At 38.0% G+C, this 922,746-nt stretch carries 924 protein-coding genes, 48 tRNA genes, 4 rRNA genes, 1 other RNA gene, 16 pseudogenes, 10 riboswitches and 4 other annotated features (2 of these 1007 running past the window's edge); of the genes and pseudogenes, 470 read left to right on the top strand and 523 right to left on the bottom strand.

Annotation, left to right across the window (positions count from 1 at the left end; translation table 11 throughout):
• The 4 genes from QH639_RS05205 to QH639_RS05190 form a co-directional block, all read left to right on the top strand.
• Window positions 1–164, top strand: partial view of a response regulator transcription factor gene (locus QH639_RS05205; RefSeq protein ID WP_131521471.1) — the 3' end only. 511 nt of this gene lie to the left of the window's left edge; only the last 164 of its 675 coding nucleotides appear in the window; its start codon lies off the left edge, out of view; the stop codon is at window positions 162–164.
• Complete coding sequence (locus tag QH639_RS05200; protein ID WP_281115751.1) at window positions 161–1,522, top strand: sensor histidine kinase; 1,362 nt, start codon at window positions 161–163, stop codon at window positions 1,520–1,522. Before QH639_RS05205 ends, QH639_RS05200 begins: the two co-directional genes overlap by 4 nt.
• Window positions 1,523–1,707: 185 nt before the next feature.
• Entirely contained in the window at window positions 1,708–2,646 is a 939-nt protein-coding gene (locus tag QH639_RS05195; protein WP_237898160.1) for an alpha/beta hydrolase, read from the top strand.
• 177 nt (window positions 2,647–2,823) lie between these two features.
• Window positions 2,824–3,696 carry a DMT family transporter gene (locus tag QH639_RS05190; RefSeq protein ID WP_131521468.1) on the top strand — a complete coding sequence of 291 codons (873 nt, stop codon included), beginning with the start codon at window positions 2,824–2,826 and terminating at the stop codon, window positions 3,694–3,696.
• 19 nt (window positions 3,697–3,715) lie between these two features.
• Here the strand turns inward: QH639_RS05190 and QH639_RS05185 are convergent, their stop codons facing one another.
• Window positions 3,716–4,402, bottom strand: a complete 687-nt coding sequence (locus QH639_RS05185) for an ArsR/SmtB family transcription factor (protein ID WP_066037762.1) — start codon at window positions 4,400–4,402, stop codon at window positions 3,716–3,718.
• Window positions 4,403–4,490: 88 nt separating this feature from the next.
• On the opposite strand from QH639_RS05185, the gene QH639_RS05180 reads away from it, so the two are divergent.
• The 4 genes from QH639_RS05180 (at window position 4,491) to QH639_RS05165 (ending at window position 7,173) form a co-directional block, all read left to right on the top strand.
• Window positions 4,491–4,799, top strand: a complete 309-nt coding sequence (locus tag QH639_RS05180) for an antibiotic biosynthesis monooxygenase family protein (RefSeq protein WP_131521467.1) — start codon at window positions 4,491–4,493, stop codon at window positions 4,797–4,799.
• Window positions 4,800–4,824: 25 nt separating this feature from the next.
• On the top strand, window positions 4,825–5,655 hold the full coding sequence (locus QH639_RS05175) for a CbrC family protein (protein ID WP_131521466.1): 831 nt from the start codon (window positions 4,825–4,827) through the stop codon (window positions 5,653–5,655).
• A gap of 24 nt (window positions 5,656–5,679) precedes the next feature.
• Window positions 5,680–6,789 carry a PQQ-like beta-propeller repeat protein gene (locus QH639_RS05170; RefSeq protein WP_237898159.1) on the top strand — a complete coding sequence of 370 codons (1,110 nt, stop codon included), beginning with the start codon at window positions 5,680–5,682 and terminating at the stop codon, window positions 6,787–6,789.
• 93 nt (window positions 6,790–6,882) lie between these two features.
• Window positions 6,883–7,173 carry a hypothetical protein gene (locus QH639_RS05165; RefSeq protein ID WP_048392436.1) on the top strand — a complete coding sequence of 97 codons (291 nt, stop codon included), beginning with the start codon at window positions 6,883–6,885 and terminating at the stop codon, window positions 7,171–7,173.
• A 49-nt stretch (window positions 7,174–7,222) separates the two neighbouring features.
• Here the strand turns inward: QH639_RS05165 and QH639_RS05160 are convergent, their stop codons facing one another.
• Genes QH639_RS05160 through fdhF form a run of 3 tightly spaced genes read right to left on the bottom strand, consistent with a single transcriptional unit; the run spans window position 7,223 to window position 11,702 of the window.
• Complete coding sequence (locus QH639_RS05160) at window positions 7,223–8,269, bottom strand: Mrp/NBP35 family ATP-binding protein (RefSeq protein WP_131521464.1); 1,047 nt, start codon at window positions 8,267–8,269, stop codon at window positions 7,223–7,225.
• 12 nt (window positions 8,270–8,281) lie between these two features.
• Window positions 8,282–8,761: a helical membrane plugin domain-containing protein gene (locus QH639_RS05155; RefSeq protein ID WP_131521463.1), complete on the bottom strand. Its 480-nt coding sequence runs from the start codon at window positions 8,759–8,761 to the stop codon at window positions 8,282–8,284.
• 4 nt (window positions 8,762–8,765) lie between these two features.
• Complete coding sequence (fdhF, locus tag QH639_RS05150) at window positions 8,766–11,702, bottom strand: formate dehydrogenase subunit alpha (protein WP_281115750.1); 2,937 nt, start codon at window positions 11,700–11,702, stop codon at window positions 8,766–8,768.
• A 574-nt stretch (window positions 11,703–12,276) separates the two neighbouring features.
• On the opposite strand from fdhF, the gene QH639_RS05145 reads away from it, so the two are divergent.
• From QH639_RS05145 to moaA, 3 genes are read left to right on the top strand one after another with little or no spacing between them, the layout of a single operon-like run.
• Window positions 12,277–12,624: a Na-translocating system protein MpsC family protein gene (locus tag QH639_RS05145; protein WP_004230595.1), complete on the top strand. Its 348-nt coding sequence runs from the start codon at window positions 12,277–12,279 to the stop codon at window positions 12,622–12,624.
• A gap of 12 nt (window positions 12,625–12,636) precedes the next feature.
• The gene (fdhD, locus tag QH639_RS05140) at window positions 12,637–13,452 is read left to right on the top strand and encodes a formate dehydrogenase accessory sulfurtransferase FdhD (RefSeq protein ID WP_481817321.1); all 816 of its coding nucleotides are present in this window, start codon (window positions 12,637–12,639) and stop codon (window positions 13,450–13,452) included.
• Window positions 13,453–14,469 carry a GTP 3',8-cyclase MoaA gene (moaA, locus tag QH639_RS05135; RefSeq protein ID WP_131521460.1) on the top strand — a complete coding sequence of 339 codons (1,017 nt, stop codon included), beginning with the start codon at window positions 13,453–13,455 and terminating at the stop codon, window positions 14,467–14,469.
• A gap of 50 nt (window positions 14,470–14,519) precedes the next feature.
• On the opposite strand, the gene moaC is transcribed toward moaA, so the two are convergent.
• From moaC to QH639_RS05120, 3 genes are read right to left on the bottom strand one after another with little or no spacing between them, the layout of a single operon-like run.
• Window positions 14,520–15,002, bottom strand: a complete 483-nt coding sequence (moaC, locus tag QH639_RS05130; protein WP_048392450.1) for a cyclic pyranopterin monophosphate synthase MoaC — start codon at window positions 15,000–15,002, stop codon at window positions 14,520–14,522.
• Window positions 14,995–15,585 carry a molybdenum cofactor guanylyltransferase gene (mobA, locus tag QH639_RS05125; protein WP_281115749.1) on the bottom strand — a complete coding sequence of 197 codons (591 nt, stop codon included), beginning with the start codon at window positions 15,583–15,585 and terminating at the stop codon, window positions 14,995–14,997. The genes moaC and mobA overlap by 8 nt, the downstream gene beginning before the upstream one ends.
• Window positions 15,582–16,076 (bottom strand): MogA/MoaB family molybdenum cofactor biosynthesis protein, encoded by a 495-nt coding sequence (locus tag QH639_RS05120; protein ID WP_131521458.1) that lies wholly within the window; start codon window positions 16,074–16,076, stop codon window positions 15,582–15,584. Before QH639_RS05120 ends, mobA begins: the two co-directional genes overlap by 4 nt.
• 107 nt (window positions 16,077–16,183) lie before the next feature.
• On the opposite strand from QH639_RS05120, the gene QH639_RS05115 reads away from it, so the two are divergent.
• Genes QH639_RS05115 through moaD form a run of 5 tightly spaced genes read left to right on the top strand, consistent with a single transcriptional unit; the run spans window position 16,184 to window position 19,694 of the window.
• Window positions 16,184–17,200, top strand: a complete 1,017-nt coding sequence (locus QH639_RS05115) for a thiazole biosynthesis adenylyltransferase ThiF (RefSeq protein ID WP_131521457.1) — start codon at window positions 16,184–16,186, stop codon at window positions 17,198–17,200.
• A gap of 13 nt (window positions 17,201–17,213) precedes the next feature.
• Window positions 17,214–18,503: a molybdopterin molybdotransferase MoeA gene (locus QH639_RS05110; RefSeq protein WP_269898272.1), complete on the top strand. Its 1,290-nt coding sequence runs from the start codon at window positions 17,214–17,216 to the stop codon at window positions 18,501–18,503.
• Complete coding sequence (gene mobB, locus QH639_RS05105; protein WP_281115748.1) at window positions 18,473–18,991, top strand: molybdopterin-guanine dinucleotide biosynthesis protein B; 519 nt, start codon at window positions 18,473–18,475, stop codon at window positions 18,989–18,991. The genes QH639_RS05110 and mobB overlap by 31 nt, the downstream gene beginning before the upstream one ends.
• Window positions 18,988–19,464 (top strand): molybdenum cofactor biosynthesis protein MoaE, encoded by a 477-nt coding sequence (locus tag QH639_RS05100; RefSeq protein ID WP_048392456.1) that lies wholly within the window; start codon window positions 18,988–18,990, stop codon window positions 19,462–19,464. The genes mobB and QH639_RS05100 overlap by 4 nt, the downstream gene beginning before the upstream one ends.
• Window positions 19,461–19,694 (top strand): molybdopterin converting factor subunit 1, encoded by a 234-nt coding sequence (gene moaD, locus QH639_RS05095; RefSeq protein WP_131521454.1) that lies wholly within the window; start codon window positions 19,461–19,463, stop codon window positions 19,692–19,694. Before QH639_RS05100 ends, moaD begins: the two co-directional genes overlap by 4 nt.
• Before the next feature lie 37 nt (window positions 19,695–19,731).
• Here the strand turns inward: moaD and modB are convergent, their stop codons facing one another.
• Together modB and modA are read right to left on the bottom strand one after the other, a co-directional pair.
• A complete protein-coding gene (modB, locus tag QH639_RS05090) occupies window positions 19,732–20,388 on the bottom strand; it encodes a molybdate ABC transporter permease subunit (protein ID WP_054550421.1) in 657 nt (218 codons plus the stop codon).
• A gap of 3 nt (window positions 20,389–20,391) precedes the next feature.
• The gene (gene modA, locus QH639_RS05085) at window positions 20,392–21,171 is read right to left on the bottom strand and encodes a molybdate ABC transporter substrate-binding protein (RefSeq protein ID WP_131521453.1); all 780 of its coding nucleotides are present in this window, start codon (window positions 21,169–21,171) and stop codon (window positions 20,392–20,394) included.
• A 163-nt stretch (window positions 21,172–21,334) separates the two neighbouring features.
• Between modA and QH639_RS05080 the strand changes: the two genes are divergently transcribed.
• The 4 genes and pseudogenes from QH639_RS05080 to QH639_RS05065 all read left to right on the top strand — a co-directional run.
• Window positions 21,335–22,261 carry a helix-turn-helix transcriptional regulator gene (locus QH639_RS05080; RefSeq protein WP_131521452.1) on the top strand — a complete coding sequence of 309 codons (927 nt, stop codon included), beginning with the start codon at window positions 21,335–21,337 and terminating at the stop codon, window positions 22,259–22,261.
• 229 nt (window positions 22,262–22,490) lie between these two features.
• On the top strand, window positions 22,491–23,117 hold the full coding sequence (locus tag QH639_RS05075; RefSeq protein WP_227744964.1) for a trimeric intracellular cation channel family protein: 627 nt from the start codon (window positions 22,491–22,493) through the stop codon (window positions 23,115–23,117).
• 111 nt (window positions 23,118–23,228) lie between these two features.
• Window positions 23,229–23,358, top strand: a pseudogene (locus QH639_RS05070) (IS3 family transposase); the annotation flags it as partial.
• A 264-nt stretch (window positions 23,359–23,622) separates the two neighbouring features.
• Window positions 23,623–23,964: pseudogene (locus QH639_RS05065) on the top strand (HD domain-containing protein); the annotation flags it as partial.
• A 347-nt stretch (window positions 23,965–24,311) separates the two neighbouring features.
• Here QH639_RS05065 and QH639_RS05060 read toward each other — a convergent pair.
• The 28 genes from QH639_RS05060 to QH639_RS04925 form a co-directional block, all read right to left on the bottom strand.
• A complete protein-coding gene (locus QH639_RS05060; RefSeq protein WP_281115747.1) occupies window positions 24,312–24,467 on the bottom strand; it encodes a hypothetical protein in 156 nt (51 codons plus the stop codon).
• Window position 24,468: 1 nt separating this feature from the next.
• The gene (locus tag QH639_RS05055) at window positions 24,469–24,693 is read right to left on the bottom strand and encodes a hypothetical protein (protein ID WP_281115746.1); all 225 of its coding nucleotides are present in this window, start codon (window positions 24,691–24,693) and stop codon (window positions 24,469–24,471) included.
• Complete coding sequence (locus tag QH639_RS05050) at window positions 24,686–25,234, bottom strand: hypothetical protein (RefSeq protein ID WP_281115745.1); 549 nt, start codon at window positions 25,232–25,234, stop codon at window positions 24,686–24,688. The genes QH639_RS05055 and QH639_RS05050 overlap by 8 nt, the downstream gene beginning before the upstream one ends.
• Window position 25,235: 1 nt before the next feature.
• Window positions 25,236–25,541, bottom strand: coding sequence for a hypothetical protein (locus tag QH639_RS05045; RefSeq protein ID WP_281115744.1), 306 nt, complete (start codon window positions 25,539–25,541; stop codon window positions 25,236–25,238).
• A complete protein-coding gene (locus QH639_RS05040) occupies window positions 25,542–26,567 on the bottom strand; it encodes a phage tail protein (protein WP_281115743.1) in 1,026 nt (341 codons plus the stop codon).
• Window positions 26,568–26,578: 11 nt separating this feature from the next.
• Window positions 26,579–27,442, bottom strand: a complete 864-nt coding sequence (locus QH639_RS05035) for a phage tail family protein (protein ID WP_281115742.1) — start codon at window positions 27,440–27,442, stop codon at window positions 26,579–26,581.
• A gap of 13 nt (window positions 27,443–27,455) precedes the next feature.
• A complete protein-coding gene (locus QH639_RS05030) occupies window positions 27,456–32,975 on the bottom strand; it encodes a hypothetical protein (RefSeq protein WP_281115741.1) in 5,520 nt (1,839 codons plus the stop codon).
• 5 nt (window positions 32,976–32,980) lie between these two features.
• Window positions 32,981–33,292 carry a hypothetical protein gene (locus QH639_RS05025; protein WP_131522660.1) on the bottom strand — a complete coding sequence of 104 codons (312 nt, stop codon included), beginning with the start codon at window positions 33,290–33,292 and terminating at the stop codon, window positions 32,981–32,983.
• A 35-nt stretch (window positions 33,293–33,327) separates the two neighbouring features.
• On the bottom strand, window positions 33,328–33,777 hold the full coding sequence (locus QH639_RS05020; RefSeq protein ID WP_281115740.1) for a tail assembly chaperone: 450 nt from the start codon (window positions 33,775–33,777) through the stop codon (window positions 33,328–33,330).
• A 60-nt stretch (window positions 33,778–33,837) separates the two neighbouring features.
• Window positions 33,838–34,605 carry a phage major tail protein, TP901-1 family gene (locus QH639_RS05015; protein ID WP_281115739.1) on the bottom strand — a complete coding sequence of 256 codons (768 nt, stop codon included), beginning with the start codon at window positions 34,603–34,605 and terminating at the stop codon, window positions 33,838–33,840.
• 43 nt (window positions 34,606–34,648) lie between these two features.
• Window positions 34,649–35,092 carry a DUF3168 domain-containing protein gene (locus QH639_RS05010; protein WP_281115738.1) on the bottom strand — a complete coding sequence of 148 codons (444 nt, stop codon included), beginning with the start codon at window positions 35,090–35,092 and terminating at the stop codon, window positions 34,649–34,651.
• Entirely contained in the window at window positions 35,089–35,505 is a 417-nt protein-coding gene (locus QH639_RS05005) for an HK97-gp10 family putative phage morphogenesis protein (RefSeq protein WP_281115737.1), read from the bottom strand. Before QH639_RS05005 ends, QH639_RS05010 begins: the two co-directional genes overlap by 4 nt.
• Complete coding sequence (locus QH639_RS05000; protein WP_281115736.1) at window positions 35,505–35,828, bottom strand: phage head closure protein; 324 nt, start codon at window positions 35,826–35,828, stop codon at window positions 35,505–35,507. The genes QH639_RS05005 and QH639_RS05000 overlap by 1 nt, the downstream gene beginning before the upstream one ends.
• Window positions 35,815–36,141, bottom strand: a complete 327-nt coding sequence (locus tag QH639_RS04995) for a head-tail connector protein (protein ID WP_281115735.1) — start codon at window positions 36,139–36,141, stop codon at window positions 35,815–35,817. Before QH639_RS04995 ends, QH639_RS05000 begins: the two co-directional genes overlap by 14 nt.
• Window positions 36,142–36,149: 8 nt before the next feature.
• The gene (locus tag QH639_RS04990) at window positions 36,150–36,308 is read right to left on the bottom strand and encodes a DUF7302 family protein (protein WP_281115734.1); all 159 of its coding nucleotides are present in this window, start codon (window positions 36,306–36,308) and stop codon (window positions 36,150–36,152) included.
• Between the two features lie 12 nt (window positions 36,309–36,320).
• The gene (locus QH639_RS04985; RefSeq protein ID WP_281115733.1) at window positions 36,321–37,184 is read right to left on the bottom strand and encodes a phage major capsid protein; all 864 of its coding nucleotides are present in this window, start codon (window positions 37,182–37,184) and stop codon (window positions 36,321–36,323) included.
• 29 nt (window positions 37,185–37,213) lie between these two features.
• Window positions 37,214–37,885, bottom strand: coding sequence for a DUF4355 domain-containing protein (locus QH639_RS04980; protein WP_281115732.1), 672 nt, complete (start codon window positions 37,883–37,885; stop codon window positions 37,214–37,216).
• 104 nt (window positions 37,886–37,989) lie between these two features.
• Window positions 37,990–38,220: an Acb2/Tad1 domain-containing protein gene (locus QH639_RS04975; protein WP_258860542.1), complete on the bottom strand. Its 231-nt coding sequence runs from the start codon at window positions 38,218–38,220 to the stop codon at window positions 37,990–37,992.
• 178 nt (window positions 38,221–38,398) lie between these two features.
• Window positions 38,399–38,629, bottom strand: a complete 231-nt coding sequence (locus tag QH639_RS04970; protein ID WP_281115731.1) for a hypothetical protein — start codon at window positions 38,627–38,629, stop codon at window positions 38,399–38,401.
• 46 nt (window positions 38,630–38,675) lie between these two features.
• Window positions 38,676–38,960: an ImmA/IrrE family metallo-endopeptidase gene (locus tag QH639_RS04965; protein WP_258860544.1), complete on the bottom strand. Its 285-nt coding sequence runs from the start codon at window positions 38,958–38,960 to the stop codon at window positions 38,676–38,678.
• Between the two features lie 41 nt (window positions 38,961–39,001).
• Window positions 39,002–39,412: a hypothetical protein gene (locus QH639_RS04960; RefSeq protein ID WP_281115730.1), complete on the bottom strand. Its 411-nt coding sequence runs from the start codon at window positions 39,410–39,412 to the stop codon at window positions 39,002–39,004.
• Between the two features lie 2 nt (window positions 39,413–39,414).
• Complete coding sequence (locus tag QH639_RS04955; RefSeq protein ID WP_281115729.1) at window positions 39,415–40,434, bottom strand: phage head morphogenesis protein; 1,020 nt, start codon at window positions 40,432–40,434, stop codon at window positions 39,415–39,417.
• Window positions 40,431–41,990 (bottom strand): phage portal protein, encoded by a 1,560-nt coding sequence (locus tag QH639_RS04950; protein WP_281115728.1) that lies wholly within the window; start codon window positions 41,988–41,990, stop codon window positions 40,431–40,433. The genes QH639_RS04955 and QH639_RS04950 overlap by 4 nt, the downstream gene beginning before the upstream one ends.
• Window positions 41,991–42,002: 12 nt before the next feature.
• A complete protein-coding gene (locus QH639_RS04945) occupies window positions 42,003–43,268 on the bottom strand; it encodes a PBSX family phage terminase large subunit (protein WP_281115727.1) in 1,266 nt (421 codons plus the stop codon).
• Window positions 43,265–44,038: a hypothetical protein gene (locus tag QH639_RS04940; RefSeq protein ID WP_281115726.1), complete on the bottom strand. Its 774-nt coding sequence runs from the start codon at window positions 44,036–44,038 to the stop codon at window positions 43,265–43,267. Before QH639_RS04940 ends, QH639_RS04945 begins: the two co-directional genes overlap by 4 nt.
• Window positions 44,039–44,101: 63 nt before the next feature.
• Window positions 44,102–44,257, bottom strand: a complete 156-nt coding sequence (locus QH639_RS04935; RefSeq protein ID WP_281115725.1) for a hypothetical protein — start codon at window positions 44,255–44,257, stop codon at window positions 44,102–44,104.
• Window positions 44,258–44,453: 196 nt separating this feature from the next.
• Window positions 44,454–44,783 carry a YjcQ family protein gene (locus QH639_RS04930; protein WP_281115724.1) on the bottom strand — a complete coding sequence of 110 codons (330 nt, stop codon included), beginning with the start codon at window positions 44,781–44,783 and terminating at the stop codon, window positions 44,454–44,456.
• A gap of 153 nt (window positions 44,784–44,936) precedes the next feature.
• On the bottom strand, window positions 44,937–45,161 hold the full coding sequence (locus tag QH639_RS04925; RefSeq protein WP_281115723.1) for a hypothetical protein: 225 nt from the start codon (window positions 45,159–45,161) through the stop codon (window positions 44,937–44,939).
• Between the two features lie 589 nt (window positions 45,162–45,750).
• Between QH639_RS04925 and QH639_RS04920 the strand changes: the two genes are divergently transcribed.
• Entirely contained in the window at window positions 45,751–46,206 is a 456-nt protein-coding gene (locus QH639_RS04920) for a hypothetical protein (RefSeq protein ID WP_131522014.1), read from the top strand.
• Between the two features lie 38 nt (window positions 46,207–46,244).
• On the opposite strand, the gene QH639_RS04915 is transcribed toward QH639_RS04920, so the two are convergent.
• The 28 genes from QH639_RS04915 to QH639_RS04780 form a co-directional block, all read right to left on the bottom strand.
• Window positions 46,245–46,664 carry a hypothetical protein gene (locus tag QH639_RS04915; protein ID WP_227744983.1) on the bottom strand — a complete coding sequence of 140 codons (420 nt, stop codon included), beginning with the start codon at window positions 46,662–46,664 and terminating at the stop codon, window positions 46,245–46,247.
• Between the two features lie 393 nt (window positions 46,665–47,057).
• Window positions 47,058–47,693 carry a hypothetical protein gene (locus QH639_RS04910; RefSeq protein WP_281115722.1) on the bottom strand — a complete coding sequence of 212 codons (636 nt, stop codon included), beginning with the start codon at window positions 47,691–47,693 and terminating at the stop codon, window positions 47,058–47,060.
• A 51-nt stretch (window positions 47,694–47,744) separates the two neighbouring features.
• Window positions 47,745–47,969 (bottom strand): hypothetical protein, encoded by a 225-nt coding sequence (locus QH639_RS04905; RefSeq protein ID WP_281115721.1) that lies wholly within the window; start codon window positions 47,967–47,969, stop codon window positions 47,745–47,747.
• Window positions 47,970–48,221: 252 nt separating this feature from the next.
• On the bottom strand, window positions 48,222–48,638 hold the full coding sequence (locus QH639_RS04900; RefSeq protein WP_281115720.1) for a DUF1064 domain-containing protein: 417 nt from the start codon (window positions 48,636–48,638) through the stop codon (window positions 48,222–48,224).
• Between the two features lie 76 nt (window positions 48,639–48,714).
• A complete protein-coding gene (locus tag QH639_RS04895; RefSeq protein ID WP_279495693.1) occupies window positions 48,715–48,885 on the bottom strand; it encodes a hypothetical protein in 171 nt (56 codons plus the stop codon).
• A 14-nt stretch (window positions 48,886–48,899) separates the two neighbouring features.
• Window positions 48,900–49,223, bottom strand: a complete 324-nt coding sequence (locus QH639_RS04890) for a nucleoside triphosphate pyrophosphohydrolase family protein (RefSeq protein WP_279495694.1) — start codon at window positions 49,221–49,223, stop codon at window positions 48,900–48,902.
• The gene (locus tag QH639_RS04885) at window positions 49,220–49,399 is read right to left on the bottom strand and encodes a hypothetical protein (RefSeq protein ID WP_281115719.1); all 180 of its coding nucleotides are present in this window, start codon (window positions 49,397–49,399) and stop codon (window positions 49,220–49,222) included. The genes QH639_RS04890 and QH639_RS04885 overlap by 4 nt, the downstream gene beginning before the upstream one ends.
• 18 nt (window positions 49,400–49,417) lie before the next feature.
• A complete protein-coding gene (gene ssb, locus QH639_RS04880; RefSeq protein WP_281115718.1) occupies window positions 49,418–49,924 on the bottom strand; it encodes a single-stranded DNA-binding protein in 507 nt (168 codons plus the stop codon).
• Window positions 49,921–50,307 (bottom strand): beta barrel domain-containing protein, encoded by a 387-nt coding sequence (locus QH639_RS04875; protein ID WP_281115717.1) that lies wholly within the window; start codon window positions 50,305–50,307, stop codon window positions 49,921–49,923. The genes ssb and QH639_RS04875 overlap by 4 nt, the downstream gene beginning before the upstream one ends.
• On the bottom strand, window positions 50,304–50,543 hold the full coding sequence (locus QH639_RS04870) for a hypothetical protein (protein WP_281115716.1): 240 nt from the start codon (window positions 50,541–50,543) through the stop codon (window positions 50,304–50,306). The genes QH639_RS04875 and QH639_RS04870 overlap by 4 nt, the downstream gene beginning before the upstream one ends.
• Window positions 50,540–50,728: a hypothetical protein gene (locus QH639_RS04865; protein WP_281115715.1), complete on the bottom strand. Its 189-nt coding sequence runs from the start codon at window positions 50,726–50,728 to the stop codon at window positions 50,540–50,542. Before QH639_RS04865 ends, QH639_RS04870 begins: the two co-directional genes overlap by 4 nt.
• Window positions 50,721–51,221 carry a hypothetical protein gene (locus tag QH639_RS04860; RefSeq protein WP_281115714.1) on the bottom strand — a complete coding sequence of 167 codons (501 nt, stop codon included), beginning with the start codon at window positions 51,219–51,221 and terminating at the stop codon, window positions 50,721–50,723. Before QH639_RS04860 ends, QH639_RS04865 begins: the two co-directional genes overlap by 8 nt.
• 32 nt (window positions 51,222–51,253) lie before the next feature.
• The gene (zapE, locus tag QH639_RS04855) at window positions 51,254–52,078 is read right to left on the bottom strand and encodes an AFG1/ZapE family ATPase (RefSeq protein WP_281115713.1); all 825 of its coding nucleotides are present in this window, start codon (window positions 52,076–52,078) and stop codon (window positions 51,254–51,256) included.
• On the bottom strand, window positions 52,014–52,934 hold the full coding sequence (locus tag QH639_RS04850) for a DnaD domain-containing protein (protein WP_281115712.1): 921 nt from the start codon (window positions 52,932–52,934) through the stop codon (window positions 52,014–52,016). Before QH639_RS04850 ends, zapE begins: the two co-directional genes overlap by 65 nt.
• A gap of 15 nt (window positions 52,935–52,949) precedes the next feature.
• Window positions 52,950–53,177, bottom strand: a complete 228-nt coding sequence (locus tag QH639_RS04845) for a hypothetical protein (RefSeq protein WP_131521407.1) — start codon at window positions 53,175–53,177, stop codon at window positions 52,950–52,952.
• Window positions 53,178–53,245: 68 nt separating this feature from the next.
• Entirely contained in the window at window positions 53,246–54,214 is a 969-nt protein-coding gene (locus tag QH639_RS04840) for a DNA-methyltransferase (RefSeq protein ID WP_281115711.1), read from the bottom strand.
• Between the two features lie 26 nt (window positions 54,215–54,240).
• Entirely contained in the window at window positions 54,241–54,414 is a 174-nt protein-coding gene (locus tag QH639_RS04835) for a hypothetical protein (RefSeq protein WP_281115710.1), read from the bottom strand.
• The gene (recT, locus tag QH639_RS04830) at window positions 54,407–55,210 is read right to left on the bottom strand and encodes a recombination protein RecT (RefSeq protein ID WP_281115709.1); all 804 of its coding nucleotides are present in this window, start codon (window positions 55,208–55,210) and stop codon (window positions 54,407–54,409) included. The genes QH639_RS04835 and recT overlap by 8 nt, the downstream gene beginning before the upstream one ends.
• Window positions 55,211–55,212: 2 nt before the next feature.
• Window positions 55,213–55,455, bottom strand: a complete 243-nt coding sequence (locus tag QH639_RS04825) for a hypothetical protein (RefSeq protein ID WP_281115708.1) — start codon at window positions 55,453–55,455, stop codon at window positions 55,213–55,215.
• A 1-nt stretch (window position 55,456) separates the two neighbouring features.
• Complete coding sequence (locus QH639_RS04820) at window positions 55,457–55,648, bottom strand: hypothetical protein (protein WP_281115707.1); 192 nt, start codon at window positions 55,646–55,648, stop codon at window positions 55,457–55,459.
• 1 nt (window position 55,649) lies between these two features.
• Window positions 55,650–56,579 carry a YqaJ viral recombinase family nuclease gene (locus tag QH639_RS04815; RefSeq protein WP_281115706.1) on the bottom strand — a complete coding sequence of 310 codons (930 nt, stop codon included), beginning with the start codon at window positions 56,577–56,579 and terminating at the stop codon, window positions 55,650–55,652.
• A 68-nt stretch (window positions 56,580–56,647) separates the two neighbouring features.
• A complete protein-coding gene (locus QH639_RS04810; RefSeq protein ID WP_281115705.1) occupies window positions 56,648–56,878 on the bottom strand; it encodes a YqaI family protein in 231 nt (76 codons plus the stop codon).
• Between the two features lie 300 nt (window positions 56,879–57,178).
• Window positions 57,179–57,313, bottom strand: coding sequence for a hypothetical protein (locus QH639_RS04805; protein WP_281115704.1), 135 nt, complete (start codon window positions 57,311–57,313; stop codon window positions 57,179–57,181).
• A complete protein-coding gene (locus tag QH639_RS04800) occupies window positions 57,297–57,539 on the bottom strand; it encodes a hypothetical protein (protein ID WP_281115703.1) in 243 nt (80 codons plus the stop codon). The genes QH639_RS04805 and QH639_RS04800 overlap by 17 nt, the downstream gene beginning before the upstream one ends.
• Window positions 57,536–58,054: a helix-turn-helix domain-containing protein gene (locus QH639_RS04795; protein WP_237898391.1), complete on the bottom strand. Its 519-nt coding sequence runs from the start codon at window positions 58,052–58,054 to the stop codon at window positions 57,536–57,538. The genes QH639_RS04800 and QH639_RS04795 overlap by 4 nt, the downstream gene beginning before the upstream one ends.
• Before the next feature lie 231 nt (window positions 58,055–58,285).
• Window positions 58,286–58,570 (bottom strand): hypothetical protein, encoded by a 285-nt coding sequence (locus tag QH639_RS04790; protein WP_281115702.1) that lies wholly within the window; start codon window positions 58,568–58,570, stop codon window positions 58,286–58,288.
• Window positions 58,567–59,346 carry a phage antirepressor gene (locus QH639_RS04785; protein WP_281115701.1) on the bottom strand — a complete coding sequence of 260 codons (780 nt, stop codon included), beginning with the start codon at window positions 59,344–59,346 and terminating at the stop codon, window positions 58,567–58,569. Before QH639_RS04785 ends, QH639_RS04790 begins: the two co-directional genes overlap by 4 nt.
• Window positions 59,347–59,390: 44 nt before the next feature.
• Window positions 59,391–59,636 carry a helix-turn-helix domain-containing protein gene (locus QH639_RS04780; RefSeq protein ID WP_281115700.1) on the bottom strand — a complete coding sequence of 82 codons (246 nt, stop codon included), beginning with the start codon at window positions 59,634–59,636 and terminating at the stop codon, window positions 59,391–59,393.
• A 170-nt stretch (window positions 59,637–59,806) separates the two neighbouring features.
• Between QH639_RS04780 and QH639_RS04775 the strand changes: the two genes are divergently transcribed.
• The 5 genes from QH639_RS04775 (at window position 59,807) to QH639_RS04755 (ending at window position 63,932) form a co-directional block, all read left to right on the top strand.
• Window positions 59,807–60,292: a helix-turn-helix domain-containing protein gene (locus QH639_RS04775; protein ID WP_281115699.1), complete on the top strand. Its 486-nt coding sequence runs from the start codon at window positions 59,807–59,809 to the stop codon at window positions 60,290–60,292.
• 18 nt (window positions 60,293–60,310) lie between these two features.
• Window positions 60,311–60,748 (top strand): ImmA/IrrE family metallo-endopeptidase, encoded by a 438-nt coding sequence (locus tag QH639_RS04770; protein ID WP_281115698.1) that lies wholly within the window; start codon window positions 60,311–60,313, stop codon window positions 60,746–60,748.
• Between the two features lie 18 nt (window positions 60,749–60,766).
• The gene (locus tag QH639_RS04765; protein WP_281115697.1) at window positions 60,767–61,561 is read left to right on the top strand and encodes a hypothetical protein; all 795 of its coding nucleotides are present in this window, start codon (window positions 60,767–60,769) and stop codon (window positions 61,559–61,561) included.
• A 64-nt stretch (window positions 61,562–61,625) separates the two neighbouring features.
• Window positions 61,626–62,531, top strand: coding sequence for a hypothetical protein (locus QH639_RS04760; protein ID WP_281115696.1), 906 nt, complete (start codon window positions 61,626–61,628; stop codon window positions 62,529–62,531).
• Between the two features lie 240 nt (window positions 62,532–62,771).
• Window positions 62,772–63,932, top strand: a complete 1,161-nt coding sequence (locus QH639_RS04755; protein WP_281115695.1) for a tyrosine-type recombinase/integrase — start codon at window positions 62,772–62,774, stop codon at window positions 63,930–63,932.
• An 814-nt stretch (window positions 63,933–64,746) separates the two neighbouring features.
• Here QH639_RS04755 and QH639_RS04750 read toward each other — a convergent pair.
• Complete coding sequence (locus QH639_RS04750; RefSeq protein WP_131521324.1) at window positions 64,747–65,607, bottom strand: CPBP family intramembrane glutamic endopeptidase; 861 nt, start codon at window positions 65,605–65,607, stop codon at window positions 64,747–64,749.
• A gap of 2 nt (window positions 65,608–65,609) precedes the next feature.
• Window positions 65,610–66,197 (bottom strand): TetR/AcrR family transcriptional regulator, encoded by a 588-nt coding sequence (locus QH639_RS04745; RefSeq protein WP_237898463.1) that lies wholly within the window; start codon window positions 66,195–66,197, stop codon window positions 65,610–65,612.
• Window positions 66,198–67,123: 926 nt separating this feature from the next.
• On the opposite strand from QH639_RS04745, the gene QH639_RS04740 reads away from it, so the two are divergent.
• Entirely contained in the window at window positions 67,124–68,329 is a 1,206-nt protein-coding gene (locus tag QH639_RS04740) for an iron-containing alcohol dehydrogenase (RefSeq protein WP_004226138.1), read from the top strand.
• 139 nt (window positions 68,330–68,468) lie between these two features.
• Complete coding sequence (locus tag QH639_RS04735; protein WP_131521322.1) at window positions 68,469–69,272, top strand: cobalamin-binding protein; 804 nt, start codon at window positions 68,469–68,471, stop codon at window positions 69,270–69,272.
• A 47-nt stretch (window positions 69,273–69,319) separates the two neighbouring features.
• On the opposite strand, the gene tyrS is transcribed toward QH639_RS04735, so the two are convergent.
• Window positions 69,320–70,588, bottom strand: coding sequence for a tyrosine--tRNA ligase (gene tyrS, locus QH639_RS04730; protein ID WP_281115694.1), 1,269 nt, complete (start codon window positions 70,586–70,588; stop codon window positions 69,320–69,322).
• 83 nt (window positions 70,589–70,671) lie between these two features.
• Window positions 70,672–70,880: a binding site (T-box leader), on the bottom strand.
• A gap of 102 nt (window positions 70,881–70,982) precedes the next feature.
• Between tyrS and QH639_RS04725 the strand changes: the two genes are divergently transcribed.
• Together QH639_RS04725 and QH639_RS04720 are read left to right on the top strand one after the other, a co-directional pair.
• Window positions 70,983–74,015, top strand: a complete 3,033-nt coding sequence (locus QH639_RS04725) for a transglycosylase domain-containing protein (protein WP_281115693.1) — start codon at window positions 70,983–70,985, stop codon at window positions 74,013–74,015.
• Window positions 74,016–74,150: 135 nt separating this feature from the next.
• Window positions 74,151–75,032 carry an NAD-dependent epimerase/dehydratase family protein gene (locus QH639_RS04720; RefSeq protein ID WP_066037564.1) on the top strand — a complete coding sequence of 294 codons (882 nt, stop codon included), beginning with the start codon at window positions 74,151–74,153 and terminating at the stop codon, window positions 75,030–75,032.
• Between the two features lie 109 nt (window positions 75,033–75,141).
• Here the strand turns inward: QH639_RS04720 and QH639_RS04715 are convergent, their stop codons facing one another.
• From QH639_RS04715 to acsA, 5 genes are all read right to left on the bottom strand, one after another.
• On the bottom strand, window positions 75,142–76,272 hold the full coding sequence (locus QH639_RS04715; RefSeq protein ID WP_281115692.1) for an acetylornithine transaminase: 1,131 nt from the start codon (window positions 76,270–76,272) through the stop codon (window positions 75,142–75,144).
• A 72-nt stretch (window positions 76,273–76,344) separates the two neighbouring features.
• Entirely contained in the window at window positions 76,345–77,130 is a 786-nt protein-coding gene (argB, locus tag QH639_RS04710) for an acetylglutamate kinase (RefSeq protein ID WP_281115691.1), read from the bottom strand.
• Complete coding sequence (argJ, locus tag QH639_RS04705) at window positions 77,093–78,325, bottom strand: bifunctional glutamate N-acetyltransferase/amino-acid acetyltransferase ArgJ (protein ID WP_131521317.1); 1,233 nt, start codon at window positions 78,323–78,325, stop codon at window positions 77,093–77,095. Before argJ ends, argB begins: the two co-directional genes overlap by 38 nt.
• A gap of 56 nt (window positions 78,326–78,381) precedes the next feature.
• Window positions 78,382–79,416: an N-acetyl-gamma-glutamyl-phosphate reductase gene (gene argC, locus QH639_RS04700; protein WP_237898474.1), complete on the bottom strand. Its 1,035-nt coding sequence runs from the start codon at window positions 79,414–79,416 to the stop codon at window positions 78,382–78,384.
• Window positions 79,417–79,653: 237 nt separating this feature from the next.
• Window positions 79,654–81,381 (bottom strand): acetate--CoA ligase, encoded by a 1,728-nt coding sequence (acsA, locus tag QH639_RS04695; RefSeq protein WP_371824157.1) that lies wholly within the window; start codon window positions 81,379–81,381, stop codon window positions 79,654–79,656.
• Window positions 81,382–81,702: 321 nt separating this feature from the next.
• Between acsA and QH639_RS04690 the strand changes: the two genes are divergently transcribed.
• The 3 genes from QH639_RS04690 to QH639_RS04680 are packed head-to-tail and all read left to right on the top strand — an operon-like array spanning window position 81,703 to window position 84,167.
• Window positions 81,703–82,335 (top strand): GNAT family N-acetyltransferase, encoded by a 633-nt coding sequence (locus QH639_RS04690; RefSeq protein WP_131521315.1) that lies wholly within the window; start codon window positions 81,703–81,705, stop codon window positions 82,333–82,335.
• 24 nt (window positions 82,336–82,359) lie between these two features.
• Window positions 82,360–83,007, top strand: a complete 648-nt coding sequence (locus QH639_RS04685; RefSeq protein ID WP_131521314.1) for an acetoin utilization AcuB family protein — start codon at window positions 82,360–82,362, stop codon at window positions 83,005–83,007.
• Window positions 83,007–84,167 carry an acetoin utilization protein AcuC gene (locus QH639_RS04680; RefSeq protein ID WP_237898476.1) on the top strand — a complete coding sequence of 387 codons (1,161 nt, stop codon included), beginning with the start codon at window positions 83,007–83,009 and terminating at the stop codon, window positions 84,165–84,167. Before QH639_RS04685 ends, QH639_RS04680 begins: the two co-directional genes overlap by 1 nt.
• A gap of 180 nt (window positions 84,168–84,347) precedes the next feature.
• On the opposite strand, the gene ccpA is transcribed toward QH639_RS04680, so the two are convergent.
• Together ccpA and QH639_RS04670 are read right to left on the bottom strand one after the other, a co-directional pair.
• The gene (gene ccpA / locus QH639_RS04675) at window positions 84,348–85,352 is read right to left on the bottom strand and encodes a catabolite control protein A (RefSeq protein ID WP_281115690.1); all 1,005 of its coding nucleotides are present in this window, start codon (window positions 85,350–85,352) and stop codon (window positions 84,348–84,350) included.
• 174 nt (window positions 85,353–85,526) lie between these two features.
• A complete protein-coding gene (locus QH639_RS04670; protein WP_004226108.1) occupies window positions 85,527–86,612 on the bottom strand; it encodes a bifunctional 3-deoxy-7-phosphoheptulonate synthase/chorismate mutase in 1,086 nt (361 codons plus the stop codon).
• Window positions 86,613–86,785: 173 nt separating this feature from the next.
• Here QH639_RS04670 and pilM point away from each other — a divergent pair, with 173 nt between their 5' ends.
• Window positions 86,786–88,939 carry a pilus assembly protein PilM gene (pilM, locus tag QH639_RS04665; protein WP_281115689.1) on the top strand — a complete coding sequence of 718 codons (2,154 nt, stop codon included), beginning with the start codon at window positions 86,786–86,788 and terminating at the stop codon, window positions 88,937–88,939.
• A 53-nt stretch (window positions 88,940–88,992) separates the two neighbouring features.
• Here pilM and QH639_RS04660 read toward each other — a convergent pair whose 3' ends face one another.
• The 9 genes from QH639_RS04660 to QH639_RS04620 all read right to left on the bottom strand — a co-directional run bounded on the left by QH639_RS04660 (window position 88,993) and on the right by QH639_RS04620 (window position 98,968).
• On the bottom strand, window positions 88,993–89,493 hold the full coding sequence (locus QH639_RS04660) for a YtxH domain-containing protein (protein ID WP_131521311.1): 501 nt from the start codon (window positions 89,491–89,493) through the stop codon (window positions 88,993–88,995).
• Between the two features lie 130 nt (window positions 89,494–89,623).
• Entirely contained in the window at window positions 89,624–90,127 is a 504-nt protein-coding gene (locus QH639_RS04655; protein ID WP_131521310.1) for a DUF948 domain-containing protein, read from the bottom strand.
• 109 nt (window positions 90,128–90,236) lie between these two features.
• On the bottom strand, window positions 90,237–91,550 hold the full coding sequence (gene murC / locus QH639_RS04650) for a UDP-N-acetylmuramate--L-alanine ligase (protein ID WP_281115688.1): 1,314 nt from the start codon (window positions 91,548–91,550) through the stop codon (window positions 90,237–90,239).
• A 229-nt stretch (window positions 91,551–91,779) separates the two neighbouring features.
• Complete coding sequence (locus QH639_RS04645; protein ID WP_281115687.1) at window positions 91,780–94,929, bottom strand: DNA translocase FtsK; 3,150 nt, start codon at window positions 94,927–94,929, stop codon at window positions 91,780–91,782.
• A gap of 262 nt (window positions 94,930–95,191) precedes the next feature.
• Window positions 95,192–95,806, bottom strand: a complete 615-nt coding sequence (gene ytpR / locus QH639_RS04640; RefSeq protein WP_131521307.1) for a YtpR family tRNA-binding protein — start codon at window positions 95,804–95,806, stop codon at window positions 95,192–95,194.
• A gap of 2 nt (window positions 95,807–95,808) precedes the next feature.
• Entirely contained in the window at window positions 95,809–96,627 is an 819-nt protein-coding gene (locus tag QH639_RS04635; RefSeq protein ID WP_131521306.1) for a DUF1444 domain-containing protein, read from the bottom strand.
• 70 nt (window positions 96,628–96,697) lie between these two features.
• Window positions 96,698–97,216: a hypothetical protein gene (locus QH639_RS04630; RefSeq protein WP_131521305.1), complete on the bottom strand. Its 519-nt coding sequence runs from the start codon at window positions 97,214–97,216 to the stop codon at window positions 96,698–96,700.
• 94 nt (window positions 97,217–97,310) lie between these two features.
• Window positions 97,311–97,832 carry a DUF84 family protein gene (locus QH639_RS04625; RefSeq protein ID WP_131521304.1) on the bottom strand — a complete coding sequence of 174 codons (522 nt, stop codon included), beginning with the start codon at window positions 97,830–97,832 and terminating at the stop codon, window positions 97,311–97,313.
• 59 nt (window positions 97,833–97,891) lie between these two features.
• Entirely contained in the window at window positions 97,892–98,968 is a 1,077-nt protein-coding gene (locus QH639_RS04620; protein ID WP_004226091.1) for a M42 family metallopeptidase, read from the bottom strand.
• A 165-nt stretch (window positions 98,969–99,133) separates the two neighbouring features.
• On the opposite strand from QH639_RS04620, the gene QH639_RS04615 reads away from it, so the two are divergent.
• Window positions 99,134–99,448, top strand: a complete 315-nt coding sequence (locus QH639_RS04615; RefSeq protein ID WP_259419427.1) for a hypothetical protein — start codon at window positions 99,134–99,136, stop codon at window positions 99,446–99,448.
• A gap of 217 nt (window positions 99,449–99,665) precedes the next feature.
• Here QH639_RS04615 and QH639_RS04610 read toward each other — a convergent pair whose 3' ends face one another.
• From QH639_RS04610 to pepV, 10 genes are all read right to left on the bottom strand, one after another.
• Complete coding sequence (locus QH639_RS04610) at window positions 99,666–100,892, bottom strand: carboxylate--amine ligase (RefSeq protein WP_131521303.1); 1,227 nt, start codon at window positions 100,890–100,892, stop codon at window positions 99,666–99,668.
• Between the two features lie 127 nt (window positions 100,893–101,019).
• Window positions 101,020–101,883, bottom strand: coding sequence for a YtnP family quorum-quenching lactonase (locus QH639_RS04605; RefSeq protein ID WP_048393489.1), 864 nt, complete (start codon window positions 101,881–101,883; stop codon window positions 101,020–101,022).
• An 11-nt stretch (window positions 101,884–101,894) separates the two neighbouring features.
• Window positions 101,895–102,545, bottom strand: a complete 651-nt coding sequence (trmB, locus tag QH639_RS04600; protein WP_016991781.1) for a tRNA (guanosine(46)-N7)-methyltransferase TrmB — start codon at window positions 102,543–102,545, stop codon at window positions 101,895–101,897.
• Between the two features lie 95 nt (window positions 102,546–102,640).
• Window positions 102,641–103,573: a diacylglycerol/lipid kinase family protein gene (locus tag QH639_RS04595; protein WP_237898489.1), complete on the bottom strand. Its 933-nt coding sequence runs from the start codon at window positions 103,571–103,573 to the stop codon at window positions 102,641–102,643.
• 3 nt (window positions 103,574–103,576) lie between these two features.
• Window positions 103,577–104,581, bottom strand: a complete 1,005-nt coding sequence (locus QH639_RS04590) for a nuclease-related domain-containing protein (protein WP_281115686.1) — start codon at window positions 104,579–104,581, stop codon at window positions 103,577–103,579.
• Between the two features lie 320 nt (window positions 104,582–104,901).
• The gene (locus QH639_RS04585; protein WP_131521300.1) at window positions 104,902–106,224 is read right to left on the bottom strand and encodes a GntP family permease; all 1,323 of its coding nucleotides are present in this window, start codon (window positions 106,222–106,224) and stop codon (window positions 104,902–104,904) included.
• Between the two features lie 58 nt (window positions 106,225–106,282).
• A complete protein-coding gene (hisD, locus tag QH639_RS04580; protein WP_131521299.1) occupies window positions 106,283–107,566 on the bottom strand; it encodes a histidinol dehydrogenase in 1,284 nt (427 codons plus the stop codon).
• A 253-nt stretch (window positions 107,567–107,819) separates the two neighbouring features.
• Window positions 107,820–108,806, bottom strand: a complete 987-nt coding sequence (locus QH639_RS04575; protein ID WP_281115685.1) for a LacI family DNA-binding transcriptional regulator — start codon at window positions 108,804–108,806, stop codon at window positions 107,820–107,822.
• Window positions 108,807–108,944: 138 nt separating this feature from the next.
• The gene (gene dat, locus QH639_RS04570) at window positions 108,945–109,796 is read right to left on the bottom strand and encodes a D-amino-acid transaminase (RefSeq protein ID WP_131521298.1); all 852 of its coding nucleotides are present in this window, start codon (window positions 109,794–109,796) and stop codon (window positions 108,945–108,947) included.
• A 27-nt stretch (window positions 109,797–109,823) separates the two neighbouring features.
• Complete coding sequence (gene pepV, locus QH639_RS04565; RefSeq protein WP_131521297.1) at window positions 109,824–111,230, bottom strand: dipeptidase PepV; 1,407 nt, start codon at window positions 111,228–111,230, stop codon at window positions 109,824–109,826.
• A 357-nt stretch (window positions 111,231–111,587) separates the two neighbouring features.
• On the opposite strand from pepV, the gene QH639_RS04560 reads away from it, so the two are divergent.
• Together QH639_RS04560 and QH639_RS04555 are read left to right on the top strand one after the other, a co-directional pair.
• Window positions 111,588–111,809, top strand: coding sequence for a DeoR family transcriptional regulator (locus tag QH639_RS04560; protein ID WP_004226074.1), 222 nt, complete (start codon window positions 111,588–111,590; stop codon window positions 111,807–111,809).
• Between the two features lie 395 nt (window positions 111,810–112,204).
• Window positions 112,205–113,374, top strand: coding sequence for an MDR family MFS transporter (locus tag QH639_RS04555; protein ID WP_281115684.1), 1,170 nt, complete (start codon window positions 112,205–112,207; stop codon window positions 113,372–113,374).
• 58 nt (window positions 113,375–113,432) lie between these two features.
• On the opposite strand, the gene QH639_RS04550 is transcribed toward QH639_RS04555, so the two are convergent.
• The 4 genes from QH639_RS04550 to asnB form a co-directional block, all read right to left on the bottom strand.
• On the bottom strand, window positions 113,433–114,950 hold the full coding sequence (locus QH639_RS04550; protein WP_131521296.1) for a diguanylate cyclase domain-containing protein: 1,518 nt from the start codon (window positions 114,948–114,950) through the stop codon (window positions 113,433–113,435).
• Between the two features lie 165 nt (window positions 114,951–115,115).
• Window positions 115,116–115,829: a pseudouridine synthase gene (locus QH639_RS04545; RefSeq protein WP_131521295.1), complete on the bottom strand. Its 714-nt coding sequence runs from the start codon at window positions 115,827–115,829 to the stop codon at window positions 115,116–115,118.
• Between the two features lie 10 nt (window positions 115,830–115,839).
• Window positions 115,840–117,453, bottom strand: coding sequence for a putative polysaccharide biosynthesis protein (locus tag QH639_RS04540; protein WP_081011001.1), 1,614 nt, complete (start codon window positions 117,451–117,453; stop codon window positions 115,840–115,842).
• Window positions 117,454–117,716: 263 nt separating this feature from the next.
• Window positions 117,717–119,567 (bottom strand): asparagine synthase (glutamine-hydrolyzing), encoded by a 1,851-nt coding sequence (asnB, locus tag QH639_RS04535; RefSeq protein WP_131521294.1) that lies wholly within the window; start codon window positions 119,565–119,567, stop codon window positions 117,717–117,719.
• A gap of 287 nt (window positions 119,568–119,854) precedes the next feature.
• Between asnB and QH639_RS04530 the strand changes: the two genes are divergently transcribed.
• On the top strand, window positions 119,855–121,105 hold the full coding sequence (locus tag QH639_RS04530) for a BaiN/RdsA family NAD(P)/FAD-dependent oxidoreductase (RefSeq protein ID WP_259419430.1): 1,251 nt from the start codon (window positions 119,855–119,857) through the stop codon (window positions 121,103–121,105).
• 41 nt (window positions 121,106–121,146) lie between these two features.
• Here QH639_RS04530 and QH639_RS04525 read toward each other — a convergent pair whose 3' ends face one another.
• Window positions 121,147–121,839, bottom strand: coding sequence for an AIM24 family protein (locus tag QH639_RS04525; RefSeq protein ID WP_036118779.1), 693 nt, complete (start codon window positions 121,837–121,839; stop codon window positions 121,147–121,149).
• A 269-nt stretch (window positions 121,840–122,108) separates the two neighbouring features.
• Entirely contained in the window at window positions 122,109–123,377 is a 1,269-nt protein-coding gene (locus tag QH639_RS04520; protein ID WP_004226054.1) for an L-lactate MFS transporter, read from the bottom strand.
• A gap of 915 nt (window positions 123,378–124,292) precedes the next feature.
• Between QH639_RS04520 and QH639_RS04515 the strand changes: the two genes are divergently transcribed.
• The 7 genes from QH639_RS04515 to QH639_RS04485 all read left to right on the top strand — a co-directional run bounded on the left by QH639_RS04515 (window position 124,293) and on the right by QH639_RS04485 (window position 132,077).
• Window positions 124,293–125,780 (top strand): ATP-binding protein, encoded by a 1,488-nt coding sequence (locus QH639_RS04515; RefSeq protein WP_131521292.1) that lies wholly within the window; start codon window positions 124,293–124,295, stop codon window positions 125,778–125,780.
• A complete protein-coding gene (locus QH639_RS04510) occupies window positions 125,777–126,445 on the top strand; it encodes a response regulator (protein WP_131521291.1) in 669 nt (222 codons plus the stop codon). Before QH639_RS04515 ends, QH639_RS04510 begins: the two co-directional genes overlap by 4 nt.
• Window positions 126,446–126,725: 280 nt before the next feature.
• Window positions 126,726–127,760: a DctP family TRAP transporter solute-binding subunit gene (locus QH639_RS04505; RefSeq protein WP_131521290.1), complete on the top strand. Its 1,035-nt coding sequence runs from the start codon at window positions 126,726–126,728 to the stop codon at window positions 127,758–127,760.
• Between the two features lie 57 nt (window positions 127,761–127,817).
• Window positions 127,818–128,864, top strand: a complete 1,047-nt coding sequence (locus tag QH639_RS04500; RefSeq protein ID WP_131521289.1) for a DctP family TRAP transporter solute-binding subunit — start codon at window positions 127,818–127,820, stop codon at window positions 128,862–128,864.
• Between the two features lie 245 nt (window positions 128,865–129,109).
• Window positions 129,110–129,607, top strand: coding sequence for a TRAP transporter small permease (locus tag QH639_RS04495; protein WP_048391136.1), 498 nt, complete (start codon window positions 129,110–129,112; stop codon window positions 129,605–129,607).
• On the top strand, window positions 129,588–130,856 hold the full coding sequence (locus QH639_RS04490; RefSeq protein ID WP_048391134.1) for a TRAP transporter large permease: 1,269 nt from the start codon (window positions 129,588–129,590) through the stop codon (window positions 130,854–130,856). Before QH639_RS04495 ends, QH639_RS04490 begins: the two co-directional genes overlap by 20 nt.
• 9 nt (window positions 130,857–130,865) lie before the next feature.
• On the top strand, window positions 130,866–132,077 hold the full coding sequence (locus QH639_RS04485; RefSeq protein ID WP_131521288.1) for an MFS transporter: 1,212 nt from the start codon (window positions 130,866–130,868) through the stop codon (window positions 132,075–132,077).
• 15 nt (window positions 132,078–132,092) lie between these two features.
• Here the strand turns inward: QH639_RS04485 and QH639_RS04480 are convergent, their stop codons facing one another.
• The 4 genes from QH639_RS04480 to QH639_RS04465 form a co-directional block, all read right to left on the bottom strand.
• Window positions 132,093–132,998 carry a DMT family transporter gene (locus QH639_RS04480; protein ID WP_281115683.1) on the bottom strand — a complete coding sequence of 302 codons (906 nt, stop codon included), beginning with the start codon at window positions 132,996–132,998 and terminating at the stop codon, window positions 132,093–132,095.
• 157 nt (window positions 132,999–133,155) lie between these two features.
• Window positions 133,156–134,367 (bottom strand): amidohydrolase, encoded by a 1,212-nt coding sequence (locus QH639_RS04475; protein WP_131521286.1) that lies wholly within the window; start codon window positions 134,365–134,367, stop codon window positions 133,156–133,158.
• Window positions 134,364–135,614 (bottom strand): amidohydrolase family protein, encoded by a 1,251-nt coding sequence (locus QH639_RS04470; protein WP_281115682.1) that lies wholly within the window; start codon window positions 135,612–135,614, stop codon window positions 134,364–134,366. Before QH639_RS04470 ends, QH639_RS04475 begins: the two co-directional genes overlap by 4 nt.
• Window positions 135,615–135,657: 43 nt before the next feature.
• On the bottom strand, window positions 135,658–137,217 hold the full coding sequence (locus tag QH639_RS04465) for a glutathione ABC transporter substrate-binding protein (protein ID WP_281115681.1): 1,560 nt from the start codon (window positions 137,215–137,217) through the stop codon (window positions 135,658–135,660).
• 181 nt (window positions 137,218–137,398) lie between these two features.
• On the opposite strand from QH639_RS04465, the gene QH639_RS04460 reads away from it, so the two are divergent.
• Genes QH639_RS04460 through QH639_RS04430 form a run of 7 tightly spaced genes read left to right on the top strand, consistent with a single transcriptional unit; the run spans window position 137,399 to window position 144,042 of the window.
• Window positions 137,399–138,301 (top strand): ABC transporter permease, encoded by a 903-nt coding sequence (locus tag QH639_RS04460; RefSeq protein WP_281115680.1) that lies wholly within the window; start codon window positions 137,399–137,401, stop codon window positions 138,299–138,301.
• A 14-nt stretch (window positions 138,302–138,315) separates the two neighbouring features.
• Window positions 138,316–139,236, top strand: a complete 921-nt coding sequence (nikB, locus tag QH639_RS04455) for a nickel ABC transporter permease (RefSeq protein ID WP_131521282.1) — start codon at window positions 138,316–138,318, stop codon at window positions 139,234–139,236.
• Between the two features lie 15 nt (window positions 139,237–139,251).
• Window positions 139,252–140,265 (top strand): ABC transporter ATP-binding protein, encoded by a 1,014-nt coding sequence (locus QH639_RS04450; protein WP_131521281.1) that lies wholly within the window; start codon window positions 139,252–139,254, stop codon window positions 140,263–140,265.
• Complete coding sequence (locus tag QH639_RS04445; RefSeq protein ID WP_131521280.1) at window positions 140,262–141,254, top strand: ABC transporter ATP-binding protein; 993 nt, start codon at window positions 140,262–140,264, stop codon at window positions 141,252–141,254. The genes QH639_RS04450 and QH639_RS04445 overlap by 4 nt, the downstream gene beginning before the upstream one ends.
• Before the next feature lie 37 nt (window positions 141,255–141,291).
• Window positions 141,292–142,044 carry a sensor histidine kinase gene (locus tag QH639_RS04440; protein ID WP_131521279.1) on the top strand — a complete coding sequence of 251 codons (753 nt, stop codon included), beginning with the start codon at window positions 141,292–141,294 and terminating at the stop codon, window positions 142,042–142,044.
• Between the two features lie 38 nt (window positions 142,045–142,082).
• Window positions 142,083–142,784: a response regulator transcription factor gene (locus QH639_RS04435; protein ID WP_131521278.1), complete on the top strand. Its 702-nt coding sequence runs from the start codon at window positions 142,083–142,085 to the stop codon at window positions 142,782–142,784.
• Window positions 142,785–142,803: 19 nt separating this feature from the next.
• Window positions 142,804–144,042: a permease gene (locus tag QH639_RS04430; protein WP_227744951.1), complete on the top strand. Its 1,239-nt coding sequence runs from the start codon at window positions 142,804–142,806 to the stop codon at window positions 144,040–144,042.
• 35 nt (window positions 144,043–144,077) lie between these two features.
• Here the strand turns inward: QH639_RS04430 and QH639_RS04425 are convergent, their stop codons facing one another.
• Window positions 144,078–145,013 (bottom strand): DUF4181 domain-containing protein, encoded by a 936-nt coding sequence (locus tag QH639_RS04425; RefSeq protein ID WP_281115679.1) that lies wholly within the window; start codon window positions 145,011–145,013, stop codon window positions 144,078–144,080.
• On the bottom strand, window positions 145,000–145,521 hold the full coding sequence (locus QH639_RS04420; RefSeq protein ID WP_281115678.1) for a sigma-70 family RNA polymerase sigma factor: 522 nt from the start codon (window positions 145,519–145,521) through the stop codon (window positions 145,000–145,002). The genes QH639_RS04425 and QH639_RS04420 overlap by 14 nt, the downstream gene beginning before the upstream one ends.
• Before the next feature lie 348 nt (window positions 145,522–145,869).
• Here QH639_RS04420 and QH639_RS04415 point away from each other — a divergent pair, with 348 nt between their 5' ends.
• Window positions 145,870–147,051 (top strand): NupC/NupG family nucleoside CNT transporter, encoded by a 1,182-nt coding sequence (locus tag QH639_RS04415; protein WP_131521274.1) that lies wholly within the window; start codon window positions 145,870–145,872, stop codon window positions 147,049–147,051.
• A 140-nt stretch (window positions 147,052–147,191) separates the two neighbouring features.
• Here the strand turns inward: QH639_RS04415 and leuS are convergent, their stop codons facing one another.
• From leuS to QH639_RS04395, 4 genes are all read right to left on the bottom strand, one after another.
• Window positions 147,192–149,609, bottom strand: coding sequence for a leucine--tRNA ligase (gene leuS / locus QH639_RS04410; protein WP_281115677.1), 2,418 nt, complete (start codon window positions 149,607–149,609; stop codon window positions 147,192–147,194).
• Between the two features lie 86 nt (window positions 149,610–149,695).
• Window positions 149,696–149,906 (bottom strand) — a binding site (T-box leader).
• 65 nt (window positions 149,907–149,971) lie between these two features.
• The gene (locus tag QH639_RS04405; RefSeq protein ID WP_131521272.1) at window positions 149,972–151,714 is read right to left on the bottom strand and encodes a SulP family inorganic anion transporter; all 1,743 of its coding nucleotides are present in this window, start codon (window positions 151,712–151,714) and stop codon (window positions 149,972–149,974) included.
• 56 nt (window positions 151,715–151,770) lie between these two features.
• The gene (locus QH639_RS04400) at window positions 151,771–152,118 is read right to left on the bottom strand and encodes an ArsR/SmtB family transcription factor (protein ID WP_131521271.1); all 348 of its coding nucleotides are present in this window, start codon (window positions 152,116–152,118) and stop codon (window positions 151,771–151,773) included.
• A gap of 147 nt (window positions 152,119–152,265) precedes the next feature.
• Complete coding sequence (locus QH639_RS04395; RefSeq protein ID WP_048391096.1) at window positions 152,266–153,444, bottom strand: MDR family MFS transporter; 1,179 nt, start codon at window positions 153,442–153,444, stop codon at window positions 152,266–152,268.
• 225 nt (window positions 153,445–153,669) lie between these two features.
• Here QH639_RS04395 and mnmL point away from each other — a divergent pair, with 225 nt between their 5' ends.
• Complete coding sequence (gene mnmL / locus QH639_RS04390; RefSeq protein ID WP_048391094.1) at window positions 153,670–154,626, top strand: tRNA modification radical SAM protein MnmL/YtqA; 957 nt, start codon at window positions 153,670–153,672, stop codon at window positions 154,624–154,626.
• Complete coding sequence (gene mnmM, locus QH639_RS04385) at window positions 154,623–155,201, top strand: tRNA 5-(aminomethyl)-2-thiouridylate-methyltransferase MnmM (protein WP_131521270.1); 579 nt, start codon at window positions 154,623–154,625, stop codon at window positions 155,199–155,201. Before mnmL ends, mnmM begins: the two co-directional genes overlap by 4 nt.
• A 61-nt stretch (window positions 155,202–155,262) precedes the next feature.
• Here the strand turns inward: mnmM and QH639_RS04380 are convergent, their stop codons facing one another.
• Together QH639_RS04380 and QH639_RS04375 are read right to left on the bottom strand one after the other, a co-directional pair.
• Window positions 155,263–156,771 (bottom strand): alanine/glycine:cation symporter family protein, encoded by a 1,509-nt coding sequence (locus QH639_RS04380; protein ID WP_131521269.1) that lies wholly within the window; start codon window positions 156,769–156,771, stop codon window positions 155,263–155,265.
• A gap of 126 nt (window positions 156,772–156,897) precedes the next feature.
• Window positions 156,898–157,704, bottom strand: coding sequence for an alpha/beta hydrolase (locus tag QH639_RS04375; RefSeq protein ID WP_054549914.1), 807 nt, complete (start codon window positions 157,702–157,704; stop codon window positions 156,898–156,900).
• 133 nt (window positions 157,705–157,837) lie between these two features.
• Here QH639_RS04375 and QH639_RS04370 point away from each other — a divergent pair, with 133 nt between their 5' ends.
• Window positions 157,838–158,350, top strand: coding sequence for a gamma carbonic anhydrase (locus QH639_RS04370; RefSeq protein WP_281115676.1), 513 nt, complete (start codon window positions 157,838–157,840; stop codon window positions 158,348–158,350).
• Between the two features lie 179 nt (window positions 158,351–158,529).
• Here QH639_RS04370 and metK read toward each other — a convergent pair whose 3' ends face one another.
• Window positions 158,530–159,726 carry a methionine adenosyltransferase gene (gene metK / locus QH639_RS04365; protein ID WP_004225981.1) on the bottom strand — a complete coding sequence of 399 codons (1,197 nt, stop codon included), beginning with the start codon at window positions 159,724–159,726 and terminating at the stop codon, window positions 158,530–158,532.
• Between the two features lie 258 nt (window positions 159,727–159,984).
• A riboswitch (SAM riboswitch) is annotated at window positions 159,985–160,103 on the bottom strand.
• A gap of 389 nt (window positions 160,104–160,492) precedes the next feature.
• Between metK and pckA the strand changes: the two genes are divergently transcribed.
• Complete coding sequence (gene pckA, locus QH639_RS04360; RefSeq protein ID WP_066038097.1) at window positions 160,493–162,079, top strand: phosphoenolpyruvate carboxykinase (ATP); 1,587 nt, start codon at window positions 160,493–160,495, stop codon at window positions 162,077–162,079.
• A 65-nt stretch (window positions 162,080–162,144) separates the two neighbouring features.
• Here pckA and QH639_RS04355 read toward each other — a convergent pair whose 3' ends face one another.
• From QH639_RS04355 to QH639_RS04310, 10 genes are all read right to left on the bottom strand, one after another.
• Entirely contained in the window at window positions 162,145–162,921 is a 777-nt protein-coding gene (locus QH639_RS04355; protein WP_131521267.1) for an alpha/beta hydrolase family protein, read from the bottom strand.
• Window positions 162,905–163,372, bottom strand: coding sequence for an NUDIX domain-containing protein (locus tag QH639_RS04350; protein WP_054549912.1), 468 nt, complete (start codon window positions 163,370–163,372; stop codon window positions 162,905–162,907). Before QH639_RS04350 ends, QH639_RS04355 begins: the two co-directional genes overlap by 17 nt.
• 198 nt (window positions 163,373–163,570) lie before the next feature.
• A complete protein-coding gene (locus QH639_RS04345; RefSeq protein WP_131521266.1) occupies window positions 163,571–164,494 on the bottom strand; it encodes an aminopeptidase in 924 nt (307 codons plus the stop codon).
• Window positions 164,495–164,505: 11 nt separating this feature from the next.
• Complete coding sequence (locus QH639_RS04340) at window positions 164,506–165,267, bottom strand: IclR family transcriptional regulator (protein WP_131521265.1); 762 nt, start codon at window positions 165,265–165,267, stop codon at window positions 164,506–164,508.
• 134 nt (window positions 165,268–165,401) lie between these two features.
• A complete protein-coding gene (locus QH639_RS04335) occupies window positions 165,402–166,670 on the bottom strand; it encodes a M20 family metallopeptidase (protein ID WP_048391075.1) in 1,269 nt (422 codons plus the stop codon).
• The gene (locus QH639_RS04330) at window positions 166,663–167,616 is read right to left on the bottom strand and encodes a DUF1177 domain-containing protein (RefSeq protein WP_281115675.1); all 954 of its coding nucleotides are present in this window, start codon (window positions 167,614–167,616) and stop codon (window positions 166,663–166,665) included. Before QH639_RS04330 ends, QH639_RS04335 begins: the two co-directional genes overlap by 8 nt.
• 44 nt (window positions 167,617–167,660) lie before the next feature.
• Window positions 167,661–168,668, bottom strand: a complete 1,008-nt coding sequence (locus QH639_RS04325) for an ABC transporter ATP-binding protein (RefSeq protein WP_066038101.1) — start codon at window positions 168,666–168,668, stop codon at window positions 167,661–167,663.
• Complete coding sequence (locus QH639_RS04320; protein ID WP_237898513.1) at window positions 168,652–169,674, bottom strand: ABC transporter ATP-binding protein; 1,023 nt, start codon at window positions 169,672–169,674, stop codon at window positions 168,652–168,654. Before QH639_RS04320 ends, QH639_RS04325 begins: the two co-directional genes overlap by 17 nt.
• Before the next feature lie 17 nt (window positions 169,675–169,691).
• On the bottom strand, window positions 169,692–170,558 hold the full coding sequence (locus tag QH639_RS04315) for an ABC transporter permease (protein ID WP_004225950.1): 867 nt from the start codon (window positions 170,556–170,558) through the stop codon (window positions 169,692–169,694).
• 2 nt (window positions 170,559–170,560) lie between these two features.
• The gene (locus tag QH639_RS04310; protein WP_004225947.1) at window positions 170,561–171,523 is read right to left on the bottom strand and encodes an ABC transporter permease; all 963 of its coding nucleotides are present in this window, start codon (window positions 171,521–171,523) and stop codon (window positions 170,561–170,563) included.
• 219 nt (window positions 171,524–171,742) lie between these two features.
• Between QH639_RS04310 and QH639_RS04305 the strand changes: the two genes are divergently transcribed.
• From QH639_RS04305 to QH639_RS04290, 4 genes are all read left to right on the top strand, one after another.
• Entirely contained in the window at window positions 171,743–173,344 is a 1,602-nt protein-coding gene (locus tag QH639_RS04305; protein WP_281115674.1) for an ABC transporter substrate-binding protein, read from the top strand.
• 63 nt (window positions 173,345–173,407) lie between these two features.
• Window positions 173,408–174,478, top strand: a complete 1,071-nt coding sequence (locus QH639_RS04300; protein ID WP_131521259.1) for an amidohydrolase family protein — start codon at window positions 173,408–173,410, stop codon at window positions 174,476–174,478.
• A complete protein-coding gene (locus QH639_RS04295; RefSeq protein ID WP_259419438.1) occupies window positions 174,475–175,617 on the top strand; it encodes an amidohydrolase family protein in 1,143 nt (380 codons plus the stop codon). The genes QH639_RS04300 and QH639_RS04295 overlap by 4 nt, the downstream gene beginning before the upstream one ends.
• A 5-nt stretch (window positions 175,618–175,622) precedes the next feature.
• A complete protein-coding gene (locus tag QH639_RS04290) occupies window positions 175,623–176,294 on the top strand; it encodes an AroM family protein (RefSeq protein ID WP_131521257.1) in 672 nt (223 codons plus the stop codon).
• A gap of 46 nt (window positions 176,295–176,340) precedes the next feature.
• On the opposite strand, the gene QH639_RS04285 is transcribed toward QH639_RS04290, so the two are convergent.
• Window positions 176,341–176,658 carry a hypothetical protein gene (locus QH639_RS04285; RefSeq protein WP_009371464.1) on the bottom strand — a complete coding sequence of 106 codons (318 nt, stop codon included), beginning with the start codon at window positions 176,656–176,658 and terminating at the stop codon, window positions 176,341–176,343.
• 137 nt (window positions 176,659–176,795) lie between these two features.
• Between QH639_RS04285 and ytzI the strand changes: the two genes are divergently transcribed.
• The 4 genes from ytzI (at window position 176,796) to QH639_RS04265 (ending at window position 178,513) form a co-directional block, all read left to right on the top strand.
• Complete coding sequence (ytzI, locus tag QH639_RS04280) at window positions 176,796–176,942, top strand: YtzI protein (protein WP_004225932.1); 147 nt, start codon at window positions 176,796–176,798, stop codon at window positions 176,940–176,942.
• A gap of 29 nt (window positions 176,943–176,971) precedes the next feature.
• Entirely contained in the window at window positions 176,972–177,133 is a 162-nt protein-coding gene (locus QH639_RS04275; protein WP_016992522.1) for a hypothetical protein, read from the top strand.
• On the top strand, window positions 177,130–177,363 hold the full coding sequence (yidD, locus tag QH639_RS04270) for a membrane protein insertion efficiency factor YidD (protein ID WP_016992521.1): 234 nt from the start codon (window positions 177,130–177,132) through the stop codon (window positions 177,361–177,363). Before QH639_RS04275 ends, yidD begins: the two co-directional genes overlap by 4 nt.
• Window positions 177,364–177,472: 109 nt before the next feature.
• On the top strand, window positions 177,473–178,513 hold the full coding sequence (locus QH639_RS04265; protein WP_281115673.1) for a metal ABC transporter solute-binding protein, Zn/Mn family: 1,041 nt from the start codon (window positions 177,473–177,475) through the stop codon (window positions 178,511–178,513).
• A gap of 21 nt (window positions 178,514–178,534) precedes the next feature.
• Here the strand turns inward: QH639_RS04265 and QH639_RS04260 are convergent, their stop codons facing one another.
• The 6 genes from QH639_RS04260 to QH639_RS04235 form a co-directional block, all read right to left on the bottom strand.
• Window positions 178,535–179,686 (bottom strand): transglutaminase domain-containing protein, encoded by a 1,152-nt coding sequence (locus QH639_RS04260; protein WP_131521255.1) that lies wholly within the window; start codon window positions 179,684–179,686, stop codon window positions 178,535–178,537.
• A 131-nt stretch (window positions 179,687–179,817) separates the two neighbouring features.
• Window positions 179,818–181,242 carry an o-succinylbenzoate--CoA ligase gene (locus QH639_RS04255; protein WP_131521421.1) on the bottom strand — a complete coding sequence of 475 codons (1,425 nt, stop codon included), beginning with the start codon at window positions 181,240–181,242 and terminating at the stop codon, window positions 179,818–179,820.
• A 239-nt stretch (window positions 181,243–181,481) separates the two neighbouring features.
• Complete coding sequence (menB, locus tag QH639_RS04250; RefSeq protein WP_004225917.1) at window positions 181,482–182,300, bottom strand: 1,4-dihydroxy-2-naphthoyl-CoA synthase; 819 nt, start codon at window positions 182,298–182,300, stop codon at window positions 181,482–181,484.
• Window positions 182,301–182,363: 63 nt separating this feature from the next.
• Window positions 182,364–183,173: a 2-succinyl-6-hydroxy-2,4-cyclohexadiene-1-carboxylate synthase gene (gene menH, locus QH639_RS04245; protein ID WP_131521254.1), complete on the bottom strand. Its 810-nt coding sequence runs from the start codon at window positions 183,171–183,173 to the stop codon at window positions 182,364–182,366.
• Window positions 183,170–184,885 carry a 2-succinyl-5-enolpyruvyl-6-hydroxy-3-cyclohexene-1-carboxylic-acid synthase gene (menD, locus tag QH639_RS04240; RefSeq protein WP_281115672.1) on the bottom strand — a complete coding sequence of 572 codons (1,716 nt, stop codon included), beginning with the start codon at window positions 184,883–184,885 and terminating at the stop codon, window positions 183,170–183,172. The genes menH and menD overlap by 4 nt, the downstream gene beginning before the upstream one ends.
• Window positions 184,878–186,263 (bottom strand): isochorismate synthase, encoded by a 1,386-nt coding sequence (locus tag QH639_RS04235; protein WP_237898524.1) that lies wholly within the window; start codon window positions 186,261–186,263, stop codon window positions 184,878–184,880. Before QH639_RS04235 ends, menD begins: the two co-directional genes overlap by 8 nt.
• Before the next feature lie 247 nt (window positions 186,264–186,510).
• Here QH639_RS04235 and QH639_RS04230 point away from each other — a divergent pair, with 247 nt between their 5' ends.
• The gene (locus QH639_RS04230) at window positions 186,511–187,431 is read left to right on the top strand and encodes a 1,4-dihydroxy-2-naphthoate polyprenyltransferase (RefSeq protein WP_016992515.1); all 921 of its coding nucleotides are present in this window, start codon (window positions 186,511–186,513) and stop codon (window positions 187,429–187,431) included.
• 12 nt (window positions 187,432–187,443) lie between these two features.
• On the opposite strand, the gene QH639_RS04225 is transcribed toward QH639_RS04230, so the two are convergent.
• From QH639_RS04225 to QH639_RS04205, 5 genes are all read right to left on the bottom strand, one after another.
• Entirely contained in the window at window positions 187,444–188,370 is a 927-nt protein-coding gene (locus QH639_RS04225) for a dipeptidase (RefSeq protein WP_281115671.1), read from the bottom strand.
• A 47-nt stretch (window positions 188,371–188,417) separates the two neighbouring features.
• Window positions 188,418–188,867, bottom strand: a complete 450-nt coding sequence (locus tag QH639_RS04220) for a TraR/DksA C4-type zinc finger protein (protein ID WP_131521250.1) — start codon at window positions 188,865–188,867, stop codon at window positions 188,418–188,420.
• Between the two features lie 75 nt (window positions 188,868–188,942).
• Window positions 188,943–189,704 (bottom strand): MerR family transcriptional regulator, encoded by a 762-nt coding sequence (locus QH639_RS04215; RefSeq protein WP_103118696.1) that lies wholly within the window; start codon window positions 189,702–189,704, stop codon window positions 188,943–188,945.
• Between the two features lie 143 nt (window positions 189,705–189,847).
• Window positions 189,848–191,062 (bottom strand): diaminopropionate ammonia-lyase, encoded by a 1,215-nt coding sequence (locus QH639_RS04210; RefSeq protein WP_237898529.1) that lies wholly within the window; start codon window positions 191,060–191,062, stop codon window positions 189,848–189,850.
• A 134-nt stretch (window positions 191,063–191,196) separates the two neighbouring features.
• Window positions 191,197–192,177: an ABC transporter substrate-binding protein gene (locus tag QH639_RS04205; protein WP_131521249.1), complete on the bottom strand. Its 981-nt coding sequence runs from the start codon at window positions 192,175–192,177 to the stop codon at window positions 191,197–191,199.
• 159 nt (window positions 192,178–192,336) lie between these two features.
• Between QH639_RS04205 and QH639_RS04200 the strand changes: the two genes are divergently transcribed.
• Genes QH639_RS04200 through QH639_RS04190 form a run of 3 tightly spaced genes read left to right on the top strand, consistent with a single transcriptional unit; the run spans window position 192,337 to window position 195,203 of the window.
• The gene (locus QH639_RS04200; RefSeq protein WP_131521248.1) at window positions 192,337–193,338 is read left to right on the top strand and encodes a FecCD family ABC transporter permease; all 1,002 of its coding nucleotides are present in this window, start codon (window positions 192,337–192,339) and stop codon (window positions 193,336–193,338) included.
• A complete protein-coding gene (locus QH639_RS04195) occupies window positions 193,338–194,393 on the top strand; it encodes a FecCD family ABC transporter permease (RefSeq protein WP_259419442.1) in 1,056 nt (351 codons plus the stop codon). The genes QH639_RS04200 and QH639_RS04195 overlap by 1 nt, the downstream gene beginning before the upstream one ends.
• A 15-nt stretch (window positions 194,394–194,408) precedes the next feature.
• Window positions 194,409–195,203 carry an ABC transporter ATP-binding protein gene (locus QH639_RS04190; protein ID WP_281115670.1) on the top strand — a complete coding sequence of 265 codons (795 nt, stop codon included), beginning with the start codon at window positions 194,409–194,411 and terminating at the stop codon, window positions 195,201–195,203.
• A gap of 139 nt (window positions 195,204–195,342) precedes the next feature.
• Here the strand turns inward: QH639_RS04190 and QH639_RS04185 are convergent.
• Window positions 195,343–195,414: transfer RNA gene (locus QH639_RS04185), tRNA-Glu, on the bottom strand.
• Window positions 195,415–195,752: 338 nt separating this feature from the next.
• On the opposite strand from QH639_RS04185, the gene QH639_RS04180 reads away from it, so the two are divergent.
• The 4 genes from QH639_RS04180 to QH639_RS04165 all read left to right on the top strand — a co-directional run bounded on the left by QH639_RS04180 (window position 195,753) and on the right by QH639_RS04165 (window position 198,088).
• Window positions 195,753–195,965 (top strand): hypothetical protein, encoded by a 213-nt coding sequence (locus tag QH639_RS04180; protein ID WP_002349227.1) that lies wholly within the window; start codon window positions 195,753–195,755, stop codon window positions 195,963–195,965.
• Between the two features lie 161 nt (window positions 195,966–196,126).
• Window positions 196,127–196,645: a YfbU family protein gene (locus QH639_RS04175; RefSeq protein WP_000357244.1), complete on the top strand. Its 519-nt coding sequence runs from the start codon at window positions 196,127–196,129 to the stop codon at window positions 196,643–196,645.
• A 6-nt stretch (window positions 196,646–196,651) separates the two neighbouring features.
• Window positions 196,652–197,164, top strand: a complete 513-nt coding sequence (locus QH639_RS04170; protein ID WP_000774078.1) for a hypothetical protein — start codon at window positions 196,652–196,654, stop codon at window positions 197,162–197,164.
• Window positions 197,165–197,434: 270 nt separating this feature from the next.
• A complete protein-coding gene (locus QH639_RS04165; RefSeq protein WP_002347609.1) occupies window positions 197,435–198,088 on the top strand; it encodes a recombinase family protein in 654 nt (217 codons plus the stop codon).
• Between the two features lie 100 nt (window positions 198,089–198,188).
• Here QH639_RS04165 and QH639_RS04155 read toward each other — a convergent pair.
• Window positions 198,189–198,257, bottom strand: a pseudogene (locus tag QH639_RS04155) (IS6 family transposase); the annotation flags it as partial.
• A 368-nt stretch (window positions 198,258–198,625) separates the two neighbouring features.
• Here QH639_RS04155 and QH639_RS26360 point away from each other — a divergent pair.
• From QH639_RS26360 to bcrD, 5 genes are all read left to right on the top strand, one after another.
• Complete coding sequence (locus QH639_RS26360; RefSeq protein WP_000384569.1) at window positions 198,626–198,823, top strand: helix-turn-helix domain-containing protein; 198 nt, start codon at window positions 198,626–198,628, stop codon at window positions 198,821–198,823.
• Window positions 198,813–199,427 (top strand): bacitracin resistance transcriptional activator BcrR, encoded by a 615-nt coding sequence (gene bcrR, locus QH639_RS04140; RefSeq protein WP_000395511.1) that lies wholly within the window; start codon window positions 198,813–198,815, stop codon window positions 199,425–199,427. The genes QH639_RS26360 and bcrR overlap by 11 nt, the downstream gene beginning before the upstream one ends.
• A 182-nt stretch (window positions 199,428–199,609) precedes the next feature.
• Window positions 199,610–200,527: a bacitracin ABC transporter ATP-binding protein BcrA gene (gene bcrA, locus QH639_RS04135; protein ID WP_002346952.1), complete on the top strand. Its 918-nt coding sequence runs from the start codon at window positions 199,610–199,612 to the stop codon at window positions 200,525–200,527.
• Window positions 200,520–201,269, top strand: coding sequence for an ABC transporter permease (locus tag QH639_RS04130; protein ID WP_000933358.1), 750 nt, complete (start codon window positions 200,520–200,522; stop codon window positions 201,267–201,269). Before bcrA ends, QH639_RS04130 begins: the two co-directional genes overlap by 8 nt.
• A complete protein-coding gene (gene bcrD / locus QH639_RS04125; RefSeq protein ID WP_086321365.1) occupies window positions 201,269–202,096 on the top strand; it encodes a bacitracin resistance undecaprenyl-diphosphatase BcrD in 828 nt (275 codons plus the stop codon). The genes QH639_RS04130 and bcrD overlap by 1 nt, the downstream gene beginning before the upstream one ends.
• 416 nt (window positions 202,097–202,512) lie before the next feature.
• Here bcrD and QH639_RS04115 read toward each other — a convergent pair whose 3' ends face one another.
• Together QH639_RS04115 and ydaS are read right to left on the bottom strand one after the other, a co-directional pair.
• A complete protein-coding gene (locus tag QH639_RS04115; protein WP_023568502.1) occupies window positions 202,513–202,935 on the bottom strand; it encodes a toxin YdaT family protein in 423 nt (140 codons plus the stop codon).
• A gap of 22 nt (window positions 202,936–202,957) precedes the next feature.
• Window positions 202,958–203,254, bottom strand: a complete 297-nt coding sequence (gene ydaS / locus QH639_RS04110; protein WP_001551044.1) for a toxin YdaS — start codon at window positions 203,252–203,254, stop codon at window positions 202,958–202,960.
• A 123-nt stretch (window positions 203,255–203,377) separates the two neighbouring features.
• On the opposite strand from ydaS, the gene racR reads away from it, so the two are divergent.
• The 3 genes from racR (at window position 203,378) to QH639_RS26465 (ending at window position 205,025) form a co-directional block, all read left to right on the top strand.
• Entirely contained in the window at window positions 203,378–203,854 is a 477-nt protein-coding gene (gene racR / locus QH639_RS04105; RefSeq protein ID WP_001551043.1) for a DNA-binding transcriptional repressor RacR, read from the top strand.
• 318 nt (window positions 203,855–204,172) lie between these two features.
• Window positions 204,173–204,523: a hypothetical protein gene (locus QH639_RS04100; RefSeq protein WP_023568503.1), complete on the top strand. Its 351-nt coding sequence runs from the start codon at window positions 204,173–204,175 to the stop codon at window positions 204,521–204,523.
• 406 nt (window positions 204,524–204,929) lie between these two features.
• Complete coding sequence (locus QH639_RS26465; RefSeq protein WP_481817320.1) at window positions 204,930–205,025, top strand: IS3 family transposase; 96 nt, start codon at window positions 204,930–204,932, stop codon at window positions 205,023–205,025.
• Between the two features lie 350 nt (window positions 205,026–205,375).
• On the opposite strand, the gene QH639_RS04095 is transcribed toward QH639_RS26465, so the two are convergent.
• The 3 genes from QH639_RS04095 to QH639_RS04085 form a co-directional block, all read right to left on the bottom strand.
• Complete coding sequence (locus tag QH639_RS04095) at window positions 205,376–205,657, bottom strand: hypothetical protein (protein WP_259420108.1); 282 nt, start codon at window positions 205,655–205,657, stop codon at window positions 205,376–205,378.
• Between the two features lie 214 nt (window positions 205,658–205,871).
• The gene (locus tag QH639_RS04090; RefSeq protein ID WP_259420107.1) at window positions 205,872–206,213 is read right to left on the bottom strand and encodes a hypothetical protein; all 342 of its coding nucleotides are present in this window, start codon (window positions 206,211–206,213) and stop codon (window positions 205,872–205,874) included.
• A 592-nt stretch (window positions 206,214–206,805) separates the two neighbouring features.
• The gene (locus QH639_RS04085; protein ID WP_259420106.1) at window positions 206,806–206,928 is read right to left on the bottom strand and encodes a hypothetical protein; all 123 of its coding nucleotides are present in this window, start codon (window positions 206,926–206,928) and stop codon (window positions 206,806–206,808) included.
• A 568-nt stretch (window positions 206,929–207,496) separates the two neighbouring features.
• On the opposite strand from QH639_RS04085, the gene QH639_RS04080 reads away from it, so the two are divergent.
• Together QH639_RS04080 and QH639_RS04075 are read left to right on the top strand one after the other, a co-directional pair.
• Entirely contained in the window at window positions 207,497–209,602 is a 2,106-nt protein-coding gene (locus tag QH639_RS04080; RefSeq protein ID WP_259420105.1) for a hypothetical protein, read from the top strand.
• 239 nt (window positions 209,603–209,841) lie between these two features.
• On the top strand, window positions 209,842–210,477 hold the full coding sequence (locus QH639_RS04075) for a hypothetical protein (RefSeq protein WP_281115669.1): 636 nt from the start codon (window positions 209,842–209,844) through the stop codon (window positions 210,475–210,477).
• A gap of 237 nt (window positions 210,478–210,714) precedes the next feature.
• On the opposite strand, the gene QH639_RS04070 is transcribed toward QH639_RS04075, so the two are convergent.
• Window positions 210,715–210,861, bottom strand: a complete 147-nt coding sequence (locus QH639_RS04070) for a hypothetical protein (protein WP_259420103.1) — start codon at window positions 210,859–210,861, stop codon at window positions 210,715–210,717.
• A 376-nt stretch (window positions 210,862–211,237) separates the two neighbouring features.
• Between QH639_RS04070 and QH639_RS04065 the strand changes: the two genes are divergently transcribed.
• Together QH639_RS04065 and QH639_RS04060 are read left to right on the top strand one after the other, a co-directional pair.
• Window positions 211,238–211,387 (top strand): hypothetical protein, encoded by a 150-nt coding sequence (locus QH639_RS04065; protein WP_259420102.1) that lies wholly within the window; start codon window positions 211,238–211,240, stop codon window positions 211,385–211,387.
• 76 nt (window positions 211,388–211,463) lie between these two features.
• The gene (locus QH639_RS04060) at window positions 211,464–212,132 is read left to right on the top strand and encodes a site-specific integrase (RefSeq protein WP_259420101.1); all 669 of its coding nucleotides are present in this window, start codon (window positions 211,464–211,466) and stop codon (window positions 212,130–212,132) included.
• Between the two features lie 171 nt (window positions 212,133–212,303).
• Here the strand turns inward: QH639_RS04060 and QH639_RS04055 are convergent, their stop codons facing one another.
• The gene (locus QH639_RS04055) at window positions 212,304–212,672 is read right to left on the bottom strand and encodes a cyclic-phosphate processing receiver domain-containing protein (RefSeq protein WP_259420100.1); all 369 of its coding nucleotides are present in this window, start codon (window positions 212,670–212,672) and stop codon (window positions 212,304–212,306) included.
• A gap of 238 nt (window positions 212,673–212,910) precedes the next feature.
• Here QH639_RS04055 and QH639_RS04050 point away from each other — a divergent pair, with 238 nt between their 5' ends.
• Window positions 212,911–214,047 carry a site-specific integrase gene (locus QH639_RS04050; protein ID WP_259420099.1) on the top strand — a complete coding sequence of 379 codons (1,137 nt, stop codon included), beginning with the start codon at window positions 212,911–212,913 and terminating at the stop codon, window positions 214,045–214,047.
• Between the two features lie 131 nt (window positions 214,048–214,178).
• Here the strand turns inward: QH639_RS04050 and ssrA are convergent.
• The 17 genes from ssrA to secG form a co-directional block, all read right to left on the bottom strand.
• Window positions 214,179–214,534, bottom strand: a transfer-messenger RNA (tmRNA) gene (gene ssrA / locus QH639_RS04045).
• A gap of 194 nt (window positions 214,535–214,728) precedes the next feature.
• Window positions 214,729–215,652, bottom strand: a complete 924-nt coding sequence (locus QH639_RS04040; RefSeq protein ID WP_131521159.1) for a DMT family transporter — start codon at window positions 215,650–215,652, stop codon at window positions 214,729–214,731.
• A gap of 208 nt (window positions 215,653–215,860) precedes the next feature.
• Window positions 215,861–216,169, bottom strand: a complete 309-nt coding sequence (locus tag QH639_RS04035) for a Zn-ribbon domain-containing OB-fold protein (protein WP_237898635.1) — start codon at window positions 216,167–216,169, stop codon at window positions 215,861–215,863.
• Window positions 216,170–216,172: 3 nt separating this feature from the next.
• The gene (locus QH639_RS04030; protein ID WP_112116596.1) at window positions 216,173–217,306 is read right to left on the bottom strand and encodes a thiolase C-terminal domain-containing protein; all 1,134 of its coding nucleotides are present in this window, start codon (window positions 217,304–217,306) and stop codon (window positions 216,173–216,175) included.
• Window positions 217,303–218,784 carry a class I adenylate-forming enzyme family protein gene (locus QH639_RS04025; RefSeq protein WP_259420098.1) on the bottom strand — a complete coding sequence of 494 codons (1,482 nt, stop codon included), beginning with the start codon at window positions 218,782–218,784 and terminating at the stop codon, window positions 217,303–217,305. The genes QH639_RS04030 and QH639_RS04025 overlap by 4 nt, the downstream gene beginning before the upstream one ends.
• 11 nt (window positions 218,785–218,795) lie before the next feature.
• Window positions 218,796–219,272, bottom strand: a complete 477-nt coding sequence (locus tag QH639_RS04020) for a PCC domain-containing protein (protein WP_054549532.1) — start codon at window positions 219,270–219,272, stop codon at window positions 218,796–218,798.
• Window positions 219,265–220,011 (bottom strand): SDR family NAD(P)-dependent oxidoreductase, encoded by a 747-nt coding sequence (locus tag QH639_RS04015; RefSeq protein ID WP_036219397.1) that lies wholly within the window; start codon window positions 220,009–220,011, stop codon window positions 219,265–219,267. Before QH639_RS04015 ends, QH639_RS04020 begins: the two co-directional genes overlap by 8 nt.
• Window positions 220,012–220,028: 17 nt before the next feature.
• Window positions 220,029–221,354, bottom strand: coding sequence for a TRAP transporter large permease (locus tag QH639_RS04010; RefSeq protein ID WP_054549533.1), 1,326 nt, complete (start codon window positions 221,352–221,354; stop codon window positions 220,029–220,031).
• Window positions 221,351–221,848, bottom strand: a complete 498-nt coding sequence (locus QH639_RS04005) for a TRAP transporter small permease (protein WP_131521155.1) — start codon at window positions 221,846–221,848, stop codon at window positions 221,351–221,353. The genes QH639_RS04010 and QH639_RS04005 overlap by 4 nt, the downstream gene beginning before the upstream one ends.
• 11 nt (window positions 221,849–221,859) lie before the next feature.
• A complete protein-coding gene (locus QH639_RS04000) occupies window positions 221,860–222,885 on the bottom strand; it encodes a DctP family TRAP transporter solute-binding subunit (RefSeq protein WP_237898638.1) in 1,026 nt (341 codons plus the stop codon).
• A 164-nt stretch (window positions 222,886–223,049) separates the two neighbouring features.
• Window positions 223,050–224,150, bottom strand: coding sequence for a CdaR family transcriptional regulator (locus QH639_RS03995; RefSeq protein WP_193767376.1), 1,101 nt, complete (start codon window positions 224,148–224,150; stop codon window positions 223,050–223,052).
• Window positions 224,151–224,195: 45 nt separating this feature from the next.
• A complete protein-coding gene (locus tag QH639_RS03990) occupies window positions 224,196–225,536 on the bottom strand; it encodes a (Fe-S)-binding protein (protein ID WP_237898640.1) in 1,341 nt (446 codons plus the stop codon).
• Window positions 225,523–226,938, bottom strand: a complete 1,416-nt coding sequence (locus QH639_RS03985; protein ID WP_237898644.1) for an FAD-binding oxidoreductase — start codon at window positions 226,936–226,938, stop codon at window positions 225,523–225,525. Before QH639_RS03985 ends, QH639_RS03990 begins: the two co-directional genes overlap by 14 nt.
• Before the next feature lie 235 nt (window positions 226,939–227,173).
• A complete protein-coding gene (gene smpB / locus QH639_RS03980; RefSeq protein WP_009373233.1) occupies window positions 227,174–227,638 on the bottom strand; it encodes an SsrA-binding protein SmpB in 465 nt (154 codons plus the stop codon).
• A gap of 71 nt (window positions 227,639–227,709) precedes the next feature.
• On the bottom strand, window positions 227,710–230,181 hold the full coding sequence (gene rnr / locus QH639_RS03975; protein WP_048390899.1) for a ribonuclease R: 2,472 nt from the start codon (window positions 230,179–230,181) through the stop codon (window positions 227,710–227,712).
• A 38-nt stretch (window positions 230,182–230,219) separates the two neighbouring features.
• Window positions 230,220–230,966: an alpha/beta hydrolase gene (locus tag QH639_RS03970; protein WP_131521152.1), complete on the bottom strand. Its 747-nt coding sequence runs from the start codon at window positions 230,964–230,966 to the stop codon at window positions 230,220–230,222.
• A gap of 188 nt (window positions 230,967–231,154) precedes the next feature.
• Window positions 231,155–231,382, bottom strand: coding sequence for a preprotein translocase subunit SecG (gene secG, locus QH639_RS03965; protein ID WP_004228101.1), 228 nt, complete (start codon window positions 231,380–231,382; stop codon window positions 231,155–231,157).
• A gap of 206 nt (window positions 231,383–231,588) precedes the next feature.
• Here secG and QH639_RS03960 point away from each other — a divergent pair, with 206 nt between their 5' ends.
• The 7 genes from QH639_RS03960 to dltD all read left to right on the top strand — a co-directional run bounded on the left by QH639_RS03960 (window position 231,589) and on the right by dltD (window position 239,150).
• Entirely contained in the window at window positions 231,589–232,836 is a 1,248-nt protein-coding gene (locus tag QH639_RS03960; protein WP_131521151.1) for a transglutaminase domain-containing protein, read from the top strand.
• 148 nt (window positions 232,837–232,984) lie between these two features.
• Window positions 232,985–234,631: an alkaline phosphatase gene (locus tag QH639_RS03955; RefSeq protein WP_131521150.1), complete on the top strand. Its 1,647-nt coding sequence runs from the start codon at window positions 232,985–232,987 to the stop codon at window positions 234,629–234,631.
• Between the two features lie 280 nt (window positions 234,632–234,911).
• The gene (locus QH639_RS03950) at window positions 234,912–235,049 is read left to right on the top strand and encodes a teichoic acid D-Ala incorporation-associated protein DltX (protein WP_004228095.1); all 138 of its coding nucleotides are present in this window, start codon (window positions 234,912–234,914) and stop codon (window positions 235,047–235,049) included.
• Window positions 235,050–235,066: 17 nt separating this feature from the next.
• Window positions 235,067–236,542, top strand: a complete 1,476-nt coding sequence (dltA, locus tag QH639_RS03945; RefSeq protein WP_281115668.1) for a D-alanine--poly(phosphoribitol) ligase subunit DltA — start codon at window positions 235,067–235,069, stop codon at window positions 236,540–236,542.
• Window positions 236,539–237,702, top strand: a complete 1,164-nt coding sequence (gene dltB / locus QH639_RS03940; protein ID WP_131521148.1) for a D-alanyl-lipoteichoic acid biosynthesis protein DltB — start codon at window positions 236,539–236,541, stop codon at window positions 237,700–237,702. Before dltA ends, dltB begins: the two co-directional genes overlap by 4 nt.
• A gap of 42 nt (window positions 237,703–237,744) precedes the next feature.
• Window positions 237,745–237,978: a D-alanine--poly(phosphoribitol) ligase subunit 2 gene (dltC, locus tag QH639_RS03935; RefSeq protein WP_016994756.1), complete on the top strand. Its 234-nt coding sequence runs from the start codon at window positions 237,745–237,747 to the stop codon at window positions 237,976–237,978.
• On the top strand, window positions 237,975–239,150 hold the full coding sequence (gene dltD, locus QH639_RS03930) for a D-alanyl-lipoteichoic acid biosynthesis protein DltD (RefSeq protein WP_281115667.1): 1,176 nt from the start codon (window positions 237,975–237,977) through the stop codon (window positions 239,148–239,150). Before dltC ends, dltD begins: the two co-directional genes overlap by 4 nt.
• Window positions 239,151–239,450: 300 nt before the next feature.
• On the opposite strand, the gene QH639_RS03925 is transcribed toward dltD, so the two are convergent.
• The 11 genes from QH639_RS03925 to QH639_RS03875 all read right to left on the bottom strand — a co-directional run bounded on the left by QH639_RS03925 (window position 239,451) and on the right by QH639_RS03875 (window position 250,060).
• Window positions 239,451–239,978: a DUF6241 domain-containing protein gene (locus QH639_RS03925; RefSeq protein ID WP_237898650.1), complete on the bottom strand. Its 528-nt coding sequence runs from the start codon at window positions 239,976–239,978 to the stop codon at window positions 239,451–239,453.
• Between the two features lie 340 nt (window positions 239,979–240,318).
• Entirely contained in the window at window positions 240,319–240,582 is a 264-nt protein-coding gene (locus tag QH639_RS03920; RefSeq protein ID WP_281116182.1) for a site-specific integrase, read from the bottom strand.
• 187 nt (window positions 240,583–240,769) lie between these two features.
• Complete coding sequence (eno, locus tag QH639_RS03915) at window positions 240,770–242,062, bottom strand: phosphopyruvate hydratase (RefSeq protein WP_004228070.1); 1,293 nt, start codon at window positions 242,060–242,062, stop codon at window positions 240,770–240,772.
• 2 nt (window positions 242,063–242,064) lie between these two features.
• On the bottom strand, window positions 242,065–243,606 hold the full coding sequence (gpmI, locus tag QH639_RS03910; protein WP_131521145.1) for a 2,3-bisphosphoglycerate-independent phosphoglycerate mutase: 1,542 nt from the start codon (window positions 243,604–243,606) through the stop codon (window positions 242,065–242,067).
• Entirely contained in the window at window positions 243,599–244,360 is a 762-nt protein-coding gene (gene tpiA / locus QH639_RS03905; RefSeq protein ID WP_048390882.1) for a triose-phosphate isomerase, read from the bottom strand. Before tpiA ends, gpmI begins: the two co-directional genes overlap by 8 nt.
• A 19-nt stretch (window positions 244,361–244,379) precedes the next feature.
• Window positions 244,380–245,564, bottom strand: a complete 1,185-nt coding sequence (locus tag QH639_RS03900) for a phosphoglycerate kinase (protein WP_237898652.1) — start codon at window positions 245,562–245,564, stop codon at window positions 244,380–244,382.
• Between the two features lie 537 nt (window positions 245,565–246,101).
• Complete coding sequence (gap, locus tag QH639_RS03895) at window positions 246,102–247,118, bottom strand: type I glyceraldehyde-3-phosphate dehydrogenase (RefSeq protein WP_004228061.1); 1,017 nt, start codon at window positions 247,116–247,118, stop codon at window positions 246,102–246,104.
• Between the two features lie 126 nt (window positions 247,119–247,244).
• Entirely contained in the window at window positions 247,245–248,297 is a 1,053-nt protein-coding gene (locus tag QH639_RS03890; RefSeq protein WP_131521143.1) for a sugar-binding transcriptional regulator, read from the bottom strand.
• A gap of 175 nt (window positions 248,298–248,472) precedes the next feature.
• A complete protein-coding gene (locus QH639_RS03885) occupies window positions 248,473–248,595 on the bottom strand; it encodes a hypothetical protein (protein WP_004228055.1) in 123 nt (40 codons plus the stop codon).
• Window positions 248,596–248,856: 261 nt separating this feature from the next.
• Window positions 248,857–249,090 (bottom strand): glutaredoxin family protein, encoded by a 234-nt coding sequence (locus QH639_RS03880; RefSeq protein WP_054549560.1) that lies wholly within the window; start codon window positions 249,088–249,090, stop codon window positions 248,857–248,859.
• 52 nt (window positions 249,091–249,142) lie between these two features.
• Window positions 249,143–250,060, bottom strand: a complete 918-nt coding sequence (locus QH639_RS03875; RefSeq protein WP_237898654.1) for a DMT family transporter — start codon at window positions 250,058–250,060, stop codon at window positions 249,143–249,145.
• A gap of 122 nt (window positions 250,061–250,182) precedes the next feature.
• Between QH639_RS03875 and QH639_RS03870 the strand changes: the two genes are divergently transcribed.
• Entirely contained in the window at window positions 250,183–251,553 is a 1,371-nt protein-coding gene (locus QH639_RS03870; RefSeq protein WP_281116181.1) for an aminotransferase-like domain-containing protein, read from the top strand.
• A 54-nt stretch (window positions 251,554–251,607) separates the two neighbouring features.
• Here the strand turns inward: QH639_RS03870 and QH639_RS03865 are convergent, their stop codons facing one another.
• The 3 genes from QH639_RS03865 to QH639_RS03855 form a co-directional block, all read right to left on the bottom strand.
• Window positions 251,608–253,881 (bottom strand): S9 family peptidase, encoded by a 2,274-nt coding sequence (locus QH639_RS03865; RefSeq protein WP_281115666.1) that lies wholly within the window; start codon window positions 253,879–253,881, stop codon window positions 251,608–251,610.
• Between the two features lie 148 nt (window positions 253,882–254,029).
• On the bottom strand, window positions 254,030–254,779 hold the full coding sequence (locus QH639_RS03860) for a TPM domain-containing protein (RefSeq protein ID WP_131521139.1): 750 nt from the start codon (window positions 254,777–254,779) through the stop codon (window positions 254,030–254,032).
• Window positions 254,779–255,360: a LemA family protein gene (locus tag QH639_RS03855; protein WP_131521138.1), complete on the bottom strand. Its 582-nt coding sequence runs from the start codon at window positions 255,358–255,360 to the stop codon at window positions 254,779–254,781. The genes QH639_RS03860 and QH639_RS03855 overlap by 1 nt, the downstream gene beginning before the upstream one ends.
• A 133-nt stretch (window positions 255,361–255,493) precedes the next feature.
• Between QH639_RS03855 and QH639_RS03850 the strand changes: the two genes are divergently transcribed.
• Complete coding sequence (locus QH639_RS03850) at window positions 255,494–256,108, top strand: spore coat protein (RefSeq protein WP_004228038.1); 615 nt, start codon at window positions 255,494–255,496, stop codon at window positions 256,106–256,108.
• A gap of 87 nt (window positions 256,109–256,195) precedes the next feature.
• Here the strand turns inward: QH639_RS03850 and QH639_RS03845 are convergent, their stop codons facing one another.
• The 4 genes from QH639_RS03845 to QH639_RS03830 form a co-directional block, all read right to left on the bottom strand.
• Complete coding sequence (locus QH639_RS03845) at window positions 256,196–256,918, bottom strand: amino acid ABC transporter ATP-binding protein (RefSeq protein WP_131521137.1); 723 nt, start codon at window positions 256,916–256,918, stop codon at window positions 256,196–256,198.
• Window positions 256,915–257,625, bottom strand: coding sequence for an amino acid ABC transporter permease (locus QH639_RS03840; protein WP_004228035.1), 711 nt, complete (start codon window positions 257,623–257,625; stop codon window positions 256,915–256,917). The genes QH639_RS03845 and QH639_RS03840 overlap by 4 nt, the downstream gene beginning before the upstream one ends.
• Window positions 257,626–257,711: 86 nt before the next feature.
• A complete protein-coding gene (locus QH639_RS03835) occupies window positions 257,712–258,509 on the bottom strand; it encodes a basic amino acid ABC transporter substrate-binding protein (RefSeq protein ID WP_131521136.1) in 798 nt (265 codons plus the stop codon).
• 498 nt (window positions 258,510–259,007) lie between these two features.
• Window positions 259,008–259,082, bottom strand: a tRNA-Arg gene (locus tag QH639_RS03830).
• Between the two features lie 309 nt (window positions 259,083–259,391).
• Here QH639_RS03830 and clpP point away from each other — a divergent pair.
• Window positions 259,392–259,982: an ATP-dependent Clp endopeptidase proteolytic subunit ClpP gene (gene clpP, locus QH639_RS03825; RefSeq protein WP_004228025.1), complete on the top strand. Its 591-nt coding sequence runs from the start codon at window positions 259,392–259,394 to the stop codon at window positions 259,980–259,982.
• 54 nt (window positions 259,983–260,036) lie between these two features.
• Here the strand turns inward: clpP and QH639_RS03820 are convergent, their stop codons facing one another.
• The 29 genes from QH639_RS03820 to lplA all read right to left on the bottom strand — a co-directional run bounded on the left by QH639_RS03820 (window position 260,037) and on the right by lplA (window position 287,818).
• Complete coding sequence (locus tag QH639_RS03820) at window positions 260,037–260,294, bottom strand: HPr family phosphocarrier protein (protein ID WP_004228023.1); 258 nt, start codon at window positions 260,292–260,294, stop codon at window positions 260,037–260,039.
• 112 nt (window positions 260,295–260,406) lie between these two features.
• Entirely contained in the window at window positions 260,407–261,354 is a 948-nt protein-coding gene (whiA, locus tag QH639_RS03815; protein ID WP_004228019.1) for a DNA-binding protein WhiA, read from the bottom strand.
• Window positions 261,355–261,420: 66 nt separating this feature from the next.
• Complete coding sequence (locus QH639_RS03810) at window positions 261,421–262,416, bottom strand: gluconeogenesis factor YvcK family protein (protein ID WP_054549565.1); 996 nt, start codon at window positions 262,414–262,416, stop codon at window positions 261,421–261,423.
• A gap of 4 nt (window positions 262,417–262,420) precedes the next feature.
• Complete coding sequence (gene rapZ, locus QH639_RS03805) at window positions 262,421–263,314, bottom strand: RNase adapter RapZ (RefSeq protein ID WP_054549566.1); 894 nt, start codon at window positions 263,312–263,314, stop codon at window positions 262,421–262,423.
• Window positions 263,315–263,323: 9 nt separating this feature from the next.
• Window positions 263,324–263,791, bottom strand: a complete 468-nt coding sequence (locus tag QH639_RS03800; RefSeq protein WP_131521135.1) for an NUDIX hydrolase — start codon at window positions 263,789–263,791, stop codon at window positions 263,324–263,326.
• Between the two features lie 347 nt (window positions 263,792–264,138).
• Window positions 264,139–265,083 (bottom strand): thioredoxin-disulfide reductase, encoded by a 945-nt coding sequence (gene trxB / locus QH639_RS03795; protein ID WP_054549567.1) that lies wholly within the window; start codon window positions 265,081–265,083, stop codon window positions 264,139–264,141.
• Between the two features lie 162 nt (window positions 265,084–265,245).
• Window positions 265,246–266,769 (bottom strand): tetratricopeptide repeat protein, encoded by a 1,524-nt coding sequence (locus tag QH639_RS03790; protein WP_237898663.1) that lies wholly within the window; start codon window positions 266,767–266,769, stop codon window positions 265,246–265,248.
• Window positions 266,770–266,859: 90 nt separating this feature from the next.
• On the bottom strand, window positions 266,860–267,477 hold the full coding sequence (gene hisIE / locus QH639_RS03785; RefSeq protein WP_131521133.1) for a bifunctional phosphoribosyl-AMP cyclohydrolase/phosphoribosyl-ATP diphosphatase HisIE: 618 nt from the start codon (window positions 267,475–267,477) through the stop codon (window positions 266,860–266,862).
• Window positions 267,474–268,235, bottom strand: coding sequence for an imidazole glycerol phosphate synthase subunit HisF (gene hisF, locus QH639_RS03780; protein WP_131521132.1), 762 nt, complete (start codon window positions 268,233–268,235; stop codon window positions 267,474–267,476). Before hisF ends, hisIE begins: the two co-directional genes overlap by 4 nt.
• A complete protein-coding gene (gene hisH, locus QH639_RS03775) occupies window positions 268,229–268,861 on the bottom strand; it encodes an imidazole glycerol phosphate synthase subunit HisH (RefSeq protein WP_131521131.1) in 633 nt (210 codons plus the stop codon). Before hisH ends, hisF begins: the two co-directional genes overlap by 7 nt.
• Window positions 268,858–269,457, bottom strand: coding sequence for an imidazoleglycerol-phosphate dehydratase HisB (hisB, locus tag QH639_RS03770; RefSeq protein WP_004227994.1), 600 nt, complete (start codon window positions 269,455–269,457; stop codon window positions 268,858–268,860). Before hisB ends, hisH begins: the two co-directional genes overlap by 4 nt.
• Before the next feature lie 4 nt (window positions 269,458–269,461).
• Complete coding sequence (gene hisD / locus QH639_RS03765; RefSeq protein ID WP_237898670.1) at window positions 269,462–270,736, bottom strand: histidinol dehydrogenase; 1,275 nt, start codon at window positions 270,734–270,736, stop codon at window positions 269,462–269,464.
• Window positions 270,737–270,778: 42 nt separating this feature from the next.
• Complete coding sequence (hisG, locus tag QH639_RS03760; RefSeq protein ID WP_048390844.1) at window positions 270,779–271,414, bottom strand: ATP phosphoribosyltransferase; 636 nt, start codon at window positions 271,412–271,414, stop codon at window positions 270,779–270,781.
• Window positions 271,407–272,579, bottom strand: a complete 1,173-nt coding sequence (locus QH639_RS03755; RefSeq protein ID WP_131521129.1) for an ATP phosphoribosyltransferase regulatory subunit — start codon at window positions 272,577–272,579, stop codon at window positions 271,407–271,409. The genes hisG and QH639_RS03755 overlap by 8 nt, the downstream gene beginning before the upstream one ends.
• Before the next feature lie 820 nt (window positions 272,580–273,399).
• Complete coding sequence (locus QH639_RS03750) at window positions 273,400–273,942, bottom strand: acyltransferase (RefSeq protein WP_054549572.1); 543 nt, start codon at window positions 273,940–273,942, stop codon at window positions 273,400–273,402.
• A gap of 5 nt (window positions 273,943–273,947) precedes the next feature.
• Complete coding sequence (ppaX, locus tag QH639_RS03745) at window positions 273,948–274,589, bottom strand: pyrophosphatase PpaX (RefSeq protein ID WP_131521126.1); 642 nt, start codon at window positions 274,587–274,589, stop codon at window positions 273,948–273,950.
• A 13-nt stretch (window positions 274,590–274,602) separates the two neighbouring features.
• Window positions 274,603–275,424, bottom strand: coding sequence for a prolipoprotein diacylglyceryl transferase (lgt, locus tag QH639_RS03740; protein WP_259420082.1), 822 nt, complete (start codon window positions 275,422–275,424; stop codon window positions 274,603–274,605).
• Between the two features lie 43 nt (window positions 275,425–275,467).
• Window positions 275,468–276,403, bottom strand: coding sequence for an HPr(Ser) kinase/phosphatase (hprK, locus tag QH639_RS03735; protein ID WP_131521124.1), 936 nt, complete (start codon window positions 276,401–276,403; stop codon window positions 275,468–275,470).
• A 142-nt stretch (window positions 276,404–276,545) separates the two neighbouring features.
• The gene (cccB, locus tag QH639_RS03730; RefSeq protein WP_048390832.1) at window positions 276,546–276,869 is read right to left on the bottom strand and encodes a cytochrome c551; all 324 of its coding nucleotides are present in this window, start codon (window positions 276,867–276,869) and stop codon (window positions 276,546–276,548) included.
• A 48-nt stretch (window positions 276,870–276,917) separates the two neighbouring features.
• Window positions 276,918–277,760, bottom strand: coding sequence for a YitT family protein (locus QH639_RS03725; protein WP_004227970.1), 843 nt, complete (start codon window positions 277,758–277,760; stop codon window positions 276,918–276,920).
• A gap of 164 nt (window positions 277,761–277,924) precedes the next feature.
• On the bottom strand, window positions 277,925–279,154 hold the full coding sequence (locus QH639_RS03720; protein WP_131521238.1) for an EAL and HDOD domain-containing protein: 1,230 nt from the start codon (window positions 279,152–279,154) through the stop codon (window positions 277,925–277,927).
• 164 nt (window positions 279,155–279,318) lie between these two features.
• Window positions 279,319–279,966, bottom strand: a complete 648-nt coding sequence (locus QH639_RS03715; protein WP_004227966.1) for a VTT domain-containing protein — start codon at window positions 279,964–279,966, stop codon at window positions 279,319–279,321.
• Window positions 279,967–280,215: 249 nt separating this feature from the next.
• On the bottom strand, window positions 280,216–281,763 hold the full coding sequence (locus QH639_RS03710) for a fatty acid--CoA ligase family protein (protein WP_131521123.1): 1,548 nt from the start codon (window positions 281,761–281,763) through the stop codon (window positions 280,216–280,218).
• A gap of 142 nt (window positions 281,764–281,905) precedes the next feature.
• A complete protein-coding gene (locus tag QH639_RS03705; protein WP_131521122.1) occupies window positions 281,906–283,840 on the bottom strand; it encodes an FtsX-like permease family protein in 1,935 nt (644 codons plus the stop codon).
• Complete coding sequence (locus QH639_RS03700; protein WP_004230460.1) at window positions 283,812–284,588, bottom strand: ABC transporter ATP-binding protein; 777 nt, start codon at window positions 284,586–284,588, stop codon at window positions 283,812–283,814. Before QH639_RS03700 ends, QH639_RS03705 begins: the two co-directional genes overlap by 29 nt.
• A 12-nt stretch (window positions 284,589–284,600) precedes the next feature.
• Complete coding sequence (locus QH639_RS03695) at window positions 284,601–285,026, bottom strand: hypothetical protein (protein WP_131521121.1); 426 nt, start codon at window positions 285,024–285,026, stop codon at window positions 284,601–284,603.
• A gap of 11 nt (window positions 285,027–285,037) precedes the next feature.
• Window positions 285,038–286,021, bottom strand: coding sequence for a sensor histidine kinase (locus tag QH639_RS03690; RefSeq protein WP_237898676.1), 984 nt, complete (start codon window positions 286,019–286,021; stop codon window positions 285,038–285,040).
• Complete coding sequence (locus tag QH639_RS03685) at window positions 286,021–286,725, bottom strand: response regulator transcription factor (RefSeq protein WP_004230457.1); 705 nt, start codon at window positions 286,723–286,725, stop codon at window positions 286,021–286,023. Before QH639_RS03685 ends, QH639_RS03690 begins: the two co-directional genes overlap by 1 nt.
• Window positions 286,726–286,825: 100 nt before the next feature.
• Window positions 286,826–287,818 carry a lipoate--protein ligase gene (gene lplA, locus QH639_RS03680; RefSeq protein ID WP_131521119.1) on the bottom strand — a complete coding sequence of 331 codons (993 nt, stop codon included), beginning with the start codon at window positions 287,816–287,818 and terminating at the stop codon, window positions 286,826–286,828.
• A 144-nt stretch (window positions 287,819–287,962) separates the two neighbouring features.
• Between lplA and yhfH the strand changes: the two genes are divergently transcribed.
• Window positions 287,963–288,088, top strand: a complete 126-nt coding sequence (gene yhfH / locus QH639_RS03675) for a protein YhfH (RefSeq protein WP_004230455.1) — start codon at window positions 287,963–287,965, stop codon at window positions 288,086–288,088.
• A 397-nt stretch (window positions 288,089–288,485) separates the two neighbouring features.
• Here yhfH and QH639_RS03670 read toward each other — a convergent pair whose 3' ends face one another.
• From QH639_RS03670 to QH639_RS03645, 6 genes are all read right to left on the bottom strand, one after another.
• Window positions 288,486–290,675, bottom strand: coding sequence for a YhgE/Pip domain-containing protein (locus tag QH639_RS03670; protein WP_237898677.1), 2,190 nt, complete (start codon window positions 290,673–290,675; stop codon window positions 288,486–288,488).
• A gap of 133 nt (window positions 290,676–290,808) precedes the next feature.
• Window positions 290,809–291,381 (bottom strand): TetR/AcrR family transcriptional regulator, encoded by a 573-nt coding sequence (locus tag QH639_RS03665; protein ID WP_009373269.1) that lies wholly within the window; start codon window positions 291,379–291,381, stop codon window positions 290,809–290,811.
• 121 nt (window positions 291,382–291,502) lie between these two features.
• A complete protein-coding gene (locus QH639_RS03660; protein WP_281115665.1) occupies window positions 291,503–292,027 on the bottom strand; it encodes a FixH family protein in 525 nt (174 codons plus the stop codon).
• Window positions 292,028–292,030: 3 nt separating this feature from the next.
• Window positions 292,031–293,419 (bottom strand): sensor histidine kinase, encoded by a 1,389-nt coding sequence (locus QH639_RS03655; protein WP_131521116.1) that lies wholly within the window; start codon window positions 293,417–293,419, stop codon window positions 292,031–292,033.
• The gene (locus QH639_RS03650) at window positions 293,416–294,099 is read right to left on the bottom strand and encodes a response regulator transcription factor (RefSeq protein ID WP_131521115.1); all 684 of its coding nucleotides are present in this window, start codon (window positions 294,097–294,099) and stop codon (window positions 293,416–293,418) included. The genes QH639_RS03655 and QH639_RS03650 overlap by 4 nt, the downstream gene beginning before the upstream one ends.
• Window positions 294,099–295,067, bottom strand: coding sequence for a YncE family protein (locus QH639_RS03645; protein WP_227744938.1), 969 nt, complete (start codon window positions 295,065–295,067; stop codon window positions 294,099–294,101). Before QH639_RS03645 ends, QH639_RS03650 begins: the two co-directional genes overlap by 1 nt.
• A 183-nt stretch (window positions 295,068–295,250) precedes the next feature.
• Between QH639_RS03645 and QH639_RS03640 the strand changes: the two genes are divergently transcribed.
• On the top strand, window positions 295,251–296,336 hold the full coding sequence (locus QH639_RS03640) for a glycosyltransferase family 2 protein (RefSeq protein ID WP_281115664.1): 1,086 nt from the start codon (window positions 295,251–295,253) through the stop codon (window positions 296,334–296,336).
• A gap of 179 nt (window positions 296,337–296,515) precedes the next feature.
• Window positions 296,516–298,555, top strand: coding sequence for a beta strand repeat-containing protein (locus QH639_RS26355; RefSeq protein WP_348638171.1), 2,040 nt, complete (start codon window positions 296,516–296,518; stop codon window positions 298,553–298,555).
• Window positions 298,556–298,695: 140 nt separating this feature from the next.
• Here QH639_RS26355 and hemY read toward each other — a convergent pair whose 3' ends face one another.
• The 3 genes from hemY to hemE form a co-directional block, all read right to left on the bottom strand.
• Window positions 298,696–300,117 (bottom strand): protoporphyrinogen oxidase, encoded by a 1,422-nt coding sequence (hemY, locus tag QH639_RS03630; protein WP_237898678.1) that lies wholly within the window; start codon window positions 300,115–300,117, stop codon window positions 298,696–298,698.
• A gap of 14 nt (window positions 300,118–300,131) precedes the next feature.
• Window positions 300,132–301,052 carry a ferrochelatase gene (gene hemH, locus QH639_RS03625; RefSeq protein ID WP_131521110.1) on the bottom strand — a complete coding sequence of 307 codons (921 nt, stop codon included), beginning with the start codon at window positions 301,050–301,052 and terminating at the stop codon, window positions 300,132–300,134.
• Window positions 301,053–301,207: 155 nt separating this feature from the next.
• Window positions 301,208–302,257, bottom strand: coding sequence for a uroporphyrinogen decarboxylase (hemE, locus tag QH639_RS03620; RefSeq protein WP_131521109.1), 1,050 nt, complete (start codon window positions 302,255–302,257; stop codon window positions 301,208–301,210).
• A gap of 233 nt (window positions 302,258–302,490) precedes the next feature.
• On the opposite strand from hemE, the gene QH639_RS03615 reads away from it, so the two are divergent.
• Window positions 302,491–303,006: an antibiotic biosynthesis monooxygenase family protein gene (locus QH639_RS03615; protein ID WP_237898679.1), complete on the top strand. Its 516-nt coding sequence runs from the start codon at window positions 302,491–302,493 to the stop codon at window positions 303,004–303,006.
• A 70-nt stretch (window positions 303,007–303,076) separates the two neighbouring features.
• Here QH639_RS03615 and QH639_RS03610 read toward each other — a convergent pair whose 3' ends face one another.
• Together QH639_RS03610 and QH639_RS03605 are read right to left on the bottom strand one after the other, a co-directional pair.
• The gene (locus QH639_RS03610; RefSeq protein ID WP_237898681.1) at window positions 303,077–304,258 is read right to left on the bottom strand and encodes an ABC transporter permease; all 1,182 of its coding nucleotides are present in this window, start codon (window positions 304,256–304,258) and stop codon (window positions 303,077–303,079) included.
• Window positions 304,242–304,991: an ABC transporter ATP-binding protein gene (locus tag QH639_RS03605; protein ID WP_131521106.1), complete on the bottom strand. Its 750-nt coding sequence runs from the start codon at window positions 304,989–304,991 to the stop codon at window positions 304,242–304,244. The genes QH639_RS03610 and QH639_RS03605 overlap by 17 nt, the downstream gene beginning before the upstream one ends.
• Before the next feature lie 104 nt (window positions 304,992–305,095).
• On the opposite strand from QH639_RS03605, the gene QH639_RS03600 reads away from it, so the two are divergent.
• The 6 genes from QH639_RS03600 to QH639_RS03575 all read left to right on the top strand — a co-directional run bounded on the left by QH639_RS03600 (window position 305,096) and on the right by QH639_RS03575 (window position 308,449).
• A complete protein-coding gene (locus tag QH639_RS03600; protein ID WP_237898683.1) occupies window positions 305,096–305,509 on the top strand; it encodes an HIT family protein in 414 nt (137 codons plus the stop codon).
• Window positions 305,510–305,657: 148 nt separating this feature from the next.
• The gene (locus QH639_RS03595; protein WP_112116634.1) at window positions 305,658–306,194 is read left to right on the top strand and encodes a tryptophan transporter; all 537 of its coding nucleotides are present in this window, start codon (window positions 305,658–305,660) and stop codon (window positions 306,192–306,194) included.
• 134 nt (window positions 306,195–306,328) lie between these two features.
• Entirely contained in the window at window positions 306,329–306,724 is a 396-nt protein-coding gene (locus QH639_RS03590) for a YtxH domain-containing protein (RefSeq protein WP_281115663.1), read from the top strand.
• Between the two features lie 157 nt (window positions 306,725–306,881).
• Window positions 306,882–307,442 (top strand): HTH-type transcriptional regulator Hpr, encoded by a 561-nt coding sequence (locus tag QH639_RS03585; RefSeq protein WP_004230760.1) that lies wholly within the window; start codon window positions 306,882–306,884, stop codon window positions 307,440–307,442.
• A gap of 205 nt (window positions 307,443–307,647) precedes the next feature.
• Window positions 307,648–308,193 carry a DUF3267 domain-containing protein gene (locus tag QH639_RS03580; protein WP_016992098.1) on the top strand — a complete coding sequence of 182 codons (546 nt, stop codon included), beginning with the start codon at window positions 307,648–307,650 and terminating at the stop codon, window positions 308,191–308,193.
• 70 nt (window positions 308,194–308,263) lie between these two features.
• Window positions 308,264–308,449 carry a hypothetical protein gene (locus QH639_RS03575; protein WP_008173337.1) on the top strand — a complete coding sequence of 62 codons (186 nt, stop codon included), beginning with the start codon at window positions 308,264–308,266 and terminating at the stop codon, window positions 308,447–308,449.
• A gap of 246 nt (window positions 308,450–308,695) precedes the next feature.
• On the opposite strand, the gene QH639_RS03570 is transcribed toward QH639_RS03575, so the two are convergent.
• Window positions 308,696–308,800 (bottom strand): YjcZ family sporulation protein, encoded by a 105-nt coding sequence (locus QH639_RS03570; protein WP_004230765.1) that lies wholly within the window; start codon window positions 308,798–308,800, stop codon window positions 308,696–308,698.
• A 142-nt stretch (window positions 308,801–308,942) separates the two neighbouring features.
• Here QH639_RS03570 and QH639_RS03565 point away from each other — a divergent pair, with 142 nt between their 5' ends.
• A complete protein-coding gene (locus QH639_RS03565; protein WP_131521103.1) occupies window positions 308,943–309,923 on the top strand; it encodes a peptidylprolyl isomerase in 981 nt (326 codons plus the stop codon).
• A gap of 61 nt (window positions 309,924–309,984) precedes the next feature.
• On the opposite strand, the gene QH639_RS03560 is transcribed toward QH639_RS03565, so the two are convergent.
• The 4 genes from QH639_RS03560 to QH639_RS03545 form a co-directional block, all read right to left on the bottom strand.
• Window positions 309,985–311,289: a methyl-accepting chemotaxis protein gene (locus tag QH639_RS03560; RefSeq protein WP_237898685.1), complete on the bottom strand. Its 1,305-nt coding sequence runs from the start codon at window positions 311,287–311,289 to the stop codon at window positions 309,985–309,987.
• Between the two features lie 165 nt (window positions 311,290–311,454).
• Window positions 311,455–312,390, bottom strand: coding sequence for a 3'-5' exoribonuclease YhaM (gene yhaM / locus QH639_RS03555; RefSeq protein WP_048391758.1), 936 nt, complete (start codon window positions 312,388–312,390; stop codon window positions 311,455–311,457).
• A complete protein-coding gene (locus QH639_RS03550) occupies window positions 312,387–315,275 on the bottom strand; it encodes an ATP-binding protein (RefSeq protein ID WP_281115662.1) in 2,889 nt (962 codons plus the stop codon). Before QH639_RS03550 ends, yhaM begins: the two co-directional genes overlap by 4 nt.
• 4 nt (window positions 315,276–315,279) lie before the next feature.
• Window positions 315,280–316,494 (bottom strand): metallophosphoesterase family protein, encoded by a 1,215-nt coding sequence (locus QH639_RS03545; protein ID WP_131521100.1) that lies wholly within the window; start codon window positions 316,492–316,494, stop codon window positions 315,280–315,282.
• Window positions 316,495–316,753: 259 nt separating this feature from the next.
• On the opposite strand from QH639_RS03545, the gene QH639_RS03540 reads away from it, so the two are divergent.
• A complete protein-coding gene (locus QH639_RS03540; RefSeq protein WP_036075853.1) occupies window positions 316,754–316,939 on the top strand; it encodes a YhzD family protein in 186 nt (61 codons plus the stop codon).
• 52 nt (window positions 316,940–316,991) lie between these two features.
• Here the strand turns inward: QH639_RS03540 and QH639_RS03535 are convergent, their stop codons facing one another.
• Window positions 316,992–317,774 carry an enoyl-CoA hydratase gene (locus QH639_RS03535; protein ID WP_131521099.1) on the bottom strand — a complete coding sequence of 261 codons (783 nt, stop codon included), beginning with the start codon at window positions 317,772–317,774 and terminating at the stop codon, window positions 316,992–316,994.
• Between the two features lie 137 nt (window positions 317,775–317,911).
• Here QH639_RS03535 and trhO point away from each other — a divergent pair, with 137 nt between their 5' ends.
• The gene (trhO, locus tag QH639_RS03530; RefSeq protein WP_237898689.1) at window positions 317,912–318,883 is read left to right on the top strand and encodes an oxygen-dependent tRNA uridine(34) hydroxylase TrhO; all 972 of its coding nucleotides are present in this window, start codon (window positions 317,912–317,914) and stop codon (window positions 318,881–318,883) included.
• Here the strand turns inward: trhO and QH639_RS03525 are convergent.
• Window positions 318,872–319,012: a hypothetical protein gene (locus QH639_RS03525; protein WP_193767373.1), complete on the bottom strand. Its 141-nt coding sequence runs from the start codon at window positions 319,010–319,012 to the stop codon at window positions 318,872–318,874. The genes trhO and QH639_RS03525 overlap by 12 nt on opposite strands.
• Before the next feature lie 8 nt (window positions 319,013–319,020).
• Entirely contained in the window at window positions 319,021–320,670 is a 1,650-nt protein-coding gene (locus QH639_RS03520) for an FAD-binding dehydrogenase (RefSeq protein ID WP_131521097.1), read from the bottom strand.
• A 404-nt stretch (window positions 320,671–321,074) separates the two neighbouring features.
• Window positions 321,075–321,316, top strand: a binding site (T-box leader).
• Between the two features lie 159 nt (window positions 321,317–321,475).
• Between QH639_RS03520 and serA the strand changes: the two genes are divergently transcribed.
• The 3 genes from serA (at window position 321,476) to QH639_RS03505 (ending at window position 324,602) form a co-directional block, all read left to right on the top strand.
• Window positions 321,476–323,089 (top strand): phosphoglycerate dehydrogenase, encoded by a 1,614-nt coding sequence (gene serA, locus QH639_RS03515; protein WP_131521096.1) that lies wholly within the window; start codon window positions 321,476–321,478, stop codon window positions 323,087–323,089.
• Between the two features lie 105 nt (window positions 323,090–323,194).
• Entirely contained in the window at window positions 323,195–323,689 is a 495-nt protein-coding gene (locus QH639_RS03510; RefSeq protein ID WP_281115661.1) for an RNA polymerase sigma factor, read from the top strand.
• Window positions 323,679–324,602, top strand: a complete 924-nt coding sequence (locus QH639_RS03505) for a hypothetical protein (RefSeq protein WP_131521094.1) — start codon at window positions 323,679–323,681, stop codon at window positions 324,600–324,602. The genes QH639_RS03510 and QH639_RS03505 overlap by 11 nt, the downstream gene beginning before the upstream one ends.
• Before the next feature lie 45 nt (window positions 324,603–324,647).
• Here QH639_RS03505 and QH639_RS03500 read toward each other — a convergent pair whose 3' ends face one another.
• The 5 genes from QH639_RS03500 to QH639_RS03480 all read right to left on the bottom strand — a co-directional run bounded on the left by QH639_RS03500 (window position 324,648) and on the right by QH639_RS03480 (window position 329,553).
• Entirely contained in the window at window positions 324,648–325,436 is a 789-nt protein-coding gene (locus QH639_RS03500; protein ID WP_281115660.1) for an HAD family hydrolase, read from the bottom strand.
• A 132-nt stretch (window positions 325,437–325,568) separates the two neighbouring features.
• Window positions 325,569–325,817 carry a DUF3006 domain-containing protein gene (locus QH639_RS03495; RefSeq protein ID WP_131521092.1) on the bottom strand — a complete coding sequence of 83 codons (249 nt, stop codon included), beginning with the start codon at window positions 325,815–325,817 and terminating at the stop codon, window positions 325,569–325,571.
• On the bottom strand, window positions 325,804–326,997 hold the full coding sequence (locus QH639_RS03490; protein ID WP_281115659.1) for an MBL fold metallo-hydrolase: 1,194 nt from the start codon (window positions 326,995–326,997) through the stop codon (window positions 325,804–325,806). The genes QH639_RS03495 and QH639_RS03490 overlap by 14 nt, the downstream gene beginning before the upstream one ends.
• A gap of 69 nt (window positions 326,998–327,066) precedes the next feature.
• Window positions 327,067–328,413, bottom strand: coding sequence for a GntP family permease (locus QH639_RS03485; protein WP_048391781.1), 1,347 nt, complete (start codon window positions 328,411–328,413; stop codon window positions 327,067–327,069).
• Window positions 328,414–329,553, bottom strand: a complete 1,140-nt coding sequence (locus tag QH639_RS03480; RefSeq protein WP_281115658.1) for a glycerate kinase — start codon at window positions 329,551–329,553, stop codon at window positions 328,414–328,416. It lies immediately after the preceding gene.
• Between the two features lie 165 nt (window positions 329,554–329,718).
• Between QH639_RS03480 and QH639_RS03475 the strand changes: the two genes are divergently transcribed.
• The gene (locus tag QH639_RS03475; protein WP_281115657.1) at window positions 329,719–330,087 is read left to right on the top strand and encodes a sugar diacid recognition domain-containing protein; all 369 of its coding nucleotides are present in this window, start codon (window positions 329,719–329,721) and stop codon (window positions 330,085–330,087) included.
• A 21-nt stretch (window positions 330,088–330,108) separates the two neighbouring features.
• Window positions 330,109–330,816 carry a PucR family transcriptional regulator gene (locus QH639_RS03470; protein WP_281116179.1) on the top strand — a complete coding sequence of 236 codons (708 nt, stop codon included), beginning with the start codon at window positions 330,109–330,111 and terminating at the stop codon, window positions 330,814–330,816.
• 22 nt (window positions 330,817–330,838) lie between these two features.
• Here QH639_RS03470 and QH639_RS03465 read toward each other — a convergent pair whose 3' ends face one another.
• Window positions 330,839–332,344 (bottom strand): coproporphyrinogen III oxidase, encoded by a 1,506-nt coding sequence (locus tag QH639_RS03465; RefSeq protein ID WP_131521087.1) that lies wholly within the window; start codon window positions 332,342–332,344, stop codon window positions 330,839–330,841.
• A gap of 165 nt (window positions 332,345–332,509) precedes the next feature.
• Here QH639_RS03465 and QH639_RS03460 point away from each other — a divergent pair, with 165 nt between their 5' ends.
• Window positions 332,510–332,908 (top strand): hypothetical protein, encoded by a 399-nt coding sequence (locus tag QH639_RS03460; RefSeq protein WP_054548655.1) that lies wholly within the window; start codon window positions 332,510–332,512, stop codon window positions 332,906–332,908.
• Between the two features lie 50 nt (window positions 332,909–332,958).
• Here the strand turns inward: QH639_RS03460 and QH639_RS03455 are convergent, their stop codons facing one another.
• The 4 genes from QH639_RS03455 to QH639_RS03440 all read right to left on the bottom strand — a co-directional run bounded on the left by QH639_RS03455 (window position 332,959) and on the right by QH639_RS03440 (window position 336,299).
• Window positions 332,959–333,870, bottom strand: a complete 912-nt coding sequence (locus QH639_RS03455; protein WP_237898693.1) for a copper amine oxidase N-terminal domain-containing protein — start codon at window positions 333,868–333,870, stop codon at window positions 332,959–332,961.
• 119 nt (window positions 333,871–333,989) lie between these two features.
• The gene (locus tag QH639_RS03450) at window positions 333,990–334,652 is read right to left on the bottom strand and encodes a ribonuclease H family protein (protein ID WP_131521084.1); all 663 of its coding nucleotides are present in this window, start codon (window positions 334,650–334,652) and stop codon (window positions 333,990–333,992) included.
• Between the two features lie 141 nt (window positions 334,653–334,793).
• Window positions 334,794–335,141, bottom strand: a complete 348-nt coding sequence (locus tag QH639_RS03445) for a YlbF family regulator (protein WP_004230811.1) — start codon at window positions 335,139–335,141, stop codon at window positions 334,794–334,796.
• A gap of 15 nt (window positions 335,142–335,156) precedes the next feature.
• A complete protein-coding gene (locus tag QH639_RS03440) occupies window positions 335,157–336,299 on the bottom strand; it encodes a DUF445 domain-containing protein (protein ID WP_131521083.1) in 1,143 nt (380 codons plus the stop codon).
• A 208-nt stretch (window positions 336,300–336,507) separates the two neighbouring features.
• On the opposite strand from QH639_RS03440, the gene QH639_RS03435 reads away from it, so the two are divergent.
• From QH639_RS03435 to QH639_RS03420, 4 genes are all read left to right on the top strand, one after another.
• Entirely contained in the window at window positions 336,508–336,711 is a 204-nt protein-coding gene (locus QH639_RS03435; protein WP_048391848.1) for a YheE family protein, read from the top strand.
• A 171-nt stretch (window positions 336,712–336,882) separates the two neighbouring features.
• Window positions 336,883–337,299, top strand: coding sequence for a hypothetical protein (locus QH639_RS03430; RefSeq protein ID WP_131521082.1), 417 nt, complete (start codon window positions 336,883–336,885; stop codon window positions 337,297–337,299).
• Window positions 337,300–337,727: 428 nt separating this feature from the next.
• Window positions 337,728–339,047: a hemolysin family protein gene (locus QH639_RS03425; protein ID WP_004230815.1), complete on the top strand. Its 1,320-nt coding sequence runs from the start codon at window positions 337,728–337,730 to the stop codon at window positions 339,045–339,047.
• A gap of 191 nt (window positions 339,048–339,238) precedes the next feature.
• Window positions 339,239–340,141, top strand: coding sequence for a cation diffusion facilitator family transporter (locus tag QH639_RS03420; RefSeq protein ID WP_281115656.1), 903 nt, complete (start codon window positions 339,239–339,241; stop codon window positions 340,139–340,141).
• 17 nt (window positions 340,142–340,158) lie between these two features.
• Here QH639_RS03420 and QH639_RS03415 read toward each other — a convergent pair whose 3' ends face one another.
• Both QH639_RS03415 and QH639_RS03410 read right to left on the bottom strand, forming a co-directional pair.
• Window positions 340,159–340,896, bottom strand: a complete 738-nt coding sequence (locus QH639_RS03415) for an effector binding domain-containing protein (RefSeq protein WP_131521081.1) — start codon at window positions 340,894–340,896, stop codon at window positions 340,159–340,161.
• Between the two features lie 65 nt (window positions 340,897–340,961).
• Window positions 340,962–341,888, bottom strand: a complete 927-nt coding sequence (locus QH639_RS03410) for a helix-turn-helix transcriptional regulator (protein ID WP_131521080.1) — start codon at window positions 341,886–341,888, stop codon at window positions 340,962–340,964.
• 555 nt (window positions 341,889–342,443) lie between these two features.
• Between QH639_RS03410 and QH639_RS03405 the strand changes: the two genes are divergently transcribed.
• Entirely contained in the window at window positions 342,444–343,565 is a 1,122-nt protein-coding gene (locus QH639_RS03405) for a response regulator (protein ID WP_131521079.1), read from the top strand.
• A gap of 48 nt (window positions 343,566–343,613) precedes the next feature.
• On the opposite strand, the gene QH639_RS03400 is transcribed toward QH639_RS03405, so the two are convergent.
• Together QH639_RS03400 and QH639_RS03395 are read right to left on the bottom strand one after the other, a co-directional pair.
• Window positions 343,614–344,261 carry a response regulator gene (locus QH639_RS03400; protein WP_004230823.1) on the bottom strand — a complete coding sequence of 216 codons (648 nt, stop codon included), beginning with the start codon at window positions 344,259–344,261 and terminating at the stop codon, window positions 343,614–343,616.
• Between the two features lie 12 nt (window positions 344,262–344,273).
• Window positions 344,274–345,389, bottom strand: a complete 1,116-nt coding sequence (locus QH639_RS03395) for a GAF domain-containing sensor histidine kinase (protein ID WP_054548662.1) — start codon at window positions 345,387–345,389, stop codon at window positions 344,274–344,276.
• Between the two features lie 188 nt (window positions 345,390–345,577).
• On the opposite strand from QH639_RS03395, the gene QH639_RS03390 reads away from it, so the two are divergent.
• Entirely contained in the window at window positions 345,578–346,003 is a 426-nt protein-coding gene (locus tag QH639_RS03390) for a disulfide formation protein C (RefSeq protein ID WP_131521078.1), read from the top strand.
• A gap of 54 nt (window positions 346,004–346,057) precedes the next feature.
• Window positions 346,058–346,897 carry an RluA family pseudouridine synthase gene (locus QH639_RS03385; protein ID WP_131521077.1) on the top strand — a complete coding sequence of 280 codons (840 nt, stop codon included), beginning with the start codon at window positions 346,058–346,060 and terminating at the stop codon, window positions 346,895–346,897.
• A 41-nt stretch (window positions 346,898–346,938) separates the two neighbouring features.
• Here the strand turns inward: QH639_RS03385 and QH639_RS03380 are convergent, their stop codons facing one another.
• Window positions 346,939–347,769: an aldo/keto reductase gene (locus QH639_RS03380; RefSeq protein WP_131521076.1), complete on the bottom strand. Its 831-nt coding sequence runs from the start codon at window positions 347,767–347,769 to the stop codon at window positions 346,939–346,941.
• Between the two features lie 82 nt (window positions 347,770–347,851).
• Window positions 347,852–348,022, bottom strand: coding sequence for a hypothetical protein (locus tag QH639_RS03375; protein ID WP_004230831.1), 171 nt, complete (start codon window positions 348,020–348,022; stop codon window positions 347,852–347,854).
• A gap of 391 nt (window positions 348,023–348,413) precedes the next feature.
• Between QH639_RS03375 and QH639_RS03370 the strand changes: the two genes are divergently transcribed.
• A complete protein-coding gene (locus QH639_RS03370; RefSeq protein WP_131521075.1) occupies window positions 348,414–349,259 on the top strand; it encodes a VOC family protein in 846 nt (281 codons plus the stop codon).
• Window positions 349,260–349,296: 37 nt separating this feature from the next.
• Here QH639_RS03370 and trmL read toward each other — a convergent pair whose 3' ends face one another.
• Window positions 349,297–349,770, bottom strand: a complete 474-nt coding sequence (gene trmL / locus QH639_RS03365) for a tRNA (uridine(34)/cytosine(34)/5-carboxymethylaminomethyluridine(34)-2'-O)-methyltransferase TrmL (protein WP_004230835.1) — start codon at window positions 349,768–349,770, stop codon at window positions 349,297–349,299.
• A 184-nt stretch (window positions 349,771–349,954) separates the two neighbouring features.
• Window positions 349,955–351,085 carry a tRNA epoxyqueuosine(34) reductase QueG gene (gene queG, locus QH639_RS03360; RefSeq protein WP_237898701.1) on the bottom strand — a complete coding sequence of 377 codons (1,131 nt, stop codon included), beginning with the start codon at window positions 351,083–351,085 and terminating at the stop codon, window positions 349,955–349,957.
• Between the two features lie 59 nt (window positions 351,086–351,144).
• Between queG and QH639_RS03355 the strand changes: the two genes are divergently transcribed.
• From QH639_RS03355 to QH639_RS03345, 3 genes are all read left to right on the top strand, one after another.
• The gene (locus QH639_RS03355) at window positions 351,145–351,834 is read left to right on the top strand and encodes a B3/B4 domain-containing protein (RefSeq protein ID WP_281115655.1); all 690 of its coding nucleotides are present in this window, start codon (window positions 351,145–351,147) and stop codon (window positions 351,832–351,834) included.
• A 15-nt stretch (window positions 351,835–351,849) separates the two neighbouring features.
• The gene (locus QH639_RS03350; RefSeq protein WP_004230848.1) at window positions 351,850–352,359 is read left to right on the top strand and encodes a hypothetical protein; all 510 of its coding nucleotides are present in this window, start codon (window positions 351,850–351,852) and stop codon (window positions 352,357–352,359) included.
• A 296-nt stretch (window positions 352,360–352,655) separates the two neighbouring features.
• Entirely contained in the window at window positions 352,656–354,242 is a 1,587-nt protein-coding gene (locus QH639_RS03345) for a catalase (RefSeq protein ID WP_131521071.1), read from the top strand.
• Between the two features lie 43 nt (window positions 354,243–354,285).
• Here the strand turns inward: QH639_RS03345 and QH639_RS03340 are convergent, their stop codons facing one another.
• Entirely contained in the window at window positions 354,286–354,687 is a 402-nt protein-coding gene (locus QH639_RS03340; RefSeq protein WP_131521236.1) for a cytidine deaminase, read from the bottom strand.
• A gap of 14 nt (window positions 354,688–354,701) precedes the next feature.
• Window positions 354,702–355,607, bottom strand: a complete 906-nt coding sequence (locus tag QH639_RS03335) for a S66 peptidase family protein (protein WP_131521070.1) — start codon at window positions 355,605–355,607, stop codon at window positions 354,702–354,704.
• Window positions 355,608–355,728: 121 nt separating this feature from the next.
• Between QH639_RS03335 and QH639_RS03330 the strand changes: the two genes are divergently transcribed.
• Entirely contained in the window at window positions 355,729–356,628 is a 900-nt protein-coding gene (locus QH639_RS03330) for a DMT family transporter (protein ID WP_281115654.1), read from the top strand.
• A 20-nt stretch (window positions 356,629–356,648) separates the two neighbouring features.
• Here the strand turns inward: QH639_RS03330 and nagB are convergent, their stop codons facing one another.
• On the bottom strand, window positions 356,649–357,362 hold the full coding sequence (nagB, locus tag QH639_RS03325) for a glucosamine-6-phosphate deaminase (RefSeq protein WP_131521068.1): 714 nt from the start codon (window positions 357,360–357,362) through the stop codon (window positions 356,649–356,651).
• A 186-nt stretch (window positions 357,363–357,548) separates the two neighbouring features.
• On the opposite strand from nagB, the gene QH639_RS03320 reads away from it, so the two are divergent.
• Complete coding sequence (locus QH639_RS03320; protein ID WP_131521067.1) at window positions 357,549–358,295, top strand: arylamine N-acetyltransferase family protein; 747 nt, start codon at window positions 357,549–357,551, stop codon at window positions 358,293–358,295.
• Window positions 358,296–358,334: 39 nt separating this feature from the next.
• Here QH639_RS03320 and QH639_RS03315 read toward each other — a convergent pair whose 3' ends face one another.
• The gene (locus QH639_RS03315) at window positions 358,335–359,420 is read right to left on the bottom strand and encodes an S-layer homology domain-containing protein (protein ID WP_281115653.1); all 1,086 of its coding nucleotides are present in this window, start codon (window positions 359,418–359,420) and stop codon (window positions 358,335–358,337) included.
• 82 nt (window positions 359,421–359,502) lie between these two features.
• The gene (locus QH639_RS03310; protein WP_281115652.1) at window positions 359,503–359,862 is read right to left on the bottom strand and encodes a VOC family protein; all 360 of its coding nucleotides are present in this window, start codon (window positions 359,860–359,862) and stop codon (window positions 359,503–359,505) included.
• A gap of 176 nt (window positions 359,863–360,038) precedes the next feature.
• Here QH639_RS03310 and QH639_RS03305 point away from each other — a divergent pair, with 176 nt between their 5' ends.
• From QH639_RS03305 to QH639_RS03295, 3 genes are read left to right on the top strand one after another with little or no spacing between them, the layout of a single operon-like run.
• Window positions 360,039–360,635 carry a TetR/AcrR family transcriptional regulator gene (locus tag QH639_RS03305; protein WP_131521064.1) on the top strand — a complete coding sequence of 199 codons (597 nt, stop codon included), beginning with the start codon at window positions 360,039–360,041 and terminating at the stop codon, window positions 360,633–360,635.
• Window positions 360,636–361,337: an SGNH/GDSL hydrolase family protein gene (locus QH639_RS03300; protein WP_131521063.1), complete on the top strand. Its 702-nt coding sequence runs from the start codon at window positions 360,636–360,638 to the stop codon at window positions 361,335–361,337. It begins immediately after the preceding gene.
• 2 nt (window positions 361,338–361,339) lie between these two features.
• Window positions 361,340–362,149, top strand: coding sequence for an SDR family NAD(P)-dependent oxidoreductase (locus tag QH639_RS03295; RefSeq protein WP_281115651.1), 810 nt, complete (start codon window positions 361,340–361,342; stop codon window positions 362,147–362,149).
• 40 nt (window positions 362,150–362,189) lie between these two features.
• Here the strand turns inward: QH639_RS03295 and QH639_RS03290 are convergent, their stop codons facing one another.
• From QH639_RS03290 to QH639_RS03265, 6 genes and pseudogenes are all read right to left on the bottom strand, one after another.
• The gene (locus QH639_RS03290; RefSeq protein WP_237898709.1) at window positions 362,190–362,864 is read right to left on the bottom strand and encodes an ABC transporter ATP-binding protein; all 675 of its coding nucleotides are present in this window, start codon (window positions 362,862–362,864) and stop codon (window positions 362,190–362,192) included.
• Window positions 362,865–362,866: 2 nt separating this feature from the next.
• On the bottom strand, window positions 362,867–363,898 hold the full coding sequence (locus tag QH639_RS03285) for an ABC transporter permease (protein ID WP_237898710.1): 1,032 nt from the start codon (window positions 363,896–363,898) through the stop codon (window positions 362,867–362,869).
• A gap of 1,247 nt (window positions 363,899–365,145) precedes the next feature.
• A pseudogene (locus QH639_RS03280) lies at window positions 365,146–365,379 on the bottom strand (transposase); the annotation flags it as partial.
• A 180-nt stretch (window positions 365,380–365,559) separates the two neighbouring features.
• The gene (locus QH639_RS03275; protein ID WP_237898711.1) at window positions 365,560–365,832 is read right to left on the bottom strand and encodes a hypothetical protein; all 273 of its coding nucleotides are present in this window, start codon (window positions 365,830–365,832) and stop codon (window positions 365,560–365,562) included.
• A 377-nt stretch (window positions 365,833–366,209) separates the two neighbouring features.
• Window positions 366,210–367,748 carry a M56 family metallopeptidase gene (locus tag QH639_RS03270; protein ID WP_237898712.1) on the bottom strand — a complete coding sequence of 513 codons (1,539 nt, stop codon included), beginning with the start codon at window positions 367,746–367,748 and terminating at the stop codon, window positions 366,210–366,212.
• A gap of 1 nt (window position 367,749) precedes the next feature.
• Window positions 367,750–368,118: a BlaI/MecI/CopY family transcriptional regulator gene (locus QH639_RS03265; protein WP_237898713.1), complete on the bottom strand. Its 369-nt coding sequence runs from the start codon at window positions 368,116–368,118 to the stop codon at window positions 367,750–367,752.
• Between the two features lie 536 nt (window positions 368,119–368,654).
• Here QH639_RS03265 and QH639_RS03260 point away from each other — a divergent pair.
• On the top strand, window positions 368,655–369,047 hold the full coding sequence (locus tag QH639_RS03260) for a tyrosine-type recombinase/integrase (protein ID WP_237898715.1): 393 nt from the start codon (window positions 368,655–368,657) through the stop codon (window positions 369,045–369,047).
• Window positions 369,048–369,482: 435 nt separating this feature from the next.
• On the opposite strand, the gene QH639_RS03255 is transcribed toward QH639_RS03260, so the two are convergent.
• The 17 genes from QH639_RS03255 to rrf (QH639_RS03175) all read right to left on the bottom strand — a co-directional run bounded on the left by QH639_RS03255 (window position 369,483) and on the right by rrf (QH639_RS03175) (window position 371,082).
• Window positions 369,483–369,563 (bottom strand) — tRNA-Leu (locus QH639_RS03255).
• A gap of 47 nt (window positions 369,564–369,610) precedes the next feature.
• A tRNA-Cys gene (locus QH639_RS03250) sits at window positions 369,611–369,684 on the bottom strand.
• Window positions 369,685–369,692: 8 nt separating this feature from the next.
• Window positions 369,693–369,767 (bottom strand) — tRNA-Gly (locus QH639_RS03245).
• A 5-nt stretch (window positions 369,768–369,772) separates the two neighbouring features.
• Window positions 369,773–369,847 (bottom strand) — tRNA-Gln (locus tag QH639_RS03240).
• A gap of 4 nt (window positions 369,848–369,851) precedes the next feature.
• Window positions 369,852–369,927, bottom strand: a tRNA-His gene (locus QH639_RS03235).
• Window positions 369,928–369,962: 35 nt separating this feature from the next.
• A tRNA-His gene (locus QH639_RS03230) sits at window positions 369,963–370,038 on the bottom strand.
• A gap of 12 nt (window positions 370,039–370,050) precedes the next feature.
• Window positions 370,051–370,124 (bottom strand) — tRNA-Trp (locus tag QH639_RS03225).
• A 13-nt stretch (window positions 370,125–370,137) separates the two neighbouring features.
• A tRNA-Tyr gene (locus QH639_RS03220) sits at window positions 370,138–370,221 on the bottom strand.
• A 9-nt stretch (window positions 370,222–370,230) separates the two neighbouring features.
• Window positions 370,231–370,306: transfer RNA gene (locus QH639_RS03215), tRNA-Thr, on the bottom strand.
• 12 nt (window positions 370,307–370,318) lie between these two features.
• Window positions 370,319–370,391 (bottom strand) — tRNA-Phe (locus QH639_RS03210).
• Window positions 370,392–370,406: 15 nt separating this feature from the next.
• Window positions 370,407–370,482, bottom strand: a tRNA-Asp gene (locus QH639_RS03205).
• A gap of 3 nt (window positions 370,483–370,485) precedes the next feature.
• Window positions 370,486–370,560 (bottom strand) — tRNA-Met (locus QH639_RS03200).
• A 26-nt stretch (window positions 370,561–370,586) separates the two neighbouring features.
• Window positions 370,587–370,662: transfer RNA gene (locus tag QH639_RS03195), tRNA-Val, on the bottom strand.
• 15 nt (window positions 370,663–370,677) lie between these two features.
• Window positions 370,678–370,752, bottom strand: a tRNA-Glu gene (locus tag QH639_RS03190).
• A 24-nt stretch (window positions 370,753–370,776) separates the two neighbouring features.
• Window positions 370,777–370,868, bottom strand: a tRNA-Ser gene (locus QH639_RS03185).
• A gap of 5 nt (window positions 370,869–370,873) precedes the next feature.
• Window positions 370,874–370,950, bottom strand: a tRNA-Asn gene (locus QH639_RS03180).
• A gap of 16 nt (window positions 370,951–370,966) precedes the next feature.
• A 5S ribosomal RNA gene (gene rrf / locus QH639_RS03175) occupies window positions 370,967–371,082 on the bottom strand.
• Between the two features lie 227 nt (window positions 371,083–371,309).
• On the opposite strand from rrf (QH639_RS03175), the gene QH639_RS03170 reads away from it, so the two are divergent.
• Window positions 371,310–372,011: a phage portal protein gene (locus QH639_RS03170; protein WP_281116178.1), complete on the top strand. Its 702-nt coding sequence runs from the start codon at window positions 371,310–371,312 to the stop codon at window positions 372,009–372,011.
• Window positions 372,012–372,066: 55 nt separating this feature from the next.
• Here the strand turns inward: QH639_RS03170 and QH639_RS26460 are convergent, their stop codons facing one another.
• Together QH639_RS26460 and QH639_RS03165 are read right to left on the bottom strand one after the other, a co-directional pair.
• Window positions 372,067–372,333: a DUF6953 family protein gene (locus QH639_RS26460; RefSeq protein ID WP_024169232.1), complete on the bottom strand. Its 267-nt coding sequence runs from the start codon at window positions 372,331–372,333 to the stop codon at window positions 372,067–372,069.
• The gene (locus QH639_RS03165; protein WP_024169233.1) at window positions 372,326–372,517 is read right to left on the bottom strand and encodes a hypothetical protein; all 192 of its coding nucleotides are present in this window, start codon (window positions 372,515–372,517) and stop codon (window positions 372,326–372,328) included. The genes QH639_RS26460 and QH639_RS03165 overlap by 8 nt, the downstream gene beginning before the upstream one ends.
• Before the next feature lie 477 nt (window positions 372,518–372,994).
• On the opposite strand from QH639_RS03165, the gene QH639_RS03160 reads away from it, so the two are divergent.
• Window positions 372,995–373,330: a DUF8087 domain-containing protein gene (locus QH639_RS03160; RefSeq protein WP_001059831.1), complete on the top strand. Its 336-nt coding sequence runs from the start codon at window positions 372,995–372,997 to the stop codon at window positions 373,328–373,330.
• Between the two features lie 192 nt (window positions 373,331–373,522).
• On the opposite strand, the gene QH639_RS26455 is transcribed toward QH639_RS03160, so the two are convergent.
• Entirely contained in the window at window positions 373,523–373,762 is a 240-nt protein-coding gene (locus QH639_RS26455; protein ID WP_481817319.1) for a DinI family protein, read from the bottom strand.
• A gap of 19 nt (window positions 373,763–373,781) precedes the next feature.
• Between QH639_RS26455 and QH639_RS03155 the strand changes: the two genes are divergently transcribed.
• A complete protein-coding gene (locus tag QH639_RS03155; protein ID WP_281116177.1) occupies window positions 373,782–373,865 on the top strand; it encodes a pyrophosphohydrolase domain-containing protein in 84 nt (27 codons plus the stop codon).
• Between the two features lie 96 nt (window positions 373,866–373,961).
• Here QH639_RS03155 and wzzB read toward each other — a convergent pair whose 3' ends face one another.
• The 10 genes from wzzB to galF all read right to left on the bottom strand — a co-directional run bounded on the left by wzzB (window position 373,962) and on the right by galF (window position 386,308).
• Window positions 373,962–374,942, bottom strand: a complete 981-nt coding sequence (gene wzzB, locus QH639_RS03150; protein ID WP_077875010.1) for an LPS O-antigen chain length determinant protein WzzB — start codon at window positions 374,940–374,942, stop codon at window positions 373,962–373,964.
• A 143-nt stretch (window positions 374,943–375,085) separates the two neighbouring features.
• Window positions 375,086–376,252 (bottom strand): UDP-glucose 6-dehydrogenase, encoded by a 1,167-nt coding sequence (gene ugd, locus QH639_RS03145; RefSeq protein ID WP_000704798.1) that lies wholly within the window; start codon window positions 376,250–376,252, stop codon window positions 375,086–375,088.
• 248 nt (window positions 376,253–376,500) lie between these two features.
• A complete protein-coding gene (gene gndA, locus QH639_RS03140) occupies window positions 376,501–377,907 on the bottom strand; it encodes an NADP-dependent phosphogluconate dehydrogenase (RefSeq protein ID WP_053263899.1) in 1,407 nt (468 codons plus the stop codon).
• A gap of 102 nt (window positions 377,908–378,009) precedes the next feature.
• Window positions 378,010–379,026 carry a UDP-glucose 4-epimerase GalE gene (gene galE / locus QH639_RS03135; RefSeq protein ID WP_032265458.1) on the bottom strand — a complete coding sequence of 339 codons (1,017 nt, stop codon included), beginning with the start codon at window positions 379,024–379,026 and terminating at the stop codon, window positions 378,010–378,012.
• 482 nt (window positions 379,027–379,508) lie between these two features.
• Complete coding sequence (locus tag QH639_RS03130; RefSeq protein WP_053263900.1) at window positions 379,509–380,615, bottom strand: glycosyltransferase family 4 protein; 1,107 nt, start codon at window positions 380,613–380,615, stop codon at window positions 379,509–379,511.
• Window positions 380,612–381,772, bottom strand: a complete 1,161-nt coding sequence (gene wzy, locus QH639_RS03125; RefSeq protein ID WP_072664657.1) for an oligosaccharide repeat unit polymerase — start codon at window positions 381,770–381,772, stop codon at window positions 380,612–380,614. Before wzy ends, QH639_RS03130 begins: the two co-directional genes overlap by 4 nt.
• Window positions 381,769–382,917 (bottom strand): glycosyltransferase, encoded by a 1,149-nt coding sequence (locus QH639_RS03120; protein ID WP_053263902.1) that lies wholly within the window; start codon window positions 382,915–382,917, stop codon window positions 381,769–381,771. Before QH639_RS03120 ends, wzy begins: the two co-directional genes overlap by 4 nt.
• Complete coding sequence (locus QH639_RS03115) at window positions 382,901–383,836, bottom strand: glycosyltransferase family protein (protein ID WP_032265048.1); 936 nt, start codon at window positions 383,834–383,836, stop codon at window positions 382,901–382,903. The genes QH639_RS03120 and QH639_RS03115 overlap by 17 nt, the downstream gene beginning before the upstream one ends.
• Window positions 383,833–385,101, bottom strand: a complete 1,269-nt coding sequence (locus QH639_RS03110; protein WP_130564990.1) for an oligosaccharide flippase family protein — start codon at window positions 385,099–385,101, stop codon at window positions 383,833–383,835. Before QH639_RS03110 ends, QH639_RS03115 begins: the two co-directional genes overlap by 4 nt.
• A 334-nt stretch (window positions 385,102–385,435) precedes the next feature.
• On the bottom strand, window positions 385,436–386,308 hold the full coding sequence (gene galF / locus QH639_RS03105; RefSeq protein ID WP_281115650.1) for a UTP--glucose-1-phosphate uridylyltransferase GalF: 873 nt from the start codon (window positions 386,306–386,308) through the stop codon (window positions 385,436–385,438).
• Between galF and rrf (QH639_RS03100) the strand changes: the two genes are divergently transcribed.
• A 5S ribosomal RNA gene (gene rrf, locus QH639_RS03100) occupies window positions 386,295–386,407 on the top strand. The two genes, galF and rrf (QH639_RS03100), sit on opposite strands and share 14 nt — an antisense overlap.
• A 161-nt stretch (window positions 386,408–386,568) precedes the next feature.
• Here rrf (QH639_RS03100) and QH639_RS03095 read toward each other — a convergent pair.
• Complete coding sequence (locus QH639_RS03095) at window positions 386,569–387,633, bottom strand: M24 family metallopeptidase (protein ID WP_281115649.1); 1,065 nt, start codon at window positions 387,631–387,633, stop codon at window positions 386,569–386,571.
• A 196-nt stretch (window positions 387,634–387,829) separates the two neighbouring features.
• Between QH639_RS03095 and QH639_RS03090 the strand changes: the two genes are divergently transcribed.
• The 6 genes from QH639_RS03090 (at window position 387,830) to tsaD (ending at window position 391,507) form a co-directional block, all read left to right on the top strand.
• Window positions 387,830–387,905 (top strand) — tRNA-Asp (locus tag QH639_RS03090).
• A 467-nt stretch (window positions 387,906–388,372) separates the two neighbouring features.
• Window positions 388,373–388,711, top strand: coding sequence for a hypothetical protein (locus QH639_RS03085; protein WP_048394912.1), 339 nt, complete (start codon window positions 388,373–388,375; stop codon window positions 388,709–388,711).
• 181 nt (window positions 388,712–388,892) lie between these two features.
• Complete coding sequence (tsaE, locus tag QH639_RS03080) at window positions 388,893–389,342, top strand: tRNA (adenosine(37)-N6)-threonylcarbamoyltransferase complex ATPase subunit type 1 TsaE (protein WP_131522369.1); 450 nt, start codon at window positions 388,893–388,895, stop codon at window positions 389,340–389,342.
• Window positions 389,339–390,046: a tRNA (adenosine(37)-N6)-threonylcarbamoyltransferase complex dimerization subunit type 1 TsaB gene (gene tsaB / locus QH639_RS03075; RefSeq protein WP_131522368.1), complete on the top strand. Its 708-nt coding sequence runs from the start codon at window positions 389,339–389,341 to the stop codon at window positions 390,044–390,046. The genes tsaE and tsaB overlap by 4 nt, the downstream gene beginning before the upstream one ends.
• Window positions 390,039–390,491, top strand: a complete 453-nt coding sequence (gene rimI, locus QH639_RS03070; RefSeq protein ID WP_054548892.1) for a ribosomal protein S18-alanine N-acetyltransferase — start codon at window positions 390,039–390,041, stop codon at window positions 390,489–390,491. The genes tsaB and rimI overlap by 8 nt, the downstream gene beginning before the upstream one ends.
• On the top strand, window positions 390,491–391,507 hold the full coding sequence (gene tsaD, locus QH639_RS03065; protein ID WP_048394920.1) for a tRNA (adenosine(37)-N6)-threonylcarbamoyltransferase complex transferase subunit TsaD: 1,017 nt from the start codon (window positions 390,491–390,493) through the stop codon (window positions 391,505–391,507). The genes rimI and tsaD overlap by 1 nt, the downstream gene beginning before the upstream one ends.
• Before the next feature lie 434 nt (window positions 391,508–391,941).
• Here tsaD and QH639_RS03060 read toward each other — a convergent pair whose 3' ends face one another.
• A complete protein-coding gene (locus tag QH639_RS03060; protein ID WP_237898784.1) occupies window positions 391,942–393,885 on the bottom strand; it encodes an ABC transporter ATP-binding protein in 1,944 nt (647 codons plus the stop codon).
• A gap of 253 nt (window positions 393,886–394,138) precedes the next feature.
• On the opposite strand from QH639_RS03060, the gene QH639_RS03055 reads away from it, so the two are divergent.
• From QH639_RS03055 to tatC, 3 genes are all read left to right on the top strand, one after another.
• Window positions 394,139–394,774 (top strand): redox-sensing transcriptional repressor Rex, encoded by a 636-nt coding sequence (locus tag QH639_RS03055; protein ID WP_004224350.1) that lies wholly within the window; start codon window positions 394,139–394,141, stop codon window positions 394,772–394,774.
• 165 nt (window positions 394,775–394,939) lie between these two features.
• Complete coding sequence (locus tag QH639_RS03050; protein ID WP_008176991.1) at window positions 394,940–395,125, top strand: twin-arginine translocase TatA/TatE family subunit; 186 nt, start codon at window positions 394,940–394,942, stop codon at window positions 395,123–395,125.
• Window positions 395,126–395,141: 16 nt separating this feature from the next.
• On the top strand, window positions 395,142–395,966 hold the full coding sequence (gene tatC, locus QH639_RS03045) for a twin-arginine translocase subunit TatC (RefSeq protein WP_131522365.1): 825 nt from the start codon (window positions 395,142–395,144) through the stop codon (window positions 395,964–395,966).
• A gap of 77 nt (window positions 395,967–396,043) precedes the next feature.
• On the opposite strand, the gene QH639_RS03040 is transcribed toward tatC, so the two are convergent.
• Window positions 396,044–396,808, bottom strand: coding sequence for a CPBP family intramembrane glutamic endopeptidase (locus QH639_RS03040; protein ID WP_115672985.1), 765 nt, complete (start codon window positions 396,806–396,808; stop codon window positions 396,044–396,046).
• Between the two features lie 171 nt (window positions 396,809–396,979).
• On the opposite strand from QH639_RS03040, the gene groES reads away from it, so the two are divergent.
• From groES to QH639_RS03015, 5 genes are all read left to right on the top strand, one after another.
• The gene (groES, locus tag QH639_RS03035; protein WP_004224358.1) at window positions 396,980–397,264 is read left to right on the top strand and encodes a co-chaperone GroES; all 285 of its coding nucleotides are present in this window, start codon (window positions 396,980–396,982) and stop codon (window positions 397,262–397,264) included.
• Between the two features lie 129 nt (window positions 397,265–397,393).
• Window positions 397,394–399,025 (top strand): chaperonin GroEL, encoded by a 1,632-nt coding sequence (gene groL / locus QH639_RS03030; protein WP_004224361.1) that lies wholly within the window; start codon window positions 397,394–397,396, stop codon window positions 399,023–399,025.
• A gap of 353 nt (window positions 399,026–399,378) precedes the next feature.
• The gene (locus QH639_RS03025; RefSeq protein ID WP_009374126.1) at window positions 399,379–400,458 is read left to right on the top strand and encodes a FecCD family ABC transporter permease; all 1,080 of its coding nucleotides are present in this window, start codon (window positions 399,379–399,381) and stop codon (window positions 400,456–400,458) included.
• 4 nt (window positions 400,459–400,462) lie between these two features.
• Entirely contained in the window at window positions 400,463–401,224 is a 762-nt protein-coding gene (locus QH639_RS03020; protein WP_054548890.1) for an ABC transporter ATP-binding protein, read from the top strand.
• Between the two features lie 10 nt (window positions 401,225–401,234).
• Window positions 401,235–402,245 (top strand): ABC transporter substrate-binding protein, encoded by a 1,011-nt coding sequence (locus tag QH639_RS03015; RefSeq protein WP_281115648.1) that lies wholly within the window; start codon window positions 401,235–401,237, stop codon window positions 402,243–402,245.
• A gap of 79 nt (window positions 402,246–402,324) precedes the next feature.
• Here the strand turns inward: QH639_RS03015 and QH639_RS03010 are convergent, their stop codons facing one another.
• The 4 genes from QH639_RS03010 to QH639_RS02995 all read right to left on the bottom strand — a co-directional run bounded on the left by QH639_RS03010 (window position 402,325) and on the right by QH639_RS02995 (window position 409,029).
• Window positions 402,325–402,981 (bottom strand): 4'-phosphopantetheinyl transferase family protein, encoded by a 657-nt coding sequence (locus tag QH639_RS03010; RefSeq protein ID WP_281115647.1) that lies wholly within the window; start codon window positions 402,979–402,981, stop codon window positions 402,325–402,327.
• On the bottom strand, window positions 402,978–406,148 hold the full coding sequence (locus QH639_RS03005) for a non-ribosomal peptide synthetase family protein (RefSeq protein WP_281115646.1): 3,171 nt from the start codon (window positions 406,146–406,148) through the stop codon (window positions 402,978–402,980). Before QH639_RS03005 ends, QH639_RS03010 begins: the two co-directional genes overlap by 4 nt.
• 136 nt (window positions 406,149–406,284) lie before the next feature.
• The gene (locus QH639_RS03000) at window positions 406,285–408,033 is read right to left on the bottom strand and encodes a methyl-accepting chemotaxis protein (protein ID WP_281115645.1); all 1,749 of its coding nucleotides are present in this window, start codon (window positions 408,031–408,033) and stop codon (window positions 406,285–406,287) included.
• Between the two features lie 525 nt (window positions 408,034–408,558).
• The gene (locus QH639_RS02995) at window positions 408,559–409,029 is read right to left on the bottom strand and encodes a hypothetical protein (RefSeq protein WP_281115644.1); all 471 of its coding nucleotides are present in this window, start codon (window positions 409,027–409,029) and stop codon (window positions 408,559–408,561) included.
• A gap of 149 nt (window positions 409,030–409,178) precedes the next feature.
• On the opposite strand from QH639_RS02995, the gene QH639_RS02990 reads away from it, so the two are divergent.
• Entirely contained in the window at window positions 409,179–410,516 is a 1,338-nt protein-coding gene (locus tag QH639_RS02990) for an AAA family ATPase (RefSeq protein WP_131522358.1), read from the top strand.
• Entirely contained in the window at window positions 410,509–411,240 is a 732-nt protein-coding gene (locus QH639_RS02985) for a hypothetical protein (protein WP_131522357.1), read from the top strand. Before QH639_RS02990 ends, QH639_RS02985 begins: the two co-directional genes overlap by 8 nt.
• Before the next feature lie 45 nt (window positions 411,241–411,285).
• Here the strand turns inward: QH639_RS02985 and QH639_RS02980 are convergent, their stop codons facing one another.
• Window positions 411,286–416,376, bottom strand: coding sequence for a DUF4132 domain-containing protein (locus tag QH639_RS02980; protein WP_281115643.1), 5,091 nt, complete (start codon window positions 416,374–416,376; stop codon window positions 411,286–411,288).
• Between the two features lie 12 nt (window positions 416,377–416,388).
• On the bottom strand, window positions 416,389–416,808 hold the full coding sequence (locus QH639_RS02975; RefSeq protein WP_237898774.1) for a hypothetical protein: 420 nt from the start codon (window positions 416,806–416,808) through the stop codon (window positions 416,389–416,391).
• Between the two features lie 604 nt (window positions 416,809–417,412).
• On the opposite strand from QH639_RS02975, the gene QH639_RS02970 reads away from it, so the two are divergent.
• The 3 genes from QH639_RS02970 (at window position 417,413) to QH639_RS02960 (ending at window position 421,491) form a co-directional block, all read left to right on the top strand.
• On the top strand, window positions 417,413–418,585 hold the full coding sequence (locus QH639_RS02970) for a glycosyl hydrolase family 18 protein (RefSeq protein ID WP_481817318.1): 1,173 nt from the start codon (window positions 417,413–417,415) through the stop codon (window positions 418,583–418,585).
• 128 nt (window positions 418,586–418,713) lie between these two features.
• The gene (locus tag QH639_RS02965; protein WP_281115642.1) at window positions 418,714–420,921 is read left to right on the top strand and encodes a YcdB/YcdC domain-containing protein; all 2,208 of its coding nucleotides are present in this window, start codon (window positions 418,714–418,716) and stop codon (window positions 420,919–420,921) included.
• 105 nt (window positions 420,922–421,026) lie between these two features.
• Entirely contained in the window at window positions 421,027–421,491 is a 465-nt protein-coding gene (locus tag QH639_RS02960; protein ID WP_131522352.1) for a YusW family protein, read from the top strand.
• 51 nt (window positions 421,492–421,542) lie between these two features.
• Here the strand turns inward: QH639_RS02960 and QH639_RS02955 are convergent, their stop codons facing one another.
• Window positions 421,543–423,537, bottom strand: a complete 1,995-nt coding sequence (locus QH639_RS02955) for a catalase (RefSeq protein ID WP_131522351.1) — start codon at window positions 423,535–423,537, stop codon at window positions 421,543–421,545.
• A gap of 152 nt (window positions 423,538–423,689) precedes the next feature.
• Between QH639_RS02955 and QH639_RS02950 the strand changes: the two genes are divergently transcribed.
• The 6 genes from QH639_RS02950 (at window position 423,690) to QH639_RS02925 (ending at window position 428,657) form a co-directional block, all read left to right on the top strand.
• Window positions 423,690–424,124 (top strand): MarR family winged helix-turn-helix transcriptional regulator, encoded by a 435-nt coding sequence (locus tag QH639_RS02950; RefSeq protein WP_131522350.1) that lies wholly within the window; start codon window positions 423,690–423,692, stop codon window positions 424,122–424,124.
• 50 nt (window positions 424,125–424,174) lie between these two features.
• On the top strand, window positions 424,175–425,158 hold the full coding sequence (locus QH639_RS02945) for a ring-cleaving dioxygenase (RefSeq protein WP_131522349.1): 984 nt from the start codon (window positions 424,175–424,177) through the stop codon (window positions 425,156–425,158).
• A 69-nt stretch (window positions 425,159–425,227) separates the two neighbouring features.
• Complete coding sequence (locus tag QH639_RS02940; protein ID WP_131522348.1) at window positions 425,228–425,845, top strand: nitroreductase family protein; 618 nt, start codon at window positions 425,228–425,230, stop codon at window positions 425,843–425,845.
• 63 nt (window positions 425,846–425,908) lie between these two features.
• Window positions 425,909–426,451: an NADPH-dependent FMN reductase gene (locus QH639_RS02935; protein ID WP_281115641.1), complete on the top strand. Its 543-nt coding sequence runs from the start codon at window positions 425,909–425,911 to the stop codon at window positions 426,449–426,451.
• A 126-nt stretch (window positions 426,452–426,577) separates the two neighbouring features.
• A complete protein-coding gene (locus tag QH639_RS02930) occupies window positions 426,578–427,978 on the top strand; it encodes a sensor histidine kinase (protein WP_237898771.1) in 1,401 nt (466 codons plus the stop codon).
• The gene (locus tag QH639_RS02925; RefSeq protein ID WP_131522347.1) at window positions 427,956–428,657 is read left to right on the top strand and encodes a response regulator transcription factor; all 702 of its coding nucleotides are present in this window, start codon (window positions 427,956–427,958) and stop codon (window positions 428,655–428,657) included. Before QH639_RS02930 ends, QH639_RS02925 begins: the two co-directional genes overlap by 23 nt.
• Window positions 428,658–428,698: 41 nt before the next feature.
• Here QH639_RS02925 and QH639_RS02920 read toward each other — a convergent pair whose 3' ends face one another.
• The gene (locus QH639_RS02920; protein WP_237898770.1) at window positions 428,699–429,268 is read right to left on the bottom strand and encodes a YdhK family protein; all 570 of its coding nucleotides are present in this window, start codon (window positions 429,266–429,268) and stop codon (window positions 428,699–428,701) included.
• 102 nt (window positions 429,269–429,370) lie between these two features.
• Window positions 429,371–429,967 carry a biotin transporter BioY gene (locus QH639_RS02915; RefSeq protein ID WP_131522346.1) on the bottom strand — a complete coding sequence of 199 codons (597 nt, stop codon included), beginning with the start codon at window positions 429,965–429,967 and terminating at the stop codon, window positions 429,371–429,373.
• A gap of 154 nt (window positions 429,968–430,121) precedes the next feature.
• A riboswitch (cobalamin riboswitch) is annotated at window positions 430,122–430,309 on the top strand.
• 147 nt (window positions 430,310–430,456) lie between these two features.
• Between QH639_RS02915 and QH639_RS02910 the strand changes: the two genes are divergently transcribed.
• The 3 genes from QH639_RS02910 to dapF are packed head-to-tail and all read left to right on the top strand — an operon-like array spanning window position 430,457 to window position 433,210.
• Window positions 430,457–431,503 (top strand): FecCD family ABC transporter permease, encoded by a 1,047-nt coding sequence (locus tag QH639_RS02910; protein WP_048394957.1) that lies wholly within the window; start codon window positions 430,457–430,459, stop codon window positions 431,501–431,503.
• Window positions 431,504–431,508: 5 nt separating this feature from the next.
• A complete protein-coding gene (locus tag QH639_RS02905) occupies window positions 431,509–432,300 on the top strand; it encodes a heme ABC transporter ATP-binding protein (protein WP_237898769.1) in 792 nt (263 codons plus the stop codon).
• A 52-nt stretch (window positions 432,301–432,352) separates the two neighbouring features.
• Window positions 432,353–433,210 carry a diaminopimelate epimerase gene (dapF, locus tag QH639_RS02900; RefSeq protein ID WP_131522344.1) on the top strand — a complete coding sequence of 286 codons (858 nt, stop codon included), beginning with the start codon at window positions 432,353–432,355 and terminating at the stop codon, window positions 433,208–433,210.
• A gap of 89 nt (window positions 433,211–433,299) precedes the next feature.
• Here dapF and QH639_RS02895 read toward each other — a convergent pair whose 3' ends face one another.
• From QH639_RS02895 to QH639_RS02885, 3 genes are all read right to left on the bottom strand, one after another.
• Window positions 433,300–433,614, bottom strand: a complete 315-nt coding sequence (locus QH639_RS02895) for a DMT family transporter (protein ID WP_131522343.1) — start codon at window positions 433,612–433,614, stop codon at window positions 433,300–433,302.
• Entirely contained in the window at window positions 433,614–433,967 is a 354-nt protein-coding gene (locus QH639_RS02890; RefSeq protein WP_131522342.1) for a DMT family transporter, read from the bottom strand. Before QH639_RS02890 ends, QH639_RS02895 begins: the two co-directional genes overlap by 1 nt.
• Before the next feature lie 74 nt (window positions 433,968–434,041).
• Complete coding sequence (locus tag QH639_RS02885; protein ID WP_237898768.1) at window positions 434,042–434,620, bottom strand: TetR/AcrR family transcriptional regulator; 579 nt, start codon at window positions 434,618–434,620, stop codon at window positions 434,042–434,044.
• A gap of 181 nt (window positions 434,621–434,801) precedes the next feature.
• Between QH639_RS02885 and QH639_RS02880 the strand changes: the two genes are divergently transcribed.
• The 4 genes from QH639_RS02880 (at window position 434,802) to QH639_RS02865 (ending at window position 438,404) form a co-directional block, all read left to right on the top strand.
• Window positions 434,802–434,972: a hypothetical protein gene (locus QH639_RS02880; RefSeq protein WP_175400775.1), complete on the top strand. Its 171-nt coding sequence runs from the start codon at window positions 434,802–434,804 to the stop codon at window positions 434,970–434,972.
• Between the two features lie 72 nt (window positions 434,973–435,044).
• On the top strand, window positions 435,045–436,211 hold the full coding sequence (locus QH639_RS02875) for an endonuclease Q family protein (protein WP_237898767.1): 1,167 nt from the start codon (window positions 435,045–435,047) through the stop codon (window positions 436,209–436,211).
• Between the two features lie 109 nt (window positions 436,212–436,320).
• Window positions 436,321–437,946 (top strand): S-layer homology domain-containing protein, encoded by a 1,626-nt coding sequence (locus QH639_RS02870; protein WP_237898766.1) that lies wholly within the window; start codon window positions 436,321–436,323, stop codon window positions 437,944–437,946.
• Between the two features lie 89 nt (window positions 437,947–438,035).
• Window positions 438,036–438,404: an ion channel gene (locus QH639_RS02865; RefSeq protein WP_048394973.1), complete on the top strand. Its 369-nt coding sequence runs from the start codon at window positions 438,036–438,038 to the stop codon at window positions 438,402–438,404.
• Between the two features lie 49 nt (window positions 438,405–438,453).
• Here QH639_RS02865 and QH639_RS02860 read toward each other — a convergent pair whose 3' ends face one another.
• Entirely contained in the window at window positions 438,454–438,741 is a 288-nt protein-coding gene (locus tag QH639_RS02860; protein ID WP_131522337.1) for a DUF2653 family protein, read from the bottom strand.
• The gene (locus tag QH639_RS02855) at window positions 438,729–439,190 is read right to left on the bottom strand and encodes a hypothetical protein (protein WP_131522336.1); all 462 of its coding nucleotides are present in this window, start codon (window positions 439,188–439,190) and stop codon (window positions 438,729–438,731) included. Before QH639_RS02855 ends, QH639_RS02860 begins: the two co-directional genes overlap by 13 nt.
• Window positions 439,191–439,374: 184 nt before the next feature.
• On the opposite strand from QH639_RS02855, the gene QH639_RS02850 reads away from it, so the two are divergent.
• The 10 genes from QH639_RS02850 to QH639_RS02805 all read left to right on the top strand — a co-directional run bounded on the left by QH639_RS02850 (window position 439,375) and on the right by QH639_RS02805 (window position 454,508).
• Complete coding sequence (locus QH639_RS02850) at window positions 439,375–440,391, top strand: YdcF family protein (protein WP_237898761.1); 1,017 nt, start codon at window positions 439,375–439,377, stop codon at window positions 440,389–440,391.
• 71 nt (window positions 440,392–440,462) lie between these two features.
• The gene (locus tag QH639_RS02845) at window positions 440,463–441,749 is read left to right on the top strand and encodes a tetratricopeptide repeat protein (RefSeq protein ID WP_131522334.1); all 1,287 of its coding nucleotides are present in this window, start codon (window positions 440,463–440,465) and stop codon (window positions 441,747–441,749) included.
• A 627-nt stretch (window positions 441,750–442,376) separates the two neighbouring features.
• A complete protein-coding gene (locus QH639_RS02840) occupies window positions 442,377–443,669 on the top strand; it encodes a globin-coupled sensor protein (RefSeq protein WP_237898760.1) in 1,293 nt (430 codons plus the stop codon).
• A 240-nt stretch (window positions 443,670–443,909) separates the two neighbouring features.
• Entirely contained in the window at window positions 443,910–445,304 is a 1,395-nt protein-coding gene (locus QH639_RS02835) for a protoporphyrinogen oxidase (protein ID WP_131522332.1), read from the top strand.
• 99 nt (window positions 445,305–445,403) lie between these two features.
• Window positions 445,404–445,504: riboswitch (SAM riboswitch) on the top strand.
• A gap of 89 nt (window positions 445,505–445,593) precedes the next feature.
• On the top strand, window positions 445,594–447,441 hold the full coding sequence (locus tag QH639_RS02830) for a bifunctional homocysteine S-methyltransferase/methylenetetrahydrofolate reductase (RefSeq protein WP_131522331.1): 1,848 nt from the start codon (window positions 445,594–445,596) through the stop codon (window positions 447,439–447,441).
• Entirely contained in the window at window positions 447,434–450,865 is a 3,432-nt protein-coding gene (gene metH / locus QH639_RS02825) for a methionine synthase (protein ID WP_131522330.1), read from the top strand. Before QH639_RS02830 ends, metH begins: the two co-directional genes overlap by 8 nt.
• A gap of 94 nt (window positions 450,866–450,959) precedes the next feature.
• Window positions 450,960–451,460: a GNAT family N-acetyltransferase gene (locus QH639_RS02820; RefSeq protein WP_131522329.1), complete on the top strand. Its 501-nt coding sequence runs from the start codon at window positions 450,960–450,962 to the stop codon at window positions 451,458–451,460.
• A gap of 109 nt (window positions 451,461–451,569) precedes the next feature.
• Window positions 451,570–452,601: a Delta(5) desaturase DesA gene (gene desA, locus QH639_RS02815; RefSeq protein ID WP_054548858.1), complete on the top strand. Its 1,032-nt coding sequence runs from the start codon at window positions 451,570–451,572 to the stop codon at window positions 452,599–452,601.
• Window positions 452,602–452,731: 130 nt separating this feature from the next.
• Complete coding sequence (locus QH639_RS02810; RefSeq protein ID WP_422655536.1) at window positions 452,732–453,880, top strand: sensor histidine kinase; 1,149 nt, start codon at window positions 452,732–452,734, stop codon at window positions 453,878–453,880.
• Between the two features lie 16 nt (window positions 453,881–453,896).
• A complete protein-coding gene (locus QH639_RS02805; RefSeq protein WP_048394990.1) occupies window positions 453,897–454,508 on the top strand; it encodes a response regulator transcription factor in 612 nt (203 codons plus the stop codon).
• A gap of 45 nt (window positions 454,509–454,553) precedes the next feature.
• On the opposite strand, the gene QH639_RS02800 is transcribed toward QH639_RS02805, so the two are convergent.
• The 3 genes from QH639_RS02800 to QH639_RS02790 form a co-directional block, all read right to left on the bottom strand.
• Window positions 454,554–455,528, bottom strand: a complete 975-nt coding sequence (locus QH639_RS02800; RefSeq protein WP_048394992.1) for a proline dehydrogenase family protein — start codon at window positions 455,526–455,528, stop codon at window positions 454,554–454,556.
• Between the two features lie 74 nt (window positions 455,529–455,602).
• Window positions 455,603–456,355, bottom strand: a complete 753-nt coding sequence (locus QH639_RS02795; RefSeq protein WP_131522328.1) for an ABC transporter permease — start codon at window positions 456,353–456,355, stop codon at window positions 455,603–455,605.
• A complete protein-coding gene (locus QH639_RS02790; protein WP_131522327.1) occupies window positions 456,352–457,083 on the bottom strand; it encodes an ABC transporter ATP-binding protein in 732 nt (243 codons plus the stop codon). The genes QH639_RS02795 and QH639_RS02790 overlap by 4 nt, the downstream gene beginning before the upstream one ends.
• Window positions 457,084–457,177: 94 nt before the next feature.
• Between QH639_RS02790 and QH639_RS02785 the strand changes: the two genes are divergently transcribed.
• Window positions 457,178–457,687, top strand: coding sequence for a methylated-DNA--[protein]-cysteine S-methyltransferase (locus QH639_RS02785; RefSeq protein ID WP_131522326.1), 510 nt, complete (start codon window positions 457,178–457,180; stop codon window positions 457,685–457,687).
• A gap of 186 nt (window positions 457,688–457,873) precedes the next feature.
• On the opposite strand, the gene QH639_RS02780 is transcribed toward QH639_RS02785, so the two are convergent.
• Window positions 457,874–459,172, bottom strand: coding sequence for an ammonium transporter (locus QH639_RS02780; protein ID WP_131522325.1), 1,299 nt, complete (start codon window positions 459,170–459,172; stop codon window positions 457,874–457,876).
• A 14-nt stretch (window positions 459,173–459,186) separates the two neighbouring features.
• On the bottom strand, window positions 459,187–459,528 hold the full coding sequence (locus QH639_RS02775) for a P-II family nitrogen regulator (RefSeq protein WP_016995352.1): 342 nt from the start codon (window positions 459,526–459,528) through the stop codon (window positions 459,187–459,189).
• Window positions 459,529–459,840: 312 nt separating this feature from the next.
• Here QH639_RS02775 and QH639_RS02770 point away from each other — a divergent pair, with 312 nt between their 5' ends.
• From QH639_RS02770 to QH639_RS02705, 14 genes are all read left to right on the top strand, one after another.
• On the top strand, window positions 459,841–461,301 hold the full coding sequence (locus QH639_RS02770) for a nicotinate phosphoribosyltransferase (protein ID WP_082148178.1): 1,461 nt from the start codon (window positions 459,841–459,843) through the stop codon (window positions 461,299–461,301).
• An 18-nt stretch (window positions 461,302–461,319) separates the two neighbouring features.
• Complete coding sequence (gene nadE, locus QH639_RS02765) at window positions 461,320–462,144, top strand: ammonia-dependent NAD(+) synthetase (protein ID WP_259420410.1); 825 nt, start codon at window positions 461,320–461,322, stop codon at window positions 462,142–462,144.
• Between the two features lie 159 nt (window positions 462,145–462,303).
• A complete protein-coding gene (locus tag QH639_RS02760) occupies window positions 462,304–462,624 on the top strand; it encodes an NAD synthetase (RefSeq protein WP_131522323.1) in 321 nt (106 codons plus the stop codon).
• 205 nt (window positions 462,625–462,829) lie between these two features.
• Complete coding sequence (locus tag QH639_RS02755) at window positions 462,830–463,453, top strand: nitrous oxide reductase accessory protein NosL (RefSeq protein WP_237898755.1); 624 nt, start codon at window positions 462,830–462,832, stop codon at window positions 463,451–463,453.
• 58 nt (window positions 463,454–463,511) lie between these two features.
• Complete coding sequence (locus QH639_RS02750; protein ID WP_281115640.1) at window positions 463,512–464,783, top strand: right-handed parallel beta-helix repeat-containing protein; 1,272 nt, start codon at window positions 463,512–463,514, stop codon at window positions 464,781–464,783.
• The gene (locus tag QH639_RS02745) at window positions 464,780–465,232 is read left to right on the top strand and encodes a nitrous oxide reductase accessory protein NosL (protein ID WP_131522320.1); all 453 of its coding nucleotides are present in this window, start codon (window positions 464,780–464,782) and stop codon (window positions 465,230–465,232) included. The genes QH639_RS02750 and QH639_RS02745 overlap by 4 nt, the downstream gene beginning before the upstream one ends.
• The gene (locus QH639_RS02740; RefSeq protein WP_131522372.1) at window positions 465,232–466,032 is read left to right on the top strand and encodes an ABC transporter permease; all 801 of its coding nucleotides are present in this window, start codon (window positions 465,232–465,234) and stop codon (window positions 466,030–466,032) included. The genes QH639_RS02745 and QH639_RS02740 overlap by 1 nt, the downstream gene beginning before the upstream one ends.
• A complete protein-coding gene (locus QH639_RS02735; RefSeq protein ID WP_281115639.1) occupies window positions 466,029–466,709 on the top strand; it encodes an ABC transporter ATP-binding protein in 681 nt (226 codons plus the stop codon). Before QH639_RS02740 ends, QH639_RS02735 begins: the two co-directional genes overlap by 4 nt.
• 194 nt (window positions 466,710–466,903) lie before the next feature.
• Window positions 466,904–467,848, top strand: a complete 945-nt coding sequence (locus QH639_RS02730; protein WP_131522318.1) for an AAA family ATPase — start codon at window positions 466,904–466,906, stop codon at window positions 467,846–467,848.
• On the top strand, window positions 467,845–469,026 hold the full coding sequence (locus QH639_RS02725; protein ID WP_131522317.1) for a DUF58 domain-containing protein: 1,182 nt from the start codon (window positions 467,845–467,847) through the stop codon (window positions 469,024–469,026). The genes QH639_RS02730 and QH639_RS02725 overlap by 4 nt, the downstream gene beginning before the upstream one ends.
• A complete protein-coding gene (locus QH639_RS02720; protein WP_131522316.1) occupies window positions 469,023–471,206 on the top strand; it encodes a transglutaminase TgpA family protein in 2,184 nt (727 codons plus the stop codon). The genes QH639_RS02725 and QH639_RS02720 overlap by 4 nt, the downstream gene beginning before the upstream one ends.
• 32 nt (window positions 471,207–471,238) lie before the next feature.
• Window positions 471,239–471,340: riboswitch (purine riboswitch) on the top strand.
• A gap of 157 nt (window positions 471,341–471,497) precedes the next feature.
• The gene (gene guaA, locus QH639_RS02715) at window positions 471,498–473,051 is read left to right on the top strand and encodes a glutamine-hydrolyzing GMP synthase (protein WP_131522315.1); all 1,554 of its coding nucleotides are present in this window, start codon (window positions 471,498–471,500) and stop codon (window positions 473,049–473,051) included.
• 174 nt (window positions 473,052–473,225) lie between these two features.
• A complete protein-coding gene (locus tag QH639_RS02710; RefSeq protein WP_237898753.1) occupies window positions 473,226–473,894 on the top strand; it encodes an MOSC domain-containing protein in 669 nt (222 codons plus the stop codon).
• 209 nt (window positions 473,895–474,103) lie between these two features.
• Window positions 474,104–474,205, top strand: a riboswitch (purine riboswitch).
• Between the two features lie 131 nt (window positions 474,206–474,336).
• Window positions 474,337–475,638, top strand: a complete 1,302-nt coding sequence (locus QH639_RS02705) for an NCS2 family permease (protein ID WP_131522313.1) — start codon at window positions 474,337–474,339, stop codon at window positions 475,636–475,638.
• A 520-nt stretch (window positions 475,639–476,158) separates the two neighbouring features.
• On the opposite strand, the gene QH639_RS02700 is transcribed toward QH639_RS02705, so the two are convergent.
• The 16 genes from QH639_RS02700 to QH639_RS02630 form a co-directional block, all read right to left on the bottom strand.
• The gene (locus tag QH639_RS02700; protein ID WP_281115638.1) at window positions 476,159–476,314 is read right to left on the bottom strand and encodes a Hok/Gef family protein; all 156 of its coding nucleotides are present in this window, start codon (window positions 476,312–476,314) and stop codon (window positions 476,159–476,161) included.
• A 445-nt stretch (window positions 476,315–476,759) separates the two neighbouring features.
• Entirely contained in the window at window positions 476,760–478,484 is a 1,725-nt protein-coding gene (locus tag QH639_RS02695) for a DUF2326 domain-containing protein (protein WP_000479014.1), read from the bottom strand.
• A complete protein-coding gene (locus QH639_RS26450; RefSeq protein ID WP_350027958.1) occupies window positions 478,475–478,642 on the bottom strand; it encodes an ABC-three component system middle component 6 in 168 nt (55 codons plus the stop codon). Before QH639_RS26450 ends, QH639_RS02695 begins: the two co-directional genes overlap by 10 nt.
• Window positions 478,643–478,707: 65 nt before the next feature.
• A complete protein-coding gene (locus QH639_RS02690; protein ID WP_032286199.1) occupies window positions 478,708–479,304 on the bottom strand; it encodes an ABC-three component system protein in 597 nt (198 codons plus the stop codon).
• A gap of 2 nt (window positions 479,305–479,306) precedes the next feature.
• Window positions 479,307–479,546 (bottom strand): hypothetical protein, encoded by a 240-nt coding sequence (locus QH639_RS02685; RefSeq protein WP_001367360.1) that lies wholly within the window; start codon window positions 479,544–479,546, stop codon window positions 479,307–479,309.
• A gap of 323 nt (window positions 479,547–479,869) precedes the next feature.
• Window positions 479,870–480,175 (bottom strand): DUF977 family protein, encoded by a 306-nt coding sequence (locus QH639_RS02680; RefSeq protein WP_281115637.1) that lies wholly within the window; start codon window positions 480,173–480,175, stop codon window positions 479,870–479,872.
• Window positions 480,176–480,239: 64 nt separating this feature from the next.
• Window positions 480,240–480,839, bottom strand: a complete 600-nt coding sequence (locus QH639_RS02675; RefSeq protein WP_281115636.1) for an Ail/Lom family outer membrane beta-barrel protein — start codon at window positions 480,837–480,839, stop codon at window positions 480,240–480,242.
• Window positions 480,840–480,908: 69 nt separating this feature from the next.
• A complete protein-coding gene (locus QH639_RS02670; protein WP_281115635.1) occupies window positions 480,909–482,714 on the bottom strand; it encodes a phage tail tip domain-containing protein in 1,806 nt (601 codons plus the stop codon).
• A 134-nt stretch (window positions 482,715–482,848) separates the two neighbouring features.
• Window positions 482,849–483,244, bottom strand: coding sequence for an FAD synthase family protein (locus tag QH639_RS02665; RefSeq protein WP_000859525.1), 396 nt, complete (start codon window positions 483,242–483,244; stop codon window positions 482,849–482,851).
• A 2-nt stretch (window positions 483,245–483,246) separates the two neighbouring features.
• Window positions 483,247–483,681, bottom strand: coding sequence for a flagellar export protein FliJ (gene fliJ, locus QH639_RS02660; RefSeq protein ID WP_001248925.1), 435 nt, complete (start codon window positions 483,679–483,681; stop codon window positions 483,247–483,249).
• 2 nt (window positions 483,682–483,683) lie between these two features.
• Window positions 483,684–485,021, bottom strand: coding sequence for a flagellar protein export ATPase FliI (gene fliI, locus QH639_RS02655; RefSeq protein WP_001279403.1), 1,338 nt, complete (start codon window positions 485,019–485,021; stop codon window positions 483,684–483,686).
• Window positions 485,014–485,724, bottom strand: coding sequence for a flagellar assembly protein FliH (gene fliH, locus QH639_RS02650; protein WP_000151519.1), 711 nt, complete (start codon window positions 485,722–485,724; stop codon window positions 485,014–485,016). The genes fliI and fliH overlap by 8 nt, the downstream gene beginning before the upstream one ends.
• A gap of 3 nt (window positions 485,725–485,727) precedes the next feature.
• Complete coding sequence (locus tag QH639_RS02645; RefSeq protein ID WP_001293171.1) at window positions 485,728–486,738, bottom strand: flagellar motor switch protein FliG; 1,011 nt, start codon at window positions 486,736–486,738, stop codon at window positions 485,728–485,730.
• Window positions 486,716–488,362, bottom strand: a complete 1,647-nt coding sequence (fliF, locus tag QH639_RS02640; protein ID WP_000993687.1) for a flagellar basal-body MS-ring/collar protein FliF — start codon at window positions 488,360–488,362, stop codon at window positions 486,716–486,718. The genes QH639_RS02645 and fliF overlap by 23 nt, the downstream gene beginning before the upstream one ends.
• Before the next feature lie 4 nt (window positions 488,363–488,366).
• Window positions 488,367–488,708, bottom strand: a complete 342-nt coding sequence (gene fliE, locus QH639_RS02635) for a flagellar hook-basal body complex protein FliE (protein ID WP_000029081.1) — start codon at window positions 488,706–488,708, stop codon at window positions 488,367–488,369.
• 14 nt (window positions 488,709–488,722) lie between these two features.
• Entirely contained in the window at window positions 488,723–489,709 is a 987-nt protein-coding gene (locus QH639_RS02630; protein WP_039022761.1) for a sigma-54 interaction domain-containing protein, read from the bottom strand.
• A 386-nt stretch (window positions 489,710–490,095) separates the two neighbouring features.
• Here QH639_RS02630 and QH639_RS02625 point away from each other — a divergent pair, with 386 nt between their 5' ends.
• The 19 genes from QH639_RS02625 to QH639_RS02535 all read left to right on the top strand — a co-directional run bounded on the left by QH639_RS02625 (window position 490,096) and on the right by QH639_RS02535 (window position 504,538).
• On the top strand, window positions 490,096–490,947 hold the full coding sequence (locus QH639_RS02625) for a FliM/FliN family flagellar motor switch protein (protein WP_001754873.1): 852 nt from the start codon (window positions 490,096–490,098) through the stop codon (window positions 490,945–490,947).
• A complete protein-coding gene (locus tag QH639_RS02620) occupies window positions 490,940–491,311 on the top strand; it encodes a FliM/FliN family flagellar motor switch protein (protein ID WP_000043127.1) in 372 nt (123 codons plus the stop codon). Before QH639_RS02625 ends, QH639_RS02620 begins: the two co-directional genes overlap by 8 nt.
• Window positions 491,308–492,060 (top strand): flagellar type III secretion system pore protein FliP, encoded by a 753-nt coding sequence (gene fliP / locus QH639_RS02615; RefSeq protein ID WP_039022762.1) that lies wholly within the window; start codon window positions 491,308–491,310, stop codon window positions 492,058–492,060. The genes QH639_RS02620 and fliP overlap by 4 nt, the downstream gene beginning before the upstream one ends.
• Entirely contained in the window at window positions 492,060–492,335 is a 276-nt protein-coding gene (locus QH639_RS02610) for a flagellar biosynthetic protein FliQ (RefSeq protein WP_000979709.1), read from the top strand. The genes fliP and QH639_RS02610 overlap by 1 nt, the downstream gene beginning before the upstream one ends.
• A 1-nt stretch (window position 492,336) precedes the next feature.
• Window positions 492,337–493,119, top strand: a complete 783-nt coding sequence (fliR, locus tag QH639_RS02605; RefSeq protein ID WP_032217627.1) for a flagellar biosynthetic protein FliR — start codon at window positions 492,337–492,339, stop codon at window positions 493,117–493,119.
• Entirely contained in the window at window positions 493,109–494,248 is a 1,140-nt protein-coding gene (gene flhB, locus QH639_RS02600; RefSeq protein WP_000785662.1) for a flagellar type III secretion system protein FlhB, read from the top strand. Before fliR ends, flhB begins: the two co-directional genes overlap by 11 nt.
• Window positions 494,232–495,377: an FHIPEP family type III secretion protein gene (locus QH639_RS02595; protein WP_281115634.1), complete on the top strand. Its 1,146-nt coding sequence runs from the start codon at window positions 494,232–494,234 to the stop codon at window positions 495,375–495,377. The genes flhB and QH639_RS02595 overlap by 17 nt, the downstream gene beginning before the upstream one ends.
• Window positions 495,287–496,129, top strand: coding sequence for a ribonucleotide-diphosphate reductase subunit beta (locus QH639_RS02590; RefSeq protein WP_281115633.1), 843 nt, complete (start codon window positions 495,287–495,289; stop codon window positions 496,127–496,129). Before QH639_RS02595 ends, QH639_RS02590 begins: the two co-directional genes overlap by 91 nt.
• A gap of 21 nt (window positions 496,130–496,150) precedes the next feature.
• Window positions 496,151–496,681, top strand: coding sequence for a pyrophosphohydrolase domain-containing protein (locus tag QH639_RS02585; protein WP_281115632.1), 531 nt, complete (start codon window positions 496,151–496,153; stop codon window positions 496,679–496,681).
• A gap of 1,332 nt (window positions 496,682–498,013) precedes the next feature.
• Complete coding sequence (locus QH639_RS02580) at window positions 498,014–499,363, top strand: RNA-guided endonuclease InsQ/TnpB family protein (RefSeq protein WP_281115631.1); 1,350 nt, start codon at window positions 498,014–498,016, stop codon at window positions 499,361–499,363.
• Window positions 499,364–499,434: 71 nt separating this feature from the next.
• A complete protein-coding gene (locus QH639_RS02575) occupies window positions 499,435–499,596 on the top strand; it encodes a hypothetical protein (protein WP_281115630.1) in 162 nt (53 codons plus the stop codon).
• A 49-nt stretch (window positions 499,597–499,645) separates the two neighbouring features.
• Window positions 499,646–499,873 carry a hypothetical protein gene (locus tag QH639_RS02570; protein ID WP_281115629.1) on the top strand — a complete coding sequence of 76 codons (228 nt, stop codon included), beginning with the start codon at window positions 499,646–499,648 and terminating at the stop codon, window positions 499,871–499,873.
• 27 nt (window positions 499,874–499,900) lie between these two features.
• A complete protein-coding gene (locus QH639_RS02565; protein WP_281115628.1) occupies window positions 499,901–500,251 on the top strand; it encodes a hypothetical protein in 351 nt (116 codons plus the stop codon).
• Between the two features lie 14 nt (window positions 500,252–500,265).
• Entirely contained in the window at window positions 500,266–500,739 is a 474-nt protein-coding gene (locus QH639_RS02560; protein WP_281115627.1) for a hypothetical protein, read from the top strand.
• 69 nt (window positions 500,740–500,808) lie between these two features.
• Window positions 500,809–501,699 (top strand): thymidylate synthase, encoded by an 891-nt coding sequence (thyA, locus tag QH639_RS02555; protein WP_281115626.1) that lies wholly within the window; start codon window positions 500,809–500,811, stop codon window positions 501,697–501,699.
• Window positions 501,700–501,844: 145 nt separating this feature from the next.
• The gene (locus QH639_RS02550; protein ID WP_281115625.1) at window positions 501,845–502,369 is read left to right on the top strand and encodes a dihydrofolate reductase; all 525 of its coding nucleotides are present in this window, start codon (window positions 501,845–501,847) and stop codon (window positions 502,367–502,369) included.
• Window positions 502,362–502,511 carry a hypothetical protein gene (locus QH639_RS02545; RefSeq protein WP_281115624.1) on the top strand — a complete coding sequence of 50 codons (150 nt, stop codon included), beginning with the start codon at window positions 502,362–502,364 and terminating at the stop codon, window positions 502,509–502,511. Before QH639_RS02550 ends, QH639_RS02545 begins: the two co-directional genes overlap by 8 nt.
• 87 nt (window positions 502,512–502,598) lie before the next feature.
• Window positions 502,599–503,030 (top strand): hypothetical protein, encoded by a 432-nt coding sequence (locus QH639_RS02540; RefSeq protein ID WP_281115623.1) that lies wholly within the window; start codon window positions 502,599–502,601, stop codon window positions 503,028–503,030.
• An 11-nt stretch (window positions 503,031–503,041) separates the two neighbouring features.
• The gene (locus QH639_RS02535) at window positions 503,042–504,538 is read left to right on the top strand and encodes a recombinase family protein (RefSeq protein ID WP_281115622.1); all 1,497 of its coding nucleotides are present in this window, start codon (window positions 503,042–503,044) and stop codon (window positions 504,536–504,538) included.
• Between the two features lie 90 nt (window positions 504,539–504,628).
• On the opposite strand, the pseudogene QH639_RS02530 reads toward QH639_RS02535, so the two are convergent.
• Window positions 504,629–505,129, bottom strand: a pseudogene (locus QH639_RS02530) (asparaginase); the annotation flags it as partial.
• Window positions 505,130–505,212: 83 nt separating this feature from the next.
• On the opposite strand from QH639_RS02530, the gene prsW reads away from it, so the two are divergent.
• The 38 genes from prsW (at window position 505,213) to QH639_RS02340 (ending at window position 539,575) form a co-directional block, all read left to right on the top strand.
• Window positions 505,213–505,887: a glutamic-type intramembrane protease PrsW gene (gene prsW / locus QH639_RS02525; protein ID WP_004232588.1), complete on the top strand. Its 675-nt coding sequence runs from the start codon at window positions 505,213–505,215 to the stop codon at window positions 505,885–505,887.
• Between the two features lie 98 nt (window positions 505,888–505,985).
• On the top strand, window positions 505,986–506,801 hold the full coding sequence (gene sleB, locus QH639_RS02520; protein ID WP_259419194.1) for a spore cortex-lytic enzyme: 816 nt from the start codon (window positions 505,986–505,988) through the stop codon (window positions 506,799–506,801).
• Window positions 506,802–506,816: 15 nt separating this feature from the next.
• The gene (locus QH639_RS02515) at window positions 506,817–508,100 is read left to right on the top strand and encodes a PepSY1/2 domain-containing protein (protein WP_281115621.1); all 1,284 of its coding nucleotides are present in this window, start codon (window positions 506,817–506,819) and stop codon (window positions 508,098–508,100) included.
• Window positions 508,101–508,214: 114 nt separating this feature from the next.
• A complete protein-coding gene (locus QH639_RS02510; protein WP_237900035.1) occupies window positions 508,215–508,874 on the top strand; it encodes a flagellar brake protein in 660 nt (219 codons plus the stop codon).
• A gap of 94 nt (window positions 508,875–508,968) precedes the next feature.
• Window positions 508,969–509,643, top strand: coding sequence for a (d)CMP kinase (gene cmk / locus QH639_RS02505; protein WP_237900045.1), 675 nt, complete (start codon window positions 508,969–508,971; stop codon window positions 509,641–509,643).
• A gap of 102 nt (window positions 509,644–509,745) precedes the next feature.
• Window positions 509,746–510,882 carry a 30S ribosomal protein S1 gene (gene rpsA, locus QH639_RS02500; protein WP_237900047.1) on the top strand — a complete coding sequence of 379 codons (1,137 nt, stop codon included), beginning with the start codon at window positions 509,746–509,748 and terminating at the stop codon, window positions 510,880–510,882.
• Between the two features lie 111 nt (window positions 510,883–510,993).
• Window positions 510,994–511,398 (top strand): hypothetical protein, encoded by a 405-nt coding sequence (locus tag QH639_RS02495; protein WP_281115620.1) that lies wholly within the window; start codon window positions 510,994–510,996, stop codon window positions 511,396–511,398.
• Between the two features lie 307 nt (window positions 511,399–511,705).
• Window positions 511,706–513,016 carry a ribosome biogenesis GTPase Der gene (der, locus tag QH639_RS02490; RefSeq protein WP_004232601.1) on the top strand — a complete coding sequence of 437 codons (1,311 nt, stop codon included), beginning with the start codon at window positions 511,706–511,708 and terminating at the stop codon, window positions 513,014–513,016.
• A gap of 109 nt (window positions 513,017–513,125) precedes the next feature.
• Window positions 513,126–514,142, top strand: a complete 1,017-nt coding sequence (locus tag QH639_RS02485; RefSeq protein WP_237900051.1) for an NAD(P)H-dependent glycerol-3-phosphate dehydrogenase — start codon at window positions 513,126–513,128, stop codon at window positions 514,140–514,142.
• A gap of 223 nt (window positions 514,143–514,365) precedes the next feature.
• A complete protein-coding gene (locus QH639_RS02480) occupies window positions 514,366–514,578 on the top strand; it encodes a DUF2768 domain-containing protein (protein ID WP_004232605.1) in 213 nt (70 codons plus the stop codon).
• 22 nt (window positions 514,579–514,600) lie between these two features.
• Window positions 514,601–515,383, top strand: a complete 783-nt coding sequence (locus QH639_RS02475) for a hypothetical protein (protein ID WP_054550706.1) — start codon at window positions 514,601–514,603, stop codon at window positions 515,381–515,383.
• Window positions 515,384–515,475: 92 nt separating this feature from the next.
• A complete protein-coding gene (gene spoIVA, locus QH639_RS02470) occupies window positions 515,476–516,954 on the top strand; it encodes a stage IV sporulation protein A (protein WP_016993351.1) in 1,479 nt (492 codons plus the stop codon).
• A 198-nt stretch (window positions 516,955–517,152) separates the two neighbouring features.
• Window positions 517,153–517,425, top strand: a complete 273-nt coding sequence (locus tag QH639_RS02465; protein WP_004232618.1) for an HU family DNA-binding protein — start codon at window positions 517,153–517,155, stop codon at window positions 517,423–517,425.
• 219 nt (window positions 517,426–517,644) lie between these two features.
• On the top strand, window positions 517,645–518,214 hold the full coding sequence (folE, locus tag QH639_RS02460) for a GTP cyclohydrolase I FolE (protein WP_009370809.1): 570 nt from the start codon (window positions 517,645–517,647) through the stop codon (window positions 518,212–518,214).
• A gap of 62 nt (window positions 518,215–518,276) precedes the next feature.
• Complete coding sequence (gene mtrB / locus QH639_RS02455) at window positions 518,277–518,495, top strand: trp RNA-binding attenuation protein MtrB (RefSeq protein WP_004232621.1); 219 nt, start codon at window positions 518,277–518,279, stop codon at window positions 518,493–518,495.
• Between the two features lie 256 nt (window positions 518,496–518,751).
• Window positions 518,752–519,519 carry a heptaprenyl diphosphate synthase component 1 gene (locus QH639_RS02450; protein ID WP_281115619.1) on the top strand — a complete coding sequence of 256 codons (768 nt, stop codon included), beginning with the start codon at window positions 518,752–518,754 and terminating at the stop codon, window positions 519,517–519,519.
• 15 nt (window positions 519,520–519,534) lie between these two features.
• A complete protein-coding gene (locus QH639_RS02445; RefSeq protein WP_004232623.1) occupies window positions 519,535–520,239 on the top strand; it encodes a demethylmenaquinone methyltransferase in 705 nt (234 codons plus the stop codon).
• A gap of 19 nt (window positions 520,240–520,258) precedes the next feature.
• Complete coding sequence (gene hepT, locus QH639_RS02440) at window positions 520,259–521,233, top strand: heptaprenyl diphosphate synthase component II (RefSeq protein WP_054550708.1); 975 nt, start codon at window positions 520,259–520,261, stop codon at window positions 521,231–521,233.
• Window positions 521,234–521,319: 86 nt separating this feature from the next.
• Window positions 521,320–521,736 carry a nucleoside-diphosphate kinase gene (gene ndk / locus QH639_RS02435; RefSeq protein ID WP_131519660.1) on the top strand — a complete coding sequence of 139 codons (417 nt, stop codon included), beginning with the start codon at window positions 521,320–521,322 and terminating at the stop codon, window positions 521,734–521,736.
• 227 nt (window positions 521,737–521,963) lie between these two features.
• Window positions 521,964–523,112 (top strand): thiolase family protein, encoded by a 1,149-nt coding sequence (locus QH639_RS02430; protein ID WP_281115618.1) that lies wholly within the window; start codon window positions 521,964–521,966, stop codon window positions 523,110–523,112.
• A gap of 15 nt (window positions 523,113–523,127) precedes the next feature.
• Window positions 523,128–523,895: a 3-hydroxyacyl-CoA dehydrogenase gene (locus tag QH639_RS02425; protein ID WP_281115617.1), complete on the top strand. Its 768-nt coding sequence runs from the start codon at window positions 523,128–523,130 to the stop codon at window positions 523,893–523,895.
• A 70-nt stretch (window positions 523,896–523,965) separates the two neighbouring features.
• Window positions 523,966–525,591: a long-chain fatty acid--CoA ligase gene (locus tag QH639_RS02420; protein ID WP_131519663.1), complete on the top strand. Its 1,626-nt coding sequence runs from the start codon at window positions 523,966–523,968 to the stop codon at window positions 525,589–525,591.
• 125 nt (window positions 525,592–525,716) lie between these two features.
• Window positions 525,717–525,947: a hypothetical protein gene (locus QH639_RS02415; RefSeq protein ID WP_281115616.1), complete on the top strand. Its 231-nt coding sequence runs from the start codon at window positions 525,717–525,719 to the stop codon at window positions 525,945–525,947.
• Between the two features lie 84 nt (window positions 525,948–526,031).
• Window positions 526,032–526,805, top strand: a complete 774-nt coding sequence (locus tag QH639_RS02410; protein WP_036077697.1) for a CheR family methyltransferase — start codon at window positions 526,032–526,034, stop codon at window positions 526,803–526,805.
• A gap of 281 nt (window positions 526,806–527,086) precedes the next feature.
• On the top strand, window positions 527,087–528,268 hold the full coding sequence (gene aroC / locus QH639_RS02405) for a chorismate synthase (protein WP_281115615.1): 1,182 nt from the start codon (window positions 527,087–527,089) through the stop codon (window positions 528,266–528,268).
• Between the two features lie 3 nt (window positions 528,269–528,271).
• Window positions 528,272–529,363, top strand: coding sequence for a 3-dehydroquinate synthase (aroB, locus tag QH639_RS02400; protein ID WP_016994409.1), 1,092 nt, complete (start codon window positions 528,272–528,274; stop codon window positions 529,361–529,363).
• Window positions 529,360–529,728 carry a chorismate mutase gene (gene aroH / locus QH639_RS02395; protein ID WP_004232646.1) on the top strand — a complete coding sequence of 123 codons (369 nt, stop codon included), beginning with the start codon at window positions 529,360–529,362 and terminating at the stop codon, window positions 529,726–529,728. Before aroB ends, aroH begins: the two co-directional genes overlap by 4 nt.
• Before the next feature lie 18 nt (window positions 529,729–529,746).
• On the top strand, window positions 529,747–530,847 hold the full coding sequence (gene hisC, locus QH639_RS02390) for a histidinol-phosphate transaminase (protein ID WP_281115614.1): 1,101 nt from the start codon (window positions 529,747–529,749) through the stop codon (window positions 530,845–530,847).
• The gene (locus QH639_RS02385) at window positions 530,844–531,941 is read left to right on the top strand and encodes a prephenate dehydrogenase (RefSeq protein ID WP_131519669.1); all 1,098 of its coding nucleotides are present in this window, start codon (window positions 530,844–530,846) and stop codon (window positions 531,939–531,941) included. The genes hisC and QH639_RS02385 overlap by 4 nt, the downstream gene beginning before the upstream one ends.
• Window positions 531,942–532,000: 59 nt before the next feature.
• Window positions 532,001–533,287 carry a 3-phosphoshikimate 1-carboxyvinyltransferase gene (gene aroA / locus QH639_RS02380; RefSeq protein WP_131519670.1) on the top strand — a complete coding sequence of 429 codons (1,287 nt, stop codon included), beginning with the start codon at window positions 532,001–532,003 and terminating at the stop codon, window positions 533,285–533,287.
• Window positions 533,288–533,383: 96 nt separating this feature from the next.
• Window positions 533,384–534,652: a tetratricopeptide repeat protein gene (locus QH639_RS02375; RefSeq protein ID WP_004232654.1), complete on the top strand. Its 1,269-nt coding sequence runs from the start codon at window positions 533,384–533,386 to the stop codon at window positions 534,650–534,652.
• 14 nt (window positions 534,653–534,666) lie between these two features.
• A complete protein-coding gene (locus QH639_RS02370) occupies window positions 534,667–535,224 on the top strand; it encodes a ReoY family proteolytic degradation factor (protein WP_048389838.1) in 558 nt (185 codons plus the stop codon).
• A 141-nt stretch (window positions 535,225–535,365) separates the two neighbouring features.
• A complete protein-coding gene (locus QH639_RS02365; RefSeq protein WP_048389840.1) occupies window positions 535,366–535,815 on the top strand; it encodes a DUF2487 family protein in 450 nt (149 codons plus the stop codon).
• Between the two features lie 154 nt (window positions 535,816–535,969).
• The gene (locus tag QH639_RS02360; protein ID WP_004232660.1) at window positions 535,970–536,476 is read left to right on the top strand and encodes a QcrA and Rieske domain-containing protein; all 507 of its coding nucleotides are present in this window, start codon (window positions 535,970–535,972) and stop codon (window positions 536,474–536,476) included.
• Between the two features lie 19 nt (window positions 536,477–536,495).
• Window positions 536,496–537,170, top strand: a complete 675-nt coding sequence (qcrB, locus tag QH639_RS02355; RefSeq protein ID WP_004232663.1) for a menaquinol-cytochrome c reductase cytochrome b subunit — start codon at window positions 536,496–536,498, stop codon at window positions 537,168–537,170.
• 41 nt (window positions 537,171–537,211) lie between these two features.
• A complete protein-coding gene (locus tag QH639_RS02350) occupies window positions 537,212–537,979 on the top strand; it encodes a menaquinol-cytochrome c reductase cytochrome b/c subunit (protein ID WP_004232669.1) in 768 nt (255 codons plus the stop codon).
• 263 nt (window positions 537,980–538,242) lie between these two features.
• A complete protein-coding gene (lhaT, locus tag QH639_RS02345) occupies window positions 538,243–538,839 on the top strand; it encodes a lipoprotein heptaprenylglyceryl N-acetyltransferase LhaT (RefSeq protein ID WP_131519672.1) in 597 nt (198 codons plus the stop codon).
• 61 nt (window positions 538,840–538,900) lie between these two features.
• Window positions 538,901–539,575, top strand: a complete 675-nt coding sequence (locus QH639_RS02340; RefSeq protein ID WP_036077718.1) for a zinc metallopeptidase — start codon at window positions 538,901–538,903, stop codon at window positions 539,573–539,575.
• A gap of 56 nt (window positions 539,576–539,631) precedes the next feature.
• Here the strand turns inward: QH639_RS02340 and QH639_RS02335 are convergent, their stop codons facing one another.
• On the bottom strand, window positions 539,632–540,501 hold the full coding sequence (locus tag QH639_RS02335; protein WP_004232676.1) for a YitT family protein: 870 nt from the start codon (window positions 540,499–540,501) through the stop codon (window positions 539,632–539,634).
• A 115-nt stretch (window positions 540,502–540,616) separates the two neighbouring features.
• Here QH639_RS02335 and QH639_RS02330 point away from each other — a divergent pair, with 115 nt between their 5' ends.
• The 6 genes from QH639_RS02330 to QH639_RS02305 all read left to right on the top strand — a co-directional run bounded on the left by QH639_RS02330 (window position 540,617) and on the right by QH639_RS02305 (window position 545,650).
• Window positions 540,617–540,952, top strand: a complete 336-nt coding sequence (locus QH639_RS02330; protein WP_054550714.1) for a nucleotide pyrophosphohydrolase — start codon at window positions 540,617–540,619, stop codon at window positions 540,950–540,952.
• The gene (gene dapB, locus QH639_RS02325) at window positions 540,952–541,749 is read left to right on the top strand and encodes a 4-hydroxy-tetrahydrodipicolinate reductase (protein ID WP_281116176.1); all 798 of its coding nucleotides are present in this window, start codon (window positions 540,952–540,954) and stop codon (window positions 541,747–541,749) included. Before QH639_RS02330 ends, dapB begins: the two co-directional genes overlap by 1 nt.
• A gap of 19 nt (window positions 541,750–541,768) precedes the next feature.
• Window positions 541,769–542,173 carry a methylglyoxal synthase gene (mgsA, locus tag QH639_RS02320; RefSeq protein ID WP_131519675.1) on the top strand — a complete coding sequence of 135 codons (405 nt, stop codon included), beginning with the start codon at window positions 541,769–541,771 and terminating at the stop codon, window positions 542,171–542,173.
• 33 nt (window positions 542,174–542,206) lie between these two features.
• Window positions 542,207–543,352 carry an N-acetyl-alpha-D-glucosaminyl L-malate synthase BshA gene (bshA, locus tag QH639_RS02315; protein WP_004232695.1) on the top strand — a complete coding sequence of 382 codons (1,146 nt, stop codon included), beginning with the start codon at window positions 542,207–542,209 and terminating at the stop codon, window positions 543,350–543,352.
• Window positions 543,339–544,511 (top strand): CCA tRNA nucleotidyltransferase, encoded by a 1,173-nt coding sequence (locus QH639_RS02310; protein WP_281115613.1) that lies wholly within the window; start codon window positions 543,339–543,341, stop codon window positions 544,509–544,511. The genes bshA and QH639_RS02310 overlap by 14 nt, the downstream gene beginning before the upstream one ends.
• Before the next feature lie 155 nt (window positions 544,512–544,666).
• Entirely contained in the window at window positions 544,667–545,650 is a 984-nt protein-coding gene (locus QH639_RS02305) for a biotin--[acetyl-CoA-carboxylase] ligase (RefSeq protein WP_131519677.1), read from the top strand.
• Between the two features lie 607 nt (window positions 545,651–546,257).
• Here the strand turns inward: QH639_RS02305 and QH639_RS02300 are convergent.
• The 3 genes from QH639_RS02300 to QH639_RS02290 are packed head-to-tail and all read right to left on the bottom strand — an operon-like array spanning window position 546,258 to window position 548,013.
• On the bottom strand, window positions 546,258–547,094 hold the full coding sequence (locus QH639_RS02300; protein WP_259419178.1) for a DUF4097 domain-containing protein: 837 nt from the start codon (window positions 547,092–547,094) through the stop codon (window positions 546,258–546,260).
• Window positions 547,095–547,700 carry a DUF1700 domain-containing protein gene (locus QH639_RS02295; protein ID WP_259419177.1) on the bottom strand — a complete coding sequence of 202 codons (606 nt, stop codon included), beginning with the start codon at window positions 547,698–547,700 and terminating at the stop codon, window positions 547,095–547,097.
• Window positions 547,693–548,013 carry a PadR family transcriptional regulator gene (locus QH639_RS02290; protein ID WP_131519680.1) on the bottom strand — a complete coding sequence of 107 codons (321 nt, stop codon included), beginning with the start codon at window positions 548,011–548,013 and terminating at the stop codon, window positions 547,693–547,695. Before QH639_RS02290 ends, QH639_RS02295 begins: the two co-directional genes overlap by 8 nt.
• 427 nt (window positions 548,014–548,440) lie before the next feature.
• Between QH639_RS02290 and panB the strand changes: the two genes are divergently transcribed.
• From panB to QH639_RS02240, 10 genes are all read left to right on the top strand, one after another.
• A complete protein-coding gene (panB, locus tag QH639_RS02285; protein WP_131519681.1) occupies window positions 548,441–549,277 on the top strand; it encodes a 3-methyl-2-oxobutanoate hydroxymethyltransferase in 837 nt (278 codons plus the stop codon).
• Window positions 549,277–550,131, top strand: a complete 855-nt coding sequence (panC, locus tag QH639_RS02280) for a pantoate--beta-alanine ligase (RefSeq protein ID WP_054550960.1) — start codon at window positions 549,277–549,279, stop codon at window positions 550,129–550,131. Before panB ends, panC begins: the two co-directional genes overlap by 1 nt.
• A 1-nt stretch (window position 550,132) precedes the next feature.
• The gene (panD, locus tag QH639_RS02275; protein WP_009370842.1) at window positions 550,133–550,516 is read left to right on the top strand and encodes an aspartate 1-decarboxylase; all 384 of its coding nucleotides are present in this window, start codon (window positions 550,133–550,135) and stop codon (window positions 550,514–550,516) included.
• A gap of 228 nt (window positions 550,517–550,744) precedes the next feature.
• On the top strand, window positions 550,745–552,877 hold the full coding sequence (locus QH639_RS02270; protein WP_131519683.1) for a 5'-nucleotidase C-terminal domain-containing protein: 2,133 nt from the start codon (window positions 550,745–550,747) through the stop codon (window positions 552,875–552,877).
• 178 nt (window positions 552,878–553,055) lie between these two features.
• Window positions 553,056–555,827 carry an ATP-dependent DNA helicase DinG gene (gene dinG / locus QH639_RS02265; RefSeq protein WP_048389865.1) on the top strand — a complete coding sequence of 924 codons (2,772 nt, stop codon included), beginning with the start codon at window positions 553,056–553,058 and terminating at the stop codon, window positions 555,825–555,827.
• Window positions 555,828–556,528: 701 nt separating this feature from the next.
• Window positions 556,529–557,296 (top strand): isocitrate lyase/PEP mutase family protein, encoded by a 768-nt coding sequence (locus QH639_RS02260; RefSeq protein WP_259419176.1) that lies wholly within the window; start codon window positions 556,529–556,531, stop codon window positions 557,294–557,296.
• 25 nt (window positions 557,297–557,321) lie between these two features.
• Window positions 557,322–557,903 carry a bifunctional transcriptional activator/DNA repair enzyme AdaA gene (locus QH639_RS02255; protein ID WP_259419175.1) on the top strand — a complete coding sequence of 194 codons (582 nt, stop codon included), beginning with the start codon at window positions 557,322–557,324 and terminating at the stop codon, window positions 557,901–557,903.
• On the top strand, window positions 557,900–558,814 hold the full coding sequence (locus QH639_RS02250) for a DNA-3-methyladenine glycosylase family protein (RefSeq protein ID WP_281115612.1): 915 nt from the start codon (window positions 557,900–557,902) through the stop codon (window positions 558,812–558,814). Before QH639_RS02255 ends, QH639_RS02250 begins: the two co-directional genes overlap by 4 nt.
• On the top strand, window positions 558,801–559,286 hold the full coding sequence (locus tag QH639_RS02245) for a methylated-DNA--[protein]-cysteine S-methyltransferase (RefSeq protein WP_131519687.1): 486 nt from the start codon (window positions 558,801–558,803) through the stop codon (window positions 559,284–559,286). Before QH639_RS02250 ends, QH639_RS02245 begins: the two co-directional genes overlap by 14 nt.
• Window positions 559,287–559,468: 182 nt before the next feature.
• On the top strand, window positions 559,469–559,786 hold the full coding sequence (locus QH639_RS02240; RefSeq protein ID WP_048389879.1) for a DUF378 domain-containing protein: 318 nt from the start codon (window positions 559,469–559,471) through the stop codon (window positions 559,784–559,786).
• Between the two features lie 92 nt (window positions 559,787–559,878).
• Here QH639_RS02240 and QH639_RS02235 read toward each other — a convergent pair whose 3' ends face one another.
• From QH639_RS02235 to QH639_RS02225, 3 genes are all read right to left on the bottom strand, one after another.
• On the bottom strand, window positions 559,879–561,399 hold the full coding sequence (locus QH639_RS02235) for a CoA-acylating methylmalonate-semialdehyde dehydrogenase (protein ID WP_281115611.1): 1,521 nt from the start codon (window positions 561,397–561,399) through the stop codon (window positions 559,879–559,881).
• A 13-nt stretch (window positions 561,400–561,412) separates the two neighbouring features.
• Complete coding sequence (locus QH639_RS02230) at window positions 561,413–562,774, bottom strand: aspartate aminotransferase family protein (RefSeq protein ID WP_048389882.1); 1,362 nt, start codon at window positions 562,772–562,774, stop codon at window positions 561,413–561,415.
• A gap of 172 nt (window positions 562,775–562,946) precedes the next feature.
• Window positions 562,947–564,116 (bottom strand): PucR family transcriptional regulator, encoded by a 1,170-nt coding sequence (locus QH639_RS02225; protein ID WP_237900087.1) that lies wholly within the window; start codon window positions 564,114–564,116, stop codon window positions 562,947–562,949.
• A 140-nt stretch (window positions 564,117–564,256) separates the two neighbouring features.
• Here QH639_RS02225 and QH639_RS02220 point away from each other — a divergent pair, with 140 nt between their 5' ends.
• The 10 genes from QH639_RS02220 to QH639_RS02175 all read left to right on the top strand — a co-directional run bounded on the left by QH639_RS02220 (window position 564,257) and on the right by QH639_RS02175 (window position 577,165).
• Window positions 564,257–565,501: a Zn-dependent hydrolase gene (locus tag QH639_RS02220; protein ID WP_131519690.1), complete on the top strand. Its 1,245-nt coding sequence runs from the start codon at window positions 564,257–564,259 to the stop codon at window positions 565,499–565,501.
• A 44-nt stretch (window positions 565,502–565,545) separates the two neighbouring features.
• Window positions 565,546–566,949, top strand: coding sequence for a dihydropyrimidinase (gene hydA, locus QH639_RS02215; RefSeq protein ID WP_131519691.1), 1,404 nt, complete (start codon window positions 565,546–565,548; stop codon window positions 566,947–566,949).
• Between the two features lie 98 nt (window positions 566,950–567,047).
• Window positions 567,048–568,415 (top strand): NAD(P)-dependent oxidoreductase, encoded by a 1,368-nt coding sequence (locus QH639_RS02210; RefSeq protein WP_131519692.1) that lies wholly within the window; start codon window positions 567,048–567,050, stop codon window positions 568,413–568,415.
• Between the two features lie 194 nt (window positions 568,416–568,609).
• On the top strand, window positions 568,610–569,872 hold the full coding sequence (gene preA, locus QH639_RS02205) for an NAD-dependent dihydropyrimidine dehydrogenase subunit PreA (protein ID WP_048389894.1): 1,263 nt from the start codon (window positions 568,610–568,612) through the stop codon (window positions 569,870–569,872).
• A gap of 124 nt (window positions 569,873–569,996) precedes the next feature.
• Complete coding sequence (locus tag QH639_RS02200) at window positions 569,997–571,511, top strand: NCS1 family transporter (RefSeq protein ID WP_281115610.1); 1,515 nt, start codon at window positions 569,997–569,999, stop codon at window positions 571,509–571,511.
• Between the two features lie 45 nt (window positions 571,512–571,556).
• Entirely contained in the window at window positions 571,557–571,766 is a 210-nt protein-coding gene (locus tag QH639_RS02195; RefSeq protein ID WP_004232753.1) for a hypothetical protein, read from the top strand.
• A 257-nt stretch (window positions 571,767–572,023) separates the two neighbouring features.
• Entirely contained in the window at window positions 572,024–573,397 is a 1,374-nt protein-coding gene (locus QH639_RS02190; RefSeq protein WP_131519695.1) for an amino acid permease, read from the top strand.
• 153 nt (window positions 573,398–573,550) lie between these two features.
• The gene (locus tag QH639_RS02185) at window positions 573,551–574,945 is read left to right on the top strand and encodes a spore germination protein (protein WP_053075663.1); all 1,395 of its coding nucleotides are present in this window, start codon (window positions 573,551–573,553) and stop codon (window positions 574,943–574,945) included.
• Window positions 574,946–574,973: 28 nt separating this feature from the next.
• Window positions 574,974–576,056 (top strand): GerAB/ArcD/ProY family transporter, encoded by a 1,083-nt coding sequence (locus tag QH639_RS02180; protein WP_131519696.1) that lies wholly within the window; start codon window positions 574,974–574,976, stop codon window positions 576,054–576,056.
• On the top strand, window positions 576,053–577,165 hold the full coding sequence (locus QH639_RS02175) for a Ger(x)C family spore germination protein (protein WP_237900091.1): 1,113 nt from the start codon (window positions 576,053–576,055) through the stop codon (window positions 577,163–577,165). Before QH639_RS02180 ends, QH639_RS02175 begins: the two co-directional genes overlap by 4 nt.
• 36 nt (window positions 577,166–577,201) lie before the next feature.
• Here the strand turns inward: QH639_RS02175 and pgeF are convergent, their stop codons facing one another.
• On the bottom strand, window positions 577,202–577,966 hold the full coding sequence (gene pgeF / locus QH639_RS02170) for a peptidoglycan editing factor PgeF (RefSeq protein ID WP_259419170.1): 765 nt from the start codon (window positions 577,964–577,966) through the stop codon (window positions 577,202–577,204).
• Between the two features lie 158 nt (window positions 577,967–578,124).
• Here pgeF and QH639_RS02165 point away from each other — a divergent pair, with 158 nt between their 5' ends.
• The 4 genes from QH639_RS02165 (at window position 578,125) to QH639_RS02150 (ending at window position 581,796) form a co-directional block, all read left to right on the top strand.
• A complete protein-coding gene (locus tag QH639_RS02165; protein WP_131519699.1) occupies window positions 578,125–578,754 on the top strand; it encodes a transmembrane-type terpene cyclase in 630 nt (209 codons plus the stop codon).
• A 229-nt stretch (window positions 578,755–578,983) separates the two neighbouring features.
• Window positions 578,984–579,592: a CAP domain-containing protein gene (locus tag QH639_RS02160; protein WP_281115609.1), complete on the top strand. Its 609-nt coding sequence runs from the start codon at window positions 578,984–578,986 to the stop codon at window positions 579,590–579,592.
• 301 nt (window positions 579,593–579,893) lie between these two features.
• A complete protein-coding gene (locus QH639_RS02155) occupies window positions 579,894–580,874 on the top strand; it encodes a VanW family protein (protein ID WP_281115608.1) in 981 nt (326 codons plus the stop codon).
• Between the two features lie 97 nt (window positions 580,875–580,971).
• Complete coding sequence (locus tag QH639_RS02150) at window positions 580,972–581,796, top strand: methyl-accepting chemotaxis protein (RefSeq protein ID WP_131519701.1); 825 nt, start codon at window positions 580,972–580,974, stop codon at window positions 581,794–581,796.
• Between the two features lie 46 nt (window positions 581,797–581,842).
• Here the strand turns inward: QH639_RS02150 and QH639_RS02145 are convergent, their stop codons facing one another.
• The 3 genes from QH639_RS02145 to QH639_RS02135 form a co-directional block, all read right to left on the bottom strand.
• Entirely contained in the window at window positions 581,843–582,460 is a 618-nt protein-coding gene (locus QH639_RS02145) for an HAD-IA family hydrolase (protein ID WP_281115607.1), read from the bottom strand.
• A 241-nt stretch (window positions 582,461–582,701) separates the two neighbouring features.
• Window positions 582,702–583,478 carry a YibE/F family protein gene (locus QH639_RS02140; RefSeq protein WP_237900108.1) on the bottom strand — a complete coding sequence of 259 codons (777 nt, stop codon included), beginning with the start codon at window positions 583,476–583,478 and terminating at the stop codon, window positions 582,702–582,704.
• On the bottom strand, window positions 583,475–584,599 hold the full coding sequence (locus QH639_RS02135) for a YibE/F family protein (protein WP_281115606.1): 1,125 nt from the start codon (window positions 584,597–584,599) through the stop codon (window positions 583,475–583,477). Before QH639_RS02135 ends, QH639_RS02140 begins: the two co-directional genes overlap by 4 nt.
• Window positions 584,600–584,820: 221 nt before the next feature.
• A riboswitch (FMN riboswitch) is annotated at window positions 584,821–584,946 on the top strand.
• A gap of 115 nt (window positions 584,947–585,061) precedes the next feature.
• Window positions 585,062–585,187: riboswitch (FMN riboswitch) on the top strand.
• A gap of 199 nt (window positions 585,188–585,386) precedes the next feature.
• Here QH639_RS02135 and ribE point away from each other — a divergent pair.
• The 4 genes from ribE (at window position 585,387) to QH639_RS02115 (ending at window position 588,754) form a co-directional block, all read left to right on the top strand.
• On the top strand, window positions 585,387–586,025 hold the full coding sequence (ribE, locus tag QH639_RS02130; protein ID WP_281115605.1) for a riboflavin synthase: 639 nt from the start codon (window positions 585,387–585,389) through the stop codon (window positions 586,023–586,025).
• Window positions 586,026–586,049: 24 nt separating this feature from the next.
• On the top strand, window positions 586,050–586,679 hold the full coding sequence (ribB, locus tag QH639_RS02125; RefSeq protein WP_131519706.1) for a 3,4-dihydroxy-2-butanone-4-phosphate synthase: 630 nt from the start codon (window positions 586,050–586,052) through the stop codon (window positions 586,677–586,679).
• 15 nt (window positions 586,680–586,694) lie between these two features.
• Window positions 586,695–587,177 (top strand): 6,7-dimethyl-8-ribityllumazine synthase, encoded by a 483-nt coding sequence (ribH, locus tag QH639_RS02120; protein WP_131519707.1) that lies wholly within the window; start codon window positions 586,695–586,697, stop codon window positions 587,175–587,177.
• Window positions 587,178–587,314: 137 nt separating this feature from the next.
• The gene (locus tag QH639_RS02115) at window positions 587,315–588,754 is read left to right on the top strand and encodes a spore germination protein (RefSeq protein ID WP_281115604.1); all 1,440 of its coding nucleotides are present in this window, start codon (window positions 587,315–587,317) and stop codon (window positions 588,752–588,754) included.
• Between the two features lie 411 nt (window positions 588,755–589,165).
• Here QH639_RS02115 and QH639_RS02110 read toward each other — a convergent pair whose 3' ends face one another.
• Both QH639_RS02110 and QH639_RS02105 read right to left on the bottom strand, forming a co-directional pair.
• Window positions 589,166–590,746: a SopA family protein gene (locus QH639_RS02110; protein WP_281115603.1), complete on the bottom strand. Its 1,581-nt coding sequence runs from the start codon at window positions 590,744–590,746 to the stop codon at window positions 589,166–589,168.
• Between the two features lie 298 nt (window positions 590,747–591,044).
• A complete protein-coding gene (locus QH639_RS02105; protein WP_281115602.1) occupies window positions 591,045–591,278 on the bottom strand; it encodes a hypothetical protein in 234 nt (77 codons plus the stop codon).
• Between the two features lie 228 nt (window positions 591,279–591,506).
• Here QH639_RS02105 and QH639_RS02100 point away from each other — a divergent pair, with 228 nt between their 5' ends.
• Window positions 591,507–591,707, top strand: coding sequence for a helix-turn-helix domain-containing protein (locus QH639_RS02100; RefSeq protein WP_131520623.1), 201 nt, complete (start codon window positions 591,507–591,509; stop codon window positions 591,705–591,707).
• A gap of 318 nt (window positions 591,708–592,025) precedes the next feature.
• Here QH639_RS02100 and QH639_RS02095 read toward each other — a convergent pair whose 3' ends face one another.
• From QH639_RS02095 to QH639_RS02060, 8 genes are all read right to left on the bottom strand, one after another.
• Complete coding sequence (locus tag QH639_RS02095; protein WP_281115601.1) at window positions 592,026–592,379, bottom strand: hypothetical protein; 354 nt, start codon at window positions 592,377–592,379, stop codon at window positions 592,026–592,028.
• 11 nt (window positions 592,380–592,390) lie between these two features.
• Entirely contained in the window at window positions 592,391–592,795 is a 405-nt protein-coding gene (locus QH639_RS02090) for a hypothetical protein (RefSeq protein ID WP_237898248.1), read from the bottom strand.
• A 770-nt stretch (window positions 592,796–593,565) separates the two neighbouring features.
• Window positions 593,566–593,913 (bottom strand): hypothetical protein, encoded by a 348-nt coding sequence (locus QH639_RS02085; RefSeq protein ID WP_227744907.1) that lies wholly within the window; start codon window positions 593,911–593,913, stop codon window positions 593,566–593,568.
• Window positions 593,910–594,164 carry a polymorphic toxin type 50 domain-containing protein gene (locus QH639_RS02080; protein ID WP_481817324.1) on the bottom strand — a complete coding sequence of 85 codons (255 nt, stop codon included), beginning with the start codon at window positions 594,162–594,164 and terminating at the stop codon, window positions 593,910–593,912. The genes QH639_RS02085 and QH639_RS02080 overlap by 4 nt, the downstream gene beginning before the upstream one ends.
• A gap of 203 nt (window positions 594,165–594,367) precedes the next feature.
• Window positions 594,368–594,694, bottom strand: a complete 327-nt coding sequence (locus tag QH639_RS02075) for a hypothetical protein (RefSeq protein ID WP_131520621.1) — start codon at window positions 594,692–594,694, stop codon at window positions 594,368–594,370.
• Window positions 594,695–594,705: 11 nt separating this feature from the next.
• Complete coding sequence (locus QH639_RS02070) at window positions 594,706–594,972, bottom strand: hypothetical protein (protein WP_281115600.1); 267 nt, start codon at window positions 594,970–594,972, stop codon at window positions 594,706–594,708.
• A 552-nt stretch (window positions 594,973–595,524) separates the two neighbouring features.
• Window positions 595,525–596,163 (bottom strand): SDR family oxidoreductase, encoded by a 639-nt coding sequence (locus QH639_RS02065; protein ID WP_000800177.1) that lies wholly within the window; start codon window positions 596,161–596,163, stop codon window positions 595,525–595,527.
• A gap of 17 nt (window positions 596,164–596,180) precedes the next feature.
• Complete coding sequence (locus tag QH639_RS02060) at window positions 596,181–597,113, bottom strand: alpha/beta hydrolase (protein WP_000680602.1); 933 nt, start codon at window positions 597,111–597,113, stop codon at window positions 596,181–596,183.
• An 80-nt stretch (window positions 597,114–597,193) separates the two neighbouring features.
• Between QH639_RS02060 and rrf (QH639_RS02055) the strand changes: the two genes are divergently transcribed.
• The 4 genes and pseudogenes from rrf (QH639_RS02055) to QH639_RS26350 all read left to right on the top strand — a co-directional run.
• Window positions 597,194–597,306 (top strand): 5S ribosomal RNA (gene rrf / locus QH639_RS02055).
• Between the two features lie 161 nt (window positions 597,307–597,467).
• Window positions 597,468–597,842, top strand: a pseudogene (gene tnpA, locus QH639_RS02050) (IS200/IS605 family transposase); the annotation flags it as partial.
• A gap of 675 nt (window positions 597,843–598,517) precedes the next feature.
• The gene (locus QH639_RS02045) at window positions 598,518–599,411 is read left to right on the top strand and encodes a patatin-like phospholipase family protein (RefSeq protein ID WP_131522760.1); all 894 of its coding nucleotides are present in this window, start codon (window positions 598,518–598,520) and stop codon (window positions 599,409–599,411) included.
• Between the two features lie 318 nt (window positions 599,412–599,729).
• Window positions 599,730–599,849 (top strand): annotated as a pseudogene (locus tag QH639_RS26350) (transposase); the annotation flags it as partial.
• A gap of 156 nt (window positions 599,850–600,005) precedes the next feature.
• On the opposite strand, the gene QH639_RS02035 reads toward QH639_RS26350, so the two are convergent.
• Window positions 600,006–601,385, bottom strand: coding sequence for an FAD-dependent oxidoreductase (locus QH639_RS02035; RefSeq protein ID WP_066038018.1), 1,380 nt, complete (start codon window positions 601,383–601,385; stop codon window positions 600,006–600,008).
• 125 nt (window positions 601,386–601,510) lie between these two features.
• On the opposite strand from QH639_RS02035, the gene QH639_RS02030 reads away from it, so the two are divergent.
• The 3 genes from QH639_RS02030 to QH639_RS02020 all read left to right on the top strand — a co-directional run bounded on the left by QH639_RS02030 (window position 601,511) and on the right by QH639_RS02020 (window position 605,686).
• Window positions 601,511–602,218 (top strand): DsbA family oxidoreductase, encoded by a 708-nt coding sequence (locus tag QH639_RS02030; RefSeq protein ID WP_281115598.1) that lies wholly within the window; start codon window positions 601,511–601,513, stop codon window positions 602,216–602,218.
• Between the two features lie 177 nt (window positions 602,219–602,395).
• Entirely contained in the window at window positions 602,396–603,022 is a 627-nt protein-coding gene (locus QH639_RS02025; protein WP_004231976.1) for an FMN-dependent NADH-azoreductase, read from the top strand.
• 303 nt (window positions 603,023–603,325) lie between these two features.
• On the top strand, window positions 603,326–605,686 hold the full coding sequence (locus tag QH639_RS02020) for a bifunctional 2',3'-cyclic-nucleotide 2'-phosphodiesterase/3'-nucleotidase (protein ID WP_281115597.1): 2,361 nt from the start codon (window positions 603,326–603,328) through the stop codon (window positions 605,684–605,686).
• 30 nt (window positions 605,687–605,716) lie between these two features.
• Here QH639_RS02020 and QH639_RS02015 read toward each other — a convergent pair whose 3' ends face one another.
• Both QH639_RS02015 and QH639_RS02010 read right to left on the bottom strand, forming a co-directional pair.
• Window positions 605,717–606,082, bottom strand: a complete 366-nt coding sequence (locus QH639_RS02015; RefSeq protein ID WP_131520866.1) for a DUF2500 domain-containing protein — start codon at window positions 606,080–606,082, stop codon at window positions 605,717–605,719.
• A 34-nt stretch (window positions 606,083–606,116) separates the two neighbouring features.
• The gene (locus QH639_RS02010; RefSeq protein WP_131520865.1) at window positions 606,117–606,644 is read right to left on the bottom strand and encodes a YceI family protein; all 528 of its coding nucleotides are present in this window, start codon (window positions 606,642–606,644) and stop codon (window positions 606,117–606,119) included.
• Between the two features lie 359 nt (window positions 606,645–607,003).
• Between QH639_RS02010 and QH639_RS02005 the strand changes: the two genes are divergently transcribed.
• The 12 genes from QH639_RS02005 (at window position 607,004) to QH639_RS01950 (ending at window position 619,014) form a co-directional block, all read left to right on the top strand.
• Window positions 607,004–607,309 (top strand): winged helix-turn-helix transcriptional regulator, encoded by a 306-nt coding sequence (locus QH639_RS02005; RefSeq protein WP_004231981.1) that lies wholly within the window; start codon window positions 607,004–607,006, stop codon window positions 607,307–607,309.
• Window positions 607,310–607,528: 219 nt separating this feature from the next.
• Window positions 607,529–608,443, top strand: a complete 915-nt coding sequence (gene murB / locus QH639_RS02000; protein ID WP_131520864.1) for a UDP-N-acetylmuramate dehydrogenase — start codon at window positions 607,529–607,531, stop codon at window positions 608,441–608,443.
• A 51-nt stretch (window positions 608,444–608,494) separates the two neighbouring features.
• Entirely contained in the window at window positions 608,495–609,250 is a 756-nt protein-coding gene (locus tag QH639_RS01995) for an exodeoxyribonuclease III (protein WP_281115596.1), read from the top strand.
• Window positions 609,251–609,745: 495 nt separating this feature from the next.
• On the top strand, window positions 609,746–612,115 hold the full coding sequence (locus tag QH639_RS01990; RefSeq protein ID WP_281115595.1) for a penicillin acylase family protein: 2,370 nt from the start codon (window positions 609,746–609,748) through the stop codon (window positions 612,113–612,115).
• Window positions 612,116–612,256: 141 nt separating this feature from the next.
• On the top strand, window positions 612,257–612,628 hold the full coding sequence (locus QH639_RS01985; protein ID WP_131520861.1) for an ArsR/SmtB family transcription factor: 372 nt from the start codon (window positions 612,257–612,259) through the stop codon (window positions 612,626–612,628).
• The gene (locus QH639_RS01980) at window positions 612,609–614,732 is read left to right on the top strand and encodes a heavy metal translocating P-type ATPase (protein ID WP_281115594.1); all 2,124 of its coding nucleotides are present in this window, start codon (window positions 612,609–612,611) and stop codon (window positions 614,730–614,732) included. The genes QH639_RS01985 and QH639_RS01980 overlap by 20 nt, the downstream gene beginning before the upstream one ends.
• 170 nt (window positions 614,733–614,902) lie before the next feature.
• The gene (locus QH639_RS01975) at window positions 614,903–615,199 is read left to right on the top strand and encodes a late competence development ComFB family protein (protein ID WP_371824172.1); all 297 of its coding nucleotides are present in this window, start codon (window positions 614,903–614,905) and stop codon (window positions 615,197–615,199) included.
• A gap of 122 nt (window positions 615,200–615,321) precedes the next feature.
• Window positions 615,322–615,741, top strand: a complete 420-nt coding sequence (gene mntR / locus QH639_RS01970; protein WP_004231993.1) for a transcriptional regulator MntR — start codon at window positions 615,322–615,324, stop codon at window positions 615,739–615,741.
• 29 nt (window positions 615,742–615,770) lie between these two features.
• Entirely contained in the window at window positions 615,771–616,628 is an 858-nt protein-coding gene (locus tag QH639_RS01965) for a CvfB family protein (protein ID WP_131520858.1), read from the top strand.
• Between the two features lie 159 nt (window positions 616,629–616,787).
• On the top strand, window positions 616,788–617,702 hold the full coding sequence (locus QH639_RS01960; RefSeq protein WP_004231995.1) for a DUF1002 domain-containing protein: 915 nt from the start codon (window positions 616,788–616,790) through the stop codon (window positions 617,700–617,702).
• Window positions 617,703–617,925: 223 nt separating this feature from the next.
• Window positions 617,926–618,207, top strand: coding sequence for a GNAT family N-acetyltransferase (locus QH639_RS01955; RefSeq protein WP_131520857.1), 282 nt, complete (start codon window positions 617,926–617,928; stop codon window positions 618,205–618,207).
• Window positions 618,208–618,705: 498 nt separating this feature from the next.
• A complete protein-coding gene (locus tag QH639_RS01950; protein ID WP_004232000.1) occupies window positions 618,706–619,014 on the top strand; it encodes a hypothetical protein in 309 nt (102 codons plus the stop codon).
• 17 nt (window positions 619,015–619,031) lie between these two features.
• Here QH639_RS01950 and QH639_RS01945 read toward each other — a convergent pair whose 3' ends face one another.
• From QH639_RS01945 to QH639_RS01935, 3 genes are all read right to left on the bottom strand, one after another.
• Window positions 619,032–620,174, bottom strand: a complete 1,143-nt coding sequence (locus QH639_RS01945; RefSeq protein ID WP_481817317.1) for an MFS transporter — start codon at window positions 620,172–620,174, stop codon at window positions 619,032–619,034.
• 156 nt (window positions 620,175–620,330) lie between these two features.
• Window positions 620,331–621,851: a succinyl-CoA:acetate CoA-transferase ScpC gene (locus QH639_RS01940; RefSeq protein WP_131520856.1), complete on the bottom strand. Its 1,521-nt coding sequence runs from the start codon at window positions 621,849–621,851 to the stop codon at window positions 620,331–620,333.
• A gap of 349 nt (window positions 621,852–622,200) precedes the next feature.
• On the bottom strand, window positions 622,201–622,851 hold the full coding sequence (locus QH639_RS01935; RefSeq protein ID WP_004232004.1) for a LytTR family DNA-binding domain-containing protein: 651 nt from the start codon (window positions 622,849–622,851) through the stop codon (window positions 622,201–622,203).
• A 506-nt stretch (window positions 622,852–623,357) separates the two neighbouring features.
• Here QH639_RS01935 and QH639_RS01930 point away from each other — a divergent pair.
• From QH639_RS01930 to QH639_RS01915, 4 genes are all read left to right on the top strand, one after another.
• Entirely contained in the window at window positions 623,358–624,152 is a 795-nt protein-coding gene (locus tag QH639_RS01930; RefSeq protein WP_048394255.1) for a helix-turn-helix transcriptional regulator, read from the top strand.
• A gap of 176 nt (window positions 624,153–624,328) precedes the next feature.
• Window positions 624,329–625,090 (top strand): membrane protein insertase YidC, encoded by a 762-nt coding sequence (gene yidC, locus QH639_RS01925; RefSeq protein ID WP_004232011.1) that lies wholly within the window; start codon window positions 624,329–624,331, stop codon window positions 625,088–625,090.
• Between the two features lie 55 nt (window positions 625,091–625,145).
• A complete protein-coding gene (locus QH639_RS01920) occupies window positions 625,146–625,394 on the top strand; it encodes a hypothetical protein (RefSeq protein WP_054549596.1) in 249 nt (82 codons plus the stop codon).
• A gap of 150 nt (window positions 625,395–625,544) precedes the next feature.
• Entirely contained in the window at window positions 625,545–626,324 is a 780-nt protein-coding gene (locus tag QH639_RS01915; RefSeq protein ID WP_131520855.1) for a M15 family metallopeptidase, read from the top strand.
• A 49-nt stretch (window positions 626,325–626,373) separates the two neighbouring features.
• Here the strand turns inward: QH639_RS01915 and cls are convergent, their stop codons facing one another.
• Together cls and QH639_RS01905 are read right to left on the bottom strand one after the other, a co-directional pair.
• Complete coding sequence (cls, locus tag QH639_RS01910) at window positions 626,374–627,831, bottom strand: cardiolipin synthase (protein ID WP_048394260.1); 1,458 nt, start codon at window positions 627,829–627,831, stop codon at window positions 626,374–626,376.
• 217 nt (window positions 627,832–628,048) lie between these two features.
• On the bottom strand, window positions 628,049–629,209 hold the full coding sequence (locus QH639_RS01905) for an MFS transporter (protein ID WP_227744929.1): 1,161 nt from the start codon (window positions 629,207–629,209) through the stop codon (window positions 628,049–628,051).
• 369 nt (window positions 629,210–629,578) lie between these two features.
• On the opposite strand from QH639_RS01905, the gene QH639_RS01900 reads away from it, so the two are divergent.
• Window positions 629,579–629,716: an Lmo0850 family protein gene (locus QH639_RS01900; protein WP_004232019.1), complete on the top strand. Its 138-nt coding sequence runs from the start codon at window positions 629,579–629,581 to the stop codon at window positions 629,714–629,716.
• A gap of 57 nt (window positions 629,717–629,773) precedes the next feature.
• Here QH639_RS01900 and QH639_RS01895 read toward each other — a convergent pair whose 3' ends face one another.
• The gene (locus QH639_RS01895; RefSeq protein ID WP_036079404.1) at window positions 629,774–630,961 is read right to left on the bottom strand and encodes an FtsW/RodA/SpoVE family cell cycle protein; all 1,188 of its coding nucleotides are present in this window, start codon (window positions 630,959–630,961) and stop codon (window positions 629,774–629,776) included.
• A 353-nt stretch (window positions 630,962–631,314) separates the two neighbouring features.
• On the opposite strand from QH639_RS01895, the gene QH639_RS01890 reads away from it, so the two are divergent.
• The 8 genes from QH639_RS01890 (at window position 631,315) to QH639_RS01855 (ending at window position 640,154) form a co-directional block, all read left to right on the top strand.
• Window positions 631,315–632,067, top strand: a complete 753-nt coding sequence (locus tag QH639_RS01890) for a hypothetical protein (protein ID WP_048394266.1) — start codon at window positions 631,315–631,317, stop codon at window positions 632,065–632,067.
• Window positions 632,068–632,290: 223 nt separating this feature from the next.
• Window positions 632,291–633,370: a D-alanine--D-alanine ligase gene (locus tag QH639_RS01885; RefSeq protein ID WP_281115592.1), complete on the top strand. Its 1,080-nt coding sequence runs from the start codon at window positions 632,291–632,293 to the stop codon at window positions 633,368–633,370.
• An 11-nt stretch (window positions 633,371–633,381) separates the two neighbouring features.
• The gene (locus QH639_RS01880) at window positions 633,382–634,749 is read left to right on the top strand and encodes a UDP-N-acetylmuramoyl-tripeptide--D-alanyl-D-alanine ligase (protein WP_281115591.1); all 1,368 of its coding nucleotides are present in this window, start codon (window positions 633,382–633,384) and stop codon (window positions 634,747–634,749) included.
• Window positions 634,750–634,824: 75 nt separating this feature from the next.
• Complete coding sequence (locus QH639_RS01875; protein ID WP_131520851.1) at window positions 634,825–635,517, top strand: alpha/beta hydrolase; 693 nt, start codon at window positions 634,825–634,827, stop codon at window positions 635,515–635,517.
• Window positions 635,518–635,869: 352 nt separating this feature from the next.
• Entirely contained in the window at window positions 635,870–637,393 is a 1,524-nt protein-coding gene (gene cshA / locus QH639_RS01870; protein ID WP_054549592.1) for a degradosome RNA helicase CshA, read from the top strand.
• A 135-nt stretch (window positions 637,394–637,528) separates the two neighbouring features.
• On the top strand, window positions 637,529–638,008 hold the full coding sequence (locus QH639_RS01865; protein WP_131520850.1) for a PH domain-containing protein: 480 nt from the start codon (window positions 637,529–637,531) through the stop codon (window positions 638,006–638,008).
• The gene (locus tag QH639_RS01860; protein WP_131520849.1) at window positions 638,001–639,467 is read left to right on the top strand and encodes a PH domain-containing protein; all 1,467 of its coding nucleotides are present in this window, start codon (window positions 638,001–638,003) and stop codon (window positions 639,465–639,467) included. The genes QH639_RS01865 and QH639_RS01860 overlap by 8 nt, the downstream gene beginning before the upstream one ends.
• A 111-nt stretch (window positions 639,468–639,578) precedes the next feature.
• The gene (locus QH639_RS01855; protein WP_131520848.1) at window positions 639,579–640,154 is read left to right on the top strand and encodes a GNAT family N-acetyltransferase; all 576 of its coding nucleotides are present in this window, start codon (window positions 639,579–639,581) and stop codon (window positions 640,152–640,154) included.
• 60 nt (window positions 640,155–640,214) lie between these two features.
• Here the strand turns inward: QH639_RS01855 and QH639_RS01850 are convergent, their stop codons facing one another.
• Window positions 640,215–640,838, bottom strand: coding sequence for a rhomboid family intramembrane serine protease (locus QH639_RS01850; RefSeq protein ID WP_048394279.1), 624 nt, complete (start codon window positions 640,836–640,838; stop codon window positions 640,215–640,217).
• Window positions 640,839–640,903: 65 nt separating this feature from the next.
• Between QH639_RS01850 and acpS the strand changes: the two genes are divergently transcribed.
• The 20 genes from acpS to QH639_RS01750 all read left to right on the top strand — a co-directional run bounded on the left by acpS (window position 640,904) and on the right by QH639_RS01750 (window position 651,754).
• Window positions 640,904–641,257 carry a holo-ACP synthase gene (acpS, locus tag QH639_RS01845; RefSeq protein WP_048394281.1) on the top strand — a complete coding sequence of 118 codons (354 nt, stop codon included), beginning with the start codon at window positions 640,904–640,906 and terminating at the stop codon, window positions 641,255–641,257.
• 124 nt (window positions 641,258–641,381) lie between these two features.
• Window positions 641,382–642,440 (top strand): LolA family protein, encoded by a 1,059-nt coding sequence (locus QH639_RS01840; protein ID WP_048394283.1) that lies wholly within the window; start codon window positions 641,382–641,384, stop codon window positions 642,438–642,440.
• A gap of 178 nt (window positions 642,441–642,618) precedes the next feature.
• Window positions 642,619–643,740, top strand: coding sequence for an alanine racemase (alr, locus tag QH639_RS01835; protein WP_281115590.1), 1,122 nt, complete (start codon window positions 642,619–642,621; stop codon window positions 643,738–643,740).
• Window positions 643,741–644,041: 301 nt separating this feature from the next.
• Window positions 644,042–644,305, top strand: a complete 264-nt coding sequence (locus QH639_RS01830; protein WP_004232053.1) for a hypothetical protein — start codon at window positions 644,042–644,044, stop codon at window positions 644,303–644,305.
• A gap of 4 nt (window positions 644,306–644,309) precedes the next feature.
• On the top strand, window positions 644,310–644,660 hold the full coding sequence (locus tag QH639_RS01825) for a type II toxin-antitoxin system PemK/MazF family toxin (RefSeq protein WP_004232054.1): 351 nt from the start codon (window positions 644,310–644,312) through the stop codon (window positions 644,658–644,660).
• Window positions 644,661–645,021: 361 nt separating this feature from the next.
• Window positions 645,022–645,423 carry an anti-sigma regulatory factor gene (locus QH639_RS01820; protein ID WP_048394287.1) on the top strand — a complete coding sequence of 134 codons (402 nt, stop codon included), beginning with the start codon at window positions 645,022–645,024 and terminating at the stop codon, window positions 645,421–645,423.
• A 58-nt stretch (window positions 645,424–645,481) separates the two neighbouring features.
• Window positions 645,482–646,432 carry a PP2C family protein-serine/threonine phosphatase gene (locus QH639_RS01815; protein WP_281115589.1) on the top strand — a complete coding sequence of 317 codons (951 nt, stop codon included), beginning with the start codon at window positions 645,482–645,484 and terminating at the stop codon, window positions 646,430–646,432.
• Window positions 646,433–646,495: 63 nt separating this feature from the next.
• Window positions 646,496–646,828 carry an STAS domain-containing protein gene (locus tag QH639_RS01810; protein WP_016993414.1) on the top strand — a complete coding sequence of 111 codons (333 nt, stop codon included), beginning with the start codon at window positions 646,496–646,498 and terminating at the stop codon, window positions 646,826–646,828.
• Window positions 646,828–647,298 (top strand): anti-sigma B factor RsbW, encoded by a 471-nt coding sequence (gene rsbW / locus QH639_RS01805; protein ID WP_281115588.1) that lies wholly within the window; start codon window positions 646,828–646,830, stop codon window positions 647,296–647,298. Before QH639_RS01810 ends, rsbW begins: the two co-directional genes overlap by 1 nt.
• Window positions 647,276–648,061 (top strand): RNA polymerase sigma factor SigB, encoded by a 786-nt coding sequence (gene sigB, locus QH639_RS01800; protein WP_066038032.1) that lies wholly within the window; start codon window positions 647,276–647,278, stop codon window positions 648,059–648,061. Before rsbW ends, sigB begins: the two co-directional genes overlap by 23 nt.
• 135 nt (window positions 648,062–648,196) lie before the next feature.
• Complete coding sequence (locus QH639_RS01795) at window positions 648,197–650,368, top strand: Tex family protein (RefSeq protein WP_281115587.1); 2,172 nt, start codon at window positions 648,197–648,199, stop codon at window positions 650,366–650,368.
• Between the two features lie 67 nt (window positions 650,369–650,435).
• Window positions 650,436–650,897, top strand: coding sequence for a SprT family protein (locus tag QH639_RS01790; protein WP_103118888.1), 462 nt, complete (start codon window positions 650,436–650,438; stop codon window positions 650,895–650,897).
• Between the two features lie 90 nt (window positions 650,898–650,987).
• Window positions 650,988–651,064 (top strand) — tRNA-Asn (locus QH639_RS01785).
• A 1-nt stretch (window position 651,065) separates the two neighbouring features.
• Window positions 651,066–651,137: transfer RNA gene (locus QH639_RS01780), tRNA-Glu, on the top strand.
• Window positions 651,138–651,167: 30 nt separating this feature from the next.
• Window positions 651,168–651,243 (top strand) — tRNA-Asp (locus QH639_RS01775).
• Between the two features lie 5 nt (window positions 651,244–651,248).
• Window positions 651,249–651,323, top strand: a tRNA-Gln gene (locus QH639_RS01770).
• Window positions 651,324–651,338: 15 nt separating this feature from the next.
• Window positions 651,339–651,411, top strand: a tRNA-Lys gene (locus tag QH639_RS01765).
• Between the two features lie 66 nt (window positions 651,412–651,477).
• Window positions 651,478–651,563, top strand: a tRNA-Leu gene (locus tag QH639_RS01760).
• A gap of 22 nt (window positions 651,564–651,585) precedes the next feature.
• A tRNA-Arg gene (locus tag QH639_RS01755) sits at window positions 651,586–651,662 on the top strand.
• 18 nt (window positions 651,663–651,680) lie between these two features.
• Window positions 651,681–651,754: transfer RNA gene (locus QH639_RS01750), tRNA-Gly, on the top strand.
• 355 nt (window positions 651,755–652,109) lie between these two features.
• On the opposite strand, the pseudogene QH639_RS26445 reads toward QH639_RS01750, so the two are convergent.
• The 14 genes and pseudogenes from QH639_RS26445 to QH639_RS01680 all read right to left on the bottom strand — a co-directional run bounded on the left by QH639_RS26445 (window position 652,110) and on the right by QH639_RS01680 (window position 665,976).
• Window positions 652,110–652,172: pseudogene (locus tag QH639_RS26445) on the bottom strand (tetracycline resistance efflux system leader peptide).
• 97 nt (window positions 652,173–652,269) lie between these two features.
• Window positions 652,270–654,189 (bottom strand): tetracycline resistance ribosomal protection protein Tet(M), encoded by a 1,920-nt coding sequence (gene tet(M), locus QH639_RS01745; protein WP_001574275.1) that lies wholly within the window; start codon window positions 654,187–654,189, stop codon window positions 652,270–652,272.
• 15 nt (window positions 654,190–654,204) lie between these two features.
• Window positions 654,205–654,291: a tetracycline resistance determinant leader peptide gene (locus tag QH639_RS01740; protein ID WP_011058339.1), complete on the bottom strand. Its 87-nt coding sequence runs from the start codon at window positions 654,289–654,291 to the stop codon at window positions 654,205–654,207.
• 274 nt (window positions 654,292–654,565) lie between these two features.
• Window positions 654,566–655,498 carry a conjugal transfer protein gene (locus QH639_RS01735; RefSeq protein ID WP_001224319.1) on the bottom strand — a complete coding sequence of 311 codons (933 nt, stop codon included), beginning with the start codon at window positions 655,496–655,498 and terminating at the stop codon, window positions 654,566–654,568.
• Complete coding sequence (locus QH639_RS01730) at window positions 655,495–656,496, bottom strand: bifunctional lytic transglycosylase/C40 family peptidase (RefSeq protein WP_001574272.1); 1,002 nt, start codon at window positions 656,494–656,496, stop codon at window positions 655,495–655,497. The genes QH639_RS01735 and QH639_RS01730 overlap by 4 nt, the downstream gene beginning before the upstream one ends.
• Complete coding sequence (locus QH639_RS01725; protein WP_001574271.1) at window positions 656,493–658,670, bottom strand: CD3337/EF1877 family mobilome membrane protein; 2,178 nt, start codon at window positions 658,668–658,670, stop codon at window positions 656,493–656,495. Before QH639_RS01725 ends, QH639_RS01730 begins: the two co-directional genes overlap by 4 nt.
• A 2-nt stretch (window positions 658,671–658,672) precedes the next feature.
• The gene (gene tcpF, locus QH639_RS01720) at window positions 658,673–661,120 is read right to left on the bottom strand and encodes a conjugal transfer ATPase TcpF (RefSeq protein ID WP_113833227.1); all 2,448 of its coding nucleotides are present in this window, start codon (window positions 661,118–661,120) and stop codon (window positions 658,673–658,675) included.
• The gene (locus QH639_RS01715; RefSeq protein ID WP_000723888.1) at window positions 661,104–661,496 is read right to left on the bottom strand and encodes a conjugal transfer protein; all 393 of its coding nucleotides are present in this window, start codon (window positions 661,494–661,496) and stop codon (window positions 661,104–661,106) included. Before QH639_RS01715 ends, tcpF begins: the two co-directional genes overlap by 17 nt.
• 88 nt (window positions 661,497–661,584) lie before the next feature.
• A complete protein-coding gene (locus tag QH639_RS01710) occupies window positions 661,585–662,082 on the bottom strand; it encodes an antirestriction protein ArdA (RefSeq protein ID WP_000342539.1) in 498 nt (165 codons plus the stop codon).
• Between the two features lie 116 nt (window positions 662,083–662,198).
• Window positions 662,199–662,420: a hypothetical protein gene (locus tag QH639_RS01705; RefSeq protein WP_001009056.1), complete on the bottom strand. Its 222-nt coding sequence runs from the start codon at window positions 662,418–662,420 to the stop codon at window positions 662,199–662,201.
• A gap of 42 nt (window positions 662,421–662,462) precedes the next feature.
• Window positions 662,463–663,668, bottom strand: coding sequence for a MobT family relaxase (gene mobT / locus QH639_RS01700; RefSeq protein ID WP_000398284.1), 1,206 nt, complete (start codon window positions 663,666–663,668; stop codon window positions 662,463–662,465).
• Between the two features lie 177 nt (window positions 663,669–663,845).
• On the bottom strand, window positions 663,846–665,231 hold the full coding sequence (locus tag QH639_RS01690; RefSeq protein WP_000813488.1) for an FtsK/SpoIIIE domain-containing protein: 1,386 nt from the start codon (window positions 665,229–665,231) through the stop codon (window positions 663,846–663,848).
• A 28-nt stretch (window positions 665,232–665,259) separates the two neighbouring features.
• Window positions 665,260–665,643 (bottom strand): YdcP family protein, encoded by a 384-nt coding sequence (locus QH639_RS01685; protein WP_001234286.1) that lies wholly within the window; start codon window positions 665,641–665,643, stop codon window positions 665,260–665,262.
• A gap of 18 nt (window positions 665,644–665,661) precedes the next feature.
• Window positions 665,662–665,976 carry a YdcP family protein gene (locus QH639_RS01680; protein ID WP_000420682.1) on the bottom strand — a complete coding sequence of 105 codons (315 nt, stop codon included), beginning with the start codon at window positions 665,974–665,976 and terminating at the stop codon, window positions 665,662–665,664.
• 443 nt (window positions 665,977–666,419) lie between these two features.
• On the opposite strand from QH639_RS01680, the gene QH639_RS01675 reads away from it, so the two are divergent.
• The 6 genes and pseudogenes from QH639_RS01675 (at window position 666,420) to QH639_RS01650 (ending at window position 670,898) form a co-directional block, all read left to right on the top strand.
• A complete protein-coding gene (locus tag QH639_RS01675; protein WP_000713595.1) occupies window positions 666,420–666,590 on the top strand; it encodes a hypothetical protein in 171 nt (56 codons plus the stop codon).
• 13 nt (window positions 666,591–666,603) lie between these two features.
• Window positions 666,604–667,038, top strand: a pseudogene (locus tag QH639_RS01670) (recombinase family protein); the annotation flags it as partial.
• Window positions 667,039–667,085: 47 nt separating this feature from the next.
• On the top strand, window positions 667,086–667,607 hold the full coding sequence (locus tag QH639_RS01665; protein ID WP_281115586.1) for a site-specific integrase: 522 nt from the start codon (window positions 667,086–667,088) through the stop codon (window positions 667,605–667,607).
• A gap of 173 nt (window positions 667,608–667,780) precedes the next feature.
• Window positions 667,781–669,055 carry a hypothetical protein gene (locus QH639_RS01660; RefSeq protein ID WP_281115585.1) on the top strand — a complete coding sequence of 425 codons (1,275 nt, stop codon included), beginning with the start codon at window positions 667,781–667,783 and terminating at the stop codon, window positions 669,053–669,055.
• 264 nt (window positions 669,056–669,319) lie between these two features.
• A complete protein-coding gene (locus QH639_RS01655; protein ID WP_281115584.1) occupies window positions 669,320–669,919 on the top strand; it encodes a hypothetical protein in 600 nt (199 codons plus the stop codon).
• 586 nt (window positions 669,920–670,505) lie between these two features.
• Window positions 670,506–670,898, top strand: coding sequence for a hypothetical protein (locus QH639_RS01650; protein WP_281115583.1), 393 nt, complete (start codon window positions 670,506–670,508; stop codon window positions 670,896–670,898).
• 2 nt (window positions 670,899–670,900) lie between these two features.
• Here QH639_RS01650 and QH639_RS01645 read toward each other — a convergent pair whose 3' ends face one another.
• Window positions 670,901–671,563: a hypothetical protein gene (locus QH639_RS01645; protein WP_281115582.1), complete on the bottom strand. Its 663-nt coding sequence runs from the start codon at window positions 671,561–671,563 to the stop codon at window positions 670,901–670,903.
• Between the two features lie 164 nt (window positions 671,564–671,727).
• On the opposite strand from QH639_RS01645, the gene QH639_RS01640 reads away from it, so the two are divergent.
• Entirely contained in the window at window positions 671,728–671,961 is a 234-nt protein-coding gene (locus QH639_RS01640) for a hypothetical protein (protein ID WP_274797580.1), read from the top strand.
• A gap of 182 nt (window positions 671,962–672,143) precedes the next feature.
• Here QH639_RS01640 and QH639_RS01635 read toward each other — a convergent pair whose 3' ends face one another.
• Together QH639_RS01635 and QH639_RS01630 are read right to left on the bottom strand one after the other, a co-directional pair.
• A complete protein-coding gene (locus QH639_RS01635; RefSeq protein ID WP_281115580.1) occupies window positions 672,144–672,560 on the bottom strand; it encodes a hypothetical protein in 417 nt (138 codons plus the stop codon).
• A gap of 4 nt (window positions 672,561–672,564) precedes the next feature.
• Entirely contained in the window at window positions 672,565–672,828 is a 264-nt protein-coding gene (locus QH639_RS01630) for a hypothetical protein (RefSeq protein ID WP_281115578.1), read from the bottom strand.
• Between the two features lie 219 nt (window positions 672,829–673,047).
• Between QH639_RS01630 and QH639_RS01625 the strand changes: the two genes are divergently transcribed.
• The gene (locus tag QH639_RS01625; protein ID WP_281115577.1) at window positions 673,048–673,506 is read left to right on the top strand and encodes a hypothetical protein; all 459 of its coding nucleotides are present in this window, start codon (window positions 673,048–673,050) and stop codon (window positions 673,504–673,506) included.
• Window positions 673,507–674,783: 1,277 nt separating this feature from the next.
• On the top strand, window positions 674,784–675,443 hold the full coding sequence (locus QH639_RS01620; protein ID WP_281115576.1) for a hypothetical protein: 660 nt from the start codon (window positions 674,784–674,786) through the stop codon (window positions 675,441–675,443).
• Here the strand turns inward: QH639_RS01620 and QH639_RS26440 are convergent.
• The 25 genes and pseudogenes from QH639_RS26440 to QH639_RS01500 form a co-directional block, all read right to left on the bottom strand.
• Window positions 675,369–675,524 carry a Wzz/FepE/Etk N-terminal domain-containing protein gene (locus tag QH639_RS26440; RefSeq protein WP_481817316.1) on the bottom strand — a complete coding sequence of 52 codons (156 nt, stop codon included), beginning with the start codon at window positions 675,522–675,524 and terminating at the stop codon, window positions 675,369–675,371. The two genes, QH639_RS01620 and QH639_RS26440, sit on opposite strands and share 75 nt — an antisense overlap.
• 142 nt (window positions 675,525–675,666) lie before the next feature.
• Entirely contained in the window at window positions 675,667–676,833 is a 1,167-nt protein-coding gene (gene ugd / locus QH639_RS01615; RefSeq protein ID WP_000704886.1) for a UDP-glucose 6-dehydrogenase, read from the bottom strand.
• Window positions 676,834–677,080: 247 nt separating this feature from the next.
• Window positions 677,081–678,277 (bottom strand): annotated as a pseudogene (gnd, locus tag QH639_RS01610) (decarboxylating NADP(+)-dependent phosphogluconate dehydrogenase); the annotation flags it as partial.
• 6 nt (window positions 678,278–678,283) lie between these two features.
• A tRNA-Glu gene (locus QH639_RS01605) sits at window positions 678,284–678,355 on the bottom strand.
• 2 nt (window positions 678,356–678,357) lie between these two features.
• Window positions 678,358–678,448, bottom strand: a tRNA-Ser gene (locus QH639_RS01600).
• An 11-nt stretch (window positions 678,449–678,459) separates the two neighbouring features.
• Window positions 678,460–678,536: transfer RNA gene (locus tag QH639_RS01595), tRNA-Asn, on the bottom strand.
• 4 nt (window positions 678,537–678,540) lie between these two features.
• Window positions 678,541–678,617: transfer RNA gene (locus QH639_RS01590), tRNA-Ile, on the bottom strand.
• A 1-nt stretch (window position 678,618) separates the two neighbouring features.
• Window positions 678,619–678,692, bottom strand: a tRNA-Gly gene (locus tag QH639_RS01585).
• A 5-nt stretch (window positions 678,693–678,697) separates the two neighbouring features.
• Window positions 678,698–678,773 (bottom strand) — tRNA-Phe (locus QH639_RS01580).
• Window positions 678,774–678,831: 58 nt separating this feature from the next.
• Window positions 678,832–678,907, bottom strand: a tRNA-Asp gene (locus QH639_RS01575).
• 3 nt (window positions 678,908–678,910) lie between these two features.
• A tRNA-Met gene (locus QH639_RS01570) sits at window positions 678,911–678,985 on the bottom strand.
• A gap of 53 nt (window positions 678,986–679,038) precedes the next feature.
• Window positions 679,039–679,131: transfer RNA gene (locus QH639_RS01565), tRNA-Ser, on the bottom strand.
• Between the two features lie 15 nt (window positions 679,132–679,146).
• Window positions 679,147–679,223 (bottom strand) — tRNA-Ile (locus QH639_RS01560).
• Window positions 679,224–679,230: 7 nt separating this feature from the next.
• Window positions 679,231–679,304, bottom strand: a tRNA-Met gene (locus QH639_RS01555).
• Between the two features lie 28 nt (window positions 679,305–679,332).
• Window positions 679,333–679,408: transfer RNA gene (locus QH639_RS01550), tRNA-Ala, on the bottom strand.
• A 15-nt stretch (window positions 679,409–679,423) separates the two neighbouring features.
• A tRNA-Pro gene (locus QH639_RS01545) sits at window positions 679,424–679,500 on the bottom strand.
• Between the two features lie 9 nt (window positions 679,501–679,509).
• Window positions 679,510–679,586: transfer RNA gene (locus QH639_RS01540), tRNA-Arg, on the bottom strand.
• 8 nt (window positions 679,587–679,594) lie between these two features.
• Window positions 679,595–679,683, bottom strand: a tRNA-Leu gene (locus tag QH639_RS01535).
• 5 nt (window positions 679,684–679,688) lie between these two features.
• Window positions 679,689–679,763 (bottom strand) — tRNA-Gly (locus QH639_RS01530).
• A gap of 36 nt (window positions 679,764–679,799) precedes the next feature.
• Window positions 679,800–679,884 (bottom strand) — tRNA-Leu (locus QH639_RS01525).
• A 17-nt stretch (window positions 679,885–679,901) separates the two neighbouring features.
• A tRNA-Lys gene (locus QH639_RS01520) sits at window positions 679,902–679,977 on the bottom strand.
• Window positions 679,978–679,984: 7 nt separating this feature from the next.
• Window positions 679,985–680,060, bottom strand: a tRNA-Thr gene (locus QH639_RS01515).
• Window positions 680,061–680,063: 3 nt separating this feature from the next.
• Window positions 680,064–680,139: transfer RNA gene (locus QH639_RS01510), tRNA-Val, on the bottom strand.
• Window positions 680,140–680,149: 10 nt separating this feature from the next.
• Window positions 680,150–680,265, bottom strand: a 5S ribosomal RNA gene (gene rrf, locus QH639_RS01505).
• 278 nt (window positions 680,266–680,543) lie between these two features.
• Window positions 680,544–681,614 carry a cysteine desulfurase family protein gene (locus QH639_RS01500; protein WP_237900999.1) on the bottom strand — a complete coding sequence of 357 codons (1,071 nt, stop codon included), beginning with the start codon at window positions 681,612–681,614 and terminating at the stop codon, window positions 680,544–680,546.
• 100 nt (window positions 681,615–681,714) lie between these two features.
• Here QH639_RS01500 and nadB point away from each other — a divergent pair, with 100 nt between their 5' ends.
• The 4 genes from nadB to QH639_RS01480 all read left to right on the top strand — a co-directional run bounded on the left by nadB (window position 681,715) and on the right by QH639_RS01480 (window position 685,788).
• A complete protein-coding gene (gene nadB, locus QH639_RS01495; protein ID WP_131522743.1) occupies window positions 681,715–683,301 on the top strand; it encodes an L-aspartate oxidase in 1,587 nt (528 codons plus the stop codon).
• Entirely contained in the window at window positions 683,258–684,118 is an 861-nt protein-coding gene (nadC, locus tag QH639_RS01490; protein ID WP_237898534.1) for a carboxylating nicotinate-nucleotide diphosphorylase, read from the top strand. The genes nadB and nadC overlap by 44 nt, the downstream gene beginning before the upstream one ends.
• Window positions 684,105–685,208 carry a quinolinate synthase NadA gene (gene nadA / locus QH639_RS01485; protein WP_131522745.1) on the top strand — a complete coding sequence of 368 codons (1,104 nt, stop codon included), beginning with the start codon at window positions 684,105–684,107 and terminating at the stop codon, window positions 685,206–685,208. Before nadC ends, nadA begins: the two co-directional genes overlap by 14 nt.
• Window positions 685,209–685,371: 163 nt before the next feature.
• On the top strand, window positions 685,372–685,788 hold the full coding sequence (locus QH639_RS01480; protein WP_131522746.1) for a VOC family protein: 417 nt from the start codon (window positions 685,372–685,374) through the stop codon (window positions 685,786–685,788).
• Between the two features lie 59 nt (window positions 685,789–685,847).
• Here the strand turns inward: QH639_RS01480 and QH639_RS01475 are convergent.
• Both QH639_RS01475 and QH639_RS01470 read right to left on the bottom strand, forming a co-directional pair.
• Window positions 685,848–685,919 (bottom strand) — tRNA-Glu (locus QH639_RS01475).
• A 46-nt stretch (window positions 685,920–685,965) separates the two neighbouring features.
• Window positions 685,966–688,038, bottom strand: coding sequence for a pertactin-like passenger domain-containing protein (locus QH639_RS01470; RefSeq protein WP_281115575.1), 2,073 nt, complete (start codon window positions 688,036–688,038; stop codon window positions 685,966–685,968).
• A 109-nt stretch (window positions 688,039–688,147) separates the two neighbouring features.
• Between QH639_RS01470 and QH639_RS01465 the strand changes: the two genes are divergently transcribed.
• Both QH639_RS01465 and QH639_RS01460 read left to right on the top strand, forming a co-directional pair.
• Window positions 688,148–689,695, top strand: coding sequence for a M20/M25/M40 family metallo-hydrolase (locus QH639_RS01465; RefSeq protein ID WP_281115574.1), 1,548 nt, complete (start codon window positions 688,148–688,150; stop codon window positions 689,693–689,695).
• Window positions 689,696–689,796: 101 nt separating this feature from the next.
• Window positions 689,797–691,293, top strand: coding sequence for an alanine/glycine:cation symporter family protein (locus tag QH639_RS01460; RefSeq protein ID WP_131522424.1), 1,497 nt, complete (start codon window positions 689,797–689,799; stop codon window positions 691,291–691,293).
• Window positions 691,294–691,389: 96 nt separating this feature from the next.
• Here the strand turns inward: QH639_RS01460 and QH639_RS01455 are convergent, their stop codons facing one another.
• From QH639_RS01455 to QH639_RS01430, 7 genes are all read right to left on the bottom strand, one after another.
• Window positions 691,390–692,349, bottom strand: a complete 960-nt coding sequence (locus tag QH639_RS01455; protein WP_250783612.1) for a methyl-accepting chemotaxis protein — start codon at window positions 692,347–692,349, stop codon at window positions 691,390–691,392.
• A 133-nt stretch (window positions 692,350–692,482) separates the two neighbouring features.
• Window positions 692,483–693,667 (bottom strand): NAD(P)/FAD-dependent oxidoreductase, encoded by a 1,185-nt coding sequence (locus QH639_RS01450; RefSeq protein ID WP_131522422.1) that lies wholly within the window; start codon window positions 693,665–693,667, stop codon window positions 692,483–692,485.
• A 45-nt stretch (window positions 693,668–693,712) separates the two neighbouring features.
• Window positions 693,713–694,141, bottom strand: coding sequence for a helical membrane plugin domain-containing protein (locus QH639_RS01445; RefSeq protein WP_004227758.1), 429 nt, complete (start codon window positions 694,139–694,141; stop codon window positions 693,713–693,715).
• An 83-nt stretch (window positions 694,142–694,224) separates the two neighbouring features.
• Window positions 694,225–694,356 (bottom strand): hypothetical protein, encoded by a 132-nt coding sequence (locus QH639_RS01440; RefSeq protein WP_255349861.1) that lies wholly within the window; start codon window positions 694,354–694,356, stop codon window positions 694,225–694,227.
• A gap of 106 nt (window positions 694,357–694,462) precedes the next feature.
• Window positions 694,463–694,618: a helix-turn-helix domain-containing protein gene (locus QH639_RS26435; protein WP_227745003.1), complete on the bottom strand. Its 156-nt coding sequence runs from the start codon at window positions 694,616–694,618 to the stop codon at window positions 694,463–694,465.
• A gap of 55 nt (window positions 694,619–694,673) precedes the next feature.
• On the bottom strand, window positions 694,674–694,970 hold the full coding sequence (locus tag QH639_RS01435) for an AraC family ligand binding domain-containing protein (protein WP_131522421.1): 297 nt from the start codon (window positions 694,968–694,970) through the stop codon (window positions 694,674–694,676).
• 184 nt (window positions 694,971–695,154) lie between these two features.
• A complete protein-coding gene (locus tag QH639_RS01430; protein ID WP_131522420.1) occupies window positions 695,155–695,775 on the bottom strand; it encodes a TetR/AcrR family transcriptional regulator in 621 nt (206 codons plus the stop codon).
• A gap of 125 nt (window positions 695,776–695,900) precedes the next feature.
• On the opposite strand from QH639_RS01430, the gene QH639_RS01425 reads away from it, so the two are divergent.
• From QH639_RS01425 to QH639_RS01415, 3 genes are all read left to right on the top strand, one after another.
• A complete protein-coding gene (locus QH639_RS01425; RefSeq protein ID WP_131522419.1) occupies window positions 695,901–698,087 on the top strand; it encodes an MMPL family transporter in 2,187 nt (728 codons plus the stop codon).
• 141 nt (window positions 698,088–698,228) lie between these two features.
• On the top strand, window positions 698,229–699,089 hold the full coding sequence (locus QH639_RS01420) for a PucR family transcriptional regulator (protein WP_131522418.1): 861 nt from the start codon (window positions 698,229–698,231) through the stop codon (window positions 699,087–699,089).
• Window positions 699,090–699,195: 106 nt separating this feature from the next.
• Complete coding sequence (locus tag QH639_RS01415) at window positions 699,196–700,278, top strand: ABC transporter ATP-binding protein (RefSeq protein WP_131522417.1); 1,083 nt, start codon at window positions 699,196–699,198, stop codon at window positions 700,276–700,278.
• A 181-nt stretch (window positions 700,279–700,459) separates the two neighbouring features.
• On the opposite strand, the gene QH639_RS01410 is transcribed toward QH639_RS01415, so the two are convergent.
• Window positions 700,460–702,070, bottom strand: a complete 1,611-nt coding sequence (locus QH639_RS01410; RefSeq protein ID WP_281115573.1) for an S-layer homology domain-containing protein — start codon at window positions 702,068–702,070, stop codon at window positions 700,460–700,462.
• On the opposite strand from QH639_RS01410, the pseudogene QH639_RS26345 reads away from it, so the two are divergent.
• Window positions 702,046–702,168, top strand: a pseudogene (locus QH639_RS26345) (transposase); the annotation flags it as partial. The gene QH639_RS01410 and the pseudogene QH639_RS26345 overlap by 25 nt on opposite strands.
• Before the next feature lie 161 nt (window positions 702,169–702,329).
• Here QH639_RS26345 and QH639_RS01400 read toward each other — a convergent pair.
• Window positions 702,330–702,788, bottom strand: coding sequence for a hypothetical protein (locus tag QH639_RS01400; protein WP_281115571.1), 459 nt, complete (start codon window positions 702,786–702,788; stop codon window positions 702,330–702,332).
• A gap of 759 nt (window positions 702,789–703,547) precedes the next feature.
• Here QH639_RS01400 and acnA point away from each other — a divergent pair.
• Complete coding sequence (gene acnA / locus QH639_RS01395) at window positions 703,548–706,253, top strand: aconitate hydratase AcnA (protein WP_281115570.1); 2,706 nt, start codon at window positions 703,548–703,550, stop codon at window positions 706,251–706,253.
• A gap of 214 nt (window positions 706,254–706,467) precedes the next feature.
• The gene (locus QH639_RS01390) at window positions 706,468–707,958 is read left to right on the top strand and encodes an S-layer homology domain-containing protein (protein ID WP_259419498.1); all 1,491 of its coding nucleotides are present in this window, start codon (window positions 706,468–706,470) and stop codon (window positions 707,956–707,958) included.
• A gap of 55 nt (window positions 707,959–708,013) precedes the next feature.
• Here QH639_RS01390 and QH639_RS01385 read toward each other — a convergent pair whose 3' ends face one another.
• Window positions 708,014–708,598, bottom strand: coding sequence for a DJ-1/PfpI family protein (locus tag QH639_RS01385; protein WP_131520122.1), 585 nt, complete (start codon window positions 708,596–708,598; stop codon window positions 708,014–708,016).
• A 141-nt stretch (window positions 708,599–708,739) separates the two neighbouring features.
• Between QH639_RS01385 and QH639_RS01380 the strand changes: the two genes are divergently transcribed.
• The 4 genes from QH639_RS01380 to ileS all read left to right on the top strand — a co-directional run bounded on the left by QH639_RS01380 (window position 708,740) and on the right by ileS (window position 714,288).
• Window positions 708,740–709,183, top strand: a complete 444-nt coding sequence (locus QH639_RS01380; RefSeq protein WP_004227844.1) for an Lrp/AsnC family transcriptional regulator — start codon at window positions 708,740–708,742, stop codon at window positions 709,181–709,183.
• Window positions 709,184–709,244: 61 nt separating this feature from the next.
• Window positions 709,245–709,763 (top strand): sigma-70 family RNA polymerase sigma factor, encoded by a 519-nt coding sequence (locus QH639_RS01375; protein WP_227744868.1) that lies wholly within the window; start codon window positions 709,245–709,247, stop codon window positions 709,761–709,763.
• On the top strand, window positions 709,756–710,730 hold the full coding sequence (locus QH639_RS01370) for a DUF3221 domain-containing protein (RefSeq protein WP_131520124.1): 975 nt from the start codon (window positions 709,756–709,758) through the stop codon (window positions 710,728–710,730). Before QH639_RS01375 ends, QH639_RS01370 begins: the two co-directional genes overlap by 8 nt.
• A 165-nt stretch (window positions 710,731–710,895) precedes the next feature.
• Window positions 710,896–711,134 (top strand) — a binding site (T-box leader).
• A 61-nt stretch (window positions 711,135–711,195) separates the two neighbouring features.
• The gene (gene ileS, locus QH639_RS01365; RefSeq protein WP_237898023.1) at window positions 711,196–714,288 is read left to right on the top strand and encodes an isoleucine--tRNA ligase; all 3,093 of its coding nucleotides are present in this window, start codon (window positions 711,196–711,198) and stop codon (window positions 714,286–714,288) included.
• A 42-nt stretch (window positions 714,289–714,330) separates the two neighbouring features.
• On the opposite strand, the gene QH639_RS01360 is transcribed toward ileS, so the two are convergent.
• Window positions 714,331–714,933: a LysE/ArgO family amino acid transporter gene (locus QH639_RS01360; RefSeq protein WP_054550253.1), complete on the bottom strand. Its 603-nt coding sequence runs from the start codon at window positions 714,931–714,933 to the stop codon at window positions 714,331–714,333.
• Between the two features lie 110 nt (window positions 714,934–715,043).
• Between QH639_RS01360 and QH639_RS01355 the strand changes: the two genes are divergently transcribed.
• Window positions 715,044–716,486, top strand: a complete 1,443-nt coding sequence (locus QH639_RS01355) for an aminotransferase-like domain-containing protein (RefSeq protein WP_237898022.1) — start codon at window positions 715,044–715,046, stop codon at window positions 716,484–716,486.
• 254 nt (window positions 716,487–716,740) lie between these two features.
• Complete coding sequence (locus tag QH639_RS01350) at window positions 716,741–717,925, top strand: oxalate decarboxylase family bicupin (protein WP_281115569.1); 1,185 nt, start codon at window positions 716,741–716,743, stop codon at window positions 717,923–717,925.
• A 36-nt stretch (window positions 717,926–717,961) separates the two neighbouring features.
• On the opposite strand, the gene QH639_RS01345 is transcribed toward QH639_RS01350, so the two are convergent.
• On the bottom strand, window positions 717,962–719,113 hold the full coding sequence (locus tag QH639_RS01345) for an MFS transporter (RefSeq protein WP_259419494.1): 1,152 nt from the start codon (window positions 719,111–719,113) through the stop codon (window positions 717,962–717,964).
• Window positions 719,114–719,210: 97 nt separating this feature from the next.
• On the opposite strand from QH639_RS01345, the gene yeiL reads away from it, so the two are divergent.
• Window positions 719,211–719,873 (top strand): transcriptional regulator YeiL, encoded by a 663-nt coding sequence (yeiL, locus tag QH639_RS01340; protein WP_281115568.1) that lies wholly within the window; start codon window positions 719,211–719,213, stop codon window positions 719,871–719,873.
• Window positions 719,874–719,968: 95 nt separating this feature from the next.
• Here yeiL and QH639_RS01335 read toward each other — a convergent pair whose 3' ends face one another.
• Window positions 719,969–720,280 (bottom strand): hypothetical protein, encoded by a 312-nt coding sequence (locus tag QH639_RS01335; RefSeq protein WP_131520130.1) that lies wholly within the window; start codon window positions 720,278–720,280, stop codon window positions 719,969–719,971.
• Between the two features lie 283 nt (window positions 720,281–720,563).
• Between QH639_RS01335 and QH639_RS01330 the strand changes: the two genes are divergently transcribed.
• The 16 genes from QH639_RS01330 (at window position 720,564) to panF (ending at window position 738,542) form a co-directional block, all read left to right on the top strand.
• Entirely contained in the window at window positions 720,564–721,544 is a 981-nt protein-coding gene (locus QH639_RS01330; RefSeq protein ID WP_259419492.1) for a diaminopimelate dehydrogenase, read from the top strand.
• A 482-nt stretch (window positions 721,545–722,026) separates the two neighbouring features.
• Window positions 722,027–725,215 carry a winged helix-turn-helix domain-containing protein gene (locus tag QH639_RS01325; RefSeq protein WP_281115567.1) on the top strand — a complete coding sequence of 1,063 codons (3,189 nt, stop codon included), beginning with the start codon at window positions 722,027–722,029 and terminating at the stop codon, window positions 725,213–725,215.
• A gap of 194 nt (window positions 725,216–725,409) precedes the next feature.
• Window positions 725,410–726,228 carry an alpha/beta fold hydrolase gene (locus tag QH639_RS01320; protein WP_281115566.1) on the top strand — a complete coding sequence of 273 codons (819 nt, stop codon included), beginning with the start codon at window positions 725,410–725,412 and terminating at the stop codon, window positions 726,226–726,228.
• A gap of 1 nt (window position 726,229) precedes the next feature.
• On the top strand, window positions 726,230–726,763 hold the full coding sequence (locus QH639_RS01315; protein WP_131520134.1) for a GNAT family N-acetyltransferase: 534 nt from the start codon (window positions 726,230–726,232) through the stop codon (window positions 726,761–726,763).
• A gap of 434 nt (window positions 726,764–727,197) precedes the next feature.
• The gene (locus QH639_RS01310) at window positions 727,198–728,433 is read left to right on the top strand and encodes a substrate-binding domain-containing protein (RefSeq protein ID WP_103118210.1); all 1,236 of its coding nucleotides are present in this window, start codon (window positions 727,198–727,200) and stop codon (window positions 728,431–728,433) included.
• Window positions 728,434–728,493: 60 nt separating this feature from the next.
• Window positions 728,494–729,270, top strand: a complete 777-nt coding sequence (locus QH639_RS01305; RefSeq protein ID WP_279495157.1) for an ABC transporter ATP-binding protein — start codon at window positions 728,494–728,496, stop codon at window positions 729,268–729,270.
• Window positions 729,245–729,952, top strand: a complete 708-nt coding sequence (locus QH639_RS01300) for an ABC transporter ATP-binding protein (protein WP_131520137.1) — start codon at window positions 729,245–729,247, stop codon at window positions 729,950–729,952. The genes QH639_RS01305 and QH639_RS01300 overlap by 26 nt, the downstream gene beginning before the upstream one ends.
• Before the next feature lie 16 nt (window positions 729,953–729,968).
• The gene (locus tag QH639_RS01295; protein WP_004227888.1) at window positions 729,969–730,841 is read left to right on the top strand and encodes a branched-chain amino acid ABC transporter permease; all 873 of its coding nucleotides are present in this window, start codon (window positions 729,969–729,971) and stop codon (window positions 730,839–730,841) included.
• Entirely contained in the window at window positions 730,838–731,854 is a 1,017-nt protein-coding gene (locus tag QH639_RS01290; protein ID WP_281115565.1) for a branched-chain amino acid ABC transporter permease, read from the top strand. The genes QH639_RS01295 and QH639_RS01290 overlap by 4 nt, the downstream gene beginning before the upstream one ends.
• The gene (locus QH639_RS01285; RefSeq protein ID WP_281115564.1) at window positions 731,851–732,855 is read left to right on the top strand and encodes a 3-oxoacyl-ACP synthase; all 1,005 of its coding nucleotides are present in this window, start codon (window positions 731,851–731,853) and stop codon (window positions 732,853–732,855) included. The genes QH639_RS01290 and QH639_RS01285 overlap by 4 nt, the downstream gene beginning before the upstream one ends.
• Window positions 732,856–732,867: 12 nt before the next feature.
• Window positions 732,868–733,779, top strand: coding sequence for an intracellular short-chain-length polyhydroxyalkanoate depolymerase (gene phaZ, locus QH639_RS01280; protein ID WP_281115563.1), 912 nt, complete (start codon window positions 732,868–732,870; stop codon window positions 733,777–733,779).
• A complete protein-coding gene (fabG, locus tag QH639_RS01275) occupies window positions 733,763–734,494 on the top strand; it encodes a 3-oxoacyl-ACP reductase FabG (RefSeq protein WP_281115562.1) in 732 nt (243 codons plus the stop codon). The genes phaZ and fabG overlap by 17 nt, the downstream gene beginning before the upstream one ends.
• A gap of 14 nt (window positions 734,495–734,508) precedes the next feature.
• Window positions 734,509–735,984, top strand: coding sequence for a class I adenylate-forming enzyme family protein (locus QH639_RS01270; protein WP_281115561.1), 1,476 nt, complete (start codon window positions 734,509–734,511; stop codon window positions 735,982–735,984).
• A gap of 64 nt (window positions 735,985–736,048) precedes the next feature.
• Window positions 736,049–736,603 carry a short-chain dehydrogenase gene (locus tag QH639_RS01265; RefSeq protein ID WP_281115560.1) on the top strand — a complete coding sequence of 185 codons (555 nt, stop codon included), beginning with the start codon at window positions 736,049–736,051 and terminating at the stop codon, window positions 736,601–736,603.
• A gap of 230 nt (window positions 736,604–736,833) precedes the next feature.
• Window positions 736,834–737,097, top strand: coding sequence for a YhdT family protein (locus QH639_RS01260; RefSeq protein WP_004227902.1), 264 nt, complete (start codon window positions 736,834–736,836; stop codon window positions 737,095–737,097).
• Entirely contained in the window at window positions 737,097–738,542 is a 1,446-nt protein-coding gene (panF, locus tag QH639_RS01255; RefSeq protein ID WP_281115559.1) for a sodium/pantothenate symporter, read from the top strand. Before QH639_RS01260 ends, panF begins: the two co-directional genes overlap by 1 nt.
• 40 nt (window positions 738,543–738,582) lie before the next feature.
• On the opposite strand, the gene QH639_RS01250 is transcribed toward panF, so the two are convergent.
• A complete protein-coding gene (locus QH639_RS01250) occupies window positions 738,583–739,353 on the bottom strand; it encodes a TSUP family transporter (protein ID WP_048393079.1) in 771 nt (256 codons plus the stop codon).
• Window positions 739,354–739,478: 125 nt separating this feature from the next.
• Between QH639_RS01250 and QH639_RS01245 the strand changes: the two genes are divergently transcribed.
• Window positions 739,479–740,261: a TrmB family transcriptional regulator gene (locus tag QH639_RS01245; protein WP_054550238.1), complete on the top strand. Its 783-nt coding sequence runs from the start codon at window positions 739,479–739,481 to the stop codon at window positions 740,259–740,261.
• Between the two features lie 22 nt (window positions 740,262–740,283).
• Window positions 740,284–740,670: a hypothetical protein gene (locus QH639_RS01240; protein ID WP_281115558.1), complete on the top strand. Its 387-nt coding sequence runs from the start codon at window positions 740,284–740,286 to the stop codon at window positions 740,668–740,670.
• A gap of 52 nt (window positions 740,671–740,722) precedes the next feature.
• On the opposite strand, the gene QH639_RS01235 is transcribed toward QH639_RS01240, so the two are convergent.
• Window positions 740,723–741,094, bottom strand: coding sequence for a nucleotide excision repair endonuclease (locus QH639_RS01235; protein WP_281116174.1), 372 nt, complete (start codon window positions 741,092–741,094; stop codon window positions 740,723–740,725).
• A 203-nt stretch (window positions 741,095–741,297) separates the two neighbouring features.
• Window positions 741,298–741,409: riboswitch (SAM riboswitch) on the top strand.
• Between the two features lie 123 nt (window positions 741,410–741,532).
• Here QH639_RS01235 and metA point away from each other — a divergent pair.
• Window positions 741,533–742,468: a homoserine O-acetyltransferase MetA gene (metA, locus tag QH639_RS01230; RefSeq protein WP_004227915.1), complete on the top strand. Its 936-nt coding sequence runs from the start codon at window positions 741,533–741,535 to the stop codon at window positions 742,466–742,468.
• Window positions 742,469–742,507: 39 nt separating this feature from the next.
• Here metA and QH639_RS01225 read toward each other — a convergent pair whose 3' ends face one another.
• The 6 genes from QH639_RS01225 to plsY all read right to left on the bottom strand — a co-directional run bounded on the left by QH639_RS01225 (window position 742,508) and on the right by plsY (window position 747,795).
• On the bottom strand, window positions 742,508–743,656 hold the full coding sequence (locus QH639_RS01225) for a GerAB/ArcD/ProY family transporter (RefSeq protein ID WP_281115557.1): 1,149 nt from the start codon (window positions 743,654–743,656) through the stop codon (window positions 742,508–742,510).
• Between the two features lie 31 nt (window positions 743,657–743,687).
• Window positions 743,688–743,924, bottom strand: a complete 237-nt coding sequence (locus QH639_RS01220; RefSeq protein WP_281115556.1) for a hypothetical protein — start codon at window positions 743,922–743,924, stop codon at window positions 743,688–743,690.
• The gene (locus QH639_RS01215; RefSeq protein ID WP_131520148.1) at window positions 743,925–745,124 is read right to left on the bottom strand and encodes a Ger(x)C family spore germination protein; all 1,200 of its coding nucleotides are present in this window, start codon (window positions 745,122–745,124) and stop codon (window positions 743,925–743,927) included. It abuts the gene before it with no gap.
• 25 nt (window positions 745,125–745,149) lie between these two features.
• Window positions 745,150–746,694, bottom strand: coding sequence for a spore germination protein (locus QH639_RS01210; RefSeq protein WP_131520149.1), 1,545 nt, complete (start codon window positions 746,692–746,694; stop codon window positions 745,150–745,152).
• A gap of 188 nt (window positions 746,695–746,882) precedes the next feature.
• Window positions 746,883–747,173, bottom strand: a complete 291-nt coding sequence (locus QH639_RS01205; protein WP_004227919.1) for a HesB/YadR/YfhF family protein — start codon at window positions 747,171–747,173, stop codon at window positions 746,883–746,885.
• 19 nt (window positions 747,174–747,192) lie between these two features.
• Complete coding sequence (plsY, locus tag QH639_RS01200) at window positions 747,193–747,795, bottom strand: glycerol-3-phosphate 1-O-acyltransferase PlsY (protein ID WP_048393068.1); 603 nt, start codon at window positions 747,793–747,795, stop codon at window positions 747,193–747,195.
• 551 nt (window positions 747,796–748,346) lie between these two features.
• Between plsY and parE the strand changes: the two genes are divergently transcribed.
• From parE to QH639_RS01165, 7 genes are all read left to right on the top strand, one after another.
• A complete protein-coding gene (gene parE, locus QH639_RS01195; RefSeq protein WP_048393067.1) occupies window positions 748,347–750,323 on the top strand; it encodes a DNA topoisomerase IV subunit B in 1,977 nt (658 codons plus the stop codon).
• Window positions 750,320–752,758, top strand: coding sequence for a DNA topoisomerase IV subunit A (gene parC, locus QH639_RS01190; RefSeq protein WP_131520152.1), 2,439 nt, complete (start codon window positions 750,320–750,322; stop codon window positions 752,756–752,758). The genes parE and parC overlap by 4 nt, the downstream gene beginning before the upstream one ends.
• A 108-nt stretch (window positions 752,759–752,866) precedes the next feature.
• Window positions 752,867–752,977: riboswitch (TPP riboswitch) on the top strand.
• Between the two features lie 152 nt (window positions 752,978–753,129).
• Window positions 753,130–754,125, top strand: coding sequence for an ABC transporter substrate-binding protein (locus tag QH639_RS01185; protein ID WP_131520153.1), 996 nt, complete (start codon window positions 753,130–753,132; stop codon window positions 754,123–754,125).
• Between the two features lies 1 nt (window position 754,126).
• A complete protein-coding gene (locus tag QH639_RS01180; RefSeq protein ID WP_131520154.1) occupies window positions 754,127–754,417 on the top strand; it encodes a thiamine-binding protein in 291 nt (96 codons plus the stop codon).
• Complete coding sequence (locus QH639_RS01175) at window positions 754,417–755,190, top strand: ABC transporter permease (protein ID WP_131520155.1); 774 nt, start codon at window positions 754,417–754,419, stop codon at window positions 755,188–755,190. Before QH639_RS01180 ends, QH639_RS01175 begins: the two co-directional genes overlap by 1 nt.
• Entirely contained in the window at window positions 755,165–755,914 is a 750-nt protein-coding gene (locus QH639_RS01170; RefSeq protein ID WP_281115555.1) for an ABC transporter ATP-binding protein, read from the top strand. Before QH639_RS01175 ends, QH639_RS01170 begins: the two co-directional genes overlap by 26 nt.
• On the top strand, window positions 755,904–756,653 hold the full coding sequence (locus QH639_RS01165) for a TatD family hydrolase (RefSeq protein ID WP_281116173.1): 750 nt from the start codon (window positions 755,904–755,906) through the stop codon (window positions 756,651–756,653). Before QH639_RS01170 ends, QH639_RS01165 begins: the two co-directional genes overlap by 11 nt.
• Window positions 756,654–756,679: 26 nt before the next feature.
• Here QH639_RS01165 and QH639_RS01160 read toward each other — a convergent pair whose 3' ends face one another.
• The 5 genes from QH639_RS01160 to QH639_RS01140 all read right to left on the bottom strand — a co-directional run bounded on the left by QH639_RS01160 (window position 756,680) and on the right by QH639_RS01140 (window position 761,216).
• Entirely contained in the window at window positions 756,680–756,856 is a 177-nt protein-coding gene (locus QH639_RS01160) for a hypothetical protein (protein ID WP_004227938.1), read from the bottom strand.
• Window positions 756,857–756,953: 97 nt separating this feature from the next.
• Window positions 756,954–758,498, bottom strand: a complete 1,545-nt coding sequence (locus tag QH639_RS01155) for a solute symporter family protein (RefSeq protein ID WP_036079363.1) — start codon at window positions 758,496–758,498, stop codon at window positions 756,954–756,956.
• A gap of 8 nt (window positions 758,499–758,506) precedes the next feature.
• Window positions 758,507–758,845, bottom strand: a complete 339-nt coding sequence (locus QH639_RS01150; RefSeq protein ID WP_048393058.1) for a DUF485 domain-containing protein — start codon at window positions 758,843–758,845, stop codon at window positions 758,507–758,509.
• A 481-nt stretch (window positions 758,846–759,326) separates the two neighbouring features.
• Window positions 759,327–760,880, bottom strand: a complete 1,554-nt coding sequence (locus tag QH639_RS01145; RefSeq protein ID WP_004227944.1) for a solute symporter family protein — start codon at window positions 760,878–760,880, stop codon at window positions 759,327–759,329.
• Window positions 760,881–761,216: a DUF485 domain-containing protein gene (locus tag QH639_RS01140; protein WP_004227946.1), complete on the bottom strand. Its 336-nt coding sequence runs from the start codon at window positions 761,214–761,216 to the stop codon at window positions 760,881–760,883. It abuts the gene before it with no gap.
• 585 nt (window positions 761,217–761,801) lie between these two features.
• On the opposite strand from QH639_RS01140, the gene QH639_RS01135 reads away from it, so the two are divergent.
• The 4 genes from QH639_RS01135 (at window position 761,802) to QH639_RS01120 (ending at window position 764,839) form a co-directional block, all read left to right on the top strand.
• The gene (locus QH639_RS01135; RefSeq protein ID WP_004227948.1) at window positions 761,802–762,398 is read left to right on the top strand and encodes an SCO family protein; all 597 of its coding nucleotides are present in this window, start codon (window positions 761,802–761,804) and stop codon (window positions 762,396–762,398) included.
• A 189-nt stretch (window positions 762,399–762,587) separates the two neighbouring features.
• Window positions 762,588–762,923 carry an ArsR/SmtB family transcription factor gene (locus QH639_RS01130; protein ID WP_281115554.1) on the top strand — a complete coding sequence of 112 codons (336 nt, stop codon included), beginning with the start codon at window positions 762,588–762,590 and terminating at the stop codon, window positions 762,921–762,923.
• Between the two features lie 31 nt (window positions 762,924–762,954).
• On the top strand, window positions 762,955–763,953 hold the full coding sequence (locus QH639_RS01125) for an NADP-dependent oxidoreductase (RefSeq protein WP_281115553.1): 999 nt from the start codon (window positions 762,955–762,957) through the stop codon (window positions 763,951–763,953).
• Window positions 763,954–764,296: 343 nt separating this feature from the next.
• Window positions 764,297–764,839 (top strand): pyridoxamine 5'-phosphate oxidase family protein, encoded by a 543-nt coding sequence (locus QH639_RS01120; protein ID WP_281115552.1) that lies wholly within the window; start codon window positions 764,297–764,299, stop codon window positions 764,837–764,839.
• A gap of 293 nt (window positions 764,840–765,132) precedes the next feature.
• Here the strand turns inward: QH639_RS01120 and QH639_RS01115 are convergent, their stop codons facing one another.
• Window positions 765,133–765,675, bottom strand: coding sequence for a ribonuclease FAU-1 family protein (locus tag QH639_RS01115; protein WP_281115551.1), 543 nt, complete (start codon window positions 765,673–765,675; stop codon window positions 765,133–765,135).
• A gap of 590 nt (window positions 765,676–766,265) precedes the next feature.
• Here QH639_RS01115 and QH639_RS01110 point away from each other — a divergent pair.
• The 8 genes from QH639_RS01110 to QH639_RS01075 all read left to right on the top strand — a co-directional run bounded on the left by QH639_RS01110 (window position 766,266) and on the right by QH639_RS01075 (window position 774,667).
• Window positions 766,266–767,492 (top strand): benzoate/H(+) symporter BenE family transporter, encoded by a 1,227-nt coding sequence (locus tag QH639_RS01110; protein WP_281115550.1) that lies wholly within the window; start codon window positions 766,266–766,268, stop codon window positions 767,490–767,492.
• A 14-nt stretch (window positions 767,493–767,506) separates the two neighbouring features.
• A complete protein-coding gene (gene hemL, locus QH639_RS01105; protein ID WP_481817315.1) occupies window positions 767,507–768,808 on the top strand; it encodes a glutamate-1-semialdehyde 2,1-aminomutase in 1,302 nt (433 codons plus the stop codon).
• A 133-nt stretch (window positions 768,809–768,941) separates the two neighbouring features.
• Window positions 768,942–770,381, top strand: a complete 1,440-nt coding sequence (pdxR, locus tag QH639_RS01100) for a MocR-like pyridoxine biosynthesis transcription factor PdxR (protein ID WP_281115549.1) — start codon at window positions 768,942–768,944, stop codon at window positions 770,379–770,381.
• Between the two features lie 40 nt (window positions 770,382–770,421).
• Window positions 770,422–770,784 carry a hypothetical protein gene (locus QH639_RS01095; protein WP_131520164.1) on the top strand — a complete coding sequence of 121 codons (363 nt, stop codon included), beginning with the start codon at window positions 770,422–770,424 and terminating at the stop codon, window positions 770,782–770,784.
• A 163-nt stretch (window positions 770,785–770,947) separates the two neighbouring features.
• Complete coding sequence (locus tag QH639_RS01090; RefSeq protein ID WP_281115548.1) at window positions 770,948–771,448, top strand: sigma-70 family RNA polymerase sigma factor; 501 nt, start codon at window positions 770,948–770,950, stop codon at window positions 771,446–771,448.
• Complete coding sequence (locus QH639_RS01085) at window positions 771,445–772,701, top strand: DUF4179 domain-containing protein (RefSeq protein ID WP_237897999.1); 1,257 nt, start codon at window positions 771,445–771,447, stop codon at window positions 772,699–772,701. The genes QH639_RS01090 and QH639_RS01085 overlap by 4 nt, the downstream gene beginning before the upstream one ends.
• A 271-nt stretch (window positions 772,702–772,972) precedes the next feature.
• On the top strand, window positions 772,973–773,488 hold the full coding sequence (locus QH639_RS01080) for a hypothetical protein (RefSeq protein WP_281115547.1): 516 nt from the start codon (window positions 772,973–772,975) through the stop codon (window positions 773,486–773,488).
• A gap of 426 nt (window positions 773,489–773,914) precedes the next feature.
• Window positions 773,915–774,667, top strand: coding sequence for an SDR family NAD(P)-dependent oxidoreductase (locus QH639_RS01075; protein WP_281115546.1), 753 nt, complete (start codon window positions 773,915–773,917; stop codon window positions 774,665–774,667).
• Between the two features lie 127 nt (window positions 774,668–774,794).
• Here QH639_RS01075 and QH639_RS01070 read toward each other — a convergent pair whose 3' ends face one another.
• Window positions 774,795–775,562 (bottom strand): sulfite exporter TauE/SafE family protein, encoded by a 768-nt coding sequence (locus tag QH639_RS01070; protein WP_281115545.1) that lies wholly within the window; start codon window positions 775,560–775,562, stop codon window positions 774,795–774,797.
• A 104-nt stretch (window positions 775,563–775,666) separates the two neighbouring features.
• On the opposite strand from QH639_RS01070, the gene QH639_RS01065 reads away from it, so the two are divergent.
• Window positions 775,667–776,551 (top strand): LysR family transcriptional regulator, encoded by an 885-nt coding sequence (locus QH639_RS01065; RefSeq protein WP_281115544.1) that lies wholly within the window; start codon window positions 775,667–775,669, stop codon window positions 776,549–776,551.
• A 103-nt stretch (window positions 776,552–776,654) separates the two neighbouring features.
• Here the strand turns inward: QH639_RS01065 and QH639_RS01060 are convergent, their stop codons facing one another.
• Window positions 776,655–777,554: a PhzF family phenazine biosynthesis protein gene (locus QH639_RS01060; RefSeq protein WP_281115543.1), complete on the bottom strand. Its 900-nt coding sequence runs from the start codon at window positions 777,552–777,554 to the stop codon at window positions 776,655–776,657.
• Window positions 777,555–777,678: 124 nt separating this feature from the next.
• Between QH639_RS01060 and QH639_RS01055 the strand changes: the two genes are divergently transcribed.
• On the top strand, window positions 777,679–778,560 hold the full coding sequence (locus QH639_RS01055) for a LysR family transcriptional regulator (protein WP_112118595.1): 882 nt from the start codon (window positions 777,679–777,681) through the stop codon (window positions 778,558–778,560).
• A 125-nt stretch (window positions 778,561–778,685) separates the two neighbouring features.
• Here the strand turns inward: QH639_RS01055 and QH639_RS01050 are convergent, their stop codons facing one another.
• Window positions 778,686–779,597 (bottom strand): DNA-3-methyladenine glycosylase 2, encoded by a 912-nt coding sequence (locus QH639_RS01050; protein ID WP_131520172.1) that lies wholly within the window; start codon window positions 779,595–779,597, stop codon window positions 778,686–778,688.
• A gap of 162 nt (window positions 779,598–779,759) precedes the next feature.
• On the opposite strand from QH639_RS01050, the gene QH639_RS01045 reads away from it, so the two are divergent.
• The 4 genes from QH639_RS01045 to QH639_RS01030 all read left to right on the top strand — a co-directional run bounded on the left by QH639_RS01045 (window position 779,760) and on the right by QH639_RS01030 (window position 782,545).
• Window positions 779,760–780,473: a 2OG-Fe(II) oxygenase gene (locus tag QH639_RS01045; protein WP_131520173.1), complete on the top strand. Its 714-nt coding sequence runs from the start codon at window positions 779,760–779,762 to the stop codon at window positions 780,471–780,473.
• An 85-nt stretch (window positions 780,474–780,558) separates the two neighbouring features.
• Window positions 780,559–781,179, top strand: a complete 621-nt coding sequence (locus QH639_RS01040) for a bifunctional transcriptional activator/DNA repair enzyme AdaA (RefSeq protein ID WP_131520174.1) — start codon at window positions 780,559–780,561, stop codon at window positions 781,177–781,179.
• On the top strand, window positions 781,163–781,696 hold the full coding sequence (gene adaB / locus QH639_RS01035; RefSeq protein ID WP_054550483.1) for a methylated-DNA--[protein]-cysteine S-methyltransferase: 534 nt from the start codon (window positions 781,163–781,165) through the stop codon (window positions 781,694–781,696). Before QH639_RS01040 ends, adaB begins: the two co-directional genes overlap by 17 nt.
• Before the next feature lie 30 nt (window positions 781,697–781,726).
• A complete protein-coding gene (locus tag QH639_RS01030; protein ID WP_054550211.1) occupies window positions 781,727–782,545 on the top strand; it encodes an SPL family radical SAM protein in 819 nt (272 codons plus the stop codon).
• 87 nt (window positions 782,546–782,632) lie between these two features.
• On the opposite strand, the gene QH639_RS01025 is transcribed toward QH639_RS01030, so the two are convergent.
• Window positions 782,633–782,782, bottom strand: a complete 150-nt coding sequence (locus QH639_RS01025) for a hypothetical protein (RefSeq protein WP_016992948.1) — start codon at window positions 782,780–782,782, stop codon at window positions 782,633–782,635.
• Window positions 782,783–783,054: 272 nt separating this feature from the next.
• Here QH639_RS01025 and QH639_RS26430 point away from each other — a divergent pair, with 272 nt between their 5' ends.
• The 3 genes from QH639_RS26430 to QH639_RS01015 all read left to right on the top strand — a co-directional run bounded on the left by QH639_RS26430 (window position 783,055) and on the right by QH639_RS01015 (window position 786,076).
• On the top strand, window positions 783,055–783,264 hold the full coding sequence (locus tag QH639_RS26430) for a DUF3885 domain-containing protein (RefSeq protein ID WP_481817314.1): 210 nt from the start codon (window positions 783,055–783,057) through the stop codon (window positions 783,262–783,264).
• Window positions 783,264–783,713 (top strand): GNAT family N-acetyltransferase, encoded by a 450-nt coding sequence (locus QH639_RS01020; protein ID WP_131520175.1) that lies wholly within the window; start codon window positions 783,264–783,266, stop codon window positions 783,711–783,713. Before QH639_RS26430 ends, QH639_RS01020 begins: the two co-directional genes overlap by 1 nt.
• 206 nt (window positions 783,714–783,919) lie before the next feature.
• Window positions 783,920–786,076 carry an ATP-dependent helicase gene (locus QH639_RS01015; protein WP_281115542.1) on the top strand — a complete coding sequence of 719 codons (2,157 nt, stop codon included), beginning with the start codon at window positions 783,920–783,922 and terminating at the stop codon, window positions 786,074–786,076.
• 64 nt (window positions 786,077–786,140) lie between these two features.
• On the opposite strand, the gene QH639_RS01010 is transcribed toward QH639_RS01015, so the two are convergent.
• Window positions 786,141–787,010 (bottom strand): LysR family transcriptional regulator, encoded by an 870-nt coding sequence (locus QH639_RS01010; protein ID WP_237897994.1) that lies wholly within the window; start codon window positions 787,008–787,010, stop codon window positions 786,141–786,143.
• Between the two features lie 182 nt (window positions 787,011–787,192).
• Between QH639_RS01010 and QH639_RS01005 the strand changes: the two genes are divergently transcribed.
• Entirely contained in the window at window positions 787,193–788,086 is an 894-nt protein-coding gene (locus QH639_RS01005; protein ID WP_281115541.1) for a DMT family transporter, read from the top strand.
• 195 nt (window positions 788,087–788,281) lie between these two features.
• Here QH639_RS01005 and QH639_RS01000 read toward each other — a convergent pair whose 3' ends face one another.
• The gene (locus QH639_RS01000) at window positions 788,282–788,902 is read right to left on the bottom strand and encodes a class I SAM-dependent methyltransferase (protein ID WP_237897992.1); all 621 of its coding nucleotides are present in this window, start codon (window positions 788,900–788,902) and stop codon (window positions 788,282–788,284) included.
• A 498-nt stretch (window positions 788,903–789,400) separates the two neighbouring features.
• On the opposite strand from QH639_RS01000, the gene QH639_RS00995 reads away from it, so the two are divergent.
• Entirely contained in the window at window positions 789,401–789,721 is a 321-nt protein-coding gene (locus tag QH639_RS00995) for an ArsR/SmtB family transcription factor (RefSeq protein ID WP_048392987.1), read from the top strand.
• Between the two features lie 556 nt (window positions 789,722–790,277).
• On the opposite strand, the gene QH639_RS00990 is transcribed toward QH639_RS00995, so the two are convergent.
• Window positions 790,278–790,553: a YqhV family protein gene (locus tag QH639_RS00990; protein WP_048395961.1), complete on the bottom strand. Its 276-nt coding sequence runs from the start codon at window positions 790,551–790,553 to the stop codon at window positions 790,278–790,280.
• A 356-nt stretch (window positions 790,554–790,909) separates the two neighbouring features.
• Here QH639_RS00990 and QH639_RS00985 point away from each other — a divergent pair, with 356 nt between their 5' ends.
• On the top strand, window positions 790,910–791,263 hold the full coding sequence (locus tag QH639_RS00985) for a TVP38/TMEM64 family protein (RefSeq protein WP_281115540.1): 354 nt from the start codon (window positions 790,910–790,912) through the stop codon (window positions 791,261–791,263).
• A 125-nt stretch (window positions 791,264–791,388) separates the two neighbouring features.
• Window positions 791,389–792,900, top strand: a complete 1,512-nt coding sequence (locus tag QH639_RS00980; RefSeq protein WP_281115539.1) for a multicopper oxidase family protein — start codon at window positions 791,389–791,391, stop codon at window positions 792,898–792,900.
• Between the two features lie 363 nt (window positions 792,901–793,263).
• Here the strand turns inward: QH639_RS00980 and QH639_RS00975 are convergent, their stop codons facing one another.
• Window positions 793,264–793,410 (bottom strand): YrzI family small protein, encoded by a 147-nt coding sequence (locus tag QH639_RS00975; RefSeq protein ID WP_237897988.1) that lies wholly within the window; start codon window positions 793,408–793,410, stop codon window positions 793,264–793,266.
• A gap of 818 nt (window positions 793,411–794,228) precedes the next feature.
• On the opposite strand from QH639_RS00975, the gene QH639_RS00970 reads away from it, so the two are divergent.
• On the top strand, window positions 794,229–794,690 hold the full coding sequence (locus tag QH639_RS00970) for an NUDIX hydrolase (protein ID WP_281115538.1): 462 nt from the start codon (window positions 794,229–794,231) through the stop codon (window positions 794,688–794,690).
• Window positions 794,691–794,911: 221 nt separating this feature from the next.
• Here QH639_RS00970 and QH639_RS00965 read toward each other — a convergent pair whose 3' ends face one another.
• A complete protein-coding gene (locus tag QH639_RS00965) occupies window positions 794,912–795,463 on the bottom strand; it encodes a recombinase family protein (RefSeq protein WP_237897987.1) in 552 nt (183 codons plus the stop codon).
• Window positions 795,464–795,556: 93 nt separating this feature from the next.
• Between QH639_RS00965 and QH639_RS00960 the strand changes: the two genes are divergently transcribed.
• From QH639_RS00960 to QH639_RS00900, 13 genes are all read left to right on the top strand, one after another.
• The gene (locus tag QH639_RS00960) at window positions 795,557–796,987 is read left to right on the top strand and encodes a SulP family inorganic anion transporter (protein WP_281116171.1); all 1,431 of its coding nucleotides are present in this window, start codon (window positions 795,557–795,559) and stop codon (window positions 796,985–796,987) included.
• 12 nt (window positions 796,988–796,999) lie between these two features.
• Window positions 797,000–797,413, top strand: a complete 414-nt coding sequence (locus tag QH639_RS00955; RefSeq protein WP_237900907.1) for a universal stress protein — start codon at window positions 797,000–797,002, stop codon at window positions 797,411–797,413.
• Between the two features lie 492 nt (window positions 797,414–797,905).
• Entirely contained in the window at window positions 797,906–798,853 is a 948-nt protein-coding gene (locus tag QH639_RS00950; RefSeq protein WP_237900905.1) for a helix-turn-helix transcriptional regulator, read from the top strand.
• Between the two features lie 67 nt (window positions 798,854–798,920).
• Window positions 798,921–799,457, top strand: a complete 537-nt coding sequence (locus QH639_RS00945; protein WP_237900903.1) for a DinB family protein — start codon at window positions 798,921–798,923, stop codon at window positions 799,455–799,457.
• An 11-nt stretch (window positions 799,458–799,468) separates the two neighbouring features.
• Window positions 799,469–799,942 (top strand): EVE domain-containing protein, encoded by a 474-nt coding sequence (locus QH639_RS00940; protein WP_237900901.1) that lies wholly within the window; start codon window positions 799,469–799,471, stop codon window positions 799,940–799,942.
• A 794-nt stretch (window positions 799,943–800,736) separates the two neighbouring features.
• Complete coding sequence (locus tag QH639_RS00935; RefSeq protein WP_281115537.1) at window positions 800,737–801,177, top strand: NUDIX hydrolase; 441 nt, start codon at window positions 800,737–800,739, stop codon at window positions 801,175–801,177.
• 346 nt (window positions 801,178–801,523) lie between these two features.
• Window positions 801,524–801,850, top strand: a complete 327-nt coding sequence (locus QH639_RS00930) for an ArsR/SmtB family transcription factor (protein ID WP_237900899.1) — start codon at window positions 801,524–801,526, stop codon at window positions 801,848–801,850.
• Entirely contained in the window at window positions 801,843–802,901 is a 1,059-nt protein-coding gene (gene arsB / locus QH639_RS00925) for an ACR3 family arsenite efflux transporter (RefSeq protein ID WP_281115536.1), read from the top strand. The genes QH639_RS00930 and arsB overlap by 8 nt, the downstream gene beginning before the upstream one ends.
• A 12-nt stretch (window positions 802,902–802,913) precedes the next feature.
• The gene (gene arsC, locus QH639_RS00920) at window positions 802,914–803,330 is read left to right on the top strand and encodes an arsenate reductase (thioredoxin) (RefSeq protein ID WP_281115535.1); all 417 of its coding nucleotides are present in this window, start codon (window positions 802,914–802,916) and stop codon (window positions 803,328–803,330) included.
• A gap of 45 nt (window positions 803,331–803,375) precedes the next feature.
• A complete protein-coding gene (locus QH639_RS00915) occupies window positions 803,376–803,597 on the top strand; it encodes a hypothetical protein (protein ID WP_281115534.1) in 222 nt (73 codons plus the stop codon).
• 96 nt (window positions 803,598–803,693) lie between these two features.
• Window positions 803,694–805,046, top strand: a complete 1,353-nt coding sequence (locus QH639_RS00910; protein ID WP_281116170.1) for an NAD(P)-binding domain-containing protein — start codon at window positions 803,694–803,696, stop codon at window positions 805,044–805,046.
• A 58-nt stretch (window positions 805,047–805,104) separates the two neighbouring features.
• Window positions 805,105–805,587 (top strand): GNAT family N-acetyltransferase, encoded by a 483-nt coding sequence (locus QH639_RS00905; RefSeq protein ID WP_281115533.1) that lies wholly within the window; start codon window positions 805,105–805,107, stop codon window positions 805,585–805,587.
• A gap of 85 nt (window positions 805,588–805,672) precedes the next feature.
• A complete protein-coding gene (locus QH639_RS00900; protein WP_281115532.1) occupies window positions 805,673–806,008 on the top strand; it encodes an XRE family transcriptional regulator in 336 nt (111 codons plus the stop codon).
• 766 nt (window positions 806,009–806,774) lie between these two features.
• Here QH639_RS00900 and QH639_RS00895 read toward each other — a convergent pair.
• The 7 genes from QH639_RS00895 to QH639_RS00865 all read right to left on the bottom strand — a co-directional run bounded on the left by QH639_RS00895 (window position 806,775) and on the right by QH639_RS00865 (window position 812,603).
• Window positions 806,775–808,655: an alpha/beta fold hydrolase gene (locus QH639_RS00895; RefSeq protein WP_281115531.1), complete on the bottom strand. Its 1,881-nt coding sequence runs from the start codon at window positions 808,653–808,655 to the stop codon at window positions 806,775–806,777.
• 57 nt (window positions 808,656–808,712) lie between these two features.
• Window positions 808,713–809,279: a TetR/AcrR family transcriptional regulator gene (locus tag QH639_RS00890; RefSeq protein WP_054550174.1), complete on the bottom strand. Its 567-nt coding sequence runs from the start codon at window positions 809,277–809,279 to the stop codon at window positions 808,713–808,715.
• 99 nt (window positions 809,280–809,378) lie between these two features.
• A complete protein-coding gene (locus QH639_RS00885; protein WP_256451370.1) occupies window positions 809,379–809,501 on the bottom strand; it encodes a hypothetical protein in 123 nt (40 codons plus the stop codon).
• A 91-nt stretch (window positions 809,502–809,592) separates the two neighbouring features.
• The gene (locus tag QH639_RS00880) at window positions 809,593–810,540 is read right to left on the bottom strand and encodes a serine hydrolase domain-containing protein (protein ID WP_281115530.1); all 948 of its coding nucleotides are present in this window, start codon (window positions 810,538–810,540) and stop codon (window positions 809,593–809,595) included.
• Between the two features lie 190 nt (window positions 810,541–810,730).
• On the bottom strand, window positions 810,731–811,492 hold the full coding sequence (locus QH639_RS00875; protein ID WP_281115529.1) for a glycosyltransferase: 762 nt from the start codon (window positions 811,490–811,492) through the stop codon (window positions 810,731–810,733).
• Window positions 811,493–811,506: 14 nt separating this feature from the next.
• Window positions 811,507–812,061 (bottom strand): GNAT family N-acetyltransferase, encoded by a 555-nt coding sequence (locus QH639_RS00870; RefSeq protein ID WP_281115528.1) that lies wholly within the window; start codon window positions 812,059–812,061, stop codon window positions 811,507–811,509.
• 47 nt (window positions 812,062–812,108) lie between these two features.
• Entirely contained in the window at window positions 812,109–812,603 is a 495-nt protein-coding gene (locus QH639_RS00865) for a DinB family protein (protein ID WP_259420114.1), read from the bottom strand.
• Between the two features lie 191 nt (window positions 812,604–812,794).
• Between QH639_RS00865 and QH639_RS00860 the strand changes: the two genes are divergently transcribed.
• Entirely contained in the window at window positions 812,795–813,181 is a 387-nt protein-coding gene (locus QH639_RS00860) for a hypothetical protein (RefSeq protein WP_281115527.1), read from the top strand.
• Window positions 813,182–813,290: 109 nt separating this feature from the next.
• Here QH639_RS00860 and QH639_RS00855 read toward each other — a convergent pair whose 3' ends face one another.
• Both QH639_RS00855 and QH639_RS26425 read right to left on the bottom strand, forming a co-directional pair.
• Entirely contained in the window at window positions 813,291–813,887 is a 597-nt protein-coding gene (locus QH639_RS00855; protein ID WP_237900876.1) for a hypothetical protein, read from the bottom strand.
• A gap of 106 nt (window positions 813,888–813,993) precedes the next feature.
• Window positions 813,994–814,068, bottom strand: a pseudogene (locus tag QH639_RS26425) (cupin domain-containing protein); the annotation flags it as partial.
• Window positions 814,069–814,195: 127 nt separating this feature from the next.
• Between QH639_RS26425 and QH639_RS00850 the strand changes: the two are divergent.
• Window positions 814,196–814,687 carry a PaaI family thioesterase gene (locus tag QH639_RS00850; RefSeq protein WP_237900874.1) on the top strand — a complete coding sequence of 164 codons (492 nt, stop codon included), beginning with the start codon at window positions 814,196–814,198 and terminating at the stop codon, window positions 814,685–814,687.
• Between the two features lie 82 nt (window positions 814,688–814,769).
• Here the strand turns inward: QH639_RS00850 and QH639_RS00845 are convergent, their stop codons facing one another.
• From QH639_RS00845 to QH639_RS00835, 3 genes are all read right to left on the bottom strand, one after another.
• Window positions 814,770–815,618, bottom strand: coding sequence for a copper amine oxidase N-terminal domain-containing protein (locus QH639_RS00845; protein WP_281115526.1), 849 nt, complete (start codon window positions 815,616–815,618; stop codon window positions 814,770–814,772).
• A gap of 145 nt (window positions 815,619–815,763) precedes the next feature.
• Complete coding sequence (gene dut / locus QH639_RS00840) at window positions 815,764–816,201, bottom strand: dUTP diphosphatase (protein ID WP_048392753.1); 438 nt, start codon at window positions 816,199–816,201, stop codon at window positions 815,764–815,766.
• 12 nt (window positions 816,202–816,213) lie between these two features.
• Window positions 816,214–816,990 carry a ribonucleotide-diphosphate reductase subunit beta gene (locus tag QH639_RS00835; RefSeq protein WP_281115525.1) on the bottom strand — a complete coding sequence of 259 codons (777 nt, stop codon included), beginning with the start codon at window positions 816,988–816,990 and terminating at the stop codon, window positions 816,214–816,216.
• Window positions 816,991–817,016: 26 nt separating this feature from the next.
• On the opposite strand from QH639_RS00835, the gene QH639_RS00830 reads away from it, so the two are divergent.
• From QH639_RS00830 to QH639_RS00820, 3 genes are all read left to right on the top strand, one after another.
• Window positions 817,017–817,196 (top strand): hypothetical protein, encoded by a 180-nt coding sequence (locus tag QH639_RS00830; protein ID WP_281115524.1) that lies wholly within the window; start codon window positions 817,017–817,019, stop codon window positions 817,194–817,196.
• Between the two features lie 759 nt (window positions 817,197–817,955).
• Window positions 817,956–818,363, top strand: a complete 408-nt coding sequence (locus QH639_RS00825) for a phage holin family protein (RefSeq protein WP_281115523.1) — start codon at window positions 817,956–817,958, stop codon at window positions 818,361–818,363.
• A complete protein-coding gene (locus QH639_RS00820; RefSeq protein WP_481817313.1) occupies window positions 818,360–819,070 on the top strand; it encodes a peptidoglycan recognition protein family protein in 711 nt (236 codons plus the stop codon). Before QH639_RS00825 ends, QH639_RS00820 begins: the two co-directional genes overlap by 4 nt.
• Window positions 819,071–819,136: 66 nt before the next feature.
• Here the strand turns inward: QH639_RS00820 and QH639_RS00815 are convergent, their stop codons facing one another.
• Window positions 819,137–819,340, bottom strand: a complete 204-nt coding sequence (locus QH639_RS00815; RefSeq protein ID WP_281115522.1) for a hypothetical protein — start codon at window positions 819,338–819,340, stop codon at window positions 819,137–819,139.
• Window positions 819,313–820,203: a RelA/SpoT domain-containing protein gene (locus QH639_RS00810; protein ID WP_281115521.1), complete on the bottom strand. Its 891-nt coding sequence runs from the start codon at window positions 820,201–820,203 to the stop codon at window positions 819,313–819,315. The genes QH639_RS00815 and QH639_RS00810 overlap by 28 nt, the downstream gene beginning before the upstream one ends.
• Window positions 820,204–820,375: 172 nt before the next feature.
• Here QH639_RS00810 and QH639_RS00805 point away from each other — a divergent pair, with 172 nt between their 5' ends.
• The 7 genes and pseudogenes from QH639_RS00805 (at window position 820,376) to QH639_RS00775 (ending at window position 823,437) form a co-directional block, all read left to right on the top strand.
• On the top strand, window positions 820,376–820,651 hold the full coding sequence (locus tag QH639_RS00805; protein ID WP_281115520.1) for a YolD-like family protein: 276 nt from the start codon (window positions 820,376–820,378) through the stop codon (window positions 820,649–820,651).
• Window positions 820,652–820,724: 73 nt separating this feature from the next.
• Entirely contained in the window at window positions 820,725–821,000 is a 276-nt protein-coding gene (locus QH639_RS00800; RefSeq protein WP_281115519.1) for a YolD-like family protein, read from the top strand.
• Window positions 820,993–821,337 carry a YhjD family protein gene (locus QH639_RS00795; protein ID WP_281115518.1) on the top strand — a complete coding sequence of 115 codons (345 nt, stop codon included), beginning with the start codon at window positions 820,993–820,995 and terminating at the stop codon, window positions 821,335–821,337. The genes QH639_RS00800 and QH639_RS00795 overlap by 8 nt, the downstream gene beginning before the upstream one ends.
• 1 nt (window position 821,338) lies before the next feature.
• The gene (locus QH639_RS00790; RefSeq protein ID WP_281115517.1) at window positions 821,339–821,659 is read left to right on the top strand and encodes a hypothetical protein; all 321 of its coding nucleotides are present in this window, start codon (window positions 821,339–821,341) and stop codon (window positions 821,657–821,659) included.
• Window positions 821,660–821,958: 299 nt separating this feature from the next.
• Window positions 821,959–822,429, top strand: a pseudogene (locus QH639_RS00785) (transposase); the annotation flags it as partial.
• Between the two features lie 41 nt (window positions 822,430–822,470).
• Window positions 822,471–822,971, top strand: a complete 501-nt coding sequence (locus tag QH639_RS00780) for a DUF6973 domain-containing protein (protein ID WP_000285408.1) — start codon at window positions 822,471–822,473, stop codon at window positions 822,969–822,971.
• Window positions 822,955–823,437 (top strand): YdcD family protein, encoded by a 483-nt coding sequence (locus QH639_RS00775; RefSeq protein ID WP_281115516.1) that lies wholly within the window; start codon window positions 822,955–822,957, stop codon window positions 823,435–823,437. The genes QH639_RS00780 and QH639_RS00775 overlap by 17 nt, the downstream gene beginning before the upstream one ends.
• Here the strand turns inward: QH639_RS00775 and QH639_RS26420 are convergent.
• Complete coding sequence (locus QH639_RS26420; RefSeq protein WP_152858771.1) at window positions 823,352–823,546, bottom strand: hypothetical protein; 195 nt, start codon at window positions 823,544–823,546, stop codon at window positions 823,352–823,354. The genes QH639_RS00775 and QH639_RS26420 overlap by 86 nt on opposite strands.
• A 71-nt stretch (window positions 823,547–823,617) precedes the next feature.
• Between QH639_RS26420 and QH639_RS00765 the strand changes: the two are divergent.
• Window positions 823,618–824,605, top strand: a pseudogene (locus QH639_RS00765) (ISAs1-like element ISEc26 family transposase); the annotation flags it as partial.
• On the opposite strand, the pseudogene QH639_RS00760 reads toward QH639_RS00765, so the two are convergent.
• A pseudogene (locus QH639_RS00760) lies at window positions 824,606–824,872 on the bottom strand (L-glutamate gamma-semialdehyde dehydrogenase); the annotation flags it as partial. It lies immediately after the preceding pseudogene.
• A gap of 145 nt (window positions 824,873–825,017) precedes the next feature.
• On the opposite strand from QH639_RS00760, the gene QH639_RS00755 reads away from it, so the two are divergent.
• Window positions 825,018–826,325: an AAA-type ATPase lid domain-containing protein gene (locus tag QH639_RS00755; RefSeq protein WP_281115515.1), complete on the top strand. Its 1,308-nt coding sequence runs from the start codon at window positions 825,018–825,020 to the stop codon at window positions 826,323–826,325.
• 41 nt (window positions 826,326–826,366) lie between these two features.
• Here the strand turns inward: QH639_RS00755 and yugI are convergent, their stop codons facing one another.
• The 3 genes from yugI to QH639_RS00740 form a co-directional block, all read right to left on the bottom strand.
• Window positions 826,367–826,744 carry a S1 domain-containing post-transcriptional regulator GSP13 gene (gene yugI / locus QH639_RS00750; protein WP_004228409.1) on the bottom strand — a complete coding sequence of 126 codons (378 nt, stop codon included), beginning with the start codon at window positions 826,742–826,744 and terminating at the stop codon, window positions 826,367–826,369.
• Window positions 826,745–826,830: 86 nt separating this feature from the next.
• Window positions 826,831–828,483, bottom strand: coding sequence for a hypothetical protein (locus tag QH639_RS00745; protein WP_237898547.1), 1,653 nt, complete (start codon window positions 828,481–828,483; stop codon window positions 826,831–826,833).
• The gene (locus QH639_RS00740; protein ID WP_237898549.1) at window positions 828,476–829,024 is read right to left on the bottom strand and encodes an RNA polymerase sigma factor; all 549 of its coding nucleotides are present in this window, start codon (window positions 829,022–829,024) and stop codon (window positions 828,476–828,478) included. Before QH639_RS00740 ends, QH639_RS00745 begins: the two co-directional genes overlap by 8 nt.
• A gap of 197 nt (window positions 829,025–829,221) precedes the next feature.
• On the opposite strand from QH639_RS00740, the gene QH639_RS00735 reads away from it, so the two are divergent.
• The gene (locus QH639_RS00735; protein WP_281115514.1) at window positions 829,222–830,562 is read left to right on the top strand and encodes a sodium-dependent transporter; all 1,341 of its coding nucleotides are present in this window, start codon (window positions 829,222–829,224) and stop codon (window positions 830,560–830,562) included.
• A gap of 78 nt (window positions 830,563–830,640) precedes the next feature.
• Here the strand turns inward: QH639_RS00735 and QH639_RS00730 are convergent, their stop codons facing one another.
• Window positions 830,641–830,901: a DUF1871 family protein gene (locus QH639_RS00730; protein ID WP_004228396.1), complete on the bottom strand. Its 261-nt coding sequence runs from the start codon at window positions 830,899–830,901 to the stop codon at window positions 830,641–830,643.
• A gap of 72 nt (window positions 830,902–830,973) precedes the next feature.
• On the opposite strand from QH639_RS00730, the gene QH639_RS00725 reads away from it, so the two are divergent.
• Complete coding sequence (locus tag QH639_RS00725) at window positions 830,974–832,146, top strand: MalY/PatB family protein (protein ID WP_259420253.1); 1,173 nt, start codon at window positions 830,974–830,976, stop codon at window positions 832,144–832,146.
• 110 nt (window positions 832,147–832,256) lie between these two features.
• The gene (locus tag QH639_RS00720; RefSeq protein ID WP_259420254.1) at window positions 832,257–833,684 is read left to right on the top strand and encodes a magnesium transporter CorA family protein; all 1,428 of its coding nucleotides are present in this window, start codon (window positions 832,257–832,259) and stop codon (window positions 833,682–833,684) included.
• A gap of 50 nt (window positions 833,685–833,734) precedes the next feature.
• On the opposite strand, the gene QH639_RS00715 is transcribed toward QH639_RS00720, so the two are convergent.
• Both QH639_RS00715 and QH639_RS00710 read right to left on the bottom strand, forming a co-directional pair.
• Entirely contained in the window at window positions 833,735–833,947 is a 213-nt protein-coding gene (locus tag QH639_RS00715; RefSeq protein ID WP_066038174.1) for a hypothetical protein, read from the bottom strand.
• A 22-nt stretch (window positions 833,948–833,969) separates the two neighbouring features.
• Window positions 833,970–834,557, bottom strand: a complete 588-nt coding sequence (locus tag QH639_RS00710) for a peptidylprolyl isomerase (protein WP_004228389.1) — start codon at window positions 834,555–834,557, stop codon at window positions 833,970–833,972.
• Between the two features lie 237 nt (window positions 834,558–834,794).
• Here QH639_RS00710 and QH639_RS00705 point away from each other — a divergent pair, with 237 nt between their 5' ends.
• Window positions 834,795–836,645 (top strand): transglycosylase domain-containing protein, encoded by a 1,851-nt coding sequence (locus QH639_RS00705; protein WP_259420255.1) that lies wholly within the window; start codon window positions 834,795–834,797, stop codon window positions 836,643–836,645.
• Window positions 836,646–837,118: 473 nt separating this feature from the next.
• On the opposite strand, the gene QH639_RS00700 is transcribed toward QH639_RS00705, so the two are convergent.
• Window positions 837,119–837,682 (bottom strand): DUF5366 family protein, encoded by a 564-nt coding sequence (locus tag QH639_RS00700; RefSeq protein WP_131522560.1) that lies wholly within the window; start codon window positions 837,680–837,682, stop codon window positions 837,119–837,121.
• Between the two features lie 155 nt (window positions 837,683–837,837).
• Between QH639_RS00700 and QH639_RS00695 the strand changes: the two genes are divergently transcribed.
• Genes QH639_RS00695 through mnhG form a run of 7 tightly spaced genes read left to right on the top strand, consistent with a single transcriptional unit; the run spans window position 837,838 to window position 843,596 of the window.
• The gene (locus QH639_RS00695; protein WP_131522559.1) at window positions 837,838–840,252 is read left to right on the top strand and encodes a Na+/H+ antiporter subunit A; all 2,415 of its coding nucleotides are present in this window, start codon (window positions 837,838–837,840) and stop codon (window positions 840,250–840,252) included.
• The gene (locus tag QH639_RS00690; RefSeq protein WP_004228380.1) at window positions 840,239–840,661 is read left to right on the top strand and encodes a Na(+)/H(+) antiporter subunit B; all 423 of its coding nucleotides are present in this window, start codon (window positions 840,239–840,241) and stop codon (window positions 840,659–840,661) included. The genes QH639_RS00695 and QH639_RS00690 overlap by 14 nt, the downstream gene beginning before the upstream one ends.
• Window positions 840,661–841,002 carry a Na(+)/H(+) antiporter subunit C gene (locus tag QH639_RS00685; RefSeq protein WP_004228379.1) on the top strand — a complete coding sequence of 114 codons (342 nt, stop codon included), beginning with the start codon at window positions 840,661–840,663 and terminating at the stop codon, window positions 841,000–841,002. The genes QH639_RS00690 and QH639_RS00685 overlap by 1 nt, the downstream gene beginning before the upstream one ends.
• The gene (locus QH639_RS00680; protein WP_281115513.1) at window positions 840,995–842,482 is read left to right on the top strand and encodes a Na+/H+ antiporter subunit D; all 1,488 of its coding nucleotides are present in this window, start codon (window positions 840,995–840,997) and stop codon (window positions 842,480–842,482) included. Before QH639_RS00685 ends, QH639_RS00680 begins: the two co-directional genes overlap by 8 nt.
• A gap of 4 nt (window positions 842,483–842,486) precedes the next feature.
• Window positions 842,487–842,966, top strand: a complete 480-nt coding sequence (locus QH639_RS00675) for a Na+/H+ antiporter subunit E (protein ID WP_131522557.1) — start codon at window positions 842,487–842,489, stop codon at window positions 842,964–842,966.
• Window positions 842,963–843,244, top strand: a complete 282-nt coding sequence (locus QH639_RS00670) for a Na(+)/H(+) antiporter subunit F1 (RefSeq protein WP_131522556.1) — start codon at window positions 842,963–842,965, stop codon at window positions 843,242–843,244. Before QH639_RS00675 ends, QH639_RS00670 begins: the two co-directional genes overlap by 4 nt.
• Window positions 843,228–843,596, top strand: coding sequence for a monovalent cation/H(+) antiporter subunit G (gene mnhG / locus QH639_RS00665; RefSeq protein WP_004228373.1), 369 nt, complete (start codon window positions 843,228–843,230; stop codon window positions 843,594–843,596). The genes QH639_RS00670 and mnhG overlap by 17 nt, the downstream gene beginning before the upstream one ends.
• A 44-nt stretch (window positions 843,597–843,640) precedes the next feature.
• Here the strand turns inward: mnhG and cysC are convergent, their stop codons facing one another.
• The 4 genes from cysC to QH639_RS00645 form a co-directional block, all read right to left on the bottom strand.
• Window positions 843,641–844,234: an adenylyl-sulfate kinase gene (cysC, locus tag QH639_RS00660; protein ID WP_259420256.1), complete on the bottom strand. Its 594-nt coding sequence runs from the start codon at window positions 844,232–844,234 to the stop codon at window positions 843,641–843,643.
• Entirely contained in the window at window positions 844,231–845,370 is a 1,140-nt protein-coding gene (gene sat, locus QH639_RS00655; RefSeq protein WP_259420257.1) for a sulfate adenylyltransferase, read from the bottom strand. The genes cysC and sat overlap by 4 nt, the downstream gene beginning before the upstream one ends.
• Before the next feature lie 70 nt (window positions 845,371–845,440).
• Window positions 845,441–846,505 (bottom strand): sulfate permease, encoded by a 1,065-nt coding sequence (locus QH639_RS00650; RefSeq protein WP_048394449.1) that lies wholly within the window; start codon window positions 846,503–846,505, stop codon window positions 845,441–845,443.
• Between the two features lie 12 nt (window positions 846,506–846,517).
• Window positions 846,518–847,219: a phosphoadenylyl-sulfate reductase gene (locus QH639_RS00645; RefSeq protein WP_281115512.1), complete on the bottom strand. Its 702-nt coding sequence runs from the start codon at window positions 847,217–847,219 to the stop codon at window positions 846,518–846,520.
• 464 nt (window positions 847,220–847,683) lie between these two features.
• Between QH639_RS00645 and QH639_RS00640 the strand changes: the two genes are divergently transcribed.
• From QH639_RS00640 to QH639_RS00625, 4 genes are read left to right on the top strand one after another with little or no spacing between them, the layout of a single operon-like run.
• Window positions 847,684–848,736 carry a sulfate ABC transporter substrate-binding protein gene (locus QH639_RS00640; RefSeq protein ID WP_131522550.1) on the top strand — a complete coding sequence of 351 codons (1,053 nt, stop codon included), beginning with the start codon at window positions 847,684–847,686 and terminating at the stop codon, window positions 848,734–848,736.
• 11 nt (window positions 848,737–848,747) lie between these two features.
• Entirely contained in the window at window positions 848,748–849,581 is an 834-nt protein-coding gene (gene cysT / locus QH639_RS00635) for a sulfate ABC transporter permease subunit CysT (protein ID WP_131522549.1), read from the top strand.
• A 10-nt stretch (window positions 849,582–849,591) separates the two neighbouring features.
• A complete protein-coding gene (gene cysW / locus QH639_RS00630) occupies window positions 849,592–850,467 on the top strand; it encodes a sulfate ABC transporter permease subunit CysW (protein ID WP_281115511.1) in 876 nt (291 codons plus the stop codon).
• A gap of 15 nt (window positions 850,468–850,482) precedes the next feature.
• The gene (locus tag QH639_RS00625) at window positions 850,483–851,553 is read left to right on the top strand and encodes a sulfate/molybdate ABC transporter ATP-binding protein (RefSeq protein ID WP_131522547.1); all 1,071 of its coding nucleotides are present in this window, start codon (window positions 850,483–850,485) and stop codon (window positions 851,551–851,553) included.
• Window positions 851,554–851,597: 44 nt separating this feature from the next.
• On the opposite strand, the gene cysI is transcribed toward QH639_RS00625, so the two are convergent.
• The 7 genes from cysI to QH639_RS00590 form a co-directional block, all read right to left on the bottom strand.
• Entirely contained in the window at window positions 851,598–853,313 is a 1,716-nt protein-coding gene (gene cysI / locus QH639_RS00620; protein WP_259420260.1) for an assimilatory sulfite reductase (NADPH) hemoprotein subunit, read from the bottom strand.
• A 123-nt stretch (window positions 853,314–853,436) separates the two neighbouring features.
• Window positions 853,437–855,230: an assimilatory sulfite reductase (NADPH) flavoprotein subunit gene (locus QH639_RS00615; RefSeq protein WP_281115510.1), complete on the bottom strand. Its 1,794-nt coding sequence runs from the start codon at window positions 855,228–855,230 to the stop codon at window positions 853,437–853,439.
• Window positions 855,231–855,271: 41 nt separating this feature from the next.
• Window positions 855,272–855,421 carry a YezD family protein gene (locus QH639_RS00610; protein ID WP_004228347.1) on the bottom strand — a complete coding sequence of 50 codons (150 nt, stop codon included), beginning with the start codon at window positions 855,419–855,421 and terminating at the stop codon, window positions 855,272–855,274.
• Window positions 855,421–856,161, bottom strand: coding sequence for a sirohydrochlorin chelatase (locus QH639_RS00605; protein WP_281115509.1), 741 nt, complete (start codon window positions 856,159–856,161; stop codon window positions 855,421–855,423). The genes QH639_RS00610 and QH639_RS00605 overlap by 1 nt, the downstream gene beginning before the upstream one ends.
• A 12-nt stretch (window positions 856,162–856,173) precedes the next feature.
• Window positions 856,174–856,947, bottom strand: coding sequence for a uroporphyrinogen-III C-methyltransferase (gene cobA, locus QH639_RS00600; RefSeq protein WP_054549436.1), 774 nt, complete (start codon window positions 856,945–856,947; stop codon window positions 856,174–856,176).
• A 364-nt stretch (window positions 856,948–857,311) separates the two neighbouring features.
• Complete coding sequence (locus tag QH639_RS00595; RefSeq protein ID WP_016991509.1) at window positions 857,312–857,515, bottom strand: hypothetical protein; 204 nt, start codon at window positions 857,513–857,515, stop codon at window positions 857,312–857,314.
• A 135-nt stretch (window positions 857,516–857,650) separates the two neighbouring features.
• Window positions 857,651–859,159 carry a leucyl aminopeptidase gene (locus QH639_RS00590; RefSeq protein ID WP_281115508.1) on the bottom strand — a complete coding sequence of 503 codons (1,509 nt, stop codon included), beginning with the start codon at window positions 859,157–859,159 and terminating at the stop codon, window positions 857,651–857,653.
• A 123-nt stretch (window positions 859,160–859,282) separates the two neighbouring features.
• Between QH639_RS00590 and QH639_RS00585 the strand changes: the two genes are divergently transcribed.
• A complete protein-coding gene (locus tag QH639_RS00585; protein ID WP_131522542.1) occupies window positions 859,283–859,765 on the top strand; it encodes a divergent PAP2 family protein in 483 nt (160 codons plus the stop codon).
• 89 nt (window positions 859,766–859,854) lie between these two features.
• Here the strand turns inward: QH639_RS00585 and QH639_RS00580 are convergent, their stop codons facing one another.
• From QH639_RS00580 to QH639_RS00555, 6 genes are all read right to left on the bottom strand, one after another.
• Window positions 859,855–860,184 carry a YuiB family protein gene (locus QH639_RS00580; protein ID WP_004228336.1) on the bottom strand — a complete coding sequence of 110 codons (330 nt, stop codon included), beginning with the start codon at window positions 860,182–860,184 and terminating at the stop codon, window positions 859,855–859,857.
• 245 nt (window positions 860,185–860,429) lie between these two features.
• Window positions 860,430–862,223 (bottom strand): carbon starvation CstA family protein, encoded by a 1,794-nt coding sequence (locus QH639_RS00575; RefSeq protein WP_004228334.1) that lies wholly within the window; start codon window positions 862,221–862,223, stop codon window positions 860,430–860,432.
• Between the two features lie 117 nt (window positions 862,224–862,340).
• Complete coding sequence (locus QH639_RS00570) at window positions 862,341–863,084, bottom strand: LytR/AlgR family response regulator transcription factor (RefSeq protein ID WP_131522541.1); 744 nt, start codon at window positions 863,082–863,084, stop codon at window positions 862,341–862,343.
• Window positions 863,085–863,090: 6 nt separating this feature from the next.
• Window positions 863,091–864,842, bottom strand: a complete 1,752-nt coding sequence (locus tag QH639_RS00565; RefSeq protein ID WP_131522540.1) for a sensor histidine kinase — start codon at window positions 864,840–864,842, stop codon at window positions 863,091–863,093.
• 25 nt (window positions 864,843–864,867) lie between these two features.
• Entirely contained in the window at window positions 864,868–865,365 is a 498-nt protein-coding gene (locus QH639_RS00560) for an NUDIX hydrolase (protein WP_281115507.1), read from the bottom strand.
• Window positions 865,366–865,693: 328 nt separating this feature from the next.
• The gene (locus QH639_RS00555) at window positions 865,694–866,068 is read right to left on the bottom strand and encodes a HesB/IscA family protein (protein ID WP_048394421.1); all 375 of its coding nucleotides are present in this window, start codon (window positions 866,066–866,068) and stop codon (window positions 865,694–865,696) included.
• Between the two features lie 186 nt (window positions 866,069–866,254).
• Between QH639_RS00555 and QH639_RS00550 the strand changes: the two genes are divergently transcribed.
• A complete protein-coding gene (locus QH639_RS00550) occupies window positions 866,255–866,947 on the top strand; it encodes a DUF2225 domain-containing protein (RefSeq protein ID WP_048394419.1) in 693 nt (230 codons plus the stop codon).
• Between the two features lie 50 nt (window positions 866,948–866,997).
• On the opposite strand, the gene QH639_RS00545 is transcribed toward QH639_RS00550, so the two are convergent.
• Window positions 866,998–867,234 carry a NifU family protein gene (locus tag QH639_RS00545; RefSeq protein ID WP_004228295.1) on the bottom strand — a complete coding sequence of 79 codons (237 nt, stop codon included), beginning with the start codon at window positions 867,232–867,234 and terminating at the stop codon, window positions 866,998–867,000.
• An 83-nt stretch (window positions 867,235–867,317) separates the two neighbouring features.
• Between QH639_RS00545 and QH639_RS00540 the strand changes: the two genes are divergently transcribed.
• Window positions 867,318–867,653 (top strand): YuzD family protein, encoded by a 336-nt coding sequence (locus tag QH639_RS00540; RefSeq protein WP_237898573.1) that lies wholly within the window; start codon window positions 867,318–867,320, stop codon window positions 867,651–867,653.
• Window positions 867,654–867,706: 53 nt separating this feature from the next.
• Here the strand turns inward: QH639_RS00540 and QH639_RS00535 are convergent, their stop codons facing one another.
• A complete protein-coding gene (locus QH639_RS00535) occupies window positions 867,707–868,771 on the bottom strand; it encodes an NAD(P)/FAD-dependent oxidoreductase (protein WP_004228288.1) in 1,065 nt (354 codons plus the stop codon).
• Window positions 868,772–869,040: 269 nt separating this feature from the next.
• On the opposite strand from QH639_RS00535, the gene QH639_RS00530 reads away from it, so the two are divergent.
• Complete coding sequence (locus QH639_RS00530) at window positions 869,041–869,277, top strand: YuzB family protein (RefSeq protein ID WP_004228286.1); 237 nt, start codon at window positions 869,041–869,043, stop codon at window positions 869,275–869,277.
• Between the two features lie 79 nt (window positions 869,278–869,356).
• On the opposite strand, the gene QH639_RS00525 is transcribed toward QH639_RS00530, so the two are convergent.
• Window positions 869,357–870,109, bottom strand: a complete 753-nt coding sequence (locus tag QH639_RS00525; RefSeq protein WP_131521228.1) for a TIGR01457 family HAD-type hydrolase — start codon at window positions 870,107–870,109, stop codon at window positions 869,357–869,359.
• Window positions 870,106–870,558, bottom strand: a complete 453-nt coding sequence (locus QH639_RS00520) for a DUF86 domain-containing protein (RefSeq protein WP_009371987.1) — start codon at window positions 870,556–870,558, stop codon at window positions 870,106–870,108. The genes QH639_RS00525 and QH639_RS00520 overlap by 4 nt, the downstream gene beginning before the upstream one ends.
• An 88-nt stretch (window positions 870,559–870,646) precedes the next feature.
• On the opposite strand from QH639_RS00520, the gene QH639_RS00515 reads away from it, so the two are divergent.
• Window positions 870,647–870,913, top strand: a complete 267-nt coding sequence (locus QH639_RS00515; protein WP_009371988.1) for a DUF3055 domain-containing protein — start codon at window positions 870,647–870,649, stop codon at window positions 870,911–870,913.
• 83 nt (window positions 870,914–870,996) lie between these two features.
• Here QH639_RS00515 and QH639_RS00510 read toward each other — a convergent pair whose 3' ends face one another.
• The 15 genes from QH639_RS00510 to sufC form a co-directional block, all read right to left on the bottom strand.
• Window positions 870,997–871,191: a hypothetical protein gene (locus tag QH639_RS00510; protein WP_175400780.1), complete on the bottom strand. Its 195-nt coding sequence runs from the start codon at window positions 871,189–871,191 to the stop codon at window positions 870,997–870,999.
• A 51-nt stretch (window positions 871,192–871,242) separates the two neighbouring features.
• Window positions 871,243–871,770: a D-glycero-alpha-D-manno-heptose-1,7-bisphosphate 7-phosphatase gene (locus QH639_RS00505; protein ID WP_131521226.1), complete on the bottom strand. Its 528-nt coding sequence runs from the start codon at window positions 871,768–871,770 to the stop codon at window positions 871,243–871,245.
• 112 nt (window positions 871,771–871,882) lie between these two features.
• A complete protein-coding gene (locus QH639_RS00500) occupies window positions 871,883–872,230 on the bottom strand; it encodes a YutD family protein (protein ID WP_004228271.1) in 348 nt (115 codons plus the stop codon).
• Window positions 872,231–872,263: 33 nt separating this feature from the next.
• A complete protein-coding gene (gene lipA / locus QH639_RS00495; RefSeq protein WP_004228269.1) occupies window positions 872,264–873,181 on the bottom strand; it encodes a lipoyl synthase in 918 nt (305 codons plus the stop codon).
• 107 nt (window positions 873,182–873,288) lie between these two features.
• Window positions 873,289–874,065, bottom strand: a complete 777-nt coding sequence (gene yunB, locus QH639_RS00490; protein WP_131521225.1) for a sporulation protein YunB — start codon at window positions 874,063–874,065, stop codon at window positions 873,289–873,291.
• 43 nt (window positions 874,066–874,108) lie between these two features.
• Window positions 874,109–875,218 (bottom strand): HD-GYP domain-containing protein, encoded by a 1,110-nt coding sequence (locus tag QH639_RS00485; protein WP_131521224.1) that lies wholly within the window; start codon window positions 875,216–875,218, stop codon window positions 874,109–874,111.
• 33 nt (window positions 875,219–875,251) lie between these two features.
• Complete coding sequence (locus tag QH639_RS00480; protein ID WP_131521223.1) at window positions 875,252–876,619, bottom strand: bifunctional metallophosphatase/5'-nucleotidase; 1,368 nt, start codon at window positions 876,617–876,619, stop codon at window positions 875,252–875,254.
• A gap of 20 nt (window positions 876,620–876,639) precedes the next feature.
• Window positions 876,640–877,464 carry a sulfite exporter TauE/SafE family protein gene (locus QH639_RS00475; RefSeq protein WP_131521222.1) on the bottom strand — a complete coding sequence of 275 codons (825 nt, stop codon included), beginning with the start codon at window positions 877,462–877,464 and terminating at the stop codon, window positions 876,640–876,642.
• Window positions 877,464–878,321, bottom strand: coding sequence for a DUF72 domain-containing protein (locus QH639_RS00470; RefSeq protein WP_259420263.1), 858 nt, complete (start codon window positions 878,319–878,321; stop codon window positions 877,464–877,466). The genes QH639_RS00475 and QH639_RS00470 overlap by 1 nt, the downstream gene beginning before the upstream one ends.
• Window positions 878,322–878,477: 156 nt before the next feature.
• Entirely contained in the window at window positions 878,478–879,473 is a 996-nt protein-coding gene (locus QH639_RS00465) for an ABC transporter substrate-binding protein (RefSeq protein WP_259420264.1), read from the bottom strand.
• Window positions 879,474–879,725: 252 nt separating this feature from the next.
• Window positions 879,726–881,123, bottom strand: coding sequence for a Fe-S cluster assembly protein SufB (gene sufB, locus QH639_RS00460; protein WP_016993620.1), 1,398 nt, complete (start codon window positions 881,121–881,123; stop codon window positions 879,726–879,728).
• 98 nt (window positions 881,124–881,221) lie between these two features.
• On the bottom strand, window positions 881,222–881,647 hold the full coding sequence (gene sufU / locus QH639_RS00455) for a Fe-S cluster assembly sulfur transfer protein SufU (protein WP_036078619.1): 426 nt from the start codon (window positions 881,645–881,647) through the stop codon (window positions 881,222–881,224).
• Window positions 881,637–882,866 (bottom strand): cysteine desulfurase, encoded by a 1,230-nt coding sequence (locus QH639_RS00450; RefSeq protein ID WP_048394396.1) that lies wholly within the window; start codon window positions 882,864–882,866, stop codon window positions 881,637–881,639. Before QH639_RS00450 ends, sufU begins: the two co-directional genes overlap by 11 nt.
• Window positions 882,866–884,173, bottom strand: a complete 1,308-nt coding sequence (gene sufD / locus QH639_RS00445) for a Fe-S cluster assembly protein SufD (protein WP_131521219.1) — start codon at window positions 884,171–884,173, stop codon at window positions 882,866–882,868. The genes QH639_RS00450 and sufD overlap by 1 nt, the downstream gene beginning before the upstream one ends.
• Window positions 884,174–884,191: 18 nt before the next feature.
• Window positions 884,192–884,971 carry a Fe-S cluster assembly ATPase SufC gene (gene sufC, locus QH639_RS00440; RefSeq protein WP_016994918.1) on the bottom strand — a complete coding sequence of 260 codons (780 nt, stop codon included), beginning with the start codon at window positions 884,969–884,971 and terminating at the stop codon, window positions 884,192–884,194.
• Between the two features lie 589 nt (window positions 884,972–885,560).
• On the opposite strand from sufC, the gene gltC reads away from it, so the two are divergent.
• Window positions 885,561–886,463 carry a glutamate biosynthesis transcriptional regulator GltC gene (gltC, locus tag QH639_RS00435; RefSeq protein ID WP_131521218.1) on the top strand — a complete coding sequence of 301 codons (903 nt, stop codon included), beginning with the start codon at window positions 885,561–885,563 and terminating at the stop codon, window positions 886,461–886,463.
• Window positions 886,464–886,501: 38 nt separating this feature from the next.
• Here the strand turns inward: gltC and QH639_RS00430 are convergent, their stop codons facing one another.
• From QH639_RS00430 to QH639_RS00365, 14 genes are all read right to left on the bottom strand, one after another.
• Complete coding sequence (locus QH639_RS00430; RefSeq protein WP_281115506.1) at window positions 886,502–889,681, bottom strand: hypothetical protein; 3,180 nt, start codon at window positions 889,679–889,681, stop codon at window positions 886,502–886,504.
• Window positions 889,678–891,099 (bottom strand): glycosyltransferase family 2 protein, encoded by a 1,422-nt coding sequence (locus QH639_RS00425; protein WP_237898582.1) that lies wholly within the window; start codon window positions 891,097–891,099, stop codon window positions 889,678–889,680. The genes QH639_RS00430 and QH639_RS00425 overlap by 4 nt, the downstream gene beginning before the upstream one ends.
• Window positions 891,100–892,143, bottom strand: coding sequence for a HEAT repeat domain-containing protein (locus tag QH639_RS00420; RefSeq protein WP_131521215.1), 1,044 nt, complete (start codon window positions 892,141–892,143; stop codon window positions 891,100–891,102).
• Window positions 892,140–893,012 (bottom strand): response regulator, encoded by an 873-nt coding sequence (locus QH639_RS00415; RefSeq protein WP_131521214.1) that lies wholly within the window; start codon window positions 893,010–893,012, stop codon window positions 892,140–892,142. The genes QH639_RS00420 and QH639_RS00415 overlap by 4 nt, the downstream gene beginning before the upstream one ends.
• Window positions 893,013–893,224: 212 nt before the next feature.
• Window positions 893,225–894,076, bottom strand: coding sequence for a MetQ/NlpA family ABC transporter substrate-binding protein (locus QH639_RS00410; RefSeq protein ID WP_281115505.1), 852 nt, complete (start codon window positions 894,074–894,076; stop codon window positions 893,225–893,227).
• Between the two features lie 68 nt (window positions 894,077–894,144).
• The gene (locus QH639_RS00405; protein ID WP_281115504.1) at window positions 894,145–894,813 is read right to left on the bottom strand and encodes a methionine ABC transporter permease; all 669 of its coding nucleotides are present in this window, start codon (window positions 894,811–894,813) and stop codon (window positions 894,145–894,147) included.
• Window positions 894,803–895,831, bottom strand: a complete 1,029-nt coding sequence (locus QH639_RS00400) for a methionine ABC transporter ATP-binding protein (protein WP_131521246.1) — start codon at window positions 895,829–895,831, stop codon at window positions 894,803–894,805. The genes QH639_RS00405 and QH639_RS00400 overlap by 11 nt, the downstream gene beginning before the upstream one ends.
• An 82-nt stretch (window positions 895,832–895,913) precedes the next feature.
• A riboswitch (SAM riboswitch) is annotated at window positions 895,914–896,017 on the bottom strand.
• A gap of 56 nt (window positions 896,018–896,073) precedes the next feature.
• The gene (locus tag QH639_RS00395) at window positions 896,074–896,385 is read right to left on the bottom strand and encodes a thioredoxin family protein (protein ID WP_281115503.1); all 312 of its coding nucleotides are present in this window, start codon (window positions 896,383–896,385) and stop codon (window positions 896,074–896,076) included.
• Between the two features lie 14 nt (window positions 896,386–896,399).
• Entirely contained in the window at window positions 896,400–896,741 is a 342-nt protein-coding gene (locus tag QH639_RS00390) for a toprim domain-containing protein (protein WP_004228229.1), read from the bottom strand.
• Between the two features lie 91 nt (window positions 896,742–896,832).
• Complete coding sequence (gcvH, locus tag QH639_RS00385) at window positions 896,833–897,213, bottom strand: glycine cleavage system protein GcvH (protein ID WP_004228227.1); 381 nt, start codon at window positions 897,211–897,213, stop codon at window positions 896,833–896,835.
• A gap of 81 nt (window positions 897,214–897,294) precedes the next feature.
• Window positions 897,295–897,651, bottom strand: a complete 357-nt coding sequence (locus tag QH639_RS00380) for an arsenate reductase family protein (RefSeq protein ID WP_131521211.1) — start codon at window positions 897,649–897,651, stop codon at window positions 897,295–897,297.
• A 184-nt stretch (window positions 897,652–897,835) separates the two neighbouring features.
• Window positions 897,836–899,620, bottom strand: coding sequence for an acyl-CoA dehydrogenase family protein (locus QH639_RS00375; protein WP_131521210.1), 1,785 nt, complete (start codon window positions 899,618–899,620; stop codon window positions 897,836–897,838).
• A gap of 126 nt (window positions 899,621–899,746) precedes the next feature.
• Window positions 899,747–900,919, bottom strand: coding sequence for an acetyl-CoA C-acetyltransferase (locus tag QH639_RS00370; RefSeq protein ID WP_054549464.1), 1,173 nt, complete (start codon window positions 900,917–900,919; stop codon window positions 899,747–899,749).
• Between the two features lie 49 nt (window positions 900,920–900,968).
• Window positions 900,969–903,353: a 3-hydroxyacyl-CoA dehydrogenase/enoyl-CoA hydratase family protein gene (locus QH639_RS00365; protein WP_281115502.1), complete on the bottom strand. Its 2,385-nt coding sequence runs from the start codon at window positions 903,351–903,353 to the stop codon at window positions 900,969–900,971.
• Window positions 903,354–903,706: 353 nt separating this feature from the next.
• On the opposite strand from QH639_RS00365, the gene QH639_RS00360 reads away from it, so the two are divergent.
• Both QH639_RS00360 and QH639_RS00355 read left to right on the top strand, forming a co-directional pair.
• Window positions 903,707–904,051: a thioredoxin family protein gene (locus tag QH639_RS00360; RefSeq protein WP_281115501.1), complete on the top strand. Its 345-nt coding sequence runs from the start codon at window positions 903,707–903,709 to the stop codon at window positions 904,049–904,051.
• A gap of 56 nt (window positions 904,052–904,107) precedes the next feature.
• Entirely contained in the window at window positions 904,108–904,611 is a 504-nt protein-coding gene (locus QH639_RS00355; protein ID WP_237898584.1) for a C39 family peptidase, read from the top strand.
• A 90-nt stretch (window positions 904,612–904,701) separates the two neighbouring features.
• Here the strand turns inward: QH639_RS00355 and QH639_RS00350 are convergent, their stop codons facing one another.
• From QH639_RS00350 to QH639_RS00310, 9 genes are all read right to left on the bottom strand, one after another.
• Window positions 904,702–905,589 (bottom strand): 5'-3' exonuclease, encoded by an 888-nt coding sequence (locus QH639_RS00350; protein WP_193767380.1) that lies wholly within the window; start codon window positions 905,587–905,589, stop codon window positions 904,702–904,704.
• A gap of 115 nt (window positions 905,590–905,704) precedes the next feature.
• A complete protein-coding gene (locus QH639_RS00345) occupies window positions 905,705–906,691 on the bottom strand; it encodes an agmatinase family protein (protein ID WP_259420273.1) in 987 nt (328 codons plus the stop codon).
• A gap of 377 nt (window positions 906,692–907,068) precedes the next feature.
• Window positions 907,069–908,061: a polysaccharide deacetylase family protein gene (locus tag QH639_RS00340; RefSeq protein WP_131521204.1), complete on the bottom strand. Its 993-nt coding sequence runs from the start codon at window positions 908,059–908,061 to the stop codon at window positions 907,069–907,071.
• A gap of 4 nt (window positions 908,062–908,065) precedes the next feature.
• A complete protein-coding gene (locus QH639_RS00335) occupies window positions 908,066–908,812 on the bottom strand; it encodes a hypothetical protein (RefSeq protein ID WP_227744941.1) in 747 nt (248 codons plus the stop codon).
• Window positions 908,793–910,466 carry a GNAT family N-acetyltransferase gene (locus tag QH639_RS00330; protein WP_237898586.1) on the bottom strand — a complete coding sequence of 558 codons (1,674 nt, stop codon included), beginning with the start codon at window positions 910,464–910,466 and terminating at the stop codon, window positions 908,793–908,795. The genes QH639_RS00335 and QH639_RS00330 overlap by 20 nt, the downstream gene beginning before the upstream one ends.
• A gap of 1 nt (window position 910,467) precedes the next feature.
• Window positions 910,468–911,598 carry a glycosyltransferase family 4 protein gene (locus QH639_RS00325; protein WP_281115500.1) on the bottom strand — a complete coding sequence of 377 codons (1,131 nt, stop codon included), beginning with the start codon at window positions 911,596–911,598 and terminating at the stop codon, window positions 910,468–910,470.
• Between the two features lie 10 nt (window positions 911,599–911,608).
• Window positions 911,609–912,244, bottom strand: a complete 636-nt coding sequence (locus tag QH639_RS00320) for a sugar transferase (protein ID WP_131521202.1) — start codon at window positions 912,242–912,244, stop codon at window positions 911,609–911,611.
• 141 nt (window positions 912,245–912,385) lie between these two features.
• The gene (locus QH639_RS00315; protein ID WP_237898589.1) at window positions 912,386–912,835 is read right to left on the bottom strand and encodes an SACOL1771 family peroxiredoxin; all 450 of its coding nucleotides are present in this window, start codon (window positions 912,833–912,835) and stop codon (window positions 912,386–912,388) included.
• A 68-nt stretch (window positions 912,836–912,903) separates the two neighbouring features.
• Window positions 912,904–914,505: a Na/Pi cotransporter family protein gene (locus QH639_RS00310; protein WP_281116230.1), complete on the bottom strand. Its 1,602-nt coding sequence runs from the start codon at window positions 914,503–914,505 to the stop codon at window positions 912,904–912,906.
• A 225-nt stretch (window positions 914,506–914,730) separates the two neighbouring features.
• Here QH639_RS00310 and QH639_RS00305 point away from each other — a divergent pair, with 225 nt between their 5' ends.
• On the top strand, window positions 914,731–915,348 hold the full coding sequence (locus tag QH639_RS00305; protein WP_131521199.1) for a 3-ketosteroid-delta-1-dehydrogenase: 618 nt from the start codon (window positions 914,731–914,733) through the stop codon (window positions 915,346–915,348).
• A 38-nt stretch (window positions 915,349–915,386) separates the two neighbouring features.
• On the opposite strand, the gene QH639_RS00300 is transcribed toward QH639_RS00305, so the two are convergent.
• The 3 genes and pseudogenes from QH639_RS00300 to QH639_RS00290 all read right to left on the bottom strand — a co-directional run.
• Window positions 915,387–917,000, bottom strand: coding sequence for a GNAT family N-acetyltransferase (locus tag QH639_RS00300; RefSeq protein WP_237898590.1), 1,614 nt, complete (start codon window positions 916,998–917,000; stop codon window positions 915,387–915,389).
• 133 nt (window positions 917,001–917,133) lie between these two features.
• A complete protein-coding gene (locus QH639_RS00295; RefSeq protein WP_237898592.1) occupies window positions 917,134–918,822 on the bottom strand; it encodes an FAD-dependent oxidoreductase in 1,689 nt (562 codons plus the stop codon).
• 222 nt (window positions 918,823–919,044) lie between these two features.
• A pseudogene (locus QH639_RS00290) lies at window positions 919,045–919,287 on the bottom strand (alcohol dehydrogenase catalytic domain-containing protein); the annotation flags it as partial.
• A gap of 208 nt (window positions 919,288–919,495) precedes the next feature.
• Here QH639_RS00290 and QH639_RS00285 point away from each other — a divergent pair.
• Window positions 919,496–920,182, top strand: a complete 687-nt coding sequence (locus QH639_RS00285; RefSeq protein ID WP_227744947.1) for a ZIP family metal transporter — start codon at window positions 919,496–919,498, stop codon at window positions 920,180–920,182.
• A 40-nt stretch (window positions 920,183–920,222) separates the two neighbouring features.
• Here QH639_RS00285 and QH639_RS00280 read toward each other — a convergent pair whose 3' ends face one another.
• Window positions 920,223–921,284, bottom strand: a complete 1,062-nt coding sequence (locus QH639_RS00280; protein WP_259420280.1) for an S-layer homology domain-containing protein — start codon at window positions 921,282–921,284, stop codon at window positions 920,223–920,225.
• 434 nt (window positions 921,285–921,718) lie between these two features.
• On the opposite strand from QH639_RS00280, the gene QH639_RS00275 reads away from it, so the two are divergent.
• Window positions 921,719–922,618, top strand: coding sequence for a 3-hydroxyacyl-CoA dehydrogenase (locus QH639_RS00275; protein WP_054549488.1), 900 nt, complete (start codon window positions 921,719–921,721; stop codon window positions 922,616–922,618).
• Between the two features lie 50 nt (window positions 922,619–922,668).
• Here QH639_RS00275 and QH639_RS00270 read toward each other — a convergent pair whose 3' ends face one another.
• Window positions 922,669–922,746: the end of a hypothetical protein gene (locus QH639_RS00270; RefSeq protein ID WP_131521194.1), read on the bottom strand. The gene runs 114 nt beyond the window's last position; 78 of the gene's 192 nt are visible here — the last part of the coding sequence; the start codon falls outside the window, past its right edge; its stop codon occupies window positions 922,669–922,671.

The following is a 922,746-nucleotide window of genomic DNA, read 5'->3' as shown; positions in this document are numbered from 1 at the left end:
CAAGAGAACAACTGATCGATCAAATTTGGGGGATTGATTATGCGGGAGATAATCGAACCATCGATGTACATATTAAGCGCCTGCGTGAGCGCTTCAACACCATCACTGATTTTCATATCGACACAATAAGGGGTTTGGGCTATAGGCTTGAGGTTGAGGAATGATTAAATCTTTATATACACGCGTCGTTCTAATTTTTCTAATTGCTGTCATTGGGGGAACGGTTATCTCTTTTTTTATGGCAACATGGGTATTTAAAGATAAATTAAATGAAAACTTACAAATTCCCTTATTAAATTTTGGACAAGACATGGTACAAATTTTTGACACATTGCCATATCATGAAGCCGATCGTTTTATACGTGATATGCATCAGCTTGAATCCTATCATGTTCGCATTTATGAAGAAACAGGGCAGTTTACGGCTTACGGAAAGCTTCATGGCAATGAGTTAGCCCCTGTAACAATGGAACAAGTACAAGCTGTACTGGATGGAGAGGTCATTCAAGTAATTCCAAGTAGTATTTCATCCATACTTGTCGGCATACCTCTAACAACTGAAATGGGCACGAGAGCGATGTTTATCCAAACGATTGCTTTACCTTCAACCTCTTTTTCCATCAAGTTGATTCTGAATTTTGCTACTTATGCCTTAGTAATAGGAAGCGTTGTGTTTTTAGTTGCAGCGATGTTTTTAGTCAAGCCCATCAAAAAACTAACACAAGCCACTAAACATATTGCTGGTGGTGATTTCAATGTCGAATTAAATATTAAGCAATCAGGGGAGTTAGGTACGTTGGCTAAAAGCTTTGAAGATATGGCGGAGGAGTTACAGCAGCTAGAGCAAATGAGGAGAGATTTTGTATCGAATGTGTCCCATGAGGTGCAGTCTCCACTTACCTCCATTTATGGTTACGCATTAGCACTGAAACAAGTTGATGTAACGGATGACGAGAAAAACCGTTATCTTGATATCATCATTTCGGAGGCCAATCGAATGTCTAAGATGAGTGATAGCCTTTTAAAGCTGAGCTTACTAGAATCAAAGACACAGCCAATACATCTCGATACGTTCAGTCTAGATGAACAAATTAGACGTGTCATTGTCTCCCTCCAGCCTCAATGGTCCTCTCGCAATATTGATTTTGAGCTCCAGTTGAAGGCTGTTCGCCTCATGGCTGATTACGATCAATTACATCAGGTATGGGCAAATATTCTTACGAATAGTATTAAATTTTCAAGTCCTAATGAGACGATTGAGATCAGCATGAAGCAAAGTGCAAATCATGTGATAGTCCGAATAACGGATAGAGGCATTGGAATTTCTTTAGCGGATCAGCAACGTATATTCGAACGATTTTTCAAGGCTGATCGTTCCCATAGTCACAAGTATGAAGGCAGTGGGATGGGGCTTGCTATCGTGAAGCAAATCGTCTCGCTACATCGAGGAGAAATTGAAGTCGAGAGTGAGCTTGGGCATGGGACGTCAATGATTGTCAGATTACCTATTACCTTAAAGTAAAGAAAGCATGTTACGACTCCTATAGAGATGTCGTAACATTTTTTTGTTGTTCATCTTGTGTTCATATTGTCGTCATTCGGCAGACATCTTTCTCCTTTATAGTTGCACTAACAGCTCAAAAGTAGCTGGAATATCGTAGTAAAGGAGGAGGCACGAGTAAAGGTGAATCCCCTCGTGCATCAAACATGAAAAAATTTATGCGTGTTTTACTGAAATCAATGGCAGTCCTAGGTATATCCATTGTGGGGCTACTTGTCATTGTTTTTACAATAAACATGATTTGCAACAAAATAGAGCAAGGAAAAATAGAACCTTATGGTCAGCTCGTCTCCGTGAATGGGGAAAAAATGAATGTCACCATTCAAGGTAAGGGTGCTGAAACCATCGTATTACTACCAGGCTTCGGGACTGCAGCACCAACGCTCGACTTTAAGCCATTGATAGATGAACTAGCTCCCTATTATAAGATCGTTTCAATAGAGCCCTTTGGCTATGGCTTAAGTGAGGATACAGCTAAAGAACGAAGCACAGAGAATATTGTTAGTGAAATCCATGAAGCTTTACAGGAGTTAAAGATTGATCGGTATATGCTAATGGGACATTCGATAGCAGGCATCTATGGACTCGATTATGTTAATAAATATCCGAATGAGGTAACTGGATTTGTCGGGATTGATAGCAGTGTTCCTACACAGGGTGGTATGGACACGAAGTTTCCAATTAAGTCATTACAGCTGCTAAAAAAATCAGGGATTGCAAGAATTCTTATAAAATTTTCAGATGATCCCTATGCAGGTCTTCCGTATGATGACGACACAAAAGAGCAAATTAGGATGATTACACTCAAAAACTTTTATAATACAAGCACTTCAAATGAATTAGAGCATATTAGCAAAAATTTCACGGCAGCCAAAACTCTTACATTCCCTAAAGATCTACCTCTTCTCTTATTTGTCCAAGCGAAAAGTGGTGGAGTTGAAAAGAACTGGATACCGCTTCATGAAGAACAAGTCAAACATTCCGTATACGGCAAAGTAATCACACTGGATGGGGATCATTACTTACACCATACAAAATCGGAGGAAATCGCAGACAACGTCAGATCGTTTATGCAAAATAAATAATCCATAGTTTCTTACCTCTTTGCTGTTGGAGGTAAGATTTTTTAATACTATCCTCTTCCTTACGAAATTTTATAAAATCTTTCAATTGAGTTGTAATCCATACTTCGATGAGCATTGAAATACTTCCTGATTATAATGTACGTAGAACAATTATTCTATCAGGTAAGGAGCTATTGGATGAAAAATTATCAATTTATTGCTTTATTAGTAGTAACGACCTTTTTAATGGGTTCATCATTTGCCATTGTTAAATTAGGCTTACCGTATGCCTCGCCTTTATTATTAGCTGCACTTCGCTTTATATTGGCTGGTATAATCATGGCTATCGTTGTTATTATCTTGAAGAGACCTCATCCTAGTACAAGGAGTGAGTGGTTCAAGTTATGCATGATCGGGCTCTTTCAAACAGCAGGTGTGATGGGGTGTATTTTTTTAAGTCTCCGCACCATCACGGCAAGTGAGTCTTCTATTTTAACATTTACAAACCCATTACTAGTTGTAATTTTTGCCACCATTTTCATGAAAGTGTCCTATCGTTTCTATCAATGGATCGGGGTTTTGTTTGGCTTAATCGGGGTGATAATTACGATGGGGGCACAAGTTGAATGGAAAGTAGGTATCCTTTTTGGCTTGCTATCAGCTGTTTTTTGGGCTACTGCCACCCTGTTAGTGAAAAAATGGGGCGTGTTATTTGATACGTGGGTTTTATCTGCATATCAGATGCTATTTGGTGGCTTACTCTTATTACTAGGAAGCGCATTGTTAGAACAGCCATTTTTTATTGTGAATCCACAATCGTTATTGATTCTGTTGTGGCTTAGTATTTTTTCCTCGATCATACAATTTGCAGGGTGGTATTATCTTCTGCAAAATAGTGATCCAGGAAAAACAAGTGCCTATTTATTTTTAGCTCCTTTTTTTGGCGTATTAACAGGCTGGGTGTTATTGGAAGAACCGTTAAAACCATCACTAATGGTTGGCGGCTTATTCATCATCATGGGCATTTATTTAGTAAACCGAACTTTTAGTGGAGAAAAGGCTAGGAGATAACCCCGTGCCCTTTCCTATTTTACAAATCTAAATGAAAGACCTCTTTAAAGCCTATTTTCCCTTTCTCCGTCACTTTAATGGCGCGAATAGAGGGAACTCGTAAAAGCCAACCGAGGTTGAAAAATTGATTTAATAGCTCACAGCCTAGTGCACCAGCTAAATGATAACGCCGTTCACTCCAATCTAAACAGGCATGAGAAAAGGATCGTCGTTTTCTCTTTAAAGCAGTTAAATCGATTCCGAATGTCGTAAAAAATAATATGCCCTCATCTGTCAGGACAAATTGTTTACCCTCCAATGTAAGATAGCCTGCCTTCAGCATCGATTCCGTTAATTGGACACCCAATTTACCAGCAAGATGATCATAGCAAGTTCTAGCATCCTGTAATAACTTGATTTGGCTCGATTGCTTTAATGAACGTACTTCAGGTGGTGGAGAGATGGCTAGGAATGACTCTAAAAATTGAGCAATGTCCTCACCAGCCAATTGAAAATAACGATGACGTCCCTGCTTTTCAACTTTTATCAGCTTTCCTTCTACTAATTTAGCAAGATGAAAGCTAGCAGTTTGTGGTTTGATGGCAGCCATATATGCTAGTTCACTAGCCGTATGAAAACGACCGTCCATCATACTAGCAAGTATGGTTGCCCTTGACGTTTCACCAAGAAGTGCCGCTATTTCTGCCATGTTTGGATTAATTCCCATTCTGTCACAATCCTTTCAGTGTCCTATATTTAGATTTTAGTCAAAGTCATTATGGTTTACAATAAAAGTAATAGAGGAGGAGAAATAAATGGAAACATATTATGCAGTGATTTTTACATCGCAAAGAACTGAGCAAGATGGGGATGGCTATGGCAAGATGGCTGACCTAATTGATGCCTTAGCACAGCAACAGCCTGGTTTCATTCGTGTTGAAAGTGTTAGAAATGAGGAAGGAAAGGGCATAACGGTATCTTATTGGGAATCGCTAGAGGCTATCCAAGCATGGAAAGACAATGCCAAGCATTTAACAGCACAACAATTGGGTAAAGACAAATGGTACACAAACTATAAAGTGGAAATCTGTCAAATGATAAAGGAGTATTCATTTGCCAAATAGCAAGTGAGAAGGAGGCCTATTTTTTATGACGATTGCGGAAGAATGGCACGAACTAAGACAAAAATTTAATCCTTCCAATCCAATAACCATTAATCAAATGCATATGTTTAAAGATCAATTAAAGCAGGTTCAACAATCAGAAGAAACATTAAGGATATTAGTAGAGGTTTACTGTTTACTTAGGATGTATCCTGAGGCATATCAGTTATTTACTGTCATTATGAATAAAGACGATAAAAAGGATCGAAAAAAGTATGGCGTTCTCCAGACCTACATAGATAAACCAAATTCGGTGAATCCTCTGCTGCCAAGAAAAATTAGAGACCATCAGCAGCTCAAAACGAAAATTCCTACGTTTAAATATCTACCAAACCCTCTAGAGGCTGGAATTTTTGAAACAGATGAAATCGTTGTATGTGATTGTTGCGAGCAAGAAGTGGATGTCTATTATACTGGTGGTATTTATGCAATTGAGGACGTAGATTATCTTTGTCCTTCCTGCATCCATAGCGGGGAAGCAGCTCAAAAATATGATGGTTCTTTCCAGCAAGACTTAATGGATGATGAACAGGTTACGAACCCCAAGTTTGCTGAGGAAGTACTCTTTCGGACGCCTGGCTATGTAAGCTGGCAGGGCAATAATTGGGTGGCACATTGCTCTGACTATTGTGCGTTTATCGGCTATGTTGGTTGGCGTGATTTAGTAGAGCTAGGAATTGAGGATCAATTTGATAATTATACCGGCTTTTCAAAAGAAGAACTTTCTGCATCCTTAATGAACAATGGTCATCATCAAGGCTATTTATTTCAATGCTTGGAATGTGACCGTTATGTCCTTTATTCAGATTTTAGTTAGTCGTTGTTTGAGGGGGGGAGAGAAGTGGAACAATTTCTACAACGATATATCTATTCATGGCGTTTAAATGGTTGGCTTATCCACGATATTTTTTTCTGCATCGTGTTAGGTACGGGACTTCTACTATTTTTGTTTATCGTCATGAAACGAAAACGACTCGTTATTTCTAGCATTTTGCTCATTGCCTTTTTATTCGTCAGTAATCTATTAATGATTGTTTTTGGCTTAGCGGGGAGAGGCTTTCCCATCAAATCCGATTCGCCGATTTATACAGATGATTCACAAAGCATTGCTGTTCAAATGGTGCAAGGCTCAGAAAATAATGGGACATCGAATGGAATTACGCATTTAATCGCACACCATCTCCTAGTAGCTGTGAATTTACAAACAGGTGAAAAGCAATGGACAAAATCAGCTTCCTATAAAGAAACACTGCTTGGGGAATTTATGGGGGGTGTTCTTGTCCATCATCGTGATGATGAGTTTGGTCAATTATCCTTGGTAGATATGGAAACAGGCAAAGAACTACTTTCTGAAAAAGATTTTCGAACGCAACATCCGTCATTAATAGCAATATTGAGCAATAATGCACATCAAATGGCTGTCCTAGAGAACCATTTATATTTGGAAGGGGTCGATGGCAAATTCTATCGCTTTGATGGTAAAACATTAAGTGAGGATGCGAAGGCTCAAGATTACCTATCTGCCCGTTTTTTCATCGAGACAGAGTTGCCGGGCTATTTTGCTACACATCCACAGCCTGTAGAGGATTATCAGGCCATTCGCGATTTTAGTCAAGCTGTCCTAACCGAGCCAGCCATTCAAGCCTATGAAAATTTACAACCAAAAGTGGTGGATGTAGATATCATAGAAAAAACGGCTCTTGTTTCATATCGACAAACACAGCGAGAAAGTGCTGAACACATGTTATTGCTCTATGATATGAACAAACATCAGGTATTGTGGGAACGCAATATTGGCATCATTAATTCCCAACAACAACAGCCCACTGTTCGGACATTAGAGAATAGCTACGTCATTCAAGCTGGTGATAGATTACTAGTATTCGATAAAGAAACGAAAAAGAGGTCTGTTCACTATCATCTACGTTGGAATCGTCCTATTGATGAGTGAAATCTATTGGAAAAATCGTTCTTTTTTTGATTCGCCAAAAAAGGAGTATAATTTAATAGGAAGAAACTCTTATTAAAAGGACGGCGTGCAAATATGAATGAACAATTAGTAGATTGGATTATACGCTTTCAAAGGGATAAGGATATTGAAGCACTGGCCCATTTAAAAGATTATTGTTATGAGATGATCGAACCTTTGATGGAAGAATTTACGATGAAGTATGGCGAAGAAGCAGGCGAGTTATTACGCCTAAAGTGGGATAAACGATTTTATTTTATATTTACAAAATATCAAGTGAATGTAGGGCTACCTCTAGAGACATTTGTAAAAAATACGTATCGTTTTTATTTCATGCAGGTGTTACAAAAGGCTGGTTATAAGTGATCGAAAAAAAAACCCTTGATTTGCGTAAAAACAAATCAAGGGTTTTAAATTATTTATAGAGTAGATCTTCTGCTAAATGAGTAAACACTTCACCGATTATCGACACTTCATCATAGACCGAGGAACCTGTATTTTCCTCAGGTTGAGCAAAAGGAATTTGAGCGATTACATCGGTCTGCAATAAATCTGCTAATTGTTCGGCTCCGCCTTGTCCAAATAGATAGTTTTTTTGACCGTCAGCGCCTTCAAAATAGGCCATGTTTTCAACAACTCCAAGAATCGTGTGTTTCGTATGTTGCGCCATCAAGCCTGCACGAGATGCAACATGAGAAGCGGCAAGATGCGGTGTTGTCACGATGATTTCTTGGGCTTGTGGAATCATCGCAGCCATATCAATTGCAACATCTCCTGTACCAGGTGGTAAATCGATGAGGAGGTAATCTAAATCTCCCCATAGCGTGTTGACAAGGAAATTGCGAATCCACTTATTGAGCATAGGACCACGCCACATAACAGGCTGGTTGTCATTTGTAAAAAAGCCCATCGACATTATTTTTACGCCGTTACGTTCTACTGGAATCGCCGTTTGATCAAGCATGGTAGGCTTTTGATCAATCTTCATCATGGCAGGGATACTGAAACCATAGATATCAGCATCTAAAATACCTACACGTTTGCCAAGACGAGCAAGTGCAACCGCTAAATTAATGGTCACTGTAGACTTTCCAACACCGCCTTTACCACTTGTAATGGCAATGAATTGAACACCAGAATTAGGCAATAGCATGTTTGGCATTCCTTGATCAGTCACATTCTTTGCCTGTAGAGATGCGGTTAAAGTGCGACGCTCCTGGTCTGTCATAGCGCCAAAGCTAATGGTAACAGTGGAGGCACCAAGCGCTTGTAAGGCCTCCTCCACATCTTGCTGTATTTTCGCCTTTAACGGACATCCTGGTATGGTCAAAATAATATCCAGCGCTATATGGTTGTCATGTATTTGAATGTTTCGCACCATATTCAAATCTACAATACTCTGATGTAGCTCAGGATCATTTACCTGTTTCAATGCGTTTACAACATTTTCTTTTGTTAACATTTAGGAACCACCTTATTCTTTTAAGCCTTTGCCGAGTCCCTTTAAGAAATGAACCCCAAAATTGAGCGCACGATTAACATCTGGATCGTTTATCATTTTCATGAGCTTAAAGGCACTGACCTTTTCATTCGATTCAAGTGCTTTACTTGCTTCATCTACGCCTGTATTTAAGCCTTCAATCAGCTTAGTCGTTGTTTCAGGATTGAGCGCCGTCAATGCTCCCGCAACACCCATTAAATTGTTAATGATATTGGTTACAGGCTTACGTGTTAATTGTCCAAGTGCAATATGTGCCACTTCCTCTTTGGCTTCAAGTAGCTTCATTGCTGCTTCTAGTGCACCGATATCATTTAATTCAGCCATAATACTAAACACCTGATTGACGGCTTCTTCATTTTCAGAAAGCAGTTCTTTTAGATTATCTAATTTTTGTTCTTTTAGTTGTTCTTCTGTTAATTGTTGTTTTTTAATGCCTGTAATGGGTACAGCCATGCTCTCACTCTCTTTCGTTTATGGTTGTTAAGTGAACGTAGCCAGGACGATTCCATTTTCGTTGTACCTCAACACCATTTTGAGGATGACGCTTTTTATAGCGTGGGTTTGTGCGAGGAAGTGGTGATTTACCTTTTGCTTTTAGCACTTCTACTCGTACTTTTGTTTGTTTATAAGCTGGTGTTGACGTATTCACATCTGCTGCAGGGCCAGTTAGGAAGTTGATGGCTGAATCTTTGCTAACAGAGTTCATTGGTAAGAATAATTCGTTTCCTTGTACGCGATCTGTAACAAGAGCATTTAGCTTCAAGGCACCATATGGAGACACTAAACGAAGTAGGGCTCCATCTGCAATGCCTCGTTCTTTCGCCAATTCTGGTGATACTTCAACGAAAATTTCAGGTACTTTCGATTGAATACCTTTCGATTTATTTGTTAGATTTCCTTCATGGAAGTGTTCAAGCATACGGCCATTATTAATATGACAATCGTATTGTGCTTCAAACTCAACAGGCTGCACCCAATCATTTAAAGCAAAACGAGCCTTCTTATCAGGGAAGTTAAAGCCATCTTCATATAATAATGGTGTATCTTTACCATCATGGCTACCCCAACAGAAGCTTCCCCAGCCTTCAAGAACATCATAGTTGGCTTGTGAGAAGAGGGGAGACAGGCTCGCCATTTCATCAAAAATGTCGCTTGGGTGATCATAATGCCAATCTGCCCCTAAACGACGAGCAACCGCTTGCAATATTTCCCAATCTGCTTTCGACTCACCAAGTGTTGGTAATACTTGATACAGGCGTTGAACACGACGTTCCGTATTCGTAAATGTACCTTCTTTTTCAAGCGAAGGTGCAGCAGGTAAAATCACATCTGCATATTGTGCTGTGCGTGATAGGAAACAATCTTGGACAACGAAAAAGTCAAGCTGTGAGAGCACCTCATCTACATGGTTGGCATTACAGTCAACAAGTGCCATATCTTCGCCCACTAAATACATCGCTTTCATTTTCCCTTCCATGATCGCATCTAACATTTGCATATTATTTCGACCAGGCTGTGGTTGAATAGGGACACCATAGGCTTTTTCGAATTTTGCACGTGCCTCGTCATCTGTGACTCTTTGATAGCCTGGCAATAGATTTGGAAGTGTCCCCATATCGCAGGCACCTTGCACATTGTTATGGCCGCGGAGTGGGTAGGCACCAGCACCTGGACGACGATAGTTCCCAGTTGCTAAAAGTAAATTTGAAATCGCTGCGGATGTATAGGAGCCACCAGTATTTTGTGTTACCCCCATGCCCCAAAGAACACATGTACCATCTGCATCACGAATCATTTCAGCTACTTCGATCAATGTTTCCTTACTAATACCAGTCATTTCTTGTGCATAATCAAGTGTATAGGTTGCAAGTACTTGTTTAAAATCATCATAATGAAGGACGTTTTCTTGAATAAACGCTTCATCATGCCAACCTTGATCAATGATATATTTGGTAACAGCCATTAACCAAACTTGGTCAGTACCTTGCTTTGGACGCATAAAGATGTCGGAACGCTCTGCCATTTCATGCTTACGAATATCAGCAACAATTAATTTCTGACCATGTAATTTATGTGCACGTTTCACACGTGTTGCTAAAACAGGATGTCCCTCAGCTGGATTAGCCCCAACAATAATGACAAGTCCAGCCTTAGCAATATCTTTGATCGTACCAGCATCTCCTCCCATGCCAACTGTACGTAATAAACCATCAGTTGCAGGAGATTGGCAATAACGAGAACAATTATCGACATCGTTTGTTCCAAATAATTGACGGGCCATTTTTTGAATTAAGTAATTCTCTTCATTTGTAATTTTAGAAGAGGAGATAAAGCCAACAGAATCTGGACCATATTGTTGTTGAATGCCACCTAGTTTTGTTGCAATTAAATCAAGTGCTTCATCCCACGATGATTCCACAAACTCATTATTTTTACGAATGAGTGGTTTTGTAATACGTTCCTCAGAATTGATAAAATCCCAGCCAAATTTCCCTTTGACACATGTAGAAATCGCATTTACTGGACCATCGGAAGGCTGTACTTTTAAAATTTTACGACCCTTTGTCCAAACTTCGAACGAGCAGCCTACACCACAGAAAGTACATACTGTTTTTGTTTTTTTGGTGCGCTTACTACGCATGGCTGCTTCCACTTCAGAAACGGCGAAAATACCGCTATAGCCTGGTTCAACTTCCTTAATCAAACTGATCATCGGATCTAACATATCCTGTTTGAGGCCAGTCATAAATCCAGCCTCTCCAAGCATGGATTTTTCCATTAAGGCATTACATGGACATACGGTTACGCATTGACCACAACTTACACAGGAAGAATCATTGATAGCAACGCCCGTATCCCAAATGACACGTGGTCTTTCTGCTTCCCAATCAAGGGATAATGTTTCATTTACCTGTAGATTCTGACAAACCTCTACGCACTGACCACAAGCGATACATTGGTTAGGATCATATCGATAAAACGGATGTGACATATCTACTTCATGAGGTTCAACTTTTGGCTGGTAGGGATATTTTTGATGCTCGATTTCCATCATTTCGGCAGTGTTGTGTAAAGCACAATTGCCATTGTTGTTATCACAAACTGTACAATACAGTAAATGATTTTCGAGTAGACGGTCCATCGCTTCTGTTTGTGCCGCTTTTGCTTTGTCAGAAGTTAGGAGTACATTCATGCCGTCTACTGCCTTTGTAGAGCAGGAACGAACTAATTGGCCATTCACTTCCACGATACATGTATCACATGTTTCAATGGGGTCAACAGCGGGCACATGACAAATCTGTGGATGCGGAATGTCATGTTGATTAATGGTATCAAGGATTGTAGCTCCTTCTTTTACTTCATACGGTACGCCATTAATATTAATTTGAGTCAAGGTAACTTCCTCCTTTTGCACTTTGAGACGAATCGGATAACATGGTACAGCTTAAGACAAAAGGGAATAACAAATCGAGTTGGTGATTGTTGAAAAGATTGTCTTGTTATCATTGTAATTCCCAATGGTTCTTGAAGCTACCTCAAAATAGGTAAATTGCTAGATCATAACATGTTATCCATGTCTCGGTTTTGAAAAAATAAAAAAATCCACCATGAAATTACATGTCCGAGACATGCTAATAATTCATGGTGGATAAAATTCTTAGCAGGTCTTGCTAAAAACTCAATCTACTTTTATTTTTTAATTACAATAGAATTCAACTATTAAAAACACTATGCAACATCGTAACATAGGGTTCAAAATAAATTAATTCCATTTGTGATATGAATATTATAGCCCTTTCCTTCAAAATGAACAATATTTATCATAAAATTTATTAAATGAGAATTATTATCAAAAAGTATTTTCTCTTTTATTTTTTTAAAAGTTGCTATATCATTAACAAACTGTAAGGGTGGCCTACATAACCATTTGCCTAAAAAAGTTTAATTATGATGGGAGAATCGTTGCTATGTCTAAAAAAATCCACGAATTTAATGACATGATTCGAAAGTTAAGAAAGGAAGTATTTGGTAAAGGTCCTGAACGTATTCATACTGTTTTTGTCGAGAATATGGCTGTATCTACCTTATACGGAAATATCACTCCGACAGAAAAATTTATTGCCAGTACACCAGAAGGGCTGAAAATGGTGCATGCTGCAAGGACGAGTATGATTCAAGATTTATATAGACAATCGCCACCAGAGGGTATGGAAGAATTGATGGGCAGCAAATTACTTCACTTATTTTCAGATATTAAAATTGAAGAGGATTTTGCGATTTCCGTCTTTGTTTTTGAAAAGCATATCAGTGAATAAAGGGGATGCCTTATGGATCGAGCAATGACAAGAAAAATTGTGCGTGTTGAAGGACAACGAGTGACAGAAATGGTTGATTTAATTGTTTCAGAATACGCTGTTACCGTAAAAATTAATCAGCAGGAATTTGTCACGATGGTCTGTACACCCGAGTATGTAGAAGATATGGTTATTGGCTACTTAGCTTCTGAACGAGTGATTCGTAGTTTTGAGGATATTGAGGAAATTTGGCACCAAGAGAAAGAGGGTTTTGTGCATATTAAAACAAAGCATATTAATCCTTATTACCAACAGACGCAAAACAAGCGCTATATTACGTCTTGCTGTGGGATGAGTCGACAAGGCTTTGTGTTTACGAACGATGCATTAGTAGCGAAAAAAATGGATCAAGTCCATGTGCAAATAACGACCGAAGATTGTTTCCGTTTAATGCATGCGATGCAGGATAGTGCCGATATTTTTAAGAAAACGGGTGGGGTGCATAATGCTGCACTATGTGATGTAAATGGCATCGTCCTAAGTCGCATGGATATTGGACGTCATAATGCTTTGGATAAAATTTACGGCTATTGCCTACGCAACAACATCCGTATGGAAGATAAAATTATCGTCTTTAGCGGACGAATATCATCGGAGATTTTACTAAAGGTTTCCAAAATAGGCTGTGCCATCGTGCTGTCTAAATCAGCACCCACAGAATTAGCATTGCAATTAGCAGAGCAGCTTGGTATTACGACGGTTGGCTTTATTCGGCAACAGACATTGAATATTTATACACACCCACAACGCATCCTATTACCAACTAATGAATTGAAAGAAGGAGATTAGATGACGAATCTACAAGACCAATTACACAGACCGTTAAGAGATTTAAGAATATCCGTGACAGATCGTTGTAATTTTCGCTGTCGCTATTGTATGCCAGCAGAAGTATTTGGTCCAGATTACGCATTTTTACCGTCTGATAAAATATTAAGTTTTGATGAAATTGAACGATTAGTAAAAATCTTTGTTTCATTGGGCGTGAAAAAAATACGGATTACAGGTGGGGAACCCTTACTACGTCGTGATTTGCCCGAATTAATTGCCCGTATTCACCGCATAAAAGGTGTAGAAGATATTGCTTTAACAACCAATGGCTCGTTATTAAAAAAATACGCACACTCATTGGCACAGGCAGGCTTAGCCCGAGTTTCTGTTAGTTTAGACTCGCTTGATGATGAGCGTTTTTTCGAGATGAATGGTCATAGAGGCAAGGTATTGCCAGTGTTAGAGGGAATTGAAAAGGCTGCAGAAGCGGGCTTACAAGTAAAAATTAATATGGTTGTTCAAAAAGGAAAAAACGAACAAGATATTGTTACCATGGCGCAGTTTTTTAAAGAAAAACAGCATATTCTACGCTTTATTGAATATATGGATGTAGGGAATTCGAACGGCTGGCGCTTGGATGATGTGGTGTCCAAAAAAGAGATTATTGAGCAAATCCATCAGTTTACGCCGTTACAACCAGTAGCGCCCAATTATAAAGGAGAGGTGGCAACGCGTTATCAGTATCAAGATGCTCAAGGTGAGATTGGTATAATTTCATCTGTAACGGATTCATTTTGCTCCAATTGCTCACGTGCTCGTCTCTCTGCAGAAGGTTCATTATACACTTGTTTATTTGCAACAGAAGGCACGGATTTAAGGGAATTGTTACGTTCAGGGCAAGATGATGCTGCCATCATCAAGTGCATAACGAACGTTTGGGAAACAAGAAATGATCGTTATTCAGATGAACGCAATGAACAAACGATGGCAAAAAGGAAAACGTCAAAAATTGAAATGTCTCATATTGGGGGGTAGCGTGTAAAAAACAGAAAAAAATCGGCACAATAATGCCGAATTTTTTCTGTTTATTTATGCACAAAAGTGCCACTTTTCCCACCTGTTTTTTCAACAAGGTAAGTTTCTTTGATGACCATCGTCTTATCAACGGCTTTGCACATATCATAAAAAGTTAGTGCTGCGACAGACACAGCAGTGAGAGCTTCCATTTCAACACCCGTTTTTCCACTGCATTTAACAGTGGCTTGAATATGGAGCTCATAGCCATTCTCTGCTTTTTCATAGTCAAACTGGAAATCCGTACCCTGTAGCATGATGGGATGGCACATGGGAATAATATCAGCTGTTTTTTTAGCGCCCATAATCCCTGCAATTTGCGCAACTTGCGTCGGATCACCTTTTTTAATGCCACCTTGTTGGATGGCTTCATAGACCGCATCGGATAAAAGAATCGTACTGCGCGCAATGGCTGTACGTGTTGTGATTTCTTTTGCGGAGATATCGACCATTTTAGGACGACCTTCTTCGTTCCAGTGTGTAAAATTATTCATTATTAAACTCCTTTTTACTTGTTTGTGACCAGTCTTGTTGTGCGTTGATATTGATAAATGTTGAGATATTGTCATCAAAAGGGACATAACAAACACGAAGTTGCTCTAAAAGCACTTTCATACTCCGGTTATTTTGTGTCGTTAATTGTGTCGCCTTTGGTAAAGCAGTACGTCGATATAATGCAGCTAATGGCTGATCGCGTAGCGCTTGTGTCGGAACAATAGCATCATACGTGTCATTAATCAAGCCTACCATTTTTTGGATAAATTCTGCATTCATATAAGGCATATCGCTTGCTACGACAAAAAACCATTCCACATCAGGATAGGCTGTCATGATATGATGCAAAGCAAAAAGAGGGCCTTGATGTGGCTGCTTTTCAATAACCCAGTGGACATTTTCCTGTCCAAACTGATGTTGTAAGTGCGCATTTGTAGCGATAATAAGAGGGTTTAGCTGATTTTTTTGCAGGGCTATGAGACTATGTTTATATAATGGCAGTCCAGCAAACTTCTCAAACATTTTTGGCTGTCCATAGCGAGAGGATTGACCGCCAGCTAACACTATACCTGCAATTTTCATAAGCGCTTCAACTCACCAACAAAATGTTGGACTGTAGGTACTATGAGCTTCGTCATAGCTAAAGTCACCGCATTTGTGGAGCCTGGTAAAACATAAATGGCTGTTTGCTGGAGACTTCCTGCCGTGGCACGACTAAACATCGCCTTTGGGCCAATTTCTTCATAGCTGAGCATTCGAAATAATTCACCAAACCCCATCATTTCTTTTTCAAACAGAGGCAGAATGGTGTCATAGGTTTGGTCTCTTGGTGTAAATCCTGTTCCACCAGTAACGATAATGGTATTAATTGTTGGATCGCTGCACCAATTTTTAACATGATGAGCGATATCGAGCGGTTCATCCTTTGTTAGTTGGTAGTCTATAACTTCAAATGCAGCTTTTTGTAGTAAGGACTGAATACGCTGACCAGCATGATCATCTGCCTTTGTGCGTGTATCACTGACCGTTAAAATGGCAACTTGAATTGGTTGCTGCTGATGTGTGGGATGCACAGTAAGACCTCCTTCAAATGCGTTTTTGCTAAAAAACATTGCTTTTATTATAATGCTATAAATGAAAAGGTCAAACGAAAATTCATAGAAAGAAAGGCCACATACGTATGCAAAATAGATATTCTAGACAACAATTATTTCACCCTATCGGACAAACTGGGCAACAATCCCTTCAGCAAAAACACGTCCTTATTATAGGTGCGGGGGCATTGGGGAGTGCTAGTGCAGAAGCGCTTGTGCGAGCAGGTATTGGCAGGCTGACACTCATTGATCGTGATTATGTAGAGTGGAGTAATTTACAAAGACAGCAATTATATACAGAGCTAGATGCACAAGAAAAAATGCCCAAAGTTATCGCAGCTAAAAAGCGTCTCCAACAAATAAACACAGAGGTAGAAATTCATGTCGGCATTATGGATGCTTGTACAGAGACTTTGCTACCATTACTAGAAGATGTTGATGTGATGGTCGATGCGACCGATAATTTTGATGTTCGTTTTGTCATGAATGACCTTGCGCAAAAATATCGTATTCCTTGGGTATATGGCTCTTGTGTTGGTAGTTATGGTGCGACTTACACGGTTGTACCAGGTAAAACGCCTTGTTTGCATTGCTTATTAAAGGTGATGCCCCATACAGGGATGACTTGTGATACCGTTGGCATTATTAGTCCAGCAGTTCAAATTGTTGCTGCTTATCAGGTGGCAGAGGTTTTCAAGCTGCTTGTTGGAGATGACAAAGCCTTACGAAAAAGCTACTTAACGTTTGATGTTTGGCAAAATCAACACTATGAAATCAATGTGGAGAAAATAAGGCAAGGTGATTGTCCATCTTGTGGCGACAAGCCGACCTATCCTTACCTATCCTATGAAAATCAAACGAAATTACAGATCCTTTGTGGCCGAGACGCGGTACAAATTCGACCACCAAAGCCCATTTACTATTCGCTTGATCAGCTGGCAAATCAGCTCCGTTCCCACGGAGAAGTCCAGGTTAATCCTTATTTGCTATCTTGCCAAGCGGACGATTACCGAATCGTTATTTTCCAAGATGGGCGAGTTGTGATACATGGTATACAAGATATACAGAAAGCCAAAAGCATTTATTATCGTTTATTAGGTTAAGGGAGTGTACCAAATGGTAGAAAAAAGACAACCAATTCCTGTGGCAGAAGCCGTTCATCGTGTAATGGACTATGCCTTTCAAGCAAAAAAGGAGCATGTGTCATTAACGCAAGCACATGGACGCTTTATAGCACAAGCTATTAGAGCCGATCATGATGTACCTGCTTTTGATCGTTCACCGTATGATGGCTATGCCATTCGTTCCGTCGATAGCCAAGAGGCATCTTCACAGCATCCAGTCCGCTTTCAAGTCGTTGGAGAAATTGGCGCAGGCTATGTCTATGAAGACGTAGTTGGCGATTATCAAGCAGTCCGCATTATGACCGGGGCGCCGATACCGCAAGGATGTGATGCAGTGGTCATGCTAGAATTAACCCAAACATTCGAAGAAAATCATCAAAAGTATATGTCGATTAAACGACCTTTTGAAGCAGGTACTAATATTTCCTATAAAGGGGAAGATGTACAGCAAGGCGCAGTCCTCATTGAACAAGGCCAATATATTAACCCGGGTGTGATGGCCTTACTTGCTACTTTTGGCTACGAGCAAGTACCTGTTTATCGTAAAACAGTTATTGGTGTGCTTGCCACTGGTAGCGAATTACTAGAGCCAGGTGAAGCTTTACAGCCAGGTAAGATTCGCAATAGTAATGCCTATATGATGATGGCGCAAATTGAGCGTGCTGGGGCAGAAGTGAAATATTTCGGCAAGTTGAGCGATGATCTTACATTATGTATTGAAAACGTAGAAAAAGCCTTACAGGAAGTAGATATTTTAATTACAACGGGTGGCGTTTCCGTAGGTGATTATGATTATTTACCAGCTATTTATGAGGCGATCGATGCAAAGGTATTGTTTAATAAAATAGCGATGCGTCCAGGTAGTGTGACAACGGTTGCTGCTCGCAACGACAAATTATTATTTGGTCTTTCTGGTAATCCTTCAGCCTGCTATGTTGGCTTTGAGCTATTTGTACGTCCGATTATACGTTCTGCATATGGGCATACTCAACCACATTTACGCAGAGAGCAAGCTATTTTAGGGGCTGATTTTACAAAGCCAAATCCCTTTACACGCTTTGTACGAGCTCGTATCGAATATGAAAAAGGGAAGCTCGTAACTGTCCCATCTGGGTTCGATAAATCGAGTGCAGTTTCATCTTTAGCGACAGCCAATGCATTCATTGTTTTACCAGGTGGCTCTAGAGGCTATGAAAAGGGTATGCAAGTGGATGTCCTTTTGCTAGAAGATCTGCAAGGAAGTGAGTGGCCTTGGGACAATATCGAAAAATCTTACAGATAGTTGGCTATCAAAATAGTGGGAAAACAACATTGATGGAGCAATTGATCAAGCAGGCTACAATGGAAGGGCTAAGGGTAGGAACCATTAAGAATCATGGACATGGTGGAGTACCGACGATCGAAACTTCCAAGGATAGTAGTCGGCATGAGCAAGCAGGTGCGGTTGTTACAGCAGTGGAGGGGGCGGGTACTTTACGTATGAGTATCCACCAAAATAGCTGGCAATTGGCTGATATACTAGCGATTTATGAGTCCCTTCCACTGGATATCATGCTAATTGAAGGGTATAAAAATGAACATTATCCGAAGGCTGTGCTGCTGCGCACTGCACAGGATCAAGTACTACTACAGCAAGTAACCAATATCCGCTGTGTGATTTATTGGCCAAGCTGTCCGCTTGATCTATCCCTTGCAATCCCTGCTTTTTCGATTCATGAAGAATCACAATATATGGAATTTTTGTTGATAGAAATGAGGGAAAAACTATGACGACAGCGTTATTTGAAGTTATCGATCAACCAATAGATGTGGAGGAAGTAAGACAAAAAGTCCTTAGTCGAAATGCTGGAGCCATCACATTATTCATCGGTACAGTGCGTGAAATGACAAATGGTAAAAAAACGATGCATTTGGAATATCAAGCCTATCCAGCAATGGCGATTAAAATGTTTGAACAGATTGCAAAGGAAATACAAGAAGAGTGGCCAGAAGCAAAAGTAGCCATCACCCATCGTGTCGGTCATTTAGCTATTTCCGATATTGCCGTAGTGATTGCTGTGTCATCACCGCATCGTAAAATAGCTTACATGGCGAATGAATATGCAATTGATCGCATAAAACAAATCGTGCCCATATGGAAAAAAGAACATTGGGAGGACGGGACAGAGTGGATTGGTGATCAATTAGAAAATGTTCCCTATCCGCAAGGGAAACCAGCCATTCAGGAGGAGGAAAACCTGTGATTAACATTTTATTATTTGCCCACCTACAGGAAGCACTAGGTGAATCAAAGCTATCAGTAGAGCTGTCAGATGTGACAGTTGCGCAGTTAAAAGAGTGGATGGAAATGCGCTACCCTCAGCTATCATTACAACAGATCATGACAGCGGTTAATGAAGAATTTGCAACGGATACGACGATTGTCAAATCTGGCGACACAATCGCCTTTATTCCACCGATCAGTGGGGGATAAGCAAAAAGAGGTAGTTGGCTAGAGCCAACTACCTCTTTTATACTTTCAGGATATGGATACTAAGAAGTAAAAGGAAGGAAATGGCGATCATACACAGAACCCATGTCCAGGCAAGGGTCATGTTTCCAGAATCGATGGCCATATATATTGCTAGCGGTGTTGTTTGTGTTTTCCCTGGAATATTTCCCGCAAACATAAGTGTCGCTCCAAACTCACCCAAAGCTCGTGTGAAGCTTAGAATCCCACCAGAAACAAGTGCCTTTAATGCAAGGGGAATGGACACATAAAGAAAGACCTGCCATTCATTCGCTCCATCCACACGTGCTGCATTTTCAATATCTCGATCGACAGAGGCAAAGCCAGTTTTAGCTGATTGATACATTAATGGAAAGGCAACGATTGTAGAAGCGATGACGGCCGCCCACCATGTGAACATGATAGGTTGATCGAATAGCCAGATAATGATATCTCCTAACATACTATTTTTCCCGAAAATGACGATAAGCAGGAAACCGACTACTGTAGGAGGTAATACCAATGGTAACAGCAATACCGTTTCTAGCACTATTTTGCCTTTGAAATCATGGGTTGCCATCCATTTACCCATTAAAATACCTGCTATAATAGCGATGATCCCTGCAACAAAAGCAATTTCGATCGAAAGCCTAAGTGGAGACCAAAAATCGGTACTCATCTTTTATTGAGCCCCTTTAAATCCATACTTTTCAAAGACATCCATAGCTTCATCACTTTGTAAGAAGTGATAAAAATCCTCCGCCTCTTGTGCATGTTTACTAGCTTTTAGAACACCTACAGGATAAATAATCGGTGCGTGCATAGCATCATCGGCAGTTGCCACGACATTGACCTTATCAGAGACAAGGGCATCTGTTTTATAGACCATACCTGCATCCACATTTTCTGTTTCTGTATAAGTAAGTACTTGACGTACATCTTTTGTATACACTACTTTTGATTCGAGTGAATCCCACAGTTGCATATTTTTTAATGTGTCCACACCATACTGTCCGGCAGGAACCGTTTCGGGCGTACCGAGTGCAATTTTTCCTGCTTGTTGTAAATCTTCAAAGGATTGAATTTGCTTTTCATTGCTTTTAGGCACGATTAATACTAAATCATTGGCTAAAAGATCCGTTCCTAGCTTTTGATCGATCATTTCTTTCTCTACAAGCGCATCAAATTTATCCTTTGCTGCTGAAAAGAAAAGGTCTGCAGGAGCCCCTTGTAAAATTTGTTGCTGTAAAGCACCTGAACCTCCAAAGTTATAGAGGATTTTGATTGTATCGTGTTGTTGTTCATAAGTTGTTTTCAGTTCTTCTAAGGCATCCTGTAGACTAGCTGCCGCAGAAATTGTTAGTTCAACTGGTTCGTTTGTTGCCGCCTCTTGGTTACCACAGGCTGCTAATAGTCCAACTAGTACTAACAGTGTCGCAAATAAACGATAATATTTTTTCACGATGAGTATACTCCTTTTATTACTCGTTATAACAAGACATAACTAATTATAATCAGATATAAATAAAAAAGAAAGTTAGTAAGGGTAGAAAATGTCAAGATGTTCATAAGGCTATAAATACGTTACCATGTAAAATAGAGGCTTATAGGAGGAGAACTTTTACATGTCACAAGAACAATCCTATACGATTGAAGAGGTTGCACAATTATTAAAGGTTTCAAAATTAACAATTTATGATTTAGTGAAAAAGGGTGATTTGCCAGTTTTCCGCGTAGGGCGACAAATGCGGGTAGATCGTGCTGACTTGCAAACCTATATACAAAATCGAAAAACAGGTAGTATGCCAGCTTTGGCACAGGCTTCCATAGCCACTCCGACTAAAAATCACGCGAAAATTATAGTGAGTGGGCAAGATTTAGTATTAGATATTTTAGCAAAATATATCGAGAAACGACGATCTACGAAAGTATTACGCTCACATGAAGGTAGTTTTAATGGTGTAATGGCGTTGTATCACGGAGACTGTGATATTGCGAGTTTACATATGTTTGATGGGGATACAGGAGATTATAATACTCCTTATGTAAAAAAAATCTTTGTCAGCCATGCCTTTGTTCTCATCAATGTTGTATCACGTAAAGCAGGTTTCTATGTTCAAAAGGGGAATCCGCTGGAGATACGCACATTTGAAGATTTCCAAACAAAGACATTCACATTCATCAACCGTGAGAAAGGCTCAGGTGCTCGTACTCTGTTAGATGAGCAATTGCGCATTCACGGTATCGCTCCATCCACGATTGCAGGCTATACCCATGAAGAAATGAGCCACCTCGATGTCGCCTCTGCAGTTGCCAATGGACGTGCAGATGTTGGGATTGGCATTGAAAAAATCGCCAAGCTTATTCAGGTCGATTTTATACCGATGGTCACTGAACGTTACGATATTGTGTTATTAAAAACACCAGAAAATCAACCGCTCATCGATATGGTGAAGGAGATTTTAAATACACCTGATTTCCAATCTGAAGTAGCTGCATTAGGAGATTATGACATCTCTTTAATGGGCCAAGTCATGTATGAAACGCTATAATCAAAAATTCATATTGAGTTTAATAAAAAAATCAATTACAATTCTAACTAGGAAATTTTATGGTCGTTGTGTCAATTAGTATGGCACAGCAGCTATATTCTTTTATGATAAATGGTGAGATGGATAAATTAGTAGGTACTACTGCTAGGATATTAGCCCACCATAAAATAGCTTGCGTACTCAATGCGCAACTATTTTATGGTGGGCTTTTTTGTATAGTAAAAAGGAGATGGATGATGTGACATGGTCAGTATTACATATCATTGGCATTATTGCCTACGCCATTAGTGGAGCATTTGTTGCGTTACAGGCCAACTATTCTTTTATTGGCATATTTGTGCTTGGTCTGACAACGTCTTATGGTGGTTCCATTATCCGCAATGTTGTACTGGATATCCCTGTGTCAGATATATGGGAACGGCAATCCTTATTAGTCGTTTTAGTCACGCTGACGACCATTTTATTTGTCAAAAGGAACTGGATTCATCATTGGAACCGCTGGGGCTATTTCTTTGATTCAATTGGCCTAGCTTCTTTCGCAATACAAGGCGGATTGTTAGCAAAAAGCTTACATCACGACCTAGGTATCATTATTATAGCGTCGATGTTTACTGGTGTTGGTGGAGGGATGGTTCGAGATTTGTTAGCTGGTAGAACACCGCTTGCATTAAGAGAAGAAATCCATGCTGTCCTCACATTTGTATGTGCCCTTTGTATATGGTTAGGGTGGGACAGCCCGCTTGAATTGTCAGTCATTGTTATTTTTATAGTAGTGATTCGCATGTTATCGGTGAATAATAAATTAAGATGGAAGCTTCCTTTTAAACATTCCTATAAGAATGCAGAGGAAAAATAGGTTGATTGTCGAAACGAACTGCCCTGTAAAAGTTTGACTCCAATCTTACTTTTATGGGGATTTTTTGTGTCTTTTGTAGACCCTTTGCTATGCGAGGGATTCCAAAGAGTTTTCCTGTATCTACAAGAATTTGAATCCATGGCATTATGAACAGGAATTACATCACTATATTCACTATTACAATCACAAACGAGTGAAGGCAAAATTAAAAGACCTAAGCCAGGTGGAGTACCGAAACTAAGGTCTTAGAAGTAGCTTAACTAAATATGTCTAACTTTTTTGGGTCAGCACATTTTGAAAAGTAAAATCAATTAACGATACAAAATTTATAACTAAAAACAAGTAGTTTCCAATGTAATTACCTTACTTTAAAAATAATATCTAATATAGAAAAAAACTATGATTATCATAGAAATGATTTAATAGATAAATGATGTAAACTTTTTTAAAATGAAGATGGCCTTATGAAAATGAGGACTATTAGATTGGAAAGGTGTTTTAGATTATGCTTAATGAAGTAGCAGGTATTAAAATTCCAGATTCTATTTTAGCAAGGGATGCACGAGATATTTTAAGAGACTACGGAAATGATTTACTTTGGAATCATTCGAACCGTGTATTTCTATTTGGTGCCATTATGGGAAAAGAGGCAAAAAAGAATTATGATCTAGAGTTACTGTATATCAGTGCATTATTCCACGATTTAGGATTAACAAAAGAGTATAGCAGTCCAGATTTACGATTTGAAGTAGATGGTGCAAATGCTGCAAGAAGCTTTTTGCAACAATATCAAGTTCCAGAAGAGTCAATTCGTCTTGTCTGGGATGCAATAGCATTGCATGTATCTCCTTCTGGATCAATAAATATTGGTTCCCAAAATTGATTACTTGTATTTATAGGAAATGACATGCCACCATTTGCGATCTCTGAATTATCCTGATATTGAACATTAATTACTGGCGCTTGATTTACGCTATTCTCGTCTTATACACAACTGTGTTTTATAACGAGCCTTCACCGCACAGGCGACTTTCATCGCATACGGCGATCCGTCAGCGGTAGATTTTTATACTTATTTCCCCTATCGTCATCATAATTACAAATTTAAAGTTAATCAATAGAAACACGACAAGGTAAAGAAATCTTAACGTACCACAATTTAGACAATAAAAATAACGCTAGCTTATGCTGCGTTTATGTTGTTTGTTGAGCATCCATTAGTCCGATTAACTCTACATATTGTTCTTGCGTAATTCTTTTCATCATTAAGAAAAGTGACAAATCTGATTCTAAGGAATCGTAGACATAATTACCTGAATTAATAACAATCTTTGCTGCTTTGTATACCATTTTATTTTCCCCCTAGAATTAATTCTTGTTGTACTAATATTTTTTCGGTGTTTAGTAATATAACAGCTTGTAATTCCTCTTGAGTAGTGACAGTGGGTTCTTTTGGTTGAGTTACAGACTCCCCGCTGATATGCCTTGACACTCTAAACATTTCTGAAACACCATCTACTGTGTATATTGTGACTTCAATATTATCCACGATTTCTTGAGTTAAAATATCAAGCAATTCTAACCCCTCCTTTAATTACTGCGTTAGCCTTCTTTTTTAAGAAAGTTCTAGAATTCGCAAATTCAATCGTAACTTTTAAGCTATCTACATAATAAGGTAAGCCTATTTTTTTTGAAATCGTACCCTTAGTTGTACTACTACTACCACCGCCGCCTATTATAGTTACCGACTCATTTTTAGGAATAGGATTATCGACACCTACTAGCCAGTCCATACTAATAACGTCCGTTAACCCGAAGGGGTTTGAATACTCCGTAGATTCTGGCAATATAAAGGTATGAGTAGCTGTTAACTTTTCATTTATATAAAACCTAACATATGCCGTCCCCACTTTCGTCCCATTACTAGCTGTGTAATTTGCTAGTTGAGCTTCAACCCCAATATGGGTAAAGAAAAAATCACCGTTTATCTCTATAAGAGTCGTTTCTGGTTTGCTTAAATCTGTGAATTCTGGTATCGATCCAGTGAATTCAGTAAATATATAATCTCCCCAGTTTTTAGCATCGCCAGTTTTCTGAATCAAATGATTAATCCCCAAGTTAATTCACCTCCACCCCAGATATATAAACATTGACTGCACTTGCCATACCAGCTATGAGTGTAATCGTTTCTGTCGCATTCATCACTGTTGATATATCAATTGTGACTGTATTCTTAGCAGTTACATCATATTGGTAAACTATCTCTGTACCTGCCATTATTACAGTAATAGTTGCACTAGATGTTGTTTTGTTGGTTAAGACAATATTTTTAACAATCGTAGTTGTGCCTGCTGGTACTGTATAAGCAGTTGTTGATGTTGTCCCTGCCGTACCTTTGTATAAACGTTTTGCTACTGTAGGCATTTAATTCACTCCCATCCAGTACATTATTTCTAAATCTTTCGTTTTGTTTTCTGCACTAACGGCTTTATCGTAAGCCATTTTAACCACATTGGCCGTAGCTGCTTGTGTTGTGCTTGCACTCGTTACTGTATTGTTTAGTTGTACATGACCAGCCTTAGAAGTTGAAGCCATCGTGCTTTCGTGAGTATTGAAATTTTGCTCTAAAGTTGCAACTTTTGCAGTCAATGTAGCAGCAATATTTTCATCCAATAAATCTTGTAAAGTTAAAAACCACGTATCAAACAACTCTTGTTCTTGCGTTCTCCAAGAATTAAATGCATCTGTCTGTTGATTACGCCATGTTGTAAAATCAGTTTTTTGAACTTGACTCCAGGTAGAAAAGTCATTTTGTTCATTTGCTTTCCAATTATTGAATATTACCTTTTGTTCTGCAATCCACTCTAATAGTTCAGCAGTATAGACACCACTCTGTACGTTAAACCAATAATCCCATTGTTGTTGGAATACACTAGTAGGCACACTAATTAAAGAGTGTACCACTCCACATAAATCCTCTTTCATTCGTTCATCAACAAGTGATGTTGGGTTTATCACAGTGCTGTTTGAATTTACCCGTACTTGTGCTAATGATAATTCATGGATGTATTGATCTCGTTGTAACGAGGGAGCTACTGGATTTACTGCTTCTTTCCCTTTTTTAACAAACACCTTAATATAACGATTGGCATTATATAAATCTAAACGTAAAACAATACGATCAATACGATTCAGCCCAATCTCAGTAATATCGTGTGTTAGTTCAACTGGTGTTGTGTTTTGATAGCTGTACCCTTTAATAATCGCTTGCCCCATATCAACTTTTGTTTTTAAACTATTTGAAACTACTGTTACTTGCATACCTGGTATGTTATTTTTGTGTAGTAGTCCACTAGAAAGCACATCACCAAAGTAATCTGCAAAATCACTAGCATAGTGCCAGCGCTCATCTCCTGGTGCACTATTAAAAAACTTAAATATTTCAGCCACTTTCATCCCTCCTATACTGCGTTGTAGCGTTTATGGTAGCTAATGTTTACGATTGCCCCCTGCACATCGTTATCAGCTGTATAATTGATGTCATTTTCTCCTAACTGTAATTTGAAAAACACACTATCTAAATCAAGCCAATTGATAACATCTCTGCGAGATCCACCCTCATCGACAAACTCAACAGACTTCGTGCCTGGTGTTGTATCGATCACCATCTTTTCACCTTCGGCGAGCGTTTGATTTACTTTAATGAATTCACCTGTTGTTACGTTTTCGATTTTAGGGTTATCTGCTGGTCCGAAAAACTCAATGTACAACGGTGCCGCAACATCCCCATCATTGTTAATGATACGTCGATCTCTCTGCATGCCCATTTGAAACGGGCCAGAAAAGGGAAACTGAAATAACGGTTGAAAGGCTGGCTCTTCATCAATTTTCAAACTGCGCCAATATGGATCAGGTGCGACAAAATTAATCATACTTTTTTGTAATGTTTTAGCTCTCCCATCACCGTCTGGAAATAACGGCACACTAGATGCAACAACTAAAATCTCTCGTACTAGATAGTCATTTTCATAACGTAATGTGCCAGGGCCAAGCTTAGGGTTAACAATACGTGCAACTTCTGTTCTTCGCCTTGATACGGTTTCATATCCACCTTCATCAAATGCATTGACGATTAAAAATGAAATTTCTATAGGACGTTCTTCTAAAAGTACGTCTATTAATACACTACCATCCTCATAAGGCACTTTTTGAGTTTGCAGATTAGCTGATACATCCCCTAACCCTGTTATTTCTTGCAAATAAAAAGGAGGACCGCCAAATGTGACGGACTCTCCAAAACGATTTGTGTATGTGACTATCTCCACTGAACGACCCCCTTTAACTATAAGCCATTTGTTGTGCTACTTTTTTCAATTGTCGTGCGTTTTCAGATGGGCTCAGAGCAGTTGGTGAATGTAAATGTACTTCTTGATGCACTCCTCCACTATTTACACCTTGAACACCTGTACCGTTTACCTCTACTTCAACCTTCACCTTATGTTCAATTTCCGTTTGAATAGCATTTACTGCATCATTAACATCGTTTATGATGTCACTTACATCCACAGCAGGTTGTAAAATATCTAACAATTTATCAGAGTCATTGATAGATAAAGCTGATTGGATTGTGGACTTAATACTATCAGCTATTGATTTTGCTTGTGCAAGTAAAGCAGGTGCCATATTAGCTAATCCCTGCTGCATACCCACAATGACATTACTGCCGATTTCAGGCATATCAGCAACCATAGCATTAAATTCATCTTTTGTACCTTCTCTAATGCCAGCTACAGCTAATTCCCACTCTGTTGCATATGTCTCAAGTTGTTTTGCTGTCTCTTCACGTAAAGCCTCTATTTGTTGATCTGTATCTTTACGCATACCAATCAATTCAAATTCTGCTTGTTGTCTTGCTAAATCGAATTTTTGATTATATAAATCTACATATTTTTGCAACTCTTCATCAGATAAACTATTTAAGGCTTGAAGTTCACCAAGTGCATTTGGCCCGAGTGCCTCTAACTGCTCAATCAGAGATTGGTCATCTATTCGACCGTACAGAGATTCTAGAGTTGAACGCCAATTAGTTAAGGCATTTACTTGCGATTGTAAATTGTTTAATAAATCTTTGCCAGATTTCTCATTTTTAGCGTTAAATTCATCAAAAATACCAAATGAACTATAAATAGCTTGTACTCGGCTAGAATAAGCCTTGTTATATTCATCATTTAATGCTTTTTCACCGTCAATTAGCTTCTGATTAGTATCTTGTATCTTTTTAAGATAATCGTTGTTAAGATTTACAAGTTCCGTGTGAATAGCTTTTTTCGCTTCCATGATTTTTTCTTCATAGTAGATACGTTCTTCTGACCCAGCTGTATAAGCTTCTATGAAAGTTTGATATGCTTCTAGTTCATCTGCGAGAGACATCGTATTAAGTTTCTTACGCTGTTCCACATAAGCTTTTTCTACTGCAAAACGCTCTTTCAGATTTTCCTCAATGATAGCTAATTGATCTTCGTAAGCCTTAGTGACTTCATCAATTTGGTCTTTTGCTTTCGTAAATTTTTCATACGCATCACCAACTTCAAAAGTGTGACTACCACCAGAGATATTTAAAGCATCAATAAACTGCACCCTAGCTTCTTCCCACTCTTTATTCAATGCAGCCATTTGCTTATTGTAATCTTCTTCAATCTTAATGCGTTCATCAGCGGAATGGGCACTTAATTCAACTAGCTTATCGTGTAAACTACCAATCGTATCAAGCGTTGCGTTCAGTTGATTAGTTGGAACCTTCGGCACAAACCACTGGGACATGTTGAGTGCTGTTTTAAGCGCTAAAGACTTCATACTCTCTATACCAACAATAACCCCTTTTACGACATTGACCCCTATCAGATCCCTTGTGAGGCGCGAGGGTGAGTGGATGTCTAAAGCCGACTGCATCGTCGTAGCAATGGATGTAGCTATTTCGCGTGCTTTAGACTCTAAAGGCCCTTGCATACTAGAAAGTCCATTCAGTAGGCCTTGTCCAGCCTGTCTACCAATCTCAGGTAATGAAGAAAAACCGTCGTTAGTAGCTTCAGTAATCCCTTTAACAGCTGCAGTCCATTCCTTGTGAAGATTATCAAGCTCAATTTCTGCATTTTCTTTCATGGAAGCAATGATTTGTTGTGTACTATCTTTTAAGCCTTTGAACTCTTTCTCAGCTTGTGTACGAGCAAGCTCGCCCATTTCTTGATACATATCACTGTATCGTTTTAGTTCTGTTTCGCTTAATGAATTAAGAGCTTTTAACTCACCAAGTGCTGCAGGACCCATTTGACGTAATTCTTCAAGTAACCCCTTGTCAATAGCCTTTTCGGATAGCTTTTCTACTTCAGCCTGCCAAGTTTTAAACCCATCTACTTGTGACTTTAAGTTGTTAAGCAAATCTTGACCAGACTTGTCTACTTTTATTTCAAATGCTTCAAAGATTCCGCCAAGATTACGTAAAGATTTCTCGCGATCCTTAACTGCATCTTCATAAACCTTTGTTAGCTTTTCTTCTTCATCTTTTAGGTTTTTATTAACGTCAGCTATTTTGGTAGCGTATTTTTCGTTAATAGTAGCAAGTTCTTCGCTCACAGCTTTCAATGCATTTTTATACTGGATTTGCGCTTTGATTTTAGCAGTAGTGCCATCAGTAAACGTCTTAAGAGCTTCTTCCCACAATCTAGCTTCTTGCGCGTTGCTAATTAACTCTAACTCTCGTTTACCTTCGATAAAGCTTTTCACTGAGTCTAATCGAGCTGTGTCGGCTTTTTCCTGAATGGCTTTAATCTTTTCAGCGTATTTTTCTTGAGCAGCAATAGATTTGGCTGCTGCATCTGCCTCTAGCTTTTTGATATGCGCTAGATCAGCTGCAGTTAACTTACGCTTAGCAGCCTGTGCTTTCAGATGGATTTGCTGTATGCTGTACGCTTTGTCTGTTTCGATCTTCGCAAGTTTAGTAGCATTTTCCTTGGATAACTTTTCGACTTGGGCATTTGAATTGTCAACAGTTTTTAGTATGACATTGACCATTTCAACCACGGCTTTTTCAAGAGCTGGCGAACGACCTTCTACGCCAACCAAAATGCCGTTTACAACATCAGCCCCTGGCCCAATCATCTCGCGCGCGGGCGAGTGAATTCCAAGCAATTTCTTAAATTTTTCTGGTATAGCATTAGCTATTTCGGATATTTTCGACTTAACACTACCCATCATACTGCTTATACCATTTACAAGGCCTTGAATAATATAGCGCCCTATTGATTCTAGATTAATGCTTTCTAAGAAAGATTTGGCTTTGTTCCAGCCATTCACAACAGCCGTTTTCACGTTATCCATCGCTGTCGTAACAGTTGTTTTAAATCCATTCCAAATCTTATCTATGACAGATTTAATGCCATTAAGGATAGATGTTGTCGCTGTTTTAATTCCTGTCCAAATGTTTTTCACAACATTAGCAATGGCATTTAGAATGCTTGAAATAACGTTTTTAATACCGTTCCAAACAGAACGTACAAGACCCGAAATACTCGTAAATAAATTATCTAAGAATGTCGCGATGCTTCTCCAAATATTCGTGAAAACAGATTTAATGCCATTTAACACCGTTGTGAAGAAGCTTTTGATACTGTTCCAAACTGACGTTATTGTTGACTTCATGCTATTGAAAACAGAAGTAACCAAACTTTTTAATGTATTTAAAGTATTTGTAAAGATACCTTTAATTGCTGTCCATACACCTTGCAAAAACGTCTTAGCTGTTGAACCAAATGCCTTTAATGGTCCTAGTAATTTACCTACGAAATAGAGATTAACAGCACCCCATACAGCTTGTAGTGCACCATTAAGTATTTGTTTAACCCCATCCCATACGCCTTTCCAGTCACCTTGGAATAATGATGAGAAGGTTTGAATGATTCCTAGGATTACCTTAGTTACTCCGTTAATGACGTTCTTTATTGCTTCCCATGTAGAAACAATAATCGCTTTTACGACTGGCCAAATGAACTGCATAATTGCGCCGATTGCAGACATGACTGTAGTTACAACAGTACCTATAGCTTTCCAAACAGTGGATGCAGTAGATTTAATGCTTTCTTGGTTCTCATTCCAGAATGAGGTGATTTGTGACCAGACCGATGAAATTAAGCTTCCTACTGCTGTGACAGCTGTAGAAATGGCCGTTTTGATCGCTGACCAAACAGTTTGCACCTGACTACGGAATGTTTCGTTTGTATTGTATAAACCTACAAAAATTGCTATTAAACCAGTGACCACACCAATTACAATGCCTACATTACTTGTTATGATTCCAAGTGCTGGACCTAATGCTGGAATTACTTTAGTTGCAAGATTTGCAATTGTAGTACCCAAAGTATTCAGCCTTGGTAAAAATGCAATAAATGACGATCCAACTTTTGTTATAGCTGGAATCAAACCTTTAAATAATGTCCCAAATGCAATGATGTTAGGTACTAATGCAAGTAAAATACCGCCGAATGAGATAAATCCTGCTATCAGGACACCAATCGTACGATTACCTTCCATCAAACTATTAGCAAACTCTAAAAACTTATTTGCTAGGTTGATAATGGTTGCACCAAGAGGAGCCATACCTATACCTAAATTCACAAGGAACTTCGTCAAATTGCCGATCAATGTCATCACACTTGGAGCAGTTTGATGTACATAATCAAGGAACTGTTGGAAGCCTTGGTTTTGACTTAGAGTAGCAGACCACTCTTTAAATCTAGCCATCATCGATACTAGACCGTCCATCATGTCTGAAGATGATCCGGCAAACGCACTAAAGAAATAAATAACCCCTGCTGTTGCATCACGGAATATCGCTCGAACCTTCGGCATATTCGTCGCAACATAATCCATGAATGATTGGAATTTTGCGCTATCACTTAAGCCATTTGCCCATTCAGCAAAACGTGCTGTCATCGCTTCAAACCCTTTTGCAGTACTCGCACTTAATGGAGCAAAAGCAGTTAACATGGATAGTAAACCTTTAAATAAGTTTCCAAAGGAGCGACTAAACGTTTCGAGCATTGTAGCCCCACTCGTATTAAGGTAATCCAAAAACTTTTGAATTGGTGGCGTAGCTATCGCTTTATTAAGTTGGTCCATTAAGTTTGCCACTGCTTGAACACTAGACAAAAACAGTGGTCTTAATTTAGTAAGTAATGCATCAGTAAATTGCATTGCACTTGTAAAAGCTTGTAAGACAGGTTTTTCTGTCTCAGTAACTAGCGATTGATATGTTTTTTTCATGTTGTCAAAAGAGGCTTTAGCACTCTTTTGCACTGAATTTAACTGTGCATTTTCATCAAACAACTTCTTGATTGTTGGTATTGCTACAGCTGCAAATGCTCCTGCTGCTGCACCTGCCGCTGTAAACGCGCCTACTAGTGCAAATGCTGAACCTGCTGTTACTCCTAACATGACACCCAAGTTAGCAATTGCAACCCCAACATTTGCAATAATAGGCACAATTGCTGGTAAGACAGCGATTAATGAACCTGATATCGTATGTTGTGCTAAATCACCAAAGGCTCGTAAATTAGAAGCAATGCGTTGAATCTTTCTTTGGAAATCTTCAATCCGAGCCTCAATTTTGATGACCACTTTTTCTCGTACTAATGCTGCAATACGCGCTCGGATTTCAGCCATACGTCTGTTAAATTCGCTAACGTCTGCCCCAATATCGACCCTAACATCATTGGCCGTTGTACGAATCGTATTTTGCACTTGGCGCATTCGAGCCATAAACTCTGTAATACGTGCACCAATCCGCGCTGAAAAATTACCGTTCATCTATCTCACCCTTTCTTACTTAAGTTTTCAGCCCACTTCTTCATAGCTTCTTGAGCTTTAGCATGACGTGTTGTATCGATTTTCTTTGATTCTTTCCATGCTTTATCTCCACCAGTGATGCGATCACGTGCTGATTTTGCATCGAATAAATCCTTCTCAATTCGTAGCTTTTTCTTGTTAGCAGCTATGCGATTAAATACAGCCATGCGAGCCATGTTGTCATAGTTGTCAACGACCTGCAGTAAAGCACCTTTTTTAAAAGCTTTGTACTCGTTAGGTGTCCAAGACATGATTAAGTCGACATCATACAAATTCATGTGCTGAGCAACGTCTGTTAGGACTTCGAGCCATTCTAAGCCAGCAACTCGGTTTTTGCGTCCAATAGCATCTGAACACCCTGAGCGTTCTCTTTCTTCTCTGCTTCTGTTCGGGCCATCCCTTTGAATAGCTCTAAGTTCTTCCAAAACGTCGTCACACTTTTTTTGAAAAAACCCGAAGCGTCAATTTCACGGAATGCTTCTTTAAATAATTGATCCGTATCGCCATCTTCTTCGATACGTGCTTCAAGAGCCTCTTCGATATCCGTGATTGAAGGACGTTTCTTTAAATGGGCCAGACCACAATCCCAAAATGCTTTTAATGCATCAATGTCATACTGTAGCAAGCCCGTATAAATGCCGTTAAAACCGCCTACCTCGTTTCCTTTGTCATCTTTTTGGTTGTAGTTTTTATCCGCCAGATTTTTAAATGCGAAACCGAATTTCGCCTCTTGTTGTGTACCTGCAATCGTTAATGTAGCCATTTGTTATAGCCTCCTAATTTTTATTATTAAAAATGAAAAAGAGCGCATAAGCGCCCTTCGTTATGCAGTAACTGTAACTGCAACTTCTGCTGATTTTTCACCACTCACTGTTCTAACTGTTACTGTTGCCGTCCCTGCTGCTAATCCTGTGATAAGACCTGTAGGCGATATCTTCGCAATCCCTATATCACTTGATGTAAACGTCACATTTTGATTAGACGCGTTGTCAGGAGTGACAACCACACTTAATTGCTTTGTAGCTCCTACTGCAAAGGATGTTGTTGCTGGAGTTACAGTAACACCTTCAACAGCTACTTCATCAGCTTGCTCAGCACCGAATTCACCAGTCTTCTCACCTGGTTCCTCGAATCCGTATCGAGCAAATTCAATGACTTCTGGTGGTAGTGGTTCTAACTCGCCTTTTTGTGATTTTCCGATAACTTGCAAAGTTGTCGATAATTCTTGGAATCCATCACCTGGGCTGGATTTTTCAACAGACTCTACTAATGTGTAGGCAAAAACTGCGTCATGTTTGCCATTAGCATTCAAGGTTAAATCCACTTCCCATACTTTTAGCTGTACCTCGTTATCGATAGCATCTAAAATTGCTTGCTGACCAGGATCATTTTTGTCACCAAACATTGTTGCTTCAAAGCTTTCTGAACGTTGACCATACGCTAGAATGCGGCCAAACTTTGTTTGTTCGTCTACTAACTCGCTCTCTTTTGAATGTGAGTTTTCAGTTAAGTTACCTAATAAGTAACCATCAGAACCTAATGCTGCGGTAGCAAGTTGGACCATTAAAACCGTGTCTTTACCGTTTTGCATAAGTGTTTTCCCTCCTAAAATAAAAACAGCCCATTTAGGACTGTCAGATGTTTTGTACTTTATATTGAATTGATAAAATGCCATGCTTTACATCGGGGCTATTATCGTCTATAACGCGAGATTCACGTCTTATGACACTTAATACTCTTGCGCCTGGTATGGAGTAATTTCGAGACATTAGAGCCTGCTGGCAAGCTGATAGCATTTCATACGTCTTACGCTTACCGCTGTAATCATCGTTATTCTTCCACCATGTGTGGATTGTAAAAGTTATGGTTTCGATATTGCTTGTTTTGGTATCAAATGGGCTCGTATAAGGCTCTGAGATTGCCACGTATGGATAAGGTGTATTCTCGTCTACTGCATCATAAACACCAAGATCATCTTCATCTTTTCTAGTGATGGCCGTTAGTGCTTCACATGCAGTTAACTTTTGAAAAATAGCTTTTTGAAGTTCAAAGAAAGGCAAGGCATAGTAATTACTCATAAGCCCAATCGCCTCATTTCTGTTTTAAAATATTCTTGTCCTGCATCAACTGCTGGGCCCCAGAATTGTTGAGCTTTCATCCCTTCTGTTGTTACATAACGGCCAAGCTTTAAACTGTAATAAGTCCAAGGTGTTCTGCGGCCATTTCCATTTTGAGCATAGATACCAGTACCGTACTCGACGTATATGGCATAATGAACGCCCACTGTAACAACAGCGTTATATTTACCAAGCATCTTCATCTCAATTGAGTCTCGCAAACTACCATCATCAACAGGAGCTAGAGCCTTGGCCTGTGTTTGTATAAGCCGTGCTGTCTCATAAACAATATCTGATATCTTATCCAGTAGCCCTTCTTCAAATCTACGTGCAGCTCTCATTAATTGACGACCTGAATAAGTAATCCTAGCCATTATTCAGTCACCAACTTTAATGCCACACGCATGATTTCGTGTTGACCACCTTGGTCTTCGGCTCGACCTGCAAATTCGTATATCTCACCTTCATAGCGAAGTCGCATGCTAGAAGTTAAATCGGTTCTGTAAGGGTAATACATATATCTTTGTAACGGATTACCAAGTTGTTGAGCATAATACTGCTCTTTACTGGTTGGTGTATCGACAAAAGCTTCCAAGGTAGCAACAGGAAACCATTTAGTTTCAAAACCTCCACCACCATCCGATACCTTTTTCTTCTGAACTATTTCAACTTCATGAGGAAATTCATCGTAATGCATGGAATTTCACCCTCTTGTATGGCCTTAGATACGTCCAGATAGCTTTCGGAAACTCAGTATCATAACTATACGAGACAGTCCCCATCGTGCGCCCTGCTAGACCTGTTGTTTGCATATTAAACTGAATCGCTTTAGCGATGAATAGCTTAACGGCAAGTGGCATTTCGGACGGTTCCCACTTACCATTACAATGGTCTTTCGCTACTTCAAATAAAATAGGAGCCATTGCACGATAAAATCCATCATGCTTAGCTCCTGTAACATTATTCAATTGCTTTAGCTGATCTAATTCTTCTTGTGTTGGTTCCCACATAAGACCACCTACTTTTCTGTTTCATCATCTGTTTCTGATTTCTTCGCAGGAGCACGTCTTGGCTTTGGTGCTTCTACCTCTTCAAATTCATCAGTACGTAAAAGACGGGCACCATGCTCCTCAGTGACCGCCCATGTGATATCTGTTTTTAAGTTTTTAACAAACACGTAGAACCCTCCTTATTGCGGACGTTTTGCTGATAACACTGCTAAAGCTTCTGGTCTTGTCACTTTGGCACCGTACAGGTGAAGCCCTTTCACTGCATCAGCAAAACGTTTCTCCATGCGGTAACCTTCTACTTGTGCTGCTTGTTCCGCATACGTCCAAGCCATGTTATGACCTGCAATGATTTTAGAGTTTGCGATCACTCCAGAATCTGCTGCAATAGTAGGAGCATTGTTAGATTTCATTAATAAAAAGCCTGCAGCACGACCAACCACACCATTAATTAAACGATCATCAGCCGGGAGTGCGCCAGAACCTACAAAGCGATCATCTTTCAGTAAGAGACCCTCAAACCAAGGTGGCAGAACAGCAAAACGCCCTTCTGTTGGAATGTTTGATTCATCGAGTTTAGTCGAAAGGTCTACTAGGTATTCATAAGCATTTTCCTTTGTCACATCAATAGGTGCTGCATCTGTACCAATTACATTCGTAGCATGTACATAATGTGAAGCAATAAATTGATCTGCTACATTTGATAATGCATAAGCTGCCTCTCGCATTGCAGCATCCATTAGCTTCGGATTTTGTTGGATTTTATCTAAGTCATCAATTTGGAAATTGAAGAATTTAGACTGATCAATCACTAAATTACGAGTGTTATCAGAAAGCTCTTCTGGATCAGTCATATCCGTGTTACGTGCGTAGTTGCCTACTGACACTGCACCAATGCCGTTAATTTTTACAGTATCACCATAAGCCTTGATTTCACCTTCATAATCACGATTAATTACACCTTCTTGGCCGAAAACTAAAGTCTTTTGTAAGTTGTGTAATAGTCGAGCTGACCAGATTGTTGGAATAAAGTTTGTTGTTGCCATAATAATGTTTCCTCCTTACCGATAATCGGTTATAGTAATTTGTTTTTAACGATTTCATCCCAGTTAGCATTGATTTCTTCAGTAGTCATTTTCAGTACTGCCTCTTTTGTCAATGCTGTTAGTTTACCGCCTTTTGGTGGTGGTGGCGTTCCTCCATCTTTGAAGCGTTTATCAACTTCTGCTTGTACAGCCGCATTAAATTCAGCTTCTAAGATGCCTAAATTAGCAGTTGTCTTTTCTGCATCCTCACCTACAAAGAACTCTACTAATTTGGCTGGCAAGCTCTTTTCAGTAGCAGTAGATAACGCTTGATTAAATAGCTTTTCACGCGCTGCTTCTTTTTGAGATTGCTCAAATTGTGCTTTTAAATCGCGTAACTGTTTTGCTTCTTCTGATTCAGGTGGATAACGCTTGGAAATCTCATCTTCTAATTTCTTTGGAAGAGTTTTAGTTTCATAAGTCTTAATAGCATCAGTTACTCGAGTATCAGCAAATGACTGTAGCCATTTCTTACCCTCATCATTGTCATTTAGAAATGATTGAACCGATTCGAGCGTCAACGCAGCCCCTTGACCGTTTCCTCCTGATGCTGGCTCCGGTGTAGGTTCAGGCGTTGGTTCTGGATTAGGATCTCCTTCTCCCGCAAGCATTTGAATATCTAAAGGTATTAACGTTTTAAGATTAAATGGATTTTGATTCATAATTTCCTCCTTGCCCAATTTAGTTATTCATAAGAATCCCTAAACTGTTCAAAAGTGTATTTGTTCTCGTTCTTTATAGCGTCTACGAGAGAAAAGACAAAATGTTATTCATTACAAGCAATCGATTTATTCGCCCACATAACTGTTTGTTCAAGGTTTGTTTGTGCTAATGATTTTTCACGACTATTAGGACATAGTTCGTCAATCATGTGCGCCAACTCTTTTGCCTTGCTCCGCAGCGCTTCGTAACGCGCTGTTTGGTCACCTTTAGGCGAGTGATAAGAATAGCTGTTTTCAATTATCGGATTAACATAATCCCCAATTTTCTTTTCCATTTCAGTTACCTTCTTTCAAAGTTATTTACTAGATAAGCTCTAGCAGCTAGATACGATGTTTCTCATTTGGATCACCTTTACCTTTCTGCTATTACAGCAACAGCCCATGCAATGATTAGCAGCCACAAAGTAGTCCATCCTGGATGGTGATAGATGATTTCTAAAACTTCGCTCACGCTCACACCTTCTTTCGTCTTGGTCGCATAAATGTTTTAACGAACCAGTGAGAATCTGCTACAGCTCGTTTAGGCATATCTGCAATAACTGGTTCAGGTTCTGTAAACATTTCTTGGTTAAAGACTACAGATGGTATTGAACGACCTTGCCCAGCTAGAATAATTCCTTTGGTCATGAGCACTAGAAAACTCCCAACGCAGATTAAAATTAAAAAGCCAACGAAAATTAGCATGTTATTCACCACCTTTTAGGCAAAATAAAAAGCCGTCCTGTGACGACTAAAATTTCAAATCATTTTGTTTCAATACTTGATATAAAACGATGGATAATCTGTTCACCATTTCCTCGTCTTGTTCCTCATACCCAGCTTCATTCAACATAGCGTGAACTAACTCGTGGACAAATACTTGTTCTTTCTTGCTCTCACTCATCGAGGAATCAATATCAATTCTAGATTCAGCATAGATTACTTGCCCCATAAGACTGTGTGTCTTAAGCAAGCCCTCTTGGTATTGCACTGTATAATCAATACCAGCAACATTTACTTGTAGTGGAATAGTCATTCAATCTCTCCCTTTTTAGAAAAGAATAAAAAAACACCTATTCAGTGACTAAATAAAGTTTTATAATTCTGTTCAAAATATAACTTCTCTTTTTCTCTATACAATTCACAATACTTATCAAATTCTTCATCTGTTAAAGAATTAAGAGCCGAAATCTCGTTTAAACCCTTAGGACCAAGACCGTTTAATTCCTTTAGTAAACCAATATCAATATTACGTTTAGCTAGTTTAGCAATTTCAGTTTTCCATTGAGTAAATTCGGCAAGCTTTTTCTCAGCATCATTTGTAGTACCTGATTCATTCGTTGATTCAGATACATGAACTTCAGGTTTAACTGTAAGTGCTTTATGTGAAGTAAGTGCTTTATACAACTCTACAATTTCCTTAACGTCGCCTTTAAATGTTTCAAATACTTCTACTTCACCAAATTTACTTGATCGTGAATATTCCACATCTACACCTCTCCACTAAATTTTTTCTTCCACTCTTCATAACTCATAAATGGCACTACAACACTTGGTGGCTTCACCTGTTTGTATGCTTTGTTAAATGCCTGTCTATACGTTAACCCCATGTCCTCCATATAAGCATCGATTCTAGCAGCCAATTTCTTTTGGTACGTATCATCCATGTAGTCTCTGCCTCGCCTGTACTCAGGTAGTTTGCCGTTGACCATGAAAATCGTATGGCAGCGACACTGGATATCCATTGAAGCAATGCCCCAAAGCCGCGGAGCTTTCGATTTCCACTTGCCATAGTGATAGTAGCCATCTTTATCAGCTTTCTGGCCGTCTAGCTTTCTATGAGATTTACGAACCCTCGTATCAAGTGATGACATCCATACCTTGGTTAGCCGCGCTGTTTTACTCGCCTGTTCCTCAATGGCTAGATCAACCTGAGACCTCACACGACCACCTTCTGTACGAGCAACTAGGATAGCTTTCTTACGTGTCCACCCCATGGCGTTTTCAATCCTGATAGCCATATCGGTGTAACTTTCACCTGCTTGTAGGCTCTGAGCTATCTCGATGTTTAACCGTCTGATAATATCATTTCTGTGAGCCTCAAATATCTTAGGCAACGTCAAAAATTCAACTGGATTAGTTAACGCTGCTTGAATCACCTCAGCAGATGGTATTTTAAAGCCCATTTCCTCACCTGTTGACTGCTGTAGCAAATATGCCATCAATAAGTACCTCTCGATGTAAAGTCGCTCCTGTGAAGCTTGTATGAGCTTGATAATCTCTTTATAATCAGCATTTAGTTGTTGAGCAATTAATTTCATCTCTTGGTTAAAGCGATTGTACTTATTGACATCAGTCCAAGTAGCTTCACCGTTTCTACCAAACTTCCGATGCATGTCTAACATTTGGGCAAGAATAGACTTTAAACGTCGTGCAAACACAACCTCAATGTCCCTTTCAGCTTTAGTTTCTAAATCATCTAAGATACGATTGATTTCCTGTTGATTCATCGGCTAACCTCTCCTGATCCACCGCATTTCTTACATACAATTTGCTTCCCTGTTTTAGTGCTTGTTACTTCACCAGTACCTCCACATTCTTCGCACATCTTTTTGCTACTTAATGATGTATTCTTCTCCTCTTTTTTCTTTGGGAAGATGTCGTCCATTTCTTGGTCTTTGAAATCATCTAAAGGTTCAAGCTCATTGCCAAACAATTGAGCATCCTTCTGCATTTCTTCAAGTTCATACTCCACATCATCAACAATTGACAACTTAGAAAGGCGAGTACGCTCTGACACTAACCCTTTTAACGCTTGTGAAGCCTGAGCCTCGGACAGTAAATCAATTGGAATGTTTCGCTTGTACTCATACCAAACTTTCAAGTAATCGTCCTTAGAGCAAATACCCTTCTTGGCCCATGCAGTACATAGCACTTTAAATTGGTAACGTAAAGCCGTCGTAAACTTTCGCTCCATCGTTTTGCATTTATTCTCAAGCGCCATAAGTTTATATTTCATTGCTACGCCACTAGCATTACCTGCAAACGATTCATCGCTGAAATTTACACTCTTAGCTAGGCGCATGATGTTCTCTTCTAAGCGATCCAAATGGTTCTCAATCATTTGGTCGTTAACATCTTTGGTTAGATATTTAATGTCGTCATTCTCACCCATCAATTCAAAGATACCTGTTCGAGCAACATTCTTCGCATCTTCTTCATCCATCCCCATACCTTTAAGTACTAGGTAGGCCAATCGGAACTGTTCAATCTCGTTTGATGCATCAGATAATGTTCGATCATAAGCATCGATGAGGTTATACACCTTGTCTGCATCACCCTGCAGCTCCTCATTATTGGGAACACCGAATAAAGGGCAATAATCAAATAAGTGCTTCCTTTCGTCTTTCAAAACAAATGGTGAATCAGTATCAGAGCGAGTGTAGAGTCGTTCAGTTGTTGCATCATAAAACACCAGCTGCTCAATCTCTACTTTTTCTCCCTCAGCATCTAGTTCAGCACTTTTGAAGTATCGCAGTGCGTATTTTGGTTCACTTACATCTGCTGTTTCAGAAAGGATGATAGTTTCCCATGGATCAATTGTTGTAACTCGTTCATTTCCATCGGTATCAATATAAAGCAGTCTTGCTGAATAGCCACAAATAGCTGTTTTTTTGCCAGATTCACTGTCCAAATCATCGACAGAATTACGCAAATTAAAAAGCTCAATCGCCTCAGATAATTTATCAAGGCCTTGAGCTTGCTTGTCTACTACGTATGAGATTGGATTACCAAACATGTAGCCAACCTTTGTATCTACTATTTCAGCGTCTAAAGGGTTATTGAGTGTGTTGTTTACTTTGTCGTCAACACGGACCACATGATCATTCCCTTGGGCGTAATCGGTTGGTTTACGTGTTAAAATCGGTACTGCGGATAGTTCAGCTTTGTACCGATTGTAGTTGAGTAATCGCTTGTTTCGTTCAGTTTTAGTTTCTGAAACGAGCTTATCAAGTAATAAAGGTGTAACACCTTTCGCATCGATATAAGCAATGTATTCGTTCACTGTACCACCCCCTTATTTTGAATTGACCCCTTTCACGCTGGCAACATCGTAATCATCCAGCCCATACCACATTGCCGAAAATGTATGTGGATCAATATTAAATTCATCTTCAATAATTTCATCTGTTTTAGGATCTTTCTTGAAGGTTAGTTCTTTCAATTCACGAATTGTATTTACACAAGCATCTGAACAAATGATACGCTTGAAACGTTTCATCTTCTTTGTGTTCTCAATACGCGTTAGCTTCTTACAAGCAAACATACGGAAGCCTCGCTGCTTGTAGTAAGCAATTGTTTTTGGCTCCGCATTATCAGCTTTAATAATTGATTTCTTTAACCCTTCTTCCTCAAGTTCATCGGCAGTTTTATCATCGGTCATGCCTCGTTTGTAATACTCCCAGTAGATGTATAGCCACTTATTCTCATGATCTACAACCATGCGTAATAAAGCATTGTAGGAATCAACAAATCCAAAGTCCATGCCGTTCTTTCGTATTGGTTTTCTAATATTGGCTATTTCAGCCATTACTTCGTCATGAGGCTTTGTCTCAAACTGTGGCAGCACTAATACTCCATTGACTCCGAAACGCCCTTTACGCGCAATTCTATAAAGATCAGGATCATATAACTCCATCTCATCAAGTTGTTCGATATAGCTTGCTGGCAAAAACAAATTATCATCTGCTGTTGAGTGGTGATAATATGTGTTGTTCACTATGATGGTTCTTAGCTTGTAAAGTTCCTCATCATCTAAGACAAAATAGTCTTCCAACTCATTCTTAAAGAAATGCTTATACACCCAATTCCCTTTTGATACTGGATTGGTAGAGAGAATAATGAAAAGATCAAGTGTTGGGTGTCGTAAACGGCCAAGCAATTCCTTAAAGCCTGCATATTTAATTTCACTACATTCCTCCAACCAAATGAGAGAAATGTTATTGATTGATTTTAGTTTTTCAGGCTTATCCATTCCTCGAAAGATTATCTTTGAACCATTCGGGAACTTCACAGTCATAGGTGATGAACTCGTCTTTATCTTGCCTGATAACCCTAGATCCTCTATGATTTCAGTAAACAAAGAAAACGTACTATCTCTGTGTGTATCGTAAACTTCACGAACGACAAGAGCTGTACGTTTTTCTTCAAGTAATTTTAAAAGTATTTTAAGGGCTACATGATAGGATTTTGAAGAACCATACCCACCAACTAAAAGTTGAGTTTTGCAACTCCAGTCGAAAAGGAAATCGTCAAATCGAGGATTAATTTCTTTCTCCATCAATCCTCACCCTTTCGTTTGATGACAATCTCGATAGGTCCGTCATCTTTATTATCAAGTTTATCGATTTCTGCCTTTGTCTTATCAATATTCAACTGCATTTGTTCAAGTTTTAGCCTACGCTCATCATCCTCTGTTGTAAGGTCCATAAATTGCTTAACCAAGTTACGATGTTCAGCAAATGCCCTAGTCTGCGCCTTAATATAAGACTCATAGCGTTCATGAGCATAGATGACTTTAAAAGTCTCACCACTTCCACCTTCACCAGATGAATAGCCACTTGTTTCTTTCAGATGGTCAAATGAATCTTCAACCCACATAATCTTTTGGGCACGAATGATAGCAGCAAAGCTCAACTCGATTTGTAACCATAGCTGGTCAACAACATCGAAGTCCTGCAATGCCTCCATAATCTCGACTTGTTCATCAAATAAGAACTTACTTCGTAAACCGTGAATCATAGCAGCCCTGTTCCGTTTGGTGAATTGATTCTGTGGATTAGGGTTGCCACTTCGCTTCTTCACTCGTCCATCCTTCTTAGGCGGTTCATCCTGTAGGATTTCTTCGGTATCAGATTCGGTTGCATCCTTACTAGAAATAGTTGCAACCTTCTTAGTTTTGGTTGCATCCTTTTCAGTTGCATCCCTCGACCATTTATCACGGCTCTTTCGGCTTTTTAATGTACCAAGTTTTATCTCATGCTTCTCTGCAAGATCAGCTAGTGTAATTTTTGTGGTTTCCCACTCATGTTTTATTTCATCCCAATTAGCCATATCTCATAAACACCACCTCCAATAAAAAAGAGATGCAAATTGATTGCATCCCCTTTCCATCTGCTAGTTATGAACATCTATTTGCACTTTATTACCACTATAGAATTTCACAGTGGATTTCCCTTTTGCATTAAGCAACAACACTGAAAGGTTATGTTCAGACAATGTATACTTTTTAAACCTTCCGTTGTAAATCACTTCAACTTGTAGCATTTTCATAACTTGGTTCCTCCTCATAATGTTTGTCGTTTCCATTATAGGGAAGGGCTTTTTATCCTGAACAATAAAATTAAATTTCACTCTCAAAAGTAAGTACCGTTGCCCTAGCAGTCAAAGGGGAGGAAACTGCTTGATACTCACTTTTCAAGGCAAAATAAAAAGCCACGTCGTTTATATACGTGACTAGTACCAAATATTACATACCAGGTATCCATTCTTTAATTTCTTTTAAAATCGCATAAACTTTTGCAGATGGTTTATTTTCTTGAATGTATTCTAAACCATACATAGTAATATTAGGACTAATTGCTTTATAACTCGGATATGTTTGTCCCATCATTTTCACTTCTGTTAATCCTGTAATCATATCTTCATTGATCATGATTTCAATTACACGTCCATAGCGTGGTTCAGAAATACCTAATGCCTCATGGTTTACTTTAGAAAAATCAATCCTTGGTTCATCCATTGACTCTTCTAAATATTTTAAGATTGCTAAAATAATATCGTAAGTATCGTTTTTCATTCTTTCACCTCCCAGCCCAATCATAACCTAGCAGATGAAATATATGTAATAACTTTTTGCTCTCAAAACCACACCAAACTCTGCCCTCTCAACACAAAGCGTTTTGGCTGTTTGATGCAGTTTTCAAAGCAAAAGAAAAAGCCCTGTAAAGGGCTAGACTGTACCAACGATACGAATACCTTTAGCATGCTTGTGCTCTAAGTTCTCGTCGTATGTTGCTTTGTAGTAAGCTAATTTATTTTCGATATTTGCTGGTGGATTCGTAATTAATTCTGGTTCGTCAAACCCTGGCATATCAATAAACAATTCAATTGGTTGATCATTAGCTAATCGTGCATTGGCATACTGTTCTAATTCTTGCATATTGTTTAATTTCATTCTTCCTCATCCCTTCAAATGAATAATAAAAAGCCTCCATCCTAAGATGAAAGCTTTGATATTGTGGTAAATTTGTTGAGAGCTCACTTGCGACTCGTGGTAGAGCGACACCACGTCATTTTGTAACGAATTGTGTTCTAATTTTATAGTGCATTTCCGTGCACTTTGAACCTGTAGTAAGTTTGACTGAATTCTATGGAAAGTGGACGAAGTTCACATAGTAACCACTCCTTCAGTTTTATTAGCCTTTTATATTATTAAGATACCTAATCTCTTAAAAAATATGGGCCGGCCATGTATGTCATGCTCCGAACTAATTTGCGAAGCGCAGGTCGGTCGTCGGTCTGTCTTTCCCTAATATTTAGGATTTTATAAATACCAGGTGAAGAAAGATTTACCTGTCCGACCTCCCCTCCATTTTACACTCTATATTGCTTAAAATGATACGTTTGGAACATTTGTAACACTTGGCACATTTGTAACATCTGGAACATTACACTTTATGCACAAATCACTATAACCCCTATTAAAAATTAGAAATATCTGCTAAATTTAATATTATAAAGGATAAAACAGGAGAGATCTAAGTATGAAAAAATCTAATCACATTTTTATATTGATCGGGGTAGTATTATTAGCGTTATTTTTTGTTAACGATAAAAATTTAAACTTACAATCTTCAGGGCAAGTGATTCAACAAGATGACCCGTTCTCTGAATTTAGAAGCGATGGTACACAAACAGACTTAGAAACAATAATAAAAAAAGAAACAGACCAATTCATGTATGAAAACTATGGTAGTGTTTTCAAAACAACGTGGTACGATTCGATTTCTGCCTCATCAACAATGATTAATAAACATGGCAAGTACTTTGTAGTCCAATCTAAAAGTAGTGAACATAACGCTCAAGCAAAACAATATGCACAAGGGTTATTAAGTTATTTTAATATGAAAACACTTGATAAATCATATAAAGTTGATAGTGTCTTATTAATTGATCAAGATTATAATATTTTATTTAAATCAGAAATCGTTAAGTGGTGACCAGACTTAATTTATAAAAAAGTGAAGCAACCCGAAGGTCACTTCATCATCATATCAATAACACGTTCTCGCACTCGCTGTACGCTTGTATGGCTCATATTAAGTTTTGCACCTATCCAACGGAAAGGCATGCCTTCTAGTAACCAATAAAGCACTTCTTGCTCTATGTCGCCAGCTACCTTGCTTGTTAAATTTTGAACCATAAGTAGTTCGTCTTTAATCTTGTTAATTCGTACTTCGCGCGCTGCTCTAATTTGTACATGTGCATGTACTGGATCACTTGTGCTTCCAGCGGCTTTCGGCATTGTTGCCTCAATACCATATTGTGCTGTAGATGCAGCAGCAGTTAATGAATCAAGCTCGTCCTTCATTCTCATGTACTTACACATGTTGTCATGGTACTTCTTAATTGCCTTGTCTAGCTGGTAGCGATTTAGTTGTGTTTTCTCTTTTAACATTGGGTTGCCCTCCCGTGTTATAATAATGTTGTAAGCACCGTCAAAGGGCATAAACCAATTCGAGCTGTAGCGTGTGATGACGCTGCGGCTTTTTCTTTTCTAAAACTACTAATATGCTATAATTTGGTTAAAAAGGAAGTAGATAAATTATGTTCGATTTTATTATTGGAATATTAGAAATTATGGCTAAGATTATTTCAGTTATATGGGATGTACTTGTTTTACCATACAAGCTAATTTGGATAATTTTAGTTATCGGTATTCTAGCTAAATTTTATTTTAAAAAATCCCGAATTAACTAATCCTTAAAGTTTGGTAGGTAAATCCCCGCCAAACTTTTTTCGTTATTTCCTCAAATTGTGCAATAAATCTTAATTTTCAGGATTAAAAATACTAATTATCAGCGCCAATTACTGTGGGTTTTTCGTAATTGAAGTCTTGCAAATATTCCTCGATAGTCATCTCTTTATAGCCGCCAGATTCCTGTTCAATGTCCCATACAGAATTCAAAGGAACTTCACTCACTAAAACATCTTTTAATTCGTCTTCTTCATAGTCCGCTCGTGTTAAATGGTCTTCTAAAGCCTCCTGTTTGGTTTGAGCTGCAATGTATTCCATACGATCAATACCTACAGCAAATACTTTGAAGTCTATAACTTCCTTTACTAATTCAATGTTTGTAAATAACTCTTTCGGAAAGTGAAGCGCACCACCTGGATCGTATTCCCCCTTTGACCAGTCTTTATCGAATCGTGTACGGTCATCACAATAAAAGCCACCTGATTGTTCTATTGCCCAGATAAGTTCTTTCATTTTGGCATCATCTTTATTTTTCCAACCCATAAGTGAAAAATTACCTGGTGAGTAATCCCATTCTGATACACTAACTTCTACACCGTCTATGTCACGTTGCGTTTTTGCTTGAAGCTCCAATATTTCTTCGCTTGGTTTACCGAAATCATAAGTTTTACCAATACCTTCTGCTGTTACATGACTTGTATTAAATTTTGCATTATAAAGTTTGAACATAATTTCTCCTCCTTAATTTTGTCAACATAATCTTTCGTATATATCTCTTTATTACACCTCTAAATGCTTTAATTTCATGTTGCAAAGCTCTGCAATTTCTTTAGCTAAATCAATCTCAAAATCATTAAAGAAATAAGCAGATTCTATATTTTTTGTAAATGCATAATGCCATCTAATGTCAGAATCATTAGCGATATATTCGGATATGATATCTGGTAATTCGCCTCTTATTTTTGGGGGTGTCATATAACTTTGATAAACAAGGTATCGTACCATATTAGATTCACCCTATTTCATATTCTCTTTCAAATATTCACTTCTTCCACCTACGCAAATTACTAATCTGCTCCAGCTCTTTCCCTATGCTACGTAGCTCCCTGTAAACCTTGCATCCTCTGCATTTCTTAGTAGGATCATAGGCTCTCTTTTTCGGGCACCCTTTACACTTTAGAAAAGCTATGTGGTCCTGCTGATTGACTAGCTTGGCTCTGCGTTGTTTAACTTCCTTACGTACTGTGTTCATTTCCATCACCCAACTTTAGCCACTTTACGTGCTTTCCTAGCCTTTTTAAGCTCATCATGAGTTATCCAACCACCATCAATCTTTGAATACGTCAGAAGCTTTAATTCGTGTGGAAAACGGTAGTCGAATAGCTTCTTCCTTAATTCAAATTGCTGTGTAACCATTCCCTTGATGTCAACCACCTCTGAATGCCCATTTGCATAATGAACAGTAAAGTCGGCTGTATAACCAATCTCACGATATTTCTTGCCATTCTTTTCGAACTTCGGCAACAATACAAACCTTGGCTGTAATTCAAAGGAGGTCACTATACCTTGTGCTTGTAGGTGCTTCAAGTGATCATAATATTTAGCTTCCATCGCTGAATCAAATGTAATTCCATCACGTACAACTTTTTTATTGCCGTATTTCGCTTTGCTCATGTTTACCTCCTGTTAGCACTCTTAGAAGTCTGCTGATAAAACAACCTAATGCCGTTCTACCAGCAGCGTGTATGAATTAACCGTTCTCTACTATATTTGTTACTGTTCCTGAACCACCTACATAAAGATTTTCGGAATCCCACACTTCACCACATACTGCGCAGCATCTTAATTCTTTGTTGCACTCTACCATGGTTAAGCTTTCACATTTATTGCAGCCATAAATTTCTACTTCTATTTCACCCATTACTTCACCAACCTTCACTCATTTTCTGCTCGATTAATGCTTGCCTCAGTACTAAATCCATCTGGATAGCGCTTTTTTAATTTCTCGATATTGGCTTCTGCAATTTCATCTAATGACAAACCTGCCAATCTAGCGATATTTGCTAGATACCACATAACATCACCTAATTCTTTCTTAACCTCCACATGATCAATAACATGACCATGGAACATAGCTTTTTTAATTAAATCTGCAACCTCTCCAGCCTCACCTGCGATACCTAGACCATAATTAACTAGTTCATTATCATGTTTAGCTGCTGTTCTCGTTGCTAACAATTGATACTCATTTAAGTTCATTTAGCTGCCCCTTTTCCGAATTTTATTAAAACTTGATATGGCCTTGCCTCATATTCAAAGAATTTAATTTCACTGATTTGATACCAATGGTTCCTTGCTTCTGCTTTGATTTGTTTTTCGAGCTTTTCTCGCGTCTTAGCTCCAATGATTTTCTTCGTAGGTCGTTTTGTTATCATCAGTAGTCACTCCTTACTTTAGAAAGGTAAATCGTCCGAATTAACCTCAATCGGCTCCTTACTATTAGCAAAAGGATCTTCATCGACCCTTGTATAACTTGGCTGGTTGTTTTGACCGCCATATTGCCCCTGTGAACTGCCTTGATACTGTCCAGCTGTATTTGTACTAGATTGATAGTCTGTCATTCCCTGCGGGCCTCCTGTGCTGTTTCTCGGCTCTAAGAATTGGATGCTGTCTGCTACAACGTTCGTAAAATAGATTCTTTGCCCGTCTCTCTCATACGAACCTGTTTGTATCTTTCCATCAATCCCAACCATGGACCCTTTCTTGAGATAGTTGGCTGCATTCTCTGCCTGCTTGCGCCAAGCTTGAATCTGGATAAAATCTGCTTCTCTTTCACCACTTTGGTTAGCGAAAGACCTGTTAACTGCTAAAGTAAATTGAGCCTTTGCAATGCCTTGAGGTGTATAGGAAAGGTCAATATCTTTAGTAAGTCGGCCAACTAATACGACTCGGTTAATCATGCTGTCTCCTCCTGGATAAACTTTTGTAATCGTTCTAGTGACATCTTATTTACTATTTCGTGAGCTTCTTTACGTGCGTTAGCTGTATCACTTTCTCGTTGAACAGATGCATCAAAAGCCTTTTCACTAAACCAAACATGATAGGAAGTACCAAAGATGCCACCATCACCCGTTAATGTGTTCTGAGATACTTTACGCTCATAGACTTTTTTAGCACCTAAAACCTCTACATCAACCAAGTAGGCACTTGTTTTGTTTGCTCTAACGACTTCAACCTCAAAAATTCTTCTATCGTAGCCTCCACCTCGCCACATACGGTAACTGCGGAGTTCTAGCCATACACGTTGACCTACTTCTAACTTTGGCTTTTTAGACGTTTTCATGCCGAAACCTCCCTCTTATCACACACCTCAATTATTTGAAACCCTTCTTTTTTCAGCGATTTAAAATCTGGATGTGCAACTGGTACTGTAGCCCATATTCGCTGCTCATTTTCTTTCTTGAACATCGTTGCAAACTTCTTGTATTTGTTGTACTCTGCAGACTTTTGCACCTTAACCTTCGGTACTGTCTTACGAGCGCTTGGAATATCTATTGGAATGCCGTTACGTCGCCTCATGCAGCCATAGCTCCTTCCATTCTTGAAATAAGATAATCCGTAGCCTCATCAGCATCTTTCAGCCCTACCATGACTCTCAATTGCTCCAAACGGTTATATGCCATAGTTTCGTTTTGTTTGCCTCCGAAGCGTTGATGTTGCCCAAGGTACAAAATGATTTGGTCGATTAGGAATTGTTCATTCATGAGCTTTACCACCTAGTGCTTGACGTGCCTTTTCGCCCAAATCAACTGCTAAATCAGTTTCTTTATTCATGTGAGCTATAATTACGTATTTACTTAAATCACCATAAAAACAAAGTGTTTCACGAAGTTGTTCATTTCCAGTAACCAGTGCTTCTTGCTTTGCCTTGTGATTCCTACAAGCATTCTGCAATGTTTTAATTTCATTTACTTTTTGACGTACAATTTTCCTTGTATCTCTCAGCATCCCACGTAGGTATTCAACCTCAGCAACAAGCGCTGGCACATCTTCTCGAGCATGAGCTATAAATTCAGCATTGTAGATTGAACTAGCAACCGTTTCGCCATGGATTTCTACATGGCCACCATCTTCTCCGTCAAACCATATATCTGTTACAAAAACATCATCGTCCGAATTTCGATTAATGTCCCATGGTCCTGATTTCGCCTTCGCTACACGTTCTTTAATGGCATTCAATTGTTCTTGATTTATCATCCCTTCACCCTCCATAAAGGGGCTGTTGCCCCTCACTGATTTAAAATTGCATTGAATTTACTCAAGCGACCTTTAGCAATTTCTCTACGAAAACTAGTAGCCTCGTTTTTAACTGGTTGCGACATTTCGATTAATCTATCGGGTATCCTCTTACCAATTTGCTCTGGTAAATCTTTTGGATTGAGATTTGATGTTGCTAGAATAGGTTTTTTTCTACGACTACGGCCATCAAATATTTGGAACATAGTTTCTAGCACCCAATCACTTATTTTTTCTGCCCCTAAGTCGTCGATAATCAACAAGTCACATATCATTAACGCTTTCATAATCTGCTGCTCACTCTCATTATTGTTGCGATTGAAAGTAGCTTTGATTTTGCTTAATAACTCTGGCATTGATATGAAAACTATTACCTTACCTTGAGCAGTTAAATAATTGTGTACTGCTGCAGCTAAATGGGTTTTACCATTTCCTACATCGCCCCACAACAAGAGAGATTCAGCACCAAATTCTTCGAAATGTTCCGCATAATATTTAGCAGCCTTGTAAGCTTTTTCAGATCCTTGCCGCATAAGGAAATTATCAAAACTAGCATTCAAGTATTTATCACCAATATTGCTGATAGAGAATAAAGTACGTACCTCATTTTCCTCTTTAGCTCGTATCAAACGTTCAACCTCTGCCTTTTTAATGTCCTGCTCACATTGGCATACAGGTTGCACCCAGCGAGTTCTACCAAGGACCTCAACTGGAATCGCCTTGATTTCATTTCCGCAATGACTACATATTTCGCTAGAGTGAGAGGCCGTCATATTCTTCGTTACTATGTCGTTCATAGCTTTGGCTATTGGTTGCATCTCGTTGAACCTCCTTCATTTTCAACCGCAATTGCTGGTAAGTAGTGATCATGTCTTTACGCCAGTTGATCAATGTACCTTCTGCATACTTAATTTTGTTACGAGCGTTGTTTAATACTGCATTTTGTAATGCAGCTAGGATTAGATCAACGTCTTTGTAATCATCTAAGATATAACCAAGGTGTTCAGCTATTGTCGGAAGAACAGGTGTAATGTTTTGATTTGTAAATTCAACTAATCTAGCAAAATCAGACGAACTACCAACCGACTGACCAACTTCACTGTCTGTTGTTTGTTTTTCTTTTTTATTTTCTTTTTGTTTTTGTTTTTCTGTTTGTTTTTCTTTTTGTCCACGCATCGTCGACGTATCGTAAGAACCCGCATCATTACTGGATTCTTCATTTTCTGACGAATCGTTATACGTATCGTGTGACGTATCGTAGTACGACTCGTAGACGATACGTACAGAATCATTCGAGATTCCTTCGCCTACCCATCGAATTAATGAAGTATCTTTCACTTCTTTTAACTCTGATTTCACACAATCAAGAATCGGTTTGCCCCCACGATTCAGGTTGTATTTCCCCCAATTTTTAATGGCTATCTCACGCGTTTCTTCGTTGTATTTAATGATCTTGTGGTGGTCTCTAAAGCGTTGTAGCAAGGCACCAGCACTTTCCATTGAGTAGCCCATATCGAAAGCTATTTGTTTTTTAGTAATTTGATAGATACCAATTTGAGTTGTACTTTCATTTGTCAGCAAATACAGGAAGAAGTACTTGTCCTCTGCTGTCATTTCCTCAACCACACGAGGATCGTTCCAAAAAGTTGTGTAGACGTATCTGTATTTAGCCATTTGCCCTCGCCCCTCCTAGAATGGCAGTGGTGTGCCATCGATAAATAAATCACTGACCTTTTTATTGTGAATCACAGATTCTACTGCTAGAGTTTGAAGCTCTTTATAAGTCGCATTATTGATTTCTTGAATAAATTTAAAAGCTGTATTTGTATCAAGTTGTTGATTAGCTTTTCGAGCGATAATTTCACTAATGATTTCTTTTCGAATTAGTTCGAGTTTTAATTTCAAGGATTTGTTCATACTTCAACCCTCCATATTTTCAATATTCAAATTTTTAATCACGAGTTTATTCTCAATCCATATGTTGTTCAACAACCTAATTCATGGATTAGTTCCAGCTGCACTTTACTTAATCGTTTTTCAGCAATTTTTATATACTCTTTATTCAATTCGATTCCGATGAAATTACGACCATGTTTTAATGCAACCAATCCTGTTGTTCCTGATCCAAAGAACGGATCCATTACAACTCCGTTCAATGGACACCCTGCTAGTATACAAGGTTCAATCAAGTCCTCTGGAAACGTTGCAAAATGCGCTTCCTTAAATGGTTTGGTTGTAACTGACCACACTGATCGTTTATTCCGTTTCCCTATTTCTAAAGGCTCTAACATGCCACCACCTTTAGAGCTTTGTCCAGGAAAGTTTCTTTCTGGTCGTTTGTTTGTAAAACGGGATTCTAAGGTTCTTTTATCATTGGAAGTACTGATTGCAATTGGCTCTAATATAGATTTGTAATCATAGTAATAATCTTTGTTTTTTGCTAACAGAAAGACATATTCATGACACCTTGTTGGTCTGTCTTTTACAGATTCAGGCATACAATTCGGCTTATCCCAGATGATGTCTTGACGCAGATACCATCCATCAGCCTGTAGCGCAAAAGCTACTCGCCAAGGCAAACCAATTAAATCTTTTGGTTTTAGTCCAGTTGGAACATTATTAATATTCGTTAAATGGCTTTTAGTATCTGGAACATAGACATGTTTTTGCTTGTCCTTTTCAGCCCATGCACCTTTTCCACTACCTGCATATGCATCTCCAAGATTTACCCAAACCGTACCATCGTCTTTCAGGATCCGTTTTATTTCTCGAAACACATCTACAAGAGCTGATACATATTCTTCTACTGAATTTTCAAGACCTATTTGGCCCTCTACACCATAGTCACGTAGCCCCCAATATGGTGGACTTGTGACTACTGTATTTATAGTTTTGCTAGGTAGTGTTTTAAGTACTTCTAGACAATGCCCCTGATAGATTTTATTAAGCTCCAACTTGTCACCCCCCAATTATTAACCTTCTATAAAAGTTGTTGATCTCTCTCACAAACCGCAAAACTACCACTCACTTTGACAATTCGATAGTTTGGATATCTTCGCATGTAATCCAGCACCAAGCGTCTGATTTCATCGTTATCCTTCGCCTGTTGGAATATCCAAGCAGGCAGAAGGACTTTGTGGGGTACGTTATTCATTCACTAATTCCACTTCAATTTCGGGTGCATCAACGAAAAATTCTGTTTCTGGTGTGATGTCTTTCATTTCACGTTTTGGTGCTGTTCCTTCGTCATAAGCTACTTGTTGTTGCATTTCCACGCTAATCGGTAGGTACTTCCACATGTGTCGTACAACGGTCTTTTTCGCCATTTCCTCGTAGTCTGTAGCCCACGGTGAATACGATGAATTAGCAGCCTTTGAACGACCTTTGCGCTTCTCAATTTCGGCTTTTGACATGAACTCAAATTGATAACCCCCATCCTTAAAATGAGCTACCGCATAGGCACCAACAAAATTGCCTTTATCTTCATCCATACAAGGCTTGTGCTTTAACTTAGGGTCTAACCCTAGCTCGTACTCAAATTCGTCTTTCTGGTATACGGCATGAGCGTAAATCGATTGGATATGACCACTTCGTCTAGCAAGATCAATCATCCCTTTGTAACCGATAATAAATTGAACCTCTGTAATGCCCTTTTTGTTATTTTTGAAAGGTAGTAAGTAGCAGTGGCCCATTAAACCCGGCTCTAATCCTAGTTGCGCTGCTTGCATAACAGCTCCTAGTAAACTAGAAACATCCGCATCTTTAAGTGCTGGTGTTGTACGGATTGTCGTCATTGCTAATCGCATTAAACGATCTACATCCATGTGTTTTGGTAAGGCCTGCGCCATTGCTGGTGCCATTTGTTTAAGGTAATCATCAATTGTTTTTGGTTTTTGTGTAGTAGCTGGTGCCTGTTGCATTTGAGCTTTTAAATCAGTTGTAGTTGCCATGTTTAATTCGCCTCCACTAATTTCATTAATTTCATACCAATAAGCTCTTCGTTTTGAATTTCTTCTGCCGTAATTCTGTATTCGTTATTAGGTCTCTTAATATCTAGGACAATAATTTGGTTGCCCTCCACTGACTTAACTAAATAAAAACCTTTTAGTTGTGCATCTTCTAAAAAACCATCTATATGAAAGATTTCACCTTTAATTTCAGGATTAAAATGTACAGTAGGTTTTAAAATTTCCATATTAATTAGCCTCCACATATAATTTTTCTAACTGATTTTCACCTACGAAATAAACTTCAACATCACCATCAAAAACTACCGCATATTCCATACCAGGCTCTCTAAAGATGTTGTAATTAATGACCATTCCTTTTCCAATAACTTTGTTATTCAAATCAGAAATTAACACTCTATCACGTACAGATATAGACATATTAATTAGCCTCCTTAATCGATAAGCGTCTTGATAAAGACTCTTTGATATATTTTTCATAAATTGCTGGCTGTTCTTCTTTCAATCGCTTGCTATCCAAACGACTTGAAGCAATAGTTTTATACGTAACTTTAAAGCGATCCGAATGCCCTTCTGCAGACTCACCAAGCATCATTTTGAGCTGATTTTCATATTCTTTACGCTGTAGTTCGAGTTGCTTTTCTTCAGCTTTTAAAGATTCAATAGCTTCGATCAATGTGTTCGATTGCTCGTCCAACATAATGGCTGAACCATCATCTTGAGGGTACATCTTCATTAAGAACTCACTAGCTGACGAACTGCCGTCAATCGCTGGTGGTACATTAGTAAGAATGTGATTCTCCCAAAATTCTTTTTCACGTTGGATCATGAGCTCAATAAATTCATCATCACGAGCGACTTCTTTCCACACATAACGATTCCCGCCAATCAAAACAGCTATATATGCCTTCTCATAACCAGTCACCGCCATATAGTGTTGTAACTGGCAAATATACGCAGCAGGAATATTTTCCCCCTCCCACGCACGTTCGTTGTAGGCAGACGTTGTTTTACATTCTAGAATTGCTTTTTCGCCAACTACTACTCGATCGAGGTTAGCAGTCATAAATGGATAATCAGGGTGGCGTAACATACGGTTCAAACGCCTAACCTTTTTGCCAGTACGAACTGTAAATTCCTCTGCGACCGTATTTTCGTGTTTATTCCCCCAATAAACGAACTCGTTATCGATTTCCTCAACGAAATCAGAAGTCTTTTCGATGTATAGTTGGAACGCTGACTTATAACTGTTGAAACCTAAGATTGCCGATGCATCAGAACCGCCAATCCCACTCTTACGGAGTTGAAGCCATTCAATGCGATCCATTTCTAAAGTAGAAACTGCTTCCATTCCCTTGCCCTCCTATGCTAAAATCTGATTAATAATTGTTTTTCTAAGCCACTATTACGAGTAGTGGTTTATTTTTTTGTGTAAAATTTCGCATTGTAGTTGTCCTCTAAATACGTATGGATGTTGTCTAAATGAACGATATCTCCATTCGGAAACTCCATATAGTCGTCGTTATAAACGATTAAGCTACCGTAAAGATCACGAAATTCTGTCTCGATATACCTAAATGTAGGTACGCTATTTACGGATTCAATCGTTCCTAACACCATTGGATTTTCAACTTCCATAAGTTGTCGCATGTGCTCACCTTCTTTCCTATGTATTTGATGGATATCCACCAATCTACTTACAAAACTGTCATCGCAACTGGGGCCGTCGGCTGTCGCTCGCAAATGGTCATGGCGTACTGTGCTAGATTTTATAAATAGATTGCTAGTCCCATCAAGCAACTTACAGTGGCAAAGATATACCGTAGGGAGACGGTACTGTAAGCTGCTTGACGAGGGCGAGATAACTCTCGCAAACGTCGGATCTTGTGATATAATTGATTTGTATATGTTGTCTCGCTGTTTAACAGGTGGTGCTGTTAAGCAGCTTTTTTATTGCCAACATGCGATGATGATTGGCACTCCGATAATAAGCATCGTAATAACAGCGCTGATGCAAAATTTCCTGTGTGATTCTGGTACATCGTCCTCTGGTAAGTAAAAATAGTTATCAAGCCATTTCCACAACCTTCCTCACCACCTTCGCTTTTTTCCCTTGTAGGTTTAATCCATCTGCTATTGACCACAATTCCTTGCGTCTATGAAGTTTTTCAAGGTGTTCTAGTGAATTATGTAGGTCTCGTTCTAGTTGTTTTGCTATGTTGATACGACCTGCTTTTACGTGTAGTTTGATTACATCTGTTAGATCATCTATGCAAGCTAGTTCTCTTTCAATTTGTTCATCTATATTCATTTAATAAATCCTACCTTTTGAAGATATTTGTAATGGTCCATCCATACACCTGTGTAGCTAATACCAAGGTGCTCGGTTGTTACTGCGATAAAGTTCGCTAGTGCTGTAGCTGCCTCAACTGCCTCTTCAATCATGTCCAAAATGTTTTTTCGCTCATAATGCTCAATGGCATCGCTAGGTTTTGCAAGGCTTGTACTAGTTATGGCGTCCAAGGCTTCTTGGAGTTCTTCGATTGTTTTCTCTCGTACACTACAGCGATGGAGGTCTACGTTTGGGCCGTTCAAGTAAATGGGCCCTGTTCCTGTGTACTCATGCTGCACTGCTAAAGCAAGCTTCGGATTATCGAATCGATTAACCAACGTTCTACTAATATCTGATGGCACTTTCGCACGGCCATTTTCATATCGAGAAAGCCGTTCCCTTCCAACACCAATGTCTAAGCCAAGACTTAGCTGTGTCTCACCACCCCTTAATTCTTTTATTACTCCCCCAACTGTATTTTCAGTGACATTCACATTTACCACCCTTTCTATTTAATTAAGGTCACATTTCAGTCTAAAGTTAACTTGGTTGCAACCATCAAGTTTCAGTAATTTGTGTATAATAATGGTTAAGAGGTAGATTTGCCCCTACCTCTTAGATTTCTACTAGATTGGTAGTTTGATTTATCTTGAGGCCATTTGCCCTGGCCTCTCCTATGCTTTTGTAAGTTACGAATGTAAGTACACCTGTCCGTGTTTTGTTTTCTAATTCCATTCGTATTCAATAATTTCGTCCATTATCGGAATCACTTTTTCAGCTATCCAGTAGCGCTTACCTCTTTCGCCACGACGACGCTCATAAAGTTTAATTCGTGGATCTCGAAAGAACGCTTCTTCAAGAGCATCACGTTTCATGCTGTACATTTCCGATAGTTGTTCAATAGTTAAAAGTTTTTTCTTAGCATTTATTTGCTTTTTAAATTCTTCTATAAATTTTGCTTCGATATATTCTTGGTCAACTGCAACTTGAACTTGTGCGATAGTGCTCAAGCGATCACCGCCCTATTCAAGAATTTATTAATGAAATAGGCTTGTCCTTTACCAGTGATTTTTGAAGTTCTACTGATACTGATTTCGCCACTGTTATGGTGAATAGGTGTTTCTTTAATTTCAAACAATCCCAGTTCCATAGATTTTTGGGTTGGTGAATTGTAATCCGAACCTTTACGTTTGATTAAATAGCCATTTTCTCTAAGCCATTCGAAGAGACGTTTTTGCCCAACATCTATTCCGTTTTGCTTTAGAATTTTTGCGAATTCACCAACTAAAATTGTTGTTTCACTTGCTTGGATTGCTTCTGCAAAAAGCACTTTTGGTTTTTGAGCATCGATTAGTAGCTGTTGCTCAATTATTTTTTTCTTGTTACTTTCAATAGTTTTATTAGCAATAAGTAAAGCTTTTGCCATGATTGATGCATCATCATCGTTTTCTGTTGTTGCGATGTAACCGCTGTGTTTTCGTATTGATGGAAGAACCTCAGATGTAACCCATCGTTTAAACTTTTTTGCTGAATCCAGTTTTGAAGAAAGAATTAAACTGTATAATCCTGACTCATTAACCAATGTGGTTTCCTGAACTCGATTAAGCGAATCCGTGATGCCTCGTTTTAGGGCATCATCTGCATCAACGTGTTTTTGGATTGCATTTTGAGGTTTGCTGTAACCCAATACTGTCGCTATGTCTCTACCTACAAACCAAGGTTGTTCGTCAATACTTAAAATACGAATTTTATTGTTTTCAAAATTAAACATTTGAAGTTGATTCATATTGGTCCTCCTAATTGATTAGTTTGCTATTAAGCGAACATTTTTTATGCCGTTTTATTACCTTTTGGTAATTCGATGATGTAAGTAAAGACTTGTTCAAACTTTAAATCGGAATAATTCGATAAGACACCTGTTATGAATTTACCACCTGGATTTCTTTTGCCATTAATTACTCGATTGACTGTACTATGGGCAACACCTATAGTTTTAGCAAATTCGCTTTCAGAAAGATTATTATTTTTTAGGTACTCATTTAAAAAATCAACTTTTACTTTTATACAGTTTTTCATGTTATCACCTCTCTTATTTACCTTTTGGTAATTACCTTCTGGTAATAATATAAAACACTTTTTACCTTTTGGCAACACTTTTGGTAAAAAAATTTTAGATTAAATTGCCTTTTGGTAATAAAGAGCTTTAATATTTTGTTATATACGTTTATTTGGAGGTGAACGATTTTATGAACGAGTTTGGAAATTACATTAAAAATATACGTGAATCAAAGAACATGACATTAAATCAAGTTGCACTTTATGCAGAGATTAGTGCTGCTCAACTTTCCCGTATCGAAACTGGGAAACGTGGTACTCCCAAACCTCAGACAATAGAAAAGATAGCGCGCGCTTTAAAAGTTGATTACAACGAATTAATGAGTATCGCTGGATATATTGAAACTGACTCTTCAGTTGATCATCTCTCAGAAGAAGTAAATAGTAATCCAAAATTAACTGAAAAAGATGAACGTGATATCGGTAAACGTATGGCAAAAATAAGGGAAGATTTAATTGAAGGAATTAGTGATGATGATAATACCGCACTTAGTTTTATGGGAGAACCAATGAGTGAAGAAGCAATTGAATCACTTTTAGAGGCTTTGGAGCATGCAGAAAGACTAGCCACACTTGCCAATAAAAAATATATCCCTAAAAAATATAGAAAAGAATAGTTCCAAGGGGTGACAAGTATGTGGATAAAGAAAACTGTCCAAGACTTGATAGAAAAACATCAGACAAATGATTCTTTTATTATTGCTCGTCAAATGAATATAAATATTATTGAGCATGATTTACACGAAGATATATATGGCTTCTATCGTTATGTGAGAAGAAATAAATTCATTTTCCTTAATTCAAATCTTGATGAACCTAAAAAGAAATTTGTTTGTGACCATGAACTCGGACATGTAGTATTACATCCAGAAGTAAACACCCCATTCATGAGGAGTAATACGTATTTTTCTGTTGATAAAATTGAACATCAAGCGAATCGTTTCGCGATAGAATTAGCAATCCCTGATGATCTCTTACAAGAATATATCTTAGAACGAATAACAATCTATGACATCGCTGCATTACATCATGTACCAGTTGAATTGGTAGAATTGAAGTTAAAGTATAGATAATTCAAGCGAGGAATAACAATGACAAATTATACAATAAAATTTGGAAAGTCTACTTCAGCTAATTATGAAGTTGCTGTTGATATCTCTTCAAGATTTAATACATACAAGGTATCTGGAGAAGGGAAATCTATTATTCATGAAGTGAATTTTTCAGATTCTGAACTACAATATTTTTTCGAATTATATGAAATAGTAGGACGCTGGAAGAGTACATCTATTTTCATAGATGGTGAGAGAATACTATCAACAAATTCACATTTTATACGTTGTTTCAAAGATAGACAAGATGCTTATAACAAAAGCGATTATTGCTTTAACAAAGATGATGGAAATCCTTACAACGATAATTACTTTGGGTGTAAATATGTTACGGTCAACCCATCTGGATGGAAAGGTCTAGAAGGATATGGCGACATGAATCCTAATGGAACGTTTTATGTTAACAAAGATAAAATGAAACATGAATTAGAAATCTCATTGAAAAACTTTGGTAGTTGTCCTGCTTTCGACTATTCAAATATGATAAGTTTACTTGATAAAATACCAAATCAAATAAATCCGAAAACCAATAAAGGTTGGACCTATGTAACTGATTATGTAGATGGAAATGAAATAGCAAGGACAGTAAAATTCGTTGGCGATAAACAAAATGGACCTATTTTAAACTCTTATCGTAGAGATGTGCCAAATGATAGAGTAACTCAACGAATTGAGCGAAATTCATCTACTCAACAACCTAAAGGGTGTGCCGGCGCTTTATTATTGGGGCTCTCCCCTATTTTTATCACTTTAGTATATAAGATGTTTTCATAACATTATATACATTATTTCCAAAATAAATATTTTAATTAAAGTGTTAATAGGAGGAAATTATAAAATGAGAAGACCTACTCAACTTGCAGATAATCATGTCTTTAACATACCTGATTCTATGTTGTTCGAAGAAGCAGCAAAGAAGTTTTTAATAGAATTTTTTATATCCTATGAACAAACAGTAATAGATACATTCTCAGATTTATATGAAGAATTTCCTGAAGTGTTCCCATGCGTGAGAAAAGCGCGAGATTGTGTCATTGTTTTCAACAATACAAATATTCAATTTAATATATTTCAAGGTAAAGCGATGTCAATAACTTGTGTACACAACCAATTTAAAACTTATGGTGATTATAAAAAGAATCAACCCTCAAATGATGTGGAACGACTTCAAAAAAGGATAAGTCTTATTGGACGGGACGATGCACCTTTACTCCAATTCACTATATCGTATGGTTTTGAGGGACCTACTCTTGATGGAAGTCCAGGAAATTCATCTAGAGATCCTGAAGATCTGCCAGAAATGGGTAAAATCAAAGGCAGGCAGATAGTCTTTGAACAAGGAAATAAAATAGAAAATCGCTTCTCTTTGTTTGAATTCCAGAAATACGTTCTCAAAGTAGATGATCAACATTTTTATTATGAAATAGGTGAAGCCATTGAAGCTTACAAACATGGGCTATACCTAGCTGCTACAGCTGTTGCTGGAGTTTCTTTGGAAAATATTTTAAAAATAATAATTAGTAGAAAGATTCCTAATAGCAAGCTAAGGGATATTCCTTATATAAAAGAATGTTTGGATGAATTAGTAAAACATGGCCTTATGGAGGACCGAAAAAAAAGAGATATAATGAATTTTAATAATACTCGGAACGGCTCGGCTCACTCAAATTCAGGGAAAGTATTAGCAAAACATGCAGAAGAGGGTTTTACCATTATTAAACACCTTATAGATGAATACTTATAAATCTAATCTACATTTAACATTTCGATAATTATTTAATTTCAACAACTTTTTATTTTTCTCTTTATGATTTCTAATAAGCTTCGATACATTTATAACACGGCTGTGAGCAGATTTAAGATGTAAAGAGGCTATTATTATACGCTTAAAAGAACATATATTCGTCTTTTATGAAAGGAGTGATGCTAAGACAATTACCCAAAAAGTACACCTGTCCGTGTAGAAATCTTGGGGGAATGTCAAATGAGTTATAAACCAAAAATGAATAAATCGAAAAAGGATAAGGATTTGTATTGGTATGTAGATTCTGATGGATCTACTAAATATGCTTATCGTTATCGTTACTATGATGTTTTGGGAAAACGAAAGGAAAAGACAGGACAAGGTTTTTCTTCCGAGACTGTTGCCTTTCGAAAATTGTTGGAGATTAAGTCTCAATTACTGAATGGAAATTCTATTCAAGTAGAAAATGAGAATATGACTGTTGGAGCTTGGATGGATATTTGGTACGAATCAAACGAAAGAGAGTGGCAAATCACTACTCAAAAACAGCGAAAGAACATAATCAAATACCAGGTGAAACCGTTAATTGGGAAAATGAAACTTTCATCTTTAGATAAAGAAACGTATAAACGAAAATTCATTACCCCTTTATTGAAGGAATACAAACCTTCGACAGTACGACTATTTCATCGCGTATTTAAAGTGGCCGTTAATGCAGCAGTAGATGCAGAAATAATACCTCGTAATCGTTTTACTAAAGTGGTTATAAATGATGATGAACGAGAAGAACCGAATGTACTGAATATCCAGCAGCTTAATAAATTTCTTGAAATTGCAGAATCTGATGAACCGATAACGTCTTATGCTATTATCAGGACCATTGCTTTTACTGGTATAAGACGTGGCGAAGCTTTAGCTTTAAAGTGGAAAGATGTCGATTTAAAGAATGGAACTATTACTATAGAAGGAACTCGTGATAGGAACGGCCATCGATCACCTAAAACAAAGAATAGTTATCGTACAATCGCCATTGATGAACAATTAATAAAGCTACTAAAAAGATATAGAGTGTGGAGCTCCGAAATTCTGTTAGAAGATGGTGAACAGCTAAAAGAAAGTGGTTATGTATTTATTTCTTCACAAACTAAAGAGCCTTATGCAGATAACAGTTTATTTTATGCATTCAAACGTTTATCAGAAAAAATGGGTACTTTAGTTAAACCCCACACATTAAGACATACTCATGCCTCAATTTTATTATACAGTGGTGAGGATGTGGCAACCGTTGCTGAACGACTTGGAAATACTCCAAAAGTAATTTGGGAAACATATGCTCATGTCATTGAAGATGATAAAAAGAAGGTCACAGATGTGTTTGTGGAAGCACTTAAAAACGGGTGAAATCCCCTCTTTTTTTGGGGTTTTGGGGGAAGAATTGGGGGAGCCATTTACGAAATACCTTCTCAACCTTACAGCCACAACGGTTTAAGAATCTATAGAGCACTTCTCTCGTTAATTAAATTACTCTGCAAAGAGTAGTTTAGAAAACCCTAGAAAGCCTTTTATATCAAGGCTCTCTAGGGTTTTTGCTTTTTATCAACCATGCTCAATCATGTATTAATTATTATATTTGGGCTAATTATTAATGTTTTTGGTGGGCATATTTGTAAAGATGTTCAAGTAGGTTGGGAATAATATCCTATTCCTTTTTTATTTTGCCTCCCCCAAAAAACACCTGCCGTAGCAAGTGTTAATTTTTATTACTTTTCTTTATTCGTATCTTGTTTTGAGATTCCATTTCTTTACGTTTTTGCTCTTCTTCTAGTTGTTTTTATAGATACGTGGAGCATACGTTTTCATAAAGAAAGCATGCATACGTTGTTGAGTTTCAATAGATGGTATGGTGTTTTCAATTCATTCCCTCTTTCCCCATCCATCAGGAGTGGTCCTTTTATTCAAAGAGCAACACTATATACAACTATTATTTTTAGAAATTACTCAACTAATTCTACACTAAGTGTAGTAATCGCAAGTGGTGCTGTATCTTGAACTGTACCATTATAACCAACTTTTACCTTTGAACTGCATCTTAGATGTAAAACTTTCGAGATGCAGTTCAAAAATTTATTTTGGGCTTTTATTGCTTATTTAGTTTTTTGCTCATCACAACATCAATGTGTATTATAAGTGATTTAATTAATTACCGTTTTGAAAATTAATCATTACCTATTACCGTAGATTTTACTCCATACCCGCTCCTCATTTTTTTCCGTTTCACCCGCAATAGCCATCCAACTACGAGATATAGACAAGTAGTTAAAATCCCTGCAGATGGGGAAACGAGAAATTCTTTTCCCTGAGCAAGTTTGATATAGCCATCGAGAATAAGTGGATTAACAAGTGCATCCTCAGTCATATGCATAAGGACAAGCGGCCATATACTCCTTGTCATTAAGTAAATTTCTGTGTACATCACTGTCCAGCAAATCATCGTGACGATACCTATTATTGTAAATAGCCATCTATTGACAGGAAGTACACTGATGATATCACTCTCTGATAAAAACACAAGAAAGTACGGGATATGCCATGTACCCCAAACACCACCAACAATTAGATAGAGCCAAAAATCATCCAACTTTAAATTTGAAAGCTTACTTGTCAGATAACCTCTCCATACGGATTCCTCGAAAAAGTTTTTAACGAATTGAATAAGTAATCCACTAAAAAACACAGATAATACAGTGCTTAGATTAAAGGCTGAAAAGTCCATCCAGTTGAAAACATAGCTAATTAAAAGTACTAAAGTTGTGACTGCTGGATAAATGAAAAGTGCAATGACATACCATTTTAAATTGCCCTTAAAATTAGGCAATAAACCTATATCCCGCCAACCATCTCCTGCGAAGGAACGTAACAGGATGGTTGCAAGCAGCGGAGATATGAGCCAAATTCCCATACCAAGAGTATCTCCCTGAGGCTGCTCTGGAATCAATTTATCCACTAACACACCAAACCAACCACACAGTAACACAACAACAATAAAGATCATTATGTTTCTCCGGGATGTTTTCATCTTCAATTAACCTCCTTGTTTTCAAGTATCGAAAGAATCCACATAATATTAGGACAAGGTGTTTCTGGATGTAGCGCAATATATTGAGCAATTCCTTGTATAGAACACCAAAATGACACTGCAAGGGCTTCTGGATTCCCTTGCCTGATTTCACCTAGCAATTGTCCCTTTTCAATTAAAGGGATACTCCTTTTTATTAATTTGTCTGCTTCAGCAAGCATTTCTTTTAAATCCTCTGACAAATGTTCAAGATGCTGGGCATTTTCCATCAATACAAACATTTTTGCAGCAGATGGATTTGTACAAATCATATTAAATAACTCCTCAACAACTACCTTAAACGTGTCCAATGGTGATTCATCAGTAAAGTGAAAATCCATTTTAAGTCGTTCACAGCCTATTCGAATAAGCTCTTCATAAAGTTTTTCCTTTGAGTCGAAATAATGAAAAAGCAATCCCATACTCATATCAGCAGCTTTGGCAATATCGGCAACCTTTGTTTCCCCATATCCCTTCCGTATAAACAAATCCAGTGCAGATGTTAAAATAACGGCCTTTCGTTGCTCCTTTTGTTCATGTCGTAATGACATTGTAAGCACCCCTTCATTAAAAATATATTCATTGAAATAATATTCAATGAATATTTAAAAATCCCTGCAAAAATACCTACTAAACGTAAAATTTTTTAAGAAGCTAATGGAACTTTTCTGTTTGGAATAAGTCAAATGTAGGAAATATTCAAAGTAAGAGGAGGATAATATGAAGCTTGATGAATTAGTTATGCTGATCTTAATTTAAGTGGACTAATAACATTTTTCATTGTTCCATTTGATAGAAATAATCCTTTTGAACATCCCTGCACTTTTTCAACGCTTTTCAGAGAAAATCTAATGCGGCTCATTTTCCATAAAAAGACGCTATTTGCGGTTATATTATGGATTCTCCTATTAACAGGTATTTGGTTTGGCTTTAAACAACAGGAATACCATATCAACGCTCATAGTGGAAATCCCCCTATTCACACAAATACAACAGCAATTATATATATGTGGATTATTCCTCTATACAATTGTTCTTTATTTACTACTTGCATTGACTACAACTTTCAAAGCTCAAAAAATAACCATTAATTCATCTAAATAATGACAATTTTATGTACATTAAAATAGTAATTGCATAGGGAAAAACAACTTAAACACTATCATTATAATCAATATAAAATATCAGTTATTTACTATGTATTCCAGCTTGATTTTAGAACCAATTCCTAAAAAATATATTTTACTTTTATAAAAAAACATTTAAAAAGTGTATTAAAATCAATATTCCTAGGCAATCCAATCGTACAGCCATCAATAAAAAGGTTCATCTTTTTTGTAAAATAATAACTTGGTAAAGAGGGAATATTTTAACAAAAATATGAGTTGAACTTTCACAAAAAATAGAATACGATGAATTGCGAAAGGTGGTTCACCATCATTCAAGCAATAATAATTTTTTAAAAGGGGTTGGAAATATGTCAGACGTTCTAAAGCAATTTGTTATGCCGAAAACAAACTTATTTGGACCTGGAGCAATTCAAGAAGTTGGTAAACGCTTAAATGATTTAGAAGTGAAAAAGACATTAATCGTAACAGATGAGGGTCTACACAAATTAGGTCTCTCAGAACAAATTGCTAACATCATTACAGCTGCTGGAATTGATGTAGCAATTTTCCCGAAAGCAGAACCAAATCCAACAGATCAAAACATTGAAGATGGCATTTCCGTGTATCATGCGGAAAACTGCGATTCTATTGTTTCTCTTGGAGGAGGCAGCGCACACGATGCAGCAAAAGGTATCGGACTTATTGCTTCGAATGGTGGACGTATTCATGATTATGAAGGCGTTGATAAATCACAAAATCCACTTGTGCCATTAATTGCAATTAATACAACTGCTGGTACTGCCAGTGAAATGACTCGTTTCACTATTATCACGGATACAGCACGCAAAGTAAAAATGGCCATTGTTGATAAGCATGTGACACCGTTACTTTCTATAAACGATCCTGAATTAATGATTGGTTTACCTCCTGCTCTTACGGCGGCTACTGGGGTTGATGCATTAACACATGCTATTGAATCATTCGTTTCTACGAATGCTACACCAATCACGGACGCATGTGCTGAAAAGGTACTTCAACTAATCCCTGAATATCTACCACGTGCCTATGCAAATGGAGCTGATATAGAAGCCCGTGAACAAATGGTATATGCACAATTTTTAGCGGGAATGGCCTTTAATAATGCATCACTTGGTTATGTTCATGCAATTGCTCATCAATTGGGTGGTTTCTATAACCTACCACATGGCGTGTGCAACGCTATTTTATTGCCACATGTTTGTCGATTTAATGTCACAGCACGTACAGAGCGCTTTGCTCGTATCGCTGAATTATTAGGAGAAAATGTAGAAGGTTTAAGTAAGCGCGATGCCGCTGAAAAGGCTATTACAGCTATTGAGAAGTTATCTCAAGATTTAAATATCCCTAGTGGCTTCCGTGAATTAGGGGCAAAAGATGAGGATATCGAGATCTTAGCAAAAAATGCATTGTTAGATGTGTGTGCTGAGACGAACCCTCGTAAAGCAACACTAGAGGATATCAAACAAATCATCACAAATGCAATGGGTCCTATTGTGAAAAAAGAAGAGTCACTCGAGGCAGTTGCCCTTTCTTAATCGACGGTTTCCTATAAGCCTATACAAAGGGTGGAGAAAACAAATGTTTTCTCCACTTTTTTATGGGCTCGATACACACACATTGTCTATCACGGGAACTCTCGCTATACTTTTCTTAAAAAGAATAGGAGAAAACAATATGCGTTTAATTTCAATTTGTCCTAGCAATACAGAATTAGTCGCCTATTTAGGGCTGACAGACCAGCTCGTTGGAGTAGATGATTATTCCGATTGGCCAGCCTCAGTTAAAAATCTACCACAGCTTGGGCCTGATTTATCAATTAACATGGAGGCATTAGAGGCATTACAGCCTGATCTTGTTCTGGCTTCCTTGAGTGTACCGGGTATGGAAAAAAACATTGAGGCACTAAAAGAAAGAAATATTCCTCATATTATTTTTAATGCAAACTCCTTAGAAGAAATTGCGCAAGATCTTCTGACACTTGGGAAAGCTTGTCAAGTGGAGGAACAAGCAAAGACAATCGCTGAAGAGTACATGCATTCCATCGAAAAAATGTATTCCATTGCACGAACAATTCCAAAGAAACCTACCCTTTATTGGGAATGGTGGCCAAACCCTATTTTCACTCCTGGGAAAATAAATTGGCTAACAGAAATTAGCGCTCTTGCTGGTGGCATTAATCTTTTTCAAGATGTTGAGCTTGCTAGTGTTCAAACAGATTGGACAGATGTTGTTAAACGACAGCCTGACTATATCATGATGGCTTGGGTTGGTGTCGCATTTGAGCGTATCCAGCCTGCTAATTTATTAAAACGTCCATATGCCAAAGAGCTACATGCCGTTCAATCGGAACAGCTTCATGTAATGGAAGAATGGCTGTATTGTCGCCCTTCTCCACGACTTGTTGAGGGTGCTATAAAGCTTGCAAAAATACTGCATCCTAAAGAATATGAACAAATAAAACCTCCAAGTTTCTTATGATTAAAAAACCACATCCAGTGTTTTGGATGTGGTTTTGCAAATAGAAATTATATAAATTTCACCATATGATATTTTTTCTTACCTCGACGGACAATACTAAATGCATCCTCTAAACGATCCTTCGCATCGACTACATATTCTAAATCTGTTACCTTTTCACCGTTTACACTAATAGCACCATTTGATACATCTTCACGTGCTTGACGTTTGGAAGAGGAAATGCCAGCCTCCACAAGTAGATCCACAATGTTTTTATCATCTTTAGTCATTTCAATAGAAGGAACATCTTTAAAAGCGTCCTTCATTTCTTCAGCTGAAAGTGCTTTTAGATCTCCTGAGAACAAAGCAGCTGTAATACGGATGGCTTGCTCTAATGCCTCTTGACCATGTATTAAACGAGTCATTTCTTCAGCTAGCGCCTTTTGTGCCTTACGTAAATGTGGCTCCTCCTCTACAGAAACGGCTAAAGCTTCAATTTCTTCACGAGATAGGAACGTAAAGATTTTTAAGTATTTTATGACATCTGCATCAGCTGCATTGATCCAGAATTGGTAGAACTCATATGGAGAGGTTTTCTTACCATCTAGCCAAACAGCACCACCTGCTGTTTTACCAAACTTCGTGCCATCTGCCTTTGTTACTAATGGAATCGTAATTCCAAAGGCTTTCGTTTCTTCCTCGTGTGTTTTACGAATAACCTCTAACCCGGTTGTAATATTACCCCATTGGTCAGAGCCACCTACTTGAATACGGCAATTGTAGTGATTGTATAAATGATTGTAATCAATACCTTGAATTAACGTATAGGCAAACTCTGTAAATGAGATTCCTGTGTCAAGACGAGAAGCAATCGTATCCTTTGCTAACATGTAGTTTACGTTAATTAGTTTCCCATAATCACGTAAAAATTCAATTGTATTGATATTACCAATCCAGTCACGATTGTTCACAAGCTGAGCACCATTGCCATCTTCCGCAAATTCGAAAATACGTTCTAATTGACGACGGATTCCTTGAACGTTTTTATCGATTTGCTCTACTGTTTGTAATTGGCGCTCTTCTGAACGGCCAGATGGGTCACCGATCATCCCTGTCGCACCACCAACAAGTAAAATTGGACGGTGGCCCGCTTTTTGGAATCGACGAAGTGTTAACAATGGAACAATATGTCCAATATGCATGGAGTCAGCTGTTGGATCTACCCCACAGTATAAAGATACAGATTGTTCATCTAATAATTTTGCCATGCCTTCCGCATCTGTTTGTTGGTATAGCAAACCACGCCATTCTAAATCTTGTAATAATTCGTTTGTCATGTTCATTCCTCCTAAAATGGTTAAATTCGTTACGTGCATGGACATGTTTAAATAAAAAAAGTCCCTACACGCAAACAATTGCATGCAGGGACGTTAAGTTACAAACTAACGCGGTACCACCCAGCTTGAAGATGTCATCCACCTTCCACTTCATTCAGCCGCCTTTATCGCAGGCGCGCACGTCTAAGCTCCAAGCACGTAATTCGTCTCTACATTATGACCAGCTTTCACCAACCACTGGCTCTCTAAACAGGGAATATAGACACTACTGCAAGCTCTTCATCACCAGAAAACTATAAACATAATTTTATACGATTCTTTTTCAAAGTCAATAACTATGTTCGTGCTAAAACAATATGTGCTATAATAGACAAGATTTTAGGAGGTCGATACATTGAAAGATTGGATTGAAAAAATCAATGCAAAGATCGATGAATTACTTGAACAAAAATGGATGAAGAAATTACGTATTTCAGGTAGTGTTACCTGGAACTTATTTTTACTATTTTTAGTCTTTGCATTGGTTGGCACTGTATTTGTCGGTTCAGTTGGTGCTGGTTATTTTGCTTCTCTTGTAAAAGAAGAACCGTTACGCTCAAAACAAGAGTTAAGGGATCAAATTTTTAGCTATGAAGAAACCAGTGAGATTTATTTTGCCAACGATATTTATATTGGGAAATTAAGAACAGATTTAGATCGACGTGAAACTTCGCTTAGCAATGTTGCACCAGAGGTCGTGAATGCTGTTCTGGCAACAGAAGATGAATATTTCCGAGAGCATAACGGAATTGTTCCTAAAGCGGTTATTCGTGGGTTATTACAAGATGTCACAAACTCTGCAACGCAGACAGGTGGTTCTACACTTACCCAGCAACTTATTAAAAACCAAGTACTAACTAATGAAGTATCATACGAGCGTAAAGCTAAGGAAATTTTACTGGCGATGCGTTTAGAACATTTTATGACGAAGGAAGAAATATTAGAGGCTTATTTAAATATCATTCCCTATGGTCGTAACTCTTCAGGACGAAATATTGCAGGTGTTGAAACAGCTGCGGAAGGAATTTTTGGCGTAAAAGCAAAAGAATTGTCTCTTCCTCAAGCTGCGTACATAGCTGGTATACCACAGGCACCATTTGCTTATACACCATTTACAAATACAGGTGAACTGAAAAGTGAAGAAGCTTTGAAACCTGGTATTGATCGTATGAAAACAGTACTTTATCGTATGAAAGAAGCTGGTTATATTGATGATGCACAGTATAATGAAGCGTTAAACTATAATATTGCTGCCGATTTCCGTGGACCAGAAATGCGCGCGGAAGATCGTTATCCTTGGTTGACTTATGAGCTTGAAGCTCGTGCAAAAGATATTATTGCTAAAAAACTAGCAAAAGATGATGGGGTTGACCCAGAGCGCTTAAAGTCAGAAAAAAAATTAAAGGATAAATATACAATTTTAGCAGATCGTGATGTTCGTTCAAAAGGCTATCGTATTTATTCAACCATTAATAAAGATATGTATGATGCGATGCAAAAAGCAGCAAAAGACTTCCAGTATTATGGTCATACGTATACTGGTAAAGGGAAAGACCCTGTTACTGGTGAAGAAATTGATATTGAGATGCCAGTACAAGTAGGTAGTATTTTAATAGAAAATACGACAGGACGTATTTTAAGCTTTGTCGGAGGTCGAGACTTTAAAACCACTCAAGTAAACCATGCAACACAAGCTTATCGTTCTAACGGTTCTACAATGAAACCATTACTTGTTTATGGACCTGCCATTGAGTATGGCGTAATCGGTGCGGGTAGCCCCTTAGTTGACGTGAAATTCTCAATCGGTTCTTGGAGTCCAAGTAACTATATTACGAGTGATGAGCGAGGTCTTATCCCAGCACGTGAAGCTTTAGCAGATTCTCAAAACATTTCAGCACTACGTTTATATAATGATATTATTAGTAGACGCCCTGCAGATTTATTAGTAAAAATGGGATTCTCAAAATTACATCCTGATGATTTTACTAACCTAGCAACTGGGATCGGTGCTTTAAGCGAAGGAACTACTGTTGAAGAAAATACAAATGCCTTTGCTACCTTTGCAAATGGTGGCCAATTCATTGACGCTTATATGATTGATCGAATTGAAGACCAAGAAGGAAATATTGTTTACCAACATGAAGTAGAACCTGTTCAAGTATTTAGCCCTGAAACATCTTATATCGTGACAGATATGTTACGTGATGTTCTCACTAAAGGAACAGGGACAATGGCACGAAATACATTAAAATTCTCTTCTGATTTCGCTGCAAAAACAGGGACTTCTCAAGAATATAAAGATGTTTGGTTAGTTGGTTATAACCCTAATGTATCTCTTGGTGTTTGGATGGGTTACGATCAACCTCGTACACTTTATGCATTTAACAACACCTATTTACAGCCAAGCGTTCGGGTGAATAAGCTATGGGGTACTTTAATGAATGCCGTTTACGATGCGGATCCTCAGCTAATCGACCCACCAACAAGTTTTAAGGCGCCTAAAAATGTTGTGACTGCGTCATTCTGTGGCATTTCCGGCATGGCCCCTTCTGCAGCTTGTGCTAGCGCAGGTCTTGTACGCTCAGATTTATTTAATGCGAAAGTATTTTTACCATCACAACCTGATGATAGCTTAGCCTCTTCAAGTGTTGTGACGATTAAAGGAAAAACTTATAATGCGTTGCCAAATACACCAGCAGAGTTTGTAAAAGCAGGTGGCGCAGGCATTAATCAAGACTTTATTAAACGAATGTTAGGTAGACTTGGCGGGAATCCTGCTAGTCTGTTACCAAAGAATTCTACATTGTCGAATTCATCTGTATCAGCAGTTGATTTCCCAGCGGATGGTAGCCCTCCAGCAGCTGTTTCAGCTTCAGTAAATGGCTCTACATTATCATGGTCAGAGTCATCGAATGATGTTGTTGGTTATCGTATCTACAACGTTACGAATGGCGGTAATACACTTGTAACGTCCGTACTAGAGTCAACACAAAGCATTACGGTTGCTAGTGGACAAGCTTATGTAGTGGTCGCTGTAGATATTACAGGTTTAACATCACCGCACTCCAATGTTGTGTCTACTGGCGGTAGTGAAAATGAACCTGACCCTGAGGAAAACGACCAAGAACCAATACCACCTACAACGCCACCTACTAATGGCAATGGTAATGGTTCGGGTAGTAACGGCAATGGCTCCAATAACGGGAACGGGTCTGGTAATAACGGCAATGGCTCCAATAACGGGGATGGTTCTGGTAACAATGGCAATGGCTCCAATAACGGGGATGGCGATGGAAGCAATGGCGATGGAACTGATAACCCCGGAGATGGCACAAACGGAGGAGACAATGGTAATACCACTACTCCAACTGAAACGTCAAGGCGCTAATCCATTTTGCCTTAGCAAAAGCATTTGTATTAGATAATCAATTAAACAGACTTACTGCATATTCCTTATGAATTGTAGTAAGTCTGTTTTTTTGTCATTATTAAGAGGACTACTATTTTGAAGGGGTGAAAATATATGAACATATTGATTTTAGGAGGCACACGTTTTTTTGGAAAAAAGCTAGTTGATCTTTGTATTCAAAATGGACATAATGTAACGATTTTAACACGTGGTCAAAGTGGCAATCCCTTTGGTACACATGTTAAGCAATTAGTAGTAAATCGTAATGATCGTGATGCTTTAGAGCAGGCACTAGCCAATACAACATGGGACATTGTCTATGATAATATTTGCTATTCGCCCAACGAGGCACAAGCGATTTGCGAGATATTAAAGGGAAAAACGAAAAAGCTCGTCTTTACTTCTACTCTTTCAACATATGAGGTAGATGGTAAGATGAAAAAGGAAGAAGACTTTGATCCATACCAGTATCAAATTCGTATGGGACATCAAGAGGAATTTTCTTATGGAGAAGGAAAACGACAAGCGGAGGCAGTCTTATTCAAAGAAGCTTCATTCCCAGTCGTAGCTGTACGTTTCCCAATTGTGATGGGCGAAGATGATTATACTCGACGTTTACATTTTCACGTTGAACATATTTTACAGAATCAGCCGATTACTTTACCGAACATTGATGCAAAGATGAGTTATATTACAGATGAGGAAGCTGCTGAATTTTTATACTTTGCGGGTGTTACTCCTATTGAGGGACCATACAACGCTACCGCATCAGGGGCCATATCTCTCAAAGATCTAATTGCTCTAATTGAAGAAGCAAGTGGTCAGCGCGCAAAAATTTCCCTCATTGGTGGTGATGAGGAATCACAGTCTCCTTATGGGGTGCCTGCTGATTGGTATATGTCCAATGCTAAGGCTGAGAAGGCAGGATTTACGTTTAGTCAGCTTGAAGATTGGTTACCAAAATTAGTGACAACATTAGTAAAACAACTACAATAGCATTTATAGCGCAAAGAATCTGCTAATATCTAGCAGATTCTTTGTTCATCCTAATGTCTAGTCATTTTTGCCGCTAATGCCTCACTTTCTGCTGAACGAAAGTGTATTTTCACGGTAATATGTTCTTTAAAATAGCTACTGCTTTGTCAATCTCTTCCTTTGTGACCGTTAATGGAGGCAAAAGACGAATAACTGTTGGCCCTGCCCCTACTAATAAAAGACCACTTTCTTCCGCTGCCGCGATATAAGGCACAACTTCCGTGTCCCCACAGCCAATCCCTAACAAGAGACCCTGACCTTGAACCGTATAGCTAGAAGGTAAATGAGCCCTTAGTTGTGCCACAAAATAGGCAGATATTTCTCGTACCTGCTGTAAAAAATCCGGCTCAAACACATGATTTAAAACAGCTTGTGCCACATTCATCGCAAGAGGGTTTCCACCAAATGTTGTACCATGTGTTCCTGGACTAAATGTAGCATGAAGCTCAGCAGTTCCGAGCATTGCACCAACAGGGAAACCACCACCTAAGCCTTTTGCCAAAGTTACGATATGTGGCTTTAATACCGTTTGTTCAAATGCATAGCGTGTTCCTGTTCGTCCAATGCCCGTTTGCACTTCATCAACAATTAGTAGTACACCTTGCTCCTCACAGACTTTTGCAATAGCTGCGGCAAATTCTGCTGATACACTATTGACGCCACCCTCTCCCTGAATCATTTCTAGCATTATAGCTGCAACTGAATCATCAACGGTTGCTTCAAGTGTAGCAGCATCATTAAATGGCAAAATCGAAAATTTTTCTACGAGTGGTCCAAAGCCATTATGTACTTTGCCTTGACCTGTTGCAGACATTGCTCCAAAAGTACGACCGTGGAATGATTTTTCAAATGTAATAATATGATGTTTGCCTGTATGCTTACGAGCTAATTTAATGGCCGCTTCATTAGCCTCAGCGCCGCTATTACAAAAAAAGGCATGCGAAAAGTGTGTATTAGCAATTAATTTTTCTGCCACCTTTTCCTGACCTGGTATTTCAAAAAGATTTGAAATATGCCATAGCTTTTGGCTTTGCTCTTGAAGTGCCTGTACAACGGCTGGATGGGCATGACCAAGACTCACTACAGCAATGCCACTAGTAAAATCCAAGTATTGCTTCCCTGTTGAATCCTCAACAATTGTCCCCTGACCTTTAACAATTTGTGCACGACGCTTGCCGTAATTCTCAAATAAAACACTCATGTTATCATCTCCACTATATTTAAAATAGTTTCTTTCAACAACTATACTTCTCAAGCTATCCTATTTAGAACACTAGGAAGAAAGAAGTTCACTTGTGGCTACAATTGTTGTACCAATTAAAGTTGCGCCTACGATTTGTACAGAAGGAATCCCTGACCGTAAACAGTCAATCGCTCCCTGCACTTTCGGAATCATTCCACCATAAATATGGCCCTGCTCTGTCCATTGATCTATAAGACTAGGTGTAGCTATTGCTTGATATTCATCTTCAATACGGATACCACTCACATCTGTCACGAGTAGTAAGCTATCTGCTCCGATGGCTAAAGCAATTTCACTTGCTACCGTATCGCCATTAATATTAAGAGCCTGACCTGCTTCGGTCGTACCTACGCAGGCAATAACAGGTACAATCCCTACACCCATTAAAGCTTCCAATAAGGATGTATTGATATTTTTAATAGCTCCGACATAGCCATAAGCCTCTTGATCTAAAAAGTCTACGACCATCAACTGTCCATCAAAGCCATTTAATCCGATGGCTGTTATACCAGCTGTTGTTAACTCATGAACTAATGCAGTGTTTACTTGTCCTATTAGAGTGGATTGGACAACTTTAATTGCAGAATCATTCGTGACGCGTATTCCATTTAATGTATGTGATTGTATGCCTTGAGCAGCTAGTTCTCGATTTATGGCTGGCCCACCTCCGTGGGTAATAATCAGCTCTACCCCACTCTCTTGTAATCTTTTAAAATTATCAAAGAAAGTATCATTTAAACCTTCCAGTGTACTGCCCCCAAGCTTAATGACCACACGTTTATGAGCGGTATGATGCATTGATTTGGACATAGTCATATGTTAAGTCACATCCCCAAGCATGCCCCTTACCATCACCCACACCAAGAGACACATAGATTTTTACTTCATGCATTTTTAATATTTGAATTAACTCATTCTCAGAAAAGGGAATTGGTTCACCGTTTTCTACCATAGTAGCACCACCGATTTGGATGGTAATTTTATCTGGATCAACTGTTGCGCCACTATACCCTACTGCTGCAATAATACGCCCCCAGTTAGCATCACAGCCGAAAACAGCAGTCTTTACAAGTGGTGAACCAACGACTGTTTTTGCAATTTTACGTGCCTCCTCGTCTGAAATTGCACCAACAACTTCTACTTCGATAAGCTTCGTTGCTCCTTCACCATCTTTGGCAATCATTTTTGCTAAATCTTCCGCTACTGTTTGCAAAGTGTAAAAGAAATTTTGCCAATCTGGATGCTCTGGTGTTAATGAATCATTCCCTGCCAAGCCATTAGCCAATATTACCACTGTGTCATTAGTAGACGTATCCCCATCAACTGTAATAGCATTAAATGTTAAATTAGTAATAGTTGTTAATGCTGCTTGCAACACCTCAGATTCAATGTTGGCATCTGTTGTAATAAAGCCTAGCATTGTTGCCATATTAGGTTCGATCATACCTGAACCTTTTGCTACACCTGCAATAATAACTTCCTTGCCATCCACAGTTGTACTATAGCTTGTGTTTTTCATGACAGTATCTGTTGTCAAAATAGCCTGTGCAAAGTCAATCGCACTTTCTAAATTGTCCTTTGGCTCTAACTGTAGAATACCGTTTGCTACTGGCTCTAATTTCATCATTTCTCCAATAACACCCGTCGAGCAAACTCCCACCAAATTTGGTGCAATCCCTAATTTTTCAGCAGCTAGCGCTTGCATTGTTTGGGCATCTTTTACACCTTGTTTACCTGTACAAGCATTCGCATTGCCTGAATTGACGATCATCGCTTGCATTTTCTTAGTTGCATAAACAACTTCCTTCGTGACTTTTAATGGTGCTGCTTGCACAGCGTTTGTAGTAAAAACACCTGCAACACTTGCTGGGACTTCACTTACTAAAAGGGCTAAATCTTTTTTCTTATGTTTTAAACCACAGTGTAATCCGGCTGCCTTAAAGCCTTTTGGTGAAACAATATTTTTACTTGATAATTTTTTCATTACATTCGTTGAAGTGGTAACTGTCATCCGAAATTCCTCCTTAGATTAATAAATAAGAGAAGCATACAGTTTCCTGCATGCTGTTAAATAAAGAATGGTACGACATCTAGCCCTGTCGTTTGTGGTAAGTCAAATTGCACATTCATATTTTGGATTGCTTGCCCCGCTGCTCCTTTGACAAGGTTATCAATTACACTAACAATTGTGGCGCGATTTGTACGGGAATCTACTTTCACTAGAATGTCACAATAATTTGATCCCTTGACACGATTTGTCCCTAAACTAGATGCATCCGTAACGATTCGAACAAATGGATGATTCTCATAGGTTGCCTGTAAGCAAGTGATCAATTGCGACTCTGTAATTCCCTGCATTACTGGTGCATAGGATGTCGCCAAAATTCCCCTGGTCATTGGAACCAGATGCGTATTAAAAGTAACCTTTGTATCTGCTTGAGCAAACATGGAAAGTGCCTGTTCAATTTCGGGAATATGTTGATGTGTATTTACTTTATAGATTGAAAAATTCTCATTTGTCTCACTAAAATGGGTAGTTTGTGAGGGCTTATTGCCTGCTCCTGAAATACCACTCTTTGCATCAATAACTAGAAAACTAGGATCAATTAAACGTTCTTTTACAAGTGGTAGTAAGGATAATAAAACTGCTGTTGGGTAGCAACCCGGATTAGCAACAAGTGTTGCTTGACGTATAAGCTCTTCATTCCATTCTGTTAAACCATATACACTTTGTTGAACACTATGAAACGGTGCAGCTTTTTTGCCATACCAGGTTTCATAGCTTGCTAGATCTTTTAACCGAAAATCACCAGATAAATCGATTAGCTTTGGTCCTTTCCCAACCAAAGGCGGTAATAGCTCACTTGTCACCCCAGATGGTGTACTCGTAAAAATAACATCGAATTTTTCTAAAGTGTCATACGCAATCTTTTGTAACGGTGTATCAGCTATCCTAACAAGATGGCCAAATTTGGAAGAAAATTGGACACCCTCTTCTGAAGAAGTAAATAAATCAATTCGTTCCACAGCTGGATGATTATATAAAAATCGAATAAGTTCTAGACCGCCATATCCAGTTGCTCCAACAATACCTACTTTCACTGCACTCACCTCTGAAATAAGTTAAAAATAGTATACGTCTGCATATTTATTAAGTCAACTGAATTTTTATTTAATTCATTGTTTTTTTGAAATAGATAATATTTCACTTACTCTCACCTCTATACTATTGTAAATCCAGAAAAAAGAAGGCAAGAATCCTTTCGCCCATCGAATGAATCCTTGCCTTCTTTTTATGCACATGTTGTATAAATATCAATTGATGTTTTAGATAATTAATTAATCTTCCATGGTTGATAAATCACCAGTCGGTAAATTCAATTCCCAAGCTTTCAAAACGCGACGCATAATTTTACCACTACGTGTTTTTGGCAATTTATCTTTAAATTCTATTTCACGTGGTGCTGCATGTGCAGATAAACCTTTTTTAACAAAATCACGTATATCTTCAATTAATGCATCAGAAGGTTCTACCCCTTCTCGTAAGGATACAAAGGCTTTAATGATTTCACCTCGCACTGGATCTGGTTTGCCGATAACACCTGCTTCAATTACATCTGGATGCTCAAGTAGCTTACTTTCTACTTCAAAAGGTCCTACACGTTCACCAGCCGTCATAATAACATCATCCACACGCCCCTGGAACCAGAAGTAACCCTCATCATCCATATAGGCTGAATCTCCAGAAACGTACCATTCTCCTTTTAGGAAATAAGATTCATAGCGCTCTGGATTGCCCCAAATTTGGCGCATCATGGCAGGCCAACCACGACGAATAGCTAGATTCCCCATTGTAAATGGTGGAACCTCATTGCCTGCATCATCTACAATCGTCGCATGAATACCAGGAAGAGGTTTCCCCATTGAACCTGGCTTAATATCCATCGATGGATAATTACAAATCATATGCGCTCCAGTCTCTGTCATCCACCATGTATCATGTATACGATGACCTAGTTCCTCTACTCCCCAGCGAATAACTTCTGGATTCAAAGGCTCACCAACAGACAGCACATGGCGTAAAGATGTTAGATCATAGCTTTCAAGCAAGCCACTACCTGCACCCATCAGCATACGGAATGCTGTTGGCGCACTATACCACACTGTCACACTATAATCTTCAATAGCCTGATACCATGCTTGTGGTGAAAATCTCCCTCCGACGATTAGCATTGTTACACCGTTTAACCACGGACCAAAGATGCCATAGGCTGTTCCTGTAACCCATCCAGGATCAGCTGTACACCAATAAATATCATCTTCACGTAAATCAAGTACCCATTGTGTCGATTGATATTGCTGAATCATAGCATTATGAACATGCAATACACCCTTTGGAGCACCTGTTGATCCAGAGGTATAGTGAAGAATCATCCCATCTTCTCTGTCTACCCACTCTATATCAAAATGAGCTGAAGCTTCTTTTAAATGTTTAGTAAAGTCCAGGATTTTATCTGTTTCCTCAACGCCCTCCCCTACTAAAAAGATATGCTCCAATTTAGGTAATTTAGCTAAAGGTACACGTTCAAGTAAAGCAGGTGTCGTGACTAATACTTTCGCCTCACTATCAGCAAGTCGATCATACACAGCACCTTCCATAAAAGCTTCAAACAATGGTCCAACAATAACCCCCATTTTCAACGCACCTAATAATGAAAAATAGAGCTCAGGTGAACGAGGCATAAAAATAAATAAACGATCACCTTTCTGCAGATTAGTAGTCGCTTTAAAAACATTTGCTGCTTTGTTTGTTAACCTTTTCATTTCATTAAATGAATATGCCTCTTTCCGTTTACCATCATTAAAATACAATGCCACCTTATTTTTGCGATGTGTTTCTGTATGGCGATCAATAGCCTCATATGCCATATTCACTAAACCTGTTTCGCTCCAACTAAATGCCTTTTCCGTATCTGCCCAATTATGAGATTCTGCCACTTCTTCATAATTCGTTAAATGGTGTTGACCAGGTAAAGCCATTAACTTCTCCTTCATTTTCATCCCCATGAAAATACCCCTTTCTTTGCTTTTGTTTTTGACTAAATTTCAACAATCCCCCCTGTGGAAATTCAGAGAATTTTCCAAAAGCAAAATTGATATGTAGCATTTGTTATATAACAGATATCCATAGTATTAATGTTCGAATCCCTAATAGCACTACTTTTATCTGTTAAATAACAGAAGCAATATAATCCTATTTTACACGAATTCGGATAGATTGTCTTAATATTTTTATTTTTCCAAAAATACAGGTATATTTTGCAAAAATAAGCGTTTTTACGCAAGAAATCAGCTATAATGGAATTATTAAACTCAGGTGGTGTAATTATGGAACATAAAAAAACTTTTTTTTCTGTCACAAAGGAAACAAAGCATGGTACTGTGTATGTGGAAGGACCTGTGCCTCCAGAAAAATTAGCTACATATTCATTCCATGAAGGCTTGGTTGCCTTCAGACCTCCAAAACAGCAACAGCAGGCCATTATAGAAATTGCTGGACTACCCGAAGGCCGAATTATTATTATTCGAAACGAAGATATTATTGTAGGCTATGTTACCTATCTTTACCCTGATCCACTTGAACGATGGGCAGAAGATCGTATCGATGACATGATCGAATTAGGTGCCATTGAAGTCATTCCAGACTACCGTGGTACTGGTGCAGGGAAAGCACTATTAGCCGTTTCATTTATGGGGGATGAAATGGAAGATTATCTTGTGATTACTACCGAGTACTATTGGCATTGGGATTTAAAAGGAACTGGTTTAAATGTTTGGGATTATCGTAAAATGATGGAAAGAATGATGAGTTCTGCTGGTTTCGAATATTTTGCAACAGATGATCCTGAAATTACATCACATCCAGCCAATTGCCTGATGGCACGCGAAGGAAAACGGGTGCCTCCTGAGACAATGGAAAGATTTGATAGACTTCGTTTTAGAAATCGTTTCATGTATTAAAACTAATACAAAGGGGATGCATATATGATTGTAGAAGAAATTATGAATGATAAGCCTTATACATTAGCTCCTACCAATACAGTGCAGGAGGCACTAAAGTTAATGCGTGAAAAGAAGGTTCGTCATTTACCAGTTGTAGATGAAGAACATCACGTTTTAGGTGTAATTACTGAACGAGATATTAAAGAGGTCTTGCCCTCATCTTTGCAGGATGAACCAAACTCTCCTATTTTTAATGCAAAAGTAGAGGATATTATGGTGAAAGACCCACTTATAGGTCATCCACTAGATTTTGTTGAAGAGGTAGCACTTACTTTTTACGAATCAAAAATAGGCTGTTTACCTATCGTCTCTGGAGGAAAATTGGTAGGCATTGTTACGACAACAGATTTACTCTATACATATATAGAGCTGACTGGTGCTACAGAGCCTGGGTCAAAAATCGAGATTCGGGTATCCGATACACCGGGAGTTTTATTTGAAATTACAAAAATATTTCATCAACATCATGCCAATGTTCAAAGCGTCTTAGTTTATCCTGACTCTGAAAATACACAAAACAAAATTTTAAGCGTCCGAGTAAAAACACTAAATCCTTTAGCAATGATTGAAGATCTACGCAAAGAGGGCTTTGATGTCCTATGGCCAAATTTACCGGGTGTTTCGCTATAATGAAAAAAGCCGTATTCGTATACTCGCCAGAACAACTCGGATATAAATTTTCAGATACACATCCTTTCAATCATAAACGCTTGACGCTAACTATGGATCTACTAAAAAATATAAATGCTCTCGATGATGTAGATATTGTACCAGCACGTGTTGCAACAGAAGAAGAGCTATTGCTTGCACATGATTCAAAATATATAGATATCGTAAAAAAAGCAGGACATGGTGAATTATCAGAAGCTCAATGTGAAAGCTATGGAATTGGTACTGAAGATACCCCCATTTTTGAAAATATGCATGAAGCAAGTGCACAGCTAGTTGGTGGAACTTTAACCGCTGTTGATTATGTAATGGAAGGAAAAGCCGAACACGCCCTTAACCTTGGTGGAGGACTCCATCACGGTTTCCGTGGTCGTGCATCAGGTTTTTGTATTTACAATGATAGCACAGTAGCTATTCGTTACTTGCAGGAAAAGTACAACGCGCGTGTACTTTATGTAGATACAGATGCTCATCATGGAGATGGTGTCCAATGGAGCTTTTATGAGGATCCTAATGTTTGTACACTGTCCATACATGAAACTGGTCGTTATCTATTCCCTGGAACCGGAAATATTACTGAACGCGGCAATGGTCAAGGCTATGGGACCTCGTTTAATTTTCCCATGGATGCATTTACTGAGGATGAAAGTTTCCTAGAGATCTATGAACAGTCCATGCGAGAGATTTTTGAATTTTTCAAGCCAGATGTTGTATTAACGCAAAATGGTGCAGATGCACATTATTTTGATCCATTAACACATTTACATGGAACAATGAATATTTATCGCGAAATTCCTAAGCTAGCTCATCAATTAGCACATGAATATTGTGATGGTCGATGGATTGCAGTGGGTGGCGGTGGCTACGATATTTGGCGAGTGGTACCCCGTGCCTGGTCCATGTTATGGTTGGAAATGACTGACCAAGCGTTACCAATAGGACCACTCCCTCATGCATGGCTGGATCGCTGGCAACCAGAAGCCCCCGTTCCTTTTATTCCAACATGGGAGGACCCGATTCCTTTATATGAGCCCATTCCTCGTAAAGCAGAAATAGAGGAAAAAAATGCTCAAATGTTAGCCAAATCGCTACATATTATTCGGAATGAAAGACGGGATTAATTTGTTGGCCTCACGATATTCGTGGGGCTTTTTAAATTCGATGATTGCTTTTTGGTCGTATATCCATCAATTCTATTGTTCTATCCCTCACTTTTGAAACGCTATCCGCTATTTTTGACGTTCCATCCAGCAAAGAAAAACACGCAAATCCTTCATAAGCGATTTACGTGTTAGGTATCATTATTTACTTTTGACAGATTGTCGATGCTCAATACGGTGTGGTAAAATAACCGCTTCGTCCTCGACAGTTTCCTTGCTCATTAATTTTGTCAGCAGGCGCATTGCAACAGCTCCAATATCGTAAAGCGGTAGCGCGACACTTGTTAACTGTGGACGAACCATTCGTGCTAACTTTGAGTTCTCAAAGCTGATAACTTCAATATCTTCTGGAACATTTTTGCCCACATCTTGTGCGCCATGAATTAAACCGATGGCCAATTCATCACTTCCTGCAAAATAAGCTGTTGGTGGCTGTTCAAGAGCAGATAAAATCTCCCAAGCCTCTAAGCCCATATCATAGCTGGACTCTTCTGCAGCAATTAATGCTTCATCTATTGGTAAACCAGCATCCTGCAATGCTTTCTTATAGGCTGCTAGCTTGAATTTTCCGTTAATTGTATACGAAAGTGGGCCAGTTACAAAACCAATCCGTGTATGGCCATTTTGAATAAGTAATGAAATAGCTTCATAAGCCGCCTGGAAATAATCGATATTCACAGTTGCAATTGTTTGGGATTCATCCACAGAGCCTGCAAGCACAATTGGTACTGGCGAATGATCCATCGTTTGCTGCATCTTTTCTGTAACCTCATCACTCATCATGACAATACCATCAACCTGTTTTCCAAGCATTGTATCCAGTAGCTGTAGCTCTTTATCTTCATGTTGATCTGAGTTGGCTAAAATAATATTGTAACGATACATTGTGGCAATATCCTCTACACCACGAGCCAGCTCCGCATAAACATTGTTTGCAATATCTGGGATAATCACGCCAACTGTTGTTGTTTTCTTACTTGCTAAACCTCGCGCTACTGCGTTTGGACGGTATTCTAATCGTTCAATTACTTCTAGTACTTTTTTTCGTGTTGCTGGTTTTACGTTTTGATTACCATTGACTACACGAGAGACCGTTGCCATGGAAACATTTGCTTCTCTTGCAACATCATAAATTGTAACAGTCATCGTACGTGCCTCCCTTTTTTCCTATTATAGCCTTATCATACGATAATTTTCATATTATTTTCAAGAAGAACTACGTGAAAACCAAGTACTAATAGTCCTATTCTAGACATTATTTTGTCACGATATAACAAACACCGCCTGCCGAAGTAAGCAAGCGGTGTTCGCTGTTAACAATTAAGCATGAATTTCATGATTTTTCATGAATTTTTGTAGCGTTTCATAGAATGCGTCAAATGTTGGGATGTCCATTTGTTGTTGTGAGTCAGACAATGCCACAGATGGATCTGGATGCACCTCTGCCATAACGCCATCAGCACCAATTGCAATAGCTGCTTTTGCACATGGTAATAATAAATCACGACGCCCTGTTGAGTGTGTAACATCTACGAATACTGGCAAATGCGTTTCTTGTTTTAAAACTGGTACGGCTGAAATATCTAATGTATTACGTGTTGCTTTTTCATAAGTACGAATACCACGTTCACAAAGGATAATATTTTCATTTCCTTTAGACATAATGTATTCTGCAGCATGAATGAATTCATCAATTGTTGCAGCTAAACCTCGTTTTAATAAGACAGGTTTATTTGTTGCACCTGCTGCTTTTAATAATTCAAAGTTTTGCATATTACGTGCACCAATTTGAATGACATCAATATAATCCAATGCTTCCTCTAAATGACCTGGTGTCACGATTTCGGTAATAACACCTAAACCATATTCCTCAGACACACGTTTTAAGATTTTCAGACCTTCTAATCCAAGACCTTGGAAGTCATAAGGAGAAGTACGTGGCTTATAAGCACCACCACGAATTAACTTTTCACCTTTTGCTTTAATAGAAGCGGCAACTGCTGCTACTTGCTCATAAGACTCAACCGCACAAGGACCGAATACGAAAGAAGGTTTTCCTTGACCAATTAATTCACCATTGATATTAATAATTGTATCTTCTGACTTCTTCTTACGAGATACAAGCAACTCTTTCTTCTTATCAGCTTCAAGTTGTTTTAAAGCTGTTTTAAAGATTTGCTTAAATATATAATCAACCGTCATTTGGTTTAATGGACCTTGATTGTGTTCTTTAATAAGATCAAGCATGTGTCTTTCACGCAGCGGATCATAGCGATTCACACCTTGTTTTTCTTTAATTTTACCGATTTCATCAACTACAGCTGCACGTTCATTAATTAGACGAAGAATTTCTAAGTTTAAACCGTCTATTTGACTACGTAAGCTTTCTAAATCTTTTTGGCTCATGCTTTCTTGCTCCTCTCCTCATGACAGACACTTTCAGAACTCTGAAATGTATGTTACATTTTTAGATAATAGCATTATTATAATCAATGTTGTTCAGAATGTCACGCATTTTTAATTTAGCGCTTCAACTCGCTAAATTATTTTCAAGTATGACGCGAAAGGAAGCGATTACATTGAGTTCTAAACTATTCGCACTTGATATTGGCACTCGCTCAGTGGTCGGGATTATTCTACAAGAAGAAAATGACCATTTTCATGTGGAAGATATTTTGGTAAAAGAGCATAAAGAACGTGCCATGGTAGATGGACAAATACATAATGTCATGTATGTGGCAGATTTAATTAATGAAATAAAACGTGAACTTGAAGAGAAACATGGGCCTCTTACAAAGGTAAGTGTTGCTGCAGCAGGTCGATCTTTGAAAACTGAACAAGCTAGTGTGACCATCCATATACGTAATCGACCCATTTTTACTGAAGAAGATATTAGTCGCTTGGAACTTCAGGCTGTTCAACAAGCACAGCAGCAACTCTTGCAACAAAAAGAGGATGCAAAAATTAGCCACTATTATTGTGTAGGCTACTCAGTCCTGTATTATCGCTTGGATGGCGAGGAGATTGGAAGCCTGTTGGATCAACAAGGGGATGAAGCCCAAATCGAAGTGATAGCAACGTTTCTACCTCGGGTAGTGGTGGAATCATTGATTGCCGCTCTTAAACGAGCTGATTTAGAGATGGAAGCATTGACGTTAGAACCGATTGCTGCTATTAATGTGCTGATTCCTCCAACGATGCGTCGCTTAAATGTGGCCCTTGTTGATATAGGGGCAGGGACATCAGATATTGCCATTACGGATAAAAGTACAGTTGTAGCTTATGGCATGGTCCCTACAGCTGGCGATGAAATAACAGAAGCTTTAAGCGACCACTATTTGCTAGACTTCCCTGTAGCTGAAGAGGCTAAACGTCAGCTACAAACAGCTGAAGAGATATTGATTCAAGATATTCTAGGCTTTGATCAGTTCTATCCCAAGGAAGAAGTTTTTTTAGCAATTGAGCCTGCAGTGAAACAGTTGGCGAAGTCGATTGGAGAAGAAATTTTACGACTCAATAACCGAGTAGCACCCAAAGCCGTTATGCTGGTTGGTGGCGGTAGTTTAACACCCAACCTTACGATAGAACTAGGTCAAGTTCTAGATTTACCAGCTAATCGTATTGCTGTTCGAGGCATTGATGCTATTCAAAACTTGACAAAAGAAGAACACATAAAAGCCTCACCTGAATTAGTCACTCCTATTGGCATTGCCATTGCTGCTAAAAAGATGCCGATTCAATATATGAGTTTAACAGTCAATAATCAAGTGGTTCGCCTTTTTGAACTAAAAGAAATGACTGTGGCTGATGCCTTTCTAGCTGCAAATATTCGCGCAAAGCAATTATATGGAAAACCAGGACATGGGCTATCTATCAGTGTCAACGGACAGGACATTTTTATACCAGGTGAACATGGCCACCCTGCTGAAATAATGGTAAACGGGCAACAGGCATCAACTAAAACCCTGATTAAAACTGGCGATGCCATTCAGTTAATCGAAGGCCAAGACGGACAGCAGGCGACGGCTACAGTAAGAGATCTTATAGATGAGGCAGCAATAAAGACAGTGACAATCCAAAACACCAAATATGTGATTGAGCCAAAAATTACTGTCAATAACTCTTCTGCATCACTCGATACCGTTTTACATGATCGTAATATCGTCGCTTTTGATATAGCTGAAACAATTGAGGATGTATTTAAAATCACTAATAATTGGCATTTGTTAAAGCAATTTGAGTCCTATACGATTCAAGTGGATGGACAACCTTTATATTTACCAGAATTTTCTCCTCAGTTAATGATTAATGGAAAAGTTGCTAAATTGAGCTATGCTGTACAACATGGAGATGTGATAAGCTTCCAACAACCATCTCTACCCACAGTACAACATATCGCGGATCAAATGAATCTTTTGCTAGAGGATAAAATCATTATTCATTTCCAACAGGAAGTTTTGGAACTAAAGAAGACTGCAAATGAAGCGATTGTTAATAAAATGGTTGTATCTCCACAGTCCACTGTACACAATGGAGCGACTTTAGTATTTAAAGAAAAGGATCGCAGTCGTTGGATTTATCAAGATGTTTTTCGATTCTCTAATTGGCAACTACCAAGTGCCTTTAAGGGGAATTTTACGATTTTAAGGAATGGTCAGCCGGCGAGCTTTGATACAGAAATATTTGGTGGCGATCAATTAGAAATAATACTAGAAGCTACACCTATCATTTAAAAAAAGGGATACGTTACAACTTTATCTTGTAACGTATCCCTTTATATTATGCATTATGCACGAACTTCTTCAGTTGTTTCTTCTTTTTGATCTGCTTTTTCTGTCGTTTCTTCGGCTTTTGGTTCCTCACTTGGAATGTAATCCTCTAATGGTTCTTCCCCTTCAAAGGAAACTGTACCATCATCAAAAACAGTTGGTGCTTTTGCCGTTTTTAGTGTTTTTACTTTCTCTACTAATTGTGTAGATTGCTCTTGAATTTGTTTAGAAAGTTGAACTGTTTTATCTTTTGCAGTTGTCGAGAAGTCTGCACTCTTATCTTTTAGCTGAACAGCTTGTACAGCCACATCACTGCGTAAATCTTTTCCTGACTTTGGAGCTAACAGTAGACCTGCAGCAGCCCCTACGATTCCACCAACTAATGCGCCAATCACAAAATCCTTCATGTTTACACGCTCCTCTTCATAAATCGAGTCTTGCGGATGATAAAGCTGAGGCAAAGAACTTTCAAGCTGCTGTTCCTTTACTTCGTTAAAATTTGGCTTTTGAGTTGTCATGCAACAATTCCTCCCCATCTAATTATCAAATTTGTCTAGACTGGTTGTCCATCTCAAAGATGCATCTTCAACTTATATGTCTAAGACTTTATTTTTATTCAGCCAGCATAGAATACTCACTGAATAATTATCATTTTTTACGACCCCATTTTCTTTTTGGTGTTTCTTCTACTTGCACAGTTTCAAATGCATAGACATCTGGTGATACCGCTTCCTGCTCGATGATTTTGCGCTTTTTCCATTTATCAGCAATACCCATCGCAACATTACTCCATTGTACAACTTGTGCAATTTTTTCTTCATTTTGTTCTACGCTTTTAGAAACTGAAGAAGTGATCTGCTGAACAGAATTATTTAAACCATTAACGGAATCACCAATACCCTTAACAGCTTGAACTACTGAATTTAATTGTTCAGATTTATGTTGAATATCCTCTGCTAAGCTATTTGTTTTTGTTAATAAAGACGTTGTTTCGCGAGTGATGCCTTCCATTTGGCCTTCAATCCCAGATAATGTCCCAGCTAAGCTGTTTAGAATGGATTTAAGCGAGAATAATGTCATGCCCACGCTCACACATAAAATTAAAAAACCGATTGCAGCAATAATGGCTGCAATATACAAAATCACTTCCATAAGTTTACCTCCTGCTAGTAAATTGTCTTTACTATTACTTTCCCTATCTTCGACAAAAAAAACGGAATTCCTGCTTAAATTTGAGAAAAAACAGCTTAACCCCTACGGACTAAGCTGTTTCATTGTTTTTAAGCACGTCTTCAAAAGCATCTTGGAACTTGTGAACATCACCAGCGCCCATAAATAAGAATATTGCGCCATTATGTTTTGTTAATATATCAATTCCTTCAGTGGTAATCACTGCACTGCCTTCAATAAGTGACGCTAAATCATGAATAGAAAGCGCGCCTTGCGTTTCTCTCGCAGAACCAAATATATCACATAAATAGGCTGTATCTGCAAGGCTCAAACTATCCGCAAAATCTTGTAAAAAAGCTTGTGTACGTGTAAATGTATGTGGTTGGAAAATCGCAACTAGCTCACGTTCAGGAAATTTTTGTCGTGCTGATTGAATTGTCGCGCGAATTTCCGTTGGATGGTGTGCATAGTCATCTATTAAAACATTATCCCCTATGTCCGTCTCAGTAAAACGTCTTTTTACACCTTTATATGTGTGTAAACGCTCCTGAATAATATCTGGAGAAATGCCTTCATACTCACATAGCGTAATAACCGCCAATGTATTTAGAACAGCATGGTCTCCAAATAATGGGATAAAGAAAGTGCTATAAAATTCATTACGTACAAAAACATCAAATTTTGTACCCTCAGTTGTTTTTTCAACATTACGTGCTTCAAAATCATTTTCAGCACCAAATCCATAATAAACAACTGGTACTTTTGCTTGAATACGTTGCAGCTGTTCATCATCACCACATGCTATAATTGCTTTTTTCACTTGTAATGCTAATGACTGAAATGCAGAATATACGTCCTCTATATTAGCGAAGTAATCTGGATGATCAAAATCGATGTTCGTCATCACAGCATAATCAGGATTATATGCTAAAAAGTGACGGCGGTATTCACACGCCTCCATTACAAAGAAATCAGCATTTTCATGACCTGCCCCAGTACCATCACCAATCAAATAAGATGTCGGTTTATAGCCACCTACCACATGCGCCATTAAACCAGTCGTAGACGTTTTACCATGTGCACCTGTGATGGCAATGGATGTATAGTTGCCAATATATTCACCTAAAAATTTATGGTAACGAATGACTTCTACACCTATTTCTCGAGCACGTACTAATTCAGGGTGATCATCGGAAAATGCATTACCTGCGATCACTGTCATACCTTCTTTAATATTATCTGCATTAAATGTAAAAATTGGAATATTACGTTCACGTAACGGCTGCTCCGTGAAGAAATATTTATCGACATCTGAGCCCTGTACTTGTTCACCAGCATCAAATAAGATTTGTGCAAGCGAACTCATGCCAGAACCTTTAATGCCTGTGAAATGAAAAACTGTCATTAATTAAACCCCCCGGGAATTTCAATATCCCATCTATCATCTATTAGGTGTATCGTATTATTTGACGAATGGTTAGGTATTAATACCTTCACAAGTGTTAAAAAATACGTACTATTCAACACATCTTGTCTATTATAGCACTTTTTATGCATAAGGATAGATGTGTAACTTTTCTAAAAAAACTAAATTCGACGTAAATTAGATAATCTAGACGAAAACAATGCAATTCTTATTCAAACATAGTAATTAAATCTTCTTCTGTAATGTAACTTTCACGTGGCTTACTTCCTCTTGCCTCCGAAACAAAACCATGTGATTCTAACATGTCAATTAAACGAGCAGCACGATTATAGCCAATATGATACTTTCGTTGAATCAATGAGGTAGAAGCGCCACCTTGCTCATAGACAAATCGACAAACATCTTCAAATAAATCGTCCTGTTCTGCCGACACCTCTGTTTTCTTTAATAATTCCTCTTGATCGAAAATATAATCAGGCTCACCCTGTTCACGAACATGCTCAATAATTGATTCAATTTCATCATCTGTAACAAAAGTTCCCTGTAAACGCACTGGCGCTGACATACCATTACCTAAATATAGCATATCCCCTCGACCAAGTAACCTTTCTGCTCCCTGCCCATCTAAAATGGTACGAGAATCAATTTGAGAGGAAACTGCAAAGGCAATACGTGTAGGAATGTTTGATTTGATTAACCCTGTAATAACATCCACTGAAGGTCTTTGCGTTGCAACAATTAAATGAATACCACATGCACGTGCCTTTTGAGCAATACGGCAAATGGCCTCCTCTACATCTGCTGGAGACATCATCATTAAATCAGCTAACTCATCAATGACAATTAAAATGTAAGGCAACTTCAGGCTATGTTCATTATTTTTATCCGCTATGGCGTTAAAACGTGTAATATCACGTGCACCTGCATGAGCAAATAGTTGATAGCGGCGCTCCATTTCTTCAACTGCCCATTTTAGTGCAGCCGTTGCCGCCTTTACATCTGTAATGACAGGACTAACTAAATGTGGAATATGGTTAAATGGCGCCAGCTCTACCATTTTAGGGTCGATCAGCATGAGTTTTAGCTCGTGTGGTGCAGCTTTATATAATAAACTAACCAAAATAGAATTAATACAAACAGATTTACCCGAACCTGTTGCACCAGCGATTAAGCCATGTGGCATTTTACGTAGATCTAACGTAACAGGCTTTCCAGTCAAATCAAGTCCTAATGCTGCCTCTAATGGTGAATCCGACTCAACGAAGGAGGCACTATTTGTTACCTCAGATAAGCGAACAGCTCGTGATACTCGATTTGGGATTTCAATACCGATTGAACTTTTCCCAGGAATTGGTGCTTGAATACGAATATCTTTTGCTGCTAAGGCCAGTTTTAAATCATCTGCTAAGTTTCGAATTTTACTCACCTTTGTACCATGGCTCACGGTTATTTCAAATTGAGTAACAGCAGGACCTTGCATAATCGATTCAATTTGCGCAGAAACTTGGAAATAAGATAGCGCTTCGACTAATGTTTCTCCCTGTTGCTCCATCCAATCCGTATCCTGTGTTTTTTCCTCTGGTGGCTCTAGGTATTCATCAGTAGGCTTTTGATAGACGTGTACAGGCTTTGCTGGTATCTCAGCTTCTACTTCTACTACTTGTGGTGCTACTTGATTCTCAACAGATTCTACTGGAGCATACTCTACAATTTCTGAAACTACTTCAGGTTCAATAGCTTGTTCTGGTTCTGACACTTGTTCCTGTTCTGAAGCTAGTTCTAGTTCTGGTTGTAACTCAAGCTCTGGCTCAATAGTTGCAGAAATTTCATCAGCAGTTGCTTTTTCAATTTCTATTCTTTCATTTGTTGAGATACTTGACATTGATGTAACAGGAGCCATTTTAATTACAGCAATAGGCTCTTCAGCACTGCTTTTTGTAGTGACACTTTCTACTTCATCTTTTATATCAAGTTGCACTGGACCATCTACTTGCAATTGAACATTCTCTGTCATATAGAAATCGTTGTCATCTTCTGGTGGTGAAACGGACATTTCATTTGTTGTCATACTGTCTAAGGACGATGATTTTTCTGACATCACATCCACTAGTTTGTTTTTCTCTGTTTCTGGCTTTCTCTCTACACGTAGAGGCTGCTGAGCCATCTTCAATTGCTGTTGGATTCTCCATTTTTCTTTATCTGTTTTTAACATGAGTACATTAAATGGAATTCGACTTTTTTCTTCCCTCGATGCAGTATCAGGAGATTGGTCATCCATTGACGGTTGAACGACAGTAACTTCTCCAATATGGATCGTAGAATTTTCAATTTGTACTTGTTCCACAACCATTTCTTTGACATGGATTTCGGATTGATCTGCTGAAAGTTGTTGAACTGTTTGATCTTGAACCACAGCCTCCTTCTCTTGCCCTTCAAAATCCATAGCAAAAGAAGTCGTTTGAGGCACAGCTACATTTGATGACAAATTTTCCTTGTCATCGTTCTCTTCAACCAACAGTTCTTCCTCAAAAATAATTGGTTCACTTACTGTCGAAAGTTCTTTCGATTGAATGATCTCATGATGTTCCGTTACAACCGTTTGGTTTGTGCTAGCCGGCTCTTTTTCTTCTAGTATATTTTCATTGACCTCATTTGTTGTCGCTTCTTTTAAAGGCTTTACAACAGTAACCGCTTCAACTGCCTGTACATCGGTTTCTTGCTTCTCGTATTCCTCTTTTCTTTTATCTAATAATTCTTTGATGGGACTTGGTTTTGCAAAACCATAGACAGGTGAAGGCACATCTGTTGGAACAAATCGTTTGCGATTCTCAGGCATAATATTTTCAACTTTTTGTTCTTTTCGCTGACTCTTTTCTTTTGGTTCAGGTGCAGTCATAGGGCTTATAGTAGCTGTTTCATTTTGTGCATCTCGAAACACTAAGCTTGCTCTTGAACGAAATTCTTGTTCTGGAGGCTGACTTTTCATCATTGTTTTTCTACCTGTACGTTTAGAGCGATTTGCGAGTAAATCTCGTATTCCTGAAACCTCTACATCATAAACACTTGAATCGACAATATGATGATTTAAATGTTTTGGTAACGATAAATCCCCAATTTGTCCATAATCATCATCTTCCATTTGATCATACATTTCGTTTGAGGACGTATAGGATGCCTCACCTTCATTATCGTCAATCAAAGGGAAACGGAAAGTCTTTTGCTTAGCGATTGGTGGTTCTTTTTGTGTATGTAATTGCTCCGACTGAACTTCTCCATAATCCTCATAATATTCCTCATACTCATAGTCTTCATCTTCTTTATTAATAAATTTACTAATTTGTTTTTTAAACCAGTTCACTTCGTTTCACTCATTTCTCTTACACTTCATTTATAGCATTGTCTAGTTTTAAATTTATCAATAGCTCAATGTCTACATCAAAAAGCATACCATAAAAACGGTCTTGAAACTTGCATTTAGAGGCTCATTCTAAACAAAAAAATCGTTATGCTACTAGCATATTAGTAACATAACGATTTAGGGCATTTCACCTTGATACAAGGAATAATATCATGATAAAACATTTAAATTTTAATAATTTCTTTTTTTAATAGGGGGATTTTTATTTAGTTGGTGCTTCAAAAGCACTACCTACTATAGCATCCTCTGGTAATACTAAAATTCCTTTTTCAGATGGTGCATTAGGAATCGCTAATTCACGCGCTGAACAAAGCATGCCGTAAGACTCAACACCACGTAAATTCCCTTCTTTAATAAGCATTCCTGAAGGCATTACGGCACCAATTTTCGCAACAACTACCTTCTGTCCTGCTTCTACATTCGGAGCACCACATACAATTTGTAGTATCTCCTCTCCTACATTGACTGAACAGATACTCAATTTGTCAGCATTTGGATGCTTGTCCTTTGTTTCTACATAGCCAACCACAAATTTTGGTGAAAAATCTACATCAAGATTAATATTAGCTCCATTTTTTTCGATTGCCACTGCTAGCTGTGCTACTAATTCTGGTGTCACTTCTACTAATCCTTTTGCATCTGTTTGGATGTAACTGCTCGCATTAAATAAATTGAAGGCTTTAATTTCTCCCGTTTGAGCTTCCTTTAAAATAGCAATATCACCAGCACGCTCTACTTCTGTTTTCACAATGGCCTCTGTTGCTAGTTGAACTAGTAAGACATCTCCTACATGCTCTTTGTTGTAAAATACGTTCATTGTTATTCTTGCTCCTTTTTCACTCTGTTTTTTGCTAAGATAAAGATTGGTTCTAGTTCCCCATCTTCATAAATAAAAGATAATGACGTAATCGGTACAGTACCAACTGCAAAGAAATGCATCGTCATCTGTGCTAATACATCATACCCTGTTTCATTACGAATATCACCTATAATTAATACATCTTGATGAGGCACGGATAATGTCATATCGCCCTCTACTTGTGCCTGCATTTCTTTTAAAAAGCTCTCATTTAAAATACGGCTAGCATCATAGCCATCATTCACATTGACAAAATAAAAAATATTTCCTGCTACCTCATCTTTTTTATAGGCGGTTGGTAGTTGTTTCACCGAAAAGCGTGCCATTTCTCGAATTTGTTCTACGGTTAATTGTAAGGCTTCTAGCATAGATTCATCAATAAAGCGATACGTTTTACCTAAATCGAGTGCATAAAAAATGCGCGTTTCAGCTGTATGCTCAGTTGCAATAAAGGCATGCCCTTCTTTCGATGCCTGTGGATAAGAAGTGGCACGAATCACGGGATAAATCTGTGTAGTCGTTTGGAAACCCTGTTCTTTTTCTTGTACCATCGCATTAAAGGTTTGCTCAATTGTATATACAACTTCTTCAATCGCTGACTCTTGCTTCTCATTATATTTTGCTAAGATTCCAGGTAAAGAGAGCTCCATCCCTTTTTCAATCATCTTATGATTCAAGCGTAATTTATCGTACTTTTTATCAAAATGAAATTCATATTTCTCTTCAGTTAATTGCTTTTTTAATAGCTCGACTAGTTGTTCAGACTCTATTTGCTTCATCTTTTTCACATCCTAACTTCAAAATGAAACGGCTCACATGTTTGTGAACCGTTCTGTTCATACCTTCTATTTACTTCATCTTAACCGAATGAACGATTTTCGTCATCTCACGTAAATTATTTTCAATTTGTTTAGCCTTTGAAATGGTTGTCATCTTCACACCACCACTGCTAACAATGAGCTCCATTTCATTTTCTTCGTCTGTTTTTAGAACCGCTGTGAAGCCAAAACGACCATCCTTATCAAAAGTTGATTCCTCAATAATTTTGTCCGCTTCATTTTCTTTTAAAAGATTATAATAAAGTTTACTGTCTTGTGCTTCACGATCATTGATAAAAAGAATGTAGCTTTCTTTTCCTTTTGAAATCACAATATTATAAGCATCTGAACTGTCTTCAATTTTAAAGTTTGAAGGTAAGTATAATTTGATATCCCCAATTTCTACTGTATGTTCTTCTGGCTCTTCAGCAAAAACCTTCTCCGTTAATTGGAGCCCATTAGCAATTTGATCATCAATAGATTGATTGCAGCCAGAAAGGACAAGGAGTAAAAGCATTAGGCCAATTGCTCTTAGCCATGAAAACAACATGTCTCTCTTCCTTTCACTACTAACTTTTTTCTATTTTAAAAAAATTATTCATAAGATGCAACCTAACTATCCTCTTACCACTAATTCTTTTTAACTATTTTCGTGAAAATGTGAACAAATATTGACCAAGCAAAAGTGAGACAATATGCTCAAACATCATCTGCCTACTAACTAAACCTTGCGTAAAAATACCTACAGCACCAGCACCCTGACGAATATCTCGACGTTTTGTATATTGCTCCATAATCGGTCCAAGTTCTCCACCAGTTCGTATTTCCTGGGCAATTTCTTTTGGCAGTATAATTTGTGCGCCAGCCGCTGTAATCATTGTTCCGTCTGACACAGTTAATGCACCCCAGTTACAAACATACATTTCATCATCGATTTCAGTTACGCCACCTTCTAAACCAAATGATAATTCTGCATCCGTTAAAATCAAGGCGTTTTTAGCACGATTCATTGCTCCTAATCTCGTTTCTTCATTACTTATTGGTTGATCTGATACTTCAGAAGCAGCTTTGACATGAGTAAAGAGTGAGTCCTCAAAGTATTTTCGAACAATTACTTCAACTGCTTCTGTTTTGGCTTTATTAGTTGTGCCAATTGCTATCTTCATTTAATCCCCACTTTCTTTCCATAGAAAAAGATGCCTCTAAAAGGCATCTTCCTAGCTTCTTATACATTAGCGTGAATTGTCTCTAATGTCGAACGATCTGCTTTTTTCACTAATTCAACAATTAATGCTTTGGCAGCTGCATAATCATCAATGTGAATAATTGACGCTGATGTATGAATATAACGTGAGCATACACCAATAACTGCACTTGGAACGCCATCGTTTGCCGTATGCACTCGACCAGCATCTGTTCCTCCTTGGGAGACAAAGTACTGATAAGGGATATGATTGGATTCGGCTGTATCTAAAATAAATTCACGCATACCACGATGTGTTACCATTGTACGATCTAAAATACGAAGTAAAGTACCTTTGCCAAGCTGTCCAAATTGACTTTTTTCACCTGACATATCATTAGCAGGAGAAGCATCTAGTGCAAAGAATAAATCAGGCTTAATCATGTTTGCTGATACTTGTGCACCGCGCAAGCCAACTTCCTCCATTACGTTTGCACCTGAGTATAAATGTGAACCTAATTTTTCATGCTGTACTTCTTTCATTAATTCAATCGCTAGACCACAGCCATAGCGGTTATCCCAAGCTTTAGCCATAATTTTCTTCGGATTTGCCATTGGTGTGAATGGACAAATCGGTATAATGGATTGTCCAGGACGAACACCCATAGACATAGCATCTTCTTTATTATCAGCACCGACATCGATAAGCATATTTTTTATATCCATTGGCTTCGCTCGTTCTGCATCCGTTAATAAATGTGGTGGGATGGATGAAACGACACCAGGAATTGCCCCATTTTTCGTATATACTTCTACTCGCTGTGCAAGCATAACCTGGTTCCACCAGCCGCCTAATGTTTGAAAACGGATCATTCCATTATCTGTGATAGAAGTAACCATAAATGCTACCTCATCCATATGACCAGCAACTAATATTTTCGGTGCATCCGTAACATCACTGTGCTTAACACCAAAAATACCCCCTAAATTATCTTGAACGATTTCATCCGAGTACTTTTCTAATTCAGAACGCATGAACGCACGTACTGCGTGTTCATTACCCGGAGCGCCTGGTAATTCTGTTAATGTTTTAAATAATTGTAATGTTTCCTCATTCATGATGACTCTCTCCCCACGAAGTAGAATTTTCTTCCTTGCCTATTGTAACACAATTATTTCCGAATTCGAAATATTGATACATTTCCTAAATCCGCTTAATTGTGAACGTGCATTCACTCTATAGGCTATGCTAAAATAAAGGTATAGAAAAAGGAGGAAAAAAGTATGAAATTACGTGATTTTTTAATTGGTGTCGCAACTGGCTTAGCTGCCGCAGTCATTATTAAAGAAGCTAGTGAAAAAGTTTCTCCGTTCGTACCTGCAGGACAAGTACTTGAAAACATAAAAAAAGAATTTAAAAAGGATTCACCGATTGATGGTTCTTGGATTTTCATGAAAACTGAAGATTTCACAAATGGTATTATTACCATCCCAGTATATCGTGGGGGGATCTCGCGTATGCATGAAGGTGAGATGCAGACATTCGAATTTGCTGCTGATGCACGCTCTGGTGTTGTCGTGGAACTAACAGAAGTTTAATTATGTATATACGAGAGAAGCCATCTCATAAATTGGAGATGGCTTCTTATAATGTTGAAAAACAAAACATTTTTGCGAAAGGTGAAAAGAGATTTCCACTGCGCTGGCGGAACGGAAATCACCCCCTCACCTTGCTAAAAGGGCTTTGCTGCTTCTCATCATATCTAATTCAATAACATAAGAAGCCATCTCATAAAATGAAGATGGCTTCTCTATGTTATTCGGATAAACCTTTATTATTAAAGTACTTTTTATACTTTCGGTAATAATTTAAATTATTAAGTGTTAGTTTCACCCAACGCTTCGCATTCATATCCTCGTTAAAGTAAAGAGAATTTGTGTATTTACCCTCACTAATTAATTTTTTTGCTTCTAGTTTGAGCTTTTCATTCGATGCATATTTGAATAATACACCTTTAGGAATAATCATCCATAAATGCTTGTCCTGCACATATGTGACTTCTTGCTCGATATTTAACATATGGTCATCCGCAACATACTTCATTAAATTATGCCCACTTGCTGTTACATAATAGCTAGAACGCCCATTACGTAAATTGATTTCAAAAAGTTTATATTGCTTGTCTCGAATATCATATTTCATATCAAAATTCGCAAAACCTGTATAGCCAATGTCCTCTAGGAAGAAACGTACTTGATCCATTAATTCTTTATCATAGGTTGTCACGATGGCTGCATAACTTCCGATTCCTTCAGGAGAATGTTCTTCTAGAATAGGGTTACCTAGACACATCAGCTTCACTTTTCCATCCTTCCCTACATAGGCATTTAATACACGCATATAGGAATCGTCCCCAGGAATAAATTCTTGAATAATCATTGTATCCTGATAAGTAGAGCTATAAATAGCTTTTAATATAGCCGTTTTTTCCGCGTCATCATGTGCAACAAATACTTTTTTCTTCCCAGGGAATTTACAAGCCCAATATTCTACAGAGTTTGAAGCCTTTAAAATAATAGGGTAAGCAAATGGTGGTGTAAAGTTTTCATAGTTGTCAGCTGTCACCGTTGTTGTACCTGGATATTTAAAATTATATTGATCACACATTTTATAGAAATTTTCTTTCAATAAAATTTCATCCATCAACGATTCATCGATATAAGGTACGGTAAAATGCTCTTGTAATGCTGGCTTATTTTTGATGATCAGCTTGGCATAATCGTCCCCACATGCTAAAAGTAATAGTTTTTTATCAGCATATTTTTTTGCAACTTCTGCAAGGGCAGGTGCAAAAACATCTTGTTCATTTAAACGGTCTATTTCTTGAAAGTGTAGGATATGGCTATCTTGTGTTGCTGTTAAATGAGAACGTCCTAAGACAAGTGGTTTAATACCATATGCTTCATAAAACGCACGTGCCATACCATATGCATTCATATCTGATCCAAGTAAAACGGGTAAAAATGGTTGTTCAGTTGCCATGTTTATTTCAACTCTCTTTTGTATTTTAGTATCGTGTTAAGTGTATCATATTTTCTATCCTGTTCACGAACAAAAACGCGAGGTATTGACATTTTATATGCCAAATACCTCGCCTTTGCTTGCTCGATTAAAATGTAATAACAGCTTGTCTACTACGCTCTAGTTTATCCACAATCTCTTTGCCTGACTCATCCCATCGAATCATACGGTAATAAGCATCGTGATAGAAAATAAAGCCATAGTTATTTGCAAGGGCTTCCTTCATCAGTCGCTCTTTTGCAAATACACTTGTCATTGGATAATCGTCATAGGCTAATACCCATAATGGATTTTGATGAGCATGAGTCGGCATAATATCTGCCATATGCAATAACACTTCATCATTTTGTGTTAGCTTGATGACAGCATGTCCCTCACTATGACCACCAGTATGAAGCATTTCGATTCCAGGTACTACTTCCAATGACTCTTCGTAGGTTTCAACTAAATGCTGAACTGGCTCCCAATTTTCTTTCCAATACGTATTTTTAGAACGGATATTGGGGTTACGCATTTCATCCCATTCAATTTTCGTTACAAAAATCTTGGCATTTGGGAAAGTTGGTACAAGTACATCCCCTTCCCACTGCGTTAACCCCCCAGCGTGATCAAAATGTAAATGCGTCATTAACACTGCATCAATATCTGCTGTCGTTAATCCTAGCTCTTGTAAGCTATCAGCTAACGAAGATTCTTCTGTTACTCCAAAGTTTCGTAGCTGCTTTTCATTTAATTTGTTAAAGCCAACACCCGTATCAATAAGGTAGTTCTTGCCCCCAAATTGAATAAGAATAGGTTCTGTTGGTAATTCAATTTGGTTTTTTTCATTGACTGGATATTTGCGGGACCAAAGAGGCTTTGGTACAACACCAAACATCGCACCACCATCTAGGCACGTAACACCCCCGTTTAGCCATGATAATGACATATTGTGAAACTGTAACTGATCCATCCATATTCCCCCTACAATTTAGTGATAAATTGCGATTCTAAGCGATAAATCGGCTGCCCCTTCGCAGAAAACTTCTCTTCATATTCTGTCATCACATTATCCTCTGGCATATTTGCATGCAGGTCGAGAGATACATACTTTAATAACATCCCATATTCAGACATACTGATTAAAGAATACTCGAAAAGACCTCGGTTATCCGTTTTAAAATGGACTTCCCCATTATCCACTAAAATCGACTCATATAATTTCAAAAAATCCCCGTGCGTTAAACGTCTTTTTGCATGTCGTGTTTTTGGCCAAGGATCTGAGAAATTCAGGTATACACGTGATACATCATTTTTGTCAAAGAATTTATATAAATCTGCGCCATTTACTTTTAGTAAACGTAAATTCGCTGGAGATTTTGCCTCTAACACTTTTTCTAGTGCACAAACAATCACACTATCGTAAAGTTCAATGCCAATATAATTGATTGTTGGATTTTGCAAAGCCATACCGGTTACAAATTGTCCTTTTCCAGACCCTACTTCAATATGAATAGGGTTGTCATTGCCGAAAACAGCCTGCCAATTTCCTTTAAAGTCTTCAGGATTTGGAATAATCACCTCTGGGTGATCTGTAATCATTTCCTCTGCCCAAGGCTTATTTCTTAATCTCAATGTTGTTCCTCATTTCTTTCTTGTGAAATTATTGATTTTTTTATAGTATAACGTATTCCCCTATAATTCGCATGATATTATTGCACAATGATATTTTAGGAATATTTAGCAATCACTTGCCATGCATTTTGCTGCACTGTGCAATGGATAGGTGTCCCTTGATCAACAACGCCGATATAATTACCATCTGTATGACCATCAACTTGATGTGTGCCTACGCTCATTTCAAAGTATTGTCCCTGTAAAAAAGTAATCTCCTTAAATTTTGTATGCTTTTCAAAAAAAACAGTGACAAAAATAAGTAATAATTTGATCCGCGATATACCATGTACAATCGTTATATCAACTTGACCATCATCCGCTTTTGCAGCTGGTGATATTTTCATACCTCCCCCAAAATAAGGCTGATTACTCATAGCGACAAACCATGCCTGTTTGAACTGCCACTCTTGTTCACCTGAACGTATCGTTACATCAAAACGCTCAAAGCGAAATAACCCTCTCATAACAGCGACAGCATAGGAGAGCTTTCCTAGTCCTATTTTATTGAGATAAAATTTTAGACGAGATGCATTAATTGATTTTGTCACATAGGCATCAAAGCCTATGCCCGCATTATTGACGAAAATTTCATTCCATCTATCGCCGAGCTGAATGACCCCTGCATCCATCTTTTCATTGGCCATAGTGGTTCTGGCATAATCCTCTATTTGCCTAGCATGATGAAAGGTTGGGAAAAAACGAGCAAAATCATTACCAGAGCCGGCTCGAACGACACCTATGATGACGAACTTATTATGTACTACACCGCTAACTACCTCATGGATAGTGCCATCACCACCAACAACGACAATTAACATGTGTTCTTGCTGTTGTTGTGCCCATCGTTTGGCTATTTCCTGTCCATGTCCTTCATATTCTGTAAAAGCCACTTGATAGGAGATCGTTAGTTGCTGTTGAAGCTGAAGCCAAACCTTCTTCCCTTTCCCATTTCCTGCTGCCTCATTGACAATAAATAGAACCTGCATCTATCAATCCTCTGTTGGTTGTGGTGCTTGTTGCCAAATGTCTCGATTAAAGGAGGTTGTTTGGACCGTATTTAAAATGGTTTGCGCAGCCCGTATTTGCATATGTTTCATAGGAGAGGAAACTTTTTTCAACTGCTCTATCCATTCGTGGTAATTTCGACGATCAACAAAGCGAACCCCAAATGGTGAACCAGGATAATCAAAATAACCATTCCGAGTTAGCACAACTTTACGGATTGGCATATCAATATTCTCTTGTTTAAATAATTGCGACAGCACCGATTCCATCCGCCCTAAATTAATTGTCGGGTTCAATACTTTAGCATCTCTTGTTCCAACCTTCTTCATCCAAAAGCGATCACTACTACCTACATAAACAGCTTGGTTTTCTGCTTCTAACACCTTAATGCAAATACATTCTGTCGGTGACATGAGCACGACATCAAGCTCAATTGGTGCTTTTCTTATTTGTAGAATCGGATAATAAAACAACAAATAGTTATCAGGTAACGTTTGCAATAACGTACGTAATAAAGAGTCACGCATGAACCGAGGATCCACATATGATTTTTCACGTAAAGTTGAACTCGCCCATTTCATTTGAAAATGAAAAAATTGATCGATAAACATTCGTTTCAGCTCATGGATGGATTGTGGTGCAAACACAATATTAGGTTCAAATGTGAGCGTTGTTTCTTCTTCTGGGATGGAATCTTCATCACTGACAAGCTCATTGGATATTTCTATTTCTTCAACATCCTCTGTAGCTTCCTTTTGGCGACTAGTAAACATTTTTTTCAAGAAAGCAAAACGTTCCTTTTCCTCAAAGGCTTCCGACTCGGCCTCATTATCAACATGTTTCCATTCACTAATGTCCTCTCCCAATTCCCACTGACGCTTAATACGCTCCCACTGGCTTTTCTTCAAACGCACAAATTGAGTTGGGTATCTCGCTAAATCAATTTGATAGCGTGAAATATAATCTTGTATTTTTACTAATTGTGCCAATGTGTTATCACTCCTATCTTACGAGCATGCATAATTATATATATGTAAAACTTGTTATCCTTTCTATTTTACATGACACGTCATAAGATTACATCCATTTTTATCCCTATAAATGTTGTCATAATGCAACTGTTCGATAAGAGTTTATGAGAATAGTAGTAGAATCCCTGTTATAAATCTTAAGAATATGTATGATTGATTTTAGCTTTACGACATATAGAAAAATAGATCGATTATGTATCCTTTATGTTATCTGTAAATACAGGAACCCAACAAACAATTTTCAATTGCCTGTTGGGTTCTTGATTTCTTCTATTTCCTTATATACCTAAACCAAATGAGAATAAGATTACAGCTAATATAACCCCTATTGCCGGCACTATTACTGTCAATGCTCCAAATGCAGGGTACGCATCTTTATGTGTTTCTCCACAGATTGATCGAATGGTCGTTACAACATATCCACCTTGTGGAAGTGAATCAAGTGAGCCTGAAGCAATGGCAACAGTTCGATGTAATGCTTCAGGATTGACACCTAAATCCAAATAATGCGGAGCTAATAATGGTAATGCAATGGCTTGTCCACCAGAAGAAGAACCCGTTAAACCAGCAATTACTGCTACAGCAAGTGCACCACCTACTAATGGGCTTCCTGGAATATCAGTCATAAATGCCACAGCAGATTCAAAAGCAGGCGTTACTTTTACAACACCACCAAAGCCAACCACTGCAGCTGTATTAGCAATAGCTATAATCGCTCCCATTGCCCCTTCTCCAACTGCGCCGCCAAAATTTTGGAAGTATTTTCTGTTGATGAGATAGCTAGCTAATATACCGCCTGTTAACGCGATGATTAATGCTGACGTTCCTAATGAATTATGGAATGTAAAAGAAATAATCAATACTACTAATAGCGGCACTACACTTAAAATCGGGTTTGGTAAATCTGTTCGTGATGATGTAAATACATCCGTCTCTCTACTAACAAATCGTTCTCCATTCGCTAATGCTTTGTTGATCATCTTTTTTAGCCACCAATAACCAAACACAAGCATAAATATTGCAACGATAAAGCTAACTTCCCACCCTGCATATGGTGAGGTACCTAAAAATTCAATTGGAATCCAGTTTTGAATTTCAGGAGAACCCGCAGAAGTCATTGTAAACGTTGTTGAACCAAAGCCAAGGGCCGCGGGAATAAAACGTCTTGGTAAATTTGCCTGTTTAAATAGGCTAAGTGCCATTGGATAAACAGAGAAGGCTACAACAAACAAGCTTACGCCACCATAAGTTAAAACCGCACATGCAACCACAATAGCTAAAGCAGCTTGCTTCATTCCAATTTTATTGACAATCCATTGTGAAACACTATCTGCAGCTCCGCTATCCTCCATTACCTTACCGAATATAGCTCCAGTTAAGAACATTAAATACCAGGATGCAATAAAGCCTGTGAAGCCTGACATGTAATTTGTTAAAAAGTTTGCAGCATCTTTTTCTGCAAGCTGTGGGAAAAGCGGAAGTCCATTTAGTAATCCTACAAGCAACGCTGTTAAAGGTGCAGCAATGAGTAGGTTCATCCCCCTCATTGTTAAATATATTAATAATGCTAATCCGCCAAATAACCCAATCATACCTAACATAATCTTTCCCCCAATTCCCCATTTGTGCTTATATGATCTTCACTTACTTTCCGTCAGATTAATTATTCTTTTTGCCGTATCTTCTTACACGTAGAAGGGCTTGCTCTGCATGACCTGCAAAGTTTTCTAGTTGACAAAGGCGTGCAGCATATTCCCCAATGTAAGCACTTGCCTCTGGTGTTACCTTTTGATAAGTTACAGTCTTAATGAACTTACCAACCCATAATCCACCTGTATAACGAGCAGCACCCTTAGTTGGTAACGTATGATTTGTGCCAATGACCTTGTCACCATAAGCAACATTTGTCTCTGGGCCTAAGAATAAGCAACCATAGTTTGTCATATTGTCCAGGAAGTAATTTGGATCTTCCGTTAAAATTTCTACATGTTCAAAGGCAAGTCGATCTGCTTCGATTCTAGCTTCCTCGATAGAATCCACTAGCAGTATTTGGCCATAATCTTCCCAAGAAACGCGTGCAACATCTGCTGTTGGTAACGTTTGCAATTGACGTTCAATTTCTTTAACAGTTTCTTCTGCAAGTTTTTCAGATGTTGTAATAAGGGCACCAGGTGAAGTTGGTCCATGCTCGCCTTGTCCAAGAAGGTCTGTAGCGATCATTTCAGCATCTGCTGTATGGTCAGCAACCACTAAAGTTTCCGTTGGACCTGCAAACAAGTCAATTCCTACACGACCATATAATTGTCTTTTTGCTTCAGCAACGAAAGCATTCCCTGGTCCAACAATCATGTCTACAGATTCGATTGTTTCTGTACCTATTGCCATTGCTGCCATTGCTTGAATTCCGCCTAAAAGATAAATTTCATCAGCACCTGCTAATGACATTGCCGCAATTGTGGCATGTGGAATCTCCCCGTTAATAGGAGGTGTACATGCAATAACTCGTTTTACACCTGCTACTTTAGCTGTTAATACACTCATATGTGCCGATGCCACCATTGGATAGCGTCCACCTGGTATGTAACATCCAACACTGTTTACTGGAATATTCTTGTGACCTAAAATTACACCAGGAATATTTTCTACTTCCACATCGTGTAACGAAGCTAGTTGCGCCTCTGCAAATTCACGGATATTTTTTTGAGCAAATTTAATATCCTCAATCACATCATTAGGGACTTTAGATACAATGTCATTAATTTGTTCTTGCGTTAAGCGGAACGATTCTGGAGACCATTTATCGAATTTTTCCGATAGTTCACGTACCGCTTGATCTCCTCGTGCCTCTATATCCTTAATAGCTTCCGAAACAATGATAGAAACTTTTGAATCGTTTGCATTTACTTCTTCTTTTGACTTTCCAAATTTTAATACTTTAACCATAATTATTTCCCCTTTATGTTCATTTTTTATTTCTGCATACGTATGCAAAAATTATATAAGTAAGATTATTCTAAATATAAAAGGTTGTCAATAAAAAATTAATTTCGTTATTTTTATTATTTATTTCAAAACAACTTATGAAAAAAATGAAAGCATCATACTATTATTCTCATAAGATGCCATACAAATTACTGTATGTATCCTATTTTGATATAGCATGATGCTTATTTAATAATCATAATTTAATTTTGCACTATGTTGTTTTTCGTAAAATAAGTGAACCGTCAATTTCTAGATTTTTTGCTTCACCGGAGTATTCCTCAATTTCACTAAGCAAGTATTTGACAGTCTCTTCAACCATCTCTGTAATTGGTTGTTCCCATGTTGTGAGATTATATGTTGGCCAAGCTGCCATCTCAATATTATCAAAACCGATCACTTTCGTCTCATCTGGAATAGCAATTGCGTGCTCCTTTAATGCATCCACTACACCTAACGCCATGATATCATTTGCCACAAAAAACGCATGTGGTAATTGTTTTTTTTCTATAATTTGCTGGGTGGTATTGTACCCACCTTCATAAGTGTAGTCAGCATTATATTTTTTATAATTTACTTTATTCCCCTGCAAAATAGCACTAAATCCCGTTTCTCGTTCTCTACTTGTAGATGTATTTTCATTCCCTGAAATATAGATCATCTTGGTACAACCAATACTTAAAAGATATTCAGCAATTTGCTTACTTGCTTCATGATTGTTACAACATACGGAATAAAATTTATTATTATCTATTTTTCGATTAAACAGTACTAATGGTATACGATAATTAATAAAATCTTCTGTAACTGACAAAGAAAGTGATGCATCCGTAATAACTACACCAGCCACATTATAATTCAATAATGTCTCGATATCTTCCTTTTGGATTTCATCATTATTGGTATAAACGAATAGTACACTGTAACCATGTTTTTTAAAAGAAGTGGTAAATTGCTTTAATACTTGTGGGTAGAATGGGTTTTGAACGCCCTTCATTACCAATCCAATTATTTTTGTTTGGTTAGTAATCAAACTTCGTGCAAATTCATTCGGGCGATAGCCCAGCTCCTTAGCTGCAGCTAAAACCTTTTCTCTTGTTTTCGCAGATACCGACGCACCTTCAAAATAAACTCTTGATACTGAAGATTGTGAAACACCAGCCAATTTTGCTACATCCTTGGCAGTAATTCCTTGTTTCATGATGTACATAACCTCTTTCGATCCATATTTCATCTCAACAAATTTGTTGTATGAACTGAAAACTTCTTTTTCTCTATAAAAAAACTACCTTAGAACTTGTCTGAAAGCAAGTCCTAGGTAGTCTTTTAGTTCGTTTACTTAGGCATCCACAGAAAGTGGTAATTTCGCCTCAAAAGCTTGTTGTAATTGACGCGTCCATCCACCTGGAACACCTGCACCAATTTGGTTTCCATCAACATCAATAACAGGCGTCACCTCAGAAGATACAGACGATACAATGATTTCATCCATCGTTAATAAATCAGCTTTTGTCATTGGCTCTTCCACAACAGGTAACTTTATTTCCTCTGCACATTTTAAAATGACCTGACGAGTAATACCGTTTAAAATGAAGTTATTTGCTGGGTGTGTATAAAGCTTACCGTCTTTAATCCCATAAACATTTGCTGATGAACATTCTGTTACGATATCCCCGCGATGTAAAATTGCTTCGTAGCAGCCCTTTTCAGCTGCCTCTTGTTTTGCTAATACTGCACCAAGTAAATTTAACGATTTGATATCACAGCGCAACCAACGAATATCCTCTACAAACGTAGCCTTAACCCCTTTTTCAAAGTTTTCATATGCACGTTCACCAGCTTTCACATTACCCGTTAATACAGCTGGAACACTTGCATCTGGGAAAACGTGATTACGTGAATTGGCACCACGTGTAATTTGGAAATAAACATGCCCTGTATCAAGATTATTTTTTTCAATCAGCTCATGTAATAATTTGTGTAAAACGTCTTTTGTATAAGGAATAACAAGACGAATTTTTTCGGCGCTTGCATAGAAACGATCAATATGCTCTTGTGCTGTAAACATATTTCCGTTATAAACTTTGATTACTTCATAAATACCGTCACCAAATTGATAGCCTCTATCTTCTGGTGATACTACAATGGATCCTTCTTCAACAATTTGATCATTCCATAATGAATATGCCATGCTTTGTTCATCCTTTTCGTCTTTGAGTTATTTTTTTCCTGCAAGTTCAACAATTGCTTCAGCATAAATTGCCGCTGCTTTTACAAGGTTTTCAACGACAACAAACTCATCCGCTCGATGCGCTACATCTGGCTCCCCTGGGAAGAGCATGCCAAATGCCACGCCTTTTTTCATCACACGTGCATACGTCCCACCACCAGTTGATAATAAAGGTGTTTCTGTATCTCCTGTTTGACGTCTATAGATAGCTGCTAATGTCTGGATGAATGGATCATCTTCGCTGACATAATGTGGCTTGGAGTCGTCTTGTATGTCTAGAGAAAACCCTTTTTCTACCGTTAAGCGTTGTGCTGCTGTTATTTTTTCATCGAATGGATAGGAAACTGAATAGCGCATACTAATTACTAAACTGCCGCCTTTATGGACATTATAGCTTACGATCCCTGGATTTAATGTTGTTTGTCCTGACATTGTATCCTCAAACTGCAGATCGAGCTGACTACCATAATGATCCTGATAAAAAACATCTGCAATAAAGTCGACAAATTGTTTACTTGCTTCTGTCGTCAACTCTTGTTGTAAAAATGCTGCAAGATAAACAGCTGCATTGATACCTTTATCTGGTTCCATTGCATGGGCTGCTTTACCTTTGATAGTTATTATATAGCGAGAGTCCTCCATTAATAAAGAGCCTTCTAGCTGATTTTTACTTAAAAATGTTTGAAAATTCTGTTCGAATGATACTGTTACGTGCTGAATCGTCGCTTTTGCAAAATCAGGTACCATATTTGGGCGCTTTCCTGCATTAAATAGTAGTAGTTGTTCTTTCGTTGCATCACCCACTTTATTTTGAGAGAACACAAGCTCTGCAATGCCCTTTTCTGCATTGATGAGCGGGAAATCCGCATCTGGTGCAAAACCAATTGTCGGCATTTCCTCCTGTTTAAAATAGTGGTCGACACAGCGGAATCCTGTTTCTTCGTCTGTACCAATAATCATTCGTACTCTTTTTTCTAACGGAATACCTGCATCTTTCACAAGCTTCATGGCCATCCATGCCGCAATCGTAGGCCCTTTATCGTCAATCGCACCACGTGCAAATAATTTACCATCAGCTACTGTGCCGCTGAAAGGAGGGTAAGTCCAATCTGCTTCTTCTCCAATTGGGACAACATCAACATGACATAAAATACCAAGTAAATCTTCACCAGTTCCCATTTCAATATGTCCAGCATAATTATTAACATTTTTCGTGAGCAGGCCTTCATTTTGACCTTTTGCTAGTAACCATTCAAGCGCTTGAAGTGGACCATCTCCAAAAGGTACTTCAGTAGTTATTGTATCCTCATCGAGCACACTATTTATTTGCACAAGCTCCTGTAACTCTTGTATTAATTCGTCTTGCCTTTCTTTTGCAGCTTGTAACCAATCCATACCATGTACCTCCTTCAAAGTATTAACATTATTCTACACCTTACAACATATATGACAATCAGCTTTCTGACAACTATTTTCAGTAACTTCTACTGTCACTACCATATATAGCACGTTTTTCACGTATTCCCACAAAATACAGTATAAATTTTATATATTAATTGTAAATTTCTCTTGCATTCACTAGAAAATTAAGTAGTTTTTCTATATAATAAAGTTATCAGAATAATTGTTCTGACTATAAAATTAGAAAAGGGGATGTCTAAGGCAGCTACTTATTAGCCTAAGTGCACTCCGCACATATTGTCGTCCGCTAGTCTTTGCCAAGAGAATTAAGATGAAGGAGTGGTTCATTTAATGAAACCAACTACTGATCGAATGCTTAATCGTATTAAAGACGTGTACATGTTTATTTTAGACAAAGGAACCGTGTCTACACAGGATTTAGTCGAAGAGTTTAGTATCACTCCTCGCACCGTTCAAAGAGATTTGAACGTGTTAGCCTTTAACGATTTGGTGACGAGTCCAAGTCGAGGCAGATGGACAACGACGAAGAAAAAAGTAAAATTAACGTCTTAGTTTTACGTTTTGTACGTAAAGCATTATGTATGGAAAAAGAATGACCTTTCGTCGGGGTCATTCTTTTTTGTCGTTAGAAGATTATTAGATTTTTCACCCAGTTTGCTGACTGACTTTTCCAGCTTGCTTTCTGTGTAAAGTCATTATTATCATCACTTTTTCAATCTTCGATCTATGTAAAGCGATGATTTTTATCTCACTTCTATTCATCTATATAAAGCAATTATTTATATTGCTCCTTTACCCTTCAATCTGCGCTTCACATCTTAGCATAGCAACATAAATCCACGCGCCATTATCTGCTCTGTGCTCTTTCAAGATTATTTTAACTATTTACAGTTGCTTAACAATCCGTTAAACTCGAAACATTCTAAATGTTGAGAGGAGGATTTTATATGACTTTGTCAAAGCTGTTTCATCCATTAGTTTGGATTATTTTAGGTGGAACAATTTTCACACGTATTGCAAGCTTTATGGCAATGCCTTTTTTAGCTATTTATTTACATAATGAAATTCAAGCCTCTCCCTTACAAATTGGATTGACCATTGGTATCGCGCCGCTCATTTCCACAGTAGGTGGATTTTTCGGGGGTTATTTAACAGATCGCTTTGGTAGAAAAAGCGTTATTCTATTAACAATTATCGTTTGGAGTCTTGTGTTCTTTGGCTTCGCAACGGTTCATGCTGTTTGGCTTTTTATTCTATTCAATGCTTTGAATGGTCTTTGTCGATCATTTTTTGAACCTTCCACACAGGCATTGATGATTGACTTTACACCTGCCGATAAGCGAAAAAGACTATTTTCCTTACGTTATACGGCCATTAATATTGCGGCGGTTATTGGTCCTATTATTGGCGTGTATATCTCACAGCTCTCCAGTCCCAGTATCCCTTTTATGCTGACAGGGATGATGTATATTATTTACGCAGTCTTTTTATTTTTTGTCTTAAATCGCTATCAAATGCAGCAACCCAAAGCGGTTACACAAACAAAAATACTCAGTACATTCACAATTCTTTTGACAAATCGTGTGCTACTTAGCTTCATATTGGGAGCCATTTTAATCAATATTGGTTACTCGCAATTTGACTCAACGCTACCACAAATTATCGAATTAAAGATTGATGAAGGCGCAAAACTTTATTCGTTATTAATCTCTCTTAATGCAGCAGTGGTGTTATTACTACAATTACCTATTAGTATAGTATCAGAGCGTTTTTCATCTACAGCAACATTATTAGTAGGTGTACTGTTCTTTGCTATTGGATTATGTATGTTTGGATTCTCCAATAATTATACACTCTATATCATTGCCATGATTATTTTTACCATAGGTGAAATCTTTGCCTTCCCTACAATGAATGTCATGATTGATGAAATTGCGCCAGATACTCAAAAGGCAACCTATTTAGGTGCTGCACAATTTAAAAATTTAGGTGGCTTTATTGGCCCAATAATAGGCGGTTTGCTCTTGACGCATTATATGAACGCTATGTTTCCAGTCATCGCTGTTCTTGTTTTATGTAGTTGTATCTTTTATAGAACAAAAATAGCTGCTCATTAATAAACGCCCCATTGCTATCAAAATAGCTAATTATGCTATCGATAGAATGGGGCGTTTTTTAACTATTATAACCCTCGTCAGCAGCGACCTCTGCAAAACTAGAATATTGATCCTTACCAGCATTTTTGGATTGATAAAGCGCTTTATCGGCCCGTTCAAATAAGCTCATTTCTGTATCCTCAGCATGGTTATAAATGGCTCCGCCCATACTCACAGACAACACAGACCATTTCTCGCTAGCATGGCCATCATATCTAACTGACCTTATTTGAGTCAAAATGGCCTCTGCCATGTGTTGCATCTGTTCCTCTGTTGTATCGTATAAAACAATGGCAAATTCATCCCCACCGAAGCGTACGACAAAGCCACTTTGTTTCACAACATGCTTTAAAATCTTTGCTGTTTGAATGAGGATATGATCTCCTTCTACATGACCAAATTGATCGTTTACTTGTTTAAAGTTATCTAAATCAATTAACAATAAACCTGGCACATTCAATTTTCTTTTTCTTAATAAATTATCAATTTTCCTAATATATGTAGCACGGTTATAGACACCAGTTAACGGATCGAAGGTAGCTAGGTGTATTGTTTTAGATAAAATTTTATTAATAACTAACAGCATAATAAAGGATGTTAGTAGGGCGATAAACAGTAGAATCCAAAATTGTTTCGTATTTTTTTGGAGAGCTTCCATTTTAGTGAAATTGATAAATTTCACATAGACAATTCTTTTGGATGACTCCCCTCTGACTGTCTCTGCTTCATAGGGCAGAAAACGATGTGTTTCTATATAACCATTGTCTAATGCCTTTTCATACTCAACTGGCTCCATTGTTTTCTTTGCTAGCTCGAAGTATTCTTGAAATTTCTTAGATTGCTCCTGTACAGTGATTTTCTTTGATCTCGAATCATTAAAGAAAACGCCACCTGCATTAATGGCTTGCACATCCACTAAATCAATATACTTACCAATTAAGTACTGTGCAGTTTTCTCAAAATTAAAGGTTTGGAAGACAGGATCATTTAGTAGGTCTATACCTAACTCAAACAAATATTTCTTATCATGTGTTGCTAGATAGCCAAATTTTCGATATTCGCCTGTTGATGTTGAAATATCAATTCCATCTGTAAAAAATTCGCCGCTAGCGCGCCTTTCATCCAATAAAGTAGAAAAACGTTGACAGCAAAGCGAGAAATCCAAGCCAATATCTTTGGCAAAAGTCGTGTAAACCACTGTATTGGATTGATCCACTATGTAAATATCCATGCCATGCTTCTTTTTCATTTGCTGCAAATCCCAAGTAGCTACATTAGGGTTTTCATGGTAATAGTTTTTTAACTGTCTAAGCTCCTGTTCCATTTTGTCTGACATATTATTATCAAAATAAAAATGGGCGTTATCAACAGTTTGCATATCTGTCAAAATATGATTTTCAATTAATATTTTATTCATGCTCACTTGTTTCTCTATCTCTGTTACCAGTATTTGCCGGTTCACATATGAAATAACAGCAACAAGTATGACTGCAAATGCTATTAAAGATAGTAATAATTTAATACGCAGGTTCTTCATTTAATTGTCCTCTACTTATTTATACCATCGTCTTTTGGGGAACATTTCAAATATGATACATTCTATGACTATATCACAATAACTCATTTCATATTATACAGTTACAGTCATATTACTGTATATTAAAATCCCCGATGCTATGTGAGACATCGGGGAATAATATGTTTAATGATTGTTTTGTAAACCGTTTAGCTCTTCAGTAGTGAGTTCACGATATTCACCTAACGCTAGATTTTCATCTAATATCAGGCTTCCCATAGAAATACGCTTTAAATATGTTACACGTTTTCCTACAGCCTCAAACATTCGCTTTACCTGATGAAATTTGCCTTCTTGAATCGTTAGCTCTATTTCAGATTGCTGTGCAGACTTTAAGATCACAAGCTTTCCAGGCTTTGTAACATAGCCATCATCTAGCTCAACACCATTTGCAAATTTCTCGGCATCTTCTTCTGTCACAACGCCTTCAATCTGTGCGTAATAAACTTTCGGCACATGCTTTTTGGGAGACAATAAATTATGAGCTAATTGACCATCGTTTGTTAATAAGAGCAACCCTTCTGTGTCTTTATCTAATCGACCCACAGGAAACGGTTGAAAATGCTGATGTAATGGCTCTAATAAATCAATGACTGTTTCATCTCTTAAATCTTCAGTGGCAGAAATAACACCAGGTGGTTTATTCATTATAAAATAAACAAATTCTGTATAAACAACGCGCTCTCCAAACACTGATACAATTTGCTTTTCTGGATCTACGTGTAAAGCTGCGTCCTTGACATAAGCACCGTCTACTGTGACTGCTTTTTGCTTTAATAGCTGCTTCACTTCCTTACGAGAGCCGTACCCCATATTTGCTAGTAATTTATCTAAACGCATCGTTCCACTCCTATTTCAATCCCAGTTTACTCATAATACGGGTTAATCGTTCACCTAATAGCTTTTGGGCTAAACCTAGGCGTAATGATAAAAAGCCATAAACAGCCGCACCAACACCCGCACAAATAATTGAGAATAATAAAGCTGAGAATTTACTATCAACTGGTCCCATTAGTAATTCCAATAATTTATGCACAATCAGCACGCTAATGGCCATCGCCATTGTCAATAAAGCAATTAGCATGACACGACGCACAACCATTTCTGATCGATAATTCAATGTTTTTCGTAACACAAGCATATTAATGATAATCGAAACACTATAGCCAATAGCTGTAGCTACTATAGCACCATCTGCCTCTAACCAGCGAATTAAAGGAATATTTAATGCTAGTTTTACGAAAATTCCAGATAATAAGCTGAAAACAATCCACTTTTGAAAATCAATGCCTTGAAGTAAGGCTGCTGTGACTTGGAATAACGCAAATAAAATCGCAACAGGTGCATAATGCGCTAAAATGGTTGCCCCCATTTCGCTTTCTGAATAAAGCATAAAATAAATTTCATTGGCTAATAGAGAAATACCAACCACAGCTGGCAATGTAATAAAGATTAAAATTTGATAGGTTTTATCCATTGCATGGCGGAGGGCTAAATACTCCCCCTGTGTAAAATACTTTGTAATTGTTGGTACAAGCGCCATCGAAAATCCAGTCGCTAGCATAACAGGGATGATAACAACTTTATGTGTCATAAAGTTAATCATTGATAAATAAGTATCTGTTACTTCTGCTAAACCAATGGACGTCATTGCTCCATTAAACGTAAGCATGTCGACTAATTGGAATAACGGATTTGCCACCCCTACAAACACCATTGGGATGGAATAGGTAATCACTTCTTTATAAATATTGGACATTGGTAGCTGTGTGGAAGTCACACTTTGGCTACGTAATAAGTTAAATTCAGGCTGATATTTTTTCCAGTAATAATAAAGAACACCTAATCCACCGATTGCCCCGATAAATGCAGCAAACACAGCAAAGGAGATGGCTGTCTCTGGTTTTCCTTTAAACACAATCACCACTAGGAACGACCCACCAAGTAACACAACAATCCGCACAATTTGTTCTACCAATTGTGAAACGGCAGTAGGCTCCATTTTGTCGTAGCCTTGGAAGAAGCCACGCCATAGACTCATAAATGGTACTACGATTAAGGCAAAACTAACCCATCGTATTACTGAAGCAATTTGTTCAACTGTAAAGACCTGTTCCTCACTCTTAATAACTAGCCCTGCAATTGGCGTAGCAAGTAAAAAGAGGGCAATAAATGCTGCAAAGCCAGTCATCATCATAATAAGAATGCCCGATTTCATCAGCTTGCGACCAGATTGATAATCTCCCATGGCATTATATTTGGATACAAATTTAGAGACGGCTATTGGCGCACCTGAAATGGCGATTGCCAGCATAATTGAATAGGGAATATATGCATATTGGTAAAGCGCAATGTTCTTCTCGCCAACAATTGCATAAAACGGAAAAATATAAATTAATCCGAGTACCTTCGATAAAAACATCCCCATTGTTAATATCGCAGTACCTTTCATTAAATTGGACATCATACCCATCCATTCATTGTAAAATAAATATTATTATCGTAACACTTCAAAGGATACTTATAAAACTTTTTCGTTTTAAAACAAACGATATGCAAGCGCTGTCACCCTAAGAGCAATAAAGTAAACCAACTGTAATCTTAACATATTTATAGGAAATGAGACGCATAAAAACACCAAAAAGTTCATTCATAAAGAAACTTGATGAAAAAAGGCCTTAAAATAATCGGTGAGGAATTGAACATCCCCACCGATTTAGGTATTTCTTATACCATGTCCACAAAGAACTTTTTATACCATACTAGGAATACATAAACTGTCCAAATATAACGACCGCGATTTGCTTTCCCTTCGTAGTGCTCATCTAGATAGCCAACTAATTGTTTTGTATCAAAAAATTCATTTGCAAAGTCAGTTGTAAACATTTCTTTTACCATACTGTAATACTTTTCTTCACGTAACCAGTGACGAATTGGCACTGGGAATCCAAGCTTCGGACGCTTTGCCCATTCTTCTGGCAATTCCTGATGCGCAGCTTGACGTAGAACATATTTTGTATCGATATCATTCACACGGTATCGTGATGGAATATTTTTCGCTAACTCCATTACTTCTTTATCTAAAAATGGTACACGTAATTCAATTGAGTGTGCCATACTCATTTTATCTGCCTTTAATAAAATATCACCAGGCATCCAAAGATTTAGATCTAGATACTGCATTTTTGTCACATCATCATCGCCAGGTACTTCATCATAAATACGTTTTGTAATCGATTTTACAGATGGCGCATTTTTATAAGCTGGCTTTAAAACATTAATAGCATCCACTTCATCCCAAACTACCGCTTCCCCAATAAAGCGCTCTTCTACTGTTTGAGCACCTTTGATAAGGAAATTCGTGTATTGATTTTTCGGTAGGGCTTCTGCCATTCCACGTAATGTTTTACGAAGACCTAATGGTAATTTTTCATATTTTTGCATTCTTCCAGAGTTTTGATACCAAGCATACCCACCAAAAATTTCATCAGCACCTTCACCTGATAGGACAACCGTTACATCTTTTGAAGCAAGCTCCGAAAGGAAGTAAAGTGGCACTGAGGATGGATTGGATTGTGGTTCATCCATATGCCATTGAATTTTAGGTAGCGCTTCAAAGCACTCATCTGCGGTAATGTATCTACGTTCATTTTGAATATTCAACGTATCTGATAAATCTTTTGCAAGATTTGTCTCATTGAACATATCTTCATAGTCCGCAAACCCGACTGAGAAGGATTTATCTGGGCGTAATAAAGACGTAATATAACTAGAGTCAATACCACCCGATAAGAATGAACCTACTTTTACATCACTGATTTGATGGGCCTCTACAGATTCTTTAACAGTTGAACGAATTTCTTCAATATATTTTTCGATTGGTGCTTCTTTTGCATGGAATTTTTTATCCCAATATTGCACGATTTGCTTTTGTCCATTTTGAATCAGCATATAGTGTGCTGGTGGTAATTTAAAGACACCTTTAAAGAATGTTTCATCCATAGATGAATACTGGAATGTTAAATATGGGCGAAGTGCCTGTTTATTTAACTCTTTAATAAATGATGGGTGTGGTAAAAACGATTTAATCTCAGAGCCAAAGATAAACGTACCGTCTGTTGTATGCTCAGAATAATACAATGGTTTGATCCCAAAGCCATCGCGCGCAATGAATTGTAAATCATTCTTTTTATCCCAAATACAGAAGGCGAACATCCCACGCAGTTTCTTCACAAAATCTACGCCATATTCTACATAGCCATAAATAATGACTTCACTATCCGACTGCGTTTTAAACGTATGACCTTTTTCAATAAGATCTGCACGCAGCTCTTGGAAGTTAAAAATTTCTCCATTAAATACAAGCACAATATTACCATCTGCACTATATAATGGTTGATTTGCTACGTCTGATAAGTCAATAATACTTAATCGACGGAAACCTAACGTTACTTTATCGTCACTATGAATACCACCGCTATCTGGTCCACGGTGAATAATTGTATTCATCATATTTTCTATCGTCTGATGATGATCAATCACATTTGTTCCATTAATATAACCTATAAATCCGCACATTCTATTTTTCACCTCATAATTTAGTGCATAACCTTTACCATAATAGCACGAAAAGACATTCATTTCATGCTGACAATGCTAATAAAGGAAAACTTTCATTCATCCAATTGTATAACAAAGAATATTGTGTTTCATTCTACTGTATAAGCTCTTCATCCCAAAAGAAGAGATAAAGAATTATAAAACACTTTTCTATTATTTTCAATGTCAAAGAAAGTCCCTCTCTATATAGACTTCATGTATAATAGGAAAGATTCCTAATTTGAACAGAAAGTGAGTTTCTAACTATGTATGATGTAATCGTGATTGGTGGTGGCCCATCTGGTTTAATGGCGGCGATTGCTGCTGGAGAGCGCAAAAAGAAGGTGTTATTGTTAGAAAAAGGCACAAAACTAGGCAAGAAATTGGCCATTTCTGGCGGAGGACGCTGTAATGTTACAAATCGTTTGCCTGTTGAAGAAATTGTGAAGCATATACCCGGTAATGGCCGTTTTCTCTATAGTCCATTTACCGTTTATAATAATGAAGATATAATTGCATTTTTTGAAGGGCTTGGTGTCGCCCTAAAGGAAGAGGACCACGGTAGAATGTTCCCTGTATCCAATCGCGCACAAGATGTCGTTGATGCGCTGATTAGACAGCTACAACGTCTTCATATTGAAGTTCGTTTACACACAGCTGTCAGTAAGCTTCTAATGGATGAAGATAAAATTTTGGGTGTACGTCTTGCTGATGGCACCGAAGTCCGTAGTCAAGCAGTCGTTGTAGCCGTTGGGGGCAAGGCGGTTCCACAAACAGGCTCAACAGGTGATGGCTATCCTTGGGCTGAACGTGCGGGTCATACAATCACTACCTTATTCCCAACAGAAGTTCCTGTTATTTCAAAAGAAGATTTTATTCAAGCACGTGAGCTACAAGGACTAGCATTGCGTGATGTTGCTGTCTCCGTGCTAAATAAAAAAGGCAAGATACTCGTCACCCATCAAATGGATATGCTCTTTACCCATTTTGGTTTAAGTGGTCCTGCTATTTTGCGTTGTAGTCAATTCGTTGTGAAAGAATTAATGAAAACAGGCTATGAGCCCGTGACAATGCGTATTCAAACACTGGTACATTATAATGAAGAAACATGTCTACAATATTTAAATAAATTAATAAAAGAAGATCCGAAAAAGGCTGTGAAAAATGTTTGGAAAGGCATAGCACCTGAACGATGGCTCTTGTTCTTATGTGAGCGAGCACATATTGATGTTCAATTGACGGGCGTTGAATTATCCCAAGAGAAAATTCGTCAGCTAGCACGTTTACTAGTAAACTTCACGTTAACAGTGAGTGGCACACAGTCACTTGATAAGGCGTTTGTAACAGGTGGCGGTGTCTCTGTAAAAGAAATCGAGCCAAAAACAATGGCCTCAAAGAAAAAAGAAGGACTGTTCTTTTGTGGAGAAATTCTTGATATTCATGGCTATACAGGCGGCTATAACATCACTTCAGCCCTCGTAACGGGACGTATTGCAGGAATGCATGCGGCATTATAATAGGAGAAAAAGCGTGTCCGTGGAACAACGGACACGCTTTTTTAGCTTTCACTAGACATATAAACTTCTTCAAATGGTTGGATAATAACAAAGCCCTCACCAGAAAACGCCATTTGGATGGATTCTCCACTGCCTCGGCCGATAAATGTACGGAAGCTAATATCTGTTTTAAATTCAGGTGTTAAGTTGCCTGACCATGCGACAGTAGCATGTGGATCTGTATATACAGTTTCACCTGGTTTCACTAATAATGTCAGTGGCTCAAAATGAGTTGTAATCGCAACCTTCCCTGTTCCTTGAAGGGTTACATTAAATAAGCCACCTGACATGATGCCAGCCATTTTACGCATCAAACGTATATCCCATTCGATGCTAGGCTCAAAGGCAAGTAAATCATTGCCATTGACACAAATACTGTCGTTTTTCAAATCAAAAACAGTTACTTTCTTCCCTTGGTCCGCTAAATAGAGTCTGCCCTTTCCGCTAGCTTTCATCAATTGCGTACCTTCACCCGTTAAAGCCTTTTTAAACATTTTGCCAAGACCATGCTCTAACACACGCTCACGTTCAAATTTAATATCACCTGTGTAGGAAATCATAGCGCCCATTTTTGACCACACTTCACCGTTTAGATTAACCTCTAATACACGTTCAGTTTCCAATTCAAAATAATCATTCTCATTATCGTCCTGCTGTGTTTTATGAACAAATTCATCTAAAGAAAATTTCCCCATGATTGATCCCTCCCTAATTACTTTATATACGTTGATCTTTGAGAAAAGATTCAATTTTTAATGGATTGTTCCTCACTGTACATTTCGTTACAAAATATCTCTTTTAATAACGAAATCACTTTATTTCCAGTAATGTTATTGACATCAGACATGTGCTGTTATACATTAAACAAAGAAAATACGCTTGTTATATAACAAGCACTTCGAAAAAATAACTATATAAGTGCCATCCACGAAATGACACCTATATAGTAAATTGAAAGTTCATATTATTGTGTAGCAGATACATCTCCAACATTTTGTGCTGCTTTTAAAGCTGTTTGCTTACGTACATCTGCACGTAACGTTAAGGAAATAATCAATGAAGCTGCGATTAAACCTGCGAATACATAGAATACAGGAATATAGCTTCCATACGCATTTTTGATTGCACTTACTAACAATGGTCCAAAAACTCCACCCAATGACCATGTTGTTAATAAATAGCCATGAATCACACCAAGTTGCTTTGTGCCAAATAAATCACTTGCAAATGCAGGTAGATTTGAGAACCCACCACCATAGCAACTAACAACTAAGAAGATAAGTGCTTGGAAAATAATTACGTTAGTTGTATGTGGTAAAACGATAAATGTGATTAGCTGTGCAGTAAAGAAAATAACGAAAACGTTAGAACGACCGATATAATCAGACACAGCGGCCCAGATTAAACGACCACCACCATTAAATAACCCCATAATTCCTACCATTGCGGCAGCACCTGCTACTGATAGACCGACAATTTCCTGTGCCATTGGTGAAGCAACAGAAATCATCATAATCCCTGCTGTTACATTAACTAAGTGCATGGACCAAAGCATCCAGAAGTGCTTTGTTTTAACAGCTTCTCGTGCTGACATAACAGCTAAATCTTTCTTCACTACGTCCTTACCATTATTGGCAGCTGCTTTCATATTAGCAGGCATATAACCTGGCTTAGGTGGTGCTATATATGAAGCCCCTAAAATCATTAACGTGAAGTAACTTGCCCCTAGAATAAAGTATGTTGTAGAAATGCCAACTGCCTCCATTAAGTTGGCTGCGACTGGTGCTGTAATAAGTGCACCCGATCCAAAACCAAGTACGGCCATACCTGTTGCTAGACCACGACGGTCTGGGAACCATTTTACAAGTGTTGATACAGGTGCAATATAGCCAATCCCCATTCCTAATCCACTAAGAACACCATATGTTAACCAATACATGACAACAGAATCCATTGAAATGGCTACACCAGCACCAGCTTGTCCTGCTCCAAATAAGACAGCTGCTACCATCGCCGATTTACGTGGTCCCATTTTTTCTACTAAACTACCAAATAATGCAGCTGAGAAACCAGCTAATCCCATCATAATGGTAAAGGCAATCGTTACCTTTGTTTCACTCCATCCCATTTCTGTGACAATCGGTAGCTTGTATACACTGTATGCATAGGCTCCACCGATTGAAAGGTGAATAGCGATTGCAGATAATGCAATTAACCATCTATTTTTATTCATAAATTCTCATTTCTCCCCTCTTTTGCTACCTGTGAAAATTCTATGAACGTCCATGTAAAACAATTTACCACTTAGAATTATTCAAATGCAAGATGTTTTTCTAAAAAATATTATTTCTCCAAAAAGTTTTTTATTCTTTTCTTAAAAATTAAAATCAAACAAACCTTACAGCCTCTAAGAAAAATAAAGTTTTACAAACTAAAAAATCTACATATACTAGATTTTATTATTTTTCTACTCTACTTTATCGTTATATATTAATTATTCTTGAATAATTAATTTTGTGTATATATTCACATACTGTTTATGAATAAAATCTTAATTAGAATATTAATTCTATTATTTATCTACAGAAAGAACGTTTTCTTTAGTTTATTTACGCTAGAATTTTTAAGAACAGAAGAGAAATTCGGAACTATTTTCTACAAGATTTTCACTTTTATATGTATGAATGAAAAGCTGATTCCCGTCTTTTATTTCCATATTTTTTATCTTATTCAAAAAATCAACAATACAATCAATGTATATTTCAAATTATTTATTGAAAGTGAACTATTTTTTATTATTCAAATATATATATTAGAGTGCAATTTTCTGGCATATATACGCCACTACAACAAGATAAATCATATTTATCATTCGTTTTGTTATACTACACAATAATAAAAATGCTCTTCAACAAATCTTGTATTACAACAGCTATGTTATTTATGGTAATTTAGTATAAACTAAGAATTTTTAGTATGTTTTAAGGTAAACATGCTTATTTTGTAGAATAGGGGTGATGAATGTATAAAAGAAAGCTAATAGCTATCGCTCTTTTATATGTCTATGAAAAATATATCTTTACGTCTAAAAATGTTTATTTTTTCATTTATTATTGTCCTTTTTTCTATAGCAACAAGTGGTGCTATCATGATCCATAACCTTTCGGGTGCATTTGAGAAAGAATTTGGAGCACGAGCCATTGCTATCGCGAGAACCGTTTCACAACTGACAGAGGTACAAAATAATGTTGGGAAGCCGAATGGATTTGAAGTTATTCAACCCATTGCAGAGAGAATTCGTTTAACAACTGATGTTGATTATATCGTGATTATTGATATGAAGAAAATCCGCTATTCTCACCCTTCTGAGAGCAAACTCGGCACAGTTTTTGAGGGTGGAGACGAAATAGAAGCTTTTTCACAGCATGAATACATATCAAAAGCTCAGGGAGTGCTTGGCTATTCCATCCGTGCATTCGTTCCTATCATGAATGAAGAAGGTACACAACAAGTTGGTGTTATTACAGTTGGGTTACTTACCCCAAAATGGTACAACCTACTAGATGAATATCAATTTGATATATTGATTTCTCTTTTTTGGGGACTAGCTATTGGATTAGGTGGTTCAGTCTGGGTAGCTAATCACCTAAAGCGTCAAACATTTAATTTAGAGCCATACGAAATCGCTCGCTTAGTGGAAGAGCGATCTGGCATTATACAGGCAATGGATATTGGTATATTAGCAACCGACGAAAGCGGTAATGTATCATTTATTAACCGCCTCGCAAGGCAATATACTCATTTCTTTGAACAGAGAATTTCTCGCAAAGAATTATTTAATGGGACATGGCTTGCGGAAGACATTTTACAGCAGCATGAAATATATAGACCTTTACTTATACATGACCAGATGTATTTAGTACGCACCTTCCCTATTCGAATTTTAGATCAAAATGCCGGATACCTTATAATGTTAACGGATCGTAAAGAGGCAAATATGTTAGCTGAAGAATTAACAGGGATTAAAATGCTTGTGGATTCCTTACGAGCTCAACAGCATGAATATATGAACCGTTTACATAGTATTGCAGGATTAATTCAACTAGACCGTAATGATGAAGCTCTGAGTCTTATTATTGATGAAATTACGGATGAAGAGGAAATTATACAAATTTTACATGATAAAATACTTGATTACTCGATTCAAGGTTTACTACTTGGGAAGTACTCGCGAGCAAAAGAACTCGGCGTGGAACTGACCATTGATGATGATTCAAAGCTAGACGATATTATGAGCGGTTTTTCTAGTGGTGATTTGGTAACTATAATTGGGAATTTGCTTGATAACGCGATGGAAGCATGCTTTGAGTGTACGTATAAAGATGTACGATTAACGTTAATTGGCGATAAGCATTATCTATATATAGAAGTACAGGATAGTGGCATGGGGATAATAGGTTTACCGAAACGAATTTTCGAATATGGTTTTACTACCAAACAAAAGGAAGGACATGGTATTGGCCTTGCACTTGTTAAACAAATTGTAGAATCTAATAACGGAAATATACAAGTTGAATCAACGTTCAATATTGGTACAAATATTACTATTGAGGTAGGGGTGATAGAAGAACAATGAGTAAACTTTCAGTTTTTATTGTAGAAGATGATCCAATGGTGCTTGAAATAAATAAAGGTTTTTTAAATAAAATGGTTGGTTTTCAGCTTGTAGGCGAATCTATCACTGGTCGTGATGCTTACGAAAAAATTAAAGTAAAAAAACCAGATTTAATTTTACTAGACATGTTTTTACCAGATATGACCGGTATGGATTTATTTTTAAAACTCCGTTCAGAAAGAATTCCTTCAGATATTATTCTGATAACTGCTGCGCGAGATGCACCGACTGTTCAAGAGGCTTTACGATTTGGTGCAAGCGATTATCTCATTAAGCCCTTTCGCTTCGAACGTTTTGAAAAAGCTTTACAGCAATATAAAAATAGCTCTAAATTGTTTACTAATTGCACAGCCTTAAATCAAGAGGATATTGATAGTTGGCTAGGTATACAACAAGAGTCAAATGAATTACCTAAAGGCTTAAACAATTTAACGATGAAACAAATATTAGATTATTTAACAACATATCGAGTAGCTATAACCTCCGAGCAGCTGGCCCAAAATGTTGGAATGGCAAGGGTTACAGTTCGGAAATATTTAGATTTTTTAGCAACTAAAGGAACTGTTAGCATTGAACTACAATATGGAACAGTTGGACGACCAACGAAATATTATTCCATAAAATAATTGAGCATAAATAGTTATTAAAATAAAAACTCATATAGAATCTGCTATTTTTCTTATTATGCATAGCTTTATGATGCTTTACTATGCACATTAATAAAAGAAAAGTAAGCAGATTCTTTTTTCTCTAGCAATTATCTTGTATTATAACAATTTATCAATATAACTAATTGTTATATACCATAAATACCAAAATGTTCATTAAAACCATAATATTGAATATTTATTCGTATAAAATACAATAGAAAGCGTTCACATCTTATACAGTTAGGAGTGAATAGACATGTGGCGTAGTCCTATAAAAGTACTTTTCTTAAACTTATGTTTTTTAACCATCCTCATAGGTTGTCAACAGCAGACCTATCCAACTGACAATGAGCAATTAAGTCATGAAGAACAAATTGTCATTCGCTTTTCACATGTTGTAGGTGAAAACACACCTAAAGGAATGGCAGCAATTAAATTTGCAGAGCTTATTAAGGAACGAAGTAATGGTCATGTAGAAATTCAAGTTTTCCCGAATGGCGTACTGTACAAGGATGGCGAGGAGATGAATGCTCTTTTAAGAGGAGATATTCAGATGATTGCCCCTGCCATTTCAAAAATAACTACGTTTGTACCCGAATGGTCTGTCATGGATTTACCTTATGCATTTAAAAATGCAAAAGAAGTTCATACATATGTTGAAAGCGAAGTTGGACAATCATTAATGAAGAGATTAAATAAACACAATCTAATCTCGATGGGCGTATGGGATAGTGGCTTTAAACAGTTAAGTAATAGTATTCGTCCCATCCAAAACTTAACTGATCTACAAGGCTTACGCATGAGAATAATGCCAAGTGATATTTTAGCTGAGCAATTTTCCATTGCCGGTGCCTATCCTAGACGAATTGATTTTAATACGGTCTTCCATCAACTACAAAAAGGCAATGTTGATGGGCAAGAAAATACGCTCACTAATATTACAAGCAAAAATCTACATTCACTTCAAGATTACTTAACTATTAGTAATCATGGTTATCTAGGCTATTTGTTATTAATGAATAATGAATTTTGGAATTCCCTCCCTAAAAATGTACAGGAGCTTTTGATTGATACTCTTGAGGAAGTACAAAAATGGGAGTGGCAACAAGCAGAGAATTTAAGTACGGAAAGACTTCAGGAAATGGAAGCATGTCAATGCATACAAATTCATTATTTAACGGAGGAAGAAATAGAGGATTGGGAGAACGCCTTTAAACCTGTATACGACTATTATGCAGAAAATTATGGTTTTAAATATATTGAGGCACTTCCTAAAAATCAATTTCATTAACTAAGGTTTAAAAGGTTGCCCTTTTAACTATAAATATAAATTTTAGGGGGATATAGAATGAAAAAATGGCTTTTCATGTCATTCATGGCTTTGCTTTTAGTCGTACTTGCGGCTTGTGGTGGCGAAAAAAAAGAAGCAGCTTCTGCTCCAGCAGCTGAGGGAGATGGTGGCTACACCAAAGAAAAACCTCTTGTTATTAAATTCTCTCATGTAACTTCAATTGATAGTGTTAAAGGTAAAGCAGCTGAGGCATTTGCAAAACTAGTGGATGAAAAAACAGAAGGTAAAGTGAAAGTTGAGGTTTATCCATCCTCACAACTATATGGAGATAATGATGAATTAGATGCCTTAGTATCAGGAAATGTGCATATGATTGCTCCTTCTGTAACGAAAATGGTAAAAATCGATCCTCGTTGGCAATATGTTGATATGCCTTACCTTTTTGAAAATCAAGAGCATGCTCGTAAGTTCTTTAATTCAGATGTTGCAAAACTGATTCTAGAATCTGACCAACTAGCAGCTAACGATATTAAAGGTCTCGTTTTCTGGGAAAATGGCTTTAAACACTTTTCCAATAACAAACACCCACTTGTGACAGTGGACGATTTTAAAGGACTAAAATTCAGAGCACAAGCAGGTAAAGTTTTAGAATCGCAGTTTAAAGCTTTGAATGCTGGTTCTGCGACAATTGCATTTGGTGAAACATACGCTGCCTTACAACAAGGAACAGTAGATGGACAAGAAAACACATTTAATAACTTTGATACTCAAAAATATCAAGAAGTTCAAAAATACTTCTCCGTATCTGAACATGGTCGTCTAGACTATGCCATCTTTGTAAACAAAACATTCTGGGAAAAAATACCTTCAGAGCTATTGACAGCAGTTGAAGAATCATTGAATGAGGCAACAACGTTAGCTTGGGATTTAGCTGCGGAAGAAAACGGAAAATCATTCGAAAACATTAAAAACTCTGGTATTGAGGTCATTGAGCTATCAGATGCTGAAAAAGAAGCCATCAAAAAACAACTGGAACCAGTCTATGAAGAGTTTACTGATGTTATCACAGAAGAACTAATTAATGGTATTCGTGATTTAAAATAAACAGAGTTCTTAAAAAAACTTACTATTCCAACAATTGGTTGATGTAAGGAATAGGAAATTGCAACAATTTCTTGGGTATTCTTTGTTAGGAAGTTGCCCGTAGTAGTGAGTTATCGTCAATATCAATAATTTTATTAGTATATCGCTTACTTACAAACGGGTGCTAAGAAGCTCACTTCAAACTGCAACATTTACAGTGGGAATAAAAGCATCCGTTTTTAACTTTAAATAAAGGAGGCATCAACATGAAGGCCGTTTATAAAATATGGGGCTACTTAGAAGAAATTCTTGCTGGAATTTTTTTCGTAGCAGGTGTTGTACTCATTTTTTATGGGGTTATTATGCGCTACATATTCAATGAACCACAAGCATGGGTAGAGGAATTAGCACGCTATTCTATAATTTGGGGTACATTTTTGGGATTTGGCTTAGCTCTTCGCCACAATCAGCATATACAGGTGGATATTCTATATGACAAATTAAAGCCATCGAAAAAACGTCTATTAGATTTAGTAGCAACAGGCTTGAGCATCGCCTTTTGCTTAATTTACACGTACTATGGTTTTGTTTTAGTGGAAAATCGCTATACATCTGGTATGGTTTCACTTGATATCGGGATTCCAATGTGGATTGTATATTTAGTCCTACCTCTTTCAGGTATTTTATTTTTACTAAGATTCGTAGAACGATTAGTTAATATTCTACGAGGAAAGGATGAAGAATATGCTAATCCTCTTACTTAGTTTCTTTTTGCTATTATTTCTACGAGTACCTGTTGCTATTAGCTTAGCACTATCAACAATTCTAGTGTTCTTCCAAATAGATTTTAATATGAATATGATTCCACAGCGCATTTTTACTGCATTAGATTCCTTCCCTATGATGGCCATCCCAGGATTCGTGCTGGCTGGCGTATTAATGGCGCGGGGTGGGATATCCAAATATTTAATTGAAGCTTTACGTGCATGGATTGGTCACCTGCCAGGTGGTCTTGCAGTTGTTACAATTGTTGCCTGTGCTATTTTTGCCGCTATTTCAGGCTCTTCACCTGCCACAGCAGCAGCAATCGGCTCTATTATGATCCCAGCAATGATTTCAGCAGGCTATAAAAAACGTTATTCGATGGGACTTGTGGCAGCAGGTGGTACATTAGGCATTTTAATTCCACCGAGTGTTCCATTAATTATTTATGGTATCACCTCAGAGCAATCAATTGGTGAATTATTTATGGCTGGGGTTCTTCCTGGATTAGCTTTAACAGGAATCTTAATTATTGCTGCTATCGTTTATGCGAAACGCAATGGATTTAATGGAGATCAACCAGCTTCTTGGGAAGAACGTGGGCGTAAATCTTTAAAAGCCATTTGGGGAGCATTTTTACCTTTTTTAATTTTAGGAACAATCTATTCAGGAGTTGTGACACCAACTGAATCAGCGGTGATAGCTGTTTTCTATGGTCTTATTGTATCCTTGTTTATCTATCGTGAAATGAAGCTAAAGGATTTCCGCGAAGTATTAGTAGAATCTATTAATATTACCGCTATGATTTTCTTAATAATAGGTGCCGCTTCGTTATTTGGACTCTATTTAACAAATGCACAAGTACCACAGCAAGTGGGTGCATGGATTGCAGAAAGTGATTTAAATAAGTGGATTTTTATGATAGTTGTCAATATTTTGTTCTTTATCATGGGTATGTTCTTAGAAGCCGTCTCCATTATTCTAATTACTTTACCAATTTTATTACCAATCCTTGCACACTTCGATATAAATTTAATCCACTTTGCCATTATTATGACGATTAATATGGAATTAGGAATGATCACTCCACCAGTTGGATTGAATCTCTTCGTGGTTAGCGGTATTGCAAAAGAAAAACTTGGGGAAGTGGTAAAAGGCGTTATACCGTTTATCATTTTAATGATTATCTTCTTAGCACTTGTTGTCTTAATCCCACAACTTTCTCTCTGGTTACCAGAGCAAATGAAATAAGGTTTTAAGATGGGTATAAATACAAAGGGTTATTCAATAAGAGATCGCTCTTTTTGGACAATTGTCATTAGTTTGGGCGGGGCTTCTGTTTTTGTATTTGCAGCAATGTATTCTGTTCAGCCCCTGCTCCCCTTCTTTACAGAGCAATTTCATATTTCTGTATCCGTTGCAAGTCTATCCGTATCTATGACTACTCTATCAGTAATTCTTGGATTAATCGTGCTAGGTTTTTTATCAGATCGTTATGGAAGAGTTTTGTTCATTCATTTATCCATAGTTTTTACTGTCATACCTTTTTTTTTCATGCCACTAACTGATTCTTTTTCTACTATTATTTTATTACGCTTTATTCAGGGCTTTGCTATTGCAGGTGTACCTGCAGCAGCACTTGCCTATCTTAGCGAAGAAATTGATCAACAATCAATGGGCTTTGCCACTGCATTGTATATTTCTTGTAATGCACTAGGCGGAACAATTGGTAGACTCATGATGGGGTATGTCACTGAATATTTTTCATGGAAAATGGCATTTATTTCATTAGCCATTATGGGATGCATCGTTATGGTAATTGTCTGGTGGATGCTACCTAAATCCAAAAATTTTTCGGTACAACAGCGTACGATTCAACAGGATTTACAAGGCTTTTGGTTTCATTTGAAAAACCCTCATTTATTGATGCTTTTTGGATTAGGAGTTATTTTACAATTATCCTTTACTGGAGTTTGGTCATTTATTCCCTATTACTTAACAGCCCCTCCTTTTCTATTATCTTTACAAAGCATTTCTTTTATTTTTTTAGCGTATGGTTTAGGTATTATTGGTTCGCCTCTTGCTAATGCACTCGCAGGAAAAGTTGGATTACATACCATTCGAACATTTGGTGTTTGTTTATTAACTGTGGGAATACTTTTTACATTAAGCAAGTCACTTTTCATTATTGTCATGGGACTTTGTCTAGCATGTTTAGGTTTTTTTACTGCTCATGCATTAACTTCCTCATTGGTAAGTCGGCTAGCTCTTTACCAAAAAGGAAGCGCCTCTAGTCTATATCTGGTCGCTTATTACCTTGGGGTGGCCTCTGGAAGTACAATACTAAGCCCTGTTTGGTCATTATTTCAATGGCATGGTATCGTGACCATTACTGCTTTTCTGCCAATAACATACCTATTTATTTTAAATTCGCTACAGAAACAGCAAAAAAGAGATGTACTCAAAAAATGAGCATCTCTTTTTTTGCTAATTCATTGTTTTTTTTTCAAGGACAATTGCTTTAATTTCTTTATAATATATGCACAGTAAAATTCCTACTAAGATTAATAAAGAGCCATATAATTGAACACTTGTAGGGAATTGTTTTAAAAATACCGCACTCAATAGCATAGCTATAGCTGGCTCAAAGTTTAACAACAGCGACGCATTTGTTGAGCCGACCTCCTTCATTTTTTGATTCCACATTAAATTGCTTACTCCGTGAATAATAATCGCTGATAAAATGAGCAAAAACCAGTAGGGCATTGCAACTTGCCAATTCGTCTGTGGCAAAATAGTAAATGAAAACGGTACGAGCACTAGTAAACCTATTAAATTTGTATAGAACGTAATCGACTGGGCTGACATTTTCTGACTAAGATGATTGACAATAATGAGAAACAAAGCAAAGCTTAGCATTGTAATTAAGCTCAACACTTCACCCACACCGATTGAAATGGTGATAAGTGCCCCTTTTGTAATGATGAGGCCAACACCAACAAATGAAAGTACCGCACCTAGCCAAAATATGCCGTTACGTGATTCATGATAGATCATTTTATTCAGTAGAGATGTAACAATCGGTGCACAGGCTAATATTAAAGCCGCAGTGATAGGAGAAGTGTGCTGGAGACTAGCATAAAAGCTATAGTGATTAATGGAAACGCCCAGTATTCCTGCCAGAATCAATAACAATAGATCCTTTCTTGTAAATGTTGTTCGGCAAATTGCTTTCCAACTAATCCCCCCTAAAAAGAGAACAATGACAATTAACCTAAAAATGGCGACCGTTAAAGGATCCCAATGGTCAATTAAAATAGAGCCAATAATGAAGTTACTGGCCCAAAAAAATACACAGCTAAATAAAATCATATAGATCGTTAGTTGTTTCATATTTTATCGCACCCGCAAATAAAGAGATTTCTACATAAGTAATGGCAAATCTACTTTCCTTTCCTTTATTCATCTTTTCTATTAAAACATAAGTATAGCAAACTAGAAAATTTCTAGTTTGCTATGTTATCTAAATAAGGGGGATTTAGATTTATGCTTAGTTGATAAACTTTCCTTTAGACATAACCACTCGGTTGGATGGTTTACGTGCAATAACTTCCGCGCTTGATACTGCGTCAAAAAATACAAAACTTGCTTCGTCCTTCACATTCGGCCAAACCTTCTGACCATTTGCATCTAATGGCGTGACACCACCTGTAATATATTTTAATGTTCGTCGAATAGAGCGTTCGTCAAGTTTACGAGAAATATCTGCAAAAGTAGTCGCTTTTTCTAAAATATCTCCTGAGCCATTAGGACTCCAAGAATCATAAAAGCCGTCACAACCAAAATGGACATCCACGCCGTGCTCTGTTAGTAATTCAATCGGTGGAATTAATCGTCGCAAATCAAATGGCACCGTTGACATTATTTTTACTTGTTGTTGTGCTAAACGATCTGCAATTTTATGCTGTTCCATGATCGATACATCACCAAGTGAAAACGCATGACTTATTGCCGTTCTACCCTGATATTTGGCATCCTCCACGATATCTATCCATTTATCGATTGTATAATACCCAACATGGCCACCATCATGTAAATGAATATCGACATCAACATTAAATTCCTGTGCAATATCCATCACTTCATAAAGAGAAGGCTCGATTGAGTTATCGATGCCTGCTGGATCTAGGCCACCAATCATCGTCGCTCCATTGCGTAAAGCTTCACGCAATAATTTAGGGACATCATCTCTTAATAGACCATGCTGTGGAAAGGCAATGACGTCGGATGTCACGACATCTTTATAATCGTCCAATGCCGCTAGAACACCTTCTAAATTTTTTAATCCAATGTATGGATCAATATTGACATGTGTACGAATATGATTCGCACCATTCTTAAGGATTTTTTCAATCATTGCAGCCGCACGTTGTTTTCCTGTTGTAGCAAGAACGGATAACTCTTGTGCTTCACGTTCAAGTCGTTCCTTTAAATTCTTTACGGGCACACAAGCCTTCCACGGTAAAGATAAGTATGTTTTATCTAAATGATTATGCATTTCCTTAAAGGCAGGTAATAGCAGCTTCCCTTTCATATCTGTGACTTCGTTTGGAGAATCAATTGCGTCTGTTGCGGGTACAATTTGCGAAATGAAGCCATCTGTAATTTCAAGGTGAAAAAGCTCCACTTTCGTTCCAACTGTATCATTTTCCTTTAGATATTCTCCTGTTTCAAGTAGAACATTTGTAAGCCAGTGCTTCATCTGAATTCTCCTTTCAACTCTCCTACATCCTGTTGGTGAATCATTTTGCCTTGTGAAATGACCGTAGTAATTGGGCATCTTCTTGCTATCACATGAGCAGTGCTCACGCCATCCACCAACAGCATATTCGCTTTATCACCAACTTGTGGCCAAACACGTTCTCCAGCATCATTTAAGGGTGTGATACCACCAGAAGCGTATTTCCAAGCTCGACTTAATGAGTATTCATCAATAAAACGGAATCTCTCCGCCATGACATTTAATTTCATAATCGTATTACCAGTACCATATGGTGACCAATGATCTGTTAAGCTATCATGTCCGACTGATACCTTTACACCATTGTTATAAAGATAAGGGATTGGAATTGTCGAACGGTTCAAATCAATTGGTACAGTTGTTGTTACATCCATTTGTACCTCAGCCATTGCTTGAACTAAATTTTCTAAACGTGACTGTTCTAAATCAGCAAGTGCCATCGCATGGCTAATTGTGACTTGTCCTTCTTTTTTCGCTTGTTTCGTTAACTCTATCAGTTTATAAAATTCAAATTCGCCTAGGGTGTTCGCTGTGTGAATATGAATATCGATCCCTGCATTATAATCTTGCGCAATACCCATTGTTGCTTGCAATGACTTTTCGATATTGCGATCTACAATGGATGGGTCAACGCCTCCAACAAGCGTTGCTCCCATTGCCATTGCCTCACGGACGAGTCCCTCTACATTGGAGCGTAATAAGCCATGCTGTGGAAAGGCTACAATATCATAGGTGATTTGATCTTGATAGTTTGCTAAAACCTGCTTTGTAATTTCAATATGCTTTGTCCCAATTTGTGGGTCAACATTACAATGTGAACGAATATGTGTGTGTCCTTGGGAAATGAGCCACTTCACCATTTCCTCAGCTCGATAAGCAACTGTCGGCAATTGTTTAGGTAGTAGTGTTCTTTCCTCTTCAATGCGTGTTAAAATCCCTTTAGTAATGGGTCTTGGTGCCTGCCATTCTCCGCCGAAATACGTTTTATCAATATGAATATGCATCTCTCGGAATGAAGGGACTAATAGTTGCTGTTGTGCATCTATTACTTCTACATCTTTATCAGCCACTATATCCTTATCTACTTGTTGAACATGCCCATCTTCGATTAGAACATCATAAATACCTGTACGAGTAGCAACAATGTGTTCATTTTCGCGCTCATATGCTTCTTCTAATCTCACATTTTTCAGCAATAGTTTACTCATAGTTTCCTCCCAATTGGTATTTTCCGTCTATCCCCAAATTTATTTACTCTACAATTTCAACGCCACTGATCATCGTGTAGTTAGATGCATCTAACCAAAAACCTTTTACAGCATTGCTGTAGACTGCTAAATGCTCATAGTTACGCACTGGAATATAGACAGCTTCGTCTAACTCAATTTGCATTGCTTTGTTGTAGATTTCATTACGTGCCTCTTGGTTTGCTTCAGAACGCCCTTGCTCAATTAGCTTGTCTACTTCTGGATTTGAATAGTAGAAATGGTTTCCTGGAGGTCCCATAGAAGCAGTGTGGAATAGATTGTATTGGTTATAATCAGCATCCCCCGTTGCATTACCCCAGCCACTAATAAAGATTTGGTGCTGTTCTTTCGTAATTTCAGAAATAAATGCACCATACTCCATTACTTGAATATCAACATCTAATCCGATTCCTTTTAATTGAGATTGAATAACCTCCGCCATATTAATACGCTCTTTACGATCACTTGTCAGTAATTTAACTTTTGTTCCCTCTTGAACGCCAGCTTCTTTTAACAATTCTTTTGCCTTCACTACATCATAGTCATACGGTTTCGTTTCACTAGAATATCCAATAATTTTTGGACTCATTGCAGAATTTGCAAGTGTCCCTACATTATCATAAATACCGCTAATAATTGCTTCACGGTCAACAGCATAGCTAATAGCTTGACGTACTTTTACATCCGATAATAATGTATCTTTTACGTTGAATCCGATAAATTCTACTGCTAGTCCTTCTGCACGGAATAAATTCATCGTTGAAGAATTTTCAATTCGATCAATCTCTGTCACAGGTACTTGTTCAGCAATATGTGCTTCTCCACTTTCAATCATTGCTAGACGAGTAGAATCCTCTGGTACAACTTTAAATGTTACTTTATCTACTTTTGGTACAGTTCCCCAATAGTCTTTATTGGAAATTAAAGTAATTTCTTGACCAGATTTCCAAGTTTCAAATACAAATGGGCCTGTCCCTACTGGATGAGTTGCTAATTCGTCCGCTGCTTCAGCTATCGCTTTCGGGCTCATCATACTACCCTCTTGACTTGCTAAAATAGATAGAAGCGGAGCATATGGTTCTTTTAATTTCAACGTTACAACATATTCATCATCTACCACTACTTCACTAATCATAGATAATTTATCACGCTGTGGTGATCCAGTTGCAGGATCTAGAATTCGGTCAAATGTCGCTTTTACAGCCTCTGCATTAAAATCTGCACCATCATGGAATTTAATGCCTTCATTCAATGTAAATGTCCAAGTGATTTCATCTTTTTGCTCCCACTCTTTTGCAAGTAATGGAACAATTTTACGATCTCTATCGAAAGCGACAAGTGTTTCATATACCTTGCCATGAATAATATTTGCTGATGGAATATCTGTAATAAAGTGAGGATCAAGACTTGTCGCATCTGCTGCTCTTAGAACAACTAATTCTCCTCCTACGCTTTTTGATCCCTCTTTGGAACCTTCTGTACTATTATTGCTAGCAGTAGAGCATGCTTGCAGAATAAGTACAGTCATTAGTGCCATGAATAAAAACAACTTCATTTTCTTCATCAACATTTCCTCCTTATGTGATTTGTTCCTTACATTTCGAATTATAAAGAAATAAAATTCACTTGTTTTTTAATATTTTTACGTGTTTTTTAAATTTTCTGACTAATAGACCATAAAATATTTACATTCTTTACGCTTTTCACTAAATTGAAATCAAATCAAATAGAAAAGGAGTTTCGATATGAATAAAGTAACAACTACTATCGATCGTTCTGTTTTAGTGAATGCACGCAAGGCATCTAGAAAAAAGAATCTTGTTTCTTTCCTAAACAAAATCAAAAAAAATAAAGCAGCTGTCGTAGGAGGCATCATCATACTTCTATATATATTGATGTTTCTTATCGGGCCCATTATAGCCCCTTACGATCCCTACGACGTACAATTAGATCAAAAATTACAAGGACCAAGCGTTGAACATCTAATGGGAACAGATGACAAAGGGCGAGATATTTTAAGTCGAATTTTATATGGGTCACGTTTATCAATTGGTGTTGGTATTTCAGCTGTTTTATTCGGTGGTACAATCGGCACTTTCTTAGGTCTTATTGCTGGCTATTATGGCAGATGGGTTGATTCTATTATTAGTCGAATGTTAGATATCATGCTTGCCTTCCCAGGTATTTTGCTAGCTTTAGCGATTGTCAGTGCATTGGGGCCAAGCCTTATCAATGTCACAATTGCTGTTGGGTTTTTCTCTATTCCTATGTTTGCTCGTATTGTACGTGGCTCCACAATGGAAGTTAAAAAATTAGAATATATCGATGCTGTCAAAACACTTGGAGCAAATGATATGACAATTTTAATTAAGCATATTTTCCCAAATATTTTATCTCCCATTATTGTACAAGCATCTATGCGCTTAGCAACTGCTATTCTATCTGCAGCAGGTCTATCATTCTTAGGTTTAGGTGCTCAGCCACCATCGCCTGAATGGGGTGCCATGCTTTCTAATGGACGAGATTTCCTATTTACTGCTCCTTATATGGCGCTATTCCCAGGTATTATGATTTCTATACTTGTATTAGGCTTTAACTTATTTGGTGACGGTTTACGTGATGCACTTGATCCAAGAATGAAAAATTAAAGGAGGAAAGACACATGACATTATTTATCTTAAAACGACTAGCTCAAATTATTCCTGTAACACTTGGTGTAACGCTTGTTGTTTTTCTCATTATGCAGATGATTCCTGGAGACCCAGCGATTATTTTAGCAGGGGAAGGGGCTTCTCAAGAAACAGTTGCAGAATTACGTGAAAATTTAGGGCTCAATAAACCATTAGCAGTTCAATATACAGACTATATTAAAAACCTTCTTCAAGGAGATATGGGTCACTCTTTAAAAAATAATCAACCAGTATTCGAGGAAATTACCTCCCGATTACCAATTACCATCGAGCTAGCCTTTTATAGTATTTTAATCACCATCGTTCTGGGGCTTATTGCGGGTATTATCTCCGCTATCCGTCCTTATTCGTTGATGGATGTAGGATTAATGGTTGTCGCTTTATTAGGGATTTCCCTTCCAAGCTTCTGGTTAGGAATTTTATTAATGTATGTATTCTCTGTACAGTTACACTGGCTTCCTGTAGCAGGCTGGGATAGTGCCAAACATATTATTCTACCAGCTGTCACACTTGGTGCTGGTGGAGCTGCCATCGTCGCTCGTATGACTCGCTCTAGTATGTTAGAGGTTGTAAACCAAGACTATATACGAACAGCGAAAGCAAAAGGCTTAAAGGGATACATCATCATTTTAAAGCACGCATTACGCAATGCCTTGATTCCAGTTATTACAGTAGTAGGCTTACAGTTTGGTAGTTTACTTGGCGGAACAGTTTTAGTTGAATCTGTTTTCGCTGTAAACGGATTAGGACGAATGATTGTAGATGCCATTCGAACACGGGATATACCAGTCGTACAAGGTGGCGTTCTTGTTGCCTCATTAATATTTGTTTTCATAAATCTTTTTGTAGACATAATGTACCGATTCTTTAATAAACGAATGGATTTAAACTAAGGAGGGGAAAAACGGATGAAACAAGAAACCGTGTTGGAAGTCAAAAATTTACAAACCTATTTTTATTCGAGTGAAGGGGTTGCCAAAGCTGTCGATGGGGTATCCTTTACTCTTCAAAAAGGAGAAACACTGGGCATTGTTGGTGAATCTGGTTGTGGGAAATCCATGACTTCCCTGTCATTACTTCGTTTAGTACCATCGCCCCCAGGTAAAATCATCAATGGCGAAATTTTATTAAATAATACAGACATTTTGAAGCTCTCAGATGAAGAGCTACGTAAAATTCGGGGCAATAAAATCTCGATGATTTTCCAAGAGCCTATGACAAGCTTAAATCCTGTATTATCCGTTGGAGAGCAAATTGCTGAATCCATTCGATTGCACCAAGGCTTATCACGTAAAGAAGCATGGCAAAAGGCTGTCGATATGATTCGCCTAGTTGGGATTCCTGCACCCGAAAAAAGAGCGAAGCAGGAACCTTATCAGTTAAGTGGTGGGATGCGACAGCGTATTATGATTGCCATGGCACTAGCGTGTACACCAGATGTGTTAATTGCTGACGAACCAACGACTGCTCTAGATGTAACCATTCAAGCTCAAATTATTGATATTATTCAAAACCTGCAAAAACAACTAGGCATGAGCATTATCTTCATTACCCATGACCTTGGTGTTGTAGCAGAAATCTGCGATAAAATTGCTGTTATGTATGCGGGGCAGGTTGTAGAAGAAGGCACAACAGAAAGTCTTTTTGAAAACCCGCTACACCCTTATACAAATGGATTAATTCAATCATTACCTAAGCTATACGAAGATCAAGAAGAATTATCTACTATTCACGGAACTGTTCCAAGTCCCTATAATTACCCAATTGGCTGCCGTTATGCAGAACGCTGCCCATTTGCTACAGATTTATGTCGTGAACAACAGCCTGAGCTTTTGACTGTTGAGCAAGGAAAAAAGGTAAGGTGCTGGATGTACAGTAATGAATGGCAAGGAGAAACACTTTTGAAGGAGCTGACAGTATGACAACAGCACAACACACACAACCACTATTACAAGTAAATGATTTAAAGCAGCATTTTTTCTTAAAAAAAGAAAAGCTCTTCGGTCCACAGCAGGTTGTAAAAGCTGTGGATGGGGTGTCTTTCGATATCATGCCTGGTGAGACGCTCAGTATTGTTGGAGAATCTGGCTGTGGAAAATCAACAACTGGTCGTTCTATTTTAAGATTAGATGAGCCTACTGCTGGAGAGGTATTGTTATTCGGTAAAAATTTAGTGAATATGAACAAAAAAGAGCTTCGTGCTGCACGCAAGGACATTCAAATTATTTTCCAAGATCCCTATGCATCCCTTAACCCACGAAGAACGATTCGTAAAATGTTAACAGAGGCCATGTCTATTCAAAAAATTGTACCACCTGAGCAACAAGAAGCACGCATGATTGAATTAATGTCCCTTGTTGGGTTACGTCCTGAATACTTAGAGCGTTATCCACATGAATTTTCTGGTGGTCAGCGTCAACGGATTGGTATTGCCAGAGCCCTTGCTGTTAATCCTAAAATTATTATTTGTGATGAGTCTGTTTCTGCCCTAGACGTTTCCATTCAAGCTCAAATACTAAATTTACTAAAACAACTACAAAGAGATTTAGATTTAACCTTTTTATTTATCTCACACGATTTAAGTGTTGTTCGACATATTTCAGACCGTATTATGGTGATGTATCTTGGAAAGGTCGTAGAAATTGCTGATAAGCATTCCCTTTTTACTCAGCCACATCATCCTTATACAAAAGCACTGTTTTCTTCTATACCTGTCATTGATAAGCAGCATCGGAAGGAGCGTATAATTTTAAAAGGTGACTTACCATCACCTCTTAGTCCCCCTACTGGCTGTAGCTTTCACACACGTTGCCCATTCGCAACAGATAAATGTAAAGCAGAAGTACCAGCACTACGAGCGATCACTGCAACACATAAGGTAGCTTGCCATTTCGCAGAAAATTTAGTTTAATGTATCTTACACTTATAAAATAAACGGAGAGGTCATTATGTTACAACCAGAAACCTTCAACATATATATTCTCCTATGTGTAATTGCTCCAATTATTGGAGCTTTTCTGCTTACTTTTATATTTATTTTCGAAAAGCAAATCGATAGCCTTGAGGAGGAAAAAAGAAATTTAGAGCTTGAGCAGGATTTACAAAGAGCAAATATTCTCCAGTTGAATCAGCAAATACAGCCACATTTCTTTTTTAATGCATTAAATTCATTATTAAGCCTAGCTCGCATCAATCGGAAGGAAGATTTGGTTGCGGGCATTGAGGCTTTGGCAACATTTTTTAAATTTAAATACAATAATCATGAGGTTTTAATTGCGTTAAAGAACGAGGTACAATTTGTCGATAGTTATTTAAATATTCAACAATTACGATTTGGCCATCGTTTGACTGTAAATAAATATGTTGATGATGAAGCACTATCCGTCCAAATACCACCTTTTATTCTGCAGACCATTATTGAAAATGCCTATAAACATAGCTTTGAAAAGCATATAGGACCTGCAGAGCTATCCATTACAATCAAAAAAATGGCTAATAGCTTATTAATTGAAATTAAAAATACACAGCCTTTAGAAAAAATAGAAATGACTACTGAACAGGTAGTAGACGAACTGCAGCAAGGTTATGGGCTCGAAAATATTAGAAAACGGCTTGAGCTCATTTATGGGCTCGAAAATATTTTATTCTCGATTCAAAACAATGAACAGCATTACACTGTTACCATCCATGTTCCCGCTTAGGCTTTCTATCAACTGGAAGGAGAAAGGAGAAACTCACCATGAATATTTTAATCGCAGATGATGAGCCATTAGAGCTTGAGCAAATGATTTATTTATTAAAGCCACATTTTCCAAATTGGACCTTCCATACTGCCCAAGATGCCTCACAAGCTCTGCAATTAGCTAAGAAGCACCGTATGACTATCGCCTTTTTGGATATTCAAATGCCTGGGAAAGATGGAATCACGTTGAGCAAGGAATTAAAAGCGCTTTATGAGGTAGACATCATCATGGTAACAGCTTATCAAACCTTTGAATATGCCCAACAAGCATTGCGTATCGGGGTAAAGGATTATCTTACAAAACCAGTCATTGCAAGTGAATTAGATGCTATTGTGGAGAAATATAAGGTTTGGAGTTCTAACCATGATGCGATTCAAAGCGCACTTTCCTATATTCATGAAAACTATTATGAAAAACTGAGTCTCAATATTATTGCTGAAAAAATTCATTTAAATCCGAGCTATTTAAGTCGTAAATTTTTGGAGGAGCAGTCTATTGGCATTAATGAATACATTAATAATTATCGCCTAGAAATGGCTGTAAAGAAAATCAATGAAAATCTAGACACAAGTATGTCTGCAATTGCTGAGAGCTGTGGTTTTAATAGTCAGCACTATTTTAGCGTTGCGTTTAAGAAAAAATATAATCAATCACCAAGACAATATAAATCCTCTAAAATGAGTAAAGGTCTTTACTAGTATGCTAAGGAAGTTTTCATTGCTTGTTCCATTTGCAAGTTTAAGCACAGCAGCAGGAGTCATTATTCTTTTAGCGAGATGGATTAATGGTAATTTATTATTATCCTCTCCTTCAGCCCTTATTTCTTTTGGTTTTATGGCGGGCATTTGTTATACATTAGCAACAGCTATTTCATTTATCATACTTGGTTCATTGCTGAAGAAGAGCGATTACACACAAAATCAGCATACACAAAGCTTTTTGCTCTTTACCATACAGCGTAAATTGTCTGGAATGAATTTAAAGGTTATACGTCTATTTTACCTGCTAACAGGTATTGAACTTTGGCTTATTCAATTAATAAGCATTAGTGTATTGTCTGAAATTATGTTAAATATTCCAGTCCCTATTACACTTTTTTTCTTTTTAATCGGCATCTTACTTCTTGACCGCATCATGTCAGTGAAAAGTATACTATGGTTGGAAATTTTATTTATTATTGCTCTTTTTTCATTACTTATTTTTATCCCTATTTATTACTTTGTACTAAATGGGGCAAGCACCGTATATGAGGGTATTCGCTTATATCACCCTTATTTATTTTATTTTAAAAATAGCGAAATTCTGCTGTTCTATGTCATTATTCAACTAGCCGTTTTAGGACAAGTATTTTTTGATAAATCAACATGGTATTTAATTGCCTTTATAAAACCTAAAAAAGTACGTAGCAGTCTGTTTTCCTCAGGTGTAATTTTAGCGTTATTAACGCTATCATTTACGGCAATTTTAATGATTGCCCTATACAGCGGATCATTTGGCCAATTCCAAGTACTGATTTTTACGTTTTTATATGAAGTACAACCAGGCTTTCTGACATTTGCTTTTCTCGTCATTGTCCTATTAGCCATTGTCACAACTTTGCTTGTAGACATGCGGGCAACGAAACGTTTTTTTGTGACGAAAAGACCCTATTATTTCTATTTGATTGGCCTGATGATTATTTTATTCACCTGTTTCTTATCTATCGATTTAACGATTTTAGGTGTTATTTATTCTTTTGCCTTTCTGCACATTACCATGCTACCGTTTTTGTTAATCCTTTTATTTACGAATCGCCATATTCATAAGCATAGCTGGCTTGTCATCCTACTATCCATCATCATTGGAATTGGTGTTGGTTTAAGCTTTAATACGCTTTACGGATTAGCTACCAGCTTTATGATCTCAAGTATTTATCAATTAATGCTTCAGACTGAAACAATTGAAAAAAATACCTGAACTCGATAATATTCGGGTTCAGGTTTATAAGTTATTTAACTGATATAAAATAAAAATAGGATTAGTACTAGCAAGCCAACAATGGCCGAACTAATGGAAACATAATGTCTTTTTTCCTCTCGACCATAGTAATAGTCAATGAAAATAGAGCTGAAAAGGCTGACAACTAAATATCCTCCAATAATAACAGTAAATAAAATCCACCCTTTAATTATGATCACCATGAGCATCATGGTATTCAAAATTTTAATAGCCCAAACAGCACGTCTATGATGACTATTGACATACTCCTTTGGTATAGTAAATTTTTTCCTCATTAGTTTATCGACAAGCATTTGGATAGCTATGAGAAAAACTAGCATAACGATTAAACCTGACATTCCAAATTTAGCATCTTTTTTGAGAGCAAGATCTAAATAAGCCTTGGCCAACTCTTTATTATCTACTTTATAAAATGAATTGCTGTCATAATCAACAATTCCGATATCCTCCTCGTTTATGAACATTTTCAGCTTCATAACCTGACCTTTTTCAAACTCTACCCAGACATCACGTTGTAATCTAAAAAAAATACGCTCATTCATTTGTGTCACTGTAGCTTGCTGTAATAGTTGTTGTAATAACTCTTTTTCTGAACCTTGCTCCATTACTCGTTGTCCAATGACCCACCCAGGTCTACCAGCCTTAAAGATCTCCTCATCTGAATTGTAAATCATTGTATATTTTTTTATAGATTGCTGCTGTGCTAATTGAACAATTGAAGCATGCTGCGTTTGCTCTATCTGCCCCAATGGACCGATTTCTATTATCAATAGAAACATGAAAATCGTGCCTATGATGATCAATGGGTAAGACCAGCGTCTTGTTTTTTTTGTTTGCCGCACTTGCCGTAAAATATCCTCCTGTAAGGATTTCGTAAATCGTGGTGCTTCGCCAAGTTCTTGATCCAATTTCTCTTTAAAAGTTGTCATTCATTAACACCTCCCACTTACTATTCGCTAATTTTTCCTGTAACATTTTCCTTGCTCGATGCAATCTGGTTTTAACTGTATTTTCTGCACATGTAAGAATATCTGCAATTTCTCTAATCTTTAATTCCTGATAATAATAAAGGATGACGACTTCTCTATAAGGAATAGGTAATTCAAATAAAGCATTTGTTAATGTTGTCCGTTCATCCTGTGCTAATAGCATCGTTTCAGGTGTTCGTTTACTTGCACCAATATGCAATTTTTCCAACAGTTGATGGCGTTTATTTTTCCAGCTTCGCAAATAATCATGACTTTTATGTACAGTTATTTTAACTAAATAGGTCTTTAGAGATGCTCTTTGTTCGAAGCGATCCTGCTGCCGATAATAAGAAAAAAAGACATCCTGGACTATTTCTTCTGCCATCGCCCAATCCTTTACATAAAGATAAGCCACTCGTAAGCAATATTCTCCGTGTTCTTCCATAATGGCCACCAAATGCTCACTCATCTAAACACCTCCTCTAAACATTCACCCTATAGTCGTAATCGGAACTTAGTTGGTTTCAAAAAAATCGAAAAAGTTTCGTTATCATGAAGGTCATAAAAAGAAAAAATCCTCACACAATAAGAGGGTATTTTTATGAATAGTAACTCCTAAAGAAATAGCCTACATTTTTAGAATGAATTTGTTTGTATGCCATGTTGCATACTTTTTTTCTATTATCTATTGAATAACTAGCAAAAAAACTGTTATAGTGAGATTGTTTGTCTGACGTCTGACTAATTAAGATCTTTAGCTGTTCTTCTGAAATTGGAACATCAGGACAAAATATCACAGATACTTATGGAGGAACTTATGAGATACTTAATATCCTTTTGTGGATTGTTACTTGTTTTTGCCTTAGCTTTATTAATGAGTAAAAACAAAAAAGAAATAAAATATAAATATATAGTGATTATGTTGATCATCCAATTTTTATTGGCAGCTTTACTACTTAATACAACGGTCGGCTATGTGCTAATCAAAGGAATCACCAAAGTGTTTGATCACTTATTGTCCTATGCAAATGCAGGTATATCATTTGTTTTTGGTGGCTTAGCAAATGAAGGAGAATCACCCTTCTTTTTAGCCGTTTTATTACCAATCGTCTTTATATCTGTTCTGATTGGGATCTTGCAGCATTTCAAAATTCTTCCTTTTCTAATGAGATGGGTAGGTTTATTTTTAAGTAAAGTAAGTGGTATGGGGAAATTGGAATCCTATAATGCTGTTGCCTCTGCTATGGTAGGCCAATCCGAAGTGTTCATAACTGTTAAAAAGCAATTAGATAAGATTGCACCACAACGTATGTATACATTATGCGCTTCTGCTATGTCGACTGTTTCGATGTCAGTAGTTGGCGCTTATATGACGATGATTGAGCCAAAGTATGTTGTTACGGCCATTGTATTAAACCTGTTTGGTGGATTTATTATTGTTTCCATTATTAATCCATATACTGTAGATGAAAAAGAAGATATCTTAACAATTGAAGATGAACATAAGCAAGCGTTCTTTCAAATGATTGGTGAATATATTATGGATGGCTTTAAAGTAGCCATCATTGTTGGGGCGATGCTTATTGGTTTCGTAGCATTAATGGATTTAATCAATTCATTATTCGATATAATTATCGGCATCTCTTTCCAAGAAATATTAGGCTATATCTTTGCGCCAATCGCTTTCCTAATGGGTATCCCATGGGCAGATGCTGTGGCAGCTGGCGGTATTATGGCAACCAAATTAGTAACAAACGAATTTGTTGCTATGATTAATCTTGGCGATGTTGCTGAGTCCATGAGTGAACGTACATTAGGTATTATTTCTGTATTCCTCGTATCTTTTGCCAACTTTTCATCAATCGGGATTATTTCGGGTGCTGTAAAAGGTTTGAATGAAAGGCAAGGGAATGTCGTTGCTCGATTTGGTTTAAAGTTGTTGTACGGCGCTACGCTCGTAAGTATCTTAACAGCTATTATTGTGGGATTGATTATTTAAATTGTATCTGGAACTATTTAATGAACTGCACTCAGTTAGATGGGTGCAGTCCTTATTTTATCGCTTAAGATTACTCCAAATTAAAAAATGTACATTACTAAAATTGAATTTAGTAATGTACATTTTTACTTTATATCTCTTTATTTTACGACAATATTGACAAGTTTGCCTGGAATAACGATGATTTTCACTAAGCTCTTTCCTGCCATGTATTCTTGAACCTTTTCATCGGCAAGTGCTACTTTTTCAATATCCTCTTTTGAAGCATCTTTTGCTACGACGATCTTAGCACGTACTTTACCAGCAACTTGTACAGCAATTTCTACTTCATCATCCACAAGCTTTGCTTCATCATATGTTGGCCATTGCTCATATGAAAGAGTGGAATCGTGTCCTAATAGTTGCCATAATTCTTCTGCAATATGCGGAGCGATTGGAGCTAGCATTTTCACAAAGCCTTCAGCATAAGTCGTTGGTATCACATCAGCTTTATAGCAATCATTAATAAAGACCATCATTTGTGAAATAGCTGTGTTAAAGCGGATGCCTTCATAATCCTCTGTCACTTTTTTCACTGTTTGGTGGTATGATTTTTCAAGTGATTGATCGTTAGACACTTGAATTTTTGCTGAAATTGCGCCGTCTTCTTCACTGACAAATAGACGCCAGATACGGTCTAAGAAGCGACGTGCTCCATCTAAACCATTTGTAGACCATGCAACAGAAGCCTCTAGTGGGCCCATGAACATTTCATATAAACGTAATGTATCGGCACCATGTGACGTAATGATTTCATCTGGATTGACAACATTGCCCTTAGATTTAGACATTTTCTCATTACCTTCACCTAGAATCATTCCCTGGTTAAATAACTTTTGGAATGGTTCTTTTGTATGGACAACGCCTAAATCATAGAGAACTTTATGCCAGAAGCGAGCGTATAGTAAATGTAATACAGCATGCTCCGCACCACCAATATAAATATCAACAGGTAACCAACGTTTTAGTAACTCTGGGTCTGCAATCGCCTCTGTATTTGTAGGGTCGATATAGCGTAGGAAGTACCAGCTCGAACCTGCCCACTGCGGCATTGTATTTGTTTCACGACGCCCTTTTTTACCTGTTTCTGGATCGACAACATTTACCCATTCTTCAATATTTGCTAATGGTGATTCACCAGTACCTGATGGACGGATATTATCTGTTTTTGGTAGCATTAGAGGTAATTCTGATTCTGGAACTGGCGTTATCGTGCCATCTTCCCAATGAATCATTGGAATTGGTTCACCCCAATAACGCTGACGGGAGAATAACCAGTCACGTAGACGGTAAGAAATTTTCTTCTCTCCCACACCCTTTTCCGCTAACCATTCAATGGCTTTCGCAATGCCATCTACTTTATTTAAACCATTAAGGAATTCAGAGTTAATATGTTGACCATCACCTGTAAATGCTTCTTTACTGATGTCTCCACCTTCAAGTACAGGAACGATGTCTAGGCCAAATTCAGTCGCGAATTCATAGTCACGCTCATCATGTGCTGGCACCGCCATAATAGCACCTGTACCATAAGACACTAACACATAGTCAGCAATCCAAATTGGCACTTTTTTACCGTTAATCGGATTCACTGCATAAGCGCCTGTAAATACGCCTGTTTTTTCTTTCGCTAAATCTGTACGCTCTAGGTCAGATTTCATTTTAACTTTCTCTAAATAAGTCTCAACAGCTTGGCGTTGGTCAGCTGTTGTTATTTGTTCCACTAATTTATGCTCTGGCGCAAGCACACAGTATGTAGCACCAAATAATGTATCAGGGCGCGTTGTGAAAACTGTGAAGTTTTGATCTGAACCGTCAATGGCAAATGTCACTTCTGCCCCTTCTGAACGGCCAATCCAATTGCGTTGCATATCTTTAATAGATTCAGGCCAATCAACTTCTTCTAGGTCATCGATTAAACGATCAGCATAGGCTGTAATTTTAAGCATCCATTGCTTCATTGGTCTGCGTTCTACTGGATGACCACCACGCTCTGATTTCCCATCAATTACTTCTTCGTTAGCTAATACCGTGCCAAGTGCTGGACACCAGTTAACAGCTACTTCATCCACATAGGCTAAACCTTTCTTATAAAGCTGGATAAAAATCCATTGTGTCCATTTATAATATTCTGGATCAGTTGTGTTAATTTCGCGATCCCAATCATAGCTGAAGCCTAGCTCTTGAATTTGACGTTTAAATGTTGCAATATTTTTAGCTGTAAATTCAGCTGGATCATTCCCTGTATCAAGTGCATATTGTTCTGCTGGTAAACCAAAAGCATCCCAGCCCATTGGATGAAGTACATTATAGCCTTGCATACGTTTAAAGCGCGATAGAATATCAGTTGCCGTATAGCCCTCTGGATGGCCTACATGAAGTCCTGCGCCTGATGGATATGGGAACATATCTAATGCATAAAATTTAGGCTTTGCTGTTTCATTTTCAGTTTTAAATGTTTTGTTATCAGCCCAGTATTGCTGCCACTTTTTTTCAATTTGTTCATGATTAAAACTCATTTTTTTTCCTCCTTCGATTGATCGTGCTGCTCTCCATTATAATTGACAAAATATTTAAAAAATAAAAAAACTCGCCCCTATCTTATAGAAGGGACGAGAGAATTTGTACTCCCGCGGTACCACCCAAATTAGTGATTACACTCGGCTCAAGCTTCCTTAACGCGGAAGAAACGACACACGCTGTTTCACGCGGGCAGACTCAGAAGGCGAGTTCAACTTGCATTCTTACTAGCTTCCACCAACCGCTAGCTCTCTAAAAAGAACCACAAATTTACTATTCCTCATCACAGTCTTTACATGATATTGCATTTATTCTAATGGAAAGTATTGAAAAGCACAAGCCTTTGTTTACAGCTTACCCATTACTGAACAATTAAATCCTTTTCTTCCTTAGACTTTGATAAATCCTTACATTCATGAAAAGCAAAATGCTGACAACCAATGCATTGATTGGCGTTCAAATAATGGAAAGCTTTTGTAATCGCTTCTCCTGTATGCTGAAAAAAATGTTGCGCGCCTATTTTATCGTAAAGACCATTGTGCTGAAGAGCACCCTTTAAATCACCTTGCACACCCGTTACCAAAATAGTACCGCCCTGTGCTTTATAATTTTCTATGATATTACTAAAATATGCTTCTCCAGTAGAATCCATAAAGGGCACTTTCCCCATCCGTAATATCAAAACTCTTGGTTGCTGATGCAGAGTACTTTCAATCGTTTGCTCAAACATTTGTGCAGCACCAAAAAACAACGGCCCTTCAATGGTGTACATACTAATTTGCGGGCAATCATGCTGCTGATGCACTACATGTGGCTGTACCTTTTCACTTTTATTTGAATGATCTGGAAGTACTTTTGTAACAACAAGCTTTTCACTCATGCGTTTCGCAAATAATAGCACAGCCAGCACAAGCCCAACCTCAACTGCTAACGTAAGACTAGTGAATACCGTTAATAAAAAGGTAATCAATAATACCAGTGAGTCGCCTGATTTTAATTTTGCGATATGTGAGAAATGATGTCGTTCACTCATATTCCAAGCTACGACCATCAGTACCGGAGCCATGCTTGCTAACGGAATATGAGATGCATATGGAGCTAATAACAATAATGTGATTAAAACAAACACACCATGAATGATACCCGACATAGGGGATACTGCTCCTGTTTTGATATTGGTCGCTGTGCGTGCAATAGCACCTGTTGCTGGAATACCACCGAATAAAGGCGTCACAATATTAGCAATTCCCTGACCAATTAACTCACGATTACTGTTATGCTTACTATTTGTCATCCCATCCGCCACAACTGCCGATAATAGAGACTCAATACCACCTAGCATTGCAATGACAAACGCTGGACCAATAAGTTGTTGTAATCGTTCGAGCGTGATGTTCGGTAAGGCGAAATGAGGTAATGTATTAGGAATTTGCCCATAGGCCGTTGCAATGGTAGCAACTTGTCCTGAAAAGAAGAAGGTTGCTATAAGTGTAGAGACAACGATACCCGCTAATGCTCCAGGAACCTTTGGAAAAAACTTTGGTGTTATCACGATTGTCACCAAGCATACCGCGGCAGTAAGAATACTATACGTATTTGTCGTATCAAGCTGCTTAATAATTTCCTGTATGTTGGCGATAAAATATTCATGCCTTTTAACATTTGTGAGCCCTAGAAAGTTAGCGATTTGACCTGTAAAAATAATCACTGCTATCCCTGCTGTAAAACCAACTGTTACAGGACGTGGAATAAACTTAATTAAAGTCCCTAACTTAAAAAAGCCCATGACACAAAGCAATACCCCTGCCATTAAACCCGCTAGTAATAAATCTTCATAGCCATAGGTAAGAACAATCCCCAATAGAATTGGCACAAACGCCCCCGTAGGCCCACCTATTTGATATTTGGAACCTCCAAAGAGAGAAATAAGAATACCTGCAATGCAAGCTGTATAAATCCCATATTCAGGTTTCACACCCGATGCTATGGCAAAGGACATGGCAAGTGGAATAGCAACGATTCCCACAATAATCCCTGACAATAAATCCTTCTTTACATGTTGAACTGAATATCCTTCAAAGCGTCCTGTAAACAGTGACTTCATAGATAAATCTTCCCTTCGAAATAATAAGCAAAGCTCAATTTGTCATCATCATTGATTTACTTATTCTCTTCGTCACCTTCATTACTCGTCATTTCCTCTAATCTAGAAATGGTATTAACCAAATGGTTATTAAAAATATCCTTTGCCACCCCAAGTAATGCACCAATCATTGGGTCACTTAAAGAATAGTAAACTTTTTTCCCTTCCTTCACGCCATAAACAATATTTTTAGCACGCAATACACTTAATTGCTGAGAAACAGCAGAACCCTCTTTCTCCAAGCAATCTTGAATCTCATTGACACTTTTCTGTCCATCTACAAGGAGTTCAAGTATTCGGATGCGTAACGGATGTGCTAATGCTTTGAAAAAATCCGCTTTAAACTGTTGTAAGCCCTCTTCCATAAAAAAACCCCTCCATATAACTACATATTCAAATATTTGAATATGTATGATTGTAATCCTGTCACAACATTTTTTCAATATCTGCTATAAAAAAAGAACAAAAACAAGTACTTAATACTCGTTTTTGCTCTTTTCAGTGCGACATTATTAATCTGCTACTATTTTGTTCTTCTTTAAAGGATAATCGTATGTTAAACATGGAATAATCGCCAATAGTACAATAACTACTAATGTTAAAACAAGAGGAATCATGCCAAATTGATCCACCATAATACCGCCAAATAGTGGACCAATCATCCGTCCTCCAGTGGCAGCACTATTGATAATGCCTTGATAGAACCCTTGTCGACCTTTTGGTGCCAGTTGATTAGCAATCGTTGGTAACGCTGGCGTATAAAACATTTCGCCAAATGTTAAGACAAGCATCGCTGCTCCAAACATTTTAAAATCGTTTGCAAAGGCAATAATACCAAAGGAAAGTGCAATCAGCGTTACACCAAATACTAACTGACGTTTTAAATTGTGTTCCCACCGCTTTACGAGCGGTGCAATGAGCGGTTGCCCAATGACAATTAGAAGACCGTTGATTGTCCAAAGTAAGCTATATTGCTTTAATCCCAATCCTAAATCTTGTGTATAAGATGAAATGGTTGCACTCCATTGAGAATATGCTAGCCAGCATAAAACGGAGGATGCACTAATTATTAACAAAGCATAGAAAGGTGCCTTGTTTACGATTCGCTTACTTTCGCTCAAGACATTTTTAGGTGCAATACTGCCCGCCTCCAAACGCTTAAATGTAAATAAGGCAATGAAAAAGAATAAAATATACATACCTAAATTCACTTTAAACACATAGTCAAATTGATAATCTGCCACTATACCGGCAAGGGCAGGACCTACGGCAACACCGACATTTTGTGCTAAATAGATAGTATTAAAAGCCTTACGTCCACCTTCTGGCCAGGCAGCCCCAGCTAAGGCAAACATACCTGGGAAAACAATACCCCCACTAAAGCCTAGTATCGTTAAAAACCACACATAATGTGGCCAACCGTGCCAAATTGTTAAGCCAATTAATGAAGCAATCGTTAACAGGATACCAAGCATAATAGCTTTATAGCCACCAATTCTATCAAATAAGTAACCACCTAATAGATTACCTAATACTCCAGCAGCAGAATTCAGCATTAAGACAAAACCAGCCATAGCTAAAGATTTGCCTAAATAATCATGCATATAAATGGCATTCAAAGGCCATAAAAAAGAGTTGCCTGTTGTGTTCACAAGCATTCCGATAATTAAAAACCAAACACGTTTTGGCATAGGATGACCTCCATTATTTCGCTTCTCTAAATAGTTAGTGTATGCTGAAATACTTAAAAGTACAAGGAAAATAATTTTACCTTTTTTACAAGACTTCTATCCTATTTTCAATCGTATTTAGTTTTGTTCCTTTCCATTTTTCTTTATCCAAATCATGATATTACCCTTACCCCATGACGGAACGAAATGCACATGATAGAATAGAGCGTTAGAGGAGTGAAATAAATGACAGAGACGAATTTTCCTTTTCCTTCAGAGGGGAAAAGATACTATACATGGAATCGCTATTTACGTGACCAATTTGGTCATAAAGTTTTTAAAGTGGCATTAGATGCAGGATTTGATTGCCCTAACCGCGACGGCACAGTTGCTTTCGGTGGCTGTACATTTTGCAGTGCTGCAGGTTCTGGTGATTTTGCTGGTAATAAGGTAGATCCAATTGATGTTCAATTTGCTGAAATCCGAGACAAAATGCACCAGAAATGGAAGGATGGCAAATACATGGCCTATTTCCAAGCCTACACAAATACACATGCCCCTTTGCCAGTTTTAAAAGAAAAATTTGAAGCAGCTTTAGCGCAAGAAGGTGTAGTAGGTCTTTCTATTGCTACTCGTCCTGACTGTTTACCTGATGATGTTGTCGAATATTTAGCAGAGCTAAATGAGCGGACGTATTTATGGATTGAGCTCGGTCTACAAACGGTGCATGAGAAAACGGCTAATCTTATTAATCGTGCCCATGATTATGCAACGTATGTGGAAGGCGTTGAAAAATTGCGTAAGCATGGCATTCGTGTTTGTTCACATATCATTAACGGATTGCCTCTCGAAGACTATGACATGATGATGGAAACGGCACGAGCAGTTGCACAATTAGATGTCCAAGGCATTAAAATCCACTTACTTCATCTATTAAAAGGAACGCCTATGGTGAAGCAATATGAAAAAGGTATGTTAGAATTTTTAGATCAAGATGTGTATACAAAACTAGTAGCAGACCAATTAGAAATTTTACCACCAGAGATGGTCATTCATCGTATTACAGGTGATGGACCGATTGATTTAATGATTGGACCCATGTGGAGTGTTAATAAATGGGAAGTACTGAATGGCATTGATGCTGAGCTTGAACGTCGTGGTAGTTGGCAAGGGAAGTTGTATAAGGCAGAGGTTATGAAATGATACTACAACGCGTTTTACAATATGCCCAGCAGTTATTAAAAGATAATATAAAAGAGGGAGATACAGTTGTGGATGCAACTGCTGGAAACGGCCATGACACATTGTTTCTGGCACAGCTTGTTGGGGATGAAGGGCAAGTTTATGCCTTTGATGTCCAAAAAGAGGCGGTTGACGCGACACTCCTCCGACTTTTAGATCATGGTTTAGAACATCGAGCACTCGTTTTAAATAAAGGGCATGAAGAAGTTACACAGTTTGTTCACAAGCCAGTAACTGCGGCAATCTTCAATCTAGGCTATTTACCTGGTAGCAACCATGATATTATTACAAGACCTAATACAACAATCCAAGCCATTGAGAATATATTAAAGCTCTTAAAAGTGGGCGGTTTGATTGTTCTTGTTATTTATCATGGTCATCCAGGTGGAAAAGAAGAGCGTGATAAGGTCATTGATTATGTAAGCCAACTGCCACAAAAATATGTTCATGTCTTAAAATATGCATTTCTGAATCAACAAAATGATCCACCCTTCGTCATTGCATTAGAGAAAATGAAAGAATATCCTATTCAATAATGACATGCTAAAAGGCGATCAGCTAGTTTCTATCAAACTAGCTGATCGCCTTGCTCTTTATCTACTTGTTATTGCGTTTTTCATTATAGTCAACCCAGAAATCTGCACCTTTAATTCCTAGTTTACGAGGATCAAAGACTGGGTCTTTTCCTTCTTTTTTCTGTTTCTCGTAATCTTTTAATGCGATAATAGCTGGTTTCATGATAATTAAAATAGCTATAACGTTAATCCAAACCATCAAACCAAGACCTACATCTCCCATTGCCCATGCTAGACCAGACGTACGGATTGTACCATAAAAGGCTGCAACTAAAATGGCAATTTTCGCAATCCAAATGAATATCTTTTCTGTGCTACCTCTAAATAAATAAGCGACATTTGTCTCTGCAATATAGTAGTAAGCCATGATTGTTGTAAAGGCAAAGAAGAATAACGCAATGGCTACAAATGGAGCACCAAAGCCAGGTAATGATGAGTCAACTGCATATTGTGTATAGGCTGCACCTGCTTCAATACTTTTCGCAAAAGTCATTTGCTCATCACCAGCTAATCCACCACTATTGAATTCTCCAACATGAATAAATGGATCTGCTCCCTCAGCTGCCTTTTCATCTTGTACATTGTACATCCCCGTAAATAAAATCATAAATGCGGTAGCAGAACAAATTAATAATGTATCAATATACACAGATGCTGCTTGAACAATTCCTTGCTTAGCAGGATGTGATACTTCCGCAGCTGCCGCAGGGTGGGCCCCAGTTCCTTGACCAGCTTCGTTGGAGTAAATTCCACGTTTAACACCCCAAGCAATCGCTGAACCAATAACCCCGCCAAAAATTTCTTGAGCACCAAATGCACTAGAAAAAATTAATCCGATAACCGTTGGTACTTGTGAAATATTCATAAAAATAATGATAATGGCCATAATGATATAGGCTAATGCCATAAACGGTACAATAATCTGGGCAGCGTTTGCAATTGATTTAATACCACCAATGATAATAGCACCTAGTAACACAACAATTATAAGTCCTGTGATCCATGTATCCAAACCGAAAGCGTTTTCAACAGCACCTGCGATGGCATTCGACTGCACACCAGGCATCAAAATTAACATTGCTATTAAAGCCGCCACAGCAAAAATAACTGCAAACCATTTTTGGCCCATTCCTTTTTCTATGTAAAAGGCCGGTCCACCACGATATTCTGTATCTTTCTCTTCTTTATAGATTTGAGCTAATGTTGACTCTACATACGCGGTAGCCGCACCTATGAAAGCGATTGCCCACATCCAAAAGACAGCACCAGGTCCTCCCATTCCAATCGCTGTCGCAGTACCAGCAATATTACCTGTACCTACACGTCCTGATAATGCGATAGACATTGCTTGGAATGAAGATATTCCCTTTTCTGACTTCTCCCCTTTAAACATTAAAACAAACATATCTTTAATGTGCCTTACTTGTAGGAACCTTGTAATAATTGAGAAAAATAACCCAATTAATAAGATGCCATAAATAAACCATGGTCCCCATAAAATACCATTCAACTTCTCTACAATTACATCCATTTTACCCCTCCAATTTGAATTACCTTACTTTAAGTCATTATAGTATTACACTTTTCTGAAAATTACAATATTATTTTTAAGTAACAATATTTAAGTAAGTAACCTAGTAAATGGAAGGGTATAAACCTATTTAATTATATAACCAATTCTTCGAAGAGCATTATTAATAAAATCTCGTATATACATAAAAATCTCTTCGCGCTCTCCCTCATGAAATAAATTATGATAACAATTTGCCCATTCTTTAAACTGAAATTCCGTGAATTCCTGTTGATGAAGCCAATTTCGAGTTTGGCGAGTGTCCGTAATTTTATCCTTCTCAGCTGTCATAATTAGCATAGGCATATTAGGCATTTCACCTTTAGGCAGCATCACTAAATTTTTCATCATCTGCTGAAGTTCTCGATACCATTTCACAGAAACAACAGACATGAGCGGTACATCATCTTTCATTTCTTCTCTGCCTTCAACACTACGCGTTAATTTCTCTAATGTAATATCATGTGTCAATTTAACATTGGCCGTTAACGCACTTAGACTTGTTAAAGCATTTGTTAATTTACCTGGTAATAGCTTTAGTTGCAACCAAGGTGATGTTAAAATAATGCCTGCACATTCATATTGTCTCTTTTGCAGTGTATGGAGGATTAATGTTGCACCTAGTCCATGCCCTATTACAAAGGTTGGTAAATTATATGAAAAAGCATTTTCAATCAGGTTTCTTGTATACTTATTGTACAATTTGAAGTCTTCATCATGGACTCGAGCAAACCTTGCATTACCCCCATGATTCGGTAAATCTCCCATGACTATGTGGAAGCCTTCTAATCTTAATTTCTCTATCAGCCATGCATACCAACGGTGATTTTCATAAGCACCATGAAGAATAGCAATCACAGCTTTTGCTTGTCCATCAGCTTCCCATTTCCACATTACATAGTCCTCCTAAAAAATGATTACACTTTGATTATATCGAAATAAATAGCACATTTTAATTTTATATTTCCATAAAGTTGCGTATTTGATACGATAATACTACATTATAGAAAGAAAAGAGGCGATTTTCATGATTTATCCATTTAAAGATAAAACGCCAAAGATCGATCCGTCTGTTTTCATTGCTGATTACGCAACTGTTACGGGCGACGTAACAATTGGCACCGAAACAACTATTTGGTTTAATACGGTTATTCGTGGTGATGTTTCCCCAACGATTATTGGTAAACGTGTCAGTATCCAGGATCTTTGCTGTTTACACCAAAGCCCAAAATATCCGCTCATTATTGAAGATGAGGTAACAGTTGGACACCAAGTCACTTTACATAGTTGTACAATTCGCAAAAATGCCTTAATTGGTATGGGATCCATTATTTTAGACGGAGCTGAGATTGGAGAAGGTGCATTTATTGGAGCTGGAAGCCTAGTACCTCCTGGTAAAGTCATTCCTCCAAATAGTTTAGCATTAGGTCGTCCAGCAAAAGTTGTCCGAGAATTAAATGCTGAAGATAAAGAGGATATGGAACGCATCGTACGAGAATACGCAGAAAAAGGTCAATATTATAAATCACTTCAGAAATAAATAACCTACACAAAAAATCAATACTAACGAAAAAATCCCTCGCGTTTTCGTGTACCGAATATGTTCACGAATCCTAGCGAGGTATTTTTGTAAAAAAAACAAAAGGAGCAATGTTGCCCCTTTGCTTATTAATACATCAGAATAATTTTCTAATGACTTCATTACTTTAGTTCAATAGTTTATAAACGTGCTTTTTCTCGTAGCGCGTCTGCTTTATCAATTTGCTCCCATGGTACATTTAAATCTGTACGACCAAAATGTCCATACGCAGCAGTTTGTTTATAAATTGGACGACGAAGATCAAGCATTTTAATGATACCTGCTGGGCGTAGATCGAATAGCTCGCGTACCCATTCAACGATTTCGCTTTCTTTCACTCTACCTGTGCCAAATGTATCGACAGCAATGGAAACAGGCTGAGCAACGCCAATCGCATAGGCAAGTTGCACTTCAGCACGCTCTGCTAAGCCAGCTGCTACGATGTTTTTCGCTACATAACGTGCTGCATATGCCGCCGAACGGTCTACCTTGGTTGCATCCTTACCTGAGAAGGCACCACCACCGTGACGTGCATAACCACCGTATGTATCAACAATGATTTTACGCCCTGTTAATCCAGCATCACCTTTTGGCCCACCAATTACAAAACGGCCAGTTGGATTGATGAAGTATTTCGTATTAGCATCTAATAATTCACTCGGTACAACTGGTGCAATAACAAATTCTTTTAAATCTGCTTGAATTTGTTCAAGTGTTGCTTCTTCATCATGCTGTGTTGAAATAACAATTGTATCCACGCGAACCGGTACATTATTGTCATCATATTCAATCGTTACTTGCGTTTTACCATCAGGACGCAAATAGGCAAGTTCCCCTGATTTACGTACTTCTGTTAAACGGCGTGCTAATTTGTGTGCCAAGCTAATTGGTAATGGCATTAGCTCTGGTGTTTCATTACATGCATAGCCAAACATTAAGCCTTGGTCACCAGCACCAATTGCTTCTATGTCAGCATCTGTCATAGAGCCTTCACGTGCCTCTAATGCCTGATCAACACCTTGAGCAATATCAGGTGATTGTTCGCCAATTGCCACAAGCACCGCTAAGTTCTCTGCATCAAAGCCATATTTACCTCGTGTATAGCCAATTTCAGCTACAGTGTCACGAACAATACCTTTAATATCCACATAAGTAGAAGTAGTAATTTCTCCTGCTACTAATACTAATCCTGTTGTTACAGTTGTTTCACACGCTACACGTGCATTTGGATCTTCTGCTAAAATAGCATCTAAAATGGCATCCGAGATTTGGTCACAAATCTTATCTGGATGTCCTTCTGTTACACTCTCTGATGTAAACAGTCGACGGTTTGTCATTTGGTTTTCCTCCTAAATACTCTTACAATAAGTAGTTGTGTATGAATACGGTACTCATTACCCATGTCAAGTCCGCTCCTAAGGATTGAACTCTCAAGCCGTTACTGCTGCTTTTAACACGAGGATTTCGAAAGATCCGTCATTATAATAAGGAAAGAACTACATATACTTACCTTTACATTGATTTTTAACAATAAAAAAATCCTTTTCTCACGTTACTTTACATGAGGAAAGGAATAATGACTGCGTAACCTTTCACTCTTATCGTTCAAGGGATGTTCCCTTGCATCAGGTTGGCACCAACGCATGTCGTGAAATAGTTCATGCAGGTTGCCGGGTTTCACAGGGCCTGACCCTCCACCAGCTCGGGATAAGAGTATCCGTTCAATCTCATGTTACTGAAAAGGTCGAACGTTGTCAAATATTTTCTTATGTATTACTGTATAGAAAGGAAAGAACTTATTACACAAAAACTTTTCATACTTGGATGATGATGTAAATAGAAGCAAATTAATCCCTACAACATACCTAGCTACTTGTGGTAACATATGTGTGGCTCAATTTTCGTGCCTAATTACAGTAGGATTGATGGTATTCTACTCGAAAAACATTATTTTTTGTCAGTTTATTGAAAAGTGGTAAAAACTCTAAAATAATTTCTTAATTAGTATAGATTATTTAAGCAATTGTGTTATACTATTTTTGAAATTAAGAAAAAATCCCTCTAAATCAAGGGAATACTATAAAAAAGGATGGTATTTAATCGATGAATTCAGTAGAAATTGCAAACGAACTGAAGGAATTATTAAACGGCGGTAACATTAATGTTCAACTTTCAGTACCACAATTAGCAGAAAAAGCTACATCTCGTGGTGAAGCAATGTTAACAGTAGATGGCGCAGTTCGTGCAGAAACTGGCAAATACACTGGTCGTTCACCTAAAGATAAATATACGGTAGAAGAAGAAAGCACAAAAGATCAAATTGACTGGGGTAAAGTCAACCAACCGATTTCTTCTGAAGTGTTCGATAACCTATATGTAAAAGTAATAAAATATTTAAAAGAACGTGACGAGTTATTCGTATTCAAAGGCTTTGCAGGTGCTGACAAAGATTCACAATTAAGCATTCAAGTTATTAATGAATACGCATGGCACAATCTTTTTGCTCATCAATTATTTATCCGTCCAACAGCAGATGAATTAGCTTCTCATGTTGCTGACTTCACTGTCATCTCAGCTCCTAACTTTAAAGCAGATCCTGCGGTTGATGGTACTGCTTCTGAAACATTCATCATCGTATCACTTGAAAAGAAAATTATTTTAATTGGTGGTACAGAATATGCTGGTGAAATGAAAAAATCTATCTTTGGTATCATGAACTACTTATTACCACAACAAGGTATTCTTTCAATGCACTGCTCAGCAAACGTTGGTGAAGCTGGCGATGTAGCGTTATTCTTCGGTCTATCTGGTACTGGTAAAACGACGTTATCAGCTGATCCTGATCGTAAGCTAATCGGTGACGATGAACACGGTTGGTCTGATAATGGTGTATTCAACATTGAGGGTGGCTGCTATGCAAAAACAATCAACCTTTCTGCTGAAAAAGAACCAGAAATCTACAATGCGATTCGCTTCGGCTCTGTATTAGAAAACGTAGCTGTTGATCCAGAAACGCGTATTTGTGACTATGATGACGGATCACTAACAGAAAATACTCGTGTAGCTTATCCAATCCAATACATCGAAAATATCGTTGATCCTTCTGTTGCAGGTCATCCAAAAACAATCATCTTCCTAACAGCTGATGCATTTGGTGTATTACCTCCAATCAGTAAATTAACTAAAGAACAAGCAATGTATCACTTCCTAAGCGGGTTCACTTCTAAACTTGCTGGAACTGAACGTGGTGTGACTGAGCCAGAACCAGTATTCTCTACTTGCTTCGGGTCTCCATTCCTTCCACTTCCTGCAACAGTATACGCAGAAATGTTAGGACAAAAAATTGACGAGCATGGGGCACAGGTATACTTAGTAAACACTGGTTGGACTGGTGGCGAATATGGCACAGGTAGCCGTATGAAACTTTCTTATACACGTACAATGGTCCGTGCAGCAATCGATGGTAAATTAGCAGATGTTGAAACAACACAAGATGCTGTGTTTGGTTTACACATTCCAACAGCGGTTGAAGGCGTACCTTCAGAAGTGTTAAATCCTCGTGAAGCTTGGGCAGATAAAGCTGCATACGATGCAAAAGCTGCTGAGCTTGCAGGCTTATTCAACGAAAACTTCAAGAAATTCTCAAACGTTTCTGAAGCCATCACTACACTTGGTGGTCCATTAAAATAACATCTATTTAAAAGACAAAGGGAACAATTAATTCGTTCTCTTTGTCTTTTTGTTTTCTCTATGCTTTATTGCTGTTTCATCCACTTGCAAAGAGCACGAACAGTTTCACGATTTTTTGCTGGTGGATATTGATGTGCATAGGTAAGATCATACCAAGTTTCGAATGATTTATTTGCTTCCTCTAAAAAAAATGCCAATTGTCTGGCATGTTCAATATCCACATTTTCATCACGATAGCCATGAATGATAAGAACGGGAGCTGTTATACGCTCTATCTCAAAAAGAGGTGTCCTTGCATCATACGCTTCTGGTACACGATTAGGTGTTCCTCCGATAACGCGCTTCATCATCCTGCGCATATCTGTACGTTCCCAATAAGTGGCTGTTGCATCAGAAACACCTGCCCATGTTACAACAGAAGTAATATCCCTCCTTAAAATAGCTGTCCACAGAGCCATAATACCACCTCGTGAAAAACCAAAAACATGAATATTGTCATTGCAGAATTGTTTGAGTACATCTACGGCATAGACCGCATCGTAACGGTCTGCCCCTGCAAACTCGTCACGACCCTCTCCCCCACGATTCCCACGATAATATGGGGCAAATACGATAAAGCCCTGCGCCGCAAATTGTGCAATACGAGAGGGTCTTACCATCCCAATGCTTTGCATGCCGCCCCTTAAATATAAAAAGCCATCATATGTACCTTCTGTCTTTGGCTCTGCTAATAGTCCTTTTATACGTAAGCCCATTGAAAGATAGGTTATTTCCGTTAAACGTATAGCTGGATTTGGTGAAGGATAGGGGCGTTTTTCGATAATATCACCATTGTGTGTCACGATGTTTCAGCTCCTCCAGCATTTTCTTCATCCCCTCATCCTTCATGTGAAAACTCAAGTTAGGATGCTGAGCAAATTCTTCATCGGTTAACCAAAGCATGCCTGACGTTTCTAAATCAAATTCTATATCCTCTTGCGCTAAAAATTGTGCAGTGAAAACGGATTTACAAAAAACGATTTCATCATACACTGCATACTCTGCAAACCATTGAAGGTTCTTCACATGAACACCCGTCTCTTCAAAAACTTCTCGAATCGCCGCCTCCTCTAAGGTTTCGCCTTCTTCTAATTTCCCTCCTGGCACTTCTACACCACGTCGTTTATGGACAGTACATAACCATTTATTTTCATGCTTTAATAGGACGAGGACGTGTTTAGGTTCTACTTTAAATTCGCCTCTTGTAAAACTCAAATCTACTTGTAGGCCATGTAAATCTGTAAATGTTAACATCTCTTCAACCTCACGTTCTTTCTTGTTGCAAAACAAAAGTTACTTGCTTCATCATACTTCTATTTTATGGACAGAATTTAAACATCATTCCTATTCATCTATATTAACTATATTGTAAACCTACAATGACAAGCAACCCTAAGCTACAGTCTTGTAAAGCATGAAAAAAGCGTGCTTCATAGGAAGACACGCTTTTCTTTAGATTACTTGCTGACCATCAAAATAGACGATAGGACTTTTCACAACACAATCAATATGAACATCTGATGCATTGGCTCCACCGAATGGCGCATTACTGCCAAATGCGATATGGATGGTCCCATACACCTTCTCATCCTCTAATACATTGCCACATAGGATGGCACTTTTATTGGCTCCGATGCCAAACTCTGCAATGACTCTACCATTGCCTTCACCAAGTAATGCCAGTAGTCGTGGACCATCAGGACCGACTGCTTCTTCTAAGCGACCATTCTTTATTTTTAATAATAATGGCTCCTTTAAGACACCAATATTAGCAATAGAGCCATCTACTAAAATCTCTCCATTCGCAGATGTTTCTATTGGTGCAATATATGATTCTCCTGAAGGAATATTTCCATACTCACCAGGTTGACGAATAACCCCTGTGGAACGTATTCCGAAACGGCCTTCTACACTAAACATCAGCTCATGGCCATCCTTGACAATACGAATATCTTTAGCCGTATCAAGTAAAAGGGCATATTTTTCTACCGTAGCTTCGATCTCCTGTGCATCTGCATGAAGGGCACCTTGCTCCAGCATCTCCAATGTTACCCCTGGCATTGTTGCTACACGTCCACCCTTTTCACAGGCATGTTTACGAGCCAGTGTATGTGTTAGGGAGTGGGAGGTAATACACAGTGCAACATCGGCATTAGCCATAAGCTCAGAAACTGCATGGATTGGCTCCTGCCCGGATTTCTCTAACAGGGGCATCACCATGAACATTGTATTTGCAGTAATTGACAGTCCAGCTTCATAAAAAATTTTCGCGATGTCTTGTTTGTGGCTATCCGTCAAAATTAATAGTGACTCTGAAGAATGAACATTTAGATTGCCTTTTAAAACATTTAGTGCAATATCATGTAAATGATGCATAATAGGACTCCTTAATTAAAATTTAAATGATATCTACGAATAATTCCTTCTATTTCATTTCTAGCTTCTGTTAAAGGTCCCAAAAACTCCGGAACACGTTGCTCTGTAAAACGATAAATTGGTCCAGAAACGGTAATAGACGCTACGACCTGCTCCTCACTATTAAATATAGGCATAGCTAGCGCCAATACATCGACCGAATACTCACTATTACTAAGTGCATAGCCACATGTTCTAATTTTTTCTAGCTCTGCCCTTATTTCTGTGGCATCTGTCATCGTATTATTTGTATAAGCTGTTAATGGTTCATCTATGACCTTTGCAACTTGCTCTTCATTTAAAAAAGCAAGCATCGAACGATAAGATGCTCCTACATACAGTGGGGATCTACTTCCTCTTGAAACTGTAAATTTTACCTTATTTACAGGTTCTGCTTTTAGTAATGTTAACGCTTCCAGTCCATTCAGTACGGTAAAAATGGCTGTTTCACCAGTGACATCCTTTAATTTATCAAGAACTGGCATACATAGCTGATCTATGTTTAATGAATCATACATATTCATACCTATTTCCCATAATGCAATACCAAGAGAATATTTTTTTGTTATAGGATCTTTTGTAATAAACCCATTATTTTCGAAGGTTTCAAGAATGCGATATAAATTTGTATGATTCATGTTCATCGCCAGTGCTAACTCTCGACCACCCCATGTGGGTTTTTCCTTTGTAAACATTTTTAAAACCGCAATTGATAAATTTAATGTCTTTAGCATATCTCTCATCCTTCTGAACTATTTATCTGTACAAACGGCTGCAAATCTCTCTCTTAAGGGGGAAATAATCGACAGATTTAGCAGCCGTCAGCACCTGATATCACTTTATCAAAAGTAAGAGAGTAGCTAATCTCTTACTTTTGATATAGGAAATCAACAGCAGCAGTTATATAAACTTTTGCACAGCGTACGATATCCTCAACACGTACTTTTTCATTATAACCATGAATACTTGGTAAATAAGCTGGGCCGTATTGCAATACAGGAATATCATATTGTCTGAAATGACGAGCGTCACTGCTTGCCCATTGCATGACACCATATGCCTCTTGCCCTGTAACATACGATATATTTTCCACTATCGATTGGCAAACAGGATTTTCAGCAGGCGTATAATTGGCTACGCTTTTGAAGCCAAAACGTTGGATTGAATAATCGATAGCCAAGCCATCTAGTTTAGTTGTCAAGATTTCTGTTACTTCTTCTTGTGTAATACCAAATGGTAAACGACAATCGACCTGGACCTTACAGTAATCCGGGATTACGTTTGACTTCGTACCTCCCTCAATTGTACCAATATTTACAGTAATTTTCTCTAAAACTTCTTGATATTTCAAGCGATCTTTCTCCACTTCACGCATGTATTTTTTTGATACCTCGATAAGTGGCTGTACCTCTTCAGGTATTGTGATTTCTACATCCCATAGTGTACGAATCTCTTGTATAGCTCGAATTGCATCGACAATGGCATTTCGTCCAGCCAATGGTGACAGGCTTCCATGACCAGGTTCCCCACGCACCTCTAATTCAAACCAGTAAGAGCCCTTTTGTCCAATAGTTGGGTTTAAAGGCGAAGAGGGCTCAGCGATTAAACAACCATCTCCCTGCACATAGCCTCGCTCTAACAGCCAAGGAACACCAAATTCACCGCCAGTTTCTTCATCTGGTACGATCGCCAAAGTTAATTTCCCTGGTAGTTCAATGTTCAGTTTCTTTAATAACTTTGTTGCAAAAATAATACCTGCTAAACCGGCTTTCATATCACTCGCCCCGCGTCCAAGCATCCAGCCATCCTTCACTTCTCCTGAAAACGGATCAAAATCCCATTTTGATAGATCACCGACAGGAACAACATCGGTATGGCCACAATAAACGAGTTCTTTTCCTTCCCCATTTCCAATAGAAGCTACTAAATTAAACATTTTATCAGCAGCTTCATATTTTTGATAAGTAATGCCTACATCATTTAAATAGTTTTCGATAAAAGCTGTTATTTCAGTCGTATCCCCCGGAGGATTGACACTTGGGATTTGAATGAGCTTTGAACAAAACGCTATCAATTCATCTTGATGATTTTCAACTGCCTCTACTAATTGAGCTTTAAGTGCTTGTAAATCATTCATGTGTGTGTACCTCCTTTCCTTTCGTTTGTAAATGACGCATGCTACCATATAAGCCTTTCATATGTGTAAATTGTGTTTCATCAAAGAAAGAGCATTTATTAGCACCGTAAGTTTTTGCTACCTCTAACACAAATCGCACAACATTTTCTACATCTGTGACATGGGTTGCACCTGTTGCACAGCCTGCCACAACAGATTCAGTTGTAATCGCTACACCTACAACAGGGCTAGATGTTGCAACTGCTGGTTGTAAAATACTATTGATATGGAATAAACCATTCCCATAGGGTGTAATGTCTTGCATCGTAATCGGCAGCACAACTGGAGAAATGCCAGCAGATTGTGTATATACGTGCAATAAATCATCACTTATTTTTAATATGTAACCTTCTTTGACAGTTGGCGTTATCGCAAATCCTTTATGGTTACATACTTGATTGCCTTTTGTTGTATCAATTGATAGAATAGCATCCATTGTATCTTCTACTTCATTTTCGTTCATGACACTAATATCCACTGGCGAGTTCATAAATGGCACTGGCTCATGTGGTAAGGTTGGAGCTGTTGGACAAATATGTGTGGAGAAAATAACGTCACCCTCTAATGGATCACCCTTTAAGACCATATCAATAGCTTTTGCTGCTCCTGCCAGACATGCCAGTGCGCCGTCTCCATCTGATACAAAGCCTGTCATTTCAGGGCGTGCTCCAATACCACCTAATCGTCCAATAATTCCTAATGTAGGTGCATTCCCGCCAGAGGATTTGCCGTTCTTTCCTTTCACGAGGACACGAACAAAATCAGTTGAGCCGCTTTCGCCTTGAATAGTTTTTACCTTGACATCTGCTGTGGAATCAATATTGTGTAAATACTTCTTAATCGTGTCTCCGTTTACATAAATACTATCCATTACCTCGTATAATTCAATAACATGCTTCAATGACATAATCAGTCCGCTCCTTTTTCTGCTTCAATAAATTTTATCTTTCGTTAAATTGATGATACTTCTTGCTGTATCGACTTATATAAATGACACGATACTTGATGTGTAGCTGATACTGTATCAAGTGTCGGTTGGACCTCTGCACATTTTTCTGTAGCAAAACGACAACGCTTATGGAATGCACAGCCACTCGGGGGATTAACCGGGCTTGGAACATCGCCAGATAAAATAATACGGTCCTTTTTATCAAAAGGATTTTCCTTAGGTATGGCCGATAACAAGGCTTGTGTGTAAGGATGCTGAGGGTTCTTATAAATTTCCTTGTATGTGCCAATTTCTACTATTTTCCCTAAATACATGACAGCAATACGATCACACATGTAGTTCACCACATTCAAATCATGTGAAATAAAAATATAGGTTAAACCGAATTCTTTCTGTAAATCTTTTAATAGATTGATAACCTGAGCCTGTACAGAGACATCTAATGCTGAAACAGGTTCATCACACACCACAATATCTGGATTCAGTGCAAGAGCCCGAGCAATATTTATACGTTGTCTTTGTCCACCAGAAAATTCATGTGGATGGCGCTTTGCATGGTAGGCACTTAATCCGACCGTTTCCAGTAATTCAACTACCCGCTTTTTACGGGATGCCTCATCACCAATCCCATGGATCACTAATGGCTCAGCAATAAGATATTCAATCGTTTTACGAGGATCGAGTGATGCATAAGGATTTTGGAAAACCATTTGGATGGATTTTCGAGCAGAGCGAATATCTTTTGAATTTAAGCTTGCTAAATCCGTTCCCTTAAATTCAACTATTCCCTCTGTTGGTGAAATTAGCTGGTTGATTAAACGGGCGACCGTCGATTTACCACACCCCGACTCTCCCACAATCCCCAGTGTCTCGCCTTTATATAACTCAAAACTTACACCATCTACCGCCTTCACAAATTGTGTTGGTTTTTTAAAAGGAATTGAACTTTTAATGGGAAAATGCTTTTTTAAATTACTTACCTTTAAGACAAGTTCATTGTATTGTTGCATTAAAAATTCCCTCCTTCCTTGGGACAATTTGATCTTTTGCTTGTAAATGGCAGGCTACAAAATGGTTGTCCTGTACTTCCACTAAGTCAGGCACCGTACTACGACAAATATCTGTCGCTAAAGGACATCGTGCTGAGAAGTGACAGCCACTATATGGCATTGTTAAATCTGGCGGACTACCTGGAATAGCCGGCAGCCTTTGTTGCTCTTGTGTCCCCATTGTAATTTGAGACTCTAATAATCCCCACGTATAGGGATGTAAAGGTTTTTCATAGAGCTGTCTGGTTGTAGTAGACTCTACTGTACGACCTGCATACATAACATTTACTTTGTCACATAGCTCCCAAACCACACCTAAATCATGCGTTATCATAATAATGGCTGTATCATGTTCTTGTTGTAATTTTTTCATTAAATCAAGAATTTGAGCTTGTACAGTTACATCTAGTGCAGTTGTTGGCTCATCCGCAATGAGTAGTTTCGGGTTACAAGCTAGGGCAATAGCAATCATGACACGCTGACGCATTCCTCCTGAAAATTCATGAGGATACATTTTTAATCGTTTCTCTGGCTCAGGAATCCCAACCATTTTTAACATATCAACGGCTTTGATAGCGGCATCTTTCTTCGATATTGTTTCATGTGCTTGGATGACTTCAATAATTTGATTGCCCACTGTTAATACGGGATTCAAACTTGTAATGGGATCTTGGAAAATCATTGAGATGTCATTGCCTCGCACATTGCGCATTTCCTTTTCAGAAATTTCGATTAAATCGCGGCCATTAAATAGAATTTTTCCATTCGTTATTTTTCCTGGCGGAGATGGAATTAAACGCATGAGAGCAGTGGCTGTAACACTTTTTCCTGATCCTGACTCTCCCACAATACCTAGTGTTTCCTTCTTATTTAATTGTAAATTTACTCCATTAACAGCTTTCATTGTAGAGCCGCCACTTTTAAATTCTACTGTTAAGTTTTCTACATCTAGTAAACGTTCAGTCATGACTCCACCCCCTTCCATTAAACTTTCATTTTCGGATCTAATGCATCGCGTAATCCATCCCCTAATAGGTTAATTCCAAGAACTGTTAATAAAATACAAATGCCTGAAAATGTCGCCATTTGGGGATTTAATACTAAAAAGTCTTTGCCATCTTTTAAAATACTGCCCCATGAAGCTGTTGGTGGTTGAACGCCTAATCCTAAAAAGCTAAGGGCAGCTTCTGAAATAATAGCGCCAGCTGTACTCATCGTTCCATAGACAATTAAAGGGGCTAAACAGTTCGGTAATATATGGCTAAAAATGATCCTCGTATGTGTAGCACCTAAAGAATGCGTTACTTCAACGAATTCCTCCTCTTTTACACTTAACACCTGTCCTCGAACAAGTCGTGCGAAACCTGGAATATTAGCAATACCAATCGCAACAATGACATTGACAAGTCCTTGCCCTAATACCGTCATTAATGTAATAGCTAGTAATATAAATGGGAATGCGAAAAGACCATCCATTGTGCGCATAATAATGGAATCAATGCGTCCACCAAAATACCCTGCCACTAAGCCTAGCAGTGTGCCAAACACAGCACCAAATAGCACCGCCGCAATCCCAACAATCATTGAGATTCGTGTACCGTAAACTAAGCGACTAAACAGATCACGGCCATAGTTATCTGTTCCTAATAAATGTCCTTCTGTATTCATCGGTAAAAACGATTTACCGACAATCATTTCATTCGGTGGATGGGTAGCAATCAATGGGGCAAAAATAGCAACAATACCCATTAAAGTGACAATGATTAACCCAATTGTCGCTAATTTATTTTTTAGCAACTTGCGCAATAACGTATTTCTTTTTTTCGTTTCTTGGACGATTGCTTGAGTCATTGTTATTTTTTCCCCCCATCCGATTCTAAATTGACCTTAGGATTGACCACTTTATAAAGTACATCGACTACTAAGTTAACAAGCACAAAGATAAACGCAATGAAAATAACAGTACCTTGGACGACTACAAAGTCACGTTTATCAATGGCATCTACAATTAATCGACCCATCCCAGGCCAACTAAAAATTGTTTCTGTTAAAACCGCTCCGCCCAGTAAATTAGAAATTTGCATTCCTAACACGGTTAAAATCGGTGTTAGCGCATTCTTAAATGCATGTTTACCAATTACTAAATATTCTTTAATACCTTTAGAACGAGCTGTTTTAATATAATCTTGCGAAATAACCTCTAACATACTTGAACGGGTAATCCGTGCAAATGTCGCCATTGGAATCGTTGCTAAAGCAAATGCTGGCAAAATTAAATGTTTCAAATAGGTCCATAGGCCATCACTGATATTCCCCATCCCAGTCGCTGGGAACCAACCAAGGTTAACACTAAAGAATAAGACAAGCATGATGCCCAACCAGAAAATTGGCATAGATACACCAACTAATGACACAAGCATTACAACATAATCAATGATGGTATTTTGCTTTCTCGCTGCAAATATTCCTGCTGGGATGCCAATCACGACGGCTATTAACAGCGCTGCCAATGCCAATATCACTGTATTAGGGAACCTTTCGAGAATAAGTCCGATGACAGACTCACTATAAGAATAGGAATATCCTAAATTTAACTGTGCTAGATCTCCTACATATGAAATAAATTGCGAAGGCATGGATTTATTTAATCCTAGCTCTTCTCTTAAATTCTCTACATCTTCTACACTTGCTTGTGGTCCAAGCATGACTGAAGCAGGGTCACCAGGAATCATTCGCGTAATAATAAAGACGATAATTCCTACTACTAGCAGTGTCGGGATGAGGTTAACTAATCTTTTTAAAATAAATGAGCCCATCTTAGCAAGACCTCCTTTTCATTATTAGAATCAGTGGTTCATATTGTGAATAACCACATAGTACACCACTCAATAATTGTTTGTAAATATATTTTTTTCTGAATCTTTGTAATTTTATATTTACTTTCTATTTACAAGTGTGCTAATTTTAATCTCGAACCTACCATTTTTGAATCAACGGTTCATATTGTGAAACAAAAACTAAGGAGGCTAGTGCATATGAAGAAATTAAACGTAAGAAAGTCTTTACTACTACTCTTTTTAACTTTACTAATTGGTGTTTTAGCTGCTTGTGGTGGAAACAATGAGAAAAGTACTTCAACGGATGAAAAAGAGGGAGAAGCTACTTCTGGAGGCACATTAAATATTGGTCTGTCAGCCAATGCAAAAACATTTGATCCGATCAAATATACTGGGGTTTATGAATCACAGGTGATGCGCCAAATGGCTGATACGTTAGTTGTTTATAACAAAGATCTATCTGATATCATCCCTTCGTTAGCAACTGAATGGAATGTATCAGAGGATATGTTAGTCTACACATTCAAATTACGCGAAGGTGTTAAATTCCAAAAAGGTCAGTATCAGGATGGCCGTGAAATGACAGCTGAAGATGTCAAATACTCTTTAGAACGATCTGCTAAAGAATCTGCTATGAATCGTTTAAGTGGTGTGACAGAAGTGAAAGTGTTATCGGATTATGAAGTAGAGATTCACTTAGCTACACCAAATGCTGCCCTACTTGCTATGCTAACGGATGCAGGGAATATTATTATTCCAAAAGAAGAAGTTGAAGGATGGGGCGATAATTTTTCTGAACACTTTGTTGGTACAGGTCCATTCCAACTAACAGAATGGAAAAAAGACCAAGAAGTAAAATTAGTTCGTCACGATAATTATTGGGGCGATAAGCCAAATGTCGATAACTTAACAATGAAGTTTATCTCCGATCAAAATATGATGACCAACGCATTACGTTCTGGTGATATTGATATTGCCATGGACGTTAAAGGTCAAAACCGAGAAATCATCAACCAAGATAGTAACCTTGAGCTTTTAACAAATCCAGGTCTATCGATTGTTTATCTTGATCTTAATAACAAAGTAGGTCCAACTGCTGACAAACGCGTTCGTGAAGCGATTTATATGGCAACAAATGTAGAGGAAATTATTTCTGGCGTTAACCAATGGGGTGGCGGCGATGTTTCTTATTTACCATTACCACCTGGTTCATGGGGATATGATCAATCGTTAGTTGATATGGTACCAAAATATAATCCAGAAGAAGCAAAAAAATTACTAGCAGAGGCTGGTTACGCTGATGGCTTCAAGACAGAGATTTTCGTATCAGAAGCACGTGTTCCTTACGCAACGATTTTCCAAAGTCAGTTAAAGAAGAACTTAAATATTGATGTGGAAATAAAAGTGCTTGAATGGGGTACTTACAGTGATACTGTGGCAAAGGGTAATGCGCCAATGAATATTGGTGGCTGGACTTGGTACCCAGATCCTTATTTCTTCCTTTATCAATTATTCCACACAAATCAAATTGGTGCGTTAGGAAATGGTAAAGGCTACAGCAATCCAGAAGTGGATAAATTATTAGAACGCGCCGTATCAGAAACAGTAGTGCAAGAAGAACGTGCAAAATTATACCAAGAAGCATTAAAGCTGATTTTAGCGGATGTTCCTCGTATTGAATTAGAGGCAACACAAACGGTTGCAGGTGTAAACAAAAAAGTACAGGGCTTTGAGGTTTCTGCTGATAACTCCGTACAAATTGTGCATCCAAATGGTACAAACGTATCCATTACTAAATAATTAAACTTGAAAAGTGGAGATACCAGTCTCCGCTTTTCTCTTCATAAGGAGAGATTTGACCCGATGACACGCTATATAAATGGACTTGTTTTTAATTCTGAGACTCGTAGCTTTCATAAGCAATCTTTTCAAGTGCAAGGGCAATACTTTGAACCCGCTACTCATTCACCTGAAACAGAGTTGGATTTAGATGGCTACTATATTACACCAGGTTTTATCGATAGCTGCTCACAAATCGGTCTAGCTGAAATAGGGATTCGTTGGGAAGGTGATGATAGCTATGAATTTGACTCACATTTGCAATACTCTGTCGTTGATGGCATATACCCATTTGATACTGCTTTTCAAAAAGCTGTTTCTCATGGGGTGACTGCATCTCATATTGTTCCCTCTCCTAAAAGCTTGATAGGTGCAAAAACGGCTATTATTCACCATACACATACAACGGTTGATGAAATGGTTATTTCAAAAGATGTGGCTTATTCCTTCTCTATTGGACATCAGGCAAAAAGTACATTTTTCGCTGAAAAGAAAAAACCACTCACTCGTATGGGCATCGCCAAAATTTTAAGAGAAACATTACAACAAATTCAGCAACAGGAGCCGTCCATTACGAAAATCGTTATTCGAGCGCACAAAGCCGTTGATCTTGAATTCATTAGCCGCCTTCAACAAGAATTTGGGTCAATTTTTGATTTTCATATTATCCATGGCACTGAAATTACATTCCTTCATGAAACATCCTTTAATACGGTTATAGCTGGTCCTACATTTCGATATATTGAGCACAATGAGATGATGGCACTATCACCCAAACTGTATCATCAACTGTATAAGCACAGTATTCCATTCGTTTTTTGTACGGATCATCCTGTTAGTAGCACCTCGCATCTAACATTAGAAGGATGCTTAGCTGTAAGAGAAGGTATGGCACGCCAGGACGTGCTATATGCTCTGACAACCGGGGCTGCAAATTTTCTAGGGATTGCCCATCTAACAGGTGCTATTCGTGATGGTCTTCTTGCTGATTTTGTTATTTGGGATAAGCATCCATTAAATTTAGATGCCCAGGTTGTCGCAACCTATATTAAAGGAACAAAAGTTTATGCACGGGAAGAAGGGTTTACACAATGATTATTTATCATCATGCAAAGTTTCATACAGTCAATGAGCAGAACGATACTTGTGAACAGTTATGGATCGAAAATGGGCGTATTGTCTATATTGGACCAGCCAAAGAATTCTCCCCACAAGCAGAGCTAGTTGATCTACAGGGAGCTTATGTTACACCAGGATTAATTGATATTCATGCACATGTCGGAACATGGGCTGAAGTCACTGAAGACATTAATGATGCCAATGAATATAGCGAACCCTTTACACCTCTTATGCACGCTTTAGACAGTGTAGATATCCGACACTTTTCCTTTCAACATGCGTTAGAAGGGGGCGTAACCACTGTGCAAACTGGGCCAGGTAGTGCCAATGTCATTGGTGGTATTTGGAGCATTCTTAAAACAGCAGGACCTACCCTTTCCTCTCGTGTTTTAGTAGAGCGGAGCGGTTTAAAGGGGGCCCTAGGGGAAAATCCGAAAAACGTCTTTGGCAATCAGTATAAGCGCAAGCCGATGACTCGTATGGCCATTGCACAGCTTTTACGAGATGGTTTCCAACGTGCAAGTCAACTCAATGAACAACAACAAACTGAGCAAATTAAAGAAAATGCTGAGTTACGCCCGTTTATTGAGGTACTTCGAGGCGACATGCCACTTCGCCTTCACTGCCATAGAGCAGATGACATTATGACAGCAATTAGAATTGCCAAAGAATTTAATGTGAAGCTTCATTTAGAGCACTGCACAGAAGGCTATCTCATTGTGGATGCCGTTAAAGAAAGTGGATTCCATGCAACGCTTGGGCCCTATATGTTAACGCCATCTAAATACGAAACGCGTCATTCTACACCCGCAATTGCTGCCGTTTTTAAAGAACATAATATTCCATTTGCTATCATGACAGATCATCCATTTGTACCAATTCAATACTTAAAGTATTGTGCCACAGAAGCGATTCGTTATGGTTTAGATGAAGTCACAGCCCTCAAAAGTATTACGATCAATGCAGCTAAGCTTGTACAGCTTGATCACCGCATTGGCAGCCTTGAGGAAGGCAAAGATGCTGATTTTGTGGTTTGGTCGCACCCTATTTTTGAAACAGAAGCAAAGGTTTTACAAACTTATGTAAATGGACAAAAATATTACGAAGCGGAGTGAACGCAATGCAACATTCGAAAATTGCCGTTGTAACAATTGGTCAGGCACCTCGTAAAGATATGGCAGAGGATATACAGCAATTAAGAGAAGCAGGTTTACATGTTCATGAATTCGGTGTACTGGATTCACTATCCTCAGAGGAAATTGCTACACTTTCGCCTTCTCTTGAGGACCCAGATGTTTTAGTGACACTTCTTACCAATGGTCGACAAGTAAAGCTCAGTAAACAAAAGCTCATGCCTTATATTCAAAGCTGCATTGATGATCTACATGAATTCACTTGGATACTACTTATGTGTACAGGAGATTTTACGAATAAATTATCCTATAAAAATCTTTTACTACCTGATCGTATGATGACTAATTTAGTGAAGGGCTTACATACAGAATTAGCCATTGGTTTGATAGGCCCCGAACCCGAACAACATCGAACGGTTGCAGAGAAATGGCAAAAAGCACAGTTCGATGTAACTTTTTCAGCAAGCTCCCCATACCACTTTGATAACCAACATTTATTGTCAAAAGCACAACAATTAGAAGAGCAAGGAGCCGATTTGCTTATACTTGATTGTATGGGCTATTCCACAACGATGAAAAACATGATTAAAGATCAACTCACTATCCCCATCATTGTCCCTCGAGAAGCGGTTTTTACAATTTTAAAAGCCATTTGCTAATAGAAGAAAAGGTCACTTCTGATTCAGTGACCTTTTCCCCTATTCGCTAGACACGTTTGTTGAAATAAGGAAGCTGCTCAACGAATGCCTTCGTATCATCATCTCCATATTCATGAACAAGTGCATAGATTTTCATTAATCTTTTATCTATTTCATCATTTTCTCTATCTTGGTGATACTGTATATACGGTAACTGTGCACGCCATGCATTCGAAATTTCTAACAGTTGCATTTGCTGAAAGATTCTCTCAAATACATCTAATGCCTGTCGATCTACATTGAGTTCGAAATTCCATGGTCCTGCATATGGGTTGGTATAATACGTTCTATTGGCAAGTGAAAAATATACGCGCTGACGATCCATCTTTACGATTCACTCCTTTTTCCATAGTATGGAGTGATAGGTGTTGTTTTATTCGCATTTATGTCAAACTTCCTTCACAATTAATAGGACCAGATAATTTATAATAGGTATGATGAATAAAGAACGGAGTGAATACTATGAGTTTAACTACGCTCTTAATAGTCGCAGTTATCATCGTTATTTTAATCACCATTGCGACAATTATCAGTGTCAACCGTGCCTATGCCTTTAAACATACTGTTGATGAAAAACCGAAACAAAACTATCATCAAGAGGAAAATTAAATACCATTACTGAATTTGGAGTGAAATAAATGGGCGTACCTTTACCAATTATCATTATGATTGCGATGATGATGCTAATGTTTGGTGTTTCTGTCATTATCATTATGAAGAAGAAAAATAATATTTTTACACAAACAATTGATCCAAAGCCTGAACAACTTACGTCTCAGCAAAAGGAAGAGCAACGATGAAATACCCCTTTATTTGGCTCATCCAGTTTTATAGAAAGTTTATTTCACCTATGACGCCACCTACTTGTCGTTTTCATCCTACCTGTTCTTCTTATGGGCTCGAAGCTTTTCAAAAGCACGGTGCATTCAAAGGCTTTCTCTTAACTATTACACGTATATCCAAATGTCATCCATTTCATCCTGGTGGCTTTGATCCTGTGCCTGAAAAATGGCCTTCGAAAAAGAATTAATTTCGGAGGGCATTTTTTTCTTGTACTTTTTTAAGTTGTGCGTTATCATAATAACTGTTCTAAAAAACAAATCGTAATGATTACTATTTAAGAGAGGTATCTTACTTATATGAAAAAACTATCTGTATTATTGTTAGTCGCAGTTCTTGCTTTATTTACTGCCGCTTGTGGAGACAAATCGTCCACATCCCAAAAGACTGAGGAAAAAAATAAATTAAGTGTTTATACAACGGTTTATCCGTTAAGCTATTTTGCGCAGCGCATTGGTGGCGATTATGTTGAAGTAGCTTCTATTTACCCAGCTGGTGCGAATGAACATACCTTCGAGCCAACTCAAAAAGATATGATGAAATTAGCAGATGCTGATATCTTTTTCTATATTGGCTTAGGACTTGAAGGCTTTGTAGAAAACGCTAAAAAAACTTTAGCAAACGAAGATGTCACAATGGTGGCAACTGCTGATGACGTTTCAGATGAAAAATTAGCTGTAAGCACAGGACATGTTCATGCAGAAGATGAAGAACATGAAGCAGACGCACATGATGAGCATGAGCACGGTACAACCGAGGAAGAGCATGAACATGAAGCTGAAGAACATGGACATGATGAGCATGAACATGGCGATATCGATCCGCATGTTTGGTTATCTCCTACAATTAGTCAAGACTTAGCACTGGCTATCAAAAACACACTAGTTGAAAAAATGCCAGCTCAGGAGGCAACTTTTAACACAAATTATGATGCATTAGTAAAAGAATTACAGGATTTAGATCAAGATTTCAAAGCAATGACTGACAAAGCACAAAATAAAACATTCTTTGTATCCCATGCTGCATTTGGCTATATTGCTGGTCAATACGGCTTAACTCAAGTGCCGATTGCTGGCTTGAATTCACAAAATGAGCCATCTCAAAAGGAATTAACAAAGATTGTAGACAAAGCAAATGAATTGCACATTCACTATATTTTATTTGAACAAAATGTCTCTTCCAAATTAGCAGAGATTATTCAAAAAGAAGTTGGTGCAGAATCTCTTGTCTTGCATAATTTAAGCGTATTAACAGCTGATGATGAAAAAAATAAGGAAACCTATTTCACATTGATGCAAAAAAATATTCAAACATTAGAAAAAGCTTTAAGCGTTCAATAATATGAGTAAGGAGGTGCCCCTCTATTGGGACACCTCCTTTATTATGACGTATTTTTCTTGTGGCATCCGTTTTTCCGTTCGATAAAAAGACCCTAGCCACTTCATTGTTTTTTGCTTAGTCACATGCTTAGCTTTTGGCTGAAGGACAACAAAAGCCATTATACTACTTTCTACTAGCATCGGTGGCCACTCAGTAAAGTTAAACTGAACTAAATGGTCTTGTTTATTTGTTTTTTGAGTAACAAGCTTCATCGGCTGTTCCACTAATTGTTGTACGGCTAACCGATTTTCTCCGATGATTGATAACCCCATAATTTGATTCAATTGATGTTGTATAGGTGTTGCTAAACTTTGTCTTTTTGTTTCTTCCTGTAAATCTATATATTTTTCGCTTGTTGCAGCGGGGAAACTTGCATAATCCCATGTATGATCTTGTGCTAATTGGCGATCCGACACTAAAAAATATTGATAGCGAACTTCTCCTTTACGATCAGGCAAAGGGTCATCCCATGTCACATCAATATGATACCAAGCATGATCAAGTTTCACTAATACCCAGGCATGTAGCTGTTCTCCTACTTTTCCTGGTACATATTGTACCTCAAAACCCAGCATTTCTAACATTCGATATAGCACTAAAGCATATGCCTGACAGACGCCCTTATTCTCCGTTAATAATGTATATGGAGAATATTGACTTCCTTCTGTTTCCTTAGAGTATTCCGCGGACAATACAATAAAATCATGTGCAGCCTGTAGTTTTTCTATGTCACTTAATCCATGCATAGGTGCAATAATATTTTCCAAAGTTTGCTCGACAAATAACGCCTCTGTTTGTGATAGATGGTACGTAAATGCAAAGGCAATGACAATATTATTGCTATAACCCTCGTACTTCCATTGGAAACTTGAAATATTAGTATAAATATAAGAGTTTTCAATTGCATTTTTAGTAATTTCTGTTAGTTCATCTTTTATCTCGGCTAAGTCACCAGTATAACGAATCGAGAATTCGGATGATAGATGCATAACTTCTTTATTAATGAGAGATTGTAGTGTTTCAATTGAATGAGCTGTTGCTACATCTTCTTTTTCATAGTTTGCAAATACTTGCACATGACTCATTTGTAGAACAAATAATATAATGACAACATTATATATATATTTCCTCATATGAGTCATTCTCCTTTACTAAATAGTTTATGCCTCTCTTTTTTTATTATGTTAATAAATGATTAATTTCATGCTAAAAGTTCAAATAAAAAAGAAGCCTTCCTTTTAAGAAGACTTCTTTCACAAAGTTTTTATTGTAATAATTTCCGTCTCAACAATTTGTCCGCACCATTGCGCGGAAGACTGTCTGTAATAATCATTTCTTTAGGCACTTTATATTTAGCAAGTTTCTGTAAACAAAAGACTTTTAGTTGCTCAACAGATACCTGCTCATTTAATACGATAAATGCAATAGGTACCTGCCCCCATTGTTCATCAGGTATACCACATACACCCGCCTCTTTGACAGCTGGGTGTGTGAGTAGTACGTTTTCTATTTCTGCAGGATAAATATTTTCCCCTCCTGAAATAATTAAATCTGCCCTTCGATCAATGACGAATAAATACCCCTCTTCATCCACATAACCAATATCACCTGTATGAAGCCAGCCAGCCTTTGTTGCATTTTTTTGTGCAAAACGTCCAATATAGCCTGGTGTGACATGAGGACCTCGAATGCAAATTTCCCCTTCACCTTTAGCATTTGGCTCAGCAATCATTATTTGATTAAAAAATAAAGGCTTTCCTGCAGAACCAATTTTCCGCATAGCATCTTCACTTGCCAATGTGGCTGTTTGTGAGGAGGTTTCTGTCATCCCATACGTTTGTGCGACAGCTAAATTTAACGCATGTGCTCTCGCTAAATAATCAACGGGAACAGGTCCACCTCCAGCTAACATTAACTTAAAATAAGATGACGCTTTCACATTGCGTTGCTCTAGCGTATGTAGAATTCGTTCCAAGGTCACCGCTACAACAGACATATGGGTGACATCCCCATCCATAATATTTTGTGCGATAGCTTCCACATCAAATTGCTCATATAAAAAGATTTGATTTCCATATAGCAGTGAACGCACTAAAATGGAGAACCCACTAATATGGAATAAAGGGACCGCGCATAGCCAAACGTCCTGAGCCTGTAGCCCAATATTTAAAACGGAGGCAGTGGCACTAGCCTGATGATTGCCAACTGTTTGGCGAACCCCTTTTGGGAAGCCGGTTGTACCAGACGTATACATAATAGTTGTTGTTTGATGAAGAGGCCATTCCTTGACAATATCTACTGCACCCTCTGCACTCTTTTCAATTGCTGAAAATAAATGATAGGTTGTTTCAGATGGTAGCTTTTCTACATCCTCATCGGCAACTAATACCGCTACAGCCTCTGAATCCTCTAGCTGATAAGCCAGCTCATCCTGTGATAGTCTACGATTAAGCATCACCATTTCACATTGCAGATGCATGCAGGCATACATCATGATTACAAGTTCAGGCTTACTTGGCCCCATAATAGCAATTCGATCACCCTGTTGAATACCAAGTGTTACTAATTGTCGAGCACGTTTTATCGATTCATCATTCAATTCTTGAAAAGTCCAGCTTTGCTTTTTAAAGGTAAGTGCCTTGCGCAATGGTGTTAAATAAGCTCTTTGTAAAATCCAGTTAGGATACATCTTTGTCACTCCAATCACCCTACATCTTAACGCTTTCCCATCTAGTTTGTCTATTATCCATGTAGTATCTAGCTTTTTAGTGAATACCTCTAGCCTTCACCTCTTGAGTTCTATCCGCTACTTTGAGAGTTTTATCCACCGCTTAGCCGCTTCTATCCCCTATTTTTATCTTCAATCTTGTTCAAGACATATAAAAAGCTCGTATCTCCAAAAGATACGAGCTTTAAACCCTATACTAATCAAGGGAATCTTGGGAATTGACCGAAATCTGGTTGACGTTTTTCTTTGAATGCATCGCGGCCTTCTTTTGCTTCATCAGTTGTGTAGTAAAGAAGTGTAGCGTCTCCTGCCATTTGTTGAAGACCTGCTAAACCATCTGTATCTGCATTCATCGCTGCTTTTAAGAAGCGTAGTGCAGTTGGTGACATTTGAAGCATTTCTTCACACCATTGAACTGTCTCATCTTCCAATTGCGCATAAGGCACAACTGTATTGACTAAGCCCATATCAAGTGCTTGTTGTGCATCGTATTGACGGCATAGGTACCAAATTTCACGTGCCTTTTTATGACCAATAATACGAGCAAGATAGCCTGAGCCATAACCAGCATCGAATGAACCCACTTTTGGTCCAGTTTGTCCAAAGCGAGCATTGTCAGCTGCAATTGTTAAGTCACAGACAACATGTAAAACGTGACCTCCACCAATTGCGTAGCCAGCTACCATTGCTACTACAGGTTTTGGAATTACACGGATTAAACGTTGTAAATCAAGAACGTTTAGACGTGGAATTTCATCTTCTCCTACGTAGCCACCGTGACCGCGAACTTTTTGGTCTCCGCCTGAGCAGAAAGCATGTTCACCTTCACCAGTTAGAATAATAACACCGATATTTTTATCATCGCGTGCACGTGAGAATGCGTCAATCATTTCCATTACCGTTTTTGGGCGGAATGCATTACGCACTTCTGGACGGTTAATCGTAATTTTTGCGATACCGTTATAGAACTCATACTTAATGTCTTCATAAGTATGTAATGTTGTCCATTGACGTGTCATTGAATTGCCTCCTATATCATTAAATTCGTCTCGTTTCTAGCGAGGCGCTAACGTAATCGTTTATTACGTTAAATACTCCTCTACTATTGTAGCAAACTCAGCGGGATTTTCCACATGAATTGCATGTCCAGCGTCATTTACTGTTAAATGCTTAACAGTATTTAATAGCGCTTTCATTTCTAGTGCAATTTTACAAAATTTCTCATCCAATGAACCTGTAATTAACAGGACAGGTATTTCTAGTTGCGACAATCTATCCCAATTTGAAGGTTGAACGCCTGTCCCGATACCTCTCAAGCTACCAGCAAGTCCCTCTTCTTTCTGTGATAGTCGCTCTTCTCGAATAGTTTCTCTTACAGTTTTAGGTAGACGTTGCTGTGAAGCAAAAAGCGGTATACTTTCCCAAGCATTGACAAAGGACAGTACACCATTCGTCATTATTTTTTGCGCTAGTGCTTCATCTCGCTTACAACGTTCATTTTGCTCTTCCATTGTTCGCAAGCCAGGAGATGCACTTTCTAAAATGAGCTGATGGATACGAGTTGGATACGAAATGGCATAGGATAAAGCGATTCTTCCACCCATTGAATAGCCCAACAGCGTAAATTTCTCTAAATGAAGCTGACAAAATAGTTCTTCTAAATCCTGTAATTGCTCCTCCATAGAAAAACGCTGTACGTGCTGTGGAATAGCTGTTTGACCATGTCCGATTAAATCAACGGCAATAACACGCACATGAGGTAGAGCTTGTGCTAGATTATGCCATGTTGCTGAGCTACCAGTAAATCCATGTAAGGCAACGACTGTATATTCACCGTTTTCATTCCATATATCGACATGGGTTTCAAGACCACGAATCATCCACTTTGTCATGCTTTTAACTCCGCATTAATTCGATTCCATAGACCTCGATGTGCATTTACATTCTCGGTTCTATCTGTAAATATTTCAACTAATCGTAAAGAATGGTTTTTACATGTTGAAAATTTCTCAGAAAGCTCAGAAATTGTTTCCACACGTACATAGTCCATATCATACATATGTGCAATGTCACGGAATTCAAGAGCTGTTGGTGTGCCAAATAAATCCTCATAGTGATCTTCAACAGTTGACTGTGGTAAATAAGAAAAAATACCACCACCATCATTATTCATCACAATAATCGTTAAGTTACATTCCTGATATCTGGAAGCAATGAGTCCATTCACATCATGTAAAAAGGCTAAATCACCAATCAGTAAATAACTTTCTCGATTATTTCCCTGACTGAAACCGATTGCTGTTGATACGACACCATCAATCCCGTTTGTTCCTCGATTGGCAAAAACACGTAAATCTTTCGGTGTAGCCAATAAAAATGTATCAATATCTCGCACTGGCATACTACTGCTAACGAAAATATCACTACCGTCAGGAATCATTTTGAGTAAACGACTGACTATAGCCCCTTCATCTTTTTCTACCTCTGCGTATTGTTCAATAAACATAGAAGCAAGCTGATTTGCTTTTTGCCATTCGGCTAAGTAGGTTTCCTCGATAGCCGTTTCAGTGATAGCCAATTCTGTTAGCCATTGATCGACATTCGCATGAATAAAATGCGTAGAAATGCCTGTAGCATCTCTAAACATAGGGTCTTCATCGATAATCACATACGCATTTGGACGTGACTTTGTAATAAATTGCATCATAAACTTCGAAACTGGTTGTGCCCCTATTCGGATTACTGTATCTGGTTGCACCAGTGCTTTGAAGTCATCACTCTTCATAATGGCATCATAGGTTGACACGATATATGGTAAACAATCCTCTGGTACGGATGTACGCATATTCGATAAACTTTCAACAATGACAGGCCACTTCAGCTGACGTACAAATTCCCAAACAATGGATAATTCTGTACCAAGAGCTAACTCACCAATGATCATAAAGCCTCTTTTAGTTGATTGTATAATAGAGGTTAGTTCCTGTTGATCCACGCGTGTTGGGGTTAATTGTCCCATACTGCTGTGCTTAAATGTCACTGCTGGTAGCTCCTGCTGTAAATCAATTAATAGTGGTTCACGGAAAGGTACATTAATATGGACTGGTCCAAAAGGTGCGCTCGTGGCAATGGCTACCGCACGAGCAAGATGACGCTCAATAAAGGGCAATGTTGGTTCAGCACCATCTGCTAACGGAAAATCAACACTCCACTTCACATGTGAACCATATAAATTGGGTTGGTTGATAGCCTGTGGAGCGCCTACCTCACGCAATTCATGTGGGCGATCAGCTGTTATAATGATTAATGGTACACGTGCATAGCTTGCCTCCACAATCGCAGGAAAATAGTTAGCTGCTGCTGTACCAGATGTACATAAAAGAACCACAGGCTTAGTAGTTGCCTTAGCAAGCCCTAGCGCAAAGAATGCTGCTGAGCGCTCGTCTACCTGCCGATACATTTTTACTTGTTTAGTAGAAGCAACCGCATAAGCAAGCGGTGTTGAACGTGAGCCTGGACTAACGACAACATTCTCTACACCAGCTTGCACTAGCGATGCGACCATTTTATAAACATAATCTGTTAGTATTTTTCGTTCACTCATGTAATTGTCCCCCTAGCGCACGAAGCATTGGACGGAATTTTACTAATGTTTCTTCATATTCAGATTGCGGTTCTGAATCTGCGACGATTCCACCGCCTGCATATAAATAAGCTTTATCATTTAGTAAGGCTGCTGAACGTATGGCAACTGCAAATTCACCGTTACCCTCTGCATCTAACCAGCCTATTGGCGCTGCATACAGTCCCCGATTCATCGGCTCATATTTACGGATGGCTGCCAATGCTTCTTTGCGTGGTACACCACCTAAAGCGGGTGTTGGATGTAATGATTTAGTCAATTGTAAGATTGTTGCATCCTGATTTAACTGACCTTCAACAGGCGTATACAGATGTTGAATATCTCGTATTTTTAACAAGCGTGGTCTATCTGGCACCGTCATGTCCACACAATTTTTACGGAATGTTTCCGCAATCATATCCACAACATACTGATGTTCTCCGCCATTTTTAGGGTCATTTAATAAACTTTGTCCAAAAGCCTCATCTTCCTCTGCAGTCTTACCTCGTTTAATTGAGCCAGCAACACAAGAAGAAAAGGCTCGACCATCTTCTACCTTCACAAGTCGTTCAGGTGATGCTCCGAAAAATAATAAATGTCTATGCTCTAAACCAAATAAATAGCTTTCTGGTTGTTCATGAATAATTTGAGAAAGTACTTGTGGTGCGGATACATACTCTTTAAATTGCAAAGCAAGTGATCGTGCAATGACCACTTTATCTGCCTTTTTCTGTTTAATTAATGCTGTCACTTGATCGATTGAGGCTAAATAAGGCTCTTTATATGGTTCAAAATAACTTGTGATTTCAGGTTTTGTATACGTTTTCACTTCTTTAACCTGAGCTGCATGGATTAAATGATCGCGCTCTTTTCTTAGCGCTTCGAACTGATCCTCAGCCTGTTGGTCTTGTGTCAAAAGGTGAATACTTACGTATGCTTTATCATCGCGTATCACCAGTTGAAACGTTGCTAATGCAAAATAAGCCTCTGGGAAATCCGTCCATTCCCCATCTACATTATTTTGAGGATCAAATGTAAAACCGCCAAACAAAATTGGTTGTAACGCTTGTTGACCTTTTGGACAGTTTTTCGTTATGTTTTTCCATTCCGCTTCAACTGCATCAAAGCGGTTTTCTTTAGCGTTGTTTTGAATAGTATGAGCATGTCCTAGCCCAACTAATGTCATTGTTTTTTCTCTATTTTGCCAATAAAATCGTTCACCTTTATAACATTCCTCGCCAGCTGCATAGAACGCCAGTGCAGATAGGCGACTTACTTCAATTGTTTCCATATAAAAATGAAGGCTTTGGCCCAAAGAGTCCACTTCTACTTCTGTGGCTTGGTACCACTTCTGTTGCATGAAAATTACCTCCGTTGTTGCAATGTACATAATGAATGATGGTTAAATAACACATCATATTTTAGTTGGCAACACGTTATTCGTACTGTTGCTAATTGTTCTTTTTTATTTTCAGTTCATAAATGCATGTTCTATTGTATCACTTTTTTTCATTAAACAGTATGTAATAAGCTGTGAACCTACCCATTTTCTCAATCTTCGTTTAAAATAAGAAGAGTCGACAACATTTGAAGGAGAGAAAGACCTTATGACCAAAGTCATTGAAGCTGATAGGGGTTTTAAAGTGTGGTGGCATTTAACACGTCCACATACTTTAACCGCTTCATTTGTTCCTGTATTCCTAGGAACAGCAATTGCCTTAGCAATTGAAAAAGAAACAATTGATTTTGGACTATTTTTTGCTATGCTCATTGCAAGTATGCTTATACAAGCAGCAACGAATATGTTCAATGAATATTATGATTACAAATTAGGATTAGATAACGAGCATTCCGTCGGGATTGGCGGAACGATTGTCCGTCATGGTGTACAGCCAAAAACAATTATGATGATTGCATTAAGCTTTTATGCTATTGCCATGCTTCTTGGCATTTACATATGTGCCTCAACATCTTGGTGGTTAGCTGTTGTCGGACTTGTTTGTATGCTTATTGGCTTTTTATATACAGGTGGACCATACCCAATCGCCTATTCGCCATTTGGTGAAATTGTTTCTGGCGCAGTAATGGGGATGGGCATTGTATTAATTGCCTTCTATATTCAAGCGCTTACAGTAACATTAGATGCTGTCTTGCTCTCTGTACCAAGCATGATTTTAGTCGGTGCCATTATGCTATCGAACAATATACGTGATATTGTTGGTGATACAGAGGGCGGACGAAAAACCTTAGCTATTTTGGTAGGACGTGATAATGCCATTTCCGTGTTATCAGGCTTTTTTATCGTCTCTTATTTATGGGTGATTGCTCTTGTAGCAGTTGATGGTATTACGTTTTGGGCATTAATCATCTTCCTAAGTATTCCAAAACCATTACGTGCCATTCAAATTTTCCGAGACAAAAAAGAAGCCAAAGAGGTAATGCCTGCGATGAAATATACAGCGCAAACAAATACATTCTTCGGCTTCCTATTAGGAATCGGTTTATTAATTCATTATTTCTTTTATTAAGATGCGGCAGCCTTAACGGGTTGCTGCTTTTTTTACATAGCGTCGGAAATTTTGGCTTGCAATACCATACACTTCTTCATCTGAAAAGCGTGTACGTAATGCCTCTAGTAAATTTTGCGCCTCTCCTGCATGGGCTAAGCCACTGACAGTCCTATCAATCCCATCAAAATCAGAGCCTAATCCAATATGCTCCACACCTACCAGTTTTGCTAAATGCTCCACATGCCCCACTAAATGGTCTAGTGTTGCACCCTCGCCAATAAAGAGTGGGAAATAAACTACATGGATATGTCCTCCCACCTCAACAAGTGCCTTTGCCTGGGCATCAGTTAAATTACGCGGGTGATCACATAGTGCACGTGCATTACTATGGCTTGCAATAATATGCTTTGCAAGCGGCAAGACATCCCAAAAGCTTTGCTCATTTAGATGGGACACATCAATAATAATATCGCGTTCATTTAATAATTGTATAACTTCTTTACCAAATGGCTTTAAACCAAGAGTTGCATCCTGTTCAGCACCATGGGCCACAGCATTTTCTTCATTCCACGTTAAACCTACTAATTTCACCCCTGCATCCAGGACAGCTGTTAGTTTTGTTAAATCTTCGCCAATGGCACTACAGCCCTCTAAGCTTAAAATGGCTCCTATTTCGTGGGGAGCTAATTGATCTAACTGTGCCCAATCTGTAATATGCACCATGCCTTCTGTTTGTAATACGTGAGTATGGAATGCTTCGATTTGGCGCATGACCTCAAGAAATTGTAGACTTTGTGGGATTGTTGGGTCAATAAAGATAGCGAACACTTGCGCCTCTACTTGCCCTAATTGCAATCTTTTTTGATTAGCATGTATTCGTACATCCTCAGCAAAATTAGCCGTTTCAAGAGTAGTTAATTTTAAAAGCGCATCACAATGTAAATCAATAATCTTCATATCCTCACCTCTACAGTTATTATACTGCTTCTGCGAGGAAAAACTTACTAAATTTTATCCTGTGGTGTATCAGAAGAGCCGAATTCCTCCAGCTCAATAAAATCATCTGATTTTGGTGTCGAAGAAAGAACATCTTCTTCCACTGGTCGTAAATTGTCTTCTTTCTTTTCTGCATGTTCCACACATGTCAGAGCTTGCGGCATTGCCTCTAATCGACCAATTGGAATTTCTTTACCACAGACGGTACAATTGCCATATGTACCGTCTGCCATTGCTTGAAGAGCTTCTTTTATTTCTTCAGCATTATCACCACGATGCTCATCAATAGCCATTTCTGTAAGCTGATCCGTTAAATCACTTGCATTATCAGCTGGATGATTATCATAATTCGATAATTCTGTCGCTTGAGGTCGCTCTGATTCTTCTATTCGTTGTTCTATTTCTTGTAATTCTTGCTCTAGTTGTCTTTTTAATTGTTGCATTACTTGTTGATCCACAATAATCTCCTCCTCATGCTTTCATTTTTTCCTATTTTACGATTTCTAAAACATGTCAGCATAAGGAAGACCTATTTACTTACTTGTATAAGCTATAATGGCGTCATGCAAAAATTTTGCTGCTCCTGTTTCACCACGTTCATCATAATAAGCTGTAAAGCGTTCATCAGCAATATACATTTGTGCCAGCCCTGCATGTGCCTCTTTGGAATACTCTTTCCACGTAAAGTTGAGCCAGCGTTTATGCAACTCTGCCACTTCCATCGCAATGTCACTTGTAGTATCTCCAAGTTTCATTGCCTCTGCTAAACGTTCAAACATTTGCTGTTCTAGCTGTTGCATCGCTTGATATTGTTGCTCCGTCATGTTCATAAGCTTAGCATTGGATGCATCTACTGTTTCATTCCCATATTTCTCACGGATTTCTTTGCCGTACTGCTTTTCGTTATTCTCAATTAACTTTTCTTTAAAGCCTTTAAATTTTTCTTCATTTGACATTGGTTGTTCCTCCTCAATGGATTGTATTGTTTTTTCTACTGTCTGTAAGATCGTTTCCAGCTGCTCTTTGCGTTGAAGCAAAGCAGCTCTATGTGTTTTGAGCGCCTCAGCATGCTGAAAATTTGGTGCTTGAATAATAGCCTGAATTGTCGCTAATTTCATATCTAATGCACGGTAAAATAAAATCTGCTGCAACATATCGACCTCCCATTGGCCATAAAATCGATAACCTGCCTCATTGGTCCTTGCTGGTTTCAGCAATCCAATTTCATCATAATAACGCAATGTTCTTGTACTAACACCCGATAGTTGAGCAAGCTCCTGAATGGTATATTCCATCTCATCACCTCCACTAATGCTACTGTAAGCTTTGACGCAACGTTAAGGTCAAGAGTTAAAATAAAAAAATTTAATTAAACTTAATTATACTTTCAAATCCTTTTACAAAAGTAAAAATAGCAAACTAGTAAATCACTAGTTTGCTATTGATTCGCATATTTCCCATGCCATACTATTTCTCGATAACTCTCTTTATCTGTATCACCCTCTGTATTAATAAACAGCACCTTCGCCTGTTCATTTAGGTGCAAGGCATGTTTTAATTCCTTATATTGTTCATTCGTCATTATTTCATAAAAGCAACCAAATGGCGCTGCTCCTGATTCACCAGCTATAATGCGAGTGTCTGTAGCTAAAGGATTTCCTAGAACGCGCATACCTGTTGCTGCTATTTCTTCCTCACACGAGATACTTATTTTTATGAAGGCTTTTAAGATTTGCCAAGCCTGTGGATTCGGTTCACCACAAGCAAGACCTGCCATTATAGTTTGCATCTCCCCACCAACAGTGACAAATTGATCTGTATTTTTCTTAAAGCTTTCATAATAGCAATTAGCGACATGTGGCTCAACCAAGACAAATGTAATATCCTGCTCATAGTATTGCTGTAAAAATGCTACTACTGCTCCGGCAAAGGACCCCACACCAGCTTGCAAAAATACATGTGTTGGGGCTTGCTGAATCTGTTCATCAATCTCCTGTACAAGGGTTGTATACCCCTGCATAATCCATAATGGAATTTCTTCATAGCCTTCCCACATCGTATCCTGAATCAAGACCCAGCCATTTTCTTGTGCAAGCTGTGAGGTATAACGAACAGTATCGTCATAATTCATTGTCGTAATTTCAGCAAAAGCCCCTTCACTTTTAATATGCAGTAACCGCTCAGCGGCGCTACCAGCTGGCATATATATTCTTGCTTGAAAACCCAGTTCTCTTGCAGCCCATGCCACACCCCGACCATGATTTCCATCTGTCGTTGAAATAAATGTTAGATTGCCTACTTGCGCTCTTACTTCTGGAGTTTTTAACTGTTCAAACGATAGCTCCTCTATATTCCTTCCAAGCTTATTGGCAACATATTGCGCAATTGCGTAAATACCGCCTAAAACTTTAAAGGCATTTAAACCAAATCGATAAGATTCATCTTTAATCATAATTTTTTCTACATCTATATATGAAGATAGTGCCTCAAGATGATGGAGTGGTGTCTTCTCAAATTGCTTATATGTACGCTGAAATTGACCAACCTTCCTCACTTGATCTAGTGAAAAATATGGAAGTATTGCTGTTGCTTGTTTTATATGATCTTGCTCTAAATAATGCTGATTATAAACCCACCTTAATTTTTCCTTCATCGCCATCCCCCTCAATTTATGATCACTCTCTACATCATAGTCTATCTAACTTTAAAGTACCAGGAGAGTATATATTAGGAAATAAAAAACTATACATGTATCGAACATCGATACATGTATAGTTTAAAAGAAAATTATTTAACAAAGATTTCTTGCACTTGATCTAGCATAATATTCGCAGCTAAAATGCCTCCAGCCGTATTCCAAATGACATCATCCACCTTATGTGCTTTGCCTTTTTGGACTGCTGTTAAGTTTTTCCAAAGCGGGTCTTGTGTCCATTCCTGTTCAGTTGCTAGTGCTGAATCATCGCCTGTTGGCATGTACGTGAAGTAGAAAATAACATCCCCATCCATTTGAGGGATCGCTTCTTTCCCTACTTCAATCGCTAAGTTTCCTAGTTTAGCATTATCTTTAAATAAATCTGCTTGCGCTGCAACACGTTTAAATCCTAAAGCATCAAAAATCACACCTGAGAATGAATCTGTGTAATAGATACGAGATTTATCGGCCATAAAGCGTACAAATGAAACTTCTTGGTTGGTTTGTTCTCCAAGTTCTTCTTTCAGAGCTTGTAACTTATCTTCGTAAGCTTTTAGAACTTCTTCACCTTTTGTTTCTTGATTTACTGCTTTAGCGTATAATTTAAAATTCTCTTTCCAGTCACCACGTAATGTATCAGAAAACACAGTTGGAGCAATTTTGCTAAGTTTAGCATAATCTTTTTCTTGTCGTAATTTATTGCCAATGATTAAATCTGGCTTTAAAGAAGCAATTTTTTCGATATTTATTTCATGTTCAATACCGACAACCTCTACACCTTCCATTTGATCCTTGATGTGATCATACCATGGATCGCCTGTCCAAGATTGAACAGCACCTACTGGTTTAATACCTAGAGCTAATAATGCTTCTGTTCCTTCATTAGTTAAAACAACGATACGTTTTGGTGTGTCTTTTACTTCAGTTGTCCCCATTGCATGGTCAACACTGTAAGCATTGCTTTCTTTTGTACTTTCTTCTTTGGCATTATCTTTAGAAGTACCGCATGCTGCCAGAACAAAAATAGCAACCACAGCTAGTAAAACTAATAGTTTTGGAAAAGCTTTTTGCACCTTTTCTTCCTCCAATGTATATGATAAAATGTTTAAGCATATTTGACGAGAATGAAAATCACTTTCATCTGTCTAAGAACGATATTAATCGTATTGTATGTAACTATCAATGTCAATAACTAATTTATTAATTTTCCAAGAAAAGAGTACACGTTAAATATGATATTAAAAAATAATTATTCTAAAATGATTGCTTTACTAGTAGGAGTCATACTATTACTTCTTTCTATGGGGATCAGTATTGTGTATGGTTATGCAAATACTTCTATTCAAACTACGTATGAATCTTTTAGACAATTTAACCATTCAAATGAGCATCTTATTATTCAAAATGTTCGAATTCCAAGAGCTCTTATAGCCAGTTGCGTTGGTGCTTCATTAGCTATTACAGGCGTGCTTATGCAGACCTTAACGAAAAATCCATTAGCCTCTCCTGGAATTTTGGGCATTAATGCAGGAGCAGGCTTTGCTGTTGTCTTTGCCATGATTTTTTTCCACATTTCAAGCTTGCAATCTTTTGCGTGGATTGCATTTCTTGGTGCAGCAATCGCTGCTTTATCCGTTTATGGGATTAGTTTCTCAGGTAGAGATGCTGTTACTCCAGTGAAAATAACTTTAGCTGGTGCTGCCATCAGTGCCCTATTTGCATCATTTACGCAAGGTTTACTCGCTACAAATGAAGCAGAGCTTGATCAAGTTTTGTTTTGGTTAGCAGGTTCTGTACAAGGTAGAAAACTTGAAATTCTACTATCTGTTCTACCATATCTAGTAATTGGGTGGATTGCTGCCCTCATCATTTCCCCCAAAATGAATATTCTCGCTCTTGGCGATGATGTAGCAAGAGGTCTTGGTTTACGTTTAGGACTTATGAAGATATTGGTCGGTCTTATTGTTATTTTTTTAGCAGGGGGAGCAGTTGCAATTGCTGGCCCCATTGGTTTTATAGGGATTGTCGTTCCCCATTTTGCGCGCAAGTTTGTCGGCACTGATCATCGATGGCTTATTCCTATGGCTGCTTTACTTGGGGGGATACTTTTATTGCTGGCTGATGTTGCGGCTCGTTATATTATCATGCCACAAGAAGTTCCAGTAGGCGTCATGACTGCTATGATTGGCACACCATTCTTTATTTACCTTGCGCGAAAAGGTGGAAAAAAATAATGAAACATGTAAAAACAATTCGTTTACTTCAACAAAAAATTTCATTTTTAATAGATGTACAAGCTATAAAAAAATTAACAGTGATTTGCATACTAACTCTTGCCGTGTTCTTTCTTAGTGCATCATTTGGTGATTCATTCATCAATCCATTTAAAGTTTTACAAGCTTTTTTTGGTTACGGCTCAGATTTTGATCAACTGATTATTATTGATTTTCGAATGCCTCGAATTTTCATGGCCTTGTTTGCTGGAATGGCGTTAGCCGTCGCAGGTGCAGTTTTACAAGGAATCATTAAAAATCCACTTGCCTCACCTGATATAATCGGCATATCTGCTGGTGGTGGGGCAGCGGTTGTTGGTTTCTTAGCCATTTTCAGTGATTCTAATCACTCTTTAACAGTTAGTATAGAGTGGTTGCCATTAGCAGGATTCATAGGTGCTACTATCGTCGGATGTATAGTCTACCTATTTGCTTGGAAAGATGGTGTCACACCAAATCGTCTTGTCTTAATCGGTATTAGCGTGTCGGCATTCATGCAAGCAATTACTACAATGTTAATGATTATCGGCCCAATTTATCAAGCAAGTGAAGCGAATAAATGGATTACGGGTAGTGTCAAAAGTTCGGATTGGGATCAAGTACTAATCGTTGTTCCATTGATTATTGTACTTCTACTTATAACCTTTTTTATTACTCGGCAGTTAAATGTTCAAGAATTAGGTGATGATACAGCATCAAGCCTAGGGCAGCCTGTTCAAAAAACACGCCTTTACTTAATTCTATTATGTTCCAGTTTAGTAGCGAGTGCCATAGCATTTGCTGGTGCTATTGGGTTTGTAGGATTAATGGCTCCTCATATTGCACGACGCATTGTTGGTTCATCGTTCGGTGTACTTATTCCAGCATCCGCTGCAATTGGTGCATTGCTTGTAATGGTTGCAGATATTATAGGTCGTACAGCATTTAGCCCATTAGAAGTACCCGCAGGCGTCTTTACTGCTGCTATCGGTGCTCCTTACTTTATCTATTTATTATTTAGAAACCCTAAAAAATAAAGGAGTCTATACTACATGACTGAATCTTTATTAACCAAATCCCTAACATTAAGTTATGGTGATTTTAATATTATCGAAGATCTCAATTTATCTATTCCTTTGAATGAAATTACTGTATTAATCGGAGCGAATGGCTGTGGAAAATCCACACTCTTACGCTCCATTGCTCGATTATTAAAACCTAAAAAAGGCTCCGTTTTATTAGACGGTGAGGATATTTTTAAATTATCAACAAAACAAGTGGCTAAAAACCTCTCTATTCTTCCTCAATCTCCTGTTGCACCAGAAGGCTTAACTGTCCTACAACTTGTGAAACAAGGTCGCTATCCTTACCAGAGTTGGCGACAACAGTGGACTGAAAAGGATGAAGAAATCGTTTTAAACGCTTTAAAAGCTACAGCCACTGAGCATTTACAAGATAGACCAGTAGATGAGCTATCAGGAGGACAACGTCAACGTGCTTGGATAGCTATGACGCTAGCTCAAGATACAGATATCATTCTTTTAGACGAGCCTACAACATACTTAGATTTAACTCATCAAATAGACGTTTTAGATTTACTATACGAATTGAACCAACAGCAAAAGCGAACTATTATTATGGTACTACATGATATTAATCTTGCTTGTCGCTATGCCGATCATATTATTACAGTGCGTGACCGTGGTGTCTATCGTCAAGGGAAACCAGAAGAAATTATGACCACTGATTTAGTTAATCATGTGTTTGACCTTGATTGCCAAATGACGACAGATCCAATCTTTGGTACACCTCTTTGCATCCCATATGGAAAAGGACGAAAAATTTAATCACTATTTTAAAAAACAACAAGCCTACACAGTTTAATCATTCTGTGTAGGCTTTCATTTATTATAGCTAAGTTATAAATCTAAATATCAAGTAAATTAAAAAGTGCAGTAGATGTAAATTCATCTACTGCACTTAGTATGACCCGTACGGGATTCGAACCCGTGTTACCGCCGTGAAAGGGCGGTGTCTTAACCACTTGACCAACGGGCCCATGGCGGAGAAGGAGGGATTTGAACCCTCGCGCCGGTTACCCGACCTACACCCTTAGCAGGGGAAGATAGTAGCCCACGGCTACAATAATCACATCCTGCTGAAATTGCTTTCCTTTAAAATGATTCATCGTCATTCCTCCTGCTATCTTTTTCTATTATTCTACCTTATTTGATAGTAGATTTAAAACTTTGCAACAGAACCCTAAAAACACTATATATTCCGAAAAGTGAGTATCTCCATTCATAAAATAATCAACATATTTAAAAAATCTAATTAGCTTTTTTAGTCAATCTAAAGTTCTTTATTCTATGATATAATGTTACTGTAGAAAGTTTGTGGCGGTTTGGCAAATCCAATTGAAGGAGCGTGGTGCCTATGGGCTTATTAGCTTATCGGACGTACTCTGTAGAAAGGAAATGCCTGATTTGTTCTCATTGGATCAAATCATTGCTATTATCGGAGCAGCAGCAGTAGTTATTACTGCCGTAGCGAAAGCTAGCGATTCGATTTTAGCTTGGTTAAAGTTCAAAAAAGAACAAAAAAAATAGAGCCGTCTCAACTTTTGGCGAGGTAGACGAGCTCTAAAGCTTTATTTACATGCCATCCGCTTTGAACGGACTACACTGGGCATGTGACAGCATGCCCTTTCATTTATATTATATCTCATTCTTTTATATAATGAAAGTAAATAAATCATGGAGGATAAAATATGGATAAATTTAATAGATTAACATTAATAAATCAGTTTGAAATTTTAAAAGCTTTAAATCCTAACGAAGAAAAATACTATGCTGAAAAAATAGAAATACTAACAGAAGGTTACGAATATCACTATAGTGAAATATTTGAAAATATTTCTGATCCATTGCCAGAAGAAGATTCGCGGTTTGTTCTAGACATATTAAATATGTATAGAGATATTACTTTTAGTAAAAATAAATTAAAAGATATAAATTCAATTGATAATTATTATATACAATTTAAAGGTTTTGACTTTAATAGCTCTACCGAATTTAAGTTAGCACTTTATGCACAATTTTTTATTGAAAAATTAAATAGGTTTCAAGAAATAGTTGAAGATAGTGATTTTAACACTTTTAATAGCCATAAACCGATGAGAGGTACTTATATAAAATTTCTCGAAAATTATAATGATTTAAAATCTACCAATAATTATCAATTTGGAAACTTGTCTTATGAGATGATAAGTAAAGTTCTAAGTTTGTGATGATAAATGAAATTAAATAGTATAAATGATTTATTTGCTATTATAGGTGTTATTGCTAACATACTTTTTTCGTGTTTGAATTTTAGATTTACTCAAAAGAACAAAAAGAACAAACTCAGTATAGAACAAATGAAAAAAGACATTGAAACTGATTTAAAAAATGACCATAAAGAAAGAAGAAAAATTGAAGAATATACTTCTTTAATGGAAAAGTGTAAAGCAACTGATGCAATTTTTAGCTTTTTAAGAAAAAGTGATGAGATAATCACACGTGAAAATATAGATTTAGAAAATGAGATTAGTAAACTTGAATCTATCTTTTCCGATATAAATTCTCTTAAGTATTTAATCGTCGAAGAAAATTCGGATAGCTTTTTAGAATTTGAAAAATATCTAACAGATCTTATAGATAATAGAAATAATGAATTAATGAGACAAAACATTGCAAGATTCCTTACTAAATTAGTTTCTGAATGGAAAAGTATTATTTCTCAAAATATGGATAAATTAAGATATTAAGGATGTTAGTTTTAAAATAAACTAATGTCCTTATTTTTGTGTTCACATTTCTGTTACCTAAGAAATACTTAAAGGAGGTGATGTAGCCAGCAACGACTACAACTTGAACCCGCTATCTACAGTTTATTTGTTGTTTCTTTTGGGTATACTCTAATGGTACAAATCCATATTTGCTTAAAGCGTTGATTTTTCAGCGGTTTTTCTTTATTGCAAAGTGTACCCTAAGACCTGTATACTAATAGTAAATAGATTGGATAGGAATGATGGCAAATGTATTTAGCTTATTTAAGAGTTTCTTCCGACGATCAAAGTTTAGCTCGGCAACATAAGCTAATTGAAAATTGGTCAGTCAAAAATAATATTGCTGAAGACGATTTAAAAATTTTCGAGGAAAAAGTCTCTGGAAAAAATATTGAAAACAGACCAGAGCTGCAAGAGCTTATTTCTTTCATACGTGAACGAGATACGATTATTATTCCTAGTCTTGATCGATTAGCAAGAAATAGTAAAGATACAAAAGACTTACTTCAATTGTTTCGTAGTAAAGGTGCTTCTATTGAAATATTAGACCTACCGTCGTTTAATGGGGTAACTGACCCTGCATTAAGAGACTTGCTAACAAATTTAGTCATAGAAGTGTTTAGCTATGTTGCTGAAAACGAACGGAAAAAAATCAAAGAGCGTCAAAAACAAGGCATTGAAATTGCAAAGAAAAATGGTCGTTATACTGGTAAAAAGATTCAATACCATGCCAATGCAACAGGAAAAAACAAATTGATTTACGATGAAATTGTTGATGGTCTGAAGAAAAAAGAAACTATTTCTAAAATAGCAAAGAACGCAGGAGTTACAAGAAAAACCGTTTATCGAGTAAAAAGAGATTTAGGGGTTCTGTTGCAAAGTTTTAAATCTACTATCAAATAAGGTAGAATAATAGAAAAAGATAGCAGGAGGAATGACGATGAATCATTTTAAAGGAAAGCAATTTCAGCAGGATGTGATTATTGTAGCCGTGGGCTACTATCTTAAGATAGTAGCCGACGGCTACGATAATCACGTCTTTTTGAAATTGTTTTCCTTTGAACTGAGTCATCTTCATTCCTCCAAGCTATCTTTTTCAATTATTTTACCTCAAAATGAGCTTATCGGAAACTTTGCAACAGAACCCATAATAGAGCGTGGCGTAAGGTCTACCAGTTGGGCAAGATATTCCTGTGTCCACCCTTTTGCTTCCCGAGCTTTTTTTATCGCTATACCTAACGGCTTAAAATCAAGTTTTCTTTCATCTTGGTACATTTTAATATCACCCTATATCATTGTACATTTCGGGTGATGATATTTGAACGAAGTATGATTTTATGTTTAGTAGTGTATAATTTCGTATTAGTGGAGAGAAAAATGCTATTATTCGTCATTCCGTATATAATAATTATATACTCTTTGCGAAAGGAAGTTGATATTATGGATTACATTTCTGTGAAAGCCGCTTCTGAAAAATGGGGCATATCGGAAAGACGGATACAAAAATTATGTGAGGAAAATCGCATTGACGGAACTGAAAAATTTGGTCGTGCATGGATGATACCAAAAGATGCAGAAAAACCCGTTGATGGACGTATGAAAACAAGGAACAAACAGGAGGAGAATCATGGAATTTAATGAAAAGCTACAACAGCTTAGGACTGGAAAGAACTTAACGCAGGAACAACTTGCGGAGCAATTATATGTATCAAGAACAGCCATTTCAAAATGGGAAAGCGGCAAGGGTTACCCTAACATTGAGTCGCTCAAGTGTATTTCTAAATTCTTTTCTGTGACCATAGATGAACTACTATCGGGCGAAGAACTGATTACACTTGCCGAAACTGAAAATCGTTCCAACTTGAAAAAGATTTACAACTATATTTATGGAATATTGGATATGATGGCAGTTGCGTTTATATTTCTTCCGTTATATGGAAACTCTGTTGGCGGTTATGTTTATGCGGTCAATCTACTATCATTTACAGCCACCACACCATTCAATCTTGCAGTCTACTGGAGTGCTTTTGCCGCCTTGATTGTAATAGGGATTGCTAAAATAATACTTACCCATTTAGATAAAGAAACATGGGGCGGCATTGCTACAAAATGCTCCCTTGGACTCACTGCTTTGGCTATCTGTTTCTTAGCAGCAGCAAGAGAACCATATATAACAGCACTTATGTTTCTGCTGTTTGTCGCAAAAATAGTTGTTTGGATTAAGCAGAACGGAACAAAGTAAAAACGATATAAATCCCTTGAAATAGGCTCTGACACGATAAGTGTCGGGGCTTTTTTTCATGTTGACATGATAGATGTAGGCGATGTGACGGTAGGTTTCTTGGCTTTTGATATAGCTCCTGTGATAATAAAATTGTGGTCAGTGAAAACAAGAACAGCAACCAACGGAAAGGAAAATCAAATATGGATTATATCATTGAAACAGAAAATCTTACGAAGCGATACGGAACAGCCACCGTTGTCGATAAGGTCAATCTTCATGTGCCAACGGGCAAAATTTATGGTTTGCTCGGCAGAAACGGAGCAGGCAAAACCACAGCAATGAAAATGATGTTGCAGCTTGCTCTCCCAACGGATGGAACGGTACGCTTGTTTGGCACAAACTATAAGGAAAATATCCATACCCTTTATAGCAAAGTAGGCTCTATTATCGAAACACCGGGATTTTACAGTAATTTAACAGGGTATGAGAATTTGCAAATTCTCGCTAAACTGCGAGGGGGAGTATCTAAAAGTGGAGTAGAAAAAGCTCTTGAAGTTGTGGGGCTGCATAAAGAGAAAAGAAAAGTCTTTTCCGATTATTCCCTCGGAATGAAGCAACGGCTTGGTATTGCCGCCGCCATTATGCACGAGCCGGAGCTTTTAATACTTGACGAACCGATTAACGGACTTGACCCCATTGGAATAGTTGAAATACGCTCATTTTTATCTGAACTTAGTCACAATCATGGCATTACCATTTTTATCTCAAGCCATGTTTTAAGCGAGATTGAACAGATAGCAGATATTATCGGCGTTATGCACGAGGGGCATTTAGTAGAGGAAGTGAATATATCCGAGCTTCACAAAAGGAATCGAAAATACATTCAATTTGATTTATCTGACAGTGAGATAGCTGGAAAGATTTTAGAAAGCCACTACCACATGACGGATTTTACAGTGCAGGACGGTACGGTGAGAATTTATGACTTTAGCCAAAGTGTTGGAGAAATCAATCGAGAATTTGCACGAAATGGACTGCTCGTGACAAGGATAGATGATAGTGAGGAAAACTTAGAGGACTACTTTTCTAAACTGATTGGAGGTGGCGGTATTGCTTAATCTTATTTCTTGTGAATTATTAAAACTAAAGCGTTCAAAAATGGTGCTAATTAGTGTGGCAGGGGTATTATCTACCCCACTTTTGATGTTAATAGAAGCCTTGCAAACACATTTTGATAAGCCGGAGATTATCTTTACCTTGTCTGACATATACAGCGACAGTGTACTGTATATCATGCTGCTGGTAAACATTATGATATATGTGGCAATTGCAGCTTACTTGTTTAGCAGAGAGTACACAGAAAGCACACTCAAAACCATATTGCCCATACCCATTTCAAGGACAAAACTATTAATTGGAAAATTTTGCACCCTGCTTCTTTGGATTGTTATGCTCACCCTTGTAACATGGGCAGGTATATTTATCGCTTGTGGGCTATATCACGCTGTCTTTACATTGGAGGGATATAGCTTACTAGTGGCAATAGTATGGCTCCCCAAGTTTTTGTTTGGCAGTATCCTGATGTTTTTAACAGTTTCTCCTTTTGTGTTTGTTGCTATGAAAACAAAAGGATTTGTCGCCCCGATGATTGGCTCTGCCGTGATTGTCATGGGAAGTGCCGCACTTTCAAATCAAGAATGGGGAGCGTTGTATCCGTGGACAGCCACCTATTTCTTGGTGCAGGGTAAACTTCAGAGTACCGGCTATCCTACACTGCTGTCTGTATCTATTATTATTCTTGTATCAGCAGTTGGTTTTCTTATGACCTTTCATCATTTTAAAAAGGAGGATTTGAAATAATGGTACTTGATTTTATAGAAATTTTAAAAGTTATTTTTCTTGGAATTGTTGAGGGTATTACTGAGTGGCTACCTATCAGCAGCACAGGACATATGATTCTTGCGGACAAATTTATCACACTTAATATGAGCGAAGCATTTAAAGAAATGTTTTTTGTTGTTATTCAACTTGGAGCTATACTCGCAGTGGTTGTAATGTTTTGGAACAAGATGTTTCCATTTCAGCTAAAGGATAAATCGCAGCCACTTGTTAAAAAGGATACTTTCTCGTTGTGGTTCAAGGTTGCAGTGGCTTGTATACCGTCAGGTATTATGGGGATTTTATTTGATGATTATTTGGATGCTTACCTCCAAACCCCCATTGTGATTTCAATCATGTTAATCTTTTATGGTTTGTTATTCATTCTCATAGAAAATTGGAATAAAAAGCGTACTCCTACTACTATGGCACTTTCTGACATCAGCTATAAAACAGCAATCTTGATAGGGGCATTTCAAGTGTTATCACTTATACCCGGCACATCACGGTCGGGAGCAACGATTATAGGTGCTTTACTCATAGGAGTTTCACGAGTGGCAGCAGCAGAGTTTACTTTTTTCCTCGCAGTACCTACTATGCTTGGAGCAAGTGCTTTTAAGCTGTTAAAATTCGGGTTTGATTTTACAAGTGCAGAACTGCTCGCTCTTGTTCTCGGTATGGCTGTGGCATTTGCGGTATCTGTCTTAGTAATTAAATTCCTAATGAACTTTATCAAAAAACATGATTTTAAGGTGTTTGGTTGGTATCGAATTGTGCTTGGTATCTTGGTATACTTGTTGTACTTATAACAGTAATGTGATAGAAAAACAATTCCATAAGCAATAATCTGCCGCACGACGGCAAAAGAAAAAAGCCGTCGTACAGCAGACATATTTTCACGCCTATGAAACGGTGGCTTTGATTTTCAGAGCCGCCGTTTCTTTGCGTTTACACAAACCAATGGGTTCTGTTGCAAAGTCTCAAAAAGGTCATTAGTTTTTCAAGATGATTCTTATTTAAGCAGGGATTCCTAATAGTCCTTTGATTTCTGTACAGACGGAAAAGCCAAAAAGAGACCCTTCTTTTCGGCTTTTTTTATAAATTGCATGGTGTCAGCCAGGTAATCAGCTATGTACAGTTGCATGTATGGTAATGCGGCCATAATTGCCCCGTATGATGCTGCCCGGTGGCTTAGAATAAGCACAAACAGCATGGAAACTTTTGCTTAATGAACAATGACAGAATTGTCGGAAGACCCGCCGCCGCTGAAATGCGCTTTCTGGTAAACGGCCTGGACTGCATCATCATGCGCATCAATTGCCGTACTCAACGCTTCCTGCGCCGCCAGTAATGCACGGCGTTCCAGGGTATCGAAGATGCAGAGTCGGTGACGCAGCTCGCGCGGAAGAATTGCCAGAACCGCAGGGATCAGTTTCTGAATTTTTTCCCTTTGCGCTTTCGTTTCACCTTTCAACCAACGGTGATAGATATTCTGCTGATTGTTCCAGTCCTTGCCTGGTACCAGGGGCAATTCGCCGCCCCCCTGGCGCAGATATTCTTCAGTAATTGCATTGGCTACCCATGCCTGCCCTTTTTCGGCTGCCAGGGCAAACAACACTGATTCGATGTGCTCATGCTTGATTTTCATGAATCATTTGCCTCTTGATGTTTCAGGTATGATCAAATGAGGATTTGTTACTGTCATTTAGTTGCTTCACTGACATATTCTGCGAACAACATGCCGAACGTCGTAAATATGACCAGTCAATATCAGGACGAAGTTCTTCGCACAGCACCTCACCTCTTGTTGCACGTTCAATTGCTGGACATCTCTCGGCAGGCAATTGACGTACCCCTTTGATCCATTGATTTACGCTTGGAGGTGATACACCTAAAAGCCTAGCCATTGCTGTTTGCCCACCGACAACAGCACAAGCTTGCTTGAATGAATAGTTCTCTTTTTTCATCGAATGAACTCCAAAAACACACAGAGATATTAGGCGACGCCTAATACAAATGTCAATAGGCTATGCCTAATACAATGAGGGTAGGGATTGCCTAATGCAATGAGCATAGGAGAATATTAAGCAATGCTTAGTGGTAAAGACTTAGGCCGAGCGATAGAGCAGGCCATTAACAAAAAAATCGCATCGGGATCCGTCAAATCAAAGGCGGAGGTCGCACGCCACTTCAAAGTCCAACCACCATCAATCTATGACTGGATTAAGAAAGGCTCCATAAGTAAAGATAAACTTCCAGAATTATGGCGTTTCTTTGCTGATGTTGTTGGTCCAGAGCATTGGGGGCTTAACGAATACCCCATACCAACCCCCACCAATCCAGATACAAAAAGTGAACTTTTAGATATAAACAACCTTTATCAAGCAGCCTCTGATGAAATAAGAGCGATTGTAGCTTTCCTGTTATCTGGAAATGCTACAGAACCAGATTGGGTTGACCACGATGTTCGCGCCTACATAGCAGCGATGGAAATGAAAGTGGGTAAGTATCTGAAAGCTCTAGAATCTGAACGGAAAAGCCAGAACATCACAAAAACTGGAACTTAAACTTATATGGTCTGACGGAAAACTCCTGGATTCCGTTATTTAACCCCCCCCATCACTTTCTCCAGTCGCCATCACCTATTAGGTTACGATCAAAACATTAGGCATAGCCTATTGACAATCAATTAGGCATTACCTATAGTTCCAGCATACCACCCACCCGGCCCCACAGAACGCCAGGCAATACTTCGAGTTACCAGGCAGTGGTCAGGGGTTAAGTAGCCAGCCCGAGGCGTATGAACATGACGGCGGGATTCAAATTTTGCAGTGCAGCAGTTAGTTCCGCCACCCGGCGTTAAGGGAAAAGATTTGAGGTGATGTATGACGGGAGTGAAAATAGCGCCTATCGAACTTACCATAGACGCTACAGAAGTAACGGAACACTTTAGTGCGATACATGGGTTATTTAAACTTCCACCCGCTGCCTTTGAGGGTGTTCCGGAGCATGTCATTGACTTGTTTCTGAACTACATTTTTTCCTTGCTTAATAACATCGTCCTTAGTGATTTCTCGACCACATTCGGCACAACTAACGCCAACGAAATTAGTGTCAAAGTCAAAATCATCGGGCCGCTTGAGCATCTCACTGCCGCAATCAGGGCAGGCAACCTTCAAGGTCTGATTTTCGAGCATAGAAAAATCCTTCCATCTGTTGGGGGATATTCAGATTAACCTAATTTTCGCTGTTGGGGAATAACGAAAACCACCGAAGCCCGGAGGTGGTGAAATAAAACCGGGCACAACACGAAGGCGCATTTCCGATATCCATAAAGAGTCGGTCTTGTCTGTTAAATTTAAATGGTGGGAGTGCGCCTCCGGTTGTGAATAACGACATTGCTGTGTGTAGTCTTTGGCGGCATCGGTTTTTTCTTGAAGTTCGACTGATGCCCGCCCTTTTTAAAGTGAATTTTGTGATGCGGTGAATGCGGCTAAGCGCACGCGGCACAGTTAAAAGTCATGTTAGTCCTTATTGGTTTGGGTGGGAAAGCCGACTGTAATTGTTAACTGGTTGCAGTCACCTGGAGGCACCAGGCACCGCATCAACAAAGTTCATTTGTAAAAATGGAGATAATTATGATTGCTTGATGATTATATTCATTTTTATAATTACTATCGTTATCAGAAACGATTAAGCGGTTTAAGTCCGTTAGAATTCAGGACTCAAGCCGCTTAATACATTTTTTATTATTTCAACTGTCTACTTGACGGGGTGCAGTTCACTTTGGGGGCGAGGGCGGTTTATTTTTTTAGTAATAGCAAATGACAATGCAATTACAGAAACGATAAGTGTTGAAAAACGTATAGCCATCATCATTGCTTTGCCCTTACCAACAGCTTACACCCCGCGATTCTACAATACTAGTGACCGAACGATTAATACATATGTAAAATGAAGAGGGAAAGCAATAGCCAGTATATAATCATAAAAAAAGCTTATCAATCTTATATGACCAATAAGCATGAGATGAATTAAGATAGATAAGTTTGTTTTTAAAGTTAATTCCCGATTCAACTGAGAGCCATTTAGTCAACGACCTCAAATTGCATCGTTTCAAAATTTAGCTCCATTGGAATGTAATGCGATACGATCATCATTAATGGGAATGCCAGCGTCACTGTATACGCATATACGTGTATGAATTGTAGCGGATCAACCTGTGCATATGTTACCATCACCCAATGAGCGAGCACATACGGAACATAGAAAACGATAAAAAAGTAAGCTAGGCATCTGGAGGTTTGTTGCATACTCGAATAAAAGCCTGATGCAATATATAATAACATGTCTCTTGTTTCTTCTTTCATAATACAATCGCCTCTATAATATTTAATGTTTCTTCTATTGTATTATAAAAATAGTGTACTGCGATATTCTCTAATACACCATAAGACATGTTTTTAATTGTTTAGAAATTAACTTTATTATAGTATAAATAGCAGCATACACCCTTCGTATTTATCCATGTATTAGATCTCCCCTACCCATTTTGAGCAAAAAAAAGAGATGCAAAATATGCATCTACTCTATTTTTCGCCAATCAATAATCTCAATAATTGCATTTGAAAACTGATTGTACAAGATTAACCAATTGCCAGCGATATTTAGTTGAATCATTATTTCACCGTTAATATTTTCTCGAAATACAAGAACAATAATAGAGAGTTCATTATTTTCGTAACGCTTAAATACCCCAGCTTTCACCATGTAGTCATTAAAATGGCATTCTACATATTGTTTTTCATCTAGCTGAGCGTCAAGTAGCATTCGTATCGTCTGAGCCACATGCTTGTACAGCTTATGTGTATTGAATTCGTCTTGTAGTGCTACTGCTAAATCGTGCTTAATTTGTTGTGCTAGCAAAGAATCGCTCCTTTCATAACGTGTTCGTATTATCATTCTACATGCTTTGAATCGCGATATTAAATTGGTATGTGAATAAACTAGATTGTCGAATATATTAAACGTTCTCCACAAGACAAATAGGAAAAGAGTGTTTTTAATCTATTTTATTTTACCTGGGGTACTGACAACTAAACGGAAAAATTGTACGTATAGTTACAGCCGACCAACACTAGAAAATATAAAATACAGAAAATAAAGTAGAGCAAACGTTCGTTTTATGGTATGTTAAAAGTGCTTCAAAAGCGATTAGCGAGAAAAGTAAACCACTATTCAACTTGGAGGGAGAGGGCGGTTTACCTTTTTAGTGAAAGTGATTACGGATGATAGAACATCCGTAGTTTTTTATGCTTAATTTAAATCGAAGGCATGAGAGTTGCGGTTACTCCATGCAAAAGGCACTCACCGATTTGATTTTTAGAGAGTCTTACAAGGAGTTCTGTCAGATTTATGAGGATTTACATCGTTAAACAAATCAAAGTACCCAAACGTGCTTTGGGCACTTTGATTTGTAAGTAAATATTATCCTTTATTTCGAAGCTTACTAATTGAGCTATTTTCGTTCAAGCAGAGCAATCGCCTTATCAATTTTCTTAATCGTGTTATCATATCCAAAATTAGTTACTTTTGTGTGAGGCTGTGTAGATTTTCTCTTTATAGTACGTTTCAAGCCCATGTTTGTCCCTCCCTCCTGTATAGCTTTTTCATTAAAATTCTCCTTTAAGACAAGGTTGATTCAATTTTAACATTAAATAACTCTCTGAGATGCTGCGAAAAATCATTTTAAAGAAGACCGTTCGATCCACTTGTTTTGTATGGTGATAATATATAAATAGAATCTCAAAGAAAAGTTACCAAACGACGCTTTGGGAATGTTCAAAGAGTTAACTATCTGATAACCTCCACATTCAGTTCTAGTATTATCAAATTATTAATTAAAAAAGTGAGCGTAACGAAACCCACTTATATTAGATTGAGAGGACGTTAATTCACATCCCCTCATCAGTTTAAAATCTTTACAGTTTTAATTTGACACAAAAAAACTTATATGGTAGTATTTTATAAAATTAATCCATAACTTGGAAAAGTAGATAAGCTTACCCGCTTATGAAAATAATCCTCTATCAGTTATGAAGAACGTTTATTTAATTATCTATTTCGTTTTCGTAGATATTATTAAATCCGTAATCTTCTTATGAGGAGAGTTACGGATTTTTTTATTTGAAAATGAAGGAGGAATTAATATGACACCACAAGTAAAAGAAAGTCTTAGAAATCGAGAATTAAATCAATTTGCTGCTACTATTGCAACAATTGGTGGTACAGGGAACGGAAAAAGTTTATTTACGGCCTTATTTTCTGATGAAAGGGCTGATGAACTTTTTCAATTAATAATTGGTACTACTAATACAACTTTAAGAAATAGAAAATTAATTTACAGTAACGCTGAGTGGTTGAAAGACTCTGTAGTTGTAGCAATTAAACCTAATGAGGAATTCATAGATAAAGATTTTTATAATAATAAAATCATTATCGAGTCTGTTTCAGATGTAATTGTTAATCTAGGTGCAAATTTTAAGGCTACGGAATCGGAATTCTATAATAAATTTAAAGAATCTATTAACTTAATTTTTAATTCTAACGACAATACAAAAGCTGTCTTAAAACTTTTATCTAAAAGTACTATTAATGAAATTATTGATAAAATTGTTTCGAAATTTCAAGAAATAAAATTCTTTCAAAATCATAGTTTTGAAATTTACAATAGTGCTAAAAATGAACTTGAACTTAAAGATTCTAAAATTCGATCAAATCTTTTAAAGAACAACGTTTTTAATAATGTTTCTATAAAATTCAATGAAATTCAAATTCCAAATTACTATGAAATTTTAGACAAAATAAACGAATATTTAGAGTCATTATTTTTTGAATTTTTCGATAAAAATAATATTTCAAAAGATGGTTTTTACTTTAACACAATAGATTTAGATAAACTTGAAGACTCTAGCTTCTTTATCGAACATTTCTTCACAGATAATAATGTAGCAGAAGGGAATCAATTATCTATTGAGGTTTTGGCGTCAGAAATTCTTATTTATTCACCATTAAATGACTATGTTAGTGAGATTATCAGTGACCTAGATAAGAATGAACGATTACTTAACAAAAATGGTGATATAACTGTATGCTTGCTCGACTCAAGAGGATTATTCCATGATATAGATAGTGATCAAACTCAATACTTCCAAAATCTCTTGTATGACCAAAAATTCGACCTGTCTGTACTGTTGGCCCCTTTAGAATCTGATACTAACACTTATAAATTACGTGAAGTTTATAAGCAAGGTTTGAAAAATTACAAAAAAAATATTCCTATTGTTTTACTACAAAACAAGGTTGATTTATTCATTGAACAATTAAATAAACCTTCATTGAATAAAGGTAGATTTTCACAGCCTTCAGTTAAAAAACAGTTATCTAAAGATCAGATAATTTTGGCAGTAGATGAAAAATCAGAAAGCTTACGATTAGATATATTAGAGAATGCTAAAATTAAGTCAGATATTCTATATACAATTCCTTGTGCGTTAGTGAATGACTTACCTGATGAACTTTGGGAAGATTATAATGCAGGTAATGCAATTAAAAACATATTTAAATTACTAATTAATTCATTAGAGTTAAGAAGTAATTATAGTAGGTTTGAATTCAATATTGATGGAGACTTAGATATATATTGGGAATTTAATGAACATAAATCAAATAATGTATTCTCATTACAGTTAGAAAATCCAGTTGTTGTAGAAAACGTATTTTTAAAAGTACTTGCTAATATTGCAAAAGAAATGGGGAAAGTTATCCACGGAAAGAGTTATGAAGCGTTGGTGTTACGTTTAAAAGAAGGCTATGGTTACAGTTCAAATATAAAAGATGAAAGTTACTACGCATATAGTAGTGGGATTAAAAATATATATGTTGAATTTCCAGGGCTTTTTAAAAATATATTAACAGATGAACTTTTAGATTTTCTTATTAGTTCGGAATATATCTCATTCAAAGGTGGAAAATTCTCTGAAGAAGATAATGCCGAAATTCTAAAGCTTATCAAACAACGCTACTTATATTATTCAAAAAATAAATTTACTGCTGTACTCCTTTATGACAAAGCATTACAACAAGCAAGAGCCAATAAATTTGGTTACAGCCAAATTTACAATGAATTCCTTAAAAATACACAATTAAGAGTTGAATTACCTTTATTATTTAAAGATGAATATATTGAAGCCTTTAATAAATCTTTAAATGATGCTATAAAATTCGTCACAGATATGTATGTACGTTATATTTAGAATCGTTTGCTGAAAAAAGATTTATAAATCATACAACTTCATACAAAATAACGTTCTCAAATCTCAATTTGGGAACACGTTGAAAGCGATAAATACTGATTTAACAGTAATTATCGCTTTTTTTATGGATATTACTAAGTTAATAAGTTAGTCTTTTTTTATGAATGTAAAAAAAGACTTGATTATTTCACATTAAAGAGTTAGTATTTAATTAAGTTAAATGAAAGGGATGATGATTTATGTTATGGATGGTTAGAGCTTTTCCAGATCAAACAGACCGTATGACAGAGTTCTTAGAGGATAATATTATTGCTGTACATTGGGGCATTGGAGATTTAACAGGATGTTCAACTAAAAAAGATGTTGAAAATGTAGTAGCCCAGGCAAATTTAATGCCTAGAGATGCAAGTTTAAAAGTAGGATTATTAGATCGCTTTGTTAATCAAATGAAAATAGGTGATTATTGCATCGTTCCATACAATGATGTATTTTACACAGGTATTATAAAAAGTGATTATTATTTCGATCCGAATTCTCAAAAGTTCGAGCATCAACGTAAAGTAGAATGGCTATTTGACGGAGAACCATTTAATCGTAATGAGCTTCCTGAAGCAATCCAAGTATCTATAAAATCGCAATTAGGGTTAATAGATATGGCTAAACATAGATCAATATTTATTAAATATTTAAATCAAAAGCAAGGTATCGGGATAAATGATTTGTCGGATGAATCTAATGAAATTTCTTTAATCGAAGATGAATTAAATTCATTAGTAATTGATGCAATGAAAATAATTAAAGATGAAATAAATAGCGATGATCCAGATAGACGATTAAAGGCAGCCATCGCTGTAATGGAATTAAACAATAAATAGCACGAAAATCAATCTATACAAAAAAACGTTCCCAAATCAAAGTTTGGGGATACAAAGGAACACTTAAAATGTTGTTACATCAATGTTTTAAGTGTTTTTTAATATTCCAATCAAATACACCTTTTTATGCAGGATCGTTTGAACTTAGATACAATAAAGCTTTCAATGCTATTCGAAAGAAATTACACCGGAACATATTTTGAATAAAATCTTGCATATACAGCCGATTCCTTAACGTTAAAAGTCATCATTTATGGCTGCGTTTAATAAATCTTTATTCCAAGTCAACAAGAGAAGTGTATAGGTTGCATTATATTCTTCTGCCGATAAATCAAATGCTTTCTCACTATGTATTTTTGGTACTGTGATGCATACTCCTTCCAACTAAACACCCTTTTTAGAATTTATGCGTGCAAGATCTAATTACAGAAATATACAATTCCTATTACTTAAGATAATATTTTTGTCTGTTAGAACTCTAAATTACATAACGAACAATTCTCCATAATCCCCTCTCTTCGAATCCTAAGTTTTCAATTAAACAACATTGCTACCTAATTCAAATGTTCAGAAGTAAACAATTTTAATTATCTAAATTCTAAATTCTGTCCGACTTAAAAAGCTGATAAATAGCTGATTTGATGTGTCCCACACTTTTTTTGTTATTATCTTATCTGCAAATTTATAGAGTAGGATATTAACACTTTAGCAACCTTCATTGCTTAATAACACTTACTATCTATTACGGAGGAACAAACAAATGGAAAACTTAACTACACAAAACCTTGAAAAGCACATTGTAACAGAGCTTGAATTTACTCTTGATAATAACTTTGAACAAATCTTTGAAAAATGCTTATTGATTAGAGGTGTAACGATAGTTAACTTTGTCGAAGCGAGCGATTCCTAAAAACGAAAGTTAATCACTTTTTAACCAATATACAAGAATAAAAAAATAATAGAAAACACAAAAGGAGATCATTTTAATGACAACAATGAACAAAGCTGTTAAAGGTACAAAAAATCAAATTGAAAAATTATTCTATACACCAGATGAATCGGACGAGTTCATTCAAAAGTTGAAAGCTACAGATGATATTTCAAAAATCGCAATTTTTCTAGTGTTTGTAAATTTAGGTTTACGCAAAGGGGAACTTCTTGCACTGCAATGGCAAGACATTGATTTTCAAAACAAAAAAATCCGTATTCATCAAGCAGTTGGTACGGACGAATGGAATAAGCCTAATATTAAAAGTAAGAAGAACTCGTATGAAAGAACGCTTGATATTGATGAAGAAACTTTGCAAGCATTATTTAAATGGCAGGAACTACAAGCAGAGCAATTAAAGTTGCAAAATCTTGAGCATCAAGGCGAAAAGCAGCTTATCTTCACAAACAGTAAAAATACCTTTTACAATAACTACAAATTAATCACTTGGTTAAAAAAGTTCCAAACTCAACACGGACTAAAACTTGTTCCAGTTCACGGTTTACGTCACACTTGTGCTGCTCGCATGTATTACCAAACAAAAGATGTTGAATTTATCCAACACCTCTTAGGTCACACAAATATAAAAACAACAATAGATTTGTATATTCATTGCATCCCTGAATTAGGCAATATATTAGTAAAGTCATTTAATCAAACTGTATAAATGATTGTTAATTGAATCTCAATCCGTGCTAAAGTACATTTAATTGTATTTTGGCACTTGTTCTTTCTCTATTTTTACAGGGTTTCACAATAAGTAATGGAATACTTTATTTGATTGCCATTGAGCACTCAATAATTTTGATGGAATGTGCTAATAATGTTTTGCAAATAACTAACCAGAGTACTTATTTTTAGTAATCGGATAGTGGTAAATTTCAATATCTGAATCAATGAAGCCTCTTCGCCTTGCCCCCTGCAATGTTTGATACATATTCTCTCTACCAACTGGGTTATCCGTATGAAGATATATTTTATTTGCCCGTAACCCTTTTTCACAAATATATTTAACTAAGTCATAACCTGTTGGCAATAAATTACCTTTTAGATCCTCTCCTAAATCATGGTCAAGAGAAAGGATATCTACTTCGTGATTTTCAAGTAAGTGAATTGCTTCTTGAAACGTTCTTGCCACGACAAAACCACTCGGACAATCTCTTAAATCATCAACATAAAGATTTATCTTTTGTGTACCCAAAATCATCACACCCTTAATGCATCGTTTGTTTCAATTGTGTAGTGTAATAAAAGATTTTGCAAACATTCAACCACTAATTACGAATAGCCTTTTTGCTACCACCATTATTTCTCCCTTAAAGGCTCCCAAAATAAAGGAAGTTTATTCATTGGGAAACCATTTTTTATAAGCTATACTTACAATATAGTTAATCGCAGCATTAACTGTACCCTAGTTTCCCTGTATGGTTCTAGGAGGCATATTAATGAAAGACCCTATTAAATCATATACAAAAAAAGATGGCAAGACCTACTACATGTTTAAGCTTTATTTAGGAATAGATAGCCTAACAGGCAAACAAATTCACGTTACTAGACGCGGCTTTCAAACAAAAAAAGAGGCTAGTCTCACTTTAGCTCAATTAAGAGTCGAAGTTAGTAAAGGGGAATATAAGAAGCCTATAACTGAAACATACGAGGATCTATATAATGTCTGGATTCAGCACTACGAAAGAACGGTTGAAGAAAGTACCTTTGTCAAAACAATAGGAATTTTCAGGAATCATATTCTACCTGCATTAGGTCACTACCGAATTGAGAAATTGAGTATAGCAATCTGCCAAGGCTTCGTTGATGACTGTTCCTTGAAACTAAAAAGATTTCGAATGGTTAAAACTTACGCTTCTAAAGTAATTGATTTTGCTATTAAGCGTGAGTACATCAGTTCTAATCCATTCAAGCTAGTGGATCTTCCAAAAATCAAAACCTCTGCTGTATTAGATACCGAGGTCAACTATTATTCAAAAGAGCAGCTAATTAACTTTCTTCAATGCTTAAAGCAATATGGTAACGCTCAAATAACCGCATTTTACTACCTGCTTGCTTTTTCAGGTATTCGTAAAGGAGAGGCTCTTGCATTAACCTGGGCAGATATAAATTTCGATACAAAGGAACTGCTCATTACAAAAGCTCTTTCAAGAGGTAAAAAAAACAAGCTTTATATCAAATCAACGAAAACCGATACGATACGCCAGCTTTTAATCGATGATGAAACATGTCACATCTTATCTGAATGGAAGCAACTTCAACTACAAAAGTTTCCAAAAGTTAGTGACAAAAATCAGTTAATGTTTGCTAACGAACAAAATAAGTTCTTGCAGCAAACAATTCCTAGAAGATGGCTTATGAAAATTATCGATAAATACAACTTACCTTACACACATGTCCATTCTTTTCGACATGTGCACTGCTCTTTGCTTTTCGAAGCGGGTGCAAGTGTCAAAGAAGTACAAGAACGATTAGGTCACACAGATGTGCAAACAACGCTCAACATTTATACGCACCTATCAAAGCGTGCAAAAAACGAAACAATTAATAAATTTGTTACGTACTTGAACTCATAAATTTGACCCAAAAGTGACCAGATTTTTGACCAGTTTTCGATAAAAAGCCCAGAAAACTCAGTACAACTAAAAAGAAAAAACCCTTGATATACAAGGGTTTTGACCACTCTAGACAACTCTAGAAAATATATGTATGGAGACGGCGGGAGTCGAACCCGCGTCCAGAAACTCCAATACTTCAGCTTCTACGCGTGTAGTTTGCCTATTTACGATTCACGTAACATTATGCCGACAAACAGGCGTCCTGTACGCTAACCTGGAAATCTCTTGCCGATGACTCAGGTGGCACCATCGACCGTATCCCACTAAAGTTGGGCCCCACGTTCTCTACATGGGCGATAGAGAGGCAGAGCGCTTACGAGCTTACGCTGCGAAAGCTAAGTTTTGTTGTTTGCCAGTTATTATATAACTGTCGTTGATGACGGAGCCGAGCCCTCCGACGCGCGACCAAAGCTTGAACCATCCCTGTCGAATCCGTAACGTCCCCGGATATAATCCGGTTATAAACCGTTCGGACAACGCTGCATAAGGCAGGTTGTAAATGAACATCGTATGAGTAGATGCTCACTGGCATGTGTTACTATTATAAAATAAATAGCTTAAAACATCAAGTAGAGACACTTTATAAGTTGGATCAGCGTTCTTATAGAAGCCTTGGAAAAGTTGAGCATCTCTACTTTTCTAACACTCTAGTTTATCGCGATTTTTTTTCCTTTGAAGAAGTCTTTCCTCTAAATTGCTTGTGCCGATTATAACGCCTGAAATAATAATTAAACTGCCGATAAATTGCTGCAGTGTAATGATTTCATGTAAAAATAAGGCCGCTCCAATGAGTGCGAATATGGTATTGAAATTCACAAAAATAGCGGATTCCGCTGCACCAATGTGTTTTATACATAAATTATATAGTGTATGTCCGATCGAAGTAGCTAAAATAGCAGACATAAAAAATACGAGCCATATGAAAGGGCTGAAGGATACAAAAGCCCCGTAGCTTCGAAGGCTTGTAGCGAATGTGAAAATTAATAAGAGTGATGAGCCTATGAGAAGCATCCAGCCTGTCATCAGCATGGGAGAGATGACTTCCGTGGCACGGCGAATTGCAATAAAGCTAAAGGCCTGCAAAAAGAATGACATAAAGACGAGAAAATCACCTAGCTGTAAATTCGTTAGTTCGGTAATGTCGTCCACCACTGCGAATAGCACGCCAACTCCACCAAGTGCAAAGCCAATTAATTTAGATTTTGTCATAACCGTGTCTTTAAATAATACGGCAATAAGTGCCGTGAAAAGTGGACTTAAGCCACTAATAATGGCTGTTTTCATGGCTGTTGTTTGAACGATGCCATATGCTAAAAAGACATGGTGACAAATGACGCCGAAAAAACAACCAATGAATATGTACTTAAATGGCATTCCTTTTACATAAAGCGGCTGCTTCGTTAGCTTTAAAATAATAAAAATCGTAATAGCTGCAAGAAAAATACGCGCCGTTTGTATCGTTAATGGATCGCCATTGGAAACAATTACTTTTAGCCATGTAACATTCATGCCCCAAAGAAACATAACGAAAACTAAAATGGAATAAACCTTTGCATTTGCCAAGTCATCACCTCCTGTTTTATTCGATCGCAAGATAAGTAGCCTCTCTATGTTCAATGGGACATCAGGCTAACACCTGCAGCAGGACCCAAATTGAAATTCCCCTCAATAAAGGAGCATTTATAATAAGTCTAGTAGACTATTCATAAGAAAGTAGGCTGCCAGGAAAGACATCGCCTTCCAAACAGCCTACCATACTTCATCCCCATCCTTAAGCAGTTCTCACCTTTTGATACATGTATGTTCCATCTTTCATTTCATCTAGCTGTACGAGGTCACCGATTTGGACACTTTCTTGAATACGCACTGTTAGCTTGGCTGTTGAATCATTTAGCTGTACTAGTGCCACAGTATACGGTGCCAAATGGGCATATTCTGCTGGTGCAATATGAATGACCGTAAAGCTGTACACGGTTCCCTCATCTGGGACTTCTCGTTCGTTTTTAATTTCTTGGCGGCAGGTGCTGCAATACACTTTTTTCGTTACTGACTCTACACCACAGCATTCATAAACCTTCATCTGCTACACCCTTTCTAATATGTGGACTACCGAATAAGAACCAGTGCCACCTAAATTTTGTGCAAGTGCTAATCGCGGTCGTTTTTCTAGCTGGTTTGGTGCGTGTCCGCGTAATTGTAGTACTAATTGGTAAAACTGCGCCACACCTGTTGCGCCAATAGGATGTCCTCTTGATAAAAGCCCTCCGCTTGTATTGACAGGCTTTTCTCCGTTCACGCGCGTTTTTCCTTGCTCAATAGCTAGCCAGCCTTCTAATTTCGGGAAAAAACCAAGCTCTTCAATGGCCAACATTTCTGTCATGGAGAAGCAATCGTGAATTTCCACAACATCAATATCCTCAGGACCAACCCCTGCTTTTTCATAGGCTTGCTGACCTGAAATGCGAATCGCTGGTAATGATAGTAAATCAATGGCATCCTGCATCATTGTCGGTCCTGACGCCTGTGCAGATGCTACTATTTTAATATCCGATGGCTTACGAGATAACACAACTGCTGCTGCGCCATCTGTAATCGGTGAACAATCGAATAAGCCAAGTGGATCGGTAATCATGCGTGCGTTCATTATTTCTTCGAGTGTTGCTGGTTTTTGGAATTGGGCTAATGGATTTTGCAATGCATTTTCACGGTTTTTCAACGCTAATTTTGCTAAATGGGATTTATTTGCACCTGTCTCATGGAAATAGCGGTTTGCGACTACACCAAAAAATCCTGGGAAGGTTAGACCCGCATAACGTTCGTTAGTCGTCTGATCCATTGCAGAGTTAATAAATTGCGTGACAGTGGCGGTTGGGGCATGCTTCATTTTTTCTACACCGACAACTAAAACGCTTTCATATTCGCCACTTAATATACCTAAAATACCTTGTCGTAATGCAATACCACCTGATGCACAGGCACCCTCTAATTTGGCTGTGGGGATGGGGCCGAGCCCTAGGTCATTTGCTACGATTGCACCTAGAATTTCTTGATTGGCTAAGCTACCTCCCATATAGTTACCAACAAAAACCGCATCGATTTTTAAGTCTCTTGCCTCATCTAGCGCCTCTCGACTAGCAGTGAGCATTAAATCCTTCAATGAAGCATTTTCATTGTTACCGAACTTCGTCATGCTTACACTATGAACATATACCGTCATTGTGTCACCTCCATATGCTGTTTTACTAGCTCACGTTTTAAAATCTTCCCATAGGAGCTTTTTGGTAGGGCTTCTACTACGAAAATTTCTTTTGGCTTTTTAAAGCTCGCTAAATGTTGCTGACAAAGCTCGATTAAAGCATCCTTCTCAATTTCTCCACGGCCGTTTGGCACGACATAGGCGACAATGGATTCACCCCATTTGTCATCTGGAATACCAATTACACATGTTTCCTTGACGAATTCATGCTTGTTCAACACTTCCTCTACTTCTCGCGGATAGATATTTACACCACCTGAAATAATGACCTCCTTTTTGCGGTCCACGATCGATAGGTAGCCATGCTCATCTAGCTTGCCTAAATCGCCTGTATGAAGCCAGCCATCACGCAATGTTTCGGCAGTCGCCTTTTCGTTATTCCAATAGCCTTGCATAATAAGCGGGCCCTTTGCCGTAATTTCGCCTATTTCTCCTACTGGACATTCATTGCCCTCAGCATCCACGATTTTCACATCAACAAATGGTCCAATTCTACCACATGAATCAAGGCGAGATGGTAAATCCTCGCGTGGCATCATAGAAATGCACATCGGTCCCTCTACTTGACCATAGGTTTCTACAAATTTTGTTCCTACTTTGTCTAGTGCCTCTTGCAACTTAGCGGCAGCGATCGGTGAGCCTGCCATATTAATCGACTTAATGGTACGAAGCTTCTGCGGGTTGAACTGATCGTGCTGAATCATAAGGTTGACCATCGTTGGGACTAGGAAAATGATTGAAATACGGTCCTGCTCTAATAAATGAACAAATTGCTCTGGCTCAAATTTATCGTAAATAACTTGTGTTAAGCCATAGAGCCATGCCACATGACTTAAAAAGTTTGCCCCGTGTGTCAGTGGTGCGACGTGACCGAGCATATCCGTATAGTCAACTTCACACGCTATTGCTAAGGATAGGGCTCCACTAACCATATTGCGATGTGATAGCATAACGCCCTTCGGATTACCTGTCGTTCCTGAAGTATACATAATGGCCATCGTATCATTTTCTTCCACTTCATTTTCATGGGACTGTCCTTTAAACTGTTTCACTACTAGCTCATACGGTTCTCCACAATAAAGAATTGGAAAGTCAATTTGTAGCGGATCAATTAATGATTTTTCACCAATCATCAGACTGATACCTGAATCCTTCACCTGATACTCATGTTCTTTCGGATGCAAGCGGTAATTAAGTGGGACTTTAATAAGACCATATAAAGAAACAGCTACATCAAGCTCTATATGCTCTAATCGATTTGACATTAAAATACCTACGCGCTCTCCTTTTTGTAAGTTAAGGCTTTTAAAATAAGCTGTTAGTGCATAGGCACGTTCCATCAAATCGGCATAGGAAATCGCACGATCTTTGAATTTAACTGCTATTTTATCTGGATACGCTCGAGCCGATTTCAGTGCTAATTGGCCAATTGTACTCATTTATCTTCCCCCTATTCATCAAAATGAAAAATTAGAACCCCAAATTGTTGATCCTTCCGTCTTTTCGGTATCGCCTCTCTTAATGGATAGAGGATGAATTCGACTGTGATAGCGATTTCATTTTCTCCTTCAAGAAAATGTCCACCAGTAAAATGTTGATCACAATCGACAAAAGATCCATGGAAATGAATATCTAAATCATTCGTCTCCATATCTATCCCAATAAACCCTAAACCAGAAATAAGTTCGACCGGAGAGGTAGTTTGCCGTTTTGGTGAATAAACAATGGTCCCTTGCTTTTCACCTCTTTGAACTTGGACATAGGTAGCCTGCTTTAGGGATCCCATGCATTGAAATTGCCCTCCCTTTACCCCAAAGTGATTGCAAACCTCTTTCATCCCAGTAAATAAATCCGTTCCTGCTTTCAATCTTCCGATAATTCTATCCGTAGGTCGGTCATACAAAGCTTGCCAACGAGAATTATCCAATACTAATCCCTCCATCTACCTTTAACACCTGAGCAGTTGCATAGCTAGCCTCCCTCGATGCAAAGTATAAGACAGCACTTGCAATATCATCAGGTGTGCCGATACGCTTAATAACCTGCTGATCTAAATTGTATGGAACCCCTGTTGTAATACCTGTTAAGGTTGCGCCTGGTGCCACGGAGTTACAAGTAATATTAAGTGGGCCAAGCTCTTTTGCTACCCATTTCGTAAGGGCAATTACCCCTCCTTTTGAGGCAGCATAAGCTGGACCTGATCGACCTGTACCATCTTCACCAGATGTAACACCACCGTTTAAACCTGAAACTGAGCTAATATTAATAATCCGACCATATTGAGCATCCTTCATATGTGGGTACACACATGCCTGGGTAAACATAAATGTTGCTTTTAAGTTCGTATCAAGATCACGCGACCATTCCTCAAAAGTCATTGTTTCAATATTTTTGCGACTACATGTCCCAGCATTGTTCACCAAAATATGAATCTCTCCATACTTTTCAACTGTGCGATTGACTGTTGCTTTCACAAACTCTGCATCACGAATATCTCCTAAGCATTCTAAATAGCTATCATGTGCTAGTTTTTCAATTGTCTTCTCACATGAATTTAAGTCAACTAAAACAACATGTACCCCTTGCTTTGAAAGCTGGACCGCAACTGCTTGTCCAATCCCACTTGCTGCTCCTGTAACAATCGCTACATCATCTTTTAATGTCATAATAGTTTTCCCCTTTGCTATTTAATATTTAATAAATCTGGTAAAAATGTTGATAGAGAAGGTATATAGGTTACAAGTAATAAAACGATAACCGAAGCAACAATAAACGGGACCACCCCTTTGGAAATTTGAATGATATTAGCCTTTGACATACTTGCTGCAACATATAAATTCAAGCCAACAGGTGGTGTAAATAAGCCGATTGCTAAGTTAATTGTCATAAACACGCCAAATACAGCTGGGTCTACATCGAGCATTAACATAATTGGAAGTAATATCGGGACGAATATATAAAACGCAGAAATGGCATCAATAAATGCACCCGCAATTAATAAAATAATATTTACGAGTAGTAAAATAATGATTTTATTATCTGTTAAACCTAAAACCGTATTTGAAATAGTAGAGGCGATTTGCTCTGTTGTGACAATATAGGCAAAGACAGAGGCGGCACTTACGATAATCATTACAACAGCTGTTTGTAACGCCGACTCAATAAAAATACGATACATCATTTTTATGTAGCCTTTTCGATGAATGAACAGTCCGACAATTAGTCCATATACAACCGCAATAACTGCCGCTTCTGTTGGTGTGAAAAACCCTCCATAGATACCACCTAAGATAATGACAGGAATCATTAATCCTGGTAGTGCCTTTATAAATGCATCCCAACGTTCTTTTCCTGTACTTTTTTGCTTAGTTGCTTCCACAGAGTCATTAAAAATACCCTTTTGAATATCACGTTTGCGGACATACATCCCAGCAATAAATAAACCGATACCTACTAAAATACCTGGTATAACCCCTGCCATAAAAAGACGGTTAATTGTAATTGGGATTTGATCTCCTGCTACTACTGCAAAAATAATGAAGGCAATCGATGGGGGAATAATAATACCTATCGCACCCGCACTCGCCACTAATCCACCAGCAGTTTCTTTACGGTAGCCGTTTTTCACCATTGCTGGAATGAGAATACCTCCAATTGCAGCAACTGTGGCTGGACCAGACCCTGAAATAGCAGCGAAGAAAATCGCTACTAATACCGTTACAAGTACAATCCCACCTTTACGATGTCCTACTAATGTTTGTGCAAAGTCGATTAAACGCTTAGAAATTCCGATATGGTCCATAATGACACCAGCTAAAATAAAGAATGGAATCGCTAATAGCGTAAACTTTGCCACGCTCGTATACATAATATCTGTTAGTGCCTCAAAACCAGATAGTCCTTGTGATGTAAATAGGACTACCATTGAGGCTACCGCTAAGGAAGCAGCGATTGGTACCCTTAAAAATACGAGCAATATAAAGGAGCCAAAAAGTAATAATGCTATCATACGAGCTCATCCCCTTTCGCTCCATTCCCTTCATTACTCACTGCTTTATACTCTTCAACCATTGCTTGAACTGTACGAATTAAGCACAGTAATGCACCTAGTGGTAATGCCGAAGATAAAATCCACTGCGGCATCCCTAAGGCTGGTGTTGTTTGATTAATCTGCATTTGGAACAATACCATATCAATGCCGTAATAAAGTAATACTGCAAACAATACACCACTCGCTACTGATGAAATAATAACAATCGCCTTTTTTGTCAGCTTGTTCCCTTTATCGAACAATAAGGTAAAACCAAGGTGTGCGTATCTCCGCACACCTAATGCTGTACCAACAAATGTAAGCAATACTAACAAATTAACTGTGATTTCTTCTGTAAAAGAAAGGGATAAGTTGACTAAATTACGAGAAACAATGTTTACAAATGTTATAAATGTAATCGCTGCAAATGTAACGCTTAATATAATCTCTTCAAAGTAGTCTAAGAATTTCATATGTTTCCCCCTTATGGCGTAAACGCTTTCAGTAAATCTTCTCCCCAAATATCTGTGTATTTATCATAAATAGGCTGAACAGCTTTTTTAAACGCTTCCAATTCTGCATCTGTTGGGGTATAAACATTCATTCCTTTAGCTTTCAAATCTTCAATTTGTGACGCTTCTTTTTCACGTGCAATTTTCACTTGATATGCAGCTGCCTCTTTACCCAGGCGATCAAATAATTCACGGTCTGCATCACTTAAAGAATCATAGAGCTTTTTATTCATACCTAACACTAATGGATCATATGAATAGTTCCACAATGTTAAGTAATCCTGAACTTCGTCAAGCTTTGACGAAGCAATAACATCAATAGGATTTTCTTGCCCATCAATCGTTCCTTGCTGCAATGCTGTAAACACTTCTGAGAATGTCATTGTTGCAGGATCTGTTCCTAATGAACGGTATAAATCTGTGTACATGGTAATACCAGGTATACGAATCTTTAATCCATTTAAATCTTCTGGTAGCTTAATTTCACGCTTACTATTCGTTATTTGACGGAAACCATTTTCTCCATAGCCTAAAGCTTGTACACCCTTTTCAGCTAAAAGTTCTTTAAGCTTTTCTCCCCCTTCTCCATTAAACACTTTATCTACCTCTGAATGATCCTTAAGTAAAAAAGGTGCACTTGTCACACCAAAACGTTGATCTAAAATCGAATAAATAATCGTAGAGTTAAATGTTAAATCGATTGAACCCTTTGCTAAGCCTTCAACAGCCTTACCCGAATCTCCCCCAGATAATTGTTCATTCGTAAATACTTCAATTTTAATGCGACCATCTGTTTCTTTATCCATATCATCTGCCAGTTTTTTTGCTGCCTCATACCATGTTGATGAATCTGATACTGTGACAGACATTTTTAATTTATATGACTTTTCTTTATCATCAGCATTCCCGCTACTGCTACCACCACAGGCAGCTAGTATTGCTGATACAATCAAGAGCATAGCCAAGAGAAGATTTCTCCCTTTTAAAAATTTCCTCATAAAATATATCCCCCTACTCTTTTTATATTAGATTCTATAATTATTTTATAATTCCGAAAAATCTAAATATATATTCCTAGGGGATAAAAAGTTACATGATAATTGAGTGATTTTTGTCTCTAATAAATAAAAAACATACAAATAACAGCATTTTAAGTATTTCATTAAACGCTTTTTCTTTTTCGAAACAGCAAAATAGCAATCATTAATTCCAATTTATTTTCATTATTATTAATATCGATCTTTAAAAGCTTTTCTATTTTTTTCAAGCGATATTTTAATGTATTTTTATGAATATGAAGGGCATCAGCAATTTCCTGTAAGCCCCCTTTACTTTTTAGCCACATTTCTAGATTGTATATTAGTTCTTCTTCCTCTATTAAAGAGCCAATTGTTCTGCCGATGAAATGGCCAACCTTTTGTTCATCAAGGTCGGACAATAGTAACTCTAATTTCAAATCCTCTTCAAATACTATTTGTCTATTTTCTATAGCAACCGTTAACGCTATATTTGCTTCATTATAGGATTCATTTAGCTCAAAGAAGGAGTGTGAGTTGCCGACACCTATAAATATATCTTCATCATAAAGCTTGATAAGTTTGCGGTTAAATGAATGAAGTGTTTGCTCTAAATGAATACGCGTTATGTTTGGGACAAGCAGCACTAGCTTATCAAAGCTCCATTGAAAAATATGTAATTGAGGATGGATTATTTGAATTGCACGCAAATAATCCACCCCCTTCTCATCGATTCTCCTATTCAATTGAATTATAATAATTCGATTGTAGAGCTCTGTATCAATATTTAACATTTCTGCTCGTTGCTCTAGCAACAATTGATTTACCTGACCATTTAATAAATCTAGCAGGAAGAGCTCAAACATTTTAGTCTCTCGTTCTTTTTTACGGTGCATTAAAAAATCTTCCACAAAAAACTGTGTAATTTTCTGAACAAGCTTCCCGTATTTTTCTATTTCCACAGGTTGTCCAGTAACACCAATTACTCCGATTGATGTATCTTCAATAACTAATGGCATGACAAGACCCTCCCGCACACCCTTCAATTGAACCGACAGTTCCTTCGTCATATGCATGACTTCTTTGTTTTTCATGGCTATTAAAGCACCCTCATGAAATTGATTCATCCTCGACATGTCTGTGCTGGCAATAATAAATCCATTATGATCGATTACAACAACATTTTGATCAATCAACTCACCAAGCTCTCTTACAATTTTTGTGCCAATTATTTGCAAATCAAACATTGTGCCACCCCCCATAAAGATTAATATACTGATTATGCCGAAAATTTAGTATATTTTAGCTATTTTACTACAGTTTTCTATGCTCTTGTAGATAAAATCAACAATATGTGCGGCTTGCATGCTTGCTTCTAGATTTTCTTTATGGATACCAGATTGAATTTGCAGCAAGCAACCAGGATTGGCTGTGACAATCACTGTAGGCTGTAGCGCCTTAATCGTAGCCATTTTTGTAGTTAAAATATTATCTGCTGATGCAGGCTGCAATAAATTATATATTCCTGCTGATCCACAACATGTATTGGCATTTGGCAGCTCTTTAAAGTGCACATTCGGTAGGGCCTGTAAAATCATTCTTGGCTCATTGAAGATTTTATTAACATTGCGTAAATGGCAGGAGTCCTGATAGGTTACAAGAGTCTTGTTTACTTGTTGTGGCAAGGTTGCTAAATAATCCAGTAGCCCAGCTTTGACAAGCAGACTTGAAATATCAATTGTCTTCGTTGAAAATCGAACTGCTTTTTCACGATAGCGTTCATCACTATGTAAGTGCTTTTCATATTCCTTTAAGAAAGCACCACAACCACCTGCGTTATTAACAATATAGGTATAATCATCTGAATCAAATAGCTCTACATTACGAATTAAGTTTTGCTTACCACGTTTTAGCTCCCCACTATGCCCATGGAGAGCCCCGCAGCAACTTTGATTATCTGGAATAACGACATCAACACCAAGCATTTGTAGCAAGAATACTGTTTTATCGTTTGTTTCCTTATAAAGTGTATTCATTAAACAGCCTGTAAAAAAGGCCACCTTCATCGAAGCTGTTTTTACCTTCTTTAATGGCTGTACCTTTTTAGCTACGGGTGGTAAAGATGCCTCCATTGTTTTTAAATGCTTTGGGAATAAATTTAAAAAGCCAATTTTCCGTACAGCTTTTTGTAGACCTGTTTTTTGATAAAGATGCACTAGACTAACTGCATGCTCCATATTTTTTTGCTTGACGAAAAGATGATTGAAAACAATTTTTCTTGTTGTTTTTTCTACGAAGGAAGATTGCTTCACTTCTTGTACGGCTTCACGGGTTTGCTCGATTAAAGCACCATACTGTACACCAGCTGGACATGCCGGCTCACATGCGCGACATCCTAAACATAAATCGAATGATTGTTCTACAGATGCATCGAAAGGTACAATCCCGTCACGTACTGCCTTCATTAAGGCAATGCGTCCACGTGGTGATTGTGCCTCATCCTGCTCCATGTGAAGATAGGTCGGACAGCTTGGCAAACAGAAGCCACATCTCATACAGTCGAGCAATAGATTTTCATCGACATGTGTCTGGAAGGATTGCTGCATTTGCTGTTGTACGTTAGTTACCACCATGTACCACCACTCTTTTCTTCGTTTCTTTAGCAAAGACTTTGCCAGGATTCATAATATGGTTAGGATCGAAAGTTTGCTTAATGTTTTTCATTACATTGATACCAATAGGACCAATTTTCCATTCTAAATAAGGTGCTTTCATTTCACCTACACCGTGCTCCCCTGTAATCGTGCCACCTAGCGACAGTGCTGCCTCAAAAATTTCCGAAAATGCCGCTTCCACACGGTGCATCTCCACTTCATCTCGCAAGTCTGTTAAACATGTAGGATGCAAATTTCCATCCCCTGCATGACCAAATGTGGCAATATTGACATTGTACTTTTCGGATATATCATTAATTCTCATCACCATTTTGGCCAGCTCTGATCGTGGTACTGTGGCATCCTCTAAAATAACTGTCGGTTTTAATTTTGCTAATGCTGATAAAGCGACACGTCTTGCTGTTTTAATTTGCTCCGCTTCCTGTGCATCTTTTGCAATTTGCGTAAAGAGAGCTCCATTTTCTTCAGCGATTCGTACCATTTCTTTGACATCTTGTTCTACTTGATGCATTTCACCATCCTGCTCAAGTAATAGCATTGCTTCTACATCTGTTGAGAGTCCAATTTTCATATATTGCTCGACGGCGCTAATTGTTTTTTTATCAAGAAATTCTAGCGTTACGGGAATGATTTTATTGGCAATAATACTAGAGACTGTTCTTGCTGCATCCTCTAAGGATTCAAAGTATGCGATGCTCGTCATTTTATATTGGGGCAACGGAATAAGCTTTAAAGTAATCGCTGTTACGACACCCAATGTTCCCTCTGCTCCAACAAATAATGATGTGAGGTCATAGCCCGCTACGTCCTTTGCTAGTTTGCCACCTGTTTCTAAAATATCCCCGTTTGGTAAAACAACTTGTAGACCTTTGACATAATCCTTTGTTACACCATATTTTAAGCCACGCAAGCCACCTGAGTTTTCACTAACATTGCCACCAATCGTAGAAATTCTCATGGAGCTTGGATCAGGAGGGTAAAATAAACCATGTGCTTCGACGAATGTACAAAGATTCTCAGATATAATGCCAGGCTGGACTGTAATCGTTAAATTTTCCTTATCGAAATTTAAAATTTGATCCATTCTATTAAATAAAATCACTACGCCCCCATCGTAAGGCACCGTTCCTGCTGCAAGATTTGTTCCAGAGCCTCGCGGAATAATTGAAATTCTATATTCATTACATACTTTAATTACCTCAGCAATTTCCTCTGCATTCCCTGGTGAAATGACAAGATCAGGTAAGCGCTGAAAATTTGCCGTTGCATCATAGGAATATGCTAAAAGCTGTGCAGTTGAGTTTTTAATGTATTTTTCACCAACAATATGCGTAATTTTTTCGATAACTGTTTTATTCATAAGACTCACCTCGAAATGAGATATTTATTACTACAATTTTAATTGTTAGAATTTTCTAAACATATGTCTTGTAAGATAAAAAAGTGTAATAAATTTTAATTTTTTTGTGTTATAAGACCAAAAAAATAGAAGTTATCGGACAAATTCCAATCAACTTCAAAATTTATACTATTCTTCCATAAAATATAAAAGGCTGATGAGAAAGTGGCACTTGCCTGCTTTCTCATCAGCCTTTTTAACGCTGGCGTTCCTTGAAGGCACGTTCCATCTCGCGTTTGGCTTCTTTTTTGCGCATGTCGCTACGCTTATCGTAATCTTTTTTCCCTTTACCAATGCCGATAAGGAGCTTGGCATAGCCATCCTTGATGTACATTTTCAATGGAACGATTGTGTAGCCGTCACGTTTTACGGCACCGACTAGCTCGCCGATTTGCTTTTTGTGGAGCAGCAGCTTTCGGGTGCGTAGTGGATCGTGATTGAAACGGTTGCCTTGTTCAAAGGCGCTAACGTGCATATTGTTGATCCATGCCTCACCATTGCGGACGCGGACAAAGGAGTCTTTCAGTTGGACTTTACCTGCACGGATGGATTTGATTTCTGTACCTGTTAGGACCATGCCTGCTTCGATTGTTTCTTCGATGAAGTAGTCGTGGCCTGCTTTTTTGTTTTGTGCTAATACTTTACCAGAACCTTTTGCCATATCTTTCACCCTCTACTTAAAAGGTTGAGCTTAAGCGAAAGCACCCTTTCAATGAATACTTTCACTTAGGCTTATTTACGTTTTGTTTTTTTCTTTTTGCCTTTTTTGGCAATGCCCTCATAGAACTTTTGCTTTTGCTTCACGCGTTTTTTAGGACCTGGGCTTGAGTCATCTTTGCGGCGTCCACGTGGATCACGGTCACTTTCGCGTCGTTCACCTTGCTTTGATGAGCTACGAGTTCCACGGTCATCCTCTTGACGACCGCCTCTACGATTGCCACCACGTCCGCCTTTTTCCTCATCACTGCGTGTGCTTCGGCGACTGCGTCCACCTTTGTTATCGCTGTAATTTTTACGTGCATGAATAACAGTTGGTGCTGCTTTGCGTGTTCGTCCATATGAAGTTACCATTCCAACGATTTCAAAGTCAATGGATGACTCCTCAATAATGACATTTGCTACACGAACTGTCACTTCATCCCCAATACGGAATTGGCGATTCGTTCGTTCCCCGATCATAATCATTTGACGATCATCGAAGCGGTAGTAATCATCAGTCATATTGCTAATATGGACAAGTCCTTCGATGGTGTTTGGTAGCTCCACGAAAATACCGAAGTTTGTAATGGATGAAACAATCCCTTCGAATTCTTCGCCAATTTTGTCGGACATATATTGTGCTTTTTTCAGTGCGTCTGTATCACGTTCTGCATCAACAGCACGACGTTCACGCTCAGACGTGTGGTCAGCAATTTCATCCATCGCCATACTCCACTGTGCAATGGTTTCTCTCGATGTATCCTTGTTAATTAAATACGTACGAATTAAACGGTGTACAACTAAGTCAGGATAACGACGAATTGGTGATGTGAAGTGTGTATAGAAATCCGTTGATAAGCCAAAGTGTCCAAGACTTTCAGGGTAGTACTTCGCCTGCTGCATTGAACGTAGGAGCATCGTAGAGATAACAGGCTCCTCTGGCATCCCTTCAATAGCCTTCAAAACATCCTGTAATGCCTTAGGATGAACGGTATTACCAGTACCTTTAATTAAAATACCGAAGTTCGTGACAAATTCAAAGAAGCGTTGAAGCTTTTCAGGCTTTGGATCTTCGTGAATACGGTATAGAAACGGTACATTCATCCAGTGGAAGTGCTCTGCCACTGTTTCATTGGCAGCTAGCATGAAATCTTCAATTAATTTCTCCGCTACTGTTCGTTCACGTAATTCAATATCCACTGGCCATCCTTCTTCGTTTACGATCACCTTAGATTCTTTGAAGTCAAAGTCAATAGCTCCTCGCATTTCGCGTTTACGGCGTAAAATACCAGACAGCTCAGCCATGTTTTTAAACATTGGAACAAGTGGCTCATAGCGTTCAATTAATGCCTCATCCTGCTCCTCTAAAATCTTGTAAACGTCCTTATATGTCATACGTTCAGTCGTTTTAATGACGCTTTGGAAAATTTCATGTGCAACCACATTACCATTCGCATCAATAATCATTTCACAGGAGAGTGTTAAACGGTCAACCTGTGGATTTAATGAACAAATGCCGTTTGATAAACGATGTGGAATCATTGGAATGACACGGTCTGTTAAATAAACACTTGTCGCACGATCATAAGCTTCAATGTCAATGACCGAGCCTTGCGTTACATAATAACTTACGTCTGCAATATGTACGCCAAGTTTATACGTTCCATCTACATTTTTCGTTACGGTTACGGCATCATCTAAATCCTTTGCATCTGCACCATCAATTGTCACAATCGTTTCATGACGTAAATCACGACGCCCTACTAAATCGGCCTCGGTAATTTCATCTGGCACACGCTGTGCCGCAGCAATGACTTCATCTGGGAATTCAGGTGGAATGTCATGCTTATACAAAATGGATAAAATATCCACACCTGGATCATTTTTATGCCCTAAAATTTTTGTAATATAGCCTGTAGCAGATTTTAAATCCTCTGGCCATGTTGCTACCTCAACAACAACTTTATGTCCATCGACAGCTCCTAATGTATCTCCTTTGGCAATAAAGATATCCATTGGTAGCTTTTTATCGTCTAGAACAACAAAGCCGAAGCCACGGTTAGCTTGGAATGTGCCGACAAAGCTTGTTTGACCACGCTCGACAACCTTTGTTACCGTACCCTCACGTCGATCACCAAATGATTCCTTTAAAACACGAATCAGAACGATGTCTCCATTAATGGCACCGTTAATTTCATGCGGCGGAATGAACACATCATCCATGCCCTCGACATCAGGTGTCACGAAGCCAAAGCCCTTCGCATGTCCGATAAATTTACCTCTTAGTAAATTCATACGCTCTGGTAGGCCATAGCGATTGGAGCGAGAGCGTACAACTAAGCCTTGCCCCTCCATGCGGACAAGTGTTTTCACAAGCTCCTTGAACTCCTCCGCATCCTCAAAGCCGAATTCATCCTCGATTTCACCGACGGTTAGTGGTTTATAATCATCTTTGCTGAAAAAATCGAGTAAACGACTTTGTAGTGTATCTTTTTGGTCTTTCATACATATTCCCTCCTTCATGAGAAAATCCTATTTATTATTTATTGTGCCCAATTTAGGCTTTCTAAAAAGCGATAAATGTCCTCATGTAATTGATCTTTTTCTTGATCTAATGTAATAACATGTTTTGAGTTTTCATACCACTTGATGTGCTTTTCAAGTGACTCAGTTTGATTATATATAATGTTGGCAGATTCTGTCTCTATTACTTCATCATTTGTAGCTTGTACGACGAAAATAGGCGCGTAAATCATGTCAATTTCTTGACGAGTGCGAGCTATAAATTCTCGTAGCTGCTGGAGAGATGGCATGCCTTTGTCAGCAATGCTTGCAACTTCAGCTTCAATTTGTTCTTCCTGTTTCCCTTGGAACTTTTTATAGTCCCTTGCATATTTCAAAACACCCTCAAACATAACGTCGGTTGTACGCATTGTCATAGGGGCACACATTGTCACAATGCCTTTAACAGGATTATTTAATGCAACGTTTAATGCCATAACACCGCCTAATGAAAGGCCAGCAACGGCTATTTCCTGATAGTCAGCATCCTGTAACTGTTTGTAGGCGGCAATAACATCCTGCCACCAGTCTGCTGGACCTGTTGTGATTAGTTCTTCTGGTTCCACACCGTGACCTTTATAGTGAGGTGCTAATGTAGTATACCCTTTTTTCTCTAAAAATCTACCAAGCATTCGTACGTCTGCAGAGCTTCCTGTGAAGCCGTGTAATAATAAAACAGCACGAGGTCCTGCCTGAAAGAAAAATGGCTGTGATAATGATTTGTTCACTGTAAGCACTCCTTCATTCTAAAACACTTATACATACTATACCCATTCTCGTCATCTCGATGATGCCTAGCAGATGACATTGGTTATTATGTTACAATTCATTTTTTACTACTGAGAGGGAAATTACCATTTAACTATGATAAAAGAAAACGCCCAACCAATTCGGTTAGGCGATATATCTTCAACTATTAGATTTTTGTAATAGCGATTGCTAATAAAAAGAACACTATAGCTAACACAATTGTTGCACGGTGAAGGATTAAATCCATACCACGTGCTTTTTGCTTTCCAAATAGTTGCTCAGCTCCACCCGAGATGGCACCTGATAAGCCTGCACTTTTACTAGATTGAAGTAATACCACAACGATTAACGCCAATGATACGATAACTAATGAAACTAATACTACTGTATGCATTCACTGCACCTCCCGAACTTTGAAACATCACAACAGACTACATTATAACAAAAAAAGGTTGTGATGACAAACTTCGCTTTATGTTTTGCTGGAAATTCTCCGCCTCATACTTCCACCCTTGTCGACTTATGCTACTATTTGTGGATGTCACTCCCAATAAATTAAATTATAATGGCAAAAATGAACTTTTTTTGGAGGGTGGGAAAATGAATAAAAAAATAACAGCGCTGCTAGTACTATGCTGCATGATTCCCTTTCTTACGGCATGCTCAAAGGCCATTGACCTACTTCTTGAGGAAGAGGATGTAACAACTACAACCTTAGCAGAAGATACAGAGAATGATATGAAGAAACCAGAAAGTAAAGCGCTATCTGCCTCTTTTTCACCTAATGATCTTTTCTCAACCTCATTATTTAAGGATGATCCTGCCTTACTACAATTCACTAAAAAAGTTGAAAAACAAGTAGCAAAGTTTGAACAGCACTTTGAAGTCCCTTATACTGGGAAGCTAAACTTCGAAGATTTTGAGGTGCAGCTGAATGACTTAAATAGCCTGCTTTCCTTCGTCGATCCCTATACAGCTGGTTATTTTCTTACTTATGAATGGACGGCTTGGGAAATAGATAATGGCTATTTGGTAGAGTTGTCGATTGATTACTTAACAGATGCCAAAAAGGAGCAAAAGGTCGATCAATATGTAGAGGCTTTTGCTGACCAGTATATTACGACAGATATGACAGATTTTGAACGTGCTAAAATCATTAATGATACGGTCGTACAGTTAGCCACTTATACAGAACAAGGCTCTACTGAGGGACAGACGGTTTTTGAGCTGATAGACGAGGAAACTGCGGTATGTCAAGCCTATGCTCTACTAGCTTATCGCCTACTATTAGCTTCAGATGTAGAAGCGAAATACGTATATGGCTATAGTGAGGATCAGCTGCATGCTTGGAATTTAGTCAGTATCGATGGCAATTGGTATCATCTTGATACAACGTGGAATGACGTGGATTCAGCGGAGCCTTATGCGATTTCCTATGAATACTTTTTAGTCAGTGATGAAAAACTAAGACAAGATCATTTATGGGTAAATGAAAATTATTTTACTGCTACAAATAACAATTATGATTTTATGCATGATATGTGGTATGCCAATACTGTGGACGATGTGATTTATTATAATAGTATCAATGATAATATGGTCTATTCTTATAATTTAGACACAAATGAAAACAATCAAATTACAGAAACGGCATGCTATTATTTAGCTACTTATGATGATTCCATTTATTGCAGTGACTATGACAATGCTGGTTATTTAACAAAAATAAATGTCCAGGACGGTTCGGAAGAAGTCTTGCTTGAAGATGAAGTCCTCAACTTGTACATTGAAGAAGACATTTTATATTATGAAACAATTGATGGCGCACAACATCAGGAAAATTTATAATGCCCCAAAAGAATCTGTGTGACTTTTACACAGATTCTTTCCTTCCCCAATATTTACATAATTACCATATTCCATTAACAAACCTTTAACGCTAGCTTTACACCATTCCTTTACACTTACAATTGAATTCACCTAAAGGAGGAAAATCATGAAATACGCAAAAAAATGGACTTCATTGTTCTTAGCAAGTGCAGTGACTTTATCCGCAGTTAGTATCCCACAGCAAGAGGTACATGCAGCCGAAGTAAAGAAACCGACGAATGTCATTATGCTTGTGATGGATGGTAGCAGTAATAATGCTGTCACTCTTTCTCGCTGGTATAAAGGTGAAAGCCTAGCAATGGATGAAATTTTATCGGGTGCTATGCGCACATATTCTGCTGAATCTGCCATTACTGATTCTGCACCAGCTGCGACAGCATTAGCAACTGGGCATAAATCGAACGATAAATATATAGGTGTGCTGCCCTCTGTGATCAACTCCCCTGGATTAGCCCAAATCGCTAAGGAAGATGCCTTCCGACCTGTAGCCAATGTGCTAGAAGGAGCTAAGCAGCAAGGTATGGCCACTGGATTAATTTCTACTTCCGAAATTCAACATGCTACACCTGCTGGTTTTTCTGCCCATGTCAACAATAGAAGTCAATATGGGGATATAGCAGAGCAGCAGGTTTATCAAAATATTGATGTTGTCTTAGGCGGTGGTCTGGAATCACTATCACCAGGCACATCGAAAAATGCTCGTCAAGATGGCGAGGATTTAATCAAGGTTTTGAATGAAAAAAATTATGATCTCGTTAAAACGCGCGATGAGCTATTTAACAGTCAATCCTCAAAAATTTGGGGAAGCTTTGCGCCAAGTGCACTTGCTTATGATTTAGATCGTGCTAAAACAAGAGCATCTGAGCCTACACTTGCTGAAATGACAAATAAAGCAATCAATACGCTGAAAAAGGATGAGGATGGCTTCTTCCTCTTTGTAGAAGGTAGTAAGGTTGACTGGGCTGCACATGCCAATGATACTATTGGTATCATTAGCGATATTTTATCATTCGATGATGCAGTGAAAGAAGCGGTTGATTTTGCGAAGGAAGATGGTAATACTTTAGTCATCGCAGTAACTGATCATGGAAATAGTGGCATTACGATGGGGAACGCTAACACTACTAGTACCTATTCCAGCATTCCAGTTTCTGCCTACATCGACCCGTTAAAAAAAGCTACAATGACCATTGAAGGAGCTTTAAGCCAACTAAAAGAAGATCGCTCTAATTTAGTTGAGGTCGCTGCTCTTTATGGCTTAGATTCATTAACGGAGGACGAGCTTAAAACATTACAGTCTGCTAAAGACTTAGGCAATGAAATGGTAAAAATGCTAGCCAATCGTGCAAACATTGGTTATACAACAGGTGGTCATACGGGGGAAGATGTATTCTTATATTCATTTGGTCCTTCTAAATTGACAGGATTAGTAGAAAACACTGATTTAGCCCATACAATGGCACGCTTTATGGGCTTTGACTTAAACACATTAACAAATGATTTATATGTGCCTGCAACGAAGGCATTTACGGAAAAAGGATTTACAACAAAAATTGACTTATCGGATAAAGAAAACCCAACATTTATTGCACAAAAAGCAGATATCACAGTGAAAATTCCAGTCAACAAAAACACGATGACGTATGAACAAACTTCCTCAAACACGGCAAAGACTCATACATTTGATACAATCAATGTCTACAATGGCTCTGAATTTTATGTATCTAAAAAAGTTATTAATGAAGTGAAATAAAAATAATAGCACGAACATAAGTTGAGATTATTCCCTTATGTTCGTGCTTTTTTTACATAAGTAAACCAGCCAATAATTTGTAAACTCTACATATCCCCCCAAAACCTTAAATTTACCTTAAATTAATCTTATGATTTACTGAATTCATCTTAATTCAGCAACATTTTTCTCCACATTCCGTCAAATCAGTGTTAAAAACATAAGGTAAGGATTTTTAACTAGTAAATTACTATTTTTTTGAAAGTTTAATCCTATACTTTTTTTCATTGGAGGTGGACAAATGCAATCCATCAAGAATAATGAGTATTTACGCTTCATTGGCTTCACGCTGTTTTATTTGATTGTTTTGGTACTGCTGTTTCTTATACATGGCTTCCATGATATGAACGCTGGACCATTTATATATACGGAATTTTAAATAAAGGAGATTAAAATATGTTAAGTATTTTGGCAGCTATTGAACGTGTGGCCCTCCAGCAGCCACAAAAAACTGCTTATCAGACACACAATGCCTCCTTAACTTATAGTGAGCTTTGGCATTTATCAGATCGTCTTGCCGATTATTTAATGAAGCTTAAGTTGCGGAGACAACAACCTATAGTCATTTATGGACATATGTCCCCCCTACAAATTGTTGCGTTTATCGGAGCTGTAAAGGCTGGCCATCCATATGTACCTGTTGATTCGTCAACACCATCCGAAAGATTACAGGTCATTACAGAAGCTTCTGGAGCAGGTTTAGTATTGACAACAGAGCTATTACAGATGCCGTTGAACCTGCCAGTTATGGCAGTGCATGATATTCTGGATGCCTCCTCAAAGGACGTGATCCTATCATCCGCAACATGGGTTCGAGATGAGGATATCCATTATATTATTTACACTTCTGGTTCAACAGGTCAACCAAAAGGGGTACAAATAACAGCTAGTAATCTAACACACTTTGTTAGGTGGATGCAGGAACACTTCCCTTTACAGCAAGACGGCGTATTTTTAAATCAAGCACCTTATTCCTTTGATTTATCTGTTATGGATCTCTACCCAGCTCTTGTAGGTGGACACACACTTTATGCGATTACACAGCAAGAAATTGCTAATCCAAAAGCCTTGTTTGATTCTTTAGCGACGTCAAATACTCGTGTATGGACTTCTACACCTTCTTTTGCCAAGATGTGTTTGATGAACAAAGAATGGGATCAAAAACTCATGCCTAGGTTGGATACTTTTTTATTTTGCGGAGAGGTTTTACCGATAGCGGTATGTAACGAGTTGATGTTCCGTTTTCCACAGGCAACAATTTATAATTTATATGGTCCTACGGAAACAACCGTCGCTGTATCCTATGTAAAGGTGTCGAAAGAGCTAGTAGCACGCTTCGAACAATTACCGATTGCCCCTATAACGGAGCCAAACGTATCTGTAGCCGAGGATGGAGAAATTATTATTTCAGGGCCAACCGTTAGTGCCGGGTATTTGGGAGCGCCTAAATTAACAGCTAAAGCTTTTCCGATCGTTAATGGCGATCGCATCTATCAAACGGGTGATATAGGCTATGAGCAGGATGGTTATTTGTTCTTTTCAGGTCGTAAGGATTTCCAAGTGAAATTACATGGCTACCGTCTTGAGATTGAAGAGATTGAAAAACAAATCAGTAACCTGCCACCTGTTTCAAGCTGTGTTGTTGTACCTGTTTATAAAGAGAAGGAAATCATTTCTCTTAGTGCCCATATTGTTTTACGTGAGCCATTAACAGACGCTGCTTTTAAAACAACAAAGCAATTGAAGGCTCTTTTATCGGCGTACTTACCTGCCTATATGATACCGAAAACATTTAAATATATGGACGCTTTACCACTAAATCCAAATGGTAAGGTAGATCGTAAAGGATTGGCGGTTATGGAGACAGTATGACGCCTTATGGAAATATAGCATTTTTTGTGATCATCGGACTTTTATTATTACCTACCATCCTCTTAGGGTTACGAGGCAAATCTTCGAAACGTTATAATCTTTTTGTATCGGTCATTGTCTTAGCATTAATCTTCGGACATTCATTAAACGGGACGATCTCGCTCGTACTATTTACTGTCTTTCAGGTTGTACTTATTGTGGCTTATCAGCGTTACCGACTTCAGCAAAATAGCGGTACCATTTTTATAATAGCAGTGCTTTTATCCATATTACCCCTGATTCTTGTGAAGGTTTTGCCAATTCTCGGGTTACATCATGTATTTGGCTTCCTTGGTGTGTCCTACATTACGTTTAAAGCGGTACAAATGATTTTAGAAACCCGTGATGGCTTGATGAAAGAGAAAATTTCTGTAGTAGAGCTAGTCTATTTCTTATTATTCTTTCCTACCGTATCATCGGGACCTATTGATCGTTGGCGTCGTTTTACAAAGGATTTTCATACCGTACCTTCCTCGGGAGATTACCAAAAGCTGCTATTGAGTGGCATTAATTATATTTTTGTCGGCTTTTTATATAAGTTTATTTTGGCTTATTTAATTTACAACTACACGCTTATTTATTTGCCTAACCATACGTATAACTATTTGACACCTTTTCAGGGGCAGCTAGCGTATATGTATATGTATAGCTTTTACTTATTCTTTGATTTTGCTGGCTATAGTGCATTTGCTGTTGGTGTGAGCAGACTAATGGGTATCCAAACACCAATTAACTTTAATCGCCCATTCGCCAGCCGTAATATTAAAGATTTTTGGAATCGTTGGCATATGAGCCTTTCCTTCTGGTTTAGGGATTATGTCTATATGCGCTTTGTCCTTTGGATGACAAAGAAAAAATGGCTAAAAAATAAATTTGCTATTTCGTATATAGGCTTCTTTTTACTATTCTTTTTAATGGGTATTTGGCATGGTCTGGAATGGCACTTTGTGGTCTATGGACTCTATCATGCCCTATTGATTATCAGCTTTGATAAATTTGAACGCTGGAATAAAAAGCATAAGCGTTGGCCAAAAAATAAATGGACGCATGCTATTGGCGTAATTATTACGTTTCATGCTGTATGCTTCGGCTTCTATATTTTTTCTGGCACATTATTTTAAACAAAGGGCTGTAAGAGCCTGTTCACTAAAGGAGAATTATTAATGGATCAACAACAAGTTTTAGAAATGCTAGTCGAGTTATGTGAAGATGAAATTATTGTAGAAAACCCAGATATTGATTTATTTGAAGAAGGTTTACTAGATTCGTTTGGAACAATTAATTTACTAGTCGAAATTGAAAATCGTTTTAATATTTCTGTCCCTATTACTGATTTCAATCGTGAAGAATGGAATACGCCTAATCGAATTGCAGGGAAATTAGCTGAAAGACAATGATCAAAAAAGGCTTTCTTTCTTTATTTATTGCATGTGCTCTTTTTACTGGCTTTGTCTTTTTTCCTAATGCTTGGATTAATGCATGGATATCCAATGAGGATGTGGAGCAAGCCAAAACGAACATGTCTCCACTTGTATTTCAGGGCACCTATTTACAGGAGCGCATGTTGCAGGAGCCTAATTCCATGCCACTTTATGGCTCCTCGGAATTAAACCGTTTTGATCCGTTCCATCCATACAATTATACGCGAGCAACTGATGCTCCGTATTCGACATTTATGATTGGGCGTGGAGGCATGCAGTCCATTACCCACTTCTTGAATTTTGCAGCACAAGAAAAGAATTTAAAGGATAAAAAAGTGGTCTTTATCATCTCCCCGCAGTGGTTTACAGAGAAGGGCATGGGTGAATTTCACTTTTCACCGAATTATTCCATGTTACATGCTTATGATTTAGCCTTTAATCAGGAAATGGATGCCAACCTTCGTAAAAGAGCAATGGAGCGCCTACTAGAATTTGATACTGTCAAACGAGATCGCCTCTTAAAGACCATGTATCAATATCAAATGTCTAACGGCAAGGAAAAACCAATTACTGGACGTATGGCTATGGTCGCGGGGCGTTTCCACAAGGAGTTACTAGAAAAGAAGGACTTATATTATTCCCTTTTCCCACGTAAAGGTCATGCATTAAAAAGTAATGACAAGCTCATTGCCAATCAAAGCTTTGAGCAACAATTGCAGCATGCAGAGGCATATGGGGAGAAGCGTGTATCCAATGACTATATGATTGAAGATCGCGCCTATCAACGACTTGTAAATGCTAAATTTTCAACGTTTAAAGATATACGAAAAAAAGAGGATTATACAAACTCTCCTGAATATGAGGATTTCCAACTCGTGATAGATGTTTTAAAGGATGCAGGTGCGAAGCCACTATTCGTCTCCATTCCAGTTAATGGCTATTGGTATGATTATAATGGCTATCCTGAGGATCGTCGTCAAAAGTATTACGATAAAATGGAGCAAGTATTACAGGATTCAAGGGTTGCTTATGTTGATTTTTCAGATCATGAATATGATCCTTATTTTATAATGGATACAATTCATCTTGCCTGGAAGGGCTGGGTCTATCTCGATCATGAACTAGATCAGCATTGGGCTCAGCCATAATAATAGTCAGGACAGTCTAATATAGTAGACTGTCCTTTCTTATTATCGTAAGACGCCTTTTATGTAAAGCGCCATTTGTTCACTTATCTTGCTATAGCTGTCACACTAAAAAGCATTCTTACCTCTTGTGCTACGATGTTGAAACCTGCACCGTATTGGCCTGCTCGTGCCGCTTCTTTCTTCGTTCATAAATAAAACCCTCCACCGATAATGTTTTTGTATCCTAGTAATTGGTGGATTTTGTGTAATAAATATTAATGGTAACAAACAGAAAAATTTGCATACAATTTAAAAATTCACCTATTTTTCATCTGTGTAAAATTGTTCAATATACTGCTCTTCTTCCTCGGGCGATAATAAACGAGTTGCTCTTCCTGAATTTGTTGTGTCATCGCCACCTTGCAATTCCCAAATTTTGTTATGGTCGTCAACGGCGTTTGAAAAGTCACCTTTCGACCATCTTTCTAATATTGAAATGTAAAGATCTTTATATTTATAATCGTTCATTTTAACTACAGTTAACAATCGGTCAACTTTTTCTTGTGTTATTCGCTCACGACCCCATTGAGAAGCAGCTTTCACTTTTTGGTGAGACATGCTATGGATGGTTTCATTTACTTTGCTTTCTATTAAATTGTCAGGATAAAGCAATTCTTCTTTTGTAACTTTTTTATCTTCAAGCGCTACTCCGTCAACAACAATAGTGGCTCTTTCTTTTTTGGCAACAGTTTTTTCCATTTGTTCGGTGGATTTAATGTAACCAAAAATCCCTCCAAAAATTATCAATATTGCAATGATAACAATTGCAGATTTTGTTTTTCTCTTCATGTTATTAACTCCTCATTGTAATTTATATCATTATATCATTATGTAATTATGTATTGGTTTATATTATGTAATTAGGATAATAATAACAGAGTGTTCAATGACTATAGTACGAACACTGTTCGTAGATAATGGTATATACTTTGTATACAGCATGTTAACCAATGCAAAATTGCGTTCTATATTTAAATACAACTAATACAATTTTGTATGCGTTAATCCGTCACAGGTGCTCTCTATAGAGGAGAGTACCTCTGCTGAGATATCTAGCATTTTGCAAGGTACATAACGTTTTTGTTTTGCGACTCCCTCCAAGGGTCTGAATAATGTTACGATAATGTGCCTACCTTTCATCACACAACGATTCGGCGCGTGCCATGATGTTTAATGTGACATATTCTTCCGCCACCAAATACGTGTAAAACGACCTCAACGATTTAATTACAGTATTAATGTAAGTCGCATTTTTACCAAGATTTAATTGATGTTGCATATATTTTTTTACATGAACTGTAGAAATGTCTTCCATTTCATTCATCTTATGAAACTCGTCCAGATATTGAATGAAGTGAGTTGTATTGTAGTTATAAGTTTCTGTTGTTCTGATTGACTAATTTTTAATCTGTAATTCGAATGTAAATTCCTTCAATAAATCTTTAATAAGCACGAAAAAACCTCCAATCTACAAGTGTTTTATTACACTTATAAATCAGAGGTTGTTAAATGTACAACATGGTTCAAAGATAACAGCTGTATTTTACTAAGTTCAAACCATTTTCTCTTCAATCAAATACTTATTTTAAGTTATAGAATGAATTTAAACCAAGATACTCTGCAGTTGAACCAAGTTGATCTTCGATGCGAAGAAGTTGGTTGTATTTAGCTACACGGTCTGTACGTGATGGAGCACCTGTTTTAATTTGACCAGCATTTGTTGCAACAGCGATATCAGCAATTGTCGCATCTTCTGATTCACCAGAACGGTGAGAAATAACCGCTGTGTAGCCTGCACGTTTGGCCATTTCGATTGCTTCAAATGTTTCAGTTAACGTACCGATTTGGTTTACTTTGATCAGGATTGCATTGCCTACACCTTGCTCAATACCTGCTGATAACTTTTTCGTATTTGTTACAAATAGGTCATCACCTACTAATTGTACGCGTTTGCCGATACGGTCTGTTAATAGCTTGTGTCCAGCCCAGTCGTTTTCATCTAAGCCATCTTCAATTGAAATGATTGGGTATTTATTTGTTAACTCTTCGTACCAATCCACCATTTCTTCAGAAGTTTTGACAACACCTTCACCATCTAAGTGGTATTTGCCATCTTCTTTATTGAATAGTTCAGAGGATGCTACGTCCATTGCAAGTTTCACTTCGTCACCTGGTTTGTAGCCTGCTTTTTCAATCGCTTCTAAGATCACTGTAATTGCTTCTTCGTTAGAGCCAAGGTTTGGTGCGAAACCACCTTCATCACCTACTGCTGTGTTGTAGCCTTTTGCTTTTAGAACAGCTTTTAGGCTATGGAAAATCTCCGCGCCAATACGTAATGCATGACGGAATGATTCTGCACCAACAGGCATAACCATGAATTCCTGAATGTCAACATTGTTATCTGCGTGAGCACCACCGTTTAGGATGTTCATCATTGGTACTGGTAATTGCTTAGAATTGAACCCACCAAGATATTGATAAAGAGGTACATCTAAATAATCTGCCGCAGCATGTGCAACTGCCATGGATACACCTAGAATTGCGTTGGCACCAAGCTTGCCTTTGTTTTCTGTGCCATCTAGCTCGATTAAAGCTTTGTCGATGACTACTTGATCAAGAACAGAATAGTTACCTTCTAATTCTTCCGCAATAATTGTGTTTACATTTTCAACTGCTTTTAATACACCTTTGCCTAGGTAACGAGATTTGTCACCATCGCGTAATTCTACCGCTTCGTATTCACCTGTTGATGCACCTGATGGTACGATTGCGCGGCCAAATGCGCCTGATTCTGTAAATACTTCAACCTCTACTGTTGGGTTCCCACGTGAGTCTAAAACTTCGCGCGCATAAACTTGTGTAATAAATGGCATAATTAATTCTCCTCTTTTTCAATTAATGATTGTCCTGTCATTTCAGTAGGCTGTGACACCTCTAATAATTCTAACATGGTTGGCGCTAAATCGGCTAAAATACCACCATTTCTTAACATTATATTTGATTTTGTCACAATTACTGGAACAGGATTTGTTGTATGAGCTGTCATTGGCTCACCTGCTAAAGTTAACACTTCATCAGAGTTGCCATGGTCAGCTGTAATAATAGCTGCGCCACCTTTTGCAAGGAGTGCGTCTACTACTTTCCCTAAGCATTCATCTACTGCTTCAATGGCTTTAATTGTTGGCTCCAGCATTCCACTATGACCAACCATATCAGGGTTGGCAAAGTTAAGAATAATGCCATCAAATTTTTCAGCCGCAATTTCTGCAAGTAAGGCTTCTGTCACCTCATAGGCAGACATTTCAGGTTTTAAATCGTATGTCGCCACCTTTGGAGAAGCAATTAAAATACGTTCCTCACCAGGGAATTTTTCCTCACGTCCACCACTCATAAAGAATGTAACATGTGGATATTTTTCAGTTTCCGCAATCCGCAACTGTGTTTTCCCATTCGTCGCTAATACTTCACCAATTGTATTTTTCAAGTTGTCATTTTCATAAGCAACCTGTGCGTTGACTTCATCACTATAGTGGGTGAAGGACACAAATTTTAAATTCTTTGGATGATTTGCAGATATAGCAAAGCCATCGAATGCTTCATTTGTAAAAACTGTTGACAGCTGAATGGCACGATCGGGACGGAAGTTAAAGAAAATCACTGCATCATGATCGCCAATTGTTGCTACTGGCTCACCATGCTCTTGAATGCTAAATGGGATGACAAATTCATCGGTTACTTCACGCTCATAGGATGCTGCTACACCACTTTTAGCACTCTCTGCTGCTTGGCCAACACCATCTACCAATACATTATACGTAAGTGCAACACGATCCCAACGCTTGTCACGATCCATAGCGTAGTAACGTCCATGTATGGAAGCAAATTGCCCTATGCCTATTTCAGCCATTTGCTTTTCCGTTTCTTCGATATAGTCTAATGCTGTTGTTGGACCAACATCACGACCATCTAAGAAGCCATGTACATAAACTTCCTCTAATCCCTGCTGTTTAGCTAGCTTTAATAGTGCAAACATATGCTCATAATGACTATGAACACCACCGTCTGATAATAAGCCCATAACATGTAGCTTTGACTGATGAGCTTTCACATGTGCTACTGCATCTAAAAAGGCTTGATTCGTGAAGAAATCTCCATCACGAATAGATTTATTTAAGCGTGTTAAGCTTTGATAGACGATACGTCCTGCACCGATATTTAAGTGCCCCACCTCAGAATTCCCCATCTGTCCTTCAGGTAATCCAACGGCTTCTCCCGCTGCTGTTAATGTCGCATGAGGAAATTGATGCCAATATCGATCAAAATTAGGCTTATTGGCCTGTGCTACTGCATTCCCGAATGTTTCATCTCGAAATGCAAAGCCATCTAAAATAATTAATGCTACTGGCTTTTTAGGCATTTGCTGCCGCCTCCAATAATGTTAAATAAGATTCTGGTTGTAAGCTTGCTCCACCAACTAAAGCACCATCAATATGTTCTTTCGATAAAAGCTCCTGAATGTTATCAGGCTTAACACTGCCACCATATTGAATACGCACAGCATTCGCAGTTTCAGCATTATATAGCTCTTCTACTACTGCTCGAATCGCTCCGCATACTTGATTTGCATCGTCTGCCGTAGCCGTTTTACCAGTACCAATCGCCCAAATCGGTTCATACGCAATGACCATATGCTCTACTTGCTGTGCTTCAAACCCAGCAAGTGCCGCTTTAATTTGGCCTGCCACTTTTTGCTCTGTTGTGCCTGCTTCACGTTCTTCGAGTGTTTCGCCACAGCAAATAATAGGTACGATAGTATGTGCAAGTGCTGCAGCTACCTTCTTATTAATCGCTTCATCTGTTTCATTGTAGTATTCGCGACGTTCAGAGTGTCCTAAAATGACATAGTCAACATCCACACTTGCTAGCTGCGCTGGACTAATTTCACCCGTAAAAGCACCTTCATTTTCATAGTGCATAGTTTGTGCACCAATTGCCAGCTCTGACTCACTAGCAACTTGTACAAGTGTAGGTAGGTAAAGAGCTGGTGCGCAAATAACAGCATCTACTTTGTCATTGGAAGGAAGTTTTTCTTGTACAGCATCTACAAACTGAATAGCCTCTTCAAATGTTTTAAACATTTTCCAGTTACCTGCAATAATTGGTTTACGCATTATTTTGCCTCCGATTAGCTTATTTATCGTTTAGTGCTACAATCCCTGGAAGCTCTTTGCCTTCCATTAATTCTAAGGAAGCACCACCACCTGTAGAAATGTGATCCATCTTATCTGCTACCTCAAATTTTTCAACTGCTGCAGCTGAATCACCGCCACCGATTACTGTGTAGCCAGCTGTTGTTGCCATTGCATCAGCAACTGTTTTTGTGCCGTTTGCAAATTTGTCCATTTCAAAGACACCCATTGGTCCATTCCAAATGATTAATTTAGAGTTTTTGATAACTTCTGCATAGTTTGCAGCCGTTTTAGGTCCAATATCTAGACCCATCCAATCAGCTGGAATAGCATCTACATCAACGATTTGTGTTTCAGCATCCTGTGAAAATTCATTTGCCACAACAGCGTCGACTGGCATATGTAATTGCACACCTTTTGCTTTTGCCTTCTCAATAAAGGACTTTGCTAGCTCAATTTTATCTTCCTCTAGCAATGATTTACCGATATCGTGGCCTTGTGCCTTAATAAAGGTAAAGGATAAACCACCACCGATAATTAAGTGATCTACTTTTTCTAAGAGGCTTTCAATAACACCAATTTTATCTTTTACTTTGGCACCACCAATAATGGCTGTAAACGGATGCTCAGGGTTAGACAATGCCTTACCAAGTACATCTAATTCCTTTTGCATTAAGAATCCAGATACAGCTGGAATATGCTTAGCAATTCCTTCTGTAGAAGCATGGGCTCTGTGGGCTGCACCAAAAGCATCATTAACATAAATATCTGCTAGCTGAGCAAATTGCTGTGCTAATGTTGGATCATTTTTCTCTTCGCCAGCATGGAAGCGTACGTTTTCAAGCAGTAGAATGTCTCCATCTTGCATGTTTGCAACGGCTTCTTCCACTGCTTGCCCAATGGATTCATCAAGCTTCGTAACAGGCTTGCCCATTAATTCTGCTAAGCGAATGCCAACAGCTGTTAAACGCATATCTTCTTTTACTTCACCTTTTGGACGACCTAAGTGAGAAGCTAGAATAACTTTAGCACCCTGTTCTACTAAATACTCAATTGTAGGAATAGCTGCACGAATACGCGTCTCATCTGTAATAGCACCGTCTGCCATTGGTACATTAAAATCTACACGTACAAAAACGCGTTGACTCTTAACATCAATATCTTTCATTGTTTTCTTATTTAACATGAAGAAACTCCCTTCAAAGTTCGTTTTAGTCTTACACTCTTGTGTTTTACCCATCTTGGCTCTACACCATGCTTACTAAATTGAAAAGTCATTTTGGTACTTTTTCAGCATCACTATCTCGTGTAAGTAGGATTCTCCAACTTTTGATAATGAACCCTAATACTTGTTTTTATAGTAGCAAAAGTTAACTGCGATGTCTTGCATCAACATGTATCAATTACGCCACTGCGTAATTGCCTCCAGATTTTTTTCGAACTTGCTCCTCTTCAAAATCTGTGACATTCGCTGAGGCTTTTATCTTCTTGTTTCAGTCGGTGATTGGACACTAATGAATCAAGAGAGTAATTTGTGTGTTCATCTCACCACCTATAGAGGTGGGCGTTTTCTGCTGAATCTAGAAAAAAAGGAGTAAGGGTTATCCCTTACTCCCAATACCCTTGTATATTATATCTATTCGATATTATAAAGGCTATACTTTTTGTGCATAAAAAGCAGTAATATGTCACACTTTTTACTCAAAATGTCGAAATATGATACTTATTTATGGTTTAAGCCTTGTTCAGCAATGTATAAAGCTAGGTCCATTAAGCGAGTAGAGTAACCAATTTCGTTATCATACCAAGCTAAAACCTTCACCATTTTGTTTTCTAACACCATTGTTGAAAGGCCATCTACCGTAGAAGAATAATGGTTACCGTTATAATCAATTGATACTAATGGTAGCTCATTGTAATCTAAAATGCCTTTTAATTCATTTTCAGAAGCTTCTTTTAATGCTGCATTAATCGTTTCTTTCGATACATCTGCTTTTAGCTCTACAACTAAGTCAACACATGATACGTTAGGTGTTGGCACACGCATAGAGAAACCATCTAGCTTACCTTTTAATTGTGGCAATACTTTTGATACAGCTACTGCTGCACCTGTTGTTGTTGGAATCATAGATACCGCTCCAGCTCGTGCACGACGAGGGTCAGAGTGTGGGAAGTCTAGAATTCGTTGGTCATTTGTATAAGAGTGAATTGTTGTCATCATACCACGTTCAATGCCAAATTTCTCATCAAGCACTTTAGCTACTGGTGCTAGACAGTTAGTTGTACAAGAAGCATTGGAGATCACATCATCAGTTGCTGGGTTATAATCCTCATGGTTTACACCCATAACAAATGTAGGCATTGCGCCTTTTGCTGGTGCCGATAGAATCGCTTTTTTCGCCCCTGCTTCAATATGCTTGCCTACTTCTTCCATTGAACGGAATCGACCAGTACATTCAAGCACTACATCTACGCCTAATTCACCCCATGGTAATTGTGCAGGATCTTTTTCAGCATATACTTTTACACGTTGACCATTTACTACGAAAGAATCTTCATCTGCATTGACTTCAGCATCATAGATACCGTGTACTGAATCATATTTCAATAAGTGCGCAAGCTGACCAGCATCTGTTAAGTCGTTTACGGCTACTACTTCAAATTCATCATGCTTCATTGCCTCACGAAATACTAAACGTCCAATACGTCCAAATCCATTAATCGCTAATTTTAATGCCATTGTTAATTCCTCCAATAATGTGTGATGTCTGTCTCTATGAATAGAGACATCAAAATTTACTTTATGCTCATTCAAAAAATGCTTAAGCACTTTCTGAGATCGAGTGACATGTTTACAACTTTGCCATCATTCAAGATGCTTATTTTCTATAGAAGATATTTTAGCAGCAATTGCTTTGGCCGCTGCTTCATCTGTTACAAATATGGTTTGCTTAGGTGCTACTTTGAAATAAGAAAGCATTGCATTGACCTTCTGTTTTCCTGCTGCAACTGCAATGACCTGCTCACTGTTTTGTACCTGCTCAAGCTGGATACCAATTGTGCGTATACGATGTACTATTTCTCCGTCTGCATTGAAATAATAGCCGAAAGCCTCACTCACAGCGCCTTTTTCCTCAAGAATTCGCAAATCCTCAGGAGATGAGTTACGACGAATCGCCATTTCCTCTGCAGAGCCAATCCCATGAATGACGCAATCTGCTTGATCATAGAAGGCCATCATTTCTGTTACCATAGGCTCTGTTAGCATCGCTTGATAAGCTTGCTCACTTAAATGCTCTGGTAAAAATAAAGTACGGTATTGTGTTTCCATTTGCATGGCAAATGTTGCAACAAGTGTATTGGCCTGCATTTGCATTTCATGTCCAATCCCCCCGCGTGCAGCTACAAAAGTGATATCCTTTTGTCCGTCTAAAGGATGTAAAAACTGCGCAAGTGAGGCAACAGATTTTCCACCAGTGACAGCTACAACTTGCTCATCAAAAGCAGCCGACATAAATTGCAAGGCTGCTTCTTTGCCTAGCATGCTTAGGATTGTATGATCCTCATTGTAATCACCAGGAACTACGACTACACGTTGGATGCCAAAGTGGCTTTCAAGCACTTTTGCAAGCTGGGTTAAACCAGACCATTCATAAACGATGGTTCTTAATTTTTCAATGACTATTTCACCATCATCTGTACATACCATACCCGACTTTTGCGCATCTAATAACCCTTGTTCACGTAAAATATCAGTTTCTTTGCGTATTTCTCTTTCTGTCATTTTCAGTGAATCAGCTAGTGTACGTCGTCCGATTGGTTGCATGAGTTGAACGGCTTGCAATATTCGATATCTTGCTTGCAGAAGCGGATACATTTCAGGAAGTAGCCTTTGCTGTGCCTCTGGAACAGTTAACATATCTATCTACTCCCCTAATTAATAGTGGTGGGTTCATTTTTAACCCACTTAATTATTTTGTGTCCCACTTATGCTTTTATTATAATATGCATTGTTTTAAAGTGCAAGTAGTTGTATTGTTCTGGATAAAAAAAAGCCTCATAGCTCTAAAAACAGCTACAAGACTTTGTTGAACTTATTTAGTGAAAGATAAAATTGCGTTCTTTTTAAAACCTTCTAAAGCTTTTGTTGCTTCAGTTTTATTTGTAAATTCAAAAATACGAACGTCCTTTTTCTCAAATACTGTAATAACCCACATTGTAAAATCTCCCTTCACATCATTCATTTTTGTAATATAACAACCACTAAAATTTGTGATACATTCGCTAAACTGTTTTATAACAACTTCTTACTTGATACCTATTCTACTCCGATTTTTAGGAAAAGAAAGTCTAATGTGAAGGTCTTCACAAACTGTTCAAATTCAAACCGCTTTCATTGAACAATTTGTGAATTGTGAGAATGACAGCTAATAATAAAGTCATTTATACCGTTAATAACTCTTTATACTTTCAGTAGATTAACTGCCTAATCGCTCCATTAACGTGGCATAATCTAAATGACCATACTGAATGACGACACCCTCTTTTTCAACAACCGGAATCATTAGCATATATTTTTCATGTATACGATCATCCTGCTCTATATCAATTATTTCAATATCAAATAGAACATCTTCCTGAACAAGCTTTAATGTCTGTAGCCCTTCTACACATAAAGGACAATTCGCCCGACTAAAAAATTTAATTTTCATAGATAGCACCTCCTCCTTTATTATAAACGATGTGGCAATGAAGAAATGGCTACTATTCTTTGATGATGTTTATTTGAGCTGTCTTAGCATCCTTCTTTGTAATGGTTGTATTTTTGCCAACAATGACGGAAATCACAACAATCATTGCCACGACGATCGTAAACCAAGAGATGGATTCATTTAAAAATAGCGTAGCAAAAAGAATCATTAAAAATGGCTGTAAATATTGGATCTGACTAACTCTTGCAATACCTCCTAAAGCCATTCCCCCATACCAAGCAACATATGCTAAAAACTGACTGACAACAGCTAAATATAACAGGCTAACCCACGCTGTAAGAGGGGCATGTAGCATTTCCAAGGAAAAATTAGAAATGACGGGGACAATAAAAAAGGGAGCCGCCATCAAAATAGCCCAAGCAATCACCTGCCAGCTCCCTAATTCCTTCGCTAACTGTCCTCCTTCTGCATAGCTAAGACCTAATATTACAACTGCTGCTAATAATGCTAGATCTGCCATATGTAATTGGCCTAAGCCTAAAAAGCTAGCATATATAATAACGGCTATAGCCCCAATAACACTCGATAACCAAAACTTAAATGAGGGACGTTCACCTGCTCTGAATAGAGCAAAGCCCGCAGTCGCTAAAGGTAAAAGTGCTAATTCTACCGCTCCGTGAGAAACTGGTAACCTTGTCATTGCCCAAGATGTAAGTAAAGGAAACCCTAATACAGCCCCAAAAGATACTATTATCAAGCTTTTAAATTGTCTAGCAGTCGGTAGTCTTTCTTTTCTTACAAGTAAAACAATGGCGACGATGAACGCCGCAATGACAGCTCTCCCCAATCCTACAATTGTCGCTCCAAAATATGGTACAGCTGTACTTGTTGCGGGTAACGTTAGACTAAAGCAAATTACGCCCACAAATCCTAACAGCAAACCTATTTTTTCTTTTCTTTTATCCTGCATGTTCTCATCCTTCCATTTTCCTCTCCATCTGTCCCTGGTATAATCCATAGTAAGTGGCACTACCTCAAAAATAAACAGAATTTTCTACCAACTGTCCTGGTACAGATAAAGGAGGAAAGATGATGATTGCAAAATATTTAGAGGTTGTAGAGGACATTAAAGAGCAGCTTGCTAATGGTGTGCTCCTTGCAGGCAGTAAACTACCTTCCGTTCGACAACTGTCTGAGCAATTTTCCTGCAGTAAAAATACAGTGATAAGAGCGTATAATGAATTAGAAAAGGAGCATCTTATTTTTTCCAAACCCAAAAGTGGCTATTATGTTGTGAATAACATAGAGCAACCAACTACAAACCAACAAGTTATTGATTTTTTATCAGCTGGCCCAGACAAAAGCATTATGCCCTATATTGAATTTCAGCATTGCATCAATCAAGCTATTGACACATATAAAGAAGAATTATTTAGTTATAGTGATCAGCAAGGGCTTTACTCGCTGCGTGTACAATTGGCTAAGTATCTACAGGACTTACAGGTCTTTACTGAACCTGATCGATTATTTGTTGTCTCGGGCTCACAGCAAGCATTACATTTACTAGCGGCAATGCCTTTTCCGAATGGTAAAAATAATATATTAATAGAACAGCCTACCTATTTTGGTTTTATAGAATCTGTCCATCTGCAACAAGCTACAACTTTTGGGATTGATTTAACAATGGAGGGCATTGATTTAGATCGTCTTGACTATATTTTTCGCAATAATGACATTAAGTTTTTTTATACTGTGCCGAGATTCCATAATCCTCTTGGTCATAGCTATACAAATGACGAAAAAAGAAAGATTGTGGAATTAGCAGAAAAATATGATGTTTATATTGTGGAGGATGATTTTTTAGGAGATTTAGATCCTAATAAAAAAGCGGATCCGTTTTTTTCTTTTAATCCCACTGGCAGGGTTATTTATATTAAAAGCTTTTCAAAGGTATTTCTACCGGGTTTAAGAGTAGCGACAGTCGTCCTTCCCACTATAATGACAAATCATTTTCTACGTTATAAATTTAGTGCTGATTTCAATAGCTCTGTGCTCTCGCAGGGTGCCTTAGACATTTATTTAAAAAGCGGTATGTTTAATAGTCATATTAAAAAGATTAAAGAGCTTTATGTAAGAAAAATGAGCGTTTTACAGGAGGCTTGCGAATCATTACTTCCCACCTCTACTAACTATACGAAACCAGTATCAGGCTTTTATCTTTCCATTGTTCTTCCTGATAATGTAAGTGCTAGGCAGGTGGTTCATTTATTAAAGGAAAAAAATATATTGATGGATGACGCTGCTAGAATGTATCTACCAGAATTTAAAAAGGATAATCTTATTCGTTTAAGTATTTCTCAGGTAGATGAACCATTAATTTATACTGGTATCGAGCAACTAGCACTGTGCATTTCATCATTTGAACGTAAAATGCGCTATCCAAAGCCCATTCACCTATTGTAATAAAAAAAGGCATTGATTGTGAGCAAGCTACACATCAATGCCTTTCGTTTTAAATTATTTTAAATGACTATCGAAGAATTTTACCATGGCATTATAGAATTCAATTCTATTTTCTTCATTGGCAAAGCCATGTCCTTCATTATCTTTTAGCATGTACTCTACATCCACACCTCTAGCGCGTAAGGCTTCCACAATTTGATCGGATTCTGCTTTGTTTACACGTGGGTCATTTGCTCCTTGTGCGACAAATAATGGTGTTTTGATTTTATCTGCATGGAAAACTGGTGAAACAGCAGTTAACAATTCTTTGTCTTTCTCTGGATGACCTACGCGCTCATAAAACATGTTACGCATAGTTTCCCAGTAAGGAGGGATGGTATTTAATAATGTAAATATGTTAGATACCCCGACATAATCAACTGCAGCAGCATATAAATCAGGTGTATACGTAATACCCGCTAATGTTGCATAACCACCAAATGATGCCCCATAAATACCGATGCGATCAGGGTCTGCAATGCCTTGGTCAATTGCCCATTGGACACCATCAGTGATGTCATCTTGAATCTTCAGACCCCATTGCTTATTACCAGCCTGAAGGAATTCTTTACCATATCCAGTTGATGAACGGAAATTCACCTGTAGCACTGCATAGCCACGATTAGCTAATAATTGTACTTCTGGGTTGAAGCCCCACATATCACGTGCCCAAGGCCCACCATGAGGATTGACAATAAGAGGGAGATCTTTTGCTTCTTTATTTTTCGGTAAAGTTAAATAGCCATTAATCGTTAAGCCATCTCGGCTCTTATATGAAATTGGATGCATTTCGGCAAGTTCATTCGGATTTAACCAAGGGCTTAAAGTGGCCAACTCGGTTAATTCATCTGTCGTAGAATCGTAATAATAATATTTTCCATAGACAGTATCACTTGAAACACTCACAATAAATTTTGTCATTTCTTTATTGTAATCATTGATACCAAGCTCACTTTCATGCACATTCAGCTTACTTTGAATTTTACGGAAAAGCTTTTCAAAGTTCTCGTCAAAGAATTGGTAATGTGTTTTATCTGTTATATATGCACCATATAGCAATTTATCGTGTTCGGCACTATATAAGACACCCGAAACATCTACCTGATCATTAGACATAATTACTTCTTCATTACCTTTTAAGTCGTATTTCACAACTTCTACTTTGTCTCTACCTTTGTTAGATGTAGCGTAAATGTATTGATTGTCTTTTGAGAAAGCTAGTGGCATTACTTCATCTCCAGCTTCCATTTCAATAAATGGCTTGAATTCATCCTTTTCAGAATCTCGATAAAGAATCGTTCCTTCCACACCATCTGAGGCTACAGCAATTCGTACATTTCCATTGCGATCTGCTAGCCAGCTCGTAATATTACCCGGATTTTTTGCAACGTGAGTTGTTTCCCCAGTCTTTACATTCAACTTGTAGACATCAAAAACTGTTGCATCTTCCTTATTCATCATGATAAGTATTTCATCTTTAACACCTTGTAGGCCACTTAATATCCCAACTGTGACGTTTGGATATGGCGTTAGATCTTTTTCCTCAGAGCCATTAAATGTTGTAGAATAAATATGGAAGTTTTCATCTCCACCTTTATCCTTTACGTAGAGTAAAGCATTATCCTTCCAGAAAAATCCTGCAACGTCCCGATCTTTTGAATTCGAAACACGAACAGGCTCACTATCATCATTCATCTTTTTCACGAAAACATTGGATCTATTCTCCCAAGCAGAAGAAAAAGTAATGTAATTGCCATCTGGCGAAAGTTCATAACCGAAATTTCCAGGATTTTTCATAAAGTCTTCAACTGAAATTTCCTTTACACCTTCATGATTAGAACCATTTTTTATTTGTTTTGCATTGTTTAAAATTTTTACTGCATCTGGTTTTGAAATTGCTTCTGAATTTAATGATAAACCATTAAATACACCAATCTTATTGGCCTTCTCTAAATACTCAGCAAGTGAAGTCTCTTTTTCTTCTTTATTTAAAGCTCTAACTAAAATACGAGCCACTTCTTCACGTTTAATAGTCAAACTTAAATCTGTGAATTCTCCAGCCTTTACCCATTTATCAATAATTTGTTGACGCATTGAATCTGAGCCGTGCTGGAATGTTAAAGTTGTTACAGCTAAATTCAAAAATTCCTGCGCTGATACACGTTCTTCTTGTGCTATTACGCCGCTATTTGTTTCATTGGCAGCACGAACATCTTGCATGGTTGCAGGAATAACCACAGAGGTTGTTAAAATGATTGCTAACGATGCAGATAAAAATCTTTTTTTCAAAATGATTCCTCCCTATATCAGTTTACGTTATATCGATTGTCGATATATTTAAATTATAGCAATTCTAGCATTATTGTCAATAATTGAGAGTTTTTTTATTCAGCCAAAATGAAAGCGAACTAAATAGAATAGTTCGCCATTACCTCTATTAAAATTTCCTGCTTGCTCCCCCACCAGCAGAAGATCCGCCACCAAATCCGCCAAAGCCCCCTCTACTCGAATGTCCTCCACCAAAACTACCTGGATAACCGCCATAGCCTCCAGAGCGAGGACCTCCGCCACCCTTCGAAAAGAATGAATAGATAATAATAACAACGATAATGATTAGGATAATTAACCAAGTGGGTATGTCATCCTCTTCTTTTGTTTGCGCTGGCAAATCACCGCTCCAATTATACTCTTGGGCAACAGCGCGAAAAACTTCAGAATAGGTTGCTTGAAAAGCTTGATCTAAATTACCAGTACTTGCTGAGGGATAAAATGCATTATCTAAAATGCGTCCTAATTTACCATCTGGTAATGCTCCCTCTAATCCCTGACCCACGGCAATTACAACGTCGTTATTTCCTTCCCCTTGACCTAAGGTAGCTAAAATCAGGACACCGTTATTTTTTTCCTTGTCACCAATGCCCCATGACCGAATCAATTTTGTCGCATACATTTTCGGCTCTTGTCCATGAAGACTATCAACTGTGACTACCATGATTTCAGCACCCGTGCCTTGATCCAACTGCTCAGAATATTGATTTATCTCTTCTTTGACATTCGCAGAAATTACATTGGCAAAGTCATGTATATACGTATTTTTCATCGGTGATGGCATCGTTGCTTCTGCTAGATTCGAGAAAAAAAGAAGCACCGAACAAACGATGATCATCTGTATAATGCAACGTTTCATTAATGTGTACCTGATTGACTAAAATCGATAGATGGTGCTTTGTCAGCTCCTGCTGTGGCTTTAAAGTATTCTTTTTGTTCAAAGCCAAACATCCCTGCCATTAAATTCCCCGGGAAACGTTTAACATGTTTATTGAATTGCTGTACCTCATTATTGTAATCCTCACGTGCTACTGCCAGACGATTTTCGGTACCTGCTAGCTCATCCATTAACTGGCGGAAATTTGCATCTGCCTTTAAGTTTGGGTAATTTTCTACAACTACTAGTAAACGACTAAGAGCGCCCGTTAAAGCATCATTGGCAACAGCTTGCTCCTCTGGTGAGCTTGCACTTCCCATTTGTGCACGTGCCTCCGTAATATTCGCTATCACCTCTTGCTCATGATTCGCATAGCCTTTCACAGATTCCACTAGATTGGGAATCAAATCATAGCGACGTTGGAGCTGATTTTCAACTTGTGCCCATTTAGAATCAACATTTTCCTCGGCTGTCACCAAACTATTGTATTTAGGTATAAATAATAAGGCGATTACAATAAAAATGATGACAATTATTCCAATTGGTCCAAGTAACTTTTTCAATTTTAATCCTCCTTGACTTGCTTTTCCTTCTATCTTTAGTCTACATTTTTACCTTTACATTTATACCGTATGAAATTGAATTGACACGACATACTAAATACTGCAACAAAAAATTATTGAGGAGGCGTTTTTTTTGTCACAATCGTTTTACAATGAATCATCAAACCAAACAAATTTAAATCAACAACATAGCCTAAATCATGGTGGACATGAAATGATGGACATGCATGAAACAATTGGCGAAATTATTGCAGGTATGAACCAAGCGATTATTTTGCGTCCCCATGTAAAAGATCCTGAATTACTCAACATTTTGGATCGCCAATATAATTTCACTCTTGGTATGTACAATACGATCGTAGAGTCCTTTAAAACAGGACACGATCCATCTGTTCCAACAGGACGCTACCAAATGGAAACAGGAAATGATTTCAAATATGGCCTAAATCCAGGTCAACCAAAAAAACCAATGCAAAACGCTAATGAAATTAATGATGAGGCTATTTCTGGATTTTTACTTGGAGCTCAAAAAGGAGCAGCAAAATGTATGACAACTGCTGCGTTGGAAACAACAAACCCTGTAGTTCGTCGCGTTGTTGCGGATAGTATTCCTAACTGTATTGAAATGGGATACGAATTATCTATTTATCAAAATAAACACGGCTATTATCAGGTGCCTCAGTATTCCCAACAGGATATGCAAACGATGCTGAATGCATTCGACACAACATCTAATCCCCTTCATTAAATAAGAACAGTGCATGGTGAATATTCACCATGCACTGCAGTTTTTAACATAAAAAAGCGAACGAGCATATCGTTCGCTTTTTCAGCTTTATAATACTTTTCCTAAAAACGCTTTCGTACGGTCACTTTGTGGATTGCCGAATAGTTCCTCTGGAGACCCTTCTTCTACAATATAGCCCCCATCCATGAAGACTACTCGATCGCCTACTTCACGAGCAAAGCCCATTTCATGTGTCACAACAACCATTGTCATCCCTTCAGCTGCTAGATTTTTCATAACATCTAGTACCTCTTTTACCATTTCAGGGTCAAGTGCTGAAGTTGGCTCGTCAAATAAAATAGCTTTTGGCTTCATTGCTAAGGCACGAGCAATCGCCACACGCTGTTGCTGACCACCTGATAGCTGCTCAGGATAATTATAGGCCTTGCTGTCGAGTCCAACCTTGTTTAATAGCTCATGTCCTAGAGCTTCTGCGTCTGTACGATTCATTTTACGAATTTGCATAGGTGCCATCGTGACATTATCGATAACAGTCATATGCGGGAATAAGTTAAATTGTTGGAACACCATACCCACTTCAGCGCGAATTTCATTGATATTCGTTTTAGGATCATTAATTTTTACATTTTCAATATAAATAGCACCATCCGTTACTTCTTCTAACATATTGATACAACGGAGAAATGTACTTTTTCCTGAACCAGACGGCCCAATAACACAGACAACTTGTTTTTCTTGAATTTCATAATCGATTCCTTTTAATACTTCAAGCTTGCCAAAGTATTTGTGTAGGTTTTCAATTTTTATCATCTTGCTTCCCGCCCTTCTACCTTAGCTTTACGAGGGACATAACTATTGCTAAATCGTTTCTCGATAAATGCTACAATCTTCGTTACACCATATGTCAAAACTAAATATAATAATGCTGCAACGATATACGGTTCCCAGAAGCGGAAGCTCGCACCAGCTACGACCTTACTAGCGTATAAAATATCTGGTGCTGCAATTACAGTTACAAGTGAAGAATCTTTTAATAATGCAATAAATTCATTCCCCAATGGTGGAATCATACGTCTAAATGCTTGCGGCAAAATGACCTTACGCATCGCTTGGTTATGCGTTAATCCAAGAGAGCGAGCAGCCTCCATTTGCCCTTTTGCAATACTTTGAATCCCTGCACGGAAAATTTCAGCATTATAAGCAGCACAGTTTAAAATAAGTGCTGTAATCCCCGATACCATATAACCTAAAGAATGACCAAAAATTGTCGGAATAACTGCTAAGTGAATTAACAAGATTTGTACAAGCATTGGTGTTCCACGGAATAAATCGATATATAGTTTAGATGGCCAATAAATCCATTTTTTACTCGATAATTTTCCAAGGCCTAAAAATAGCCCTAATAGAATACCGCCAAAATAACCACTAAGTGTCAAAATAAGTGTTACGCCAATACCTCGTATAAACATATCTCGGTAGTTCCAGACAATGTCCCAGCGTAAGTCAAAGATGTCCATCCGAAAACCCCATTCCCCTTTAAATTACGATTAATAAATGAGCCGTTAGCACAATCACTATGTTAATAGCATCATTTCATTCATTTTTATTCAAAATCAATGCCTGTAATTTCTTTTAATTTACCGTTTTCTTTAATCTTTTTAAGACCTTCGTTTAATTTATCTAGCAATTCTTTATTCCCTTTTTGAACCATGAAGCCATAGTATTCTTTTTCGAATGCATCATCTTCAATTACTTTTAGTTTTTGATCTGGGTGAGCTTTGATATATTCATAAACTACTGCGTTATCTCCGATAGCTGCATCAACATTCCCATTTAACATTTCTTGAATAGCGATTGGCTGACTTTCAAAAGCCATAATATTTGTACTTGCTTCCCCTTGTAGCTTTTTCGCCGCCATATGACCAGTAGCATTGATTTGTACAGATACTTTTTTATCTTTTAATTCATCAAGAGATTTAATCTTTGAATCTTCTTTCACAACAATTAATAACTGAGACTCATAATACGGTTCTGTAAAATCAAATGATTCTTTACGCTCTTCCGTAATTGTGATTCCAGAAGCACCGATATCTGTTTCACCGTTTTTAATTGTTTGGAACACTGGCTCCCATCCAATATTATTCCACTCAACCTCAAAGTCCATCTCATCTGCAATAGCTTGTAGAATATCGACATCAATCCCCACAATTTTCCCTGAATCGTCAACAGATTCAAATGGTGCAAAAGTGGCCTCAGTACCTACTTTATAAACTTTTTTGCCATCTCCACCATCTTCTGAAGAAGAGCTACCTGAAGATGCATTATCTTTTGTACCACATCCTGCAAGTGCTAATGTTAATGCTGCAATTATCATCAATAACATCCAACCTGTTTTTTTCATTGTATTTCCCCCTAGTTCGATAATTTTCCGAATTACGTATTATTTTTCGCAATTCGGAAATGTTAGACTATTAGGTCAATTATATTAACATTATAGTATTTAGACAACAACTTTTCGCATAAAATAAAATATTTTTTCATATAAATTTATAAGAAATTCATATAATTTGAGAAAACATGTATAAATAACAAGAAAATTAACCTAAAACTAATATATATACAATATGAACCATGCCAAATTTCGATAAATTTAGGCAAAAAAAAGAATCCCCTCAGATAGGATTCTTTTTTTTCGACTATTACTAGTCTCACGTACAGTATGTTCACTAAAAAATAATTTGGAGTTGTTGCTTTTTTGAAGGTTTGAAAGGAATAAATAGGGGAATAATGCCAACTAGGACAGTATTCCCTTTATTCTTCCTCTCGATCTCCAGTAAGCAGGCTGCTAAACTACTTATTAGGAGATGAGCTATAACAGTATATCAATTAATCAGTAAAATGGCGCCCTCGGAGGGAATCGAACCCCCAGTGCAAGAACCGGAATCTTACGTGTTATCCATTACACCACGAGGGCAAAAGACACAAAAAAAAAGTACTCACTCTAGGCTTACGAAAAGCATGATGTAGATAACCCTCATTTTTGAAGCATACCTGCAAAATAGTGTCCTGTACTTTAAACCTTATAACCTTAATCATTATACAAGCCTATCCTATATAATTCAACCATAGAATGCAAAAACAATTTATTTTTTTTAATTTCACTTTAGCAGGGTTAATATTTGACCTTCCCTGACTATAATGTGTATGATAAGGATACAGCTGAAATACAAAGGAAATTTTTCAGCAAAGGTATTCGAATTTAGCTTTTTAAGGAGGATTTAACATGAATTTAATTCCTACAGTTATTGAACAAACTAGTCGTGGTGAGCGTGCATATGACATTTATTCACGTCTACTTAAAGACCGTATTATCCTTTTAGGAAGTGCTATTGATGACAATGTTGCTAACTCCATTGTCGCACAGCTTCTTTTCCTACAAGCAGAAGATCCAGATAAAGATATCTCTCTTTATATTAACTCACCTGGCGGATCCATTACGGCTGGTATGGCTATCTATGACACAATGCAAATCATTAAACCACAGGTACAAACAATTTGTATTGGTATGGCTGCATCAATGGGAGCTTTCCTACTTGCAGCTGGAGAACCTGGTAAACGTTTTGCCTTACCAAATGCTGAAGTCATGATTCACCAACCACTAGGTGGTGCACAAGGTCAAGCGACAGAAATTGAAATTGCTGCTAAACGTATTCTATTCTTACGTGAAAAATTAAATGGCATTTTATCTGAACGCACTGGTCAACCACTTGAAGTCATTGCAAGAGACACAGATCGTGATAACTTCATGACTGCTGAACGTGCAAAAGAATACGGTTTAATCGATCATATTATGCACCGTAGCGATAATAAATAAAAAATAGAAGGCATCACAGAATTACTCTGTGATGCCTTTTATATTTAATGAATGTTAATCTTCATTTTCAATAATTGTTGCCAATGCTGTAACCGCTTGCTCAGCATCGTTACCTTCACTGCTTAAAGTCACTTCGGTACCTTTAGCAACTGCTAAGCTCATAACACCCATAATGGATTTGGCATTTACTTTTTTCTCATCTTTTTCTAGAAAGATATCAGCACTAAAACGATTTGCTTCTTGCACAAATAGTGCTGCTTGTCTAGCTTGTAGTCCTAATTTTAATTTAACCTGGACTCTTCTCTCAATCATTCTCAAAACTCCCCTTCACTACCGTTCGTCTATTAGTTTTATCTTACCTTACTTACTGGCAAAAGAACAATAAGCGATTAGCATGACATTCATACCTGAAAAGTATGATAACTTAACCACCTATTTTTTCACCACGCCTTAATGCATCCGCAATCTCATCAATTTTTCTCAATCGATGGTTAACACCAGATTTACTAACCGTTCCACTAGATACCATTTCACCAAGCTCTTTTAATGTCACATCTTGGTATTCAACACGGAGACGTGCTATTTCACGAAGCTTCTCTGGTAGTTGATCAAGACCAATTGAATTTTCAATAAATCGAATATTCTCAACCTGCCGTAATGCTGCTCCAATGGTTTTATTTAAATTGGCAGTTTCACAGTTCACAATACGGTTGACACTATTACGCATATCTCGCAAAATCCGAACATCTTCAAATTTCATCATAGCCTGATGCGCTCCAACAATATTAAGGAAATCTGAAATTTTTTCCGCTTCCTTTAAGTAAGTTACAAAGCCTTTTTTACGTTCAATTGTTTTGGCATTGAGTTCAAATTCATTCATCAAATCCATTAATGCCTCACCATGTTCTTTATATAAAGAATAAACCTCTAAATGATAAGCCGATGTTTCTGGATTATTGACGGAACCTCCTGCTAAAAAGGCTCCTCTTAAATAAGCTCTTTTTTGGCCACTCTTTTGAATGAGCTTTCTTGAGATAGTATGGTTAAATTGAAAGTCGTCTGAGATGATTTCTAAATCAATTAATAGCTCACGCGCTCCTTCTCTAACACGGCATATATACACATTATTTTTTTTCAATCGCATTTTCTTACGAACAAGTAATTCAACATTGTACGGATACAATTTTTTCATAATCGTATATAGTCTTCTAGCAATTGCAGCGTTTTCGGTTTGCACGTCTAAGCTTAGTTGTTTATTTGCAAAGGATAATGAACCATTCATACGAATTAGGGCAGAAACTTCTGCTTTCATACAATGATTGTCCGCTTCTATTTGTGTCAATTCTTTTTTTGTTTCAGAAGCAAAAGACATATCACGCCCCCCCTTTCATTCATGATTTCTATGTATATGTTCATCTTACCATATACAATAAAGCCATTATGTTTCTATTATTGGTCCTCTTACTTTTTGATGGTAAATATCAGCATAATCTACCAGCCATTCTGCAACATTTGTAGCATTATGTCGAACCGTTCCATCTGGACGAATTGTAGCAATGTCTCGTTTGATAACTTCTAATCCCATACTTTCAAGCTTTGCTACGTCAAATGTTACTGGTTCCGCTCTTTCTTCTTTATACAGTTCTTTTACAGGGTTAGGGAGTTCTTCATCATTTACTAAAATGGAATCGATAAAATCATGGCCAACATGCTTATGTATAGCTGTTACATGATCGCCTGCTGTATAAGAAATGGTTTCACCCTTTTGTGTCATTAAATTACAAACATATATTTTTCTTCCCTTAGCCTTAACAACTGCTTCACCGATTTCCTTAACAAGCAAATTCGGAATAATACTTGTATATAAGCTTCCTGGTCCTATTAAAATATAGTCTGCACGAAGTATTGCACGAATAGCTTCTGGCAACGGTTGCACATTTTCAGGTACTAAAAAAACGCGATTAATGCGTTTTGTCGCTGTCGGAATTTTTGATTCTCCCTCGATAATTGAACCGTCCTCAAGCACAGCATGTAAGGTGATTTTTTTATTAGCAGCTGGAATAACTCGACCATGAACTTTTAAAACCTTTCCCATCTCACTGATAGCATGATTGAAATCACCGGTAATATCAGTAAGAGCTGTAAGCATTAAATTCCCTAAGGAGTGACCTCGTAAGTCTTCAGATGCCGAAAAACGGTATTGAAACATTTGCTCTACAAGGGGCTCAATATCTGATAATGCTGCAATCACATTGCGTACATCACCAGGCGGTGGGATATCGTAATCATCACGTAAACGACCTGAAGATCCACCATCATCTGCTACCGTTACAATAGCAGTAATATCAAATGGGTGATGCTTCAGCCCGCGAAGTAACGTGGAGAGCCCTGTGCCACCACCAATTACCACAAGCTTTGTTTGCTTTTTCCCCATTCACTCATTCCTTTCTACGATTAATATCACGATGCGTAATAACCGTATTTTCCTTGCCCGCAAAGTATGCACCAAAAAATTCTGCTAATGTCACGGAGCGATGCTGGCCCCCAGTACAACCAAAAGCAATAACAAGCTGTGATTTACCTTCTTGTCGATAGAGAGGAATCATAAAGTCTAATAAATCCGTCAGTTTTTGTATAAGGATCTGCGTATCTTCCAACGCTAACACATAAGAAGATACCTCTGTTTGTAGACCCGTTTTTGGACGTAGCTCCTCCACATAATACGGGTTTTTAAGAAAACGAACATCAAACACTAAGTCCGCATCAATCGGCATACCATGTTTAAAGCCAAAGGACATAATGTTAACGGTAAAAATAGTGTCTGCCTCACTTGCAAATTCTTTGACGATTTTTTCACGTAATTGCTTTGGTTTCATGTTAGATGTGTTATAAACAAAATTGGCACGACCCTTTACTTCAGATAAAAGTACTCGTTCCTGTTTAATTCCATCTAGAGGTAAACCATTCACTGCTAATGGATGTGCACGTCTTGTTTCTTTATAACGTCTGACTAATGTGGCATCATCTGCATCTAAAAATAAAATACGAGCAACAATATCGCCTTCTTTTAGTATATGGTCTAATGCGCCAATTAGAGCATCAAAAAAGTCACCTCCGCGCATATCCATTACTGCTGCAATTCGGGTACTGTTTTTACCAGAATCTCTTAATAAGGTTAAAAAAGTTGTAAGTAACGCAGGTGGTAAATTATCAATACAGTAATACCCTAAATCCTCAAAGCTTTGAATAGCTACTGTTTTCCCAGCCCCAGACATTCCTGTAATAATAACCAATTCATGTGTACTTTGTTGGCCTTCAACCACCACTGTCATGCAACTCCTTTATTGTTCTTTTGAAATTTGTATTTTCTGATGAAGTAATTCAAAATCTGTTGTATAGTCAAACGTGCCATACTGAATGCCTGATTGCGAAACAGCAAATTGTAAATTAGTTCGATCTCCTTCAGCCATTGGCAAATGTGCTAAATCCTCTACTGGGTGCCATGCAAGTTTGCCTTCTCTTGTTTCTTCGAACGGTACTCCATCTACATCCTTTGCAACAAATGTATAGAGCATCCATTCATCCACTACGTCATTGTTTTCTTTAATGATCATCGTATAAACACCCTTTAAATGAACATGTAAAGGTATGACGTTTGTCTCTTCTTGAAACTCTCGAATAGCAGCCTCAAAGATTGACTCGCCACTCTCCATTTTCCCTCCAGGAGCTACATACCAGCCTCGTCTTGGTTTCTGAAGTAATAATACTTTACCGTCTTTTACGGCTATTAAATTTGCAATTCTTTGCATAGGCACACCTCTAATCACTTTTGCATTCTACTCTTCATTATAACAAGACCTTGTAAGTTTTGTCCTCATTTACAACTCTTGTACGTAGACAATTAACAATTTAGTTCTATTCAAAGATAACCATTTCATCTTGGGCGAAATTTACATTTTCGTGATATTATTATTTGATTTTTTACGCATAAAAAAAGTAGGTTGCTCCCACCTATGGAGGCGGAAACAACCTACTAAACAAAATAAAAGGGGGATTGCTAATTACATTTTTAATCATACACCTTTTATATGTCATTCAAGTTACAGCAATATTAAAACCACATTAAAATTGTATTTTTTTCCTTAAAATAGCCATATTAGGCATTAATTTTCTCTAATAGCTCTTCTACATAATGTTGAACAGCTTGCGCGGCAATACTACCGTCACCAGTTGCTGTTACAATTTGACGAAGTGATTTTTCACGAACATCTCCAGCTGCAAAGATACCTGGAATTTTTGTTTCCATTGTTTCATTTGTCAAAATATAGCCAGCCTCATTTAAAATACCTAATGACTCAAATGGTTTAGTTAAAGGTAGCATACCTATATAGACGAATACACCATCTGTAGCAAATTCAGATTCTGTACCATCAACAGTTGATTGTAGTGTTACACTGCCAACTTTACCATTCGCTTCATTGATTTCTTTTACAGTTGCATTCCAAATGAAATCAATTTTTTCGTTGGCAAAGGCACGATCTTGTAGAATTTTTTGTGCACGTAATTTATCGCGACGGTGGACAATTGTCACTTTGTCAGCAAAGCGAGTTAAATAAACACCCTCTTCAACAGCTGAATCTCCGCCACCTACGACAACTAGATTTTTTTGTTTAAAGAATGCACCATCACATACTGCACAGTAGCTGACACCACGGCCACCAAGTTCTTTTTCACCAGGCACACCCATTTTTTTATACTCAGCACCAGTGGTAATAATAATGGCACGTGTTTTATATTCTTTTGCACCTGATTTAATTGTTTTATATTCTTCTCCATCGATGATTTCTGTGACATCACCATAGGCATATTCAGCACCAAATTTTTTAGCGTGCTCAAACATTTTTGTAGAAAGCTCTGGTCCTAAAATTGTCTCAAAACCTGGGTAGTTTTCTACTTCTTCTGTGTTTGCCATTTGTCCACCAGGAATGCCACGTTCAATCATTAGAGTTGACAAATTTGCACGAGATGTATAAACAGCGGCAGTCATCCCAGCAGGACCTGCACCAATAATTACTACATCATAAATTTTTTCTTCCGACATAAATACTTCCCCCTAAACAGAATACTTTTTATCTTCATTCAACCAATACATGTAACGCCATCTATAGAAGAAGATCAATGACGCTAAGGAAAAATTGGTGATAGCGTTAGTATGTTCATCGTATGTGAAAGTATAAAGTTATTCAACTATGTTGCTCACACATTAATTATGACTGTTTGGCAAAAACGTTAAGATTTCGTCAATATACTTCGATAAAGTAGATACAGATACTCCATATTGCTGCGCAATTTCCTTTTTTGTCACTTTAAGCATTTGTGAAGATCTGAATAAATAATCGTTTGCTCCTGCAATTGCTGTTGGATTTGTAAAACGATAATTTTCTATTAAAGCTTGTTCACATAGCACAAACCACATTTGAAACATCGGTACAATTAATGATGATAGCTTTCCATACTGTTCTAATAAAATTTCTGAGACCTGTACTGATCGTAAAAAGCTTGCTTCTACTTTATTTTTCTTATCAAATTCATGTCCAAGTGCATAAGCCAAAAACAATTTTTCAAAAGAGCCGAATTGTTCAATATTTATCCATTTTGGATGGGCGATAATTTCTTGCTTATGCGCTGTACCTTTCAGTAAAAATAAACCAAAAATGCGCTCACTTGTATAAGTACTCTCTAATTTTTCAACAATAAAATCACGATCATGCTCCAATGCATCGAGTCCAAATTCATTTTCTTGTTGGCGCCAAGGTTCGAAGCCTTCTTTGTCTGGGTCTAGCTCTAGTAGCTGATCCCACGCACTTTTCGAAATCTCCTCATGTCCGGAGAAATAGGCAGCATGTGACAGCCAAAAGTAAAATCCTGCATCTCCTACATAGCCTCTCTTTTGCATACTGCGCAACCATTTATAGGCTAATTCATATTGGCCGATTAAGGCTAAGGTAGCACCAAGTTTATAACGATGCTCCCAAGTATAGGGTTGAATTTTAACAAGAATATTTAACAGTTCTTGTAAATCATCTTCATTTTTTTCATAATACGCAATCACCGTTAAATTGCATAATGCGTGTAGATTGCCCTTATTTTCACGTAGCACTGTATGCAAGAGAGCCTTTGCTTGCTCTTCTTCTCCAACATAAAAATAAGCGAGTGCTAGATTATTATAAGCTGACCAAAATGCTGGTCGATCTTCAATTAAATCTTCTAAAATAGTAATAGCTTCAGGAAAATCTCCCTTTTCCATACAACGACGGGCTTGCTCCTGACGATATAAATCCTCACCAGAGCCTTCAAGTTCTTCAAAATCATCTTGCTCAAAAGCAACAAACTCTAATATTTCTGCTGCTTCATCCGCATAAGCACCCTCAGGTTCTAGCTTTAAATATTCTTCTGCAAAGCGTTTTGCATCATGCATGATGCCCACACACCCTGATACTTCTGCCATGTAAAATATGATTTCTGGATTATCTGGATCAATTTGATAGGCGCGACGAAGTAGGTCATACGCTTCCTCAAAACGTTGACCTTCTAACTCTACTATGGCTAACTGCAAGATAATCATTGGATCGTCGGGACTTAAATCTACCGCACGCTGTAAATATTTATAGGCTTTATTCATTTGTCCACTGTTCATTGCTTGAATTGATTTCTTATAATAATAGTCGCCTGTTGGAATGAACGACACTATATTCGATTGAGTCTCATTTTGACGTTTCTTTTCCAATATATTTCCTCCGAAACAAGAAATAAGGAACGTATTCTACGTTCCTTTACACAGTAACTCCTATTATACCACACAATCAATAATATGCTGTTATTTCTCCTCGTGACGTTTTTCCAACACATGTAGAACATCATAAATGCTTACTTTTTGTTCTTGCAATAATACGAGTAGGTGATAAATTAAATCAGCTGCCTCCCATTTTACTTCCTCAGCATCTCGGTTTTTGGCACCAATGACCACCTCTGTTGCTTCTTCTCCAACCTTTTTACAGATTTTATCAATACCCTTATCAAATAAATATGTAGTGTATGCTCCTTCTGGCATTTCCTGCTCTCGCTTTTCGATGACACGGGCAAGTTTAGAAACGATGTCCACAGAGCCTACCTTCTCTTTTTGCTGAATAACCTCAGTGAAGCAAGAAATTGTACCATTATGACATGCTGGTCCTGTCGGAAGAACCTCCACTATTAACGCATCTTGATCACAATCAGCTTTGATTGAAATCACTTGTTGTGTATGGCCACTTGTTGCTCCCTTATGCCAAAGCTCTTGACGGGAACGAGAATAAAACCAAGTTTCCCCTGATTCAATTGTTTTAGCTAACGACTCCTTATTCATATAAGCTACCGTTAATACCTCTTTTGTATTGGCATCTTGTACCACAGCTGTAACAAGACCTCTCTCATCAAATTGAATGTTCTCTATCATCTTACTGCCACTCCTTTTTCACGTAAGTATTCCTTTACTTGGGCTACACTTGTTTCTTTATAATGGAAGATGGAGGCTGCTAGTGCAGCATCTGCATCAACCTCTTTTGCTAATACTTCGTAAAAATGTTCGGCATTTCCCGCTCCACCACTAGCAATCACAGGGACTGTCACAGCTTCACGCACAGCTTTGGTTAAGGCTAAATCAAAGCCTGATTTTTCTCCATCTTGATTCATACTTGTTAATAAAATCTCACCAGCTCCTAAGCGTACAGCCTCTTTGGCCCACTCAATGGCTGACCAAGATGTTTTGTTGCGTCCACCATGTGTATAAACCATCCATGTGCTATCTTCCTCACTATAGCGAGCATCGATTGCTACAACAATGCATTGTGCGCCAAAGTAATCAGAGCCTTCCTGAATAAGGGCAGGTCTTTCCAACGCGGATGTATTCACTGAAACTTTATCAGCACCTGCTCGTAAAATACGCTTCATATCATCCAACGTACGAATGCCTCCGCCAACAGTAAAGGGTATGGCAAGCGTAGCCGCTGTTTGACGAACGACATCTACCATCGTTTCTCGACCTTCATGCGAAGCAGAGATATCTAAAAATACAAGCTCATCTGCTCCTTGTTCATCATAAAACTTCGCAAGCTCCACGGGATCCCCTGCATCTCGGATAGAGACAAATTGTATACCTTTTACAACACGACCTTCCTTCACATCAAGACATGGGATAATACGTTTTGTTAGCATGCCTTCACACCTTTCAACCATTGCTCTAATAAATAAACACCTAATTCCCCTGATTTTTCAGGGTGAAATTGCATGCCAGTCACAGAACCATTCGTCATAATACCAGGTACTTGAATGCCAAAGTAATCAGCATAGGCAACAAGCTCTGATTCTACGATATCTGTTGCATAAAAGGAGTGAACAAAATAGACATGCTTCGCTGATACTTCATTGTGTAACCATGCAGGACGATTTGTCACAATCAGTTCATTCCACCCCATATGTGGTACTCTGTATGCTTGGCCTTCTTGGCTACCACTAAAGCGTTTAATACACCCCTTGAAAAAACCTAGCCCTTTTGTGGGGGTTACTTCATCACTTTGCTCGAATAATAATTGCATACCTAGACAAATTCCTAAAAGAGGACGGTTTTCTCTTTGTGCCTTCTGTAAATATTGGTCTAAGCTTGTTTCAGCTAAACGTTTTCTGGCATCAGGGAATGCACCCACCCCAGGTAATAAAAGTGCGTCAGCTGCATCTAACGCCTTCTCATCAGCAGTTATAATAACTTCACAGCCTAGCCTTTTTAATGCCTGCTCCACACTAAATAAATTACCCATTCCATAATCAATGACACCTATTTTCACGTCAACAGCCCCTTAGTCGATGGTACGCCTTTAACACGCGGGTCAATTTCCACTGCGGCATCAATCGCACGTGCTAATGCTTTGAAAATTGCCTCAATAATGTGATGTGTATTCTGTCCATAAGGTACTATTACATGAACATTCATCCTTGCCTCAAGGGCAAATTTCCATAAAAATTCATGCACTAATTCTGTATCAAACGTTCCTACTTTTTCTTTTAATGCTGGCACACGGTACTCTAGATGAGGTCGATTCGAGCAATCGACCACTACCTGAGCTAGTGCGTCATCCATCGGTACAAAGGCGTTACCATAGCGTTTTATGCCTTTCTTATCACCAAGTGCTTCTCGAACAGCCTGTCCTAATACAATACCAAGGTCCTCTGTTGTATGGTGATCATCAATATAAGTATCGCCATTTGCATGTATTGTGCCGTTAAATAGTCCATGCTTAATAAATAAGTCAAGCATATGGTCCATAAACCCCACGCCTGTTTGGATATCTGCCTTGCCTTCACCATCTAAATCAATTGCTACAGAAATTTGCGTTTCATTCGTTGTACGCTCTATCTTTGCATATCGTTTCTTTTCTGTCATCGTCCTATTCCTTCTCCCATCCACGTGATTCCACTGCACGAGCATGGCCCTCTAAGCCTTCCATACGCGCTAAACGTGCAATTTTTGGTGCATTGTCTCTCCAGGTTTTTTCACTATAGTAAACAATACTTGATTTTTTCACAAAATCATCAACATTTAAGCCACTTGCAAAACGAGCCGTACTATTGGTTGGTAGTACATGATTGGTCCCTGCAAAATAATCACCAACTGGCTCAGAACTATACCGACCTATAAAAATACCACCAGCATGTCTTATTTGCTCAGCTAACGCCTCCGCATTTTCCATCACAATTTCTAAATGCTCCGGTGCTAATGAATTAATGGCTTCCACTGCATCTGCCAATGTTTCAGCTACATAAATTACCCCAAATTTCTCTATGGAAGCACGAGCTACTTCTTGACGCGGTAAGTTCAGCAGCTGCTTCTCTACTTCCTCACCTACTTTTTTGGCTAATTGCTCTGAGGTTGTGACAAGAATTGCACAAGCTAGTGGATCATGCTCTGCTTGTGATAAAAGGTCTGCAGCAATTTCATCAGGATAGGCTGTGTCATCAGCCAGCACAGCAATTTCACTCGGTCCCGCAATCATATCAATGGCCACTTCTCCAAATACCTCACGTTTGGCAAGTGCCACATAAATATTTCCTGGACCTGTTATTTTATCGACTGAGGAAATTGTTTCCGTGCCATAGGCAAGTGCAGCTATTGCTTGTGCCCCACCAACTTTATAAATCTCATCAATACCTAAAAGGTGAGCCGCCACAAGTACACCTGCTGGTAGTTTCCCATTCGGCCCTGCAGGTGAGGTAATAACAATACGTTTCACCCCTGCAACCTGCGCTGGTATCACATTCATCAATACCGATGAAGGGTAGGCCGCTGTACCACCTGGAACATATAGTCCTACTGCATCTAAAGCCGTTACCCGTTGGCCTAACCAAGAACCATCTCCCAGTTCTAGGCGATACCCTGAACGTATCTGTTGTTCATGATAAAAACGAATATTTTCTGCTGCTTCCGCTAAGTCCTTATATAGTTGAGGGTCGAGTTCACTTACAGCTTCTTGTATCTCTTCTTCAGAGACACGTAAACTGTTAGGGACATAGCCATCCCATCGCTCAGTATAGGTGCGTAACGCCACATCTCCCTGTGTCTTAACATCCGAAAGCACTTGTCGTACAACTTTTATTTGTTCCTCATTTCCTCCTTCAAGTGGTCTCTTTAAGGAAATGCCTTTTTCAAGCTTTGTTATTTTCATAGGATTAATCCCCTTTAGTCCTTCATATGTAGCTACAAATGATTACTTTTTCTGCTCATTCACACATTTCTTTAATCGCCTCACAAGATCAATAATACGCTCACCTTTCATACGATAACTTACCGGGTTTGCAATTAATCGCGAAGAGACAGCAGTAATAAATTCATATTCTACTAAGCCGTTCTCTTTTAATGTACGACCTGTAGAAACAATATCGACAATTCGATCAGCTAAGCCAATCATTGGTGCTAATTCAATAGAGCCGTTGAGCTCGATGATTTCCACTTGCTCTCCAATGCCTTTGTAGTACTTCATGGCAATATTCGGATATTTCGTAGCAATTCTAGGTGCAATCTCATTCATGGAGGTGTTTGGTAGGCCTGCAGAAGCGATATAGCAATTACTAATTTTCAAATCAAGTAATTCGTGCACCTCTCGCTGTTGCTCTAACAGAACATCCTTTCCAGCAATACCAATATCAGCAACACCATGTTCAACATAGACAGGAACATCCATTGGCTTCGATAAAATAAAGCGAATTTTTTCCTCTGGTATTTCAATCATTAATTTACGTGACATTTCTACTTCTTCTGGTAAATTAAAACCTGCCTCTAACAACATTTGATATGCCTCTTCAAAGATTCTTCCTTTGGGCATTGCAATCGTTAATTCATTCACCGCCAACTTCCTCCTGTCCAACTACCACCACTTCTGTAAAGTACGCTAAAAAGGCCGCCTCATCGACTAGACTACTACGTAACTGCAAAGTAGCTAATTTTCCTGCTGCTCGTAAATTTTTAACCTTTAGTAAAGCTTCCTCAAATTGTTCTTCTTCAAAAAGAACAACTGTTGCTTCCTGTCGTTTCACTGACTGCCCATCTAATGTTTCTAATAAACGATCCACACGAATACTAAATCCTGTAGCACCAACCTTTGAACCAAAAACTTCTAACAAGCCATCATAACGACCACCATTTCCTAATAAAAAGCCACTTCCCACAGCAAATACTTCAAATAGCATACCCGTGTAATAACTCATATGACTCGAGAGTGTGAAATCGAAAGCTACATAATCAGCTAAATCAGCCATTTCAAGTAGTTGAGCAAGTTGTTGCATATATTCTAATGCATCATTTTTGCGGACATATTTTTCAATATCTCGTATATCTCTGACATTCATGGCTTCTTCAATAAATTGTAAGAGGGCATCGGATTTAGCTTTAGGCAGATCAAATGACTCTACTGCTTCTTCAAACCCTACGTAATTTCGTTGGACAAGCAATGTTCTAAGCGTTGTTTGCTGTTCGATACTCTCTGTGTAATCTTGTAAAATGCAATTTAATATACCAGCATGTCCAATTGTGATTTTAAACTCTTCCAATTTAAAATGCTTTAATAGCTCCATTGCCGTTACAATAACTTCTGCATCGGCAAAAACGGATTGATCACCTATTAACTCAATTCCCATTTGATCAAACTCAGCAGGCCTGCCTCCCTCTGCTTCCTGAGCCCGAAAAACGCTTGCAAAATAGGCAAGACGTAGTGGGATCATTTCCTTTAATAGTTTCGATGTAGCTACTCGAGCAATCGGTGTAGTCATGTCAGGTCGCAGCACTAACGTATTTCCTTGGCTATCCACTAGCTTAAATAAATGAGCATCAGCAATCGCTGAAGCCTTCCCTACTGTATCGAAATACTCCACCGCAGGCGTTTTAATAAACTCATAACCCCTTTTATATAAAAAGTCTCTGCCCGCATGTCTAACTGCTTCAACTTTCTCATAGATTTGCGGGAATGTATCGCGCATTCCAAGTGGCTTTTCAAACATTTTTATCGACGACATATGGACACTTCCTCACATTTTACTTTATTTCACTAGAGTATTAGAGAATTAGATTATGAAAGAATTTTAACTTATTTCATTAAGACAGTCAACGATATCCTTATTAATTATCGAAATCTTTAAATACTTATTATTCTGTTAATTATACACATTGAATTGCAAAGACTTCCAAAAAAGCATCACTATGAGAATATGTCCAAATTGTGACTAACCAATTTTTAATCACTTTAAGTATTCGCTAAAAATTGATAATGATTCTCTCTTAACAAATCATTGATAAAAATAAAGAGTTTTCAATAGAGTATTCTCAATATCGAAACCCGATAATTATATCTATATAATTATTTTTAACCAATCGCTTAAAATGATTCTCAATCTCATTATCATCAACAATACTTTTATATCAATACATTTATTGATTATTACTCTCATTCTATTTTACTTTTTACATTTCAAAAAACTCAATATAGAATAGCATTAATAACAAAAAGAACCATATACATTACACATTGGAGGGATTTATTATGGCATGTCCATTCGTACAAATTAGTGAGCAAATGATCGTTAGTATTTGTAAAGGCGAGTTTTATCCTGGGACAAGGTAACACTTCACACAATTGAAGACATTGATGGGACTGCAATTAAATCAACTTTTGTTGAAACAACTTGCTTAGGTGATCATGACACTTGTGAATTCAAATCAGATTATGACGCAGCTCTTGCTTAAACAGTAAAAGCTACTCCAAAAACTAGTGTTTTTGGGAGTAGCTTTTTATGCAAAAAACTCACGAAGTATATCACTATACTACGTGAGTTTTTATTATTTCTTTGGTGTACACCACTCTACAGCCTCATTACGTTTGCGCTCAGCCATTTGTTCAGCAGTATATATTATTCGCATTGGATTACCCCCTGCTAAACAGCCTGCTGGCACATCCTTATGTACAAGAGTGGCAGCTGAAACAATGGCACCATCACCAATTGTTACACCTGGTAAAATAGTTGTATTTGCCCCTATCATTACTTCTTTTCCGATATGAACATCACCCAAGCGATATTCCTCTATTAAATATTCATGCGCTAAAATGGTTGTATTAAAACCAATCACAGTATTGTCTCCAATGAAAATACGTTCAGGAAACATGGTATCTGGCATGACCATTAAGGCTAATGACGTTTGCTTACCAATAGTCATGTTTAAAAAAGTACGATATAGCCAGTTTTTCACACGTAAAAATGGTGTGAAGCGTCCAATTTGAATGACAATGAAACACTTCATCACCTTCCAAAAGGACACCGTGTCATAGATGTTCCAAAGTGAATTGGCTCCTTCGACACGATAACGTTCGGTTTTACGCGCCATCTACCTTACCCCTCTTTCACAATATCAAATAAATCTGACATATGCTGCAACATATATTCTGGTTGATACTGCTGTAAGTAAGCCTCTCCCTTAATTGCCCAAGCAACACCCGCTGCTCTTACACCAGCACGATGTCCAGCTTCAATATCGTGCGAATTATCACCAATCATAATCGCATAGTCTTTTTCTATCCCTAATCGTTCCAACGCAAGCAATACTGGCTCTGGATCAGGCTTCACATTGTTCACATCATCTGTACCAATACGCACATCAAATAGCTGCGTTGCACCAAGAATAGCAAGTCCACGATCGATGGTCTCATTACGTTTCGTCGAAACAATAGCCAATTTTATACCTTGAGCTTTTAACTGCTCTAGAGTTGACACAACATCAGGATATTGGCTGACTAGGTCATCATGGTGTGCGATATTCCAAGCGCGATACATCTCTATCAAATCGTCTTCTTCACCTGGTGCAATGTCATTAAATGTCTGTTTCAATGATGGACCAATGAATTTCAGGCAATCTTTTGGCGAATATTGCCCGGGAAATCGCTCATTTAATACATGCATAAATGTTTGAATGATTAAATCATTTGTATTTAGTAAAGTCCCATCGAAATCAAATAGTAGTGCCTTTACAGCCATCTTTTACAACCCCTTATTTATTTTCCAAGTATTTTACGGCTGGTTTCACCTTTATTCTACGATAAATAATTGCACCTAGACCAACTACAATACCAATAATGGAAACAACCTGTGCTGAACGTAAATCTCCCACTAAGTAAAGGCTATCTGTACGCATTCCTTCGATATAGAAACGACCAATTGAATACCAAATTAAATAGCTAAAGAATATTTCTCCACGATGTAAGTTCACTTTACGCAAAGCTAATAAAATAACAAGCCCAATCAGGTTCCAAATCGATTCATATAAAAAAGTGGGATGAACATATGAACCTAATTCTTCAATATACATTTGATTAATAATCCAATCTGGTAGCATTAGGTTTTCTAAAAATGCTTTCGATACCTCGCCACCATAAGCCTCTTGGTTCATAAAGTTGCCCCATCGACCAATAATCTGCCCGATTAAAATACTAGGTGCTGCAATATCTGCTACTCGTAAAAAGCTTACATTTTTTATACGAGTATATATGTAAGCTGTGACAAATGCCCCGATGAGTGCACCATGGATGGCAATACCACCATTCCATATCTCTATGATTTTGCCTGGATTTTCGCTATAGTAATCCCATCGCATTGACACATAGTAAATACGTGCACAGATAATGGATATAGGAACTGCCCATAATAATAAATCTGCAAGAAAATCATCAGGCAAACCTCGTTTAACGGCCTCTCTTTGCCCAACAATATAGGCTAAAATGATTCCCGACACAATTAGCAATCCATACCAACGAACTGGAATTGGTCCTAAATGAAAGGCAATCGGGTCAATTTGCAATAGTAATAAATCCATCTTCTACTCCTCTCAATATGTCATAAACAATGTTGTTCGCTTTTTAATCGTCTAACACATCATTTGATGTAATCACTTCATCTAAACGTCTTGAAAATTCCTCTGCCGCATTGACGCCCATTTTCTTTAAACGATAGTTCATCGCTGCCACTTCAATAATAACGGAGACATTGCGTCCTGGTCTTACTGGAATTGTTAGTTTTGTTAGTTCCGTATCAATTATTTTCATTTTTTCTTCTTCTAAGCCCAATCGATCATAAACTTTTTGTGGATCCCATATTTCGAGCTCAATGATGAGGGTAATACGTTTATAGGGGCGTACTGCACTTGCACCAAAGAGTGTCATAATGTCAATAATGCCGATGCCTCGTATTTCCAATAAGTGCTCTAACAAAGGTGGAGGGCTTCCAATTAATAGGTTTTCTGATTCTTGACGAATTTCAACACAATCATCAGCAACTAAACGATGGCCCTTTTTTACAAGCTCAAGTGCTGTTTCACTTTTACCTACGCCGCTTTTGCCGATTATAAGCACACCAATGCCATACACATCGACAAGTACACCATGTGCTGCTGTCATTGGAGCTAAGCGCCCCTCTAAGTAGTTCGTCAATCTACTCGAAAATTTGGTTGTTGTCATATGTGTTTTAAACACAGGTACATGCTTTTCGTTTGAGGCCTGAATAAGCTCCTCTGGTACTTCTAAATCTCTAGAAATAATAATAGCAGGTGTATCCTGTGAACAAAGTAAACGCATACGCTCAAGCTTAACATCCGCTGGGAGCATTTCAAAAAAGGAAAGTTCAGTCTTGCCAAGCAATTGTACTCGATTTGCTGGATAATGAGTAAAGTATCCTGCCATCTCAAGCCCTGGTCTTGAGATATCACTTGTCACAATTGTCCTGCCTATTCCTTCTTCACCAGCTAATAACTCTAATTTAAATTTCTCCATAACATCTCTTGTTAATACTACGACCAATGAAAAAGCCTCCAATCAATGGATAAGGTTCATCTTATTTTAGCATGTCTATGTGTAAAAGAAATGTATTTACTCTCAATACAGCGTTTACTTGCACTAAAAAAACTAGCGGCTCTCCAGCCCGCTAGTTTTTAAAAAGCAATTATTTTTGAGTTGCTAACCATTTAGCAACAGCTTCAGCATCTGCACCTTTTACTAATCCTGCAGGCATGCCGTTTTTACCATTATTTATAATATCTAAAATTTCTGATTCAGACAAACGTGAACCTACATCATTTAATGCTGGACCATTTGCACCTTGTAGCTCGCCACCATGACAAGTAACACAAGATTTCATCGCTATTGCTTCGCCATCTGGCTCTGTAGCAGTCTCATTACCATTATTTGATGCAGTTTTATCTCCGCCGCCACATGCAGCTAAGAAGATTGCTGATCCGAACACTAATGTTAACATTGCTTTTTTCATTAGTACCCCTCCTCATAATAAATACCTTACGCCGCCATTATACCAAAATTATGCACGTTTGAAACCTTCTCCTAATACCTCATATGCATCAGAAACGATAACAAACGCTGATGGGTCAACGCTTTTAATGAGTTGTTTCAGCTTTGTGAATTCTGTTTGATAAACAACAACCATCAGAACTGGTCGTGCTTCTCCTGTATACCCTCCAATTGCTGGTAACTTCGTTACACCACGATTAATTTCAGCATAAATGGCTTCCCTTACCTCATCTTGTTTCAATGTAATGATATAGACCATTTTAGACTGACTAAAACCTAGCTGAATAATATCAATCGTTTTTGTGGTAACATAAAGTCCAATCAGAGCATACAAACCTTTTTCTAAGTCAAAAACAATTGCTGCACTAATTGCGATAACGCCATCTATTAACAGCACACTTGTTCCAAGCGACAATCCTGTAAACTTCGTAATGATTTGCGCCAGTAAATCAGTGCCACCAGTTGAAGCATTCCCCTTAAAGACCAGTCCTATTCCTAGGCCAACAACAATTCCACCAAAAAGAGCACCCAATAAAGGATTATCAGTCCAGGGCTCCCAGCTATTCGTTAATAAGACGATAAAAGGTAATGTAATTGTCCCAATAAAGGATTTTATTCCAAATTTTTTGCCCAACAATAAAACACCAGCAATAAAAAGCGGAATGTTAAATGCATACTGAACAATTCCCGGATTCCAACCAAATAAACCATGCAAAATCGTACTTATTCCACTTACCCCACCTGAAGCGACTTGATTTGGTAATAAAAAGACATTAAAACCAATAGCAATTATTGCCGCTCCTACAATGACATACACATACTCCACAATGCTATCTCTCACATCATGTTTCATTTCCCCACGCCCACTTCAACTATCAGAATTTTTTAAAGACGAGATGATTATAGCAAATACTTTTAGCATTGAGAACTTCATCATGATGAAGGGATACTAGATTGAGGAAGGTATAAAATAAGCTATCTTACAGTATTCAATAAGATAGCTTTTGTTGATTTGGTTTAAAATGATTTTTCTGCCCATTCGATGGCTTCATAATATAAAAGATCAATGTCAACTAACTGAATATTCAACTGTACAGCTAGCTCTTCTAATCGTAGCCAATCAAGTTTACTTAACGCAATACTAAACTCCAAATATGGGGTCATTTCCGTTTCAAAGCCTAAAATGGTATTCGTAATAGCCTCTGAGAATGGTAGCTGCTGTAAAATAACATTCATCGGTCTTTGAAGTAATGTATCAATTAGAGAAAACATGCCGACTAAAAAATATTCTGAGAAATTCTTTTTATAAGCAAGCTTAGCTAGTTTTTCACAAACCTTAGCTCGGAATAAAGACGTGCACATCACTTCTTTAAAAAGATCAGAATCAGCATCAATATCAATTTCACGCATGGCCAATAAATAAATCCATTTTCGTAAATTGGATACGCCCAATAACACAATCGCTTGCTTGATGGAGCGCACTTTAGATTTAGAACGTTTAGATGAGTTATTAATCATTTGCAATAATTTGTATGTCAATGAAATATCACGTTCAATATTTTCCGCTAACAAATGAATATTTGGTTCTTCCTCTTTTAGTAAAGAGATAATGTGAATATATTGAATCGCATTTGCTGGAATGTCTGTTGCTCGTATTATTTGCGGTTGTTCAAAAAAATAACCCTGAAATAACACATAGCCTGAGGATTTAGCGACTTCAAATTGATGACGCGTCTCTACTTTTTCAGCGAGCAATTGAATATGTGGAAATTTCTCCTTAACTTTATTTTCGATTTCCATTCTTTTTACAATGGAAGATGCTAAAAAATCCACCTTAATATAATCAATTTGTTCAAATAATTCATCATAAACTTCTACTTGATCATCCATCATAAAATCATCCAAGGCAATTTGAAACCCATGTTTTTTTAGCTCAATTACACGCTCCACTAATTGAGCGGTAAGTGGAACATCCTCTAATATCTCAATCACTACCTGTGAGGGATTTAAAAATTCATGGATAGAGCTCATCAATAAGTTTTCAGTAAAATTAACAAAACCAGGTTTACCTTTCGTTACCTCTTCAAAACCAATTGAAAGAAATGAGTTCACAAGTACATCAATCGTTGCTGCATCTGAATCGACCAGTGGAAAGGCATTTACATTTTTGCTACGGTATAACAATTCATATGCAATGACTTGCTCATGAAGATTAAATATAGGCTGTCTGCCAATGAATACTTCCATTCCATTGCCCCCCATTTCTCCATTTTCTAGTAATTTATAGTATAACATTTTTTACGACCTGATGCTTATACTTCAAGCTAACTTAACAGGCCAACTTGGCTTTTTCAGCCAATAAAAAAGAAAGGACAGTCCCCGTGATAATAATCACTTAAGGACTGTCCATATTATTTACCTACTTTGGATTTTATTGCACCAATCACTGCAGGCACAACAGATATAATGATAATCAAAATTAGTACAACTGAGAAGTTATCTTTAATAATTGGAATATTCCCAAAGAAGTAACCTAATAATGTACAACTGAATACCCATAAAATTGCACCAAAAATATTATAAAATAAGAAATAACTATATTTCATTTTACTTGCACCCGCCACAAACGGGATAAATGTACGAATAAATGGCATGAAACGTGCGATTACGATCGTTTTCCCACCATGTGTATTAAAGAATTTTTCAGCTGCTTCCATACGCTCTTTTTTAACAACTCTACCGAGGAGGCTCTTTGGCGGAATAGATGTCCCTACCTTATGTCCAATATGATAGTTCATCGTATCTCCCAAAATAGCTGCAGCTAAAAATACAGGGATTAAAATCCACATATCGAATGCGCCCATTGCCGCAGCTAATGTTCCACTTGCAAATAACAAGGAATCACCAGGTAAGAATGGGAAAATAACAACTCCTGTTTCTACAAAAACAATCGCAAATAAAATAAGATAGCTCCAATTGCCAAAATCACGAATAATTTCTTCTAAATGCACATCGATATGCACAATAAAACTTATTAACTCCTTAATGAGTTCTAACATGTTTTTGTATGCTCTCTTTCAATAGTATTTTTACCTAAAAGCTTTGACGTGGCTTCACCTCAAAGGGTTCCAGTTTTGTACGTCTTTTTACATTACTTCCTCACTATATGACAAGCTCTTGAAAAGTATGTAGAAGATTTCACAAGTTTGATTTTATCACTTACAGTCATCTACTCTCAACTGATTTTACTATTATACGAATAATGTACAAAAAAAGAGCTACCATTTTTCAATAGTAGCTTTTCTCGTTTAAACTTTTTCTTTTAATGAACGTCTTAATATTTTTCCTGTTGTGTTTTTTGGTAGTTCATCCAGTATTTCAATTACTTTCGGAACCTTATACTTCACCATATGTTTAGCACAATAGGATAGTAGATCATCTGTTGTAGTAGCAGCTACTTCTTTCAGCACAACATAGGCATGTACTGCTTCCCCTAAGTTAGGGTCTGGGAAGCCTACCACTGCTGCTTCTACAATATTATTATGGGCAAACAGCACTTCCTCCACTTCACGAGGATAAACATTAAAGCCCCCTACAATAATCATATCCTTTTTACGATCGACAATGTAAAAATACCCTTCTTCATCTACCTTTGCTAAATCTCCTGTATAGAGCCAGCCGTCACGAATCGCCATCGCCGTTTCTTCAGGCATTTTATAGTATCCCTTCATCACGTTTGGACCACGTACAATTAGCTCTCCAACTTCGCCCACAGGTACTTCCTGACCATTAACATCGACAACTCTATTCTCGACATTACTAATGGATGTTCCAATAGAACCAGCTTTACGATCACGATCTAATGGGTTAAAACATGTAACTGGTGAAGCTTCGGATAAGCCATAGCCCTCTGACACACGCACATTAAATTTCTGTTCGAAATTATGTAATAGCGCAACAGGCAAGGAGGCACCACCTGAAATAGCTAAGCGAATTGTTGAGAAATCCTCTGGATTGCCTTCAGGTAATTGGTACAAGAAATTATACATAGTAGGAACACCAGCAAATACCGTTGCTTTTTGCTCTCGTGCTAAAGCGAAAATTTCGCTAGGGCTAAAGCGTGGGGCAAGTAAAACTGTTGCTCCACTTAATAAAGGCGCATTCACCACTACCGTTAAGGCAAATACATGGAAAACAGGTAGTGTCGCAATAACACGGTCCTCTGCATTAATGCCTAAATAATGCGCAACATCACGTGCATTTGAGTACACATTGCCATGTGTCAGCATAGCTCCCTTTGGACTACCTGTAGTTCCTGAAGTATATAAAATAATAGCATTGTCATCCTCTGCAACTTCAACAGGTTGTAAAGATTGAGTGGTTTTGGCGATTACATGTGTAAATAAATGTGTTTTTTCTTGTGCTTGTGGTGATAAAGTTGCCACTTTTTCTGCTATATCTGGTGTGGTTTCACAAACTATAAATGTTTTTACCTGTGGAAATGCTTGTACACCTTTTTCAACCAATGGTAGCAACATATCTAGAGCAATGACTGCTTTTACATCTCCATTATGCAAAATGTAAGAAATTTCATCCGGTGTATAGATTGGATTAACAGGTATTGCTGTTGCCCCTAAGCGCATTGTTGCATAGAGAGCGATTAAGTAGTGTGGCGTGTTGCCGAGTAAAAACGCCACATGATCCCCTTTTTCAACGCCTAAATCTTGTAATCCCTTTGCAAAGCGGCCAACTGTATGCTCAAATTCCCCGTAAGTCGTATCTTTCCCCATAAAATGATACGCCACTTTTTCAGGTTGTTCTGCTGCCTGTTGACGAACACGTGAAACTAAATTCAATTACACCATCCCCTTATCGTATAAAATGAATCGTTATTCAGTAATATTATATAAGAAATATATCTAAAAAACAATGAAACTTTTTATCTCATGTCATAAATTACGTTAAATAATTCATTTTTTTCTCCTTTAAACCATTACCTCATGAGCGAATATGGGAGATATAGCGCCATCGAATTAAATAAAAATAAACCACTTGTATTAATACAAAAAAGCCAAAAGCAAAGAATACTTCTTTTACAATCGATATATTCGCAATGTCCCTTAAAATACCTTGAACCATTAGAAAAGCAAAGGCACTATGCATCATCGCAACACCCCAAGGTAAGAAGAATTGGGGAAACAAATGGCGATTAACTAGCTTTTTTAACTCCGTATCTGTTAAACCCATACGTTTTAATACATCAAATTTACGCTTTTCACGTTCGAGGGATGTATGCAATTTAAAATAGATAAAGCTTCCAGCCGCAAGTAAAAATACAGTGGCTACTAAAACACCCACTAATGTAAATAATGAGTAGGTAGCTAGTATATAAGAATAATTTAATCCTGCATTTTCAAAGTAAAAAGGGCTAAACTTATCCTTTTTAATAAAATATAAATTGGATTCTAGATAATCGATATCCTTACCGATTTCCTTCGTTTCCATCCATTGGGGAATAACAAATGTGAACAGATGATAGCTTGGTTGAATAATGTCTTGCTCGGAAATTGGATGAATAAGCTTTGCGAAATCTTCATCACTAATGACAATCGAATTGACACTGACAATAGAGCCTGGAAACACTATTTTTGGATAGACACTATCAATAGTGAGCGGTATATTATTTTCTTCTAAAACAGTATGCACAACTCGATCTTTTAATTTTTTTAGGGAATCCTCCGAATAAGGAATAAATACTGCCTCACCTGCTTCCAGATTCAGTAATGGATAACTGTAGGAAGAAAGCAGAACATTCATATCGGACTCTCGAAAAACCTCCACTTCATTTCGAGTGAAAGAGGAGGTTTGCTTCACAACAATAAAACGGGATAGCTGATAAGATAAACCTTTCTCCTCTAATTGCAACCTTAAAGAATTGATATGCTCCCGTTCATATGGATTATCGACATCCCCTTTATAAACCAGCCCTAGTGGATTTAATCGATCATATTGCGTTGTATAGGAGGACATCGTTGCTAAAACACCAACAGATAAAAATGCAAGCGTCGATACCATCGTCACAACGAAAAACATTTTCACGTTATCCATCATTATATGCGTTTGTTCTGCTAGCGATAGTAGACGGTAGCGTTGCCAATGATATTTGCGTTTCCCACGTGCTAAATCTAAAAAACAAGGCACAGAATCACTGAAAAAATAATAGGTGCCAAATGTTGCGGAAAATGGTATTAACAGCGTTAGCCCGATTAGTGATGTATGTCCGACAACAAACGCGAGAATATACGTCGTTACAATTAAAGCAATACCATAGAAAGCTCGTATTTTGGAATACGTTGTTAAGCTATTTAAATAATCACTGCCTTTTATAAGATCTCGTAATTTTCTCTCTCGTGTAAAATACACACTAATAAAGGAAATGACGAAAAATGCACTTGTGAAAACACCAATCGTTAATAAAAATGGCTCCCATGAAATATAGAGTGGTAAATCTTCTAAATGTAAAATTTCCCGAACAATCATAAAAAAGAATTTTGAAAAGGAGAAACCAAAGACAATCCCTACAATAATGGAGCCTGTTCCAATAATCATTGTCTCTAAAAAGACAAGTTTATTCATCTGACGTTTTTCCATTCCCAAGTGCAATAAAATAGCAAATTCATGTGATCTGGCCTCTAAAAAGGCACTCATGGAATAATATAAAAAGAATAATGTAAACAGGACGAGAACAATTTCAGCCCCCACCATCCCAATGAGAGACATCTCCCCTAATATCCCACGTTCAATATCAGGGTGAAACATCAGCATGGAATAGATAAAAAATACAGCCACAGAAAAAAAGCTTGCCATGAAGAAGGCGCCATATATCCGGCTGTTCCGCACGACATTACGGTAAGCGAATTGTCGAAAGGTCACCTACTTGCCCTCCTCCTAGTAAGCTTAAAACATTTAAAATACGTTGGAAAAACATCTGACGGCGGTCATCTCGATAAATTTCATTAAAAAATTCACCATCTTTAATGAATAACACTCGATCACAATAGCTTGCTGCAATTGGATCATGCGTGACCATCACGATTGTCGTTTGTTTATCCTGATTCACCTTTGTCAATAGTTCAAGCACATCACGTGAAGAATTTGAATCTAAATTACCTGTAGGTTCGTCCGCTAAAATGAGACTAGGATTATGAATAAGCGCACGACCAATTGCTGTTCTTTGTGCCTGTCCCCCAGATATTTCATTTGGACGTTTATGAAGGAAGGAAGTTAAATCTAGCTTTTCTACAATGCTTGCCAGACGCTCCTCCATTACCTCTAGCGGCTGTTGATCTAACGTTAAGGGCAACACAATATTTTCCTCGACGGTCAGCATATGCAAAAGATTGAAATCCTGAAACACAAAGCCAAGCTGTCTTCTTCTAAAATAGGCAAGCTCTGTTGCATTCAATTTATGTGGATTCATTCCATCTAAAATAATTTCCCCACTAGTTGGTTCATCGATGGTCGAAATAATATTCAGTAATGTCGTTTTACCGCTTCCTGAGGGGCCCATAACAGCTAAAAACTCGCCTTCTTCCACGTCAAAGCTCAATTGATTTAATGCACGATGTGTTACTTTACCTTCGTACACTTTAGTCACATCTTTAATTTGTAAAATAGGCATACTTCATTCACCTTATTTCTTCATTAATTCTAAGGATTGAGGTAAAAGCCACTGTAAAACGACCTCAAAACCAATATGAAAATGAGGCTCTGTTAAAGCCAGTATTGACTCTTCCTCTACTAAACTAAAGCAATGCTCCCCAATAATCACATCCCAAGCATCCATTTCTCCCTCTACAATTTCCCCACATACAGTATAATATCCACTATACATAATCTGTTGACCGTCTACAGGAAAAGCATTCAATAATGTTGGTTGCTGTAAGTTTAACCCAAGGCTCTTTGAAAAATGCAGTAGTTCTTCATCTAACTTTTCATGTGCCAGGATAAAATTTTGATAGGCTAATGGATCTCCCGCTTGCAGATGTGTCATATAAAGCGCATTTGTTTTCTCCTTATCAATCGTTAGTTTCCAATTTTCTATACGTACCTCTACCATCCTAATGCCCCCTAATTTGTAAATGTTACTGTCACAATCGTCCCTTTTCCTACCTCTGATGTAATAGCCAGCTCATGGCCTAGCTTTTCACAGATTTCTTTGGCTAAATAAAGGCCCATTCCAGTTGATTCCCCTGTTTTCCGCCCATTTTCACCAGTAAAAAAGGCTTTCGTAACACGTGAAAGATCGGAAGCTGGAATCCCAATACCCTCATCACAAATCGCAAGTTGTACATAGTCATCCTTTTCAATGGCAGAAATAACAATTTTTTTATTGGCTTCAAACGTGTATTTCACTGCATTGGTGATAAATTGTCCAAGAATGAAACGAAGCCATTTTGAATCACTGGCAACAATTAGATCGTCCTCAATATGAATTTCCGGAAAAACTCTTTTCGTAATAAATAAACGTTTATTTTCATTAACAGTTGCAGTTACAATACCTTTTAGTGCAACTCGCTCTACTTGCATATCATCCTCAAAATTTTCTAGGCGTGCATTAACAAGTACCATGTCCAATCCTCTTCGCAAGCGATCGATTTCCTCCTGAACATTCTTTTTATCAAGAGGTCGGTCATCTTGTAATAATAATTCAATCACTGAAATAGGTGTTTTCATTTGATGGACCCACTGGTTCATAAATTGATCATGCCTTTTTTGACTTGCATATAAAGCATGCAGCTCATGTTGATAAAGTCGATACAATTCATGCATATACTTCTCGGTTTGCATAGCTTCTGGCGTTTTTGCGTTTTTTTGTAGCACATCCTCCATTGCTGTTGGAAGCTGAGTTATCTTCAATAAGTAGCGTTGCCGCATTAAATAGCGAACAAGTAAAAAGGATGCTAATAGCACAAGGCTAATACAAAAGGAATAAATAGCCGTATCAATATTTCGAAAACCGTCTAGTCCATAGATAACCATGATGAAGCCAACTAATAAAAGCTGGAACACAATAAATGATGCATAATCACGTAAAAAAAGCTTCCAGCCCACTATAGCTCACCTGCACTTAAAATGAATCGATAGCCTGCACCACGTACCGTTTCGATTGTTGACGATATATGATAATCCGCTAACTTTTTTCGAACTCTGGTCATATTCACATTCAAAGTGTTTTCATCGACAAATGCTTGATCGTCCCAAAGTTCCTCTAACAACTGCTCACGTGAAACTACTTTTGGTGCATTGCCCATCAGTAGCTCTAAGATGATACATTCTTTTTTCTGAAGTGGAATTTCTAAATCATTTTTATGTAGCTCCATTCTTTCTAAATGAAGTACAAGCTGTCCTTGCTTGATTGTCCGTTCTTCTTGCCTTGCTGCATATTCACCATATGTACGGCGTAGATGACTACGGATTTTAGCCAACACAATTTCGTAGTTAAAAGGCTTGGTAATAAAATCGTCGCCCCCATTTTCAAGTGCAAAGATTTGGTCCATTTCTCCTGAGCGTGCAGAAATGAAAATTATCGGACATGTTGTATGCTGACGTAGCTGGCGACACCAATAATAGCCATCGTAAGCGGGTAAATTTATATCAAGCAGCACCATATGTGGATTAAATGCTGTAAATTCTTCTATAAGATGATCAAATTCTTGAATTGTTGCAACTTCGTATTGATATTTTCTAAGCGTTTCCGCTAGTAATGATGCAATCTTGACATCATCTTCAACTATGAATATTCGATGCTTTTCCATATCAACACTCCTTTCTTTCTATATTGTATCAAAAAAAGGTTCGACGACATAATTGTCAGCGAACCTTTAGGCTAAAACATTACATGAAACCGTATTTTCCTTAATAAATTAATTGTAAAAAGTCCTCAGTTGAAATGCCACCAAAATATGTAGGGATATCAATGTCTGCTAATGCCTTAGCAATAGCCGCTCTGTCATAGTTTGTCCCAACTAAGCGCTGTTCTATATCAGCCATATCACCGACGCCAAAGAAATCTCCAAAAATATGCGCTTCTTCCATCACACCATGATTTACTTCTAGGCGAATATCAATGCCTCCTGTTGGAAATCGATGTGTTTTTTGAATATTAAAGCGTGGTGATTTTCCAAAATTCCACTCCCATGTTTGATAGCGTTCCTCTGATAGCTTGTGGATATTTGCCCAATCATCTTCAGTTAGCTCATAATAACGAATATTTTCTTCCCCGCCAAAAATGGATTTCAAAATTTCAAGACGGAATTCCTCAACTGTCATTTGCTCTTTTAAAAACTCTGAAATGTTTGCTACTCGTGAGCGAATCGATTTAATACCTTTTGATTCGATTTTATCCTTTTTGACCTTTAAGGCAGAGACAACCGCATCAATTTCTGTATCAAACATCAATGTACCATGGCTGAACATACGTCCTTTTGTAGAGAACTGAGCATTTCCTGAAACTTTACGTCCCTCTGCTAGTATATCATTGCGTCCTGAGAGCTCTGCATTCACACCCATTTTTGCTAGAGCGTCAACGACTGGTTGCGTGAATTTTTTATAATTCATAAAGCTATCGCCATCATCATTTGTAATAAAGCTGAAGTTAAGATTGCCTAAATCATGATAAACAGCACCACCACCTGAAAGACGGCGCACAACAATAATGCCATTGTCCTCTACATAGTCTGTATTGATTTCTTCAATCGTATTTTGGTTTTTACCGATGATAATAGACGGTTGATTAATGTAGAAAAGGAGCACTGGCTCTTTCTCAACGTCCATTGTTTTTAACAAATACTCCTCAATAGCAAGATTAATGCGTGGATCATGGATCCCTTTATTATCAACGAAAATCATAGTTCACGTTTCCTCCTTCACAAAATATCCATATTTATTTTACCGTAAATTAGGCATTTTGTGTTGACGAAAAGCATCTGTTATAATACACTAGAAAATATCAAAACAGTAATAGTACAGATGAACTTAAAGGAGGAGTCCACAATGTTAGAAAACGTAGTTGAATTTTTCAAGAATTTACCTGCTAAGCAATGTACTGAGTGCGGTGAAAAAATGGAAGAACAAAGCGAATGCTACAGCAACACTTGTGAAAAATGTAACCACCTATAAGCATTTGCCTATTCTGATATAGTCATATACGTGCCCCACACGTAGCAATCATGACACCTTTCATCATATTTTGATGAACCCTTAATTAAATCTCTTACACTTACAAAAAACAACAGCTGATACGCTCATATCAGCTGTTGTTTTTATGTTTTTGAAAAAGACAATCACTAGCAGAGAAAGACCTTTTGGCAAGGAAAGGGGGATTTCCGTTCTGCCAGCGTCCAGAGGGAGCAGCTCGCCTACTTAAAAACAAATGGCCGCAATGGAATCATACTCTTTTTCATAAAATTTCTATAGATTGCTTTGTTTTTATTTATGTCATTTGAGGCTGAAGAATTATTACATAACCCCAATGAACAACAAAGCACTCACCGTACATTCGGTGAGTGCTTCATGATTAGTTCTCTTCAGCTACTTTAGAGTAACGTTTATTGTGCAGTAGCATGAAGTAGCCAAATGTGATTGCTAAGAATGCTACTAAGAAACCAGCTAGAACACCATAGTTTTGCATTAAGAATGTCGTATCACCAGTAGAAATACTTGATTTAAATGCTTGAACTGTATATGTCATCGGTAATAGCTTGTTAAATACTTGTAATGGTGAAGGTATTAATTCTAATGGGAATGTACCTGCACTTGTTGTTAATTGTAAAATTAGTACAACTATTGCCATGAAACGACCAGGGTCACCAAAGATCGAAACAAGCATTTGAATTAAGGCTAAAAATACATAGCTTGTTAATAAGGCTGTTAAAATAAAGTAGCTCATGTTATTCACTTCGAGTCCTAGACCCCATTTGACAATAACTACTGTTAGTAATGTTTGCACTAAACCTACGACTGCTAGTACAGTCACTTTACTTGTAAACCAAGATGCCCCGTTTTTAGGACGAATAGCAGGTTCAACAAGTGGGAACACAATTGAAATTAATAATGCTCCTACGAATAAACCTAGAGAAATAAAGTATGGTGCAAAACCTGTACCATAGTTAGGAACATGGTTTACAGACTCTTTTTCAACTTCAACTGGACTACCTACCATATCGTAAGTGTCTTGATTTGCTTTGACTTCATTTGCTTTTTCACTTGCCTCACCTAATTTGCCTGATAATGTAGACGTACCGTCAGCAAGTTCTGTAGAACCATCTGCAAGTGTTGCTGAACCTTGTGCTAGCTCACCAGATTTTGAAGCAAGGGTAGATGTCCCTTGATTTAATGTCGTTGTACCATTCGCTAATTCATTTAAACCAGATGCCAATGTTTTAGAGCCTGTTACAGCTGTATTCACACCTGCATTTAGTTCCCCTAATTTTGCAGCTAATGTAGCATTACCTGCTTGTAGACCTTTTGCACCTTCCAATAAAGCATTACTTTTAGCTGTTAATGCATTCGCACCAGCTAGCACTTCTGCTTGACCTGCTGCAATTTGAGTTGCACCAGAGCTTACTTGATTGGCACCAGCTTGTAATTTTTCTGTACCAGCTGATAAAGATGTTAAACCGTTATGCACACTAGCACTACCTGCCTGTAGTTCCGCTAATGTTTGTGTCAACGCTGCTGCTTGTTCTTCAGGCATTGAAGCCATCATCGTTTGTAATTGATTTGATAGGGCTGTAATACCTGCCTCTACTTTTGCAGATCCCGCTGTTAATTGGGTTGCTGCACCATTCAATGCACCGGCGTTCTCAGCAATAGATGCTGCACCTGTACTAATTTGCTGTTGTTTGTCGTTTAAAGTGGTTAAACCAGCTCCAACTTTTGCAACACCCTGTGTATATTGTGATAACCCCTGTTCAAGGCTCGTTGCTCCATTTGCAGCTTGCTGTGCACCCTGTTGTAATTGAACTGTACCATCTTGTAGTTTGACTAAACCACTAGATAAGTCATTCGCGCCTTTTGCCGCATCTCCCGCACCTTTTGTTAATTTATCAGTACCATTTGATAGTTCAACTGTGCTCGATGCTAGTTGCTCCAGATATCCTTTTAAATCTTTTGCACCATTCGCTACTTTTTGTGCACCCTCATCTAGCTTATTTGAGCCATCTGCTGCTTCTGTAAAGCCATCTCCAAGTGTTGCAATGGAATCAAATAATTTTTCTGCATACGTCGCTGATACTTGAGAATTTACTTCAGCGCGTACACGATCCATTGCTGTCTCACCAATCTGAGCACCAAGGAAGTTCAATCCCTCGTTTGGAATGTAGTTCATTACTAATTTTGATGGTTTGTCATCTAATAGTGTTGTTGCATGTTCAGAGAAATTTGTTGGAATTTCCAAAATCATATAATAATCACGACTATTTAAGCCTTTTTCAGCTTCATCTTTTGAAACTTCTATAAAGTTAAATTGCTCGCTATCTATCAATTTATCGACCAAGGTATCCCCTAAGTCTAATTTAACGCCATCCATCTCAGCACCAGTATCCTCATTAACAACTGCTACTGGAAGATTAGGAAGCCCCGCATACGGATCCCAAAACGCCCATAAAAACATACCCGCATACATTACTGGAATAAATAATACAGCAATGATTGAAACAAGCATTTTTCTTGTTTTAAAGATCTTTAGCCACTCAGCTTTAATCATATAATATCCTCACTCCTAAACTATTTGACCGAAAACGTCATTTGGTCATTTTCATTCAAAAAAAATAATCAACCTCGACAATATTGCAAAAAGAGTACTTGATTCGATACTTATACTGCTGTATTTTTTCGAATCAAGTTAGAATCAAACCTCGAAAGATAGTTTCCTTAAAAAGATTAAGAATCTTTTCTTCAGGGATTACATCACCATGTAACTCATGCCAATCGACAACAAAAGCAAGATATGCCTTCAGCAATAAGTAACTAACTAGCTCCGCATCACACTCTCTAATTTCACCTTTATTAATACGTCGTTGTATTAACTCTGCGACATACGATAAGATTTCAGTCTCGATACGTAGTAGCACCTGTTTAACTGCTGGTGTTCGTAATTCTTTTTCTTCCTCGATTAGCTTTGCAAATAAAAGATGTTTTTCTCGGAACTGTAGCATTTTCATTAAAGCATTATGCGCATTATCCATAAAGCTTGCTGATGCATCCAACACTGCATCTGCTTCCGCTTTCATCTCTCGTACAAGTGACATTGCGATCTCTTGAAATAAAATTTCTTTATTTGCAAAGAATGTATAAATCGTACCTTTACCTACATTGGCAATTTTCGCCACTTGCTCCATTGTTGTTGCCTTGTAGCCAAACAATGTAAAAGATTTTGCAGCTGCTTCAAGAATTTCCTGCCTACGATCCATTAGTAACATCCTTTCTAGTTAGGTTATGTACATCTCTCGTACACTTTAATAAAAATGACCAGAAAACCATTTCGGTCATCTGGTCATTATCATATTCCTATTTCAAAAAAATTGCAAGCCTTTAATGATGATTTTTTTCATCTTTTTTCTCTTCCTCATGATCCATATCATTTGAAGTGTCATTTTTATGGTCCATCATGTTATTATCCATGCTGTTATTGGCTTTTTCATCCTCTGGGGCAACCTTTGTCATATCAGGGCTTCCAGCAATAATTTGTTGCTTTGGCATATTATGAACACCGTTAGCTGTTGTATGTGCATACATATAATACACACCATCATGATCAAAAGTAGTCGTTGCTTTATATACACCGTCTTGCTCTAATTTCCCATCAATCATTTGTCCTTCATCGCGTTTTCCTGATTCCCAAACTTCGAATTCTACTACAGCATCATCGACATTTTTTCCACCTTGTTCAACATGTGCTGCCAGCTCAATCGTTTCATTGAGTGCTACTTCTTTTGGTGTTAAAATTTCCACTTCTGGGATCTGTGGTACTTCTGGTTCTGGCAATGCCTCTTTTTTTTCTCCACATCCTACTAATAATGTAGGGACTGCAATTAGCGCAAATAACCACTTTTTCATCTTTTAATCCTCCATTAATGGCAACCGTATCTTCACGGATGTGCCTTTTTCAAAAACACTTTCAATTTCTAACGTTCCCTGTAACTGTTTTAATAACTGTTCAACAATCGATAAACCGAGTCCACTACCACCGTCTGCACGACTTCGAGCTTTGTTAACACGATAAAATCGTTCAGTGACATGGGTTAAATCCTCGGCAGGAATACCAATTCCATAATCCCTAATGGTAATTTGTGCACTACCAGCCTTTTCAGCAGCAACAATTTCCACCTTAGAATTTTCATGCGAGTAATTAATCGCATTTTCAATAATGTTAATAAAAATTTGTTTTAGTTTTACTTCATCCGCTTCAATAATTAGGGCATCATCTACATCTAAATATAAAGTTATGTTCTTTTTATTTGCTTGATGCGTTAAGATTTTTTGAACCTCTCGTAATGTTTCACCTAACGGAATTGGATATAAATCAATTTCGGTTTGTTCATTTTCTGTTCTTGCCAGCTGAAGTAATTCGTTTGTTAAGCGTTCCATGCGATTGGCCTCACGTACGATTAGCTGAATAGTTTCTTCTTTTTGGCCTTCTGTGATGATGCCATTTTGCATGGCTTCGCTATAGCCCTTTACATAGCTAATCGGTGTTCGTAATTCATGCGAGACTGTTGCCAAGAATGTTTTTTGGGCTTCATCCTCTTGCTGAATGGCCTCTGCCATTTTATTAAAGGTACTAGATAATTTACCGATTTCATCCCGTGAATTGACAGGTACACGAGTCTCATAATTCCCATAGGACATCTGCTCCACTGCAAGCTGTAAATCGTTTAATGGTCGCATAATATGTCGAATCCCTTTATAAATTAAATAGCTAACAACTACTAAAAATATGAAGGCACTAATAAACAATAAAATAACGCCACTATTTGCCAATTCACTAATTTTGGCCAGTGGGAAATAAATATAAATAATACCTTCTAATCGATTTTGATCAACAAGTGGTACAACCACCGAAATAAGTTGTCGATCAAAACGAGGCTCGTACCCAATTTTTTGCACATACTTTCCTGCCAATAATTTTTGTCTTTCCTCAGGACCAATCAATGTCTCATAATCGATATCAAATGGAACACAGGCACTTAATTCACGAGGATTCCTTACCGCAAATATATTCAAGTTGGAATAATCATTAAATTCTTCAATATCTGCAATAAATTCATCCGTTACCTTGCCATTGTCATACATTGTCTGTAGCTTCAATCCAACTTCGACCATTGTATCTTCTGTATCTTGTACATATAAACGTTGATATAAAAAATTTGTGAGAACATACATAAAGACGACGGTAATAATTAAAAAGGCGAAAATTAACAACCAAATGCGCGTGGCAATTTTTTTCATTCGCCAGGATCAAAGCGGTAGCCCACACCCCAAACGGTTTGGATATGTGAAGCCGCATCCTTTCCAAGCTTTATTCGTAAAGTTTTAATATGTGTATCTACCGTGCGTGTTCCACCTACATAATCAATATCCCAAATGCGTTCTAATAATTGCTCTCTCGAATAGGCATTTCCTGGATTTTTCATAAATAAGTGTAAGAGTTCAAATTCCTTTAAAGTAAGTGGAATACTCTTTCCATCAACAGATACTTTTCGTGCTATTTCATCTATTTTAATAGAGCCAAAAATTACATACTTTTGCTGTAGTTCTGTAATATTTGCACCACTTCGTCTTAATACAGCATAAATTCTGGCTACGAGTTCATCATGTGTAAATGGCTTAACAATATAATCATCTCCGCCAAGTGTAAGACCTTTCACTTTATCCTCATTCGCATCACGTGCAGTTAAAAAAATAATCGGCACATTGGACATAGCCCGAATACTTTGACAAACAACAAAACCATCCTCATGTGGCATCATAACATCAAGTAAGACTAAATCTATATTTTCACGCACTATTACATCGTAAGCCTCAGTTCCACTAGCGGCAGTATATGTCTCTATATCAGAGTTATTGAGCATCATTTCAATTAAATTACGCATATCCTGCTCATCATCAACTATTAATACAGTTGTCATCATTGTTCCTCCCTTACTAACAGCTGAAAAGCACCTTTCCCTACATCAACTGTTTTTTCCTTCTGGCCATCTTTTATAAAATACAATGTATGATCATCATAGCCAGCGACAACAATATAATCTTTAAATTGATCCACTACAAATGGATTTGCCCCAACCTCTTGTTGCCATTTGATATGGCCATCAAAGTCAGCCACATATAACTCGTTGTGACCATGACTTACAACAAGAACAGCATCTTTGGTCTTTTTTAATCCTACTGGCATCAAAGGCATGTCAATCTCTCCATGCAGTTGACCTGTAGTCAAATCATATTTTTTAACAGAACTATTTGGCTTACTTCCTTCCCCATGACCGCCTACCCATAGCTCATGTGTTTCTTCTAGAACAGCTATTCCATGTGCAGATTTTTGAATCGGCCACTCTTGCTCAATTTTTAAATCCTTCATATTTAACACAGATAACTTTGTATCTTTAAAATTAATAACATATAGTTTATCCCTATACGATGTCATTGACATGGGATAATTGCCAAGTTGTTGTGAAGCTAGCTGATTGCCTTCTTGATCAAAGCTTGTCACTGTATTGGTTTTACTATTCGTGATAAAAAATTGCTTGATGTTGTCATCGTAGTATACATTGGTCGTACCAATCTCTACTTTTTTTGAATAGAGCTTTTCTCCAGTGGATATTGTATAGACGTCGATGTTATTTAATTGGTGTCCATATAATAAAACTTGGTCATTTCCTAATAGGATGGCCCCTGAATAAGCCTTATCAAATAACCATGTCGCAAGTATATTCCCATCCTCATCAATAAAATCTAATGATGGCTCTTGTATATTTAATGAAGCTATAAAACTTCGTTCCTTTTCAATGGGTTCATATGACTTTTCAGCGCAACCCGCTAACCATATAATTTGTAGTAACGAAAAAATGAAGAATGCCCATTTTTTCAACTTTATCACCTCTGCCCCTTTACTATACTTCACAATTGTGAAATTCGGGTGAAACTTGGAAGGTAAATTTATGACAAACCATGAAAATACATTTCACATATCAGGCGCGCAATTCTTCTAACAGTTCAATCATCCAACCAATATTTCCGTCCTTACATATATTACAAAGATAATGGTAAGGAGGAATAGAGTATGATATCCATTAGCTTATGTATGATTGTAAAAAATGAAGAAGATGTTATTGGTCGATGTCTTGACTCTGTCAAAGATATAGTAGACGAAATTAATATTGTTGATACGGGATCAACAGATAGTACAAAGCAAGTGGTTGCACAATATACAGACCGAATTTTTGATTTTAAATGGATACATCACTTTGCAGCAGCACGAAACTTTTCCTTTCAACAAGCAACAAAAGAATACATCCTCTGGCTTGATGCTGACGATGTTTTTTTAGACGAAGACCGCCAAAAATTAAAGGCACTCAAAGCATCTCTTACTTCCGATATTGATGCTGTTTCTATGAATTATCATTTAAGTTTCGATCATGAGGGAAATGCAGATACCTTAATAAGAAGATATCGCCTTGTCAAGAGGGAAAAGCAATTTCAATGGATTGGTGCAGTTCATGAATATTTAGAAGTTTGTGGTATGTTGTTTGATAGTGATGTTGCTGTCAGCCATTTACCGTTAACCCATGATCACTCCCGCAATATTACGATTTATAGACAACTGATTGAAACGGGAGAAACACTATCACCACGTGATACATTTTATTTTGCTAATGAATTAGTAGATCATGGCCTGTTTGAGGAAGCTATTTATTATTATGAATTATTTTTAACGTCCAAATTAGGGTGGATTGAAGATAACATACGTGCCTGCTTAAAATTAGCTGATTGCTATTCCCATTTAAACGATAAAGAAAACAATTTCAGCGCTATACTACGAAGCTTTGAATACGATATCCCCCGACCAGAAGCCTGCTGTCGCCTAGGTTATCACTTTATGGAACAATCTAGAAATTACGAAGCTATATTTTGGTATGAGCAAGCTCTAGTGATTAAACAGAAGCCAAATGCGCCCTTTCAAAACAAAAGCTTTTCTACATGGCTACCCCACTTACAGCTCTGTGTTCTTTACGATCGCTTACAACAATATGAACTAGCCAATGCCCATAATGAATTAGCGGGCTCGTTTATTCCGAATGACCCAAAAATTCTACACAATAAAGAGTATTTCAAGCGTATTTTAACAATCAATCAAAATGACTCTTAAAAAATATCAATCACCATCTAAAAAGTTTCGTCTTCTATTCACAGGATAAACATCCAATTATCTTAAATACAATTGCAACGAATCTATAAATAACTCTCTATTTACAAGTAATTAATAGTTATGTGTCTACCTCTCCTCTCCTTCCTCAGAATACGATATTTGAGAGAGGAGGTGAGATTATGCATTTTGGAAATTTTATAGATAGAGTTTGCAGTAAGTGTCATTCATTTCCCTGTTGTTGTAAAACTGGTCCTATTCCAAGTTGTCCAATTTGGCCAGTGAAACCTACAGGACCGACCGGGGGGATAACTGGACCTACAGGTAGTACAGGTGTGACTGGCGTTACCGGGGCTACTGGCGGTACTGGGGCTACCGGCGCTACTGGCGTTACTGGGGTAACTGGCGCTACCGGCGCTACTGGCGGTACTGGGGCTACAGGGGTAACCGGCGCTACTGGCGTTACTGGGGCTACCGGCGTTACTGGGGCTACTGGGGCTACCGGCGCTACTGGCGTTACTGGGGTAACTGGCGCTACCGGCGCTACTGGCGTTACTGGGGTAACTGGCGCTACCGGCGCTACTGGCGGTACTGGGGCTACTGGTGAGACCGGCGTTACTGGCGTTACTGGGGTAACTGGGGCTACCGGCGTTACTGGGGTAACCGGCGTTACTGGCGCTACTGGCGCTACTGGCGCTACTGGAGTAACCGGGGCTACTGGCGCTACTGGCTTGACTGGCGGTACTGGGGTAACTGGCGCTACCGGCGCTACTGGCGTTACTGGGGCTACTGGTGAGACCGGCGTTACTGGCGTTACTGGGGTAACTGGGGCTACCGGCGTTACTGGTGTAACCGGCGTTACTGGCGTTACTGGCGCTACTGGCGCAATCGGACCTACTGGGGTAACTGGCGCTACCGGCGTTACTGGGGCAATCGGACCTACTGGCGTTACCGGTGCAATCGGACCTACCGGCGCTACTGGGGCTACCGGGGTTGCTGGGGCTACTGGCGTTACTGGAGTAACCGGTGCAATCGGACCTACTGGCGCTACAGGTGTTACTGGCGCAATCGGACCTACTGGCGCTACAGGTGTTACTGGCGCAATCGGACCTACTGGCGCTACCGGCGTTGCTGGCGCAATCGGACCTACTGGCGCTACCGGCGTTGCTGGGGCTACGGGTGAGACCGGCGTTGCTGGGGCTACGGGTGAGACCGGCGCTACTGGCGTGACTGGTTCTACGGGTGTAACCGGGGCTACTGGGGTAACTGGCGCTACCGGCGTTACTGGTGTAACCGGCGCTATTGGCGTTACCGGCGTTGCTGGCGCAATCGGACCTACTGGGGTAACTGGCGCTACTGGCGCTACCGGCGCGACTGGGGTAACTGGCGCTACCGGTGTTGCTGGTTCTACGGGCGTTACTGGGGCTACTGGGGTAACTGGGGCTACCGGCGCTACTGGGGCAATCGGACCTACTGGCGCTACCGGCGTTGCTGGGGCTACGGGTGAGACCGGCGCTACTGGGGTAACTGGGGCTACCGGCGTTACTGGAGTAACCGGGGCTACTGGCGTTACCGGTGCAATCGGACCTACTGGGGTAACTGGCGCTACCGGCGTTACTGGAGTAACCGGGGCTACTGGCATTACCGGTGCAATCGGACCTACTGGCGCTACTGGGGTAACTGGCGCTACCGGGGTAACTGGGGCTATCGGCGTTACTGGCGCTACCGGTGCTACTGGGGCTGCGTTTACTGAAGGATTCTCTGCCTTTAAAAACACGTTGGCTGTTAGTGGATCTACTTCAATCACTAACTGGAGTGTTGCTTCACCATACTTTACAACACCTGCTTTCAATCCAACAACTGGGATATTCACTGTACCAACTACAGGTAGGTATTCCTTTGAAGCAACCATTAACTACTCCACTGCTGCGGCTATTACCGTTACTTTAGGAGCAGGAATAAACCCTTCATTTGCAATTAGACAAAATGCTACTACAAATTTAATTAGTGGCTTGTTCCCTGTACTAAACGTCAATGTGGCGCTTGTATTAACTTTACGCGCAGTTCTTGGAAATGGCACTATCACTTTAGCAGGAGAAGTGAATTTAAATGCTGGAGATACGATTGATTTGTTCTATGAAGCAAATGGATTGACTATCTCTCTTACACTAGGCGGCGCTAACTCTGGTGGTATTGTTTGGTCATGTCATCGAATTTCTTAGCGTTAGGACATTAATCAGCAATACAGCTCTTAGTAGAAATAGCAAACCACTATTTTGTGGTTTGCTATTTCTTTTTCATGTAACAATATAAAAAAATAGTACAAACATTGATAATAAATGTTTGTACTATCTGATTTGCATTACTTGAACATTTCCATTAATACTTCATTCGCAACCTGTTTACCTTGTTGTACACATTCTGGAATTGATATTCCTTCAAACGAGCTTCCTGCAAGCTTTACAGTTGGAAAATGTTCTTGTAATTCTTGCTTGATACGAAGGACTTTCGCCTCGTGCCCAACTGTATATTGTGGCATCGCATTTTTCCAACGTGTTACAACAGTTGTGATCGGTGCTCCATCGATACCAATCGTTTTCTTTAAATCCTGTAGCACGGTTTTTTCGATCTCCGTATCCGATAACGCCACAATTGCTTCGTCACCCACTCGACCAATATAACTACGTAATAATACATAATCCTCTGGTGAAGTACCTGGCCATTTTCGATTCATCCAAGTGCAGGAAGTAATTGAAAAATCACTATTTCGAGAGACATAAAAAGAAAGTGCATCTAAATCACCGAGTTGTTCCTTTTTAAAGGCCATTGTAACGGTTGCAATAGTTGCAGCCTTCATAGTGCCCAATTCATGTAATAGACTTAACTTACTAAACATTTTTTCAGCCATATTAAAGGGGGTAGCAATAATAACAGCATCTGCTTTAATATGCGAAAAATTATTGAGCATCACCTGAACTGAACCATCCTTACCATGCTCAATTTCCTCTACTTTGACACCCTTCATCACTGTCCCCGGAAGTAGGGATTCTTCAATACTTTCGATAAGTGTTTCAAGGCCATTGCTAAAGGTTTGAAAGATACCTTTATTTTCAGCTATGTGATGATTGCTTAAGAAATTCGTGCCTGACTTCTTCATACCAATCAGCAAACTACGATATTGTTGTTCTAAACTATAAAGCTGCGGGAAGGTTGAACTCATACTTAATTGCTCAATATCCCCTGCAAATGTACCCGCTAGTAGGGGCTCTACTAGATTTTCCACAATCTCTGCACCAAATCTTCTTCTAAAAAAAGCGCCTAATGGTTGATCGTCATCCTGTGTAGAACGAGGAATGAAAAAGTCCCCCGCCGCACGAACTTTACCACTAAGTGAGAACAGGCCAGAAGTTATGAATGAAGAGATATGTGGTGTCTCTCCAGATAGGAGATGACTAGGTATTGGATATAACTGACTACCAACAGCAACATAGTTTGGACCCGCATTACTTGTTAATAGTTTCTGTTCGATCCCGAGATCCTTCGCTAAAGCATTGACATAGTTTTCACGATCAAAAAAAGATTCTGGCCCACGCTCAATAATGAATCCATCTTTTCTTAGAGTTTGAATTTTTCCGCCAAGACGTAATGACGACTCGACAAGTACGATATCTAATGGCAATTCTTTTGCGCTTGCTTCTTTTTGCATATAGAACGCAGCTGTAAGGCCTGTAATGCCACCGCCTATGACAACTACCTTTCGTCTTTTCTGAGTCACCAACATCATCACTTTCTTTTCGCTTAGCTTAATTTTTTATGAATCGCCTCTACCATCGCATCAATAAATAAAGGATGTGTATTTGGCATCGCTGGACGATAGTATTTTGCACCAAGTTCATCACAAACAACTTTACATTCGTAATCGTTGTCATACAACACTTCTAAATGCTCTGTTACGAAACCTACTGGTGTATAAACAAATGAACGGAAGCCTTTTTCTTCGAATAGCTCACGTGTTAAGTCTTGAACATCTGGACCAATCCAAGGCTCTGGGGTTTGGCCTGCTGATTGCCAGCCAACCTCTACATTTTTTAAACCAGTCGCAGCTTGAATAAGACGAGCTGTTTCAATTAGTTGATCTTCATATGGATCACCTAAGTTTTTAATTTTTTCAGGCAATGAATGTGCTGATACAACTAGACAAGCTGTCTCACGTTCTTCTTCTGACATTGCATTGAATGTCTCATTCACTTGTTGTTTCCAGTATTCTATGAATTTTGGCTCGTCATACCAAGATTCCACAGAAGTTATCTTTAAGCGACCTCCTGCAGCCTCTTCAGCACGACCATTATAAGACTTAATTGAGAAAGTAGAGAAATGAGGAGCTAAAACAATAGAAACCGCTTCTTTTATGCCCTCCTCCACCATTTGCTCTACTGCATCTTCTATAAATGGATGAATATGTTTTAAACCAATAAACAATTTATATTCTACAGCATCCTGTACTTCGTTCAAACGTGTACATAATGCTTCAGCTTGTGCTTGTGTTGCCGCAGCTAATGGGGATAAACCACCGATTGCTTCATAGCGGCTACGTAAATCTTCTAAATGCTCTGCAGAAGGTTTACGTCCATGACGAATATGCGTATAGTAAGGTTCAATATCTTCTTCTTTATAAGGTGTGCCGTATGCCATTACTAATAAGCCTTTAACTTCTTTCATTACCCTTTTCACCTCTAAAATTGTTTTATGTTTTCATACATTATGTGATAAAAAGAAGCTGCCCAATCTGGCTTGTTGGACAGCCCCTTTTCTACATTGAAATAAAAATTTCCTATATAGAAAAGGTCATATGATTCACGCCTGATTGTCTTCTATTAAGAACGAGCTTGAATTTGTTGAGCACTATATTCATGAATAAGCGTTGTAAGACGTTTTAAGACATCTGGGTCAACCTCTGGGAAAACACCATGACCAAGATTAAAGATATGACCTGGCATTTCTAGACCTTGATCAATAATATCTTTCGTTCGTTTCTCAATCACTGACCAATCTGCAAGTAATAGAGATGGATCTAAGTTTCCTTGTACAGGCTTGGTAATACCATTGGCACGTGCGTCTTTAATCGGTAAACGCCAATCTAAGCCCACAACATCTATCGGTAAATCATTCCATTCCCTTGCTAAATGGCTAGCACCCACTCCAAATTGAATTAATGGTACATTTTCTTTTTGCAACTCTGCAAAAATACGAGTCATAATCGGTTTAATAAATACACGGTAATCCTCTACATTTAGGGCTCCAACCCATGAATCGAATACTTGGATAGCTTTTGCACCAGCTTTAATTTGAGCCGTTACATCTGCAATAATCATGTCAGCAAGTTTATCCATTAAAGCAAACCAAGCTTGAGGTTCTGATACCATAAATGATTTTGTTTTATTATAGTTTCTTGAAGGTCCACCTTCAATCATGTAGCTTGCAAGTGTGAATGGGGCTCCAGCAAAACCGATTAGAGGTACATTTAATTGCTCTTCTGCAAGTAATTTGATTGTCTCTAATACAAATGGTGTATGCTCTTTAGCATTGAATTCACCTAGTTTTTCTACATCCGCTACTGAACGAATAGGATTTGAAATAACAGGACCAACACCTGCCTTGATTTTCACATCTATCCCAATTCCAGGGAGAGGTGTGACAATATCTTTATATAAAATAGCAGCATCTACATTGTAATTTTCTACAGGTAGACGAGTGACATACGCACATAGCTCAGGTTGATGTGTAATTTCCTCTAAGGAATACTTTTCTTTAATGGCACGGTATTCTGGCTGAGAACGTCCTGCCTGACGCATATACCAAACTGGTGTATGAGCGGTCCTTTCTCCACGTGCAGCACGTAGAAGTGTATCATTAAAAGTTGTCATGAATAGTTCCTTCCCCTCAATAAATTCTTACTATAAAAAATCGCATGTTTATTCCTTTATTATTGATATCCGTTTCCAATAGTAAACGCTTCCTCTGTTATTGTATAGTTTTCCTAGTGAAATGTCATAAAATTGTTCTTTCTAGGCATATTCTTTTTGAACGGAGCGTTAGACTTACGCCAGAAAGGGTATAATCACGCTATATTAGTAAGATTCATAAGGAGGATAAATTCATGTATATTTATTTAACTTCTGGTACTGGCGATTTTTTGGAACAGGTAAAAAATAAGTATCCTAATGAACATATGATTTTAATTCATGGCGAAGGTAACTCTGTACTGATACATGAAACAGAAGGAAAAACAGTATTTGCGACACCCCGTAAATTTGAAGTGCTAGATTCAGTAAATGATTTAGAGGAACATGGTTTCTTTGTTTTCAATAATATTCCTGTAACAGATGAAGGAAGACCAGTTTTCGAGCATCGCTTTTTAGAACGTTCACGCGCTATTGAAAACGAGCCTGGCTTTGTTGCCTTCCGTTTATTAAGGCCTATCAAGAGTGATACTTACATTGTCATGACTCAATGGCATGGACCCCATTCATTTGAGGCATGGAAGAGTTCTAAAGCCTATGAAACTGCCCATGCTAGAAGAGATGATTCAACTGGGATACGCCAGCAAAATATCTTCTCATCAGCTTCTTATGTAACTACCTATAGTGCTATACCGAAAGAAGAAGATTCATAATAAATTTAAATAATTAAAAGCTCATTTATCCAACAATATCATTGGTAAATGAGCTTTTTAGTATTTTATTCTACTTTGAAACCTTCGACGTTAATTCACTAATCATCATAACAATGATGAAGGCAATATAAAACATTGGTTGTGTCATAGCACATAAGCCCACAACAATAGCTTGTGTAATCATGGCTAAACGCACAATTTGCTTCACAGCTAGTTGACGAGCATGATCTGGTAACGGATAGAGCATGTCCATTCGAAATTCGCCACTGGCTAACAGAGCTTGTTTTAACTGAATAGTTGTCGCAAAGCTGAGTGCACCCGCTACAATCCATGTAACGACAGGAATATCTACAAATGCCGCAATGATTGCTGATATAGCAGTAAGGCGTACCCATAAATAGAAATGGTCATCTGTCCGAATAAAGGTACGAAATACCAGGTACTTTTGAGCATTTCCCTGACCGTATGGTACAAATTTATAGAGCCAGTCCATCCAGCTTCGACGTCGAATGCTACCGTGTAAATGAGGTACGTCTGTAAAATAATTTGCAAAACGATAGAAGCTCATCATACGATTCTGTTCAAGCTTGACAAAATGCTCATACGGCACTGGTTCGCCAACTGATTTTTTACTAAAGACCATCAAATAAACAACACTAATAACTGTCGCGATTACTGCTAATAACAACTGCGCATGAAGCCCCATATAAACAGCAGCCGCAAAAATGACAGCTCGGATAAACCTATCTACCCAAACCATCTGCCCTCGTTCACTATAACGATAGCTGAATTCTCCTCGAACACTTAGATATTTCAACACAATAGTAAGTAAAAATATTGTCCATATTTCGACCGTTGTTAATTCAGTCACGGCTTTTAATAAAGGGATACTAACAATATAGACAATCGCTACAATCCACACTTGAGACCAAAACGTCCAAGCCAACGCCTTGCTGAAGTACAAGGACATCTTTGATTCTAAAGGTAATAAGTATACTTGATCTGGCTCTCTCAACAATGTAGTCGGACGGCTAAAGGCCAATAAAATCCCTATGATAACAGCTATCAGGACTTCTGCTGGAAAGTCTGTTTGAACAACTTTCAGCCATTCGCTATATTGATAGCCCCCTGCTCCTATTAGAAATACAAGTACGATGGCTATATGCCCTGTAAAAATAAATTGCATATATTTTTGTACTTCTCCTATATAATGCATGAAGCGAGAGGACCATACATCACGCAAGTTCTTCATGGTCCCGCTCCTTTGTCATAGCAATATAGAGGTCATCTAATGTCGCATTCGGCATAGCAAATGATTGACGTAAATCAGCCATTGTTCCTTGTGCTCGAACTTTTCCTTCATGCAATAAGATAATGCGATCACAATACTTTTCAGCTGTCGATAGAATATGTGTAGACATTAATATAGAAGCGCCTTCTTTTTTCTTTTCATCCATTTGGTCTAATAACGATTGAATACCTAGTGGATCCAATCCCACAAAAGGTTCATCAATAATATATAGACTTGGATTCACTAAAAAGGCACACATAATCATAACTTTTTGACGCATTCCCTTCGAAAAATGTGAAGGGAACCAATTTAATCTTTTCTCCATTCGAAACTCTTTTAATAGTACCTCAGAACGAGCATCCAGTGTTGCTTTGTCAATACCGTAAGCCATTGCTGTTAATTCTAAATGCTCTCTTAATGTTAGCTCATCGTACAATACAGGGGTTTCAGGAATATAAGAAAAAGCTGTACGATACTTGTCCGTATCTTCCTTTAAGGTTACACCATTTAGACGAATGTCACCTTCCTTTGGCAACATTGTTCCTATAATATGTTTAATCGTTGTACTTTTACCAGCTCCATTTAAGCCAATTAAGCCAACTAGTTCACCTTTTCCAATCGTAAAAGATAGATCTTTAATAACAGGTTTTCTTGTATAACCACCTGTCACACGCTGTACCTCTAATACTGACATATTCTCACTCCTCTTCTTGTATTATATATTATCAAAAATTAGCAAATGATACAGGTTTGAGTATGATAGAATGTACTTACATATACGTTAAGGGGGAAATTCTTATGAGCGATTGCCTATTTTGCAAAATTATCGATGGTTCTATTCCAAGTACAAAAATTTACGAAGACGATCATGTCTATGTATTCACAGACATTTCACCTGTTGCAAAGGGCCATACACTATTAATTCCAAAACATCACTGCCAAGATCTATTTGAAATGCCAGAGGAAGTGGCGCGTAATCTATATGCTGTAGCGCCAAAAATTGCAAATGCTATTAAAGCAGCATTTCAGCCCATTGGTTTGAATACCATTAATAACAACGGTGCTGCTGCTGGACAAACTGTTTTCCACTACCACTTACATTTTATTCCGCGTTACGATGAAAAAGAAGGGCTAGGCTTAATTTGGCAAACACAAAAGTACTCACCAGAGCAGTTGACAGAAGTAGCAGAAAGTATTAAAGCCAATCTATAAGCCATTTGTAATATTTTAACATCTGAATGTTCAGAATACTGTATTGCAAATTTTAAAAATTTAGCGTACAATCACAAATAAGTTTCGCTAGCGGTCAAGAGGACACGTTAGGAGACAAATAGATTAGCATAGTCGAGGAGAGATTCAAATGAATACAAAGAATTTAGTATTAATGGCACTATTAGTTGGTGTCGGTGCTGCACTTTATGTGGTTACACCAGGAATGGTGAATGGGATGAAGCCTGATTTTATGTTAACCATGATGTTTATTGGTATTCTGTTATTCCCAACAGTGAAAGAAACGTTCCTACTTTCTCTTTCAACAGGGGTGCTTTCAGGTTTATTTACAACATTCCCAGCAGGTCTAGTTCCAAATATTATTGATAAAGCTGTTACTGGTTTTGTATTTTTAGCTGCTTTAATCATTCTCAAAAAACTGGCAGGTCATTTCGCCGTATCTGCTGTATTAGTTGGCTTGGGAACAATTCTTTCAGGAACTGTTTTCTTAGCAGTAGCGCTTTTTGTATTTAATGCAAATGTTGGCGCGACGTTTGCGATGCTATTTATTGGCGTTGTCCTTCCAGCTGTCGTATTTAACGTTGTTGCGTTTGCCGTTATTTACCCAATTGTTTCAAAATTAGTGAAGCGCTCTAAATTCAATACAGCTATTTCTCAAATTTCATAAGTAAACATTTTAAATAATCAAAAGAAACTAAACTGTGAAGGTCAAATCATTCGTTTAGTTTCTTTTTTCTTTTTGTATTGGTGCATTTCATGGTTTAATAGTAAATAAACATGACTAGAAATGAGGTATCTAATATGAAAGCAAAACCATTTTTACTTGGACTAACTACAGGAATTATCGGGGGGACAATCGCTGTGCTTTTCTCCACGCCACAATCTGGGCAACAGCTACGTGCTTCTGTTAAACAAAATGTTGACCAAACAAAGGGTATGCTCCTTGATGTAAAACAACAAGTAGGAACTGTTAAACAATCTGTTAATACATTAACAATTGAAGTAAAAAATAATATCCCACAAATAATAAATGATTTAAAGCAAACAATTACGACTTTTAGTGAAGAAATCGAACCAACGAAAAATAATTTACAACAAGAATTAGATGCTTTACAGAATTCGATAAGCGAAATCGAGAAAAACATTGCACAAATTACAGAAAATAAGAAAAAACCTCAAGAAAAAGTTAGCGACTAAAGTCCTTATCGATAGTTAGATAATCTGTATTTTTATCAAAAACTATTGCTATAATATTATTTTTTAGCCACTTTTCAATTTTTTAATTTTTCTAACTTTAAACTTTTTTCCTTTACTGCTATAATATTTTTAAAAATGTGAAAGAAAGCAGTAGGTGATGGCTTTGTCAGAGGAATTATATACACAAAAAGAAGCGATGCTTTATAGTCAAAGAATCGCACAGTTATCAAAAGCGCTGTGGAAAGCGGTTGAAAAGGATTGGCAACAATGGATTAAACCTTATGATTTAAATATTAATGAACACCATATTTTATGGATTTCATACCATTTAAAAGGCGCTTCCATTTCTGATGTTGCGAAATTTGGCGTGATGCATGTTTCTACAGCATTTAATTTCTCCAAAAAATTAGAAGAGCGTGGCTTTCTCAAGTTTTCCAAGCGTGATGACGATAAACGTAATACGTATGTTGAACTTACAGAAGCTGGCACAGAGCTCATTATAGAGATGAATAAAAACTACCATAATACGTATCATTCCGTACTGGAAGGATCATTAGCATTAAAAGATTTATATGGCCGTTTCCCTGATTTTTTAGATGTAATGGCTGTTATTCGTAATATCTATGGTGAAGATTTCATCGATATTTTCGAACGCTCTTTCCAACATTTCCGTGATTCCTTTGACACACTAGAAGAACGCACACCTGTAAAAGGATAAGACGAAGCTTCAAACTGCACATAATTTTTCCTGCAATTATTTATAAGTTGAACAAAAATGAGTTATACTACTGTTCATTCAGGAATGAGTCATGTGAAAGGAGGTATTTCAGAAATATTTCTGAAGTACCTCCTTTTTCTTGCATTCTAACATAATTCAATTTACATTAAATAGGACACTTCCTATTCGGAGTTGATAAAAAACCATGCATTGCTGGAAAATTTTAAATTTAGAACATCATTACGGTACTACGCGTATTATTATAATGGGTGTCATTACTTTTTTATTGGTCTTTTCTGTTTCGTATGTAACGTTTAATTTATTTAATGAAGAGCATTATACAGATCGACTATTCTGGCTCTTTGTGATAGCTGTGCTAACACTTTATCCCATTCACAAATTTTTGCACTTTGTGGCCCTATTTGATTTACGCCAACATTTAAAATTACGTGTACGTAGTCAGTTTTATATAATTCCTGTTTTACACATGCGAATTCGAGAGCCATTATCTAAAAATCGATACATCTTAGCATTACTTACGCCTTTTATCGTTCTAAATACTAGTATTATAGTTGGAACATGGCTTTTACCAGCCTATACCCATTATGGGACATTGCTGTTAGCCTATCACTGTAGTCTGTGCCTGATTGATATCCTTTACGTAAAGTATCTCTTGAATTCACCTAAAAATTCACAAATAGAGGAAACACCTAAAGGCTATGAAATTTTAGTTCCACCGACCGTTCACTAAATGGCTTGTACTTGTTTTTTATTGACGTTCTTTGTTATGCTATTACTATTGAAAGAGGGGAGGAATAGACTTGCTATTAATGATTGTAGTTCTATTCTCGGTATTCTATTTATTTCAAATTAACCGCATGACATATGCTCTATGCATGCGACGTGAAATTCCCGAAGAAAACCAACCAAAAATATTCCGAACTATAAATATACTTATTACTATCCTACTTGTCTCATTCTACATTGAAATTTTATATGCAGTTTAACAGAAAAATCCATTACGCCTCGGCGTAATGGAATCTAATTTTTTGGGGCTTTTTTTGAAAAGGCCCTTTTTTAAAAAAGTGCACCATCCGCGCCCGTCCGCACGCTCGAAGATAAGTCGAGCCCCCCATGCAACAACTTTTACTAATCAAATAAATTGTTTAGAACCTAAGGCATGCGGCGCGAATGTCTAACATTGTTAAGAAAAGCTAAGAGTTGATGCTCTTAGCTTTTCGCTGTTTTATTAATTAGTATAGGAACGCTGCACCAACGATAATTAATAAAATAAATAACACAACTAATAAAGCAAAGCCTGAGCCGTAGCCACCGCCACCGTATCCTCCGTTGCCCATAACTTCACCCCCTTTCTTTCTATATCCTATGCGCTTCAAAATTTGAAATATAGGCAATACTCAAGGGGGAACCATTTTGTTTTTAAAACGTTTATGTTATAGTAAAAAATGGACGAAACCATGTTAGGAGAGAATATCCACTATGAAAAAGACAGTTTTATCTTTAACTTTAGCTGCGTCTGTATTAGCGCTTGGTGCTTGTAGCGGCGGAGATAGCAAAGCAATCGTTACTTCTAAAGTGGGCGATATTTCAGTAGCTGATTTTAATGAAAAGGCAAAAGCTTTAACAGGCTCATATGTAATGCAGCAAATGGTGACTGAAAAAGTTTTAGCTGACAAATATGAAGTAACAGATAAAGAAATCAAAGAAGCGTATGACACAACTGCATCACAATTTGGTGATGGCTTTACACAAGCGCTTGCTGAAAGTGGCTTAACAGAACAGGGCTTTAAAGATTCTTTACGTGTTCAACTTCTTCAAGAGAAAGCTTTGAAAGATCAAGCCATTAAAGAAGAAGATGTGAAAAAATACTACGAGCAAATGAAAACAGAATTAAATGGTCGTCATATTTTAGTAGCAGATGAAAAAACAGCAAAAGAAGTAATTGAAAAAATTAAGGGTGGCGCTAAGTTTGAGGACGTTGCAAAAGAGTACTCAACAGATACTGGCTCTGCTCAAAAAGGTGGAGAGCTTGGATGGTTCTCTGTAGGTTCAATGGTAGACGAATTTAACGATGCTGCTTATGCTCTTGAAGTAAATACATTAAGTGAGCCAGTAAAATCTAGCTTTGGTTACCATGTAATTGAAATTACGGACAAGCGTGATGTAAAAGGTGTTGGTTCATTTAAAGACGAAGAAGAAAACATTCGTTCAACTATGTTAAGTAAACTGAACCAAACTGGTGAAGCTCAAACGATTCTTAAAGATATCGTTGCTAAAATGGCTAAAGATGCCGATGTGAAAACATCTGATAAAGATTTAAAAGAACCGCTTAAATTCTTTACAACAACAAGTGAAGAACAAGCAAAAGCAGCTGAAGAAGCAGCTAAAAAAGCTGAAGAAAATGCGCCAAAAGAGGATTCTGAAGATAAAGCAGAAGATACTGACAAGGAATCTAAATAATTAGAGTCTAGTGTAACAAAAAGAGAAGCACCTGATACATCAGATGCTTCTCTTTTTTACTCTATTTTACTTTAAATTGGCTAATTTCAGTTTGCAGGTCATTTGACATTGTTTGAAGAACATTTGCAGCACTTGCTATTTCCTCATTAGAAGCACTTTGTTGCTCGATAGATAAAGCAATATGCTGTATGCCCGAAGATGTGCCATTCGCTATGCCAACGACTTCTTTTACAGCCTCATCTGTTTGACTTGCTTTCTCATTGACACGCAAGACAATATCCTTTACTTCCATTGTACGATGACTTATCTGTTGCAAATATACGACTATATTTTTAAAGGTATCGCCTGTCTGTTCAACTGATTCACGACCTTCCTCCACAAATTGCGTCCCACTATTAATAGCATAAACAGCACTGGAGGTTTGGTTTAAGATATCATCCACCAATGATCGAATATTATGTGCAGCCTTCCCAGATTCCTCTGCTAGCTTTCTTACTTCATCTGCTACTACTGCAAAGCCTTTTCCAGCCTCTCCTGCACGAGCTGCTTCAATAGATGCATTTAATGCAAGCAAGTTTGTTTGATCTGTAATACTTGTAATCAACGCTACAATCGTACTGATTTCCTTTGATTTTTCACCTAAAGCATTCACAACTGCGGTTGACTGATGAACAGATTCATTTATGGTATTCATTTTTTCAATCGTTTGTTCAATTAACTGTAATCCTAAATCAGCCTTTTGGTTTGTTTCATTTGCTATTGAGGCCATTTCCTGTACAGCAGAGGATGCATGATCCATATCTTTAGTAATTAAATGTTGTGATTCAGATAATAAATCCATTTGCCTTAGTTGTCCTTCTGCACTGGAGGCAATTTCCCCAATGGCACTAGAAATAGTTTCAACTGTTTGACTACTTTGCTCGGTAATCGTTGTAAATTCCTTTGTAAAGGTTGATACATCTGTCGATGCTTTATTCGCCTTTTCAATGACCGTCCCAATTTGTTCTAGCATATGATTAAATTCAGTTGATAATTGACCAATTTCATCTTTTAATCGATCGTCAATGCGAACAGTTAAATCGCCATCAGCAGCCTGGGTCATAGCATTTAACACACGCTTTACACGCCTTAAGACAATATACCTTGTACATAACGAAATAATTACCGTGCCAATAAATAACGAAATAAATGTATTAATGGCAACCCCAGCACTTCCATTCAAATGCACTACCTTCTCGAATTGACGACTAACAAATTCTGAAATATGGGAGCTAATAAATAAACTTATGCCGATAGCTAGTATCATTTTGAAAATTAAACTTTTCCAAAACTTAATTTTTCGTGAAAAAAGTCCCTCTGTATCCATTACTTTTCCCCATTCCTATAATTTCTCTCTCTATTCTAAATTAAATATTCCCATTGGTACAATAGTTAGGCACTACAATTGAATTTATGAATATTTAGACTCAGAGAAATTAATAACGAATAGCTAGACAGTAACGTCAGTTTAAGGGCTGATTGATACTGCTGTTTAAATAGTAGGCTTATAGAATGAACGATTATCAAGAGGGAAGAGTCTCTCTGTAAATTCCCCTGGTGTCGTTTTACCTAACGCCCTTGTTAACATATTCATCTTTGCATCAATGTTATCGATATAATGCAAAATTTCCGCTTCCTGAATCATAGGTTTTTTTGGGCTACCCCACTCTTCTTTCCCATGGTGAGACAATACCATATGTTGTAACAGCATGACTTCCTCACCTTCAATTTCAAGCTCACTAGCAATCTTAGCAATTTCATTTACCATAATCGTAATATGACCTAATAAATTGCCCTCCACTGTATACATTGTGGCAACTGGGCCTGATAACTCTACAACCTTGCCTACATCATGTAAAATAATCCCAGCATATAATAAGTCACGATTTAATGTTGGATATAGATCAGCAATGGCTTTACCTAGTTTGAGCATGGAGACCATATGATCTAATAAACCTGACGCATAGTCATGATGATTTTTAGTCGCTGCTGGAAAAACTAAAATAGCCTCTTGATGTTTTTTAATTGCTGCTCTTGTAATTCGTGAGATATTAGGGTTTTTAATGTCAAAGAAAAATTGCGTTAATTCTTCATATAGTTGTTCTTTTGGTGTTGCAGAGGAAGGCACTAAATCATGAATAGCAATTCCTTCCTCTGGCTTAGCAACACGGATAGATTTAATACGCAATTGATTCTTTCCTCTATAGTCATGAATCTCTCCGCCAACACGTACAATGGCTTCCGCATGGTACATCTTTTCATGATCCTCATTCGTGTCCCATAGCTTTGCCTCTATATCCCCACTCTTATCTTGTAATATTAGCGACATAAATGGCTTTCCAACGGTTGTAACCCCTTTTGTCGCTTGTTTTATTAATAAAAATTGATCAACTACTTCTCCAACTTGGAGCGTCGTAATCCCTTTCATGTTGACGCCACTCCCCTTTCATTTGCTAATGCTCCTATATCGACAATCTGCTCTTTCTTCCAATAGTTGAGCATTGTGTCATGACAAGTAAAATACAAAATTTGACGTTCATATCCTACTTCTTTCATTAATTGTACCATTTTGTCTGTGCGGTTTCGATCAAAATGGACAAAAGGATCGTCCATAATCATTGGAAATGGAGCAGCACTCACTAGGGTTTTTGCTAGAGCCATTCGCAATGCAATATAAGCTTGCTCTTTGGTAGCCTGTGACAACTCCACCATTTGATAACGTATTCCTGCAGCATCCTGTGCTACAAAGTAACCATCCTCATGAATCGAAAGTTTGTCATAGTTTCCTCCTGTTAGTAAACGGAATACAGCATTTACCTCTTCAAGGACATGAGGTAATTTTTCTTCACGAAGACGGAATAGGGTTTCATGAATAGCTGTCGCCACCGCTTTTCTAGTTGCCCACTGCTCAATTAACTGCTGCAATTCTGTTTTCTCCTGCTCAAACTGTTGAAGTAATTGACCATACTTTTCATCATTTAATAGCTGTTCTTTTTCCATAAGCAAAGCAGCACGTTGTTCCAAACATTGATCAATTTCTAGTTGCAATGATTGCTGCTCTTGTTCCAAAGCAAATATGCGTTCGCTAACAGAGTCCTCAATCAGATTTTCCTTCTGTTGAAGATCTAGTGAAGATAATTGAGCCTGGACGGTTTGCAATTCTGTCTCAATTTTTCTTCTCTGTTCAAATTGCTCATGCATTTCATAATAAGCCTGTTCATTTTGGATCTTTGCTTCTTTGAATAGCTCGTACATTTCAGCAGTATAACGATCCATTCTTGATTGTCCACCTTCTATTTTTATTTGGACGCTGGCTAGCTGATCTTTTGCATGCTGTGCTTGCTGCTGTTGCTGTTGTGCTTCAAGGTAGGCTGTTCGTAAATACATATAAATTTCATGTTCATCATAGGCTCCATCTAAAACCCGCTGAAGCTGCTCATAAATGCTGTTCTTTTCTACCTGCGTTTCTTGCAACAGACTTGAGGTACTGTTTCTTTTAGCTGCTAATTCTTGTACACCACGAATACGCATAAATAATTCGGGCATTAGCGATCTGGCTATCGTTCCTTGTAAGCGATAACGCTTTAAAAAATGCTGGAGTGTTTGAGTGGCTTCTTCACTCTCCACCTCCGTTAGTTGAATTTTATATTCAAGAGAAGTATATTGCTGCTCCTTCTCTTTCTGCTGTTCCTTGATGTGTAACAAGCGATCTTCATATCTTTGCTTCTTTATAAGAACTGCTTGTACTGTCAATTCCTCTTGCTCTAACTCCCGTAGGAGGATGCTGTGCTCTTTATTAGTAGGTTCATCTGCTTGCTTAACATATCGAATAAACAAAAAGGTTAGCAATGATAAAACTGCTCCAATTAGGATTACAATTATGTTTTTTTCAAATACACCATAAGCAAATGACATGAAGCCAATCAGTAGTACAAGCCAGATAAAGTCATGAGGCTTCTTCTGCTTACTTCGTTGCGATTTGGCAGCACGTAATTGCTCAAGCCTTCGCTTTTGTTGAGGCCATTGTGCTAAAATATGTTCTTCCTCACTTGTTAATGACTCATCCATTAGCTGTTGTTTCTGTTTGGCTATTGCATCTAATTCTAGGTGTACTTGCTCTAGTGAACGTAGATGAAATTTTAGCTCTTCCTCCGCCTCCTCTAATTTACTTAATTGAAGCTGAAATTGTTGCTCCTGTTGGAGTGAAACTGTTTCGTTCAAAAGATTTTCTTGTGCTTCTTTCTCTGTTACACCTAGTAAACGAAACTGTGCTTCAATTTCTTGTTCGAGCAAAAATAGATCATCCTGAAGATTTTGCTCTTTCACTATTAGCTGATGCCATGTTGCTTCCTTTTGCATAAGGTAAGCCATTTCATTAACCTTTTGCTCATCCACTGTAGCAAGTATTTTCTCCTGCAATGTTTGATGCTGCTCCTTTAATTGCATCAGTTGTTGGCTTTCATGTAACAGACGATCCTTTACTTGCTCATATCGTCTGATACCCTCTGAAGGAAACTGAACATGTTGAAAATTGGTCATTGTCTGTTGCAACGTCTGTTGCTGCTTGAGAAGAGGGAGTGCTTGCTTTTGAACAGTTAATTGCTGCCATTGTTGCTGTTGCCGTTTTTGCGTACCAAATAGCTGTTCCAACTTTTGCTCAAGTAATTGTAATTGCTGTAATTTATCCTCAAAGGTTTGAATCTTCCCCTGTTCCTGTTTAATCGTCCGCTCAAGTTGCTTTAATTGTTCAATTTTTTGATTAATCAATGGCACTTTACCTGTCTTTTTAAACAGCTCACTAGCCTCTTTATCCATTTTCTTTTCAAGGGTGGATAGATACTGAATACCTGTTGTACCAGAGGCAAGTAGCAAATGGGTTAGCTCCTCTTCAGACATTTTTTCAATACCTTGTAGTTCATGCAATGAAAAAGAAAAAATGGCTTCAAAGGATGCCCTAGAATAACCATATAAAAGCTTTACTAACAACGCCTCATGCCCCGTTGTTCCATCCTCTAGGTAGACAGTAACATCACCAGCAGCCTTTCCTTTCACACGTTCAACTGTACATTGCCCATAAACTGGGTGCAAAAGTGTCAGCTGACCTCCATATTTCGTTGAAATTTTCGGCTCATATTTGCGCTGTATCTGCTGCCTTGTTGGGAAACCAAAAAGCATTTGTAGTATAAACTGCTGAATCGTCGTTTTTCCTGCTTCATTTAATCCATAAAAAATAGTGACACCATCATTTAACGAAATGGAGATATTTTCATGCTTACCAAAGCCATATATTTGGATTTTCTGTATTGTCAGCATGTAATCACGCCCTTTGAATTTCTTCAGCTAATAATGTCTGTGCACGATTGGTTAAGTTCTCAATTTCCTTTTCACTAAGTGGCTCTATTAACCTCGCACCACCAGCATACTGGTACAAATCCTTTAGAATATCCTTCCATTCATTGCTGTCCCATTGCTCCATCAAGCTCACAACGGATTGAGTTGTTGCTGTATGCTCAAAAAATCTCGATGTCTTTTGCAACACCATTTTTTGTACCCAACACATTGGCTCAATACCTTCCTCTGCCTCTCGAATAGTCTCTAACCAAGCATCTACTGTTGCATGCTCAAATAAAGCTTCCGTTTGTTCGTCAATATGTTGCAAATGAAGCTCTACTACCGATGCGCCATATTTCTTCCTATTGGCTGTAATAGCTTCTGCACATCTCTTCAATAATTCATTGGCGTGTACCACATTCGTACAATCCACCTCAATGGTGCTATAAACAACAGCAGAGGTAGAGATAAAATCAAGCTCAGTCGATGTTTTGGATAGCGTCACATCATAAAAGCCTTTCATTCCTTGTTCTTTACGATGTCGACTTTGAATATTGCCTGGATAAACAATTGGAGGGTTTTGATGTAAAAGCTGTCGTTTATGAATATGGCCAAGCGCCCAATAATGATAGTTCTTTTCAAGTAGCTGTTGTTTTGTAAAAGGGGCATACACATCATGTGTTGTATTGCCTGCCTCACTGCCATGAAGCATACCAATATGAATGGCATGCTGATCATGTGCAATTGGATAGCTTTCAATAACGGATTCCTTTAAATGACGTTCAGGATAGCTAAAACCATAAATATTCACTTGTTGACCCCGTATTTTTAATTGAACTACACTCGTTTCAGCGGGTAATTCATAGACATTACTTGGTAAAGAAAAGCGTGTCCATGTGCCATTTAAATGATCATGATTTCCGTAGCTTACAATGACAGGAATATTGTGTTGAAAAAGCTTCTCCATTGCATCTTGAAATCTTCGTTGTGCTTGCAAGCTACGATTTTCACCATCATAAATATCCCCAACAATTAGTAAAAAATCAGGTTTTTCCTGAATCGCTTTAAGGATAATTTTATCAAACGCTTCAAAAGTGCTTGACCGTATTTTCTTTAAAATGGGTTCGGGGAGACCAAATAAGCCCTTAAATGGACTATCTAAATGTAAATCTGCCATATGGAAAAAACGAATTGCTGACATCCAATCACCTCAAATAGTAGATAATTCTCTCTTTAGTGCAAAACCAAAGTAATAATATGCTGATTAATCAAAACCGAATATTTGTTCTATTTTATCATAATTCATGTATGATGAAAAATGCTATTACGCAAAAAAACAACATTGCCTTACTTTTTCCACAATTTTCGTAATTTATCAATAAATTCACTAGTTTTACCGTGAAGTTTATAAATCTTCTATGTATAATAGAAATATATTCAAGTAAAAGGGTGGGGTCTGTATGGAGAATTATCGTTTTACAGCTTTTGAAAAAACAGGGGAAACATTGTTTGATGAAACTTGGACTTTTGAAAATGATGAGGCTGCTAAACTAAATGGACAACAACAAATTGAGGAAAAAGGTGTTGCCGATAAAACTCATCGTCTTGTAAACGCTTCTGGTAAATTAATTTTATTCCATGTTTAGTGGCTAATAAAAGGCACGTAGTCAATGGTTTGCTACGCGCCTTTTATTATTTTTATTTGCCTACAAAGACAGGCGTTCTTTTCTCTACAAATGCATGAATGCCCTCGACATGATCTGTTGTTTTACGCATTGCAGACTGGCCCTCAGCCTCTAATGCTAAGATATTTTCTAGCTGTGGTATATTTTGTGCATGTAAAATTTTTTTCGTTGTAATCATGGAAGAAATCGGGGATGCAAGCATTTTCCCCACCACCTGATCTGCCATTGCAAATACAGTGCCCTCTGGTGCAATATAATCAATTAACCCTGCATCTAATGCTTCTTTTGCTGTTAATACCTTTCCCTCCCATATCATTTGTTTCGCTTTAACAGTACCTACACGCTCCTTCATGAAGAAATGACCGCCCCCATCTGGAATCAGTCCAATTCCAATGAAATTCATAGCAAGTTTACTATTTTCACAGGCTACAATAATATCTGCCCCTAGTGTTAGACTAAATCCTAAACCTGCTGATGCACCATGAACCGCTGCAATCACAATCATTGGTAGCTGATAATATGCCTTCACGATACGTGTCAGATAAACCATTGCCTCATCAATATTCAGTGGTTTGCTTTCATCTAGCATTGCTTTTATATCACCACCCGCAGAAAAGACCTTTCCTTCCCCACGAATAACAAGCACCTGAATATCTTTTTCCTGTTGTAGTGCCTCGAAGCATTCTGCAAGTTCACGCATCATGACATCATCCATTGCATTCATCGCCTGTGGACGATTCAACGTTAACGTTGCACGACGCTCTAATTTTTCTAAAGTAATCGTTGAAAATTCCATTTCTATAACCCCCAAATATGAATAGTCATTCACTATGTATAATTCGTGTTTTTTTAGAAAACTCCTTCTCTCTGAGCAAAATTGCTCCTGTTATGCTATATTAAAGGACGAATATCGAGATAAGGTGGTAATGTATTTTGACAAAAAAAGACTATCGTGTATTACTTTATTATAAATATATTACGATTGAAGATCCTGAAGCGTTCGCAGAAGAACATTTAGCATTGTGTAAAGAGATAGGGCTTCTTGGACGTATTTTAGTAGGTTACGAAGGTATTAACGGAACTGTATCAGGTACTATTGAGCAAACAGATGCTTACATGAACCATATGAAGGCAGATGCTCGTTTTAGCGATATGATGTGGAAAATTGATGAGGCTGAAGGGCATACCTTTAGAAAAATGCATGTACGTCCTCGTCGAGAAATTGTTCACCTCGGTTTAGAACAAGATATCAATCCGTTAGAAATCACAGGTGATTATTTAACACCTAAAGAATTTATGGAACAGATGCAAGATGACAACACAGTAATCATCGATGCCCGTAATGACTATGAATATGATCTCGGTCATTTCCGAGGTGCTGTTCGACCAGATATCGAAAACTTCCGCGACCTACCTGCTTGGATGGAGGCACATAAAGGAGATTTTGCAGATAAAAAAATCTTAACTTATTGTACAGGTGGTATTCGCTGTGAAAAATTCTCTGGTTGGCTAAAACGCGAGGGCTTTGGTAAGAGCGTAGGTCAATTACACGGCGGTATTGCTACATATGCGAAAGATCCTGAAGTGAAAGGTCAATTATGGGATGGTCAAATGTTTGTTTTTGACCGTCGTCGAAGTGTACCGATTAATCAGGTGGAACATGTCATTGTTGGGAAGGATTATTTCACTGGTGAGCCTTCTGAACGATATACAAATTGTGCAAATCCAGCGTGTCATAAATTAATGCTTTGTGAAGAAAAACATGAGGCTTTTTACATGCGAAGCTGTTCAGATGATTGTCGCCGTGCCGAACGCAACTTTTTCGTGGAGGAAAACAATTGGACAAAGGAACAGGTTGAAGAACAAATTGCTAAGATTGCAGAGGTCCAACAATCAAATTGCTAATCTATTCCATAATTTAATCAAGGTGAGCATCGCTGTTGGATTTCTGCTCAAAACTTCAGCATAGTGATCCACTTCAGCATTATCAATCCATTTAAAAAGAGCATCGTTCATCAAGACGATGCTCTTCATTATGCACCTTATCCTTGTCCTAAATAGCGTCCTACCTGACGTCCACTAAATAAACAACCACCAACAAATGTCCCTTCTAAAGCGCGGTAACCATGGACGCCACCGCCACCGAAACCACTTACTTCACCCGCTGCATATAACCCAGGAATTGGCTGACCGTCCATGCCCAAAACAGCGCCATTTAAATTTGTTTGTAAGCCACCTAAAGTTTTCCTTGTTAGAATGTTTAAGCGAACAGCAATTAAAGGCCAATTTTTGGTATCTAAAATTTTATGTGGCTTGGCAACACGCACCCATTTATCCCCAATATAATTTCTTGCTCCATGAATAGCGTTTACTTGCAAATCCTTGGTAAACTTATTGTCCATTTCCCGATCTCTTGCCAAGATTTGCTCTTTAATCTTCATGAAATCAAGTAGCTCATTCCCAGCAAGTTTATTCATTCCATCTACAAGTTCCTTTAGATCATGTGCAATCACAAAATCCTCTCCGTGATTTTTAAAAGCTTGGATAGGAGCAGGTGGGCCTGGTAAAATGCGTTTTAGAACATCGCCAATGCTTTTGTTTGTTAAATCTGGGTTTTGCTCCGAGCCAGATAAAGCAAATTCTTTCTCAATAATTTTCTCCGTTAAAATAAACCAGGAATAGTCATAACCTGTTTTTTGAATCGCCTCTAGCGTACTAAGTGTATCAAACCCTGGAAAGTTGGGTGCATGAAAACGATTCCCCTCTGCGTCAAACCACAGGGAGGAGGGACCAGGCAATATCCGAATTCCATGGTTGGGCCATATTGGATCCCAATTTCTTAAACCCTCAGTGTAATGCCACATGCGATCACGGTTTACAATGCGACCCCCAGCATGTTCCGTAATCTCTAGCATTCTTCCGTCAACGTAAGCTGGTACACCACATACCATATTTTTTGGAGGGATTCCTAATCGAGCAGGCCAATTTTTTCTCACTAAATCAAAATTTGCCCCAATACCACCACTTGCCACAATCACAGCTTTCGCTTCGTAGGAAAATTCACCGATTCCTAATCTCGAACTTTTTTCACCTCGATTAATAAAGGTTTCAGCTAGCACCGTTCCGCTAACTCCTATAATCTTCCCTTCTTGCTGCACAAATTCATCCACACGATGCCTTGGCTTGAAGTCAATGAATCCTTCTCTCATAGCCTGTTTTACTTTATCTACAAATGGTTTTACAATGCCAGGGCCTGTTCCCCAGACAATATGAAATCTAGGTACTGAATTGCCATGCCCTCCTGCCAACGAACCTCCCCGCTCTGCCCATCCAACAACAGGGAAAAACTTTATACCTTTTGACTTTAACCAGTCGTATTTTTCACCTGCAGCAAAATCGACATATGCTCTTGCCCATTTATATGCCCAAGAATCCTCATCTTCTAAACGATCAAAGCCTGCAGTTCCTTGCCAATCCTGCCAAGCAAGCTCCTTACTATCTTTAATTCCAAGCCTTCGTTGCTCTGGAGAATTTACTAAAAATATTCCTCCAAAAGACCAATAAGCCTGTCCTCCGATTGAATTTTCAGGCTCTTGATCTACTAAAAGCACTTTTTTCTTTGCATCTATTAATTCACAAGCTGCGACTAATCCTGCAAGACCAGCACCGACTATTGCAACATCGTACTTCATTCTTACACCCCCAAATCAATCATCCTTAACTAACATTCTTCTCTCACAGTCTGTTTACCTTCTACTTTTTATATTTTTGTCTAAAATGTGACAAACAAAAACGTTCGCTTTCTTAGAACAAATCCGTGGATAATTAGCATAAACCCTCTATTTTATTCCATTTAATTCCCATATAATTTTTCATGCTAAAACTACACAGAAACCTGATACTATCGGACTTTTCAAATATCGTTAGCGCTTTCATTGTACTCCCCAAAAAAACGAACTATATAACGAGAATATATACAAAATATTCGTTTTTAGTTAATTTTCAGAGTTTTGAAGTCAACGTTTTTAAAGTTTTTAAGAAATATCGTTGACAAAGGTGAACAATAGGGATTATGATGTTAACAAATTTAATCACAAAAAATATAACGACGGAGACACACTAGTCGCAAGAAAATCCAAAGAGAGCTGATGGTTGGTGCAAATCAGTGATTTCTACGATAATAGTTCCACTCCTGAATAGATAGGCTGAACAACTTAAAAGTAAGCTTATCCGTCTCATGCACGTTACGCATATAGCTAAGACTGCCAGAATAAATTTTCCAGCAGTGATTAAGGGTGGTACCGCGAACCAAAGTTTATACAGCCTTTCGCCCCTTACAACACACTAACTGTGTTTGTAAGGCGTGGAAGGCTTTTTATATTGTCTTCGATTTAGAAAGGAGATTGTTTGTATGCTGTAAGATGTTCGAATTTTACAAATTTCAGACTATCGTAAATAAAGCCATAGCCAATAATGATAAAAAAGGAGCTAATTATAATGACTACTGCAACAAAAACAAGAACTATTAACGTATTTATCGCTGATCCACTAAGTGAGGATGGTATTTTCCCATTACGCCAGGAACAAGATTTAGATTTAAACATTATTGTAGACACAGGTTTAGCACCAGAAGAATTAATCGCTAAAATTGCTGATGTAGATGTATTACTTGTTCGTTCTCAAACAACGGTAACACGTGAAGTAATTGAAGCAGCTAAAAGCCTAAAATTAATTGGTCGTGCTGGTGTTGGTGTCGATAATATTGACCTTGCTGCTGCTACAGAACACGGCATTATCGTGGTAAACGCACCAGATGGTAATACTAACTCAGCTGCCGAACATACAATTGCGATGATGACTTCACTTGCCCGTCATATTCCACAAGCTTTTAATACATTAAAAAATGGCAAATGGGATCGCAAATCTTATGTTGGCGTGGAGCTAAAAAATAAAACTTTAGGTGTTGTAGGTTTTGGTCGAATTGGTGTTGAAGTAGCTTATCGTGCTAAGGGTCAACGTATGAGTGTTATGGCATATGATCCTTTCCTAACAGATGAACGTGCCAAAGAATTAGGTGTAACAAAAGCAACGGTTGAAGAAATTTGTGTAGCTGCTGATTTCATTACAGTTCATACACCACTTCTACCTGAAACTCGCAACCTAATTAATAAAGATAAATTTGCGATGATGAAAGATGGCGTACGTATTATAAACTGTGCACGTGGCGGTATCATCAATGAAGACGATTTATATGATGCAATCGTAGCAGGAAAAGTGGCTGGAGCTGCTCTTGACGTATTTGTTTCGGAACCAGCAACAGATCATAAGCTGCTGACTTTACCACAAGTTATCGCAACGCCTCACTTAGGAGCATCTACAATCGAGGCACAAGAATCTGTAGCGGTTGACGTGTCAAATGACATCATTAAATTTTACAAAACAGGGACTGTAACAAATCCAGTAAACATGCCATCTATACCTAAAGAGCTTCTTGCACAAGTTGAGCCTTTCTTTGAATTAGCTGAAAAACTTGGTTCATTCCTATCACAAGTGACAACAGAGCCAGTCAAAGAAATCAACCTATCTTATGCTGGAGAAGTAGCAAACTATGATGTTCGTCCATTAACTTCAAATGCGTTAAAAGGTTTACTGTCTAAAAATCATGGTAATCATGTCAATGATGTGAATGCTCGTTACTTATCTGAACGTATTGGTATGAAAATTAATGAGCACAAAACAACAACAGCAAAAGGCTTTACTAGCTTAATTACGATTGAAATTATTACTGCTAACGAAACACATACTGTAGCGGGTACACTATTAAACGGTTTAGGTGCACGTATTGTAAAAGTAGAGGACTATGTTGTAGATGTCATTCCACAAGGCCACCTTCTTTACATTAAAAACACTGACAAACCAGGTGCAATTGGCCGTGTAGCAACAAAGCTTGCAGAAAAAGAAATCAATATTGCAACAATGCAGGTTGGTCGTGCACAGGTTGGTGGTACAGCGGTTATGATGTTAACGGTTGATAATGTTGTAACAGAAGAAGATTTAGTTTTTGTGGCACAGCTTGAAAACATTGATGAGGTAAAAGCCATTAACCTATAATTAATAATAGCAAGAAGCAGGGAGTCTCTACTCTCTGCTTTTTATTTTGGGAAAATGATACTTTTCTATGAGTTCTTCGTCCTTATAGAAAAGGAGGTGCACAGCTTGAACATTGAAGAAATATTTTACTTACATAATCACACCATTTTTAAATACTTATATTACTTACTAAATGACGAAAAATTAGCAGAGGATTTTACACAGGAAACCTTTGTCCGCTATTTGAACCATCATCAAACAATAAAAGAAGGAGCTGATCTTGCTTGGTTACGGTGTACTGCGCGTAACCTTGCCTATGATCATTATCGTCGAAAAAGGATCATTCAGTTTGTTCCTTTTTTACAACAGCATGAAGAACAAGTATCACCTTCTCCTCATCAATGGCTGATGCAACAAGAAGATGCCAAGATACTATATCTTGCCATTCGGAAACTAAAAATTACCTATCGCGATGTGATTATTCTGCGCAAAATAGAGGGACTGTCCATCGAAGAAACCTCCAATATCCTTGGTTGGAATGAGGGGAAAGTAAAAAACACATTAAAACGAGCACTCGTCGCATTAAAAAAACAGCTAGGAGGTGAAATGGATGAAGAATGATAAGAAGACATGGCAACACTTAGATGATTTAACATTATCTAATCAGCAGGAGAAAAAAATATTACGCAATATGACAGAGCCTTCAGTAATTAATAAACAACAATCAAAAAATAAATGGAAAATCCCATCTGTAACATTACTATTTATAGTAGTTCTTTCTTTATTAATTTTATCTTTTGTTCAACGTCCGATTGATTCTCCTACGACAATGGATTCCTCCAAAGCAATCCAACGAGTCTACTTAAAGGAGAATCTGAACAAGGAAACCTTTATAGCAAAGGACTCTTGCCTTTATGTTCCTCAGCAATGCTATGCTCATACAAAGGCTATCACACAGCTACAACAGAATTGGGACAACGCTTCTCCTATAACAATATCCGCTAGTCAATGGAAAAGTGGTACTAGCTATGATATTTTGATTCTCTATAATGACCGTACACAAGAGAAATGGAAGGTACTCAATAACAAGATTTTCTTCAATGTTGAAACCCAGCAAGCCTTTCTGATTGAAGAATCAATTGACTCTTTACGCTATTTTTATGATGAGAAGCGGTCGACGAAACTGATTTTAGGGAACTTTTTCATCCTACTTATGCATTTCATCCTATGGATTGCTAAAAAAAGAATGCCTTATACAGAACGTCGCTTTTTCGCTGCGACAGTAGAGCATGCTATTGCCAATGCCATTATGCTCGTGTTGTTTGGAGGTATTTCATTTGGTATCTATCTTGTCCACCATACTATTCATGCAACAATTATTTATGGCCTTTTCTCACTCTACTCCTTTATGCAAATCTATTATCGTAAAAAGGCTGGCGAACCACAGGGTTACTTAATTGCTAGCGCTCTTGTTCAGCTTTGTATAGGGATAGCTTTTACATGTTTATACCTTGGACTGAATGTCTATTTTTAATAAAAAAATGTACTGTCTCCACGAAGGATCAGTACATTTTTTATACTATAGCTTATTTACAAGCTCCAACAACGCTGTCAAAGAGTCCACCTCATAGGTAGGTGTCACAGCCCCGTTGGCGATATTGCTTTCACGATTAATCCATACATTACGCATTCCCACACGAGATGATCCTAAAATATCAGTATTAAGATTGTCGCCAACCATAATTGCCTCGTCGGCTATAATACCTGCTTTTTCCATCACATACTCAAAAATAGATGCGTCGGGCTTCCCTTTACCAAAGTCACCTGAAATAATAATATGATCAAAATATGGGGCAATTTCTGGTGTGATTTCTAGCTTTAAATTTTGCAAACTTGGTGCGCCATTTGTAAGCAATACAAGCTGATATTTTCCTTTTAATTCATCTAACACTGCAAAAGTATCTTCGTATAAAAATGGCGCTACTTTACGCTCGGCTACAAAGCGCTCTCCTAGCTCCGCTCCAAATGCTGTATCTTCAATACCAAGAGCAGCTAACCCTTTTGTCCAAGCCGCTGCACGATAGCTAGGCACAATTCCCTTCATTTTCTGGAAGGAATCCGTCGAGTCGTCAAACGTTCCCCAAAGTCCTTCAAAGGGATTGATACCAATTAATACCGTATAATCATATATTTCATAACTCTCATATAAAGCACGTGCCTCTCGGCGAACAGCTTCCTCTAGCTCAGTAGGATTCACATTATGTACTGTTGCTGCATAGTCACATGTTTTTTCAAATGCAGTTTTGACTGATTTCTTATCCCATAGCAGTGTATCATCTAAATCAAAAATAATTGTATTTATCGACATTTTTGTCCGCTCCTAGCTCCCGATTAATACTACTATTTTAGCATATTTTCAAAATAGTTAGGATAACAAATTATGTACAATTCCTTTATCTAAAAACAAGCTGTGCGTCAAATCTTCACAGCTTGTCATACATTAATTATGTTTATTACGCAAACGGTTCATTAAACTTTGAATGTCAGCTCTTTTTTGCTGTGTTTCTTCTTGTAAAATTTCAATATAGTAAATGCCATCTTTTTCTTCTATCTGAACACGATCACCTACTTGCACAGGCTTGTTCATAGCTGACTGAGAAATAATGAGTTGTTCCTCTTCTGCTGGAAACTTTAAGAAAACCGCATAGCCATTTTCAATACGGTCCAATGTGTATTTACTCAAGCTCACTTACAAGTTCCCCTTTCTCATTCCGTAATTGCGCAGCATCTCCAGCATTTAACCAAATTTGTTTAGTTGTCCATTTCAAATAATTTTGCCCTTCCCGTGCATTGGTTCCACTAGTAATATAAATCGTTTTCCCTGGCTGTAAAGAAAGATTAGGGAAGTTATAAACTTGATGCCCTTCAATTGAAATAAGCTGCCAATCTTTTAAAGATACTGCGTGTTGTCCACTATTTTTAATTCCTACAATTTCAGTAACAAGATCCTTGCTAACGATTTCAATAGCTGTTGTCGGTTCTTCTCCTTTAGATGGTATATTACCAGTTTCTTCACTAGAAGTTTCCTTACCGTTCACCGTATAGTTTACCCCATCTGTAGACACCGTAATCGTTCCTAAATCCGCGGTGGCATATATTTTACTACCAATAGCCTGCAAACGGTCCACAATTTCTGCATGTGGATGTCCATACTTATTATCCTCTCCATAACTTAATATCGTGACCTCTGGTTTTACAGCCTGAATGAACTCCTCTGAGCTACTTGTGTTAGAGCCATGATGTCCAGCTTTTAAAACTGTTGCTTTCACATCATACTGCAACATTTCCTTTTCTAATGCCACTCCCGCATCTCCTGTCAATAAAAAAGAGACATTCCCATAAGTCATTTTTAAGACAATCGAGGCATCGTTATTGTCTGTAGCCTGATCATTGGCATTTAAAACTTTCACATTTACATCCTTATCAAATTCGATATCATCGCCGATTTTTGGCACATGATAAGGAATATTTTTTTCATCGATACGTGTCAGCATCTCTTCAAAGGTTTGCGATGTATGTACTTTTCCCGAATCATAAAATTGCTCAATCGTCATGTTATCTAATACAGGAATAAGCCCTCCAATATGATCAGCATCTGGGTGTGTTGCTACTACAATATCAAGCTTATTTATCCCAAGTTCTTTTAAATAAGAGACAATCTGTTGCCCTGCGCCCTTCACTCCCCCATCTATAAGCATCGTTTTACCACTTGGTGATTCGATCAGTATAGAATCCCCTTGTCCTACATCAATAAAATGAACCTGCATTTCATGACCAGCTGTTACAGGAATTTTCTCTGTCTTGACTGCCTCGGTACAGCCGGCTAATAAAAAAAGACAAAGGAGTAATACCTTTATTATTTTTTTCATCTACTAACTTCCTTTCTATTTTCCTATTATACAAAAAGAGAGCTAGCCATGGGCTGCTCTCCTTTTACTTTAAACAAATATCCACCATAAAATCATCGTAATAATAATCGTCACAAGACCCTGTAACAACGTGGCCACCGTTTGGGCTTTATAGGCTTGTGTTACTTCCATACCACTATACTGCGTAATCACCCAAAAGAAGCTATCATTCACATGGCTAACAGTCATTGCTCCTGCACCTATTGCCATCACCACTAATGCTAATGGTACCGCTCCATCAATTCCCAATGTCACAAGCATTGGGGCTACTAAAGTAGATGTAATCACAAGAGCTGTTGTAGAAGAACCTTGAGCCGTTTTCAACGCTGCTGCTACTATAAACGGCACAAGAAGGAATAATGTACCTGAGGCAAACATACCTAAATCCATTTCTTGAAGCATTTCTCCAACACCAGCATTTTTTATAACAGTTCCAAACGAACCACCAGCCCCTGTTATAAGTAAAATTGGTGCTGCTTCTTTTAGACTTTCGCCAATCCAACCTGTTAATGTCGTTTCATTGATTTCAGGTAATAATAAAAAGGCTGCTGCTACACCTAAAAATAGTGCCACAGTTGGAGAACCTAAGAATTTAAAGATGGTATTGAAAGTCGCTTCCGTATCACCAACTAATGCTGCTATAGAACCCAAACCAATTAACACAATCGGCAGAACGATTGGTAAAAATGCTTTAAATGTTGAGGGCATTTTACCAAAGGATTTAATGACTTCCTCATAATCTAATGCCTCTACCTCATCTTCAGGAACGCGAATTTTTGTCGCAACTTTTACTGACCATAGATAACCTACGAATGTCGCTGGTATCGCGACTAATAAACCAATGACAATGACTGTTCCTAAATAATCTGCTGCGCCAATATTTCCTGCTGCTGCAATAGGTCCTGGAGTTGGTGGTACTAATACATGCGTCGCAAATAAGCCAGTTGCTAAAGCTACTGCCATAGATGCAATCGTAACATTGGCTCGCTTTGCTAATGATTTTTGCAAGCTGGATAAAATAATAAAGCCAGAATCACAAAATACTGGTATGGATACGATATAGCCAATTAAAGACATCGCTAATTGTGGACGTTTAGGTCCTACAATTCTTAACACTACTTCTGCCATTCGATAAGCAGCACCTGATTTTTCTAATATTAAGCCTATAATAGTACCAGCAATAATGACTAAACCAATACTTGTCATTAAGCCTCCAAATCCAGTATTAATGCTTTCCACTACTGTCAACAATGGCATACCTGAAGCAATTCCAACGAAGAAAGCACTGATTAATAAAGCTAAAAACGGATGAAGCTTTAACTTAGCTGTTCCTAAGACAACAAATAATACCCCTATTAATATAATAATGAACAACATCTAGACATCCCCCTTTTGTAAGTAACGCTCTATCATTCTTTTAGTTTTTAACCGAATAAAGTGTGCAGGTTCTTGCATTGCCTGCTGCACATCAATCTCCTCATCTACCAATGACTCAACAACTGTAAAATACGCTTGTAATGCTGCATTTGCCTTGGTATCAATTCCTCCTGACAGCAGCATCGCCTCTACATTCGCTTGCTTTGCAGCCTTTGCTACACCTAATGGTGCCTTACCATGTAATGTTTGAAAATCTGATTTTCCTTCACCCGTTATCACTAACTGTGCTTCTGCTAAATGAGCCTGAAGCTGTACAGCGTCCAGCACAAGGTCAATTCCTGCATGGAAGGTTCCTTTTAAAAAGGCGATTAATGCGCCCCCCATTCCCCCAGCGGCTCCAGCACCTTTATAGTCATGTAATCGTATAGCAAATTTAGCTTCAACAATATCTGCAAAATGCTTTAAACAACGATCAAATTCAGCGACCTGGTGTTTTTGAACACCCTTTTGTGGACCAAAGATGGCAGTGGCTCCTCGTTCACCAATAAGCGGATTATCCACATCACAGGCAATCGTAAATGTTGCTTCTGCTAATCTAGTATCTAGTAGACTCATATCTATGACATCTAATTGCATAAGGTTAGAAACACCAGCCTTAAGTTCCACCCCTTCTGCTGATAATAACCGCACTCCTAATGCTTGTAACATACCAGTACCCGCATCATTTGTAGCACTCCCACCAATGCCAATAATAAATTTTCTAAAACCTTGATCAAGTGCGGCTTTAATTAATTGTCCTGTGCCATAAGATGTAGCAAGTTCAGGATTTTTCTCATTTTCTTGTAACAGCATAATACCAGATGCTTGAGCCATCTCTATTACACAGGTTACTTGATCGCCCAGTACACCATATTGAGCCTGGATAGCTCTTCCCAATGGATCAAGCACAGTTGCTGAGCAATATCGACCATCTGTAGAGGCAATAAGTGAGTGCAGTGTACCTTCACCACCATCTGCCACTGGTAGTATAATTGTTTCAATTGAATGATCCACATCTAGGATTCCTTTTTGCATTGCCTTTGCTACTTCAACTGCTGACAGAGTACCCTTGTAGGAATCTGGACTAATGATAACTTTCATGTTATACCTCCACTTATGTCGTCCATTGACATTTACGTAAATTTTCATATCCCTAAGTTAAGCGCTTACAATTTATTATAATGACAATAAATTCAGAAAACATTATAATAAGTGTACAATTTATCTGTCATATAACAGGCTGTTTTTTATGCGAGGTGTATAAACATGTTGACAAAAAAGTTAGCAGAAGACATCGTCCATCAAACGATGCTGCGCTTGCGTCACAATATTAATGTTATCAGCCCAAGTGGGGTCATTTTAGCTTCTGGAGATAAAATGAGGGTGGAAAATATTCATGAAGGTGCACTATATGTAGCACAGACAAAAGAGACTCTAATTATAAATGAGGAAAATATAGCACTTTATCCAAACACAAAACCAGGCATCAATATGCCAATTATGTATCAAGATGAGGTTGTAGGTGTTATAGGTATTACAGGAGATTCAGACGATATGCTTGAAATTGCTAATCTCGTTCAACTCACAACAGAGATTATGGCCCATCAAGCGATTGTTGAATCTAAAAGCGAATGACAACGAAAGAATAACGATTACATATTTGAAGCACTCGTTCATGGAAGTAAGCTAGACGGAGCCTTAAATGAACGGATTCAGAAATTACCATTTGCTCTTTCGGGCCCTTTTCAGGTGATTTTAGTGAGCTTAAATGAAGCATCCTACGCAGAAAATACAATACCCTTCTTTTTTGAGGATCTATTTTACAAACAGCCTGTTCTTGCTGGTCATAGCCAATTACAGGAATACTATATCCTACTAACAAATTGCGGGGAGCAAAATTGCCGTCCTATTATAAAAGCACTGCGTAAGCAGAAGCAGAAACTTCCCTCCCTTCAAATTGGTGTAGGGCCTGTGGTTCAGCATTTATCTCAGCTTCCCTATAGCTACCAAGGTGCCAGAACAGCTCTAAAATTTGCTACAATCCATAATGAATTGACTTTTTTTGAAGATGTCGAGTTATTTTCCCTTTTTAAACCTCGTGAATCGGAGGAGGTTCAAGCATTTTACCATCGTATACTCAAAAATTTAGACGCTAAACAATTGGAAACATTACAATCGTTTTTTGACTGTAATTTACAGCTAAAGCATTGTGCTCAGCAATTGAATATTCATCGACATACACTTACTTATCGTTTAAATAAAATAAGGGAATTAACAGGCTATGATCCGCAATACTTTGAGGATGCTGTTCTGCTAAAAATGGCCTGTACCTTGCGAACACTACAAACAATGAAGGCAATCTGAACAGATCAGATTGCCTTTATCATTAAGCCTTATATAATTCATTTAAAAATTCAATTTTCTTCCCAATAGCCTCTTCAAAGGTCATGATATAGGCAGCAGGATCTTTCGGATTATGGAATTGTGTAATTCTCCCTGTTTCGGGATGAACAAATTTTGAGGATGCCCCACAGCCAATTCCTAAGATTGTCTGCACTTCTTCCATAATAACGATATTATAAATACTTTCTTCTCCCGCTTTACTATAGCCGACATTTTCTAAATTACCTAAAATATTTTTCTGACGATATAAATAGTATGGAACATAATCATTTTCTTTTGTCCAAATTTGGGCCATTTCCATCATTTCAGCTACCGTATCACGGTCGGCTACTTTGTATTTATCCTTATTACGCGTCATCTCTGATGCACGTTTAAATGATAGCGTATGAACAGTTAAAGACTCTGGCTGCATCTTTGCAGATTCCTCTAATGAATGTTGGAATTCTTCAATCCCTTCATTCGGTAGCCCAATTATAAGATCCATATTAATATTATTCATACCTGATGCTCTTGCAAGCCAAAACTTATCAATGGTTTCCTGAACCGTGTGATGACGACCAATTGCTTTTAATGTTTCATCAGTATAAGATTGTGGATTTACACTAATACGATCAATACCCCATTTTTTTAGTACTTCTAATTTTTCTGGTGTGATGGTATCAGGTCTTCCTGCTTCAACTGTCACCTCTCGAATTGTTTCAGGGTTAGGGAATGATTCAAACATCGTTTGATATAAGGCATCCATTTCATCGGCCTCAATTGAAGTCGGTGTACCACCACCCCAATAAATGGAGGTGATTTTCATATCATTGTCCTTCAGCCATTTGCCCATTTCGCGCAATTCAATATGCAAGCCATCTAAAAAAGTCGTAACACGCCCCTGCTTACGATTGCTACCAATCGCATAGGCTGGGAAAGTGCAATATGCACATTTGGTAGGGCAGAATGGAATACCAATATAAACACTGATTTCTTCTCCAATGGCATCAAGATCAGGAATGGTCACTAGTTGTCGGTCCACAATTTCCTTTAATAGTCCAACTTTTTCCTTTGATAAGCGGAAATCTCGAATTAATAGATCAGCAATTTCTTGCTCACTTTTACCTTCTTTTCTAAATTTATGATACAGCTTTGTTGGGCGTACACCCGTTAAAATCCCCCATTGCTGATGCACTCCAGTATGCTGTTCAAGAACATCTAAAAATACATGTGACAATGCACGTTTTATGCGAATATTTAGCTCACGATCTGTTGCTGGGGAATCATATTGAATACTGTACTCATTCGTGTATTGCTTACCATCTACAATCAAGTTTGCTTTTGTAGAAATGGAAAAATCGTCTCCAGTCTGATAGTCAAATGAAGCAGACATATCTGCTCCCATTGGTTCAACCTTCAGCTTGGAATCCTCAAAAAATAAATTCGCAATATGATTTAATACGCGAATCCAATCTTCAGGATATTTTTGATCTATATGAATAATTTTCATTTCGTTTCGCTCTCTTCTTTTATATATTGCAGATTTAAGTTTAACAAATTTCTATGACTATAAGCAAAATAACAATTAGAATCTATAAAATAACAGAATATTCAGTTTAAATATAGACAAACTATTTTTTTGTCATTATAATTTTCAGAAAAGGTGGTGTCGAGAATGTTTATTTTAAAAAATGACAATTATACATCTGTTTCGAGCTTTATTCATCAAGTAGAAGTAGCATTCCACCATTTTGATTTAGAGCGCTGTGACGAAAAAACATTATATGTCACGGTAAAACTTAATTACGGCACACATAAAGTACTTTGTGATTTTATTTATATTATTGATCAACAAGAAATCTATGGCGCTATTTCAATTAACAAGCATTATGAAAAGACAAGGGTATTTATTCAACAGCATTTTCAGCAATTTTTATTGTATTCAGATGAAATGGTATTAGCTAAAAACTTCATGAGTACAATATCCTTTAAACAATGTCTCCAACAATTTGCGAAAAAGTATCCAGCCTTTATTTCCTCAAAGAACCATTACGCTCTAGCAATGGCTGAGTAACCACAAATAAAAATAGTATGCCAAGCATTGTTGGCATACTATTTTCTTAATTATTTTAAATATTCATCCACAAATTCAACAGGTACATATGTCTTTGTATCTTTTAAGGTCGGTGCGACTGTTAGTGTACGTAATGCCTTATTATAGCCAAATGTTTTTTCACCGCGAGTAATTGTGTAAGATATATTCCCTTTTGAAAGGATTGCCCCCTTGCCTGTAGAATCCACTTTGAAGCCAAGCTTTTCAGCGATCACACGTAATGGCACCATTTTTGTACCAGCTACTTCATAAGAATCTGATGCGATAATATTATCAATTTCTTCATGTATTGGATTCTTAGTAGTTGAGGAATCATCGTTCAGTACAATTACTTTAGATGGTGTTGTTTGAGCTGGGATACTTTTAGTAGAGGCCGTATAGAAAACAATCAGATGCTTCTCTGCTAAATCTTTAGCGTCCACCTTTTCACCTTTTTCATTGAATAGCTCTGTTTCTTTCCCAATATTTAATTTTAAAATATCATACGTATTAGTTAAATCTTCAAAGAAATAATCCACTTCTACAAAACCAACTTCTTCTGTTTCAACGATGACAACCTCTGGATTGAATTGTGGTGGATAAATATATTTTTGCGGTTTGTTAGCAAAGGTATAAGCTAATACTTTATCACCCTTTTGTAGCTCCACTTTCTTCCCAGTATTGTCGAACACGAGAGTATCTTTAGTAATTTCTAATACATTTGTTTGCTCGCCTTCTTTTACTGTGTAATATGTAATATTTTCCCCAACACGAACATCTTCCACAGTACCACGAGTATCATTAAAAATGTGTACGGGATCAATTTGTATTTGTGGTACCTCCGCTTCTGTAGATTGCTGCTCATTTGCTGAAGCTACTGGTACAAGGGCACTTCCAAATAATAATGCAGACATAGCTGCAGGTGCTATTTTTTTCATGTTCATAAAATCTCTCCTTATTGTTTGGATTCATAGTAGTAGTAGTTTTAAAATGGAAAAAGTTTCAGTGCAAACCGAGGATTTTATGAGAAAGAGGTGGCAGTATCTACTGCCACCTCTTATTCCTATTCTTTAACAATCTCGCTCAAACCAGTAATATCGATGCCATTTAAAGCTTGAGTAGCAAGGCGATCCGCTTCCGAATTATCCTTACGTGAAACAAGCTGGTATTCGGCTTGAATGTGAAGTTGCTCCAGCTTAGCATCAATTTTATCTGCCCAGCTTGCTAGTTCTTTTTCCAATGCTGGCCATTCCCCATTCAGCTGATTGATGACCACTTGTGAATCTCCTATAATACGTACAGGCAAATGGTGGACATTTAAAAGTTCTAGCTCTACTAAGGCTAAATAAAGCGCTGCATACTCTGCCTCGTTATTTGATTTCAATTCAGACGAAAAGGCATTCCTTCTCAATCGTAAAGGTTTACCATTTTGTTCGTAATAAATGGCGCAGCCTAGTCCTGCTTGCCTTGTCCCACGATCAAAACCTCCATCAAAATAGAGCGTAATATTATGAGGCTCTGTATCAATTTCCTTTAAATATGCTTTTAGCTCTTTAAGTGACCAATTTGTATCTTGCCGATCAACACAATGTAGCGATTTTACCCTTCCCGTTCTTTCCATATCCTCTGCAAGTAAAAATGCTTGAGCTGCAGGCATTTCAGCTGAACGTAAAACTGTTGTTGCTCCTTTTGGTGTTTTATAGGTCCATTCAATGATGACATGCATATTCATAACCTCCCATACTCTTTAACTGGTACATAAAGCAAAAACGTGTACCGACCAATAGCGGATACACGTTTTCCTCTCACTTGTTATATGTGCAATTCCTAGAAAAATTATTCCTTTTTAAATTGCGCTTATCACCTATTATTGAATTCCTTCATATAAACCTTGGATAGGTTTTATTAAAATGCGATTTACTTCTTCGATTACTTTACTTACCTTCATTTCTGCCTCAAGCATCGTTGAAATTTTTTCATTTTGCTGTGCAAGCTGTGCCGCTTTTTGTGCATAGACAAGCTCATCTTCCAAAATATCCTCACCAGCTAATTGCTTTTTCTGTAATTCGATTTGGATTTTACGGAAGTTTTTAAAGACATTTAATGCCTCTTCATCATTTTTAACAACTTCAACAGCAGCTTTTAACGCTTCAAATTCTGGAATCTTACGGAAAGTTGCTTCTAGCGCATTAATGTCATTATAAATATTAATCATTCATACAATCTCCTTTTAAATAAAGTAAACAATCAAGCCTTGCACAATCCCAATCAATCCACCAAGCACTGCACCTAATACAGTAATCATTTTAAACTCACGTTTTGAAATACCTAATACAAGCTCCTCTAATTTCTCTACTGGGAATGAGTCAACCTGCTCTCGCACGACCTCTTGTAAGTTTAAACGTTTTAGTACATCCTCAAGTTTTTCCTCTGCCTTCACAAAAGCTTTTTCTATAGCTTGTGGAATCACGGTATACTTCGCCCAGTCATTTCCTTGTGGCCAATAATAAGAAATCGGTTGATTTAAACGTTCAGAGATTGCTAATTGTTCTTTCACGTACACTTGTAATTTCGATAAAATGGGGTCAAATTGAACATCTTGCAAAAAGTCCATAGCTGGTCGATCTTTAAGTTTTTCCCATTCCTGCGAAAATATTTTTGTTAGTAAGGTTGTTGTTCCTGGTGCTTGTAAAAACTTCACAAGCTCACGTTGAACTTTCCCAACTAATGAAGAGGAATCACCTAAGAACATATTGATCATGCCGCCTAGAGACCCTTTTGATGATAAAAAGTCATCAATCATTGCCTTAATCGTCATTTCACCTTCTGGTGATAAAAAATAATCCTCGCCTTTTTCTAAAATGTGCTGAACTGCTACTGGAATTTTAGCATCAATTGTATTTTGGATATCATCTGATAGCAGCGTACGAATTGATTTTGTTGATAGTGTATTCTTTACTGACGAAAATTGTCCCTCAACAATTGCTTCAACCTTCTGTTCAATGGTAGTAGGTAGATGAGCAAACCCAGCTAAGTTTAGCCAATCCTGAATTGTTTTGTCGTTTGTAAAGATTGTTTCTTCAACTTTTGTTTGCACAAAGTGTTCTACTTTGTCTTGAATATCCTTAGAGAAAAACTTTTTTCTAAATGTTTCAGGTGTTAGTAAATAATTAACTACTGTAAGACCCAGCTGTTTAGCTAATTCATCACGTCGTTTGGGTATAAGGCCTGGTGTAAACGGTACACGCCAATTTTTAATATATATCGCTTTATATGGACGAAAAAGCATTTTAATGGCTAAGTGATTTGTAACGCCCCCAATTGCAGCCCCAATGATAGCCATAAAAAGTAATGTCACTATAAAATTATCCATTAGTATCCTCTCATTTCAATTGTATTCAAGATTGGCGTATTTTGTCGCCTTCTGCACTCATTATAGCAGAGCAATGATTTTCAACGAAAGAAATACCCCTTTAGAATTTCAATCTCATCCTATTTACTTCTATGAAAAGTGAATAGTTGCAAAAATACCTTTATACTTGAATAATATGACTACATACTATAAGAAGCGAGGTTTGATGATGATTCAACATTTCAGTTTTAAACCACTATTTGAAAACACGCAACTACCTGGGTGGTCTATTTCATTTTTTTATCAACGAGAACGATACCAAGCGGAATATTTAAAGGATGGTACGATTGAGTGGATAGGAGCCATTCCATCAGACGAGGAGGTTGTTAAAAAAATGATACATGAACTTATGCTGTTTCATGTATACGATTGAATTTGATAGTCAATTTTTCGTTGTGATCCCGTATAAAAATACCTATATTTACTATTAATAGCACGCCATTTAAGCTAATTATGTTGAATCCTGTTGAAATTTGTATATTTTTCTTATACATTTATGATATCAGCTTAATAGTAAATGTTTTTTATGCAGGGGGCCATTTCAATGAGTAAAGTCACACTTTCGGATGACTTAAATAGCTATAATTCAAAAGCGTTAATTCGTGTAAAAGTAAAAGAATTTTTTTCGGAATTTTCCGCCAAAATATTCGAATTAGTGGATGAAGCGGGTGCTGTTAATAGTAAGAAATTCGAGGAACTTTCTGGCTATAAAAGCGACTTTTACAATGAGTATTGCAGTCAACTAAAGGGCTTCTTTGATTCTTCTACTAGCTCTTTCGGCAAGAAATCGATTAAAACGTTCTATTTAACGTATAATAATAAGAACTATGTTTTAACACAGCAAGGCATAACGGAAAAAGCACCTGTATCTATCGCTCCGCTTACAGGTGAAATACCTTTAAAGGAAACGGTTCATGACGTTGAAAAAGCGTGTTTAAAATTACGCTTCCAGCAAGAATAAATAGGTCAAACATTTAGAAAGGGGGAGTCTCAAATGATGATTGAGACTCCCCCCTTTCTATAAAAAATAATTCATTTAAAAAAATCCGCAAGCTAAAGCACTCTTGAGATTTTTGACGTGTCGTATTATATGAGATGCAAAATGCTTCTTTCCCTAAACAAACTATCTTTGATCTTTCTAAAGTTAGCATATAGCCATGGTAATTACAATCTTTTGGTATTTGAATCTAGTTGCATTTTTACAAAAGATCCATGAAAAACAAGTGAAAAAGTTGTTGTCAATATTTGTGTTTTTCTTTTAAATAATTTATGATTGAAACATCCAACAATTTTTTAAATCATAGGAGGTGTACACTTTGTTTACTTCCCTCATTCGGGCGGGAACAAAGGAATTATTTGGACGGAGACATATTGGAGATAACCATTAGGTTGGCGGCATTCGCCCTACTAATTATAATGACTGGATTTTTCGTTGCAACTGAATTTGCAATCGTAAAAGTGAGATCTACCCGCATTGATCAATTGCTCGCGGAAGGGCATAAAAAAGCGAAAAATGCAAAACGTGTTGTTTCAGATTTAGATGAGTACTTATCTGCATGCCAGCTAGGTATTACCATCACTGCACTTGGTTTAGGTTGGTTAGGTGAACCTACATTTGAAATCATTTTACACCCAGTGTTTGAATTTCTAAATTTGAATGGTAGTATTACATCTATCCTTTCATTCATACTTGCATTCTCAATCGTTACGTTTATGCATGTTGTTATTGGGGAATTGGCGCCAAAAACATTAGCCATCCAAAAAGCAGAATTTGTCACATTAAATTTTTCTGGTCCATTAATCATCTTCCACAATATTACGTATCCCATCATTAAGCTATTAAATGGCTCTGCTCGTGGTTTAACAGGTCTTTTCGGCTTAAAAATGATGTCAGAATCAGAAGTGGCTCATACAGAGGAAGAGCTGCGTATGATTTTGTCGGATAGTTTAAAAGGTGGAGAAATTAATAACTCAGAATATGAATATGTTAACAGTATTTTCGAGTTCTCTGATCGTCTTGCAAAAGAAATTATGGTTCCTCGAACTGAAATTGTCGGCATAGAAAAAGAGCTAACAATTAAAGAAGTGTTTGATTTAATGGGTGTTGAGCAATATACTCGTTATCCAATTCTGGATGGAGATAAAGATCATATTATTGGATTAGTTAACATGAAGCATTTATTAACCGCTTACATTAAAGATCCTAAAAATGGTGATAAGCCAGTCATTGATTATATGCAACCTATTATTCGAGTGATGGAAACAACGCAAATTAATGATCTATTACTAAAAATTCAACGTGAACGTATTCATATGGCCATTTTAATGGATGAATATGGCGGAACATCTGGTTTAGTGACGATTGAAGATATTATTGAGGAAATTGTCGGCGATATTCAAGATGAATTTGATGAAGACGAAATCCCGGAAGTACAAGAAATTGCAGAAAATCATTTTATTTTAGATGCTAAGATGCTTCTTGAAAATGTAAATGATATGCTTGGTACTGACATAGAAGATGATGATATTGATACTATCGGTGGTTGGTTCATGACGAAGCGTTTTGATGCGGTCGAAGGTGACAGTATTGAAGAGCAAGGTTTTGAATTTATCGCAAAAGAATTAGATGGTCACCATATTTTATACTTAGAAGTTCTGAAATTACCTAACAGTGATTTATCAAATGAATATGACGCAGTCATTGACTAAAATTGAATTGATTTGCCATACTTGTCGTGGTACTATTAGAAGCACGCTTGTATAATCTAGGCTATAAATATGGTCTTTTCTTCACACCTTATATAGGTGGGAGCAACGACTGTAATAAATAGATGAAACGACTCCCTTTTTAAAAGGGGGTCGTTTTCTAATGTTCGAAAGTTTTGCGAGGAGGAAACAAAATGGAGCTCTATACAAATTTACGTCAAGGGGAAAAAGGTGCATGGCTATCCATTGGTACATATCTTATCCTAAGCTCTGCTAAGCTTACAATAGGCTACATTGGTACATCTGAGGCTCTAAAAGCTGATGGTTTAAACAACACCACTGATATCATTGCTTCCATCGCGGTACTGGTTGGTTTACGCATTGCCCAAAGACCACCTGATTCCAACCATCAATACGGACATTTACGAGCTGAGACGGTTGCCTCTTTAGTCGCATCGTTCATTATGCTTGTTGTCGGTCTCCAAGTATTAGTTAGTTCCCTAAAAAGCTTGTGGGAGCCCACTGGAACAACACCTTCACTGTTAACTGCCTATGTCGCAATAGGTAGTGCAGTTGTCATGTATGTGGTTTACCGCTATAATTTGGCACTATCTAAAAAAATTAAAAGCGCCGCTGTTAAAGCAGCTGCCTTTGACAATCGCTCCGATGCACTTGTCAGCATCGGTACAGCCATTGGTATTTTCGGAGCCATTTTCGGCTTTCCGATCATTGATTCACTTACAGCTCTCATTGTTGCCCTTTTAATTATTAAAACAGCAGTAGAAATTTTTTGGGAAGCTGTTCAAAGTCTTACAGATGCCTTTGATATTGATGAAGTTGAAACGTTATCGGTCTTAATCCATAACGTGGATGGGGTAATGGAGCTTTTAGACTTTAAAGGACGTGCCCATGGGAATATGTACTTTATCGACGTAACTGTCACAGTAGACCCTTATTTAAATGTCTTTGAAAGTCATCGTATAACCGAAGAAATCGAACATACCATTATGCGTGAAAATCGCTTTTGTCAGGTTCTTGTGCATATTGAGCCACATATCATTCCTCCACAAAACGAAGAAAAGTCTCCTACCAATTGATTGGTAGGAGACTTTTTTTATTTAATAGCTATATAAATAGCCACTTGTGAATCATGTGGATTAGCACATCGTTCATCATACAGTTCAAAGTCGCCTGTATATGTTCGTTCAACTTTAGAATTTGCAAACCATGTCCAAATCTCTTGCCAAGTTTGAATGACAACTTCAGGCATCACGCCTTTATCTGATGTAAAAACTAGATACTTAGCTGCTGGAATCGTTTTTACTACTAAATCAGTTTGAATGTCATCATTATCTACCTCTACTCCTAGTGTAAGAGTATAATTACCATTCACATCCGTCTCATAGTCTGAATACAAACCATAGACATGACCATTTTTTCGCTCGGCTATTTGATCCGTAATATTTTGCTGATAAAAGTGATCCCATAATTGCGGAATTTTAGCTTGCTCTGTTATTTCATTGGCATTACTTGTTTGAGTTGAAATACCCACGATGTTAAATGCATTTAATTCAACTACTTTTGGTTCTCGCCACTCACTTTTTCTCCATCGCTTTAAATTTGGCAAAAAGGAAGTCAGCATATTACGTGCTTCATTTTCTGGCATACCACCTTCCATAAGATGCGGTACACAAATTTCAATCATTTCGTCTACTGTTAACTGGGGTTGTTTAAACTCGCCCCCCTCGTAACAATATGTACAATAATCCTGACTTTTTCCCCCTTCTTTTTCAGTACCCAATAATGCCTCTTCTACTAAAGGCATACCGCAGCTTTGACAATAGCTTTGCATCGTCATTCCACCTTTCGCTTTATTTGTACTTACTATAGCAAAGGAAACCTGACAACTGTCTGTCATCAATTATCTAGATTTTTATATAATTGAACAATTTCTAAAGCTCGTTTTTGAATGATATCTCTTATATAAGGTGGTTCCATAATTTTAATGCGATGGCCAAAGCTTAGCAAGAAACCATAAAGCCATTCATCTTCAGGTATAGATATATGAATCATAGATTGTTCATGGTCTATATGTTCTGCACCAAAGGATTCTTCCACCAATGTTGTAATGTCTTTATCAAAAGAAATGACCAAATCGACTACGTTTTGCGGTCGATGCCATTCTTTACCCCAAGGGAGTTCACTTAAATTCACTTCCTTACGATCAAAGGTAGAATTAGCTTGAAGCAAATGTTTCATTCTCGCAAGCTTAAATAAACGAAAGTCCTTTCTTAATGTACAATAGCCATACAAATACCATATCTTCCCTTTTTGAACAATTGTATGTGGTTCGACTATTCGGCTTGTTTGTTCACCATAAGTAGTAGAATAATGAAAGCTTATGCAACGATTATTCTCTATAGCTGTCTTGAGCGTCGTAATATGCTCTTTAAAGAGAGCGTTTGGTCCCCATGGACTAAGATCAACAAACAGATGGTCCATCGATTGTTTTACATGATCATCAGCAATACTCGTTATTTTCTCGAGCACGGCTTCAGCGTGGGAATCTTCATAGGTAGTCAACGCACTTTTAATCGCAATAGAAAGTGACGTGAGCTCATCCTTCGTCAACACTTGCTTATCAACACGATACCCATCGATTAAACTAATACCACCATTTACACCTTGCTGACTAATAACAGGTACACCAGCACAGCTCAGTGTTTCAATATCTCGATAGATGGTACGAATCGAAACATTAAATAACTCTGCTAATTCCTGTGCCTTAACCTTTTTACGGTTGATTAATATCATCGTCATGGTTAGAAGTCTTTCTAATTTCATGGTAAAATCTCCTTTCTTGCCATCCCATTATTCCTATATATACTTCTATTTTAATTAACAAACTATCTTTTTAAGTATTTTTTAAGTACTTTTTGAGTATTTTTTAAGGCAAATGTACTATAATAACGCCTAATTATTGTTATAACAATTATACTATTTTAACAATAAAAGAAAAAACAAGGCTAATGCCCATATGCAACTTTCATTAACAATACTATGTTGTTTCATTTTTGTATAAGAATAGTTTGATTTTAACGCCTAAACAATTATTTCAATTCTCTTAACACAACATAAAAAACTTCTATCTTCTATATAATGAACGGCGATATTTTCTTTGAATGGATTTGACGCGATGTGACAAACACATCGGGATTCATTGACTCTCACCCGTGAAAGAACTACAACATAAATTGCTTTTTCTAGCATCAAATTTTTAATAGAAAAGTTGAGTGAGTTTCACTTTTCTTGCCCTTCACTATATAGTAGGAAGCCTTTTCACCCAAAATGAACTAGAGTTTAATGTTTTTAATTTAATTGTATAAAGGAGAGTTTGATGTGATTCGAGCCGTTTTAATAGACAATGAACCTTTAGCTTTACACTATTTTCAAAATAAACTACATGCCTTTCAACAAATACAGGTGATTCAAACCTTTACTAGCGTAGAAGTATTTCTGAATGAACTACCCACTATGGAATTTGAAGCTATCTTTTTAGAAGTAAAACTTCAAGAATTATCAGGACTTGAAGTTGCTGATATTATCAAAACGGAACGTCCACAAGTCAGTGTAATTTTCATTACCTCCTATCATGAATTTGCATTACAAGCCTATGAAATTGGCAGTCTCGACTATGTATTAAAGCCTATCAGTCATGCCCGTTTAGAAAAAACTGTAGCCCGTATTGAGCATGAATTCTCAATTCAGCAAATGCTTCAACAAGCTACACAAACTGTATTAAATGTACAATGCTTCGATCAATTTGCCGTCTATAGTAACAATAGTTTAGTGGCATTTAAAACAGAAAAGACAAAAGAAATGTTTGCTTATTTTATTTTGCATCCAAATATACCGATTCATCGAGATTATCTAATTGAAATTCTATGGCCAGATTTAGATTATGTAAGAGCCAAATCAAATCTTCATACAGCTCTATCTTATTTAAGGAAAACTCTAAATACAATTGGCTATGAAAACTGTATTGTCTTTTCAAATAAATACTATATCTTCGAAAAGCCAAATATCGTATGTGATTTATACGATTTTCAAAAACTTCATGAAGATTTTGCAAAACTTGAATTTCCTTCTATTTCTTTGATTGATCAATGTCTTTCTATTTATAAGAATGGCTTATTTGTTTTTGATGATTATGAATGGTCAACTGCCTATAAAGATAAATTAATGAAATCATACATAGAGCTATTAGAAAAAGGGTTTCAAACAACAGTCTTTTCAGACACTGAAAGAGCTATGGAATTTTTACATGCATTAATAGAGTATGATCCCTATAATGAACAAAAAATTGAGCACTATTTATATACGTTAATACAGGCAGGGCTTCATGATCAGGCACTCAAAATTTTCCAAACATATACGCAAAAACTAGTGGAAGATTTAGCACTAACACCAAGCTCTACATTATTAGAGATATCCAAAAAATTATTTGTTCAACATAAATAATGTAAAAAACGGCGAGTGCTTCTATGTGAGTAGAAGCTCGCCGTTTATTTACATCCCACTACCTTCAGTTAGCCCGTGCTTAACAGCATACAGCGCTGCCTGTGTACGGTCTTGTACTTGTAGCTTTGTAAAAATATTTGAAATATGGGTTTTCACTGTTTTTTCTGTGACAAAGAGTGAAGATGCAATTTCCCGATTACTCTTTCCTTTTGTAAGCTCTGCTAGCACATCCTGCTCACGAGGTGTCAGCGGATTTAATAAATGGGGTGCATTCTGTGATTCCTGGCGATCCATTTCAAGCGTTGTCGTTGCTTCAGGATGTAAAGTGTTTTCACCACGCATAATACGACGAATGGATAAGACCAATTCATCTGGCTCAATATCTTTTAACTGATAGCCTGCCGCTCCAGCCTCCATTGCTGGCACCACATGGTCTCGATCAGAAAAGCTAGTAAGCATTAAAATTTCTATTTGTGGAAATTTCGCTTTGATGCGTTTAGTCGCCTGAATGCCATCCATTTCAGGCATGACTAAATCCATTAAGATAATATCTGGTTGAATGCTTTCTGCTAATGCAACCGCTTCGTGCCCATTTTTTGCCTCTCCAACAACCTCAATATCCTTTTGTGTCTTTAAGAAAAACAGTAGTCCTCTACGCACCACGTGATGATCGTCTGCAATTAATACACGTATCATGTCCTCTCCCCCTTAATATGGCAAGCGGATTAGCAGCTCCGTACCTTTGCCAATTTCACTTACCCAGTCGGCAGTTCCACCTACTGATTTTGCACGATCCTTGATAGATTGTAAGCCCATCGAAAGCAACTTTGTATTGTTGTCAATGACAAAGCCTCGTCCCTCATCACGAATAACCAACAAAATATCTGTTGATGTAACAGTAATATACAATGCTGCCTCTAATACACCTGCATGGCGACGTACATTATTTAACGCCTCTTGGGCTACGCGAAATAATGTTTCTTCAATACGTGAGGGAAATTGCAATACGCCTGAAACTGTAACATGTAGTTTTAAGCCAAGCATTTCAGCGTATACTTTCATGGCCTCAAGTAAACCATTTTCCAATCCTTTAGGTCGCAATTGCCAAATTAACGCACGCATCTCTGTAAGTGCGTCTTGTGTTAAATGCTGAATCTCTTTAAATGTTTCTTTCACTTCGCAATCATCCGTCATTTCAATACCAGCTCTAGCTGTTAACGTGACCGAGAATAGTAGTTGATTGACTGAATCGTGTAAATCGCGGGCTAGACGATTACGTTCCTTCACAAGTGCCATTTCCTGCTCCTGTTTTGTCAGTAAAATTCGCTTAATAGCTGAACCCATCTGAAAGGCAACTGATTCTAATAAAGCAAGCTCCTCCTCTGAAAAGCGCACTGTATCCTTAGATGCGACATTTAATACGCCAAAACGTTCTTGTCCAGATTGAAGGGGTACTGTCGCATGATGCGTGATTCCTTCATGATCCCCAACATTTGCGGCAATGGCACTTTCAATACGCTGACACTCAATAATATTGGAGGCTTTTTTTAGCTCTTCATTACGATAACGGGATACACACCAACAACCGCCCTTTTTTAAATAATGGCAATTGTTATATTCCAATGCCTCTGGTAGATTTTCATGGACAACAAGTTCTGAACGCCCCTTTGCATCAATAAAAAAAATCCAGCCTGTTTCAAAATTGGTGCCATTTAAAAATTTGATGAGCGCACCTTTTAGCATTGTGACAATTTCAGTTTCTTCATTTAATAGTTCAGCAATTTCTTTTAAAATACTGATATTGGAATGCTCATTCTCTCTCACGAAAACACCCCTTCTTTAGCATTACTATTGTTAATGATACCATTAAGCTATTGAAAGCGTCTGCTTCCACCGTTCATACTTTAGACTGAAATTCATCACATACCTTATTTTGTGTAAGTTGATTTACATATAAAACTAGAACCACTATAATCGAACAAGGACATGGTTTTATGAAGGGAAGATTGAATATGTCTAAAAAAGAAGAAAATGGCTTATTATTTATTTGGATTGTTTCTGCTATAGCAACGCTAGGTTCGTTATATTTTTCTGAGATTCGTCATTATGAACCTTGTAAATTATGTTGGATTCAACGTATTTTTATGTACCCAATTGTTATTATGACGACAGTAGCCTTTATACAAAAAAATGCGCGTATTGCTGTCACAACAGCTGTATTTTCTTTGATTGGCGGCTGTATTTCACTTTACCATTATGGAATTCAAAAGCTTAGCTATTTAGCTGAAAATGCTCCTTCCTGTGGCGCAGTTTCTTGTACAGGACAATATATTAATTGGTTAGGCTTTATTACTATTCCGTTTTTAGCATTAACTGCATTTATTTTAATCGCAGGGGCAAGCTTTTATTTAATAAAAGCTTCTAAAGCTGCAAAATAATCGGAAGACCGTGTTCTACCTTTGGAATACGGTTTTTTCTACGGAGGAAGATCTATGTTTCATTATGAAATTGCTGAAGATAACTTAAGTGTGGAAGAACTGCTACGTAATCATTGGCGACTCGGTAAAAAACTCGTTCATGAATTGCGTATGGCCAAAGCCATCACATTGGCAAATGATGAGCTGATTCAATGGAATACACCTTTACAAACTGGAACAATAATCAAATTTACGTTTCCTGTTCCAACTTCTAGCTACAAACCAACACCTGTATGTGCTATTGATGTAGTCTATGAGGATGACCATTGTTTAATCGTATCAAAGCCAAAAGGGATGGCAACACATCCTAATGATGCTCGTGATACACATACATGTATGAACCATGTCATGGCACATATCAAAGAACAGGGTGGCATTTATGCTGAACATGTTCATCGTCTTGATAAAGGGACACAGGGCTTATTACTAGTAGCAAAGCACCCTTTAGCAAAGTCCATTTTCGATCGAATGATTGAGGAAAAAACCATTATTCGTACGTATGCAGCAGAGGTGCAAGGTAATTTACGAACATCTTCTGGAACGATTGCAGAACCAATTGGCAAAGACCGACACCATGCCACAAGACGTGTTGTGTCTAAAACTGGACAGCATGCGGTAACTCATTATGAAGTGGTGGCGCGTTACAAAAATTCCTGTGTCGTTCATCTCATACTTGAGACTGGACGCACACATCAGATCCGTGTGCATTTAGCCTATATTGGCCATCCAATTATTGGGGATACAATGTATGGTGCACGAGAAACAGTAAGTGATGATTACGAACTACATGCCATTCAATTAGAATTTGACCATCCTTTTTTAAATCAACGTATTATTGTCAAGGACGAGCAATAAGAAAAATCCCGCCTCTATAGGAGTGCGGGATTTATTCTTTTTTAAAAATCAAATTTAAAATGATCAGGATCTTGTCCAAATCGTTGGTTACGATTTAATGTTGCCATTTTCTCCATTTGATCTTGGGTTAATTCAAAATCAAAAATCTGTGCGTTTTCCTCAATTCGGCTCGGTGTTACGGATTTGGGTATAACGAGTGTATCATTTTGTAAATGCCAACGTAGTACTACCTGAGCAGGGGTTTTGTCGATCTCTTTCCCAATCTCAATAATGGTAGGATCAGCAAGTACACCACCACGTCCTAGTGGAGACCATGCAGTAACAGCAATTTGGTGTTTATTACAAAATGCGCTTAATGGCTGCTGTTGTAAATATGGATGTACCTCCACTTGATTCACCATTGGTGCAGTATTTGCCTTAGCCAATATTTTTTCTAAATGATGCTCATGATGATTTGATACACCTGTTGCGCGAATTAATTTTTCATCGTAAAGACGCTCAATAGCTCGATATGTTTCTTCAAATGTTTCAGGGACAGCCCAATGTGTTAAATATAAATCTAGGTAATCCATATTTAAATTCTTTAGCGAAACCTCAAAAGCACGTAATGTTGCATCGTATCCTTGGTCATTATTCCATACTTTTGTTGTAACAAAAATATCTTCACGACGAATGCCTGAATGACGAATTGCTTCTCCTACTTCTACCTCATTCCCATATAGGGATGCTGTATCAATAGCTCGATAACCGTATTGAAGTGCTTTATCAATAGCCTGTAATGTTTCCTCGCGTTCTGTCATTTTGTAAACACCTAAGCCAAAACGAGGCATTTCTACACCATTTGTTAATGTTTTCGTTGATTGTAAATTCAAAAAGCACAACCCCTTTCTTATCCTAGTACCATTATACAAAAAATTGGATTTAAGAAAAATAAAGCGGCTTTTTTATAATACACTACTTTTTCTTTTGTTCAACATCTTCCAATTGAATTGGATCAGCGATTCGCTCATCCTCCGCAAGCTCTAGACCATCACGTAAATGCTCCATCTGCTTGCCTAAATCTTTTAATTCTTTCATATCTCTCACCATTGTCCCATTTTCAATATTTGGCACCTTTTTTTCCATATTGATCACCTCACTTTTAGTTTTCCCGATATCAAGCTGTTTGAACCATTTCTGACATATTTTATTCTGCTATGTCGTTTCATTTTTAAAGTAGATAGGCTATACTAAAAAGAGATTTCTTTATAACATGAGGAGGGTTACTTCCATGAAATTATTATTAATCATTGGTGTAACAGTTGCTTTCTTAACAGCTATTTTCACTGCTGGATATGAAGGCGACTACAAAGCTGACAAATAATATCTCAAGAAAATCACTAAGCTTTTAGAAAAGCTTAGTGATTTTCTTTTTTTGTGGAACAATAGAAATACTTGACTTTCCTTTATTTTTAAAATAAACTAACTTACATAAAGTAACTTAATGAAAAAAGATAACTATTCGGAGGTATTCTAAATGCATTTTCATGAAAAACCTAACACATATGTAACAAATGTTGAAATAAAAGTGAGTGATTTACATCGCTCTTTAACCTTTTATCAAGAAATTATTGGCTTTAAAGTGTTACAACAAGATTCACATAAAGCTATGTTAACTGCCGATGGAGAAACAGCTCTATTAACTCTTGTTCAGCCTAAAACTGTAGAAGATAAGCTTAGCATGACGACAGGACTTTATCACTTCGCCCTATTATTACCTAGTCGACGTGACTTAGCTAATGTTATTTCTCATTTTCACGAAAAAGGTGTGTACCTTGGGGCTTCTGATCATGCTGTAAGTGAAGCACTCTATTTAAATGATCCTGATCATAATGGAATCGAGATTTATGCAGATCGTCCTGAAAGTGAATGGACATGGCATAACAATCAGGTGCATATGGTGACAGAACCACTCAATATTCGTTCTATTTTAGAAGAGGGCGATGGCAACTGGCTTGGTCTGCCTGCTGGCACAGTAATGGGCCATATTCATTTATCGGTCTCTAACTTGGCTGAAGCCGAGCAATTTTATACAAAGGGATTAGGTTATGATATTGTCACACGCTACGGGTCCCAAGCATTATTTATTTCTACAGGCCGTTACCATCATCATATCGGCTTAAATACGTGGCACTCAGAGAATGCACCAAAGCTTGGAAAAAATCAAGTTGGCTTAAAAACGTTCTCATTGCGTTTAGATAACGAAGAACAAGCGGCAACTATGAAAGATAATCTTCATGGTATAGGTGCACCCGTTACGGAAATCGTCGGAGGGTTCCAAACAGAGGATCCTGCGGGGAATGTTGTGTTATTAAAGTTTTAATATTAAAAAGCAGTTCTCACAAGCGGAGAACTGCTTTTTAATGTAACCCTGGATATCCTTGTTGACGTAATGCCTCATAAATAACAATTGCAGCCGTATTGGACAAATTAAGTGATCGCACATGATCACTTTGTGGAATACGTAAACACATATCTCGGCGTTCATAAGCAAAGTCCTTCGGCAAACCTGTAGTTTCTTTTCCGAACATAAAATAAATATCTCGGTCTTGATCACTAAAATCATTTTTCGTAAACGGCTCATCACTGTATGTTTCGATTAAATAAACATCTCCATTTTTAGAGTACTCTATAAAATCCTCAAGTGAATCATGATAGACAATATTTACACTATGCCAATAATCTAAGCCCGCCCGTTTCAGCATTTTATCATCCGTTGAAAAACCTAGCGGACGAATTAAATGGAGTGATGTATTAGTACCCGCACAGGTACGTGCAATATTCCCCGTATTGGCTGGTATTTCTGGTTGATATAAAACGATATGCAATGGCATAACGACACACTTCCTTATTAAAAAATTCTTTAAGATAGCTCTTTAAAAAGTTAAACGAAGTCTTACTCTTTTGGAGCGACTCTTCTCACAATTAGAGCGGATCCGCTCTCAATCATAGGAACTCCAAGCAATTGATTTCATCCCTACATTAAACTGTAGTTAGTCAATGCTTCTACATCCAATACTACTTAAAAAACTGCAACCCTTTATAAATTTCACTTCGCACTTCTTCGTCCTGCTCCGTAGCTTCTGCTTCATGTAAGGCAGTTTGTGCTGTATCCCCGCCAATCTTACCCAATGCCCATGCGGCTGTGCCTCGAATGACAGGACGGTCATCTTTATGAAGTAGAGCAATCAAATCTGGTATGGCGGCTTCCTCTTTAAAATGAGCAAGTGCCAAGATGGCATTTCGCTGAATAGGCTTTTTTCCACGCCATGAGCCTGAAACATGACCAAATTTCCCCTTAAATTCTCGATTGGAAATCGTTAAAAGCGGTGTCAATAATGGTTTGGCTAGCTCTGGATCTGGCATAAATTCTTCATGTATCCAATTAATTTTCCCTTTATTTTTAGGACATACTGTCTGGCATGTATCACAGCCATAGAGTCGATTACCGATATGACTACGAAACTCATCTGGTAATGTTCCCTTCGTTTGAGTCAAAAAAGCAATACAGCGCTGTGCATCCAATTGTCCACCTTGTATTAAGGCTCCCGTTGGACAAACATCCAAGCACAGGCGACAATCTCCGCATTCATCCTCCATTGGCTTATCTGGCGCAAATGGAATATTTGTAATGAGCTCTCCTAAATACACATAGGAACCAAATTCAGGCGTGATAATCGAGCAATTTTTTCCGCTCCACCCAATGCCTGCACGTTCAGCTACCGCCCGATCTACAAGAGCTCCTGTATCAACCATTGATTCAATACGTACACCTTTGACATGTTCCTCAAGCCAAGTGGATAATAGCTTTAAACGCTCACGTAATGCTGTATGATAATCGACACCCCATGAAGCACGGCAGAAAATTCCACGTCGCGCACCCTTTTTACCAACTGGAGCATTTTGCATACGTGAAGGGTAAGCCACAGCTATTGCTACAATACTCTCTGCTTCATCTAGTAATTGAAGGGGTTCTGTACGTTTTTGAATATCACTTTCTTCAAATCCAGACTGATAGCCAAGCTCCTGCTGGCGACGCAATCTGTTTTTTAATTCTGTAAAGGGAGCTGCTGTTGTAAAACCTATTTTATCAACACCAATGGACATCGCATATGCCACAAAATCACGTTGTAGGTCGTGTATGTTCATTTTATTTCCAACTCCTTACATGGTACAATATTAGAAATAGATAAAGTAGGTGATGTTCATTGGAAATTTCCATTAACCCAACTCTATTAACACAACATCCCGAGCTAAAAATCGGCATTATTCATTATACCAAAATTGTTGTAGCGGAATCCCCTCAAATGATTAAAGGGCGTATGCAATTGTATCAGGAAAATCTTTTTCTTGAAATGCAGGAACTTCCTGTAACACAGCGTGAGGGTATTGCAGAATGGCGACAAATCTGGAAAAATCTTGGTGCTGATCCAAACCGTTATCGTCACTCAGCAGAAAGCCTTATGCGTCGAATTAGTAAGCAAAACTATTTAACGCCAATTCATTCAGGTGTTGATTTAAATAATTTCTTTTCACTTCAATATGAAATGCCAATTGGGCTATATGATGTTGCTCAAATCAAAGGGTTTGTAGCAATTGAGCTTGGTCATGACGAGATTGGTTATGAAGGTTTGAATGGGCGCTTTAACACATTAGAAAATATTCTGTATAGTCGTGATGAGGTAGGAGCATTTGGCTCACCTTTTGTTGATTCTAAACGCACAGCTGTCACAGAGGAAACAACTGATGCGTTACATATTTTTTATTTCCGCCCTTCCTTAACAAATGACGCAGCGAATGAACTGCTAGCGTCAGCTGGGAAAATGTTTAATCAAATTCATGGCGGACATTATCAAATCGCAATTATATCAAATAATGTACCATCTATAACACTATAAAAAGGACGTGTTTTCGTGATTAATCTTGCAGAAGCTGTTAAACTAAAAAGTATTTTAGGAAAGAAAACTCAAGAGCTAGTAAACGAACTACATCGCAGTGCCTTTGTAACAGTTGAAAAGGGACAAGCCCCTAAAACAAGTAATCGAGCACTCCCCCTTATTGAAGCTGACTTAGCCCAAGTTCGTCTAGATACTCGTACATTAGACCGCCTCGTTTACGAAGCAAACATCCAAAACACCGTAGACTTTAAAGGGCAAAAGCTAGCACTAGTAGAAGCCATCGAACTAGCAACACAACTCCGTGCCGAGGCTGATTTGTGTAAAGATTTCAGTATGCGAGAAAAAGAGAGTGTAAGATTTGGCTATGGCGAAAATACAATGTTATATGAAATCGCTTTGTATGAGCCAGATGAATATCGAGAACGGGCTACAAAGCTAGAAAAAGATGCACATAAACTATCTAATCTTATTAATTCAAAAAATTACAGTATTCAAATTAACTTTGACGATTCCCGTTATTTCTAAACTCGGGACGGTGAGACTCCAACCCGAGTTGGATGTGCTGTTTTCAAATCTAGCTTTTCAGCTAATTAGTTAAAAACCAATAACAAGTTACCTGTTACTGTATGACCGATGACTAATGACCAACTATAAGCAATGGCCATACTCAAAACAACTTGATTCCATTTGAAAACGCCATCCAAGGCTCTCCTACATTTATGTATGGAGAGCTTTTTTAGTAGTTCAAAGGGATAATTTGGATGACTAGTTTGCCCCTTTCAAGGACAAAATGGAAGTATCTATAGGAAAGGGGTCATACTATGACACAGCAAAATGATGCAACACATGAGCAAGATATGACAATGACCAACAGACAGGGACATCCAATTACCAACAATCAAAATTTGCGAACAGTCGGTAATCGAGGTCCTGCAACATTGGAAAATTATGATTTCCTAGAGAAGATGAGTCATTTTGACAGAGAGAGAGTTCCAGAACGAGTTGTGCATGCTCGTGGAGCTGGAGCACATGGGTATTTTGAGACCTATGGTGTTGTTGGCAATGAACCTATTTCTAAGTATACACGTGCAAAAGTCTTTCAGGATAAAGGGAAAAAAACACCTGTATTTGTGCGTTTTTCAACTGTTATACATGGTGGTCACTCCCCAGAAACATTACGTGATCCCCGCGGTTTTGCAGTAAAGTTTTATACAGAGGATGGCAATTGGGATTTAGTGGGCAATAATTTAAAGATCTTCTTTATTCGTGATGCGCTCAAATTTCCAGACATGATTCATGCTTTTAAGCCTGATCCCATTACTAATATTCAAAACGTTGAACGTTTTTTTGATTTTTGTGCTAGCTCACCAGAAACCTTCCATATGGTAACATTCGTTTACTCTCCTTGGGGGATTCCAGCAAATTATCGTATGATGCAGGGCTCTGGGGTTAATACGTACAAGTGGGTGAATAGTGAAGGCAAGGCAGTCCTTGTCAAATATCATTGGGAACCGCTACAAGGTATTAAAAATTTAACACAAAAAGAAGCAGAAGAAATCCAACAGAAAAATTTCAATCATGCTACACAAGATTTATATGATGCTATCGAACGTGGAGACTTCCCCGAATGGGAGCTACATGTTCAAATTATGGAGGATGGTTCACACCCTGAGCTTGATTTTGATCCATTGGATGATACAAAGCTTTGGCCAAACGATCAATTTCCGTGGTATCCAGTTGGCAAAATGGTGCTAAACAAAAACCCTGAAGACTATTTTGCTGAGGTGGAACAGGCTACTTTCGGGACAGGGGTGCTTGTTGATGGCTTAGACTTCTCTGATGATAAAATGTTGCAAGGTCGTACCTTCTCTTATTCTGATACACAACGCCATCGTGTAGGAGCCAACTACTTACAGCTTCCAATTAATGCACCAAAAAAACGTGTAGCGACCAATCAACATGGTGGGCAAATGATGTATAAGCGTGATTTGGCACCTGGACAAAATCCACATATTAACTATGAGCCATCCATGCTGAATGGGTTAAAGGAAGCAACACAAGCTGGTAAAGAATATACACCATACATTGAAGGAAACCTTGTTCGTGAATCGATTGATCGTCAAAGTAATACGAAACAGGCTGGTGAAACTTATCGTAACTTTGAACAGTGGGAACGCGATGAACTTCTTGAAAATTTAATCCGTGATCTATCGGTCTGTCATGAGGATATTCAAAATGCCATGATTGCTTTGGCACAAGAAGCCGACGAAGAATATGGTCGCTTACTCAAGGAAGGTTTGCACAACGCTAAAAAAGATTCCTCTGCATCAAAACCACTTGGCAATATCAAGGGTGACCAAGCACCTCAAGATGCCATGAATAAAGGACACGATGCTGAGCCTTATTAACGAAGCTAAAAAAGACATTACATTTTTTGTAATGTCTTTTACTTTATTGTTCATATGCTTTATACCAATGATAAGGTTGAATTTCCTTTAATGATTTAAATACCAATTCTCCATCTGCATTCGTAATCGCTGCCTTTACATTTTCTCCCCAATAGAAAAGTCTTTCCTGACAGACTCCACAGGGTGTCAGCACTACAAATTTAGATGTTTCATCTTCCCTAGCAACACAAATCGAATGTGTAACTTTTGTATTCAATTTATGTGCCTCTAAAATAGCACCTGTTTCCATACATAATTCAGTAGCAGCATTCATGACCTCGGGTGCGACACTTGTTAAAATTTGTCCATCCGCGGTATATAAGGCTGCAGCTCCTCCCCATCCAGAGGGATATCTTTTTTCTGCTAGTGCAACGGCAGCTTCATACAGTATTTTTTCAATAGCCATATTTCCTCTTCCTATCATACATGCACACCTGGTAATATTTTCAATACCTTTTCCTGTGCGTCTAAAATTGCTTCTGTTCCTAATGGAATCGCTATATTCGTTGTTTCATGTCCGAACTTAAAACCTGCCACAACTGGTATTCCTAAATCTGCAAAATACTCCTTCATTAACGAATGAAGAGCCGCTTCCTCAGATCCTGTCTGTGTAAACGAACCAATGACGACTCCTGCTAATTGCTCAAACTTCCTTGCTTGTTTTAAATGCTGAAGCATTGAATCAATAACTGGAATTGTTTCATTTACATCCTCTATTAATAAAATCCTGCCTTCAGTCCTCACTTCAAATTTGGTACCTAGTGTGCTGACAAGACGATAGAGATTTCCTCCAATCATTTCACCACGTGTGATGCCCCCAGCAATCGTTGTTAACGGAGAAATTGCCTCTGTATATTGAATTTCCATCGGGGAGAATAGCTGTAAAAACATTTTCTTTGATAAATCATCCATCTTATTAGCTGACATCAGCATTGGCCCATGAAATGTCACCATATTGGCATATTCATTAATCGCACAATGTAAATATGTAACATCAGAAAAGCCCCAGAAAATTTTAGGATTTTCTTCTATTAAAGCATAATCAATTTTATCAGCAATTCTGGCAGAGCCATAGCCACCCTTTATACAAAAGATTGCTTTCACTTCTGGGTTTTTTACCATCTCATGAAAATCAGCTAGTCTGATTTCATCACTTCCTGCCAAATATTCATGTTTTGCATGAATCGTATCACCCACAATATAGCGAAGACCCAACTCGTCCAAAAAAGCTACTGCTTCTCCTAGTTTTTCAGGCTCTACAAGACTTGAAAGTGCAACAACACCGACTAAATCTCCCTTTTGTAAACATGGTACGGTACTTTTCACAGTTATTCCTCCTCTTGTTTTCCTTATTTTAGCATAGCAAAACTTCAGGGGCATTGATTATTGCTATACTGACTGCCTATAATTAACTTTACTATTCAATTAATAAAGGGGTTAAAGCATCTTGAAAATTCCACCATATCTATTATTAGTACTCGCAACTCTTTTATGGGGTGGTAATTTTGTTATTGGACGTGCCGTTAGTGAAGATATCCCTCCCCTAACACTTGCCTTATTACGCTGGTGCGTCGCATTTATCATCTTTTTTCCCATTGCATTTCACCAACTAAAACGTGAATGGCGGATACTGAAAAGACATTGGTTGATTGTCATCATTCTTTCATTAACAGGGGTTACAGCATTTAACACACTTGTTTACATTGGATTACATTACACAACGTCTATTAATGCATCTTTAATGAACTCTTCTACGCCCATAATGATTTACATACTTTCCTTTATTTTTTTGAAGGAAAAACTATCAAAATTTCAGTTAATAGGGACCGTTTTATCACTGAGTGGAGTTGCCTTTATTATAATGGGAGGCTCTTTTACAAGGATTGTCGATTTTACTTTCAATAAAGGGGATTTAATTGTAATCGCAGCAGTATTTTGTTGGAGCATATATTCATTGCTCATTAAACAATATGCAACTCGCTTACCAGGGCAGTCTACCTTTCTAGTGACGATTGGACTTGGGGCTATTGTGTTATTTCCGTTTTCTCTCTATGAAACATTGTCTAGTACAACAGCAATTCATTGGGAATGGTCAACCATTGGTGCTATTTTATATGTTGGTATTTTTGCCTCTATCATTGCTTTTCTCTGCTGGAACAGTGGTGTTATACAGCTTGGAGCGAACAAGGCAAGTATTTATTTAAATTTCATTCCTGTTTTTGCCTCCATTTTTGCTGTTCTTTTTCTACATGAAAGATTGCATTCTTTTCAGCTTATAGGTGGACTAGCCGTTGTAGCAGGGGTTATTTTATCAGGAAAAATAAATAAGCAAAGACTTCAATCCTAAGAAGCCTTTGCTTATTTTTGCTAATTCGTACCACCATAAATTATTGTAACATTAGGATGGTTTAATAATTGGCTTGCTGGGAATTCTTCTGTAATATGACCACTTTTCAATTTTTCAATCGCCGCGAGCTTTTTTTCACCAAAGGCAATGAGAACGATTTCCTTTGCCTTCATGATGGAGTGAATGCCCATTGTAATGGCATGTGTTGGTACTTCAGACGGATCATTAAAATAAATAGCATTTTCTGTTCTTGTTGACTCTGTTAGCTCCACAATATTCGTCTTGGCATCAAACGATGCGCCTGGTTCATTAAAAGCAATGTGTCCATTTACACCAATACCTAGAAGCTGTAAATCAATGCCTCCTGCTTCTTCAATGCGCTTATCATATGCAGCACATTCTTCAGCTAAATTGGCTGCCTGTCCATTTGGCAAATGGACATTTTTCGGCTGTATATCCACAAAATTAAATAAATTCTCATGCATAAATGTAAAGTAGCTTGCTGGACTTGATTGCTCAATGCCTACATACTCATCCAAATTAAAAGTTTGTACTTCCTTAAAAGATAAATGGCCAGCTTGGTGTCGTGCCACTAATTCTTTATACATGCCTACAGGTGATCCACCAGTTGCTAAACCTAAAACACTATCAGGTTTCTCTTGTATTCGTTTTGAGAAAATAGTAGCTGCCACTTCGCTCATTTCCTCATATGTATTCACTTCTATCCATTTCATGCTATATACGATACCTACCTTACCATTTATATTATTAACTAATATGTAAAACATTTCACTTTATAGTAGCTAATATATTAATCTTACTAGTTATTTAGCTATTTTTCTATCATTTCCTACTTCAGTTTATGCGTGTAATCTAAGACTATTTCGGTTATGTTATTAATAAGGAAGTGAGGCGATTTTATGAATGAGCAGATTCAGCACTATTTACAGTATATTCAATTTCAAGGAACGTTAGAGCCATCTATTCAGCTACTTGGACAACTTCAAACTAAACATCTATTAACCATTCCCTATGAAAATTTAGATGTTGCCTTGAACCGGGGTATCTCCTTCGCTATTCCTGATTTATTTCAAAAAATAATTATTGATAAACGTGGTGGCAATTGTTTTGAATTAAATATCTTATTCAGTTGGCTCTTACGAGAGCTTGGCTTTTCTGTTACCAATCGTTATGCCCAGTTTTGGCGCAACATAGCAGAAAATACCCCTCCTGAGGAAATTCCCATGCATCAATTATTGCTAGTGAATGTGAGGGGACAATACTATATCTCGGATGTAGGTGTCGGTGCATTAGCCCCCTGTAAACCAGTGCCACTAATTGCTGGCTATCAACACCGTGAAGGTAAAGAGTTATATAAAATAGATTATGATGAAGCGAATGGTTGGATGCTGTTGGAACAAGCTAAACATAGTTGGCGTTTGCTTTATAGTTTTCACGACGATGCCAATGATGCAAAATTTGCACCACGACTTTCCAAGCAAAAAAATAAAATTGCTATGATTCGAACCATTGGTGGCCGTCATACCATGATGAACAACGAATTTAGAATTTATGAAGGACAATCCTTAACTACCTATACAACAAACACTGAGAAGGAATGGCTGCAAGCTCTACAGCGTTTTTTTCATATCTCTGTACAACTATAAAGGAAAGCAAGTCCATCGGTGGCTTGCTTTCCTTTCACATTATTTCATTGTCCTATTGAGCAATTCAAACACAACTATGTCATTGTGTAGCTCTTTAACTAAACCTATATCATCTACAAAGTAATAAGTTTTCACTACATCACTAAATTCTGACCTTTTCTCGACTATAACCACGCCCGTATATTGCACATCACCTGCTTGTACCGTACCATCTGTAGATTTTACAGTTACTCGTTCCCCTGCAGAAACCCCTGGATCATCTTCATGTAAAACAACACCTATTCTAAGTGGGAGTTCTATATATAAATCATAATGTGTGTTAGCTTCACTAGCAATGGCTTGTCCGTATGCACGATCATGACCATATAAAAGCTCATCAGAGATAGTTTGTCCTGTACTTACATTTTTGACTGTCCATACATCATTTTTACCGTCGTGTTGCTGATATTGATAGTTTAAAGTATAACGCTTATTGTCACTTAAAGAATAATAGGCATACGTATATTCAAATGCGGGGTCCCTTAGCAAGTTAGGTTTAGAAAGAGTCATTGCTCTCGCTAAAAACGCTGAGAAATGGGCGCGTGTAACAGGATCATTAGGTTTAAACGAACCATTCTCATAGCCCCTTACCAAATGATTATGGGCCAGTGTTAAAATTTCTTCATAACCTGGCGTCTGCTTACTCACATCTGTAAAATAATAAGGATCTGAACCTTTTAATTGAAAGGCCCTATTTAGCACAATCGCCATTTCCCCCCTAGCTAGCGGTGCATCTGGATGAAATTTATGGGCAGTATCAAATATACCTTTATTTTGCACAGCCGCAATTTCTTTATAAAATTTATGAGTGGTTGTTACATCTTGATAGTTTGGATTTTGCACATGGATCGTGTTTAGTCCTAAAGCACGTGTTAGCATTACAGCTACCTGTGCTTTCGTAATATAATCATTCGGCTTGAACAAGTTATTCGAATACCCTTTCGCAATATCCTGTTCTACTAAATAATGAATTTCCGTCGTTAATGTATCATCCGTTAGATCGATAAAGCTGGCTGCCTGCACTTCCTTCGGTAATATACCAATCGTTATCAGGATCAAACATACTAGCTTCAATATGTTCTTCACATTATCCCTCCTCCTTCGATTCTATACCCATAAAGACGTATCCATATGCTTAAAATGAGAAAAGCCTCTATTAAAAGAGACTTTATTCGTTATTTTTATATTGAATTAATCCAATCCCTATTCCAGTCGGATCGACCAAATAAGCTAGATAGAAATCATCGAACGCCATTTTGTCACGCAAAATAGTAGCACCGTTGTGTTTTGCCTGTGCAATGACTTCGTCAATTGCATTCACTTCAATTTGAATTCTTGTACCATGCGGAAAATCGCTTGGTCCTTTACCAATGCCACCATTAATTCCAGCTTTGTCTTTATTCCCAGTCATAACTGCCCAATAATCCCACTTTGGAGTTGCTACCTCCCAGCCAAACACTTTACTATAAAAAGCTGCCGCTTTCTCCGGTTCCTGACTATTTAATTCAAAGCCAATCACTTTTCCCATACATATACCCCCTCATTTTTAGCATAACAAATAATTCAACAATAAATTGGAATTCCCTTCCTGAAGACTTTAGAAATTTGACAATATTCTAAATAAAAAATTATGTATTTAATTAGTTAGAAAATTATGTATAATTAAATTAGAACGATTGTTCAAATCATTAAAGGAGTACAACATTGAGTAAAAGACGCTATGACAGTGACAAGGCAAAGATTGAGATTATCAAACATGCCATCCAATTATTTTCTCAACATGGCTATAATCAGACATCTGTTGGTGATATTTCGAAAGCCTCTGGTTATAGTAAAGGACATATTTATTATCATTTCGAAAATAAAGAAAAGTTATTTGTGCTTTTGGCGCAGCAATCGATGAAAAATTGGCATAACAAATGGTTGCAACAAGAATCTTCATACACCACATCCACAGATAAATTGTATGGTATGGCCATGCATGTCCTCTATGAGTATCAAACACCCTTACTAAAGTCAGGTCAGGAACTGGCATCTAATCCCAAATCAAGTCCTGATTCAATACAACAGTTATACAATTTAGCTATTACGCCAATGAATGCTTATCGAGCAATTCTTCAAGAGGGCATCGACCAAAACGAATTTGTTCATGGAAATGTAGATACATGGACCGTCTTACTTGGCACATGGCTAGGTGGATTATGTCAGCTGACCAATACTCATAACTTGAAATCATTAGAACCACTCTTTCAACAGGCAATAACGATTTTCTTAAAAGAAATTAAAAAAGGTGGGGTTTAAATGAAAGTAGGTTTAATAGGTGATAGCTTAACAGAAGGTCGTCCAGGCGTTTCATTTTATGATCTCTTGAAACATCAATATCCCCATATTTCATTCGATAATCTTGGAAATCCAGGCGAGACGATTAAAAGTTTATTTACTCGCTTGGAAAAAATGCCGCTCCAATCTTCCTATGATCTTCTTATTCTTTGGATAGGCGTCAATGACGTCTATTCAAAATTATTAAAGGTGCAAGCACAGCCTGTGGCGAAGGATCACATTGAATTCGAAGAGTACTGCCTCAAGGTATTAGAGAAAGCACAAGACGCTTCCAAAAATGTTGTATTAGTATCTCCAGCATTAGTAGGAGAAGATCTTCAAAATCCCTCTAACAAAGAAATAACACAATTAACGTCTGTTATGGAGTCTATTTCAATGAAATCTGGCAATGTTTATTTTGTAAATATGCAAAATCTCTTTAAAGAGCATTTAGAACATTTGGAGTGCTCAGGCTTTATTAATACGAATGTAATAAGAGTCCTACTGGATGTTTTATTTTACAAAAGTCCTTTACGTATCGATAAATTATCTCAAAAAAGAGGGCTACATGTAACTTTAGATGGTGTTCATTTGAATAGTAAAGGTGCTGATTTAGTGGCACAGCAATATAGCTCTATCATTGAACTTTATAAAGTCGAAGGAGACAAAATCGGGAGGTCCTAAAGATGAGAAAGATTGCTGTTGTTACTGGCGGTGTTTCAGGGATAGGAAAGGCTATTTGCCAAGAATTAATCGCTCGACATATATTTGTCATTATTGCTGATATTCAAGATCATGAGGGTCGTGTGTTAGAAGCAGAGTTAAATAAGGATATCGCCCATGTAAAATTTGTACATTTAAATGTAACCGATTACAAAGATGTAGCTTCTGTCATTCATGATGTATTTGAAGAATTTCACCGTATAGATTACCTGTTTAATAATGCTGGTATCGCTATGTATGGGGAGATAGGTGAAATGACTATTGAGGATTGGAAGGAAATTATGGCCATTAATTTATGGGGTGTCATTTATGGGACTCAAATAGGCTACCCACTTATGAAAAAACAAGGTTTTGGTCATATCGTCAATACCTCCTCTGCTGCAGGGTTAGGACCTTCTCCTTTTTCTACTGCATACGCTACTACCAAACATGCTGTTATAGGACTAACAACCTCTCTACACTATGAGGCTGAGGAATTCGGGATTAAGGTGAGTACTTTATGTCCAACGTTTGTGGATACACCCATTTTCGATAATGCAAAGGCGATTCATATGGATAAATCCATTATCACCAAACAATTAAAGCAGCAAAAAATGATCTCACCTCAGCGAATTGCAAAAATGGCTATAGAGGGTGTTCATCAAAATAAGCCTATCATTTGTCCAATGCCAATGTGCAAAACACTGGATGTTGTTTTTACTATTTTTCCTTTTTTACACAAAGCGTTAATGAGAATGGTTTGTAAAGTGAGTCGTAATGCACGTTTAACCTAATGTTTCACAAGGCTCCCTTCTAATGGGAGCCTTGCTTATTTTATAATACGACACCATCGCTCATTTTAATAATACGATCTGTATATGCCAACATTTCTTCGTCATGCGTCACTATTAATGTTGTTATATTTAAAGTTTTTGTTAATGTTCTTAATAACAACATAATCTCTTTAGAACGCTGTGAATCTAAACTAGCCGTTGGTTCATCAGCAAACAATACTTTCGGTTGATGAATAATAGCACGTGCAATTGCTACACGCTGCTTCTCTCCCCCTGACAAGGAGGAAGGATAGGCAGTTTTACGGTGTTCCATTCCAACTAACTTCAATAGCCGATTGACTTCATATTTCTGTTCATTCTTTTTTAAAGGAGATTCAGCCACATCTAGCATTAATAGCAATTGTTCCTCCACTGTCAAAAAGGGGACGAGATGTGCAAATTGAAAAACAAAGCCGAATTTACTTGCACGTAATTTTCGTACCTGGTCGGATTTCATCTTCGTAAGATCTTGCTCTTCAAATAACACTTGCCCATCTGTTGCTGGTTGTAGTCCTGCAGCGATCGTTAATAATGTACTTTTCCCAGAGCCAGAAGCACCTACCAATGCTGTAATCTCTCCTTCATTTAAAGAAAGATTGATGCCCTTTAAGATCTCTTCCTCAACTTCACCATTCTTGAACGTTTTTCGTACTTCATCAATTGTAAATAACGTCATGATTAAGCCTCCCCTTGCTGTATTGCTTGTAACGGTTCAATTTTTTTAATTTGCATTCCTGACAAGGTCGCACCAATAAAGCCTATGAGGAGGAATACAACGGATAACTGTGTTGTAGTGCCTATTGTTAAAGTGAATGGCATCCCCTTAGGAGCAATTATATTAAATAGCTGGCTAAGGCTGACAGATACTACAAGTGAAAAGATTGTAATAATAGCCATCTGTGTCCAGATCATTTTAAATAGCTTACTTGTTTTTAATCCAATCGCTTTTAAAATGCCATACAAGCCAATTTTTTGCACATTCATCATGTAGAAGAAAATAGCAAACAACATCCCACTAATCACAACTAAGAACCATATAATCATATTTAAAGATAATTGTTCCGCATTATAACTGGGGATAGTATTGAGAAACTCTTTATTGCTATATGCTTGCAATCCCTTAATATCTTTTGGCTCACTATTTGGTACGAAAATTAACTGTTTATCAGCTACTCGATACATCTCCTGGTAAGCCTCCTCACTAATATAAGCAACGGGAGCATGGCTATATTTTTTTTGTTTTACAAAACCTTTTACAATGAACTTTCCACTGTACTGATTATTCGTTAATATATCTCCTACTTGTATTCCTTTATCTTGTAGTGAGCTATCTAAAAGCACCTCGTCTTGATGCACATTGCTAAAAAGTGTAGATTCCGTTGATGTCACAAAGGCTACACTTTGTTGTTTATCATCCTGATCATTTAAAAAGCCCATCTGGATAGAAAAAGCTACTGCCTCTTTTTCTTTACTTATGACTTTCTGCTGCAGATCGCTATCGATTCTTGAAAGATTAAACGTGCCATCCGCATCCTCAGCCATATAAAATTGCCCCTTCGGTAAATCCTTAATTATAGCTGCATTATCCTGTGACAGACCATTTGCTAAACCCGAGATAATAAACGTTAAAAAACTAACTAGGAAGATAATGGAGCCCAAAATTAAAAACCGTACTTTATTCTTCTTCATTTCTTTCCAGGCAAGATTCATCACTAACCCCTCCATTTCTTTGATTACTCCTAGCTTAAAATTGTTAAATGAACAGAGCATGAACTAATCGTTAAAATGTAGAGATCTTATAAAAAGCCGCTCTATAAAGGCATTTTTATCCCATAGAGTGGCTTCTTTTTTGAATCTTATTTATCTTTACTTGCTAAAATCTTATTTTGTTATAGAACCTCGCCTTGAATGAATTGCTTTTTTTTGATTTCTAGTCACGGTCTTACTATTTTATACGAACTGTGAACTTCAATTGTTGTATGAATATAGTACCTATAATAGAAGACAAGTACACATTTATCTATTAGATAACGTTACCACGATCATCGTGATTACATATAATATAGCTGTTGTATAGACAACAATAAGACCCATTCAGTCTACCTCTTTTTTATCTATGTTTATATACATCCTATAATTTTTTACAATAAAAAAAGAATTCCTAATAAATCAAGGATTCTTCGTTGTAATTGATACCGGTGGTCAGGACAGGCAATGTAGTAAAATGCCTTATATATCAAGTTTTTCTACTTGGTGTGTGTAAAAATTGTGTAAAATGATTTGGCAATATAAATCTCAAAAGTACATACTTCACTTTCTTTTAAATTGACATGCCTCAAGCATAAGTTTTTTGGTGGATCCTAAGGTGGATCGAACCCTGACCTCATCGCGGTTAGGGGGGAGATGAGATTTTGTACGGTAGGAGACTAACTAAGGAAAGCCTTTTGAAACATGCCTTTTTTAAATTTATATTGCTACTGTCTAGTACTCAGCGGCATACAAAGAAAGAAAGCGTTACCAAGTTTGTGACCATTAAATTAAACTTACATTATAAATACATTAGAACTTGAATATTGAGAAGTCGTGGTGGGGTGGATGCTCTAAATATCAGATTCATCGACTAAAAATCCCTTGTCCTACTTGGGATTTTAGTCGATGAGCTCAATTATTTTGTAAAGCATTTGAGTATTTATATTAAATCAATTAATAGAAAGTTTAAACATGTCTGTTCATTTCCAACTATAAATAGTATTGATTTTGCTCTGCTTAAGCCTACATATATTAGTTCCATTTTTTCATTAAATTCTAAATAATCCATTCCCCATAATCTCAGATTCTAACCCTTTAAATCTATTAATAGTAGTCATCGTTACAACGTTTTCCTTTAAGAGATCATTTTCAAGATATTGGATTCTTTGAGGAAGAGCATGCTCTTAAAGAGCGTCAAAATAAATTTTTAAGGATGTACCATTTTCAATTGTAAAATTTAGTACGTCCAGTTTAAACCGTTGTTTGTAATTTGTACATCGTTTAATAAAGGCATCAAGGCCATTATGTTCATATTGTATCACCCATATAAAGTTTGACTTCTTGTTTACACCAATGGTTTGCCCAATTTCTTTATAACTTTCATTACCATTCAAATAGCGTTGAACAGCTTGTAATTTTTCTTCAGCAGTAATTTTCGACAAAAAAACTGCACCTCCAATTGTTAGATTGTGTGTCTAACAATTGGGGAGCAGTTCATACTAGAGGTTGTTTTTAACCGTATTAAAATAAAAGGCTATTGTAATATGTAGTAGAATAAGCTTATATTTTTACTAAACAATCGATAATCAAGTGGCGTGAAGCCATCTTTTTAATTTGCTTTATCAGTTATAAACACCATTAGCATATACATACATCGAGATTGTTCCACCACTGTTTGTTCCTGTTGAACCAGTATAAGATACTGTTGCATTAACGATTAGCATAGAAGTGTTATTCTTATCAACAGAAGTACCTGTTGCTTTCAAGTTAGAAGAAGATGGTTTATTGATTATCTTGGCTGAATGGCTTGTAGCCCCCACTATTTTCCCATCAGATATACATGTTGCATTAATGACTACAGAACCAAGGTTAGCGTTATTATAAAGGTCAGTCATTACAACTGTCTTGGTTGCATTTATCCCCGCTTGTGTTAATGTAGGAAGAACTCTAAATTCAATCCCGTCGATTTCGTAAACTTGCTCAGAATTGTCCGAAGCATCAATTTCGAGAAGAAAACCTTTTTCTGTGGGTTCTTCAGTTTCTGCTTCTTGTGCAAAAGCAGCTACTGGTGTTAATCATTGTCAACATACTCATCATCCATTTTTTCATTGTTAAATCCCTCTCTTTTTTCATATTTTCTTGTATAACTACTGAGATTCGAAGGTGGCATCACATCCCTTAAAGAAATTTTTCTATATGTGATAGTTCAGAAATGCTAAGTTTCTTAATAATATAAGAGAAGCCTACATCACTCAGTTATACAACACGATTTCTATGGTGTAGACTCCATATATCTTGGTGTAGTACCTATAGAATTCTGACTTGGGAAAGGCAGATGATCATTGTTCGTTACCCAACCACCAAAACGAAATGTGAATTCCACTCGTGCGTCTGTATTCTGTGTATCAATATCTCGCATATAGTCTTTCAATCTATTTTCTAGGTAATTCGGTGTGATAAAATCTGTATATGGTATAGACTTTAACTCATGAAAAGGCAACAAATAGGCTTCGATAAGGGTATTGAGCTCATCATATTCAACAGGTGCAAGTAGCTCATAGTCATATTCAATATGAATTACTGTTGTATATTTTTGTCCATTTTGTCTATGCACAATTTCAATCGGGTATTGGTATCTTGCTTCAGTTCCAATGACCCCCGCTGAAAACACATCACGATAGAGCTCTTTGTTTATAGTAGGCTCAGGTGGCACAGTTTTTCTATCACTCATATTCTTTGGGTAAATAATAAATTTGTCTGTTGCAAAGTAGCCTCTTGATGCACCATTTAAAATGGATTCTTTCATAAATGTTTCGTCTAAATAGCTCAACTGCTTACTGGAAATAGCAAATGCTGAACTGACAACCATTCCACCTGTTGTAAGTAAAATTAATAGTGCCATCACAACGATTCCTGATTTCTTCTTACTCATATCCATAATGGAGAGTATTCTCTTTTTTAAAATTTGTGTACTTCCTAGAAAATTTGTAGTAAAAACACCTTCTCCTCTTTTTAATTTCTCAGCATGTAGTATCGTCTGACTATACGTTTTTCTAAGTTGGATGTCAGTATTTTTAACTACTTCATCATCACAAGCGTGTTCACAAAGATTGTCCAGTTCTTTAGCGAAGAGATAGAACAATGGATTGAACCAATGAATACTACTAATCAGCAATACAAAAGCTTTATACCATAAATCCTTTCGTTTTAAATGAACTAACTCATGCTTCAATATCAAGTTTAGTTCTTCTTCTCGATAAGAATTATTAGGTAGCCAGATAGTATTTTTAGTAAATCCCACTAACATGGGGGAATGGATAAAGCTACATTCTTTCAATGCGATTTCCTTAGTGATATTCATTTCGCCTTTAACTTTTTCAAGCAAATAAAGGGTTTTCGGTTCAGTTATCGTTTGCCCCCATCTTTTCACCATGTACATAAATCGATAATGTTTTACAAGATGAACTGCCAAAAATACAACGATTCCTAAAATCCAAATTATCATCACCATCTGCCAAACAGAAAGTGCTGTCACTGTATCTACGGATGAGGACACAAGCGTTATCTGACTACTGTTACTTGGAACAGGTTCTTTAGATGGTATTTGCACCGATTCTGATAGATTGACAACTGGGGTCGATATATTGATTGTAAATGGTAAAATAAAGCCTACAAGGATAGCAAGCCAGCCATAATAAAGCCATCTAGCACTGTATCGTTTTAAAAGGAAAGGCGTTACAGCTATAAAAAGTAGTCCAATAAAGGACATAACTACTGATTTAAAGAATAAACCTACCATGATACTGTGCATATTAATCCCTCTTTTCTTCCACCCATTTAATTAATGAGGCTAAATCTTCATTAGAAATAGTATCGGATTTATAGAGTGTACCCACTAAATTCATAAAGGAGTTTTTATGATAGAGCTTCATAAAATGCTCTGTTTCAAAACTTAGATATGCACCTTTTTCTACTATAGGGTAATAAAATCTCTCCTTACCTTTTTTCTCACTATGAAGAAATCCACGTTCAGTTAATCTTTGCATAAGGGATACTACGGTTTGGATTTTCCAACCTTTCTCATTTCCTATTTCGTGCATTATTATACCTGTAGTAATTGGAGGATTACTTTCCCAAACTATCTTCATAATCTCAAATTCTGCTTCAGGCAATTTTTTCATATTCACTCACCCCTTTTTCATTTAAGTCAATTGTCTTAAACGTATAATATATCTTTTTTAAAACATTGTCAAATTATGCTATATATGGATATATAATATTCCGATGTCAAAAGTTATCCCAACATCCATTGCATTTTTGGTTCAAGTCGCAAAAATTCCCTATTAAACGATCAATTCTATGTAGCTATGGAAAAAGAATTATGGGCAGGTATTACATAAAAAAGCAAAAGCAATAGAATTAAAAACAAACCTTTTGACCTATAAAAATATTAATATTTTGAAAGTATGATACTTATAATTGAAGGCGGGTGGAGAATCACTTAAAAAAGTTAATTATGTTTTAGAAAAAGTCTTCGAAAATATAAATAGAAAGTATAGTATATTCTAATTAGGATGAGAGAATATCGAAATTACTATATTTCAGAATTATCCGGTTAATTCACTAAATATAATCGAATATGTTAACAAGGGAAAAACCCAAGCAACAGATATTCCAATGGATATTTCATCACTTTGAATAACTACTGCCTGAGTCTTTGCGTTGGTTAGAATATTATTTGCTGTTACTAGGTTTAATATCGGGACTACGATTTGAAGCATTGGTCGGACTTATATTTAGTGATTATAATTTCGATAATAAGGAAATAACTGTAGATAAAACATGGGGATATAATAACAGAATGCCTATAGGATTTGGACCATTAAAAAATAAAACATCTAAAAGGAAAGTTAAATTAGAGAATATAACTAATGAAAATAATTTAGTATTTTATAATGAAAAATCAAAGTATAAAGTAATTGCTAATGAAAGAGCAAATGATATTTTAAGGGAAGTTTTACTCGAATTAAATATTCATCCATTGATTACTATGTACGGTCTAAGACATACTCACAGTAATATTTTAGTTTATTCTCTTCTTTATATTTAATATATCTTTCAAATGTAAGAAAATAATTGTTTATGAATATGGAAATTCATTCTTTTTCAATAGCTGGTCTTTTAGAGTATTAGTCATTTTATCTTCTCCATTATAGAACTCTCTATTGATAATACCGTTAAAAGACCCTACATAGTCCTTTGCCAGAACTTTCGTTAAATATTATCAAATAATCATTAAACTCCATCTCCATCTCCCTTTAGAACATATATTTAAAAGAATTCTACAACCTCCCTTATTGGATAATAGCTTGTGTAAAAACTTGTGTAAAATAAATCTGATTATGTGTAAAATTTGTGTAAAACAAAATCATTTCTTATCGTTTTATATCGTATTCTCAGGAAATGTAAAAAGCTCATAAACCTGTCATATCAAGGTTTATGAGCTCTCTTAATTTTTTAATCGTAACGTATATTAAACTAAAGATACCGGTGGTCGGGGTCGAACCGACACTCCAAAGGAACACGATTTTGAGTCGTGCGCGTCTGCCAATTCCGCCACACCGGCATAATGGAGATAAAAAAAATCGGATAAACCGATTAACAGTTGAAATATGGAGGCGGCAACCGGATTTGAACCGGTGATAAGGGTGTTGCAGACCCGTGCCTTACCACTTGGCTATGCCGCCGTCATACTTGGAGCGGAAGACGAGGTTCGAACTCGCGACCCCCACCTTGGCAAGGTGGTGTTCTACCACTGAACTACTTCCGCAAAAATGGCTGGGGTACTAGGATTCGAACCTAGGCATGACGGAATCAAAATCCGTTGCCTTACCGCTTGGCTATACCCCAACAATGGGGCGACTGATGGGAATCGAACCCACGAATGCCGGAACCACAATCCGGTGCGTTAACCACTTCGCCACAATCGCCATTGTATTATGATGTTTATTAATTTTATATGAGATGGGGCGACTGATGGGAATCGAACCCACGAATGCCGGAACCACAATCCGGTGCGTTAACCACTTCGCCACAATCGCCATAAAATTAATTGGCAGGGGCAGTAGGAATCGAACCCACACCAAAGGTTTTGGAGACCTCTATTCTACCGTTGAACTATGCCCCTAAAAAAATAAAACTGGTGGAGGGGGACGGATTCGAACCGCCGAACCCTAAGGAGCGGATTTACAGTCCGCCGCGTTTAGCCACTTCGCTACCCCTCCGGGAAAATCTGGTGCCGGCTATAGGAATCGAACCCACGACCTACTGATTACAAGTCAGTTGCTCTACCTGCTGAGCTAAACCGGCAAAAAAACAAGATGGGTCAGGACGGAATCGAACCGCCGACACTTAGAGCTTCAATCTAATGCTCTACCAACTGAGCTACTGACCCATATTTTAAAATAAATGGCGGTCCCGACCGGGATCGAACCGGCGATCTCCTGCGTGACAGGCAGGCATGTTAACCGCTACACCACGGGACCATTTGGTTGCGGGGGCTGGATTTGAACCAACGACCTTCGGGTTATGAGCCCGACGAGCTACCACTGCTCCACCCCGCGATAATACTATAATGTTGTAAAAATAATGGTGGAGGATGACGGGCTCGAACCGCCGACCCTCTGCTTGTAAGGCAGATGCTCTCCCAGCTGAGCTAATCCTCCATCTGGGTATTGAAATGGTGACCCCTACGGGATTCGAACCCGTGTTACCGCCGTGAAAGGGCGGTGTCTTAACCACTTGACCAAGGGGCCATCGTTTGGAACACATCAAAGTGCTGGCGGAGAGTAAGGGATTTGAACCCTTGAGACAGTGTTAACCGCCTACACGATTTCCAATCGTGCTCCTTCGGCCACTCGGACAACTCTCCAAGAATGGCTCCGAAGGCAGGACTCGAACCTGCGACAACCTGATTAACAGTCAGGTGCTACTACCAACTGAGCTACTTCGGAATAATTTTAGTATATAGCCTAGCGACGTCCTACTCTCACAGGGGGAAGCCCCCAACTACCATCGGCGCTAAAGAGCTTAACTTCCGTGTTCGGTATGGGAACGGGTGTGACCTCTTTGCCATCATCACTAGACTATTTGAAAGACAATACTTATTATAACATATCTTATAAAAATTACAAGTATATTCTAATATTTTATTCTTTCAAAACTGGATAAACGGTGCATTGAATGTTTCAAACGTTTTTGGTTAAGTCCTCGATCGATTAGTATTCGTCAGCTCCATGTGTCACCACACTTCCACCTCGAACCTATCTACCTCATCGTCTTTGAGGGATCTTACTTACTTGCGTAATGGGAAATCTCACGCACGAACCGCTTCGGTGAAGTTATCGCCCTTGAGCCTGCTCTGGCAAAATACACCCGACGCGGGTTAGACCTGGATACCTACTGGTTTGTGCAATACGGTATGACAACCCAGCCGTATCAGTTCACGAAAGGCAGCATCTTTCATCTGATGGAACCGGACATCAACCAAGAGATCTACGGCCTGCCCGGTTATCTTTCTGCCATCCCATCCGCTTTGCTCAACGAGTCCGCCACGCTGTTCCGCCGCAAGTATTACATTAACGGCAGTCATGCAGGCTTCATCATGTACATGACCGATGCCGCGCAGAACCAGGAGGATGTGAACAACCTCCGCAACGCAATGAAAAGCGCCAAAGGTCCGGGTAACTTCCGCAATCTGTTTATGTACTCACCTAATGGTAAAAAAGACGGACTTCAGATTATCCCGTTGTCAGAAGTCGCAGCGAAGGATGAATTTCTGAATATCAAAAATGTTAGTCGCGATGACATGATGGCGGCACACCGCGTGCCGCCACAGATGATGGGGATAATGCCAAATAATGTTGGGGGGTTTGGGGATGTGGAGAAAGCCAGCCGGGTATTTGTTCGGAATGAACTGATGCCTTTACAAAAACGCATTGCCGAAATTAATGAATGGTTAGATGAAGAGGTAGTTAAATTTGAATATTATGGCTTAGAAAATAAGCAGTCATAAAAAAGAAGTGAACAAGTTGAAATTATCAGCTTGTTCACTATTATCTGTATTATCTCTACTGCATCCGTCCGGGTAAATCGCTTTCATTGCGTAAACGCCAAGCTAACTGTTCACGATCCCAAACTATATCGTCTTTGCTAGCCTTTCTAAAATTTGCTAGCACAGTACTGCTTATAGCGTAATTACCATTCTCATTAGTTTTGATGAACTCGTCCCCAAAGTCATTGATTAGAAATTCAACAACCTCGGACTGATACAACACACCATTAGAACGAGTGGTATTAACCATCCAGTCAACTATTTTTATCAGAGAATCATTCATCATCACTCTCAGCTTTTGGAACAAATAAAACTAGAGTATCTTCGTGAAAAACTCCGCGCTGGTTCTTAGCACCAATAAACCACGTACAAACTGCCATTGTAGCCGATTGGTAGTGATCAATTACCATGATTGGGCCATGTCCTGTTGCATGTTTTACTTTCTGGCCCGGTGTATATTTTGCCACTCTCACGTCTCCTTTCATGTGTAAGTTATCAATTTCAGAATATATCTACATTAATTGCAAGTAAACATGTTTGCGCGCGCTCGTATCCCCGCCACGCCTGCCCGCTTTATGCAGTGGTTTTCATGCACATGCATGACATGAGCAAAAGCCCGCCAGTTCTGGCGAATCTGAGCAAAGACGATCCTCAATCGATCATGCGATTTCATGCAGCATAGTCATGCACTGTCAAGGAAGTGAAAATCCGTATCTGAATGGCCACTTGAAAAACGGATCATACGGGTTTACAAAGATGAATGTTCGCTGTGAACGGGAAGCGGAAGTTAACTTTCAGATAACATAATCCATATGCACGAGAACCTCTAAAATAGAATGGGACACCTAAGCGGGGTACTTACAACTATTCTTTCCATATTCACAGTTAACACTCTGTTTGGCGTATTTTTATTCAAATAGCAAACACCAATAAAAGGAGTTTCCATGAACAATATTCCCCCTATACCACAGTTAGGAATTTATGTCTCAAAAATCGATCCCACCCTACGTATCACTGTAACCGATGTTGATATTGTTGATGGTGAGGATGATTCTCCTGATGATGAATTGTTTTATTTAGTCCACTGGATCGAGGGGGAAGATGAAAGTGATATGACAGCAATGGGATTTGAGCTAGACCCAGTAGAGTGGCAGGCTTTCGTTGAATCTGAGCAATTAGTGTTTGAGCGTGATCCGTACATGGATTCAATCCCCGAAAATTCAAACTTGGCAAAGATTCGGGATTTTCTCATGAAGACTAAACAGAATGATCATTCGTAAGTGTAAGCATCCATCAGGAAAATGGTTTTGTAAGTGAATCATCAACTTTTAGAGAGTCTCAGACACTCCCACTTCTGCTTCTGACACAAAGCGGACGATCACTTATCAAAATAACCGCCCACCTTACGCCTTATTTCACTCATTGCCCAAACTAGCCCCCATCAGAATGAATCCTCCTGGGGGCAACGTTTCTTAATGCAGCCAGCTGTCGTCCTCCCACACCTTCTGCATAATTTTCATCACTTGTTTTCTTTCTTCATCCAGTTGCAGTCCGGTTAGTTCCACACCGTTAGAGCTACCTTTGCGAATGCGAATTACCGTTTTGGGATACAGGGGGCGCAGATTGCGGTAAAGCTCGGATTCAAGGGCGTCCAGGGTAGACTGGCTAATCTTCTGCTCTGCAGCGACAGTACATGACCGCTTTGAGCTCACCAACGAGGCGTCTGATTTGATGTATCACCTGCTGGTGCTGTTGCAGGATCAGGGGCTGGATTTAACGACGGTAATTGAGAACCTGCGTAAACGGCATCAGTGAGTTGCGCGGTAAGCGGATGCAATGTTGTTGTCGCATCCGGCAAAAAAAACGGGCAAGGTGTCACCACCCTGCCCATTTTCTTTAAAACCGAAAAGATTACTTCGAGTTGTAATTACGCAGAGCATTACGCCCCAACACAATCCCCGCGCCAACCATGCCGCCCAGCAGCACCGCCAGAATCAAGGTAATTGCCTTTTTCGGGCTATCGCGACGAATAGGTAACGTCGGTTTCATCACATAACGGTAAGCATGAATATCAAGATCGTCAACCTTTAAGTTTTCGATATCCAGCAGGTTTTGACGAGTCTGATAGTAGTTTGGTGAGAACACCAACGGACGAGTCGCTTCATGCTTAATCATCGACTCCAGCGCTTCGCTCCCCAAAAGGAACAACGTATCTTGTGTCACATCTTCAGTCTGCTGAACCTGTGGCTTTGTCACCTGCGCCTGATTCGCATACTGCAACGCTTCCTGAATCTGACGGATACGCAGATCTTTCTGCTCCTGCGCGACTACTTCCTGAGTTTTCAGAGAATCCTGCAAGTTTTTCATACGCAGCGCGATGTTGTCTTTCAGGTCTTTTTCCAGTTCTTCATTAACCTGGTCGTCAACTTGCTGGATATACTTCGCCAACTGTTTCTGCGCACCTTCAGGTGTTTCACCCACATAAGACACCGCCAGTGGTAACGGCTGGTTTTTAACGGTAGGCTCAATGGTCAGCTTCTCTGCTTCTTCCTGGTTATCCAGCGTTTCCGCTAATGCTGAGAATGCAGTGCTGTAACGTCCGATAAGTGAAGCCTGAATGTCGGAGACTTTCGGTACAGCCGATCCGTAGATTACATTCATCGCGTTGGTATAACCAGCGATTTGCCCCACATCAGGTTGAGTAACGATAGCTGTGGAAGTCCACTTTTCTTTGGCAACGGCCAGATACCCTATAGCCAAGGCAATAGCCACAATGACAGAAATGATGATAGTCATCTTGCCGCGCCACAACTGCACCAGTAAATCAATCAAATCAATCTGTTCCAGGTCATGGTTTTGCCCAGAAACATTATTATTTTCTACTCTCATCATTACCCTAACGGACGAAATAATTTTAAGTCGCCATAGTTTAGCGATAATCGCCATGAATGCTATAGGATAAATGATAAAAAGAATGAATTATTACAAAGGGAACATAAGAGAATCAGGGCGAAAATCGCCCTGATAACAGGATGTTAGTCACTGCCAAAGAGATCGCGGGTGTAGACTTTGTCTGCCACATCCTTAAGCTCTTCTGCCATACGGTTGGAGATAATGACGTCGGCTTGTTGTTTGAAGGTGGCGAGATCACGTTCCAGGCGAGAGTTGAAGAATGAGTCTTCTTTCATCACCGGTTCGTAAATGATTACTTCAACGCCTTTCGCTTTGATACGTTTCATAATCCCCTGAATGGAAGACGCGCGGAAGTTATCTGAACCGCTCTTCATAATCAGACGATAAATACCCACCACTTGCGGCTTGCGTGACAAAATGGCATCGGCAATAAAATCTTTACGCGTGCGGTTAGCATCGACAATTGCCGAGATCAGGTTATTCGGCACAGACTGATAGTTCGCCAGTAACTGCTTGGTATCTTTCGGCAAACAATAACCACCATAACCAAACGACGGGTTGTTGTAATGGTTGCCAATACGCGGATCGAGACAAACGCCTTCGATAATCTGGCGAGTATTCAGACCTAAACTTTCTGCGTAGCTATCCAGTTCGTTAAAGTATGCCACGCGCATCGCCAGGTAGGTGTTTGCAAAAAGTTTAATCGCTTCTGCTTCAGTCGAATCGGTGAACAGGGTCGGGATATTTTGCTTAATCGCGCCTTCCTGTAATAACGCCGCAAAACGTTCTGCGCGTTCTGAACGCTCACCGATGACAATACGTGACGGATGGAGATTATCGTAAAGGGCTTTACCTTCACGGAGGAATTCGGGGGAGAAAATAAGGTTATCGATACCCAGACGTTCTTTAATTGATTTGGTGAAACCTACCGGAATTGTAGATTTAATCACCATGACAGCATTAGGATTAATTTCTGTCACATCGCGAATGACCGCTTCCACGCTTGAGGTATTAAAATAATTCGTTTTCGGATCATAATCGGTAGGTGTGGCAATAATAACATAATCGGCATTTTTATACGCGTCATACTTATCTGTCGTAGCGCGGAAATTGAGATCTTTAGTCGCCAGATACTCTTCAATCTCCTTATCAACAATCGGTGACTGCTTCTTGTTAAGCATGTCTACTTTGGCCTGAACGATATCCAGTGCAACCACTTCGTGATTTTGCGCAATCAGAATACCATTTGAAAGACCAACATAACCTGTTCCTGAAATTGTTATTTTCATTAGCTCTGACTTCTTCCGGTTAAACATTTAGAGTGGTCATTAATCCACCACCACAACTTCATCTACTGCGGGATTTTTAACGCTGATGTAGATGAACTGTCAAGACAGCGATCCTGCTGTGCGGCTCTGTATTATATCGCTTTTTTAATCATAAATTATAAAAAAAGGCCATAACCTGCCGCTTTGTATAATAAAAAAGCCCGGAGGGTTTCTCCGGGCCTTGTGTTGGTTAATTGATTTAAATCAGATTAATCCAGCCATTCAGTATGGAACACACCTTCTTTATCAATGCGCTTATAAGTATGCGCACCGAAATAGTCACGCTGTGCCTGGATCAGGTTCGCAGGCAGAACAGCGGCACGGTAGCTGTCATAATAGGCAACCGCAGCGGCGAAGGTCGGAACCGGGATACCGTTCTGTACTGCATAAGCAACGACATCACGCAGCGCCTGCTGGTAATCATCGGCAATTTGTTTAAAGTACGGAGCCAGCAGCAGGTTAGCGATCTGCGGTTTTTCGGCATATGCATCAGTGATTTTCTGCAGGAACTGCGCACGGATGATGCAGCCAGCACGGAAAATCTTCGCGATTTCGCCGTAGTTCAGATCCCAGTTGTACTCTTCAGACGCTGCACGCAGCTGAGAGAAGCCCTGGGCGTAAGAAACGATTTTGCCCAGATACAGCGCACGACGAACTTTTTCGATGAACTCAGCCTTGTCGCCAGCTGGCTGCGCTTGAGGGCCAGAGAGAACTTTAGATGCGGCAACGCGCTGATCTTTCAGAGAAGAGATATAACGTGCAAACACAGACTCGGTAATCAGCGACAGCGGTTCACCGAGATCCAACGCGCTCTGGCTGGTCCATTTACCGGTACCTTTGTTAGCCGCTTCATCCAGAATCACATCAACCAGGTAGTTACCGTCTTCATCTTTTTTAGTGAAGATGTCTTTAGTGATGTCAATCAGGTAGCTGCTCAGTTCACCGTTATTCCACTCGGTAAAGGTCTGCGCCAGTTCTTCGTTGGAGAGGTTCAAGCCACCTTTAAGCAGAGAATAGGCTTCAGCAATCAGCTGCATATCGCCGTATTCAATACCGTTGTGAACCATCTTCACATAGTGACCTGCACCATCGGCACCAATATAGGTAACGCATGGCTCACCGTCTTCAGCCACTGCGGCGATTTTGGTCAGGATCGGTGCAACCAGTTCATAGGCTTCTTTCTGCCCACCAGGCATAATGGAAGGACCTTTCAGCGCGCCTTCTTCACCACCGGAGACACCGGTACCAATGAAGTTAAAGCCTTCGGCAGAAAGCTCACGGTTACGACGGATGGTATCCTGGAAGAAGGTGTTACCGCCATCAATGATGATGTCACCTTTATCGAGATATGGTTTGAGGGAATCAATAGCAGCATCCGTGCCTGCACCTGCTTTCACCATTAACAGGATGCGACGAGGTGTTTCCAGAGATTCAACAAACTCTTTCACCGTATAGTAAGGAACCAGTTTCTTGCCTGGATTTTCGGCAATCACTTCTTCGGTCTTTTCACGGGAACGGTTGAAAATAGAGACGGTATAACCACGGCTTTCGATGTTGAGCGCAAGGTTGCGCCCCATCACTGCCATACCGACTACGCCGATCTGTTGCTTTGACATTGTTTACTCCTGTCAGGGGGCGATGGTTAAAAACGGACAATAATGAAAAGTATACTTTGAGCTATGTGCATCAGAAACAGAAATGCTGTAATCTATAATAACTTATCTTTCATATCCGTCAGGATTATTTTTCTGCCAGTTCCATGAATCGCGCAGCATATCCTCTAAATTAAGAGTGGCTTTCCATCCTAGTTTATCCGCTGCCAATTGTGGAGATGACCAACATTGTGCAACATCTCCGGGACGTCGGTTAGTAATTTTATATTTAACTTTTTCCCCTGTAATCTTTTCAAATGTAGTGATTACCTCCATTACACTATATGGTACCCCAGTCCCCAAATTAAATACATTATAACCATTTGAATTATAGATATAATTTAAAGCGGATATGTGACCAAGTGCTAAATCCGTGACATGAATATAATCGCGTACACCTGTTCCATCGTCTGTATCATAATCATCGCCATATATATACAAACACTCAAGTTCCCCCATAGCAACCTTCATTAAATATGGTATTAGATTATTTGGTATTCCAACTGGATCTTCGCCAATAATTCCTGATCTGTGAGCCCCTACTGGATTAAAGTAGCGAAGTGATGCAATTCTCCACCTTTCATCAGATTTCGCCAAATCACTTAGTATATTTTCAATAAATAATTTTGTTGATCCATAGGGATTTGTAACTCCACCAATATTAAAAGACTCATCTACGGGCATAATCAAGGAATTGCCATAAACTGTTGCTGACGAGCTGAATATAAAATTCCAAACATTAAACTCTTTCATCACCGCAAGCAAATTAAGCGTTCCAGATATATTATTATCATAATATTCCAATGGATTTTTGACGGATTCAGAAACTGATTTTAAACTAGCGAAATGAATAATAGCATCAAATGATGACTTCTGGAAAACACTAATTACTTTTTCTTTTTCTCTTAAGTCAATATCGTACACTGTTATTTTTTTATTTATTAGGTGCTCAATACGTTTAATAACATTTCTATTTGAATTAGAAAAATTATCAATTACTACTATCTCATGTCCCGCTTTAGATAATTCGACTATTGTATGGCTACCAATGTAACCAGCACCGCCTGTAATAAGTATACGCATTTTTCCCTTCTCATCAATTAAACTAAGAACTCTGTTTTATATCACGTTGTTCAATTTGATTTCTAAACTCAACATCTAATCTTAGCAATGATTCTGTATTAGAGGTACGTAAATTAAATCCCCATTACACAATATAGATGCTAAAGCCATGAAGATAATTTACCACAAACTCATTCTCCTTGGAGAAATTTGTCTATGGCTCGCTCACAATATTGTTTATGCCACAGTATTTTCAACACTTAATTCAAAAATAAACGTCAAAGATTTGATATTTATTTTTCGAACTACTCTTTTACAGAGAAGCCACTTTCTTCAATACAAATAATTATCCGGCCTTAAATTTTAGATTTTCATAACGCAGTACAATCACCTGCAGTAGCTATTTTTCACTTAAGCAAAACAGGTGTTATTTCGGATATAAAATATGAGATAGTGACCATAGTCCGTATTCCGTAACGCAGCAAGAAATACAGATATAATCTTCATGATTCTATTTTTTTAATATATTCGGCAATAATTAGATTTTCATCAAACTTTTCGACAGCTAATTTACGACTTTCTTTTCCCATCTCAACAGCATTGACTTTATCGATTAAAATGACTTTTTCTAAAGCGTTAACCAAGCTTTCTACTGATTTTGGTTTGCACAAAAAACCTGACACTTTATCTTTAACAGTATCTCTACAACCAACATTATCGGTAGTTACAATTATTTTCCCTAGTGCTGCAGCTTCGATTAAACTTTTAGGGATTCCTTCTCGATAAAAGGAAGGTAGAACGACGCAGTCCATCTTTTTAACTATTGTTTCAACATTATCAGTTGAACCGAGATAATTAACGACACCGTCATTAATCCAAGAATTTATCTCGGAATAAGAAATTGCCCTAACATTCTCATTATCAATAAAACCTAATAAATTAAAATCAACCTTTTCTTTATACTTATCTTTCAGTATACGAGCTGCATCAGCATATATTCTCACTCCTTTTTCCTCTAGTAACCGCCCAACTAATATAAAACGTCTAGGGTAATCTAATTCAGAAGGGGAGTAACTAAAGCGGTTCAAATCCACGCCAGATCCTGCGATTAAACTCGCTTTACCAGTAGACACAACCTTGTGTCGTAAAAATAATTCTAAGTCATCCCGATTTTGAAAAAATATGTGCTTTGCTTTCTGTTGAGATAATTGATAAAGCCATAAAAAAAATATTCTTTTCGCACCTTTTCTTACAAAAGCATCACCTAATCCAGAAATATTATTAATTACTGAGATTTTTTTGGGAGCAACAATACTTCCATATATGTTATTCTTCGGTGTGAAATTAAGCAAAACATTGATTTTTTTTTCCCGTAAGATCTGGTACAAGTAAAACATAACCTTTAATTCAGCCAAAGGGTTAATACTTCTTCGCCGCAATGGTATCCCATAAACTTGACAACCTAATGTTTCAAGTAATTTGCTATATTTTTGATCTAAGGCTGTAATCACTACAACATGATACCCTTTTTTTATGAGAGCTTCTATAGTGCTCTTCCTAAAATTGTAAACATACCATGCCGTATTGGCACTAATGGCAATAGTTTTCATGATATTTTCATTATCTTCCTGAAGTTATATTGAAAAATACTTAATAATTTAAATAGAAAAAATGCAAATAAACTTAGTGCTATTTCTTTTAATGAACCACTGTAATTAAAATAAAGTAATATAGATATTGCCATCGCAGCACCAGCGCTACCATAATTTTTTGAAAACACATGATAAAGGAATTTAGTTATTAACAGAATAAAAAAGAAACAACATAGTACACTCAGTAAACCAAAAGTTGATGATATAACAAACAAACCTGGCACGGTTATGGCGAAGCCTGCATTATCAAGTTCTGAATTGATAAAGTTGATACCAAATAAATTATCCAGTGGTCTATAATCATTTATTCCTAAAAAACTTTTAGGTATAAGAGCAAGAAGGAATTCTTTGATAAAAAATTCCCCTCCCTCTCCATTCTCAATTATTATTTTATGAAAAGCATCTCTAATTTCATATAAATAAGCAATATTTGATATCTGAGATAGTCTAGATATCACATATTCGAAATAAATAAAAAATGGAATATCAAACATTACCCCCGAACGAAAGTAATATTTCAATTTATAAACATAGAAAAATAGAACAATAAATATAGGTAGTAATATTACCAAAAGCAATTTTTTAGTAAAGTTTATCCTCTGATTTCTATATCGATATAATAATTCAGCTACAGTAATAATGAATAGATGGCTACTCCATCCTTTTAGTAAAATAAAAATAGAAGCACTTATCAATAGTGCAACCTGCATTTTCCTGATATTCTTGCGTACAACTGCATAATATATTAAAGTACTTTGAAATACAGGGAGAATATTTTGTAAAAAACCTATATCCGATGTGCTGGTGCCAGCTCTCCCAATACCCAATATATAAAACACAAAAATATTATAAGAAAGAACAAAAGCAAAAAAGACATCAATTATTCTACTAGTCGATACCTGAACACATTCATAATATTTAATATCTCTATAGATGAAAAACACAGAATAGGATAACACAGACATTATTAGAAACAAGAATAATTCTGAATGTGTCAAAGAAATACTGATATTATTTAACGTATTCCCATAGTTGTTTGTTTCAATTAAGGTAAAGTAAGAAATAACGTTAATTAAACAATATCCTATTATAATAATACTTTTTATATTCTTCATGGCTTAGTTAAACAATTAATCAATGATAAGTATTTTTTCTTGATATGCATAATATTAAACTCCTCCACACGACTTTTAATTTTACTGCCTATGAAAGTTGTGTGATTTTCGTTCATATAATTAATTGCCTTTGCCAAGGCAAGAGCATCACCTACAGGATATAAAATTCCAAATTCATTTTTAATTATTTCATTTCTTCCCAATTTGCCATTAATACATAATATTTCCCTCGGCCCAGATATACAATCTGATGCTATTATTGGTTTACCCAGACATAATGCTTCAACAAGAATATTAGGGAACCCCTCACTTTCAGAGCATAAAATTACCCCTTTGCTTTTTTTTATTACTGCATACGGATTACTTAAATGCCCGACGAAGACAAATTTATCCTTGAGATTTCTTGATTTTATTAAACCCTGAATTGCTGTGATATATTTCGGATCCCCATCCCCGACTATTAAAATTTTTATATTATCTGAAGTAATATTCTGAAAGGATTCCACTATAGTTTCAATTCTTTTCAAAGGAATAATGCGACCAACTACAGTATAGTAACTTATTTCATTTAAATTACAATCAAACTGACTATTTATTTTATCTATTACATTTATATCATTAGACAAATATTTTATTCTAGCGAGATCATGCGGATTATAAACAAGCACACCATTTTTATTTTTATGTTGCGTGATATAGTCATTTAACATATCGGATGATATACATATAACAGCATCAGCTTTACTGTAAAGGTATTTTACTATCTTTTTTATAAAGGCATTATTAATACGCCTAAAACTAGAGTGATGAACACATATTAACTTAAAATCGAAGAAAATCTTTAAAAAACAATATACTAAATTAGGACGTATCATATGGCTTACTACTATATCACAATCAGAACTGGCTTTTCGTGCAAAAAAAAGATAAAGCAATAATCTAATATATTTATTTTTCAACTTAATTTTATTGATGACTAATTTAACTCTTGTATTTAATTCGTACTCAATTTTATTCTCAAATGAAATAAATTTCACATTATTTTCATCGCTTAATATATTTGCAAGATTACATGCAATTTTTTCAGCACCGCCATTTGCAAGTGAATCAGCTGAAATAGCAATGGTTTTATTTTGATAATTCATTAATATATTTATCCCATGCATTAACTGAATTGTAGTAGTTCAATTTTGCTTCTTTCTCAATCTGTTGTTTCAACTCATAACTATATAATTCAGATAGATTATTTAATGCTATCCTAGCTTCATTTTCTTCTAACGGTATAACTGAAACTAAGTTTGTATATTTTTTGCTGACATTTTTAAATTCATCAATATCAGAAACTATTACGCCTTTCTTATATTTGGAAGCATAATCAATTAGCCCAGTTTGCGTAACATCGCTATAGTACAAACATAAATAATCACACCAGCTAAATAATAGTTCAGATATATCAGCATTAATATATTGATTAATCAAAGTTATATTTTTGCTGTTAGCAATATCCAATTTTTCTTTTTTACTAAGATGTCCGCTACCGGCAATTATCAACTCAAAATTCTCGTTGTTTTTTATTATATTGACTAATCCTTTTATGTTTTTATAATCATCAATTCTTCCGAACTGCAAAAGTTTTATCTTTTCTTTAGCAACATGCCTCTCCTCATAATGAAATGGCATTTTAAGATATACTATCTTATCATTTTTCTCCTCATTGACATTGCTATGAATTATAATCTTTGTGAAAAATCTAATGTGATACCTATATAAAAAAATTAATATTCTTTCCTTTAAACTAGCTCCAGCCCTTAGTTTGTGATCATGTAAAATCAATATTACCTCTGTCTCATGAAGTGAACCGGTTAATATTAATTTGTAAATATTAATATTATTATTGCAAAAGATAACTCTCTTATATTTATTTTTAATGATTTTATTTTTCAGCTCTTTATAAGACGTGAACTGATAATATTCGAACTCATGCTTCGATTGTTTATCTAACCACACAGAAAATTGTTTAACGCCACCATTTTTAGGAAAGTTTACTAACAATACATTTTTCATAGCTTGATTACAGCCTTTATGTCTTTAACAATAAATAATGGTGCTTTTACAAAAGAAATCATAATATTTTTAATTTCCAAATTAATGTCCTTGTCTAGAAACAGTAAAGGGAAGACTAAATTTGTCAATACTTGTCCAATAATTGAAACCAATCCAGCACCTTTTATTCCAAAATAAGGAATACAGAAATAATTCAATAATATAATTACAATCAACCCTAAAGAAAAATATATAACACTATACTTCTGTTTCTGTTTTTTTATTATGACAAAATTCATCGCAAAACCTAATGATTTAAATACATTGCTAAATAAAAGTAAAGTGATCACATCAGCAGCATTAAAATATGCTGGCGAAAAAAAACTCTCTATTATAAATGGGATAAATAATATTGACAGTGCAATAATAACTACACCCAAAATAATATTAATCCTATAGATCATACAGATTAATTCATTGTCATTACTATTTAAAATCTTCCCATAAAATGCACTAGTAAATGTATTGGGAAGGATACATAAAGCAGAAGATATACTTATTGCTACAGAAAAAACGCCTAATTCATTAAAATTTAAAAAATGTAAAATTAGTATCTGGTCAATTTTTGAGGAAAAAATCAAAACCATTGACACATAAAATAAAGGCAATGACATTATGATTATTTTCTTAATTTCACAATAGTTAATAATATGACGACCTAAGGTAAAATGTACTTTTATTTTTAAATATGAAAATAAGATGTATATCACTCCTTCAAGTGCAAATGCCAATGCTACCAACTCGTAATAGCGCCAATAAGCAAATATTATTTTTGCAATTGTTGACAGTAAAAATGCTAACGTTCGCATGGAAGAGAAAAATTTTGAATTTGCTATTCCAGCATAATACAACTCATAAGGTGTAATAATGGTATATGCATATGCACTTAGAATTAAGATGCTTACATTAAAATTTGATGATGTTAGGAAAAGAGAATAAATGACAGCAGTTACAACGAATGTCGTCCCTCTAAGTAGTAAACTTAGAAAAAGCATTCTATCCTTTTCAATAGGATTATTTATACATTCTCGTGTTGTTACATTGTCGAGCCCTAAACTTGATATTGTATAAATAATCATTCCAATCGAATATAAATAACTATATTCACCATAAATTGTCGGGCCCAACAAGTTAGCCAGATAAACAACTGAGATAAAATTAACTATTAGCCTTACTATTTTTTCTGACAATAACCAAATAGAATTTTTTAAATAATAATTCGCCATAAACGGTAAATACAAGTTAATTTTTAGGTACAGGGAACACGCTACCGCCCCTGGCTTTACAGCTACCAGAGCACTGCATGCATGTCTACGATGTGACGAGCGTTACCCACTCGCGCTAAAACCGAAAAATTCAAACGCTAATTGTCTTACCAATCCGCTCTGGAAACAAGGAAAATCCTGGAAAACTTTGACTAAAATCCTATTGCTAACTCGTTGTTATTCTGATTGTTTATATAAAACAACGGCAGGAATATTCGCAGCAAATTACTTTCGCCACGAATCTTCACTGCCGTTATAATTTTCTTATCAACCGTTACATTCGGTCAGATTTTCATTATTCGCTTAACAGCTTCTTAATACCTTTACGGAACTTCGCCCCTTCTTTCAGGTTGCGTAGTCCATACTTCACGAACGCTTGCATATAACCCATTTTTTTACCGCAGTCGTAGCTGTCTCCAGTCATCAGCATGGCGTCAACTGACTGTTTTTTCGCCAGCTCGGCAATGGCATCAGTCAGCTGAATACGTCCCCATGCACCAGGCTGAGTGCGTTCAAGTTCCGGCCAAATATCGGCAGAAAGCACATAACGGCCAACGGCCATGATGTCTGAGTCCAGCGTCTGCGGCTGATCCGGTTTTTCGATAAATTCGACGATGCGGCTGACTTTACCTTCGCGGTCCAGCGGCTCTTTGGTCTGAATAACGGAGTATTCAGAGAGATCGCCCGGCATACGTTTTGCCAGCACCTGGCTGCGGCCTGTTTCGTTGAAGCGCGCAATCATGGCTGCAAGGTTGTAACGCAGCGGGTCGGCGCTGGCGTCGTCGATAACAACGTCTGGCAGTACCACGACAAATGGGTTGTCACCAATGGCAGGTCGCGCACACAAAATGGAGTGGCCTAAACCTAAAGGTTCGCCCTGACGCACGTTCATAATGGTCACGCCCGGTGGACAGATGGACTGCACTTCCGCAAGCAGTTGACGCTTCACGCGCTGCTCAAGGAGAGATTCTAATTCATATGAGGTGTCGAAGTGGTTTTCGACCGCGTTCTTGGACGCGTGAGTTACCAGGAGGATTTCTTTGATCCCTGCAGCCACAATCTCGTCAACAATGTACTGAATCATTGGCTTGTCGACGATCGGTAGCATCTCTTTGGGAATCGCCTTAGTGGCAGGCAACATATGCATCCCAAGACCCGCTGATGGCAAAGAGGTCACACCCGTTCCCATACCGAACACGGAAGTTAAGCTCTTTAGCGCCGATGGTAGTTGGGGGCTTCCCCCTGTGAGAGTAGGACGTCGCTAGGCAAACAAAACAGTCAGCTGTGTGCTGGCTGTTTTTCCTTTTATAAAAAGAGTAAGTACAATGAAATAATTGTACTTACTCTTTAAAACATTTATTTTATATCAAAGAAAGCAGCGAAACTTCTTTAATGATATCTCCATATTAAAAACATCACTTTAATGGGCTATAAAATAATCAGTTCCTTAGGAGAGTGAGTGATGACTTCCACACCTTCTTTTGTAACGATAACATCATCCTCGATACGAACACCACCTACATTAGGTATATAAATACCCGGTTCGACAGTTAGTACCATATTTTCTTCTAACATGTCTTTACATATGGTAGACATAAATATATTTTCATGGATATCTAAGCCTATGCCATGTCCTGCACCGTGTCCGTAATTTTGTCCATATCCCTTTGCAGTAATGTAGTCTCGTGAATAACGATCTGCCTCTTGTCCAGTAATACCAGCCTTCATATTGGAAAGGGCATGTTGTAAGGCACCATGAACTATATGATATACTTCTTTTAATTGCTCTAATGGTTCTCCAACAGCAATCGTTCTTGTCATATCAGAACGATAACCTCGGTAGTAAGCACCAAAATCCATTGTCAACATGTCACCTTGCTCCACTATTTTAGAGGATGCTACGCCATGTGGGAGTGCTGAACGATGGCCAGAAGCAATAATCATATCGAAGGCTGCACCTGTTGCACCATTTTTTCGCATATGAGACTCTAATTCATAGGCAATATCAAGTTCTGAAATACCTGGTTTGATGAATGTCAGAATATGATTAAACGCCTCATCGGAAATCCATGCTGCTTTCTTAATTATTTCAATTTCTTCTGGTGTTTTAATCATCCGTAAATCTTCTACAATAGTAGGCATTGGTTTTAATATAGCTGTCAATTTGCTCTTCATTAATTGATAGGTAAAATAAGTTACATGATGTTGCTCAAAACCAACAGTTTGAATTAATTCCTGTTCAAGAATTTCCTGAATGGTTTCATATAAATGGTTGCGATCAATCTCTAGTACTTCAAAGGTGTCACACTGATTTGTTGCTTGCTGTGTATAGCGGAAGTCTACTAATAAAAGTGCGCGTGTCTTTGTTACAATGACTGTACCTGCACTACCTGTAAAACCTGTTAGATAGCGACGATTTTGAGCATTTGTAATAATAATTGCATCGGTATCGTGGAGCTGTAAGGCTGCTTGTAATTGTTCTAATTTTGACATGTTTTGTTTCCTCCTTTAAAGTTAAATATACTGCAAAATTTGCATCATGTTTAGAGCTTATATGATTATGTGGAAAATGCATTGCAGGATAAATTCTATCCTAGATTAGAGATTGTTGGAAAATATATTATTAAAATATGAAAAAAGCTATTGTATATCTATATTTTCTATGATATATTTATAAATGTCTTAAAGAGGTCCCGTGGTGTAGCGGTTAACATGCCTGCCTGTCACGCAGGAGATCGCCGGTTCGATCCCGGTCGGGACCGCCATTTAAATTAATATTACAGTCCTTATGATTTTACATCATAGGGACTTTTTTGTATGTGTTTGGAGTATGGATCCAATACATCTTTCAGGAGCTTATCAGTAAAATTAAGTAGAAATTACATGACCAATGAATAACGTCGAAAGGATTAACACCGCCTTATAGAAACACAGAGGCTAAAAGCATAACATTCTGTGAAGTATTTGAGACCAACTTCCCTTTATTATTTCATAAACAACATCTATTTCCCTAAAACATATCAAGGGTGTCTAAAAAATGGCTTAAATCGCTGTGAAATAATCGAAAATATGCCCATAAACATAGCGAATTTCATATATTTAACATTATCTAAAAATAGTAAAAATTACCGATAAATGATTGCGTTTTTATAAGGTAAAATTAGAGTGTTTCTAATGTAAAGATTAGGGGTAAAAATGTAGAAGTAATCGGATTGGCTACGGAGGTGTTTAGATGAGCAAAGATTATTCTTTTAAAAGTATTTATTTCCCTTTGCTTATTGGTTCCATGATAATGATGGTAGGCTGTGGAGATCCTATTATGGAGATTGAAGAATCAAATGCGTATCACTGGCAAAAAAATATGAATGAAGTAGAATTTGAGAAATTAAAAAATGATATGTCATATATTGAGGTAGTAGAAGCAGCAGGCGGAGCAGGTAAAAAAATCAAAAATAATGAATATCGTTGGAATGATGAAATCTTGATGACACAGGCCTATATAGTGAAATTTAAGGATGATAAACTAATTGGCAAAGAAATCATAGCAGTGAAAGGTCATTCAAACAGATAAATAGTTGTCACGTCTTTGTAAAAGAAGGCGTGTTTTTTTATTTAAATGAGTTACCTATGTCATAAAATTAGGCTTTTTAACGAAGACAATCTAAGTAGGATATAATGATATTGGATGCTTTGAACATTTTCGCTAGTTTAGGTAAACTAGAGGTAATGTAGTGATGAGAGGAAAAATGAGAATGTATGAAATAATCATGAATTCAGTTGATGATACAGAGCGTTTTGCGATGACACTTGCCAATTTACTAGAAGCTCAAGATACGATTACATTAGAAGGAGATTTAGGTGCAGGCAAGACAACGTTTACGAAGGCATTAGCAAAAGGGCTTGGTGTGAAAAGAACGGTCAACAGTCCAACATTTACAATCATTAAACAGTATGAAGGACGTTTACCCTTCAATCATTTAGATGTTTATCGTTTGGCTGAAAGTGACGAGGACCTTGGTTGGGATGAATTATTTTATGGAGATGCAGTATCAGTGGTAGAGTGGGCGCATTTAATTGAACAGGATTTGCCACAGAATCGATTAGCGATAGAGATTTATCGAATCGGAGACAATGAACGACGATTTGTGTTAATACCTAGTGGGGAACGCTATGAGGCACTATGTGAGGAGCTAATGAAATGATTTGGTTAGGAATAGAAACAGCGAATACACCACTTTCCGTTGCTATTGTAAGGGATGGAAAAGTGGTAGCTGAGCTGGTACAAAATATAAAATTAACACATTCAGCAGGCGCAATGCCCGCTATTGAAGAGGTATTAGCAAGAGCAGGTTTGAAGGCAGGCGACTTGGATGTGATTGCAGTGTCTGAAGGGCCTGGTTCGTATACAGGGGTCCGTATAGGTGTAACATTAGCGAAAACCCTAGCATGGACATTACAGATACCTTTAGTTGGTGTCTCTAGCTTAAAAGCATTAGCTGCAAATGCTTCCCTTTATAAGGGGTTAATTTGTCCAATTTTTGATGCAAGAAGAGATAACGTTTATACAGCTGTTTATCAAGGAGAGACACTAGAGGCTCTTGTGGAGGATCATCATGCACATATCGCGGATTTGTTAGAGCGTTTAAGGGCATTAGATGCACCTATTTTATTTGTAGGAACAGATGTGGGCATATTTTGGGATAACATTGTAGAGGAGCTTGGTGATAACGCTTTACGTGCACCTTTTAGTCTTGACTTGCCACGTGCAACGGAAGTTATTCGTGTAGGAACTAAAGTGGAGTTACCGAGTGTTGAAGCTACTCATCACTTTGTCCCACAATATAAACGAATTGCAGAGGCTGAAGCAAATTGGCTGAAAGAACAGAAGGAGAAAGAACATGAGTAGTGATGTAACTTATCGTAAAATGGTTTCTGATGATGTACCAGCAGTTTATGAAATTGAAGTAGCTTCATTTCCTGTACCTTGGACGTTGGATTCCTTTTACTATGAAGTACATGAAAATCAGTATGCCCATTATGTGCTGGCTGTTGATGCAAGTGGAAGTATTATTGGTTTTTGCGGGATGTGGATGGTTATAGATGCAGCCCAAATTACGAATGTAGCTGTTATTGAGGCAGCTCGTGGACGAGGTATAGGCGAGGGATTAATGCGTGAGGCAATGCAAATAGCTCGTTTACATGGAATGGAGGTTATGACATTGGAGGTACGAGTAACGAACACAGTTGCACAAAATCTTTATCGTAAGCTCCAATTCCAAGATGGTGGTATACGGAAAGGCTATTATACGGATAACGGGGAGGATGCCCTTGTCATGTGGGTGAATTTATAATGAATAATGGATTGATATTAGCAATAGAATCAAGCTGTGATGAAACAGCTGCAGCGATTATACGAAATGGTCATGAAATCGTGTCGAATGTTGTTGCTTCTCAAATAGAGAGTCATAAGCGATTTGGTGGCGTTGTTCCTGAAATTGCATCACGCCATCACGTTGAACAAATTACGATGGTAATTGAAGAAGCATTAGCTCAAGCAAATTTAAAGCCGGTAGATTTGGATGCGGTTGCTGTTACAGAGGGTCCGGGTCTTGTAGGGGCATTGTTGATTGGTATTAATGCAGCGAAGGCTTTTGCCTTTGCGAATAACCTACCAATTGTAGGTGTGCATCATATTGCAGGGCATATTTATGCCAATGCGCTTGTTCAACCGATGGAGTTCCCTTTATTAGCACTTGTAGTTTCAGGCGGTCATACAGAGCTTGTCTATATGAAGGAACATGGCTCTTTTGAGGTCATTGGTGAAACACGAGATGATGCAGCGGGTGAAGCTTATGATAAAGTGGCGCGTGTTTTAAATTTACCTTATCCTGGTGGGCCACATATTGATCGTCTTGCTCATGAGGAAGGAGAGGCTGTTCCTTTTCCAAGAGTATGGTTGGAAGAGGATTCGTATGATTTTAGCTTTAGCGGTTTAAAATCAGCTGTCATCAATTATAAACATAATATGGATCAACGAGGTGAAGCTATTTCACCAGCAGCTGTTGCCAAGGGCTTTCAGGAAAGTGTTGTTGAAGTACTGACTGCTAAAACATTACGTGCTGCTCGCGAATATCAGGTGAAACAGGTTATTGCAGCTGGAGGTGTAGCAGCAAATAAGGGGTTGCGAATTTCTTTGGAGACTGTTTTTGAAGAAGAAGGCATCCCGTTTTTTGTTCCCCCGCTTAAATTGTGTACGGATAATGCGGCAATGATTGGCGCAGCAGCTATGCCGATGTTTGAGGCTGGTATTCGAGGAAACTTAATGATGAATGGACGTCCAGGAATGGAGTTAAAATCCTGGGTATAGTATAGGAAAGAGGTATCTATATTTTTAGATACCTCTTTTATTAATTGTCGAATAATTGTTGATAAAAAAGAACCGTGCGAAGGGAATAGTCAGTAGAAGCATTACAATTGACAAATTTTTCAGAAAATTATCCACAGGTAAAGGAGCGAATTAAATGGCGAACACGCGTACTTATGCACAAATTGTTGATAACTTGTGTATAACTTGTGATTATTCAATATATAGTAGCTGGTTTTATACGATAGAATGTGGATAAAATAAATTTTTGTTGTGGACAATGTGGAAAACTCTGTTGATATGTTGGTATTACTAGATTTATAGTGTGAATAAAACTGTGGGCATTTTTTGTCGAAAAATAGCACTTGACCAATATATATGAAAAATGAAGACAAGTAAAGAAAAAGCCATGTGAAAGGTCACACGGCTTACATCATTTACATGCTAATATTTTCTAGTTCTTCATTTAGCTCAAGCCATTCTAATTCTAATAGCTCATGCTGTTCTTTAGCAGTTGCTAATTCTGCTTGAAGCATTGAAATTTTTTCATGGTCGGTAAAAATGGCAGAGTCACAAAGAGCTTCTTCTAGTCTTGCAACCATAGCAGATGTTTCTTGCATCTTGCTTTCTAAATCTTCAATCGTACGTCTAATTTGACGTTCACGCTTTTTTGCTTCTTTATCAATTTTTGATGTAGACGTTTTATCAGGGAGGTCTTGCTGTACTTGTGGTTGGGAGGCAGCCTTCATTTGTGCTAGCTCTAATAGTTCCTGCTTTTTCTCAACGTAATAATCGTAATCACCTAAATATTCAAATGAACCCGTTCCAGATAACTCCACCACTTTTGTTGCGATACGATTAATGAAGTAGCGGTCGTGTGAGACAAATAGAAGCGTACCTGGATAATCGATCAAGGCATTTTCTAATACCTCTTTGCTATCTAAGTCTAAATGGTTGGTAGGCTCATCTAGAATTAAGAAATTAGCCTTTTGCATCATTAGCTTTGCGAGTGCAAGGCGTGCTTTTTCACCGCCCGATAAAGAGGATACAGCTTTATCCACATCTTCACCACTAAAAAGAAAACGCCCTAATACAGTTCGAATATCTTTTTCGTTCATGAGTGGCCATTCATCCCATAATTCTTTTAGGACACTCTTATTGCTCGATAGCTTTGCTTGCTCTTGATCATAGTAGCCGATTTGTACATTCGTACCATATCGAATACTACCTCCAAGAGGGGATAAATCTTTTACAATTGTTTTTAATAATGTCGATTTACCAACTCCGTTTGGTCCAACAAGGGCAATACGATCCTCACGAAAAGTGCGGAGGTTTATCCCACTAGAAATGGTACGTTCGTTATAACCAATCGTTAATTCATCAACAGATAAAACATCATTTCCACTTTGACGTTCAATCGTGAAACCGAAACTAGCGGATTTCTCATCACCATCCGGCGATTCCATCCACTCGGTACGTTCAAGCATTTTACGTCGACTTTGTGCCATTTTTGTTGTAGAAGCACGTGCAATATTTTTTTGGATAAAATCCTCTAGCTTGGCCTTTTCATCTTGCTGACGTTCAAAGAGTTTGACATCACGCTCATAATTTTTAGCTTTTTCATCTAGATATGCACTATAATTACCCGGATATTTGGTAACGCGATGACGAGATACTTCGTAGACAATAGAAACGACTTGGTCTAAGAAGTAGCGGTCATGGGAAACAATTAAAATAGCGCCTTCATAGCCCTTTAAATAGGATTCCAACCAAGATAGTGTTTCGATATCTAAATGGTTCGTTGGCTCATCGAGAATTAAAAGATCTGGTTTACTAAGTAAGAGCTTAGCAAGTGCTAAACGTGTGCGCTGTCCACCAGATAAGGAACTGATGGGTTTATCATAGTCTTCGGAATAAAATTGCATACCATGAAGGACTGACCGTATGTCTGATTCATATTGATAGCCACCTGCATCTTTAAACGTATGCTGTAATTGATCGTATTCCGACATAACTTTCGCATACATAGTAGGGTTTTCATAGACAGTAGGATCAGCCATTTGTTGTTCAAGTGAGCGTAGCAGCTGTTCTTGGGCTAAAAGAGATTCAAATATAGTCATCATTTCATTCCAAATTGTTAGCGTAGAGTTTAATCCTGCATGTTGCTCTAAATAGCCTATTTGAATATCCTTTGGGATAATGATATCACCTGAATCATAAGACATTTGACCAGCAATTATTTTTAATAAAGTAGATTTACCTGCACCGTTTCGTCCTACTAAGGCAACACGGTCACGGTGTTGAACTTCTAATTTAACACCACTTAAAATTTCATCTGCAAGAAAGGATTTAGTTAGTTGATTGACCTGTAAAACAATCATTCTTGACACCTCAATTCTACCTTAGTGTAAAGGATGAACGATTTGCATGCAATGTCCGTGCTTTACTTATTCCTAGCAGTCATGTAAGATTGAAACGATTTCTTTTTAGTTAGCTGCGTATAAGGCGCCATTAACTAAAGAGAAATACAGCAGGGGATTGCAAAAATGTTGTATATTGTTAAGGATGAATGTATTAAAATTAGTAGTTAAAGACAGTAAAATTGATGGAGGTACATCATAAGGAGGAAAAAGTTTGAAACAAGAATTAAAAATTCCACAAGCCACTACAAAAAGACTTCCTCTTTACTATCGATTTATTCAAAACTTTGCACAAGAAGGTATGGAACGTATTTCGTCGAAGGAATTGAGTGAAGCGATGAAAATAGATTCTGCAACTATTCGCCGTGATTTTTCTTATTTTGGTGCACTTGGGAAAAAAGGTTATGGCTACGATGTGCAACATCTATTACAATTTTTTAGCCAGACGCTTGATCAACATGAAACGACAAAAGTAGCGTTAATTGGTGTGGGGAATTTAGGCAGTGCATTATTAAAATATAATTTTCAAAAAAACCATAATACACATATTGTGGTAGCATTCGATTCAAAAGCACCGAAGGATGGCAAAATGATCAGTAACATTCCGGTCTTTCATCCAGATTTATTGGAAGAAAAATATGCAGAATACGGTGCAGAGCTTGCTATTTTAACCGTTTCACCACGCTCCGCTCAAAAAATGGCGGATCGCTTAGCAGCCATGAATGCAAAGGGAATTTTAAACTTTACGCCAGAGCGATTAACAGTACCTGATAGAATGCAGCTTTTAACAATCGATTTATCGGTAGAGTTGCAAGCGCTTATTTATTTAATACGTAATCAGGAAGAGTGAAAACCATACATATTTTTTAGTGTAATTCCCCGTTTCTGTCAAATAGATAATTTAAATAAAATGAGGTCAAATCAGTGAGTGTGACGAAAAACTTTCACATATAATTAGTTAGCAAAATGGCGAAATATGCGTTAAAATGATGGATATAAAGAGGAGGTGGCTGTAATGGGTGGTATTGGTCCTATGAGCCTCATTATTATCGGAGTTGTCGCGTTACTAATTTTTGGTCCTAAAAAGTTACCAGAGCTTGGTAAGGCATTTGGTTCAACACTACGTGAATTCAAAAATGCTACTAAAGGTTTAGCCGACGAAGATGATGATGATAAGAAAAAGAAAGAACTAGATAAGTAAGTTAGGATGTTGAGGAATGAATCCAAAAGATCTAACTGTCATTGAGCATATAGAAGAATTAAGAAAACGGCTGTTCATTGTTGCCGTTTTCTTTGTTCTAGCTATGGCCGGCGCCTTTTTTGTCGCAAAGCCACTTGTAAAATACCTTCAAATGACTGGAGCCAAATATAATATAGAACTCCATGCATTTGATGTAGTCACACCACTTGCAATTTATATACAAGTTGTTTTTATAATTGCATTTATTCTTTCATCACCAGTGTTGATGTATCAATTATGGTCGTTTATTAGCCCTGGATTAAGGGAAGTAGAGCGTAAAGCAACTCTAAGCTATATTCCGTATTCATTTTTATTGTTTCTTGCAGGGTTATCTTTTTCATACTTTTTACTATTCCCATATGTCATCAAATTCATGATGAATTTATCGAATGATTTGGAGATAAAGCAAACCATTGGCATACATCAGTATTTTACATTCTTGTTTAAGCTTACAATACCCTTTGGTTTCCTTTTCCAATTGCCAATTGTTGTTTTATTCTTTTCACGAATTGGCATATTAAGTCCAGAATTACTAATTCGTATTCGTAAATACTCGTACTTTGGTTTATTTGTATGTGCTGCGATTATTGCACCGCCTGAATTGGCTTCGCATTTAATGGTTTCAGTTCCACTGTTTATTTTGTATGAAATTAGTATTATGATTTCACGAATCGGCTATAAGAAATATCTTAAATCCGAAGAGATTCGATTAAAAGAAGAGCAGGAAGCGGAACAAAAGCGCCAGATTGAAGAGGCACTTGAGCAGCAACGACGACAAATAGAAGAATTGAATCAACAGTAATAAATAAAGCTCGGTGCCCTAAATGGGACACCGAGCTTTTGTGTTATTTTTGCATCTTACAATCGCTTTACAAAAATTTATTGCATTTTTTCGAGTTCTTGAAGAAACTTTTGCAATGGTTCCGCATAGAATTGTACAAGTGTCACAAATCCATTAAGCATGACGTGTGCAATAATAGACGTCCAAATGCGCTTTGTTTTGTGATATAAAAAGGCGAAAATTAAACCACAAATGGTATAAAGCAAGATATGTGAGAAGTCGAAGTGGATAATCGCAAAGAAAATGGCACTCACAATTGCTGCCACCCAGAAATTTGTTGTTTGGACAAGCGAGCCAAAGATCACTCTACGGAAGACGAATTCTTCTAAGATTGGCCCGAATACAACAATTGCTAATATAGCGATGGGAGCACCTTTAGCTATCGCGACAATATCTGCAGTATTTTGTGAGCCTCCTTCAATACCGAAAACAGCCATCTCAATAGCTGCACCAATCATTTGTCCAAAGAACACTAGGAAGAAGCCGATGATTCCCCACACAATTGTAAGAGGTATCGTTTCTTTTTTTCCTTGGTAAATGTTCCAAAATGCTTTATCTCGAGATGTAAGGATTAAGCTTAAAATGAGCGCTACCGCAAAACTTAGTGCGATATACCAACCTTGAGTAATAGGAGCCGCTTGTTCAGAAGCTAAACCAGTTACCTTCATGATGAGCCTATGGAACGGTAAGAGCAACCATCTGCTAGAGATTTGCATCAAGATATAAATCAGCAAAACATACAGGGCTGTTTTTTTATGTTTCGTTACTTTTTGAGAATTAGTCACAGTCAAAATCCTTTCCATTCATATGCTTCCTTTCTATTGTAGAGGAATATGGAAAGAAAACAAAATTTTTTGAAGTTCTGACTTGCAAAAAAAAGAGTGATTGATTATCATAATAATTGTGTTAGCACTCATTGATATAGAGTGCTAATAAATATCAACAATTATTTAATTATTAGGAGGTTGTTTCACTTGTTAAGACCACTAGGAGATCGTATTGTAATTGAACTAATCGAGGTAGAAGAAAAATCTGCATTCGGTATTGTACTACCTGACTCTGCAAAAGAAAAACCACAAGAAGGTAAAGTAGTAGCAGTTGGGACAGGTCGTGTATTAGAGAACGGGCAACGTGTAGAGCTTGACGTTAAAGTTGACGACCGCATTATTTTCTCTAAATACGCTGGCACAGAAGTTAAATTTGAAGGTAATGAATACCTAATTTTACGCGAAAGCGATATTCTTGCAATTATTGAATAAGAACTTTAAAGGCACCTTACGTAAGGTGAATACTTATTGTTTGCATAACAAATGTGACAATAAGGTGAAATTGATATAAATATATTGAAGAAGCTTAACGAATATTCCATTTCAGGAGGGTAAATTCTCATGGCAAAAGATATTAAATTCTCAGAAGACGCTCGTTCATTAATGTTACAAGGTGTAGATAAATTAGCAAATGCAGTAAAAGTAACATTAGGACCAAAAGGACGTAATGTTGTTTTAGAAAAAAAATTCGGTTCACCACTTATTACAAATGATGGTGTGACAATCGCTAAAGAAATCGAACTAGAAAACCCATACGAAAACATGGGAGCAAAATTAGTAGCAGAAGTTGCTTCTAAGACAAACGAAATCGCTGGTGATGGTACAACTACAGCAACAGTATTAGCTCAAGCAATTATTCGTGAAGGCTTGAAAAACGTTACAGCTGGCGCAAATCCAGTAGGTATCCGTAAAGGTATCGATAAAGCAGTTGCTGCAGCACTTACTGAATTACACGCTATTTCTCGCCCAGTAAGCAATAAGGAAGAAATTGCACAAGTTGCTGCTATTTCTGCTGCAGATGATGAAGTTGGACAACTAATCGCTGAAGCAATGGAACGCGTTGGTAACGATGGAGTTATTACAATTGAAGAATCAAAAGGCTTCACAACAGAGTTAGATGTAGTTGAGGGTATGCAGTTTGATCGTGGTTATGCTTCTCACTACATGGTAACTGACACAGATAAAATGGAAGCGGTTCTTGATAACCCATACATTTTAATTACTGATAAAAAAATTACAAACATTCAAGAAGTATTACCATTATTAGAGCAAGTGGTGCAACAAGGTCGTCCACTTTTAATGATTGCTGAAGATGTAGAAGGTGAAGCTCTTGCAACACTTGTTGTGAACAAACTTCGTGGTACATTTAATGCTGTAGCAGTAAAAGCACCAGGTTTCGGTGATCGACGTAAAGCAATGCTTGAAGATATTGCTATCCTGACAGGTGGACAAGTGATTACAGAAGAATTAGGCTTAGACCTAAAATCAGCTGATATTTCTGCACTTGGTCGTGCAGCAAAAGTTGTTGTAACAAAAGACAACACAACAATCGTTGAAGGTGTAGGCGGAGCAGACGCAATTGAATCACGCATTGGTCAAATTCGTGCACAACTTGCTGAAACTACTTCAGAGTTCGATAAAGAAAAATTACAAGAACGTCTTGCAAAATTAGCAGGCGGTGTAGCAGTTATCAAAGTTGGTGCTGCAACAGAAACAGAGCTGAAAGAGCGTAAACTTCGTATTGAGGATGCTTTAAACTCAACTCGTGCGGCTGTTGAAGAAGGTATCGTATCAGGTGGTGGTACTGCTCTTCTAAACGTCTATGCAGCAGTAGAAAAAGCAGCTGAAGCAGTAGAAGGCGACGTATCAACAGGTGTGAAAATCGTTCTACGTGCTTTAGAAGAACCAGTTCGTCAAATTGCTAATAATGCTGGTCTTGAAGGATCAATTATCGTAGATCGTCTAAAACGTGAAGAAGTTGGCATTGGTTTCAATGCAGCAACTGGCGAATGGGTAAACATGATGGAAGCAGGCGTAGTAGACCCAGCAAAAGTAACTCGCTCAGCTTTACAAAACGCAGCATCAGTTGCAGCCCTATTCTTAACAACAGAAGCGGTTGTAGCAGATATCCCTGAAGCAGCACCAGCAATGCCAGATATGAGCGGCATGGGCGGTATGCCAGGAATGATGTAAGATTTAGTTAGCCTATAAGCACAATCTTTTAAGTAATATGACCACTTTCCATAGTTTTATGGAAAGTGGTTTTTTATTTTGATTTTTTATTAGAACTGAGTTTAAATAAAAATCCCTAAATTTTCTTCGCTATATAATATCCGGAATTTACAATGAGCTGTTTTAATTTCTATCGGAACAATAATTTTAGCGAATTAAAACCCGCCAGTAGTGGAATATTTATCTACTGAATGTATGCATAATTTATAATTAAAAATTTTCCTGTTGTTTTTCAATGGATTATCACTTACAATACAAAATGAAAATGATAATCGTTATCATTAACTAAAAGTTTAATAGATAGAGGTGAAATTTTGGATAGACAGGAAGCTAACAGAATAGGAATGGGCAATATTTATTATGTTATTATCTTGCTTTTAATAGTCTCTATTTTAATATCTGCCGTTTTTTCTGTATCAATAGGACAAGTCAGCATTCCTTTCAAGCAATCGATGGATATTTTGCTACATACTATATCCAATGGAAAACTTGGAACACTTGATAGTGTGGAAAGTGAATCCTATTTGAATATTATTCTACAGGTCAGAATGCCGCGTGTGGTTTTTGCCTTATTGATTGGTGTCGGTCTTGCATTGTGTGGGGCTGTCATGCAGGCAGTTGTCCAAAACCCGCTTGCTGATCCATACATACTTGGTATTTCTTCAGGAGCGTCATTAGGTGCAACCTTTGCTATTCTAGTTGGTTTTGGGAGTAGTGCATTGTTAGCACAATTTGGAGTAGCCTTTGGTGCATTTGCAGGGGCGATGATTACCTCTATGGCAGTGCTTATCTTATCCAGCATTGGAGGTAAAGCAACCTCAGTAAAATTGGTTTTATCAGGGGTTGTTATCGGTGCATTATGTAGTTCGTTTTCAAGCCTTATCATCTTTTTTGCCAATAATGCAGAGGGCATCAAAACGGTTACGTTCTGGTCTATGGGGAGTTTAGCATCTGCCAGCTGGGACAAAACACCAATTTTAACAATCGTGATTGTACTAGGAGCTGCATTATTCCTTTTCCAACATCGTGTGCTAAACACAATGCTACTTGGGGATGAATCAGCTATCACCTTAGGGATCAATTTAAGTGCTTATCGTAAATTATATATGATTCTTACCTCGCTTATTACAGGAACGATGGTCGCTTATGCAGGTATGATCGGTTTTGTTGGTTTAATTATTCCTCATATCACAAGAGGTATTTTCGGGGCAGATCACAAACGATTAATGTTAGGAACATTGCTCTTAGGAGGCCTTTTCATGATTTGGGCTGATATTCTGTCTAGAACATTAATCCAAAATGTGGAATTACCGATTGGTATTATTACTTCTGTCATTGGGTCACCATTATTTATCTATATGATTGTAAAAAAAGGTTACAACTTCGGAGGGTAGAACAATGGAATTAGTAGCAAAGGAAATAGAAGTAAAAATCGGCAAAAAGGAAATCGTAAAAAACGTATCCATTCATGTGAATAAGCAACAATTTGTGGGCTTAATCGGACCAAACGGATGCGGAAAATCAACTTTACTGAAAAGCATTTATAAAAGCCTAGTACCTCAAAAAGGGATGGTCTTCTTAGATGATTTGGATGTTTTAAAAAGCGCCGAAAAAAAGATTTCTCAACACTTAGGTGTAGTTGGACAATTCAATGAAATGCACTTTGATTTAACGGTACAACAAATGGTGATGTTAGGTAGAACACCTCACAAAAAAATGCTAGAGTCAGATAACCAAAAGGATTTTGACATCGTAGAAGAGGCATTGACAAGAACAAACTTACAATCTTATAGAGAGCGCAGTTTTCTTTCACTATCTGGTGGCGAAAAGCAAAGGGTTATTTTAGCTAGAACGATTGCCCAGCAGCCTAAATTTATGATTTTAGATGAGCCAACAAATCATTTAGATATTCGTTATCAAATTGAAATACTATCCTGTGTAAAAAGTTTAAACATCGGTGTTTTAGCAGCTCTTCATGATCTAGAAATGGCAGCACATTACTGTGATTATCTTTATGCAGTAAAAGATGGTGAAATCTATGCACATGGTACACCCCAAGAAGTTTTAACACCAGAAACAATAGAAGCTTTATATCATATCAAATGTCAAACATTTACTAATCCAGTGACGAATGGATTAGGCTTTGCATATGGACTGTAGGAGGAAAAACATGAAGAAAAAATTATTATTAGGAATTGGTTTAGCGGCTTTATTAACATTAACAGCCTGCGGTAACACATCAAAAGATGCATCTAAGGAAGCACAAACAAAAGAGCATTATCCACTGACAATTGAGAACTTTACAAAGGCTGAAGGTGGATCAACATGGGAAAAGAAAGATCAAGTATTTGATAAAGCACCTGAAAGAATTATGGCAAATACACGCCCAGCTGCAGAATTATTATTACATTTAGGATTAGGCGATAAAATCGTTGGTGTTGGTGCAAACTTTGGTGCAGTTGATAAAGCTGTTGAAGAAGAGTATGCTAAGCTAAATATTTTAAGTGATGAATATGTTGGGAAAGAGGTTACATTAGGTACTGATCCTGATTTAGTATTTGGTCGTGGTGGCTTATTTGATAATGCTGAATGGGGAGTAGGGACAGTAGATTCGCTTAATGAAATGGGTGTAAAAACATATGTTTTAGAGTCATCCGTAACAGGCGGCACATATGATTCTATTTATAAAGATATAAAGAATATTGGTGAAATTTTTAATGTTCAAGACAAAGCAGATAGCTTTATTAAAGAATTAAAAGGTCGACAACAAGATATTTCCTCAAAATTAGAAAGTATAAAAGAAGAAAAAACATTTGCCTATTTGCATACAAATGATCCAAAAGAGCTTTTTGTTTATCCAGCACACGATGAAACATTCTTTAATGATGCATTCAAAATGGTTAAATTAGATAATATTTTTAAGGATGAGACAGGCGATGTCAGTGTTGAAACATTAATTGCAGCAGATCCAGATGTATTAATTCTTCCTAACTGGGATGGTTCTGATTTGACAAAAGTACGTGAAGAAATTTATGCGAATCCTAAACTTTCCAGCATGAAGGCTATTAAAAATAAACAAATGTATATTGTAGATTACAATTATATGTTTGGCTATGGCTATAATACAATTGATGGAATGGAAGCATTAGCAAAAGAAATGTATCCAGACTTATTTAAATAAAACAAAAAGCGCTGTCCTAGCGGGTCGAATAAATGACACGTTAGGGCAGCGTTTTCTAAATACGGAGGAATAATTATTGTTATGACTGTAGAAGCTGCTCTTTATTTACTATTGTGGTTATTAACTTAGAATTTTCAGTGTTCCAGCAGACGGATACAGGATGCTGCGGATCGAGATAGAATAATTGAGTAAAAAGGTCTTGTCTTGTTTTTTTTATGGTAGTTGTATCAAGCAAATAGGGCGATAGGATTGGCAATAAGCCTGTTTTAAAAAGAGCCTCTTTTAAAGTCCAAAACTCATAAAAAACATGTAAAGGCTGATGAGAGACCAATTGACGCTCTATCTCAGAAAGCGCATATATCATCATATCTTCACTTACTGGCTTTATTTCTTCAACATCAATGCCCACTCGTCCGATAGTGGTGACTGCTAACACTATCCAATCCCCAGAATGAGAGAGATTAAAATCCCCCTGCCAATGTGGGTGTCCAGCAATATATGGGCGCCCACATTCATTATGAGCTAGATGTAACAGAACGTCATCTATATAGGGAAGGAGTGCCCATCTAATAAGAGTGCTACCTAGCAACGCTCTTTGCTGATCCTGCCAGCGCTTGTATTGCTGAACTTTTCTTTGCACCTCAAAAGGGAGTGCTTTAAGGAAAGCATCCCGTTCTGGTGGTGCTAACTGTACTCCTAGAGGAAGTGCAAATAACTGTATAGTTTGTTTTATCATCTTATATTGACTTGTTTTGGCTCAGGAAAGTAGCCTGTATCAATGCCATATTGAATCATTCTATAAATAAAGGCTTTATTTGGTGCCGCACATTCAATCTTGGTAGGAGCTAAAAATTCTATCGTTTTTTTGCAATTGAAGATAAATGGGGAGTCACTTGCTCCATCACCTTCAAGCTGCGCAATGGCTAACGATAAATATCCCTGTACACCTCTTGAATGATCGCCATTTAATAGCCAATCAGTATACTCTTGTTTTGAAACAATTGTTAAGTCGTAACCAATTTCCTTAAGCATATCGATTAATTCTAAATAAGTAAGTGATACAGGGTTACATAAATGGAAGACATGGCCGCTGGTTGCTGGCTGGCTTGCCAAAGAAACAAGTGCCTGACTAGCATAATTGATTGGTGTGAAGTCAACATGCCATTGTGCGGTAGGTGTTTTACCTAAATAAAGCATTGATTTAATCATACGGTAAAAGGCATTGTCATCGATATTACGTTGGAATTTACCTGTTTCAGAGTGACAGCTTAAATTTCCTACACGATAAATGGAGACAGGGATTCCATCCTGTACAGCGTTTCGAACAAGGTTTTCTGCTTCTAGCTTACTTTGAGTATAAACATTATCAAGCTTAACATTGTAATTGAAGTTACCTTTTGCTTCATTTGGTCCCCATTGTATGGCGGCTAGCTCCTCTGGAATGCCAATTGTCGATACATAATGGAAATGCACACCTGGTTTCTGTTTGGCTATTTCAAGCAAGTAGCGAGTTCCATTCACATTGACATTATTAAAATGATCAGCTGCACCAAAATGACGTACATCTGCACCACAATGAATGATAGCATTAATTTCTTTCATAATGATTTTTTCATCTTTATCAGATAAGTGTAGTCGTTGCTTCCCTAAGTCACCTTGGATAACAGTAATACGATCTTTCATCTGCTGAGCAATAGTATTGCCAAAATAAAATTGCATACTCTCTCTTAGTTTATCTTCAATCGTAGTTTGGGTGCTTGGTCGAATAAGGCAATATATGTGCGCAGTTGTTGTTGCTAATAGCTCATATAATACATGACTACCTAAATAACCTGTAGCACCTGTTAGTAATACCGATGTCATTGGCAAGGGCTTCACATTTTGGGAGACTTTTAGAGGACTAGGCTCCATTAAGTCTTTGAATACAATGCTTTTAGCTGGCTCGTCTTGATCTTCAATCGCTTCTGGTTGATAATGACGAATATAATGATCTAGTTCAGCAATCGTTTGATATTGGAAGAAATCCTGAATCTTTAAGAATGGTATATGTTTTTTCACTTGTACAAGAATCTCGAGCACTTTTAGCGAATGCCCTCCGATATGAAAGAAGTTATCGTGAATGCCAATTGGCTCAATACCGAGTACAAATTCCCATGCAGTAGCAAGCATACGCTGTGTATCATTTTCTGGGGCAATATACGTAATACTGCGTGATAAAGTTAATTCCAATGAAGCTAAGTGTTTTCGATCAATTTTTCCTGTAGGGGATAATGGCATTTCTTGCAATTCAATAAATTGCTCTGGCACCATATAATCTGGTAAAAGATTTGCTAAGTAGTCCCTTAAAAGATTCTCCTCAAGCTGCATCCCACTTGCCACCGTATAGTAGGCAAATAAATGATTATTCCCATCAGCCATTTTTTTTGCAATGATCACAGCTTCCTGAATGCTCGTATGATTGCTCAATACGGTTTCGATTTCTCCAAGTTCAATACGGAAGCCTCTTACTTTAATTTGAGAGTCTTTACGCCCAACAAATTCAATGACACCAGTTGGCAATAGTCGAACTAAATCACCTGTTCGATACATTTTTTGATCTGGCTTTAAGAGATGAGGTACAAATACTTCAGCTGTTTTTTCAGGCTGATGTAAATAACCTGCTGCTAAACCAGCACCAGCAATACATAATTCTCCGATTACATTAACGGGACATAGCTGATCGTCCGTGTTAATAACGTACATTTCATAATTGGCGATTGGTCTACCAATAGGGATACTAGATTGCATGTCTGTTATCTGACTTTTCACCTTAAAATAGGAGGACAATACTGTACATTCAGTTGGTCCATACACATTAATAATTTCTGTAGAGAGTCCAAATTTGTCTTGCCATTTTTGAACAATGGCAGGCAATAGGGCTTCACCACCTACAGATAAATAATTTAATGTCGAAAGCTTTTTTCTATAGCTTACTGGTAAATGTGTAGCTAGCTGTGTAAAGAAAGCATTTGGAACAGTAGCGGTAGTTACTTGCTCACGGTCGATCATATCAGCAAATGCCTCAATGGACAAACGCTCTATACTTGTAAGCATATGAAGTCTTGCACCTGAAAATAAAGCAGTAAAGGTTTCTGTTATAGAAGGGTCAAAACTAAAAGAAATAAACTGGGAATAAACATCTTCTTTAGTTGAATGGTAGATTCGTTGATTATCTGTTATTAAATTAATGACAGCCTCATGCTTAAGCATGACGCCTTTTGGCTTACCTGTTGAACCAGATGTATAAATAATATAGGCTAAATCGGATGGAAGAAGTTCACATTGGATATTTTCCTGTGAATATCCTTGCTCCATTTGGTTGATTGTGAACACTGTGCGTGTTTGGGAATCATTATGTATAAAATCATTCAGTAGAGCTGTATGTTCGTTTTTCGTTATGATAAATGGAGCACCTGTATCGTTTAATAGGTACTGACAACGTTCTTTTGGATAGCTCGGATCAATGGGAACATAAACTCCACCAGCTTTCAGGATACCTAACAAACTAATGACGGTTTCTTTACTGCGTTCCATAACTATCGCTACATAGTTTCCTTTTTGTAGACCGTTGGCAACTAACATATGAGCAACTTGGTTGGATTGTTCATTTAGCTGACGGTAGGTAAGTTTTCCACCTCCATAGGATAATGCGATTCGTTCCGCAAATTTTTGTGCTGCCTGATAAAATACGTCAGGTATTGTGGTGTTTTGATCGTAGTCAGCTATTGTACGGTTTAACGTTTGATATGCGAGTAAGTCTTCTCTGTTTAATAATTGTGTACTATTGGATTGAAGTGTTTGTTGGTCAAAAGAAAGCGTATTATTCTGTGATGGGTGTACATCAAATTCTTTTTTATGATTCAATTATGACAACTCCTATTTTAGAAAAGGGCCGACACCTATGAAGGAGCGATTATCGTCATTAGGTCCACAGTAATGAATCGATCTGTGAGAAACTAACGGACATAACTCTCCTTAATAAGGGCAGCCCTTTCATTTTTTATTTCACTACAAAGGTATTAACAACATTCATTAATTCATCAGATAGCTCGGATAATACTTGAGCTTCTTCAGAAACTCGTTGTACTGTATTCAATTGAGAGGCAGAAGTTGCTGCTACTGCTCTTGTATTGTCCTTTGAATTGACTGAAAAGTCTTCCATATCTTTTACGGCAGATGTTACTTCTTCCATACCAGCTGCCATTTCTTCAATTGTTGCAGAAAGCTCTTGAATTTGCCCTGTCACATGGTGAATGGAAGTTAAAACCTGGCTAAATGATTTTTCTGAATCATTGATCATGACAATACCATGATCTACTTCTTCTACAGCGTGAACCATGATATTTACAGATTCGTTTGTATCGTGCTGGATATGCGAAATAAGTGTAGAAATTTCTCTTGCAGATGCCTCAGATTGCTCTGCAAGTTTACGTACCTCGTCAGCAACCACTGCAAAGCCACTACCAGCCTCCCCAGCACGTGCAGCTTCGATAGCTGCATTTAATGCAAGTAAATTGGTTTGTGAAGCAATCCCTGTGATGATTCCTACGATTTCTTCTATTTTATTGGAATGATCGCCAAGTAATTTAACAGAAGCTGCAGATTGATTAACAGCTTTGCTAATAGCATTCATTTGTGCAACAGATTTATTTGTCGATTCATTCCCTCTTTCAGCTTCCTCTGATGCTAAAATCGAGGATTCTGAAATTTGATTGGACGTCATAGCAATACGTTGAATACCAATATTCATTTCTTCAATGGTAATTGTACTTTCTTTTGCCTTTTGTACTTGAAGATCAGCGCCACTTGCAATCTCCTGCATAGAAGATGCTACATTATTATATGAATCGGAAGCTTCTTGCATATTTACAGATAAAACATTGGCTGTGTTTGAAACACGCTCAGAAACATTCGTTGTACTTTTAATAACATTTTTTAAGTTATCAATCATAGAATTAAAATTTTGTGTGAGCGTTCCTACTTCGTCTGTTGAAGTAACTGGTAATGGTTCAAGCTCTAAATTACCTTCTGCGACTTTTTTAGATTGTAAAGAAAGTTGTTGAATCGGTGTTAATTTTTTTCTTAAAAGAGTGTAAACAGCAATGGATGAACCAATTAAGAATATAACCGTTACTAATAACGTCCATAGGGCTTCAGACATCGCTTTTCCTGTTACCATTGATACGTCATAGTCAATGGCATAAGCAGCCAGCATGTCCCCATTCTCATCCAAGATTGGTGTAAGGCCTGTTTTATAGCTACCATATTCATCGCTATAAATATCTGTTGCTGTTGCTTTTTTTGTATCAAAAACTTCTTTAATTCTTGCTAGGAAATCTGGAGATAAACCCATTGCAATCATATCTTGGTTATACTCTGCCCCTAGTTCAAGTATACTAGATGATAGAACAGGTGCATTAATATTTTCACCGTTAACTGTAATTAAAAATAGATTGGTAATGCTATCTGAATTATCATTGATTGCATCCATTTCACTAGTTAATCGTAGAGCATCGGGATTACTATTTGTAGGATTCTCTAATATCGATTTTAGTGTAGTAATATCAATGGTTTTGGCTAGGATCATGCCTTTGTCAGAAAGAGATTGATTCATGTCTGTTAAATTACTATTTCTTACTATATAATAAGAAAGACCTAAAGTAACTAATCCAAATAATAATAAAATACTCACTACTATTGCAGTTAATTTCTTACTAATAGACATTTGCTGCTTCTTGCGTGTTTTCATGCTTTTCCTCCTAATATGATATAGCGAATATTTCAAGCTAAGGACTATAAATGGATAATTCAGTCAATGTACTACACATTGAAGATGTTGATGTTATTCGTAGAAGTCCAGATGCGTGTAAACTATTTATAAATGCAAAATAATCTATTTATCCCCTATCATTTAACTACTATACTGCCAAAAAAATTGATTCACAACCCAGAAAACTTACTATTTCAAGTCATGATCTCTATGAATAATAGTTAATATATAGTTTTTTAGTCTATGTATTTTTATTGTTAGGTTAAATTTTTACAAAAAGCTATACATTTCCTAGTATAAAAAAGAAGTATGCTCATATCTAACTTATTTTCAGTTGATTAAAAATTTGGCTGAAATACCAATTTTCAATTCCTTGTTAGGGCTTTTTACTTATTTTGTCATGTCTTATGTGTAAAGAAATTTGGTTATTTTTGTTATGGGAATAAAATGAAAAGAGGTTATTTCTTTATTCTTAAATAAAGAAATAACCTTTTCTAGTTGTTGCTATGGCCGTGGATTACCAAATATACCCGGTAAAATATTAGGGAGTCCTGGTATTAATGGTGGTGGGAAACCAGGATATTGCCCCCCTGGACGTGGCGGATAAGGTTGGGGCGGATAGGGCTGTGGTGGGTATGGACGCGGCGGATAAGGTTGCGGTGGATAAGGCTGTGGTGGGTATGGACGCGGTGGATAAGGTTGAGGCGGATATGGTGGATATGGTGGATATGGTGGTGGGTATGGCGGCGGATAGGAACTACCAGGAGGTGTTCCTGTACCTGCAGCAGTGATTTGACTAACATCCACAGTCACAATTTGACCATTATCTAACTGAATTTCAGCAGTTCTTCCTCCAGTTCCAAATGTCCGAATTAATGTACCTGAATAAGTACCAGTAGGGAGTGTTACCCATATTTTCATACCTGGGCGAAATTGACTGTTAAAATCTTCAGGGGCTAATCTAGGATAAACCAATGAAACACACCTTTCTTCATTTTTTCTAACATATGCCTATTGCGATTTTTGTCATAGGCTATAGGCTATGGATGCTTAAGTTCTAATTTGTTATAAAATAAAACAAATTTCATTATAATAAGGGAAAAAGCTAAAAGGATGTTTAGCACATGGCAATTATTAAGATAAAAAAAATAAACATACAAAATTTACGAAATGTACGACAGGGTGAAATTGTACTCGCAGTAAATTTTGAGACATTTCTACAAGCGAATGTTGTTGGCCTATATGGACAAAATGGCTCTGGAAAGACAACCATTGTAGATGCATTTAGTTTATTGAAGACACTTCTATCAGGATGGCTTGCTGAAGTGAAGTTGCCCTCTCAAAAGAAGCGACTTATATTAGCAGGCGAGCAAACAGCTAGCATGGATGTAGAATTTCTAGTTCAGAATCAATTCGGTACATTTTTTGTGAATTACTATGTGGAACTACAGGAGGATCAGTATCGACTATATACTACGTTGGAGCGCCTTACCTATCGAGAAAACACGAAAGGGAAGCGATCAAAGGTTTTAGTGGCTGTGACGGAGAGGGATGTACAAATCCGTCAATCGAAACTGGATGATTTGAGTGAACAAGCGCGAATTCAATTACTGGTTATTCAACAGCTAGCAAGAAAACAAAATATGTCATTTCTATTCCATAAAGATATAAAGCCATTATTAAAGGAACGACTTTCTGAGTTAGAAATGCAGTTGCTACAAAATATTGCCGTCGATTTTAGTCGGGACTTACATGTTGTTAATAATCAAAATATTGCCCCACTATTTGAAGAACGAATGATGCCATTCAGTATTCATTTAGAGAAAACAAGAGGCCTTATTCCCTATGATTTAAATGGACCAGCTTTATTACCAGAGGATGCATTCTATGCTCTATGTGAAGTTATTGAACAAAGTAATCAAGTGCTCTCAGCAATTATTCCTGGTTTGACGATTAAAATTAATATCATTACAAAGCAAATGATGGACAATGGTGAGCAGGGAATTCGTTTTGAATTTTTGTCTCAGCGTGGGGAGCGGGAATTACCGCTACGAACAGAGTCAGAGGGAATTTTAAAGATCATTTCGATTCTTAGTGTATTAATTGCTGTATACAATAATCCGAATGCATGTGTAGTGATTGATGAATTAGACTCAGGTGTATTTGAATATTTGTTGGGCGAGTTGTTAACAGTGATAGATGAGGATGGAAAAGGGCAACTTATTTTTACATCCCATAATCTACGTGTGTTAGAGGTGCTAGCTATTAAAAATTTATGGTTTACGACAACAAACGAACATCACCGTTATATGCAGCTAAAAGGTATTAAAGAAGTGAATAACGCTAGAGATGTCTATTTACGTGCTATCCAACTTGGTGGACAGGACGAAGAGATATATAAGGAAACCAAAACATTTAAAATAAAGCGTGCTTTTCGTAAAGCGGGTGTTCAACATGACTAAAAAAGTACTTTTAATTATTGTGGAAGGGCAGACAGAGCAAATTATTTTAGAGGATTATTTAGATGCTCATTTTGCGAATTCGACGATACGCTTTGATGTGCAACGTGAAGATATTTTAACAAAGTGGGATGCACACAAACGGATCCCCAATATTAAAAACAGTGTTGTACGAGTGATTCAAAGCTATCTTCAAAAATATAAATTTTTAGCCAATGATTTAACTGCTGTTGTTCATATTACAGATGCAGATGGATGCTTTATCGCACCAGAATGCGTCAAGATAGATGAGACTATCGAGCAAAACTTATTTTATACAGAGGATGCTATTTTAGTGAAGTCAGATAAACGTAAACAACAAATAGAACAACGTAATGATATGAAGGCTAAGAATGCTAGAATTTTGATTGCCAACGACCACTTTAGCATTAACCGTATGAAAGTACCTTATCAATTATTTTATTTTTCTACGAATTTAGAGCATGTCTTATGGAATGAGCGCAATGAAATCCCTACAGAAAAAATGCAAAAAGCAGATGAATTTATGGACAATCTGTCAGGCACGATTGAGGAATACCTAAGCGCATACCTACCGGTCAGTTCAGAGTTGCCTTATAGGGAAAAGATAAAGAAAAGTTGGTCATTTTTAATGGAGGATTGTCATTCATTGCAACGAGGCACGAATGTACCGCTATTATTTGAAATGATTAAAACAGATGTACAGTAAAAAACAGGCGACGAAATACGTCACCTGTTTTTATCTAGTGTTAAATTAGCGCATTTGCTCATAGCTTCGAATATGAGTTAATATGGCAGGGTCTTTAATTTTTGTATCTTCACTTAATAATAAAAGCTTGGACATGATCTCAGCAGTACGCGGATCATCATCCACCATCGGCAAGAAAATTCGTCCACGATGCTGAGAAGGTACAGCAAGAATCGGGATCATGGAACCGCCTATTTGATGCACCACACCACTTCCTAAATGTAAGGAGTAACTTGCTAGCTTACCTTCTATGAGAGCATGGTGCTTTTTCACTTCCACATTGTTTAGCTTCAATAATTTAGCCAATTCTTCTACGATAATACTGCGCATTTCAACAGTAGAATGACTTGCCTCAGGGTCTACACCACCAACATGAGCTACACTGACAACAAGATCAATATCTCGCATAACCTCAGAGAATATCGCAGCTGGAATATTATCTAAAACGATATTTTTGCCTGTGAGTCGATCATAGAAGTAAACACCTTCGATTGCAGGTGCTTCAATTTCTGCTGGCGTAAACCAATCTGCCTGTGCATACAAGGATGCCACAATATTTTGCTTATAATATACTTTACGTGGTCCTGTTTCATAGCTGATTTGCCAGCCACGTGTTTTCAACAAGGCTACTGTTTGTGAAGGATTTACTTGATGTCCTGCATAGCGCAATGATTGTTTCTGTGCTTTTTCATCAGCATTGATGAGATATAACTCACGGAACACTTGCTTAAATGGCTGTTGTATTTTGTGCTCGAACATATAGGATTGCCACTGTCTCCATTGACCACTTTCTAGAAGATGGTAAGGATGAGCAATCTTTATAGAGGACGAAGGAGCAAGGTCCACAATGTCAGCCGATAGAAGCTGTAAGCCTTGTGGTGTAAGCATTCCAACGTAATCATCGCTGATAAATATTAGTTTTTGTAAAAGTGGAGCTAGGATCGGATGGGCCAATAAATGAATGAGCTCCTCGATCGAAAATACAGTTTCTAATTCCATTGCTTGCTCAAGAGCTGGGCGTGCTCGTTTATATTGTTCTTGTAAGTCTTTTCGGGCTTCCTGCAAGATTACAATATCAGCATGCTTTTTTAATGCAGCAGGAACGTTCTTTAGGCGTTTACCATCTTTTTCAACAATAATAGCTACAGAGGCATCATCCTCTATTTGTAGATGGGCTGTAATTTGTTCGATTTGTTGTGCTTTAAATAAATGCTTCATATCGTTAAAGGCAGATAACTCCATACGCCATGTGAAGCGAGTGGCTTCTCCATCCCCTGCATTGCGCGCTAAATTTTCTAGAGCGATACTTGCTGCTCGAGCCTCACTTGCGCGGCGTTGAGCACCAAATTGCTTACTTTCCTTCAAAAACTGTTGAATAAATTGATAGCGTGTCAGGGCGTCTTTGTCATCTGATTTTATTAAAGGGATAAGACCAAGTGCGCGCAGTTTATCTTTATTGCGTTTATCTTTAATTTCTTGCATTAACGGTTTTGGACTGAGCTTACCGATAGCTGTATCGGCATAAAGCTGTGCCCGACGATGGTTCGCTCCTTCTGAGGCATACTTTGCAGCATCATAGACAATTTTGAAATTTTTAGCCCCAAGTGTTTGATAGGCGCTTTGGAACCAAGCTAAATCGAATGCACCATCACGGAAATCCTCAGCAGTGATGCTAGAGAAAAGGGCAATTTGATCTTTGGCATAGTCGGACAATGAATCTGTTGTGTGAGCAATAAAATACCAGGCTGATTCTTTTAATCCATTCCAGCCAATTACTTCACTGACAAGGTCTATCCAATGCTGGTTATACATCATAGCTTCAATTAAACGTTCTTTAGAAATGTCTGTTTTCTGCCATGCTTCTTTTAATTGCTGCGCTGTTTCTTCTTTTTTGGGGTAACAGTTAGTTAGCAATCGGGAGAATACATCCTTTTTCGTTTCTGCCTGCCAAATATATCCTCGCGCAAGCTTTTCTCCGTCAAGTGCCTGTAGAATCTGTAAGAAATAATCAATACCCTCAAAATAAGAAATGCTACTAGCAAGCTTTGTAACAGCAGTAGGCGTATCACCACGTTTTAGCTCTATGGCTAAAATTCGTTCAATTGCTTGTTCACGAATAGTAAAGAAATCGGTTAAATCTTCAAATGACTGTTGATAGCGTTCTTGTAATTTAGTTGGCTCGTTAAATATTTCTGAAGCGAGCGTATTGGTAAAGATGGCCTCAAATAAGTGATCTTGCGTAAATAAACCAACCTTCATTGCGTCTAAATATTGGAATAAAGATAAATTGTAGACGTTTGGCTTATAGCTTTCATTTTTCATACGCTTTGTTAGCTCTTCATTGATAGCTAGCATTTTTACATATTCACCATAGGTTGCGTAATCAGACCAGCATCGATCAACAAATGTCTCAATGACATCTAAATCGATAATGGTAGAAGTGGAACGATAGTAATAATAACCCTTCTCTCGAACATCAAGTTGCCACTGATCAGCAGGGATTTGTTTGAATAGCTGTAATATTATGCCCACTGCCTGTTCGAAGCGATTAAATTCGGGTGCATGCTTTTGTAGTAATGAAAGTGCTTCCTGATGTAGCACTGTATCACCTGAGATTTTGTCGATGTCTTGGGATAGCACTGAGAAAATCTGTTGAATTGTATCGTCATATTTCAAGGAATTAAATTGCGCAACACGTACCTTTAAATCTTTGTATTGGAAGAACGGTTTAATTAGTGTATGAGCTGCTTCGGAAAGATCATGAGCAGAGGGGTATTCTGATAGACTATGATAAAAATTAAAATAGGCTAAGTCCTCATTACTAAATAATGCTGTCTTCATCCATTGAATAATTTCTTCGGGGATAGGATAAGCATCAAGACTAGCATGTCGTTGATTATCCGATTTAGTTGCCATTACACTATATCTTTGTCCTAATGTAGTGCTAATGGGTGTGTCATTCCATTGGTATGTTTCATATTCTAGTTCAGCATGTTTATCTAAAAGTTGAATAAGCTGCTCTAGCTTAGATAATAACTTATCAACATCATATTGAAAGAATTTTTCAAAAGGTGTAGGTGCCTGTACATAAAGTGGAGCAAGCTGTTGCCAAGGCTCTACATCATTCATTTGAATGGCTCCATCCGAAATACAGCCGTATTGAATAGGGGGATGTGGCGTATACAAGCCAAAGCCATTACTCTCGTTATACTCAGGGACATCCCTTGTAATTAATTGCTCTAACAACACTTGCTCGTTTTTAGTTACTTTTGGTAATAAGGAGCATAAAGCTGTAATTTGCTCGCTTGCTAAGCTGTATTCCTTAGAGGCTTCTAATAGTAACTCAAGCCCTCCAAGTCTCTTTAACTGCTTACTATCTTTTATCAGCCTTTCAGCACTTTGTAATAGATGGTTCTGTGGTTGAACTTTTAAGAGTGAAATAGCCTCTTTACGAAGTGCACCTGATTTATTAGCTAAAAGATCTTCAATTTTTGCTATTTCTTCTTCTGTTGGTGTTAGAGCATGTATTTTCTTTAACGCAAGAGAACGATTGATGGAACTGCGATCCCGTAAAGAATTAAATAAAAATTCACGTTGACCTTCTGTGACAGGGTCAAGACAATAAATATTCAGTAGTCCGATTCTACTTGATGGTGAGTAAGAATCAGCATGCTCAATAATCCGTTGGAATAATGCCTCGTCTTGTATATGGTGCGCTAAAATAATTTGTGTTGAAATTAAATCTTCTAATGACAAATGGACATGGACAAAGGATAGAGGTTTGCCTGTAATGATAAGTCCATCTTTCGTAATTTCATTCTTTGCCCACTCAAGCTGTTCAAATAAGAGGTATTCAATCCCTTGTAGCTGTGTGTTTTCTTGCATGAAGGTTTGAAGGATTTGCGCCCATTCATTGTCTCTTGCATACTCACTATTAATATGGTGATTAGCATAAAGAAAATTGCCCCATGCAAAGGCAAACAGCTCAATATCTTTTGTTGATAAGATTAAATCCTTCACAAATGGCGCTGTAAAGGAGATTTTCGATAAGTTTTTCAAAAAGGCAAGCGTTGTAAGTTGGATATGCTTGTCACGCTTTAAGAGTTTTGTTACAAGGTCATTTAACTTCGTATAGTCCTTTGTAGCAGTAGCCCATAATGCAACATAAATATCAATTGTACGTTCACTTTTTAACAATTGCTCAACAAAGCTGTCCTCTTCAATTGCGTGGATGGCTAATGTAAGAACTTCCTCTGTTATTTTTTGATTTTCGAAGCTATTATAGCCAAGTCCCATCCAAGTATCGACTGCTCGAATTACAGAGGAGAAGCGTGTTAGGCGATGTTCCTGAATAAGCTTCATCATGTTGAGCTGTGCATCTAGATTGCCATGGTCAATATTTTCTACTATTGCCTGTCGTAAACCTTCTTGTCGTGCAGCTGCTATTAAGAGTTTACCAAGTGCATCATGCATACGACGATTACTTGACTTGAAAATACCTCGAATGAATGGATGACCGAAAAAGCTACTTTGATGCTCATCAAATAAAATACTCTCTACTGCTTCTTCGATGGAAGGGTTTTCTAATGATAGTTCTTCAGCGAGCAACTGTTCAAAAACATTAAAACCCATGACTTTCACATTTTCATTCTTCAAGACATAGGAGCTATAGTTTGGATAAGTGCCATGCTCATATTGGCGATGATTCGTTAATAACTCCTGCAAAGTAATTTCCTCAAATGTCAGCATCTCTTCTATTAACTGTAAACATTGAAAAAGATGGTCTTGTACTGGTTGAGATGAACGAAAGGATCGACGTAAAGCATCTGTTTGAAACATTGTAGCATCAAAATGTAATGCTAGTTTCTTGATCTTGAGTGCACGTTCTTGTGAAGAAAACAAGGTAAGCACTTCAAATAGTGGTCCACTAAATAGCTCTCCAAGTGAGGAATATTGCTGAGCAGCTATAAGTGGTTCAATGTCATAATCTCTATTGTCCATGTATTTTAACAGTGCGGCTGCTAAAGGCTGTATCGCTATAGGTGCAGAATCAGCTAAAGTTTGAAAATGTGTCTTTTGTTCATGTGAAAGTGTCATCAAAAATCCCTCCTACCAAATTCGTCCTGCAAGCATAGTAAGTTTAATAAATGTAAAAACATCATCTTCCTGTATGTTTAATGGTGTAGAAAGAGAATCTAAAGGCTCTTCATTATGCAGGACTAAGAACAGTTCGTCCTGAAAGGCTTGAAGCATTGTGGAAATAGCATGATCCACTGACTGTACAGTATCCCTTTTCTTTTCTCCAAACTGTACTTTGCCATATTGGGCCGCGTCTACTAATTGCTGATCCGTTAAATATAGATGAAGTGGTGTATCTACCATTTTTTCATTAAATTGTTGTACCTGCTGTGTAACAAGCTGAACAAGTAAATCTTGTAACGTGATGACAGGCTCTTCAATTGAAAATGGAAATTTTTCAAGTTTACGAGACTTCTTACCGATTACTTTTTGCTGGTAAAATAAACGCAATCTAACACCTCCTTACAATAATTTCATTATACAAGAGTGAGAACAGTGAAAAGAATAAGGCATATGACGCTAGTTGTGTAAAAAAGTTTGGGAAAAGTGTAACAAAAAGTAGCCTGCTACACTTGATTGGTAGGGTAGAAAGTGGGTGAAAATTTACTGAAGATTATGCGGAAAATAGAACATTTGTACGATTATTGTTGTCAAGATAAGTATCATTTTGCGTTTTTTTATTCTAATAACGGTGAAGAAGCAGAATATATTACTCAGGTAACTTTTTAGACATACGTATTTAAAAGAAAATTCTTTCATGAAATCTCGTAAACGAAGATTATTCTCATTAGTATTAAATAGGTGACATAATACAGCATACTATTCATCCGCTATATATAGTGGTCTACTTTTGTGTAGTTGTTGAAAGACATCTTTTTATCTCTGATTTCATAAGCTTTATAGGTATGATTTTATCAAGCTAGAAGGAGGCAAAATCATTCAAATACACGTTGTACGGGCTGGCGAGTCTTTATGGGGAATTGCACAGGCGTATGGGGCTACGGTTCAGAGCATTATAGATGCCAATCAAATTCCAGAGCCAAATCGTTTAGTTGTGGGGCAAGCTCTTGTAATCCCGATTGTCGGAAGTTTTTATTATGTACAGCCAGGTGATAGCTTATGGTCAATTGGCCAACGTTTCGGTATTAATTATGTAACACTTGCACAAGTAAATGGTATTAATCCCAATCAACCATTAGCAGTTGGAACGAGATTATACATCCCACAGCCACCAAGAACAAGGGCAGAAACATTAGCCTATTTAGAGCCGAGAGGAACATCAGTTAGTGAGGCACTCTTGAATCAAGCGAGGGAAGCGGGTCCTAATTTAACATATTTAGCTTTATTTAGCTATGAGGCTAGGCGTGATGGTACTTTACAGAGGCCACCAAGCCAAGGTGTGACACAAATTGCAAATGATACGGGAGCATCAATGGCAATGGTTATTTCTAATTTGGAGAATTTTAGTTTTAGTGGTGAATTAGCGAGAGATATTTTTCAAAGTACAGCTGTTCAAGATTTACTATTTGATAATATTCTTGCAGAAGCAAAGCGACTTGGGGATGTTAAAGATATCCACTTTGACTTCGAAAATTTGCCAGCAGATCAACGACAAGCCTATAACAATTTTTTAAGAAGAGCTGTTGAAAAATTCCATGCTCAAGGATACACAGTGTCTACGGCATTAGCGCCAAAAACCAGTGATAGTGAGCGAGGGCCATGGACAGCGGCACATGATTATAAGGCACATGGAGAAATCGTGGACTTTGTTTTACTCATGACCTATGAATGGGGATATTCAGCAGGCCCACCAATGGCTGTTTCACCTCTCCCAGAGGTAGAGGCTGTTGTAAAATATGCGATTAGTGAAATACCGGCAAGCAAAATTCTGTTGGGGCAAAATTTATATGGATATGATTGGACGTTACCTTTTGTCCAGGGGGGACCTTTTGCAGAAGCACTTAGTCCTCAGCGAGCCATTGAGATTGCTAAACGTTATAATGCAGCGATTCAGTATGATTGGAGAGCCCAAGCGCCATTTTTTGAATACTATGATGAGCAAGGTAGGGCACATATGGTGTGGTTTGAAGATGCTAGATCTATTCAAGCTAAATTCAATCTTATAAAACAATATAATCTTCGTGGTATTGGGTATTGGAAATTAGGACTACCATTCCCTCAGAATTGGGTGTTAATTGGTGCGAATTTTGATGTGGTAAAGAAATAAGATAATGAAGTATAAGGGACAGATTACCCAATGTATTTTCTTCAAAGAGGAAATAATCTGTAAATTTCATTTCTAATTATGGATAAATATACTATAATTATATTAAATAGTATTTTAGGGGGGATATTTTGGGTAAATTAAAAAAGTTAGGTATTATTTTAACAACTACCGCATTTTCTGTTGGAGTGCTAGCACCCGTTTCACAAGCTTCTGCAAATGTGAAAGAACCTTCGGAGCGTATTGCAATACAGTTAGCTGCTACAGAGACAAAAGTGACAAAAGGTATGCTAATTAACAAGTTACGGGCACTATTCCCTGAAGAGTTCAAATTTGTAGCTGATAATGAATTTAGTTCTGGTGGCGGTCATTTCTTTAGAGAAGATACAACGGTCCGTTATGATTTAAACTTCCATAAAACTGTAAATGGTAAAGATGTCTATGGTGGTTTTACATTTAAAGGTGAAGATTTAGAGTTAGAACATTTCTATTATCAGCCAGCTAATATCGCTGAAGCAGTATATCCTGCAAAATATTCAGAGAATGAAGCCAAAAAAATTGCAGAAGACTTCCTGGGAAAATTTGCGAAAATAGAAAACTATAAACTCCGTGAAGATGGCTTCGGTTATTACAATGACATCAATCGTCCATTATCACAACCAATTACTTACTCATTTGTTTATTCACCAACCTATAATGGAGTGCTTATTGGCGATCAAAGTATCACTATAGATGTTCTTGCTAATGGTCAAATAACAGGAATGTATCGAAATACAGAATCAATTGGTAAAGCAACATTTGATAACTCAAGCCAGAAAAAAAATGAGGAAGAAATTGTTGCACAAGTAAGTGATAACTTAGCGGTTGAACTTCGTTATTACGTTGACTATTTTAGCGATCAACGTAATGTGAAGCTTGTCTATATGCCAGCAACAGGATTTAATGGTGTACATGCTTTAACGGGCCAATGGCAAACAACGAATGGCTTCTCTACCCAAGTTCCAAAGACGAAAAGCGCTGAGAAAATATCCTCACAGCAATTACCACCAAGAAAAAGTGGTATGACAGTAGCAGAAGTGGAGGAATTTGCTAAAAACTTCTTAAAGGTGGATGAAGATAAGGCGAAGCTCACGATTGATATGGTTGATGAAAGAGAAAATGACAATGGCGAAACAGTTTATACAGTAAATTATACGTATATGTACAATAATGGTGGTTCTGGTACCTCTTTCGAAATGAATAAGGCAACAGGCGAAATCGTGCAGTACCACGATTTAAAGAGAGATTTTACAAACACTGACAAAACAAATACTATTTCTAAGGATGCTGCATTGGCAAAGGCTGTTGAATACTTAAAGCAATGGGCTCCATCCTATTTACATGAGTATTCGATGCCAATTGATGATCCTGTCCATGATGATTATAGTAAAGATTATTACTTCTCCTTCCCACGCATCGTAAACGGGATTGCGGTTGTTGGAGATGAAATAAACGTAGGTATTGGCTCTGATGGGTCATTACGTTCACTGAATGTTAATAAACAAAAGATTAATAATTGGCCTTCTCTTAATCAGGTAATCTCTGCTGATAAAGCAAAAGAAGCATATAGTAAGGCCCTTACATTACAACTACAATATATAAAACAAGCTACTGAAGGTAAACAACATTATGATCTAGTCTATGCTCCAACTTACAACGGTAGCTTAGTTAATCAGATTGATGCAATTACTGGTGAATGGTTGTATGAGGTAGATGACTCAAAAGAAAAACCGTCTATTTCACACCCAACAGCAGCCAATGAATTAAATTATCTTTTACATCAAAATGTATTAGAGGTAAAAGATATAGCAAACTTTAATGCTGATGCTGCTGTGACAAAGGGAGAAGCATTAAAGATTCTACTAAAATCTCTAACATATGGCTATTTTGGTAGTGGCGATGGTGAAAAGCAAACCTTCAGCAATATCGATAAAAATCATCCATTATATGTAGTGGTTGAACAAGCTGTAAGAATGGGAATTTTACAGCCAGCAAACCAATTCGCTTTAGATGAATCATTGACTCGTCAAGAGCTAGCGGTATGGGCTGTTAAAGCAATGCAATTGGAGAATGTTGCAAAGTATAAGGATATTTACAAATTAAACTTTGCGGATGCAGCGTCCATTGATCCAGCATATACAGGCTATATAGCAATAGCAAATGGGATGGGTCTGATAGATACACAGCAAAATAACTTTAATGCTACCAAGAGTGTGTCATATGCCGATTTGGCTGTTTCAACAGTTCGTTTAGCCAAAGCTATTCAAGAAAATAAAGTGGATCGTAACTTCTATTATTAAGTCGCATTCCATGAAGAGGGTATCTCCTTAATTGTAGGAGATGCCCTTTTTAGGTTAGTTTGTAGAAGAATGGGGAAATAATAAGTAAAGAAAGGAGTGAATAAATTGAAATTGAAATTTATTTTAGTGATTTCTTTAATGACTGTTATTCTTTACGGCTGTAATAAGGATGAGGTAAAAGATGTGCCTGCAAACGCTCCAGCAGATCAGAATGCTACTCAACAGACTGGTGAGACGCCAACTGACCAAGTGACATTTAATTTTTTAGAGTTTTCTTTAGATGTTGATTACTCTGCAACGGAGTCTTATGAGGTAGAATATGAGGATAAAAAAACAGGAATAGAAGCAAAATTAGAAGATGATCGAAAACAAGAAAAACTGCAAGGCGATGAAGCTTATACTAAATTAGAGCCGTTATTTAAGCAGTTGAATTTTGATTCTACAACATCTAATGATGAAGTGATTGATCAAGTAATCAAAGTATTCAATATTGAAGATAACTATCAATCCATTGAAGTAGATGTCGAATTTGTAGACGGCAATGAAAAGGAATTTAAACGAATTAAATAATAAAAATAAATAAGCCAGCTAGCTGATTTAATCAGTTAGCTGGCTTTTCTTTCATTTACATTCTCGAACCCAATGTCGATGTTTAGCAAGGGCATGAACAAAAGATTTTGGATCGGTTGCAACCCCATGTTTATTGGCTATATGCTGTAAAAATAAAACATTTTCCGTATAACCTATTGTTTTACAGTGCTGATAGGCTTGTTCAATAAACTGTTCTGCTTTTGCTTGTTCGTAGGAATTCTGAAAGGCTCCTGTAACATAAACCCCATCATAAAGAACTGAGGAGGTAGTAGCAAATGTTTCGTGAATTTCATAGCCGCTTACTATGCCTTGTTTATTACTTACTAGTTCAACTACAATATCTTCACTTAAAAATGTAGCAATAAGTTCATTTAATTTTTCACCACTATTTTCTGTAACAATTACAGCTACTTTATTAGATTTGACACTTTCCTTTGCATTGATTACTTGGCTAACAGCAGGAGAAGTTTGTTGAATATGTGGTACTTCCACTTCTACAGGTGGAACTATACCAATTCGTTCAGCGATAGCTGAAGCAAGTGAGTAACTGACATGAGCATACATGTCTACAACTTGTTTTCGAATCGCTTTATTTTTTACTTTGCCAAGTTCAAAGCTAAAGGCATCGATAATATGCTTTTTCTCAATATCTGTCATACTAAGCCAGAATAATCTTGCTTGAGAAAAATGGTCTTTAAAGCTCTCACTACGTGCACGTACTTTATGCCCTTCAACTTTTTCTTCATAATGCTTATATCCACCATCTTCTTCAGAAACAGGATGTGGTGTATTATTGGCTAAGGAATTTTTATGGTAGCTAACTTGTCCCACATTAATGGTTTGTCGGCCATAGCCATCTCGTTGGTTATTATGAAATGGACAAATTGGTTTATTAATAGGAAGCTCATGGAAATTAGGTCCTCCCAGTCGTATTAACTGTGTATCGGTGTAGGAGAATAAACGACCTTGTAATAAAGGATCATTTGAAAAATCAATGCCTGGCACAACATGCCCGACATGGAATGCGGCTTGTTCCGTTTCTGCAAAAAAATTATCCACATTTTTATTCAAGGTCATTTTCCCAAGAATGTGTACTGGAATTTCTTCTTCAGGCCATATTTTCGTGGCATCAAGAATATCGAAGCTAAATTTGAATTCATCTTCAACGGGAATAAGTTGCACACCAAGCTCCCACTCTGGGAAATACCCACGTTCAATCGATTCCCATAAATCTCTGCGGTGAAAATCGGGATCTTTCCCAGCAATGATTTGTGCTTCATCCCATACTAATGATTTTACCCCAAGTACAGGTTTCCAATGAAATTTAACAAAATGGGCTTTTCCTTCGGCATTGATAAAGCGATAAGTATTAACACCAAAGCCCTCCATCATTCGATAGCTTCGTGGAATCGATCTATCTGACATATGCCACATAACCATATGAGCAGACTCCTGATTATTTGCAATGAAATCCCAAAATGTATCATGGGCACTTTGTGCTTGTGGAATTTCGTTATTTGGTTCGGGCTTTACAGCGTGTACAAAATCGGGGAATTTAATAGCATCTTGAATAAAAAACACTGGAATGTTATTTCCAACTAAATCATAATTGCCCTCTTGCGTATAAAACTTAGTAGCAAAGCCGCGTGCATCACGAACAGTATCTGCAGAGCCTTTAGATCCAGCAACGGTAGAGAAGCGGACAAAAACAGGGGTTTTAGTTCCTTTTCCATTTAAAAATTGTGCCTTTGTAATATCACTTGCGCATTCATATGTTTCAAAAATTCCATGAGCGGCTGAGCCACGTGCGTGTACTACTCGTTCAGGAATTCGTTCATGGTCAAAGTGAGTCATTTTTTCACGGAAATGAAAATCCTCTAGTAAAGTGGGTCCTCGCTCACCTGCTTTTAGTGAATGCTCATCTTCCGATATTTTTAATCCTTGATTGGTTGTGAGAGGTTGATCTTTATCACTTACTCGGAATGCTTCTAGCTGTTGTTGTTTTTGATTGACATCTTTTTTCATTTAGAATCCTCCTTTATAAGTTACAACTACCTTCTACCCGAACGAAAAGATGGCAAACATGAAGAAACAAATTGTTTGCTGTTTAAAAATGTATATGTTATTATTATCTCGAATTAAAGATAATTAAATTCGAAGTAAAAAGAGGGAGTCGTATGAAGCAAAACAATCGTAACTTAAAAGCATTTACGGTCTTGTTCCGAGCATATCAAACGATTCAAGATGCAACTAAAAGAGATTTACTTCAATTCGATTTAAATCCAACTGAATTTTCGGTTCTTGAATTTTTGTATCATCATGGAGAACAACCAGTTCAAATGATTGGTAAAAAAATATTAATTGCAAGCAGTAGTATTACCTATGTGATTGATAAGCTCGAGCAAAAGGGCTATGTGTACCGTAAGGCATGTCCAAAAGATCGTCGTGTTACGTATGTATTACTAACGCTTGAGGGACAGGTTTTGATGGAGGAAATATTCCCTAAGCATGAACAGAAAATAAATGAGATATTTGAAGTATTGGAAGCTCAGGAGCTGGACAACATGATTTTATCACTTAAAAAAGTTGGCAAGAACGCCACTAACCAATAAAAAATTTTAAATATATATCTCGATATCGAGATATATAGGAGGAGCATATTATGAATCATTTAAAAGGTGTACACCATGTAACGGCTATCACAAGTAGTGCTGAAGAAAATTATAAATTCTTTACCTATGTTTTAGGAATGCGCTTAATAAAGAAAACAGTGAATCAGGATGATATTCAAACATACCATTTATTCTTTGCAGATGATAAGGGTAGTGCGGGTACAGATATGACGTTCTTTGATTTCCCTAATATCCCAAAAGGTGTACATGGTACTAATGAAATTTCAAAGACCTCTTTCCGTGTACCAACGGATGCTGCTTTAGATTATTGGATAAAGCGCTTTGATCGTTTAAATGTGAAGCATACAGGTATGAAAGAACAATTTGGTAAGAAAACACTATCTTTCGTAGATTTTGATGAGCAGCACTATCAGTTAATTTCTGATGAGTACAATACTGGTGTGGCAGCAGGTACACCTTGGCAGGATGGCCCCATCCCACTTGAGTATGCCATTACAGGTTTAGGGCCAGTTTTTGTACGTGTCGCTAATTTTAAATACTTTAAAGATGTATTAGAAAAGGTAATGCTCTTTAGAGAGATTGCAGAAGAAGGAGACTTCCATTTATTTGAAGTAGGTGATGGAGGAAATGGCGCCCAGATTATTGTCGAGCACAATACAGTCTTACCCGTTGCTCGTCAAGGTTTTGGTACTGTACACCATGCTGCCTTTCGTGTAGAGGATCGTGCGGTATTAGATGAATGGACTGCACGCTTTGAAAGTTTTGGTTTCCACACTTCTGGCTATGTAAATCGTCATTTCTTTGAATCATTGTATGCACGAGTAGCTCCGCAGATTTTATTTGAATTGGCTACAGATGGTCCAGGATTTATGGGCGATGAGCCATATGAAACATTAGGAGAAAAACTGTCATTACCACCGTTTTTAGAACCAAAACGAGAACAGATTGAAAGTCTTGTTCGTCCGATTGACACTGTAAGAAGTTCCATTATGTTCGATAAAGAATATGAGTAATACCATTTCATCCAGTTGGGAAAGAAAAGCCCTACTGGATGTATACATAACTGTATTGGGGGATAAAAAATGGAATTTTCCAAGCTGATTGATAAGCGTCGCTCTGCTAATAATTTTATCAAGGACGTTAAGATGACTGAAGAAGATATACGCTCTATTTTGGAGGATGTTAAGCTTGCCCCTTCAGCATTTAACCTACAGCATGCTAATTATATTGTTGTGCTGGATGAGGATATGAAAGAAAAGGTGAGAGAGGCAGCATATGGTCAATATAAAGTACATTCAGCTTCAGGTGTAATTCTTGTACTAGGTGACAAGGAAGCATATAAAAATACTGCTGAGCTAAGCCAGGGCATGGTGGATTTAGGCATAATTACAGCGGGCGAACTAGAGGATATTGTAGCAGAGAATACAAGATTTTATGAGGATCGTGGTGAAGGATTCATGAAAGATGAAGCCATTCGTAATGCTTCTCTGTCTGCAATGTTATTCATGCTAGCTGCGAAAAATCGTGGTTGGGACACTTGCCCAATGATTGGCTTTGATAATCAGAAAATGCGTGAGCTTTTCAATGTGCCAGAAACACATGAAATAGCCTTAATGATTACTATTGGGAAAGAAAAAGAAAGCAGTCGTCGATTACGTGGGTATCGCAAGCCAGTTGAAGAATTTGCCATTTATTATTGAAATGGTATAAAATACAATAGCTATACAAATACTATGAATAATGTACATTTAGGAGGAAACATCATGAAGGTAGTAGCAATCATAGGTAGTATCCGTAAAGAATCTTATAATATGCAATTAGCTCAATTTATTCAAAAACGTTATACAGAAAAGTTAGATCTTGAAGTATTAAGCCTAAAGGACCTACCAATGTATAATCAAGATATTGAAAATGAGGCTCCACAAGCAGTTCTTGATTTTAAAGCAAAAGTAAAAGCTGCAGATGCTGTACTTTGGGTTACACCAGAATATAATGGTACAGTGCCTGGGGTTATGGTAAATGCTATTGATTGGCTATCTCGTGTAGATAAAGTAATGATTGGCAAACCATCCATCATTATGGGTGCATCAATGGGGAACTTAGGTACTGTAAAAGCACAATTACATTTACGTGATATCTTATTCTCTCCAGGCATTAACTCACCATTACTTAGCGGCAATGACGTTTATATTGGTGCTGTTCACACTAAATTTGATGAAGAAGGCAATTTAACTGATGAAGGAACAGTGAAATTCCTTGACGTAGTCATTGATAATTTCTTAAGTTGGGCAAAAAAATACGTTTAATTAAATTCTAACCCATAAGTATACAATATACTTATGGGCATTTTTGTTTAGAAAGATGCTACTTCTGCATGAAATCTTCACACTTTCACGATATACTTTTAAGAAATTCTAAAATGGTGGTTACGGATGAGAAAATTATCATTAAAGCTTGGTATTATCTTTTTCATTACATTGTTTTGTATTGAGACCTTTATGATGTTTTTTTTGCATGTTTCCCTGACGAATTCTAGAGTGGAAGAGGAACTAGAGCGTTTACAAGCGAGAGGAAATTCACATCGTACGATATTAGAACAGAACTTCAATAATGAAACATTAGCACATGTCGTTCTTATGGAATCAGAAGCAAGTACAGATGTCGTGGTGACTGACTTTTTCGGGACAATCCTTGCATCCTCACAACCACATCAAGAAATCAGTGATCTGATTCGTGAGATAGAGGGGGAGGGGGAAATACCTTATGAAGGAAGGGTTTTACAAGACAATTGGCAAGAAGTTAAAGCTATTGCGACTATAAGCCCTATTCAAAACCAGCAAGGAACGATTGGCTATGTATTTATGTTTCAAAATACCGATTCCATCCATGCATTAATGAAACGGCTCAATAAGCATTTTCTCATCGTAGGTATTGTATCTGGTCTTGTCAGTATTGCAGTCATTGTTGTTCTATCTCGCAAGCTGGCTAAACCACTTATTCAAATGAAAGAGGCTACATTGAAAATGAGTAAGGGTGATTTTACAGTCGCTCTTTCTATGAATGGAAAAGATGAGCTTGGGGATTTATCAAATGCTATCCAGCTTTTATCCAATGATTTAAATCATCTAAGGCAAGAGCGTAAGGAGTTTTTATCGAGTATTGCACATGAGCTTCGTACACCACTAACTTTTATTAAAGGCTATACAGACATTCTTGCTAAACGGGATTTAACAGGGCAAGATCGTCAAAAGTATTTAGCTATTATAATAGAAGAAACAAATAGACTTTCAAGATTAATTAAAGATTTATTTGATTTAGCGAAAATGGATGAAAATTCATTTGTAATTGAAAAACATTGCTTATATTTAGAGCCGTTTTTTACAAACATTGAAGAAAAATTAAGTCCCGCGTTTCAAGATAAAGGTATCTATTTGGTTGTACGTTGTGATAATGGCTTAACACTATGTGCAGATGAAGCAAGACTTGAGCAAATCGTGATTAATCTATTAAATAATGCATTCATCTATTGTGCGTCAGGAGATATGACTACAGTTACTGTAAAACAAGACAGTGGAATTTTAAGCATCGTCGTTGAAGACACAGGGAAAGGAATTCCAAAGAAGGATTTACCGTATATTTTTGATCGGTTTTATCGAGTGGAAAAATCACGTAGTCGTGCATTAGGTGGATCTGGACTTGGGCTTGCTATTGTCAAGGAGCTTGTACAAGCACATGGGGGAGAAATAAAGGTTAGAAGTGAAATAAATAAAGGGACTACTTTTGAATTGTCATTTAAAGGAGTAGAAACGAATGAAAACGATTTTATGCATTGATGATGAACCAAGAATGTTAGATTTATTAACCCTTTATTTGGAACCACTATTTATTTGTAAAGCAATGTCTTCTATACAAGAGGCATTGGATTTTTTAGAAGAAGAGCATGTGGATTTAGTTCTTTTGGATATTATGATGCCAGAGATGGATGGGTGGCAGGTTTGCCAGGAAATTAGGAAGTTTTGGGATGTTCCTATCATTATGCTTACTGCAAAAGGAGAACACGCTGATATTGTAAAAGGTTTAAACCTTGGTGCAGATGACTACATTTTAAAGCCTTTTGATGAGGAAGAGTTGTTAGCACGCATACATGCTGTATTAAGAAGAACGATATCTGAAGACAAAGTGATTAACTTTGAAGGGCTTTGTTTAGATAGAGAGTCCTTTGAAGTATATTTTCAACATAAGGCAATTCCATTAACACCAAAGGAATTTGCCATGCTCGCCCTATTTTTAGATTATCAAAATAGAGCATTTTCTAGAGAACACCTTATCCATGCCGTTTGGGGATTTGATGTAACGATTGAAGATCGTACCATCGATTCACATGTACGTAATTTACGAGAAAAATTAAGAAAAAGTGGTTTTCCGGCGGATGATTACTTGCAAACCGTTTGGGGCATCGGCTATAAATGGCATAAGTCTGCAAAGAGAAAGCAAATGGAACATAAAAGCTAGAAATTAACCTCTACCAGAATTGAAGGTAGAGGTTATTTCTATTATTTTGAACTAAGCTCTTCTTCTGTTACCCATTTATGATTTGTTACAGCTTCACCACTTGTAGTGGAAGTATAATCAACCATATATACAGTTGTTTGCACAGCCTCGTCAATAAGGACAGTCGCATTTTCCATACCTTCCATATGTGTTGCGTCCGTTTTTACTTCTGTTCCAGGTGCCAGTGGTGCTTCTTGTGGGTCAATTAATTCTTCATGAATTATCCACTTATGCTTTTCTATTCGCTTTCCACCAGATGTAGGCTCATAGGAAATAACATAGGCAGTTGTACGATAGGCTCCTACTATTGTTGCTTCGGCTCCTTTCATACCTTCCATATGTCCATCTGTAATAATGGCTGTGCCCCCTACAGGAAATTTCGGGTTTTCAGCATTTTTTAACGTTACTGGTACATGGCCAGAACTTGAATGGTTCATTGTAGAATGATCCATTTTTTCAGCAGTTTCATTAGAAGTGGACGCAGGTTTTGTTTGCTCCTCTGTACAAGCCGTTAAACTAATTAGAGTGACCACTGATAATAGTCCGACTGACCATCTTTTATTGAATTTCATATGATATCCTCCTCATTATTTGCTCTTAAGGTAGCAAATAAATGTGCAGAAACGATGGATATGACCTATGAAAAATATCTAGCACAAGTAGGGGGAGATATACTATTGAATGGGCATAATCTTCAATGTTTTTTGTAATCTATAGGCGAAGATACCAGCAAAAATAGCTAAAATAATATCTTTTGGTAGTGGAGGAATCATCCAAAGCCAAGCGAGCTTATATGAAAAATTCTCTGGCGCACTTGCCCAAAGCTTATAGGCAAAAAACATCCAATTTGTTCCTATCAAATAATTTATAGCCGTTGCTACCAAAGCAGCTACGATAAAACTTTTCTTTGTCCCGCTTCGTTCTACGATCAATCCTGCAACAAATGCAGCTAATATAAATGTAATAATAAACCCAAAGGTAGGGCTTAAAATTTGGCCAATTCCACCACCGAAACGAGCAAAGACAGGGGCTCCTGCCAATCCTACGCACATATAAATTGTGCAGGCGAGCGCACCTTTTCTACTACCAAGAATAAGCCCTGCTAAAATTGCAAAGAAGGTTTGAAGCGTAATGGGTACACCACCAACTACCATAAAAGGTGCAAAGGAAGTGATATTAGCACCCACCATCATTAGCGTTGAAAATAACCCAATGTAGGTAATGTCAACAGTTCTTAACTTATGGTGACTATGTTGTGTAACAGTTGCCATGAATTTCACCTCGCTTTATAAGTTATTACTGCTAGTGTAAAAAACGAATGTATTTGTGTCAACCTTATTGTTTATTTAAGTTAACTCAATTGCTGAATTAAATTGAAGTAGACTATCTATCTATAAAAATGTATGATAGAACCGTCACCATTTTATAACTTCAAATACTATTGGTGTGACATTTTTAAATGTCACTTAAAAGGGAAGTCGGTGGAAGTCCGACGCTGTCCCGCAACTGTAACGAGGAATCCTATAATATGATTTGCCACTGTTTAAGAATGGGAAGGCAATTATAGGATAGTGAATCGAAGCCAGGAGACCTGCCATTTAGTAATACCTGTAATGCCCACGAGGATGCAAGCAATACGGACAATAGCTGGATATTTTTCTGACTTTGTTTAATCTAGGGTATTTCTATGCGCATTTTCGCATGGGATACCTTTTTTTATTGCTTCATTCATCAATATATTCAGTAGGAGTTTAAAACAGATGAATAAAAAATTTATGTTATTTTCCTTCGTACTTTTCATGGTATTAATTGTTTCAATGACCTTTGCTGTAATGGTTGGCTCAGTTTCAGTTACACCGCTATATGTATGGAAAGTTATTCTTTCTAAAATTCCTTTTATACAAAATTCGATCGAGCAAGATTGGAGTCGCTCTCAGGAAATCATCATCTGGCAAATAAGAGCACCTCGTGTTTTGCTAGCAGCGATAGTAGGAGCGGGGTTAGCTATTGCAGGGGCAGCCATTCAGGCACTAGTACGTAATTCTATTGCAGACCCGTATATTCTAGGGATTTCTTCAGGGGCAGCTGTCGGCGCTACTTCTGTGATTATTTTAGGAGCCTTTTCATTTTTAGGTATTTACGCTCTTTCAGTATCCGCATTCCTTGGTTCATTACTTGCCATTGCACTTGTCTTTTTCTTATCACGTGTTGGGGGACGTGTCTCTATTTTCCGCTTGCTATTGGCAGGCATGGCTGTGTCCTTTATCTTAACGGCTATCTCTAACTTTATTTTAATGATGTCAAAGCAAGAAGGGGCCTTAAAGGCTGTTATGTTTTGGATGCTAGGTAGTTTAGCTGGAGCCAAATGGAATAATATTGTGATTCCAGCTTTCGTATTCTTTATTGTATTTGGGCTACTGTGGCTACACTATCGCAATTTAAATTTATTATTACTAGGAGAAGAGGCGGCAGTGACATTAGGCGTTAATCTTCAGCAATTCCGTATTCAGTTAATACTACTAGTATCTCTATTAACAGGTGTGCTTGTCGCAGTTAGTGGTTCTATAGGATTTGTGGGATTAATTATTCCCCATATTGTGCGTTTAATTGTGGGCTCAAACTATAAATACGTAATACCTATCAGTGCTTTAATAGGTGGAATATTCTTAGTGTGGGCAGATGCCTTTGCTCGAATTATTATTGCTCCTCAGGAAATGCCAATTGGTATTATTACAGCTTTTTGTGGAGGACCATTTTTCATTTGGCTTCTCCGTCGTAACAACTATTCTTTCGGTGAAGGAGATTAACTTCCATGACATTAGAAGCGAAACAAATATCATTCTCCATTTACGATCAGCGTATACTGCATGATGTAAGCATTCAAATAAAAGAAAAGCAATTTGTTGGATTAATTGGTCCTAATGGGAGCGGAAAATCAACATTGTTAAAAAATATGTATCGTCTCCTAAAACCTGAAAGTGGATCGGTAGTATTAAATGAGCAAGATATATTAAAGCAATCAAGTAAAGCAATTGCGAAAAATTTGGCTGTTGTAAGCCAAGAGACACCCGTATTATTTGATTTCACTGTGCATGATTTAGTCAGTATGGGAAGAACCCCACATAAAAAGCTGTTAGAGCTTGATCAAGAGAAAGATTTTCAAATTGTTAAAGAGGCTCTTAGGCAAACGGGCATATCGCATTTAGAGAAACGAAGCTTTAGTTCGCTTTCTGGTGGCGAGAAAAAGCGTGTCATGGTTGCAAGGGCACTCGCTCAACAAGCACAGATATTAATATTAGATGAGCCGACGAATCATTTAGATATTCAACATCAACTTCAACTTATGGATTTAATTCAGACTTTGCATTTAACCGTAGTAGCAGCTTTACATGATTTGAATATTGCTGCTATGTATTGCGATCAAATTTACGTTTTACAGCAAGGGCGAATAGTTTGTCATGGTACACCAGAGGAAGTACTTACGCCAACAGTGCTGCAAGATGTATTTGGTGTTTTTGCGGATATTCAAATCCATCCAATGACAGGGAAGCCGTATCTTACATATGTTCCTGAACAGTTCACGAAGGGGTTTAGCCAAATATAGAAAAGTGTCATCTTCTATTAGATACATAAAACATCCTTTAAGGAGTGACTGTATGCAAATAGCCTTTACGAAAATGCATGGTATTGGCAACAGCTATATCTATCTTGATCTTTTCCAACATGATTACAAGGAAGATATCTTTTGTGTATTGGCTCAAAAAATGGCCAATGTCCATACTGGTATTGGCTCAGATGGATTGATTATTATCCAACCCTCTAAAATTGCTGACTGTGGTATGCGTGTATTTAATAAAGATGGATCTGAGGGGACAAATTGTGGTAACGGTCTTCGCTGTGTTGCTAAGTATATTTTTGAACGTCATATTGTACGACAAGAGCTAATTACGATTGAAACGAAATCCGGGATTATGCTGGCACAGGTAGTGGTGCAAGACAATCGTGTAATAGAAGTGATTGTCGATATGGGCAAACCTCTCTTATTGCGCAAAGACATTCCGATGTTAGGAAACCCAAATGAGCTTGTCATCAATGAGATATTTCCTTTACCCCAACAGTCTCTTATGGTAACTGCTTTGTTTTTGGGCAATCCGAATACTGTAGTTTTTGTGAATGCGATCGAGCAAGCACCATTAAGAACATTAGGCGGTATTATAGCAAACGATATGAGATTTCCTTATCGCTGCAATGTTGAGTTTGTAGAGGTTGTTCATGAGAAGGCATTAAAATGCTGCGTTTGGGAACGAGGTTCGGGTATAACAGAGGCATGTGGGACAGGTGCTTGTGCAGCGGTAGTGGCTGCTATATTAAATGGTTTTTGTCAGAAGGGGGAAGAAATAGTAGTCCAACTTAGTGGTGGTGACTTAGCCATACGATGGGCTGACAATGACCATATCTGGATGCGTGGTCCTGCAGCATTTATTGCAGATGGTATTTATGAATTTTTATCTTAATTACTCCCATCCTTCTTCGTCATGCCATTTTAAATAAATGAATACAGGACGCCTCCGATTTAAGGGTGGCGTCCTATATTGTAAAGCCATTAAGATACTGCTTTTAAGCCTGCTACACCTATGATAATTGCTATGATACTGATAATACGTGATAGATTTTTGGATTCGCCAAAGAAAATGATATTTACGAGTACAGCTCCAACAGTACCAATTCCTACCCAAACAACATAGGCAATACTTAACTGCAAATAGTTGAAGGATGTATATAAAAGGGCAAAGGACACACCAAAACCACCAATATATAACATTAAGTTTCGTAATGTTTTATACTGACTATAGAAGCGTAAGCCAACCACACCTATAATTTCAGACAATGCAGCTAAGATAATAAGTACCCAACCCATTATACATTCTCTCCTTTCGTTTGCACCTGCTCTTTAGAGGAATTATCCGCTAATTTTAGACCAATCACACCTAATAATAAAATAATCATGAACAGTCCTTTAACGGCATTAAATTCTCCTTCGAAAATGAAAATATCCATTAATGTGGTACCGATTGCACCTGCTCCGGCGAAAATAGCGTAGACTGTACCAGTAGGTAAGCTCTCACAAGCCTTCGATAAGAAATGAAAATCTATAGCAATGATTGTCACAATAATTATCCAATGCCACCATGAGCTTGCTACGTTAAAGCCAAATACCCAAAGCAATTCAAATAAACTTGTTAAAACGACGTACATCCATTCTTTTTTCATCAATAAAATCCTTTCTATTAGGCAATGTAATGACTGACATTCAGTCATTTTTGAGGTAAAAGAGAACGTCACTTTTATGGGTGACGTAGGCCAAGTGCGTGAGATAGGAAGTCTATAAGCTCAAGCTTGAGCAATTTCATTGTTTCGTCCTTGCTATCATCAAATAAATAAATTTGTTCAGCAGCAGATTCAATTAGACCAATCATCAGTTTAGCAGAACGTGTTGGGTCAATTGAATCACGTATCATTCCCTGTTGCTGGCCAGATAGTAAGAAATGACTCATCCAGTCATAATAGGGTGCATATATATTTTCCCATTCTTTTAAATGCTCAGTTTGCGCAATACCTGCATAAATAAGTGCAACGATGTCTCCATAATCTTTCGTGATTAAGAAAATCATTTCCACAACCTCTTCAAGTTGCTGTTCAAAGGGCTTATGACTTGAAATACCTTCATCTAAGGTAGCAATAATTCTTTCTACCATATTTTTTGCAATAGCAGGCATAACAGAAAGGCGTGATGGGAAATAAAGATAAAATGTTCCTTGAGCGATCCCAGCAGCTTTAACGATATCTGAAACCTTTGTTTTTTCTATACCTTTTTCTCGAAAAACCTCAATGGCAGCTTGAATAATTTTTTCTTCTTTTGACATGCAATCCCTCACTTTTGCCTTACTTAATTATTATGTTATAGAATAAGAAAAATAATGTCAATAAAAATGACTGATTATCAGTCATTTTTATTATCCAATGTTCGTTTGTCATTCCACAATTATGCGTAAGAGTATATTTTCTATATTTCGGGGAATTGTATAATTGAAAGGATTGATAACCATGAAAGAAATTAAGTTTGCACAATTAGACCCGCAGCAACTAGAAAAAATTAATGAGCTTGAAGAAAAGATTGGTGTAACATTAGTTGCCTATGATGCTTCCTCCACACCATCACACGGTTCTGGCGCTTTTGAGTCAAATAATAGCACTACTACAAATCATCCATCATAATGAAGTGAGAAATGCCTTGCAGTAATGTAAGGTATTTTCGTTTTATAGAATGTATTTAAAGGAGTGTTTGAATTGAATGAATTCTATGCTGATTTACATATTCATATTGGACGTACTTCTAGTGGAAGGGCAGTGAAAATTACTGGCAGTAAAACGTTAACATTAGCACGAATTTTAGAGACGGCTAGTGCAAGAAAGGGATTAGACATCATTGGGATCATTGACTGTCACTCACCTGAAGTAATCGAAGAAATGGTGAGGATGATTGAACAAGGAGAACTGCAAGAACTTAAAGAAGGTGGTCTGCGATTTCAGGAAACGACTTTAATTCCCGGATCAGAGATCGAAATTTATGATCAACATTGTCAGGGTCCTATTCATGTGCTTGCTTACTTTCCTACACTAGAGCTCATGAAGCTGTTCTCAGAATGGATGTCACAACATATGAAGAATATCCATTTAAGTTCACAGCGTATTTATTGTGATGGCAAGACCTTGCAGCAAAAGGTGCATGAATTAGGAGGTATTTTTATTCCTGCACATGTATTTACACCATTTAAAAGCTTGTTTGGCAAAGGGGTTCGTCGAAGTTTAACTGAAGTCTTTGATCCGGAGCTTATTGATGGCATTGAATTAGGTTTAAGCTCTGATACAAATATGGTAAGTCATATTAAAGAATTACAAGCATATACATTCGTTAGCAATTCTGATGCACATTCGCTTGGAAAATTGGCACGAGAATATCAAAAGTTACGATTAGCAGAAGCAAATTTTACAGAATTAAAAATGGCCCTGCATGAGCAAGAGGGACGAGCAGTAATAGCCAATTATGGCCTAAATCCTTTGCTTGGTAAATATCATCAAACAGTTTGTGCAAAATGTAGTCAACAGCTAAGTAAAGAGGCTACCATTTGTACAGAATGTGGGAGTACTCAAATTATAAAGGGAGTAGCTACCCGTATACAGGAGCTATCTGAAGACTTTCCCAATAAACGAAATAGACCACCTTACATTCATCAGATACCACTTGATTTTATTCCAGGTATTGGTCCTAAAATGATGGAACGTTTAATCGAGGCATTTGGTACAGAAATGAATATTTTGCATCGTGTAACAATCGACCAGCTTGAACAAACTGTACCACATAAACTAGCCCAATTAATCGATTTAGCGAGAACGGGTCAATTAGCCATTGAAGTTGGTGGAGGTGGGATTTATGGAAAGATACAGGTTGATTAGATAAAAAATGAAATATTTCAAAAAGATTGTTGTAATTTAACCTATTTTTATCATTCCTCTAGTAAAATAGTGAAAACAACGACTATTTTATAAGTAGAGGAGAGAGTAAATGCGATTATCAAAGAAATTTCGTTTTTTAGCTTCAAGTGTATTGGCTTTGCAATTAGCTATACCTGTAGCAGCTAGTGCAGAGGAAGGGCAGGGTGACCATATAGCACCAAGTTGGGTTGTACAAACTGATTATGTGGCACTTGGTGATTCATTAGCACATGGGATGAATGAAGTTGGTGGAATTGGATTAGGCTATACCGATTTTATTGCACAGGCATTACAACAAGACGGCTTCCTTACTTCCTTTAATAAGGGCTTTGCTATGTCAGGCTACACAACTAAAAATATTTTAGCTGATCTACAAAATGATGTGGCAAAAACAGTGACTGGTTTTGGCTATACAGAGGAACAGGCAAAGTTACGAGCTTCTATTAAAGAAGCTGAAATCATCACATTAACAGCTGGGGCAAATGATCTATTGCCAATATTAAAAGAATCCCAAGCAACGGGAATTGACACGGTGGCTATCATAAAAGCTACTAAAGAAGCTGTATCGAACATTGCTACTATTCTATCTGAAATCAAAAAGATTAATCCACAAGCTGAAGTATATGTAATGGGCTATTATAATTCCTTCCCATACTATAGTGAGAACTTACAAAAACAATTTAATCTGTTATTAGCTACATTGAATTCAACAATCAAAACAACTACTGAAAAAGCGGGCGCTATTTTTGTTCCTACATATGATGTTGTTGCAAAAGATGTTGCCAACTATCTACCAAACCCTGAAAATATTCATTTAAGTGAAGCTGGTTATTTAGCGGTAGCAAATGAAGCATTTTTACCAATCATTAAAACAAGCTCTTTATGGGATGTCACGCAGGCTATTGGAGTAGATGTAAAAAATCGTACAACTGTTAAGGTTAACTGGCAAGAAGCGACAGATAATGTAGGCATAGCAAATTACCTTGTCTATGTGAATGGAAAATTAACTTCAACATTAAATGCAGACACTACTACGATTACGCTCACAGATTTAATAGAAAATACAAGCTACAATGTATCTATCAAAGCAATTGATGCTGCTGGTAATGAAAGTGTTCAAAATCCTACAGTAACGTTCACTACGAAAGGAACAGTTAGCTTTACAGATACACAGAATCATTGGGCAAAAGATTATATTCAAAAAGCCGCAAATACAGGTTTAATGAATGGCTATACAGATGGAACATTTAGGCCTGAGAGTAGTGTAACACGTGCCCAAGCTGCAGCAATTCTTGTAAGAAGTCTTGGCTTAACTACAGAAGAAAAAGCACCATTTACTGATATCACAAATTATGATGCAGCAACCCAATCAGAAATTGCGGCAGCATATGTACATGGTCTTATTAAAGGAACAGATGGGAAATTTAAGCCCGGACACCCTGTGACACGGGCTCAATTAGCTTTAATGATTCATCGCGCCTATGAACAGCAATCTAATCAGCCGTATATTGCAAAAGGCAATGTGCCATTTGTAGATGTTGCTTCATATAATGCAGAAACCAAACGAGCCATCACAATGCTGTATGAATTAGGAATCGTGACAGGGGATGGAGGCAAATTTTCACCTGAGGCTGTCACAACAAGAGGTCAAGCAGCTAAAATATTTACCAATCTTAGTCAGCTACTCATTCAATAATCATTAAAAGGTAGGGGGATTGTCTCCTCTACCTTTTGACGTTTTCGTAAAAAACGAAGTTAAAGTTTAACTAGATAAAGGAGAATGGGATGTTGTCATTTATATTATCTGCTAAAAGATTAGGAAAAGGTTTGTGGAGGTCCTTTAAACGTCCACAGTTCCTTTCATTATTTACTACACTATTTTTAATCATTCTATCAGGAACTCTATTCTATAAGGGGACAGAAGGGTGGTATTGGTTGGATGCCATGTATTTTGCTGTAGTGAGCTTAATTCCAACTGGAGTCGAAACAGGACTATATCCAACAACGGCTTATTCTAAAGTATTTACAATGATTTATTTAATTGTTGGTACAGGAGTAATGTTTATCATGTTATTAATGTTGGGACGCTCTATCGTAGATTTTTCTCTTAATGAAGAAGAAAAAGAAGAGGTTAAAAAACGTTTGAAAAAGTAAAATAGCAGTACAATGAATTCTTTTGGACGATTCATTGTACTGCTATTTTTTATGATAGTTTGGCAATAATGCCTTCTTCGTCATCTAAAACAAGTTCAATCCCTGTCGAGAATGGATCACCATGTAGAACATCCTTGATCCAAACACGTAAGGCACCAATCATGGCTGCTGTATTAAGCACCTCGATTTGACCGTTGACTTCGACCTCTGCACCAAAACCTGCATCATCCTCGTAAGTCAATTCAACAAGAACATCCTCAGGGCGAATGCTTTGATAGTAGGCTTGAGATAAACAAATAGCATTAATAATATCTTGTTCACTGATTATTTGTGCCATTGTGCTTCCTCTTTGCGCTTTTTATCTTTAAATATATTCATTATCTTCACAACAAGCATCACAATAACAACAATTGCTGCCACATTAATGAGTAAACCTAAAATATTCCCCAGTATACCCATACCACTAAATAGACTACCGAATAATAATCCAGCAAGTCCCCCAAGCATTAATCCTTTCATCAGACCACCTGAGAAAAAGCCACCTTTTTTAGTAGTATCTGCTTTATTAGTAGATGTTGAGTTGTTTTTATTTGTTGTTGCATTGTTTTGATCTTTAGTAGTATCCGATTTTTGGATATTCGAGCTATTATTATTGTTAGAGAAGCCCTTTTTACCCGATTTATAGGATTTAGCTTCTGCCGTTGGTGTATCAGAAATAAATAATGTTGCACCAACAGTCGAAAATATCAGTGTCGCTGCAAAAAGAGCGGCAAGAATTTTTTTCATTACATACATTCCTCCAATATAATTTTTAATCTAATCATAAACTAGTTCTTATATAGTAATATTACATGAACTATATTAAAAAATAAAACAAACGCTTTCAAAAATTAAGCTATATCAAAAAATATGGACAAATAGTGGCAGATGTAATGATTGTAGAAATTATGCAATAGGAAGGAGTGAAAAAATGCTACTAACTTTATCAATCTTCCTTACCATTTTTATCATTTTGTACCTAACAGAAAAAAGGCGCTTTCTCAACGTTGTAGCCCTTGGCCTGATAGGGATATATATTGTCAGAGCGTTTATTATTCATTATCCTTTATTGCTACCAAATGATCAGGGGATTATTTCTGAAATGGGGATATTCATTATATTAGGAAGCTTTCCAAGTATTATGTTTATTTTATCAATAGCCATGTTTTTTAATAGTAAAGTATTATTGGAAAAGGAAGGACGCAAATTCCGTAACTTAATGTTAGCCATATTAGGGCTAAGTTTTGTTATTATGATGTTATGGTATGTATTCGTCATTTTTATTGAAATTGAAAATGTATTTTGGCATATTCTTTTCTTCTATGCGTTTTTGATTTTTGGTTATACAATGTTCTTATACACTAGTGTCCTTGCTTATTCAATATTGTATCTTCTTACACCAATACGTTATAAACCAAATTACATTATTGCATTAGGTTCAGGATTAATTGGCGATAGAGTACCTCCACTTTTAGCAAGCCGATTAGATGAAGCAGTAAAGCAATATATAAAGTATGAGATGAAGCCTTATATCATTGTCTCTGGTGGTCAAGGAAATGATGAAAAGGTATCAGAAGCATATGCAATGAAACAATACCTAATAGAAGTACATCATATTCCGACTGACAAGATAATAATGGAGGATTGTTCAGCCAATACAGAACAAAATATGATCTTTTCAAAGCAAATAATGGACCACCATTCTCATGGAGTTAACTATCGTTCCATTTTTGTTACGAATAATTTCCATGTGTTTCGCGCAAGTATTTATGCTCGAAAAGCAGCATTAGATGCCGAGGGAATTGGCTCAAAAACTGCTTTTTACTATGTTCCGAATGCATTCACACGAGAATTTATAGGTTTATTAGCCATGTATAAATGGACCCATGTCACAGTATTTTTAATTATTACGCTATTCGTAGGCTTACTATTAAGAGCATATGTGTAACCAAACTTCAACTGTCTTCCATATAATAGTGGTAAGGCAGTTTTTTACATAGTGTGCAAGGGAGGAAAATAATGTACGAGCAAATTTTAGCCAAGCGAAATAAAGAACGAATAATTTCCCTACAAAATCTTACACAAACTCAAGATCAGTGGTTTGCTCAAAATATAAAATTACTTACATTCGCTGAAGTTAACCTAACAGCCTTGCAGAAAATACTGTATCAAGTAGTACGAGGGTTATTAAAAGAACAGCAACAACGTCATTTGCAGATTGTCCATACAGTGCAATCTCAATCGATACAGGAGAATGTATTAACGCTGTTGGCAGAATATGATGATGTCTTGCGCGATGCCATTCCACAGCCTATCTATATACTCATTTGGCAAATTTCTTCGCTAGAAAAGTTAAAAAACAGTATAGAAGTAGTAGATGATGTGCTTGATATTGTAGAGTGGTTTTTTTGCCATCAAGATGAACAAGTTGCTGCTCTAGATGAAGAGGACTTAGATCATGAGCTGATTATTGATTTGTATAAAGAAGCGGTTGAAGAGCAGGATGGAGATGCCCAATATCAACTGGGCGAATACTATAATTCTAGAGAGGGTAAACATTTTCAACCTGAAAAATCATTGAAATGGTTTGAGCTAGCTGCTGTCCAGGGAAATGCTGATGCTCAATATATGCTTGGGAATTTCTGCTTTGGGGGCATAGGTATGGAGGAGAATTATTCCCTTGCCTTTTCATACTATGAAAAGGCAGCTTTGCAGGGACATGCGGATGCTGCCAATAATTTAGCAGATATGTACTTTAATGGCGAGGGCGTATCAACGAATTATACATTGGCAAAAAAATGGTTTGATTATGCTGCACAAAAGAATGTGGCAGAGGCAATGTTTACGTTAGGAATAATTTATGAGCAGGGGTTAGGCGTTGAGGTAGATGAGAAAGAAGCTTTTAACGCCTATAAAAAATCAGCTGAGGCAGGGTATGTGGAAGCACAATATCGACTTGGTGGAATTTATTTAGAGGGGCGCTTAGGCCAAGCGAAAGATGTCAATCGTGGTCTGTTTTGGTATGAAAGAGCTGCGGAACAATATCATGTAGATGCCTTTTATGATTTAGGTTATATATGGAGTAATGGTCTGGCTGGAATACGCAATCTTGAAAAAGGTATTCATTGGTTTAAGCAGGCTGCACTTCAAGGAGATGTAGAAGCCAAGCTACAATTAGGGCATATTTTTAATAAAGATACAGGGTTAGATAGAAATCTAAAAGAAGCTATTAAATGGTATGGACTCGCGGCAGATGCAGGATCCGAAGAAGCGGCTAAAATATTACAGGAACTTAAAGGATTGTAAATTTAGTGTTAAAAAAACATAGGCTTTTAGAATGATTTATAAAGCTATGGAGTATGGGTATTTTAGTCTGAAATAAACTACTGTATATGGGTATGTAGATAGATGGTAATTCAGGGTAAAAAATATTAATATAGTGAAATTTGAAGATGTTCGATAAAAAAGTAGAATAAATATAAAGCAAGTAAGCATAATAAACAAAAAAATGGTTAAAAAAGCTACCCAATAATATTGTGGTAGCTTTTTTATAGTTTATTACGCTTTATTTAACAACAAGGACTTTTTATACATTTTGTGTAAAATAATGGTATTAATAAGATTGACAGTCATTTATAAAATGATTAATGTAAATGAGTGATTTTGAAAAGAAGCATACGTAAATAATTTACTGTTAGTCATGTAGGACTATATCTGTTTGCTGAGAGCATATGACCTTAGGCTAAATTAGCAAAGGGGTACCCGACATACTTTTGGAGGAAGTCTGTCATACGGAATTGCGCTATCGAATGTAACCATTAAATCTGACTAATCTGATTTTACCGGTATTTTTTCGTGTATCCATCAATATGTTAAAAGGATTTGATGTTTCTCAGCCTGATGAAAGTAAACGGAATGAAAGAGGGAAGATGTGTGATTTTTCAAAGACAGAGAAAGACGAAGGTATTGGATTTACAGCAATACACAGTGAAAATGGATTTGTCCTCTCGTCAATCGATGGCGAAGCAAATTGAAATGCTGAACTTAACGAAGAACGACTTACAATATTTAAAAGCTTTCCAGCCAATAGTTATGGATAATGTAGATCACATCGTAAACCGTTTTTACAACATGATTGGAACAGAGCATCATTTGGTAGATATCATCAGCCATCATAGTTCTGTAGAAAAGCTTAAAGTAACATTACGGCAGCATATTATTGAAATGTTTAACGGAACCATTGATGAGATGTATTACCAAAGGCGTGTAAAGATTGCAAAGGTGCATGTCCACATTGGGCTTAGAACACAGTGGTATATCTGTGCATTCCAAGATTTATCGATATCATTTATAGATTTAGTCGAAAAAAATATAGAATTTCCACAAGATCAATTTAATACGATCAGAGCTATATCGAAAATTTGTAATTTTGAGCAACAACTCGTTTTAGAAGCTTTTGAAAACACTGTAGAACAACTGAAAGAAAAAATGGTTCATGAAAAAGAAGCGATTGAACGACAGATTGTAGATTCTTCGGAAGCACTTGCAGCTATCTCGCAGGAAACCAATAATTCTTTTTGCTGCTTAAGTAAGCAATCTGACGAAATTAAACATTTGGCAAAAAAATCACTCGATGTGTCTACACTGGCTGAAAACCAAGCACTTGAGGGTCGCGAGCGTTTAAAAAATCAATCACAAAATATGCTCAATATTAGTCATTCTCTTCATGATATAGAAGAAAATATTGAACAATTATCAGGTATGTCTAAGGAAATGGAAACAATTATGAGTGTTGTGACCAATATTGCGAATCAAACGAATCTATTGGCTTTAAATGCTGCAATTGAAGCAGCACGTGCTGGGGAAGCGGGAAAGGGCTTTAGCGTAGTGGCCGATGAAGTACGTAAATTATCAATTCAGACAAAAGAATCTGTTACAGCGGTGGCTTTGTTATTGAAAAAGACAGGTGAACGAACAGAGAAATTAGAGTATTCTTTGACCAACATTCAAGATGAAGTTGCAGCAGGTGAAGAAAATATGTTACAAACTGAAGGCCAATTTACGAGTATATTGGGAGCCATGACAGAAGCAAAAGATCAAAATGAGTGTACTGCAACAAAAATACAAGCAATTGTAGGCATATTAAGTGAATTAGGCACTTCATTTACTGAGGTAACAAATTCAGCTGAAAAATTAGCGAGCTTTGCGCAAAATTTAAAAGGATAGACTACTAACATTTACATTCTATTTTTCATATTTTTAGACGTAATAAACACTATAGTACCTATTTAAATGTTTGTTGTGAAGTTATCGCTATAGAGGATCAATTTTATAGAGATTCAGAAAGTAAGAGCTATTTCACTGATGAAATAGCTCTATTTTTGCTAAATTTGTAAAGGGTTTAACGTAATTTTCAATGAAAAAAAGATTATACTGTAGAAAGAATGAATATTAGGGGCGGTTATGATGAAAACAGTTGTTGTTTTAGGCGGCGGTATTACAGGACTATGTACAATGCATTATTTGCAACGTCAAGTGAAGGAACATAATTTAGATGTTCGTCTAGTGCTTATAGAAAAAAATACATATTTAGGAGGCAAATTATATTCAGCACATGAACAAGGTTTCATCATGGAAACGGGTGCTGATTCTATTGTAGCCCGTCATCAAGGCGTTATGGAACTCGTGCAGGAGCTTGATTTTGAGGCGGAATTAGTTTACAACGAAACAGGTATTTCTTATATTTATACGAATAATGAGTTACATGCTATTCCGGCAGATTCAACTTTCGGAATACCGATGAGTGTAGCATCCTTAGAGGAAAGTACACTTATTTCCGAGCAGGGAAAAAAAGAAGCGTTGAAGGATTTAACATTGCCAAACAATGGCTTCACAAAGGAAAGTTCTATCGGTGAATTTTTAACTTACTATTTAGGAGAGGAACTGGTGAAAAACCAAATTGCACCAGTCCTTGCAGGTGTTTATTCGGGAGATTTACATCAGCTTTCTATTGGCTCTACTTTACCGTATTTAATTGATTATAAGAATGATTTTGGAAGTATTATTAAAGGCTTTGATGCGAATCGTGAGCAATTTGTTAAAGCAGCGAACAAAAAATTTATATCCTTTAAAAATGGTTTATCTTCTTTAATTAATCGACTTGAACAAACCTTATCCGATGTAGAAATTATCAAGGGTGTTACTACACTAAATGTTCAAAAACAAGATAAGAACTACACAATTTCTTTAGCTAATGGTGAAATTATTGAGTCAGATTATGTCGTTTTAGCATTACCGAATGATTCTGTCCAAAATCTGCTACAGGATGAATCTTTAAACCGCTATTTTAACCAATTTACGACAGCGTCAGCAATTACTATCTATTTAGGTTTTGATGTGCCAGACGCTAAATTGCCAGCAGATGGAACGGGCTATATTGTTTCCCATAATTCAGACGTTACTTGTAATGCAGCAACTTGGACTAGTCGTAAATGGAAGCATACATCGAAAGAAAATAAATTACTTGTGCGACTCTTTTATAAGAGCATCAATCCAGCCTATGAGCAACTACGTGCCATGACTGATGAAGAATTGGCAGCAGTTGCTTTAGAAGATGTGAGAAAGAGCCTAGGAATAGAGGAGCAGCCAACTGTTGTGAATGTAACAAAGTGGATTGATCAAATGCCTAAATATGATTTAGCGCATCGTGAAGCATTACAAGGACTACTACAAGAATTACATGAGAACTATCCTAATTTATCGATTGCAGGGTGCTCATATTTTGGCGTAGGTATTGGTGCTTGTATTCAAAACGGGAAAAAAATTGGCGAAGAGCTTGCAAATGAACTTGCCAATTTCTAAGATTTTAAGTGAAAAAAAACTTTGTTATGTGAAATAGTCTTGACTCATTCGTCAGTAAACGATATGATTCTTTTAATTATTTAAAAAATTCATACTTAATTCTTATCAAGAGAAGCAGAGGGACTGGCCCATTGAAGCTTCAGCAACCAACTTTATTGTCAGGTGCTAAATCCAGAAGACCGTTGAGTCGAAGATGAGAAGGAACAACAATGATGAATCGTTAAAGCCTTCTTTTTTTATGAAAGAAGGCTTTTTATTATATAGAGACATAGGAAGAGAGGCTAATTTTATGGGATTGCTTGAAAGGTTAAAAACGCATGTATTGACGGCAGACGGTGCAATAGGCACAGTGCTATATGGCTATGGATTGGAGTATTGCCATGAGGAAATGAATGTTCAGAGACCCGAGTTAATTGAAAAGATTCATAGAGAATATATTGCAGCTGGTGCTGACATCATTCAAACGAATACGTACGGTGCAAATGCCATTAAATTAGCTCGCTATGGATTAGAATCAAAAGTCCAACAATTTAATGAAGCTGCTATCACCATCGCAAAACGAGCAGCGGCTGATGGCGGTCAATTTGTTTTAGGAACAATTGGTGGTATTCGGGGAATTCGTAAAAGTGATGCAACCTTGGATGAAATATTAGCGACTATTGAAGAACAAGCAAGCGTCTTACTTGCAGGGAATCCAGATGGCCTTTTACTTGAAACTTATTATGATTTTGAAGAATTAACAGCAACCTTAAAGATGCTACGAGAAAAAACAAAATTGCCGATTATTGCACAAGTTTCTATGCATGAGCCCGGTGTTCTACAAAATGGGATGTCTTTAAATAATGCTCTCCATGAGCTTGAAGCCCTAGGTGCTGATATTGTTGGTGTCAATTGTCGACTAGGTCCACACCATACTATTCTAGCATTTGAAGGTGTAGAACTTCCTAATAAGGCATTTATGTCGGCCTATCCAAATGCATCACTTCTGGACTTAGAGGATGGGCGTGTCGTTTATGAATCAGAAGCTGATTATTTTGGTCGAGCGGCTGTTGAATTGCGTGATCAAGGTGTACGTTTAATAGGGGGCTGCTGTGGTACAACACCCAAACATATTGCAGCAGCAAAGAAGTATTTAGAAGAGTTATCACCGGTTCAGGAGAAGCATGCGAAACCTGAAAAGATTGAGATTGTTCGGGAAGCGGAGCCAACAAAGTATGAGCCTCTTCATGAAAAGGTTAAACGTGAACGTTCTGTCATAGTAGAGTTGGATACACCTAGACATTTAGAGATTGACGGGTTCCTTGAAGGAGCAAAGCAATTATATGATGCAGGTGCAGATGTAGTTATGATGGCAGACAATTCATTGGCCTCTCCACGTATTAGCAATATTGCAATGGGAGCATTGTTGAAGAGCACACATGGTGTACGTCCACTAACTCATATTACATGTCGCGACCGTAATTTAATTGGTCTACAATCTCATTTAATGGGGTTAAATGCTTTAGGTATTCATGATGTGTTGGCTGTTACGGGTGATCCAACGAAAGTAGGAGATTTCCCAGGTGCGACAAGTGTTTATGATGTATCTTCAATGGAGCTAATCCAATTAATTAAGCAATTAAATGGAGGGGTCTCTTTCTCAGGTAAGCCACTTCGAAAAAAAGCAAATTTTTCAGTTGCTGCTGCATTTAATCCAAACGTCCGTGTGTTAGATCGTGCTGTGACACGCTTAGAGAAGAAAATTGAGCATGGGGCAGACTACTTCATTTCTCAACCAGTATATACGAAAGAAAAAATTGTAGAGATTTATGAGGCAACAAAGCATTTACAAGCTCCAATTTACATCGGTATTATGCCTGTTACGAGTTATAAAAGTGCTGAATTTTTACATCATGAAGTACCAGGTATCAAATTATCTGAAGATGCCTTAACAAGAATGAAAGCATGTGGAGAAGATAAGGAAAGAGCGACATTGGAGGGGATTGCCATTGCTAAAGAATTAGTAGAAGTGGCTACACAATATTTCAATGGCATTTACCTTATTACACCATTTTTACGTTACGATGTGACACTAGAGTTGATGAAATATATAGAGCAATTGGATGAACAGAAAAAAGGAGTAAGTATACATGGCTAAGCACTCGATTGAAGAGCAACTAGAGAAACGTATTTTAATTCTTGATGGCGCAATGGGAACAATGCTACAAAATGAAAATTTATCAGCAGAGGATTTTGGTGGCGAGGAACTTGATGGCTGTAACGAAAATCTTGTGCTTACTAGACCAGATGTTATTGAAAAAATTCACCATAAATACTTAGAGGCAGGCGCAGATATTATTTGTACAAATACATTTGGTGGGACGCCTCTTGTGTTAAATGAATATGATCTTGGCACAAAAGCAGAAGAAATTAATAAGCGTGCAGTGGAAATTGCTCGCCAAGCAGTGGATCGTTATTCGACATCGGATTGGCCACGTTTTGTCGCAGGTGCTATGGGACCAACAACAAAAACGTTATCAGTAACTGGTGGTATTACATTTGATGAGCTAGAGGAAAATTTTTATGTACAGGCAAAGGCATTAATTGAGGCAGGAGCTGACGTTTTGTTATTAGAAACAAGTCAGGATATGCTCAATGTCAAAGCAGGCACACTTGGCGTAAAGCGCGCTTTTGCATCAACTGGCAAAGAGCTACCTGTCATGATTTCAGGAACAATAGAACCGATGGGTACAACGCTTGCAGGGCAAACAATCGATGCCTTTTATATTTCAATTGAGCATATTAAACCAATATCAGTTGGCCTAAACTGTGCGACAGGACCTGAGTTTATGACGGATCACATTCGTTCATTAGCAGAGCTTTCAACAGGCTATATTAGCTGTTACCCAAATGCTGGCTTACCAGATGAAGAAGGGTGTTATCATGAATCACCAGAATCGCTATCGCAAAAATTAAAAGGTTTTGCAGAAAAGGGCTGGCTTAATATTGTAGGTGGATGTTGTGGGACGACACCTGCTCATATTGCAGCCATTCGTGAGGTCTTAAAAGATGAAAAACCTCGTCAATTACCAGAAAAAACACATGGTCATGCGGTATCAGGAATTGAACCATTATTATATGACGATTCTATGCGTCCGTTATTTATTGGGGAGAGAACAAATGTAATCGGCTCTCGTAAATTTAAGAATTTAATCATTGATGGGAAATTTGAGGAGGCCGCAGAGATTGCACGTGCTCAAGTCAAAAATGGTGCACATGTTATCGATATTTGTTTAGCCAATCCTGATCGCGATGAATTAGCCGATATGCGTGGGTTTATGCAGGAGGTTGTAAAAAAGGTTAAGGTGCCTCTTGTGATTGACTCAACTGATGAAAAAGTAATAGAGGAAGCATTAAAGTTTTCACAAGGGAAAGCCATCATTAACTCTATTAATCTAGAGGATGGTGAAGAACGATTTGATGCAGTATTACCACTTGTGAAAAAATATGGTGCATCGTTAGTTGTTGGAACGATAGATGAAAAGGGAATGGCGGTTGACCGTCATCGAAAGCTTGAAATTGCCGAGCGTTCCTATCAACTTTTAACAGAGAAATGGGGGATTGCACCAGAGGATATCATTTTCGACCCATTAATGTTCCCTGTAGGAACTGGAGATGAGCAGTATATTGGTTCAGCGTTAGAAACGATTGAAGGCATCCGTCTCATCAAAGAAAAATTGCCGCAGACATTGACAGTACTTGGCGTAAGTAATATCTCATTTGGCTTACCACCAGTTGGCCGTGAAGTACTGAATGCTGTTTATCTCTATCATTGTACACAGGCGGGCTTAGATTATGCCATTGTTAATACAGAGAAATTGGAGCGTTATGCATCCATCCCTGAAGAGGAAATCAAACTCGCAAATGACCTGCTCTTTAATACAAATGATGAAACATTAGCAGTGTTTACAGATTTTTATCGAGATAAAAAGAAGGAAAAAACGGAAGCGGATATTCCGAAAACGGTTGAAGGTCGTTTAGCTTACTATATATTAGAAGGTACCAAAGAAGGGCTAATTGAGGATTTAGACGCTGCAAGGGAAATCTTCGAGGCGCCACTTGATATAATTAATGGTCCTTTAATGGAGGGTATGGCTGAGGTAGGTCGATTATTTAATGATAATCAACTCATTGTAGCAGAGGTTTTACAATCAGCAGGTGTGATGAAGGCCGCAGTTGCTCATTTAGAGCAATTCATGGAGAAGGATGAAGAGAGTGCCGGAAAAGGAAAAATGGTACTTGCTACGGTAAAAGGCGATGTTCACGATATTGGGAAAAACCTTGTTGATATTATATTAAGTAATAATGGCTATAAGGTAGTCGATTTGGGCATTAAAGTAACCCCTGCCCAATTGATTGAAGCGATTCGTAAGGAAAAACCTGATTTTATTGGGCTGTCAGGTTTACTCGTGAAATCAGCGCAACAGATGGTTATTACTGCTCAAGATTTTAAAGAGGCGGGAATTGATGTTCCTATTTTAGTTGGTGGTGCTGCACTTTCACGTCGTTTTACTGAAACAAAAATTGCAGATGAATATGGTGGTCCTGTTATTTATGCAAAGGATGCTATGCAAGGCTTAGAGCAAGCGAATCTATTAATGGGTGAAGGGACACGTGAAAATTTCTTAGCAGAAATTGAAGAATCCCGTCAAAAACGTTTAGCGGCCGATGAAAAACGAGCTGCTCGTCCAGCAAAAGAGGTAACAATAAAGCCTGCACGAACAGTAAAAGGAGCGCCAGTATTTTTACCAGCTGATTTACGACGTCATGTGAAAAAAGACTATTCTGTATCTCATTTATATCCTTATGTTAATATGCGTACATTATTGGGACACCATTTAGGCTTGAAAGGGCAAGTTCAGCAATTGCTTGATGCGGGTGATTCAAGAGCAACAGAGCTCAAGGATTTAGTAGATGATTATTTAAAAAGTGATCTATTAAAGCCATCTGGTTTGTATCAATTTTTCCCTGCTCAAGCAGATGGTGATGATGTCGTTGTGTATGATCCTGCTGATAGTAAGACAGAAATTGAACGTTTTACCTTCCCTCGTCAGCAAGTTGAACCATTTTTATGTCTTGCAGATTTCTTAAAAACGGTAGAGAGCGGTGAAATGGACTATATTGCACTCATGGTTGTAACAGCAGGTCAAGGAGTTATGGCTAAAGCACGCCATTTAAAAGAGGCTGGGAAATTTCTTGAAAGTCATGCCTTGCAATCGACTGCTTTAGAATTAGCAGAGGGCTTTGCTGAACGTATGCATCAGGAAATTCGTGACCAATGGGGCTTCCCTGATGCAACAGATTTCACTATGAGAGATCGTTTTGCTGCAAAATATCAGGGTCAACGCTTTTCATTCGGATATCCTGCATGTCCTAACTTGGAGGATCAAGAGAAACTATTCGGCCTATTAAAACCTGAGGATATTGGTGTCCATCTTACAGAAGGCTTTATGATGGAGCCTGAAGCATCTGTATCTGCAATCGTTTTTGCTCATCCTGATGCTCGCTACTTCAATGTTTAAGGCATAAATAAGAGGAGGTAGATAGTCTATTCAATGACTGTCTATCTCTGTTTCTTTATAGAAGAAAACAATTTGGTTAAGGGAAGTGAGCAGAATGATACGATTCATGGAAGAAAGAGATATTCCCGAGGTTTTGGTTATCTATAATGATATTATTTTAACAAGCAAGGCTGTCTATCGATACGAAATACAAACTTTAGATGAAAAAGTACAGTGGTTTAGGGAGCAACAAGCATTAGATAATCCTTTACTTGTATTTGTGGATAATGGGCTTGTCGCTGGCTTTGCTACCTATAGTCAATTCCGTCCTTACCCAGGTTATAAATATACAATGGAGCACTCTGTCTATGTGCACAAAGAACATTATCAAAAAGGGATTGCGACAAAGCTCATGAACAAGCTGATAGAGATCGCTGAAGAAAATGGTGTCAAAACGCTTGTTGCTGGTATTGATGGAGAAAACATTGGTAGTATTAAAGCACATGAAAAATTAGGCTTTGAATATGCAGGAACCATTAAAAATGCAGGCTATAAATTTGAACAATGGCTAGACCTTGTGTTCTATCAACTTCATTTGACTGGACCGAAATCATAAAAGGATATGACAAATGTCATATCCTTTTTGTGATGTTTGCGTCTGTTACTGACTTGTACTCTTGTTTTATGATGAGGTCATAAGAAAAAAAGAAACGAGGGAGTAAAAGATGGCAACTATTAAAGAAAAAACAAAAAAGTTACGCCAAGATGTAGCGCCATTTGCCAAATCAGATACGCGTAAAAGTGTTTTTCAGATTATAAATACAATTGTACCGTTAATTGCATTATGGGTGGCTGGTTACTTGTTAGTGGATGTATCACCTTGGCTAACAGTCGGCTTAAGTGCTATTTCAGCAGGTTTTGTCGTACGAACTTTTATTATTTTTCATGATTGTACACACGGCTCATTTTTCAAAAGTAAAAAGGCAAACGACTGGGTTGGATTTTTTACTGGGGTGCTAACATCATTCCCTTATGAAAAATGGAAACGTGAACATACAATTCACCATGCAACAAGCTCAAACTTAGACAAGCGTGGTATCGGTGATATTGATATGATGACAGTTGAAGAATATATGCAAGCCTCAAAAGGGCAACGTCTATGGTACCGCTTCTATCGCAATCCATTTGTGATGTTTGGATTAGGCCCACTTTATATGGTTCTTGTCTTAAATCGTTTTAATCGTAAGGATGCGAAGAAGAAGGAACGTCTCAATACAATTTTAACGAATATTGTCATTGTGGGAATTTGTGCCGCTTTAATTTTCTTCATGGGCTGGCAAGCGTTTTTATTAGTGCAAGGCGTTACTTTATTTATTGCAGGTTCTTTAGGAATTTGGTTATTTTACATCCAGCACACGTATGAAGATTCTTATTTTGAACATGATTCAGAGTGGGATTATGTGAAAGCCGCAGTTGAAGGAAGCTCCTATTATAAATTGCCAAAACTTTTACAATGGGTAACAGGGAATATTGGTTTCCATCATGTTCATCACTTAGCTCCTCGTGTACCTAATTATAATCTTGAAAAGGCACACAATGAGACACCGCCATTACACATGGCAACAACGATTACTTTACGTACGAGTTTAGAATCACTACGTTACAAGTTATATGATGAAGATCAAGGTAAATTTGTGACGTTTAAAGAAGTAAATGAAATTATAAAACGTAAAGCAAGAGGCAGTATTGCCGCTTAGTTGAAAACAGCCATCTCTGCAAGGGAGATGGCTGTTTTATATAAAGAGAGGAATATGGGTCAAAGCATGTACAGGCATAAATTTAATTTTCTTGTTATAATAAGGGAAAAGTAGGAAAGAGCGTGAGATTATGTTGAGGAAATGGCATAGTATTATTCCGAATAGTCCGATGCTCAGTGTATATTTGTGGATAATTTTTTGTTTCCTACCGTTTTTCTTCATTTTTAGGAAATCATCTTATATCGAAATATCGATAGGCATTACATTTTTAATGCTCTATTTTATCTTCTATCGATTTGCCATGAATTCGAAAAGCGGTTTAGTTTATATGTGGATTAGCTTTGAAATGGTCATAAACATTATTATGACCATCTTGTATGGCTATGTCTATTTGTCCATTTTCACAGCATTTTTTATTGGCAATATCCGAAGACCCGTCGGCTTTTATATTATGTATGGTCTACATATTGGATTTACAGTTATTTCAACGGGTGCTGGATTTTTTGTAGAGCTCAACCTATTTTTATCGCAGTTGCCTTTCGTTGTATTAACTATTTTAGCTGTTGTCCTTTTACCGCTAACGCTTTATTCCAAAAATAAACGTGAAAATTTAGAGGGACAGTTAGAAACAGCCAATGAACGTATTGCTGAGTTAATTGTTTTTGAAGAACGACAAAGAATAGCTCGAGATTTGCATGATACATTAGGACAAAAATTGTCCATGATTGGTTTGAAGAGTGATCTAGCTTCTAGGCTGATTGAACGAGATCCCCAGCAGGCCTTGATTGAGATTAAGGATATACGCCAGACGGCTAGTATTGCTTTAAAAGAGGTTCGGGAATTAGTTTCAGATATGCGCACAGCAAAATTTGAAGATGAGATCATGCGTATTTCACAAATGCTAAAGGCAGCTGAAATGGAGTTTGTCTTTGAAGGGGATAAAAACGCACTGCAAGTTCCACCACTTGTAGAGAATGTTTTATCTATGTGCTTAAAAGAGGCGGTTAATAATGTTGTCAAACATAGTGGAGCAACAAAATGCGAAATTGCCTTCCATCAAAATTTTAAAGAAGTTTACTTAGTAGTGCGAGATAACGGACAGGGCATTACGAAAAAACAAGCCTGGAGAACTGGTAATGGATTGAAAGGAATGCGGGAACGTTTAGAGTTTATTAATGGGTCCTTCAAAATTGAAAGTGTTGAGGGGACCACATTAACGGTAACTATCCCAGTAGCTATTACGCATCAGAATGTCAAAGACAATCTGAAGAACATATAGAAAAGAGGATTGTGACATGATACGAATTGTGATTGCTGAAGATCAGGGGATGCTATTAGGCGCGCTTCGCTCTTTACTTAGTATGGAGGAGGATATGGAGGTTGTTGGCTTAGCAAAAAATGGTGAGGAAGCATTGATGCTTGTGGAAGAGCATCAGCCTGATATTTGTATTATGGATATTGAAATGCCAGTGAAAACGGGACTAGATGCAGCAGAAGAAATGCATAGCACTGGCTCAGGTTGTAAAGTCATTATTTTAACTACATTTGCTAGACCTGGATATTTCGAACGTGCTAGAAAAGCGAGTGTCAGAGGCTATTTATTAAAGGATAGCCCTATAGAGGAGTTAGTGAGCGCAATCCGTACAATCATGGACGGTAAACGTATTTATGCACCAGAGCTCGTTGATTTTGTCTATGAAGATGATAGTGAAAATCCTTTAACGGAGCGAGAGAGTCAAGTACTGACACTTGTAGCAGAGGGCAAAACGACAAAGGAAATTGCTGCTGAGCTGTTTTTGTCTGCTGGCACAGTTCGTAACTATATTTCGACGATTTTAGAAAAACTAAACGTTGGCAATCGAATTGAGGCCATTGCACGCTTTAAAGAAAAAGGATGGAATAAATAAAATGAGAACCTTATCGCATCATAAGCGAAAAGGTTCTCATTTTTTTTACTTATTGCGTTTAGTTAAACGGCCAAGAACGAATGCACCTGCTGCTACTGCAAGAACAGTATTCGTTTTTTTCGTAAATACTTGTTTTGTGACAAGATTAAGGTTTTGAGGACGCTCAGCTAAACGGCGCATGAAATAGCCGTACCAATCTTCACCGAATGGAACGTACACACAGAAGTTATAGCCTTCTTTTGCAAGCTCTTTTTGCATATCAGTACGGAAACCATATAGCATTTGGAATTCAAATTTATCAAGCGGAATATTATGATCAGCTACAAAGCGTTTTACGTGCGCAATGATATTGTGATCATGAGTTGCGATTGATGTAAATTTACCGTTTAGTAGGTGATATTCAATCAACTCAATAAAGTTTAAATCAATATCTAATTTGTCTTGATAAGCTACTTCAACTGGCTCTTTATAAGCACCTTTTACGATACGTAAACGGTAGTCCTTAAATTTTTCAATATCATCTTTTGCACGGTAAAAGTATGATTGGATGACTGTACCAACATTATTAAATGTTTTCGATAATTCTTCCACCATATCGAAGGAAGTTTGTAGACGTCCATAGTCTTCCATATCAAAGTTAACAAAGATATCGTATGAAGCGGCTTTCTCTACAATCTCATACAGATTGTCATAACAAAAATCAACATCAATATCTAAGCCTAATTGAGATGGCTTTAATGAAATATGTGCAGCTACACCGTTTTCGTGAATAGCTTCGATCACAGTAAGGATTTTTTCTTTAGCAGCAGTCGCTTCTTCTTTACTTGAAACAAATTCACCTAGATTATCTACTGTACAAGAAATATTATGTGCATTTAGTTCTTTGATGCTTGCAATTGTTTCTTCGATATTTGTACCAGCTACTACACTTTGTGCTCCTAATTTTAGGCCATATTTCTTTGCAGCACTATTTAATAGTTGGTTCTCAGATAAGTGGATGAAAAAATCGCGTAATAACATGGTCATTCTCCTAACTGCATTTTCTTTTTAGTATAACATAAATTTTTTAAACTATATTACATTCAGCCTAACAATTATTTCATTTCAAGTATTTGCATACGTTCATTAAATAGTGCAGGATAACTTAAAAAGCCAATCATAACGCTGGATAATGTTGCAGTTGTTAAGAGAGCAAAGATAATTAATAGTTGAAATTGGACTGCCTGAAGAGGGTCGGCTCCCCCGATAATTTGACCACTCATCATACCTGGTAGCTGTACTAGCCCGATTGTTTTTTGACTCTCAATGGTAGGAATCATACTAGCTTTTATGGCATGAATTAATTGGCGATGAATAGCCTGTTTTGGTGTGCCACCTAGGGATAGTATTAGTTCCATTTGATCCTTATGGTTAATAATTTCAGCTGTAAAACGATTTAAGAATAAAATGGATAGCACCATGGAATTACCAATTAGCATCCCGCTAATGGGAATGATATACTGAGCAGTTGCTGGAACAATATGAAAGCCTAGCAAAACACCTTGTGTAATTATTTCTATCATGACAAGGGTCAGTGCTATCTTCCAGGTGATTCCTTTAATACCTGCTCCTTTTTTTCGTGCATTTAACGTGGCCACGATAATCATTAGTGCTACCATCAGGAAAATATAACTATAACTATTTGCATCAAACACAAATTTTAATATATAGCCAACAGCAAGCAATTGAATGATGGAGCGTAATGTTGCAATAAGCGTATCTTTTTCAAGGTCTAATTTTAATATTTTGGATAATAGTAAAGGGATACAAACAAAAATTAATGTCAGTGATAAGGCTGTATATGTCATTTGTTAACCCCCTGTACAAACTCGGCAACACGTGGATTTGTTGGTGCATTGAGTAATGAACTTTTACCAGTTTCAACGAGCTCCCCATTCATCATCACCCATGTATAGTGACCAATCGTTAGCGCTTGTTGCAAATTATGGGTAATCCAAATCATGGTGACATTGTATTTTTTGTTAATGGTGACAATCAATTTTTCAATATCCTGAACGGATTGACGATCCAAGGCAGACGTTATTTCGTCTAATAATAAAATAGAGGATTGATTGATAAGTGTTCGAGCGATGGATACCTTTTGACGTTGTCCGCCTGATAGATCATTTGTAGATTGATGCAGGAAGCTTTCGTTTAACCCAACGTCCTCTAAATATTGAATAGCCTCCTGCTGCAAAAGTTTCTGTCCTTGCAGTGTGCGGGGAAGTGCAAGATTCTCTAACACTGTACCTGCTATCATAGGAGCTGCCTGTAAAGCAATACCAACATGCCTTCTTAAAGCTGTTGGATCATATGTAGAGATAGGTTGATTATCAACGAGTATATGCCCATTTGATGGTGAGAGAAGGCCATTACATAACTTAAGTAATGTTGTTTTTCCAGCGCCAGAGGGGCCAACGAGCGTGGTGATTTGCCCTTTTGGAAATGACCCAGTAATTGACTTTAATATCATTTTGTCATTTACTGAAAAATGAACTTGTTGGAAGTGAATGGCAGGTTCATATAACATATTCATCTATTGAAACTCCTTTACTTTAGTCAGTAAAATAACTGTAGCATGAAATGACTGGAAGATGGTGTTGAAATAAAAGAAAGAAGGGGATTTGGGAATGGAAATATTGTATTTCGATACATTAACATATGCGCAAGGGGATATGTATGTTGTTGCTTCAGATAAAGGACTAGTTTATATAGGTACACCAAATGCATCATTCGATGAAGTAAAGGAGTGGGCTAAAAAACCATTTAAAGGATATTGTTTTGAAGAGAATTCAGAAACGTTGCTCCCATATAAAGAGCAATTAACAGCCTATTTTAAGAAGGAGCTTATTGAATTTAATCTTCCAATCCATGTGAAAGGGACGGCATTTCAATTAGCGGTGTGGGATGCATTAAAAGAATTACCCTATGGTACAACAACAACTTATGGAAATATTGCTCAACGCATTGGTAATCCCAAAGCGGTTCGAGCTGTAGGGTCTGCTATTGGAGCAAATCCAATCCTGGCGATTATTCCATGTCATCGGGTCATTGGTAAAAATGGTCAATTAACAGGCTTCAGAAGCGGCTTAGCTATGAAACAATTTTTACTTGAGTTAGAGAAAGAATCAATGGATTGAAGCGAAATAATTTCTTGTAAATGTTAGTATCTTCTTAAATCGTGGAAAGAGCGCTTTTTCTATAGATTTGATCACTCCAAACAAAGTATCCTACCTCCTCTGTAAATGAAGGTTTCCGATGTAGGAGTGCGCCAAAAGAAATCTGCCCCCATTATCCAGAGATAAAGGAGCAGATGTTTCTACTAGCTATACATGTTGTTCTTCTTGAACATTGTTCTGAGCTTTACCGAAATGTGTTAAACGATGAGCGAAGGTTTCGCCTCGTACAGCGGAGCTTTTGAAAATATCTTGGTATTCGTAGGCAGGCGTTCCGTGTTCCATTACATCTAATCCAGCTATTTCTTCTTCAGCCGTTACTCGTAATGGGACAAATGCTTTGATGATCAATAAACCTGCTGCTACAGATACACTAACCCAAGCAATAGTAGCAATAACGCCGATTGCTTGAATGCCTAATAGACCAAAACCCCCACCATAAAATAAGCCTTGCCCACCAATATCAAATAGGCCAACTGCCAGTGTACCCCAAATACCACAAATACCATGAACAGCAATTGCTCCAACAGGATCGTCAACTTTTAGCTTCCACTCTAGGAAGCGAACACCTTCCACAAGTAAAGGTGCAGCAATTAAGCCGATGATAAGTGAGCCAAATATGCTGACATTCGCTGCACCAGCAGTAATCCCTACAAGCCCAGCTAATGCACCATTTAATGTAAGAGAGCCATCGATATGTCCGTATCGAAATTTTGTATAGAAAGCAGTGGCAACGACACCAGCTGCAGCTGCAAAAAACGTATTAGCAATAACACTAGGAACTAGCTCTGGATCAGCAGCTAATGTAGAAGCGCCATTGAAGCCGAACCAACCAAACCAAAGTAAAAATACGCCTAATGCACCTAAAGGAATGCTGTGTCCTGTAATAACATTTACTCGACCATTTTCATATTTGCCTAGTCGAGGTCCAACCATAACTGCTGCGACAAATGCTGCAACAGCACCTGTTAAGTGGACAACTGTCGAGCCAGCAAAATCAACAAAACCTAAATCTGTTAACCAACCTTGACCACTCCAAACCCAGTGGCCTACTACAGGATAAACAACTAAAGACATAAGTATAATAACGCCAACATAAGCAAAAATATTAGTACGTTCTGCAACAGCCCCCGATAAAATAGTTGCTCCAGTTGCAGCAAACATCGTTTGGAAGATAAAGAAAGAAAGATCATCTACTCCTTTTAAAGCAAAGCCACTTGTGCCGAAAATGCCACCTACTGAGTCTCCGAACATAATGGCATAGCCACATAAAAAATAGACGATCCCACCAAGAGAAATGGTAAGAAAATTCTTCATGATGATATTGACTGCATTTTTTGAGCGGGTAAATCCAGCCTCAACCATAGCAAAACCTGCATGCATAAAGAATACTAAAATAGTGCCAAGCATCACCCAAATTAAATTAACAGATAATAGTACTTCATCCATCTATATCGCCCCCTTTATTCTACTGCAATCGATCCGACTTCTTTTGTTCGGATACGAATTGCTTGTTCTACTGGATAAATAAAAATCTTCCCGTCCCCAACTTTACCGGTTGCTGCTTCACGCAATAAAATCTCTACAATGGCATCAACTTTGCCATCGTCTACAATCATTTCTAATTTTAATTTAGGTAAAAATTCAATTTCATACGTATTGCCGCGGAAGAGTCCTGTTCGACCTAGCTGACGACCACAACCAGCGATTTCAGAAACGCTTAACCCTGCAATTCCTTCCTGTGCAAGACCATCCCGAACAGCTCCAAAAACTTCAGGACGAATGATTGCTTCAATTTTTTTCATGTGTACCAGCTCCTTGCGTAAATTTAATTTACATGTTAAAACGGTATTGAAAACAGTGCAATTGTTTTTTTGAATTCTGTGTAAGGTTAATTTACATAAAATGTTTCTAGTCCCGAAGTATTTTAGAAAAAAGGTTTTTATAAAGGGAATGAAAGCGGTACTAAAATTTGTGTCTAAAATGTGAATAGTTCTAAATTTTCTGACTATTAATGTTAGAAAACCTAACATCTACAAGAGGGAATGTAATACGCAAGAATTTGGGTATATAGTGTATACTAGGACTAATTATCAAAGCGGAAGAAGGGGTTTCTTTTGAGATCGAACTATGCAGATGATAGCTTAGCGCTACACACAGACTTATATCAAATCAATATGGCAGAATCCTACTGGGCGGATGGCATACATAATAAAAAAGCGGTTTTTGAATTGTATTTTAGAAAATTACCTTTTGGTAATGGCTATGCCATATTTGCTGGGTTAGAGCGAATGCTTGATTATCTACGTGATTTTCATTTTAGTGAATCGGATATTGCGTATTTACGTGATGAAGTAGGTTATAAAGATGACTTTATACAGTATTTAAAGAACATCCGATTTACTGGAGAAATGTATTCCATGGTAGAAGGGGAACTGGTTTTCGCTAATGAACCAATCGTCCGAATTGAAGCTCCATTAGTAGAGGCGCAGCTAATTGAAACAGCCTTACTTAATATTGTTAACTATCAAACATTAATTGCTACAAAGGCTAGCCGTATCAAGCAAATTATTAAAAATGAAGTGGCAATGGAATTTGGTACAAGGCGTGCACAAGAGATGGATGCTGCTATTTGGGGAACACGTGCCGCGTTTATCGGTGGTTTTGCTTCCACAAGTAATGTTCGAGCAGGTAAACTTTTTAAAATTCCTGTCTCTGGTACACATGCCCATGCATTAGTACAAGCTTATAAAAATGATTATGATGCATTCCATGCTTATGCAAAACGTCATCGCGATTGTGTGTTTTTGGTAGATACTTATAATACATTGAAATCAGGGGTGCCAACTGCAATTAAAGTAGCTAAAGAGCTAGGAGACAAAATTAACTTTATTGGCATACGCTTAGATAGCGGCGATATTGCTTTCTTATCAAAAGAAGCTCGTCGTATGTTGGATGCTGCAGGCTTCCATGATGCCAAAATCATTGTCTCAAACGATTTAGATGAATACACCATCTTAAATTTAAAAGCTCAAGGAGCAAAAGTGGATGTTTGGGGAATTGGTACAAAGCTTATTACAGCTTACGACCAGCCTGCGTTAGGTGCAGTATATAAAATGGTGGCTATCGAGAATAGCGAAGGGCAACTTGAAGATACAATAAAAATCTCAGCTAATGCGGAAAAGGTATCAACGCCAGGCTTGAAAAATGTCTATCGTATTATCGATAAAAAGAATGGGAAGGCAGAAGGAGACTACATCACAATGCACGATGAAAATCCTCAAGCTGAGGAACGTATCAAAATGTTCCATCCGATTCATACGTTTGTCTCAAAGTTTGTCACAAATTTTGAAGCAAAAAATTTACATCAGCATGTTATTAAAAATGGAGCGATCAATTATCAAAACCCTACATTAGAGGAAATGCGTGATTACGCGGCGGAGAATTTAGAGCTGTTGTGGGATGAATATAAGCGTGCGATGAATCCTGAAGAATATCCGGTCGATCTCAGTCAAAAATGCTGGGATAATAAGATGCGTAATATTGAAGAAGTGCATGCGATGGTTAAACGAATGTAAAAAGGAGTGACGGGTGCAATGACTTTACAGCAACAAATTATTGAGGAATTACGCGTACTGCCTAACATTGATGTACAGAGGGAAATACGTAAATCAATTGATTTTTTAAAGGAATATGCAAAACGCTATAGTTTTGTAAAAGGTTTTGTTCTTGGTATTTCTGGTGGTCAAGATTCAACATTAACAGGAAAACTAGCGCAGTTGGCTATTGATGAATTAAATGCAGAAGAGGGAGAAATGAAGTATTCGTTTTTCGCTGTACGATTACCATATGGCGTACAAGCTGATGAACAGGATTGCCAAGATGCCATTGATTATATAAAGCCAACGAAGGTTTATACAGTAAATATAAAAGACGCAGTGGATGCTAGTGTGAGAGCTCTAACAAATGCGGGGGTTGAGCTGAATGACTTTGTGAAAGGGAATGAAAAGGCTCGTGAGCGTATGAAGGTCCAATATTCAATTGCTGCAATGAATGGAGCGGTTGTATTAGGAACAGATCATGCTGCGGAAGCTATTACAGGCTTCTATACAAAGTTCGGGGATGGTGGAGCAGACTTAATGCCAATCTTTCGTTTAAATAAACGACAAGGAAAGCAATTGTTAGCAGAACTTCAATGCCCTGAGCATCTTTATAAAAAGGTGCCTACAGCAGACTTAGAAGAAGATCGTCCCTCATTGCCAGACGAAGTGGCGCTAGGTGTGTCGTATGATCAAATAGATGATTATTTAGAGGGGAAAGAAATTCCAGAAGAACCTCGCCAAAGATTAGAAGAGTATTATTTGCGTTCCCAACATAAACGTCATATGCCAATTACAATATTTGATGATTTTTGGAAGTAAGATGAGCGAAAAGGGTTATAAAGAAAGTGGTTTCACTTTTAAAAATAGCTCTTTTCGCTCTTTTTTTATGTATTATGGTTCTATGTTGTTAATTGTCAGCATATAATGTCGATATAATTACCTATAAGGATAATAAAATGTAGGGGAGGGTAACTTTTTATGAGGACTTCTAGAGTGAGTGCAACGACAAGTAGTGTTTTTCGGCAGGAACAGCAGTATTTACATGCTGGTGATCTCAGCCATAACTTTGGGCAAAATCCACAAAAGCAATTTCGGAATAGATTACAAAAAAATAAAGAGAAAACGTACAATTCAACAACTGTTTCTGTAAATTCACAACAGCAGCAACCGATTACACCTATCCATGTAGATAGCGCTAGTGATTTGGAGATTCGCCGTGAATTAAATGAAACGGCATTAAAGCTCAGTCGTTTAAACAAACAAAAGAAGCGACTCAATAGTTATCGTTCTTCCATATAAGCCAAACTCTCCACATCAGTGTGGGGAGTTTTTATTTTTGAGGAGAAGTAAATAAAAGCACTAAATTCAAAATATTTGAAGTGAAGATGTTCATGGAATGTTCAAGGTAATTTTTCCATTTCTTCACAGCGATTTTTAACTAATTTCACAACTAATCTGTAATGTAGGATATGGCAACAGAAAACTAAACTTGGAGGATAAAGTTGTGAAAAAATTATGGTTACCTGCACTAATATTATTATTTGTACTTGCAGCTTGTGGTAGCGAAAAAAAACAGGTAGAAGAAAAGGGAATTGAACAAGAAACTACGAAAAACGAATCAGAAACCGTGCAAGTTGCTTCACTAGTAGATACACGGTTACAAGAGCCAGAAGAAGATACAATTTGTGAAATGTGTAATATGAAAGTTTATATGAAAGACCATGAGATGGGTGTATTTTCAGCGCAGGCAATAAAAGAAGATGGAACAATCGCTTTTTATGACGATATTGGCTGTTTATTAAATGCAGAGGTTGCTAATGAAGAAAAAAACGAAAAATTTGTACGTGATTTTGTGACGAAAGATTGGGCAAAGATTGAAGATGTAACAATTATAAAAACGGAGCTGAAATCGCCGATGAACTGGGGCTATATTTATTTCGTGGACAAGGCTGAAGCAGATAAATATATGCAAGAAAATTCGAAAGCTTATGTGGAGGAACTACAAAAAATTAAAGATGATGCATTGGAGAGACGTAAGAAAATGATGCAAAAAAAGGCTGAGGATGAAAACGATGCATCTGGTTCTGTGCATTCGAATGAGATGAATCAAGAAGGGCACAGTCATTAAATCATAGACTAGGGGAAATCCTCTAGTCTTTTCTTGCTGAGTAAGGAGGTGGAAAGTGATGAAGCAAATGATGTTGTTCTTTTTGTTTTTTCTATTTACAAGTCAAACGGCGTATGCAGAATTTGATATTCAATATGCTATCGATCAAGCAAAAGCTGGAGATAGTATTCATATTCCTGCTGGTCGTTACCAAGGGAATTTCATTGTGAAAAAACCGATCAAACTGTACGGACAAAAAGGAGCTGAGCTTTATGCTCAAAATGATGAACCTGCATTAAAAATTGAATCTGCATCGAATGTTTTGATAGAAAATATAAGAATAACAGCAAAAAATCAAGGAATTGTTGCTAATGAGGTGGAGAATTTAGAGCTAAGAGCTATTGAATTAAAAGATATCCGCGTTGGTATACATCTTCAACATTCAAGGCATATTCGAGTTTTGGAAAATAAGATCATTGGAAATGAAACACACTTTGCTGAAAAAGGAAATGGAATTGCAGTTTTTAAAAGTGAGGATGTTGTGATCGATCAAAATACGATCGAACATGTCCAAGATGGTATATACGTTGAAGAAGTGACGCGAATGGATGTAAAGCGAAATAAAGTAACAAATAGTCGATATGGAACACATTTTATGTATTCAAGTGGTGTGAAGGTGTTGTTCAATACGTATTCACACAATGTTACAGGTCTTATGGTGATGATGACTACTAATTTAGAAATAAGTAGTAATACAATCAGTACTCATAATGGCTTCAATAGTTATGGACTTATGATGTATGACACACAGGAGGCAATGATAAGAGAAAATAGCTTTCTACATAATCGTGTAGGGGTAGCGTTGCAGAAGAGTTCAGTGATTCAAATACATGAAAATCGCTTTCAGATGAATCAAACTGCATTAGAAGGTACAAAAGTCGATGCGCGTTCAACCATTATGGATAATCAGTTTACAGGCAATATATTAACAGCAAGGTCAGACAATCAGGGATTACGTTTAATTCATAATTTTTATGATGATTATACAGGGCTAGATGTTACAGGTGATGGTTTTGGAGATGTTCCATATGTGGCTGTGTCGAGTTTTGGACAATGGATGGTGAGACAACCAGTTTATCAATTTTTTGTGGCATCACCCAGCGTTGTTATCCTGACGTCACTAGATCAACAGATTAATAAAACAGAACGAAATCTACTGGTAGATAATGAGCCAAAATTACTGAGCAATAGGAAAGAGATAGAGTTTTCATTAAATATCCTACAAATAATGATTGGTTTTATCGTGTTTATGGGAAGTTTGTGGCTTTGGAAAAGGGGGGGACGAGTATGACTAGATGGATAATGATACTAATTATATGTGGCGTTATTTTAGTAGGCTGTGGTGAAAAAGCATACCATCCACGTGAAATTAATAGTGAAACAGATGTTTGTAAAGTTTGTAATATGAGTATTGTTCATAATGAATACGCAGGGCAGATTGTTTTGAAAAATGGAGACGATGAGATTTTTGATGATATTGGATGCTTGATGGATTACCTTGAGCTAAATGGCGATGATGAAGTTGGGGCAGCCTATATTAAAAATAAAGCAACGAATGAATGGATTGATGTTTATAAAGCGATTTATGTATACAACAAAAATTATTGGACGCCTATGAACTATGGCGTTATTGCATTTGCTACAAAAGACGAAGCGCGAGAATGGATGAATGATGAAGGAGAAGGTCAACTATTAGTCTATCGTGATTTGTTGACATTGAATTGGGGGATTCATGAGTGATGTTTGTAAAAATAGAGCTGAAGCAGATTTTAAGAAGTCGATGGATGCAACTTGTAGCCTTTCTTTTTACGTTTGTTTTCGTTGCCATTATCGTCATTCAACAGATGGCTTTGCCAGATATTGAAGGCTTTACACGGCAAACTGCATCGTTTTTAAGTGTGTTGTTATTTCTGCTGCCGCTATTTATCCTCACCATTGGTAGTATGAGTGTAGCTGGTGACATAGAGTCAGGTTGGTTATCGTTATTAAAAACATATCCTATGAAACGGATGCAATATATTACAGGCAAATATGTAGCGACAGCACTTGCGTTTTTATTAGTAATAGTAGTGGCATTTGGTTTTGTATTAGCCGTAGGTGGGTTACTAGGTGGGGTACGGTTACCAATTGTTTTAGTTATGCTTACACTATTATGTATTATTATCTTTGTGTCTTTAGGAATCTTGCTAGGGGTATTTGCAAAAACAAGATTATTTGCACTTGCGTTATCACTTGTAGTATGGTCCTTACTTTTATTGCTCATATCGTATGCATTAATGGCTATAGGCGCAGTTGTTCCTGGGCATCTTTTACAAAAGTTTATCATCATAACGATACATATTAATCCAGTTGAATGGCTGCGCTTCGGCTATTTTATATTTAGTAATCAAGCTAGTGTGCTTGGTCCAGCCTTTTATGATGTTACGAGGTTTTACTTATCACCGCTTGGTCAGGTGGTGTATGGAATAATAACAATACTCTGGATTGTACTACCGTTAATGCTTGCTACGAAGCTGTTAAAGGAGGGGGAGCGGCGATGATTCTGTTAGAGGGAAAAAATGTAGTCAAGGTTTATGAAAATGATAGGGGATTAAATGAAGCCTCCTTTCTGCTGCAAGCTGGTCGAATTCTAGCGTTGGTTGGAGGAAACGGGGCAGGAAAGAGTACTTTGATTCGTTTGTTAACGGGTCAAGAGAAAGCGCAATCTGGTGAAATAATATGGCATCAACCACAAACAATACGTTTTATGCCTGATGATGTAAACTTTCCAACTATGCTAACTGCATCTGAAGTATTAGAGCTGTTGGCATCTTTAAAAGAAGTAGATAGTTATGAGCAAGAGAATGTTCTGAAGCGTGTTTCCTTGTGGGATGTTCGGAAGCAAAGAGCTAAACACTTTTCTAAAGGGATGCTCCAGCGCCTAAACCTAGCTCAAAGCCTACTTGGTAACGGGTCATTGCTAATTTTAGATGAGCCAACGAATGGTCTAGATCCCTTTTGGATAGCACAGTTGAAAAACATGATGTTGGAGGAGAAGGAAAAAGGCAATACCGTTATCTTCTCTACTCATTTGCTGTCTTTTGCGGAAGAAATAGCGGATGATCTATTAGTTTTACATGAAGGGGAAATTATCATTTCTGGGGCGATAACTGAAATTTTCTTACAAGAAAATTCTATATCTTTAGAAGAAATATGGTTAAAAAGATTGAATTTGTAACATTCTAATGATTAATGACGTTATATAATAAGGGTTAGGCTTGTTTGGGTATTATCAAACAAGCCTTTTTTATGAATGTTCATAGGAAGTAGAAGTTTCAGATAATTGTTTTACAGGACAGATTTCGCTATGCTTAGATTAAGTTTGCTTGCAATTCACACAATTGCTTGATGGAATGGGAGGCTTTTCGATTAATGAATGCTCAAATACAGAATGTTTTAGAAAATATAGAAAAAGTAATGATTGGTAAAAGAGAAATTGCCGAGCTCAGTATTGTCGCATTATTGGCAAGAGGGCATGTTTTGTTGGAGGATGTACCTGGAGTAGGAAAGACAATGATGGTGCGAGCACTTGCAAAATCTTTTGATGCACAATTTAAGCGTATTCAATTTACGCCAGATCTATTGCCATCAGATGTAGTCGGTATTTCTATTTATAATCCAAAGACAATGGAGTTTGAATTTCGTCCTGGTCCAATCATGGGGGATGTTGTACTAGCCGATGAAATTAACCGAACGTCTCCGAAAACTCAATCAGCCTTGTTAGAGGGAATGGAAGAGGCTTCTGTTACTATTGATGGGAAAACGTTGATAATCAATCAGCCATTTTTTGTTATGGCTACACAAAATCCCATTGAGCATGAAGGTACCTATCCTTTACCTGAAGCACAACTAGATCGATTTCTCTTAAAGATAAAAATGGGCTATCCATCTAGGGGGCAGGAAGTTGAAATTTTACGAAGAGCTGAGAATGGTAAAGCCATTGAAAAAATCGAAGCGGTATTATCGGTAGCGCAATTAATCGAATTACAGGAACTTGTTCAAGGTGTGTATGTAGAAGATTCTGTTAAAAATTATATGGTGGAGCTTGCTACCCTAACAAGGGAAAATAATTATGTCTATTTAGGTGTGAGTCCTCGTGCCACAATAGCACTAATGAAAGCTTCTCAAGCTTACGCATTTTTGAAAGGGCGAAGCTATGTTACCCCTGATGATGTTCAATATTTAGTGCCATTTGTTTTTAGTCATCGTTTAGTTTTAAAACCAGATGCACGCTATGATAATGTGACGGCAGACGAAATTATCCAGCGTATCATTGCTAAAACACCAGTTCCGACAAAGAGGTTTGCAGAACAATGAGGCGATGGAAAGCTTTTGTAGAAAAAAGTAAACATTTCCTATTAATCGCTTTCTTGATGATCGTAACATTTTGTTATGCAATGTTCCAAGGTGGATTTGTGAGCTGGTTTGTATTTTTTACGGTTAGTCCGTTTTTAGTGTATGCATGTATGTTCTTTATCGTTAGAGAGGATATTTTACTAATCGAACGTAAGATTGACCCGATTCATATAGAACGCGGTCAATCAGCGAAGGTGCTTATTACGATAGAACGTAAAACACGTTTTCCGTTTGCCTATATCGTAATGGAGGAACTTGTGGATAGTGAGGGATTAGTGCAAGCTAAAATACAAAATGCGAATGCCATTAAGTTCGTTGGATTTAAAAAAGACTTTAGCTGGCAATATGAATTGGAGAATATGCCACGTGGTGAACATCGCTACCTAGGTGTTACAATTATTTTCTACGATTTTTTTGGCTGGGCTAAAAAGGTTGTCGTAGCAGAAAAGGACCAAACTATTTTAGTTTACCCAAGAATACAAGAGATGAAATATGCTGCGCTTCAAACAAAATATGATGTTGGCCCGATGATGTCACCATACTCTATTGTGAAGGACACATCGATGGCTGTTGGATTAAGAGAGTACGTTCCTGGAGATCGTTTTTCATGGATTCATTGGAAATCATTTGCACGTACACAAAAGTTGCAGTCTAAGGAATTTGAGGATCGACAATCATCAGAACTAATGTTAGTGCTAGACGCAACAAAATCCACAATGTTTGAAGAAAAAGTGGAGTTAGTGGCTTCAATGCTACAGATGATCGTTCAGGAACGAGGAGATTTATCCTTTATTTCTGCTGGAGAAATGACGAAAGTATTCCCTGCTATACAGGGGGACAAGCATTTAGATCAGGTCATGTATTATTTAGCTGCGATAAAACCTACGGAGAATGTCAAGTTTCGATTTCATGACCAACAAGCCTTTAAGCAAGTTGCAACACTGCTTTATGTGACAAGTGATGTTTCAGATGAATTACTACATACTCTTGCAAATATTGTGAAAAGCTGTATTTGTTTTGTAGTGGCCAAGCAGCCACCAGTGCAATCTGAGCTGGCGATGCGGTATAAACATATTCAAGTTATTTATGTAAATCCAGCAGATTTCTATCATTTATTCACGGAGGTGATGAGACCGTGAAGCAAACATTAGGAGAATTTTTAGAATTAGCCATAGCTTATGTTATTGTATTTTTCATTTTGCGTGAATGGCTTATTCCCATTATGCAATTAACGAATACAGGTGGGATGCATCTTTTCTTAGTCTTTATCGGTATGTCTTTAGCGCTAAGTCTTTTCCGCGTACATCCTTTGCTATCAGGGTTAGTGAAGTTTGGTTATATTACCTGGTTTATCGTTTTTATCTATAGCCCTAGTCCTGTATTATCTGGTAATACATTGCCTTTTTTATTGGCTGAAGGGAAAGGGAACATAACCACGATTCTAACAGGTGACTTTGGACGGGTTTCAGATGTTTTCAGAACAGTATTATTTCTTGTGTTAATTTGGATGCTAGTTTATTTAATTCACCATTGGGTTTCGGTGCGAAAAAATATATTCTACTTCTTTGCCATGACCGTATTTTTTATTGCTACTTTGGATACATTTAGTGACTATGATGGTAAAGCGGCAATTGTAAAAGTTGTTGTTTTAGGATTAATCATGACAGGTGTTCTTTTTGTCAAGCGTCTATGGCTTCAAGTGGAAACTACAAGTACGGCAATGGAAAAATGGAAAATTGTGATTCCCATGCTAGTAGCTGTATTGCTCATTAGTTCTGTAGCATTCTTTTTACCAAAGACTGGACCAACATGGGCAGATCCTGTGCCCTTTATCCAAGGTGTTACTGGACAAGATGGAAATGGAAATGGTCAAAAATCAGTTGGTTATAGCCAAGATGATAGTCAGTTAGGTGGTCCTTTCCAAGGAGATAATACGTTAATTTTCACTGCCTCTTCTCGTGATCGCCATTACTGGCGCATTGAAACAAAAGATACGTATACGTCGAAAGGTTGGATTGTTTCAGAGGGGAACTTTGGGAAAAATGTTTATGAGTCAAATACACCCATTCTGACTTCTTTACAAGTCGGGCCACCTGAAAATGAACGTCAGATTCAATTAGACATTGCTGTTCCAATGCCATTTTTAATTCAAACATATGGTATGCTTTCTGTTTCGGCTCAAGATTCCACTTTATTTATTCAAGATGAGCAGACTGAAAGAATGAATATAGAACAACAGGTGGGGGAATCGAAATCATTATCAAACTATTCATTGTCTTATAGTGAGCCTGTTTATAGTATGGAGCAGCTCCAATTGTCATATCCAGCAACACTTGAAACAATGGATTCTTCCTTTGATCGATTTTTACAGTTACCAAACCAACTTCCTCAACGTGTAAGGGACTTAGCGTCTGAAATAACGCAAAAGAAAGATACGGTTTATGAACAAATTAAGGCTGTAGAAAGTTATTTTAGAACAAATGGTTTTAAATACGATAAAACGCAAGCTGCTATTCCTGGTGAAAATCAAGACTATGTCGATCAATTTTTGTTCGATACAAAAGTAGGGTATTGTGATAATTTCTCCACTTCAATGGTGGTACTTTTACGCTCAGTAGGGATCCCAGCTCGATGGGTGAAAGGTTTTGCGCCTGGAACTGCAGGCCCTGTGTCAGATGGGTTACGTGAATATCGCATCACGAATGACAATGCGCACTCATGGGTAGAAGCATTTATACCTGGAACGGGATGGATGGAGTTTGAACCGACAATCGGCTTTTCTGGAAATGTCAATATCGATTATGATATCCCATTAGATACGTCTGATGAGGAGGAAGTGGTGCAGCCAGAATCAAAACCCGAGCAGCCACAACCGCAAGAACAGGTAACCGAGAAGGAACAGATGAAATCAACATTTAGCTTTGATGCAATGTGGTTATGGATGAAAAAGTTTGCCTATGTTTGGGTAATAATTGTTGTATTATTCATAATCACGGGTATTTCTTTATTCTTACAGCGTAAAACGTGGATTCCTAAGATGCATGTTCGAGCATACCGTAAAAAAGTAGCGGATTGGTCAAATTTCGATTCTTCTTACCATGTTTTACTGAAGCAATTATCTCGCATTGGTTTGCGCAGAAAAGATGGAGAAACGTTAAGTGCATTCGCAGAGCGTGTAGATGCAGCATTAGAAACAGATGAAATGCAAAAGCTGACGGTAGTCTACGAGCAACATATTTATGGAAAAGACAAAGAAGATGTTGATTTCATGAAGCTGAAAGAAAGTTGGGAATATTTAATCAATCGCACTATCAGTTGATTTTAACGTAGACAAAGAGTAAAATGAAAAAAATTAAATGCAAGGATTGCTTTCATATAAGTTCGATAATAGGGTTCGGATGTTTCTACGAAATCACCTTAAATGATTTCTCTATGAAGGCGGATGTTTTCGTTAGGTGAAAAGTATAGTAAATCACTTTACTTTGCTACGCATTCGCCTTTATCAATATTCTAGAGCTTATGGACGCGTAGAAAGTTTTTTTACTTTCTTCGCGTTTTTCTTTGAACACATGAAAAATATCCTTTAAAAATAATAGAAGAGGTGGAAATTTTGACAGCTAGCCCTTTATTAAAAGAGCAAGAAAAAATCGTTGTATTAGACTTCGGTAGCCAATTTAACCAATTAATTACACGTCGTATTCGTGAATTTGGTGTTTTTAGTGAACTACATCCACATACGGTAACTGCAGAAGAAATTAAAGATATGAACGCAACAGGTATTATTTTCTCAGGTGGTCCAAACTCTGTTTATGATGAAAATGCCTTTCATGTGGATCCAGCTATTTTCGAATTAGGTTTACCGATTTTAGGTATTTGTTATGGTATGCAATTAATGGCACATACAAACGGCGGTAAAGTTGAAGGTGCTGAAACACGTGAGTATGGTAAAGCCGAAATTCAAGTAACAACACCAAACAAATTATTTGGTGAGTTACCTACAGAACAAATCGTTTGGATGAGCCATGGTGACCATGTAACAGAAGTTCCAGCTGGATTTGAAGTCATCGCAACTAGCGCATCTTGTCCGATTGCTGCAATGGCAAACGTTGAACGTAAACTATATGCTGTACAATTCCATCCAGAAGTACGTCACTCTGTATATGGTAATGATCTATTACGTCAATTCGTATTCGACATCTGTGAAGCGAAGGGCGATTGGTCAATGGCAAACTTCATTGAGCTTGAAATTGCAAAAATTCGTGAAATCGTTGGCGATAAAAAAGTATTATGTGCACTTTCTGGTGGTGTAGACTCATCAGTTGTAGCGGTGTTAATCCATAAAGCAATTGGCGATCAATTAACTTGTATGTTCGTAGACCACAACTTAAACCGTAAAGGTGAAGTTGAACAAGTAATGAAAACATTCACAGAAGACTTTGACATGAATCTTATTAAAATCGATGCACGTAAACGATTCATGGACAAACTCGCTGGCGTTTCTGATCCAGAGAAAAAACGTAAAATTATCGGTAATGAATTCATTTATGTATTTGATGAAGAGGCATCTAAGCTTGAGGGTATGGATTTCTTAGCACAAGGAACTCTTTACACAGATATTATTGAATCTGGTACTTCAACTGCACAAACAATCAAATCACACCATAACGTTGGTGGTCTTCCTGAAGATATGCAATTCCAACTAATCGAGCCACTGAAAACTTTATTTAAAGATGAAGTACGTGCGCTAGGCTTAGAGCTTGGACTTGACGAAAAAATCGTTTGGCGTCAACCATTCCCAGGTCCTGGATTAGGTATCCGTGTGCTTGGTGAAGTAACAGAAGAAAAATTAGAAATCGTTCGTGAATCTGATTTCATTCTACGTGAAGAAATCGCAAAAGCTGGTCTTGAGCGTGACATTTGGCAGTACTTTACGGTATTACCTGATATCCGTTCAGTTGGTGTAATGGGCGATGCTCGTACGTATGACTATGCAATAGGTATCCGTGCCGTAACATCTATCGACGGTATGACTTCTGACTGGGCACGTATTCCTTGGGATGTACTAGAGAAAATCTCTGTCCGCCTTGTAAACGAAGTAAAACACGTGAACCGCGTACTGTATGATATTACATCTAAGCCACCAGCAACGATTGAGTGGGAATAATAGCAAAAGCCCTAAAAGCCCTGAGAGGTTTTTAGGGCCTTTTTGATTTAATTCCTTCTGAATTTATGGCTTAATGAAGTATCTCAACTGCAAAAATTGCTGGTAAAGTGTTGTATGTAGTAAACTAAATGAATGCACAAGAAATTATACTATTCAGATTAGGGGGGGATTTAAATGGAGAAAAATAAACCAATGATTCATACATTAACGGTTGGGATGCCAAAAGAATTGGTTGATAGTAAAGGACGTTCAATGATTACAGGGATTGAAAAGCAACGAGTGCAAGAAGTTTATTTGTCCTCTCAAGGCTTTGAAGGGGATGATGTGGCAGATAAAAAACATCACGGTGGCCCTGATCGAGCAGTTTGTTTATATCCTGCGGAGCATTACATACAATGGGAACAGGAACTTGGAAAAACGTTACCTATTGCTGCATTTGGCGAAAATTTAACCGTAACAAATATGTTAGAAGCAGATGTGTGTATTGGTGATATTTATAAAATTGGAGATGCTGTCATTCAAATTACACAGGGACGTATTCCATGTAGTACGATTGATAGATATACCGAGGCAAACACATTACTCAAACGTTTAATCGAAACAGGCTATACAGGTTTCCTTGCGCGTGTACTTGAAGAAGGGACAATCTGTGCAGATTCAACAATTGAGCTTGTAGAAAAGCATCCTGCACGTATCTCTGTTTTGTATTGCAATGAAGTGTACTTCAAAAACAATGATGCAATCGCTATGAAACAAATACAAGCAGTAGATGCATTAGCAGAAGATTGGAAAGAAAAATTAGAAAAAAGAATTCAAATCTTGCAAAGTAAAGTGATGAGTTAAAACATAAGCTCAAAAGAAGGATCCTCTAGAATTTCTAGGGGATTTTTTCTTTAAACTGATTGGTGGAATGTTCAGTACAAAGCCTCTTTAGTAATGTATTTAATAGAACCTGAACATTAAATAAGAATTTTACACGAACTTTCGTATTTCTTTTTAGAAAAATGTTCGGAAATAGGGTTGAAATCTAAAAAACGAAATGATATATTACGAATGTAAATTAAATACGTCGTCGTATAATGTCGGGGATAAGGCCCGTGAGTTTCTACCAAGTTACCGTAAATAACTTGACTACGATTTAGGTTTATACATAAACGTATAAACACTAATTTGTTTCACACACTAATTGTGATGAAATATATCGTAGACATGCGACTAGTAGAGTAGTCAGCGTGTCTTTTTTGTTTTCGATATTGAAGACGACCACACGGAGGATTTTTTGATAATGAAAAAATATTTCATGTTCGATGAATTAGGAACTAATTATCGCCGCGAAATAATAGGCGGTATTACAACCTTCCTTGCAATGGCATATATTCTAGCTGTTAACCCAGGTATTCTAGAAAATGCAGGGATGGATAAAGGTGCTGTTTTCGTAGCAACAGCATTAGCAGCAGCAGTCGGTTCTTTGATTATGGGGATTTTCGCTAAGTTTCCGATTTCACTTGCTCCTGGGATGGGGTTAAATGCATTCTTTGCATTTACTGTAGTCGGAGCATACGGTATTCCGTGGCAAACTGGTTTAACAGGCGTGTTTTTCTCAGGGATTATCTTTATTATTTTATCTTTAACTGGTATCCGCGAAACTGTTATTAATGCTATTCCAGTACAACTTAAGTATGCAGTTTCTGCAGGTATTGGTTTATTTATTACTTTTGTTGGTTTACAAGGAGCAGGGATCATTGTCGATAGCCCAGCGACTTTAGTCACTTTAGGAAGTTTCACAGGCGCTACTTTATTAGCGGTATTCGGAATTATTCTTTCAGTTATTCTTATTATTAAATTGCGCAGTATCGGTATTTTCTTAGGAATGGTGATTACTGCAATTATTGGGATGATCACAGGTATCATTGATCCTCCAACAGCAGTTGTATCAGCTATTCCAAGTGTAGATTCTACATTCATGGTAGCACTAGAACCACTTGGTGACTTCGGTACATTATTTAACGTGAAGTTTTTAGTAGTAGTGTTAACATTCTTGTTTGTTGATTTCTTTGATACAGCTGGTACTTTAATGGCTGTTGCGACACAAGCAGGCTTAGTAAAAGATAATAAATTACCGCGTGCAGGACGTGCCTTAATGGCAGATGCACTAGCAACAACTATCGGTTCTTTATTTGGTACGTCAACAACAACAGCGTATGTAGAGTCAACTTCTGGAGTTGCTGCAGGCGCTCGTTCAGGATTTTCAGCAGTCGTAACAGCAGTACTGTTCTTAGTTGCATTATTCTTCTCACCATTACTAGCAGTGGTAACACCAGCAGTTACTGCCCCAGCTTTAGTAATCGTAGGGGTACTAATGGTATCGTCCTTACGTTTAATTGATTGGGACAAATTCGAAATAGCAGTACCTGCATTCTTTACAGTGTTAATGATGCCACTTGGTTATTCAATTGCTACTGGTATTGCAATCGGCTTTGTATTCTATCCAATTACAATGTTATTAGCCGGTCGTAAAAAAGAAATTCACCCAATGATGTACGGTCTATTCTTTGTTTTCCTTGCATACTTCATTTGGGTACGTTAGTTAAACAGACACCTTTAATTGTTAGTAAGTTGCTAACAATTAGAGGTGTTTTTTATTGAGTTGATTCAAAATAAAAGAAGTTATTATTTTAACAGTTATATAGAAGGAACTCGGTTTTAAATAATGTGAATAGTTTTACTTTAATGAAACACTTGCAAACTTAAATTTAAGATGATATATTTAAACACGTTGTTACGAAACAAACGGACAACTTAAAAAATATTAACATAAACAGTTGACAGTGAGTTAACATTATGTTAAATTATAAAAAGTTACTTAGTGTAACTAGTAAATGAACCTTGAAAACTGAACAAGCAAAACGTAATCAATAAAGTTTTAAGTAGCTAGTTTTGCTAGTGAACGAAACACAATTTTGGACATCAAACATGATGCCAGCAAAACAATTTGAGCTATTCAAATTTCTTTTATGGAGAGTTTGATCCTGGCTCAGGACGAACGCTGGCGGCGTGCCTAATACATGCAAGTCGAGCGAACAGAAAAGGAGCTTGCTCCTTTGACGTTAGCGGCGGACGGGTGAGTAACACGTGGGCAACCCCTCCGTCTGGCCGGTTCGGATTCGTACCTCGCAGAGGTCTTTCCTCGTTACCAGTGCCGTCACTATGACGGTTAAACAGATGACGATCAGGGCGATTAACATCGCCTTTTGCTGCTTCATAGCCTGCTTCTCCTTGCCTTTCGGCACGTAAGAGGCTAACCTACATGTGTCTAGCATGAAATTGGCCTCAGATTAATGTTAAGCGTCTTGCAGGACGCGTAATGTTAACTGGGGCTTTTCTCTATCTGCCGTTGGTATTCATGCCCGAGGCAGATAGCCTCAAGCACCCGCAGGCATTCTACTTAACTCCCGTTATCTCGCCAATATGAAATCAGTCAGAAAGGCGATCCATAAGAATAACAGAACAATAAATTACCCGCACCACCGCAATAGTCAGCGAACATTTAAGAACCAACATGACAGCCTCCCACATTTAAAGTACGTATGTTCTAATAAATATAAATGGCATGATTCTGCGAAATACTTACATAAGCAATTCGCTCAAATCTGACTGTCAGTTTTGAGCGAGAAAAATGATATCTACATATCTATCAAATTACAAATCTTAAAGCCTAAAAAACTTATCGTCCTCCCCAAGCTCAAGCACAACACTATTATTTATGAAGTCTTGATCAATATTCTCCAACTTGTCTTTAAGAATAGCCAATATATATTGACCATTAATCCCCGAAGCTATCTCGAATAACTTATTTATTTGATTTACATGAATTGCCTCAATTCCATCATGAGCTATAAAACGTGGTGTTCTGGCTTCTAAAGACTCCTGGACAGATAAATAGGCAAAATCTAAAGAGGCAACCTGGGCTTTCTTTTTTCCTTCTCCCTGATTACCTGATGTGAGCAAAGTTCCTAAAGGTTCAATGGTAAAAACGAAAGAACCGGAGGAATCTTTATAGGAAAGAATATATTCATCCTGATATAATTTTTTAGTATATAAAGAAAAATAGGAATTGAATAGCGCAAGACGTTTGTTAAAATCGTCAAGTTTAGATTTTAATCTATCTGACACATCATTAAACTTTGCTTTCAGTATATTAAAGTTGTTCTCCATCTCTTGGATTTGAAGTAGTCCAGCTTCAAGCCCACCTTTTTCTTCAAATAATGAATTTAATTTTTTTTGCATTATTTGCAGGTCTGCCAATGTCCCATGCGAAGACAAACTCTTTAAAAGCTCTGATTCTTGAGTCAATAAGTTATTTAGTTCATCTTTATATTTGGAAATTTCTTGCAGCACTGGCTGCATTTGTTTTCTAATAAACTCAGCTTTTTTTACAAGCATTTTATTATGAAACGAAAGTAGCTCAGTAAACTCTTTGTTTAAGTTACCTAACCGATCAGTTGCTTCTAAGTACAACTTCTGTAGATCTAGTGTATTTATATTTTCATGACTTTTTTCCAGATCTAGTATAGCCTTATCGTTTAATTTTTGCTTAAACTCCAAAGATGATAGTATGATAGAAACTTCACTAATTTTAATTTTTAACTCATTTAACTCAGCAAGCATATCATTATAAGAGTCTGCCACTTGAAAATTAGAAATTAACTCTTCTTGTGCTATAATATCTCTATTTATAATTGCAATAGCTTGTTCCAAAGCATTCTTTGAGCGATGGCGAGTAATTACTTCATAATCGGATTTCGCCAGTTTATAGGCTTTAGTCACTGACTGTTTTTCATCCAGAATCTGTGAGTTACCGAACCCAAACATAAACAGATTTAACGTTTCATATTGTGTATTAGAACCCATTTTTATCGTTTTTAATGCGTTCGACATCTTGTCATGCGTATTTCGAATAACACGTCCCATAATCTCTCGTATGGTCGGTTTTATCGCGGAATCAAGATATAATGTTCTTTTTAAAGCCTCGTTGAAATCTTTAGCCTTCGTATAGGACTCTTCATTTATTGAGGCTATAACCTTCGTTTTATTAGTCTCAGATGTAATTTTACGCTTAATTTTTATTACTGGTGCAGTTTTATTATTCAAATCTTTTGTGAGAATTAAACAAAACTCAATCTCGTTCTCTATCAAATAATTTTTTATAACCGAATTTTCTTTCTTGAATTCAGGATCGGTATAAAAATTCAGTTGTTCTGCTCCAAAACAAAAATCTAAAGCTCTTAATACAGTAGTTTTTCCCACACCATTTCCAGTTTGCTCTTTGCTGGAGGTGTTTCGGTCAATAATCAAATTAACGCCAATGTGAAATTCGATATCACGAATCACTCCAAGCCTGAAAGAACTGACTATTAGCCGTTTCAAAAACATAATATCAAATCTCCATTTTCGTTAGCATCAACCAGGCCTAATAAATATAGCCAATTTAAAGTGTAAATATATTGCGTGAATGAAGAGTTGTTATTTTTAGATTTGAATTCATTATACAAGTCTATAATATCAACATACGAATAAGCATTTGAACTCATGCATTCTAATAACCGAGCCCCCAGGTAATACAAGGTTTGGCTTGGTTTTGTTACATCAGAGATAATCATATTGGTTTTTCCAGAATCTTACACTCTACGAATGCATGATAAACGATAAAAGAAGCATGGCATTCGATTTCTTCGCTTGTGTAATTCATTGCCATAAGAGAATTTAAGCATTTCTTAATGATGTGCTCTATTACACTGTCTATTATCCAATCTGCAAACTCTCTTACCAATTGAATCTTTAAATTATTCCGTTCCTGAGCATCCTTGCAGCTCTTATACGCTTCTCTATGTTTAAGTAATAAATCTCCTTGACAATCAAGATATCGTGAATTGATGCTTTTCAGTGCCGTTTCCTTAGCAGTAGGCATACTTTCATTTAATGTTTCATACGCTTTATCTATCATCGAAGAATATAGATAGAACCCTTCAATACGTTCTCTATGTTTTATAACATCATTGAAGTCTATTTTATTCTCAATATCATATGGCTCGTAGTCATTGTTTGTACGAGGATCAATAACATTCGAATCAACTAAAATACCAACAAGATCCATAAAAATCGATGGAGACTTTATAATATCAACAGAGTTAGAATCGACAACCACCTGCACATTACGTGAGTAATTCCCTGACCTTTGAGTAACACCAACCATGATCAGCCTCGCTTGTTTTCATTATTTCCAAAAACGACCGTCTGATTATTTTTTGAATGGCTACCGCTTTTTTGAATTATTGTATGCCCTGAACTTTTTTTATTAACAATAAATGTACCTAAAAATGTTACAAGAAAGCTACCAGAAGTGAACATCAATGGCACACTATTGAAGTGATATGCAGCAAAGCCAGCGCAAGCAACGAATGTCAAAGAAAATATTCTAATCATAATTCGGATCATAGCCACATCCTGTAAGTACTGTTGTCATCTTTTAGTGATTCTTGAATCCCATACTATACAAAAGCTTATCCATCTTTTGTACAAGCTTCCGCTTTGAAAGTGACATTATAAAGTAACTACAACTTAGAGTGCATCCCCCTAAATATCTCCGATGGTGATAGTTGCTGGCTACAACTTACTTTCATAACCAACTAACTGGCTTGCTCTGCGTTAATTAGTGCATAGGAATGTCAGCATTATCCGCTCTTGGCACAAACCAAACGACCACGCTAGCGCTAATCTTGTGCCACGAAAATGTCAATTCACATCTGAACTAATGCTCTTTAATCTCGTCGCTTCAATAGATATCGAGCATTTCCCTGATAGAATGCGAGTATGCGCTGCATAACTTCAGTCTTCCGGCACTCGCGACAGATTATGTTTAGGCGACTGTCGTAGCGGCGTATTTCTCCGTCAGGTAATGACCAGATAAGGTCCGGATCAACCACAGCAGGTTTCTTCACCTTTGCCCTCGAGAGTTTTTTGCGGGCGTTTTGCCAGTCCTTACGCGCCTGTTCAGACGGGAATAACCCGTAGCCGGAGTTGTATACATCGCCACTGTTCAGTACACCTGAAATCTTTACTGCCATATTCACCCCACAAAAAAGCCCGCCTGAACCGGCGGGCTGTCATAACACTGTGTTACCTGGCTAATCAGAATTTATAACCGACACCCACGATGAAACCGTCAGTGCGCCAGTCGCCACTGCCGGAACCTTCATAAGCGACATCAATGGCCACGGACTCGGTCGGGTTAAACTGCACGCCAGCCCCCCACGCCAGAGACGTGTTGCTGTGGCGACCGTCATCACTTCCGGTCAGCACATCGTGCGTTTTCCCCTTATTGTCAGTTACGCGGATATAATCCCCGGAAAAAGTCGACACACGGCTGTAAGCCACACCCGCCATCGCATACGCGCTGAACCATTCATTCACGCGCACAGACGGCCCCGCCATCACGCTGAACCAGCGGTTACGCACGGAATCTTCATGCCAGCGGGTATCGCTGTAACGGGTCAGCTGGCGATTCTTGTCTCCTGCATAGCTGAATGACGTCACCAGACCCAGTGTGTCCGTAAACTCATAACGGTATTTCACGTTAATCCCGTTCAGATCATCGCTGCCGGGAACGTTCGTCGAGGTATGAAGATAGCCCGCGCTCAGCGTGGACTGATGTTCAGACGCCCATGCAGGCGCACAGGATGCGGCCAGACAAATGGCTGCGGACAAAATGGCGGCATAAAGTTTACGCATAATTACCTCTCGCTTTTCTGCAATAAAAAAGGCACCATTTCTGGTGCCCGTATTGGGGTTATAAATATTTCAACGGATACTGATACCGGAAGCCGCTTTTTTGGTCACTATCACCGTACAGTCTGTGATGTTACCTGCACCCTGATTGCCTTTCTGGAAAATCCTGAACTCCAGGGTGACGTTCCCACCACCACTCGGCATATCAATAACCGCGCTGTAACTCCCGGGAACTGCCCCTCTGGTTTCTCTGGATGCGATTAAGACACCGTTTTTGCGAACTTCAAAACCATAACCCGTGTACCTTGTACCTCCCGGGTTATTACCGCTCCCCGGATTGTCATACGCCACACCGTTAAAAATAATGGGCGGAATAATGATTTGACGGTCAAAGTTATGATCATCGCTGATGGTGACGGTAACCGTCCCGTCGGGTGTTTCCGTGTTCCCCCACGTACCAGCCCTTTTCGGGAATGGTCTGGATACCGCTTTAACGAAGTCACCCCTGACCTGGTTCGCCTCCAGCATGCCCTTAATCGTACAGTTCTCATTTACCGTGACGTTGTTGAGCGTTCCGGCGTTCGCGTTCACGTTACCGCTGATATCCGCATTTCTCGCCGTCAGCCGACCGTCAGGTGTCAGGGAAAATGCCGGTGGATATCCACCGCTGGTAATGGTGGGAGCCGTCAGATATTTCAGGAACACTTCATTCATGAATATCTGATCACCCTGACCAACAAACATCGGCTTTGTGTTGCCATTGGCAGGATTAATCATCGCAATCCTGTCTGCCGCCAGCAGCACCTGACTCTGCATGCCGTCGGGGGTGTTCTCAATACCGGCACCGATACCCGCAATATAAAGGCGTCCGTCCTGCATCTGCTGCAGCTTCACAGCCCACATGCTGTTCAGGTTATTATTTGTATCAACCTGAACCTGCTGTATCTGCTGAATTGCTGCACTCTGGTCTTCCAGTTTCTTATTGACGGTCTGTGTGATTTCATTGCTGACATCCGTAATGGACGTCCTGATTTCAGCCAGGTCAGGCGCAAGCTGACCGTTATCAATCTGCGTCCACAGCTCCTGAGCCAGATGGGCTTTCCCTATCTCGCCTTTGAAAAAATCCAGATAACCGGCTGCATCATCACTCGGCTGACCAACAGCCTCCACGAATGCCGATTTGCCAACGGTATTCACGCTGCGGATATAAAAGTAATAATCATGGCCCGGCCTGATATTGATACTGGCAGCTATCCAGCACAGCGCCGTGCCAAGATAGCGGGCTGTGGTTTCAACCTGCCTGATATCCGCAATCCGCTTTTCCGAGAACCAGAACTCAAACTGCACCGTCGGGTCATATACAGCCAGTTTCGGGACCGCTGTTATCTGAAAATACCCTGGTATCAGTTCAATAGTGACAGGCGCTGCCGGTGCGGCAATCCGGAACGATACCGATGCCGGATAGCCCTGCTGCCCCCACGCATTTACCGCCCGGACTGTCAGCCTGTAGTTCCCCAACGCCAGCTGCGTGAAGCGGTATGTGGTTTCCGTCGTCCTGGCTGTGCTGACCAGCCGCTCACTGCCGTCATCCGCTGTCACGGTCAGACGGAGCAGGAAGCTCACGCCCTTCACCACCTTCGGTGTGTCCCATCGCGCCAGCACCTGATATTCCCCGCTGTCTGCAGTGACTTCTGCGGTCAGGTGCTGCACCGCTGGCGGCGTGACACTATTCACCGTGCCACTCTGTTCGCCGTCAAAGTGCGCCCCGTTATCCACGATGGCCTCTTTTTCCGGCTGCGTCACGGCATAATCCGGTAGCGGCGTAAAAATCGCGGAAGGGATGAAAAAAACAGCGCCTGACGGCGCTGTGTCTGGCATGCCTGCAATCCGGGAAACCGGACCAGGAAAAAACTTGCAGGCCATAACAGTATCTACGGATCGATCACGTCCTGTAGGCCGGATAAGGCGTTTACGCCGCATCCGGCAAGAAAATACATCTCTGTTTTAGTACTTTATAAAAGCCCTCTAATCACCTCAATAATCCCCGTCGTCGACACCGACGGCGTGCGGGGGAAATAGACCACCTCACAAATATACGCAAAGCTGTCAAACTTCCCTGCCCAGTCATCCCCCATCACTAAAATATCCGCACTGTACCCGCGCAAATACTCCGCTTTTTGCTCCAGCGACTCTTCCAGAAATACGCCATCCACGCACGCCAGCCCGGCGATGATCGCCATGCGGTCATCCTGATGGTAAACCGGTGCCCTGCCCTTTTTGGCGATGTTCAGGGCGTCGGACGATACGCCGACCAGCAGCCGCTCGCCCAATGCGCGGGCGCGTTGTAAAAGGCGCAGATGACCGACATGAAACACATCGAAGGTGCCGAAGGTGATGACCGTTTTCATGGCTACTCCACTAATTTGTGCCGCAGCCAGCACTGCACGGCGATGTCGTCCACCGCTTTTTGCGCTTTCGCCGTGGCGCTTTCTTGTTGCTCGCGGCGTTTGTCGTCCAGCGTCAGGGCGACTACTTTCTCTTCGCACGCCGCCGCCGTGAGGTTTTTCTGCATTCGCGTGGCTTTGATATTGGCCAGCGTTTTTTCCTGCTCCTGCCAGGCGATTACCTTGCGCAGGGTGCCTTTGTAGCCGCTGACGTTTTTCAGCGATTCCACCGACACCGCCGCACCCGCAGATGTTTTCTCGACAAGGTAGCCTAACGCCTTGATATTGTTGTCATAACCCGCGCAAATCTGTTTTTGCTTTGCCAGCTCGACGGTTTTGTCTTTGACCGATTTATCCCGCAGGCGCTGCAACTGCGCCAGGGTGTCGATGATTTGTCGCATAGTTACTGTTCTGCCTTTTTGGCACAAGGAAAGAGGATTTGCAGGCGGCTTTGCACCAGTTCGAGGGAGGCGGGTTCGCGCATCTCCTGGCGCAAAAATCGCTCAATGGCCGGAAACATTTTCACCGCTTTGTCGACGCTGGCGTCGGCACCTGCCACATAGCCGCCGAGCGGGATCAGAGGTTTGATCTCCATATAGGCGGCATAGTTTTGCTTTAACGCGCGGGCGGATTGCTGATGTTCCAGGCTGGTGACCTGGTTCATGCAGCGGCTGATCGACTGGCCGATATCAATGGCCGGATAGTGCCCCGCTTCCGCCAGTTTGCGGGTTAATACGATATGCCCGTCCAGCACCGCGCGCGCGCAGTCGACAATCGGATCTTGCTGGTCGTCACCTTCCGCCAGCACGGTGTAGATGGCGGTCATCGATCCCGCGCTTTCGCTGTTGCCTGCGCTTTCGACCAGTTTGGGGATCATGCCGAATGCCGATGGCGGATAACCTTTGGTGGCGGGCGGTTCGCCGAGCGAGAGGGCGATTTCCCGCTGCGCCATCGCGTAGCGGGTCAGGGAATCCACCAGCAGTAAGACGTGATGCCCGCGGTCGCGAAACCAGGCGGCGATGGAGTGGCACAGTTCGGTGGCTTTCAGACGCATCAGCGGCGATTCATCGGCAGGCGCGACGACGACGATAGACTTTGCCAGCCCGTCCGCGCCCAGCGAGTGGTCGATAAACTCTTTCACTTCGCGCCCGCGTTCCCCAATCAGCCCAACCACCACGATATCGGCTTTGGTCTGGCGGGTGATCATCCCCAGCAGCACGCTTTTCCCGACGCCGCTGCCTGCCATTAGTCCGACGCGCTGGCCTTTGCCGATGGTCAGCAGGCCGTTGATCGCTTTCACGCCCACGTCCAGCGGTTCGTCTACCGAACGACGAGTTAAGGGATTAACCGAGGGCGGCAACGGCGGCAGAAGGTCGTTGCCGTTCAGGCGGCCTTTGCCATCCAGCGGTTCGCCGAGGCCATTCACCACGCGGCCTAACCAGCTTTCGCCTATCAGGATGTCGTGGGCTTTTTCTTCCGGGAAGACGCGTGCGCCTGCCATCAGGCCGACCGGCTGTTTAAACGGCATTAAATAGGTGATGTCGCGATTAAAGCCCACGGCCTGCGCGTCGATCAGCGTGTGATTGGCACTTTCGATGCGGCACAGCTGCCCGGTCATTAGCGGGCAGCCGACACTCTCCAGCAGGATGCCGTTAAGGCGCACCAGCCGCCCGGCGACGCGGGCCAGCGGGATCGACTCCAGCGAGCGCAGGGCGTTATCGAACGCAGAAAAATCACTCACCCTGCGACTCCGGCGTGAGTGTTTCTTTCAGCGCGGTCATGCATTGTTCAAGGCGATGCTCGCAGCCGATATCCAGTTCGGATTTGTCGGTGATCACCCGGCATTCGCCCGGTGGCAGATCCGGCGAAGGCGTCAGCCCCCATTCGCTGACCTTTTCCGGCACCGCGTCGCGCAGGCGGTTAAACTCTTCCGTACTCAGCATCACTTGCAGGGTTTCCGGCATCGCCGGGAAGGCCGCCAGCGCCTCTTCCACCAGCGCCAGCAACTGCGTCGGTTGCAGCGCCAGTTCGCAGCGGATCACCTGCCGCGTCACCTTTTCCACCAGTTGCAGCAAATCTTCCCGCTGTTTACGTTCGATATGGGCGAGAAAGTCGTTCACTTTACCGGTGATGGCTTCCAGCGGCTGCGCCGCCTCAACAAACTGTTTGCGCCCTTCCTGCTGCCCGGCGAGACTGCCTTCGGTGTAGCCCTGGCGTCGCCCCTCGGCAAAACCTTGCTGATGACCTTCGCTAAAGCCCTGCTCCTGACCTTCGGTCATTCCCTGAGCAAAACCTTTTTGCAGCCCTTCCTGAAAACCGTCCATCAACTGGCGCTGGTAATCGGCGGCGCTAATGCTGGCGGTGAGCGGTTCTCCGGTCACCGCACGCTGGCGCGGCGGGAAGCGGTGCAGGCGATAGCGCCCGCGCAGTGTTTCAATGGTCATGGGTTACTCCGCCGTCTGTTCCGCAAAGAGCTGTAGCTGAATTTCGCCCGCCTCTTCCAGTTCACGGGCGATGCCCATGATTTCGCGGCGGATCTGTTCGATACGGCTGACCGGCACCGGCCCCAGGCGCGCGGTGATCGCTTCCAGTTGTTGCGCCTGCCGTTTTGGCATTACCGCGTAAATCGAACGGCGCAGCAGGGCTTCGGTGCCTTTCAGCGCCACCGCCCAGTCTTCCATCGGCACTTCGTCAAGCAGACGTCGACGCACCTCTTCGTTCTGGCGGCTGAGGATAAAGAAGTCGTACATCTCATCCTGAAGCTGCTCCAGCACCTCTTCGTCGCGCTCGCGCATCTGGTCGAGGATCACCTGCTGGTTGCCCTGGAAGCGGTTGACGATATCCGCCGCCTGTTTGATGCCTTTCACTTTTGAGCCGTGTTCCGAAAGCACCGACAGGCCGCGTTCGATCAGCCTGTCCAGTTCATCCACCACGTCGCGGTTGACGTCGTTGAGTTTCGCCACCCGGTAGAGAATTTCGTTTTGCACCGATTCGTTGAGATACGAGAGCACCGCTGCCGAGATTTCCGGCGTCAGAAACGCGAGGAACACCGCCTGTAATTGCAGATGTTCTTCGGAGATCAGCATCGCCAGCTGGCGTGGTTCCACCCATTGCAGGCGCGCCATCCGCGAGCGGATCTCATCGCCGTAGATGCCGTTGATCACACTGCTGGCGATCTCGGTGCCGAGGGCTTTGTTGAGAATACCCTGCAACATGGATCGCGATGCGCCGTTGATCCCGCTCTGTTCGCGGAACTCATCAAAGAAGTTATTGATCACTTTGCGCGCCATGCTGGTTTTCACGCCGGAAAGCCGTGCCATGTTTTCGCTCAGGCGCACCACTTCTTCGCGGCTGAGTTTTTGCATCACCGTCGCCGCCGCCTCTTCGCCCAGACACAGCAGCAGGATCGCCGCCTGTTCCAGGTAGCTGTTGCTCTTATTTGTTGTCAATTCGCTCATTGCTGGTGATCCATTGTCTGAGAACTTCGGCTACGCGATCGGTGTCGCTCATGGCCAGTTTTTGCAGGAACTCGAGTTTTACTTCCAGGCCGGAACTCTGAGACGGCAGGCTGTCATCGCCGGGCAGCGACGGCAGATCGACGTTTTTGCGCTCCTCTTCCGGCATGGCAATCCACGGTTCGCTGACGGCTTCCGATTCTGGTGTGATAATCGGTGCACGTACCGCCGTCAGCCGTTTCATTACCGGGCGCACCACGAAGAACAGCAACAACAGCGCCAGCAGGCCGCAGCCAATCAGGCGCACCCAGGCCAGCACGCTGTCATCTTTCCACAGCGGAATAATTGGTTCGACCGGCACCGCCTGCGGCACAAAGTTAAGCAGTGAAAGCGTCAGGTTATCCCCACGTTGCGCGTCAATACCGGCGGCATTGTTCAGCAACGCGGTAAGCTGCGCGGTCTGCTCCGGCTTCCAGTTTTTCAGCGCCGGAGCGTTTTGATTGAGCACCACCGCCACATTGAGGCGTTTCACCGCAAAGCCGGGATGCTGAATATGCTGGACGCTACGGTCGTAAGAGTAATCGCGCTTGCTTTCGCTGTGTTTGGATAACGCTTCCGGCGAGCGATTTTCTTCCGTACCGTTAGTCATTTGATTCGCCGCAACCGGCGGACGGTTGCTGAGAGAGCCGGGCACACCCATCGCCACCTGATTGGTGTCGCTGTCCAGCACGCTCTCTTCGCGGTTTATTTTCGGCGCGTCGCCGTAGTGTTCCTGAGTTTCGTCGATGGTGCTGAGGTCGAGATCCGGCATCACGCTGACACGGTAATTCCCGCTGCCGACCAGCGAATCCAGCACGTTCGCCACGCTGGCGTGGGTTTTGTCCTGAATGTCTTTGAGGATCTGATCGCGTTTACGGGTAGCGGCAGAGACCGCCTCGCCCGCGCCGATGCCGTCGGTCAGCAGATTTCCCGCCTGATCAACCACGCTAACTTTGCTGGCGTGCAGCCCCGGAATGCTGCCGGAAACCAGATGCACAATGGCGTTCACCTGGTCCATATTCAGCTTCGCGCCGTAGTGCAGACGCACCACCACCGAGGCGCTGTTTTGCGGCTCATCGCTGACCACAAACGAGCTTTCTTCGTTGAGCGCCAGATGCACCCGCGCGCTCTCCACCGCGTCCAGCGACATAATGCTCTGCGCCAGCTCCCCTTCGAGGCTGCGTTTATAGCGCACGTTCTGCACGAACTGGCTGCTGCCAAGCACTTCGTCTTTGTCCATCAGCTCGTAGCCGCTGGGCAAAATCGCCTGCACGCCTTTGGCGGCAAGGGTCATGCGCGTTTTCGACAGCGCCTCTTCCGGCACCAGTATCTGCCCGCTTTGCGGGTCAATGCGGTAGGTGAGCTTTTCGCCGTCCAGCACGGTGACAATCTGCGACACGGGCAGATTTTCCTGGCGTCCGTAGAGCGAGACGTAGCCGCGATTGCCGGTCCACAGCACGCTAACGATAATCGCCGTCGCCGCCACGGCAAGCCCCACACCCGCCATCAGCGCCCAGCGTTTGTTATCTGCGAGACGCAGTCGAAACGCCGGAAACGCCTGGGTTAACTTCTTTATTTGTGCATTCATAGGGTTAGATCGACATACTCATCAGATCGTTAAATCCGGTGGCGATTTTGTTGCGCACCTGCACCAGCGCGGAGAAAGAGAGCGACGCCTGCTGGCTGGCGATCATCGCACCTGCCAGATCATCGCTTTTGCCCATGTCGATAGCCGTTTGCTGCTGCTCCGCCACCTGCTGGAACTGGTCAACGTGACCGAGCGCGCCCTGCATAATGCGGTGAAACGAAACGTCCGGGTCGGTGGAACTGAAGGTCATGGCGGGCAGCACCGGCGCCTGGGCGTTGGCCTGCATCCGCTGCACGTCCTGCATGATCTGCGCCTGCATGGTGCTGTTGATTGTGGTAATGCTCATTTTTAACTTCCGGGTCAGGAGAAAACTTCGATACCGTGCTTGCGCATGGAGGCCAGTCGATAGCGCAGTGCGCGCGGGGTAATACCTAACAGGTCGGCGATTTTGCTGCGGTTGCCCTGATATTTACGCATCAGGTCAGCGATATATTGATACTGGGCGCTTCGTCCGTGCTGGCCTAAATCGCTGGTTTCGGCAATGTGTACGGCGGGCTGAGCAGGCCATTGCAGTTCGCTGTGGTCGGCAATGTCATTTTCCGGCAGGCCTAAGGCGTCCGGGTAAATTACACCGTCGCGATTTAAAATCATTCCCCGCTGAATGGCGTTCTCCAGCTGGCGCACATTGCCGGGCCAGCGGTAATTCAGCATCGCACGGCGGGTAGATTCTGAAAGGGTTATATTTTTCACCAGCACCGTGGAGTATTTTTTTATAAATGACTCTGCCAGCGGAATAATATCGTTCAGACGTTCACGCAGCGGCGGCATGGTAATAGGAATAACCGCCAGACGATAATAGAGATCTTCACGAAAACGCCCGGCGGCGACTTCCTGCTCAAGGTTTTTATTGGTGCAGGCAATCAGGCGAAAATTGAGTTTAATTTGTCGGTTGCTGCCTAATCGCTCAACCTGTTGTTCCTGCAATACGCGTAATATTTTGGCCTGTAACGCCAGCGGCATATCGCCAATTTCATCGAGTAATAAGGTGCCGTTATTCGCCAGTTCCATTTTTCCTGGCACACTGGCAATTGCGCCGGTAAATGCGCCTTTGTCGTAGCCAAATAAGGTTGCTTCCAGCATGTTTTCCGGGATCGCAGCGCAGTTCACGCCGATATAGGGCGCGTTTTCATTTTCACCAAAGGCGACTGTGTGAATATATTTCGCCACGCACTCTTTGCCCGCGCCGGTTTCGCCCTGAATGAGCACCGGCACGTTAAATGCGGCGACACGCTTTGCCAGATTAAAAGCGTTAATGCTGGAAGCGGCAGTTGCAATAAGTTCAGACATAGGGTGAACGATATAAGTAGCGACAATAATCAGGATGTTCTGAAGCGTATCACCGGCGGGATTAACAAGTTCGAATTAAACGATAATAAAAATATTATTTGTTTATAAACAATGATTTATCCATGTAGGCCGGATAAGGCGTTTACGCCGCATCCGGCAATTGTGCACCGGTGCCTGATGCGATGCGGCGCGTCTTATCAGGCCTACAGTTCGTGCAATGTTTTATGACGATGCCCGACATCTCACCCTTTAATAATTTAATTATTTTTTCATCCTATTAATAATTTGCCCCTTTCACTCCCCCTCTATTTAATACCTCACCTTGTGTCACTGCCGGATTTGCGTGCACAAAATCGCCCATACCATTACAGCAGAGAAAGTAAGCCATGCTGAAGTACAGTAAAACGCCAGGCATCTTTAAATTAGAAGGTAATCGGCTCGGACGCCCCTACCATCGCCTGCCGACCCTGTTTACGGGGAATTTTGACGTGATTGATTCGCATCTGGGCAGCTACTTTCTCAAAAAGCATCGCAGCAATATCACCCTAAAAAAGATTGGCTGCGAAATGGATATTATTAATAAAAACGCTGAACTGATGGTTTCCCAGGTCGGGCATCTGGCGTTTGATATTGATCGCTCTTTGCTGTTAATGCTGCTGGGCAATTTTTATGGTCTGGAGTCCTCTCTTGAAGAGGCGAAAGCGCATAACGGGCTGCCGACCAAAACCGAAACGCGGTTAAAAAACCGTCTGGCGCTGGATATCTGCACGCTGATTTTTAATCTGCAAACCTCCGGTATTGCGCTGAAATTAAAGCTGGACAGCAGCACGGTAATTACCCACTGGGCGTATCAATTAACCTTTACCCTTGCGGGCGATGAAGAGAGCCGTTTTCGTATTTTGCTCGACGACGCCCACACCGATTTTATTTTGAATCTGATCCGCCACAGCGAGCACAGTAAACCGCAGCAGGTGGCGAAATCCGTTAATAAACCGGCCCTGATTAAAGAAATCATCCGCTCCCTGCCGCTGACCCTGAACGTCAAAATCGCCGAGCTATCGATGAATGTCGCGGATCTCACGCAGATAAAAGCCGGGGATATTTTACCCATCTCGCTGGGAGAAACGTTCCCGGTGGCGATTGGGCAATCTGAATTATTTAGCGCCCTGATTGTGGAAGACAAAGACAAACTGTTTTTGTCGGAGCTGGCGGGCAAAAATGAGAATAGCCATGAGTAAGCAAGAAGATATTTTAGCCGGGGATTTTGGCCTCACCGATGAAGTTGCGCCTGTCGCAAAATCCGCCGACGCTGAAACGCTGGTCACCCGCCTGGAAGACCGTTTTTCCGACTCGATGACGCTGCTAAAACGCATTCCGGTGACCTTAACGCTGGAAGTGTCATCAGTAGAAATAATGTTAGCCGACCTCCTTAACATCGACGACGACACGGTGATTGAGCTGGATAAACTCGCCGGGGAGCCGCTGGATATCAAAGTGAACAATATCCTGCTGGGCAAAGCGGAAGTGGTGGTGGTCAACGAGAAGTACGGCCTGCGCGTGCTGGAATTTAACACCCGCGATATCAACGACCTGGCACCATGAAACGCCGCACTCAACTGACGCTGGGCCTTGGGCTGCTGGCGCTTGCGCCGCTGGCGTTGGCCCAGGGCGGCGATATTGCGCTGCTTAACGTGGTCACCCACGGCAACACTCAGGAGTACAGCGTCAAAATCCAGGTGCTGATTCTGATGACCCTCGTCGGTTTGCTGCCTACGATGGTGCTGATGATGACCTGCTTTACGCGCTTTATTATCGTGCTGTCGCTGCTGCGCCAGGCGCTAGGGCTACAACAAACGCCGCCAAACCGCATTCTGATTGGCATTGCGCTCTCCCTCACCATGCTGGTGATGCGCCCCATCTGGCTCAATATTTACGACCACGCAGTAGTGCCGTTTGAAAATGATCAGATTACCCTGACCGATGCGTTAAGCACCGCCGCGACGCCACTCAAACGCTTTATGCTGGCGCAGACTGACAAAAAAGCGATGGCGCAAATCATGACTATCGGCGGCGCGAAGGGCCATGCCGCCGACCAGGATCTCTCGATTGTGGTGCCCGCCTATGTGTTGAGCGAGCTGAAAACCGCCTTCCAGATTGGCTTTATGATTTACATCCCGTTTCTGGTTATCGACCTGATTGTCGCCAGCGTACTGATGGCGATGGGGATGATGATGCTGTCGCCGCTGATCGTTTCGCTACCCTTTAAGCTGATGCTGTTTGTGCTGATCGACGGCTGGTCGCTGACCATCGGTACACTCACCACCAGCATTCGCGGGCTGGGGCTGGGCTGATGATGCTGACCATAGACGTAGCCGCCGACATTGTCGCCAGCGGCATAAAAGTGGTGATTTTGCTGGTTTCGGTGCTGGTAGTGCCGAGCCTGCTGGTCGGCCTGCTGGTGAGCGTGTTCCAGGCGGTAACGCAGATTAACGAACAGACCCTAAGCTTTTTGCCGAGGCTGATTGTCACGCTGGTGGTGCTGGGCGTGTGCGGTAAATGGATGATTATCCAGTTGCATGATCTCTGCATTCACCTGTTTACCCAGGCCGCGTTGCTGGTTCATTGAGATGCGCACAAGCGACGTTACGCAACTGATGGAGCTGGCGCTGGGGCTGTGGTTTCCCTTTGTGCGCATTATGGCGTTTCTGCGCTATGTGCCTGTGCTGGATAACAGCGCCCTGACCGTGCGCGTGCGGATTATTTTGTCGCTGGCGCTGGCAATCATCATCACGCCGTTGATCCCCCATCCTGTTCCCCACGACCTGATATCGCTCAACAGCCTGATCCTGACGGTGGAGCAAATTTTATGGGGCATGTTATTCGGGCTGATGTTTCAGTTTTTGTTTCTGGCGCTACAGCTGGCCGGGCAAATTCTCTCGTTCAATATGGGGATGAGCATGGCGGTGATGAACGACCCGAGCAGTGGCGCATCGACCACCGTGCTGGCGGAGCTCATCAACGTCTACGCGATCCTGCTGTTTTTTGCCATGGACGGGCATCTGCTGCTGGTGAGTGTGCTGTATAAGGGCTTTACCTACTGGCCGATTGGCAACGCGCTGCATCCGCAAACCCTGCGCACCATCGCGCTGGCCTTTAGCTGGGTGCTGGCGTCCGCATCGCTGCTGGCGCTGCCAACCACTTTTATCATGCTGATTGTGCAGGGCTGCTTTGGCCTGCTCAACCGCATTGCGCCGCCGCTGAACCTTTTTTCACTCGGTTTTCCCATCAACATGCTGGCGGGGCTGGTCTGCTTTGCCACCCTGCTCTACAACCTGCCGGATCACTATCTGCATCTGGCGAATTTTGTGTTGCAGCAACTCGACGCGCTGAAAGGTCACTATGGCGGATAGCAGCAGCGAAGAAAAAACAGAGAAACCCTCGGCGCAAAAGCTGCGTAAAGCGCGCGAAGAGGGGCAACTGCCGCGCTCGAAGGATATGGGGCTGGCGGCGAGCCTGTTTGCGGCATTTGTGGTGATCTCCAGCAGCTTCCCGTGGTATGCCGATTTTGTGCGCGAGAGTTTTATCAGCGTGCACCAGTATGCACAGGAGATTAATAACCCAGAGGTGATCGGCCAGTTTCTGCGCCATCACCTGTTAATTCTCGGCAAGTTTATTCTCACCTTGCTGCCGATGCCCGCCGCCGCGCTACTCTCCTCACTAGTGCCCGGCGGCTGGCTGTTTCTGCCTAAAAAAATCCTCCCGGATTTCAGCAAAATCAGCCCGTTAAAAGGCATTGGGCGGCTGTTTTCCAGTGAACATCTGGCGGAAACGGGAAAGATGACGGTGAAGTCGGTGGTGGTGCTGGTGATGCTGTGGGTAAGCCTGCGCAATAACTTTGCCTCCTTTCTCGGCCTGCAGGCGCTACCGTTCAAACTGGCGATGAATGAGGGTTTATCGCTCTACGCCTGCGTGATGCGCAACTTTGTCATCCTGTTTATCTTCTTTGCGTTAATCGACGTGCCGCTGGCGAAAGCCCTGTTTACCAAAGGGCTGAAGATGACCAAACAGGAGCTGAAAGAAGAGTATAAAAACCAGGAAGGCAAGCCGGAAGTGAAGGCGCGCGTGCGGCGTCTGCAACGGCAGTTGGCGATGGGGCAAATTCGCAAAGTGGTGCCGAAAGCCAACGTGGTGATCACCAACCCGACCCACTACGCCGTGGCGTTGCAGTATGACTCGTCGCGCGCCGCCGCGCCGTTTGTGGTGGCAAAAGGCACCGATGAAATCGCCCTCTATATTCGCCAGGTCGCCGCTGAGAATCAGGTGGAAGTGGTCGAGTTCCCGCGACTGGCGCGCTCGGTTTACTACACCACCCAGGTGAACCAGCAAATTCCGTTTCAGCTTTACCGGGCCATCGCCCACGTTCTGACCTACGTCCTGCAAATGAAACACTGGCGCGAGGGTGCACAGCCGCGCCCGGCCCTGAACAGACATATTTCCATTCCCAAAGAGGTGCTTAAACTGGATGGCGAAAACAACTAAATCGTTCCTCGCGCTGCTGCGCGGCGGCAATCTTGGCGTGCCGCTGGTGATCCTGTGTATTCTGGCGATGGTTATTTTGCCGCTGCCGCCTGCGCTGCTGGATATTCTGTTCACCTTCAACATTGTGCTGGCGGTGATGGTGCTGCTGGTGGCGGTGTCGGCGAAACGACCGCTGGAATTCAGCCTGTTCCCGACCATTTTGCTGATCACCACCTTAATGCGCCTGACGCTCAACGTCGCCTCTACGCGCGTGGTGCTGCTGCACGGGCATCTCGGCGCGGACGCGGCGGGTAAGGTGATTGAGTCGTTTGGTCAGGTGGTGATCGGCGGCAACTTTGTTGTCGGCTTTGTGGTGTTTATCATCCTGATGATCATCAACTTTATTGTCGTCACCAAAGGGGCCGAGCGTATTTCCGAGGTTTCAGCCCGCTTTACCCTGGATGCGATGCCCGGTAAGCAGATGGCGATTGACGCCGATCTTAATGCCGGGTTGATCAATCAGGCGCAGGCACAAACCCGACGTAAAGATGTTGCCAGCGAGGCCGATTTCTACGGCGCGATGGACGGGGCATCGAAATTTGTGCGCGGGGATGCTATCGCCGGGATGATGATTCTGGCGATCAACCTGATCGGCGGCGTCTGTATCGGGATCTTCAAATACAACCTGAGCGCCGACGCCGCCTTCCAGCAGTATGTGCTGATGACCATCGGCGACGGGCTGGTGGCGCAAATCCCTTCCCTGCTACTCTCCACCGCGGCGGCGATTATCGTCACCCGCGTCAGCGACAACGGCGATATCGCCCATGACGTGCGTAACCAGTTGCTGGCAAGCCCGTCGGTGCTCTACACCGCTACCGGAATTATGTTCGTACTGGCGGTAGTGCCGGGAATGCCACATCTGCCGTTTTTGCTGTTCAGCGCCCTGCTTGGCTTTACCGGCTGGCGGATGAGCAAACGCCCGCAGGCGGCGGAAGCGGAAGAGAAAAGTCTCGAAACGCTGACCCGCACCATCACCGAAACCAGCGAGCAACAGGTCAGTTGGGAAACCATTCCGCTGATCGAGCCCATCAGCTTAAGCCTCGGCTACAAGCTGGTGGCGCTGGTGGAGTACAAACAAATATCGGGATGAATCGTGTTGCTGCTTATACAGACGATTTACAGGAAAAGGCTGTCCTAACCGTTTTTGATGCATTCGAGGCGATACATGCCAAGTCCTATTCTTATATTTTCACAACGCTTTGTACAAACAAAGAAATAGATGAAATCTTTGAATGGATCAAAAAGAATGAATTTCTACAATATAAGGCGAATAAAATTGCAAACATATATACATCTATTAAGGAAAATGATGATGAATCATTATGGAAGGCTATGTTTGCTTCGGTAATGTTGGAGAGCTTCTTATTTTATTCAGGATTCTTCTATCCATTATATTTAGGTGGACAAGGAGTATTGCGTAATAGTGCAGAGGTAATTTCGCTTATATTAAGAGATGAGTCTATACACGGTGTAGCTGTTGGGTTTTTTGCACAAGGTATTTTCAGCAAGTTTGACGCTGAAAAGCAAAACGAATTAAAAGTATGGGGGTATGAATTACTACTAGACTTATATCAAAACGAAATGAAATACACTGATGATATTTATGCTGAAACAGGATTAAGTCCAGATGTAAAAGCCTATGTAAGATACAATGCTAACAAAGCCTTAATGAATCTTGGATTAGATACTATGTTCCCAGAAGAGGAAGTCAATCCAATTGTGATGAATGGTATTCGTAATGAAGGAAGTACTTATGACTTCTTTTCACAAAAGGGAGCTACATATGCTAAAGCTAAAGTAGTACCAATTAATGACGACACATTTGACTTTTCAAACTTATAGTAAAAGGGGATTTTATATTTCATGACACAATTCACTAACAAGCTACAAAAACAAGTAAAAGATTTCCATTTAGCATTTAATCATCCAATTGCAGAAACCCCGAATCCAATGGATTTAGAACGAGCGATTAACCGTTCAGTTTGGACAGGTGAAGAAATTGTTGAATTCCTACATGCTTCTTCGAAAGATGAAAATGAATTTGATTTAGCTTTTAGCCTATTTATTCAAGGGTTAGAGAAAGCATACAAGAAATCTTCAAAAGTAGAATTTATTCAAGATGATGTTGAACGAGTAGTTGCACAAGCAGATGCTTTAACTGATACAGATTATTTTGTAAAAGGATCATTTGTTGAAATTGGAGTAGATGAAGAACCTGTATTTAATATTGTACAAGCAGCTAATATGAGTAAATTATTTACAGCAGAAGATGGTACTAAATTTGCTAAATATCGTGAAGATGGAAAAATTCTTAAATCACCTGATTTCTGGACTCCAGAAGATAAAATCAAAGAAGAAATTCAACGTCAAATTAACAATAGTTTAACTAAGTAAAATCTGTATTGCTTATATGATAATTTGAATTATTTAGTGATATGAATGTCAAATTTGTATCACTAAATTTCAATAAAACATGGATATTATTTAATCTTTAAAAAGTTTTTAACTTAAAAAAATAAATACATAAAATCGCTTGATATTAAAGATACATGTGTTATTATTAAATTAATAAATACATAAATTTTCGGTAAGGGATTAATGTAAAACACTTCCTTACCGAAAATACCTAACTAACGTCAATAGAAATTAATACTTACTCTATTGATAACGTAGACTTCCCTACGTAATACCAATCCATTAAGCGAATAATGGTGAGAAGTGAATCGGATACATATTAAATTAGAAAATACATATAAGCGTTCGAAAATAACGATTATACACTCGGTAATCTCATACGAAAAATTCGCAGTTACAATCTACATAGTACGTGTGAGAAGGAAGAAAAAGTAAAAAAGAAGAATCCTAATCAATATGGCGGTAACAACCTACATAGTACGAACAACAAAATAACTTGAAAGGTGTGATGCTTAAAGGATCAATTAATAAGCAAGAGTTATAATCAAAAAATACCTCTGGCGACTCTCCGTCAGTATGCCGTTTACATATTTAATGTAATGTAGAAGTGCTAGATAAAATTTTAAATACATAATATATCGAATTGATAACATATAAATCTAGTAACACTCGGTAAATATAAAATACTCACAAGTGAATAAATTTCGCTGTCACAACTTACATGTGTACGTGAGTAGAGAGTCATCTTGAATCGCATGTTTATACATTTCGCTAAAGTCACAACTTACATGTGTACGTGAGTAGAGAGTAATCGTCTTGTTTTGTAGAAAGTTTTCACTTTTCGTCACAATCTACATTATACGTGTGAGAAGGAATAGTCACAACTTACACACATATTCAAGAAAGTATAAATAAAACTACCTGTGCAGACTCTCCTGCACTATATCGAGAAGTCTTGGTCAACAAATACATAGAAAACTAATTTTAAATATACCTTTGACACTCGATAAATTTACATATACATAAAAAATGATTAGATATACATAATTTTCGCAGTAACAATTCATATGAGTATGTAAATAGAGAGTGTATGTCCAACTATCCTCTAATTTATCAATACGTGTAACAATTCATATGAGTATGTAAATAGAGAGACATGATAAAAAGGCTCGGATTAAGAAAAACCTGTAACAATTCATATGAGTATGTAAGAGGTTGAATAATTATAAAATTTAGAAGTGCGAATCATAAGCTAACATGAAATTTCTATGTTACTCGCACCAAATAAAAACTAAAAGGTAGGTAATTAAAATGACTAAAAAAGCAACTAAACAAAAAACGATGACTAAAACAATGAGATGCGAAATTAAGTATGATAAAGAATTATATAAGCTATTAAGTGATATCCAATATGAAGTATATCGACTTAAAAACAAAGCAACAACATTAGCATATGACTGGCAAAACTTTTCTTATTCATATAATGAAAGATTTGGAACATACCCGAATTCAAAAGAATTAACAGGTCAAGTATGGATTTCAGGTGACATTAATGCAATATTGAAAGAAGATTATGCCAAAAACGTATATTCTATGACTAGAGAATCAGCAGTAAAAGAAGCGTGCGATAAGTTTAAAAATGACATGCCTCAAATCATGAAAGGTGAAATTTCAATCGCTAGGTATAAACGTGATGGTAGTTTTCCAATTAGAGCAAAACAAATTACATATCTAACTAGAATAAATAGCAAAAAGTATACATGTAAACTAGCACTATTATCACGAGAAGGTGCGAAAGAAAGAGAATTAAAGAATGGTCAGATTGATGTTGAGTTACGTACAGGTAATGGTTCAAATATAATTTTAGATAGATTAATTAGTGGTGAATACAAGTTGTCAGATAGTAAAATTGGAAAAACTAAAAATAAGTTTTATTTACTTGTAGCTTATACTTTTACACCAGATAAAGAAATATTAGATGAAAACAAAATTATGGGAATAGATGTAGGTATAAATGTTCCTGCAACATTGGCAGTGTCTCACGATAATTACTATCGTCAATTTGTAGGAGATGGTAAAGAAATTAGAGACTTTGAGAATCAAGTATTTGCTCGTAAGAGACGTATTCAACAATCACGGAAATGGGCAGGAGATGGAAGCGTAGGTCATGGTATTAAAACTCGTACTAAAGCTTTAGATAAAATTAGTGGTAAAATTGCAAATTTCAAACAAACTAAGAATCATAATTGGTCAAAATTTATTATCGATGAAGCTGTAAAAATGGGTTGTGGAACTATTCAATTAGAAGATTTATCTGGTATTTCAGAAGAAAATACGTTTTTAAAAACTTGGACATTCTATCAATTCAAGCAATACATAACATATAAAGCTGAACAAGTTGGGATTAAGGTTGTAGAAATCGATCCATCACATACATCTGCACGTTGTAATAAATGCGGTCACATACATATGAAGCACAATAAGGATAAATGGAGACCTAATCAAGAAACATTTCATTGTCAAAACTGCAATCATAAAGCTAACTCAGATGTAAATGCAGCTAGAAATATTGCAATGAAGGATATAGAGCAAATTATCAAGGATCAATTGGAAGTACAAAAGAAAGCTAATCAACATGCTTTGAAATACATAGCAGAATAAAATACACGTAGAAATACGTTTAATATATAAAATACATAAGGTTAATAAATAATAAAAGGAGAATTTTGCGTATGAGAAATGTTAAAAATAAAGAATCGCAGATGCATAAAGAGCTGTTTTTAGAGCGTTTAGGATTTAGTAGAGATTCAGAATTACGATATGTGAAGATTTCTGAAGATGGTAAATGGGTAAAAGTTGGAGTTAATGTTGTTCAGGAACATAACGATATTTAATATAATAATTACATAAAATTAAAATATTATAAATAGGAGTGATATTTTGTTGAAATTACAAGACATCGAGGTAGGGAATTCTATTAAAGTAAAGAATTTTAAGGCGTTGGGAACAAAATCTTTATTATTTCTTAATTCACCACTAAAAGAGAAGTATGAGGTATATAGTGTAAATGCAGGTTCAATAAGTGTAATTTTAGAAACTAGGAAAGATGGAAGTCATTCGGGTGGAATTATTTTTGAACAAGATTTACATGCAATTGAATTAGTAAATTAATAAATACATATAAAGGAGAATGATGTTATGGAATCACGAAAACAACGTAAATTAGAAGCTAAACAAAATGGTACTCCGTTCGTACCACAATATAATGGTAATGGTGTACTTTCATATGAAGAATATTATAGTGTAGGAAATGAACGATTCAACAATAAGTTTGTACAGTTTCTAAAGCCTTTAGAAGCACCTCATGAATTATCAGATGGTGTTTTAATCAGCAAAGAAGAAGTTAAGTCAGAAACAGAAAGTATCACAAAAGTTGAAATTATAGATACTCAGGACATTGAAGTTGTTGAAACTGAATTAGTAAAAGACGTATCTAATAGTTTAAAGGATAAGGTTAAGAAAAAGTTCAAGAAATTATTTAATAAATAGTTATGGAGGTAAATATGCAAGTTCAATCATATAGAAATAAGAAAGTAGACCCATCTATCTATATCGTAGACAAATATAAACGAGTTTTAGAGGAATTGAATTTTAGGATAGAAAAGAAGAATAATGAAAGAGCATCTGAAGCAACTAAATCTAAAAAGCTAACGGTAACAAAGTTAGAATCGCAAGCAATAGAAGCTGCGAGTAAACTGTTTGGTAAGGAATTACTTTTACTTGAACATATTCAAAATCAATTAAATAGAAATGATTGTTGGTTAGACGATTTGTCACCATTGAATAACATTTCAATTGAACAACTTGCTATTGCACTATATGTTGGTTATGAAGTTGAATTAACAAGTGAAGAGGTATTGTTTGAAGCTTACAAGGAAAATCTAAAATTACATACTCCAGAAAGTGACGGTGTTTTGGCTGGTATGCTATTCACACTTCAAGAGTTAGGAATTGAAATTGAAGGGATTAATAAATAAAAATACATAATTTAATAAAGAGAGTTGATTTGCGTCTACTCTCATTACTTTACATAAAGGAGAATGTCATTGGGTAAACATGTTGATTTAGTATATAAGGATTTAGTATTTAAAGTGTTAGAAGAGGGTGTAATAAAAGGAGATAGAACTGGTACAGGTACAATTAGTTTATTTGGTAATCAAATTGAAATTGATTTACAGGACGGATTTCCACTACTAACAACTAAACAAGTATATTGGAAAGGTGTAGTAGCTGAGACAATTATGTTCTTAAAAGGAATTACAAATTTGAAATTTTTACTTGATCAGAATGTAGATATTTGGACTCGTGATGCGTATAAGAAATATTTAAAAGAAATGAATGAGCATTCTCACACTCCTACCTTTACATTAGATGAATTTCGTGAAGATGCAAAAGTAAACGGTTATGATTTAGGGAAAATTTACGGTAGTATTTGGCGTGATTTTAATAATGATGGAACTGATCAATTAATGAATGTGATTAACGAAATTAAAGTTAATCCAGATAGTCGTAGATTAAAGGTGTATTCAGCTAATCCCTCTGTTGCTCATACTCAAACATTACCACCATGTCATGATGCATTCCAATTCTATGTAAGAGATGGACATCTTGATTGTTTATTCCAAATGAGAAGTTCAGATGTTTTTCATGGTTGGAGCTTTAATGTTTCTAGTTACTCATTAATTACTCATATTATCGCTGAAATGACAAGTTTAAAAGTTGGAAAATTAATTGGTCAATTGGGCGATACTCATATTTACTCTACTCATTTAGATGCATTGAAAGAACAATGTGGGCGTGATCCTAAAGAATTACCTACATTAAAATTGAGTGAACGTGTTAAACAATTTAGAGATATTGGAGAGATTGATTTTGATGATATCGAATTGTTAAATTACAATCCACATCCAACTATTAAAGCACCACAGGCTTTTTAAATAAAAAAGAGTGAATACAAATTAAGCACTCACTTTAAAAGAACTATGGAAGTGGCACTATCAATCTTAAGGAAGATGCGGTTTAGCCACAATTATATTTTACAATTCACTTACATATATAGTCAATCTTAATTAGGGGGATTCAATGAGTATCAATATCGTTGTAGCAATAAATAAAACGCACTCTATAGGAGTGAAAGGTAAATTACAGTACAGAATTAAGAAAGATTTAGAACGTTTTAAACAATTGACACAGAGTAATGATGGTCATCCAAATATTTGTCTAATGGGTAAGAACACATTTTTAGAATTAAACAAACCATTGTCTAAGCGAGTCAATGTAGTCTTAACTTCAGACAAGAAGATAGCAGTACCGAAAGGTGTAATTGTAGAATCCTCATTTAATAAAGTAATAAATCATTATTTACATAGTGGAAGTCAAGACAAAGATTTATGGATTTGCGGTGGTGAGGGGTTGTTTAAACAAGCGTTACCATATACAGATAAAGTTTATATTACATACATTCATGATGACAAAGTTGGAGATCGGCATTTTCCATATGAGCAAGTAAAACAACAATTTAAGGAAGTACATAGGGAAGAACATGAAGAGAATGGATTTAGGTTTGAGTTTATTAATTATGAGAGAAAGGATGAAGTAAATGACTAATTATAAAGAACAATCGCAATCGAGTTTTATTATTAAAAACGAGGAAGTGACAGAAACTTTACGCAATGCACTATATGATTACTTTACATCTTTATCAGAAGAAAGATTGTTGGAAATAGAAAGCTATATGTCTTGCGATTAATTATTGTAATTAACACTGATGTTGTATTGCGTCAGTGTTTTTTGCTATTATATCTTTATATGTTATTGATATTTAGGAGTGATGAGTTTGAATCGTATCAGATGGTCTCAAGAAGAAAGTGATCTGTTGAAAAAAGTTTACAAGTATAAGACGGCAAATCAATTAGCTGAAATATTTCCCCATTATACAAATACTCAAATATTAAGAAGAGCTAAACGACTAGGATTAAAGAAAGACCCTTTAGTGGCAAAAGAATCTCGTGAACAAAATAAGATAATACAACGACAAGACTTATGGTCAGATGAAGAACTGAAGATATTATCAGAAGTGTATCCGCATGAAGGGGCAATAGGAGTGCAAAAGAAATTAGAAAAAGAAAGAAGTATACAATCTATAATTTCACAAGCCAATAAATATAAAATTTGTAGAACACAAAAAGATTTATTTTGGAATCAACAAGCCGTAGAAATTAATAACGATAGCGTTTTTTCGGTAAAAATTATTTATAAGGGACAGTAGGTGTATGAAGATTGAAAGAATTAAAAGATATAAAAAATGTAGCAATTTATCTTAGACGTTCTAGAGGTGAAGAATCAGAAGATTTAATAAAACATGAACGTAGTTCTATTCAAGTGTGTGAAAAATATGGTTGGAGCTATACCATCTACAAAGAAATAGGTTCTGGTGACTCTATTGAGGCAAGACCGATAATGTGCGAGCTATTAGACGATGTTGGTATAGGATTATATGATGCTGTAGTTGTAACCTATTATGATAGACTTGGTAGGGGGAGTGGAACAGATCAAGATATAATTACAAATGTATTTTTGAATAGTAACACATTGATTATAGAGACTACTCCATTTACTGTTTATAATATGGAAGATGAAGCTTCCGAAGAGATGTTAGCTTTTAAACAATTCATGGCAAGACGAGATTATAAGAACATCAATAAAAAGCTAACTCATGGTAGAAAAATGGCGGTAGAAATGGGGAGATGGGTATTTTCATCGCCTCCTTACGGCTATGATTACGATAGAAAGACTAAGAAGTTAGAAATAAATGATGAACAAGCTAAGGTTTTAAGAATGATTTACGATATGTATTTAAACGAAAATATGTCTAGTAATGATATTGCATGGTCATTAAACAAACAACAAATACCTTCACCTAAAAATACATTGTGGACTGGAGCGACAATATTACAACAATTAAAAGCAGAAGTAACCCTTGGTCACATCGTTTACAACAAAACTAAAGGTAATAGGAAATCAAATTCTACTATAAAAAAGAAATTTGAATATGTGCCTAAAAACGAATGGAAAACTGTATATAATGCCCATCAAGCAATAAAAACTCAGGAAGAACATGAAAGAATTTTAAAGACAATAAAAGAAAATAATACTCATACAAGAAAGAATAATATTAATGTATTATCAGGCGTGGTAAAATGTTACAATTGTAATTCAACTCTACCAATAAGAAAATCAAGTTATGATGGGAGAGACGAAATATCGAATTGTTCTAAATGTAAACAATGCAAAGGTGGTAGAGCTGAATTAGTAATGGACGCTATATATGAATCTGCCGATACTATAAAAATGGCATTAGAGAACATTAAAAATGACCAATTAAAAAATAGAGAGAAAGCAGCATTACTTAAAGAGATAGAAAAGTTAGATGCTAAATTAGATACTCAATATAAAGCGATTGAGAATATTGAGTTATGGTTTGAAGAAGGTAGATATTCTTCGGATAAAGCTAAATCAAAAATCAAAGAAAGAGAAGAGAAAATATATGAGTTAGAAAATATTGTTAGGAAGAAAAGGGAAAAATTTGAGTCATTTTCTAACATGACTAACACTGACAGAATTAAAAGATTAGATGAATTTATTGGGCGCATGAAAAAAAGTAGTGACGAAAACGATAAAGCTAAGCAGAATTCTTACATTAAAAATATTATATCAGAAATAATATGGAAGCGAACCGAATGGGATGAAATAGAGGTAATGGTAAATTTTCTTTAAGGGGATAGACTGTAAAATAGATACTGTATGTTGGAATAAAATACATATGAAAATAAAGGACATATTGTGTAATTAAGAACAATACAATAAAACATTCAATGTGCTTGTTTTTGTTGTATTTACAGCAAGATGAACCTCATCATTCATCACAACAAGCACACCTTTATCACGTGCTTCTTCATCAACAGCAACTCGGACTGCCTCTACTAAATTATAAATCCCATCTGCTCCAAGTTCGTTAGATGAACGCATTGCTCCTGTTAGCACAATCGGAATGGCTAAGTTCGTAGTTAGCTCTAAGAAATAGGCGGTTTCTTCCAATGTATCCGTACCGTGTGTGATGACCACACCGTCAATTGGCTGTGCGTCAATTTGTTCCAAAATCAAGTTACGCAATAAAAGCATCTCTTTCGGTGTAATATGTGGAGAAGGAAGGTTAAAAGCTTCTATTTCGATAATGCTTGCTAATGAAGCCAGTTTATTACTTTCCTTCATTAGAGGATTTTCCTTATTAGGCATGACCGCTCCTTCAGCACTCATCGCCATGGAGATTGTGCCGCCAGTATGAATTAATAAAATTGTTTTTTTCATAAAAAATAAATCTCCTTTTAAAAAGTTTTTTTGTCATTACATGGTATAATAATAGCAGTCTATTGTTGAAAGGAGCCGGCATCATGATCATTTTATTATCTGCTGCCATTGCTCCCGGTCTAGCGCTTTTTAGTTATTTCTATTTGCGCAATCAGATGGCTACGGAGCCAAGAAGAACTTTACTACAAACGTTTTTATACGGCGCATTTTTAACGTTCCCAATCATGTTTTTACAGTATGTATTAACAGAAGAAGGGGTTTTTCGATATCTTTATCTTCAAGACGTACTATTTTCAAGTGTCATTGAAGAATTTTTTAAATGGTTTGTACTATTAATTGCCATCTATAATCATATAGAATTTGATGACCCTTACGATGGTATATTGTATGGGGCAAGCATTTCACTTGGCTTTGCTACGATTGAAAATGTTCTTTATTTACTTTCATTTGGCTTAGACACGGCATTTATGCGAGCCTTATTACCAGTATCGAGTCATGCTTTGTTCGGTGTCGTAATGGGCTATTATTATGGACGGGCTAAGTTTTCGAAACTTGTTAAGACAAAAGAGATGATTGCTATGGCACTTTGTGCACCAGTCGTACTTCACATTCTATACAATACAATATTATCATTCAAAGGTCACTGGGTTTATTTAATGATTCCTTTTATGTTGTTTTTATGGTGGTTTGGCTTGCGCAAAGTGAAGCTTGCACATTATCATCTGGTGCAGCATCTTCACATGCAAAAGAAAATATAAAGCGTAGAAATCGTCAAAGATTTCTACGCTTTATTTCATTTTTATCATGTATAAATTACTCCTTTTGTTTCAAGCTATAAAAAAAAGGAGTGATAAAAGTGCGTTTAGTAAGCATACTTTTTGCTTTGATATTAGGAATTAGTATAATTGCGATTCCTCAAAATGATGCGAATGCATTTAGCGATCAGCAAATTACTCGGGGTGCCTATGGAGATGATGTCGTTGAATTGCAAGCGAGGCTACAATACTTAGGTTTTTATAAGAGTAAAATTGATGGTAAATTTGGCTATAACACATACTGGGCTTTACGTAATTTCCAAGAAAATTATGGGTTACCAGTAGACGGGATTGCAGGCGCTAAGACAAAGAAAGCGTTAACGGGCAATTCAGATTATGATGAAAAATGGGTGAAAGCTCAATTAAATGCAGGAAATCAATTTACTTATTATGGTGGCAAGCCACTTGATCAGCAAGTGAAAAAGAATACTAGTGGTGGCAGTAGCAATAGTAGTGGAAGTAGTAATAATAATGGAACACAGACACAAGTTCCTCCCAAATATACAGAGCGTGATTTGCAGCTAATGGCGAATGCGGTATATGGAGAGGCAAGAGGAGAACCATATGAAGGACAAGTAGCAGTTGCTGCAGTTATTTTAAATCGTTTGGAAAGCCCAGATTTCCCGAATACTATTTCAGGTATCATTTTCCAACCGTTAGCATTTACAGCTGTTGCAGATGGGCAAATTTGGCTTGAGCCAAATGAGCGAGCGAAAGAAGCGGTTATTGATGCCATGAACGGCTGGGACCCTTCTGAAAATGCATTGTATTATTTCAATCCAAAAACTGCAACGAGCAAATGGATTTGGTCACGTCCACAAATTAAACAAATTGGAGAGCATATTTTCTGTTCATAGAAAGGAGGAACCTAGATGAAAACTTGGCTCGTGGTCTTAACGATTGCCGTTATTGGGTTAGGGGCATACAGCATTGATTTACATGGAGATAAAGAAGATTTACAACGTACCGTGCTAGCACAATATACAGATAAGTTAACGGATGCATCTGAAAAACTTTCCCATCTTCAACGCTCAGTATCACAATCCCTGTTGTTTCAAGATGAGCAGGCGATTCACAATGAACTAGATTCGGTTTGGCGTTTAAGCTCAGAAGTTCGTTCTTCAATTGCGAATATTCCAATAGGACAAGAACTATCAAGTGAATGGATGAACTATCTAGGGCGACTTGGCGATGAAGCAAAAAGGACAGCGAAAACAGGGGATTATGAAGCTTGGCGTGAAAAAATGCCCCAGGTTTCAACGAATTTACAATCTCTTTCCGATGAATGGACAGCAGCAACCGTCGATTTCTATAAGCATGATGGGAAAATGGATGTTTGGCTACAGCAAGTAGATAATAAAAATCCAAATAGCCAATTTGATACTGTAAAAGATACATTAAAGGGCTACGGCGAAAAGGATTTCCCGTTAACTTTATCTGAATCTGATTGGCAGAAAAAAATTGAGTTAAAGGCATTACAGGATGCCGTTATTACCGAAAAAGAAGCACTAGAAAAAGTGAAATACTTATTCCCTGTCATTAAAGATGCCACATTTACAGTTACAAAAAGTAGTGATACAGCACCATATCCTTTTTATCATATCCAATTCCACCAAGGGATTCGATTAGGCTATGTTGATTTAACAGAAAAGGGTGGACATTTATTATCCTATTTAGTAGAACGTCCTGTGGATGAAGCCAAGTTATCACAAGAGGAAATCATGAAAAAAGCGCAGGAATATGTGAAGAAATTAGGCATGAAAGATGTAGCCTATGTGGAATCACGCGAAAATCATCAAGCTTGGCATGTGACATTTGCTCGTGTCCATCCTGGAGATAATGCGTTAATCTACGCTGATGGTGTTCAATTGAAAGTGGCGAAAGATACAGGTGAGCTGTTAGGTGCAAATGCAATGGAATATATTCAAGAAGAAAATATTAAAAAGCAAACAGCTAAGCCGATTGATTGGAAAACGTTCTTCCAAGACGATATTCAAGTCCAAGAGGTAAAAAATATCTACACAGATAATGGACAATTTGAGCAACGTCTTTGCTATGAGGTCATTGCATTGCGTGATAGTAATACGCAGGAAACATTTAGAATTGTTATTGATGCGGAAAACCATAATGTATTAAAAGTGGAATATCTAACTTAATCAATGATGCTTCCGCTCTGTATCAACTTGACATGAAAATACTACCAATTTTTATAGCCAAAATAAGCTTCTCATGAGATAATTAAACTATATTTTTCGCACGGGGAGATGCTCATGGAAATAAAAATTGGTACACAATTACAACTTGAACCAACTTATACAGAGCGTTTGGAGAAATTCCGCTGTAAAGTTGTAGAGCAAAAAGATAATATTCTATATATTGATTATCCGGTTAATATGGCAACAAAGAAAACGGCATTTTTAATAGATGGCTCAGAATTTAGAGCAACTTTTCGTACTGAGGATAAGCAATCCTTTGCCTTTAATACAGAGGTAGTTGGCCGTAAAGCAGGTAATATACCAATGATTATGTTGCATTGTCCAACACCAGAGGAGTTTATAAAAATTCAGCGACGAGAATACGTTCGTGTGGAGACACAAGTAGACGTTGCTATTCAGTTGAAGGATTATAAATATCAGCTTGTGACTGTGGATATTAGTGCAGGAGGCCTAGCAGTCATGTTGAAAGGTCAAGTAGCTTTCACTGAGGGTGATGAAGTAAAACTAACCATTGTATTGCCATTTGCCAATGGAGATGTCAAGTATGTCGTTACAGAAGCGCTGATCGTACGTATTTTCGAAAAAGAGGATAAACGCATTGCAACAATCCAACTAACAGATACAGATGATGTCGATCAACAGCATATTGTCCGTTTTTGCTTTGAACGTCAATTAGTCAATCGTCGTAAAGAAATGAACCCTTTTCATGTTTAATTTCTTAATGAATATTTTAATGAAGCCCTCTCCTAGGAGAGGGCTTTTTTGAGGTTATATGATACAATAAGAGGTGCAGAAAGTAGGGAAGAATATGAAGAAAAACATTCAAATTGCGATAGACGGGCCTGCTGGTGCTGGCAAAAGCACAATCGCGAAAATTGTTGCTGAGGCACTTGGCTTTACTTACATTGACACAGGCGCAATGTATCGAGCAGTTACGTATAAAGCGTTGCAACAAAACATACATTTAGATGATGAAGCAAAATTAGCAGAGATGCTTGACGTAAGCACAATTGAATTAAAACCATCACCTCAGGGACAGCTTGTTTTTTTAGATGGTCACAATGTGTCTGCGGAAATACGCTCTAATGAGGTCACTTCATCAGTCTCACAAGTAGCTGCCCATGCGAAGGTTCGTGAGCTATTAGTTGCCCAACAGCAAAAACTTGCAGCTAATGGCGGTGTTGTCATGGATGGCCGCGATATTGCTACACATGTCTTAAAGGATGCAGAACTAAAGATTTTCATGTCTGCAACAGTAGAGGAGCGTGCTAGACGACGCTTGATTGATAATCAAAAAAGAGGCATTGACTCATCTCTTGAAAAACTTCAGGAAGAAATTGCACTACGTGATAAAAAGGATAGTGAGCGTGAAGCATCGCCACTGATTCAAGCTGAAGATGCGATCTTTTTAGATACAACAGCATTGTCTATTGATGATGCAGCACAAGCTATTTTAAAATTAGCAGAAGAAAAAATGCTATAAATCCTAAAATTTCAGACATTTTTTGAATTTAAAGGATTTATTTTTGTCTTTGTCTTCAATATCGAATAAAATAGTAAGGGAAGATGCGAAGGAGGGTTACATATGTCTGAAGAAATGAACTATGCAGAACAAACGTTTAACGAGGGTGATATCGTCAAAGGCATTGCCGCGCAAGTTGATGAAAAGGCAGTATCTGTATCAATTCCAGGTGCACCGTTTGATGGTATTGTACCGATTAGTGAATTATCAAGCTTACACATTGAGAAAGCGTCTGATGTCATCTCAGTTGGAGATGAATTAGAATTGATGATTACAAAGGTTGAAGAAGAAAACTTTGTCCTATCAAAACGTAAAGTGGATGCTCTAAAAGCATGGGATACACTAGAGCAACAATTTGCCGCTGAGGAAATTTTTGAAGCGGAAGTAAAGGATATTGTTAAAGGTGGTCTTGTCGTAGATTTAGGTGTACGTGGCTTTGTACCAGCATCGCTTGTAGAGGACTATTTTGTTGATGATTTTGAAGGCTATAAAGGGCAAACATTAAGCTTTAAAATTGTTGAGCTTGATAAGGATAAGAATCGCCTTATTTTATCTCACCGAGCAGTGGTTGAAGCAGAGAAAGCTTCGCAAAAGAAAAATGTGATTAATCAAATAAAAGCTGGCGATGTATTGGATGGTAAAGTACAGCGTCTCGCGGCATTTGGTGCATTTATCGACCTAGGTGGTATTGATGGTCTTGTACACATCTCGCAAGTATCACATGAGCATGTGAGTGATGTGAGTGAGGTTTTAGCTGAAGGACAAGATGTAAAAGTAAAAGTTCTATCAGTGGACCCAGAAAATGAACGTATTTCTTTATCTATTAAGGAAACTATTCCTGGACCATGGTCTAATATTGAAGAACGTGCCGCGAAAGGCACTATTTTAGACGGTAGAGTGAAGCGACTTACTTCATTCGGTGCATTTGTGGAAGTATTCCCAGGCGTTGAAGGTTTAGTGCATATATCGCAAATTGCGCATAAGCACATTAACACGCCTCATGAAGCATTAAAAGAGGGACAAGAAGTACAGGTGAAGGTCCTTGATGTCAATGCTGACGAAGGTCGTCTAGCCCTTAGTATTAAAGAATTACTAGAAAATCCTGAAGCAGAAGAAGTAATCGACTATGAATTACCTGAAGAGAATACAGGCTTCTCATTTGGTGATGTGATTGGCGATAAACTAAAAAACTTTAAATAATGTATAAAGCGAGGATGCATAATTGTATCCTCGCTATTTTTATGGTTGAAATGGTGGATAGAAGGTTTGAAGGGGAGAGAACTTCAAAAGTGAGGGTGTAGTAATTAAGAAGTGGATAGAAATTTTGAATTGGAGGATACAACTCTAAAAGTAGGGGATAGGATTCTAAAAGTGAAGGATAACAATAAAGAAGCGGATAAAAACTTAGAATTGAAGGATACAACTCTAAAAGTAGGGGATAGAACCTTTAAAGTGTTGGATAGGATTCTAAAAGTGAAGGATAGCAATGAAGAAGCGGATAAAAACTTAGAATCGAAGGATACAACTCTAAAAGTAGCGGATAAAACCTTTAAAGTGGCGGATAGGATTCTAAAAGTGAAGGATAGCAATAAAGAAGTGGATAAAAGCTTTGAATTGAAGGATACAACTCTAAAAGTAGGGGGTAGAACCTTTAAAGTAGCGGATAGAACCTTTAAAGTGTTGGATAGGATTCTAAAAGTGAAGGATAGCAGATAAGAAGCGGATAAAAACTTAGAATCGAAGGATACAACTCTAAAAGTAGGGGGTAGAACCTTTAAAGTAGCGGATAGAATTCTAAAAGTGAAGGATACAAATTAAAGTAAAAGATAGAACACTTAAATTGAAGGATAGTACCTCTAAAAGTAGCGGATAAAACCTTCAAAACACCTAATAGAACTCTCAAAAAAAGGGGTAACACCTTTAATAGCCATACATAGCGTTCTACATTATGGATATGATATGATATAATGGCATTTTTCGTGTATAATAGCGAAAGACAAGAAGTTGGAAGGATGAAGTACAGATGACGAAACCAGTAGTAGCCATCGTAGGTCGTCCGAACGTAGGTAAGTCGACGATTTTTAATCGTATCGTTGGAGAACGCGTTTCGATTGTGGAGGATATCCCAGGCGTAACACGTGACCGTATTTATAGTTCGGCAGAGTGGTTAACACACGATTTTAATATTATTGATACAGGTGGCATTGAAATTGGAGACGAGCCGTTTTTAGAACAAATTCGTCAACAAGCTGAAATTGCCATTGATGAAGCGGACGTAATTATTTTCATGACAAATGGTCGTGAAGGAGTAACGGCAGCAGATGAGCAAGTTGCTAAAATTCTATACAAAACAAAAAAACCAGTTGTATTAGCGGTCAATAAAATTGATAATCCTGATATGCGTGAAATGATTTATGATTTTTATGCACTTGGCTTCGGTGAACCTTGGCCTATTTCAGGTTCCCACGGTTTAGGTTTAGGGGATTTATTGGACGAATGTGCGAAACATTTCCCGAAAGAAGATGAAGAACAATACGGTGATGATGTCATTAAATTCTCTTTAATTGGTCGACCGAATGTTGGAAAATCCTCTTTAGTGAATGCTTTCCTAGGGCAGGAACGTGTTATTGTTAGTAATATTGCAGGGACAACACGTGATGCGATTGATACGCCTTATGCATATGATGGACAGGAATATGTCATTATTGATACGGCGGGTATGCGTAAAAAAGGAAAGATCTATGAAACAACCGAGAAATATTCTGTGCTACGTGCGCTACGTGCTATTGAACGCTCAGACGTTGTTTTAGTAGTGCTGAATGCAGAAGAGGGTATTCAGGAGCAAGATAAAAAAATCGCTGGCTATGCACATGAGGCTGGAAAAGCTGTGATCATTGTTGTGAATAAATGGGATGCCATTGAAAAAGATGAAAAAACAATGAATGTCTTTACACAGCAAATTCGAGAGCATTTCCTATTTTTGGATTATGCCCCAATTATTTTTGTGTCAGCGAATACAAAACAGCGTGTGCATCAAATTTTACCGATTATCCAACGTGTCAGCGAGAATCATGCGATGCGTATTCAGTCCTCTATTTTAAATGAAGTGATTGAGGACTCAGTGGCTCGTAATCCTGCACCGACAGATAAAGGTCGTCGTTTACGTATTTACTATGCTACTCAGGTAGCAATTAAGCCACCAACATTCGTTATTTTTGTGAATGAACCTGAGCTTATGCATTTCTCATACGAACGCTTCTTAGAAAATCGCATTCGCGAAACATTTGACTTTGAAGGGACGCCAATTCGTTTAATTACACGTGCGCGTGCTTAAGGCAATAGCTATAGACATACAATACGCCAACCCGACATTATTGTAGGGTGGCGTCTTTTTACAAGAAAGAACTTATTTATAGACAACCCAACAAAGGGAGGATTTTGTTATGGAAAAAGTTTGTGTGTTAGGGGCAGGCTCATGGGGTACTGCACTGGCAATGGTACTAGCGGAAAATGGACATGATACGCTTGTATGGACACATAGAGCTGAGCAGGCAGAAGAAATCAATCAACTGCATACGAATAAAAAATATTTACCAGAAACCATTCTACCTGTAAATTTACATGCGACGAGTGATATGGCGAAGGTAGCTACTCATGCAGAAACCATTGTTGTGGCTGTTCCAACAAAAGCGATTCGTGAAGTATGCGAGAAACTAACGGCTGAATTAACCAAAAAAGTGTTGTTTGTCCATGTTTCAAAAGGAATTGAGCCTGACTCATTAAAACGAATATCTGAAATTTTAGCAGAGAGCTTACCAGCTATGTATGTGGAAGAAATTGTTGTTCTTTCTGGGCCAAGTCATGCAGAAGAAGTGGTGCTGCATCATCCTACAACGGTTACTGCAGCTTGTGCCAACATTGATGCTGCTGAAAAGGTACAGGATTTATTTATGAATCAGTTCTTCCGCGTCTATACAAATGAGGATATCATTGGTGTGGAAATAGGAGGAGCGTTGAAAAACGTTATCGCTTTAGCGGCAGGTATTACTGATGGCTTAAATTATGGAGACAATGCGAAAGCGGCACTTATTACGCGAGGTCTTGCAGAAATTTCACGGTTAGGTGTAAAAATGGGTGGTAATCCATTTACATTCTCAGGGCTTACAGGTATGGGGGATTTAATTGTAACCTGTACAAGTGTCCACTCGCGAAACTGGCGGGCAGGTAATATGTTAGGGCAAGGTATGAAGCTACAAGAAGTGCTGGATCAAATGGGCATGGTCGTAGAAGGTGTCCGTACCACGAAGGCAGCCTATCAATTAGCAGAGAAATATGATGTCGCCATGCCGATTTCCACAGAGCTCTATAGTGTGCTATTTAATGATGTTGAACCGAAAGTGGCAGTAGATGCCTTAATGATGCGTATGAAAAAACGAGAAATAGACGATATGAAGCATTAATATTAATTTTTTGATTAGACTTGTCATTAAATGGACATAAATAAGGTGTCTCAACCAATCTGTTGAGACGCCTTATTGTGTGCCACTAGTTGAATAGAAATACAAGCTTAAAGAGTTGTCCATTTCTTGATAGTTATGGGACAACTATTTCTTTTTAGCAAAAGCACATAGTATAATATACTTTGATTGTGTCTTGACATTCAAAGAAAGGTGGTTTTTTGAAATGGGCCCGTTAGCTCATATGCCTGCGCTTGATGTAATGTGGGTGTCGTTTTATTGCATCGCATTTATGATTATATCAGTCGGCTTAATTTATTTAGCGCGAAATAAGATTTCAAATGTATTTTTACGAACAGTCGTAAATTTATGTGCATACATACTGTTTGGACTTGGCACATTTTTAATGGTACTTGTAGTTGCCACTTGGCCAGCATAAATAATAATGAGGTGTCAGTAACATGAAAAAACTAAGTGCTTTGCTGTTGGTATTTGCAACCGCCATACTGTTAGTAGGATGTGCGTACCCAGAAGAAGAAAAAAGGGCTAAGGTCACGCCTGATGTCGATCAACTAGCGGCAGTTCAACGTGCTGTGGATGAATACCGTGAAGCAACAGGTGGACTAGTACCAATTAAAAATAGCGAGCTAGATACGGATATCTATATCAAATATTTAATCGATTTTGAAAAACTTATGCCGAAGTATTTGACGACAATTCCTGGAAATGCCTATGAAAAAGGTGGTATATATCAATATATCATTTGGGACCCTGAAAATGAGGCATCGGTCAAATTAGTAGATTTAAACGCGGCAGAGCGTATACGTGAAATAGGTATTCGTAAACTATCTACACAGTATTTACCAATAAAAGGGTCAATTTCAGATAATGTTTATCAGATCAACTATAAAGATTTGGGGTATAAAACAGAGGTAACTGTAAAAAGTCCCTATTCTGGCGTCGAGTTACCGCTTTTCATGACTGGTGATGGTGAATTACATGTAGACTATGCTGTGGATTTAGGCCAGCTTTTAAAAGAGGATAAGCCGAATGTAAAGCCAGGTGATGATATTCGCCAACTGCTTGTCGACAAATTTCCAGTTGTGCCTGCCTATTCTATTCCCTATACAGTGGACGAGAATGGAGAGCCTATCTATGATATGAAAACGTATAATGCGGATGTCAAAAAAGCGAAAGAATTACAAAAACAAGAGGCAGAAGCCGCCGAGAAAAAAGAGAAATAGCAAACAAGCTCCTTACATTTGTGAGGGGCTTTTTCATATTTGTCTACAGGCTCGCATATAGTGAAAAAGCGTAGATAAAGGAGGCAGAAACCTTGAGTGAAGCAGTATTTAGAGAAATTGCAGAGCGCACAAATGGCGATGTTTATATTGGTGTTGTCGGTCCAGTACGTGTAGGTAAATCAACATTTGTAAAAAAGGTAATGGAATCAGTCGTGTTACCAAACATTGTGGATGAAACGGAAAGAATGCGAGCACAAGATGAGTTGCCACAAAGTTCTCCGGGGCCAGTCATTATGACTGCTGAGCCGAAGTTTGTGCCTGCCCAAGCAACCCGTATTGTGGTCGGTGAAGATGAAATGCCATTCCAAATTCGATTAGCAGATTGTGTTGGTTATATTATCGATGGGACAAAAGGCTATGAGGATGAAAATGGACCAAAATTTGTTCATACGCCTTGGCATACGGAGCCAATTCCATTTCAGGAAGCCGCTAAAATTGGCACAGATAAGGTGATTCGCGATCATGCGAATATTGGTATTGTCGTAACGACTGATGGTACAGTGAACGGAATCAGTCGACGAGCAGCAGAGAAGGCAGAAGAGGAAATTGTAGAGCAATTAAAAGACATCGGCAAACCATTTGTCATCTTACTCAATTGCCAAATGCCTGCGAGAGAAGAAACGGTTCAGCTTCGCAATGAATTGTTTGAACGTTACAATGTCCCTGTTATTGCGATGTCCATTGATCAAATGAGAGAAACGGATATTCAATATATTTTACAAGAGGCGTTATTTGAATTCCCAATTCGTACCATTGAGGTGGAAAAACCAGACTGGCTGGATGTATTAGATGCTACACATCCATTAAATGTTGCATTGATTGATTCGATGGAGGAAGTCCTTTCTTCTGTGATGAAAATTCGAGATGTGCAACAGGCGTCAGATGCCTTTAAAGCCATTGACTTTATTGACCAAAGTGAAGTTGTTCATGTAGATGCAGGTGTAGGAACAGCTGTAATTCGGGTATCCCTACAGGGTGAATTGTATAAATCAGTTTGTAATGAATGGCTAGAAGAACCAATTGAAACGAAAAAAGATTGGTTACTCTTTATCAAAGAGGCGGCAGAGGCAAAAGAGGCCCAAAAGCGATTTAAAAGTGCTATTCACGATGCTGATACGACAGGCTATGGCGTGACATTGCCAATGATGCAGGAATTTGAGCCAACAGCCCCAGAGCTCATTAAACAGAATAATTTCTTCGGCGTACGAATGAAGGCAAAAGCGCCATCCTATCATATTATCAGAGTGGATATGGAGTCAGAATTTGCACCGTTAATTGGCTCAGAGTTCCATAGTCAGCAACTTCTAAAAGATTTAAATCATGCTTATTTACATGATCGTGATGCCTTATGGAATACACAATTATTTGGTACACCATTGCATGAAGTATTAAAAGAGGGTATTCGCTATAAAATGGATGCAGTTCCACCTACTGCCAAAAAACGTATGCGTCAGACGATTGAACGTATGGTTAACGAAGGAGATCGTGGTTTAGTAACATTTATTTTATAGTGATAAAATTCAGAAAAAATGCAAAAAATATACGCAGGGCTTTTCGTTTTTATGCGAAAAGTCCTTTTATTTTTGTTTTTTGGGTGAAAAACTGATTTTTTGGTTATAATCATGTATGAATACAGTTGCGTAGCGGTTTTCTATGTGTTACTCTTTTTACAGAATTGGTTCATGACCCTTTGAGAGGAGGTGAATGGTGTGAATAAAACAGAATTAGTAAACTCTGTTGCTGAAGCTGCAGGTCTTTCTAAAAAAGACGCTTCTAAAGCAGTTGAAGCTGTATTTGATACAATTCAAGATGCTCTTGCAAAGGGTGACAAAGTACAATTAATTGGTTTTGGTAACTTTGAAGTACGTGAACGTGCGGCTCGTAAAGGTCGTAACCCACAAACTGGTAAAGAAATCGAAATCGCTGCTAGCAAGGTGCCTGCTTTCAAACCAGGTAAAGCGCTTAAAGACGCGGTAAAATAATACACGTCTAGTAGTTACATAGAGCAGTCTTCATGTTAACGAACATGAAGGCTGCTCTTTTTAACTTCAAATTTGAATTTTACATAATAATATACAGTGATTTGCTTATCTAGAAGCGAATTTCTGATGAATCAGGTAAGTCATTTTGCGCTTACCTTTTGGATGTGCTACGATGCATAGGGAAATGTGTAATGTTTTGATATGCAGGAGGGTTTTTTGATGTCGAATATTGATTTATTAAAAATAGAAGAAGCGGTAAAAATGATTTTAGAAGCAGTAGGTGAAGATGTAAATCGTGAAGGTTTATTGGATACGCCGAAGCGTGTAGCAAAAATGTATGCCGAAATGTTCAGCGGCTTGCATGAGGATGCTAAAGATTATTTTAAAACGGTATTTCATGAGGATCATGAGGAACTAGTGCTTGTCAAAGATATACCTTTTTATTCGATGTGTGAGCATCATCTAGTACCTTTCTATGGCAAAGCACATGTTGCATACATACCAAATGACGGCGTTGTTGCTGGACTGAGTAAGTTAGGCCGTGCAGTGGAGACGATTGCCCGCAGACCACAACTACAAGAGCGTATTACCTCTTCAGTAGCAGACACAATTATGGAGATGCTTTCGCCAAAAGGTGTCTATGTTGTGATCGAGGCTGAGCATATGTGTATGACAATGCGTGGATTAAAAAAACCTGGTTCTAAAACGGTGACATCTGTTGCACGCGGTATTTATGAGGAAGATGAAGTGAAACGTAGAGAAGTACTATCATTTATTCAAATGTCTTAAATTGCGTGTCTAATTATGTTATGATGAACTAAGAATTTGTCGGATTTAAGGAGTGTACAAAGATGTCACAAGATTATATTGTTATTCAAGCAGAAGAAGATGGTGTACATGTCATTGGATTAACACGTGGAACTGATACGAAATTCCATCATTCAGAGAAATTAGATGCCGGCGAAGTAATGATTGCTCAATTTACAGAACACACATCTGCCATGAAAATACGCGGTAAAGCGCAAATTCATACAGCACATGGCGTGATCAATAGCGAAGCGAAAAAATAAGAAATTTTGTTTCTAGGTTTTAATGCTGTTTAGCGTTCAACAGCACATATAAAAACACTAGATGTGAAAAACTTAGTATAAGGTCTATGGGCAGTTAGCATTCCAACATTCAATTATGGGAGAGCTTTACTGCCTGTGCTATGAAGAAAGCAAATTTTTTTTATTCCGCATCGTTGCGTATGCTATAATGACTCAGTAAGCAAGCGTTTGGCCTTGTACAGGCTGACGTATCTGAAAGTGAAATGGAGTAAGGTCTATGAATGCAACATACATTCAAAATTCAATTGCACAGTTAAAAACAGAGATTTTCATGGATGTTCGTCATAGAACTTTGCAAAAATACACAGGTGTACCTGTGCTAGATGAAAATCAACTGTTTTATTTGTTAATCCCGTTTTTGAATGGTGAAGAATGGCAACAAGAGCAACAAGAGGCTGCAATTACTGTTGGCATAGTATACGCAGCATTAGCGGCTCACGATCATATAAAAGAATTAGACGCAACATCAAAAGAACAGCAGCTTACCGTTTTAGCTGGGGATTTTTATAGTGGTCGTTATTATGAAATATTAGCAATGTCAGGAAATGTTGCATTGATTCGAAATTTGTCACAAGGTATTGTGGCACGATGTGAAAACCAAATTAAGGTTTATGAAAAGAAACAACGAACAATGGAACAGTGGTATACGTCCATGAGTACGATAGAATCCGGGTTAATTGCTCAATTTTTTGATCTTTATTCTTTCGGTGAATATATACCACTTATAGAAAAAAGCTTATTAATCTTACGTTTAGAAAAAGAATGGACAGCTTATCAACGTGGGCAAATGTCTTTAATGGGTAAGGCACTAGAAGAAAGTGTCAGACGTAATGGCGCAACCTTTAATAGCGTCATCCAAGGGAAAATTGTGCATTTAAAAACAGAGCTATCACAGCTCATTAATCAGGCATCCTTTTTACAAAGTGATATCAAACAAGCTTTACATGCACATGTAGAGGCATCCATTGCTTCTACTAACGGATAAGAGAGGTTTTTCAAAATGGCTAAAACGAAAGAAGAGCACGTTCACGAAGTATTTGAAAGTATTTCGGAAAACTACGATAAAATGAATGGTGTAATTAGTTTCCAGATGCATGTTGGCTGGCGTAACGATACGATGAAGCACATGGCTGTAAAACCTGGATCAAAAGCACTTGATGTATGCTGCGGCACTGCAGACTGGACAATTGCATTGGCAGAGGCTGTTGGTGAAAGTGGAGAAGTAAAAGGGCTAGACTTTAGTCAAAACATGCTGAAAGTTGGCGAAAAAAAGGTAGAGCCATACCCACAAATTGAACTAGTTCATGGAAATGCGATGGAGTTGCCTTTTCCAGATGATACGTTTGATTATGTGACAATCGGCTTTGGTCTTCGCAATGTACCTGATTATTTACAAGTTTTGAAGGAAATGCATCGTGTTGTTAAACCAGGTGGAATGGTGGTTTGTTTAGAAACATCTCAATCTGAAATTCCTGGTTATCGTCAGCTGTTCCGTTTTTATTTTAAATATATAATGCCGATATTTGGTAAAATATTTGCGAAAAGCTATAAGGAGTATTCTTGGCTTCAGGAATCTGCGAATGATTTCCCAGGTATGAAAAGGTTAGCGGCATTGTTTGAGCAGGCAGGATTAGAAAAAGTAACGTACAAAGCATACAGTGGCGGGGCTGCGGCAATGCATATGGGCTTTAAAAAGATACGTTAATGGGGGAAGGTTTTCACACGTGGAAAAGATGAAGTTAAAACTACTCTATTCCGATTTGAAATCAGATATCGAAATCATTGAACAAGAGTTAGAAAAAGCGGTGGACTCGTCTTCATATTTGATCAACGATGCTTCTCTCCATTTATTACAAGCTGGTGGCAAACGGATAAGACCAATTTTTGTGTTACTAGGCGCAAAATTTGGTGATTATGACATTGAGAAGATGAAGGATGTAGCAGTACCTTTAGAACTCATTCATATGGCATCGCTTGTACATGATGATGTCATTGACGACTCCAATATGCGAAGAGGGCGCCCGACTGTCAAATCACAGTGGAATAACAGGGTAGCAATGTACACAGGCGATTTTATTTTCGCACGTGCGCTGGAATATATAACAAAGTTAGAAGACCCACTTGTTCATCAAATTTTAGCCCGTACGATGGTGGAGATTTGTAACGGTGAAGTCATTCAAATTGAAGATAAATTTAGATTAGATCAAGGTTTAAAAGATTATTTTAGAAGAATCAAACGCAAAACAGCATTACTTATTTCCTCAAGCTGTGAGCTAGGAGCTGTGGCAGCGGGGGTTGATGCTAAAACAGTTCGGCATTTAAAGCGCTTCGGCTACTTTGTAGGCATGAGCTTCCAAATTATTGATGATGTTTTAGATATTATGGCAACCGATAAAGAACTAGGGAAGCCAGCAGGTAGTGACTTACTACAGGGCAATATTACTTTACCGATTTTATTATTGAAAGATGACCCGGAGATGCAACCATACTTAGTTAAAGTGTTTGCAGGCACATTAACAGAATCGGAACGTCAAAATATGTTGCAATATGTGCGTAAATCTCATGCAATTGAGCAAGCTAATCGTATGAGTGATAAATATTTGAAAAAAGCCTTACAGGAAATTGATGCTTTACCAAAACATCCCGTTAAGAAAAAATTACGTGATGTAGCATTGTTCATGGGTAAGCGCAAATTCTAGCTTTTTGTTGTACAAAAGCTCATTTTTTGTTAATATTTATCGGTAGGTGTAAAACCTGTTAGACGAATTTAAGGAGTGTTTTAAACATGGCAATTGAACAAACTTTTTTAATGGTTAAGCCTGACGGCGTTGAACGTCAAGTAATTGGAGATATCGTTGATCGTTTCGAACGTCGCGGTTTTGTAATGAAAGGTGCTAAATTAATGGTAATTCCTAAAGAATTAGCAGAAAAGCACTATGCTGAGCATGCTGAGCGTCCATTCTTTGGTGAATTAGTTGATTTCATCACTTCTGGTCCTGTATTCGCTATGGTATGGGAAGGCGAGAACGTAATCAAGCTTGCACGTACAATGATGGGTGCAACGAAACCTGAAGAATCTAACCCAGGTACAATCCGTGGTGACTACGCTACAACAGTATCTCACAACATCATCCACGGTTCTGACTCTCTTGCTTCTGCAGAGCGCGAAATCGGCTTATTCTTCGGTGAAGAGTTAGTTTAATTTCGAATAGATCAAGCAATCTCAATTTTTTGAGATTGCTTTTTTATTGCGCAAAAAAAGGGGAGGGATCATTCCGACGAATAATCTCTTACTAGAAACATATAGAATTGTTAAAAACTTCTTAGTCATGTACAATAAATAATGTAATATTCTGATAATTAAGTGAGGAATAGTTGAGTAGACTCGTCAATAAACTAAGAGGATGACGAGGAAAAGGGGTTATGGACATGAGAGAAGTGGTGATTGTAGCAGCTGTGAGAACTGCTATAGGAAGAAGTAAGGGCGCATTAAGTCAAGTTCGAGCAGATGAGTTAGCAGCTGATATATTACAGGAGGTTGTAAAGCGTGCAGGCATTGGTAAGGAACAAGTAGACGATGTCATTTTGGGGTGTGTGACGCAAACAGCTGAACAAGGGGCAAATATTGCGAGGACCTCTTTATTAATGGCTGGTTTCCCAGAGAGTGTGCCAGGAGTAACCATTGATCGTCAGTGTGGTTCAAGCCAACAAGCCGTGCACTTCGCAGCACAGGCAATTTTAGCGGGGGATATGGACATTGTCATTGCTGGTGGGGTAGAAAGTATGTCAAGAGTACCAATGGGCTCAAACATGCAACATGCCCATGCTAGTAACCGCTTACAAGAAAGATATGATATTATCCATCAAGGATTATCAGCAGAGAAAATCGCTTCCCAATGGTCTTTATCGAAAGAACAGCTAAATAGCTATGCTTATCAAAGCCATCAACGGGCGATTTCCGCCATTAGAGCGGGTCATTTCCAAGCTGAAATACTACCCATTCAAGTTCCACAAGAGGATGGCTCAGTGACAACATTTGCGGTAGATGAGGGTCCTCGTGCAGAAACTACCGTTGACATTTTAAATGGATTAAAAACCGTTTTTCAGGAGAATGGTGTGATTACTGCGGGCAATGCGAGCCAAATGAGTGATGGGGCCTCAGCTATAGTCGTAATGGCATTGGATAAAGCGAGAGAACTAGGCATTCAACCACTCGCTAAAATTGTGACAAGAGTGGTCGTGGGCTCTGATCCGACATTAATGCTAACAGGGCCAATCGAGGCTACTAGAAAAGCATTAGAACGGTCAGGGCTCAACATTGAGGATATCGACACCTATGAGGTAAATGAAGCCTTTGCACCTGTGCCGCTCGTATGGCTGCATGAAATAGGAGGAGACCCACAGAAGCTCAATCCTGATGGTGGAGCCATTGCACTGGGACATCCATTAGGGGCAACAGGTACGAAATTGTTAACGACCATGCTCTATCGAATGGAGCGAGAGAATTATCGTTACGGCTTGTTGGCGATTTGTGAGGGAATGGGAATGGCCAATGCCACGATCATTGAAAAAATGTAAAAGGGGATATGTCTGATGAAGGAACATGAAGTGGTGGCAGTCGTAACAGGGGGTGCCTCTGGTTTAGGAGAGGCAACCGTTCGGAAATTAATAGGACAGGGTGGCAAAGCGATTATTTTTGATCTGAATGATGAGCGTGGACAAGCTCTAGTGGAGGAATTAGGTCAAAATGTCCTTTATGCACGAGTGGATGTCACAAAGGAAGAGGACGTGGCGGCAGGCCTAGAGCAGGCTGTTGCAGCTTTTGGTAAGGTCAATGTTGCAGTGAACTGTGCTGGCATAGCAGATGCGAGTAAAGTTATTTCAAAGCGCGGTATACATGCCCTTGCTCTATTTGAAAAGGTGATTACGGTTAATTTAGTTGGTACATTTAATGTCATTCGTCTAGTTGCGGATAAAATGCAGCATAATGAGCCAAATGAGGATGGACAGCGTGGCGTCATTATTAATACCGCGTCTGTGGCTGCATTTGATGGGCAAATCGGACAAGCTGCTTATAGCGCGTCAAAAGGTGGCGTAGCAGCCATGACGTTGCCAATTGCAAGAGAGCTTGCGGAAATCGGTGTCCGAGTGATGACCATAGCGCCAGGATTAATTGAAACACCAATGTTTGCTTCGTTACCTGAGCCTGCACGAACAGCTCTTGCTCAAATGACACCATTCCCTAAACGACTTGGTAAACCTTCGGAATATGCTCTTTTGGTTGAAAGTATTATCCACAATGGCTTGTTAAATGGAGAGGTCATTCGACTAGATGGTGCCATTCGCATGCAACCGAGGTAACGGCAAAATCTAGTTCAAATAGTTTTTGTTTTGATTGTTTCTAAAATCGTAGATGAAGGGAAGCGGTATCATGCATATGATGGATACACCTTTATTATTAACAAGTTTTTTGAATCGTGCAGAACGATTTTTTCACTCAAAGAAAATCTATTCTCGAACAAGTGCCACTACTATTCACGAATTTACGTATAAAGAATATGTCAAACGGACTCGCCGATTAGCCGATGCTTTGACGAAACTAGGGATGGATCGAGGAATGAAGGTGGGCACATTTGCTTGGAATCACCATCGCCATTTGGAAGCCTATTTTGCTGTACCATGTGCAGGAGCAGTATTGCATATGATTAATATTCGATTATCCCCTGAGCATATTGCCTATGTCATCAATCATGCCGAGGATGAAATATTATTAATAGATGATAATCTGGTGCCACTAATTGCACCTATCGTCTCTCAGCTGAAAACGGTAAAGCATTATATCATTATGGGTGATGCTGTTGCAGTAGAAACTTTACCGATTCCAAATGCTCTTTCCTATGAATCGCTACTTGCGGAGGCAGATGAACATTTCACATTTCCAGAAGATTTAGATGAAAATACACCTGCAGGCATGTGCTATACAAGTGCAACGACGGGCATGCCAAAGGGAGTAGTCTATACACATCGCAGTATTGTACTTCATAGTTTAACAGCTGGTCTCGCTGACAGTATTGCAATTTGTGAGTCGGATGTGGTGTTACCTGTTGTCCCAATGTTCCATGCGAATGCATGGGGATTACCATTTGCCAGTGTAGCATTTGGTTCTACACAGGTCTTACCGGGACCTATGTTTACACCACAGCTATTGCTAGAATTATTTGATGTATATAAAGTTACATTGACAGCAGGTGTACCGACTATATGGCTGGGCGTTCTACAGGAGCAGCGTCAAAATCCTCGTGACCTATCGTCTATGCGATTAATTGTTTGTGGAGGTTCTGCTTCACCAATTGGTCTTGTCCGAGGCTTTGAGCAAGAACTTAATATCCCGTACATGACAGGTTACGGTATGACGGAAACCTCACCTCTTGTAAGCCTATCCACGTATTTAACACATATGCAGGACTACACGGCTGATGAAAAAATGAATGTTCGGATTACACAAGGTATGACGATGCCACTTATTGATACAAGGATTGTCAATGAAAATGGTGAAGTGCCTTGGGATGGCAAAACGATGGGAGAGCTTACGATTAGAGGACCTTGGATTGCTAATGAGTATTATCAGGATGAACGAACGGAAGAGGCCTTTAAAGACGGCTGGCTCTATACAGGCGATATTGCTGTGATGACAACAGATGGCTATATTAAAATTACCGACCGTACAAAGGATTTAATTAAGAGTGGTGGCGAATGGATTTCTTCAGTAGAGCTTGAAAATGCATTAATGTCCCATCCAAAGGTCTTTGAGGCGGCTGTTATTGCCATTCCACATGAAAAGTGGTTGGAGCGACCATTAGCTTGTGTCGTAGCAAAGCCAGAGTTTAAGGGTACGATTACAAAAGAAGAGTTACTAGAGAGTCTACAGCACCAATTCCATAAATCATGGGTTCCTGATGATATTGTCTTCATTGACGAGGTACCAAAAACGTCTGTAGGTAAATTCTTGAAGGCTAAATTACGAGAAGATTTAAAAGAGTATCGCATACAAGTCTAACGATAATGGATAGAATGAGGGTGGTGAAAAACTACCTTCATTTTTTATTGGAATAAATTCCTGAAAAATGAAACTATTTTTTCCATTTTACCGTATAATCAAAATAACGAAAGGAAGTGAACGGATTGTCAATTGCCATTGTAGCGATAATTGGGGGCGTCATTATTTCTCTAGCTGGAATTTTTACAGACGCTCGTACTAGACAACAAAAAATAAAACTGAAGGCTGTTGAAAAAGAAGTAGAATTAGAAAAGATTAGGTTAGAAACTTATACGATTGAAACAGAAAAAATGAGACTTGAATTAGAACAGTCGAAAATATTACTTTTAGAGGAAAAACAAAACGTAAGAAAGTAGATTTGCATACATGAGAAAGACTATTTCAGGATTGGGACTTTTCCGCTATAATGGTAATACGACGCTAGAGGGGAAGATGACCATATGTCTGATTATGAACAGTTTATAGAAGGTATTAAGCGCAAAACAGGAATAGATTTAGCGTTATATAAAGAAGCGCAAATGAAAAGACGATTAACCTCTCTTTATGAGAAAAAGGGCTATCGTAATTTTGTAGACTTTCTAAAGGCACTCGAACAAGATCGTGATTTAATGAATGAATTCTTAGATCGTATGACGATCAATGTTTCTGAATTTTATCGCAATGGAAAGCGCTGGGAAGTATTACAAAAGAAAATATTTCCGAAACTTTTACAAACTAATAAGCGTTTAAAAATTTGGAGTGCGGCTTGTTCGACAGGAGAAGAACCATATTCTTTAGTAATGGTATTATCTCAATTGGTGCCTTTATCTCAAATTCAAATTATTGCCACTGATTTAGATGAGAATGTGATACAAAAGGCGAAGTTAGGTGTCTACCCTGAACGCTCTTTAGCCGAAGTCCCAAGTGATATTAAAGCAAAGTATTTTGAACAAGAAGGCTCCTTCTATCGCGTGAAGGATGAGATTAAGCGTTGTGTAACCTTTAAGAAACATAATTTATTGAATGATGCTTATGACAGCAATTATGATTTAATTGTTTGCCGCAATGTCATGATTTATTTTACAGAGGAAGCGAAAGATCAAATTTATAATAATTTTAGTAAAGCATTGCGCAAGGATGGCGTTTTATTTGTTGGATCGACAGAGCAAATTTTTAATCCAGCTCGTTATGAATTTGATGTAGAAGACACGTTCTTCTATCGTAAAAATAATTAATAATATGGATGAAAAGCTTTGTACAAAAGATACAATTGTACATAAAGTTGACCAAGCATTAAACATAGATAATTCATACGCTTTTCGCTTATCATAAGCAAAGGCGTATTTTTTATAAAATTTAGCTAGGTGTTTTTTATAACTTTCATTCAGAATATTCACATTTAGACCTATGAAAATGGTAACTACTTAAAAGACATTCGTAAAAGGACTGTTTTTTTAAAGAATATATGTTATAGTGAAAAATACATACTTTAGCGAGTTGAAGGGAGAAAGTGTTTATGCGTTACTTAACAGCAGGTGAGTCTCATGGACCCCAATTAACGACAATTATTGAGGGTTTACCGTCACTCTTACCCATTACAGCAGAAAAAATTAATCACGATTTAAAACGTCGCCAAGGAGGTCATGGACGTGGGCGCCGCATGCAAATCGAAACAGATACAGTGGAGATTGTAGCTGGTGTTCGTCATGGTCAGACACTTGGATCTCCTGTTGCACTCGTTGTCACAAATGATGACTGGAAGCACTGGACTAAAATTATGGGAGCAGAGCCATTAGCTGATGATATCAATCCTGAAGATATCAAGCGTCAAATCTCACGTCCTCGTCCAGGTCATGCAGATTTAGTTGGAGGCATGAAATATGGTCACCGTGATTTAAGGAATGTATTAGAGCGCTCCTCTGCGCGTGAAACAACTGTACGAGTAGCAGTTGGATCTGTGGCAAAGGCGTTACTTAATGAACTAGGCATTTCCATTGTTGCGCATGTTACAGAGATAGTGGGAATTAAAGCCGATACTTCTTTAATAGAAGGAAAAACAACAGAAGAAATTCGTGCAATTGTCGAAGCGGATGCTTGCTACTGTGTAGATCCAATCGCCTCTGCGAAAATGGTTGAGGCAATTGATGAAGCGAAAAAGGCCGGCGATTCGATCGGTGGTGTTGTAGAAGTCATTGTAGAAGGCATGCCAGCAGGTGTAGGTTCTTATGTACATTATGATCGTAAGCTGGATGCAAAGCTTGCTGCTGCTATGCTATCTATTAATGCATTTAAAGGAGTAGAGTTTGGACTTGGCTTTGAAATGGCACGTCGAAAAGGTTCTGAAGTACACGATGAAATCATCTGGTCTGAAGAAGAAGGTTATACTCGTGCAACCAATCGACTTGGTGGTTTAGAAGGCGGTATGTCAACAGGTATGCCAATTGTTGTACGTGGTGTGATGAAGCCAATTCCTACTTTATATAAACCATTACAAAGTGTAGATATTGAAACAAAAGAGCCGTTTAAAGCGAGTGTTGAGCGCTCTGATAGCTGTGCAATACCAGCAGCGTCTGTAGTTGCAGAACATGTTATTGCCTGGGAAATAGCGAATGCAATTTTAGAGCAATTCCATAGTGATCAACTACCACAATTACAAGCTCAAATTGACGAGCATCGTCAATATACAAAGGGGTTCTAAGTTATGCGTGTACCAGTAGCAACAAAATCGCATCAATATGAAGTTGTTCTTGGGCATCAATTTCTAACTGAAGCTGTGGAGGCATTTGCTGATAAACTTCAAAAAGCGGATAAGCTCTTTGTGTTTACAGATGTCAATGTTTGGGCAGCACAGGGAGAGTACTTCAAAGCAAATTTCCCGTACCACTTTGAGGTCTTTATTTTGCCAGGTGGAGAAGCGTGCAAAACCTTTGATCAATACAACGCTGCTCAAACATTTCTATTAGAGCAAAAATGCTCCCGAAAATCCTTCATTTTTGCTTTTGGAGGAGGAGCAGTTGGTGATTTAACAGGTTTTGTTGCGGCAACCTATATGCGTGGGATTCCGTTTATTCAAATTCCAACAACTATTCTAGCGCATGATTCGGCAGTCGGTGGAAAAACGGCCATTAATCATCCACTAGGAAAAAATATGATTGGTGCATTTTATCAGCCAGAGGGTGTGATATATGATACAGCTCTTTTAGAAAGTTTATCAGAGCGTGAGGTACGTTCAGGAACAGCAGAGTTAATTAAGCATGCCATGATTTCTGACCCGAACTGGCTGGAGGAATTAATGACAGGAGATTCGGTGATCCATTTTAATCAAAATGAACTAGCAAAGCAACTAAAAAAAGGAATTGAAGTGAAAGCACAAATTGTTGCTGAGGATGAAACAGAGCAATCCGTTCGAAAGTTTTTAAACCTAGGCCATACATATGGACATGCCATTGAGGCAGCTGCGGGTTATGGCAAAGTGGCTCATGGTGAGGCGGTTATGATTGGACTCGTCTATTGTCTTCTATTGAGTGAACGATATGGAGAAATTGATCGAACGTTCACCCAATCCTTTTTACAGTTTGCGATAAAAAACGGCTATCCTTTTAAGGCTGTGAGTGATTATTCATTTGAACAATTATCTAGCTACCTAATGAAAGATAAAAAAGCGGAATATGGCATTTTGCAATTTGTTCTTTTGGAAAAAATAGGAAAACCTTTTGTCAAAGCTATTGATTTAGAAGAATGTCAAGAAATAGATGCTGAATATAGACAGTTATTAGCGGAGGTGCTTGTATGATTCGTGGACTTAGAGGAGCAATAACAATTGAATCTGACAAGCCAGAGCTTGTATGGGATGAGACAGCAAGATTAGTGCGTGAGGTTGTGGCAGCAAATAATGTGGACATTGATGATATCGCATCGATCCTCATTTCAACAACGCCAGATATTACCTCAGCATTTCCTGCTCGTGCAGTACGCTTGATGGATGGCTGGCAGTATGTCCCTGTTATGTGTACACATGAAATGGATGTGCCAGAAGCATTACCATTATGTATTCGTGTATTAATACATGCAAACGTAGAGGTAGCCCAAAAAGATGTAAAGCACTTGTATCTCAATGATGCAGTGAAATTAAGACCAGATTTGGCTCAGGCTAAATAAGTAGAGGAGATGTTTTAGATGAAGTGGAAACAACAATTGGACGGTATGCAAGCATATAAGCCAGGTAAACCAATTGAAGAAGTGCAACGTGAATATGGCTTAAAGGAAGTTATTAAATTGGCATCGAATGAAAATCCATTCGGGTGCTCACCTAAGGTAACAGCTTATTTACAAAATAATGCAGTGAATCATGCACTTTATCCAGATGGCTATGCACAAAACCTACGTACTGCTGTGGCAAATCATCTAGGTGTGAAAGAGACACAGCTTCTTTTTGGTAACGGCTCTGATGACATCATTGCTATTATTACTCGTGCTCTGTTGTATCCAGGGGTAAACACGGTTATGGCCGACCCTTCCTTCTCTCAATACTGGCACAATGCTGAAATTGAAGGTGCTGAAGTACGTAAAGTGCCTTGTCAAGATGGAGCACATAATCTAGAGGCAATGTTGGCTGCAATTGATGACCAAACTTCTATTGTTTGGGTATGTAGTCCCAATAATCCTACAGGAGTTGTCATTCCTGATGCTGCATTGCGTGCCTTTCTTGCAAAGGTTCCAAGCGATGTCCTTGTCGTGCTCGATGAGGCATACATTGAATATGTTACACATCCAGACCACAAGGATACGTTACCAATCATTGATGAATATGCGAATGTTCTTTTATTGCGTACATTCTCTAAAGCATATGGCTTAGCTTCGTTCCGCGTTGGCTATGCTATTGGTCAACCTGATGTTATTGCTAAGCTTGATCCTGTGCGTGCACCATTCAATAATACAATCTTAAGTCAAGCTGTTGCTGCCATTGCGCTTAGTGACCAAGATTATATTGAAGCCTGCCGTGAAGCCAATGAAAAAGGCAAAAAACAATATGTAGAATTTTGTGACAAGCATAATTTAAAATACTTCCCATCTGATACAAACTTTATTTTCTTTGATACCCATGCTGATAGTGATGTTGTTTTCCAAGAGCTGATGAAAAGAGGCTTTATCGTGCGCAGTGGTAATGCATTAGGCTTACCAGGATTTATCCGTGTGACAATTGGAACAGAGGCTCAAAATGCAGCATTGCTTAGCCAACTTGATGAAGTGTTAAAACAACAAGGGGTATTTGCATGACACGCAAAGTACTCGTGATAGGGCTAGGATTGATCGGAGGTTCTATTGCCCTTGCTTTGCAAAAAGCACCGGAAACAAAAATTATTGGCTATGACATGGACGCTCAAACACGCGAGCATGCGAAAACATTAAATATTGTGCATGAGATTGTCGCAGATCCACTGGCTGTTGCGGCTGATGTTGATGTTATTATCTTCGGGACGCCCGTTAATGCAACACTGGATTGGATGGAGCAATTAAAATCATGGCCATTGAAAAATAAAGTCATTGTAACAGATACAGGGAGTACAAAAAAATTAATTATGCAAAAAGCCAGCGAATTACGAGAACTTGGCATAACGTTTATTGGTGGACATCCAATGGCGGGGTCTCATAAAAGTGGTGTGCTGGCTGCAAAGGCGCATCTTTTTGAAAATGCATATTACATGCTTACACCGCTTGCTGGAGAAGAAATTATTCATATGGCACAGCTTGAAAGTTTGCTAAAATTTACACATGCAAAAGTAGTCAGTGTATCTGCCAGTGAACATGATCACATGACTGCTGTGGTGAGTCATTTCCCACATGTTATTGCTGCCTCACTTGTCCATCAATTAGGTGGAGAGAATGGCGAGTACCCAATGACACGTTCTCTTGCAGCAGGAGGTTTCCGTGATGTGACACGAATCGCCTCTTCGAATCCCATTTTATGGCGAGATATTACGCTGCAAAATCGCGAGGAGCTACTCACGCAATTAGATGGCTGGGAAAAAGAAATGACACGCATTAAGGAACTGCTGACAGATGGTTCCTCACAGGATATTGAAAACTATTTTGCTGTTGCCAAAGAACTGAGAGATGAATTACCGATTAGTGCAGGGGCTATGTATACACCCTTCGACTTATATGTTGATGTTCCTGACTATCCAGGTGTTATTTCAGAAGTGACAGGCTTTTTAGCAGATGAAGCAATTAGTATTACGAATCTACGCATCGTCGAATCACGAGAAGATGTTTTCGGTATTCTAGTCATTAGCTTCCAAAGTGAAAATGATCGCGAACGTGCTGCAGCATGTATTCAAAAACGAGCAAATTTCGAAACGTATATTTCTTAGCATAAGAAAGCGTCGGTATTTCGGCGCTTTCTATCTTCATATTGGAGGGAATAAAGTTCATGAGTGAAAAAGTATTGCAATACAACAAACCTTCTTTACAGGGCGCTTTAACCATTCCAGGCGATAAATCTGTATCTCATCGCTCCGTGATGTTTGGGGCCATTGCTAGTGGGACAACGACAGTAGAGGGCTTTTTATTAGGTGAAGATTGTTTAAGCACAATCGATTGCTTCCAGAAACTTGGCGTTCAAATTGAGGTGGAAGGAACAAATGTAACCATTCATAGTCCAGGAATCAATGGTTGGCTGGAGCCGACAGAAGTGTTGTATACGGGTAACTCTGGTACTACAACACGCTTAATGCTAGGCATTTTAGCTGGTTCTAATGTTCATTCAGTCATGACTGGTGATGCATCCATCGGAAAGCGACCAATGCGACGTGTTATAGATCCACTGCGTCAGATGGGTGCACAAATTACAGGGCGTGCAGACGGGCAATATACACCGCTAGCCATTCAAGGTACAAAATTACAAGCCATTGATTACAAGATGCCTGTAGCAAGTGCACAGGTGAAATCTGCTATTTTACTAGCGGGCTTGCGTGCTGAAGGAACAACTATTGTTAGAGAAATGGATGTTTCGAGAGATCATACAGAGCGAATGCTGCGTCAATTTGGTGCACATGTAGAAGTAGATAATGGCGTAGTATCGATAGAAGGAGGACAAGCTCTCAATGGGACGCATGTTTCTGTGCCAGGAGATATATCATCGGCTGCCTTTTTCTTAGTGGCAGGAGCCATTTGCAAAAATAGTCAGCTAACACTAAATAATGTGGGTATTAATCCAACACGTGATGGCATTATTGAGGTGCTGCAAAAAATGGGTGCCACGATGACACTAACACCAAATGATGATAATCAAGCTGAACCAACAGCAACAATCCAAATCGCCACATCTTCTTTAACTGGTACAATAATTGAAGGAGATATTATTCCTCGTTTAATTGACGAAATTCCAATTCTTGCATTACTCGCTACGCAAGCACATGGTCAAACGATCATTAAAGATGCCGAGGAGCTAAAGGTGAAGGAGACTGACCGTATCACGGCTGTTGTGACTGAATTGAAGAAACTTGGTGCCCAGATTGAAGCAACAGAAGATGGTATGATTATTGAGGGACCAACGCCTTTAAAAGGAGCAAACCTTCAAACCTATGGCGATCATCGTATCGGCATGATGGGAGCTGTTGCAGCTTTACTAACAGACGGAGCTGTTACACTAGATGATGCACAATGCATTGCTGTATCCTACCCATCGTTCTTTGAGCATATTGAGGCAGTGAAGTAACAATTAAAGAGAGGCTCTCCAAGCTTTTGGGGAGTTTTTTCTTGTTTCAGAGGTAAATGTTTTGTAGCATAAAGGTATCAACGAAAGAATAGGTGAATGACTGTGAACAATGCGATGACTGAAATGATGCAAGCACTTGAACAAGGGGATTTAGCATTAATAGATCAGCTACTAGAATCATTTTTAATGAAGGAGCTACCCGAGGAGATCTATGCACTTGCTGAGATTTTTATGCAGTATGGGTACATGAAGGAAGCTGACCGTGTGCTGGAGCATTTACAATTTTTATTCCCAGAAGAAGCACAGTTAAAAATAGATCGTGCCAATGTCCTAATGGAGCTTGGTAATGAAGATGAAGCATTAGATTTATTATTAGAAATTGAAGAAACCTCACCAGAATATCCACAGGCATTATTGGTATTAGCTGATTATTATCAAATGCAAGGGTTATTTGAGGTTGCAGAAAAGCGTATAAATGAAGCATTAGCGATTTTACCAGACGAGCCATTATTACATTTTGCGAAAGCAGAACTTTTATTTGAAACAGGTCGTTTTTTAGAGGCAGCAAGACTGTATGAGGACTTATATGAGCAGCAAAATGAATTTGCTGGTATTCAACTTGTTGAACGACTAGCGGAGGTTTATCGTGCAGGTGCAGCCTATGAGACGGCATTCGATTATTATGTCAAAGCCCTTGAAGATGAAGTAAAGCCTGATATTTTATTTGGAGCTGCTTATTCAGCCTTCCAGTCACAAAAATACGAGATGGCTATTAAACAACTAGAGGAATTGAAAGAATTAGATCCTGATTACTTCTCAGCCTATTTATTGCTTGCGGAAAGCTATGCAATGACAGAGGATAATCAAAAAGCCTATGCTGCCATTCAAGAGGGGTTAAAGCGTGATGAATATGATAAATCGCTTTATTTATTCGCTGGTAAAATGGCATTGAAAAATGGTTTGCCAGAAGAAGCTGAGCAACATCTGAGAGAAGCTATAGCGCTCGATCCTGAATATATGGAAGCGGTACTAGCACTTATTTCAGTGTTTGGACAACAGGAGCGCCATGAGGATGTAATCGAGTTATTTGAGACATTACAGCAAAATGATTTTGAATGGAGCACTTTATATCCTTTTGCGGCAGAGGCATATGAAAATTTAGAATTGTACGACCGTGCATACGAATTTTACCGTTTGGCATATAATGATTTTAAGGAAGACGCAACATTTTTAGAAAAATATGTTTACTTCTTATTAGAAGAAGGAAAGCGTTCAGAGGCAAAAGAGGTTCTTGGACAATTAATCAACATTCAACCGGGTGAACCAGAGTGGCAGGAGAAGTTAGAAACCTTAGAATTTGAGTAAAGGAGGGAGTGGGTATGACTGCTTCTGTATCAGTTGTTGATAAAAAAGCATTTGTTCGATGGTTTTTAAAAAATTATCAATTGAAACGTCGTGAGTGTGTATGGATTTTAAATTACCTATTAAGTAATGATGACTTGTTAAAAAGAATCCGTTTTGTGGAAGAAGCTCACTATTGTCCTAGGGCAATGGTGATGTCAACAGTAGACTCAACAGGTGTGCCTTTTCGTTTCTATAAAGGCAATGTGATGACGGCAGATGCTGAGAAGTCTTTCCATGATTTACGCTTACATGAACAAGAAGATATGTATATACAATTGAATTTTCCTAATATACCACCAAGTGCACAATACTTAGCAGTTCTTGAAGAAAACCCTTATATGCCAGAAACACTGCTCGTCAGTGAAAAAGATCGTGTACTGGCAGAAGAGCTGCTTTCCAATAGCTTACTCGTATTCCAAGAAGAGAAATTACTTGCACAAATTGATGAAGCCCTCGACCAGGGAGATGAAGTGCGATTTTATGAATTGTCTAATTTGTTACAAGCATTGAAGGAAACGGCTAATTTACGTTAATTATAGGTAAAAATTGAATGTCCTTTATCCATTTCAATATGGTAACATTACTAGTGAATGATTGTTTTCACTTTTAATTGGGTATCCTATTGAAGAGTGGAAAAGGACATTTTTATTTTGCGATAAAAGGAGGTTTGTTGAATGTATTTTAATGCAAACGATGTAACATCGTTTATGGCACAAAAAGATTTTATTGATACCGCGGTTGTTCCACTTGTATCCATTGATCTCTCTTCTGAAAAAATGAAACAAAGTGGTGCCGAGGTAGATTTTGTCATGTCTTTAACTTCTTTTATAGAGCAGCAGTTTAAAGGTCGACTACTAGTCATGCCACCATTTTCTTATATGACAACTTTAAAAAACGATGATTTACCACAGCAATTAGAAGCACAATTACATAATGCTGGATTTAAGCATGTGTTCTTCATTACTTGTGACCATTATTGGACAAAGAGTGGAGAGATAGTCAATATGATTTGGTTACCAGCGATTCCTTTAGAAAGTATGGATGCCAGTGTGAAAAAATCCATTCTAGAAGATCAATTGCGACAAGTGATTCCAATGCTTTCGACTAAATGGGCACAGATTTAACAATTAGTTTCAATAAATGTTCACATTCTCCAGCTTTCCACAGAATGCTATATTGACCAAGCTATGGACTTGATATATCATATATATGTCCTAGTATTACTATTTGTAAAAGTATGTCCGTTGGACTGACCTTTAAGTTAGAGGGGGGAAAATAATGAGTAATAATCGAGTTTCACGTCGTCAATTTCTAAGTTATACTCTTACTGGTGTAGGTGGATTTATGGCGGCAGGTATGCTAATGCCAATGCTTCGCTTTGCAATTGATCCTGTGCTACAAAAGCATGAGGGTGGGGATTTTGTAAAAACAGAGCATAAAATCGCTGACTTGACTGAAGAGCCTGTAAAAGTGGACTTTTCATATGAACAAGTGGATGCATGGTATAAATCACAGGTTACAGATGTAGCTTGGGTTTATAAAAGTGGCGATCAAATCATTGCCCTTTCACCTGTTTGTAAGCATTTAGGATGTATGGTTGACTGGAATGGAGATTCTGCACACCCAGGTCAATTCTTCTGTCCATGCCACGCAGGACGTTATGAGAAAAACGGGAAAAACATTGCAGGTACACCGCCTCTAGGTCCGTTGGATGAATTTGAAGTACAAGAACAAGATGGCTATTTAATGATTGGTCCAGCTAAAGCAAATTCTCTAGTTAAATAAGTAAGGGGGTACGACAACAGTGCTAAATAAAATTTATGATTGGGTCGATGAACGCCTAGATATTACACCGATTTGGCGTGATATTGCCGACCACGAAGTGCCAGAGCACGTTAACCCTGCACATCATTTTTCAGCATTCGTTTACTGCTTTGGTGGATTAACATTCTTCATCACAGTAATTCAAATTCTATCTGGTATGTTCTTAACAATGTACTATGTACCAGACGTTGTGAATGCCTGGAAATCAGTTTATTATTTACAAAACGAAGTAGCATTTGGTGAAATCGTACGCGGTATGCACCACTGGGGAGCTTCATTAGTTATCGTAATGATGTTCTTACATACACTTCGTGTATTCTTCACAGGTTCTTATAAAAAACCTCGTGAGTTAAACTGGATGGTTGGTGTAGGTATTTTTGGTGTAATGATGGGTCTTGGATTTACAGGATACTTATTACCATGGGATATGAAAGCATTATTCGCTACTAAAGTAGGTATCGAAATTGCAGCATCTGTACCGTTTATCGGTGGGATGATTAAAGTATTATTAGCGGGTGACACAACGATTCTTGGTGCTCAAACGTTAACTCGATTCTTTGCGATTCATGTATTCTTCTTACCTGCAGTATTGTTTGGGTTACTTGCAGCGCACTTTATCATGATTCGTCGTCAAGGAATTTCAGGACCGTTGTAATTGTCTTGACGGTTCGATGATCTTTAAAAGGAGGGGACACTATGCATCGCGGAAAAGGAATGAAATTTGTCGGCGATTCTCGTATTAAAGCGAATCACAGAATGCCGAATGTTCCAAAGGATTATTCCGAATATCCAGGTAAGACGGAAGCTTTCTGGCCGAACTTCTTACTGAAGGAATGGATGGTAGGTGCTGTATTTTTAATTGGATACTTATTATTAACTGTCGCTCACCCGTCACCACTTGAAGGGCCGGCAGATCCAACTAGAGCATATACACCACTACCGGACTGGTACTTCTTATTTATGTATCAACTTTTAAAATACTCATTTGCTTCTGGTCCATACAATGTAATCGGAGCTATTGTAATTCCAGGTCTTGCATTTGGAGCGCTATTATTAATGCCATTTTTAGACAAGGGTCCAGAACGTCGTCCATCTAAACGTCCATTGCCAACAGCGTTTATGTTATTAACTTTAGCTGCTATGTTCTACCTAACTTGGGAGTCAGTTGTTAACCATGACTGGGAAGCTCAAAAAGCTATGGGTGCAATCGTAGAAACAGTTGAATTCGATAAAGAATCGGAAGGTTATAAACTATACGCTGGTTCTGCATGTATTACATGTCACGGTGAAGGCTTAGAAGGTGGAGCAGGTGCGCCGTCTCTAATGAACACAGGTTTAACAGCTGATGAGATTAAGGACATTGCTCATAATGGTCGCGGTAACATGCCACCAGGATTATGGACAGGTTCAGATGAAGATCTTCAAAAACTTGCTGAATTCATCGAAAGCTTAAAAGCAGAGTAGTAGTAAAAGAGTCAGGAAACTGGCTCTTTTTTTTCTACCTTGTTATACTATTGGGACTGGAAGCCATACAAAAAGGTTCCCTTGTATAAAGGATTTTTAGCGAAAGATGTCGAAAAAACATGTATTCCTGAAACAAGTAAGCGAATTAAAACAATAAAATAACACATATTGATGGTGAGATACAATTGAAAGGTAGAGTAAAACTCTAGAATTTCAGACCATACATAAATAATGGATTGTTTTTATCGGAAGGAGTTAACATCATGCAACTAACAAGAGCAAATATTTGGTACCTTCTGACCCATAAATCATTCTTGATTGCGCTACTAATTGTTAATCTACTAGGTACAATTTATGGCTATTATTGGTATGGGTGGCAGCTTGCTATCACAGAGCCTATTTTTTATATTTTTGTTCCAGATAGCCCGACAGCCAGTTTATTCTTTTGTTTTGTGTTAATAGCTTGGATTATGGGGAAAAGCTGGCCACTGATGGAAGTACTTGCCCTTGTTACGTTGGTGAAATATGGCTTATGGGCAGATGTGATGAATATTTGGACATTAATTGAAACAGGTTCTATTGGCTGGCAGGGGTGGATGTTAGTTGGTTCACATTTTGCCATGGCCGTACAAGCTGTACTATATATGAAGAAATATGTCTTCACTTATTGGCATGTTGTAATAGCTGCTGTTTGGACATTGCATAATGATGTCATTGACTATGTATTTGGGCAAATGCCTATGTATCGAGATTTAGCCAATTACACAAACTATATTGGTTACTTTACATTCTGGTTATCAATTGCATGTATTTTACTTGCCATTTTCTCAATTAGGTGGCGCAAATATTTGCCGAATTAGGGTATAAATTATAGAATTATAGTATCGAGGTAGAAAGGGGTTAGAAAAATTGTCAACGAGCATGTATATTGTTTATTTTGTGATTATTATGCTGCTTCCACTTTATGCTCAAATGAAGGTAAAGGGTACGTATAATAAATTTGCAAAGCAACGTACAATGAAGGGGCAAACTGGTGCAGAGGTAGCGCGTGCGATTTTAGATGCAAACGGCTTATATGATGTACGAGTTGTGCCAACACAAGGTGTGTTGTCTGATCATTATAATCCGGCAACCAAAACTGTGGCTTTATCAGAAAGTAACTTTTATGAAGCAAGTGTTGCAGGTGCTGCGGTTGCTGCCCATGAGGTAGGTCACGCCATCCAACATAAAGAAGCTTATTCCATGCTTACATTACGTAGTAAGCTAGTCCCAGTGGCAAATATTTCTTCAAATGCGTCTTGGATTTTTGTCATGATTGGTATTTTTGCGAGTAGTACGAATTTCTTGCTATTAGGTATCATATTATTAGCAGCAGGTGTTGTTTTCCAATTAGTGACACTTCCGGTGGAGTTTGATGCCTCAAAGCGAGCATTAGTTCAAATGAATTCACTTGGCATTATTACAAATGAAGAAGAACGCCCAGCACGAAAAGTATTAAGTGCTGCAGCATTAACATATGTAGCAGCGGCAGCGGTAGCTGTACTAGAGTTATTGCGTTTAATTTTAATTTTTACCAATATGCGTAGCGACGACTAAGAAAAAAACTTGTTATAGTGGTACACCACTATAGCAAGTTTTTTATCTTCGTATGCTTAATGAAGGGGTTGCTTTTGATCGTCTAGTGTGAAGCCTTCTCCTGCCACATCTCGTACTTCAATGATGGAAACAAATGCGTGCGGATCAACTTCATGCACAATAGATTTTAACCGTACAACTTCATTGCGGCCAATTACACAATAAATCACCTCTTTAGGTTGTTTCGTAAAATGACCATGTCCTTCTAAAATGGTGATACCACGCTCCATTCGAAGAGCGATTGTTTCAGCAATGGCTCCAGACTTTTCTGATATGATAAGCGCACCACGAGCCGCATAAGCACCTTCTTGTACAAAGTCAATGACACGGGCTCCAACAAATACGGCTACTAATGTATACATCATCGAACGAGCATCCAAGAACGTCAGCCAAGAAAGAATGATGACGATGGCATCGAAGACAAACATGGTTTTCCCCATACTCCAGCCAAAATATTTATGCCCTAGTCGTGCCAAAATATCGACACCACCTGTAGTGCCACCGAAACGAAAGACAATCCCAAGTCCCAATCCAACAAAGACACCAGCAAAAAGTGCTACAAGCAACATGTCATCCTCTAAATGGATGGTAAATTGATATTTTTGGAAAATCTTTAGAAAAAGAGATACGGATAAAGTGCCGACAAGCGTATAGACAAATGATTTTTTTCCAAGTAATCGATAACCTATGATAAACATGGGAATATTTAATAACAGGTTCATTAAGGCGGGGTCCCATCCTAATGTAAAATATAGTATGAGTGTAATCCCACTTAGTCCACCTTCACCCAGTTGATTTTGGATGTTGAAGTGAACAAAGCCGAAGCTAAAAACTGCTGCTCCGAGCATAATCGCGATAATATTACGTATTTTAATCTGTTTTAGCATTTGACCTCCTGTAGTTCCAAACAAATGAAGTAGTGTTATCTATTATCTGACATTTTATTGGTTTTGACAACAATGGTGTAAATTTTATACGATGGTAAATAGGAGTGTGATTTTTATGGCAGATCAACTAACAATGCAAGCTTTACAACAGCGTGTCGATGATTATATAGGACAATTTAAAGAAGGCTATTTTCCACCATTTGAATTACTTGCACGTCTAACAGAAGAATTAGGCGAACTTTCACGCGAAGTTCAGGATGTCTATGGACAGAAAAAGAAAAAGAGTACAGAGGATATAAACAGTATTGAAGAGGAATTAGGAGACTTTTTCTTTGTACTAGTCTGTTTTGCAAATGCCCAAGGTATTAAACTAGATGAAGCACTTTTACGCGTCATACATAAATTTGAAACTAGAGATAAGGATCGCTGGACTAGAAAGGATGAAGAATGATGTCGATTCGTGTAGCAATTGCGGGAGCAAGAGGAAAAATGGGAGCTGAGGCTGTACATACGGTCATGAAACATGACAAAATGGAATTAGTAGCTGTACTAGATTATAAGGAAGTAGGAAAAACTTTAGCAGATTTAGATATGTTTCCAGCAAGCTATACAGTGCCTATATTTACAGAAATGCATGATCTTGTAGAAGCAACTGCACCAGATGTATTAGTGGATTTAACTAATCCACATGCAGTCTACAAACATACAAAGGAAGCACTGAATTTAAATGTACGACCTGTAATTGGTACAACAGGATTTACAGATGCACAACTAGAGGAATTATCAGCCATGGCCAAAGAAAAAGAGTTAGGTTGCATTATTGCACCAAACTTTGCGATTGGTGCTATCCTAATGATGAAGTTTGCAAAAGAAGCAGCCAAATACTTACCAGATGTAGAGATTATAGAAATGCACCATGATCAGAAGCTTGATGCACCATCTGGGACAGCGGTGAAAACGGCACAGTTAATACAAGAGGTCCGTACGTCAAAGGCACAAGGACATCTAGAAGAGCAAGAAACCATTAAAGGTGCAAGAGGTGGAGATTTTGACGGTATGCGCATTCACTCCGTACGTTTACCTGGTTTAGTGGCACACCAGCAAGTATTATTTGGAGGGGATGGGCAGCTACTAACGATTCGCCATGATTCATTAAACCGTAATTCTTTTATGTCGGGTGTTGCATTTTGCATAGAAGAGGTTATGAAAATGGATCAGCTTGTTTATGGTTTAGAAAACATCATCTAAAGATTGGGATGGAAGCTATATGAAAATCGCATTGATTGCACATGATCGTAAAAAAGATAATTTAGTACAGTTTGCTATTGCTTACCAAAATATTTTAAAAGAACACACACTATATGCTACAGGCACAACAGGACAACGTGTCATCGAAGCTACTGGTTTGGAAGTTACACGTTTTCGTTCAGGGCCACTTGGTGGCGATCAACAAATTGGCGCAATGATTGCCAATAATGATATGGACATGGTGATATTTTTCCGTGATCCTTTAACAGCACAACCACATGAGCCAGATGTTTCTGCACTAATCCGTCTTTGTGATGTTTACCAAGTGCCACTGGCAACAAATATGGGAACAGCAGAAATATTACTAAAAGGCCTACAGGAAGGCTTTGTGGATTGGAGACTGATACAAGAAAGACGCAATTAACAAAAGACGTGATTCAGAAAGGATGAGCATCGAATGAAAAAGCTAAAAATAGGCATTACCTGTTATCCTACAGTTGGTGGCTCTGGTGTCATTGCAACAGAATTAGGCAAAATGCTTGCAGAAAGAGGACATGAAATTCATTTCATCACCTCAAGCGTACCATTTCGATTGAATAAAATTTATCCAACCGTCTTTTTCCATGAAGTCGAAGTTAATAATTATTCAGTATTTCAATATTCTCCATACGATATTGCATTAGCGAGTAAAATGGCAGACGTCATCAAGGATGAAGAGTTGGATGTGCTACATGTGCATTATGCCATCCCACATGCAGTATGTGCGGTGCTAGCACGTGAAATGAGCGGCCGAGATATTGGCATCGTTACAACCCTTCATGGCACAGATATATCGGTGCTTGGGCAAGATTCCACGCTCTCACAGGCCATTAAGTATGGGATTGATAAATCTGACATTGTGACAACCGTGTCACAGGCATTAAAAGAACAAACCTATGAACTGATTGATACAGTAAAACCAATTGAAACAATTTATAACTTTGTGGACGAACGCGAATACTTCCCACGAAATTCAGGAAACTTAAAAGAGCAATTTGGTATTCAAGAAGATGAAAAAGTCCTCATTCATGTATCAAACTTCCGTAAAATAAAGAACCTTCCACACATTGTAGACGCCTTTATGAAAATCCGTGCCAACATGAAAGCAAAGCTATTATTAGTAGGTGATGGCCCAGAAAAGCATCGTGTCATGGACCAAGTAAAAGGAAGTCCGTATATGAAGGATGTTTTATTTTTAGGGAAACAAGAAAACTTAGCTGAACTGTATGCGATTAGTGACCTTAAGCTATTATTATCACAGCAAGAATCGTTTGGACTGGTGTTATTAGAGGCAATGGCTTGTGGTGTACCTTGTATTGGAACAAATGTAGGTGGTATTCCAGAAGTCATTGAGCATGGTGTAGACGGCTATATCGTGGAATTAGGGGATACAGAGGCAGTTGCGGCGTATGCAACCCATTTACTGCAAGATGAAGAACAATTACTGCGCTTCCGAGAAGCGGCCATCCGTGCAGTAAGTGAAAAATTCCACTCATCCAAAATTGTGGAACAATATGAAAATCTGTACGAGAAGGTTGCGGAAAGAAATCATGCAAAACAATAAAGAATGGCAAGCAGCCTATTCAGTCATTGAACAATTAGAACAGGCAGGATTTGAAGCAGTTATTGTTGGTGGAGCTGTAAGAGATGCTTTACTCAATCGTCCTGCCCATGATGTAGATGTGGCTACAAATGCCTTGCCTGAAGAAGTAAAAACTGTGTTTCAGAAGACTGTAGATATTGGGATTCAGCATGGGACGGTACTTGTTATCGTACCCGCTGGACCTGTGGAAGTGACCACTTATCGGACAGATGGGGAATATACAGATCATCGAAGACCACAAAATGTCCATTTCGTTCGATCTCTAAAAGAGGATTTACAACGCCGAGATTTTACAATGAACGCCATTGCCATGCGTCGTGATGGCTCTTTTGTAGATTATTATGGTGGACAACAAGATATTGAAAAGCGCGTTATACGAGCGGTAGGAGAGGCAGAAAAACGGTTTGCAGAAGATGCTTTAAGGATGCTGCGAGCGATTCGCTTCTCTGCACAGCTTGATTTTACAATCGAGGCGAATACATTCGCAGCCATCCAGCAAAGGGCTGCTGATTTGGGCTTTATTGCAAAAGAACGCATTAAAGCAGAGCTTGATAAGCTTTGGGTAGGACAAACAGTTTTTGGGGGTATACAAAAACTAGAGGACAGTGGATTAACGGCCTATTTAACAGGTGATTTTCAAACTGCTCAATGGCATAATTTCCAAACAAAAGATGCCCTTCTTGGCTGGGCATACTTTGCCTTACTACAAGGAGCAGCATGGCGTGAGGTAGTGCGCGATTATCGATTATCGAATAAGGAAATGGCGTTTATTAATTCCGTTTTAACCGCTTATGACGCTTTAAAAGATGGTTGGACAAATCGCCATTATTTTTACTACACAGAGCAAGAACTAGAGGCTGCACAATATTTTGCCCAACTTCGCCAATTAGACGCTTCGATACCTCAACAATCTATCCGAGAATTACAGGCAAAGCTACCGATTCAACATAAGCAAGAATTAGTGGTGAATGGGGCTGATTTACTGAAATGGTCTGGCAAAAAGGGTGGACCGTGGGTAAAAGCCGCATTGGAGGATCTGCTGACAGCCATTCTTCATCATGAACTTCAAAATGAACGACAACAGATTAAAAGCTGGCTGGAGCAGCAGGATCTTACTTAAAGCCGAATACATGATAGGTGAAAGCCGTCTCCCGAAAAGGGAGACGGCTTCATTAAATTCCTATCGTTGGTGGTCATTTACGTTAATTTACAGTATGATTAAGACAAAATAAGTTACATAACAAGAGTACAGTTAACTAAAGGATTGATGTGAAGATGACAATTTCCATGAAGGACGAAATTTTAAAAAGAATATTGGCTGCTGATGGAGAAGCGGTTTCAGGTCAGGAATTAGCAGATTCTCTTGGTGTCTCAAGAACCGCTGTTTGGAAGCATATGCAAACATTACAAGAGGAAGGGTATACATTTGATACAATTAAGAAAAAGGGGTATGTATTGACAGGTGTACCAAATAGCTTGAGCCCCACACAGATTAAGCTTTTTTTAAAGACAGAGCATTTTGGACGTGAGATCCATTATTACGATGTAGTTGATTCAACACAAACAATTGCGCATAAGCTTGCACAGGAAGGAGCTCCACACGGTACAATTATTATTGGTGAGGAGCAAACAGCGGGGCGTGGTCGTATGGCTCGTCCTTGGGAGTCTGCACATGGGACAGGTATTTGGATGACCGTTATCGTTCGGCCAGATGTTACGCCCCAACAGGCCTCATCCTATACACTTGTGGTGGCAGTAGCTGTCACAATGGCCATTAAAACCTTATATAAAGATGTAGAGCCAGCGATTAAATGGCCCAATGATTTATTGATTAATGGCAAAAAATGTACGGGGATTTTAACCGAGATGCAAGCAGAGGCGGATCTTGTGCAAGCTTTACTTGTTGGAATTGGCATAAATGCGAACCAAGCAGCAGCTGACTTTTCACCTGATATTGCGGATATTGCCACTTCATTACGATTAGAAGCTGGAGAAGAAATCAATCGTGCAGCACTTGTGGCCTCTATCTTACACTATTTAGAACAATTTACAGAACTATACGTTAAAGAAGGTTTTGCGAGTCTAAAGACACTATGGCAGCAAATGTCTTGTACAATTGGTCAACGTATAGAGGTAACGACGATACGCGAACGTTTTGAAGGGGTTGCCAGTGGCATTACAGACGATGGTGTTCTGCAACTGACACAGGACGATGGAACGGTTCGAACGATCTATGCAGGAGATATCAAAATATTATAAAAAAGAAGCTGCAAGTAATGTCCTGTACTTGCAGCTTCTCATGTTGTTGCAAAAAGATGATGTCAACGGTAGAAAAAGCAACTTTGCAAGGTGAGGGGTTGATTTCCGTTCCGTCAGCATCCTTTCCAGGGGGCGTCCGATGAGCCGCTTCACTCACTTACGTTCGCTCCAGGGTCTCATCTGTGACGCTAAATCCCCTAGGAGTGACGCTGGCTCCACTCCAATCAACCAATCTGCAAAAGTGTCTTTGCTTTATCTTTCATACTGGCCGTAGCGAACAAAATAATCCATTATTTGTATTATTAGAGAATCGATAGACTCTTATTTTCAATGTGGGGAAGTCATGCGTAACAGCACCTCTTCATAAAGAGTCGTGAACACCTTCACTTTATTTGAAAACCTTTGCTAAAAGGTAACACTTTTGTAGGTTGAAGTGGAAGGCTACTTGACTCCCGTGGGATCGGCGCTCGCCCACAGGAAAGCAAGTAGCCTGCAACGGAAACCATTTTCACCTTTCACAAAAATTCTATTAATGGTTTTGTTTTTCAACAATATGAGAATCTGCAAGTAATGTCCTATACTTGCAGCTTCTTTTACTGTCTATTCTTTATTTTAGTGACACATCTATATCACCATGTGATAAGGAAACATTCAGTTGGTGCTCATCCTTCGTTACCTGAGTCACGGTGCCACTTTGTTCTTCATCATTAATGGTCACATCACCGAAGTCTGTTTTGAGAGCATAGCCTACATCACTTTGTTTGTTTTGTAAGTGAAGCGTTGTATCGCCAAAACTAGAGGTAATGGTTGTTTGCCCATTTAATGTGCCATCTATATCGATATCTCCATGCTCGCTCTCAATAGTGAAGCCGTTACTAGTAAGTTGCTGAAGCGTCAAATCACCAAAGGACTGCCTAATCTCTGTTTTGTCACCCGTCGTGCTGTTGAAAGTAATATCCCCATAATCCTGGATGAGATTAAGCTGCTGATACTGAAGCCCATGAATGGCTGTATCGCCAAAATTACTTTCTATCACAATCGCCTCTATTTTTGTATCTTTTGGGACATAGAGTTTGATTGAAGGGGAAGAGAGGTTACCAAAGCCAAATTGAAAACCATCCTTTTTCTTTGCCATTGTTTCAATGGTTAAAGTTCCGTTATCAATATGATATGTTACATCTTCTTGCTCAAGGACCATTGTGTCTAATTTATAGTCACTATCACTTGCAACAATCTCCACATCTCCATAATCATTTACGATATTAATACTTGTGAATGCATCTAAAGCATAAGACTGACTTACTAATTTAGTATTACTTGGGACATAGAGACCCTCTGAATCTTTTAGAATCAGCCAGCGCCCCCCTGAAAAATAGCCAATCAATGCGAGTAGAATGCCTAATGCAATCATTGTCATGGCAATAAGGGTATTTTTTGACGTCATTTAGAAGTCCCCCTTTTTACGTTTCTTTGTCATTTTGTGAAATAGTCGGCCGAGTGTTTCAACAGAGACAACAACGGTTTTCTTGATAACACGAGCAACAACTGGGAACAGTAGGATTCCCAAACCCGTGACGATTAACCCGACACCCATAAAGAGCAGTGCGGTCGGCCAATGCTCTGTTAAAATTAAGAAACCTGAAATGATCGCCACAACGCCACCAGCAAATATACTAATAACAGTTGCGACAATAGCAAAGATTAAGCTGATAATGACTGCGCCAAATGAAAAAATGAGTGCAATGGCTGTTGCAAGTAATGGCAATGAAAGGGGCGCAGACAGTATAGCTAGAATAATGAGCCAAATGGCAGACATATTCTTTTTTGTTGATTTTGCCGAGGAGGTTTCTAAATCCTTTAATGCGAAATCAGCTAATATTTGTGAAGCGACATGTGAAGGAGAGCCAAGTTGTGAAATGACCTGATGCTCATTTTCCTCTCCAGCTTCCTCAAAGTATTCTTCATAATAGGCAAGCGCAGCGTCTAACTCATGCGCAGGAAGCCGACGTAATTTTCCTCGTAGCTGTTTCAAATAGCTTGCTCTATCCATCTAAATTCCCTCCTAAAAGTACACAATCAACCTTTTCCTTATACATTTTCCATTCTTTTAATAGCTCTAATAATCGTATACGTCCTTGCTCTGTAATTTGATAATAGCGTCTATTTCTACCTTGATAAGGCTGATCGTACGTTGTTAAGTAATGCGCTTTTTGTAAGCGGCGTAATACAGGATACAGTGTAGACTCTGAAATCTCCATGACTGATTGTACCTGCTGTGTTAAAGAATAACCGTAGGCGTCCTCTTTCTCAACAATAGCCAGTACACAAGCATCAAGTAAAGCTGAACCAAGCTGAAATGTCATCTTTTCACCTCACATGTAATACCTATACTTCATTTTATATTATATGGCATATAGTATGTGGATAGTATATGACGTATAACATTGATTGTCAATTCTAAAAGAAAATTTTTTCCAATGTTGTTAGACGAAGATATTGTAAGAAAATAATATTTGAAGATTAATAGGAAAATCTGTTATAGTATGTGCGAAGGGCAGTATCCATTGTGAACGGCACCTTCAAAAACGCAATAGACTATACTATCAAATATCTGCCTTGATCTTTTAGACAGGGACGGAAGAAAACGATACGTTCAAATATAGCTTTCATTTTGTAAGCTATTGCCTCTTTCAGGGGTCTTTTTATCATTGAACGACACACTACCCTTCTGTCTGTTTTCGGCCAGAAGGGTTTTTCTGTTTTCTTCCTTTAAAAAAGGAGGACTACAAAATGAAAACGACAACAGATTTTTTAAAGATGAAAGCAGCAGGCGAGAAAATCGTGATGGTGACGGCCTATGATTATCCAGCTGCTAAATTCGCGGAAGAAGCTGGCGTTGAGATGATACTAGTCGGGGATTCACTTGGAATGGTCGTGCTTGGCTATGATTCTACAATGCCTGTAACTGTAGCGGATATGGTTCATCATGCAAAAGCAGTAAGACGAGGGGCAAAGGATACGTTTATAGTCGTTGATATGCCCTTTGGTTCTTATCATGGCGATGTCAATGAGACACTCAAAACAGCCATTGGGATGATGCAACAAACAGGAGCAGATGCTGTAAAGGTTGAGGGGGCTGGTGAAGTTATACCTGTCATTCGTAAATTAACGTCAGCTGGTATTCCAGTAGTAGCTCACTTAGGGTTGTTGCCTCAATCAGCGGGAGTGCTTGGTGGTTATAAGGTACAAGGAAAAACAGCTGAACAGGCTGCTACACTGCTTGAAGAAGCAAAACAATGCGAAGCGGCTGGAGCATGTGCAGTCGTGTTGGAATGTATCCCTCATCAGCTGACAGAAATTGTTTCAGCTAGTCTTGTTATTCCAACCATTGGCATAGGCGCTGGTATTGAGGCTGATGGACAAGTGCTGGTGTATCATGACATGCTAAGCTACGGTTCGCACCATGTACCGAAATTTGTTCAACAATTTGCTGATATGGGCAAAGAAGCAAGCGCGGGGATGATGGGTTACGTAGAAGCAGTGAAAGCGGGTACTTTCCCAGCTCCAAAGCATTTCTTCACAATGAAAGAGGAAGCATTAGATCAGCTATATGGAGGCGTTAAATGATGAAAGTCATCACGACCATACAGGCATTAGCCACAGAAATTCAAGCAGCTAAGCATGCTCAAAAAACGATTGGACTTGTTCCGACAATGGGCTATTTACATGAAGGTCATTTAACATTAGCACAAACAGCTCGTGTAGAAAATGATGTCGTTGTGATGAGTATATTTGTCAACCCAACACAATTTGGGCCAAATGAGGATTTTGAAAGTTATCCTCGTGATTTGCCTAGAGATACTGCATTAGCTGAATCTGTGGGCGTTGATATTGTGTTCGCACCAAGTGTGGAAGAAATGTATCCTCAAGATGGAGGGATTCGTCTACATGCAGGTGAGCAGGCTACCATTCTTTGTGGTGCAAGTCGTCCTGGTCATTTTGATGGTGTTTTACAGGTTGTCTCTAAATTATTTCATTTAACACTGCCAACAAGAGCTTATTTCGGTCAAAAAGATGCACAGCAGGTTGCGATTATTGCGACAATGGTACGTGATTTTAATTTCCCTTTAGAAATGCGTGTTGTCCCAATTGTACGCGAGGAGGACGGTTTAGCGAAATCTTCTCGTAATGTCTATTTAAGTGAGTCAGAGCGACAAGAGGCTCCGGCGATCAATGAAGCATTACAGTTGGCTCGCGATAGCTTTTTGGCGAATGGTGATGCTGATAAAGCACTTGCAAAAGCAAAAGCTCATATTCATGCAAGAACACATGGCCGCATTGATTATATTGAATTATTAACATATCCAGATTTAACACCAGTGACAACTGCAACTCAGCAAGTTCTGTTGGCAGCAGCTGTTTATATAGGTAAAACACGTTTAATCGATAATTGTATTTTTACTGTGAAAGAGGGACTATAGTATGTTACGTATGATGATGAATAGTAAAATCCACCGTGCAACAGTGACACAGGCAGATTTAAACTATGTAGGCTCCATAACAATAGATGAAGATATTTTAGATGCAGTAGGTATGCTGGCAAACGAAAAAGTACATGTTGTTAATAACAATAATGGCGCTCGTTTTGAAACATATATTATAGCTGGTGAACGAGGATCAGGTGTCATTTGTGTTAATGGCGCAGCAGCAAGACTTGTGCAGCGTGGTGATATTGTCATTATTATTTCCTATGTGTATGTGGATAATCATGAGGCAAAAGATCATCAACCAACTGTAGCCATCATGGGAGAGGGCAATACAATTAAGGAAATGATCGCACACGAGCCAGAAGCAACTGTGATGTGAATTCAGTAATAGTATCAATTAATACTAGAGAGGAGGATGGCAAAGTATAGCCTATCCTCCTTTTTTGCGATTACGTTTATACCAAAAGTTACTGGCAAAAATTTGCTTTTATTACTATTAAACTAGTTAACATAATTATAATTTTACAAATGTTCTAGTATTTTGCGTCATATTTATGTAGAATTTAGTTGTTAGTACATCATTTTACTAGTGGAGGTATCATTTGTCATGGAAAATAAACGTAACAAATTTTTAACAGTAACTGCAGCAGCATTGGCTGTAACAGCGGTAGCGGTAGTACCAGCATCAGCAGCAAGTCCTTTTTCGGATGTAAAGGAAAGTCATGCAGATTTTGAAGGCATTTCTACACTTTATGCAGCAGGGATTATTAGTGGTTACCCAGATGGTACATTCAAACCAGATACAAATGTCACACGTGGACAAGCGGCAAAAATGATTGCAGGCGCATTAAAATTGGATACAAAAGAAGTAGAGGATCCAAAATTTACGGATATTAGTGCATCAAATCCTTATTATGGCTCAATTGCAGCCCTTGTAGGATTAAATGTCATTACAGGCTATGGAGATAATACTTTCCGTCCAAACCAAACAATTACTCATGGTGATTTAGCAAAAATTTTAGCATCTATTCCAACATTACCAGAGCTAGAAAGTGCAAAAAATCATGAGGCTAGTGAAAAAGTTACACGTGGACAACTGGCAACATTCATTGCGGAGGCTCTAACAAAATCAAACCCAGAAACTCCAGAGACTCCTGAAACACCAGAAGATGCATTCTCATTATCGATTTTACATGTGAATGATACACATGCTCGTGCAAATGAATTACCTAAATTGGCGACAGCTGTAAAAGAACAAAGGGAAGCAAAGAAAAATGTTTTAACATTACATGCTGGCGATGCATTCAATGGTACATTATATTTCAATGAATTCCATGGACAAGCAGATCTAGCGCTATTAAATGAAATTGGCTTTGATGCAATGGTATTTGGTAACCATGAATTTGATTTAGGTGCCTCTCCTGAAGGTCATCAAGCATTAGCGGATTTTGTTAAAGGGGCTAAATTCCCATTTGTAGATGCTAATACTGATTTCTCAGCAGATGCTAAATTCACAGGCTTATTTACTGATTTAATTTCAAGTGAACCTGAGAATGGTAAAATTTATTCTGGTATTGTAAAAGAAATTGATGGAGAAAAAGTAGGTATTTTCGGCTTAACGACTGAGGAAACGGCTGATATTGCTTCTCCTGATAAAGTAACATTTACAAATTATATAGAGGAAGCGAAAAAAGCAGTGGCAGCCTTTGAAGGAATGGGTGTCAACAAAATTATCGCTTTAACACATATTGGCTACAATGATAATCCGAATGTTGATAATGATATTTTACTTGCTAAAAATGTACCAGGCATTGATGTCATTGTTGGCGCACATGATCATACAAAATTAGACGAACCATTCGTTGTTGATACAAATACAGTAGGTGAAGCAAAGGATGCTACATTAATTGTACAGGCCAATGAGTATGTAAAATACTTAGGTACGCTTGATGTAACATTTGATGGAGATGGTGTAGTTACTGAATATGGTGGCGAATTAATCGACCTTGGTAAGGTAGCTGAAGACGAAACATTAGTGAAATTACTAGCACCTTATAAAGCAAAAGTAGATGAAGTGAACAACAAAGAAATTGGTGTAACATTAAAAGAAGCTTTAGCTAACCCACGTGCAAGTGAAACAAGTCTTGAAAGTGTGCGTAGTAATGAAACAGCCCTAGGTAATATCATTACAGACGGTATGCTAGCAAAGGCACAAAAATATACTGATAAAACGGTTGTAATGGCATTACAAAATGGCGGTGGTATTCGAGAAGCAATTCCAGCTGGGAATATTACAGTTGGTCAAGTAATTACAGTATTACCATTCGGTAATACATTAGCATTAATGGATGCAACAGGTGCTGAGCTAAAAGCAGCATTTGAAGTGTCCTTGAAAAATGCACCTAAAGAAAATGGTGGCTTCTTACACATTGCTGGAGCGAAATTACAATATGATTCGTCAAAAGAAGTAGGCTCACGTGTTGTATCTATCGAATATTTAGATAAAGCAACAGGTAAATATGTTGCTATTGAAGATGGTAAAACTTACACAGTAGCTACAAATGCCTATACTGCTAAAGGTGGAGATGGCCTAGATATGTTTGCTAAAGCATATGAAGAAGGTCGTGTTACAGATTTAGGCTTATCTGATTGGGAAAACCTTCAAGAGCAATTACTATCACTTAAAGAAGTGAAAACAACAACAGAGGGTCGTATTGTTGATGTAGCAAAAAAACAATAAGCTTAACGTTGTTTGAGTAAGCACTCCATAATGATTCCACAACGCAACCTTAGGGGATTTCTCCAAGGTTGCGTTTTTTGTATGGATGCGGTGATTCAACAAAGAGGAGAAAGGATGCCGCAGAGCCAATAATATGATAAAATTCAACTTATCTAATGTGAACTGTGAGTTGAGATGTATGATGGAAAGTCAAAAATATGCAATTGTAGATTTGGAGACAACTGGTCATTCACCAGCCAATGGGGACCGGATGATTCAAATTGCCATTGTTATTATGAAGGATTGGGAAATTGAGCGTACCTATACGAAGTTCATAAATCCAGGGAAAGCTATTCCCACTTTCATTCAAGATTTAACGCATATAACGAATGAGGATGTAAAGGATGCCTTCCCATTTGAAGCGCATGCGGATTACATATATGAGCTACTTGCTGACTGTGTATTTGTTGCACATAATGCAGATTTTGACTTATCCTTTTTACAAGCAGAGTTTAAACGTGCTGGACTACCGAAATGGCAAGGTAAAAAAATGGATACGGTGGAGCTAGCTAAAATTTTGTTCCCTATGTCCCTTGGTTTTAAGCTAGGGGATTTAGCGGCCGATTTAAATATTGAGTTAGCAAATGCTCATCGAGCGGATGACGATGCTCGCGCGACAGCGGAGCTATTCAAGCATTGCTGGAAGGAGCTACTAAGTTTACCACAGCTTACACTTGAACAGATGCATAAGCGTTCCTTTCGCTTAAAATCAAATATTTCTCAGCTTTTTTTTGAGGCGTTGCAAATTAAGCGCCAGCATACGACGGGCCGCGAAAATGTACACTATTACCGTAATTTTGCGATTGGCAATGGCCGAAATAAGCATGAGCATGTGACAGAAACGATTGCCTACCCTCAATCAGTAGATGAGAAAATAACTTTAATGTCAAAGGCACTGCCAAATTTTGAGGAACGTCCTGCACAATTTGACATGATGGACACGATTTGGCGGGCATTACATGAACAACAGGAGTGCGTGATTGAAGCTTCTACGGGTATTGGTAAAACTGCTGGCTATTTACTTCCAGCCATCTTATTTGCCCGTGCTGTTAATAAAAAGATTGCCATCAGTACGTATACTTCCTATTTACAAGAACAGCTTGTAGAAGAAGAGCTACCAAAGATCGAAAAAATCCTTGGGACAAAGGTGAATTTGTGTGTGCTGAAGGGAATGCAGCATTATATTGATCTCGATCGCTTTGAGCAATGTATGGCATATGCTGATGAATCCTATGATGATACATTTACTATTTTACAAATACTTGTGTGGTTGACCAAAACAGAGACTGGTGTGTTGAGCGAGCTCAATGTTTCTGGTGGCGGACAACTGTTTTTAGAGAAAATCCGAAAAATACCGAATGACAAGCCTTCAAAGGGCTTTGATTTCTATGAGCAAGCTTTAAAGAACAGTGCAGTTGCTGACTGTATTGTAACGAATCATGCCATGGTTTTAAGTGATTTAGTGCGTCAAACACCACTTTTTACAGAAATAGATGGCTGGATTATTGACGAGGCGCATCAATTTATTCAGGCAGCTATGCAGCAGGATGAAGTAGTCTTCTCCTATACACAATGGAAGTATATTTTTGGACAAATTGGTACGATGGAGGACACGGCTTTATTTCAACAGTTTTGCCAGGCAGCGAAGAGAAAACAGCGAGTAGCCATGCAAAATTTACAGCATCTTGATGCACAATTCATACGTTTGCAGCGGACATTTGATGAAACAATCCAGAGAACTATTCAAAAATTGCAACAGCAAATGAAAGGGAAACAAGCAGGTAGTAAATGCACCTTGTTTTTAGAGGATGTTTCATTTGCGAAAGAAACGTTTGCACAAGTAAGCAAACTAACCCAGCAATGGCTGGATCTCGCTACTAGCATTACACAGTCGTTCGAAAATGCGATTGAGCAGCTAGATAAAAACGATCAATATGTATTATCTGAATGGCAATATTGGATTCGAGAAGTGAAGATAAAAATTGCTGAATGGGACGATATTTTTCTGTCACCACAGGAAGGCAATTCTGTTTGGTTAGAATTTGATGTACGGAGTGTCCCTGGCAGTCTCCATGTTTTTAAGAAGCCTGTCAATGTGACGCCGATAATTGAAAAAGTATTAGCACCTTTACGTCAGCAAGCGAGTATTGTTTGGACATCAGGCACATTAACGGTACCAGGCAATGAGCGCTTTGTTACACGCCAGCTAGGCATTTCTGATAATGTTGAAGTCTTGAAACTACAAGCTCCACCAGCCTACTATGCTGGGGCTAAGGCATTTATCGTCACCGATATGCCAGATATTCAGCATGTCAGCCAAGAAGAATACATTGAGGCTGTTGCCCATGCAATTACGCGGACTGTTCGAATGACAGAAGGGCGTTGCTTTGTACTCTTTACAGCACAGGATATGCTACGAAAAACAGTTGAGCTTATCCAAGATAGTGAACTATTAGATGATTACATGCTATTTGCACAAGGTGTTACAGGCGGTAGCCGTATGCGCATTCTAAAATCCTTCCAAAAATTTAGTCATGCCGTTCTATTTGGCACAAACAGTTTTTGGGAGGGGGTAGATGTTCCAGGAGATGCACTTGCCTCTGTTATTGTCGTACGATTACCATTTTCTTCACCAGAAGAGCCTGTTTTTAAGGCGAGGGCAAAGCATCTAACTACTCTAGGCCGCAATTCCTTTACGGAGCTTTCCTTACCAGAAGCGATCATGAGGTTTAAGCAAGGCTTTGGTCGATTAATACGTTCTTCGCAGGATAAAGGAGCTTTTATTGTCCTAGACCGACGAATTACTAGTAAGTCATATGGGAAAGAGTTTATTAAGGCATTACCACCTATCGATGTAAAGAAATTGCAGCTACCCGAATTGTTAAAGGAACTAAATCATTGGCAAAAATAGCAGAAACCCCTTTTAGCATTGCTAGAAGGGGTTTTTACGTATTGTTGAAGCCATTAAAGAATAGCAATGTTATCTTACTAGTATGATTCTCGTTGCTTGTTTTTAGTTTGCTCATCAAAAAGATTAGCATTACGAACGATTTCTGTAATATAGTTCATAGTGATTGCCGTTGCTTGTTTGGCATCATAACTTTTGCGATTATTCAATAGGTTTGTAAACATACCTTGGCATTAATTAAATGTATATATTTACCTTATTGTAGCTAATTTAAACTTATTATAGCATAACAATTTCAATTATCTTCTTTCATTATAATACGATTGATTACTAGCCACAAAAGAATGATCATGGACATCACTCAATATATCTTCGATGGAGACCATTTTGGAATTAAATGCTGTCCTAACACAATAGGATCTAGCAGCTTATCTGTTGGGCTATTGCGCTAACAGGGGGGGATGAGAGCGAACATAACTAGGATAATAAGTGTGAATAAATTTATTCTTCTGACTATTGTATTTTCCATGTAAGGGTCATAGCTCCTATTCTATAGTTACTAGATTATATGTAAACAATCGAATAGCCTATTACAAGATATTTGCTAAAACATTATTATAGACCATAACAGCAAGATTGAGGACGAAATAAAAGGATAGTTCCTGATAATATAAGGTCTAACAAACCATATGGAGGCTTATATTATGTCAAAAATTAAGCAATTCTATGATTTACATTTTTCACAAGAGCTATTATTTATTGGGAATGCTTGGGATGTTTTATCAGCATTAACATTAGAAAAGGCAGGCTTTCAAGCAATCGGCACAACAAGCTGGGGAATCGCGAACTCACTTGGCTATGCAGACGGTGAACAAATCGATTTTCAACGACATCTAACAATTATTCAATCCATTACAGAGCAAGTCAAGATTCCCGTATCAGCAGATATAGAAGCGGGGTATGGTCATGATGAACAAAGTATTATCGACAATGTTTTGAGAACGGCAGATGTGGGAGTAGCAGGGATTAACATTGAAGATTCCCTTAAACATCAAACAGGCTTAAGGAGCATAATTGAACACTGTTATTTATTAACAAACATGAGGAAAGAATTAGATAATCATGGCTATAAAGATTTCTTTATTAATGCTCGAACAGATACGTATTTTCAATTAGAGCAACCATTTGAAGAAACAATAACAAGATCAAAAGCTTATATTGAGAGCGGAGCAAGTGGTATATTTATCCCAGGCTTAACAGATGCCAATGAAATCAGCGCGATGACTCGTAATATAAATGCGCCCATTAATCTTCTTTCTTTACCTAATTTAACGAATGTCAAGCTACTAAAAGAATTAGGGGTGAAACGCTTTAGCTTTGGAAATGCACTTTCAGATAAAATAATTGCGCATTTAACACAGTATGCTACACAATTATTAAAAGACCAAGATTCTTCTGCGTTATATATATAGTCGATGGGAATGAGGTGAGATAATCGTGGACAATGCAATCAATATCAATTTATCTTTTGAGGAAAAGTGGGAAAAGATTATAACATGTGATCAAACCTATGATGGGCTTTTTTATACAGCGGTTAAAACTACTAAGATTTATTGCCGTCCTTCCTGTAAATCCAGAAAGCCGAAAAAGATGAATGTTGAATTTTATGAAGATATCCAAAAGGTAGAGGCGGCTGGCTATCGGGCATGTAAACGATGTCAGCCTGAAATCGAACATTCTCCACACACGCAATTGATAAAAAATGTCACGACTTTTATTATGAAGGAATATAAACAAAAAGTGACTTTACAGGAGATGGCGGAGCATGTTGGCCTCAGTCCCTTTCACCTTGAACGACTATTTAAACAAGAGACTGCTGAGACGCCTCGAACGTATTTAGAGAAAATCAGAATTGATAAGGCTGCCCATCTATTAAAACATACCGACTTTACAAATTTAGAAATATGTTATGAAGCTGGCTTTCAAAGCCCATCTAATTTTTATAAAGTTTTTCGACGGCTGAAAAATTGTTCGCCTACAGAATACCGTAACCTATCGTTGCAGGGGGACATGATATGAAATGGACAAACGATGTTGGCTATTTAGTTATCGAGTTACCACAGGCATTTAATTATAGAGAGTGTTTGCAGTTCTTAAAGCGCTCACATCATGAAATACTTCACCATATAAAGGATGATGTGCTCTACAAATTATTGAAGATTGATGAACAATTTATTTTATGTGAAATAACTGAACAAGCACATAAAATAATAGTAATATTTCCAATGAAACAGCCAGCTAGCCATGAACAGGCGATCATCGCACAATATATCGCAGAGTGGTTTGATTTAACAAAGGATTTGCAGGGGTATTACCAGATGGCTGAAAACGATCAAATCCTAAAGCCACTTGTGAAGAAATATAACGGATTACGGTTAATCGGGATTCCTGATTTATTTGAAGCATTGGTTTGGGCAATTATTGGTCAACAAATAAATTTAACTTTTGCCTATATGTTAAAAAAGAGATTTGTCGAGCATTTTGGAGAATATGTTTACTTTGAGGGGCAAAGCTACTGGCTGTTTCCAACGCCAGAGAGAATAGCCGTTATTGAGGTAGATGATTTGATCCACCTCCAATTTACACGGAGGAAATCAGAATACATTATTGATATTGCCAAAACTATCGTAAGCGGACAATTGACAAAAAATTTGCTGTGGCAACAAGAGGACTACGAAGCCATGAAAAAACGATTAATGGACATTCGAGGAATTGGTGCATGGACAGCAGATTATGTGCTTATGAAATGTCTGCAACAACCGACAGCATTTCCTATAGCAGATGTAGGTCTACATAATGCTTTAAAAATACAACTAGCATTAGAACGAAAACCAACAATTGAAGAATTAAAGAACTATGCGGAACATTGGCAAGGCTGGCAAGCTTATGCCACCTTTTATTTATGGAGGTCACTGTATGAAACGGTATAAATTAGATTATTCATCACCAATTGGGATTATAGAAGTTGAGGGAAGTGATACAGCAATTGATGCCATTAACTTTGCAGAGCGAGAGCAGATCGTCAATGCTCCTCAGCAAGACACACCTGAAGTTTTACTGGAATGTGTTAAGCAATTGCATGAGTATTTTCTAGGTGATCGTCAGGAGTTTTCATTTCCTTATGTTTTTCGAGGTACAGATTTTCAACAAGCTGTTTGGCATGTTTTACCGAGTGTAGGATTTGGTGAAACGGCTTCATACAAGGATATCGCCATTGCTATTAACAATGAAAAAGCTGTAAGGGCTGTTGGTAGTGCGAATGGTAAAAATAATATCAGCATTGTTGTGCCATGTCATCGAATTATCGGCTCCAATGGAACGCTGACAGGTTATGGAGGCGGGATGTGGCGCAAAGAATGGCTGCTTCAGCATGAGCAGACACATAAAAATTTATCCAAGTAACCCCATTCATCAGAGTACGTCATTTCGCTATTTGTACACAGTATAAAAAAGAGGTTATTGCAAAAAATAAGACCGTCAAAATGGCGGTTGTAATGACTAGTCTTTGTCATTTTATCGCTTCTTATGACACCTCCCTGCTAAGAAATATAGCTTGGAGTATTGAAAATAAAGGAGGTGTACACATGAGCGTGCTTTATAGAATCGCCTTAGTACTAGTTATTATAGGTGCAATCAACTGGGGACTCATTGGATTCTTTAGATTTGATTTAGTGGCTTATTTATTTGGTGGACAAACGGCGGTCTTATCTCGTTGGGTTTATGCACTCGTTGGTCTTGCTGGGCTAATTTCGATTCCAATTCTTGTAAAGCGATTTGAAGACGAGGATGATGTAGATACATTTACTCGTATGGATAGAAATCCTAGCTATGGCATGGAGGCTGGAGAAGAAACAGATTTCTCAGAAGTAAGAAAAACGGAAGAGAAAAAAGAGAACAAATAGTTAAACTGTAAAAACTAGTGACCATGTTGTCGCGTCAGTTTTTCAAAATATTCGCGTAGCTATTGACTACGCGAATATTTATTTTTTTAGGATTAGTCCTGATTACTTGGAAATGCAAAGGAAGAGGTAATGTCATTTCCTTGTTCTACCCATTTTTCTGAAATGGTTTTCGCTTTTGTGAAGAAACGAACTTGGTCAGGTCCAAACATATGCCCCTCACCAAATCTTGATCGTTTCCAGCCACCAAAGTTATGATAGCCTACTGGAATAGGAATGGGTACATTGACACCTACCATACCTACTTCAATTTCAGTGGTAAACTTTCGAGCTGCTGCACCATTGTTCGTAAAGATGGTTACACCATTTCCTAATTCATGGGCATTAATAAGGGCTATAGCTTCCTCTAATGATGCCACGCGGACGACATTACGTGCAGGTCCAAAAACCTCTTGTTCATAAATTTCCATTCCAGGCTTTACATGATCGAGTAATGTAGGTCCAAGATAGAAACCATTCGATTGTTTGGAAATTTCCGGATTTCGCCCATCGCAGACCAATGTTGCGCCTTCTTCTAGGCTACGATCGATATAGCCAATGACGGCATCCTTTGATTGCTGAGTAATGACTGGTCCAAAATCAACTTCGGCATCTGTATAGGGACCCACTTTTAATTTGGCAATTTTATCGGCAAGAATACCCACTAATTTATTGGCTGTATCCTCCCCAACAGGAATAATGGTTGACAGTGCCATACAACGCTGGGAGGCAGCTCCATAGGCAGCCCCTAAAAAGGCATTTGCTACATGCTCTAAGTCAGCATCTGGCATAACCACCATATTATTTTTACCTCCCCCAAGTGCTGTGACACGCTTCCCATGTTTAGAGGCTGTAGCATAAATGGCTTCTGCAACTGGCGTAGAGCCTACAAAGGAAATCGCTTCAATGGCTGGATGGCATAACAGCTCATTAACAGCATCTTTATCTCCATTAATAACAGTCCAAACCCCATCTGGTAAGCCTGCCTCTTTCCACAGCTCTGATAAAAATAATGCTGAGCAAGGAACCCGCTCTGACGGCTTCAGAATCACACAGTTTCCTACAGCCACCGCCATGCTTGTAATTGCGAGCGGTACCATGACAGGGAAATTAAATGGGGAAATAGCCGCTACTATGCCTAATGGTTCTTTCAGAGAATAGGCATTGATATGACCACCAACATTCACTGAATACTCTCCTTTAAGTAAATGGGGGGCATTGATAGCTAAATCAACAGATTCTAAACCGCGAGTAATTTCGCCCTTGGCATCCTCAATCGTTTTGCCACTCTCTGTACAAATCATATCAATTAGTTCATCGATATTTTCTGTTATGAGTTGGCGGAATCTAAGGATAATTTCAGCTCGTTTACCAACTGATAAGCCACGCCAAGCAGGAAAAGCCGCTTGGGCAGCAGCAATCGCTTCCTGTACCTCTTGTTTTGTTGCCAAAGGTACACGAGCAATGACAGTACCTGTGCTTGGATTGTAAACATCTGAAAACTGACCGCTTTTCCCTAGAACTGTTTGTCCATTGATAAAATGACCTAAATCCTGTATGTCTGTATTTGTTACCATCTAGCTATTCCTCCTACAGTTTAATAGAATGTAAGGCTTGTACAAATTTTTCAACAATGAAATTCGTCTCGTCTGAGGAAATAATCAGAGGAGGAGATAAGGTTAACACATTATTGAAACCTGCCACGGTTACCCCATTTTTCCCAATGAGTAACCCTTGTTCCTTACATTGTGTGATCACTTTGTTCACAAGTGTCATGTCGAGCGGTGTTTTGCTATCTTTATCTTGTACTAGCTCTACGCCAATTAATAAGCCTTTCCCACGAATATCCCCAACATTCGGGTGCTCCTTTAATTGTTCCTGTAATGTAGTGAGTAATGTAGCACCTAGTGCAGCCGAGTGGGCAAATAAATTTTCCTTTTCCATTATTTCAATATTTTTTAATGCGACGGCACATGCTGCTGGTGATCCACCGAATGTGTTGACATGACGGAAAAAGTCATATTCCTCAGTTCCAGCAAACGCCTCATAAATTTCACGACGAACAGCTGTAGCAGACAGTGGCATATAAGCGCTTGTTAAGCCTTTTGCCATAGTCACAATATCAGGCTGGATGCCGTAGTTTTGGAATCCAAAAGCTTTGCCTGTACGACCAAAACCACAAATGACTTCATCGACAATGAGTAGTGCGCCATGCTTCTCACAAACAGCTTTAACTCCCTGTAAGTAGCTGTCGTGGGGCATAATTACACCACCGCCAGTAATAATAGGCTCCATAATGACTGCTGCTATGGAATCTGACATTTCCCAAGTCATGACATGATCGATTGCTTGGACGGATGGTAATGCACAAGGGTCCTTACTTTGAATATGGTCTTCATTGGCACGATAAGCGTCAGGTGGAGTGACATGTATAAAACCTGGTGCCAGTGGCTCATATTTATACTTTCGTTGAGCTTGTCCAGTAGCTGCAAGAGCACCCATCGAGCTACCATGATAGGCCCGGTAACGAGAAATAATTTTCGTTCGATTGACGTGACCTTTTTGTTGATGATATTGTCTAGCTATTTTGAAGGCTGCCTCATTTGCCTCGGAGCCACTATTGGAGAAGAAGACGACATAATCATCCCCTAAAAGCTCATTAATTTTTTCACTTAATTGAATAGCAGGGATATGCCCAACAGATAATGGGGTATACGTATTTTCTAGCAATTGCTCATAGGCAGCTTTGGCAATCTCCTCACGTCCATAGCCAACGTTCACACACCATAAACCTGCCATTGCATCTAAATAGCGCTTGCCTTCAATGTCAGTAATCCATGCTCCTTTAGAGGATTGGACGATCATTGTTGCATTTGGATTGTAGGGCTTCATAGAATGCCATACGAATTGTTCATCTTTTACTTGCCAATTGGGACTTGTTACATTTGTCACGAAGCTTCACTCCTTCTAAACAGGTAGTTGATTAGCATGCATATGTTTTCCTCAGATGTGGACAACAAAAATGCGCAGTCGCCCCCATTTGTACTTTATATGTATGCTTCAAGAATTTTAGAAGGAGTATTTAATGAGAAAGATAATTCAGTTAATTTAATGTTGTGACAGGCTATTGATGCATCAAGACATCCTCAATTAAAAAGGCAATATACAAATTAGTCTTCGTAAAGGGATTGCTTAAGTCCATATCTAATAGCATTTCAATTTTCTTAATTTTATAGAGGACGGTGTTTCGATGTATAAATTGACGTTCACTAATCCTGCTTGTACTGCCATTTTCCTCAACAAAAATACGTAAAAAAGGTACATAGTCTGTCCCATGTAGTTCATCATAGTGATAAAGCTGTCCTAAAATATCCTGACTAAACGATTTCATTAGGGGCTGATTTTTCACAGCCATCAATATTTTATAGGCACCGATTTCTTTGTATTTATACAAATAACGATTGTTATGAAGCTGTGCTAAATGGATGACGGTTAAGGACTCATCATAGCTTTGGCGAACATTTTCTAGCTCTTTATGAAAGTTACCTTTGCCGATAATAATATCCAAGTAACCATTTTTTAGCGTGATTTTTTCATAGATTTCTTCTACAACTTTTGAGAAGGGTATATTAGGTGTATTGATTTGTGCTTTATCAATTAAAAAGATGAGGTGATTTTTATGCTTTAATTTTAAGAAGCGTTGATAGCGATTTTGAAAAGCGAATTGGATCATGACCTCATAACGGTCAATAGCTGCTTTGGAGCCAATGGTTGTACAAGTTATGATCGCTAATTCTCTTCCTTGAGGAAATCCTAGCTGTGCTAGTTGATCTTTCATTGTGTTAGTGTTTTGTTTGTAATGAAATAGTAGATTGAAAAGAACCTTTTCTTCGATAGAAAGCTCTTGATGGTGATTGGCAATAAATTGAAAGGTAGTTTTTAATAGATCAGCAATGCGATAATTCCATGGCATTTGAAAAATTGGGAAATCATGTTGATTGGCAAAAGAGATGACGGCTTCTGGAATGCTAGGAATGAATGGTCCTGTATTAATGATAAAGCCAGCTACTTTTTTCGTGTATGCCTGTTTGACAAGATGTTCCAAGGAGTCTTGCTGTGCATCTAAATTAATACCTGTTGTGACGACTAATTCATTGGGTCTACAAAACATGATTAAATGACTGCTTTCCACAACATTAATACCAGTAACTCTGCGATACGTACCACTATGTCCAGCGACTAATGTGAGCATTGGGAAATGAACTCCCTCTACAATTTTACGAATCGTCCCCATACGTTCCCCCCTTAATTATGAACATAACTTACCATATATGATGTGCAGTTGCACATATTTTTTTAGTTTACTATCCATATCTCACAAATTTTATCTATTTTAGAATGTTTATTAACTACTGTGAAAGAGAGGACTTGCATATGTATAAATGTAATAGTAGACGATTGCAAGAGTTAATTGAACAATTTAGTCAATTTGGGGCCACCGAAAATGGTGGCGTCACACGTTTGTCTCTTTCGAATGAGGATGTATTAGCAAGAAACTATTTTTGTGAGTGTTGCAAAACGTTAGGAATGGATATTCAGGTGGACGATATGGGCAACATTTACGCCACTCTTCCTGGTAAAAAGAATGTGCCACCCATTGTCATGGGTTCCCATCTAGATTCAGTAGAAAAAGGTGGAAAATTTGATGGTGTGTTAGGTGTACTAACAGCGATCGAGGCCATTCGAACAATAAAGGAAAATGATATCGAAGTGGACATTCCTCTTACGATTGTCAATTTCACGAATGAAGAAGGGGCACGTTTTGATCCAGCCATGATGAGTTCAGGCGTCATTACCTCAAAATTTGACAAAGAAAAAATGCTACAATCTACAGATAAAAACGGCATTCGTTTTCAACAAGCTTTACAAGCAAGTGGCTATGAGGGAGAGCAAGCCAATCGTCTGAAGGAGGCACTTGCTTATATCGAATTGCATATTGAACAAGGGCCAGTATTAGAAGCAAAACAGCAGGAAATTGGTGTTGTTGAAGGTGTGCTAGGCATGGTCTGCTATGAAATTACAATTAGTGGGCAATCAAACCATGCAGGTACAACCCCAATGCCAATGCGTAAAGACCCAATGATTGTGGCATCAACCATCATTAAAGAGCTATATGAACAATTAGGAAAAATTGACGAACAACTTGTTTTTACTTTTGGTCGTATGAATGTTTCCCCGAATATTCATACCGTTATCCCAAATAAGGTGACATTTACAATTGATTCACGTCATCAAAAGCCAGAGGTCATGCAACAGGTTGAGGATATTCTCAACGCGCTTCCTGAGACAGCGGGCGGATGCCATATTCAGCCTGTCAAGTTATGGGGCAGAGATACCGTGTATTTTGATAGTGCGATTTGCAATGAAGTAGAAAGAGCTTGTCAAAGCTTTGGCTATTCATCTCATCGTATGTTTAGTGGCGCTGGACATGATGCACAGTATATGGCAAGTATGGTTCCTTCCGCGATGATTTTTGTTCCAAGTATTGAAGGGAAGAGTCATTGTGAAGAAGAGGAAACAGCCTTTGAAGATTGTGCAAAGGGCGCAGATATTTTATTGGAAACGGTGTTAACGCTACAAACGAAGTTTAGTATGGGCGAAACATATACACTGCATTAACTATCAAGCATTCTCTAATTTTGTGATGAAGGGTGAGAGGCATAGTGAAAAAAATCATTAAAGGTGGACGAGTAGCAACTGCTGCTGATGTATTTGAGGCAGATATTTTAATTGAGAACGGGAAAATTGTTCAAATTGGACAAAATTTAACGGATGCTGGCGCCGAAATTATTGATGCTACAGGCAAGTACGTATTGCCTGGAGGCATTGATCCCCATACGCATTTAGACATGCCATTCAATAACACGGTGACGGATGATGATTGGAAATCAGGCACCATTGCAGCGGCTTTTGGTGGGACAACTACTATTTTAGATTTCTGTTTAACAGCAGGAGAAGAAAAATTAGCAACAGCCGTAGAGAAATGGCATGACAAGGCAAAAGGAAAATCTGCTATTGACTATGGCTTCCACTTGATGATTGGTGATCTAACACCTGAAACCGAAGCTGAATTACCACAATTGTTGGAGCAAGAGGGCATTACTTCTGTTAAGGTCTTCATGGCTTATGCAAAAGAATTCCAAGCGACAGATCGTACATTATTTAAAGCCTTTAAAATCGCTAAGGATCTTGGTGCGATAGTGATGGTCCATTGTGAAAATGGCTCTGTTATAGATGAGCTAGTAGAGGAGGCAAGACGTGCTGGACATAAGGAACCGATCTATCATGCACTAACTCGTCCAGCGGAATTGGAAGGAGAGGCAACAAAGCGTGCTATCGAATTAGCGCATATAGCTGGTGCGAAGCTCTATGTGGTGCATGTGACTTGTAAAGAAGCGGTAGATGAAATTATTGCCGCTCGTGAAAAGGGCTATGATGTTTATGGTGAAACTTGTCCACCGTATTTAACGCTCGATCAATCCGCATTAGCGCAACCAGGCTTTGAAGGAGCCAAATATGTTTGGTCACCGCCACTTCGTCCTAAATATCATCAAGAACATTTATGGAATGCCTTAAAGGCAAAACAGCTACAGACGATTGGCTCAGATCAATGCTCCTTTAGCTTTAAAGGTAAAAAGCAATTAGGCTTAAATGATTTCTCGAAAATTCCAAATGGCGGACCATTCATTGAAGACCGCTTCAGTATTTTATACTCTGAGGGCGTGGCAAAAGGCAGAATTTCCATCCATGAATTTGTTGATATGATCTCTACTAGTGCCGCAAAAATATTTGGCTTATTCCCGCAAAAAGGAACGATTGCAATTGGTTCAGATGCGGATATCGTCATTTTTGACCCAGAGGCACAGCGTCAAATTTCAGCTAAAACACATCATATGAATGTGGACTATAACCCATATGAAGGCTGGGAGGTAACAGGTGAGCCTGTTAGTGTACTCGTACGTGGGGAATATGTCATTAAAAATAAAGAATTTGTAGGTGTACTTGGCAGTGGACGATACATTAAACGTCCATTAAAAACAGTAACTGCAGAAGCTCTAAACATTTAGCTTCCTACAGGATAGACCGATTGTTTTGACTGGAGAGCAAAACAATCGGTTTCGTAATTAGGGTACGGAAAAAATGAACACATGAGGGGGATGTGGAAATGGTTCCGATTCAAGAAAATGCAATGACCGTGCAGCTTAGACGTAATTTTGTGGAATTAAAAGGTAAGATGACAAAGAATGAGGCTATTGAGGAAGCCAATCGTTGTTTGTATTGCTATGACGCACCATGTATTAAAGCATGTCCAACAAGTATTCAAATACCAAATTTCATAAAAAAAATTGCATCTGGTAATATGAAGGGTTCTGCTACGACTATATTAGAAGCAAACCCAATTGGTGCAAGCTGTGCAAGAGTTTGTCCAACGGAAGAACTGTGTGAAGGGGCGTGTGTCTTAAATTCTTCAACAAAGCCAATTAAAATTGGTGAGTTACAACGTTATGCAACGGATTGGGCAATGGAAACCAATGCTCAGCTATTTAAGGCAGGTCCACATAATGGACAGAAAATAGCCATTGTAGGGGCAGGTCCTGCTGGTTTGTCGGCAGCTCGTGAGCTCAGTCGTTTAGGCTATCAAGTAACTATTTATGAGGCTGAAGCGAAGGCAGGGGGCTTAGGAAGCTATGGGATTGTAGCATTCCGATTACCAAATGATGTCGTAGATTGGGAAGTAGAGCAGATTGAACAGCTCGGTGTGGACATTCAAACGAATACAGCTGTAGGTGTGGATATTTCTGCTGATGAAATTTTGGCTCAGTATGACAGTGTGATTTTAGCTGTCGGTATGGGTGCTGTCCCAAATTTGGGCATTGATGGGGAAGAATTAGAAGGGGTACATGATGCCATTGAGTTTATTCGAAAAACAAAAATGGGACCGCTTACAAATGATATTGTAGGGAAACGAGTAGCCGTAATCGGTGCTGGAAACACGGCGATAGACGGTGCTACAAGTGCGGTGCGTTTAGGCGCAGATAATGTACAAATTCTCTATCGTAGAACAGAAAAAGAAATGACAGCATACAAATTTGAATATGAATTTGCCAAGCAGGATGGTGTGGCATTTAAATGGCTAACTGCACCTAAAAAAATTATTGGCAATGAAGCAGGAAAGGTGACAGGCATTGAATGTGTGAAAATGAAGCTTGGTGAGGCAGGTCCTGATGGTCGACAACGCCCTGAAGAAGTAAAGGGCTCCAATTTTATCATTGAAGTGGATGCTGTTATTAAAGCCATCGGGCAAACTCGTTTTGTATCGTTAATTGAAGCCTTTGGTTTAGCTCATACAAATGGTGTCGTAGACATTGATGAGACAACAATGCAAACGTCCAATGACAAAGTATTTGCATGTGGAGATGTTGTCTTTGGTAATGGACAGGGTGAAGCGATGGTAGTGACCGCTGTACAGCAAGGAAAAGATGCAGCATATAAGATTCATGAACGTTTAAGAAAACCAAGTGAGATTGCATAAAGTGAACCTTCAATCAGTGGAGGCTCTTTCTCCACTGATTGTTAGATTCACCAATCGAGTTTATACAGGCTGTTAATCCCCCACCTGAATGATTACATTAGCCTATGTTTTGAAATGGTGGTCATACAGCCTGTATCTGGCACTATGCTTTCAGTTGACAAAAGATTGTTAGTACGGATAGAGGGGGAACTTATATGGCAGACTTACGCATTAATTTAGCGGGCATCAAATCGCCGAATCCATTTTGGCTAGCATCTGCTCCACCAACGAATTCAGGCTATCAAGTCCAACGTGCATTTGAAGCGGGCTGGGGTGGCGCAGTTTGGAAAACGTTAGGAGAACCGATTTTAAATGTGTCTTCCCGTTTTGCAGCAGTTAGCTATAATGGCCAACGTGTGGCAGGCTTTAACAATATTGAATTAATTACGGATCGACCATTAGAAGTGAATTTACAAGAAATTTATGAGACGAAAAAGAAATTTCCTAATCACGCAATTATTGCCTCGTTAATGGTGGAACCAAAGCAAGAAAAATGGCATGAAATTGTCAAACGAGTAGAAGATGTGGGGGTTGATGGTCTTGAGCTTAACTTTGGTTGTCCACATGGGATGGCAGAACGAGGCATGGGTTCTGCCTCTGGTCAAGTCCCTGAATTGGTGGAAAAACAAACGTACTGGGTAAAGGAAGCGGCGCGTACACCTGTTATTGTTAAACTAACGCCCAACATTACGGATATTACCGTGACGGCGGAAGCGGCAACACGAGGTGGAGCAGATGCTGTGAGTATGATTAATACGATTAACAGTTTAGCTGGTGTTGATTTAGATTCTTGGAATACAGTACCACATGTGGCTGGAAAAGGAGCTCATGGGGGCTATTGTGGTCCAGCAGTTAAACCAATTGCACTGAACATGGTTGCAGAATGTGCTCGTAATCCATTAGTCAATGTACCGATTTCGGGCATTGGGGGGATCTCCAATTGGCAGGATGCAGCGGAATTTATTTTAATGGGTGCGACAGGCGTACAGGTATGTACAGCAGCAATGCATCATGGCTTTAGTATTGTGGAGGATATGATTGATGGGCTGAATAACTACTTAGATGATAAAGGTCTAGCTTCCGTCATGGATTTAGTTGGTCGCTCTGTACAAAGGTATTCAAACTGGGGTGATTTAGATTTAAATTATAAAATTGTCGCAGAAATTAATAATGATGTTTGTATTAATTGCAATAAGTGTCATATTGCTTGCGAGGATACATCCCATCAATGTATTGACCTTTATACGGAGGATGGTCGCCCAATGCTAAAGGTTCGTGAGGAAGACTGCGTAGGCTGTAATTTATGCTCAATTGTTTGTCCTGTCGATGGAGCCATTTCAATGGTTGAACGCCCATCTACAATTCCGCCAATGACATGGAATGAACGCCAATCACTTCTTAGCAGTCTATCAAAATAAAGGACCGTTGTTCATTTTTGAATAAAGATTAAAATCGAAATTCCACCTTCCTTCAGCATTTTGGGTGAAGGAAGGCACTTCAAGTAGGTTGTCACGGAAATTAGAAAAAAAGGAGAGAAACATTATGGAACGTGAAGGGAATTATTTAAAATCCCCAGATTTACTTCCAGTGACACATCAACAAAGAAATATTGGAACATTTGGTTTTGCGGTGATTTGGATAGGAATGGCAATTGTATTAGCAGCTTTTGCCATTGGTGGTTCGGCTATTATGAATTTATCCTTACCAATGGTGATTGTGGCAACATTGGTAGGTTCTTGTTTAATTGGCGTCTTTATGACGTTAATTGGTGACATCGGAATAGAGCATGGATTATCTTTCCCTGTTTATATGCGTGCACCATTTGGCACATTCGGTACTCATATACCTTCTCTTGTACGTGGTGTTACAGCTGCCTGTTGGTTTGGTTTGAATACGTATTTTGGTGCATTAGCGATAAACGGAATTTTAAATTTATTGTTTGGCTTTGATAATTGGTTTATCTGCTTCCTTGTGTTTGCAGCGCTTCAACTCTTTAATACATCTCTTGGTATTAAATCCATTGAGCGTTTTGCTGATTTAGCAGCCCCTGTCATTATTTTAATTTCTTGTTGGATGTATTACACATTGGCAGATAATGCAACATCTCAGGGAAAAAATATTTGGACGTGGGTGGAAACCCCAACAACAGGCTTCGCTGCTTTTACCGCCTTTATGGTAGTGGTGATGGCAAATATGGGCTTTTGGGCAACCTTAGCAGCAGATATGCCATCCTTGTCCCGCTTCTTTAAAGCACCCAAAAATGAGCGTAATTGGTTCAAGCGTAATAAAACACAGCTTGTAGGCTCTTTAATTGTCATGCCCATTACAAACACATTCATTGTTACGATTGGTGCAGTTTGCTATATGGCAGTTGCCTCGGCAGACCCAATTAATGCCTTACAGCAAAGTGCAAGCGGCTTTATTCTTGGAATTCTATTGCTGATGATTGTATTAGCACAATGGTCGACAAATACCTCTGCCAACGTTGTACCAGCAGCTACTATTTTCTCTAATATCGGTGGACCGAAAGTGCCATTCTGGGTAGGGGTAGTTATTGCAGGGATTATTGGTATTCTTGCACAGCCCTGGAGTCTATTTGATGTCATGGTCAATGTCCTATTAATCATTGGCGGTATTTTAACAGCAATTGTAGGTATTTTATTTGCTGATTACTACCTGATTCGTAAACGGCGTGTACATGTCAAAGAGCTTTATGAATTAGATGGGCAATTTAAATATTATAAGGGCTTTAATATGGCTGGATTAATCGCTTGGGTAATCGGTGGTGCAGTTGCCAATATATTTTCAACTTACTCTTCTTTAGTAGGGTTCGCTGTAGGCGCGATTGTATATTATGTATTAGCGAAGTATTGGTGGTTTAAAAAGTATCCACAAGCTGAGCTAGATGATCCAAGTGATGCCAAATATTTAGGTATTACTGTCGGACATAATTTAGACGAAATATTTGGCCAACCAACAGCTCCAACGACGACTCCGGATGAAGATGAACTGGTGGAGCAACCAGATCCTCTGTTAGAGATGAAGGGTGCCGAGTAAGTGAGACAACATCAAGACATTTTCAAAAGAAGGTGAGGTGATGGCATGTCTGAATTCCAACAAAGCACAGAGGAAATTCAAAAAGTAGATCATTATTTAGATAGTGGCTTTAAAATCAAATATGTCTACGAAAATTTAAGTGGGATGTTTGTAGAATTTGCACGTCAAGAAGAAGTGACTTTGCTACAAATTCTAACAGCAGATGCACGTAAATACTTCTCTGCTAAATTACACGAACAAACTTTATTACAATAACGAAGCAAACTCTATTCCTTTCGACTTGAATGGAATAGAGTTTTTTTGAATTTTCTGATTTAAATTATGTTGAAGTAACACCATATTTCGTACAAACATCAATTAAATCGTCGTTATTACCTATTTTTTGTTATTCTATTAAAATAGCAATATTTTTTGTTTTTCCTAAAAATACATTTGTCTTTTTTAGAAAAATTGATTATTATTTTAAAGTAAAAACATCGTAGAAAGAACAACAGGAAAAGAGGCGTTATGGAGTGGCCAATAAGGAATTGAAAAGAGGATTAGAAGCACGTCATATTCAAATGATTGCACTTGGCGGTACGATTGGTGTTGGGCTATTTATGGGCTCAGCAAGTGCTATTCAATGGACAGGACCTTCTGTACTCCTTGCCTATGGTATTGCAGGTATTTTTATTTTTTTCATTATGAGGGCAATGGGTGAGATGCTTTATATGGAGCCAAGTACAGGCTCTTTTGCCACATTTGGCTATAAATATATTCATCCTTTAGCAGGGTATTTAACAGCGTGGAGTAACTGGTTCCAATGGGTTATTGTTGGGATGTCTGAAATTATAGCAGTAGGAACGTATATGCAATATTGGTATCCAGAATTACCAGCTTGGATACCTGGTCTAATTGCAATGGTGATTTTGGGTGTGGCAAACTTCATTTCTGTCAAATCTTTTGGAGAATTTGAATTCTGGTTTGCGATGATTAAAATTGTTACGATTATTTTAATGATTATTGCTGGGGTCGGACTTATCTTCTTTGGCTTTGGCAATGATGGAATAGCAATTGGCTTATCCAATCTTTGGAGTCACGGTGGCTTCTTTACAGGTGGCTGGACAGGATTTTTCTTTGCCTTATCTTTAGTCGTTGCTGCCTATCAAGGGGTGGAGCTCATTGGGATTACAGCAGGAGAAGCAAAAAATCCTCAACAAACGATTACGAATGCCATCCAAAGCATTATTTGGCGTATTTTAATTTTCTATATCGGTGCAATCTTTGTCATTGTTACAGTGTATCCTTGGGATGAGCTTGGCACAATTGGTAGTCCTTTCGTTGCGACATTTGCTAAGGTAGGTATCACAGCTGCTGCAGGTATTATTAATTTCGTCGTCATCACAGCTGCAATGTCAGGGTGTAACAGTGGAATCTATAGTGCTGGACGTATGTTATATACACTTGCTATGAATGGACAAGCACCAAAATTTTTCGCTAAGCTTTCTAGTAATGGCGTGCCTTTATTTGGAACAGCGGGCGTATTAGTTGGCTTAGTCGTTGGGGTTATTTTAAGTTATATTGCCCCTGAAAACTTATTTGTTTATGTGTATAGTGCAAGTGTTTTACCAGGGATGATTCCATGGTTTATCATTTTAATCAGTCAAATTCGTTTTAGAAAAGCAAAGGGAGCGCAGCTAGCAAAGCATCCTTTTAAAATGCCGTTCGCACCGATTACAAACTATGTAACAATCATCTTTTTAATCATGGTACTAGTCGGCATGTGGTTCAATGATGATACACGCGTGTCATTAATAGTGGGCATTATTTTCTTGATTCTCGTAACCATTAGCTACTACGTATTTGGTATTGGTAAAAACCGATACAGCAAAGATTCTATAGAATAACCTTTAAGGATGTATCTCTAATTGGGATGCATCCTTTTTGTATGGCTATTTTTGCTAGCACAATTTTTACATAATTAAATGAAAAAAAGACAAACTACTAAAAACTGAGTGATATGGACTGGTATTTATCGGAACAAAAGGGGTGGAGCGAAAATGAACGAGATACCCGAGCAGATTGTCGCTAAATTAAAGCAAGAGATTAACGAAGTCGATGACGTAAAACTGAAAATGATCGCTACAGAAGAAGGGGATGTGACGGTCATTTATTTCTCCTCACTCATCGAAAAAATGACCTTACAAACCATGGTGACGATTCCACTAGCTAATAATTTGAAACAAATTCATCAAATGGCTCAATATGTGGACCCGAAGGATGTGAAGGGTGTCGTTAAAAAATTGAATGCTGGGCAAACCCTTCTTTTTTTTCACGAAACCAACGCCCTATTAAGCGTCGACACGTATAGCGCGCCTACAAGAGCCATTACGGATACGGAAACAGAGTCGACTGTAATTGGTCCACAGGATGCATTTACAGAATCACTGGAAACGAATATATCGTTAGTGAGAAGACGGATTCAAAGCTCCATGCTAAAAAATGAAAACCGAATTGTTGGGTCAGAAGCCAATATTAAAATATCGATTATGTATATGGATAATATCGTGAGCCATGAAAATTTAGATGATTTAAGAAACCGTATTGACCAGGTAGATTATCCGTTATTTACGGATATATCCGTGTTGAAGCAATTAATTGAGGATAATCCATTATCGCCCTTTCCTCAATATTACATGACAGTCCGTCCAGATAGTATTTGCCGTTATCTGCTGGATGGTAGAATCGTCGTTTTTATGGATAATAGTCAACTAGCCATTGTCTGTCCCACATCTTTTTTTGAAATGTTCGTGTCAATTGAGGATTACTACAACCGTTGGACAACAGCATCTTTATTAAGGATGCTGCGCTTTTTTGGTTTTTTCTTAACGATCATGATTACACCAATGTATATATCAGCCTTAACCTTCCACCCAGAAATTTTGCCATATGAATTATTACTAAATCTTCAAGAATCAAGAAGTAAGGTACCTTTTCCACCACTGATTGAGGTATTATTTATCGAGCTTATTATTGAAGTGTTGCGAGAAGCAGGCTCCCGAATGCCTGCCAAAGTTGGACAAACCATTGGTATCGTAGGAGGTATTGTAATTGGTACAGCTGCCGTAGAAGCTGGATTACTCAGTAATATACTCATTGTATTGGTTGCTACCTCAGCACTACTTTCCTTCTTACCGCCCATTTTCTTAATGAGTAATACTAGCCGATTTATCCGTTATATTTTTATCTTATCAGCAGGTTTATTTGGCTTGTTTGGACAGATGCTCGCCTTTGCGTGGTTAATCCACCATCTATTAAGTCTCAAATCCTTAGGGACGCATTATATGACACCTGCCATTCCAAGAAAGCCAAGCGATTTATTGGATAGTGTCATCCGATTTCCAACTAAATATATAAGAAGTAAGACTGGTATTTCAAAAGTACAGAAAAAATAGTGTCAGAATGAGAATGAGGTGGTTAACTTTGAATACAACAAAAGGAAAGGTCTTAAATCGTTATCATGTCATCTTCTTAGCGCAAAGTATTATGATTGGTACCGGTATCCTTTCGCTCCCTCAGAAAATAAGTCCTATGGGCTATACACAATCATTTATGCCTCTTCTCTTTGGTGTGATTGCTAGCCTGACACTATTTGCGATGGTATGGCTTTGTTCGAAGTTTCCCAATGATGATTTATTTCGAATGAATGAAATATTATTGGGAAAATGGCTCGGAAAATTTATAAATCTACTCGTCATTATTCAATTTATTGTTTTTAGTGCAGGGATTATTAGTAATTATATGCACTTAATTCAAAGTACAGCATTGCAGGAACAAACCATCACCTTGCCTGTACTTTGCTTTTTACTGCTACTTATTTATATTGTAAGTGGGGGTATTAAATCTATTGCACGATTTTGTATAATGACATTTTTTATTACCATTGGATTATTCTATTTTACGCGCTGGGCCATTGAAAAAGGTGATCCAAGTCATTTTTTGCCTCTCTTTAATTTTACGCCTCAGGAATTTTATGAAGCGTTAAAGCAAGGATATTTTTCTATCCTTGGTTACGAATTAATTCTATTTTATTTTCCATATATCATCGATCAAAAAAAGGCATTTCGTCATTCCTTAATCGGTATTTGGATTAGTATATTTTTATGCTTTATCACAACAGCTATTAGCGTCATGTATTATTCAGAGTGGCAGTTAAAAAATGTAGAGTTTTCAGTATTAAACCTATTTAAGGCAGGAGAATTTACCTTTATTGAGCGAATCGATATCATTGGCATTACGCTTTGGGTTTTTCTAATCTTATCCTCGATTACAGCCTATGTATGGTGTGCAAAAAGGGGGATGGATACCTTCCTTAAAAAGAAAAAGCAAAGTTATCAGTTGTATATCATCGCCTTGATCATTTTCTTTATTGTAAAAATGCCCTTTTCGCGTGAATTCCAAGAAAAATTATTTATGGCAAGTAACTATGTAGGCTATGTGCTTGTAAGCTGGCCAGTGTTTTTAATCCTGATATATGTTATTCGAAAAAAGCAGGTGCAGGTATGAAAAATAAACATCTATGCATCATTTCTTTTTTGATTTTCGTTTTACTTACAGGCTGTTCTAAAAAAGAATTAAAAGTTCCTCTAGAAGATGTTGGGATGGTAGACTCGATGGCTTTTGACTATATCGATGAGAACCAGATGAGACTCACAGTAGCGATCCCCCAATATTCTCCAGACGCAGAAAAAGACACACAAACTTTTTCTATCACAACAGATTTAGTATCAAGCGGCATCGTGGAAATAGAAAAGCAATCCGATAAAAAAATAGTCTTCAATCAATTGCGAGTTGTCTTAGTAAACGAAGATTTTGCGCGGAAAGGGAATGTTCGAAAAATTGTTCAGCACTTATATCGCAATGCGGAAGTAGGTAATAAAGTATTGATAGCTGTTGTGAAGGATAATGCGGAAGCGATTTTAAAAGGGGATTACCCTGATAAGCCAAGTATTAATTTTTATTTGAACAATCTATTAGAGCCGAGTATCAATACTGCTTTTAATCCCAATACAAATATTCATGATTTTATGTATTCGATTACCAATCCAGTAGTTGATGTAGTATTACCCTATGTTGAAAAACGAGGGGAGAAATTAGAGATTAAAGGCGTTGCCATATTTAAAGGGAATCAGATGCATGAATTAATTAAACCTGAGGAAGCACTAGTTATTCAAGCTTTAAGTGGACAGAAAAATCTTGCTCCATTGCATCTTGATTTAAATGCAGGACATGGAGAAGAAAAGGTAATGATTGATTTAATCGAGAGCAGTGTGAAAAAAGAGAGTAATAAAAATATGGAATCACCCAAATTAACGATTTTCTTAAAAATAAAGGGTACTTTAAGCGAATATAAGGGAGAAAGAGAATCACATTTATTTACAGTTGAAAGCATTAGTGATCTGGAAAAAGATGTGAATAAACAGTTGGAACAGGATATTAGTGAATTTTTAGCACGATTAAATAAAACAGAGGTAGATCCAGCTGGCTTAAGTGAAGAATTTAGAATGTATCATCATGGAAAATGGACATCGAAAAAAACAAGAGAGCTTATTAGAAAATTAGACGTGAAGGTCCATGTAGAAACGTCCATTATTAGTACAGGTACTTTAAAATAACAGCAAAGACCCATTCGATAAGAAGGGTCTTTGCTGTTATTGTGTTTTTCGCATAATAAAGCTTAAATGTCTTCCAGCTTGTTTATCTTGACGATAAGAAAAGCCATCGGGACTAAGGAATGTACAGGTTTCATCAATTTGTATTTGATTCACTGGAATACCCGCAAGCTCACATTGCTTCTTGACTGTCTGCTGATTATCAATGTGGTATTTTTTCGTTTCTGCATTGTAATACATAAATTCTTCGGCATAACCAAGACTGTGAAATTTTTCATATACATCTGCGTCTACCTCAAATTTCTGCTGACTCAGTGCCATACCGATTTGAACATGAAAGTCCTCAGGTCGACATTGTTCTTCATTCATAAGATGCTGAAACAGTTTGGGTGTTATTTCTTTGACGGTTCCTTGCCATCCCGAATGAATCACACCGACAAGTCCATTCACAGCATTATAAAAAATAACGGGCACGCAATCTGCTGTAAAACTACATAATAGTAAGTTAGGCTCAACTGTATAAAGCGCGTCTGTATTCTTCACCGCTGTATCCATTTGTGCCGCTCCTCGTCCTTGATCAGCTAATGTGACTTTATGAAAGTTCGCACTATGTGTTTGCTCTGTACAAATAAAATTTTGTAAATCACAGTTCAATGTCACAGCTAAATGCTGACGATTGTTAATGATAGCTTGAACATCATGGCAACTATGCAAAGCCATATTATTGTGTTCTACTTCCATCTCATCTTTTAAGGTCGTTCCTGCGATAAATTGCTCATTCTCTATATACATTTTTATTTTCATTTAATCACCTCGTTTTACTATATAGGATCGCTTGTGGAATGTATAGGTTGCCGTTTTTTACTATTTAGCTACTCCTTTACCCGTCTATCAAACTTTTAGACATAAAGAATCAATTTCCTCATATAGTAGAAGGAATGCTAGAGAGGGGGAGAGCGTGAATGTTGAGTGAACAAGACATATTATTCATTTGCCAAGTAGGAATGGGTCTTTTTTGGATTTTTACATATATACTTGTTATTTACAAAGGATGGCAAGATAAAACCTATGGCATGCCTATGGTTGCTATTTGTGCCAATATTTCATGGGAATTTATCTTTGCTTTTTTCTACCCACAAAATGACCTGCAACGCTATATTACGCTGATTTGGTTTGTATTGGATGTCTTTATTTTGATGCAATTTTTACGTTATGCGCCAAATGAATATCGAAAGATGCTATCAAAAAAGCTATTGTATTTCTCCTTTTTGATCACGTTAATCTTTAGCATGCTGATCATTTTAGGTATAGTCTATGAATTTCAAGATTTTGAAGGAAAGTACGTAGCATTCTTTCAAAATCTTATGATGTCAGGTCTATTTATTGCTTTACTCTTGCAAAGAGGGAATTTAGCTGGTCAATCCATGGGGATAGCAGTTTGTAAGATGGTGGGTACATTATTTGCAGCGGTAGGCTTTTATCTATACTTCCGCACACCTTTAATTACCGTTATTTCTGTAGCAACGCTCTTTTATGATTGGCTCTATATTCTCTTAATTTATCGATTACAGCGTAAGCAATTAGCAAAATAGGATTTTGTGCAGCAATTGATCACTGAATCTATTAGTAATGTATGCCAATTACAAAGATATTGCAACTTGATGACAATTCCAATGGGAAAGAATAGCGAGAGAAAGGGCTTTAACTAAACATATGGCGAGCTTGTCATACAATTGTAAAAATCCTTCCAAATATTTTGTGATGATTATGGCTCAAAAACTATTTACGATAATGGTAGAGCAATTAGGAAGGGTGATTAACATGTTTAAAAAAATAAAAAAAGTAGCACTAGCTTCAGTAGTAGCAACTTCATTATTAGTGCCAGTTGCGGCAATGGCCGCCGAATCCTATACAGTGACATCTGGTGATACGCTATGGAAAATAGCATTAAAAACAGAAACGGGTGTACAGGAATTAATTGATGCCAACCCACAACTCGCTAACCCAAATCAAATTTCTCCAGGTCAAAAAATTAATGTCCCTGTAAAAGAACAGGCAACAGTTGAACAAGAGGTTGTGAAACTTGTCAATGCAGAACGGGCAAAAGCAGGTCTTCCAGCATTGCAAGAAGATTGGGAGCTATCAAGGGTTGCTAAATATAAGTCGCAAGATATGCAGGATAAAAATTACTTTGACCACACAAGTCCAACGTATGGTACACCTTTTACCATGATGAAAAACTTCGGTATTACGTATAAATCTGCTGGTGAAAATATCGCGAAGGGCCAACGCTCCGCACAGGAAGTTGTAACGGCCTGGATGAACAGTGAAGGACACCGTGCCAATATCCTTAATAAAAGCTACACACATATTGGTGTAGGCTTTGTACAGGAAGGTAATTACTGGACACAAATGTTTATTCAAAAATAAAAAAAGAAAGAGTATCTATTGGCTTTTGTGATAGCTAGTAGATGCTCTTTTTCGCGTTAAATTCTAAAGTATACCGTATTGGAAGCGTATATTACTTCTTCTAGAATTAATCCTCCTAAATCATTAAAAGGTTAATTAACTACAAGAATACACATCAAACTATCTTTAGATATGTCAGGCTAAGGATAATGTAGCCTGTTTTTGCTATCTTGACAAATAAAAATAACCAAAAAACAACACACTATGAGCAATAGACGAATAAGATGTCTCTGTAGTATGAAGATAGAGGTGGTGTTTATGGTTGAAAAAGAAGTGGTTAGCTACATGTTGCGTTATCTGTATGACGGGTCTCGTAGGTTGTGAAAAAACAGCAGTCCCTGATAACAAGCTAGAACAAAAAATTCAACAACGTGAGGAAATACAGCAACCTGTTACATATGAACAAGAACAAATGATTGATCCTATTGTAGAGGTTGTTGATCCAACTACGAGTAAGGTACTTAAAACAATATCTCCAAAGGAATTTGGCTTCGATACGGACCCACAAGCCTATCAAAAGCATATCGAACAATTAGCAAGGGAATGGGCGAGAGGAACGGACATATCAAATGGCTATGATCAGCGTATGATGCTTGATCGATTGGATGAAAACGGGCAAGTGATCAAGGGGAAGCCGCAAATCATTTTAAAGGAAAGTGAGCTAGTGGAGCGTATTATCGAAGCTTCTGCGACTGGCGGTCAGGTAGAAATGCCGCTCTATATAACAGAAAGTGGCTATTATTTTGAGGATCTTCCTTTATTAGAGGAAGTGGTTGTTGCATCTTATACAACTTATTTCAATCGTGCTGATTTAGGCAGAAATAAAAATATTGAGCTCTCTGCTAGAGCCATTCATAATGTGATTGTAGGCAGTGGCGATTATTTTTCTTTTAATACAATTGTGGGTCCAAGAGATGAGGCAAATGGCTATCAACCCGCACCTGAAATTATTAATAAGAAGGTAGTCATGGGAATTGGTGGTGGAATCTGTCAAACTTCTTCAACCTTGTTTAATGCAGTAGACCAAATTCCCGTCAAATATGTTGAGCGCCATCATCATTCGTTAGATGTAGGATATGTCCCAAAAGGAAGAGATGCTACGGTTTCTTATGATACGTTAGATTTTAGGTTTCAAAACTCAAATGATGTACCATTTTTAATTAAGGCAAGTTATGGAGAGAATTCTCTAACAATTGAAATTCGAACGGCAGAAAAATATGTAGAATTATTGAAAAAACCATAATGTTGTAAGGAGACACCACTGGACGTTGGTGTCTTTTTTCGGATCGCATGATATAGTTAAATTGATACAATTCAGAAAATTTTAGGGGGAAAAGACAATGCATCCTAAACTACAAGCAACGATTGATTCGATTGATTTATACCAAGCAACTTACCCAGAGGATGCTTGTGTCATCGTGGCAGATACGGAAAAAGTGCTTGCCTACAAACCAGGAAAAAAGGTTGACTTAAAAGTTGGGGTTGGTGACCCAGTACATAAATATCGAGGTACAGCAACAGAAATAGCGTTAAGTTCAGGAAAATTTGTGAAAGAGGAGCGTAGCGCAGAAGGTTTTGGTATGGCCTATATCGCCTCTGCCCAGCCTATTTTTGAAGGAGGACGTATTATTGGCGTAGTAAGTGCCATTATTTCGAACGAAAAAATGGATAGTATGCGTCTATTGGCAACTGAGCTTTCGAGTGCCGTAGAAGAAATGACAGCTACAAATGATGGATTAGCCACTGCCAGTAAGGATGTATCCAATCGTTTGGAAGAGCTATCTAATTTCGCGGAATCGATGACAGGCGATATTGAACAAATTAATGTGATTGTCCATTTAGTAAAAGATTTAGCTATGAAATCGAGAATTCTTGGTCTAAACGCATCGATAGAAGCAGCACGTTCAGGTGAGCATGGGCGTGGCTTTGCGGTGGTCGCTTCTGAAATACAAAAAATGTCCCAGAGTAGCACAGAAAGTGCTGATAGCATAACTGTGCAACTAGAAAATATTAAACAATCCATCGATCAGGTCAATGCATCAACAAATCAAATTGCTGCGTTTACACAGCAGTTTGCTGCGAGTATGCATGAATTAACAGATGCCTACAAAGGGGTTAATAGTACAGCAGAAAAGCTAATGCAAATTAGTGACATCAAAGGATAGGCATATAAAAAGGATAATAGACAAGTGCTATTATCCTTTTTCATGATTAAATGATCTCTAAAATTTCCTGCGGTGTTGAGACACTGTATTCAGGTTCGTCATTTTGCACGACTTCTTTGGCATCATAGCCCCATTCCACCCAAATAATTGGTATACCGGCTTTCTTACAAGCAACAATATCCCTTTGCTCGTCTCCAATGTATACGACGTCAGACGAGTCGACATTCGCTTCCTTTAAAAACTTTTTCATTACTTTGTCCTTACTAAAAATGCGGTTGGAGCAAAGTACATCTGCTACACAATGAATACCGTTCATTTTAAGAAATTCTAAAATATTCTCTTTAGAGTTTGAGGAAATAATCAGGATTTTATAGCCTCTTTTATCAATCTCTATTAATAGTTCCTTCATTCCATCGAAAAGATGCACATCATTTAATGATTGACGATACAATTTATAAAATTGCGGTAAAATCATAGGTAACTTATACATTGGGAAGTCGAATAATTTACTGCGTTCTGAAATTGATAATTTTTTTAATGTATCAATTTCCTTCAATTCAATGCCTTTAAATTTATATTTTTGGGCTAAAGTATTCCATGCTGATGCAAACACAGCAGTAGAATCTGCAAGCGTCCCATCAAAATCAAAGATAATATGCTTCATTGCAAACTTTCTCCTTTTTCATCTCGTTGTATTGACGTTCTATGCTAAAAAATGTTACATGGAATGGGCAATCTAGTATTCTTGAAATAACAACCATTTTGAGCGTACGTAAACATCTTATGGTAAATATTATCAGAAAATACGGCGATTGCAATGAAAATGGTACAACAAAAGGAGGTGTCTTAAAAGTCCATTGAGACACCTCGGCTTTATTGTGTTTTATGATAGGTACTGGTAATTATTATAAAAGTTTTTCTGTTTTTTCGCGTGTTCGAATTAAATAAAAGGCATTGATGCAGGCGGCAATCGGAATAATCAATGCAATGCCGATTCCTGCACAAAAAATGGTTGTCATTTCGGCACTAAAAACCTTGGAGTTAACAATTTCCCCAATCGAATAGGAGAGATCCTTGAACCAGATTAATAAGCTTAAATAGCCACCAAAGAAAGCAAAAAATAACGTATTAGTATCGGTTCCTAATATATCTCTTCCTATACTTAAGCCAGCTGCAAATAGTTTTTTTCTACTCATCGAAGGATTGCGATAAAAAATCTCATGCATAGAGGTAGCGATGGAAATGGCTACATCCATAATGGCACCTATCGTACTCATAATGATGACTGATGCACCTATCTGCACAAAATTAACACCGACGTAGAGAGAAAAGATGCTGATTTCTTCAGTTGATTCTTCGCCAAACCCTTGGATCATCGACTTTTCCGTTACAAAGGTAATAAAGAGTAGTAACACAACTATCGTTATCATCGTCGAGATAAAGGCTGTAATGGTTTTACTGTTTGTTTTATTGATATAGAAAAGACTAATACAGCTAATGACCGTACAGGCAATAAACGTCAAGATGATAGGGCTATTTTTAGGGTTTGTCATTAAAAAAATGGTGACAAAGAGCACACCAAAGTTTAGGAATAAAGAAAGAAATGAGCGTATCCCCTGTCTACCGCCGACAAGTACCATTAACACGCATAATATAACTGCTAATAAGACGACAACATTCATCCTCGAACCCTCTTTCGATTAATAAAAAATATAGCGGTATACTGACTGATAGGAATCGTAAGGACAACACCAATACCCCCTGCTAAGGCACGGGCTAATTCTAAAGAAAGATTTAAGGACAATGTAAGCCCTAATGTGGAAGAATTTTTTAAATAGAGAATAATCATAGGTATGGAGCCGCAAAGGTAGGCAAAGAATAAGATACTTGTAATGGTACCCATAATATCTTTACCGATTTCATGTCCCGAAGATTTCAGAGCCTTGACAGAGATTGTAGGATCTTGCTCGTACAAAGTAAAAATTGAGGAAGCCATTGTAATAGAAACATCCATTACTGCCCCGAGTGAGCCAATAAATAAACCTGCCATAAAGACGGTACGATAGGGACGTGTTAAAAATTGCATTTCTTCATAACGAAGACCATTTTCACCTGTCAACCACATTACAATAGAGCTTATGATAAGCGCTATAACAGTGCCTAAAAGTGTGGACACGATGGCTACATATGTTTTTGTATGCAATCCACTAATAAGTAGTAGCGAAATAATCGTAAATAGCAGGGCGCAAATGCCGCTGACTAATAACAGGCTTACGCCCCCATGCTTCACATAAAGATCTAATGCGAATGATAGAATCACAGCATTGACACTCAAACTAATGATAGAAAATAAGCCTTGTCTTTTACCTACAATAAGTAGGGCAAAAATAAAAATCCATGCAATCATTACCATGGTTTGATCTCGTTTTAAATCGAGAATGGTTCCTGTTAAAACTGATTGTGTTGTGCGATCATCTACCGTGACAAAGATTTCATTGCCTACATGATATTCTTGATCAAAAGCACCAGACGAAGAATAGTCATTCGTCAAATGAATGGATTGCCCCTTATGCTGACCATTTTTGATAATGGCCATCATCTCCTGTGTAAACAAAAAATCCTCATTTTCATACATATCTGTCATCGGTTCGGATTCTATTACATCCACTTGCGTTATTTCTGCTATCGGTCGATCATAAAATTGTTCGTTATGACTTACGAAAACAATCGAAACCCCACAACAGAGTGCTAATAGGGCATAGAAAACAGCTTGTTTAAAAGGTATATTTTTTAAAAATGTCAAATTAATGACCTCCAAACGGCCTAGACTGAATAGTCACTTGTAAAGGAACGTTTTGTTGATTAAGAAGTTCCATAAACAGGTTAAATGACATCATTTTATTAACATCTTTTACATTTTTCAAGTCTCGTCAGAGCTGTTTAAAATTTATGCTTCGAAAAAAATTTAAAAAGAAGGATGGATAATATAATAAAATAGTGTTATCGTAAGACTAGCTAAATAAAAATATTCTTCGGGGTAGGGTGAAATTCCCGATCGGCGGTGATGAAGCAATTCAAAGTCCGTGAGCGCAAGCTGATTTGGTGCAAATCCAAAACCGACAGTTACAGTCTGGATGGGAGAAGGGTAAAAATGCGAACTTTTTAAATTGATTCTAATTTAGAAGGTTTATTTGACTATGCATTTACTACAAATCTTCCCAATCATCTTGTGGGAAGTTTTTTTATTTAGCACAATTGAATAGAAGATGTTCTTCGGGGTAGGGTGAAATTCCCAATCGGCGGTGATGAAGCAATTCAAAGTCCGTGAGCGCAAGCTGATTTGGTGCAAATCCAAAACCGACAGTGATAGTCTGGATGGGAGAAGAACGAATGAGATGACAGTCTATGAAAAATTTGTTTTCAAATAGGCTTATTTGTTGATGTCTTATACTCCCAAAACCCCTTTGATGTAAAGGGGTTTTTATTTTTTATTGCTAACGAGAGAAGGGAGAAGGATAAGGCACAAAAACAGATGGATAAACTGTAAAAGTAAAGGATAGAAGTGCTAATAAAGTAGAGTAGGTGATGGAATGTTTACAGGACTTGTAGAGGATATTGGTATCATAAAAGCCGTGCAAAGCGATCGGGACAGTATGAAAATTACGGTGCAATCAGCCAAGATAACAGAGGATGTCAAGCTTGGTGACAGTATAGCGGTCAATGGAGTTTGTTTAACGGTGACAAATTTCACACAACAGCAGCTTACGATGGATGTTATGCCTGAAACAGTCAAAGCAACAAATCTACAGCAGCTGGCAATAGGTGATTCTGTTAATTTGGAGCGTGCCATGCCTGCTAATGGGCGATTTGGTGGCCATTTTGTTGCTGGTCATGTTGATGGAGTCGGCAAAATTTTGCGAAAACGTCCAGTAGCAAACGCCGTTTATATTGATATCGAAATATCAGAGGAACTAACCAACTTCTGTATTCCAAAGGGTTCCATAACAATTGATGGCACAAGCTTAACCCTTTTTCATGTTGAAGCCAAGAGTGTCACAATTTCACTTATTCCTCATACTTACAAAGAAACCGTTTTAGGTATGAAGAGGGTTGGAGCAATCGTTAATATCGAAACCGATTTAGTTGGAAAATACATTATAGGGCAATTAAAAAAGGGGCAAACAACGCCAGCTATTACAAGAGATTATTTAGCACAACATGGTTTTTAAATCACAGAATAGGAGTTGATCATCGTGCTACATTCAATTGAAGAAGCCATAGAGGATTTAAGGCAGGGCAATATGATTGTGGTGGTTGATGATGAGGATCGAGAAAATGAAGGAGATCTTCTGGCACTCGCTGAATTCATCACACCAGCAACAATCAACTTTATGGCAACCAATGGTAGAGGTTTAATTTGTACGCCGATTTCACAGCAGCTTGCACAAAAGCTAGATTTATATCCAATGGTTCAGCACAATACAGATAACCATCAAACCGCATTTACGGTAAGTATCGATCATGTAGAAACAACGACAGGGATTAGCGCCTTTGAGCGTGCGCTAACGATACAAAGGATGGTAGAAAAGCAAGCTAAGCCGACTGATTTTCGTCGACCAGGCCATATTTTTCCGTTGATTGCGAAAGAGCAAGGCGTGCTGGAACGGAGAGGACACACGGAGGCCACTATTGATCTAGCGAAGCTTTGTCATAGCGTACCTGCAGGTGTTATTTGCGAAATTATGGGTGATGATGGGCACATGCTTCGGTTTGAAGAACTAACAAATTACGCTGCACATCATGGCTTAAAAATGATCTCGATAGAAGCATTGGTTGCTTATCGTCAACAATTATCCACTAATAAAACTAAAATTTCTATGTAAAAAGGAGAAGGAACAATGGGTCAAACATTTGAAGCACAATTAATTGGAACGGATTTGAAAATTGCAGTAGTAGTGGGTCGTTTTAATGAGTTTATTACTAGCAAATTATTGGATGGGGCAATGGATGGTTTAACTCGTCATGGGGTTAATTCTGCATCTATTGATGTTGCATGGGTGCCAGGAGCTTTTGAAGTTCCTTTTATAGCGAAACAACTGGCAGAAACCAAGAAATATGATGCTATTATTGGTTTAGGTACTGTTATTCGTGGCTCTACAACACACTATGACTATGTTTGTAATGAATCGGCAAAAGGCATTGCCAATGTGTCATTGTCAACGAATGTACCTGTTATTTTTGGAATTGTTACTACCGAAAATATTGAACAGGCAATTGAACGTGCAGGAACGAAATCTGGTAATAAAGGCTATGATGCTGCAATGTCTGCAATTGAGATGGCAAATCTAAAGAAAATGATTGGATCAGGACAATTTGAATAGTCGTCACAACATTTGTTTCTTTGAATATTTTGAACAACCATGGGAAAAATATGCTTAAGTGTATTTATTGAAGGTGATTGTTTCATAAATGTACTAATCTTGAGCTGGCTCAGTAGGAGATGAGAAGTATTTCATCAATGGAACAAATTAATTTGAAAATGTTGAAATCACTATTTCAACGCTCTGCTGATGTGATTTTCCAACAATATAATTTTCAGCAATATACAGTACATTTGATAACTTGTGATGCAATGGTCAATGAGCAAATACTTCAAACTGTGGTTGTTCAACGTGTTCAATCTTTGTTAAGCAATGTCACTGAGGACATGCTAGAAGAAGAAATTGAACAGCATTTACACATTCCCTATTTACAAAAGATTTTATCGAAAGAGGATGCGGTAACTAGGGTCTATAAAGGCCATGTTTTACTGTATTTTGAAGAAAATCAATTACTTTATTCTAGTGATATTTCAAAAAGACCCAATCGAGAGCCTGGGGAAACAACATTAGAACTAGTAGTAAAGGGACCTAGAGATGACTTTATTGAAGATGTTTTTATTAATATTGCTTTATTAAGAAAGCGATTACCGACTAATTCTTTTAGTATAGAGACATTAGAAATTGGTAAGCGTTCTAAAACAACCGTAGCCATACTATATATGGAAGACATTGTGAATTTAAATATGCTGGAACAAATTCGACTTCAATTACAAAAAATTGATACGGATATTGTTATCAATGGCGACTTATTAATGGAAAAAATTGAAAAGACAGCGACAATTCTTCCAAGACATGATTATACAGGAAGACCTGATTTTGCTATGCAGGCCTTAATTAGAGGAAGAATACTCTTAATGATTGATGGTGTGTCCTATGCCATAATTACACCTGCGAATATTATGTTGCTCTTTAAATCAGCAGAGGATAATGAGTACCCACTCATTGTTAGCTCGATGGAACGATTACTCAGAATTGTCGGGATATTAATAAGTATGCTACTGCCAGGTTTTTGGCTTGCATTGACGACATATCATCAAGAACAGCTTCCATTTTTACTACTGGCAACGGTTGTCGAATCGAGAACGGGATTGCCTTTCCCAACCATTCTAGAAATTTTAATGATGCTATTTATGTTTGAATTGTTTCGTGAAGCCAACTTACGTCTTCCGAGTGCCGTCAGTGGCTCCGTTAGTGTGGTAGGAGGACTAATTATTGGGGATGCAGCGATTAAAGCAGGTGTTACAAGCCCCTCAATGATTGTTGTGATTGCCATTTCTAGTATCGCTGCATTTACATTGGTCAATCAATCCTTTGTGACGGCTATGAGTATTTTTCGATTAATCATTATTATGGCTTCGGCATTTTTTGGTTTATTTGGTTTTTTTATATCCGTGTTTTTCATCCTTTTATACACTGCGAATATGAGAGTCTTGGGAGTGCCGTACGTAAACTTTAGTGCCGATTTTGAAAAGGGCAATATACGTAAGTCCCTATTGCGACTATCTCCAAAGGGCTATAGTAAACGACCTACCTTTCTAAAGCCGCAAGATCAAACACGGACTTCAAGTAAAAAATAAGCATATTGTGATGAGATCAGGTATTGTTGATACCTGATCTTTTTTTGATACCTTTGCTTTAGTGGTTTTTTTAATTTTCCATTTAAATAGGAAATGAGACATAAAAAGTTATTACTTATCTTTTTAGTTTACTTTCTTGTCAAGGATTATTAAACTATTTGTTACAGTGTGTAATTTTGGGTATGAATAAAATAAAAATTGATTTTGTGTTTTAATTTATGTAGGATATACAAGCAATGTTTGCTTTACAAACAAAAAATATAAGTGATCTAATGCGCAACAAAAACGCAACAATCGCATGAAGTGGTAAACCGCTGTTGAACCTTACGCTTTGCCGATGCCCGTGCTGGCGAGGACAACCGTAGGGGGATGACCGCCCATGATGCCAGGAACGGTGATGTTTTCCTTTACTTAAATACCTATATTCTTTATACGAGTAGCTCGCCAACTCGCAGTAAAAATTGGGAAAAGCGCATATATACCATGAGATTTGGAGCTAAAAAGTGTTTCCTGAGTAAGATTAATAGGCAACATCTTATGTCTGGATTTATAGATACACGTGGAATTCCAATTGGTATCTTTTGTAGGATTCAACATATCATGTAAGCGCTGGGAGCTTACCACCATAACTGGCCCATCATCGACAGAGGAGAACAGGATAAAGATATTATCGTTTCGTGTTAATTCATTCGTGTTAAAGGTTCTTAAATTATCTTCAGTTTCTATAAATATAGGTGAAACATCATCACTACGAATCCACTCTTTATAAAGATGCCAGGCATTTGCTTTGATCATATCATCCGTTGATCGTAAGGCCTGATCGATAAGTTGGATAAAAAAATTGTTATTTTTATCAATCAGCCATTTATTCATATTAAATCTGTTAATAAAATCGATCATTTGTTGGGTATCGAAATTCACCTTACTGAATCGATTTTGACGCATAAAATTATCGAACTTGTTATCTTCATCAGAATGGATATAACTACGTATAATGGGATCTTTTATATAAGGACAATGGCTAAATATTTTCTTCATATTCTCAATAAAGTTTTTATTAACAATATTAAGAATTTTTAATTGCATTACCAGTTTTACTGCCAGAACGGATTTCAATATCGCTGGTTCATCTGGCAATGTATCAATCATTTTTATAATGTTATTGATATAATCATCGAGATCTTCATTTCCAAATATATCTGAGTAATCAATAGATAATACCATTAGTTGTGTAACGCTGTCTTTAAAATTCCCTGTCGATATTCGCACATGATCAAACATAACAGCTGTCAAATTCGATTTAATAAATGATATTTCTTTGTCAGAAAGAAATTCTGCTCTGGTGAAGTGCGAAGCATAAAGATAACAATTATCGAAGTTTGAATTTCTAATCTGACATTCGCGAAAATTACTATGAGTAAGCTGGCTCCGCGAGAAGTCAACTGTATCAAGAATATTTTTGCTAAAATCGACACATTCACCACTCGCTTTGATAAAAATCACATTGTGTAAACGTCGACATTTAAATATGACATTATCAACTGTTGCAGTAGTAAAATTGCAATCCCCAATTTCTTTACATTCGAATGTTACATGTTGTAGATTAGATGATAAAAAAGACACCTTCGATATAACGTCACCTTTAAAATGACAACTTGTTAAATCCAAATCAGACAGGTCGATATACCCCTGCGCGTCTTTATCCATCAGAAAATCACAAGCACATTCTATTTCTTCATTTCTATAGAATTTTACACTTATAGTATCATTACTAATTGAGACTTCACGAAACATATTTATTGCATGATTTTTTTCGTTCCGTTGTTTTATATTTAAAAAAATATTGCTGATATAAATAAAGTTTTCTCGATTTAACCCTGGCACCCCATTAAAATTACGTAGTAAATCAAGATCGACTATATTATTTCCTTGCACCACACCATGTTTTATCAAAGAGTTATTGCCGTCAAACTTTGAGATATGACCTAACATAAAACCTCTGCATTACAGAAATGAAATAACTGGAAAAAGTAGCCTGAGCGTCCAGACACTACCGGCGAAAGGAAAAGAATCTCTGATAAGGCATTGAGATAATGCACATTCTTAGTGAAGAAGAAATGAAGTACTATAAAAAATCGCTCATATCCCTGGAATGAAGCATAAAAAAAGGTGCGCCAGGAGACGCACCAGTTGTTGCAAAATCAGCACTGTGGGGCGTAATTACCCCTTGCCTTTTACACTGCTGATAAAGGTGGAACGGGCAGATGTCGATCCCAGGCGTTCAGCTTCATCAAAGCGTATTTAACAGATTTTTAGGTTTTACAGCATTTTTCACTGCTTTGGTCGTTGCTTGCGCAGCCTTTTTCACGACTGGTAGTACTTGTTTCTTCACTACCTGCTTCGTCTGTTTGACAGCGGTCTTTACCTGTTGCTTGGCTTTCGAAACAGCCGCCTTTGTTTTTTTCACAACCTTTTTCGTGGTCAGAACAGCTTTTTTAATTGCCTTTTTCGCCCGTTTAACCAATTTACTCTTGGATAAACTATTTTTTAGCTTCCGTGCCTTGGTAAAGAATTTACCCCACTTCTTCTTTTTCTTCTTTCCGTTACATAAATTGAGATTAACGTAACGCTTAGACGCTATTTTTAGTATAAGTTCATTGTATGCGGCTTTAGCGATATACTCAACCCCTTTACCGATACAAATTTATTGTGTATCGTAAAAGGTAATATGAATAATAGGAAGGGAAATATCATGCCAATATCAATCAAACTAAAGGAAATCTTGAAACAACGTGACCTTTCACAACGTGAGTTAGCACGAATGACAGGACTACGACCAAATACAATCAGCCATCTTTGTTCAGACAATGTGGACAGGGTTTATCTATCAACATTAGAAACAGTATGCAAAGTGTTAGACATCGACATTCAGGAGTTAATCGAGGTGGAGTAGCCTCTCGCTCTAGTAATCGTTATATGTACGTAAAAGTTGCGAAAAATTTAAAGGCAGGGAGAAGCGAAGGTATGGCTTTGGAGAATAGAAATGGTGGTAACTGATGATATTATGGTTATTTGCTTAACAAAATAAAGAGTAAATAGGACATACTTTTTAAAGGTATTGTACGTACTATATAATTCGTAAAAACTTAATATGAGGCTTACAGGAGTTACTCATATTCTCTGCATAACAATTGAACTATTCGACACTGGGTATCCCCACCAACAAAAAAGAAACCTTGATAGGCTCATGAACCAAATCAAGGTTCTTTTATTATTCTTTTTCAATTAGTATAGTATTACAAACAACTTCTACATTTAAAGGCGGCATAAAAATATTACATTTTAATATATCTTCTCCATCAATCTGTACATCTGTAATCTCAACATCTTGAATAAAATAAGGAATTTGAGTTTTCGATAACTCTTTTAAGGGTTTCAATCTATCATCAACACTTGTTACAAATGAGAATTTCGAACATCCAGTAAAAAGTAAGATTACATTAAAATCTGTGTCTTCAAATACAATTCTAAGTTCATCTCCAAAAAAACTGGACTCCATTTGCAGTACTCTAGCATCCCAATAATGCAGTTCTTCAATTTCATTTAGTATTTTCTGAGCATTCAAGTTACTCCACCTCACTTTTTATATGGAATATGAGCATCCGGGCTTTTTCTATCCACAACGTTTAGGTTTACATCAAGCGGATTACCACTTTCATCAAAAATATGAACATGGTCATACTTTGTAACTTTGTCAGGAGGGTCAATTTTCATCCGGACATTTCCATTAGCATCTCTAATATGAACAAAACCGTTATTCTCAGTGTATTTCCAGTTACTTGGTAACCCATCTAATATATCATTTTTAGTCATGTTAGGAATATTATCGGCATTAATTTTTCCTACAAAATTACCTACACCATTACCCGTACCCTTATCCTCGGCAGGCTTTTTATTCGAGCCATTTTGTGATGATTGGGTATTAGTAGTTTCGGACTTAGAGTTGTTGTGTTTCTTCCAACTGTATATGTAGAAAAGCACTTGTCGCCTGTTATAGACAATCAAGTGCTTTAAGTTTATAAATTTTCTAATTTATTAATATTTGCAAGTTTTATAAGTTATTTTAGTATTGACAGTATGACATCTTTTTTACTACATGGCAAGTGTACCTTTTAAACCCTTTAGCTTGTTTAATCTCGTGTGTTTGTTGCTTATGCCATCCATAAAGTGGTCCTTGTAAGTAATATGTCATCTCACCCATTTTCGCTCTTATTACATTAGTATAAAAAAACATTTCTTGACGGCTTGCCTTCATGAGTTATTTATTCAAATTCAAGGATATCTTTAACTGTACACAAAAAAACTATTTATATCCTTGTTTATCGCCACGAGCTTTGTCATTATCGTTTATTTAGTCACTTTTCCATACAAAACTACCTCTTGCATGTAAAATGTCATCTCGCCTAATTCTCACACTTTTATTCTTAGACCACTGTTTACATAGTGCTCCTTGATGGCCCAGCCTTTATTAGCTTTCGAATCAAATATCAGATTACTTTTTAACCATAAATTTCATTGAGTTAAGGAAAAACCTTGAGAGGCATATAGCCAGTCAAGGTTTAACAACTCAATATCTATCCTCAAAAAGACAATTAAATATTGTAACGTCTTCCTCTTTTAACTCTAAAGAAATATTCGGCACTACAACATTCAGAATAGCTTCGTCTAGCGTTTGAATTCCATTATTATTTAATATTTCTAAAATCCTTATATTAATTCGCTCTGTTTCTTTATTAAGTGGAGAATATGCTTCATTTTTGTACAGCCCCATCATTGTAGTTGTACCTAACATATTTAACCACTGAATACGGAGCAATTAATGAAATTAACACCATAACCCCTGTTACCTCATGCTTTTCCTTAAGATAATCGTTAAACTCATCACTACCTATTCTAAAGTCCGGACTTAGTGATGATTGAATAAAATAAGAAAAGCACGTTGAATAACTGAAGTCGGTAAGATTATCAATGAATATCTGTTCTACCTCATCATTGAACTTACTAACCCAATATTCCTTATCAATATACTTAGCAAGTATATATTGAAAATCACCTTTTCCATACAATCTGTCAATTGTATTTAGTAAAACTTCTCTCATATTTTATCTCCATGAATATTACCTTTTTTATCAATATGAACTTTCACCCTAGTTTCTCCATTTGGTCCAACAGGCTTGCCAAAATCATAAGTTTTTACACTTCCATCTGCTCGTACCGGAGTAAAATTCATCCATGCTTCTTGAGTTAACTGTACACCATTTTTGACCTTCAGGCATTGTGACTTGGTTGAAACGTTATTACCATGCCCTGGCACATGCTTACCTTGCTTTCCTGCATCTACTTTTAGAATGCCACTACCTTTATTAATATTTTGTTGATTTAATTAGTCCTTCATTGTGACCACCTGTGCTCTTTCAGTGAAAATTAATGATATAGTTGGGATGAAGAAGAAACCACAACATGAGCGACTAGCTCACATTGTGGTTTCTTGGTTGTATTGTAAAATCCGCTGATACAGGTCGATAATAAAATATTTTCGTGACTATTATTAGTTTAGATACATAAATCTATCTTAAAGTTAGGTGTTATTGTAACTTCGATTACTGGCTCTTTACTTTGTTGCTTAATTATTAATAGTTTAGCATTCTCTACCCTAATTTCCTCTACATTTTGTATTTCAACGTCATATAATGGATTTTGAAGTTGTTTATTGTCCAATCTTATTGTTACATATTGGTCATAAACTGAAAAAGAAAATGCTATTTCTAATCCTAGAGGACCTTGCATCTTATATTTGTAAATTTCAGCTTCTTTATCAATTATTATTGGCTCACTATTGAATATTTCAAGCAGTAAGTATTCATCATATTTTATTGCCATGAAAATCACCCTCACTTCTTCTTGCTTCCCTTCGGAATTACCGTAATAACATCACCATTTGTGTTAGTAATTACAGTAGCGGCTTCACCATCATATTTTAGTGTATTTGGTCTATTTCCAGGAGTAGGTATTACATTTCTAATTGTATCCTCTACAACCATAGGTGGAACACCCCTTGGGTCAACAAATTTTTCAAATTCTTTAGTACCTGGCTTTAATCCCTTTTCAATGGCTCTTTTTTCTAACTCAACGTTAACTTGGATCAGATTAGGTGCCATTCTTTCTAGTGCATGTTCTGAATATCTTCTTCCCCCTATCTCACCGCCACCACGAGGAATATCCCATCCGGTTTCATTTTTACCCGTACCCTTATTCTCATCAGGCTTTTTATTCGAGCCATTTTGTGGTGGTTGGGAATTAGAGGGCTTCGGACTTGGAGTTGTTGTGTTTCTTCCAACCGTTCCTGTATCCTCTATGCGTCTGACGTTTACACCTGCTCGGAAATGCGCCGCGTTCGGCGCGTGGGCGGGTTACGGTCATGATCGTCTCTGGTTCAGGAAGTATTACAGGCAGTGTTGTGCAAATTTTGCGGATTATCAAATCCTTTTCTTCAACGCTATGTCATCGATCTTGTATCACTTTTTTGCCGGAAGTTGTTTGCATTTTCATTGATGTGCAGATATTAGAATTGTCGTAATGTTATATACATGGCGTATTTTATTCTTACTGGTTCTACACATGTTAATCGCATCGGATTGATCAGTTCACCTTAATAAGTTTAATAAATCGTACTGCACATAGTACAGTACGATGGTGGTTATGTAATTGATTTACATGAAGAATGGCTTATCACCATCAGTACCAGGTTGATTGATGCCTATATTCTCACCAATGTGTTTCTCAGGTTTATCGATGATATCTGTGATTAATGCTGCGACACTCTTACGTGATACGATCGTACCTTTGAATGGTTCATTGCGTGAGGTAAGCTCATAATCAATAATATCTTCATCAGTCAGCCAGGCAGGGCGAAGAATTGTATATTCCAGTCCAGAAGCCTCAATTGCATCCGCAGCCCTGCGGAATGGTTTTAGGGGCTCACCAATAACTGCATTATTCCATTCGCCAAATTTTCCTGGAACTTCATCATAAATACCGAGGGAAAGAACAAAGATCAGACGTTTAACATCACAGGCTTTCATCGCAGCGATCACTGAATTTGCCTGAATATCTAAATCTTCCCCCGTAAGGTTGGCATACACAACGTCCTGTCCCTGCATGGCCTGCTTCAGTGCTGCATGATTCAGTACATCTCCCATAATAATCTTGCTATTAGTTGGATAGGGTTTGTGGATTTTTGCTGGCTGACGGGCAAATAAAGTTTGTTTAATGGTTTGTTTATCTGCCAGTTGATTAATCACATGGCGGGCTATCTGACCGCCAGCACCAAGAATCAGTACATTTTTCATAATATTTCTCATGAAACTTATCCCAGATGGGTGTTGAAAAAAGGAATAACTTTTTCCAGCGCCTCCTGAACTGCTTCCGGTTTGTCATACAGTTCATAATGTGAGAAATCGGGTAATGAAACTAACTGACGATCCTGCGAAACCATCGCCCGGCCATAGACTTCCAGTCCATCACGATAAGCACCGAAGGCACCGACTTTTTCACCAACTACTACCATCACCGGCTGAGTCAGTAACACTTCAGTAAATGCGAAGGCATCCCAGGCCAGCGTTTTCTGTGCATGTGAGAACAACATTTTTGTCGCACCTCCCGGTTGTTGCCCGCGTGGTGTTTTATAGTAGTCAGTTGCTTCATAAACATCGCGTTCGGTCAGTCCATGGGCTTTTGCTGCATCCAGGCTGGCGGGAAGTAATTCGTTGATCTGTAATTCTCCACCACGAGCCTCTTTGGTTCGTTGCGACGCCATTGCATTCAATGCGCCAATCGGATCGTAATTGCTGAAACCTTCCCGAAAAAGACGCCCGATATTAACACCCGTAATACTCACTACTGCTTTAATTCGTTTTTCTGTCAGCGCGGCATTAATGGCATAGCCACCACCCCCACACACTCCCAGCACGCCAATACGTTCAGCATTAACATATGGCAGAGTTACTGCATAATCGATAACACGGCTAATATCCTCTACGCGCTGTGTCGGATCTTCTATCCAGCGAGGCTCCCCACCAGATTCTCCCTGGAAACTGGCGTCATAAGCGAGAACGAGATAGCCTTTTTCAGCCAATGCTTTGCCATAGATATTGCCAGACGTCTGCTCCTTACAACTGCCAAAAGGATGGACGCTGATAATCGCCGGATACTGTTTTGACTCATCAAAATTTGGTGGAAACTGAATATTGGCAGCAATATGCCAGGCCATATCACTATTGCGGATTTGAATATGTTTCATTACAGAGTTTCCTCAAAGAACGGAGCTAATACTGAAATTGCTTCAGCCACATAGGCTTTGCCGTCATAAAGATCCATATGGTTTGCGATGGCAAAGAGGTCACACCCGTTCCCATACCGAACACGGAAGTTAAGCTCTTTAGCGCCGATGGTAGTTGGGGGCTTCCCCCTGTGAGAGTAGGACGTCGCTAGGCAAACAAAACAGTCAGCTGTGTGCTGGCTGTTTTTTTTTATCGTTTGAACGCCCCTGCTATATAAAGGGTTTCCAAGAGCTTCTAGCTATGAACAAGAAAAAAACCAGCCGTACAATGAAATCAGGTCTGGTCAACTGACTTTTGTACAAAAGGGGCTCCAAATGGATAATAAAAGTTTAGGCCCACACGACATGGAATTGTAAGTATCACATCGTCTTTGCGCCAAAATATAGAAGGTAGATTATTTATGGACAAATCAAAGCAGACATAGGTAGAATTCTGTGCTAATTATGTGAAGAAAAGGGGCAGAAATCATTGAAGCTACAGCTTGTCCTGATGATATTCATATGTTGGTGAGTATGCCATCAAAAATAGGTGTGTCATCGTTTGTGGGTTATTTGAAAGGGAAGAGTAGTTTAATGATATTGAATCGGCATGCGAACCTGAAATACAAATATGGAAATAGGGAGTTTTGGGATCGTGAATATTATATAGATACAGTAGGACAAAACAGAAAAATCAAACAGAAATATATATAAAATCAATAGCAAGAGGATATTTTGAGGATCAGTGGTAGCGGAAAAACGGAGAGCGGTTGACGGATCTTTCAATGTGTCTTTAGACATGGACCAGTATCCTAGCATTTTACGGTAGAGCAAACCACCAGTTGTACTGGTGGTTCTGATTATTCATTGTCATCTTAGCAGTATATAGGAGGGAGTAGAAAGCTATTAACAAAATAAGTTAAAAATATCTAATACTTCAGTGAGGCAGTAAAATTAGAAGTTATGAAGACAACAGCATTTGAGGATTGTTAAACCTTTCGTAATTTTGTAAAAAAATCAATCACTACCAGTACGTTCTTATAAGACATAGTTAATTTAGATAAGGGCTTTAATTTAAATTCAAAATTGTGAGGGCTTAGACCCTTTATTTTTGTTGTTAAAAATATGTTCTACACTAAAAATTTTCGTAACTAAAATTATTGTTGTTGAAACATACATTACCATTTAAGTAACTCTGTACATTTCTTAGAATAACCATATCTCGCCGCATATCTTTATATGAAACTGTAATCGAATTTTAGCTAGACACTTCGCTAAAGTTTGCTGCTATGTACATAAGTATCGTCAATAAAGTAGAAAATTTAGTTCTATTCGTCATTCTTCATCCTTATACTGTAAAGATTACATCAAAAAGGAGAGGAAATTTTGTGGATTGATGGCGTATTTTCTGGTGGCGGTTTGAAGGGCTTTGCATTAGTAGGGGCATATCAAGTACTAGAAGCTGAACATTTTCGATTTAAACGTGTAGCTGGTACAAGTGCAGGTGCCATTTTAGCTGCCTTTATTGCTGCAGGATATAGTGGAAAAGAGATAGAAATAATGCTAGAAGAGTTGGATGTTCCTTCATTACTTGATCCAAGAAGAACAATTTTACCTTTCCCTTTTATGAAATGGGTAAATGTTTATAATCATTTAGGTCTCTATAAAGGAAAGGCGTTAGAAAAATGGTTTTTCCAAAAGCTAGCAGCAAAAGGAGTATATACTTTTGGTGATCTGCCTAAAGATTCACTTAAGTTAGTAGCTTCAGATTTAACGAATGGTAGAATGATTGTTTTACCAGACGATTTGCATAAATATCAAATTGAAGCAAAGAATTTTTCAGTTGCTTGTGCGTTACGCATGAGTTGTGGTATACCTTTTTTCTTTGAACCAGTTACATTAAAGACTGGGAAGGGTGAATCTGTTATAGTGGATGGTGGTGTTTTAAGTAATTTTCCACTATGGATATTCGATGATAAAGAAGGTCGGAAAGTACGTCCGATTTTAGGCCTGAAACTGAGTAGAAGAAGAGAAGAACAATGCCCTCAAGAAATTAAGAATGGTCTAAATTTATTTGAGGCACTATTTTCAACTATGAAAGATGCACATGATGAAAGGTATATATCAAGACGGCACGAAAGAGATATTATTTTTATTCCTGTAGAAGATTATAGTGCTACCCAATTTGATTTAAATGAAGAAACAAAAGAAACGCTATTAGAAATAGGAAGAAACCGTACAATTCAATTTTTACGAAATTGGCCAAGGTTGAGGTTATAATTATTTTTAAAAAATAGTTATAAAACTATTGACCAATGACAAATAGGGTGTTATTATATAAAAGTTGCTATTGAGACATGCAGCTACTAAAATATAATATAAAATAAAATAACTGTTTGACATTAAATATAAAACATGTTATTATATAAAAGTTAAATCTTACAGAAGAGTAAACAAAATGAACCTTGAAAACTGAACAAGCAAAACGTAATCAATAAAGTTTTAAGTAGCTAGTTTTGCTAGTGAACGAAACACAATTTTGGACATCAAACATGATGCCAGCAAAACAATTTGAGCTAATCAAATTTCTTTTATGGAAAGCATGGTATGCGATGGACAACCTTAAGAGGTCTGAAAAAATTGTCCATGCAGGCGATGCTTACTTTTGCTGCCATGAATTTAAAGAAACTGGCTACTTGGACGTGGCAAGTAGCTTAAGAGAGCAACTATGCTCGAAGCGTATGTTGGATTTGGTAATGTATGACCAAATATCAAGACGACATAGGAAGAAAAATGATAAAAGCCCTTGAGAGTGAACTTCTCGAGGGCTTTTGTCTACAGTCTGAGAGGCTGTCTATTAAGACAGCCTCTTTTTTAATCGAGTTTTAATGGCTGTACAGCAGGGCCTTCAAGCACCTCACCCTTAGCGTTAAAACGGGAACCATGGCAAGGACAATCCCATGTTTCATCAGCTTCATTCCACTTTGTTTTGCAGCCTAAATGAGTACAGGTTGGAGCAGTGGCATTCCTCATATACCCAGCTATATATTCCTTGGCAACAAATCCTCCTACTTTCAGCATTTGCATGAATTGGGCACCGAATTTAGTACGTGATGGTGAATAAAGAGCGATAGCACCTTCTTCAATCTTTGAGCCTGTTAAAAGAGACGATAAGATATCGCCTGCGACAAAGGAATTGGAGATTCCCCATTTTCGATAGCCAGTGGCAATTAATACGTTAGGTAAGGAGTTTGTAATTCTCCCAACATAAGGGACAATATCAGGTGTTTCTATATCCTGGGCTGACCATCGATAAAGTGGCTGTTGTTCAAAATGCTCCTTCATTTCATTGGAAATGGCCTCATAATATGGCTCGGTATGAACGGTCTCGCCAGCGATGTGATTCGCCCCTCCTAAGACTAAATAATTTTCCTGATTAATCGTGGCAGTCCGTATCGAACGGGAAGGAAAATCAACTGATAAATATTGACCTTGCATAGTCTCAGAGGTTTTACTTGCAACCATATAGGAGCGACTATTGGATAATTTAAAAAGTTTAAGCCCTTTAAATGCTTCAATGGGATAATGTGAACATAAAATAAGTTTATTATATTGAACCGACATATTTTTTTCGGTATATAAGTTATTCTGTGGTATGTTTAATTGCTGAACACGGGTATTTGCATAAAGTTTTGCGCCCATCTTCTGCGCCTCTTTCGCAAGAAAATTACTTACTTCAACAGGATTTATTTGTGCTTGTTGTGTCATACATAAAGCTTTTGTAATAGGGAATGGGAGCTCTGTGTCAGAGGTAAGGTTAGACTTAATGTTTAAAACCTTATAGGCATTCCATTCTTTTAATAATTGTGCATAGCCTTCTTTTGTTTGACAGTATAACAGTGAATCCACCGAACGAACCCTGTCTGGTGGGAGTATCTGTCTAGCTTTATCAATGGCTTGTTGATTCAGTTGATAATAAAGCTGTGCCTCTTCTAAAGATAATTTTTCTAAAAGATTTGCATAGACAATGCTATGTTGGGCTGTTAATTTTCCTGTTGAATGCCCTGTCGTACCGTGACCAAAATGGGTATTTGCTTCGAGAAGAACTACATCCACACCTGCTTTTGCTAAAGTATAGGCAGTATATAAACCAGTTAAGCCACCACCGATTATACATACATCGCATGTTGTTGAGGAAGTAAGAGAAGATAAAGAGACAGACTCAGTTGTAGCAAGCCAAAGAGATTGTGTCATATAGAAACCTCACATTGTTTTTGTGTTCAGTATGTAGAAGAACTTGAAAATTTATGCAGTGAGGCATTAAAATTGCCTTGTGATTTCAACTATCGCTACAATGTAGCAAAAGGAGTGAGTATGAAATGAAAATTGAAATCTGGTCTGACTATGTATGCCCATTTTGTTATATTGGTAAAAAACAATTAGAGAAAGCGATTGAGGATACTGGCTATTCGGGGCAGGTGGAGCTTGTCTATAAAAGCTACCAACTAGATCCAACTACTCCAGTAGATTCGCATAGCACTGTCTATGAATCATTGGCAAAGAAATATGGAATGTCATTAGAGAAGGCAAAAGAAATGACTGTCGGCGTAACGGAGCGTGCGAAAGAAGTCGGCTTAAACTATGATTTTAGCAATTTGATGGAAGAGAATACGCTAAAAGCACATCGGCTCGTAAAATGGGCTGAACAACAGGGAGATGTTACAGCACTTGTGGAGTCACTTTTACACAGTCATTTTATTGAAGGCAAGCGTATCGGCCAAGACGATGTTTTATTAGAGATAGCCGAGAAAGTAGGGCTACAGCGTGAAGAAGTTGCAAAGGTTCTTGCCGATGATGTTTATAAAAATGAAGTAGAAGCAGATATTCAAGAAGGTCTACAGCTTGGAGTTCGTGGGGTACCGTTCTTTGTGCTAAACCGTAAGTATGGTATTTCAGGTGCACAACCGCAGGAGGTATTTGAGGATACATTGCGTAAAGTTGCTGAAGAAGAGGGCTTACAACCATCGCTAAAGATGGCTGGCACAGGTGATGCGGGTATTTGTACTGACGATAACTGTAAATTTTAGCTTACTAGAGAGAGGAGGAAGGCTTTCAACTCTCTTGTTAGAATGGATGAAAGATAGAATATTTCAGTCAAAAGTCTGAGGCAAGTAGCATTGACATTTTAGATGAAATTTTTTAAGATAAACACATATCTTGAATTCGAGATATTAGATTTTGAAATTTAAGGGAGATTTTATATAATGAACGTTTTAGTAGTAAAAGCTAACAACCGTCCAGACGGTATTTCAACAAAAATGTATGATACTTTCATGGAAAATGTACAAGGTGCCAACGTAACAACTTTTGATGTATTTGCAGAAGATATGCCTTATTTTGGCCAAGATCTTTTCAATGCTTTTGGTAAAGTACAAAATGGTGGAGAGTTAACAGACATTGAATCACGTCTATTAGCTGCAAAACAAAAAGCAATGGATGCATTAACTGCTGCTGATTTAGTTGTATTTGCATTCCCACTATGGAACTTAACAATTCCAGCACCTTTACAAACATTTATTGACTATGTATACCAAGCAGGATTCACATTCAAATATGGCGAAAATGGTCAATTAATTAGCTTAATGACTGACAAAAAAGCGATTATTTTAAATGCTCGTGGTGGCTACTATTCATCACCTGAAGCTCAACCAATGGAAATGTCAGTAAACTACATTAAAAACGTAGTAGGTGGCGTATTCGGGATGAAAGTTATTGAAGAAGTGATTATTGAAGGTCACAATGCTTCACCAGATAAAGCGCAAGAAATTATTGCAAATGGCCTAGAAGAAGTGAAAAAGGTTGCTCAATCACTACAAACTGTGAATGCATAAAAATTATTTTTTATTAAAAGTCCTCTCAATTTTGGGAGGACTTTTTTTATTTTGTTAACAGATGTATGGTGTGGTATGGAGGTCAGACATATTGACAGTAACTAATTATTTTGAATTTACATTTACTAACATCCTATTTAATAGAAAAATAAAGGATGGTAGAAATCTATGATTTGGAGGGAAAGTAATTAACCATTCTTTTAAAAATACATATAATTAGGACTATATATTCAGTAAAAATTAGAATGGTTTTAATATAATAGAATTTGTAGGAAAATACTAGATTATTAAGGAGGTTGTTGTATGAATAAGAAATTAATAACTAATTTCTTGGCGACGTTACTAGTCCTTTTCGCGTTTATACCATTTGGAATTTCTGCTGATGCTGCTTCCAATGATGTAACACGCGCAGATTATGTAAAAGAATTAGTAGAAAATTTAGATGTAGAGATGGGTGACGGCTCTTCGCTTGCCTTTAACGATGTCTCTAAGGATTTAGCACCTTATGTAGAAAAAGCTGTTCAATTAAAACTTATTAAAGGGAAAACAGCAACGACATTTGGCCCAGATGACAAATTAACACGTCAGCAAGCATTTGTTATCTCTGCTCGTGGACTTGTTAGTGAAAACGCTTCCCTCAAAGTTTTAGAGCAATTTAAGGATGCAGATCAAATTGCAACGGCATATAAACAAGATTTAGCGAATGCTGTTGCAGCAAACATTTTACAAGCATTTGAGGATAATACTATTCGTCCTCGTGACTATGTGACAAAGGAACAGATGGAGAGTATTGTGGAGCGCTTTGTAGCAGAGTACAAAGCACCTTCAACTGGTGTATCAGTTGATCTTCAGATTTTAGGGACAACAGATATTCATACCAATTTAGCTAATTACAATTACTATTTAGATGCTCCATCATCAGAGCTTGGGTTAGCTAATACCGCAACACTTATTGAGCAAGTAAGAGCTAAAAATCCAAATACATTACTATTTGATAATGGTGATTTAATTCAAGGCACACCACTTGGCTCATATAAAGCATTAGAAAGTGTTTTAAAGCCAGGTGAAGTTCATCCAGCTATTGCTGCACTTAATGCATTAAAATACGATGGTGGAACTTTAGGAAATCATGAATTCAACTATGGTCTAGACTTTTTAGATGAAGTATTAAACGATGCAAAGTATCCAGTGGTAAATGCTAATACCTATGATGCAAAAACAAAAGAACGTATGTTTACACCTTATGTCATTCTTGATAAAGAAGTGGTAGACAGTTCAGGTAAAAAACATACACTTAAAGTTGGTGTTACAGGGATTGTTCCAACGAAAATTGTTGAATGGGATGCCATTCATTTAGCAGGTAAAGTGGAAATGCAAGAGCCAGTCGAAGCTGTGAAAGAGGTAGTACCAGAAATGCAAAAGGCTGGAGCTGACGTGATTGTCGTTCTGTCACATTCAGGTATTGGTGAAGATACTTATGTGAAGGGTGCTGAAAATGTTGGTTACCAATTAGCAGAAATTGATGGTATTGATGCTTTAATTACAGGACACTCTCATTTAACATTCCCTGGTGACTATAAGGATTTGAAAGATGTTGACCAAGAGAAGGGGACAATTCACGGTGTTCCTACTGTTATGGCAGGTAGCTATGGTAGTCATCTTGGTGTAATTGATTTAAAACTAGAACAACAAGGATCAGAATGGGTAGTGGTAGATGGTAAAGGTTCTTTACAATCGATCAAACAAGAAGGTTTACAACCATCCACAACGGTTTTAGAGGCTATTAAAGAGGCACATGAGGGCACATTAACGTATATCCGTCAGCCTGTTGGAGAAACAACAGCACCAATCCATAGTTATTTTTCAATGGTGCAAGATGATCCATCCATTCAAATCGTAACACAAGCTCAAAAATGGTTTATCGAACAAGAGCTAAAGGGTACGGCTGATGAAAAGACACCAATTCTTTCAGCTGGAGCACCTTTCAAAGCAGGATCACGTAATAATCCATTAGATTATACAAATATTCCTGTAGGACCGCTTGCTATTAAAAATATGGCCGACATTTATCATTATGACAATACTGTTGCTACGATTAAAGTGACAGGCGCACAAGCAATCGAGTGGTTAGAGATGGCTGCTGGTATTTTTGCAACAATTGATCCGACTAAAACAGAAGAGCAAAATATTATCGATGCAGAAGCACGTTCTTATAACTTTGATGTGTTAGATGGCTTAACATATCAAATTGATGTCACATCGCCAGCAAAATATGACCGCCGCGGTAATCTTACTGATGAAAAGGCAAATCGTATTAAGAATGTACAATACAATGGTAAACCAATCGATTTAAAACAAGAATTCATCATCATCACAAACAATTACCGTGTTGGTGGATCATATGGGGCGACATTTAAAAATACTGACGGCTCTAACATAACAAACTATGCTTATGAAAATCGACAAGCTGTTGTAGATTATATTATGGCCAATAAAACAATTAACCCAGCTGCGGATAATAACTGGTCATTTGTACCTTTCCCAGCCAATACAAAGGTTATCTACCTATCTGCAAAAGATGCACAAAAGTTTATTCCAACAGGTAGTGGTATTGAATATTTAGAAGATACAGAAGCTGGATTTGCTAAATATTTAATTAAATAAGAGAATAAGAAAAGGAGAGTACGATAATCGCTACTCTCCTTTTTTATGTCTGTTGAATGAATGATACCGTGTACCTTGATAGGTTAAAATGCCAAGATCACCTTCTACAAGCTGACCATAATCGTAGCCATTCATCTTTAGTTCATGCCGTTCTCCGTTTTGCTCTTCAAACGTAACGTAATAGGATGTAGATGCCCCAGTATTGTTAGATCCCCCACGTACATTCGTACGCTTTGTCACAACCTTAGCGGGTACTGTTAAAATTGGTGAACGGTTGTTTTTAGACCAAGTGATAATCCCGTTTACAATCATAAAGGCTATGCTTCCAAAAACAATAAAGAAGATGATGGTAATAAAAGCGGAGCCAAATAAAAAATCATTATCAAACCAAAACATAAATTCCTCCCTTTCTTTAAGGTAGAAACAATACTTAAAGAGGATTTAATTCAAGATCTACTATCACGTCTATTTCATCGCTAATCAATACACCACCTGTTTCTAAAAAGGTATTGTAGACTAAATTAAAATCACGACGATCAATTTGGGCTTTAGCTTGGAAGCCAAATACTTCTTGTGCCCATGGATTCACACCTTTTCCTGTATATACTGTTGTAAATACGATAGGTCTTGTTATGTTTTTGATGGTTAAATCCCCATGAATAGCAAAATTTTTATCATCAAGTTTATCAATATATGTAGAGGTAAATACTATTTTTGGATAGACGTCTGCATCAAAAAAGTCAGGAGACACAAGGTGGACATCACGATCATGATTCTTGGTGGAGACACTAGCCACTGTAATCGTGATAGAAATGTTTGCATCCTGCATTTGTTCGATATTGGATGCAACTATTTCGCCGCTGTACGATTCAAACGTACCATGAATTCGAGAAATCATCATATGTCTTACAGAAAATCCGATCGTTGAATGACTGAAATCAATAGCATATTTTTTCATTTGAAAACCTCCTAAAACAGCATTCTACAACGAATGATAAAGTAAACAAATCGCATATTCAATGAGTTTTTTATAAATGTGGAAGTTTTTCCCTCTATAAAAGTGTAATCTGTGAACATGAAACAAAACATATTTAAAATGGAATAGGCATATTATTGGAAATATGTGCATTTTATTAGGATAGCGTTTAGTCTAAGACATTTTATGTTCCCTTGTTAGATATGTCCAACATTGAAATTATAAGTTACTATTTGTAATTAAATATATAAAAGTTAATAGATTATTTTACGTAAATAAGTTACTTCAAATTTACATTTAGTGCATTAATCGTTACAATAGTTACATAGAGGTGAAAAAATATGAATGAGACAACTTTGTGTCCTCGTTTAGCTAAAGCAATGGATTTAATCGGAAAACGATGGACAGGGTTAATATTATATCAATTACTAGATGGACCACAGCGCTTTAATGAAATCGAATCTGCACTACCTGTCAGTGGACGTTTATTATCAGAACGTTTAAAGGAGCTTGAAAAAGAGGGGCTTGTTGAACGTAAGGTATATTCAGAAGTACCGGTACGCGTTGAGTATTCATTAACAGATAAAGGTCAGGCACTTGAAGGTGCTATCCGCAATATCGAAACATGGGCAAGTAGTTGGCTCTAGGGTGAATGGATTATTTTATTAGATAATACAATAAAATAGTGTCCTAAAAACGACACTTGGAATGACTGTCAATTTTCTTTATAATATTCATCATCTCTGCACAGGTCTTACCTGTCTTTTAATATGAGATAAAAATACCCTTCATTTTACTTGTCAAATTGGGGTTGTAAATCCATACTGGTGTAGAGTAAGAAGGACGTTAGAAAGGAATTAGCTCTCATGACAAAAGAACAATGGGCGGTGGATTTAGCAAAAAGTATTAATCCTGCCAATATTAAGTTAAATGAATCATTACAGCAATACACAATGACAAAATTAGGTGGCAAAGCAGATGTTTTTGTTCTTCCTGAAACAGAAGAAGAGGCAGCATCCGTTATTCGCTATGCATATATAAATAATATTCCTTTATTAATGTTAGGTAACGGGTCTAATATGGTTGTTCGAGATGGCGGTCATAGGGGAATCGTTGTAACATTTTCACGCTTAGATGAGATTCGTATTTCTGGTGAGCATGTGTATGCACAAAGTGGTGCACTGATCAAAGATGTATCAAAGCTATCAGCGCAAGCATCCTTAACAGGTTTTGAATTTGCATGTGGTATTCCTGGATCGATTGGCGGAGCAATGGCTATGAACGCAGGTGCCTATGGCGGTGAGATTAAAGATATTATTGTTTCATCGAAGGTGTTAACAAAAGAAGGGGACATTTTAATATTAGGTAAAGAAGACCTTGAGCTAGGATACCGACAAAGCATTATTGCCAAAAAGGGTTATTATGTGCTGTCCTCTGAATTTCAATTAGCAGTAGGCGTACAGGAGGAAATTGATGCGAAGATTGCTGATTTAACCTTCCAACGTGAATCAAAACAGCCTTTAGAATATCCATCTGCTGGAAGTGTGTTTAAACGCCCACCTGGACATTTTGCTGGAAAACTTATTCAAGATAGTGGCCTACAAGGTAAAGGTGTTGGTGATGCTGAAGTCTCTACCAAGCATGCAGGATTTATTGTCAACAAAGGAAATGCTACTGCTTCAGACTATATTAAGACAATCCAAATGGTTCAACGTGTAGTGAAAGAAAAATTTGGCGTTGAATTAGAGACGGAAGTCAAAATTGTTGGTGACGATCTATAATAGGATGCCCTTCGCATAAGCCGAAGGGCGTTTTTTTAGGAGTGTGGATAAATGAAATTTATATCATGGAATGTTAATGGAATACGAGCATGTCTAGGTAAAGGCTTTTTAGAGTTTTTTCATCAAATAGATGCTGATTTCTTTTGTATCCAAGAAACAAAATGTCAGGCTGGACAAGTAGAGCTCTCTATTGAAGGTTATGAGCAGTATTGGAATTACGCGCAGAAAAAAGGGTATTCTGGAACAGCAATTTTCACGAAGCACACGCCATTGTCTGTTAAGTATGGAGTGGGCGCCGAAGATTCTCAGGATGAAGGCAGAATTATAACATTAGAATATAAGAATTTCTATTTAGTAAATGTTTATACTCCAAATGCACAGCGTGATTTAGCGCGGTTACCATTACGTTTACAATGGGAGGATCGTTTAGCTAGCTATTTACAAGAACTAAATAGTCAGAAGCCAGTGGTTTATTGTGGTGATCTAAATGTTGCACATACGGAAATTGATTTAAAAAATGCAAAATCTAATATTGGAAATTCGGGCTTTACATATGAAGAGAGAGCAAAATTTTCAGCGTTATTGGAAAGCGGTTTTGTAGATTCTTTTAGATACAAGCATCCCGAGGAAACTGACCACTACACATGGTGGTCCTATTTGAATAAAGTGCGTGAACGTAATATTGGTTGGCGTATCGATTATTTTGTTGTATCCAATCAATTGAAGGAACAAATTGAAAGCGCAACAATTCACCCACACATTATGGGCAGTGATCATTGTCCAATTGAATTGCAATTACAATGCTAATACTTAAATCGTATTTTCTTAATGGAAATACGATTTTTTGTATTTTGTAACTGAATAAGATGACTTTTAAATGTGAGGTTTGGCAATGCTAGGGGGTTAGCTCTAAAGTGAGGAGTTATTCGCTCCAATCACATGGGAATCTGCTCTAAAGTGTGGAAGAGGCGCTCCGATCAAGTGAGTACCCGCTCTAAAGTAGTGAAGAACGCTCCAACCATACGGGAATCCGCTTCCATAACATGGACCGCTTCACGAGTGAAGATAAAAGAAAATATACTCTATAGAATTCTTATATCTCTATGAAAACGAATTTTTAACATTACTCAGTAGCCTTCATAATTCCTATTGTTTATACTATTCTAATAGCGAATAAATATAAAATTTTGTATTTAGAGACGATTTTATATACATAAAACAAGAAATTTCGCTAAAAATTTGGGTTTCAAAGCGGGTTTGGGAAGGTAGTACGGGAATATAGTGCAAAAAGGGGGTTATTCAGTGGGAAAGAGAAAGCTTAATTGGAAAAAGTGGCTCATTGTCATAGCTGGGATAATAGCTGCTTTGGCTCTCGTGGCTTTTATTGGATTTACATGGTTTATGAATAAATCTAAGCCGGTGATTGATGGTGAGTTAGCTGTTACTATTCTGGATCAGGATGTGACAGTCACGAGAGATGAAAAAGGGGTTCCGCATATTTTTGCCAAAACAGATGCTGATTTGTATCGTGCGCAAGGTTATGTCCAAGCACAGGATAGACTATTTCAAATGGACTTAGCACGAAGGCAGGCAAGTGGTCGATTATCTGAAATTATTGGAGAAGCAACGATTAATACCGACAAACATTTCCGTACATTTAGCTTGCGAAATGCTGCAGAGAAATCATTAGCTGCCTATGATGACGAAAGCAAACAAGTACTTGAATGGTATGCTGAAGGAGTAAATGCTTTTATTGCACAGGCAAAGGAAAGCAATACATTAAGCTATGAATTTGCTTTGTTAGACTATGAACCAGAGGAGTGGACAGTTGTTGATTCCTTAACAATTGGTAAATACATGGCCTATGATCTGGGTGGAAATTGGAATACATTAGCTTTTCGTCATTGGGCATTACAGAATTTTGATGAAGATAAGGCAAAAGAATTATTTATTAAATATCCAGAAAATGCTTCGGCGATAATCGAGGCCAATATCCAAAATCCTGTAGCAGTAGCTGGGCAATTCAGCGCGGAAATGCTACCAAACGAATTTAATGGAAGTAATAACTGGGTAGTTTCAGGTGATAAAACGAAATCAGGAACGCCTATTTTAGCAGATGACCCACATTTAGGGTTAAGCACCCCTTCTATTTGGTATCAAATGCATCTGCAATCACCACAACAAAATGTTAGTGGCGTCATCTTTGCAGGGATTCCAGGTATTATATTAGGCCATAATGATGAAATTGCTTGGGGGGTAACCAATGTAGGTCCAGATGTACAGGATTTATATATTGAGATACCAAATCCAGATAATCCAACACAATTCAGATACGATGGAAAATGGGAACAAGCAGAGGTACGCGACGAATCAATTAAGGTAAAAGATGGAGATACGGTAGATTTTGAAGTCGTTGTTACACGTCACGGTCCTATAATGACAGATTTAGCTTTTAAAGATACAGAGCCAACAGCACAATTTTCGATGCAGTGGACAGCACTACAACCGACAGCTGAACTAAGAGCAGTGCTTGGTTTTAATAAGGCAAAAACTTGGGGTGATTTCGAAAAAGCTTTAGAAGACTTTAAAGCGCCAGCACAAAATTTTGTATTTGCATCAAAGGACGGTACGATTGCTTATAAAGCTAATGGTCAAATACCTATTCGTAAGCAAGGTGAAGGCCAATTACCAGTTCCAGGTGATTCGAGCGACTATGGCTGGGAGGGCTTTATCCCCTGGGATGAATTACCGACTCTAGTAAATCCAAAAGAAGGTTTTATTGCGACGGCAAATAACCAAGTAATAGGAGAGGACTACCCTTATCACATAACTGATTTCTGGGCGCAACCTTATCGTTTCGAAAGAATTAAAGAAGTGTTAGAGGAAAATGATGCTATTACAGTAGACGATATGATGGCTTTGCAAATGGATCAGCACAATCTCTATGCAAGAGAATTTCTGCCTGATTTATTAACATCGATAAAAGAAAAAGATAAGAATGGGAAGTATGCCGATATTATGGCCATGCTAGAGAAGTGGGATATGGTGGACGCAAAGGAATCAGGTGCACCACTTGTGTTCCATACATTAATGATTAAGCTACAGGAAGTTTTGTTTAAAGATCAAATGCCTGAAGATATGTATGGCATTATGTATGGGAAGTTTAATATTACAGACCAGCTCTTACGTACAGCTTATTCAGGAGAGAAAAGCATTTGGATTGAGGAGCAGGGTGGCATTGATGAAACCGTATACAAGGCATTTGAGCTAACAATAGCACAACTAGAAGATCAATTCGGAAAAAATTCCTCGAAATGGCAATGGGGTGATTACCATCAGCTTACTTTTGACCATACACTAGGAAGTGCATCGCCTATTCTTGCAGCCTATTTTAATGCTAAAAAGGTTCCTATTGGTGGATCAAAAGTTACCGTACAAGCAGCAGATAATGATTTAGCTGGTAATGTAGATCACGGTGCATCTTGGCGTTTTGTGGTGGATGTAGGTGATTTAAGCTCAGCCTATCATATTGTTGGTCCTGGTCAAAGTGGTCATGTAAAATCTGATTGGTATCAAGATCAGGTGCTGGATTGGGCAAATGGTGATTACCATCAAACATTTATTAAACAGGAAGAGATAAAAGGCAAAACATTACAATTAATAGCGAAATAATAAAAGGGTTAGCGTACAGAAAGTGCGCTAACTTTTTTATTGAAGGATATACATCCTAACATTCAAATATTCGTTTGAATAAGATGGAATAATATGTTACATTGAATACAATCAAACGAATATTTGAATGAGGTGAGGAAAATGCCGAAAGAAATATGTGAGGTGACGCATGTACATGAAGAAGCAGTCACAAAGGTGAAACAACAAATGCCTGATTTATCAGGTGTGGCCAAATTTTTAAAAGCGTTATCTGATGAAACTAGACTTAAAATTGCCTATGCTTTAACGGTGGAAGATGAACTATGTGTTTGTGATGTTGCAACTATTATTGGTTCTTCAGTTGCTACAGCATCCCATCATTTACGATATTTGAAAGATAATAATTTAGCGAGATCACACCGCAAAGGTAAGCAAATGTATTACTCTTTAGCGGATGAGCATGTATATCAAATTGTAACAATTGCCTACGAACATGCGAAAGAGGGGATTGCGAATGGCAGCCACGCCAATTAAACAAGAATACAGATTACAAAATTTATCCTGCGCTAGTTGTGCTGCAAAGTTTGAGAAAAACGTAAAGGCTATTCCAGAAGTACAGGATGCACAAGTAAATTTTGGTGCTTCTAAAATTACAGTAATCGGTGCTATTAATGTAGACCAAATTGAAGAAGCAGGTGCCTTTGATGGTATTAAGGTTACACAATCGGCAGCAAAAGCACTTGAAAATACTACACCTTTTTATCGTAAAAAGGAAAATGTTTTAGCAGGAATTTCATTGCTTTTTGTCATTCTAGGTTATCTATTTGTAGGTATGAATGGGGAATCGAACCCTCTACCGATTGCCATGTTCATTATAGCCATCCTTGTGGGCGGAGTGGGTATTTTTAAAATAGGCTTCCGTAATTTAGTTCGCTTTGAATTTGATATGAAGACGCTTATGACAATCGCCATCATTGGAGCTGCTATTATCGGTGAATGGGAAGAAGCAGCAGTGGTCGTATTTTTATTTGCTGTGAGTGAGGCACTTGAAGCGTATTCAATGGATAAAGCACGTCAATCTATTCGTCAATTAATGGATATTGCTCCACCAACAGCGATTATCAAAAGAGCCCACGGTGAACACTACCATGAGGTTGAGTTACCTACTGAGGAAATAGAAATAGGAGATATTTTAATTGTAAAGCCTGGGCAAAAGATTGCGATGGATGGCATAGTCATTAGTGGGTTGTCTGCAGTCAATCAGGCAGCTATTACAGGTGAGTCGATTCCCGTAAATAAGACAGTAAATGATGAAGTATTTGCTGGGACTTTAAATGAAGAGGGTGCTCTTGAAGTACGTGTGACAAAGCGTGTAGAAGATACTACTATCGCTAAAATAATACATCTAGTGGAAGAAGCACAAGCAGAAAAGGCACCTTCTCAGCAATTTGTAGATCGCTTTGCAAAGTATTATACACCAGCGATTATGGTTATTGCTTTTTTAGTAGCTGTACTTCCACCTTTAATAGTAGGTGATTGGCAGCATTGGATTTACCAGGGGCTAGCTGTTTTAGTGGTAGGGTGTCCTTGTGCACTGGTCGTCTCTACGCCCGTCGCCATTGTTACAGCCATTGGTAATGCAGCAAGGCAAGGTGTACTGATCAAAGGTGGTGTTCATTTAGAGCAGCTAGGACATATTGAAGCAGTTGCCTTTGACAAAACAGGAACATTAACGAAAGGGCAGCCAGCAGTAACAGATATCGTAACGACTGAAAACTGGTCAGAGGACTATGTGTTACAACTAGTGGCAGCGGTAGAAAAACAGTCACAGCACCCTTTAGCTAAAGCAATTTTAAATAGATTACACGATAAAAAATTATCTGAGCTAATACCAACAAATTTCCAATCAGTAACTGGAAAAGGTGCCTATGCTACCGTGGATAATCAGATCATTTATGTAGGTAGCATGAAATGGGCTACTTCATTAACTTCTGTAGATCAAAATATAGAAAGTCAGGTTAAGAATCTGCAAGAACAGGGTAAAACAGTAGTAGCAGCTGTTTCGAATAATCAACTTATTGGACTGGTTGCAATTGCTGATCAATTACGTCATGAAAGCAAGGATGTATTGAACAAATTAAATGCCTTAAAAGTAAAGCATATGGTGATGTTAACAGGCGATGCAGAGCCTACTGCGAAAGCCATTGCTACGTCATTAAAGATGACAGATGTGCGCGCTGGCTTGTTACCAGAAGAAAAATTAAAGGCGATTAAGGATTTACGTAAACAATTTGGTGCTGTAGCAATGGTTGGAGATGGTGTAAACGATGCACCAGCATTGGCCACTGCAAACGTAGGAATTGCCATGGGTGGAGCAGGAACAGATGCAGCTCTTGAGACAGCAGATATTGCCTTAATGGGTGATGATTTAACAAAGCTTCCTTACACTATTGGCTTGAGCAGAAAAACATTACGTATCATTAAAGAGAATATTATATTTGCCCTAGTTTTAAAATTAATTGCATTGCTACTTGTCATACCAGGATGGTTAACATTATGGATAGCAATTTTTGCCGATATGGGTGCAACACTATTAGTTGTGTTTAATTCATTAAGACTAATTAGAGCAAAAAAGTAGTAAGTAAGGTGTAGAAATATATGAAAAAGTAGGAAATTAATCTTGCTTTGGCACGAGGGATTTTATGCGAATAGATGCTACTTGTGATTCTTGAAAAAGACTTTTTTTAAGGCTATTATAGTTTCAGGAGTAATGTAACAATTAAATATAAATGAGGCGAAAGTTTGAATATGTCAGATCCTATTTTAGTAAATGTTACAGAAGAAATTGTGCGTGGTTTAGTAAGCTTCTTACTACGAGGACCAGAATATCAAACATTTTGTAAATGCGAAATCTGTGAATTAGACACGGTGGCACTTACACTAAATGCATTGCCAAGTAAGTATGTTACATCTATGGAAGCTAGAGATGAGGCATTTAAAGAAATGAATACTCCTGGAAACATTGAGCGCATTAATAAAGAGATTATTCATTCGTTACATGTGGTAAATAAGTATCCTCGACACAAAGTAGAGCCTACTTCTTAATAGAAGAGGCTCTATTTAAGTTGTATAGGAAGTGTTTTTCTAGGCTATGTATTTTCAGTTAACTTTTAAGCCAAGCTTGTAGTAAACTAGAGAGTAAGAAAAGGAAAGAGAGGGAAAAGGATATGCCAACACCTAGTATGGAGGACCATATCGAACAAATATATTTATTAATTGCCAACAAGGGATATGCGCGAGTGTCTGACATTGCTGAAGCATTATCTGTTCTTCCTTCTTCTGTTACAAAAATGGTTCAAAAATTAGATAAAGATGGTTATTTAGTTTATGAAAAGTACCGTGGACTGACATTGACGCCTAAAGGGGATAAGCTCGGAAAGCGTCTTGTGCAGCGTCATGAATTGCTCGAGCAGTTTTTACGAATGATTGGTGTGGATGAAGAACGTATTTATGATGATGTGGAGGGAATTGAACATCATTTAAGTTGGAATTCAATCGATCGTATTGCAGATCTTGTGCAAGTAATGGAAGAAAATCCAGACATCGTGAAAAAATTAGAGGCATCTAAGACACAGCACAATCTTTAAAATGATGGTGTGAAGGAAAGGGAGACAATATGAACGCATTAAAATCAGGTGAAGTCGTTACATTAACGGTATTAGAGCAACAAGCATCGAAATGGATTTTAACAAATGGAGTTGAAGAACTACCTTTAAATGCTTCAGAGGTAACAGAGCCACTAACAGTAGGTGACCGCCTTGAAGTATTTTTATTTGCAGACCGTCGTGGAGATTTGGCTGCAACAACGGCTATTCCAGCTTTTATACAAGGTGAATACGGCTGGGCACGTGTCTTGAAAGTAGTGGAACGTGAAGGTGCTTTTGTGGATATTGGTACATCTCGTGAAGTATTAGTAAGAGCAGAGGATTTACCTGCATTAAAAGAGGTATGGCCAGAACCAGGCGATCATTTATTTATGACACTACGTACAGATCGTAACGGTGATTTATTTGGTCGTTTAGCCACAGAGGAAAAAATCTCGGAGCTATATGAAGGTGCATTTGAAGATATGCACAATAAGAATATCCAAGCACGCCCATACCGTTTGTTACCGATTGGGACATTTTTGCTAGGTGTAGAAGTTCCTTACCGTATTTTTGTGCATGAGTCTGAGCGAAATAATGAGCCTCGATTAGGACAAGATGTAGTTGTTCGTATTATCGATGTAAAAGACGATGGTTCCATGAATGGCTCTCTTTTACCAAGAAAACATGAGCGTCTTTCAAATGATGCGCAACAAATATTAAAGTATATACAGGATGTGGGCGGTAAAATGCCATTTGGTGATAAATCGTCTCCTGAAGAGATTCAAGAAATGTTTAATATGAGTAAAGGTGCATTTAAACGTGCCTTAGGAACATTAATGAAAGCTGGTAAAGTGAAACAACAGGACGGTTGGACTGAAGAAATTTAAAGGATGGTTAGTTTGACTAGCTAGCAAAACATTTTACAAAAGGAAAAGTGACGAGAGACATCCTTGAAACCTTCTCGTCTTTTTTTCGTACTAATTATTGTATAGTGGCATACATTATACTTGCTAATTATGAAGTTTTAGCGAAAGGGGTCACACGATTTGAAAAAAACATGGATTAAAATACTAACTGCTACAATGTTAGTATTTGGAGTGATGGCACCAGCAACAGGATTTGCATCTGACAATACGCCTCCAAAAGCAATTGATGAAAAACTAGGCGTACCGATTGTCGTGTATGGAGCAAATTTATCTGAGGCTGAAAAAGAGTCAGTTAAAAAATCATTAAAAGTAAGCGAAGAACCTGAAATTGAAGAAATTACTGTGTCTGGTGAGGATCTAGTAAAATACATTAAAGATAGTAATTCAAGCTCACGTATGTACTCTTCTGCAAAAATTACACGCAGAGATGCAGGCGAGGGTCTAGTAATACAAATTGTCACACCATCGAATATAACGCAGGTAACTTCAGAGATGTATGCAAATGCGATGTTAACAGCAGGAATTCAGGATGCATCCGTACAAGTAGCTGCGCCGAAAGCTGTTACAGGGCATTCAGCATTAGTAGGTATTTACAAGGCATATGAGGTCACTACAGGGGAAACACTGGATATTGATCGTACAGATGTAGCAAATGAAGAGTTATCAGTAGCAACATCCATTGCAGAATCTGCGGGGGTAGACGATGCAAAGGTTGCGGAATTACTGACAGAAATTAAAAAGCAAATTGCAGAGCTAAAGCCAGCAACACGTGAAGATGTGGAGAAAATTGTAGAAGAGCAATTAAGTAAGCTTGAAATTAATTTAAGTGAAAAGGACCGTCAACTGCTAGTGGATTTAATGGATAAAATAAGCAAGCTGGACATTGATTTTAGTAAATGGTCTGATCAATTAAATGATATCAGTAATACGATCCAAGAAAAATTTGGCTCACTTATGGAAGATAAAGGTTTCTGGGAAAGCGTAAAAAGCTTTTTTGCGAATTTAAAAGATACTATTTCTTCATGGTTTAACTAAATTTATAGTTGATAGAAAGGAATCTGTTATACCTTCTTTGCTAGAGAAGGTATACAGATTTTTTTTGATTCAACAAGTGACAGACTTTGAACTGTGATGTTTTCGACATAGGAAAGCTAACCGATTATTTGGACATACCTTCTCTGATTAGATAAAAGAAGCGTCGCAAATTTTGTGAAAATATAAAAAGCTATGGTACTATGAATAAAAGGAGTGGTGAGAAATGGAATTCCAATTACAACAATTAGCAGAAAATAAGTTTGCATTTTTGAATGAGCAAGCAGGAGAAAAACTAGCAGAAATTACTTGGCAGCAAAATGGCTCAGTAATGGTAATGGATCACACATATGTATCAGATAAGCTCCGTGGTCAAGGTGTGGCCAAACAATTACTCGATCAAGCAGCATCGTATGCACGCGAAAATGGTTATAAAATGAAGGCCGTTTGTTCCTATGTTGTGGCAGTATTTGAAAAATCAGATGCGTACAATGACGTGAAACAATAAAAAATAAGGCAATCTGCTTTTAATTAAGCGGATTGCCTTTTAATTGCTAGAGCAAATCATGTAAATAGCTCCTTATAATAGAATGACACTATAAATTAGTACTGTTAAGAAGCCAGCCCCGCCGATTAATGAAGCCATATCTATCCAATCATATGCTAAATCGAAATCTTTCATCCTAACCACTCTCCTATTTTATTATTAATTCATTAATTCCCTTTACTTACCCTTTATAATCATAAATAGTTACAAAATTTTGACGAATGCTAAAAATAAGGGTCCGATAACTGGACTTTAATAGGAGATCGAGTGAGATTGTCTGCATTAAAAACTAGACGAACTACAATGGATTGAGGAGTTATTACTAGATAAAAGGGCAAGTATTTATCCATACATTAATATATATGCTAGTGGGGATAAAAAAATAATGTTTATTCTTTTAAGAATAGGGAAAAACTATACTACAGAGCTAGTTTCTATATTTTTAGGAGGTTATAAACTATGGCAAAACGAAAAGGAACAGGTGTTGTCGTTGCAGGATTAGCAGGACTAGCAGCATCTTATTTCAGTAAAAAAGAGAATCGTGATAAAGCACTAACAATGTTTAATAGTATGAAAGCAAAATTAGAGTCGTATCTTACTACAGGTCCTGATATGCATGACAATATTGCAGAGCGTGTAGCAACAGAGGTAGCAACAGAGGCTGGTACGTCACCAACTAAAATTGCCTCGAATGAAATGGTAGCTGAAGGCGGAGGACATACTGGTGTCCATTTCTATAATGAAGAAATTCAAGAAAAGGAAAAGTAAACAAAAAACCTTCTCATCTAAGCATGAGAAGGTCTTTTGTGTGGGATAAGGATTGCGCCTGCAAAGAGCAATAATACGCAGCCAGTAAATGCAAAGCCACTGACAGTACCAAGTGATAGCCAACCTAATAAAGAAGAGCCTATAACTACACCTAGAGAGAAAAACGCGTAAAAATAGCCATATGCTTTTCCTCGTACATCAGCAGTTGTGGAGTCAATTAGCAGCGAATTTACTGAAGGGAATAGGAAACCGAATCCGATCCCATAGCAAGCCATTGCTATATAGAGTAAAGAACTAGAATTTGCTTGGCTAATTAATAGCTGGCTTATTCCCATTAAGCCTATACCAAAAGACAATGTTTTGAGTGGATTGACCTTATCAAAAATACGATTAGTAGGTAATAGGAAAACAAGAACTGCAATAATACCAAATGTACTCATTAAAGTGCCGCTTAAACGAGAGTCGAACCCTAATGAATGTACTTTAAGCGGGAGTAGATACGCAATAACCCCTTGAGAAAACATTAAGAAAAAGGCTCCTAAAAAGGCTTTTAATGTTCCTGTGTTATTAAAAAAGACACTGATCGGAATGTAATTACTTGGTTTAGTCTTCTCTTTTTTTACTTGATTTGCTTTCAATATAAAGCACGCAAGGATACCTAGCAGAAGCATAAAGCTTGCTGTGATATTGAAAACAAAGGGTACACTTGTCCGGCTAGCTAAAATGCCACTAAATGCAGGGCCTATAATGGCTGCAATACCAACAAAGGCGCCAGAAATAGCACTGCCCTTTCCTCTTTTTTCCTGCTCTGTAGCGTTCGCTAGAAATGTAAAGGCAGAAGGAACAATGAAGCCTGCAACAAGGCCATGGATAAAACGTACAATTAATAGAGCAATGGGCTCTTCTACTAAATTATAAAATGTTAATGATAGACCCGTTGTTAGAAGACCTATTATGAGTATAATGAAAGGTCCTTTGCGATCCGTTAAGAAGCCAGAAATGATATTACCGAATGTATTGGAAAGCGAATACATGCCCACTGCAAGACCAGTGAGAAATGCCGATGCACCTAAAGACTCAGCATAAGTACTCATAACAGGAAGCTGGGTAAAAAGGTCGAAAAACGAAAAGAAAATAATAGCATAGATAAATTTCTTCATGGTTCCTCCGATGAAATAGAACATTATAGTCAATAAGATTAGTATAGTCCTATTATAGCATTTTCCAATCGATAATACTTCTCACTTGTTTTTTGCTTTCACGTAAAAAAAACGTCTAATAAGTTAATACTTATTAGACGTACGAGAATTTAATAATTAAGCTTTTGCAACTTCTTTTTTCATTGTTTTGTTTTTAGCAAGATTTACATGCCAAGAAAGTGCTTCCTCTAACAGATGAGGAGTTTGGTGGTTGCCAGTTGCCTCAACTGCACGGTTATAGTAATCCCATAATTGTTCTTTGTAATCTGGGTGTGCACAGTTTTCAATAATTAAAGGTACACGTTCTTTTGGTGCAAGACCACGTAAGTCAGCAATACCTTGTTCCGTAACGATAACATCAACGTCATGCTCTGTATGGTCAACGTGAGATACCATTGGCACGATAGAAGAAATTGCTCCACCTTTTGCGTATGATTTTGTAACAAAAATACCAAGGCGTGCGTTACGTGCGAAGTCACCTGAACCACCGATACCATTCATCATACGAGTACCAGACACATGCGTCGAATTAACGTTACCATAGATATCTAACTCAAGAGCTGTGTTGATTGAGATTAGACCCAAACGACGGATAAGCTCAGGGTGGTTAGAAATTTCTTGTGGACGTAAGCAAATTTTATCAGCATACTTTTCTAAATTACCATAAACTTTTTGCTGTAATTCTTCAGTAAGTGTGATTGAAGTAGCAGCGGCGAATTTAACTTTACCAGCATCGATTAAGTTAAATACAGCATCTTGAAGTACTTCAGATGCAACAATTAAATCTTCAAATTCTGAATCTGCAAAGCCATCAAGTACTGCGTTTGCTACAGAACCTACACCAGATTGCAATGGCATTAATTGTTTTGTTAAACGGCCCGCTTTAATTTCGTCACGGAAGAAGTCTAATAAAATGTTTGCCATCCTTTGTGTTTCTTCATCTGGAGGTACAATTAATGAAGGAGCATCTGGCTCTTCAGAAATAACAATTGCTTTAATTTTAGCTGGATCTACTTTGATACCAATATCACCAAGGCGTTGCATAGCATCTGTCATTGGAATAGCTTCACGTTTACCTTGTTCTCCAGGTACATAAATATCATGGATACCGATTAAAGCTTCTGGATGAGAAATATTTAACTCGATAATAATATTTTCTGCATATTCGGCAAAGATAGGTGAGTTACCTACAGAGTTTGTTGGAATGATTAATCCATCTTCAGTAATAGCAACCGCTTCAAGAATTAAATACTTGATTGGTCCGATAATTCCTTGGCGCACTAGCTCAGCATTATGAGAAAGATGAGCATCTACATATAAGATATCTCCAGAATTGATTAAATTACGGATACCCGCATCACCCTGGAATGGTCCACGTTTACGAATTGCACCAGCTTCTGCTAAGTACTTATCTACTTCTGGTCCTAATGATGCACCTGTATATACATCAATTTTGAATTCTTCATTTTTTGCGCGCTCAACTAATGCCATTGGAACAACTTTTGCATCCCCAGCACGAGTAAAACCACTCATCCCAACTACATCACCATTAGAAATCAGTGCTGCTGCTTCTTCAGCAGTTACAATTTTACTCTCAAGTTCTTTTAAACCTAGGCGTTTTTGAACATTTGCATCCATAAAAAAATCCTCCCCTAAATAATTTTGATGGAAACCGATTACAAAACTAGAAAAAACATTTAAGAATTTTCTGTTTATTCAGTTGTAGTATGACTCCAACCATTTGAATAATACTATCACCAAATTGTCACAAAAACTTTAGAATTAGCATTAAATTGAGTAAAAAAAGGAAAATCGAGCATTAAGATGATTTTTCGACAGAGAAAACGTTTTATTGTAGAGCTGTATAAATTTAGTTGTTTTCTACATTAAAAATAGTGCAAAAATAGTTAAATAGGGAGGTAAATGAGTCTGATTTGTGGCAAAAAAACAGCGAGCAATTTTTATAATTGCTCGCTGTTCATACAAATTAGAAACCTAAAGAACGACGGAAATAGCTTGCATAGCGTTGGCTAACAGGAATACGTGTCCCATCTTTCATAATTAATAAAAACGTTGAGTGTGAATCTGGTTGAATTTCATCGATGTAGTCAATGTTAACGATATAAGAGCGGTGACAACGAATAAATGAGTCAGGTGCTAAAAATAGCTCTAGATCACTTAAGTTTAAACGGTGATAACCTTCACGAGTCATTGTTTTAACAAATGTTTTACGGAGTTGTGTTTCTAAATAAATAACTTGATCATGTTTGATTGGGTACCAGCAATCATCAATTTTGATGGTAATGTAGTTTGTTAAGAATGCTGATGGTTTTTGCGGGAAGATAGCAGTAATAGCTCCTTTTGTTTCGCCTTCCTCCATTAAAGGAATACTCATGCCATAATAGGCGACACCGAAAACATCAGGTTCGATATAAGAGCTGATTTTTTGACCATAGCTTAATGCTTTGTGTGCGGCTGAACCTTCTTTGATAGGGTCACCAGGTTTAATTTTTAAATCAACTTTCTTGCTTGGTTGGTAATACAAATATTCATTTGTATCAGAGATAGCGATGGACGTATTTTCAGGGAAGAACTCCTTAATAATCTCCATGATCTCTTCTATTTGTTTTGGATCCACTTTAAACACCTCGTCTAAACTTTTAAAAATAGTATTATCATCTATTTTACTACATATTCATATAAATTATATAGAGAAGATTTAGGAATAAAATAGAAAAATGTCGAATGATTCATTAGAATGATGTAAGTTGTTTTGTATAATTTGTAAATAAATTTATAAAATGACTAATTTATTTTGATATGTATATGGTAAAATTTAATTGTTAGGAATAAGTTTACGAGGTTTCTACTATGCGTATGTGATAAATTAGAACTAGAGTAGCAATTAAAATGTGGTTGAAAGGAAATCGCAGAATATGGTAAAATTCACTGTATAGTCTATTTTTTTTATATCTGGTGTTTTAGTAGGGTTATTTTTGATTTATTTGTTAATAAAATTTGTGAAATAGGACTCAGTTCTTATATTGAATAAGTAAATACTATTTTCTTATTTTTTAATTCGTCGGGATTGGTGTCAAATATTGTCATGCAATTCGTGCACTCTGAGGAAAGATGGGGAAGATTATGCAACTACATCAACATTCTATGTCAGAAACGATATCCAAAAGATACTTCCAAGAAATCGATAATATTAATCAATATATCGGTGTCGAAGAATTTTTTAATATTGAGTCGAAATTAATTTTTGAAATTTACCATTTAGAATCTGCAAAAGCGAAAAAATCTTTGCATGAGTTAATTGATATTCTCTCAATTCGTTTTGGCAAACAGGTCATTAAAATCGTTCGAAGTTATTTTTCTGTTTTGTCATCAATTGTTGCTCGTAAATTGCTGGACAATCAAGTACCTTCGAAAAAAGCATTTGCTTTCAATATTGCGTGTAACGATATGATTGAAAATCAGATGAAAGACGCAGAGTTTTTACAATTTGCCGATGATTTAATTGATTTCTTTGTTTACTTTATTGCAGATCGCAAACAACCGACTTTCCGACATCAAACTGTTAACAAAGTGATAATGTATATAAATGACGAGCTTGAAAATGATTTAACTGTTGAAAGTATAGCGAATAACTTTCATATAAGTACTAGTCACTTATCACGTATTTTTAGAGAACATGTGGGCATTACATTGGTTGAGTATTTAAATGTAAGACGTGTAGAAGAATCACAATACTACTTACGACATACAAACAAAAGTATTACTTCTATCTCAGATCAATTCCATTTTTGTAATCAAAGTTATTTTACACGTATTTTCAAAAAATATACTGGAGTTACGCCAAAACATTTTAGAGACGAGCTTCATCATGAATTTTATCGTTTTGAAATGGCAGAAGCTGAATTACAAAATGTTTAGATTTTGTGCATAGAGAATGAGAAGATGCGAAGATATTAGCGTTGCTAAAGCTCGCATCTTTTTTGATGAATCATCTGAGGAAACAGCTTAAGGAATAAGTAGCACTTGCTATTTGATAAAGAGAGACCCTATAAGGTATACTTCACAGTAGTTGATAAATAATAGTAGGTGGAAAAATGAAAAATTTGAAGCTATTTTCAATGCTTGGTATTGCCGTTTTTGTTCTTAGTGGCTGTCAAGCTGTGCAAAACAAAGAAGGTTTTTTCTATAGTATCTTTGTAAAACCTATGGAATTTTTATTGGAGTTTTTTGGGAATGATATCTTTTCAGGGAGCTATGGTTTAGCAATCATTGCGATTACTGTTCTAATTCGTTTAGTCTTAATGCCGATTATGTTAAAAAACTATCGTCAACAACAATTAATGAAAACGAAGATGGATGCTTTTAAACCTGAAATGGAAGCCGTTCAGAAAAAAATGAAGGAAGCTAAGACAAAAGAAGAGCAAACGCAATATCAACAAGAAATGATGGCTCTATATCAAAAGCATGGCATTAATCCACTTAATATGGGTTGTTTACCGATGTTAATTCAAATGCCAATTATTATGGGGCTGTATTTCTCGATCTTGTATTCTGCCGATGTTAAATCCCATGAGTTTTTATGGTTTAGCTTAGGTTCACCTGATATCGTGATGACTATTGTTGCAGGGATTGTTTACCTGATCCAGGCTCGTGTATCTTTATGGACGGTACCTGAACAACAAAAAGCGCAGATGAAAATGTTTATTTATATTTCACCAATTATGATTGTCTTTATCTCTATGTCTTCTATGGCAGCACTGCCTTTGTATTGGTCTGTCAGTGGTGCATTGTTGATTATTCAAACATATATTGGGCGTAAATATTATTCGGAACATCCTGAGAAAGCAAAAAAATAAATTGATTGATGTCGAGGCGCCTTTGTTGCCTCGATTTTTTTAGGAGGACAGCAAGATGAACAAAAAATGGCTATCATCTATTCTTGTTGCAATTTTTAGTATTGCAGCACTAGTATTTATTATTATGGGGAAATTTAATTTTGCCGTACTTGCAATGACGATCATGTTTGCCTTATCAAATGGGTTTAGAGCAAAAAGCTTTAAAGAGCAAGGTTATGTAAAAGAAGCAAAATGGATGCAGTATATGGCAATTTTTTTCGCAATTGCATCTATAGTAGTATTTGTCATCGTTCTAACAGATTAATTGAATATTTACGTAGGAAATTTACACCTGAAAATGTGAACAGTGCTAAAATAAGATTATAACTAGTAATACAATAAAATAGGTATTTTCAAGGTGAAATGCTTTAAAACATCCTTTTAGATACCTGATATTTTAAAAGGGGTATAAAGAGTGAAAAACAATCGTCTTCCGCTTATCGTTGGTGCTTTCATATCTATTGCGTTAATCGTAGCAATTTTTGTAGTCTATAACTATAAAAATAATCAAGTAAATAGTGCATCTGATGAGCAGCCAAAAACAACAGAAACAAACAAACCAGCTGAACAAGATTCTACTGCAACAGAGAAACCAGACAATACTGAAACTCCTGCAAAGCCAGAGCAACAACCTGACGAAAATGGGTATCTTCCAAATCAAACATTACCTACGGAACCGACTTATATTAATGGTATTCTGTTAGCTAATAAAATTTATCCGCTTCCATCTACCTTTGCACCTGAAGAAAATCCAGAAGCACGAGAAGCGTTAAATCAAATGCTAGCCGCTGCCAAGCAGCAAGGATTTGATTTAGTTGCATTTAGTGGCTACCGATCTTTTGAATATCAAACAACACTTTATAATAACTATGTTAAACGTGATGGACAGGCAGCAGCAGATCGATATAGTGCTCGTCCTGGCTACTCAGAACATCAAACAGGCTTAGCGTTTGATATAGGAGAGCGTGGAAAAGAAGATGTGTGGCTGACAGAAGAATTTGGGGAAACTCCAGCAGGGCAATGGCTATTTGCACACGCACAGGAGTATGGCTTTATTTTGCGTTTCCCTCAAAACAAAGAAGAGATAACAGGTTATATGTATGAGTCATGGCACTATCGTTATGTGGGCAAAGAGATTGCAAAAGAGATAACAAAGAAAAACATTACATTGGAAGAATATTTAGGTGTAAAATAATAAAAGGAAGAGAAGCCATGCGGTGAATAGGCTCTCTTCCTTTTTATTTTTATAAAATGGGTGTTAATAGACGGGAAATAGATTCTTTAAATTTAATTAGTGTTGAACGGTTTTTATACATTTCCCATGTTAATTCCGTACAATCAAAAATATCCTTCTCAAACAGTTCTGCCAATTGGTGCGATATATTTGCATCATATATGAAGGCATTGACTTCAAAATTCAGACTAAAACTTCGTACATCAATATTCGCTGTTCCGACAGAGGAAGCCTCGTCATCAATAATAATAGCTTTAGCATGGATAAAGCCCTTTTCATAGATGTAGACTTTGGCTCCAGCACGTAATAATTGACCCACATAAGAATAAGTAGCCCAATATACAAACATGTGATCAGGCTTATTAGGAATCATTATGCGTACATCAATGCCTGACAAGGTGGCAATTTTAATGGCGTCTAAAAAACTAACATCTGGGATGAAATATGGTGTTTGAATATAAATATATTTTTGAGCCATATTAATAAGCTTTAAGTAACCGATCTTTATTTGCTCCCAGTCCGAGTCTGGTCCACTTGAAACAATCTGTAAACCCACATCACCTTTTTTCGGGATGGCAGGGAAGTAACGATCAGAGTACCCCATTTTTTGTTGAGCACTAGCTTGGTTCCAGTCAAGTAAAAAGCGGGTTTGCAAAGGATGTACGGCACTACCCTCAATACGTAAGTGTGTATCACGCCAATAACCAAACTTTTTTTGTAAACCTAAATACTCGTCACCGACGTTAAAACCACCAATATAGCCAATTCGACCATCAATGACAACGATTTTTCGGTGATTTCTAAAATTTAAACGAGGGTTAAGAAGTGGCAAAATGGATGGGAAGAAAACTTCTACTTCACCACCAGCATGCAGCAACTCTTTAAAATGACGTCTTTTTACATTACGTGATCCCATTTCATCGTAGAGAAGCCTTACCTTAACACCTTGCTTTGCTTTTTTTATCAATGCATTGACGATGCGTGTACCTAAGTCATCAAGTCTGAAAATATAATACTGGATGTGGATGTGATCTTTAGCTGCTTCAATGTCTTTAAGGAGCTGCTCAAATTTATCGGCACCATCATCAAAAATATCCAGATGGTTGTCCTGTGTTAATACCGCATTGTTTGTTCTGAGGTGCATATAAATCATCTCTTGATAATTTTCTGCATTAGCAATACGAAACTCAAACGTTTCATCACGAATCGCTTCCATCTGGTAGGTAATTAGATTATCAATCCCGATATCCTTGCGTCCTTCCCAACGGAATAGATGCTTTCTTCGTAATTGTCTTCCAAGTAATAAGTACAAAATAAATCCAGCTAATGGCAGGAAAAATAACACGAGAATCCATGCCCATGTAGAGGTAGCATCTTTACGTTCTAAGAAAATGATGGTCATGGCTAATAAAATATTAAAAAACAAAGTTAAAGGAACTAAATATTCTATATCTGTAAAAATGCTCATTCCTACACCTGCCTTTGTATTGTTAATAACATACTTAGTATAGCCTACTTCAAATGCGGAAAGAAGATATGAAATGGCTAGTTAGCATGGAAAAGGATTATCCCTTTGATATATAGGGATAATCCGCATGATTTAATTAGTAATTCTCTAATAGATAGGATGTTTCTATGATTACTGACTCAACGATTGGTATCCATAAATTGCAACCAACTATATTTTATGGATGACGCAATGATTTACGGGATGCCTTATATATATAAATTAGGCTTATAGAGAGAATGGCTATTGCAGCCGAAATATAATAACCAAGACTTGCTTGGACAGTAAATAACCATGTGAAAAATAGTGGACCAAGAATACGTCCTAAGTTATCCATCGAATAGGACAGACCAGCGGCAGTTCCATATTGTCCTCCAGATTCTTTAGAGGAGAGTGATACAACACATGTTCTTGCAAGTGCATTACCTGCTGTAAAAACACAAAGGGCAAGCCCAGCGATAAAAAGATTAGCTGTTAATGTAAATAAAAGCATGCCAACAGCAGTTACAATTTGTGCGCCGATTAACCATGTCGTTTCACTGCCATTTTTTATGCGTCGAACGACCCCTCCTTGAATAGCTGCATCGACAAAGCCACTAAACATGAACAAGTAACCAATTTGTAATGGTGTAATATGAATTTTTTCAATTTGAAATAGCTGAAATGTAGCCTCCACGCCCGCTAGCATAAAAGTTACTAAAAAAGAAAACATAAATAAATAGCGCACACGAAATTGTAGCATTGTTGCAGCACCTTTTGGCACTATAGCACGTTTATTTGAATCTTTTCGTTTTTTAGGTTCTTTTAGGACGAAACTTGCATAAATAAATAATAGTGCAATTAATAATGCTGATGCAGTAAACGGTAACTGCAAGCTATAATGGCCTAGCATTCCTCCGATTGCTGGACCAAAAATAAACCCAAGACCGATGGACATGCCCATAAAGCCCATATACTTATTGCGATCCTCTTCACTAGACATATCGGCGATAAATCCTGTTACTGCTGTATATAATGCACCAGAAAATAAACCACCAATAATACGTGAAACATACAATATAGCTAGGTTATCAATAAATAGTGAAAAAATAACAAAACTAAGGCTAAAGCCAATTAGACCAGTAAGGATTAGTTGTTTTCGCCCTACCTTATCTGATAGCATCCCCCAAAACGGTGCTGTGAAAAAACTTGCAAGTGAATAGACGGTCAATAAACCACCTACGTGGAGATCATGCCAATTTTGCTGCACAATTACCTCTGGTAAGACGGGAATAATAATGCCGAACCCTAGATAAACGAGGAATTGAACAGACATCAATAATAAAATAGCCTTTTTCATACAGTTCCCTGCTTTCATACGATATTTCAATATGTATATTCTACCCTTCTTGTTCTTGCGATTACAACAATAGGGGAGGGGAAGCTTGAATAAAGTGGAACAATTTAGTAAAGAAAGAAATGAAGCAATTTAAAATTTTTTAAATCTATGTTCTGATTTTTGAATAAAATGTAGCCATTTTGGGTAATTTAAAGATGTTTGATGGAAAAGTTTGATGATGTGAAAAATTTACAATGTAACAAAATTGAAAAATTTTAAAGGTAAGTTAAATGGTATGATAAATTTGTCAGACATCATACTCGTAGAAAAATGAAACTTTTTCGTAAATAAAACGTTATATAAAATCGAGGAAAGATTGAGGTGGAATGTATGACAAAAGAAGTAGATTTGAAAAAGATTGTTTCGAATTTATCTAAGTTGGGTGTAACAGCCACAGTAACAAAGTCTCGACTAGAACTTTTAAAAGTGCTAACACCACCAACGCAAACTCCGCAAGTTCAAGCTTAACTCGTTTCCAATAGAAAAAGGGAGGTCTCAATACGCGAGACTTCCCTTTTTCTATAGTTATTCATCTTCATCATGTGTGGTAAACATGTAAGTTCGATAATGGAATCGCATACTAAAGACTAGCCCAATTGCTAAAGCATTCCCCATAAGTGAACTTCCTCCGTAGCTAATGAACGGAAGTGGAATACCTGTGATAGGTAATAATTGAATAGTCATACCAATATTTTCGAAAACGTGGAAGGTAATCATTGCAATAATCCCAGCACATACATAGGTCGAGAAGGGGTCTTTCAATAAAAGGGTTGTCTTTGTTAAATGATAAATTAATAAGAAGAAAATACAAATAACAATACTAGCGCCAATAAAGCCCCATTCCTCACCGATAACTGTAAAAATGAAATCGGTATGGTTTTCAGCTACATATACTTCACGATTTCTAAATCCCTTACCAAAAATTTCACCTGATCCAATGGCGTTTAAAGAGGTAATTAAATGATAGCCATCACTGGATGAATAGGAATAGGGGTCTAGCCAAGAATAAATACGAGCAAATTGATAAGCCTTAAAACCAAATGTTTTTTCTAGAAAGTCCTGCATATAAAGTGCCATCCACAGTAGTGTACCGCCTGCTACCATGCCACCTAAAAAAGTTGGTAGAATGATTTTCCAAGAAATACCCGCTACAATGATAAGGGCTGCAGTAATGGCAAAGAATACGAGTGCTGAGCCTAGGTCAGGCTGCTTTAAAATAATAGCTAATGGTACGATTAAGGTGATTGCAATTTTACCGAGTAGCAAAAAGTCTGTTTTAATTGATCGTAATGAATAAATTTCATGGTGCTTACTAATTAATCGAGCTAGTGCTAAAATGTAAAAAGTTTTCATAAACTCAGAAGGCTGTATATTTCCAATCGGCGTATGATACCAGCTTTTAGCACCATTAACGGGTGCACCGATTTGACCTTCTCCTTCTGGCATAAAAATAAGCAGTACCAGTAAGGCAATCCCTGCTCCATACATATACCATGACATTTTTTTATATTGATCTGGCTCAAAAAACATGACTATACCAATAATAACTGCACCAATCACATACCATTGCATTTGTTTTGGTACGTAGTTAATACCATATTGTCCTGAAGTTTGGGCAGATGCAATAGCTAACAAACTAATGACTAGAAAAGTGAAGAGTATAAATGCAAGTGTCCAGTCAAAACGATTTGCGAAATTTCGTTTATTTTCCATAAAAGCCACCTAAAATTAAAATAGTATCTCAATATGAGTAAATGTGATGCGATTCTCCCTATTTCGTTTATAATTGGTCAAAGAAGAAAGCAAATTAATAACCAGTAGTGGTGTAAGAATAGCTCATATCTATTGATAAGCTTGCAATTTGCTTTGAATATTGTCAATGGAATTTTAAGCAAATACTTGAACTCATTGAGTAATCTAAACTTTATATGCAAATGCATGTTTAACATTCCTAATTATAACGCAAAAATTACTTTTATGCCTGCGTATATAGTAGTAACGACAATTAACATAAAATGTTTCAAAAAAATCATGTTTAGTCTTATAATGTAGTGAAGAATGGGGTGATGGTTGTGGCTAAAAAATTAAAGTCAGCTGATGATTTTATGTATCATATTTATGTTCATATGAATGATGTCGATAAATTTGTTATATTTAGCGGGTTAAAATTCTCGCAATTTGTGGCTGCACTTGAACCACTACATCACTTACTGTTATTAAAACATTCCTATGAAGACGGTTCTTTTAATATGCATACACAATTTGAATATGTATTAGAAGAAGATGTTCCTCGTTTTGTGAAAAAATCTGCTGAATCTAAAGAATTATGCTGGGTAGATTTTATGGACGAGAAGAGGCTAGATCATTTAACACCGATGGAACAAGGAGAATTGCTTTACATAAGTCACAAGAAAGAACCGATTACGTCAGCATTTTTTAATAAATTACAAAATAGATTTGTCTATTATTCTTCAGACTTAGAGAAAATGACAAAAATTTATTTTCGTCATTTAAGTGATTCGGATTTATTGGTTGCCAATGTTTTTAATAGTTTAATTCGTGAAAAGGAACGCAGCACTGGATTTTGGCGTCGAAAAGTAAAAGCGAGTATTCCCGCTATATCACCAGATTTTTTACGTTCTTACCGATCCTTTGCGAAAGATGGAGCATTACTATCGCTGTATCGGATTGAGAAACCAAAAGTAGCGTATGGAATAGAAGTTCGCAATCTGTCTGAATATTCTTTTCCTGACGAAGTTTGGGATGACTTAAATACGATTTTAAAAACAGAGCACGATGAATTAATCTATATTATTTAAACTTCATGGTGACGCAATCAAAGAACTAAGATGTTGGTAGACAATATTTATGTTGCATTATTCCTGTACAATTCAATAGCAGGAAGTAATGATGCTAGGGCATAATTGATGAAATATACACGCAAAATCTCACCGTTAAAAATACGGTGAGATTTTTATGTCATTTGTCAAGACGTTTCATGATAAACTAATAGTACTCAAGAAGTATGTGGAGGGCACAAAAATGAAAAAAAGAATCGGTTTATTATACGGCGGAAAGTCAGCGGAGCACGAAGTGTCGTTATCGACAGCACGTGCAGTCACTGGAGCTTTGAATTTCGAGGAGTATGAAGTATATCCGATTTTCATTACATCTGACGGGGAATGGCGTCGTGGAGATCGTTTAGAAAAACCCGTAAGTGCAATAGAAGAACTACAATTTGGTGATAATACAACAATTTTGGAAAATAATATCACTGATTTTTTGATTGATAAAAATGGCAATGAGGTAAAGTTTGATGTCATTTTCCCATTGTTACATGGTACGAATGGTGAGGATGGAACAGTGCAAGGTTTACTTGAGGTTCTAAATTTACCGTATGTAGGAAATGGTGTATTAGCATCCTCTGCTGGAATGGATAAAGTGGTAATGAAGCAATTATTTGAAATTGCTGGATTACCTCAAGTGCCCTATACGTATTTTATTCGTAGTGAGTGGAAGAGTGAGCAACAGGCAATCATTGAACGCTGTGAAAATACCTTGAATTGGCCAATGTTTGTGAAGCCCGCAAACTTAGGATCAAGTGTTGGGATTAGCAAGGCAGCAAATCGCGAGCAATTGGTGAAAGCAATTGAGGTTGCTTTGCAATATGATCGTAAAATCGTTGTTGAACAGGGAATTGTCGCTCGTGAAGTTGAACTGGCAGTGTTAGGAAATGACGATCCTGAAGTATCAGTGCCAGGAGAAATTAAACCTGTTACTGATTTTTATGATTATGATTCTAAATATAAGGACGGTTCTACAGCACTTATTATTCCAGCTGAGCTTCCAGTAGAAACTGTGGCAAGCTTAAAAGAACTGGCAAAGCGTGCATTTAAGGCTATAGATGGTAGCGGCTTAGTTCGTGCAGACTTTTTTGTAACAGCTGAAAATAACGTTTACATTAATGAAGTAAACACAATGCCAGGTTTCACGCCTGTAAGTATGTATCCATTATTATGGCAGCATACAGATGTGAGTTATCCGGAGCTGATCGACCGTTTAATTACCCTAGCAATTGAACGCTATGAAGAAAAACAACAGCTTCACTATAAAAAAGACTGAGTGGGATTATCGTGAAAAAAACTTTAAAACAATTAGCTGCATGGTTAAATGAGGAAATGGGTTCTTTTGGTGACACTGTTGTGTCAGGAATTTCTATTGATACAAGAACAATTCAACAAGGAGACCTATTTGTTCCATTTCGTGGTGAGCATACAAATGGGCACAAGTTTGTAATGCAGGCATTTGAGAAAGGTGCTGGAGCTTCTCTTTGGCAAAAGGATGAACCGAATCCACCAGAAGATTACCCCTTGCTGTTTGTGGATGATCCAGAATTAGCCTTGCAAGAAATGGCTAGAGCATATCGTAATGAACATAAAGCAAAATTTATAGGCATTACAGGTTCAAATGGTAAGACATCAACAAAGGATATTTTAGCCGGAACACTAGGTCCATTCTTTAAAGTACAAAAAACGATTGGGAACTTTAATAATCAATTGGGCTTGCCTATTACTATCTTACAGCTTGATGAAGATACAGATGTGGCTGTCCTTGAGATGGGTATGAGTGGATTTGGTGAAATTGAGTTTTTAACGAAGCTTGCTCGTCCGCATATGACGGTTATTACCAACATTGGTGAGGCCCATATGCAGGATTTGGGGTCACGTGCAGGTATTGCAAAAGCAAAGTTTGAAATAATTCAAGGAATGCAAGAAGATGGTCTATTATTCTATGATGGTGATGAACCTTTGCTCCAGGAATTAGTGGCAAAGGAACAACACTTACAATCAGTACCGTTCGGGTTAGAATCCAATAATCTTTTATACGCTGACAATATTCATGCTAACGCTGATGGCAGCCACTTCACTACACACGGTATGATCGAGGGTGATTTCTTTATTTCAGTGCTTGGCAAGCATCAAGTAAAAAATACACTTGTGGCCATGTTAATTTCTCATAAGCTAGGTTTAAGCAATGAACAAATACGTACATCCTTAGAGCATGTCGTATTAACTGATATGAGGATGCAACAGGTACTAGGAACGAATGGCGCTCTATTTATCAATGACGCCTATAATGCAGCTCCAACCTCTGTAAAAGCTGCCATTCAATTTATGGCTACATCAACTATTCGACCTGAAAAATGGCTTGTGTTAGGAGATATGCTAGAGCTTGGACCAAATGAGCAACGTTTCCATGAGGGTCTGGCTGAGCATATTAATGAGGATGAAATTGATAATGTCTGTTTGTTTGGCCCTCGTATGCTATATCTTTACAAAATATTAAAAGAGCGCTTTGAGGCTGAACGTTTATTGTATACAGAAGATGATTATACGGCTATTATCGAAAAGCTAAAACAAGCGAATGAATCATCTATTGTTTTACTTAAAGGTTCACGTGGTATGAAATTAGAGACAATCTTAAAGGCATTTACATCATAGTAGCAATGAATCGGTGAGATAAACGCTCACCGATTTATTTGTGTAAGTGATTAATTGTTAAATGAGGTGAGAACGTTGTCAGTAGGTGTACTATGTATTCATGGATTTTCAGGTGGACCATATGAGGTGAAGCCATTCACAAGTTATTTACGTTCACATACAGATTGGATAATTGAAGAGCCAACATTGTCTGGGCATGGTGAAGAATTACATATGAGTGGTTTTAAGGCGAAACACTGGTTGATGGATGCAGAATTAGCTTTCCGATCGTTGGCAAAAAAAGTAGACGAGGTAATCGTTGTGGGCTTTTCAATGGGAGGAATTATAGCGCTATATTTAGCTAAACGCTATAAAGTGAAAAAGCTTGTATTACTAAGTGCTGCTGCAAAGTATGTGAGCCCTAAGCAGCTAGTCAAAGATTTTAAAATGTTAGCTACTGAAGCCTATCACCATAATTTGACTAATAACGAACTCTATCTACGATACCATCAGAAGTTTAGCAATGTGCCACTTGCCTCAACAGTAGAATTTATGAAGTTGGTAAGAATGGTGGAACCGTATTATCAGCATATACAAATTCCGGTATATATTGTGCAGGGAAAGTTGGATGGGATAGTGCCTTATCATACGGCTCAATTTCTTTTTGATGAATTAGCCTCTGTAGACAAGGTTTTGTATTTTTCTGATAATGGCAAGCACCATATATGTTTTGAGGAAGATTGCTCTGAATGGTTTCCACAGGTTTTAATGTTTTTGAAAGACAAATAAAGTAGTCAGATTATTACGACTCATGCGTTATCGTTGCATAGGAATTAAAGCCATGTTAGACTAGTGTAAGCAATGGATACATTTTGTGCGAAGACTCTTCATATTTGGTTGAAGAGTACTTTTTTTTGAACACAACGGTTTTATTCTAAAGTGAAAAATTACGACAGAATTGAACCGCTCGGTAAAGACCGGGCTTTCCTTTTCATATAAGAGAGCTCTATATGGACTATCATGTAGAGAAAATTTTTAAGTAACGGAAACGTTCCACTACACAGGCTCGAATTTGCCGACAACTTCATCTGAAAATGTAACCATTTGTCAACTTAAAAGGAAAAAAAGGAGATTGAGAAGTTTGACAAATTTTTCAGAATTAAATATTAGCGAATCTACATTACGCTCAGTAAAGCGTATGGGATTTGAAGAAGCAACACCAATCCAAGAAGGTACTATTCGTTTTGCGATTGAAGGCCGTGATGTATTAGGTCAAGCACAAACAGGTACTGGTAAAACTGCCGCTTTCGGGATTCCACTAATTGAAAAAATCGATCCAAAAAACCCTAATATTCAAGCATTAGTCATTGCTCCAACTCGTGAGTTAGCGATTCAAGTTTCAGAAGAGCTTTATAAAATTGGCTATGACAAACGCGTAAAATTATTATCAGTATACGGTGGTCAAGAAATAGGCCGTCAAATTCGTGCACTGAAAAATAGACCTCAAATCATTGTTGGTACGCCAGGCCGTATTATTGATCATATTAATCGTCGTACGTTAAAATTAGAAGATGTTCAAACATTAGTATTGGATGAAGCAGATGAAATGTTAAACATGGGCTTTATCGATGATATTAATTCAATCTTAGAAAACGTACCTTCTGAGCGCCAAACATTACTGTTCTCAGCAACAATGCCACCAGCAATCCGTAAAATTGCAGAAACATTTATGCGTGATCCAGAGATTGTAAAAATTAAAGCTAAAGAACTAACTGTTGATAACATTGATCAATATTTTGTTAAGTCTGCTGAACGTGAAAAATTCGATATTTTATCTCGTTTATTAAATGTACACCAACCAGAGCTTGCCATTATTTTTGGTCGTACAAAACGTCGTGTAGATGAGCTTGCACAGGCACTATCTATACGTGGTTATTTAGCTGAAGGTATTCATGGTGATTTAAGCCAAGCGAAGCGTATCTCCGTATTACGTCAGTTTAAAGAAAATAAAATCGATATCCTTGTTGCGACTGATGTAGCCGCTCGTGGACTTGATATTTCTGGTGTAACACATGTTTATAACTTTGATATTCCTCAAGATCCTGAATCATATGTTCACCGTATTGGACGTACAGGTCGTGCAGGTAAATCAGGTCTTGCCGTAACATTTGTAACACCTCGTGAAATGGGTTACTTACGTATTGTAGAAGAAACTACGAAAAAACGTATGACACCTCTTCGCCCACCAACAACAGATGAAGCATTAGAAGGACAACAACGCTTAGCTGTTGAAACACTGGAAGGTCTTATTGCTAATAACAATTTAGGTGATTACCGTACACTTGCAGCAGAATTATTAGACAATCATGATGCTGTTGATGTTGTTGCAGCTGCTCTACGTTCATTAACAAGAGAGCCAGACGATACACCAGTAACAATTACAGAAGAACGTCCATTACCAATGCGTCGTGAACGTTCTAGCAATAATCGTGGTGGCGGTGATCGTGGCCGCGGAAACCGTAGCTTTGGCGGAGGACGTCGTGACAATGCTCGCAGTGGAGAACGTCGCAGTAGCAGTAGCCGTCGAGAGGGTGGACGCCGTGAAGGCGGACGTCGTGAAGGTGGACAAGGTCGTTCTCGTTCTCCAAGACGTCACGAAGGATAATTTTAGACGAAATACACTTAACTTTTATAGTAAACCTTACAGTCATGATGGCTGTAAGGTTTTTTTTCGGCTATAGTTGAAACAAAAAGGTGATTAAATTCGTATACACCTAATGAAGAAAGAGGGGGAACGACAATGAGAGCACAACCAATTCATCAAATTTCTCGTAAAGGGCTAACCGTGTGGCGTTTGTATGGAGTCATACAAACATTGGTACTGTTAGTCGTAGCAGGACTTGTAAGCTATGGTACTTATTATTTTGAATGGCCTTCATTTATTTACTTCATAGCGTGTGCAATTGTATTACTAAGTACGATATTATCTATTTTTATTTTCCCGAAAATAAGATGGGAGAGATGGCGCTATGAAGTTCGAGAGCATGAAATCGAAGTACAACATGGTTTATTTGTTGTGAAACGCACATTAATTCCAATGGTACGTGTGCAACATGTTGATACAACACAAGGGCCAATATTAAAAAAATACGACTTAGGTAATATCTCTATTTCTACAGCTGCAACTGTACATACGATTCCTGCACTTGTTATGGATGAAGCAGACGTACTGCGTGCGCGTATTTCTGATTTAGCAAGGGTGGCTGAAGATGATGTCTAAGGAAATTAATCGTTTACACCCAGTGTCTGCAATTATAACAAGTGTAAAAGCATTGAAAAGTATGATATTACCAATTGCAATTATTATCATAAGTAACGGCTTTAATTTTTCTTTGAATTTTCGTAGTGATCATTTTTTTGAAACCATTTTACTTTTCGGTGTATGGGGAGTTGCAGCACTTCTTGCGCTCGTGGGAGGAATTATAAAATGGCGGACATTTGTTTACTGGTTTGAAGATGGGGAGTTACGTGTGACATATGGATTATTTGTTAAAAAGAAACGTTATATCCCTTTTGAACGTATACAAAGTTTAAATTACAATGAAGGCGTTTTTCATCGCATTTTTGGTTTAGTGAAAGTTCAGGTGGAGACTGCTGGTAGTAAAGGAGGAAAACCTGAGGTTGAGCTGACAGCCATTCGCAAAGCGGCAGCAGATGTTATTGAATTAGAAATGCGTCATGCTAAAAACGAAGCGGTTCAACAACAGGATCAAGTGCAGGTAGTAGAGGAAGCGACACCAACTCCGATGATTTACCATATGTCCATGCGAGATTTACTGGTATTAGCAACAACATCTGGTGGAATTGGTGTTGTATTATCAGGTCTTGCAGCCGTTGCTTCACAATTTTCCGATATTATTCCTTATGAAACTGTATTTCATGAGTTAGCTGATTTTGTGAAAATTGGCGCATTTTTAGTGGCTTTGACGGTGATGGTTGTTTTAATTGTCGCTTGGATTGTATCGGTGGTCATCACACTGATAAATTATTATGATTATACGGTCCGCATTGAGGAAGAAAAGTTGATTATTACAAAAGGACTGTTAGAAAAAAAGCGTATTACTTTGCCGTTGAATCGAATTCAGGCAATTCGTATTGTGGAAAATCCATTACGTCAGTTAACAGGCTTTGCTACAGTGGTTGTTGAAAGTGCTGGTGGTAATGGTGAAAATGGAAATGATAAAAAAATTACACTATTTCCACTTATTAAGAAGCTGGATTGTATGCAAACATTAGAACAGCTTTTCCCAGATATGAATTGGCAGCCTACATTTACTCGCTCACCGAAAAGGGCAAGACCATTTTTTTATCGCATTGATTTTTTCTGGTTAGTTCCGATTATCGGTGCATCTATCTATTTCTTTTATCCATACGGGTTATTGTCGTTGCTGTTAATTCCATTAACAATTTTACTTGGTATTTGGCAGCATAAAACAGCAGGCTATCAAATAGATGGCAAGCAACTGGCTATGCAGTATCGGGTGTTTAGTCGAATTACGTTAATCATGGAGAAGAAGCGAATTCAATCTATTGAAAGTACACAATCATACTTTCAAAAAAGAAAGAATGTTATGTCTGTAAAAGCAACCGTCATGTCAGGAGCAACTGGTACAACGGGGAGTGTTTCCAGCTTAGAGCAACAAGATGCCGAGACGATCTTAACATGGTATGAACATTAATGAACAAAAAAGCTAATCCTTTCAATTTTATGGAAGTATTAGCTTTTTTAACTATAAATAACATGAGATGCTGTTTATAATAAAATAAATAGAACAAAAGGGGTGGAGACATTGTTTAAATATGACATTCATGAAAGCGCTTATTTAAAGCTTTTGGATTTAAGTGATGTAGAAGAGTTATTCGCTTTAACTGACCGTTCAAGGGATACATTACGTGAATGGTTGCCCTTTGTAGATGATGTCAAAACAGTAAAGGATACTGAGCAATTCGTAAAAAATGCTATGCAACAATATGCTGATCACAATGGCATACAAGTAGGGATTTACTATGATGGAAAGCTTGCGGGTGTTATTGGTTATCACCAAATCAACTGGCAACATAAATGGACAAGTATTGGCTACTGGCTAGGGAATGAATTTGTAGGAAAGGGGCTCGTTACGAATTCCATGAAAGCATTGATTGATTTTGCCTTTCATTATTTAAAGTTAAATCGTATAGAAGTGCGTGTTGCAGTTGGAAATATTCGTAGTCGTACAATCCCAAAGGTATTGGGCTTTCATGAAGAAGGGCGTTTAAGGGATGCTGAGTGGTTATATGATCACTACGTAGATCAGGTTGTTTATGGTTTAACAGCAACTGAATGGAAAAAAATAAAGATGTCAAATGAAGCTACAGTGGTTTTATAATGGAGGTCCTTGTAAGGAAAGAGGAGCTGCTCTATAGGTGAGCAGCTCCTCTTTTTAATGTTATGGTCTACCAGCCATCTTTTGTTTGCGCCAACTTAAAATTCTTTTTGGATGTAAATAGACAAGTCCAAGGATAAATCCGGTTACTAAACCGCCTAAATGAGCAAAGACATTCACATTTGGTTGGAGAAAGGTCATAATGACACTGATGACGATGATTGGTAAAATGAGCTTACGAAGCATGGGCATTGTACGTCGCGTATAGTAAACTAATGCCCCAAATGCACCAAAAATTCCAAAAATAGCCCCACTTGCACCAAGGCTCGCATAACTACTATCATAGAATATATAGGTTGCCATGTTGCCTACAATACCTGATACTAAATAAATTGTAATGAAACGTGCTTTCCCTGCGATTTTTTCTAGCTCTGGTCCAAAGAGATATAAGGAAAACATATTAAAAAACACATGCATAAAACCTGCATGTAAAAACATGGCAGAGAAAACACGCCACCATTCACCACTTTGAATCAGGAAATTTGCTTGGATTCCGTAATTCCACAAGAGTGTTCCTATGCTGGGTATGAGAGACAATACATAAAGAGTAAGATTTATTGCTATTAAAGTTGAAACAACAGGGTAATACTTTGTATATTGCTTAAAATTTTCCGTTCTACTAAACATGGCTCCACCTCAATTTACAATTATTATACATGCCCTGTTGGAAATAGGTAAAGGAGAAGGTTCACATGATTAAGGGAATTGGCCTCGATATTGTAGAGATTGATCGTATTGCAAAGGCTATGAAACGAACAGATAAATTTAAAGACCGCATTTTAACGATAAATGAAAAAAAAATATTTGATGGTTATTCGGAAACTCGCAAAATAGAATTTTTAGCTGGGCGATTTGCTGCAAAAGAAGCGTTTTCGAAGGCTCTGGGAACAGGGCTCGGGGAACAATGTAAGCTTCATGATTTGGAAGTGTTAAAAGGAGCAGCTGGCAATCCTGTTTTATATTTTAAGGATGAACTTGTCAATGGATTTGTTAGTATTACGCATTCTAAGCAATACGCAGCTGCTCAAGTAATCTTATTAGAATAGTACTTAACTTGTCTAAAAGGATTGCATGTAAATTTAAATATATTGCCCTTTCTTCAAATGACATAACTGACAAATACGGTTCATATATTGTCGTAGTGGATTTGAAAGAAGAAAGGGTGAAAGCGTGGGCAACCGTATAGTTAAATGGCTCGTCTTACTTTGTACGATATTACTTCTGTCGGCATGTGGTGCAGCCTCACAGGAAAAAGTGTTGAAGAAAGTGAATGGTAAATGGGCAGAGACGAATGGTTATGAATTAAATGCATCGATGGAAATTAAATCGGGTGGGGAACCTAGAAATTATGATGTAACAGTATGGCACACAAAACCTGATTTCTATCGAGTAGAAGTAGTTGAAAGTGGGAAAGATGTTTCTCAAATGATTGTACGTAATGCTGATGGTGTTTTTGTCGTAACACCAACATTAAACAAAATGTATAAATTCCAAAGTGATTGGCCAAAGAAAAATAGTCAGGCATACCTAATTGGAGCGCTAGCAGAAGATTTAGCAGAAGATAAAAATCTTGTCATGAAAGAAGAAGAAAAAGCATATATATTTGAAGCGGCTACTAGAAATAGCTATAAGAACAGTATGCCACATCAGGTTATAACAGTAGATAAGAAAACTTTATTGCCAACCTCAGTAGTGATTATGAATGATGTGAAAGAAGAGCAAATCAAAATCACATTTAAGAAAATTAAGCTAGGTGTACAACATGCTGCAAAAGAGTATGCAGTTGAGCAATTCACTGATAAAGATAACACGAAAGGTGAACAAGCTACACCTGCCGAAAAAGAAGGGCAAGAAGATAATGAGGATAAGGAAGCTGTTGGAGCAGAAGTTGAATATCAAGAATTCCAAACACATTATCCTGTTGTAAATTGGGCACAATTAGCGAATGAAAAAGTTGTGCAGGAAAGTGGAATGGAACGAGTAATCTTAACATACGATGGTGAAAAGGCATTTACTGTTATGCAGCAACCAGTAATGAAGGAAAATTCAATGTTACCTGTATCGTCACCTGGTGATCCAGTTGATTTAGGCTATACAATTGGTGCTATTACAGATACATCAATTAGTTGGGAAAAAGATGGCGTTGAATTCTTTGTAGCATCAAGTAAATTAACGCGAGAAGAAATGATTGAAGTTGCTACATCTATGACGATAAGTAGTATGAAGTAACTTTTCTGGCTACAGCCTTCTGGAATACGGAGGCTGTAGCTTATTGATAATTAAAATGAACCTATAAAGTATAGGCTCATCCGAAAACTAAAACTTTGTGTGTACAAGCTAAATCGACATACTTTGCAATATATATGTCCTACATAATGTTTTAATTAAAAATAAAGAGGGTATTCTTATGAAGACACAGCAGTTTTTTCGTCCAACAAAAGCAATAATAGACTTACAAGCAATTCAACAAAATGTAAAAAACTTAAAAGAATTTTTACGACCTAATGTTCAAATTATCGCTGTAGTAAAAGCAAATGCGTATGGTCATGGAGATGTAGCCGTTGCACGGGCAGCTCTTGAAGCTGGTGCCACAGTACTTGCAGTGGCAACGCCCGATGAGGCATTACATATTCGAGCACATTTTGAAGAACCAGACATATTAATATTAGGTGCATCTCCAGTTTCGTTTGCTCCTTATGCAGCGCAGCAACGTATTATACTTACGGCATTTGCCGATGATTGGATTCAGCAAGCTGCTTCTCTTTTAGTGGATGAAGCGCTTCCTTTACGACTTCATATAAAAATAGATAGCGGAATGGGTAGAATAGGTATTCGCTCAGAGCAGGAATTATTAGAGCTCTATCAAACAATACAGTCTACAGATAACATGGAGCTGGATGGAATATTTACACACTTTGCGACAGCTGATGAAGAGGATACGCTACATTTTGATCAACAGGTACAATTTTTTGAGAAATGTTTAGCTGTAATCCCTAATAAGCCGCGACTTGTTCATGCATCTAATACAGCCGCCTCATTAGTAAAAGATCCGCATTTACAATATGATGCTGTTAGATTTGGTATTTCGATGTATGGATTATCACCTTCTTCCTATGTGAAAAGTATATTACCTTTTCCCTTGTTACCAGCGTTCTCGCTTGAAAGTGAACTTGTTCATGTAAAGGAAATAAAATCAGGTGATCCAGTTGGCTATGGAGCTACATATGTTGCTCCGACAGATATGTGGATAGGAACCATTCCAATTGGCTATGCAGATGGCGTGATTCGCAAGTTAGGTGGACAAGAGGTTTTAATTGATGGACAAAGAATGCCGATTGTTGGACGAATTTGTATGGACCAATGTATGGTTGCCCTACCAAAAGCATATGATATAGGTGAGAAGGTAACACTCATTGGTCGACAAGGAAATACTGGAGTATCGATCGATGAATGGGCAACAAAGCTCGAAACAATTAATTATGAAATACCATGCATTATAACAACAAGAGTTCCTAGAATATATCTTTAGTTGTCTTTCATTAGAATAAGTCAAATCTCAATGTAATGTCATGAGCAATGTTCCAAGTTGATTTTGGTAAATAAATTAGCACTGGAGAACTTATTTCTTTTCCAAAACATAGTAATGGCTCATATTTGAAAACACATTGCAATAATAATTATTCAGCATATACCTTCGACAACCAACATATTTTTACAATTTGTACTTCAAATTGTCAGATATTTTGTCATTTCATGTCTTTTCAACAATATCTTTCAATGATAGAATGGGAAGTAATGAAAAGTGTATGGTTCCGTTGGAGGTGCTTGCTGTGTACGAGAAAAAGTTAAGAGAAGCTACAATTGCTGTTCAAGACAGACTATTTCTACAAACAAAGGAAGTAATTGAAGGTGAATCTTTTGTGCGTATTTTGGCGCGCAAAAATTTAATGCAGGAGCAACCAAATCAAATACGGGAAGCTATGATTAAAGGATATGTTGAAATGTCTCATATTAATTTAATGATTGCGAGCGAATGCTTGCATGCAGAGTATGAAGCACAACATATGGTGGAGCGTCTCGTTAGCGGGGGATGACACTTTGAATGTAAAACGTGGTGACGTTTTTTTTGCAGACTTATCACCGGTAATAGGTTCTGAACAAGGAGGCACTAGGCCGGTGCTGATTATTCAAAATGATATTGGCAATCGATTTAGTCCGACTGTCATCATCGCAGCTATCACTGCACAGATTCAAAAGGCAAAGTTACCGACACACGTTGAAATCAATGCTGAAAAGTATGGTTTTGAACGTGATTCGGTTATTTTGCTAGAACAAGTGCGGACAATTGATAAGTCAAGATTGACGGATCGTATTACGCAACTGGATCATGCTGTGATGGAAAAAGTTGATGGTGCGTTGATGATTAGTTTAGGTCTAGTTAAATTTTGATATACATATGTGTATAGAAGCATCGAGATTATGATATCTCGATGCTTTTTTGTCTTATATCCTTGAAATGTCTTTACCATAATTTGAATTACGATAGATCTTGCTCAGCAAGCGATTTTGCTACGAAAGATGAAGTACCTGAAATAATTAAGCCAAGGTGTAATTGATAAATGTTACAAAAAGCTTTAAGATATACACAAGATTTTTAATAAAAATAGATTTTTGAAAAAATTCTTAAAAGGTATATGAAAATTTACATAGAATATTCCATTTATAGAGGCAATTCATTCATTTTAAATGATGGCAAGCAGTTTGAATAAAAGTGTAAGAGTATAACTCCAAAGGAAATGGAGGGACAGCAGTGACATATAGGTCTTCGGTTGAAATTATTACAGAGTGGGATATTGTTGCAGCTAGACAACTGGGGCGCAATGAAGCGAAAGCACTTGGATTTGGCACTGTTGATCAAGCCCGCATCACCACGGCAATTAGTGAATTAGCACGAAATATTTATTTATATGCAAGTATAGGTATCATAGCAATTGAAAGGGTTGAAGCAGATACAGAAAAGAAAATAGTTGTTGTTGCAACAGATCAAGGGCCTGGTATTAAAGATGTTCGTAAAGTAATGGAGGATGGTTATTCCACCTCGGGGGGGCTAGGTGCTGGTTTGCCAGGTGTTAAACGATTGATGGATAGTTTAGATATTCAATCTGTCGTTGGAGAGGGAACAACGATAAGAGCGGAAAAATGGTTGCGTTAGGACGTGAAGAAAACTGAAACAATTAGAAGCTCAGTATAAAAAAATATTAGCAGATTATATGGTCAACCAAACAGAAAGAAATTTATATATCGCTCAGAACTTCACACGTCAATTAATTCAAAAAAATATCTCTCCCGAGGATGTTATTAGCATTCATAAAAATGCTGTAGAACAAATATTTCCGAATCAAATGAATGAATCACAGCCTGCTTATGATTTTTTGATTGAAGTAATGGTGCATTATGGAATGGCACATAGAGAGCATCAAAGTTTACTTCAAAAGCAAGCTGAATATGAAATGGAAATGAAAATAGCGACAAACATCCAAAAAACATTGTTGAAAACTTATGTGCCGAATATGCAAAATATTGATATAGGTATGATTTCAGTACCTATTCGAAAAATGAACGGCGATTATGTACATTTTTTTCATGATGGAGAAGAATATTTGAGTGTGGCTGTGACAGATGTTGTCGGTAAAGGAGTTCCTGCTGCTTTATGTATGTCGATGGTGAAATATGGACTGGAAACATTAGTATATGCATATAAAGATCCCTCATATGTTTTAGAAGTTATTAATAGGGTAATAGAAAAAGGTGTGGATGACAGTATGTTTGTTTCGATGTTTTATGGCTGCTTAGATGTAGAGCAAAACATTTTTTCTTATGCTTCGGCAGGCCATGAACCAGCTTTACATTATAGTGCAAAGAACGATCAGTTCTTTACCTTAGAGGCTAAAGGTTTACTATTGGGTGTATTGTCTGAAACAAACTATACGTTTCATGAAATTGTGTTAGAAGAGAATGATTTGATTATTATGATGACCGACGGTGTGACAGAATTTAGAGTGAAAGAAGAATTAAATTCGCGAGAGGTAATCACAACTTTAATAAAAGCAAATAGACATTTATCTGCCCAGCAATTGTGTCAGCTCCTTTATAAGGAAATAGAGAGAGTGCAAAATTTTAAACTATTTGATGATTTTACTGTAGTTATTTTAAAAAAATAGGTTTAAGTTTAAATTGAACAGGGTAGAGAAAATAGTCTAACAAATATGGTGGAGGTGTGCTATATGGACGTAACGATACATTTTAAAGAAATTGATCATAAATTATTTGGCTTTGTTGAGGGTGAGATTGATACGTTTACTGCTTCAGGATTACGAGACGAATTAGAAGCTGTAAAGATTACAGAGGGTTTAGAAATTGAGCTTGATCTATCAAAGGTAAATTACATGGATAGTACAGGACTTGGGATTTTTGTTGCCTTTTATAAAAGAGCACTACGTGAAAATGGTAAAGTAAAGCTCGTTGGTTTATCGAATAGGTTACAAAGATTATTTGAAATTACTGGTCTTAGTGATTTGATGGATATCGAAACTGATAAAAAGGTGGAATTAAGATAATGAAGGAATTTGACTATATTGAAATTAGAGTTCCTGCTAAACCGCAATTTGTCAGTGTCATTCGATTAACTGTCTCGGGCTTAGCGAGTAGGATTGGCTTTAATTATGATGATATTGAAGATTTAAAAATTGCAGCAAGTGAGGCTGTGACAAATGTTGTTCACCATGCTTATAAAGACGAAGAAGAGGGTGAAATTGTCATCGGGTGTGCGCTGTACGACAAGAAAATGGAAATGATGATTGCGGATTACGGCAATAGTTTTAATTTTGAAGAGATTAAGTCTAAGATTGGGCCGTATCATCCTGAAGAAAGTATTGCAGGGCTAAGAGAAGGTGGTTTGGGACTTTATTTAATGGAAACTTTGATGGATGAGGTGATGATCAATAACGATGGTGGCGTAACTGTCTTCATGACAAAGTATGTCACTAGGGAGCAGGTGGAGAAAAATGTCGAAAGAATCACTACATAAATCTTCATCTAAAGAAGATGTACTTAAGTGGATTGAATTGTACCAGTCAACGGAGGATGATGAAGCACAAACCAATTTAGTGATTCATTATCGATATCTAGTTGAATCTATAGCTCGTAAATATTCGAATGGTAAATCTTATTATGATGATATTGTTCAAGTAGGGATGCTGGGATTGTTAGGTGCAATAAGACGTTTTGATCCGAATGTTGGTCGTAGTTTTGAAGCTTTTGCCGTGCCAACAATTGTTGGGGAAATCAAACGTTTTTTACGTGATAAAACATGGGATGTGCATGTGCCTAGACGTATAAAGGAACTTGGGCCGAGGATTAAATCAACGGTGGAGGCGCTGACAATTGAATTACAGCGTTCTCCATCCATTAAAGATATTGCTGAACGATTAGAAGTAGCAGAGGAAGAGGTACTAGAAGCTATGGAAATGAGCCGTAGTTATCAAGCTCTTTCTATGGACCATTCGATAGAGTCAGACTCAGACGGTAGTACAGTCACGTTATTCGATATTTTGGGCAGGGAAGACGATGGCTATGAAATGACCAATAAACGAATGATTGTTTCCGAGGCGCTGGTTGTGTTGAATGAGAGGGAAAAACAAATTATTCAGCTTACATATCTAGAGCAACTTAGTCAAAAAGAAGCTGGAGAACGATTAGGGATTTCTCAAATGCATGTATCGAGGATACAAAGGAAAGCAATAAAGAAATTACAAGAGGCTATTCTAGCAAGTGGCGGTGTTTCGCTCTAATCTTTCGTGGGTGTTTAATGAAAAATACCTTTAAAATGAATGGAAATAGTCTACTCATATTCGTCTGAGTAGACTATTTTTTTGCATTTTTAGTAAAGTGTAATGGTAAAATGAAAAGAAAAAGGTAGTGATGATGTGGAGCAAAAGCAAATGTTACAGCTCATTGCAAAGGATGTAGCAGTCAAACCAGGGCAAGTAGAAGCTGTTATTAACTTATTAGAAGAGGGAAATACGGTACCATTTATTGCGCGCTATCGAAAAGAGGTTACAGGATCACTCGATGAGGTGCAAATTAAAGCTGTAGAAGATCGTTATCACTACATACAGCAACTTGAACAACGAAAAGAAGAAGTTATACGATTAATCCAAGAGCAAGAAAAGCTTACACCAGAATTAGAGCAGGCTATTCTTTCGGCAACAATCTTACAACGTGTTGAGGATTTATATAGACCATATAAGCAAAAACGACGTACAAAGGCGACAATTGCAAAAGAGAAAGGTTTAGAGCCTCTTGCAGATCTCCTGTTAGCATTTAGTGATGATGCATTAGAGCAATTAGCAATTGACTTTGTGGACAACGAACAAGTTGCTAATACGGAAGAAGCCCTGATAGGAGCTCGAGATATATTAGCAGAACGTTTTGCGGACGATGCCTCTATTCGTGAAAAAATCCGAGCTTATTCATGGAAAGATGGAATTCTTGTGACGTCTGTGAAAAATACAGAAATCGACGAGAAAAATGTGTTTGAAATGTATTACGAATATGAAGAGCCTGTTAGTCGCATTGTACCACACCGTATTTTAGCGATAAACCGAGGAGAGAAAGAAGAAATCTTAAAGGTTTCTATTCATGTGCCGGTGGACCGAGTATTAATGATTATGTGGAAAGAATGGATACCTGCAACTGGTTCATCTCCTGCTATTGCAGAAGTTAAACTAGCAATTGAGGATTCGTACAAGCGTTTAATTCAGCCTTCAATTGAAAGGGAATTACGAAACGAGCTTACAGAAAAAGCGGAGGCACAGGCTATTCATATTTTTTCCGAAAATTTACGTAACCTATTGCTACAACCACCTATGAAAGGTAAATATGTTTTAGGGGTTGATCCAGCTTACCGTACAGGTTGCAAGCTAGCGGTTGTAGATGAAACTGGGAAAATGCTTGAGGTTACAGCTATTTACCCACATCCACCGAAACCAGATGTGGCAAAATCCAAAGCTATTGTAAAAGGAATTTTGGCAAAGTATCCAATAAGTATAATTGCCATTGGTAATGGTACAGCATCTCGGGAGACAGAACAATTTATCGCGGATGTATTAAACGAGCTTACTACTGACATAGCCTATGTGATTGTCAATGAAGCGGGGGCATCTGTTTATTCAGCGTCTGAAATTGCACGTACAGAATTTCCTGATTTACAGGTTGAACAACGTAGTGCTGTCTCCATTGCACGTCGCTTACAGGATCCTTTATCGGAGTTAGTGAAAATTGAACCAAAAGCTGTGGGTGTAGGTCAATATCAGCATGATGTTTCTCAAAAAAAATTAAATGAATCGCTTTCTTTTATAGTAGAAACAGCTGTTAACCAAGTTGGTGTAGATGTAAATACGGCTTCATCATCACTCTTACAATATGTTTCTGGTCTATCAAAAACTGTTGCAGAGAATATCGTAAAGACGCGAGAGGAAAATGGTCAATTTACTACACGTGCGCAATTAAAGAAGATTCCAAGGTTAGGCGCCAAAACGTATGAACAAGCTATTGGTTTCCTACGTGTCCCAGAAGCAAAAAATCCGTTTGATGCTACAGGTATTCATCCTGAGAGCTACGATCTTGCAGAGCAAATATTAGTAGAGGCTCAAATAGATAAAAAAGAGTTAGGGACACAGAAGGCAGAGGAAGCTATTGCAGCACTAAATATCCAAAAGTTAAGTGATGTGCTTGGAGTAGGAGTTGTGACAATTCAAGATATCGTGGATACTTTAATGAAACCTAGTCGTGACCCGCGTGATGCATTCCCGCAACCATTGCTTAAGACTGATGTATTAAAAATGGAAGATTTAAAAGTAGGTATGGAATTGCAGGGGACGGTAAGAAATGTAGTAGATTTCGGCGCATTTGTTGACATTGGCGTGAAGCAAGATGGACTTGTGCATATTTCTAAACTCCAAAATAAACGTATTAAGCATCCATTAGAAGTTGTGGCACTTGGGGATATTGTAACTGTCTGGGTTGAACAAATAGATGTAACGAAAGGGCGTATCTCTTTAACGATGCTTCCTCCTAAAAATCAAGCATTAGTTTGAGTACTAAATTTTTGCCACACTGTCTATACTACGCAGTGTGGTATTCTTGTTGTTAGAGGTGATTACTATGGACAATCAAGAATTACAAGAGCTTGTTCGTCGCTTATCTTTAGAAAACTTTCAGAGGCCTTTTCTGCATCAAGCCTACTTTAATCCGAGATTACGGTCAACGGGAGGACGATATCTTTTACAATCCCATAATATTGAGATTAATCCTAAAGCCTATGAGTTATACGGTTTGAAAGAGATTCAAGGTATTGTTTTACACGAATTATGCCATTATCACCTACATATTGAAGGTAAAGGGTATCAGCATCGAGATAAAGATTTTAGAGAATTATTAAGGAAAGTAGATGCCCCTCGATTTTGCGCAGTTTTACATGTCCCGAAAGCTACAGTTAAAAAACAACGACGACGCTATACATATACTTGTGTCAATTGCCACCAATTATATATACGGAAAATAAAAATGAATGTTGAAAAGTATTGTTGCAGTAAGTGTTTGGGGAAATTAAAATTAGTAGAGTAAAAAAGTTTAAAAAATAGTTGACGTTTTGTTGAGTTGTCCCTATAATAGTAAAAGTCGACAAGATAACGACGACAACATAACATGAATTATTCCGAAGTAGCTCAGTTGGTAGTAGCACCTGACTGTTAATCAGGTTGTCGCAGGTTCGAGTCCTGCCTTCGGAGCCATGGCCCCTTGGTCAAGTGGTTAAGACACCGCCCTTTCACGGCGGTAACACGGGTTCGAATCCCGTAGGGGTCATTTTTCATAATTTAATGTAAATAATATTTTGGTCCCGTGGTGTAGCGGTTAACATGCCTGCCTGTCACGCAGGAGATCGCCGGTTCGATCCCGGTCGGGACCGCCACTTATTGGGGTATAGCCAAGCGGTAAGGCAACGGATTTTGATTCCGTCATGCCTAGGTTCGAATCCTAGTACCCCAGCCATTCATTTCTTAATTCGAGCCATTAGCTCAGTTGGTAGAGCATCTGACTTTTAATCAGAGGGTCGAAGGTTCGAGTCCTTCATGGCTCATCTCTTTAAGAAAAAGAGTTGACTTTTTGAATTATCATAGTATAATAAAAAAGTTACTAATTGAATGCGGTCGTGGCGGAACGGCAGACGCGCTAGGTTGAGGGCCTAGTGGGGGCAACCCCGTGGAGGTTCAAGTCCTCTCGGCCGCACCAAGTCAATTAATTAATTTCATATGCGCCCGTAGCTCAATTGGATAGAGCGTCTGACTACGGATCAGAAGGTTGTGGGTTCGACTCCTGCCGGGCGCGCCATTTTTTCAAAAAATATATGCGGGTGTAGTTTAATGGTAAAACCTCAGCCTTCCAAGCTGATGTCGTGAGTTCGATTCTCATCACCCGCTCCAAAAAAAGTGTTGACAACCTCTTGGTTGTATGGTAAATTTAAATAGTTGTCCAAAAGGGCGATGACATGAACCTTGAAAACTGAACAAGCAAAACGTAATCAATAAAGTTTTAAGTAGCTAGTTTTGCTAGTGAACAAAACAAAAATTTTGGACATCAAACATGATGCCAGCAAAACAATTTGAGCTAATCAAATTTCTTTTATGGAGAGTTTGATCCTGGCTCAGGACGAACGCTGGCGGCGTGCCTAATACATGCAAGTCGAGCGAACCAAATTAAAATTTGGTTGTGTCGTAAATTCGATTGTGAATAGGATGTATTCACATTTCACCCTCCAATAATGAGGGCAGACGTAGTTTATAGGGTTAATGATACGCTTCCCTCTTTTAATTGAACCCTGTTACATTCATTTCACTTCATAATTAATTCCTCCTTTACACTTTAATTCAAATCTTTATTAAAAAATATTTCATCTTATTTAACAAGAAACCATATTTATATAACAACATAAAATACACTAAGTTATTTTATTGAACATATATCGTACTTTATCTATCCGACTATTTGGACGACGGGGCTGGCAAACAGGTTCACCGGTAGTAACATGGTACCCTTTTAACTCTGTTAAACAAACACTACGTCCATTTGTAAAGAAAGTTAAATCACTACGATATTCTTGAATACACCGAGCAGGGATTTCTCCACTAAGAATGACCTCATTATTTTTCAATTGAGTGTCTACGATGTTCGCACAATATTTAGGAGCATCGTTGTATGCTCGTGAAAGATATTCCTGTGGCGCATAAATTTTAAAACTAAGATATGGCTCTAACAATTCTGTTCCAGCTTTTTTTAAGACTTGTTCCAATACAATAGGAGCAAGCATCCGAAAATCTGCTGGGGTACTAACAGGGCTATAGTATAAGCCATACTTAAAACAGATTTTACAATCCGTCACATTCCAACCATATAATCCTTGTTCGCAACCATAGCGTATCCCTTCCATAACTGCATTTTGAAATGATTGATTTAAGTATCCAAGAGAAACCGAGCTCTCATACTGCATTCCACTTCCCAACGGAAGCGGTGATACAGATAAACCAATGGAAGCCCAGAAAGGATTTGGCGGCACTTCGATGTGAATGGTATATTCTGCATTTTTTAACGGTCTCTCCATATAAATGACTGTAGGCTCTTTTAGTTCTATCTCCACATGATACTTTTCTTGCAACAGTGCACTAATCACTTCCATTTGTACTTTCCCTAAGAAAGAAAGTATAATTTCATGTGTCGTAGAATCCACATAATATTGTAGAAGCGGGTCACTGTCGGAGATTTCTAAAAGTGCATCAAGTAACATTTCCCTTTGTTGAGGTTTGCTCGGTTCAACAGTTGTTTGCAGCAGAGGGAGCGGATTTTCAATTCTCTCTCTCTGTGGCAATAGCTTTGTATCTCCAAGAACACTATTTAGCTTCAAAAACTCATTTTGCAAAATAACAATTTCCCCGGAATAAGCCTTATCAATTTTACATAATTCACCATTTATTGAAGTATACATTTCTGTAATTTTTATTTTTTCCTTTTCCGATATTCTAACCGAATCCCGCAAATGCAGGATTCCGCCATAAAGGCGTACATATGCAAGACGTTGTCTTTCTTCCGAATATTCAATTTTGAAGACATTTCCGCAAAGTTCAGACTTCTTTCTGTATGTTGATGAATAAAATTTATTCGTTATCACTTCTATAAGCTGCTCAATCCCTATGTTGCTTTTTGCGCTTCCATGATAAACAGGGTACAAGGAGCAATTCTGAAATCTTCTGATTTCCTCTTGTTCGAGTTCTAATGCTTCTAATGATTTACCGGACATATATTTCTCTAAAAGGTCATCATTTCCTTCTATTACCACATCCCATTGCTCAGGTTCCGTACAGCTCATCACACACATATTAGGGTGCAGCTCTACTTTCTGTTTGATTATAATTTCCATAGAAAGTTTCTCTTTAATATCCTGATAAACCGTTGATAAATCAATTCCATTTTGGTCAATCTTATTGATAAAAAAGATTGTGGGAATCCCCATTTTCCTAAGTGCATGAAATAATATACGAGTTTGTGCTTGTACGCCATCTTTTGCAGAAATCAGTAGAATTGCCCCATCTAAAACTGATAATGAACGATATACTTCTGCTAAGAAATCCATATGTCCTGGCGTGTCTATGATGTTCACCTTCGTATTTTCCCACTGAAAAGAGGTTATTCCTGTCTGAATTGTAATTCCTCTCTGACGTTCTAAAAGCGTATTATCCGTCCTCGTTGTACCTTTGTCCACGCTTCCTAATTCTGTAATCGCTCCACTGTTATATAATAAGCTTTCTGTTAAGGTAGTTTTTCCTGCATCAACATGAGCTAAAACTCCAATATTAATAATTTTCATGTGATTTTCCTCCATTCAAAAACCCAAAAGGGCATAAAAATCCCAGTGATAAATACTTTTATCACTGGGATTTTTATGCATAACCATAGGTATACAAAGCATACAGATATTCTCTGGATACTTTAGAATCACATGATAAAGGTATTCTTAAACTGGGTACAAAAAACTAAGCCCTCCTAAAAAAGGACATCTAATTATTTGTTCCTGCTATCAAATTGACAGTTTATTTAAGAATACCTTGCCGCATATTTATTAACTCCTTTTAAATAGTCACTTAAATAATAGCACGTAAGAGCATATTTGTAAAGGAATCTCCAATTTTTTATCAAAAAGAGTACATGATTACAAAGTATCTGTAATCATGTACCAATATTTGTTATTTTACAATCTTCCAATTACTCCCGTTCTTTTCAAGTACCAAATCAAATTGAGATACCTGCGTTGCTTTGGTCTGCTGGTCGATATACTCCACTGTCAGCGATACCGTGACTTGATTATCCTTACGATTGTGAATAGGATTTACCAGTTCTTGAAAGATGTACTCTTTTCCGATTGGTTTTAATATCCCGTCATTCACATAGTAGGAAAGTTCACTGGCTGTCGCTGTAGGATAGAGCTTGAAGAACGTCGTTAAAAACTCATTGATTTCATTGGTTGTAATGGAATCAACCGTCCCCTCACTTTCAATGGCTTTTGGTTTATAACTTGATTTCTTAGGTATGTTGGTAATGGTCGGATTCTTAACCAGTACCATATTTCCAGAACCATCTACATAGACACTCACTATATAAGCAGAGTGGACGGTCTTTGTATTTTCTCCCTCTGTAATGAGCTGGTCTACACTGTAGGTTACATTAAACTCATTGTCGCCAGTTGGCTCTACCGTCCATATCTGAAATCCTCTTACAGAAGACGATACAGGAATATCTTTGCGTACTGTATCAACATTGAGAGCTTGAAGTTCATCTGTCAGATAGCCTTTTAGACTTTCCATTCGATTATCAATGGACTTATCGGATTGCTCCCATGAATAGTAGACTTTCGCAAAGTTCTCTACAAAATTTTCTACATGATGAGTATCAACGTATTCCTTTTCTATGATAGTTGTTTCGTGAATAGTATGAGTATCTATAGCTGTAAAGTGCTTGAATATCGCAAAGCTGAAACTAAGCCCTAAAAGTACCCACAAGGCAATCACAACCTTTTTATGAGGATTGACCTTATAGACACGAGGTTTCTTTTCCTTTGGTATCTGTTTTTCTTTATTCTGATTTTTTCTAAATTTCATCATTAAATCTTCCTTTCTCATTGTTTGATTCGTCCTGCTCCCACTAAATGCTGTTGCCAGTAGGGGCTTGTTAAGTCGGCATAACCGATTGGGTCGCCTGCATGAAACATACGGTTATTGCCAAGGTATATCCCAACATGAGTAATATAAGAGCCAGCGTTATAGGTAGAATGAAAGAAAACCAAATCGCCAGCTTGTGCTTCCGATAGTGGGATATGCTGGGTCACATCATATTGCTGTTGTGCGGTTCGTGGTAAGTTAATTCCAGCTTTTCCATACGTCCATTGTGTCAGTCCGCTACAATCAAAAGAAGTAGTCGGGGAAGCTCCACCGTAAACGTATCGCCAGCCCTCATATTTCAGTGCTTCGTCCATGATGGCTTGTACCGTATCATCATCAAACTCTGTTGTGACAAGATACTGCGTTACCAGTTGCACATAAAACATATTGCCATAGTTGTATCGCCAGCCCCCATTGATAGGTATGGCTATGGGATTGGGGTAAGACACTTTTTCGCCACCTGAATACTCTTTTGAGAAACTTTGAGCCAGTTCAAAGGTATATTTATTTCCACGATTAGCCACATACCCTAAGAAACCACCACCATAATTGTAGGACTGGATAACCGATTCTAAATCTACACTGAGCCTTTCGCTACTGGCTAATAATTCACTGAAATACTTCACACCTTGCTTAATGGATTCTTCTGTACTCAATGAATTAGGTGGAAGACCGAGGGATTCCGAGGACTGCATAACATCTTCCGCAGTACCGCCCGATTCCACCTGTATAATCGCAAGAAGTATGTTGACATATTCTTCAACGCCATATTCTTTGGCATATTTTTCTACCATAGGCTTATGAGCCAGCACTTCTGCGGAAACATTCACACCTCCATAATGAATATTGGAAATTCCGCTGTCCTGTTCATCTGAAAATAAAATGGCAACAAACAGAAGCAGTGAGAAGACCATCAAGAATAGCCCAGAACCACCAATCACTAAAGCTTTCAGTTTCATGGTTTCTTACTGCCTTTCTTGATAGTGGCGGATTTTATTGGTGGTCTATTTCTAAGGTTTTGGCTTTGAACTCTTTGAACAGTAGACGGACGCTCTTTTGTGACTGGACGTTGTGAAGCTCTGTCTGCTGGTGTAGTTGAAGTTGCTGGCTTTTGAACTGTTCTTTCTTGTGTAGTACGGTTTTGTCGTTCCGCTTTTAAACTTAAAGAATCGGACTTAACTGCTGGACGCTCCTGTTTGGCTTGTTGAGATTCCATGCGTGAAGTCTGAATAGAAGATTGTTTTGCGGTCTGTCCATCATGAGATTGTTCTTGCTTAGTAGCTGGTCTTTCATGAACGGAAGAAGCTGGCTGTTTTTTCTGTTTGACCTGTTCCATTTCAGAGCGACGCTCTGCAATGGTTTTGCGTCTTTGTTCCTGCTGTTCCTTGCGTCCGCTGGCTCTGTCTGCTCTGGTTTGAGAAATACTGGAAGTTAGGTCACGAACATTTTCTTTTGCTTTGGATTTTCCTTGATACACTGCATATCTTGCATTGGTCGGAATATCCTTAACCTGTTCTTTGAGATTACCAGCAGAATCAACGATTTTATCTTTGGTATCAGCAACTGCTCCGATTGTTTGTCCGATACGTTTTCCAAGTGTTGATTTTTCCTGTCCGTCTGGACGGGTGTGATCTGCTTGTGTCCTACCAGAACTACCCGACTGTCCTTGTTTTCCTGTAGCACTGGCAATGGCAGAGCCAGCACCTAAAGCTGTCATGGAGCGTCCAAGTTTACGCTGTAGGCGGTGCATATGAGCGTGCATAAGCATACGAGGTTTTCTCATCACACGACTTCCCACACTTTGAGAATCGTTGCTTTGAAGCGAAAACATACTCATTAAATCGCTCAGTTTGAAGTAGATTCCTGCAAAGGTCACAATCTGTAAAAAGGCAATCAAAAAGAACGGATAACCAGCCGATAAGGTATAGAGCATGGTTGAAATACTAAAGGCTGTCGTAATAATCAGCGTGATTCCAGCTCGTGTCAAAATGGTATTAAAGAGTTTGATAATGGCTCGTTTTGACATACCATCAAAGGACGGAATCATGCTTAAAATAAAGCTCACAGGCAGAAACATGGCATAGATGATAAAAAGTACCTGCGAGAAAATCATGATTCCTGTTAGTAGGAATACGAATATAGAAATCCCGATATTGAATACAAAGAGAAAGAAGACTGTACCCAAACGGTTAATAGTTTTTGTAATCGTCATGTTCACATTGTTTCTGTCTTCGATTTCTTCTGCTACAATTTTTTCTCTGTCTTCTCCATTATTACTGTCTGGACTGGTTGAAAGTAGACTTTCCACACGGTCAGCACCAATACTTTCAATGTCTGAACTGTTGTATTGAAGCAGTAGCCACGGTTGCTGAACCTGTATGGAAAACAGGCTATCTCTGATTAAGTCCACGCTGTCCTTGCCTTGACTATCGGAATGGGGCATGACAATCTTCGTGCCAAGTGATAAACTGGCATTACTGATGTCTGATGAAAAGTCATTGATTTTTTTAATGTAGTCGGGAGCGTAGGCAATAAAGGAAGCCGATAGGATAAACACCAGCACAAAATTCATAATGGCATGAATTGCCTTTGTGGTTTCTCTCTTTATCAGTCCCGTATAGGCAACATAAACCCCAAGAACCAAAATCAAGAGTAAGAGGAATCCAACATAGAAACCCTCTGTTGAAAATCCGTTTGCACTCACACCAGCTAAGGTCTGCATATTCTTACCAATGGAATCTGCTGTAGCGGAAATGAAGTCTAAGGAATAGGCTTCCTGTACTAAGTAACCTGTCGCATTGGAAACATACAAACTGATTGTCCAAATAAAATTGGTAATGGCATATAGTCCATACATGACCTGTTTTCCAATCCCGTCCGACCAGTTCCACGGAAGCCAGCCCCAGCTATTATCCACATAAAAATCCAGTTGATAGTTTTCAAGTGGGTATCGGCTGTATTCATTTGCCACATTGACCGTATCATCTACCAAGCCCGCAGCTTGAACCACCGTTCCCAGCATGGCTAAAAGAAAAATGGCAATCACAAGTGTGAAAGCCACTGTCATTGCCACTTTACCTAGACGTTTCAGCGTCCAGTTTGATTTTATTCTGTTTACTATTGATGGTTTCACATTTACACCTCTTTTCGCACAGGTGGTCTGGTATCAAAGGCATGGAGCAGTTCTTCAAATACAGGGTGGAACTGTATCACACCGACACGACCATATAAATCACTGATAAGGCATTGCCCGTTTTCCAAATCACGCAATCGCTTCTGATTGTTTTCGTCCTCTGGGTCTACACCAAAAAAGGCTAAGGTCTTTTTAATCTCGTTAAGGTCAGTGGAACGAAATGCAAATTTTAAGCCGAGGTTATTTTTCAGTTTTTCATCTAAGAGGTCGTCTGTATTTTGGGTCACGAAATATACCCCAGCGTTCATAGCACGACCAGCCCGAACCAGCTTCATAGATAGTGTTTTTCCTTGTGCTACCTGTAAAAAGCTCCATGCTTCGTCTAAATCTACAATCTTGAAAATGCTTCGGTCTGTATGGATAAAGTCTAAAGCAAAGGTACTAATGACAATCAGCATAGCAACGGATAAAAGCTCCATAGTGGTATATTCCTCAAAGGAAGTTTCCTTGTCGGGAAGTACCAAGTCCGCAACCTGTATAATGTTCAGTTGTTTTTCTAAGCTGATAGACTGCTCCACATAACCATTACTGAATAATAAATGTGCAAAGTCATAGTCTGTAAAACTTTCGATATGGTCGGCTATACTGGTACTTAGTGGCGTATTCTCAACCCGTAATTCCTCAATCACTTTCATCAACCCTCGTACTTCACTATTGGTTACTGCACGAATGGCTTTTCTAAGGATTGGGAAGCGTTCCCCATCACGAGAGGAAATCCCCGTAAGGAATGTCAGAATATCAATAGCCAGTGATTCAGAATCTTTGGGATTTTTCATAATCACATAAGGGTCAAGTAAGCCTTTGTTTTTCTCATCAGAAGTCAGAGTGACGATATTGATTTCATGGGAAATCTCTGGCAAGGTTTCTTTCCATCTGCCACGTTCTGCTTTTGGGTCTACAATCACTGCTTGTGCCCCATAAAGCACCGCATAATAGACGATAAGGTTATTCGCAAAGGATTTACCACCACCCAGCGAACCAACAAAAGCCGACGCTAACGCATTGGTTACTGAACCCTTAACCCCTTGACTGGTAAGAGCAGGTTTCAGATAGACATTGCGTCCAGTATCTAAGCTGTAGCCAACATAAATCCCCTCATTTTCCCCCAGCATTTGAGTAGCACCAAAACCTAAACCAGCGAGGAAATCAGAGGTCACGTATTGAATATAATCATTCATATAACGCTTGCTGGCAGGTAAAAATTCTTCATGTAAGCCGAGCATATCCCCAAATGGTCGTACCAGTTTTACGCTTAAATCGTCATAAAAATCTTTCACTTCATTACAACGACGTTTGAGTTCGTCAAGATCATTTGCTGATACCCTTACCACATAAGACAGCTTGTACATAGATTCCTTGCTTTGGTCTAAATTGGTTTCCAGCTCATTCACACTTTCCAGAGCTTCCGCCACATTGGAGCTGGTTTCATTATCACTTTGCCAAGCGTGGTTATCCAAGTCTTTCAGTTCTTTCTTTTTATTGCGGACAGTAGATAGGGCTTTACGATTCGCTACAATTTCCACATTCATTGACGTATCAATCGGGAATGTAAATTGCTGTTGCTGGTAGTAGAAGATTTCAGAGGACGGGAAGTCCAGTTCTCCGACAATGCTGTTAATGGTAAAGTAAGCTACATAGACGGTTTCATCTTCCTGCTGGATTTTCAAATATCGCTGTTTTTCTTCCACCAAACAGCGAGTAGGCTTAATCAAGTCATAGTATTTAATCAGCGTTTCATTATCCAGCTTTTTCTTTGATAGATGGTACTCATACTCTTCATAGGCAGTGCCTGTCTGTCCGTAAAGGTGTTCAATCAGATAGCCGAAGTCGTCCTTATCTAACCTGCGGATTTTGAAACGACGAGAGATTTTATTTTCTAAGAGCTTTTCCATCTTCTGAAAACGCAGGATTTCATCATTACTCATACTAACAAAATCGCCCATCAGCTTATGGTTCACATCATAGACAAAATCAGACAAAGCATTTTTTGCTTCAACGGTAAGACTTTTCATAGAAAACTCCTGATCGTTGAGAAGCAACTTAAAGCCGATAAAGAAACGGTAGTTCACTTGATTTTCGCCAATCATGGATATTAAAGCGTCTGTCTGTTGGTCGATTTTGTCATAGGCAACCGCTTTGAGCTTGCCAGTGACTTCATTTTTGGAACGCTCTTGTGCAGAACGTATGCTGGATTCTGTACTGATTTGTAAAGCATGAATTTTGCCATCACGATTTTGTGCGATAAGCTGTCTGAAAGAATCATGCACTTGTATTTTCTGTTCTGGACTTAGAAATGAGTAATTGTAAGGAACAAGCTCATAGTAAGCATAACATTCCCCGTCTTTATTCCAGACGAGATTGTTTTCAATGTATTTAATTGGATATGCCATAAAATTCACTCCTAACTGCTGTAATGGCTTCTTGTGGCTGGTTTCTGCCAAGCGTTACTTTTTTTCCTGCATAGGTCAGCTTTGGTCGCAGTGCATAAGCAATGACAGACTTCAAAAATCCATAAGGCTTTTTACCATCAAAAGTTTTTGTAGACATAAACCATGTGAAAGCCACAGGAATCCCAAAGTATTTGAGAAATGCTCCCTCTATCATGGAAAGAGGGGGCAAGTTGCCAAGTATCATCACTGCAAAGAGTGACACGACAAACCATGTCATTTGCGTAAAGGTTATGGGAAACGGAAGTCTAAAATCATTGATAGAATACAGTACCTTTTCCACAGACCAGATACTGGTATAGCTTCGTATTTTCTTCATGTAATCAATCCTTTCATAAAAAATAGGGGTAGCTGATTGAGCCACCCCGTAAAATAGAAAATCTGCCAGTAGTAATGTACCGACAGATTTAATAGACGATTTCAAAAATCCCATGATTGGTTGAGATAAACGTTCCTGAAAGGTCTAAATCCCGACCATAGGCTTGATAATCAATATAGTTTTGAAGACTAGCTGGTACTTCGCCTAAAGCACCCGTTTCTTCAATGTAGTAGCGTGCCACGTCATACATATCATCACAATCGGAATGAATGATAATATCCTCTTGATGTTCGCTTAGTTCTTCAATGCTTGAAAAATGAGTGAGCAGAGCAGATAGCTCCGATTGTAATTCTTCGGGTAATTCCGATACCATTTCCCATAGTCGATTGAGTTCGCCAATGGAAGTGTATTCGTCAACCGTAAAGGGTAACTCGTAGTCATGAATGGCGTATTCCTCATATTCATCATTCAAGCCGATTTTCTCTTTGACTTCCTCAAAGTCAATGGGAAAGGTAAACCACGCACCGACCAATTCGCCCTCATTGTATTTGCCTAAATTCGCAATATAGACTTGCATATCGTCCATATATTCACGTCCTTTCTTTGTAGAGATTCAAAAATCCCTACCGCACTTCGTTTGGTGTACCATTCCTTTGCGGAACATAAGAAAACCACTTATATTCCACAAAAGAACGGTTTTATTTAAGCACCAATAATGCGATTGAATAGCTCTAGTAAAATGTCTTTTACTCCAGCAGCGTTGAAGACTAAGCCAACCGCAATAATCGCAATAATTAAAAAGCCAATCAGTTTGCTAAACTCACGCTTGAAGCCAAGATACAAGCCAATCACAACGATTGCTAAAAGCACCAGTGATTGAGCGTTTGATAGAAACCAGTTATAAAGGTTTTGTCCAAAATTCATAAAAATGTTCTCCTCTCTATATTCAATGAATTTGTATTTGAGTTATTTTTTTGTTGTTATCACGTCCTGTTCTTTTACTGACTGTTGCTTCAAAATCTGCTTGTGTCGGTCTGTCAGTTTCGCATGGTCGAGAATGTCTTTTACAACCTGCGTCTGGTTGATTTCATCAAGTTTAATCGCAACCTTTAAGGTCGGGGCAACTTGATGAGATAGCCAGTTCAGCGTCCTTTGGAAGGAGTAAGGCTCTGGTTTTGTGGTTAGTTTTAATCGTTCACGATTGTTCCCAATAAACCAAGCCCATTCTTCATTCAGTTTCCAATCAGAACGAGGTTTGGAATCGTCTTTATCTACAAAACGGATATACCGATTGATAATTTTAAAGGCGGTATGCTCTGGATTGTCATAGACGAGTAAATCACGGACTGCATAATAGGCACGCTCATTTTTCAATCGAATCTCAAAACGGTTTTTTACTTCTGCGTCTTCAATGGGAATATCATTTTTCTTGTACTGCTCGTAGTCCTTTTCATAGATACAGAAATAAACTTCACTTTGTAATGAACCGATATAGAGGGTGTTTCCCATACATTCCTTTTCCTCTTTGCGTACCAGTTCGCCACTGCGATAGCTTTTAAAACTGCGGAAGACGGAGATACATTCTTCCTGTTGGCACTTTTCAGTGAGTACAGGGATATTTAAAATCCCTGTCTTATCGTTAATGGCAAGGTCAAGGCGTTTCATCACACCGCCAGCCACCAAAACGTCCATAAAGAACTCATACCAGCTTCTTTGTTGTGCCAGAAGATAGCTTTCAAATTGTCTGCACCCACGACCTTTCAATTCCACCAGAACTCCTTTGTCCAGTTCATGGGAGCAAAGGACGAATATGTCGCCTAAAGCATAATGCTCTGAATAAGAATAGAAACCATAGTCCTCATGAAGAAAATAGGACAGTTTCAGTTGTAAGATGTTTTCGACCACCTGCTGTACGTCTGTTGTCGGAAAGCGAATTCTTACATAATCAAACAGCATTTCAAGGGGAGCGTCGGGATTGAAGCGTTCCAGAGCTTCCCAAAGGGACTGCTGTAAATCCTCTGATGGCTTGACTTTTCCTGTTTCAATATCGCTTAGATACTGCCTTGTAATACCAGTCGCAACAGCTAAACGGTTTTGAGATAGTCCATAAGCCAAGCGTTTTTCTTTTAAATGCTGTAACCAAGTTTGTTCATTCAGTAAAAATCCCTCCAATCAAAAAGGCGTATGTCAACTTTTAAAGCCCATTTGACATACGCTGAAATTTTGTAAATCCCTTGTAACCAAAGGATTTTCTAATGTTTTTTTGACTGTTTCCTGTCGATTTGTACCCCCCTGTTAGATACGGGGGGTTAAGTGCTGGCGTGGCTATTGCCACACCAGCCAGCAAGATCAGTCCACACCTGCGACTTCCGCTTCGCACGTCGCCTGCGTGGACTGTCTGCTGTTGGATAACTTTTTAATTTCCTCCAAGAAATCATATCCTTTTGGTACAAGGGGAGTATAAAACTCTGATATGACACTTGTTCCTACATCAACATAGCCACGACCTTTGATTCGCTTTAAGAAGAAATCCTTTTGTACGTCACTGCCAAACATCATGCCATAGCCCATTTCAGACATACGACCTAAAGCCACTCTGAAATTAAACTGATCACGGATTCCGTCGCCTAAATATTTTGCGTCTGGACGTTGACAAGCCAGTATTAGAAAGAAGCCAGCTTGACGACCTAACATGACAATCTGTTTCAGCTTATTCATAACTGCGGTGTTTTCTTTTGTTCCCAGCATTTCCATGAAAGCGACGTATTCATCAAAGATTAAGAAGTGTGCCGGGAGACCTAAGTAAGCATAATTTTTGCCAGTCTTATAGTTCTTCATCTGCTTCATTTCCTCACTACGTTTCATCATTTCTTCATAGAATGTTTCAATGCAAGAAAGCAAGTCTTCTTTTCTATAGTAGACATTTGCCATCACAGAACCTAAGTCCGCAAGATCAGCATTTTTCGGGTCAAGAATATACAGTTTTGAATCTGTATGAAGCAAGGCTTCAATCAGTGTCAGTATAAAGTAAGTTTTACCGCCACCTGTACCACCAGCAATCAACATATGAGGGAGCTTATCATATTCCCACCATACGTTTTTCATTAAGCGAAGTTTACCATCTTTAGCTTCTACTTCATCAATAGAAATACGACTGGCTATGGTGTCATAGAGCAAAGTATATTCCACATAGGAATCCTTTAACTCTTTATCCGTCAGCTCACAGTACAAGCCACTCTCTAATTTCTTTTCCAAGTGTAAGAGTTGGTCTTGATATTTTCCCAGCGTGATTTCCACCCGTATCTGTATCAAGCCATTTTTAAGTCGATAATACATTTTAGGGAAGTAGGTTATCTTTTCCTTTGTACGACCAGCACTATCTTTAAAGAAACCCTCTGTTTTGACCTGTTCAGATTCATACCACTTGTTTTCAAGTATCATCTTTGCCAGTTTTTGACGGTGGTAAAGTTGTTTAACCGTATCATAGCGAACCCGTTTGAATACAAACGCTACCAGCAAGCAGATAAGAATTGCGACACTGAAACTGATAATTAAATAGGGAATGTCAATCTTATCTGCTTGTGATAGGTTAAAATCCTGCCAGTTGATCTGCTGGATTGTCTTCACATGAAACAGTCCGACAACCAGCAGGAAAACAGGCAGGAGTGACGCTATCGTAAAATGAAAGACTAAATCTTTACCAGATGGGCGAATCCTTTTACCACGCTGTTTCATGCGAAAAAGTCTCCTTTCTACCTAGCGACTATTTGTCTTGTGTCGGTTCTTTCTTTGCTTGTGGTTGAGCTTTGAATGAACTAGAATCCTTTGTCAGCACAATATCGTCTGCCTTGATATACCAGTCAACATCTGCTCCTTGATAGGTGGCAGTAGCAACGGTGTCCGCAATGGGATTGATAAGTTCCACCCGTGCGTTATAATCAAACTCTTTCAAAGGCACGCTGGCAGGAATACTTACTTGAATCATGCGTCCTTGTCCTTTGGATTTTAAGTCATAGGTACGTTCCTTGATTTCATCTGAAACCGACCCGTCTTCATTTTGGATTCTCACTTCACGACGTAGAGCAGAGAATTTCAATTCTCCAAAAGTCGTGTCTTTATCTAATACAATGCCATTTGCTAATCTCATCATTTTTCCTCTCTTTCTTTATTCTTTTATCATGTCGTCAGCATGTAAAAGGTAATTTGTAAAACCACGAGTGCCGATTTTGTAGCCCTCTGCGGTAATACGTGGATTGACTAACTTCACACGTTCCTCAAAGCCGAAATGTTTTTCGCCAGCTTCAGCAGGAAGCACCACCACAATATCATCTGCTCTTTGAACATCAGAATAGAGATTATAGCTTCTTGATAAGACAGTTAGCCGTCCGTTGATTCTTCGCTGAACGACTTTATCCTCGCCAGCAAATTCTAAATTGCCGAATGTTTTTTCCATGTTGGGAATCACAAATTTAAGTTCCATATTTTTACCTATCCTTTCTTTTTTATTGGCTGAATGAATGTTTGATGGTCTTAAAGAGTGGGGAACGACCTTTTGATTCTTGATTTTTTGTTTTCATAAGTTCACTTCCTTTCAAAATCGGGTAAAAAAATAGACACCTCATTTTTTGAAGTGTCTACCTATTAAATATTCAAATTTTATTGGAAGTATCTTTATATCTTCACTTTTCAAGGATAAATCGTCGTATCAAAGCTCATTCATAAGTAGTAAATTAGTAGTAAATTGAGTGGTTTTGACCTTGATAAAGTGTGATAAGTCCAGTTTTTATGCGGATAACTAGATTTTTATGCTATTTTTAATTAAAAAAGAGCAATAAGGTATACCTATTTGTCCTAATATGATTTTAGCAGTATAATTGACTTGGTGAATAGGTCATTTAAGTTGGGCATAATAGGAGGAGTAAAATGAAAAAATTTATTTATCGAGTTTTAGAAAATGACGAAGTGGTGGCTATTTTTAATGAGCAACAATATGCGCAAGATTTTATCGCTTACGAAAAGACAATTTCTGATAAGCAATTTGAAATTGAAAAAGTAGATATTGCTGATTGGTTATTGCAACCGAGAGAATTTTAGAGGTTGGTTGAAAATGGCTAAAATTGGTTATGCACGTGTCAGTAGCAAAGAACAGAACTTAGATCGGCAATTACAAGCGTTACAGGGCGTTTCTAAGGTCTTTTCAGACAAATTAAGCGGTCAATCGGTCGAACGCCCACAATTACAAGCTATGCTTAACTATATTCGTGAAGGGGATATTGTTATTGTTACTGAATTAGATCGATTAGGACGAAATAATAAAGAATTAACAGAATTGATGAATCAAATTCAAATTAAGGGGGCAACCCTGGAAGTCTTAAATTTACCCTCAATGAATGGTATTGAAGATGAAAATTTAAGGCGTTTGATTAATAGCCTTGTCATTGAATTGTACAAGTATCAAGCAGAATCAGAACGAAAAAAAATTAAGGAACGTCAGGCACAAGGAATCGAAATTGCTAAGAAAAAAGGCAAATTCAAAGGTCGTCTTCTGCAGAAGTATCGAAAGCCGTTGATTTAATGAGCCAACTTGGATTGAGAGTAAAAGAAGCTGTCAATATCCGTGTGGAGCATTTTGTGGCGAAAAACGGAGGGCTACAGCTAAATATTCCTGATAAAAAGGGGGCAGGCATTACCAAGGGAGGACGATTTCGTGAGGTTGAAGTACCCAAAGACTTTGTCGAGTCGTTACAGAGCTTTTTAACAGGAAAAGAACCAACAGATAGGCTTGTGGCTGTTTCTTATGATACGGTGCGCAAAGGGGTTCATACAGCTTGTAAAAAAGCAGGGATTGAACAGGCAGGGCGAGGTTGTCATGGATTTCGACATTCCTATGCACGTGACCGTTTTGCACAGCTTGCTTCAGCAGAACAAAAAAATATGATGGATAGGATTTTAGATAATCGATCAATTGGTCGTAAAGCCGATTATGGCATGGTGTCAGAGCATGATAAGGAGTTGTACGAAAGTACACGTGCGGTCATGAACCAAGTTCATAGTGAATTAGGGCATGGAAATAATCGTTGGAGACTGGCAATGGTTTATTTGAGGGAATAAAGGGAGTGCTGCGGTTGGCCCGTGCGTTCTTTTTGGCACGGATCGACTGCAACACGGATATGTATTGTCGAAAAAAATGGGCAAGAAAAAAAGCCCTATGCTATGATTAGAGTGTCGAATTCTTAATCTGAACATGGGGGCTTTTATGCTCTCCCGAAAGAGAGGTTTTTCTAATGTATATACAAGCGTATGATACCACGGTTCGTGAAGAAAATGCAATATTAATTGACTATAGTACAGTGATGTATCCAAAAGGCAATGAAGGTGGGTATGTAGCTGTTGGCACAAAAGTAGATGGTATCTATAAACAGCGTATGGTGACTGTGTTAGATTGGATAAATGCGATAGATTATGATGTGAATTGTTATTTGTCAGTGAATACATATTATAAGCCCCAACGTAATGTACGTTCTGTACGTCATTTGAACGCCTTTTATGTTGACATAGATTACTATAAACACGGTGTGTCGTTTGATGATGTGATGCAAGCTTTACAGCATCATATCGAGTATGAACGGATTGTGAAACCGACTTATATTATTGATTCAGGACGTGGAATTTATCTCATTTTTAAAATTGAGGATGTTCCAGGGAAATATAAACAAACAAAAAATCTTTATAGTGCAGTACAGCAGTATATCTGTGACCTCTTTGCAGATGTTGGAGCTGATTACGGTGCGAAAGATATCGCAAGGGTATTACGTGTACCAACGACAATGAATACAAAAGCGAATAAACGTGTCACGATATTGGAGCATAACACAGATGCTATCTACACAATGGCAATGTTTAGAGAGTTAGTTTATCCATTTGGGCTTGAGAGGGCATCAGAAGCCCCTGTAAAGGCTCCTAGAAAAAAAGGGAAGCTAAAATACCTGTATAATACTTACACGCTGTACAAGGCTCGTAGCGAGGATTTAAAGACTGTCTGTAAATTACGTAATTATGATGTTCGTGGGATGCGTGACAAGTTTCTATTTGTCTATCACTATTTTATGATGCAGATCCATCAAGTGGAGCAAGTAGCCCTGTATTACACGTTAAATCTTAATGATGACTTTGTAGAGCCGTTAGAGGAAAAAGAGGTAAAGAGCCTTGTCAAATCATCTGTAAGGGCATATTACGACCATTTAGAGGACAAAACTAAGGGTTATAACTACAAGAATGAAACATTAATAGATTTGTTAGAGATAAAAGAGGACGAGCAGGCTCATTTAAAGACGATTATCTCTAAGTCTATTAAATATGCTCGTAATAATGAGAGACGTAGAGTTGTGGGCACACGTAGTGATTATCTTGAGCAACAAAAAGAGCAGACAGAGGACAAGCTATGGTTGTTAAAAGAAGCGTTGAAACGTCGTCCTAATGCGACTAATAAAGAGTTGATGGAGTATTTAAACTGGTCTTTAAGAACAGTGCAAAATTATAAAAAGAAACTTAATGAATAGGACTTTAGACAGGGGTGCAAGGGTACGCTCTTTATATAGTGGGTGTTGCGAGCGAATGCGAGGCAAGAAAACCGTAGTACATTGGGAGAGGAGTATCTATGGATATATTCACACCTGGTTTATCCATTCGGGCTTGAGAGGGCACCAGAAGCCCCTGTAAATAGGAAGGCTTTGGATTAGACCTTTTTTTATTTTGACATTTTATGTCGAAACTATATATTTTTAAAACCTAGTATCCTATACTTCACCTATAGGAGGGATATTATGTCAAAAATAAGTAAAATTTTCACAGCGTTATTTGCAACACTTATTGTATTTAGTTTTTTGGGTAATGCGTCAGCAGCAAATTTAACACAGGAACAAAAAGAATTGTATTACAAAGAATATGTTTCTATTGTTGAAGAGACAAATTCTAAGTATGGTTCAGACTTAAAACTTACAGCATTCGAAGATTGGAAATCTACAGAATGGGTGACACCAGAAGATTTCAAAGAAATAGCAACAGATATGGCTAATGCAGAGTGGGTTGTAGAACCGGACACAGGTATTAAACCTTTGTCAACAACTGTCGCTTCAAAGTCAGCTTCAGTTAAATTAAAAAATACAGATGTTAAAGTTACAGTAAGTGCTTCTTTTAATACAATTCTTGTTAGTGACCGACAAGTGTTTTCACCTAATCTTAACTATGTTAGATCTTCTTCAAATCCAGGAACATGGTCTCAAATGAGTTATAATCCAATCCTACAGGATGGCAATAGAACAATGATCTTGGATGTTTCAGGTGCTTGGAGTTATAATGGACTTAATGATACTACAAATATTCGAGTAACTTTCTACTGTTCTTCAACAGGGTCAGTTAGTTAAAAAATTAAATAATCTATAAGGGTGTCGATAAAAATAATTTATTTATCGACACTTTTTTTAAACCATAAATTCTTAAATTTCTCTTATTGAAAAATAATACTTGCAGCTGCAACAACTTTACGCATTCGCTTATATTCATCAAGAAGTGTATGGCAGTGCTTTTTTATGCAGGATTTTATACATAGTTTGAGGTACTGGATTCCGTACAAACTAGCATTCTATCAATAATGTATAAAAAATGAATACTGGATGTGGTAGGGGATTCTTTATAAACCTTGCTATGATAAGGATTTGGGTTGAAAATAGCTTCCTTCTTTGGTTGTTATGTCAACTGATCATGTATGGTGCATGTATAAAATTTTGGCATGTAGTGATGATTGATTGGCTAGGTAATGTTATACTAGATGCATACCCCCCCTTTACCTTCTGCACAAGGTAGAGGGGGGGTATTTGTATGGTTTGCTATTTGAGAAAAGATGAGCGAAGAGGTAAGTAAAACTATCTCGAATTAAGAAGGATATAATAAATATTGGTAGAATTTATATATTTAGGTAATGTATAAATTGATAGATTGGAGTGTGTTAGTATGTTGAAGAAAAAAATGATTCTTACTGTGTTAACTATCTTTTTGATTACAGGGTTATTTGGTTTTACAGGAGTAAATACGGCTAAAGCTGAAACTTCTGAAGGAACAGAAGCTTCAGCTTTAGCTGCATGTACCAATGTTTCATTAACTATATTTGAACAAAATTTACAAACTGGTAAAGTTGTTTTTATTGTTAAAAGTAATCCGGGGAATACTGTAAAATTTGATATTACTAAATTCGGTACTGATGAAGTCGTTGCAAGTTCATATCTAAATGCAACTAATGGTACTTCTACAGTAACGGAATATTTAAAACCTGGTTTCTATTATGCTTCAGCATATCAATATGCACCATGTGCAGGTAATAGTAATGGAATACAATTTGGAATGTAAATTTAATATGTTTGACCTTCTAAATATCCTTGAACATTAATCGTAAATTTCGATAGATCAAAATTGTGTTCTTGTATAACTTCTGTTGCTATCTTTTGTATTTTCAACTTAGTACTTTCATCAAGATTTTCAACAGGTAATTTAATGTGTATTTTAGCTTCTTTTTCAGATAAAGCATTAGGTTCTATCGCAAATGCTTTGTAGTTATTTTCAATTAATTTAAGCCCAATCTGACCACCTAAATCGTCTATTTGGGATTTAAAATCTTGTGTTTCAGAGAGAACATTAATTACATTAATTTTAATTTGTTCTGGGTTAAATTTGTTTTTCTTTATTACACTAGAAGCTATACTCTGTATCTTGTCTTTTAAAGCTTTATCTACTTTTTGTTCAACAGGGAATTTTACTGTGAATTCAACAGGTTTATTGTTCAATTCCCCATGTTGTAACGTAAATTGCAAGTTTTCTTTCTTTAATTCTTTGCCGATATTATCCATCAACTTAGAGAGTTCTAATTCTTCTTTACTGATGTTAAGAGTTTCCGTTTGAACTTTTTTAATCTCATTTGCGAAAGAGTGAGATTGTTTGACAAAAACAGCAGACAGAACTACTACAGAAACACAGACTAGAAATACGAACATTTTGATGAAAAATTTTTTTCTCATTTATTTAACAGCTCCTTTTCAGCTATAGTCATAATATGAGAAAATTACTGGTAATTATTCATATTGATTAAGGGAATTTTTGGATATTTAAATCAAAAACAAAGGGGATTGAAAAGGACTTTCCGAATGAAAGTCCTTTTATGTTTACCTTATGGAGATCGATTATGTCGACCATCAGAACCTTTCATGAAGGAGGAGAGCAGGATTTGTTGAATGATAGTTTAGAGTATTGTCCGCACTGTCATACCAATTTACAGGGGGATGCCATACCAGAAGAACAGCAAAAATCCTATAATGCCACACATTTTACAAGAAAAATTGGCATGACCACGGTAAAAGCCGATCGAATTTTGTATTGGCAATGTCCTGATTGTGATGGAAAGTGGTCAATAAAATAAAGTTACTTTTAATACTTTAAGTAATCGATTGATTGGTTTTATTAGATTTTATCGAAATTCAGATGCATAATGATTATGAACAGTAAATCGTCCACTACCTTTCCCCAAAGGTATGTGAAGGGCAAAGCCATTATTTCTTCGGTAAAAGAAATAATGGCCTTTTTAAAAAATAAACACATCTTTTAAAAAGATGTGTTTATTTTTTCTTTATGTTTGTTATAGATGTATATTTTAACAGTACTTTCATTTACAAGTTTATTAGAAAATAGCTTTTTCCCTAACGTTGTATGAATTGTATTTTCTATTTCCTTGCCAATAGTTTCTTGGTTGTTTCTTTCTAGGAATGTATCTACTTCAATAATTAGTTCTGGGGGAGAATCTGGTGGGGTAATACTCATATTTATTTTGTCAAAGTAATTTGAATGAGCCTTAGATATATCGTTATCTATAGTTTTGCCTATTTCACTTATTAAATTATGTCTTTCCAACAGTTCTTTGTTTACCATTGGGCTTTCACTTTTTTTTACATTAACGTTATAAGCTTCAAATTTAGTAGACTTAATTAAACTTTTCACAATGTCTTTTACTTCCTGTTTCACTGAATCATAATACTCTTGATTTCCAAGAACGCCTATATATATCTTTTGTATTATTATCAACGTGTATTTTAATACTAACTCCACTTATGTCATATTTTCCTGACAGTTTTTCTTCTATCTTTTCCATCATTTTAACGTCGGCATTTTTTTGTGGTGGACTAATGTTTTTTTCAGCAGAACTATTTAACGTTGCTAATCCGAAGTTTAATAGAAGAACCCCCATGATGCTTAAGACTACAATAAGGACTTTTTTTCTAATAAACCCCATCTCCTCTCATTTAACGATATGAGCAGATATTAAGATGTATTCGATTTTTTTCGGGTTCATATAACATTCTAACGATTTTTTTGACATCGAAGTTATAAGTGCTGTGGTTGATCCGTGTAAAAGCAAGCACAGCACTTATTTACTTTTTTAAAATCCTAACAAGGTGATACTGCATATTTATCGAAATATTAGAGAATGTCAATTAAAGGGGGTACTGGTTTGAAAATAGGGGAAATTATAGAAGCATTAAAGCATGGTAAAGCATTGGCTGACTTAGGGAAAGAACTTTCTGTAGGGAAAGAAAAGTTAAGTAAGGCACTTAAAAAAGCAGGCTATGTGTTTAATCGAAGAACTGGATGGACGTTCATGGGATCGGGTCAAGAACCATTAAACAAAGAGTATACAGAGTTTATTGACCAAAGTAGAAGCGTAAAAAAAGAGAATGCGAACGTTCCAACGAAGGTGCAAACAAACGTTGTTTCTAAGGTTTATTTAAACGAACAAACAAAGGAATTAACGAAAGAACGAATTAAGGTTGTTAGGAAACGTTCTTCTTTTGACATAAATATAGAACTCTTGAAAGACTTAAAAATACAAGCAGTCATTCATGATAAAAATGTTTACGAAATTGTAGAAAATGCGATTAGAAAAGAATTAGAGGAAATGAAAAAGGGATAATTTATTTACTACAGAGGAGTGAATAAGCCCATTACTTTATGACAAAAAGTAGTGGGCTTTTTTATATAGAACTAAATCAATGGAATAATTAGAAACCTTCTAGTCTATGATAAAGCATTTAGTAGATTGGAGGTGTTTTGTATATATGAAAAAGGTATTTTTCTTTTTATATGTCCTTGGCGTAATTGCTAATGTAATTACTATTATTAGTTTTGTAAGGGGGATTTTTTAAATTGTAACGCAGATTCAAAAAGGAATAGGAATTCTTTCCTTTTTGAATCGAGTACAGCAAGCCAGCGTAGCTGGTGCGGTAGTGTTTTTGCTAGATTTGGAGGGTCGAAAATGGTATATTGTAAAATATAAATATTTACCTTTTCGACATGCTCTAGCGTGGTCTATGCTCACCTCCACTGGCAATTTGTTTTGTTTATGACGTGAGATTATTCAATTTTTGCTAGAGTGCTGTTTGTACTTACCTTCACTGTCTCATAGGGAGATATAACGTAAGAAGTTACAGCATAAAAGCGTTTTAAACGCAATTTTGGCATCAGAAGTCTTGATTACGCAATGACGTAAATGAACATATGATGCACCCATTAAATACATTGGAATTACCACAAGCGTAGTCGTGTATTGGGATATAAACAAACAGGGAGGCACTAAGTGTCTGTTTAAATCGTTTGATTGATGAAGCAGAAAGCCTATTGGCTATTTTTGCGTGTTAAAAATTATATAAGGGGACATTTAGTGTCCAATTTAAACTGATTGAGCGTTATCGCACATTCGGTTTTTTTGCGTTTTACGCAATTGAAAAATAAAAATCAAAAAAGGAGGACTGTGAACAAAAAATACAAAAGGAGTTTTCAAAGAGGGTATGAAAAGAAATTAAAGCTTACGAACGTTACAACGAAGGTTCAAATGAACGTTGGTTCTAAGGTTTATTTGAACGAACCAACAAAGAACAGATTGTTAAATTTTTTATGTTTTATTAATTGCTCGGTACGAGCAAAGGGTTTTGATTTTCTATCAGCGTTAGCTGATTTACGTTGCGTAGCAGCGTAACATTGGACAGCTTGCTGTCTTCGTTGCAAAGCAACGACATGCTTTTTAGCTCGCCTGTTAAGGCTTGAGCGGATGTTTTAAGCTGATATACCGATTACCTTATTTTTTACACAAATACATATGATGCGATACCCCACCTTAGGGTAAGTGGCTCAACAGAGCCACGCACCCTAAGGTGGATTGAGAGATGCCAAATTTGAGAGGAGGTGAAAGTTTTGAGTAGAAAAAGGTCAAGAAATAGCAAGGCGAGAGCATCCATCGTGCATGATGTGAAGACTGCATTGGATGCGATTGATATGATTGGACACTCGAAAAAAGACGCTCGCAAAGAGGGGATCAAAGGCATTCATTCGTTAAAACAAAAATCCAACAGCATGTCAGATTGCCAAAACTTCGTCAAATGGGTGAGGGCTGAACATGGGGTTCGTAAGTTGGACCACCTAACGGAGCAACACTATAAAGCCTATTTTGCTTATCTTGAGGACAAAGGCATCTCCAAAGGGCACATGATTAACGTGGAAACGTCCTTACGACTCTTAGAACATGGTCATAAAATGGCTTCTAAAGAGGGTGAGAGCAATTTTGCAGGTTTTTGTACAGAAAACCGTCTTTATGTACTAGAACGAAACGAAAGCTTGCAAAATCGCTCGTATGAGCGTTGGGAGATAGATGCTATAAAAAAACAAGTTTCTGCAGAAGTATCGAAAGCCGTTGATTTAATGAGCCAACTTGGATTGAGAGTAAAAGAAGCTGTCAATATCCGTGTGGAGCATTTTGTGGCGAAAAACGGAGGGCTACAGCTAAATATTCCTGATAAAAAGGGGGCAGGTAGCGACAATGACAGAAATGATGATTGTCATCTTGCCACGCCATAGTTGCACCAGTAAATCAATCAAATCAATCTGTTCCGGGTCAAGGTTTTGCCCAGAAACATTATTATTTTCTACTCTCATCATTACCCTAACGGACGTTATAATTTTAGGTCTGCATAGTGTAGTGATAATCTTAGTGAATACTATAGGATAAATGATAAAAACAATGAATTATTGCACGGGTTACAAAAGACAATCAGGGCGAAACCGCCCTGATCAGAGAAGATTAGTCGCTGCCAAAGAGATCTCGTGTGTAGACTTTGTCTGCCACATCCTTAAGCTCTTCTGCCATACGGTTGGAGATAATGACGTCGGCTTGTTGTTTGAAGGTGGCGAGATCACGTTCCAGGCGAGAGTTGAAGAATGAGTCTTCTTTCATTACCGGTTCGTAAATGATTACTTCAACGCCTTTCGCCTTGATACGCTTCATAATCCCCTGAATGGAAGACGCACGGAAGTTATCTGACCCGCTCTTCATAATCAGACGATAAATACCCACCACTTGCGGCTTGCGTGACAAAATGGCATCGGCAATAAAGTCTTTACGCGTGCGGTTAGCATCGACAATTGCCGAGATCAGGTTATTCGGCACAGACTGATAGTTCGCCAGTAACTGCTTGGTATCTTTCGGCAGACAATAACCACCATAACCAAACGACGGATTATTGTAATGGTTGCCAATACGCGGATCGAGACAAACGCCTTCGATAATCTGGCGAGTATTCAGACCTAAACTTTCTGCATAGCTATCCAGTTCATTAAAGTATGCTACGCGCATCGCCAGATAGGTATTAGCGAAAAGTTTAATCGCTTCTGCTTCAGTGGAGTCGGTAAACAGGGTTGGGATATTTTGCTTAATCGCGCCTTCCTGTAATAACGCAGCGAAACGTTCTGCGCGTTCTGAACGCTCACCGATGACAATACGTGACGGATGAAGGTTATCGTAAAGGGCTTTACCCTCACGGAGAAATTCGGGTGAGAATATAATATTTTCAGTACGATATTTCTTATGCATCGCTGCGGTAAAACCAACGGGAACCGTTGATTTGATGACCATAACCGCATAAGGATTTATCTCAACTACGTCTTTAATTACTGATTCTACACTGGATGTATTGAAATAATTAGTTTTAGGATCATAGTCGGTTGGAGTGGCGATGATGACATAATCAGCCCCCCGGTAGGCTTCATTTTTATCTAATGTGGCATTAAAGTGTATTTTATCTGATTGCAAAAACTGCTGAATTTCCTTATCAACAATAGGAGATATCCGATCATTCAGCATAGCAACGCGTGACGGTAAAATATCTAATGCCACAACCTCATGATTTTGTGCGATTAGAAGCCCGTTTGACAAGCCTACATAGCCAGTACCGGAAATGGTGATTTTCATTTCATGCTCTCAGAATTAACTTAACTGTGAATCATGATGTTTTTAGCATCCTGATAAGAGCTAAAAGTTTTAACGCTACGTTGTTCGATGGTCAACGCAACGAAAAACAATTCAGAATTTCTTTATAAGAATAGCTGATATTTATTAAGTTAATATTAAGCAGTGAAATTTAGTCTATAAGATAATTGGCAAAAAAAGCCCGACACAATATACGCCGGGCCTCAATTTTATTGTTGGTTAAATCAGATTAATCCAGCCATTCGGTATGGAACACACCTTCTTTATCAATGCGCTTATAAGTATGCGCACCGAAATAGTCACGCTGTGCCTGGATCAGGTTCGCAGGCAAAACAGCGGCACGGTAGCTATCATAATAAGCAACCGCAGCGGCGAAGGTAGGAACCGGGATACCGTTCTGTACTGCATAAGCAACGACATCACGCAGCGCCTGCTGGTAGTCATCGGCAATTTGCTTGAAGTACGGAGCCAACAGCAGGTTAGCGATCTGCGGATTTTCGGCATATGCATCGGTGATTTTCTGCAGGAACTGCGCACGGATGATGCAGCCAGCACGGAAAATCTTCGCGATTTCACCGTAGTTCAGATCCCAGTTGTACTCTTCAGACGCAGCACGCAGTTGAGAGAAGCCCTGAGCGTAAGAAACGATTTTGCCCAGATACAGCGCACGGCGAACTTTTTCGATGAACTCAGCCTTGTCGCCTGCTGGCTGCGCTTGCGGGCCAGAGAGAACTTTAGATGCGGCAACGCGCTGATCTTTCAGAGACGAGATATAACGTGCAAACACAGACTCGGTAATTAGCGACAGCGGTTCGCCGAGATCCAGCGCGCTCTGGCTAGTCCATTTACCGGTACCTTTGTTAGCTGCTTCATCCAGGATCACATCAACCAGGTAGTTACCGTCTTCATCTTTTTTAGTGAAGATGTCTTTAGTGATGTCGATCAGGTAGCTGCTCAGTTCACCGTTATTCCACTCGGTAAAGGTTTGTGCCAGTTCTTCGTTAGAGAGATTAAGACCACCTTTAAGCAGAGAATAGGCTTCAGCAATCAGTTGCATATCACCGTATTCAATACCGTTGTGAACCATCTTCACATAATGGCCTGCGCCATCAGCACCGATATAGGTAACGCATGGCTCACCGTCTTCAGCCACTGCGGCGATCTTGGTAAGGATCGGAGCAACCAGTTCATAGGCTTCTTTCTGGCCACCAGGCATAATGGAAGGACCTTTCAGCGCGCCCTCTTCACCACCGGAAACACCGGTACCAATGAAGTTAAAGCCTTCAGCAGAAAGCTCACGATTACGACGAATGGTGTCCTGGAAGAAGGTATTACCACCATCGATGATGATGTCACCTTTATCGAGGTATGGCTTAAGGGAATCAATAGCAGCATCCGTGCCTGCACCTGCTTTCACCATTAACAGGTAGTATGACCCGTACGGGATTCGAACCCGTGTTACCGCCGTGAAAGGGCGGTGTCTTAACCACTTGACCAACGGGCCCATGGCGGAGAAGGAGGGATTTGAACCCTCGCGCCGGTTACCCGACCTACACCCTTAGCAGGGGCGCCTCTTCAGCCTCTTGAGTACTTCCCCAAAATAAAAAATGGCTCCGAAGGCAGGACTCGAACCTGCGACAACCTGATTAACAGTCAGGTGCTACTACCAACTGAGCTACTTCGGAATAATGGTGGGCCTAAATGGACTCGAACCATCGACCTCACGCTTATCAGGCGTGCGCTCTAACCAGCTGAGCTATAGGCCCTTGGAGCGGGTGATGGGAATCGAACCCACGACATCAGCTTGGAAGGCTGAGGTTTTACCATTAAACTACACCCGCATAAATGGTGGGTCAGGACGGAATCGAACCGCCGACACTTAGAGCTTCAATCTAATGCTCTACCAACTGAGCTACTGACCCATTTCGTCCATGCTAAGCTTTCTCACTCTTTTGCTTCTCATGACTTTTATTTTAAAAATGGCGGTCCCGACCGGGATCGAACCGGCGATCTCCTGCGTGACAGGCAGGCATGTTAACCGCTACACCACGGGACCTTTTGGTTGCGGGGGCCGGATTTGAACCAACGACCTTCGGGTTATGAGCCCGACGAGCTACCACTGCTCCACCCCGCGATAATTTTATGTTGTTTCGAGTTTTTAAAGCACCATTTATAAAAATTTAAAACTGGAGGAGGTAGAGGGATTCGAACCCCCGCGCGGTGTTACCCGCCTGTCGGTTTTCAAGACCGATCCCTTCAGCCAGACTTGGGTATACCTCCGTTACAATATATAAATGGTGGACCTTGCAGGACTCGAACCTGCGACCGGACGGTTATGAGCCGTCTGCTCTAACCAACTGAGCTAAAGGTCCTTTAAGATGGCGGCAGAGGGGATCGAACCCCCGACCTTACGGGTATGAACCGTACGCTCTAGCCAGCTGAGCTACGCCGCCAGGATCTTTATACTGGTTAATTTACTTATGGTGGAGCCTAGCGGGATCGAACCGCTGACCTCCTGCGTGCAAGGCAGGCGCTCTCCCAGCTGAGCTAAGGCCCCATAATTTTTTGGAAATGGTCGGGAAGACAGGATTCGAACCTGCGACCCCTTGGTCCCAAACCAAGTGCTCTACCAAGCTGAGCTACTTCCCGTTGTTCTTTTGGCGCGCCCGACAGGAGTCGAACCCATAACCTTCTGATCCGTAGTCAGACGCTCTATCCAATTGAGCTACGGGCGCATTTAAAATGGTGCCGAGGACCGGAATCGAACCGGTACGGTAGTCACCTACCGCAGGATTTTAAGTCCTGTGCGTCTGCCAGTTCCGCCACCCCGGCACATTTGGAGCGGAAGACGAGGTTCGAACTCGCGACCCCCACCTTGGCAAGGTGGTGTTCTACCACTGAACTACTTCCGCATGTGCATAAGCTTTTTTATCTGGCAATGAAAATAATGGTGCGGGTGAAGGGAGTCGAACCCCCACGCCTTGCGGCGCTAGATCCTAAGTCTAGTGCGTCTGCCAATTCCGCCACACCCGCTTATTATTATTTAAAAATGGTGAGCCATGAAGGACTCGAACCTTCGACCCTCTGATTAAAAGTCAGATGCTCTACCAACTGAGCTAATGGCTCGAAAAAATGGTGCCGGCTATAGGAATCGAACCCACGACCTACTGATTACAAGTCAGTTGCTCTACCTGCTGAGCTAAACCGGCATATGGTGGAGGATGACGGGCTCGAACCGCCGACCCTCTGCTTGTAAGGCAGATGCTCTCCCAGCTGAGCTAATCCTCCTGGGTATTATGCCTAGCGACGTCCTACTCTCACAGGGGGAAGCCCCCAACTACCATCGGCGCTAAAGAGCTTAACTTCCGTGTTCGGTATGGGAACGGGTGTGACCTCTTTGCCATCATCACTAGACTTTGTTATGTATCTTGTTTTGAAGTTGTTTACCTGTCCTTCAAGACAAGAATTATTGTATAACGTTTTCTAACATTGTGCAATACTTTTTTATAAAAAAAAGAAATTATTACTTTTTAAAGATATTTTTGTTAAGTAAGAGAAAATATTGCCCTGCAAAATATTATAGCAATTGTTGGTTCAAAAGAAAACAATTATTTTATTTGGCCGATATTATTAGCTTATAATCTATTTCAATACAAGTGAAGAATATAGATAATCCTTCACTCGTCTATTCATTAAATATTTGAAAGCTCTATTTTTAATTTTACAATATCCTCAAGTGTAGTGGCGGGACCAAAAGATATTCTAAAAAATTGGCGTGCCGCTTCCAAAGAGAATCCCATTGATAGAATAGCCTTTGTTCCCGATTTACTACGAATATCACATGCACTACCTGTAGAGATACAGATTCCCGCCTCATTTAACTTTAAAAGAACATATTGCCCCTCTACTTTTTCCATCATTACCCCACAAATATTAGGTAGTTGCTGTTTACACTCAACGAGCTGACATTTTTCAGGTAAATTATTTTCAAAATAATTTCTTAGCGTTTCATAATGTTGCAATTCATATTGATAGTTTTCAATTGCCGCGGCAAAGGCCACGATTGCAGGAGTATCTAATGTCCCCCCTCTAAGACCCCTCTCATGTGTCAAACCCGGTGTTAATGCAGGTACTCTGATTGCAGGGTTCAGATATATAGCACCACAGCCCTTTGGTCCGCCTATTTTATGAGCCGAGATGGTAATCGCATCTGCCCCTTTTGGTATAGCTAGTTTGCCAAATGATTGTACACAATCAACATGACAGAATATATTTGATTTTCTTGCCATCTTTACGATTTTCTCTACAGGCTGGATTGAACCAATTTCAGAATTGACATGTTGAATGGTAATCAAAGCAGTCTCTTCCCGGATTGCTTGTTGCAATTGCCCCAGATCCACACAACCATCCTTCTGCAAAGGTAATTTTGTTACAGTAAAGCCCTTTTTCTCAAGTGTATTCAAAGCCGCATGCACTGACGTATGCTCAGCTTGAGATGAAATAATGTGTTTTCCTTTTTTTGAGGCTAGCGCTAACGACAAGATGGCTATGAGATTTCCTTCTGTTCCACTACCCGTAAAAATTACGCCATCACTAGTTACACCTAGGGCTTGGGCTACAACCTCCCTTGATTGCTGGACAAAATAAAAAGCTTGTCCCCCTAAATCATGCAAACTCGCACTATTTCCATAATACCGTTGTGCCACCTCTACATATGCCTCAAGAGATTCCCTCATCATAGGTGATGTTGCAGCATAATCCATATAAATCATCGTCTTCTTCCTCTCTTGTTCATCAGGTCTTGTTTTCTTTTATATTTTATGTAAAGATAAGTGTCAAGACAACTGTAAAGAAGGTATAACGATGGATGTAAAGACAGACGTCCTTATAATTGGTAGTGGTATTGCTGCACTTCAGGCTGCTTTAGTGCTTGAAAAACATTTTCAAATACAAATTGTTACAAAATCATCTGTATATATGAGTAGTTCTTATCGTGCACAAGGTGGGATTGCTGCTGTTACCAGTGAGGAGGATCATATTCAACATCATATTGCTGATACATTGAAAGCTGGAGAGTATCATCATGAGAAAAGGCATGTTAAAACACTTATAAAAGATGGCACTGAGATTATGCAAAACTATCTAAAGGATGGCCTCCCTGTTGATCGGCAGGTCGATGGAAAACCTGTTTTAGGACTTGAAGGAGCACATAGTCATCATCGTATTCTACATGCAGGTGGTGATCGTACTGGTCAGATTTTCATAGATTACTTGCTTCATAAACTTTCGCCCAAAACAAAGATCAATTGCTATGAAATGGCTTATGAGCTTTTACGGAATACAGATGGTGACTGTGTAGGAGTACTAACTAAAGGAGAAAAAGGTACAAAACGTTATTTGGCTCATCATGTTATTTTAGCGACAGGTGGCGCAGGTGCCCTTTATTCAAGTACATCTAATTTTCCAACTAATACAGGGGATGGGATCGCATTAGCATTTCGGGCAGGCGCTGCCATTAGTGATATGGAATTTATGCAATTTCACCCGAGTCTTCTGTGGTGTAAAAATGAAGCAAAGGGATTAGTTTCTGAAGCTGTCAGAGGGGCTGGTGGTATTTTTGTTAATGCCCAGCATCAGCCCATTATGACAGGTTTACATGCTCAACTTGACTTAGCACCAAGACATATTACTGCACTTGCCCTATTTACAAAACGTGCAGCGGGTGAAGAAACGTTTATTGATATCACTAACATTCAAGACTTTGAAGTAAAGTTTCCAACAATTGCTCAGCTGTGCCATGTTCACCGCGTTCATTTACAAGATGGTCTAATCCCCGTGGCTCCAGGAAGTCATTTCTTGATGGGTGGTGTTATTGCTGATGACAAAGGAAGAACTACGATACCGAACTTATATGCAGTCGGTGAGGTTGCCTGTACAGGCGTACATGGTGCGAATCGTTTAGCAAGTAACTCCCTATTGGAAGGTATTACATTTGGTCAAAAAATGGCGCAGTTCATTATTCAAAAAGGGTGTCATCAAAAAAACTTTTTACTGGAAAAGCATCAATGTGCTGATAAAATGCCACCTTTATTTAGCAAACCCCAATTACAGCAAAACATGATGCGGTTCCTAGGTATTGTTAGAAATATGGATGACTTGCAGCATTTTGTAAAGCAACTCCCCTCCTTGCAATCACTTATTCAAGTTAATTTAAAGGGTTTAGAACTAGCTGAGTTGGAATTATTTATGATGCATGTAGTCGCCACATTAATGGCACATGCAGCAATTACGCGAACGGAAACAAGAGGAGCTCATATTCGGACCGATAAACCCGAAATGGAATCACACTGGGCAAGCCGATGGATTATTTTTTCGCAAGGACAAATGAAAGTGAGGAACTCATTGTATGAATATCATCAAACTCGAGGAAATGCTCAAGCAATTTTTTAATGAGGATTTAGGAGATGGAGATTTAACGAGTGAATTTATCTTTTCAGCCGAACAACAGGGAGCTTTTTCTTTTTACGCGAAAGAAAGCGGAATTTTTTGCGGAGCTAACATTATTGAGCATGGCTTTCTCTTACTCGATCGATCAATCGAAGTCAACCTTCATACAAAAGATGGGGAGATGGTGAAGTCAGGTGATGTACTCGCTGTGATTAAAGGTCCCTTACAAAAATTATTAATCGGTGAGCGTGTCATTTTAAATCTTATTCAACGTATGTCTGCTATTGCAACTGCAGCCCATCTTGCCGTTCAAGAAACAGTAGGTACTCACGCAAAAATATGTGATACGCGTAAAACACTACCAGGACTGCGTATGTTAGATAAATATGCTGTTCGAATTGGTGGTGCTTTTAATCATCGTAATGGCCTGTATGACGCAATTATGCTAAAGGATAATCATATTGCCTTTGCTGGTAGCATTACAAAGGCAGTTCAGGTAGCTAGGGCGAAAGTCGGTCATACCGTGAAAATTGAAGTTGAAATTGAAACAAAAGAACAATTAGAAGAAGCTGTCCACGCAGGAGCAGATATTATTATGTTTGATAACCGTAGCCCAGAAGAAATCCGTGCATGGCTTCCCATTGTTCCTCCCACTATTGCGACTGAAGCATCTGGGGGCATCACACTTAAAAATTTAAAGGCATATGCCCAATCGGGTATTCAATGGATTTCTCTTGGCTCCTTAACACATTCAGTTAAAGCTTTTGATATTAGTGCACTCGTTCAAATGAAAGGAGATCATTCCCTTGTCCATCACTAGTTTATTACAACAGACGACATTACTCCCAGAGCATTATCGGGCACTATCTGTAAAGGAAATGGAATCTCGTATTTTATCAATAAAGAAAAAATTAGGTCCTAAATTATTTATTCCTGGCCACCATTATCAAAAAGATGAAGTCATTCAATTTGCAGATGCAACTGGGGATTCTTTACAGTTAGCGCAATTATCCGCAGCAAATAAGGAAGCTGAACACATCGTATTTTGCGGTGTACATTTTATGGCAGAGACTGCTGATATGCTGACAACGAAACAGCAACATGTCTATTTACCAGATATGCGCGCTGGTTGTTCAATGGCTGATATGGCAGATATTTATCAAACTGAACAAGCATGGCCAATTCTTCAAGAACTCTTTGGGGATACGATTATTCCTCTAACCTATGTTAATTCAACTGCGGCTATTAAAGCCTTTACTGGAAGACATGGTGGTGCTTGTGTCACTTCATCGAATGCAAAGGAACTTGTTCAATGGGCTTTTACCCAAAAACAGCGTATCTTCTTTTTACCTGACCAACATTTAGGAAGAAATACTGCCTATGATTTAGGTATACCTCTTGAAAATATGGCTGTTTGGAATCCACATAAGAACATGCTCGAAACAAAAGAGCCTCTTGAAAATATCCAAGTTATTCTTTGGAAGGGTCACTGCTCTGTGCACGAAGGTTTTACTGTTCAACATACAGAGGTTATTCGCAAAGAACACCCGACTATGAGGATTATCGTTCACCCAGAGTGCAGCCGTGAAGTGGTAGCAGCGGCTGATGATGCAGGCTCCACAAAATACATTATTGATACAATCAATCGAGCTCCAAGCGGATCTGCATGGGCAATTGGAACAGAAATGAACCTTGTCAATCGCATTATTAAGCAGCATCCTGATAAACATATTGTCTCCTTAAATGAAAACTTTTGTCCTTGTTTAACAATGAATCGAATTGACCTTCCACATTTGTTATGGAGCTTAGAAAGTATTGATCAGGGTCAACCTCATAACCGTATACAAGTAGATGAACATACTACTTCTGAAGCACTTAGTTCACTTGAAAGAATGCTAGCCAGAGGATAAATAGTTAAAGCTTTTTAAACAGAAAGGTTGAAGATATAACCTTTCTGTTTTTTTTGACATAACACCTACTTTCAATAGTGCTGATGGCTTCATTTTCGCCTGTATTGCTATAATTGACACGACTTTATGCTCCATGATACTGTCAATTTGGAGGTGATACTAAATGGCTTTTCAATCGAAAAATATCTTTATCAATTTACCAGTAAAAGATCTAAACAAATCTATCAGTTTTTTTAAGGAATTAGGTTTTGCGTTCAATCAACAATTCAGTGATGAAACAACAGCCTCAATGATTATTAGTGAAAATATCTTCGTATTAATAATGGTTGAAGAACGATTTAAAGGATTTAGTAAGAAAGAAGTTACAGATACTACTACTTCTGCAGAAGCAATCTTATGTCTCTCTGCTGAAAACCGAGAACAAGTAGATCAATTAGTGAATAAGGCACTTGCCTCTGGTGGTAAACCTTATAGTGAACCACAAGATCACGGATTTATGTATGGTTGGGGTTTTCAGGATGTAGATGGACATATCTGGGAAGTAGTTTATATGGATGAAAATGCATTGAATCAAGAGTAAATTTTGTATCTATGAATATCAAAAAACAGTAGATGCAATTGCATCTACTGTTTCTAGTATGACCCGTACGGGATTCGAACCCGTGTTACCGCCGTGAAAGGGCGGTGTCTTAACCACTTGACCAACGGGCCCATGGCGGAGAAGGAGGGATTTGAACCCTCGCGCCGGTTACCCGACCTACACCCTTAGCAGGGGAACGGTGTTACCGCGCTGTTCAGCCTGATAGGTGTATGCACCCAGGTCAGCTTTGTTAGCAGCAGAGAAGGTCGCGTTGGTGTTGACGTCGTTTACGTAGATAATTTCTTTATCTTTGTAATCAGCGATAGCGCCAGCGCCTGTTGCGTTGTCGATACGAACTTTGTAGTTACCGGTTGCAGCAACAACGTTGTCAACAGAGCTGTTATCCAGTTCGTCGCCGTTGTTCATGTCACCGTTACCGTTGATAGTCAGATGACCATCAGAGTTCATAGCAACAATACCGTAGCCGTAGTTAGACTTGGAAGTATCCCAGGTACGGTCGTTCACCAAATCAGCGTTCAGAACATAATCGCTGCTGTGGATATCGAATACACCAGACACTACGTTGCCGTTATGGTCAGCGATGTTGCCGCTGGTCAGTTCCAAAGTATCAGTCTGGAACGGATTATCATCGAACTGGTCTACATTAATATCCAGTAAACCACCGTTAGTCACAGTTATTGTATTTGCTAACAGCGACGGAGTGTAATAACCATTATAGATACTTGAATTGTCATCACTAGACAGCGCTACAGTACTGTAGCTATCAACTGTCAGATGATCAGTTCCAACATAACCTTCATCTCCAATGTTCAAAGAAGAACCATTGGTCAGAGCGATGCTATCAGAAATCAAGCTAGATTCAGACACATTAACCTGAGAGCCATTATTCACAGCTAAAGTATCAATGTTTGAAGCGTTAACGGTATTCCATTCAGAACCATTATTCAGAGTGACGTTAAACACACCGCTCTGGAATACTTGATCATCAATCGTACGACCCCAAGCATTTGCTTCTGTTACAACGCCCGGATACAGGCTATTACCTGTAACATCATACCAGTCAGTCGAAGCAGTAGATTCATCATCAACATTTGCTGATGTAGTAGCTGAGCCTACCCACTTAGAACCATTATCCAGAGTGATATTCAGTTCATCAACATTAAGTGAGTCATCAGCCCAGCCACCATTGGTGTCCAGTACGCCATCGGCATTACTGTCATGACCTTGAGGATAGAAGTTTGCGTTGAAAGTACTTGCGAAAACAACATCACCCAGCAGAGTAGAATTGCTGAAATAAACATTGTTTTTCATGGAGTAATTTGAAGCCGCACTATCACTGAAATACAGAGCTACATCATTAGCTTCGCCGTTACCAGAGTAATCACTAGGTTCCGCAGAGTTACCATAGAAACCACTGTCTTCCAGAGTAGTTACAGAACCTGAAGTCACTGTGGAATCGGTAACTGAGATATTGTTATCCCAAGTATGAGATTCAGTAGTGTAAGTATTGTTTACGGTATTACCCTGAGTCAGGCTGATACCAGCAACGCGGGAGTTGTTAGAAATATTGATGTTACTTTCGACATCAAGATTCACTGCCAGCCCAAGGCCAACACCACCGTTTGCAAACAAACCGGCGTATTCTTCACCTTCACCAGCTGGGGTATGGAAGGTTTCGTTAGTATATTTGGTAACGTCACCGTCCAGATATGAATCAGTGAAGTATAAACCTTCATAATCGTCATCAATTGTAGAATTAGCAATATTTAAAGTGAATACATCACCATCATGCCAATTATCATCAATTACACGATCAGTACCGTATTCAGAGAACTGATAGACATAATGACCATCACTGCTTTCACCCATAGGCAGCATTGAAGTGATTGAACCATGAATCAGGGAGTTGCTGATGTTCAACTGGTTTGTTGTTCCATCAGTAAAGTCATGATTCAGGTAATATGTAGAGATAGTCCCGTTAACAGTGTCACCATTAAAGGTGGTATCGAAATCACCGTTTGTGTTGTTATAGTAGACAAAGCCACTATAATTCACATAGTTACCATCTACAGTACCCGGTGCATCCATATTACTCCAGTCAAGAGCGGTAGTTGGATTGTCGTAATAAGTCCAGGTGTCATAAGTAGTTGCATTAGCCTGAGAGGTGATAGCCAGAGTGCAAGCCAATGCTAATTGTGATACTACAAGTTTCTTTTTCCAGGAGTGCATTTGTCATCCCTCCTCAGGGACGTAATAAGTTGATCCATCAATTATCAATGCATAGAAAACATATTATGTTTCGCGACCCGAAAAACTACGTGCCCTATTATGTGAGCTTGTGAGCTGGGAAAGCCGAACATTAACGGAGGGCGAAAATAAATTTGCCTTTCGCTTAAAAGATAAATTGTTAACGCTTCCATATTTTGAAAAGCACCCAGACTTGATTGAATTACATGATGCTGGACTTGGCAGGAATGCAGTGACAGCCTTCTATAAGCATCCAACGGCAACTGAAACTGTTGTGTTAATCAGTCACTTTGATACCGTGCATACGGAGGAATATGGTGAACTAGAGCCGTTAGCCTTTTCTCCAGAAGAACTAACGAAAAAGCTAATGGAACCTAAATACCTAAAAGATTTACCAGAGGCAGCTCGCATTGATTTGGCGTCTGGAAATTATTTATTTGGACGCGGCACAATGGATATGAAAATGGGTCTTGCCTTACACATGCAGTTGATCGAAAAGGCAAGCTTTGAGCAATGGCCGATTAATTTGATTTTAACAACGGTCCCTGATGAGGAAGTCAACTCTGCTGGTATGAGAGCGGCTGTTGTGGAGCTGGTGAGACTGCGGGAACAGCATGGCTTAACCTATAAATTATTTTTAAATAGTGAGCCATCGTTTTCACAAGGGCCATCGGATACGAATGAATATATTTATTCAGGTACAATTGGTAAAATCATGCCTGCTGCTTTGTTCTATGGAAAAGAGACACATGTCGGCGAGCCATTAAAAGGGATGACGGCTCCCTTTATCGCTTCCTATATGACACAGCATATGGAGTGGAATCCCCTTTTCCGTGAAACAGATTTAGGTGAAAGTACACCACTACCTGTTTCTCTACAATTAAAAGATTTAAAAATGGAGTATTCTACACAAACACCATACCGTGCGGCGGCACTTTACAATGTCTTTTTGTTAAAACGTACAGCGGCTGAGGTGATGGCTATTTTTGAGGAAGTTGCGTTACAGGCAATGGCTGCTTGCAATGCGCACTATCAGGACATTTGTACACGCGAAAATGTTCAGGGTGTGGGCAAGGTAAAGGTCTTACGCTACGAGGCATTATTGGAGCATGCGATCCATAAGCTAGGGGCTGAGGAAGTACAAGCGATTAAGCAGCAGGTTCAGCAGCATCGTGCATGGGATGATCGTGAGAAATCCATTCGCATTGTGGATCAGCTCATGATTCGCTGTCAGGAATTAGCACCTGCCACAGTTCTGTTATATGCACCCCCTTACTATCCAGCCATTAATTCATCCAACCATCCGTTAGTGAAACAGTCGATTGAATTAATGAAGCAAACAGCTCAAACATTTGATATTGAGGTGGAGCAGATCCACTACTTTAACGGAATTTGTGATTTAAGCTATGTCAACTATTCAGATGCATCCAATGAATGGCTAGCATTTGAACGGAACACACCTGTATGGGGCGATACGTACCATATTCCATTCAAAGAGATGGCAGCATTACAAGGTCCTGTCTTAAATGTCGGGCCATTTGGTAAGGATGCCCATCAAAAAACAGAACGTTTGCATGTGGATAGTGCGTTTAAAGAGATGCCTATTATGATTGATACATTGATTAAAAGTTTATTTTAAGTAAAAAGAAACTTCATTCAAAGAAGCTTTCATATCCTTTCATTTGAATTGTTACCTAATAATCTAAGATGACACAGTACAAAATAGAAAGAGGTTGTTATATGGATTTTGCCGCTTTAACAGGTAAAATAGCAGGGATTATCTGGAGTAATGCATTAGTTTATCTTTGCTTAGGAGCTGGCGTTTACTTTTCGCTTATTATGAAGTTTCCACAGTTGCGTCTCTTCAAAGATATGATTAAACAATTATTTAATAGAAAAACTTCGGCAAATGGCGTTTCATCTTTTCAAAGCTTTGCAATGGCATTGGGTGGACGTGTCGGTATTGGGAATATCGCTGGTGTAGCTACTGCAATTTATTTTGGAGGACCAGGTGCTATCTTTTGGATGTGGGTCATTGCCTTTTTAGGAGCTGGTGCTGCCTATATTGAGTCCTCGTTAGCCCAGGTTTGGAAACAAGAAATCGCAGGAGAGTATCGTGGAGGGCCAGCATACTATATTGAGAAAGGGTTAAAAAATAAGCCTTTTGCTATATTATTTGCTATCGCTACAATTATAGCAACTGGTTTCACTGGCTCAGGTGTTCAAGCCTTTAATATTGCTGATTCTACAAAAAATGCCTTCGGGATTTCACCAATAATTACAGGTATTATTGTTTCAGCAATATTTGGATTTGCTATTTTTGGCGGTATTAAAAGGGTTGGAAAAGTTGCAGAATATGCAGTACCATTTATGGCAACTGCTTACATACTTCTTGCATTCATTATTTTATTGATCAATATAAAAGAAGTACCTGCAATATTTGCTTTAATTTTCAGCTCTGCCTTTAATTTAAATGCTGCATTCGGTGCTGTTTTTGGAAATGCAATTATGTGGGGAGTAAAAAGAGGGGCTTATTCAAATGAAGCAGGTCAAGGTACCGGAGCACAGGCAGCTGGTACCGCAGAAGTATCTCATCCTGCTAAACAAGGGCTTGTCCAAGCATTCTCGGTATATGTAGATACACTACTTGTTTGTACAGCTACAGCCATTATGATCATCTCCACAGGCAGTTACAATATTGCCCATCCTAATGGGGGATTTTTGGTTGAGAATCTACCAGGAGTTGAAGCAGGTACTGCATTCGCACAAGAAGCAATTAACTCATTCATTCCTGGTTTAGGAAGTCCTTTTGTTGCTATCGCAGTATTTTTCTTTGCAATAACTACTATGCTTGCTTTTGGGGTATACACGGAAAGTAATGTTGCTTACTTATTTAGAAACAATAAAAACTTTGCTACTATTGCTATTGTCGTAAAAGTACTACTAGTGATTTCTATCTTTTTTGGAACGATTCGTTCCTCATCAACTGCTTGGAATCTTGCTGATATCGGTGTAGGTACACTTGCATGGTTAAACCTAATTGCTATTATCTTATTAACAAAGCCAGGTATAGCTACATTAAGAGATTATGAAGAGCAAAAGAAGTTGGGGCTTGACCCAGTCTTTATTCCCGAAAGATGTGGAATTAAAGATGCTGAATTGTGGAATGAAATAACTGAAAAAAACTATCCAGATCAATTAGCCGCATTAAAAGAAAAGGTTGGCGACTTGAAATAATTAAATGAACCCTGTAGTAGTCACTAAGAAGTTGAAAAGTTGCTGCTATGCAGGGTTCTTGCTTTTTAAATTTCCATAGAATTTAAGGTAGATTATCTACCTTTCAGTTGGGAAATGCTTTACTTGATCAACTGCCTCTAATAATTTTCTTGTTACAATTTCTGATTCATCAATATGGCTTGTTAGAACGCGATTTGTTTCATCAAATAAGGCTGTCGTTCTATTAAATTTATGCATAACATCTTCGTTTGATAGTTTTTGATCTTTAATTGATGCTAATAGCTCATTTATTCCTGTTTGAACATTTGTCATAATGTGCAGCAATTGATCAATTTTTACTGATGTTTTAGCACTTTTATCAATGCCTTCCGTTACTAGCTGCATGTTATTTTTATTATCCTCATAAGCAAGTCCAATTTGTTCTTCTATTTTCTTGGTTAAATTAGCAATATCTTCTGTGCTTGTTTTCGTATTTTCAGCTAATTTGCGAACTTCCTCGGCAACAACCGAAAATCCTTTACCATGCTCTCCTGCTCTTGCTGCCTCAATAGACGCATTCAAAGCTAGTAAATTGGTTTGATTTGATATTTCACCAATAACATTTACAATTTCTGCTATTTGCTTTGAGCGCTCACTTAAATTACTCATGCTTAAAGACGTTTTTTGAGACTGCTCCCCCAACGCATCAATTAAATGCTCTACTTCCTGAACAGCCTGCTTACTTTCAACCGATAATGTCATCATTTGATTCGAGGAAGAGATTAATAAATTGCCTTTATCTAGGGCATTTTCAGAAATTTTATTGGATTGAATTGTGCTATCCTCAACTTTATTAAACTCTCCTACAATATCAGCGACCATTTCTCCTAAAATAGTATGCTGGTCATTTACCTTGTTATGTTGTTCAATAGTTTCAATGATTTCCTTATGTAACTCATTTAAAAAAATTTGAAATTCATGATCTTTCTTATCCAGCTTTGCATTCAGTTCATCAATTTTAGCCTTAAATTGCTCTAAATCTACTTTTTTTGATTGAAACATTGTTAACACAGCCATCACCTCAGAAAATAGAATATTAAATATGTATTTATTTTACTGGATTTAAAGTAATTAATATACATCTTTAGAAAAAAACAAACACTCCCTACTAACAACGACATAGCGTGATAGTAGGGAGTGTTTTGTTTTTTTAATAGGCTAAACCAAATAAAGCTTTAATATGTGTTAAGTAACGAATATTAGAAGCTTCTTTCATTAATGTTGCAGGAAGGCCTTTAAGCTCTGTGTTGCTCGCACCAATTGTAGCAACAGCATCTTTACGACCTAAGCTTGCAAGTGTGCCAGAGTTTACAGCTGAGAATGCTTTCATATCTTGGTTTTTGTATTGTGCAAATACATTATAACCAGCACATTCACCCATTTGCCATGCAACTTGTGCTGTTGGAGCGTATAGTGGACGACCTCCATCAGCTGGTAGTGCAACAGATGCATCACCAATAACAAAAACATCTTCGTGAGATGTAGATTGTAAGAATTCATTAATCGTTGCTTTTCCACGATCAGCAGCTAGACCTGATTCGCCTACGATTGGAAGTGGAGCTACCCCACCCGTCCAAACAAGTGTATTTGCAACAATTGGTTCACGGTCTTTTAAAGAAATAACGTTGCCGTCAACACCTGTTACTGGTGTACCTGTAATAAATTCTACGCCACGTTTAGTTAAGCTTTCAGTAGCGCGTTGGATAAGTGTATCTGGAAGAACTGGCAAGATTTTTGGACCAGCTTCAACAAGTTTAATTTTAAGATCAGCAAAATTAACACCATGTTTTGCAGCAATTTTCGGGAAGTTGTCCACGATTTCACCAACAAGCTCAACACCTGTTAAACCGCCACCACCAATAACGATTGTTGCATCTGCTTCATTTTTAGATTGTGCATATGCTTTAATGCGATCTTCAATATGTTTGTTGATTTTATTGGCATCATTTACCGATTTAAGAACCATAGAGTTTTCTTCTAATCCTGGGATACCAAAGAATCCAGTTTGGCTACCTAAAGATACTACAAGTGTGTCGTACGTTAATGTATAACCATTATCTAGATCAACTTTTTTAGTATCTACATTGAATTTGGATACTTTCGCAATGTGCAGGTCAATATCTAAACCTTTAAAGATTTTTTTAAGTGGTAATGCAACAGCACCTTCTGCAATTGTACCACCAGCTAAACGGTGAAGCTCAGTGATAATTTGGTGTGTTGGGAATTGGTTTACTACAGTAATTTTAGCTTCATCAGCTGATAGATACTTACGTGCTGTTAATGCAGTTAAAACGCCAGCGTAACCTGCACCTAAGATGACGATTTCTTTTGACATGATTAATTAATCCTCCGTCCTTACGAATTGAATTTACCTTGAGTCTTATTTGGCTTTGCGTTCTGAGCTTACTTGTAAGAAAGCATTAACAAAACGGAAAACATTTTGAACTTGAGGGTCTTTTAACATTTTCACAAGACCGAATAAACCAATTACTTCATGGCTTTCAGATGCACGGTCTTTCGCTTCAATTGCAGTTGCTGCAAGGTTTTTCGCAGAGCCAACTACAGGACCAGCGATTTCTGTTACTGCTCCAACAGTATCGTTTTTAAGCACTTCGTCTGTTGCAACAGCTTGAGCAAACTCATATGATTTCGTTAATAATGTCATCATTTCAGTTAACTTCGGTAATTGCTCAACTAAAGTTGTAAGTGATTCTTGAACTTCAGGCTTTAATAATTGATCTAGTACATCTAATTGCTCTTTACTCACAGTTACTTGTTCAGCCTGTGTTTGGTTATTCGTTTCTGACATTTTGAACTCTCCTTTGCCATCACTAGTACTATTTTTTATTACTTACATGTAAAAAAGACCATTAAGGTAAAACTTAACAGTCGTTACAGCGTATATCTTACACAATCACCAGTCACAAGGGCTGGATAGCGATTCGTATGACTTGTTATTACAATGTTTACTTTAAATCGCAAAAAGCGCATCATAATACCATCCTTATCTTGTCTTGGTGACATTACAACCTTCATTATAAGACTGTTTGTACATTATTTCAATGAGCTATATCACAATTTCGACAATCTTTTCAAAATTCATTGATTTCATCAACTATTAACTGTCTTGCTATAATAAATTTTCCAACGCATCATAATTTTTAATGATCATTCTTTTTCCTATCATCTCTATATCCCTTTCTCTTTGGAAAGCAGATAAACGACGGCTTTCGGTTTCTCTAGTAGTATTCAATAGGGACGCTAAATCTTTTTTGTTAGTGTCAATAGAAATGTGTCACTCTTGGCTAACAAAGCAGATTTTAGAATACAGGAGCTTTTCTTTATTTTAATTTAATGACAATAACACGAACGTTTGTAATTGCTTCTAAGCTGTGCTTTTCAGATGGTTTTAAAGTTAAAATTGTATCTTGTGTTAAAATTTCCTCCACCCCTTCAACAAGAAAGCGAACTTCACCAAATTGAACAATAATTAGCACTTCATTGTCCGCATGATGCTCAGGAATTTTTTCACCTGCACGCAGTTGAATGTTTAAAATATCTGCACCAGCGATACTCCCTAATTTACCAATATGTTTTGTCTTTTCTTCTAGCATTGCTTGGATTGGTATAATTGTCATTGTCATTCCTCCATTACACTGTTGTCCATAGTTTTAGGTTTCCTTTTGATTTACGATGTTCCACTACTTTCTAGGCCACACCCCCACTATAATGAAGAATCGCTCTGATTGTCTGTGACTTGCATCACTAAAAAAGAAGTATCCCAAATGAATGAGATAACTCCTTTTATAAACCTATTTTGTGTTAACGTTTTTCAACAGAAAGCCAGAAGAAATTTGTTACTTCCTTTGCCGTTACATCTACTGAGCCTAGCAAAGTTTTACCATCGCCATCTTTAAAATACCCTACAGTCATTAATGCCATAAAGTTATGAGCGAAAAACTTTGCATTTCCTTTTCGAATTGTGCCCTTTTCCATCTCTTCCTGCATAGCATGCTCTATTGTTTGATACATACCATTTTCAGATGCTTGAACTTGTCTCAGCTGCGATTCGGATAGATTGATGGTAGCCTCTTTCATAAAATTTTTCATATCAATATCGATAGTGGCTGATAAATGAACCTCAACGAGCTGTTCAAGTCGTTCTTTAAATGGTTTTGGCTGCTCTAAAATTTGTAGAATAGATAGTTTGATACGATCCATCATAGCGATTAAAGCAGATGTATATAAATCCCCTTTAGTTGGGTAGTAGTAATAGACAGTCGCCTTTGTTACGTTACAAGCCTTTGCTACATCCTCCATTGAAATATTTTTGTAGCCCTCTTTAATAAAAAGTCCTGTGGCTGTTTCAAGGACAATATCTTTTGTAGGTTTCGCATTTTCATCATGGCGAGGTCTCCCGAGAACACGCGGTGATTGTTTCAACAAGTTCGCCTCCTTAATTAAGCACTCTTTTTACGCATATTATAACATATTAATATTTATGGATTGATTAATTAACCTTCTAGTATATATAATTAAATCACTTACATGAAATGGGGGTCTTTTTGATGAAAAAACATCCACTTGAGCAATGGGGCTCAATGGTTGCAAGTAAAAAGGGAAGATTATTAGCACTAGCTTTTTGGGTGCTACTAGTAGTTGTATTCTCATTTGCTTGGCCACAAATCAATAGTATAGAAAGTGAGTCAGGCAAAAATTTACCTGATACGGAAATGTCTGAGCAAGCTGCGTCCATCATTGCAGAGCAATTTCCTAATGATGCTGGCACACCTCTATTGTTGGTGTGGCATCGCGAAAATGGCTTAACACCTGATGATTTTTCGGCTATACAAGGTGTATACAACGAGCTGCAAGCAAAGCCCTTAGCCCATCAAACAATGGTTCCACCATTTAATCAAATGCCGCCTCAGGCTTTAATGGCTTCCGCTTCCGAAAATGGTACAACAATTGTTACACCTGTGTTTTTTGAAAAAGGTGTCGCAACAGATATGCTACAGGATAGTTTAGATAAGCTGACAAAAATTATGGAAGGCTATCAAGTCCAATTAGATGATAAATTATCAAGCGATGCACTCCATGTGCGCTATTCTGGACCAGTGGGTATTGCCACTGATGCTGTCAGTTTATTTTCACAAGCAGATGTGAAGCTATTGATCGCAACTGTATTACTCGTTTTAGTATTACTTATTATTATTTATCGTTCTCCATTGCTAGCTATTATTCCTTTAATTGTTGTAGGGCTTGCCTATGGTGTAATTAGCCCGACACTTGGTTTTTTTGCTGAACAGGGATGGATAGATAAAGATTCACAGGCAGTTTCCATTATGACTGTTTTACTTTTTGGTGCAGGTACTGACTATTGTTTATTTTTAATTTCAAAATATAGAGAAATACTCTTTGATGTTGAGGATAAGACGGTCGCAATGAAGCTAGCTGTTAAAGAATCGGGTGGTGCTATTTTAATGAGTGCCCTAACAGTGGTTATAGGTTTAGCGACCCTTAGTCTTGCCCATTATGGCGCATTTCAACGCTTTGCCGTACCATTTAGTTTTGGTGTGCTTGTCATGGGGATCGCAGCACTTGTTGTCCTACCTGCAATTCTTGTCCTAATTGGGCGAGTAGCGTTCTTCCCCTTCACTCCTCGAACGGAGGAAATGGCCAATAAAAAGGGCAAGAAACAGCATAAGCCTTCACATAAGATCAGTCATAAAATTGGTCATTTTGTTACCCATAAACCTTGGGTCGTTATCGCTGTAACTGTAATCTTACTTGGAGGGTTAGCCGCATTTGTTCCACGAATTCAATATACATTTGATTTGCTTTCATCCTTCCCAAAAGATATGCCGTCTAGAGAAGGATTTACATTAATAGAAGAGAATTTTTCGCCTGGAGAGTTAGCACCTGTTCAATTAGTAATAGATACAGAAGGTACTGATATTAATATCCAGCAACAACTTGAAGCTATCTCTTATATTGATAGTGTGGCAGATGTACAAATTGGCGAAAAAAATAAGAACATACACTTGTATGAACTCAATTTCAATGCCAACCCATATGCACAGGAGTCATTAGCTCATATTCCTGAACTACAAAAAGAGGTTATTAAAATACTAGAGGCACAAGGTCTCAACAACGCTGAGAAGCATGTTTGGCTTGGTGGAGAAACAGCTAGTCAATATGATACACAACAAATAACCAAGCGAGATGAAACAGTAATCATGCCAACCATGATTGCCTTAATCGCGTTATTATTATTTGTCTATTTACGTTCTATTACAGCAACGGTTTATCTATTAGCGACTGTTATTATTTCCTATTTTGGGGCATTAGGTGCTGGATGGTTAATCTTACATCATATCATGGGGGCCGAAGCAATTTCTGGAGCAATTCCATTGTATGCTTTCGTGTTCTTAGTAGCTCTCGGAGAGGATTATAATATCTTTATGATCTCAGAAATTTGGAAAAAGCGTAAAACCACTGACCATTTAACAGCTGTAGAAGAAGGTGTTGTCCGAACAGGAAGCGTTATTACATCTGCTGGACTCATCCTAGCAGGTACATTTGCGGTGCTGGCAACATTACCGATTCAAGTGCTTGTTCAATTTGGTGTTGTGACAGCCATTGGTGTATTGCTCGATACATTTATTGTAAGACCATTACTTGTACCAGCCATCACAACAGTACTAGGTAAATATGCTTTTTGGCCAGGTAAGTTATTTAAAAAAGATGCCTAAATAGATAACACGGACATTAGCTAGGTGTGATTGTCATACATGCTCATGTCCGTGTTTTTTCTATTAATACTATAAGCATTTCATCATATAATTATAGTAAATTAACCTTATGACATTCTATTTAAATAAGGAGTGGCATGCATGGATCTACAAAAATTACAGCAACGTTTCCCATTATTAAGCCCCTTCTCAGGTAAAACTGATGAAAATTATGTATTTAATTTCGACAATCAGCTTTACGAAATTCCCATACACACAATGACACAAAATGAATATGAGCTATTGCGAATATTCTCAGGCCCCACTGTCTTATACGATAACTATGATATGATTTGGCTTGATTATTTTACAGATAAAACAGATATTGCTCCAACTAATCTTCCTATGCATCGTTTGTTATTTCTTCATTTTGATAAAGACTTTACCACATCTACATTATTGCGTTCAGTCTTTGAAGCTTTACTTGGGAAGGATATTATACTGCTATCGCTTCAACCACAATTATTTGTCATAATCGAATGTATCGACTGCAATGAGCTTTTAGATTTGGCTCATTATGTTAATCCCCTAATGGCAGACTTAGAGACTCATTTTAAGATTTTTGTTTCTGATATTATACACAACATCACCACGACCAAGGAACGATTTAGCTGGTATGTTCACCTTCTACCATCCATTTGGACTTATACACCAAAGCATGTACTCACACAGCAAGAGCTTTTAGTACCATATGTAACGCAGCATCTAGCCTATCAAGAGAAAGAGATTTTTATCTCCTCTATCCTAAAAAGAGCCACTTCTCAGCCAGAATTACTCCATACAATCAAGAAATTGATTGAATGCGATGGAAACATTACATTAGCATCTAAAAAGATGTATATGCACCGTAATACCTTACAAAATCGCTTAGAAAAATTTCAACAAATGACGCAAAAGGATATTCGGCAATTTTCCCATCGACTAGAAGTTTATCTCGCAATTATTTTCTTAGAATCACTTTAAGACCAACTGCACAAATTATGCCTTCAACACTGTGCAAGCTTTCCATATCACTCTATTCTAAAGTCATTTACAATGAAAATATGACTTGTAAAGGGGTGCAGTATGTATGGCGGAATTACGGTTAGAGCATATCTATAAGATTTACGATAAAAATATCCAGGCCGTAACTGATTTTAATTTGCATATCCATGATAAAGAATTCATTGTGTTTGTAGGCCCTTCTGGCTGTGGTAAGACCACAACTTTACGTATGATTGCTGGCTTAGAGGATATATCAAAGGGAGAACTATACATTGACGATGTTTTCATGAATGATGTGGAATCAAAAGATCGTAGCATTGCAATGGTATTTCAAAGCTATGCTTTATATCCACATATGACAGTCTATGATAATATGGCATTTAGCTTAAAGCTACGAAAGGTCGATAAAAAGGAAATAGATCGTCGTGTTAAAGAAGCTGCTAAGATTTTAGGATTAGAGGATTATTTAAAAAGAAAACCAAAGGCTCTATCTGGTGGACAACGTCAGCGTGTAGCACTGGGAAGAGCAATTGTCAGAGATGCTAAGGTATTTTTAATGGATGAGCCTCTTTCTAATTTGGATGCCAAATTACGTGTACAAATGCGAGCAGAAATCCAGAAGCTCCATCAACGAATTCAAACGACAACGATCTATGTTACACATGACCAAACAGAGGCTATGACGATGGCTACCCGTCTGGTCGTGATGAAGGATGGCCTTATACAACAAATTGGGACACCTAAAGAAGTATATAATACACCACTTAACATGTTTGTAGCAGGCTTTATTGGCTCACCATCCATGAACCTTTTCCACTGTCGTCTAACAGATACCGAGATTCTTTTAGGCGAGCAAAGCTTCCCTATCCCATCCATGCATTTACCATTGTTAAAGGAAAAAAATTATTTAGGGAAAGAGATTATTATGGGTATACGACCTGAGGATTTACAAATGACTGATGTTATTTCCCCTTACACTTTCACTGCAACAATTGATGTTGCAGAATTACTAGGAGCAGAAACTTATCTCTATTGTTCTTTAGTAAATCAGAATTTTATAGCTCGAGTACAGGCTGATAACAATTTTTATCCATCCGACAAGGTTTTCCTATTTATGAAGGAAGAAAAGATCCATTTCTTTGATCCTCAAACAGAGGAACGTCTTTGAAGCATGCATGCTTCGAATCCACGAGTTCGAGAAGAGAAAGCCAGCTGTATATCTCATTGATAGCAATCAAATTTATATTCAAACTTACACCTGGTACATTTAAATAAGAAATTAATTGATTTCTTCAAACGAATTAAAAGCACGCTAGGCATTATCACCTAACGTGCTTATTCTATTAATCTTATTTTGCTGCGGCTTGAATCTCAAAGTAAGCCCAATGCTCTTTAGGTATATCCTTGAAGATTTGTTCTGTGTCCTCAGTTGGTATTGGACGATTAAAGATTCGATTCAGTACCTTTACTGCCTGTGCACGTGTTAGTTTCTCTTCAGGTCTAAATTCACCATTGCCTGAGCCAACCATTATACCTATCGCACTTATGCGACTGATTTCTTTTGCTGCCCAATGCGAGAACGCCACATCACGATATGTTTCTCCACTTGCGGTTATTTCGCAATACGGGGTATCTGTAGACCCTTCTACACATTGCTTATCAATCCATCTCACAGCAATAACCGCCATTTCGGCTCTAGTAATCATTTCATTCGGCCCGAATGAACGATCATGACGTCCTTGCATAATTCCTTCTGTACGAATATATTCAATATCGTTTTTTGCCCATGAAGTAGCTGTATCTGCATAAAATAGGTTAGACGCTTCAGGTACATGATTGCCACTTAGGTTTCTTGCCAACATTGCTGCCATTTGGGCACGAGTGACATTTGTATTCGGACGGAAAGTGCCATCTGTATAGCCATGAATATAGGAAGCAAATGTGCTGTCTACCTCTATTGATTCTTTCTCTGGTTGCACTTCTTCCTGCGGTTGTTCTACATAAAGGAGAGAAAATGTAGAAAAGTGCTCTACATCAAAGACTATACCTGTTTGCCCTCTCGTAAATTCTGCAAAACGCCCACGTATTATTTCAGCTGTTCCATTACTATGTTCTACATAGACCATCATATTTTCTCGTTGAGCTGATGTGAGATTCGCTGGTAATGGTAGTAGCAATGTTACTTGACGGTTTTGTAGATTTGTGTCGATAGATATTGGCTGACCAACGAGTTTTACATTAGCGCCATTACCCTGTTGTAAAACTAGTTCAGCTTGTTTAGCCCGATCCTCGATAGCTTTTTGCCGCAATGCATCCCTAATCGGTACAATTCGGAAGAAAATATCTTCATTGAAATCATTCATTGAAGTAAAAGGAACATCTATTTTGACCATTCCCATAGCTATACTAAAATGTGATTTGCCCTCTATTAGTCGTTTAGCAGCATCTCTATCAAGTATCACCTTTGTTTCACTTGCTGGTGGTTCCATATTAGGGATCACAAGTCGAGATCTTTTATCTTCCTTATTCCCTATGATCCGAAGAAATTCGTTTGCATTTGCAACTGTAAAGTTTACTGTATCTTGAAAGCTACCGTTACTCAATACACGTGTTAACACGGTTTGGAGGAGCACATCATCTGGCATACTTTGATCTACAACATTTATTTTTAACTGATTACTTGGTGCAACAGGATCAGGTGTTGGTGTAGGACTAGGCGTTGATGATCCTCCATCTCCTGGTACATTGTTTTTAGACCACAAAGCATACAAGATCAAATTCCCTTTCCCCATTTGAATCGTTTGCCCAATTTTATAAGTAACACCTTTTCCATCAGCCTTCGTATTCCATCCGACAAATGTATAGCCTGCTTTTATTAAATTACCTGTATTACCCAGTATTATGATAGGGTCCTGATGTTTATACTCCTTTGAATCTAAAGCATGGTATGCGATGGACAACCTTAAGAGGTCTGAAAAAATTGTCCATGCAGGCGATGCTTACTTTTGCTGCCATGAATTTAAAGAAACTGGCTACTTGGACGTGGCAAGTAGCTTAAGAGAGCAACTATGCTCGAAGAGTATGTTGGATTTGGTAATCTATTACCAAATATCAAGACGACATAGGAAGAAAAATGATAAAAGCCCTCGAGAGTGACTTCTCGAGGGCTTTTGTCTACAGTCTGAAGTCACTCATAAAAAATAATGAGTGACTTCTTTTTTATTTTAATACTGCATCATTTAACAAAACATTAAATTCGCCAACTTTACTTTCATCTGTAAAGTCTTTTTGTAAAACATAATTTGCAATTGTTCCTTCAACTGATATTTTTTGACCAGCTGATAAATCAGCCTCTTGATCCAAATCAACTATTGCAAAGTTTGTAATTTCTTCTGGGTAAACCCCAAGGAAAAATTCTTCTTTATTCTTATCCTTATCATAGAGCTCATCGTAATCAATAAACTCAAAGTTTTCAATGTCTTTATTGCCCATATAGATGATAAACTTATCTGCACGTACACCAGTAGTTGAACCTTCTCTTCTTCTTTTTTGACCAATATTAGAACTTTCGAATAAAAATTCTGTAATTACACCAGTGGCTGTTGCTTTTCTACCAAGAATATCAAAATCATCTTTAAATTGTTGTCCATTTTTATGACCAAGAATAATCATCTCCACCAATTTTTCATCTTCTACCGTAAGTAATTTGTTTGTAAAATCTACGATTGTTTTACCTTCTAAATTCTCATCAATAAACTGTTTACTCTGTTCTTCTATTGATAACCTTTTCTTTTCTTCGGGTTTTGCTTTTTCACTTTCATTGTCCCCACACCCTGATAGTGCAAGAGTAAGTGCAAGTGTAGCACTGAAAAGTAAGTTTCTTCATCTTTGAAATATCCCCTTAAAAATTTTGATATTGAAATTGTATCAATATTGGAAGGTGTTGTCAGTAATATAAATGTAGATTAATATTGTTTTTAAATAGCCATATTATGTGGGATCTTTTTGTTTAACTGCGAAGAATTTAATTATAATCCCAAAGTAGAAGTAAGTATTTCTAAATAATTTTTTGTTATGATTTCTACTATTAATATGTACCTGTCCGGGTGAAGGTTGTATTATTTTATACTGGGGTACACATTTTACAAAAATCCCGCGTACCCCAGTTTGTACCCACATCGTACCCCAGTTAAATACACTTAGATACACTTCGTTAGACAGGTATAGAAACCTTCATTAATACAAAACCTTGATATTATGCACATCAAAAAATTAAAAACATCAGGATAGAAACCAAGGTCATAAGTTATGCTTATCAAAAAAGATAATATTAATGTAATTTACTTATGAATATAAATGCGCTATCATGGGTATTGGAGAAAAGATGCTACACATTTTTAAAGCCTTTTCAAAAAGATATATTAGGGGGATCCGCAAATGGCACAAGGTAATTTACACAACAGCCGTGCATCATTCGAAGTGAATGGTAAAACTTACAATTACTATGACTTAGCTGCGATTGAAAAAGCTGGCGTTGCAAAAGTTTCAAACCTTCCTTACTCAATCAAAGTATTATTAGAATCTGTTTTACGTCAATATGATGCGTATGTAATTAAAGAAGAGCACGTAAACGAATTAGCAAAATGGGGCAATGGTGCTGATCCAGAAGCTGAAGTACCATTCAAGCCTTCTCGCGTTGTATTACAAGACTTTACTGGTGTACCAGTAGTTGTTGACCTTGCATCTCTTCGTTCTGCAATGAAAGAAATGGGTGGAGACCCAAGCAAAATCAACCCTGCTATTCCAGTTGACCTTGTAATTGACCACTCAGTACAAGTTGACAAATATGGTAATGCATCTGCATTACAAGCAAACATGGACCTAGAATTCGAACGTAACGCTGAGCGTTATAACTTCTTAAAATGGGCTCAAACTGCTTACAATAACTTCCGTGCTGTACCACCAGCAACAGGTATCGTTCACCAAGTAAACTTAGAGTACTTAGCTCCAGTTGTACACGTAAACGAAAATGCTGACGGCACATTTGAAACATTCCCAGATTCAGTAGTAGGTACTGACTCTCATACAACAATGATCAACGGTATCGGCGTTCTTGGATGGGGCGTAGGTGGTATCGAAGCTGAAGCAGGAATGCTTGGTCAGCCTTCATACTTCCCAATTCCAGAAGTTATCGGTGTTAAATTAGTGGGCGATCTTCCAAACGGAACAACTGCTACTGACTTAGCATTAAAAGTAACACAAGTATTACGTCAACGTGGCGTAGTTGGTAAATTCGTTGAGTTCTTCGGACCTGGCGTATCTAAATTACCACTAGCTGACCGTGCGACAATCTCTAACATGGCTCCTGAATATGGTGCTACATGTGGTTACTTCGCAATCGACGAAGAATCATTAAACTACATGCGTTTAACTGGTCGTGACGAAGAGCACATTGCGGTTGTAGAAGCTTACTTAAAAGCGAACCACATGTTCTTTGATCCAACATTAGAGCCAGTTTACACAGACGTTTTAGAAGTAAACTTAGCTGAAATCGAACCAAACCTTTCTGGTCCTAAACGTCCACAAGACTTAATTCCACTATCTCAAATGCGTTCTCGTTACAAAGAAGCAGTAGTGGCACCACAAGGTACACAAGGTTTCGGTTTAACAGAAGATGAATTCGAAAAAACTTCTGTAGCGAAATTCGCTGAAGGCGATGTAGAAATTCCAACAGGTGCTGTTGCGATTGCTGCGATCACTTCTTGTACAAATACTTCTAACCCATACGTATTAATTGCTGCGGGCTTAGTGGCGAAAAAAGCTGTAGAAAAAGGTCTGACAGTGCCGAAATGGGTAAAAACTTCTTTAGCACCAGGTTCTAAAGTTGTAACTGGTTACCTTGAAGATTCAGGTTTACAAACATACCTTGACCAAATCGGTTTCAACACTGTAGGTTACGGTTGTACAACATGTATCGGTAACTCAGGTCCATTATTACCTGAAATCGAAGAAGCAATTAAAGCAAATGACTTATTCGTAACTTCAGTTCTTTCTGGTAACCGTAACTTTGAAGGTCGTGTACACCCACTTGTAAAAGCTAACTACTTAGCTTCTCCACCACTTGTTGTTGCTTATGCACTTGCTGGTACAGTGGATATCGATCTACAAAAAGATTCATTCGGTAAAGACAAAGATGGTAACGAAGTATTCTTCGCTGATATCTGGCCTTCAACTGAAGAAGTTAATGCAGTATTAGGTACTGTTGTTAACCGTGAGTTATTCCAAAAAGAATACGAAACTGTATTCACAGCGAACGAAAAATGGAATGCAATTGAAATATCAACTGAGTCTCTATACACATTTGATGACAAATCAACTTACATTCAAAACCCACCATTCTTCCAAGGTCTTGCAAAAGAGCCAGAAGCTATTAAAGGCTTAGACGGCTTACGCATTATGGCGAAGTTCGGTGACTCAATCACAACTGACCATATTTCTCCAGCTGGTGCAATCGGTAAAGATACACCTGCAGGTAAATATTTAATTGAAAACGGTGTTGCAATCCGTGACTTCAACTCTTACGGTTCTCGTCGTGGTAACCACGAAGTAATGATGCGTGGTACATTTGCAAACATCCGTATCCGTAACCAAGTTGCTCCTGGTACAGAGGGTGGATTCACTACTTACTGGCCAACAGGCGAAGTAGAGTACATCTATGACGCATGTATGAAATACCAAGAGCAAGGTACTGGCTTAGTCGTACTTGCTGGTAACGACTACGGTATGGGTTCTTCTCGTGACTGGGCTGCGAAAGGTACATTCCTACTTGGCGTGAAAACTGTTATCGCACAATCTTACGAGCGTATCCACCGTTCTAACCTAGTAATGATGGGTGTTCTTCCACTTCAATTTATGCCAGGTGAATCTGCTGATACATTAGGCTTAACTGGTAAAGAAGAAATCTCTGTTAACATTACTGACAACGTAAAACCACGTGAAATCTTAACAGTAACTGCTAAATCTGAAGACGGCACAGTTAAAACTTTCCAAGCTTTAGCTCGTTTCGACTCAGAAGTAGAGGTAGACTACTACCGCCATGGTGGTATCCTACAAATGGTTCTACGCGCAAAAGCTGCTGAGTAATCATTGCCCTAAAAACCGATCTCTTTGGAGGTCGGTTTTTTTATTTATTACGAGAGTGATGGATAGAAGTGACCAAAATATGTATAAATAGCACCAAATGACGGATTTAATGGATAATTATAATTTAATTTCCAATGAACCTAGCATTTTTCCAATTCTTTCGCTAAAATTAATAGGTAAGCATTAAATTTACATAAACGGGGGACGATTGATTATGACAAAGAAAAAACATAAGTTTTATACGGCGGCAACAGCGGCAATGGCGGTTACTGCTGTTGCAGTAGTACCTGTATCGGCGGCTAGTCCATTTTCAGATGTGAGTGAGGATTATGCGCATTTTAATAGTATTTCCACATTGCATGCGGCAGATATCATTAATGGTTTTCCAGATGGTACATTTAAGCCTTCAAAGGATGTAACACGTGGACAGGCAGCAAAGATGATCGCAAGTGCTTTTCATCTAACTACAACGGATACGGCTGTCGAGAATCCGAATTTCAAGGATGTTGACTCATCTAGCCCATACTATAAAGCGATTGTTACATTAGTTAATCTTGGCGTTGTACAAGGCTATGAGGATGATACATTCCGTCCAGATGACACAATTACTCGTGGTCAAATGGCGGTAATGGTAGCAGAGGCTGCAGGTTTAACAGCAGAAGGTAAAAGTCCATTCACAGATGTACAGCAAGATAGTCCATTTGCAGATGCAGTAACAGCTCTGTATGAGGCAGGCATTGCGAAGGGTGTAACTGCCACAGAATTTGGCGTAGATAAAAATGTTACTCGTGGTCAGTTAGCAACATTTATTGTGAACGCATTAGGCCTAGCTGAAGATACACAGCCTACAACGGAAGTAAAAGAGGAAGAGCCTAAAGAGGAGCAAGTAACAGAAGAACAGCCTACTACAACAAAGGATAGTGCTTTGTTAGAGGAAGTATTTACGAAAACATTAGCCAAGCAAAAAGAGCTAAAAAGCATGAAGGCTACCATGACGATCTCTCAGACAGTAGAGGCAAACGATGGTAAGGAAACTATGAAAATGGATTCTAAAGGCAACATGAAGATGGAAATTGTTACAGAGCCAATGCAATTCTTTGCTGATGGTTCAATGGCTTTAACAGATCCAACAAGTGGTGAAGCGATTAATTTGCCGATTAAAATGTATATGACGGCTAAAGATGGTATGTATATGTATGAGGCAGAACAAAAGGCCTGGGTAAAGTTCCCGAAACAATTATTTGAAGATGTACTGAGCCAAACAGGGATGCAGACAGATGCAACTGAACAATTGGAGATGCTACAAGCATTTGCCGAAGATTTTACATTAGTAGAATCAGCAAATCGTTATGAATTAACATTAAAAGGCTCTGGCGATAAATTCACAGAGCTAGTGAAGCAGCAACTTGGCGCAATGGATTTAGGAATGGAAGCGGATCTAGAGGCACAATTAGGCAATATTTCCTTTGATGGTCTCACATATAAATTATTGATTAATAAAGAAACATTCGATGTAGAAGAAATTGCTATGGATATGACATTAAAGATGCAAGTAGAAGGCAATTCGATCAAAACAAGGCAGCAAACAACGATCAAATATCATGATTTCAATGCGGTAACGACAATTACGATTCCAAAAGATGTGCTAGACAATGCAAAGGAAATGGATTTGAGTGCATCCGAAACAGCACCAGTAAGTAAATAATACAAAAAGTAGGTTTATGCCAAGTATATTGGTGTAAGCCTACTTTTTTTATGCTTTAGTGGAAGCCCATTAATTCTTTTACTTTCGCTGTGTTTGGAGCAGATGTTAGAGTTTCTAGTAAGCGAAAGGCAACATCAAAGGCTGTTCCTGGATTGGAGGAGGTGATGATATGATCAGTTTGCACAATGCGCTTGTTGACAATTGTTGCGCCATAGCCCTTTAGCTGTGCTAAACGTTTACTTGTTGGATGATTATAGGTTGTTGCTTGACGATGCTGAAGAATTCCACTGTGGCCTAAAATAAGAGAAGCTACACAGATTGTTGCAATCGGTTTTTTGTGTTCATCAAAGTGGCGAACGACTGCCTGAAATTCCTCGCTAAACGCATCCTCATAAAAACCAGCTTCCTCAAAGCCTCCAGGAATCGCTAATGCATCAAAATCCTCTACTACAATTTCATGGAGCAATTTTTCAGGAGTGACTTTAAAATTCCAGGTGCATTCCAGCTGTTCATGCAGGCCGACCGTAACCACATCTGTTGTACCATCACCTTCCCACTTATTCCACCCGAGCACATCGGTAAATACGCTTGCCTCCACCGCTTCAAAGCCATTTGCTAATAGTAACAATATTTTTTTCATATTTATTTTGCCTCCTTTATTGCTTTTATTGTAAACAAAAGGGAGAAAAGATTACATACGTTGTATAATGGATTTTAGGTGAAAAACTTTATTTGAAAAGGTATTATGTCATAAATAATTTATTTAGAAAGGTGATGGACCATGGATCATATTGATACACAAATTTTACAGCAGTTACAGCAAAATGCCAAAATCTCGATGAAGGAATTAGCCACTACCGTTCATTTATCCTCTCCTGCCGTTATTGAAAGAGTCAAAAAGCTAGAGGAGCAGGGTGTAATTGAAGGCTATCATGCAAAGGTAAATCTGAAAAAGATGGAGCGTACGATTGAAGCCATTATTTTATTTAAGTCCATTGATTGTAAAAGTCTTTCTTCATTTTGTAATGCTCATCCTGATGTTTTGGCATGTTATCGAGTGGCTGGGGAAATTAGCTATATTGTTAAATTAGCGACCTATTCAGTAGAAACATTGGAACAATTTATTGATGCGGCTATGCCCTATGGCACACCTTCTACTAATATCGTATTATCTTCAACGGAAAAACAGGTGATTACACCATTTGCTGACAATGATTTGGAGTAAATGACAAAAAAGGCAAACCTCGAAGCCGTGAGCACCGTTTACAGGGTAGAGAGGAGGAAGAATGTTGCTAATTCATGAACTGGAAAGAATAATGGAACAGCATACAGAGAGGCTTATTCGTCTTGCCTTTTACTATGTTAGAGATTTACAAAGTGCTGAAGATATCGTACAGGATGTCTTTATTAAGTTCTATGATAATCAGCAAAACTATGAGGAACGTGGGGAGCTAAAGGCGTATTTATCAAAATTAGTTAGTAATCGAAGTAAAGATTATTTACGTAGCTGGACCTATCGGAAAATTCAAGTGCAACAGAAGATTTTTCCGCAGCAAACCGTTATGAGAAGAGATATGCTTGTACAGCAAGATGAACGTACTTTGATTGAAAATGCGATTCTAGCTCTCCCTTTCAAACAGCGAGAGGTCATTATACATTTTTATTTTGAAGAAATGTCTGTGGTAGACATTGCAGAGCTGTTAACGATTCCTGAAAGCACCATCAAAACAAGGCTACGTCGTGGGCGAGAGTTATTGAAGCTACAATTACAGCATGTTGAATGGGAGGTGCTCCTGCATGAGTAAAATGGATGCTCGTGTAGTAAGGGATTTATCAGAAAGTAAAAAGCGTGTGATGGCAAATGTGGTTCAGCATTTACAGCAACGCCAAGAAAAAAAATCTGCAAAACGTTGGCCATATGGTGTTTTGGCTATGATTTTAAGTGTCTGCATAGGGCTGTTTATATATCAGCAATATAATGAACAACAACAGCAAGCTTCTACTATTCCACCCGTATTAGATGAGCGGATTTTAGAGCTATATTTACAACTTGATTCTTTTATGAACGGAAAGAATCGTTTATATAAGGCAAGCTTTGATAATTTTTTATATTTTGAATCGACCTTTGCTTATGCGCAATCGAAAAAACTAGTACCTACACAAGAGCAAGTAGATAAGGCACTCGAACAGTTCATGCAAGAGTGGAGCTATGAGGATGATACTCGGCCAACTTATGATAAGCTTCTGCAAATGTTGCAAGTCACAAACGAAGGGTTTATCGAGAACTATGGCAAGCCAATTGCCTATAAAATGGCTACATTTGACTTATTATGGGAGGCAAGTCAAGCCGATTATAAGGATGTAAGTAATCCCATTCGTACATGGCTTGTCGAGCAAGAAGCCATGAATTATTTAGAACAACATTATCATAAAGACATTGCCGCCTTACGAAAAAAATATAAAATCCCTGAAAAGGACAGCCAAATGAAGCTCATCAGAAGTGGAACCGTCTTAGCGATTAAGGAACATGAATTTTTAGTTGTCTCAGGCGTCTTGGCTAGCGAGGTTGGTCAAAAATCTGTCGATGAATTAGTGCAAAAACACAGTAATGGTACATGGTTCCCTCTAGTGGATGTCCCGAAAACACTATCAGTTGGTGATCGAGTAGAAGTTCAGTATAGACAGTCGATTGGGAACGATGATGCTCAGCCATTCATTGATTATAAGGATATCGTAGAGATGAAAATAGTAATAGTAAAGGAATCTCACTAACAAGAAGCTATTCAATAGTAAAACATTTTTGATTCAAATCATTCAGCAGCCACAATATGCTGATCTCCATCAAAGTATTGCCACTTGTCTCAACGAAATTCTTTAAGATTGTCCACCGTTGACAGACAATTGGTAATTTGCTAAGATGAAGGACAATAAAAGCATACAAATTCGTTGATGAGAAAGAGTAGTGTTTCACTTTGTTCTACAGAGAGCCGACATTTGGTGGAAGTCGGTGTGCAGGTGTTATATGAAAATCCTCTCTGAGAAGATTAGCTGAATGGAGTAAGCTAATCCGGGTGTCTACCGTTAAAAAGAACACGTATGATTGTACGTTGCTGAGTGCTATTGGCCATCGTGTCAATAGAATTAGGGTGGTATTCGCGGTTAACCCCGTCCCTTTTCCTTGGGACGGGGTTTTTTGTATGCCTTTTATACAAATTTACTTGTATAGGAGGAACTAATATGCAGAAAGAACAAAAGAAAGAAACAACGGTTGAACGAGAAATAAGGATTCGTACATTATGGGCGCAAGAAGGGACCTTTGCAAAATCCGTAATTAATCGTGCTGAACAGCAGCCCTTTGTATTTTATGAGGGACCCCCAACAGCGAATGGTTTACCACATGTCGGCCATGCATTTGGTAGAACCATAAAAGATGTGGTGGCACGTTATAAAACAATGCAAGGCTATTTAGTTGAACGCAAAGCAGGTTGGGATACACATGGGTTGCCTGTGGAATTAGGGGTAGAAAAGGCATTAGGAATCTCAGGAAAGCAGGAGATTGAGAACTATGGGGTGGAGCAATTTATTCAAGCATGTAAGAAGAGCGTTTTTACCTATGAGCAAAAATGGCGTACTTTTACAGAGCAGCTTGGCTACTGGCTTGACATGGATGATCCTTACTTAACATTAAGTAATGACTATATTGAATCTGTGTGGCATATTTTAAGCCATGTTCACAAGGAAAAACTGTTATACAAAGGACATCGCGTTTCACCTTATTGCCCTAGCTGTCAAACTTCCTTAAGCTCTCATGAAGTGGCACAGGGCTATAAGGATGTTAAGGATTTATCCGTTACTGCAATGTTTAAGCTAGAGGATCGAGACGAATATATCTTAGGCTGGACAACGACGCCTTGGACATTACCAGCCAATGTAGCCTTGGCTATGAATCCTGCTCTTCGATATGTCCGTGTAAGGCATGCAAACAACATCTATATACTAGCCAAATCGTTGTTATCAAAGGTTTTTACAGAGCCTGTAGAAATAGTAAGTGAGCATGATGGGCATGAGTTTGCGGGTGTTTCCTATCAACCACCATTTTCTTATGTAAAGGTAGATAAAGGGCATGCAGTTGTCATGGCAGATTATGTGACAGAGCATAGTGGAACAGGAATTGTACACATAGCACCTGCTTATGGAGAGGACGATTATAAAACGGTGCAGCAACATGGCTTGTCCTTTGTCAATGTAGTTGATCTTAAAGGCTGTTATACAGAAGCAGTACCTGAGCTTGTTGGACGATTTGTGAAAGATTGTGATGTCGATATCATTAAAATGCTTGCAGCAAAAGAGCTTTTATTTGCTAAAGAAAAATATGAGCATAGCTATCCGCATTGCTGGCGCTGTGATTCACCATTATTGTACTATGCAACAGATAGCTGGTTTATCAAAATGTCGGCATTAAAAGAGCAGCTTTTACAAAATAATCAGCAGGTGACATGGTACCCTAGCCATATTAAGGATGGACGATTTGGCAACTTCCTAGAAAACTTAGTGGATTGGAATATTAGTCGTAATCGTTATTGGGGAACACCACTCAATGTGTGGATTTGTCAGGATTGCAATCATGAGGAGGCACCTAACAGTGTTGCAGCGCTACAACAATTAGCCAAAGGAGCTGTCAAAGAACAATTAGAGCTCCATAAGCCATTTATAGATGCCATTGTCTGTACCTGTCCTGTCTGCCAGGGCGACATGAAACGTACACCTGAAGTTATCGATGTTTGGTTTGACAGTGGCTCGATGCCATTTGCCCAACAGCATTATCCTTTTGAAGACGTAGCGAACTTTCATCATCAGTTTCCAGCAGATGTGATCATTGAGGGCATCGACCAAACGCGAGGATTTTTCTATAGCTTATTAGCAGTATCGACCTTGTTTACAGGAAAACCACCTTATAAAAATGTGCTATCGTTAGGGCATGTACTCGATGAGCATGGACAGAAGATGTCCAAAAGTAAAGGCAATGCATTAGAGCCTGTTGAGTTAATCCAGGAGTATGGAGCAGATGCTCTACGTTGGGCATTTTTAGTTGATAGCTCACCATGGAATCCAAAGCGTTTTTCGAAGAAAATTGTCTTAGATGCGAAATCTAAGCTGGTGGATACACTCGACAATACGTTTAAATTTTATGACATGTATGCCCAGATCGATAACTTTACGTATGATGCTACAAATACAGGTACACGTTCACAGCTAGATCATTGGATATTGTCCCGCTTACATCACACTATCCAGCTTGTCATAACCTCTATGGATGATTATCAATTTACACAGGCTACAAGAGAAATTGGTCAATTGGTGGAGGAATTAAGCAATTGGTATATACGTCGTTCACGTGCTAGATTTTGGGCAAATGGAATGACAGCAGATAAACGAGGTGCATTTAGCACACTTTACGAGGCACTGACATCCATTTGTCAATTAATAGCACCGTTTACACCATTTATAGCAGAGGATATCTACCGTCAACTATGTGGAAAAAGTGTTCATCTTGAGGAATATCCAATATTCGACGATCAGCTAGTGGATGTGAAGCTTGAACAAGAAATGGCAACGGTCTTAACAGTTGTGGAACTTGGACGTAGCATTCGCAATAGTCAGGGAATAAAGGTCAAGCAGCCTTTAAGTGAACTCATTGTTGCCCTAAAAGGTGAACTGTCGGATTACCAAGCCTATAGCGAACTCATTCAGGATGAGTTAAACATCAAAGCTTGTAGATGGACACATGATTTTTCAGCCTATGAAAGCGTGCATTATAAATTGAATTTTAAAACAGCGGGAGCGGCATTTGGTCCAAAGGTTCATCAAGTAAAAGAGTATGTGTTGGCATTAACAGAGGAAGAGAAACAAAGGCTACAACATCATGAAACTATGGATCTCATGATGGACGGTCAACAGCTAACATTATTAAGAGAACATGTAATAGCTGAATCAATCGTCAAGGACCATTATATTTTAGCGGAGGATGGCACTTGCCGTGTCTTGATGAATGTTCAACTTACAGAGAGCTTACTACAAGAAGGGCAAATACGAGAATTGATTCGTACTATACAAGATGCACGAAAAAAATGGCAGCTACCAGTGGCGCAATATGTATCGATTGCCTTTAATGGTAGTGCAGGGGTACTTTTCATGATTCAGCAGCACGAAGCTTTATTACAAGAAAATGTATTAGTTAAAGCTATTCATTATGGTGAGCAATGGCCTCATGCAAAATCCATTGAGACGTCATTGTTTAATGAAAAGCTCACTTTATTTGTTACTCTATAAAAGAAAAGCTCAGGGTTACCTCCTGAGCTTTTTCTATGTACGTTAAAATAAGCCACTTGCGAGATAACATGCTGTTGCCCAAATAAAGACGGCGGAGCATTTATTAAATAGTCGCATCAATTTTCCAGAGCCGTCTAGTTTTTTGAACGAGGCGCCAGTCAATGTGAGACCGAAAAACCATAGCCAGGAAATGAACACACAAGCAACAGTGAACATTATTTGCTCGGTTCCACTATATTTTAATGCGCTTGTACCAATAACACCGATTGTATCTAAAATAGCATGTGGATTTAGAAGTGATACAGAGAGTGCGAAGAGAATTTGTTTTTTTATAGGCAATGCTTCGCTATTTTCAGTGTTTGCTGGATTTGAACGCCAAATGCTATAGCCCATGTAAAGTAAAAAAATGATACCAATAGTCATTAAAGTGATACGCAACCACTCAAACTGTAGAACTATTAATGACAGACCGAATACCGCAAGTAGAATAAGCAGTGTATCACAGATCGCAGCTGTCACACCTGCTGGCAAAGCACGTAATAAACTTGGTTGTGTAGCACCTTGTGAAAAAACAAAAACATTTTGTACGCCTAATGGCAAAATGAGTCCAAATGCTAAAATGATCCCATGAAGAAAAGCTTCCAATGACCATTCCTCCTTTCTTTACTTATTTTAGATATGGTATAACTAAAAGAAAACGACCAATTGGATGGTTTTTTATCCACCCAATTTTATTGCATGGAAGGAGAAGGAACATGAGCTGGCAGCCGAATAGAAGAAGTGATAATACATTACAGCAGCAGATTGTACAGTGGATAACAGCCAATGTGGAGCGAGGAGACTGGGCAGCAGGGACAAAACTACCTACCCAAAGACAGCTGGCCATGCAGTTCGATGTGAATCGTAGCACAGTTCAGCAGGCTTTGGAGGAATTAAAAGCAATGGGCATTCTTGAAGCAAAGGTAGGCTCTGGTGTTTATGTTACGCACAATTCCTGGCATGCACTAATCCAACAAACACAGCCGAACTGGCAAACTTATATCGAAACAAGCATCCACAAGCCAAACTACCACACCATCCAATTAATTAATGAATACGAACAGCGTGAGGATGTAATTCGTTTAGGAACAGGAGAGCTAGCACCCAGCTTGTTGCCTACCGAGGAAATAGAAGCTTCACTGCGAGAGCTATCCTTTCAACCCAAAGCATTAGGCTACTCTTCGCCACAAGGCAATGAGCAGCTTCGTAAAGCTATTTGTAAATATGTTCAAAAAAGAGGCATTCCCGCTGAGCCTCAAAACGTCTGTATTGTTTCAGGTGCTCTTCAGGCACTTCAATTGATTGCTGTTGGCTTATTAGAGCAAGGGTCTATTGTGTTTCAGGAGCCCACCTCTTATTTAAATTCTGTTCACCCTTTTCAGTCGGTTGGCATGCAAATGATTAGCATTGATCGTGATGAACAGCTTGCTCAAACATTGGCGCAAAGGAAACGAAAGAAACAAGCCGTGTTTTATGCCATACCTACTTTACATAATCCAACAGGTCATGTGTGGACAACACGAGAAAAAGAGCAGCTATATGAAGCCTGTCAGGCATCACGCATTCCGATTGTAGAAGATGATGTTTATCATGAATTGCTTTTTGAAGAGGCATCACCACCGCTAAAGGCCATGGACAATAGCGGACAAGTTCTTTATATTGGTAGCGTCTCTAAAACCTTAAGCCCTGGGCTACGCATTGGCTGGCTCATTGGTCCAACCACTGTCATTGAGCGGTTAGCCGATATAAAAATGCAAACAGACTATGGCTCAAGTGCCATTTCTCAAGAAATTGTCCTACATTGGCTGCAATCAGGAAAATATGAAAAGCATCTCGCAGGATTACGTCAACAATTACAGGAGCGAGCCGATTTTACAGAACAGCTTTTAAAGGAGAAGTTTACAGATGTGGCGAATTGGAGCAAACCAAGAGGAGGCTTTTATATTTGGCTCAAGTTTCATGAGCCGCTTGTAGATAAAGACTTCTTTATGAAGCTGTTGCAGCAGCAAGTATTAATCAATCCCGGCTATATCTACGATCCACAAGATCTTCATCATATTCGTCTATCCTACGCCTATGCAACCTATGAAGAATTACAGGAAGGCTTACAAATCCTACATGAATGTGCGGTGGAGGCTATTGGACGAAAGAGTAAGTAAGGACTTGCCCTGAAGTTAGGGAAACGGTAGGAGGTTGCTCTAAATAGGTTGAGAAGTGATCAAACAACTGAAGAACCCGCTCCAAAATTAGCGAAAAGTGATCAATGTAGCAAGCTCCTCTCTCAATAAAGTATCTATGCTTAGTCAGCCAACCCACTGACAGAAAAGAAAGTGAATAATCCAAGCCGTCTATCCATACATTTTAGAAGAATAGAAGTATTTTATTTTGATTACAAACATAAAGAGGTGAATGATTGGAAAATTTGCCACCGGGTTATTTTCAGGTGCCTCAGCCTATTCGAGGTGATGGGGCTGGAGGGGTGGATAAAGGGCCACGGGATATTATGAGGGATCTCGAAAATCCTGATATGCTAGTGCCACCAACGACTGATGCGGGCTTGATTCCAAATTTACGATTCTCGTTTTCAGACACGCATATGACCTTAAATCAAGGTGGGTGGTCACGGGAAATTACGGTTCGTGAATTACCGATTGCTACGACTTTGGCGGGTGTGAATATGAGTTTGACACCAGGGGGCGTACGTGAGCTGCACTGGCATCAACAGGCAGAGTGGTCTTATATGCTGCTTGGTCATGCTCGCATTACGGCTGTTGATCAGAATGGTTGTAACTTTATAGCGGATGTGGGACCTGGTGATTTATGGTATTTTCCACCTGGCATTCCTCATTCCATTCAAGGACTTGAGGACGGCTGTGAATTTTTATTAGTATTTGATGATGGGCATTTCTCTGATCTGAATACACTGTCAATTTCGGATTGGTTTGCTCATACGCCAAAAGAAGTGTTATCAGCGAATTTTGGGGTTCCTATCAATGCTTTCGATCACATCCCGAATGAACAAGTATATATTTATCAGGATCAGGTTCCGGGGCCAATTGATTCTCAAAAAGTGCAATCTCCTTATGGGGAGGTTCCGCAAACCTTTAAACATCGTCTGTTGGCACAGCCACCATTAAAAACACCTGGAGGCAGTGTGCGCATTGTCGATTCTACTAATTTTCCAATTTCTAAAAATATCGCGGCTGCACTGGTGGAAATTGAGCCAGGGGCGATGCGGGAGTTGCATTGGCATCCTAACAACGATGAATGGCAATATTATCTGCAAGGAAAAGGCCGTATGACAGTTTTCACAGGGAATGGAACGGCTCGAACATTTGATTATCGGGCGGGAGATGTTGGCTATGTCCCATTTGCGACGGGGCATTATATTGAAAATACTGGAACAGAGCCATTATGGTTTTTAGAAATGTTTAAAAGTGATCGATTCCAGGATGTGTCCTTAAATCAATGGATGGCGTTAACGCCGACAGAATTGGTGCGAAGTAATTTACAGGTCGGTCCTGAGCTGCTTGAAGCGCTCAGAAAAGAAAAATGGCCAGTTGTAAAATATCCTGGTTTTTCCTATTATCCGAAATAATTAAAGCAGGTGGGAAGTTCTCCACCTGCTTTTTGTTTAATATTGATATTTTTTGCGTGTCATTAGCAAAATAGCGATGGCTGGTATTGTACAAATGAGCATGGCTGCGAAGGACAGACCTGGTGATATTTCGTATAAATAGCCACCTAAAAATGTAAGGATGGCGGTACTTAAGCCCATAGCTAATGCAGAGTATAAACCTTGTGCATTGGGGATTTGTTCCTTTGGTAGCGCTTTTGTTAAGTAGCGAATAAAGGCAAAATGTGCTAATGCAAAGGATAATGCGTGCAAGGTTTGCGAAGCGATAAATACCCAGACATTTGGGAACAAAAAGATAAGTAACCAACGTAGGGAAGAGCCGCTCGCTGCTAAGAGTAATAAGGATGATGAGCGCCATTTCGTCAATAACGTATCAGCCTTCATAAAGTAAAGAATTTCGCAAATAACAGCGATATTAATAATCATACCCATATAGAATGGATCAACCTGTAAATCTTCTAAATAAATATAACCGTAGCTATAATAGGAGGCATGTGCACCCTGTAGCAAGATCACGATGAATAAAACAATCGGGAAGCCTTTGATAGTCCATAGTGTTTTCATCGACAATGATTTTGCACGCTGTTCTTTTGTTGGTACTACGAGTAATTCCTTTGGTGTTGCTAATTGTTGCATAAGTAACATGCCCACCAACCCTATAATCATGCTCCAAAAGATGATGTTCTTTCCAAAAATGCCTGTCAGCATACTAATAATTAAAACAGCGATGACAAAGCCAAATGAACCATAGGAACGGCTTTTACCATAATGAATATTGCCATACTGCACAAGCGTAGCGGCACTGCTTTCCACAGCAGGTAATAGCGCTGGGTAAAAAACACTAAATAAAATGGTCACGATTAATAATGCTGTAAAGCCTGAGCTTGGAATATAGAGCAAGGCAGTTAGCAACGAGCCTATTGCTAAAATTGTAATGAGTCGTTTATTGTGTACGTATTTTGCAAGTGTTGGGAAGAAGAAGAGATTGGATGTGGCACGAGCTAGGAGCCCACAGCCCATCACTACACTTGCCTGCGAGACGGTTAGATGTTTCGCATCCACCAGCCAACCTGTCCAGTAGGGTAAGAAAATGCCCCAAGTGATAAAAAATGTAAAGAAATTCTGAGAAAGCCATCGTTGATTGTTCATATAATTTCCGTACCTCCATTAACTATGTTGAATAATAGCATGTTCATCGCTACAATAATGTGAGATATCTCATATTTTTTATAGGAGAGAGTAAAAAATGCATATTTTAACAGCTGAAGCCCGTACCCATTATCTTGAAAAATATCCGATCGATGATTTTTTCTCATTTGATATCAATCCCTATTTAGAAGTCCGCCAGTTTGACAAGGGGGAGTGGATCTTCCAGGAAGGCTCCTTTCCAGACACCGTGTATTACATGATAGAAGGAAAGGCGAAGCTCTATATGACACATAAAAATGGGAAGGTTTCACTTATTGAATACCTAGAAGCTCCTCTTTTTATGGGGGAAATTGAATTGTTAAATGAGGCTAGGTATACAAAGGGGATACAAACCGTCACCAAAACAATTTGCTATTCGATTACACAGTCATGTAAGGAGAAGTTACTTGCGGATGCTTTGTTTTTACGTAGACTTTGTGTATTTTTAGGGGAAAAAGCGACAAAAATGACATCTAAATATACACAAAATCAGGCCTATCCGCTGGAAAATCGCTTAGCAGCCTTTATCCTATTATCAGCCGACCAAGGTGTCTACAAGGAAAAACATACGGAAATCTGCGAATATTTAGGGGTCTCTTATCGCCATTTACTATATGTTTTGGCACAGTTTTGTGAAGAGAGGATATTGGAAAAGCGTAAGACAGGCTACCAAATTATTGATAAAAACCGTCTCGCACAGCTTGCACAGGAAATACTATGAAAACAACCATTCCATAAAGGTTGCCTATTAGTGCAGATCAGCTGAGGGAATTAATTCAATTTTATAAGTTATAAATTAAAAAGGATTTGACTTCTTTAAATGAAGTCAAATCCTTTTTTGTTGTATTCACTTTTTTTAATTAACCAGCGAGCGATATCCTTACCACTATGGTAAAAGTCCACTTCATTTACCTTGTTTTTTTGGATGGAGAGGTCAGGGATGTTTTCTAAAACGTCAAAAGGTAAAACACCGATACATAAATGATTATTTGTTGGAAAATCTCCTTGTTGCTTACTGCCACTTTGTATCGATTCACTATGCTTGTTCATTGAGTTTTGTGTCATATGGAATGCAAGTAGTTCTCCTTGTGCCAATGCTGTCCTTGATGAGTAACCAGTACTTTTCATTCAACATGCCCCCTTTTGTCGTTACAGTTATTGTACAAGACTAGGTGGGAAAATAGCCGTTATTTACAAGGCTTTTACAATAACTTTAAGGTTCATGGAAAATTTAGTGATTTGTAACCGTATTCATACCATTATGGGATAAAAACCATAGAAAACTGATATAAATTCTTTTTAAAAACTCATACTCAAACTATTGTGAATTTTTCTAACACGAAGTATTATTGTAATTAGATTTAACGTGAAAGTTTTCACAAAGTCGCGAAATCGTTAGGAGGAATTTTTAATGAGTGCAATTCGAGTAGGTATTGTAGGATATGGAAATTTAGGACGTGGTGTGGAGTATGCCATTTCACAAAATCCAGATATGGAATTAGTAGCAGTGTTCACACGACGTGATCCTTCAACAGTAAACGTAGCAAGCAATGCAAGCGTATATTTAGTAGATGACGCTGAAAAATTCCAAAACGACATTGATGTTATGATTTTATGTGGCGGTTCTGCAACAGATTTACCAGAGCAAGGTCCACATTTTGCACAATGGTTTAATACAATTGATAGCTTCGATACACATGCGAAAATTCCTGAATTTTTCGATGCTGTAGATGCAGCGGCACAAAAATCTGGTAAAGTATCTGTTATCTCAGTTGGTTGGGATCCAGGTCTATTCTCTTTAAATCGTCTACTTGGAGAATCGGTATTACCAGTTGGTACAACATATACATTCTGGGGCGATGGCCTAAGTCAGGGACATTCAGATGCTGTTCGTCGTATTGAAGGCGTAAAAAATGCTGTTCAATACACATTACCGATTAAAGAAGCGGTAGAACGAGTTCGTAACGGTGAAAACCCTGAACTAACAACACGTGAAAAACATGCACGTGAATGTTGGGTTGTATTAGAAGAAGGTGCAGATGCAACAAAGGTTGAACAAGAAATTGTCACAATGCCTAACTATTTCGATGAATATGACACAACAGTGAACTTCATTTCTGAAGATGAATTTAAAGCAAATCATACTGGTATGCCACATGGTGGTTTTGTCATTCGCAGTGGTGACAGTGGTGCAAACGATAAACAAATTCTCGAATTCTCATTAAAACTGGACAGTAATCCAAACTTTACATCTAGCGTATTAGTGGCTTATGCACGTGCAGCACACCGTTTAAGTCAAGCAGGTGATAAAGGGGCGAAAACAGTATTTGATATCCCATACAGCCTGCTTTCGCCAAAATCAGCTGCTGAATTACGTAAAGAATTACTATAATTGTAGCTAATGGTCCCGATTATCATTGAGTTGATAATCGGGAATTTTTTTGAGTCTAACTTTTTGCTAAAAATAATGCTTCCTTTATAGCAAGAATAGCCTTTCTAGTTGCCACTGTTAAATTTTCTTTCATAAATGGTACTAAGTCTTTTGGAATTGCAATAACCACATATCCATACTTCACTCAAATTCATTCGCTCGGTAAAGCAGTTTAATTTAATGTCTATTATAATCGGAACTCGTATAATCTCTATATTTAAAGACGGTTCATTTAGCCACTTTCCTTCTAAATTTTAGTAATATAACTGGATACTAAAATTAGGGAGAAAATACCAACTAAATTCTACTTCCATCCCTCAAACAAAAAATGGGGATAAAATCTATAAAAATACATAAAAAATATGGTAAACTGTCAATAATTTAATAATCTGAATTTTTGTAGAAATTTTTGTAACCTTACAAAATATGGAGGTTATGTTTAGATGACAGCAGATATTATTATTCAATCAAAATGTATGGCGCCCAATCCATCCACGCATTGTATTAATAGAGCAACACTAATGCGAACGCTAAAGAAAAGTCGTCACCATACTTGTACTTTTTTGCATAGCGGTGCTGGGTATGGTAAAACAACCATTCTAACTCAATTTCTTGCAACCGAATCAAGTACATTTTCTTGGTATGGTATTTCTGATGAAGATGATAATTTATTACCCTTTTTGAGACATCTCATTTTCAGTATACAGCGTGTCATACCGAAATTTGGTCATACATTTGATGGGTGGGATCAATTATCACGCTTTCCTAAAATGGATGAGCTCAATCGTTGGTATAAGCTATTTATCAATTGCCTCTGTGATATAGACGAGTCTCTTCTTATCGTGATAGATGACTTTCACCTAGTAGACCATGTTTTTCCTATTAATTATTTCATGGAAAAAATTATTGAATTTGCTCCACCTAGCATTCATTTTATTATTGCTTCAAGAACACTACCCAATTGGGATATTATGAGGAAACTAAGGCTGCAAAAAAGATGGCTGGTTATGAAAGAGGACGAACTAGCATTTTCGGCTGAGGAAATTGCGGTGTTTTTTGAAGAATACGTAGATGTACATTTATCCGAGGCTGAAATTAAAAAGGTATTAGAGATCACTGAAGGCTGGGCCATTAGTGTCTCTTTATTGGCAGAGCAATGGCATCATGCTTCGTTAGATCATTGGCTGAGGATTCCCACAAATGAGCTATTCACATATTTATCAGAGGAAGTTTATAGTAGGATGACTGCTACTGAGCAAGAGACTATCTTAAAATTAGCGATTTTTCCTACCTTTTCTGTGGAGCTATTGGAAGCGTTTTATGGCGCTGAGATCGCGCAAATGCTGAATGCATTAACTCAGCGTCATTTATTTATTCAACCTGTGACAACAGATGGCTACTATCGTTTTCATGCTTTGTTTAGTCGATTTTTAGGAATGAAATGGCGACAGTTTCCAAGTCTACATGCGGATCTTCATAAACAAGCAGCATTGTATTATGGAGAACTTCAAAATATTCAAGCTGTCCTGTATCATGCCTTTAAAACAAATGATCATCACTTTTGTGGAGAGCTACTACAGCTTCATGCAGCATCAATCGTACATGCTGGTCAATTTGAATGGTTGCTCGAAAAAATCAATCGGTTTAGTGCACAGGAAAAAGATAAATTTTATAAATTATACTATTTTGAGGGCGAATGTCATCGCTACCGAGCTTATTATGAGAAAGCAAAACAATCCTATGAAAAATGTGCAATCATCGCTCGGCAGCAGCGTGATCACCTATTTATGACAAAGTCTCAAGCTGGGATAGCCCATATTTACTTAGACACCATTCAACCTGCTTTAGCGGAGCCATATCTTGAGAAAGCATTAGAGCTAGCGAAATATACACCATTGCACAAAGAGGAATTACTAGAACTACAACGGCAATATGCTGAAAATTTAGTGAATCTAGGGAAGGCCAAGGGTGCACAGCTCTTTATGGAGGACGTTGCATTGCCAGAGAATGTCATACAACGAGCGAATGTCGATGTGCGTGTTTTACTTCGAACAGGACAACTACAGGAAGCCCAAGAGTTATTAGCGCAGCGACTTGAATTACCGCCTCAGCTTGTTGCAACTCATCGAGAAAGTGAATTGCTGGCAGCTTTCGTTTATGCATTGTTAGGTCAGGGCAAAGAAGCCTGGTATGCTGCCCAACATGGCATTCGAAGAGGAATAAAAGAGAAGTCTATTTTCATAGAGGCGGTTGGCTATATCAGAAAGGCTCATGCCCTGCTGTTAGTGGATTTCCCAGATCATCAGGGGGCATGTCAAGCCTATGAAAAAGCATTGACCCTCATGAATGCTATTAATATTTCTCGTGTGAAGGCGGAGCCATATATGGGGTTAGCCATTGTCAAACATTCGTTAGGAGATATGGTAGCGGCTAAGAAATACTTAGCACTGGGCTTACAGGAAACTGAGCAAGTTCAAGATGCTTGGATGACAGCGCTTATTCTTTTAGCAGAAGTAAAAATAATACTTTCTGAGCAAGAAATAGGGCGAGCGAAGCAATTATTAAAGAAGACACAGCAACTATTTCAGGAGTGCGGTGATCGCAATGGCTTGATGCATGTGTTATTTTATCAATCAATGATTGCCCTGAAAGAGTGTAATAAGAAGCCGTTTCAACAGTATTTTCAACAGTTTGCACAACTATGTGTCTCAAATGGCTATGAATACTTCTTACAGAGGCCAACGATACTTGGTCCGAGCAATCGAATGGTTTTTTACGAGCTATTGCAATTTAGTCAAAAATGCCAGATGGTGCATCCAGCTATATTAGCATTGCAAAATCATTTTCAGGTCGAGGATAGCATTAGTTATCCGCATGATGAAATACAAATGAATCTTTTTGGAAGTTTAAATTTAATTCGTACACAACGAAAGCTGGAAGACAAAGAATGGCAACGTGATAAATCCAAGGAATTATTCGTGTATCTTTACTGCCATCGCCATCGCTTTACACCAAAGGAAGAAATAGCACAGGCATTATGGCCCGATCGTAGTGTCGAGTCCTTGGATCGTGATTTTAAGGTGGTGTTAAATACGTTGCTCAAAGTGTTGGAGCCACAACGACATGCGAGACAAGAGAGCTTTTTCATTCAACGGAAAAATAATATGTATCAGTTACAAAATATTGCTTTTCTCCAAATGGATATCGAACGCTTTCACTATTATTACAGCTTAGGAATGGACGAATTTGATCCACAGCTGTCCAATGAGTGGCTCTTATTAGCAGAAGCGAGCTATACGGACGTGCTCTATGCAGAAAAAAAGCAAATCGACTGGCTTACACAGGACCGTGAAAAGCTACAATTTTTATATATAGAAGTTTTGGAACGATTGGCACAAAATGCAACAAGGCAACAGCAATATAAAAAAGCCATTTTTTTCGCAGAGAAGATGCTACGCGAGGATGCACTCTGGGAGGAAGCGTATCGCCTGCTCATGTACAGCCACTATCAACTCCAAAACCGCTCCCTGGCCTTAAAATGGTATGAAAAATGTGTCCAGCAATTACAACAAGAGCTTAACACAACCCCGATGGAATCCACCATGTCAGTCTATGACTTAATAATGGGTTAGCCAGTGTTGTTTAGGCTAAGCGAAGTGATTCGAACTGCTCCTAAGTAATATGAAAGTGCTCCTAATTGAGGGGAGAGGCACTCCTAAGAGTAGTCAAAGCGCGCTAAGTGAGGGTAGACATGCTCATAAACCGTGTTAACCAGCTCCCACATATATAAACGATAAAAAAATGTAACCTATTTGGAGGAACAACAATGCCATTTTGTCAGACAAGTAAAGCGAATATTTACTATGAAATGATTGGAACAGGGGTACCTATCATCATGCTTCATGGTTTTTCTCCTGATCATCGTTTGATGAAGGGCTGTATGGAGCCTGTATTTAAAGAACGTGAAGGATGGAAACGTATTTATGTGGATCTTCCCGGAATGGGGAAGACAACAGACTATTCATCGATTCAGAACTCGGATGAAATGCTAGAAGCGATTATCGAATTGATACACACAATTATTCCGGAAGAATCATACTTGTTAGTTGGTGAATCTTATGGCGGCTATTTAGCGCGTGGTATTATGAGGAAATCAGTGGATCAACTTTTAGGTACTGCCTTTATTTGTCCTCTCATCATTCCTGAAAAAGAACAACGTACAGTACCACCGCATTGTATTGTACAAGCAGATACGGCTTTTTTATCAACATTAAGTCAGCAGGAGCAAGATGATTTTATGGCTAATCAAGTTGTCTTAGATGCCTATAATTGGGAGCGTTATTCAACAGAGGTGTTGGCAGGGTGTAATCTAGCGGATCAGGCATTTTTAGAAAAAATTCAGCAAAGCTACGGATTTTCCTTTGCCGTTGACGAAAAGTCCTTTGATAAGCCAAGTCTCTTTTTGCTTGGTAAACAAGATTCTGTGGTTGGCTACAAGGACGCGTTTTCACTTCTAGGGAAGTTTCCCAGAGCAAGCTTTGCCATTTTAGATAGAGCAGGTCACAATTTGCAGATCGAGCAACCTGAATTGTTTACCGAGCTGATGAATGAATGGTTGAATCGTGTAGAGGGAGCGATGGATTAAAGTGATACTTGCAAATGATAAATTATTTTTAAGAGAATTCAGGCAGCAAGACTGGGTTGATGTGCATAAATATGCCTCCCAAGAGATTGTTTGTAGGTATCAAACATGGGGTCCGAATTCAGAAGAGGATACAAAAGAATTCATTCAGGATGCCCTCGCTGAAGCGACACAAACACCAAGAGAACGATATGTTTTTGCTATTATTCATCAAGAAACATTAATAGGTGCGGTAGAAATAATGATTAAGGATTTTACAAATAAAGTCGGGGAAATTGGCTATATTGTAAACCCTGATTATTGGGGTAAGGGAGTAGCGACGCTGAGTGCTAAATTATTGATCACTTTCGGCTTTGAAACATTAAAGCTCCATCGTATTTATGCAACCTGCGACCCTCGAAATATTGGATCATCCAAAGTATTAGAGAAAATAGGAATGTCAAAGGAAGGAATATTACGTGAAAACATGTTAATGAAAGATGGTGTTTGGCGAGATTCATTATTGTATAGTATGTTGAAACAGGAATGGTCATCATGAAGGGTACGATTAAAAGTCATCTTTATTTAGGGGTATAAAGCTATGCAGAAGGAAAAGTGCAATAAGAATCCGATGTATCAATGCAATCAAATGCAGTTGGGAATGAGAAATGAATTATAAGAAAAAATAGATGTGAACTCTAAAAAGCAAGAATGTTGATTTCTAAACATTCTTGCTTTTTGTTTTAAGAAATGTTGTTTTAGTTGCCATTCTGCTTCGTTTCATTTTCGGGACAGAAAAATGCTCTGCACGAAATGGCCTAATCTTAAAATCTTTTGTTCCTGTCGTTACGCTTCGCTACACTTTCGGGACAGAGCTAGGTGGCTCATATTTGAGCCATCTAGCTTGTAACTAATTTGTAACTGAATTTTTATATAGTGTTGGCATAGCAAGAAAGCGCTTTCTAGGGAGCTTATTTTGAAGGGGGATATGGGATGAGGAAGCAGTGGTATTGGTTTCTTTTAGTGATGTTGGCTGTGGTGTTGGTGGCTTGTAATGGGGATACGAAAGACGGCGCAACGGAAGCGGATTCTTCTGATGGGGAGACGAAGGCGGTTACTGCGGAAGGCGGCACAATTAAGATTGGTGTGCTTGCATCGTTAACTGGGGCGCTTGAGTCATATGGGAAGCAGACGCAGCGAGGATTTGATTTAGGAATTGAGTATGCAACAGGCGGCACGATGGAGGTCAATGGTAAGAAAATAGAAATTGTATATGAGGATACCGAAACAAAGCCCGAGGTGGCTGTACAAAAAGCGACAAAGCTTTTAGAAGATGATCAGGTTGATTTTTTAGTCGGCTCTTCAAGCTCGGGTGATACGCTCGCTGTTCTACCGCTTGCCGAGGAGTATGAAAAAATTATGGTGGTAGAGCCTGCAGTGGCTGACAGTATTACAGGTTCAGAGTTCAATGAGTATATTTTCCGAACAGGTCGTAATTCATCACAGGATGCCTATGCAGCGGCAGCGGCTATTGCAGGCAAAGGTGTGAAGATTGCTACATTTGCGCCAGATTATTCGTTTGGCTGGGATGGTGTGAATGCCTTTAAAACAGCAGCGGAGAAATTAGGGGCTGAAATTGTACTAGAGGAGTATGCAGATCCTGCTGCAACAGATTTTACGTCCAATTTGCAAAAAGTGATTGATGCGAAGCCAGACTATTTGTTTGTGGTTTGGGCAGGAGCAAATTCACCATGGAATCAAATTGCAGATCTTAAAATTCAAGAAAAGGGCATTAAAATTTCGACGGGTGCACCGGATATTATTGCGCTTCAATTTATGAATCCATTGGTTGGGATGGAAGGCTTCTCGGTGTATTATCATACACTTCCTCAAAATGATGTCAATCAATGGTTAGTAGATGAACATCAAAAACGTTTCAATGAAGTGCCCGACTTATTTACGCCTGGCGGCATGTCTGCGGCGATTGCTATTGTGGAGGCATTGAAACAATCGGATGGGGATGCAGACGCCAACAAGTTAATCGACGTTATGGAAGGTATGTCCTTTGAAACACCAAAAGGGACAATGACATTCCGTGAAGAGGATCACCAGGCTCTACAATCCATGTATTCGATTCGCTTAGAGCAACAAGATGGTGTGGATTATCCAGTACCAGTACTTATTCGGGAGCTTAGTCCTGAAGAGACAGCACCTCCCGTTATGAATTAAAGAATTGAGAGGCAGCATAGCTGTCTCTCTACATAAATGTGAGAAGGAAGGGAGTAGAGAATGGAGCCTATATTATATACAGATAATTTAACAATTCGTTTTGGGGGACATACGGCTGTAGATGGCGTTAATTTTCAAATGCCTGAGAAGCATTTAAAGTCCATTATTGGGCCGAATGGTGCTGGGAAAACAACCTTCTTTAATTTGATTAGTGGTGAGCTAAAGCCAACTACGGGTGATGTTTATTTTAAAGGGCAATCACTTGCACAAAAGTCGGCCATTGAAAGAACTCGAATGGGATTGGGACGATCTTTTCAGATTACCAATGTTTTTCCAAACTTAACGGTTCTCGAAAATGTTCGTTTAGCCGTCCAATCCAAGGAGAGAATTCGTTATCAGCTATTCCGCCATTACAAAAGCTATCAGGCGATTACGGACAAAGCGGAGGAGTTATTGGCACTTGTGTTACTCGACAATAAACGAGATGCCCTGACAACAATGCTATCCCATGGAGAGAAAAGAAAGCTTGAGATTGCCATGCTACTCGCGTTAGATACAGAAATTCTACTGCTCGATGAACCAACTGCAGGGATGTCATTAGAGGAAGTACCTACGATTTTAGAAATTATTCGAAGCATAAAACAGCAGGGGGATAAAACCATTTTGCTCATTGAACACAAAATGGATATGATTTTGGATTTATCGGATTCTATTATGGTGTTGTTCAATGGTCAGCTATTGGCAGATGGCTCACCAGAAGAAATTATGAATAATGATACTGTGCAACATGCATATTTAGGAGGGCTGTATGATGACCACCTTACTGACATTAAATGAGGTTCACACGCACATTGGTCAATATCATATTTTGCAGGGCGTTAATTTTGAAGCGAAGGAGGGGCAGGTTACTGTACTGCTCGGACGCAATGGCGCAGGGAAAACGACCACCCTGAAAACAATAATGGGTTTAACGCCTGCAACAAAGGGTGACATTGCCTTTTGCTCCCAATCGATTAAAAAAAGTCCAACCTATAAGGTGGCGAAATTAGGAATCGGCTATGTACCTGAAAATCAAGGGATTTTTGCAGATTTAACGGTAGAGGAAAACATGAAGGTAGCGATGCGCAAGGAGGATACAGCCACATTAGAGCGACAGCAATATGTGCTAGAGCTGTTTCCTGACTTAAAGAAGTTTTGGAAAAAGGCTGGTGGGCATTTATCCGGTGGTCAAAAGCAAATGCTGTCCATGGCTAGAGCCTTTATCCATGATAGCCAATTAATATTGATAGATGAGCCTTCCAAGGGACTTGCTCCGATAGTTGTGGAAAAAGTGATGGAAGCAATTGTGGAAATGAAAAAGAAAACGTCCATTGTGCTAGTGGAGCAAAACTTTATAATGGCTAGTCGAATTGGTGATACCTATACATTAATCGATGATGGTAGAACTGTAAATTCGGGCAATATGCAGGATTTGATTGATGATGAAGAGCTAAAACGCAAGTATCTTGGCATTGGATAGAGGGGGGTGACTATCATTGGAGCTATTGGTCAATTTAATCATTAATGGCTTGGCCACTGGGATGTTAATTTTTCTGCTAGCAGCTGGTTTGACATTAATTTTCGGTTTAATGGATGTATTGAATTTTGCGCATGGTGGGCTATTTGTTTGGGGGGCCTATGCGGGCATCTTTACCTATATGTTGACAGAAAGTTTTATCGTTGGGATTATAGGCGCGATTGTGACTGGAGCGTTGCTTGGACTGCTGACAGAGAAATTCATTATTACGCCTGTTTACGGCAATCATATTCAGCAAATTTTAATTACCTTAGGGCTGATGCTCGTTTTGCAGGAGCTTATTAAGGTGGTCTTTGGACCAAATGGGGTGGCAGTAAAAACACCAAGTTATTTAGCAGGAAGCTGGGAAATTGGTGATGTGATCATCATTAAATATCGTTTATTTATTATTGTCATAGGGTTTGTGATTTTTGGTATTTTCCAATACATGCTGAAGCGTACGAAGATTGGCTTGATCGTTCGGGCTGGGGTGCAGGATAAGGAAATGGCGCAGGCTCTCGGTATTCATATTAAGCGTGTATTTTTATACGTCTTTATGGTGGGCGCTGCTCTGGCGGCACTTAGTGGGATGTTGATGGCTCCCTATTCAGGTGTGATTTATGCGGAAATGGGCATGGAGTATGCCATTTTAGGCTTTATTGTTGTGGTAATTGGCGGTATGGGTAGTTTTTCCGGCTCCTTGCTTGCAGCGATTTTAGTAGGGCTAGCAGGTAGCTTTATGGCTTATTATGTCCCTGTGCTGTCATTGGCGGTCAATATGATTTTAATGGCCATCGTTTTAATTTTCCGTCCTCAGGGGCTGTTTGCGATGCGAAAGGAGCGGACATCATGAACAACAAAATATCTTTACGCGCTTTCGCTTTTATCCTGTTACTTATCATTTTTATTATCCTTCCTTTTGTCAATGATTCAAGGACACTACTTATTTTACTCACACAAATCTTTATTTTTGGGATATTGGCAATGAGCTATGATATTTTACTAGGCTATACAGGCATCGTCTCCTTTGGGCACGCCATGTTCTTCGGCATAGGTGCCTACACAACAGCAGTCATGCTTAAGCAGATGGATCACACACTCTTGATCTTTGTACTGTCCATCGTGATTGGGATGATACTAGCAGGCTTCATTAGCTTTTTAGTAGGTTTATTAACCTTACGCTTAAAAAGTCATTTTTTTGCGATGCTGACGCTAGCCTTTTCGGGGTTATTTTTAGTCTTAGCTGAAAAGTGGCGCTCTGTTACGTATGGCAATGATGGCTTTACATTCAGAGCACCTGATCTATTTAGAGATCGAATGACCTTCTATTTCTTTGTGCTAGCAAGCTTGGTTGTCATCTTTTTGGCGCTCTACCGCTTTGTTAATTCACCAACAGGCCGTATTTTAATTGCCGTTCGTGAAAATGAACAGCGGACGAATTCATTAGGCTTTAATACGTTGCATTATAAAGTCATTGCCTCAGTTGTGGCAGGCATTGTAGCAAGTTTTGCTGGCTCCTTATATGCAGTGTCATTGCGCTTCGTTAACACGAGTGTGATGGCCATGGATATTACGCTGGATGCATTGTTAATGACGATTATCGGTGGAGTTGGTACTTTAGTGGGGCCGTTATTAGGCTCGGCGGTCATTGAATATGCGCAACATGCACTGTCGGGGCTTGCACGAGATTATCCTATTTTCGAACGTTGGATTATCTTCTTCGGGATTCTCTATATTTTAGCCGTTATCTTCTTCCCAAAAGGTATTATTGGCTCATTAAGATTGCTCTTTTGGAAGTGGCGAGGGAGGCTAAAGCAACGAAAAACGACAGGTCCCTTGCCTCAGGAAAAGGAGCGATTTGAATGACAATTGGCATTGTTAGTACGGGTATTTATCTACCTCAACAGAAGATGACATCACAGGAAATGGCGACTCTTTCCAATATTCCTGAGGCCATTATCCGTCAAAAAATGGGCATCCATGAAAAGCCAATTCCTGATAAGTCTGATCATACCGTGCAAATGGGTATCTGGGCAGCACAGGAGGCGATTCAAAAAGCAAATATAGACCCTAAGGATATTGATGTTGTTATCTATATGGGGGAGGAACATAAGGAATATCCACTCTGGACAGCTTCTATTAAAATGCAGGAGGAGCTTGGTGCAGTTAATGCATGGGCATTTGATGTGCAATTACGCTGCGGCACTACAATCATGGCGTTGAAAGTGGCGAAAAGCCTAATGGCCTCAGATGACACGATACGAACTATTCTGTTAGCAGGTGGTTATCGCAATGTTGATTTTATCGATTATAGCAATCCACGAACGCGCTTTATGTACAATTTAGCGGCTGGTGGAGGCGCCATGTTATTACAAAAAAACTATGAAAAAAATCTGCTATTAGAGGCAGACATTATAACGGATGGTTCTTTCTCAGAGGATGTAGTTGTGCCAGTTGGGGGAACGAAAAATCCATTAACCCCAACCCATTTAACCGAAAATTTATATAAGCTTGACGTTTTGGACCCCATTGGGATGAAGGAGCGGCTAGAACAAAAATCTTTAAGCAATTTTTTGAAGGTCATTCGCAGTTCTTTAGCGAAAAGTGGATACAGTGACGATCAGCTAAACTATTTAGCGATGTTGCATATGAAAAGATCTGCACATGATTATATTTTAACGGAGCTTGGCTTACTGCAGGAGCAGTCTATTTATTTGCAAGACTATGGACATATTGGTCAGATTGATCAAATTTTGTCTCTACAACTAGCACAGGAGCAAAACCAAATTCAAGCAGGCGATATTGTGACGCTTGTTAGTGCTGGCATTGGCTATGTATGGGGAGCTATCACAATACGTTGGGGATAAGGGGGAAATGGCATGGTAAAAACGATTCAACTAGCAAATGGAGAAACAATGGCCTATCGCAAGCGATCAGGTGGAGGTCATCCTTTAGTGTTGGTACATGGTAATATGACATCTTCGAAGCATTGGGATATTCTGATGGATGCTTTAGACGAGAAATACACCATTTACGCGATAGATTTACGTGGTTTTGGTGAATCATCCTATCTTAAGCCAATCACTGCTATTAAAGATTTTAGTGATGATGTCAAACTATTTGTGGATGCACTGCAACTGCAAAGCTTTGATATGATTGGCTGGTCAACAGGTGGAGCTGTCTCTATGCAGTTTGTAGCAAATTATCCAGGACACTGTCAACGACTAATTTTACTTGCGTCTGCTTCTACACGTGGTTATCCATTTTACACGGATTTAGGAACAGGCAATCCAGCCTCCTTTAAGCGAGCCTATCATTATGAGGAGGTATTGGTGGATACATCCAAAACAAAGCTTATTCAAGGCTTCTACGATGCAAAAAATTTGGAAGGCTTACAGTCTATATGGAATGCATTAATTTATACGCATCATCGACCAAACGAAGGAAAATATCAAGAATATGTAGAGGATATGCTTACACAGCGCAATTTAGCAGAAGTATATCATGCACTCAATACATTTAATATAAGCGCTGTTGACAATGAGGTGGCAAAAGGCTCTCGGGAGGCCATGTTGCTTCATATCCCAATTTTAGTGCTCCGAGGGGATCGTGATTTGGTGATTACAGAGGAAATGAATGCAGAGATATTACATGATTTAGGCAAAACAGCACAGTTTGTAAGCCTAAAAGATTGTGGGCATTCGCCTTTGGTCGATGATTTAGCACAATTGACAGCTGAAATTGAAGCCTTTTTAGAAATTGGAGGAAGACAGTATGCGTTTGAACAATAAAGTGGCAATCATTACAGGCGCTGCAAATGGTATTGGCTATGCGGCTGCTGAGCGTTTTATCGAGGAGGGGGCATGGGTGTTTATCGCCGATTTTGACGATAAAGCAGGCATTCTAGCAGCACAACAACTAGGCGAAAATACAGTATTTATACAAGTAGATGTTGCAAGTAGAGAGAGCGTTAAACAGCTGGTGACAGCAGTGATCAAACAGGCAGGACGCATTGATATTTTAGTGAATAATGCGGGGATTACAAGAGACGCGATGCTGACAAAAATGACGGAGGATCAATTTCAGCAGGTGCTAGATGTCAATTTGACAGGTGTCTTCCATTGTACACAGGAGGTCATTCCCTATATGGTGGCAGCAGGTGGAGGCAAAATTATCAATACATCCTCAGTTAGTGGGGTATATGGCAATGTTGGTCAAACCAATTATGCAGCGACAAAAGCAGCGATTGTTGGTATGACAAAAACATGGGCGAAGGAATTAGGGCGTAAGGGCATTAATGTTAATGCAGTGGCACCTGGCTTTACAGAAACAGATATGGTCAAAAAAATGCCTGAAAATATTTTAGCTCAAATGCGATCAATCGTCCCCCTACAACGCTTAGGGACACCACGTGATATTGCCAATGCCTATTTATTTTTAGCATCTGATGAGGCCTCCTATGTTCATGGGCATACGCTGCATGTGGATGGCGCAATTATGATGTGATGGGGGGAGTCAAGATGTTTGTTGAGCAAGAATGGATTTTAAAACGTGCAGCTTTAACACCTCACCACATCGCCTTGATTAATTTAACATCAAAGGAACAATGGACCTACCAGCAATTATCTGAGGAAATTGGCAAATGGAGTCAATTTTTCGAACGGCAGCAGCTACAAAAAGGAAGTAGAGTCGCTGTTTTTGCGAAAAATCATATCCAATTGTTTGCTGTTTTATTTGCCTGTGGGCTACGTGGGCTTATTTATGTGCCGTTAAATTGGCGCTTAAGCAGGGAGGAGCTCACACAAATTTTAGAGGATGCAACCCCTGCTATCCTATTATACGAAGAGGATAGTCATTGTCCCTTAGTTTTAGAAAATATGTTTTCACTTCATGTTAGCCAGCATGAGAAGGAGATACAACCAAGTAGGCAAGACGTGGATGTGAATGATCCATGGTTAATGATTTATACAGGAGGCACGACGGGTCAGCCAAAGGGGGTAGTGTTATCCTTTCAGTCTGTCAATTGGAATGCCATGAATACTATTATTAGCTGGGGTTTACATGCTCAAGATCGCACATTAAATTATATGCCAATGTTTCATACTGGTGGCTTAAATGCTTTATGCATTCCCTTACTGATGGCGGGAGGAACCGTCATTATTGGCGATAAATTTGATGCGGAAGATGCACTGCAAGCAACAAACCAATATCAAACAACAATTTCTCTTTTTGTGCCAACCATGTATCAAGCAATGATTGCTACGAAGTATTTTCAGGAAAATCAATTTCCTTCCATGAAGGTATTTTTATCTGGCGGTGCCCCTTGCCCTCATCCTATTTACGATGCTTTTTATAATAAGGGATTATTTTTTAAAGAGGGATATGGATTAACAGAAGCAGGACCCAATAATTTTTATATTGACCGAGATCGTGCCTATGCAAAAAAAGGGGCTGTCGGGAAGAGCATGCAATTTAATGAAGCTAAAATCATCAATCTTACAGGAAAAAGTTGTGCACCTGGAGAAGTAGGAGAGCTATTGGTAAGAGGGAAGCATATGTTTCGCTTTTACTGGAATAACAAGCAAGAAACCGCCAATATCCTGCAAGATGGCTGGTTGAAAACTGGGGATTTAGCGATGATGGATGCGGAGGGCGATTTTTATATTGTTGGGCGTAGAAAAGAAATGATTATTTCAGGTGGTGAAAATATCTATCCTCAGGAAGTGGAGCAATGTTTACTACAGCATCCAGATGTGCGGGAGGTGGCTGTGATTGGTGTAGGTGATGACTATTGGGGTGAGATCGTGACAGCTTTTATTGTTTGTCCCCACCAAGTAGCCTCTCTAGTAGATGATCTTAATGAGCTATGTCATCAACAATTAGGACGTTATAAGATTCCAAAACAAATGATTTTCTTAGACGAACTACCGAAAACAAGCGTTGGTAAAATCGATAAAAAGGCATTGTATAGGCTTGTCGACCCATCTATCTGTTAAGTATCATGAGAGAAGGAAGAAACGCTCTTCTTTCTAAATCCGAAAATAAAAGAGGGACACATAAATGGCTCACGCATTAGTTATTGGTGGAACAGGGATGTTGGCTGATACTTCCCTTTGGTTAGTGAATAATGGTTACCATGTCTCAGTAATTGGACGTAGTGCCCATCGAATGGAAGATTTGCGAAATAGAACAACCAAACCCGCTCTTCTAACGCCGATTTTAGTTGATTATTGTGATACAGCTTTATTAAAAGAGAAGCTAGAAGAAACACTCACGCATAATGGGCCCATTCAATTGGTCGTTGCTTGGATTCATTCCTATGCGGACACTACATTAGAGAACATCACCAATGTAATTTCAAGAGAGAATAACGGGGAATGGAAACTGTTTCATGTGTTGGGGAGTAAGGCGAATTTAAGTGAAGTCCAAGAGAAATTGAAGCTCCCTGCTCGTTCGCAATACAGGCAAATCCAGCTACGTTTTATGATGGAAGAGGGTCATGCGAGATGGCTTACGCATGAGGAAATATCGCAAGGTGTCGTTGCTGCTATTCAACAGGATCAACCTATTCATATCGTCGGAGCGCTACAACCTTGGGGAAAGCGACCGTTATAACTAACTAACCTTCGTCTAACTAAATGGACGAAGGTTTTTATTTATTGCCATTATCAGTTTGTTTTAGATGTCTACATAATTGTGAGGAATAGTTAGGTTTGTGTGAAAAACGTCAGGATCAGGCAACTTTTTTCTCCTTACATTTTCCATATAACTTATCCTTATTTACTCACATCTCTTCCCATCAGACCGACATATCAGTAAAATAGAGTAGGTTAGGGGGATTACATGTGAAAGATCAACGCTTTAAAATAGCGCATCGAGAGGCGCTTATCGGGATTGGACTTGTCCTTGTCAACTTTGCGATTTGGTTTGGCTTTGCCTATGGATTAGGTTCAGGAGATCCAAGAAATTATACGTATGTATTCGGTTTTCCTGCCTGGTTTTTCTATAGCTGTATCGCTGGGACAGGCTTTATGATCCTTCTTATCTGGATTGTGATGAAACTCTTTTTCAAAGAGGTACCATTCGATGATGAGGAGGTGGATCGCTAATGCATTGGCAAGTTGTATTTCCATTGCTATTATTTTTAATTATTATTTTTGGAATCGGTATTTGGGCCAATAAGCATGTCCGCTCCTCTAATTCATTCCTGCAGGAGTATTTCCTTGGTGGTCGTGAAATGGGCGGTTTTATCCTTGCGATGACGATGATTGCTACATATGGCAGTGCGAGTAGTTTTATCGGAGGACCGGGTGTAGCCTATACAAAAGGACTTGGGTGGGTATTACTGGCAATGGCTCAGCTACCAGCAGGTTATTTTGTACTCATGATTTTAGGGAAAAAATTCGCCATTATTGCTCGTCGTTACCAGGCCATTACGTTAATCGACTTTTTACGTGAGCGCTACAAAAGCCATGTCATTGTTATTTTATCAGCCATTAGCATCATTGTTTTCTTATTTTCGGCTATGATGGCTCAATGGGTTGGGGGTGCACGCTTAATTGAGTCATTAACTGGCTTAAGCTACACAGCAGCACTGTTTATTTTTGCGATTTCCGTGTTAGTATATGTGATTATTGGAGGCTTCCGTGCTGTAGCACTTACAGATACGGTCCAAGGTTCAATTATGGTGATTGGTACAGTTATTTTATTAATCGGCACCATTGTGGCAGGTGGAGGCATCGACAATATAATGGCCTCACTGGTTGCAGAAAATCCTGACTTTGTGTCACCATTTGGCGCACAAGGAGATTTAACGCCTCTGTATGTCTCAACATTTTGGATTCTCATTGGTGTAGGGGTTGTAGGACTTCCGCAAATTGCGGTTCGTGCGATGAGCTATAAGGATTCCAAAAGTATGCATCAAGCGATTCTTATTGGCACGATTGCCATAGGGACAATCATGTTTGGCATGCATTTAATTGGGGTGTTAGCCCGACCTGTCTTACCGGGCATTGAGATTGGTGATAAAGTCATGCCGCTCCTGACATTGAAGGTATTACCGCCATTTTTAGCAGGAATCGTTTTAGCTGCACCAATGGCTGCGACAATGTCTACGGTTAATGCTTTACTAATGCTTGTCAGCTCTACAGTTGTCAAAGACATCTATTTAAATTATATGAAGCCGAAAGCTAGTGATGCAGAGATAAAGCGTGCAAGCTTTCTTGTAACAACAGTCATTGGCCTAGCCGTTGTCATCTTTGCACTCAATCCACCTGATTTATTAGTGTGGTTGAACTTATTTGCCTTCGGTGGACTAGAGGCTGTCTTTATTTGGACAGTCGTTTTAGGATTGTATTGGAAAAAAGCGAATAAATACGGAGCGATTGCGTCAATGATTTCAGGCATGTTGTTGTATATTATGATTGATCGGTTTTATCCTTCCGTCTTTGGTATGCATACAGTCACGATACCAATTGTCGCATCCTTCTTTATTTTTGTGATTGTCAGTTTGTCCACTAGTCATAAATTTAAAAACGAAAAGCTTATGATTTAACGCCAAAACGCCACAGATTTCAAATTCTGTGGCGTTTATTTTAATGCATCATAAAATCATAGGCATTTTTCGCAAGTAATGTCATTGTAACGACAATAAATAGCGTGCGGACAAAGCCACTTCCTTTCTTGATTGCCATCCGTGAGCCAAGCATAGCCCCACCAATTTGCGCAATGCCCATGACTAGACCATAAACATAATGAATTTGACCTAAGTAAGCAAACATACAAACACCAGCCACATTACTTGCCAAATTTAAAAACTTTGCATTACCAGCCGCCTTTAAAAAATCAAAGCCTACCAGTAAGAAGCTAAAGATTAAAAACGACCCTGTCCCAGGACCAAGAAATCCATCATAAAAACCAATAGCAAATAATAGCAGCATAAATAAAAACAAATGTTTTTTAGATAGATTTTTTACGGTAGAGACGGCACCCCAATCCTTTTTAAAGATCGTATATACCCCAACAGCCGCCAGCATAACAAGCATTAATGGCTTTAGTAATGCTGGATTAATCAGATGCACAGTCCAAGCACCACATAATGATCCGATAAATGCTAGTGGAAAATATTTGAGGACAGAGCGAATGTCCAGCTGGCCAGAACGATAGAAAGAAATAGAGGAAGTGAGCGAGCCCATAGCTCCTGCTAGTTTGTTCGTGGCAACCGCAGCAGCTGGATTGAGCCCAACAAATAGTAAGGCTGGTAGTGAAATTAAACCGCCCCCTCCCACTACTGAGTCAACAAAAGCCGCCAGAAATCCAAAAGAAATTAATAGTATGAGAATATGTACATCGATTTCAAACAACATATGACACCTCTTTATAATTAGTTACTACTGAAATAGTAACTAAATTTATTTGCGCTGTAAACCCCATTTTTTCATTGGCAAATCTTCACATTGGTAGCCTATAATAAAGATAATGGAGGGATTACATGGAGGAATTAATCACCCAGCTGAAAGAAATGGGTTTTACAGAATATGAAGCAAAGGCCTATACGGCACTTGTTCAGCAAAGTCATGTCAGTGCCTATCAGGTAAGTAAAAATTCTGGCATACCACGTGCAAGAGTGTATGATATTTTAAATATCCTTGTAGAAAAGGGCATCGTGTTAAAAGAAGAGACCGCAGAACAAACGACCTATTCGGCAATGCCTGTGTCTGTGTTCTTACAGCAAATGCAACAGCGCTGGGAGTCGAATTTTACGTCTATAAGCGGGAAATTAGAGAAATTAGAGGAAAAAGTACAGGAAGCTGAGCCTAAAGTGGTCATGCTGAAGGGCAAGGAATCCATTATCAACTATTGTCAGTCACTTCTAAAGAAGGCGAAGAAAAAAGTGATGCTGTCGATGTGGGAAGATATGTATGATGCCTTACGTGAAGATTTGCAAGAGGTGGCGCTGCATGTTCCTGTTCATGGCATTACGTTGTATGTAGGAGAGCATCTCGCCTCAATTGACCAGCATAGAGCCACACATTATACAAAAAAAGCGTCTACACCGCATTGGTTTATCTTATCGATAGATGGTCAGGAAATGATTTATGGTCATTCTCCATCTACCCAAGAGACGGCCTTTATCACCAATGATCCGGTTCATATTTATTTGTTAGAGGATTATATATGGCATGATGTGCTCATCAATCGGTTAGTAAAACGTGATGATCAGGAGTTAGAAGACTGGATTGCTAAGGAGCGTAAAGCTTTTTTCTTAGAATAGTCGTATAAGGAAGGGGAGTTACGTGAAAAAATTCGTGTTGCTAGGTTTAATAAGCCTACTAATGCTAGGAGCCTGTAATGCTACACCACCTACCGATCCACCAACGATTCATGAGCTAACGGTTGTCCCAGATAATGTCCAAAAAAATATCGTTTCTAATGACAGAATACAACTATTGCATGAAAAGGATGCTCCATATTACCTTGTTTATTATTCAAAAGGGAATGTATTGGCAAGTATTACAGTTGAGGGAAATAGGCTTATCATCCAATTAGAAGAAGGCAGCGAGCAAAGGAAAGAGGCTCAGCCCTATGTTTTTCAAATCAACGTCAAGAATCCTGAGCTTGATACCATTGATTTGCGAATAAACGGTCAGAGTACGCCCATTGATCGTATGACCATTATGTAATAAAAGAAACCGAAATCCCTTTAGATGAGATTTCGGTTTCTTTACGTGATGTCTAATAAAAGACTTTATCTACGTTATATTTAGAGCGGAAAGTATTAATCGCATATGTTTCGTAAATTTCACGTTCCATTGGGTCTTCTACTTCATAGACTTCAATTTTGAACACTTCTTCACGATGGTTTTTCATCGGAGATACATTATCCTCGAAATGTTTTTTAATACGTTGACGAATTTTACGTGCTTTCCCAACAAACAATAGCTCATTCTTGTCATTATAGAATAAGAAAATGCCGCCTTTATCACGTGTGATTTTATGGAAGTCAATAAAACCGAAGTAAGGTGTGATTGGCACATCACCTGGTTTTAAATCTTGTTCACGTTGACGGATTACTAGATCTGGTTTTGGAAATTCAATTTTAATCAAACTATTCACGTTCCTCTCTCTTACTAAAAGTATATGGTAACATAATTACGGCATGTTTACCATAAATTTTAAATGTAGAAACACCACATATAGCAAGCTTAGTGTACATCAAATGAGCAAGGAACATGCACATGAATCACAAAATATTCGATGAATTATTGATATTCTAACTAGTTCGTGTTACAATTCAAGATAATTAAATAATCTTATCAAGAGAAGCTGAGGGATTTGGCCCGATGACGCTTCAGCAACCTCTAACGATTGTTAGAAAGGTGCTAATTCCAGCAAAGGATTTTTTCCTTTGAGAGATAAGAGTGGACGTGAAAAAAATCCTTCTCATTCTATCTCGTATGGAATGAGGAGGATTTTTTAATTTCGTTGCAATGTACGCAAGTTAGGTTTGCTAAAAGAGAGTGATTATAGAGAGGGGAAAGCAAGATGCCAATTAATATTCCGAAAAATTTACCAGCTGGAGAACATTTACGTGAGGAAAAAATCTTCGTCATGGAAGAAGATCGTGCGAAAACACAGCAAATCCGTCCATTAAATATATTAATATTAAATCTAATGCCTGAAAAAGAAAAAACTGAGCTCCAATTATTACGTTTATTGGGGAATACACCATTACAGGTGAATATTACCTTTTTGAATACAGCCACTCACGAGTCTAAAAATGTGAGTAAATCCCATTTGCAGCTTTTCTACACAACGTTCAATCAGATTCGACACCGACGCTATGATGGTATGATTATAACTGGTGCACCAGTAGAAAAAATGGCTTTTGAAGAGGTCAACTATTGGCAGGAAATTTCAGAAATTATGGATTGGTCTAAAAAGAATGTGACATCCGTGCTACATATATGTTGGGGGGCACAGGCTGCATTGTATCATCATTATGGCATTGGGAAGGTTGAGCTCTCTGCTAAATGCTCAGGCGTCTATTCCCATGTGATTACAGATTTAACTGTAGATTTGGTACGTGGCTTTAGTGATTTATTTACTGCGCCCCATTCACGCTATACATCTGTTTCGATTGACGAGGTTCGCAATCATCCAGATCTACGATTATTATCCTATTCAGAGGATGCTGGGGTATTTATTGTACAATCAAAAGATAATAAAAATATTATGATTACGGGCCATCTAGAGTATGATGCGACAACGCTAGCCGATGAGTACAGTCGCGATGTGGCGAAGGGCATAGATATCGCCGTTCCTGTGAACTACTTCCCGAATGACGATCCTACACAAGTGCCAATGAATACATGGCGTGCCCATACGCATCTATTATTCTCTAACTGGTTGAACTACTATGTTTACCAAGAAACACCATATGAATGGGATTTTGTAGATGAAATCGAATATCATATTTAATTAATAAAACGTCTAATTTCTTTTCTAGCTTAGAAGAAATTAGACGTTTTGATTGTCATTTTCTGTTTCCTGCTGAGGTGTTTCGTTATTTTGAGCCTTGGATTTACGATTGCGAATAACTACTACAATCAGCAAAAGTATAGGTAATAAAATGGTGAAAATAAAGGAAAAGATTGGCCAAATTTCATTATTATAATTAGTAGAATGCACAATATCTGGATGAACAATTTGAGAAAGTCCAATAACAATTATACCCATCGGTATAATGAGTGGACGATGATCCTTGATCTTCAATATTTGTGCAAGTCCAACAACGGTCGTATAGAAATACATAAATGTACGAATATATATAGACGAAATCCACATAAATGCCATAATGATTTCTATGCGCTGCAAAAAATTCCCTATAGATATTCTTTGTGCTAAGGCATAGCTAGGAAATGTCCTTGATGCAGTGTTTTCAGGACCTAATACAAGAATCGATAGGACAATCAACGTAACTAAGACGATTCCGCCAAAAATTGCCCCAATATATAGCCCTTTCTGTGCAGACGGCTGTACATTGACGCCAGTAGGATAGAGCATCAATAATACAATTAATGGAAAGGAAAAGATACTCATAAAGCGTGCAATACTATAAAACATAGATGCTTTGGTCGCTTCTAGTAGAGGCTGAATATTCTCAAATGTAATTTGAGGGGTAATACTAAGGACGAAAAAAATAAAAATAAAGGTAAACAATGGGAAGAGGATTTCTGCCGAACGGGCAAAGGTCTCAATCCCTAAATAAGCGGCATACATAATAAGGATGCTGAACAGTAGGGCAAATGCTAATGTCGGTGTCTCTGGCATTACTTCCGTTTTCATGAAAATACCGATAAAATAGAGTAATTCTCCAGCCGAAAGAAAGGTCATAATTAGGAAACAAATTGCTGTGATTTTCCCAAAAAAACGCCCAAGTATTTTTTCATTGGCCTCGATAAAGTTTAGGGACGGTGTTTGATTGGCCAGTGTTAAAAATAATTTTAGTACCAGTAAACTAAGCAGAACACCAATGCTTGCCGCTATCCAAGCATCTTGCTTAGCGGCACCAGTAATACTCGAAGGGATAATTAAAATCGCTGTACCGATAGAATAGAGGAAGGTAACGACTGTAAACTGTCTTGAACTAATTATCTCTTTTTCCATCAAGCTACCCTCCGTTTCTTAGTCCATCTTTCTATTTTGTGAATGACACAATGTAATCCCTAATCGGTGTGAAGATAAAGGTAATCAAATCTAATGGGCTAGGAATATGGATTTTAAGGGCAATCCCCATATTTAAAGCCGTTCCAATAAGTAGCAAAAAGGAGAATACAATAATGGCTTTTCTATCCTGTTGCTTTTTTAGCTTTGGAATAAAAATAAGCGCAATAATTATCGCGATGATCAAGATAGCTATGGCTAGCACCATCATTTACTCCTCCTTTGGCTTGTTTAATAATGAATTTTGCATCGTACCCGAACCTTGGGTAGTTACCTTGACATGAACAGCCACTGCTAAATCTGGAAAAATGGAAGTCCAGTCATCCTTGATTTTTTTCCACTGCTTTGGATCTGCCCGATGTAGGGCATCCCCAAATCCAAAAACATCGACTTCATATTGCTGTTGAATTTTCTCTACAGTTTTTTCAATGCGTTCATCAATCCCTTGGGCTGTTTTTTTATTAACGTAATCAATCGATTTATTTTTGGTAAGATCGATAACACATTCGACCTCTCCAACATTCTGCTCTACATTAATATGGACATCGATTTTCGGTTTCCCGTTTTTAAATGACCCTTTCACCTTTGTAGTGGATTGGGTGATTTCAGTAGACAAGGTCCCTTTATTAGGACAGGCGATGATTTCTATCGTACTTTGAATTTTGTCATTAAGAAAACTAATACTTTTGCTTTCGCTCTCAGTCAGTAGCCCTATATATTTATCGCCTTTAAAGACTGCTAAACCTGTATAACGTAATAGCACAGGTGTTTTAACACGTTGCACATTTGTTTGATCTACCCCTAATTTCTTATCCCCAATAACTTCAATAGCAGAAATTAATGCCCCTTTATGCTTATTGCTTAAGGTATTGACTAATTCATCAATATTAACAGCTATTGTGGAGCCCCAAGCCTTCTCAGAGACATCAAGGGAATTTAACATTTTATTAGCAGGAACTTTTTCAATGGGTGTTAGTACATTTAATACATCCTTTGCTGTTGCATCGTGAGACATAATGACGTCGAAATCCTTACGAAATTCATGGTCCCTTACAATTAAATCAAGTGCATCACTAATGCCTTCTTTTGCGAGATCTTCCCCTAATACAACCACTTGAAGGTGGGCAAAATAAGGTTTTCGTGCTGCAATAGTCGTCATTTTGCGAATGGCCTCAAAGATGGTCTCACCTCTCGAATGATAGCTAACGACAGGAGAGCGTTGAGTGGAAGCTTGGCGCATTGAAATTTCACTAGGATCAACAATTTGAACCGTAATTTCATATTCCTCATCTATTTTGTCAATGCCCAATGCTACGACAATGGCCAATTCATTTAATTCACGCTTACTCCAGCAGCCACTTAACAGTATTGTGAGGATACATAGTAAGCAAATCCATTTTATTTTTGCCATATTCCATTCCTCATTTATCCAGTTGTTATTTCCTGCCTTTTAGATTGATATAGTTATGTCCTCTAACAATATTTTTTTGATTGACTAAACGAGGTCGTGTAAGTAATTTTCTACGCGGGAACAGCAAAAATGCATCCTTCTGATCCTGTAATACCAATGGTGCGAATGGGCTTAAATAAGGTACACCAAATGAACGAATGCTACATAGGTGAAGAATAATTAGCATAATGCCAAACATTACACCGAATAAACCAAACATAGCAGCTAAAATCATTAATGGGAAACGTAGTACACGAATCGTATTCGATAAGCCATAGGCAGGGAAGAGAAAGCTACAAATCGCTGTTAAGGCTACAATAATTACCATTACAGCGGATACGACGCCTGCATCAACTGCTGCCTGTCCAATAACTAAAGTACCTACAATGGATACCGCAGGACCGATTGTCCGAGGCATACGAAGTCCAGCTTCCCTTAAGACCTCAAAGGCAACCTCCATAATAAGCGCTTCTACTACTGCAGGAAAGGGTACGCCTTCCCTTTGTGAAGCAATGCTAATTAACATGGGTGTCGGTAGCATTTCCTGGTGAAAGGTAGTAATCGCCACATACAAGGATGGTGCTACTAATGCCAGACTGATACCAAAGAAACGCAGTATACGTACGAGTGAGCTAATCATCCAATGCTGATAATAATCTTCTGCTGATTGTAAAAAGGATGTAAATAGCGCTGGTACGACTAAGACAAAAGGTGTGCCATCAACTAGAATCGCCACTTTGCCATCTAATAATTCACCTGCGATGACATCAGGACGTTCGGAGTTGTAGACGGTTGGAAACATCGAGTTTTTTGAGTCTTGAATAAAATCTTCAATATAGCCACTTTCCAGAATGCCATCAATATTAATACGATCTAGTCGAGCCAATACCTCTGCGACGATTTTGTCACTGGCGATGCCATTTATATACATCACCGCTACATCTGTTTGTGTCACATCTCCGATAACACGGGACTTAATCCAGAGATTCGGACTTTTAATTTTGCGACGAATGAGCGCTGTATTCGTACGCAAGGTTTCCGTAAAGGACTCCCTCGGTCCGCGAATAACGGATTCCGTCGATGGCTCCGTGACAGCTCGATCCTTGGCACTTCTAGTACTTGTCACAATCCCTTCGGCAAAGCCATCTAATAAAATAACCGTTTCACCATTGAGAATGGCATTGTAGAGTGTTGTGAAATGCTCAATATTCGTCACATCGCCTACTGTTAAATAGGAATTTCGAACATATTGATTAATGGTTGTTATTTCAATATCTTGTTCTTCTTCAATATTTGCCATCAGTTTATCGATAACAGAATCAGAAATAGTCGTTTTATCCGATAGGCCATCAATGGAAATAATGGCGAGGCTATGGGGATCAGTTTCTCCAATCGCAATTTCACGTATGATAATATCATTACTATGCCCTAGTGACTGTTGAATGATTTTTATATTTTTAGATAGGGAAGTATACAATAAATCGTTCGTTGTATGGGATGGGGAGGTCTCGTTATTGCTAGACATGGACATGTGTTTTCCTCCTCAAAAGGTCGTTCATTACCTTTAGAATGGACAATTTTTTTGAGAGATAAACGAAAGAGATATGAAAAATCTAGCTATTTGTAGCAATATTACATCACTTGCAACTTTCGTGTGTCCTTGTTTGTGATAAATAAAAAAACAGTCTGTCCTTTCATGTATGGAAAGGACAGACTGTTTTATGTACGATAGTCGTATTGTAATTCATCTTTACTTGTATCAACATCTACATGTAAATTGTGATCGTTAAAGAACCAAAGATCTTTCTCATCAATGTAATAGATAACACCATCAATTTCTGTCTGTACACCTATGGCAATAGGTTCCTCACGTGTCATGCCTAGCGAAAAGCCTTCATGAAACGGACTTGAGCCACCATAGCGTGCATAAAAACGAATTGTATCACCAGGTTCAACTTCCATTTCATGTTTGAACCATTGTAGGGCCTCATCTGTCAATGCAATATTCATTTCAAATGCTCCTCTCTTCCTACAGCCATTTTACCTTTGGTTCGGTGCCGTTTTTAATACGGGCAATATTGGCACGGTGACGATAAATAATAAAGGTAAATAAAAAGGCTACCAAGATGCCTAATGCAAAGTCACCTGTAATAAAATAATAAACGATTGCATAGATAAGCGCTACTAAAGCGGCTATCATTGATGTTAAGCTGACGATTTTTGTGATTTTTAAAGTCACAATAAAGGTAATAAATAGTAGGACAAAGAGTGGCCAAGAATAGCCTAATAATACACCCGCTGACGTTGCCACAGCTTTCCCACCACGGAAGTTGGCAAAGATCGGGAACATATGACCGATTACTGCGACAAGGCCCAGTAATAAAGAATGGAGTGTAGTATCAGAGAAAACAGGAAGTGTCACGAGTAAGACAGCGGCAGTCCCTTTTAAGACATCCATCACTGTAACAATAATACCAGCCTTTTTCCCTAATGTTCTAAAAGTATTGGTCGCACCAAGATTACCGCTCCCGTGTTCACGAATATCGGTATTATAAAAAATTTTGCCTATCCATAATCCAGAAGGTATAGAGCCGATTAGATAAGCACATAAAATAATAAGTCCATTGATCATAGTTGGACTCCTTTCATTCATAGTCCATCACTTGGTACTAATAGTTTGTAACAAGTATTTTACACTTTTTCTTGCTAATCTACAATGTTATGAAGGAGATTTCATCCGAAGTCTTGAATCAATACAAAAGAGAATCTATTAGCGAGGACTAGGCTTTTAGACGTAAATTTGTAGGAAGCACTAAAACCTTTATAAAAATATAGGCAAAATGGCAATTTTGTCAATCGCTCATTCCTTTGGTAGAATAGAAGTCTAACTTTATCCTGTTTCAGCGCAAGGCACGAGGTAGTGTGCAAGCATCACCACTTTATTTTGCAACTAAGTAGGCTTCAATGCGTCAAATGATGATGGAAGCTAGAAGCAGTCTGTCTTGCTCAAATACCAATTTTAAGCAACTGTTGAAGATGTTTACTATTAATAAAAAAGATCAAAACTGTGAGCAAATTTTAAAATTTTATTGGACCTGTCGCTAGCTATTGACAGGAAATGCTATTATTATTAGGATGAGAACATAAATAGAACATGTGTTTGTTTTTTGGAGGGGAATTTTTTTGACGAATAAACAGTCACCTAGCGTCTATAATGATGACGCTATACAAGTATTAGAAGGATTAGAAGCGGTACGCAAACGACCTGGCATGTATATCGGTTCGACGGATGGCCGTGGACTTCATCACCTTGTGTATGAAATCGTAGATAATGCGGTGGATGAAGCACTGGCTGGCTTTGGATCTCATATTATTGTCACAATTCATAAAGATCAAAGTATGAGTGTGCGCGACTTTGGACGTGGAATGCCAACCGGTATGCATAAAATGGGCAAACCGACACCAGAAATTATTTTTACTGTGCTACACGCTGGTGGTAAATTTGGTCAAGGTGGCTATAAAACAAGTGGAGGTTTACATGGTGTTGGTTCTTCCGTTGTGAATGCGCTCTCAACATTTTTAGAGGTGACAATCCATCGCGATGGTAAAAAGTATCGTCAACGCTTTGAGCATGGTGGACAGCCTGTCACAACACTTGAAAACATTGGGCAGACCAAGCAGACAGGAACGCTTGTTCATTTCTTACCAGATGAAACGATCTTCTCTGTCACAAAATTCAATTATGATACGTTAGCAGAACGATTACGTGAATCAGCCTTTTTATTAAAGGGCTTAAAAATTGAATTAATTGATGAGCGCGAGGAAGGCAAGAGCGATGTGTTCTTTTATGAGAATGGCATCGAGGCTTTCGTTGCGTATTTGAATGAGGAAAAAGATGTTCTTCATCCAGTAAAATATGTAGAAGGCGTACAGGATGAAATCGAAGTAGAGTTCGCTTTCCAGTATAACGATGGTTATTCAGAAACGATTTTATCATTTGTTAATAATGTCCGTACACGTGATGGTGGTACACATGAAACGGGTGCAAAGGCAGCATTGACGCGTGTCTTTAATGAATATGCAAGAAAAATTGGCCTGTTAAAGGACAAGGATAAAAACCTTGAGGGGACAGATATTCGTGAGGGCTTAGCAGCGATCGTGTCTGTTCGTATCCCAGAGCATTTACTGCAATTTGAAGGACAAACAAAGGGCAAGCTTGGGACAAGTGAGGCTCGTTCTGCAGTAGATAGTGTAGTGTCTGAGCAAATTTTGTATGTGCTAGAGGAAAATGCAGAGTTATCAGCTTCTCTTGTTCGTAAAGCGATTCGAGCGCAGCAAGTGCGTGAAGCAGCTCGTAAAGCGCGTGAGGATGCACGAAATGGCAAGAAAAATAAAAAGGGTAGTACGATTTTATCTGGAAAATTAACGCCAGCTCAGTCACGTAATGCAGCAAAAAATGAGCTGTATTTAGTCGAGGGGGATTCTGCGGGTGGCTCTGCTAAACAAGGACGTGACCGTACATTCCAAGCGATTCTGCCATTGCGCGGGAAGGTCATCAACACAGAAAAAGCCAAGCTACAGGATATTATGAAAAACGAAGAAATTTCAACGATTATCCATGCGATTGGGGCAGGTGTTGGCACGGATTTTGCGGTGGAGGATTCTGCCTACAATAAAGTAGTCATCATGACCGATGCGGATACGGATGGGGCACATATTCAAGTCTTGCTATTAACATTCTTCTATCGTTATATGCGTCCGCTCATTGAGTCTGGAAAGGTCTATATCGCACTACCGCCGCTTTATAAAGTCTCAAGAGGTACAGGAAAAAAAGAAGTCATTGAATATGCTTGGACAGAAAGTGACTTACAAAAGGCCATCAAGAAGGTTGGAAAGGGTTACATATTACAGCGCTATAAAGGTCTTGGTGAGATGAATGCAGACCAACTATGGGACACAACAATGAACCCTGAAACACGGACATTAATTCGTGTCACAATCGAGGATGGTGCACGAGCGGAGAGACGTGTCACGACGTTAATGGGTGATAAGGTGGAACCACGTCGTAAATGGATCGAAGCCAATGTAGACTTCGGTATGGAGGATGATTCTAACATTTTAGAGAATGAATTCATCCAACAAGAGGAGGACCAAGCATGAGTAGTACAGAAAAGTTTCAAGATTTACCGTTAGAAGAAGTAATGGGTGACCGTTTTGGTCGCTATAGTAAATATATTATTCAAGACCGCGCGTTGCCTGATGCACGTGACGGTCTTAAACCAGTACAGCGCCGTATTTTATATGCGATGTTTACGGAAGGCAACACACATGATAAGCCGTTCCGTAAATCCGCAAAAACAGTGGGTAATGTAATTGGTAACTATCATCCGCACGGCGATAGCTCTGTGTATGAAGCGATGGTACGGATGAGTCAGGACTGGAAGGCACGTCATATGCTCATTGAGATGCACGGGAACAATGGCTCGGTAGATGGCGATCCACCAGCTGCAATGCGGTATACAGAGGCGAGACTATCAGCTATTGCCGCTGAAATGCTACGAGATATTGGCAAGAAAACGGTCGAATTTGTGCCAAACTTTGATGATCAGGATATGGAGCCAACTGTATTACCAGCACGTTTTCCTAACCTTTTAGTCAATGGCTCTACAGGAATTTCTGCTGGGTATGCGACAGATATTCCGCCACATGCCTTAGATGAAGTACTGGATGCTGTGTTGATGCGCTTAGACAAGCCTAATGTTACTGTAGATGAATTGATGACGGTGATTAAAGGACCTGATTTCCCAACGGGTGGAATCATTCAAGGTGTTGATGGCATTAAAAAGGCGTATGAAACAGGTCGGGGTAAAATCATCGTCCGTGCACAAGCAGTTGTTGAACCAATCAAGGGTGGTAAAGAGCAAATTGTTATCACTGAGTTACCATATGATGTAAATAAAGCGAATCTTGTGAAAAAAATTGATGAGCAACGGGTAGATAAACGACTAGAAGGCATTGCGGAAATTCGTGATGAATCAGACCGTACAGGGTTACGTGTCGTAATTGAGCTGAAAAAGGATGTACCAGGACAAGGAATTTTACAGTACTTGTTTAAAACAACGGATTTACAGGTAGCTTATAATTTTAATATGATTGCCATTCATAATCGTCGTCCAACGATGATGACATTGCCTTTATTGCTAGATGCCTATATTGCCCACCAAAAAGAAGTGGTAACAAACCGTTCCATTTATGATTTGCAAAAGGCAAAGGATCGTTCTCATATTGTAGATGGATTAATTAAAGCCCTTTCCATTTTAGATGAAGTCATTGCGACGATTCGTTCTTCAAATGATAAGAAGGATGCGAAGCTTAATTTACAAGCAAAGTTTGATTTTACAGAGGTACAGGCAGAGGCCATTGTAAGCCTGCAATTATATCGTTTAACGAATACGGATATTACAGAGCTTCGTCATGAACAGGACGAGTTAAATAAGCTAATTGCGAAGCTAGAGGGGATTCTACAAAGTGAAGCAAAGCTAGTGCGTGTTATTAAACAAGAGTTACTAGATATTAAGAAGCGCTTTACAGAGCCTCGTCGCTCGAAGATTGAGCAAGAAATTGAAGAAATTAAAATTACATTGGATGTCCTTGTGCCAAGTGAAGAGGTTGTCGTAACAGTAACGAAGGATGGTTATATTAAACGTACATCCACACGTTCCCATGCCGCTTCAAACGGGCAAGATTTTGCCATGAAGGATTCAGATTATTTATTGTATGAAGCAAACTTAAATACACAGCACCATCTATTGCTGTTCACAAATCGAGGCAATTATATTTATCAGCCTGTTCATGAGCTGCCTGATATACGCTGGAAGGATCTCGGCCAGCATATTTCAAGTATTGTGCCAACAGGGGAAGATGAATCCATTATTGCGGTTTATGGCTTCGAAACCTTTGACCAGCCAAATACGTATGTCTTCACAGCCACAAAAGATGGCCAAATTAAGCGCTCACCACTCGCAGACTATGCGGTAACACGTTATTCAAAGCCAATTAAAACGATGAACGTCAAGGCTGGTGATGCGATGATCTATGCATCATTTGTAACAGATGACGTGGAGCTGATGCTCACAACGGATACAGCCTATGCGATTCGTTTCCCTATGGAGGAGTTACCAGTTACAGGTGTGAAAACAGGCGGTGTGAAAGGGATCACACTAAAAGATGGAGAAGCCTTAGTTGGAGTCAATGTGTTACAGCCTGATGTTACCAACTATGTAGTGATTGTGACACAGCGTGGGGCCGTGAAGAAAATGAATGTTGCTGAAGTTGAAGTAGCAAGTCGTGCAAAACGTGGACTAAAAGTATTAACAGAGTTAAAAGCAAACCCTCACCGAATTGTGGCAGTTGTTCAAGCAACAGACGAGGAGCAGGTTGTGATTGAAACTGAAAAAGGTGTTCAAGAGATGATTGACGTACAAGCATTGTCTCGTGCGGATCGACATTCCAATGGTTCATTTAAAGTGGATATTGCAACAGATGGAGCAATTTCTCATGTTGTAACAGCCAAAAAAGAACAGAAACCAAGCTAAAAGCATGCCCAGCCTCTTAGGAGCGCTGGGCTTTAAGCTCTATTCAAAAATAGCACCTTGTCATTTAAGTGAAACTATGGGTATAATAATCATCGAAAAGTTCATAGCGAAAGAATGTAGGGGGGCTAGTAATTGCTAGCTGAGATTGTGTCCGGTAGACGCTGACCCTTTGAACCTGATTTGGCTCGTACCAGCGTAGGGAACATCTAATCAAAAAGCAAAGTTTTGAAGATTGATTGCAATACGTCTGGGAGGAATCCTAGGCGTTTTTTATGTTTTCAAGCAACAGCTTGCCAACATTGTATACGCTTTCTTCTGGTGACAACATTCATGCATGAACACTTTCATATTACAAACTGGGAGGCTTTCGCATGAAAAAATGGTTTTTTATTTTATTGGCAGCACTATTGACATTAGTAGGCTGTAGTGACAAGGATGACAAGCAGGCTGCTGACAAGCTGAAAAAGGTGTCTGTGGTACTGGATTGGACGCCGAATACAAATCATACAGGACTATATGCTGCAAAAAAACTCGGTTATTTTGAGGAACAGGGCTTAGATGTTGATATTATTATGCCTGGCGAGGCGGGCGCAGATCAGCTTGTTGCTTCTGGAAAGGCGGATTTTGGCGTGAGCTATCAGGAAGGCATAACACAGGCACGAGTACAGGGTGTGCCGCTGGTCTCCATCGCAGCAATTATACAGCATAATACATCTGGCTTTGCTTCTATTGCTTCGAAGGGCATTACATCGCCAAAGGATTTTGAAGGTAAAACCTATGGTGGTTGGGGCGCGCCATTAGAGCAAGCCGTTTTACAATCACTCATGCAAAAAGAAAAGGCAGATATTAATAAGCTAGATATCGTCAATGCAGGGGATTTAGATTTCTTCACAATGATGGAAAAAGATATAGATTTTGCTTGGATTTATTATGCATGGACTGGTATTGAGGCTGAGCTGCGTGGGGAAAAGATTAATATGCTATATCTTACAGACTATAGTGATCAATTGGATTATTATACGCCGGTTTTAGCTACAAATGAAAAAATGATACAGGACAACCCCGATGTAGTCAAAGCCTTTGTGGCAGCTGCATCGAAGGGCTATGAATACGCAATTAAAAACCCAAGTGAAGCGGCTGATATTTTAATCGAAGCGGCTCCTGATTTAGATAAAGCGTTAGTGCATAAAAGTCAGGAATGGCTGGCTGATAAATATCAGGATGATGCCAAGCAATGGGGAGAGCAAAAGCTTTCTGTGTGGGAAAATTATGCGAAATGGATGTCAAGCAATCAAGTACTAGAGGGCGAATTTGATGCGAAAAAAGCCTTTACTAATGATTTCTTACCTAAAAAGGAGGCCAAATAAGATGGCAAATTCATTAATCAGTGTACAAATCATTCCGAAGACAGAGAAATATGAAGATGTTATACCATATGTCGATGCAGCAATTGCGGTGATCGATGCTTCTGGGGTGAAATATGAGGTACATCCATTGGAAACAACGCTGGAGGGTGAGCTTTCAACATTGCTCCAAATCATTGAAAAAATGAATGAGAAAATGATTGAACTTGGTGCCATTAATGTCATTACACAAGTGAAAATTTTATATCAGCCAACAGGTATTACGATGGATACATTAACGGAGAAATATCAGTAATGAAACGTGCATTACAGAAGGGAAGGACGATAATTTTTATCGCCTTCCTCTTGTTCATATGGGAACTAATCGTGCGGTTTGCTGAAGTTCCTCATTGGTTAGTACCCACACCAAGTAGTATTTTGTCAGAAGCCATCCAGTCGTATCAAACCTTTCTACCACATGCATTCGCTACAGTACAATTAGCTCTACTAGGTTTGGCCATTGGCATCGCTTGTGGGCTAACGGTGGCAATAGTGTTGCATCGATTTACATTTATTCGAGAACTGTTTTATCCAATTCTTATTATGTCGCAGAATGTTCCTATTCTAGTCTTGGCACCGCTCCTTATTATTTGGTTTGGCTTTGGCTTATTACCGAAGCTTATCATTATCTGTCTTGTGTGCTTTTTCCCGATTGTCATTGCAGCGATGGATGGATTTAGACAAACAGCTCCAGAATTAAAGCATTATTTTGCCATGGTTGGTGCTACAAGGGCACAAACCTTTTGGAAGCTGGAATGGCCTTATGCCTATCCTGCTATTTTTTCAGGCATTAAAATTGCGGCTACATATAGTGTGATGGGGGCTGTGATTGCGGAGTGGCTTGGTGCAAAAAAGGGTATTGGTGTTTACATGACCCTAGCCCAATCCTCCTTCCGTACGGATCGCGTATTTGTGGCAATTTTTGCGATTGTTCTCTTGAGCTTACTATTGTTTAGTGGTATTCGTTTACTTGAAAAATTCATGGTGAAGGGAAGAGGCTATCATGCTCAGCATTCAAAACATCGCTAAATCCTTCGATGCGCTCAAAGTCCTTGATCAACTTTCTTTTGACGTCAAGGATGGAGAGTTTGTGGCCATCGTGGGTCCTTCAGGCAGTGGTAAAAGTACACTTTTTCAATTAATTGGTGGTGTTTCGCCAATTGATCAAGGAGCCATTTTATTGAATGGAGAGGATATCCAACAAAAAAAAGGAACGATTGGCTATATGCCACAGCAGCCATGTCTATTACCCTGGCGTACAATAGTAGAAAATGTCACGCTTGTAGAGGAATTACAACATAAATCAAATGTTGAACGTACCAAGGAATGGTTAGAAAAGGTTGGTCTTGCCTCTTTTATCCATGCCTACCCGAACGAACTGTCTGGAGGCATGCAGCAGCGTGTGTCCTTTATTCGAGCAATGGTCAGTGATAAGCCGATTTTATGCTTAGACGAACCATTTTCTGCGTTGGATGAATTTACTCGACTGGAAATGCAAGCATGGCTTTTATCTATCTGGGAGGAGTACCGCAAATCCATTCTATTTGTTACACATAGTATTGAGGAAGCTCTCTTTTTAGCAGATCGCATACTTGTACTATCCAAACGTCCTGCTACCGTTAAAAAGGAAATCATCGTGCCGTTTGAAAGACCTCGGAAAGAGGAAATTCGACATTCTGCAGCATTCACAGCATTAAAGCAACAATTGTTTATGTATTTACAGGAGGAAAAGGGTGATATGTATGTTGATTGATGCGCATATTCATTTGGATCAGTACACCGATGAGGAAATTTCTTCCTTATTAGAAGAAGTGAAAGCTGTAATCGCGGTTAGTATGCAACTTTCCTCTTGTGAAAGAACGTTGCGTTTATCGAATAGCTATCAGCAAGTAAAGGCTGCTTTTGGCTTTCATCCTGAACAGCCTTTACTAAGTCCAAATGATGAGACAGCTTTATTTGATTGGATTCGCTCGCATCAGGATGATATGGTTGCTATTGGTGAGGTGGGTCTACCTTATTATTTAAAACAAGAGCAAGCGATTGATGAACGTCCCTATGTGGCGCTATTAGAGCGTTTTGTTGTATTGGCGAAGGAGCTGGACAAGCCAATTGTGTTACACGCAGTATATGAGGACGCCCATATTGTGTGTGATTTGCTGGAAAAGCATCAGCTTCACGAAGCCCATTTTCATTGGTTTAAAGGGGATGAAGCTATTGTGAAGCGCATGATAGAGCGAGGTTATTTTATTTCTATTACGCCAGATTGCTTGTACGAAGAGGAAATTCAACAGCTAATTCATGTTTATCCCATTGAACTAATGATGGTAGAAACGGATGGTCCTTGGCCGTTTGAGGGACCGTTTACGAAGAAGCGTACATCTCCCTGGATGATGCACTCAACGATTGAGGTGATTGCCTCCATCAAAGGGCTATCAACACAGGAAGTGGCCAAAATTATTACGCAAAACACGAAAACATTTTATCGGCTTTAATAAGAAAAAGCAGTATAGGGTACGAGTTATTCGTCCTTATACTGCTTTTTATATTTCGTATAATCATGCTCTAATTTTTCGTTTTTTGTTTTCGTTAGACGTTCATGTGTACTAAAAGAGATAGATTGTCGATTTTTTTCAACATCTTTACCAACTGTGCGTTTAATGTGCATCCGCTTCTTTTTAGCTTTAGATTGTGACATGAGCATCGCCTCCAATTCATTTTTAATTCTATAGTAGCGAATAAGGAAGAAAAAGTAAAACCTCGTAAGCAAGATACTTACGAGGCTGTCGAGTGTATTAGTGAGATACGTCCTGTACAGAAATACCTGTGTTTGCTTTAACGTCAACTTCACGATACTTCGCATCATCTGTTTCTTTAGAAAGTAATGTGCCGATGAAACCACCAAGGAAACCAAGTGGTACAGAGATTAAGGCTGGGTTCGTTAACATAATTAAAGGATCACCAACGAAAATTGCCTTACCTTCAACTGGATTCCAAACGTTTGGAGACATAGCAACTAATACTAACGCAGAGATTAAACCTGTTAACATCGCAGTAACAGCACCCGCTGTATTAAAGCGTTTCCAATAAATTGTGTAGATGATAACTGGAAGGTTAGCAGATCCTGCGATACAGAATGCTAAAGATACTAAGAATGCAACGTTTAGTGTTTGTGCACCAAGTGCTAATAGGATAGAAATAACAGCGATTGTAATCGAACCGATACGAGCTGCAAGAACTTGCTCTTTTTCTGTAATTTTACCCTTTTTGATAATTTGTCCATAAATATCATGAGATAGGGCAGATGCACCAGAAAGTACAAGACCTGCTACTACCGCTAAAATTGTTGCGAATGCTACTGCACAAACGAATGAGAATAGAATGTCGCCACCAAGTGCTTCTGCAAGAAGTGGGGCAGCCATGTTACCAGCAGCGTTTGCTGCGATAATATCTTCTTTCCCAACGAATGCTGCTGCACCGAAGCCTAAGAAAATTGTTAGAACGTAGAAGATACCTACGATCCAAGTAGCCCAAATAACAGATGAACGAGCTGTTTTTGCGTCTTTTACTGTGAAGAAACGCATTAAGATATGTGGAAGACCCGCAGTACCTAATACTAACGCAATTAACATAGAGATTGTATCAAGTCCATTTGTATATTTAAGACCAGGGTTTAAATAAGCAGCACCGCTATCAGTAACTGTTGTCATTTCTTTAAACATTGTAGAGATACTGAAGCCGAACTCTTTTAATACTAAGAACGAAATAATAACTGTCCCTAACATTAAAAGACAAGCTTTAATAATTTGTACCCAAGATGTTGCTGTCATACCACCGAATAGTACGTAAGTTGTCATCATGAATCCTACGATTAATACGGCGATCCAATAGTCGATTCCTAAAAGTAATTGAATAAGTGCTCCTGCACCAACTAGTTGTGCAATCATGTAGAATAAAACAATTGTAATAGTGCTTAAAGCAGCTGTTCCACGAACTTTGGCGTTATCAAAACGCGCTGTAATCATGTCAGCTAATGTAAATTTCCCAAGGTTACGTAATGGCTCAGCAACGATATATAATACCACTAAGTAAGCTACTAAATAACCAATAGAGAAGAAGAATCCATCGAATCCAAATAATGCTACAGCACCAGCGATACCCAAGAAGGATGCTGCTGATAAATAGTCACCAGCGATAGCTAGTCCATTTTGCCAGCCTGTTAAGCCACCACCAGCAGTATAGAAATCACTTGCTGAAGATGTACGTTTTGATGCCCACCATGTAATAACTAATGTTAAACCAACAATGGCTACGAAGAAGAATATGGCTGTAAAACTCATTCCGTTACTCATCGGCGGCCACCTCCGTTCTCGTATTCAGCGATTATGGCTTTTGCTTCTCTATCGAAGCTATTTGCCTTTGCTACATATAAATGACATAACCCCCATGTCATGATGAAAAGTCCTGCTGCATAGATCCACACCCAAGTAATTTCCCCAAATGCCTTTTGGTGTAGAATTGTCGTGTACGATGTCAGAATTGGTAACAACATGTATGCCGATAAAAATATGGCAGTCATAGACCAAAGAAAAGAGTTCTTTCTTCGTACAAGAGACTTAAATGATTCTTGATTTGCAATTGAATCATAGTCAATCACGATACCTTTTTTTGCTTGATTGTTCGCCATTAACATTCCCCATTTTGTGTATATTTTTTCTACCTCAAGACTTGATTTTGCTAGTTTAGTGAATTCACATTTTCATTTTATGTAACAGTTCACAAAATTGCAATACATTTCAGAAAAATTATGTAAAAAAAATTTTTCAGAAAATACTCCTAAGAGAGAAAAAATGGCGCAAAGCCAAGAATATAAAGGGTTTTAGAAAATTCAGATAAATAAATGAAGTGAAGAGAAATCTAGATTCTTGACAAAAAACGAAGGGTAAATTTACAAAAAAATCTTGTTTTTTCAATTAAAAATAAACACTATTTACCTAGTGAAAATTGGATTTTTTCTGTTTTTTGGAAGTGAAATAATATTGTTCGATAAATAAATTGGTAGATATTGAATAACAAAAAAGGCGAAAAACTCGACCAAAAATCGAATTTTTTGCCTATTTTTTTGCATTTTTTGAATTGAGGTTCATTATGCAGGAGGTGTATAAATATTAATGTGAAATATCAGAGACAGACACGCCTGTATTTGCTTTCACACGAATTTCTTTATAAATACGTTCTGCTTCTTCCTGGGGCACTTTGTTAGATGAAAGGACAGTACCTAAGTACCCAGCAATAAAGCCTAATGGAATGGTAATAATCGCTGGAACAGCAAGTGGCACAAGTGGTTGTCCAACAAAGATAGCCGCACCTTCAACAGGGCTCCACACATTGGGTCCCATTGCTCCTAAAATTAAACATGATACTAACCCCGTTACCATTGCAGTTACAGCACCTGTAGAATTAAATTTCTTCCAATAGATTGTATAAAGGATTACAGGTAGGTTTGCTGATGCACCGATACAAAAGGCGAATGACACTAGGAATGAAACGTTTAAGTTTTGTGCAAACAGAGCAAGAATAATAGACACGATCGCAATCGAGATAGAGCCTGTACGCGCTGCGACTACCTGTTGCTTCTCTGTTAATTTACCGCCCTTAATGATTTCTCCATAAATATCATGAGAAATGGCTGAAGCCCCTGTTAGTACTAAACCAGAAACAACGGCTAAAATAGTCGCAAATGCCACTGCGCCGATAAATGCCATCAATACATCTCCACCTAAGTAATGCGCAAGAAGTGGAGCAGCTGTATTACCAGCCTTACTTTCAGCAAGAATTTGATCTAAACCTACAAAGTTTAATGCCCCGAACCCTAAGAAAATTGTTAATGAAAAGAAAATAGCTGTAATCCAAGTTGTCCAAGAAATAGAGGCACGTGCTGTCTTTGCATCCTTTACTGTAAAGAAACGCATTAAAATATGTGGTAAACCAGATGTTCCTAAAACTAAAGCCATCATCATCGAAACGGAGTCGATTGTGCTTGTATACTTAATTCCAGGTACAAGGAACTTTTCGCCATGATCTACTGCAATTGTGTCGAACATCTTCATAAGAGAGAAGTCAAATTTCATTAACACTAAGACCGCTAATAAACCTGTTCCGAATAATAAAAGACTTGCTTTAATGATTTGCACCCAAGAAGTCGCTGTCATACCACCAAACAATACATAAGTTGTCATCATAACACCGACAATTAAAACGGCAATCCAATACTCAATACCGAATAATAGCTTAATCAATGCACCAGCACCAACTAGCTGTGCAATCATATAAAGAATTACGATAATAATGGTCCCTGACGCTGCCACACCACGAATTCGCTTTTCATTAAAACGAGCCGTTAACATATCTGCTAACGTGTAGCGGCCTAAGTTTCGCATTGGCTCAGCAATAACATAAAGCAGCACTAAATTCGCTACTACATAGCCTACAGAGAAGAAGAAACCATCAAAGCCAGTTAAGGCAATTGCACCAGACACCCCAAGAAAGGCTGCCGCAGATAAATAGTCACCAGCAATCGCAAAGCCGTTTTGCCACCCCTTTAAACCACCACCAGCAGTGTAAAAATCAGCCGCAGAAGATGTACGTTTTGCTGCAATATAGGTAACAACAAGTGTTAAGCCAACAATAGCTAAAAAGAAACCTATAGATACGATATTCATTTATTTTCCACCTTTCGCCTGGTACTCTGCAAGAACAGCAGCTGCAGCTTTATCGAATGAAGCAGCTTTTTTTACATATACTGTACAAAGCACAATGGTCATGATAAATAATCCTGCAGAATAAACCCATACACCCGTAATATTTCCGAAGAATTTTTGTTGTAGTACAGGCTGGAAAGCAAGAATCGGAAGCAGGATATAAAGAATTAAAAACACTGCTGTAATCGAGAAAAGAAAGGTATTTTTCTTTTTTACAAAGCTATTAAACGATTCCATTGCTTCAATTGCATGATAATCAATTGATTGGGCCTGTTTTTTGCTTGAAACATTCGCCATTATTATTCCCCCTAAAGTTATATATTTCTGTTTTAAACGACATATTTCTTTTTCGTTCGTCGTTATATTCACTTATTTTATGGGGGAGAATCCTATAATGCAATACTAAATTTTGAGTTTTTATAATTTTTAGTTACTTTTGTTTTGAGGAAATAACATAGAAATAATAAGGATTTATTAGAAAAATTACGTTTAAAAGAGCATGCGGTTTTCTGATGAAATAATATTGTTAAAATAGTTTGTTGTTGATAAAAATGAATGTAGGAGAAAATACAAACATAAAAGAGAATTTTCTGTATTTTATTATTCTGCTATTAAATTCCAGGGGAGCTGGTTTGGTAGAAATAATTTGTTATATAACAATTATCTGAGATTTTGGGAAATAACGAAAATGATAAAAAAAAGCTATGAAAAAATTTTTAAAAAGGATGTGTCATTTGGAAGAATTAGTGAGGTGGAATTCCAGAATCAGTTAATGTTCACATGTTATACAAATAGCCATCTGGGTGTAAGTCCATTATCTTGTGTTTAGCTTCTATAATGAATAAAATAAGGTGATGAAATGAAGGGAAGTGGGCACCACTAATGACAAAGAAAAGTATATTGCTAGTTTTAGTTCTAGCATTTAGTAGCATTCTAGCTGCTTGCGGTAGTTACAAGTTTGAACCAACATTAAATCTCGAGGTTCAAGATTTCACAGTAACGAATCAAAAAAATGAACAAGTGACCCTAGATGATCTTAAAGGTAAGCCTTGGCTAGCCATGTTTATTTTTACAAACTGTACGACAATCTGTCCACCCATGACATTTAATATGACAGAAGTTCAACAAGCACTACAGGATGAAGGCCTTGAAGATTATCAAATTGTGGCATTTAGCGTGGATCCAGAAGTGGATAAGCCTGATGTTTTAACAAATTACTTAAATACGTATAATGTTGTAGATGAAAGCAAATGGCAGCTACTAACTGGCTATCAACAAAAATTCATTGAACAATTTGCACGTAAATCATTTAATTCATTAGTTAAAAACGATCCTAACTCAGACCAAGTCATACATATGTCGAGCTATTATTTAGTAAACGCAGACGGCACTGTTGTAAAAGACTATGATGGCGCGACAAACGTACCAGTTGAAACAATCGTTGGAGATATGAAGGCTCTTATTAAGGAGAGCAAATAACACAGAAGTCCATGTGACTTCTGTGTTTTTTTATGGAAGGAGGGGAAAGTAAGATGTACGCCTTTAAAAATCATTCGTCTCGATTTACTTTCCCAATATTGCAGCGAATGCGGCAATATTATATCGTTATATGCAGCAATGGTTCATTAACTTAAACTATTCAACTGATTAGTAAGAGGAGGGATTTTAATGAATAAACAGGACCAGCTTAACTTGATTAAGGACGACTTTATAGATTCTCAAAAGGTACTATTAGCAATTGGTGATGAAACCAGACAAGCTATTTTAATGGTATTAATGAGCACAGATTGTCAAACGGGATTGCGTGTAGGTGAAATCACAGAACAAACACATCTTTCTCGACCAGCTGTGTCTCATCATCTTAAGATTTTGCGAGATGCGGGTGTTATTTTAATGCGCAAAGAAGGTACAAAAAACTTCTACTATATAGATCTACGGACAAAACTAGGTTCGTTAAAAAATCTTGTTTTGGATATTGAAACGTTGTTAACGGAATTTTATTGACAATATAATAGGTTATCTGGAGGAATGAACGATGAAAGCAATGGTGATAGATCAATATGGCAAAGCCCCAATGCGCTTGGCAGAAGTGCCTACACCTGAAATAAATGAATATGAGGTACTTGCTGAAATCCATGCAGCAAGTATTAATCCGATTGATTTTAAAATCCGTGACGGGAAAGTGAAGCTGTTAATCCACTATAAAATGCCACTGATCCTTGGAAATGATTTTTCAGGGGTCGTCGTAAAAGTTGGCAAAAAAGTGACGCGTTTTAAAGTAGGAGATGCAATTTATGCACGTCCAAGGAAGAGTAAAATTGGTACTTTTGCGGAATATATCTCGATTCATGAAGATGACATAGCCCTAAAACCTAAAAATTTGAGCTTTGAGGAAGCTGCATCAATCCCACTGGTTGCCTTAACGTCATACCAAGCTTTACATGATATCATGCAATTACAAAAAGGACAAAAGATTTTAATTCATGCTGGCTCTGGTGGGGTAGGTACCTTTGCTATACAACTAGCAAAGGTAATGGGCGCCTCAGTGGCAACAACGGCTAGCGAAGCTGGTGCAAACTTAGTTACATCTTTGGGTGCAGATAAAGTGATTAATTATAAGAAAGAAAACTTTGAAGCTATACTGAAAAATTATGATGCAGTCTTTGATACGCTTGGAGGAAAGACCTTAGAAAAATCTTTCGAGATTATCAAGGATGGTGGAAAAATTGTCTCCATATCAGGCACGCCGAATGCTCGTTTCGCCAAAGAATATGGTTCAGGATTTTTCAAAACATTATTATTTTCAGCAGCAAGTCATAAACTGACCTCACTTGAAAAGAAATATCATGCTCAATATTCCTTCTTATTTATGAAACCAAGTGGCGATCAATTACGCATAATCGCCGATTTGATTGAGTCTGGCAAAATCAAACCAGTCATTGATAGAACTTTTTCATTTGAAGATGCTCAAAAGGCGATGGAATATGCGGAGTCAGGTAGAGCAAAAGGGAAGATCATCGTAAAAATTAAATAGCCTGTATGTTGTATTTTAACAAGAAAAGTACCTAATAACAGCAAACCTCAAATATAATAAGAGGCATCTGCTTTAGGATAGCTGTAGTCCAATATTGTGATGAGCGATGGTTCACCACTTGTGTTCTTTGAAGGCAAATAGAGCAAAGTTAGTCAGCCAATAAGCTTATAATTACCTATCTCCTAAACAATAGAACCATCGTTTGAGCATTATTTGTTCAAACGATGGTTTCGTCTTTGGTTCAAGCTGGGAAATGGAGTGCTTAATTGCTATAGTTATGGACGTTTTTATTCAATCCAAAGGTTGATAAAATCACATCATACTACAAGTAGGAGTGATAACAATGGATAAGGTACGTTATAAAGTAAGAGAAGTGTTGGACAAAAACAAAATTGATGCATTTTTGCAGCAAGCTCGCATTGGGCATTTGGGTATGGTTGATGGTCATTTGCCGTATGTTGTCCCCCTTAATTTTGTGTGGATAAATGGAGTGCTTTATTTCCATGGAGCCACTGGTGGGAGACGAAATCAAGTGATGGAAGAGAATCCACAGGTTTGCTTTACGGTTTGTGATGAATATGGAACCATTACCAATCCCGTACCTGCAAAGACAGACACGGCTTATATGAGTGTCATGGTTTTTGGCAAGGCTCAACCTATTTCCGATTTAAATGAAGCGACACACATGTTACAAGAAATGATAAATAAATATGTACCTGGTTACTATAATCGCCCCTTATCCCAGCAACACGTGGACAAATATCGATCAGCCGTTTTCGGAGGGCCTGTTCAGGTTTACCGTATTGATCCTCAACAAATTACCGCGAAAGAAAACCCAATTACCTTAGGGGAGATGTTCAATATTGAGAAAATCCCACATACATAGTATTGGTTTTAGAAATTGGTAAATCAAATCACTGTAAACTAGAATAAAGATGGATTAAAAAATATCCCATCCCTTAATCCTTATCTAATAGCAATATCAAAAACTCCATTTTGAAAAAAGATTGCTCAAAATGGAGTTACTCTCTTTAGATAAGTATGAGATTTTTATAAAAAAGTTTAATCATTTTTCAGCTATGCTGTTCCACAATTGGCCCGATTGTGGAACATCTATTTTTAACTGCCCCTAAAGTAAACCTCAAACTTTTATTTGGTAATGACATATTAAAGCATGATTTATTCACGCATCTTACCTAATAAGTAGTCTCGATGCTTCAAACTTAAATCAAAGTATTTAAAAGTACCTTCGTGTATTTGTTTCAACACTTGATTAAAAACTCGATAGGCAAAATCGTATTGTGATTTTGTAATCCCATTATTGTATAGAGCCTCTTCTAATTCCTCTTTATCTTTTTCAATGATTTCTCCAGTTGGTAATACAACAATATCTAAAAATAAGTCCATCATATAGGGTTCTCCATTGTCAAAGCTATTTTCATATGTGATATCTATGTACCACTGAATAATTTCTCCATTTTCATTAAACATGGATGTAATAGCGAAATTTTCATTGAGTGGTAGTTGCTGTAACCATAAGTAATTGTTATCAACAATACAAAGCTTTTTAATTGAATATTCAGTTATTAATGGTTCTTTTACTTCATTCATTTTTATAAGAGCAATAAATCCATTAAAATCTTTGTCATTTATCTGCTCTATAGAATAGTCGCGTTGTATAATTCTAGTCCAATCATTTCTATGTAAAAACCGTTTTTTCAAAAGATAATCGCTCCTCAATTAATGTTATTGGTAAATTATAACATATAAGTGAGTTTAAAATATATATAACATATCCGTAGAGTTTTGTACCATTGCATAAAATAATGATATTCAACAATCTGGCCCGTTTGTTGAACAAAAAAATCCTACATAGCAACACAGGATTTTTAATCAAACTTTATAATGAATGATCAATCTTTGTTTTAAACGTTCAATTCTTTTTTAAAACTACAATATAAGGATAGTGTTTTTTTATTGTACCTAATTTTATGGACTGCTAAAATTCGCAATTTTGGATGTTTTTTATCAATCCGTATTACGTTATGCTAAGACCGTTCATTTATTCGCAAGGAGGGGAAGTGCTACTGTTTAGTTCAGGTAGATTGACATTTTATCAAAAAGCGGCAAGTAAGGCGTTACTTGGAATCAAGCAAATTGAAATTTTAGGAATGACATGTTACATAAAGAGGGCTAATGACAATAGGAAAACGACATTCCACAAGGGAACAGTCCTTAAAGGACGAGAATACGTGATGAATTTCTAGTATGAAGAAGAGATTAAAATAATTTGTAGAAAGGTAGGAAAGTGTATGAACTCAACATCCGTTTCACTGAATGTACGTGATTTCCTGTCGCCCACCATCGCTGCTTTTATATCTGTCTTAGTTAACTATGGGGGCACTTTTATCTTGGTGTTTCAGGCTGCCAAGGTTGCTGGTCTAAGTCCAGAAATGACTGCATCATGGATATGGTCGATTTCCATTGGTGTGGGGGTAACGGGTATCTGGCTAAGTTACCGATATCGTGAACCCATTATTACAGCTTGGTCAACACCAGGCGTGGCGTTTCTTGTTTCAGCTTTAGCTGTTACCCCATATGCTGAAGCCATTGGAGCTTATATTATTTCTGCAATAGCATTTGTTTTGTTAGGTTTATCAGGTATGTTCGAACGTTTTGTCCAACTTATTCCTCCAGGTATTGCTTCAGGTCTACTGGCAGGTATTTTATTACAATTTGGTATTTCAGCCTTTGGTGGTGCGAAAGTGGAACCTTTACTTGTCATCGTCCTGTTTACTACGTATATCGTATTAAGAAGGTTTACATCTCGCTATGCAATTGTCGGTATTCTAGTCATTGGCTTGATTTATTTAATAAGTATGGGGCAGGTAGATTTCAGCCATATCGAGTTAGCCTTCGCGTCTCCTGTATTTGTTACGCCAACATTTTCTCTACATGCATTATTGGGTGTCGCTTTGCCGCTTTTTATTATTACCTTAACAGGACAGTACATGCCAGGCATGTTAGTGTTGCGAAATGATGGATTTAAAACGAGTGCCAATCCGATTTTGGTTGTAACAGGATTGGGATCACTCCTGACAGCACCCTTTGGATCACATGCTTTTAACATAGCAGCCATTACAGCAGCCATCTGTACGGGGAAGGACGCTCATGAGGATTCAAGAAAACGTTATATTGCAGGTATTGTCTGTGGCATTTTTTATATAATTGTCGGAATTTTTGGGGTAACATTGGCTGCATTGTTTTTAATTCTCCCAGCTACGTTCATTGCAACATTAGCGGGATTAGCGTTGCTAGGCACAATTGGTAGTAGCCTTGCCAATGCTTTAACAAATCCTATTGGACGCGAAACAGCACTCATTACTTTTTTGGCAACAGCCGCAAATGTTACTTTACTTGGAGTTGGCGGGGCATTTTGGGGGCTTGTAGCTGGTTTGGGCGCACATGTATTAATAAATGTTCCATTGCTCAGAAAACAGCAAAGCATAAATGAGGGACAACAAATTAGACAAAGATAATATCACTACGAAAGGTGGTTTTTAACATCGATACGACGAAATCAATAGAAGCCTTCGAAATAGCAAAAAAGCTTATGCCTGGTGGGGTAAATAGCCCAGTGAGAGCATTTCAATCAGTTGGGATGGAGCCGATTTTTATGAGTCACGGGAAAGGCTCGCAAATATATGATATTGATGGCAATCGCTATATAGATTATGTTCTATCTTGGGGCCCATTAATTCATGGACATGCAGATAAGGAAGTTTCAGATGCACTCCTTGAAGCCATCAAGAGGGGGACAAGTTTTGGATTGCCAACTTTACAAGAAAATAAGCTAGCAACATTAATAGCTACTCGCATACCTTCCATAGAGAAGATTCGAATGGTTAATTCGGGTACAGAAGCGACAATGAGCGCCATTAGACTAGCTAGAGGCTTTACTGGCAAAGATATGATTGTGAAATTTGATGGAAACTATCATGGGCACAGTGATCATCTATTAGTAAAGGCAGGCTCAGGTATTGCCACATTCAGCCTTCCTGATAGTCTGGGTGTGCCTTTAGAGATCACTAAGCATACAATCTCCATTCCTTATAATAATATCGAAGTCCTGAAAACGATCTTTGATAAATATGGCTCACAAATTGCAGCAGTCATCGTAGAACCGTTTGCAGGCAATATGGCGGGAATACCAGCTAACCCTGAATTTCTTCAAGCAATACGGTCCTTCACTACAAAGTATGGTGGATTATTTATACTCGATGAGGTCATGACTGGTTTTCGTATAGATTACCACTCTGCTCAAGGGCTTTATAACATAAAACCAGACTTAACATGTTTAGGAAAGATCATTGGTGGAGGGATGCCTGTTGGGGCATATGGTGGAAAAAAAGAAATCATGAATCACATTGCACCTGAAGGTAGTATTTATCAGGCTGGAACCTTATCGGGTAATCCAATGGCTATGGTAGCAGGGTATACCACAATCAATAAATTAAATCATAACAGTTATACGTATATCGAAGCGTTAGCAGAGCGGCTTATTCAAGGCTTATCAAAAGTAGCGCATAACAATCATATTCCACTTAAAACAACGAAAGCTGGGACAATGATTGGCTACGCATTCATCGATCATCCCTTACAAAATTTTGATGATGCTCAAAAAATAGATGCTGAGATGTTTCGCCGTTTTTATAAAGAAATGATTAAACAGGGTATACTTCTACCTCCTTCTCAATATGAAAGCATATTTATCTCGACTGCTCATTCCATACATGATATTGATAGAACGATTCATGCTGCGGATGTAGCCTTTAAAAGGATGTCGTGTAATTAGATGATGCAAAGTGGACTACAAACATCCTATATCTATAAAATGATCGATTTGATAGTATAATAATTATGGACTGGACAAAACGATTAATTTTCGCATATTTTAACAATCTCTATTCTAACTGGAAGTGAATTGAATGTTACAAGTTAACCGAGACGATAAAAATCCCATATGGCAACAGTTACTTGACCAAGCTATTCATCATATTACAACAGGCAAATGGCCCCCAGGGGAATTACTTCCTCCATCCCGAGAACTCGCCTTATTAGTAGGTGTTTCACGCTCAACCATACAAATTGTGTATGAGGAATTATTTAGTCGAGGGTATACCGTGACAAATTGGCGTGGAGGAACAAGAGTAAGTGAATGGGGATTTAAAACCAACTTGGCAGAAGAGGTGATTCCTCAAGGACCATCCACGCCAACATTACCTTTATTAAACGTGGCAGTTGATGAATTAAACAATTGGTTTAGAGGCAAAGAACATGGAAACGTCGCAATCGATTTTTGTCCCCATGAGCCATATTTGGACGAGCATTTCCGAAAAACTTGGCGACAATCGTTTTTACAGGCTTCAGCAGAAACAGATCTGACCAATTGGGGCTATGGCGATGCCTACGGTTTCACACCGCTCCGTGAACAGATTCAACGTTACCTGACATTTGAAAGAGGGGTACATGTAGAGATTGACCAAATCATCTTAACCTCTGGCGCACAGCATAGCATCGATCTGATTGCCCAAGCCCTTCTTAAGGAAGGAGAAACGGTTTCTGTTGAAGATCCAGGCTTTCCTGCAGCCTGGATGACCATGAAATATCGGCGTATGAATGTTGTTGCTGTACCCGTGGATGAGTATGGCGTACAAGTAGAGCAGATTGATCCACAAACCAAGCTTATTTTTGTTACACCTTCTCACCAATGTGCGGTTGGTGTCATAATGTCTGAGCCACGCAAACAACAATTGCTGCAAAAATCCGCGAAAAATAAATTCTGGATTGTAGAAGATGATTATGATGGTGAGTTCAGGTATCGAGGTGGCCCGCTTCCTACCTTGTTTAGCCAACAACCTCACAACATATTATATATGATGAGTTTTTCTAAAATGGTTGCTCCTGGCATACGAATATCGGCTGTTATCGGCCCCAAAGATGCTATTCGTCAGCTTGCGCAAGTACAACAATTAACCTATCGGCATCTTCCCATTATGGAGCAATTAACGCTTGCTCATTTTATTGAGCACGGTCATTTTATGCGTCATATGAGGAGAGCCAGAAATGTCTATCGACGTAGACATGAAGCGATGACAAAGGCAATCATGGCGACAGGACTAGCCGAACGTTTCAAGCTAAGTGGCATTGAAACGGGTTTGCATATGCTTCTTGAGGCGGAAGAATCGTTTGATGAAGAAGCAATGACGAACCTCGCACTCGAAAATGGGATACGTGTTTATCCACTGAGCAAATATTGCTTAGAAAATAATCGAAAAGGATGGGTACTCGGCTTTGCTAAAATTGATGAGCAAGCCATTGAGGAAGGCATTTTTCGTCTTGCAAAGATCCTCTTGCAAGAAACGTAATCATTAGCCGGGCATAAAGGGAATTGGGGGTTGCGATACTATGCCATACATCCATGAGTTTGGAATCATTGCTTGTATAGAAAAAGACAAGGAGTATGCTGCTTATGAACCTGAAAAATACAATTGCATCGGTGTAGATGGTGATCTCTTTGATGAACTGCTTTCTAAGGATTTTGGCAAAAAAATACATCACCTCGAAACTTTTGCACACAACACAAATAGGCCATTTAAAAGTCTCGCCTATTGGGGAATAACCTTGATACCACCAAGCTCTCATAAACAATTTTTAAATATGGTGTGTGAAGCCAATGTCGAATACCAATCTGCAGAACTTGAAGAATTAATCAAAAAAATAGCTGAAGCAATAAAACAAGATAAATGGATGATTCATTATGGTGTTTAATTTTTACCAATACATACAGGTAAGGGGAAGAGGCGATTGTTCAATTAGAGCAATCGCTTCTTACTATTAATGGGGAGATGAATGACAGTTTCCTAAAAAGTTTCAAAAATTTTGAACGAAATGCAACAATGGTGAGTCTAATGAGAGAAGGAGGCGAAAAAGGATGAAATTTGAATTAGAGCAGCGTGCTATACGTGGAGATCAAGAAGCGATACTTTCACTCATTGAAATGGATGAGGATATTTTATATCGCATGGCCTTTACATATATGAAAAATGAGCAAGATGCTATGGACGTAATGCAGGAGCTTGTTTACAAAGCACTCAAAAAAATGCATACCGTTCAACAGCACGAATATGCCAGAACATGGCTTGTGCGCGTCTTAATCAATTGTTGTAAAGACCATTTACGAAAACGTCCACCGACTGTTCAGATTGAGGAACACCACTTATCTGAATGGGTCATCTACTCAGATATGGAGAGATTATTGGAACATTTGTCTTTATCGGAGCAGCAACTCGTCTATATGAAATATTTCCAGCAACTAAAAAATAAAGAAATTGCTGAGCTCAATCAAATTCCTGAGGGGACTGTAAAATCTAAGCTTCATCAAATTTTAAAGAAGCTAAGAAGCTTTGCTAGAGAAAAGGAGGACTGGCTATGAGTAAACCATTAATTGACGTTCCAAAGGAGAAACTGCAACAAGTTCGCATGGACATGTTTCGGAAAGTTCAACGAGAAAAAAGAAGAAAGAAGCGCATTGTTTCGGCTACATTCATCGCCATGCTTTGTCTAAGCCTACTCTTTTCAATTCGCGTCTCGCCAACGATTGCTAGTCAAGTTGCCAAAATACCTGGCTTTCAAGCAATTGTAACAGCGATTGCAATAGATAAAGGAATAAAAGATATTGTAGATCATGAATACTATGAAGAAATCAATGTGACGCAATCTAGAAAAGGTCTAGCACTTACATTGCAGGGCGTGATTGCCGATAATTTAGGATTTGTCCTGTTCTATGACGCTGATGCCTCATTTGATATTTCAAAATTAAACTTAGAGAAAGTTCAATTGTTTCAAGGAGATGAGGAGATTGAATGCGGCTGTACGTTTACCATGAATGCAAGCAATCAAACATACATCTCTTCATCAGTGAAATATAGTTTTTTAAAGCCTATCGCCTATACTTCCAAGGATTTTAAAGCAGTTTTTCACTTTCAGGATGAAGAGAAGGGTAACATTGAAATATCTTTACCGTTTTCACTGAAAAACGAGATCGCAAAGGAGAAAATTTCTACTGTAAATCGTACGATTGATGTCAATGGACAGAAATTTACGATTACACAAATTCGCCGTTCACCATTAAAAGTGGCACTCGATATTGAGGTAGCTAAAGATAATACAATGCAACTATTAGCGCTGGATGATGTTGCCATCATGACAGAAAGCGGTGAACGTAGAGATAGTATTAGAAATGATATTTCAACAGATGGAAATATTCGCGATGGCCAATTTACGCTCTATTTGCAAAGTAATTATTTCGATGATCCCGCGTCATTGACGGTTATGATTGGGGCCGTTCAAGCTGTGCCGAAGGGTGAGGATTTTATCGAATTTGATTTTGGCACAAAAGAAATACTCACGAAGCCTACTTATTTTAAGGGGGACATTTCAATAGAACAGCAAAGTGTAGCAGTTAAGATGAATAAAAATAATGAAGGCAAACTATTAATGCTCTCTGACGCCATAAAAGAAGATGGCACGCCATTAGAATTCAACAGTTTGACCATTTCACGAGACGAGCAGTATGTAGTAGAGACATCACAATTTGAAGAATATAATGGGAAAGTTAAGCTATATTTGAACTATTATCCTAATCCGATTGGGGAAAATATTGAAGTAAACATTCCATTACAATAAAATGCAACAGCTATTCAAAAAGACGAATCTTTTGAATAGCTGTTTTGCTCTTTTGACTGCAAGGGTTGGGGGCTTCTTTTCTAAACAGCTTGATAGATGATAAATTAAATAGGCACTTAATTTAGTTATAATAGGGGTAACGATATCTTTAAATTTGAAGCGGTTATATTTTCTTGATTTAGTTACATAGCTAGCTCTTTTTTCTTTTTGAACTTATAGTGTAGGTAGTTATAGAAATTTAAGGTAAACTTACTTTAAACGGAGGTGGAAAATGGACTCTTTAGAATTAAACAAATCAAAATATATGGTCTCTAATATCAAAGACATTTTGCAGAATAAGCTTATTCTTGCAAAACCGTTGACTAAAGATGACATCAAAGAATTAAACCTAGTCAATCCCCCTGTATACAATAAAGAAAAGTATCTTATTCAGGAACAGTGGTTATACAGCATGAATATTGGGGAATGGGAGGATGTAGAGATTATTATCCAAGGAAATAATGAAAATCCTGAGGTGAGAATAATCGAACTAGCAGAAAGAATTTTCGATGAACTCCATTTACATATAAGCTGCGCATTGGCGTATTTACATAAGTTTTTTCCTAATCAAGAAATAAACAGTTATTATTTATCCACAATAAGCTTTGGAAATATGGCTAACTTTGATAGTTATATCTTTTCAGGCTTTAGTTTAGCTTTTATTTATGAGGGTCACTTTGAGTTTCAGTATAAAGTGAAATTTAAAGAAAATGGTTGGCCTATTGGTTTTGAGGGTGGACCACTTTAATTCAAGGGGGGAGAAATAGTTATCCCATGACAAAATCGTTTTGAAAAGAGGGAGTTGAATGGAAGGTTTTTTCTTCATACTGATAGGCTTTTTAATTGTTGTTGCAAATGTGATTGGGTTTGTATTCTACAAAAAAAGAAAAATCTATATAATGCTGCTTTTATCATTTTACTACTGGCAGGTGTATTTGGTGGACTAGGAAGTGTATTAGCACTAATTATTATTCGTGATCCCTTTGCATTATTCTATGGATTGAACATTGCTTATTATTTACTCATTAATAGTTTGATTGTATTTATTCTGGCGATTTTAGTTACGATCATTAAAAAATATACTAGTGGTAGAACCATATAATTAACTATCGTGGTGCGTGAGCATTGAGTTGTTTATGAACGAATTACTATTAAAAACGTTAGGTGGGACGCTATGCATAACTTGTTAGGAAAGGTTATTCTTATCCCAGGTGCAAGCTCAGGTATTGGATTTGCCACGGCTGAGCTAGTGGCAAAACACGGGGCTAAAGTAATTATCAATTATCATACAAATGTGGAAGGTGCCAACGAAGCTGTCCAACGAATTCAAGAACAAGGTGGAGACGCCATTGCTATTCAAGCTAATATTGTGAATAAAGAAGATGTGAACGCAATGATTGAGCAGGCTATTTCTACATTCGGCACAATTGATGTTTTAGTGAATAACGCTGGAGGCGGCATCCGTCAAAGTACTTTTATGGAGATGAGTGAAGAGCTATGGGAAGAAACATTCAAGCTAAATGTCAATAGTGTGCTCTTATGCTCTCAAGCTGTATTAAGATATATGATTCCGAAGAAATGCGGAAAAATTATTAATGTCTCTTCTGCAGCTGCACGTATTGGTGGGGCAGGGGAAAGTATTCATTACGCATCTGCTAAGGGAGCTATCAATACAATGACGATTGGTATGTCCAGAGAATTAATTGAATATGGAATTATCGTGAACGGGGTAGCGCCTGGAATGGTAGAGACACCCTTTCACGATAAATTTGCTCCTGGCGACAATCGGCTTGAACGAATGGCTTCCGCTGTACCAATTAAACGAGCTGCAGCGCCTAAAGAGATAGCAGAAGTAATTGCCTTCCTTTCTTCTGATGCCTCAAATTACATCCTTGGAGAAATTATACATGTGAGTGGCGGTAGATAAATAAAAAAATAGGCAAATTATTATTGCTTTCGTCTATTATACTAACAGTCGTAAATTGTGGATTCTAAACAAGCTCCACCTTAGATGTCCTTAAATTTTGGGGCAAAAAAGGTAGGACTTGTTTCGCTTATTTTATTAAATCCGACACTACTTGAGCAATTAAGAATAAAAAAATGATTGGTAAAATAATTTGAATCCATTTTGTTTGGATATACGGAATGATCTTTAAACCTAAGAAAGAGCCAGCAATAGAGCCAAGTGACACAGGGATAGCAATTCCCCAATTAACAATGCCAGTAAAGTAATAAAAGAGAAAAGCACCTGTACAGCTTGATAACGAGAGCATTCTCGTTAACTCGACTGCTTTTAAATAATGGTATTGTTTTTTCAAGAAATAGGTTATATTCATTAGAGCTGAGCCTGGTCCAAAACCACCGTCATATATGGAAATTGCAAATGGAATCAGCTTGTTCAAGGGTTGTTCCTCTGTTTCTTTTACATCTTTGACAATCCATTTATTACTGCAAAGGACAATCAGAAATGCAAAAATTAAGCTTATACAAGCGACGACATTCATGATTTGTTCCGATAAGAGGATTGCGAATAATGCCCCAAATACTCCACCTATACTAGCAACAAACATGAAAGAAAAATACTTTTTTACAGATAAATGTCCTTTTATGACAAATGAAACAACATTTGATAGGGCTGATAAGCCTGTCGCAAATTTATTAACAGCAACAGTTGTATGAATTGGAATGCCGACGAGCAACAATGAAGGCATCAAAATAAAGCCTGCTGCACCAAAAAGAACGCCTATTATGGCTGCGAGTAAACCAATTGTAAATAAAATAACTCCTTTTACTGTTAACCATTCCTGTAGTAAAATTTCCATTCAATCACCTCAATACTTAAATTACTGGTAAACTATACATAAAACAAATATATAATTATTGCTTATTCATAAATATTATTTATGAATAGAAAGGTTGGAATGGAATGAATTTACATGCATTGAGGATCTTTACGAATGTAGCCAAGCTTGGGGGAATTACTGCAGCGGCGAATAGTATGCTACTAAGTCAACCTGCTGTGACCATACAAATTCGAAAATTAGAGAATGAAATAGGGGCAAAATTGATTGAAGGTAAAGGGCGTGGAATTCAATTAACGCCAGAGGGGAAGTTTTTATACGAGCAAGGCATGCGTTTATTTTACTTAGAAGCACAAATCAATGAGAAGCTTGGTAAGTTTTTAGCAAAGGAAGACAAAATACATATTGCGTCCTCTTACATCCCTATTAATTATATACTTCCGCCTATCATAGCTAAATACAAGCTTGCAAATCCTCAAATTGAATTTTTTGTATCGTTAGGCAATGTTCAATCTGTGGAGGAGCAAGTTCTGAATTATGAAGTAGATTTTGGCTTTGTCGTTCAAAGTAAAATTGGTCATGAAGATTTACAATTTGAAAAGGTATTGGATATCCCGTTTTGGTTTATAGTCCATCCTTCACATCCTCTAGCAAATCAAACGGTCTCCATCTATGAATTATCGAACGAGGACTTTATTTATCGGGAACGTGGTAGCTCGACACTCGATTTATTGGAGTCCATTTTTTACACCTTTAATGCGCCATTACCTAAGTTAGGGCTTCAAATGCAGGGCTTACACGAATCCATAAAAGTAGTGGAAGCGGGGTACGGCATGACTTTAGCCCCGTCCTATAGTGTGGCTGAAAGTATAGTAAACGGGAAACTTGCTCAAGTGTATGTTGAGCAGGCAGCTATTCAGCAAAGTTTATTTATTTGTTCTCGAAAAACCGATCTCATGGAGCAACCATTTTTGCAATACTTAAAAACGCATTTAAATGCATTAAACTAACCACTTTATTTGGCATAAAAAAGACTTCTCTAAATTTAAGTGAAGAATTTAGAGAAGTTTATTTTATGATGATAATTAACACAGAAAATTCAGAAAAATAGTATTATAAAAGTATTTTTCCTTCTATTGAAATAACTGCTGCTCCTGCTACTTCAATAACAGCATTCTCCCCATCAGGAGTGATCGTGACATAAAGAGTCCCAGGTCTATTAATCGTATGTCCTTGCCCAATTACTAATTGATGTTTTTCTTGTGGAGTTAGTATATTTTCTAGATATAAATAACCACCTAATGCACCGTTTGCTGCCCCTGTAACTGGATCTTCATCGATCCCTATATTTGGGCAAAAATCTCTTGTATAAATATCAAATTCCCCATTTGTGTCAAAGGTAAAGAGGTGAGTGGTTGATATGTTAAAATGATTGTTCATCTTTTTAAGCTCATTTAATTTAGGTTCTGCTTGATCAATTGCTTGACGTGTTTTAACGGGAACCATAAGATGTGGGACCCCTGTGTTCGCTATTTTTATCGGGTATCGATCATCAATGTCCGTTTCCTCTAAACCCACAAGGTCCGCAACGACTTCAGGGCTAATGTCTATACTTTTTACATGGGGACGTACTTGAGTCATGGACACGCTCTTTAAGTGATTGTTTTCCGTAATCCATTTTACAGGAATTAGTCCAATGTTTGATTCAAAGATTATTTTCTCGTCCTTATCAATCCAATTGTACTTATTAGCCATTAACCATGCTGTACCTAACGTAGCGTGACCGCAAAAGTCAACTTCTTTTGTAGGAGTAAAATATTTTATTTGATAATCTGCATTTACATTTGTTGATGGTAAAAGAAAGGCCGTTTCCGAAAGGTTTAATTCATTGGCTATGTTTAGCATTTCCTCATCTGTTAAATTTTCTGCATGAGGTATAACGCCAGCTGGATTTCCTCCAAACGTTTCTGTGGTGAATGCATCAACATAAAAAAACTCTACCACTTTTTTCATTGCTATCTCCTCCTTCATTCTAAGATTATTTTAGTATGATAGAATTGATAAGTAAAATTCATGTTTTTAATCTTAAACATGAGGAAGTCAAATGGAAAGTTAAATCTTATACGGAGGTTAGCTTGTGAACCTTTTGCAAATAGAAATATTCGTCAAAGTAGTCGATATTGGAAATTTCACAAAAGCAGGTGAAATATTGGCGATGACACAATCGGGCATAAGCCATAATATCGCTTCATTAGAGTCAGAACTCGGTATTAAACTTTTGAATAGAGGAAGAAATGGCATCTCGTTAACAGATAGTGGAGAACGTATCATCAACAATATGAGAAATATCTTATCCGAAGCAGAAAGCATAAAACAAGAAGCTGCTTCTATTTTAGGAATACAAAACGGAAAAATAAATATTGGCAGCTTTTCAAGTTTTGCTTCAAAAGTGTTGCCAACGATCATATCACGGTTTAAAGGAGAGTTTAAGGGAATTGAAATAAACTTTTATGAGGGGAGCTATGACCAAATTACACGTTGGGTAGAAGAGGGAAAAGTGGATATAGGTTTTACATCTTTAAGTAACCCCATGGATCATTTGGAGGCTACCACCATAGTAAGAGATAGATTAGTAGCAATCGTACCGATTCATCATCATCTTGCCATAAATGAACAAGTAAAGGCGGAAGAACTTCAAGGGGAGGCTTTTATTATGCCTCAGCTAGGATGTGAAGTGAGTGTTAAGAAGTTTTTACAGGAACAAGAGGTATCCCCAAACATAGAGTTTAATGTGGAAGAAAATCAAACAATCATTGCAATGGTACGTGAAGGATTAGGCATTACAATCATACCAGAACTAGCTTTACCCTATAATTTAGCAGGTACCATTGTAAAACCTCTCTTACCCGAACCTTTCCGAGAAATAAGCATTATTACTCGCTCAAAGAAGCAACCCCTTCCCGCTGTCAAAGAGTTTATAAAAACAACCATGGATTGTATTAAAGAATTACAGCTATAAGAATTCTGTGTCCATTGCGATTGTTCATCGTCATTGTGCTTTTTTGTAGAAGAATTAACCGTAGCCACATAAGAGCATGTTTTGGTTCATTTTTTCAAAACATGCTCAAATCAAGGTGATGATATTTAGTAAAGAACACGCCATAAATAGAAGGTAGCGTAGGATTCCCAGTTTTTCCATGGTATCGAGAGCGCTAAAATTTCCTCTTTCGTAGGCTTTTGGTTCATATTACGTAATGTTTTTATTGAATTAATCAGACCTACATCATCGATTGGAAAAGCTGTCTGAAACCGTAGGCAGCGCATTAGCACGTAATTGGCTGTCCAAGGTCCGATTCCTCGTATTTTGATTAAGCTTTTTTCTGCCTCTTTAAAATTCATTTTCATTAATTGTTCCTTCGATAATTCTCCGCATGCCATTAATCTTGCAATGCCAATGATATATTCACTTTTTTTAACCGTCATTTTAATAGCTGCTAGGTCAGTAGGTTCTAACTGTGCAATTCGTTCGTAGGGAGGGAATACCCAATACTTTTTACCATTCCATTCGATAGAATCGCCAAAGCTTTCTACAAATTGTCTCTTTAAAGAGTAGGCAAAGGCAAGGTTGATTTGTTGCCCTAAAACGCCCCAGCATAACGCTTCAAATAAATCGGGAATGCCGATAACTCGTAATCCATAGAATTTTTGGGCAGGTATTTGAAGTAATGGATCTGTATTTGCCATTTCATAAAATGGCGTTAAATCGTTATCAAGATCAAACCATTCAAGTATATATGTTGCAATTTTTTCCCGCTCCCTCTTTTCAATAGGCCTAGAACCATTTAGGAATTGAACAACCATTTGTTGATTATCGATTACGCTTATCTGTACTAAAGACTGCATTTCTCCAATGGCTATCACTTTTGTGATAATATTGTTCTCTATTTCATACAGGCATTCATTTTTTTCTCTTGTTAAATAGCCTAGATTTGCATTCATATCAAAATTTGCTGGTAAGGTAATGATCATCACATCGTCAACGTCATGCCATATCACTTTTTCATTCTCCTTTTCAACATACACAGTTTGTTAGTTTACTTTATCATAAAAGTAGCTTTACTCATTTTGTTATCTTGCTATTCCATTCTAAACGCCTTATTTTTTTCTATTGATGAGGTTATAGTGTTAGTTATTAAGAAGGCTAAGGAGGGAATAAAAATGGTCCAAGATATTCAAACACGTGTTGGCAGCTTGGAGTGGGATTCCATTCAACAGGAACTAGATAAACAAGGATTTGCAAAGCTTCCAGTAATTTTAACAAAAGAGGAATGTGAATTCTTAATAGGGTTGTATAGTACAGAAGAGCCATATAGAACGACCATTAATATGACGAGGTATCGCTTTGGGGAGGGGGAATACAAATATTTTTCCTATCCATTGCCTGAAATCATCCAAAGTTTAAGAGAGTCCTTTTATCAAGAATTGGCCAAAACAGCTAATCGATGGTTAGGTTATTTAAAGAAAACAGCGCAGTTTCCAGCTCAGCTTCAAGATTTTTTGAACACTTGTAAAGAATATGAACAAACTAGACCGACACCGTTACTCTTAAAGTATGAAACAGGTGGCTTTAATTGTTTGCATCAAGATTTATATGGCGATGTGTTTTTCCCGTTTCAAGTAGTATTTGTATTAAATCAACGCGAACAAGACTTTTTTGGTGGAGAATCACTCCTAGTGGAACAAATTCCACGTGCTCAGAGTAGGGGACATGTCATTACGTTAGACCAAGGCAGTGCGCTCATCTTTCCTACAAACCATAGACCTGTTCTAGGGAAAAGGGGATATTATAAACATACGGTTCGTCATGGAGTAAGTACGATTACTGCTGGAGAACGATACGGTCTTGGCATTATTTTTCACGATTCTAAATAAAAAAACTTCAATATCTTGCTATTCCATATCTAGAATTGTACATTGTGAATTTTTAGGGAGTATATTGTAAGGAGAGGTGAGATAAATGCTGGATCCTATGAATGATGAAAATGATATTTTGAATAATGTAGAAATGATGACAGATGAAAAATGGCAAGCCATTATCACGAATGATACAGCGTACAACAATCAATTTTTTTATGCTGTCAAGTCAACAGGGATATTCTGTAAACCATCCTGTAAGTCTCGCGTTCCGAAAAAAGAGAATGTATGTATTTTTGCAACAGCAGAACAAGCACTCCACGCAAATTTTCGCCCTTGTAAACGTTGCAAGCCTACTAATGAAAATTTACCTGATAGCGAGTGGGTTGATATTATCACAGCATACATTGATCAAAATTTCGCTGAAAAATTAACGCTCGAATCATTAGCAATGATTTGTCATGGGAGCCCCTATCATATGCATCGAACATTTAAAAAGATAAAAGGCTTGACGCCGATTGAGTATATACAACAAGTTCGCGTACACGAGGCTAAAAAGTATTTGATTGAGACGAATAAAGCAATAGGCGATATTGCCCTATGTGTGGGTATGGCGAATGCGCCCTATTTTATTACTTTATTTAAAAAGAAAACAGGTCAGACCCCAGCGCAATTTCGTCAAATGAGAAAAATGGAGGAAATGAATGATGGAAATAAAAAATAAACCAACCCTTTTTTGGTCTTTACTCAAGTTTGAGGATTGGCATTTTTATATTGCTGCTACCTCCAAGGGCCTTGTGTTTGTTGGTTCACAGAACAAACCAATCGAGGAAATGTTTGAATGGGCGAAGAAACGCTTTCCAGGAAGTCCTTTTGTTGAAGATGAGGAAAAGCTTGAACCCTATGTCAATGAAATCATTCAGTATCTAGCAGGAAAGAGGCAAACCTTTACTATCCCATTTGAGTACGTAGGTACGCCATTTCAGCTAGCAGTCTGGCAAGCACTTTGTGAAATTCCTTATGGGCAGACGAAATCCTATTCAGACATTGCCCATGCTATTAATAAACCAGCAGCTGTTCGTGCTGTTGGAGCGGCTATTGGGGCTAATCCAGTGTTGCTCACTGTACCGTGCCATCGTGTAACAGGAAAGAATGGCTCTTTAACAGGCTATCGGGGCGGATTAGCAATGAAGAAATTGCTCTTGGAACTTGAAAAGCGAGGTTCATCTAGCAATGCGTAATACTTGCTTTACATGGAATGGAGGTTTCGTATGAAAAGCGAATTATTCTATAAGCATCCAAAAACCATTTTGAATAAGGGAACTGGCTTTCTTTCTGGCTATACGCATTCGCTCAATCCTTACACAGGCTGTTCATTTGGATGTTCTTATTGCTATGTACGTCAAATGCCTGTATCTCTTTTTCGAGAAGGGGAATGGGGTAGTTGGGTCGATGTTAAAAACGGTGCGGCGAATGTATTAAAAAAGGAGCTTCATCGTGCTAAAGCCAAAGGGCCTGTAACCATTTTTATGTCCTCAAGTACAGACCCGTATCAGCCAATAGAGCATAAGGAAAAAGTGACGCGATCTTTACTAGAGGTTATGCTAGAGGATCCCCCTGATTTCTTATTTGTACAGACAAGAAGTCCACTTGTCAGTCGAGATATTGATTTGCTGCGACAATTTAAAGAAAAAGTGCGGGTAAGTATGACAATTGAGACAGATTCGGAAACGATACGTAAACATTTTACGCCAATGGCACCTCCAATCCAAGCGCGTTTTAAGACATTGGAAAAATTAGCAGCTGCGGACATACCGACCCAAGTTGCTATCGCGCCCATTTTACCAAGTGGAGAATATTTTCCTTTGAAATTGAAGCAACTCGTCGATCGGATATGTATAGATGACTACTTCATGGGAGATGGCAGTGGTGGAAAACGCACAAGAAAACTTGAGATTGAGAAAAAATATGACCAACTTGGTTTAGAAGAATGGTATGGACCAGATGTAATAAAAAAAGTATACAATCGATTTATTGAAATCTTTCCAGAAAATCATGTTTATATAAGTCAGGCTGGGTTTGAGCCGTAAAATGCTGTAATAGATGGATTATAAAAATAGCCCCAATACCCATCTTTGCTGAAGTGAGTATTAGGGTTTCTTCACATGATAGTATGATTAACGTTTGTTTTCATTTTGAATTTGACTGAAATCTACTTCTTCAGCAAACTCTTCTCTGTTTTTACGCTCATTGTTAGCATTTTGATTTTGATTCTGCTGTTTTTTGTTGTCTTGCGTTTTATTATTTTTATGTTTATTATTGCCCATTTTCATCTCACCTCCACCATTAGTGTGAGTGGAAGATGTTTTTTTATCCGTAGAACGGACATTTAATTCTTCAAGTAATGTGCTTTACTTTATTAAGGAGTATAGTATGAATGAAAATTATCCAAATTTAATTCTACGGTTCAAACTAGGGTAGGAAGTAATTGATAATGATAGCAGGTGGTTTATAAAAGGCTATCACGCTGTTTGAATCACGATATTGACAAGACGAGAAAATAATTATTGTAGTCGATTAAAAATTGAAGCATACAGGAATGTCTTATATTTTTCCAGAAGATGTGAGGAAATACAAACTACATAGGTTTAGTCTTGAATGTAAAATATTTGATTTAAAGTATATTGCATTGTTAAAGGTCGTATGCATTCAGGATTTAGGAATCCAACCAAGTATTTTTCATAAGATCTATTTTTTAAATATCAACAGGAAAACTATTTTTTACATTATGCTTAAGGAGGCATCGTAGTGAACCAACACAAAATAATTATTACGCAATATACCCCCCAATACGCTGAACAAACAGTTGCTATGTGGCGAGATAGTAAGGAGCAGGCGATTGGTCAAAAAGAAATTCATACCTTTGAAAGTCATGTATATTTCTTAAATCATCTATTAGCTGAGCAGTTTCACATCGATTTAGCGTTAATGGATGAAAAAGTAGTTGGCATGATTGCCTATAACGAAGAAGAAATAAGCCAACTATATATTCATATTGACTATCAAGGGATGGGCATAGGTCATACATTACTAGATAAAGTAAAAGCACAATCAAATGGGCGATTAACTTTATACACATTTGAGGTTAATGAAAATGCCCAACGATTTTATGAAAAACATGGATTTAAAATTATAGGGAGAGGACATGAAAATGAAGAGAATTTAGCTGATATTCAATATGAATGGCTAGCCAAATAAAAAATTTCACTAACGAGCTACTAAAAAGCGTTGTACATTTTGTATATACGCTTTTTTGTTTTTGATAAGATCTAAAAATGATGAAGAGGCAAACAATCTCCGATCACTCGAATGAGTAGTAGTCGAGCTGAGCTTAGTTGCTTTTTATGATCTCAGTATCATCTGGTATAATAGAAAATAGATTTTTTTAGAACGGAGTAATTGATATGAATGGAGCGCAAAAAGCATTTTTTGAAGAAAAGGAGCGTTCACTTGGCGTTTATCTAAATGATGTGCAGAAGCAGGCTGTATTGCAGACGAATGGACCGCTGCTACTATTGGCATCTCCTGGTTCAGGAAAAACGACGACGATTATTATGCGTATTGGCTATATGATCGAGGCGCTTGGTGTCAAGCCTGCTCGCATAAAGGCTGTTACGTTTAGTAAGGCATCAGCAAATGATATGAAGGCACGTTTTGCAAAGTTTTTTCCGCATTTGCCACCAGTTGATTTTTCGACGATTCATAGTTTAGCATTTCAAGTTGTGCGGCAGACACTTGAACGTCAGGGCATTTCGTACGGGATTATCGAAGAAGCGGACGGGCCTGGTGTAATGTCAAAAAAACGAGTGCTTCGTGAGATTTTTGAACAATTAAATGGCTCCAAAATTACGGAAGATCAGTTAGACGAGCTACTGACGTACATAACGTTCATCAAAAATAAAATGCTGCCAGAACAGGAATGGGCAATTGCAGAAGTAAAGGTGCCAAGAAAAGTCGAGATTTTACAGCATTATGAGGAATATAAGCGCACAGCTAGTGACCGATTGCTCATTGATTTTGACGATATGCTGTTAATGGCGAATGATATTTTTACGAAAAATCGAGAGGTGTTGGCGCAATTTCAACGTCGATACGATTTTTATTTAACGGATGAAAGTCAGGATACATCGCCTGTTCAACATGCGATCATCGAGAAGCTTGTCGCTGTCCATCAAAATTTATGCGTCGTTGCCGATGAGGATCAGGCCATTTATAGCTGGCGCGGTGCAGAGCCAGATTATTTGTTGAATTTCCAAAAGATTTATCCAGAGGCACGTGTTTTACTAATGACACAAAATTATCGTTCATCTGCCTCGATTGTAGAGCCAGCCAATCTTTTCATTCAGCGAAATAAAAAACGATATAACAAACAAATGTTTACACAAAATCCTGCAGCAGAGCCAATCTCGTTTAAAATCCTAGAGAATTACAGCTTACAGGCCAAATATGTAGTGAATCAGTTAAAAAGCTTGTCTAAGCGTGGCTCAACGGCTGTTTTATATCGAAATAATACGTCTGCCATTCCTCTTATGGACGCATTAGACAGAGCGGGCTTGCCTTTCTATATGAAAGATTCCACCATTCGCTTTTTTACGCATTGGGTTGTGGAGGATATAATGAACTTCATGCGTCTAGCGTACAATACAAAAAATATCTCGATATTTGAAAAAGTTTACAGAAAAATGAATGCTTATATTACACCAACGCAATTAAAGGCACTGCAGAAAGTACCGGAGGATGGCTGTGTATTCTCACTATTGCTAGAGCATGTGGAATTAAAGGATTATCAGCCTGAATATATTAAGCGAATTCGCCAAACGTATGATAGCATTCAATTTGATCAAACAACACCAACAGCCATGCTAGAGCATATCCGTTATGACTTTGGTTATGAGCGTGCCTTAAAGAAAATGAGCGAGGACCTCGGTTTTAATTATGAAAATTTACTAGATATTGTGGATGTACTTGGACTAATTGCTCGCCATACGTCGACGATGACTGAATTTGCGGGTCGTTTGAAGTACCTTGAAAATTTAGCACGTACATCTCATCTGAAAAATGAAATGAATGCCATTACATTAACAACCTTACACAGTTCAAAAGGCTTGGAATTTGATCGTGTGTATTTGATTGACTTAATTGATGGGATTTTACCTAGTGAAACGGAAGAAGCAATAGAGGAAGAAACAAGGCTCTTTTATGTAGGTATCACACGTGCAATTCTCCATTTGGAATTAATTTCGTACAGCAAGCGCTTTAAAGCAAGTGTGGTGCCATCAATATTTATGAAGGCGTTAAAGCAAATCGTTTCTCCTCAGGAATTACCAAAGAAAGCGTCGAAAAGTCCGAGGAAAGCATTGAAGCAATACCGTAATGATCAGACAATTACAACGGAGTCAGCGTTAATCGTTGGCTCAAAGGTGAAGCATGTGATGTTTGGAGAGGGAAAAATTTTGGAGGTCACAAGTAGCACGATCAAATTGTCATTTGATGCAGGGATAAAGCAGTTTATGACAGATACATGTTTACAGCAAGGCTATTTAGAAGCGGTGGAAGATTAATGCAGCGTATTCGAGATTTTTTCGAATACGCTTTTTATAGTGTGCAAAATAATAGCTAAACTTCTTATTTTCTCTTTCTATAGGATAAATATTCTATAAATCTATTTGCTGCAAGTGACAGCGATTTTTGCTCTCTCATCGCAATCCCAATAGTTCGAAAAGCAGGGATCTCAAGCTCTTTCGCGATAATTTGGTACGGAATGCGTTCTAAAATCAGTTCAGGTAATATACTGATTCCTAACCCGTTTTCCACCATTGACATAATGGCATAGTCGTCCCATGTTGTAAAAGAAATGTGCGGCGAGATATTGTGCTTCTCAAAAATTTCGGAGATTTCAGCTTTTGCGCCTTTTTCTAAAAGCATGAATGGACTGCTCAATAGTTCACTTATAGGAAATTTATCGCAATCAGCAAGAGGATGATCCTGATGAATAACTACCAACAATCGGTCTTGCTCTACAAAGATTGTTTCCATTTTAGCTTTTGTTGGTAGTCGCAAAAATCCAAAGTCGACCCTACCTTCGATAATCCAGCTTTCGATTTCGGTGTAATCTCCTAAGAGTAACTCGAAATCAATCCCTGGATAATCCTGCTTAAAGAATTTGATCATATAAGGTAGCCAATGTGTTGCTACACTAGAAAATGTACCAATTCGGATGATTCCTGATTGGATATCATGTAAGTCTTCGATCTGCATCATTAACATTTCATGCTCATTACATATACGTTGTAATTGGGGCAGTAACTTTAAGCCATCGGATGTTAAACTGATTCCAGCACGACCTCGTTCAAAAAGGGAAATTCCCCATTCTGATTCTAAATCGTTGATCATACGGCTGATACCAGACTGTGTATAGTTTAATGCATCGGCAGCACTTGTAAAGCTCCCATATTCTACTGCTTTGACAAAGGCCATATATTTTTGGATATTCATTGCGCTATCCCCCTTGCATGCTATTTTGTTATGTGTAGCATGACAAACATTCAATTTTGTAATACATATAAGTATGCTATGCTATTCCCATTACAAAAGCAAGTTGAAAGGGAGTGGAAGGAAAGGACGGAAAAAACACCTAATAGTTCCTATTAAATTGCGGTAGGTTAGGGGAATAGACCATGAAATCTAAATTTCAATTTATCGTATCAATGATTATTTTTGGCACAATCGGTTTAGTTGTGCGTTACATTGATTTAGCGGCGAGTGAAAGAGCTTTACTAAGTAGTTTACTAGGATGCTTATTTTTATTCTTCATCTTCTCCATAATGAAGAAAAAAATATCCTGGAATTTAGTGAAATCGAATGCTTTATTTTTGTTTCTCTCAGGCGTTGCATTGGGAGGAAACTGGATTTTTCTCTATCAATCCTACGACCACACATCACTTGCCAATGCCACACTAGGATATTACTTTGCACCAGTATTTGTAATGATTCTTTCACCTGTTGTACTTAAGGAACAATTATCCATAAAGAAAATAATATGCATTGTCATAGCAATTATCGGTATGATAATGATTGTAGGAGAAGGGGTGAGTGCAACGGCATCAGATGATTTCCTTGGACTTACCTTTGGATTGATGGCAGCTGCGTTTTATGCGGCATTGTTACTTTTAAACAAATTTATTAAAGAGATAGACAAGCTAGAGCTGACCATTATTCAACTTGGAACGACTGCATTATTACTGCTGCCGTATGTTTTTTTGACAGAAGGCTTTGGGATTTTTGGATTATCAAGCGCATCTATTCCTTTTATTTTAATTTTAGGTATCGTTAATACAGGAATTGGATTTTGGTTGTTTTTCTTGGGAATGGAAAAATTGAAAGGGCAGAGTATTGCGATGCTAAGTTATGTCGATCCTTTTGTAGCAATATTGATTTCTGCAATGATATTGCAAGAGCAAATGACCCTAGTGCAAATGATCGGAGGGGTATTTTTATTAGGTTCTACATTTGTTAGCGAAATTCGATCTTTTAACTTTTCAAAACAACTCATGAAAAAACAAATAGAGTAACAATTTATCACGGGAGACTTAAATCGATAGTACATGGTATTTAACATTTATAGGGCTGATCCATTACGAAGACAACAATCAGCCAATTCAAGTTGGCTAATTGTTGTTTTTTAAACTCTTGATAAGATGCTTGAGCTTCTTGATGAGTTTCTCCAAAACGTTAACTGCTAGTGCAGCTATGCCCTTAATGATTAGCTAAGAGATTTTAAGAACTTCAATATATCTATACATACCCTTTAACATAACAGATTCATCTCGTATAATTCTGAGCCTTTGATCATTTTGTTTAAACAACTCCTCAAAACTTCGACCAATATCTGTTCCTAACATACTTATAAATGGCCTTACCAATTTTTTTGTTAGCGTTAGTTTTTGATTTTTAGGAGCAAATTTATCAAAGATAAGAATTCTACCATCCTTCTTTAAAACTCTTATCATCTCTTCAAAGCATTTATTTTCATTAGGAACCACAGAAAGTATTAAACTAGCTACAATATAGTCAAATGATTCATCTGCAAAAGACATTTTTTGAGCATCCATTTCTAAAAAATTGATAGAAGCGTGCTCGAATTTATGTTTTGCTTTGGCTAGCATATCAGGAGAATAATCAATGGCAGTTATATCATAATCAACATAGTTGATTAATTCTAAATCAGCCCCAGTACCAATACCTACATAGAGGATTTTTTGTTTACGCTGAAAAGGCACTTCTTGAAAAATCCTCTTTCTAGTCTTTAAAAAAGTACCTGTATTAAAAAATTTATCGTAAAAGGAAGAGCCAATTTTATAGATAATTTTGTTCCACGTATTATTCAATGCTACATCCAGCCTTTCTACAGAGCGTATGAACTTCTAAAATCCTGTGTCCCCTCCGAAAATAGGAGTGACCCACGCAATAATCTTTGTCATCATGTCAAAATATAATAAAATCCCATTAAAATCAATAATCATAAATGGCTTCTTTTTGGAAGAAACGTAATTTGCGCCAGCTTAAGAAAGGAAATTGAAAAACTAAGTACATTAATAAGTATGTATAATAAGCCTTTATCAGGATTTGTTAGCCCTAAAGCCATTATTACAAGTGTCCAGCCAGTTGCAACCTGTCCCAAACTTAAACTAATATTCCTTTTCAGACAGTAAAAAATCTAACTTGAGGATGCCTACGTTTATTAGCTGAAGAGAGACCCATATTTTTTTAAATTTTTGACAGACATATTAGGTAGTGCTAGTATGTTTGACACACATATTAGTGATATCGAATATGATCATATCAAAACATATTAGCTAAGTCTAATATGAATTGGAGGAGATTTTGTGACAGAAAAAAATATTGACTTAAAAATTAAACTAATTCATGGATTTTCAAACAAGGTAAGACTTCAAATATTAGAGTGTATCAAAGAGAAAGAGAAGACAGTATCTCAAATCGTCGAGGAATTAAAGGGGAATCAGTCAAATATCTCTCAACACTTAGCCTGTTTAAAAGGGTGTGGCATTATTGTTGGTCGTAATGAAGGAAAATATTGCTACTATAGTTTGAGAAATGAGCGTATTCGCGAACTTCTTGAAATGTTTGATACGGTTTTAGAAGATGTTCATTCTGATGTCGCGTGCTGTGCAAACCATGTAGATTAAAGATATATATAAATAAAAGCAGATTCCATAATTTATAGGGAAGGATGCAGGAGATTTGAAATTATGAGGAAATGGGTGTTCCGTAACTATATGAATGAGCTAATACAGAAAAAATCAAAGATAGAGGAACATCTTTACTAATACGGTTAGTGGTCGTAAAGGTTTAATTAAGGTTAGTCCAAAGTAGAAAACTACCTGATCTGAATAGAAATTATAAAAGGGTTACTGAGATAATGTAACCCTTATTGAGGGAGGTCGTGACGGTCAACCAGCGCCACAACCGTATAAGTGCGTGCGATACACTCAATATAAATTTGTGCAAATAAAGGCTAATTATACATAAAAAAAAGCAGCGTCGTCACACGCTACAGTAATTTAATAAACATGTTAGGTGATTCATAAAAGAGTTTAACAAAGATTATGAATGGAACCATGCTATAAAATAAGTTCGATACAGAAGATAACTTGGATCCAAAAGGTTGTGAAGATTATTTTTTCGCCAAACTCATATTCTGACACTTGTATGCTTTTGCTGAATTTTAGTAATCTTTTATTTTTACTTAATATGTGAGCTAATAATAATAAGTGTTATACCCGTAAATAAGCAAACGATTCTTGTCACAGGTATTTTATCTGCTAGTCCAAATAATGCAATTGCTGTTGTTACGATTAAAACTGTTGGACCAACCAAAGCAAGCATTGTATTAATATAAAATGCTTTTTCTAGATTATTTAACTTTAGCATCAACAATCCAGCACTTACTTCAATACTCCCAGACAATACACGTAAAATAACCATAGCAAGAACCGACTTTTCAATAATTGTCATCATCCTATCTTTATAGAAAATTTAATATAATTCCATCATGAATAGAATAATAGATTTTTGTTTTAATGAAATACTAAAATCAATATATGTATGATACGTATTTAATATTCTTGTTAGATTATGCTTTAATCCTTAGACTAGGAATATAATTAAAGATGTTTCCAATGTTTAGAATTAGCCTAATAAATGAGCTGTGTTTCTATAGTTGAAACACGGCTCATTTTTATTTTTAATCCCTATTTAGATTAATGCTCAATTCGAAAGCTATCAATAAAATTCTAATTCTTATATCACGCTGCATATGCATATATTCTCCATATTTATAGTCTATACTTTATTTTCAAATGGACTATGAAAGGTTGAGTGAGAATAACCTTGTGTTTTTTGGCGTATTCAACGGTTTGTTGATTTCTATTATCGGTGAATCACTTGGTGCAGTTATTAGCTTTATTTTATATAGAAAAGGAATCAATAAATGGAAAAGACCGTTCGTTTTACCTTTTATGTCATCAGGTCTTGTGACTTTTACTAGTGCATTTTCTAAGGTGTTTTTAGGCACATTTGCGCTTGCTAGTACGATTGGAAAAATACCAGCCTTAATCTTTGAAGCCGGAGCCGTATATGGTTTTATGCAAGTAAATTTAATAGGGAAAATTGTAATAAGTATCTTATTACTGTCAATTATCATTTTGATTTGGAAAGTTAAGAAGTAAAAAAAGTCATATCAAAGTTTTCTTAGATAGAGTGGTTAATACTTGTCCTATTTAATTACAAATCCATAATTTCTCCATACTTCTTTGTTATAGTGCCTATGTAAAGAATAAAAGGAGGAAACATAATGAAATCTAAACTTTTGGTTGCTTCATTATTGGTAGGCGCTATTATAATGGGGGGATGTAGTGCGGGTAATTCGGAATCTAATAATCATTCAAATATGGACCATTCCAATATGAGTGATGAAGAAATGAAAAACATGGAGGGTATGGATAATAAAGATAGTAGCATGGAAAATGGTCATGCGAGTCACAACAATCCATTAGCATTAAATAATTCAACTGGGGAAAATGAGCTTGCGCTTCCACCTATTATTGAACCTAAAAATGGAATTGTTGATATTACTGCTCAAAAAGGAACGACAGAAATCTTTAAGGGAACTAAAACAGAGACATATGGATATAATGGTTCCTTTTTAGGGCCAATCATTCGTATTTATAAAGATCAAACGGTAACGTTTAGAACTAAAAATGATTTATCTGAACCAACAACATTTCACTGGCATGGATTAGAAATCCCCGGAAATGGTGATGGCGGTCCACACCAAGTCTTAGAGCCAGGTGTAACAGAAGATGTAAATTTTACAGTTAATCAAGGAGCATCTACGCTGTGGTTCCATCCACATCCAGAAGGTGCTACAGCAGAGCAAGTATTTAAAGGTTTAGCTGGCTTAATTTATATTGATGATGAAAATTCGCAAAAAATCAATTTACCGAATGAGTATGGTGTGAATGATTTTCCGTTAGTATTCCAAGATAGACAATTTACTGAAGAAAAGCAATTAAATTATCAAGCAGTCCTTAATGAGGATGGTACAATAGGAGATACTTTGTTAATTAATGGTACTTTGAATCCTAAACTTACAGTCGGTAAAGAAAAAATAAGACTTCGATTATTAAACGGTTCTAATGCTCGTAATTATACGTTTAAATTGAATAATGGAGCTACATTCCAACAAATTGCTACTGATGGAGGTTTCTTAAATCAACCAACTGATATGAAAGAAATTACCTTAACACCAGGTGAGCGAGCAGAGGTAATAGTGGATTTTTCAAAGATGGATGACAAAACTGATATAGCATTAATAAATGAAGAAGGAATTACCCTTTTACCATTTAAAATTGAACAAAAAGCTGCAAGTACAAGTAACATTGCACAAAATTTAAATGATTTTGGTGTTACGGAAGAGGAAAAAACCTTACCAGTTACAAAGAAACTTGAACTTTTTGGTATGGGCACAATGGTTTCAATCAATGGTTCACAGTTTGATATGAATCGCATTGATTTCACTCAAAAACAGGGAGATACTGAAATTTGGGAAATTTATAATAAACCTGATATGATGGGTGGCATGACACATCCTTTCCACATACATGGCACTCAATTTAAAATCGTGTCGATTGATGGGAAAGAACCTCCTTTAAATTTAAAAGGGTGGAAGGATACGGTTTCAGTTGAAGCTGGTCAAACAGTTAAATTAGCAGTGAAGTTCAATAATAAGGGCATTTACATGTTCCATTGCCATGTCCTTGAACATGAAGAAAATGGGATGATGGGTCAAGTTGAAGTAAAATAAAAAGAGTTTAAAAACCTCCATATATTTGGAGGTTTTTTAGATGTCATTCAAGAGTGGATTTTAAACGACTTCAAACACCAGATAAAGCCATTTCGTGCCATTTAGATGCTTTCTGTTGCTTTAAAGACTTCTAGGATACGACTTTTTTGTAACTTAACAATTAGAAGTGCAAAAAAACTCCTGAAGCAACCCGTCCTAGATTAGAACGGGTTAGCTCAACTGAGATTATAAAATTAGCTAAATTATCACTTTATATTACTCCATCTGGTGGTTGTGTCTTTCTCCAGCCATAAAACTTCATGACGTCTTTTGATCATATAAAACATTTCAATTACCACCTTTCATGTTTTTTAATTAACAAGATTAATATTGACGAATACGAAGATAATCGTCAATTTTTTTTCGGTTCTCTTCAAAGATTTTTTTCACATATTCATCATGAAGTGCTTTCTCAAGAGAGACCTTACGTTTTGTAATAGTTATCGTGAGCGCAAAAAAGTTTAATATCATTTATTATCACCTCCTTAAATTGTCATGAAAAATGAAAAAAACCGTAGAGAGACTCCTCTACGGTGAAAAAAGGCACAAAAATACCGCAGGGGCACACTTCTCCCTGCGGTATGGGTATGCTTATTTACAAAAAAACCTTAAGCGATCCATTCCGATGCGGTCGAATGTGTGATTTTCATTTTTAATGAAGTTGTAGCTACCAATGACATCAATTTAACGATAACGATCATTTTATTCGACCTCCTTAAGAATTTTTTGTTTACTTTGTAAGTATATCTAAATTTAAGTTGTTTGTAAACATCTTTTACAAAGCTTTCCTAATTATTAAAGCAAGAGCTGTTATTAATGGGCGGGTACATGGGGGAAGCCAAACCCTGTAATTTCTACAGGGGTATGGCTACAAAATGAAAAAACGAAACCCATAGTATTTTATCAAAATTGTAGTTCCAGAACTTTAGGAAAGTTTAAGGATTTTACTATAATTTTGATAAATAAAAGAGGTAAACGTTGAAATGGTAGGGTATGTTGGAGGTCTATTTTAAAAACGAAGAAAATAAGACAAAAAATACGTGCCAAAAATAAACTACGATGATGCAACTAACTGTGAACATTAAAAAAGGGACAATACAAGTTGAATGGAATCAGGAAGAAAAATAAAGAGGTAAAAGTTACAATAATGAAGACATAACTAAGGAATGTAATTGTTCAATGGAACCGTAGCTATTCACGAATGTCAAGGTTAGTTCGATATATATATAAGTAGGTTAGTTAAAGAAAGAACAAATTAATTTTAAGGTTATTTTTCGAGGAGATAAGCAATGAGGGCACCTTATCAAGTTTTGGTATTTCCTTATACAATCACTGATCATTCTATTGAATATGCGATTTTTAAGAGAAGTGATTATGGATATTGGCAGGGATTAGCTGGTGGTGGAGAAGAGGGTGAGAATCCTATTGAATCTGCTAAACGAGAAGCATTTGAAGAGGCTGGCATTACAAGAGATTATCCATATATTGAATTAGATGCTATTTCTTCACTACCAGTAGAAGATGTAGTGGGGAATTTCCTTTGGGGAGAAAACGTTTATGTATTAAAAGAATTTTCTTTTGGTGTTAAAGTTCCTACAAAAGATATATCTTTATCCAAAGAGCACCTTAACTATAAATGGTTATGTTTTGAAGAGGCAGTAACACTTTTGAAATGGGATAGCAATAAAACGGCGTTATGGGAATTGAACAAAAGGTTAGTTAATCAGATGAACACCAAACAAAGTTTATGAAAAAATTATTTAAGCGAACGAGTACTTTGTTTGAAGAACAAGGAATTGCAAAGGCAGCTCATTTTTTATTGAATTAACGAAGCAGAGTATTGAATACCATTCTTTTATATGACTTTTTGGGAAGTAAAAATGAATTAATTAAATAAAAAACAAGCCTGCTCAAATTAACGCATAAGCAGGCTTGTTTTTATTTAATTAATAGTGGTTATAAAGATTTCAATTTACTGTGGTTTTACTTCTATTGACTCTAGATAACGATAAAGTGTTGATTTACTTATACCTGTTTCATTCTTAATATCCAATAATGTGTTGCCAGACTGATACATCTCAATTGCCTTTTTTATATTTTCATCTGATTTCTTAGGTCGCCCAATTGATTTTCCTTTTGCTTTTGCTTCAGCCATTCCCAAAGTAGTTGATTGCTTTACGATATCACTTTGAAATGTTAAAAAGAATTGTAAAACTTGCTCTAGTGGCATTTCAAGAATTTGTGTGGACGTAATATTTTCCTCCATAAAATGAATTGTTACTTGATCTCTTTTACAAATTTTTAGTAGGTCTTCTAAATGCCTAGTTGTATCCGCAATGCTAAAGAAACGAAGTACCTGAATGGTATCGTCTTTTTCTATGGTCATGAGTAATTCTTCAAGAACTAATCGCTTTTTCGCACGACCATGATTTTCAGTAAATAGATGGTCACAATTCTTTAAAGCAGCAGTTTGAATTTGCATATCCTCATCATTAAATAAGGGTCGTTGATAACCATAAATCATATAATTTCACTCCATTTTAGTTCCGTAAAGGTTCCCTTTTGGGAAAAGTGTGCTATGATATTCGAAGATTATATTTTAGTAAAGAAGGAGAATATCATGCAAAGTTTAAAGCAACAATGGCTTGGTAATGTGCGTGGTGACATCTTGTCAGGGATTGTCGTTGCCTTAGCACTTATACCAGAAGCAATTGCCTTTTCTATCATTGCTGGTGTCGATCCAATGGTCGGACTTTATGCGTCATTTTCTATTGCTGTTATTATAGCATTTGTTGGGGGAAGACCGGGAATGATTTCTGCCGCAACAGGAGCAATGGCACTCGTGATTGCAGATTTGGTGGCAGACCATGGGTTACAATATTTATTAGCAGCAACCATTTTAACAGGAATTATTCAAGTTTTATTTGGTGTATTTGGAATTGCTAAGCTCATGCGTTTTATACCAAATTCGGTCATGATTGGCTTTGTTAATGCACTAGCAATCTTAATTTTCATGGCTCAAGTACCACACTTTTTTCGAGAAGGGTATATAACGTATATATTCATCGTGGTCACATTATGTATCGTATACATTTTACCTCGATTCATTAAAGCAATACCTGCACCGTTAATTGCGATTATTATGTTAACGGCTGTAACATTCATTTTTAATTTTGAACTAAAAACGATAGGAGATCTAGGAGCAATTTCACAGAGCTTACCGCATTTTTTCATTCCAGACGTACCATTTAATTTTGAAACGTTAGTAATTATTTTCCCTTACGCACTAGCATTAGCGCTTGTTGGGTTAATGGAATCACTAATGACCGCACAAATTGTTGATGATATGACGGATACAAAATCCAATAAAAATATTGAGGCACGTGGACAAGGAATTGCAAACATCGTTAACGGTTTCTTTGGTGGTATGGCAGGATGTGCAATGATCGGACAGTCGATGATTAACGTAAAATCAGGTGGTCGAGGACGCCTATCAACACTTGTGGCTGGGATGTTCCTAATGTTCTTAATCCTGGTACTTGGCAACATCGTGGTCGATATTCCAATGCCAGTACTTGTAGGAATTATGATCATGGTAAGTATTGGTACATTTGATTGGGGATCGTTTAAATATATTGTCAAAGCACCTAAAAGTGAGGCATTCGTTATGCTTGCAACCGTAGCTGTAGTTGTCTATACAGATAACTTGGCGATTGGAGTTGTATTGGGCGTAATTTTAAGTTCTTTATTCTTTGTTGCAACGATTTCAAAGGTACGAATACATCAAGATAACGATAAATTTATTGTAGAAGGTCCTTTATTCTTTGCGTCTACTCAAAAATTTGTCCAAACAATTGAAGTAGTTAAGGATGATATCGTTACAATCGACTTAACAAGTAGCCATTTATGGGATGAATCAGCAGTTGGGGCAGTCGTAAAAGTCGTTACGAAATTAGAAGAGCAGGGGAAAACTGTGAAAGTCATTGGCATGAATCCAGCGAGTGAAAAATTATATAACCAATTATTAAATGTAGGTGTATCACATTAAGGGGGATACTTTATGTATAAATATATTTTATTGGCTGTTGATGGTTCTGAGAATTCAGTGCGTGCCGCAAAAGAGGCAGTCAAAATTGCTTCTGAGAATTCACTGATTGAAATGGTGTACGTGGCAGATTTTGAAAAGGCGAAAACAGAAGTGTTACATGCTGTATCTAGTGAAAGTTTATTATTAGAACGTAAACGAAAGGTAGCACTAGTAGAAGAAGTTTTAAGAGTTGCTGGGAGTAACTTCAAATTAACGATTTTACATGGTACACCTGGTCCTATAATTGTGAAGTATGCAAATGAAAAGCAAGTTGATCTAGTTATCATAGGTAGCAGAGGCTTAAATACTTTACAAGAGATGGTGTTAGGAAGTGTAAGCCATAAAGTTATGAAACATGTTCATTGCCCAGCTTTAATAGTGAAATAGGCAAGCTATATTGATTTATAGAAAATGGGGATATTATGGAAAATTTAACTTGTGTATGAAAAATTCACGGGTAGCCATCGTAGTTTTATATAAAAGATTGATCATTTATAATAAAGCTTGTTTAAACATCCTGTATTGATATGCAGGATTTTTTGTTTAACAAACGGGCAGTTTAGTACAAAAATTATTTTTAGGATATTATAAGAAACATACCTGCAAATTGAGATTAGGGATGATTAAAATTACTGAAGAATTATTACGTGAATACCTGTTTTAACAGGGAAATCTAGTTGAATGGTGTTTAAAACCTCCTAATCGAAGCAACTATTATTAATTGTTCCAATAATGTGTTGTACTATGATTCTAAGCAAGCTTTGATATCATTAGGAGGCATACAAACGAAACCAGGGATATAGCCCCAATACATTGCTTGCTGTTATTCAATTATTGGGCAAGTACTGTAATAGAATGCTGAAATTGTGGAGGAAAAAAATGAATAAAACGGAGAGGCAGCTTGCGATCACGCTTGAATTACAGCGAAGCAAAACATTGAGAGCAGAAGATTTAGCTTCTCAATTTGAGACAAGTGTGCGTACCATATATAGGGATATTCAAGCACTAAGTGAGGCTGGGGTTCCGATTTTAGGTGCCCCTGGTCAGGGTTATTCCTTAATGGAAGGATATTTCCTACCCCCGGTTAGGTTCACAGCCGAAGAGGCCGTCTCCCTGCTCATGGGAGCTGATTTTATCGAGCAAAGGTTGGATACAGATTATGGTATTAATGCAAGGTCCGCTAAGCGTAAAATCGAGGCTACTTTGTCGGAGTCAGTTCGTAACGAGTCAAGGCTTGTTCGGGAAACAATGCGACTGCTTTATATAGGTGAGCAGTCAACTGAAGAGCGGGTAAAAACGTATCTTAATCAAGTTCGCGATGCAATTTTAAAACAGTGCAAAATCAGTTTTATGTATATTAAAAAAATGCCAGGAACAGATGGGAATCGGAAAAATAAACGTGTGGTCTCTCCATATGGATTAACACTTGTCCATGAAAATTGGGTTTTACTAGCATACTGTGATATGAGGCAAGAAATGCGACATTTCCGCCTGTCTCGGATGTCCGAGCTTTCTGTGTTGGAGGATCAATTTCTTTTACCAAATGATTTTGACCTAAGTAGCTATCGGCCACCTGACAATCGAGATGAAAGAATAATAATGAGGGCAAACCCCGAAATTGCCGACAAAATCATTGAGGCAGTAAATTTTTATATTGAATCTATTGAGGAGCGGAAGGAGGATGTAATCTTTCAATTTCGTGTTCGGTATCCAGAGGAACTATTACAGCATTTACTTGGCTGGGGCGGAGATATCGAGGTGATTGAGCCGAAGTCTTTACGCTTCAAGATTCGGGAAGTAGCGAAAAAAATTCTAGAACACTACTGACATACACCTGTCAGTAGTGTTCTTTTATACTGCGACTATACCAAGATGAAGAGGAGCTGCTTGAAGGATGAAAAGTACAAAGGAAGTATTGAAGTCATTTGAACTTACAGTAGAAAGATATTTGGCAGAACTGACAAAACTCAATATGGATAAAATACATAGAAAGCAAAGCGAAGAAGATTGGTCCATAGGACAGATGTATGTACATTTAATTCAATCAGCTTTCATGCATCTACATAATGTCGAGCAATGTTTAGCTGGTAGCGAATCGACATTGAACCCAGCGATGGAAAAAACTGAGCAGGGTAAGATTGTTTTTAAACTAGAACAATTTCCTGCTGTTCGTATTAAGGTCCCTGCTTCGCCAAACTATACTCCGCAACCACCAGAGAGCATGGAGCATTTGGTAGAAGGACTTCACAGTGTAGTGGAACGGATGAGGAATACGGAATCAGTGCTACTTCAAGTGCCTGTAAGTAACAAGATACTTCATCCGGCGTTCGGTGCTTTAAACGCGCAGGAGTGGTTTATGTTGATTGAAATGCATTACAGACATCATTTTTTACAACTGGATCGGTTGAAAAGTTTAGTATTTGAAGAGTAGGGGGATGCATCATGTCGAATATAACAAGTCAGAAAAGCAGATATTGGATTGGCGTTGTATCCGCTTCTCATGTGAATTTAGCCATAGAAGGTGGTTTTGCACAGTTATGTCACGGTAAGGCAGCACCTTTGCGTAAAATGTCTCCAGGTGATTGGCTGATATACTATTCCCCTCGTACAGACATGTCCAAAGGGAAGCCAGTTCAAGCATTTACTGCTATTGGTCAGGTTACGGATAACGGTGCTTACAAACATAGAGTGTCGGAGTCGTTTGTGCCATTTCGCAGAGATATGCGTTATATTCCTTGCCGAGAAGTTAAGATTGCATGGTTGTTAAACCAGCTCACTTTTACGCGTGGAAATCGCAATTGGGGGGTACCATTCCGTCGAGGTCATTTTGAAATTGGAGCTGAAGATTTTATGACAATCGTTACTTCGATGTTAGATGGTGAGGAACAGGCGTTATCTGAGTTCCTAAAACACTGATTATAAGTTGTGAACAGTTTCACTTGAACTTTAGAGTGCTTTAGTTAGATAACAATCTTCAACAATTGGGCGCTATTGTTGAATAGCGTTCTGTTCTTCTGAATTCACGAGACGAGGATTGTTAAGTAAATAAGAACAAATTAAAAGCGGTCCTCCACAGATTAGTTTGTGGAAGGCCGCCTTTATTATAAAAACAGTCACCATTTATAATTGTTACATCTTGGTTCACTTAACCATATAGATGTAAAATAAAAAATCTATTTAGCTTACGGAGCTTTCCGCAATGATTGCACGAATCAGAAATCAGAAAATTTAGGACTTCACCATACAATAGGCATTCCACCAATCCATGCACGAAGATGTCGTTAATCAAAATGTTGAGCAAATGTGCTTTAATAATTTAATTGCGTCAAACGAATGGCTAAGTATGCTCCCGAAAAAGAGTGAAAAATAGCAAGAGACAAAAAATAAAGGGAATTCATGCTTTAAAACTTGATGAGACTAATCACCTTTTAGAGCAAACAAAACACAAGAGGGTTTGTTTATCATTTATTTACTAATACAAATGAAGTAGCTAATGACAATGAAATGCATAGCAATTTGTTCTATCGCTCTCTTGTGGAATGTTGATAGTGGATTTTCATTTTAAAAATCGATTTTATTAGTTCAAATTAAAGTGCTGGAGTCGTGGTGGTAATAATTGGTGTGTGATATGATTAACAGAATAAAATGCGTCTACGAAATAAAATGGACCAAGTGTTTATGGATAAAGTATAAATTTTAGGGGGTATTTTATGTTTGTAGTAAATGTAGAAGGGGCTATTCGTCGCAATGAGAAATGGCTTTTAATCCGCAGAAGTGAAAAGGAGGAGCATGCTGGTGGAGGTCTCTCATTAGTAGGAGGAAAGTGTGAAATTGAAGGTGATTCGTCTGATATTCTGGAAAGAACATTAAAACGAGAAGTTTTTGAAGAAGTAGGTAGCGAAATTACAGGCATTAAATATGTAAATAGCTCCTCCTTCGTGACAGAATCAGGGATAAATGTAATCGATATAGTTTTCCTATGTCATCATAAATCTGGAGAACCTTACGCTAAAAGTACTGAAGAAGTGGATGATGTTATGTGGATGACTACATCAGAGGTTCTTGCACATACGGAACTACCTTTATTTCTAAAAGAAAACATTAAACTTGCAGAGAAAATACTACAAGATAATATGCAGGTGAAATATTAGTTATACATTTTCCATAATAGGGCGCGATAGTGGAGTAACACATGTAGAAAACAATCAAACTTTTTTATAAAAAACTAACTTAAAACTGCTCAAGAGGTATCCCTTTTGATCAATCTTTTTTCAAAAGGGATTCTTCTTATTTATCATAAAATAAGGGTTTGCGAGGCATTTTTGCTCAAACTTTATCTCAAAGCAACGTCAAATTGGGTAAAAATCTGTTGCAATTCAAAACATTAAATCATAATATAAGAATATAGTTATATACGGATTAATTCACCTTTCTTTAACGAGGTGATTTTATTTAAAATAATATATAAGCAAATAATTATATAAGGAGTGCAGATAAATGGAAAATACACTAATTGAAAAACAACTAAAAGCAGCTGCAGATTTAAATCGCATTAAATTACTTGCATGCATGAAGAATGGGGAGGTATGTGTATGTGATTTTGTAGATGTTCTCGGAATATCGCAACCAGCTGTTAGTCAACATTTACGAAAATTAAAGGAGGCAGGCATTATTACAGAACGAAAAGTAGGGACTTGGAAACATTACCGTTTAGTAGAGGATCAAACGCCATTGATGAAGGGCATCATCGAACAAATTCAACCTTTAAACGGGTGCAACTGTGGCACAGATTGTTGCCATGTAGGGGGAAATATAAATGAGTAATGAATCTTTAACCAAGCAGCTTTCTTTTTTAGATCGTTACCTTACCCTTTGGATATTCGTTGCGATGGGAATAGGTGTTTTATTAAGTTTGACAATGCCTAATATTGGAGAAGCATTAGAGGCCATGTCTATTGGCACAACGTCCATACCGATTGCTATCGGGTTAATTATCATGATGTATCCACCATTAGCGAAAGTAAAGTATGAAGAAATGTGGCGAGTGTTTAAGGATTGGAAAGTGCTTTTACTTTCTCTTTTTCAAAACTGGTTACTCGGACCGTTCTTAATGTTCTTTTTAGCGATTATCTTCTTACATGATTACCCAGAGTATATGGCTGGGCTGATTATGATTGGTTTAGCTCGTTGTATTGCAATGGTCATTGTATGGAACGATTTAGCACGTGGAGACCGTGAATATGTAGCTGGTTTAGTTGCGTTTAACTCCATCTTTCAAATCGTGACTTATTCAATTTTTGCTTACTTTTTCTTAAATGTATTGCCTGGTTGGTTTGGTCTAGAGAATTTCCATGTATCTATTTCTATGTGGGAGATTACAAAGAGCGTTCTAATTTACTTAGGGATACCATTTGCTGCAGGGTTCCTCACACGTTGGATAGGGATTAAAACAAAAGGGAAACAGTGGTATGAGGAAGAGTTCTTACCGAAAATTTCACCACTGACTCTAATTGCACTGCTGTTCACGATTGTGATGATGTTTGCCTTAAAAGGTGAGCAATTAGTAGAACTGCCAATTGATGTAGTGCGAATTGCTATTCCATTATTTATTTACTTTGTGATCATGTTTGCTATGTCATTCTTCTCTTCCCGTAAAGTAGGGGCATCTTATCCTGTCACAGCAGCTCTTTCTTTTACAGCTGCAAGTAACAATTTTGAGCTAGCGATTGCGGTTGCAGTTGGTGTGTTTGGCCTGCATAGTGGCGTGGCATTTGCTGCTGTTATTGGTCCACTTGTAGAAGTACCTGTTCTCATAGGACTTGTATGGGTTGCCCTACGTTGGCAGAAAAAATACTTTAAAACCATTAAATTATAAGGAGCAATTACTATGACAAATACACTTTATTTCCTATGTACAGGGAACTCATGCCGTAGTCAGATGGCTGAAGGATGGGCAAAAAAGCTACTACCAACCAATTGGACAGTTAAAAGTGCTGGTATTGAAGCACACGGGGTAAATCCGAATGCTATTAAAGAGATGGCCGAGGTAGGGGTTGATATTTCAAATCATACATCCGATTTAATTAATATGGAGACATTAAACAACGCCAGGTTAGTTGTCACGTTATGTGGGGATGCCGCTGATAAATGCCCAATGACACCTCCTCACGTTCGTCGTGAGCATTGGGGATTTGAAGATCCTGCGAAAGCGACAGGTACAGATGAAGAAAAATGGATTGTATTCCAAAATGTACGTGATGCAATTGGTAAACGGATTGAGCAATTTGTAGCTGAGGAGCTGTAATACTTCTGTTAGCAAATATTCAATCTGTTGAATGGAGGATTAAAAATGACAGTAAATCATGCTAGCGTATTAACAAAAGATTATTTTATCGCCTATTTAAAGTTAATTATGAATAGTAGAGACTACACTTTGAAACAGGCTAAAGAGTTCGCTTTTGATTTCTTCTTTAAAGGAGATATGGATCGTTACGGCACTTCGACATGTTTGCAATTTGAAAAAGCCATAAAAGAAATTGATAAATCAATGTGTGAAATTGAAATTTTTTAATTACAAAGTTTACAACGTCTAGCTAACTGCTAGACGTAAAAAATATATTTTATATAAGGGAATGCTTATATAGAGGAAATAGAGGAGAAATTAATGATGAAAACACTTAAAATAATCAACCAAAATGGATCTTGTTGTACTACTAAGGCTATTGAAGTCCAAGAGACTGTTAATAATTCCAATAAGAAATTACCGATTGTCATAATTGGTGCAGGTCCAATTGGATTAGCTGCAGCTGCTCATTTAGTGGAACAAAAGCAAGCATTTATTTTACTTGAGGCTGGGCATGAAATAGCACACAATATTCGTACATGGGGGCATGTTACATTATTTTCACCATGGCGATATAACATCAATAAAGCTGCTAAAGCTTTATTAGATGCCTCCGGTTGGGTAGAACCTAATTTAGATACGTTACCAACAGGACATGAATTAATTGATCTTTATTTAAAACCTTTGTCTGAGCTAATACAAATAAAGCCTAACATTCAATTGAACGCAAAAGTAGTAGGGATTTCACGACAATTGAATGATAAGATGAAGACAAAAAATCGAGTAGAACAGTCCTTTACTATTTATATTGAACATGAGAATGACATCCGTGTGATTGAGGCGAGAGCAGTAATTGATGCGACGGGTACATGGGGGAATCCAAACCCAGCAAATTCTACTGGTGTATGGCTACAAAATGAAAAAGCTTTAGCAGATCACATTGAGTATGGTATTCCAGATATAAATACGAACCCTAAGAGATATGCAAATAAGAAGGTTGCTGTCATTGGTGGTGGTCATTCATCGATCAATACCTTATTAGCTTTGGCTGAATTACAAAAAGATAATCCTGCAACAAAGCTTGTGTGGATTATGCGTAAAAAATCTGTAGAAGAGGCCTATGGCGGGGAGGAAAAAGATGCGTTGGCAGCACGTGGCGCACTGGGTATTCGCATCCATGAGTTAGTAGATACAGGTAAGGTTGAAGTAATAACTCCTTTCTATATCTCACAGGTGAAGAAAGAAGAGAACATCCATATTGTTGGTACTATAAACGGAGAACAAAAAGTATTAACGGGATTTGAAGAGCTTATTGTCAACGCAGGAAATCGACCAGACCTTACGATTAACAGCGAACTACGCCTTTCCATTGATTCAGCAACTGAAAGTGTGCATGCATTAGCACCATTAATTGATCCCAATGTGCATAGTTGTGGCACAGTAAGAGCGCATGGAGAAGAAATTCTACGCCAACCAGAAAAGGACTTCTATATAGTCGGAGCTAAAAGTTATGGACGCGCACCAACATTTTTAATGGCAACTGGCTACGAACAAGTTCGTTCAATAACAGCTTATTTATCAAATGATGAAGAAGCTTCAAAACGTGTGGAATTAGACTTACCAGAAACAGGCGTATGTAGTGTTAATCTTGTCAATCAATCAAATACATGTTGTTAATAATCTGACTGTTAGCGCAAGCTAGCAGTCCTTTTAAAATATTCAAGGGGGAAATGGAATGGACACACTAATTACTCGTAAAATGGAAAAGAAGGATTTACAAGAGGTATTAAAGATTTATAAAGAAGGAATCGAAACAGGGATGGCAACCTTTGAAACAATTGTGCCAAGTGAACAGGTATGGGATGAAAGACACCATGCAACGTTGCGCTTTGTAGCAGAAGAACACAGGAGAGTGGTTGGTTGGATTGGCATTTCCCCGGTTTCTACACGCGCGGTTTATTCTGGAGTGGGAGAAGTTAGTGTTTATATATCGAGTGACAGTAAAGGTAAGGGCATTGCTTCCAAGCTTTTCAAAGTACTAATTGAAGAAAGTGAAAAAGCAGGGTTTTGGACACTTCAATCATCTATCTTTGCTATAAATACATCAAGTATTCAATTACATAAAAAGATGGAATTTAGAGTTGTTGGAACTCGAGAAAAAATTGCTCAGTTAGATGGGATATGGCATGATACAGTCTTAATGGAAAGAAGAAAGTAGCTTTGAAATATAGTTTCAATTTTTCTAATACTTCGGATATTTCCATTGAATGATAAGATTTTTATTGATAGGTGGTGAGTATGATATGAAAACTAACGACATCGTAATAAACAAAATAATAAATTGGTTAGTGGCTGAGGATAAATCCTATGAATGGTTTGCTAAACAATTAGGTGTAAGTAAAGTACTTGTAGGATTTATGTTAAATGGAGATTGTACTCTAAAATCGGAACGGATTGAACAAATTGCTAGGATAATGAGGATTACGACAAAAGAATTGGTTCATACAGATGCAATACTAGAAGATCAATTGACTGTGAATTTGCATGGCGAATTATCTAATCGTCGCTCTAAGAGAGAGCTTGATTCTTTATTATTTGCCATCAATGACTATCTTGGATTAAAAGAGCAGATAAAATAGATGAAATGAATGTGGCTTTAGCTTAATAAGTAAGGACTTTTATTTAATCAAACTCTTTTGGGAAATTCCAAAACTTTGATAAAATGCAAAACCTCTATTTTTTATATCGATCTTTTTTCAAAAAAATGGAGGTTTTGCACATGTTTTTGTTAAATAAGGATTGAATACTCTTTATTAATTATAGTTTATTACAAACCAACTACAGCTAGCAGTCCATTTAATAATAAGGAAGATCACACATTTAATTACTCTACATTAAAAACCAGGATAATTTATAAAGTTATGGCTATTGTGGAGCTATACATGTAGAAAATTGATCAAATAATTAAAAAGACACCAAAGTCTAAACTTTTTGACATAATGGCAAGTTTAGACTTTGGTGTCCATATACAATTATGGGTAGTTGACGAATCCAAGCCCTCCTCCACGCCAAATAATTTTAGTTTACATAATATAAATTATAGGAAGTTATGTTTCATTGAAAAGTATACTAATAATAGTGAGACGAAATGAAAGTAAAAGGGTCAAATAAGTTTTGGACTTCTTAAATTTTTAAAAAATTTAAGGCACAATTATTACATATATAATTAAACTTTGCTGTTTAACATAAATCATCCTACAAGTGCTTAACTTACATCTAATTATTCAGCTGACTAAATAACCAGTCGTCAAATAAATTTTGACAACTGGTTAGGTATATACTTTTCGGCTGTAATATATCAGTAATTTTCACTGCTACCTGTAGAAAGGACACTAAATAGTAGTTTTACCGAAGCAAGATCTCAGCTTCTTTTGCAAATGCATTACTGTTTTTTATGACCAAATTAGCCGTTTCACTCGGATGGCTAAGAGGAAAATGATGACCATATGGAACAAAATCAACCTTACCCAGATGTGAAGGAGCACAATAGCCTCTGTCAGCATCCCCCCAAATAATGTGAAGATTATACGTTGTTACTTCATTGAAATCACCTTGAACGTTTTTCGTTAGTAAACTGTTAAGCTGAACCGTAGTATTTAAAATTCTAGGAGAAGTAAAACTTTTACTTAGTTTTTCAATATAATGTTCAGGGATGCTCTCTGTACTTTCAAATAAACCATTACTTAATAAATATCGCTCTATCAAATGAGTAGTTGCCAATTTCAATGTCCATTTGTTCATAAATTGAGGAACATTTATCGATGTAGCATTTTTTTTAGTAATAGGTGGCTGAAGTAAAGTAATTGTATACTTCTTATCTATGTACTTTTGTACTAATGCTTCCAAAAGAATATACGCACCAAATGAATGGCCAATTAGATGGGCGCCGTTAGTAGCTTTCTCCAATAACTTTTTTACTACATTCAAATAGATATTTAAAAGATTTTTCTCGCGTTTAAAAGGAGAACGTCCCAAACCTGGAAGATCCAAGATCCATACAGGTTGACCCGTTTTTTCATGAAGCTCTAGCGCTAAAGGAAATAAATCCTCCCCATCACTCAATAAACCATGTAATAAAATAAACGGTTTTCCCTCTCCGTGTAATTGGTAAAGGGTATTGTTATCGCATAATGTTCGCTCAAATAAATGATGATGCTCCCCATTTTGATACATCAATCGATAATCCAGATCAGCTACTACGGCAGGGAAAAAGTTCATGACACTCATCCTCTTAAACCAATCTCCCCCCCTCATGGTTTTCACCGAACCATTTGAAAATGTTCGTTTTGTGATAAAATTCAGTCCATCAGAAGGAATGTTTGTTATTTTACTTACTCCACTTTTCATTATTGTTTTCATAAGCGGCATTGGAACAGAGATTTTTGGTGCTCTCATATTCATACTTTCCGACATAACACCTAATAATTCAGCAATGTTCGGATCGTTCTCTTTGTCATCAACAAGTGTATATGTTTGAATAGACGGCTGCTCCAATCTGAAAACCTGCACAATAAACTTCGCAAACTCATCGTTTGAAATCAGTGGCAACCTATATCCCTTATCTCCAGGAATCACTGGCATGAGCCCTCTTCGCATACTTGTCACAAGCAAACCTAATCCTGCTATCTGCTCTGTACTCCCTGTTTTACTACTACCAACCACAGTTGGCGGATTAATGACAGACAGCGGATAACCTACTGCTGATGCCTGTTGACGGATATAAAGATCTGCTAAAAATTTTGTTTTCTCATATGGATTTTTTATTTTTAAAAATTTGTTTCCTTCTTTAAATACATCTATCGTAACCTTGCTATTATTATCATCAAAGGGACTCATGTAACCTACAACATGAATAAATTGCTGTAAGCCCTTCAATTGATGAATACTTTTAGCGAATTCACTAATATGTTTGGCGCCATTCAAAAATACAGAAGTTGCCTCTTTGTTTGTCGCTTGAATATCCATGGAGCCTCCTGCGTGAATAATCACATCCGTTTTCAATACCAATTCCTTATCTTCAGCACTTAGACCTAAGTCTATTTTCGTTAAATCACCTTCAATAAAGTGCATATTTTCCTCTTTTAAGATGCCTCTTTCCTGAAAAATCTGTGTTGCTTTACTTTTCGACCTCACTAAAAGAAGAATGTTCACATCCTCTTTGACTAATTCCTTCACTAATTGCTTTCCAATAAAACCTGTTCCACCCGTTAAAAATACTGTTCTCATAAAAATCCTCCTAGTAGTACTGTTTAGTACTAATTTGATGTAAAAAAAATGCTTCTTTTACCGAAGCAAGTTAAACAAATGATCTGCTGTTTTCATGATTACAGTTGCATCCTCCAGTGTTTCTGAAATAAATAGCGCTCCTTCAAGATTTGTAATAAAAAGAGATGCAACCTCGTCAATATTTATTGTCTTTCTAAATTCACCATTCTCTACCCCTTGTTTAAGGAATAGAGAAACTTTCGTTTGTAAGCCTTTAAAAAAAAGACCTATTTTTTCTTTTACTTTTGTGGCATTTGTAGGACTTTGAATATAAAGCGTAATAAATGGACAGCTCCCCTTATATTCTCTCGTCTGAACTCCTTGTGTTATTTGCTTTAAAAACAGTTTGATACGATCTTCAACTAATAAATGGTTTTGAGATAGTAAGTCATCTATTGCAGATTGATACATTTCAATCCAATAATCAACGACCCCTTCCAACAATTCTTCCTTATTAGAGAAGTGATAATACACATTAGACTTTGAAACTTTGCTTACACGAACTAATTCATCCATGCTTGTATAAGCAAACCCTTTTTCTAAAAATAATGTTGCAGCTACTTCAATTACACGTTTTTGATTCATTAATTTTACCTTTGTCATAATTAGTACTATACAGTACTACAATGGGTGTTGCAAGTATTTTTGTGAGTTTAAAAAAATTTTGATCAATAAAGCGAAACTTTAATTGATTTTAAAAATGTCATTTTGAACAAAGCTGAACGGATCCCCAAAACTGTTTTGGATGGCTTGTAATTTTTCACATGCTTTTATGCCCATTAAGGATGATTGATAAAATTGATTCATTAATACCCTTCATTCAATATAAAAACTCCATTTTGATTGAAGAGGATCAAAATGGAGTGTATTTACCATAATTTTTTATTATCCCTAGCTGTTATTCAAACAATGGCATCATATGTTTTCTAATCAATTCAACACGATCCTTGGCACGTGGCATAAAGCGCGAAGCAATCGAAATGACCATCTTCTTTTGAGGATTTATGAATATTACATTTCCACCATCCCCCAAAGCTGCATAGCAATCATCAAGTATCCACCACAAATAACCATAGGTCAGCTTTCCTGATCGACTTTGTACTTTAGTGCTGTCCTCTATCCATTGAGAAGAAAGGATTTGGCGACCGTTCCATACACCCCCATTTAAATAGAGCTGACCTATTTTGGCCATATCCCGGGTTGTTAACGTAAGTCCCCAACCAGCGGTATTTACTTCCTTAGGATCTACTATCCAGCCAGTGACATATTTATCCTTCAGAAAAGCGAAATAGTCTTCTTTATTTTGTATAGTTGTATTTGTGGGAGCTTTGATTGCAAGAGGTTTAAACAAGTTTTCTGTAGCGAAATCAAGAACAGATTGACCAGTGGCAGTTGTAAGAACACCTGATAAAATATGTGTGCCAACGGTAGAATAGTTAAACACCCCAATACTACCTTTGCCCCCTAGCAAATCCAATGCAGCTTTTACCCAGTCATCACTTGAATATACTTTCGTATAAGGTTCTGACTTGTATTTATAGGGTGCAGTCATTGACAACAAATTTGTTATGGTGATGTTTTGAATGGTTTTTTCGCCACGTTTCACTGTATAATTTGGAAAAAAATCTAACACATGCTGTTCTATATTTTTCATATATCCTTTATCAATTGCTATTCCAATAAGAATGGAGATGATACTTTTAGTGACAGATGCTATATGCAAAGCATCATCTTGGGTGTACCCATCAAAATATTTTTCGTAAATTAAATGATTATCTTTTCTAATAGCGATGCCTGCTATATTGGCATACTCTTTTTCTATTAAATCTTCAAAGTTATTCATCATTCTGATTGTTAGGGTTTGACACATTGACGTCAGCTATATCAATCCCCATCCTTTCGCTAAAATGAATCATCAATATTGGTGTAATAAAGAATAATTTATTATAAAAAATTATTCAATTCTTTTCTTTTTTCCAGCTAGTGTGATAACAAAAAAACGTTAATCCTTGTTCGATTAACGTTACGGTTTCTTTTTATCTATCTTCATTTTCATAATATGCTTCATTCGCATGTTTCTGATCTGTACCTTTAAGGTATGCTAGGATCATTTTAGGACGTTTAAGTAAAACCCAGTCTCCATGCTTATCAAATTTTCTGCTGGAAGTGATCATTCCATTTTGAATTGTTCCGTATTTTTTTTCGTTCTTTTTTCCCCAATCTTTTAATCGTTTAGCAAAATCGGCATCTTCTGCCATGAGCATATTTTCATTAAATCCATTAATTGCTTGAAAATCTTTTTTGTAGCACCAAAAGATGCCTACAGAAATTGCACCATATTTTAAAAATAGTGGTCCGATTAATAACAAAGCTGAAACAAAAATTCCTAAGGACATTCTTTCAAACTTTCCTGTAACGCCCCCGCCAATGTACTTACCTGTGCTTAAGTTCTCCACTGCCTTCGATAACACATGTTCGTTCATCTGTGTATCGGCATCAATTGTGACGATGATTTCACCTCTTGTCATATCAACGCCAGCGTTCCTAATCTTCGAAAGGTTCTTATCGCTATTTTTTAGTAGGATACAATTATACGATTTTGCAATTTCCTCTGTTCTATCTGTACAGCGATTTAAAACAACAATAATCTCTACTTGATTTTCAAAGGATTTGGAAGCCTTTAAAATAGATTCTAAGCACTTTCCAATGTATTTTTCTTCATTATGGGCTGGTATGACAATTGAAATTTTTATATCCTCTTTCTTTTGCACTTCTAAAGAGTTCTCCATGTCGTACATACAGCTCCTCCCTTTTATATGTCATCTGCATTTATAAAATAAACCAGCTGATCAGTCCACTTGTCGTCCTCGTATATGAATCCTTTCCTTGTGCATTCATAAAGCATTCCAACATTTTCTGCTAATTTTATAGATGCTGTATTGTCGAGGTTTATATGAGCTTCTATTCGATGATAATTTAATTTTTCAAATGCTAGATCAATCGCTGCCTTTACAGCCTCTTTACCATAACCTTTTCTCCAAAAATGGTTATGAATGGTATACCCGAACCTAGCCCATTGAAATTCTTCCCTCATAATTGTGGAAAAGTCTACAAACCCAATATGCGTATTATCTGTTTTTCTAAATACTCCAAATACATACACCTTATCATCCTCAGCCATCTGATGATGCTTAGTAACTAAATCACGAAACCATTCTTTCGTACAGATGCTCATATCTAATTTACCTTCATCGTATTTATGCTGGGAAGGTAAACGATTTTCATATTGCGTAAGCCAAGAAGAGTAATCTCCCTCTTCCATTAATCGAATAATTAATCGTTCTGTTTTCGTCATTATCTTAGTCAATCGAACACCTCATACCCTTCTAAATAGCGATTCATGGAAGTAGTTTACTAGGCTTCTTCGTCTGCAGAGGGGCCGTAGATGCCTGGTACTGGAATATCGAGAAGTCGCAAGTATACCCCAAGCTGTGCCCGATGATGGATCATGTGGCTTAATCCGAAGTTGCGGAACGCAATGGCTCGGGGCTCCTGGCGAATAATATGATCACCGTGACGTAGCGTCCATTCCTCTCCGAGCGTTTTCTCATCACATTCAGTAAGCATCATTTCCACTTTTTTTACGTTTGCATCGAACTCATCCAGAATGTCAGCTCGCTTTTCTAATGCCTCTCGGCGCAACGGAACGGTGGAAAGATCAAAGTCTGAGTACTGTAAAATAGCCATTTGCCAGTTTAGCAGATTGATTAGGTGCGTGGCCAGACCTCCTAGTGTCATTGATTTCTCATGTGGCCTCCATGTCATATGCTCGTCGGGCAAGCGTTCCAGCATGCGACGAGTAGAAGCCAATTCCTGTGTTGTATCCCCAACAATCAATTGTTTAACCATAAAATCCCTCTCCTCCCTTTTAATCAGCATACTATAAATTCCATTCAAGGGGAAAGCTCTCAGAAAAGTTTTTATGCTACGGTTAAACCTTTTTAAACTGTTAGAATTTGTAAATATTTTGAGGGTTTTGCAGTTTGAAGAAATATTCAGAAGGGAATATACTAGATTGAACAAAAAGGGGTGAAGATAAGGTGAAAATAAAAACATTTTTGTTGTTAATGCTTTGTTCTTTAGCGTTAGTTGCTTGCAACGATCAGAAAGAAGCATCAAAGGTGATAGAAATTCAAGAATTAATTAATTTCGATGAAGTGCAACCTGATACTTTACAACAAATCTCCGATGCGAAAGATATTAAAATTATAGAAAAAACATTTAAAAAAGCTAGAGAATTCGGTGAGGTCGATAACGACATTGCTCCGCAGTACAAAATTAAACTAAACGATGATGAATACTATCTATGGATTGATAATACAATCACTGGGACAATAGCAAACGTAAACAGTAGAAATATGTTTTACAATATCCTAGCTACCGATGAATTTAAAGAGGCCATTAATTATCGAGAGCAAAATAATTGATTTTTAAATAATAGTAGCAACAATCTGTAGTAATATAGATTGTTGCTATTTTTTAGGGTATGTTCCATATTATCTAGCTTCATGTTGCTGGGAATGTTCTCTCACTTTTTCAACGGACATAGAGCCCCTCCGTATTAGCAACCTTTTCTAATAACTCAAGATTATGTTGGCTGTAAATTAAAAAGGCTAAGCCATTCCCACTAAATACAATATTCTCCTCAGGTAAAATAAAATGTAAATGGAGATGGTCCGAAACAGCTAATTTTATTAGTGAAATTAACATTGTGTATTCATCAATGTTTAATAAAATGCCTTCTGTAAGATCTTTAGGTATAATTTTATTCCACTCATTCTCGTAGACTTTATAATACAATTGATCCTTATATAAAGGTTCTGGTAAATAATAAAATGCATAAAATTGAGATGATTTTAACCACATCAATTCAAAAAATCTCTCAAATTTTTCTAGGCTTTTCTGGTATGAATGATAATCCTGCGTTTTTTGTTGGAAATCGACCATCTCTAATTTATCGAAGAATACTTCTACTTGACTATATTTTTCATTACTTTTTATCTGATAAGGGTAAATATCAAGTATTTTAGCACTTCCATAATCATACAATTGCTCTAGTAATTCTTCTAATTTTTTACTGTCTTTATTAGTTGCTTCCTTGCAAATACAATCGATTATATTTTCTAATGACATACCTTTTGACTCCTTTAATTCCTTCTTCAGCACGGTAAAAGAAAAATGTAACGATCCTAGTATACCATCTTTCTTTTGTTGCACCATGCCAGCGTTTTACAAGCTATGCAGCTTTTCCCTCTTCCTGATACCAGCCCTCCCCATCTGTCACTAATAAAACCTGTTCAACTTTATGGTAGTGCTTTTTTACATAGTTTAAATAGATGGAATATTTAGATTTTTATTGATGGAATGGAAATGATTAATTATACTTAAATGATTAACGTTCGATTAGAAACAAATAATACTAGAGCATTGGGGAGAGAAGAATGGAAGAATTAAAAGTAGAAAAAGCAATTCAAGATATTTATCCAGATGATATCGCTTGGTGTTATGGGTGTGGCCGTTTGAATGAAGATGGTCATCATCTTCGCACGGGGTGGCATGGTGATAAGACGATTACAATCTATACACCTGAATCAAAATATATGGGTATTCCAGGATTTATCTATGGTGGTTTAATTGCTTCATTAATTGATTGCCATGGAACAGGGTCAGCAGCGCTTGCCTTGCATCGTAAAAATGGACATGAAATTGGTGATGGAGCGGAGCCACCTCGATTTGTAACGGCTAACCTTAATGTAGATTTCCTCAAGCCAACACCCCAAGATGTTCCCTTAAAGGCAATTGGCACTGTTGAAGAAATTCATCCGAAGAAATGGAAAGTAGAAACTGAAGTTTACGCGCAGGATTCGCTTTGTGCTCGTGGAACAGTAGTCCTTGTAGTCATGCCTAGTACTTTTCTAAATAAAAATGATTAGCATTTTTTATCCTCACTAAAATAAGAAGAGCACATCTTATTTATAGATGTGCTCTTCTATTGCGTTTTTAATGGATTCATAATCAAGGAACTGTATTACTAATAACTGTCACAAAGCCATTTCTCGTAGCAGTTTCCATTAACGAATAAATAGAGTCACTGGCAGTTTTGTTAAACTCATACCATTGGTCAACAGCTGCGTCATAAATCAACACGTCTGGCTGTCCAGTCAAAGGTTTATCTGAAGATTGCACCAACGAATAGAGATCATAACGTGCTATGCTACTACCTTCCTTGTTCAGGAAATCATATTGGCCCATTTTATAATAGCCCCCAATTACGGTGCTATGGACAGACCATGTGTAGTCGTTAGGCTGTTTTATCTTCTTGCCCATATTTTTAGTAAATATACGGTGCATTTCTTCCATATAGGCATTGCCATTGATTTGCTCGACTACTCCCCCCATTGTCATGTGGTATTCATGAAGTAATGCTTTCACTTCCACACCCTTAATCATCAATGGCTCTGTATCGATTGTGATCGTTAAATGATCGTATTGAACTTTACAGCCAAAGGTTTCTGCTAGAAAACGTAATGGTACAATGGTGCGTCCATTCTTTAAGTAGGGCTTTGCATCCAATAATACCGTTTTTCCATTTACTGTGGCTTTACTACTGTTTAACTTTAAACTGACTTTCATCTCACTTTGGGTCAGTATCACTTGCCCATCCGACCAATGCACCTTAGCCCCTAAATTTTCACTAATCACGCGTAAAGGTACCATTGTTCGATTGTTTTTTATTTCGGGCTTCACAACCGTTTGTACTGTCATACCGTCCACTTTTAGTTGACTACTAGCTGCTGTAGCAGTTGTGATAGATGTAACAAAGACAATCAACATAAGGAAAATACCTGAACATATTTTTTTCATGATTATTAGCTCCTTTACTTCGCTATCATTACTTCATTCCATATGTACCCTATTATTTCCTTCTGCTATGAGCTACGGTAACAAAAAAATCCTGCATTTTCGCAGGATTTTTAAGTAAACTTTATGAGGTTTATATTTAGGTACACTATTTCGTACCACTTGCACCAAATCCAGATTCTCCACGGACCGTTTGAGATAATTCATCTACTTCCACTAATTGAATAGAAGGAACAAATTGTATAACCATTTGAGCAATGCGCATTGATTTTTCTACGATAAACGGTTCTTGACCATGGTTGATTAAAATAACACCGATTTCGCCTCTATAGCCTTCATCTATAGTGCCTGGGCTATTCAGTACGGTTACACTATGCTTTAATGCTAGTCCACTTCTTGGTCGAATTTGGGCTTCCGTTCCCTTAGGTAACTCAATCTGAATACCTGTCTTAATGAGTTTGGCTACGCCTGCTGGGATTTCTACTGCTTCTATGGAATAGAGGTCCATGCCTGCATCACCAGGGTTGGCTTGTATCGGTAGCATGGCATCAGCGTGAACTTTTTTAATTTTTACTTCTAGATTCATTGTTCTTCATCCTTAACGATTAAAATTGAATGTGTCATCTGTGATTGGCGCAACTTTTGCCTTGGCATAGGTAGCACCCTTTTGTGAAAAGAAATCATATGTGGAGCCTTCATTACGAATACCATTCATCACAATTGGATTGACTTCCTCTTCTGGGAACATGGCTTCAAAGCCGACATTCATTAAAGCTTTATTAGCATTATAGCGTACATATGCTCGCACTTCAGGTGATAATCCTGTTTCCGCATAAATATCATCTGTATACTTCATTTCATTTTGATATAAATCTAATAATAGCTCATAGCCCCATAAATGTAGCTCTTCTTGCTTTTCCTTTGAAAATTGCTTGAATAAATTTTGAGCAAAAAATCCAACTGCTACCCCATGGATAGATTCATCGCGCAAGATGAGTGAAATAATCTCGGCACTGTTTCGTAGGAAGCCTTGTCCTCCTAAGTATAGTGGATAGAAAAAGCCAGAATAAAACAGGAAAGATTCAAGCATAACGGATGAAAACATCGCTTTCCATAAGCTCTCTGGATTGCCTTCTTCAATACTATTATAAATGTCTGCTATTTTATTGGCCTTATACTGTAGAAATTCATTTTTCTTGACCCATTCAAATAGCTCGTCGATTTCTTCGTTTGTACAAAGCGTTGTGAAAATATAAGAATAGGACTTGGCATGTATCGCCTCGAATGCATCAAAAACGGTTAGGACAGCCTTTTCCTGTAAATCGTCTGTATAAGCAGCAACACGATTCATCCCGATATTTGTTTGTACAACCAATATTTATTGATCCAGAAGGAGATACAATGTCCTTTACTGCCACATCTAGCAATCCAAATATTACTGCTGTTATTTCTAATGGATGGCTTCAAATTAATGCTCCTCAAAGTGCTGATAATGAATATACTACTATTATTTTAACTGCAGATGATGGGCATGGAAATACAGTAGATATGGTATTTACTGCTTATGTTAAGTATTATTAATTACTAATCGCTTTAAACCTCACCAATTTGGTGGGGTTTCTTTTTGCTCATCAGCTCCATATTGTGCAGTAACTAATTAAACGCAGCATAAGTTAGCGTTATTTTTTAAATTTAACCTAAACTTAACCTTGATAGAATATACTAGAATTGGGGAAATAAGTTTTAAAATCTATCGTTGACGGATCGCCTTGTGCGATGAAAGTCGCTTGCACGGTGAAGGCTCGTTATAAAACTTAGAAATAGAGAAGGATAAGACGAGAATAGTATTCCGATTCTTAGTAACGATGCTTCAATACATGTTAATGGCATAAATTCATGGTACAACTCAAGTGAACCTGTGTTTAGAACAATTTATGTTTCTTATAGCAATACACAAGGTAGTGTTTCACAATTAAAAAACAGTTTATCACTTAATAATTCGAGAGCAACTTTGAAGGTGTTCCCAGTTAGTGCAACGATACAAAATGTAACACAGTTTAATAGTACTACAGAGTCATTAAGTACAGATTATGTTCTAAACTCGGCTTTAACTATAGGATTAGTAAAAGTTGTTGTAAAAGCAGAGGATGGGACATTAAGAGAGTACATCGTAGTTGAAAGAAACTACCGAAACTAGAATTAGATCAGCCTCACCTTTTTATAGGTGGGGTTTTTAATTTGCTGTGAGAGCAATCGAGATGGGCAACGGTACATGTTACTGAATCTCGATGCTTCTCATGGCTTTTTATTTACACAAAAACGGGCAAAGGTCGTGGACAAATGGAACAATCATTAAAATTTTTACTTAGTACAGTAGGCGGAGTAGTATCGTGGCTCGTAGGTGGTTGGGGCTTATTAATGACAGTATTGTTAATTTTGAATGCAGTTGATCTTCTGACTGGTATGGCAGCTAACTGGGGAATAATCAGCAGCAAACGATTCTATCAAGGTATCATTAAAAAAGGAATGATGTGGGTTTGGATTGTAGTAGCAAATCTTATTTATTTAGTGCTACAAGATCAAGGCTTTTCAATCGGACAAATTATTCCTGATGCAGTTGTATTAATGTTTATTTTGAATGAACTTGTTAGCTTAGGTGAAAATTCAGCAAAACTTGGTGTGGACATGCCATCACCAGTTATAAAAGCATTAGATATATTCAGTACAAAGGAGGAAAAAGCAAAATGACCTATGTACTCAAACAAACCTTTTTGCCAGCAAGCAAATATTCAATCCAGGCTCCATATACAATGGTGCCTCAATATATCACAGTACACAACACAGCGAATGATGCACAAGCAGCTAACGAAATAACTTATATGATAGGTAATAACAATCAGGTGTCTTATCATGTTGCTGTGGATGATAAAGAGGTAATTCAAGCAATTCCTTTCAATCGTAGTGCCTGGCATTGTGGTGATGGTGGGGGTAGTACGGATCCTAACGCACTCAAAAAAGGCAACCGTATTTCCATAGGTATTGAAATTTGCTACAGCAAAAGTGGTGGAGTTGGCTATGGAGTTGCTGAGGAAAATGCTGTCCAATACATTGCAAAGCTTTTAAAACAATTTGGTTGGGGTATTGAGCGTGTGAAAAAGCATCAAGATTGGAACGGCAAATATTGTCCCCATCGAATTTTAAGTGAAGACCGTTGGAATAGTTTCTTGAACCGTATTATGAAAGCAATGGAACCAAATGAATCAGGACAACAAATAGTTGAGGATGATGATATGATGAAATTCACAATCAAGGAAACCAAAACAGCAGTACGTGACTTCTTGCTGCAATCCGTTGACAGAGGAAAAATCGATAAATCTTGGGCAGATAAATTTGATAAAGGCGAACTATCTACTGGTGACTATGAAGGTTTGAAAATAATTATCTCTCAAAGATAATAAAATAAAGCCAAGGAGGTATATTTTTGTCCCCCTTGGCTTTAAAAATAATAAGATAACTTTTTATTACGAGTTTAGTCCATTTTTAACTATATCTTTTGCTTGCTCATTAAGGTTTAAATTTTTATTATCATCAATTAAATTTCCACTATTTATAACTATATCTTTTGCTTGCTCATAAAGGCTTAAATTTTTATTATCAATAATTATATTTCTGCCCATTTTGACTGGATTTCTAATTTCTATCCTCCCTTCAAATTTTTGTTCCAATCCATATCTATAAAATCACTTATTGAATCTAGGTCTTTTACTAATGAAGTTTTGGTATTTTCTTCTATGTTAAGATTCTTTATCTTTTGTTTTAATTCAGCAATTTCGTTTTCTTTATCAAGTAATGCAAGTTCCCTTTTGGACCATTCCTTTTTTAACTCTTTAATTGCAGAAGCCATCTCGTCGGCACTTCCTGCTAAACGATTCAATAATAGTAGGTTTAAAGTTAATACTCCAGGTACATTACTAGCAGGATAACTTAATTGATGATCAACTTCACCATAACCTTCCTCAAAAATGGTTCTAACTTGAATTTCAACTGTTATTTTTTTATTTATAGTTGGTGTAAATTCAATTAAATAGTGAACTGATCTATAACCTGTTTTTCGAGGGTCTACATTAACATTTAATTCAGTATAGTTATTATCGTTGTCGCCTTCCCTAACATTTGCTACGGATTCTACCACATTCCAACTGTTAATAATAAAGTCATGTATACTTTTCCAATCTTCTTTAAATATATGTATAACACGTACTCCTATTAAATCAGTTATTTCATCCTTATAATTTTCAACTGTAAATTCAAAATCTTCCCCTTTATTCTTTTTTCTTTCGGGGGTTTTTCTAATTAGCTTTGCAATTAAATGTTCCGGATCTTTAATTCTTGATCTAACAGTATGAATCTTATCTTGTGTTCTTAAAAGTTGAGCAATCATATCTGAGTAAATAGATAAGCTATCTTTTGTACTTACAAAGTCTTTGTAAATTTCCTCTAAAGTTTTCCAGTTTATTTTATTGTCAAGTATTAATGAGCTATCTAAGTTATGTTTTTTTAAAAATTCATCTTGAGAAATATTAATCATAATTACTCCTTTCTACCAAAACTACCTATTTCCATTTTAAATTAAAAAGATTGAAAGTCATATAGTAATTTTTCTCATTCAAATTATAATTGAGTTAAAATTTTACATTGCTTAAAATAGAACATTAGTTCTATAATATATAGAAACAAACGTTCTGGATGGAGTGGTTAAAATGGCAGCTAAGACAAAAACAACAACCAAAAAGAAAGAACCCAAACATCCAGATAGAGATGAATTTGATTTAGAGGAAATCGCAAATACATTAACTGAAGCAATGCAAGAGGATAAAACCAAAGCATTCACCATTTACAAATGGGAAGAGCCACTAACAGGTGCAGTAACGAAAATGGATGCTAACACTAAATTAATCCATATTAAAGATAAGTACATGAATATTCACAAGGTACATTTCTTAGATATCCTAAAAATTTCAGATATCGATTATTAATGGAGAGTGATTTGTATGTTACATGATCGTGGGAATATGAAATGGACGTCATTAATGCTGCCTGAGCATTTAGTTGAAGGAGTGGAAAAAAGAGCAATATTATGATAAAAAGCGTGACCTAACTGAGTGGGAATTAGACGAGATAGAACAAACCATACAGCAAGCGTTTAAATTGCGAAAATTAGTTAAATTAACGCTATGGGACCACAATAAACTTCAAGACCATGTAGGGTTAATTACTGGCACTGATACTTACGAAAAGGAACTAATATTAGATATAGATATATCAATAAAGCGTATTACCTTTGAACAGATTCAAAAAGCGTCATTGGTAGACAGTGATGATTAAGCCGGATGAACGCAAAAATTTACACCAATTTATCCTATTGGATATGGCAATTAAGTCTTTACAGAATGACTACGATACATTGGGGAGCCTGAAAATGTCCAAGGTCTATATGAGCATTGTAGATGATTTATTAAAGCATATAAGAACCGATTATTATAACAAAAAGCGCATGTTGATTAACCAAAAAATTGAGGTGGTGAAGTGGATTCATATAGACCAATATTTTAGCGATGTTGTGTTGAAAACTCCAGGTGAAAATGTAATTTTACGATATGCGAAGCAAGCATTAAAAACCCAAACAGAAGAATTGATATTTAATTACTTAGGGAGAGTGTGATATGGCTATTGTATATAATTTTTCAAACAAAACGTTTCGGGATATAACAAAAGAAAGAGTCGATGTTGTAAAAATTGCATCAGGCTTTATGGGCGGTGCAGTAAAGGTCTATGAACGTAATGGGACAGTAATAATTCATAGTGAAAATAAAAAGTCCAGCCATGCAAGTGTTTCAAATGAGGATGGGCAAGTTTCAGAATGGGAAATTAGATATGCAATAGAGCACATTTTAAAAAGAGGCCTTACAGAAGTGAATATAAAAGTTAGTGATACGGGTGTTGTTCATATTTGTAATAAAGAAATTATTTCATTCTTTAATTAAAGAGAAGTCACTCATAAAAAATAATGAGTGACTTCAGACTGTAGACAAACTCAATGAATTTTGAGTTTGCCTACAGTCTTTTTTCTTTTACAATAAAATAAAGTAAAGCCGTTGATTTCCACTACGGGCGGACGCTTTCCGCGGGCGGGGTCGAGCTGCTTCCCTCGCTTCGCTCAGTCCAGGATCTCGACTTTCCCGCTTTTCCCGCAGGAGTCGCCACCCTTCGTTCCAATCAACTTCTACATAAAGAATTCCTTATTCATCTATTGATAAAAAGTACACTTTCGAGGTGATCAACCATGATGACGAAAAATCAAATCAATGAACGTGAACAATTAGAAATGTTAACGATTGATCAATTAGTTCCCCAAGATCATTTAGTACGAAAACTAGAGGCGGCTATTGATTTTTCATTTATCTATCCTTTAGTAGAAAACCTCTACTCTGCTAAAGGACGCCCTAGTATTGATCCTGTTGTTCTCTTTAAAATGACGTTTATTCAGTACGTTTTTGGTATACGGTCCATGCGTCAAACCATCAAAGAAATTGAAACGAATATGGCGTATCGTTGGTTTTTAGGATTTGGCTTCCAGACAGAAGTCCCGCATTTCTCTACCTTCGGTAAAAATTATGTCCGTCGCTTTCAAGACACTGATATATTTGAGCAGATATTCTATCGTATATTAAAAGAGATTATGCATCAAGGACTCCTCCATGCAGACCATTTATTTATCGATTCTACGCATGTGAAAGCGAGTGCGAATAAACGTATATCACCCCGGACCCGATTGGGTTGAGAGGTGGATGGAATATGTATCAGTATCCGTTGAATCCCATACAAGTGATAGACCCAATGGGGTTAGATGCGATTGAGAATATGACATCAGGTGGACTAATTTATGCCGTATCTGGTGTACCTGGATTGATTGCTGCAAACAGCATTACTAACAGTGCTTACCAGTTCGGTTATGATATGGATGCTATTGTTGGCGGAGCTCATAATGGGGCCGCCGATGCAATGAGACATTGTTACTTGATGTGTCGAATGACTAAGACATTTGGATCAACAATAGCTGACGTGATAGGTAAAAATCATGAGGCGGCTGGGGATAGACAAGGTCAGCCAGCTAAAGAAAGAATCATGGATCTTAAAAATAACACTGTCGGTATTGCTTGTGGCGATTTTTCTGCCAAATGTAGCGATGCATGTATTGAAAAATATAACACTGGGCAACTCTTCGGGTTAGATGGTATAAAAGCAGATAATCCAATAAAAGCAAAGCAAGGGAGTTCAGATGCTTCAAATTATTAGAGGCAAACTTGTCATTTTTTTAATTACCCTTTGTTTATTTATTGTTTACCTTGGGTTTGATAACAATTCAAATTCTGACATCGTATTTTATGGACATAAAACACCAAAGAGCGTTGAGATATATCTTTCTGAAAAAAATATTATTTATAAAATAATTAATGACCAAAAAATTAGTAGAGGGAATGGTCATTTTATAAGTATAATGGTTAATAATTACAGGACGCACTGTGGAGTGGTTGATATAAATCTTAATTTTTTCAATGATATTCTTTATAGCGTGCGATTAAAAAACATTAGTAAACTGGAGAATATGGAGTTCTGCGCTAAAAAACAACGGGTGTATTTTAGTGATAAAAACAAGAAGGCTAGTTATAAAATAATTAATTATGGAGACTATTACGATGTTGATTATTATGATAACAATTTGAAAAATGAAGTTTTTGACTGGATTGGTAAATGGTCATAATGAACAACACCAGAAAGAGAAAAATATAAAATACATACAGAAAGACATGAGAGCAAGGGACGGGGCAGGGCAAGATCATGAAAATTGTGATGTAAATCACGATTTTCATCTTGGCTTTAACGCCTACAGGTGATCAAAATTTAACCTTTGGAATAACTAAAAAGATAAAAAAGGACCCAGGTGAGTATTCAAAGTTTGCTTGATTATATTTCAGTGATCCCTGATATACGACAACAAGGAAAGGTTAAACATAAATTATCTGCTATTTTGTTTCTCACCGTATGTGCAGTAATTGCAGGTGCCGATGAGTGGCAGGAAATTGAAGATTTTGGACATGAAAGACTTGAATGGCTAAAGAAATATGGTGATTTTGATAATGGCATTCCGGTCGATGACACCATTGCACGCGTTGTGAGTAACATTGACAGTTTGGCCTTTGAAAAGATGTTTATTGAATGGATGCAGGAGTGCCATGAAATCACTGATGGTGAAATTATAGCAATAGATGGAAAGACCATAAGAGGCTCCTTTGATAAGGGAAAAAGAAAAGGAGCAATCCATATGGTGAGTGCATTCTCGAACGAAAATGGTGTTGTACTGGGGCAGGTGAAAACGGAAGCCAAAAGTAATGAGATTACAGCCATTCCAGAGTTGCTTAACCTACTGTATTTAAAGAAAAATTTGATAACCATTGATGCTATGGGCTGTCAGAAAGATATCGCTTCGAAGATCAAAGATAAAAAAGCAGATTATCTTCTGGCAGTAAAAGGCAATCAGGGGAAATTACATCATGCATTCGAGGAAAAATTTCCTGTAAATGTGTTTTCTAATTATAAAGGCGATTCGTTTAGTACGCAGGAGATAAGTCATGGAAGAAAAGAAACACGTTTGCATATTGTCAGTAACGTAACGCCTGAACTTTTGTGATTTTGAATTCGAATGGAAGGGATTAAAAAAGCTTTGTGTAGCATTGTCATTCAGGCAGAAGAAAGAAGATAAATCAGCAGAAGGTGTAAGCATCCGATATTATATTTCATCAAAGGATATGGATGCTAAAGAATTTGCACATGCTATCAGAGCGCACTGGCTGATCGAGCACAGTCTTCATTGGGTGTTAGATGTAAAAATGAATGAAGATGCCAGCCGGATAAGAAGAGGAAACGCAGCCTTTCCATGTTTTGAATGTTTCATCTGCCGCTTGCATCGCTTTTTCAGCTAAATCTTTGCTTGCTTTCGAAACGCGACCAATGACTTCTGTTTTCTTTGCAGGATTGTACGAAACGATTTTATCTTCTGTTGTAATGCGCTCACCACCAATAATTAGTGGGTAGTCTTGACCTAAGTAACCTTCAACTTTATTTAAAGCCTCTACATAAGCATTGTAGTTTGCCTCTTGTGAAAAATCTGTGAATGGTTCGTGTTTGTATGGAATCATACTTAATCCTCCCTTGTGAGATGTGTTTGGGTATGCAAAAAACATTGACGCAAAATATCTTTGCGTATAAAATATTCTTACACTTATTATAATGCAAAATTTCGTTGCATATTTCAAGTAAAAAATTTTTGAGGTGCACATTTTTATGAAAAATTCTGAACCTTTACTACCTTTTTATGAGTTTATTGCAACAAATGTATCCGTTGGTATTCATGCAGTAGACCTATCTGGTAAAACGATTATTTACAATACGAAAATGAAAGAAATTGAAGGGTTTCATTTTGATGAACTTGCGGATCGTTCCATTATTGAAATGTTTTCCTTCCGTCAACATGAAAGTACATTAATGCGTGTTCTACAAACAGGAAAAAAAGAAATTAATGTTAAACAATCCTACTGGAATAAAAATGGTCATGAAATTACAACAATCAATGATACTTTTCCACTTTTTGTTGAAGGCAAACTGATTGGCGCAATCGAATTTGCACGTGATATTACCTCACTGGAAAAGCTTGTTTATCAACCCCTTCGTCGTTACGATGAACCTTTAACATTTGATATGATTAAAGCTTATTCTGAATCCATGAAGCAGGTTATCGACAACGCTAAAAAAGCAGCTGCTGTAAAATTACCAGTATTATTAATTGGCGAATCTGGCACAGGGAAAGATTTAGTAGCAGAGGGAATTCACCACGCAGCTTCACCTGATCCTGATGCCTTTGTGACACTCGTTAGTCGCCGTTCAGCTCAATCGGTGCTCGATAAATTACAACAATTACTAGAAGAAGATAAGGATTACACCTTTTTCTTCGAACGTATCGATTTTTTGAGCTTAGACATTCAAGAGCAACTTTTAGATATACTACATTCACTTCCACAGTCCAAATATATGCTAATTGGCAGTGTGGGTAGTGATCCCATTACATTGATTGCCGAAAAGAAGCTGTCAAAATCGCTATATTATTTCTTTGCAACAATGGCTATTACTATTCCCAATTTAACGGATCGAAAAGAAGACATACTTCCATTTGTAGAAGATTATTTTAGTCGACATCGAGAACGATTTGCCTCACAAGTCACTGAACTTGCACCAGACGTACAGGAATTATTTTTACAATATGATTGGCCAGGAAATCTAAAAGAGCTTGAGCTGCTACTGGATGAAATTGTTTCATTTATGACAACGGAATCCACTGTTACTTCAGATTTATTACCATTACATTTCCGCTTCAAAGTGCAGCAGCAAGATACAAATAATCGTGAACCAGAATTTTTTATGTTCCATCAAAATAACAATGTCATGCCACTCGATGCCTATTTGCGTGAAGCCGAATCATATTATGTGCAAAATGTCTTAAATTTATATGAGGGCAATATTACAAAGGCAGCAAATGCACTTGGTATGAGCAGACAAAACCTACAATATCGAATCCGCAAAATAAAAAAACAATAGAAAAAACGAGGATACTTTCATTCGAAAGCATCCTCGTTTTTTTATTGACCAGATTGTTCAATCCAGTCCTGCAATTTATCTTTTAAGGAATTAAAACCATTTGCATCCGATTCATCTACACGGTCCTGCAATGATTTACGTGGTGGTGCGTCTTTTTTTCTTACTGTTGCTGGGCGATCCTGTAGCGCTCTCATCGATAAACTAATTTTTTCGGCCTCTTCATCGATTTCAAGAATTTTGACTTCAACTTCTTGCCCAACAGCTAAAAATTCACTAACGTCCTTCACAAAGCCGTATGTTATTTCCGAAATATGCACAAGGCCTTGCGTATTGTCATCTAGTGCAACAAATGCACCGTATGGTTGAATACCTGTAACTTTTCCGGTCAACACGTCTCCTAATTCATATTTTTTTACCATAACCTTTGCCCACTTTCTTTTGTTTGCTACGTATATATCGCTTAAATTATAACATACGTGTAAAAACGGGGCAAAAAATCATCTCATCAATCCATGATACCAATTATACGGTAAAAGCCATCTTCATTTTGAGATAATCTAAACAAAATCTGCTTGCCATACTCTTTTTGATGTTCTTCATCAAGTCGTACAGCCACCATTGGGTAATTTCCGTTGTATTGCGACATTTGGCTAATAATGGATAAGTTTTTTACTTTGTTTAAAAAATCAGACTCTATTTCTACATTTGATAGGATTACTTTCTCTTGCAATGATTCATCTCCAATAGAAATTGCATATAAATAAAGGGAAACCATATTTAAAGGACTGAGCTGATTAATAAATGGCTCAGGGTCACTTTTCAAATACTGATCATAAATTCTCTTAACTTGTGCAATCTCCGCATCATCGATGTCTACAATATTAAATTCTTCAACTGCCGTATCTTTCCTAACTTGCAAAATGGCCGTTGAAATATCTTGTATTGTCAGCCCTACTAACGTTTCTGAGTTATTATATTGGTGTAATTCATTTAAAATAGTTGCTGCATTCTTTGTCATTACCTCCCCATACTTTCCATTAGCGACTTTTTGTAAAAAATTCAGGTATTCTTTATTAACGATTCCCTTTTCAGCATACACTTGATAATTAGTGGATCCTTTCATTAGAGCTAACCAAGTATTTTCAAATACTGCCTTTAATTCCTTATAAGTAACATTCCCCGTATTGATATCAAACAGCAATGAACGCTCCATAATTTTTAAGGATTCAGCTGTTTCTTCTCGTGTATACCTCAAGCCTTCTTCTCCTACTAAAAATCCCTTTTGTAAAAACTCAAAGTAACCAAAAATATCAGGATGCATGTATTTTATAGGTTCAAAAGCAAATTCCCCATCGATGGGATTAGCTTTAAAATAATAGGAACCATCCACATCCAAATGAAGTTCCATATATTGCTTGTTTGCTGTTTCAATGATTGCTTTTAAATCTGATGGATACTGACTACGATCTATCTTTTTCTTTAAAAACTGTTCATAAGGTTCAAGTAAAGAATTAAAATACATTTCTATGTCATTAAGCGATTGCTTATATAAGTTAAAGATTCCATAAGATTCATTAAAGGATAATGGCCCGTATCCTTTGATTGTCTCTAAGGCTCGTCTCGGGGTCATTAATCCGTCTAGAATTTCCTTCTCCATTATTTGCAATTCCCAATCCTCCTTTATCGGACGTTCGTAACTCGTATAGAAGGCCAACATGGAATCTGCATTTTGAATATATGAAAAAGTATTCAGTTCTTCTACTGAAACTTTCAACTCCCTACTTATATCTTCTTTCACTCTCTTGTATTTCTTGGTGATTCGCTCTACCCATTTTTCATACGTCCCTATCGTGTTGTCATCATTTTCTTGGGAAATCTGTTTATCACTGTTATTGTATGTTTCAGGCTGTCCAATCATATATGAAGTTCCCAATAAACCCACTAATAACACGCTCGCAATACTTACAAACCAAACAACCGACTTTTGCCATCTGGAGGGGCGCTGATGACCTTTATTGATAATTTCAAAAGATAATTCCTTGGATATATCCTCTTCTTCAATTTGTTTAAAGACAGTATCAGGATCAAGCTTCGCTTCCATTCGTTCATAGGATTTTTTCAGTAGTGCCATACGTTGGTCAAATTGCTTATCATCCATTTTCAACACTCCCATCTTGCATTAATGCTGCCTTTAGCTTTTCCTTCGCTCGTAATAATCGCACTTTCACCGTCGATAACGAAATATTTAAAACCTCAGCGATTTCTTCGTATTTTAATTCGTGGAAATAAAACAACACGAGAGGATAACGGTATTTTTCGTCAAGTGCCTGAATAGCACCATGTAGATGCCTGTCCTCTTCAAACAAAAGAACATTCTCTTCAGCAGATGAATGAGTCTTTTGCTGTTGGGCCTGTAGCTTGTCCTCTTTAGCCTGCTGCCGTTTTTCCTTACGATAATAATCACGCGTAGCATTTAATGTGATTTTATAGAGCCACGTGGTAAATCGATCCTGTTTAAATTGGTGTAAAAAGCGATACAGTTTAACAAATACCTCCTGTGAAACATCAGCTAAATCATTTGTATGTACGCCACATTGAAAGGCAAACTTTTCAACGGTTTGCTGATGTATGCGGATAAGCTCGATATAGGCATCTTTATCTCCTTGCTGCGCCCTTGCTATTAGTTCAACCTCCGTCATAGCTACCCCCCCTTTTGATAATGAAACGAAGCATTCTACCTAATTGTTACATAATTTAAATGTCTTTCCTCACATGTCATCTCTCTATATTTTTACTCCTTCAAATGTCTTTCTTGCTATCATCAATTTTCTGATATTTGCTTGTGTTATGAGAATATTGAGGTAAAATAATACTTTAGTATAAGGAGGATTTATTCGTGTCATCGAGGGATCAATTTACAACAAAAATTGGGTTTATTTTAGCTGCCGCAGGAAGTGCTATAGGGTTAGGAGCTATTTGGAAATTCCCCTATATGGCGGGTACGAATGGCGGTAGTGTCTTTATTTTATTATTTATTTTATGTACTTTCTTTATTGGCTTACCCGTCCTCATTGCTGAGTTCATGATTGGTCGTCGAGGTCAAAAGGATGCCGTTACTTCCTTTAAGGAACAAGCGCCAGGAAAGCCATGGTATTTGATTGGCTGGGGCGGTATGGTAATCGCAGGCCTTATCCTATCATTCTACAGCGTTGTTGGTGGATGGATTTTAAGCTACTTGGGTCGTGCCTTTACATTTAAGCTAACGAATGCTGGCTCTGACATCAACTACGCTGATTTATTTGGCGATATTATTTCAAGCCCTTTTGAAGCAGTACTTTTACAGGGACTATTTATGTTATTGACAGTGGTCATTGTGTCAGCAGGTATTAAGGGCGGAATTGAAAAAGCTAGCACATGGATGATGCCTCTCCTCTTTATTTTCTTTATTGTCCTAGTTATTCGCTCTTTAACTTTAGACGGGGCTATGGAAGGCGTTAAATTTATGTTTGTACCTGATTGGTCCTATTTGAATGCTGAAACATTTTTAATGGCCTTAGGACAAGCATTCTTCTCACTAAGTGTAGGTATTGCGGTTATGATTACATATGCTTCCTATTTATCTAAAACAGAGAAGATTGGTAACTCTGCGATTAATGTAGCATCTATGAATATTATTATCTCTTTACTTGCAGGACTTGTTATTTTCCCAGCAGTATTTGCGCTTGGTTATACACCTGATCAAGGGCCAGGCTTAGTATTCATTATTTTGCCAGCTGTATTCGAGCAGTTACCTCTTGGTGGCTTATTCTTAATAATCTTCTTCATTCTATTGCTTTTTGCTACAGTCACTTCTTCCATTTCCATGTTAGAAATAGTCGTAGCAATCGCTATTGGTGATAAACCAGAAAAACGCAGAAAAATGGCTTGGATTGGTGGAATCATTATTTTCATCGTTGGTATTCCAAGTGCCCTTTCATTTGGTATATTAGCAGATGTAAAAATAGTAGATCGCTCTATTTTTGACTTTGTTGATTTTATGACTAATAGCATCGGTATGCCGATTGGAGCTATGTTGATTTCAATTTTTGCAGGTTATTATTATACAAGAGATATTTCACGTAAAGAATTAGCTGCGTCAAGCTTCATGTTTCATATTTGGTACATTTTAATTCGCTACGTCTCCCCACTCGCCATTCTTATTATTTTCATTCAGGGGATTTTGCCTTTATTTAAATAAGTCTTAGCCTCAAAGATGTATCAAAAAAGAGGTTGTCCATTGACAACCCCTTTTTTTATAAGGAATATGCAAAATATTTTAAATAATACATTTCGCTTCAAATTTAATGGCAATTAGTTTGTAAGAAATGGCTACACAATCTTCAAATGGAATCCATTGCTCAAACGAATGCTCATATGTTTCTTGAATAACTTTTGCAAGTGTTGATGGATCATCAATCCCTTGTAATGCTGCAACTACATCTGCTGTTTCTGTATCATAATGGTCTGGACCTAAGTGGAATGGATCCCACTCCTCTAGCAGATGGACAGCTGCTTGATTCATTTTTATATTTTCCAAAATACTCACCTATTATCCTTTGATCATACTCGTATGATACCATAGTAAAAAAAAAAGAAAAGAGTGATTTACTTGTCTATTTTTGATCAAACTATCAAACGTCGATGTACAAACTCTGTCAAATGGGACGCAATGGAAAAGGTTTATGGCCTAAACGATGCCTCAGATATCTTACCTATGTGGGTAGCCGATATGGATTTTGCGGCTCCAACAGCCGTTTCAAAGGCTCTACAACAACATGCCGAACATACTATTTTTGGCTATAGTTATATGAGTGAGGAAGCGATTCAATCCATTGTAGACTGGCAAAGTACTCGCCATGACTGGGACATTGAGAAAGAAGCCATCCTATTCTGTAATGGTGTGGTGGCTGCATTAGCTAACAGCGTTGTTGCCCTAACTAACCCTGGTGACAAAGTACTCATTTCACCACCAGTTTATCCGCCATTCTTTAACATACCAAAAAGTAATGGTCGTGAAGTTGTGAGCTGTCCATTAATTGAAAAAGATGGATTGTTTGTCTATGATTTTGAATCCTTCGAGAAGTCTTTAGCTCAAGATGTGAAAGCCTACATACTATGTAACCCGCATAATCCAGGAGGCTATGTATGGGATGAAGCTACTTTAAAGGAAATTGTACGACTTTGTGCTAAATATGATGTCATCATTATTTCTGATGAAATCCATGCTGATTTAATGATTAATGGGGATAAACATATTCCTTTAGCTAAAGTTGCAGGTGATGAAATTAATCGCATTGTTACGTGTATGGCTCCTACTAAAACATTTAACTTAGCAGGAATTCAAGTTTCATATATGATCGTAACAGATAAGGAAAAACGCTTGAAGCTAGAGGCCATCAATATGGCAAGTGGTCAAGGCTCATTAAATACATTTGCCTCTGTTGCCCTTCATGCAGCATACACAGAAGGGGCTCCTTGGTTACATGAATTACTTCCTTATATTTCTGCCAACATGGATTATGTGAAAACGGAGTTAGAGCAGATTCCAGGTATTCGTGTTACGATTCCTCAATCCACTTATTTAATCTGGATTGATTACCGAGAACTAGCGCTTGAAGAGAAGGAGATCATGAACCGCTTACTTGAAATCGGGAAGCTAGCTCTAGAACCAGGGACAAAATACGGAGAAGAAGGTCGTGGCTTCCTACGTATGAATGTTGCTTGTTCATTTGATACTGTGAAAGATGGAGTCGAGCGTTTTAAAAAGGTCTTTGCGCAATAAAATGATTGAAAGGATATCTCTCCCCTTAGAGCTATCCTTTTTCTATGTTTAAAAACAAAATTTTGTGGAAAAGGTTCTTATCAATCGGATTTATAAAGAGGTGATTTTACATGGACATTGTCCCATTAACGATTAAACGTGCTTATATGACATTCCTATTCCCCTTCGCCTATTCCGAAAAAAATCGTCAAAAAATCAGTGATATACTACTAAACGAGGGCTTTTTCTTTTTCACCTTACACAATACATCTCTTGAAGACGCTTTTTATGGTGATATGACGATTATACATGAGGAACTTGCCCAATTTTTCTATCCTTTTTTGGAGGATAAATTATTTCCAAACGAAATGAATAACCCTGACTTTATTCGTTTTTCGAAAGCTTTTTATACACAAGGCGCCTTACATCTTCAAGAAAGTCAAATCAAATATGATTACGAAGTGATGAGTATTGATGTGACACTATGTCCTTTTGGGAATGGGATTATAACAGTAAGAACAAATATTACAGATCAATCACATGATCTAAGTGATATTTTAAATTTTATCCACTATTTTAGAGTATTAGAGGCTAAACTAAGAGAGGAGAAAGGTGCAAGTCATCATTTTTCATTTGGTCATTGTTCTTCTACGAGTGAATTATTATTTAAGTATTTTATACCTTTTTTAAAACCTTTTCTATTACATCAACAAGACCATAGCTACGAAGGCTTACCTTTCTTTGAAGATGAGCGAATGTTTGCCTCAGCTTATTTAATGGCAGAGGAAGAAGCTAAAATTATACCTGAGCATTTATTTCGCTTAGGACAAGTAGACGGTAGGACACCTGCTGGCAAACCCTTTATTTCTAGCACTAATCCTTCATATATCTCTAATTATGTACAAGAGCATGCCCATAAACGCTGGGCTCCTAACAGTTATATTATCACCTCCTCACAAGCACAAATAACGATTACAAATAGGCCGTTTGCCAAATGTACACATAGTATTCAAGAATTTATGGGTACGCACTATTATAATTTGTTCATTCATTATTTTTATAAAATGATGCTCTTAAAGCTTTCCTATGAGTATAGTGAAATAAAGTGGGGCAAAGATAAACAGATTGTCAATGAACTAATCGAGCTGATTACAAAGTTTTCTGCACGCTATTATTTTGAAGAAGTTATCGTACGAACAGAAGGCAGAGAAATTGCTCAATTGCTACGAAAGTACTTCCGTATAGATGAACATTATGTAGAAACAAAAGAAACATTGAATAGTTTGTATCGAACACAGGAAGATCAATCCGATAATCGAAGTAATAATTTACTATTTATTTTAACAGTCTTTACTGTGGTATCGGGCATTTATGGGATGAACTTAGTCATTGAAGGGTGGAAAGATAGCAGTGATTTCGATAGCATCGGTAGTTATACACTCTTTGAATGGGTAGCCTTTATTACTGCATTGAGTGGGATTGGCTTGTCACTTGTACTGGTTTGTTTCACTGCCATCAAGGCCCTGCAAAATACTATTCGACGCTTTAAAAAAAATTGATACAATAAAAAAGAATCTGCTCGCCCTCTGTGGCAAGCAGATTCTTTTTATTAGACATTCTGTTGATTGTTTGTGTTTTTCTTTTCTGCTAAAATACGTGCTTCAATTTCTTTTGATTTTAATTCTTGTTTCTTAGAAATTTTTCTAAAAAGCGTAAACACGATAATACATAGAATAAGCATAATTAAAAATTCAAATGCTGCTGGAATATAACCTGATTTGTCTTCTGGGAAATATAAAAATTGATACATAAAGTTCTGCATGTTCTACACGTCCTTATACGTATTATTCAAAGACTGTAATTGACTCAATTTTCACATCTTCTAACGGTTTGTCACGGAAATCTTTTTCCACATCTGCAATTTTATCCACAATGTCCATACCTTCTACTACATGACCGAATACTGTGTGTTTATGGTCTAACCAAGGTGTACCACCGTTTTGAGCATAAGCTTCGATGATCTCTTCAGGGAAGCCCGCTCCTTGTAATTGACGAAGCATATCACTTGGAAGGTGCTTCATTTGTACAATAAAGAATTGAGAACCATTTGTGTTTGGTCCTGCATTTGCCATTGATAGCGCGCCACGTAGGTTAAACAATTGCTCTGAGAACTCATCTTCAAAGGAATTACCCCAAATTGATTCTCCGCCCATTCCAGTACCAGTTGGGTCGCCGCCTTGAATCATGAAGTCTTGAATAACACGGTGGAAAATAATGCCGTTATAGTAGCCTGATTTAGCATGACCTAAAAAATTCTCAACCGTTTTCGGTGCGTGCTCAGGGAATAATTTAATTTTGATAGCACCTAATGTTGTGTTCATTTCTACAAGCACTTCGCCTGCTTGTACGTCTGTTGTTAACTGTGGAAACATGGAAGTCTCTCCTTTAATGATAAATTTCAGTTTCAATGAAAAAGATGCCCTTGCACCTTTTCTGACCTCATTTTAGTCTAACATACTTCCTACTGGTTTTCTCCCTCTAAGTATTGACGATTTTTGCACTTTTACTATTCATGTTTAAAACTATGTAAATAGGTCTGAGCGAGTATTTGGAATCAATCCAAAATATGTTATTCTGATGAAGGATTTATAGAAAGAGTGGAGGCACACATGAAAAAGGCTTTTGGTTTTTTTATTATAGCTCTATCCCTTCCTGCTTTATGGTGGATTAGCTCAAACATTAAAACAGAAATCAATATTGCACAAGCACATGAGGAACAAATGACTAATGCAATACATTTACCCGAGGTAGAGGCCCAACTACCTGTTACCCTTATTGATCGAAATGGGCAAACATTTAGTGAGGAATATGTCGAATGGCGGCAGCCACTAAGTTTACAAGAAATTCCACAAATTGCCCAGGAAATATTCATTACTAGTGAGGATGCTGATTTTTATACGCATATTGGCTTTGATTTAAGTGCTATTATTCGTGCAGTTGTAGCCAATTCAAATAGCAACACAACCTCTCAAGGAGGTAGTACAATTACGCAGCAGCTTGTCCGGATGCGTTATTTATCTGAGGAAAAAACATATGAACGGAAATTAACAGAGCTTTTTTATGCCTATGAATTAGAAAAAGAATTTGATAAAGAAGCCATTTTAACGATGTACCTAAATGAGTCCTATTTCAGCAATCAAGTTTATGGCATTGGCGGAGCAGCCACCTATTATTTTCAAAAGCCACTCCAAGAATTATCCATAGCTGAAATAGCTTTCATTGCTGCCATCCCAAATAACCCTTCCCTTTATAATCCTTTAAAGAATTATGATCAAACTAAAGCAAGGCAGGAGCGTTTGTTAGATACCCTTGCAGCAAATGAAGCTATTACAGAGGAAGAGGCAAAAAACTATAAGGCTGATCCCATTACATTAAATGTGAAAGATAAAATTCAAAGTTATCCAATGTATAGCACTTATGTTCTTCAAGAGCTAAAATGGCTTATTGCAGAAAAAGAAGGTTATGCGGATCGACTAAGCTTAACAGAGAATGAGGAAGAAAAGAAAAAAATTAAAGCACAATTAGACAATCGACTCAATACATTATTTCAAAATGGACTCATCATTCACACAGCGCTTGATCCTACTAAACAGCAGCATGATGAGGAAAAAATGTCAGCTATTTTAGGTACTAGCCCATTCCAAGCAGCAGGTGCAGCCATTGAAAACCAATCAAGAGAAATAGTCAGTCTGTATGCAGGAAAGAATTATGAAAAATTTGATTTCCATCGTGCATTCCAAGGAACACGTCAGCCAGGTTCAGCTTTTAAGCCTCTGGCAGTCTATGCACCATTCTTCGAAACAACATCTCATACACCTGATTCGATTGTCAATGGTGGGCGTTATTGTGTGGGCTCGTTTTGCCCACAAAACTATGGGGGCTATACGTATGGTGATGTGTCAATTCGTACTGCTTTTCGACATAGCTATAATACATCTGCACTTCGTCTCTTTCAAACCGTTGGCGTCGAGACAGCCTTTCATTATCTTAATCGCTTTCACTTCCGCTCGATTGTAGAGAAAGATTATAATTATTCTGCATCATTAGGAGGATTAACCTATGGTGTAACAGCATTAGAACTAGCAGATGCTTATACTAGCTTTATTGATGGCTCTTATGTACTTGCTCATAGTATTCGCAAAGTCACAGCATTAGATGGAACAGAGCTTTATAGTTGGGATACACAGCGTGATCAAATTTGGTCTCCGAAAACAGTAAAATACATGCGTGAACTTCTTGCAGATGTTGTAGCAAACGGTACGGGTCAAGGTGTCTATAGTAACAGCAGCTACGTTGGTGCAAAAACAGGGACAACGAATGACTATCGTGACTACTGGCTTGCTGGACTCAATAATGAATATACTGCTGCTGTATGGCTAGGGTATGATAAACCTCAATCGATGCAGCAATTAGAAGAGTACAAAATCCATCACCAATTATTTAATGTTTTGCTTGAGTAGTGAAACATGCAAAAGGTAGTAGTCTCAATCGACTACTACCTTTTCAACGTGTTAAAAAACAAAACCATCCATAAAATTTTTATGAAAGGTGTAAATGGTTTTCCGTTTCAGGCTACTTGCTTTCCTGTGGGCGAGCATCAAAAGCCTTCTACTCTAACCCTTAAAAAGGTTAGCTTTTTAGCAACAGTTTTCAAATAAAGTGAAAGTGTTCACTATTCTCTATGGAGGGTGGGTCTCACTCATCGCTTCTCAACATTGAAAATAAGAGCCTATCCTCTCTCTAATTATACAAAAAACGGGTTATTTTGTTTATGCAGCTAGTAAAAATAAGGAAAAGGCAATTTTGCACCTGGTTGATTGGAGAGGAGCCAGCTTCACTCCTAGGGATTTAGCGTCACAGATGGGACGCTGGCGGAACGGAAATCAATCCCTCGCTTTTTCTACTATTAACATCACCATTTTAATAGTATGTATTAATTTGCAAACGGCAGACTTGCCAAAATGCCATTATATAGCTTTAATACGACATAAACAACTAATGTTAAAAGAATCGTCCACATAAAAAGTTCAAAGATTAATAGACCGATTGTGCCGCCCATTGATATAAAATGACTCATTTTATAAATCAGATAAACAAAGTAGGTAAATATCGTTATGACAAAAATACCTATTAAAACATAAATAAATTGGATGGCAAATGCAGAACACATAGCACCTACAAATAAAATAATATAGCCACCTCGAGCCTGACTAACTGTGGCTCCTTCGTTGTCCTTTGAAAAGAACAGCATTCCTACCTCATGAATGGTTTCGCCTACAAGTTTAAGGGCAGAAAATAACATAAAAAAAACAATGGCAAAGACGATGAGAAGAAATACACGTAATTCAAAATCTGATAAAAACTCTCGCATTCCTGAATATACACCGATGGCTTGAAAAATCTGTAATGATTTACCAACAGCATACATCCCAAATGTCAAACTAAACAATAAAATTGTAATTAATGGTAGATAACCATAGATATATGGGTTCTTCATAAAAAATTTTTTTCCTCTATTTTTATTGATAACTTCCTATTTATAATATAACGAAAATTCTCCAACGACCGCAAGCTAAATCCCAATAGTACATATGCATTCCCAATTAAAGTACGTTATAATTGATTTACTTACCTGCATAAAGGAGGGTTTTTTTGTTACAAGTACTTTATATTTTTATTCCAATGCTTGTTGCAATATTAGTGCCATTTTTATATAAACGCATGAATAATATTCACACAGGTTGGTTTGTTCTTGCTGTACCTGTTACGCTTGCTGTTATTTATGCAACATATATTGCTCAAGTTGCTAAAGGTGAAGTATTTACTGCAGAGCTACCTTGGATTCCATCGCTTGATATTTCCATCATCTCATATTTAGATGGACTTAGCTTATTATTCTCATTACTCATTACTGGAATTGGCTCGTTAGTTGTGCTTTACTCCATTTTTTACTTAGATAAACATAAAGAAAAATTACATAACTTTTATGTTTACCTACTGTTATTTATGTCAGCCATGCTGGGAGTAGTACAGTCAGATCATTTAATTACACTCTATTTCTTCTGGGAGCTAACATCCATATCATCATTTTTACTCATCGGCTATTGGTATAATCGGGATGCCTCACGCTTCGGCGCATTAAAGTCTATGATGATTACAGTTGGCGGCGGCTTAATGATGCTAGGTGGCTTCGTTCTTCTTTATTTAATGGGAGGAACCTATTCTATTCGAGAATTGATTGTCATGGCACCAAATTTAGTAGATCAGCCTTTATTCACTTGGTCACTTGTCCTATTACTCTTGGGAGCATTTACAAAATCCGCGCAATTCCCATTCTACATTTGGTTACCAGATGCCATGGAGGCGCCAACACCAGTAAGTGCATACCTTCACTCAGCAACAATGGTCAAAGCAGGTATCTATTTAGTTGCACGATTTACGCCGATTTTTGCAGCCTCTGAGCTTTGGGTGTGGCTTGTAACAGGTGTAGGTATCTTAACTTTATTCTGGGGTTCCTTCTTTGCAGTGAAGCAAACTGATTTAAAAGGCATTCTAGCATTCTCTACAGTCAGTCAGCTTGGGCTTATTATGTCACTACTTGGGGCAAGTGCTGTTGCTTTTCATGCAAATGGCTCAGTCGATACCATTAAGTTTGCTGCATTTGCTGCCATTTTCCACCTTATTAATCATGCCACATTTAAAGGTAGTCTCTTCATGATTGCAGGCATTGTGGATCATGAAACAGGAACTAGAGATATTCGTAAACTCGGTGGCTTAATGAGTATTATGCCAATTAGTTTTACCGTGGCTGCAATAGGAAGTTTATCAATGGCTGGTCTTCCGCCATTTAATGGCTTCTTAAGTAAAGAAATGTTTTTAACAGCCATGCTTGCACTTCAGAAGTTTGAATTATTTGGCTTTGAAACATGGGGAGCACTCTTCCCTATTGTTGCGTGGATTGCTAGTATTTTTACATTTATCTATAGCTTCTATTTTGTTTTCCGAACATTTAATGGGAATTACAAACCAGAGCAGTTACCTCATAAACCACATGAGGCGCCGATTGGTATGCTAATTTCACCTATTCTTTTAGGGACTTTAGTTGTGACAATCTTCTTTATTCCAAACATTATCGGTAATATCTTTGTAAAACCAGCCGTTCAAGCGATACAGCCATTTTTGTATGATTCGCCTCAAGCTGTTGATATTCATGTATCAGCTTGGCATGGTAAGATCACTCCTGAGCTACTGATGACTATTGGAATTATAATTGTAGGGGTATTGTTATTTGTTGCCTTACCAAAATGGCAAGGGATGTATCAACGATTCCCGCAAGCGTTAACATTAAACAATGCCTATGACAAAATCATGCAGGGATTAGATGTTGGCTTAAATCGTATATCTCGACGCTATATGACAGGTTCTATGCGTCACTATTTACTCTATATGTTTAGCGGAATTACTATTATTGTTATCGGCTCTCTATTCGTGAAAGATGCATTTAATATTTCATTCCAAGGAGCCTCACCAATTAATCTATACGAAATTATCTTGATCATTGTCTTATTAATTGGTACTGGCATCACCATCTTGGCAAAATCGCGATTAACGGCCATTATTGGGCTTGGTACTGTTGGCTATACAGTCGCCTTATTCTTTGTCATTTTTAACGCACCTGATTTAGCGCTGACCCAGCTCGTTATTGAAACGATTTCAGTTGCACTATTTTTATTAGCATTTTACCATCTACCTAAGCTTGGTAAACGAGAGGAGCGAATGAGGTTCCAGTTAAATCGTGCCATTGTTTCAGTTGCAGTTGGTGTGATGGTAACACTTGTTGCGCTATCAGCTCATTCTCAAAAACTAATTCCCTCTATTGCTAAGTACTACGAGGAAACCGTCTATTCATTAGCTGGTGGTGGAAATATTGTAAACGTAATTTTAGTAGACTATCGTGGTTTCGATACATTGTTTGAAATTACAGTACTCGGCATAGCTGGCATGGGCATCTTAGCTATGATTAAGTTACGTATGAATAGAAAGGAGAACACTCATGAAAACAAATGATGTGATAATACAATTTACAGCTAAAATTGTATTTTTCATTATTTTCTTCTTCTCCATTCATATTTTTTTAGCTGGTCACTATACGCCTGGTGGAGGCTTTGTTGGGGGGCTGTTAACATCAAGTGCACTTGTTCTTTTAGTGTTAGCCTATGATATCAACACAGTCCGCCATATTCTACCTATTAATTACACGTATTTAACAGCCATTGGCTTACTATTAGCCCTTGCTACTGCGGCATACCCAATGTTTGTGGGCAAACCGTTTTTCACACATTTCTTTGATTATTTCGATTTACCGCTTCTAGGCAAACAGTCATTACACACGGCTATGCTTTTTGATAGCGGGGTCTATTTGGTTGTTGTCGGCGTTACGATGACCATTATTCAAACGATTGGAGAGGATGAATAATGGAAATAATTATGGCCTTTGTGATCGGCTTTCTCTTTATGGCAGCGGTCTATTTAATCTTATCAAAAAGTTTATTGCGCATTATTATTGGAACAGGTCTGTTAAGTCATGGTGCTCATCTACTCATCTTAACAATGGGTGGTCTTGGTGGTGAAGCTCCACCCGTCTTAAACGAAGGAGCCAAAACATTTGCTGATCCCTTACCCCAAGCACTTATTTTAACTGCAATTGTTATAAGCTTTGGGGTGACAGCATTCTTCCTTGTACTTGCCTACCGTTCCTATCAAGAGCTTAACACGGATGATATTAGCTTAATGAGAGGAAGTGATGAGGATGAATAACTTCCTACTATTACCCATTATCATCCCGTTTTTCTTCGGTATGATTTTAATGTTTGGACAAAAAAATCTAACTTATCAGCGATCATTTTCATTACTTGGGATTGGACTAGCCCTCCTCTCTGCCCTCTCTCTGCTTTTAACAGTGAAAGAAGATGGTATTCAAAAGGTCACATTTGGAAATTGGCCTGTTCCTTACGGTATTACAATGGTATCTGATATGGTGTCTGCATTGCTCGTTACAACGACATTGCTCATTGCGCTATTTGTTGTTTGGTATGGCTTCGGTTCCATCACGAAGGAACGCGAACGCTTCTTTTATTACCCTGGTATTATGTTTATTTTAACTGGGGTCAATGGTGCCTTTACAACAGGAGATATTTTTAACTTATTTGTGTTCTTTGAAGTATTGTTAATGGCTTCCTATTTACTCATTGTTTTAGGTGGTGAGAAGGGGCAACTGAAAGGGTCTATTAAATATATTTTAATCAATGTTATTTCTTCGGCCTTATTTGTCATAACCGTTGCCTATTTATATTCTGTAGTAGGAACATTAAACATGGCTGATATTGCGGTAAAAATTGCTGAAATTAATCAACCAGGAATTATTACTGTTATTGCAGTACTATTTTTAATGGTATTTGGACTTAAAGCAGCTATTTTCCCATTATATTTTTGGCTTCCTACTTCGTATGCAGCAGCACCGATACCTGTCTTAACTCTATTCGGCGCACTGCTCACAAAGGTTGGGGTATATGCCATTACACGTACCTATACACTATTTTTTGTACATGATTTATCCTATACGCATGATTTACTAATGGCATTAGCTATTGCAACAATTGTGGCTGGTTGTATTGGGGCGCTCGCTTATTTTGATGTAAAGCTCATTATTATCTATAACATTGTCATTGCAGTAGGTGTCATTTTATTTGGTGTCTCTCAAATGAATGAGGCTTCTTTAAAAGGAGCTATGTTTTATTTAATTCACGATATGCTAATTAAGGCAGCACTCTTTATGTTAATCGGCATTGTCATCTACATTACTGGTACATCTGACTTGCGTAAAATGGGTGGACTTATGAAAAAATACCCTGCACTGGGTTGGTGTTATTTAATAGCAGCGTTTGGCTTAGCTGGAATTCCACCACTTAGCGGGTTTGTTGGAAAGCTGTTAATTGTTCAGGGAGGCTTTGAGGCTGGAAGTATGTGGAGCAGTATTTTCATTTTAGCATCTTCATTGCTTGTTTTACTATCCGTGATTCGTATTTTCCTTTATGCCTTTTGGGGTGAGGAAAAAGAAACACAAGGTACCGTCGACAAATCTACCTATAAAATGCTGTTTATGCCTACTGCCTTTTTAGTACTTATTACAGTCGCATATGGTGTGGGTTCTGAATGGATTACGCCATTTATGGATGATGCTGCAAAACTATTAAATGATCCATCTATCTATATAGATGCTGTGATGAAGGAGGATTAGCACTATGGCATTTCAAATGATTTTAAATTTTGTACTTGCCTTTGTCTGGATGTTCCTTTCCTCTAATTACACAGCAACTGGTTTTATCATAGGATTCATAATGGGCATACTTTTACTTATTCTCATGCGGAGGTTTTTCAAGTCTCGTCTTTATGTCTATCGATTATGGGCTCTGCTAAAATTAACGTTGTTGTTCTTTAAAGAATTAATTTTAGCAAATGTTCAAGTGTTGAAAGTAGTGTTGAAGCCTAAACTGGACATGCAACCAGCCTTTTTTGCTTATCCAACTGTTTTAACACAAGACTGGGAAATTACGTTATTATCAAGTCTTATTACTTTAACACCAGGAACAGTGGTAGTGCATGTTTCGGATGATGCGAAAACATTGTATGTACATGCCATTGATATTAACGATGTGGATGAAGCCATTGCTTCCATTCGAGATTCATTTGAAAAAGCGATTTTGGAGGTGAGTAAATCATGACAACATTTATTATTGCTGTAATCGTAGTGATTTGCTTATCAATGATAGCGGTCATTTATCGAATGGTAAAAGGTCCTTCCTCATCCGATCGTGTTGTAGCTTTGGATTCACTAGGTGTTTCACTCATTTCCCTAATCGGACTATTTTCGATTTTAGTGGAAACAAGCTTCTTTCTTGAAATCATTTTATTGCTAGCAATTTTATCGTTTATCGGTACGATGGCTTTCTCTAAATTCATAGAGAAAGGAGATATCATCAAACGTGACAATTCTCGCTAATAGCTTAGTTATCTTTTTCATTACTGTTGGAGTACTCTTTATTGTCGTGACAGCTATCGGACTTGTCCGCTTACCCGATTTGTATACACGTGCACATGCCGCTTCAAAAAGTGCAACACTTGGCGTCATGTGTGTACTAATTGGTGTATTCTTTCACTTTTGGCTGATTGAAGATCATTTCAACCCTCGTATTTTACTGGGGATACTCTTCCTCTTTATTACTGGTCCTGTTGGTGGACACATTATGACGCGTTCTTCCTATATTGCTGGTGTTAAGCCATGGAAAGGTACCGTACGTGATGAACTAGGTCCTGAAATTGACAGAATGAAAAAGGAACAAGGTGTAAAATAAACGTAAAAATCTGCCCGATTACTAAATCGAGCAGATTTTTTTAGTTAAATATATCCCTTGGCAGTTAAAATATTTGTCAGTTGCTCCACACATTCTTCTATGGAATGCTGTTCTGTATCCAAAATAACTTCTGGGTTAATTGGTTCTTCATATGGAGCGCTAATCCCTGTAAAATTAGTAATTTCAGCATTCCTTGCTTTTTTATACAAACCTTTAGGATCTCTTTTTTCACATGTTTCTACTGAACACTTTACATAGACCTCTAAAAATTCACCATCCTCTACAAGTTCACGGACTACCTGACGATCTTCGCGATAAGGTGAAATAAAAGCCGTTAGCACAATTTGACCGCTCTCTATAAATAACTTTGAGACTTCACCTATTCGACGAATATTTTCTTTGCGCCCTACCTCATCGAATCCTAAGTCACTATTTAAGCCATGACGCACATTATCACCATCTAATACGAAGGCTTGATTGCTCCTTTCAAATAATCGACGGGCAAATGCATTGGCCACTGATGATTTCCCTGAAGCAGATAAACCCGTAAACCATAAAATAAAGCTTTGATGTTTATTTTTTGAACGGCGTTCTTCTTTTGTAATGGAGGCTTCATGCCAAACAATGTTTGAACTCATTTCACTACCTCCTTACTCATACCTTTAATTAAAATGTCTACGACTTCTTTACGACTGAATGTACTTGGTGGTACTTCTCCATTTCGTAGCATCTCACGTACCTTCGTTCCTGATAGAATGACATGGGCAGAGCTATCATGTGGACACGTCTTTGTCGTCGCCATGCCTTCACATTGCTGGCAATAAAAGCTATGCTCAAATTTCAGTGGGACAATTCCTAATTCATCTTCAGTAAACTGCTCAAAAATCTTTTGTGCATCATATGTGCCATAATAATCACCAACACCTGCATGATCACGACCAACAATAAAATGCGTACAGCCATAATTTTTTCTAACAAGTGCATGAAAAATAGCTTCCCTTGGTCCTGCATACCGCATAGCGGCTGGGAAAATACCTAATTGTACACGACTTTCAGGATAATAGTTTTCTAATAAAACCTCATAGCTCTCCATACGTATAGCAGCTGACACATCATCTGACTTTGTTTCTCCAACAAGTGGATTTAGAAATAACCCATCAATCGTTTCAAGTGCTGCCTTTTGAATATATTCATGCGCCCTATGGACTGGATTACGTGTTTGGAAGCCAACAATAGTTTTCCATCCCTTGTCAGCAAATAATTGTCGCGTTTCTATTGGGTCAAATGAATAAGCAGGGAACTTTTGTGTAAGACGTTTAATTAACGTAATTTTTCCTCCAACATAAATGGCAGGACGATCAAAAAGTTTTTGAACGCCCGGATGTGCTAAATCCTCTGTTCCATAGACAAGTAAAGCCTCTTTTCGTTTATTCGGCTCATAAATATCTGCTACTTCAATAACGCCATATACTTCATCACCATAAACCAGCTTCACCTCGTCACCAGGCTGTAAAATGGACGCTTTCTCTTTTGTAACAGGTAATGTAATCGGAATACTCCATACTACACCTGATGCTAAACGACTTTGTGCCACGACTGACTCATAGTCTACTTGTGTTAAAAAACCTTCAATTGGGCTATACCCCCCTATAGCAATTAGCTCTAAATCACTCAACGAAATTGCATCCAACTCAATTTCCTTATGAATAGTTGTGATTTTTTTTTCCGGATTAAATGCTTGCACAAGTAGTCCACCATGTGGTTGTAGACTCATAAAAATCTCCTCCTAATTCTAGTTAAATACTAAGTTTTATAGTCAAAAGATAGTGATGATATGATTCAATTTAAATGCCTTCCCCTGCATCATAGATAGACTGCTCTTCTTCACGCATCGTACGCATCAGACTAATGACCCCTAGCGTCCCAACAATAATGCTGCCATTTAAAATAATGGCATAAAGGTCTTTTTCTAAAAATAACTGCACTAAAAAATAAGAAATGACTAATGAAAAGATGGGTGATACAACCCAAATACGTATAATTTTTTTCACTATATGCTTATGGAAGATTTGCTTTCCGTTTTTCGCCATCCCCATACCAATGATGGATGAAGAAGTGACTTGTGTTAAGGGTACTGGAAGCCCAAAAATTGAGCTTACGCCAACAAGCAGTGCACCTGTACTTGAAATGAGAATGCCCTCTGCCTTTTGAAAGCGCACTATTTTTTTACCGTTTGTTTCAAGCACTCGTTTACCAAGTAGCAGAGCACCTATTGCGACAAATGCACCGCCAAGCACAATGCCCGTTGTCACATCCATCATTCCTGCTCCCACCAACGGCCCAACTGCATTGGCAACATTATTCATCCCCGCTGAAAATGCTTCGAAAAATCCTGCTAAAACGAGAAGAACAGTTAAAATTGGTCGATCTTTCAGCAACCCTGTGTTTTGTAACTTATATAATAACTTTCCACAGACAAGAGCAATGACAAAGGCAACAAGCGGTACAATCACCCAAAATGATATAATGACAAGCAGCGAATTGACGAATAGTACTTTATAGGCAATTCCTACACCCACGACAGCACCCACTGTTACTTCACTCGTTGATAAGGGAATGCCTAAAAGATTGGCGAAAAATAACGAGCTTGTCGCAGAAATCAAGATAATGATAACAACCTTTACCGTAATATATTCCTGGGGCATAATGCCTGAGCTTATCGTTTTAACTACCTCTCCTCCGCCTAATACAGCTCCACTGTAGACGCCTATCGCGCATAAAAGCAATGCTTGCCACGCTTTTTTGATGGCACCTGCCCCATAAGCAACACCCATTGAGGCTGCTGCACCACTTGCTCCTATGTTCATCGCAAAAAATAAACTAATAGCTATTGCAAAATATTCAAGCATGGCAGAACTCCTTTATTCATGTAACCCGCACTCGGTTTTACCAGAGCCTTGCCATCTACCTGAACGTAAATCCTCCATTGTAAATGCTGGTTTCGTACAATGCTCACAGCCGATGCTTGGATAGCCTTGATCGTGTAACGGATTATATGGCAAACTGTACTTTGAAACATAACGCCAGACATCCTTCCAAGTCCAATGAATCAATGGACAAACTTTAATCGATTTAAATTTATCGTCACGATTTAAAAAGTTTGTTTGTTGACGTGTTGGTGATTGCTCACGACGTAAACCTGATATCCAAGCCTTTTTACCTGATAAGGCTTCGTGTAAAGGTTTTATCTTACGAATATCACAGCACTTATTTGGGTTGGTTTTCCATAGTTCGTCACCATGTTGTGTCCCTTGTTGCTCAAGTGTAAGGGTTGGCTTTTTCATGACAATGTTGAGTTGTGGATATTTTTCTTTGACTTTATGAATGGTTTCATATGTTTCTTTAAAGTGTACATCTGTATCTAAAAATACAATCGTAGCGTTAGGCTTTACCTTTGAAATGAGATCAATTAAGACAATGCCCTCAATACCAAAGCTACATGCATAGACGATTTCATCTCCATATTCTTGATAGCTCCACTGTAAAACCTCTAGTGCAGCCTTATACATATCATCAACCTGAAAATCAATGATCGGTTCTTGCCAATTTTCGTAAGTTAACATCGAATCCCCCTCATAGCAAAAAAGGCGTTTTAACAAAAGACATAGGAAAAACAGGTCTTTGTTAAAACGCCTCTAGTTTGACTAGCCAGCTCTATATTTAATGATTGTTCACTAGTAGTTGTTACCTCGTACTACAATCATTCTTCTTATTACCAAATATATACTAAAGTACACCAAGCAGTCAACTAGGTTTTTTAAATATCTTTTCCATACACCCATTTTTTTTGCTCTTTGCTGCATATGATGAGTGGTATCTAAGGACACTTTTATTAATTTTCAAAATAAATAATCTTTTTTATAATTCCTTGTTGACTAATAGGAAATATATGTTTAATGTATTACTAAAGCTTTGACCTAAAAAAAAACGCTGATCAGAGGATCTGAAGGCCATCTACCCAATGTTGTCATGTCATTGTGGGTGATGGCTTTTTGCATTCTTAAGACAGAAAAGGGGCGGATTTACTATGAAAAAAAAGAGCTATGTTCTCCAATCATTGGCATTATTAACTATTCTAACGCTTAGTTTAACTGGCTGTGGAAGTGCTAACTCAGATGAAAAAGCAAGCGGTCAGGAAGACAAGAAGTCTGTAGAGCTACTAAATGTTTCCTATGATCCAACACGGGAGCTTTACGATGAGTTCAACAAAGATTTTATAAAAAAATGGAAGGATGATACTGGCCAAGACGTCACAATCAATCAATCACATGGTGGATCTGGCAAACAGGGGCGTGCAGTGATTGATGGTCTTGAAGCCGACGTTGTGACACTCGCACTCGCTTACGATATTGATGAAATTGCTCAAACGCGTGAGCTGCTGAATAAAGATTGGCAAACCGAATTTGATCATAATTCGACTCCCTATACATCTACAATTGTTTTTTTAGTTCGCAAGGGCAATCCAAAAAACATACAAGATTGGGATGATTTGATTCAAGATGATGTAGCTGTCATTACACCTAATCCCAAAACCTCTGGAGGTGCACGTTGGAACTACCTAGCTGCTTGGGCTTATGCCGGAAAGTTATATAACAATGATGAGACAAAAATAAAAGAATTTATGAAATCACTTTACAGCAATGTAGAAGTACTTGATTCTGGCGCTCGTGGAGCTACAACAACATTCGTAGAACGTAAAATTGGAGATGTCTTAATTGCGTGGGAAAATGAAGCATACCTCTCTCTTAATGAATTAGGTAAGGATGAATTTGAAATCATCACGCCTTCATTAAGTATTTTAGCAGAGCCACCAGTTGCAATTGTAGACAAAATCGTAGATAAAAAAGGGACACGTGAAGTCGCTGAAGCTTACTTACAGCATTTATATAGTGATACAGGGCAAGAAATTGCGGCGAAAAATTATTATCGACCACGTAGTGAAACGATTCTAGCAAAGTATAAAGATCAATTCCCTCAGCTTGAACTTGTTTCCATCGATGATTTTGGTGGTTGGTCACAAGCACAAGCAACCCATTTTAAAGATGGTGGTACCTTTGATGAAATATACGTACCACAATAAGGAGCGTTTTGATGAGCAGTTTAATCATTCCTAAAAAATCGCGTCGAATTATTCCAGGCTTTCATTTATCTCTTGGTTATACAATGCTTTACGTAAGTTTACTAGTGTTACTACCACTTTCCATGATTTTCATTCATACCATGTCCTTAAGCTGGTCAGCATTTATCGATATCATTACAGATCCCCGTGCTGTTGCTTCCTACAAAGTGAGCTTCAGCACTGCACTGATTGCAGGCTTACTAAATGTTTTTTTCGGTACGACTATGGCATGGGTTCTCGTTCGCTATCAATTTCCCTTTAAACGAATCATTGATGGGCTTGTAGACTTACCTTTTGCATTGCCTACTGCTGTCGCTGGAATTGCTTTAACATCTCTTTATGCACCAAATGGTTGGATTGGTCAATTTTTTGATTTTAAAATTGCCTTTACACCTCTTGGCATCATTATTGCTTTAACCTTTATCGGGCTACCCTTTGTTGTACGAACGGTCCAGCCCGTTTTACAAAATATCAGTGCTGAGGTGGAGGAAGCTTCGGCAAGCCTTGGAGCCAATCGTTTACAAACCTTCCGTAAAGTCATCTTACCAGAGCTAGTACCAGCTATTTTAACTGGCTTTTCCTTGGCCTTTGCGCGCGCTTTAGGTGAATATGGCTCGGTTGTTTTTATTGCAGGAAATATGCCGATGAAAACGGAAATTACGCCGTTAATTATTATGACAAAGCTTGAGCAATATGATTATGCGGGGGCAACTGCCATAGCTGTTGTCATGCTTGTGACATCCTTTATTTTGTTGTTCACCATTAACTTGATACAATGGCTAGCCAATCGTCGGTTTGTACATTAGGAGGTACTATATGGAACAATCAACTTTTATTCAGCAGGCTAGTACAGAAAAAAGGAAGGCAGCTACTCAGTCTGCTGCCTTACAGGAGCCTCGTATTATTCGCTATACGTTAATATTTATTGCCTTAGCTTTTTTAGCTTTCTTTATCGTACTACCTTTAGTATCTATTTTTATTACAGCCTTTCAAAAAGGAGCCGACGTTTACTTCGCTGCGATTACACATCCAGATGCATTAGCTGCTATTAAGCTTACTATAATCGTCGTAGCCATTACTGTACCCCTCAATGCGATCTTTGGCGTAATGGCTGCCTGGGCACTTACAAAGTTTAATTTTAAGGGGAAGAATCTATTACTTACTATGGTAGATTTACCTTTTGCAGTTTCACCTGTTATCGCAGGTTTAGTGTTTATTTTATTGTTTGGCTCACAGGGACTATTTGGTGATTGGTTGTTTGCACATGATATTAAAATTGTTTTTGCACTACCTGGCATTGTCCTTGCCACAATTTTCGTCACATTGCCCTTTGTTGCACGTGAATTAATACCGCTGATGCAAACCCAAGGTACATCTGAGGAAGAAGCGTCCATTTCATTGGGGGCAAGTGGCTTTAAAACCTTTTGGTATGTCACATTACCCAATATTAAATGGGGACTATTCTATGGTTTGATTTTATGTAATGCACGAGCCATCGGAGAATTCGGGGCTGTGTCTGTGGTATCTGGTCATATCCGTGGCATGACAAATACGATGCCCCTTCATATTGAAATTCTCTATAATGAATATCAATTTGCAGCAGCCTTTGCAGTTGCTTCCTTAATGAGCGTAATGGCCATTTTTACATTAATTGTGAAAGACATTATTGCTTGGAAATCAAAATCTAGTTAAAAGGAGATGATCTCAATGAGTATACAAATTCAAAACGTATCCAAAAAATATGGGTCCTTTCAGGCACTAGAGGATATATCCGTACATATTCAGTCTGGGGAACTAGTAGCACTGCTTGGCCCTTCTGGATCAGGAAAAACCTCATTATTACGTGTGATTGCTGGGCTTGAAACAACGGATGTCGGCAACATTTTATTTGATGGTCAATCCATCACAGATCGTCATCCAAAGGAACGCAATGTGGGCTTTGTCTTTCAACATTATGCGCTTTTTCGCCATATGACGGTCTTTGACAATGTAGCTTATGGCCTGAAGGTCCGCCCTCGAAAAAGCAGACCTTCAAAACAACAAATCAACGATAAAGTGATGGAATTATTGCAACTTGTGAAGCTTGAAAATTTCTCAGATCGATATCCAACACAGCTCTCAGGTGGGCAACGACAACGTGTCGCACTGGCAAGAGCGCTTGCTGTAGAGCCAAAGGTACTATTATTAGATGAACCATTTGGAGCTCTCGATGCAAAAGTACGTAAGGAGTTACGTCGCTGGCTTCGAAAGTTACATGATGAATTTCATATTACAAGTATTTTTGTGACACATGACCAAGAGGAAGCTCTCGATGTCGCAGATCGCATTGTGGTCATGAACAATGGCAAAATCGAGCAAATTGGTAGTCCAGATGAGGTCTATACAAACCCCAAAAGTCCATTTGTCTATGATTTCTTGGGCAATGTTAATCTATTTAAAGGTCGCTTACATAATGGTAAGCTCATGCAGGGTGAAGTTGTACTTGATGTACCTGATGCCCTAACACATTCAGAGGACAATGCGATAGGCTATGTACGTCCACATGATATTCAGATTGAGAAAACAAGTATTTCAGGTACAGTTCCTGTTAAAATCAGCCACATTCATTTGCTAGGACCTATCGTTCAAATCGAACTACGCCGTGAGGATCTTGATGAATTTTTAGAAGCAGAGGTATCAAAGGAACAATTTCATCTTCTTCAACTGAAGGTGGGCGATCAGGTATTTGTAAAGCCGAAACAATTAAAGGTGTTTATTCCTGAGGATTATTCTATATAAAAAAACCATGTAGCAAAGAAAAATTTGCTACATGGTTTTTATTTTTAATGAAATTCTCTTCCATCATACACTGCTGTGACATAGCCAGCACGAATGACAAAGTCTCCAAAATGTTCGCCCTCTAATCGTTCCTTTGAAAAATGCAGCAGAATGGGGCGTAGCTCTGCTAAAATTTCCTCTTCACCAATATTTTCACGATAGATTTTATTTAAGCGATTGCCTGTAAAACTTGCACCAAGGTACATATTGTATTTACCTGGCCCTTTGCCAATAAAGCCGATTTCACCCATTGCTGCACGTGAACAGCCATTTGGACAACCAGACATGCGAATAACAATTTCTGTTTCATTTAAGCCAGCATCATCAATAATGGCATCAATTTTTGTTATAAGAGAAGGTAAATAGCGCTCTGCTTCTGCCATGGCTAAGCCACATGTCGGTAATGAGACACAGGCAATGGAATTGCGGCGTAAGGCAGAATAATGCGCACCATCTGTTAGCTTGTATTGTTCAATAAGCGTATTTATTTGTTTCTTTTTCTGGGGTGTTACATTGCTAATCATTAAATTTTGGTTCGGTGTTAAACGAAAATCACCCGTGTGCACCTTAGCTATTTCACGTAAGCCAGTTAACAACTGATAATCCTCAAAGTCTTTTAAACGGCCATTTTGAATAAATAACGTATAATGCCAATGACCATCTGCCCCTTTAATCCAGCCAAATTCATCACCTGTACGCTCAAAAGTATACGGACGAGCCTGCTGAATTTCCCAGCCTAGACGACGCGTTAATTCTTCTTGGAACCATTCAAGTCCTCTCGCATCAATCGTGTATTTAAATCGTGCATTTTTACGGACAGAGCGATTTCCATAATCACGCTGTATCGTGATTATTTTTTCTGCTGTTTCTAGTAATTTGTCTGGCGTTATAAAGCCAATTTCACGAGCAAGCTGTGGATAGGTTTCATGATCACCGTGTGTCATGCCCATACCTCCACCAACCGCTACGTTAAAACCAACAAGCTGATTGTCTTCAACGATGGCAATCAGTCCGATATCTTGTGAAAAAACATCTACATCATTACTTGGTGGAATCGCAATACCAATTTTAAATTTACGCGGCAAATATTGAGCTCCATAAATCGGTTCAATTTCTTCATCCTGACTATCTACTACCTTTTCTCCATCTAACCATAATTCATGATAAGCGCGTGTTCGCGGCAGTAAATGCTCACTTAGTTTGGCAGACCAATTATAAACCTCTTCATGTAATGCAGACTGGTTTGGATTGACATTACACATCACATTACGGTTCACATCTCCACATGCCGCAAGAGAATCCAATAACACCTCATTGATTTCCTGCATATATTTTTTAACATTCCATTTTAAAATGCCATGTACTTGAAATGCTTGACGTGTTGTTAATTTTAAAGAGCCATTGCCATACTTTCTAGCCATTTCATCCATCACAAGCCATTGTGCTGGGGTAGCTGCTCCACCCGGTGTTCGTACACGTACCATAAATTGATAGGCAGGTTCTAGCTTTTGTTTCTGACGTTCATTCCGAAGATCTCGATCATCCTGTAAGTAACTGCCATGAAATTTCATAAGGCGATTATCGTCCTCTGGAATACCAGAGCTTAATGGATTGTTCATGGTACGTTCGAGTGTTCCACGTAGGTAATTACTTTCGGTTTTAATACGCTCTACATCACTTGGTTTCCCAGGCTGTGGAGGTAACACTATTTTTTCAGTCATTCTTTATCGCTCCTTTAATCCATTACACCTCAGCATATTGGGCATACCTGAGGGTTTACTTGCTAACAAAGAGATCAACTCATTAATAAGGGAAGGTTTTCAAGAAATTTGTGTTGAACTCCATTAATAAACGTCACGTTGGTACCGTTTTTGCTGTTTTAATTCATTCACATAGGCTTTTGCTTCCTCTGGTGTTTTCTGTCCTTGCTGCTCAATAATTTGATGAATGGTTGCATCCACATCAGATGCCATTGATTTTTCGTCACCACATACATAAATGACAGCCCCCTGCTCCAGCCACTCATAAAAACTTGCGGCATTTTCTTGCAATTTATGTTGAACATAGATTTTTTGGTCTGTATCACGTGAAAAGGCTACATGCATGTGACTTAATGTGCCAGCAGCTAGCCAACGTTGCCAATCCGTTTGATAGAGGAAATCCGTAACAAAATGCTGATCACCAAAGATGAGCCATGCTTTCCCCTCAATCCCTAACTCTTCTCGCTCCTCTAGAAAAGCTCGATATGGTGCAACACCTGTGCCTGCACCAATCATAATAATTGGCGTTTCATTATTCTCTGGCAATCTGAAATTCGGATTTTTATGAACATAGATTGGTAATGTATCACCTATTTGTATTCGTTCTGCCACACTTCCAGAGCAAACACCAAGGCGTTGTCTACCTGCTGTTTCATAGCTTACCTTGCCAATCGTTAAATGAACCTCTTCGCTATTGGCCTTTTGGCTACTAGCAATAGAATAAAGTCGAGCTGGAATTTTACGCAGTAACTCTACAAACTGCTGTGCACTCCAAGTAAATGGTGTAAATTCCTCTACTAGATCGAGTAAGTCTCTTCCTTTTGCATAGTCCTTCCATGCTTTTGGTTCTTCAAATAGCTTAGTAAATTCTTTATGCACTGTATAAGCAGCAATTTTTTCGAGTAACGGCTTAGATAACACCGTAATTTCTAATTTTTTCTGTAGTGCTTCTTTTATTGTTATTGTTTCATCAAAAACAGTCACTTCTGTCTCCGAATCAAATTGAAGTGCTGTCAGCAATGCATTGACTAATTGTTCATCATTCTCTGGCAGAATGCCAATGCTATCGCCAGGTTCAAAATGAAAATTAGCTCCCTCAATCGATAATTCAAGATGACGCGTCTCTTTATTGGAGCCACGACCATTTAGATTCATATTTTCAAGTACTTCAGCGTAAAATGGATTTTTTCTTGAATATGTAGATGCTTCAAGTACTTGCGCCCCTTCATTGTGTGCTGAAGTAGACGTTGCTGAAGTTGCGTGCTGAAAAAATTCCTGTTGAACCGCAGAGAACCACTGTGCAGCTGCGTCATCATAATCTACATCGCAATCTATACGAGGAACAATTCTTGTTGCACCTAATTGTGCAAATCGCTCATCGAAGTCCTTACCTGTCTTACAGAAAAATTCATAGGAGCTATCCCCTAAAGCAAGAACCGAATAGTGTAGGTGCTCTAGTTTAGGCGCCCGTTTGCTATGCAAAAATTCATAGAATTGTATCGCTTGATCTGGTGGATCTCCCTCTCCATGTGTACTCACAATAAGTAATAGATTGGTGATCTTTTTTAAATTACTAGCTTTAAATTTCCCTAATGATGAGACAGTTACATCTACCTGCTGTTCTTTTAAAGCTGCTGCATACTTTTCAGCTAATCCTTGACTATTGCCTGTTTGGGAGCCATATAAAATTGTTATTGTTTTGGTAATCGGTTGGGCTGCTGGTGGTGCCTGTTCAACAATTGCTTCAAGAGTTGCTTGGGGAGCACTTAGGTAACCATTTAGCCAAAATTTTTGTTCAATTGTTAATTTAGGGAGAAGCTCGTTTAATAACTTCACCTGCTCTTCATTAAATGGACTGTTTATTACTTGTAATTTCAATCTTTGCCACCTCACGAATATCATCTTTTCGTATTTTTAATTTATCGAAGTCTTATTTTTTCCTTTTTCTCAATCTGAACCACATAAGAATTTTGAACAATCAATGTAATTGATCCGTGGTTCACAGTATTTAACATTTGGCGGACATTATCTAATGCTAGATTTACATTTTCAGTTCTTTTATCTACCATTACGAAACACCTTCCTCTTTAAAATGTAGTAATTCATCAATACGTTCCACTAATACTTTTTTCACATTGTTGTCATAGCCTAAGCTTTCACATAACAAAATGTTATGGCTGTCAAAGCCTTGTAATCGCTTGGCAATACTTTGTCTTAAAATGCCTGTAAATAATAAATAAGGGACAATAAAAGTTTGCTGTTGCTTCCCCTTAGCTTGCAGCAACCAGTCTTCAAAGGTTGGTCCCATTCCGTATAAGAAGCATGTATCAACGGCTTTATAGTGATATTTAGTACGTAGCCTTTTGGCTATTTTGGCTAAATCCCTCTTAACGGCTGGATCACTACTCCCCCGTCCTATGAGTAAAACACTCGCATTGCTGTTAGGTTGCTGTTTTTCTATTATCCTAGCTTGTAACGTGTCAATTAATCGTTCATGAATGCCAAGAGGCTCACCATATGTAAACTTTACATATGGATATAGTTTTTGAGCTTTTGCCATTTCTTTCGGAATATCATGCTTTGCGTGTTGAGCAGCTAGTAGGAGAATAGGCATTACGGCAATCGCTGTTGCCCCTTTCCGAATACAGCTAGCAATGCCTTCTGCAATGGTTGGTGTTGCCAGCTCTAGAAAGCATATTTCCTGAATAGGTACTGCCACTTCTTGTTGAACGCCGTGAAGAAAGTTTACGGCCTGCTCTACACCTTCCTTGACACGACTGCCATGTGCAATATATAAAATAGCCTGCATAATCCCACAACCTTATCCCGTTATTTGGATTGGCTGTGCTGGGTTTTGCTCAAACCAATGAATGGTTTCTCTTAAGGTCACAACCTTCCCTACTAATATGATGCTAGGGTTATGAATATTTTCTGTACGCACAATTTCCTCAATTGTAGCTAAAGTACCCGTAACAGTTCTTTGCTTAGTAGAAACTGTTCCCCAGTGAATAACAGCCACAGGCGTTTTTTCATCACGGCCATATTTGAGTAATTGTTGACGGATATACGGAAGATTACCAACACCCATATAAATAGCAATTGTATCAATCCCTTTTGCAAGACTTTCCCAACGGATAGCATCTTCTTTTCCGTCCTGCATATGCCCAGTAACCATAGCAAAACTCGAACCTAAGTTACGATGTGTGACAGGAATACCTGCATATGCTGGAGCTGCTATACCTGACGTAATACCAGGCACAATTTCAAAGGGAATTTGATGCTTCGCCAGCACATCTGCCTCCTCTGCACCTCTACCAAAAACAAATGGGTCTCCTCCTTTTAATCTTGTGACAACATATCCTTGTTGGGCATAATCAACAAGCGTTTGGTTGATTTGCTCCTGAATCATGGCATGTTGCTGAGGCAACTTCCCGCAAAAGATTAATTTAGCGTCTTTCTTGGCATAGGCTAACAGCTCTTTATTAATGAGTCTGTCATATAAAATGACATCTGCACATTCAATGCAACGTAATCCTTTAATCGTAAGGAGGTCAACATCTCCAGGACCTGCACCGACAATATAAACTTTCCCCATTTCATCTCACTCCTTCTGTCAATTACGCCTCGTTGTCATGGCATTTCAGATTTATTAAAACTGCTAATAAAGGTCCTCCGCAAAATAGGGAGTTTTCTATACCTGACACTTTGCTTTCGGTACAAAAACCTTTACTGAATTAAGATAAAGAAAAAAGGCTAATATTATCCTTAGGCACAAAAATGCCTATGAATAATAAAAGCCTCTAGTTTGCTAGTCAGCCACATATTTAATTCTTAGTAATATAATAAGAATAATAAATAATTTAGTATATTCTGTCAACACTAAATTTGATACTTCGTTAGGCACAATAAAAACCAGTTGTCGATATCAAGATCGACAACTGGCTGATGTAATTATGTGCTTACCATGGTCTACGATATCGCGGACCTGGTCGAAAATATGGACCTGGTGGATATGGTCGATAGTTTGGATAATATGGATTGTAAGGATATTGATTAAATTGAGAGCCAAGGAAACTGCCTAAAAAACCACCAAAAAACGGTGCGCCAAATGGCCAAATAAAGCCTCCAAATCCTCCGCCTGGATAACCTCCGAAATTGCGCATATGCTACCTCCCCTTTTTACTCTATCGTATGAAGGAAGATACATCTATCATATGTAGAATGCCTATTCTATCGGGATTAGTGCATAAATCACAAAAAATCAGCGAGAATAAACTCCCGCTGATTGACATGCTTTATTATTTTTCTTCCCCTAAACGTTGGACAAAATTCGCGAGTGTACGGACCATAACACCAGTACCACCCTTAGGTCCTAAATCATGTACAGCTACTGCATCAGATGTGCCTGCTATATCCAGGTGAATCCATGGTGTATCACCAACAAATTCGCCCACAAAGCCACCGCCGAAAATCATATGACCATCACGACCAGGTGAATTATTTAAATCAGCTACATCTGATTTTCGAATTCTTTTTTTATCATTCTCTGTTAAAGGCATGCGCCAAACAAATTCATCTGTCTCTTTTGCAGCTTCCATAAATGCTTCAAAAAATGCATCATCATTTGCAAGAGCACCTGTTTTATCCATACCTAGTGCAGTAATAACGCCTCCAGTTAAAGTAGCAACATCGATCAGTGATGTAGCCCCTTGCTGTTTAGCATATGTAGTCGCATCTGCCAGAACTAAACGCCCTTCTGCATCCGTATTTAATACTTCTACCGTTTTTCCACTGTACGTCGTAATCACATCATCTGGTTTAAACGCTGTATCAGACACCATATTATCTGTAGAACCGATAACGGCTACAACATTTTTATTTGGACGTAATTCTCCGATAATTTCCATCGCACCAAGTACAGCAGCAGCACCACCCATATCACCTTTCATACCAACCATAGAGTCCTTTGGTTTTAAAGAATAGCCGCCTGTATCATACGTTACACCCTTACCAACAAGGCCAATTGGATCTTCAAAATCTTCAGTCGCTTTATATTTTAAGGTAATTAATCGTGGTTCTTCATAAGAGCCTTGGTTAACACTCAATATACCACCCATACCTAGTTCCTCTAATTGTGCTTTATCTAATATCTCTACTTCAAAATCGTATTCCACAGCAAGAGATTGTGCATAGTTAGCTAAATCAGTAGCTGTTAGTAGATTTGGAGGTAAATTAATTAAGCTACGAGCTTCATTGACAGCATCCGCGTAAATCACACCTACCTCAAAGCTTGCCACCACTTCATCTAAATCCTCTGCTGTAGTCACAAGGTGAACAGCATCAATACGTTTATCTACTTCGTTTGAAGTGGTTTTATAATGTGGGACAGCATAATAGCCAAGGCCAATTCCTTCACCCGCTAAAAATGCTACATCTGCTGTTGAAATTGACTCTGTTGTAAATGATTCAAGCCAGATGGAATACTCTTTTACTTTTAAAGATCTTAATTCTTTTCCTACCAAACCAAATGCTGCGCGAATATCACCTTCTGTTAGGTTTTTACGCTCATCTAAACCTACGAATACAATACGTTTCAGGTTGGCATGGTCTTTCACAAATGGTAATTTCGTTAATTTCTTTAATTCAGTTGAGACGTCCCCTGCACTAATCCATGTATCAAGGGCTTCACCGTAAAAAGTTGAAAAGCTTGCCCAGTCCTGCATTTGTTCACGATGTTTTGTGACTCCTACCACTAATAGTTCAGTAGAAATCGTTTCAAATGTTTTTGCTTCTTTTACAATATGCATGTAAATTCCTCCATTCCATATACTATTATAACGAAGTTTCTGAAAAGCGCGTAATATTTGCCTAAATCTTCTTTTAGAAAATAATGAATGTTATAATAAAAGCAATTATTTACGAAGGTTGTGATGAGATTGAGTTTACTCCAAAATACCCCATTACTAATTGCCCTCTTTGCGGTTCTCTTTGCACAGTTTGTTAAAATCCCCATTCATTTTTTAATGACCAGACAAGTAAAATGGGGGCTTTTTACCTCAACGGGTGGAATGCCTAGTTCTCACTCTGCTTCTGTCACTGGTTTGGCAACCTCAATTGCCTATGAGACGGGTTTGGAATCCCCAATTTTTGCGGTAGCCGCCATGTTTTCCATTATCGTAATGTACGATGCTAGTGGTGTTCGTTACCAAGCAGGGCAGCATGCAGCCATTTTAAATCAACTGCGTAAGGATTTCCAAACATTGCTTCATGATTTAAAAAAATGGCCACAGATGGACGGACAAGAAAAAATGGAGGAATTAAAAACATTATTAGGCCATAAACGAAGTGAAGTATTTTTTGGGGCTCTCACGGGTATTTTTATCGCTATCATAGCCTATGAGTTTTTCATCTAACAGACATCAACACATCCTCTAGAGGAGGCTGTGTTTTTTTGTATAAAAAAAGTATTCCCCCTTCAATTGAAGAAAGAATACTAAGCATGTTAGAACATGCGATAGCCACTTTTACGTAAATAAATCATCACGATACCCGCCACAATAGAACCTGCAAAGCCACCTGATAAAATAGCAATATCCACAAACTGAAGTGCCTGTAATTTATCAATTAATGCTGGGAATGCAGAACCTGGCTTAAAAATATAATCTAAGAAGCTTACTTCATCTACAATAAAGATGACAACAATTGGATACACAATTGCCATTAACCATGTCATTCGTAACAGCATATTTAACAAGAATCCGATACCAAAGAACATGACGAAAAATAACAAAATAGAAATGATTAACTGTACTAATGAAACTGGACCATCCATGTATGTATAACCTCCGTTTTCCTCTCATTAGTTTACATGATTACGACACCGCTTTCAATGAACATATCCTTGTTTTCGCTTGTTCGTCATATTTAGGAAAATCATCAATCGATCATCTATGGTTGATCTTTGAATTTAGGGGTATATGCTTCTTCCGCGGGTATTTGCTTCTCCTTCGTCGTAGATGCTTTTTTCACCAAAAAACTATTGAAGACAAATGCTTATCTTCAATAGTTTCTATGATTTTATGAAGTTGATTGAGCTACTAAAAACTTTGGTGATTTCCAAAGCTGTGCCCATTTTTTAAATGCTGTCAGCACAATTAAGAAGCCAAGCATTAACATGATAACAGATAAAATCCCATTTAACATATTAAAGCCTGCAGCGGCTGGATTCCAGTATACATTTTTAATCATCCAATAGCCTGCAACGTTGACCGTAATGTATAAATAAGCCAATGGGATAAAGCATGTCAATGCATAGATGCGTTTATCTGCGACCTTCAATACCATCGTCACGCCACATACTAGACCAATGGCTGCCATTAGCTGATTGGATACACCAAATAATACCCAGATTGAGCTTATATCCCCTGAATACAATAAATAGCCCCACATAAAGCAGGCAAGTGCACTAGCAAAAATTGTACCTGGTACCCAATTGGTACGCTTCAGTGGTTTATAAACATTGCCACCAAAATCTTGTATTAAATAACGAGCTACCCTTGTTCCAGCATCAATGGCTGTAAGAATGAAAACCGCCTCAAACATAATGACAAATTGATAGAAGTACGAAGATAACTCGGCGAACCAAGGAATACCTGTAAAGATATCTGTCATACCAACTGCTAGCGTTACAGCACCTCCTGTTCGTCCTTCCAAGTCCATGCCGATACTTTGAGACAATGCTTGTAGATGAACGGGCTCCATTCCTAATGTAGCAAACACAGCTGGTGCTGAGTTAATCGCAAAATAGTCGGCTGGATGAAGAGCAGTAGCTGCAATTAAAGCCATTACACCTACTAGTGACTCTACTAACATAGCACCAAAGCCTACAATACGGATGTCCTCCCAACGATCAATCATCTTAGGCGTTGTTCCTGAGCCTACAAAAGCATGGAAGCCAGAAATGGCACCACAAGCAATTGTAATAGAAACAAACGGCCACACAGGACCGGCAATTACTGGTCCACCACCATGAATAAACTCTGTCAATGGAGGGAATTGAATAGCAGGATTAACAAAGAAAACGCCAATAATTAGTGCAATAAATACCCCAATCTTCATGAAACTACTTAAATAATCACGAGGTGCTAATAATAGCCACACAGGTAATGCAGCGGCGAAAAAGGCATAAATCGGTAAGATGATAGCTAATGTATCCCGATCAAATGTTAAAAAATCACCGAATGCTGTGCCTTGAATCAGCGGTCCGATAAATACCCCAATCATTAATAAAATAAAGCCTATAGTAGATGTAACAATTAAATTACCTGTTTTACGATAGGCAATACCCACAAGCATGGCGATTGGTATCGTAATACCTACCGCAAACGTTCCCCATGGATTGCGCTCTAAAGCACCTAACACCACCATCGAGAGACCTGCCATTGTAATCGTAATAATGAATAGCATCGCAAGGCCTGTACAGAAACCTGCGATAGGACCTAACTCCTCCTTCATCACTTCCGATAGGGATTTACCACCATGACGCATGGAAGCGAATAAAACAACAGCATCATGAACTGCCCCGCCAATTACTGCCCCGATTAATAGCCATAGAAGTCCAGGTAAATACCCAAATTGTGCCGCTAGGATTGGTCCAACTAAAGGCCCTGCTGCTGCAATCGCTGCAAAATGATGCCCAAAGGTTACCCACTTATTCGTCGGAACATAGTCTTTACCATCTTCCAAAGCGTGGGCTGGGGTGGGCGTATCATCTTTTATTTTAAGTACCTTCTTTGTAAAGAAAATGCCATACAAACGATAGCTGATCATCAAAATACAAATAGACCCTATCACTATTGTAATCGCATTCATGTAAACACCCCTTTTACTTTTTCCACATCATAGCAAAGGAATGTCCCTATTATTCATAAAATAACTGAAATGTCAGAATTTAAAGCTGAAAGGTTGTATTTGTCCGTTGAAATGCAATTACTTTGATAGGTCAAAAATTTTCCGTACCTCCTTCATATACAGCCTACTGACAGGAATAGAATGTCTGTTGTGCACAATTAAATTAAATTTAGAACTACTCCAAGGCTCAAGTTCCACAATATGCTCTAAATTGACAATATACGCGCGATGGACACGTACAAACCCTTTTAAAGTAAGTCTTTTTTCTAACGCTGCCAATGATTCGGAAGCAATAAAACGTCCCTGCTCTGTTACAACAACCGTTTTACTATCCTCAGAGGTACAATATAAAATATCCTGTATTTTCAATAATAAAATTCGATCGTTTGCATAAACTGTTAACTTATCGAGCTTATCCAGCTGCGACACCTTTAACTCCTCCATTGTTTTTGCCTGAGCAGCTCTTTTTTTAGCTAACAGTTTTTCCACAGCTGTTTGTACCCTTTCTGCCTCAAAGGGTTTCAATATATAATCAAATGCATTGACTTCAAATGCCTGTAAAGCATAGTCATCGTAGGCTGTAGCAAAAATAATTTCAGGTCTCTGTGCATTCCGTAATAATTGTTTAGCTAAGTCAAGTCCATTGTTTATGCCTAATTCAATATCTAAAAATATACAATCGACTTCTTCAAGCTGTGCCGCTTTGCACAACTCCTCAAGATTTTCAGATTCACCACAAACATTCACTAATGCTGTTTGTTCTAATAAATAACGCAGTTCCGCTCGTGCTAACGGTTCATCATCCACAATATATACATTCAAATTTTTCTACTCCCATCTAGTCGCCTTTAACGGCAGTTGAATCATAATTTTTGTGCCCACATCTAACGTACTTGTTATATGAAAATCAGCCTCCGAACCGTAAATTTCATGAATTCGCTGATAAATATTCCATAAAGCCGTGCCTGTCCCTTGTTCCGATTCCATAATACGTTTACCTAGTTGTTTCACCTGTTCTTTCCTCATGCCACACCCATTATCCTCGGTCAACAGCAGTAGCTTATCGTTCACGCGTTGTACTTTGACATAAATTTTGCCTTCTTTACGATTTTTAAAGGCATGATAAATAGCATTTTCGACAAGAGGCTGTAAGGTAAATGGAGGAATCTGGACATCAAAGAGCGATTCATCCATCATAAACTCAACTTCATAGCGATTCGGAAATCTTGTTTGCTCAATGGATAAATAGGCTTCAACATGATCAATTTCATTTTTTAATGGAATAAGCATTTGTCGTGCGCCCTGCAGATTGCTTCTAAAGAATGTACTAAGCTTGATTAACAACGCTCTCGCCTCATCTGCATCTGTTCGAATCAAGCTCGAAATAGTATTAAGGCTATTAAAGAAGAAATGAGGATGGACTTGTGCTTGTAATGCTTTTATTTCAGCATCCTTTAATAATTTCCGCTGCTGTTCAATTTCAGCATATTCAAGCTGTGAGGAGAAAAGTCTACTTAAGCCCTCTGCTAGCTCCTTCTTCACCCCTGTCAAAGAATCCGCTTTAGTGAAATAAAGCTTTAAGCTTCCAACTGTTCGATGCTGCACCTTCAAGGGCAGGACAATGGCAGCACGTAATGGGCAGCTAGCGTGTGGACATTGAATTTCCTTTTCAGATGTAGCCATTAAAATTTTGCCTTCCTCTAATACCCGTTTCGTCAAAGCCGTCATGATTTCTCGATGAATTAAATGATGATCCTCACCAACGCCAACATGTGCTAACACCCCATTTTTATCGGTAATAGCGACCGCATCTACTTTTATTTCTCTTTTAATAATTTCTGCAACCGTTTGGCATGATTCTTCATTCAAGCCCTTACGAAAATGCTCAATTGTTTGTTGGGCAATTGAAAAAGCTTGATGGGTTTGTAATGCCTTTGTTCGCTCCTCTTCATCAATAAACGTTTTAATAATCATGAAAAATAAAAATATCCCAAAGGCATTCATTAAAATCATCGGCATTGCAATTAATGAAACTAACTGCAAGGCCTGCTCAAATGGCTTCGCTACTACTAAAATTACCAGCATTTGAATCGTTTCTGCACAGATGCCGATAATGACTGCTTTCTTATAGGAAAAAGTTTGACGTATTTTAAAGCGTTTACTTAAACCACCTGTAATGAAGCCAGCTAGAATCGTTGAAACACCGCAGGCTATTGCTGTAAAACCACCAAGTGTAATTCGGTGAATACCTGCAATAATTCCTACACATACACCAACAAGTGGTCCACCAAAAATTCCTGCAATAGCGACACCAATTAATCTCGTATTAGCGATGGCCTCCTCCGCATTGATTGTGCTATGTATCATCTGATTTAAAGGATGGATTGTCCCACTTTCAATTTTAATCCCTGTATAACTGCTGATAATACATAGGCTACTAAAGATAATGATGAGCCATATTTTCTCTTTCGTTCCTTGCTCCTGAAACAGCTTTTCTCGAAAGAGTCGCCATCTTGACATTAAAAAGGCAAACACAATGATCAGCCCAACTCGCTCTAACATAAATAAAAACAGCTCCATCAAAGGTCACCTCCTAAAAGTCATATTATTTTTTAAAGAATAAACGATAAGAGGTATAACCAAAAATATCACCTGGATTAATCCCTTCTAGCGCCTCTAATTGATGTCTTTCAAATTGATTGGAAGCCATTTCCTTTAACATCACAGAGGTTGTTTCATCTTGTGCTAGCTCCTGAGGGTATAACCATTTAGCTTCTAAAATTTCTTTTTCTTGAATGGAAACCTGCTGCTGCTCATCTAGCATTCGACAATAAAAAATGGCCATATTATCACTGATGTCATCACGGATGACACCTGTTCTAAATCCAATTAAGCCTGAGACTCTACAATCGATGCCTGTTTCTTCTTTGATTTCACGAATGACCGCCTCATCCACCGTTTCTCCTGCATTAACAAAACCTGCTGGCAATGACCAACGCCCCTTCAAGCCACTATAAGCCTTCTTTACAACCAACCATTGCCCAAGCTCATTCACTGTAACACCCGATACACCTAACCATATTTTCCCACGATCTTTTTTCATAACCTTCACCTCTATCTACCTATTATACCTGCTCACTTTCTATGGAATGAAGCATTAATTCAGAATTTTACAGCTAATCCACAGTGAAAATGCTTCTTTCATTCAACCTCAGTGAAAGAAGCTATAATACACTGCCTAGAATTTCATTAAATACGTTCATAAAAATTGGTTGGAAGTGTCATTTAAGTAGATGATTTTAACATCGTTACTTACAAACAGGAAAATAAAAAGAAAGAAAAAAGCTCCTTTCATTCATCATGTTTTGCAACATCATCAATCAAAGAAGCCTATTATGGTTAGCCCATTATTCGAATGGATTTATTTAATTTTATTCACAAACCTCAGGCGTACCTTCACGTTTTGCTGTTCTAAATGAAGTACCGCAACCACATGATGCAATGGCATTTGGATTATCGATGGTGAAGCCACCGCCCATTAGCGATTGTTTATAGTCAATTTTTGTTCCCATCAAAATCGGCGCATCTTCACGGGAAACAAGAATTGTTAAACCATGCTGTACATCTTCAAAATCATCATCTTTTTTCTCTTTATCAAAATGCATGCCATAGGATAGCCCGCTACAGCCGCCACCATTCACCACTACACGTAAAAAAGAACCTTGTTCTTCATTATGCTCCATCATTTCATTAATATGAAAGCCAGCAGCCTGTGTCACTTCTATAATTTGCTTTGTACTTGTCATCCCAATCACCTTCCTTCTTACGTATTATCATAACAATTTTGACCATTGTATGACAAACATTCAGCTTCAAGTCGATTTTAAGTTATCATTCTCATATTTTTCACATTAATAGTATTTTTTATTCATGTTTATAAAAACATCATTGGTATAATAGTTACAACGAATTCTTGGCAGGGGGTAATATATATGGAGATTTCACCATATTATGAGAAAAAAATTCAATGTTTAAATTGCAAAAAAGAATTTCCAACATTAAAAGTGCGTTCAAAATTTATTAAAGTAGATCATACGGAAACAGATTTTCAACCTATTTATGCAGATGAAGTGAATGCTCTCTATTATAATGTTTTTGTATGTGAGCATTGTGGCTTTTCCTTTACAGAAGACTTTACAAAATATTTTGCACCGGGTATCCAAGATGATATACGTACACAAATTACAGAAAAATGGGTGCATCATGATTTCAAGGGTGAACGTACTGTATTTCAAGCCATTCAAGCCTATAAGTTAGCGTTTCTTTGTGGCACAATAAAAAAAGAAAAAAATGTTGCGATTGCTGGACTAACTTTACGTCTTGCATGGCTCTATCGTTCCTTGAACAATAGTGGACAAGAAGAGCGCTTTATGAAATTAGCTCGTGATTATTATATGGAATCTTATTCAACCGAGGACTACAGCTCCACACAAATGTCAGCTGTCCGAATTATGTATATGATTGCTGAATTATCTAGACGTATTGGAGATATTGAAAATGCGACACGCTTCTTTTCTAGAGTCATTGAAAAACAAAGTGTCGGTGGTGAGGCAAAAATTATAGATATGGCGAAAGAACAGTGGGCCATTATTCGTGAAGAAAAAGAACATGCGCGTCATAAATAGGTAAATAAAAAAGTTCTAGCTTGCAAACAGCTAGAACTTTTTAAAAAGGCTTAGAATACTTGCTCTACTTCCACGATACCTGGTACTTCTTCTAATAATGCTCGTTCAATACCAGCTTTTAATGTAATCGTAGAACTTGGGCAACTGCCACAAGCACCTAATAAACGTAATTTCACAACGCCATCCTCAACATCTACTAATTCACAGTCTCCACCGTCACGTAGTAAGAATGGACGTAATTTATCTAATACCTCTTGAACTTGGTCGTTAATTGTTGCTTCTGCCATTTATCTCGACTCCTTTCCTTATAATGATTATAATGTTAGCAACAGAAAAAATCCAATATTGAATCACAAGGAGAGAAAATACTATGCCATCAACAAAACCTATGATTGAAATTTATGGAACAGCTGTCATCTGTGCTAGCTGTGTCAATGCCCCATCTTCCAAGGATACATATGAGTGGCTACAAGCAGCCATCAATCGCAAATATCCAGATCAAGCATATGATATTCGCTATATCGATATTGAAGGTCCAATTGAGAATGAACGCGATCAAGAGTACGCGTCACGTATTCAAGATGATGAATTTTTCTACCCTCTTGTCCTCATTAATAATGAGGTAGTTGGAGAGGGCTATGTCCAATTAAAACCTGTATTTACAGCGCTTGAAACTTTAGGGTTTGTTCCAGACGAAACGGTTTAACAAAAAGAAAGGGAATGTTTCAAAATGATTTTGAAACATTCCCTTTCAGCTAATTAATCATTTTGACGTTTGTAATACCATAATAATCCTGATTTCATTAAGCGAGCGATACGCCCAGTTACTGTTGTATCAGCTAAGTATACAAAGCCTTGTTTTTTACCAAGAGCTCCCATAAAGCCTTTTAATTTAATATCTGGCATCTTCTCTGGTAAATGTTCACCTTTCCAACGCATACGAAGTACTTTCACAATTTGCTCCGCTTGTTCCTCTGCTAATTGTGCTGTTGGGGCTAAATCTGATGAAGCACAGTCTCCTACAACATAGACATGTTCATCATCGAGTAAATTAAAATACTGTGTGACAAGTGGACGGTCATGTTTATCTTTCTCAACATCCATATCACGAACAATTTTGACTGGCTGGACACCTGCAGTCCAAACCACTGCATCGAGTAAAATTTCATCATCATGATTAAAAATTTTACCTGGCTCTACTCTTGTAATATTTGAATTGGCAACCACATCAACATTATGCTTAACAAACCAATCCTTTACATACTTACTTAGTTTCTCTGGAAAATCTTTCAATATACGTTGACCACGGTCAAATAGCTTGATTTTTAAATCTGAGCGACTTTCACGTAGCTCACTTGCAAGCTCAATTCCACTTAAGCCAGCCCCTATAATTCCAACTGTAGACCCAGCTGGTAAACCACAAAGTGCTTGGAATGTTGCACGTGATTTGCCCATTGTTTGAATGCTGTACGTATACTCTTCCGCACCTGGTACACCATGATATTTATCTTCACAGCCAAGCCCAATGACTAAATCATCATATTCTATACGTTGTCCGTCTTCAAGAATGACTACTTTTTCCGCACGATTAATTTCAACGACTTCTCCATATACGGCTGTTAAACGTTCATGCTCTGGGAAGCTTACACGAATTTCTTTATCTGTTGCAGTCCCTGCCGCCAATGCATAAAACTCTGTTTTTAAACTATGGAAAGGGGCTCTATCTACTATAACTACCTCTCTGTCTAATGGTAGGCTGTTTAATAGACGAAGCATGACACGCATATTGCCGTAGCCGCCACCTAAAAGTACTAATTTTCCCATAATAGTCTCCTTTTATATCTCTTTTAATAATTGTTCACAAAGTATCCACAAACGAGTATAACCGATTGTGAGAAGTTTCACAATATCAGAATGAAATTTTGTGAAAGATTTCACAAAATAAAAGAGAACCTGTTCATTTCTATTGATTTTTAAGCCATTAATAACAAATTCCCTTTATCATTTATTAAAAAACGTTTCTTTTCTCTTAAACATAAATAATTGACGAAAATCGTAAAACCGAGTAGCATTACTTTGGTGAGGTGACATGGATGAATCCAATGGTTGAATTTTGTATAAGTAATTTAGCAAATGGCTCTCAAGCAACTTATGAAGTACTCGAACGCGATCCAAACATCGACGTTTTGGAATATGGCTGCCTCAGTTATTGTACAAAGTGCTCAGAATCCTTTTATGCAATAGTAAACGGTGAATTAGTAGAAGCTGATTCTCCTGATGAATTGACGAAAGCCATTTATCAATTTATTGAAGAAAATCCTTTATGGTAGTTTTCTAATATGCCTATATGAATAAATTTGAACAAATAAAAAGGATGTTATGCTGAAAATTAGCATAAACATCCTTTTATTACTTTAGTACGTCCACTACATATGTAGGTTGGCATTCTTTTTTGAGGACAGTCTCTGTAGGCGTCACACCAGTATTCACATGAATGGTGTCACAGCCAAAGCGAATGCCACACATAATGTCCGTATCATAATTATCACCGATCATTACCATGTCTTCTTTCGCAATTCCATGTTCGGTAGTAATTACTTCAAGCATGGCTGGCGATGGCTTACCAATATAGATTGGTTCAACATCTGCAACTTCTCCTACCAAGCGTGCAAAAGAACCATTGCCTGGTAAGAACCCGTATTCTGTTGGAAATTTAATATCCTGATTCGTGGCAATAAAGGTCGCTCCTTGCTGAACAAAAACCGTTGCTCTAGCAAGTGCCATATAATCAAGCGTACGATCAATCCCCATAACAAATACATCGGGTTCATGCTCAACAGGCACAATATTTTCATTGAGTAGTGCTTGACGAATACCATCTGTACCCATCATCGCTACTTTTTTGCCTGAAAAATGTAGGGCCACATACTTTGCTGTGACCAATGCACTTGAATAAATATGCTCTAATGGCGCGTTCACACCAATAGATAGTAAAGCTTCTTGCAGTTGTTCTCGCGTCTTGGAAGAATTATTCGTTACATAGAATGGCTCAATTCCTGCTTGCTGTAAACGATGAATAAAAGCTACCGCAGAAGGAATACCTTCCTTCCCACGGTAGACAGTACCATCTAAATCAAAGCAATAGGCCTTATATTGTTTCATTGATGATCCTCTGGCAAAAATGCTGAAACAGGTCCTAATTCATTTGTTAAATAATTATGAACTGCTGGCGAGAACTGCTTTAAAGCCGTTAGATTGGCTGTTAGTACATGGATAACCTCTTGGATATCTACCTCTATAAACTCACGCACTAGCATTTTACGTAAGCCAACAACTGCTTTGTATGGTGCTTCCAAATCAGCAGCTACAACTTTTTCATCGACTAAAATATCAATAATATCCTCGTAGCTTCCTGGATCGCGCATAATGAAACCGTCAATCATTAAATTTCCTACATCCATCATTGACTCCATAATGTTGTGTCCAATTCGCTCGATAGCTAATTTCTTTATATCATTCTGAAGCCAGTTATCCTCTGTCTCCAAAATAGTTAATAGCCCATCTAAGTACTGTAAATTTTTTGTGATTTTATTACGATCTACAAAATACACAAGGAAAGCCCCCATTCAAATCATTAAAAGTTGATAGTCTTTTCTCTTCTATAGTACCATAACTATAGGATTGGAAGGAGATTAAAAGATGGAACGTTTTTTTTTATATGATGATGTAGAAGATACGAAAACAAGATTTGTTAGTTTTGCTGGACAAAAGCTACGTTATGATTTAGCTATATTACAATCTGGCCGCTTCTTTGGAAAAGTGCTTGTCATGGATATCCAGTTCGGTCGCTTTGCTATTATTGGTCCTGATGATGTAGAAGAGCCTGGTTACTTAGAACATGTGTACAATCGCACAGAGGAAGAAACAATCGAATTACGGGAATACTTGCGTGAATTATTGAACTAACACCCATTTTATTGGGTGTTTTTTTATATAACATAAAAAAATTTCGCTAACCCTGAGCGATTGCGAAATCTTTTTACGTATTGTTATTTATTTAAAGTGGATGGATTATCTTTATTATGGGGCTTGTCTTTATTTTCATTATCATTTTGCTTTTTCGCTTGCTGATTTTGACCAATCACAGCTAAATCGTCTACACTAATATCAAAACCATACCCATATTCCTCTCGATCTAATGGCTTTTTATTGCGTTTTTCTTTTGCCAACATCATCACCTCCATTCATAAATTATCCCTTTTTTAATGATTTATACGCCCTTTTTCTCAATACGTTTAAGCTGTGACATCCTTAATAATCCACTGGGCAGCACTTATTAAATCTGGAAAGACAGCATCTGCTAATGAATCTTGTTCTCCTAGGAAAACACCCTTTGTTCCTGCCCGTTTTCCTGCAATAATATCCGTATCTGTATCGCCTACCATATAGGATTTTGATAAATCAATGTTATATTTCTTTCCTAAATCCACAATTAATTTGCTATTGGGCTTGCGGCAGGCACAACCTGACTTAGGTTTGTGTGGACAATAAACGACTTCATGGATCGTTGCCCCTTTTTTCTTTAGCTCCTTCACCATATGTTCATGTATTTTCTGTAAACCACTTTCCTTCATAAAGCCTAAACCAACCCCACCTTGATTTGTCACGACAAACACATAATCAAAATGCTTATTTAGCTTTCTGATTGCTTCAGGCACTTGCGGTAAAAAGTACAAATCCTTAGGCTTATTCACAAACTTCACACGATTTGTTAGCACTTCATTGATAACACCATCACGATCTAAAAATACGGCTCTTTTCATTTGCAACACACCTTCGATAAGCTGTTTTGTGCTTTAGTTTTCCCCAATTACACAAAAGCTAACAATGATAAAAAAACCTGATGCCTATCACATCAGGTTTTTGTATAAGAATTTATTCTGCTAAAGGTTCATGGTCTGTAGGCTTTGTTACTTCACTCATATCCACTACTTCTGGCTGTTTCATAACTTTCCCCAGTTTACGTAATACAAAATAAGCACAGCCAAAATTACAGTATTCGTATAGATAATCTTGAAGCGTACTTATTTTTGTATCAAAAGTGGATTTTTGATTTTTATCATCAAAAAACCCCTTTAAACGTAACTGGTTATAGCCCCAATCACCTACAATATAATCGTATCTGGCTAAGATATCTGAGTATCTTTCCTGAAAAACTTCCTCCTGAAAGGCCTCGCGATAATCTTCTATTAGTTCATATTCTAATCCTTCAACTATAATCAAAGTGACACCACCCTTTTCGTTCAGCCTTGACGTTTACACTTCCGCTTGTAATTGACGTTCTTTCGTTGCAGCATTTACTTGTTCGTCTGCATGATAACTACTACGTACAAGTGGGCCAGCCTCACAATGCTTAAAGCCTTTCTCCATGGCAATCTTACGCAGTTTACCAAATTCTATTGGTGAATAGTATTTTTTAACTGGTAAATGCTTTTTCGTTGGCTGTAAATACTGACCGATCGTCATAATATCTACATTATTTGCACGTAAATCGTCCATGACTTCTAAAATTTCTTCATGTGTCTCGCCTAATCCAATCATTAGTGATGATTTCGTTGGAATTTCAGGCTGCATCTCTTTAGCTAAACGCAGGAACTCTAAAGAGCGTTCGTATTTTGCACGAGCGCGCACTCTAGGTGTTAAACGGCGTACTGTTTCAATATTATGATTTAAAATATCTGGTTTTGCATCCATTAACATTTGAAGGTTCTCCTTCATCCCACCTAAATCTGATGGCAATACCTCAACAGATGTGAAAGGACTTTTACGACGAATTGCACGTACTGTTTCTGCTAAAACTTGCGCTCCGCCATCCTTTAAATCGTCACGTGCTACCATTGTAATAACAACATGCTTTAAATTCATAATGGCTACTGAATCTGCAACGCGCTCAGGTTCCGCCAAATCTAGTTCATTTGGTAAACCTGTTTTCACTGCACAGAAACGACAAGCACGTGTACAAACGGAACCAAGAATCATCATGGTAGCAGTACGTCTCTCTCCCCAGCATTCGTGGATGTTTGGACAACGAGCTTCTTCACATACTGTATGCAGATTTTTCTCACGCATCAGCTTTTTAAGCCCTTTATATTCATCATTCGTGTTTAGTTTTATTTTTAGCCAGTCTGGTTTTCTTACATGTTCTTCTTTACTTGTAGGTTTACAAGATGTCATACGAATATCGCCCCTATCAAAAATATACATTTTTTAATATTAACTATCTTCACTGTTGTCAATGTAACATATTAAAGGCACTCCAACAACTATCACAACAAACATTTCTATTTATAAGGGACAGGTATTTCTATGGACGGTTGTGGCGCGTCACTACTATTGGTATAAATGTTTGGAACAGGTCCCCTTGTTAGGCCCATCGCTACAGGTATATCCTGCGCAACGGTAGAAGACTTACTAGCGAAAGGAACAATAATCTGAACATTTACCTCTAAATGAATACCTACCTCCACATAAGCACTATTGATACCAAATTCTTGAATAGAGGATGTCACATTACTATGAACATTCCCAATCACATGGAAACGGATTGGGATCTTCGGCCCTAAATTTCCAAGTAATGGGATATTAGCTGCTTGACCAAGCGGTACAAAAAAGACAATGCCATCACCATCTTGGATCCTGTTAATATCATATTCAACATTATCTAATTCAGGTAAATGGGATAGCTCTCCTTGTTCAGCTTGCTCCAAATACATTTTAACAAGCTCTAATGTCTCTGCCCGAACACGATTAATGATTTCTGTATTAAACTTAGTCGTCATCATTTCAGACGTACCTGGAGGAATATCTTCAATGATATCATTGACATCTAATACATTAGAGGTACGTGAATTAATGGCTTTACTCACAACATATGAGGCAATCTTCGTAGTTTGCACTTCCGCATATTGCAAATAGGTTGGCATGAGCCGTTCATTTAAATAATAAATAAATAATATAAGGCAAACAACCATACTAACAATTAAAATCGTTAATTTATTAAGACGCATTCCCCTTCTACCATATGAGCGTAATTTCATTCTTTTTCGAGGGAAAAACAAAAAATCTCCTCCTGTTCCATAACGTATGAACAGGAGGAGGAATTTATTCTACTTTTGCTGGAACCACATAATCCGTCTCAACATTTTCAATTGTTACATCAGGATAATCCACTAAATTAACTTCATATGTAGCTGTGAGCAATTGATCTTGTTCTTCAAAAATACGAATCCATGGTAATGCCGCATCCAACGTGTTTTGTCTCGATACAATCCCACGGCGTCCATCTGATAATTTTAAAATAACACCATTTGGATAATGAACGACAGCTCTTTTTAAAGCTTTTACAATTCGAGCATCATAAAGAGTACCAGAGCCAGCTTCAACAATAGCTAGTCCTTGTGAAGGGAGCATTTTCTCTCGGTATACACGATTCGTCGTCACCGCATCAAAAACATCTGCAACGCCAATTATCTTGGCAAATGGATGAATTTCAAAGTCAACAAGTCCTCTTGGATAGCCACTTCCATCAATACGCTCATGGTGTTGGAAAGCACAGTGCGCCACAAGCAGAGAGATTGAATGTAAATTCCGCAATAAATCAAAACCATAACGAGCATGCATCTTCATCATTTCAAATTCATCATTCGTTAAACGTCCTGGCTTTGTTAAAATATCTTTTGGTACCATTAGTTTACCGACATCGTGTAATAATGCACCGATCCCGATCAAACGTAAATCCTCAGCAGAGTAGCCAAGTTCTTTGGCAATGGCAATAGAATACAATGTCACTTGGAAAGAATGCTGATATAAATATTCATCAAATAAATAAGCATCTGTTAAAATGGTTAGAATTTCATTATTTCCAGTAACTGCAGAAAGTAATTCATCTACAATCGAAACAATTGTCTTTGATTGCTGATCTAATATATAAGAAGCATTTACTGGATTCAAACCATCAATGGACTGGAACGAATCCTTTATAGTTTTGATGACTTTATTTCGCATAGCAGGTGGAACAGTCTCTTCTACTTCGATACCCTCAGAAATCTCATCGTCAATATATAAATAATGTGTATTTAACTGTTGAAGTCTTTGAATAATACGGTCATTAATGACAACATCTTTCTTTAAAAGCGGATGACCTGCCTCATTCCAAATGGTTCTTCCTAATACCATTCCTTCTTTTAATACATCGATTGAAATTAATCGCATGACTTCTTCCCCATTCCATTCTTTAAACTCTCTCTATTGTTTAAAGAATCTTTGACCATAATCTATCATAATGTTTCGTAAAAATTCAGGTAAAATATATTGTTTTTTTGCATATTTAAAACTTGGATAAAAATAACCAAATGTAAACAGATCCAATGTGACCAGTTTATAAGTGTGATTTTGATCTGCTAGCTTACCATTAATTAATAATTGTCGATTTTCATTCATGGAAAATCCATATGTCAATATTTTTCCAAAAATGACGCCTCGAAACCCTAATCCTTTTAGTTCGATATAGGGCCATTCTTCATTTTTGGATTGCATATAAATTTCTTTCATTTCAGCGACGGATAATTCAATTGTACATAAATTAATGGGATGTGGAAAAATTCGGTGCAAATCTAAAGCAGTCACTATTCCCTTAGGAAGACCATCTAAAAATATCCCTGCATTGAATAATGCACAGTCGGCTCCGCTTTTTTCCAAAATTGCATGTGCAAATAAATCAGACAGCTGTGAATAATGGAACCATTCCTTGTTGTAGGCTTTTTTTGTTGTAAAAACTGGAGTATCCAATATTCTGTTTCCTTCATCCTCCAAAAACTGTACCATCATCTGTTCATTTTTAACAATTGGCAAATCCTTATTATGAATTAAAGTATCCTTTTTTTCAACAATTTTCCTCAATTTTTTATCATATTCTATGATAAGATGTCCAGTATATTGACCAAACTTACCTCCACCTGTCAGTAAAACCCCATTAATCACTTTGCCCTCTGGTAGGACATGATGCGTATGAGAGCCGAATATAACATCAATTTCTGGACACTCATCCGCTAAGAGCTCATCCTCTGTAATGCCTAAATGGGATAAGCATACAACAATGTCTACTTCTTCTCGTAGTTGATGCGCTAAACGTAGTAGTGTACTTCGAGCATCGTCCATATGCCAATTTAATTCTTCATAATATACTTCAAACATGGCCGTGGCTGCAATGACGCCAATTTTCGTACCCATTGCTGTTGTTAAGATTACATAAGGCTTCATCCATGCTGGCTTCATCCCGTGGGAGGCATATACATTTGCAACTACAACATCAAAATTAGCATTGTCATACAAGTGGAAGAGCTCTTCATGGGATAATGTAATGCCTTCATTGTTGCCGATTGTCACCACATCGTAACCCGCCTCATTTAACAATCGCACATTCCCTTTCCCAACTGTTGCTTCTGTATAAATATTGGAACGATCTAAATGATCTCCGACATCAAACAAATAGCTTGTTTCCCCTATACTCCCTAATTTATTGCGCATTTCTTTCACATAGCTTTGCATTCGTGGCCAATACTTAAAATGACTATGCAAATCATTTGTGTGAAAAATATGGATCTTTTCAAGCATTAAAGCCACCTCACTTCAAATTAAGCTAATATGCCTTCTATAATAGACCGAATTCCTAGTAATAAGAGAATAATCCTTAAAGCTAGTACAAGTGTATCGGATTTAATTCTTTTATTTAACGCAGCACCCAGCTTTGCTCCAACATAAGCACCAGGAATAACTGGAATAGTATAAAGCCAAGGTACATGACCGAAATAAACATGGCTTGCAGAATTAACGATGGACGTTAAAAATACCATAAACATCGATGTTGCCACCGCGACATGTGGTGGGAATAAGAATAAAATAATCATTGCTGGCACGATCATGGAGCCGCCACCTATTCCAAATAAACCAGAAGCAAAGCCAATACCAAATGTTAATGTAATAGCAAACCAAATGGGATAGCCATATACATAGTTTTTTCCCTCAGAGTCAGTAAATTCTTGTTGCATACCATTTTTTACAAACCATTTTACAGGCTTCAGTTTGTCCCGCACAAGCAAAATAATCGATAAAATAATAAGTAAAATACCAAAATACAAATTAAAGGATGGTAAATCTAACCCTTTATTGACCCATGCGCCAAGGATTGTTCCTGGAATACTTCCAATAAAGAATATAAAACCACTTTTATAATCCACCGTTTTAGATTTCATATAGCTTAGCGTGGAGGCAAGTCCCGTGAAAATCATCATCACCACTGATAAACCGACTACTCTTTGTGGTGTAATATCTGGAATCATTCCTAAATTTAAGCCGATGTATAATGTTGCTGGTACTAATACTACACCACCGCCTAGCCCAACTAATGAGCCAATTAGACCAGCAAGCAAGGCAATGATGACTAATAAAATAAATTCCATTATAGTTCCCCTTCAAACATGTTTAATTGTTTAGGTGCCAACCCGACATCGTTAATATTTAACATACCTTGTAGCTCCTTTGCGTTTTTCGCTGCATGATTACCAGAATTATTATTAAATAAAACGAAGAGTTCATTGACCTCTGGTTCAAGCTTTTTCATGCTATCCCCAAGCTGCAGTAATTCTTCTTTATTATAATCATATAAGAAGCGAACTTTACGCCAATTTTCTGCATTTCCCGTGTTCCGCCATCCATGTATATTGCGACCATGAAGACGAATCAACGCTTTATTTGCAGTCACTACAGGGTAGAAAGGAACAGATCCTACACCAGCCTGTGGCTCATCACAAATCGTATGAATAAATTGATGTTCTCGTAAGAAATCTATCGTTTGCTTGACAACATTTTCTGCATACCATGTTTGATTTCGAAATTCAATCGCTACTTCAAAATCCTTTAGCTGTTGTCGGATATACAATAAATATTGCACATTTTTTCCCTGGCAATCAAACCATGGTGGAAATTGTGCTAATACCATGGCTAGCTTTCCATAACGTTTAAATTCATTGGCACACTCAATAAATGCATTGAACATATCATTTTTTGATTCAAAGGGAATCTCTCCACGTAAATGACCCGTCATGCCTTGGTAAGCTTTCACAACAAAACGGAAGTTTTCAGGTGTATCCTCACACCATTTCCGAATATGCTCTTTGGCTGGTATGGCATAAAAAGAAGTATCTACTTCAACCGTTAAAAAATGACCTGTGTAATCAAATAATTTATCCTTTGAAGTAGTCACTCCACTATAAAGTGAAGGGTGATCGCCCCAACCAGTTAATCCTACTACAATCATGTGACATCCTCCTCTATGTACATAATCATAGCACACAGTATGTCACTACAAATAAACATCATGTAAAAAATCTACCTTCTTTTATCACTTAATTATGCCAAAGAAAAAGCATGAGTCCATATTCCATTGAACTCATGCTACTATAACAGGCGACGTTTATTTCACAAGATTTTGCTGAATAGCCTCTAAAAACTTAATTCGGCTGTATGCAGGGCCACCCTCCATTAATGGATCTAGTACATTAACAAATACTTGATCATTTTTAAATGCAGTAATATTTTGGATAATTGGATTCTTTTTAAAGTCTTCTAAAGCATTCGGCGCGTCCGCATTTTCATCTGTTGAAAACTGCACAAATAAATAATCAGGATTCATATCTGCAAGCTGCTCAACAGAAATAGCCTCTTGAGATTTAGCTTTAGCAACTTCATCAGGTACTGCTAAACCAAGCTCTCCATAAAGAACTGCATTTAAAAATACTTCTTTTGGATAAACATACGCTTGTCCTCCACGAATACGAATAGCCGCCACTTTTTGATCTTGTAGTTTTTCAGTTAACGTGGATTTAACAGCTTCAATATCAGCTTTATATGTAGATAATATCTTCTCAGCATCTGCTTGCTTACCAGTTAGTTCAGCTAGTAAATTCAAATTAGATTCCCAGTTCGTCGAAATATGTGAAACCAAAATTGTAGGTGCAATTTTCTCTAATTTACTTTGTACCTCTTCTGGAAACTTTGTGGAGCCTAAAATGACATCTGGATTTAATTCTACTATTTTTTCAAAATTTGGTTTAATCTTCTCACCAATAGATTCTGCTTTGTCTGTTACCGAAGCATATAGCTCAGGGAATTTGCCGCCAATAGCAATAGCTCCAACTGGGTGAACATCCAGCACAACCATATCCTCCATTGCTTCCATAGCTCCTGTTACAACAATTCTTTCCACTTTTTCTGGCACTTCATAGCTTTCACCAAGATATTCAATCGTTCTCGTGCCATTTTCATTTGTTGATTCTTCTTTTGTTTGTGTCACATCTTCTTTTCGTGTATCAGTGGAGGATTCCTCTTCTACTGCCTTCTTCTCCCCACATGCGGCGAGAATGAGTATAAATAATGCTATGAAACTAATAAATAAAAACTTCTTTTTCATTTACCGATTCTCCTTTGAATGATGATTGTTAGGATGATTAACTATCTCATCTGGTTTATTGAAGAACTGAACATCTTCTAGATTTATCAGCCCCCTTTAATTGATATTGATTCTCATTATCATTTTAGTATGTAATCTTTAAAAAATCCAGTACTATTTCGATATATTATAAATATCCATTTTTATTCTCAACGTAAAAACACAAAAAACCCCTAGTCACAATTTATGTTGTGACTAGGGGTGGCTAATAAATTAACCGATAGAACCTTCCATCTCGAATTTAATCAGACGGTTCATTTCTACTGCGTATTCCATTGGTAGTTCTTTTGTGAATGGCTCGATGAAGCCCATTACGATCATTTCTGTTGCTTCTTCTTCAGAAATTCCGCGAGACATTAAATAGAATAATTGTTCTTCAGATACTTTTGAAACTTTTGCTTCGTGCTCTAAAGATACATTATCATTAAAGATCTCGTTATAAGGAATTGTATCAGAAGTCGATTGATTATCCATAATCAGCGTATCACATTCGATGTTAGCACGTGCACCACTTGCTTTAGGACCGAAACGAACTTGTCCCATATACGTTACCTTACCACCTTGTTTAGCAATCGATTTAGAAACGATTGTTGAAGATGTATTTGGTGCCATATGGATCATTTTTGCGCCAGCATGTTGGTGTTGTCCTTTACCTGCTAATGCAATCGATAATGTCATACCACGAGCACCTTCACCTTTTAGGATACATGCTGGGTATTTCATTGTTAATTTGGAACCGATGTTACCATCAATCCATTCCATTGTACCGTTTTCTTCTACAACTGTACGTTTTGTTACAAGATTGTAAACATTGTTCGCCCAGTTTTGAATCGTTGTATAACGGCAATATGCATCTTTACGAACAACAATTTCTACAACTGCTGAGTGTAAGGAGTTTGTTGTGTAAACAGGAGCTGTACAACCTTCAACATAGTGTACGTGAGCCCCTTCATCTACAATAATAAGTGTACGTTCGAATTGACCCATATTTTCTGAGTTAATACGGAAGTAAGCTTGTAATGGTGTTTCTACTTTAACACCTGGTGGCACATAAATAAATGATCCACCTGACCATACTGCTGAGTTTAAAGCAGCAAATTTATTGTCTGTGTAAGGAATCACTTTGCCCCAATATTGTTTGAAAATATCTTCGTTTTCACGTAAAGCAGAGTCAGTATCTTTGAACACAATACCAAGATCTTCAAGGTCTTTTTTCATGTTGTGATAAACTACCTCAGACTCATATTGTGCAGATACACCTGCAAGATATTTTTGTTCTGCTTCTGGGATACCTAATTTATCAAAAGTTGCTTTGATTTCATCAGGTACTTCATCCCATGATTTTTGAGTAGCTTCTGATGGTTTTACATAGTACGTAATTTCATCAAAATCTAAATCTCCAAGATCGCCACCCCATTGTGGCATCGGTTTTGTATAAAATGTTTCAAGAGCTTTTAAACGGTATTCAAGCATCCATTCTGGCTCTTGTTTCATATTTGAAATTTCACGGACGATTTCTTCAGTTAAACCGCGTTTTGAACGGAAAATTGATACGTCCTTGTCATGGAAACCGTATTTGTAATCGCCGATATCAGGCATTTTTTTAGCCATCGTTTCTCCTCCGTTCATTGAGATGTATTTTCTAGGTAATCATCCCTTGCTTTGAGTGAAGCCATAGTAGCTTTCACTCAAGAACAAGGAAGTAAGATTTATTTCACACCTTTTTCCATTGCTTTCCAAGCCAATGTTGCACATTTAATTCGTGCTGGGAATTGTGAAACACCTTGCAGTGCCTCCACATCCTCTAGGTCATATTTATCACTGTACTCTTCACCCATCATCATTTTAGAAAAAATATCAGAAAGCTCAATAGCTTCTTCTACTTTTTTCCCTTTGATGAGCTGTGTCATCATTGATGCAGAAGACATAGAAATAGAACAGCCTTCACCATCAAATTTCGCATCCTCTACAACACCGTCAGTCACTTTTAATGTTAAATGAATACGATCACCACATGTAGGATTGTTCATATCAATCGTTACAGCATCCTCTTCTAAAGAGCCTTTATTACGAGGATTTTTATAGTGATCCATAATGACTGAACGATATAGTTGATCTAAATTATTAAAAGACATCGCCAAAATACTCCTTCGCAGAACGTAACCCTGCAACTAAACGGTCAATATCTTCCTCTGTATTGTACAGATAGAAGCTTGCACGCGCTGTCGCTACTTGCTGAAGACATTTCATTAGTGGCTGTGCACAATGATGTCCTGCACGAACAGCAATCCCGTTCATGTCAAGCACCGTTGCCACATCATGTGGATGTACATCATCTAGATTAAATGTTACTAATCCACAACGCTTCATAGGGTCACGTGGGCCGAAAATTTTCAAACCGTCAATTGTTTCAAGTTGATCCATTGCGTAGCCTGCAAGCTTATGCTCATGCTCTAGAATGTTATCTAACCCGATATCAGTTAAGAAATCAATAGCGGCTCCTAATCCTATTGCACCTGCAATAATAGGCGTTCCACCTTCAAATTTCCACGGTAATTCCTTCCACGTTGACTCATAAAGCCCAACAAAATCAATCATTTCGCCACCAAACTCAATTGGCTCCATCTTTTCAAGGTGTTCCTTTTTACCATATAGTACACCTATTCCAGTTGGTCCGCACATTTTATGCCCTGAGAAACCTAAGAAATCTACATCTAAATCTTGCACATCAATTTTCATATGTGGCGCAGCCTGTGCACCATCAGCTACCATGACAGCACCATTAGCATGTGCAATTTGAGCAATTTCTTTAATTGGATTTATTGTTCCAAGTACGTTTGATGCCATAGACACCGAAACAATTTTTGTTTTAGGTGTGACTGTCGCACGTACTTTCTCTAGGCTAAGAGTGCCATCTGCTTCAAGCTCAATGTATTTTAAAGTTGCATTTTTTTCTTTGGCTAATTGTTGCCAAGGAATAATATTGGAATGATGCTCCATATGAGTAATGACTATTTCATCACCCTCGACAACATTTGCACGTCCATAACTTGTCGCAACTGTATTTAAAGCGGTTGTTGTCCCACGCGTAAAAATAATTTCCTGTGTTGATTGTGCATTAATAAACTTACGAACCTTTTCACGAGCACCTTCATATTTATCTGTTGCACGGTTTCCTAGTGTATGCACCCCACGGTGAACATTGGAATTATCAAATTCATAATAAGCTTTAATCGCTTCAATCACTTGAACAGGCTTCTGAGACGTCGCTGCACTATCAAGATATACAAGTCTATGACCATTTACATCCTGATTTAAAATTGGGAAATAGCTTTTAATGTCTTTATTCATCATTAGCGAACTTTCCTTTCAATAACCTCCGTCAGTTGCTTTTGAACGCCTTCAATTGGTAATTGCGTAACAACTGGCGCAAGGAATCCATGGATAACAAGGCGCTCTGCTTCTGCTTTCGAGATACCACGGCTCATTAAATAGTAAAGCTGTAATGGATCTACTCGACCAACAGATGCTGCGTGTCCTGCTGTTACATCATCTTCGTCAATTAATAAAATTGGGTTTGCATCCCCACGAGCTTTTTCTGACAGCATTAATACACGTGATTCTTGTTGTGCATCGGCTTTTGTTGCACCATGCTCGATATAGCCAATACCGTTAAAGATTGATTGAGCTGCATCTTTCATGACACCATGCTTTAAGATATGCCCGTTAGAGTTTTTACCCCAATGACGAACCTCAGTAGTGAAGTTAAGTTTTTGTTCTCCACGACCAACTACGACTGTTTTTGTATCTGCATGAGAACCGTCACCAATCAAATGTGTAATGTTTTCAGAGATTGTGTCTGAATCATTCATTAAACCAAGAGCCCAGTCAACTTTCGCGTCACGTGCTAAACGTGCACGACGATTTACATAAGTCGTAAAGCCTTTTGCAAGGACATCCACTGCACCATATGTCACCTGTGCATTATCTTGAACAACAACTTCTGCAATAATATTCGCTTGCCCTTTTGCCTCTTCAACTGTTGAAACATATGTTTCAACATATGTTACAGCTGAATTCGCTTCTGCTACTACTAAAACATGGTTATATAATGAAGCTTCTGCATTGTCATTAAGGAAAACAACTTGAAGTGGTTGCTCAATGATCACGTTTTTTGGTACGTATACAAACACACCACCATTAACAAGTGCTGCATGAAGTGCTGTTAATTTATGCTCATCTACTTTAACTGCTTCAGTCATAAAGTATTTTTGAACAAGTTCGCTATGTTCACGAACTGCTGTGAAAATATCAGTAAAAATAACACCTTTATCCGCAAGTTCTTGTGATGCCTTAATATATGCTGGTGTATTATTACGTTGAATATATAGGTTTTCTTGTGCTTCAAGGTCAATTAAACCTTTTGCTTCTTCAGGTAGAGCATCCAATGAAGGGAATGCCTCACTATGAACTGCCAACGCTGGGAAGTTCATGAAATCCCATTTTGTAATATTCGTTCTATCTGGTTTTGGCAAATCTAAACCAGTTACTTTGTCTAGTGCTGCCGCGCGAAGTTCTGTAAACCAAGTTGGTTCACCATTTGCTTCTGAGAACGAGCGCACGTCCTGTACTGTTACAGGCAAGTTAAGTTCCACTGTCATGCTAGTTCGTCCTCCTTCTTATGCTTCTTGTTCTTCTGTTTCTTCTTCGATTCCTAATTCTTTTTTAATCCAGTCATAACCTTCTGCTTCTAAGCGTTGTGCAAGCTCTGCACCACCTGATTTAACAACACGTCCTTGCATCATTACGTGTACATGGTCTGGTGTAATGTAGTTTAATAGGCGTTGATAGTGTGTAATCATTAAGCAGCCAAAGCCTTCACCACGCATTGCGTTGATGCCTTTTGAGACAACTTTCAATGCATCGATATCAAGACCAGAGTCAATTTCATCTAAGATTGCAAATGTTGGTTTAATCATCATTAATTGAAGAATCTCATTACGTTTTTTCTCACCGCCAGAGAAACCTTCATTTAAATAACGTTGAGCCATATCTTCGTTCATTTCAAGGAATTCCATGTTTTTATCTAATTCGCGGATAAATTTCATTAATGAAATTTCATCGCCTTCTTCACGACGCGCGTTAATTGCTGAACGTAAGAAATCAGCATTTGTAACACCAGCAATTTCAGATGGATATTGCATAGCTAGGAATAAACCAGCTTGAGCACGCTCGTCTACTTCCATTTCAAGCACATCTTCGCCATCTAACTCAACAGTACCTGAAGTTACTTCATATTTTGGATGACCCATAATAGCAGAAGCTAGTGTTGATTTACCAGTTCCGTTTGGTCCCATAATTGCGTGAATTTCGTTTGTATTAATTGTAAGATTTACGCCTTTTAAAATCTCTTTTCCGTCGATAGCAACGTGAAGATCTTTAATAACTAAAGTTGACATGAAAATACCTCCATAGTGTTCAGTGAATGGGTCAACCATTCCTTAATTATCATCATTCTAATCTTAACTGAAAATCGTTCTCTATGCAAACCATTTCAATTACTTTCCCATTCCTTAAATAAAATCTTTAAAAATAAAGACTTTGTAAGCATTTTCAGTTTATTACTACTTCACCTAAACAATGAGAATAGACTTTCTTCATTTTCAATAAAATCCCTCTAATTGAGAATTGATTTCATCTAGCTACATAGTGAAAACCTCGAGAAAAGTGCTAATTGTAGCGGTTTTGTGACAAATTAGCATAAACAACATATCTATACTATAACCTATTTCATGAAAATGGAATCAATTTAAGTTCATATTGCAAGAAAGAAATTTTGCTATAAAAATTGATGGATTGTATCCAACGTTTCTGCCATTTCTCCATTAATTTAGATGATATGCCCATAAATATCCTTTTATTTCCAGTAAAAATGCATCTAACAGCTTATTATTTTTATTTTGACATGAACAGTCCTTTTTCATCTTAAATAATATATAATTAAGGTATAATCAATCTTATTTTTAGATTAATAGAGGTGAAATGTTAGTGGAGTTACGTCAATTACGCTATTTTGTAGAGGTTGCTGAACGTGAGCATATTTCCGAGGCTGCTGAGCATCTTCATGTAGCCCAATCTGCCATTAGTCGGCAAATCGCAAATCTTGAAGATGAGTTAGGCACTCCGTTATTTGAACGAGTGGGACGAAATGTCAAATTAACTCCAATAGGGAAGACATTTCTTGAGCATACCATTACAGCATTAAAGGCCATCGATTTTGCAGCAAAGCAGGTAGAAGAATATCTTGATCCTGCAAAGGGCTCAATTAAAATCGGCTTTCCAACAAGTTTAGCTAGCTATGTTCTGCCAACCGTTATTTCAGCCTTTAAACGAGAATATCCTGATTTACAATTTCAACTCCGTCAAGGGTCTTATCGATTTTTGATTGATGCAGTCAAAAATAGGGAGTTGAACCTCGCCTTTTTGGGACCCCTGCCCCCGAAGGACGAATCCATTCAATCAACCATTCTGTTTACTGAAAATATTGCCGCACTCCTACCAGCCAATCATCCATTAGCTAAAAGAGAAAGCATACAGCTTGCAGAGTTGAAAAATGATTTATTCGTATTATTTCCAGATGGTTACATTTTGCATAAGGTAGCGATGGATGCTTGTCGAGCTGCAGGCTTTTTACCTAATGTCATTTCAGAGGGGGAAGATTTGGATGCATTAAAGGGCTTAGTCGCCGCTGGCATAGGTGTTAGTCTCTTACCAGAAAGCTCTCTTTATGATTCAGCAGCTCGCTTTACCATCAAGGTCCCTATTGAATCTCCTACAATCCCTAGAACTGTTGGTATTATTTCACCCGTAAATCGAGAAATTGCACCATCAGAAGTCATTTTCTTAGATTTTGTGAAAAACTTTTTTTCTCGTCTTTCACAATTTCAATAAAAAAGAGCTAAGGGTAGAAGAATCAACCCTTAGCTCCTTTAATATGATTTAAATAATTTTTGTAAAATATAATAGGATTGTTTTAAGCGCTCTTCATATTTTGGAACTTGCCATGTTTCCCATGTATAAGCAGACAGTGGTGGTAAAATACCATTAGTAGCTGCTGGCATAGATTGAACAACGTTGTTTTCTTTATCTACAAATAAAGCACCAATATAAATATTGTCTACTTTAACGGCCGCTTTATCGCCATCTTTATACAGGTTACCTATAAACTCACGCTGACTCGGATCTTTAGCTTGAATCAATAACCAAGGGATGCGAAGTTCGATAACATTGTCATCGGTCCAAGAATAATCAACTAAAGAATCATAATCTTTTGCTTCTGGATTAGCATTTCCTTGAAGTAATTTTCCTGTTTCGTAGATACTAAAATCAGTCGTTCTATTTTGCTCAGGTAAAAATAGTTGTTTATTTAATACATAGTAAATAGGGGCGAACTTTCCACTATTTTTCATGGCATTAGCCATTCGGGGAGCAATTAAATTTAAACGGTGGCCATATAAATAATCATAGAAATCGTAGTATTCATCAATAACAACCCTAGATTGACCATTTTTATTGAGCTCAACTATAAAATCAACACCATTTGAAAACGTCATATTTTTTATAGATGTAGCAGACGTATTTCCTTGATCTGGTACAACATCTAATAAAATGCGAGGGGAGGTATTGGCTAACTCCTCACTTTTTAATTTAATGTACATATAGCGCTCATCATAGTCTACTGCAAAATCTGTTGGATTGTTTGGTGCAGTATCATATAGCTGTTTACCCGTCCATTCCGTTGTCTCTCCATCTACTTTTACCTTCAGTCTATCAAAGCTTAATAATCCAAACTGTTGCTCATTTGTTTGAGCATTGGACCAAAATGGTCGACGATTCGGATCATCATAATCCATCGTATTCCATGTTCGTTTAAACCACTCATCTTGCCATGTAAAAACAAGTCCTCCCAGGAGCCCTTCATGCATAATATCCTCAAATAAATGTTGAAGTGTTTCTCCCTGTGCTTGTTCTGACATTTGCCCCTGATTCCAACCATATACATTATCATGTGTTTTACCACGTGATGCTGGGATACCAAATTCCGCAATAAGAACAGGCATAGTATGAGCTTCATGGAGCTCTTTTAAATAACCTGCATAGCTATTTTTATTCCCTCGGAAATCGACATAATTTAAATAATCTTTATCGAAATTAAAGAAGTCAGGGTAGTAAGGATACACATGATAGGAAGCAAATTGTCCAGGCGCAGTCATTTCTCCTTTTGTATAAATAACATTTGGATTGACCCCTACTAAATCTTCCTCCTCTGATGGCTCTGACGGATGTTCAAGAATGTCAGTTGTGACCCAGTTCGTGAAACTCATTGGACGTAGCCAGTTATATTTTTCCTTTTCATAAACTGACACCACATCCATTTGTTCTGCTAGCCAATGCTCAAACGGAGAGGCACCCTTGGTTTCAAAAAAAGTACCGTTGTATTGACCAATATTTGCATGTTTTTCATTTGTTCCCACAACCATGTGTGGATACCATTCAATTCCTAGTACCCATCCTATAACATATTTTGATACGTCTACATCATACAAGCCAGATGCATGTCCTGGGCGAGGCTCCACATAGATATTTCCATGAATGACATCTACCATTTGTTTCATTTCTAATTGGAAATCTTCTAACGTATCTTTATCATAGGCGTCCAATGAACCTGCTAAGCCCTCTTCATTAATCCAAACCCCATGTAAAACATATAATGGTTTTTTTGGATGTTCTTCATTATATTTAGCAAGTGCTCTATAAAAGCCTGGTGGATGTAATGTATAGACTCGTATCGTATTAGCATTCATGTCTGCTATTTGTTTAAACCATCGATAATATTCCTCTTCTGTAATGGCTGCTTCTCCAGGAAAGGCGCCAGGTTTCCCCATTCCGATATTGACACCCTTAAATACGATTGGTTCCCATTTGCCATCTCTTAGCACCTCAAAAGATTGTCCCTGAATCCTTGCATTATAGTTTAATTTCTCATGATTTACAGTATCCTGAACCTCTTTATGCTCAAATGCATCAAATATTTGATGCATTACTGGGATGTAAATGGACCAATAAAACGAACTGTCCGCATACTTCTCAGCATATTTATAGATTGTAGGTAACCCTTTTATTTTATAAATATTCGGTACCCGTGCGATATCATTAAAATCTCCCGCAAAATAATAACTAGATGTGTAGCTTTTATCTTGGCCTACAATTGCTGCAAATTGTTCTGGAATGCCATTATCCTTTAACAGCTCTGTTCCTTTTTTTGTTAAATCCCATTTATAATTTGCAAGAGCATCTTCAGCATATTTAGGAGTAATAATATCAAACCAATAATCGTATTGCGCCCGTGCAGATGAATGAAAGAATTTTTTCCCATTTTCAGTAAACTGCACTTGAATTCCTTCAGATTTAACATGCTTGTTCATCTCTAGAACAAGGAGCTCCTCAGTTATTTCGTTAAATAGTAAAAAGCCTCCACCTTTATATGACCAATTATCGCTATGTTCATCGATCACCCATTGCGGTATCTCTAAGTTTTTATGATAATCAAGCTCATCGAAATAACGCCCGATCCAGCCAGACCATGTGATTCCTAAATAATCCTGTAATTCTTTACGGACTTCCCCTGATGTTGGGGAAGCAAACGTGTTATACTCAGCTATTAACATACTCTTTTTTTTGCTGGCTAAGCGTTCGACGATTGCCTGCCATTCTTTTTGTTCAAGTCCCCCCACAATTTTTTCAGAACGTTCACCTAAACGTTTTGTTTGTTGTAAATCATCTTTATAAACTCCGTACGAATCTGCCAAATAAATGACATCATAGTCCCTATAATCCTTTGGTAAATTCTTTTCTACAACACTTTTAGTTTCATCGTTTGGGACCGTACCATAATAATCGCGTTCTACGTCATAAGGTTCATTATTTAATCTATATTTATAATGGTTTAAAAACCAATTCACCCCTAAGTGCTCTCGGTAAGACTCATTCGGAACGGTTTTATCTATAATGGCCACATTAAGCTGTTTTTCATCTTCTAAGTACCACCATGTAATAGGGATTATCACGAGGACTAGAACGACCATAACCCCTATATAGATTCGTTTCATACACTTTTCTCCTTTTCAGCAATGCCGACACGTTTCATATTACCCCAGTCACTTTTTCTTAAGACAAAACGAAGTAATCCCTCACAGCGCCAGAATAATGTTAGTGGGCGATACCAAAAAATTTCTGTAAACGCTAAAAGAATCATGCGTAACAACTCTCTTTTTTTCGGATACGTATTCATACTCCACGATTCAAACAATATTGCCGCTATTGAAAAAATAACACCATAAATAACGAATAGTAGTAGCAGCATGAGTGCAACCTCATAATAAATTTTCCCTAAGAAAAAGGCTATGACAATATAAATATATCCTCCTAACTCGACAAGAGGCCCTAGACATTCCACTAGCCAAAAATACGGGAACGAAAGAAATCCAATCATTCCATATCTAGGATTCAAGGTCATTTTTTTATGCTTCCATAGACTTTCAAATAACCCTTGATGCCACCTTCTTCGTTGATTGCGTAGTACTCCTAATGTTTGAGGTGCTTCCGTCCAGCAAACTGGGTCAGGTACAAATTCAATACGCTTATTTTCTTTTTTTTCTTTTATAAGTCGATGGATATTCACCACCAGTTCCATATCTTCCCCAATAATATTGGTTGAATATCCACCTGCTTCAACAGCCCATTTTTTAGAGAAAACACTAAATGCTCCGGAAATAATAAGGACTAAATTGAATTTACTTAACGCTATTCGCCCCATTAAAAATGCCCGAAAATATTCGATTACTTGCATGATTACTAAGTAATTACTAGGTAATTGAGTCTCATAAATAGAGCCAAACTGCATCTTTGCACCATTTGCAATACGAATATTACCTCCTGCTGCAATGACCTCACCATCAGATAAAATGATAGGCTTCATCACCCGCAGCAAGGATTTTTCATCTAAAATGGAGTCCCCATCAATAGAGCAAAAATACGGATATTGAGATACATTAATACCCACATTTAGTGCATCAGCCTTACCACCATTTTCTTTATCAACTAAAATACAATTTTTATAGATTTCAGATTCATATATTTGCTTAATGTCTTTTGTAGGGATATTAGTTCGGACAATTTTATTGATTGGCTTCATTTGAAAATGTTCGATGACCGTTTGAAGGGTTTTATCTGTAGACCCATCGTTAATAATGATAATTTCAGTTTGAGGATAACGTAAATTCAATAATGAATAAACTGTATCTACAACTCCTACTTCTTCATTGTAAGCAGGAACAAGTAACGATACCGGTTTTGAATAAAGGGCATCTATATGTGCATCATCATACTCTGATAGATCAAGACGATAGCGTTTTCTTAAATCCAGCATTGCAATGATGAACATTGTACAATACGAAACGATAACGAACAGCATATAAAATAAAATGATGCCTCCAAAAAACAACATGCAATAATCAATTATTTTCATTTACTTCCCCTCTTTTCTAGCTGCAATTTCCTGGGCCATTTCAACTGCATATTGGTCATTTGAGGATTCAATGAATTGCTGTAATTTAGCTATACCATGTCGATCTTCTACAATCGTTTTTGCCGCTTGGGAACGTACCCACCAATTCTCATCTTGAAGAAGCTGCTCTAAATAACTATAAGTGTAAGTAAGTGGGACATGCTTAAAAATTTTGGCAACCATTAACCTGGCTTCCCACATTTCTGAAGTCACAAAAGGGACAAAGGGATCCACCTCATCAATAATTCCTATTTCATATAGCCCTTTTAATGCTCTGATGTTAATCTCTGGTGTATCATGGCCTAATAATTTTTTTAATTCATCCAAATACTCCATATTTCTTTTTACAGCAGCAGTATCAATAACTGCAAATTGCATATTAGCCGACAAACTATTAAAATCATGGAAAAATCGAGTAAATACATTATCATCTAATAATACAAATAGTCTTCTATATTCACTTTCAGCGTGATTTACATTGGAATTTTTTATTTTCTCCATAAATAAATCTGGTTGGAAAAGGGAGTATATTTTTAATAACTGGAAATGTTCTTCATCTGTAATGTTATTTTTTTCGAATTCTTGGCACTTCGTTAGCAATTCATCTATTTGTAAGTCTGCAATTCGATAGAGGGCATTCATTCGAATACTCCATCGTCTACTGGATAAATCTTTTTCGTAGAATGCTTTTAAATATTGATTGGAGAATTGTTTAATTTTTAATTCCACCTGTTCATTCCTTATATTCTTTAAATAGGATGAAAAAATTTTTTCAATAGCTTCTACTTGGGGGCTTCCTCGAGGTACTAATACGATACTAAAAAATGCGTTATTGAATAAGTAATCATACCAAAGTTGAGAATAATTTTGTAAATAACGGTCACAAACTTTTTCAAAATAGCTTTCACGCTGTCGCTGAACAAGTAAATACATTAAAAAGATAAAGAGCACAACTAATAAGAAGGAAACTATTGCTAAAAGCGTCGAAATAGTCAGCTTAATCATAACCAAAACCTCGCAAACGTTCTTTTAATTTTGGCTTCTAGCAAACGTAAATTAAATGGTTTGACAATATATTCATCAACACCGCCCTCATAAGCATTAAGCGCTGCCCCTTCAGAATTGCGTTCTGACATCATATAAATAATAAATTTCTTTTCATTTGGCATATGTCGTAAGATATGCAATATTTCTAAGCCATTTTTTAGCGGTAAAATATCATTCATAAGAATTAGATGCATATGCCCCGATTTATAATCATCCGATTGCAAAAAGCTATAGCCATCCTCATAAACCTTTACCTCTAAAGAAAAATAAGGGATATTTATTTGGTTAAGCGTTGACTCTAATACTTGTCTAAAAATGGCGTTTTGCTCAATAATACTAACTTTCACTAATTCAGTTGGTTGCTCACAGTAATCCTTTACCTCTGCTATACTCCATGTTAATTGCTCATCCCCTGATAACATCTGTTTATTTTTATTTAACAGCTCTTCAAAAATAACGTTATTATTTCTTATTTCTGTTATAGAGGCCTTTAATGCAATCTGTTGGAACTTCCGTTCTGCTTTTAAGATGGCAAATATTCGTTTTAAAAACGCCCTAGCTTCTACATCACTACTTTGTAAAAAGAAGATGCCCCAATGATCCCCATCGGATAATTGAAAAAGCAAGTCTGTCTTGCGTATTTTTGATTGTAAAAACGAGGTAACTTGATCATTCACATTTTCATTTAGTTGTGTAGCATTAGCTGTTTTTAAAAAGACTGCTGTTATAGTAAGGCGTGATCTAATCACACTTTCTCGCCATATTTTAAAGTAGCGTTCTACTTCATGTTCTTGCATGATGTCATGGGTGAATTTTATATCATTCATTAGAATCACTCCATCTAGTTTTTTCTTATTATTACTTTCTATCATTTATTTCGCAAATTAACAACATTACTATAGTAATAAATGTGACTAAACAATATCTGAACATAAATAGACGTCATAAAAAATACATAGTTTCTCATCAATTTAACTACAAATAAAAAAGAGTACCTAAGTCGTTAAACTTATGTACCCTTTTATAAAATTTCTAATTCTTATTTTACCGGTACTACTGCACCTTTCCACTCTTCTAAAATGAAGTCTTGGATTTCTTTAGATGTTAATACTTCTAATAATTTTTTAATTTCATGTTTTGTTTCATCACCTGCACGTACAGCGATGATGTTAACATATGGAGATTCTTTATCTTCAAGAGAAATAGCATCTTCAATTGGGTTTAAACCGTTATCGATGGCAAAGTTAGAATTGATAAGTACTGCATCGCCTTCATCATTTTCGTACATTTGTACAAGCATTTCTGGTGCAGTATTTGCATCGAATTTAAAGTTTTTAGGATTTTCTTCAATGTCCTTTAATTCTGCTGCTGTTTTATCAATGCCTTCTTTTAATTTAATTAAGCCTTTAGCCTCTAACAATGACAGCATACGACCATGGTCAGATACTGAGTTAGAAAGTAAAATTGTTGCGCCTTCAGGCAGGTCTTCTAACGTTTTATATTTTTTAGAGTAAATACCGATTGGTTCAATGTGAACGCCACCTGCATTAACGAAATCATAGCCATTGTCTTTAATTTGTAGCTCTAAGTAAGGAATGTGCTGGAAATAGTTTGCATCAATATCTTTTGACTCTAAATCTTGGTTTGGTAAAACATAATCTGTATATGTTTCAATTTCAAGATCAATACCTTCTTTAGCTAAGATCGGTTTTGCTTTGTCTAAAATAACTGCGTGTGGTGTATTAGAAGCACCTACTTTTAATGTTACGTTTTCTTTACTATCTGTTTGATTGCCAGATGCTGATTTTTCATCTTCTTTTTTATCTGTACCGCAAGCTGCTAATGCTAGTACAAGTATTGATAAAAATAATCCTGCTAGTAACTTTTTCATTTATGACACTCCCTTTTATTTGTTTTAAATATGTTAGCGGTAAAAACCGGAATAACCTCAATTTCGTGCTAGCGTTTATCAATTTTCTCAGTAATTAAATCACCAATCCATTGAATAATAAATACGACTACTAAGATAAAAATAGTTGCCATTAATGTCACATCTTGGCGGTTTCGCTGGAAGCCGTCTAAGAAAGCTAAGTTACCAAGACCACCTGCACCAATAATTCCTGCCATCGCTGTATAACCTACAAGAGCAACAGCCGTTACGGTGATACCAGAAATCAAAGCTGGTAATGATTCAGGAACCAATACTTTCCAAATAATTGTAGAAGTTTTCGCTCCCATTGAACGAGCCGCTTCAATGACACCTTTATCAATTTCACGTAACGCAATTAATACCATACGAGCATAAAACGGTGCTGCACCGATAATTAAAGCAGGTAACGCCGCATTGGCACCACGAATTGTACCTAGTAACAACTTCGTAAATGGAATTAATAAAATAATTAATACGATAAATGGAATGGAACGGAAAATATTAACGAGTGATCCCGTTAAAAAGTTAACGATTTTATTTGCCCATAACTGATTGGGACTAGTTAAAAATAGAACAATACCAATGACTAACCCAAGAATAAATGTCACAACCGTTGATATAGCTGTCATGTATAAAGTTTCATACGTAGCTTGCCACATATTTTCCCAGTCTACATTCGGAAAGAGATTAGTTAGCATTTTCAATCACCTCCGTCTGTACTTCCACTGTATTTAAATAACGAAGGGCTTCAGTGACGTTTTTCTGAGAGCCATCAATTTGCACAATCAATGTACCATATGCACCATTTTTTGTTTGTGAAATATTTCCGTGAACAATACTTACTTCTACATCAAATTGTTTCACAAGATGTGAGATGACTGGCTGTTCTGTTTTTTCACCAACAAAAATAAGTTTGACAAGTTGTCCAGTTGGATAGTTTGTTTTAATTTGTGCTACCGTATCCTGTGTTTCCTTAGTGTCTGTAATTTGAGATACAAACTTCTTAGTAATAGCCGCCTGTGGGGCTTGGAAGACTTGCAATACCTCACCACGTTCCACAATTTCGCCTGCCTCCATCACTGCTACACGATGACAAATTTTGCGAATGACATGCATTTCGTGGGTAATCAGGACGATAGTTAAGCCTAAGCGTTCATTTATATCAACGAGTAAATCAAGAATAGCATCCGTTGTTTCAGGATCGAGTGCCGATGTCGCCTCATCACATAGTAAAACCTCTGGATTATTCGCTAATGCACGTGCAATTCCTACACGCTGCTTTTGTCCACCAGAAAGCTGGGATGGATATGCCTTATCGCGCCCTTCTAAGCCTACAAGGGCAATTAATTCCTTCACACGTGCTTCACGTTGAGCCTTTGGGAAGCCTGCGATTTCTAAAGGGAATGCAATATTTTCGGCAACTGTTCTAGACCAAAGTAAATTGAAATGCTGGAAAATCATACTTACCTTTTGTCTAGCCGCTCTAAGCTTTTGCCCTTTTATCGATGAAAATTCTTGATTGTTCACCGTTACTGTTCCTGCTGTCGGTTTCTCTAAACCGTTTAATAAACGAATCATGGTACTTTTACCAGCACCACTATAGCCAATAATGCCAAAAATTTCACCTTTATTAATAGTAAGGTTGACGTCTTTGACTGCCGTTAATTCGCCATTTGCTGTTTTGTATTTCTTTGTAATATTTTGAAGCTGGATCATAGCGAATACTCCTTTTCTCATATAGAAAACCCCTTCACTCACAGACAAGTAGAAGGGGTCACGTATAATACGTTAAACCGTTCTCTCATCTTTCAAAGAAAAATCTTTGGGTGATTTGGCACCTTTTCACATTGTGATGGTTGCCGGGCTTCATAGGGCACTTCCCTCCGCCACTCTTCATAAGAGTTCGATATATTTAATGTTTTAGTAATATATTTGATACTTTACCACGCTAGTAAAGTTCAGTCAATTGATTTTTTTAACAATTCATATAAAAATGGTACGGATTGAAAAGCATAAATCTTTTCTGTCACTTTTCCGCCATCACTGATGAGTAGACATGGAACACTTTCAATTTGATGCTCATAAGCAATGTGTTCCAAAAAGTTGATATTTGCTTTACCAATTTGTAGCTGTGGCAGTAATTGTTCAATAATGGACATCATTTTAGATGCCACTGCACATGTTCCACACATCGGTGTATATAAATAAAATGCAGTTTTGTCTCCTGACTGTTTAGCCGCTTCCCACTGCTCTGTTGACCATTCTTCCATTTACTCACGCAACCTTACAAAATATATTCATTATGGATTGAAAAATGTGCTCGCAGTAAAATCATCGCTAGCACTTTTCTTGGTGTCGTTTCTACTTCCTTATATGTTGGCATTGTGCGCAGATGCTCAGCTTCTGGATAATGTCTGTCCATTAATGCACGTAGCTTATCGCCAGAAGTATCTGCATCAAAAAAAGTAAATAGCTCACAGCCCTCATAGGGATCCAGTAGTTCTTCTAATTGATGCACACCAATTGTACCATTCGTACATAGTATTGTAACATTCTCATTCAAAATAGGCTCAATTTGTAGCTTATCTGAGCGTCCTTCTACTATCAAGCATTTTCCCTCGAACATTACGCCACCTCCATTTAGAGATCCCCACTTATAAGTCATTATATAACAAAAAACGCCGGTAGTTTCCGACGTTTTTCGATTATAGCTTGTCTTATTCAGCGATCATTTCTTCGTATTGCTCTGCTGTCATTAGTTTCTCAACTTCTGATGCGTCAGCAGGCTCAACAACGATCATCCATGCTTTTTCATATGGTGATTCATTAACGAATTCTGGGCTATCTTCTAAATCTGCATTTACTTCCACTACAGTACCTGAGATTGGTGCATATAATTCAGAAACAGTTTTTACTGATTCTACGCTACCGAATGGATCATCTGTTTTGATTTCGTCGCCAACTTGTGGAAGCTCAACGAATACGATATCTCCTAATTCAGATTGTGCGAAGTGAGTAATACCAATACGTACTTTTCCATCTTCTACTTTTACCCATTCATGTTCTTCAGAGTATCGTAAGTCTTTAGGTGTGCTCATGCAAAAAACCCCTCCATAAATATGTAATATATTCACTTTCAGTGTGCCATACTTCTCCTATAAATACAAGGTTTAATACGGTTATTTCCAAGCTTGCTCAAAATCTACTTCTTTAAAACCTAAAGTAACTTTTTTTCCATCTGTCACGATGGGACGTTTCATTAACATGCCATCTGAAGCAAGTAGCTCAAGCTGCTCATCCTCCGTCATTTCCGCTAACTTGTCCTTTAAGCCAAGCTCACGATATTTCATGCCTGAGGTATTAAAAAATTTCTTCAAAGGCTGTCCACTAGCTTGCCAAATAGCTGTTAATTCTTCTTTAGTGGGAGGTTGCTCTGCGATATGTACCTCTTCATAGGCAACCTCATGCTCATTTAACCACTTCTGTGCCTTTTTACATGTTGTACATTTCGGATAATGGAAAAATTGAATCGTCATTACAATGCTCCTCTTCTGTCTTTTTCTGTAGTATACCATCATAGTTGTTTTCAATGGTGAACTTCACTCTTTTTTGTAAGTTTATCCACCAGTTGTGCAAATTTATCCGCTCCTTTTACGATTATCCATCTCATATAAAAAAACCTAGCTATCTTTTGCAGATAGCTAGGTTAAATTTGCACTATTATACAATATATTTTTCAGCATCAATTAATTTAACGGAAGCCTCACGCTTCTTCGCAATTAAATTGTATGGATTATTACGTGTTAGCTTACGCAGTGCAGATAATGTCATACGGGCTGCATCGCCATCCGCTGAAGCAAGAATTGTGTCTTTTGCTTCTTTTTCGATTTCTGAGAATGCTTCTTGGCAGAAAATTTGTGTGTATAGCAATTTTTGATGTGCTTTTTCAGCACCGTCACGAGCAATTGCTTTTTCTGTACGTAAGACAGCTGATTCCATTGCAAATAATTGGTTAGCTATATTCGCAATGTTTACCAATACTTCTTGCTCTTGATCAAGCTTTGCACCAAAGCGTTGTGCTGCTAATCCTGCAGCTAATACAGCAATCTTCTTGGCATTTTTCACTAAATATTTTTCTTGTGCTAACGGCTCTGTACCGATATCTTCTGGCATTAGCATAAGCAGCTCTTGCTGTAAATTTTGGGCAACTTGTAATAATGGTAGCTCACCTTTTAGCGCCTTTTTCATAAATGTGCCAGGTACAATCATGCGGTTAATTTCGTTTGTACCTTCAAAAATTCGATTAATTCGAGAATCACGGTAAATACGCTCTACCTCATATTCAGCCATAAAGCCATAACCGCCATGAAGTTGGACAGCTTCATCAGCAATATAGTCTAAAGTTTCTGAACCGAATACTTTAGCAATAGAGCATTCAATGGCATATTCAGCAATCGCTCCTGCAATTACTTTACCTTGCTTTTGCTCTTCTAGGCTTAATTGGCTTAAACGATCCTCAAATAGACCCACAGTACGATAGTTTAATGATTCTGAAGCATACAATTGAGAAGCCATCGTTGATAATTTCTCTTTTGTCAGATTGAAATCAGAAAGCTTTGTCTTAAATTGCTGACGTTGGTTTGTATACTGAATAGCTAACTCCAATGCACGTTTCGATCCGCCAATTGTGCCCACGCCTAGTTTATAACGACCAATGTTTAAAATATTGAACGCAATAATATGACCACGACCAATTTCACCTAATAGATTTTCTACAGGTACTTCCGCATCTTCCAATACTAATGTACGCGTTGATGATGATTTAATCCCCATTTTCTTTTCTTCAGGACCAACTGAAACACCATTGTAGGCACGTTCTACGATAAAGGCGGAGAATTTATCGCCATCAATTTTTGCGTAGACCACAAATACATCAGCAAAGCCTGCATTCGTAATCCACTGTTTTTCACCATTTAAAATATAATGTGTTCCAGCTTCATTTAATTTTGCAGTCGTTTTTGCACCTAGAGCATCTGAACCTGAACCTGGCTCTGTTAATGCATAGGCAGCGATTAATTCACCTGAAGCAAGCTTAGGTAAATATTTTCTCTTTTGATCTTCATTACCGAATAGAACAATTGGTAATGACCCAATACCAACGTGAGCACCATGTGTGATAGAGAAACCACCTGCAACAGACATTTTTTCAGCGATTAAAGCTGAAGAAACTTTGTCTAATCCTAGCCCTTCGTATTCTTCAGGCACATCTGCTCCAAGTAAGCCTAATTCGCCTGCACTTTTTAGGAGACGCACTGAATGCTCAAATTCATGGTGCTCTAAATTTTCCACTACTGGTAAAACTTCATTTGTAACGTATTCCTCTGTTGTTTTAGCAATCATTTTATGCTCGTCAGTGAAATCTTCCGGTGTAAATACACGATCTAATTCCACATCTTCAATAAGAAATCCGCCGCCTTTAATGAAATCAGTTGTTTTTTCAGTCATGATTAATTCCTCCCAATATATCTTTTTGTTAGTTGATTCCCCTAATGATCATGTATAGAAAAGCTTGACGTATACAATGTTCGGAGGCAACCGTAAACAGTACACCTCAAGCTGATCTAGCAAAAATTATAGAATTTCAAATACGCCAGCAGCACCCATGCCGCCACCAATACACATTGTCACTACACCATATTTCTTCCCTTGACGCTTCAATTCATGAATTAGCTTTAATGTTAAAATAGCTCCCGTTGCGCCTAGAGGATGACCTAATGCAATCGCTCCACCATTCACATTGACTTTCTCTTGGTCGATGCCTAAATGACGTACCACCTGTAATGACTGTGAAGCAAATGCTTCATTGATTTCCCATAAATCAATATCTTCGATGGATAAACCTGCAATTTCCAACGCTTTTGGCACTGCCACGATAGGCCCGATACCCATTACTTCAGGAGGTACACCGCCAACTGCAAAGCCTAGGAATTTTGCCATTGGTGTCAGTCCTTGCTTGTCAGCCTCTTCACGATCCATTACTAGTACAGCTGCTGCACCATCAGAAGTTTGAGAGGCATTGCCCGCCGTTACACTGCCTTTTACGTGGAAAGCTGGACGTAGTTTGGCTAAACCTTCAACTGATGTACCTGGACGTACACCTTCATCCATACTGAATGTGAATTTTTTCACTTGTGGTTTATTGTTATCGTCTACGTAATGCTGTTCCACTTCAATTGGTACAATTTCATCATTGAATTTACCTTCTTTAATTGCCTTTTCAGCAAGCTCATGCGAGCGAACAGCAAAAGCATCTTGGTCTTCACGACTAACATTATATTGACGAGCTACTTCCTCAGCTGTATGCCCCATGCCCATATAATACTGTGGAGCCGTTTCTGCTAAAGTCGGATTTAAACGTGGAGTATTCCCTACCATTGGCACCATACTCATGGATTCTACACCTCCAGCAAGAATAGCCTTTGAGTGTCCTAGCATAATTCGCTCTGCTGCATAAGCAATTGCCTGTAAACCTGATGAGCAAAATCTATTGATTGTCAAAGCAGGCGTTGTATCTGGTAATCCAGCAAGTGCCCCAATACTACGTGCTACATTCATTCCTTGCTCTGCTTCTGGCATTGCACAGCCTAAAATTAAATCATCAATTGGCCCTTCATAGCCTGCTCTTTTCAATGTTTCCTTGACTACAACAGCACCAAAATCATCTGGTCTTACTGTTGCTAAAGAACCTTTTTTTGCTTTTCCAATTGGAGTTCGTGCTCCTGCTACAATAACGGCTTCACGCATCGTATTAATCCCCCTTTGTTTCATGTGCAAGATTGATCTATTTCGTCAATTAGTTACGAAGTGGTTTACCTTTTAACAGCATGTGTTGCATTCTCTGCTGTGATAGCGGATCAGCAACAAGGCTAAGGAATGCCTCACGCTCTAAGTTCAATAAATATTGCTCATCGACTAATGTGCCGTACGGAACCTTTCCACCTGCAATAACATAAGCTAATTTTTTAGCAATTTTTAAATCATGTTCGCTAATAAAGCCTGACTCAAACATTCCTTGCGCACCGATGAGTAATGTACCATAGCCTGATGCACCGACCACTGGCACTTTTGTTGGTACAGGTGGTTGATAGCCCGCTTCATAAAGTGCTAATGCCGCCTGCTTCGCATCATACAATTGATGATCTGGATTAACTGAAATACCATCCGCAAAGTTTAGGAAATTATTTTCACGTGCTTCCTCACCAGATGTTGAAACCTTCGCCATCGCAATTGTTTCAAATACTTTATTAGCAATATGTTGATAGTCTACCTCTACGCCATTTGGTAAGCCCTTTAGGAATTTCTGATAGAGCGCTTTATTTCCGCCACCACCTGGGATTAATCCAACCCCTACTTCCACTAAGCCCATATATGTTTCCATTGTTGCTTGAATATGTGCAGCTGGTAAGCAAACCTCTGCTCCCCCGCCTAATGTCATGGCAAACGGTGCTGCTACAACAGGCTTACGTGAATATTTAATTTTCTGCATAGCATCTTGGAATGCTTTAATGACGAAATCTAGCTCAAATATATTATCATCCTGTGCTTCTACCAAAATCATTCCTAGATTTGCCCCAACACAGAAGTTTTTCCCCTGATTACCGATGACTAAGCCCTTATAGTTAGCCTCTACTTCATCTACCGCAAAGTTAATCATTTGAATAATATCCAAGCCGATTGCATTGGATTGCGAATGGAACTCCAGTAATGCAATTCCATCCCCTAAATCTATTAAACTAGCACCTGTGTTTGATTTAATCACACCATGCTTTTTCTTATAACGTTTTAAATTAATCTCTTTTTCATTGACTGGCACTTTCACATATTGTGATCCATTATAGTAAGCTAAATCTCCGTCTAATTCTGTATAGAATGTCTCCACGCCATTTGCTAACATCTCTTTGACAAAAGCAGGTACCTCTCGGCCCTCAGCCTCCATTTTCGCCACAGAATCTTTTACGCCTATAGCATCCCAAATCTCAAATGGCCCTTGTTGCCAGCCGAATCCCCATTTCATCGCGTTATCAATGGCTACGATATCATCTGCAATCTCCCCATGTAGCTGTGCAGAATAAAGGAGCGTTGGTGCAAAAATCCCCCATAATAGCTCGCCTGTACGATCCTTTGCATAGGTTAACGCCTTCACTTTATTGGCCAATCCACGAGTTTGTTTTGCCATTTCGATAGAAGGTGTTTTTAATTTTTTGGCTGGACTATACGTTAAGGTTGCTGGATCAATCTCATGTATCTCTTTTCCTTGTTTTAAGAAGAAACCTTGACCCGATTTTGCTCCTAGCCAACCGTTTGTGACCATTTTTTGTAAAAATTCAGGTACTGCAAATACTTGCTGCTCCTCACCTGTTGTTTGATCGTAAACATTTTTCGCTACATGAATGAATGTATCTAAACCAACTACATCTAGCGTACGGAAAGTTGCAGACTTTGGACGGCCGATAAGCGGACCTGTTACAGAGTCTACCTCACCAACAGAGTAACCACCTTTTAACATTTCCTGTAAAGTGATAAGTAAACCATATGTTCCGATGCGGTTGGCAATAAAGTTTGGTGTATCTTTTGCAAGTACAACTCCTTTACCAAGCACATCTTTCCCAAACGTTTTCATGAAGCTAACTACTTCAGGTGCAGTTGTATTGGCAGGAATCACTTCTAATAACTTTAAATAGCGAGGTGGGTTGAAAAAATGTGTGCCAAGAAAATGCTTTTGAAAATCATCTGAACGTCCCTCTGCCATCGCATTAATGCTAATACCAGATGTATTTGAACTAATGATTGTTCCTGGTGAACGAACCGCATCAATTTTTTCATAAAGACTTTGTTTAATTGGTAAATTTTCTACAACAACCTCAATAATCCAATCTACATCTTTTAGTTTCCCTAAATCATCCTCAAAGTTGCCAACTGATAGTAGTGATAAATTTTTCTTAGAAGTAAGTGGTGCTGGCTTTTGCTTTAATAACTTTTGCAAAGCTCCGTTTACAATACGATTTCTAACAGCTGGATGCTCTAAAGAAAGGCCTTTTGCTTCTTCCTCTTGCGTCAGTTCCTTCGGTGCTATATCCAATAGTAATGTTGGTATACCGATATTTGCTAAATGTGCTGCAATTCCAGAGCCCATCACCCCAGAACCTAGAACAGCTGCTTTTTTAATGTTGTAAGTCACAAGCAATTCCCCCTTATTCTCCCATTGAATGAATAGCCATTCATTTTTTGGCCAAAAAAATATCAAGTGTTCCTTAGTGAATTTTTTGTCCTTTTGTTGAATGAGATTCCCTCCACTCAACCAAGCACGACTAAGGTTTATCTTCGCTCCAAAATGACACTTCTCAATGAATGAAGATAAAACTACTTTTCTGTTTTTAGTGTAGATTATTTTGTCTAATTTAGCAATCTTTTTTCAAGAATTATTTTTGCAGTATACATCTTTTTTTGTTTTTAACGAGCTAAAAGAGGACAAGAGGTAGCGATTGAAACGGCCAAACAGAAAACTTTCAGATTGCGAGAAAAATGTGTAGAATGGAAAGCAAGGAGAGTGAATACTTAATGAAAACTATTACTACTGCAGAACAATTTAACGAATTAATCGCTGGCGACAAAAAAGTTTTAGTGAAATTTTATGCTGGCTGGTGCCCTGATTGCACACGTATGAATATGTTTATCGATCCAATCATTGAAGAGTACAACCAATATGATTGGTATGAGCTAAACCGAGACGAGCTTCCAGAAATCGCTGATAAGTACGATGTTATGGGAATTCCAAGTCTATTGATTTTCCAAAATGGTGAAAAACTTGCACACTTACATAGTGCAAATGCAAAAACACCTCAACAAGTAACAGAATTTTTATCTGCTCAACAATAATGGCGAGAGAGCTGCATTTCTTCTTGAAATGCAGCTCTTTTTGAAAGGAGTTTATTATGCGTCAACAATTGGCACTACGAGGGGCTTCACAATATGAGATTTCCATTGCACCAAGCTATCGCAATTCTGCCTGTGGACCTACTACGATTCATGTCATCTTAAAATTTTTAAATGAGTCAACTCCTTCCATTAATGAGCTATATAAACTGCTTGGTGGTACAAAAATTGGCTTATTCAAATGGAGACTGATTCACAATCTTCGTCAATTGCTTCCAACGTGGGATATTCGAACTTGTTCATTAAAGGAAGCTCTACAGGAAATTGACGCAGGTCGACCAGTTGCTATGCGTTTTGATCGTTATTTTAGCCTTCAGTGGCGAGATAAAAAATCTACCTTTGCTTATCATTGGGTACCGCTTATTGGGTATGAGATAAAAAATGATGAGCTATGGCTAATATTTCATGATAATGGTGGCCCACAACGTGATAGTCAAATTCGTCAGGCTCTCTATAAAGACAACGAAAAGGTATTATCCTTCGTGAAAATGGTTCCTTACTAGAGCAAATATCAATTAGCCTTCTATTTGATCTTTATTCTTTTCCTTACAATAAAAAAAGCAGAGCATATGACTATACTCTGCGATGATTGATTAAATAAGCGAATATAAAGAACGGGCATGCTTGGCAATTAGCGTGTAGCCATGCTCTTCTATTGCTTTAAAAATATGTGGTTCATACGTTGGTACCACAAGGCTCGTAAAATCAGCATCAATTGGTACATTGGTTTGAATTGTTGCAAGCTCATGTGATAGCTGCAACATTTCTAAATTATCTTGGATTTTTGTTCTTTGGCCTGGCTTCAATTCACCAATCGATGCCAGTATTTTGTCTATTGAGCCATATGTTTGAATAAGCGCTAACGCTTGTTTAGGGCCAATCCCTTTCACACCTGGATAGCCATCACTTGAATCACCCATAAAGGCTTTCACCTGTGCAAACTGTGAAGGTTCAATACAATATTCTTCTTTAAAGCGAGCATGTGTATAAATATCGTATTCTGTATAGCCCTTTTTCATAAACGCAATTTCTGTAGATGGCCTTAAAAGTTGAAGTAAATCCTTATCACCACTAATGACCGTAATGTCTGCCTCGTCCTGCCATTTCGTTATCATGGAGCCAATTAAATCATCTGCCTCCATGCCCTTCACCCCGAAATTTTGCCAACCCATTTGCTGCGATAAATTTTTCGCCATATCAAATTGTGGTAGCATTTCCTCTGGAGGTGCTGGGCGATTCGCTTTATAGCCATCAAATAAATCATTGCGGAATGTATGTGCACCCATATCCCAGCAAACAGCCATATGTGTTGGCTTCATAATAGTTTGTGCTGTTAGAACATGTCGCACAAATCCTTGGGCTCCATTCGTTGGTGTTCCATCTGCCAAGCGAATAAAATGCCCCATGGCAGCCGAAGCGAAAAAAGAACGGAATAACAGTGCCATACCGTCGACAATCAATAATCTTGGTTTTGTTGTCATCATAAATTTCCTCTCTATTACAATACAAAGTTTGTATTTATTTATTGTTTTCTACTTAAACATTATAGCAAACTTTTAACAATCAGCATTGTTAATACTCGGAAATACACTTGCTTTACAACATAACCTTTCCTTTTTTCGAGATACGATTGCGATGATCTAGCTGAATGCCTGTTAACCATTGTAAAAATGCGGTTACACCGATTTTAACAGTTTCTGGACGTAGTATACCTTCTTTAGGATCAGCATAAACAAAATCAATATGACGCACACCCTCATTTTCACCAATAAGCTTGAGGATATCAAATAACTCATAAGCCGTTAAACCACCAGGTGATGCTGCAGGAACATCACAGGCAAATACAATATCAAGTGCATCTAAATCCACTGACACATAAATGCGATCTACTTCATACATAAGCTGACGCAGCATTTCACGTATTGTGAGTTGAATACCATCACGTCGCATTTGCTTTAACGTAATCATATGGATGCCTTGTTCTTTAGCATAATGAATCATTTCGGGTGAATTGAAGAAGCCATGCAAACCGACATTATAGACATGTCTCCCCTCCACAACCCCTGCTGCAATTAACTGATGAATTGGAGAATCTTGCGCTAAACCAATTTCCTCTTGGTTCCTTGCATCTAAATGCGTATCAATCTGAATGATGCCAATGCGATCCTGTGGGAAAGCATTTTTTATACCTTTTATGGAGTGCGCGGTAATAGTATGATCTCCCCCAATCAAACAAGTAAAACTTTTTTGAAAGGCTATACTTAAATTTTCCGCAGCAGCCTCGATGGCAGATTCAGAAAGCATTCGATCATTTTCTAGAATCGCCACATCCCCGATATCCACAACTGAAAGGGCACGTAAATTCACCTGCTCATCTAAATTATACGATTGAAAACCTGGCCAAGCCTTACGAAAGGCTGTTGGGTATTGCGCTTTTGACGACGCACCATTGGCATATGATAAAAGAGCGCCATATACGACAATATCCACCTCATTTGGATTCGGATTTGTTTGCTGCTTTATCCACTGATGCATCGCTGATCCATTTTCCTGCTTCCATTGGCATTCTGATTGTATAAACATATTCATCTACCACCTTCTTCTCTTTTCCATTCAAGTTCAATTGACCTAAATCAATTGGTGCTCCCCTATAAATGTCCTAACATATTTTCTTTATAATAATAGTACCATTCGTACAATGATTTTCGTCAAAGATTTTCTTTTTTCCTTTTATATTGAAAATATTCTTTTGATCAAACAAAAAAAGCAAACTTGAAATCAGTTTGCTCAGAAATTGCATGTATTTAGGTTAGGGTTATGTCATTTCTCTGCTTTGTGAGCTGGTTTCAACCTGCTTTTATCAAATACTCTTCAAATAGCGACCGTTATTTTTGACAACACTTAGGTCAACTCTTCGTCCAGAAATCCCTCTTATCAAGCAGAGTCCCCTTCCATTTCGACTACTTTTGCTGTTTCGAATGGCTTTCGCAAAGTTCTGCTACCTCATACATGGAATAGCTTTGAAAATTATATTGACTACGCAGTTCTTGATGATAACTTAATAGTTCTTCTAGCATCGCCAAATTCTTATCAATATGCTTGCCAAAATTATGAGGATGCCACCATAAATGATAAAAGGCTTGTGCCTGTGCAGCCTTGAGCATACCTTCCTTTATTCGCTTTACTTTTAAATTTTCGAATATACGCAATGGACTACAGTATGGCCTTAAAAAAGCACTTGATCGAATATTAATCAGTTGCTCCTCTTGCATTTCTTCCAGAGTGGCGAAATGATGACCAGTTATATTCCAATAGCTATCTAACCACTTCTTAGCACCTAAAAGTCTTCCCTTTTTCGTAAACTTTTGTGCATCATATAGCACATGATTTTCGGTGCCTCTGTAGCAAACATACCCCGCTTCTAGGCATGCTTTTAAATAGTCTTTGTTTACTTGATTACGAGGAAAGACTATGGATTTCATGGGCGCAGTATAACCGTCACTAATTGTTTTGGTTGCATGTAAATCTGCACAAAAGGCAGCTTCTGTTTGGCCCTTCTCCAAGCAATAAAAATGAGAAAAGGTATGACTTCCTATTTCCTGATGTGGTGTACGTTTAATTTCCTCTATTAAAGATTTACCAAAATGCAGTAGATCCTCTTGTTCATTTTCGCCAACTTTTGCTAGCTGTGTATGTGCTGCAAAGCGCATATTTTCATATTTCACAGGGATACCTCGCAAATAATGAGCCATTTCTGCCTTTGATTCAGCAAACAATAATCCAACTGTAGCCCAAGTTGCATGGATGTCATATTGCTCAAATAACGCTAATATCCTGGGCAAGGCTTTACGGACACCATATAGGTTTTTATTGTATTGGCCATAACGAAATACGTCATGGACACCCCAATTCAGCTCAAAATCTAATGAAATAACGAGACCCCCACCATTCATGTTGCTACTTCCTCCATTTTTGCACACCTAATAGTAGTGCACGTATTTTTGATTGGATAATGTAGCCTGAGTAAACATGAACAACCTGGCCACCAAAGCTTAATTTAAAGGCTCGTACATTTCGATTGTCCGTTAATTCTCCCATATCATATAAGTCAAAACCTTGCTCCTTTAGGTGTAGCAGGTTATGCCAAATTAAAAACCGATTTGCATAACGGAAAGGTCGTTTTAATTGTGCAGGTAATGCGGTTGCATGACACGTTGCCTCGAAATAAGACATCGCTTTTTTCTCATGCACAATATCTAATCGATAACATAATGTCTGTCCACAAAAACTCTGGATCTCCGATAATAATAAGGCGCCCTGTTCATTAAGGAGCAGAATGGTTTCCATTTGCGACTTGCCGATTGCTTCAATTTTTTTTCTTTTGGCAAACTGATTGTAAAATTGCTGAAAGGCTTTCAAATTTTCTATGGATGGCTCTTTATACAAAATGACTTGATAGGATTCTTTTTGGGCACGTCGTAAGATTTTACGATTACCTTCAGACAGTGCTAAATACAATGAAAGCTCATGCTCTTGCAAATAAATGTGGATCGTTTCGCTTTTTACAAGCTTCCGACTTGGTACTAATGAATGCGTATAGCCTACAACTTTCATAGACTTTCGAAAATTGGCTGGCTTTTCGAGAAAATAAAAATGCTGCATTGCGATATTCCATCGCTTACTTTTAATGGACAGAATGTACATCGCCCCCACTCTCTGTATTTTTTTCTACACGGTGTCGCTCAAAACGAGCAATTTTATAATGTTTCATTCGAGAAATAGGTTTATAGCCTAGCTGTACTAAGCGCTTGCGCTTGCGCCATTGCCAAAAACTTACCGTTACCCACAATGTTTGTGCTGGTTTTATTTTCCGTAAAAAAGCTGTAATAATATCGATTTGTTTGAAAACATCATAGGCTAAAAAATAGGTTTGTTTCGGTAAGGCTTCTACAATTTGCATTGAATCCACCCGCCAGTTTGTAGCATGTAATGCAAACGCAAGCTTATTCGTTTCCGCAAAGGAGTCTTTATAAATCGTATAGCCCTTATAAAGGAGGGCCATGACTTCTTCCTGATCAAGCTGCATCGCTTCCTGAATCGACATTTCTTCAAATAAGTTTCCAACAGGTTGCTGTGGTGATATGTCCTCTGATGGGGATAATTCATACAGCTCCACTTGTTTCAAACGAATAAATTTTTCTACGAATTGTTGTCCATATTCTAGCCAATCTTTTACCTTTCCATACTTTACTAAGTATCGTAAATGGCCCAGTGTGTTACGCTTCCAATCTACGACTCGTTGGTTCCCTTTCATAAATTCTTTGAGCCTTTGCTTTAACGATAAAAAACCTGCCAGTAGATTTGTACGTTTCGTACCGCTGCTAGCAAGCATCTGTCTTGTAAAATCAATGTCTGAGCGCCAATCAAATTTATAAGATTCATAGCCTATGCTCATATCATATAAGCGATAGTTAGCAGTAAACGTTCGCTGGATGGCTTCCTGAGTGACTATCCGACCAGCACCAAATAAATTAAAAGTTGGCTCATGCGCAAGAGCATATGTTACATAGCGGCCACGACAGCATAATCCATAGGTAAAAGCAATCCACTGGTTTTCAAAGACAAGTGCATCGACCTCTACCTGTAACGCCTCATCTTTAAGCATCGTTAAACGCTCAAAAAAATCTCTTTTCTTGCCTTTTGTAAAGCCACTTGTATCTAGTTTTTTTGCCCATCGCCGATCAAATAATCGAAACATTTGCCAAAGCTCGTCCTGTGAAGGCTCACGTCTTTCTAAGGAGCCTAAATTTCTTAGTTTTCGTTCTCGTCGATCAACGCCATGCATTTTTCGACGTTGATTGAAATGGCGCTGAAAATCTATTTCTGAAAAAGCAAGATAGGGTGTCACAACTCGGAATAGGCTTGTTCGTAATTGTCGTTCTACAAAGTATTGCTCTAAGATTTTAGTAGACACCTTACTTTCTAATAACCCATGCAAGGAAAAAAGAATATGCCGATGCTTTTTAATTAGCTCATCAAACACAAAGGTTGTAACTTGCTGTAACCATTCCTTTTTAGCCACAACCCCTGTATAATTGGCGATGTTTTCACCCGCAAAAGTATACACTCTTATCCCCCAACAAATAGACACTGTAAAAGGAAAAAAAGCCCTAATTGTCCCTTCATGCTCAATAGCATAAAGCTCTACCCGCTCTTTCCGACCTACAATTTGCCACCAATTATAAAACCACGCAAATTCTATAAATGGATTATCATTGTTCTCTTCTTCTAAAATGGCATCCCAAATTTCCTTGTACCACATAAGCTCATCATCAGTTCTAATGCGAATTAATTGCAATTTAATCCCCTTTCTTCACTAATTCTGAAACAGCCTGTTGATAAACCATTAATGTTTTTTGATACATGGGAATGAAGGTGAAGTACTGTAAATAACGCTGCTCACTTGCCGTCCCCATTTCCCCTCTTAAAGGAGCATCCATTAATAATTGATGCAGCCTCCTCTTCAATAATTCATTATTCTCTCGCTCCACTAAAAACCCATTGTTATGATCATTAATAAGTTCTTTCACACCACCTACATTTGTTGCGATAATAGGAAGTCCTACACGCATCGCTTCAATAATCGAAATCGGCAAGCCTTCCCAATCTGATAACAGAACAAATAGGTGGCATTTCTCAAGATAAGAATGAACGTCTAATTGATTACCTAAAAATGTTACACGATTTGATAAACCATTTTGTTCAACGAAATGTTCTAGAGCTGGACGCAGAGAACCATCCCCAATCAATTGAAGGTGCCAAGGGATATCCGTCAGTTCCGCTAAAGTCTTTAACAAGACATCTTGTCTTTTAGGCACTTCAAAACGAGCAACCATGACAATGACTGGCTGCTCCATGCATATCTTTTCAGTTGCCTTCTTTCTCTCTATAGGGGCAATGCCGTTGTGAATAGTCAACAATTTATGAGCAGGAGCGACCTTTTTCAGTAGTGCTAGTTCCCGATCATATTCAGACACCGTAATAATTTTTGTCGTAAATGGCTGAATGGATCTTTCCATCCGTTGATAGAACCGCTTTTTCTTGTAAGGAACGCCTTCTGTAAAGCTCCAGCTATGTGCCGTAAAAATAGTTGGAATCTGTAACAACCTACCAACTACGCGTCCAATCACACCAGCCTTAGAGGAGTGGGTGGCTATAACGTCTGGTTGTAGATGTTTGAAAACGGCTCTTAATTGCCAAAATGCTTGAAAATCTTTTGCCAGATGAATAGCCCGTTGAAGAGCAGATATACTGATAACAGGAATTTTATGCTGTTGTAAGTGCCACAGTGATGGTTGATAGGAGCCCGTCACTATTGTGACATCATGCCCATCCTGTTTTAAGTGGATAGCAAGTGCCTCCACATGTTTTTGCGCACCTCCAACTTTATCCATTCGTGTAATAAGCTGAACGATCTTCAGTATGGCCACTCCTTATTTTTTAATAAGCACCTGTGCGTGCAACTACAACATAAATTGTCTTCAACAAAATTTGGACATCCAACCAAAAGGAATAATGATCAACGTATTCAATGTCATATGATATTTTTTGTCCATGTGAAATATTCGACCTACCATTAATTTGAGCGAGGCCTGTTAATCCTGGCTTTACCTCCAAACGCCGAGCCTGTAAGGAATTATATGCATTCGTGATCGTTGGTACCTCAGGACGTGGACCTACAATGCTCATATCACCTTTTAACACATTTAAAAGTTGTGGAATTTCATCAATACTGAGTTTTCGAAGAATAGCGCCCACTTTTGTGATGCGTGTATCTTGCTCTGTTTTAAAATAATAATCATCAGGGATACCATCAGCACAAATAGTCGGCATATTGACTGGGACTGCCTGAATACACATTGTTCGTAGCTTCCAAATCACAAAGCGGTGATGATCGAGGCCAGTTCGGATTTGTTTAAAAAAAATGGGGCGCCCTGTCGTTATGAGTAAAATGAGGAATATAGCTAGCATTAGAGGGATCGTTATAAAAAGCAAAAATAACGCCCCAATAATATCGAATATTCTTTTGCCGTACTGACCATAGAATGTGAGATTCTGAGCTGTATGAACGTGCAATACATCATCCTTTGCATTTTTTTAGCACTTAACTCTATATATTCATTTTGAACATTTCTAGAACTATTTTAGAAAAAGTGCTTATTTTATGAAAAAAAGAGTTATATCAGCGTTACTTGCTGAATAACTCTTGCTGTCTTATTATATGCTCGCTTCAAAAATATGAACATCACATTCAATCACAACATTACCTTTTAATGCTTTACTGATCATACATGTTTGTTCTGCCTTGTGTGCCAAGCGTAAAAGTTTTTTTTCAAGATGTTCTGTTAGCTCTTGCACAATAATAGTCGGTCTATGCACAATTTTTTCATACGTAAAAATGCCATTTTCTACACTAACAAATCCGTGTGCCTGCATGGATAATTCCAGCACATCTATTTCTGATCTTTCGAATAAAGCAGCTAGTGTAATTAAATAGCAGGTTGCAGCTGCCCCTAAAAGCATTTCATCTGGATTTGTACCAATGCTAGGTCCATTCATTTCCCGAGGAATAGAAATTTGTGTTTGCAAATTACTAGCTTGGATATTTCCTGTACCGTTTCTTCCTCCTGACCAAGTTAAGTCCATTGTAAATTTATGCTGAACCATTCTAGATCCTCCTTTATTTGTGAAGCGAAGAAAAATGCCCGCTTACAAACGTAAGACGAGCATTCCATTTATTCAACTGTTACTGTATTTTTTTCTGTGTCAATATGACGACCTTTCTTAGTCACGGTTTGGTACTCTGCAAGACGGGCGGTCGTACGCCAATAGTGATAGACAAGTCGATCAATCCACAGCAAAGTCTCCACTTTCGATACGGCTGTCTCTAACTCTACCACATTTTCAACAGTATGCTCAAAATATGCGTTTCGTTTATCACGACGCACCGCAGCCATTTCAGAGGAAGTAACCTCAAGCAAGGTTGCAATCTCAGGTAGACGTTCATCCTCATCAATGATTAGTAATACTTTTTCCAATACCTCTAACCACTTTTGGGTTAATGTCTCCTGTAATTGAAAAGCATTTGGATGTTGCTCACGTAATGCCTTTGACAAACGATATAAGTGATCTAAAGCATGTAAAAGGGCAATATGCTTATACCGTTCTTTTTGAGAGGAAGATTGGATAGCATCCATAAATAAACGTGTTTTTTCGATTGCCTCATCTATTTGAGTCAATCTACTGTCTGTTTCAGCTGTGCGTTTTTTTCCGTGAATAAGAGAAACGAGTACAGTCGTCATTTCCTTAGTAATATCTTGCAATGTATTAAAGGATACCTCTACAGCAACCCCAGGTAGTTTGGCAACACTACTATCTAAATTACGAGTTAAATAATTTCCTTTTTCAGGTATCATTTTTTCAATGGCCTTTGCAAAAGGACGAACAAATGGCACAAAGAGTATCGCACCAATCACACTAAATAATGTATGAAAAACAGCAATGCCCAGTGTTTCATCAAAGCTACCGTTGATGGATTTTGTGACGAATTCTGTAAGAGCAAACATAAACCTTGCACCGAATGTCACTAGTATAGCCGTTACTACATTGAACATAACATGTGTGACAGCTGTTCGTTTTGCAGCTGTTGATGCACCAATCGCAGCAAATAACGCTGTAGCTGTCGTCCCGATATTTTGACCAATGACTAAATAAGCAGCCTGTTCAAAATCAATAGCACCTGCATATAAAGCTGTTAAAGTGGCCGCTATTGCAGCACTAGAAGCCTGCATAATAACCGTCATGATAAGACCCAAAACAATTAAAATTAGCTTGCCACTAATAGAATTTGCACTAAATGCATCGAATGGAATTTTATCTTGTACCGCAGTCATTCCTCCCTGAAGAACATCAATACCTAAAAATAATAAGCCAAAACCAGTCACTAGCCCTCCAATTGCTTTGTAATCACGTGGTGCGAGCAATTGGACAAAAACACCAAGCGCAATAAAAGGCAAGGACATTGTCTGCATATTGATCTTAAAGCCGATCAATGAAATAATCCAACCAGTACTCGTACTCCCGATATTGGCCCCAATAATAACGCCAATCGATTGGACAAATGTGAGAAGTCCAGCACTGACAAAACCTATCGTAATCAAGGTCGTGGCCGTGGAGGATTGTACAAGCATTGTCATAAATGTACCAGATAATACCGAGCTAATAGTCCCCCCAGTAAAACGATTGAGCCATTTTTTTAAGGCATCTCCTGCCAATTCCTTTAAACCGTTTGTTAGCATCGTCATTCCAAGTAAAAATAAACCTATGCCCCCAAGCACATTGATCAACCTATCAACACTCCCTACTAAAATTGTATCTCTATTATGAAAGACTCCTTTTTAAAGGAGCTTTATTCCCCAAACATTCTTAATAGTACCATTATTAAATTTGAGAAAATAGGGATATTTCCCTGCATTGTACAAAATCAACCATTATTTTACGAAAAACAATGTGATAATTTTTATGGTAGAATAGAATAAATAATTCTTTAGGAGATTTTCAAAATGATTTTAACAAAGCAAGAAGCAATACAGGCACTTAAAAAGAACAAATTCATCGGTTTTACTATTACAACGGGTAATATTATTATGAAAAAGATTAATAAAACCGAGTATAATATTTTTGTTTTCGAAGAAGGAAGAGAAAAACCATTACGCTATGTAGGCTCTATCATGAACGTGATGGCGACAATGAGCGATAAAGCTTCTAAGAAAGATTTTGTGATTGTTGAACAACTACCAGCAGGAAACAGTGCTAAAGAAACTCAATCTTCTGAACAAGAAGCAACAACAGAGGAAAAAGTAGCACTAAATGAAGAAAAGCCTTTAGTTGAAGGACAAGAAGAAAGCCGTGCGATCGCTGGCTATGAAGGCTTATATGAAATGACGACAAGTGGTCGAATTATTACAGTAAGAGAAAACCGCCCATTGGCTCGCTGTAATGATGAATATGGCTTCCATATTGCGCGATTAACAAAGGACGGCAAAGCATCCAGCCATAATGTCTTTGAACTTTGGAAACAGACATTCCCAGAGCTGGAGCACACTCTTTTCAAAGGTGCCCTAAAAGCCAAGTATGGTACAGGCTGTAAGCTAATTGATAAACCTGGTATTCATTTTTAATGAAACACCCTCAGCAAATATGCTGAGGGTGTTGTTATTTAGATATCGTATATTTTTTGCCACTTGAAAATCTTTATTATATTAATTTTAGCTACTTTATGGAAACCTGCCTGCATGAGCTTTCTTCGTCTGGATCTCTTATACCAAGGGACTATTGTACAGACTGCTCTCCCTTCCCGCTGCACATCTGCAACGATCTCCTCTAGTCGCAAGCTATCATATTCTTTTATAAACGACATATTGTCTGACAGCTTGTAGGAATAGTTAACCGTTTCTTCGGTAACCGTTTGATCGTGTCGTCTATAGATGACATGATCGCTATCTGCAAAGAGTCGATAGCCCTTATAGAAATCTGTAACATTTGTCGCTCGATCCTTCGTTGTCATGATGTCTTTCATTGATAATTCTTGAAATCTCACATTTCTGTTATTCTGTTGTTGCTCTGCAATATAAACGTCTAAAATATGAATAGCTAGCATTCGTTGGAACATTTTTGTAACAGCTCGTAGCCAATCTTTTATGCTTGCATGCTTCAGAAAATAACGCAGTTCTCCTAATCGGTCTCGCTTCAATTTTACTAGCTGATGATTATTTGTTAATAGCCCTTTTAGGCGATCACGTATGACCATCCATAAACGAATACTACGCTCTTTAACTCCTTTTGTACTCATCACAAATTTCCTAGTAAAGTCAATATGTGTATACCATTCAAATTTATATGGCTCATAGCCACTTCCTAAGTCATAATAACGATAGCCAGCTTGATGTGCTTTTAGCATATTTTCTTTTTCAATGAGGCGACCTGGACCAAATAGATTAAAGTCTGGCTCATGGCCCATTGCCTGACAAAAATTGCGCTCTCTACAGCATAGATCAATTGTAAAAGCAATCCACTGTCCTTCAAATTGTAAGCTATCAACTTCTACGCGAAGCTCCTTACTGTTGCATTTAGCTAGCCGCTCATAAAATAGACGAGTTTGCTTTTCGGTAAAGCCACTTTTATCAATTTTCTTTTGCCATCTTCTCTTGAATAACGTAAACATGTCTTGTAGATGATTGTGATTTACTTCCCGAAAGACGACATGACCAAGTGACTTTAATTTGTTTTCACGCCGTTTAAGGCTTTTGAATTTCTTGTGATGCCTCTTTAGAAATGTTTCCATAGGAATGGTTTGGAAATCAATATAAGATGTGACAGTTCGAAAAATCGAATGAGGCATTTGATATTCGATCGCAAACTTTTCTAATTCTTGAGAGGTATTTTTACTTTCTAATAATCCATGTAACACGATTAAATAACGCTTATATTTTCGTGAAAACTCCTTCAAAAGAAACGTAATAGAAGGTTCTAACCACTCCTTGTCAGCGATCACTTCCATATAGGTCGCAAAACCTTGTCCTAAAAAGCTAAAATAATGGATTGTACCAAATCGTACAGTATGCACTAACGGAAAAAAGGCAACTGCTACACCTTGATGTTCCACTATGTAAATCTTGACATTGTCATGAATCCCGAGCGTTGTCCACCAAGTTGAAATCCATTCGTACTCAATAAAAGGGTTATTATTATACTCTTTTTCAAGAATCTCTGACCAAGTGCTCCGATAGGGCTCTAACTCTTCGATAGTCGTTATGAGTTTATAAGCTAGCAATGAACTCAATCGCTCCTTTTCACGTGATCATCGCCATACATTTAGTAGCCACTATATTCCTAGCAATAAAGTATTAGAACATTACACCAACGTAAAAACCCCTCCTTATTAGAAAGGAAGGGCTTCGTTTCATTTACACGTTTACAAGTGATACCTCTGCCTTTGTCACTGCATTGGCCATATGTGCTGTCGCCACAAAGCTTAGTGTCATACCAGGCCCAATGGTTGCGCCTGGGCCAGGATACGTTTCCCCCATGATAGACGCTGAACAATTGCCAGAAGCATACAACCCCTCAATGGGTTCGCCATTCTCCTTTATTACCCGAGCATATTCGTCCACTACGAGGCCACCTTTTGTGCCGATGTCTCCAGGATAAAGACGCAATGCATAGAAGGGTGCTTTCTTGATTTCTGCTAAATTTGGATTTGGTAGTGTCGGGTCACCGTAGTAATTATCGTAGGCACTATCTCCTCGATAAAAATCATCATCATGTCCGTTCCGCACAAAGTCGTTAAAACGATTCACCGTCGCTACTAGGCTCTTCACTGGCACATCCATTTGTCTAGCAAGCTCTTCAATCGTTTCAGCACTTTTTGCGACTCCATGCTCAAACCAACTTTTCGGGAATGCCTGTCCTGGGAACAATCCTGTAAAAATATAACGGCTTTTAGCTGAGGCATCAATTAATATCCAGGAAGGAATCGCCTGCTTTGTGACCTCTTGATGCTTATACATCGTATCCACGAATTCATGATATGGAGCCGCTTCATTAACAAAACGTTGCCCCGCACTATCCACTACAATCATATTGGGCACGCCACGATCTGCCACTAGGAAGAATGGATGTCCTTGTGGATCAATAACAGAAGGTGCTCCCCATACTTTATCCATTAAATCCAACATTGCACCAATTTTTACGCCAGGTTCAAGGATGTCACCTGTTTGACCTTCTGGAGAAGAAGTCCATGCAGCATTCGTAGGACTTGGTAAATACTTTTCACGAAGTGTCTGATTATGTGAGAAGCCACCTGATGACAGAACAACACCTTTCTTCGCCTCAATTCTAAGCTCTTGTCCATCTCGTTCCACAATAATTCCAATTACTCTTCCTTTGCCCATAATGAAATCTTTAAAGGCCGTTGATAGCCAAAGCTCACCATTTGCTTCTGCAAGGGAGAGGCGTAAACGTGCAATTAAAGCTTCTCCTAATGCTACCGGATCGCTCTTAGTCACCTTTGACTTGACTAAACGCGCCCCTAATTTCAGTGCAGTAGTTTTACCTTTTAGCGTCCGGGTAATCATATTCACCTTATGAAACTCGTAGCTATTCATCGTGAAGCCTTTTGTTGATAGAGTTGCACGACGCATAGAATTTGCTAAAGAGCCCATTTTTGTTAAATCGAAAATAAGTGGTTCAATGGAGCGTCCCTGTGACAAGCCACCTGGTTTTTCTGGATAATAATCCGAGTAGCCTTTTGCATATTGGAAGCGCATATGCTTTGTTTTATTGTATAAAAAGCGTAACATTTCAGGCCCTCTCGTAATATAGGCTTCCTTTAGCTCTTCTGGCACACGATCACCGATTGTTGAATCTAGATATTGGCGTGCAAGTTCATGTGTATCTGGGACACCTGCACCTTTAATGATATGATTATTAGGAATCCATAAGGCACCGCCTGAAATAGCAGAAGCACCACCATAGCGATCTGTTTTTTCGATCACTAATGATTTCATTCCTTGTAACTTTGCTGTTAAACCTGCTGTCAATCCCGCTGCACCAGAGCCTACTACTACTACATCATAACTAGCATCCCATTTCATTCAACCATTCCTCCCTATATGAGCTAAATCGATGAATCTGTCCTTTCTATTAAAAAGTATAGAATTAAACCAATATTCAGTCAATTTAAACCATTCCCTATTTTTCCACAAAAAAAGGAGCATGCTCACTCGATTTAAGGTTTTAGAATCACCATAGGCTTTACTTGCTTCTTCTAATGGCAATAAAGTGTAATGATTTCTGTCGATGGCATTATTATAACCTCCACACGATACATTAAATGGCAAGATGACACGGTCACCCTTTTTCACTTTTGTCACATCTGCTCCTACCTATTACATAATCCTTAAGTGAAGGAATAGCGCCTTGGTAAATATGCAAATCAGTTCCACGAATAGCAGTAGAAGTGATTTTCACAATAATATGTCCTTCTTTTTATAGTTGGATTCTCTACTATACATTTTAACTTGGATATCTTTAATTCCCTGATAGGTTACAGCCTTCACGACAACACTCCCTTAGCATAGTACCATCACAACAAGCATTAGATTTTCAACTCTATTCTTTGCTTCGCTAACCTGCAGTATGCACATCTTTGTCATTATCGTTTTTATACAGGCAAATCAATGTCAAGCATATTCATTTCTACTTAGCATATAGTTTGAAAAGACATTAAGTTGATGATAGGGCGGAGGAATTTTACAGGTGAGTGCAATGATACTTGGTGGTTTTCTATTTTTCAGTGTGAGCATTGGGGGCGCGATTGCCTGGATTTTCTCTAAGCTATTTCAGCATACGACACAGGGATTATCATTATTGTGCGGAGGTTTTTTAGTAGGCTTACTTGTGCTAGATATCATTCCTTCTTCCTTTCAAATCTATCAATCATTTGGGATTATATTAGGTATTTTTATTGGGTATTTTATCTTTCAACTACTAGATACCTTATTTCATGCTTCTCATGCACAAAATCCCTCTGTCTCTCTATTAACACTTGCTATGATTATCCATACAATCCCTATTAGTCTCACTGTCGGAAATTTACTTGGAAATGCTGCATTAAGTATTTCTCTCACAGCCTCCATTATTCTTCACCATGTTCCAGAGGGATTTGCTCTATCTACTGCACTCATCTCTCAAGGTGAAAGGCTTTGGAGACTTTTCATTTATTTCTTCATCTTCTCCATTTTCTTTAGTATTTTCATCTGGTTTGGTCAGTATTGGGCCTTACCTGAAAAAGCACAAGGGATCTTAATGGGCATTTCGATAGGATTGATTGCTACAGCTAGTATTTCTGAATTCATTTTGCATCAGCTACAGAAAGTCTCATTTAAAGCATTCTTTATGTATCTATTTCTAGGCTATTTCCTAAGCTATATTTTCCATATACTTGTTGAATAACAAAGGGATGTCTCCACACAAGAGACATCCCTTTCCTCTTTTATTCTTCTTCACTAACTAGCATTAAAGTAAGCGTTAAAATTTTAGAAACCTCTGCCCGAGTAAGATTACCTTTTGGGTTAAACTTACCATTCGAACCATTTAAAATACCTAGATGTTGCAATAGACCAATAGCATCTACTGTTTCTTGACGCATTTGATTTTTATCTGTGAATGAATTGTTTTTGCTCACTTGCGCAACATCCACTTCCATACCTTCTAAATATCTAGCAGTAATATAGGCCATTTCCTCTCGTGTAACGGGCTTTTTCGGCTCAAATTTTTCACCATTGAAAATGTCGATTAAGCCATACTCTTCAAGAATCGCTACTTCCTTAGCACCCCAGAAACCATTAAGATCCGTATAAGAAGCAGGGCCCTCATAATCATCATTCACATTTAAGCCAGATGCACGGAAAATAATAGCCGCCAGTTCTCCACGCGTCACTTGTCCATTTGGATTAAACGTAGTAGCCGTTGTTCCATTAATGATATCTGTTTGATACAGTAACTGAATATAGCTTTCAGCCCAATGACCAATAGCATCCTTGAAATATCCACCTGATTTTAACTCAACGTCGGCACGAGCAAATACCTGTACCATATCATTTAAATCCTCTGCACTAACTGCTTCCCATTTGCCAGCAGTATATACTTCACTTTTATAGCCATTACTAGTTTGTGTAATTTTTATTTGAATCGCCTGACCAAATAACTTCTTCAGTTCTTCATAGTTTTCCTTAAACTCTTTTTCTCCCTCTGGATAGAGGTTTGTACCATCTTTGTACGATTGAAGAATCGCCTCTAATGAAATTTTGACTGTAATACTATTTTTTGTTGTAACAATCGACACTTCGTTATTTTCAAAGCCTATTTTAGATAACAAAAGCATTTTATAAATATCTTGATAGGGCATGGCTTGTAACTGATTAGTGGCTACCACATTCTGTTTTGGATGAATTATATTTGCCACATTCACTACATCCTGTGCATACGCCTGTCCACCAAACCCTCCTGTAAAACATGCAATACTCAGTGCACCAGCTAACATTATTTTCTTCACTGTTTTTCCCCCTTCGATTCATAGATTCAGTGTACTAAAACAACAGTTTATAAATCTATAAAAATATGGGAATTATACAATAATTATATAAAAGTCCTATTATTAACACATTATAATTTTCCTATTTTTACTTTTGAGTTTGAAACTAGTTTAACAGAAGAACAAATTACATAATGCTATCTACAACAATTACATATGTAATTAGCTATATCTCTTAAATAAGGGCAGCTTAAAGGCTGTTCTTTGTTATATTTCTTTAACAGTGGGTACATACTTGGAAAGAAACTTCTTTCAGATAACTTTATATTTATATAATATTAGAGGCTTTCATTTGATTTTTATTCGTAGGTAGAAGTAGTATGGAATTGTAATGAAGGATTATCTACATATCCACACTATTATATTAATGTAACAATTTCAAAGGAGGAATTTCGATGAATTATCAAAACATTACAGTTGCAGGTAGCGGTGTATTAGGGAGTCAAATTGCTTATCAATCTGCTTTCAAAGGTTTTAATGTAACAGTGTATGACATTAACGATGAGGCGTTAAAAAATGCACAGGATCGTATTACAAAATTAAAACCATTCTATCAACAAGATTTAGGTGCTACACAAGAAGAAGTGGATGCAGCCTATGCACGTCTTACATTTAATAGTGACTTGGCGCAAGCCGTTGCCAATGCTGATCTTGTTATAGAAGCAATCCCTGAAGTTGTGAGCATCAAAACAGAATTTTACACGAATCTTGGAAAAGTAGCACCAGCAAAAACAATTTTTGCAACAAACTCGTCTACTTTATTACCAAGCCAATTTGCTGAAGCAACTGGCCGTCCTGATAAATTTTTAGCTCTTCACTTTGCTAATACAATTTGGAAAAACAATACTGCGGAAATTATGAAACACCCTGGTACAGATATGAAAGTATTTGATGAAGTGATTGAATTTGCACGCGCCATTGGCATGGTACCACTACCATTGCATAAAGAGCAACCTGGCTATATTTTAAACTCATTACTCGTTCCGTTTTTAGATGCAGCTGAATCTTTACTTGTAAAAGAAGTGGCCGATCCAGAAACAATCGATAAAACATGGATGATTGGTACAGGCGCTCCACTAGGACCATTTGCTATTCTAGACATCGTTGGCATTAACACTGCCTATAACATTGTAGAAGCAAAAGCAACTGCCACTGGTGATGAAAACATGAAAAAATTAGCTAACCTCTTAAAAACAGAGTACATCGAAAAAGGCAAATTGGGCCGCGCAACAGGTGAAGGCTTCTACACATATCCAAATCCAAGCTTTGCGAAACCAGATTTCTTAAAGGGTTAATGATTAAAAAGAGCAATTGTCCTTCTTAAAAGGGCATTGCTCTTTTTTTATCATACAAAAAAATTCCAAAAACTAGGTGTGTTTTCAAATTCCTTCGTTGTCAGCTTTTCAATAATTTTCAGCTTAAT

Origin of the sequence: Lysinibacillus sp. 1 U-2021 (genome assembly GCF_029916965.1) — a bacterium.
Classification (GTDB): domain Bacteria; phylum Bacillota; class Bacilli; order Bacillales_A; family Planococcaceae; genus Lysinibacillus; species Lysinibacillus capsici.
Note: the sequence above shows the minus strand (reverse complement) of the source record. Positions and strands in the feature narration are given on the sequence as shown.

Bases quoted from the DNA above. Each gene is read 5' to 3' on its own strand.
- QH639_RS05200 (WP_281115751.1), top strand. From the start codon at position 161: ATGATTAAATCTTTATATACACGCGTCGTTCTAATTTTTCTAATTGCT.
- QH639_RS05195 (WP_237898160.1), top strand. From the start codon at position 1,708: ATGAAAAAATTTATGCGTGTTTTACTGAAATCAATGGCAGTCCTAGGT.
- QH639_RS05190 (WP_131521468.1), top strand. From the start codon at position 2,824: ATGAAAAATTATCAATTTATTGCTTTATTAGTAGTAACGACCTTTTTA.
- QH639_RS05185 (WP_066037762.1), bottom strand. From the start codon at position 4,402: ATGGGAATTAATCCAAACATGGCAGAAATAGCGGCACTTCTTGGTGAA.
- QH639_RS05180 (WP_131521467.1), top strand. From the start codon at position 4,491: ATGGAAACATATTATGCAGTGATTTTTACATCGCAAAGAACTGAGCAA.
- QH639_RS05175 (WP_131521466.1), top strand. From the start codon at position 4,825: ATGACGATTGCGGAAGAATGGCACGAACTAAGACAAAAATTTAATCCT.
- QH639_RS05165 (WP_048392436.1), top strand. From the start codon at position 6,883: ATGAATGAACAATTAGTAGATTGGATTATACGCTTTCAAAGGGATAAG.
- QH639_RS05160 (WP_131521464.1), bottom strand. From the start codon at position 8,269: ATGTTAACAAAAGAAAATGTTGTAAACGCATTGAAACAGGTAAATGAT.
- QH639_RS05155 (WP_131521463.1), bottom strand. From the start codon at position 8,761: ATGGCTGTACCCATTACAGGCATTAAAAAACAACAATTAACAGAAGAA.
- QH639_RS05145 (WP_004230595.1), top strand. From the start codon at position 12,277: ATGTCTAAAAAAATCCACGAATTTAATGACATGATTCGAAAGTTAAGA.
- fdhD (WP_481817321.1), top strand. From the start codon at position 12,637: ATGGATCGAGCAATGACAAGAAAAATTGTGCGTGTTGAAGGACAACGA.
- moaA (WP_131521460.1), top strand. From the start codon at position 13,453: ATGACGAATCTACAAGACCAATTACACAGACCGTTAAGAGATTTAAGA.
- moaC (WP_048392450.1), bottom strand. From the start codon at position 15,002: ATGAATAATTTTACACACTGGAACGAAGAAGGTCGTCCTAAAATGGTC.
- mobA (WP_281115749.1), bottom strand. From the start codon at position 15,585: ATGAAAATTGCAGGTATAGTGTTAGCTGGCGGTCAATCCTCTCGCTAT.
- QH639_RS05115 (WP_131521457.1), top strand. From the start codon at position 16,184: ATGCAAAATAGATATTCTAGACAACAATTATTTCACCCTATCGGACAA.
- QH639_RS05110 (WP_269898272.1), top strand. From the start codon at position 17,214: ATGGTAGAAAAAAGACAACCAATTCCTGTGGCAGAAGCCGTTCATCGT.
- QH639_RS05100 (WP_048392456.1), top strand. From the start codon at position 18,988: ATGACGACAGCGTTATTTGAAGTTATCGATCAACCAATAGATGTGGAG.
- modB (WP_054550421.1), bottom strand. From the start codon at position 20,388: ATGAGTACCGATTTTTGGTCTCCACTTAGGCTTTCGATCGAAATTGCT.
- QH639_RS05080 (WP_131521452.1), top strand. From the start codon at position 21,335: ATGTCACAAGAACAATCCTATACGATTGAAGAGGTTGCACAATTATTA.
- QH639_RS05075 (WP_227744964.1), top strand. From the start codon at position 22,491: ATGGATGATGTGACATGGTCAGTATTACATATCATTGGCATTATTGCC.
- QH639_RS05060 (WP_281115747.1), bottom strand. From the start codon at position 24,467: ATGGTATACAAAGCAGCAAAGATTGTTATTAATTCAGGTAATTATGTC.
- QH639_RS05045 (WP_281115744.1), bottom strand. From the start codon at position 25,541: ATGCCTACAGTAGCAAAACGTTTATACAAAGGTACGGCAGGGACAACA.
- QH639_RS05030 (WP_281115741.1), bottom strand. From the start codon at position 32,975: ATGAACGGTAATTTTTCAGCGCGGATTGGTGCACGTATTACAGAGTTT.
- QH639_RS05025 (WP_131522660.1), bottom strand. From the start codon at position 33,292: ATGAATTTGTATGATGTCGACTTAATCATGTCTTGGACACCTAACGAG.
- QH639_RS05020 (WP_281115740.1), bottom strand. From the start codon at position 33,777: ATGGCTACATTAACGATTGCAGGTACACAACAAGAGGCGAAATTCGGT.
- QH639_RS05015 (WP_281115739.1), bottom strand. From the start codon at position 34,605: ATGCAAAACGGTAAAGACACGGTTTTAATGGTCCAACTTGCTACCGCA.
- QH639_RS05010 (WP_281115738.1), bottom strand. From the start codon at position 35,092: ATGAGTAATTACTATGCCTTGCCTTTCTTTGAACTTCAAAAAGCTATT.
- QH639_RS05005 (WP_281115737.1), bottom strand. From the start codon at position 35,505: ATGGCTAGGATTACTTATTCAGGTCGTCAATTAATGAGAGCTGCACGT.
- QH639_RS05000 (WP_281115736.1), bottom strand. From the start codon at position 35,828: ATGCATTACGATGAATTTCCTCATGAAGTTGAAATAGTTCAGAAGAAA.
- QH639_RS04995 (WP_281115735.1), bottom strand. From the start codon at position 36,141: ATGTGGGAACCAACACAAGAAGAATTAGATCAGCTAAAGCAATTGAAT.
- QH639_RS04985 (WP_281115733.1), bottom strand. From the start codon at position 37,184: ATGGCAACAACAAACTTTATTCCAACAATCTGGTCAGCTCGACTATTA.
- QH639_RS04980 (WP_281115732.1), bottom strand. From the start codon at position 37,885: ATGAATCAAAATCCATTTAATCTTAAAACGTTAATACCTTTAGATATT.
- QH639_RS04975 (WP_258860542.1), bottom strand. From the start codon at position 38,220: ATGGAAAAGAAAATTGGGGATTATGTTAATCCGATAATTGAAAACAGC.
- QH639_RS04970 (WP_281115731.1), bottom strand. From the start codon at position 38,629: ATGCTAATTTTCGTTGGCTTTTTAATTTTAATCTGCGTTGGGAGTTTT.
- QH639_RS04965 (WP_258860544.1), bottom strand. From the start codon at position 38,960: ATGACTATTCCACTACAAGTAAATGTTGCTGGTATTGATTATACAGTG.
- QH639_RS04955 (WP_281115729.1), bottom strand. From the start codon at position 40,434: ATGAATCAACAGGAAATCAATCGTATCTTAGATGATTTAGAAACTAAA.
- QH639_RS04940 (WP_281115726.1), bottom strand. From the start codon at position 44,038: ATGGCTAATTGGGATGAAATAAAACATGAGTGGGAAACCACAAAAATT.
- QH639_RS04935 (WP_281115725.1), bottom strand. From the start codon at position 44,257: ATGAAAATGCTACAAGTTGAAGTGATTTACAACGGAAGGTTTAAAAAG.
- QH639_RS04930 (WP_281115724.1), bottom strand. From the start codon at position 44,783: ATGAAAAACGATACTTACGATATTATTTTAGCAATCTTAAAATATTTA.
- QH639_RS04925 (WP_281115723.1), bottom strand. From the start codon at position 45,161: ATGAAATTAAACAATATGCAAGAATTAGAACAGTATGCCAATGCACGA.
- QH639_RS04920 (WP_131522014.1), top strand. From the start codon at position 45,751: ATGAAAAAATCTAATCACATTTTTATATTGATCGGGGTAGTATTATTA.
- QH639_RS04915 (WP_227744983.1), bottom strand. From the start codon at position 46,664: ATGTTAAAAGAGAAAACACAACTAAATCGCTACCAGCTAGACAAGGCA.
- QH639_RS04910 (WP_281115722.1), bottom strand. From the start codon at position 47,693: ATGTTCAAACTTTATAATGCAAAATTTAATACAAGTCATGTAACAGCA.
- QH639_RS04905 (WP_281115721.1), bottom strand. From the start codon at position 47,969: ATGGTACGATACCTTGTTTATCAAAGTTATATGACACCCCCAAAAATA.
- QH639_RS04900 (WP_281115720.1), bottom strand. From the start codon at position 48,638: ATGAGCAAAGCGAAATACGGCAATAAAAAAGTTGTACGTGATGGAATT.
- QH639_RS04895 (WP_279495693.1), bottom strand. From the start codon at position 48,885: ATGGGTGAAATAGAAGTAGAAATTTATGGCTGCAATAAATGTGAAAGC.
- QH639_RS04890 (WP_279495694.1), bottom strand. From the start codon at position 49,223: ATGAACTTAAATGAGTATCAATTGTTAGCAACGAGAACAGCAGCTAAA.
- QH639_RS04885 (WP_281115719.1), bottom strand. From the start codon at position 49,399: ATGATAACAAAACGACCTACGAAGAAAATCATTGGAGCTAAGACGCGA.
- ssb (WP_281115718.1), bottom strand. From the start codon at position 49,924: ATGATTAACCGAGTCGTATTAGTTGGCCGACTTACTAAAGATATTGAC.
- QH639_RS04875 (WP_281115717.1), bottom strand. From the start codon at position 50,307: ATGAAAACGTCTAAAAAGCCAAAGTTAGAAGTAGGTCAACGTGTATGG.
- QH639_RS04870 (WP_281115716.1), bottom strand. From the start codon at position 50,543: ATGAGGCGACGTAACGGCATTCCAATAGATATTCCAAGCGCTCGTAAG.
- QH639_RS04865 (WP_281115715.1), bottom strand. From the start codon at position 50,728: ATGAATGAACAATTCCTAATCGACCAAATCATTTTGTACCTTGGGCAA.
- QH639_RS04860 (WP_281115714.1), bottom strand. From the start codon at position 51,221: ATGATAAATCAAGAACAATTGAATGCCATTAAAGAACGTGTAGCGAAG.
- zapE (WP_281115713.1), bottom strand. From the start codon at position 52,078: ATGCAACCAATAGCCAAAGCTATGAACGACATAGTAACGAAGAATATG.
- QH639_RS04850 (WP_281115712.1), bottom strand. From the start codon at position 52,934: ATGGCTAAATACAGATACGTCTACACAACTTTTTGGAACGATCCTCGT.
- QH639_RS04845 (WP_131521407.1), bottom strand. From the start codon at position 53,177: ATGAACAAATCCTTGAAATTAAAACTCGAACTAATTCGAAAAGAAATC.
- QH639_RS04835 (WP_281115710.1), bottom strand. From the start codon at position 54,414: ATGAATAACGTACCCCACAAAGTCCTTCTGCCTGCTTGGATATTCCAA.
- recT (WP_281115709.1), bottom strand. From the start codon at position 55,210: ATGGCAACTACAACTGATTTAAAAGCTCAAATGCAACAGGCACCAGCT.
- QH639_RS04825 (WP_281115708.1), bottom strand. From the start codon at position 55,455: ATGGAAATTTTAAAACCTACTGTACATTTTAATCCTGAAATTAAAGGT.
- QH639_RS04820 (WP_281115707.1), bottom strand. From the start codon at position 55,648: ATGTCTATATCTGTACGTGATAGAGTGTTAATTTCTGATTTGAATAAC.
- QH639_RS04815 (WP_281115706.1), bottom strand. From the start codon at position 56,579: ATGGAAGCAGTTTCTACTTTAGAAATGGATCGCATTGAATGGCTTCAA.
- QH639_RS04810 (WP_281115705.1), bottom strand. From the start codon at position 56,878: ATGCGACAACTTATGGAAGTTGAAAATCCAATGGTGTTAGGAACGATT.
- QH639_RS04800 (WP_281115703.1), bottom strand. From the start codon at position 57,539: ATGAATATAGATGAACAAATTGAAAGAGAACTAGCTTGCATAGATGAT.
- QH639_RS04785 (WP_281115701.1), bottom strand. From the start codon at position 59,346: ATGAATCAACTTCAAATGTTTAATTTTGAAAACAATAAAATTCGTATT.
- QH639_RS04780 (WP_281115700.1), bottom strand. From the start codon at position 59,636: ATGAAAAACTGTATAAAAGTAAAAGTTGATTTTTTAAATGAGTACCTA.
- QH639_RS04775 (WP_281115699.1), top strand. From the start codon at position 59,807: ATGAACGAGTTTGGAAATTACATTAAAAATATACGTGAATCAAAGAAC.
- QH639_RS04770 (WP_281115698.1), top strand. From the start codon at position 60,311: ATGTGGATAAAGAAAACTGTCCAAGACTTGATAGAAAAACATCAGACA.
- QH639_RS04765 (WP_281115697.1), top strand. From the start codon at position 60,767: ATGACAAATTATACAATAAAATTTGGAAAGTCTACTTCAGCTAATTAT.
- QH639_RS04760 (WP_281115696.1), top strand. From the start codon at position 61,626: ATGAGAAGACCTACTCAACTTGCAGATAATCATGTCTTTAACATACCT.
- QH639_RS04755 (WP_281115695.1), top strand. From the start codon at position 62,772: ATGAGTTATAAACCAAAAATGAATAAATCGAAAAAGGATAAGGATTTG.
- QH639_RS04750 (WP_131521324.1), bottom strand. From the start codon at position 65,607: ATGAAAACATCCCGGAGAAACATAATGATCTTTATTGTTGTTGTGTTA.
- QH639_RS04745 (WP_237898463.1), bottom strand. From the start codon at position 66,197: ATGTCATTACGACATGAACAAAAGGAGCAACGAAAGGCCGTTATTTTA.
- QH639_RS04740 (WP_004226138.1), top strand. From the start codon at position 67,124: ATGTCAGACGTTCTAAAGCAATTTGTTATGCCGAAAACAAACTTATTT.
- QH639_RS04735 (WP_131521322.1), top strand. From the start codon at position 68,469: ATGCGTTTAATTTCAATTTGTCCTAGCAATACAGAATTAGTCGCCTAT.
- tyrS (WP_281115694.1), bottom strand. From the start codon at position 70,588: ATGACAAACGAATTATTACAAGATTTAGAATGGCGTGGTTTGCTATAC.
- QH639_RS04720 (WP_066037564.1), top strand. From the start codon at position 74,151: ATGAACATATTGATTTTAGGAGGCACACGTTTTTTTGGAAAAAAGCTA.
- QH639_RS04715 (WP_281115692.1), bottom strand. From the start codon at position 76,272: ATGAGTGTTTTATTTGAGAATTACGGCAAGCGTCGTGCACAAATTGTT.
- argB (WP_281115691.1), bottom strand. From the start codon at position 77,130: ATGACTATGTCCAAATCAATGCATCATACCGCTCATAAACGTGTGGTC.
- argJ (WP_131521317.1), bottom strand. From the start codon at position 78,325: ATGACAGTTACCACTTCAACGAATGTAATGAAAAAATTATCAAGTAAA.
- acsA (WP_371824157.1), bottom strand. From the start codon at position 81,381: ATGGGGATGAAAATGAAGGAGAAGTTAATGGCTTTACCTGGTCAACAC.
- QH639_RS04690 (WP_131521315.1), top strand. From the start codon at position 81,703: ATGGAACATAAAAAAACTTTTTTTTCTGTCACAAAGGAAACAAAGCAT.
- QH639_RS04685 (WP_131521314.1), top strand. From the start codon at position 82,360: ATGATTGTAGAAGAAATTATGAATGATAAGCCTTATACATTAGCTCCT.
- QH639_RS04680 (WP_237898476.1), top strand. From the start codon at position 83,007: ATGAAAAAAGCCGTATTCGTATACTCGCCAGAACAACTCGGATATAAA.
- ccpA (WP_281115690.1), bottom strand. From the start codon at position 85,352: ATGACTGTTACAATTTATGATGTTGCAAGAGAAGCAAATGTTTCCATG.
- QH639_RS04670 (WP_004226108.1), bottom strand. From the start codon at position 86,612: ATGAGCCAAAAAGATTTAGAAAGCTTACGTAGTCAAATAGACGGTTTA.
- QH639_RS04660 (WP_131521311.1), bottom strand. From the start codon at position 89,493: ATGACAACTCAAAAGCCAAATTTTAACGAAGTAAAGGAACAGCAGCTT.
- QH639_RS04655 (WP_131521310.1), bottom strand. From the start codon at position 90,127: ATGGAAGTGATTTTGTATATTGCAGCCATTATTGCTGCAATCGGTTTT.
- murC (WP_281115688.1), bottom strand. From the start codon at position 91,550: ATGACAGTTTTTCATTTCACAGGCATTAAAGGTTCTGGCATGAGTTCG.
- ytpR (WP_131521307.1), bottom strand. From the start codon at position 95,806: ATGAACGTATTTTACAACAAAGAGCATGTAGGAGATGTCTTACTAGTT.
- QH639_RS04635 (WP_131521306.1), bottom strand. From the start codon at position 96,627: ATGAAGCAAATAGAGTCTGAACAACTAGTCGAGCTATTAAAAAAGCAA.
- QH639_RS04630 (WP_131521305.1), bottom strand. From the start codon at position 97,216: ATGTTGTTTTCATGGCTAAGAGCAATTGGCCTAATGCTTTTACTCCTT.
- QH639_RS04625 (WP_131521304.1), bottom strand. From the start codon at position 97,832: ATGAAGATAGCAATTGGCACAACTAATAAAGCCAAAACAGAAGCAGTT.
- QH639_RS04620 (WP_004226091.1), bottom strand. From the start codon at position 98,968: ATGAATGAGGAAACATTACAATTATTTAAAACATTAACAGAATTACCA.
- QH639_RS04615 (WP_259419427.1), top strand. From the start codon at position 99,134: ATGAAATTACGTGATTTTTTAATTGGTGTCGCAACTGGCTTAGCTGCC.
- QH639_RS04610 (WP_131521303.1), bottom strand. From the start codon at position 100,892: ATGGCAACTGAACAACCATTTTTACCCGTTTTACTTGGATCAGATATG.
- QH639_RS04605 (WP_048393489.1), bottom strand. From the start codon at position 101,883: ATGGATCAGTTACAGTTTCACAATATGTCATTATCATGGCTAAACGGG.
- QH639_RS04595 (WP_237898489.1), bottom strand. From the start codon at position 103,573: ATGCAGGTTCTATTTATTGTCAATGAGGCAGCAGGAAATGGGAAAGGG.
- QH639_RS04585 (WP_131521300.1), bottom strand. From the start codon at position 106,224: ATGTTAGGTATGATTGGGTTATTTGGCGGATTAGCATTATTAATATAT.
- hisD (WP_131521299.1), bottom strand. From the start codon at position 107,566: ATGGTTAAAGTATTAAAATTTGGAAAGTCAAAAGAAGAAGTAAATGCA.
- QH639_RS04575 (WP_281115685.1), bottom strand. From the start codon at position 108,806: ATGAAACAAGGAATTACTGCCAAGGATGTAGCAAAATTGGCTGGTGTT.
- dat (WP_131521298.1), bottom strand. From the start codon at position 109,796: ATGGCATATTCATTATGGAATGATCAAATTGTTGAAGAAGGATCCATT.
- pepV (WP_131521297.1), bottom strand. From the start codon at position 111,230: ATGGATTGGTTACAAGCTGCAAAAGAAAGGCAAGACGAATTAATACAA.
- QH639_RS04560 (WP_004226074.1), top strand. From the start codon at position 111,588: ATGAAACCAACTACTGATCGAATGCTTAATCGTATTAAAGACGTGTAC.
- QH639_RS04555 (WP_281115684.1), top strand. From the start codon at position 112,205: ATGACTTTGTCAAAGCTGTTTCATCCATTAGTTTGGATTATTTTAGGT.
- QH639_RS04550 (WP_131521296.1), bottom strand. From the start codon at position 114,950: ATGAAGAACCTGCGTATTAAATTATTACTATCTTTAATAGCATTTGCA.
- QH639_RS04545 (WP_131521295.1), bottom strand. From the start codon at position 115,829: ATGCGTTTAGATAAATTACTAGCAAATATGGGGTACGGCTCTCGTAAG.
- QH639_RS04540 (WP_081011001.1), bottom strand. From the start codon at position 117,453: ATGTCCAATTTAATGAAAGGTACTGCGATATTAACAATGGGGATGTTT.
- asnB (WP_131521294.1), bottom strand. From the start codon at position 119,567: ATGTGCGGATTTATAGGTTATATTAATGGAACAAATGTGATTGATCAT.
- QH639_RS04530 (WP_259419430.1), top strand. From the start codon at position 119,855: ATGTATGATGTAATCGTGATTGGTGGTGGCCCATCTGGTTTAATGGCG.
- QH639_RS04525 (WP_036118779.1), bottom strand. From the start codon at position 121,839: ATGGGGAAATTTTCTTTAGATGAATTTGTTCATAAAACACAGCAGGAC.
- QH639_RS04520 (WP_004226054.1), bottom strand. From the start codon at position 123,377: ATGAATAAAAATAGATGGTTAATTGCATTATCTGCAATCGCTATTCAC.
- QH639_RS04515 (WP_131521292.1), top strand. From the start codon at position 124,293: ATGATCCATAACCTTTCGGGTGCATTTGAGAAAGAATTTGGAGCACGA.
- QH639_RS04510 (WP_131521291.1), top strand. From the start codon at position 125,777: ATGAGTAAACTTTCAGTTTTTATTGTAGAAGATGATCCAATGGTGCTT.
- QH639_RS04505 (WP_131521290.1), top strand. From the start codon at position 126,726: ATGTGGCGTAGTCCTATAAAAGTACTTTTCTTAAACTTATGTTTTTTA.
- QH639_RS04500 (WP_131521289.1), top strand. From the start codon at position 127,818: ATGAAAAAATGGCTTTTCATGTCATTCATGGCTTTGCTTTTAGTCGTA.
- QH639_RS04495 (WP_048391136.1), top strand. From the start codon at position 129,110: ATGAAGGCCGTTTATAAAATATGGGGCTACTTAGAAGAAATTCTTGCT.
- QH639_RS04490 (WP_048391134.1), top strand. From the start codon at position 129,588: ATGCTAATCCTCTTACTTAGTTTCTTTTTGCTATTATTTCTACGAGTA.
- QH639_RS04485 (WP_131521288.1), top strand. From the start codon at position 130,866: ATGGGTATAAATACAAAGGGTTATTCAATAAGAGATCGCTCTTTTTGG.
- QH639_RS04480 (WP_281115683.1), bottom strand. From the start codon at position 132,998: ATGAAACAACTAACGATCTATATGATTTTATTTAGCTGTGTATTTTTT.
- QH639_RS04475 (WP_131521286.1), bottom strand. From the start codon at position 134,367: ATGAAGCACTGGCTTACAAATGTTCTACTTGAAACAGGAGAATATCTA.
- QH639_RS04470 (WP_281115682.1), bottom strand. From the start codon at position 135,614: ATGAGTAAACTATTGCTGAAAAATGTGAGATTAGAAGAAGCATATGAG.
- QH639_RS04465 (WP_281115681.1), bottom strand. From the start codon at position 137,217: ATGAAGAAAATGAAGTTGTTTTTATTCATGGCACTAATGACTGTACTT.
- QH639_RS04460 (WP_281115680.1), top strand. From the start codon at position 137,399: ATGAATAAAGTAACAACTACTATCGATCGTTCTGTTTTAGTGAATGCA.
- nikB (WP_131521282.1), top strand. From the start codon at position 138,316: ATGACATTATTTATCTTAAAACGACTAGCTCAAATTATTCCTGTAACA.
- QH639_RS04450 (WP_131521281.1), top strand. From the start codon at position 139,252: ATGAAACAAGAAACCGTGTTGGAAGTCAAAAATTTACAAACCTATTTT.
- QH639_RS04445 (WP_131521280.1), top strand. From the start codon at position 140,262: ATGACAACAGCACAACACACACAACCACTATTACAAGTAAATGATTTA.
- QH639_RS04440 (WP_131521279.1), top strand. From the start codon at position 141,292: ATGTTACAACCAGAAACCTTCAACATATATATTCTCCTATGTGTAATT.
- QH639_RS04435 (WP_131521278.1), top strand. From the start codon at position 142,083: ATGAATATTTTAATCGCAGATGATGAGCCATTAGAGCTTGAGCAAATG.
- QH639_RS04425 (WP_281115679.1), bottom strand. From the start codon at position 145,013: ATGACAACTTTTAAAGAGAAATTGGATCAAGAACTTGGCGAAGCACCA.
- QH639_RS04420 (WP_281115678.1), bottom strand. From the start codon at position 145,521: ATGAGTGAGCATTTGGTGGCCATTATGGAAGAACACGGAGAATATTGC.
- QH639_RS04415 (WP_131521274.1), top strand. From the start codon at position 145,870: ATGAGATACTTAATATCCTTTTGTGGATTGTTACTTGTTTTTGCCTTA.
- leuS (WP_281115677.1), bottom strand. From the start codon at position 149,609: ATGAGTTTTAATCATGAACAAATTGAAAAAAAGTGGCAGCAATACTGG.
- QH639_RS04405 (WP_131521272.1), bottom strand. From the start codon at position 151,714: ATGAAGTCACTGTTTACAGGACGCTTTGAAGGATATTCAGTTCAACAT.
- QH639_RS04400 (WP_131521271.1), bottom strand. From the start codon at position 152,118: ATGGAAGAGGGCTTACAACAGTTTAAAGCGGATTTTTTCAAAGCATTA.
- QH639_RS04395 (WP_048391096.1), bottom strand. From the start codon at position 153,444: ATGCCAAAACGTGTTTGGTTTTTAATTATCGGAATGCTTGTGAACACA.
- mnmL (WP_048391094.1), top strand. From the start codon at position 153,670: ATGACAGAGACGAATTTTCCTTTTCCTTCAGAGGGGAAAAGATACTAT.
- mnmM (WP_131521270.1), top strand. From the start codon at position 154,623: ATGATACTACAACGCGTTTTACAATATGCCCAGCAGTTATTAAAAGAT.
- QH639_RS04380 (WP_131521269.1), bottom strand. From the start codon at position 156,771: ATGGATGTAATTGTAGAGAAGTTGAATGGTATTTTATGGGGACCATGG.
- QH639_RS04375 (WP_054549914.1), bottom strand. From the start codon at position 157,704: ATGTGGAAATGGGAAGCTGATGGACAAGCAAAAGCTGTGATTGCTATT.
- QH639_RS04370 (WP_281115676.1), top strand. From the start codon at position 157,838: ATGATTTATCCATTTAAAGATAAAACGCCAAAGATCGATCCGTCTGTT.
- metK (WP_004225981.1), bottom strand. From the start codon at position 159,726: ATGACAAACCGTCGACTGTTTACATCAGAGAGTGTAACAGAAGGACAT.
- pckA (WP_066038097.1), top strand. From the start codon at position 160,493: ATGAATTCAGTAGAAATTGCAAACGAACTGAAGGAATTATTAAACGGC.
- QH639_RS04350 (WP_054549912.1), bottom strand. From the start codon at position 163,372: ATGTTAACATTTACAGATTTACATGGCCTACAAGTAGATTTGAGTTTT.
- QH639_RS04345 (WP_131521266.1), bottom strand. From the start codon at position 164,494: ATGCATCATTTACATGATATTGCACTAAATGTTTTAAAAGGCAATCTA.
- QH639_RS04340 (WP_131521265.1), bottom strand. From the start codon at position 165,267: ATGCTAAAGACATTAAATTTATCAATTGCGGTTTTAAAAATGTTTACA.
- QH639_RS04335 (WP_048391075.1), bottom strand. From the start codon at position 166,670: ATGAATGATTTACAAGCACTTAAAGCTCAATTAGTAGAGGCAGTTGAA.
- QH639_RS04330 (WP_281115675.1), bottom strand. From the start codon at position 167,616: ATGTCATTGAAGCATGTTATTGAATTATACGAGGTAATGGATAGTATT.
- QH639_RS04325 (WP_066038101.1), bottom strand. From the start codon at position 168,668: ATGCAACAATACAATGAACTTGTCTTAAAGGTAAGTAATTTAAAAAAG.
- QH639_RS04320 (WP_237898513.1), bottom strand. From the start codon at position 169,674: ATGACTGAACGTTTACTAGATGTAGAAAACTTAACAGTAGAATTTAAA.
- QH639_RS04315 (WP_004225950.1), bottom strand. From the start codon at position 170,558: ATGACTCAAGCAATCGTCCAAGAAACGAAAAAAAGAAATACGTTATTG.
- QH639_RS04310 (WP_004225947.1), bottom strand. From the start codon at position 171,523: ATGGGCTCATTTATTTTAAAAAGATTAGTTAACCTCATCCCGACACTG.
- QH639_RS04305 (WP_281115674.1), top strand. From the start codon at position 171,743: ATGAAGAAATTAAACGTAAGAAAGTCTTTACTACTACTCTTTTTAACT.
- QH639_RS04300 (WP_131521259.1), top strand. From the start codon at position 173,408: ATGACACGCTATATAAATGGACTTGTTTTTAATTCTGAGACTCGTAGC.
- QH639_RS04295 (WP_259419438.1), top strand. From the start codon at position 174,475: ATGATTATTTATCATCATGCAAAGTTTCATACAGTCAATGAGCAGAAC.
- QH639_RS04290 (WP_131521257.1), top strand. From the start codon at position 175,623: ATGCAACATTCGAAAATTGCCGTTGTAACAATTGGTCAGGCACCTCGT.
- QH639_RS04285 (WP_009371464.1), bottom strand. From the start codon at position 176,658: ATGGATCGTCAGCGCGTATATTTTTCACTTGCCAATAGAACGTATTAT.
- ytzI (WP_004225932.1), top strand. From the start codon at position 176,796: ATGAGTTTAACTACGCTCTTAATAGTCGCAGTTATCATCGTTATTTTA.
- QH639_RS04275 (WP_016992522.1), top strand. From the start codon at position 176,972: ATGGGCGTACCTTTACCAATTATCATTATGATTGCGATGATGATGCTA.
- yidD (WP_016992521.1), top strand. From the start codon at position 177,130: ATGAAATACCCCTTTATTTGGCTCATCCAGTTTTATAGAAAGTTTATT.
- QH639_RS04265 (WP_281115673.1), top strand. From the start codon at position 177,473: ATGAAAAAACTATCTGTATTATTGTTAGTCGCAGTTCTTGCTTTATTT.
- QH639_RS04260 (WP_131521255.1), bottom strand. From the start codon at position 179,686: ATGAGGAAATATATATATAATGTTGTCATTATATTATTTGTTCTACAA.
- QH639_RS04255 (WP_131521421.1), bottom strand. From the start codon at position 181,242: ATGTATCCTAACTGGATTTTACAAAGAGCTTATTTAACACCATTGCGC.
- menB (WP_004225917.1), bottom strand. From the start codon at position 182,300: ATGACACGTCAATGGACAACATTACATACTTATGAAGACATTAAGTAT.
- menH (WP_131521254.1), bottom strand. From the start codon at position 183,173: ATGACAAAGTGGATGATTCGTGGTCTTGAAACCCATGTCGATATATGG.
- menD (WP_281115672.1), bottom strand. From the start codon at position 184,885: ATGAGTGAACGAAAAATACTAACAGATTATGTTTATAAAATGGTCGCA.
- QH639_RS04235 (WP_237898524.1), bottom strand. From the start codon at position 186,263: ATGCAACAGAAGTGGTACCAAGCCACAGAAGTAGAAGTGGACTCTTTG.
- QH639_RS04230 (WP_016992515.1), top strand. From the start codon at position 186,511: ATGACCAAAGTCATTGAAGCTGATAGGGGTTTTAAAGTGTGGTGGCAT.
- QH639_RS04225 (WP_281115671.1), bottom strand. From the start codon at position 188,370: ATGAAGATTATTGATTTACATTGTGATGCGCTTTTAAAATTAACTACT.
- QH639_RS04215 (WP_103118696.1), bottom strand. From the start codon at position 189,704: ATGGAATATACCATTCAGGAGCTTGCTCAACTATCGGGTGTTAGTACA.
- QH639_RS04210 (WP_237898529.1), bottom strand. From the start codon at position 191,062: ATGAAGGAAAAATTAAGGTGGGTTTATAATCAGCATTATTTAGAGCAA.
- QH639_RS04200 (WP_131521248.1), top strand. From the start codon at position 192,337: ATGATATTAAAAAATAATTATTCTAAAATGATTGCTTTACTAGTAGGA.
- QH639_RS04195 (WP_259419442.1), top strand. From the start codon at position 193,338: ATGAAACATGTAAAAACAATTCGTTTACTTCAACAAAAAATTTCATTT.
- QH639_RS04190 (WP_281115670.1), top strand. From the start codon at position 194,409: ATGACTGAATCTTTATTAACCAAATCCCTAACATTAAGTTATGGTGAT.
- QH639_RS04175 (WP_000357244.1), top strand. From the start codon at position 196,127: ATGGATAAATTTAATAGATTAACATTAATAAATCAGTTTGAAATTTTA.
- QH639_RS04170 (WP_000774078.1), top strand. From the start codon at position 196,652: ATGAAATTAAATAGTATAAATGATTTATTTGCTATTATAGGTGTTATT.
- QH639_RS04165 (WP_002347609.1), top strand. From the start codon at position 197,435: ATGTATTTAGCTTATTTAAGAGTTTCTTCCGACGATCAAAGTTTAGCT.
- QH639_RS26360 (WP_000384569.1), top strand. From the start codon at position 198,626: ATGGATTACATTTCTGTGAAAGCCGCTTCTGAAAAATGGGGCATATCG.
- bcrR (WP_000395511.1), top strand. From the start codon at position 198,813: ATGGAATTTAATGAAAAGCTACAACAGCTTAGGACTGGAAAGAACTTA.
- bcrA (WP_002346952.1), top strand. From the start codon at position 199,610: ATGGATTATATCATTGAAACAGAAAATCTTACGAAGCGATACGGAACA.
- bcrD (WP_086321365.1), top strand. From the start codon at position 201,269: ATGGTACTTGATTTTATAGAAATTTTAAAAGTTATTTTTCTTGGAATT.
- QH639_RS04115 (WP_023568502.1), bottom strand. From the start codon at position 202,935: ATGAAAATCAAGCATGAGCACATCGAATCAGTGTTGTTTGCCCTGGCA.
- ydaS (WP_001551044.1), bottom strand. From the start codon at position 203,254: ATGAAAAAAGAGAACTATTCATTCAAGCAAGCTTGTGCTGTTGTCGGT.
- racR (WP_001551043.1), top strand. From the start codon at position 203,378: ATGCTTAGTGGTAAAGACTTAGGCCGAGCGATAGAGCAGGCCATTAAC.
- QH639_RS04100 (WP_023568503.1), top strand. From the start codon at position 204,173: ATGACGGGAGTGAAAATAGCGCCTATCGAACTTACCATAGACGCTACA.
- QH639_RS04095 (WP_259420108.1), bottom strand. From the start codon at position 205,657: ATGAAAGAAGAAACAAGAGACATGTTATTATATATTGCATCAGGCTTT.
- QH639_RS04085 (WP_259420106.1), bottom strand. From the start codon at position 206,928: ATGGGCTTGAAACGTACTATAAAGAGAAAATCTACACAGCCTCACACA.
- QH639_RS04080 (WP_259420105.1), top strand. From the start codon at position 207,497: ATGACACCACAAGTAAAAGAAAGTCTTAGAAATCGAGAATTAAATCAA.
- QH639_RS04075 (WP_281115669.1), top strand. From the start codon at position 209,842: ATGTTATGGATGGTTAGAGCTTTTCCAGATCAAACAGACCGTATGACA.
- QH639_RS04065 (WP_259420102.1), top strand. From the start codon at position 211,238: ATGGAAAACTTAACTACACAAAACCTTGAAAAGCACATTGTAACAGAG.
- QH639_RS04060 (WP_259420101.1), top strand. From the start codon at position 211,464: ATGACAACAATGAACAAAGCTGTTAAAGGTACAAAAAATCAAATTGAA.
- QH639_RS04055 (WP_259420100.1), bottom strand. From the start codon at position 212,672: ATGATTTTGGGTACACAAAAGATAAATCTTTATGTTGATGATTTAAGA.
- QH639_RS04050 (WP_259420099.1), top strand. From the start codon at position 212,911: ATGAAAGACCCTATTAAATCATATACAAAAAAAGATGGCAAGACCTAC.
- QH639_RS04035 (WP_237898635.1), bottom strand. From the start codon at position 216,169: ATGAAGGTTTATGAATGCTGTGGTGTAGAGTCAGTAACGAAAAAAGTG.
- QH639_RS04030 (WP_112116596.1), bottom strand. From the start codon at position 217,306: ATGACGGTATATGTTCATAGTGTAAGCATGACGAAGTTCGGTAACAAT.
- QH639_RS04025 (WP_259420098.1), bottom strand. From the start codon at position 218,784: ATGAGTACAATTGGCCAATTAGCACTGAAATCGGCTCGAGCGTATCCA.
- QH639_RS04015 (WP_036219397.1), bottom strand. From the start codon at position 220,011: ATGACATTAAAAGATGATGTAGCGATTGTTACAGGAGCAGCAAGTGGG.
- QH639_RS04010 (WP_054549533.1), bottom strand. From the start codon at position 221,354: ATGATAGCATTATTACTTTTTGGCTCCTTTATATTGCTCGTATTTTTA.
- QH639_RS04005 (WP_131521155.1), bottom strand. From the start codon at position 221,848: ATGAAATTCTTAGACTACTTTGAAGAGATTATATTAAGCGTTACATTT.
- QH639_RS04000 (WP_237898638.1), bottom strand. From the start codon at position 222,885: ATGAGGAAATTTTTAAAAGGGAGAAATCTTCTCTTGGCTATGCTCTTG.
- QH639_RS03995 (WP_193767376.1), bottom strand. From the start codon at position 224,150: ATGTTTGATTTGCAAATAATTGGCACAAAAATTGTAAGAGAGCTTGGT.
- QH639_RS03990 (WP_237898640.1), bottom strand. From the start codon at position 225,536: ATGGTGGTAACTAACGTACAACAGCAAATGCAGCAATCCTTCCAGACA.
- QH639_RS03985 (WP_237898644.1), bottom strand. From the start codon at position 226,938: ATGAATAAAACAGTTATCGAAAAAATTACGCATATTGTTGGTGAAAAA.
- smpB (WP_009373233.1), bottom strand. From the start codon at position 227,638: ATGGCAAAAGGTTCTGGTAAAGTATTAGCACAAAACAAAAAAGCAGGC.
- rnr (WP_048390899.1), bottom strand. From the start codon at position 230,181: ATGAAAGACCAAAAAGATACACTACAAAGTCGTTTACTCGATTTTTTC.
- secG (WP_004228101.1), bottom strand. From the start codon at position 231,382: ATGCATACAGTAGTATTAGTTTCATTAGTTATCGTATCATTGGCGTTA.
- QH639_RS03960 (WP_131521151.1), top strand. From the start codon at position 231,589: ATGAATAAAAAAATAACAGCGCTGCTAGTACTATGCTGCATGATTCCC.
- QH639_RS03955 (WP_131521150.1), top strand. From the start codon at position 232,985: ATGAAATACGCAAAAAAATGGACTTCATTGTTCTTAGCAAGTGCAGTG.
- QH639_RS03950 (WP_004228095.1), top strand. From the start codon at position 234,912: ATGCAATCCATCAAGAATAATGAGTATTTACGCTTCATTGGCTTCACG.
- dltA (WP_281115668.1), top strand. From the start codon at position 235,067: ATGTTAAGTATTTTGGCAGCTATTGAACGTGTGGCCCTCCAGCAGCCA.
- dltB (WP_131521148.1), top strand. From the start codon at position 236,539: ATGACGCCTTATGGAAATATAGCATTTTTTGTGATCATCGGACTTTTA.
- dltC (WP_016994756.1), top strand. From the start codon at position 237,745: ATGGATCAACAACAAGTTTTAGAAATGCTAGTCGAGTTATGTGAAGAT.
- dltD (WP_281115667.1), top strand. From the start codon at position 237,975: ATGATCAAAAAAGGCTTTCTTTCTTTATTTATTGCATGTGCTCTTTTT.
- QH639_RS03925 (WP_237898650.1), bottom strand. From the start codon at position 239,978: ATGAAGAGAAAAACAAAATCTGCAATTGTTATCATTGCAATATTGATA.
- eno (WP_004228070.1), bottom strand. From the start codon at position 242,062: ATGCCATTTATTACACAAGTTTATGCGCGCGAAGTTTTAGACTCACGT.
- gpmI (WP_131521145.1), bottom strand. From the start codon at position 243,606: ATGCCTAAAAAGCCAGTAGCATTAATTATTTTAGATGGCTTTGCATTT.
- tpiA (WP_048390882.1), bottom strand. From the start codon at position 244,360: ATGCGTAAACCAATTATTGCAGGTAACTGGAAAATGTTTAAAACATTT.
- QH639_RS03900 (WP_237898652.1), bottom strand. From the start codon at position 245,564: ATGTTAAATAAGAAAACAATGAAAGATATTGATGTTAAGAGTCAACGC.
- gap (WP_004228061.1), bottom strand. From the start codon at position 247,118: ATGGCATTAAAATTAGCGATTAATGGATTTGGACGTATTGGACGTTTA.
- QH639_RS03890 (WP_131521143.1), bottom strand. From the start codon at position 248,297: ATGTTAACTGTTCCAGAGGCACAGCAAAGGCTACTTCCTGAAATGTAT.
- QH639_RS03885 (WP_004228055.1), bottom strand. From the start codon at position 248,595: ATGTGGGTTATTACAGTATTTGAGAAAAAGGACGTTCGTATTTTTGAA.
- QH639_RS03880 (WP_054549560.1), bottom strand. From the start codon at position 249,090: ATGAAAATTAAATTTTTTAGTCGGGCGAATTGTCCTTTATGTGTAGAA.
- QH639_RS03875 (WP_237898654.1), bottom strand. From the start codon at position 250,060: ATGCAGGATAAAAGAAAAGAAAAAATAGGTTTGCTGTTAGGATTTGTG.
- QH639_RS03870 (WP_281116181.1), top strand. From the start codon at position 250,183: ATGATTGCAAAATATTTAGAGGTTGTAGAGGACATTAAAGAGCAGCTT.
- QH639_RS03860 (WP_131521139.1), bottom strand. From the start codon at position 254,779: ATGAAACGTTGCATTATACAGATGATCATCGTTTGTTCGGTGCTTCTT.
- QH639_RS03845 (WP_131521137.1), bottom strand. From the start codon at position 256,918: ATGATAAAAATTGAAAACCTACACAAATACTTTGGCAAGCTTGAAGTA.
- QH639_RS03840 (WP_004228035.1), bottom strand. From the start codon at position 257,625: ATGGACATCTTTGACTTACGCTGGGACATTGTCTGGAACTACCGAGAT.
- QH639_RS03835 (WP_131521136.1), bottom strand. From the start codon at position 258,509: ATGAAAAAAACAGGTTGGATGTTATTGATGATAATTGCAGCATTAACA.
- clpP (WP_004228025.1), top strand. From the start codon at position 259,392: ATGAATTTAATTCCTACAGTTATTGAACAAACTAGTCGTGGTGAGCGT.
- QH639_RS03820 (WP_004228023.1), bottom strand. From the start codon at position 260,294: ATGATTGAGAGAAGAGTCCAGGTTAAATTAAAATTAGGACTACAAGCT.
- whiA (WP_004228019.1), bottom strand. From the start codon at position 261,354: ATGTCTTTTGCTTCTGAAACAAAAAAAGAATTGACACAAATAGAAGCG.
- QH639_RS03810 (WP_054549565.1), bottom strand. From the start codon at position 262,416: ATGGGGAAAAAGCAAACAAAGCTTGTGGTAATTGGTGGTGGCACAGGG.
- rapZ (WP_054549566.1), bottom strand. From the start codon at position 263,314: ATGACAGTGGTGGTTGAAGGCCAACAAAGTACACATGAATTGGTTATT.
- QH639_RS03800 (WP_131521135.1), bottom strand. From the start codon at position 263,791: ATGCAAAGAATTGCAAATTTAATAGCCGTAAAAGACGGTAAAGTATTA.
- trxB (WP_054549567.1), bottom strand. From the start codon at position 265,083: ATGTCGGAAGAAAAAATTTATGATGTAGTAATTATTGGTGCAGGTCCT.
- hisIE (WP_131521133.1), bottom strand. From the start codon at position 267,477: ATGATAGAGAACATTCAATTTGATGAGAGAGGTCTTGTTACAGCTGTG.
- hisF (WP_131521132.1), bottom strand. From the start codon at position 268,235: ATGCTAACAAAACGTATTATCCCATGTCTTGATGTGAAGGAAGGTCGT.
- hisB (WP_004227994.1), bottom strand. From the start codon at position 269,457: ATGACAGAAAAGAAACGATATGCAAAGATAGAGCGTACAACGAATGAA.
- hisD (WP_237898670.1), bottom strand. From the start codon at position 270,736: ATGAAAATAACAAAGCTTGAAAAAGGCATTTCCTTAAAGAGACCACTT.
- QH639_RS03755 (WP_131521129.1), bottom strand. From the start codon at position 272,579: ATGTCGTCGATAAAAATGTTTGAAAAGCCACTTGGAATGCGCGATACA.
- QH639_RS03750 (WP_054549572.1), bottom strand. From the start codon at position 273,942: ATGGCGCGTAAAACCGAACGTTATCGTGTCGAAGGAGCCAATTCACTT.
- ppaX (WP_131521126.1), bottom strand. From the start codon at position 274,589: ATGGCTGTAAAGGCACTACTATTTGATTTCGATGGGACTTTACTAAAT.
- lgt (WP_259420082.1), bottom strand. From the start codon at position 275,424: ATGGATTTATTACTATTGCAAATTGACCCGATTGCCTTTCATTTAGGA.
- cccB (WP_048390832.1), bottom strand. From the start codon at position 276,869: ATGAAAAAAGCAATGTTAACATTAGTGTTCGGATCAGCAATCTTCTTA.
- QH639_RS03725 (WP_004227970.1), bottom strand. From the start codon at position 277,760: ATGAAACATGATGTGAGAGATAGCATTGTGGAGTATGTGTATGTCATT.
- QH639_RS03720 (WP_131521238.1), bottom strand. From the start codon at position 279,154: ATGGAAGTATTCATTGGCAGACAGCCTATATTTAATCTTCATGAGCAA.
- QH639_RS03715 (WP_004227966.1), bottom strand. From the start codon at position 279,966: ATGTTAGAACTCATTAAGGAGTTAATAAGTTTTATTGTGCATATCGAT.
- QH639_RS03700 (WP_004230460.1), bottom strand. From the start codon at position 284,588: ATGCCTATTTTACAAATTAAAGATGTGACTAAAGTGTACGAAGGTAAA.
- QH639_RS03695 (WP_131521121.1), bottom strand. From the start codon at position 285,026: ATGGTAGAGGTACGTATAGAAAATTGGAAACTAACGATTGATAAGGAG.
- QH639_RS03685 (WP_004230457.1), bottom strand. From the start codon at position 286,725: ATGGAAAAGCATCGAATATTCATAGTTGAAGATGATGTCAAGATTGCA.
- lplA (WP_131521119.1), bottom strand. From the start codon at position 287,818: ATGATTTTCGTTGATAATAAAGGGATCCATGATCCACGCATTAATCTT.
- yhfH (WP_004230455.1), top strand. From the start codon at position 287,963: ATGTTAGAAAACGTAGTTGAATTTTTCAAGAATTTACCTGCTAAGCAA.
- QH639_RS03670 (WP_237898677.1), bottom strand. From the start codon at position 290,675: ATGATTAAAGCTGAGTGGCTAAAGATCTTTAAAACAAGAAAAATGCTT.
- QH639_RS03665 (WP_009373269.1), bottom strand. From the start codon at position 291,381: ATGGATCGTAGGCAGGAAATTCTTGAAGCAGCTGCAAAATCTTTTACA.
- QH639_RS03660 (WP_281115665.1), bottom strand. From the start codon at position 292,027: ATGAAAAAGTGGTTATTTGCGCTAATTGCAGTCCCTACATTATTAGTA.
- QH639_RS03655 (WP_131521116.1), bottom strand. From the start codon at position 293,419: ATGAAAAAAATTGCCACGCGCATTTGGTTGTTAATTTTCGCCTTTTTA.
- QH639_RS03650 (WP_131521115.1), bottom strand. From the start codon at position 294,099: ATGACAACTGTATTAATAGTTGATGATGAGCAGGATATGCGTAATTTA.
- QH639_RS03640 (WP_281115664.1), top strand. From the start codon at position 295,251: ATGATATCCATTAGCTTATGTATGATTGTAAAAAATGAAGAAGATGTT.
- QH639_RS26355 (WP_348638171.1), top strand. From the start codon at position 296,516: ATGCATTTTGGAAATTTTATAGATAGAGTTTGCAGTAAGTGTCATTCA.
- hemY (WP_237898678.1), bottom strand. From the start codon at position 300,117: ATGATGTTGGTGACTCAGAAAAGACGAAAGGTAGTTGTCATAGGCGGT.
- hemH (WP_131521110.1), bottom strand. From the start codon at position 301,052: ATGAAAGAAGTTAAAGGCTTATTAGTAATGGCATACGGCACACCTTAT.
- hemE (WP_131521109.1), bottom strand. From the start codon at position 302,257: ATGACAACTTTTAATGATACACTTCTACGTGCTGCACGTGGAGAAAGG.
- QH639_RS03615 (WP_237898679.1), top strand. From the start codon at position 302,491: ATGTATATTTATTTAACTTCTGGTACTGGCGATTTTTTGGAACAGGTA.
- QH639_RS03610 (WP_237898681.1), bottom strand. From the start codon at position 304,258: ATGAAGAACTTGCGTGATGTATGGTCCTCTCGCTTCATGCATTATATA.
- QH639_RS03605 (WP_131521106.1), bottom strand. From the start codon at position 304,991: ATGTCAGTATTAGAGGTACAGCGTGTGACAGGTGGTTATACAAGAAAA.
- QH639_RS03600 (WP_237898683.1), top strand. From the start codon at position 305,096: ATGAGCGATTGCCTATTTTGCAAAATTATCGATGGTTCTATTCCAAGT.
- QH639_RS03595 (WP_112116634.1), top strand. From the start codon at position 305,658: ATGAATACAAAGAATTTAGTATTAATGGCACTATTAGTTGGTGTCGGT.
- QH639_RS03590 (WP_281115663.1), top strand. From the start codon at position 306,329: ATGAAAGCAAAACCATTTTTACTTGGACTAACTACAGGAATTATCGGG.
- QH639_RS03585 (WP_004230760.1), top strand. From the start codon at position 306,882: ATGGCTTTGTCAGAGGAATTATATACACAAAAAGAAGCGATGCTTTAT.
- QH639_RS03580 (WP_016992098.1), top strand. From the start codon at position 307,648: ATGCATTGCTGGAAAATTTTAAATTTAGAACATCATTACGGTACTACG.
- QH639_RS03570 (WP_004230765.1), bottom strand. From the start codon at position 308,800: ATGGGCAACGGAGGATACGGTGGCGGTGGCTACGGCTCAGGCTTTGCT.
- QH639_RS03565 (WP_131521103.1), top strand. From the start codon at position 308,943: ATGAAAAAGACAGTTTTATCTTTAACTTTAGCTGCGTCTGTATTAGCG.
- QH639_RS03560 (WP_237898685.1), bottom strand. From the start codon at position 311,289: ATGGATACAGAGGGACTTTTTTCACGAAAAATTAAGTTTTGGAAAAGT.
- yhaM (WP_048391758.1), bottom strand. From the start codon at position 312,390: ATGAAAGGGATTACGACGCTCCAAGTTGGAGAAGTAGTTGATCAATTT.
- QH639_RS03550 (WP_281115662.1), bottom strand. From the start codon at position 315,275: ATGCTGACAATACAGAAAATCCAAATATATGGCTTTGGTAAGCATGAA.
- QH639_RS03545 (WP_131521100.1), bottom strand. From the start codon at position 316,494: ATGTCAGCAATTCGTTTTTTCCATATGGCAGATTTACATTTAGATAGT.
- QH639_RS03540 (WP_036075853.1), top strand. From the start codon at position 316,754: ATGGAGAATTATCGTTTTACAGCTTTTGAAAAAACAGGGGAAACATTG.
- QH639_RS03535 (WP_131521099.1), bottom strand. From the start codon at position 317,774: ATGGAATTTTCAACGATTACTTTAGAAAAATTAGAGCGTCGTGCAACG.
- QH639_RS03525 (WP_193767373.1), bottom strand. From the start codon at position 319,012: ATGAAGAGCATCGTCTTGATGAACGATGCTCTTTTTAAATGGATTGAT.
- QH639_RS03520 (WP_131521097.1), bottom strand. From the start codon at position 320,670: ATGAAGTACGATGTTGCAATAGTCGGTGCTGGTCTTGCAGGATTAGTC.
- serA (WP_131521096.1), top strand. From the start codon at position 321,476: ATGACTACTGCAACAAAAACAAGAACTATTAACGTATTTATCGCTGAT.
- QH639_RS03505 (WP_131521094.1), top strand. From the start codon at position 323,679: ATGAAGAATGATAAGAAGACATGGCAACACTTAGATGATTTAACATTA.
- QH639_RS03500 (WP_281115660.1), bottom strand. From the start codon at position 325,436: ATGTCGATAAATACAATTATTTTTGATTTAGATGATACACTGCTATGG.
- QH639_RS03490 (WP_281115659.1), bottom strand. From the start codon at position 326,997: ATGAAAAAAATAATAAAGGTATTACTCCTTTGTCTTTTTTTATTAGCC.
- QH639_RS03485 (WP_048391781.1), bottom strand. From the start codon at position 328,413: ATGTTGTTCATTATTATATTAATAGGGGTATTATTTGTTGTCTTAGGA.
- QH639_RS03480 (WP_281115658.1), bottom strand. From the start codon at position 329,553: ATGAAAGTTATCATTAGTCCAGATTCCTACAAGGGTACTCTGTCAGCA.
- QH639_RS03475 (WP_281115657.1), top strand. From the start codon at position 329,719: ATGTTGACAAAAAAGTTAGCAGAAGACATCGTCCATCAAACGATGCTG.
- QH639_RS03465 (WP_131521087.1), bottom strand. From the start codon at position 332,344: ATGAAAATTATTCATATAGATCAAAAATATCCTGAAGATTGGATTCGC.
- QH639_RS03460 (WP_054548655.1), top strand. From the start codon at position 332,510: ATGTTTATTTTAAAAAATGACAATTATACATCTGTTTCGAGCTTTATT.
- QH639_RS03455 (WP_237898693.1), bottom strand. From the start codon at position 333,870: ATGAACATGAAAAAAATAGCACCTGCAGCTATGTCTGCATTATTATTT.
- QH639_RS03450 (WP_131521084.1), bottom strand. From the start codon at position 334,652: ATGCATGTCATCATTGAATGGACCTATAAAACACCAAAAGGAGCAACA.
- QH639_RS03445 (WP_004230811.1), bottom strand. From the start codon at position 335,141: ATGATTAATATTTATAATGACATTAATGCGCTAGAAGCAACTTTCCGT.
- QH639_RS03440 (WP_131521083.1), bottom strand. From the start codon at position 336,299: ATGGATAATTTTATAGTGACATTACTTTTTATGGCTATCATTGGGGCT.
- QH639_RS03435 (WP_048391848.1), top strand. From the start codon at position 336,508: ATGATTCAACATTTCAGTTTTAAACCACTATTTGAAAACACGCAACTA.
- QH639_RS03430 (WP_131521082.1), top strand. From the start codon at position 336,883: ATGAGTAAAGTCACACTTTCGGATGACTTAAATAGCTATAATTCAAAA.
- QH639_RS03420 (WP_281115656.1), top strand. From the start codon at position 339,239: ATGGAGCTCTATACAAATTTACGTCAAGGGGAAAAAGGTGCATGGCTA.
- QH639_RS03415 (WP_131521081.1), bottom strand. From the start codon at position 340,896: ATGCAAAGCTATTGTCAAAGCTGCGGTATGCCTTTAGTAGAAGAGGCA.
- QH639_RS03410 (WP_131521080.1), bottom strand. From the start codon at position 341,888: ATGAAATTAGAAAGACTTCTAACCATGACGATGATATTAATCAACCGT.
- QH639_RS03400 (WP_004230823.1), bottom strand. From the start codon at position 344,261: ATGATACGTGTATTAATTGCAGACGATCATCACGTGGTGCGTAGAGGA.
- QH639_RS03390 (WP_131521078.1), top strand. From the start codon at position 345,578: ATGTCTAAAAAAGAAGAAAATGGCTTATTATTTATTTGGATTGTTTCT.
- QH639_RS03385 (WP_131521077.1), top strand. From the start codon at position 346,058: ATGTTTCATTATGAAATTGCTGAAGATAACTTAAGTGTGGAAGAACTG.
- QH639_RS03375 (WP_004230831.1), bottom strand. From the start codon at position 348,022: ATGGAAAAAAAGGTGCCAAATATTGAAAATGGGACAATGGTGAGAGAT.
- QH639_RS03370 (WP_131521075.1), top strand. From the start codon at position 348,414: ATGCATTTTCATGAAAAACCTAACACATATGTAACAAATGTTGAAATA.
- trmL (WP_004230835.1), bottom strand. From the start codon at position 349,770: ATGCCATTGCATATCGTTTTATATCAACCAGAAATACCAGCCAATACG.
- queG (WP_237898701.1), bottom strand. From the start codon at position 351,085: ATGAACATACACGACCTACAACGTGATTTTGTGGCATATGCGATGTCC.
- QH639_RS03345 (WP_131521071.1), top strand. From the start codon at position 352,656: ATGACACAGCAAAATGATGCAACACATGAGCAAGATATGACAATGACC.
- QH639_RS03340 (WP_131521236.1), bottom strand. From the start codon at position 354,687: ATGGCTATTGAAAAAATACTGTATGAAGCTGCCGTTGCACTAGCAGAA.
- nagB (WP_131521068.1), bottom strand. From the start codon at position 357,362: ATGAAATGGATAGAAGTGAATACATATGAGGAAATGAGCGAAGTGGCA.
- QH639_RS03320 (WP_131521067.1), top strand. From the start codon at position 357,549: ATGAATGAGCAGATTCAGCACTATTTACAGTATATTCAATTTCAAGGA.
- QH639_RS03310 (WP_281115652.1), bottom strand. From the start codon at position 359,862: ATGGGAAAAGTGATTGGCTTTGAATTAAATAGTCAGGAACCGGAGAAA.
- QH639_RS03300 (WP_131521063.1), top strand. From the start codon at position 360,636: ATGAAAGTAGGTTTAATAGGTGATAGCTTAACAGAAGGTCGTCCAGGC.
- QH639_RS03295 (WP_281115651.1), top strand. From the start codon at position 361,340: ATGAGAAAGATTGCTGTTGTTACTGGCGGTGTTTCAGGGATAGGAAAG.
- QH639_RS03290 (WP_237898709.1), bottom strand. From the start codon at position 362,864: ATGACGTTATTTACAATTGATGAAGTACGAAAAACGTTCAAGAATGGT.
- QH639_RS03285 (WP_237898710.1), bottom strand. From the start codon at position 363,898: ATGAATCTTGCCTGGAAAGAAATGAAGAAGAATAAAGTACGGTTTTTA.
- QH639_RS03275 (WP_237898711.1), bottom strand. From the start codon at position 365,832: ATGACTGACCTTTATAATAACGCTAACCTTGGTTCTGTAGTCATTAAT.
- QH639_RS03270 (WP_237898712.1), bottom strand. From the start codon at position 367,748: ATGCACAGTATCATGGTAGGTTTATTCTTTAAATCAGTAGTTATGTCC.
- QH639_RS03265 (WP_237898713.1), bottom strand. From the start codon at position 368,118: ATGAAAAAATTGCCTGAAGCAGAATTTGAGATTATGAAGATAGTTTGG.
- QH639_RS26460 (WP_024169232.1), bottom strand. From the start codon at position 372,333: ATGAATGATTCTCTGATAAAAATAGTTGACTGGATGGTTAATACCACT.
- QH639_RS03160 (WP_001059831.1), top strand. From the start codon at position 372,995: ATGAACAATATTCCCCCTATACCACAGTTAGGAATTTATGTCTCAAAA.
- QH639_RS03155 (WP_281116177.1), top strand. From the start codon at position 373,782: ATGTATCACCTGCTGGTGCTGTTGCAGGATCAGGGGCTGGATTTAACG.
- wzzB (WP_077875010.1), bottom strand. From the start codon at position 374,942: ATGATGAGAGTAGAAAATAATAATGTTTCTGGGCAAAACCATGACCTG.
- ugd (WP_000704798.1), bottom strand. From the start codon at position 376,252: ATGAAAATAACAATTTCAGGAACAGGTTATGTTGGTCTTTCAAATGGT.
- gndA (WP_053263899.1), bottom strand. From the start codon at position 377,907: ATGTCAAAGCAACAGATCGGCGTAGTCGGTATGGCAGTGATGGGGCGC.
- galE (WP_032265458.1), bottom strand. From the start codon at position 379,026: ATGCGTATACTTATTACAGGCGGTGCTGGTTACATTGGTAGCCATACA.
- QH639_RS03130 (WP_053263900.1), bottom strand. From the start codon at position 380,615: ATGAAAACTATTGCCATTAGTGCCAATACGGCATGGTATGTTTACAAT.
- wzy (WP_072664657.1), bottom strand. From the start codon at position 381,772: ATGAAGAATATAAAAAGTATTATTATAATAGGATATTGTTTAATTAAC.
- QH639_RS03120 (WP_053263902.1), bottom strand. From the start codon at position 382,917: ATGAATTATCAAAATAAAACCATTGCTATTTCAGCTGATTCACTTGCA.
- QH639_RS03115 (WP_032265048.1), bottom strand. From the start codon at position 383,836: ATGAAAAATGTATTGTTAGTAAACTTTCCTAAAAATGGTGGCGTTAAA.
- QH639_RS03110 (WP_130564990.1), bottom strand. From the start codon at position 385,101: ATGGCGAATTATTATTTAAAAAATTCTATTTGGTTATTGTCAGAAAAA.
- QH639_RS03095 (WP_281115649.1), bottom strand. From the start codon at position 387,633: ATGTCAAAATTAGAACAATTACAAGCAGCCTTACAGCTCCACGATACC.
- QH639_RS03085 (WP_048394912.1), top strand. From the start codon at position 388,373: ATGAGCAAAGATTATTCTTTTAAAAGTATTTATTTCCCTTTGCTTATT.
- tsaE (WP_131522369.1), top strand. From the start codon at position 388,893: ATGTATGAAATAATCATGAATTCAGTTGATGATACAGAGCGTTTTGCG.
- tsaB (WP_131522368.1), top strand. From the start codon at position 389,339: ATGATTTGGTTAGGAATAGAAACAGCGAATACACCACTTTCCGTTGCT.
- rimI (WP_054548892.1), top strand. From the start codon at position 390,039: ATGAGTAGTGATGTAACTTATCGTAAAATGGTTTCTGATGATGTACCA.
- tsaD (WP_048394920.1), top strand. From the start codon at position 390,491: ATGAATAATGGATTGATATTAGCAATAGAATCAAGCTGTGATGAAACA.
- QH639_RS03060 (WP_237898784.1), bottom strand. From the start codon at position 393,885: ATGATTGTTTTACAGGTCAATCAACTAACTAAATCCTTTCTTGCAGAT.
- QH639_RS03050 (WP_008176991.1), top strand. From the start codon at position 394,940: ATGGGTGGTATTGGTCCTATGAGCCTCATTATTATCGGAGTTGTCGCG.
- tatC (WP_131522365.1), top strand. From the start codon at position 395,142: ATGAATCCAAAAGATCTAACTGTCATTGAGCATATAGAAGAATTAAGA.
- QH639_RS03040 (WP_115672985.1), bottom strand. From the start codon at position 396,808: ATGGAAAGGATTTTGACTGTGACTAATTCTCAAAAAGTAACGAAACAT.
- groL (WP_004224361.1), top strand. From the start codon at position 397,394: ATGGCAAAAGATATTAAATTCTCAGAAGACGCTCGTTCATTAATGTTA.
- QH639_RS03020 (WP_054548890.1), top strand. From the start codon at position 400,463: ATGGAATTAGTAGCAAAGGAAATAGAAGTAAAAATCGGCAAAAAGGAA.
- QH639_RS03015 (WP_281115648.1), top strand. From the start codon at position 401,235: ATGAAGAAAAAATTATTATTAGGAATTGGTTTAGCGGCTTTATTAACA.
- QH639_RS03010 (WP_281115647.1), bottom strand. From the start codon at position 402,981: ATGATAAAACAAACTATACAGTTATTTGCACTTCCTCTAGGAGTACAG.
- QH639_RS03000 (WP_281115645.1), bottom strand. From the start codon at position 408,033: ATGAAAACACGCAAGAAGCAGCAAATGTCTATTAGTAAGAAATTAACT.
- QH639_RS02990 (WP_131522358.1), top strand. From the start codon at position 409,179: ATGGCAATTATTAAGATAAAAAAAATAAACATACAAAATTTACGAAAT.
- QH639_RS02985 (WP_131522357.1), top strand. From the start codon at position 410,509: ATGACTAAAAAAGTACTTTTAATTATTGTGGAAGGGCAGACAGAGCAA.
- QH639_RS02980 (WP_281115643.1), bottom strand. From the start codon at position 416,376: ATGACACTTTCACATGAACAAAAGACACATTTTCAAACTTTAGCTGAT.
- QH639_RS02955 (WP_131522351.1), bottom strand. From the start codon at position 423,537: ATGAAAAAAGATGTCAATCAAAAACAACAACAGCTAGAAGCATTCCGA.
- QH639_RS02950 (WP_131522350.1), top strand. From the start codon at position 423,690: ATGAAGCAAAACAATCGTAACTTAAAAGCATTTACGGTCTTGTTCCGA.
- QH639_RS02945 (WP_131522349.1), top strand. From the start codon at position 424,175: ATGAATCATTTAAAAGGTGTACACCATGTAACGGCTATCACAAGTAGT.
- QH639_RS02940 (WP_131522348.1), top strand. From the start codon at position 425,228: ATGGAATTTTCCAAGCTGATTGATAAGCGTCGCTCTGCTAATAATTTT.
- QH639_RS02935 (WP_281115641.1), top strand. From the start codon at position 425,909: ATGAAGGTAGTAGCAATCATAGGTAGTATCCGTAAAGAATCTTATAAT.
- QH639_RS02930 (WP_237898771.1), top strand. From the start codon at position 426,578: ATGAGAAAATTATCATTAAAGCTTGGTATTATCTTTTTCATTACATTG.
- QH639_RS02925 (WP_131522347.1), top strand. From the start codon at position 427,956: ATGAAAACGATTTTATGCATTGATGATGAACCAAGAATGTTAGATTTA.
- QH639_RS02920 (WP_237898770.1), bottom strand. From the start codon at position 429,268: ATGAAATTCAATAAAAGATGGTCAGTCGGACTATTATCAGTGGTCACT.
- QH639_RS02915 (WP_131522346.1), bottom strand. From the start codon at position 429,967: ATGGCAACTGTTACACAACATAGTCACCATAAGTTAAGAACTGTTGAC.
- QH639_RS02910 (WP_048394957.1), top strand. From the start codon at position 430,457: ATGAATAAAAAATTTATGTTATTTTCCTTCGTACTTTTCATGGTATTA.
- QH639_RS02905 (WP_237898769.1), top strand. From the start codon at position 431,509: ATGACATTAGAAGCGAAACAAATATCATTCTCCATTTACGATCAGCGT.
- dapF (WP_131522344.1), top strand. From the start codon at position 432,353: ATGCAAATAGCCTTTACGAAAATGCATGGTATTGGCAACAGCTATATC.
- QH639_RS02895 (WP_131522343.1), bottom strand. From the start codon at position 433,614: ATGGGTTGGGTACTTATTATCTTAGCTGCATTGTCTGAAATTATAGGT.
- QH639_RS02890 (WP_131522342.1), bottom strand. From the start codon at position 433,967: ATGAAAAAAGAATGGATGTACGTCGTTTTAACAAGTTTATTTGAATTG.
- QH639_RS02885 (WP_237898768.1), bottom strand. From the start codon at position 434,620: ATGTCAAAAGAAGAAAAAATTATTCAAGCTGCCATTGAGGTTTTTCGA.
- QH639_RS02880 (WP_175400775.1), top strand. From the start codon at position 434,802: ATGAAAGAAATTAAGTTTGCACAATTAGACCCGCAGCAACTAGAAAAA.
- QH639_RS02870 (WP_237898766.1), top strand. From the start codon at position 436,321: ATGCGATTATCAAAGAAATTTCGTTTTTTAGCTTCAAGTGTATTGGCT.
- QH639_RS02865 (WP_048394973.1), top strand. From the start codon at position 438,036: ATGTTGTCATTTATATTATCTGCTAAAAGATTAGGAAAAGGTTTGTGG.
- QH639_RS02860 (WP_131522337.1), bottom strand. From the start codon at position 438,741: ATGGCACAAATAATCAGTGAACAAGATATTATTAATGCTATTTGTTTA.
- QH639_RS02855 (WP_131522336.1), bottom strand. From the start codon at position 439,190: ATGAAAAAAATTCTTGCCGCTCTTTTTGCAGCGACACTGATATTTTCG.
- QH639_RS02850 (WP_237898761.1), top strand. From the start codon at position 439,375: ATGCTACTAACTTTATCAATCTTCCTTACCATTTTTATCATTTTGTAC.
- QH639_RS02845 (WP_131522334.1), top strand. From the start codon at position 440,463: ATGTACGAGCAAATTTTAGCCAAGCGAAATAAAGAACGAATAATTTCC.
- QH639_RS02835 (WP_131522332.1), top strand. From the start codon at position 443,910: ATGAAAACAGTTGTTGTTTTAGGCGGCGGTATTACAGGACTATGTACA.
- QH639_RS02830 (WP_131522331.1), top strand. From the start codon at position 445,594: ATGGGATTGCTTGAAAGGTTAAAAACGCATGTATTGACGGCAGACGGT.
- metH (WP_131522330.1), top strand. From the start codon at position 447,434: ATGGCTAAGCACTCGATTGAAGAGCAACTAGAGAAACGTATTTTAATT.
- QH639_RS02820 (WP_131522329.1), top strand. From the start codon at position 450,960: ATGATACGATTCATGGAAGAAAGAGATATTCCCGAGGTTTTGGTTATC.
- desA (WP_054548858.1), top strand. From the start codon at position 451,570: ATGGCAACTATTAAAGAAAAAACAAAAAAGTTACGCCAAGATGTAGCG.
- QH639_RS02810 (WP_422655536.1), top strand. From the start codon at position 452,732: ATGTTGAGGAAATGGCATAGTATTATTCCGAATAGTCCGATGCTCAGT.
- QH639_RS02805 (WP_048394990.1), top strand. From the start codon at position 453,897: ATGATACGAATTGTGATTGCTGAAGATCAGGGGATGCTATTAGGCGCG.
- QH639_RS02800 (WP_048394992.1), bottom strand. From the start codon at position 455,528: ATGTTATTACGCGATTTTTTCATCCACTTATCTGAGAACCAACTATTA.
- QH639_RS02795 (WP_131522328.1), bottom strand. From the start codon at position 456,355: ATGACATATACAGCCTTATCACTGACATTAATTTTTGTTTGTATCCCT.
- QH639_RS02790 (WP_131522327.1), bottom strand. From the start codon at position 457,083: ATGAATATGTTATATGAACCTGCCATTCACTTCCAACAAGTTCATTTT.
- QH639_RS02785 (WP_131522326.1), top strand. From the start codon at position 457,178: ATGGAAATATTGTATTTCGATACATTAACATATGCGCAAGGGGATATG.
- QH639_RS02780 (WP_131522325.1), bottom strand. From the start codon at position 459,172: ATGGATGAAGTACTATTATCTGTTAATTTAATTTGGGTGATGCTTGGC.
- QH639_RS02775 (WP_016995352.1), bottom strand. From the start codon at position 459,528: ATGAAAAAAATTGAAGCAATCATTCGTCCTGAAGTTTTTGGAGCTGTT.
- nadE (WP_259420410.1), top strand. From the start codon at position 461,320: ATGACTTTACAGCAACAAATTATTGAGGAATTACGCGTACTGCCTAAC.
- QH639_RS02760 (WP_131522323.1), top strand. From the start codon at position 462,304: ATGAGGACTTCTAGAGTGAGTGCAACGACAAGTAGTGTTTTTCGGCAG.
- QH639_RS02750 (WP_281115640.1), top strand. From the start codon at position 463,512: ATGAAGCAAATGATGTTGTTCTTTTTGTTTTTTCTATTTACAAGTCAA.
- QH639_RS02745 (WP_131522320.1), top strand. From the start codon at position 464,780: ATGACTAGATGGATAATGATACTAATTATATGTGGCGTTATTTTAGTA.
- QH639_RS02740 (WP_131522372.1), top strand. From the start codon at position 465,232: ATGTTTGTAAAAATAGAGCTGAAGCAGATTTTAAGAAGTCGATGGATG.
- QH639_RS02735 (WP_281115639.1), top strand. From the start codon at position 466,029: ATGATTCTGTTAGAGGGAAAAAATGTAGTCAAGGTTTATGAAAATGAT.
- QH639_RS02730 (WP_131522318.1), top strand. From the start codon at position 466,904: ATGAATGCTCAAATACAGAATGTTTTAGAAAATATAGAAAAAGTAATG.
- QH639_RS02725 (WP_131522317.1), top strand. From the start codon at position 467,845: ATGAGGCGATGGAAAGCTTTTGTAGAAAAAAGTAAACATTTCCTATTA.
- QH639_RS02710 (WP_237898753.1), top strand. From the start codon at position 473,226: ATGGAGAAAAATAAACCAATGATTCATACATTAACGGTTGGGATGCCA.
- QH639_RS02705 (WP_131522313.1), top strand. From the start codon at position 474,337: ATGAAAAAATATTTCATGTTCGATGAATTAGGAACTAATTATCGCCGC.
- QH639_RS02700 (WP_281115638.1), bottom strand. From the start codon at position 476,314: ATGAAGCAGCAAAAGGCGATGTTAATCGCCCTGATCGTCATCTGTTTA.
- QH639_RS02695 (WP_000479014.1), bottom strand. From the start codon at position 478,484: ATGTTTTTGAAACGGCTAATAGTCAGTTCTTTCAGGCTTGGAGTGATT.
- QH639_RS26450 (WP_350027958.1), bottom strand. From the start codon at position 478,642: ATGAGTTCAAATGCTTATTCGTATGTTGATATTATAGACTTGTATAAT.
- QH639_RS02690 (WP_032286199.1), bottom strand. From the start codon at position 479,304: ATGGTTGGTGTTACTCAAAGGTCAGGGAATTACTCACGTAATGTGCAG.
- QH639_RS02685 (WP_001367360.1), bottom strand. From the start codon at position 479,546: ATGATCCGAATTATGATTAGAATATTTTCTTTGACATTCGTTGCTTGC.
- QH639_RS02680 (WP_281115637.1), bottom strand. From the start codon at position 480,175: ATGGCAGTAAAGATTTCAGGTGTACTGAACAGTGGCGATGTATACAAC.
- QH639_RS02675 (WP_281115636.1), bottom strand. From the start codon at position 480,839: ATGCGTAAACTTTATGCCGCCATTTTGTCCGCAGCCATTTGTCTGGCC.
- QH639_RS02670 (WP_281115635.1), bottom strand. From the start codon at position 482,714: ATGCCAGACACAGCGCCGTCAGGCGCTGTTTTTTTCATCCCTTCCGCG.
- QH639_RS02665 (WP_000859525.1), bottom strand. From the start codon at position 483,244: ATGAAAACGGTCATCACCTTCGGCACCTTCGATGTGTTTCATGTCGGT.
- fliJ (WP_001248925.1), bottom strand. From the start codon at position 483,681: ATGCGACAAATCATCGACACCCTGGCGCAGTTGCAGCGCCTGCGGGAT.
- fliH (WP_000151519.1), bottom strand. From the start codon at position 485,724: ATGACCATTGAAACACTGCGCGGGCGCTATCGCCTGCACCGCTTCCCG.
- QH639_RS02645 (WP_001293171.1), bottom strand. From the start codon at position 486,738: ATGAGCGAATTGACAACAAATAAGAGCAACAGCTACCTGGAACAGGCG.
- fliF (WP_000993687.1), bottom strand. From the start codon at position 488,362: ATGAATGCACAAATAAAGAAGTTAACCCAGGCGTTTCCGGCGTTTCGA.
- fliE (WP_000029081.1), bottom strand. From the start codon at position 488,708: ATGAGCATTACCACAATCAACAGCACCATGCAGGCGCAGATCATGCAG.
- QH639_RS02630 (WP_039022761.1), bottom strand. From the start codon at position 489,709: ATGTCTGAACTTATTGCAACTGCCGCTTCCAGCATTAACGCTTTTAAT.
- QH639_RS02625 (WP_001754873.1), top strand. From the start codon at position 490,096: ATGCTGAAGTACAGTAAAACGCCAGGCATCTTTAAATTAGAAGGTAAT.
- QH639_RS02620 (WP_000043127.1), top strand. From the start codon at position 490,940: ATGAGTAAGCAAGAAGATATTTTAGCCGGGGATTTTGGCCTCACCGAT.
- fliP (WP_039022762.1), top strand. From the start codon at position 491,308: ATGAAACGCCGCACTCAACTGACGCTGGGCCTTGGGCTGCTGGCGCTT.
- QH639_RS02610 (WP_000979709.1), top strand. From the start codon at position 492,060: ATGATGCTGACCATAGACGTAGCCGCCGACATTGTCGCCAGCGGCATA.
- fliR (WP_032217627.1), top strand. From the start codon at position 492,337: ATGCGCACAAGCGACGTTACGCAACTGATGGAGCTGGCGCTGGGGCTG.
- flhB (WP_000785662.1), top strand. From the start codon at position 493,109: ATGGCGGATAGCAGCAGCGAAGAAAAAACAGAGAAACCCTCGGCGCAA.
- QH639_RS02595 (WP_281115634.1), top strand. From the start codon at position 494,232: ATGGCGAAAACAACTAAATCGTTCCTCGCGCTGCTGCGCGGCGGCAAT.
- QH639_RS02585 (WP_281115632.1), top strand. From the start codon at position 496,151: ATGACACAATTCACTAACAAGCTACAAAAACAAGTAAAAGATTTCCAT.
- QH639_RS02580 (WP_281115631.1), top strand. From the start codon at position 498,014: ATGACTAAAAAAGCAACTAAACAAAAAACGATGACTAAAACAATGAGA.
- QH639_RS02575 (WP_281115630.1), top strand. From the start codon at position 499,435: ATGAGAAATGTTAAAAATAAAGAATCGCAGATGCATAAAGAGCTGTTT.
- QH639_RS02565 (WP_281115628.1), top strand. From the start codon at position 499,901: ATGGAATCACGAAAACAACGTAAATTAGAAGCTAAACAAAATGGTACT.
- QH639_RS02560 (WP_281115627.1), top strand. From the start codon at position 500,266: ATGCAAGTTCAATCATATAGAAATAAGAAAGTAGACCCATCTATCTAT.
- QH639_RS02550 (WP_281115625.1), top strand. From the start codon at position 501,845: ATGAGTATCAATATCGTTGTAGCAATAAATAAAACGCACTCTATAGGA.
- QH639_RS02545 (WP_281115624.1), top strand. From the start codon at position 502,362: ATGACTAATTATAAAGAACAATCGCAATCGAGTTTTATTATTAAAAAC.
- prsW (WP_004232588.1), top strand. From the start codon at position 505,213: ATGATCATTTTATTATCTGCTGCCATTGCTCCCGGTCTAGCGCTTTTT.
- QH639_RS02515 (WP_281115621.1), top strand. From the start codon at position 506,817: ATGAAAACTTGGCTCGTGGTCTTAACGATTGCCGTTATTGGGTTAGGG.
- QH639_RS02510 (WP_237900035.1), top strand. From the start codon at position 508,215: ATGGAAATAAAAATTGGTACACAATTACAACTTGAACCAACTTATACA.
- cmk (WP_237900045.1), top strand. From the start codon at position 508,969: ATGAAGAAAAACATTCAAATTGCGATAGACGGGCCTGCTGGTGCTGGC.
- rpsA (WP_237900047.1), top strand. From the start codon at position 509,746: ATGTCTGAAGAAATGAACTATGCAGAACAAACGTTTAACGAGGGTGAT.
- der (WP_004232601.1), top strand. From the start codon at position 511,706: ATGACGAAACCAGTAGTAGCCATCGTAGGTCGTCCGAACGTAGGTAAG.
- QH639_RS02485 (WP_237900051.1), top strand. From the start codon at position 513,126: ATGGAAAAAGTTTGTGTGTTAGGGGCAGGCTCATGGGGTACTGCACTG.
- QH639_RS02480 (WP_004232605.1), top strand. From the start codon at position 514,366: ATGGGCCCGTTAGCTCATATGCCTGCGCTTGATGTAATGTGGGTGTCG.
- QH639_RS02475 (WP_054550706.1), top strand. From the start codon at position 514,601: ATGAAAAAACTAAGTGCTTTGCTGTTGGTATTTGCAACCGCCATACTG.
- folE (WP_009370809.1), top strand. From the start codon at position 517,645: ATGTCGAATATTGATTTATTAAAAATAGAAGAAGCGGTAAAAATGATT.
- mtrB (WP_004232621.1), top strand. From the start codon at position 518,277: ATGTCACAAGATTATATTGTTATTCAAGCAGAAGAAGATGGTGTACAT.
- QH639_RS02450 (WP_281115619.1), top strand. From the start codon at position 518,752: ATGAATGCAACATACATTCAAAATTCAATTGCACAGTTAAAAACAGAG.
- QH639_RS02445 (WP_004232623.1), top strand. From the start codon at position 519,535: ATGGCTAAAACGAAAGAAGAGCACGTTCACGAAGTATTTGAAAGTATT.
- ndk (WP_131519660.1), top strand. From the start codon at position 521,320: ATGGCAATTGAACAAACTTTTTTAATGGTTAAGCCTGACGGCGTTGAA.
- QH639_RS02430 (WP_281115618.1), top strand. From the start codon at position 521,964: ATGAGAGAAGTGGTGATTGTAGCAGCTGTGAGAACTGCTATAGGAAGA.
- QH639_RS02425 (WP_281115617.1), top strand. From the start codon at position 523,128: ATGAAGGAACATGAAGTGGTGGCAGTCGTAACAGGGGGTGCCTCTGGT.
- QH639_RS02420 (WP_131519663.1), top strand. From the start codon at position 523,966: ATGCATATGATGGATACACCTTTATTATTAACAAGTTTTTTGAATCGT.
- QH639_RS02410 (WP_036077697.1), top strand. From the start codon at position 526,032: ATGTCTGATTATGAACAGTTTATAGAAGGTATTAAGCGCAAAACAGGA.
- aroC (WP_281115615.1), top strand. From the start codon at position 527,087: ATGCGTTACTTAACAGCAGGTGAGTCTCATGGACCCCAATTAACGACA.
- aroB (WP_016994409.1), top strand. From the start codon at position 528,272: ATGCGTGTACCAGTAGCAACAAAATCGCATCAATATGAAGTTGTTCTT.
- aroH (WP_004232646.1), top strand. From the start codon at position 529,360: ATGATTCGTGGACTTAGAGGAGCAATAACAATTGAATCTGACAAGCCA.
- hisC (WP_281115614.1), top strand. From the start codon at position 529,747: ATGAAGTGGAAACAACAATTGGACGGTATGCAAGCATATAAGCCAGGT.
- QH639_RS02385 (WP_131519669.1), top strand. From the start codon at position 530,844: ATGACACGCAAAGTACTCGTGATAGGGCTAGGATTGATCGGAGGTTCT.
- aroA (WP_131519670.1), top strand. From the start codon at position 532,001: ATGAGTGAAAAAGTATTGCAATACAACAAACCTTCTTTACAGGGCGCT.
- QH639_RS02375 (WP_004232654.1), top strand. From the start codon at position 533,384: ATGACTGTGAACAATGCGATGACTGAAATGATGCAAGCACTTGAACAA.
- QH639_RS02370 (WP_048389838.1), top strand. From the start codon at position 534,667: ATGACTGCTTCTGTATCAGTTGTTGATAAAAAAGCATTTGTTCGATGG.
- QH639_RS02365 (WP_048389840.1), top strand. From the start codon at position 535,366: ATGTATTTTAATGCAAACGATGTAACATCGTTTATGGCACAAAAAGAT.
- QH639_RS02360 (WP_004232660.1), top strand. From the start codon at position 535,970: ATGAGTAATAATCGAGTTTCACGTCGTCAATTTCTAAGTTATACTCTT.
- QH639_RS02350 (WP_004232669.1), top strand. From the start codon at position 537,212: ATGCATCGCGGAAAAGGAATGAAATTTGTCGGCGATTCTCGTATTAAA.
- lhaT (WP_131519672.1), top strand. From the start codon at position 538,243: ATGCAACTAACAAGAGCAAATATTTGGTACCTTCTGACCCATAAATCA.
- QH639_RS02340 (WP_036077718.1), top strand. From the start codon at position 538,901: ATGTATATTGTTTATTTTGTGATTATTATGCTGCTTCCACTTTATGCT.
- QH639_RS02335 (WP_004232676.1), bottom strand. From the start codon at position 540,501: ATGCTAAAACAGATTAAAATACGTAATATTATCGCGATTATGCTCGGA.
- QH639_RS02330 (WP_054550714.1), top strand. From the start codon at position 540,617: ATGGCAGATCAACTAACAATGCAAGCTTTACAACAGCGTGTCGATGAT.
- dapB (WP_281116176.1), top strand. From the start codon at position 540,952: ATGTCGATTCGTGTAGCAATTGCGGGAGCAAGAGGAAAAATGGGAGCT.
- mgsA (WP_131519675.1), top strand. From the start codon at position 541,769: ATGAAAATCGCATTGATTGCACATGATCGTAAAAAAGATAATTTAGTA.
- bshA (WP_004232695.1), top strand. From the start codon at position 542,207: ATGAAAAAGCTAAAAATAGGCATTACCTGTTATCCTACAGTTGGTGGC.
- QH639_RS02310 (WP_281115613.1), top strand. From the start codon at position 543,339: ATGCAAAACAATAAAGAATGGCAAGCAGCCTATTCAGTCATTGAACAA.
- QH639_RS02305 (WP_131519677.1), top strand. From the start codon at position 544,667: ATGACAATTTCCATGAAGGACGAAATTTTAAAAAGAATATTGGCTGCT.
- QH639_RS02300 (WP_259419178.1), bottom strand. From the start codon at position 547,094: ATGACGTCAAAAAATACCCTTATTGCCATGACAATGATTGCATTAGGC.
- QH639_RS02295 (WP_259419177.1), bottom strand. From the start codon at position 547,700: ATGGATAGAGCAAGCTATTTGAAACAGCTACGAGGAAAATTACGTCGG.
- QH639_RS02290 (WP_131519680.1), bottom strand. From the start codon at position 548,013: ATGACATTTCAGCTTGGTTCAGCTTTACTTGATGCTTGTGTACTGGCT.
- panB (WP_131519681.1), top strand. From the start codon at position 548,441: ATGAAAACGACAACAGATTTTTTAAAGATGAAAGCAGCAGGCGAGAAA.
- panC (WP_054550960.1), top strand. From the start codon at position 549,277: ATGAAAGTCATCACGACCATACAGGCATTAGCCACAGAAATTCAAGCA.
- panD (WP_009370842.1), top strand. From the start codon at position 550,133: ATGTTACGTATGATGATGAATAGTAAAATCCACCGTGCAACAGTGACA.
- QH639_RS02270 (WP_131519683.1), top strand. From the start codon at position 550,745: ATGGAAAATAAACGTAACAAATTTTTAACAGTAACTGCAGCAGCATTG.
- dinG (WP_048389865.1), top strand. From the start codon at position 553,056: ATGATGGAAAGTCAAAAATATGCAATTGTAGATTTGGAGACAACTGGT.
- QH639_RS02260 (WP_259419176.1), top strand. From the start codon at position 556,529: ATGTCAAAAATTAAGCAATTCTATGATTTACATTTTTCACAAGAGCTA.
- QH639_RS02250 (WP_281115612.1), top strand. From the start codon at position 557,900: ATGAAATGGACAAACGATGTTGGCTATTTAGTTATCGAGTTACCACAG.
- QH639_RS02245 (WP_131519687.1), top strand. From the start codon at position 558,801: ATGAAACGGTATAAATTAGATTATTCATCACCAATTGGGATTATAGAA.
- QH639_RS02240 (WP_048389879.1), top strand. From the start codon at position 559,469: ATGAGCGTGCTTTATAGAATCGCCTTAGTACTAGTTATTATAGGTGCA.
- QH639_RS02235 (WP_281115611.1), bottom strand. From the start codon at position 561,399: ATGGTAACAAATACAGACATACAGGATTTAGGTCATTTTATCAATGGA.
- QH639_RS02225 (WP_237900087.1), bottom strand. From the start codon at position 564,116: ATGGGGACGATTCGTAAAATTGTAGAGGGAGTTCATTTCCCAATGCTC.
- QH639_RS02220 (WP_131519690.1), top strand. From the start codon at position 564,257: ATGTATAAATGTAATAGTAGACGATTGCAAGAGTTAATTGAACAATTT.
- QH639_RS02210 (WP_131519692.1), top strand. From the start codon at position 567,048: ATGGTTCCGATTCAAGAAAATGCAATGACCGTGCAGCTTAGACGTAAT.
- preA (WP_048389894.1), top strand. From the start codon at position 568,610: ATGGCAGACTTACGCATTAATTTAGCGGGCATCAAATCGCCGAATCCA.
- QH639_RS02200 (WP_281115610.1), top strand. From the start codon at position 569,997: ATGGAACGTGAAGGGAATTATTTAAAATCCCCAGATTTACTTCCAGTG.
- QH639_RS02195 (WP_004232753.1), top strand. From the start codon at position 571,557: ATGTCTGAATTCCAACAAAGCACAGAGGAAATTCAAAAAGTAGATCAT.
- QH639_RS02185 (WP_053075663.1), top strand. From the start codon at position 573,551: ATGAACGAGATACCCGAGCAGATTGTCGCTAAATTAAAGCAAGAGATT.
- QH639_RS02175 (WP_237900091.1), top strand. From the start codon at position 576,053: ATGAAAAATAAACATCTATGCATCATTTCTTTTTTGATTTTCGTTTTA.
- pgeF (WP_259419170.1), bottom strand. From the start codon at position 577,966: ATGAAAATAAAAATGTATATAGAGAATGAGCAATTTATCGCAGGAACG.
- QH639_RS02165 (WP_131519699.1), top strand. From the start codon at position 578,125: ATGTTGAGTGAACAAGACATATTATTCATTTGCCAAGTAGGAATGGGT.
- QH639_RS02160 (WP_281115609.1), top strand. From the start codon at position 578,984: ATGTTTAAAAAAATAAAAAAAGTAGCACTAGCTTCAGTAGTAGCAACT.
- QH639_RS02150 (WP_131519701.1), top strand. From the start codon at position 580,972: ATGCATCCTAAACTACAAGCAACGATTGATTCGATTGATTTATACCAA.
- QH639_RS02145 (WP_281115607.1), bottom strand. From the start codon at position 582,460: ATGAAGCATATTATCTTTGATTTTGATGGGACGCTTGCAGATTCTACT.
- QH639_RS02140 (WP_237900108.1), bottom strand. From the start codon at position 583,478: ATGAATGTTGTCGTCTTATTAGCAGTTATATTATGCGTGTTAATGGTA.
- ribE (WP_281115605.1), top strand. From the start codon at position 585,387: ATGTTTACAGGACTTGTAGAGGATATTGGTATCATAAAAGCCGTGCAA.
- ribH (WP_131519707.1), top strand. From the start codon at position 586,695: ATGGGTCAAACATTTGAAGCACAATTAATTGGAACGGATTTGAAAATT.
- QH639_RS02115 (WP_281115604.1), top strand. From the start codon at position 587,315: ATGGAACAAATTAATTTGAAAATGTTGAAATCACTATTTCAACGCTCT.
- QH639_RS02110 (WP_281115603.1), bottom strand. From the start codon at position 590,746: ATGTTAGGTCATATCTCAAAGTTTGACGGCAATAACTCTTTGATAAAA.
- QH639_RS02100 (WP_131520623.1), top strand. From the start codon at position 591,507: ATGCCAATATCAATCAAACTAAAGGAAATCTTGAAACAACGTGACCTT.
- QH639_RS02085 (WP_227744907.1), bottom strand. From the start codon at position 593,913: ATGAGAGAAGTTTTACTAAATACAATTGACAGATTGTATGGAAAAGGT.
- QH639_RS02075 (WP_131520621.1), bottom strand. From the start codon at position 594,694: ATGGCAATAAAATATGATGAATACTTACTGCTTGAAATATTCAATAGT.
- QH639_RS02070 (WP_281115600.1), bottom strand. From the start codon at position 594,972: ATGGCACCTAATCTGATCCAAGTTAACGTTGAGTTAGAAAAAAGAGCC.
- QH639_RS02065 (WP_000800177.1), bottom strand. From the start codon at position 596,163: ATGAAAAATGTACTGATTCTTGGTGCTGGCGGTCAGATAGCCCGCCAT.
- QH639_RS02060 (WP_000680602.1), bottom strand. From the start codon at position 597,113: ATGAAACATATTCAAATCCGCAATAGTGATATGGCCTGGCATATTGCT.
- QH639_RS02035 (WP_066038018.1), bottom strand. From the start codon at position 601,385: ATGACACAATCTCTTTGGCTTGCTACAACTGAGTCTGTCTCTTTATCT.
- QH639_RS02030 (WP_281115598.1), top strand. From the start codon at position 601,511: ATGAAAATTGAAATCTGGTCTGACTATGTATGCCCATTTTGTTATATT.
- QH639_RS02025 (WP_004231976.1), top strand. From the start codon at position 602,396: ATGAACGTTTTAGTAGTAAAAGCTAACAACCGTCCAGACGGTATTTCA.
- QH639_RS02020 (WP_281115597.1), top strand. From the start codon at position 603,326: ATGAATAAGAAATTAATAACTAATTTCTTGGCGACGTTACTAGTCCTT.
- QH639_RS02015 (WP_131520866.1), bottom strand. From the start codon at position 606,082: ATGTTTTGGTTTGATAATGATTTTTTATTTGGCTCCGCTTTTATTACC.
- QH639_RS02010 (WP_131520865.1), bottom strand. From the start codon at position 606,644: ATGAAAAAATATGCTATTGATTTCAGTCATTCAACGATCGGATTTTCT.
- QH639_RS02005 (WP_004231981.1), top strand. From the start codon at position 607,004: ATGAATGAGACAACTTTGTGTCCTCGTTTAGCTAAAGCAATGGATTTA.
- murB (WP_131520864.1), top strand. From the start codon at position 607,529: ATGACAAAAGAACAATGGGCGGTGGATTTAGCAAAAAGTATTAATCCT.
- QH639_RS01995 (WP_281115596.1), top strand. From the start codon at position 608,495: ATGAAATTTATATCATGGAATGTTAATGGAATACGAGCATGTCTAGGT.
- QH639_RS01985 (WP_131520861.1), top strand. From the start codon at position 612,257: ATGCCGAAAGAAATATGTGAGGTGACGCATGTACATGAAGAAGCAGTC.
- QH639_RS01980 (WP_281115594.1), top strand. From the start codon at position 612,609: ATGGCAGCCACGCCAATTAAACAAGAATACAGATTACAAAATTTATCC.
- QH639_RS01975 (WP_371824172.1), top strand. From the start codon at position 614,903: ATGTCAGATCCTATTTTAGTAAATGTTACAGAAGAAATTGTGCGTGGT.
- mntR (WP_004231993.1), top strand. From the start codon at position 615,322: ATGCCAACACCTAGTATGGAGGACCATATCGAACAAATATATTTATTA.
- QH639_RS01965 (WP_131520858.1), top strand. From the start codon at position 615,771: ATGAACGCATTAAAATCAGGTGAAGTCGTTACATTAACGGTATTAGAG.
- QH639_RS01955 (WP_131520857.1), top strand. From the start codon at position 617,926: ATGGAATTCCAATTACAACAATTAGCAGAAAATAAGTTTGCATTTTTG.
- QH639_RS01950 (WP_004232000.1), top strand. From the start codon at position 618,706: ATGGCAAAACGAAAAGGAACAGGTGTTGTCGTTGCAGGATTAGCAGGA.
- QH639_RS01945 (WP_481817317.1), bottom strand. From the start codon at position 620,174: ATGAAGAAATTTATCTATGCTATTATTTTCTTTTCGTTTTTCGACCTT.
- QH639_RS01940 (WP_131520856.1), bottom strand. From the start codon at position 621,851: ATGGATGCAAATGTTCAAAAACGCCTAGGTTTAAAAGAACTTGAGAGT.
- QH639_RS01930 (WP_048394255.1), top strand. From the start codon at position 623,358: ATGCAACTACATCAACATTCTATGTCAGAAACGATATCCAAAAGATAC.
- yidC (WP_004232011.1), top strand. From the start codon at position 624,329: ATGAAAAATTTGAAGCTATTTTCAATGCTTGGTATTGCCGTTTTTGTT.
- QH639_RS01920 (WP_054549596.1), top strand. From the start codon at position 625,146: ATGAACAAAAAATGGCTATCATCTATTCTTGTTGCAATTTTTAGTATT.
- cls (WP_048394260.1), bottom strand. From the start codon at position 627,831: ATGAGCATTTTTACAGATATAGAATATTTAGTTCCTTTAACTTTGTTT.
- QH639_RS01905 (WP_227744929.1), bottom strand. From the start codon at position 629,209: ATGAAAAAGGCTATTTTATTATTGATGTCTGTTCAATTCCTCGTTTAT.
- QH639_RS01900 (WP_004232019.1), top strand. From the start codon at position 629,579: ATGACAAAAGAAGTAGATTTGAAAAAGATTGTTTCGAATTTATCTAAG.
- QH639_RS01895 (WP_036079404.1), bottom strand. From the start codon at position 630,961: ATGGAAAATAAACGAAATTTCGCAAATCGTTTTGACTGGACACTTGCA.
- QH639_RS01890 (WP_048394266.1), top strand. From the start codon at position 631,315: ATGGTTGTGGCTAAAAAATTAAAGTCAGCTGATGATTTTATGTATCAT.
- QH639_RS01885 (WP_281115592.1), top strand. From the start codon at position 632,291: ATGAAAAAAAGAATCGGTTTATTATACGGCGGAAAGTCAGCGGAGCAC.
- QH639_RS01865 (WP_131520850.1), top strand. From the start codon at position 637,529: ATGAGAGCACAACCAATTCATCAAATTTCTCGTAAAGGGCTAACCGTG.
- QH639_RS01860 (WP_131520849.1), top strand. From the start codon at position 638,001: ATGTCTAAGGAAATTAATCGTTTACACCCAGTGTCTGCAATTATAACA.
- QH639_RS01850 (WP_048394279.1), bottom strand. From the start codon at position 640,838: ATGTTTAGTAGAACGGAAAATTTTAAGCAATATACAAAGTATTACCCT.
- acpS (WP_048394281.1), top strand. From the start codon at position 640,904: ATGATTAAGGGAATTGGCCTCGATATTGTAGAGATTGATCGTATTGCA.
- alr (WP_281115590.1), top strand. From the start codon at position 642,619: ATGAAGACACAGCAGTTTTTTCGTCCAACAAAAGCAATAATAGACTTA.
- QH639_RS01815 (WP_281115589.1), top strand. From the start codon at position 645,482: ATGGTCAACCAAACAGAAAGAAATTTATATATCGCTCAGAACTTCACA.
- QH639_RS01810 (WP_016993414.1), top strand. From the start codon at position 646,496: ATGGACGTAACGATACATTTTAAAGAAATTGATCATAAATTATTTGGC.
- rsbW (WP_281115588.1), top strand. From the start codon at position 646,828: ATGAAGGAATTTGACTATATTGAAATTAGAGTTCCTGCTAAACCGCAA.
- sigB (WP_066038032.1), top strand. From the start codon at position 647,276: ATGTCGAAAGAATCACTACATAAATCTTCATCTAAAGAAGATGTACTT.
- QH639_RS01790 (WP_103118888.1), top strand. From the start codon at position 650,436: ATGGACAATCAAGAATTACAAGAGCTTGTTCGTCGCTTATCTTTAGAA.
- QH639_RS01740 (WP_011058339.1), bottom strand. From the start codon at position 654,291: ATGCTTTGTATACCTATGGTTATGCATAAAAATCCCAGTGATAAAAGT.
- QH639_RS01735 (WP_001224319.1), bottom strand. From the start codon at position 655,498: ATGAGAAAGGAAGATTTAATGATGAAATTTAGAAAAAATCAGAATAAA.
- QH639_RS01730 (WP_001574272.1), bottom strand. From the start codon at position 656,496: ATGAAACTGAAAGCTTTAGTGATTGGTGGTTCTGGGCTATTCTTGATG.
- tcpF (WP_113833227.1), bottom strand. From the start codon at position 661,120: ATGGCATATCCAATTAAATACATTGAAAACAATCTCGTCTGGAATAAA.
- QH639_RS01715 (WP_000723888.1), bottom strand. From the start codon at position 661,496: ATGAAGAAAATACGAAGCTATACCAGTATCTGGTCTGTGGAAAAGGTA.
- QH639_RS01710 (WP_000342539.1), bottom strand. From the start codon at position 662,082: ATGGACGATATGCAAGTCTATATTGCGAATTTAGGCAAATACAATGAG.
- QH639_RS01705 (WP_001009056.1), bottom strand. From the start codon at position 662,420: ATGAATTTTGGACAAAACCTTTATAACTGGTTTCTATCAAACGCTCAA.
- QH639_RS01690 (WP_000813488.1), bottom strand. From the start codon at position 665,231: ATGAAACAGCGTGGTAAAAGGATTCGCCCATCTGGTAAAGATTTAGTC.
- QH639_RS01685 (WP_001234286.1), bottom strand. From the start codon at position 665,643: ATGAGATTAGCAAATGGCATTGTATTAGATAAAGACACGACTTTTGGA.
- QH639_RS01680 (WP_000420682.1), bottom strand. From the start codon at position 665,976: ATGGAACTTAAATTTGTGATTCCCAACATGGAAAAAACATTCGGCAAT.
- QH639_RS01675 (WP_000713595.1), top strand. From the start codon at position 666,420: ATGAAAAAATTTATTTATCGAGTTTTAGAAAATGACGAAGTGGTGGCT.
- QH639_RS01660 (WP_281115585.1), top strand. From the start codon at position 667,781: ATGTATATACAAGCGTATGATACCACGGTTCGTGAAGAAAATGCAATA.
- QH639_RS01655 (WP_281115584.1), top strand. From the start codon at position 669,320: ATGTCAAAAATAAGTAAAATTTTCACAGCGTTATTTGCAACACTTATT.
- QH639_RS01650 (WP_281115583.1), top strand. From the start codon at position 670,506: ATGTTGAAGAAAAAAATGATTCTTACTGTGTTAACTATCTTTTTGATT.
- QH639_RS01645 (WP_281115582.1), bottom strand. From the start codon at position 671,563: ATGAGAAAAAAATTTTTCATCAAAATGTTCGTATTTCTAGTCTGTGTT.
- QH639_RS01640 (WP_274797580.1), top strand. From the start codon at position 671,728: ATGTCGACCATCAGAACCTTTCATGAAGGAGGAGAGCAGGATTTGTTG.
- QH639_RS01630 (WP_281115578.1), bottom strand. From the start codon at position 672,828: ATGGGGTTTATTAGAAAAAAAGTCCTTATTGTAGTCTTAAGCATCATG.
- QH639_RS26440 (WP_481817316.1), bottom strand. From the start codon at position 675,524: ATGATGAGAGTAGAAAATAATAATGTTTCTGGGCAAAACCTTGACCCG.
- ugd (WP_000704886.1), bottom strand. From the start codon at position 676,833: ATGAAAATCACCATTTCCGGTACTGGCTATGTAGGCTTGTCAAACGGG.
- QH639_RS01500 (WP_237900999.1), bottom strand. From the start codon at position 681,614: ATGGATTATGCTGCAACATCACCTATGATGAGGGAATCTCTTGAGGCA.
- nadB (WP_131522743.1), top strand. From the start codon at position 681,715: ATGGATGTAAAGACAGACGTCCTTATAATTGGTAGTGGTATTGCTGCA.
- nadC (WP_237898534.1), top strand. From the start codon at position 683,258: ATGAATATCATCAAACTCGAGGAAATGCTCAAGCAATTTTTTAATGAG.
- QH639_RS01480 (WP_131522746.1), top strand. From the start codon at position 685,372: ATGGCTTTTCAATCGAAAAATATCTTTATCAATTTACCAGTAAAAGAT.
- QH639_RS01470 (WP_281115575.1), bottom strand. From the start codon at position 688,038: ATGCACTCCTGGAAAAAGAAACTTGTAGTATCACAATTAGCATTGGCT.
- QH639_RS01460 (WP_131522424.1), top strand. From the start codon at position 689,797: ATGGATTTTGCCGCTTTAACAGGTAAAATAGCAGGGATTATCTGGAGT.
- QH639_RS01455 (WP_250783612.1), bottom strand. From the start codon at position 692,349: ATGGCTGTGTTAACAATGTTTCAATCAAAAAAAGTAGATTTAGAGCAA.
- QH639_RS01450 (WP_131522422.1), bottom strand. From the start codon at position 693,667: ATGTCAAAAGAAATCGTCATCTTAGGTGCAGGTTACGCTGGCGTTTTA.
- QH639_RS01445 (WP_004227758.1), bottom strand. From the start codon at position 694,141: ATGTCAGAAACGAATAACCAAACACAGGCTGAACAAGTAACTGTGAGT.
- QH639_RS01440 (WP_255349861.1), bottom strand. From the start codon at position 694,356: ATGTCACCAAGACAAGATAAGGATGGTATTATGATGCGCTTTTTGCGA.
- QH639_RS01435 (WP_131522421.1), bottom strand. From the start codon at position 694,970: ATGACAATTATACCAATCCAAGCAATGCTAGAAGAAAAGACAAAACAT.
- QH639_RS01425 (WP_131522419.1), top strand. From the start codon at position 695,901: ATGAAAAAACATCCACTTGAGCAATGGGGCTCAATGGTTGCAAGTAAA.
- QH639_RS01420 (WP_131522418.1), top strand. From the start codon at position 698,229: ATGGATCTACAAAAATTACAGCAACGTTTCCCATTATTAAGCCCCTTC.
- QH639_RS01415 (WP_131522417.1), top strand. From the start codon at position 699,196: ATGGCGGAATTACGGTTAGAGCATATCTATAAGATTTACGATAAAAAT.
- acnA (WP_281115570.1), top strand. From the start codon at position 703,548: ATGGCACAAGGTAATTTACACAACAGCCGTGCATCATTCGAAGTGAAT.
- QH639_RS01390 (WP_259419498.1), top strand. From the start codon at position 706,468: ATGACAAAGAAAAAACATAAGTTTTATACGGCGGCAACAGCGGCAATG.
- QH639_RS01385 (WP_131520122.1), bottom strand. From the start codon at position 708,598: ATGAAAAAAATATTGTTACTATTAGCAAATGGCTTTGAAGCGGTGGAG.
- QH639_RS01380 (WP_004227844.1), top strand. From the start codon at position 708,740: ATGGATCATATTGATACACAAATTTTACAGCAGTTACAGCAAAATGCC.
- QH639_RS01375 (WP_227744868.1), top strand. From the start codon at position 709,245: ATGTTGCTAATTCATGAACTGGAAAGAATAATGGAACAGCATACAGAG.
- QH639_RS01370 (WP_131520124.1), top strand. From the start codon at position 709,756: ATGAGTAAAATGGATGCTCGTGTAGTAAGGGATTTATCAGAAAGTAAA.
- ileS (WP_237898023.1), top strand. From the start codon at position 711,196: ATGCAGAAAGAACAAAAGAAAGAAACAACGGTTGAACGAGAAATAAGG.
- QH639_RS01355 (WP_237898022.1), top strand. From the start codon at position 715,044: ATGAGCTGGCAGCCGAATAGAAGAAGTGATAATACATTACAGCAGCAG.
- QH639_RS01345 (WP_259419494.1), bottom strand. From the start codon at position 719,113: ATGAACAATCAACGATGGCTTTCTCAGAATTTCTTTACATTTTTTATC.
- yeiL (WP_281115568.1), top strand. From the start codon at position 719,211: ATGCATATTTTAACAGCTGAAGCCCGTACCCATTATCTTGAAAAATAT.
- QH639_RS01335 (WP_131520130.1), bottom strand. From the start codon at position 720,280: ATGAAAAGTACTGGTTACTCATCAAGGACAGCATTGGCACAAGGAGAA.
- QH639_RS01330 (WP_259419492.1), top strand. From the start codon at position 720,564: ATGAGTGCAATTCGAGTAGGTATTGTAGGATATGGAAATTTAGGACGT.
- QH639_RS01325 (WP_281115567.1), top strand. From the start codon at position 722,027: ATGACAGCAGATATTATTATTCAATCAAAATGTATGGCGCCCAATCCA.
- QH639_RS01320 (WP_281115566.1), top strand. From the start codon at position 725,410: ATGCCATTTTGTCAGACAAGTAAAGCGAATATTTACTATGAAATGATT.
- QH639_RS01310 (WP_103118210.1), top strand. From the start codon at position 727,198: ATGAGGAAGCAGTGGTATTGGTTTCTTTTAGTGATGTTGGCTGTGGTG.
- QH639_RS01305 (WP_279495157.1), top strand. From the start codon at position 728,494: ATGGAGCCTATATTATATACAGATAATTTAACAATTCGTTTTGGGGGA.
- QH639_RS01300 (WP_131520137.1), top strand. From the start codon at position 729,245: ATGACCACCTTACTGACATTAAATGAGGTTCACACGCACATTGGTCAA.
- QH639_RS01290 (WP_281115565.1), top strand. From the start codon at position 730,838: ATGAACAACAAAATATCTTTACGCGCTTTCGCTTTTATCCTGTTACTT.
- QH639_RS01285 (WP_281115564.1), top strand. From the start codon at position 731,851: ATGACAATTGGCATTGTTAGTACGGGTATTTATCTACCTCAACAGAAG.
- phaZ (WP_281115563.1), top strand. From the start codon at position 732,868: ATGGTAAAAACGATTCAACTAGCAAATGGAGAAACAATGGCCTATCGC.
- fabG (WP_281115562.1), top strand. From the start codon at position 733,763: ATGCGTTTGAACAATAAAGTGGCAATCATTACAGGCGCTGCAAATGGT.
- QH639_RS01270 (WP_281115561.1), top strand. From the start codon at position 734,509: ATGTTTGTTGAGCAAGAATGGATTTTAAAACGTGCAGCTTTAACACCT.
- QH639_RS01265 (WP_281115560.1), top strand. From the start codon at position 736,049: ATGGCTCACGCATTAGTTATTGGTGGAACAGGGATGTTGGCTGATACT.
- panF (WP_281115559.1), top strand. From the start codon at position 737,097: ATGCATTGGCAAGTTGTATTTCCATTGCTATTATTTTTAATTATTATT.
- QH639_RS01250 (WP_048393079.1), bottom strand. From the start codon at position 739,353: ATGTTGTTTGAAATCGATGTACATATTCTCATACTATTAATTTCTTTT.
- QH639_RS01245 (WP_054550238.1), top strand. From the start codon at position 739,479: ATGGAGGAATTAATCACCCAGCTGAAAGAAATGGGTTTTACAGAATAT.
- metA (WP_004227915.1), top strand. From the start codon at position 741,533: ATGCCAATTAATATTCCGAAAAATTTACCAGCTGGAGAACATTTACGT.
- QH639_RS01225 (WP_281115557.1), bottom strand. From the start codon at position 743,656: ATGGAAAAAGAGATAATTAGTTCAAGACAGTTTACAGTCGTTACCTTC.
- QH639_RS01220 (WP_281115556.1), bottom strand. From the start codon at position 743,924: ATGATGGTGCTAGCCATAGCTATCTTGATCATCGCGATAATTATTGCG.
- QH639_RS01215 (WP_131520148.1), bottom strand. From the start codon at position 745,124: ATGGCAAAAATAAAATGGATTTGCTTACTATGTATCCTCACAATACTG.
- QH639_RS01210 (WP_131520149.1), bottom strand. From the start codon at position 746,694: ATGTCCATGTCTAGCAATAACGAGACCTCCCCATCCCATACAACGAAC.
- QH639_RS01205 (WP_004227919.1), bottom strand. From the start codon at position 747,173: ATGAATATTGCATTGACAGATGAGGCCCTACAATGGTTCAAACATGAA.
- plsY (WP_048393068.1), bottom strand. From the start codon at position 747,795: ATGATCAATGGACTTATTATTTTATGTGCTTATCTAATCGGCTCTATA.
- parC (WP_131520152.1), top strand. From the start codon at position 750,320: ATGAGTAGTACAGAAAAGTTTCAAGATTTACCGTTAGAAGAAGTAATG.
- QH639_RS01185 (WP_131520153.1), top strand. From the start codon at position 753,130: ATGAAAAAATGGTTTTTTATTTTATTGGCAGCACTATTGACATTAGTA.
- QH639_RS01180 (WP_131520154.1), top strand. From the start codon at position 754,127: ATGGCAAATTCATTAATCAGTGTACAAATCATTCCGAAGACAGAGAAA.
- QH639_RS01175 (WP_131520155.1), top strand. From the start codon at position 754,417: ATGAAACGTGCATTACAGAAGGGAAGGACGATAATTTTTATCGCCTTC.
- QH639_RS01170 (WP_281115555.1), top strand. From the start codon at position 755,165: ATGCTCAGCATTCAAAACATCGCTAAATCCTTCGATGCGCTCAAAGTC.
- QH639_RS01165 (WP_281116173.1), top strand. From the start codon at position 755,904: ATGTTGATTGATGCGCATATTCATTTGGATCAGTACACCGATGAGGAA.
- QH639_RS01160 (WP_004227938.1), bottom strand. From the start codon at position 756,856: ATGTCACAATCTAAAGCTAAAAAGAAGCGGATGCACATTAAACGCACA.
- QH639_RS01155 (WP_036079363.1), bottom strand. From the start codon at position 758,498: ATGAGTTTTACAGCCATATTCTTCTTCGTAGCCATTGTTGGTTTAACA.
- QH639_RS01150 (WP_048393058.1), bottom strand. From the start codon at position 758,845: ATGGCGAACAATCAAGCAAAAAAAGGTATCGTGATTGACTATGATTCA.
- QH639_RS01145 (WP_004227944.1), bottom strand. From the start codon at position 760,880: ATGAATATCGTATCTATAGGTTTCTTTTTAGCTATTGTTGGCTTAACA.
- QH639_RS01140 (WP_004227946.1), bottom strand. From the start codon at position 761,216: ATGGCGAATGTTTCAAGCAAAAAACAGGCCCAATCAATTGATTATCAT.
- QH639_RS01135 (WP_004227948.1), top strand. From the start codon at position 761,802: ATGACAAAGAAAAGTATATTGCTAGTTTTAGTTCTAGCATTTAGTAGC.
- QH639_RS01130 (WP_281115554.1), top strand. From the start codon at position 762,588: ATGAATAAACAGGACCAGCTTAACTTGATTAAGGACGACTTTATAGAT.
- QH639_RS01125 (WP_281115553.1), top strand. From the start codon at position 762,955: ATGAAAGCAATGGTGATAGATCAATATGGCAAAGCCCCAATGCGCTTG.
- QH639_RS01120 (WP_281115552.1), top strand. From the start codon at position 764,297: ATGGATAAGGTACGTTATAAAGTAAGAGAAGTGTTGGACAAAAACAAA.
- QH639_RS01110 (WP_281115550.1), top strand. From the start codon at position 766,266: ATGAACTCAACATCCGTTTCACTGAATGTACGTGATTTCCTGTCGCCC.
- pdxR (WP_281115549.1), top strand. From the start codon at position 768,942: ATGTTACAAGTTAACCGAGACGATAAAAATCCCATATGGCAACAGTTA.
- QH639_RS01095 (WP_131520164.1), top strand. From the start codon at position 770,422: ATGCCATACATCCATGAGTTTGGAATCATTGCTTGTATAGAAAAAGAC.
- QH639_RS01090 (WP_281115548.1), top strand. From the start codon at position 770,948: ATGAAATTTGAATTAGAGCAGCGTGCTATACGTGGAGATCAAGAAGCG.
- QH639_RS01085 (WP_237897999.1), top strand. From the start codon at position 771,445: ATGAGTAAACCATTAATTGACGTTCCAAAGGAGAAACTGCAACAAGTT.
- QH639_RS01080 (WP_281115547.1), top strand. From the start codon at position 772,973: ATGGACTCTTTAGAATTAAACAAATCAAAATATATGGTCTCTAATATC.
- QH639_RS01075 (WP_281115546.1), top strand. From the start codon at position 773,915: ATGCATAACTTGTTAGGAAAGGTTATTCTTATCCCAGGTGCAAGCTCA.
- QH639_RS01070 (WP_281115545.1), bottom strand. From the start codon at position 775,562: ATGGAAATTTTACTACAGGAATGGTTAACAGTAAAAGGAGTTATTTTA.
- QH639_RS01065 (WP_281115544.1), top strand. From the start codon at position 775,667: ATGAATTTACATGCATTGAGGATCTTTACGAATGTAGCCAAGCTTGGG.
- QH639_RS01060 (WP_281115543.1), bottom strand. From the start codon at position 777,554: ATGAAAAAAGTGGTAGAGTTTTTTTATGTTGATGCATTCACCACAGAA.
- QH639_RS01045 (WP_131520173.1), top strand. From the start codon at position 779,760: ATGGTCCAAGATATTCAAACACGTGTTGGCAGCTTGGAGTGGGATTCC.
- QH639_RS01040 (WP_131520174.1), top strand. From the start codon at position 780,559: ATGCTGGATCCTATGAATGATGAAAATGATATTTTGAATAATGTAGAA.
- adaB (WP_054550483.1), top strand. From the start codon at position 781,163: ATGGAAATAAAAAATAAACCAACCCTTTTTTGGTCTTTACTCAAGTTT.
- QH639_RS01030 (WP_054550211.1), top strand. From the start codon at position 781,727: ATGAAAAGCGAATTATTCTATAAGCATCCAAAAACCATTTTGAATAAG.
- QH639_RS01025 (WP_016992948.1), bottom strand. From the start codon at position 782,782: ATGGGCAATAATAAACATAAAAATAATAAAACGCAAGACAACAAAAAA.
- QH639_RS26430 (WP_481817314.1), top strand. From the start codon at position 783,055: ATGTCTTATATTTTTCCAGAAGATGTGAGGAAATACAAACTACATAGG.
- QH639_RS01015 (WP_281115542.1), top strand. From the start codon at position 783,920: ATGAATGGAGCGCAAAAAGCATTTTTTGAAGAAAAGGAGCGTTCACTT.
- QH639_RS01010 (WP_237897994.1), bottom strand. From the start codon at position 787,010: ATGAATATCCAAAAATATATGGCCTTTGTCAAAGCAGTAGAATATGGG.
- QH639_RS01005 (WP_281115541.1), top strand. From the start codon at position 787,193: ATGAAATCTAAATTTCAATTTATCGTATCAATGATTATTTTTGGCACA.
- QH639_RS00990 (WP_048395961.1), bottom strand. From the start codon at position 790,553: ATGATGACAATTATTGAAAAGTCGGTTCTTGCTATGGTTATTTTACGT.
- QH639_RS00980 (WP_281115539.1), top strand. From the start codon at position 791,389: ATGAAATCTAAACTTTTGGTTGCTTCATTATTGGTAGGCGCTATTATA.
- QH639_RS00975 (WP_237897988.1), bottom strand. From the start codon at position 793,410: ATGATATTAAACTTTTTTGCGCTCACGATAACTATTACAAAACGTAAG.
- QH639_RS00970 (WP_281115538.1), top strand. From the start codon at position 794,229: ATGAGGGCACCTTATCAAGTTTTGGTATTTCCTTATACAATCACTGAT.
- QH639_RS00965 (WP_237897987.1), bottom strand. From the start codon at position 795,463: ATGATTTATGGTTATCAACGACCCTTATTTAATGATGAGGATATGCAA.
- QH639_RS00955 (WP_237900907.1), top strand. From the start codon at position 797,000: ATGTATAAATATATTTTATTGGCTGTTGATGGTTCTGAGAATTCAGTG.
- QH639_RS00950 (WP_237900905.1), top strand. From the start codon at position 797,906: ATGAATAAAACGGAGAGGCAGCTTGCGATCACGCTTGAATTACAGCGA.
- QH639_RS00945 (WP_237900903.1), top strand. From the start codon at position 798,921: ATGAAAAGTACAAAGGAAGTATTGAAGTCATTTGAACTTACAGTAGAA.
- QH639_RS00940 (WP_237900901.1), top strand. From the start codon at position 799,469: ATGTCGAATATAACAAGTCAGAAAAGCAGATATTGGATTGGCGTTGTA.
- QH639_RS00935 (WP_281115537.1), top strand. From the start codon at position 800,737: ATGTTTGTAGTAAATGTAGAAGGGGCTATTCGTCGCAATGAGAAATGG.
- QH639_RS00930 (WP_237900899.1), top strand. From the start codon at position 801,524: ATGGAAAATACACTAATTGAAAAACAACTAAAAGCAGCTGCAGATTTA.
- arsB (WP_281115536.1), top strand. From the start codon at position 801,843: ATGAGTAATGAATCTTTAACCAAGCAGCTTTCTTTTTTAGATCGTTAC.
- arsC (WP_281115535.1), top strand. From the start codon at position 802,914: ATGACAAATACACTTTATTTCCTATGTACAGGGAACTCATGCCGTAGT.
- QH639_RS00915 (WP_281115534.1), top strand. From the start codon at position 803,376: ATGACAGTAAATCATGCTAGCGTATTAACAAAAGATTATTTTATCGCC.
- QH639_RS00910 (WP_281116170.1), top strand. From the start codon at position 803,694: ATGAAAACACTTAAAATAATCAACCAAAATGGATCTTGTTGTACTACT.
- QH639_RS00905 (WP_281115533.1), top strand. From the start codon at position 805,105: ATGGACACACTAATTACTCGTAAAATGGAAAAGAAGGATTTACAAGAG.
- QH639_RS00900 (WP_281115532.1), top strand. From the start codon at position 805,673: ATGAAAACTAACGACATCGTAATAAACAAAATAATAAATTGGTTAGTG.
- QH639_RS00895 (WP_281115531.1), bottom strand. From the start codon at position 808,655: ATGAGAACAGTATTTTTAACGGGTGGAACAGGTTTTATTGGAAAGCAA.
- QH639_RS00890 (WP_054550174.1), bottom strand. From the start codon at position 809,279: ATGAATCAAAAACGTGTAATTGAAGTAGCTGCAACATTATTTTTAGAA.
- QH639_RS00885 (WP_256451370.1), bottom strand. From the start codon at position 809,501: ATGAATCAATTTTATCAATCATCCTTAATGGGCATAAAAGCATGTGAA.
- QH639_RS00880 (WP_281115530.1), bottom strand. From the start codon at position 810,540: ATGATGAATAACTTTGAAGATTTAATAGAAAAAGAGTATGCCAATATA.
- QH639_RS00875 (WP_281115529.1), bottom strand. From the start codon at position 811,492: ATGTACGACATGGAGAACTCTTTAGAAGTGCAAAAGAAAGAGGATATA.
- QH639_RS00865 (WP_259420114.1), bottom strand. From the start codon at position 812,603: ATGGTTAAACAATTGATTGTTGGGGATACAACACAGGAATTGGCTTCT.
- QH639_RS00855 (WP_237900876.1), bottom strand. From the start codon at position 813,887: ATGTCATTAGAAAATATAATCGATTGTATTTGCAAGGAAGCAACTAAT.
- QH639_RS00850 (WP_237900874.1), top strand. From the start codon at position 814,196: ATGGAAGAATTAAAAGTAGAAAAAGCAATTCAAGATATTTATCCAGAT.
- QH639_RS00845 (WP_281115526.1), bottom strand. From the start codon at position 815,618: ATGAAAAAAATATGTTCAGGTATTTTCCTTATGTTGATTGTCTTTGTT.
- dut (WP_048392753.1), bottom strand. From the start codon at position 816,201: ATGAATCTAGAAGTAAAAATTAAAAAAGTTCACGCTGATGCCATGCTA.
- QH639_RS00830 (WP_281115524.1), top strand. From the start codon at position 817,017: ATGTCCTTTACTGCCACATCTAGCAATCCAAATATTACTGCTGTTATT.
- QH639_RS00825 (WP_281115523.1), top strand. From the start codon at position 817,956: ATGGAACAATCATTAAAATTTTTACTTAGTACAGTAGGCGGAGTAGTA.
- QH639_RS00820 (WP_481817313.1), top strand. From the start codon at position 818,360: ATGACCTATGTACTCAAACAAACCTTTTTGCCAGCAAGCAAATATTCA.
- QH639_RS00810 (WP_281115521.1), bottom strand. From the start codon at position 820,203: ATGATTAATATTTCTCAAGATGAATTTTTAAAAAAACATAACTTAGAT.
- QH639_RS00805 (WP_281115520.1), top strand. From the start codon at position 820,376: ATGGCAGCTAAGACAAAAACAACAACCAAAAAGAAAGAACCCAAACAT.
- QH639_RS00795 (WP_281115518.1), top strand. From the start codon at position 820,993: ATGATTAAGCCGGATGAACGCAAAAATTTACACCAATTTATCCTATTG.
- QH639_RS00790 (WP_281115517.1), top strand. From the start codon at position 821,339: ATGGCTATTGTATATAATTTTTCAAACAAAACGTTTCGGGATATAACA.
- QH639_RS00780 (WP_000285408.1), top strand. From the start codon at position 822,471: ATGTATCAGTATCCGTTGAATCCCATACAAGTGATAGACCCAATGGGG.
- QH639_RS00775 (WP_281115516.1), top strand. From the start codon at position 822,955: ATGCTTCAAATTATTAGAGGCAAACTTGTCATTTTTTTAATTACCCTT.
- QH639_RS26420 (WP_152858771.1), bottom strand. From the start codon at position 823,546: ATGAAAATCGTGATTTACATCACAATTTTCATGATCTTGCCCTGCCCC.
- QH639_RS00755 (WP_281115515.1), top strand. From the start codon at position 825,018: ATGAAAAATTCTGAACCTTTACTACCTTTTTATGAGTTTATTGCAACA.
- yugI (WP_004228409.1), bottom strand. From the start codon at position 826,744: ATGGTAAAAAAATATGAATTAGGAGACGTGTTGACCGGAAAAGTTACA.
- QH639_RS00745 (WP_237898547.1), bottom strand. From the start codon at position 828,483: ATGGATGATAAGCAATTTGACCAACGTATGGCACTACTGAAAAAATCC.
- QH639_RS00740 (WP_237898549.1), bottom strand. From the start codon at position 829,024: ATGACGGAGGTTGAACTAATAGCAAGGGCGCAGCAAGGAGATAAAGAT.
- QH639_RS00720 (WP_259420254.1), top strand. From the start codon at position 832,257: ATGGACATTGTCCCATTAACGATTAAACGTGCTTATATGACATTCCTA.
- QH639_RS00715 (WP_066038174.1), bottom strand. From the start codon at position 833,947: ATGCAGAACTTTATGTATCAATTTTTATATTTCCCAGAAGACAAATCA.
- QH639_RS00710 (WP_004228389.1), bottom strand. From the start codon at position 834,557: ATGTTTCCACAGTTAACAACAGACGTACAAGCAGGCGAAGTGCTTGTA.
- QH639_RS00705 (WP_259420255.1), top strand. From the start codon at position 834,795: ATGAAAAAGGCTTTTGGTTTTTTTATTATAGCTCTATCCCTTCCTGCT.
- QH639_RS00700 (WP_131522560.1), bottom strand. From the start codon at position 837,682: ATGAAGAACCCATATATCTATGGTTATCTACCATTAATTACAATTTTA.
- QH639_RS00690 (WP_004228380.1), top strand. From the start codon at position 840,239: ATGAAAACAAATGATGTGATAATACAATTTACAGCTAAAATTGTATTT.
- QH639_RS00685 (WP_004228379.1), top strand. From the start codon at position 840,661: ATGGAAATAATTATGGCCTTTGTGATCGGCTTTCTCTTTATGGCAGCG.
- QH639_RS00680 (WP_281115513.1), top strand. From the start codon at position 840,995: ATGAATAACTTCCTACTATTACCCATTATCATCCCGTTTTTCTTCGGT.
- QH639_RS00675 (WP_131522557.1), top strand. From the start codon at position 842,487: ATGGCATTTCAAATGATTTTAAATTTTGTACTTGCCTTTGTCTGGATG.
- QH639_RS00670 (WP_131522556.1), top strand. From the start codon at position 842,963: ATGACAACATTTATTATTGCTGTAATCGTAGTGATTTGCTTATCAATG.
- cysC (WP_259420256.1), bottom strand. From the start codon at position 844,234: ATGAGTTCAAACATTGTTTGGCATGAAGCCTCCATTACAAAAGAAGAA.
- sat (WP_259420257.1), bottom strand. From the start codon at position 845,370: ATGAGTCTACAACCACATGGTGGACTACTTGTGCAAGCATTTAATCCG.
- QH639_RS00650 (WP_048394449.1), bottom strand. From the start codon at position 846,505: ATGCTTGAATATTTTGCAATAGCTATTAGTTTATTTTTTGCGATGAAC.
- QH639_RS00645 (WP_281115512.1), bottom strand. From the start codon at position 847,219: ATGTTAACTTACGAAAATTGGCAAGAACCGATCATTGATTTTCAGGTT.
- QH639_RS00640 (WP_131522550.1), top strand. From the start codon at position 847,684: ATGAAAAAAAAGAGCTATGTTCTCCAATCATTGGCATTATTAACTATT.
- cysT (WP_131522549.1), top strand. From the start codon at position 848,748: ATGAGCAGTTTAATCATTCCTAAAAAATCGCGTCGAATTATTCCAGGC.
- cysW (WP_281115511.1), top strand. From the start codon at position 849,592: ATGGAACAATCAACTTTTATTCAGCAGGCTAGTACAGAAAAAAGGAAG.
- QH639_RS00625 (WP_131522547.1), top strand. From the start codon at position 850,483: ATGAGTATACAAATTCAAAACGTATCCAAAAAATATGGGTCCTTTCAG.
- cysI (WP_259420260.1), bottom strand. From the start codon at position 853,313: ATGACTGAAAAAATAGTGTTACCTCCACAGCCTGGGAAACCAAGTGAT.
- QH639_RS00610 (WP_004228347.1), bottom strand. From the start codon at position 855,421: ATGGTAGATAAAAGAACTGAAAATGTAAATCTAGCATTAGATAATGTC.
- QH639_RS00605 (WP_281115509.1), bottom strand. From the start codon at position 856,161: ATGCAGGCTATTTTATATATTGCACATGGCAGTCGTGTCAAGGAAGGT.
- cobA (WP_054549436.1), bottom strand. From the start codon at position 856,947: ATGGGGAAAGTTTATATTGTCGGTGCAGGTCCTGGAGATGTTGACCTC.
- QH639_RS00595 (WP_016991509.1), bottom strand. From the start codon at position 857,515: ATGCGCAATTTCGGAGGTTATCCAGGCGGAGGATTTGGAGGCTTTATT.
- QH639_RS00590 (WP_281115508.1), bottom strand. From the start codon at position 859,159: ATGCATATTGTAAAAGAAGCAAAAACATTTGAAACGATTTCTACTGAA.
- QH639_RS00585 (WP_131522542.1), top strand. From the start codon at position 859,283: ATGAGATTGAGTTTACTCCAAAATACCCCATTACTAATTGCCCTCTTT.
- QH639_RS00580 (WP_004228336.1), bottom strand. From the start codon at position 860,184: ATGGATGGTCCAGTTTCATTAGTACAGTTAATCATTTCTATTTTGTTA.
- QH639_RS00575 (WP_004228334.1), bottom strand. From the start codon at position 862,223: ATGAATGCGATTACAATAGTGATAGGGTCTATTTGTATTTTGATGATC.
- QH639_RS00565 (WP_131522540.1), bottom strand. From the start codon at position 864,842: ATGGAGCTGTTTTTATTTATGTTAGAGCGAGTTGGGCTGATCATTGTG.
- QH639_RS00560 (WP_281115507.1), bottom strand. From the start codon at position 865,365: ATGAAAAAAGATCGTGGGAAAATATGGTTAGGTGTATCGGGTGTTACA.
- QH639_RS00555 (WP_048394421.1), bottom strand. From the start codon at position 866,068: ATGACAAGTACAAAGCAAATTATAGAAGTGACACAGGCTGCTGGCTTT.
- QH639_RS00550 (WP_048394419.1), top strand. From the start codon at position 866,255: ATGGAGATTTCACCATATTATGAGAAAAAAATTCAATGTTTAAATTGC.
- QH639_RS00545 (WP_004228295.1), bottom strand. From the start codon at position 867,234: ATGGCAGAAGCAACAATTAACGACCAAGTTCAAGAGGTATTAGATAAA.
- QH639_RS00540 (WP_237898573.1), top strand. From the start codon at position 867,318: ATGCCATCAACAAAACCTATGATTGAAATTTATGGAACAGCTGTCATC.
- QH639_RS00535 (WP_004228288.1), bottom strand. From the start codon at position 868,771: ATGGGAAAATTAGTACTTTTAGGTGGCGGCTACGGCAATATGCGTGTC.
- QH639_RS00530 (WP_004228286.1), top strand. From the start codon at position 869,041: ATGAATCCAATGGTTGAATTTTGTATAAGTAATTTAGCAAATGGCTCT.
- QH639_RS00525 (WP_131521228.1), bottom strand. From the start codon at position 870,109: ATGAAACAATATAAGGCCTATTGCTTTGATTTAGATGGTACTGTCTAC.
- QH639_RS00515 (WP_009371988.1), top strand. From the start codon at position 870,647: ATGGAACGTTTTTTTTTATATGATGATGTAGAAGATACGAAAACAAGA.
- QH639_RS00510 (WP_175400780.1), bottom strand. From the start codon at position 871,191: ATGGAGGTGATGATGTTGGCAAAAGAAAAACGCAATAAAAAGCCATTA.
- QH639_RS00505 (WP_131521226.1), bottom strand. From the start codon at position 871,770: ATGAAAAGAGCCGTATTTTTAGATCGTGATGGTGTTATCAATGAAGTG.
- lipA (WP_004228269.1), bottom strand. From the start codon at position 873,181: ATGACATCTTGTAAACCTACAAGTAAAGAAGAACATGTAAGAAAACCA.
- QH639_RS00485 (WP_131521224.1), bottom strand. From the start codon at position 875,218: ATGCGATTAATTTCAATCGATGTATTAAAAGAAGGAATGGTATTAGGA.
- QH639_RS00480 (WP_131521223.1), bottom strand. From the start codon at position 876,619: ATGCTTGAAAAGATCCATATTTTTCACACAAATGATTTGCATAGTCAT.
- QH639_RS00475 (WP_131521222.1), bottom strand. From the start codon at position 877,464: ATGGAATTTATTTTATTAGTCATCATTGCCTTGCTTGCTGGTCTAATT.
- QH639_RS00470 (WP_259420263.1), bottom strand. From the start codon at position 878,321: ATGATTGTAGTAGGATTAACTGGTTGGGGCGATCACCCTTCACTTTAT.
- QH639_RS00465 (WP_259420264.1), bottom strand. From the start codon at position 879,473: ATGAAAAAGAAGTTTTTATTTATTAGTTTCATAGCATTATTTATACTC.
- sufB (WP_016993620.1), bottom strand. From the start codon at position 881,123: ATGGCTAAAAAAATGCCTGATATCGGCGATTACAAATACGGTTTCCAT.
- sufU (WP_036078619.1), bottom strand. From the start codon at position 881,647: ATGTCTTTTAATAATTTAGATCAACTATATCGTTCAGTCATTATGGAT.
- QH639_RS00450 (WP_048394396.1), bottom strand. From the start codon at position 882,866: ATGATGAATAAAGACATTAAAAGCTATTTCCCAATTTTAAATCAGGAT.
- sufD (WP_131521219.1), bottom strand. From the start codon at position 884,173: ATGACAGTGGAACTTAACTTGCCTGTAACAGTACAGGACGTGCGCTCG.
- sufC (WP_016994918.1), bottom strand. From the start codon at position 884,971: ATGTCAACTTTAGTTATTAAAGATCTTCACGTTGCTATCGACGGAAAA.
- QH639_RS00430 (WP_281115506.1), bottom strand. From the start codon at position 889,681: ATGAAACGAATCTATATAGGGGTTATGGTCGTTCTAGTCCTCGTGATA.
- QH639_RS00425 (WP_237898582.1), bottom strand. From the start codon at position 891,099: ATGAAAATAATTGATTATTGCATGTTGTTTTTTGGAGGCATCATTTTA.
- QH639_RS00420 (WP_131521215.1), bottom strand. From the start codon at position 892,143: ATGATTAAGCTGACTATTTCGACGCTTTTAGCAATAGTTTCCTTCTTA.
- QH639_RS00415 (WP_131521214.1), bottom strand. From the start codon at position 893,012: ATGAATGATATAAAATTCACCCATGACATCATGCAAGAACATGAAGTA.
- QH639_RS00410 (WP_281115505.1), bottom strand. From the start codon at position 894,076: ATGAAAAAGTTACTAGCAGGATTATTTTTATCAATACTTGTACTAGCA.
- QH639_RS00405 (WP_281115504.1), bottom strand. From the start codon at position 894,813: ATGCTAACTAATCTCTTTCCGAATGTAGACTGGGAAAATATGTGGCAA.
- QH639_RS00400 (WP_131521246.1), bottom strand. From the start codon at position 895,831: ATGATCCAGCTTCAAAATATTACAAAGAAATACAAAACAGCAAATGGC.
- QH639_RS00395 (WP_281115503.1), bottom strand. From the start codon at position 896,385: ATGGAAGAATGGTCAACAGAGCAGTGGGAAGCGGCTAAACAGTCAGGA.
- QH639_RS00390 (WP_004228229.1), bottom strand. From the start codon at position 896,741: ATGTTCGAGGGAAAATGCTTGATAGTAGAAGGACGCTCAGATAAGCTA.
- gcvH (WP_004228227.1), bottom strand. From the start codon at position 897,213: ATGAGCACACCTAAAGACTTACGATACTCTGAAGAACATGAATGGGTA.
- QH639_RS00380 (WP_131521211.1), bottom strand. From the start codon at position 897,651: ATGACGATTCAATTTTTCCATTATCCGAAATGTACAACATGTAAAAAG.
- QH639_RS00375 (WP_131521210.1), bottom strand. From the start codon at position 899,620: ATGACTGAAAAAACAACTGATTTCATTAAAGGCGGCGGATTTCTTATT.
- QH639_RS00370 (WP_054549464.1), bottom strand. From the start codon at position 900,919: ATGCGTGAAGCCGTTATTGTAGCAGGAGCACGAACTCCAATTGGAAAA.
- QH639_RS00360 (WP_281115501.1), top strand. From the start codon at position 903,707: ATGGAAAGCAAGGAGAGTGAATACTTAATGAAAACTATTACTACTGCA.
- QH639_RS00355 (WP_237898584.1), top strand. From the start codon at position 904,108: ATGCGTCAACAATTGGCACTACGAGGGGCTTCACAATATGAGATTTCC.
- QH639_RS00350 (WP_193767380.1), bottom strand. From the start codon at position 905,589: ATGACAACAAAACCAAGATTATTGATTGTCGACGGTATGGCACTGTTA.
- QH639_RS00345 (WP_259420273.1), bottom strand. From the start codon at position 906,691: ATGTTTATACAATCAGAATGCCAATGGAAGCAGGAAAATGGATCAGCG.
- QH639_RS00340 (WP_131521204.1), bottom strand. From the start codon at position 908,061: ATGAATGGTGGGGGTCTCGTTATTTCATTAGATTTTGAGCTGAATTGG.
- QH639_RS00335 (WP_227744941.1), bottom strand. From the start codon at position 908,812: ATGTACATTCTGTCCATTAAAAGTAAGCGATGGAATATCGCAATGCAG.
- QH639_RS00315 (WP_237898589.1), bottom strand. From the start codon at position 912,835: ATGGTTCAGCATAAATTTACAATGGACTTAACTTGGTCAGGAGGAAGA.
- QH639_RS00305 (WP_131521199.1), top strand. From the start codon at position 914,731: ATGATTTTAACAAAGCAAGAAGCAATACAGGCACTTAAAAAGAACAAA.
- QH639_RS00295 (WP_237898592.1), bottom strand. From the start codon at position 918,822: ATGAAATGGGATGCTAGTTATGATGTAGTAGTAGTAGGCTCTGGTGCA.
- QH639_RS00285 (WP_227744947.1), top strand. From the start codon at position 919,496: ATGATACTTGGTGGTTTTCTATTTTTCAGTGTGAGCATTGGGGGCGCG.
- QH639_RS00275 (WP_054549488.1), top strand. From the start codon at position 921,719: ATGAATTATCAAAACATTACAGTTGCAGGTAGCGGTGTATTAGGGAGT.